Origin of the sequence: Candidatus Thioglobus sp. NP1 (genome assembly GCF_003326015.1) — a bacterium.
GTDB classification, from domain to species: domain Bacteria; phylum Pseudomonadota; class Gammaproteobacteria; order PS1; family Pseudothioglobaceae; genus Pseudothioglobus; species Pseudothioglobus singularis_A.
This window is the reverse complement of sequence record NZ_CP023860.1, coordinates 748,556-1,671,301: the sequence shown is the minus strand read 5'-3', so window position 1 is coordinate 1,671,301 and position 922,746 is coordinate 748,556. Positions and strand designations below refer to the sequence as shown.

The following is a 922,746-nucleotide window of genomic DNA, read 5'->3' as shown; positions in this document are numbered from 1 at the left end:
AGATGAAAATATTCCTTCTTTGGCTGGAAAGGATGTTGAATGGATCATACTTCAATTAGAATATTTTCAGTCAGGTGAGCGTCAGAATTCTTATATGAATGCAATGGCACCAATGGCTGAAGGATTCGAGCGATCTATTGCTGAGTACTTATTTAGCCAAAGTTATAAAAACTAATTTTTTCTATAAATCAATGCTAATAGAGCAATACGAAAACGTTAATTTTCACGTATAATTTCCTTGAATTTTTCGGAGTTTAAGAATGCATAAGACCATCATTATTTTATTTTCACTCCTACTGGCTTCTTTCAGTAGTCCCATTATTGCTGCAGGTGATGCAGAAGCTGGGCAAGTAAAATCTGCAACATGTATGGGTTGTCATGGTCTAGCAGGTAATAGTACTATTCCAAATTTCCCTAAGCTCGCTGGCCAAGGTGAGTCATATCTTATTAAGCAGCTTCAGTATTTCAAATCAGGTGAAAGAAATAACGCAATGATGGCTGGGGTTGCATCATTATTATCTGAACAAGATATGATGGATATCGCAGCATACTATTCTATTCAAACTACAAGCGAAAATAGTGCCAAAGGTGATGCTGAAACAATTGAACTAGGCCGTAAGATTTATGTTGGTGGCAAAATGGATGCTCAAGTTACAGCTTGCATTGCTTGTCATGGACCTCAAGGTTTGGGAATTCCAACTGCAGGCTTTCCAGCACTTAGTTATCAGCATGCTGACTACACTGCTTCTCAGTTAAAGGCATTTCGTCAATACTCTATTAATGAGCAGACAGGTTCTACTGATGTTTACAGGGTTAACGCGATGATGAATAGTGTTGCTAAAGGGCTTACAAATGAAGAGATTGATGCACTAGCTCAATATATTGCTGGACTGCATTAATAGTAAATTTAATTATCTATTTGTTTGTAAATTATTAGTCCATTCTCTCAGTATGACCATCTACTGTCATAATCTGACCAGATACTTTCTTAGCCTCTTCAGATACTAGGAATGTTGCCATATTAGCAATATCTTCTTTATCTACAAAAGTCTTAAGTGAGACCATTCCCTCAAAATCTTCTCTCAGTTCTCTTTCACTAATACCAAGTGATGAAGCTTTTGCTGCAATAACTCGATCAATCCTATCCCCAGAAACTGAACCAGGACATATAGCATTTACTCTAATATTAAATTTACCAAGTTCCATTGCAAGCGATTTTGTAACGCCAATAATTGCCCATTTAGAAGCTGCATATGGAGTCCTCAATGGAAATCCAAAGAGTCCAGCAGTAGAGGAGAGATTAATTATGGAGCCACCTTGATTTTTTTTCAAAAGCGGTATTGCAAATTTAGTGAAATAAAAATGACTATTTAAATTAATATCAATTGTTTGCTTCCAATCATCAATTGATAAATCTTCCATCACTCCTGTTGGTCCAGCAATACCAACATTATTAATAAGTGCATCAATACTTGAGAGCTTATTAGTTAGAGATTCAAAGTATTTTTTCACAGAGACAGGATCACTGGCATTAATATTTTCTATAAATATTCTTTTATTAAATAGAGGGTGTTTCTTAATTTCATTTATTTTTTGTTGATTTATATCAGACAAGAAAACCGTATGACCCTGTTCTATAAAAAAACTAGCAATGCACCAACCAATTCCATCAGCTGATGCTGAAATAACTATATTTTTAATAACGAAATTACTCTTAGACATTAAAAAGTTTTATCAAGAGCTTCAGAAAGCTCATCAGCTGAAATATAACCGATAGTAGTTTCTGATTTATCAATGACCTCTATAGTACACCTATCTTTTAATACTTTAGGAACAAGCTCTTCAAGGACTGTATCTCCATCATATTTATATATTGATGATGGGTTAATACTTGATTTATCAAACTTATCTATTTTTGTCATTATAGTTCTAGCTCTTAAAACTTTTGAGCGATTAACATCTTTTACAAATGCTTTTACATAGTCATCTGCAGGATTTAAAATAATATCTTCTGGACGACCAACTTGAACTAGTCTTCCACCATTGAGTATTCCAATGTGATCCCCTAACTTAAGAGATTCATCAAGATCATGAGTAATAAAGACAATTGTTTTTTTTAATTTAGACTGAAGATCCATTAGCTGACTTTGCATTTCACTTCTAATAAGAGGATCTAAGGCACTAAAGGCTTCATCCATTAAAAGAATTTGAGGGTCAGTTGCAAGAGCTCTTGCCAGTCCAACTCTTTGTTGCATACCTCCAGATAATTGAGCTGGGTATTGATTTTCAAATCCTTGCAGACCTACAGCATCAATTTGCCCTTGGGCAATTTCCTTTCTTTTATCTTCTGGCACTTCTTGAATTTCAAGGCCATATGCTACGTTTTCAATAATAGTTTTATGAGGGAAAAGTCCAAAGCGCTGAAAAACCATACTCATAGTTTTTTTTCTAAACTCTAGAATTTCTTTTTCATTAAGACTACATACATCAACATTATTAACTATTACCTCCCCTGCAGTAGGGTCAATAAGCCTGTTGATATGCCTAATTAGGGTTGATTTTCCCGAACCAGAAAGTCCCATACAAACAAAAATTTCACCTTCTTTAATTGATAGCGAGACATTATCTAGACCAACAGTATGACCTGTCTCCTCCATAACTTGTTCTTTACTCGCCCCATCTTTAACCATTGGTAATACTTGCTCAGGATTAGAACCAAATATTTTATAAATATTTTTAATTTCAATTTTTGACATAATGGATTTTATTCAGGTGGTTTGTTTCTATCTTGTATTTTTTTACCATAAGCCTGTGTAATTCTATCTAACACAATTGCTAATAGTACAATTGCAAGACCAGCTTCAGTAGCCTTTCCAACGTTTAGCTGTTGAAGTCCAAGAAGGACTTCATCACCAAGCCCTCTAGTTCCTATCATTGAGGCAATAACAACCATGGCCAATGCCATCATTGTGCACTGGTTGATTCCTTGCATAATGTTAGGCAGAGCAAGAGGTAACTGCACTCCAAGTAATTTTTGTTTTTTGCTTGCTCCAAATGCTTCAGCAGCCTCTATAACTTCTGTATCAACTAGAGTGATTCCAAGATCAGTTAATCTAACCAAAGGTGGAACAGCATAAATAACGGTTGCAATAATTGCTGGAACTGCGCCTAATCCAAAAAGCATAATCCCTGGAATCAGGTAACAGAAACTTGGGATTGTTTGCATTAAATCAAGAACTGGTAGTATGGCGTTTCGAACTTTATTATTTCGAGACATTGCAATGCCCAATGGAATACCAATAATAATACAAATAATAATTCCAATAATCATGATAGAAGTTGTTTCTATGGCTTTATCCCAAAATTTTGGATGCAGGAAGCCAATAAAAAATGTACAAAATCCAACAAAGATAGTAGTACCTACTTTTCTACCACTTGAGAAGAAAACAATTGCAACAACGAGTGCAATAACTACTGGCCATGGGAGAACAATTAAAAATTTCTTTAGAGAAAGGATTGCTCCAAGAAGAAAATCATTGATTACTTCAAAGTAAACGCCATATTTTTCATTAAAGACCTTAAAACCATCATTAATCCATTTCATTAGTGGAATGTCTAACCATTTAGGCCAATCATAAAGCCAACTTAAATCAGTAAAAAGCTCCATAACACTATCAGGCTTTCTTTTTGATGAGTTATAACTTACAACTAAAAGCCATACAAAGATTATTGGGAAGGTTAAATATGTAAGAAGTTTTCTTGTCATAATGATTTATATGAAAAAAAGAGCCCACAAGTGAGCTCTTTTTTATTATTTAAATAACTTAGAGAGCTCCAGATACTTTAGCAGCAACATCTGCCGGTACCCAAGATTTCCATGTATCGTCATTAGCTAAGTACTCCATTGCAGTTAGCTCCATATCACCATCTGACTCATCTTCATAGAATGCAAGAAGTCTATTAACTTGCGCAGTTGGTATGCTATATGCTTCAATGAATGCAGTCTCAGCTGGGTGTGAATCAGCCCATTCAGCAAGAACTGACTTGTCTAGTGACATGTCTCTGTACTCAACTCCACAAGTTGGCTGCCAAGCATCTGTACCATTGGCTTTGATGTCTTCAACAACAACTTGCATTGATGCCCAGCACTCGGCGTTAAATGGTGGTTCAGCTAATCTAACTAAATCAACTTTGCCCATTAAACCAGTTGGCGCCCAATAATAAGTAAAGATTGGCTGCTTTTTGGCAAACGCACCTGCGATTGCTGCATCAAGTGCACCACCTGAACCTGGATCAAAGTTAGTGTAGTACTTATCTAATCCATAAGCTTTTTGTTTAACAAGGTTAATTGTGTAGCAAGTCCAGCCACCGATACAACTAGTCATTCTTCCCATTGATGGGTTTTCAGGATCACTGAATAAGGCAGCAATTTCTGGACTATTCATATCTAGAACATTTGTAAGATTGTACTTATCAGCAGTTGCTCTATCAACATAGAATGCTTGCTGAGAGTCAGGAGTATTAATTCCTAGGTTTCTTACTGTTCCTGCAGCTTCATGACTATCATAAGTATCTTTTATGTTGTCATACCAAAGCTCAGTAACTACATCAAGCTGTCCATCATAGTGTGCAGCCATAATAGGTGTTGTACTTCCTTTTGTTATACTAACATCACATCCATAGCCATGCTCCAAGATAAAGCCAGCAATAGCAGTATGAATATTAGCACTACTCCAGTCAAAATCAGCTAATCTTGCCTTACCACAGTCAGCAGCAACAACTCCTGGCATTAGAGCAACTGTAATAGCTGAGATAGCTAATAGTTTATTTATTAGTTTCATTTTTTCTCCTTAGGTTTTATAACAAAATCCTTATTAAATATAAGGATTGATTTTTAGTATATATAAAATTTCAGTGCAAGTTGAATTATATTAAATTTAACTAAATACTTTTTTGGAGAAATTACTTTGAAATGAAAGCTATACTTTTATTAAAAATAAGCTGAATGAGTGAGGAGGAACCTTAATATAATCTTTGCCACATTCTAATTTATTTTTTTTAATAGAAACTTTTTCAAGATTTTTTTTATCATTTATATCTGTTGGTGAGTTTCCATTAACTAAATAATTGCTACTTACTTTTTTATGTGTAGGTATAGAAATTATTAGACTTTCTTTTTCTGATTTATTTACTACTGATAGACATATCTGATTCTTATGATAAGTAGCTGAAGCATCTATTAATTTATTTTTCTTATAAATGGGTTGTTTGCCAATTTTAGGAGACTCAAAAGTAGGGCTATTTACAGAAGTTTTTAGAATTTTCCCTTTATGATATTTAGTGAATAATTCTAAAATTAACGTCGTTGGAGTTTTCCAAATTTTTTGACCATCAATCCTATAATTACCCATTACGTTTATTAGATGATATATCCCTGTATTAGTAATCATATCGCCCCTATTGATACAAGCATTAAGTAATGAGCCTGCATATAAAGCATCTGCAATATTATAATTTTCAATATAATTAGGATGTTCAGCTTCTACATATGTATTCCATTCATCAAACGCTATAGTAATAGGTTTTTTTGTATTATTTTTTATCTCTGCTATGGTCTTATCAAGCATCGATTCAACTTCAGTAGATGCTGCAACAGTGGGAATATATCTTGAGGTGTAATGTGGGTGAATCTTATCTTTTTCAGTTCTAATTGAATAATAATGAATACTTAGTTCATCAATTCGTTCTTTAATATTTTTCAACACAATTTCATTCCAATGTCCAAAGTGATCCATGCAAGCTCCAACCGCAATATATCTTAAATTTGGATTAACTTTTTTAATTGCTTTGACAAACTTATCATATTTTAAGGCGTAAGTTTTAGCATCAGTATGCCCAATTTGCCATCCCCCAAACATTTCATTACCTATAAAAATTGTTTTAAGATTGTATGGCTGACTCCTTCCATTTTTTTTTCTAAGTTTGCCATATTTTGTTTTGACAGATCCTGTTAAATATTCAATCCATGCTGCTCCCTCTGCAGGAGTTCCATTACCAGTATTTATTGTTATCATTGGTTCACTTCCAATATACTCACACCATTGCATGAACTCATCAGTTCCAACATCATTATTTTCCCATTCATACCATGCAAAATCATAAAAGGGTAGTCGATAGTTTTTATCACCAATTCCATGAATCCAATTGTAACCAGATAAATAATTTCCTCCAGGCCATCTTAAATAACTAGGAACCCATTCTTTTATTAATTTAGTTATATCTTTTCTAAAGCCATAGATAGTACTTTTTGGCATTAAGGAGCAATTTGCAATAAATACTTCATCACTATTAATTGAAATTGACAGGTTTTTTGTAGTTTTATTATCAGTAAACTTTATATTTTTTTTAAATTCAAACCATTTAGTTCGACTTTTTATAACAAAGTTTAATTCTCCAATTTGGATATAGACTTTTTGCCCTGTTCCTTTTAACATTATGCTAAATCTATGTTCTTGATCAACAAAATTTATGTTTATAGACTGTTTGATGCCTCGATTTATTTCACTATTTTCTCTTATAGTGATTTGTTGAGATTGTTTGCCACTTCCAAATCTATTTATTTGTTCATCACCTTTAACGATATATTCAGAGTTTGAATGAGCATACATTACATGCTTTGCTGAAGGATTAAAGCCTTTCCAGGGTCTTATAATTCCAAAATCTAAATGATCATCTTTGACTCCTGTCTCCCAAATAAATTTATCTGCACCACAAAATTTTCTATTTTCAATGACTTCAGCCCAAACACCATTTTTATATATTGCTTCACCAATATGCTCAAGATTTGCACCAAACATATGAGGAGAAAGCTCCCCTATGCTATTTTCAGTATGAAATTGAATCTTATTTTTTTGCTTACTCATTGTTCATTGCCCATATTTTTTCCTGAGGCAAATGAATAAAAACTTTATCATTTTTAGATATTTCTTTTTTTCCTACTGATTGAACTGAACATTCTAGGATAGTATCTTTAATCTGAATTTTATATCTTGTATTTGTTCCTGAAAAAACAATCGAAGTAACAATTCCTGAAAAATTATTTTCTTTAAATATGTTGGTTTTTGATATTTCAATATTTTCAGGCCTAATTGTAAGTAAATGATTTTTTGATAAACCTTTTTTATTTTTTTGGTTGTAAATAATTGGACCTATCTCTGTTTCAAAATTTGACTTATTAATTGAAGATTTTAAAAAGTTAACACCACCAAAAAACTTTGCAGCTCTTTCATTAATTGGCGACTCATAGTATTCAATTGGTGATGCGTAGCTTTGCAGTTCTCCATCAAAGATTAAAGCTATTTTATCTGCTAATAAAACTGCTTCCTCTTGATCATGCGTTACAAAAACAGTTGTTACATTCAGCTTCTGTTGAATTGTGACAATGAGCTCTCTCATTTCATCTCTTAAATGAGCATCCAGATTACTTAATGGCTCATCTAGTAATAAAAGGTTTGGTTTTGAGATTAAAGCTCTTGCTAACGCAACTCTTTGTTGTTGACCACCTGATAATTGCTTAGGTTTTCTGTCTCCAATGTCAGGGAGTTTAACTAATTCAAGCATATCCTTTACTTTTTTATTGATTTCATCTTTATCAATACCTTTCATTTTAAGAGCAAAGCCAACATTTTCACTAACATTCATATACGGAAATAATAAATAGTTTTGAAAGACCATTACCACCCCTCTTTTTTCTGTTGCAATTGGTAATAAGGATTCGTTATCTAAGGAAATATCACCGCTATCAGGTTGAAATAACCCTGTAATCATTTTTAAAATTGTTGTTTTCCCACAGCCAGATGGCCCTAAAAAGGCAATTAATCCCCCTGTTTTAATATCTAAGCTAACATTGTTAACTGCAGGTCTGTCCATTCCAGGAAAGCTTTTGTATAAATTTGAAATTTTTAAATCACTCATTTTTTAACTAGCCTTTTATATTGTTAATTAAAGTTTTCCAAATCCAGACGTTGCAGAAGAATCTCCTGAGACGAATTTAGAGGTAAAGAATAAAATTACTATCGCTGGAAAAATAAATACGATTGATATTGCTGCCGTTAATGCTGGATTTCCAGATGAGGCTGTTGAGAATACAAGAAGTGGAAGTGTCATAATCTTTCCTGCTCCAATTAAGAAAGTTAATAAATATTGACTCCAAGAAACCAAGAAGGCAAATAAAGCAGCCACCACCATTCCTGGCGCAATTGCTGGAAGTGTAATCAAATAGAAGGTTCTGAATTTATTAGCACCTAATGTTCTAGCTTGATGTTCAAAGTCAGGGTTATAGTTAGCAAAAATTCCTGTCATTGTTAGAACTACATAAGGCATTATTGGAACTAAATGCACTAAACAAACACCCCAGAAACTGCCTGAAAATCCCCATGAAATAAAGTTAATGTTTAATCCAAGAACAAATGCTATTGGAGGTAATATGGTAGGAGAAACCATGATGAAAATAATAATCTTTTTAAATCTAAAATTCAGTAACCCTAAGACTCTGGCTGCGGGTAATGCAATAATTATTGAGACAATAGTAACAATGACACCAATTGTTACGCTATTAACTAGTGCTTTAATAATTGTAGGATTGGATAGCCATAAATCTAGGAACCCATCAAGTGATCTGAAGCCTTCTTTTGGAATTAATTTAAGTCTTACCCAAGCTTGTAAACTAATCTCCTTAGGAATAAGTTGGGGATAAAACCATCTAAATGAAAATGCATTTATAAAAAAAGCAATTAAGGGAAGAATTAGAATGAACGCCCCTAAATAAACTGCATAAATATTTGTTTTCTTTAAATTATTTTCCATAAAAACTAATCTTTTCTAATTTTGCTTTGCGTAAGACGGAAATATATAACAACTAAAATCATAACTATTAGCGCAATAATCATACTAAGCGCCATTCCTTCACTTCTTGCATTGAGATCAGGGTTTAGGAAAAACTCAAATGCCATAACTGGAAGCATTTGTGGATAGTTAACACCAAGGATTGCTGGAACTTCATATGCTCCAAAGCTGAATGCAAAAACAATTATTGATGCAGAAAATAAATTTGGCATTACCAGTGGAAGAATTACGTATCTAAATCTTTGCCATTTGTTAGCACCCAAGCTCTGTGCTAATTCTTCAAAATTTTCTCCAAGAGATTGAAGAACTGACATTAAAATAATAAAAAAGAATGCAGCTTCTTTCCAAATGTAGGCTAAGATAATTCCTAGGCCATATTTATCTTTAACCAAGATTGGAAATTCACTTGGTGATGCAATAAATCCTATCTGAGTAAAAAATCTAGCTAATAATCCACTTTGAGAGAAAACAAAAATCATCCCTACTGCAACTACTAAGTGTGGCATGGGTAAATTTAAGGAAAAGATAAAATTACATATTTTTTTTGCAAAAAAAGTTTTTCTGATAGTTAAAGCACCAAATAAAGCGAATGCAGCTGCTAAAAAAGTGCTGACAAAACTAACCCATAAGTTTAGACCTAGGCCTGTCCAAAATAATTTCGCATATCTCTCAGAGAACATGACGTTATAGTATGCATCAAAACTTATGTCATATTTTTGAATTGCTGGCTGATAGCCAAGGCTTTGAAGAAATCCATAAAGTATCCCCCCAAAAAATAATGTACCAATTATTAAAAGGGGCGGAGTAAGAGAAAGTACAATTTTTAATCTATCTCCGCCCATTCATATCTCCTATTTCAGGAGAACATTTGCTTGCCAATCTGCTTCAATCTTATCTTGATATTCTGCAGCAATATCTGAAACAAGAGCTCGCGCTAATATTCCTTGATCTTCTGCAGCATCACCAAGATTATTTTGAGCATCTTGAATTGCCGCAACACCTTCAGAGCTAGTTACTCTTGCAGTGCTGATTCCCCAACCACAACAAAAACCATTTGCAGGTTGAACTTGAGCAGCTTGCAAAGTAGGTCTTAGAACTAGGTCAGCATAAACTAGTGCTGCTGCTTTATTAGGAGCATTATATGGGATCGCCCAATAATTGAAATCTCCAATCATGTTGTCATAAAAAGCAAAAGCTCTAGAAGTAGGTGGAGTTGTTCCAGCAGAGTTTGTTGGTCCTGCACCTCTTGGCGATTGAGTAAAACTCATATCAACTTCACCATTAGCAAATAATGCATGCATTTCAGCATTATTAGTTGGATAAGTTTCACCACCCCTATGAAGATCATCTTCCCAAGAATTTAACAGAGCCCATACATGTGGAGCCCACTTGTTATAAAGTTCTTCATTGTATGGTCCAACCCATTGATCATGACCGCCACTAAGTTCAAAGAAAATTTGCTTAACAAATCTAGTTCCAACAAATCCACCTTTTCCTGGTCTGATATATGTAAATCTACCTGGGTTATCAGAAATCCATTTAGTTAGAAATCCATAATTTCTTGGCATATCATCATAGTTATTTCTAGCTGAGTCATACATGAAATGAAATTGTGCACTAGACCATGGACTTTCCATACCATCTACTGGTCTTCCAAAGTCTAAGTTAACTGCAGGGTTATCCCATGCAACAAATTTACTATTTGGTAATCCAGCAGCAAAAGGACCATAAAGAAGGTCTGCTTGTTTTAAGGTCCAGAAGTTTTCACCATTGATCCAAATTAAGTCAATGTTTCCATTATCTCCTGTGACACCTGCTTCTTTTTCACTTAACACCTGATTAACAGCATCAACAGTTCCTGCTAAAGGCATTCTGTTCAAAGTAATGTTGTAATCATTTTTTAATGGTACTCCGTAGAAGTCATCCACAAAACCATTAATTGCGTCGGAACCACCCCACATATATACGTTTACTTGTCCACCATTAGCAGCAGCTTTAACATCATCCCAAGAATTAAATCCTGGAGCAACTTCAGCTGAAACTAATTTTGAAAAAAATAAACTAACTATGGCAATGGATATTATTTTAATTTTATTATTCATCTTAAATCTCCCATTTTTTAGTTATCAAATTATCAAATAAACAATTTATTTGATTAGTCATCCATTGGTGATAAGTAATCTACCAAGGGAATTTCTTTTATTAGCTTTAATTTATTCCAAGCCGCAAATTCTATTAATTCTTTACTATAATCACCTTGGCCAACTGCATAATGATGTTCATGACCAACCATATTTAAGGTGTTTACTAAATTTTCAGAGGTTATTTTTTTTCGATTTAAATGGATATTTTTAAACCATCCCCTGGTTCCATCAAAGCCTTTGTTCGTATGTTCAAAAATACTTGAATTCAATACTAATATTCTTTCAGCATTGTTGCTTATGTATGTAGTTGTGGTTTCTTGAGGAGCAAACACTTGATCGCCTGCAACACCATATTTTTTATCAGTTTTTCTACCAAGAGTTGTATGATCAACCCACTTAATACCATCTTCGTTTGAAAAATGTCTTGGCGATACACCACAATGCCACATTTGCACAGCATCTGCTTCTTTATCAAATGTTGCTAAGTCTAATAATGTAGATGATTTTTCAGCACTTGAGATGTAGTTTAGAAGAAGCATACTCATAGACCCTTGCACGTCTCCTTCGCATGATACTGCAATCCCATCTTCACTACCCAACCAGCCATAAGCCATGCATGGAGCCACTCCATATAATTCTTGCATTTGGGACCAGCATTGAACTGCTAAAGAATCCCAGTTATTATCTTCTTTCATTTTTTTTAAAGCAAAGTAAATACGTGTTACCTTATTAAATGAATCGTTATTAGATACTGAAATACTAGAGGCTGCACTTTTAATTTTTATAACCTCACTATCAATAATTTTTTGATCAAAACTATCAGCAATCTTGACTAGTTCTTTGATTGTTGACTCTTCAACTGATATTCCAATATTTTTCTTAATAATTGATTGGTCAACCTTCATATTATCAAAGCCAGGAGATATACCTCCTACAAGGCCTATTTTGGTATGTTTCATTTTCTTTAAGGCAACTAAAGATCTAATTGTTACAGAAAACTTATTTATAAACTCATCAGTATCTGCATAATTGTAAAACCATTTCGTTGTAATATCTTTATTAAATAAAACTTTTTTTATCATTGCTAAATAATGACTTGTAGAAACTAAAGAGTGTAATTTAACATCACCTTCTGTTTCAATATCTGGGACTGCCCACACACCTATTTTGTCTGTAATGTTGCATAGTGGATACAATTGCTCACCTGCACTGCATGAACTTGTTTGAAGGAGTAAGAAATCAATCTTATTCTTAAAAAATTTTTCTGCCTCTTCTGAATCTTTAGTTGAAAAGATTGTTTTATGGAATGGAATAAAATTTACATCAAAATTATCGAGTATTTTTTTTAGAGCAATTTCTGATTTCTCTCTAACTTTATATTCATTTGAATAGTATGGGGCAATAGCCGTAGCAACGTATCCAAGGTTTAGCTTTATCGTCATTTACTTAATTTATCCGAGTTTAATTAAGAACCAAATTGGTATCATATCACATACTAAAGTTATAATAAATACTTTTTTAACTATTTTAATTTTGAACTAAAAAAATAAGCTATATAACAATGTTTTTAGGTTATCATAGATAATAATTATTTTTTATATAGGAATTGTTATAACAACTTATATTATGGATATTAATGCAGATAAGCTACATTGGATTTATAAAAAACTTTTTACAATTCGGTCATTTGAAGAGAGAATTAAAAAGATTGCTAAGGAAAAATCAGTCCCTGGATATTTACATACATGTATTGGATCAGAAGCTATTTGTGTAGGAGTTATGGCTGCCTTAGGCGATGATGACTGGATTTCAAGTACATATCGAAATCATGGCCACTCAATTGCAAAAAATTGTGAATTAAAAGAGATAACTTCAGAAATTTATGGAAGAAGTACTGGTATCTGTAAAGGTAGAGGTGGAAGTATGCATATCAATGATTTTGATAAAGGAATGCTTGGTTCTTTTGGAATAGTTGCTGCAGGCCCGCCAGTTGTGTTAGGGGCAGCACTTCAGGAAAAAATTAATGGTGGTGATAAGATGTCCGCTACTTTTTTTGGTGACGGCGCAATACATAATGGAGCCTTTCATGAGGCTGCAGGATTGGCTAAACTTTGGGATGTTCCAATGCTATTTGTTTGTGAAAATAACGGTTATGCAGAAGCTACTGCAACAGATTGGCATATAAACACTAAGGAGCTTAAAGATATTGCGAGAGCCTATGATATGATTTCATATCAAGGCGATGGTAATAATGTTTTTGAAGTGCACCAAATAACAAGAGATGCAATTATTGAATCGAAAGCTAAAAATACTCCAATTTTTCTAGAATTTAAAAACTATAGGTTTTCAGGTCAATATGAGGGAGATACTCAGTTATATCAGCCACTAGAAGAGATTGAGGAGGCTAAAAAAAATGATCCAATTAAAAAATCAATTGAAATGGCCGCTCAATATAATCTTTCATTTGATGAAGTTAAAAGAATCCAGGCTGATGCATTAAAAGAGGTAAATGAAGCATTTGATTTTGCTGAAACTCAGCCTTGGCCAAAGCCAGAAGATGCTTTAGAAGAAGTATATGTCAACTATCCTAGAGAGCTACTGATATGAGGGAATTAACTGTAAAAGATGCTATCAATGAAGCCCTTATGGAATCATTTCAAAATGATAAAAATGTAATTTTGATGGGAGAAGATATTGCTGGTGGTAAGGGAAGAGAAGAGTATCCTGGCACTCAAGATAGCTGGGGTGGACCCTTTGGTGTTACCCAAGGTTTATTGACTAAGTTTGGTCCTGAGCGTGTAAGGGATACAACTATTACAGAGGCTGGTTTTTTTGGTGCAGCAGTTGGAGCTGCTATGACTGGACTAAGACCTATTGTTGAATTAATGTATGTTGATTTTTTAGGAGTTTGTTTTGACCAGTTGATGAATCAAGCTGCCAAAATGAGATATATGTTTGGTGGCAAGATGCATGTTCCAATGGTTGTTAGAACAGTTGTAGGGGCAGGTTTTAGGGCAGGAAGTGAGCACTCGCAAACACTTTATAGTATTTATACCCACATACCTGGACTTAAAGTTGTAGCTCCATATGACGCTTATGATGCTAAGGGTTTATTATTATCTGCAATACAGGATGATGACCCAGTAATTTTTATGGAGCATAAAAGATTGTATATGAAAAAATGCCATGTTCCTGAAGATATGGAGCCAATTCCCTTAGGTAAAGGAAGAATAAGGCGACCAGGAAAGGATGTCACTATTATAGCAATACAAAGAATGAATCTCTTTGCTGAGGAAGCTGCAGAGCAAATGGCTAAAGAAGATATAGACTGTGAAATTATTGATCCAAGAACCTATTCACCACTTGATGAAGAGTTGATTTTCGAATCAGTTAGAAAAACAGGAAAAGTAATTGTTGTTGATGAATCAAATCCTAAATGTTCTTTAGCATCTGAAATTACTTCATTAATTTCAGAAAAATGTTTTGATGATTTAAAGGCTGCAGTCATTAAAATAACTGCTCCACATACTCCTGTTCCCTTTAGTCCTACTATGGAAGATTTTTATATACCATCCACAGAAAAAATAACTCAAGCAATTAAGAAGCTTTATTATGGCAAATAGTGCAACGACTAAATATCAAGATGTCTACACTCAGATTCGAGGCTTTATTTCTTCTGAAAAGTGGCCTTTGGGAGGGACAATCCCTTCAGAAAATGATTTAGTAGATTACTTTAATGTTAGCAGGATAACTGTAAGATCGGCTCTAAGGTTGCTTTCTGATGATGGATTAATTGTCAGAAAAAGAGGCAAAGGAACAGTGGTCACCAGTTCAATGCCTCAAGCAGAAAATTGTTTTGAATCATTAACACAAAAAATTATTCAGAATGGAGATATCCCTTCATCCATTATCTTAGATTTTCAAAAAATAACTAATGATAATCATACTAATCACTTCAATCAAGGGGAAAAATTATATTTTGTAAAGCGACTGAGAAAAGTTAATGATAAGCCATATTTGATTAGTAACGCCTTCGTGTCATATAAACATGCTTTTGGTTTGAGTAAAAATTATTTCTCAGAAGATGGCTCAAATCAGTCAATTATATTTATCTTAAATGAGAAATTTGATATTGATTTTAAGAAAAACTCACAATTTATTTGTGCAGAAACCTTGTCTTCAGACGACTCATTGGTTTTAAATAAAGACTCTGGAATACCATGTTTGGCTCATGAGTGTCTTTTATTTAATCATACTAATGAATTAATTTTGGTTGATAAAAATATTACATTTAATACAATTAAACTAGACCAGGAGTTGGAGTAATGACAGTCCCTATAGAGGTATTAAATAAATTTCCAAAACTTTCTAATGAGCAGTTATTACTTAATCTATCTAATCCTATTGGTAAAAATAAACTAATAATTGATACTGATACTGCTAACGAAATTGATGATCAGTTTGCCTTGGCATGGGCCTTGTTATCTGAAGATAAAATTGATTTATTGGGAGTCACAGCTGAGCCCTACTCTTTTCAACATCATCAGGAAGAGCTTTTAGAGGCCTACAATATAATAAATGAAAATGAGAATATTTCTAAAGACAAAATCAACTTAGTTAATAATTATAGGGACTGGGTGAATGGGCTAATTGATACCAACAAGCATCCCAATGATATATATTTTGATAGCCCTGAAGAAGGAGTGGAAAAAAGCTATCAAGAAATAATAAAAATATTCGATAAATTAAACATGCCTTATGAAGGAAAAGTATTTAGGGGTTCATATCAATACTTAAGTAGTTTTGATGAGCCTTTAATTACTGAATCTAGTAAGTTTATTGTTGATTCATGTCTCTTATATCCTAACGAAAAAATTTATGTTTGTGCGATTGGTTGTCTGACAAATATAGCCTCTGCCCTATTGATAGAGCCAAAAATTATTAATAATTTAGTGGTAGTTTGGACATCTGGATTTCCGACTCACAGCATCAATAATAATACTAATTCTTTAAATTTAGTTCAGGATGTATTATCTTCACAATTACTTTTTGAGTGTGGTGTTGCACATGTGTATCTTCCAGGATATCACGTTGGAGCACAATTAACTTTATCTCTTCCTGACATGAAAGAATTTGTCAAAGGTAGAGGAGATATTGGTAATTATCTTTATGAGCTATATACAAATAACCCTCTGCATAAGCAAAGAGGGGTGACCGATCAGACATGGAGAACTTGGGTTATTTGGGATGTTATCAATATTGCTTGGATGATTGATCCTTCATGGGTTCCATCACATGTTGTATCGTCTCCTGTCTTAAATAATGAGCTTTACTGGAGAAGAGATACTGAATCTTACCCAATGAGAGAGGCATATGGGGTTAATAGGGATGCAATATTCCATGATTTTTTTATAAAAATAGATAAATTAAAATGATTTTAGGGGTACATTCAGCAACTTTTGTAAAAAACTGGCATGAAGATGTCAAGCCTTATATCTACTTATGTAAAAAAGCTGGATATAAATCTGTAGAGGTTTCTCTTTTAGGGCAGACTCCTTCAGGTGCAAAAGAAATTGCAAAACTAGCTAATGATTTAAATATTTCTATCACCTGCACGACTGGTCTTTCAAATGAAGAGGATATTAGTAGCAGTGATCCGGTCACTCAACAAAATGGAGTTGAAGCGCTTAAACGGGCAATTGATATGACTTCAATTATGCAGGCTAAGTTGCTTACTGGGGTTGTACATGCTGCCTGGGGTATCAGTAATAGTATGGGTAAAAATAAGGAAGATAAATTTAAAAATTCATCCCATTCTATTAAAAAAATTACAAGCTTGTTAAGTGAAAAAAATATCAAATTGGGGATAGAGCCACTCAATAGATATGAGTCAGATTTTATTAATACAGTTGATGAAGGAATAAGGCTATGTGAGCTAATTGATCACCCCAATGTAGGCCTTCTTTTAGATGCATATCATATGAATATTGAAGAGAAAAATATGTGCCAATCAATTGAAAAAGCTGGGGATAGAATATTTCATTTTCAAGTTGCAGAAAATGATCGAGGTGTTCCTGGGTCTGGTTCCTTAAACTGGCCAAAAATTTTTAATACCTTAAAAAAAATTAACTATGAAGGATTTGTCTCCTTAGAAATGTTTATTCAAGCAAATGTCGATACGAGTAAAGATTTATTCACTTGGAGAAATATAGAAGATGATCCTTACGAAGCAATTTCAAGATCATTTAATTTTTTAAGTGAGTATTTGGATGCATAACGCTTATAAAAATTGGATCGTTAATTCATATAATAAGATTCAAATTGAGCATATTGAACTAAATAAATTAGATCAAATAGTTGGTGATGGCGATCATGGATCTACAATTTTAAAAGGCTTAAAAATTGCAAAAGATTTATATTTAAATAATATGGATTCTGCAATTGATGATTCAATGGCTATCGTTTCAAAGCGAATGCGTATTGAAATGGGAGGTGCATCTGGAATTTTAATGTCTATATTTTTTGATGAATCTGGAAAAATTAGTGAATCCAATTTAAATCAATCGATGATTGATATTTTTTCGAAATCGATAGATAAGATTATGAAAAGAGGAAAAGTTAAGGCGGGAGATAAAAGTATTCTTGATATTTATGTTCCAGTTTTAGAGTTCTTAAAGCAAAATTCTGATTCAAAAATTCAGAAAGATGAAATCAATGAAATCCTTTCACTTTCATTATCGAAAACAAAAGATATGAAAGCGCAAGTTGGTAGAGCTAAATTTTTAGAAAATCGAGGGCTTGGTTGTATTGATCCAGGCGCTAGATCAACTGAAATTATTCTTCGAGAGTTTTTCGATTCGGTACTATGAAAAAAATTATAAATAATAAAGATAAGATAGTTGATGACATGCTAAGTGGCTATACAAAGGCTAATAGTGATAGAGTTAAATTTTCTCAAAATAGTAAAAGAATTATTTTAAGGAGCCATCCAAAGAGTGTTGATAAAACTGCCATTTTGATTGGTAATGGCTCAGGCCATGAGCCAATTGCTATGGGCTGGGTTGGTGAAGGGCTTTTAGATGCAAATATTATTGGAGATATTTTTGCTGCCCCATCTGGAGATTTAATTTTTGAAGGTATAGAAATCTTTAAGAAAAATTTTGGTTGTATTCTTTTAATATCTAACCATGCAGGTGACGTCATGAACGGTGAGATGGCTATTGAATTGGCCAAAGAAGATAATATTAATGCTGATTTATTATTGATGTATGACGATATTGCTTCTGCCCCCAAAGGGAGTGAAGATCAGAGGAGAGGTGGAGCTGGAACTACTTTTATTTATAAAATTTTGGGTGCTCTCTCAGAGGAGGGAGAAGAAAAAGATACTCTATTAAGTTTAGGTAGAAATGTAAGAGATCAAACTAGAACACTATCAATTGCAATTGATTCTGGTACTTCACCAATATCTGGAGAAAAAATATTTCACTTAGATGACGATGAAGTTTTTATTGGTATGGGCGTTCATGGAGAGTCTGGATATGGGCGACAAAAAATCTCTTCATCGAAAAAAACTATTAAGTTTATGATGGATAAAATATTTGATGATTTTCATTACAAAGATGGAGATATTGTGATTCCATTTATTAATGGATCTGGTGCAACCACTTTGATGGAACTATTAGTGATTTATAATGACGTTGAGGAGTATCTTGCCCAATATAAAATTAAATGCTTTAAGCCTCTAGTAAATGAATATATAACAACACAAGAAAGTGCTGGGTTTTCAATATCTTTACTAAACTCAAATGAACAAATGAGGAATCTCTGGGCCTCACCAAGTTCGGCACCATATTTTCATCTGTAATGAGTAAGCGAGATCATTTCAATCAACTTTTGCAGAATGGAAAATTTGCTGCACTAGCAATTGATCAAGGAACTAGCTTAAAAGATATTGTTAAAGAGAGTAAAGGTGCGTCGTTTACAACTGCAGACTATTTTCTTTTTAAGAAGCAAATAATTTTGAATCTTGGAATCGATGCTTCATCTGTTTTATTTGATTATGATACATACTTGAGTGACCCTTGCTTTAGAAGTTTTGAGACTTCTAAAATAATTGCATACGAAGATGATGCATACAATATAGATAATAAATCACGCATTACCTTGCTGCCAAAAATATTGGATCATAACGATGAAATCATAAAAGATTTTTCTGCTATTAAATTTTTTATGTACTTTAATCCAGACTCTGATCCAATCATTAATAATAAAAAATTTAAGGTAATTCAGCACGTTGGCCAAATCTGTAAAAGTCTAGATATACCTTATTTATTTGAACCACTTCTCTACTATGATGAAGGGACTGAAATCGATTATCAAAGTTATTTATTAAAAAAACCAGTCTATATTAAATACCTTTATAAGGAATTTTCTAAAGAGGAATATCAAATCGATATTATTAAGATTGAATTCCCTTTTAATGAGGCTCAAGTAAATGGATTTGAAAACGATGGCATTTCATCAATTTATAGCTATGAAAATTGCTCTGAAATAATGAGAGAATGCTTTGGGAATAGCAAAATACCATTTGTTTTTCTGAGTGCAGGGATGAAATTTAATAATTTTTTACATAGTTTGGAGATTGCTAAGAGTTCAAAAATAGATTTTTTAGGTTTTTTGTGTGGAAGGTCAATATGGCAAGATTCGATTGATATTTTCTGTAAATCTGGCCAAGATAGTTTTATGGATTGGATAAATTTAGAAGGAAAACAACGAGTTCAAAAATTAAAAAATGTAATAATTGATAATTGATATTTTTATTGGAGAAATATGTATACAAAACTTGGATTATTTATTGGTGGAAAGTGGATATATGAGGCAAAAAAGGGTGAGGATGTCTTAAATCCTTTTGATGAAAGTGTTTTGGGGTGGCTGCCTCATGCAACTGAAGGTGACTTAAATGATGCCGTTAAATCCTCAGAAAAGGGCTTTGATGAGTGGAGAAATACAGATCCTGAAGTCAGAAGCAGAGTTATTTTAAAAGCTGCAGATATTTTGTCTGAAAGGATTTCATCTATATCTGAGGTTATGACACTAGAGCAAGGTAAACCTCTTGCTGAGTCTGCTGGTGAAATCAATCAATCCATTGCAATTTTAAAATTTAATGGAGAAAATGCAAAATTAATTAAAGATGAGGTTGTGGCAGATCGAGATAATGGACTCAAAACTTTAATTAAGCCTCAGCCTCTTGGAGTTTGTTTGTGTCTTACGGCCTGGAATTTTCCAATTGCTTTAGTTATTCGAAAAATTGCTCCAGCTCTTGCAGCTGGGTGTTCGGTAATTATAAAACCTTCAGAGGAAACCCCAGGAACAGCTATTGAGGTTATTAAAATATTTCAGGAGGCAGGTCTTCCAAAGGATGTAATTAACTTGGTATTTGGTGTTCCTCATGAAATTTCAGATTATCTACTCAGTAGAGATGAAGTTAAAAAAGTAAGTTTTACTGGATCAGTTCCTGTCGGAAAACTTTTAGCAAAGAAATCAGCAGAATCACTAAAAAGATGTACTCTTGAATTGGGAGGACATTCTCCAGCAATTATTGCTGAAGATGCTGATATTGAAACAACGTTAGATACTTTAACTGGATTTAAATTTCGAAATTCTGGACAAGTTTGTATTGCACCTAGTCGCTTTTATGTTCATGAAAATATATATGAACAGGTGAAAGATGGATTTTTAAAGAGAATAAAGAATATTACTTTAGGTAATGGATTAAATGATGGCATATCAATGGGGCCTTTATCGAACTCAAGGAGAGTTGATGCGATGAAAGATTTCATAGATGATGCTGTTAAAAATGGTTCAAATATAATTTATGGTGGGACTAGACATCAAGATAAAGGGTATTTTTGGGAGCCAACTCTTATTGAAAATATTCATGAAGGCTCAAAGATTATGACTCAAGAAATTTTTGGTCCTATTCTTGCATTATTTAAATTCAATGATTATGACGATGTTATTGAGAAGGCTAATTCTTTAAATTATGGACTTGCGTCATATGTTTATACAACTAGTGAAGTTTTGCAGGAAAAGATGGCTAAAGAGATTATTGCTGGAGGTGTTTCCATCAATACTGCTTCTCCAATGCATCCTGAAATTCCTTATGGGGGAATTAAAGAGAGTGGGATTGGTTATGAGGGCGGAATCGATGCAATCTATTCCTTTATCCATAAAAAGAATATTAATATCGTTTAATTAACAGAGAGGAATTATGAAAAATATAGGTTTTATAGGGGTGGGAACAATGGGCCTTCCCATGGCTTTAAATTTAGTAAAAAATGGGCATTTGCTCTCTTTTTATGATCCTTTTGCAAATGAAAAGACTATTCAAACTTTAACTGAAGTTGGTGCTAAACAAAATAAAAATATTGCAGACTTATGTAATGGTAAAGATTTTGTTATATCTATGCTCCCAATTGGAGAGAATGTAAAAGATGTTGCGCTTGGAGAGAGTGGCATTATTAATCAAGAAAATACCGATTTAATCTACATTGATATGAGCACAATATTACCAGCTGATACTATTGAAGTTAGCAAAAAGATGCTTGAAAAAAACATTCAAATGTTTGATGCACCAGTAGCTCGTCTTGTAAACAATGCAATTGATGGTACTTTACTTATTATGGTAGGAGGCTCCTTAAAAGACTTCTCTAAGATTGAAGAGATTTTAAAATGTATGGGAAGTGATGTTGTTTATTGTGGACCTATAGGCTCAGGTAGCAAAATGAAGATAATTAATAATTATATGGCTATTGTTTCAAACATTGTGACAGCTGAGACACTCTCTCTGGTCCATAAATCAGGGATAGATCAAAAGCTAGCTATTGATTTAATGTCAACTACGGCTGCTGGAAAAGGACATATGAATTTCAGTTATCCTAAAAAGGTTTTGATTGATGATATAGGCCCTGGCTTTAAAAATGTCCTGGCTTTGAAGGACTTGCGTTTAGCTATTGAGCATGGAGAATCTGAAGGGATCGATCTAACTTCAGGGAAAAGTGTTGTGAATGTCTATGAAGAGGCAATGGATACTGAGTACAAAGATTTAGATTGGACTGCTATGTTTAATTTTGTAAAGAAAAGTAATAACCTTGATTAAGATTAAGTCCTTAAGGTCTTATTATCTAGAGTTTCCATTGGTAGATCCTGTCTTAACTTCATTTGGAGTTATGAAGTCAAGACCATGCATAATAATTGAACTAGAGGACTATCATCACAATATTGGGTATGGTGAAATTTGGTGTAATTTTCCGAGTGATGGTGCTACCTATAGATTCAATCTCCTTAACAATGTTTATCATTCTAATATTGTGGGTTGTGAGTTTTCCAATCCAGACAATTTCATAGAAAGAATTACTGAAAAATTTAAAACTCTTTTTGTGCAGTCTGGCGATATGGGCTCATTCTATAATATTAATTCAGGACTTGATTGCGCCATCTGGGATCTGTTTGCTAAGAATCAAAAATTACCCCTTAATAAATTATTAAATCCTGATTCAAAGAATGATATTTCTGTTTATGCCAGCGGGATAAATCCAAGTCAATCTCATGAGCAAATAGCAGTTGCAAAATCAATGGGAATAAAAGCATTTAAAGTAAAAATAGGCTTTAATCACTCACTAGATATTGATTTATTAGAGTCTTTAGATAATTATTTTACTAATGATGAAATGATGATGCTTGACGTAAACCAAGGATGGAATTTTCAAGAAGCTGCAAAGTATTTAAAAATATTGGAGGATTATAATTTTTCTTGGATTGAAGAGCCTATTTCTGCACTATCTAGCCAAGCTGAAATTAAAAATATTATTAAGTCAACTAGTTGTGATTTAGCATTTGGTGAGAACATTACTAGCTTTGATGAATTTATTTCTCTTAGTCAGAATAATAAATCTAAATATATTCAACCTGATCTTACTAAATATGGTGGAATTTCTTTAATTAATAATTTATCAAAAAAAATTCAGAATAATAAGATATGGCTTCATTTTTTAGGTGGTAGTGTTGGATTATTAACATCTGCCCACATTATGGCTGCCATTAACCCTTCTGCTTATTTAGAGACTGATATTAATATAAATCCACTCAGAACAAGTGTATTGAAGAATGAACTAAACATTGAGAATGGAAAAATACACATTAATAATGACTATGGAATTGGAGGCCCACTTAATTTTGATACAGTTAATAAGTATCTAGTTTTATCAAATGCTTGAAGTAAAGTTTTTATTTTTATCTTTTTTAAAGTATAAACTCCATCATTTTGATTGATGAATTATTCATAATAGAAATATGTCTGATTACGATTATATAATTGTAGGAGCTGGCTCAGCTGGATGTGTTCTCGCTAATAGATTGAGTCAGGACCTATCTAATAAAGTTCTCCTTATAGAAGCTGGTGGTTCAGATCGTCGTTTCTTCATTCAAATGCCAATTGGATATGGTGTGACATATCACCAAAAAGCTGTCAACTGGATGTATATGACAGAACCAAGTCCTGATGCTGATAATAAACCAAGTTATTGGCCTAGAGGAAAAGTGATGGGTGGATCGAGCTCAATTAATGCAATGGTTTATGTCAGAGGCAATCACAAAGATTTTGACCAGTGGGCTAATATGGGTAATCCAGGCTGGTCATATAATGATGTTTTACCTTATTTTAAGAAAATGGAATCTTGGCAGAATGGTGCTGATAATTTTAGAGGTGGTGATGGCCCATTAAATGTCTCAGAAGTATCAGATCAGTTGCACCCTTTATGCAAGAATTTTCTTTCTGCAGCAGAAGAAATTGGTATTAATCAAAATAGTGATATGAATGGTGAATATCAAGAAGGAGTTGGAAACTATCAAATAACTACTCATGGGGGTCAGCGCATGTCTTCCTCAAGGGCCTACTTGTGGCCAATAAAGGGTCGAAAAAATCTAACAATTATTAAAAACGCTTTGGCTACAAGGATATTAATAAGAAATAAAAAAGCTTATGGTGTTGAGTATTTGAAGTCAGGTAAGTTGTATCAAAAAATAGCTAGTTGTGAAGTGATATTAAGTGCAGGTTCAATCAATTCTCCTCAACTCCTACAGCTCTCTGGAGTTGGTCCAAAAGCACTTTTAGATAAAGCTAAAGTCCCTGTAATTCATGATAGTCCTGCCGTTGGAGAAAATCTGCAAGATCACCTTGGAGTTAGTTATTTTTATAAAAGTAAGGTACCAACTCTAAATGATGAATTAAGGCCATTTCTAGGAAAGATTTATCAGGGTCTTAGGTATATTTTTACTAGAGCTGGACCACTAAGTTTAAGTGTTAATCAATCAGGTGGATTTATTAAAACCCGTGAAGGTCTGGAAAAGCCAAATATTCAATTATATTTTTCCCCCGTAAGTTATTCATTAGAATCTCCAGATAAAAGAGCAATGATGAGCCCAGATCCTTTTTCAGCGATGTTATTTGGAATTTCAAATTGCAGTTCTCATTCACGTGGACGAGTTCAAATTAAAAGTAACAACCCATTAGAACATCCAGTTATTGAACCAAACTATCTTTCTAATAAAGAAGACCTCAAGAATTTATTAGAGGGTGTAAAGGTTTTGAGAAAATTAGCCAAAACCAATAGTTTTAGAGAGGTTATTGGAGAGGAGTTTCGTCCTGGCCCACAATGCCAAACTGATGAGCAAATGATTAAACATATCAAGGACACAGTTTGGACTGTTTTTCATCCTTCTAGTACCTGTAAGATGGGACCTAATACAAAAAATAATGTTGTTGATAGTAGTCTTAAAGTTCACGGTATTGAGTGTCTAAGGGTCGCTGATGCTTCGATATTCCCTCAGCTCGTATGTGGTAATATTAACGCAGCAACAATTATGGTTGGTGAAAAGGCTTCGGACTTAATTTTACAAGATAAGGTAAATATTTGAAAAGATGAAGATAATAAGTATAGAGACTTTCACTAATGAGTATATTGGATTGGTTCGTATCAGGACTGACGAGGGAGATGAAGGCTGGGGTCAAACCTCCACCTATAATTCTGATATTACTGCCCAGGTTGTTCATCGACAGGTTGCTCCTCATATTTTAGGACTAAATGGACTAGATATTGAAGACTTAAATAGAGAGGTTCTAGAAAGAGAACATAAGTTTCCAGGTACATATTTATATAGAGCCCTTTGTGGTCTTGATACGGCTTTATGGGATATTAAGGCTAAGCGTAAAAATAAAAGTGTTTGTCAGTTGCTAGGAGGTGAATCCAATTCTATTCCTGTTTATGCCTCAAGTATGCAGAGAGAGATATCTCCTGAAGCAGAAGCTGAAAGGCTACTTTCACTGAAGGAACAGCATGGTTATTTTGCATTTAAATTCAGAATCGGTAAGGAGTGTGGACATGATGTTGACCAATGGCCTGGGCGAACTGAGGCAATTATTAAAGAGGTTCGTAAGGTTTTAGGTGATCAGGTTTCTTTGTTAGTAGATGCTAATAGCGCATTCACACCATCTAAGGCTATTGAAGTTGGATATATGTTACAAGACTTCGGTGTAAGTCATTTTGAAGAACCTTGTCCTTATTGGAAGCCAGACTGGACAAGAGAGGTTAAAGATGCATTAGAGATAGATGTTAGTGGAGGTGAGCAAGATAATGATATGAGAATTTGGAGGCATATGATAGATACTAAGGTGGTAGATATTGTTCAGCCAGATGTTTGTTATATGGGGGGTGTTACCAGAACTCTAAAAGTAGCAAAGATGGCAAATGAGGCAAATTTACCAGTTACTTTACATTCTGCAAATTTATCCTTAGTTACACTTTTTTCTGCTCATATTATGGGCTCTATTGAGAATGCTGGAAAATATTTAGAATACTCAATAGAGGGGCTTGACTACTATCCATGGCAAGATAATTTATTTTCTCCAGGCTTTAAGATTATTGATGGCCATCTTCAAATAGGAAAAAAACCAGGCTGGGGCATTGAGATTAATCCAGAGTGGCTAACTCAGTCTAAGTATAAAGTGAGTTATTCGGGATCTCGTTTTTAGATATTCTAATTCTCTTCATCAATTCAAAGCAAACTGCCTTTTTAATTACAATATAAAATCCTGTATAATTTCTTTTTTTTTAATAAGTTACGGATTTACTAGATGAAGACCATATTAACCTCACTTGAGGGCTTAAAAAGATCCCTTAAAGTGGAATTACCAATAGACACTTTTAACCAAAAAACAGATAAGATTATTGAAAATCTTTCCAAACAAGCTAAAGTCGATGGCTTTAGAAAAGGTAAGGTTCCTTCTTCAATTCTGAGAAAGCGTTTTGGAGCAAGTGCAAGGTCAGATGCTATAAATGAGATAGTTAGTGAAACCCTAGTTGAGGCGCTAACTGGTGCTGATATTACTCCAGCTGCCCAACCATCTTTAACAAATATAGATACAGATAATGCAGATAGCTTTATTTATACTATTGAATTTGAAGTCTATCCTGAAATTAAAGTTGGATCATTATCCAGCTTAAGTATGGACCAGGTAAATGCAAAAGTAACTGAGCAAGATGAAGAGCGTGCTTTGCAAGATTTACAAGATAGATCTGCAGAATACAAGAGTGTTAAGAGAAAATCTAAGGATGGAGATCGTCTCCTTATTGATTTTGAAGGATTGTTAGATGGTGAATCATTTGAAGGAGGAGCTGCTGAGGGCTTTGAAATTATTTTAGGAAGAGGTACAATGATTGAAGGCTTTGAAAAAGGTCTCATCGATGTCTCTTCAGATAAGAAAGTAGAAATTAATGCAACTTTTCCAGAGGACTATCATGTTGAGAACCTAGCTGGAAGAGAGGCGATATTTAAAGTCAAGGTAAATGAGGTTGGAGAGCCAATTGAAGTTAAACGCGATGATGAGTTTGCAAAAAAATATGGTGAAAAAGATTTTAATTCAATGAAATCTCGTATGAGTAATCAGATGCAAATGGAATTAAGCTCTCGTTTAGTTCAGCAAAATAAAGAAACTGCTTTTTCCGCATTGTTAGCTGCAAATGATTTTGATGTGCCTGAGGCAACTGTAAATGAAGAGGCATTAAAGCTCCAACAAGATATGGAGTCTAGAATGGAGCAACAAGGTATGCCAACTAATTCTAAAAGTAAGCTTCCTACAGAGATGTTTCAAGAGGAGGCCTCGAGAAGAGTTAAGCTTGGATTGCTTATAAATAAAATAGCAACTGATAGCGAAATAAAGCCAGAAAAAGAGCAAGTTGATGCTAAACTTAACGAAATGTCCCTCCAGTATGGTGAAAGTGCACAGCAAATGATCGATTGGTATAACACTGATCCATCTAGAATGGCAAATATTGAGTCTATGGTTGTGGAAGATCTTGTAGCTATACATGTTGCAGGTCAGGCAAAAGTAAAATCCACTGAAAAGACATTTTTAGAAATTATGAATCCACAAAATTAATATGACAATTCAAAACTTAAATCAAATTCCTATGGTGATTGAGAGCTCTGGAAGAGGTGAGAGAGCTTATGATATCTATTCAAGACTTCTTAAAGAGCGAGTTATCTTTATGGTAGGACCAGTAGAAGATTACACCGCAAATGTAGTAGTTGCTCAGCTTCTTTTTTTAGAGTCTGAGAATCCTGATAAAGATATTCATTTATATATTAATTCCCCTGGTGGTTCTGTTACAGCAGGCCTTGCAATTTATGACACAATGCAATTTATTAAGCCAGATATTTCAACACTATGTATCGGACAAGCAGCAAGTATGGGTGCCCTTTTATTAACTGCTGGAGCAAAGGGTAAGCGTTTTGCACTTCCGCATGCTCGATGCATGATTCACCAGCCTTTAGGTGGTTTTTCAGGCCAAGCAAGTGATATCGATATTCATGCTCAAGAGATCCTAAAAGTTAGAGACAACTTGAATACAATCCTAAAGAATCATACTGGACAAAGCTTGAAAAATATTCAAAAGGATACTGATAGAGATAATTTCATGTCAGCGAGTGAATCTGCTAAATATGGACTCATTGATAAGGTAATAAATAAACGATAATATTCAATTGACCTATGGCTCAAAATACTGAAGATCTTAGTTGTTCTTTTTGCTCAAAAAATAAAGATGAGGTTGGTCGCCTTATAGCCGGGCCTGGCGTTTATATCTGTGATGAATGCATAGAGTCATGCTATAGCTTAATTCAGGAGCAATCAGCTAAAGATAAAAAAGAACAGCATCAAGATTGGAATTACACACCAAAGCAATTATTTAATTTTTTAAATGAGTATGTTATTGGACAGTCTCATGCAAAAAAAGTTCTTTCTGTTGCAGTTTATAATCATTACAAGCGATTAAAGTCAAATTATGTCTCTAATAAGGTCGAGTTAGATAAGTCAAATATTTTACTAATTGGACCAACTGGAAGTGGAAAAACTCTTCTTGCTCAAACTTTAGCTAGATTTTTAGATGTTCCATTTGCAGTTGCTGATGCAACGACGCTTACTGAAGCTGGATATGTTGGTGATGATGTAGAAAATGTCATCAAAAGTCTTTTAGCAAAATGTGATTTTGATCCTGAAAGGGCAGAGCAAGGAATTATCTTTATTGATGAGATCGATAAAATTTCTCGTCGTTCTGATTCACCTTCAATAACTAGAGATGTTTCTGGAGAGGGCGTGCAGCAAGCAATGCTCAAATTAATTGAAGGAACAATTGCTTCAGTTCCTCCTCAGGGTGGAAGAAAACATCCTAATCAAGAGACAATTGATGTTGATACTTCTAAAATTTTATTTATATGTGGTGGTGCTTTTGATGGCCTTGGAAAAGTTATAGATAGGCGGGTTGAAAAAGCTTCTGGAATTGGTTTTTCTGCAAATGTAAAAGATGAAAATGATGAAAAAACATTGACTGAACTTTATAAGTTTCTTGAGCCGGATGATCTGATTAAGTTTGGATTAATTCCTGAGCTAGTTGGTCGTTTAGCAGTCCATACTTCTTTAGATGAATTGGATGAAGATGCTTTGGTTGAAATTCTTACTAAACCAAAAAATTCTGTCGTCAAACAGTTCCAACAATTCTTTGCAATTGAAGGAGTAAAACTAACAATTAGAAAAAATGCACTTATTTCAATTGCCAAACTAGCTATTAAAAGGAAAACAGGTGCAAGAGGTTTAAGGGCTATCCTAGAGGACCTTTTGCTAGATACAATGTATGAAATTCCATCCTCATCAAGTGTTAAAGAGGTTATTATTGATAAAGCAGTTGTAGAAACTGAAAAACAGCCTATCGTTCTTCACGTATCAGATAAAAAGATAAACAATATTCGAAAAGCAAGTTGATTATTTTAACTTTAATATGCTAAAGTCTAATTAATGTCTTCAGACTTGTTTGATCGTCAAAAAGATGCCGTTGGTAAGGGTGAAAGAACCATATTGGTTTACATTGAACTTACTACAGGTAAACAAATACCTAATAGTTTAGATGAGTTTAAGCAATTAGCAGAATCCTCTGGATTAGATATCATAGATACAGTCCAAGTTAAATTAAGCTTCACTAAAGCCCAATTTTTTATTGGCACAGGAAAAGTTGATGAATTAGCATTAATTGTAGATGATAAGAAAATTGATTTAGTTGTATTTTCTCTTGCATTATCACCTTCACAAGAGCGTAACTTAGAAAAAGTCTTAAAATGTCAGGTGCTTGACCGAACAGGCTTAATATTAGATATCTTTGCATTAAGAGCTAGTTCATTTGAGGGTAAATTGCAAGTTGAATTGGCTCAATTAAGGCATCTTTCTACAAGATTAGTAAGAGGTTGGACACACCTAGAAAGACAAAAGGGTGGAATTGGGCTTCGTGGCCCTGGTGAAACTCAGCTTGAAACTGATAAGCGCTTAATTTCAATTCGTATAAAAAATATTAACAAGCGTCTGCATAAGGTTCATAAGCAGCACGATTTAGGTCGTAAAGCACGAATTAAAAATGAACTGCCAATGATATCACTTGCTGGTTATACCAATGCTGGAAAATCAACCCTTTTTAATCGCCTGACTAAATCAGAAGTATATGCAGATGATAAATTATTTGCAACTCTTGATTCAACTATTCGAAGAGTTATTCTTCCAGCAGCTGGAGAAGCTGTCATTGCTGATACTGTTGGGTTTATCCAGGATTTACCTCATGAACTTGTAGAGGCTTTTAAATCTACTTTAGAGGAAACACGGCAAGCTAATGTCCTTCTTCATGTTGTTGATGCATCCGATATGAACAATAGAGACAAGATCGATCAAGTACAAGAAATTATTGAGCAAATTGAGGCGCAAGATATTCCAAGTATTATTGTGATGAATAAGATAGATGAGATTAGTGGTTTTTCTCCAAGATTAGACATAGATGATCAGGGAAATATTTATAGGGTATGGCTTTCTGCTAATACGGGAGAGGGGATTGATTTACTTTATAAAGCTTTATCTCAAAGTTTAAGCGGGATGATGACTTTTGCTAGAATAAAGCTTGATGTGCAGTCAGCATATATAAGAAGTGAAATCCATAAAGTTGGTTTTATTCAAAAAGAAATAATGAATGAATTTGGCCAATGGCTACTTGAAATTAATGTAACTAGTCACTATCTAGAAAGATTACTAGATAAGCAAGGTGTTTCATTATTATGGGAACAGAAATCACAACAGAGTCAAATGGTATAGAAAAACAATCGGTACCCCTTCTACCTCTTCGAGATGTAGTAGTATTTCCGCATACTGTAATGCCCCTTTTCATTGGAAGGAAATCTTCTGTAAATGCTATCACTCAGGCTATGGAAGCAGATAAAAATGTTTTTTTAGTTACTCAGAAAGATGAGGCTATTGAAGAACCAAATAATGATGAGCTTCACAAAGTTGGTACTCTAGCAACCATTCTTCAATTACTTAAACTTCCAGATGGAACTATTAAGGTTTTAGTTGAAGGTGTTAAAAGATCAAAGATTGAAGAATTTGTTGACCTAGGTGAGCATACCGAAGTAATTTTAAGTGAGTGCACTCTAAATTTTGATGATGACACCGAAATCAAAGCCATGATGCGCTTAGCCTTGGAAAATTTTGAGAAATATATAAAGCTAAGTAAAAAAATTCCTGAAGAAGTTTACAAAGTCCTTAAAGAAATAACAGATGTTGAACGTTTTAGTGATGTCATTATTGCAAATCTTAGTCTTAAGGTAGAAGAGAAGCAGTTATTACTTGAGAGCGAACAAGCAAGGGATAGATTAGAAAAAATACTTTCAATACTTGAAGGTGAGCTTGACGTGCTAGGTGCAGAACAAAAAATACAGAATCGTGTTCGTAAGCAAATGGAATCAAATCAGCGCGACTACTATTTGAATGAGCAAATGAAGTCTATTCAAAAAGAGTTAGGTACTCTTGATGATGAGAATGAGATTGAAGATTTACAGTCAAGTATCAATAAGGCAAAAATGCCTAAAGAGGCTAAGAAAAAAGCACAAAGTGAGTTGAATAAACTACAGAGAATGTCCTCCCAATCATCAGATGCATCTATTATAAGAACTTATATTGAAAATTTATGTTCTGTACCTTGGAGTAAAAAAACAAAAACAAATCAAGATTTACTCAAAGCAAAAAAAATACTTGATGAAGATCACTATGGGTTGGATAAGGTTAAGGAAAGAATTATGGAGCACTTGGCAGTGCAAAGTCGAGTTACTCATAATAAGGCAAATATTCTATGTTTAGTTGGACCACCTGGAGTAGGTAAAACCTCTCTTGGTGAATCAATTGCAAAATCAGTCAATCGTAAATATGTTCGTATGGCTCTTGGTGGTGTAAGAGATGAGGCAGAAATTAGGGGACATAGGAGAACATATATAGGGGCTATGCCAGGATCAATCGTTCAAAAAATGCAAAAAGTAAATGTTAAAAATCCATTATTTCTTCTTGATGAGATTGATAAGATGGCTTCAGACTTTAGGGGAGACCCAGGTTCTGCTATGTTGGAAGTTCTGGATCCAGAGCAAAATCATACATTTAATGATCACTATTTAGAAGTTGATTATGATCTTTCACAAGTTATGTTTGTTGCAACTGCAAACTCATTAAACCTTCCTGAGGCATTAATTGATAGAATGGAAATCATTCAAATCTCTGGATACACCGAGGATGAGAAGCTTGAAATTGCAAAACGGCACTTAATTTCAAAACAAATGAAAAATAATGGTGTTAAGGATTCTGAGATTGTTTTCAAGGACTCTGCAATAATGGATATTATTCGCTACTACACACGTGAGGCAGGCGTTCGAAGCCTTGATCGTGAAATAGGAAGTATATGTAGAAAAGTTGTAAAAGATGTAACACTTAAGAAGCGTAAAGCAAGGGCAATTATTAATTCAAAGAGCCTACCAAAATTTTTGGGAATGAAGAAATTTCGCTTTGGTCTTGCTGAAGAACATAATCAAATTGGTGAAGTTACTGGATTGGCATGGACTTCAGTTGGTGGTGATCTTCTTACAATTGAAGCCTCTTCATATAAGGGTAAAGGTAAGCTTAATTATACGGGCCAACTTGGTGATGTTATGAAAGAGTCTATCCAAGCCGCAATGTCAGTAACTCGGCTTCGTGCAGAATCTTTGGGATTATCAAATGATTTCCATGAAAAGCTTGATATTCATATCCATGTTCCTGATGGCTCAACTCCAAAGGATGGCCCTAGCGCAGGAGCAGCAATGTGTACCGCTCTAGTTTCAGTTTTAACAGGCCGTAAAGTTAAAGCTGCTGTTGCGATGACTGGCGAGATAACTCTTAGAGGTGAAATCACGCCTATTGGAGGTCTCAAAGAAAAACTACTAGCTGCTATGCGAGGAGGGATAAAAACAGTTATTATTCCTGAAGATAATGAAAGAGAGCTTTCAGAAGTACCTGAAAAAATTAAAAGTAAACTCGAAATTATAAAGGTTAAGTGGATTGATCAGGTTTTAGATATTGCTCTTGAGAAAGAGTAAATTATTTTCTATTTAGTTTTTTTGAAATTTTTGCATAATAGAAGCCATCATAATTATGCTTTGGTAGTTGCTGCTTTCCAATAGTGCCCTCACCCCATGAAATTTGAATCTCTTGATTTTTCGCATTATTAAATCTTTTAAGGAAGTTAATAATTTGGTTTTCATTTTCATCTTTTAAGATTGAACAAGTTGCATATACCATAATCCCACCAGGCTTCAATAGAGCCCAAAGATTATCTAGAATTCTGGCTTGAATTTTAGTAATCTGATTAATATCCTTGCCTTTTCTTAGTAACTTTATATCTGGATGTCTTCGAATAACCCCAGTGCTTGAGCAGGGAGCATCAATTAGAATCTTATCAAAAAGTTTTTTGTCCCACCAGTCAGTTTTAGAGGCATCTCCTAGAATAACTTTTACGTTTTCTACATTAAGTCGATTAATATTTTCATGAACCTTTGTTATTCGATCTTCATCATTATCTAATGCGATAACATTTGCCTCTGAACAAAGCTCGGCAATGTGAGTTGTCTTCCCCCCAGGAGCGCAACAAGCATCAAGGATATAATCTCCCTTTTGTGGAGAGATTAGTTGGGCTGATAATTGTGCGGAGATATCTTGAACATAACATGAGCCCTTCTCAAAGTCTGGCAATTTATAGACATTGACTGCTTCAGAAAGGATGAGTGCTTGAGGTGCAATATCAGAAATCGTACTTAAAATATTTTTTTCTTCAAGTTTCTTTTGAAATTTTTTTCTGTCAATTGATGGATGAATCCTTATCGACATAGGAGCTTTTTTATTATTTTCTATTAAAATATTTTGGTAATTATCTGGATAATCTTTTTTTAATTTTTTTAAAAACCAACTTGGGTGAGAATAATGAGTTGACTCAAGTATTACTTTTTGATCACGATCTATACCTCTAAGTATTGCATTAATAAATCCTTTGGCCCATGGCTTACCAATTATCTTTGCAACCTCAACAGTTTCATTTATAGCTGCATGTCTAGAAATATCTGTATAGATGATCTGATAAGCTCCTAAAACTAATAAACAATGCAGATCAAGGTTTTCCTTATCTAGTGGTTTTTTAATTCGAGGTGTAATAATATCATTAAGGTGATGATAAAAACGAATTGATCCAAACACTAAAGATTTTGCAAATGCTAAGTCAGCTTCTGCATTTGAAAAAAGAGATTCTGATAAGGATTTCTTCTCTAAAGCTATTAAACAAATAGCTTTATGTGCAAGAACCCTAGCACTTTGTTTATTGAGCAATGGTTTTTAAATAGCTATTTAAAAGTTCATTAGGCTCAAGATAGCCTGGAACATTTAAGCCATTTTCAAAAAATATGGAGGGGGTTCCATTGACGCCTAATTGTTTTGAGATTGCAAGTTGCTTTTCAACTGGATTAATACAATTTGGACTATCTGGCAAATATCGCTCAGTTTTATAATTATGAATTGCAATAGCTTTATCTTCTGCACACCATATTTTTTCCATAGCACTTTGAGCATTAGGATGAAGTTCTTCTAGTGGGGAGGCTAAGTATTTAACTGTAATACCCAAAGAATTCATTCCCTGCATATTTGCATGAAGTTTTGCGCAATAGGGGCAATCAACATCGGTAAAAACATGGACAATATATTTTTCATTTTCAGCTTTAAATATAATTTTCTCGTCCTCACTAATACTATCTAATATTTTTTTACGCTCCGAATTAATAGGTGTTGTTGAAATATTAGCCATTAACTCTAAATCAGTTACTGCTCCCTGAATTACATACCTACCATCGAATGAAACGTACAAAATATCAATTTGAGGGTCAGTAATTACAATCTGGTAGAAGCCATTTAACTCTGATAAGCTGATACTTTCAGAACTTAAGTTAGGGAAGAATGGCTTTAATTTATCAATAACAATATCAACATTAGCAAAAGTGGAATTAGCAAAAATTAATAATATTAATAAAAGTAATCTATTCATAGTGAAAAATTGATCATTAAAGAAGTAAATTTTACAGTTATTTGGTAGAATACCGAGATTATAATTTTGTGAGAAATGTCATGGATTTTTTTGTTACTCATCAGACAGCAGATCATTACAGTGGAGACTGTGCAGTTGCTTTTGCTTTTAAAGATACAATTAATGAAAATAGAATTCTTCAAAGCTTGATTGAGCTTAATCGGTTTGAAGCTAGTGAGGGTGACACTCTAATGCTTAGCCAGGTTGATGGCTATAAGACAAAGCGAGTCTTAGTAATGGGTTTGGGGGAAGCTCCACTCTCAAATAAAGGATTTTTAAAAGCGCTTAAATTACTGAGTTCAGTAATGGAGAGTGCTAAGGTCAAAAATGTTGTAATTCCTGATATTAATGTTGATGGCTATGATGATTCATGGATTCAATCGACAATAGCTCGTGAATTAAAAAATGCAAGCTATAAAATCGATAAGGTTGGTATAAAAAAAGAAAAAAATACAACTTTCCTAGAAGCTGTAAATATTTTTTCTAAAGATAATGGCATAAATGATATTAAAAAAGGAGTTGCTACGGCTAACGGTATGGCGCTGGCAAGAGAGTTAGGTGATTTACCACCTAACATATGTACGCCAACTTACATAGCTGAAAGAGCTCAATTATTAGCATCAAAATATAACCTGAAGTGTGAGATTTTAGAGGAATCAGATATGAAAACCTTGGGGATGAATTCATTACTTTCGGTTTCTCTAGGATCAGCACAACCTGCAAAACTTATTAGTTTGAATTACTCTAATGGTGGAAAAGAAGATCCAATTGTATTAGTTGGAAAAGGGGTAACTTTTGATAGTGGAGGTATTTCTTTAAAGCCAGGCTCTGGAATGGATGAGATGAAGTATGATATGTGTGGCGCTGCTTCGGTACTAGGAACTATGAGTGCTGTAGCAGAAATGGGCCTTAAAGTTAATTTAACTGTGGTAGTTCCAACAGTTGAAAATATGCCAGCTCATAATGCTTCCAGACCAGGTGATGTAGTGAAAAGCATGTCGGGTCAAACTATAGAAATTCTAAATACAGATGCTGAAGGTCGATTGATTCTTTGTGATGCCCTTACTTACTGTGAAAAATTTAATCCTAAGGTTGTTATTGATGTTGCAACACTTACTGGTGCAGTTATTGTTGCACTAGGTAAGCATCACTCTGGTGTCATGTCAAATGACCAAAATCTAGCTGATAGTCTCAAAAATTCAGGTATGTCAGCAATGGATACAGTTTGGCAGCTTCCTCTTGATGATGAGTATGATGAGTTACTGAAGTCAAATTTTGCAGATATGGCAAATATTGGTGGAAGAGAGGCAGGTACTGTAACTGCGGCATGTTTTTTAGCACGTTATACTAAGAATTATTCTTGGGCTCATATCGATATTGCTGGAACTGCATGGCTTGGAGGTGCTAAAAAAGGTGCTACAGGTAGGCCTGTGCCACTTCTAACTCAATATGTTTTGGATCAAATTAAGAGCTAGCTCAGTTATTTTTTTAAACTCTTAGTAAGATTTTTAGTAAGTTATTATTAATGATTCACACTGACCTTTTTTTAGAAATTAAGAAAAAACCTATGAAATGAATCCAGTTATTTTAATTGATGGTGAAGAGCAATCAAAGATTAGTATCTTTAACCGAAACGTGCAATATGGTGATGGGTTATTTGAAACTTGTATCTCTAAAAAAAATAAAATTCTTTTTTGGCAAAGACATTTAGATCGTCTTAACCTTGGCTGTGAAAGATTAGATATTAAGAAAGTCCAAGAATTAGCTTGGAAAAGTGATCTTAAAAAAGCGTTTGCTTTATCTTCAGTAGATGACTGTATTGTTAAAATTATTCTTTCACGTGGAGATTCTTTACGAGGTTATGGTTATAAGAAAGATATAACACCAGTTCGTATTGTGATTATTTCAGAAAAGAAGAAATCAGTAGATCATGATTTATTTAGTCTAGAGTTTTCTGATAGTGGTTTCTACTCAAATCCAAACTTAGCAGGAATAAAACATTGTAATAGACTTGAACAAATTTTAGCTCGATCTAATTTATTAAGTGATGAGGCTATTATGCAAGATGAAAATGGAAATGTTATCTCTGTCTCTCAAGGCAACATATACTTAATTTGTGATGGCAAGTTACTTACTCCTAAATTGGACCGATGTGGAGTAGAGGGGAGTCGAAGGTCTCTTATTATGGATTTAGCAAGATCTTTAGGAATCGATACAGAAGAATGCTTGGTTTCTAGTGATAAATTAAGACAAGCTGACGAAGTATTTATCTCAAATAGTGTAATTGGTATTCAATCTGTGAGCTCTATTGAGGAATGTAGTTTTGGCAATAACCCCTTAACTGCAATAATTAAATCTTCATATGAAGCTAAGATAAATGAGAGTAATTCCTGGACATGCTTGTAGGAGATAAGAGTAAAAAATATTCAAGATTATTGGTTATAGCAATTTTCTTAATAGTTTCTTCTTGGGTTTTAACTTCAAAAGATATGACAACGAAAAATGAATTAATCTTTCAAGTTAAAAATGGCTCTTCTATGGGGAATGTTGCTGATGAGCTAAGACAGAAAAATCTAATTAAATCTCAGCTATATTTCATTTCACTTAGTAAATTAATTGGAGCTAATCAAAAATTAAAGTCTGGCTATTATCTAGTTACTCCAAAGATGAGTATCTTAACTTTTTTAAAAAATATTTCAAATGGCACTGTTTTATCGACCAAAATAACTTTAATCGAAGGAAAAACTATTGAGTATTATTTCGATCAACTTGACTCTGACCCAACTTTGGAATCGAGTGGCTCTCTTGATGAGATTATGCTGTCAATTGGAATTAAAAAGCCCTATGATGGATGGTTTTTCCCTGAAACATACCAATTTAATTATGGCGATAGTGTTGAAAATGTATTAAAAAGAGCACACATAGAAATGCAAAAAAACCTAAATGAATTATGGATAAAAAGGGATAAAAGTATTCCCCTTAAGTCACCATATGAGGCAATTATTTTAGCATCATTAATAGAAAATGAAACCGCACTGGATAATGAAAAAACACTAATTTCTGGTGTATTTATTCGAAGATTAAATTCTGGAATGAGATTGCAAACTGATCCGACAGTTATTTATGCTTTGGGTGATAGTTACATGCCTCCTCTTAAGAAAAGTGATTTAAAAATTGATAGTTTGTACAATACATATCGAAATAAAGGTCTTCCACCAGGTGCGATTTCATCTGTTGGCTACAAATCTTTATTTGCTGCTCTTCATCCTGATAACGGTAAAGCACTATATTTTGTCTCGAAGAAGGATGGTAGTCATGCGTTTGCACCTAACTATAAAGAACATAAAGAAAATATCAAGAAGTACTTAAATCAGAACTAGTCTAAAATTACAAACTATGAATAAAGGAAAATTTATTACAATTGATGGTGTTGAAGGTGCTGGTAAAAGTACCCAAATTGAGCTTATTTGTAGCTATTTGCATCGAAAAGGTATTGAAGTTGTTAGAACTAGAGAGCCTGGAGGTACTGATATAGGAGAAAAAATTCGTTCTGTATTGCTTGATGTAGATAATAAAGAAATGCATAGTGATACTGAGCTTCTATTAATGTTTAGTTCTCGTAATGAGTTAATTCAAAATAAAATTATTCCTGCTTTGAATGATGGTAAATGGGTTGTGAGTGACCGTTTTACAGATGCTTCATTTGCTTATCAAGGTGGTGGCAGAATGCTAAGTTTAGATCGGATTGCTAAGCTAGAAAATTGGGTTCTGGGTTCTTTTAAACCAGATCTAACGTTTTTGCTTGATATTAGTGTTGAGATTGGTATGACTAGAGTTGAGGCTAGGAATGCAAAAGATCGAATAGAGCAGGAAGAAAGGGCTTTTTTTGAAAGGGTTAGATCAGTCTTTATTGAAAGGTCAAAAATTTATCCAGATAGAATTAAATTAATCAATGCTGAAAGATCTGTTGATGAAATCCAAACTCAAATTCAATCAATAATAGAGTTGCTATGATATTGCCTTGGCATAAGAGTGCTTTCTCAAAGCTTAAAAAAATGATTGATTTAAATCATGTTCCTCATGCCTTACTTATTACTGGCGTTGAAAAGATTGGTAAGTTTGCTTTGATGCAAGAGCTTGTAAAAATACTTCTTTGTGAGAACCAATCTTGTGGAGAATGTGAACTTTGCTTATCTTTAAAGAAGGATAATCCGAAAGAAGACCTTGGCTATAGTGCATTAATTCGAAGATCTCATTATCCTAATCTAATTTATTGTCGAACTGAGATTAATGATTCTGGCTCAATGTCTAAAGAAATCCGAATTGATCAAGTGCGAACATTTTGTGAAATTTTAGGAAAGACTGCCGACGCACTTCAAATTGGAGTAATTTTTTATGCTGATCAAATGAATGCCAATGCGGCCAATAGCCTCTTAAAAACTCTAGAAGAGCCAAGAAAAAATACTCTTATTGTTTTGCTTGCTCATAATATCAATTCTCTTCCAGCAACTATTCTATCTCGATGTCAGTCTATTCATATTAATCCAACTTACGAAAAAGAAAGTGCGGTTTGGCTTTCAAATCATATTGATGAGAATGTGAGCGCTGATTATGATGCAATGCAGCTTTTAGAAGGTGCTCATGGTGTTCCTCAAAAGGTAATTGAAGAGTTAAAGGGTGATTACTTTTTTCAGTATCAAGGTTGGCAGAACCTCTTACTCGAAATTGCCAATCATCCTATAAAAGCCATTGAAACTGAAATATTTGATGGAAATGAGGTTCAAGTATTAAGTTGTTTGCAAAATTTAATTACAGAGGGTATAAAGCTAAAAGTTGTAAAACATGATGGTGGAAATATAGAGCTTAATAGGGTAATAGAGAAAGCGCCAAGTGATTACCTATTTAAATTATTAGATGACACTAGCCGTGCAATTTCATTGTCACAAACTACTGTAAATATGAAATTATTATTGGATAATATACTTATTGTTTGGTCACATATTACTCACTTAAAAAAATACCCAACTATTACTAATATTCAGGAGATTTAATGAATCGTTCGACAACTTTATTCAATGAAGCTAAAGATTTTATACCTGGAGGGGTTAACTCACCAGTTAGAGCGTTTAATGGAGTAGGAGGTGATCCTATTTTTTTTGATTATGGAGAAGGCGCCTATCTTTATGATGTGGATGGTAACAAATATATTGATTATGTGGGCTCATGGGGACCAATGATTTTGGGTCATGCAAATCCTATCATTATTGATGCTGTAAAAGCTGTATTAGACAAAGGTCTTGGTTTTGGAGCACCTACGGAAATTGAAACCTCACTTGCAAAAAAAGTTTGTCAGATTGTTCCTTCAATAGAGCTTGTGAGAATGGTAAGTTCGGGCACAGAGGCAACAATGAGTGCTATTCGTCTAGCTAGGGGTTTTACTGGGCGTGATAAAATTTTAAAGTTTGAGGGTTGTTATCATGGACATTCTGATTCATTATTAGTTAAAGCTGGTTCAGGAGCACTAACTTTAGGTGTTCCAACTTCTCCTGGTGTGCCTAGTGATTTAGCAAAGCATACTTTGACACTTGAATATAATAATTTAGAAGTTGTTGAAGATCTATTCCTAGAGATGGGAGAAGAAATTGGATGTATTATTGTTGAGCCAATTGCTGGAAATATGAATTGTATACCCCCTAAAGAGGGATTTCTTGAAGGTCTAAGAAAGATATGCGATAAGTATGAAACTGTTCTAATTTTTGATGAGGTAATGACAGGTTTTCGGGTTGCCTTAGGAGGAGCTCAGGAAGTTTATAATGTTACACCTGATCTTACTGCTTTAGGTAAGGTGATTGGTGGAGGCCTTCCAGTTGCAGCTTTTGGAGGTAGGCGAGATATTATGAATCAAATTGCTCCCATCGGGCCTATTTATCAAGCTGGGACACTGTCAGGAAATCCTCTTTCTATGGCTTCTGGCTTGGCAATGTTAACTGCCTTAGAAGAAGATAAGTCATTTTATAAAAACTTAGGAAGAAGAGCAGAATACCTGGTTCAAGGGATAATTTCTGAAGCAAAAGCTAGAGATATTCAGATGACAAGTAACTGCGTTGGTGGAATGTTTGGTATGTTTTTTAGCAATGAAGAAAAGGTTACAAATTTCTCTCAAGCTTCTAGTTGTAATATTGAATTATTTAAGAAATTTTTCCAGGAAATGATAAAGCAAGGAGTGTACTTGGCACCTTCTGCATATGAAGCTGGATTCCTTTCTAATGCCCATACTGATGAAGATTTAGATAAAACTATTAGCGCTGCTTCAGCTGCGTTTGCGGTGATATGAGCCTAGTAACTGTTGGGGCTGAATTATTAGCTGCAAAGGAGCGCCTATCACCCTATAAAAATAATATTACAGTATTTGGTTCAGCAAGGATTAAGTCATCAGATCCCTTATATCAAGATGCTTATGAGCTCGGAAAGGCATTATCAGACGGCGGTTATAACATCTTTACTGGTGGTGGTCCAGGCATTATGAGTGCTGCAAATAAGGGAGCTTATGAGGGTAAGTCAAAAAGTATAGGACTCAATATCAAGCTACCTCAAGAGCAAGATAGTAATCCATATCTTGATGAAAAGTTTACTTTTGGCTACTTTTTTTCAAGAAAGGTTATGCTTGTTAAGTACTCTAGTGCATGTATTTACTTTCCAGGTGGTTATGGAACTGCTGACGAGCTGATGGAGGTTTTAACTCTGATGCAAACAAATAAAATGGATCAGGTTCCAATAATATTGTATGACTCTGGTTTTTGGGAGCCTCTATTATTATGGATTAAGCAAGCTGTTGAAAAATCTTACATTAATCAGAAACATTTTGAACTATTAACAATAGTTGACTCTATAGAAGAAATTGTAAATGTTGTGGAAAAAGAAATATGTCTTTAGCAATTTTTGATTTAGACAATACCCTGATTGGTGGTGATAGTGATCACTTATGGGGTGAGTTTTTATGCGATGAAGGAATTATTTTTGATCGACAAGCATTTGAAAAAAAGAATGATTATTTCTACAGACAATATGAATTAGGATCACTGGATATATATGCCTGGGCTGAGTTTAGTTTTGAGATACTGGCAAAATATTCCATTAAAGAATTAGAGCATCTTCATCACAAATTTATGCAATTAAAAATTGAGCCAATTATTTTAGATAAGGCTCAAAACTGTATAAATAATCATAAAGCAAATGGTGATACTGTGCTTGTAATTACAGCTTCAAACACTTTTGTTACTGAACCTATTGTCAAGCGCTATGGAATAGATCATTTATTAGCAACTCAGCCAGAGATGATATCAGGGAGGTACTCTGGAAAGATTTTAGGGATCCCATGTTTTCAGTCAGGAAAGATTGATAATCTGATGCCTTGGATGAGACAAAATGATGAAACTTTAGAGGGTTCTTTTTTTTACTCTGATTCTCATAATGATATCCCACTGCTTGAGTTAGTTGATAATGCTGTTGCTGTAAATGCTGATGAAATATTGATTACAAAGGCAAAAAAGCATGGATGGCAGTTAGTTGATTGGCGATAAATTTATATAAATTAAGCTTTGTTAGATTTTTTCGCAAAATTAAGATAAGTCTATAAATAAATAAGTCTATGTCATTGATAAAAAACCTTTGAAAGACTATAGATATTAGTTTTTTTCAATATTAAAGATTATCTTATTACCTTCATCTCTCTGAGAAATTAACTTATGTCCTAATTGATTACAGAAAGCAGCAAAATCTTTTTTTGAGCCCTGATCTGTACAAATAACTTCAATTATTTCTTTTGAATTCATTGTTGAAAGCGCTTGCTTTGTTTTTAAAATAGGCATTGGACAGTCATAACCACTCATGTCTAAAGTTTTATTTGGCATCAACTCTTCTCAAAAGATATCTATTGTTATTTTAATTAACTGTAACTTTTATTTCAGTATATTTGTGTTAATTAAAACGCCTATAGCCATTGAAATCAAGAAAATAATTACTATAGGATCAAAAACTGCTAATGCAGAAATTGCGGGTCCAGGGCACAGACCAACAAGACCCCAGCCTACTCCAAATAGGCTTGCACCTATGACTAGTTTTTTATCCATTTGTTGTTTAGTAGGTAGTTCAACTCTATTTCCAAGCCCCGAAACTTCTTTATTCTTAAGTAAGAAAAAGAATGGTGTAAAAGCTAGTATTGCCCCTCCCATTACGAATACTAAGGAGGCATCCCAGTTATGAGTAATGCTTAAAAAACCTATAACTTTTTCTGGATTTGTCATCCCAGAAATTACAAGACCTATTCCAAAGATAATTCCACTTACAAGTGAGATAAATTTATCATTCATAAATGAATTCCATATTGTTGAAGTATTGTTACAGTAAGCATGCCAGCAGCTACAAAAATTACAGTTGCTAACATCGAATTTAAAGATAATCGTCCAATTCCACATATTCCATGACCAGATGTACACCCTTTGCTAAGTCTTGTTCCAAGACCAACAAGAAGACCACCAGAAATAATTAAGCCATAAGAATGAGTTATGGTGAAAGCAATATCTTCACTAGGTAATATGATATTGTAGTAAATTAGAGGACCAATTACTAAGCCCAATAAGAAATATACGTTTGATATTCTGTTGCTAGATTTAGTAATTGCATTCTCAAAAATACCACTTATTCCAGCTAGCCTCCCAGTAGTATAGAAATAAAATACAACTGATAAGCCAATAATTATTCCACCAATAAGGGCGCTAATAGGTGTGAAGTTATGCATTATGATACGTACCCAAGATTATTAATTATGTTTCAAATAGAACCTAATAATAACAGAATTATTAGTTTTAAAGAAATAAACGTATGTTGAGATAATCAGAAAACTTAGAATAATAAGGTCTTCTCAATTTTTGTTACGAGACAAAATATTAACACCATTTGGAGAGCCTATCAGAAGAATATCAGCGCCTCGATTTGCAAATAATCCATTAGTGACTACTCCAACAATATTGTTAAGATAATTTTCAAGATTTTGTGGATCAATAATTTCAAGTTTGTGTATGTCAAGAATAAGGTTTCCATTATCTGTGATGAAATCTTCCCTTAGAATTGGACTTCCTCCAATTGATTCAATAATTTGACGTTTTACATAATTAGCTGACATTGGAATAACCTCAATTGGTAAAGGAAATTTTCCTAGGGATTCTACAAGTTTAGATTCGTCAGCAATGCATACGAATTGATTAGAGACTGCAGCAACAATCTTCTCTCGGGTCAATGCACCCCCTCCACCCTTAATGAGATTGAGATTATGATCTGATTCATCTGCGCCATCAATATAAACTGAAATCTCATCAACATCATTAAGGTTGACAACTCGTATACCATTTTTTTTAAGTCTATTTGCAGTATCAATAGAGCTTGCAACTGCACCTTTAATAGAGTCTTTAATAGTGGCTAAATGATCAATAAAAAAATTTGCTGTAGAGCCTGTTCCAACGCCTATAATGGTTTCGGGAGTAATATACTTAAGTGCGGTTTTTGCAACTTCATTTTTTAATTCATCTTGAGTCATTTGATCTCCATCTTTCAATTCAAAATAATTATACACGATGAAAAAAATAATCCTTGCAACTGGCAACCAAGGTAAGGTGCGAGAGTTAAATGCAATGCTAAAAAGTCATTACATTATTGTCTCGCAAAAAGATTTACAAGTGGAGGAGGTTCCTGAAACAGGAAGCTCTTTTATCGAAAACGCTTTAATAAAAGCAAGAAATGCATCATTTCAGACTAATCTCCCAGCATTAGCAGATGATTCTGGTCTAGAAGTAGAGGCACTTGATGGAGATCCAGGCATCTATTCCGCCAGATATGCTGGTGAGGAGGCAACTGATGAAGATAATATTTCAAAGCTTATCTCAAATATGGAGCAACATCAAAATCGATCAGCACGTTTTTGTTGTGCAATGGTTTTTGTTGAAAATGCAGAAGATACTAAACCCATAATTATTGAAAAATACTGGAACGGTGAGATATTACGAGAGGCAATAGGAAATAATGGTTTTGGTTATGATTCTATTTTCTATTTGCCAGACTTGCAATGTTCATCAGCTCAGCTAGAGCCTGAAAAGAAAAATCTCTTATCACATCGAGGTCAGGCACTTAATGAACTTTTAAGACATCTCATATCATCATAATAACTTGTTAGAATTACCTCCAATTTCTCTATATATTCACTATCCTTGGTGTGTCAAGAAATGCCCCTATTGTGATTTCAATTCTCATGATGGAGAAATTCAATCTGGTTATATTAAGGCATTATTAAAAGATTTAGATAATGATCTTCAGTACCTTCAAAATCGATATATTCATTCAATCTTTATTGGAGGCGGCACACCCAGCCTTATGAGTATTAATGATGCTAAAGAATTATTTAATGGGCTTAAGATGAGGCTTCCAATATCTAAAGATATTGAAATTACTCTTGAGGTAAATCCTGGAACATTTGAAATTGAAAAATTTGCTAATTTTAGAGAGATTGGAATAAATCGTCTCTCAATAGGAGTTCAATCTTTTAATAATGATCAATTAAAATTCCTTGGACGAATCCATAGTGGAGAGGAGGCAGTTAATGCAATATATGAAGCGAAAAAAGTAGGCTTTGATAATATAAATATTGATCTTATGTATGGACTTAAAAATCAAAATATCCAACAATCTAAAGAAGATCTATTAAAAGCAATTAATCTGAGTCCTAGTCATATATCTTTCTATCAGTTAACACTAGAGCCAAATACCTTATTTGCAAAATTTCCTCCAAGGCTTCCAAATAATGAACATATATGGGATATGGGAGATAAGGGGGCGGGGTTACTTCAAAGCCAAGGCTTTAATCAGTATGAGGTCTCTGCATACAGTAGTAGACCATCTCATCATAATATAAATTACTGGGAGTTTGGCGACTATTTAGGAATTGGGGCGGGTGCTCATGGAAAAATAACTGATATGAATTCAAAAAATATTTTTAGAACATTGAAACCAAAATCTCCAAATGACTATTTAAAAAAATTTCAAAAAAATGTTGAAAAAACTACTATAAAAAACATTGAAAATGTTACTTTTGAGTTCATGCTTAATGGGCTCAGACTTAAGCAAGGCATTAATACTAATTTATTTGAATGTCGGACTGGAAAGTCAATAGAGATTATAGGCCCTCAAATAGATGAAGCTATAAATTTAGGATTGCTTACAAAAAAAGATAGACAAATAAAACCAAGTAAGAAAGGCTTTAATTTTCTTAATAATTTGCAAGAGATCTTTCTTTAATAAAATTAGCAGAGCCTTTGCTTGACTATATTTAAAGACTATGGCCAAATGATAACAAAATAAAAATAGGTAATAAAATGATTGATGATTTTTGGACATGCAGACATACTTGGCGCCAAAGTGCAAATAACACTAAATGGTGCTTAATTGGTTGCGCTATTGGTGATTTTGGAACAATCGCTTTATTGCAAGATAGTGGTTGGCCAACCATTTACATTTTTGGACTTGCAATGATTAATGGAATTATTGCAAGTATATTGTTGGAAACCTATATGTTGATGCGTCAATCATTTGATTTTGCAAGTGCTATAAAAACTGCATTAGGAATGAGTTTAATTTCAATGATTTCAATGGAATTAGCAATGAATTTAGTTGATTATTTATTAACTGGTGGAGCTATATTTAAGCTTTGGGTATTACCAATTGCGTTATTTTTTGGTTTTATAACGCCTTGGCCCTTCAATTACTGGCGATTAAAAAAATTAGGTAAATCCTGTCACTAATCGAGTTGACTGGTAAAATCTTATCTAGTTTTTAAAGAAACCTTACGTTTATGATATCTCACAAAATTGCCGACGTACTTACAGAGTCTTTGCCTTATATTCAAAAATTTAAGGGCAAGACTATTGTTATCAAATATGGTGGAAATGCTATGGTTGATGAGGATTTAAAGTCAAGCTTTGCTAGAGATATAGTGCTCATGAAGTCCGTTGGAATGAATCCTATAGTAGTTCATGGTGGTGGGCCACAGATTGGTAAGACCCTTGAAAAGCTTGGAAAAAATACTGAATTTGTTGATGGTATGCGAGTAACTGATAGTGAAACAATGGATGTTGTTGAGATGGTATTGGGGGGCTTGGTGAATAAAGAAATCGTAAACCTAATCCATCAGCATGGAGGCAACTCAATTGGCCTTACAGGGAAAGATGGAAGGCTTATTACTGCAAAAAAATTAAAGACTAAGATTGAACCTACATCTGAAATCATTGATTTAGGCCATGTTGGTCAAGTTGATCAGATAGATATCTCGGTTATTAATTTATTGCTACAAGGGGACTTCATTCCTGTAATTGCTCCTATCGGCGTGGGCAAAGATGGCTTTTCATATAATATAAATGCAGACCTTGTAGCGGGTGCAATAGCAGAGTCACTAAATGCTGAAAAACTCATTCTGCTAACTAATACTCTAGGTTTATTAAACAATGAGGGTGAACTTGTATCAAATTTGAATTCGACTTCTGCAAAAAAACTTATTGATGATGGATCAATTCAGGGTGGGATGCTTCCTAAGATTGACTGTGCATTATCAGCAGTTAAAAATGGTGTAGAGAGGAGTCATATTATTGATGGAAGAGTTTCTCATGCAGTCTTATTAGAGGTCTTTACTGATTCAGGCGTGGGTACACTAATTACCAAAAATGGGTAGTAGTAATAGAGATACTATTAGTGTAAATGAATGCCAGATACTAGCTCATTATAAGTTCGAAGCTGAACAATTTATAATTACTTTAGCCTGTCCAGAAATTGCTAATACAACTCTTCCAGGTCAATTTGTCCATCTATCTGTTTCTGGAATGCTTGCTATGAGAAGACCTATATCGGTTATGTCTGTTGATAAAACAAATGGAACCTTTGACCTTTTATATAAAATTGTAGGTGAGGGAACTAGGCAATTAGCCGAGCGTAAAATTGGTGATATTTTGTCTGCAATTGGTCCAATCGGAAATGGATTTAAGATGACAGATAAAAAAAATCCTCTTTTGATTGGAGGTGGAGTTGGAATGCCGCCAATAATTGCAATTGCACAATATATAAAAGACAATAATTTCTATAATCCCTATGTAATACTGGGCTCTGAGATTCCCTTTCCATTTAAAACAATTGTAAGCAATTTAAGTGGTTTTTATTCATCTAAGCTTCATACTATGCCACAACTAGAAGAGTGGAAAATTGCTTGTGGTTTAACAAGCTTACAAAGTTATGAGGGTGTTTATAATGGTTTTGTTACTGGACTTGCTAAAGAGTATTTAGACAGCTTATCAGAAAATGAATTACAGGAAATTGAAATTTATTCTTGTGGGCCTCATCCAATGCTTGAGGCTGTTTCAAAGTTAGCTGAAGATTACAACCTACCTTGTCAAGTTTCTTTAGAAGAGTTTATGGCTTGTGCAGTTGGTGGCTGCGCTGGATGTGTTGTTGAGGTTCAAACTAGTAATGGCCCTGCTATGAAAAGAGTCTGTGTTGATGGACCAATATTTGACGCCCAGTCAGTTTTCTAATGATTTCGGATAACTTAAATTTTGTAAAGTCCCGGATAGAATCTGTAAAACATGATCAGGAGGTAGAGTTAATTGCGGTTAGTAAAACTCGATCGATTTCAGAAATTCAAGAAGCGATTGATGCAGGACAGTTTCATTTTGGTGAAAATTATTTACAAGAATCTTTAGAAAAAATATCATCACTTAAAAATAGTAATTTAACTTGGCATTTTATTGGTCCAATTCAAGCAAATAAAACTGCAGGTATTGCAGAGAATTTCGATTGGGTCCACAGTGTTGATAGGCTGAAGATTGCAAAAAGACTAAGTTCTCAAAGAGATCCAAATTTAGGCCAACTTAATATCCTTATGCAGATAAATATTGACAAAGAGGAAACAAAATCTGGATTACTTATTGAGGATATTCCAGAGATCATCTCTGAGGTTAAAGAATTACCTAATATTGCTTTAAGAGGTTTCATGTGTATCCCTAACCCTGAAAATTCTGCAGCTAGTTTTAGTGAAATGGCGAAATTAGTTTCAAAATTTTCTTATCTTGATTCATTATCAATGGGAATGTCAGCAGACCTCGAATTAGCAATAGAAAGAGGTGCTACATTTGTTAGAGTTGGAACTGATATTTTTGGTAAGAGAAGTTATAATTAATTAAATTTAATATTAAGATGAAAATATGAAAGTTAGATTACTTATTACAGGTGGAACAATTGATAAGGTCTATAACCAATCTAATGGTGAGCTTGAATTTGATAAGACTCATTTTCCTGAGATGGTTAAGCGATCTAGAGTTGAGGTAGATTTGACTTTAGAGGAAATAATGTTATTAGACAGTTTAGATATGGTGGACAAAGAGCGAGATTTTATTGTCGATAGCTGTAGGAGTTGTGAGGAGGATTTTATCTTGATTACTCACGGCACTGATACTATGTGTGACACAGCTAGATTGATTGGTGAAAGTGATATAGATAAGACTATTGTTCTTTTTGGCGCTATGGTGCCATATGCAGTTAGCAATTCGGATGCCCTATTTAATTTTGGCTGTGCTTTGGGCTCTCTTCAACTATTAGAATCTGGAGTATATGTTGCAATGAATGGAAGAGTCTTACCTTGGGATGACGTAGAAAAAAATAGAGCTCTTGGAGTCTTTCAATACATAGAATCATAAATCGAAAATAAAAGATTTACTCTAAGCTATCCAACATATATTGGACAGTGATTTTTATATCATTATCAGAGCAGTCCATACAGGTTCCTTTTGCAGGCATTCCCCCTTTACCAGCAATAGCTGATGCAGTAAGTTTATCAACACCAAGTCCAATTCTAGGTGCCCAATCTTCTAATGAAGCATACTTAGGAGATCCTAAAACACCTGAATTATGACAACCCATACAATTTGCATTATATATTTGTTCACCAGAACGCTCAGCTTTATCCTGAAGTTTAGCAGATGCTTCGGCTATTGCAGTATCAATAGCAACCATTCCTATTGGTTTAATCCTCTCAAGAGCTGCATTATCAATCATATTTTCACTAACATTAGACTCTCCATTAGTTGAGTTAAGGGCTTTGATACCGATAAAAATCATAGCTATTAACCAAACGAAAAGCATTAATTTTGTAGAAGTTTTAGAAGCTTGACTCATTGACCTTCCTTGAAGAACAGATTAAATTCCGAGATATTATACATTTGGTTATAATAAGTTGCAGTTGATTGCAACAAAAATATGCTTAAAAAAACTCTCCATCGAAGTCTTAATATACTAAAAATTAGTACCTGGATAACAGCATTTATTGCTCTAGCTATATTATTAGTTATTGCTTTTTTTGTAATGTTTCCACAAACCATAAAAGGCTCACTTGAAGATCAACTTTCTCAAGTAATTGGTTTAGATGTTGAAATAGATAAGCTTTCCTTGGAGTTCCAGGATAATGAACTTCTTCTGGCTGTAAAAAATTTAGAGATTAGCTCTAAAGATCTTGAGCCCATTGCATCAATTGATGTATTAAGATGGAATGTTGATTTATTGGCGTTATATCAGGGTATTGAAATACCAGGGCATATAGATATCAATGAGTTAATTATTGATGTTTCTTCAATTAATAATTATGTTTCAATCATTAATACAGATAATATTCTTTCAAGTATTGGGTTAACGAGACTACTAGCACTTAAATCTCTTTCAATTGATAAAACAAGACTAATTGGAGACCAGTCGTTAGAGCTCGCTGCAATTGAACTAAAAAGAAATAAGGAAAGATTAACATTATCAATGAGAGATCAATCTCTTTTTAGTAACTCACAAATTCCAAAACTTGGGAGTGCATTAAATATTAACACAACTATTGACGTTACTAAGGCTACAGAGGATAGAGTTGCAGTGATTCCTTTTTCGCTTAAAAATGAAGATTTTAACCTCTCTGCCCAACTTAAGATTTTTAATCAACAAGACAGGGTGTATCTTGAATTTGAAAGTTATATTGATGAGATTGAGGTATCAAAAATTAATCAAAATCTACCTAGTGCATTAGCCAATACAGCAGCTGCCTTATGGTTAGATCAAGTTATTGATAAAGGATTCTTGACTGATATTAGTCTAACAACTCGATTTAATATGTCAGGGGATTTAGATCGTCCTAATACAAAATTTTCAGCTAATCTTAGTAATGCTAATCTAAATCTTGATTCTAAATGGCCTTCTATAAGTGATTTAAATGCAAAGGTTAATTTTTCAAATGATTATCTTCGGCTGACATCAAATAAGGCTCAGATAGATGGCATTGATTTGAGCTATTTAAGTATCACCTTAAAAGATTTTAATATGGAAGGATCTGAGTTATCAGTTAATACAAGATTTAACTCTCAGAGTAAAAAAGTTTCTGAATTTATCAAACAGTCTAATGTTCCATCCAGGTTTAAAAATTATTTAAATGAGTTCGAACTTGAAGGGCGCCTTTGGGGAAATCTTAATCTAGTAGTGCCACTTAAAAATAATAGTAATCAAAATCCAAAAATTACTTTTGAAATGTATGCATCTGATAATAAATTAAGTTTATTAAATGGGTCACTATTAATTAATGAATTTAATTCACAAATTTCTTTTAATAATGGGTTAATCCAAACTAAAGGAAAGGGATTAATAGGTAATGATTTATTTCAGTTATCCCTAAATCCAAAGGATTGGATAACGGATGAAAATGCTAAATTTAAACTTAAGTTAAGCCATTTAGAGACTAAGACTGATGCCTATATTGCTAAAAAGTCAATTAATGAATGGCATACTATTATTGATTCTGACATTCTTAAATCTAATATTAATTTAGTTATCGAGAAAGATGGAAGTTATGAGGTTCAGTTAACTGATTCTAAAATTTTAAACCTTGAAGGCATTAATAATTGGAAGCTTTATCCTGATTTTTTTCCTAGTTTCCATTTAAACTCTTCAGATGCTAAAGTTAATGGCAAGACTATTCCAAATTTTGATGTAAACTTAATAAGTCACGATAATGTAATGGAAATTAAGAATCTAACTTTTGAAAACATAGGTCTTAGTAATGATGATTTGGTCTTTAATGGGAGCTGGTTCAATGGAAGAACAATTTTACGAGCTAAGGCAACAAATAATAATTTATCTGATTTTTTACTTAAATTTAAGGTTAATGAGCCTGTTATAGGCGGAGCATTTAATGCAGATTTAAGATTATATTGTGATTGTGAGCCTTGGGAAGTTTCAACAAAAAAAGTTAGTGGCTTTATGAAGGCAAAAGTTGAAAAGGGCGTTTTTACAAACCAAGATCCTAATTTATTAAAACTTCTTTCATATATCAATCTTGAGTCGATAGCAGATAGATTAAGCTTATCCAGAACTGAACTTAGAGACCAGGGCTATGTTTATGATCAAATCAATGCCAATTTTTTATTTAATGATGGGGTAGCTAAAGTAGATTATTTTCTCGTTGAGAGTGAGGAAAGTGATATCGAACTAACTGGCTTTGTAGATCTCATAAAACAAGACTATAATTTAGCAGCAAATGTTCAGCCATCTATCGCAGATACAGTTCCTCTTGCAACTTACCTTGCTGGGGGAGGTTTAGCCGGTTTAGGAGTTTGGGCTGCTGATAAGGTGCTTTTTGGTGGTGAAGTTTTTGGAGAGCTATTAGATAATGTTGTTGAAATAACATTTGTTATTTCAGGGCCATGGTCTAATCCTATTATTGAGAAATTAGATGGAGTTAAAGTTTTATGATTAATGAATTACTTAGTGATCACAAAATTAATGAGAGCGAAATATTTAATATGCTAAATTCACTCTCTGATACAGGGTCTGAATATTCAGATTTATATTTCCAACATTCAGTAGCTGAGTCTTGGGTCCTGGATGAGGGAATTGTCAAGGATGGCTCATACAATATAAGTCATGGTGTTGGTGCTCGATGCGTATCAGGAGATAAAACTGGTTTTTCATACTCAGATGATCTCAATATTAAAGCAATTGAGGGTGCGGTAAATTTTGCAAAAGGTATATCTGATAGTAAGGCTAATTCAAGCTCAAAAATTTTAAAGACAATAGATTATCCAATTAAGTACCCAGCATTAAGCCCCCTAGGAAGCCTAACTTCTAAAGAAAAAGTTGGCTTACTTAGACAAATTAATGCAATTGCCAGAGAGGAACCAAAAGTTGTTCAAGTTAGTGCATCTCTTTCTGGTGCATATACAGAAGTTCTTATAGCATCAACTGATGGTGTTTATCAAATAGATTGCAGACCTATGGTTAGAATAAGTGTTTCAGTAATTGTTGAACATAATGGCAGAACTGAACAAGCTTCAAGTGGAGGCGGCGGTCGCTATGATTATGGATATTTTGAGAGTAATTCACTTGTTGAAGCATATACTAAAGAGGCACTTCGTCTTGCAATGGTTGCTCTAGAATCTAAAGATGCTCCTGCAGGAAAAATGCCTGTCATTCTAGGTTCAGGTTGGCCTGGAGTTCTTTTGCATGAAGCTATAGGTCATGGACTGGAAGGGGACTTTAATCGTAAGGGTAGTTCTGTTTTTAGTGGCAAAGTAGGTGAAAAAGTTGCTAGTGAAAAATGTACTATTGTTGATAATGGCACAATTAGTAATCGCCGTGGAAGCCTTACAATTGATGATGAGGGCACTCCAACTCAAGAAACTACACTAATAAAAAATGGTGTATTAAAGGGCTATATGATGGATAAGCTTAATGCTCGGTTAATGGGTAAATCTAGTACGGGCAATGGAAGGCGAGAATCATATGCACATATCCCAATGCCAAGAATGACAAACACATATATGCTAAATGGCAAAGATAAATTTAAAGATATGATTTCATCCGTGGAAAATGGGATATATGCGAAAAATTTTGATGGTGGTCAGGTTGATATAACATCAGGAAAGTTTGTTTTTTCTGCAAATGAAGCTTACTTAATTAAGAATGGAAAAATAACCACACCTATTAAAGGAGCAACTTTAATTGGCTCTGGAGATGAGGTACTCCATCAAATTTCTATGGTGGGTGATGACTTAAAATTGGATCCTGGAGTAGGAGTTTGTGGAAAAGATGGTCAGAGTGTTCCTGTTGGAGTTGGCCAGCCGAGCTTAAAAGTTGACATGTTAACTGTTGGCGGTACTCAGCTTCATAGGTAAATTTATCCTTCATATTAGGATTTAAAGACAGTTTTTTCTAGCGGTTTTACGATAATCTGGTATAATATTCGTTGTTTAAATGAGGATAAACAGTGCTCGAGAATTATTTACCAATTATCGTTTTTATATTCTTAGGAATAGCCTTTGGAGTAGGCTTAACAGTAGTTGGCTATCTTCTCGGTCCAAGCAATCCAGATGATGAGAAAAACTCCCAGTTCGAATGTGGTTTTCCAGCGTTTGATGATTCCAGGATGCACTTTAATATTAGATACTATTTAGTAGCTATTTTATTTGTACTTTTTGATTTGGAGGTTGCATTTTTTATTCCATGGGCAGTTGTCCAGGCCAAGTTAGGGTGGTTTGGATTTTTTGCCATGTCTATATTTCTACTCTTATTAGTTGTAGGGTTTATTTTTGAATGGAAGAAAGGTGCTCTTGAATGGGAGTAATAAGGATTTAATATGGCAATAGAAGGGTTAATGAAGGAAGGCTTTGTAACAACATCACTTGACAAAGTTATTAACTGGTCTCGAACAGGCTCACTATGGCCAATGACTTTTGGTCTAGCTTGTTGTGCAGTTGAGATGATGGAGGCAGGATCATCACGTTATGATCTTGATCGATTTGGTGTGGTTTTTCGTCCAACTCCCCGCCAATCTGATTTAATGATCGTTGCAGGAACGTTAACAAACAAAATGGCTCCTGCCCTTCGTAAAGTTTATGACCAGATGCCTGAACCAAGGTATGTATTATCAATGGGGTCATGTGCAAATGGAGGCGGTTATTACCACTACTCTTATGCTGTTGTTAGGGGGTGTGACCGTATTGTCCCTGTGGATGTTTATGTTCCTGGGTGTCCTCCTACAGCAGAAGCTCTGTTATATGGAATTCTTCAATTGCAAGACAAAATTCGCAGAACCAACACAATTGCTCGAACATAAGATATGAATGAACTAAAGAAAAAATTAGCTAATGCTTTTGGTAAAGATAATTTGAGTGAATCTTTTGATGAGCTCACACTTGTTATTAATAGTGATGATATTATCGAAGTATGTGAGCAATTGCGTGATGATTTTAATTTTGATACGCTGATTGATCTATGTGGGATTGACTATATGACCTATGGTGAATCTGATTGGAATGGAAATGCGAGTTCTTCAGGTTTTGGTAGAGCCCGTCAAGCTCAAAAATCTGAAAATAAAAAAGAACAACGTTTTGGTGTTGTTTATCATTTGCTTTCTGTCTCAGATAATCAGAGATTGAGAGTTAAAGCTTTGCTTTCTTCAGATAATTTAATGATTAATTCTGTTACCAAAATTTGGAATTGTGCTGATTGGTATGAAAGAGAGGCTTTTGATTTATTCGGTATTTTATTTGAAAACCATAATGATCTCAGGAGGATATTAACCGACTATGGTTTTGTAGGACATCCACTTAGAAAGGATTTTCCAATGATTGGTGAAGTCGAGATGCGATACGATGAAGAATTAGGTAGGGTGGTTTATGAGCCTGTAAGCATTGAGCCTAATGTAAATGTTCCTCGAGTTATAAGGAAGTAATTATGTCTGAAATGAAAAATTACACACTTAATTTTGGCCCGCAACATCCTGCTGCTCATGGTGTTCTTAGATTAATACTTGAATTGGATGGAGAGGTTGTAGAACGGGCAGACCCTCATATTGGCCTACTGCATCGCGGAACAGAAAAGCTTGCTGAGTCCAAACCATACAACCAATCTATTGGCTATATGGATCGTCTGGACTATGTCTCGATGATGTGTAATGAGCATGCCTATGTTATGGGAATTGAAAAAATGTTAGGTCTCAAGGTTCCTGAGCGAGCTGAATATATTAGAGTAATGTTTGATGAAATAACACGCATTATGAATCACCTTATGTGGCTTGGAACACATGCCTTAGACGTTGGAGCTATGAGTGTTTTCTTATATGCTTTTCGTGAGCGTGAAACTTTAATTGATTGTTACGAAGCGGTTAGTGGCTCAAGAATGCATGCAACGTATTACCGTCCTGGCGGCGTTTATAGAGACTTGCCAGACAAGATGCCTCAATACCTTGATTCAAAATTAAGAAGCGACAAAAAGCTTAAAGAGATTAATGAAAATCGACAAGGTTCGTTACTAGATTTTATTGAAGATTTTGCAAATAAATTTCCAAAAAGTATTCAGCAGTATTCTGATTTATTAACTGATAATAGGATTTGGAAACAAAGACTGGTGAACATTGCAATTGTCTCACCTGAAAGAGCGAAACAAATGGGTTTTACTGGCGCAATGCTAAGAGGTTCTGGAGTTGAATGGGACATTAGAAAAAATGAACCCTATTCAGTTTATGATAAGTTGGAATTTGATGTACCAGTTGGGGTAACTGGAGATTGTTATGATCGCTACTTAGTAAGAATGGAAGAGATGCGTCAATCTACTAAGATTATTAGTCAATGTGTTGCCTGGTTAAAGTCTAATCCTGGGCCAGTTATGTCTGATGATCATAAAGTAACTCCACCAAATCGTGAGGATATGAAAGATGATATGGAGTCATTGATTCATCACTTCAAATTATTTACTGAAGGATTCTGCTTGCCAGAGGGTGAGAGTTATACAGCTGTTGAGGCTCCCAAAGGGGAGTTTGGAGTTTATATAGTTTCAGATGGTGCTAATAAGCCTTATAGAATTAAAATTAGAGCGCCAGGTTTTCCACATCTTGCATCGATGGATGAAATGTCTAAAGGCCACATGCTTTCTGATGTTGTAACCATTATTGGTACTCAAGATATTGTTTTTGGTGAGGTTGATAGATGATTTCAGATGCAGCAAAAAAAGAGATTGATTTTTGGATAACAAAATATCCAGAAGGGAGAGAAAGTTCAGCTGTAATGCAGGCGCTTACAATTGTGCAGAATGAAAATGGTGGAAGTTTGACAGGTGAGCTAATGCAAGATGTTGCTGATCATCTTCAAATGCCTACAATTAGTGTGCAAGAAGTCGCTACTTTCTATGAAAACTATAACCACAAACCAGTTGGTAAAAACATTATTCGCTTTTGTCACAATATATCTTGTATGTTAAATGGCTCTGATGAGCTAATCTCATATCTAGAAGAAAAGTTAGAAGTAAAGACAGGTGAGGTAAGTAAGGATGGTTTAGTGAGTGTTAAGAAAGTTGAATGTTTGGGTGCCTGTGTTGGGGGTCCAATGTGTCAGATTGGTGACCAATATTATGAGCATTTAACTACAAAAAAAATTGATGATATTTTGGATAATTTAAAATGAATGAAGTCTGCTTTAAAAATTTAGATAAAGAAAATCCAGCAAGTTTTGCAACCTATGAGTCAACTGGTGGCTATAAAGTTTGGAGAAAAATTCTTAATGGTGAGATGTCTCCTGAAGATATTCTTGCAGAGTTAAAAACATCGGGATTAAGAGGCCGAGGTGGTGCTGGCTTTCCAACTGGATTAAAGTGGAGCTTTATGCCGCGTAATCAAGAAGGTCAAAAATATGTAGTCTGTAATTCTGATGAAGGTGAGCCTGGAACTTGTCATGATAGAGATATATTAAGATATAACCCACACTCAGTTATAGAGGGTATGGCTATTGCAGGATTCGTAATGAATGCGACAGTTGGTTATAACTATATTCGTGGTGAGTTTATGGAGCCCTATTATCGCTTTGAAGAGGCTCTTAAAGATGCATATGATGCAGGTTTGCTTGGTAAGAACATTAATGGCAGTGATATCAGTTATGATTTATACACACATTTAGGTGCAGGCGCTTATATCTGTGGAGAGGAGACAGCATTATTAGAGTCACTTGAGGGCAAGAAAGGTCAGCCCAGATTTAAACCTCCTTTTCCAGCCAATGTAGGGCTATTTGGAAAGCCGACCACTATTAACAATACTGAGACGTTTGCTAACGTTCCCGAAATTCTTACTAAAGGTGGGAAATGGTTTGCTGATTTAGGAGTTGAAAATTCTGGTGGAACGAAATGTTTTTCAGTGACAGGTAATGTACAGAACCCTTCTAATTTTGAAGTGCCAATGGGTACCCCTTTTTCTAAATTATTAGAGTTAGCTGGAGGACTTAAGGAAGGCAGAACACTTAAGGCAGTTATTCCAGGTGGTTCTTCAACACCCCTATTGTCAGCAGAGACCGCAATGAACATGACAATGGATTATGACAGTATTGCTAATGCAGGCTCAATGCTTGGTGCAGGTTCAGTGATCATAATGGACGATACTACTTGTATGGTTAAAACCTTAACACGATTAGCTCATTTTTATTATGATGAATCTTGTGGCCAGTGTACTCCTTGCAGGGAAGGTACAGGTTGGCTATATCGGATGTTACAACGTATTTTAGATGGTAATGGCAAAAATGAAGACTTAGATTTATTAGTTTCAGTTGGAGGGAAAATTAGTGGTAATACTATTTGTGCTCTTGGTGATGCTGCTGCTACGCCTGTTGAGAGCTTTATTAGGCATTTTAGACCTGAGTTTGAATACTATATCAAACATGGAAGAAGTATTGTAGAAGAAGAGCATCAGCTTATTGAGGAAGAGGCGAGTGTCTGAAATTGAAATTGAAATTGATGGCTCTTTAGTAACCGCTAACCCGGGAGACTCTATCATCTCTATTGCTGATCGAGAGGGTATAGAAGTGCCTCGTTTTTGTTATCATAAAAAATTGTCAGTGGCTGCAAACTGTCGCATGTGTTTAGTAGATGTCGAGGGAGTTCCTAAGGCTCAACCAGCCTGCTCGACTCCAGTGGCAAATGGTATGAAAATTCATACAAAAAATGATAAAGCAAAAACTGCTCAAAAAGCAGTTATGGAATTCTTATTAATTAATCATCCACTGGATTGTCCTATATGTGACCAGGGTGGAGAGTGTGAACTCCAAGATGTGGCAATGGAATATGGGTCTGATGTCTCAAAATTTAATGAAGGCAAACGAATAGTCCCAGATAAAGGTATTGGTGCCTTAATCCAAACTGACATGACTCGATGTATTCATTGCACCCGCTGTGTTCGTTTTGGTGCTGAAGTTGCTGGTATTGTTGAGATGGGAGGAACTGGTAGAGGCGAACATGTGAAAATTGAACCATTCCTAACTGAAGGAATTCAATCAGAACTTTCTGGCAATATGATTGATGTTTGTCCAGTAGGAGCACTTACCTCTAAACCCTTTAGGTATGAAGCAAGAACTTGGCAAATGAACGCTGTTCAAAGTATTGCAAGACATGATTTAGTTGGTTCAAATATTTTTACTCAAACCTATAGAGGCAAAGTAAAAAGAGTTGTTGCCAGAGATAATGATCTGGTAAATGAAACTTGGATATCTGATCGAGATCGTTTTTCTTATGAAGGACTTAATCATGAAAGCCGAGCATTAAATCCTAAAATTAAGAAAGATAACATATGGCAAGAAGTGAGTTGGGATGATGCTCTTGATTTTGCAATCAGTGGACTGAAAGATAATATAAAAAATCCAAATCAATTAGGAGTATTAGCTTCAAAAAATGCTACTTTAGAAGAGTTTTATTTGATGCAAAAACTAGCTCGAAGTTTCGGTTCAGAAAATATTGATTATCGACTAGATAAAGCCGATCTCATTATTAGTAACTCAATAGCTTCATCTATTACCTTAGCTGAGCTTGAGTCAATAGATCATGCTTTAATTATTAATTCATATCTACGATTAGAGCAACCAATGATTAATCATCGCATCAGAAAAGCGGCATTAAATGGTGCATCTATAAATACAATTAATAATAAAAAATTTGACTTCAATTATCGAACTAATTTTGAGGTTTTAACTTCACCTCAACAAACCTTAACAATGTTGCAGTCTGTTCTAAAGTCTATTTATGAAAAAACTAATACTACTTTACCAAAGTATTTATCTAAATTTAAAATTGTTGATAGCCACAATAAGATTGCTGACGATTTGATAGCAGCTGAGAGACCAGTAATAGTTTTAGGTGAGCATGTAAATAGTAATAGCTCTTCTTCAGATATTGCCAATGTCATTTTGGAAATTGCTTCGCTTGCAAATGCAAAGATTGCAAATATAAGCCTAACTGGTAATTCATTATCAGCAGAAAAAGTTAATTTTAAGCCTACCAAAAATGGTCAGGATGTAGTTTCAATGCTTCAAGGTGATTCAAAAGTATTCCTGTTAATGGATGTAGATTTTAAATACGACTTTCTTGATTCAAAGTTAGCAACTGATACTTTCAATAAAGATGATGTTTTTGTTATTTCACTCAATAGTTTTGAGGATGACTTAACGCTTAGAAATTCAAACGTTATATTACCTTTGGCTGGCTTTTATGAAAGTTCTGGGACCCATATTAATTTTGATGGTGTTGCACAATCATTTGCTGCATCTGTAAAAAGCCCTGGGGAGTCAAAGCCTGGATGGAAGATTATAAAAGTACTTGCAGATTTATTGGAGCTTGATGGCTTTGATTATGTAGATTCAAGCCAAGTGGCTGATGATGCGCTTTCTATTACTGCCACAATGTATGAACCAATTGAACCAACTATTAAAATAATTGATGATTCTCAAGTAGTTACTCACTGGCAGTACTCACCTTATTCAAAAGATGCAGTTACTCGAAAAGCAAAAGCCCTTCAAGATACTCAAATTGGAAAAATCAATGATGCATTTATTTCAGAATCGACAGCGAGAAAATTAAAACTTTCAGATGGTGATTTGTATCATGGCGTTCCAGTTTCTATTAATGAAACCGTTGCTGATGGCTGCGTTTTTGTCCACACTCATCACTCTAGAAAAAGTTAGGAGTATTGATTATGTGGCAATCATTTGTAAACTCTATAAATCAACTTATTCCATGGTTTGATGGTGGGTTTGCTACTATTGTGATAATTCTAATTAAAGGTTTAGCACTTATTTTTCCTTTAATTATTATGATGGCTTATATGACCTATGCAGAGAGAAAAATTATTGGTTTTATGCAGTTAAGAATTGGACCCAACCGAGTAGGACCACTTGGATTATTACAACCATTCGCTGATGTATTTAAAATGATGTTTAAAGAGATTATTTTTCCTTCTAAGTCAAATATTTATCTCTTTCTCCTAGCACCTATTTTAGCTTTTGTTCCTGCTGTTGCAGTATGGGCAGTTGTTCCTTTTGGAGAGGGTTTTTATATTGCAAATCTTGATGTAAGTTTGCTTTATGTTATGGCAATCGGATCAGTCGGAGTTTATGGTATTGTTCTTGCAGGATGGGCTTCCAACTCAAAGTACCCTCTTTTAGGAGCCTTAAGAAGTACTGCTCTTCTGATCTCTTACGAGCTTGTTATTGGATTCGTTCTAGTTACAGTTGTCATGATTGCAAGTTCAGTCAATTTAAATACCGTTGTTGAAAGTCAAGCTGGTGGAATTTTAAATTGGTACTGGATCCCTCTATTCCCAATGATGATTGTATTTTGGATTGGAGCCTTGGTAGAAACAAATAGAGCACCATTTGATGTTGTTGAGGGTGAGTCAGAAATTGTTGGTGGTACTCATGTTGAGTACTCTGGAATGCCTTTTGCATTGTTCTTTATGGCTGAATATTTCAACATGATCTTTATGGCAATGCTTGCAGTTTTATTATTTTTTGGAGGTTGGCACTCCCCTTTTGAAGGTATTCCATATTTAGAAGGATTTTTTGAATTTGTTCCCGATTTATTTTGGCTACTTTTTAAGATGAGTTTTTTTCTATTTTTATATTTTTGGATTCGGGCCTCTTTCCCAAGGTTTAGGTATGACCAAATTATGCGTTTATGCTGGAAGATTTTTCTACCCTTAACGATTGTCTGGATCTTTGTAGTTGCATTGATGACACAGCTTCATTTAGGACCTTGGTTTTAAGGAGATTAATATGATAAAAAAAGTCAAAAAATTAGTAAAAGATTTTGGTTTAGGAGAGCTTCGTACAGGCCTTAAGGTTACTGGTAAAGAATTTGTTAATGATAGTATAACAGTTCAATTTCCTGAAGAAAGAACGCCTATTTCACCAAGATTTAGAGGACTTCATGCACTTCGTCGTTATCCAAATGGCGAAGAGAGATGTATTGCCTGTAAGCTATGTGAGGCCGTGTGTCCGGCGAATGCAATTACCATTGATTCTGAGATGAGGGAAGACGGTACTCGAAGAACGACTCAGTATGATATCGATCTTTTTAAGTGTATTTTTTGTGGCTTTTGTGAAGAGGCTTGTCCTGTTGATGCAATAGTAGAGACTCATATTTTTGACTATGCATTTGAGTCTAGAGAAGGAAGTATTATTGATAAAAAAGCACTATTGGCTATTGGTGATGAAAACGAAAATGAGATTAGCAAAGCTAAGCTTGAAGACTCTAAATATAAGTAATAAGTAGCTATGGAATTTACTTCAATTTTATTTTATGTTTTCTCATTCTTCTTTGTTACCAGTTCATTGCTGATGATTACATCAAGGAATACAGCAATAGCTGCTTTATTCTTAATACTTACTTTTTTCAGTGCAGCAAGCTTATGGCTTCTTCTTGAGGCAGAATTTTTAGCGATTACTCTTATTTTGATTTATGTTGGCGCCGTAATGGTGCTATTTATGTTTGTTATTAAGATGCTAGATACTGATAAGTCAACACTTCGTGCTAAGTTCACCCGTTACTTACCATTAGGAATTTTAGTTTCTGTTATTGTTATTGCACAAATGGTATTAGTTCTAAATGCAGGGCAGTTCGGTCTAGATGTAGTTGGTGTTCCAGAAAAAAATGATGCCTCATATAGTAATATTACCGCTATTGCAGAGCAACTTTATACCCTTTATGTTTATCCTTTTGAATTAGCAGCAATTCTTCTTTTGATAGCAATAATTGCAGCTATTACTCTTGTTCATCGAAATGAATCATCTAGAAAAACACAAAATATTTCAGAACAGATTAATGTTCAAGCTAAAGACAGAATGAGAATTGCATCTATTAAGCCCAAAGCACCCAAGGAATCAAAATGATTGCATTATCTGATTACTTAATTTTGAGCTCTATAGTCTTATGTATTGGTCTTGCCGGGATTTTTATTAATAGAACAAATATTATTATGTTGCTAATGTGTGTTGAATTAATCTTAGCGGCAGTAAATACTAATTTCATAGCCTTCTCATACTATGGTGGTGATCTTGCTGGGCAGATATTTGTTTTCTTTATTTTGACAGTGGCTGCTGCAGAAGTAGCTATAGGACTTGCAATTTTGACGTTAATGTTCAGGAGTCGAGGCTCAATTGATATAGACGTAACTAATACTTTGAAAGGCTAGTTATGCTAAATATATATTTAATAATTGTTTTAGCCCCCTTAATCGGAGCACTATTAGTTGGGTTTGTAGGAAATAGACTTGGTCGAAACCTTTCCCATTCCATTGCAATTATAGGAGTAACTATTTCTACTATATTGTCACTCTATGTCTTTAATCATCATGTTCTTAATGATGGTGATATCTTTAATCAAAACATATATACGTGGATGCAAATTGGATCACTTAATATAAGTGTTGGTTTTTTAGTTGATAACTTGACCTCTCTAATGCTGGTAGTTGTTTCATTTGTTTCATTAATGGTTCACATTTATACAATAGGTTATATGCATGATGATAAGGGCTACACTAAATTTTTCAGTTACATTTCCTTATTTACTTTTGCAATGTTTACCCTTGTTATTTCTAATAACTTTATGCAGCTATTTTTTGGATGGGAGGCAGTTGGACTTGTTTCATATCTATTAATTGGATTTTGGCATCATAAGGAATCAGCAGTCCAGGCAAACTTAAAAGCTTTTCTTGTAAACCGTGTTGGCGACTTTGGATTTCTTTTAGGGATTGCATTTGTTTTAATGTTTTTTGGCACTTTAGATTATGCTGAAACTTTTAGTCAAAAAGATCAAATTATTGGACAAACCTTATTTGGTGGCGTCTCAGCAATAACTATTGTTTGTCTTTTGCTTTTTGTTGGAGCTATGGGGAAGTCAGCCCAAGTACCCCTTCATGTTTGGCTTCCAGGATCTATGGAGGGACCTACTCCAATTTCAGCATTGATTCATGCTGCAACAATGGTGACTGCAGGCATCTTTATGGTTTCAAGAATGTCTCCACTCTTTGAGCTAAGTGATTTTGCCTTGACAGTAGTTATGGTTATTGGTGCAATTACAGCATTATTTATGGGATTACTGGGCATTGTCCAAAATGATATTAAGAAAGTTGTTGCCTACTCTACACTCTCTCAACTGGGTTATATGACTGTTGCTTTAGGTGTTAGCGCATACTCAGTTGCAATTTTTCACCTAATGACACACGCCTTCTTTAAAGCCCTTCTCTTTTTAGCAGCTGGTTCAGTAATTGTTGCCCTACATCATGAACAAGATATTAGAAAAATGGGTGGCCTAAGAAAAAAAATGCCTATAACTTATATCACTTCACTATTGGGTACTCTGGCTTTGATTGGATTTCCTGGTTTTGCAGGGTTTTTCTCAAAAGATATGATTATAGAGGCTGTTCATTATTCTGATCTTCCTTTAGCAGGATGGGTTTACTATGCAGTTGTGCTGGGTGTTTTTATTACTGCATTCTATAGTCTAAGGCTATTATTTTTAGTTTTTCATGGAGAGTCAAGAGTTGATAGTCATACTGAAAAACATTTACATGAAACGGCTCCATCAATTACTATTCCTTTAATATTATTAGCAATACCATCTGTTGTGATTGGGTTTTTTACAATTGAACCAATACTCTTTGGTGGTTGGCTTGAAAATTCGATATTCATAGATTCCTCGCACCATGCAGTTGCAAAACTTAAGAGTCATTTTCATTCAGCATTCTCTCTAGTCACACATTCAGTTGTAACACTACCATTCTGGATGATGGTTCTAGGAGGATTAACAGCTTGGGTTTTTTGCATCTACCGTACTGATTGGGCAGACATAATTAAGAGTAGATTTAAAAACACAAATTATGTATTAAATTCCTTGTATGGCTTTGATCGATTTAATGAACTTATATTTGTCAGAGGGTCTTTAAAACTTGGTAATCTTTTATGGAAGATTTCAGATATGACAATCATTGACCAACTTCTTGTTAATGGAAGTGGCAGACTTGCACGCTATATAGGTGCATTTATTAGACCAGTTCAAACAGGGTATGTTTACCATTATGCATTTTTTATGATTGTTAGTTTGATGCTTGTTTTAGGATGGGTTCTTCTAGCATCAGATTATTCATTTTTAGGTTAAGGTAATAGTATGGATTCATTACTAAGTATTTTAATTTGGCTTCCTATACTAGGCGCTGGCTCTGTCTTATTAATAGGAAATAATAGAAGTGAAATTGCTCGATGGGTGAGTGTTGGTATTTCTGTATTAGTTTTTGCTTTATCAATAAACTTATATTTAGACTTTGATACTTCAACTGCCTCAATGCAATTTGTCGAAAAGGTAAGTTGGATTTCTCAATTTAATATTTTTTACCATCTTGGTTTAGATGGAATTTCTATGCCACTAATTATTCTCACAACTTTCTCAACAATAATAGTAATTATTGCTGGATGGGAGGTTATAAAAAATAGAGTAGCAGATTACATGGCAGCATTTTTAATGATGGAGGGAATCATTATTGGTGTTTTTTCAGCCATGGACTCAATGCTATACTATGTTTTTTGGGAAGCATCACTCATTCCAATGCTTTTGATTATTGGAATTTGGGGAGGGCAAAATCGTGTTTATGCTTCTATTAAATTCTTTCTATATACTTTTCTAGGGTCAGTATTTATGCTGGTTTCACTTATTTATATGTACAATTTAAGTGGCTCATTCGCAATTTCTGAAATGTATGCCTTACCACTTTCTATGGTTCAGCAAAGCTGGATTTTCTGGGCATTTTTCCTTGCTTTTGCAGTAAAGGTGCCTATGTTTCCAGTTCATACTTGGCTACCAGACGCTCATGTCCAGGCGCCTACAGGTGGTTCTGTTATTCTTGCGGCTATTATGTTGAAGATGGGTGGATATGGATTTTTCCGATTCTCGCTTCCTATTACACCTGATGCATCATCATCATTTGCAACCGTTGTGATTGTTCTTTCTTTAATTGCAATTGTTTATATTGGTTTTGTAGCTTTGGTTCAAAAAGATATGAAGAAGTTGATAGCATATTCCTCAATTTCTCATATGGGATTTGTAACTCTTGGTGTTTTTGCCATTTTTTCAATAATGAAAATGGATCCAAATGGTGAGCTTGTGTCAATTGCTGGAGCAAGTATTGAAAGTGCTTATCTTGGATTAGAAGGGGCAATGATTCAGATGATTTCTCATGGCTTTATATCAGCAGCTATGTTTTTAGTTGTTGGTGTTCTTTATGATCGGCTTCATTCAAGAGATATTACTACCTATGGTGGTGTTATTAATTCAATGCCTAAATTTACAGGCTTTGCTGTGCTTTTTGCAATGGCTAATGCCGGTCTTCCAGGCACATCTGGTTTTGTAGGAGAGTTCATGGTTATTCTTGGTGCATTGCAAGCTAATTTTTGGTATGCATTTTTGGCTGCAATGACATTAATAATAGGCGCTGCTTATACTTTATGGATGGTCAAGCGTGTATTTTGGGGGACAATTACTAATCCTGAAGTAAGTAAATTGAGTGATGTTAACGCTAGGGAATTTGGCATTCTATCCATACTAGCTATTGCTATATTATGGATGGGTTTATATCCTCAGCCAGTTATTGAGGTAATGCATGCTTCAATTGTTAATCTATTAGAGCAGTCTCTTACAACTAAATTGCCAGTTTTATTATGATGAACTTTAACTTTAATGCTTCTGAACTATTATTTGCTTTGCCAGAGTTATTTCTACTGAGTGCAATTGCTATTATTTTATTATTTGATTTATTCATTAGTGATCGCTTAAAGCACATTACTTATTACTTATCTCAATTAGCACTTCTACTAACAGGGTTTTCAGTATTTAATTTAATTGGAGAGAGTGCAATAATTTTCTCTGGTACTTTTGTACTTGATACTTTAGGATCGACATTTAAAGTTTTCATATTGGGTTTTGCAATTATTGCTCTTGCCTATACACGTCATTATTTAAAAGTGCATGACCTTTTAAGAAATGAGTATTTTATTCTTGCGATGATGTCAATACTTGGCATGTTGATAATGGTTTCTGGACATAGCCTCCTGACTTTATATTTAGGCTTAGAGATAATGTCATTATCGTTGTATGCACTTATTGCAACTGCAAGAGATCGAACTGCAGCTATTGAAGCAGCACTTAAATATTTTGTACTTGGAGCGATAGCTTCAGGACTGTTACTTTATGGAATGTCTATGATTTATGGTATCAGTGGTAGCTTAAATATTGCTCAGATTTCAAACTTTGCAAGTGCTGCAACGCTTGGATCTCAACAAACATTAATTCTTAATTTTGGTCTAGTCTTCTTAGTCATTGGTGTTGCATTTAAACTAGGAGCTGTTCCTTTTCATATGTGGGTACCAGATGTTTATCAAGGCTCTCCGACCTCAGTGACGATGTTTCTTTCTTCGGTTCCAAAAATAGCAGCCGTAGCTATTTTAATTCGCTTATTAATCGATGGCTTGGGGAGTCTGCAACACTACTGGTCAGATTTATTTATGATTTTAGCTATTCTTTCTATTGCAATAGGATCATTAGTAGCGCTAAATCAAACTAACATTAAGCGTATGCTTGCTTACTCAACAATATCCCATATTGGCTTTGTTTTACTGGGCTTTGTTACAGGAGTGGTGGATGGTTATGGTGCTGCAGTTTTTTATGTATTGACCTATATATTAATGAGTCTAGCAGCTTTTGGCGTAATAATTGCTCTCAATAAAAATGGCTTTGAAGCAGATCAAATTGCTGACTTTCAGGGCTTAAGTAAATCCTCTCCTTGGCTCGCCTTAATTATGCTGGTGGTTATGCTTTCAATGGCTGGAGTTCCCCCATTTATTGGATTCTACTCTAAGTTATTTATTCTCCAACAAGTTGTTGCTGAAGGCTATGTTATTCTTGCAGTATTAGCAGTAATTTTTGCAGTTATAAGTGCATATTACTATTTGCAAATTATTAAAACTATGTATTTTTCTGATAAGGACAAATCGATAGTTATCTATGCCCCCCTAGATATGAAGATTCTACTTTCTATAAATGGAATTCTTATTTTATTAGTTGGTTTAATGCCTAGTTTTTGGATGGAACTTTCGGTTTCATTATTCTAAGCTATTATGTAGAATGATCGTATGATTATTTCACATCGTGGCGTTTCGTTTGATCTACCTGAAAACTCTTTACCAGCATTCAATGCAGCTTGGGAGTATGGAGTAGATGGGATTGAGGGTGATTTCCATCTTACAAAGGATGGCGCAATTGTCTGTATTCATGACGAGGATACAAAAAGAGTCTGTAATCAAAAGTTAATTATTAAAGACTCAACTCTTGAGGAGTTGAAACAACTTAACTTATCCTATAAAGATTCTAAAAATTCAAAAGTAAAAATTCCTACACTGGCTGAAGTGCTTAAAGTTTTGCCTTCTAATAAAAAAATATATATAGAAATAAAGTGTGGTGTTGAGATTATAAAGCCGCTAATTAATGAGCTGTCAAGATTTAAAATAGATTCCGATCAAGCTGTGATTATTTCATTTGATGAGAAGATTATTAAGGAGTTCAAATTAGAAGTGCCCAATTATAAAGCTTACTGGTTGTATTCATATGAGTTAGACTGTAATATCAATAACATATTAAATGTAATGAATGATATTAAGGCTGATGGACTATCCTCAGATAATAAAAACTCAAAAACTTTAATAGATAGAATCATTGATGCTGGTTTTGAATATCACTCATGGACAATTGATGATATTGATATTGCAAATAAATTGATTAGCTGGAGAGTACAATCTATTACAACAGATAATCCAGGCCAAATTCAAAATGAGTAACAAGATATTTTCAAGTGTTTTTACAGCAATTTTATCTGCCTTCTTTTTCTCTTTTGCAGCTACTACTGCTCCCTATTTCTATGGTGTTGGAGGAGGCGTATTTCTTCTTCTTTCTGTGCGCTATGTTAGTACTTTTATTTTTGCAAGTATTTTAAATAAATCACCTAAGAAAATTAAAAGTAAGGCAACGCACATTAGACTAATACTAATTAGTATTTTTCAAGCGATTTTTATTGCATCATATATGTACTCAATCAGCTTGATTCCATTAAGTTTAGCCGTAGTAGTAATTTATACTTTCCCAATTATTACCTTTTTTGTTAACTCAATACTAAAGAGTAGATCCATTGACTTTTTATCAGCTGCCGCACTTCTAATATCATTACTTGGTATTTGGGTCCTTGTGCAAGGAGACTCAAGTGATTGGAATTTATGGGGCGTTTTTTGGGGCCTTATAGCATCTCTCGCACAGGTTACTGTAAATATTTTATCTCGCCATAAAAGTGTAGAATCAGGATGGGGCCTAATTCAATATATTATGGTATTGCCTTCTATAGTTTTTGTGTTGATATACTTTATAGTCACTTCAGAACCTATAACTTCAGTAACTTCAGAGATGTTACTTTGGAGTATTCTTTCAGCAATGGGGATGACTGGAGGTATTTACTTTTTCTTTAGGTCGATATCTATTATTGGACCCGTGCGAACATCTAATGTGATGTACTTAGAGCCTATTTTTACTATTATTTTAGGGGTAATTCTTCTTCAAGATATTCTGGGTATAAATCAGTGGCTTGGCATGTTTATTATCTTTACTGCAACAATCTCACTTGAGAGGTGGGGCAAAAAATATAATTAAGTTAAAGAAGTAAGATATGAAGATATTAATTGCACCTGATTCCTTTAAAGAAACTTTAACATCCTCTGCTGCAGCAAATGCAATTGAGAAAGGCTTTTTAGATATTCTTCCAGATGTTGATATTTGTAAATTACCGATTGCTGATGGTGGAGAAGGAACAGTTGATGTTTTAGTTTCATCTACTAAAGGTAAGTTTTTTTTAACCAAAGTTTCAGGCCCTTTAGGAAAATATGTTGATGCTAAATGGGGGATGCTGGGCGATTCAAAAATAGCAGTTATTGAGATTGCAGAAGCATGTGGCTTGCATCTTATTCCACCTAACAATAGAAATCCAATGAGAACCTCTAGCTTTGGAGTTGGTGAGCTCTTATTGGCTGCAATGGATGAAGGTGCTGATCACATTATTATTGGTTTAGGAGGGAGTGCAACAAATGATGGGGGTCTTGGGTTTTTAGAGGCAATTGGAATCCGATTTTTAGATTCTAAGGGTAACGAACTTACAGAAGGTTTAGCAAGTTTGAATAAATTGTTTGATATTGATATTGATTCAATGGATTCACGTCTAAAAAATGTCAGTTTCGAGATAGCGTGTGATGTTGATAATCCACTCACTGGTGATCAAGGTGCGTCAGCCATCTTTGGCACTCAAAAAGGTGCTGATAATTTGATGATTAAGAAATTAGATAGCCTTTTGAGTCATTACGCTAGAATTGTTTCTAGTAAATTATCAAATGATGTCTCGATGCAACCTGGAGCTGGAGCAGCAGGTGGTATGGGTTATGGTTTTCTTGCTTTTTTAAAAGCTCAACAAAAAAGTGGCATCCATATTATTCTTGAAAAACTTAATTTTAATCAGTATCTTTTAAATACAGATCTTGTCGTAACAGGTGAGGGAAGATTTGATAATCAAAGTGACAGAGGAAAGGCTCCAATGGGAGTAATTAATTTCTCAAAAAGATATAATTGTAATATTTTTGTAATTGCAGGAAGTGTAGAAAATGATAAAGCCTCTGAAATTAAATATGGAATTGATAAAGTATTTAGTGTGACTTCCAATGAGGTTTCAATTGAAGAGGCAATGGCAAGTCCAATAGATAGTCTAATAGCTACTGCCAGAAAAGCAGCCAAGTACTATAAAAAATATTACTTAGATCTTTAATACCCTAGAGTAGGATTTACTAAATTATTTAATTTTTCACCAGCAATGTATCGTTGCATATTCATCATTACAAGCTCAAGAGTAAGAGGAATATACGTATCACCATCATCAGCAGAGATATGAGGCATAACCATTAAGTTTGGTGTATTCCATAATATTGAACTTGAAGGGAGTGGCTCAGGATCAAAAACATCAATAATAGCAGCCTTTACCTGGCCAGAATTTAAGTTCTCTATAAGAGCATCATAGTCCATAGTAGCAGCTCTTCCAACATTAACAATTCCTACTCCAGGCTTCATTAATGATTGACGCCTTTTATCTAATAAATTAAATGTTTCCTTAGTGTTAGGGGTTGACATAAAAATGTAATCAGCTAAAGGCAGCACTTCATCTAATTTATCTACCTTAACCATTTGATCAACACCCTCTAGAGGTTTGCCATGTCGACTTACTCCAATGACTTTCATACCTAATAATTTGCATTTTTTTGCAGCAGCATGACCAATATTGCCTGTTCCAATAACTAGCAACGTCTTACCTAAAATTGGAGACGAATAGAGTGATTCCCAGTGCTTATTTTGTTGATTATGAACTATTTCAGGAATATGAGTATGCAGCATTAAAATACTCATCAGACCAAATTCACCTGCTTTCGCTGAATGTACCCCACGATTATTTACAACTAAGACATTTTTTGGTACCCAGTCCATGGGGCATAAATGCTCTACCCCAGCACCAATAATATGAATCCAGCGAAGTTTGGGTGCTATTTTGGCTAGATTTTCAGTTGGTAAGTCCCAACAAACAAGAACCTCTGCAGTTTTCATTGATTTATAAAAATTATCAAGATCCCAATCAAAAACTGGCTCAATTTTATCCTTCAAATCTGGATAATTTTCAATTGCACTTTGGAATCTTTCTTCGGTAATAGCAAAAACACTTTCACCTTCTATAGTTGGTGGAAATGAATCTGGATCAGCATGATTGCTTTTGAAGTGCACTCTTATTTTATTATGACTTACCATAGTATTCTTATTTATTAATCTTTTGATTTTCTCTTGATTGTATTTCTTTTAATTTATTTACAACTATTTTAACTCTCTCTTCCTCAGGCTTTCCATCCACTTCAAATTGAATTTTTACGAATTCGTGAGCAAGCTCACTTAAGAAAGAGTTTTCATCATCGTTATTTTTTGGAATATTAAGAACGGTATCGCCTCCATAAGTTGGAACTGGCAACGAGTTAATTTCCATAACTTTATAAGGTTCTTCGCCAGAGGCAACTGCTCTAATTTGATCCCTAATTCGTTGACGCATCATTGCAACACCTTGATCACTAGTCAGTAAATTTTCATTCTGATGAATATTTATAGCACCCATACCTTCACATGCCTCTCTATCAGCAGGAAACCTTTGCCTCTCTTCATAGGGACGATCAAATATTTCACCTTGCTCTATTAGTTCAGGACCCTCAGGTGTGTTGTATTCATGTGGATCTCCTCGCTCACCAAAATTAGCCCAAGCATAGCAAATTGTTGACTCATTATCGATTGGCACAACCCATCTTGTAAATGAACTTCTTCCATAATAAATCTGTTTTGTACCGTCAGCAGCAAATGCTGCCCCTGCCTGAGTAAAGTTTGGTAATACAACTTCATTTATCCTGAACCAAACGTTATCATCTACCCTTCTAGTATTACAGCCTAAGATCCAGCTATCTCTCTCAAAGAAGTCAATCTGACCTACCTCTCCAAAACCTTCTGAAAACTGCTGTCGACTCATATTAGAGTGCAGAAATGAGGTATGAATAGGATCAACAATGGCATCTAAGACCTGCAACCAGTTGCATTCAAAGGGTGCTTTATAAGGAACCATTTCCATGCCTTCTAGATCAAAACTATCATAAATAGGAAACTCAGGTTTTTTATCTATTGGCCCTAAATAAGCAAAAATTAAACCTTTAAATTCATGGGTTGGATAAGCACCAAGTCGAACTCTTTGTTTAATAATATCAGCAATATGTTGAGGTTGACCAGGGACATCTAATAAAGTGCCATCAATATCAAAATGCCAACCGTGGTAGCAGCATTGGATTCCTGTTTCGTGGCAAATACCAAATTCAAGAGAAGCTTGCCTATGGGGACATTGTTTATGTACTAAACCTAAATTCTCACTCTTGTCTCGAAATAAGACTAGCTCTTCTCCAAGAATTTTGATTGCTACAGGAAGTTCACCTAACTCAGAAGTAATGAAGACAGGTTGCCAGTATCTTCGAAGATATTCACCTGCTGGAGTTCCAGGGCTTACAAGTGTAATTTCATCATCAGAGTCTTTTGAGTGGATTAATCCATGGCCTGCAAATCCATTTAGATTAACGTTGATGTCATCTTTTCCTATACCCATATGCTCCGAATCATATCCTTTTTTTAAATATAGATACAGATAATACCCAAAATATACTTAATATTCGTATCAATTTAAATTCGTAATAATTACATATTAATTACTTTTAATCTAATAAATCAATTTATTAACAAATTTTTAATGATTTTCTTACTTTATATGTAATATTAAGGACTATAATTTAAAAAATATCATTCTTAATTTATTCGGAGCAATACAATTAATAATAATTCAATTGATGAGTCAACCATTAATAAGATGGGTGATTTAAAACATGGTCTTCCAGCTTCAGCATACACAAGTGAGGAATTCTTTAAAAAAGAGTGTGAGACTTTATTTGCCAATACTTGGGTGTTTGTTGGCTTTGCTCATGAATTTATTGAGCCAGGAGATGCAAGACCAATTACAGTTGCTGGACAACCCGTAGTTCTTATCAAGAACAATGAAGGTCAAATTTCAGCTTTTCATAATGTATGTTCGCATCGATGCCTTAAGTTAGTTGATGAACCAACAAATGTTGGACCTATGCTTTCTTGTCCATATCATTCCTGGACATATAATTTAGATGGTGATCTTTGTGCCACACCATTTTTTGGAGGTAAAGTTCATCAGCCCGATGGTTTTAACATGTCCGATCATGGACTTAAGCCATTAAAAATAGCTCTTTGGCATGACTGGATTTTTATTAACTTAAGTGGTCAAGCCCCACCTTTTGAAGATTATGCAAAGCCACTTATAAAGAATTTTGATGATATTAATTTTCAACAAGTCAAGCCAGTTGCGACATTAGATTTTGGTGAAATCGCTACCAATTGGAAGTTTCTTATGGAAAACTTTATTGAACCCTACCATGTTCAATTTGTGCATCGAACAACTACCAATCAACCCCTTGAAGATCATTACACTTTAATCGATGATGTATGTGTTGGAAGTGCAATTGATTTAGATGATAGTGATAAAGTTAAAGGGAGTCTTTCAGTAAGCTCAAGATACCTTACGCTATTTCCTAACTTTATTATTGGTCGATATTCACCCGATCAAATTGGAGTTTATTTAAATGTTCCAGTTGATCCGGGGCATACCCAACAAAAAAGAGTTATTTATACTACTGAAGGTCAAACTTTAACAAAGGAAGAGGTTGATGCAATGAAAAAACTATGGTGGGATGTGCATAAGGAGGACCATGCAATCTGTGAAAGAATGCAGCTTGGAAGATTATCTCCAGCTGCAAATGAAGGCGGAATGTTGTCTCCTCATTGGGAAGATAGCGTTCATGCTTTCCAGGTGATGATATTAAATGCTACTAAGCATCAAGTAAAAAAATAATTAATAAAGGAGGAAATTATGTCTAATACTAACTATAGATTAGCCCATACGATGATGAGGGTGCTCGATCTAGAAAAATCAATTCATTTCTATTGTGATATTTTAGGAATGCAAGTTTTAAGGAGAACTGACTATCCAGGAGGAAGATTTACTAATGCATTTGTAGGATATGGCCCTGAAATAGAATTTCCTGCCTTAGAGTTGACTCATAACTGGGATCAAGAAGTTCATTACGATAAAGGAAATGGGTGGGGACATATTTGTATTGAAACTCCTGATGTTTATAAGGCTGTTGAAGATCTTGAGCAAAGTGGTGCCAAAATCATCAGTCCAGCCAAACCAATGAATGCAGGAACGCGTATTCTTGCGTTCATTGAAGATCCAGATGGATATGTAGTAGAACTTAACGAGAAACTTAACTTAACTTAATAAGGATAATAATGAAAGATAAACAACCAAAACTATTTAAATTCGGTGACATAGAGCATCGTTTGCATACTTTAGAGCCAGGGAAAAGTTATATTAAGCCTTTCGTAACAAGTGCAGTAAGTGATACTATGTGTGGTGGTCTAAACTTTTTAAACCAAGTCTCAGTTCCTTGGGAATTAACTTGTGATGAAATTATTTATTGCATGGAAGGTACCTTCAGGTTGACCTGTGATGGTGAAGCATACATATGTAATCCTGGTGACGTTCTATATATCCCAAAAGATAACTTAATTGCTTATGAATGTGATGAGAAGTGTGTAATTTTCTATGCAGCTTATCCGCATGACTGGAAACAGCAAGCAGGAATTACTTTTGTTCCTGGTATTGATCCAGAAGACATGCCACAAAACTAAAATTTATATATATGAGTAATTCAAGCAGTCGTATAGTTCATTTGAATCAATTAAATGAGTCAAATGATATGGATCATAGCCCCAGAGTTCCAACAAGAGATACGTTGAAGGATAAATTAAATCAACAAATCATTGATATGCTCGAAAGTGATGGTCGTTTGCCTTTTAAGGAAATTGCAAAGGCTCTTGATATATCAGAAGGAACGGTTAGAAATAGAGTTAATAGGATGAAGGATGCTGGCGTTCTTCAAATTAAAGCTTTAGTTGACCGTTCTGCTATTAATTATGCCACTGATTCAATGTTGGGAATTAAAGTGGCGCCTACTTCTAGTCCAAGTGAGGTTGCTAAGCGTCTCCAAGACTGTAGTGAGATTGTTTTTATTATTTGGGTTACAGGTCGTTATGATTTATTAGTAGAAATAGCTTCCGAAGGTGATGAAACATTAAGTAGGTTTTTAGAAAAACATTGTTTTAATAACGATGATATAAAAGACATTGAAGTAATGAAAGGACTTGCAACTTATAAGAATCAGTTCTTATTAAAGTCTCATGAAAAACTTTAAAAGTGAAATGAATAAATTTAAGGAGAAAAATTATGAGTAAGATTTACCATACGAATATGGCAGATGCATTGCCATCAAAGAAGCGAGTTGCAGAAGAAAAAGCAAGACTTGAAAAAGCCGGTGTTAAGTATATTCTATCATGTTGGATTGATATGCTTGGTCTTCCAAAAACTAAGCCAATTCCAATGAAAGAATTTGAAGCATTATGTGCGGGAAAAGGCCCACAATTTGCTGTTCATTCGGTTTCTTTTGTACCTGAATTAGGTCCAAATGATTCTGATCAAATTCCTGTTCCTGACCTTGATAGTTTAGTAATCTGTCCTTGGGATAGGACTTGTGTATGGGTTTTTTCAGATTTATGGTGGGAGGGTAAGCCTTATAATTTATGCCCTCGTCAAACTCTTAAAAGAGCAGTTCAAAATGCTGATGATGCTGGATATAAAGCTTTTTGTGGAATTGAGCCTGAATTTATTGCGATGCGTTACGAAGATGGAAAGCCTGTTAAGGCATTTGATGATGATCCATTGCCAGGTGAGGGCTTACGCCCTAGAAGACAGGCTTTTGGATATGATGTTGAATATTCAATTGACTCAATGGAATTCCTTAAAGAATTGATTGATACAGTTAATGAATTAGGCTGGGATATGAAGGATGTAGTCTGTGAAGGAGCTTATTCACAGTTCGAACTTGACTTCACCTATACAGACATTCTGCAGATGGCTGATCGATTAGTTTTCTTAAGAGTGCTTCTTAAAGAGGTTGCTAAAAAGTATGGGATGTTTATTACCTTTATGCCAAAGCCAACGATTGGTGATTGGAGGTCTGGAGCGCATATTAATTTTAGTATGACAAGTAATTCAGATAACAAAAATGTTTTTGAAGGTAAGGACGGTAAATTCTCTGATACAGCTTATCATGTAGTTGGTGGATTATTAAAGCATGCAACAGAAATTACCGCAATAGCCTGTTCAACTGTTAACTCATATAATGGTTTGGTGCCAATAGTTGGAGGATTTGAAGGTGGAGTTTATACATGGGCGCCTACAACAATGGCCTATGGTGATAATAATCGATCTTGTATGATTCGACTACCTCAAAACCGTTTTTGTATTGAGAATCGTGCAGCTGATATGTGCATGAATCCATATTTATCACTTGCTCTTACAACTGCTGCAGCTTTGGATGGGATTAAAAATAAGATTGATCCAGGAGATCCTTTAAATATAAACTTGTACACATTAAGTCCTGAAGAAATGCAGGAGGCGAATATTAAATCATTACCTCGTAATCTTTTAGAGGCAATTGAGGCCATAAATGAGGATGATTTTGCTAGAGAGGTTTTGGGTGACTCAATGCTTCTTCAATTTTTCTCTTACAAGAAAGATGAGTGGGATCGTTATCATCAAGCTGTAACAGACTGGGAAGTGCAGGAGTTTTTAAGGCTCTACTAAGTCAGTTTTTTTATCAAAAAAATAATAGATAAAAACGTTAATCGTTTTTTTTCATTTAAACTATCGTCTTTGAGTTTATTCAATCTATAAGCTCAAAGATGATGATATATTTTTGGAGTTTTTATGTGTGGAATTGTTGGACTTTTTATTAAAAATCCTGCTCTTGAGTCTGAATTAGGTTCATTAGTAGCTCCCATGCTCAGTGAGATGACTGAAAGAGGACCAGATAGCGCAGGGATAGCGGTTTACCGCAACCCTCAAAAGGATGGTTGTAAGATTACTATTCTTACTCAACAGCAAGATTTTGATTGGGGTGTTTTAGAGGATGCAATTAAAAGTAAGTTTGCTTTAAAAAATATCTCTATAACCCGTAATCATGCAGTTTTAAGTCTAGACTCTGAAATCGATGAGGTTCAGGATTGGATTAATGAGAATTGGAGTGACCTTAGTATTACTAGTGCAGGGACAAATATTGAGATTTTTAAAGGCAAAGGTAATCCTGCAGAATTCATTGATCAATTTGATATTAAAAGTATGAGTGGTACGCATGCTCTGGGCCATACACGAATGGCAACAGAAAGTGCAATAACAACAGAGCATTCACATCCCTTTTCTACGGGGCAAGATTTGTGCCTTGTGCATAATGGCTCATTATCTAACCATAATAGGTTAAGAGAAACTTTAAGCAGAAATGGTGTTCAATTTAAGACCGATAATGATAGCGAGGTTGCTGCTGGATACTTGAGTTGGCGTCTTAGTGAAGGCGATGATTTGGACCAAGCTTTGAATCACGCAATTGAAGATTTAGACGGATTCTATACTTTTGCAATTGGAACTAGAGATGGTTTTGCTGTAATGCGAGACCCCATTGGCTGTAAGCCAGCAATAATGGCTGAAACTGATGATTGGGCTGCAATGTCTTCTGAATATCGTGCTATTGCAACATTGCCAGGTGCTGAAAATGCTCGTATTTGGGAGCCAGAACCAACGCAGATTTATAGCTGGAAAAGGAGTCCAGCATGACAGAAATTAATTTAGATAAAAGCAGCGTCAGAGAGCTTAATGAAAAATTACAAGGGGGTTCTGCAGGAGATACATTTACCATAAATAATACTGTCGGAAAACATGCTCTTTCTGTTGGGTTAAAGTCTAAGGTCAATGTTGAGATTAATGGCCATGTTGGTTATTATTGTGCGGGTATGAATCAACAAGCTAATATAGTAATTAATGGAAACGCTGGACCAGGATTAGCTGAGAATATGATGTCTGGTGAGGTTCGTGTAACTGGAAATGCTTCTCAATATGCTGCTGCTACTGCTCATGGTGGACTATTAGTTATAGAGGGTGATTCAAGTTCAAGATGTGGGATTTCAATGAAAGGTGTAAATATTGTTGTTGGCGGCAATATTGGACATATGAGTGCATTTATGGCCCAATCTGGATCTTTAGTAGTTTGTGGTGATGCTGGAGATGCATTAGGAGATTCTATTTATGAGGCAAAAATTTATGTGAGAGGAAAGGTTAAGAGCCTTGGAACAGATTGTGTTGAAAAAGAAATGCGAGATGAGCATAAAAAAGAATTAGAAGAATTATTAAGCCAATCAAAAATGAGTTTTAATGTTGAAGATTTTCGACGTTATGGTTCTGCACGAAAATTATATAATTTTGACATTGATCAAGTTGATGAATACTAAGGAGAATAGATTATGAGTAAAGATAATCCAACATTAATAGAATCTTCCACTTTCCCAAGACATGTTATTGCTGAAATTCAGCGAGCTGCTAAAACAGGTATTTATGATATTCGGGGTTTTGGCGCTAAAAGAGATATTCCTACATTTGATGACCTGGTTTTTCTTGGGGCTTCAACTTCGCGTTATCCTTTAGAGGGTTATAGAGAAAAATGCACAACTGAAGTAGTTTTAGGAAATCGTTTTGCAAAAAATCCTATTCATTTGAAAACACCGATTACAATTGCTGGTATGAGTTTTGGCTCCCTTTCAGCGCAAGCTAAAGAGTCTTTAGGAAGAGGGGCAACTTTAGCAGGTACATCGACAACTACTGGTGATGGAGGGATGACCCAAGAGGAAAGAGGTCATTCTAAAACTTTAGTTTATCAATACTTACCATCAAGATATGGAATGAATCCAGATGACTTACGCAAGGCGGATGCGATTGAAATTGTCCTTGGTCAGGGCGCAAAGCCTGGTGGTGGTGGTATGCTTTTAGGACAAAAAATTTCCCCGCGAGTTGCTCAAATGCGAAATCTTCCAGAAGGCATCGATCAAAGATCTGCTTGTCGTCACCCAGACTGGACTGGCCCTGATGATCTTGAAATAAAAATTCAGGAATTACGTGAAATAACAAACTGGGAAAAGCCAATTTATGTCAAGGTCGGTGCCACTCGTGTTTTTTACGATGTTACTCTAGCTGTGAAGGCGGGCGCTGACGTTGTTGTTGTTGATGGGATGCAAGGTGGAACTGCAGCAACGCAAGATGTTTTTATTGAACACGTAGGTATACCAACACTTCCTGCAGTTAGAATGGCTGTTGAAGCACTTCAAGAGATGGATATGCATCGAAAGGTACAATTAATTGTTTCAGGTGGAATTCGAAGTGGCGCCGATGTTGCTAAAGCTTTAGCATTAGGAGCCGATGTTGTCTCGATTGGAACAGCTGCATTGATTGCCTTGGGTGATCAGAGCCCTGAATTTGATGATGAATATAAGGCAATAGGATCAGCAGCAGGTTTTTGGGATGACTACCAAGCAGGAAATGATCCAGCTGGAATTACGACTCAAGATCCAGAGCTTGCAAAGAGATTGGACCCAATTTTAGGGGGTCGTCGACTAGCAAATTATATAAATGTCCTTACTCTTGAGTTGCAAACATTGGCCCGTGCTTGTGGAAAGAGCCATGTGCATAATCTAGAGCCTGAGGATATGGTAGCATTAACGATGGAAGCTGCTGCGATGGCGGGGGTACCTTTAGCTGGAACTGATTGGATTCCTGGTAAGGGTGGAATATAATTAATATAAATAATAACGAATAAATAGGAGAAATTATGGCTATTAAACTTAGTAAAGTTGCTGCAGAAAGAGGTATTGAATACTTTCTAATTAGCTTTATCGATCTTTTTGGAAGTCTGCGTTCAAAGCTTGTTCCTGCAAGAGCTATAGATGATATGCAAAAAGATGGTGCTGGCTTTGCTGGCTTTGCTGCTTGGCTAGATATGACTCCTGCGCATCCTGATATGTTCGCTATTCCAGATCCTGATAGCCTAATTCAATTACCGTGGAACAAGGAAGTGGCTTGGCTGGCATCAGATTTATGGATGGATGGAAAGCCTGTTGAGGCTTCACCGCGAGTTGCACTAAAACGTCAACTGGCTGAAGCTGAGAAGTTAGGGTTTCGAATGAAAACTGGTGTTGAGTGCGAATACCATCTTATTAACGATGATGGCTCTGATATAGCTGATGAAAAAGATCAGCAAAGCAAGCCTTGTTATGATCAACAAGCTTTGATGCGTCAATACCCAGTCATTAAGCAGATATGTGATAGTATGATAGAGCTTGGTTGGGGCCCTTATCAAAATGATCATGAAGATGCTAATGGTCAATTTGAAATGAACTGGGATTATGATGATGCTCTAAAAACTGCTGATCGCCAAGTATTTTTTAAATTTATGGTTAAGTCCATTGCTGAACTCCATGGAATGCGAGCAACATTTATGCCAAAACCATTTACCCATTTAACTGGGAATGGCTGCCACTCTCATCTATCAATATGGAATCTTGATGGCTCTAAAAATTTATTTAATGGTAAAGATGATAAACGTGGTTTAGGTTTATCCCCTCTTGCCTATCAATTTTTAGGTGGAATTATGCATAGTGCTGATCGATTAACTGCAATTTTTAATCCTACAGTAAATAGTTATAAGCGAATCAATGCGCCAAGAACACTCTCTGGTGCTACTTGGTCTCCTAGCTCTATCACTTATGGAGGAAATAATCGAACTCATATGATTAGAGTTCCAGATTCTGGTCGTTTTGAGTTACGCTTAATGGATGGTGCAGCAAACGCTTATCTGATGCAAGCTGCAATTCTTGCCTGTGGACTTGATGGCATTGCTGCTAATCGTGATCCAGGAGATCCACTGGATATAAATATGTATGAGCTTGGTAAAGATATTGAGGGCTATAAGCAACTTCCTCGAAATCTCCTTGATGCTCTTAGATTATTAGAAGGCAGTGACGTTTTACGAGAGAGGCTTGGCGATAATATAATTGATGCATATATAAAATTAAAACAAAGCCAATGGAATGATTTCTCTTCTCATTTAAGTCAGTGGGAGCGAGATAATACTTTGGATTGTTAGCTCTATTAAATATTTATTACAAAATAAGATGCTCTAATGGATTATGATAAGTTTGAATTAGGAGATGTTTCTCTCTTGTCAGGAGAAGTACTAAATTCAGCTTTCTTAATTTATAAAACATACGGTAAGCTTAATAGCAGTAAAGATAATGTAGTAGTCTTACCTACTTTTTATACTGGATCTCATCAGCGAAATGAGGGTTTTTTTGGAAGAGGAAGAGCTATAGATCCAGACAAACATTTTATTATTTCTATCAACATATTTGGTAATGGACTTTCTTCTTCACCAAGTAACTCTCGAGCTCCTCAGGACGGCCCAAGATTCCCTCATATCTCTCTTTGGGATAACATTGCTTGCCAGTATAGGCTTTTGACTGAGCAACTTGGTGTTGAAAAAATTGCGCTCGTTACAGGTTGGTCGATGGCTGGGTGCCAGGCATACCAATGGGCTGCTCAGTACCCTAATTTTGTTAATGCAATCTTACCATTCTGTGCATCAGCTAAAACTTCACCACATAATTTTGTATTCCTCGAAGGAGTAAGATCTGCACTTTGTGCTGATCAGAGTTGGAATCAAGGTGATTACATATCTCCACCAACTCGGGGTCTAAAGGCATTTGCAAGAGTCTATGCTGGATGGGCATTCTCCCAGACCTTTTATCGTGAATCGTTATTTAAAGAAATTGGCTATCAAACTTTAGAAGATTTATTAGTAGATTGGGAAAATGATCATGTTGAGAATTGGGATGCTAATAATCTTCTTTGTAAACTGGCAACTTGGCAGACTAGTGATATAAGTATAGGGCCATTATACAATGGAGATATTGGGATGGCATTACAGGGTATTAAAGCTAAAACTATTTTAATGCCATGTACTCATGACCTTTACTTTCCTCCAGAGGATAATGCCATTGAAGCTAAATCTATATCAAATGCTGATTTTAGGCCTTTCAACTCACCATGGGGCCATTGTGCTGCTAATCCGGGTAATGATCCTGAATTTACTGCTGCACTTGAGCAGAGTATTAATGAACTCCTTGAGAGCTAGGAAAACACATGACTATTACTTGGCAGGATTTTGAAAAAGTAGACATAAGAATTGGAACAATAGTTAAGGCTGAAATTTTTCCAGAGGCCAGAAAGCCTGCATTCATATTACATGTTGATTTTGGGTCAGAGTTTGGTATAAAAAAATCGAGCTCTCAAATTACAGATCTTTATTCGATAGAGCAGTTAAATCAAAAACAAGTGATGGCGGTTATAAATTTTGAGCCAAAACAGGTTGGACCAATTATGAGTGAATGCTTAGTTTTGGGATTTTATCGAAAAGATAATTCAGTGGTTTTAGCTATTAATGATTTACCTATTAAAAATGGTTCACGTCTTTTATAATTTTCTAAACTAGACTAAGTAAGTAAAAATGATAATCTGCGCCGGCGAATCTTTAATCGATATGGTCTCTTTTGTCGGGGAGGCTGAATACACACCTCATGTTGGTGGAAGTAACTTCAATTCAGCAATCGCACTTGGTAGATTAGGCGCTAAAAGCTATTATTTTGGTGCCATATCTAATGATAGTTATGGAGAGCTAATTGAGAATTCTCTAAGACATTCAAAGGTTAAAGAAGACTTTATTATTGAAACTAACCGTCCAACAACTCTAGCTTATGCTGATGTAGTTAATGGCATTGCGGAATACACTTTTGTTGATGAACATTCGGCAGGCAGAATGCTTGATCAAACTAGTCTCGAACCTTTTGTAAATAAAATAAAGGAGGCAAAGGCATTATTGGTTGGAGGAATTAGTCTTCAGGCAGAGCCTTGTGGGTCGAGCTGGCAGTGGCTTATAGAGCAAGTTGCTGGTAACTTACCAATTTATTTTGATGCTAATATCCGACCTGATTTTATTGAAAATAAGAAAAACTATTTTGACCGCTTTGTTGAGCTAACCTTTAAAGTTGATATTATTAAAATATCAGATGAAGACTATCGCTATCTTTATGGAGCACAGGATTTTAATGAGGTTAGTAAAGATTGGCTTCATAATGGCGTTAAGCTCGTCATATTAACCTTAGGTGCTGAGGGTTCAAAAGTAATTTATGATAATGGCAAAGATGTATTTGTTAAGAGTCAAAAAGTTGACGTGGTTGATACTATTGCAGCGGGTGATAGTTTTAATGGAGGTTTTTTACTTCACCTTGATGAACAAGGCTTATTAGATAGAGAAAGTTTAAATAGTATCAACAATACTCAGCTTGAAAGCACACTTTCTTTTGCCAATAAAGTAGCAAGTATTACCGTAACAAAAAAAGGTGCAAATCCTCCTTGGCTGAGTGAAATTAATAAATAATCAAAAAGTTTAATGTTGTTCTTTACGTAATTAATAATCACAACATTTATATAGTTATATAAAGGCTAATTTAGTAAGTAAAATTGCCATTACTTTTTTAAACTCTAACGTACTTATTTAATGGATTCAATAATTTCAATAAAAGATTTATGTAAAGTCTATGGCTCTGGTCTTGATGCACTTAAGAATATTAATCTTGAGGTCAAAAAAGGCGAAATATTAGCTCTCTTAGGTCCTAATGGTGCTGGTAAAACGACTCTAATTTCAACTATCTGTGGCATCATTTCACCTAGTTCAGGTTCAGTAACAGTTGATGGTTTTGATATTATTAGTGACTTTAGAAAAACTCGCGCAATGATTGGTTTAGTTCCTCAAGAGCTGACTCTTGGATCCTTTGACACTGTCTGGGGTACTGTAAGATTTAGTAGAGGTTTATTTGGTTCAAAGAAGGATGATGTATATCTTGAGCAGCTTCTTAAAGACCTATCTCTTTTTGACAAAAAAAATTCTGAAATTAGAATGCTCTCTGGAGGAATGAAAAGACGCGTTTTAATTGCTAAGGCACTATCGCACAATCCTAAAGTATTGTTTCTTGATGAGCCCACTGCTGGTGTTGATGTAGAACTCAGAAAAGATATGTGGAAAATTGTTCATAAGCTTAGTGAAAATGGAGTAACAGTCATTCTCACAACACACTATATTGAAGAGGCAGAAGAAATTGCCGACAGAGTAGGGGTAATTAATAATGGTGAGTTATTATTAGTTGAATCAAAAGATCATCTAATGGAAACTCTTGGAAAAAAAGAATTCATCATTGATTTAAAAGAGGTAGTAAAGAAAATACCATCCTCATTAGATAAACATAGTATTACTTTATCAGAAGACGGTATGCAAATTTCCTACACACATATTATTAAAGAAGATGAGACTGAGATTTCAGATGTTCTAAATGATATAACTAATTCAGGCTTGCCTATAAGAGACCTAAAGATAGTCCAAAGTACTCTAGAGGATATTTTTGTAGATTTAGTAAAGGAAAAATCATGAACTTCACTGCTATAAAGGTTATTTACTTTAACGAAATGATGCGTTTTTGGAAGACACTTTTTCAGAGTATTGCATCACCAGTTATCTCTACAGCATTATATTTTGTTGTCTTTGGATCTGCAATTGGCTCACGAATTGCAAATATTGATGGCGTATCTTATGGGTTATTTATTGTGCCAGGACTAACAATGCTTTCAGTTTTAACCCAGAGTATTTCTAATGCATCTTTTGGTATTTTCTTTCCAAAGTTTACAGGAACAATTTATGAGCTTTTGTCAGCACCAATTTCTTTTTATGAAACATTGATTGGTTATGTTGGAGCTGCTGCAACTAAATCATTAATTCTAGCAACTATTATTTTAGCAACTGCAAGCCTATTCGTTGAGTTGAATATCGCACATCCTTTTTGGATGATAGCATTTTTAGTTTTGACCTGTATTGCCTTTAGTTTGTTTGGATTTATTATTGGCCTTTGGGCTGATAATTTTGAGAAATTACAAATCATTCCAACCCTTATTATTACCCCACTAGTTTTTTTAGGAGGTAGCTTTTATTCAATATCTATGCTCCCACCTCTTTGGCAAAAAATTACCCTTTTCAATCCAGTACTTTATCTTGTTAGTGGATTTAGATGGAGTTTTTTTGAAGTTTCAGATGTAAGTGTTGGAACTAGTTTATTAATGATTCTGCTTTTCTTAAGCGCATGTATTGCTTTGATAGCTTGGATGTTTCAAACTGGTTATAAATTAAAGCAATAGCTTAATTATGGGAATACTATGGCTCAAATAACTGATCTATTTATTTACCCTGTCAAATCTCTCAAAGGTATTCAATTGACTCATGCTGAAACTTCTCAACGCGGCTTCAAGTATGATCGTGAATGGATGATAACAGACTGTGATTATAAGTTTATTACCCAGCGGGAAAAAGAGTTAATGGCAACAATTGAGGTAAGTATAAATACTGGTGAACTTATCCTTAAATCAAATAAAAGTGAATTTAAAGTCTCACTTACTTATGAAAAAAAATCTTTAGTAAGAGTCTCAGTTTGGGAAGATACTTGCGATGCAAATGATGAGGGCGATGCTATTTCATCTTGGCTGACTAATGAGTTAGGCAAATATAATGGGAAATCTTTGCGCCTCGTTAGATTTTCTAATCAAGGGCAACGAACAGTTCCTGAAGAATATCTAAATGGAATAGATGCTGAAAGTGCTTTTTCTGATCAGTTCCCCTATTTAATAACTACATGGGAATCGCTTACTAAATTAAATAATGGTCTAAAGGAGAAAGGTTCTCAAGAAGTTACAATGAACCGATTTAGGCCTAATATAGTTCTCAAAGGATTATCTGATATAGAGAAAAAAACGTCTTATGATTTAGTGTGTGAATCAAGTAATTATAAATTTGGATTAAGAAAGCCTTGTAAGCGTTGTAAAGTAACTACTATCAATCAGAATACTGGAAAAATTATTGATCCCAAAGAGCCATTATCAAGTCTTGTTAGTCTAGGATTTAGTGATGAACTTTATGGAGCATTTTTTGGCCAAAATGCAATTTTACTTTCCAATGAGGATTGTGTTTTAAAGATTGGTGACCAGATAAAAATCACATAGCTAATTTAAGAGGAATAAATAATATTCCTTTTTTAATTTTCTAATGATATAGCTCCAAAGTTCTTTTCAATTTTCCACGCATGACCGTAGATGACTTCATAAGTTGCAGGTAATTTACCATCCTCACGATAACTTTCATACATCTCAATCATTTTTTTAAATTTTGTTTTTCCAGTTAATGATTTTGATTGATTTTCAACATTCTGAGCACCAATAGCCTTTAAATCATGCATTAAATCTATGACTTTTTCATAAGTGAGTATGAGCTTTTCCATTTCCATGATTGGGCTTTGAAATCCAGACTGCAACATTTGATCACCAATATCATGCATATCAATGAACTCATTTACATGAGCTTCATTGTCAATAACTTTCCAACTTCGTTTTAATTCCTTAAGGGTATCAGGTCCAAAGGTAGTAAAAAGAAATAGACCTTCTGGTTTTAGAACTCTGTAGCATTCATCAAGAAGTGTTTTTACATCAGAACACCATTGCATCATTAGATTTGAGGCAATGCAGTCAATACTATTTGATGCAAATGGTAATTGATATGCATCAGCACAGACTTTATATTTTTCAGGATTTGTTAATAGTGATTTTTGAGCAAAATCGACACAAACTAAATTTGTATTAGGGAATATCTCAGATATTTTTTTACTCAGAAGGCCAGTTCCTGAGCCAAGGTCAATAACTATTTTTGGATCAATAGAAATGACATTCAATTTTTCAGAAAGTCTATTTGCAATCTCTTTTTGCAGAAATGCATGGTCATCATAATTAGCAGAAGCATTATTGAAATTTTTTCTTACTTTAGACATAAAGAAAGTTGACTTGAAGTTTTTTTCATCAAATTAAAATATTGATCTGGTCCTGGAGTAAATTCATTACCTAATATATCTATTTTAAATGACTTTAAGTTTAAACCTTCTGACAATACGCGTAGCTGTTTAGCTTTCACTTCTGTGTCATAAATTAAGCAAGAAATATTTAGATCTTTTATTTTTCTTTTAGCATCAATAGTTCTTTTTATACTGAGGCCTGCTCCATGAAAAGGAGTTATGATAACTGGCCTTTTAAGTTCTAGACTTTTCTCAAAATATTGAAGAGTATCAGAATATATTGCAAAAGGTGTTGATGAAAAAGGGGCTAATTGTTGTTTTATCTGCTGCTTTAATTCATTCAGCTCCAGATTTAGTTCCTTAAGATTTTCAGAATATGTATGTTTATTTTTTGGATCTAATTCAATAATAATATTACTAATGTATGTTGCAATTAATTGCATATTATTTACATCAAGCCAAAGATGAAAATCAAATTTACTACTACCTTCATTTTTGTTATATATTGCCTCACCACGTGAATTATGAATTATTAGCTGATCTAATTCACTAATTTTAAGATGAGAATCTTCATTAATATTTTTGAGTGCTTTTCTTAATCCTAATTCAAAATTTTCACTAATAACTATTACAAGATCTGCATTTGAGATCATTTTGATTTGCGAGGGTTTAAGATGGAAAGTATGAGCTGAGCTATTTGAATCTAGAAGCAACTCAGGTTTAGTAACTCCATCCATAATTTTTGTGACAATACTATGAATTGGTTTAATACTAACTACAATACTAGGTGTTGATTGAGCAACAACATTTTTAGTCATTAAAAATAAAATAAAACATAACAGAAAATTATATTTCAAAATCTAGGTTACCTAAAAAAAACAATTGGAATTATACGCCAGCTGCTTAAATTATCATTAATTAGTTGTTGCAAATAATAATTACTCTGGTCGGAGCTGGATGTCCTTCTATTGTATAGGAGGAGTTATTTGGATCAAGAAAATCTTGTAATGAGGCTGCATCTTTACCAATCCAGGGTGTCCTTCTTTGCTCTTTTGGGGATGTCTTATTAATATCAATTACCTTAATATTTCGAAAGTTAGCATCAATCAACCAAGATTTAAGAGTTTCAATACTTGGAAGGCAGTGAACATTTCTCATTCTTGCATATCGATCATTTGGTATTAGGGAGTAGCCTTTTTCACCATCTACTACGAGAGTTTCTAGAATAAGATCAGCACCTGGAGCCATCATAGCTTTTAAATTATTTAAATGATTCATATGATCTCTCTGATGATATAGAACACCCATTGAAAAAACACTATCAAATATTGGCTTTTTAGGCATATCTTCAAGCCTTATTGGCAGAATCATAGCCTCTAAAGGAGAATCTATTAATGACTTTATAGCTTGAAATTGGTAATTAAATAATAAAAAAGGATCAATTCCAAGTGCTTTTTGAGCTCCTTCCATTGCCATCCTAAGAGTAAAGTATCCATTACCAGAGCCTACATCTAAAACATTTTTATTTACTAAGGGCTTAATATTTTCACTTATACGTCGCCATTTTAAATCTCCCTGCCATTCACTTTCAAGCTTAAAATCATTAAACATGAATGGACCTTTCCTCCATGGTAGAAGTTTTTCTAATGCAATTAATAGTTCAGCACTATTTACGTCATTGCATTTAATTTGAATATATGGACTATTGAGGACTACTTCTCCTTTAGAAAAAGTATTGATAGTTTCAATCGCTTCATCCCATTTTGGTACATTACCATTTTTAACTTTAAAAGCTTTAACACTAGCTTTCATGCAATCATTAGAGATTACTTCAAGATTAGAATTATAAAAAAAAGGCTTAAATTTATCAAAAAATAATTTCATTAATTATGTAAATTTAAAAAATATATCTAGTATAAAATAAAAGAGACATATATATATTTATATATATAACTAACAAATCTTTGGAGATTAACGTGATAAACAATTTAATTAAATTTTTAATAGTTTTTGTAATGGCATTTAATGTTTTTGCTGGAGGGGATGATCGTGATGAAGCATATTATGAAAATCTTGATCAAGAGCTTGCAGCTTTCGAAGCAAAACTTCTTGCCGATCAAGCTTCAGATGAACTTATGGCAGAAATTGAGAGAGAGACAGCTCTTGCTGCTTTTCAACAAAAATTAGAAGATGAGAGAGCTGATGCTGCTGCTTCAACTGCTGTATATCAATCTAAGGTGGCACGTGATGCTGAAATTGCAGCTCGTATGGCACAACTTGAAACAGAAAAAGAAATTGCAGCTTTTGAAGCAAAACTTCTTGCTGATGAGGCTTCTGCTGAAATGATGGCTGAAATTGAAAGAGAAATGGCCCTTGCTGCTTTCCAACAAAAACTAGCTGATGAAAAAGCTGCCGCTGCCGCTGCAACTGCTGCTTATAGAGACTCACTTATTGAGGCAGAACTTGCTGCTTTTGAGGCTCAACTTGAAGCTGAGTTAGCTGCCCAACAAATGATGGCTGAAATTGAAAGAGAAATGGCACTTGCTGCTTTCCAACAGAAATTAGAAGATGAGAGAGCTGCTGCTGCTGCTGCAACTGCTGCTTATAGAGCTTCACTTGAGGATGAAGTTATTGGAGAGGTTGTAGTCGAAGATGAGGTAATTGAGGTTACTGAAGCGGCACATGAAGCATGTAAGTATGCTTTAGGCCTATCTGATGCAAATACTGCTCTTTTCGAATCAGCATTGGCTGATGGAACTTTATTTAATAAAGGCCCTCAGAGTTCTAATGGAACTGAATTTGGAGCTTCACGCTGGGATGCATATGCCAACTGTGTAAGTAATTATGTAAATCCTTTTTAATATTTATGCTTGATAATAACTTGTAAATCATAATTATGAATTTACTATAAAAACCCAGAGCTTGCTCTGGGTTTTTTATTTATAATAAATTTATGAAAAATAATTTTATAATTGGCTTAAATCCTGCACTATTAATTTGTTTAATTTCAATAAATGTTTTTGCAGAAGATAATTTAGATGAGTCGCTATTGCAAGAGAATCTAGAGATTGTTATTAATGAAGAATATAAACCATGTTCAGATCAATCTGAGTCAAATTCCTTAGAAAATAATTCACCTACATCAGCTATGATTTTGACTGGTAATGCTATATTTATCAAAGGTGATGTAGTAATTAGTTCAAGAAATGCCAGAGCAATTACTTCCTCTTTTGATAAAGATTCAAATAAACTAATATATTATCAAAATGCTACAACTGGTTTTAAATCATTTTTAATTGATGATAAGATTTCTGGAAAAAATGGAGGAATATCCTCTATCAAAGAGTTTGTGTATGATCTTATAGTTCCTTGTTCAGAATCTATTGTCTCAATAGAAGATAATCCTGAGCAGATGATCTTTATCTTTGCTGATTCTGATGCTGCAAATAAAGCCAGAATAGCTGCCCAACAAATGATGGCTGAAATTGAAAGAGAAATAGCCCTTGCTGCTTTCCAACAGAAGCTTGAAGATGAAAGAGCTGCTGCTGCAGCATCAACTGCTGTTTACCAATCTAAGTTAGCGCGTGAAGCTGAAATGGCTGCTCGTATGGCCGAACTTATGGTCGAAAAAGAAATTGCAGCTTTCGAAGCAAAACTTCTTGCCGATCAAGCTTCAGATGAACTTATGGCAGAAATTGAGAGAGAGACAGCTCTTGCTGCTTTTCAACAAAAATTAGAAGATGAGAGAGCTGATGCTGCTGCTTCAACTGCTGTATATCAATCTAAGGTGGCACGTGATGCTGAAATTGCAGCTCGTATGGCACAACTTGAAACAGAAAAAGAAATTGCAGCTTTTGAAGCAAAACTTCTTGCTGATGAGGCTTCTGCTGAAATGATGGCTGAAATTGAAAGAGAAATGGCCCTTGCTGCTTTCCAACAAAAACTAGCTGATGAAAAAGCTGCCGCTGCCGCTGCAACTGCTGCTTATAGAGACTCACTTATTGAGGCAGAACTTGCTGCTTTTGAGGCTCAACTTGAAGCTGAGTTAGCTGCCCAACAAATGATGGCTGAAATTGAAAGAGAAATGGCACTTGCTGCTTTCCAACAGAAATTAGAAGATGAGAGAGCTGCTGCTGCTGCTGCAACTGCTGCTTATAGAGCTAAGCTAATATATGATCAAAGGGTTTCGAAAATCCTTGATGATCTTCTTCTTAAGTTAGACGAATATAAACTTTCAAGTGAATTTCAACCAACTATAGCTGTTGAACTTATAAAAGAAGCATCTTCAAAACTTCTAGATGAAGAGTTTGTAGGGGCAATTTCAGGAGAAATTGTAACTGTTGCTATTCATGACTTCTGTAAAGCAAACTTAGGCTTATCTGAAAAAAATATTGAGCTTTTCAAAAAAGCACTTACCGGAGGCTATTTATATAATGTAGGACCTGAAGTAACTAATGGGACTGAATTCAGCGCAAATAGGTGGCAAGAATATATAGATTGTGTAGGCTCTAAGAGGTAATTAGATTTCTAGAAGTGAATTTTCTTTATCGTTTAGAGATTTATCAATTAAGTCGATATGTTGATCAGTAATTTTTTGCATATCTTCTTCTGCTCGGTGAGATTCGTCCTCTGATATTTCCTTCTCTTTTAGTAACTCTCTAAAGTCTGAGATTGCATCTCTACGGATATTTCTAATTGCAATCTTTGAATTTTCAGCTTCATCTTTAACTACTCGCGCTAATTCTTTACGTCTTTCTTCAGTTAAAGGAGGAAGTGGAATACGGATAATTTGTCCCATTGTGGTTGGATTCAATCCTAAATCAGAAGTTAAAATTGCTTTTTCAATAGGCCCAACCATGTCTTTTTCCCATGGAGCTACTTTGAGAGTCCTTGAATCTTCAGCATTTATATTTGAAACTTGAGAGAGGGGAACTTGAGCACCATAATACTCAACACTAATTTGTTCAAGTAAGGATGGATGGGCTCTCCCAGCACGAATCTTACTAAAATTTCCCTCAAGTGATTGAATGGACTTAGTCATTCGGCTCTTTGCATCTTCAATAATTTCTTTAACCATTTTTAATCTCCTTTTTCACTTACTATGGTTCCAATTGAATGACCATTTAATATATTAGCCAAAGTATAGTTATCTTCAAACATGCTAAAAACACAAATTTTTATATTATTTTCTTTACATAAAGCAAAGGCTGAAGTATCCATGATTTTTAAATTCTTTTTAATTGCAGTATCAAAACTGAGTGAGTCAAATTTAATAGCACTTGAATCAAGCTCTGGATCACTTGAATAAATGCCATCCACTTTAGTTGCTTTAAATACTATATCTGCACCAATTTCTATAGCCCTAAGGGCTGCTGCAGTATCAGTTGTGAAGCAAGGACTTCCTGTACCAGCAGAAAAGATAACTATCTTTCCTTCAGAAAGAGCCTTATCAGCTTTTTTATAATCAAAAGAATCACAAACGCCACCACCAATTGAAAAACCTGACATTACTATGGAAGGGATTTTATGACTATCGAATGCATCTGATATTGCAAGAGCATTCATTACAGTAGCAAGCATTCCTATGTGATCACCAGTTATCTTATTCATGCCAGAACTAGTAAGATTGGCGCCCCGATAAATGTTTCCTCCACCAATAACAATTGCTATTTCGACTCCAAGTTCTGAAGCTGATTGAACAACGTTAACAACTTTTTTAAGCATCTCTGAATCAATATTTTTAGAGTCACTTGCAAGTGCTTCTCCACTGAGTTTTAATAATATTCTTTGGTAAGAGGCCATTAGCTTAGAATTCAATACAAAATTGTGATTTTACACAAGGCATGAGTATAATAAACCCTTTGTCTGTCATAAAATTACAGGGTTTATGGATTTAATAAGTATACGTGGCGCTAGAGTCCATAATTTAAAGAATATTGATGTCAACCTTCCAAGAAACAAACTTGTTGTAATTACTGGGCTTTCTGGCTCCGGTAAATCATCACTAGCTTTTGATACTATCTATGCTGAAGGCCAACGTAGATATGTTGAGTCATTATCAGCATATGCTAGGCAATTTTTATCATTAATGGAAAAGCCAGATGTTGATCATATTGAAGGTCTTTCTCCGGCCATATCAATCGAGCAAAAAGCTACTTCTCATAATCCACGCTCAACTGTTGGAACAATAACTGAAATTTACGATTATTTAAGATTACTTTTTGCACGCGTAGGGATACCTAAATGTCCAGAACATGGAACTGACCTCCAATCTCAAACTATTTCTCAAATGGTTGATGATATTCTAAAACTTCCAGAAGATGAAAAAATTATGATTCTTGCTCCAATTGTAAAGAATCGAAAAGGAAGTCATCAAAAGTTATTACAGGAGCTTGCAAATGAGGGCTTTCTTAGAGCTAGGATTGATGGAGATATAATATATCTTGAAGAACTTTCTGAGCTTGATGGAAATAAAAATCATACTATTGAAATAGTTATTGACAGGCTTAAAGTTCGTCAAGATATTGCCTCAAGATTATCAGAGTCTCTTGAAACTTCTCTAAATATGAGTTCTGGAATAGCAGTAGTTTGTCCAATGGAAACTGACGCTGGCTTTAAAGAATTAACATTCTCTGCTAAGTTTTCTTGTGTGCATTGTGGCTATTCCTTAAATGAGTTAGAACCTCGGTTATTTTCTTTTAATAATCCAGCTGGAGCTTGTGAGACATGTGATGGTCTTGGTGTTAAAGATGTTTTTGATGAAAATAGAGTTGTTGCAAATCCAGAATTAAGTTTAGAAGATGGTGCTGTTTATGGGTGGAGTAAAAATAATGCTTACTTTTATCAAATGCTAAATTTGGTTGGTAATTTCTATAATTTTAGTATTTCTGTTCCATTTAATGAATTAAAAGATGAGCATAAAAAAATAGTTCTTTATGGAAGTGGAAGTCAGGTGATTGATTTTTCCAAAATCAAGGGAAGAAGAGGATGGACAAGTAAGAAAAAACCTTTTGAAGGAATTATCCCTAGAATGATGCGCCGTTATGAAGAAAGTGAAATTCGTTCAGTCAGGGAAGATTTATCAAGATATGTATTAAGTAAGCCTTGCGCATCATGTAATGGCGATAGATTAAATCAATCTGCAAGGAATGTCTTTATAGATAGTAAGAATATTTCAGATTTAACAAAGCTAACGATTGATCAGGTATTTGATTTTTTTAATTCTCTTGAGCTAAAAGGTCAGCGAGGTGAAATTGCAAGTAAGATCTTAAATGAAATTTCACAAAGATTAAATTTTTTAATAAATGTTGGTTTAGATTATCTTAATTTAGAAAGGAAGGCTAATTCACTTTCTGGAGGAGAAGCTCAGCGTATTAGGTTGGCATCACAAATTGGTGCAGGATTAATAGGAGTTTTGTATGTATTGGATGAGCCATCAATTGGCCTGCATCAAAGAGACAATCAAAAATTATTAGATACACTAATTTATTTGAGAGATCTTGGGAATACTGTAATTGTGGTAGAGCATGATGAAGAGGCAATTAGGCAGGCTGACTATGTTATTGATATTGGACCAGGCGCCGGAATTCATGGTGGAGAAATTGTTGCAATGGGACCACCTATAGACGTAATTAACAATGCAAAATCCCTTACTGGGGATTATTTAAGTGGCCGACAAGAGATTTCCACTCCAAAAGAAAGAAAAAAAGCATCTGGTTGGTTGACTATTTCAGGCGCTAGTGGCAATAATTTAAAGAATGTTGATCTATCAATTCCTGTTGGAGTCCTAACTTGTATTACAGGAGTTTCAGGCTCTGGTAAATCTACACTTATAAATAATACTTTGTATGAATTAGCTGCACAAACTCTAAATAATGCCCAAACTGACATAGCACCCTTTAAAGAAGTAAAGGGAATGGATCTATTTGATAAAGTAGTGAATATTAATCAAAGTCCAATAGGTCGAACTCCTAGATCTAATCCTGCAACTTATACTGGAGTCTTTACTTTGATTAGAGATTTATTTGCCCTTACCTTAGAGTCTCGTTCCCGTGGTTATAAATCTGGTCGTTTTAGTTTTAATGTTAGAGGTGGTCGTTGTGAGGCATGTAAGGGTGATGGGTTAATTAAAGTTGAAATGCACTTCCTTCCTGATGTCTACGTTTCATGTGATGTGTGTAATGGGCATAGGTATAACAGAGAAACCTTAGAAATTAAATATAAGGGCAAGTCTATTTCAGATGTTCTTAATATGACTGTTGAGGATGCATTAGAGTTTTTTCATGCATTACCAAAAATCAAGCAAAAAATTCAAACTTTAATGGATGTTGGTCTTTCTTACATAACACTTGGTCAAAATGCAACAACATTGTCTGGGGGTGAAGCTCAGCGTATAAAGCTTGCAAAAGAACTTTCAAAATCCGATACTGGCCAAACATTATATATTCTAGATGAGCCAACCAGTGGTCTTCATTTTCATGATATTAAGCAGTTGCTTTCGGTTATTTTCAGGCTAAGAGAGCGCAATAATACGATTGTAATTATTGAGCATAATCTTGATGTTATTAAGACTGCAGACTGGATTGTCGATCTTGGTCCAGAGGGAGGCAATAAAGGTGGTGAAATAATTGCATTTGGAACTCCAGAGGAGGTTTCAGAGGCCCCTCAATCATTTACAGGGCAATTTCTTAAAAAACATCTTTAAAAGTTTTCTGTAAATTCCTTGAGAACCATTGTAAATTCAGTTTTACCATTAATTTTATGAATTTTTACAGGCTGTAGATTATCATGAATTGAGAGATTTAGTGTTAATTTAAGATCTTCACAGAAAACTTTAACAGTTTCAATTTCATTTTCATTAATAACTATAGTTTCAGAGCCTTCAACTAGAAAATTAAGATATTTCACTCCATCTTGATCAACCACTTGATAAGTAAATTCTCTTAGATCAGGGTTTTTTTGGATATTGTTTGAAAGTGCTAGGTAGACACTGAGTTGGTCGACTAGAAGTCCAGGTTTAATTTCAAATTCCTCTCCATTACTAGATATTGCATAATTTTTATCAGTAATGATATTAATTTCATAATTCTTTTTTACATCATCTTTGATTTTTTCAATAACACTAAAGTAAGTATTAATTATTTCTCCATCAATTTCATTGCCAATGCTAGTCTCTAATCTTGAGTAGTCATATAATGCCTTCCATAAAGATTCAGTTTTTGCCTCTGTATTAAATTCAAATTGATTATTATTTATTTTTAGAGTTAATACTGCAGTGCCAATATTTAGATTCCCCATTTTTGTATCTGCATATAGATCATAACTACCTTGATAAGGAGTAAGTGCTAAAATATTTGATGATATTAAAAAACTAATAATTAGGATTATTACTTTATTCATAATATATTTCCATCTAGAGTAACCGTATTTTCATCTATAAGCTTAAGTCTATTTTGAGTATACCAATGAATGACTCTTGGGTAGAGAATATGCTCTTTTTTGAGAACTTTTGAGGAGAGTGTTTCTGCATCATCTGAAGATTCAACCGTGACGAGTTCTTGACAGATTACTGGGCCTCCATCAAGTTTCTTGGTGACAAAATGAACAGAAGCCCCATGTTCATTTTCACGGTTATCAATTGCGCGCTGATGCGTATCTAATCCAGGATATTTTGGAAGTAGGGATGGATGGATATTTAAAATTTTCCCAAAGTATCTAGTTATGAAAGGGCCTGATAGGATTCTCATATATCCTGCTAAAATAATTAATTCAGCTTCATAGCTATCAATAATTGAAATAAGTTCTTGATCATAAGTAAGCTTTGATTCAAATAATAATGGATCAATAAAACTAAAATTTATTTGAGCATTTTTAGCTCTAATCAAGCCAAAAGCATTTTCTTTATTACTTAATATACAGCAGATTTTCAAATTAATTTTATCTGAACTGTCAATGATGGATTGCAAATTAGAACCATTTCCTGAAATGAGAATTACAGCTCTCATAATTTTAAATTAAAACTTGATTTCCGTCTGAACTAACAATTTCCCCAATCAACCATGAATCTTCACCATTAGAATTTAATAATTTTATTGAATCATCTAGGGATTCTTTAGGAACAATAACGATCATTCCCACTCCACAGTTTAAAACTCTATACATTTCATTAGTGTCAATTTTTCCTTGATCCTGAATCCAATTAAAAATTTCAGGAGTCTTCCATGAGTTTGAATTTAGTTTTGCTGCTAAATTCTTTGGCAGAACTCTAGGAATATTTTCAAGAAGGCCACCACCTGTAATATGAGATATTGCATGTATAGGATGACTTTTATTTAATGAGAGTATAGATTTAACGTAAATCCTTGTTGGCTCTAAAATAGCTTTAAGTTGCTCAGAGCTTGGCGTAGTTTTTTCTAAAACTTTTCGAATAAGTGAATAGCCGTTTGAGTGAGGACCAGAAGAGCCTAGAGCAATGACTTGATCCCCAACTGAAACTTTAGAGCCATCAATAATATTATCTTTTTCAACAATGCCTACACAAAAACCTGCTAAGTCATACTCTTCACCCTTATACATGCCAGGCATTTCTGCAGTTTCACCACCAATTAGGGAACATCCAGATCGTATGCAGCCTTCTCCAATTCCAGAAATAACTGAAGTTGCAATTTCAGTATTTAAAGAGCCAGTTGCATAATAATCTAAGAAAAATAAAGGTTCAGCCCCTTGCACTATAAGATCATTAACACACATTGCAACTAAATCAATACCAATAGAATCATGCTTATTAAGCATTTCTGCAACCATCAGCTTTGTTCCTACACCGTCTGTGCCAGAGACTAAAACTGGATTTTTATATTTATTAAGAGGGATTTCAAACATTGCTCCAAAACTACCCAAACCATTTAAAACTCCAGGTCTTAGAGTTGATTTTGCAATTGGTTTAATTTTCTCAATAAGCTTATTACCTTTAGTAATATCAACTCCTGAGTCCTTATAAGTTAATGATGACATCTTAATTTTTCCGTATAATTAAGTTCTAAAAAAATCAATTAAAGTAGACATAGTAATGAGCTTCTCAATGCTACCTAATGCACTTTCTATAATACGCATAATTTTAACAGTTCCCATCGTTATAGCGCTATTAAAAGAGCAGTATCTTTTAACATTGATGCTATTTTTATTTGCAGGGATTACTGATGCTTTAGACGGTTGGATCGCTAAACAGTTTTCTTTTCAGTCAAGATTGGGTTCAATATTGGATCCCATGGCAGATAAAATATTATTAGCCAGTACCTTTCTAGGTTTATATTGGGTGGGTATTCTCCCTTTATGGCTATTATTATTAATTTTTGTCCGTGATATTATTATAGTTGCTGGCGCACTAGGATATTTTTTGGGAGAAATGAATGAGAGTACTGAGCTACTAGAGCCAACTCTAATAAGTAAGTTCAATACCGTTCTTCAGATTGCATTAATTCTCTTTCTGCTAGTTATGCAGATTTATATAGAATTAAATACCTTTAAAGATATGTTGTATATAGTCATTGCTACTTCTACTGGCCTTAGTGGAGCAGATTATATGTGGCTTTGGATCAAAAAGTTTATCCTACAAGAGGCTAAAAAATGAATCAACTTGGCCTTCCAATCTCACTTAATTCAAAAATGTTACTGGATAATTTCATTGGTAATAGTGAGCTAATAAATTATATTAATAGTATTTCATATAATAATGAAGCATCAGAAATCTATGTCTATGGAGAAGAGGGTCTTGGAAAAACTCATCTACTACAAGGTGCCGTAATAAGGGCTCTTAATGATGGGAAAAATGCAATTTATATTGATTGTAATGATTCGTTTCCTGAGCATATTCTTGATTCTGTAGATGAATTTAAGTTGATCAGCATTGATAATATTAATTTCATTAATAATACTAATCAAGATTTATTTTTTGATTTTTATAACAGAGCAAGACAGGCTAAAAATATAACTATCGTGGTTAGTGGTAATTTTCTTCCAAGTAATCTAAATATCATGAAAGATATGAAGACTCGCCTTAGTTTAGCTGTAGTTTTTAAGCTTGATATTCTTGATGATGATTCTACTATGGTTGTTTTAAATAATCAGATGAGTGAAAGAAACCTAACTATAGACTCCAAGGTCTATAAATATTTATTTAAAAACTATTCTCGTGATCTGAAAGTTTTATTATCAGTAATTAATGATTTAGATAAATTATCACTTCAGTCTAAACAAGCAATCTCCATTCCATTCGTCAAAAAAACACTTCAGCTTTAAAAACTTTAATAATTGGGTATAATTCAAAATCTTCGCGGGGGTGGTGGAATTGGTAGACACGCTGGATTTAGGTTCCAGTGTCGCAAGACGTGAGAGTTCGAGTCTCTCTCTCCGCACCATACAACTTTATAAAGAGCTCTCAGGAGCTCTTTTTCATAATATCCCAGATTACATTAAGTTCGCTCTCACTTGGCTTCGTAAGATTTCTTAATTTTAAGTTTTTTATGATAGTTTCAGTTGCTGACCAACTTATTTGAAAGAGTAGGTCAAAATCAATATCTCTAAAATAACCTTCTTTAAAGAAAAGTTTCATCTCAGTCATTGATTTTTCAAAATTTTTGAAGCCTATTGCTCTTGCCTCTTCAGAAACCATTGGGTCGATATCAACTAAACCTAAAAAGATAAATTCATTGTAGTTATTTGAAAAATACTCAATAATTTTTCGAGACGCTTCTTTGAACTTAAGTTCAATGCTTGAATTGTCAGGCATATTGTCATTTAAGTCAGAAAAAGCATTTTTTTTAATGCTTATGTATATTGTATCAATAAGCTCTTGCTTTGATTTAAAGTGCACAAACAGCGTTCCAGAGGCAACCCCTGCTTTTTTGCTAATTTGCGCAGTTGAAGTCGCTTGAATACCTTGACTAGCAAACAGTTCTAGAGCGCTTTGATAGATTTTATCTTTGGTTGAGAGCATTATTTTTTAGTCAATAGAGTAACTCACTCCAGTTAGTTCTTCAGATAGCTTCCAAAGTTTTTTTGCATTATCTACATTATATGATAAATCATTTGATTTAACTAATACAGGGTAACCTTTCATACCGCCCATTGATGGAGAGCCAAAATAATTATCTGACTTGGCAGTTGGATCAGTAGCTGCTCTAAGACCTCCAAGAGCCCCTACCATAACTTTCTGTCCAAGAAAAATATTCATAAAATTTGCCATACCAGAATGCCTCTGAAGATCTGTAGCAGTCCACCCTGGATGTGAAGCTAATACCATTGGACTTCCTTTATCCTGACCAAGTTTACGAGATAGTTCATAGGTGAAATATAAATTTGCTAGTTTAGTGTCAGCATAGGCGCTCCAGGTTTTATATTTTCTTTTTTCCCAATTAAGATCATCAAAATCAATATTTCCAGAGGTGTGAGCAATACTAGCTACATTTACAACTCTTGAATTTGGCGTCTTTTTGAGTAGAGATATTAGTTGACCTGTTAAAGCAAAATGACCTAAATGATTCGTGCCCATCTGGATCTCAAATCCATCTCTTGTTTTTGAATAAGGGCAGGCCATTATGCCAGCGTTATTGATAAGGCAGTCTAGTGCTTTGTATTTTTTGTTTATAGATATTGAGAAATTATTGACTGATTCGAGGCTTGATAAATCTAGCTCTTGAATATCTATCTTTGCATTTTTATTTTCAGCAAGAATTTCTTTTTTTATAGAATTAGATTTTTTAATATTTCTAGCAGCCATAATGATGGTTGCGTTTTTTCGAACAAGAACTTTAATTGATTCTTTACCAAGGCCACTCGTTGGTCCAGTTACTATAAAAATTTTCCCTGATTGATCAGGGATATTTGATTCGTTCCAATTTTCTTTTTTCATTTTTTTCCTTAAATATTTTAATTTAATTTCTAAGTTTTTCCCACCAAGGGTTATTTGGTAGGTTGGTTAGTTCAAATACTTCACCAATCATTGGGGTTGCAATGTTGACGTTCTTTTTCGCAGCTTCCTTAGTAATTCGAATGATTGGCTCATCCCATGGATGAATCGATAAATCAAATTTAGACCAATGGATTGGAAAAAGGACTTCTGCTTTTAAGTCGATACTGGCTTGAACAGATTCATCAGGAAACATGTGAACATTTGACCAGTCTATGTTGTAAGCACCACTCTCGATAAAGGCAATGTCAAAAGGACCATATTCATTACCTAATTTTTTAAATGTCTCTGAGTATCCTCCATCACCACTGAAATATGCACTTAATGATTTTGATTTAACTATCCAAGAGCCCCATAACGTCGAGTTTCCATTGAACACTCCTCGACCACTAAAGTGAAGTGAAGGCGTAAAGGTAAATTCAATATTTTTATAGTTATTACTCTCATACCAGTCGAGCTCAGTAATTTTATTTTTATTTACCCCCCATCTTTCTAGATGAGCTCCAACTCCTAAGGGCACAATAAAATAATCTACTAGGCCAGATAAATCTTTAATTGCTTTTGAGTCAAGGTGATCATAGTGATCATGAGAAATGAGAACAACATCAACCTTTGGAAGGTCATCAATTAATATTGGATTTTCAAATTCAAATGGCTTTCCATTGAAGAAGTTGCTTTTACTTTTAGAGTTAAATGATGGCAGTGGAGATGCTCTATTAAACACTGGATCAGTCATTACTACTAAGCCCTCTGTGTTCATAAGAAGGGTAGAGTGGCCAAGCCAAACAAACTTTCCTTCAATTAAGTCTTTGCCTTTAAATTTTATTGTTGGAAGTGGCTTTAATGGATTTTTATCTTTAGGTGGAGAGAACCAATCCTTGAAAGTTGCTTTTTTTTCTGAAGAACGAAAGTTAGTATAGTTTGTTTTTATATTTTTGAACTTTCCTTCAATAAAATTTTGAGAATCTTCAATAGTTTTTTGTGCTTTATCATCTGGAATACCTCCAAAAGCTGGTGATACTTTGAGAAAAATAAATATAACAATAGCAATTGCTATTAGAATGTAAATCAGATATTTAGTGATATTAAGTATTGTAAAAAGAATTTCCAAGTATGCCTCCATGTTTCAATTTTGAATAATTATATCTTATTATGAGTGAGTAGTCAGTCATATAAATATTTTTTGGGATATTCCTTTTTAATTTAACAACGTCTATTAGGATTAAACATAAGAAATCCTGTAAAATATTAGCTCTAAAAAACACAATAAAAGTACGGCTATATGTTGATAGAGGTTGGACATTTTGCACTTGTTCTAGCACTGGTTATTTCAGTAATTTTGATTGTAGTCCCTTCAATTGGAATTTATCAGAATAAAGCGTCCCTTTCACAACTCGCTAAACCACTAGTTTGGGGGCAATTTTTTTGGATTGGAGTTGCATTCTTTGTATTAATGAATGCTTTTCTAACAAATGATTTTTCAGTAAAGTATGTTGCAGATAACTCAAATTCTCAGCTTCCAATTTTGTTCAAAGCATCAGCAGTTTGGGGAGCACATGAGGGCTCTTTGCTTTTATGGGTATTTGTTCTTTCAATATGGAGCACTGCAGTCAGTATTTTTTCAAAGCGAATACCTTCAAATTTACTAAATTTAATTCTCATTGTGTTAGGCGCAGTAAACTTTGGCTTCTTACTTTTTTTACTATATACATCAAATCCTTTTGAGCGTCTAATGATTCCTCCATTAGAGGGTCGAGAGCTTAATCCACTTCTACAAGATTTTGGACTAGCAGTTCATCCTCCAATGCTATATATGGGATATGTTGGTTTAGCGGTTCCATTTGCATTTGTTATAGCTGCATTAATTAGAGGGCAGCTTGATAGTTCCTGGTTGAGATGGACTAGGCCATGGACGCTTATTTCATGGGCCTTCTTGACCATTGGTATAACACTTGGTAGTTGGTGGGCATACTATGAACTCGGTTGGGGAGGATGGTGGTTTTGGGATCCTGTTGAAAATGCATCATTTATGCCTTGGTTGATTGCTACTGCGCTTATTCATTCACTAAGTGTTAGTGAAAAAAGAGGAATTTTAAGAAAGTGGACTGTATTACTTTGTATAGGTGGTTTTTCATTAAGCTTATTAGGAACTTTTTTAGTTCGTTCTGGAGTGCTTACATCAGTCCACGCTTTTGCAACAGATCCTGCAAGAGGGTTATTTATCTTAATATTTTTATTTATAGTCATAGGCGGCTCTTTAGCTTTATATGCATGGCGCTATAACTTATTACAAAAAAGTAATCCTATATCTTTATTTTCAAGAGAAACGGGTCTTCTCATAAATAACATACTGCTTGTAACAGCCATGCTTAGCGTTTTACTAGGAACACTTTATCCACTAATTCTTGATACTTTAAATCTTGGAAAAATATCTGTAGGTGTGCCATACTTTAATGCAGTTTTTATTCCAATTATGTTGCCAGCAGTTGTCTTAATGGCAATTTTCCCTTTTGTACGCTGGAAGAAAGATACATTAAAGAGGGTCTCATCTCATCTTCGTCTTCACTGGTTAGGTATTCTTGCTCTAATATTAATTGCAAGAATCTTTGTTACAGATAATATTTTTGTCCTAATTGCTATTGGACTCTTTATTTGGATGTTGGTTCACGTTATGGTTTTATTAATTGCTCGAATGAGATCTAAATCAGTTTTTTCATTCGCCTTTATTGGGATGCTTATTGCCCATTTAGGGATTGCAGTTTTTACACTGGGCGCTACTGTAACAACTCAAATGGGAATTGAAAAAGATATCAAAATGAGTTTTGGTGAGACGCAAAATATTGCAGGTTATGACTTTGTATTCAATGGGGTAAATCGATATCAAAGAGATAATTATGCTGGCTTTATGGGCAATATAACGGTATTTAAAGATGGTAAAGAGGTAACGACACTTATGCCAGAGAAGCGTTATTATCAAAGTGGTATGCCTATGACAGAAGCTTCGATTCATCCCTCTCTAGCTAGAGATCTTTATGTGGCTTTAGGTGAGGAGCTAGTTGAAAATTCTTGGAGTGTAAGAATATACTATAAACCACTTGTCAGATGGATATGGCTGGGTGGCTTAATGATTGCTTTAGGAGCACTATTTGCAGCAATTGATAGACGTTACTTTTTAAGGGCTAAATCATGATCTTTAGCTGGCAAATCATTTTAATGATTGTAATATCGATTCTCTTCATATCTTGGTTTCTTTATAGACCCATAAAGGAAACCCTTAGTGATGATGATTCAAATATTCAGATTAATAAGCAAAGACAAAATGAATTAATATCAGATAAATCTATTGGTCTAATTGAGGAACAATATTTTAAAGAGGCTGAGAATGAGATTATTGGTACTTTAGCATCAGAATTGAAAAGTAATGAGTCTAAAAACTTTGAAATTAAACCTCTTATATGGGTCATCTCAATTGCAGTATTTATTGCAATAATCTCATTATCTCTATATTCTCAATTAGCACCAAAAATTATTCCAAATGCATCAGATAATTCTTCAGAGTCATTTAGTATGGATGAAAGTCTTGATGCATTGAAAGAATATTTGGTTGAAAATCCAGATGATTTTTCAGCATGGCTGATGCTTGGAATGGCCCAGGCTGGAATTGGTGATGTGGATGACTCTATTATTTCATTTGAAAATGCCTTTAAAATTAATTCTAATGATATTGATTTACTTCTCCAATATGCAACTGCATTATCCTTAAATCAAGATGGTGCTTTTATTGGGGCCCCCAAAGAGCTAATTGAAAAAGCTCTTACCATCAGTCCTCAGTCAGAACAAGTACTATATTTCGCTGGAATTGTAGCAGCACAAGAAGCAAATTTTGACTTAGCAAGGGATTATTGGGAAAAGGCACTCTACATAATGCCAGATAGTCACCCCGATAGAGGAATTATTGAGGAGGCTCTAGAAACAATTTCAAATTTACAAGTAAAATAACAACTATGAGTCAAACAATAGAACTAGCAAAATCACTTATAAGTAAAGCATCAGTCACACCTGATGATAATGGTTGTCAAACAATCATGATCGATCGACTAAAAAAAATTGGTTTTACAATCAAGCAGCTTAAGTTTGATGATGTTGATAATTTCTGGGCAATCCATGGAAATAGTGGCCCTCTATTCGCTTTTGCTGGACATACCGATGTTGTTCCTGCTGGTGATACTAATGCATGGAATACTGAGCCATTTGAGCCAACCATAAAAGATGGCTTTTTGTATGGTCGGGGTGCTGCAGATATGAAAGGTGGGCTTGCTTCAATGGTTACTGCAACAGAACAGTATATTAAAAAAAATCCAAATCATAACGGCATAATTGCTTTTTTAATAACTTCTGATGAAGAGGGAGTGGCAATTAATGGAACTACTAAGGTTATGGATTACCTTAAAGAAAATAACCAAAAGATAGATTATTGCTTACTAGGCGAACCTTCATCTTCCTCTGTCCTTGGAGACGTTATTAAAAATGGAAGAAGAGGATCATTAAATGGTGTTTTAAAAGTAAAAGGAAAGCAAGGCCATATTGCATATCCTCAATTAGCTGAAAACCCTAATCATATTATTACACCTGCATTGAATGATTTATGTAATCAAAAATGGGATAGTGGTAACGATTATTTTCCTGCAACCTCTTTTCAAATTTCAAATATTCATTCTGGTCAGCGAGTAACTAATATCATTCCTGGTGAAATTGAAGTTATGTTTAATTTTAGATATTCAACAGAGACAACTAAAGAAGAGTTACAGCAAACAGTTAATAATATTTTAGACAGTCATAATCTTAATTATGAAATTACTTGGTCTCATTCTGGATATCCATTTTTGACTCCTCAAGGAAAACTAGTTTCTGCATGTGTTGATGCGATTCATGCTACTAAAGGAATTCAGCCTGAGCTCTCAACCTCTGGGGGAACCTCTGATGGGAGATTTATTGCTCAAGAAGGCACACAAGTTGTAGAACTTGGGCCAATTAACGCAACTATTCATCAGATTAATGAATGTGTTTTAGCTGAGGATCTTGATGATTTAAGTGAGATTTATTATCAAGTGCTTACGAACATACTTGTGTAACTTTCATTGCAAATGAAATTTGATGTTATAACCCTCTTTCCTGAAATGTTTTCTGCTATCAAGGATGAAGGCATCATTGCAAGGGCATTAAAGAAGTCAATCATTGAAATTAATACATGGCAACTCAGAGACTTTAGCGCTAATAAATATAAAAATGTTGATGATAAGCCCTATGGCGGCGGTTCTGGCATGGTTATGCAGGTTGAGCCAATAAGGAATTGTATTAAAGAGATTAAGAAGAAAAATTCAGATACTAAAGTTATCTACTTGTCTCCTCAAGGCCAAAAGTTAGATCAAAAATTGGTAGAAGAATTAGCAAATTTTGAATCTTTAACCATGCTTTGTGGAAGATATGAAGGTGTTGATGAAAGGATTATTGAGAATGATATTGATTATGAGATTTCTATTGGGGATTACGTAATTAGTGGAGGTGAGTTAGCTGCTATGGTAGTTATTGATGCAATAAGTCGTCGATTGCCTAATGTTTTGGGAAATGCTGCATCTTTAAAAGACTCATTCACTGATGATTTACTTGATTATCCTTACTATACTAGGCCTGACGAATTAGATGGACAACAAGTACCTGAAGTGCTTTTAAGTGGTAATCAGGCAAAAATTGATGCATGGCGTATTGAACAGTCACTCAAAAAGACAAGGCAGAAAAGACCCGACTTATTAGCTAAGTAAAACAATCAATATAAAGCATCAGTAGAATTGTTTTTGAAGGGCCAATCGTATATAATTATAGGTATATTTTATTAGTTTTTTTATGAAAAATAAACACTCATTTATAGGTTCAAGTGTTGCATTAATTACTCCAATGTTTGATGATGGAGTTGTGGATTATGATGCTCTCAATCAATTAATTGATTTTCATATAGATGCTGGAACAACAGCAATAGTTTCTGTTGGAACTACTGGAGAGTCTGCAACTGTTGGAGTTAAAGAGCATCTCAAAATCATTGACCACACTATTAAATATTCATCCCAAAGGATTCCAATTATTGCTGGTACAGGTGCTAATTCTACATCTGAAGCAATAGACCTTACTAAGGAAGCTAAACGGCTTGGTGCTGATGCATGTTTATTAGTAACCCCTTATTATAATAAGCCAACTCAAGAAGGTCTTTTCCAACACTTCAAGTCAATCGCTGAAAGTGTTGCAATTGATCAGCTTCTTTATAATGTTCCAGGAAGAACTGCAGTAAATATGACTGTAGAAACAACTGCTAGACTTGCAGAAATTGATAATATTATTGGAATTAAGGATGCTACAGGTGATTTATCAGTCATAAAGCAATTAGTTAAAAAGTGTCCAGAAGATTTTTTATTATTAACTGGAGATGATGCTACTGCTGTTGATTTTCTTATTTCTGGTGGGCATGGTGGTATTTCAGTAACTGCAAATATAGTCCCTAAAGAACTACAAAAGGTATACTTAGCAGCTATATCTGGACAGTCTGATAAAGCTATAGAATTAAATAGTAAGATTTATAAGCTTCATAAAAATTTGTTTATTGAGTCTAACCCAATTCCTGTTAAATGGGCTCTTCACAAAATGGGAAAATGTGGCAAAGGAATTAGACTTCCATTATTAGAATTATCTAATGAGTTCAAATCAATTATTGAGCGTGACTTAGAGGAATTAAATTTAGCATGAAAAATATCAATTATCTAACTATTATTATGATAAGCTTTTTGATTGCAAGCTGTTCTAAAATTACTGATCCAGTCAAGGAAATTAGTCTAGGTAATCGAGTAATGAATTATGAGGCTGATGAAAAAGTTGATTCATTAGTAATTCCTCCAGATTTAACGGCACCAAGTTCAAAGGGTGCTTTCACTGAAGTTGTTATATTAAGTGATGATAATAATGTTGCTCAAAGAATTCAAAACGTTGAAGTAAAACGTGATAAATATAGACGTTGGCTTGTTGTAGATCTTCCTCCAGAAGAAGTTTGGAGCCTCACCAAAGAATTTTTTAGATCTTATAATTTCAAGATTGAAAAAGAAAATCAAAAAATTGGTATTTTAGAAACTGATTACCTTGAGATAGAAACAGTAGTTCCAGATAAATCGCTTGGTGCTATTCGTGCTGGTTTAGCAAAAGTTTTGCAAACACAATATGGCCTTCCGATAGCTGATAAATATCGAGTTCGAATTGAACCATTAGAGGATCAAAATAAGTCTGAAGTTTATTTGACTCTTTCATCAATTGGCGAGGTTATTGATGGTGCAATGAGAAAATGGCAACCAAGAGAAAAAGATGTTGAGCTTGAGACAGAAATGTTATTAACGCTAATGGTGTTTCTAGGAAATGATAGAGAAGGGGCTATTGAAAAAATACAATCGAATAATTTTATTAATGAAGTAATTGTTTCAGTAGAGACCTCTGATAATGGCTATGCCAGTCTTAATTTCCCTCATGATAAAGATCAGTCATGGCGTTATCTTGGTTGGGCTCTTGATGAGCTAAATATTGATATAGAGGATAGAGACTCAATTGAGGGTAGTTACTTCATTCAAGTTGAGCCATATTCTGGGTATTTCTCTAGACTTTTAAACACAGCCTCTTCTGTGAAGACATATCAGTTGATTGTGAGAGAAGTTGGCGAACTATCAACTTATATTTATTTTGTTGATTTAGAAGAAGAACATGAAGATGATACAATAACTTATAGTTTTGAACTTTTCAATCAAATTGCTTCAAAGTTTTAATCCTCTTATAATTTATAGCTAGATTTTATTTAAATCATGCTTACCAACATACAAATTCAAGATATTACTAATCAGAGAATTCTGATAAGTGATTTAACGGATGAAGATTTACTTGAATTTTGTAAATTTGCAAACCAAAGATACAGGGATGGAAGCCCTATTATTAGTGATGAGGATTATGATTTTATATATGCTCTTGAGCTATCAAAAAGACTTCCAGACCATCCTTTTTTGCAAAAAGTTGAAGATGAAAATGTAGGCTTTTCAGAAGAAAAAATTAAACTTCCTGAGAAAATGCTTTCCACTGATAAGGCATACAGTTGGGAGGAAGTTAATAAATGGCTAGAAAGGATTAGGAAGTTTTCAGAGGAAATAAATTTCTCACTTGATAATATTCAAATTAAAGGTACCGCTAAATTAGATGGTTTTGCGGGATTTGATGATGGTAATAAACTTTATACCAGAGGTGATGGAAATAAAGGCAGTGATATAACTAGAGTATTTGATAGAGGGCTTGGAACTTTTAATAATAGTCATAGAGGTCAGGGACCTGGAGAAATTGTTGTTAAAAGAAGCTATTTTGAAAAACATCTTAGTGGGCATTTTGAGTATCCAAGAAACTTTCAAGCAAGTTTAATAAAAGAAAAAGAATTAGATCAGTTTGCTAAAGATGCTATTGCTAATGAAGCGGCTTTATTTGTCCCTTTTAGCCAGTTACCTTTTTGGGCTGGAAGTATTAGTGAATTTACAAATAATTTCAATTCTATCGTAAGTGATTTAGAGAGTGGTGTTGATTTTGATATTGATGGGGTAGTCTTTGAAATAGTAAATTCTGAGCTTAAATCGCATATGGGATCTAATAGAAAATTTCATCGCTGGCAAATAGCTTTTAAAGAAAATAAAGAAAAAGCACAAGTTAAGGTCTTATCAGTAACTGCACAAGTTGGAAGAACTGGAAAGATAACACCCGTTGCAGAGCTAGAACCCACCCAACTTAGTGGAGCAACCATATACCGAGCTTCTGGTCATCATTATGGTCTTGTGAAGGAACAAGGCTTAGGCTCTGGAAGTATTATTGAGTTAACTCGAAGTGGCTTAGTAATTCCAAAAATAAATAAAGTCATAAGATCTGTCAAGGCAGAAATTCCATCAAAGTGTCCAAGTTGTGATGAAAATTTAACGTGGGAATCTGATTTTTTAATGTGTCTTAATCATGAGACCTGTAAAGATCAAATTATTGGAAAAATTATATATTTTTATAAAGTACTTGCTAACAATGATGGATTTGGTGAAGCTACAATTCAAAAGCTATATGATGAAGGTATTAGAAATGTTGGCGATATTTATAAATTAACTGAATTTAATTTAGTATCAATGGGTTTTGGCGAAAAAACCTCTCAAAATCTAATTAACCAATTAATTCGATCACGACAAGAAAGTATTGAGGATTGGCGATTCTTGGCCGCGTTTGGTGTTTTAAGATTAGGAATGGGAAATTGTGAAAATTTATTGAAAAACTACCCACTTGATAAAGTCTTTGATTTATCAGTAGACGATATCTCAAATATTGATGGATTTGCTGAATTAACAGCAGAGTTAATATTTAATGGTCTTCTTAACATCAAGCCTCAATATGAGAATTTAATTAAAGATGGTTTCGAGTTAGAAAAAACACTTATATTAGGTGAGACTTACACTAGTGATAACCTATATCATAATAAAAAAATTGTTTTTACTGGATCAATGAGTAGTTCTCGAGCAGAGTTACAAAAACAAGCAAAAGCTTTTGGCGCGATTGTAGGGTCAAGTGTTAGTTCAAAAACTGATTTATTAATTATTGGTGAGAATGTTGGTCAATCAAAAATAAAAGCTGCTGAAAAATATGGAGTTGAAATTCTTTCTGAAGCAGAATATCTCCAAAAACTTGTTAAGTTATAATTAAAAGACATAAAATATCACAGATGAAAAAAAGTTGAATATTATGAAACAAACTGCACTTAAAATTATATTAGTCGATGAAAATATGGGGCGATCAGCAATTCTGCGTCGTGCTCTTCAAGATAAGGGTCATGAGGTTATAAGTCGTTTAGAGGGTAGCTCTAATCTTGCTGTTAGTAATGAAATTACACATGCCGATGTTGTAATAGTCAACGCAGATATTCCAGATGAAGCAGTTTTTGCTAATCTCAGAGATGTTAATAAAACTAAACCAAAGCCTATTGTTATGTTTACTGAAAGCTCAGGAGAAGAAATGACAGGCACAGCTGTTAAATCTGGAGTTAATGCTTATATTGTTGATGGCTTGGAAGAGAAGAGAGTTCAGCCAATAATTGATGTAGCAATTGCCCGATTCAGGGAGTTCCAAGCACTTAAGGATGAACTGGATGCGACTCGAAGTCAGTTAGCTGAGAGAAAAGCAGTAGAAAAAGCCAAAGGCCTATTAATGAAGCATAAAAAAATCACTGAAGATGAAGCTTACCAAATGCTTAGAAAGATGGCAATGGATAAAAATAAAAGGATTGCTGAAGTTTCTGAAGGTGTTATAAGTGCTGTAGAGTTACTCGAGTAAAGTTAAAAGTATATTTCACTATCAACTTCTGGAGGCCTTTTCTTCAAGACCAGATATTCCAAATCTTTTTGCGAGCTCAGACTCAATTTCCTCTATGCTAATATTTTTATGTCGAAGTAAAACTAAACTATGAAACCAAAGGTCAGCAACCTCATGAATAATTTCTTCTTTACCTTCATTTTTTGCAGCCATTATTACTTCTTCTGATTCTTCACTAATCTTTTCTAAAATTTTATTTGTACCTTGATTGTATAAAGAGGCAACATATGAATTATCTTTTGAAGCTGATTTTCTATCTTCAAGAATCTTCTCTATAGCTTGTAGAATTTTATCCATATATTTCTTTAGGATCCTTTATGACTTCTGAAATACTTATCCATTTATCATTTTCTAGCTTATTAAAAAAACAATTAGCACGACCAGTGTGACAGGCAATGCCACCTTTTTGATTGACCTTTAGCAAAATTACATCCTTATCACAGTCAGTAAAAATTTCAATTATTTGCTGAGTATTCCCAGACTCTTCACCTTTGAACCAGAGTTTTTCCCTAGATCTTGAGAAGTAAACCGCCTTTTTAGTTTTTACTGAGAGTGTTAGCGCTTCTTTATTCATCCAAGCCATCATTAGAATCTCATTAGATGAGAAATCTTGAGTAACAACAGGTACGAGACCCTTATCATTAAATTGGATTTTATCTAAAGCACTCATATAGTTTTTTAAGCCAATATTCCTTATAAAATCAATTTTACCAATGCATCTTGAATATATGAAGCTTAATTTTTATAGTCCTGCTTTTAAACTTGCCTCTATAAATTGATCTAAATTGCCATCAAGAACGTCTTGAGTATTACTACTTTCGATGCCCGTTCGTAAATCTTTAATACGAGATTGATCAAGGACATATGAGCGAATCTGATGACCCCATCCGATATCAGATTTTAAGTCCTCAAGATCTTGTTTTTCGCTATTTCTTTTCTGCATTTCAAGTTCATAAAGTTTTGATTTTAATTGCTTCATTGCTTGGTCTTTGTTAGCATGTTGCGATCTTCCATCTTGACACTGAACCACAGTGGAAGTTGGTAAATGTGTAATTCTAACTGCAGACTCAGTTTTATTAACATGCTGACCACCTGCACCCGATGCTCGATAAGTGTCAATACGAAGTTCAGAGGGGTTAATATCTATATCAATTTCATCATCAACTTCTGGAGAAACAAATACTGATGAAAATGAGGTATGCCTTTTCCCATTGGCATTATAAGGCGACTTTCTAACTAAGCGATGAATTCCTATTTCGCTTCGAAGCCAACCAAATGCATAAGATCCATCAAAATGTATTGTCGCAGATTTTATTCCAGCAACTTCTCCAGGAGAAACCTCCATCAGTTTGACTTTGAAGTTATGTTTTTCGCCCCACCGTAAATACATTCTTAATATCATTTCAGCCCAATCTTGTGCTTCTGTTCCACCTGAACCTGATTGGATATCAAGATAAGCAGAATTTTGATCCATTTCACCACTAAACATTCTCTCAAACTCATATTGAGAAATTATTTTTTCTATTTCATTTAAATCAAAAATTATTCCATTTACAGCATCTTCATCATTTTCACTTTCAGACAAAACAAGTAACTCTTTTGCATCATTTAGAATGCTTGAAGATTGGGAAAATGCTTTGCAAAGATTTTCTAACTTAACCTTTTCTTTCCCTAGAGATTGAGCTTTATCTGGATCAGACCAAATTTCAGAATTTTCTAACTCAAGTCTTACCTCATCTAAGCGATCTCTCTTCTCATCAACAACTAAATGCATTGATAAAACACTCAAACGTTCTTTGAGTTCAGATATTTTTTGGTAATTAGCTGATAGTTCCATAATGCTATTTTAATCTGAAAACAAAAAAAAAGCCCCAAAATAGGGGCTTTTATTAATTCCAGCTTATCACTTATTTTCTTAAACCTAAGCGTGAAATTAAATTTGCATATGAATTGATATCACTATTCTTAATATAAGTAAGTAATTTTTTACGCTGAGATACTAAACGAAGCAGACCTCTTCTAGAGTGATGATCTTTTTTATGAGTCTGAAAATGCTCTGTTAAATGTTTAATTCTAGCTGTTAATAGGGCAACCTGAACATCAACTGAGCCAGTATCAGAGGCGTCTTTTTGGTATTCTTTAATAATCGCTTGTGTATCAATTGACATAATAAGATGTTATATGTGATTAAAAATAAAAAAATGAATTATACGCTAATTTTTTGAATTGTTCTATTTCTAATGGGATATTATTACATATCATTATAAAAATTTTCTTGACCATCAGGCCTTGTTTTAAAGCGACGATGAATCCATAAATATTGCTCAGGAGCTTTAATTATTTGATTTTCTAGAATTTTATTGGTTGTTGTTGCATCCTTAATAGGATCATTAGAGGGATAGTTTTTAATTGGTTTGTCAAATGACATTTCATAGCCATGTTTAGTTCTTATAAAACTGTATGGAATAACTCTAGTATTATTATTTTTTGCAAGTCTTGCTGTTGCAGAAGCTGTCGCAGTTTCTATTCCAAATAAAGGTGCAAAAACACTATTATTGATTCCTAGATCTTGGTCGGGAGCATACCAGATTGGAAGACTATTTTTAATTGCCTTTAAGATTGACCTTGTATCTTTACTTTTAATCATTACAGCACCATTTCTTGTATATCCTTTAACCATAACTTTGTCAAATAATTTATTATTTTGAGGTCGATAAACATTAGCAATAGTATTTTCAAGAAGTAAAGCACGGCTTCCTAGCATTAGTGGCATAAAATGTGAGCATAGTAAGATTATTCCTCCTTCATCCTTAAGGGCATCAGAGAAGAAATGTTTATTACTAATAGATAATAATTTTTTAATTTTTCTATCGCTTCCATAATAGGCATTTGCAGTCTCAAAAAGACTAATCCCAATTGCATCAAAGTGTTGTTTAACAAGCAAAGTAACCTGTGGCTGTTTTTTCTCAGGAAAACAATTGGAGATATTAGAGTATGCAGTTTTCCGTAATTTTTTCATAAAAGGATAGATTAACTTACCGATTACCTTACCAAGAATGACTTGAAATTGAAAAGGAATAAAAACTCCAATTCGCATTAGTAGAATTAATATCCAGGTTGGATAAAATTTAGGGTGAATAAATTCGATTTTTAACATTAAAATAAAAAGAAATGAAAGTAAAAATAACCTTATAAATTATGCCATTTATTGACAGAGATTTTATCAATGATTTGCCCAATAGAGTAGATATTGTTGGTCTAATTAATAAGCGTGTGCCTTTAAAGAAGGCAGGAAAGGACTATAAAGCCTGTTGCCCCTTCCATGAGGAGAAAACTCCATCTTTTACCGTTGTACCAACTAAACAAATATACCACTGTTTTGGCTGTGGTGAGAGTGGTGGAATAATAGATTTTATAATGAAGTTTGATCATCTTGCTTTTGTTGAGGCTATAGAAACGGTTGCTGGTGAATCTGGTGTTTCAGTTGTATATGATCAAACTGCTAAGCCAGTTGATTCTAGATTTAAGCGCTTCAATAAATTGATGTCTGAAGTAAGTGATTTTTATCAGAGCCAGTTAAAAAATTCTGCAGCAAAAAAGAAAGTTGTTGATTATGCTAAGAAGCGAGGAATAAGTGGAAGTATTGCTAAAAGATTTGAGCTTGGCTTCGCTCCCCCTGGATGGACGAATCTTTATGATGACTTTAAAAGAAGTGATGAGAATGTTCATGATCTTGAAGTTATGGGATTACTTGTAGCAAAAAAAGATAAAGAGAGTGATTACTATGATCGTTTTCGAGATCGCTTAATGTTCCCTATTCATAATACTAAGGGGAACGTTATTGGATTCGGAGGGAGGGTTCTTTCTGACAAGGATAATCCAAAATATCTCAATTCTCCTGAAACTCCACTTTTTTCTAAATCAAAAGAACTTTATGGTTTATATCATTGTCGCAAATATAGTAGAAGGATTGATTATATTTTAGTTGTTGAAGGTTACATGGACGTAATTGCTCTTCATCAACAAGGAATAACAAGTGTGGTGGCTACTCTTGGAACAGCTACTACTCCAGCCCACTTGCAAGTTTTATCCCGCTCTGCAGAAACAATTGTCTTTTGCTTTGATGGCGATAAAGCAGGAAGAGATGCAGCATGGAAGGCACTAAAGACATCATTACCAGCAATTACAGCAGGATTACTAATTAAGTTTTTGATTCTGCCAAATGGTGAAGATCCAGATACTTTAATTAAACGTGAGTCAGTAAAATCCTTTTCTAAGAGAATTAATGATGCTCAAACCTTATCAAGTTTTTTGTTTGATCATATTAAAGCTAAGGTACCTTTCAATACAATTGAAGGAAAAACTCTTTTTTTAGAAAAAACTGCTGAATTAATAAATTTAGTTACTTATCCTACTTATCGTCAACAATTAGTAGAGGGAGTGGCCCAAGAAGTAGGTCAAAAAATTGATCAAGTAGAAAAAGCATTAGCGCAAAATCCTCCGAATGAGCGTCAAGTTTCTGAGGAGAATCTGAGTTGGTCAGATCAATCATTTCAAAAAAAGATAATCCCTTCTTCTGTCTCAAGCATGAAGAGCTTGATGTCAAGAATGATTTCATGCGTTATAAATTACCCCTCAATAGTTAATGAAACTGAATCTTCTAGTGTAATTGAAGAGAGGGCAAGAAGACTTCCAAATTCAGATGTATTAGTTGAGTTAATTCGTTATTCCCAAGTTGAAACAGATTTGTCCAAGGACGCACTTCTTATGCCCTACAAATCCAAACCTCGAATCTTTTCAAGATTAGAAGAACTTAGTGTTTTGGAGCCATTTCTTAGTGAATATGAGGCGAAAGAAGAATTTAGCTATACTCTCACAGCTGCTGAGAAATTTCATGAAAGAAAATCAACAAAAGCATCTATTTCTGAAGCAAAAACCTATGAAGAACAAAAAGTAGTAATGGAAAATATTATGAAAGGAAAGAGTAATTCTAATTCAAGCAAAAAGACTTAACCCTCAAGCTTGGGCTCAATTTCTGGGTCATTAACAAGTATTCTTTCCATTGCTCTTTTAAATGCCATAGCTGCAGAATTTGACCCTTCACATCGGTTTCTTAGAGTGGGATCCCAGGAAACATAGCATTTTTTAGGGTAGTCGAGTCTAACAGCCATAATATACTTAGGGTTGATAACAGGAGAAAAACCTACAAAGTATGTACGTTTAGCTCCATCTTTACTATATTTTCCATCAATAACCATTTCTGCAGTACCTGTTTTTCCAGCTATATCATAACCCTCTATTGCAGCTCGATAACCAGAGCCATTATCAGAAGCTACTGAATCAAGTATTTCAGCAATTTTTTTTGTAGACTCAGGACTAAAGACCTGCTTAATTTGCTCATTCTTTGAGTCTTTTATAAGTTTGAGTGATGGTAAGCCCCCATCATTTGCAAACACAAGGTATGCCCTTGCAAGCTGTGCTAGATTAGTATTCATAGGTCCATGCCCAAAAGACAATGAACGTTTATCCTTCATACCCCATTTACTATGATGTCTTAGGATTCCTGGATTTTCTAAGCTTGGCATTAATCCTAATGATTTGCCAAATCCCAGTTTTTCCCAAGAATTATAAAAATCCTCATTTTCAAGTCTTTCAGCAACCTTTACAGTTCCAAGATTATGTGATTTCTCTAAAATTAATTTGATAGTCATTTCAAAATATTTATCATCTGGCATTATATTGCCAACCCTTTCAGTTACATCGATTAATTCATCATTTGAGGCAGAAATTACTCCTTTATCGAGAGCAAGTAGCATAGTAAATGGCTTCATTGTTGAGCCAGGCTCAGTCTTGTCAGAAAAGACACGATTTCTATAGTCATCAGCACTATATTTTTGCTGATCATTTGGATTTGTTGAGGGGTAATTAGCTAGGGCAAGTATTTCACCATTTGGTGAGAGTACAATAGCCGAGGCTGCATCTGCCTCATGAAACTCTGCTTGCTCTTTTATTGCATTAAAAACATGGAATTGGATATCTGAATCAATAGTTAAATTAATATCTAATCCATTTTTAAATTTCTTAATAACTTCATTTTCATAATAGATATTAGAATTAGATTTACTATCAGTTATTTTTTTAATTCCATTTATTCCAGCTAAATATTGATCGTATTCAGCCTCAATTCCAAATACACCAGAATTATCTGTATTAGTTTTGCCAAGCAATGGTGCTAAAGTATCTTTTTTGGGATAGTACCTGAAAGCATTTGTTTCAACTGCAACTCCTGCAATTATCTTTTTGCCACAAGACTTCTTTTCAATTTTTTCTTTCATTGGCAACTTAATATTAATTAAAAGCTTAGCTTTATCCATAAGGGTGTTAGAGGGTTTTACAAATTTAATTTCACACACATCTAACCATTGTTTTTTTTGTTTTAATCTTGCAATATTTTTAAGAATTGGATCGGTAACTTTTAAATTTTTCTTAACAATAAAATATTTACGGTTATTAGCTCTCTTACTATCAATAGTTTTTCTTAATTCATCCACAGGAACTATCAAAGCTTCTGCTAATGCCTCTAAATACTCATCTTGGATAATCATTGGGTCAAGATTTATTCTTTTATGAATTAAATTTATTGCCAAAATTTTGCCTTCTCTATCAAGAATATTTCCTCTAATAGCTTTTTCATTGAATATTTTTTCTGATTTATTTGACGCCATAACCTTTAAGGCTGAGTCATTTGCCTCAATATTAGAAATAGTAAAAGCTCTGAAAATAAATAATAAAACTATAGCAATAAAACAAATTTTTACTAGTGCTTGTCTATTACTATAATTCTGAACTCGCTTGAGTTTCATATTGATACCTCATCTATCTTAATTGGCTCAAACATCTTTAAGTCTTGCTTTGATTTTTGATAAATCAGGACACCACTTTCAAGTTCAGAGTATTCCATCAATAATTGTCTATTTATTGCATTCAAGTGTTCATATTCTTTACTAACAAGTTTCTCTTCATTATGTAATTCATACATTTGATGATGCCAATGAATAGTTAAAATTGAAATTAAAACGACTAAAAATATTAGTAATGAATTAATAATGAAAGTCTTTTTTAAAATTGCTAGCATTTTTCAACTAATCTAAGGATGGCACTTCTAGATCTTCTATTTGTATGCAATTCTTCACTGGAAGGCTTAATCTTTGATAAATCTTTGAGAATAAGTTTTTCTTGCTGATTATTAGGAATAGGAAGTCCTCTAGGAACTGCTTTATGGCGTGAATATTTATGAATAAATTGTTTTACAATACGATCTTCTAACGAGTGAAAGCTAATTACTGCAAGTCGACCATTGCCTGAGAGGGTGCCAATAGTTTGCTCAAGTACTTGGGATAATTTTATGAGTTCGTCATTAACTACGATTCTAATTGCTTGAAAAGTACGTGTAGCAGGATGCTTATTTTTGCCTGGTTTTACAACTTTTGCTATTAGATTTGCCAATTCAAGCGTTGTAGTAATATCATTATTTTGTTGATATTTTTTAATATTTGAAGCAATAATTCTACTTCTTTTCTCTTCACCGTATTGATAAAGAGCATTTGCAATTTCAGTCTCTGAGCTCTCTTTAAGCCATTGAGCTGCAGTTAATTTTTGGGTTTGATCCATTCTCATATCAAGAGCCCCATCTTTATTAAAGCTAAATCCTCTTTCAGCATTATCTATTTGTGGAGATGAAATACCTAAATCCATTAAGATTCCATCAATTCTTCCATGTAAATTTAATTTAATTATTTCATTTTCTAGCATTGAAAAATTACTATGAATGAGTGAAAGTCGTGAATCAGTAAGATTAAGTTTTGCATAGTTAATTGCATCAATATCCTGGTCAAACGCAATCACTTTTCCAGATTTCCCAAGATTATCAAGAATTCCTTTGGTATGTCCTCCTCTTCCAAGAGTGGCATCAATATAAATTCCATCAGATTTAATATTAAGACCCTCTATTGATTCTCTAAAAAGAACTGAATCATGATGATTTGATTCTTTTAATGCTTCAGTCTTTGTATTCGATTTCATGGATTACAACGAAATCTTTAAAATTTCCTGAGGTATCTCAATTTGATTACTTAATCTTTCTAGTTTTTCAATTTGTATTTTCCATTGATCCTCATCCCAAATTTCAAAACTATGGCCTTGACCACTTAAAATAGCTTTGGATTTTAAGTTTGCATAATTTTTATGGGAATTAGGAATTAGGATTCTGCCAATCTTATCTAGATCGCATTCATGAGCATGCCCAATAAGTTTTCTAGAGAGTTTTTTAGAATGGACATTTAAAGAGGGTAGCTTAGCAATTTTTCTTTCAAGCATTTTCCAATCTGGAAGTTGGTATAGAACTAAGCACTCATCATCAGGATGAATGCTAAGAATCATTTGTCCAGAGCAATACTTATGAATTTGCTCTTGATGTCGGATAGGAATCTTTATTCTTCCTTTTGCATCAATTGATAAGAGGTGAATTCCACGAAACATAAAACCATTTTATACCATTATCTACCATATATTCCCACAATTAGTAATACACCTTTTTGCTTTACGACTAGTTTCTTTTTTGAAGATAAATCAGCTGATAGTTTCATTTATAATAAAACATTAAATATTTTAAAAGGTAAGTAATGAAGAAGAAAGTAGCAATAATTGGGGCTGGTCCTAGTGGTTTAGCTCAGTTAAGAGCTTTTAAGTCGGCAGAAGAAAAAGGGGCTAAGGTTCCAGAAATTGTTTGCTTCGAAAAACAAGAGAATTGGGGCGGATTATGGAACTATAGCTGGCGAACTGGACTTGATCAGCATGGTGAAATTGCTCATGGGAGTATGTATCGCTATCTATGGTCTAATGGGCCAAAAGAGTGTTTAGAGTTTGCTGATTATTATTTTGAGGAGCATTTTGGTCATCCAATTGCTTCTTTCCCACCAAGAGAAGTCTTGTTTGACTATATTCAGGGAAGAGTAAAGAAGGCTAATGTTAGGGATAAAATTAGGTTCAACACTGCTGTAAAAAATGTTGATTATGATGAAGAAAATGGATTATTTACTGTTACGGCTAGCAACCTTATTGATGATAAAGTTTATGATGAAGAATTTGATTATGTAATTGTAGCCTCAGGACATTTTTCAACTCCAAATGTCCCTAATTACGAGGGATTTAGTCACTTTAATGGAAGGATATTGCATGCCCATGATTTTAGAGATGCGCTTGAGTTTAAAGGCCAAGATATTTTAGTTATTGGAAGTAGCTATTCTGCTGAGGATATTGGCTCTCAATGCTATAAATATGGTGTTAAGTCTATTACTAGTAGTTACCGCAGTGCTCCGATGGGATTTGGTTGGCCAGAAAATTGGGAGGAAAAGCCTGCATTAACTAAAGTTGAGGGAAATACAGCTCATTTTGCAGATGGAAGTTCAAAAGATGTAGACTCAATTATACTTTGTACTGGCTATATTCATCATTTCCCATTTTTACCCGATTCACTTCGACTCAAGACTAATAACATTCTATATCCGTTAGATTTATATAAAGGAGTTATCTGGGAGAAAAATCCAAAACTTATGTATCTAGGTATGCAGGATCAATGGTATACCTTCAATATGTTTGATGCTCAAGCTTGGTATGCTCGAGATGTTATTCTTAAAAAAATAGTCTTACCTTCTTTTGATGAAATGCAAGCTCACACAAAAGAATGGCATGAAAGAGAGACTGCGCAAGATGATGTAGCATATGCGATTGATTTCCAGGGTGCTTATACTCAAATGTTAATAGACGATACAGATTATCCCAACTTTGATATTAAGGGAGTTAATGAAACTTTTATGGATTGGAAGCATAATAAAAAAGATGGTATTATGACTTTTAGAGATAAGTCTCACGCTTCACTTATGACTGGAACTCAATCACCTCCGCACCATACTCCATGGCTAGAGGCGTTGGATGATTCCTTAGAAACCTATTTAGACATATAATTTCAATTATTGTAAAAATCCATTTCAACATATAAAAAACACCTTTTGAATAGATAATAAAGTCTAAAATTCCTGCTTTATTTGCATATAATACAAAGCCTATTTAATGGTTTGTATTATTGTTATTCGGTGAACAGTATGAAGTACCATACAATTGATAAAAATTCAATTGAAAACGTCTTGGAACGTGCTAAGCAATATCGCTCATTACTCCAACCAGAGATGGCTATAAGTATATGTTTGGATATATTTGCAGTTGATAAGAATAATCAAGATACCCTAGTAATTTATATTCTTGCATTGACTGATCAGCTGGGACTAAGTGAATCTAAAATTCATCATAAAAAAATTACTGATAGTATCAAAAGATTAGATTCTGATTTTTTGCGTCATTATTACACTGGAATTTTTCTAGAGAGGCAAGCAAGAAGTCTTCTCAACCACTCAATGTCTAGGTCATTCGCATATAGTGCTTTTAAAGAGGCAATAGCTGAATTTGAAATAGCTGAAAAAATGGCTCCAGAACATTGTGCTGATCCAATTTTGCGATATAACAGTTGTGTTAGAACTATTAAAAAAGAAAATCTTTTACCCCGACAAGAATATGATGATCTCTACTAAAAATAGCACTGTTTTTTTAAAAAAAATGATGGCTATTGCAGGTTTATTTTGGTTTTTTTTCCTGATTCTCTATCTTTTTGGTGCCCTTACATTTCATGCTGGTGAGTCTTTTTTTACAGCTACTCATGTTTGGTTTAGTAACTCAATTTTTCATCCCATATTACTAACTTTACTATCAATAACTCTTGCTTTTCATATTGCAGTTGCAATTTCTAGGCAGTTAAATAACAATGAAAGTTCAGGTGATCGATATAAAAAACCTTATCCTAAGGCTGTCCCTAGGGTAGTTGCCTGGTCAGGTGCTTCAATTATCCTGGCGTTTATAATTACACATAGTGTGCAAATGTTATCAACAGATACAGCTAATTTATATTCAGAAGTGCAATCAATCTTTCAAAGGCCATTAATGTGGGCTATTTATGGGTTAGGTATGATTGCGATATCAACTCATTTACATCATGGGCTTACTAATGTATTGCAAACTTTAGGGGTTTCCAGTAAACAATATAAAGGTTCAGCGCTTATAATTGTTATTCTGATTATGGCTGGCTATGCTTCAATTCCAATAGGTATTCTGTATGCAAAATTTTAATCCAAATGTACCATCAGGGCCCCTTGAAAATAGGTGGGATAAGCATAAATTTGATCTTGCACTGATTGCACCTCAAAATAGAAAAAAATATAAAATTATTGTTATAGGAACTGGTTTAGCTGGAGCTTCATTATGTGCAACGCTTGGAGAGGCTGGCTATAATATTAAATCCTTTTGCTACAATGATAGCCCTCGAAGAGCCCATTCCATAGCAGCTCAAGGCGGTGTGAATGCGAGTAAAAATTATCAAAATGATGGTGATAGTACATGGCGACTTTTTTACGATACGATAAAGGGTGGAGATTTTAGAGCAAGAGAGTCAAATATTTATCGTCTAGCGCAATTGAGTTGTAATATTATTGATCAAGCTGTTTCGCAGGGAGTCCCTTTTGCTAGAGAGTATAGTGGTTATCTAGCTAACAGATCTTTTGGGGGGACCCAAGTTTCAAGAACTTTTTATGCTCGTGGGCAAACGGGACAGCAGCTTTTATTGGGTGCGTATAGTTCAATGAGTAAAGAAATAGCCTCAGGAAGAGTAACGCATCAGTCAAGATCTGAAATGTTAGAGATGATTATTATTGATGGAAAGGCTCGTGGTGTTGTCGTTCGAAATTTAGTAAGTGGAGAAATTTCAGCACATGTTGCTGACTGTGTTGTGCTCTGTACCGGAGGTTACAGTAATGCCTACTATCTCTCAACTAATGCAATGGGTTGTAACACCTCTGCAACTTGGAGAGCTTTTAAGAACGGAGCCTACTTTGCAAATCCTAGTTTTACTCAGATTCATCCAACTTGTGTTCCTCCAACTGGTGATAGCCAGTCAAAATTAACATTGATGAGTGAATCACTTCGAAATGATGGGCGAATTTGGTCACCAAAAAATACAGAAGATTGTGATAAAAATCCGAATGACATTCAAGAGCAAGATAGAGATTATTTTCTTGAGAGAATGTACCCTGCATTTGCTAATCTTGTTCCAAGAGATATAGCATCAAGAGCACTTAAAGGTATTTGTGACGAAGGCAGAGGAGTGGGCTCCTTATTCAATAATCAGAGATTAGGAGTCTATCTTGATTTTTCTTCCGTTATTGAAAAAATAGGAATTGAAAAAGTAAAAGAAAAATATGGTAATTTGTTTGATATGTATAAAAGTATTACTGGTGAAAATCCATATGAAGTGCCAATGAAAATTTACCCAGCACCCCACTATACTATGGGTGGTTTGTGGGTCGATTATAATTTAATGACTTCTATAAATGGATTGTTTGCATGTGGTGAGGCTAACTTTTCAGATCATGGGGCCAATCGTTTAGGAGCTTCAGCATTAATGCAAGGTTTGGCAGATGGTTATTTTATTGCTCCTCAGACTGTAGCAAATTATTTGGCTCGTAGTAAATTTGAAGAGATTGATCTAGATCATCCAGAGGTTATTACAACAATCGATACTGTTAAAACTCGAATTGAAAAGTTAATGAATGCACCAAAACCAGAATACTCCCCTGATTATTTCCATAAAAAAATTGGAAGTATTTTATGGACTACTTGCGGCATGGCTAGAGATAAAGATTCTCTTGAAGCTGCAATAAAAGATATTAATGACCTTAAAAAATTATTTTGGAATAGCATTAAAGTCACTGGCTCAGAAAGTGACTTTAACCAAACCTTAGAAAAAGCAGGAAGGGTTGCTGACTTTATAGAGCTTGGACATTTAATGTGCGTTGATGCTCTTGATCGTGAAGAGTCTTGTGGCGCACATGCACGTCTTGAATATTTAGCCGAAAGTGGTGATGCAATGAGAGATGATGAGAATTATGGTTATGTTGCTGCTTGGGAATTTAATGATGATGGACCAGTTCTCCATAAAGAGCATCTTGATTTTGAGTTTATAAAGCCAACATATAGGGACTATAAATGAATTTTACTCTCCATATTTGGCGCCAAAAAAATACTCAAAGTGCTGGTAAATTTTTTACCTATGAGATTAACGATATTGATAGTGATACGTCGTTTCTAGAAATGCTTGATCAATTAAATGAACAGCTAATTGATAAGGGTGAGGATTGTATTATTTTTGATTATGATTGCAGAGAAGGTATTTGTGGGACATGTTCATTAGTAATAAATGGTCACCCACATGGAGAAAAAAAAGCCACAACAACATGTCAGCTTTACATGAGGGATTATGCAAATCAGCGTGAACTTTGGATTGAGCCATGGCGTGCAAAAAGCTTTCCAATAGTCAAGGACCTGGCTGTTAAGCGAGATGCGTTTGATCGAATAATTCAATCTGGTGGATTTATTTCTGTTTCAGTTGGCTCCTCTCCAGAGGCTAATTCAATACTGGTCAATAAAGATGATGCAGATTGTGCCTTTGATTCTGCAACCTGTATTGGTTGTGGGGCCTGTGTTGCAGTATGTCCAAATGCCTCAGCAAGTCTTTTTATTGCTGCAAAGATTAACCATTTTGAACAGTTACCACAAGGCAAAATTGAGAGCAAAACTCGAGCACAAAGGATGATTAATCAGATGGAAGAAGAGGGTTTTGGTAGTTGTTCTAATCATCGCCATTGTGAAGTCGTATGTCCAAAAGAAATTTCAGTAAAAAATATTGCTACAATGAATAGACTACTGTGAATTCATGTATTTATTAAGTTTTATTTATAAGGAGTTATTATGAAAGTTGCAGTATTAGGCGCAGCTGGTGGAATTGGCCAAGCGTTGGGTTTATTATTAAAAACACAGTTACCAAATGGGACTGAATTATCATTATATGATATTGCACCTGTAACTCCAGGAGTTGCAGCAGACTTAAGTCATATTCCAACTGCAGTAAAAGTTACTGGTTTTGCTGGTGAAGATCCAGCACCTGCATTAATTGATGCAGATATCGTTTTAATTTCAGCTGGAGTCGCTAGAAAGCCAGGAATGGAGCGCTCTGATCTTTTTAATATTAATGCAGGAATTGTCAAAAATCTAGTTTCAGTTTGTGCAGATATTTGTCCAAAAGCGTTAATTGGAATCATTACAAATCCAGTAAATACAACAGTTGCTATTGCTGCAGAAGTATTAAAACAAAAAGGGGTGTATGATCCAGCGCGATTGTTTGGGATTACAACGCTTGATATTATTCGTTCTAATACTTTTGTTGCCGAAGTTAATGGTGTTAGACCTGAAGATCTTAATATTCCAGTCATTGGTGGCCATTCGGGTATTACCATACTCCCATTATTATCACAATCTGGTTTTGAATTTACTGAGGATGAGGCAGCGTCAATGACAAAGCGCATTCAGAATGCTGGTACTGAGGTTGTTGAGGCTAAGGCAGGTGGTGGTTCTGCGACCCTTTCAATGGGACAAGCAGCTGCACAGTTTGGTTTATCACTTGTTCGTGCACTAAATGGTGAACAAGATATTATTGAATGCACATATGTTGAAGGCTCTGGAGATAAAGCTCGTTTTTTTGCTCAACCAGTGCTTTTAGGAAAAAATGGCGTTGAAAAAATACTTAGTTATGGAGATCTTTCTGACTTCGAAGAGGCAACTCTCAATGCAGCTATTAGTACCCTTAAAACTGATATTTCGATTGGTGAAGATTTTATCAATTAATATAAATTCAATTTTCAGTTTTTAAATACAAGGAATTAAATGTCTCAAAATCTTCATGAGGAAGCTTTAGATTATCACCGTGAAGGCAGACCAGGAAAGATTGAGGTCTCCTCTCATAAAAAACTTGATACTGAAAAAGAACTCAGTCTAGCATACAGTCCAGGAGTAGCGGCTCCTGTTAGAGAAATCGTTAAAAATCCAAGTGCAGTGAATGATTACACAATTAAAGGCAATTTAGTAGCAGTAATTAGTGATGGTTCAGCAGTTTTAGGCTTAGGCAATGTTGGCCCCTTGGCGGCAAAACCTGTTATGGAGGGAAAGGCTGTTTTATTTAAACGGTTTGCTGGCATTGATGTTTTTAATATTGAGCTTGATACTCAGGATGTTGATGAAATTGTTAATACAATTAAGAATATAGCGCCTACCTTTGGAGGCATTAACTTAGAAGACATTTCAGCACCAAGATGTTTTGAAATTGAGAAGCGATTGATTGAGGAATTGGATATTCCAGTTTTTCATGATGATCAGCATGGAACTGCTGTAATTGTTGCTGCTGGACTGTTGAACGCACTTGAGATTCAGGAAAAAAATATTGAATCAGTCAAGATAGTATGTGCTGGTGCCGGCTCTGCTGGGATTGCAACCCTAAAACTATTAATTGAATTAGGTTTTAATAAGGAAAATATTCTTTTGGTAGATCGAAATGGCGTTGTATCAAAAAATAGTAAAAATCTAAGTAAAGAAAAAATTGATTTTGCAATTGATACTAATAAAAAAACATTAGAAGAAGCTATTGATGGTTCGGATGTTTTAATTGGGGTTGCAAGAGGAAATCTTGTTACACAGGAAATGATTAAATCAATGGGTAAAAGACCAATAATTTTTGCTTTATCTAACCCTGATCCAGAAATTTCTCCAGCTGACGTTTATGAGTGTAGGGATGACGTATTGATGGCCACTGGTCGAAGTGATTATCCTAATCAGGTAAATAATGTACTTGGGTTTCCTTATATTTTTAGAGGCGCACTGGATGCTAATTCTAGAATTATTAATACAGAAATGAAGATTGCCGCTGTTTATGCGCTTAAAGATTTAGCTAAGTTACCTGTTCCTGAATCTTTATTGAAAATCTATCAAGTTAAGGAGCTTAAATTTGGTAAAGATTATTTCATACCAAAACCCTTTGATCACCGGTTAATAGAAACTATACCAAAAGCTATATTTGATGCTGCAGTTAAGAGTGGTGTGGCACGTCTAAAATAATCTTCGAATAACCCTTAATTTAGGCTATTTTATCCTTGCTAAGCAAACATAGTTATGGGATAATGTCCCATTGTTTTTTTGGAGGGGTGGCCGAGTGGTTAAAGGCGACGGACTGTAAATCCGTTCTCTCTGAGTACGTTGGTTCGAATCCAACTCCCTCCACCAGTGAAACATATGAATAGGAAATTGCGGGTGTCGTATATTGGTATTACCTTAGCCTTCCAAGCTAATGAGGTGGGTTCGATTCCCATCACCCGCTCCATGTGGTTAGGACTGTGCTCACCTAGCTCAGTCGGTAGAGCACTTCCTTGGTAAGGAAGAGGTCGCCGGTTCAAATCCGGTGGTGAGCTCCACTTTAATTTGAATGTATATAGGGGATTAGAAATGGCAAAAGAAAAATTTGAAAGAACCAAACCACACGTGAATGTGGGAACAATTGGTCACGTTGACCATGGAAAAACTACTTTAACAGCAGCCCTTACTAAGGTTATGGCTGAAGCTCAAGGCGGTGAGTTCAAGGATTATGCCGATATTGATAACGCGCCTGAAGAAAGAGAGCGTGGTATTACCATTTCAACAGCGCACGTAGAATATGAGTCAAATGCTCGTCACTACGCTCATGTTGACTGCCCAGGACACGCTGACTATGTTAAGAATATGATTACCGGTGCCGCACAAATGGACGGCGCTATTATTGTAATTGCTGCAACTGATGGACCAATGGCTCAAACGCGTGAGCACATTCTATTGTCTCGTCAAGTTGGTGTTCCTTACATCGTTGTTTATATGAATAAAGCTGATATGGTTGATGATGAAGAACTAGTAGAGCTTGTTGAAATGGAAATCCGTGAACTTTTGACTGAATATGAGTTCCCAGGTGATGACACACCGGTGATTTTTGGTTCAGCTTTGAAAGCACTAGAGGGCGATACATCTGATATCGGTGTGCCATCTATTGTTAAACTAGTTGAAGCACTAGATACATACATCCCAACGCCAGAGCGTGATACTGATAAAACCTTCCTAATGCCAATTGAGGACGTGTTCTCAATCTCAGGTCGTGGAACTGTTGTAACAGGTCGTATTGAACGTGGTGTTGTTAATGTTGGTGATGAAATTGAGATCGTTGGTATTAAAGATACGCAGTTGACTACTTGTACTGGTGTTGAAATGTTCAGAAAGTTACTTGATTCAGGTGAAGCAGGTGATAACGTTGGTGTTTTGCTTCGTGGTACTAAGCGTGAAGAAGTTGAGCGTGGTCAAGTATTAGCTAAGAAAGGCACGATCAACCCACATACTAAGTTTGAAGCTGAAGTATATATATTAAGTAAGGAAGAAGGTGGACGTCATACGCCATTCTTTAACAATTATCGTCCACAGTTCTACTTTAGAACAACGGATGTAACTGGTGCTGTAGAGTTGCCATCAGGTACTGAAATGGTTATGCCAGGTGATAATGTTAAGATGGTAGTCGAGTTACTGGCTCCAATTGCAATGGAAGAAGGATTAAGATTTGCAATTAGAGAAGGTGGCCGAACGGTAGGTGCCGGCGTCGTCTCAAAAATTACGAGTTAAATTTATTATGGTTTTTAGCTACTCTTTATGGGTAGCTATTTTTATTTAGGATTTGATATTTAGGCAAGTGGCTCAATTGGTAGAGTAGTGGTCTCCAAAACCATTGGTTGGGGGTTCGAGTCCCTCCTTGCCTGCCAAATTAAAGGAAATATGTGGCTAAGGAAATAGAAAATTTAAAGAGTGTATCTGATAAGTGGAAAACATATGTAGCTATTGCTGTTGTTATAGCAACGCTTTATTTATATTATTCAAACCCACTTGCTTTTAATACGCTTACTAATGTTATTGTTACACTTGTACTGTTTGGAATTGCTGGAGTAATCTTTATCAAATCTGCTCAAGGTGAACGTTTTCTTCATTTTTTAAAAGAAACCAGAATTGAGTTAAGAAAAGTAGTCTGGCCAACCCGTCAGGAGACTGCGAAGACAACTGGAATAATTATGATTGCAGTTGTTATTGTTGCTATTTTTCTGTGGATTGTTGATGCATTTTTTACTTGGGGTGTTGGATCAATTTCGTCAATAAACATATTTTAAGTTAAGGATTTTATGTCTAAGAATTGGTTTGTAATACACGCTAGAAGTGGCTATGAAGCGAAAGTTAAAGTAGCCATTGAAGAGGCGGTTGTGAGAGAGGGAATTGAAGATCTTGTATCTGAGATCCTTATCCCTACTGAGCAGGTAGTTGAATTGAAGGGTGGTAAGAAAAAAGAAACAGAACGTAAATTCTTCCCTGGTTACATGCTTATTAAGATGGAGCTTACAGAGCCAAGTTGGTTATTAGTTAAAAATACAACTAACGTTATTGGTTTTATAGGAGGATCGTCAGGGAAGCCCTCTCCAATTTCGCAGAGAGAAGTAGATAGAATTTTTGCACGTGTTCAAGAAGGTGCCGATAAGCCTAAACCTAAGGTTGCTTTTCAACCAGGTGAAGAGGTATTGGTTACTGAAGGACCATTTAATGAATTTAATGGAACTGTTGAAAGTGTTAATTATGAAAAGAGTTTACTAACGGTTGAAGTTTTAATTTTTGGAAGGACTACCGCAGTTGAGCTAGAGTTTTCTCAAGTGGAGAAAACTTAAGTCGGTCTAAAAGACCGAGTTTGTTAACGGGGAGCTTAAAGGCGTTTGAACCCATAGGAGATAAAAATGGCAAAAAAAATTGAGTCATATATTAAATTGCAGGTTCCTGCAGCAGAGGCAAATCCATCACCACCTGTAGGTCCAGCATTAGGACAACATGGTGTTAATATTATGGACTTTTGTAAAGCCTTCAATGCTCAAACTCAAGAGCTTGATAAAGGTATGCCTGTCCCAGTAATTATTACTGTTTATAACGATAGAAGCTTTACATTTATTACTAAAACTCCACCTGCAGCGGTACTTCTTCGGAAGGTAACTGGAATTGAGAAAGGTAGTGGTGAGCCGCATATTAATAAAGTTGGTACAGTCACCCGCGCCCAATTAGAAGAGGTCGCAAATATAAAAATGAAAGATTTAAATGCAAATGATTTAGATGCAGCAGTCCAAATTGTAGCGGGAACAGCTCGTTCAATGGGTCTAGTGGTGGAGGGTTAATAATGGCTAATTTAACAAAAAATCAAAAAGTTGCTGCTTCTAAAGTAGAGGTTGGTTCTAAATATTCAATTTCAGATGCTCTTGTGCTAATTAAGGAGTGTGCAACTGCAAAATTCGATGAATCAGTTGATGTGAGTATCAATCTTGGTATTGATACCAAAAAATCTGATCAAACAGTTCGTGGTGCCGTAGTTCTTCCTAATGGAACTGGAAAAGTTGTTCGAGTAGCAGTTTTTACTCAGGGTGATAATGTGGAAAAAGCAACTGATGCTGGTGCAGATATTGTTGGAATGGATGATTTAATGAAGACTATGCAGGATGGCGACCTTAATTATGATGTTGTTATTGCGTCTCCTGATGCAATGGGTGTTGTTGGTCGTTTAGGTCAAGTTCTTGGTCCTCGAGGTTTAATGCCAAATCCAAAAGTTGGAACTGTAACACCAGATGTTGCAACTGCTGTTAAGAACGCAAAAGCTGGTCAGGTCCGTTACCGTGCAGATAAAGCTGGTATTGTTCATGCTGGTATTGGTAAAGCATCCTTTGATGCAAAAGCATTAGAAGAAAATATTATTGCACTTATTGATGCAATCAAAAAGGTTAAGCCAAGTTCAGCTAAGGGCGTTTACTTTAAAAAAATTAGTGTTTCATCAACGATGGGCCCAGGCCTTGCAATTGATGCAGCAAGTTTTGATATTTAAATATTTTTTAAAACTGATAGATTAATTATTATCAGTTAATGAATTCTTTGGGCGACAGGGTAACTTGTCATGCCTCAAAGACCATAGGTGCGATAAATTGTTTTCAATTTGTCGCTTAATAAATTGATTCTTCAATTTGCCTATGTAGAGGGTATGAAAATACCTTGTGGCGAAAGTTGTAATTTTATGACTTTCATTTTTTAATTGTTCAGGAGAGACAATATGGCTCTAAATCTTGAAGCAAAAAAAGCAGTTGTTGAACAGGTAAATGCAGTAGCTATTAATGCAATTTCTGTTGGTGTTGCTGAGTATCGTGGATTGAATGTTGAACAAATGACTAATTTGCGAAATTCTGCTATAGATGCAGATGTTTCATTACGTGTTGTTAAAAACACGCTTGCAAAGAGAGCGTTAGCTGAAACTGGATGTGAATGCATTACTCCAGTTTTGAGTGGCCCGGTAATCTTAGGTTTTTCTCAAGAGGATCCAGGCGCTGTGGCTCGTGTTTTCCGTGACTTCATGAAAGAGAATGAAGCGTTAGTTGTTAAAGGTTTGGGAGTTTCTGGTGAATTTATTGATGCAGATCAATTAAAGAGAATTGCCAGTCTTCCATCTAAAGATCAAGCAATCAGTATGTTAATGGCGTTGATGCTTGCACCAACTGAGAAGTTAGTGAGAACTTTAAATGAAGTTCCTACTAAGTTAACTCGAGTTGTGGCAGCGATTCGTGATCAACAACAATAATAATTATATAGAGGAGTAAATATCATGGCGAAATTAAGTAACGAAGATATTTTAAGTGCAATTGCAGATATGTCTGTAATGGATGTTGTTGAACTAGTTTCAGCAATGGAAGAAAAATTTGGTGTTTCAGCAGCGGCAGTTGCAGCAGCACCAGTTGCAGCAGCAGCAGATGCTGGTGTAGCAGTAGAAGAAAAGAGTGAGTTTGATGTTATGCTAACTAGCTTTGGTGAAAAGAAAGTTGCCGTCATTAAAGCTGTTCGTACTATCACTGGATTAGGTCTGAAAGAGGCGAAAGATCTTGTTGAGAGTGCGCCTGCAGCAATAAAAGAAGGAGCATCAAAAGCTGAAGCTGATGATATTCTTAAGCAGCTTGAAGAGGCTGGTGCTAGCGTAGAGCTTAAGTAATTTGTTCAATGCTATAAACCAAAATCCCCATGAGGGGATTTTGGTGTTTTTATTCAAAAGTATTTTTTTTGAAAACAATTTATTGATTATTACGGAGTATTCATGACTTATTCATTTACAGAAAAAAAGCGAATCAGAAATAATTTTGGAACTAGGGAGTCTATTCTTAAAGAACCAGATTTATTATCTATTCAGATTAATTCATTTAATACTTTTATTCAAGCGGGAGCTACTGAAAAAGAAAATATTGGTCTTCACTCTGTCTTTCAATCTGTATTCCCTATTACTGCTCTGAATGGTTATGCTGAAATTGAGTATTTAGATTACGAACTCCAAGAACCAAAATATAATGTTAAAGAGTGTAAGCTTAGAGGTGTCACTTATGCTGCAACATTACAGGTAAAACTTAATTTGATATTATTTGATAAAAATGGTTCAAATTTAAAGAAAAAACGTCGCGTCAAACAAGTTATTGAAGAAAGTGTTTATTTGGGCCAACTACCTTTAATGACTGATACAGGAACCTTTGTTATTAACGGAACTGAGCGTGTAGTAGTTTCTCAACTTCATCGCTCGCCTGGAGTGATTTTTGAGCATGATAAGGGTAAGACTCATTCATCTGGAAAAATACTTTTCTCATCTCGAATCATTCCTTATCGTGGTTCATGGCTTGACTTTGAATTTGATCACCATGAGCACTTATTCGTTAGAATTGATAGACGTAGAAAATTGCCTGTTACTTCATTGCTTCGTGCAATGGGTAACTCTACAGAAGAAATTATTGATACTTTTTTTGATCATATTGTTGTTAAATTAAAATCAAAGTCCTGTGAATTAGTTATAAAGCCAGAAAAATTAAGAGGAATTATTGCTGAATTTGACATTAAGGTTGATAAAGATATTATTGTTGAAAAGGGTCGTCGAATTACTGCTAAGCATGCAAAAATTCTTCAGGATGCAAAAGTTGATTCTATTAGTGCACCTCTTGAGTACCTTGTTGATAAGGTAATTGCTTCAGATATTATTGATACCGATACTGGTGAAATTTTGCTGGCTGCCAACACATTAATTACTGAAGAATCTATAGAAGTTTTAACTACTACTAAAATTAAAAAACTTAACATTATCTATCTTAATGATGCTGAAAATGGCATTTATATTTCTGATACATTGCGTCTTGATGAACTTCAAACTGAGATTGAAGCTCGCATGTCCATCTACCATGTTATGAGACCTGGCGAACCTGCAACTGAAGATGCGGTAAATACATTGTTCTCAAATTTATTTTTTAATAATGATCGTTATGATCTCTCTCGAGTCGGTCGAATGAAGCTCAATAGACGATTAGGAGTTGAGAGTGAAACAGGTGAGCACGTTCTTACTCATGATGACATTATTAACGTAATTAAACAATTGATTGATATTAAAAATGGACATGATGTGGTAGATGATGTTGATACATTGGCGAATAGAAGAGTAAGAGCTATTGGTGAAATGATTGAAAATCAATTTAGAATTGGACTAATAAGAGTAGAGAAAGCAGTTAAAGAAGGTTTGAATCTAGCTGAAACAGATGAATTAACTCCTCAAGATTTGATTAATTCTAAGCCAGTATCAGCGGCTGTAAGAGAGTTTTTTGGTTCTTCACAATTATCTCAATTTATGGATCAAGTTAATCCTCTATCTGGAGTAACGCATAAGCGAAGAATTTCAGCTCTTGGACCTGGTGGTTTAACTAGAGAGCGAGCTGGTTTTGAGGTTCGTGATGTACACCCTTCACATTATGGAAGACTATGTCCAATTGAAACTCCTGAAGGTCCAAATATTGGATTAATTAATACTTTAGCAGTATATGCAAGAACAAATGATTATGGCTTTTTAGAGACTCCATACCAGGTTGTTAAAGATGCGCTCGTTACTAAAGAAGTAGTCTATGTTTCAGCAATTGATGAAATAAATCATACAATAGCCCAAGCAAATTCATTAGTTGATAAAAAAGGCTATCTGATTGATGATCTCGTTTCAGGAAGACACAAAAATGAGTTTGTTCTTGTTGATAAATCTGAAGTCACTTTAATTGATATTGATTCTAAACAAATTTCATCAGTTGCAGCCTCTTTAATTCCTTTCTTAGAGCACGATGATGCGAACCGTGCACTAATGGGATCAAATATGCAACGTCAAGCTGTACCAGTTCTTAGAGCGGAAAAACCTCTTGTTGGAACAGGTATAGAGCGAGTTGTTGCTTCAGATTCTCGAGTATGTGTTGTTGCAAATCATGATGGAATTGTTGAAACAGTTGATGCATCTCGAATTGTTATTCGTGTTGATGCCAAACAAGCAAAAGATGGTGATCTTGGAGTGGATATTTATAGCTTAATTAAATATTCTCGTTCAAATCAAAATACTTGTATTAATCAAAAGCCACTCGTTCAACCTGGGGATAAAGTTGTTGCAGGGGATGTTTTGGCAGATGGACCATCTACAGATTTAGGTGAGCTTGCTTTAGGTCAAAATATGATGATCGCTTTTATGCCATGGAATGGTTATAACTTTGAGGATTCAATATTAATTTCTGAAAAAGTTGTTCATGAGGATCGTTACACTTCAATTCATATAGAGGAATTAACTGCATATGCCAGAGACACAAAGCTTGGCACAGAAGAAGTAACAGCTGATATTCCAAACGTAAGTGAATCAGCGCTCTCCAAGTTAGATGATGTTGGAATTGTATATGTTGGTGCTCGAGTTAAAGGCGGAGATATCTTAGTTGGAAAAGTTACACCTAAAAGTGAAACAGTTTTGTCTCCTGAGGAAAAATTGTTACGGGCTATTTTTGGAGAAAAAGCAAACAATGTTAAAGATACTTCTCTTCGAATGGGTGCGTCAAAGTCTGGTGTTGTTATCGATGTTCAAATATTTACTAAAGACAGAGTCACAAAAGATACGCGTGCACTCGTTATTGATGATGAGCGTCTAGATAATATTAAAAAAGATATTGATGATGAGTTTGGCATTATAGACGGTGATATTTTTAGACGAATACGTTTAAAACTCTCTGGAAATGTTTCTACTAGCAACATAGGAAATATTAAAAGTGGTGATAAATTAGTTTCAAAAGACTTAAAGTCATTAGAAAATAGTGACTTAGCAAAATTAAAAGTCAAGGATGCGGCAGTTAATAAAGAAGTCGCAGCACTAATTAAACAATCTAAATCAAAGCAAGAAGAGTTTGAGTTATTTTATGAGCAAGAAAGTGCCAAAATAAAGGAGGGTGCAGAACTACCTCCAGGTGTTCAAAAGATGGTTAAAGTTTATGTTGCTACTAGAAAAACATTGCAAGTTGGTGATAAGATGGCAGGTCGTCATGGAAATAAGGGAGTTATCTCTAGAGTATCCCCAGTAGAGGATATGCCTCATCTAGCAGATGGAACTCCTGTAGATGTTGTTCTTAATCCTCTTGGTGTTCCATCACGTATGAATGTTGGTCAAGTTTTAGAAGTTCACTTAGGTTGGGCTGCTAAGGGCCTTGGTTATAAGATTGGAAATTTGCTTGATGAGCATAGAAAAGATACTATTAAGAAAATTCGGTCTATGCTTGACTCAATATACAATAGTTATGGAAAAACAGAAGACTTAAAGTCATTTAGTGATGATGAGATTCTAGAGTTAGCTAACAATCTTCGTTCTGGAGTTCCAATGGCTACGCCAGTTTTTGATGGTATTAAAGAAGAAGATATTAAATCTTTACTTAAGATGGCTGATTTACCAGAGAGTGGACAAATAAAATTATTTGATGGACGAACTGGAGATGCTTTTGATCGAGATGTCACAGTGGGTTACATGCATATGTTAAAGCTAAATCATTTAGTAGATGATAAGATGCACGCACGTTCAACTGGACCTTATTCGTTAGTCACTCAGCAGCCACTTAGTGGAAAGGCTCAATTTGGTGGTCAAAGATTTGGTGAGATGGAAGTTTGGGCTTTAGAAGCATATGGAGCCGCCTATACGCTTCGAGAAATGTTAACAGTTAAGTCTGATGATGTTAGTGGAAGAGCAAAAATGTATAAAAATATAGTTGATGGTGAAAATCGAACTGAGTCAGTAATGCCTGAATCATTTAATGTTTTAGTAAAAGAAATCCGATCTTTGGGTATTGATACTGAACTTGAACAAAATTAAATTAGGAGAATCCTTTGAAAGATTTATTACAAATTTTAAAACAGCAAAATAAAGAACAAGATTTTGATGCAATAAGAGTTGGTTTAGCTTCCCCTGAAAAAATTCGTTCATGGTCTTTTGGTGAAGTAAAAAAACCTGAAACTATTAACTATAGAACCTTTAAACCTGAAAGAGAAGGGTTATTTTGTGCCAAAATTTTTGGTCCTATGAAGGATTTTGAATGCTTATGTGGAAAATACAAGCGCATGAAATTTCGTAATGTAGTTTGTGAGAAATGTGGTGTTGAAGTTACCCTCTCAAAGGTAAGACGAGAAAGAATGGGCCACATAGAGCTTGCTGCTCCAGTTGCTCATATTTGGTATTTAAAGTCCTTACCTTCTAGACTTGGTTTATTAATGGATATGTCATTGAAAGATATTGAGCGTGTTCTTTATTTTGAGGCATTCTTGGTAACTGATTCTGGAAATACTCCATTAATAAAAAAACAACTTCTTACCGAAGAGATGTATTTTGATGCTTTAGACGAGTATGGTGATGATGAGTTTATTGCAAAAATGGGAGCAGAGGCTATCCAAGATGTGCTCTCTGAAATGCAACTTGAAAAAGAAGCTGCAAATTTAAGAGAGGATGCTCTTAGTACCAAATCTCAAACTAAATTAAAGAAGATTAATAAGCGTCTAAAACTAGTCGACTCTTTAATTAAATCTGGAAATAAACCTGAATGGATGGTATTAAATGTTCTTCCTATTCTGCCACCTGATTTAAGACCATTAGTTCCTTTAGATGGGGGAAGATTTGCAACATCCGATTTAAATGATTTGTATAGACGTGTTATAAATAGAAATAATCGTCTTGGAAGACTATTAGAGCTTGATGCGCCTGAAATTATTGTTCGAAATGAAAAGCGTATGCTTCAAGAAGCTGTTGATTCATTAATTGATAATGGTCGAAGAGGAAGGGCGGTAATGGGTAACAATAGGCGTCCACTTAAATCAATTGCTGACATGATAAAAGGGAAGCAGGGTCGCTTCCGTCAAAATTTACTTGGTAAGAGAGTAGATTATTCTGGTCGTTCAGTAATTGTCTGTGGTCCATATTTAAAACTTCATCAGTGTGGCCTTCCCAAGAAGATGGCTTTAGAATTATTCAAACCATTTATATACAATAGGCTTCAAGCAAATGGACTTGCTTCTACAATTAAAGCAGCTAAAAAAATGGTGGAAAGTGAGATACCTGAAGTTTGGGATATTTTAGAAAGGGTTGTTCATCAACATCCTGTTCTATTGAATCGAGCTCCAACTCTTCATAGGCTTGGTATTCAAGCATTTGAACCTCTATTAATTGAGGGTAAGGCAATCCAGCTTCATCCTTTAGTATGTACTGCATTTAATGCAGATTTTGATGGTGATCAGATGGCGGTTCATGTTCCTCTTTCAGAGGAGGCTCAGCTTGAAGCTAGAACTTTAATGTTGGCATCAAATAATATTCTTCATCTTGCTAGTGGTGACCCAATTATTATTCCATCTCAGGATGTAATTTTAGGTCTCTACTATATGACAAGGGAAATGATAAATCAAAAAGGTGAAGGCACTATTTTTGCAAATACTAATGAAGCCCTTACTGCATACGATGAGGGAGCTGTAAGTCTCCATTCAAAAGTTAAATTAAGAGTTCATTTATATGAAAAGGTTAAGGGTAAATATGTTTCTAATTCTTCTGAAATAGTTGATACAACAGTTGGTCGAGCAATTTTTTCCAGAATACTACCAAAGGGTTTGTCATTTAGTTTAATCAATGAAGCATTAACAAAAAAAGTAGTTTCAAATTTGATTCAAGTTTGTTATCGAACTCAAGAACTTAAAGAGACTGTAATTTTTGCTGATCAGATGATGTATATGGGGTTTGAATTTTCAACTAAATCAGGTATATCTTTTTGTTCAAATGATATGATTATTCCAAGTGAAAAAACTGAAATGATTGATAAGGCTAATAGCCAAGTCAAGGATGTACAACAGCAGTTTGCCTCAGGAATTGTAACTAATGGTGAACGCTATAACAAAGTTATAGATATTTGGTCAAGGACTTCTGAAGAAGTTGCTAAAGCTATGATGGATAAAGTTGGTTATGATGATGTTATAGATACAGATGGTAATACTGAGAAAAAACCTTCTTTTAATTCTATTTATATGATGGCAGATTCTGGGGCACGAGGATCTCCAGCTCAGATTCGTCAATTAGCTGGTATGCGTGGACTTATGGCTAAGCCAGATGGATCAATTATTGAGACGCCAATTACGAGTAATTTTCGTGAAGGGCTAAATAATATGCAATACTTTATTTCTACTCATGGTGCACGAAAAGGACTAGCTGACACAGCATTAAAGACAGCTAATTCAGGTTACTTAACACGCCGGCTTGTTGATGTTGGACAAGACCTTGTAGTTACTGAAGAAGATTGCGGTACTGAAAATGGCTTGGTTATGAAGGCTGCAATTGATGGAGGTAATGTAGTTCAAACTTTAGGTTCTGCTGTACTTGGAAGAATCTTAGCTGAAGCAATTTTAGTTCCAAATTCTAAAAAGGTTTTTTTAGAAAAAGGTCATTTAATTACATTATCTGACTCTGAAAATATTGATGAACTTGGTGTAGAATCTATTAAGGTTCGTTCAGCAATTACTTGTGATACTTCATATGGAGTATGTGCATCTTGTTATGGTAATGATATGGCAAGAGGTCATAAAATAGGAGTTGGAGAGGCTGTAGGTGTAATTGCTGCTCAATCAATTGGTGAGCCAGGAACTCAACTTACAATGCGTACATTCCATATTGGAGGTGCTGCAAGTTCTTCTACTGCAGTTAATAGTATTAATATAAATACAGATGGTGTTGTACATTTTGAAAATATGAAGTCAATTGCTAATTCTAACGGAGACTTAGTTGTTATTTCAAGGTCTTCAGAGGCATCAATTAGAAATGAGTTGGGTCAAGTTAAAGAGCGTTATAAACTCCCTTATGGTGCAGTAGTTCATTTTCAAGATGGTGGAAAAGTTAAAGCAAAAGATAAAATTGCGGATTGGGATCCACATACACATCCAATTATTGCTGAAAATTCTGGAAGAGTATCATTTATTGATTTTGTTGAGGGACTTACAGTTGTTAAAAACTCAGATCCATTAACAGGATTAACTTTCTTTGAGATGATTGAAGAAGCAGAAAGAACTTCAGCTGCTAAAGATATGAAGCCAATGATTAAATTAATTGATAAGAAAGATAAAAAACAGGTCTTATCAACGCATTATTTGCCTTCTGGTGTAAAAATCAATTTAGAAGATGGGCAGTTAATTGAAGCTGGAGAAATTCTCGCTAAGATTCCAAAAGCAGTTTCAAAAACAAGTGATATAACAGGAGGATTACCTCGTGTTGCTGATTTATTTGAGGCTCGTAAAGCTAAGGATCATGCTATTCTTGCAGAGAGTGCAGGTGTTGTTAGTTTTGGAAGCCCTACTAAATCTAAAGTTCGAATGCTTATAACAAATGAGTCTGGGGACGTAACAGAAATGATGATTCACCATTGGCGTGCGATTAATGTATTTGATGGTGAAACGGTTGAGAAAGGTGATATGATTTCTGATGGACCTTCTAATCCGCATGATATTCTTAGATTGTTAGGCGTTGCTTCGTTAGCAAATTATATTGTTAAAGAGGTTCAAAATGTTTACCGTCTTCAGGGAGTGAAAATATCAGACAAACATATTGAAGTTGTTGTTAAGCAAATGTTAAGAAAAGTTGAAATTATTGATAATGGTGACTCAAAATATGTAAATGGTGAAACTGCAGAATATGCTCATGTGGTTGAAAAAAATAAGCAATTAAAGGCCCAAGGGAAAAATGAGATAGTTTTCCAAAGATTACTAATGGGTATTACTAAAGCTTCACTTTCTACTGAATCATTTATTTCTGCTGCTTCATTCCAAGAGACCACAAGAGTTCTCACTGAAGCATCTATTACAGGAAGAGTAGATGATCTTAGGGGTCTTAAAGAGAATGTTATCGTAGGTAGATTGATACCTGCAGGAACTGGTTTTAAACATCATCAAGAGAAAAGAAGTCAGCGTGTAGAGACTTTGATGCAAGCTAGTGAAGCGGAGCAAGAACTTTCTGATCAACTTAGTGAAGTTGAGGCTGAAGCTGAGAAATAACAAACTTAACCTATAAATTAGGCATTCTAGTTAGAATTTTGACTTTGGATGCCTAATTTAAAATCATATGTAATTGTTTAAGATTATTTGAATAATTAATCCAAAACCATCATTATCTTGGTAATGATAAAATATACTAATGCAAAAGTCTCAATTTAATACCCTTGTAAAGAATGGTTTTAATCATATTCCTTTCTCTAAAGAGATTGTTGTGGATACTGATACACCCCTAGCATTGTATCTAAAGCTTGCAAATAAGCCATATACCTACTTTTTAGAATCTGTCCAGGGTGGAGAAAAATGGGGACGTTACTCATTTATTGGTCTAGCTGCTGAAACAGTTATTAAAGTATTTAACTATGAAGTTCGAGTAGAAAAAAATGGACAATTAATTGAAAAAAATGATGTAGATGACCCACTAGCATGGATTGAAGATTATCAAAATACTTTTAAAGTTCCAAAATTAGAAAATTTACCAGATTTTAATGGTGGTTTAGTTGGCTATTTTGGGTATGAAATTATTCGATATATTGAGCCTAGATTAAAAAATATTGATAAAACTGACGAACTTAATGTACCTGATATATTATTGATGGTTTCTAATGATCTTTTAGTTGTTGATAACTTATCTAGTAAGGTTTATATAATCACTCATATTGATCCAACTAAAAATTCGTATGATGATGCAATTTTAAAACTTGATGCGATTGATAAAGATATAAAGCAGTTATTCGAGCATAAGATATCAGCTTCTGAAAATATTAAGCCAACTGACTTTGTTTCAAGCTTTGGAAAGGAAAATTTTTTAAAGGCTGTTAAAGATGTCCAGAAATATATAATTGCTGGTGATGTTATGCAAGTGGTTCCATCTCAAAGATTAAGTTGTTCTTTCAAAGCTAAACCAATTGAGCTTTATCGGCAATTACGAATTCTTAATCCTTCTCCTTATATGTATTTTCTTAATTTAGATAATTTTTCGATTGTAGGATCATCTCCTGAAATCTTAACACGAGTTGATAATAATAATGTTGCTACTATAAGGCCCTTGGCTGGAACAAGGTCAAGGGGAAAAACACTTGATGAAGATCTTAATTTGGAGAAAGATCTTCTATCAGATGAAAAAGAAATTGCAGAGCATCTGATGCTTATTGATTTGGGTAGAAATGATCTTGGCCGAATTGCCAAAACTGGCAGTGTTACTCTTACGGATAAAATGTTTATTGAGAAGTACTCTCATGTTATGCATATTGTTTCAAATGTGGAGTGTCAATTAAGAGAAAATATGAGTTCAATTGATGTCTTAAAAGCTACTTTTCCTGCAGGTACTTTAAGTGGTGCGCCAAAAGTAAGGGCTATGGAAATAATTGATGAGGTTGAAACATTAAAACGAAATGTATACTCAGGTGCAATTGGTAATTTGTCATGGCATGGTGGAATGGATCTGGCAATTGCAATTAGAACTGCAATAATAAAAGATGAAGTTCTTTATATCCAGGCTGGTGCGGGAATAGTTCATGACTCTTTACCAGAAAATGAATGGCAAGAAACTATGGATAAAGCCGAAGCTTTAATTAGAGCGGCTGAGAATATTTAATTTTTTTATTTTTTATAGATTTATCTTTAGCCATTTGTTTGTAAAATGAATTGATAGTATCCAAATCATTTTATTTATGTCATTTACAGGTTTTGTTCATCTTCAATGCCAAAGTGAATATTCTGTCAAGAATAGTTTGATACGAGTCTCAAAACTAATTGAAAGTGTCAAAGAGGCAGGAATGAGCAGTGTTGCTTTGACAGATGATATGAGTCTATTTTCAGCAGTTAAATTTTATCAAAAAGCTACTAAAGAAGGAATTAAGCCAATCATTGGTTCAAAGTTATCAGTAACTTTTGAATTTGGTACTTATGAAGTTCTTTTACTTTGTCAAAACCACAAAGGGTATTTAAATCTTTCAGAGCTTATCTCTAAAGCATACTTAGGTGAACAAGGTATTTCAATTGCAACTGTAAATGAAGAGCAACTCATCTCTCATAATGAAGGTTTAATTATGATAGCACCTTTAGTAACCTCAGATATTTCAAAACTATTCTTATCAGGTAAGTTAGAAATTGCAGAAGAAAAAGTTAAAAGCTGGGAATCAGTATTTAATAGTCGCTACTATATGGCTGTTCAAAGAACTAATCGAACATTTGATGAAAGTCTTCTTAATCAGACTATAGAGCTAGGATTAAAATTAAATATTCCAGTAGTGGCAACTAATGATGTTCAATTTTTAAAAAAAGAAGATTATGAGGCTCATGAAGCAAGAATATGTATTTCAGAAGGAGGTCTGCTAGATGATGCTCGCAGATTAAAGCATTTTAGTAAGGCGCAGTATTTAAAAACACCTAGCGAGATGTCTGAGCTATTTTCTGACTTCCCAAATATTTTAAAAAATACACTTGAGCTTTCAAAAAGATGCAATTTGCACTTTGAACTATTTGAAAAAAATTATCTTCCAGTTTTTCCAACACCAGAGGGAAAGTCAATCTCTGAATTCTTTAATGAAGAGTCATTGTTGGGTCTCAAAGAAAGATTAAAGGATATTAAAGTAAATGAAGAGATTTATTTTGATAGATTAAATTTTGAGTTGTCTGTGATTTTAGAAATGGACTATCCAGGGTATTTTTTAATTGTCTCTGACTTTATAAGATGGGCTAAAGAGAATGGTATTCCTGTTGGACCAGGAAGGGGTTCAGGAGCTGGTTCTTTAGTTGCTTGGGCATTATCTATAACAAATGTAGATCCAATTGAACATGATCTTTTATTTGAGCGTTTTCTTAATCCTGAGCGAATATCAATGCCTGACTTTGATATTGATTTTTGTACTGATAGAAGAGATGAAGTTATTGCATACGTTGCCAGCAAATATGGGTCTGATAAAGTTTCTCAAATTATTACTTACGGAACTATGGCTGCTAAAGGAGTTGTAAGAGATGTAGGAAGAGTCTTAGGACACCCTTATGGCTTTAGTGATCAGATCTCTAAAATGATTCCAAATGAATTAAAGATTACATTAGAAAAAGCCTTAGAGGATTCTTCAGAGCTTAAGGCCCGCTATGATTCTGAAGAGAGTGTTTCTACACTTATTGACTTGTCTCAAGAATTGGAAGGCCTAATTAGAAATGTTGGGACGCATGCTGGTGGTGTAGTTATTGCACCAAGCAAGATTAGTGATTTTTGCCCAATATACAAAGGAGCTGATGAGTCAGATGTTATTGTCTCTCAGTTTGATAAAGATGATGTTGAAGCAGTTGGTCTTGTTAAGTTTGATTTTCTTGGTTTATCAAATTTAACTATTATTGATAAGGCAGTAAAAATTATTGCTAAAAATAAATTAAGTGAGGGTTTAATAGATATTGATAAACTCGCTTTGGATGATCCAAAAGTATATAAATTACTTCAAGATTGTGATACTACTGGAGTTTTTCAGCTTGAATCAGATGGGATGCGAGGCTATTTAAAAAAATTGAAAGCAGATTGTTTTGAGGATATAGTTGCCATGTTAGCTTTATATAGACCAGGCCCATTAGAGTCAGGAATGGTGGATGATTATATTCAAGTTAAGCATGGAGCAAAAGTTCGATATCCTCATAAGATACTGGAAGAAATTTTAAAACCAACAAATGGTGTTTTTATTTATCAAGAGCAGGTAATGAAATCTGCTCAAATTATGGCGGGCTACTCTTTGGGTGGTGCAGATATATTGCGAAGAGCAATGGGTAAGAAAAAAGCTGAAGAAATGGCTGAACAAAGAGAGGTTTTTGTAAAAGGCGCTGCCAAAAAAAATATTGAAAAAGATAAGGCCAATGAAATTTTTGACCTAATTGATAAATTTTCAGGCTATGGATTTAATAAATCTCATTCAGTTGCCTATGCTTATATTTCTTATCAGACCGCATGGCTAAAAGCTCATTTTCCAGCTCCCTATATGAGTGCAGTATTATCATCAGCAATGGATGATACTGATCGAGTTGCTTTTACGGTTGGAGAATCAAAGAAAAAAGGAATCATATTTATTGCTCCTGATATAAATCAATCTGAATATGAGTTTAGCATTAAAGATAATATGACAATAGTTTATGGGCTCGGTGCGATAAAAGGAGTTGGTGAGGCACTAGTTAGAGAGATTGTTATAGAGCGAATAAAAAATGGTGATTTCTTAGATATTTTTGACTTTTGCTTGCGAATAGAAAAGAAGTTTCTTAATCGAAGGGCATTAGAGGCGTTAATCTATGCTGGGGCATTTGATAATTTTGGTGTAAAAAGAGCAACTCTTATATCCACATATCCGAATGCTAGAACTCAGGCAGAACAAAGACAAAATGATTTATTAATTGGGCAAGGTGGCCTATTTGCAGAAGTCGAAACTGATACTGAATACGAAAAGAAATACATAAGTGGTTCTTACTTATCTTTCAAGCAAATGATGGTATTCGAAAAAAAAGTGATGGGCTATTACCTCAATAGGCATCCAACTGATTGGTATAAGAATGAACTGAAATCAATAGTTTGCACTTTACCAAATGAATTAGTATTTAGAAATAATCGTGAGGTCCGTGTTCTAGCCCTAATATCTGATATTGATTATCGAAATACTAGAAGAGGTTTGATGGCAAGCTTAAAGGTTGAAGACGGAAAAAGGAAAATAAATGCAGCTGTTTTCTCTCAAGCACTTAGTTCAAATAGTGACCAATTAATTCTAGATGAAGTTGTTGTTATTTCAGGGAAAGTAAATCAAGATTTTAGAGAGCAATGGCAGATTGTTGTAGATAAAATAGAACCTGTTCAAAAAGTTCAATTAAAGTACGCCAAATTTTTAAAAATTAAACTAAGTGACGATAATAAAAACAAGTACGAAGAGCTATGTAATCTACTTAAAGATTTTCGTGGAAAGTGTCCAGTAATTATCGAGTATCAATCTAGTAATGCATCTGGAAATATTCCACTTTCAAAAGAATATGATGTTTCCTTAGATCGTGAATTACTAGATACAATTGAACAAAAATTTGGTCACGATAAATACCAAATTAATTACTAGTTTGAAAAAATAATTATGGATTGTTTTGGCCTTAAATTTCCTTTAAGTAAGCCACTAAACAAGACTAAAAAAGCTTTTTAAATTTCAACAAATAATTTAGTTAATTATTACTATAAGAATTGACTTTAAATGATATTTTTTTTAATCTGGATAAATAAAATTTAAAAAGTAATTAGTCCTTCAAATCGCTCTATATCAAGGAAAACTAGAAAAGTTATCCGCTATTTGAGTTTTAAGTAATAATTTTACAATTAACAAAATTAATTTTGAAAACTATAAAAATATAAGTTGTTGATTTATATAGAAAAAATAGAGGTGATTATTTATTAACCAAAACCATAGAATTTACTATTCTGACGCAATTTTATTAATGATATTAAGAGATATCACCAGAGTTATCCACAGTTTTGTGAGTAAGTCCACAAAGCCTTTATGTATAGGCATCTTGGAGAATTAGAAAAAATATTTTACAATTTTATTAATTAATTTTTCAGCAATAATTTGTTTGCTATTCTTATCAATTTTTTCAGTTTTCTTTGATGTTATAAAGTGAACTTCATTATTATCAGAATTCAGACCAAACTCTCTGTTTGAGACATCATTCACAACAATTGCATCACATTTTTTATTTATTAGTTTCTCAGTCGCGTTTGATATAAGATTTTCAGTTTCTGCTGCAAAGCCAATACAGATTGGTTTACTATTTAGTTTACAAACACTTTCTAAAATATCCTTATTTTTTGAAAGAATAATTGACTCTAAATTAGTATTATTTTTAATTTTATTTTGACTAACTTTTGCTGGCTTGAAATCTGCAACTGCCGCACAACTAATAAAAAGATCTTGATTCTCGATATTATCCATTACAGCTTCATACATATCATCTGCACTAGTAACAAAAATTGCTTTTGCTCTTTTTTCAATTTGCGTTGAAATTGAGCCAATAATCATAGTTACTTTTGCTCCAGAATTGACACAAGCATTTGCTAGAGCCATTCCCATTTTTCCACTACTATTATTTGATATAAACCTAACAGGATCTATCGCCTCAATAGTACCTCCTAATGTTATTAAAACCTTTTTTCCAATTAGTAGATTATTAATAAATAGGTTTGCTGCTTGATGAGCAATTTCAATTGGTTCAGCTAACCTTCCTTCACCTATATCTCCGCATGCTTGTTCTCCAGACCCTGGTTCTATATTAACTACTCCACGAGCTTCAAGTATTCGAAGATTCTCATTCATTGCTTTTGAAGCATACATTTGTTGATTCATCGATGGAGCAATCATTATGATTGCTTTTGTTGCAAGAATAACTGTTGAAAGAAGGTCATCTGCTTTGCCATGACAAATTTTGGCAATTGTATTTGCAGATGCTGGAGCAATAATAATAACATCAGCCCATTTTGCTAATTCTATATGGCCCATAGCAAGCTCAGCGTCTTTATCCCAGAGATTATTATGAACTTTATTTTTTGAAACTGTTTGAAGTGATAGCTCACTCACGAATTCTCTACCACCTTCTGTAATAATAACCCTTACATCAGCACCCAGATCTATAAGACGTCTAACAATATCAGGAGCCTTATAGGCTGCTATTGAACCACTAACTCCTAATACAATTCTTTTATTATCAAGAGTATTCATTTCAGCGTTGCTCTAATTTTTATATCTGAGCCAATCTGACGAATATCAAGAATATTAAGCTCAATCTTTTCAGACATTTTATTTAATGGAATGTTAATCATTGAACTAGCATCACTTCCTAGGATTACTGGAGCAGTGTAGATTATATACTCATCAATTAAACCAGCTTCTAGCATTGCTCCATTGAGGCCACTACCCGCTTCAAGAAGTAGCGTATTAATTCCTTTTTTACCCAGTTGACGTAGAGCAGATTTTAAATCTAATTTTCCATTAGATAGAATTTCTGAATTAGAATTATTAAGTATTAGTGTTCCAGCATCAGATGAAAAGATATTAAGAGATTTATCAATAATTTGATTATTACTATCAATAACTACTCTTAAAGGTTTAGATTTTGAGTTATTAAGCCTAACTGTCATCTTTGGATTATCATTTGAAACTGTCTTTGAGCCAGTCATGATTGCCTGGTTTTCACTTCGTAGTATCTGAACATCATTTCTAGATGCTTCAGAAGTAATCCATTTACTTTCACCACTCTTCATTGCAATTTTTCCATCGATACTCATAGCAATCTTGGATGTCACAAATGGCATACCAGTTTGCATTCTTTTAATAAATCCTCGGTTAAGATCTTTTGCTTCATTTTCAAGTAACCCAATATCAACTTCAACACCAGCATCTTGTAAGATTTTAATTCCTTTCCCAGAAACTAAGGGATTTGGATCAATCATTGCAATAAAGACTTTTTTTACACCAGCATTAATTAGTGCAGCAACGCATGGAGGCGTTTTTCCATAATGTGAGCATGGTTCAAGGGTAACGTAGAGTTTTGTATTTTCTGCTTCATGATTGATTTGATTGAGGGCATTAATTTCAGCATGCCCATCACCATAGAGTTGATGGTAGTCCTGAGCAATAATTTTATCATCACGAGTTATAACACAACCAACCATCGGATTTGCACCAACATCTGATCGACCAAACTGAGAAAGTTTGAGAGCCAGAGACATACATTCTATATCTTGTTCAGTGAAAGCCATTATAATAATTATAAATAATTTATTTAATATTTTACTCGGGAGAGCGGCGTGGATGAACAGAAAAAAGAAGCCTTAAAAGTAGCACTTGGTCAAATTGAAAAACAGTTTGGTAAGGGCTCAGTTATGTTTTTGGGTGACGAGGAGGCAAGAACCGACATTGAGGCCGTTTCTACGGGGAGTTTAAGCCTTGATATTGCTTTGGGCATAGGTGGACTTCCCAAAGGCAGAGTTATTGAAATTTATGGTCCTGAGTCGTCAGGAAAAACAACAATGACTCTTCATGTAATTGCTGAAATGCAAAAATTAGGAGGAACTGCTGCTTTTATTGATGCTGAACATGCTTTAGATCCTTCTTATGCTAGAAAGCTTGGTGTAAATACTGATGACCTACTAATTTCGCAACCAGATACTGGTGAGCAAGCACTAGAAATTACTGATATGTTAGTTCGCTCAGGAAGTGTTGATGTTCTTGTTATTGATTCAGTAGCTGCATTAACGCCAAAGGCAGAAATTGAAGGTGAGATGGGTGCTTCTCATATGGGATTACAAGCAAGATTGATGTCTCAAGCTTTAAGAAAACTCACCTCAAATATAAAGCGCACTAATACTATGGTAATATTTATTAACCAGCTCAGAATGAAAATTGGTGTTATGTTTGGAAATCCAGAGACAACTACTGGAGGTAATGCACTTAAATTTTATGCCTCAGTTCGCTTAGATATTAGACGAATTGGTGCCATTAAAAAAGGTGATGAAATTTTGGGCAATGAAACCCGTGTAAAGGTTCTGAAAAACAAAGTTGCGCCTCCATTTAAAAAAGCAGAATTTCAAATTTTATATAATCAAGGTATTTCTAGAGAAAGTGAAATTATAGATCTTGGTGTTGAGCTTGGATATGTAGAGAAGGCTGGAGCTTGGTATAGTGTTGAAGGTGAAAGAATTGGTCAAGGCAAAGATAATGCTAGAGAATATTTAAAAGATCATACTGATATGAGTCAAATGCTCGAAGGAAAAATTCGTGAAAAATTGATGAGTGGTGATCAAGATGAGCCAGAATCAGAGTCAAAACCAGAAGAATAGATGCTATTCAGCAGCATTAAGAATGCTGATGAGGCGTGAGCATTCTCAGTTAGAATTATTGACAAAATTACAGGCTAAGGGTTTTGATATTTCTGCTATTAATGACTCATTGCTGATTTTAATTGAGCAAAATTATCAAAGTGATGAGCGATTTTCTGAAGCATTTATTCTAATGAGACATAACCAAGGTAAAGGCCCTTTAAAAATAGTATCTGAACTCAAGCAAAGAGGTATCAATAAATTTAATCTAGATATTTTTGACTGGTTTAAATTAGCAAAAGAAGTTAGAAACAAAAAATTTGGTGATACTCCTCCGCAGGACTTTAACGATCAAGCTAAACAAAAACGTTTTTTACAATCAAGAGGTTTTGGTTTTGATGAAATTAATCAAGCTTTTTAAATCTATTTAAATCATAACGATTTTTTTATGAAATTCGAAATTAAAAATATAGATAATAAAGCTCGTCTTGGAAGGTTGACCTTCGATCGTGGTGAGGTAAATACCCCTGCTTTTATGCCTGTTGGAACTTATGGTGCTGTTAAAGCAATGACAGTAGAGGAGGTAAAGGGTTTAGGTGCAGAAATCATATTAGGTAACACCTTTCATTTATCTCTAACACCCTCAACTGAAGTGATCTCAGCCCATGGCGATTTACATGATTTTATGAATTGGGATGGGCCAATTCTAACTGATTCTGGTGGCTTTCAAGTTTTTAGTCTAGGCAAGATGAGAAAAATAACAGAAGAGGGTGTCGAGTTTCGATCTCCTAAAGATGGTTCTTTAATTTTTATGGGCCCTGAAGAATCTATGCAAATTCAGCATAAATTAGGTTCAGATATTGTGATGATTTTTGATGATTGTACAGCGTATCCTGGAAAGAAAAGTGAGATTGACCAATCAATGCAACTATCTTTGAGATGGGCCAAAAGATCTTCAATTGAACATCAGAAACTAAATAATAAAAATTCTTTATTTGGAATTATTCAAGGTGGTATGCACAAGGATCTTCGTCTTCAGTCAATCAAATCACTTGTAGAAATAGATTTTGATGGTTACGCGATTGGAGGTTTGTCTGTTGGAGAGCCCAAAGAAGAAATGATGGAGGTTCTTAGTTATTTGCCTGAACATATGCCAAAAAATAAACCTAGGTACTTAATGGGCGTTGGAACACCTTCTGATTTGGTTGAAGGTGTTGAATGTGGAGTTGATATGTTTGATTGTGTTATGCCAACTCGAAATGCAAGAAATGGTTATTTGTTCACCTCAAAAGGAGTCGTTAAAATAAGAAATGCAAAGTATAAGAAAGACACTGGCCCTCTTGATGTAAATTGTTATTGTTCAACCTGTAAAAACTATTCAAGAGCTTATCTGCATCACCTGCAAAAGACTAATGAAATTCTGGGCTCTCGTTTAAATACTCTTCACAATCTTCACTACTACCAAAACTTAATGCATTTAATGAGAGAGGCAATTAAGGTAAATAGCTTTACAGAATTCAAAAAAAAGTTTTATTCTCAACTTAATTAATAGAATTGAATATTCTCTTCTTTTTCAAGTTCAATTGGATACTTGTTAAAGTATTCATCCAAAAGTTCTCTTGCTAAAGGCGCTGCTTTTGAACTTCCACTGCCTGCATTCTCAACAATTATTGCAATTGCAACCTGAGGGTTGTTAATAGGTGCAAAACCAGTAAATAATGCATGGTCTCTTAATCTTTCAGCAATATTCTCAGCGATGTATTCTTCTTCTGGATCAAGTCCAAAAACCTGAGCAGTTCCTGTTTTTCCTGCCAGAGTATAATTAAGCTTATTATTTAATCTTTTTGCAGTTCCAGACTTACCATAAATGGTTTGTTTCATTCCTTCAATAACAAGCTCCCAGTTATTAATGTCTTTGATAGGAATTTGAAGAACATCTTTTTGCTGTTCTAATAATATCTCCCCTTCCTTTGATTGAGAATGCATCATAACCTTTGGCTTTAAAAGTTGTCCTTTGTTGGCAATGGCCGCAGTTGCTAAAGCAAGTTGAATTGGACTTGCAGTCATAAAGCCTTGCCCAATTCCTGTGATAAGAGTCTCTCCACGATACCACGGTTCATCCTTATTATTTTTTTTCCATTCCCTTGATGGCAGAATTCCCCCTAGCTCTCCTGAAAGATCAATGCCAGTTTTTTTACCAAACTGAAAGAAAGCGAGGCTATCATGAATTTTATCAATCCCAAGTTTATATGCTAAGTCATAAAAAAATACGTCACAAGATTGCGCAATAGCATCCACAACATTCACATTACTATGACCTGTTCGCTTCCAGTCATTGAATTTTCGAGAATAATTTGGGAGTTTATAAAAACCTGGGCAAAAAGTTGTATCTTTTATTGTTATATTATTCAATTCAAGTCCAGCTAATGCAACCATAGGTTTGATGGTTGATCCTGGGGGGTAGAGGCCCTTTATGCTTCTATCAAAAAGAGGTAAATCTTCATTACTATTTAGTTCATTATATTTTTCAACTGAGATTCCATTAACAAACCAATTTGGATCATAACTGGGAGTACTAACTAGGCTTAAAATTGAACCATCCTTAACATTAATAAGGGCAATAGCACCTCTATTGTCTCCTAGAAGTGATTCTGCTTTAAGCTGGAGATCTATATCAATATTTATGTAAATATCTTGACCAGAGATAGAGGGTGTTATTACTTTTGACCCAACTACTCGACCAGCCACATTCCTCTCAATTTGTTTCTCCCCGGTCTTACCATGAAGAATAGTTTCATATTGTTTTTCAATGCCTGTTTTCCCAACAAAACTTGTTCCAGCATAATTTTCTTTATCGTATATATTTTTATCCTCTTTACTCATTGAAGATACATAACCAATAAGGTGAGAACTGGATGATCCATATGGATAAACCCTATGAAAGTATGGTTCAATCTCAACTCCAGGTAACTGGTTTGAGACTAAAAATTTTGATGCTATAGATTCAGAAATATTAAATTTAATTGGTATGTTATGAAATTTTTTATAGCGATTTAAATTCTTATTGAATTTATCAACATCTTCTTTATTAATAAACTCATTAATTTCTAAATCTAATAAAACATCATCTAAATTAGAAACCTTTTCTGGAGTAATAGTTAATCTATATGAAAATTCATTAGTAGCTAAAATTTTCCCATTTCGATCTAATATATTGCCCCTAATTGGGGTAATTGGCAGATTCTGCATTTGGTTTCCAAGTGCTTCTTCAGTGTAATAATCGTATTGATTTATCTGCAGGTTAAAGAGTCTTATTATTAAAATAAAGGTCATTACTATCATAAGGAAAGATGCAATGACTACTCTCGATTTGAAGACTTTTTTTTCTTGCCTTATATTTGCAATTTTTTCCATACTTGTTAGTTAATCAATTATCTATCTTGGCAAATAAGAATCTAATGACAGGCCATATTACTGCGCTAGTAAAGGGGGAAAGAAGAACGAACCAGCTAAAATCAAAACCTTGAATTGCGATATGGGTTATGAGAAGAGTTGATAGATAGATTGAAGAGGCAATAAAAACATACACCTGTTGAGTTGTTAAATTAGAGACAAAAAATGATTTTTTGACATTTAAAATAAAAGCTGAACTAATTACAAGATTTAAGGCATTTTGCCCTAAGATGCCTCCTTGAAGAATATCCAATAATAATCCAAGTATCAAAGCCGAAAGATAGGGGCTCTTTGCTTCAGAATATATTAACCAATATATAAAGATTATTAGCATCCATAATGGAGAAGCAGCCTCTAAAGCTTGTGGTAATGAAATAGCACCAATGATCAAAGCAATAACTGATACTTTTATTAAGAGTATAAATGAGGTCTGTTTATTCATTATTATTGGAAACAACTAAAATTAATTCTAACTTATTCATGTTTTGAAGTGGCTCAAGAGATATCGTTAGGAAGGACTCGTTAGAAGCTTCATCAACAGCAATAACTCTACCAAAAAGATAACCAATTGGATATGAATTACCAACTCCACTTGTTACAAAAATGTCTCCTAATTTAACATCCGAGCCTAGAGGTATATATTCTATGATTAAGCCTTCTTCCTTAGAGGCAATTCCTCTTGATATTCCTCTAATGCCATTTCGAGAGTTTTTAACAGGCATGTGTTGAGTAGGATCTGTAATAAGTTGAACAGTAGAATAAAGTGGGGTAACTTGGCTGACTTGTCCTACTACACCATCAGATCCAATGACTAATTGAGATAGAGTGACTCCATCATTCATACCCTTATCAATAATAATTTTTTTATTTAATCTTGATTGAGAAATCGATTTAACATTTCCTAATGTGATTTGATGTTCAGGAATGATGTATGTTGAATCTAGTAGTTGAGATAATTTTTGGTTTTCTAGAATAAGATTATTATAGGTTTGAAGCCTTGCTTTGAGCTCAGTGAGTTTACCCTCCAAATATTCATTTTCAGAAATTAGTTCGGCATTATCAGTGCCTTTATCATTAACCCAATCAATAACGTGATTAGGTAAATCAACAACGAAATAGATTGGCGAAAGAAGTGTTAAAGTAAATCGCTTAAAATTATCTAAGTATGAAAAACGAGTATCTAGAACAATAAGAATTATTGAAAAAAGTATCGGCACTAATAGTCGTAAAAGTCGCATTATTAAGATCCCGACTTGTTAATGGTTACTCAGCAGCTAAAAATCCCATATCATGCTGATTAATCATGTCTAATGCGATACCTCCACCCCTTGCTACACAAGTAAGCGGATCATCAGCAATAGTAACTGGCAAGTTTGTTTGGTTGTTGATTAATCTGTCAAGACCTTCTAAAAGGGCACCACCTCCAGTTATAACTAGACCATTCTGGGCAATGTCTGAAGAAAGTTCAGGGGGAGTTTGTTCTAGTGCCGTTCTTAAAGACCCAATAATCATCCCTAGGGGTTCACTTAAAGCTTCTAGAATTTCTGAATTAGTAACTTCAAAACTAACGGGTAAGCCAGTAGATACAGCTCGGCCTCTGAACTCATTTTTTCTAATAATTTTAGATTCAAAAGCACTTCCAACTTCTTCTTTAATTTGTTCTGCAGTAGCCTCTCCAATGATAATTCCATGGACTCTTCTAATGAACTTAATAATTGTATCGTCAAAGACATCTCCACCAACTCTTAATGAGTCAGAATACACAATGCCATTTAGTGATAAGATTGCAATCTCAGTAGTTCCACCTCCAATATCAAGAACCATTGCACCAGAAGCCTCCTCAATTGCCATACCTGCACCTAGAGCAGCTGCCATAGGCTCTTCAATCAAATAAACATCCCTTGCTCCAGCACCAACTGCACTCTCTTTAATAGCTCTTCTCTCCACCTGAGTAGCACCACATGGAACACAAATTAATACTTTAGGGCTTGGTGAGAAAAAACCAGATTTCAATACTTTTTTCATAAAATATTGCAGCATTTTTTCAGTCACCTTGAAGTCTGCAATAACGCCATCCTTCATAGGTCTGATTGCTTCAATAGATCCAGGCGTTCTACCAAGCATGTTTTTGGCTTCTTGACCAACGGCTATGACCGTTGATTCAGTAGCCCCTCTTTCATGCCTAAGGGCAACAACAGAGGGTTCATTTAGAACAACTTTACCGTCCATATAAACTAGTGTGTTGGCAGTTCCAAGATCGATAGAAAGGTTTTGGCCTCTGAATAAATTAAACATAAGTGATTCCTAGCAAAGTATTGATTAATATGAATAGAGGATATAATATAACCTGTTTGCCCTAATTAGACAATACAGAAGCCTAAATAAATATGATTATTAAACAAGAACATTTAGTAGAAAGTATCTACTCTTCTTTGCAATATATCTCTTATTATCATTCACCTGATTTTATTAAGGCGATGGTTTTGGCTTATGAAAATGAAACAAATCAAAGTGCGAAAAATGCCATTTCACAGATTTTAATAAATTCCAAGATGTGCGCGCTGGGTAAAAGACCAATTTGTCAGGATACGGGAATAGTAAATGTTTTTATTGAAGTTGGAATGGATGTGACATGGGATAGTGAACTTTCTCTTGAAGAGATGGTTAATGAGGGTGTGAGAAGGGCATACAACGATTCTAATAATCTTTTAAGGGCTTCTATAGTTAGTGACCCACTATTTAGCAGAAAAAATACTCAAGATAATACCCCTGCTGTAATTCATACTAAGTTTGTTAAAGGTAACACTCTAGACATTACAGTTGCAGCTAAGGGTGGTGGCTCTGAGAACAAGTCGAAATTTACAGTTCTAAATCCAGATGATAACTTAACTGATTGGATATTAAAAACAATTCCTACAATGGGAGCTGGTTGGTGCCCTCCAGGAATAATAGGTATTGGAGTCGGAGGGACTGCTGAAAAAGCAATGCTAATGGCTAAATCAGTCTTGATGGAACCTATAGATATTAATAAGATTAAAGATAAAACTGAGCATACTAATATTGAATCACTTAGAATTGACCTCTTTGATAAGATCAATAATCTTGGAATTGGCGCTCAAGGATTAGGCGGTCTTACTACAGTTCTTGATGTCAAGATTCAGGATCATCCAACACATGCTGCATCACTCCCAGTTGCAATGATTCCAAATTGTGCAGCTACTCGCCATGTCCATTTTTCATTAGATGGTTCAGGTGTTGCTGAATTACCAGAGATTGATATGAGTCTTTACCCAGATTTAGAGATGGATATTTCCAAATATACTAAAGTTGATCTAAATATCTTGACTCAATCTCAAATGGATGACTGGAATATAGGAGATACATTGCTCTTATCGGGAACTATTATTACTGGAAGAGATGCCGCTCATAAGCGACTTAAGTCAATGCTTGAAAGTGGCGAGGGATTACCAAATGGTGTAAATTTTGATAATAAATTTATTTATTATGTGGGCCCTGTCGAGGCAGTTGGTGATGAAGTAATTGGTCCAGCTGGCCCAACCACTGCTACTAGAATGGATAAGTTTACTGATATGATGTTAGAGAATACTGGAATTCTTGGAATGATAGGCAAGGCAGAGCGGGGCGATTCAACAATTGAAAGTATTAAAAAACATAAAGCAAGTTATTTAATCGCAGTAGGTGGAGCGGCTTATTTGATTTCTAAATCTATCAAGAAGGCAAAAGTTGTTGCCTTTGAAGAAATGGGAATGGAGGCAATCTATGAGCTTGAAGTGAAAGATATGCCTGTGACTGTTGCTGTTGATACCAGTGGAGAAAACATCCATAAAGCTGCAACTAGTATCCCAGTAACTTATTCGAGCTAAGTAAATTTCAGTTTTTATTGCACTATATTTAAATATTCCTTTCCTAGCGTATAATTTTCCTTGAAGTTGGCCGGATAGTCGCCGAATGCATTAGCATTGGGAGGAAAGTCCGGGCTCCATAGAGTAAAGTGCTAGTTAACTGCTAGGCGTAGTGATACGACGGAAAGTGCAGCAGAAAATAAACCGCCTATCTCGATAGGTAAGGGTGAAATGGTGAGGTAAGAGCTCACCGCGCACTTAGTGATAAGTGTGGCATGGTAAACCCCACTTGGAGCAAGCTCAAATAGGAAGGCATTGGCGCTGCTCGCGTTGTCTTCGGGTAGAGTGCTCAAGGTGCTTGGTGACAAGTATCATAGATGAATGACTATCAAGGCTTCGGCCAAACAGAACCCGGCTTATAGGCCAACTTCATTAATTATTCTTCTTTTAAATCTTTTGTAAAATTTATTTCTTAAGGTTATACTGTGATTTTTTATAGAAACTTTAATCATAATGACCTATGTATATTTGGCACTTGCTATTGCAGCTGAGGTTGCTGGAACAACTCTTTTAAAGGCTACAGAAGAGTTTTCTAAGCTAGTACCAACCACCTTTTTGGTTATCTTCTACCTTGTTTCTTTTTGGTTAATGACTCTAGCTTTAAGAGAATTGCCATTAGGCGTGGTGTATGCTGTTTGGTCTGGATTAGGCATTGTTTTGGTTGCATGTTCTGGGGCAATTATTTATAAGGAGATGCCTGATCTCGCATCAATTATTGGTATGGCTTTAATTATCTCAGGAGTTGTAGTGATGCACCTTTTTTCAACATCAATTAAAAATTAATTTATTATGACTATAGAATCAAAAAAATATCAAATATCAGATGCTTTGAGTGAGAGGAGGGATAGGCCATCAGTTGGTCTGATAGTCTTGAATACTGATTTTACTTTTGAGCGTGATTTTGTAAGGATGTACTCAGAAAAAAAACCAGACTATGACTTTTATTTCAACCGAATTCATTTTGCTAATCCAATGACGCCTCAGTCTCTAGCTGCAATTGGTGATGACTTGACTGAAGCTGCTGCCCTAATACTTCCTAATTATGACCTTGATTTAGTGGTTTTTAATTGCACATCATCATCATCCATTGTTGGTGATGAAGCAATAGAGCACGCAATTAAAGAAAGTAAGCCAACTGCAAAAGTTTTATCTACTTCCCAGGCTGTAGTAGCTAATTTCAAAGCACGAGGCTTTAAAAAGATTAGTGTCTTAACTCCTTACAGCGAAGAGGTTTCTTCGCTTTTAAGGGGTTATTTAGAGCGCAATGGCGTTGAAATGGTGTCTTCAATGCATATGGATATGGATGACGATAGAGATGTTGCTATGCTGCCTGCTGAGGAAATAATTACAGCAGCGAAAGCGGCAATTCATGAGGACGCTGATGCGATTTTTATCTCGTGTACTGCGATGAGGTCAGCAGAAATTATTCCTGAAATAGAGGCTGCAATTGGTAAGCCTGTATTCACATCTAACCAAGCGACTTTTGATCAAATTTCTCAAGTCATAGAAAACTTATAGACATAACTTTAAGATTAAAGTTATTTAACCAATAACTTTCTGGGAACGTTTGATAGGCACTCACCGCCATTTGCTCCAACACGGATACTCTCAGTCATCTCAAAGCCCCAGTCATCAAACCAGATTGCAGGCATAAAATGAAAAGTCATGTTCTCTTCTAAAACAGTATTATCAGTCCCACGAAGACTCATGGTACGCTCACCCCAGTCAGGTGGATAGCTACAGCCAATAGGGTAACCACATCGATTATTTTTTTCATAGCCATGTTTTTTTAGAGTAGCTGTGAAGTTATCAGAAATTTGTGCACAGGTATTGCCTGGCTTAAACATTTCAATTGCATTTTCAATGCACTCATTAATAACTTTTTCAATATCTAAGTATTGCTGTGGTGGTGTTCCTAAATAAAGCGTCCTTGAACATGGACAGTGATACCTCGCATACGCAGCCCCAAGTTCTAGAAACATACCCTCCTCATTTTTTAATGGTTGGTCATTCCAAGTCATATGACAGGCTGCAGCCTCTTCACCAGCTCCAATAAGGGGAACGAATGAGGCATAGTCTCCATAATGACCTTCATGCCCCTGAACTCCTGCATGATATATTTCAGCTACCAGATCATTTTTTCGCATCCCGGGTTCTGCAACTGCCATGACGCGTTCATACACGCCTTCAATAACTTTACCTGCTCGCTTCATATATGTAATTTCAGTCTCTGATTTAACTGCCCTTTGCCAATTAACTAATCCTGTTTGATCACTAAAGGTTGCCGAAGGTAGTGAAATGTATAATGACTCTGCTGCCCTTGCTGAAAAGAAATAGTTATCTTTTTCTAGTCCAATTTTTTTAGTGTGCAATCCTTTTTCTTTTAAGATATTGGCAAGAAACTCCATTGGGTGTCTATCAGGGGTCATTACATATTCATCGGGATAAGACAAAATGTTATTAAGTTCAAGATCTGTAGTTAGTTCTGCACCCTTTGCATCAATGCCTCTACCATACCAAAACAGATCACCAGTGGTTGTAATTATCACGCACTGATGAACATAAAATGACCAGCCATCATAACCAGTCAGCCAAAACATGTTGGCAGGATCATAAACAATTAAGGCATCTATATTTGATTTCTCCATCGAGTTACGAACCTTTAATTGTCTTTCAAGGTACTCTTCTTTGCTAAATCTTCTTCTATCTTGTTTCATTATCTAATCCTTAAAATATTATGAAATAACTTTCAATGCTTGTTCTAAGTCAGCAATTAAATCTTCCACATCCTCAATTCCAGTTGAATATCTTACCAAACCTTCTGGAATACCTGCAGCCAGTCTCTCTTCAGCAGAGCACTCAACATGACTCGTAGTCGATGGCGGCCCAACAACAGTTTCAACACAACCTAAATTGGCTGCCATATGAGCATAATTGAGTTTTGGTAGGAATTCTTTAATAGCATCTAAACCTCCCTTAACAGCAAAACTTAACATACCCCCATAGCCTCCATGCATTTGCATTTTAGCTATTTCATGGTCAGGATGGGATGCCAGACCAGGGTAATTAACTTGTTCAACTGCTGGATGATTTTGTAAATAGTTTGCAATCATCATGGCATTTTCATTTTGTCTTTGCACTCTAAGCTTAAGAGTTTTCATGCCTCTTAAAAGACTGTATGCATCCATTGGCGCAAGAGTTGCGCCATTTATTTCACGATAATGATAAACCTTTTTAACAAGATCTTGATTGCCACAAATTACTCCTCCAAGAGCATCTGCATGGCCACCCAGGTATTTAGAGGCAGAATGAAGAGTTATATCAGCTCCAAGCTCTAATGGGTTTTGGTTAATTGGTGTCGCAAAAGTATTATCTACAACAACCAATGCACCAACTTTTTTAGCTACCAAACTTAAACGTTTTATATCGGTAATTTTAATTGTGGGATTAGTTGGTGTTTCAAGATATAAAACTTGACATCCTTTTGAAATTTCAGCTTCTAATTGCTCGTAATCTCCAGTTTCACAAAGTGAAACTTCAATTCCAAGTGGGGGTAAAAATTCATTAAAAATTACATTTGTCCCGCCATAACTATCTTTAATCGAAACAATCCGATCACCAGTAGTTAAAAATGTTGCCAATGTGTTGCTTATTGCTGCCATACCAGAGGAAAAACTAGTTGCAGCCTCAGCACCTTCTAGAACTTTGACTTTATCTTCAAAGGTACGAACTGTTGGATTAGTATTACGGGAATAAATATGACCCTCAGCTTCATTTAAGGCAACTTTATGCCAAGTATCAATATCTTTATATGCAAATGAAACACTGTGGACAACTGGGACTTGCGTTGAGCGTTCATAAAGCTCATATTCTTGTTCCCCACCCCAAATACTTTGAGTAGATTTTCCAATATTTTTTTTATCAAGCATTGATTACCCCTTAAATTTGCGTTGACTATAAAAAAAAATGATTATTAATCATTTGTATCCTATTTTCAAGGCAGCGCTTGAAAAGCCTTTATCTTGATAATTTGATTATACATTTAGAAATTAACTTTTGACAATCTTCAAAATACCATCTTTAATTAAATAAAAATATTAAATTAACATTTTCTGATATATTGCCATTTTGCTTATTGTTATAACATTTTTACAATCTATGAATGAATCACCTTCAGAAGATAAAGTTGAAAAAGATTTAGGGGTTTTGAAATCAAATTTACTTTGTGTTTTTTCAATCCTACTTTTTGCAATGGGCTTTCCTGCTGCAGAATATTTATTAGAAGATTGGGATGTTGTTAGTGTTATGACAGCTCGAAATGTATTTTCATTTATTTTAATATTTATTATCTGGCTGGCAATAGAAAAAGTTGATAAAGTCAAATCAGCTAAATGGGCTAAGGGTTTTTTGATAGGTGTTACTGGATTTGGAATTGGCGCATTTTTAATCCTCATTCTGCAGGCCTTAACAACTCCTGTAATTGCGGCATTAGCTGTTGCTACAATGCCAGTATTTGCTGTTTCACTAGAAATGCTGCTAGATGGACGGAAAATGACTTTATGGTTCTTCTGTGGGGTGATTTTAGTTCTCTTAGGAGGTTATATTGCATCAGGCGCATCCCTTAACAATGAAGGTATTGGTTTTGCTGCCTTAATGGGCGTTATTGGAGTAATGCTTTTTGCATGGGGCTCTCGAGCAACAGTTAAAAATCTTCCTGGAATGTCAACTCTTGGGCAAACAGCTGTTACATCATCTGGAATGGCTGGACTTTCAATTCTATTATATTTTGTATGTAGTATTTTTTTTGAAGTTACAGAATCTCTAGAACTCATTACTCTTGAACATCTTGGTTTAGTTCTCATCTATGGATGGCTTGGTTTAGGAATATCTCAAATTTTTTGGATTAAGGCAGTAAGCCGTTTAGGAATTGGGTTAGCATCTTTTCATCTAAACGCTGTTCCTTTTTATGTGATGTTTATGCTTTTTCTTCTTGGCGATAGTTGGATTTGGCACCAGGCAATCGGAGCAGTCATTGTTATTACAGGGGTTATTTTAGCTCAGCAAAAGTCTGCAATTAAAAAGGCCGATTTTTTTGAGTTACCTTAATTGCGCTAGAATCGCCCTGTCAATTTTATTAATATCTTTAAAGGCCTTAATATTTTCAAAAGATTCTTTAAGTAAATCAATAATATGATTTTTCTGATTATAGCCATGTTCTAATAAAAGGTAGCCAGCTTGATTCAGAAATTGTGGTGCTTGTAAAATAATTTTCCTAATATCATCTAGTCCATCACTTCCTGAAATTAAGGCCTCAATTGGTTCATAGCCGAGACTTTTAAGATGTGGATCATGATCATTTATATATGGAGGGTTACTAACGATTAAATCAAATTTTTCTTTAGGAAGTGGGTCAAACCAATTACCATGGTAAAAATTTATATTCTTATCGGTATTGAGCTGAGCAATTTTTAGTGCTGCCATAGATTGATCCGTTGCAGATATTGACCAGTTTAGGTATTTTTCAGAAAGTGTAATAGCTATTACTCCGCTACCAGTCCCAAGATCTAATGCATTTATTTTTGAATTTATATCGAATGTATCTAGTGTAATATCAATTAATAATTCTGTTTCAGGTCTAGGAATTAAAGTAGCAGATGAGACAATAAAGTCAAGGTCATAAAACCCTTGAGAGCCTTTTAAATATGCAAAGGGCTTCCCATCATTGCGTTGTTCAATGAGATTATCAAGTGCATTGAGCTCAATATTATTAAGCTCATAATTAGGATTTGAAAATAATTGTTCTTTAGATTTTTTAAGCGCCAAGCTTAAGAGCTTTGATATATCTTCAATATCCTCTTTTAGATAATCTTTGATGGATTTTCTTACAGACATGGAGTAAATTTAGACTACTTTGACTTGTAAAAAATTTCTTATTACTAAGTAATATTTCATAAAAAACATTATATCAACAAGCGAGTTTTTATAATTAGTTTATGTTCTATGGGATGATAATATGACTTTTTTAAAAAAAATAGTATGTTAAATTTAGTGTTGTTCCAACCTGAGATTCCAAGTAACACAGGAAGTCTTATTCGTTTATCAGCAAATATGGGGGCAAATCTTCACCTCATAAAGCCCTATGGATTTGAAATTAATGATAAGCGTCTTAGGCGAGCTGGACTCGATTACAATGAGCTCGCACAGGTCTATGAATATGAAAATTTTGACGATTATTTAGATAAAGCTAACCCTTCTAAGCTTTATTTTGTAAGCACAAAAGTCTCTAAGAGCTATGCAGATATTAAATATATTAGCCACGACTCATTTTTATTTGGCTCTGAAACTAAAGGTCTTCCAAAGGAGATAATGGATGAATATGAGGGTATTACCGTTCCAATGCAAAACGGCTCAAGAAGCTTAAACCTATCAAATTGTGTGTCAATTGTCGCTTATGAGGCATGGCGTCAACTTGGTTTTATTAATTAAAAATAAAAAGGAGAATTAAATTGAACGATGAGCAAGTAGAGAAAATAATAAAAGAACTTAAAGATATTCGTGGGGTAATGAATAAGGCTTACCTGCTATTTTGGGGAGCAAGTATATTGCTTCTTCTAATCCTTATTGTCCCATTACTTTAATTAATTAAAGTCAAAGAAATTATTTTTTATTGAAGCTTAGTTAATTGATAAGCGTTATTAAAATCTTTAGCAGAGATTTCTTTTTTCCCAGAAAGTTGAACTTTTTTTAGATTTAAAACACCTTTTCCAGTGGCAACATAACAGATCTCTTTATTAAGCTCAACAATCTGTCCTGGGGATTTGTTGTTTTTGTAGTTAACAACTTCAGCCTCTATAATTCTTAGAACTTTATTTTCAAATTGTGCTGATGTTGCAATAGTCTGAGCAATTGGTTTTGGATTGAAGGCTCTAATCATGTTACAGATAGTTTCTGCACTTTGATTCCAATCGATTTGAGCTTCATTTTTTAAAATCTTTTTGGCGTAAGTTGCATTGTTATTATTTTGAGGTTGAGCTTGCAAATCAGAAAAATTCTTCAAAGCATGCATAATAGAACTAGCCCCTAGATTCGCCAGATTGACAGTAAGTGTTTGAGAGGTTTCAAATTCAGAAATTGAATATTTTTCTTCAAGTAGCACATCACCAGTATCCAGGCCTACATTCATTTGCATGATTGAAATGCCAGTTTCTTTATCACCAGCAAGAATAGCCCTTTCAATTGGAGCAGCACCTCTCCAGCGGGGTAGAAGTGAGGCATGAATATTAAGACATCCCAATTTAGGAATTTTTAATGCCTCCTTAGATAGTATTTGCCCATAAGCGGCTACAACCATAATGTCTGAGTCAAATAAAACTATTTCTTTTTGGTTTGCATCTGAGCTAAAATTTTCAGGCTGAATGACTCGTAAATTATTTTGTTGTGCATAAATTTTGACTGGGCATGCAGTCATTACCTTGCCTCTTCCTTTTGGACGGTCAGGTTGGCAGCAAACTGCAACTATATCATGTTCTGATTGATGAAGAGTAGATAAAGATTTGACAGCAAACTCAGGTGTACCTGCAAATATAATGCGCATTATTTTATTAATTTACGCCCAGCTTTAATGGCCTTGGAGACCTGTTTTATTGAGGTTCCACCGAGGTGATCTCGAGCATTAATTGAGCCTTCTAAGGAGATAACATCAAAAACATCTTTCTCAATTAATTTATTAAAGCTTTTAAGCTCATCTAGGCTAAATTCATTTAAATCTTTATTTTCCTTAATTCCATACGATACAGCCTTTCCAACAATATCATGAGCATCTCTAAAGGCTAAGCCTTTTTTTACAAGATAGTCAGCTAAATCAGTTGCTGTAGTAAATCCTTTGAGCGCCGATTGATACATATTATCTTTATTAGATTTAATCATTGGGACCATATCAGCAAAAACATGAAGACAGTTAAAAATAGTATCAACAGAATCGAATAGGGGCTCTTTATCTTCTTGATTATCCTTGTTGTAGGCAAGTGGTTGGCTTTTCATTAATGTCAAGAGTGATATTAAATTACCAGTAACTCGCCCAGTTTTTCCACGAACCAGTTCTGGAACATCAGGATTTTTCTTTTGGGGCATTATGGATGAGCCGGTAGAAAAGCTATCAGGAAGAGATATAAAATCAAATTGAGAACTTGACCAAAGAATAATTTCTTCTGAGAACCTTGAAAGATGCATCATTATAAGACTCGCAGATGAAACAAATTCAATTGCAAAGTCTCTATCACTAACAGCATCAATTGAATTGAGACTAATACGCTCAAAGCCTAGAAGTTCAGCAGTACGATCCCGATTTATTGGATAGCTAGTACCAGCAAGGGCAGCACTTCCAAGGGGCATAGTATTAATTCGCTTAAAACCGTCATAAAGACGCTCACGGTCACGTTTAAACATTTCAAAGTAAGCTAAAAGGTGATGCCCAAAGCTAATAGGCTGGGCAGCTTGAAGATGAGTAAATCCAGGCATAATCGTTTCTTTTTCCTGATCTGCAAGATCGAGTAAGGCCGTTAGTAGTCTTTCTAATTCATTATTAATGAGAAGGACTTGATCCCTAAGATAAAGCCTAATGTCAGTCGCAACCTGATCATTTCTTGATCGACCTGTATGAATTTTTTTACCCGATTCACCACAAATCTCAATCAATCGAGATTCAATATTCATATGCACATCTTCTAAATCTATTGACCAATTAAACTGATCATTGACTATTTCATCTTTGATTTTAGTGAGGCCTTTAAGTATCTCATTCAATTCAGAACTACTTAATACATCTATCTCACTAAGCATTGTTGCATGGGCGATAGAGCCTTGAATATCATAGAGAGCTAAAATTTTATCAAATGCAATAGACGCACCAAAAATTTTGACAAACTCATCAGTTGGCTCATTAAAGCGCCCACCCCATAAATGATTTTTCTCTGACTTCATTATTATTTTTCTCTGTAATCAATACTAATTTGAATTACTGCACATTATTCCAGTATATCGATGATAAGTTACTGAAAATGATGTAAAAACCTATATTAGAGGGTTAAAAATATAAAAATAAAGACATTTACAGCATATTAATATTTTTAATAGCTAACATTTTAAAAAAACACTCGATAAAATAATGTTCGCGAAGAATTTTAATTGGAGATATAGATAGAGTGCTTAAAATTGCAACACGTAAGAGCCCTTTAGCCCTCTGGCAAGCTGAGTTTGTTAAGTCAAGATTACAACTCCTCTATCCTGATCTTGATATTGAGCTAGTGAAAATGACAACTAAGGGAGATAAGATTTTAAATACTCCTCTTTCAAAAATTGGTGGTAAAAACTTATTTATAAAAGAGTTAGAATTGGGAATGTTAGATGGCAAGGCTGATATTGCCGTTCACTCCATGAAGGATGTGCCCTATGAATTACCTAAAGAATTTAAACTTGGTGCAATACTAGAACGTGAAAACCCTTTTGATGCCTTTGTTTCTAATCACTTTGATAGTATTAGTGATCTTCCTAAGGGGGCGAGAGTTGGTTCCTGCAGCTTAAGACGAATAGTTCAGCTAAAAGCTTTAAGGCCTGATCTTGATATTTTAGACCTTCGTGGAAATGTAAATACTCGTTTGAGAAAGCTTGATGATGGTGAATATGATGCTATTATTTTGGCATGTGCAGGCCTTATAAGACTTGGTTTTGAAAAAAGGATTAAACAACAACTCAGTTCTCATCAATCTTTACCTGCTGTTGGTCAAGGGGCTCTTGGGATTGAGATTAGAGCTGGAGATGAATTAATAAGAAAGCTTCTAGAGCCACTTATTCATGAAAGAACAATGAATGAGGTTATGGCAGAAAGATCTATGAACTCGACTCTTGAAGGTGGATGTTCAGTGGCAATTGGCGGTTATTCAATAACTAAAGATAATGCTTTAGAGTTAACTGGTATGGTTGGTAATATTGATTCAAATACGATTTTGAGGGTTCATGAGAATGGATCTTTAAAACATCCTAAGGAGTTAGGTGAAGTTGTTGCTCAAAAACTTTTGGCAAAGGGTGCTGGTGAGTTATTAAAAGGAGAATAATTTGGTTTTAACTGACATAGAGATTAATGAAAAACTTAAGCAGCTCAATGCCTGGAGCTTTTTGGATGGCAGGTTATCAAAAGAGTTTAAGTTTAAGAATTTTAAACAGGCATTTGGCTTTATGACACAGGTTGCCATCGCAGCAGAGGTGATGGATCATCACCCTGAATGGTCGAACGTCTATAACAAAGTTGAGATAAACTTAGTTACCCATAGTGAGGATGGAATTACAATGCTTGATATTGATTTGGCAAATCAAATTGAAATTATTAATAACACAATAAAAGTTTAACTTATTGCTCGAATAGAGCATCAATAAAATCTTTTGAATTAAATGGTTTGAGATCTTCGATTCCTTCGCCAACACCAATAAATCGAATGGGTAAATTAAGCGTATCTGATATTGCAAATAGAACGCCTCCCTTTGCAGTTCCATCAAGCTTAGTAATTGCAAGACCTGAGAGCTCTATAGACTTATGAAATTCAGTGGCTTGTTGTATTGCATTTTGACCAGAGCCACCGTCTATAACCAGTAAAGTCTCATGCGGTGCATTTTCATTATGTTTTTTAAGGACTCGCTTGATCTTCTCGAGCTCCTGCATTAAGTTATCTTGAGTATGAAGTCTTCCTGCTGTATCGGCAATCAAAATATCAATATTTTTAGCCATAGCTGATTGATAGGCATCATAAACAACAGAAGCAGCATCAGCACCTGTTTTTTGTGCAATTACCGGAATCTTATTTCTTTCACCCCAAACTTGAAGTTGCTCCACTGCAGCTGCACGAAAAGTATCTCCTGCAGCAAGCATGACAGACTTGCCTTCACTTTGAAATAATTTAGCAAGCTTACCAATTGTTGTAGTTTTTCCAGCACCATTAATTCCTACAACAAGAATAACAAAGGTTTTATCACCAGTGATTTTGAGTAAGTTATCTTCAACTAAGATTGATTCCAGTTCAATTTTGATTAACTCATAAATACTATCACTGTCCTTGAGCTCTTTACGAGAAGCTTTTTTTCTTACTGTTTCAATAATTTTATCAGTAGTATGAATGCCAATATCTGAACTAATGAGAAGCATTTCTAGGTCTTCTAAAAGTTCATCATCTATCTTCTTTTTACCTATTAATAGTGAAGAAAGGCCATCACCAAGGCGTTTTTTAGATTTAAAGAGCCTATCTTTTAGTGAAGTTTTAGTTTTTTCACTTTTAGTATCTTCGGTTTTATTTTTTTTAAAAAAATTAAGCATTTTTTTGAATTTTAAATGTTTTTTAAATTTTACTCTGTCAATCTAAAGGATAAGTGTAAATCAATAGTTAATCTTTTATGCATCTTCTTTGATTAATCATAGAAAATGATTAAATTCAGACGGTATTATGTAACTATTTTGGAGTTTAAATGCTTTGGATTAAAGCGATACATCTTATAAGTGTTATTACTTGGTTTGCTGCACTATTTTATTTGCCGCGGCTATTTGTCTATCACGCTATGGCTGAAGATGAAATTAGTATTGAGCGCTTTAAGATAATGGAGCGAAAACTCTATAGGGGTATTATGATGCCAAGCTTTATAATCACAACCCTAATGGGTCTGTGGTTGCTTCAAAGTTACGCTTGGGAGGTTTATAGCAGTCAGTATTGGCTTCAACTAAAACTTTTATTGGTAGTATTTTTAATTATTTATCATTTTTACTGTGGCCATTTAGTGAGTGTTTTTGCTATAGATAAAAATACTCGTTCACATACATTTTATCGATGGTTTAATGAGATCCCAGTTTTAATTCTCATTGGTATTATTATTTTAGTTGTAGTTAAACCTTTTTAATTATTAGAAATTTTTATAAATTAATGAGTATTTCTCAAGACACAAAAGAATTAAATTCATACATAGAAAATAAGGTTGATATTGATTCAGTAGCTTCTTTTAAGGGTAATGAGCATATTATTAAACTTAAGCTAAACTTTGATATTAATAAAATGCGGCAAGCGCTCGATGAAGTTAAAGCTAATTCAGAGTTTAAAACTGCTGCATCAGGTTTTCATGCTCTAGCTATGACTCAAAGAAAGGACAGTTCTGTTAAGTCTGATAATGATCTTGTTGGTCGCTTTTATACTCGAGAAAATGATAGTTATGAAGAGGTAGCAAAGGATGAGCTAGTTGATGAAACACAATTTAGTGAGCTAGTAGAGGTTTTTAAAGGAACTTATTTTGAAACTGTTCACAATGAGCTCTGCGCTCGATACCCTATTGGTAGAGTTCGAATATTAGAAAAGGATAGTTATAATTGCAATTCATGGCATAGAGACCCTGAGCCAAGGATCCATATTCCTATTTATACCAATCCTGGGGCATTATTTATTGTCAATCATCACTGCACTCATCTTCCTGCTGACGGATCAGTCTACTTTACAGATACACGAGGTTATCACACGGCACTAAACGGTGGCCCTGAGTCAAGAACCCATTTGGTTGCAACCCTTGCATATCCAGAATATCACCCTTAGATAAATATAACTATGAATCAATATAAAAATACTAATACCCACTATGAGTCATTAAAATCTGATGATTCCATTGACTTTAGAAGTGATACTCTTACGATTCCATCTGCTGCAATGCTTGAGTCAGTTCAAGGCGCTAAACTGGGAGATGATGTTTATGGTGAAGACTTAGAAGTTATAGAGTTACAAGAATTTGCTGCAGAACTTTTAGGTAAAGAGGCGAGTCTATTTTTTCCAAGTGGGACCCAAAGTAATCTAACAGCTATGCTATCTCATTGTCAAAGAGGTGATGAGGTTCTGATTGGTCAAAATTATCATACCAACGTTTATGAGGCAAGAGGTGCATCTGTTTTGGGTGGTGTGGGTATATGTCCCATTGATACCTCTGAATCAGGCAGTATGAATCTAGAAGATATGCTTAATCAAATTAAAGATGATGACCCTCATTTTGCAGTCACAAAGTTACTTTGCTTGGAGAATACTATTTCTGGAAAAGTGCAGCCACAAGATGAACTTAGTAATTTAGTTGATGCAGCTCATAAAAGAGGCCTAAGTACTCACCTTGATGGCGCACGTTTATTTAATGCTCATATTCATTCAGGTTTATCAATGAAAGAATTAACTAGTGGTTTTGATAGTGTCTCAATATGCCTTTCTAAGGGCTTAGGAGCCCCAGTTGGTTCGTTATTGGTGGGCAGTAAAGACTTTATTGGAAGGGCTTTAAGGTTGCGTAAGATGCTAGGTGGAGGTTTAAGACAGGTTGGTGTTGTTGCATCATGTGGAATGTTTGCCCTTAAGAATAATATAAAAAGACTCCAAGAAGATCATAATAATGCAAAGCTTTTAGCAGAGGGCTTATCTTCAATATCGCAGTTAAAGGTTGAGTATGGCGAAAGTCAAACTAATATGGTTTTTGTTAATTGTCCAAAAACTCATCGAGAGCCATTAACAAGCTTCCTTCTTGAAAATAAGATTGTCATTTCAAGCCTCGATAGAGGGCGTTTTGTTTGTCATTTAGGGATAAATAACAAAGATATTGGTTTTGTTGTTGAGGTATTCAGAGACTACTTTAATCAATAACAAATCTATTATTCAAGAATCTGATCTAGAAATAATTTGGTACGTTCGTTTTGAGGGTTATTAAAAAACTCCTCAGGAGTGTTTTGCTCAACTATTTCCCCATCAGCCATAAAAACAATCCTATCTGCAACCTGTTTTGCAAAACCCATTTCATGAGTGACACAAATCATTGTCATTCCACTCTTAGCCAACTCAATCATAGTATCAAGAACCTCTGAAACCATTTCAGGGTCAAGTGCAGAAGTTGGTTCATCAAATAACATAACCTTTGGCTGCATACATAAGCTTCTAGCAATCGCAACTCGTTGCTGTTGCCCGCCTGAAAGTTGATCTGGGTACTTATCTGCCTGCTCAGGGATTTTCACTTGCTCTAGCATCTTGATAGCTCTATCGCGAGCCTCATCTTTATCGATTCCACGAACCCAGTTTGGTCCTGCCATACAGTTTTCAAGGACGGTTAGGTGAGGAAATAAATTAAAGTTTTGAAATACCATACCTATATCTTGTCGAACGACATCAACATCATGCATTCTTTCATGAAGTTCGATCCCACTTACCTTAATTAATCCTTCTTGGTGAGCCTCAAGTCGATTAAGACATCTAATTAAGGTAGATTTTCCTGAACCTGATGGGCCACAGATAACAATTTTTTCTTTAAGCTTTATTTCTAAATCAATATTTTTTAAAGCTTGAAAATCCTCATACCATTTACTAACCCCTTTCAGAGAAATTATTGGACTATCTTTGGTATTAGCATTATTTTCCATCGTTAGGTTTTTTGTTGATATTTTTTTTCAATTCGAGCTTGAATCATTTCAAGAATTATTGTGAGACCCCAATATATCATTGCAGCAGTAAGTAACATTTCCATGTGTCTAAAGTCTCTTTGACCAAGCGTCTTAGCAAGGTACATTAACTCCCAAATTCCAAGTACAGAAACTAGTGAGCTATCCTTTAACATTGCAATAAATTGATTTCCAGTTGGTGGAACAATTATTGGTATGGCCTGTGGCAAAATAATCTTTCGAAGGATGAGACCAAATTTAAAGCCTAGGGCCCTTGAGGCCTCCCATTGCCCCTTTGGTATGCTTTGGATGCCTGCTCGGAAAATCTCTGTCATATAAGCACCATAACAAAGTGATAATGCAGTAATACCTGAAGGTATTGCATCAACCATAAATCCTAGTTGTGGAAGCCCTTTATATATTAGATAAACCTGTAATAAAAGAGGTAGACCTCTAAATAATGACGTATAGAAGGTTGCAATTGCATATGCAAATCCATTATTTGATAGTTTTGCTATAGCCCCTACTATTGCTATTGCTGTAGCAATGACAATCGAAACTGCTGATATATATATAGTTGTAAAAAGACCTTTTGAAATCATCAGACCAATTCTGCTTTGTATAAATGATAATTTAAGATCAAAGGAATAGGCAAAGGCAAGAAAAAGCAGGAATAATTCAAGCCAAACAATGAGTATTTGAATTTTTAGCCTAGTAAAACTAATTAATAGTAAATTTAGAACAAATATTGTTGAAAGAACAAAAGAAACAACAAAGCGGCCAAATAAACCACTTTCTTCAGGAACTCCAATTACTGGGCTAAGAAATTCACCAAAAATTGTGTTGGTAAAATTGAAGGCGAAAAAAATCGCCAATACCGTTATTGATAAATAGAAAAGGAAAACTGGCTTATGCAGTGCCTTATCTTCAATAACGGTATCGACGAACATACCTTTCTCTAACTTTTAGCTAATATTAGTATGCAATCGTATAATCGTTGGAGCTGCCATCTGCATTTTTAAACCACTTCATAGACATTGAAGTCAATGTGTAGTCTTTTTGCATCTGAGCAATAATTCTAGCAATCTCAGCATCTAGCTCAGGATCATTATTACCTTTGTCAGTAGCTATTGAAAGAGGCTCATGGAAAGCTGGATCACCCAAGAATTTAATTGGGTAGCCAGCTTCAATTGCATTTTGAAGCATTGGAATAGAGTCAATAATACCGTCATTACGAACACCTGCACCTAGGCGAGTGTCATCAAGACATGCTGAACCGTCAACCAGAGAAGTAATAGTTCCTGGCGTTACTTTATATGAAAACGCTGGAGCATCTATCATATCAAGGTTACCTTGAAGATACATTTCCCATGTAGAGGCTGTAGTAGTACAAACATTCTTGCCATTTAGACCAGCTAATGTAGTTATTGGTGAGTCAGTGTGAACTGCAAATCCAGCAGGGGTGTAATAGTATACTGCAGGGAAATTTAATACTTCAGAACGAGATTCTGTTGGAGTCATTGATCCAACCGATACATCCCATCGCATATTCCAGTTACCTGATGTTATGATATCCCATGAAGGCGTAATGAAGCGAGCTTCAACACCCATTCTCTTAGCAATTTCTCTAGCTACATCTACATCAAAACCTTCCATTTCACCAGCATCATTTATATAAGAATATGGTGCCCAGTTTGCATCCGTTGCAATCATTAATTCATTATTTGATTTAATGTAATCATAAACTACACCCGCTTGTGCAGTCATAGCTAATGATAAAAATGCAACTGTAAATGCAATTGACGACTTTTTAAAGCCTAATTTAATACTCATTTATCTCTCCTTTATGTGTTTAAGAATTTATGAAATTACAATTGTACACATATTTTTAGCCTAAATTTACTAGAAAATCATTGATTAAATAAGATGAAAATTACTAATATTTAAAGGTTCGAGTCTTTAAAAATACCTGTTGAAAGGTAACGATCTCCTCGATCACAGATAATTGTAACAATCGTGGCATTTTCAACTTCTTTTGAAAGTTCAATCGCAGAGGCAACAGCTCCTCCAGCAGATACACCACAAAAAATACCCTCTTTAGTAGCTAATTCTCTTGTTGTTCTTTCAGCTTCTATCTGCGAAATATCCATTATTCTATCGACCTTTGATGAATCAAAAATAGTTGGAAGATAATCTTTAGGCCAGCGTCGAATCCCAGGAATATGGGAGTCTTTATCAGGCTGAATTCCAATAATTTGTATTGCTGGATTTTTTTCTTTAAGATAACTTGATACTCCCATAATAGTTCCTGTAGTTCCCATTGAGCTTACAAAATGACTTACTTCACCATTAGTATCTTTCCAAATCTCTTTGGCGGTAGAAATAATATGCGCTTTTGGGTTATCCACATTAGCAAACTGATTAAGTTGGAATCCTTTTCCTTGGGCACTCATTTGATTTACAAGATCACGAGCACCTTCCATACCTTGCTTTTTAGAAACTAAAATTAATTCAGCACCATAAGCAGTCATTGCATCTTTTCGTTCCTGAGAGAGATTTTCTTGCATTACAAGAATCATCTTGTAGCCCTTTATTGCTGCAACCATAGCGAGGGCAATACCTGTATTACCACTGGTTGCTTCTATTAAGGTATCACCTGGATTAATTTCACCTCTAATCTCTGCTTCTGAAATCATTTTAAGAGCAGCACGATCTTTTACAGAGCCAGCCGGATTATTACCCTCAAGTTTTCCAAGAATAATATTTGAAGGATTTGGGTTTAAACGTTGAAGACGAACTAATGGAGTATTACCAACACATAGTTCAATAGTTTTATAGTTCTGCTTGCTCATAAATAGATAGTTTTTTATTAAACTTAGAGCCAACTAGAACTACATATTATCTAATATGGCTTTTTTAACTTCATCCAATGTTGGGTTAATATTAATCATAGCACTCTGATCACATTGAGCGATAGCTGTATCTGGATCTTTCAGTCCATGCCCAGTTAGAGTGCATACAACACTAGAGCCATCAGGTATCTTTCCTGATTTTATATCTCTTAAAGCACCTGCCACTGAAATTGCTGAAGCTGGCTCACAAAAAATACCTTCTTGTTCGGTAAGCATTTTTTGAGTTGCTAAAATTTCTTTATCTGAAAAACTATCAAACCAGCCATTTGAATCTTTACTAAGTTTTAATGCTTGATCCCAACTTTGAGGATTACCAATTCTAATTGCAGTTGCAATTGTTTCGGGTTTTTTAACTCGAGAACCACTAACAAAAGGAGCAGCACCTGCAGCTTGATAGCCAAGCATAATAGGTGTTGATTTTGACTTACCTGCCTCATGATATTCAGTGTATCCCATCCAATGAGCTGTAATATTTCCAGCATTACCAACTGGTAGGCAATGATAGTCTGGTGCATGACCTAACTCTTCAATAATTTCAAAAGCAGCTGTTTTCTGTCCTTGAAGTCTAAACGGATTAATTGAATTAACAATTGAAACTGGAGCAAAGTCAGCTACTTCTTTGACGAGCTGCATTCCATCATCAAAGTTACCCTTAATTTGAATGATAGTAGAGCCATGAATCATTGCTTGAGCAAGTTTCCCCAAGGCAATTTTGCCTTCTGGGATAACTACAAATGCTTTAATTCCCGCCCTAGCTGCATATGCAGCTGCAGCAGCTGATGTGTTTCCTGTAGATGCACAAATAATTGCTTTAGAGCCACTTTCAAAGGCTTTTGTAACCGCCATTGTCATTCCACGATCTTTGAAAGAGCCTGTAGGATTAAGCCCTTCATATTTAATATAAAGTTTTACTTGCGTACCCATTTTGCATGGGATGTTTTCTAATCTTATTAGCGGGGTATTGCCTTCACCAAGACTAATAATGCGAGTTTTATCACTCACAGGAAGTGTATCTCTATATTTTTCAATTAGGCCTGTATATCTCATATTAATTTTTTTAAATTTAGTCTAGTAATTCAATATGAATAATTTGAACATCTGCTTGATTAAACTCTCTTGCCTCTATTGCAGCTTTGATACTCATAACTGTTTTAGTACTTACTCGATCTGTTGTTATGGCAATATGGGCATTTTTATTCTCATCCACTTGTTTTTGAATAAGTGCTTCAATACTGACATTATGGTCATTAAAAATTCCAGTTACTTTTGAAAGAACTCCCTTTACATCAGAAACTAAAAGCCTTAAAAAGAATTCACTATTTATTGAGTCATTATCAATAACATTAATTTTTTGCTGAGATTTCCATCCTAAAGTATGATTACTGGTTTGATTATTAATAATGTCATTAAGATCAGCAATAACTGCAGAAGCAGTAGCTTCATCACCAGCACCAGGACCATAATATAGGCTAGTCCCGAGAGCATCACTTTTTACCATCACAGCATTCATGACCCCATCAACTTGCGCAATCAATTGTTTATTAGAAACTAGAGTAGGGTGAACGCGAAGCTCAATTCCATTTTCAACTCTTTTGGCAATACCTAAATGTTTAATTGTATATCCTAACTCGGTAGCATGAAGGATATCTTCAGTCGTAATGTCACTGATCCCTTTTGTATAAACTTTATCAAACTGAATTTTAGTTCCAAAGGCAATTGCAGCTAAAATTGAAAGTTTATGAGCAGCATCAATTCCTTCAATGTCAAATGTAGGATCCTCTTCAGCGTAACCAAGTGCTTGAGCTTCTTTTAGGACATCATCAAAGTCTCTACCCTTTTCCTTCATATCAGTTAGGATAAAGTTACCAGTTCCATTAATTATTCCAGCAACTGATTCAATATTATTAGCACTGAGACCTTGCTCCAAAGCTTTAATAATTGGAATTCCTCCAGCCACAGAAGCTTCAAATAAAAAGCGTACTTCTTTCTTGTTTGCAAGTTTAATTAATTCATTACCATGATTTCCAATAAGTGCTTTATTGGCAGTAATGATGTGTTTACCATTGTTTATAGCAGTCTCAATTAGTTCCTTAGCAAGGCCAAAACCCCCTATAAGTTCAAGGACTACATCAATATCAGGATGATTAACAACTTCAAATGGATCCTCAGTTAGTTTGATATCTGAAGTATCACAAATACGTTTTTTTGTTTTATTTCGAACACCAGCAATTACAAGCTCTATTTTAACTCCAGTTCGTCTTTGAATAGATTCACTATTTTTTTGTAAGACATTTACTACACCACCACCAACAGTGCCTAGTCCAAGAATTCCAACTTTCATTATTTTTTTTATAAAATCGAATGCGTCATTATACCAATCAGTGAAATGACGCAATAGAAATCATTTTTAAAATGTTTTAGGTTTAATAAGTTATATTAACTACAGAAAAAAAATTTATTTCAAGCCACCCATGCAAATATATTTTAATTCAAGGAAGTCATCAATTCCATAATGAGAGCCCTCTCTTCCTAAGCCTGATTCTTTAATACCTCCAAATGGAGCAACTTCGTTAGAGATTACACCTTCATTAACACCAACCATGCCATATTCAAGTGCTTCTGAAACTCTCCATATTCTATTAATATCGTTTGTAAAGAAATAAGATGCAAGCCCAAACTCAGTATCATTTGCCATATCAATAGCCTCCTGCTCTGTTGAAAACTTAAAAATAGGGGCAAGTGGTCCAAATGTTTCTTCTGATGCAATTTTCATTGAGCTATCGACATTACTAACAACAGTTGGCTCAAACATTGTTCCACCATTTTGATGAGGCTTTCCTCCTGCAACAATTACAGCACCTCGATCAACTGCATCTGATAAGTGATCCTTAACTTTATCAAGCGCTTTTAAACTTATTAAAGGTCCCTGATTAACTCCTTCATCCATTCCATTCCCAACATTTAATGTTTTGACAGCATCAGCAAGTCGTTTTACAAACTCTTCATAAATTCCTTCTTGAACTAGAAAACGATTAGTACAAACGCAGGTTTGCCCTGTATTTCTAAATTTTGATATCATTGCTCCTGCAACTGCTGCATCTATATCAGCATCATCAAAAACTATAAACGGAGCATTCCCTCCAAGCTCCATTGAAACTTTTTTCATTGTATCGGCACAATTGCGAGTCAAAATTTTTCCAACTGCTGTTGATCCAGTAAATGAAAGTTTTCGAACAATTTTACTATCCGTTAATGCTAAACCAATTTCACTAGAATTTGTTCCTACAATTACATTAATAATTCCTTTTGGTATACCTGCTTGATCGGCAAGTTCAGCAATTGCTAAAGCAGACAAAGGGGTTTCTGCTGCAGGTTTAATAACAACTGGACATCCAGCAGCAAGAGCTGGAGCACACTTTCTTGTGATCATAGCAATTGGGAAGTTCCATGGTGTTATTGAAGCAACAACACCAATAGGTTGTTTTATTACAAGTATTCTCCTATCATTTGCAGGAGTCGGGATTACGTCACCATAAGTCCTCTTACCCTCTTCAGCAAACCATTCAATAAAAGAAGCACCATAACCAACTTCACCTCTAGCTTCAGCTAGTGGCTTTCCCTGTTCTGCTGTCATTAACATTGCTAAATCTTCTTGGTTAGACATTATTAAATCAAACCATTTCTTTAAGATAGCAGCTCTTTCTTTAGCAGTTCGACTGCGCCATTCTGGCCAGGCAGCATTTGCTGCTAAAATAGCCTCATCAGTTTCTTTTTTACCCATATCAGGTAGTGTACTAATAACTTCATTTGTATAGGCATTAGTGACATCAAAGCGTGATTTAACGTTATCTCCAACCCACTGTCCATTAATATAACCATGAGTTTTAAGAAGATTTAAATTTTTCAGCATAACTTACCCTTATTAATAATTGATATTAAAGGTGCTAATTATAATAGTGTAATAAATATTATGTCTTTTAAGTTTGGGATACTTTGACTAGGTTTTTTTGTCTTCTGCCAATTAATGAAGCACTAACAACACCAAGGGTAACTACTCCAACCAATATAGTTGAGACTGCATTTATTTCAGGGGTCACTCCAAGTCTAACCATTGAATATATCTTCATTGGTAGGGTGGTTGATCCTGGTCCAGATGTAAAGCTTGCAATGACTAAATCATCAAGTGATAAGGTGAAGGATAGTAACCAACCAGCAATCACTGCAGGAAGAATAATAGGTAGAGTGATTAATATAAATGTCCTAAAAGGGGTGCAACCCAAGTCAAGAGCAGCCTCAGTGATGCTATCATCATAACTGGACATTCTAGATTGAATAACCACTGCAACATAGCACATCGAAAAAGTTATATGAGCTAGAGTTACTGTAAAAACTCCGCGATCAATAGCAAGTGCTACAAACATAAGTAAGGTTGAGAGTCCAATAATAACTTCTGGCATTACCATAGGTGCATAGATCATTCCTGAAAAAAGAGTTCTACCTCTAAAGTTTCCAAAACGAGTCATCACTAGTCCAGCAATTGTTCCTAAAATTGTTGCGATAGTCGAAGATACAAAGGCGACCTTTATAGTTACCCATGCTGCATCTTTGATGCCTTGATTTTGCATGAGTTCACCATACCATTTTGTGGAAAAACCTCCCCAAACTGTTACTAATCTAGACTCATTGAAGCTAAATAATATAAGCAAGATAATAGGGATATATAAAAATGAGAATCCAACGATTAAAGCAAAGAGGTTGAAGTTACCAAACTTTTTCATGAGATTGCCCTCTCTTGTGATTTTTGATAAAGCATTATTGGAACGACTAGAAGGGCAAGAAGGATTATTGCTACTGCAGAAGCAACAGGCCAGTCACGATTATAGAAAAATTCTGTCCAAAGGACCTTTCCTATCATTAATGTATCAGATCCACCCAACAGATCTGGTATAACAAACTCACCCATTACCGGAATAAAAACTAAGAAACAGCCAGCTAAAATTCCAGGAATTGAGAGAGGAACTGTAACTGTCCAAAAAGTTTTAAAAGGCCTACAACCCAAATCAGCAGCAGCCTCCAATAAACTCATATCCATCTTTTCAAGATTTGCATAAAGAGGTAAAATCATGAAAGGGAGATAAGAGTAGACAATACCAATATAGACTGCAAGATCTGTATTCATTATCATTAACGGTTTATCAATAATGCCAATACTCATTAAAGCTAAATTTAGCAATCCTTCTGTTTTTAATATACCAATCCATGCATAAACTCTTATTAGGAAAGAAGTCCAAAAAGGAAGGATTACAAGCATTAATAATATGCCTCTCCATCGGGTTGGAGCTCTTGCTACGCTGTAAGCAATTGAATAGCCTATTATTAAGGTCAGTATTGTAGAAATAATAGCTATTTTTAAACTTGAAAGATAAGCTTTGATATATAAAGAATCACTAAAAAGAAATAAGTAGCTATCAAGACTTGCAGCAATTGAAGGTAACCATGAGTCACTCCACTTAAGTAGAGAGGTGTATGGTGGTATTGCCATAATTGGCTCAGCAAGACTAATCTTGAGAACAAAAATAAAAGGCAGTAAAAAGAGCAATAAAAGCCAAATATATGGAATAGCGATTACAGCATTTCTTCCATTAAATATGCTTTGAAAATAGTTAGATTTTTTTCTTGAATTATTCACTAGAAACTAAGAAAGAAGAACAACTGCGGAATGGGGTGCCCACTGAAGAAAAACTTCATCTTCCCAGGTTAAATGATGTTCTTTAGTTCTCACACGATTTGCACGAATTGCCTTAAGAATTCGACCATTATCAAGTTTAACATGATAAGTTGAAAAGCTTCCTCCATAAGCAATATCTTCAATAGTTCCTTTCAATATATTATGATCATTTGAGGGTGGATTTTTAGATATTTCAAGTTTCTCAGGTCTAACAGCAAACCACATCTCATCTTCAATCTCAGCACCAACCTCTTGAGTTGCAAATACTATTGAATTTGAATCTTCAGAGAGTAATTGAGTACCAATTTTATTTTGTCCTTTATAGATTCCTTTTAATATATTAACGTCACCTATAAAGTCAGCAACATCTTTATTAATGGGTGCCTCATAGATTTCTGCAGGCGTTGCAACTTGAACCAAGTTTCCAGAATCCATCACACCAATTCTGCTTGAAACGGTCATTGCCTCCTCTTGATCATGGGTAACAATAACAAAAGTAACTTCTAATTTTTCTTGGATATCCATTAGTTCAAATTGAGTTTGCTCCCTTAGTCTTTTATCTAGAGCTCCTAATGGCTCATCTAAAAGTAATAGTTTTGGACGTTTTGCTAGACTTCTTGCAAGAGCTACTCGTTGACTTTGTCCTCCAGAGAGTTGGTTTGGTTTACGTTTTGCAAAATCAGTAAGTTCAACTAGCTCTAGCATCTCCTCAACTCTTTGATCAATTTCATTAGTAGGCAGATTGTCTTGTTTGAGTCCAAAGGCTATATTCTTTTCTACAGTCATATGAGGAAAAAGAGCATATGACTGAAACATCATATTGATAGGCCTTAGGTGCGGAGGTATTTCTGATATATCCTCTCCATCGAGAAGAATTTTACCATTTGTAATTTTCTCAAAACCTGCTAGCATCCTAAGTAGAGTTGTTTTTCCACAACCAGATGGGCCTAATAAGGAAAAAAACTCATTCTTATAGATATCTAAAGTTAGATTATCTATAGCAGTGAATTCTCCAAATTTCTTTGTTACATTTTGAATTTGAATATAAGGTACTTGAGTTGGGTCCAGCCATGGGCTGAATGAAGTAGATTCTGACATATTTTTTTAAAGGCAATAAAACATAACCCTTCCTGATGATAAGCATCAAGAAGGGTTATGTGGATTAAGAATTATTGACCTGTAGTAATTTTAGTCCAAGTACGTGTTACCACTCTTTGGGATTTTGAATCATAAGTTGGGCTAATATATAAACCCTCCATTACCTCAGGTGTTGGATAAACTGCTGGATCATTCAACAGATCTTCTTCTAATAATGGTTGTGACGCTAGGTTACCATTAGCATACCAAACGTAATTTGTTGCTGTTGCAATCTGCTCAGGATCCATAATCCAATTGATGTACTTATGCGCGTTACTTGCATTTGGAGCATCTTTTGGAACTGCTAATTGATCAAACCACATTAGTGCACCTTCTTCTGGAATTGCATAAACGATTTCAACATCATTTTCTGCATCCCAAGCTGCGTATTGAGCCATAAAGATATCACCTGACCAACCAACTACTAAGCAAATATCACCATTTGCAAGTGCATCAATGTATTGGGATGAATGGAATTTTTGAATATAAGGACGAACCTTCATAAGAACTTCTTCAGCTTTTTTAATCACATCAGCGTCAGTACTTCTAGGATCCTCTCCAAGATATGCTAAGGCAGCAGGAATTATTTCGGTTGGCGCGTTAAGTAAATGAACGCCACAGTCAGCAAATTTAGAAACAACATCTGGATCAAAAACCATCGCCAAAGAAGTTGTTGGCGCATCTGCCATTCTTTCACCAATTAGACCTTCGTTATAACCAATTCCTGTTGTTCCCCACATATAGTTAACAGAATAGTCATTAAGCGGACCAAATTGAGCGACTTGATCTTCAATATCACTCCACATATTACCAATATTGGATAATTTTGACTTATCAAGTTTTTGGAAAACGCCTGCTTCTATTTGACGAGCTAAAAAGCTACTTGAAGGAACCACAACATCATATCCTGAGCCACCTGCTAAAAGCTTAGCCTCAAGGACTTCGTTTGAATCAAATACATCATAAACAACTTTGATGCCAGTTGCAGCGGTAAAATCAGTATTGACCTGTTCATCAATGTAGTCTGACCAGTTAAGAACATTTACTACTTCGTCTGCAATTGCAACTTGCGCTGAAAAAGTTAATGCACCAGCAACGAGTAGATTATTTAATTTATTTTTCATTATTTCTCCTTTATTTTTTTTACTTTATTAATTGGTAATTTTTTATTTTAATCACCTTTTTTGAAATCACAAAAACAAACATATTTAAAGATGTCTTAAGTATGAATTGTATTCAAAATCTGTAATTGTACTTTCAAATCTTTTTATTTCTGATTCTTTAACGCATTGATAAGACTGTTGAAATCTATCACCAAAGAATTCTTTAACCACTGATGATACACTTGTTTTATGCACAGCTTCACGCCATGTTATTCCTAATTCTGGTTCGTGTTGTGCATGAGCGTTTCCAATTGTTTCTTTTTCAAGATTAAATTCGTTTTCTATTCCATTGAGAACACTTGCCAGGATTGATGCAAAAACTAAATATGGATTTGAGTCTGCACTGGGTAGTCTAAATTCCAATCTTGTTGCATTATTAGAGGCTTCTGGAAGTCTTACAAGGGCAGTTCTGTTTTCATTTCCCCAGCTTAATGTAGTTGGGGCATGATCAGCATTATGAACTAATCTTCTATAAGAATTTGAATGAGGCGCATAAAAAGAAAGAAAGTCTGGAGCATTTTTTAATAATCCAGCGATAGCACTTGCAAAAACGCCTTGTGGTTGTTTATTTTTATTAACTTTAAATATATTTTTACCATCTTTATCAATAATACTTAAATGGGCATGCATCCCATTACCGGCTTCTTCTGAAAATGGTTTGGCCATAAATGTTGCATTCAAATTAAACTTACGAGCACAGTTTTTAATTAAACGTTTCATTAAGAAAGCTTGATCTGCCATTAATAAAGCATCATCATGATGGAGCAAATTAATTTCAAACTGTCCTGGAGCACACTCTTTAATTGCTGTTTCAGCTGGAATCCCTAAGGAAATAGCACTTTTTTCCACTAGCTCAAAGAACTCTTCAAAGTCATCCATCTCACTTAAGTTAAGTAATTGAACCTCTTCATAACGTCTATTTGTTCCTGGAATCAATGGCATTTGAGGATGTCCATTTTTTTGAAGCTGCTTATCTATTAGATAAAACTCCATTTCTGGAGCTATCACTGGTCTCAAACCAAGATTTTTGAATCGACTAAGAATTGAATTCAAAACATTCCTTGGATCAGCATATATAGCATCGCCATTTCCATCTTCCATGCTGACTATGCATTGGGCGGTATTTCGAGAGCTCCAAGGAGTAATTGCTAGTGAGCTTTCAACAATTCTACATATCGCATCACCATCACCACTCATAACTAATCCTGTACCTTTAGGGTTGTCTCCCCAGACATCAAGAACATAACTAGAAATAGGCATTTTTAAACCACCTTCAGAGGCTTTAATTAGGGTTTTGGGCGATGCATTCTTACCTCTGGGAATGCCATTAAAATCGACATAAATGAACTCAATTTTTTCTAGTTCAGGATTTTCATCAAGAAACTTTGTAGCAATATTTTTCATAAACTATCTTTTTTGATTATTTTTTTAACAATACCTTAATTTTATCGGCAAATATTAAATTAATTATTGTGAAAAAGTAAAAATGGATTACACTATATCATCTAAAGACAAATGACAAGCTACATTCATTAGTTTTGTTATTAAAATGGTAATTGATAATTAATTTTAAAGGAAAGAATATGACTGCAAGTACTTCAGCACTCCAACAAAAAAATGCAAAGCATCTCATTCAATCATTTAGCGATTTAAGTTATATGAATAATCCTGAGGAAACTCATATTATTAGCCGTGCAGACGGTGTTTATATTTATGATAATGATGGTAAGAAAATTTTAGATAGTATGTCAGGGCTATGGTGTGTCAACATGGGTTATGGCCAACAATCAATTATTAAGGCAGTTAATGAGCAAATGAAAGAACTTGTTTACTATAATAATTTCTTTGGTTCAAGCCATCCAGCTGCGATTAAATTATCTGAAATGATTGCTGATAAAACTCCAGATGGAATGAATAAAGTTTATTTTTGTGGTTCTGGATCTGAAGCTAATGATACTGTTGTTAGGTTATCAAGACACTACTGGGCAGCAAAAGGTAAACCCTCCAAGTCTGTGATTATTAGTCGTAAAAATGCATACCATGGTTCTACTATGGCTGGGGCTAGTTTGGGAGGGATGAGTGCTATGCATGCGCAAGGTGGTTTACCAATAGCTGATATTGAGCATATAGATCAGCCCTACTATTATGATGCTTGTGTTGAGGCAGGTGGCAAAATTGATGAAGATGATTTTGGAATTAAAGTAGCTCAAACTCTTGCTAAAAAAATTGATGAACTTGGTGAAGATCGTGTTGCAGCATTTATAGCTGAACCTATTCAGGGCGCGGGTGGTGTTATTATTCCTCCAAAAACTTATTGGCCAGAAATAAGTCGAATTTGCAAGGAAAGAAATATCCTTTTAGTTGCAGATGAGGTCATATGTGGATTTGGAAGGACGGGTGAATGGTTTGGTTCTGGACACTTTAACTTTAAGCCAGATTTGATGGCATTTGCAAAGGGAGTAACTTCGGGTTATCTTCCAGTTGGAGGTGTTATTGTTGATGATGATATTGTTGATGTATTAGCCTCAGCTAAGGAAGAGTTTAATCATGGTTATACCTATTCAGGACATCCAGCCTGTATGGCTGCAGCTATAGCTAACCTTGAGTTAATGGAGAGCACTAATATAATTCACCAAGTCAAAAATAATACTGCCCCATACTTGGGAAGTAAGTGGAAGGATTTAGAGAGCCACTCCTTAGTTGGTGAAGCAAGACAACTTGGAATGCTTGCAGCAATAGAAATTGTTGAAGATAAAGAAAATTGTAAGCGCTTTGATAATAGTGGAGAGATTGTTGGAAAATGTCGTGATCTTTGTTATGAGAATGGCATAGTAATGCGGGCAATTAAAAATAAGATGGTTATTTCTCCTCCATTAATTTGTAATAATGAGCATATTGATGAAATTATAGAGAAGGTTTGGAAGTGTCTTGATCTAACGGCCCAATCTATAAAGTAGTTTTTTACAAGTGCAATCTTACTATCAGGCTAGTAGAAATAAAGAAATCGAGCAGTCACCACTTACTGAAGATGTTTTAGCTGATATCTGTGTTATTGGTGGTGGGTATACAGGTTTATCAACTGCTCTTTATCTTGCTAAAAAAGGTGTCAATGTAGTACTTATTGAGTCTAATAAGATTGCTTCTGGAGCATCTGGGGCTAATGGGGGGCAAGTATCAGGTGGGATGCGAAGAGATCAATTTTATTTAGAAAAGGCTTTAGGCTTTGATTATGCTAAGGTATTGTGGAAAATTGGTGAAAAATCAAAATATCATGCAAAAGAGCTTATTGATAAATACCAAATTCAGTGTGACTATAAAAAGGGTATTGCTCATCCAAATCACAAACAGAAATATTGTGATGAATCAAAGCAATATGTTGATCATATGAAAAAAAACTATGATTATGAGGATATGGATTATCTAAATGATAATGAAATGAGAGAGGTAACAGGATCAAGCTCATATTATGGAGGAAGTTATGATGAAGGTGAGGCCCACTGTCATCCTCTTAATTACGCTCTTGGAATTGCTCAAGCAGCATTATCTGCAGGCGCAAAAATATACGAAAATACTGCCGCAAGTGGTTATAAGGTTTTAGATGATCATGTAAAGGTAATTACTAAGAATGGATCCGTGAAAGCAGATCGTATTGTGCTTGCATGCAATGGTTATCTTGGTAATCTTGAAAAAAGCTTGACTTCAAAAATTTTGCCAATGAATAATTATATTGTTGCAACAAAGCCTTTGAGTGATGAAGTAGTTAAAAAAATAAATCCAAGGGATATAGCTTTTGCAGATTCAAGATTCGTAATTAATTACTTTAGGATGAGTGCAGATAAGCGCTTGCTTTTTGGGGGTGGAGAGAACTATTCTCAAGAATTATCAAAAAATATTGTACCTATAGTTACTAAACCTTTAGAAAAAATTTATCCATTTCTTAAGGGAGTTAAAATTGATTATGCCTGGGGTGGTAAGCTTGCGATTACATTGAACCGGCTACCTTTTTTTACAACCCTTAAAAATGATAGAGTAATATCTGCTCAAGGTTATTCAGGCCAAGGTGTTGCCTTGGCAAGTTATTCTGGCAAGATCATTTCTGAAAAAATATTAGGTAGTGGTGAGACTTTTGATCTAATGGCTAAAATCCCAAGGCAAAGCTTTCCAGGTGGAAGATTTTTACGAAATCCAAGTATGAAGATTGGTATGCTTTACTATTCGTTATTAGACAGAATATAATGTTGTTTACTATTTTTAAATAGAGAGATTGTATGAGTATTGATGATTTTGAGGATTTAGATACTGATCAGGCTTTTACAAAAAAAAGTCTTTATGGAAGGGCCAATGAAATGACCTATGGCGGAGCGCTAAGTTTTCTGAGGCGAAAGTATACAAAAGATTTAAAGGGAGTTGATATTGCTGTTAGTGGTATTCCCTATGATGCTGCTACTAGTTTTCGACCAGGCGCAAGATTTGGTCCAAAGGCGATAAGAGAAGCCTCTGTTCAACTTGCAGAATTATTAGCCTTTCCTGATGGAATAGACCCTTTTAAAACTTTGGCAGTTTCAGATTATGGAGATTGTGAACTTGACTATGGTTTTCACGGAAATGTAGTCTCGCAAATTGAGGCTCATGCCACAACTATTTTAAATGCTGGTGTTGAGATGTTAACTTTTGGTGGTGATCATTTCGTAACTTATCCACTTTTAAGAGCACATGCCGCAAAACATGGACCAATTGCTCTTGTTCATTTTGATGCTCATACAGATTCATGGCCTGATGAGGATGGTAGGCTCGATCATGGAACTATGTTTTCAAGAGCTATAAAAGAAAATTTAATTGATACTGAGCATTCTATTCAGATTGGGATAAGAACTCATAACAGTAATACCAAGGGAACTACTATTTTAGATGCACCATGGGTTCATGAGAATGGTGTCAAAAAAGTAATAAAAAAAATAATTGATGTTGTTAAAGATCGACCTGCTTATCTAACATTTGATATTGATGGACTTGATCCAGCATACGCTCCTGGAACTGGAACTCCAGTTGCTGGAGGATTAACATCTGCTCAAGCTTTAGGAATAATTAGAGGTTTAGGTGATTTAAATTTTATTGGTGCAGATGTCGTTGAGGTGGCACCTGCCTATGATCATGCAGAAATTACGGCTATATTAGCAGCGACAATCGCTCATGATTATTTAGTACTTAGAGCTCAGCAAAAAAATAAAATAAAAATCTAACTTTAAATACCATTATGAAAATAGGAATATTACTTGTAGGAAGGGCTTCAGAAGATTTAGTGGATAAGTATGGTACCTATGCTGAAATGTTAATCAATTTAATTAATTCTGATGAGAAATTATTTGAATTCAAAACATTTAATATCCTTGATGGAATTTTCCCTTTAAATCATAACGATTGTGATGGATGGATCGTCACAGGCTCTCCTCATGGAGTGTATGAAGAGCATTCTTGGATTCCAATTGTGAGTCAACTAATTAAAGATATTTATGATAATAAACTTCCAATTTTTGGTGTTTGTTTTGGGCATCAACTTATTGCACAAGCTTTAGGTGGTAATGTTGAAAAATCAACAAAAGGTTGGGGATTGGGACTTCATACCTATCAAATTAATAATAAGACTAACTATATGGGTAATTTATCAAGTGAAGTCACCTTGAATATCTGTCATCAGGATCAAGTTTTAAGTCCTCCAAATGGAGCTACTGTTTACGCTAAATCTGATTTTTGTGAAAATGCTGGGTTCTATATAAAAGATAAGGTTCTAACTATGCAAGCTCATCCTGAATTTTTAGTTGATTTTATAAAGGCTCTTCTAACAGCTCGAAGAGATGTGACTATTCCAAAGCAATTTGTTGACCCAGCTTTAATTGGACTCAAAAGTCATCCTGATAGTGTTCAATCCAATCAATTTGCTGAGACTATAAGGCGGTTTTTCTTAAACTAGTTAAGCTGATTGGATGCCTTTGTCGCCTTGTCTGTTATATACCTCCCAATTGGTATGGCGGAAGTAGCAGCTGGTGAGGGCGCATTACAAACATGTATGGAGCGTCTGCTCTCAGCAAAAAGAAAATCATGAACAAGACTGCCATCTTTTAGAACTGCTTGGGCGCGAACTCCTGCTGGATATGGTTCAAGATCATTAAGTTTTATAGAAGGACTATATTTTTGAACTTCTTTTAAATAGCCACTTTTAAATAATGAATTTTTCATTTCATATAAGCCCGACTTAATATTTTTTAGCAATACTCTATAAAGTCCTATGAATGAAATCATTTGAAAAGTATCCTTAAAATTAAAATTAAATTTATTGTAACCTTCTCTTTTAAAACCAAGAACAGCATTAGGTCCAACTGTGATACTGCCATCTATCATTCGAGTCAAGTGAACTCCCAAGAAGGGCATTGAAGGATCAGGTATTGGATAAATCAAATGTTTTACAAGTTTATTATGAGTGCTTGCTAGTTTAAAATATTCACCCCGAAATGGGACAATCTGAAAATCAATTTTAATACTAAGAAGTCTTGCTATTCGATCAGCCATTAACCCTGCGCAACATACTAGATATTTAGATTTAAAGCGCTCATTCTTAGTTATTATCTCAATCTTATCTGTATCCTCCTTAAGATTTATGACCTCAGTATCAAGAATAGATTCACCACCTAAAGACTCGTATTGTTCTGACATTTTTTTTGTAATCAGCTTATAGTTAACAATACCAGTTGATTTAACTAGGAGAGCGCCTAATCCAATAACATTCGGTTCAAGTTTATTTAGTTGTTTTTGGTCTAAAACTTTAACATTAATTTTATTTTTTTTACACTTTTCATGTAACTCATTCATTCTGGATAATTCTAGATCAGAAGTCGCAACTAATAACTTTCCACATTGCTCATAGGGAATATTATGAAGTTTACAAAAATTAATAGTTTCATTGAGGCCTTCTTTACAAAACTGAGCCTTTAAGCTTCCTGGTTGATAATAAACACCTGCATGAATAACCCCACTATTATGACCAGTTTGGTGAGATGCAAAAGATTTCTCTTTTTCTAAAAGTAATACTCGTTTACTTGGATGTTTTGTAATAAGTGCAAGTGCCGTTGAGACACCAACAATCCCACCTCCTAAAACGACATAGTCATAAATTTCATCTTTATTCATTATGTTAAAAGGTCTTTAATTAATTATTAGAACCAGCATTCTCTTCAAAAGCACCTCGCTGACGAAGAAGCTCTCTATGAAGTTTTTTATTAGCAATAAATTTATCTCTTCCATGAAGCCAAAAATAATTATTGATAATGATCATACTCCCTTCTAATAATTTCACATTAGATGTATTTACTTCGTTTTCCAATGATTCTCCAACTTCAAAAAGATACATCCCTTGCTCAATATTAAGGGGCTCAACAAATTGATCAATAAAAGATATTCTAGGCTGAGAATCACTATTATCGTTAATAAAAATAGGGTGAAAGTTTTTATAACTAATATTTTTACTTGCAGGCGAGCCCCACTGAAATTTTTGCTTTGCTAATGGGTTATTATAAAATTTATCTAAATCTTGCCAATCATCAAGATGAAGAAGTAGGGAGTCTCCACCCTCAACATCTACTTCTAAAATTTTTTGCATTATCACCCAATCAGTGATTTCATTTACGTAGGTACCATCTGTATGCAGCTCCATTCTTCGATGTGCTTGGCGGAGATAGCTATCGCTATCATCCTCATTTTTAACACTAAATCTAGCATAAAATTTTCCTGACATAGAGTCAAGATTTGGAACGCCTATAAGATGTGAAATCGCTGTTGAAAGTAAAATATTAAAATCAATAAAATCTATTCCATTAAGAGTTGAGGCTTCTAATGATTCACACTCAAGTAATACAGCACCTCTAGAGCGATCCTTTATAGTATCTAAGAGATAATGACCAAGTGTATCCTCCGTTGACTTATTAAGACAATTCGCTAGGAAAAATCTTAAAAAAGGTTTATATTCTATTGACTGAACATCATGACCAATAATCTGCTTGGAGAATTCTTGGATAGTTTTTTTAGAAAGTCTAACAACTTGAAGTCTAGAATTATTATTATGATTACTAATATCAAAGCCAATATTTAGAATATTTTTAGGAGTCATTGTATCTATAACTTTATTGCACTAAATTGAAGTGGTCTAGATAACTTAGTTGGTATGCTATGTTCATTGTTAAAAAGTATTGGTGCAAGTGCTTTTAACATATCCTCATATACCTCACGTTTAAATTTTATTACTTCGTCAACAGGTCGCCAATAATCAACCCATTTCCAATCATCAAATTCAATATCATTATGCAAGTCAAGAGAAATATGATCATCACTTGAGTCAAGTTTTAAGAGAAACCATACTTGCTTTTGTCCAATACATTTGGGCTTTTGACGCCTTCTAATGTGTTCTAAGGGTAATTCATAGCGAAGCCATTTCGGTGTTTTAGCAAGCAGAGTGACCTGAGCTGATGAGAGTCCGACCTCTTCCTCAAGCTCTCTATAAAGAGCATCTAACTCAGACTCATCTTTATCAATACCACCCTGTGGAAGTTGCCATGCATCTTGTTTGAATCGCTTTGCTAAAAGGATTTGTTTTTTTTCATTAGTAATTACAATTCCAACGTTAGCACGATAACCATCGCTATCAATCACTAGTCATCGCCTGAAAATACACCTAATAGGTGAAGAAGGCTTAAGAAAAGATTATAAATAGAAATATAAAGAGTAACTGTTGCCATAATGTAGTTCGTTTCACCACCATGGATAATATTACTTGTTTCAAATAATATAAGACCACTCATTAGTAAAATAAACGCAGACGAAACTGCAAGAGATAAAGCAGGCATCTGGAAAAAATATGCAGCTATACCAGCTAAAAATGCAACTACAATACCAGCAGTAAGAAATCCAGCCATAAAACTAAAGTCTTTTTGCGAAACAATTGCATAAAAAGAAAGTGACAAAAAGATTACTGCAGTTCCAGTCATAGCCATCGCTACAAGCTCAGAGCCATTAGAGAATGCACCCATATAAGCTCCAATTATTGGCCCTAAAGTAAGACCCATAAAGCCAGTAAGAGCAAAAACAGCAAGAATTCCCAAAGCTGAATTTCTAAGTTTTGTGACCAAAAATAACAGACCAAAATAGCCACCCAGGGTTATTAATAGCCCAAAGTAAGGTAAGTTAAGATACATCGAAAGATACGCCATCAAGCCACTAAATAAAAGAGTTGCTGATAGAAGTTGATAAGTATTTCTTAGTGTTCGATTTATAGTAATCGAACTAGAAGTTGTTTGAACATTTGTAGGCATAATATTAAAGTAAAGTAAAAGTGTAAAATATAGTCAATTTTGGTCGAAATTACAAGGCTTTCATGAAACTTATTTTGGGTATGGGTTTAACTGGCTTATCAGTTGCACGCTTTTATTCGAAAAAAAATATTGATTTTCGTATTGCTGATTCTCGGTTATCACCACCTATGCTTCAAATAATGAAGCAAGAAAACTTATTGATTGACTTCCATCTTGGAGAATGGAACAAGAATTTATTAGATGATATTTCTGAAATTATTATCAGCCCTGGTATTGCTGAATCTGAAAAAATAGTATCTTGGTCTCGTAAAAAAAGTATTCCTATTATTAGTGATATTGAATTATTTGGTCGATATGCCAAAGCACCTATTGTTGGTATTTCAGGCTCAAATGGCAAGTCTACTGTAACTCAATTATTAGGTGAAATGGCTCATAATGATGGGAAAAATGCAGTTGTCTGTGGAAATATTGGCAAACCTGTTATGGATAGCTTGAGTGATGATGCAGACGTTTATATTGTTGAAATTTCAAGCTATCAATTAGATTATACAAATAAGATTAATTTATTAACAGGAGTGATTACAAACATTACCCCTGATCATCTTGATAGATATGAAGATTTCAATGCCTATATAGAATCTAAATTATCACTCTATTCTTATTGTTCGAGTAATATTGTTAATTTAAATGAATCTCTAGTTAGTAAAATTGATTTGAATGCTTGCTATGCAATTGATAAACACGGAATAAATTGTGAATTCCATGCTAATAAAGATGGTGATAAATTTATTTTTTTTCATGGCAGCCAAACTTTAATGTCATCTGAGGAGTTATTGGTTATAGGTCGTCACAATGTAGAAAATATTCTTGCAGCTCTAACTCTTGGTCATCAGATAGGCCTTTCACTTAAATCAATGGTTATAACCTCGAAAAAGTTTAAGGGAATAGAGCATCGCTTAGAATGGGTTGTAAGTCTTAATGGAGTAGATTTTTTCAATGATTCGAAGTCCACTAATGGTATTTCAACTATTACAGCTATTAAAGCTATAGCTGATAAATATAAATCTGTAATTCTAATTGCTGGAGGAATTGCAAAAAAAGAAGACTATTCAGAGCTTTTTCAATTAATAAATACAAAAATTGACACCTTAATCTTAATTGGCCAGTCTAGTGCTATGTTTTCTAAGAAGATAAACAGTTGTCCAGTTCATATTGTTGAGACAATGGAGCATGCTGTTGCTCTATCTAAAACTATCGCCTTAGAGGGCGCTATTTTGCTTTCACCAGGATGTGCAAGCTTTGATATGTTTAATAATTTTAGTGAAAGAGGAGAGACTTTTAAGTATTTTGTTCTTCAAGAAAATTAATCACCTTATTAATATCATTTTCAGTAAGGATAAGCGCTTCCTTTTCATTTCTTAGCCAAGTACATTGTCTCTTGCACAACTGCCTTGTTGCTACGATAGCCTTTTCAATCATCTCCTTTTTATTGTAGACTCCATCAAAATAATTCCATGCCTGTCTATAGCCAACACACCTCATAGACGCTAAATCTAAATTAAGTTTTTGATTTTCTCTCAAGGATTTAACTTCATCAAGAAAGCCATTTTTTATCATTTCAATAAATCGCCTCTCAATTCTAATATGTAGATTTGATCGTTCAGGCATAAGAACAATTTTTTTTATTTTAAGATCTAGCTTGTTTTGATTTTTATTGCCTTGAAGTGCACTTAAAGTTTCACCAGACAGTTTGTGTACTTCAAGAGCTCTTGTAATCCTTTGAGAGTCATTAGGATGAATTCTTTTTGCTGATTTTGGATCAATCTCTTGCAATTCTTTATGTAATTTTTCACTTCCCATTTTTTGTAAAAGATTATTGAAGTGTTTACGAGACTGATTTGTTGATGCAGGAAGTGCAGATAAGCCATGCTCTAAAGCATTAAAATAAAACGAAGTACCACCAACTAAAATTGGTAGTTTTTTATCATTTAGAGCAGACTCTATATGTTTGTTAGCAAGCTGAACAAATTGTTTAACAGAGAAGCCTTCATGTGGTTCACAAATATCAATAATTTCATGAGGATAGTTCTTAAGTAATTCTTTGCTAGGTTTTGCAGTACCAATATCCATTCCACGATATATTAAAGCTGAATCCACACTAATTATTTTAGAATCAAGATGCTTGGATATCTCAATGGCTAAATCAGTCTTACCCGAAGCTGTAGGACCCATAAGGAAAACTACTGAATTATTTGATTCTATTGTCATAAGAATACTAGGCTTATATAACTAATACCTACATTATAATGTCAGCTTTATAAATTGTATCTCCAAAACGATGTTTACAGTTTTAAATCAAGTTACTGGAAAGTCATTTGAAAGTAGCGGCCAAAAGCCAGTTCTTAATGGTGCTCTTGAGAGTGGATTAAATTTCCCATACGGTTGTCAAAATGGTTTTTGTGGTCAATGTAAAGCCATTATATTAAACGGTGAAATTGAGTATGATGGAGATGTTCCCTCTGCAATAAGTAAAGATGATGCTGAAGCAAATATGGCATTACTTTGTCAATGCAAGGCAAAAACTGATTTATATATTGCAGTGGATGAGCTTGATTCTTTGGCAACTATAGAGGTCAGAAGTATGCCTTGTCGTGTCGAGGAGATTAATCGTTTAAATCATGATGTAATAGCAATTATATTAAAGATTCCAGGAGCACAATCACTGCAGTATTTGGCAGGACAGTATCTTGAGTTAGAGCATTCAGATTATGAGCCAAGATCATATTCAATTGCCAATGCACCAATTAATTCAAATTTGATTGAGCTACATATCCGATTAGTTGATGGGGGTAAGCTTACAAACTTTTTATTTAATTCACTGACTGAAAAATCTATTCTAAGAATTGAAGGCCCAAAGGGAAGTTTTTTTCTTAGAGAGGATAGTGAATGTCCAATTATATTTATAGCTGGTGGCACAGGATTTGGGCCAATCAAAGCAATAATAGAACATCTTATTAACATAAGCTCAAATAGAGTTATTCATTTATACTGGGGTGTAAGAAGCGAAGAAGATTTATATTCAAGTCTTCCATCTGAATGGAGCGAAATGTATGGCAATATCTCTTTTGAACCAGTATTATCAGAAGCAGATCAGTCCTGGAGTGGCAAAAAAGGATATGTCCATGAATCTGTAGTGGATGATTTTCAAGATTTAACGGATTATGAGGTATATTCCTGTGGCCCACCTGTAATGGTAAACGCATCACATAAAAGTTGCCTAGAGTATAAACTGCCAAAAGAGAACTTCTTTTCTGATGCCTTTGAATATGCAAATGTGATTAGTGAAAATGAATAATATGGAAGAACACATAAATATACAACTCAAAATTGCTTTAAGTCCAGAGTATCTTGAGGTAGTAAATGAATCAAGTCAACATTCAGGACCTGCCACAGAATCACACTTTAAGATTGTGGTTGTTAGCTCAAAATTTGATAAGATGAAGCTCATTGATAGGCATCGCTTTATCAATAAACTTTTTGCTGAAGAACTTCAGCATATTCATGCATTAGCAATGCATACTTATACAATTGATGAATGGCAAAAGCGTCAAGGTGCTCCAGATTCTCCTAAATGTTCTTCTAAGTCATAGAGGTGAAAGGGTTACTTTTATTGATTGTTATATTTCTTTCCGCGTGTCAAAGTGTTGTTGATAATAATAAAAAATTAAGCACTTTTAAGTCTAAATCAGATAGCCCTTATCAAGTTATTGATGAATCTAATTTATGGACTTTAATTGCAAATAATCAGCAAATAAATAGTGAGATTAATCCAAGGATTCAAAGTCAAATTAATAGGATTAAAAATAATCCTGAATATTTATCTATAATATCAAAGAGGGCCAAGCCCTACTTATATTTAGTAGTTTCTGAGCTAGAAAAACAAGGTTTACCAATTGAAATTGCGTTATTACCAATTGTAGAGTCAGATTATTATCCCTTTTCTTATTCCCATGGAACTGCAGTTGGTCTATGGCAATTTATCCCATCAACAGGAAAAATGTATGGCCTCAAAGAGAGTTGGTGGCATGAAGATAGAAGAGGTGTATTAACTTCAACTCAAGCAGCAGCTTTATATTTAAAAGATCTTAATAATATGTTTGATGGTGATTGGCTATTAGCAATAGCGGCCTATAATGCCGGACCAGGGCGAATTCAAAGAGCAATAGATAAAAATATTGAACTTGGACTAAATACAGATTACTGGAGTCTTGATTTACCAAATGAAACTGAAAAATATGTTCCAAAACTTTTGGCATTAGCTGAAGTTATAAAGGCGCCATCAAGCTTTAACCAAAGCTTAGTCAAAATAAATAATGAGCCGTTTTTAAAAAAAATAGAGCTAAATTCGCAATTTGATTTAGCTTTAATTGCTCAATGGACAGGCCTTACTATTGAAGAAATTTATACCTTTAATCCTGGACTACGAAGATGGGCTACTCCAGTTTTATTACCATATTCTTTGCTCTTACCTTTAAATGTTGTTGAAGACTTTGAAATAAATTTATCAAAGTCTGGCGAGAGACCAAAAATTAGCTGGGCTCGATATAGAATTAAAAAAGGCGATAGCTTGAGTTTAATTGCCAATAAATACAATACGACAACTTTACAAATTCAAAATGTCAATGAGTTAAGAGATGATATTATTAGAATAGGAGATTATCTAATTGTGCCTCTTGCTGAACAAAATGAAGGTTACTATTCTTTATCAGAGAATCAAAGAGAAAAAAGTCGGTTAAATATTCAAAAAAATTCTGAAAAAATTACTTACATGGTTGTTGCAGGAGATAGCCTTTGGAAAATTGCAAAAATTTATAATACTTCTATTAATAATCTTGTTAGATGGAATCAAATCAATCCATCAGAGTCACTTTCAATTGGAAAAGAATTAGTTATCTTGCTTAATAATAAAAGTAGAACAGAGTTAGCTAAAATAGCAAATACTGGAATCGATATTAGTAGAAAAATAGTTTATACAGTTAAAATTGGTGATAACCTTTCAAAGATTGCTCAAAAGTATCAAGTTAAAGTAGCTGACATACAATCTTGGAATGATTTAAATGAAAAACATATTTTGCAACCAGGTGACAAATTAACTATAACAATTAATGTAGTAAATTCAAATTTATCATGAAAACAATACCAATACTTAAAACAATCCTCGCAAGTTTAGCTTTTGCTATTAATAATTGGCAAAAGTTGCTTGAGGTTAGTATCTTTCCATTGCTTATGATGATTCCATTCATAACAATCTTGCCAGAGGTTATAGTTGTTATGCAAGCTCAGCTTCTTGGAAATGGAGAGATTCAAGCTAATCCAGATAATTATGGATTCTATTTATTATTTTTTGAATATGGCCACATTGCACTTGTTATTAATATTTATCGTATGGTGGTAAATGGAAATAACTCTGTTGCTCGTTTAGGAGTCGTTCTTCCAAGTCTAAGATTTGGACGTTTTTTTCTTTTGTCTATTTTTCTGTCAATTGCAACCCAGTTTCCAATATTTATTTCACCATTTTTAATACCTGTAATTTATTTTCTCCTCATCCCTATATCACTTAATTTAGTTTCAATTGCAAATGATATTCCATATAGGAAAAATAAATTAAAGTTAGGAGTTCAATTCAGTATCTTCTCTCTAAAGCTCGGAATTCCATGCATTTTAATAGGCCTATTAATCCTTCTTGGAGCAAATGAGTTTTTATTTTGGACAGCAATAGTCATGATAATCTACTGGATGGCAATCAGCTTTTCTCTTTGTTACAGAGTTATAATGGCGAATAACTAAATGCAAAGTCTCTTGGATATCTCATATCAAAAATACATGTTGGCCTATCTTTTTTACATTTTTTAAAATTTTTATAGACCTTGATAAATAGATCAAGTCGTTCACTTTGTTTTTGATAGCCTAAAATTACTTTTATATTATTTTCAAGTATTAATTGGTCAATAGCTGACCTCTCAAAGCGGGCAATTTTTAATGATCCTAATGTTGCTTGATATTTTTTAAAATCTATATAAAACTGTTTAATATTATCTTTTGAAACAATTCCAATAGGAGTATCTGAGGAAATTAAAAATCTGGGTAGATATAAAATACCTTTAGAAGAAATAAATCCTTCTGACCCCCATTGCATTGCTATATCATGATTTTCAACTGTAACTCTAATCTTATTCCAAAATATTCTCTCTGCATTAGCTTTGGAAACCCATGGGTGTTTTTCCACATTTTTATTGATTTGAGAAAGTTCTATTAAATATTTATTTTCTAGAACTGACTTTATTAAATCATCATATTGATGGGTTATAGTTTCTACAAAATATTTATTAATAATAGATGAGTTGTTAATTTCATTATTTTGATTAGTCAAAGTTTCAAAATCACCTCTAATTTCCCAAGTAATACTTGGTTCAAATAATTTTGAATTATTTATTAAATATATCGAACTTGCAAATGACAAAATTATAATTAAATAAAACAAACCTTTCAGAATCTTAACTAAAATAACCTTAATTGGTTTTCTTTGTTTTTTTAAATAATTTCTTCTTAATTTAGCCATTAAGAATTTTTAAAATTAATTGTTCAAAGGAAATGTTAGAGGCTTTTGCAGCCATTGGAACTAGTGAATGAGATGTCATGCCTGGAACGGTATTAATTTCTAATAGGTAAGGATTCTTCTTACTATCAAGAATAAAGTCAACTCTGCCCCAACCAGATGCTCCCATAACATTAAAGGCCTTCAGGGCAATCATCTGAATCTTTTTCTCTTGTGCATTACTAAGATCAGATGGACATAGATATTCAGTTTTTTCACTAAAATACTTGGAATGATAGTCATAGATATCATGATCAGATGAAATTTTTATACTAGGAAGAGTTTTATTATTAAGGATTGAAACAGTGTATTCATCTCCCTCAATCCACTTCTCAATTAAAGCTTCATCATTATATTGCCATGCGTTTTCCAGGGCTTGTTCTAAATTTTTTTTATCACTCACTTTACTAATACCAATACTTGATCCTTCTAAAGTTGGCTTTATCGCCCATGGAAGCGAAAAGTAAATTGGATTAAGTTCATCACCTTTTTTAGCAACAATTGATGGTGATAATGGTAAATCATATTTATTCCACATCTCTTTAGTAGCTGCTTTATTCATGCAAAGGTTAGAAGCTTTTTCATCAGAACCAGTAAAAGGAATATTTCTTTTTTTAAGTTCACTTTGAATGAATCCATCTTCACCACCTCTGCCATGCAATACAATAAATGCTTTATCAATTTTTTCGCACCAAAGATCAGTAATATTATCTTTATTAAGATCAAATTTAAAGCATTTAATATTACTTTTAACTAAAGACTCATATACAGCATTCCCACTTAATAGAGATATGTCTCTTTCTGCAGAATAGCCACCCATTAAAACAGCAATCATACGATTATAATTTCAGTTTCAAGTTCAATATTGTGCTTATCTTTAATTGTATTTTGAATATGAGCAATTAGGTTTTCAATATCCATAGCACTCGCATTATTTTGATTAATAATATAATTTGCATGCTTTTCAGAAACACAAGCTCCACCGATACAAAAACCTTTAAGACCACTAGATTCTATTAGTTTAGCTGCATAAGTATCCTTTGGGTTTTTAAAGACACTTCCACAACTAGCTAATCCAATGGGTTGTGTTGAGTTTCGTTTATGAAGAAGGTCACGAACATTATCTTGGGGTTGTTTTAAATCAAAATTAAATCGAGCGCTAATAAAAAATTCACCACTGAAGTGATGAATAACTGAACGGTAATTAATTTTATAATCACCTGGAAATCTTTCTTGAATATCTCCAGTTAAATTAATAGTTTTGACAGAGACAACATATTGCCAAATTTCAGAGCCAAAAGCACCAGCATTCATAGCGAGAGCACCACCAACACTTCCTGGTATAGCACTTAAAAATTCAGCACCATATTTCAAATTAGCTTGAGAAAATCTTGATAACTTTGCTAGAGAAGTCCCAGCTCCAGAGTCAATAAAATTTCTTGAAATATCAAGGCTATTAAAATTTTTAGTATGTATGGTTGTTCCATCAAAGCCCCTGTCCCTAACTAAAAGATTGCTACCAAGACCAACAAATAAAAGTTGTGTTTTGTTATTTTTTAAAAAATTAGATAAAGCTGCTTCATCTTCAGGAACAAAGAATTGACTTGTCTGACCCCCTGTTCTTAAAGAGCAGTGTTTTGACATTGGCTCATTTAATTTAATCATATTTATTTAGAAAAATGATCTTTCAATTGATGTGGTATTTTATGAACATCACCAGCACCAAGAGTAAGTATGACATCATCTTCAGAAGCTATATTGGGTAGTATTTCTATTATTTCGTCAATATTTTTAACAACTATAGGATCAATTGAACTTCTTCTTCTAATAGAGTCAGCAAGAGTAGATGAGCTAACAGTATTTATTGGGGCTTCATTTGCTGAATAAATATTCAACAATACTAATGCATCAACTTTGGATAGGCAACTTACAAAATCATTAAATAAATCTCTAGTGCGAGAATACCTATGAGGTTGAAAAATTACTAAAAGTCTTTTGTCTGGATATGTATTTCTAAGTGAACTAACAACTGCAGAAATCTCATTTGGATGGTGACCATAGTCATCAAAGAGAGGGACTTTATAAACGTTTATAGATAAATATTGATGAAAGTCTAATCTTCTTGAAACGCCACTAAAGTTCAATAAAGCCTTTTGAATGTCTTCTATTTTTATTTCAAGCTCAATCGCAACACTTATAGCTGCGAGCGCATTTAGAATATTATGATTTCCAATTAAATTTAATATAACTGGAAATTTTTTATCGTATTTAGAGCAGTTAACATCAAAGGTCATTCTTAATTCATTTTGCTGAATATTAGATGCTTTTACATCAGCATTTTCACTAAAACCATAGCTCAAAACAGGCCGATGAATTTTTTTAAGGATATCTTTAACTCCATTATCATCAATGCAAGCAACGCATATGCCATAAAACGGCAAATTTGATGTAAATTTAATAAAGGCATCAGTAAGATTATCATAATTGTGACTGTAGGTGCTCATGTGATCTTCGTCAATATTTGTAATGACACTAAGCATTGGTTGAAGATGAAGAAAGGATGCGTCACTCTCATCTGCTTCAGCAATTAAGTAATCACTTTTGCCTAACTTAGCATTCATACCTGTTGCATTGATAATCCCACCAATAATATAGGTTGGATCAAGTTTAGCTTCAGTCATTATTTGCACAATAAGACTTGTAGTTGTAGTCTTTCCATGCGTTCCTGATATCGCTATTCCAAAACGAAAGCGCATAATTTCAGCTAACATTTCTGCTCTTGGAACGATTAATAATTTTTGGTGTCTGGCTTCTTGGAGTTCGGGATTATTTTTATTAATTGCTGAAGAGACAACCACAGCTTGCTTTCCCAAAACATTTTCAGCTTTTTGAGTATAAATAATTTTACAACCTAGTTTTTCAAGTTTCTCAGTAGCTGTGTTTGACTGAATATCTGATCCAGAAATTTCATAACCTAAATTAGCAAGCACTTCAGCAATTCCACTCATCCCAGAACCCCCAATGCCGATAAAGTGAATTTTATTTATTTTTGAACGAGTAGGATTATTGATTAAAGTCATGTTTTATTTACAGTTATAATGGTAATTGCTTGAATCCCTTTGCCTTTTCCAAAGGCAGTTAAGCCTTCCCCTGAAGTTGCAGTTATGCCAATATCTGATAAAGTTACATTACAGATTTTAGAAATATTTTCCTTCATAAGTTCAATCAAAGGAGATATTTTTGGATTCAAACACTCAATGCTTATGGCAATATGATTTATTTTCCAATCACTGAGGTCATCTAAAGCAACTTGCAAATATGCTTGACTATCAATTACTCCTTGCTTAACTAGTTGATCAGCCTGAAAACCTAAAACATTTTTACCAGTGATACTAGAAATAGCATTAGTCATAGCATGAAAAATTACATCTGCATCACTATTTCCTTTGAGGCCAAAAGGATGATTGACTTCAATACCTGCAAGAACTAATAGCTTTCCTGGTTTTTTTTCAAATGCATGTGAATCCTGTCCAATACCTGTTTTTATTTCCATAATTTATTTTAAATAATAATTAGCTAATTTAAGATCATCTGTTTGAGTAATTTTAATATTGCTTTTAGATCCTTTAACAATTTTTATAGAATGACCTAAGTTTTCAATAGCCTCAGATTCATCAGTGATGATATTATCAAATTCAATAGATTTTTTTAGGGCCTCATTTAAAATACCAAATCGAAACATTTGTGGCGTTTGAGCATGGTAAAGTGTTTTTCGATCAATCGTTGATAGCTCTTTTTGAGAACTAATTTGTTTAACTGTGTCAATAATTCTTGTTGCTAGAATGCCACCAACAGGATGATCAAAAACTTGGTCGATTAAGTTTTCAATGTCTTCGCTTAGAATACATGGTCGAACTGCATCATGAACTAAAATCCAATCATTATTATTTGCTATATTACTTAATGAATTTAGTGCATTAAAAACCGAAAGATGCCTTTCTTTTCCTCCTGTAACAATAGAAAGTATTTTTGGGTGATTAAAATAAGATGATAATTTAAATTGGTCATCTTCAGCAGCTACAGCAACAACACAGGCTGTAATTCTATCAATAGATAGAAGGGTCTTAAGACACTGGTCAATGATTGACTTACCATTATCAAGTTTTAGGTATTGCTTTGGCATTATCTCATTCATACGCTTACCAATTCCGCTAGCTGGAATGATTAAGAAGCAATTATCAGTATTCATCGTAGCTATGTGGTCCTTTTCTCAAGCTTTGAAATCAATGAACTTAATTATAGAGCAGAGTTAGAAGAGTCAACTAAATTATCATTATTAATAATCTTATTTACCTTAAAAAAAACTTCCCCTTCCTTTACTAAGCCATACTTGTATCTTGCTTTAGACTCAATTAGTGACATATCTTCTTCTGTATAGTTAGTGATTTGATTGAAAAGTAAAGCATTATTTTTTTGGAGGTTAAGATTTTTATTTTCTATCTCTTTAATAACACTTTGTTTTTTTAAAATCACATTAGGAAAATTATTTTCAAAAATATTTTGCTTTATTAAAAAAAACAAAATAATTGAAAGTAACAGTGAAACTTTATATTTAAGAATAAATCCAAATAATCCTTTTGAATTGTTATTCATAGAATCTATGATCGTTTATTTATAAAGTGAGGAAAGATATGTTTTTGAATAATAATCATGAATTGGAAGTTTGTACTGATTAAAAAACTGAAATAAAAATCCAAGCCCAGTTAAAGAAATAAGAGCTAATATCATTCGGGTTAGCGACTGTCTATAGGTTATATTATCACCATCAAATTGAGAAATTTCGAATTTCCAAGCCCTCATGCCAAGAGTTTGCTTGCCTTTAACCCAAGAGAAGGAAAAATATCCAAAAATTACTGGAAGCGTAAGGAAGTAAAAAAATAAACTATTAGTAATAGGTTCTTTTTTGTTAATTAGAATTACTACCCCTGCGATAAAAAACACAAAAGAAAAAACTAGTAATAAATCATACATAATTGAGCCTAAGCGTCGAAGAAATGAGACATTAGATTTCATATTTAAATTTTCTTTAAATGATTTGATTTATGAAAACTAATTATCCTCTTTATTGGTAACTTTTGAAGTAACTTTTCCATCATTGAATTGAGAGACAATAATATCACCTTTGTTAATTTTCTTGATTGATACTATAACCCCTCCCTTTTCATTATGCGAAATACTATAGCCTCTTGAAAGAGTATTAAGTGGTGAAAGAAGATTTAAAAGATTAGCTTTATTACTCAAATCATCTAAATGATTTTTAATAAGATTTTTTGAGTTATTATTAAGTTCTATAAACAGCTGCTTCAACTTGGATTGACTTTGTTCAATTAATAAGTTTATTATTCTAAATAAACGTAACTCATACTCATCAAGTTTTTGAGCATTTATTTGTAATTGTTGACTTGGATCAATGATTCTTAGTTGAAGAAGATTTAGTGACAGTCTTTTCTTTTCAATTGACTGCTCAATAAAGCCTTTTAATTGATTAATAAGTTTAGATAATTGATAAATAATCACTTGGCGATCTGGGGTTGCACTGACAGCTGCAGCTGATGGGGTTGGTGCTCTCAAGTCAGAAACAAAGTCTGCAATTGTGGTGTCAGTTTCATGTCCTATAGAGCTAATTATAGGTGTTGAACAACTAAATATTGCTCTTACAAGTTCTTCCTCATTAAATGCCCACAAGTCCTCCATTGATCCACCTCCCCTGGCTAATATTAGGACATCACAGCGTTTAGAATTATCTGCAGCTTGAAGTGCTTTAATAATTTTTATATGGGCTTGATCACCCTGAACAATAGTGTCAAACAGAAGTATGTCAGCAAAAGGGTACCTTAATTTTAAAACTTTGATAATGTCTTGAATTACTGCCCCATTGGAAGAAGAAATGACACCAATAGTTTTTGGAGATATGGGTATATTTTTTTTATTCTCTATATCAAATAAACCTTCACTTCTTAATTTATTTTTAAGCTGGTCAAATGCAAGTTGAAGATTACCTATTCCAGCTGGTTCCATTTCTTGAACTATCAGTTGAAAGTCTCCTCTTTGTTCGTATAAAGTAACAGCACCTCTGATTACAACAGACATGCCATTTTCAGGAGTAAATTGTATCTTGCGCTGATTAAGTCGGAAAAATGCACACCTTATTTGTCCACTTGTGTCTTTTAATGAGAAATACCAGTGTCCAGAGGAGGGCCTAGATAAATTTGAAATTTCACCTTGAATCCAACAAGAAGGTACATTTTTCTCAATTGTATTCTTACATAATTTTAAAAAATTAGAAACTGAATAAATTTCATCAAGATTAAACATTAGCTTTTTTTAGGCAGGCAAATACTGCTCCAGTTCCACCCATCGCTTGAGGGCAAGAGCAAAATCCTAGAACTTGAGGATGTTGTTTAAGATAATTAACAACTTGAGATTTTATTATTGATAAGCCATTATCTGAATGATATCCTTTACCATGAATTATATGAATAAATCGCTCATCAGAGTGAAAATGAATAAACCTTGATAATGCTTGACAGGCCTCTTCAATCTTATGTCCATGAAGATCAATAGATGGTGTTGATCCTATATTTCCCTGCTTCATTTTTTTAACAATTTTTGCAGATAATCCTGCTTTTGCATGTATTACAGGTTCTGATCCTAAGATATTTGGCTCATATAAATAACTATAACCTTCAAAAGGCTTATCAGGCTTTGAAATCGAGAAGGCATTATTCTTATTATTATCTTTATCGATAGTTATTTGTTTATCGATAGTTTCACGAAATAATAATTTGTCACTTTCATTTACCATAGTAGTAAAAATTTAAACATAAAAAAACCCTCGAAGAGGGTTTTAATTATAACTGTGATTTTTACTATTGAATATTACATTCAAAGGAAATTTATAAATTCTCTTTCTTATAGAACTTTGATTTGAGAGCTGAGGCGAGATTTTTTTCTAGCAGCTTGATTTCTATGCATTAAACCTTTGCTAACAGCTTGATCAATATTTTTTTGCATCTTTATAAAGTCGCCTGTGGCTTCTTTTTTATCTCCAGAAGCAATGGCTGCAACAACTTTTTTAACGAATGTACGGACCTTGGCCCTGATTTGAGAGTTATGTTTATTTCTTTTAACTGCCTGTCTTGCGCGTTTTTTTGAACCTGCTGAATTGGCCATATACTTTTATTTAGTGCTATATTACAAAAAGATGAATTATAGAGTCTCGTCTGAATTTATGCAAGTATTAGTTTGTATTGTGTTAATTTGCTAAAGACTGAATATATTGGAGAGTTTTTTTCTTATTAAGAAGAAGATGCCAGGTTTTACCCCCCTGAGACTTCCATAATGAAACTGCTCTAATACCTGCCAATAGAAGGGCTCTAATATGATTTGCAGTTTTTTGGTTTGATAGGTAGATTTGTTCCCCTCTAACCATAATAGTAGGACTGAGACTACCTAAAGTATTCTTATATAGTTCGGCAAGTCTTGCAATTGAATTACTATGATTAATATCAAAAAATTCTTGTCTATTAATGAGCTCTATCTCTGTAGTAATTAACTTAAGAAGTTGCGGTTTCTTCATCAATTTCTTTTCAAGATTTATTAAAGCAGTAACATATAACATTACATTATGCATATCAATAGATTTTTTCTCAAGAACATCTTTTAAAGAGTTAAAGCCTATTTGTAAATCTTCAGGAGAGGTAAAAATTTCATCAATAGAATCACTATCAATTACTATACTATTTAAACTCATTTTATTGCTGTGACTATCGCACTGACCAGTTGAGGCAAGTTGTTGGACTAAACTGCTAGATTGAAAAATGCTGGCTAAAGCTAGAGTTTGTTTTGCTGTTTTATTCATTAGATTTTGATTTAATAACGCTACCACCAAGACAGATATCATCCTGATAAAAAACTACTGATTGACCTGGTGTTATTGCTCTTTGACTTTCACTAAAGTTAACTTCTAGGCAATTATTCTCTAACATAATAACCTTACAATCTTGAGAAGCTTGACGATATCGAATTTTAGCAGTGCATTTAAGAGGAAATTGAGGGACAATATCTACCCAATGTATATTATCTGCAATAAGAGTATTATGATAAAGAAGAGGGTCGTCTCCTTGAACAGCAACTATTTCATTTGACTCTAAGATTTTCTCTGCAACAAACCATGGTTCTTGTGAATCACTAAAGCCACCTCCAATTTCAAGCCCTTTTCTTTGACCAATTGTATAAAAAGGCAAGCCATGATGATGCTTAATAAAGTCACCATTCTTATTAATTATATTTCCTTGTTCTTTAGGGAGAAAAGTGGTTAAAAAATCTGCAAATGGTCTTTCACCAATAAAACAAATTCCAGTAGAGTCTTTTTTATCAGCATTTACAAAGTTATTATTTTTTGCAATTTCTCGAACTTGATTTTTATCTATTTCACCTAATGGAAATAAACTTTGAGAAAGCTGATTTTTATCCAATAAGTGGAGAAAATAGCTCTGATCTTTATTTTTATCTAATCCACACTTTAGAAGAAAACTCCCATTTACTTTAGAGATTCTTGCATAGTGTCCAGTAGCAATTTTTTTTGCACCAAGATTTTTTGCATAATTCAAGAAAGCTTTAAATTTAATTCTTTGATTACATAATACATCTGGGTTTGGCGTTCTACCCTTTTTATGCTCAGATAAAAAGTGCTCAAAAACATCTTCCCAGTATTCATGTGAAAAATTGACTGTATGAAGTTTAATGCCAAGCTGATCTGAAACTTTTTGAGCATCCTCTAAATCTTTAGATGCAGTGCAGTATTTGTCATCATCAGCTTCATCCCAGTTTTTCATGAATAAAGCTTCAACGTTATAGCCTTGTTCAAGAAGGAGGTAGGCTGTTACTGATGAGTCAACTCCTCCAGATAGGCCAACAATTATTTTGTCATCATTGACACCCATTACGTATGATCATAAGCACTAACAATTTTTTTAACTAACTGATGTCTCACTACATCTTTAGTATCAAAATTGCAAAATGCAATATTATCTATACTACTAAGGATTTTAATTGCATGTATGAGTCCTGATTCACTTACTTTAGGAAGATCAATTTGCGTAATATCTCCTGTAATAACCATTTTAGATCCAAAGCCCATGCGCGTTAAAAACATTTTCATTTGAGGAATTGTAGTATTTTGAGCTTCATCTAGAATAATATAGGATTCATTTAAAGTACGACCTCTCATGAATGCTAATGGAGCAACCTCAATAACACGTTTCTCTATTAGTCTATTTACTCTCTCAAACCCTACAAACTCATACAGAGCATCATAAATAGGGCGAAGATAAGGGTCAACTTTTTCGCTTAGATCACCAGGAAGAAAACCTAGCTTTTCTCCTGCCTCAACAGCTGGTCTAACAAGAACTAACCTTTTAATGCTTGAATTTTCAAGTGCCTCAACAGCCCTTGCAACTGCTAAATATGTTTTTCCTGTACCCGCTGGACCCACAGCAAAAACAGCGTCATTATCAATTATTGAGTTGACATAATTTTGTTGATTAGTGCTTCTTATATGAATATGTTTTTTACTCATTTTGATCGTAACAGACTTTGTTTCTCCATTTGGACTATTAAGAGATTTAATGCAAAGATCAATATCACTAAAATCAATTGCTTTGCTTTCGGATAGGACAAGCAGATCTTGAAGAACTGAAACTGCCAATGAGGCATTCTCACCTTTTATATTAAAATCAGAGCCCTTGTTAGATACTTTAAGATCAAGATTTTTTGCAATATTTTCAAGGTTTTTATCAAAAGTTCCACAGATATTAGCTAATTGTTCTGAACTTTGAATATCAAGAGTAAATTTCATAATTATTATTTTACTGAATTAGATATAAAACAAATGATAAGTTGCATGATTTAAGACAATATTTAATTTATCATTTATATTATGAAGAGACTAAAGATTCTTATAAATTTTTTTTTAATAATATGTTGCTTTTTTCCATCAATTGCAACTGCAGATGATAATGGTTGTGTGATACTTTTATATCATCGTTTTTCAGATGAAGAGCCAAAATCAACGAGTACTTCTCCAAGTATTTTTAATCAGCATTTGGAATACTTGGTTGATAATAAATATAAAGTACTCCCATTGAATGAGGTTGTAAAAAGACTTAAATTAAAAAGCTCTTTTCCTGAAAAATGTGTCAGTTTAACAGCTGATGATGGTTTTTTATCATTCTATACTGAGGCTTATCCATTGCTAAAAAAATATCAACTTCCAATGTCGGTTTTTATTTCAACTGAACCTATTGATAAAAAATATAAGGTAATGATGTCTTGGGAACAGTTAAGGGACATGAGTCCTTTAGTTGATATATATAACCATAGTGTGAGCCATCTTCATATGGTTGATTTAAATAATTTAACTATAAAAAATGAAATAAATATAGCCCAACAAAGACTTTATAAAGAATTAAATATTATTGATAAATTTTTTGCATATCCATATGGTGAGTTTGATGATAATACTTATTCACTTTTGGAAGAGCTTGAGTATGTTGGATTTGGCCAACATTCTGGAGTTGCTGGGATTTCAAGTGATCTGCTGAATATACCAAGATTTTCAATGTCAGGACCATATGCAAAAATGGATAGTTTTTCTTTAAAGATTAAAACTGTGCATATGCCTATTGAGTCAGAAAATCCTAAATCTTTAATTATTTTTGGAGATTTTAAACCAAAACTAGTTCTTAATTTTTCTAGACCATTATCAGCTTATGAAAAAAATAATTTTTCGTGCTTTATTTCTGGTCAAGATCAACCAAAGATTAACTGGCTATCTTCTCAATCATTATCAGTTAAATCCAAAGAACCACTTCAAATTGGAAGAAGTCGTTATAACTGCACGATGCCCTCAAGCAAAAAAGGTCGTTATTTCTGGTATTCCAAACTTTGGTTAAGGCAATAGGTTTAGATTAATTCTGCCTTAAGAGAGTTACCAAAGCCATCCATAATTTTCACAGAAACAATCTCTCCAATTAAGTCATCACTTCCTAGAAAGTGAGCAGTACGCATATTCTCAGTCCTTCCAGATAGAGTTGATCCTTTTTTAGAAAGGCCCTCAACAAGAACTTTTTGAACACTTCCAATCATAGATTTAGAAATTTCTTCAGTATTTTTATTGAGCTTGTCTTGGGTTTTTGCAAGTCTATTTTTTTTAATGGATAGGTCCACATCATCTGGAAAGCCTGCTGCAATAGTGCCTGGACGCTTTGAATATATAAAACTAAATGATTTATCGAAGCCAACCTCATCAATAAGACGCATGGTGTTATTGAAATCTTCTTCAGTTTCCCCAGGAAAGCCAATGATAAAATCAGATGAAATAGAAATATCTGGTCTAATTTTTTTTAAATTACGAATTTTAGATTTATATTCAATTGCAGTATGTCCTCGCTTCATTAATCCTAGAATCTTATCAGAGCCACTCTGAACTGGAAGGTGAAGATGAGAGACAAGTTCTGGAACTTCTGCATAGGCTTGAATCAGCCGATCAGTAAATTCAACCGGATGAGAAGTCGTATATCTTATTCTCTCAATCCCTTCAATTTGAGCAACAATCGCTATTAAAAGTGCTAAATCAGCAACATCACCATCATCCATGAGTCCTCTAAAGGAATTTACATTTTGACCTAGAAGATTAATTTCTTTAACTCCCTGTCTAGCAAGAGATTCAACTTCTTCTATCACATCATTAAAGGGTCTAGAAATTTCCTCACCTCTTGTGTAAGGAACGACACAAAATGTACAGTATTTACTGCATCCCTCCATTATTGATACAAATGCTGACGCACCATCGCTATGAGGTTCAGGTAAATGATCAAATTTCTCAATTTCAGGGAAAGAGATGTCAATACTTGTAGCTCTACTATTTAGTGCATCATTAAGCATATTTGGAAGTCTATGAAGGGTTTGAGGGCCAAAAATCATATCAACATATGGCGCTCTTTTAAGAATAAGATCGCCTTCTTGTGAGGCAACACAACCACCGACTCCTATTACAAGATTAGGGTTTTTTGCTTTTAATTTTCTCCACCGACCTAATTGATGAAAGAGTTTCTCTTCAGCTTTCTCTCGGATTGAGCAAGTATTGATGAGTAAAACATCAGCCTGACTAATGTCATCAGTTAGATTCAATCCGTGAGAGTCTTTTAAAACATCACTCATTTTGTTAGAGTCATACTCATTCATTTGGCACCCAAAGGTACGTATGTGAAGTTTAGAGATACTCATTACTCAGTTTTTTGAATATGAAGAGTTTGAGTTGGATAGGCTATTTCAGCACCATGATCATCAATAATTTGGGCTATATCAAGTAATAATTTTCCTTTAAACTTTTTGAACTTACCTGCATCAGTTAAAGAACTAAATGCCCAAATTACAAAGTCAAGAGATGATGCATTGAATAAATCAAAATATACTCGACAAGGCTGATCTTGATCAATATTGTCTTTACTCGCTAACAGTGCTTCAACTTTTTTAATAATACTTTCCATTTGAGCAATATCATCATAACGAATTCCAATAACTTCATAAATTTGACGATTTGTCATTCGAGAGGGCGTCTCAATAGGTATTGTTGCAAATATCCCATTTGGAACATATACAGGGTTTTTATTAAATGTTCGAATACGAGTCATTCTCCAGCCAATTTTCTCAACTACACCCTCTATACTTTTATCTGTCGTGCGAATCCAATCACCTGTTGAGAATGGTTTATCCATTTGAATCATTAGGCCACCAAAAACGTTAGCAAGCATGTCTTTGGCTGCAAAACCAACAACAATTCCACCGACACCACCTAAAGTTAAAATTGAGGATACAGCATAGCCATAATACTGCGCAACACCTAAAATAATTGCAAAAACAAAAAGAATTTTGATGAGGCGAGTAAATAACCTAACTGAATCTTTATCAACGCTACCTTCTTTATCTAGCATATAGTTTTCAATACTAGATATTAGTCTTAGAATTCCCCAGGTTAATATAAAAACTGGTGTGATGCTTATATACCCAAGAATTTGAGTTAAAGCTTGAATTTCTGAAGTAAGCTCTGCTAATGAAAAGTAAAACCATCCATACCAAATTAGAAGTTTCAGTGGAGCAGCAATAGCATTTATAAGATGATCATCTATTTGGGTTTCAGTGCTATCAGAATGCTTGGTTATTTGCTTGAGTATGAAGCCTAGAGCTATATGAGCAATAATGGCGATAACTACAAGAGCAACTATCATCTGAAGTGGGCTTATTTGTTCGATAAAATCTATCATTAGAGATATTTTAAAGGATTAATGGGTTCTTCGTATTTTTTCATTTCAAAATAAAATGGCTTATTGCCAGTGATAGCTATTAATTGACCCTTTTCAATTACATCTCCCTCACTAACTAATAGTGATTGATTTTGATTATAGACACTATAAAAACCATAAGCATGTTTGATAATAATCATTTTCCCATAACTTGTCATTTTATCCCCACTATAAACTACCTCTCCATTTCTAACAGCACGAACCTCTTGACCCTCACTATTATTAAAAGTTAAACCGAGGTGATTATCCTCTTTTGAGTAGTTTTTAAGTATTGAGGCTTCAACTGGTAATGACCAATTTTTATTTACTTTAACTTTGTTAACCTTAGATGTATTTTCTTGATTAACTTCAATCTTGTTGAATGATTTTTCAACAACAGTTACTTGACCTGGACTATTAGTAAAGCAGCCTGATAAAAATATACATAAAATAAAAATTAAATATTTAATAGACATACCAAATTCCAAATGCAACAATGATAATAAGAAGATAACCCAATCTATCTATATATTTATTTAACCACGCATCAGCTTTTTTTCCAAATTTTATTACAAGATAAGAAAGCAAAAAATATCTAGCACCTCTCGCAATTAATGAAAAGACTACAAAAGGAATAAGTGGCATAGCCATCATTCCAGCTGAAATTGTGAAAAGTTTATAGGGAACTGGACTAAAGCCAGCAATTAATATTATCCAAATCCCATAAGTATTAAAGTAATCTTCTGCAATATAGAGTTCTGGCAAGTAATTAAGTTTTTCTAGTAACGGCATAATTAAATTAATTGCATAGATTCCAATATAGTATCCAGCAACGGCACCAAGAACTGAGCTTATAGTACAAATTGTCGCAAAATAAAACGCTTTTGACCTATTCTTAAGTGACATAGATGCTAATAAAAGATCTTGGATTGGATAGGGTAGTATTGAGGATTCTAAAAAACTAATTAAAGATAACCAAAAAATGGCAAAACGACTAGATGACCAGTCTAAAACCTTATTGTAAAGAGTATGAAAAGGTCTCATAAATGAGTAACTTTTTATTTCTTTAACATTGGAAAGCCTAGGCGCTCTCTAGAATCATAATAAGCTTGAGCAACCTTTTGACTCATAGCCCTTACTCTCCTTATAAACCTTGCTCTATCTGTTACACTTATTGCGCGCCTAGCATCTAAAAGATTGAATATGTGAGAGGCTTTCATAGTTTGCTCATATGCTGGAAAAGAAAGCTCTTCTTTAATAAGTTTAGAGTTCATTTCTTCAGCTTCATCAAATTGCCTAAAAAGAACATCAGTATTAGCAATCTCAAAGTTAAATTTTGATTGTTCAACTTCATTCTGATGATAAACATCTCCATAAGTTAGCCCTTCTGTCCATATTAAATCATAAACACTATCAACTCCTTGGAGATACATTGCTAATCTTTCTAAACCATAAGTTAATTCTCCAGAAATTGGCTTACATGGCAGGCCTCCAACTTGTTGAAAGTAAGTGAATTGACTTACTTCCATCCCATTTAACCAAACTTCCCAACCTAAGCCCCAGGCACCTAATGAAGGTGATTCCCAGTTATCTTCTACGAATCTTACATCATGAATTTTTAAATCAATTCCAATTGCTGCTAATGAGTCAAGATATAAATCTTGAATATCACTTGGCGATGGCTTTAGTAAAACTTGAAATTGATAATAGTGCTGAAGACGATTAGGATTTTCACCATATCGACCATCACTGGGCCTTCTTGACGGTTGAACATAAGCAGCTTTCCATGGTTCAGGGCCAATAGATCTAAGAAAAGTAGCAGGATGAAAGGTTCCAGCTCCAACTTCCATATCAAAGGGTTGGGCAATTGCGCATCCTTTTTCTGCCCAATAATTTTGTAATTTAAGGATTAGATTTTGAAATGATTTAGTAGTATCGAGTTCTGAAACTGACATTAATTTAAACTAAAAATAACAATTAACAAAAATTTTACCTCACCAACTAGTTTAGAGGGCGGCATTTATTTTTTCTATTAAATGAAAGTAAAAAAAATGCGGGAAGAAATCCCGCATTTTTCATATGATTTAGAAAAAAACTTAATATTTATAAGTTTCTGATTTAAATGGACCTTCTTTTGGAGTATTGATATATTTTGCCTGAGTATCAGTCAAAATAGTCATTACACCACCAAACCCACTAACCATTCCAGCAGCAACTTCTTCATCAAGTTTCTTTGGAAGAATTTCAACTGAAACATTCTCAGCTTTCTGATCTTTTGGTAAGTCAGCAAATTTCTTTTCAAAAAGATGCATTTGAGCAAGTACTTGGTTTGCAAAAGAACCATCCATAATTCTAGAAGGATGACCGGTTGCATTTCCTAGATTAACTAATCTTCCTTCAGAAAGAAGTATTAGATAGTCATTGTTGTCTTCAGAGCGATAGATACGGTGAACCTGGGGCTTCACTTCGTCCCATTTCCAATTATCTCTCATGTACAAAGTGTCAATTTCATTATCAAAATGACCAATATTACATACTACTGAGCCAGACTTGAGGCTTCTAAGCATTGCTGAATCACAAACATTTGTATTACCAGTTGTTGTTACAATTAAATCAGTAGTACTTAATAATTCTTTGTTAATGCAATCTATTGAGCCCGTATTTATGCCATCTATGTAGGGTGATACAACTTCAAAGCCGTCCATACATGCTTGAAAAGCGCAAATAGGATCTACCTCAGTAATCTTCACAATCATTCCTTCTTGTCGAAGTGACATAGCAGAACCTTTTCCAACATCACCATAGCCTATAAGAAGGGCTTTTTTACCTGACATCAGCATATCAGTACCACGCTTAATGGCATCGTTTAAGGAGTGACGACAGCCATATTTATTATCATTTTTAGCCTTCGTTACAGCATCATTGACATTTATAGCAGGAACTTTAAGCTCACCACTCTCAATCATTTCTAAAAGGCGATGAACACCAGTTGTAGTTTCCTCACTGATACCATGAATTTTATCAAGCATTTCTGGATACTTGTCATGAACCATGCCTGTTAAGTCTCCGCCATCATCTAAAATCATATTGGCATCCCATGGTTTACCATTGTGAAGAATAGTTTGTTCAATACACCATAAAAATTCTTCTTCAGTTTCACCTTTCCAGGCAAAAACTGGTATGTTTTTTGCAGCCATAGCTGATGCTGCATGATCTTGAGTTGAAAAGATATTACAAGATGACCAGCGTATTTCAGCCCCAAGATCTATAAGTGTTTCCATCAGGACAGCAGTCTGAATTGTCATGTGAATACAACCCATGATTCTTGCACCCTTAAGTGGCTGTTCTTTACTATACTTTGCTCTAAGAGCCATTAATGCAGGCATTTCATCTTCTGCAAGTTCAATCTCTTTACGACCAAAGTCTGCTAAATTAATATCAGCAACCTTATAGTCAAGGTTGAGATCAGAAACTTTAAAGCCAGCATTATCTATTGTTGATTCGCTCATTTTTATTCCCTGTTAAGTTGAAAAAAATGAGCGTCGTTTTGATTACCAAGCCTGATTGAAAAAATTCTCAATGCAACGCTCCTTGGCAAGTTATGTATTATACAAAAAAAAAAATAAAAAAGAAACTATTTTAGAAGCTCAGCCTTATTAGTTTTCTCCCAGCTTATTGAGTCCTCATTCCTTCCAAAATGACCATAACTTGCAGTCTGTTGATATATTGGGCGCTTCAAATCTAGCATTGCAATAAGACCCTTAGGGCGAAGATCAAAATGTTCTCTGATTAGTGCTTCAATTTCATGATTATCTAATTTACCAGTCCCAAAAGTGTCAACACTAATACTGGTAGGCTCTGCAACACCAATTGCATAAGAAACTTGGATTTCACAGCGCTCAGCAATTCCTGCTGCAACAATATTTTTGGCAACATAGCGAGTTGCATAGGCTGCACTTCTGTCAACCTTAGAAGGGTCTTTGCCAGAGAATGCCCCACCACCATGCCTTGCCATGCCTCCATAAGTATCAACAATAATTTTTCTACCTGTTAAACCAGCATCTCCAACCGGCCCACCTATTTCAAAGTTTCCAGTTGGATTAATATGATATTGCGTATTATTTGTTAGCCATTTTTCTGGAAGGATTGGTTTAATTATTTTTTCAAGAACTGTTGCTCTAAGTTCTTCCAGTGAAATATCACCATCATGCTGAGTAGATAAAACAACTGCATCAATACCAACAATTTGGTTACCTTCGTATATGCATGAGACTTGAGACTTTGCATCAGGTCTAAGCCAAGGAATAGATCCATTTAGCATAAGATCAGCTTGCTGCCGTACTAATTGATGAGAAAGCATTATAGGTGCCGGCATTAACTCATCTGTAGAGTCTTCTGCATAACCAAACATTAGACCTTGATCACCAGCTCCTTGCTCATGATTTTCACTTTCAGTGACACCCATAGAAATATCTTGGGATTGTCTTCCAAGAAGATTAGTTATTGAGCAAGTGCCTCCATTAAAACCATATTCTTCTTTATCATAACCAATTCCAAGAATAGTTTTTCTTACAACTTGATCATAATCAATATTTGCATTGGTAGTTATTTCACCAGCAAGCACTACTTGATTATCTTTTACTAAAGTTTCGACAGCAACTCTAGAGTCTTTATCTTGAGCTAGAGCAGCATCAAGTATAGCGTCGGAAATTTGATCACAAACTTTGTCTGGATGACCAGCTGAAACAGATTCTGATGTAAAAATCATAGTGAAGTCCTATAAAAAATTAAAAAACCTAAAAGTTGGGTTTCTCCGGAAAACACCACCTTTAGCTTGTTTTAGTCACTTGCAGTGACAACGCTAGCAATCGAAACAAATCAGCGTCCAGTTATTATAAACATTTATTTAAAAATGTGAACTCTATTCGATGCTTATCCTCAGTGAATATGCACTTATAAATGGTGCTGTTATTAAGCTTAGTACAAGCATAAAGCTTAGAAAATAGATTTGACCATTAATTGGTAGGTTAAATTGTGTCTGAGAGACTGCACTTGTTCCAAAAATTAATATAGGAACATATAAAGGGAGAACTAATAACGATAAAAGCATTCCAGAGTTTTTAATGCCAACAATTAAAGAAGCACCTATCGCTCCTATTAAGCTTAGACAAGGAGTTGCTATTAGCAATGTAAGCATAAGAATTAAGATACTTTCATAGTCTAGAAAAAGCACTGTACCAACAAGTGGTGAAAGTAATATTATTGGAAGTCCAGTAAGAATCCAATGAGCAGCTGTCTTAGCGAGAAGAATTAATGCTAATGAATGATGAGAAATTACCATCTGTTCAAGAATACCATTTTCATAGTCAAAGTGAAATAATGTATTAAGGGAAAGAAGTGCAGAGAGCATTACAGTTACCCAAATAATTCCTGGAGCAATATTAGATAAAGTTTGAGATTCTGGACTAATAGCTATTGGGAATAAAGAAATGGAAATAACAAAAAATAATAGTGGATTAAGAAAACTTGAGGGATTCCGAAGCGCCATCTTTAAGTCTCTCTTAAGAGTTTTTATAAAAATGTTCACAAATTAAGTTCCCTTAGGTTTGTGATATTACATACTTGATGAGTGGTTAAGATACAAAGCCCACCACTATCACGGTGTTTTTTTATTTGATTTTCAACAATCTCTATTCCTTTGGAATCAAGAGATGTAAAAGGCTCATCAAGTAGCCATAATTTTGACGGAGTAATAAAAAGTGCAGCCAAGGCCACTCTGCGTTTTTGACCAGCTGATAGATTTGCTACAAGTTCATTTTCATAATTATTCAATCCAACCATTGATAGCGCATCTACATAGCTAGAATTAAAATTTTCAGTCCCAAGTTCTAAAAGAAAGTTAAGATTTTCAATACAACTAAGTTCAGGACTAAGGGCATTTAGATGCCCAAGATAAAAAATATCAAGCTTATTATTAATATCATTAATATCATAATTCTTAAAGAAAATAGAGCCTGATTCAGCCGAATTTAGGCCAGCGATTATCTTTAATAATGAAGTTTTTCCAGTCCCGTTAGTTCCAGAAATCTTTAGTATCTCACCAGGTCTGAGCTCAAAAGAAAGATCTGTAAAGAGTTGGTTATAGCCCCTTATACAACTCAGGTTATTAATGATTAGATTAGACATAACACTATTTTAGAGGATAAGTCTTATAAAGGCGAAATAATCTGAAAAGCAAACTTAAAATTCTAAAAGAAACTTAACTATTTATTTATGAGTTGTTCTAATTCACTTTTGTCTATTTCAGATAAAATATTACCACTAAAAACTAGCCTCAAACGGTAATAAATTTTTTCACCACGATCATTAGTTGAATAATTAATATAATCCCATTGATACTGATGGAAAGGGTCACTAATACTTGGAGACCCGATTAAATTTATGACATCAGTTTTATTTATACCTAATCTGAGTTTGTTAACATCCTCAATATTAAGAACCGATCCTTGAGATATTGATGGTTTGTAGGTTTCTATCGATGGTATCTTAGGTTTAGCCCAGCTTGGTAAAGATAGTTTAGGCATTTTAGGAAGCTCAGGCATTGAGAATTTTGGGAGTTTAGGCAACTCAGGAGCCTTTGGAAGTGAGTTTGAACACCCACTTAAAAAAACAATAGTTATTAGAATAAAAGTAAATCTTCTCATCCGAAGTTAAAACATATAAAATAAAGATAAGATTTTACCTTAAGGATTTTTAAATGGATGCAGAAGATTTAAAAAGTGCTGGACTTAAAGTTACTTTACCAAGGCTAAAGATTTTAGAGGTTTTAGAAAAATCCCCAAACCATCATTTGAGTGCAGAAGATATTTATCGAGCACTTATTGACCAAAATGAAGAGGTTGGTGTTGCAACAATCTACCGAGTCCTATCTCAATTTGAAGAGTCAGGCATTGTTAATAAATTAAACTTTGAAAATAATCAGGCTGTTTTTGAGTTGTGTGGAGTTGAACATCACGACCATCTGGTATGTGTTAAATGTAATAAAATTATTGAATTTCAAGATGATGTTATTGAGCAACATCAAGAACAGATTGCAAAAAAACACGGCTTTGAGTTAACAGATCATTCTCTTTACCTTTATGGGTTATGTAACGATTGTTAATTAACTCAATAGGGTTTTAATAAGATATGGAAGATTTTATTTATAGAGCTTTACTGGCCTCATTTGGGGTATCTGTAATTGCTGGCTCGCTTGGGTGTTTTGTCATCTGGAAGCGATTATCTTATTTCTCTGATTCAATTTCACATAGTGCTTTACTTGGAGTAGCCTTAGGCTTAGCAACTGGATTAGGAATTAATTTTGGATTAGTTTTAGTTGGTGCTTTATTTTCAATACTAATAGTCATCTTGCAGCAAAAAGATTTTTGGTCGAGTGATGCTGTTTTAGGAATCTTCTCGCATGTCTCATTATCATTAGGAATTGTTGTGCTGGGCTTTATAGGGGATCAGAATACGGACTATTTTTCTTATTTATTTGGAGATATACTTTCAATTACAACAAGCGATATATATTGGATATTTTTTGTAATGTTTATTGTTATTTTTTTGTTAGTTGTGAACTGGAAAAAATTATTGCTCCTTACTTTAAACGAAGAATTAGCTAAAGCTGAAGGTATTAATAAGATTTTTTATGAGTTATTATTTATGTTGCTTATAGCTCTTGCAGTATCTGTTTCAGTTCAGATAGTAGGAGTTTTACTGATTACTTCACTTCTTATTATCCCGCCAGCAATTGCTCGCCTATTTTCAAGTTCGCCTGTTAGGATGATTATTAGTTCAATAATCGTTTCTGTTGCATCTGTATTACTAGGACTCTATATTTCAATGGTATTTGACGTTGCTACTGGACCAGCAATTGTAATTACCTTAGGTGCTTTATTTTTTACTGGGCAGTTAATTCCAAGTAAGAAGTGATCAAAGATTTTCGTTAAGTTCTGTTAGTTGATTTGTTTGTTGTTCAAGTATTAGTGGATCAATTATTGACTCTAAGTCTCCTTCCATAACTTCACTAAGCTTGTAAAGTGTTAAATTAATTCGATGCTCAGTTACTCTTCCTTGAGGGTAATTATAAGTTCTTATTCTCTGAGAACGATCCCCACTTCCGACTAGCTCTCTCCTCTGCGAGGCTTGTTCTTGCTGTTGCTCTTGTTGTTGAACATCAAGGATTCTAGATGCAAGAACAGATAAAGCTTGGGCTTTATTTTTATGTTGCGATCGACCATCTTGGCACTCTACTACTGTTCCAGTAGGTAAATGAGTAACTCTCACTGCTGAATCTGTTTTATTTACATGTTGTCCTCCTGCACCAGAGGCTCTAAAAGTATCAACCCTAACATCATTCATATTAATATCAACTTCCTCAATGCTCGAAACCTCAGGCATCACAGCTACTGTACAGGCCGAAGTATGAACTCTCCCTTGTGACTCAGTTTCAGGAACTCTTTGAACTCTATGTGCTCCAGATTCAAATTTAAGTTTTGAATAGACATTTGAACCAGAGATTCTTGCAATAATTTCTTTGAATCCTCCATGTTCTCCCAGATTTGAACTTAACACCTCAATTTGCCACTTTGATTTCTCTACATATCGAGTATACATTCTATAAAGATCTCCTGAAAATATACTAGCCTCATCTCCACCTGTTCCTGCTCGAATTTCAATAATAATATCTCGAGAATCATTTGGATCTTTTGGAAGAAGTGATTTCTTTAATTCTAATTCTAATTCATTTAATCTGTTTTGGCCTGTAGTGATTTCTTCTTCAGCCATTTCTTTAATGTCTTTATCTTCTTCATCTAGAAGTTTTGTTGCAGCCTCAATATCTCTCGATGTTGATAAATACTCATTATATTTATCATTAACTGGACTTAACTGCGAATGCTCTATAGAAAGTTCTCTGAATCTATTTTGATCACTAGCAACAGATTGTTCAGAAAGTAACGCATTGATTTCTTCAAGGCGCATGGATAATTGCTCTAATTTAGTAAGTATTGATTGATTCATTAACTACTAATATTGGATGATTTTTTTTTGTCTTTATCTTTAAATTTTGAAGGTTCTAGTTGATTATTTTTAGATTTTTTAATATCTTGAAAAGTTTTATGAAGTAATTTATTGGTCAGTTTATCTGCAAGCTCTTCAACTACTAGATCAGGATTAGAGCCAGACTCAAGTTTACGTAGGGCAATTTGTAAAAGCTCATCTTTAATTAAGTTTGCTTGACTACGGTAATTTTTAATGACTTCTTCGTTTGGTACATTATTCAACCAATTGATAAAATCTAAGCTTTGATTTTGGATAATTTTTTGAGCTATATCTTTTTCTTTAATTCTTTCTTCTAAATTACTATCAGCAACTTGTTGTAAATCATCAACTGTGTATAGAAAAACATCCTCTAATTGATTTGCCTCAGGCTCAATATCCCTAGGAATTGCTAAATCTATTAAGAGCATTGGTTGATGCTTCCTATGAATAAGAACTGTTTCAATAAGACCTTTTCCAATAATTGGTATTGGAGCAGCAGTAGAAGAGATCACAATATCAGCTCGGTAAAGATGCTCTGATAGACTCTTAAGTGTAATGGCTTCTGCATCATACATATTTGCAATAGACTGGGCATTTTCTAAAGTTCTATTAGCAAAAATCATGCTTTTAACACCTCTCTTTGAAAGATGTTTAGCACTTAGCTCAATCATTTCTCCAGTACCAATTAATAAAGCTGTTTGTGTTGATAAATCAGTAAATATTTTTTCACTAAGTTTCACTGCACAATAGGCAACAGAAACTGGTGATGAGCCTAAGTTAGTATCAGTTCGAACTTTCTTTGCAGTTTTAAATGCATGCTGAAAAAGTTTTTCAAGAATTTTGTCTAAAGCATTTTGGGTTTTTGAGAACTGATAAGCGTCTTTAAGTTGCCCAAAAATTTGAGGCTCACCTAAAACCAATGAGTCAATCCCACATGCAACATTACAAATATGATTTATGGCATCATTGTCTTCATAGAAAGATATGTATTGCAGTAATGAATCGTATTCAAAATCATGACTAGTAGCTAGAAATTTGGTTAGAACTGTACGAATGTTTTTAGAATTATGAGTTACATATATTTCTGAACGATTACACGTAGAAAAAATAACACAGCCAGTAATTTCTTTGAACAACATTAGAGAGGAAATAGCTGGTGCTAGCTCACTTTTAGCAAACGCAACTCTTTCTCTAATAGCTACAGGAGCAAGCTGATGATTTACACTCAATATTGCAATATTTGACATTTAAAAAAATCATAATAAATTATTCCGATACATTATACAGTGTCAAATAAGTTCATCAAATGATAAAATTTTTTTTGAAATATTGATAGTTTTATATTATTAATAATTCCAACAGCCTATTGGTCTAAAATAAAGTTAATAATTTACTACTAATTTTTTTTATGATTGAAGAGGATAGCCTAGTTGGTGGAGAAAGCCAAAATAATGAAGATTTAAAGGTTGCCTCGGTTAGACCAAATACATTTGATGAGTATATCGGTCAGGAAGATATTAAGTCACAAATGTCCTTATTTATTCAAGCTGCAAAATCACGTGGGGATGTACTTGATCATTGCTTAATATATGGTCCACCAGGCCTTGGTAAAACCACGCTGGCAAATGTCATTGCAAACCAAATGAATGCTGGAATTAAACAAACGTCTGGACCTGTTCTTGAACGATCTGGAGACTTGGCAGCAATTCTAACTAAACTAGAGCCTTTTGACATACTTTTTATTGATGAAATTCATAGACTGAATCCTGTAGTTGAGGAAATTCTATATCCAGCTCTTGAGGATTTTAAGCTTGATATTTTAGTTGGTGAGGGTGTTGCAGCGCACTCAGTTCAATTAGAATTACCTCCATTCACCCTAATCGGTGCAACAACTCGCGCAGGAATGCTGACCTCGCCTCTAAGGGATAGGTTTGGGATAGTTCACCGTCTATCTTTTTACAATTTGAAAGAGCTCCAAGAGATCATTGAAAGATCAGCCTCAATTTTGGCTATTAAAATTGAAAAAGAGGGTTCTGAAGAAATTTCTAAAAGATCAAGAGGTACTCCTAGAATTGCTAACAGACTCTTGAGAAGAGTTCGCGATTTTGCGGATGTTAAAAATAATGGTGTTATAGATAAATTAATTGCTAAAGAAGCGCTTGAGGCCTTAAAAGTAGATGAAGCTGGTTTAGAGCAGCTTGATAGGGATTACTTAAGTTTAATTATTAATAAATTTGCAGCTGGTCCGGTTGGTTTAGATACTTTAGCAACAGCGCTTGGTGAGGAAAGACTTACCTTAGAGGATATGATTGAGCCTTACCTACTGCAACAAGGTTTTATTATGAGAACACCTCGAGGAAGGATTGCCACAGATTTAGCATTCTCCCATTTGGGTGAAGTTAGAGTGAATCAGAGTCAAGATTTATTCGGAAAATGAGCAATCTAACTGTCAGGGTCTATTATGAAGATACTGATGCTGGAGGAGTTGTTTATTATGCTAATTATTTAAAGTATGTTGAGCGAGCTAGAACTGAATATCTTCGTGAATTAGGTTTTGAACAAATTAATCTTTTAGAGAATTATGGGATGGTTTTTATAGTCAAGTCTGTTGAAGCTAATTATTTATCACCTGCCTTTCTTGATGACTTAATAGAAGTTGAGACAGTTATTGAAAAAGTAAATCATGCAAGCCTTATTTTTACTCAGAAAATAGTGAATATAGACAAAAGTACGGTATTATTTAATGCCATAGTTAAGGTAGTTTCTGTATTTAATAATAACTTAAAACCTTGCGCATTACCGCAAGAAATCTTGGAGAAACTAAATGGAAGAAAGTAGTTTATCAATCGTTGGTCTAATATTTAGTGCAGGACTAGTTGTTCAACTGGTGATGGTAATATTGGTTTTAATGTCGATATACTCTTGGACAGTAATAATGTCGAAGAAAAAGATTTTGTTGGATGCATCTAATGATGTTGAAAACTTTCACCAGGTTTTTGAGAGAGAAGAAAAATTATCAGTTCTCTATAAAAATCTTCCTCCTCTTGCCTCTGATCGAACCGCAATGGAAGATATATTTGGTTCTGGTTATAAAGAATTTACTCATACCAAGTCTACCTCAAGTCAAGCTCTTATTATGAACTCAGAAAGAGCATACAGATCTATGAATACTTCAGCTAGTAATGAGATTGATCGCCTAGATTCTAGTCTATCAATACTGGCGATGATTGCCTCATCGAGTCCCTATATTGGTCTCTTTGGAACCGTTTGGGGAATTATGCACTCTTTCATTGGCCTTGCCTCAGTCAAGCAAGCGACTATAGCAATTGTTGCACCAGGTATTGCAGAAGCTCTTATTGCAACCGCTTTTGGATTATTTGCCGCTATTCCAGCAACTATTGCCTACAACCGATTAGTTTCTCACGTTGAGGAAATAGGCAATAAGTACACTGCATTTGTTGAAGAAATATTTGTGATTCTACAAAGACAAAAATGATTGAATTACCAAAGCGTTCAAGACCAGATATTCATGCAGATATCAATATTGTTCCGTATATTGATGTAATGCTTGTTCTGCTGGTGATCTTTATGATGACTACCCCAATTATTGAACAAGGAGTCGAAGTTGATTTACCAAGTGCTCCTGCCAGTGTTGTAGATTATCAAGACCAACAGCCTTCAATCATTTCAGTAGACGTTGATGGTAATTATTTTATTAATCCAATGACAAGTCCTGGCGTTGAAGAAATTGAAGATCTAGAACCTGTGTCATTAAATGTAGCCATTAATCAAGTTCTTGCAAGAAAAGAAATCTTTCCTGATATGCAGGTTTTTGTTAGAGGTGATAAAAAAGTTGAATATGAAAAAGTCATAGAGATTATTGCTATATTGAAACAATACAGCAAGATTGATAAGGTTGGTTTTATGACTGAAAACCCTAATTAATCAATTTTAAGTTATGAATTTTTTTAAAAAGATTGCTCAATTTTTTAGAGGGTTGTTCTCTAAAAATTCAAGTGAGGTTCCTGATCAAAAAAAACTTGATAAATCAAGTGAATCTGAGATTTCAAGGTTTTCTAAATTTAAATTTCTTGTTATCAAAATTTTCAAATTAATATATAAATATCTTAAAAAATTTGTAGTCTATATATTTGGCCTTATTCATACAATGATGCAGCCAATGATCAGAATATCCAAAAAGCATCCAATAGCTTTTTGGGTGGCTGTTACTTTGCATGCAGCTATTCTTTTTGCATTACTTTATGCTAATGTTGAGCGCTGGGAGTCTCCTGACAGGAGTTCTGCAGTATCTCAGGCTGCACCAATCCAGGCTGTTATGATCGATATGGAAATAATTGAGGCAGAACAAGATCGTTTAAAAGATGTAGAAAAACAAAAACAACTAAAAATCAAGAATGAAGAAAAGCGTTCTGAAACTGCTAAAAAAGATCAGAAAGTTGCTGAACAAGAGGCCTTAAAAGCTAAGGCTAAAAAAGTAATGGCAGAAATTCAGAGAAAATCAGAAGAGGCCAAAACAAAACAAGCTGAATTAGAGGCCAAAGAAGCTACTAAGAAAATTGCAGAAGCTAAAACTCAAACAAAAGTTGAGCAAACAAAAGCGAAAGAGGCAGAAACCAAACGAAAGGCAGAAGAGGCTAAAACTAAAGAAGCTGAAATTCTTGTAAAAGAGGCTGAAAAGCAAAAAGAACTTGCTGAGGCAGTTCGTAAGGCTGAAGAAGTTAAAACAAAACTTGCAGAATTAAAAAGGATTGCAGAAGAAAAAAGAACAAAAGAAGCAGAGATATTAGCTAAAGAGGCTGCACTCGAAGTTGAGGAGGCTGAAGCAAAAACTAAAGCTGAAGAACTCAAAGCTAAAGAGGCTGAGGAAAAGCGTATAGCTGAAGAAATTAAAGCAAATGAAGCTGTTAAAGAAGCAAAAGAGGTTGCAGAAAAACGTAAGCTTGAAGAGGAAAAACTTAAGCTTGAAGAAGAAAAGGTTAAAGAGGCCGAAGAGAAGCTTAAGCTTGAAGAGGAAAAACTTAAGCTTGAAGAAGAAAAGGTTAAAGAGGCCGAAGAGCAAACTGATATAGCTAAAAAACTGACTGAAGAAGAGCGTATCAAATTAGATGAGCTTGAGGCTGAAAGAACTGCTGTGCAATTAGCCTATGAGACAGAACAATATAAACGATCACTTGTTCAGGACATTCAGGATGAGCAAGACTTAGAAAGAGAAACACGTATAGCTGATCAGCGAACTATCCTTCAAAATGCCTGGGTAAGTAATATTGCTGCAAGAGTTAGGTCGGTGTGGAGATATTCAGCTCCAGAAGATGAATGGATGGCAGAAGTATATGTTACTCAAGATAGGGAAGGTAAGGTTCTATCAGTAAATGTTAGAAATTCTAATGTTGGAAATAGTAATAAGGCTGCAGCATTTATGAATTCAATAGAAAGAGCAGTTTATAAAGCATCACCATTACCTGCAGCACCTGATGAGGCTATCTTTGATCCAGAAATTTACTTTATATTTGTTGCAAATTAAACTAAGTATCTTTAAAGCTTTATCAAATCAATTACCAAACAAAACAATAAGTTAAAATATTGAGTATGAAATCGCACGACTTTTTATTAGAATTAGGAACTGAAGAGCTCCCTCCAAAGCTTTTAATGGGGCTTTCAAAATCTCTAAAAAATAATATTATCACTGAGCTAGAGAAACTAGGTATTTCGTTTGGAGAGGTTAGTGAATTCGCAACTCCAAGGCGTCTTGCTGTAACTATTTCACAGTTACAAAGTAAGCAAGAAGAACAAATCATTGAAAAAAAAGGTCCTTCAATTGATTCTCCAGAAATGGCAATTAAAGGATTCTCTAAATCCTGTGGTATAGAAGTTAGTAATCTTGAAAAGCGCTCTATTGGAGACAAAGAGTATTACTTTTATTCAAATAAAGAGAGTGGACAAAATATAAAAGACCTTCTTCCTGCGATTATTGAAAGCTCAATAAATAATATTCCAATAACAAGAGCAATGAAGTGGGGAAGTGCCGATTATTCATTTGTAAGACCAGTTCATTGGCTAATTATGATGCTTGATTCTAAGATTGTAAGTGCCAATATTATGGGCCTTGAGAGTGGAAATAAATCAAAAGGTCTAAGGTCTAAAGATAACTCAGAACTAGAGTTTTCTAATGCTAAAGACTATGAGTCATTTATGTCAGAACATGCTCATATTGAAGTTGATTTTAATAAGCGTAAAGAACTTATTCGTAAACAAGTCTTATCAGTAGCTAAAGATATAAATGCAGAAGTTATTATTGATGAATCTTTGCTTAGTGAGGTTTGTGCTTTAGTTGAAATTCCTAAAGCTTTTTATGGAAAATTTGATGAAAGGTTTTTAGCAGTTCCAGAAGAGGCTCTGATATCTGCCATGAAGTCTCATCAAAAATATTTTCATCTTGTTGATAATAAGGGAAATCTAATGCCATTCTTTATATCAGTAGCTAATGGTGAGTCTAGTGATATTGAGACTGTTGTTAAAGGTAATGAGAGGGTTATTCATCCAAGGCTTGCAGACTCTGAATTTTTTTGGAATCAAGATAAAACTTTGAGGCTTGATAAGAGATTGAATGATTTAGACAATGTTTTGTTTATGAAGTCACTTGGCTCTATGGGTCAAAAAGTAAAACGAATAGAGCATCTTAGCTCTTACATTGCTGATTTAATTGGTTTTGATGCTACTGTTGCATCACGTGCTGGCTTATTAGCTAAGGCTGATCTAGTAAGTGAAATGGTTGGAGAGTTTGCTGATTTACAGGGCATTATGGGGGGTTATTATGCCCTAAATGATGGCGAGTCTGAAGCTGTAGCAATTGCTATTAAGGAGCATTACCAACCAAGATTCGCAGGAGATAAACTGCCCTCTACAAATGAAGGCCTAGTTGTTGCAATTGCAGATAAGATAGACACAATTTCGGGTATCTATGGCATTGGTCAGGCGCCAACAGGCTCTAAGGATCCTTATGCATTAAGAAGATTGGCGTTAGGCTTGATGAGAATATTATTGGAAGCTAAAATTGAAATTAATCTTAAAAAGTTGATAGATGTCTCTTTAGATCTCCACTTAAAGGAAGTTGATAGAGACTCCTCTGAATCTATTTATCAATTTATGATGGATCGACTAAAGGCATACTACAAAGATATAAATATAGATGGAAGTATTTATGAGGCAGTTCTGGCAGTTAGTCCAGAATCCCCCCTTGATTTTCATCAAAGAGTTGAGGTACTTAGCGAATTTAATAAAAAAATTGAGGCTAGGAGTCTAATAGAGTCTAACAAGCGAATAGCAAATATTCTGAAAGATTTTAATGGAAGCCACAAAGAATTAAATTCAGAAATGCTTTTAGAAGAGTCTGAACAAAAACTTTTTAAAGCAACTGAGCTAATTACTAAGAAATTAGAAAATAATAAAGACTACAACATCATTATGGAGTCCTTAGTTAATTTAAAAGATGATATAGATAACTTCTTTGAGAATATTATGGTTAATGTGGAGGATCCAGATCTGAGGAGAGCTCGATTAATGCTCATAAGTCGCGTTAGGAGTTTATTTTTATCAGTTGCTGATATATCCTTCCTATCTTCATAAAAATATGAAGGCTCTAATTCAGAGGGTTACATCTTCAATGGTCGAGGTCGATGACAAAATAGTTGGTCAAATTGATTCTGGATTATTAGTCTTTGTGGGTATTGAAAAACAAGATGATCTTTTAAATGCAGACAAAATGATTGAACGAATTATCTCTTATCGAGTCTTTTCAGACCCAGATGGAAAAATGAATTTAAACCTGAAGGATATTGGTGGTAGTATTTTAATTGTTTCCCAATTTACCCTTGCTGCAGATACCAAAAATGGAACAAGAGCTGGTTTTTCAACTGCTATGCCCCCAATTCAAGCTGAAAGTATTTATGATTATATTGTGGAGAAAATAAAAGCATTAAAAATAGATACTCAGTGTGGTATTTTTGGAGCTGAAATGAAGGTTTCATTGGTAAATGATGGCCCTGTTACATTTCTACTGGATGCTTAGAAAATCATGAGTATTATAAAAATCTATGGAATTAGAAACTGTGACACTGTTAAAAAGGCACTAAAGTATTTAATTAATAAAAATATCCCTCATCAATATATTGATTTAAGGACTGATTCAATATCTGAGAATGAGTTTAAAACTATGCTGGATGTAATTGGTTTAGAGATCTTAATAAACAAACGTTCAACAACATTTCGTTCATTAACAGAATATGAAAAAAAAAATATTAACTATGAGTTAGTATTAAAGTTTCCTACTTTAATAAAAAGACCTGTTTTAGTTCAGGATAAGAGAATTATGGTGGGCTTTAATGAGAAGGAATACGCTAATTTTTTAGTAAATTAATTCGAATAAACTACTGCTTTTCAACTTCCTTTCTGACTTCATCCATATCTATAGTTTTAGCTTTTTCTAGGAGATCTTCCAAGTCCTTTGCAGAAATTGCACCAGGTTGGGAAAAGATACCAATTCCATCACGAAAAATCATTAAAGTTGGGATTGAGCGAATTTGAAAGTGCGCGCCAAGTGTTTGCTCATCCTCTGTGTTAATTTTTGCAAATGTCACCCCTTCAACTTTCTCAGAGGTCTCTTTAAAGGTTGGGGCAAATTGCAGACATGGGCCACACCATGGTGCCCAAAAATCTATAATTACAATTTCATTATTTGTAATTGTTTCATCAAAATTTGATTCTGAAAGCTCTATAACTGCCATAAATTTCCCCTTGTAATGATTTTTTGAAAAACATTATAACTTTTTTACTAAAAAACTGGCTTGTTTTTCCTTAGCTGATAGAATAGCTTCATGAATATACTTGGTGTAGATCCTGGTTCAAGGATTACAGGATTTGGCTTAATCAATGCTGACAAACTTAAATTTACTTATATCAATAGTGGATGTATTAGAACTCAAGGCGATTTAAATGAAAGAGTAGTAACCATATACTCTGGGATCAAAGAAATTATTTCTAAGCATGATATTGATATAGTTGTTATTGAAAGGGTTTTTATGCGACCAGACAGACCAAATCCTGATGCTGCAATAAAGCTTGGACATGCTCGAGGGGCAATTATCTCAGCTGCAGGAGGCCTAAATCTTCCAATAGTAGACTATACAGCCAATCAAATTAAAAAAGCTGTTGTTGGAAGGGGGCATGCCAGTAAAGAGCAGGTTTCTTTTATGGTTCAACAGCTATTAAAATTAAATAAAGCACCACAAGAAGATGCCGGTGATGCATTAGCTGGTGCAATTTGCCATGCCTATCATGCACTTTAAAGTTTTAACTAAAATAAACTTTAATTTCACCAAAATCTGATAATTTTTTTAAAATTTCAGTGAAATATGATTGGATTTCTTTGACGTCATTTTTTTCTAAATAGTTTGCAGACAGATAAATATCCACTAATATTTCTCCATCTAGATAGTGAAGTTGAGTTTTTTGAATCTCGTATTTACAATCCTCAAGTTTAAGCGACTGACTAATTATTTTTAAAGCCTGCGCTCTCTCAGGTAGGTTTTTATAGGGAGCATCTTCTTTTTCTTCGTCATTTTCGGGATCTATATGAACAGTAACATCATCAAGATCTTCAAAACATTCTTTAGCAACTCGCTCAACACTAACGCTAATAATATGACCCTCACTTACCGATAAGAAGGGAGCTACCTGAACATGTACGTCAGCAGATTTTTTATGGCCAATTTTTCTTGTTCTGAGAGTATGAACACTCTTAACGCCTTTGATATCTTCAAGTGCAGAATGAAGAATTTTTATATCTTCAGGATCAATTGAAGTATCAACTAATTCTTTTGTTGCCTCAAAGCCTAATCTCCAACCGATATAGATAATCATTATCCCAACTATAATTGCAGCAACACTATCTAAGAAGAAGAATCCATTAGCTGCACCAATAATTCCAATAATTACTACAATTGAAGAGAATGCATCAGTCCGGTGATGCCAGGCATTTGCTTTGAGTAATTCTGATTTTATCTTTCGAGCAACTAAAACGGTATACCAATACAGTCCCTCTTTACTTAGAATAGATAATGCAGCAGCAGCAATTAGCCAACCTTCATACTTTAGAGTACTTGCATCTGTGAATCGAGTAATGCCATCAAAGATAATAATGGTTCCAACAATAGCTAAAAAAATACTTAAACCAAGAGTTGCAACGGTTTCAAATCTTTCATGACCATATGGATGCTCACTATCAGGTGCTTCACCAGAAATTCTAACAGCATACCAAGTTCCCCAGTCTGTAATTAAGTCTGATAAAGAGTGCACACCATCTGCTATAAGTGCACCAGACTGGCCTATTATTCCAATAATAATTTTCACTGCAGATAATAAAAAATCAACAAGAGCTCCAATAACAGCAACCTTTTGACTTTCTTTGGAACGGGATAGTGACTTTATTTTATTCAAAATGGTCCTCCGAAAAACCAGATTTAATAGCATTTATAGCGCTATTTTAAGTTAAATAATTAATTTTTTTTTCCTATCAAAATTATTTTTATCTTTTTTTTATAAAACACTTGCATTATCAAATGCAAATGAGTATCATTCTCATTAAATAGATTTAACAACAAAGAAAAATTTGAAATTGATTATTTTTTTAAAACATCCTCAAGCGATTAATACATCGCAATGTTTAAAAATTATGATCGTTTCAAATGCTTCAAAATAGCCCTCCGAACTATAATGAAGCAGATATCAAAGGAGTTTTGAAAAGAGTGATAAATTAATTGTAGACGTATGACATTTACTTCCTTTAATAATTATGTCTGCGATTAATTCAGTCCTATGCCTCACTCCTTGCATAGGACCTTTTTTTAATATTTACTTATTTTTAAATTTTAAGAGTTAATAAAAAATATGAAATATTGGTACAGCTACAAATTATTTTATTTAAAAAAAACTAATCGACTTGATTTTAATTCGATGAGGCAGTTGGGCATTCCTAAAAAAATAATTGGGAAGGTCATCTTAGATGAAGTAATAAATGATTTTAGACTTAAGGAAAATCCTTCAAGCCATAGCTATAAATATAACTAATCCAAAAATAATTAATGCGTCACTTATTAATGTCAACTTTTTTGGAAATCAATTCAATAATAATTAGGAGAATGAGATGAAAATACTTTGTATCTTATACGATGATCCAAAAGGTGGTATGCCTTCAAATTACCCTCTAAATGAACTTCCTGCTTTAGAAAAATACCCTGATGGGATGTCTTTGCCCACTCCAAAAGGAAGGGACTTTACGCCTGGTGAATTATTGGGCTGTGTATCAGGAGAGTTAGGTTTAAGAAAATATCTTGAGGATTCGGGCCATACACTAATAGTAACATCTGATAAAGATGGAGAGGGTTGTGTTGCTGATATGGAATTGGTTGATGCCGATATTGTTATTTCTCAACCATTCTTTCCTTACTATGTAACTAGGGAGAAGATGGAGTCCGCTCCAAATCTTAAAATGGCAATCACTGCTGGTATTGGCTCAGACCATGTTGATTTACAAGCTGCAATGGATCATGGTGTTGATGTTGTTGAGGTAACTTATTGTAACTCGAGATCTGTTGCAGAACATATTGTTATGCAAATTCTAGTTTTAGTAAGAGATTTTACTACGCAGCATAATATTGTTAATGATGGTGGATGGCATATTGCCGATGCTGTATCAAGGTCCTATGATGTTGAAGGTATGCATATTGGGACTATTGCTGCGGGTCGTATTGGTTTAGATATGTTAAGAAAGATGAAGCCATTTGATGTTCATTTACACTACATGGACAGACATAGATTACCTGAATCAATTGAGCAAGAGCTAGGTCTTACCTTTCATGAGACAGTAGAGTCGCTTGTTTCCGTTTGTGATGTTATTAATATTAGTTGTCCACTTCACCCTGAGACAGAGCATATGTTCAATGATGAGTTGATTTCAAAGTGTAAAAAAGGTGCTTATATAATTAATACAGCACGAGGTAAGATATGTGACAAGGACGCTATTGCTCGTGCATGTGAATCTGGTCAATTGTCTGGATATGCTGGTGATGTTTGGTTTCCACAGCCACCACCAAATGATCATGTATGGAGAACAATGCCAAATCATGGTATGACTCCTCATACAAGTGGAACTTCTTTAACAGCACAAGCAAGATATGCTGATGGTGTTAGAGAAATATTAGAGTGTTTCTTCGCTGGAGATGAAATTAGAAATGAATATCTTATCGTGCAAAATGGAGATCTTGCAGGAATGGGAGCGCATTCATACTCAAAAGGAACTGCAACAGGTGGTTCTGAAGAAGCAGCTAAGTTTAAAAAGTAAAGAGAATTAATTATTAATTATTTAAAGGAAAAATTATGAGCGTATTAGTAACACAACAAGCACCAGATTTTCATTCAACCGCAGTTCTTGCAGATGGACAAATTGTAGAAGATTTTCAACTTTCTAGTCTTAAAGGACAAAAAATTGTTTTATTCTTCTACCCACTAGATTTTACATTTGTATGTCCTTCAGAAATATTAGCCCATCACCATAGAGTTGCAGCATTTGCAGAACGTGGTGCCCAATTAGTTGGAGTTTCTATAGATTCAAGGCATACTCATAATGCCTGGCGAAATACTGACGTGAATGATGGCGGTATTGGTGCAATTGATTTTCCATTAGTATCTGATATGGATCATGCCATTATGGATGCCTATGGAATCGTTCATCCTGAGGGAACAGCTTTGAGAGCATCTTTTTTAATTGATGAGAATTTTGTTGTCCGTCATCAAGTTGTTAATGATCACCCCTTAGGAAGAAATGTTGATGAAATGTTAAGAATGGTTGACGCACTTGATTTTCATACTGAGCATGGCGAAGTTTGCCCTGCTGGATGGAATAAAGGTGATGATGGTATGAAAGAGTCAGCTGAAAGTGTTGCTGAATATCTCTCAAAAAATGCTGAGAACTTGTAATTAGGTGGTTTTTTTTATTCAATTACAATGTTGAAGTCTGGAAGCGCCTTTATAAGGTGCTTCCCATAAAACTTTGAAACAAGCCTGTTATCAAAGATTGTAATTTTTCCTGTATCAGTTTCTGTTCTAATAAGCCTTCCACAGGCTTGAATTAACCTTAATGATGCGTCTGGTAATGAAATTTCCATAAAAGAATTTCTATTTAAAGACTCAAGATAAGATTGTGTCGTTTTTTCAATTGGAGAGCTTGGAACATTAAATCTTAATTTAGCAATTATTACATGATTTAAATTATCCCCCTTGAGGTCAACCCCTTCAGCAAAACTATCAAGCCCAAAGATAACACTTCCTTTTCCTTTACTTCTAGTTTCTATATGTCTTTCTAAGATATTTTTTTTACTATATTCCCCTTGAAGCAAAAGCTGACAGTCAATAGATTTTTCAATTAAATCAGCGACTGCTTGCATTTGATGATTTGATGCAAAAAGCACTAATGTTGCAGAATTTGAATCGACTCTTTTTATTAATTCAAGGGCAATTTCTTGAGTATGTTCAAACGTATCAGTAGGACTCGCCTTAACTTTAGCTATAACAAAGTCTACTTCTTTGTGATTAAAAGGTGAAGCGAGTCGAAGATATTGATTATCTTTGGCGTTCAATCCTAATTGGTTGTTTAGTCTATCAAAACTTCCTAATGCAGTTAGTGTGGCAGATGTTAAGACAGCCCCATCTGCTCTTGACCAAATAAGTTTATCAAGTAAGTTTGAGACATCAATTTTTGCTGTATTTAAATGGTAATTCGTTTTTTTATTAGCCAGTGTTGATTTACTTATCCAGTTACTAATAGGGGGTTGATCAGGAAGTTGATTTTCATTAAATGTATTTAAAAGTGACAATATAGAAGATAAATTTTGATTGTTTTGACCTACGATATTGTTCAGGTTATCAGCTATTGATTGATCAATTTTATTACTTTTACAGAAATCTTCCCAAGACTCTTTTTGTTTAGAAAAATTATTAAATGCATTAGTAAAAATGTTTAATATATTTTTACTAAGATTCTTAATTTCACTAGAGATCCCAGAAATAGAGAATAAATAAAGATCATCAGAGTATTCAAGATCTGAAATTACTTCAATTAATTCGTCAATCGACTCATCAATTTTTTCAATATAATTTTCAGTTGAGTCATTTTTTATAATTTTATTAATTTGATCAATAGCACCCTGACATTGGCGAATTGAAGTTTTCATAAATTCTGTACTAGCACTTATGGAGAAATGAGAAAGCGCCTTTTGTGATAAATGGTGAGCCTCATCAAATATAAAAATGCAATCCTCTACATCTGGAAGAACGTTATTGCCATTTATAATGTCTGCTAAAACTAAATCATGATTTGCAATTATGACTTCAGCTTGAGAGATTTTTTTTCGAGCTTTAAAGAAAGCACAATCATCATAAAATTCACAGTTTTTGGCATTACATGTAAAGCGGTTGCAGGCAATTTTTTGCCATAGTGAACTTGTTGGAGGGCTAATAAGATCATCAATCTCACCACTCCATCTTGTAGCAGAATAATTTTCAGACATCTCAGTCAATACATCAAGGTCATTTTGGCTTGGCTTTTCATCCCAAAGAAGAGCATCTTCGAAAATTGCTGGCGAATTTGAATTTTCCTCTGTTAAGTTAATTAAGTTCCTAATACATACATAGCGTGATCTTCCTTTAGCTAGTGCAAATTCAAAATCAATAGAGCAGTATTTTTTTGCATCTACAATATCTTTATTAAGAATTTGCTCCTGAAGTGCCACATTAGCTGATGCAATAACTAGTTTTTTCTTTGAAGCTTTGGCAATTGGAAGACAACTTACTAAATATGCCATTGTTTTTCCAGTTCCAGTTGGTGCTTCAACACAAATAATGGGGTTTGATTTTGGATATTCCCCAGTCAATGTTTTTGCTATTTCAGCAATCATTTTATTTTGAGATGAGCGATTAGAGTAATTAGGAAGCTGTTTCTTTGCTTCCTCGAATGAAGAACGAATTTGCGTTTTAATGGAAGAAGTGAGCATTTATATCAGTTAAGATTGTCGCTGTAATGAAAGTTCGCATAAAAGTTTAAGTGCGCTTCGATAGTCAGATTCAGGAATAGTATTTAGCGAATCTAATGCTTTTAAAGACTGCTCTCTTGCAATTTTTCGACTATATTCAAATGCTTTTACGCTAAGTAATATGTCAACGATAGAATCAATATTTGAGGAGTCTGCATTAGTTATTGCATTGATTAGTATTTTCTTGTCATTACCTGACGTTGTTTCAAGAGCATAAATCATTGGTAAAGTAACTTTACCTTCAGATAAATCGTGACCAATTTCTTTTCCTATAATTGAAGAGTCCGACTCATAATCAAGAGTATCGTCTATGATTTGAAATGCGTTACCAAGATGGAGTCCATAAATTCCTAACGCACTTATTGTTTTAATATCAGACTTGGCTAAAATTCCTCCTATTTCACATGCTGCCTTAAAAAGACAAGCAGTCTTTTCTTCAATCACTTCAAAATATTCTGACTGAGAAACCTTAGCATTTTTTATGTTGAGTAATTGGAGGACTTCCCCCTCTGATATCTGATTAGTTGCTTTTGATAGAACCTTCATAATTTGCATTGAATTCGGCTCAACCATAATTTCAAATGCCCTTGAGTATAAAAAATCACCAACAAGGACGCTTGGAGCATTACCCCATATTTCATTTGATGTTTCTTGTCCTCGACGAGTGGATGAGGCATCAACAACATCATCGTGAAGTAATGTTGCAGTGTGAATCAATTCTATTACTACAGCCATAGAATAATGATCACTACCATTATAGTTTGTTGCTCTTGCGCACAATAAAAGTAGAAGTGGTCTAATACGCTTTCCACCAGAATTAATAATGTACTGACTCATTTGATTAATTAAGTCAACATTGGAGTCTAAGCGCTTGGTTAGGATGCCATCCATCATCTCAAGATCGCTCTTCATAAGAGTCTGAATTTCAGAGAAATTTTGCATAAGGATTTATTTTAACTGACTTGCAAGTAGATATACTTCTTTAGATCTTGGGCGAGATGCCTTTGGTTTTATGATCGAAACTTTTCTAAAACTGCTGCGTGATTTTTTAACATATTCATCAAAACCATCACCTTGAAAGACTTTAACAATAAAATGCCCATTTCTGGATAATATTTTAAGTGCAAAATCTATAGCAAGATCTGCTAGATACATTGACTTAGGTTGATCAACAGATAACTGTCCACTCATATTTGGCGCCATATCTGATAACACTACATCAATAGAGCTTCTTTTTATTAGATTCATTAGTTCGTCATAAACAGATTGCTCAGTAAAGTCTCCCTGGATGAAATTAACCCCATTGATTTCCTCAATTGGAAGAATATCACTAGCAATAACTTGTCCAGATTTACCAGTAATTTTTACTGCAACTTGAGACCAACCACCAGGAGCAGCTCCAAGATCTAATACGGTATCACCTTTATTAATAATATGTTTTTTTTCTATTATTTCAAGTAATTTATAAACAGCCCTACATCTATAACCTTCTTTTTGCGCTTTTTTAACATACTCATCATTTAAATGCTCATGCATCCAACGACGTGAACTGCCTTTTTTTGCCACAATCATAATTTATTAAAAAGAAATTGTATATATTTTATAAGACTAAAGCTTCTAGTTCAGTTAAATTGATTTTGAATTAGATTGAGCTTTAGTTAGTTTTTACGGGATAATGTGCCATCAAATTTAATAGCAACTATATTCGATGAGCAATAATTTAAGAAATATAGCAATAATAGCCCACGTAGATCATGGAAAAACGACACTTGTAGATAAGTTGCTTTCTCAATCTCAAACTTTTGATGACCGTTTTAAGGCTACTGAGAGAATGATGGACTCTAATGACTTAGAAAAGGAAAGAGGGATCACGATCAGTTCTAAAAATACTGCAATCAAGTGGCGCGATTATAGGATTAATATTGTTGATACTCCTGGACATGCTGACTTTGGTGGAGAGGTCGAAAGAGTTTTATCTATGGTTGATAGTGTTTTATTATTAGTTGATGCAGTTGATGGGCCAATGCCACAAACTCGATTTGTTACTAAAAAAGCTTTTGAACAAGGCCTTAATCCAATAGTAGTGATCAATAAAATTGACAGACCTAGCGCTAGACCAGATTGGGTTATTGATCAAGTTTTTGACCTTTTTGATCAGCTTGGAGCAACTGAAGAACAATTAGATTTCCCTGTCATATATGCCTCAGCATTAGCTGGTTATGCTTCTGATGATGACAATGTAAGTGAGGGCGATATGACCCCAATGTTTGAGGTAATTGTAGATAAAGCACCAGCTCCTAATGTTGACCTTGATGGCCCATTCCAAATGCAAATTACTTCTTTAGATTATTCATCATTTGTAGGTGCTATTGGTATTGGAAGGATTGAAAGAGGTATCGCTAAAAAAAATATACAGAATGTCTTAGTTTCCCCTGATGGTTCAAGGCGTAATGTTAAGATTGTTCAATTACTGGGGTTTAATGGCCTTGAAAGGCATGAAGTTAGCTCTGCCAATGCAGGAGATATAGTTGGAATTGTGGGTATCGAGAATATTTCAATTTCAGATACCATTTGCGACTCTTCAAAAGTTGAAGCACTACCCCCTTTAAGCGTTGACGAGCCAACAGTAAGCATGGCATTTCGTGTTAATGATTCTCCATTTGCTGGCCTAGATGGTAAATATATAACATCAAGAAACATAAGGGAGCGTCTTGATAAGGAGCTAATTTATAACGTTGCTTTAAGAGTAGAAAATACTGAAGATTCATCTGAGTTTGTTGTATCAGGTAGGGGAGAGCTGCACCTTTCTATATTAATCGAAACAATGAGAAGAGAGGGTTTTGAATTATCTGTTGGAAGACCTCAGGTTATTTTAAAAGATATTGATGGTAAAGTCTGTGAACCTTTTGAAGACTTAACAGTTGATGTTGAATCTATTCATCAAGGTACTGTAATGGAGAAGTTAGGCGAAAGAAAAGCTGAGCTTACTAATATGACTCCAGATGGTAAGGGGCGAGTGAAACTTGATTTTATAATTCCTGCAAGAGGTTTAATTGGCTTCCGCACTGAATTCTTAACATCAACTACCGGAACTGGCCTTATGTATTCCACTTTTAATTCATACAAACCTCAGAAAGAAGGCAAGATTGGTCAAAGAACAAATGGCTCTCTTATATCAATGAATCAAGGAAAATCAGTAGCTTATGCAATATTTAATTTGCAAAAAAGTGGTAAGTTTTTTGTTGGCCATGGCGAAGATATTTATGAAGGCATGGTAGTTGGTATCAATACCAGAGATAAAGACTTAGTTATAAACGTAATGAAGGGAAAACAACTTACTAATGTTAGGGCTTCAGGCACAGATGAAGCAGTCGCTTTAACTCCTAAAATTACGCTTGATTTAGAGCAAGCACTGGAATTTATTGATGATGATGAATTAGTTGAAGTTACGCCACATAATATTAGAATTCGAAAAAGATTACTTACTGAGAATCAAAGGAAGCGCTCTAGGAATTCATAGAATCTCCACTATTTATTTGTTTTTTGACGATATAATCAGCCCTTTTAAATTAATTAATAGTTTTTTATGGAATCTTTCCTAGAGTTTTTAGTAAAGCAAAAAAAGTTTGCTCTTGTTTTCTCACTAGCATTTATTGCAATTGGTGTTTTGTCAGTGGTTGGGATGCAAAGAGATCAGTTTCCTACAGTTGACTTTGAAGTATTAAGTGTTACAACTGCATATCCTGGGGCTTCTCCAGAGGATGTTGAGAAAGCTGTTACAAATGTTATTGAAGACGAACTACTAGGCGTAAGTGGAATTAAAGAAGTTACATCAACATCCAGAGAAGGCATATCTAGCATTATTGTTACACTGGAGGCAGATCTTAAAGATGTAACAACAGTAAAAAATGATGTTCGAAATGCAGTAAGTCGTGTTAAAGCTTTCCCTGAAGAAGTCACAGACCTACCTGTAGTAGTTGATTTTAATGTCAGTGATTTCCCAGTTATTACTGTTAATATTGATAGTACTTCAGGAAATTTTGATCAGGCAAGGCAAGTTACAGATGAGCTGCAGGTGGCATTATCTAGAATTAAGGGAGTCGCTGCAGTTGATAATCCTAGCTATCTTGAAAGCGAAATACAGATAAAAGTTAATCCTCTTAAGCTTGATAAATATAACATGTCAATTAATGAGGTTATATCTGCAATATCAAGTCGAAATGCACGTTTTACTGTTGGTGGTAATAATCAAGAAAGTTTGGAGAAAAATATTGTAATACTTTCTGAGTTCGAAAGTATTGATGATATTAAAAATGTTGTTATTAAGTCAAGTTTTGATGGTCCAGTAATTAGGTTAGATGATATTGCTGAGGTTTTTAGAGGGCAAGAAGAGGAAACCTCTATTACTAGGGTAAATGGAACTAAGGGCTTTGTCCTTAAAGTTAGAAAGCAAGCGCAAGCTGATATTATTAGAACAGTTAAAAGAGTTAGAGCGAAAGTTTCAGACATTCAAGTGAATGTTCCAGATGATATAAATATTTTTTATACTGATGATTCTTCTGAGGCAGTTGAAAATAGGTTGGATATTATTATTAAAAATGGCTATATTGGTCTTGCCTTAGTATTAATTGTTTTGGGTGTCTTCCTTTCAATTAAGACTGCTTTCTGGGTTGCAGTTAGTATCCCAGTTACATTACTTGGGACAGTTTTTGGATTAGGTCTAACTGGAAATACTATTAACCTTATTTCTCTATCAGGCTTTATTCTTGTTTTAGGGATTGTAGTGGACGATAGTATCGTTATTGCTGAGAGTATTCATCACTATAAATCCAAAGAAGGAAATCTCTATAAAAATGTTGTAACAGGATTAAAACGAGTAATTTTGCCAGTTATAACAACAATTATATCTACCATGCTGGTAATGTCTTCTTTTTTCTTAATGGGTGGAGTTCTAGGAAAATTTATTTACGTTTTGCCTGTAGTTGTTATTTTTGCTCTTGGAATATCATTTTTAGAGATTACATTTGCTTTACCTGCTCACTTAGCAACCAAGAAAAGTAGTAAGCAAAAAACATGGTTTATACCTATTGAAAATTTTTACAATAAATGCATGCATCGTTTTTTAAGATGGCGCTACTTGATTGTCCCTATTTTCATTGCTCTTTTAGTTTACTCAGCAATGTTCGCGATGAAAAATATTCCATTTAACTTGTTCCCTTCAAGGGGAGCAACAGTAATGTTTGCAAATATTGAGGCTCCAAATGGGAGTTCTGCATCCTATACTGAAAATATTGTTATAGATGTTGAAAACCATATCGTCAATGAAATTGGTGAGGATCTTAAGTCTTATACAAGTACTATTGGTAGCTATTTTACCAATAGGGCTGATATTGAAATCGCTTTAACACCAACAAGTGATAGGGAAAGAACTGCAGAAGATATGCAGGAAAAACTTAAAGCCTTAGTGGCAGAAGTGGAAGGTGCTGAAGAAATTAAAGTTTCATTACTTCGTCCTGGGCCTCCGCAAGGGGCTGATATTGAGGTAACACTCGTATCTGATAATGATTCTCAGAGAAGCCTTGCTGCCGATAGGCTTGAAGAAATACTAAGAACAATTAAGGGTGTTGATAATATTAATCGTAATGATGAGATTGGAAAACCTAGAATTGAAACAGTGCTTGATTTTGATGAAATGGCACGTCTAGGCGTTGATTATTCTGCAGTATACCGTCATCTTAGAACTGCTTTTTCTGGGTCTTATGTAACAGATGCAACTATTGCAGGAAAGGATGAGGATATTAGGATTTACATTGGTGAAAATGACTACACTGAAAACTTTATAAAGAATACAACTGTAAAGAACCGTCAAGGCAATTCAATTCCTATGAGTCAGTTCTCAGCACTTCGAGAGATTGCAGGTGAGCCAGACTATAACCATTTAGATGGAGATCGCTCTATTAAAGTTACAGCAAGTATTGCTGATGGGCGCCCTAGAGGTAGGCCAAGTAATGTTGAGCAAGATCAAAGCCAAAATCAAAACTCAATTGAAGATGAATCCATAGCCCAAAAGCCTGAAGAGGCTCCAAAAGCAAGAGGAGGAGGCCGACCACCTTCTAAGGCAATAATATTGGCCCAGGCTTTGAAAGAGCTTAATGTTTCAGTTGATTTTCCTCAAGTATCAATTATTACTGCTGGAGGAGCACAAGAGTCTATTGATTCGCTTCAAGATTTTCTGAGGGCTTTTGTTGTAGCAATATGTGGTATTTATCTTTTACTAGCAATACTCTTTAATTCATACTCACAACCAATGCTTGTATTGGCCGCAGTTCCATTTTCTTTAATTGGAGTTGTTTGGGCATTTTATTTTCATGGTGAGCCACTAAGTTTCTTTGCATTGACTGGTTCATTAGCTTTGATGGGGGTGATTGTAAATGACTCCTTGGTGATGGTGAGTCATTTAAACTATATTAAGGCAAAGAGTGCAGAACTTGAAGATAAAATTGTTTGGATAGCTCGAGGTTCTCGAGATCGTTTAAGAGCAGTTGTCCTTACGACACTTACAACAATGGCTGGTGTTTTGCCTCTTGCTTATGGTATTGGTGGAACAGATGTATTCTTGCAGCCAATGGTTCTTGCTCTTGGTTATGGATTAATATTTGGAACAGTGCTGACTCTTATTCTCCTGCCATGTATGTATTTGATGAATCATGACTTTATTAATATGCTTGGAAGGATACGAGCGAAGTTTTCAAGAAAAAAGGCAGTTGGATAATTACTTGTTTTGAAGAGCTTGGCGAATAAGCTGCTCTGTTGAAAGGTCTTTGTCTTTAATTTTTGAAACCATATTATTGGCCTCCTTAGTTTTGAAACCAAGCGATTGAAGTGCTTCAATAGCTTGCTGAGTATTAGGGTTGCTACTCTTTTGAATTGCATTGTTTGAAATAGAAGAGCTAGTTAGTTCGACCTTACTTAACCTATCTTGAAGTTCAACAATGAGCTTTAAAGCAGTCTTTTTTCCAATCCCTGGAGTTTTTGCTAGAAGATCAGAGTCTTCATTAGCAATACATTCAATAAGTGATGGAACAGCTAGGTGTGATAATATTGCAAGGGCTACTTTAGGGCCAACACCATTTACTCTTATTAACTCTCGAAAAATATTTTTTTCATCTTTTGAGATGAATCCAAATAAAGTATGAGCATCCTCTTTAATACTAAGATGAGTAAAAAGTAAGATTTCATCATTTAAATTTCCAAGTTCATAAAATGTTGACATTGGACAAAGTAGCTCATAACCAATACCAGAAACTTCTAGCAAGATTTCAGGTGGATTTTTACTAATTATTTGACCTTTAAGATGACCAATCATAACCAGGGAAACTTATTAAAGTGATTGTTTTCAAAAGAGCGAATCTGATTTTCATATTGTAATGTTAAACCAATATCATCAAGACCATGAAGAAGTCTTCGCTTTCTTTCAGGGTCAACATCAAAATTAAATACCTGACTTTCTGTGGTAACTGTTTGATCTTGAAGATCAATGACTATTTCACCTGAATAACTAAATAAACTATCAACAATATCATGACTCAAAACAATTGGAAGAATGCCATTCTTAAAGCAATTATTGTAAAAAATATCGGCAAAACTAGGAGCAATTATTGCACGAAATCCAAAATCCTCTAGAGCCCATGGTGCATGTTCTCGAGATGATCCACATCCAAAATTTCTTCTAGTTAATAGAATTTTTGCACCTTTAAAGACTGGATTGTTTAAAACAAAATCAGGATTAATAGGACGTTTTGAATTATCCATTCCTACTTCTCCATGATCTAAATAACGCCATTCATCAAAAAGATTTGGTCCAAAACCACTTCGTTTAATTGATTTTAAAAATTGCTTTGGAATAATTGCATCTGTATCTATATTTGCTCGATCAAGTGGCATAGCAATTGAGCTTAATGACGTAAATTTTTTCATGATTTCACTGCTGAAAAATGACCTGCAATAGCGCTAGCTGCTGCAATTGCTGGACTAACTAGGTGAGTAAAGGAACCCTGTCCTTGTCTACCTTCAAAGTTTCTGTTTGAAGTACTTGCGCATCTTTCTCCTGGCTCTAATTTGTCAGCATTCATTGCTAAACACATTGAACATCCTGGTTCACGCCATTCAAAACCAGCATCAGTAAAAATTTGGTCAAGACCTTCAGCTTCAGCCTGTTGCTTTACAAGACCAGAACCCGGAACAACTAGGGCAAGCTTGATATTTTTAGCAATTTTTTTACCCTTAGCAACTGAAGCTGCCATTCGAAGATCTTCAATTCTTGAGTTCGTGCAAGAACCAATAAAAACTTTATCTATAGAAACTGTACTTAATGAAGTATTTGGTTCTAGATGAATATATTTTAGGGCATTACGAATACTTTCTGCTTTTACTAGATCCTTTTCTTTTTCTGGATCAGGCGTTGATCCATTTATATCAACTACCATTTCTGGCGATGTTCCCCAAGTAACCTGAGGCTTAATAATGCTTGCATCTATAACAATTGATTCATCAAAATTTGCGCCTTCATCACTATGAAGTGTTCTCCAATATTCAAGTGCTAAATCCCAATTTTTATCTTTAGGAGCAAATGGTCTGCCTCTTACATAATCAATTGTTTTGTTATCAACAGCTACGATACCAACTTTTGCTCCTGCTTCGATTGACATATTACAAAGAGTCATTCTTCCTTCAATGCTCATTGATTCTATAGCGGTTCCGCAGAATTCAATTGCAAATCCAGTTCCACCGGCAGTTCCAATTTCTCCAATTACATACAAAGCTAAATCTTTGGCACTAACATCATTATGTAGATCACCTTTAATTTCAATTTTCATATTCTTAGCTTTGTTTTGCCAAAGACACCCAGTTGCTAAAACATGTTCTACTTCTGAGGTGCCAATCCCAAATGCTAAAGCTCCTAGAGCCCCATGAGTTGTTGTATGTGAGTCACCGCATACAATAGTCATCCCTGGAAGAGTTGCTCCTTGTTCAGGTCCCATTACATGGACAATCCCCTGACGAATATCATTCATTGTTATTTCTTCAATATCAAATATTTCACAATTCTTATCTAAGGTTTCAACTTGAAGCCTAGATACAGGATCACTAATACTACTTATTCCACTTGATCTTTCAGTTGTTGGTACATTATGATCAGGCACAGCAAGATTTGATTGGTTGCGCCAAACTTTTCTTCCTGAAATAGAAAGGCCTTCAAATGCTTGAGGAGAAGTGACCTCATGAATGAGTTGCCGATCAACATAAATAAGGGTTGCACCATCCTGTTCAAGAACTATATGAGCCCTCATTAGTTTGTCGTAAAGAGTTTCTGACATTATTACTAACTAATACTTGATAAAATGACTATTTTACATTTCAAAGGTAACTTCAATTATAGAAATACACTAAAGAGTATTTTGTCAATATGTGGTTGTTTTGAATTAGAAATTAATATTAAGGTTTGAGTTTATGTGTGGTATTTGTGGTCAATTAAGATTTGATAGAGGAACTCCTTCTTCAAATTCTATAAAAAATATGATGAGTAAACTCTCGAGAAGAGGTCCAGATTCAAGTGGACAATGGTTTGAGGGCTCTGTTGGTTTTGGTCATCAGAGATTAAGTATTATTGATTTATCTAATTCTGGCTCCCAGCCAATGAAAGATAATACTTTAAATTTAACACTAGTTTTTAATGGCACAATTTATAACTATAAAGAACTCCGTTCTAAATTAATTGATAAAGGTTATAGTTTTTTTTCTAGTTCAGATACTGAGGTAATTATTAAGTCATACCATTTCTGGGGAAAGGACTGTGTTAAACACTTAGATGGTATGTTTGCTTTTGCAATTTGGGATAGCTTATCAAAAAATCTTTTTATAGCAAGAGATCGAATGGGAATCAAGCCTCTCTACTATAATTTGACTGATAAAGCTTTTACCTTTGCTTCAAACAGTCAAGCATTATTAACTCAAAATCTTGATAAAAGTATAAATCCTATTGCCTTACAGCAGCAGTTATCACTGCATGGTGTTGTTCCTGCTCCAAATACTATTATTAATGGAATTAAAAAATTAAGACCAGGTACTTTTATTATATTAAATGAAAATGGAATTGTAGACGAGCAAAGCTATTGGTATCCAAATGCTTCCAGATATGAAAGTAATATTTCTGAGGATGATTATATTACAAGAACACATGAACTCCTTTCTAAAGCAGTGACTAAAAGAATGGAGGCTTCAGATGTCCCTATTGGGGTTTTATTATCTGGAGGCCTTGATTCCTCTCTTATTGTCGCACTTCTGAAGGAGTCAGGCCATAAAGACATTAGGACTTTTTCTATTGGATTTGAAGATATTGATGATGAAAATGGTAGTGAATTTGAGTATTCAGATCAAATAGTCTCTAAGTTTCAGACTAATCATAAGAAATATTTATTGAGCAATAAAGAGGTACTACCAAGACTTTCTGAAGCAATAAAAAATATGTCTGAACCGATGGTTGGTCAAGATGCAATTGCTTTTTACTTACTCTCTGAGCAAGTATCAAAACAAACTAAGGTTGTCTTATCTGGTCAAGGAGCTGATGAGGCATTTGCTGGCTATTTCTGGTATCCAAGGATGTTCAAAGAGCAGGGCGATGAGGTTGAAAGATTTTCAAAGCATTATGTTGATAGACCTCATCATGAATTTTTGCAGACTGTTATGCCTTTTTATCAGGGGGAAGACCATACAAACAAATGGTTAACTAAAGAATTTTCAAAGCCTGGGGCAGATAGCTTTATTGATAAAGTGTTTCGTACTGATATGACAAGATTAATAGTTGATGACCCTGTTAAGCGAGTAGATAATATGACTATGGCATGGGGTCTTGAAGCGAGAGTACCATTTATGGATACAGATCTTGTCGAGTGGGCTTTACAGATTCCACCATCATTAAAGATGAAAGAAGAGGGGAAATATCCACTTAAGCAAATCGCTCGACAACTTCTACCTAGTTCAGTAATTGATAGAAAGAAAGGTTATTTTCCAATGCCTGCTTTGAAGTACGTTCAAGGTGATTTTTTAGAATTTATGTCTGATATACTTTCATCAAGTTCCTGCATCAATAGAGGTATATTTGACCAAAAATATATCAATAAAGTGATTAATTCACCAAGGGATTATATGACTTCATTGAATGGGTCAAGGTTGTGGCATCTTGCGCTTCTTGAGTATTGGATGCAAATTAATATAGATACTTAAATTATGGAAAAAATTGTAATATATACAGATGGTGGATGCCGTGGAAACCCTGGAATTGGTGGTTGGGGAGTTTGGCTTCGTTATAAAGATCATGATAAAAAACTCAAAGGTTCTGAGTTAAATACTACCAATAATAAAATGGAGCTTACTGCATCTATTAGGGCTCTAGAATCAATTAAGTCAAGTGATATTAATGTTGATTTATATACTGACTCAAAATATGTAATTCAAGGGATTAATGATTGGATTGAAGGATGGAAAGTTAAGAACTGGAAAACTGCAAATAAAAAACCAGTAAAAAATGTTGACCTATGGAAACAACTTGATACACTCAATCAAAAATTCTCAGTAAATTGGATATGGGTTAAAGGTCATAGTGACGATCCAGGAAATGATATGGCTGACCTTTTGGCAAATCAAGCTATGGATGAAATTAGTCAATAATTGCAAACCTAGAGTCTCATATAAGAGCCAGAGGGTAAATCATTTAAATTCCATTTATCAATACTAGTTCTTATAAGTCTTAAAGTAGGAAACCCAACGACAGCTGTCATCCTTCTAACTTGACGATTTTTCCCTTCAGTAATTGAAATTTCAATCCATGACGTGGGGATGTTTTTTCTAGATCTAATAGGTGGAGATCTACTCCATAGCCATGATGGTTTTTCAATTAATTTAGCATTTGCAGGCTTACTAATTCCATCTTTAAGTTGAACACCATTATTAAGAGCAATCAATGCATTATTATTAATTAGCCCCTCAACTTGCACAATATAAGTTTTAGATTTTTTATATTTTGGATGAGAAATTTTATTTTGAAGTTTCCCATCATCAGTCAAGATAACTAGTCCTTCTGAATCTTTATCCAATCTTCCTATTGGATAAATACCAGAAATTTTAATATACTTTGCAAGAGTATTTACTTCCCCACTAAATTGACATATAACGCCATATGGCTTATTAAAAGCAACTAGTCTAGCCATAGATATCTTTTGCTCTAGAAGTAAAAGCATCAAGCTGAGAGTTTGCTATTTTTTTAAAGATTGGAGAAACAGCCATATCAACCAGTAATGATTTAAATTTAAACTGAAGTGTTAGATGAATTTTTGTTGCATTTTTTCCAAGAGCTTCAAACTGCCATTCACCTGAAAGCTGCTCAAAAGGACCTTCAAGTAATTGCATCTTAATTGAATTAAAGGGTGTTAATGTATTGAGTGTTGAGAATGACTGGTTCATTCCACCTGTATTAATCTTTACCGAGGCAGTGATTTGTTTCTCAGTTTGATTTAAAATAGATGAAGAATCACACCAGTTTAAGAATTGAGGGTAGTCATTAATATTATTAACTAGCTCAAACATTTGCTGAGGTGAATATGGAACAATAGCACTTTTTGAAATATGATGCATGGCAAAAAATAAAAAAGATAATTTAAATACAATCGCTTTAAATAAAAAAGCTAGGCATGACTATTTTATCGAACAAACCTTAGAGGCTGGTCTAAGTTTACAAGGCTGGGAAGTTAAAAGTTTGAGAGATAATAAAGTTCAAATTAAAGAAAGTTATGTTATCTATAAGAGTAATGAACTCTTTCTTTTTGGAGCGCATATATCTCCACTTAATTCAGCATCAAGTCATGTCGATTGTGATCCAATTAGAACTAGAAAATTACTTCTTAATAGGCTCGAGATAAATCGACTCCGAGAAAAAATTACTCAAAAGGGCGCTACAGTTGTGCCATTGAAATTATACTGGGCTAGAGGTCGAGTAAAATTAGAGATCGGCTTAGCTAAAGGAAAAAAGGGCCATGATAAACGTCAAGATATCAAAGATAGGGATTGGAAGCTCGATAAAGCAAGAGCATTAAAAGACAACAATCGGTAAATTTTAATTTTTTTTTAAATTATTTTTCAAACAACTTTATTTTGATAGTACAATAACCACTAGATCAGGCGTTGGAGGCAGATTGTTTCTTATGATTCTTTCCTCCTGAAACAGGTATAAAAAATAACCTCTTTCGCTTCATCTTTTTTTTAACAAACTTTTATTGGAGAGAATTAAAATGAATAAATCAGAATTAATAGATGCAATTGCTTCAGGTGCTAACTTATCAAAGGCTGATGCAGCAAGAGCTTTAAATGCAACAACTGGTGCTATTACTTCAGCAATGGCTAGTGGTGATGGTGTTCAACTTACTGGTTTCGGTAGCTTCGTTGTCAGAAGTCGCGCAGCTCGTACTGGTCGCAACCCACAAACTGGAGCAACAATTCAAATTAAAGCTTCAAACGTTGCAGCTTTTAAAGCTGGTAAAGCATTGAAAGAAGCTTGTAATTAAAAAAGCTTTATAGATAGTTAAATTAAGGCGCTTAGGCGCCTTTTTTTATTGCTCAAAAAAAATGAATAATTTTAATATTAAGTTAATTTCAATTTTTTTAATAATTATTGTTTTATTAGCTTCAACATATATTGGTATTGGTTATTTTATATATTCAACACTCGCAAGAGCTGAACCAGGATGTGCAAATAACTGTGAGAATACTCCCAGTAGTTTTAAAGATAATGAAGAAATATCAAACTTTCCATTTGAAAAATTTGCTGTTCAATATTGGGAGCATAAGCAATTCAAGGGTGGAGATGAAGGTATCCAAATTGATGCTTGGTGGATTCCAATAAGTAAAGAAGGTCCTGGAGATGCTCCAGTAATTATGGTCACACATGGGCTTAGAATTAGTAAGTTTGATCCTGATATGTTGTTAGTTGCGGGTATGTTGAATCATAGTGGCTTTAATGTCTTGTTATTTGATTTGAGAGATCATGGTAAATCAACCATTGAAGATGGCAAGGTAAGTCTTGGTACTAAGGAATATAAAGATGTTATCGCAAGTGTAGATTGGCTTATTAAAGAACAAGGCTTCGAAAATAAAAGTATTGGGATTTATGGAGATTCTATGGGGGCAGCAACTGCAGCTATAGCTTTTGGAATGGATAAACGAATTCAATCCTTGGTTCTAGACAATGGCTATCTTGACCTTAATATAATAATTAAAGAAGAGCTTCAAAGAGAGGGCTATCCATCATGGTTAGCTCAGGGAGCAATTTGGGCGGCTGAAATATTTGGTAATGAAGACTTTTTAGAGTTATCACCTAAACTAGCGTTTATAAATCATATGAATAGGCCAATTTTTGCTATGCATGGAACTGCTGATACAAGAGTATTGCCTCATCACACTATTGACATGAAAATTCTTGGTGCCCAAAAAAATGCTAATTTACTTACTTGGTTTCCAGAAGATGCTGGGCACTCTGATATAAAGTATATGTATTCTCAGGAGTTTTCTGATAAAGTGGTTAATTTTTTTAGAACGAGTTTAAATGGAAGGTTATGACCAAATTTTCTCCTTATTGGTGGGATGAGCAACCGCAATTTAAAAATGAAAAAGAATTTCCTTTTTCATCTGATGTTGTTGTTATTGGTGCTGGCTTCACAGGTCTAAGTGCTGCACTAACATTATCAAAAGCAGGTAAAAGTGTAATAGTAGTTGATTCTGCAGCTATTGGTTATGGTGCAAGTACTAGAAATGGTGGAATGCTAGGATCAGGGCATAAAGTTTCAACAGATGATGCAACTCGTCAATATGGTCCAAAGATAGCTTCTCAATTACATCAAGAGGCAAATGCCTCTCTAGCTTTTACCACTAACTTAATTCAAGAAAATCAAATTGAATGTGAATTACAATTATGCGGTCGATTAAGAACAGCATGGTTACCTAAAGACCAGATTGATATGTCAAGTAATTTAAAAAAATTACAATCTATTGAGAATTTTAATTCAAACATGATTAACCCTGAAAAGATGCCTGAATCCATTAAAACTGATTTATACTTTGGAGGTCAACTCTTTAAGGATCATGGTGCTGTTCAGCCCAGAAAATTTCATTATGGATTACTTCAGCTTGCTATTAAAGCAGGTGCAAAAGTCTATGGAGAGTCTGAAGTATTTGATGTGAAACGTGAGTCTAATGCTAAACATAATACATTTAAGATATCTACTATAAAAGGATCAATTTTATGTAGTGATGTTCTGATGGCTACGAATGGATATACTCGTAATAATCTTTCCAAATACTTAGCTAGAAGAGTTCTGCCAGTTCCAAGTTTTATAATTACTACTGAAGACATTGGTGTTGAAAAAGTCCAGGCACTCTTGCCTGGTTCGAATTGTATCGTAGAAACTAGAAAAAGATACTGCTACTATCGCCCAACTCCATGTGGTCGCAGAATTATGCTTGGAACTAGAGCAGCAATGCACGCTGTATCTGCTGAAGAAGCATTACCAATTATTAGAAAGATGTTGTTGGAAATTTTCCCTAGCCTAGAAACAGTGAAGATAAGTCATTGTTGGACTGGATTCACTGGATTTAATTATAGTAAGCTACCAAGTCTTGATTGTAATGATGGTGTTTATGCAGCCTTAGGATACTGTGGGAATGGGGTTGCTATGGCACCATATCTTGGTCATAAAGCTGCTTTAAAAATTCTAAATCCAGAAAAAAGAGTTACTGTCTTTGAAGAAATATCACTTCAAACTCGCCCTTATTATTTTGGGATACCTTGGTTTCTTCCATTAGCAACGATCTACTTTAGAGTTTATGATTTATTTGACTACTATAGACGTCAAAGAGCTTTAAAAAAATAAATAAGCTAATAACTATTTTGTAAGAAGTAAATCGTTTTTATTTCTAAACTGAAGAAATATTAATCCACATGGTAAAATAGCCGCTTTTTAGATATTTGGAGGATATTCATGGAACGAACTTTATCAATAATTAAGCCAGACGCAGTAGCTAAGAATGTAATTGGTGAAATATATTCACGCTTTGAAAATGCTGGTTTTAAAATTCTTGCATCCAAAATGATTCATTTGGATAAGGACATGGCTGGAGGCTTTTATGCTGTGCATCAAGATAGACCTTTTTTTAATGATTTAATGAGTTTTATGACATCTGGGCCAGTAATGATTCAGGTACTTGAAGGTGAGAATGCAGTTTCTAAGCATCGTGAAATAATGGGTGCTACTAATCCAAAAGAAGCTGATTCTGGAACTATTAGAGCTGATTTTGCAGAATCTTTAGATGAGAATGCTGTCCATGGTTCAGACTCTCAAGAAAATGCTGCTATTGAAATAGCTTACTTCTTTGGTGAAGATGGTGTTTGCCCAAGAACTAGATAATTAACTAGAGATAATTTCTTTATATGTTAGAAAAACAAAACTTATTAGGTCTTACACAAGAACAGTTTAAAAAGTTTTTTTCTGACTTAGACGAAAAACCATTTCGTACAAAGCAAATTATGCAATGGATATATCATCAAGGTGCAAGTAATTTTGATGATATGCATAACTTTTCAAAGGATTTGAGACAAAAACTTAGAGCAATAGCATCATTAGAATTGCCAGAGGTTGTCTCCATAAATAACTCAAAAGATGGCGTTATCAAGTGGGTAATTAAGCTAGGTGAAGAAAATCATATTGAAACAGTTTATATTCCTCAAAAAGACAGAGGGACATTGTGTATTTCTTCTCAGGTTGGCTGCGCACTTGCTTGCACTTTTTGTTCGACTGGATATCAAGGTTTTAACCGAAATTTAAAGTCGTATGAAATTATTGCACAAGTATTAATTGCTCAGAATCACCTAAAAGAATCAAAAAAACGTATTTCTAATGTTGTATTTATGGGAATGGGCGAACCTTTACTTAATGAAAGCCCAGTATATGATGCTTGTGAGCTTTTATTAGATGATTGGGCCTTTGGACTATCTAGGAGGCGAGTGACTGTTTCATCTTCAGGTATCGTTCCCGCATTATTGAGAATGTCAGACAAGGTCCCAGTTAGTCTGGCTATTTCTTTGCATGCTTCTAATGATGAATTAAGAGATGTCCTTGTTCCAATTAATCAAAAATATCCAATTAAAGAGCTAATGAAGGCTTGTCATTATTATTTAAATGCTGGGACTCAAGAGAGACATGTATTGTTTGAATATGTTATGCTTGAAGGAGTTAATGATTCTGTTGAGCATGCTCGATCTCTTTCAAAACTGCTAAATTATTGGTTTAAAGGCGAATCAGCTAAGGTAAATTTAATCCCCTTTAATCCATTTCCAGAAACCAAATATCAGACTTCAAAAGAGAGTACTATTGATAAATTCCAAGATGTTTTATTTCGTTCTGGAATCAGAACGACAACAAGGCGAACTAGGGGTGATGATGTTGATGCAGCCTGTGGTCAACTTGCTGGAAAAGTACTAGATAAGAGTAGACGAAATGCTGGACGGAATCAATTACTATCCTAGAAAGAGGAAGCCAATTCTTAGAAGGTTAATTTGGCTATTTTTGTTTTTTTTAATTTTTGGTAGTATCTGGTATTATTTTCAAGATATAGATCTTGGTAAAAGTAAGTCAAAATCAATAATTATTAGCAAGCCTAGTTCTCTAGTTGAAATTCAAGATACCGTTATTGGTGAATCTGATGAATCAAATTCAATACCAAACGTTGAGAGTAAAACTGAAAACCTTGATGAAGTTATAAGTACCTATGAAACAAACACACAAAATTAAAAGAAGAGTTTCTCGGCAGATATTTGTAGGCGACGTAGCTATTGGTGGTGGCGCACCAATTAGTGTTCAAAGTATGACAAATACAGATACTTGTGATGTTGAATCTACAGTTTCTCAAATACTCTCTCTTGAGAATGCAGGAGCTGATTTGGTCAGGGTTTCAATACCAACTATGGAGGCTGCTGAAGCTTTCAAAAAAATTAAAAAAAATGTTAATGTTCCATTAATTACCGATATTCATTTTGATTATAAGATTGCTTTAAAGGTAGCTAAATATGGAGCAGATTGCTTACGTATTAATCCAGGAAATATTGGTAAAGAAGATAGAATTAAAGAGGTTGTTGCTGCAGCAAAAGATAATGGAATACCAATTCGTGTTGGCGTTAATGCTGGTTCCTTAGAAAAAGATTTACAAAAAAAATATACTGAGCCCACCCCAGAGGCTATGGTGGAGTCTGCTTTTAGGCATATTGATATACTTGATAAACTGGATTTTAATAACTATAAGGTCTCCCTTAAAGCTTCTGAGGTTTTCATGACAGTATTTGCATATCAACAATTAGCTTCACAGATTGAGAATCCTCTGCATTTAGGTATAACTGAAGCTGGATCATTTCGTTCTGGGGCAGTTAAATCATCAATTGGAATGGGGATTTTATTAAGCGAAGGTATTGGAGACACTATTAGGGTCTCGCTTGCTTCAGATCCAGTTGATGAAATAAAGGTTGGCTTTGATATCTTAAAATCACTCAATTTAAGAAAAAAAGGTGTTAATTTAATTGCATGCCCATCGTGCTCAAGACAAAAATTTGATGTTATTTCAGTAGTAAATGAGCTTGAGTCACGCTTAGAGGACATTACTGATCCAATTGATGTAGCTGTCATTGGTTGCGTTGTTAATGGGCCTGGTGAGGCTAAAGAGGTTAGTGTTGGAGTAACTGGCGGTTCACCAAATTTACTATATATTGATGGAAAAACTCACAGTAAGGTTGATAATAAAGCCTTAGTTGACACACTTGAGGCTAATATAAGAAGGCGCATCCCTATTTCCAATGTTTAAGTCTTTTTAATGCCTTATATTTATAAATAGAGATAATACACGCATATCCAATAATTCCGATTAAGGAAGATACAATTATTCCTCCTGCCCAAATTGCAAATGTTGCAGTTGCAAGATTATCAATAAAATAATTTAGAGAAAAATTGATATTAGGGTCCATTTCAATACCAATAATTGAGGAGCCTAATTTATACTCAAAGAAATAAATAGGAACCATTGTAATTGGATTGTTTATCCAAACTAAAAACATTGCAAGTAAAATATTTGCGGAGAAAGCTATAGCTAAAATTCCTGCTAATAATGTATGCATTGGGAGAGGAATAAATGCACAAAAGAGTCCAATAGCAAATGCTCTAGAGATTGTTTGCTTATTCCATTTCCATATTACTTCTTTATGTAAATATTTATTGAACCATCCTAGATTAACTTGCTCAGGTTTAAGACTGTACTTATTAAAAATCTTTTTCATTAACTTTTACAAACCTTGATAATGTGTTTGGCATTTAAGCCATAAAGCTCATAAAGCTCTTTTTGTGATCCATGTTCTGTAACAAAATCTGGAACACCAAGGATATGGAGTGGAGTTTTGATACTATTCTTTTGAAGCACTTCATTGATTGCACTTCCAGCACCACCAGAAATTACATTATCTTCAATTGAAATCAGTTTTTTATTAACACTTGCAAGTTCAATAATTAATTTTTCATCCAAAGGTTTAATAAATCTCATATCAATAACAGTTGCATTAACCTCTTCTGCAGCAATCATTGATGGCTCTACCATATTTCCAAAAGCAAAAATTACAATATCAATACCAGTTCTTATAATATGAGCTTTTCCAATTTCAATTTCATCATCTGTAACAAAATCTTCAACTGATGACTTGCCTCTTGGGAATCTAACACAAACAGGCCCATTTAAATTATGAGAAGCATTAAGCGCCTTGTACATTTCAATAGAGGAGCTAGGAGCCAAAATAACTATATTTGGAATACATCTTAAAAAACTTATATCAAAGATTCCTGCATGAGTTGCTCCATCTGCACCAACAAGTCCAGCTCTATCAATTGCAAAAATAACATTTAGATTTTGAAGGGCAATATCATGAATTAACTGATCATATCCTCGTTGAAGAAATGTTGAGTAAATAGCTACCACAGGTTTTAATCCTTTTGTCGCCATTCCTCCAGCAAGAGTAACTGCATGCTGCTCAGCAATTGCAACATCAATGAAGCGCTCAGGAAACTTATTCGAGAAGTTAACCATACCAGATCCTTCAGACATGGCAGGTGTAATCCCAATAAGTCTTTCATCATTTCCTGCAGTATTACAAAGCCATTCACCAAAAACACTGCTATAACTTGGAAAATTATTAGTTGAACTTGATGGTGGAGAAATACCATGAAATTTTAAAGGATTATCTTCAGCAGCTTTAACGCCATGCCCTTTTTTTGTAATAATATGAAGTATTCGAGGTTTTTCAAGATTTTTTAGATTTTGAAGAGTCTTAATTAATATTGAAATATCATGACCATCAATTGGTCCAAAATAGTCAATACCCAATTCCTCAAATAATGTTCCTGGCAAAAACATGCCTTTTAAATGCTCTTCTGATCGCTTTGCAAATTTTTGAACATTTGGGAGTCTTTCCAAAAATTTCAGAGATTTAGACTTCATAGTTGAATAAATTTTTCCAGAAATTAGTCTGGTTAAGTATTTACTTAAGGCACCAACATTCTTTGAGATAGACATATCGTTATCATTAAGAATTATTAGAAGATTAGCATCAGTATCGCCTGCATGATTAAGAGCTTCAAAAGACATACCACCTGTCAACGCACCATCACCAATAACTGCTATAGAAGTGTCTAAATTTTGTTTAAGTTGGTTTGCAATTGCAATTCCAAGAGCTGCACTTATAGACGTTGAGGAATGACCAGCACCAAATGCATCATGTTCACTTTCACTTCTTTTGGTAAACCCTGACAAGCCATCTTTTTGACGTAATGTAGACATTAACTCTTTCCTGCCTGTAAGAATTTTATGCGTATATGCTTGATGACCAACATCCCAAACAAAAGTATCATTTGGTGTGTCAAAAACATAATGCATGGCTAAGGTCAATTCGATTGTCCCAAGATTGGAGCTAAGATGACCTCCAGTCTTCTCAAGACTATCTACAAGAAATGATTTAATTTCGTCAGCAAGAATATTTAATTCTTCAATGCTAAGGCCTTTTATATCACTTGGTTTTTGAATATTTTCTAGCATTATTGAGTTAATTGTTCAGCTTAATGATGTCGAGCAAAGGGAGACATTATACACTCCTCATAATTGAAAATACTTAAGCCAAAGAGTTGTATTTAAGCTTTTATGATTCTCTAAAAAAGACTTAAAACAATATTACTGGCTAGTAAAATTATTACATTATTTTTATTTTTAATTAATATGCTAACAGTTTGTGCTCTGTATAAATTTGCTAGACTTGATGATTTTGAAAAAATACAAGAACCTTTAAAGAGATTTATGCAGTCTCTTGATATCAAAGGGACGGTATTACTTGCAAGAGAAGGAATTAATGGAACAATATCTGGTGAAAAAGAAAGTATTAATAAGGTCCTTGATTATCTTCGATTAGATCAAAGACTTAATAATCTGGAGCATAAATATTCTTATAGTAAAAAAATACCATTTAAAAGACTCAAAGTTAAGTTAAAAAAAGAGATTGTTACCTTAGGGATTTCAAATATTGATCCTCTTTATTCATCTGGAACTTATGTTAAGCCATCAGATTGGAATGAACTCATAAATGATCCTGAAGTTGTTTTAATTGATACTCGTAATAATTATGAATATGAGATTGGAACCTTTAAAGGTGCTATTAATCCAAATACAGAAACTTTTCGAGAGTTTCCAAGTTATAGCAAAACTAATTTAGAAAAATATAGAAATAAAAAAATTGCAATGTTTTGTACGGGTGGAATCCGATGTGAAAAGTCCACGGCCTATTTAAAGTCAGAGGGATTTAAAAATGTTTATCATTTGCAGGGTGGTATTCTAAAATACCTAGAAGAGGTTCAAGAAGATAAGAGTTTATGGGAGGGTGAATGCTTTGTTTTTGATGACAGAGTTGCGGTTAAACATAACCTTGAGTTGGGTAAATACGACCAGTGCCATGCTTGTAGGTTTCCAATTACAGAGGAGGATATGGCTCATCCACACTTTGAAAAAGGGTCTTCATGCCCGCGTTGTTATGGATCTAAAAATACTTCTCAGATAAGTCGATATCGAGAAAGAGAAAAACAAGTCCAACTGGCAAAGGCTCGAGGAGAAAGTCATATTGGTGATGAGGCTCATAAAATAATTTCAAATAAAATTAAAAAAAGGTAAATCAATGTTTGAACGTAAAGACATTTTAAAGTTAAAAAAAGACATAATTCTTGATGTAAATTTATTTGATTACAATCTTAGTTTACATACTAGATGGGGATTATTTAGTCCAAGGGCAATTGATGATGGGACCATGCTTTTAATGAAGTATCTAAGTGTAAATGAAGATGATGTTTGCCTTGATTTAGGTTGTGGTTATGGTCCAATAGGGCTTGCTCTTGCAAAGCATTGTTCAAAAGGGCATATTCATATGATTGATAAGGATTTTGTGGCAGTAGAACTTACTAATTTGAATGCAAAATTAAACAATCTTACTAATGTAAATGCCTATCTATCAGATGCCTTTAATGAAGTCCCTGATGATATAAAGTTTGATCAGATTATTTCAAATATTCCTGCAAAAGTTGGCCGTGAGCAACTCTCAATAGTTCTTTATGATGCTCTGGATTCCTTAAAACCTGGTGGCAAAATTACTATTGTTTCAATTAATGGCCTTAAAGATTTTATTAAGAGTAACTTTAAATCAGTATTTGGAAACTATAAAAAATTAAAGCAAGGGCAAAAGTATGTTGTTTCGCAAGCAATTAAACATTAATTGTTGAATGTATCATCACAGTGAGCTTGATACTATACTAAAATAGTAATAAAAAATATTTGGAGTGTTAAATTGGACGTATTAGAAAAAATTCAAAAACAGGTTGATAGTGCTGCTATTGTGATTTATATGAAGGGAACCCCTCAGTTTCCTCAGTGCGGTTTTTCTGCTCGCGCTTCTCAAACCTTGGCTTCAACTGGTGTTGAGTTTGCTTTTGTCAATGTTTTTGAAGATCAAGAAGTATTTCAGAGCCTACCAGATTTTGCTGATTGGCCAACATTCCCACAAATTTATTTCAATTCTGAGTTAGTTGGTGGTGGTGATATTATTATTGAAATGGCAGAGCAAGATTCATTGAAAGCTGCTATGGAAGAAGCAGTTGAAAGTTATAATAAATAGACTATAAGTTTCTTAATTTATAACCATTTTTATTTAACCATTTCTTAGCTTTTTTATAATCTGGCATTATTACTTCAACGGCATTCCAAAAATTTTCTGAATGATTTTTATGAACAGTATGAACGAGTTCATGAATTATTACGTAATCAATAACTATCATAGGTGCCATCACTAATAGGTAATTAAGATTTATATTATTTTTAGAAGAGCATGAGCCCCAAAGTGTTTTTTGGTTTTTAAAACGGACTTGATTAATTTTCAAATTATATTTATCTGAAAAATAATTAAGTCTTGGAATAGCTATCTCTTTGAACTTTATCTTATACCAAGACTTTAGAGATGACTTAAATTTATCTTGGTTTTCAATAGAAGTAATAAATTCTGTGCCATTAAAATCAATTTTATTAGGATCTTCATTAACTTTAATTAATGGATAAATGTTGCCTAAAAAAAGATAATCACTATCACTATCGTTCATCTCATTAATACGAGATTGCATTAAGTTCTTATTTTTATTAATCCACTTAGATTTTTCAATAATAAACTCTTCAATTTTTTTATTTGATATTTGATTGGGTGCACGCACAATAAGTTCAGCATTCTCATTGATTGAAAGGCTTAACGTCTTTCTCTTACTCTTAATTATTTTATGGGGTGTCATTCAACTATGTAATTAAAATTTCATAAGCTATTAGCCAACCCATTTTCTGGCATTTTCAAACATTCTCATCCAGGGAGATCTTTCTCCCCATTCTTTTGGATGCCATGAGTTTTGAATTGACCTAAAAACACGTTCAGGATGAGGCATCATAAGGGTTACTCTTCCTGAATCATTACAAACACTGGCAACAGCATTTTCTGATCCATTTGGGTTATGTGGATAAATCTGGGAACTATCACCATGATAATCTACGTATTTAATAGCAATGTTTTTGTTATTTAGTTTGCTAGTAAACTGAGCTTTACCCTCTCCATGAGCTATTGCTATTGGCATAATGGAGTCTTCCATATCATGAAAAAAGAGAGAGTTTGTCTTTTGAATTTTAACACTCGTAAATCTAGCCTCAAATTGCTCAGAAGTGTTGCGCTCAAAAGTAGGCCAATTCTCAGATCCAGGTATTATTTCTTTGAGATTTGAAAGCATTTGACAACCATTACATACTCCTAAACTAAAGCTATCTTTCCTATTGAAAAATTCTCTAAACTCATCTTTTACCTGATTATTAAATAAAATTGAGTTAGCCCAGCCTCTCCCAGCTCCTAAAACATCTCCATATGAAAAACCACCACAAGCAACCATCCCATGGAACTGAGAAAGTTTTATTTTTTTAGATAGAATTTCACTCATGTGAACGTCAATTGCATCAAAGCCAGCTTTTGAAAAAGCAGCCGCCATTTCTATATGCCCATTAATTCCCTGTTCCCGTAATATTGCAACCCTTGGCTTTTTTCCACTATTAATAAAGGGTGCACTAATAGATTCATTAATATCAAAGCTAGTTTGAACTTGGAGGCCTTCAGAATTGACAAGTAATTGATTATTTTCTGATTCTGAGCATATAGGATTATCTCTTAATTTAGATATTTCATATGAAGTTGAAGACCAATTATGATGAAGTACTTCTCGCTTCTCTGTAAAAATTAACTTATTGTTATGATAGATTTTGATTTCATCTGAGCTGTTGATTTTGGCAATAGGTTTAATATATGAATCCAGCCCATTTTGTTTAAATCTGTTAATGACTTCGCCTTGATTTTTTTTAGAAATCTGAATTACACAACCTAACTCCTCATTAAATAGTTCAGATATTGGGTTAGAAACATTGATTTCCAAACCACAATGAGATGCAAATGCCATTTCTAGTAAAGAAATCATTGCTCCTCCATCAGAGCGATCATGATAGGCGTTAATTAAACTCTCCTTATTAAGTTGGTTAATAAGTGAAAAGAAGTTAGCAAATAGTTTTGGATCATCAAGATCTGGGGTTAAATTACCAACATGATTAAATACTTGAGCTAAGCAGGACCCACCCATCCTATTTTTACCAAGTCCAAGATCTATTAAAAAGAGTTCTGATTCAATAGAAATATCTAATAAAGGAGTAATTTGAATTCTTGCATCAGGAATTTTAGAGAATGCACTTATTATCAGTGAGAGTGGGGCAGTGACTGATTTCTCTTCATTTTCTTCATGCCACCTACTTGTCATTGACATTGAATCTTTTCCAACGGGTATAGTTAGCCCAAGATCAGGACAAAGCTCCATACCAATAGCTTTTACAGCTGCATATAATTTTGCGTCTTCTCCAGGAAAGCCACTTGCGCACATCCAATTAGCAGATAAGTTTATATGATTAATATCTTCAACATATATGCTCATCAGGTTAGTAAGAGATTCTCCAACACTCATTCTTGCAGCTGCTGCGGAATTAATCAGTGCCAAAGGTGTTCTCTCTCCAATTGACATTGCCTCTCCCTGGTAACCATTAAAGTCAGATAGTGATATTGCACAGTCTGCAACTGGAACTTGCCATGGCCCTATCATTTGATCTCTTGCAACTAAACCTGTTACCGATCTGTCAGCAATTGTAATTAAGAAATTCTTACTAGCAATAGTAGGTAATTTAAGAAGACGCTCTAAAGCTTCAGTAAAATCAATATTACTGGTATTAAATTCTTTTTCGATATGTGGGACCGTTTTAACATTTTTCTGAGTTACTGGAGTTGAGCCAAAAAGTAATGACATAGAAAGATCAATTGGTTTATTATCAAAGTATGAATCGTTAAGAGTTAAATGCCGATTTTCAGTTGCATCACCTAATACAGAGAATGGTGCTCTCTCTTTTATACATATTTCCTTAAAGAGTTTAAGACTCTTGGATTTAATAGCAATAACATATCTTTCTTGAGATTCGTTACACCATATCTCCATTGGAGACATCTTTTTTTCATCATTTGGAATTTCTCTTAAATGAAGGTTTGCTCCTTTTTTTGAATCATTCACAAGTTCTGGGATACCATTAGAGAGTCCGCCAGCACCTATGTCATGGATTGAAACTATTGGATTATCACTACCTAGATTCGTGCACGTATTAATAACCTCTTGAGCGCGTCTTTGCATTTCAGGATTGGCACGCTGGACAGAGGCAAAATCAAGTGTTTCATTTTGATCTCCACTACCAACACTAGATGCTGCACCTCCACCAAGGCCTATTAACATTGCTGGGCCGCCTAATACAATAATTATGTCACCAGCAGAAATAGAGCCTTTTTCAACATGGTCTTCTCTTATAGTTCCTACTCCACCTGCAAGCATAATGGGTTTGTGATAACCTCTAACTTGATTATTTTGAGTTTTTTGTTCATAGGTTCTAAAGTAACCACATATATTTGGTCTTCCAAACTCATTATTAAATGCTGCTGCTCCCTGGGGTGCATCTATCATAATATCCAGAGCTGAAGCAATATGTTTAGGCTTTCCATAATCTTTTTCCCAGACATTAAGAGAGTTAGGTATTTTTAAGTTGGATACTGAAAACCCACAAAGACCTACTTTTGGTTTAGAGCCCCTTCCTGTAGCTCCTTCATCTCGGATTTCACCACCAGATCCAGTTGCAGCTCCAGGAATTGGCGCAATAGCAGTAGGATGGTTATGAGTCTCAACTTTCATTAATACAGCCTTATTGAATTGAGTGGATTTATATAAACCATTTTTATCAGGTTCAAAGAAAGTTGATCTATATCCACTCATGACCGCAGAATTATCACTATAAACTGAAAGTAGATCGCTAGGATTTTGATGGTAAGTATTTTTGATCATTCCAAATAATGAAATCGCCTGTTCTTCCGAGTCAATTGTCCAGTCAGCATTAAAAATTTTATGTCGACAATGCTCAGAATTAGCTTGAGCAAACATCATTAATTCAATATCTTTTGGATTTCTATTTAATTTACTAAATTGATTGTATAGATAGTCTATCTCATTATCACTTAACGCTAATCCAAGCTCACCATTAGACTCTTCAATAGCTGATTTACCTGAACTTAGAATATCAATATTAGAGAACTTTTTTGGCTCTTGTTCATTGAAAAGTGAATCAGCATTACTATGATTTTCAAGATGAGATTCAGTCATCTTATCTATGATAATATCTAGGATTTGTGGGAGTTCAAACTGTAAAATTTTTCTGTTGAAATGATAAATAACTCCACGCTCAATCCTTTTGATTCCTTTTAAGCCGCATAGATTTACTATATCAGTTGCTTTTGATGACCATGGGGATATAGTTCCCAGACGGGGGGTAACTATTATATTGTCATTATCAAAAGTACTAATTAGTTGAGGCGCATAATTTAAAAGTTTATCAAGCTTAGATTGATCTTTAGAAGTAAGTTTCTCATATAGATCAATGAAGTGGATAAATTCAGTAGCTAGTATTTCTAAATTTGGAGTTTTTAATTTAATACTCTGATTTAGAGAATTTACTTTAAAGCTTCGAAGCGCGTGTATCTTCGAATGAGTTGCAATCATAATTGTGACATTAATTCATCAGAGATCTCCGCATTATGATAAACCTCTTGCGTATCGTCAAGATCTTCAAGTCTATCAATGAGCTTCATAAACTTATCAGCATCCTCCAGATTAAGCTCAATTCTGCTTGAGGGCTCCATAGTTATTTGTGAATGGTCTGGAGTCAAATTAGCATCAATTAAAGCGTCTTTAATTGGAAAAAAATTTTCTGGAGTTGTAACCACATCAATTGAGCCATCACCGTTAATTAAAACATCTTCAGCACCTGATTCGATAGCAATATCCATAATTTGATCTTCATCACCAGAAGCAAAGCTTATGAAACCCTGCTTTGAAAACATATAAGAAACTGAACCATCTGTACCTAAATTTCCACCATGCTTAGAAAAGGCATGTCTTACATCTGAAACAGTCCTATTTTTATTATCTGTTAGGCAATCAACCATAATTGCAGTTCCACCTAAGCCATAACCTTCATAGCGAATCTCTTCATAATTTTCACCTTCCAAATCTCCAGAGCCACGTTTGACAGCATTTTCAATTGTATCTCGCTTCATATTTGCAGCAAGGGCTTTATCAATTACAGCCCTTAATGAAGGGTTATTTTCAAGGACTCCACCACCCATTTTGGCAGCTATAACTATTTCTTTAATAAGTTTAGTGAATACTTTTCCACGCTTAGCATCTTGTGCACCTTTTCTATGTTGAATATTGTGCCATTTACTGTGACCAGCCATATCTTCTTAATATATTAAAATTATTTAGTAAACTCTAGCAATCGATGAATAGAATGTTGTGCTTTTTCTATAATGCTTCTATTTATATGCACTTCGTTTTTTCCTGTATTCAGTGCCTCTAAACATTTTTCTAGACTATTCATTGCCATCCATTGGCAATGAGCGCATGATTGACAGGTTGCCCCCTCACCCATTGTAGGAGCCTCGATAAACTTTTTATTAGGAGCAATTTGCTTCATTTTATGAAAAATACCATTATCTGTTGCTACTATAAACATGTCTTCAGTTCTTGATGCAGCAGCATCTATTAATTGAGTAGTTGAGCCAACAACATCAGCAAGTGCAATAACTTCTTTAGGTGATTCAGGATGAACAAGAACACCTGCATTTGGATTTATTTTCATTAAACTTTTAAGACCTTCAGCTTTAAATTCCTCATGAACAATACAAGCCCCATCCCACATTAACATTTCTATGCCAGTTTGTGATTGAACATAATGTCCAAGATGTTTGTCAGGAGCCCAAAGAACTTTCCTGCCTTCACTATGTAATTTCTGAACTACTTTTAATGCACTACCTGAGGTTACTACCCAGTCTGCTCGAGCCTTAACCTCTGCAGAGGTATTTGCATAAACTACAACTACATGATCAGGATTTTGGTCACAAAAGGCAGAAAACTCATTTATTGGGCATGATAAATCTAGAGAGCAGTTAGCTTGATCATCTAAAACGAGAACTCTCTTTTCAGGAGATAAAATTTTAGCAGTTTCACCCATAAATTTAACACCTGCAACGACAATTGTATCAGCATCAGAGTTTTGCCCAAACCTTGCCATTTCAAGAGAGTCTGAAACTATTCCACCTGAGTCTTCAGCTAGTTTTTGGAGATCTGAGCTGACATAATAATGAGCAACCAAGGTCGCATTATTATTCTTTAAGGCTTGCTTAATCGAATCTTCAATTGAAAGATCTATTTCTATGCTTTGCATTATTAATTTTTCGTTGGTAGAGTTACCTTTATGTTTAATTCTTTAAGTTGAGATTTAGAAACGCTAGACGGTGCATCTGTTAATAAACATGCAGCTGTTTGTGTTTTAGGGAAGGCAATGACATCACGAATAGACTCAGTTTTACTAAGAGTCATAACCAACCTGTCTAATCCAAAAGCAATTCCTCCATGAGGAGGGCAGCCATAGTCAAGAGCATCAAGAAGGAATCCAAACTTTTCTCTAGCTTCTTCATCTCCAATTCCAAGCAGTTTTAAAACAGTTTTTTGCATGTCACTTTGATGAATTCTAATAGAGCCACCACCAACCTCAGATCCATTAATAACTAAATCATATGCACGTGAGAGTGACTTTCCAGGATTATCTAATAGTGCTTCAGTACTAACGCTAGGAGCTGTAAAAGGGTGATGAATAGCATTAAACGTTCCATCATCAGCTTCATCAAACATTGGGAAGTCAACTACCCAAATTGGCGCCCATTCTTTATTAAATAGCTTTAAATCATTACCTAGCTTTTCTCTTAAACTTCCTAGTGCTTCATTTACAATTTTAGATTTATCAGCTCCAAAAAAGATAATATCACCAGTTTTAGCCCCAGTTAAATCAATAACTTTTTGAGTTACCTCATCCCCAAGAAATTTAATAATTGGTGAAGATGGGCCGTCATCATTTATTTTTATATAGGCTAAACCTTTGGCACCATAAATACTTACAAATTTTGTATAGTCATCAATTTGCTTTCTACTAATTGAAGCTCCACCTGGTACTTTAAGTGCTGCAACTCTACCATTTTCACTATTTGCAGGTCCAGAAAAAACTTTGAATTCTACTTTTTCCATTATTTCGTTAACATCAACCATTTGCAAAGGAATCCTCATGTCTGGTCTATCAACTCCATATAGCTTAATTGCATTATGGTAAGTAATTGTTGGAAACTCATTAGGTAAATCTATATCACCTAGATCTTTGAAGAGTCCTCTTATCATATTTTCCATAAGAGACGTTATTTCGTCTTCATTCATAAAAGATGTTTCGACATCAAGTTGAGTAAATTCAGGTTGACGATCAGCCCTTAAATCTTCATCTCTGAAGCACTTAACTATTTGGTAATATCTTTCAAAACCGGACATCATTAACAATTGTTTAAAAAGTTGAGGAGATTGAGGCAAAGCAAAAAAACCTCCTTCATGTGTTCTTGATGGAACAAGATAATCCCTTGCACCCTCTGGAGTAGCTTTTGTTAAAAAAGGAGTCTCAATATCTAAGAAGTCATTTTTATCCATAAAATCACGCATAAAGTGAGTTACTTTAGATCTGAGTCGAAGTCTTTTTTGCATTTCCTCCCTCCGAAGATCTAAATAACGATACTTAAGTCTAACTTCCTCAGAAGTTTCCATTGAGTCGAGTTGAAATGGAATTGGTTTTGATGCATTTAAGATCTCAATATGATTTGCTAAAACCTCGATTTCACCTGTTGAAATTTTGTTATTAATCATTTCATTATCTCGAGCTATGACTTTTCCAGTAATCTTAAGAACAAATTCATTTCTGATAGTTTCAGCTAATTTAAAAGTATCAATAGTTTCAGGATTAATTACTACCTGAGCAAGTCCTTTTTTATCTCTTATATCTAAGAAAATAACACCACCATGATCCCTTCTTCTATTAACCCAGCCACAAAGAGTAACATCTTGGTCTAGATTTTTTTTGTTAAGTTCACCACAGAAATGTGTTCTCATTTATCTTCCTTTATACTCACTGCTTCAGGCGTGACAACACCTGCAGATATAATTAATTTAAAAGCATCCTCGACGCTCATATCAAGTTCTATTGCATCTTTGATAGGCATCATAACAAAAAAACCTGATGTTGGATTAGGTGTAGTAGGAACAAAAAGATTAATAATCTCTTCACCTATAATTTCCTGTGCTTGAGATTTATAATCCCCTGACTGAAGTCCAATGACCCAAATTCCTTTGCTTGGATATTGAATCAAAAATGCCTTTCTGAAGTTCTCACTAGATGAGTTCAGCATTGTTGTAGATACTTTTTTTAAGGCATTGTAGATGTTTCTAAAGCCTGGAATTCTATTAAGGGCCCTTTCCCATAATGCGAATAATTTACGACCTAAAATATTTGTTACAAAAATCCCTGTTGTCAGAATAACTAATATTACAATAAGTATTCCTGAACCAGGAATAGTGGTATCAATATTTAAAAAGGCTTCAGGAAGAAATCTAGCAGGAACAAGACTATTTACAACTTCTAAAAAGAACTTGATAACTAGAACACTTAAAGCTAAGGGAATCCAAAATAAAAGCCCGGATATGAAATAATTTCTTAAGCGCTTCACAGAACCAAAAAAGTTAGTCTAGAAAAAGTGCTATTTTAGCACAAGCTTGCTTGTCAGTATGTAACTCGAATGCTTATTCTATAGATGCTGAGATTTTTCCTCTTCACGAATTGTTAAAATTTCATAACCAGTTTCAGTTACAAGAATTGTGTGCTCCCACTGAGCTGAAAGAGAGCGATCTTTAGTTGTAACTGTCCAACCATCTATTTTTGAAGTAATAACCTCATACCCACCAAGATTTATCATGGGTTCAATAGTAAAAGTCATTCCAGATTCTAAAATTGGACTTTGCTCAATTTTTCCATCATCATAGTGAATTACTTGGGGTAATTCATGAAAACCAAGTCCAATACCATGACCACAATAATCCTTAACAACAGAGCAATTTTTACTTTTTGCATGGGTACCAATTACCTTACCGATTTCACCTAAGTGAATACCAGGCTTAACTTGTTGGATGCCAAGCATAAGGCACTCTTGAGTAATCTTACAAATTCTAGAAGCCTTAACACTTGGTTTTCCAACCATAAACATTTTAGAAGTATCACCGTGAAAACCATCTTTGATAATAGTTATATCGATGTTTATTATGTCACCTTTTTTTAATTTTTTTTCTCCTGGAATCCCATGACAAACAACATTATTAACTGATGTACAAACAGATTTAGGAAAACCATTATAGTTAAGAGGTGCTGGTATTGATTTAAGATCATTAACTATGAAGTCATGACATATTTGATCAAGTTTTTCTGTGGTTACTCCTACGACAACATATTTACCAATCATTTCTAATACACTAGAAGCAAGTCTTCCAGCAATTCGCATCTTTTCAATCTGTTCTGGACTCTTAATAGATATAGCCATAAATTTATTTAGAGTTTTTTGAGCGCTCTTCTAAGGCTCTAATCCTATCCTCTAAGGGCGGGTGAGATGACCATAATTGAGATTTACCAGTTTTACGTTTTTCACCGATTCCAAAAGCAGCTAATTGTTCTGGAAGGGGTTCAGGCTCTCTTTGTGCTAACCTTTTAAGTGCATTAATCATATTTTGATGGCCAGCAAGGTCTGCACCACCAGTATCAGCAACAAATTCTCTTTTTCTTGAGAAATACATAACAACAATACTGGCTAATATTGATAAAACAATCTGGGCGAATATTGTAGTTACAAAGTATCCAATTCCATGACCACGCTGATTTTTTAATATTACTCTGTCAACCACATGCCCAATAACTCTTGAGAAGAAAATAACAAAGGTATTAACAACTCCTTGAATTAATGTAAGAGTTACCATATCTCCATTAGCAACATGACTCATTTCATGGCCTAATACAGCTTCTATTTCACCTTTACTCATAGAATCTAGTAAGCCTTGGGAGACTGCAACTAATGCATTATTTTTGCTAGCTCCAGTTGCAAAAGCATTCATCTGAGGAGAAGGGAAAATAGCAACTTCAGGCATTTTGATACCAACAATTTTAGACTGAGCTTTAACCGTTTCAAGTAACCATTTTTCTGTACTATTAGATCCACTTTCAATAACTTTTGCCCCTGTCATTCTTTTAGCCATCCATTTTGAAATAGCTAAAGATATAAAGGCTCCTCCAAAACCAAAAATTCCAGAAAAAATTACTAAAGCGTTGATATTTAAATCGCTACCATTTTGAGCAAGAAGGCTTTCAACCCCTAGAATTCTTAGTGTAATACTAAGAATAATCATGATAGCAATATTTGTAACTAAAAAGAGAAAGATTCTTTGCATTTTAATTTTCTAATTTGTTAATTTAAAATCATATTATAGAAAGAATTAAATAAAATTTATAAAATTTCAAAGAGTTTTGTTAAATTTAATTAATTTATAAATTATCGACCTGGCCAGAGCATTCTGATTTCTGACATCGTGCAACTTCCCTCTCCAGAAGCTGTAAGAATAATTTGATAGCTGTTATCAATTGGAGTTAATATATTATAGTCATTCTCCGAGTAAGAGGATGACTGAAGTTCAGGATCTTCTTGTAATTTAAGCTCAGCAATTTCATTACAACTTTGATTTTGAATTGCAGTAACAACTATAGTTGATAAATAACAATATTCACCATCAGGAACTAATGTTGCAGCAAATGTTGAGCTACCATTATTATATTTTTTAGATGAAATATGAAGTGAAGGATATTCTGATGGATTATTTGGATTTACGAATGTTATGTTTAAGCCATTTAAGCCATAAGATTCTTCAATTTGATTTAAATATAATCCACATGTTTCATTAATCCCTTTTTTTGCCGCCTCTTCTGAAAGAGAATCAGCATTTAAATTATTAATAAATAGTACCAAGGAAGAAAACAAAACTATATTTAAATATTTACGCATTTTAATTTTTTTTAATAAATTATTTAAATCAATTATAACGATACAAGGCTTTATTTAGCATAAGTTTCTTTTTTATGTGTCAAAGTGTAATTTTTTTTGGAGAATAAAGTTAATATTTGATTGTTTTGTTAATTTAAAGTACTTTATAATAATATTTAATCAATTTAGGAGATTTAACGATGAAATTAAGATTTTTGTTTATTGCTGTAGTGGCATTATTAGCAAGTGGTTGTATGGATACTGTTATGGCAGTTCCTGCAGCAGCAGTTAATGGAGTTGGATCAGTAGTTGGTGGTATTTGGGGTGCAATAACAAGTATTTTTTAAAAACTTGATTTATTAAAAATTCCCACTTTAAGTTTTAATCAACTTGTGTGGGATTTTTTTTGCACTAAGTTGATTCCTTTTCGATATTTTCTTTATTAGTCTCTTCATTACTAATTAATTCAAAAGCATGTTTTATATTTGTAGCCTTTATTGCATATGAAAAAACATAACCCTTTTTTATTAAATTATTTTCGGTCCATTTATTTCCTTTAAATCCAGGAGATATTAATAAAACAATTTGGATAATAAAAAAAACTAATTGTAAATTATTAGAATTTTTAATATCTATATAGCCATCAAACCCGTATAGCTCAAAGTCAATGCCCGCAAGAATAAGAATTACAAAAATGTATGAAACAAAAATGAGCCATAAACCTCTAAATAATGGCCAAATAGGGTTGAAGGGTGCTAACCAAGCAAAGCCGACTTTTACAATTTTAAGGGATTTTTTTTGATGTTCAAATACTTTGTAAGAAGTCATGTTAATTGCAATTTAAATTTAATCTCAAACTAGTATACCAATTATAGTTCAACTTATAAAAAATACAGGATTAAGAGCTATCAAAGTTTTGGCTCTTGAGCGCCATCATTTGGCTTAAGAGAGTTTGAAGCCTTTGACTCTCGATGACTTATGTATATTGTTGATATAAATATTATCAACCCTCCAATCCAAGTCCAAGTACCTGGAATTTCTGAAAAAATCATCCATCCAAATAGAGCCATAATTGGCAATTTTATAAATTCAACTGGTTCCAGACTGGTAATTTCAGCCATAGAGTAGGATTTAGTCCATGTGAAATGTGCAAGAGTTCCTACAATGCCAATTCCCCAAAGGTATAGCCAAGTCTCTAAACTTGGCCACTCCCATACTGGAATAGCTGGAATAAAAGTAATAGGAATAAGAATTATTACCATCCATGTAATAATTGCTTGAGGGGTGTCAGTGAGAGTAAGTTTTTTAACAATTAAGGCGTTCATTGAGTGAGCTAAAGCTGCAATTATCGCAAGTATTATTCCAAACGAAAATGTATTGACCCCGGGTTGAACAATTATTAGCATTCCAATAATGCCAATAATGATTGCGGCAATTCTTCTGGCTTTAATTATTTCACCTAAAAAAATAGTAGCGCCAATTGTTATAAATATTGGTTTTGAGAAGCTAATTGCAGTAGCTTGAGCAAGCGGTATTAAAGTTAAGCAGGTAAAGCCTGCAAGCATTCCAATAGCACCAAAAAAACCTCTCATAAAAAATAATTTAGTATTATTCATTTTTATAGCAGAAAGGCCTGTAGATTTTAATATTGGAATCATCACTACAAAAGCTAAAAGGTTTCTGAAAAAAACAACTTCAAGAATATGAAGGTTTTCTGCTGCCTTTCGAATAAAAATAACCATTATGGAAAAAAAAACTATGGATAAGATATTTAAAGTTATTGCTTTAGATTGAAAGCTTTGTAATTTAAAAAATCTGACTATTTGATTGTCATTGAGTATTTTTTTTATCAATTGAAAGTCTCTTTTTTATTAATCTAGATCCTAATAAGAAGTGGGGCGAAAAACGGGGTTTAAACCCACAACAACTGGAAGCACAATCTGGGGCTCTAGCTTCACTTCTTTGCGCGACCCTTTGCTGACTTAAAGGATACAAATACACAAAGCCCATACCTACAATTAAAAAAGGACAATCAGTCCATAAATAATCAATGGGTAGTATACAGAATTAAAGTCACTTTTATAGTTCAAAATACACTCAAGAGCAGGCAAAAAGGTGCGTTTTTTATAATAAAAAAATGGCTATAGATAAGGGGGCAACCACCTTTTTAGCTAACTAGTGAATCGAGGAAGCTGAGTTAAATTTGAAATTTAGTATTTTTTATTATTGTTAGATTAGAATAGTGTTTCAAAAAAAAATTTAATCTAACAATATTATTCTTAATCTAAAATCATAAAAATGAAGCATATATTTTTCAATAAAAGGGGTAATAGTTATTTTAGTTTAGGTCAATTTGATAAGGCAATTAGCCTCTATGAGAAGGCTATTTCAATAAAACCAAACTATTGTGAAGCTCATTATAATTTAGGCCAATCAAATCATAAGCTTGGTCAGCTAGATATGGCAGTAAGAAGTTATAAAAAGGTAGTAAATATCAAGCCAGAGTTTGCTGTTAATCATACTAACAAAATTCTTAGCGTTATTTATTTTTTTTCCAAAGGACAAATTCCAGATGCATTAGACTTGCTAGAAATATTAATAAAGAATAGTCCCAAAGATGCACTTCTATTTAATATGATTGGTGGTTGCTATGCAACTCTTGGAGAGGTTGACATGTCTATTCAGAATTATGAAAAAGCACTAGCACTGAAGCCAAACTACGCTATACCTCAACATATGATTAATTCACTTACTGGAAATACAAGTAAAGAGCCTCCTAAAGAGTATGTAAAAAATTTATTTGATGATTATGCTCAAAAATTTAATGATTCTTTAGTAGAAAAACTTCAATACAAACTTCCCTTTATTATTAAAGAATTTATTTATAAGTCAAATAATTCGAGGTCTAATTTTAAAAAAGTAATTGATTTGGGTTGTGGTACTGGGCTGGCAGGTCATGATTTGAGGCAAATTAGTGATAATTTAACAGGAATTGACCTCTCTTCAAATATGATAGACAAAGCGAGAGAATTAGATGTTTATGATAATTTAATAGTTGGTGATATTGTTGAACAGTTAGAATTATTAGAGGAAAAATTTGACCTGTTTATTGCTCTAGATGTGTTTATATATATTGGTGAGCCAACAAATTTTTTTACTGCAGTAAAGAAGTCTTGTAATGAAAATTCTTTATTTATATTTTCAATTGAAATTCAAGAAGATGAAGGTTATTCTCTTTTAAAAAGTTCGCGCTATGCTCACTCAGAAAGTTACATCTTAGATATTGCCTCAAATGGATTTAAATTAGTTGACTCTCATAACGTGAGATTGAGGAAAGAGGGTGATAACTGGATTGATGGAAAAATTTATATTTTTAAAGCATCTTAAAAGAGATATCTCAAAGCCTTACTATGCAACAATATCTTCTAGTGACATATCAATAATCATGAATGAATGAGTGAGTGAGTGAGTGAGTGAGGTTTACTTGCCAAGTTCTGCTGCAAGTTCTGCTTCAAATGCCTCGATTTCATCTAACACTGCTTGCTCTTCTGCCTTTTCCTCTTCACTTATAGATGTGGGAGTTTTGGAGTCAATTGTTACATACTTTTTAGCAGCATTAGGGAGTAATAACTCAAAATCAAAATCACCCTGATTTAGTAAAACCATACCGTCAGTCTTAAGTGACATAGAGCTTGATAAATATAAATCGATATCTCCATCTTTATCCAGATCTCTAAATCGAATATCCTCAATAAAATCATTCCATTCATTTCCTTCGTGAGTTGGTTTGAAGTCATCTGGTGCCTCAACTAAAGGAAATATTCCGTGATCTTTAAACCTCTTGTTGCCTAAGTTTTCTATGACTTGTATTGCTGTGCCTACATATAAAACACCAGCTCTACTGTATACAATATCTAGGTCACCATCATTATCCAAATCAGCTGCTGAAACTTCAGGCACTGTGCCCCATTTCTTTTTATGTTGAGGTAAGCGGGTATTGTTATGCTTATAAAAATTACCCGTACTATCATTCCAAACAATACCTGTGAAGTCTATACTTTTCTCAAATTCGTGTGCCCCTAGCAATACGTCTAAATAACCATCACCATCGATATCAGCAAGTTCTAGGGCAAAAGAAAAAATACCTCCACACTTACGTTTATTTAGATAACCTGTTCCATCATTTATTAAACACCATAAAGCTGTTCCTGTTTTCCAGTTAGTTTCAGTAATAACAACATCCATATCGCCATCATTATCAATATCACCCGTTGCGGCGCCATGGTTAAATACTTCAAAATTAGAGTGGCTTAGGTGTGTTTTTGATGATTCCAGCCAAGTACCATTAGATTGACTTAAAAAATAGCTATCCCTAAAACCGTTATGTGTACCAACTGCAGTATCTGCGATATAAAAATCAAGAATACTATCATTATTATAATCAGCAACAAGAAGCTGTCTTCCCAGTGACATTCCACTATCTTCACGTTTATCAATTAGTAGCTGAGGTACGTAGGTAAGTTTGCCTTTTGCATCACCCAAAAACAATGATGGTAATGGTTTATTGCCTTTACAAGCTCCACCACCACAAAGCCCACCAGTATCTTCCCCAGTCCATTCAACATTATTTGGATTCATAGTGCCTATGTAAAGAACATCACTATATCCATCCTTATTAAAATCTGCCATCTGCCACAACCGTCCAAACCAATATAATTTACCTGTGGGATATGGCTTTTGTGGTGGCTTGAAAAAGTGAATATTGGGGTCATTCACAATATTAATACCCGCTACTGCTTTTGTGTTTGAACTAGAAGAAGATAATTGCTCATTAATAGCACTACCACAGTTGTAGACGTAATAAGAACTATCTTCAGAGACACTCTTTACTGGATCACTGCCATCAGGACAAGAGCCCGCTAAACTTTGGAATGAGAAGAAGGGTAGTATTAAAAGTAGGAATAGTTTCTTCATAAAACTACTATACCTTAATAGGGTGCACCCAAAAGAGCACGCAAAAGAACTTTTTGACTTTTTTTTAGTTGAGTATTAGGCTGAATCCCTAATAGGAAGTGGGGCGAGAAACGGGGCTCGAACCCGCGACAACCGGAATCACAATCCGGGGCTCTACCAACTGAGCTATTCCCGCCATAATATCTAAAAAGTGGTGCGCCCAATACGATTCGAACGTATGACCTACGGCTTAGAAGGCCGTTGCTCTATCCAGCTGAGCTATGGGCGCAATAACTTTGCTTTAATAAAGTCTAGGCTTGCACTTTAATTATATAATTTGGTCGGAGTGAGAGGATTCGAACCTCTGACCACCTGGTCCCAAACCAGATACGCTACCAGACTGCGCCACACTCCGAAGGTGTGTAATTATACTGTGATAGACTTCTTAGTCAATCCCTAATTTACCGCAAAAACACTCTATTTAAGTTATCGGTTTATCATTAGTTTTTGAAGTAGTTATTATGAGTTTCAACTTCTTCTTCATTTGCATAAATAACTTTTATATTGTCTTTATTTTCTAAAATTTTTGATACTATTAATGGGTCACTTGTTTGTGCTTTTATGTTTTCATCTTCATTAAAAAGAATCGACTGTCCACCAGTCATAGCAATATATACTTGAGCAAGTATTTGGGCATCAAGAAGGGCACCATGCCTTGTTCTCGCACTAGTATCAATTCCAAAACGCCGACACAATGCATCTAGATTGTGCATTGTTCCAGGTCTTTGTTCTTTAGATAGCTCCAATGTATCAATGACTGGACACAAATCTTCAATTTTCTTCTTAATTCCAATAATTTTTAATTCATTATTGAGGAATCCTAAATCAAATGGAGCATTATGAATTATTAGAGTAGCCCCATCTATAAAAGTTAATAAATCATCTGATATTTGTTCAAATTGTGGTTTATTAATTAAAAATTTATCTGTTATTCCATGAATATTTACAGAGTCTCCAACATTTCGATTAGGTTGAACATATTTATGAAACTCAGAAGTTGTTATTTCTCTTTTAGATATTTCTACCGCTCCAACTTCAATAATTCGATGGCCCTCTTTAGGATCAATTCCAGTAGTCTCAGTATCCATTACAATAAGTCTTTCCATAATAGCAATAATAACGTAAAATTGCCTCATTTTATCATTTGATCTATATAGGTTAATTAAGATTATGGCTAGAGTTACAGTTGAAGATTGTTTAGATAAGGTTGAAAATAGATTTGAATTAGTTTTAGTTGCTGCAAAACGTGCTCATCAACTAAATTCTCAAGGATATAGAACTACACTTGATGTTGGCAAAGATAAGCCAACAGTTCTTGCTCTAAGAGAAATTGAAGCTGGATTAATTGATGCTTCTATTCTTACTGAAGAGTATGCAATGGAAGAAGAACTCAATGCTCAGGATAAATTAGTACAAGATGCTATGATGACTGAAGTCAAGGATGAGCTTTCTGAAACAACTCTGGATGCTAAGCAAGAAAGTGATGATTTAGCTATTAAGGAAGAAGACGAATAAAATTTCTTAAATTTTTTATAAAAAAATGACGCTTTGCGTCATTTTTTTTTGTTCAATTCAATTTTTTTTACAACTCTTTACAACGAGTTTGGTAACATGGATTTTTTGATGTTTTTATCTTAAGAGGAATTAAATGACATATCCAATAATGCACAGTGATAAAAAACCATTAATTAATGCACAAACTTATCAGTTAATGTATGACGATTCAATTAATAACCCTGATGATTTTTGGGCAAAACAAGCAGAAATTTTTATTGATTGGGATAAAAAATGGGATAAGGTTTCAGATGTAGATTTTAATAAAGGCAAAATTGCTTGGTTTGAAGGCGCAACTTTAAATGTTTCTTATAATTGTTTAGATCGTCATCTTCCTGAAAGAGCCGAACAGATTGCAATTATTTGGGAGGGGGATGACCCAAACACAAGTGAATCGATAACCTATAAAGAACTGCATCAAAGAGTTTGTAAGTTTTCAAATGGTATGAAAGATCTAGGTGTTAAACAGGGCGATCGAATTTGTCTTTATATGCCAATGATTGTTGAGGCGACTATTGCTATGCTAGCTTGTTCAAGACTTGGAGCAATTCATTCAGTAGTATTTGGAGGCTTCTCACCTGACGCTCTAAGAGATAGAATTTTGGACAGTGAGTGTAAATTAGTTATTACTGCTGATGAGGGCGTTCGTGGAGGAAAATCTATACCGTTAAAAGCTAATGTTGATCAAGCTACAAAGGATTGTGAATGTGTCGATCATATTGTTGTTGTTAAGAGAACTGGAGGAGAGGTTAAGTGGAATGATAAAGATGTTTGGTATCATGAGCTTGTAAAAGATGCCTCAACTGATTTTCCTTGTGAAATGTTTGATGCTGAAAATCCATTATTCATTCTTTATACATCAGGCTCAACGGGAAAACCAAAAGGTGTGCTTCATACTTCAGGTGGTTATTTACTTTATGCTGCTATGACTCATAAATACACTTTTGATTATCAAGAAGGGGATATTTATTGGTGCACTGCAGATGTTGGCTGGGTAACAGGACATTCTTATATTGTTTATGGCCCCCTAGCAAATGGTGCTACAACTCTCATGTTTGAAGGTATTCCTACCTATCCAGATGCCTCTAGGTTTTGGCAGGTTGTAGATAAGCATCAAGTCAATATCTTTTATACTGCACCAACGGCAATTAGAGCATTAATGGGTGCTGGTGATGATCTTGTTAATAAGACCTCAAGATCCAGTTTAAAGATTTTAGGCACAGTTGGCGAACCAATAAATCCTGAGGCATGGGAGTGGTATTACAATGTTATTGGAGAAAAAAGATGTCCAGTTGTTGATACATGGTGGCAAACTGAAACTGGAGGTCATATGATTACACCAATGCCGTATGCAACTCCATTAAAGCCTGGCTCAGCTTCAAAACCATTTTTTGGTGTTGAACCTCAGGTTTTAAGTGAGAAAGGAGAGGTTCTTGATGGTGAAGCATCGGGTGTTCTAGTCCTTGCTAGATCTTGGCCAGGTCAAATGAGAACTCTTTATAATAATCATTCTCGATTTATAGAGGCTTATTTTTCAACCTATCCAGGTAAATATTTTGCTGGCGATGGTGTTAAGAGAGATTCAGATGGTTATTATTGGATAACTGGAAGAGTTGATGATGTATTAAATATTTCAGGCCATCGTCTCGGTACTGCTGAAATTGAATCTGCAATGGTCCTGCATAGCAATGTCAGTGAGGCTGCGGTTGTTGGAATGCCACATGAAATTAAAGGGCAGGGCATTTATGCTTATGTTTCTTTAATGGCTGGTACTGAGGGTAATGATGAGCTCAAAAAAGATTTAGTTGCTTTGGTTAGAAAAGAGATTGGACCGATTGCAACTGTAGATAAAATTCAATTCGCACCAGGACTTCCTAAAACAAGATCAGGAAAAATTATGAGGCGGATACTCAGAAAGATAGCTGAGGATGATTACGCTAATCTAGGAGATACTTCTACTTTATCAGAGCCAGGTGTCGTTGATGAATTGATCTCAAATAGAGTCAAATAAAAACATTTTTCATAGAAATTTTTAACTACAAAAAATGAATGTAGCCCTTTACTTTATTGTTCTTCTTGCCTGGGGTTCATCATGGTTTGCTATTACTTTTCAATTAGGAGATGTTGCACCTCAGGTGTCAATAGTGTGGCGATTTTTACTTGCCTCATTTATACTTTTTGTATGGTGTTATTTTCGTGGTCTTAAGCTTTCTTTTTCTTGGAGAGAGCATGTAAGTTGGCTGCTATTGGGTTTTTTTCTATTCTGCATTAACTATGTTTGTGCATACTTTGGTACCTTTTATTTAGCTTCAGGTTTAATATGCCTTATCTTTTCAACTCTTACTTTATTTACAGTTTTTAATGGATTTATTTTTTTTAAAAAACCCATAAGATTGCCAATTCTTTTTGGTGCGATAGTTGGAATATTTGGTTTATCTATAATATTTTCAAATGAAATTAGTGCAACCCAATGGTCACTTGAGTCAGGAGTAGTTAAGGGGTTTCTTTGGATGCTACTTGCAACTTTCTTTGCATCAATTGGAATGTTATTATCTGGTCAATTACAAGCTCGAAAAATGCCACTAGTTCAAAGTAATGCATTTAGTATGTTGTATGGTTCTATTCTAATAATAGCTTACATAGCAATAAGTGATATTAGTTTAAGTATAGATACTAGTTATACCTACCTTGCATCCCTTATATATTTAGCAGTTGTAGCGTCAGCTATTGGGTTTGGTGTTTATTTAAAACTAGTAGGAAATATAGGTGCTGATAAGGCATCTTATGTTAATATTTTTACTCCTACAATTGCATTACTTTTATCAACCTTTTATGAAGACTATCAGTGGAGTTGGGTGGGTTTAATTGGTGTTCTATTAATTATTTTTGGAAATATAATAGTACTTTATGCAAAACCAGCCAACACCTAATGAAAAAATTAATGGAGTAATTTATGGATGTTAAGACTGCTTTAGAGAAACGGAAATCAACAAGAGCTTTTTTAGATAAAGATGTTTCAATTGATCTAATAAATAAAATTATTAATCAGGCAAAAACAGCACCATCAGGAGTAAATACCCAGCCCTGGCAGGTTGCGGTTCTAACTGGAGCTAGTAAAGATAATTTATGTACTAAGTTAGAAAAAGCTTTTCGTGATGGTAATAAAGGGTCTATGGACTATAAATATTATCCATTAGAATGGGCGGGGCAATATAAAAGAAGAAGAAAAGAGTGTGGCTTATTACTATATTCAACATTAAAGATTAGTAGAGAAGATAAAAAGAGACAGTTAGATCAATGGGCATTAAATTATCAGGCATTTAATGCACCTGTCGTATTACTTTTTTTTATTGATAAAACAATGGAGAAAGGCTCTTTTATGGACTATGGTATGTTTATTCAATCTATTATGCTTTCAGCCGTTGAGTATGGTCTAGCAACATGCCCACAAGCCGCGCTTGGTGAGTATCCAGATATTGTCCGAAATGAATTATCATACTATAAAGATAAAATTGTTCTATGTGGAATGGCTATTGGTTATGAGGATAAAACTAAAGCAATAAATACTTATAGAACATCTCGCGAAGATATATCAGAGATAGTTAATTATTATTCGTAAATAAATGTAATTAGAAAATTTTATTGAGAGTGAAGCCGATCTTCTGCAAGTTCAAGTTCAAATTTTGAAAGCTCCAATTCAAGCTCAGTATCAGCTAACATTTTTGTAAATATATTTATATTATCTTTACTTTTCAAAATTCGAATATTAGCTTCTTTTAATTCAACTTCATTTAGTTTGTATATTTTATTAATTTTAATTAATTCGTTTTCAAGTATTTGTATCTTGCTTAATGAAAGATTAAGTTTTTGCTTTGTGATTTGAAGTTTATCAAGGGCTGAAATAAGCTGACTATCATGCTCATCTAGGAGTAATTGAAGATTTAATATATCGTCATCATATTGCTCAATAGGAATCCCAGTATTTATTGAAATAGTTTCGGGATTAGCAGCCTTATTATTAAACTGTGAATAGTAATGACCAACAAAAAATATTGTAATTAATGAAAGTAAATAAAATATTTTTTTCTGGTTCATTAATTTCTTCTATTTTATTAAGTAGGTTTTATTATCTATCTTGAATCCATTTTGCAGCATCTTTAGCATAATAAGTCAAAATTGCATCAGCACCAGCTCTTTTAAAGCAAAGTAGCGTTTCAAGAACAGTTTGTTTTTCATCAATCCATTTATTTTGACTTGCTGCCTTTAACATTGCATACTCCCCACTTACATGATAAGCAAAAGTTGGTACTCCAAAGGTTTGTTTAACATTTGAAACAATATCAAGGTATGGAAGACCAGGCTTTATCATAACCATATCTGCCCCTTCTGCAATATCAAGTTCAACTTCACGTATTGCCTCATTAGAATTACTAGGATCCATTTGAAAGGTTTTTTTATCTGCTTTGCCAAGATTACTTGCAGAACCTACAGCATCTCTAAAAGGACCGTAAAAGGCTGATGCATATTTTGCTGAGTAGGCAAGTATATTGGTATGAATAAAGCCAGCTTCTTCAAGTGCATTTCTAATAGCACCTATCCTACCATCCATCATATCAGAAGGAGCAACAATATCAGCACCTGCCTGTGCATGAGAAATTGCTTGCTTGATAAGAATTTCGACTGTTTCATCATTTAATACATATTCCTTAGAATCTGTAATACCATCCATTCCATGAATTGTATAAGGGTCTAGAGCAACATCAGTAATGACTGCTAATTTGGGAAAATTTCTTTTAAGCTCTCTTACTGCTCTTTGAATAAGACCATCAGAATTATATGATTCTTCAGCTTCAAGAGATTTTTTTTCAGATGAAATTACTGGAAAAAGTGCAATCGCTTGAATTTTTAAATCAACTATTTCCTTTGCTTCAACTAATAATTGATCAATACTTAGTCTTTCAATGCCCGGCATCGAGTCAATCTCCACTCTTTTGTTCTCACCCTCAACAATAAATAAAGGGTAGATTAAATCACTAGCACTTAAAGAGTTTTCACGAATTAGTGAACGATTAAATTCGTGTTTCCTCATTCTTCTTAGTCGATGAGTTAAAATAGACATTAACTTTCCTAAAGTAACATTAACTAAATTATACAATAATGAAGCAATCATCCGAAACACTTACCAGTCTATCAACTATTAACGAGGCATTCGTTAAACCATTTCCCAACTCTACTAAAATTTTTGTCAAAGGATCGCGTGACGATATTAGAGTTCCAATGAGGCAAATTAAGCTCACTGATACGATTGGTGATCTAGCCGAAAAAAATGATCCAATCAATGTTTATGACACCTCTGGTCCATATACAGATCCAAGTAAAAAAATAAGTTTTCGAGATGGAATTGACTCAATCCGATCTAATTGGATAGAGGAGCGTGATGACACTGAAGTTCTTGATGGTGTAAGTTCAAAATTTGCTATAGAACGACTTAATAATAATAAACTTGATGAGCTGAGATTTGAACATTTAAAGGCTCCTAGAAAGGCAAAGAAAGGAAAAAATGTTACTCAGATGCATTATGCCAAGAAAGGAATTATTACCCCTGAAATGGAGTACATTGCCATCAGGGAAAATTGTCTATGGCAAGAATATCAAGATCAAATTGGACAACATGAAGGTGAAAATTTTGGTGCTGCAACTCCGAAAATTATTACCCCTGAGTTTGTAAGAGATGAAGTTGCTAGGGGTCGTGCAATTATTCCTAACAATATTAATCATCCAGAAACTGAGCCTATGATTGTAGGCAGAAATTTTCTAGTTAAAATTAATGGAAATATTGGTAATTCAGCTTTAGGATCATCTATTGACGAAGAGGTAGGAAAGATGGTTTGGGGAGTTCGATGGGGTTCTGATACTATCATGGACCTTTCAACGGGAAAAAATATTCATGAAACTCGTGAGTGGATTATTCGCAACTCACCTGTTCCTGTTGGAACTGTTCCTATCTATCAAGCTCTTGAAAAAGTTAAAGGTGTTGCTGAAGATTTAACTTGGGAGGTTTTTAGAGACACTTTGATTGAACAGGCAGAGCAAGGGGTTGACTACTTTACTATTCATGCAGGTGTCCGTCTTAAGTACGTCCCACTTACCATGAATAGAGTAACTGGAATTGTATCAAGAGGTGGCTCAATTATGGCTAAATGGTGCCTAGCTCATCATACTGAGAGCTTTCTTTATACTCATTTTGAAGATATTTGTGAAATCATGAAGGCTTATGATGTGACATTTTCATTAGGTGATGGCTTAAGACCTGGATCTATTGCAGATGCTAATGATGCAGCCCAATTTGGCGAACTCGAAACATTGGGAGAGCTAACTAAAATTGCTTGGAAACATGATGTTCAAACATTTATTGAGGGCCCTGGACATGTTCCAATGCATATGATTAAAGATAATATGGAAAAACAATTAGAAGAGTGCGGTGAAGCACCCTTTTATACACTTGGCCCCCTAACAACTGATATAGCTCCGGGCTACGATCATATTACATCAGCTATTGGAGCTGCTCAGATAGGTTGGTATGGTTGTGCAATGCTTTGTTACGTAACTCCAAAAGAGCACTTAGGATTGCCTAATCAGGATGATGTCAAGACTGGAATAATTACATATAAGATAGCTGCTCACGCTGCTGACCTTGCTAAGGGTCATCCAGGAGCTCAAGTTAGAGATAATGCTCTATCAAAAGCCCGATTTGAGTTTAGATGGGAAGATCAATTTAATCTCGCGCTTGATCCAGATACTGCTAGAAGCTTTCATGATGAGACACTTCCAAAGCAAGCTGCAAAAACGGCCCATTTTTGTTCTATGTGTGGACCAAAGTTTTGCTCAATGAAAATCTCTCAGGATATTAAGAACCTTGATAACGACACAATAGTAAAAATTCAAGAGATTCAGATCGAAATGGATAAAAAATCAGAAGAATTTATAAATAATGACAGCGAAATTTATTTAAAAGAAGGCGCATAACTCCTCTTATTTAAGATTCGATAACAGGGGTGATAAGTTCTATAACTTTATTAATTGAACCTTGATTTTTTTCATAGGTAGATTTGGCATTTTTACCAAGTATTAATTGTCTTTTTTTATCTAAAAGTAATTCAGAAATAGTTTGCATTAATTCATCAGAATTTCCAACTTGTATAGCGGCATTCCTCTTTAGAAGAGACTTTGCAACCTCCTCAAAGTTATGAATACTTGGGCCAAAAATTATAGGTTTAGATGCTGAGGCAGCTTCAAGCATATTTTGTCCTCCAGTATTTGAGAGGCTACCACCAATAAAAGCTATATGACAAAATTTATAATAGGCCATCATTTCACCCATGCTGTCACCAATTAGCACATCCATATTGCTACATTGAAGATTTTCAGATCTCCTTGCAACCTTGAGACCAGTTTTACTAACCATATTGAAAACTTCATCAAATCTTTCTGGATGTCTTGGGATGATAAATAGAAGAGCATCAAATTTTTCTTTGAGATTATTATAACTTTGAATAATTTGATTTTCTTCCCCATTACGAGTGCTTGCAAAAACTATAATATCTCTTTTACCAACTATTAATCTTATTTCTTCATCCAAAGCTGAGTTAATTTTTTCATGACTGTCAAACTTCAAATTACCAACCATAATAACCTTATCTGGTGACGCACCAAGAGATAAAAAACGTTCCCTAGATGGATTATTTTGAGAGCCAATAAACGTAAACTGATTGATAGTTTTTTCAACAAGTTTTGAGGAAAATCTTTGATATTTATCGAAAGATTGCTCCGAAAGACGTGCATTGATAAGTACTACAGGGATAGCTTTTTTATTAAGACTGTTTATAAGATTAGGCCAAATTTCTGTCTCTAATAAAATACAAGTAATAGGATTAATTTTATTTATAAAGGAACCTACAATAAAGGGTAAATCAAAAGGAAAAAAATAGTGTATCACTCTATTTTGATAATGACTTTTTGTTGCATCTGCACCAGTAATAGTAGTTGTGGTAATTACCAGCTTATGTGAAGGATATTTTTTTAATAATTGATCAATTAGTGGCTTAGCTGCATTAAATTCTCCTACTGATACGCAATGAATCCAAATTACTTTCCCTTGAAGATTATTCACATAGCCTAATTGATTTTTAAGCTTTTGCTTCCAAGATTTATTTTTACTGTCTTTTATTAAAATTCTAAGGACAGCAAATGGCAAGCTGAGATACATCAGTATTGTGTAAATAAACCTATTCATTTATTAGATTTTTTTTTAATAAGGAGTTTTTCATTTGTAATTCAAAGGTGGCAACGAATAGAAAATAAAAACTCTATAGTTTGATTCGATAATCCTCACTAGGGCTGATAAAGAAAAAAAGGTATAATAATTGCCTAATATTATAGCTTTATCAGTTAACTTTTATAACAACTATTTTGTATTATGTTTTTGTTATTTTAGTCTTTAGATATTAAATTAATATTTTTGTAAAATTATTTATTACTGAAATTATGAAATTTGTTGACTCAGCCAGTGTAGTTGTTGAAGCCGGAAAGGGCGGCGCTGGATGTTTGAGTTTTCGTCGTGAAAAGTATATTCCTGATGGTGGGCCTGATGGTGGTGATGGTGGCGATGGTGGTAATGTTTTTCTTAAAGGTCAAGAAGGACTTAACACTTTAAGTGAATTTCGATATAACCGTTTGTTCAGAGCAAAAAATGGACAACCTGGAATGGGTAGTGATCGACGTGGGAAGTCAGCTATAGATCTTTATGTTGAAGTGCCATTAGGTACTAAAGTAATTGATCTTGCAACAGATGAAGTAATAGGTGAAATCACACTAAATGAACAAAATCTTTTGGTTGCAAAAGGTGGCTTTCATGGTTTAGGTAATGCTCGCTTTAAGTCTTCAATTAATCGTGCTCCAAGACGAACCTCTCCTGGAACAGCTGGTGAAGTTAGGGAAATTGGGCTTGAGTTAAATGTCATGGCGGATGTTGGTCTCTTGGGTATGCCTAATGCAGGCAAATCAAGTTTAATTAGACAAATATCAGGTGCCCGACCAAAAGTTGCGGATTACCCATTTACAACTCTTCATCCAAACTTAGGAGTGGTCAAGGCAGGTAATAATCATTTTGTTATGGCTGATATTCCAGGATTACTGGAAAAAGCTAGTGAGGGCGTAGGTCTTGGCTTTGAATTTCTTAAACATCTTTCAAGAGCAAGAGCTTTATTGCATGTGGTTGATATCTTGCCAGCAGATGGTTCAAATCCAGTAAGTAATTATCTAACTATAGAGTCAGAATTAAAAAAATTTGATGATAATCTTTTTAAAAAACCTAGATTAGTTGCTATTAATAAAATTGATCTTATTGAGGAAATTAAAAGAGATAGAGTTATTAAAGATTTTCTTAAAAAAGTTAAATATAAAGGAAATTCATTTACTATATCGGCATTAAATGGAATGGGATGTAAATCCTTAATATTTGGACTGTATGATTTAATCGAAGAAAAAAATGAATAATAAACGTTGGGTAGTTAAGATTGGATCTGCACTTCTTACTAAAAATGGACAAGGGATCGATAAGAATCTAATTTCTGAATGGGTTGAACAAATTGTTTATCTTCAGTCAAAAAATATAGACGTGGTATTGGTTTCAAGTGGCTCAATTGTTGAGGGGATGAAGAGGCTTGGTTGGAAAGAAAAACCAAGTGATATTCATAAACTTCAGGCAGCTGCAGCGGTTGGTCAAATGGGTTTAGTTCAAGCTTATGAATATTTATTTGCTCGGCATAATGTCCATACTGCACAAGTACTCTTAACCCAAGATAACTTAACAAATGCTAGGCACTTTGAAAATATTTCTGCTACTCTAGAAAATTTATTAAAACTTGGTACTGTGCCAGTAATTAATGAAAATGATACAGTTGCTACAGAAGAGATTAAATTTGGAGATAACGATACTTTGGCAGCACTTGTTGCAAATCTCATTAAGGCTGATAAATTAATTATTTTGACTGATCAGCATGGTGTTTTTGATGATGATCCTCGCAATAATAGTGAGGCAAAATTGATAAATGAAATCCATTATGATGATGAAAAATTAGAGAGAGTTGCTGGAAAAACAGGAGGGATTCTGGGCTCTGGTGGAATGTATTCTAAAGTTATGGCTGCGAAGCAAGCTGCAGAATCTAAAACAACTTCTAATATTGCATGGGGCAGGGAAGAGAAGGTATTAATAAGGATTTTTGATGGCCAACATATAGGGACAATAATTAATTGCTAGCGTATATTGGTCTTGGGTCAAATTTAGATAATCCAAAAGCTCAACTAGTAAGTGCTTTAAATAGCTTAAGCGAATGTAATGATATTGAAGTCATGACTTTATCCAGTTTTTATAAGTCTAAGCCACTTTTGGATATACCTGGACCAAATTATATTAATGCAGTATGTAAAATTGAAACAAAACTTAGCGCACTTGATTTATTAGAAATTTGTCAGCAAATAGAGGAAAATCAGCATAGAGTTAGAGATGTTAAATGGGGGTCACGAACAATTGATTTAGATATTTTGCTCTATGGAGAGCAAATTATCTCAAATGATAGGTTGAATATTCCTCATCCTGAGATGACTAATAGAGCTTTCGTTTTAGTGCCTCTATTTGAGATTGAGGCAGATTTAAAAGTTCCTTTATTCGGATCAATTAAGGGTTTGGTGGATAGAATTGATATTTCAGATTTAATTAAATTATGACACACTCAGAACTAAAAATATTTAAAAAGGAAGGTCAAAAAATCACCTGTTTGACAGCCTATGATGCTTCTATGGCAAGTCTTATAGATGGTTCAGGTGTGGATATAATTTTAATTGGCGATTCACTTGGAATGGTCATACAAGGTTCAAGCAATACACAATCAGTTTCGATGAGTGATATGTCATACCATACTGAAATCGTATCAAAAGCATGTAATCGAGCCTTAATAATTGCTGATATGCCTTTTGAAAGTTACAATAATGCTGACTCTGCAGTAGCAAATGCCAATCAATTAATTGCCAAGGGCGCTGATATGGTTAAAATTGAAGGTGGTAGTGAGCATCTAAAAGTAATTAATGCCTTAATCTCAGAGAATATCAATGTCTGTGGACATTTAGGTCTTCAGCCTCAGCTTGTTGTAGATTCTAGTGGATATAAAATTCAAGGTCGAGATAATAAATCTGCTGAGAAAATTTTGAGTGATGGAGTTTTACTGGAATCTCTTGGAATAAGTGCTCTCGTGCTTGAATGCATTCCAGGAAATTTAGCAAGAAAAATAAGTGAAAAATTAATTATCCCCACGATTGGAATTGGAGCGGGAATTGACTGTGATGGACAGGTACTTGTTTGTTATGATATGCTTGGAATCACTTCAGGAAAACAGCCTCGTTTTGTTCGAAATTTTATGAATTCAGAAGGTACCATTGCTGGAGCAGTTTCTGCCTTTGTTAGAGAGGTTAAAGAAGGCACCTTCCCTTCTAAAAGTGAGAGCTATTAATGCAAATATTTGATAAAGCGGTTGATCTTCAATCTTTTTTAAATAGTTGCAGAAAGAATGCTCAAGAAGTTTCATTAGTTCCAACTATGGGTGGGCTGCATGATGGACACCTGGATTTAATAACAAGAGCTGAAGAACTTGCAGATATAAATGTAGTTAGTATTTTTGTTAATCCTACTCAATTTTCTAAAAGTGAAGATTTTGATACTTATCCAGAGGTCATCGCAAACGATATAGTTCTTCTGGAAGCAAAAAATGTTGATGTTCTATTTATACCGAGTGTTAGCGAGGTTTATCCAGATGGAATGTCAACTGATTATGAGGTTGGTGATTTAGGCAAAATACTTTGTGGTATTTCTCGACCATCTCACTTTAATGGAGTAGCACAGGTTGTTAAGCGCCTATTTGAGATTGTAAATCCAAGTTATGCTGTATTTGGAGAAAAAGATTATCAACAACTTCTTATTATTAAATCTTTAGTAAGCCATTTAGATTTGGCAGTTGATATTCATTCAATTTCAACTAAAAGAGATGAGGACGGTTTAGCAAAAAGCACTAGAAATCAGTATTTGACCAAAAAAGATCGTTCATTAGCACCTAATTTATTTGAACAACTTACTAAATTAAAAATACTAATAATTAATGATGAGCCTATTGAATTATCAAGGCAGCAGGCTTTTAATAATCTAAGTAATATATTTCAAGTTGAGTATTTAGAAGTGCTCGATGCAAATAACCTTAAACAAATCACGACTAACACCAAAGAAATTATTATAATATCAGCTATAAGATTAGCTGAAACACGACTAATTGATAATATTGTATTTAGGAGGTCAAATGTTTAGTATTACAGAAGAAGCAGAAGTTTATGTTGCTGATCTTTTTGAGCAACAGGATGAGAAAGATTTAGGCTTAAAGGTCGATGTTGAAAAGGCAGGAACGCCAGTTGCAACAGTTACATTTAACTTTTGTATTAAAAGTGATCTACCTGAAAGTTATAATGAGTTTCCCTTTGTAGGCTTTAGTGTGTTTATCGATAAAAGTAATAATGAATATCTTAGAGATTCACATGTAGCTATCAAGCTTGATGGAACTAATAAGAAATTAACTATTACCGCACCTAATGCTAAGGGTGAAGCTCCTAAGGAAGATGCGCCACTTCAGGAAAAAATATTATTCACGATTGTCACTGAGATTAATCCAAGTTTAGCCTCTCATGGCGGTTTTGTAGACTTAGTGGAGATAACAAAAAAGAATGAAGTTGTGCTTAATTTTGGTGGAGGATGTCAGGGTTGTAGCTCAGTTAATATGACTTTAAAAGACGGTGTAGAAAAACAGCTTATAGGGCTATATCCAGAGATAGAAGCTGTCCTAGATGCAACAGACCATTCGCATAAAGAGAACGCATATATGTAGTTCTTTTTCAAACTTTTTTTAAGAATTTAGATTTTTAAAATCAAAAGAATAAGGGATTGAATGGAAAATATAACGGTTTACTCCCATAATGATTGTCTCATCAAAGATAATGGTGAAAATCATCCTGAAAGAAAAGAGCGATTAGAGAGTATCCTTAATTCAATTAAAGATATTAATAGTCCTTCAATATCCCTAAAAGAAGCTCCATTAGCAGATTTTGAAAGTATAAATCTTGTTCATCCTCAGTCTTATTTAGATGAACTTTTTTCAATGATCCCCAGTCATGGATTGGTAGGTGTTGAAAAAGAGCCTTACGCAGATACACTATTATGTAGTAATAGCAAAGAAGCGATCTTAAGAGCCTGTGGTGCTGGCATTGGTGCAGTAAACGAAATGATGAAGGGTAATTCTAAAAGGTTGTTCTGTGCAGTTCGTCCACCTGGCCATCATGCTGAAACAATTCGAGCAAATGGATTTTGTTTTATAAATAATGTTGCTGTTGCTGCGCGTTATTTACAATCTAGATATGATGTAGGAAGAATTGCCATCATTGATTTTGATGTCCATCATGGAAATGGTACCCAAGAAATTTTTTATAATGATGAATCAGTTCTTTATGCTTCTATTCATCAACATCCACTATTTCCAGGAACTGGTTTAGAATCTGAAACAGGTGTTGGAAATATATTTAATGCTCCAATTGAGTCTGGAACAAGTAGTAGTGATTTTTTAAAAATTTTTAAAGAAAGGATTTTAAAAAATGTCAGCCAATTTCAACCTGAAGTAATTTTAATTTCAGCTGGTTTTGATGCACATAAAAGAGATCCTTTAGCTACGGTAAATTTGGATTCTAATGATTTTTATACATTAACTAAAGAGATAGTTGATATTGCTAATCATTATAGTAATGGCAGGATAATATCTTTTTTAGAAGGAGGGTATGACCTTTTGGCTCTTTCAGAATGTATTAAGTTTCATTTAAAAGGTTTGAGTGAATAAAATAATGAATGAGTTTGAGTTAATACAAAGTTACTTTGATTGGCAACTCAATGACTCAACAATTGCAACTGGAATTGGAGATGATGCTGCTATTTTTAATATCAACAAGGGTTTTCAATTAGTTACCTCAACAGATATTCTCTCAGAAGGCGTTCACTTCTTTAAAGATACTTCAGCCTCAGATATAGCTTATAAGTCTCTTGCAGTTAACTTAAGTGATATAGCTGCAATGGGCGCAACAGCTAAATATTTTACATTGGCACTCACCCTTCCAAAGTTAGATCAAGTTTGGCTTAAAGATTTCTCTGAGTCACTTAAGCTTACTTCTGAGATGTTTAAGGTAAGTTTGATTGGAGGTGATACGTCTAGAGGACCTCTTAATATCTCAATAACAATAATGGGAGTTATTGAGAATTCAAAAGCAATCTTGAGATCAAATGCCAAAGTTGGCGATACTATTTATGTATCTGGTCATATTGGTGATGCTGCTCATTGTTTGAAGAAGATTTTTGGTGGGTTAGAACCTACTAAAGATGAGCTTATAAGTCTAAATAGGCCTTTTCCAAGACTTAATCTTGGAGAAGCTTTAAAGGAAATTGCTAACTCATGTATTGATATTTCTGATGGACTCGAGCAAGATTTATCACACATCTTAAAAGCATCAAATGTTGGTGCAGAAATTGATGTCAGAAACTTACCCCTAAGTAAATCCCTTTTAAACTATGTTAATAATAATAATGATTGGTCAGTCCCTCTTTGTGGAGGCGATGATTACGAACTATGTTTTACAGTCCCAAAAACTCAAGAACAATTATTGAAATCGATATCAGAGTTATGTGAAGTAAGAATTACAAAAATTGGTGTTATAAATAACACTAAAAAATTAAAAATTAAAGGATACGATGGCCCCAGTAACTCATATAAGCACTTCTAAGAGTTATATTTCTTTTCTTTCTTCTACTGTCTTACAATCTATACATTTATCAGCTGTTGGACGAGCCTCTAAACGATTTAGAGCAATTTCAATACCACAAGTTTTACAGTAGCCATAATCACCCATATCAATTAGGTGAAGTGTCTTATCAATTTTATTAATTAGTTTCCTTTCACGATCTCTTGTTCTGAGCTCAAGAGCAAATTCTTCTTCAATGGTCGCCCTATCATTAATGTCAGCAACAGGTGCAGAGTCTTCCTGAATGTGATTAATAGTATTTTCAGCTTCAAAAACCAACTGTTCACGCCATACATTAAGCTTATGAATAAAGTGTTTTTGTTGGCCTTTAGACATAAATTCTTCACCTTTTTTTGGAATATAGGCAAGTATCTCATTAAAGTTTGGTTCAGTAGTCATTATTGTTTCTTTTCAGAAAAAAGGTAATTTTTACCAAAAATTGCATAAAATAGCAATCATTATTTTTTTGAAGCTTATTATTTATATTTTTTTTTGTAATTTTAGTAAATCAATCAACATTTGATAATACAGTTGCTAATACTGAGTATCATTATCATCGAAGATTATTTAAAGGAGCTCTATGAGTGCATTAGTTGACTTGGCAGATAATAGTTCTGTCTATGAAGTTGCTAAAGTTTCACCGCTATCAATTGCAGTTCAATTGAGTAAGCGTCTTGAAAATCAAGTTTATTTAAAGCGAGAGGATGATCAAATTATTCACTCCTTTAAGTTAAGGGGCGCCTATCAAAAAATGAGCTCTATGACTGATGAGGAAAAAAATAAAGGTGTTATCGCCTCTTCTGCTGGAAATCATGCACAAGGTGTCGCTCTAGGAGCGAGTAAATTAAATATAAAGGCTATAATCGTTATGCCAACTAGTACTCCAAAAATAAAGGTGCAAGCGGTTCAGCAGTTAGGTGCAGAGGTTATTCTCCATGGTGATGTTTATGATGATGCATTTCAATATGCAAAAGAGTTAGTTGCTGAGAAAGATCTTTGTTTCATTAGTCCTTATGATGACTTTGATGTTATAGCAGGACAGGCTACAGTTGCTAAGGAAATATTATCACAGCTTGATAAAGTTGATTTTGTATTTTCACCCGTGGGTGGAGGTGGTCTGATCTCAGGAATGGCAAGCTATATCAAACATTATGCGCCTCATATTAAAGTTATTGGTGTTGAGCCTATTGACTCTCCAACATTATATAAAGCGCTTGAAGCAAATGAACGAGTAATACTTGATGACGTGGGAAGATTTGCTGATGGAGTTGCTGTAAAACAGATTGGAGCTCTTCCATTTGAAATAGCAAAAGAGGCAGTAGATGATGTTGTATTAGTTAGTAATGATGAGATGTGTGCGGCTATAAAAGATATTTATGAGGATGTTCGCTCAGTATCTGAGCCTGCTGGAGCGCTTGCAACTGCAGGAGTTAAAAAATATATATTAGAACATAAACTTAAAAATAAAAATATTGTCTCGATAGTTTCTGGCTCTAATGTTAATTTTGATCGATTAAGATATATTGCAGAAAGAGCAGATTTAGGTGAACTAAATGAAGCTATTATTGCTGTAACAATTCCAGAGGAGCCAGGAAGTTTTTTAAGGTTTTGTGAGTTACTTGATAATACTTCAATTACTGAATTTAACTATCGCTTCTCGGCAAAAAAAGATGCTCATATTTTTGTTGGTATTAAATTAACAAATGGTGAGTCTGAGAAACAGAAGTTAATAACAAGGCTTGGTAAGTCATTTGAAGTTATTGACATGAGTGATAACTCAATGGCTAAAACACATATTCGTTATATGGTTGGTGGTCATGCAAATGCTGAGAATGAGGTTATCTATCGATTTGAATTTCCTGAGCGACCTGGCGCCCTTTTAAATTTTCTAAAAAAAGTAAAATCAAAATGGAATATTTCATTATTTCATTACCGTAACCATGGCGCTGATTTTGGAAGAGTCCTTATTGGTCTTCAAGTAGATGATGTTAGCGAACTAGAAGTGAGATTTGATGAATTAGGCTACTTCTATAAAAACGAAACTGACAATAAAGCCTATCAGTATTTCCTTTAATAAGCTTAACTTAAGCCAGCTTGATAATATTGTTTCTATAGAGTCAAGTAGTTCGAGTTATCCATGGACTAAAACTCAACTTAAAGAGAGTATTAAAAACCCAAATAACCTTTGTTATTCTGCTACTTATGAGGGAGATATTATTGGCTATTTAATCGTAATGTTAGCTAGCGAAACTGCAGATATTCTTAATATTGGCATCAATCCAAATAATCAAAGAAAAGGGTATGGAAGTTTGCTAATGAGTTATTTGTATAAAGAATTAAAAAATAGATTAATTGAAGAGGTATTTCTGGAGGTTAGAGAGAGTAATCAATCAGCAATATCCTTTTATTTGAATCAAGGTTTTAAGGAAATTTCCATCAGAAAAAACTACTATAAGTCAAACTCAAATAAACTTTCAAGTGCAGAAAACGGTATAATAATGCGTCTAGAAATCTAACCTAAAGAATACAAAAATGTCATATCAAAATATTACTATCCCAAGCATTGGAGAGGCAATCTCAATAACAGATAATGTATTAAATGTTCCTGATAAGCCAATCATAACTTATATTGAGGGAGATGGAATAGGTGTCGATATCACTCCAGTAATGTTACAAATTGTTGATACTGCTGTCAAAAAAGCTTACAACGGAACAAAAGAAATACAGTGGATGGAGATATATGCAGGTGAGAAGGCCGATAGCATCTATGGTGAGTACTTGCCTGAGGAGACAGTTGATGCTATTAAGGAGTTTTCTGTTTCAATAAAGGGACCATTAACAACGCCTGTTGGGGGTGGTATGAGGTCGCTAAATGTTGCAATTAGACAAATTTTAGATCTTTATATTTGCCAAAGACCAGTCCAATATTTTGATGGAACTCCTTCACCAGTTAAACATCCTGAAAAAGTTGATATGGTTATTTTTAGAGAGAATTCAGAAGATATTTATGCAGGAATTGAGTTTCCAAAGGACTCTAAAGAGGTTAAAAAAGTAATTGATTTCCTTCAGCAAGAAATGGGTGCTACAAAGATACGGTTTCCAGAGACATCTGGAATTGGAATCAAGCCAGTATCATCAGAAGGAACAATAAGACTTGTTCGAGCAGCTATTCAATATGCGATTGATAACGATAAGCCTTCAGTCACTTTAGTTCATAAGGGTAATATTATGAAGTTTACTGAGGGACTTTTTCGCGACACAGGCTATCAGTTAGCAAAAGATGAATTTGGAGCACAAGATATTGATGGTGGTCCATGGTGTAGCTTTAAAAATCCTAATACTGGAACTGACATTATTATAAAGGATTGTATTGCAGATGCATTTTTACAGCAAATACTGATTCGTCCAAATGAATATTCAGTTATTGCTACTTTGAATCTTAATGGTGACTATATTTCTGATGCTTTAGCAGCCCAAGTTGGTGGAATTGGAATTGCTCCAGGAGCAAATCTTTCAGATAGTGTTGGAGTATTCGAAGCAACTCATGGAACTGCCCCTGGCTATGCAGGTAAGGATATGGTTAATCCTTCGTCATTGATTCTTTCTGCTGAGATGATGCTCAGGCATATGGGTTGGCTAGAGGCCGCTGATTTAATTGTCAATGCAATGACTAAGACAATCAAAAATAAGACTGTCACTTACGATCTTGAAAGACTTATTGATGATGCCACTTTACTATCATGCTCTGAGTTTGGTAAGGCCCTTGAGAGATATATAGAGTAACTATATTAAGTAATAAGTATAAAAGCAAAGATTTGATTGACTCAAAATTCATAGCTCGTTATAATCTCACGCTATTCCCTGATAGCTCAGTTGGTAGAGCAACGGACTGTTAATCCGTTTGTCCCTGGTTCGAGCCCAGGTCAGGGAGCCAATTTATTTGACTAAGGCATCTTCGGATGTCTTTTTTATTTATAGCAAAGGACTAAAAATGCTTTCATATAAAAAAATTACTGAGTTAGTTTCAAAATTTATTGGAAAATCAAAAGTTCTTAAATATGGGATGAACTTATCTCCAATGTATAGAAGGACAACTGCCAAAGTAATTTATATTTCTGAAGATTTTAAGGAGATTAAAATTAAACTCCCTTTCAGCTATAAAAACGCTAATTATGTGAACACAATTTTTGGTGGAAGTATGTTTTCAGCAGTTGATCCATTTCCAATGACTCAGCTAATGAATTTAATCGGTGACGAATATGTTGTTTGGGACAAGGCTGCAGAAATTTTCTTTAGAAGACCTGCAAAAGAGGACCTTTTTGCAGATTTTATCTATACTGATGAAGAGATTAATGAGATTAAAAAAAAGGCTCAAGAGCAAGATGAGTTTGAAATAATTAAATCTACAAAATTAACAAATAAAGATAAAAGTATTGTTTACTGTGAGGTCAGAAAACGAGTTTATATTGCTAACAAGGCTTTTTTTAAAGAGAAAAGAAAAAAAAGAGAAAATATAAAAACCTAACAAGCAATCTCTCTTTATGATTTACTTGGCTTTATAATTACTTAATACCCATCAAGGAGAATTATTCAAGATGAATCAAGAAATTGTTATTGTTGCTGCAACAAGAACTGCAATAGGGTCATTTGGTGGTTTACTCGCTAAAGTTCCAGCACATAAATTAGGTGCTCAAGTTATAAAGTCTTTATTAGATTCAACTAGTGTTGATAGAGCACAGATTGATGAGGTTATTTTGGGTCAAGTTCTTACCGCTGGAAGTGGTCAGAATCCAGCTCGCCAAGCAGCTATTGCTGCTGGTTTGGCTTATGAAACTCCATCAATGACAATAAATAAGGTTTGTGGCAGTGGTTTAAAGGCAGTTCAATTAGCCTTTCAGGCTATAGCGTGTGGCGATGCAGATATAGTTATTGCGGGTGGTCAGGAAAATATGAGTCTTTCAGGGCATGTTCTTCCAAGGTCAAGAGAGGGTAAAAAGATGGGTCCTTGGGAGATGGTTGATACAATGGTCGTAGATGGTCTATGGTGTGTATTTAATGACTATCATATGGGCGTAACTGCCGAAAATATTGCTACTAAATTTGAATTTACCAGAAAAGCTCAAGACCAGTTTGCATTAGAATCACAACAAAAGGCTGAGAATGCCCAAAAATTAAATCTTTTTAAAGATGAAATAACACCAATCTTGATCCCACAAAAAAGAGGGGATGATGTTGTTTTTGATACCGATGAATATCCTAGACATGGAACTACAGAAGAAACACTTTCAAAACTTAGACCAGCATTTAAAAAAGACGGAACTGTTTCAGCTGGAAATGCATCAGGCATTAATGATGGTGCTGCAGCAGTAATGGTTATGAGTTTCGCCAAAGCAAAAGAACTTAGACTTAAGCCTATGGCTAGGATTGTCTCCTATGCAAGTGCAGGAGTTGATCCAGCAATTATGGGTACAGGTCCAATTCCAGCAAGTACCAAATGTCTTGAGAAGGCGGGCTGGAAAGTTTCAGATGTTGATAGAATAGAAGCAAATGAGGCATTTTCTGCACAAGCTATGTCAGTTAACGATTCTCTTGGATTTGATAAGTCTAAAGTTAATGTAACTGGAGGTGCAATTGCACTTGGTCATCCGATAGGAGCCTCAGGAGCTAGAATATTAGTAACGCTTCTTCATGGAATGCAGCGTGATAAAGTCAACAAAGGGCTTGCGACTCTTTGTATTGGAGGTGGAATGGGTGTTGCAATGGCAGTTGAAAGAATTTAAAAGGTAAATAAGCCAATAATAAATCAGTCTTTTTTAAGATTAATTAAATAATTCATATTGACATTTAATACTCAATTAATTAACAAAACATCTTAAATTATCTTAATGATTGTCATCTATTGTTATGTTATTATGTGAAACAATATCGGAATTATCCAAAGGGAGTTAAATTAAAAAAGGCTTGGAAACAAGAAATTGTTTAGCCTCTCAATCTATTTTTTGAGGCTGAATGAGAGGGGTAATACATGCATTATTTAGTTATTCATGTATTACATTTGATAAACAATAAAGGAGTAAATAATGAAAATAGGAAGTTTAAGTAAACTATTAATCATTGCCTTATCTAGCTTTATTTTGTCTGGGCAGGTCTTTGCTGACAAAATTAAAGTTGCAGGTGTATATACTCAGCCATTGCAACAAAAATGGGATGCAAGATTACATCTTGCTTTGCAGGCAGCAGCAGATAGAGGTGAAATTGATTATGTAAACTCAGAGAAAGTTTCAAATACAGACTATGTTAGAGTTTTAAGGGAGTACTCTGAAAGTGGAGTAGACCTTATAGTTGGTGAAGCATTTGGTATTAGTGCTGAGGCTCGAAAAGTAGCAGATGACTATCCAAATATAGCATACTTAATGGGAGACCCAGGAAGTGGGTATGGCGGACAACATGGTGGTAATTTTTCAGTATTTGATAATTATATTCATGAGCCATGCTATTTGATGGGAATTATTGCCGGTGGTATGACTGAAACTAATAAAATTGGTATGGTAGGTGGTTACGCGATTGGTGAAGTAAACCGTTTGTTCCATGCATTTATGGCTGGTGCAAGGTCAGTTAATCCAGATGTTGAGTTTAAAGTTAGCTTTATCGGCTCTTGGTACGATCCACCAAAAGCAAAAGAAGCCGCATTTGCTCAAATTGAAGCAGGTGTAGATGTCCTTTATGCAGAGCGAGCTGGTGTAGTTGATGCTGCTAGAGAGAAAGGCATACTTGCATTCGGTAACGTCAATGATATGAATAAAGAGGAAAATGGTACAGATGTTGTTGTCACTTCAGCTTTATGGCATATGGAAAATGCAATTGATCATGCTATATCAAGAGTTAAAGCAGGAAATTTTGCAGCTGAGGATTATAAAGAATGGACAATGATGCAAAAAGGTGGAGCTTCTCTAGCGCCATACTATGAGTTTGATAGTAGGATTGCAAGTGATGTTAAAACCTCAGTAGCAGAAATGTCTAGAAAAATCTTAGGTGGTAGTCTTGTAGTTGGAGTTAATGACAACGAGCCAAAATCAACTTACTAAGATTATCTGATGAAGAAGTTACAATTTTCCAAAATTTGTAAGAGTTTTGGTTCTGTTGTAGCAAATGACAATATTTCACTCTCACTTGGTGAGGGTGAAATTTTGTCATTATTAGGTGAAAATGGTGCGGGTAAGACCACACTAATGAATATACTCTTTGGACACTATATCTGTGACAAAGGCTTTATCGAAGTTGAAGGCCAGAGATTAACGCCTGGCTCAACAAGAGCATCATTAGATGCTGGGATTGGTATGGTTCACCAGCATTTTACTTTAGCAGAAAATCTCACTGTATTAGAAAATATTATTCTTGGCACGGAGCCTTTAACTAGACTTTGGAGTCAAAAAAAACAAGCCTATAAAAAACTTAAGGCATTATCAAAACGTTTTGGCTTATTAATAAACCCAGATGATAAAGTAGCTGATTTAACAGTTGGTGAAAAACAACGAGTTGAAATAATAAAAGCACTCTATCGAGATGCAAGTATTTTAATACTTGATGAGCCTACTGCAGTTCTTACTCCACAGGAGACTGAACAGCTTTTCAAGGTCCTCAAGGAAATGGTAAATTCTGGTTTATCAATCATGTTTATATCGCACAAATTAAATGAAATCTTAGAAATTAGTGACCGAATTGTAGTTCTTCGTCAAGGTAAATTAGTAGGAGAGGTAGTCACTAATGAGGCAAGCAAGGAATCGCTTGCAGAAATGATGGTTGGACGCAAAGTTACGCGACCAGCATATAAAAAATTGAAAATAGGCAAGCCAGTTGTGGAGCTTAATAATGTATGTTTAGATGTGACTGAGGGATCAACTCCACTCTCTAATATCAATCTTAAGATACATGAAAAAGAAATTATCGGTTTGGCTGGAGTTGCAGGTAATGGTCAAGCCGGGCTAGCTTCAATCTTACAAGGATTAAATTTTCCAAGCTCTGGAGAATTTAAGTTACTGGGAGAGAGTTTGATAAAATATGATCCCTGTTATCTTACTGAATCTGGTGTAGCAAGGATTCCAGAAGACCGTTCAAAAGAGGGCGTCATAGGAGAAATGGAGCTATGGGAAAATTTCCTTGGCGAGGAGCTTCGCTCTAAGGCTAAATCAGGATTTATTATTGACAAAAAGAAGTCAGTTAGAGATGCTGAAAAATTAATTAAAGAATATGATATTCGATGCGAAGGTCCGTTTGCTTCAACTAGATTGTTGTCTGGTGGCAACATTCAGAAGTTAATCCTTGCAAGAAGTCTATCTAATAATCCTCGTTTTATCATTGCAAATAAACCAGCAAGAGGCTTAGATGAAGGTGCTATCAGTTTTGTTCAGCAGCAAATAATAAATGCTAAAACGAAAGGTGCAGGCGTATTACTAATTAGTGAAGACTTAGATGAAATTTTTGAATTATCTGACCGTATCGCTGTTATGTTTAATGGAAGGTTACAAGGACCTTTTGATACTGATGCTGTGAGTATAAATCAAGTTGGTCTTATGATGAGTGGTGAAATGAAAGAGGATAGTTTGCATGAGGCTTAAAACAAGAAGAAACACACCTTTATGGTTAATTGCATTACTACCCATACTTTCTATTGGAGTTGCTTTTATTATTGGTGCTTTTTTTATAATTTGGGCTGGTGAATCTCCAGTTACTGCTTATATAGCTTTAATTAAAGGCTCTTTAGGCTCAACTTTTGCAATTACTGAATCCTTAGCAAGGGCTACCCCATTAATTTTTACTGGATTAGCTGCAGCTGTAGCATTTCGAGCTAAATTTTGGAATATTGGTGCTGAGGGACAGTTATATTGTGGCGCTATGGCAGCAACCCTAGTAGGCACAGGAATGATTGATCTGCCTTCAATAATCATGATACCAATGTTATTTATTGCAGGTGCTATAGCAGGCTGTTTAATTTTGTTGTTACCAGTTCTTCTTAAAACTCATATGAAAGTGGATGAAGTTGTAACTACACTTTTACTGAATTTTGTAATTTTACTATTTGTAAATATGTTGCTTGAAGGGCCATGGAAGGACCCTATGGCAATGGGGTGGCCTCAAGCTGCAAGAATTATTGATAATGGTGTTCTACCTACAATCGTTGCTAAGAGTAGATTGCATCTTGGAATAATTGTGGCAATAGTAATGTCGGTTGTAATGTGGGCTATACTTCGCTTTACAGTTTGGGGTTATGAAATACGTGCAGTTGGACACAACCAACAAGCCTCAACTTTCTATGGAATTTCGATTAATAAATCAGTATTAATGGTAGCTCTTTTTAGTGGTGGATTAGCTGGAATGGCTGGTGTTAGTGAGGTTGCTGGATTGAAAGGCTATTTAACTTTAACTTTATCCCCAGGTTTTGGCTATACGGGAATAGCGGTTGCTATGCTTGCACAATTACATCCGATAGGGGTAATTATTTCAGCTATATTTCTAGCGTCGATCTATGTGGGTGCCGATGCGATGAGTCGAACTGTTGATATACCGAACTATATCGCAGATATTTTAGTAGCCATTTCTTTATTATCTGTTCTAGTTGGAGCAATGCTGACACGATATCGTATTGTGTGGGGTAAGTAATCATGATGGAATTATTTGAAATGATGTTAACAACGGGCTTATGGGCTGCTGTAATTAGGATTGCAACCCCATTAATTTTTGCTACATTAGGAGAATTAATTTGTGAGCGAGCGGGTGTATTAAATCTTGGAATTGAAGGCATAATGACAATTGGAGCAATGGCTGGTTGGATATGGGTTTATCAAGGTGGAGATCTATGGGGTGGGATTGTGTTTGCTGCTTCAGTGGGAATGCTATTTGGTTTTCTTCATAGCATACTAGTGGTCTATCTTGGCTTGTCTCAACATGTTAGTGGAATTGGAATTACCTTACTAGCCTCATCTATAAGTTATTATGCATATACAATGCTGATACCATTTAGCACTACGCCACCTAAAATTGTCCCATTCATTGCATTTGAAGTGCCGGTATTATCATCAATTCCAATTCTTGGACCAGCCTTATTTAACCAATCTGCATTAACTTATTTAGCATACATATTAGTAATAGTTACTTTCTACGTACTTTATAAAATGCCAATTGGTCTAACAATTAGAATGGCAGGTGAAAATCCAGTTGCCAATGAGGCTCAAGGTATTAATGTACTTTTAATTCGTACTGGCGCAGTAATGGTTGGGAGTGCTTTGATGGCAATTGGAGGGGCATTTCTAACTATGTCTGCATTTGATGCGTTTTATTTTGGTATGATTAATGGTAGAGGTTGGATTTGTATTGCGCTGGTTATTTTTGCGTCTTGGAAACCTGGTAAAGCCTTCTTGGGGGCAATTTTATTTGCATTATTTGAAGCGTTACAAGTTAGGGCACAATTAATTGGTGCAGATGTTATCCCATATCAAATATTTTCTATGATGCCATATTTCCTAAGTATAGTTGCGATGATGCTTGTTGCACGTAAAGCAGCATATCCCAAGGCATTATTAGTGCCATTTAGACAAGGAGATCGTATCTAATGTTCGACATACTTATTAAACACGCTAATCTTCCAGATGATCGTAAGAATTTTGATATTGCTATTCAAAATAAAAAAATAGTGGCTATTGATAGAAATCTAATTGGTGAAGCAGTCAAAACTATTGATGCGACCGATAAACTAGTTTCTCCAAGTCACGTTGATAGCCATTTTCACTTAGACGCTACTTTAACTTTAGGTCAGCCACGATTTAATGAGAGTGGTACTTTACTTGAAGGTATTCAACTATGGGATGAGCTAAAACCACATTTAACTATAGAGCTTATAAAAAAACGTGCCCGAAAATTATGTCATTGGGCAATAGCAAATGGATGTTTGGCGATTCGGAGCCATGTAGATATAAGTGATGATCGATTGCTTGCAGTCGAGGCGTTATTAGAGTTACGAAAAGAAATGCGGGATTGGATAGATATCCAGCTAGTTGCATTTCCACAAAATGGTTATTTACGCTACAAAAACTCTATTAAAAATCTTGATAGAGCATTAAAAAAAGGTGTGGATGTTATAGGTGGTATTCCGCACTTTGAACGCACTATGAATGAAGGTTCTTTATCTATTAAATTATTATGTGAACTGGCCGCAGAAAAAGATTTACTAGTAGATATGCATTGCGATGAATCGGATGATCCAATGTCTAGACATGTTGAAACACTAGCTTTTGAAACTCATCGTTTGGGGCTTGAGGGAAGAGTAACAGGTTCTCACTTAACATCAATGCACTCAATGGATAATTATTACGTAAGCAAATTAATACCATTATTACAAGAGGCTGAATTACAAGTTGTTGCTAATCCATTAATAAATATTACCCTTCAAGGTCGTCATGATCTCTATCCTAAACGCAGAGGAATGACACGAGTTAAAGAGTTATTAAATAGTAATATTAATGTTGCTTTTGGCCATGACTGTGTAATGGATCCATGGTATAGCCTTGGCAAACATGATATGTTAGAAGTTGCAAATATGGGATTACATGTTGGACAAATGACAGGTGTTCAAGAAATGCACCAAATATTTCAAGCTATAACAAATAATGGAGCCAGAGTAATGCAACTCGAAAATTATGGCATTGAGGTTGGTTGCAACGCTAATTTGGTGATTCATCAGGCTAATAATCCAATTGAAGCTATACGCTTATGTAATGCACGTTTATTTGTAATTCGTAATGGCCAGATTATTGCAAAGGCTAATCCAACAGAAAGCCAACTATTATTAAATGGAGAGAAAGATAACAGAATTATAGATTGGACCCTCTAAGAATAATAATAAAAAGAAAAACTGCTTAAGGTAAAAAGATAATTATTTATAAGGGTTAAGTCAAATACCTTAGATGATAGGAGAATAAAAAATGTTAAAAAATAATCCTAAATATTATGATGCTCACTGGATGCCTTATAGTGGTAATAGAGAGTTTAAAGCAAATCCTCGGATGATAGTCTCGGCTAAAGATACTTACTTTACAGATGACAAAGGCAGGAAGATATTTGATGGTCTTTCAGGTCTTTGGACTTGTGGAGCAGGCCATTCTCGCCCTGAAATTATTGAGGCAGTAAGTAAACAAATTGAGACATTGGATTACTCTCCTGCATTTCAATTTGGACACGAAAAATCGTTTGAGTTGGCAAATAAAATTATTGAATTTACTCCAAAAGATTTGGATCGTGTTTTTTTTACTTGTTCTGGTTCAGAGGCAGTAGATAGTTCCCTAAAAATTGCTCGAGCTTATTGGCGACATAAAGGAAAGGTCGGTAAGACTCGTTTGATTGGAAGGATAAAAGGCTATCATGGAGTTAATTTTGGAGGGATTAGTGTTGGTGGTATTGGTCCTAATAGAGAAATGTTTGGACAAGGTATTGAAGCAGATCATTTATCATCTACCCTTCTCCCAGAAAATATATTTAGCAAAGGCCAACCTAAGGTTGGAGATTATTTAGCTGATGACTTATTAAATAAAATATTATTGCATGGCGCCTCTAATATTGCAGCAGTAATTGTAGAGCCAATGGCGGGTTCTGCCGGTGTATTTCCACCCCCCATAGGATATCTAGAGAAACTTCGTAAAATTTGTGACTCTAATGATATTTTATTAATCTTTGATGAAGTGATAACCGCCTTTGGCCGTATGGGCGCGAAGACAGGAGGCGAAGCTTTTGGAGTTACTCCAGATATAATGACTTTTGCAAAACAGGTTAGTAATGGTAGTCAACCGCTTGGTGGTGTAGTAGTGAATAATAATATTTATGAAACTTTTATGGATACGAAAGCACCAAATTATTTGATTGAATTATTTCATGGTTATACCTATTCAGCGCATCCTGTAGGATGTGCAGCATCAATTGCAAGTTTAGATATATTAAAGAATGATAATTTGATAGAGCGAGTTAAAAAAATGAGTCCAGTATTTGAAAAAGAACTTCATAGTCTTAAAGGTTTGCAATATATTACAGATATTCGTAACTACGGACTGGCTGGTGGAATTACTATTGAGGCTGCTAAAAATGAACCTGCATTAAGACCCTATCAAATTGCAATGAAGTGCTGGGATAAAGGCTTTTATGTACGATATGGTGGTGATACTATTCAATTAGGCTTGCCGTTTATAGTAACTGAAAAACAAATAAAGGATGTTGTTGGTGCAATATCTGACTCGATTAAAGAATTACATTAAAGGAGAAAGAAGAAATGAAATTAGTAGAACACCTTATTAATGGAGAACTTGTATCAATGGGTGATCCTACTCAAGATGTATTTAATCCATCGACAGGAGAGGTTGGTAAACAAGTAGAAATTGCTACAAAAAATACTGTTGAAAAAGCTATAACTGCTGCTCAAGAAGCTTTTCCAGCATGGCGAGCAACGCCACCACTCAAACGAGCCAGAATTATGTTTCGTTTCAAAGAATTGTTAGAAAAAAATATCAATAAAATAGCGCAATTAATTGGTGAGGAGCATGGAAAAATTGCACATGATGCGCTTGGAGAAATAACTCGAGGTATAGAAAATGTTGAATATGCTTGCTATGCACCTCAACTTCTAAAAGGAGAACATAGTAAAAATATTTCAAGCAATATTGATTCATGGAGTGAGTTTCATCCCTTGGGAGTTGTGACCGGAATAACACCATTTAATTTTCCTGCAATGGTGCCATTATGGATGTATCCAATGGCTATAGTCTGTGGAAATTGTTTTGTATTAAAACCTTCAGAAAGAGACCCTTCCGCAGCCTTATTTGTAGCTCAATTATTAAATGAAGCAGGTTTACCGAAAGGAGTAATGAATGTAGTTAATGGTGGCAAGGAAGCTGTTGATACTTTGCTGACTGATGAAAGAATCCAAGCTGTAAGTTTTGTAGGATCAACGCCTATTGCAAAATATATATACCAAACTGCTACTGCGCATGATAAGAGATGTCAAGCCCTTGGGGGAGCGAAAAATCATGCAATTGTAATGCAAGATGCTGAAATGGAGAATACAGTCAATGCTTTAATAGGGGCTGCTTTTGGATCTAGTGGTGAAAGATGTATGGCAATTTCTGTCGCAGTAGCGGTAGGTGAAGAGACAGCAGATAATCTAATAGCTGGCTTAAAATCTAAGATGAGTGACCTTAAGGTAGGTAATTTTGATAATAGTAAAAATGATTTTGGACCACTTATTACTCAAGAGCACATGGAAAAAGTTAAAGAATATATAACTAGTGCAGAAGCCCAAGGTGCTGATATTGTTGTTGACGGACGAAGTGTTAATGTGAAAGGTTGTGAAAATGGTTTTTACGTTGGCGGTACTCTGATAGATAGTGTAGAAGCTTCAATGAAGTCTTATAAGGAAGAAATATTTGGACCAGTATTACAAGTAGTCAGAGTAGAAACTATGCAACAAGCGATAGATTTAATTGACGAACATGAATATGGTAACGGGACCTGTATTTTCACCCGAGATGGTGAAGCTGCAAGGTATTTTAGTGACCAAATAAAAGTTGGCATGGTTGGTATCAATGTACCGTTACCAGTTCCAGCTGCACAGCATAGTTTTGGTGGCTGGAAGCAATCAATGTTTGGTGACTTAGCTGCTTATGGACCTGATAGTGTGAGATTCTATACACGAAGAAAAACAATCACCCAGAGATGGCCATCATCAAGTATTCGAGAGGGTGTTAACTTTTCTTTCCCATCCTAAATAGCTTTAATAAAGCATTTATAAAGGGCTTCCTAAGGAAGCTTTTTTTTTGTTTAAATATCAAGTTGAACTATATTGCAAAATAGGGCAGTAATTAAAGTTGACAATTGTTAGAAAAAAATGTAGCCTGTCTATTTAGTCAAGAACTCATCAGTAGTTCTATAAAGGAAATCGGAAAAGGAGGAATCGAATGAGTAAAGTAAAGTGTGGTCTAATCCAAATGGGTTTAAAAGGTGATGGAACGATGTCACCAGAAAAAATTCGTGATTTAATGATTGAGGCCCATATCCCAATGATAGAGGATGCTGCAAAACAGGGGGTAAAAGTTCTATGTTTTCAGGAAGTTTTTACGCAGCCATATTTTTGTCCAAGTCAAGATAAAAAATGGTACACAGCTGCGGAGTCCATTCCTGATGGACCTACAGTTAAGCTTATGCAGGAATATGCTAAAAAACACCAAATGGTTATTGTGGTTCCTATCTACGAAGAGGAAATGTCAGGAGTCTATTACAATACTGCTGCTGTTATTGATGCAGATGGAAGTTTTTTAGGTAAATATCGAAAAACTCATATACCTCAAGTTGCACCTGGTTTTTACGAAAAATTCTTCTTTAAACCTGGGAATCTGGGATACCCAGTATTTGATACGGCTTACCTTAAGTTAGGGGTTTATATTTGTTACGATAGACATTTTCCAGAGGGTTGGAGGGCGCTTGCATTAAATGGTGCTCAATATATTGTTAATCCTTCTGCTACTGTTGCCGGATTAAGTAAATATCTATGGGAGCTTGAGCAACCAGCCTCAGCAGCAGCCAACGGAGTATTTATTGGTGCAATAAATCGTGTAGGAACCGAAGAGCCCTGGGCTAAGCAAATGGGCGAATTCTATGGATCAAGCTATATTGTAAATCCTCGTGGGCAAATAGAAGCCCAGGCAAGTTATGGTGATGATGAACTTTTAGTTCATGAAATTGACTTAGATATGGTGCGAGAAGTTCGAGACACTTGGCAATTTTTTAGAGATAGGCGAAGTGACCTATATGGAAGGTTAACAGATAAATAATAATATGGGTAAGCCAACAAGCCCAAAGGTTTCCAAGTCTTCAACGATAGATATTAATAATCTATTTCTGACATTTGAGACACAATCGGAACCAGTTCATGCTCTTTCTGACATTAACTTGAAAGTTGAGGCTGGTGATTTTGTTTCTTTAATTGGCCCAAGTGGTTGTGGAAAGACGACATTATTGCGTGTGATAGCTGATCTAGAAAAGCCAACAAGTGGCTCAATAACTGTTGAGGGAAAGTCTACACATCAGGCTCGTTTAGACAAGTCTTATGGATATGTTTTTCAAACGCCAGCTCTTTTGCCTTGGCGAAATATTGAGTCAAATATTCACTTACCTCTTGAGATGTCTGGCTACTCAAAATCAGAACAAAAAAAACTTTCTCAGAAATATTTATCTTTAGTAAGCTTAACAGGATTTGAAAAAAAGTATCCTTGGCAATTATCTGGAGGAATGCAACAACGTGTATCCATTGCTCGAGCTTTAAGTTTTAGTCCTGATATGCTTCTTATGGATGAGCCATTTGGTGCGCTAGATGAGATAACTCGTGATCGTTTAAATGAAGAGTTATTAAGGTTATGGGAGCAAACTCAGAAAACAGTTGTATTTGTTACTCATTCAATTCCTGAAGCTGTTTTCCTGTCTAGTAAGATTGTAGTAATGTCAGCTCGTCCAGGAAAAATTATTGATGTAATTGATACCAATTTTCCAAAAGATAGAAATCTTGATATTCGTGAATCAAAAGAATTCTTAAAGGTTTCGCAACTTGTGAGAGAGGGCCTTAAAGAGGGGCATAGTGATGGAAGCTAATAGGCTTTTTAGTATGCTTATAGGAGGAACTATTGGACCTGTCGTGATTCTGGTAACGGCTATTATTATGATATGGTATGCGGGAGCAGTTTATTTAAATAGCTCCTTTTTAATTGATAGATATGAAAAAAATAATATTGAGTGGAATTTTTCTCAATTAGCCTCAGACTCTTGGTCTATGGAGCGACCAGTTTTGCCATCACCCCATCAAATTGCAAAGGAGTTAAAGAAAACAATTTGGGATAAGAAAATAACTTCACCACGGAGTTTGGTTTACCACTCTAGAGTGACTTTATCTTCTTCAATGGTTGGCTTTGTAATGGGCACCTTTCTTGGTATTGTCTTGTCAGTGGGCATTGTCTATGTGGCAGCACTGGATCGAACCTTGATGCCTTGGATAATTACATCTCAAACTATTCCAATTTTGGCAATTGCTCCGATGATTGTAGTTGTGTTAGGTTCAATGGGTATTATTGGACTAGTTCCAAAAGCAATGATCTCAACCTATCTTTGTTTTTTTCCTGTTGTTGTTGGGATGGTTAAAGGTTTAAGGTCACCAAGTATTATCTTGGTAGATCTAATGAACAGTTATTCAGCATCAAAGCTTGAGGTTTTTTGGAAATTACGTCTTCCAGCGTCTCTTCCTTATTTATTTGCCAGTTTAAAAGTAGCCATTGCCTTAAGCGTTGTTGGCGCTATTGTAGCTGAGCTTCCAGCAGGTGCACAAGGTGGCCTTGGTGCACGACTATTATCTGGATCATATTACGGACAAACTAGTCTTATTTGGGCTGCCCTGATAACTGCTTCGGTGATTTCTGCAACCCTAGTTACCATAGTTGGAAGGATGGAGCGCGCAGTTAATAATCGTATGGGGCTGCAAATATGAATTTCCTGGCAATAATAAGGTCGCGTCCCTTAAGTGGATTGCTATGTTTTATTTTATCAATTGCATCATTTATTTCGTTGCAGCTTAACGAAATAAATGACTATATGCTTAATCCTTATATTGTGATTATTCTTGCCATTGTCAGTTTATTATTTTTTATTATTCGTCAACAAGGTTTAGTTCTTTTATCTATTTGTTTTGTAGCCTTATTCTCTGGAGCTTGGTCTGTATTAAATTTAATACATTCATTCGATAAAGGTGTAGTAATGGGTTTGGATGCCTGGCTCTTGGTAAGTGCATTATGGTTTCTAACATGGAATAACTTAGTTCAATTATCAGCTTTGAAAACAAAGAATAAATTAATAGAATTATCTCTTAATATAGTTATTCCAGTTTTATTTGGTGCGTGGATATTTTTTCTATGGGAGGTTATTACCATAGGTATGTCCGTTCCTCAGGTATTGTTACCTGCGCCAAGTCTTATTTGGCAAGTGTTTGATGGGTTTGGTGCTACTTTATTTGCAGATTTTTATCAAACTTTTGTCCGTTCAGCAATTCCTGGCTTTATTATGGGGTGTGGGGCAGGATTTCTCGTTGCAATTGCAGCCGATAAAATACCATTTTTAAGGCGTGGATTAATTCCAATTGGAAACTTCTTTAGCGCAATACCAATTATTGGTATGGCGCCAATTATGATAATGTGGTTTGGATTTGATTGGCAGTCCAAAGCAGCTGTCGTTGCCATAATGACTTTTTTCCCAATGATGGTAAATACCCTAAGTGGCCTTAACGAGACTGATAGGATTGATAGAGATTTATTACACACTTATGCTTCAAGTTATTGGCGAGAACTTTTTAGTTTACGTCTACCAAATGCGATGCCATTTATTCTTAATGCATTGAAAATTAACTCAACTTTTGCTATGATTGGAGCCATAGTGGCAGAATTTTTTGGAACACCCATCGTTGGAATGGGATTTAGAATTTCGGCCGAGGTTGGCCGAATGAATATCGATATTGTATGGGCAACAATTGCGGTTGCTGCTGTTACAGGTTCGATGTTTTATGGAGTATTTGCTCTTTTAGAAAGAAAATTAACTTTCTGGCATCCATCGATGCGAAAAAGCTAGTTCTGAGTAGGTACTATTTTTTAAAATAAAGGGAGAAATGATGAAAATATATAAAAGTAAAACGATATTAGCTGCAATTTGCTCTACTATGCTTATAGCTTTGAGTTTTAATACTCAAGCAGGTGATAAATTTACCCTACAGACAAAGTGGGTAACCCAGGCTCAATTTGCAGGCTATTATGTTGCATTAGAAAATGGTTACTATGATGATGAGGGTTTAGACGTAACTATTAAGTCAGGTGGTCCAGATATTGCACCTCCTCAAGTTATGGCAGGTGGTGGTGCCGATATTCTAATTGAGTGGATGCCAGCAGCATTAGCATCTAGAGAAAAAGGGCTTAACCTTGTAAATATTGCACAGCCATTTAAAAGCTCTGGAATGATGCTTACATGCCGTAAAGATTCAGGCATAAGTTCGCCTTCTGACTTCGCAGACAAGACTCTAGGAGTTTGGTTCTACGGTAACGAGTATCCATTCTTGAGTTGGATGAGTAAGCTAAATATGGCAACTGATGGAAGTGCTGGTGGAGTGACAGTATTGAAGCAAGGCTGGGGGATAGAACCTATTCTTCAAAAGCAAGCAGATTGCGTTTCAACAATGACTTACAATGAATACTGGCAAGTTATTGATGGGGGACTTTCAGCTGATGAGCTAGTGGTTTTTCCATATGATGAGCAAGGTGTTTCAACACTTGAAGATGGATTGTATGTCTTGGAAGAAAACCTAAGTGATCCTGCTTTTGTTGATAAAGCTGCGCGTTTCCTTCGTGCTAGCATGAAAGGTTGGGAGTGGGCTTCAAATAATTCCGATGCTGCTGCCGATATCGTGCTTGAAAATGACATGAGTGGTGCTCAAACTGAAAAGCATCAGCGTCGTATGATGGGCGAAGTTAATAAACTTACTGCAAATGGTGGTAAATTAAATGTTAACGATTACCAGCGTACTGTTGATACTTTACTTGGTAGTGATTCTGATCCAGTAATTAATGGCGAACCAGTCGGTGCTTGGACTCATAAGGTCTGGGATGCTGCATTTGGATCATAATATAAAATCTAATTTCTTGTAGGAGAATACTATGTCTGTACTAATTAAAAATGGAACAATTGTTAATGCTGATCAATCTTTCAAAGCCGATGTGCTATGTGCAGATGGCAAAATACAGGAAATTGGCAGTAATATCTCAGCGCCGAGTGGCGCTGAGGTAATAGATGCTGCCGGGCAGTTTGTTATGCCCGGTGGTATCGACCCCCATACCCATATGCAATTACCGTTTATGGGAACTGTTGCTAGTGAAGATTTCTATACTGGGACAGCTGCTGGACTTGCTGGTGGAACAACAATGATTATTGATTTTGTTATTCCTTCCCCTCAAACGAGTATTCTTGAGGCTTATCATCAATGGCGAAAGTGGGCGGAGAAATCAGTAGCTGACTATAGCTTTCATGTTGCCATTACTTGGTGGGATGAAACTGTCCATGCTGATATGAAAACACTAGTTGAAAAACATGGTGTTAACAGCTTTAAGCACTTTATGGCTTATAAGGGCGCAATAATGGCCACTGATGAAATACTTGTCAATAGTTTCAACAGGTCATTAGAATTAGGTGCAATGCCAACAGTTCATGCTGAAAATGGTGAAATGGTTGCACAATTACAAAGCAAGATTTTTGATATGGGTATAACTGGACCAGAGGGTCACCCATTATCTCGCCCACCAGAGGTTGAGGGTGAGGCCGCTAGTCGAGCTATTAGTATCGCTAATGTATATGGAGTTCCTCTATATATCGTTCATGTTTCTACTAAGCAGTCTTTAGAGGCAATTACTAGAGCACGAAATGCTGGTCAAAAAGTATTTGGTGAAGTTTTAGCTGGACATTTGCTTGTAGATGAGTCAGTTTACTTAAATAAAGATTTTGAGACTGCTGCTGCTCATGTGATGAGTCCTCCTTTTAGAGCAAAAGAACATCAGGATGCATTATGGAAAGGAGTTATATCTGGTAATTTGCAAACTACCGCTACCGATCACTGTTGTTTTTGTGCTGATCAAAAAGCAGCTGGTAAGGATGATTTTCGTATAACACCAAATGGAACTGCAGGCGTGGAAAATAGAATGGAGGTGTTATGGCATCATGGAGTTAATACCGGACTTTTTAATATGAATGAGTTTGTTAAATTAACTTCTACTAATGCTGCACAAATATTTAATATTTATCCTCGTAAAGGGAGTATCTCAGTTGGCGCAGATGCAGATATTGTTGTCTGGGATCCAGAAGCAACTAAGACAATTTCTGCTAAAACACACCACCAAAATATTGATTTCAATATCTTTGAGGGTATGAAAGTCAAAGGATGTGCTTCGCATACTATAAGCGCTGCAAAAGTAGTCTATGCAAATGGTGAGTTAAAAGTTGAAAGGGGTGCTGGAAGATATATTGACCGTCCTGCATACTCTTCATTCTATCAAGGGCTGGATGTCCAAGCTGAGAAAAAGATACCAAAAGCTGTAAAACGTTAAAAAGGAAATTTATTTTGAATTGAGGTTCTGTTAATATAACCTGACCAAATGGTCAAATATTTTTTTTCGGAGGAAAATATGAGTGACAATAACTTAACAAATAAGGCAATGAACATTAAATCACATCGCCTTAGTAAAAAAGAGATTGATGATAATTTTTCAGATCTCCATGCTCCATTGTCTGCAATAGAGGCTTTAATTGAGGCTGATCGTTGTTATTTTTGTTATGACGCTCCTTGCACAAAGGCCTGTCCATCAGATATTGATGTCCCGGGCTTTATTCAAAGCATTAGGAGTGATAATTTAACTGGTGCTGCAGAGAAAATTTTAAGTGAAAATATTTTTGGAGGTATGTGTGCCCGTGACTGCCCAACTGAGGAGTTGTGCCAACAGGCATGTGTGAGGAATGATCATGAAGAAAAACCTGTCGAAATTGGATCACTACAACGTTATGCAACTGACTCAGTTTTAAATAATGGGGTGCAACTATTTTCTAGACAAGAGAATACAGGAAAGTCTATTGCAGTTGTTGGTGCTGGACCAGCTGGAATATCATGTGCTCATCGCTTAGCAGTTCTGGGTCATAAAATCACAGTTTATGACGCTAAAGATAAGTTAGGAGGTTTAAATGAGTATGGAATTGCAGCATATAAAACTCCTAATGATTTTGCACAACAAGAGCTTGATTATATTCTTGATATTGGAGGCATTAATATCAAAACTGGAATGCAGCTCGGTAAACAAATTAATCTTGAAGGTCTTCAAGAGAAATATGACGCAGTATTTTTAGGGTGTGGTCTTGGTACAGTAAATAAATTGAATCTTGATAATGAAGATATTTCAGGCGTTGTTGATGCAGTTGAATATATTGCAAATTTAAGACAAACCAGTAATAAAGATGAGCTAATGGTTGGAAAAAATATTGTAGTGATTGGTGGTGGTATGACAGCAATAGATATTGCTGTTCAGAGTAAATTATTAGGAGCTGAGCAAGTCACTATAGCTTATAGACGAAGTAAAAATATAATGGCTGCTAGTGAATATGAGCAGGCCCTGGCAAAAAAGCATGACGTGCAAATTCAGTACAACATGTCACCAAAACTTCTGATAAGTGATGATAGTCATGTCACTGCAATAGAGTTTGATGTTATGAAGTCACAAAACGATGGAAGTCTTAAGGCAAGTGGGGAAAATATTACATTAAAAGCTGATGTTGTTTTTAAAGCTATTGGGCAAAAATTAGTGACTGAAGGCTTAACAGAAAATAACAGTTTGGAAATAGAAAAAGGCAGGATTGTTGTAGATGAACATCGTAAAACTTCACTTACTAAAGTATGGGCAGGAGGAGACTGTGTTCTTGATGGTGACAATTTAACAGTGTCAGCAGTTCAAGATGGCAAACTTGCTGCAATTTCAATAAATGAAACACTAACACAAGGAGCATAATATGGCAGATTTAACTAGTAATTTTTTAGGAATTAAGTCACCAAATCCTTTTTGGTTGGCATCAGCACCACCTACTGATAAGGCATATAATGTAAATCGTGCCTTTGAAGCTGGTTGGGGTGGGGTTTCATGGAAAACTTTGGGTGAGGATCCTCATATTGTGAATGTTAATGGTCCAAGGTACACGACAATGATGAGTAATGATCGACGTGTTATTGGTTTCAATAATATCGAATTAATTACTGATCGTCCATTTCAAGTCAATCTTAAGGAAATGCGACAAGTAAAGAGGGACTGGCCTGATAGAGCTTTGATTGCATCCGTAATGTTTCCAATGGATGAGGCATCTTGGGCAAAGCATATTCCTATTATTGAAGATACTGGTATAGATGGTTTTGAGCTAAACTTTGGATGTCCACATGGCATGTCTGAGCGTGGTATGGGTGCTGCAGTTGGGCAAGTTCCAGAGTATATAAAACAGGCAACCGAGTGGTGTAAAAAATATGCAACAGTTCCTGTTATTGTTAAGCTTACACCAAATATAACTGATGTAATTTATCCTGCTGAAGCAGTCCTTGAGGGTGGTGGGGATGCAGTATCATTAATTAATACCATAAACTCAATTATGAGAGTTGACTATGATAGTTTAACAATGTTTCCTACAACAGGAGGAATGGGAACTCATGGTGGGTATTGTGGTGAGGCAGTTAAACCAATTGCATTGAATATGGTGGCAGAGATTGCTCGCAATGAAAAAACTAGAAACTTACCAATTTCAGGCATTGGGGGAGTCTCAACTTGGAAAGATGCAGTAGACTTTATTGCATTAGGTGCCAGTAATGTTCAGGTTTGTACAGCGGCAATGGTCTATGGTTTTAAAATTGTTGAAGATATGAAGACTGGGTTGAGTAACTTTTTAGACGAAAAAGGTATGAAGTCAGTAGATGAGCTTATTGGTAAAGCAGTTCCATCAGTAACTGATTGGAAATTTTTGAATCTAAATCATGTTGACAAAGCAGTTATTGATCAAGATAAATGTATAAAGTGTGGGCGTTGTCATATTGTCTGTGAAGATACTTCTCATCAAGCAATTGATTATTCAAATGATGGTGGAGATAGAGTCTTTACAGTTAATGATGATGAATGCGTTGGATGTAATCTTTGTGTAAGTGTTTGTCCTATTGTAGATTGTATTTCAATGGTTGCTATGACAAGTGGTATAGACCCAAGAACAGGAAAAGAGATTTCATCAGAGGAAGCTAATTGGACAACCCATGAAAATAACCCTTTGAAAGTCTCATGAGTAAGTGATGGAGCATTGAATGGGTAATGCAGATGTTGCAGTAAAATTCAAACGTAACCCTCGGAGTAAAGAGAGTATTCGTGAAGAGAATGAGCTTATAATTTTAACTGCAGCAGAAAAAGTATTTGCAAAGCATGGTCTCAAGGGTTCAACTACCAAACAAATTGCAGATATGGCAAAACTCCCAAAATCAAATATTCATTATTATTTTCATACTAAATTAAATCTTTATCGATGTGTTTTGGAAAGTATATTAGTTGATTGGATGAAGGCTGCTGATACATTTAATACATTTGATGAACCTAGGGAAGCAATTAGGTATTATGTAGGCGCTAAAATGGATTTGTCAAGGACAAGACCATTTGGATCAAAAGTATGGGCGAACGAGATTATTAGTGGGGCTCCTGAAATGGAAGAAATCTTATCATCAAGATTAAAAAAATGGGTTGATTCTTGTGTGAGTTCAATAAATACATGGGTTAAGCTAAAAAAAATTATTAATGTAGGTGATGCTCATACATTGCTTTATATGATTTGGGCTACCACTCAACATTACGCTGATTTTGACTATCAAGTAATGATCTTAAATAATGGTAAAAAACTAACAGATAGTGAGTTTGAAGAAAAAAAACAACAAGTCATAGATCTAGTTTTACGAAGTGTTGGTTTAAATCCTTAGTTAAGTAGTAAGTTTTTAAAAGGTTTGGGAGTATGAAAGATGGAAAGTAGTGGAGAGAAATTCAGAAAGTTAGTTAATGAAAACAAGCCACTTCAAATTGTAGGTACTGTTAATGCCTATAGTGCAATAATGGCTGAGAAAGTTGGACATCAATCAATTTACTTATCAGGTGGTGGTGTTGCAGCATCCTCTCTTGGAGTTCCAGACCTTGGTATAACCTCTCTTGCAGATGTACTTGAAGATGCTAAAAGAATTACCCAAGTTACCTCATTACCATTATTAGTAGATGTAGATACCGGCTGGGGAGGTGCGTTTAATATTGCTCGTTGTGTTCGAGAAATGATAAATAGTGGTGTTGCCGCAATTCATATTGAAGATCAAGTTTCTCAAAAGCGCTGTGGACATCGACCAAATAAGGCAATTGTTAGTACAAACGAAATGATTGACCGTATAAAATCTGCTGTTGATGCTAAAACAGATTCCAACTTTGTAATTATGGCAAGAACAGATGCACTTGCTATCGAAGGCATGCAATCTGCTATCGATAAAGCGAAAGCATTTGTTGAGGCTGGTGCGGATATGATATTTCCTGAGGCGCTTAATACTATTGAACAATATCGAGAGTTTTCTGATTCCCTTAGCGTCCCAATTCTAGCAAATATAACTGAATTTGGTCAAACACCATTGTTTGATAAGGTACAGCTTTCTGAAGCTGGTGTAGATATGATTCTTTATCCACTTAGTGCTTTTCGAGCTATGAGTAATGCTGCTCTTAATGTCTATGAGCATATTTTAAAAGATGGTCATCAGAATAATGTTTTAGAAAGCATGCAAACTAGGGAGGAGTTGTATGATTTTCTAAACTATCATCAATATGAGATTAAATTAGATGAGTTAATGAATAAGGAGAATAAATAGTGAGTGGAAAAAAAATAGGTGGAGCTGGTCTTAGAGGGCAGAGTGCTGGTGAGACTTCAATATGTACAGTCGGAGTAAGTGGTTCTGGTCTTACTTACCGAGGCTATGATATAGTAGATTTGGCTGAAAATACTTCATTCGAAGAGGTTGCCTATCTTCTGTTGCACGACAAACTACCTAACTCTCAAGAATTAAAAGATTACATAGAAAAACTTAAATCGTTAAGAGGTTTACAACCTGAACTAAGAAGCACCTTAGAGGGTATCCCTAAAACTGCTCATCCTATGGACGTTTTAAGGACAGGTTGTTCAGTTCTTGGTAATTTAGAACAAGAGGAGGGTTTCTTAAACCAAAGTGACCATGCTGATCGAATGCTGAGTGTATTTCCATCGATACTTAGTTATTGGTATCAGTTTTCTCACAATGGAAAAAGAATTGATACGGAGACAAATGATGATACTATCGGTGGTCATTTTTTACATCTCTTGCATGGTAAAAAACCTAGCCAACTGCATGATCAAGTAATGAGTATCTCTTTGATTTTGTATGCCGAACATGAATTTAATGCCTCAACTTTTGCTGCTAGAGTTTGTGCCTCAACGCTTTCAGATATTCACTCCGCAGTTACAAGTGCTATTGGGACATTACGGGGTCCATTACATGGAGGTGCTAATGAAGCAGCAAGCGCCATGTTGTCGCAATGGAATGACCCAGATATTGCAGAGACTGAATTACTTAATATGCTTGCACAAAAGCAACTTGTGATGGGTTTTGGACATGCAGTCTATACAGAGTCTGACCCGCGTAATGAGGTTATTAGACAATGGTCAAAAAAATTATCCATTGAGGTTAACGATAAGCATCTATATGATGTCTCAGAAAGAGTTGAGATGGTTATGAGAAGAGAGAAAAACCTATTCGCAAATGCTGATTTTTATCATGCATCTACCTATGAATTTATGGGAATACCAACTAAACTATTTACTCCAATATTTGTTCTTTCTAGAGTAACTGGATGGTGTGCTCATATTTTTGAACAAAGACAAAATAATCGAATAATTAGACCTAATGCAGATTATATTGGTCCAGGCCCACAAAAAGTTAGTTCTATAGAGACAAGGAGTTAGTTAAGTGAAAGCAGATAGAATGTCAGCAGATCAAGCTCTGCAAGATATCGCTGATTATGTGATTGGTTTTAAAGTAGAGTCTGAGGAAGCCTTAAATACTGCTAGAAATTGTTTAATAGATACTATCGGCTGTGGTCTTTTAGCTTTGAAATATCCAAATTGTACAAGACATTTAGGTCCATTAGTGCCTGGGACCACAGTAGAAAATGGTGCTAGAGTTTTTGGAAAGTCATTTGAGCTAGACCCAGTAAAAGCAGCTTGGGATATCGGCGCTCTAGTTCGATGGTTAGATTTTAACGATACTTGGTTAGCTGAAGAGTGGGGCCATCCTTCAGATAATTTAGGTGCAATTATGGCTCTTGGTGATTATATTTCAAGAGTAAATATTGCTAATCATAAATCACCATTAAGTATAAGAGATGTGCTCGAGTACATGATAAAAGCTCATGAAATTCAAGGTATTCTTGCGCTTGAAAATAGTTTTAATAAAGTAGGTCTAGACCATGTTCTGCTCGTGAGAGTTGCAAGTACAGCTGTTGCCACGCATATGCTAGGAGGCACTAGAGACCAAATTATTGATGCTTTATCACAAGCTTGGGCTGATGGTTCTTCTCTTCGAGCCTATAGGCACGCACCTAATGCTGGTTCAAGAAAATCATGGGCTGCTGGTGATGCAACATCTCGCGCAGTTCGCCTGGCAATGATGACGATGGCTGGTGAGATGGGAATGCCTTCCGTTTTGAGTACACCAGAGTGGGGCTTTTATGATGTAAGTTTTAAGGGTAGAGAGTTTAGCTTCTCTAAAAGCTATGGATCTTATGTAATGGAGAATATTCTTTTTAAGATATCTTTCCCAGCCGAATTTCATGCCCAAACTGCGGTTGAGTGTGCAGTATTGCTTTATCCAGAGATTAAAGAAAAGTTAAATGAAATTGAAAGAATTGAAGTTACAACTCATGAGTCAGCACTTAGGATTATTGATAAAACAGGTGCCCTAGATAATCCAGCTGATAGAGATCATTGTATGCAATATATGCTTGCAGTCGCAATGATTAAAGGTGATCTGGTGGCCGAGTTTTATGAAGATGCTTTTCATCAACAAAATCCACTGATTGATGAGCTTCGAAATAAGATGGTATTGAGTGAGGATAAAAGATATTCAAAAGACTACCTTGCAGATGATAAGAGATCAATTGCTAATGCATTGCAGATTTTCTTTAAGGATGGAAGTCACACGGAAAAAGTTGAAGTAGAGTATCCAATTGGACATCGTCATCGTCGGAAAGAAGGTATCCCATTATTAGAGAGAAAATTTTTTAATAGCCTAAAAAGTACATATTCTAAAGAGCAAAGTAATAAGATTTATTCATTATGTCTTGATAAAGATAAAATTAATAAAATACCTGTTAATGAGTTTATGGATATGTTTTTCCTTAAGGATTAAGGAGTAGCTATTTTTTTTAAGTTTTCATCTATAACCATAGAAAATTTTGCTTAAAATTACAAATAAAGAAGGAGTTATAATGTCAAAAATTCATTGGTTAGGAACGGGTCTTTCAGCAATACCAGGCCTTAAAATGCTCATTGAGAATGGCCATTCAGTTATTGTTTATAATCGCACAGTAGAAAAAGCTAGAGAAGCCTTAATTGGAATTGAGGGTGATTATAGAATTGTAGAGTTTTCTCTTGAAGCTTTAGAGCAAAATGCCATAGCTGAAGATGTAGTTGTTTCAATGCTTCCAGGTAATTTTCATGTACCTGTTGCAGAGCTTAGTTTGTCAATTGGCGCTCATTTTGTTTCAAGCTCTTATATTTCAGATGAGATGAAGGCTCTTCATGAAAGGTCACTCAAAGAGAATTTATGCCTTGTTAATGAAGTGGGGCTTGATCCAGGAATAGATCACAGTATGTCTCATGCTTTAGTTGAAGACTATAAAAAATCAAATGTTTTCTCAACTGAAAATAAGCATTCTTTCTTGAGCTATTGTGGCGGCTTAAGTGATGTTCCTAATGACTTTTGTTATAAATTTAGCTGGTCTCCATTAGGAGTTTTAAAGGCCCTAATGTCAACTTCAGTTAGTATTCGTGATAGTCAAATCTATACTGTTCATAAGCCATGGGAGGCTGTTGAGTTGTATCCTCTTCCGATGCCTTGGGGTGAGGATGAATTTGAAGTTTATCCTAACCGTGATTCCATTCCATTTATAGAGCAATATCAGATGGACAATGGACTAAAGATTGATCAATTTGTTAGGGGTACCTTGAGATATAAGGGTTGGAAAGATGCCTGGTCTGATATTTTTTCTGAGGTAGATACACTTGACCCTGAAATTGCAGAGGATCGCTTAAAGGCGATTAGTGAAGATCTATGGAATAAGTACTCTTATAGAGATGCAGAGGTGGATCGCGTTATTCTAACGGTTGAATTAAAAGTAAAAAATGGTTCTAAGGTTATTTGGCATAAGCAATTCTTGCTTGATACACTTGGAAATACTAGAGGAAGTGCAATGGCCCAATTAGTCTCATGCTCTGTTGCCTTAGCAGTGGAAGCTGTTTTAAATAAAGAAATACCTAAGGGTGTAACTGCTGCTCCTCATCAAAGTAAATTGGTAAAGAGGTGGCTTAATCAAGCTGATGAGATAAGTGACCATTTTGTATTAATTGATCATTTAAGCTAGTATCCGAACGTAATTTAATATAATCTTTATGGGCCAAGCAAATCCTATTTTTGATAATGAAACACTGGGCTGGGTTGATTTAATTCCTCCTAGACAGTCTCAGCCAAAAATATCTTCTGATCTTGAAGCTAAATGGCTAGTAATAGGTGCTGGCTTTACGGGCCTTTCATGTGCAAGAAGATTGGCAGAAATTAATCCTAAAGATAAGATTATTTTGCTTGATGCAAGAGAGTTGGGGCAGAATGCTTCTGGAAGAAATTCAGGATATGCTGTTGCCCATAGCCACTTTTCAGGTGCCTATAAAGAGTCAGATCTTGAAAAGTATCAAAGAGTAGATCGAATTAATCAAGTAGGCCTTAATTCTCTTCGAACTTTAGTAAAAGATAACACTATCAATTGTGACTGGATAGACTCAGGCATCTATCATACTGCAGCAGATAGCAGCTCTGAAATTGAGTGTGATCATTTTATTAACTATCTTAAAAAACGTGAAATTAAACATACGCCACTATCTAACGAAGAGGTCTATGACCATCTAGGTACGAGTTGGTATAAGAAGGGCGTTAAAGTAGATAATGGTGCCTTAATGCAACCTGCTAAATTAGTTTTTGGATTGGCTGAAAATCTTCCAGGTAATGTTGAGCTTTATGAAAATACTCCAGTATTAAATCTGATATTGGATAAGACTAATAAGGTAATAGTTCCAGATGCAACAATTACTGCTGATAAAGTTATTATGGCTTGTAATTATGAAAAATTTGAAGGTGCAAAGCCTAAGCAAAGATTAGTTGGAGTAACGCTTTCTGGAAGCATTACTCGTGTCTTAACTAATGAAGAGTTTGCTACACTTGGAAGTCAGTCATCATGGGGAGTATTGTCACTTCATAGTGGTGGAGCTACAATTAGACTGACCGATGATAGGCGAATTGCTATACGCAATACAGCAGAATATAACAATCATCGCTTATTGACTAAAAAACAATTAATCAAAAGACAGCAGATTCATCGACAAGCTTTTGATAATAGGTTTCCCCAGTTAAGTCATGTTCCCTTTGAGCACTTGTATTCAGGTGTTGAGGGTGTGAGTGCGAATAAAACTAATATCTTTGAAAAGTTTTCAGATAATCTCTATTATGCAGGCTGTTTTAATGGTTCAGGTATTACGAAAGGGACTGCATTTGGTATTGGAATAGCTGAGTATGCTTGTGGAAAAAATTCCTCGATTGTTAAAGATTGCCTTGCTCTTGAAAAAGCTAAATGGCTCCCACCAAAACCTTTACTTGATCTTGGTGCATGGTTTACAACTAAGCAGCGCTTTAAAGGCGTCGGGAGAGATAGGTAGAAGCTAATTAAAGTAAATGGCTTGCAGTGGCCCCCATTTCAATAAAATTCCCTTTGATTTTAGAAAAAGGTTCTTGATAATAATCTACAGGATTTACTGGTAAAGAGTCTTTGTTGCCACTAATAAGAAATTCACTAACTGCCTTCCCAAAATAAGTACCAGGTCCAATTCCTCTTCCTGAATACCCAAAAACTGAATAAGCATTATTGCCCAGTCTAAGAATTTTAGGAATATGATCACCTGTCATAGCGATACGTCCATGCCAGCTAAAATCAATAGTAATATTTTTAAGATGTGGAAAGAGCTTCTCAACCTTTCTTATTGCCCAGTTAGTATGAATCTTTGAGACGCTATGATCAAGGTTTCCAATGCCACCAATAATAAGTCTATTATCAGCATCAAGTCGAAAAGAAGACATTACACTAGCTGTATCCCAACATCCCTCACCATTGGGTAAAACCGACTTTACCTGATCTAAAGATAAAGATTTAGTTGCAACTTGAAAATACTGTACAGAAGTATATTTTGATGGATTTAGGCCTTTAATTGGTTTTTGATAAGCATTTGTTGCAACTAAGAGCATTTTTGCCTTAATCGATCCCTCAGGAGTATTTACTAGCCAATCATTATTGATTGATTGAATGCTATTTGCCAAAGTTGACTCATAAATATTTACGCCATTAGATTTTGCAGCTCTTGCCAGGCCAAAACAATAATCCAGAGGGTTAATAACACCAGCTTTTTTATTAAAAAGAGAGCCAAAAAATTTTGAAGAGCCAATTCTTTGCTGTGTCTGCTTTTTGTCCAAAAGCTCTAAATCAGCACCCCGCTCAGATAATTGTTTAAATCTCAGTCGAAGATCTTTTAAACCTTTCTCAGAGTGGGCGCAGTGAAGGGTCCCTGAGCGATTAGCACTACAATTAATCTGATTTGAATCAATTAGACTAAATACTAAATCAGGTGCAGATGCTAAGGCATTATTAAGCTTGCTACCTGCATCTAACCCAAGAATACTCTCAACCTTTTCAGGAGGCATCCATAAGCCAGCATTAACCAGTCCAACATTTCTACCAGAGCCACCATATCCTATTTTCTGATCAATAAGAGTAACCGATAAACCACTCTTTGCTGCAAATAGAGCGGCTGAACAACCAGTAAAACCACCACCAATAACCACCAAATCAGTTGTAATTGATTTTTTAAGATTACCAAAGGCAATTTTTTCTTTAGAAGTTTCTTGCCAAAGATTTTTTTGATGCATTTTTAAATTAATTTTTAAGTATTTAACAATATATAAACAAAAAAGACGCCCTAAAGCGCCTTTAATTTGAGATTAATGCTGCTTATGGAAGAAGTGTTGCACCAGTTTCCATAGTTATAATTTGCCCATCCTTAATTTTATGAAAAGCTAATACTGCTTCACGCGTTCCATCAGGAAAGCTCATTACTCCATGAGTAACCATAGCTTCATTGCTTTCATAAAGACAGCGTGATTCATGAGTTACAAAATCATCACTACTCATCATAAATGTAAACATTTCCATAGATTTCTCTTTATCCATTGTTGAGTTATCTAGATGCATGATAAATTGGTAATCATCATGAAGGGTTGCGGCATAAGCCTCCATATCATTTGCTTCTCTTGCTGCTTCTTGTGCTTGGTATATTGACATAAGGTCTCCTTGAAATAATTAAGATGTTACAAAATAAATAATAACTGCTATTAGAGGAATTAGAGGTCTAATAGCATTTTTTAGTTGATGATCAGCACCGTCAAAAGTTGACCATACTTTTAATACAAGTCCCATGTTAAAAATAAAAGCAAAAAGAGTAAAAATACCAATTCCTGCGACTAATTCTTTTGCAGAGCTAAAGCCTCCAATTTGGAGCATTGGTAGAGTTGCAATTAGCATCAATACAAAACCAAACATTAGAAAACCTGCTGGTTTAAATGCAAAGCCTGCTTGAGGAGAGTCCATTCGATTTGACTCTGCAAACTTCTGAGAATTAAATGTAAGCTGGGTAGCAAAAAAACCACCAAACAATATTAGAAAAAACTGACAATAAAGTGGAACGCCCATAATATCTCCTTAGGTTAATTTAATTACTTGAAAAATTTCAAGCAGAATAAGTATACTAAATTTTTTCGTAACGTAGTATTAAAAATTTAAGGGAATTTATGAATATATCTGAAATACAAGATAAGCTTGAAATTTTTGCCAGTGAAAGAGATTGGGGGCAGTTTCATACTCCAAAAAATTTATCAATGGCTCTCAGTGTTGAAGCTTCAGAATTGGTTGAGATTTTTCAGTGGCTAAATCCGGAAGAATCAAATTCTCCTAATCAAAAGCAGATTCAAGAAATTAATAGTGAAGTGGCAGATATAGCTATGTATCTTCTGCGTTTTTGTAGTGTCTTAGGGATAGATATTGAAGAAGCAATTAAGACAAAATTAGAGAAAAATGCGCTGAAGTATCCAGTTAATTTATCAAAAGGGAATGCTCAAAAATATAATCAAAGAGGTAATTGACTATATCTCAACTTTACGACATTCGTATGGCTTTCCAGTTGCCGGTTGTAAGTTGATGTAGTCATCAGAAAGAACAACTATTTCCTCAGAGTTTCTTTCATTAAGAGTAAACTGCTCTTGCATATTAAAATACTGATCAAGCCACGGATGATTTCTATTAGTAACCTTAATGGAATTAATCATGCTAACTAAGTTTTGATCATCGATTTCCCAAACACCTTTACCTAAAGCACTATATTTAACTTTGACTTTATTCTCTTCAATTGGAAAATCTACGATTAACTCACCAAAACTATTCCAAGTACCATCTTTTTTATATCTTATTACTTCAATTGCCACGTAGCCAGGGTAGAGATCTTTACAGACCCAGTTTCCAAGTATCTCAGTTTCATAATAACGAGGAGACATAGCCCCCAAGGTAGATGAGCTATATACTAAGGATACAAGAATGATTGATAAATACTTCATAAGATAAAGTTTAGATTAATTTTGTATAAATCTTAGTGAATTATTGATGTTTTATTGATGAATTAACTATATTTTTTTTATGCTCATCAGCCATTTTTACAATTTTATTACTAACAGTTTCTTTAAAAGCAAATGGCAAAATAGAATGAATTAAGGCAATAATAAAAAGTCCTAAGAGTATAAGGCTATATTTCCATGCACCCCAAAGATGCTCAAAATAGTTGTATCCAAACTCATTAGGATGCTTAGTAAAGATATTACTCATAAAGTACTCAATAATGTTTAAAGAATATGTTAATTATAAAGACTAATAAATGATTAAATTTTATTTAATAATCGAAAGGTATTTATAATAAGCTCCAGTTTTCTTTAAAAAAATAATTATTAAAAATGAAGGATGATGAGTATGCAGGTTTTTGGATTAGAGTTGGGGCAAACCTAATAGATCTAATTATTTTGATTATTTTATATGCCAGTGCCTTATGGATACTAATGTTGCTTTTTGGTGATTTCTTTTCTTCAAATCTTTATTATATGGATATTGATAAAAACATTCGACAAGGAAACTCTTTTCTGAAAATTTGGGATATCTTATTTCAGTATATACTTCCTTTTATTGCTACTATTTGGTTTTGGTTAAGGTTTCAGGCTACGCCAGGAAAAATGGCAGCTAATCTGAGACTTGTTGATGCAAAAACTGGCAACACGATATCTAAAAAACAGTCTATCGGTCGTTATTTTGCCCAGATAATTTCTATTATTCCTTTTGGTCTTGGCTATTTTTGGATTGCCATTGATCAAAAAAAACAGAGTTGGCATGACAAATTAGCAGGTACTGTAGTTATCAGAAGTCGCCACCTTGAAAAAGTGGTTTTTGACAAGTCAGAAGATAATCCTAAATAGCCTTAAGCCATGCCTAAAGTATTAACAAAAGAACAGATTGAGCAGTATCACGATGAAGGTTTTATTGCTCCTGTAAGAGTTATATCTGAGAATGAGGCCCTCTCAATTAAAAACCAACTTGAGCAAGTTGAGGCTGATTTTCCTGATGAAATTAATGCTCAAAGTCGAAATAATTTACATCTTTCATTTGCTTTTTTAGATGCACTAGCCCACAACACGATTATTGTTGATGCAATGGAGGATCTTATTGGTCCTGATATTGCACTTTGGGCATCAGTAATGTTTATTAAGGAGCCATCTTCAAAGCAATACGTGAGTTGGCATCAAGATGCGACCTATATGGGCCTTGATAGTATTGATTTTCCAACTCCATGGATTGCTCTAAGCCCAAGTAATAGAGACACAGGATGTATGACAATGATCTCTGGAAGTCACCACTCTGAGATACAAATTCATAAGGATACCTTCGCTGAGAATAATATCTTAACTAGGGGGCAAGTAATTCCTGAAGTTGATAAATCAAAGGCTATTGATCTTATTTTAGAGCCAGGAGAGATGTCAATTCATCATGGGGCTATTATTCATGGATCTCAACCAAATAATAGTGACCAAAGGAGGATTGGTTTTTCACTCCAATCTTATGTGCCTCCTTCCATAAAACAGGTAGTTGGAAAAAATATATGGACTCATATAAGAGGTAAAAAGAGGCAAGATAATGATGGAATTGAGTTAGATCGCCCTAAATATAATATGGATCCTATTACTGTTGAGCAGCGAAGAGTTGCTGAAGAAAATTTATCTAAAATCCTTTATAAAGGTGCTAAGATTAAACGAAAATACTAGATATAGCCTTTAAGCCAAATTATAATTTTCTTTACGCCATCTTTTGTCTGAGATGAGCTCAAAATATCACCTAGAACGCCATGCTTTGAGCTGTCATCTTTATTTGTTAGATGAGGATTATGAACAGAAACATTTTTTCCCATTTTAGAAATTATTTTACGAGTAGCTCTAGCTGATACAACCTGATCATCATCTGAAAACCAAAATAAAATTGGCTCTTTAATCTTATTATGTTTAACTTTATAGGCGGCAACAACTGAATCCTTTACTGCAAATAAAGCCTTGATTGGGTAGCTAGTTGTCCAGCATCTTGCATGATCAATGCTTCTCGGCTCAAATGAGTGCTCTTTACCAAAAATATAAGGGATAAAAAACTTTGCTCCAGGAACCCTAAGTAGTTGTCCTAAATATGATTTAGGTCCAAAGTTAGGAGATACATAAATAACAGCTTTAGTATTTGTTGAATATTGAAGGTTAGTATGAATTAATGAGCATCCAGTCGAACAGCCAATTAAGATAAGTTTATCTCCAATTACATTACCAATATCTATAGCCTCCTTAGTGTCAATCATCCAATCATCAAATGAAGCTTCAGCTAAAGATTGACCATCTAAACCATGTCCTTTCAGTCTTGTAAAAAAAATATTTGCATTAAGCTCTTTACCAAGCATCTCTATGACAGGACTAAGTTCGGCTCGAGTTGCTGAAAAGCCATGAATATATACAAGACTTATTTTTGTTTTGACATTTTTTTGATCTGCCCAGAGTATTTTTTTTTCTGTATTAGGACGAATATTTAGAATCTCATTTTCTTTATCTTGAATGTTTTTATCTAAAAAATTAATTTTAATCATCTAACTTTCTTGCATTACTTTTGATGAGTGAATTATAGCTCGATATAAAAATAAATCTTATAATTTTTTGTATACATAAAGAATACTTTAAATAATACAATTTGTATACAAAAAGTGTATACTCTCTATAGGAATCAAAATTAAAACTCTTAAAGATGGCTAAATACGTAACAAAAAATCAAAAAGAGGATGAAAAAAGAGTGGTTAGTGTAAGGATACGTAAGCCAGTCTTTGAGGCATTCAAAGGCGCATCAATTGCGGCTAAGGAGTATGGCTACAGTATGTCCCTTTCTGTTGTCTTTGAAACGGCTATGGAAGATGCAGTATCTGAGTTTAAAGAAATTAGTGGTCTTGATTATCTTGATATGCAAAAAACTAACCTTGATAAGAATTGGGAAAGTAAATTTAAGTCAAATATAAAAAAATTTAAAAGTAAACCAAAAAAATGAGATTTTTTTTAATTAGGAGTTATAAATAATGTCTGAGAGTAGTGTGATCAATAAGATTAAAGATTTAAGAAGTGATCTAGATAAGGAAACAAAATTGCTGAAAAAGCAAATGGAGCTTCCCTTAAATTCAGCGATGGAAAAAGATAAGATTAAAGCTCATCAGTCTGAGGGATTAGTTAAAGGAATAGCTTTTTCGAAGTGGGTTAGAAAAATGACTTCACAATTTGAGTCTATTGACCCATTTTATAAATAAGTTTTTTTCAAGGTAATTTAAGTTGTTTTTTTGACCAGTTCCAATTAATAAGGGTACTGGCTACACCTATCATAATCATAACTCCACCAATTGCCATTGCTTTAGTAAATTGCTCATCAAGAAGAATCATTCCAGCAATAATTGAGGTAATTGGAAGGAGCATCAAGAAGGGTGATACTTTACTTACATCTACGCTACTAAGTAGGTGATACCAAACACTATAGCCAAGTACTGTCATAATAAATGCTAAATAGAAAATGATCGACCAGTCAAATAGACTGGCAGTTGTGATTGCTTGCCATTGGCCATCCTCAATAATAAATGAAGCAAGAAGCATTTGTGGAGTAGCCATAATTGCCACCCAAGCTAGAATAGTTATTCCAGAGAGTCCCTTTAGACGGCTAATCATAATTTGAGCAACAGCCCATACTGCAGATCCTGCAACTAATAAAAGTACGCTATCAATATGACCTTCAAGTCTTGGCTCACCCGCAATAATAAAGACTCCTGCAAAAGCTAGTCCCATTCCAAAAGCTCTAGTTAGACCGAGTTTTTCTTTCAATAAAATAGTACCCATCAGAGCTAATATAGGACCTTCAAGTTGAACTAAAATAGCTGCTGTTGAAGCATCGATACCTTTAAGTCCATTATAGGTTAGGCCATACTGTATTGTAGAACCTATAAGTGCAACTATGAAGATTTCACGCATATGCCCCCATGGAGGCTTTGTAAACCAAACGAGAACTAATCCTGCTATCCCAAAACGAATTGACATAATAAGTAATGCAGAAAATTGCTCCATGCCAATCTTTGCAAGAGTAAACCCTAAGCCCCAAGTTATAGGAACAATAAGTGCTAAGAGAATTTGTTTAGAATTCATATTTATTTTTTAATGCCATTAAAAAAAGGAGGTTAATTATGACCTCCTTTTTAACATAAAAATATAATAAATTACTAATTAGGCGCGAGATTTCCAGTAGAAAAGAATTACAAACAAACTACTTAAACCAATTCCAAAGTACTGCATACCTCCAGCAGGTATAGCGCCAGTTGATAAATGAAAAACTTGAAGTGCAATTGCTAATATCTGCAGAATGATAAGAGTTATAGTTGCTTTTTTCAGCTGTTTCAGTGAAGTCCAATTTGGAAGCATTAGGAAAATAACAGCAGTAAATAGAAATGACATCCCTAAAAATTGTGACATTGTAATCATTGGTGCGGTAACTTCCCAACCATAAGTTGCAGCCATCATATCAGTACCAAACCACATAGACGCTGCCCACAAAAGACCTAGTAAGCCATTGAGCCGGTAAACTAAAGCTAAAGTCATATCATATCCCCTTATTTTTCTATAATCTTACCACAAGACATGAATCTTTAATATATGTCATAAAGGACTACTTTATTTTTTTAAATTTAAATAATTTTTTTATTAGTTGAGTACAATGACAAAAATGAAAATCATGAAACCCCAAAAAGATAATTACTACCCTTCTGCAGATTCAAAAGGAGGTTGGCGTATCCTTCAAGATAATAAGGCAATAAAAAACCTTACTAGAATGAATTTGGATAGATTAAACATAGTTATTGAAAATTACAAACGCTTTTCTGATAATTATGCATCTGGTATTGTAATTATTAGAAATGGCCATTTAATAAAAGAACACTATAGTTTTATGACTTTGCCTGGAAGTCGATTTGATATCTGGTCATGTACAAAATCATTTACTGGAACTGCTTGGGGCCTTTTGTTTGAAGAGAGTCGAAAAGGGACGCTTCCAGGTAACGCTCAAGTTGATTTAAACACTTTAGCCTATAACTTTCTACCTAAAAAACTGCAGGTTACTGACAAGCGAAAGGAGGGTATAACGATTGGGCATTTACTGAGTATGACCTCCGGTATTGCAGGAGAGGATAGACTTACTTTTGGTATTCCAACAAATAGTAATCATGGTCCTTTTGAGCATGCTCTTGGTTATTGCGAAAATCGATATGGAAAAAAAACTAACACTTTAATTGCTAAACCAGGAGAAATTTGGGATTACAGTGATCCTGCAATGGCTCATTTATCAATACTATTTAAATCAATTATGAAAAAAGAGATTCATGAATACATGCAGGAAAAAGTGTTCAGTCAAATAGGAATTGAAAATGCAAGCTGGGATGTTCTTGGCGGTGGTCAATTTTTAGGGCCTCATACAAGTTCTCATATAGGTCTGCATATTTCAGCAAGAGATCTAGCTAGATTTGGATACTTACTCTTGAATAAAGGTTTTTGGGAAGGTAAGCAGATTATTCCAAATTGGTGGGTTGATGTTGCTACAAAACCTTCACAAAAGCTAAATCAAGATTATGGATATACTTTTTGGATAAATACAAAAGGCACTCGTTGGCCTGGACTTCCAAAAGATATGTTTGCATTGGAGGGTTACAACTCAAATAGGTGTTATGTTGTTCCTTCTGAAGATTTAATTGTTGTAAGAGTTGGAGCAGGTCCAAATCAATGGAATGAGCAGGCTCTTATAAGTGGTATCTTAGATGCAACTAATTAATTAGGATTAATCCATTACTTACCTGTGGGGTAAAGTCGCTGAAATCCTGGAATGGGTAAATTTTTTTGTTTCTATTAATATTTTCTATGCTTTTTAGATCTTGGTTTACAGCGCCATCTGATAACACCATAAATGAAGGTGCTAAAAGTTCTTGAAGCTCTGGAGAAAGATAGCCTGATTTAACTATCAAAAGTTTAAAGTCTTTAAGGTCTATTTTGAGTTTTGTAAAGTCAGCCATATTATGAAAAGGGCGTCTAATACTCGAGATTATAATTGTTGAATTTTTAACTTTAACTACTGCACATTTATTTTCAAAATATACGCTTTCAGCTAAAAGCTCAAGTGAAGGGCCACCCCCTCCAAAACTTCCACCTAGATTGAATTTCTTACCTTGTTTGAGTTCATCATAAGCTGATTTTGATGCAATGCCGGCAAACAAAGTATCTTTAATTTCACTTTCTAAGACCTCCTTCAAAATATCAGCCCTATCACCAACACCACCAGCTGTTGGATTATCACCACTATCTGCAATAATTGAAAAATCTCCACCTAACCAATTGATAGCATCTTTTATGCCGCCTGTTTTCATATCTGACTTAAGGTTTTTACGACAATCCCAATACTGATTAGCAATATTTTTGCAAACAACAGCACCAGAATTTTGGTTTGTACATGTAACAACTGCTGCTGCTGTAGCTCTCTTAGTATCTGCCCAAACATAACCAATCATAAGATTTGAGTCAAGAATATTTGGCTCTTGGTCATAAAGCTCTAGGCTTTGATATATTGAATAACAGGGCTCCATAAAGGTTGATGACATTTCACCTGAAACCAACAATGGAATCGGTGACCATACAACACAAGGTCGATAATTATCTTTCAGTGCCCTTGCAAGAATAATAGACGCGCGTCTATAAGTATCAATAACATCAATATGGGGTGCTGTTCTAAAGGCAGTAAAGGCGTCAATATTTTCAATAATCTTGTTGGTAATTTGGCCATGAAGATCAAAGCTGACTGAAATTATGCAGTCTTTACCAACTGCTTTACGAACTGAAGAAATCCACTCTCCCTCAGGATCATCTATACCATTAACAAGCATTGCACCATGCATAAGAAGAAGAACACCATCAAGATTGTCTATTTGTTTTAGCTGTTCAATAAACTTATCTTTTATTTGTTCAAAGTATTCGCCTTCAATTGGTCCACCAGGGACTGATTTATTGAAAAATATGGGATAAGCTACTAAATCGTATTCATTAAATGGAAAATCAATTAAATCAAGCAATGCTTCACCATCAAGAGAGGTAAAGTCACTCTCTTTTTGATAAAGTGGGGAATAACTGCTACATTCTGTACTGATACCACCAATAGCTACGTTTTTAGAGGGCATGGAGAAGTAATTAAAAGTTAATTAAGTCCAACCAGTAACTACTTTAACCTCAATAAATTCATTGAATCCATGCTCTCCACCTTCTCTTCCAATTCCAGAGTGCTTGAAGCCACCAAATGGAGATCCTAATGCTAAACCTTTACCATTGACTTCTACAACTCCAGAAAGTAGTTTTTTTGAGATTCGTTTAGCTTTCTCAGGATCCTGAGTTTGAACATAATTTTCTAAACCATATGGGGTATCGTTAGCAATTGCAATGGCCTCTTCTTCAGTATCAAAAGGAATCATAGAAAGAACAGGACCAAAAATTTCAGTGCGAGCAACTGTCATTTGATTGTTGACATCAGCAAAAATTGTTGGTTTTACAAAGTAGCCTGTTTCAAGTCCTTCAGGTTTTCCAGTTCCACCAATGACTAATGTAGCATTTTCATCAATACCAGCCTGAATAAGGGCTTGAATCTTATCGAACTGAAGTTTTGATACAACTGGACCCAAATGCCTGCCAGTATTTGAAGCAATATCTGTTTTAGTTGAAATGGCTGTTTCTTTTGCTATTTCTACTGCCTGATTATAAATTGACCTCTCTACAAGCATTCTTGTTGGTGCATTACATGACTGTCCAGTATTGTTGAAACAATGCCTAACACCCCTTTTAACTGCCTTCTCATCCGCATCAGCAAAGATAATATTTGCGCCTTTACCACCAAGCTCTAATCCAACTCTTTTAAAGTCATCGGCAGCATTATGAGAAATTAAAGCACCAGCTCTTGTTGAGCCTGTAAAGGAGACCATATCAACATCTGGATGAGAGGTAAGTTGACTACCTACTCCAACACCATCACCATTAACAAGATTAAATACTCCAGGAGGGCAGCCAGCCTCTTCAAGCATTTCAGCAAAAATCATAGAATCTAACGGCGCAAGTTCAGATGGTTTAAGGACCATAGTGCACCCTGCAGCAATTGCTGGGATAACTTTAAGAGCGACCTGACTAATTGGCCAATTCCATGGAGTAATTAATGCACATACTCCTTTTGGTTCATAAATTAATTGATTATCAGAATCATCAAGTTGTTTTTCAAATTCAAACTTTCTTAGTTGATTTAGGAAATCTTCAATCGCTTCTGTTCCACTTGGAGCTTGTGATGACTTGGCAAAGTCAATAGGTGCTCCCATTTCCATTGAGATTACCTCAGCCATATCATCCATCCTTCTTTCGTAGATGGTATGTAATCTTTCTAATAAGGCAATTCTATCAGCTTTTGTTGAGACAGACCAAGAAGGAAATGCTGCCCTTGCAGCAGCAACAGCAGCATCAGTATCTGCTTGCGAACCAAGAGAAATAACCGCACATACACTTTCATCTGAAGGATTAATAACATCTAAGTCATTCTTGGTTGATGGCTCAACCCACTGACCATTAATGTAGAATTTTCTTTTATCTAACATGTTTTTTTCTCCTAATAATAAATTAGAGGTTATCTTAAGCAATTTTTGATGTCAAGCAAAAATTTTATATTTAAATACTTGCTAATTTTTCAACTGATAATTTAATATTATCCATACTTGTTGCAAAGGATAATCTTACATAGCCTGGGGCTCCAAAAGCTGACCCAGGAACTACAGCTAAACTTAATTTTTCTAAACAATAGGTTGAAAATTCAACATCATCTTGAAGACCAATACGTTCAATAAGACCCTGAACCTTTGGAAATGAATAGAAAGCACCACCTGAGCGAGGACACTCGATTCCATCTATTGCATTAAGACTATCAACAAGAAAATTATGACGACGCTCAAATGCCTCAACCATCATAGTAATAAAGGACTGGTCGCCATTAATTGCCTCAAGAGCAGCAGCTTGTGAAATTGAGCTTGGATTAGATGTTGATTGTCCTTGGATTTTTTTCATAGCTTTAATTACGAGTTCAGGACCTGCAGCATAGCCAATTCTCCAACCTGTCATGGCATAAGCTTTAGAAACACCGTTAAGGATTATAATCCTATCTTTAAGCTCTGGACAAGCCATGGCAATGTTTATAAATTCATCATTGCCCCAGCGAATATGCTCATAAATATCATCACTAATAATAAGAACTTGAGGGTGTTTCTTTAGTACCTCCCCAAGGGCTTCAATTTCAGACTTACTGTAAACAGATCCTGTTGGATTGGAAGGGCTATTTAAAACTAAAAGTTTTGATTTAGAATTGATGCTTGCCTCAAGTTGCTGTGGTGTAATTTTAAAATCTTGATCTAATCCAGCCTCAATAAATACAGGTGTTGCATCAGCAAGTATCGCCATATCTGGATATGAAACCCAGTAGGGAGTTGGAATAATTACTTCATCACCTTCATTAAGGATAGCTTGGCAAAGGTTATAAAAGACTTGCTTGCCTCCACAAGAAACCATAACTTCATTAGCTGTGTAATCTAACCCATTCTCTCTTTTAAACTTATCACGTATTGCTTTTTTAAGTTCTGGTGTACCATCTGCCGCTGTATATCTGGTCTCTCCAGCACCAATAGCATGAATTGCTGCTTTCTGGATATTGACTGGCGTATCAAAGTCTGGCTCACCAGATCCCATAGAGATAATTTGAACACCTTGAGATTTTAATTCTTTAGCTTTGTCACTCACAGCCATCGTTGCCGATGGTTTAACTTTTTGGACTCGATTAGATAAGATAGTAGTCATTTACTGAACTCTTTAAATGGTTTAAAATTAAGGGTTTTATTTTAATCAAAAACTGCCAATAATGGCTAGAAAATTTCAACTCAAATCAAATTTTTCACCAAAGGGTGATCAGCCTAAGGCAATTAAAAAACTTCTCGATGGTATACATTCTGGTGAGAAGTTTCAAACGCTTATTGGGGTAACTGGTTCTGGCAAAACATTTACCCTCGCAAATGTTATAGAGCAAAGCCAAAGGCCAAGCCTAATTATGGCTCCTAATAAAACATTGGCTGCCCAACTTTATAGTGAGATGAAGGAATTTTTTCCAGATAATGCAGTTGAGTATTTTGTTTCTTATTATGATTATTATCAACCCGAGGCATATGTCCCTGCTTCAGATACCTTTATTGAAAAAGATGCATCAATAAATGAGCAGATCGAACAGATGCGACTATCAGCTACTAAATCTCTTCTTGAGCGAAAAGATGTAATTATAGTTGCTAGTGTTTCTGCAATTTATGGCCTTGGTGATCCTGAAAGTTACATGAAAATGTTGCTTCATTTAACAGTTGGTGAGATTACAAATCAGAGGGAAATCCTAGCAACCTTATCAAAAATGCAATATTCAAGAAATGATGTCACATTAATTAGAGGTCATTTTAGAGTTAAGGGAGAGGTTATTGATATTTTTCCTGCTGATTCAGAGGAGAGGGCGGTTCGTATAGAGATGTTTGATGATGAGATTGAGAATCTTTATTGGTTTGATCCATTAACTGGTGAAAAGCTCAAGGCACTTCAAAGGATAACTATATATCCAAAGACTCATTACGTTACTCCAAAGTCAACTATCATAAATATTCTTGATGATATTAAAGTTGAACTTGGTATCAGAAAAAAAGAACTTTTATCTCAGAATAAGCTTGTTGAGGATCAAAGACTCTCGCAAAGAGTTGCACAGGATATGGAAATGATGAGAGAGCTTGGATATTGCTCAGGTATTGAGAATTACTCACGTTACCTATCAGGTCGTAAGCCAGGAGAACCACCACCAACTCTCTTTGACTATATGCCAGAAGATGCCCTAATTATTTTAGATGAGTCTCACGTAACAGTAAGCCAGATAGGTGGAATGTACAATGGTGATAGAGCTCGTAAGACTACATTAGTTGATTTTGGTTTTCGTTTACCATCAGCGCTTGACAATCGTCCATTAAGGTTTGAAGAATTTTCAGAGCGTTTAAATCAATGTATTTTGGTTTCTGCAACCCCTGCTAATTTTGAATTAGAGGTTTCTACTGTAATTGCTGAGCAAGTTGTAAGGCCCACAGGACTTCTTGATCCTGGAATAGATATTCGTCCAGTTGAAACCCAGGTTGATAATCTTCTATCTGAAATCCATAAGAGGGTCAAAGTAAAGGAGAGAGTTCTAGTTACAACACTTACCAAGAAAATGTCAGAGCAGTTAAGTGACTACTTGAATGACCATAATGTGAAAGTTCGTTATCTTCACTCAGATATTGATACAGTCGAAAGGGTTGAAATTATTCGTGATCTGCGCCTTGGAATTTTTGATGTCTTGGTAGGAATTAATCTACTTAGAGAGGGCTTGGATATCCCTGAAGTTTCATTAGTTGCAATTCTTGATGCCGATAAAGAGGGTTTTTTAAGATCTGAGCGATCTTTAGTTCAAACTATGGGAAGGGCTGCAAGGCACATTAATGGTAGTGTTATTTTGTACGCAGATAGAATTACAAATTCAATGCAAAGAGCTATGGATGTTACCTCTAGAAGAAGAACTAAGCAGGAGGCTTATAATAAAAAATATGGAATAACGCCTATGGGAGTGGTTAAGCCAATTGTTGATATATTGGATACTGATATCTCTGCGTCTGATCTTTCAGAACTAGATTCAGAGACTATTCAGATTCGACTCTCTCCAGTCCAGCTTTCAAAAGAGCTAAAACGTCTTGAAAAAGAGATGTATAAATTTGCAGAGGATTTAGAGTTTGAGCAAGCAGCAGATATGAGAAATCAAATAAAGCGATTAAGGGACAGTCAGTTCAAATAGTATAATTTTTATTAAACTATATTGTGCCTTCAATTCTTGCTTTGGCTTTATCAATAGCAATATGATACTGAGGGTCCTCTAAGACATTTACCTCGACTAGATGCTTCGCTGTTTTTAAAAGTAACCTACATTCGGGACTGAGATGCATCAAGTGTAATTTCTTACCAGCTTTCTGATAGCGATCAGCAAGCTTATCGATTGCTTCAATAGCAGAATGATCAATTACCCTAGAGTCCCCAAAATCAATATAAACATTCTCTGGATCTTCTTTTGGGTTAAAGATAGCGTGAAAGGTATTGATTGATGCAAAAAATAAAGCCCCATGAAGTTTATAAGTCTTTTTACCTTCTGACTCATTTTCTTCGATGGAGGAAATTTTTCCTGCTGACTCCCATGCATATGAAAGAGCAGACATAATAACTCCTGCAATAACAGCAAGGGCTAAATTATCAGTTAAAACTGTAATAACTGCTACAGAAATACCAACAATAATATCTGGTAATGGTATTTTTCCAAATAAACGAAAAGAACCCCATTCAAATGTACCTATAACAACCATCATCATGACTCCAATAAGGACTGCTACTGGAATCATTTCGATGTACTTCGAAAGGTAAAGTATAAAAAATAGTAGAATAATTGATGCTGTAATTCCTGACAATCTTCCACGACCACCTGATTTGATATTTATTAAGCTCTGACCAACCATTGCGCATCCACCCATACCTCCAAAAAGACCAGTTACCGTATTTGCAACACCTTGTCCAATACATTCACGATTTGGTTGGCCTGTTGTTTCAGTTAGATCATCAATTAAGTTAAGTGTTAAAAGGCTCTCTATAAGCCCAACTAGTGCCATAACAATGGCATATGGAAAAACAATTTTAAGCATTTCTAAGTTCAATGGAACATCAGGAAGATGAAATGGAGGGAAGACTCCTCCAATAGGTGAAATATCTCCAACTGTCCTAGTATCAAGACCTAAAAATAAGACTGCAACTGTTCCAATAACTATTGCCACAAGAGTTGATGGTACTGCTCGAGTAATTTTAGGTAAAAAATGAATAATGGCCATTGTAATTGCAACTATTGCTAGCATAATTACTAAAGGAGTTCCGGTAATCCACTCTCCAGCGACCTTAAATTGTTTTACTTGAGATAGGAATATAACTATCGCTAGGCCATTAACAAAACCTAAAAAAACTGGGTGGGGAACAAGTCGAATAAACTTACCCATCTTCAATAAACCAAAAATAATCTGGATCAAACCAGTTAAGACTACTGCAGCAAATAAGTACTCAACCCCATGGAGTGCAACAAGGGTTCCAATAACCACAGCAATTGCTCCTGTAGCTCCTGAAATCATTCCTGGCCTTCCACCTAGAATTGAAGTAACAATACCAATGGTGAAAGCAGCATAGAGTCCAACCAAAGGATTTAATCCAGCTAGAAGAGCAAATGCAACTGCCTCAGGAACTAATGCTAGTGCAACTGTTAGACCAGACAGGATATCGTTTTTAGCGTTACTAGGAACGCGCTTATGAATTAGCTTGAACATTACTTCCTTTTAGATTGTCTAATAGCTATGCTTTTGAAGAAGGTATAGACGGGGTTGTTGAGGATACATCTAAATTTTGAGCACGATTTCTTAATGCATGATCCATTAGTGTAATTGCAAGCATCGCTTCAGCGATTGGAGTTGCTCTGATACCGACGCACGGGTCATGCCTTCCAGTAGTACTAATTTCCATAGCATTACCTTTTTTATCAATACTATCTGTTGCAAGGCGAATACTTGAAGTTGGTTTTAGTGCTATAGATATTAAAAGGTCTTGACCAGAACTTATCCCTCCGAGGATACCACCAGAATTATTTGAAACAAATCCTTCAGGAGTTATCGGGTCTCTATGGTCTGAACCTTTTTGATCAACAACAGCAAATCCTGCTCCAATTTCAACACCTTTAACTGCATTAATACTAAGCATTGCGTGGGCTATATCTGCATCAAGACGATCAAAAATTGGTTCTCCTAGTCCAGTAATCATATTACTTGCCACTATATTAATTCTTGCACCAATAGAATCACCCGATTTTCTGAGTTTATCCATGTAATCTTCAAGTTCGCTTACTTTAGAGGCATCAGGACAAAAGAAAGGATTATTATGAACTTCATTCCAGTCAAAGTTTTCAAATGTTATTGGCCCTAGCTGGGCTACATATCCATTTATCTCGATACCATATCTTGATTTAAGGTACTTCTTAGCTATTCCACCTGCTGCAACTCGAATTGCTGTTTCTCTCGCAGAAGAGCGACCACCACCACGGTAATCCCTTATTCCATATTTTTGTTGATAAGTGAAATCAGCATGACCGGGACGAAAAGAATTTGCTATATTTGTATAATCCCTTGGTCTTTGGTCCATATTTTCAATTACAAGAGCAATTGGTGTTCCTGTAGTAACGCCTTCAAAGGTTCCCGATACAATTTTAATTGCATCAGATTCCCTTCTTTGAGTAGTGTGTCTAGAACTACCAGGCTTTCTTAGATCAAGATCACCCTGAAGATCAGCTTCTGATAATTCCATTCCTGGAGGACAACCATCAACAATTCCAATAAGTGCGTCACCATGACTCTCACCCGCTGTTGTTAAAGTAAATAATTTTCCAAATGAATTACCAGACATTGTCAATTGATATGCTTAATTAGATGGTCAATATTATACCAGTGGCAGTTTTTATAACGACTAAGATTGTTATTGATGGTTTTTAAGTCAGTTTAAAACTTAAATTTGTTATTTTATAAAGTCGTCATAGTAATAGTAATTAACTCCTGGCTTACTTTTTAATGTAGAAACCATTTTTCTTGCTAAAACTTCAGCATTGATGCTTCGGTATTTTCTTGCAGAGCCAATAAGAATAAGGTCAAGAAATTTTGCAAGCTTCATGAATATTTTTTCAGATGTAGCCCTTTTTCTTCCTCCAGCTCCAGTTAAAAAGCCAGGTCTAAAAATATTTACACTCTCAAATCCAATATTAATAATAGCATCCTCAAGTTCACCTTTAACTCTAAGATAAAAGTTTTTAGAAGAACTATCAGCACCACCAGAAGAAATCAGAGTTAATTTTTTTGCGCCCGACTCAAACGCTTTTTTAGCAATATCAAGAGAATAATCAAAATCAACTCTTCGAAAATTATTTTTATTTCCTGCAATCTTCATAGTGGTTCCAAGGCAAATAAATGCATGATTACATGCTGGTAAAGACCCATCGATAAGAAAGGATTCAAAGTCAATGACAAGCTCTGTAGTTTTAGGGTGAAGACCTGAAATAGGCTTTCTATTTATTGCAATAACGTTATGGTTATCTTCACAAAGCTGATTTAAGATATTGTTACCAACAAGTCCAGAAGATCCTGCAATGATTGAAAGATGCATGTTAATTATTTAAGGTAATAATATCTCAATATTATTAATATCTTTATCCACATTAATCTTCATTTTTTCAAACTTTGGAGCACCCATCCCATTAAATTTATAAAATCCTGCTGGCTCTTTTGGAATGAAAAAGAAAAAGTCTAATTCTCCATTTCCATTTTTATCTTCAAAAGAAGCTAGAGCATATGAACCAGTAGGCTTATTAAAGTTAAATGGTACTTTACAGTCACCACTATTTTCGGGGTTAATAATAACTTCTTGACTATGAGTCATTCCATTGTTAAAGCCTGATTCTTCATAAATAAGGACATGCACCGCATGTTTATTTGAACAGCCTGTTACGGAGCCACTTACAGCATGAAGATGTTCATCAGCTAATGCAGCATTAGAGAATCCTTGGAAGGCAAATAAAGATAATACTAGTAGCTTAAAATTGTGTTTAAAAATATTCATATAGATATTATATAAAAAAAATAAATATAGATTTTAGTTCTTTTTAATAGTTGTTTCTATAAATTTTAATCACTTTCTTAATTTTATGAATTTATAATCAATTTGGTATAATTAACATCTCTAAAAAAAAATATTTTTTTAATAATTACGAAAAATAAATATGACAAAAGCATACAATTTTAGTGCTGGTCCCGCTATGCTTCCAAGCGAAGTCCTTAAAAAAATTAATGAGGAGCTTTTAGAATATAGAGGAGCTAAAGCCTCAATAATGGAAATCTCACATCGTGGTGAGGATTTTATGGAGGTTGCTAGAAAGTCAGAACAGGATTTGAGGGACTTACTTAGTATTCCAAATAACTATAAAGTTTTATTTCTTCAAGGTGGAGCTTCAGCTCAATTTTCAATGGTTCCTATTAACCTTCTTAGAGGAAGAAATATTGCAAATTATGTCAATACTGGACTTTGGTCAGAGAAGGCAATTAGTGAGGCAAGTCGTTACTGTGATGTAAATATTTGTTCAGATAGTTCAAATAATAACTTTACTGATATTGAGGATTTTGAAAAATGGAATATTAATGAAGATGCAGCTTATCTTCATTATGTTTCTAATGAAACTATAGCTGGTTTAGAATTTGATTATATTCCTGAAGTTAAGATGCCATTGGCGGCTGACATGTCTTCAACGATTCTTTCTCGTGAAATTGACGTAACAAAATTTGGAGTTATTTATGCGGGGGCACAAAAAAATATTGGACCGTCAGGACTAACTATTGTTATTGTTCGAGAGGATTTATTGGGACAAGTAGTTAATGGTCAGCCAAAACTTTTTGATTACTCTACACAGGCTAATAATGAATCAATGTTTAATACTCCAACAACCTTCTCGTGGTATGCGGCAGGCTGCGTATTTGAGTGGCTTAAGGAGCAGGGTGGTTTAAATGTAATACAAAAAATTAATGAAGAAAAAGCAAAAACACTTTATGCTGCAATTGATAATAGTGATTTTTATTTAAATAAGGTATCCATTAGATATCGCTCATTAATGAATGTTCCATTTTTTTTAGCGGATGAAAATCTCAATACCTTATTTTTAGAAAAATCAAAAGAAGCTGATTTGTTGGCATTAAAAGGGCACCGTAGTGTTGGTGGTATGAGAGCTAGCATATATAATGCAATGCCAAAAGAGGGTGTCAATGCTTTGGTTACTTTTATGAAAGATTTTGAAAAGAAATTTGCATAATGTGGCGCCCTGGGCAGGATTTGAACCTACGACCCCTCGCTTAGGAGGCGAGTGCTCTATCCAGCTGAGCTACCAAGGCAAGTGTTATATTATTGCCAGTTATGATTGTTAATTCAATGAAAAAATATTAAAAAAGTATATAATTCACATTATAGGGGCTAAATATTACTGGAGTAAAGTTATGAGAAAAATTTTAAAAAGTTTAATAATTATGTCATTTATATTAGCATCTCAGCTTACTTTTGCAGGAAGTTTTGTCGATTCAGCAACCGTAACTTCTGTTGAAAAGGTCTTTAAACAATATAGAGTTGATGAGCCATATCAAGAATGCTATATTAAAGAATCCGTTCAAAGTGGTGATGGAAGTGCAACAAATGAATTAATGGGCGCTGTCCTTGGAGGTGCTATTGGAAATAAACTTGGTGATGGTGATGGTAAAGATGCTATGACAATATTTGGTGCATTTTTAGGAGCATCACTAGCAAATGATGCTGAAAAAGCTAATGGAACAGGAGCTGTTGTTAGTCAAGAAGTATGTGAAAATAAAGTTAGGCAAGTTATTGAAAAAAGACTGAGCCATTATAGAGTTACTGTTGATTATGATGGACGTGAGGTTTCCTTCTCTAGTAAGAAAAGACCTTATGATGACGTTATCAAAATTGAAGTATCGATAGAAGGTCTTTAATGTATATGTAGTATTGACCTCTATGGGTTCTTTCTTTTTAATAATATTAATAGCTGTAATAATAATTGCAGCTATTTTTTTTTATGTGTCTTCAATAATAGCAACCCCACCAAAAGATAGGGCTATAGATTTTATAGAATCAGACCGTTTAAAAAAAGGACGAGTTATTGCTTGTATTGGAGATTCTTTAACTCATGGCAATATTGGTGAATGTTGGGTTGACAGCCTACGACAAGAGTATCCAAATGATAAATTCCTTAATGAAGGTATTAATGGTGATGTTGTATGGCAAGTTCATCAAAGATTGGATTCAATATTAGCCTGTAAACCTGATGTTGTAACCATAATGATTGGCACAAATGATGCATTGGCATCGCTTGATAAAAATTCAGGAGAGCGTTATAAAAAAAATAGTCAGTTACCCGAAATCCCTACTTTAGAAAGATTTAAAGAGCTATTACCAGAATTAATAGATCGCCTTAAAAATGTTCCTAAACTTGCAATTTGTACTCTTCCTCCAATTGGTGAATATAAAGATTCAGTAAACAATAACCATATAAAAAATTTTAATGAATTCATAGAGCTCACTGCAATTAAAAAGAATATTACTCTTCTACCTATCTCAGATTTAATTTGGTCTGAATTAGCAAATAGAGACTATCCATTAAAAAATGACTTTAACCCAAAAACTATAACAATACTTCGTCGAATATTTGGAGGTATATATCATCATTACGTCTTTAAGAGGTCATGGGATAAAATTTCTAAGTCCAATGGGCAATGGATATTATTTGATCAAATACATTTGAATGAGCGGGGTGCTAAAGTAGTTTTTAAAAAAGTTAAAGAGTTTATTTCTTCAGATTAATTCTTGGCTAATACTCTCAAGTATAATTTTATTTATACATTTTTTTATAAGTTAAGATGAAAGATATAAATATTGAAGACCGTTTAATTTTTGCTCTAGATGTGCCAGAGGTTTCAAAAGCTAAGGAAATAGTAGTTGAACTTGATGATAGTATTAATTTCTATAAGATTGGTATGGAGCTTTTAATGACTGGTCAGTACTTTGAGTTATTAGATTGGTTAGTAGCAAAAGATAAAAAGGTTTTTGTTGATTTGAAATTTTTTGATGTACCTGAGACTGTTGGGAGAACAATTGCAAGACTAAGTGAGTATGGTGCAACTTTTGCAACTATTCATGGTAATCAAGCTTTAATGGAAAAAGCTGCTGAAAATAAAAATAATTTAAAAATACTTGCTGTTACAGCGCTTACAAGTCTTGATAGAGGGGATTTGGATGATCTAGGCTTTAAGTGTAATGTGAAAGATTTAGTTATATCAAGGGCCAAAAGGGCTTTTGAGGCTGGCTGTGATGGAATAGTTTCATCGGGTCTTGAAGTGCCCTATATTAGAGAATATGTTGATAATAAATTAATTGCAGTTACTCCAGGAATAAGACCAGTAGCTAATGATGATGACCAAAAACGAGTTGTTGATGTTTCAACTGCTTTTAAAAGTGGGTCTGACTATATAGTTGTTGGAAGGCCAATTAAAAATGCTGAAAATAGATATCAAGCTGCATCAAATATTCAAAAAATCATCAAATCTACTTTCGAAGCAGTATAATTTTCCATAGCAGTCGCGTAACTCAGTTGGTTAGAGTGCCACCTCGACAAGGTGGAAGTCGTCAGTTCAAATCTGACCGTGACTACCACTTTATTTTAATTTAAAGAGTAAAAAAATGAAAAAAATCATTATTATCTTATTTCTATCTATTGGTTTAATTGGTTGTTCTGCAATAGATTATTCTGAACTTTCTATGCCTAAAAATCCTATCGATACTGAAGTAGAAAGGATTTTTGCTTTAAACCTATCTCATGATGATAGTATTATTGAGGCTCAAAAAAACTATAATCCTGATTTAGTTGCATCAGTAGTTAAAATTCTCAACAAGAAAAAAGAGAAGATTGATGCTGATTTATTAGAGGCTGGACTGACAGCTGAGTATGCTGAAAAAATCCAAATATCAGATAATAAATTAAAGTTTGTTGCTTCTAAAATATCGGATACTCAGAATAGAAGTATGATCGGTGATCCTGATACATTTGATTATTTTTTAATTGGTATTAAAGATAATAATGATAGTTCTACAAATCATATTGTTAATTTATCTATTACATATAAATCAGAGGAAAAGAGAAGCTATTCTTCAGCAAGCTTTTGTGATAAGTGGAATACTTGTGACGATGAAAACTCAGTTAATATTAATTTAATTTCATCTAATGCTTCTGGCTGTTCGTCTACTTATTGTGATTATAATGAGGTAGTTGAGTTAGATTTAACTGATGAATTCTTAAGAAAAAATATGGAAAAAGACTTATCAATAAAGTTTAATTCTCTTGCATCAAAATCTAATAAAATTTCTTTTCCCTCAGCCTATATTAAAGGATATCTAAAAATTGTGAACTAAATTATTGAATGTATTTTTGATAATTACCTTTTGAATCTGTCTATTCTTCACTCATTCAACACCTTATATTCGTTTATAAGGTGTAGAATCCATTTTTTTTAAATATTTAAGGATTATCCAGTGATTTTAGAAATTTTTTTTGCTGCAGGTTGTTTTTGGGGTGTCGAAAAAAACTTTGAAAGTTTTGATGGCGTTATAGATGTTGTCTCTGGTTATTCAGGTGGTAATTATGAGAACCCAACATATCAAGATGTTCTTAATAATAGGAGAAATGGACAAGGCGAAACCTTTCTATCTATTCTCAAAAACATAGGTATGTCAGATGAGGAAAAAGAAAATAGTAATACTCTAATTAATCATACTGAGACTGTAAAAGTTGTTTATGACTCTAGTAAAGTCTCTACAGAGACTTTAATAAAAAATTTCTGGGAGATTCATGACCCAACTCAGATGAATCGCCAAGGCAATGATGTTGGTAATAATTATCGCTCTGCTATTTATTGGACAACTGATAAACAAAAAGAAATAGCTATTAAAACTGGACAAGAGTTTCAAAAGCTATTAAGTGAAAAAGGATATGGGCAGATCGTTACAGAAATGTCTGCTTTAGAAAAATTTTGGCCTGCAGAGGATTATCACCAAGATTATTTACGTTTTAATCCAAATGGCTATTGTCCTGACCATTCTACTGGTGTTGCTTTTCTTACACAAAATTCAATTGAGAGTCCCTTAGATAAGATAACTCCACTTGGGGGCAAGGAGATTATAGTTATTGGTCCTGAAATTGAAGGTACTTGTTTATTTTGTATTGAGTTTGAGAAAAAAGTAACGTCAAAGTATGCAGGAACCATTCCACTAAGATCTACGCCAGCATCTGCGCTAAGTGGTTTTGAAATAGAAACACCAACATGGGCTACTCCTACAATTTTTCTTATTGAAGATGGTAAGGAGGTTTGGGCTCATCAGGGCATAATGTCGTCAGAAGATTTTTATAAAGCACTTGGTGATTTTAAATTAGGTATTGGCTCTGAAGCTCATAATGTTGCATTTAATGATGGAACGGATAAAAGATTTTGTGTCCAATATAAGATTTTTAAAGATACTCCAGAAGGTATTTTTGTAGATAAGTTATCTGGAAGGCCGCTCTTTGATACGGCTGATCGATTTGACTCTAAGTCAGGCTGGCTTTCTTTTACAAGACCAGTAGATAATGAAGTGTATGAGCTAATAGATAAAAGTTATGGAATGGTTCGTACTGAAATAAGATCTGTCAGTTCTGATATCCATCTTGGTCATGTTTTTAATGATGGTCCAGACGGAATGCCAAGATATTGTATCAATGCAACAGTACTTGAATTTGTTCCAAGGGATGATGTATAAACACTGAAATAAACTGTAAAATCTTATTGGATTATTAAATTAACATTTACATAATGAAATACTTATTAATATTTACCATTTTTATTTCTATCTCTTCGCCAGTTTTTTCAGATACTAGTTTGTACGATAGAGGCCGTGCTTTTTTTTATGGTGATGGTGTGGAGCAAGACTATAAAAAGGCCCTTTTTGCATTTAGACAAGGCTCAAAATCTGGTGATCTTGATTCTATGACAGCCTTAGGTATTATGTATATTGTTGGAATTGGTGTCGAAAATGATAATTCAAAAGGACTTGAATATTTAAATAAAGCTGCAAACTTATCACATCCAAAAGCTCAGTATTATCTTGGTGCAATGTATTATTTAGGAATTGGGGTAACAACGGATTATGATAAAGCATTTGGTTGGATTAGTTTAGCTGCAAATCAGGACTATCTTTTTGCTCAACACAATCTTGCTGAAATGTATGAAACTGGGAAGGGTGCTTCACAAGACTATAATAAAGCCTATGAATATTATATTACGGCTGCTAGAAGGGGTTATTTAGAATCTCAAATTAAGGTTGCTGAAATGTATAAAGAGGGAATTGGGACTGAGAAAGATCTTGGTAAAAGTGCCTACTGGTTGAAGCAAATTGCAGAATCTAAGGATTCTAGTCAATAGGTTATATCTTAATTTACCATCATCACAAAGGATAAAAATAAATACTTTGATGAATCAAAAAACTACAGAAAAAGATTTTGATATTATAATTATCGGTGCTGGTCCTGCAGGCCTTAGTTTTGCATGCTCTCTAGCTAATCAGAACCTAAAAACTCTTATTGTTGAAAAGTCTCCTATTTCGACAATTAATAATCCTAAGGCGGATGGAAGAGAGACTGCTTTGACTCATAATTCATTAAAGATTCTTAAAAAAATGGGTGTTTGGGATTTAATAGATGCATCCAAAGTAAGTCCTCTGAAACAGGCAAAGGTTTTTGATGGAGATTCTGAGTCTTTATTAAATTTTGATACTAAAAAATCTAAAATCGACGCTCTAGGCTATCTTGTTCCAAATAATTTAATAAGATTAGCATTATTTCAAAAAGCTTCAAAATTAGAAAATCTTACCTTTATTAATGACCTTTCAGTTGATGATATCAATACGAATATAAGTGAGTCAAGCATTACTCTTTCTGATGGTCAAATCATAAATTCAAAGCTAATTGTTGCAGCAGATAGCCGCTTTTCTGAAATTAGAAGAAAGATGGGTATTCCCTCAATGATGAAGGACTTTTCTAAGGTAATGATAATTACAAGGGTGTCCCATGAGAAACCACACGATCATACTGCTTTAGAATGTTTTAATTATGGACATACTTTAGCTCTATTACCTCTTAATGGTGACATTTCTTCAGTAGTTCTAACGGTTCCAACAGATCAGGCGGATGAAATGCTTGAAATGGATGAAGAAAAATTTTGTGAGATGACAAGTGATGGTTTTGGTGGAAAACTAGGTCAAATGAAACAAATTGGACAACGATTCTCTTACCCTTTGGTTGGTGTATATGCTCAGAAGTTCATATCAACAAGATTTGCACTTATTGGAGATGCAGCTGTTGGAATGCATCCAGTAACTGCCCATGGTTTTAATTTAGGCCTCAGAGGGCAAGATATTCTTTCAAATTCAATTATTAAGGCCATTAAGACTGGTAATGATATAGGTTCAAGTATTGTTTTAAAGGAGTTTGAAAATAAGCAGATACATCTTTCAAGAATTATGTATTTTGGCACTAATGGTGTTGTTTCCTTGTTTACAAATGATGCTGCTGCCTCTAAGCAAATTAGAAGACTGGTCTTGAAGTTTGCAAATCGCTTTCCTCCAGTTAAGTCTTTAATAACAAAACATCTTACCGAATCTAAAAAAAGCAATTTAATTCCTTTCTAATGGAGATTAGTTATGAATGGTGATTTAAGTAATCTAAGGAAAGAGTACCTAAAGAGTGGTATTGATAAAGATGAGCTTGATATTGATCCAATTAAGCAGTTTTCTATATGGTTTGATCAGGCGATGCAAGCTGGACTAATTGAGCCAAGTGCAATGAGTCTTGCAACAGCTGACAATGAAATAGGTATCCGTACAGTTCTCCTTAAGTTTTTTGATGAGAAAGGCTTTGTTTTTTTTACAAACTATGATTCAAAGAAGTCTATACAAATTGAAAAGAGACAGCAAGGTGCAATTCTTTTTCCTTGGTTAGCACTTGAAAGGCAAGTAAGAATTATAGGTAATATTGAAAAAATTACAAAGAATGAATCTTTAAAGTATTTTCAATCAAGGCCAAGAGACTCACAAATAGGTGCCTGGGCATCCAAGCAATCCTCAAAAATTGATTCTAGAGATGTCTTGGTTGATCAGTTTGCCTCAATGAAAAAAAAGTTTGAGAATAAAGATATTCCATTGCCAGATTTTTGGGGTGGTTATAGGCTGGTACCAAATTCTATTGAATTTTGGCAAGGAAGAGAAAACCGACTTCATGACCGTATCATTTATGAAAGAGAAAATGACGGATGGAATACTAGTCGACTTTCGCCCTAATTAATTTAATTACCTCTTTAGTATCTGGAGTTTTGCTATGCCAGAAGGTAAATGAGCTAGCAGCCTGCTCTACTAACATTCCCAGACCATCACTCACTTTTGAGGCAGAATTTTCTTTTGCCCACTTCATAAAAGGCGTTTCAACACCATACATCAAGTCATAACAAAATGCACCTTGAGCAACGCCACCAGTAATTTCAGGCATTTTTCCATCAAGTGAGGCACTTGTAGCATTAATAACAATGTCAACTGACTTGGCTTTAATTTGATTAAGTCCAAAGCCGCAAACTTTTCCATATTTAGAAAATTTTTGGGATAACTTTAAGGATTTTTCTTTTGTTCGATTTGCAAGTAATATCTTCTCAGGATTACAATCTAGAATTGGCTTCAATATTCCTTGCGTTGCTCCACCAGCTCCAATAATTAAAACTTCTTTACCTTCAAAAGATTGTTGTAGATTATTTTTAAAATCATTAACTAGTCCAATTCCATCAGTATTGTCACCAATAATTTCATTTCTTTCAACTTTAATGGTATTTACAGCACCTGCTACCTCAGCGTTTAAAGTTAGCTTAGAACAAAATTCATAGGCATTTACTTTATAAGGCAAGGTAATATTAAATCCTAAGCCACCTGATACAATAAAGTCCATAGAATCTTTAGCAAAACCACCAAGTGGTGATAGAATTTTTTCATAAGAAATAGATAGCCCAAACTGCTCAGCAAATTGGGCATGAATCATGGGCGATAAGCTATGATGAACTGGATTTCCAATCACGGCATATTTCTTCATAAAGACATAAGAATTTTATTCATCCAATTTTTTAGTAGTTTTTTCTAAGTTTTTATTAACAGCTTTTTTTGCTGGTTTACGTGCAGTTTTCTTAGCTGGCTTTGGAATAACATTCTCAGGAGTCTTAGTCACAACATTCTCAGGAGTCTTAGTCACAACATTCTCAGGAGTCTTAGTCACAACATTCTCAGGAGTCTTAGTCACAACATTCTCAGGAGTTTTAGTCACAACATTCTCAGGAGTCTTAGTCACAACATTCTCAGGAGTCTTAGTCACAACATTCTCAGGAGTCTTAGTCACAACATTCTCAGGAGTTTTAGTCACAACATTCTCATTAGCATTAGTTATATTAGATACATTTTTTTTATGTTGAGAATTAGGATTACTTTTTAGATTCTTATTCCTATTTTGATTGTTAGTATTTTTTGAATTATCACTAATATTTGTGTTTTCTTGAGCAGCTTGATTCCGATTCTGATTACGGTTACGATTCCGATTCTGATTACGGTTACGATTCTGATTCTGGTTCCTATTTTGAGGCCTAGTATTCCTAGCAGGTGTCGATGATTTCTTTTCAGAAGAAAAAATATCAGATAATTTAGTCATAAATGAAACTTTCTTTTCTGGCATTTTAGTAGTAGGGTGATTTACTGAAATTGCCGGAAGGTCTGGTTTATCAATATAGTTAATTTCATTAGGATTTTCTTGTGGTTTCGATACACCCTGGAAGCTCTTATGATGGGATCTCTTGTCACCTTTTTGTTTATTTATAGTGAAATGAGGAAAATGCATATATTGATTTGGGAGAAGAGTTATCTTAAGGTCATTCTTTTGCTCCATTTCAATTATATTTTGTCTTTTTTCATTAAGAAGATAGGTAATAACCTCAACACTTGATTGTATTGTAACGTCGCCTCCATTTTTTGAGGAATTAAGAGAATCTTCAAGCTGACGAATGATTCTTAATGATAAAGAAGGGATGGTTGGATTTGTTCCACTTCCATTACAAACTGAACAAGTTTTTCCAGTTGATTCTGCTACCGAGTTCATTAAGCGTTGTCTGGATAGTTCCAATAAACCAAATCTTGATATTGTTCCTATTTGAACTCGAGCTCTATCATTAGCAGTAGCTTTTTCCATTAACTTTTCAATTGATTTTCTATTTGATTCTGATGCCATATCAATAAAATCAATAACCACTAGACCACCGATATCTCTTAACTGAAGTTGTAATGCAATTTCTTCTGCCGCATCAAGGTTTGCTTTATGAGCTGTATCCTCAATGCTTGTTCCTCTTGTTGCCCGTGCAGAGTTAATATCAATGGCAGTTAATGCCTCTGTAGCATCAAAAACAATTGTTGCACCAGACTTCAATGAGACTTCTCGATCAAAAACACTTTTAACTTGAGATTCAACACCCATATGAGCAAAAAGAGAGTGTTCAGTAACATCAAAGAATTTAATCTTATCTAGATAGTGAGGCATTACAAAGCTTATAAAGTCTCTTGCTTTTTGATAAGTTTCTAAATCATCGATAATAACACTATCGGTATCCTCTCTAAGATAATCACGAAGTGCTCTAACTGTAATATCACTCTCTTGATAAATTAGGAAGGGACCATCCTGGCTCTTGGTGGCAGTCTTAATTGATTTCCATAATTGAGTTAAATGATCAACTTCCCATTGCAATTCAGTAACACCTCTTCCAGCACCTTCTGTACGGATAATCAATCCAGAATGTTTTGGCACTGTAAGTTTTGGTAGAAGATTTTTTAAGTCTTGACGTTCAGTAGCATTAATTTGTCTTGAAATACCTGAACTTTTAGGATTATTTGGCGTAAGAATCATGTAAGCTCCAGCTAAATTTATATAAGTACTTAATGCGGCTCCTTTATTGCCCCGTTCTTCCTTTTCAACTTGAATAATTATTTCCTGCCCTTCTTTAAGGACATCACTAATTGCTAGCTTCTCTCCCTTTGGTTTTACACCATCTGAAAAAAATGGAGAGATCTCCTTGAAAGGCAAAAAACCATGCTTATCCTTACCATAATCGACAAAAGCCGCTTCAAGGGATTGCTCAACACGAGAAATCTTTGCTTTATAAATATTGCCTTTAGTCTTTCTATTTAGGCTTGTTTCTATATTAAGATCAGTAAGCTTTTGGCTCCTGACGATTGCCACCCGGATCTCTTCCTTGTGGATAGCATTTATGAGAATGTGATTCATTATGAAGTCCTATAATATCTGGACTATTGAGAACATACAAAGCCTCAACACTTAAGTGCTGGATTCGAATATAAGTTTGATTGTTAAAATTCATCAATTACTAAAATATGGTTTTGTACAAGGCATCAATAAGCCCATAAAAAAATACCTTAATTACAATATTTCTTTTTTTCTATATGTTGAAACTATTGTAAAAAAAATTCTTGTTTGTCGAAAATAAATATCAACAAATGAATTATACCATGTTTAGATAAATTTAAGTTTCTTACTGAGCTAGAGTTCGACCTCCATCTACATTTATAGTTTGACCTGTTATGTAGTTAGCATTGGCTAAAAAAAGAACAGTATCTGCTATATCTTTTGGAGAGCCTTGACTATTAAGAGGAATTTTTTTAAGCATTAAATTTTTATCATCATCAGTCAGTTGTGCATCCTGCTCAGGCCACAAAATTGATCCTGGTGAAACACCATTTACTCGAATACTTGGAGCAAGCTCTTTAGCAAGAGTCTGAGTAAGCATTTTAAGACCAGCTTTAGAAATATTATAGATGGCATGTTTTTCTAGCGGGCGCTCAGCATGAATATCTATTATATTAATAATAGATCCATTTTGAGAAGATAGTTTTTCACTTAGCCCCTTTGCCAGAAAGAAAGGCGCCTTTAGATTAACATTTAATATGCTATCCCAGTGTTCTGGGCTACTTTCACCAATAGAATTTGGATAAAAGACTGATGCATTATTGACTAATAAATCTAGAGAGTCTATTGAATCATTAATCATATCAATTGATGCAATATTTGAAAGGTCACAAACAATAACCTTTGCTGAGTTTTCTCTCAAATTATTGAGGTCATTGCAAAGTTGATCTGCTATTTCTTTAGAGTTGTTACAATGAATAATTACTTGATAATTATTTTTGTGAAGCACTCTGATTATTTCAGCACCAATTCGAGCAGAGCTGCCTGTAACTAATGCAGTTTTTATATCTTTATTCATAATTAATTAAGGGTTAGTAAGTAAATTTTGTTTTTTAGCAAATAAAGACAATGACAGTATAAAATAATTTTCAATATGAGCTTACAAGATATTATATCTAAATCCATAACTGAAAATGCAAAGCCCATCGGCTTTGACGTATTTATGAACTTTGCTTTGTATCATTCAAAGTTTGGCTATTATCGTTCAAATAAAAGCATAATTGGTAAGCAGGGAGACTTTATTACGGCACCTGAAATATCTGACTTATTTGGATATTCAATAGCCAGACAATGTAAACAAATTCTCAATGAAGGAGATATATTAGAATTTGGAGCAGGGAGTGGTGTTTTATCTTCTCAAATTTTATTTGAATTAGCAAGGTTGGATTGTGTACCCAATAAATATTTTATTATTGAGTTAAGTGCAAGGCTAAAAATAATCCAGAGAGATACTATCAAGAAAGTATTGCCAGAGCTCATTGATCGAGTTGAATGGCTAAGTGAACTTCCAAAAGATTTTACCGGTGTTGTTATTGCTAATGAGGTTCTTGATGCTATGCCTGCAAAAAGAGTAAGGTTTTCTAATGGCAAATTTAATGAACTTGGGGTTGGTTTCAATAAAGATGGTTTTTATTGGAGGGGTTTTGATGTGCCTTTTGCAAACGATTCAGTCAGATTACCTCATGATGTTGAAGAGGGGTACACAACAGAAGTAAATTTACATGCCATGGCATGGATTAAATCATTATGTGATTCAATTAAAGAGGGGACAATTTTACTTATTGATTATGGAATGGATCGTAGTGAATATTTTCACTCGCAACGAAATGATGGTACCTTAAAGTGTTTTTACAAACATAAGGCTGGCAATGATCCTTTTTGCAATATTGGTATTCAAGATATTACAACCTCAGTTAACTTTTCCGACATTGCAGACTCTGCAATTAAATCAGGTTTTGAGGTTTCAGGATACTGCACTCAAGCAATGTTTTTAATATCTTTAGGAATTGAAAAGTATCTTTTAAATGAAAAAGATACTAATATTAGAATTGACCTTGCACAGCAGATCAAGCAACTAATCCTGCCAAATGAAATGGGTGAGATTTTTAAAGTGATGGCATTATCTAAGAAACAAGCAGTAAAATTAGACGGTTTTAAAGAGCAAGACCTTACTAAAAAACTTTAATAAATGGATATTACTCAGACAATTACCCTAGCATTAATTCAAGGCTTGACAGAATTTCTTCCTATATCTTCTTCTGCTCATTTAGTTATTCTTCCAAAGTTCTTAGATTGGCCTGATCAGGGACTTGCATTTGATGTCGTTCTGCATTTTGCAACATTGTGTGCAATTATTTTCTACTATAGAACGACTTTAGTTGTTATTTCTAAAGATTTTTTTAGTTCTATAGTTAATAGGAGATTAGAGGGAGAGGCAATGCTTGCCTGGGCAATCTTATTAGGTACTATCCCCGTTGGGCTAACTGGAATTTTATTTGAAGATTATATTGTTTCAAATTTTAGGAGCTATCATGTGGTAGCATTTGCAACGATTTTTTTTGGAATATTACTTGGTTTCTCAGATTGGATTCAAAAAACTATTGGAAAAAGTAGAGATTTTATTCGTGGTTCGGATATTCTAATAATTGGCTGTTTTCAAGCCTTGGCTTTAATACCAGGAGTCTCACGATCGGGAATAACTATTACGGCTGCTTTATTTATTGGCTTATCAAGAGCTTTGTCAATTAAATATGCATTTTTATTGTCAATTCCAGTAATTACACTCGCAACTCTATTAAAAACTTTTGAATTATCAACTGTGGCCAGTCAGGTTGATTGGACACTGCTATTAATGGGTTTTATAATCGCATTTATTGCTGCATACACAACAATAGTATTTTTTATTCGTTTAGTTGAAAGAATTGGCTTTATGCCATTTGTTATTTATAGAATTTTATTAGGAGCATTACTATTTCTACTTTAAAGCCAAAACCAATTTATCGCAAAAATTATACAGCTAGCTCGCATCTTATAAAAACTACTAAGCTCAGCTTTGATCTTAAAGAGGATGAAACTATTGTCACTTCTCAAATTTCTTTTTATAAAAATCCTAATTCTGAGGAATTAGTAAAGGAGCTTTTTTTAAATGGAGAAGCTTTAGAGCTAATATCTATTGAAGTTGATGGTAAGAATGCCAATTATGAACTCTTGAATAATGGTTTGTCACTTTTAAATCCACCAGATGCATTTATATTAGATGTTAAGGTTCGAATTCATCCTGAGAGTAAAACTGATCTGAATGGCCTTTATCAGTCCAGTGGAAATTTTTGTACACAATGCGAGGCAATGGGTTTTAGAGAAATAACTTACTTCTTAGATAGACCAGATGTTCTAAGTGTTTTTACTACTACAATAAATGCAAATAGGGATAACTACCCAGTACTCCTTAGTAATGGAAATTTAGTTAGTGAATCAGCTACTCAGGCTATTTGGCATGATCCTACTCCAAAGCCATGCTATTTATTTGCGCTAGTTGCCGGTAAATTAGATTATCTGCAAGACAGCTTTATGACTTCAACAGGAAGAGAGGTTGATTTAAGAATTTATGTTGAGCCGCATAACATGCATAAAACTGCTTTTGCAATGGAGTCTCTTATAAAGGCTTTTAAATGGGACGAGCAGAGGTTCAATTTGAGTTATGATTTGGATATATATATGATTGTTGCGGTTGATGATTTCAATATGGGTGCAATGGAGAATAAAGGTTTAAATATTTTTAATTCTGATTGTGTCCTTGCTAATCAAGAAACATCTACAGATTCTAGCTTTATTCGAATTGAATCAATTATTGCTCATGAGTATTTTCATAATTGGACTGGAAATAGAGTCACTTGTCGGGATTGGTTTCAGTTGAGTCTAAAAGAGGGATTGACTGTTTTTAGAGATCAAGAGTTTTCTTCTGATTTGCGTTCAAGAGCTATTCAAAGAATTACAGATGTTAATCAATTAAAGACCAGACAATTTGCTGAAGATGCTGGCCCTATGGCTCATCCAGTTCGACCAGAATCTTATATTGCAATGGATAATTTCTATACATCGACTGTTTATGAGAAAGGTGCAGAAGTTATTCGTATGATTCATACCATTCTTGGTGAAGAGGGTTTTCAAAAAGGTATGGGGCTGTATTTTGATAGGCATGATGGCGATGCAGTTACTATTGATGATTTTGTAGCAAGCATGGCAGATGCAAATAATTATAACTTTGAAAATTTTATGCCCTGGTATAGTAAATCTGGAACACCTGAAGTGAGTATTGAAGATGAGTATGACTCAAGTCAAAATATTTATCGTGCAACATTTACCCAAAAAAATCAAACAGAACCTTTTGTAATTCCAAATAATTTTGGCTTATTGAGTGCCGATGGTATAGAGCTTGATTCAGGAATGATTCTAGTTGATGAACTTGTTAAAACTTTTGAATTTAAAAATATCAAAGCAAAACCAATAGCCTCATGGTTTAGGGGTTTTTCAGCGCCTGTTAAATTTAACTCTAATCTTTCAATAAGTGATAGGATTTATCTTGCATCTGGTGATAGTGATCCATTTAATCGGTGGGATAATGTTCAAAGTCTCTGGTTGGAATATATATTAAATTCTGAGCACGTTGAAGAGCAAAAACTCTTTGAAATGATCAAAAATATTTTTAATAAAGACTCTGACTTTGCCTTACTTTCTGAAATGATAAGCCTTCCCTCTGAGCAAATTATTCATCAGCATGTTGGAAGAATTAATGTTAAGCAGGTCCACTTGCAGAGAGAGACCTCTATTCTTTCAATAAGTAAGGCATTAAAAGAGCTTTTTTATGATACTTTCCAAAAATTAAATTATAAAAAAGATTATGATTTATCTTCCGCTTCTGTTGGTGAGCGAGCATTGAAAAATAAATGTTTAAGTTTTTTGGTCAAGCTTGGTGAATATGAATTAGCCTTCAAGCAATATAATAATGCTGACAATATGACTGATCAATTTAGTGCTTTTCAATGCCTTTTAGACTCTTCAAGTCCATATAAAGAGGAAGTAATTGAAAGGTTCTATAGTCAACATAAAAAAGATGCTCAGGTAATGGACAAATGGTTCAGCGCTCAAAGTATTTCTTCCAGTACTTCTGTTGCAGATATTAGAAAACTAATGAAGCACAACTTATTTAAGATGACAAACCCAAATCGAATTAGATCTGTAATGGGCTCTTTCACTCAGAATAGCATTCAGTTCCACTGTAAAGAAGGATACCAGTTAGCTACTGAAGTTATACTAGAGCTCGATTCATTAAATCCTCAAATTGCAGCAAGGTTTGCAGGAATTTATAATCATTGGAGGCGCTTTATAGATGATTACTCTTCACTTCAAGAGGATCAATTAAAGTTAATTCTTGATTCACATAAGTTAACAGATGATGTTTATGAAATTGTTAATACTGCCCTTAAAGGAAATAGCTAGTGTCATACCTTAAAGCCAAACATCTTTCAGAGCTCTTAATTTCTAAAAGTTTAACGATTGCTGTTGCAGAGTCTTGCACTGGGGGAGCACTATCAAGCTCACTTACTTCGATTTCAGGAGCTTCAAGTTATTTTAATTGTGGCTTTATAACTTATAGTAATAACTCAAAAGTTCAAATGCTAGGGGTCAATATGCAAGCTATTGAAACCTTTGGAGCTGTCAGTGAAAAAGTTGCTCGTGAAATGGTTATTGGTGCGGGAGAAAAATCACAAAGTAATTTAGCAGTATCAATAACTGGTATTGCAGGACCTTCTGGTGGAACTCCTGAAAAACCTGTAGGAATGGTTTGTTTTGGTTTTTTTCTAAACGGTGACAGTACTTCAACTACGCAATTTTTTAAAGGATCAAGATCTGAAATAGTGTCTGAAAGTATTTCGTTTGCTTTAGAAGGTTTGACCTCGATGGTGTCATGAATTCTTCAGTTGTATCAATAGCTCCAATGATGGATTGGACAGATAAACATTGTCGATATTTCTATCGCCTTTTAAGTAAAGATGTTCATCTTTATACTGAAATGATTACCTCTAATGCAATATTAAGAGGTGATAAAAACCGTTTATTAGATTTTAATGCCAGTGAAAATCCACTTACACTTCAGCTTGGGGGAAGTGATCCAAAAGAAATGGCAGAATGTGCTTTAGTTGCCAAAGAGTGGGGCTATGATGAGGTCAATATAAATGTTGGTTGTCCATCTGATAGGGTTCAATCAGGAAGTTTTGGAGCTTGTTTAATGAAAAAACCTGATCTTGTAGCATCATGTGTTGAAAGTATGATGGATAAATGTGATATTCCAGTGACCGTTAAGAGTCGCATTGGGATTGATGATATGGAGAGTTATGATCAGCTTAGTGATTTTATTTCGTTAATTTGTAACAAAGGTTGTCAGCATTTTATCGTTCATGCACGAAAAGCCTGGCTGCAAGGATTGAGCCCAAAAGAAAATCGCACGATACCACCTCTTAACTATGAATGGGTGTATCAACTAAAAAAAGACTTTCCTCAACTTCAAATTACAATAAATGGTGGTATTGAAAGCTGTAGTGATATTAAAACACATCTTAATTATGTTGATGGTGTTATGCTTGGAAGGGCTGCATACCATAATCCATTTTTATTAAGAGAAATTAACACTAGTATTTTTAAGAATGAAGATAGTCAAATAAGTCGTGAAATTTTTTTAGAAGAATATATTGATTATATTAATATTCAACTTAAAATTGGAGTTCCAATGAGGTCAATGACTCGCCATGTGCTGGGCATGTATCATGGTGAAAGTAATGCTAAATTGTTTCGACGTTTGCTTAGTGGCAAGACAGTTGAAATAGATCATTTAAATGAATGGTTAAATTTTAAAAAAAATACTGTAACCAACATAGATTCTAATGAATAGTTTGGTAAAATTTTTGTATAAAAATTTAAAGATAACATATGGCAGGTAACAATTTTATTGCAAGTCTTGATATTGGGACCGATAAGGTTGCTCTATTGGTTTCTGAAGTTGAAGATAGCGGCCATCAAAAAATTATTGCTCATAATATTTGTTCCTCAGAAGGAGTAAGAAAGGGATCAATTCATTCAATTGAAGCTTTATCAAGAACTCTTTTAAAACTAGTTAATCAAACAGAGAATAGTTATAGTTTGAATATGGGTTTATTTAGGGTTAATTTATCAGATAGTCATCTGACATGCACTGATGGAAAGGGCAAGATTCCTATTGATGGGATGATTACAAAAAATGATTATGATTTAGTTAGGAAAACTGCTACGGCAATGTCCACTCCTACAAATAAACTAAAACTTCATACAATTAACAAGAAATTTATTATTAATGAAACTTTTGTTGTTGATGATCCAATAGAGATGGAAGCGGAGGTTTTAGAATCCAAAGTTCATATTGTTACAGTCTCAAGTGCAAGTGTAAGAAATATTGAAAATTGTCTTAAACAAAGTAATTTAGAGGTTGATGATATTGTATTAAATCCTATTGCTAAATCTAATGCACTATTAAGTCAGGACGATAAAGATAATGGTGTATGCCTAATTGATATTGGTGCTGGAGTTTCTAGTTATACTATTTTTGATGGAGAGGGTATAGTTCGAAGTGGCATTATTCCAATGGGTGGTGATGAGATTAATCAAGAAATTGCATATGCATTTGATACTTCTATTGAAGAGGCAAAAAGGCTAAAAGAAAATTATGGAGTTGCAAAATCATCAACACTCAAAGAAGATAGTTTGATTAATTTTAAACAATCCACTAATAATGACGATCATCAACTATCTTGTCTTCAATTATCAGAAGTTATAGAGGAGGCTTATAGGGAAATTCTTACATTACTTAAAAATGAGTTGAAATTTCATAATCTTGATGGCATTATTAAATCAGGATTTATTCTTTCAGGCGGTGGTTCAGAAATTAATGCTTGTGAAGAGCTTGTTAGAGATTTTTTTACTCGAAGAGTTAAAAAAGGCATGATTCAACGATCAAAGATTTCTGGTTTAGAGACTGTATTGACTGATTATAGATATGCCGGCGCAATAGGACTTTTATTAAACACTAAGGATATGAATCTATCTGATAAATCTATTTCAAAGGGAAATAAAGGTGTTATAGATAATATTAGAGAAAAAATAATAGGAAACTTTTAGTAATGGTCAAGCAAAGAACAATTAAAAAAATGGTTAAAGCGAGAGGTGTTGGTATTCATAGTGGAAAACTGGTGAATTTAACTTTAATCCCTGCTGAGGCTGATCATGGGGTTGTTTTTAAGCGTTTAGATGCGGGTGGTCGGCAGGTTCATGCTCATAGCGCTTTTGTTAATGAGGTTGTCTTATCTACGGGTCTTGAGAGTCAAGGAGTTAAAATTTCAACAATTGAGCATCTAATGTCAGCTCTTTCTGCTCTTGGGATTGATAATCTTTTAGTGGAGCTTGATTCATTTGAGGTTCCTATTATGGATGGTTCATCAGCTCCTTTTATCTTTCTAGTTCAGTCAGCTGGAATTCAAGAGCAAGATACTCCTAAAAGATTTATAGTTATAAATGATACTGTTAGAGTTGAAAATGGGGCTTCATGGGCTCAGGTTTCACCTCATAATGGCTTCATGGTTACCCTTGAAATTGATTTTGAACATAAGAAAATTAAGGAAAGTGGTCAAAAATTGACAATTGATTTTGCTGAGCAGTCTTATTTAAAGGAAATTTCACGTGCAAGAACATTTGGCTTTGAAAGGGATGTTGAAATGTTACAAAAACAAAATCTTGCACTTGGGGCAAGCACTGTTAATGCAATAGCTCTATCTGATGATGATATTCTTAATGAGGATGGAATGCGATTCCATAATGAATTTGTAAAACATAAAATATTAGATATTGTTGGAGATCTTTATCTTTTAGGTGGAAATTTGATTGGTCATTATGAGGGTTATAAAACAGGCCATATGCTCAATGACCAGCTTCTATCAGCAATTCTTTCTCAACCAAAGGCTTTCACTATTGAGACATTTGAAGAGAAGGATTCCCCAATTCATTACTATTCTGAAGACTGGCAAAACACACTTTAATATTTTTAATATTATTTGAAGATTAACTACCCAAAGTATTACTTATCTATCAATATTTACAAGCTGTGAATGATGCTAACGAAGTCATTTTTGAGTTTAATTCTTTGGGTATAATCAAAAACTTTCAAATTACAGATAATAGCAATGAAACTTAATGGTGCTGAAATACTTATAGATTGCTTAAAAAAAGAGGGCGTAAAGCATGTTTTTGGTTATCCAGGAGGTGCTGTACTTCATATATATGATGCTTTAGAGGCTCAGGATGAAATAACTCATATTTTAGTGCGTCATGAACAGGGTGCAGCTCATGGAGCGGATGGTTACGCAAGAACAAATGGTATGCCTGGAGTTGTTCTAGTTACTTCTGGACCTGGAATAACTAATGCAGTTACAGGAATTGCAACTGCTCATATGGACTCTATACCTATGGTAGTAATTTCAGGACAGGTTCCATCACCATTAATTGGAATGGATGCTTTTCAAGAGGTTGATGCAACTGGTATTACAAGATCTTGTGTTAAACATAATTTCCTTATAAGGGATGTTAGTGAGGTTGCAACAACTGTAAAAAAAGCTTTTCATATTGCTACTACTGGTAGACCAGGTCCAGTTGTAATTGATATACCAAAAGACGTTACAATTGCTCAAATGGAGCTGCAAGATTATCCTGATTCTATTGAAATGCGTTCTTACAAACCAACAACTAAGGCAAGTAATCGTCAAATTAGAAAAGCTGCTGAATTGATTGCTAGTTCTAAAAAACCAATACTATATTCTGGTGGAGGCGTTGTAATTGGAAATGCTTCAAAAGAGTTACGTGAGTTTACTAAAATGATTAATTTCCCTATTACTCAAACTTTAATGGGTTTAGGGGCATACCCAATGACTGATAAGCAATCTCTAGGAATGCTTGGAATGCATGGTACCTATGAGGCTAATATGTCAATGCATGATTCAGATTGTGTGGTTGCTATAGGCTCTCGCTTTGATGATAGAATTACAGGAAATCTAGATAAGTTTTGCCCAAATGCTAAATTTATTCATATTGATATTGATCCTTCTCAAATATCTAAAAATGTAGTAGCAGATATTCCAATTGTTGGACAAACAAAACAAGTTCTTCAGGCACTTATAGAAGAACTAAAAGATAAGAAATTAGAGGATATTTCTCAGTGGTGGTCTCAAATTAAAGATTGGAGGAAGGTTGATTCATTAGCATATTCTAAATCTCCAGGGGTTATAAAACCTCAGTCTGTCATTGAAGCTTTATACGAAGTTACAGATGGAAAAGCAATAGTAACTTCAGATGTTGGCCAACATCAGATGTGGGCAGCACAGTATTACTTGTTTGATGAGCCAAGGCAATGGATTAATTCCGGTGGCTTAGGGACAATGGGCTTTGGTCTTCCGGCTGCTATGGGTGCAAAGCTGGCAATGCCTGATAGAGATGTTGCTTGCGTTACTGGTGAAGGTAGTATTCAAATGATGCTGCAAGAGCTTTCAACTATGCTTCAATACTCCACACCTGTAAAAATTATTAATCTCAATAATGGCTATCTTGGAATGGTTAGACAGTGGCAAGAATTCTTCTATGAAAAGCGTTATGCAATGTCCTATATGGACGCACTTCCAGATTTTGTAAAGTTAGCTGAAAGTTATGGTCATCTAGGCATAAAAGTTGAAAAAGAAGAGGATTTAAAGCCCGCACTTATAGAGGCTTTTAAACAAAAAGATAGAACAGTTTTTCTTGATATCATGACAGACCCATCTGAAAATGTTTTTCCAATGATTCCAGCTGGTGGTGCTCATTGTGATATGTTATTAGCAGGGCGTGATGAAATGGTTTCAAAAGATGATACAGACTTTAATGCGGTATAGATTATGAGGCATATTATTTCAGTTATCCTTGAAAATGAAGCAGGTGCTCTTTCGAGAGTTTCAGGTCTCTTTACTCAAAGAGGCTTTAATATTGAGTCATTAACAGTGGCAATTACGAATGATCCAAGTCTTTCAAGAATGACAATTGTTTCTTCTGGTAGTGATAGGGTTTTAGAGCAAATTGTTAAGCAGCTAAATAAATTGATAGAAGTGGTTAAAGTAAGTGATTTGACGAGTCAAGATCACGTTGAAAGAGAGTTAATGCTTGTGAAAATATCTTCTAATTTAAAAGACGGAGTCGATTTGAAGGAGTTAACGGAAATTTTTGGTTGCAAGGTGGTTGATGTTACTGACAAAATTTATACTATTGAAGTCTCAGGAAAAACTAAGAAGATTAATGCATTTTTAGATGCATTTGACTCTGCAAATATTATTGAAGTTTCTAGAACAGGCGTTACTGGAATTTCAAGAGGAAAAAAACTAATTTAATTAAGGAAAAAAAATGAATAGATATTACGACAAAGATGCAGACCTTTCAATTATTCAAGGTAAAAAAGTTTCAATCATTGGATATGGTTCTCAAGGTCATGCTCATGCTAATAATTTGAAAGATTCAGGTGTTGATGTGGTTGTAGGCCTCAGAGAGGGCTCATCATCTGCAATTAAAGCTAAAGAGGCTGGATTGGGAGTTATGTCTGTTGAAGATGCAAGTGCATGGGCAGATGTTGTGATGGTCTTAGCTCCTGATGAATTCCAAGCTGATATCTATTCAAAAAATATAGAGCCGAATTTAAAGCATGGAGTAGCTTTAGCGTTTGCCCATGGCCTTAATATTCATTTTGATATGATTATTCCAAGAAAAGATCTTGATGTAATTATGATTGCTCCAAAAGCCCCGGGACATACTGTGCGTTCAGAATTTGTAAAAGGAGGTGGGATACCTGATTTAATAGCAATTCAACAAGATGCAACTGGCTCTGCAAAGGATATTGCTCTTTCTTACGCATCAGCAATTGGTGGTGGAAGGACTGGTATTCTTGAGACAAGCTTTAGAGAGGAGACTGAAACAGATTTATTTGGTGAACAAGTGGTTTTATGTGGGGGAACAACTTCTCTGGTTCAAGCTGGATTTGAAACTCTTGTAGAGGCTGGTTATGAGCCAGAAATGGCTTATTTTGAGTGTCTTCATGAATTAAAGCTAATTGTTGATTTACTGTATGAGGGTGGTATTGCAAATATGCGCTATTCAATATCAAATACTGCTGAGTATGGAGATGTCACAAGAGGTCCTAGAATAGTAACTGATGAAACAAAAGCCGAGATGAAGAAAATTTTAAGTGAAATACAAAGTGGAGACTTTGCAAAAGAATTTATCAATAATGTTGGTGAATTACCAGGTCGAAGAGATGATCAGCGTAAACATCAAATTGAAACTGTTGGAGAGAGTTTACGCTCTATGATGCCATGGATTGCTAAAAACAAATTAGTGGATCAAACTAAAAACTAATACTAAATTGACTCAGCTTAATTCTTTGTAATTGTGACTGAAAAAAAAACTAATAGAGGGATTTATCTTCTTCCAAGCATTCTAACTACTTTTGGAATGTTTGCTGGTTTCTACTCGATTATCGCTTCAATTAATGGTGACTTTACTTTAGCAGCTATTTCAATAATGGTTGCAATGTTGTGGGATACTCTAGATGGTCGAGTGGCCCGTTTAACAAATACACAAAGTGATTTTGGAGCTGAGTATGACTCACTCGCTGATCTCGTTTCATTTGGAATGGCTCCAGCGCTTCTTGTTTATGAATGGTCTTTATCCGATCTAGGAAGGATTGGTTGGCTCGCTGCATTTCTTTTTTTAGCATGCGCAGCTTTAAGACTTGCAAGATTTAATACTCAAGTTGGTATTTCAGAAAAACGTTATTTTCAAGGGCTTCCTTCACCTGCAGCTGCAGGTGTTATTGCTAGTATGATATGGTTAAAATTTTGGAATTTTGAGTACTTCTATGGTATTGCTGCTTTTAGTTATTATATTGGAGTAGGAATAACAATTATTTGCGCTCTTCTTATGGTGAGTAATGTTCGTTATTATAGCTTTAAGGAATTTGATTCTAAAAAGGCCTCATTTAGATTCCTTCTAGCAATAATATTGGGCATTATTGTTTTGTTATCAAGGCCAAATATATTTTTATTTACTGGTTTTTTTCTTTATATGCTATCAGGTCCTTTTATTACAATAATGGGTCTAAATAAAAAGCGTATTGAGAAAAAACAGACTAAAAGCTCATAAGTTCTATTATAATTCAGCGCTATGAATAGTTTATTCAACATAACACTTCCAATACCTCACTGCGATCTGTTTGCATTGTTACGATTATTGCCGTAAGGCAATAATAATCATAATAGACGAAAGTCTATCACTAAAACTTAAGATAAAATCGTAACAATAACAGGAATAACTAATGTCCAAAAAATTAATTATATTTGATACAACTTTAAGAGATGGCGAGCAATCACCTGGTGCTTCAATGACTAAGGATGAGAAGGTTCGTATTGCTAAAAGTTTAGAAAAAATGAAAGTTGATGTTATTGAGGCTGGTTTTGCAATCGCGTCACAAGGTGATTTTGAGGCGGTCCAAGCTGTTGCAAAAGCAGTAAAAGATTCAACGATATGTTCACTGGCAAGAGCTCTTGATAAGGATATAGATCGAGCTGGAGAGTCCATTAAAAATGCAAACTCATCTCGTATTCATACCTTCATAGCAACCTCTGATATTCACATGAAAATGAAGTTAGGGATGACTCCTGATGAGGTTGTTACTCAGGCAGTTCGTTCTGTAAAAAGAGCAACAAAATTTACTGATAATATTGAGTTTAGTCCTGAAGATGCTGGTCGCTCTGATACTGATTTTCTATGTCGAATTATTGAAGCAGCAATTAATGCTGGCGCAACCACAATAAATATCCCAGATACAGTTGGGTATAGCATTCCGTATCAATTTGGTGAAACAATGAGGGAATTAATAGAAAGAATTCCAAATTCAGATAAGGCAATTTTTTCAGCACATTGTCATAATGATTTAGGTCTTGCAGTTTCAAATTCATTAGCTGCTGTATTAAATGGCGCAAGACAAATAGAATGTACGATTAACGGTTTAGGTGAAAGGGCTGGAAATACTTCTCTTGAAGAGGTTGTTATGGCTGTTAGAACTAGACAGGATGTGTTTGGTTGTGACACAAATATTGATGCAACTGGTATTCTTGCAGCATCGAGGTTGGTGTCATCAATTACTGGTTTTGTGGTTCAACCAAATAAAGCCATAGTTGGAGCTAATGCTTTTGCTCATGAGGCTGGAATTCATCAGGATGGTGTCCTCAAGCATAGAGAAACCTATGAAATTATGAGGGCAGAAGACGTTGGTTGGAATAATAATTCACTAGTTCTTGGTAAACATTCTGGAAGGAATGCTTTTAAATCGAGATTAAGCGAGTTAGGTGTTGAATTTGAATCTAATGATGCTCTAAATGATGCTTTCTCCAGATTTAAAACTCTAGCTGATAAGAAGCATGATATCTTTGATGAAGATCTTCAAGCTCTTGTCACAGAGGCTCAAACTGAGGCAACTGAAATTATTAGTTTAAAATCACTTAAAGTATCTGCTGAGTCTGGAAAAGTTAATACAGCAGATGTAACTCTTTCAATAAATAACATAGAGCAGAGCGCTTCAGCAAAGACTTCGGGCGCTGTTGATGCAACATTTAATGCCATCCTTTCTTTAGTTGATATAGAGCCAAAACTACAATTATATTCAGTTACAAATGTTACTCAGGGTACGGATTCTCTTGGAGAAGTTAATGTTCGTTTGGAGCATGAAGGCAAAGTTTTCAATGGACAGGGTGTAGATACTGATATTATTACTTCTTCTGCTAAGGCTTATGTAAATGCCTTGAATAAAGTTATGGCAAATGAAGAACGAGCTCATCCACAGATTTAATGAAGCAGTCTAGAAATAATTATCTTGAGGCATTAGGAATTCCTGACTTTCTTTATTCTAAAATTTATTCAGATAAAGAGACTTCGACTTCATCAAATATCATATTGGTAGAGTTTAAATCAGAAATATCTTTTTGTGAGCCTGGAGAGTGTCAAGATCTGCTTATTAAGATGCTTGCATCGATTGAATTGAATTTGGGTAATGTAGATCTTATATCTATTGAAAAAAGTATGGTAGATGAGTTTATTAAGTCCAATTCTTCAAAAGTTATTTTAGTCATGGACTCATCTTTTGGTTCGAATGAACCAATTTATTTCTCAACGCATCACCCAAAAGATATTTTAAAAAATTCAAAACTCAAACGTGAATCGTGGGAAGTTTTAAAAAAAATTAAGCAATGCCTAAAATAGACTATTCACTTAACTCTTACCAGAGACCAAAACTGGAAACCCCTAATGGAGAGAAAAAATTATTGCTCCATTCATGTTGTGCTCCCTGTGCTGGTGAAATTATGGAAGCTTTAGCAGCTTCAGATATTGATACAACAATTTTTTTCTATAATCCAAATATTCACCCTTTTGAAGAGTATGAGATTCGAAAAGAAGAAAATGTTAGGTTTGCTAAAAAATTAGGCATGCCTATCATTGATGCTGATTATGATATTAATGAGTGGTTTGAGAAAACAAAAGGTCAAGAAAATGAGCCTGAGAGAGGCAAGCGGTGTTCTACATGCTTTGATATGCGCTTTGAGAGAACAGCACAATATGCCTGTGAAAATAACTTTGATATTATTTCGTCAACTCTAGGAATTTCACGCTGGAAAGATATGGGGCAAATTAATGATTCAGGGGAAAGATCTGGGCAACTTCATCATGTTCCCTATTGGGATTTTAATTGGCGAAAGAAAGGTGGTTCTTCTAGAATGCTCGAGCTATCTAAAAAAGAAAATTTTTACCAACAGGAATACTGTGGATGCGTCTATTCAATGCGAGATACAAATAATTGGCGTGTTTCTAAAGGTAGGGAAAAAATTGAGAGAGGCGTCAAGTTTTATCATGAAGCAAAGCTCAAGTTATCTCAAATCGACTAACTATCAAAAAGGAAGAGTAATAAAGCTTTTTGTACATGAAGTCTATTTTCTGCTTCATCCCAAACAGAACTCTTATTTCCATCAATAACATCTGAACTTACCTCCTTTCCTCGATATGCTGGGAGGCAATGCATAAAGATAGCATCCTCTTTAGCTTTAGACATCATTTTTTTATCTACTTGAAAGCCTTTAAATGCTAATTCTCGCTGTTTACTCTCAGATTCTTGACCCATACTAGTCCAGACATCGGTAACGATAATATCAGCATCCTCTGAAGCAATTAAGGGATTATTCGAATAACTAATATTATTTTGATATTTTTCAATAAATGATTTTTGTGGCTCATAACTTACTGGAGTTGCAATAGATAGTTCAAAATCAAATATTGATGCTGCTTGCATATAAGTTTGACATACATTACAACCATCACCAACCCATGCTATTTTTTTTCCTTTTATTGACCCACATTTTTCTTGATATGTCATTAAATCAGCAAGAATTTGGCATGGATGTGAATCATCAGAAAGTGCATTAATCACAGGTTTACTTGAATGTTTGGCAAATTCTGTAATATCGTCATGAGATGAGAGCCTAAGCATTACAGCATCAACCATAGAACTAATTACAATTGCACTATCCATAATAGGTTCACCTCTTCCAAGTTGAATATCTCTGTCAGAGAGGAAAAGGGACTGACCACCAAGCTGAATCATTCCAGCTTCAAAAGAAACACGAGTTCTTGTTGATGATTTATCAAAAATCATAGCCAGTGTTTTATTTTCAAGTGTATTGTTAATCAGGCCAGAATTATGTTCTTTCTTTAGAGATATAGCTCGATCTATGATGCTTTGTAAAGTCTCTAAGGAATATTGATCAAAATTGATAAAATTTTTAGTCATAACTTTTCCTAAGTATTAATAAGTTTAAAAATCTTTTTAATTAATATGTCAATTTCATCTTTAGTTATTATCAGTGGCGGTAGTAATCTAATAGAATTACCAGTGGTATTGATTAATAACTTATTATCTAAAGCTTTTTGAGTAAGTTTACTACAATCAATAATATTTTCATCAAGCCCAATTCCAATCATAAGGCCTTTAATTCTAAGCTCTTTTACAACATCTAATATCATTATCTTAGATTTAAATTCTGACTCAAAGTACTTACTCATTAGAAAAACATTGTCAAGGATTGAATCATTCTCAAAAATATTCAGGACGCTTAAGGCAACTGCAGTAACTAAAGGGTTTCCACCAAAGGTTGATCCATGAGTTCCAGGTGTAAGCATTTTTGCTGCTATTCCTTTTGCTAAACAAGCACCAATTGGAACCCCATTACCAAGACCTTTGGCCAAACATAAAATATCTGGAGTAATATTATTATGTTGATGGGCAAAAAGTTTTCCAGTTCTTCCCATGCATGATTGAACTCCATCTAGGATTAATAACCAACCATTCTTATGGCAGACTGCTTGGACTTTATTAAGGTAATCGTTTTTAGGAATAATTACTCCTGCTTCACCTTGAACAGGTTCAACCATTACAGCTACCACATCTTTATTTTTACTAAATTTTTTAATAGCTCTGATATCGTCAAAGTTAACATGAACAAAACCACTCATTAATGGAGCAAAACCTTCCTGAACTTTATTTTGACCTGTTGCAGAAATAGTTGTCATTGTTCTTCCATGAAAGCTTTGATTTGCAGTTAAAACTATTGGATTTTGAATTTTTTTAGAGCGTGCATAAAGTCTTGTAATTTTTATTGCTGCCTCATTAGCTTCAGCTCCAGAGTTTGAAAAAAAGGCTTTATCCATATTTGCCATATTACAAAGGCGCGTTGCAAGTTTTTCTTGATTTCCAATTCGATAAACATTTGAAGTATGAAGAAGTTGTTTAGACTGCTCAACAATGGTATCTGTAATGGCAGGGTGGCAGTGTCCAAGGTTTACTACACCGATACCTGAGAGTGCATCTAAATATTCATGCCCATTAGTATCTGTTAACCAACAACCATACCCCTTTGAAAAGGTTACCTCTAGTGGATAGTAGTTAGACATTAAGTTTGACATATAAAAATTCCCGTAAAAAAAAACCCCATAATGGGGCTTTTGAAACTAAGTTGATTGCCAGATTAAGGCAAAGTAGCCACCATTATTAAAATACACGAAGACAATGTCTTCGGATATTAATTTGTCTCAAGTGACTAAATAACATTGACATATTAGTTTTTTTTATAAATTTTAAAAGATTAATTATATCCTAGTTTTTAGATCTAAACTTTCAGTAATTTATGCAAAAAGTAATAATAAAGTTAATAATATAAATTTTTTTATGACACAATAGATATGGAAGTTAAAAATTTTATTTCATTAATCTAAGGAGTAAAAATGCAACTAAACCTGTCAGGTCACCATCTTGATATTACCTCTTCTCTAAGAGAGCATACAAGTGATAAACTCTCCAAAATTAAACATCATTTTGATAATGTAATGAATGTCAATATGATTTTGGAGGTTCAAAAAGATGTTCAAAAAGCAGAAGCTACAATACATATTAGGGGGGCAGATCTCTTTGCTAAAGCTCAGAGCACAGATATGTATGTATCAATTGATCAGTTAGTTAATAAGTTAGATTCACAATTAATAAAACATAAAGAAAAGCTACATAACCACAGAGCTTAGCCCAGATAAATTATAATATGTTCTATTTATTGCATAACAAGCGCTAGCTTGTTATGCAATATTCGTAACGGATTAGAATTATGGCTGAAACTGAGTCCACAGCTTTTGAGGTGAGTCTACAAAACTTAATGTTGTCTCTTGAAGCGTCAGATTATGATGAGGCTAAAACTCAAATTAAGGAAGTTCATCCAGCTGAGATTGCTAGACTTTTAGAGGCTATTCAGCCTAAAGACCGTTCGATACTTTGGCCTGATATTGATATTTTAATTCAGGGTGAAATACTTAAGGAGGTAAATGAGGACGTTCAATCCCAATTAATTGGTGAAATGACAGTTGATAATTTAGTTAAGGCTACTGAAAAACTTGACTCCGATGACTTAGCAGACCTTGTTCCAAATCTCCCAGAATCAGCTGTTCATAGTTTATTGCTTACTCTTGATTTTAAGCATCGAGAGCATCTTAATAAAATCCTAAGTTATCCTGAAGATTCTGCAGGTGGGTTAATGAATACAGACTTCATTACTGTTAGGCCAGATGTCACAATTAGAGCAGTTATTCGTTATCTAAGATTACTTAAAGAGATGCCAGTTGATACTGACCAAGTTTTTGTTGTAGATCGAAACTTTAACTATTTAGGCTCTCTTTTAATTACTACTATCCTTACAGAGGAGCCTGGACAAACTATTCAAAACTTAATTAATAGTGAGCACTCTAAACCTATAAGTGCAGAAACTGATGAAACAGAAGTTGCACTTTTATTTGAAGAAAGAAATCTAATATCAGCTCCAGTTATTGATGAAAAGAATCAACTTGTTGGAAGAATTACAATTGATGATGTGGTTGATGTTATTCGTGATCAGGCTGAACACTCAGTAATGTCAATGGTTGGTCTGGATGAAGATGAAGATGTCTTTGCACCAATTTTATTAAGCGCAAGAAGGCGGAGTGTTTGGCTTGGGGTGAATTTAATTACAGCTTTTATTGCTGTTTACTTTATTGGCTTATTTGAGGCAACCTTACAGCAAAAAATTGCATTAGCAATATTAATGCCTGTAGTTGCAAGTATGGGTGGTATAGCTGGAACACAAACCTTGATTATTGTTACTAGAGGTATTGCAACAGGAAGAGTTAGTGCTGCAAATATTCGCCTTCTTATAAATAAAGAAGTTGCAGTTAGTCTACTCAATGGATTTATTTGGTCAATAGTAATAGGATTAATAACTTTTTACTGGTTTTCTGATCTTCTACTCAGTTTTATTATAGCTTTAGCAATTATTGTTAATCTTGTGGTAGCGGCTTTTTCTGGCGCTTTTTTACCTCTAATGCTTACTAAACTAAAAATAGATCCAGCTCTTGCTGGAGGTGTTATCTTAACAACAATTACAGATGTAATTGGGTTTGTTGCATTTCTTGGTTTAGCGGCATTATTTATTTAGATTTAACAAACTAACTCCCTCTGTTTTAGACTTTAGAATATTAATTTGAATTAAATGAAACTTATATATACGAACGAGAATAGAATTATCGCTTTGAATGTTAAAAATGTTTTAATTAATAATGGTATTGAGGTGTCTCTAAATAATGAGTTTGCTTCAAGTGCAGCAGGTGGTTTGGCTCCATTTGATACTTGGCCTGAGGTTTGGCTGTTAAAAGACGATGATTTAGAAGAAGCTTTAAGAATATTGAATTCATTGGAAAATAATACAAACTTAATTACCTGGCACTGTGATAATTGCCATGAAAAGAATTATCAAACATTTGATTACTGTTGGAAATGTCATGAAGAAAACTCTCAATAAAAATCTTGAAAATAACAAAAAATAACAATGGAATTAACTACTTGGCTTGGCTTATTAGCATCAGCACTCTTCATTAGCATATCACCAGGACCTGGAGCTATCTTCTCCATAAGCCAAGGAACTCAGTATGGCTTTAAGAGGTCACTTTTTTCTTTAATAGGCTTACAAATTGGCTTGATGAGTCAGATTGTATTTTTACTTTTTGGTCTGGGAGTTTTAATTGATCAGTTTCCAGCAGTATTTATTTTTATTAAATTGTTAGGTATGTTCTACCTAATCCTTTTAGGAATATTGCAATGGCGTAAAAAAATTGAGCAAATTTCAACTTCCAAAGTGGATTCACAAGTCTCATTTAGTCCCTTTAAAGCTGTTATGAAAGGTTTTTTTGTAAATTTAACTAACATTAAAGGTACAGTTTTTTTTCTTGCTTTAATACCCTTATTTCTTGACTTAACGGCACTTAAGCTTTCTACTTGTATTATCTTTACTTCAACGCTTATAGTTATCGACTTAATTGTGATGACAGGTTATGTGACACTTGCTGAAATATCCAAGGCCCTGCTTTCAGATCCAAAAAAAATATTATGGCAAAACAGACTTACCGGTTCAACATTAATTATGGTCGGATTAATTATGGGTACCACCTAAGAAATAATATATTATGAGCATCTTTCATTTAGCCTTTACAGTTAGTGACCTTGATTCTGCAAGACAATTCTATGGAATTCTTTTGGGTTGCGAAGAGGGAAGAAGTACAGATACATGGGTTGACTTTAATTTTTTTGGACATCAACTCTCGTTGCATGTTGGTGAGATAGCTCCTAAAAGTAAAACACACTCAAAGGTGGATGATATTTCAGTCCCCATGCCCCATTTTGGTTGTGTTTTGGAGTGGGCTACTTTCTATGATTTGGCAGCAAAACTTCAATCTAAAGGAATGGAATTTATAATTAATCCTTCAGTTCGATATAAGGGTTTAATAAGTGAACAAGCAACCATGTTTTTTGAGGATTATTCAGGTAATGCACTTGAAATAAAAGCCTATCGCAATCCTTCAGAAGTCTTTACTTCTTAGTTAATATGGTAACTATATGATTGAAATATTAAGTTTAGAGACAGTAATTGCGTTTGTATTGGCTTCAGTTATTTTAAGTTTGGTTCCAGGCCCTGATAATATCTACGTCATGACTAATTCAGCTTTAAAGGGCTGGAGGGTAGGTTTTTATACGACATTAGGACTCTGTACAGGTTTAATTGGCCATACATTTTTAGTTGCCATTGGCGTGAGTGTAATATTTCAAACCAGTGCGCTTGCGTTTAATGGATTGAAAATTGTTGGAGCATGCTACCTTATTTATTTAGGGTGGCTTTCTCTTCAAAGCAAAGAATTAAATATCAGTGGAACTGGAAAAGATAATTCCAATCGTTCTTATTATATAACTGGTGTAATAATGAACCTAACTAATCCGAAAGTAGCACTATTTTTCTTAGTCTTTTTACCTCAATTTGTAAATATTAGTAATGACAGTGTTACTATTCAGGTTGTTCTTCTTGGGCTGCTATTTATTTTGAGTGCTTTGTGCGTTTTTTCATCTATTGCATTTTTAGGTAGTTTTCTAGAGGGTTATCTTAAGAAATCAAGCTCTGTTAATAAAAATATCAATAAGCTTGCCGCTTTGGTATATTTTGCTCTTGCAATTAATCTATTTTTTGTCTCCTAGAAGTTAAACTTAATTAAATGAAAATCCAATCAAAAATTTGTGACTATAAAGATAATGAAAAGGAAATCTGCAAAATAAGATTTAAAGTCTTTGTGGACGAACAAAACGTACCTGAGGAGCTCGAAATTGATGGTCTTGATGATGAAGCAAAACATGTTTTAGCTTTCATTGATGGACAAGCAATTGGCACCGGCAGAATACTAAATGATGGACATATAGGAAGGGTTGCTGTTCTAAAGGGCTTCCGCAGCATGGGTATTGGTAAATTAATCATGCTAGATTTAATTAGTTGGGCCAAGGAAGCTCAAGTTCAAAAACTTTGGTTGTCATCTCAATGGCACGCACATAGTTTTTACTTAGATCTTGGCTTTATATGTGAGGGCAAAATATATAAGGAAGCCGGAATTGATCATATAAGAATGTATAGAGAGTTTAGTAATGATATTTAAGGATACTTAATTGAAAGGTATTGAGGTTACTTTTGCAGACCTCGCGCCCCAGGGTGTTTCAACTTTCACTTCTGAACCAATCTCATTATTACCATTATCTATTGTTGCCATTGCCATGTTAATTTTTAAACGAGGTGAGAATGCAGCACTAGAAACTTTGCCACAAATTTGATTATCGCTCATTACCTTCCATGGACTTGCGCATCCTCCAATAAATGGGGCACCATCAACAATTAAACCAACTAGCTTTTTAGAGGGACCTTCAGAGCGAATTTTATGAAGAGCCTTTCTACTTAAATATTCAGCTTCTTTATCAAGTTGACAAAAATTACCTAGAGGAAGCTCTAATGGATTACTTTTAATATCCATATCGTTGCCCCAAGAAAAAAGACCTGATTCAACTCTTTCAATATTATTTGGAGTTCCTGGTTTAATGTCATATTTTTTACCAGCATTTGCAACTATATCCCAAAGTTTACCTCCCAAAGAGCCATCACGAAGGTAGAGTTCGAACCCACCTTGTTTGCTCCATCCTGATTTTTGAACTATAAGAGGGATGCCTTCTAATTCAACTTCTTTAAAAAAGAAGTACTTAATATCCTTAACCCAATTACCAAATAAATCAATCATTAGTGGCAAATGGTTAGGTCCTTGAATTGCTAGAGGAGATACGTCTGGTTCGCTTAATTGAACATCCCAGCCTAGGCCACAGGCAAGTCCTCGAGTCCAAAGAAGTACATCGCTATCAGCAATGGATAACCAAAAATGACTTTCACCAAGTCTTAAAATGATTGGATCATTAATAATTCCTCCATCTTCATCAGTAATAAGTGCATATTTTCCTTGACCAATTTGTAACTTAGAAAGGTCTCTAGAGGTAATATACTCGACAAATTTATAGGCATCATTTCCCGTAACTTCAACTTGTCTTTCTGCTGCAACATCCCACATTGTGACATTATTCATCAAGTTCCAGTAATCCGCTTCAGCCCCTTCATAAGAGGTAGGCATAATCATGTGGTTATAAATCGTGAATGTTTTAGCGCCTGCTTTAAGAGTAGACTCATAATAAGGAGATTTCCTTAAGCGGTCTGATAGGGTAAAGTTGACATGTCCGTCCATAGTTAAGCTCCAAGTTTACGAGTTTAAATCTTGCTATATGTTACAAAGTTGAAAAATGGTATTTTATACCTATTTTTTTAGTATTTTTAACTATATATTCTCTGTTGAAATGCCACTTATTTGAAGCCAATTTTTAAACTTTTCTTGTATTTCCTTAAGTGAAGTATCATCTTCTGCTTCAAATCGTAAAACAAGGCAAGGTGTTGTGTTAGAAGGCCTAACAAGTCCCCAGCAATTCTCATAGTCAACTCTAAATCCATCAATCATGTTAATATCAGCATCAGGGAAATCTATATTGCTTGAAAGTGCATCCATAGCATCGAACTGTTGCCCGTGCTTCTCAAAGTTGATATTGATTTCTGGAGTACTTAAATTAACCGGTAATTCATCAAAAATTTCAGAACATGACTTGTCACTTTTTGAAACTATCTCCAAGAGTCTTGCTGCAGTATATAAGGCGTCATCAAATCCATACCAGCGCTCTTTAAAGAAAATGTGACCTGACATTTCTCCAGCCAGTTCAGCATTTGTTTCTTTTAGTTTGTTCTTAATAAAACTATGACCAGTTCTTGACATAATAGGCTTACCACCATTTTCTGAAATAACTTTAGGTAGTTGTGAAGTGCATTTAACATCAAAGATAATTTTGGCGCCTTTTTTACGACTTAAAACATCTTTAGCATAGAGCATCATTTGTTGATCAGCCCAAATAATTTTGCCTTTGTTGTCAACAAGTCCTAGGCGATCACCATCACCATCAAATGCAAGACCAAGATCTGCTCCTGTTTCGATAACCTCTTGAATTAAATCTTCTAAATTTTTAGGTTTTGACGGGTCTGGATGATGATTTGGAAATCGACCATCAACTAAGCAGAATAATTTTGTAATATTAACACCTAATGCTTCAAAAAGTTGTGGCGCTATATTTCCTGCAACTCCATTTCCGCAATCAATTACGATATTAAGTTCTTTTTCAAGTTTTATATCAGACTTAATTCTGCCTATATAGTCCTGATCAATATTGATGGAAGTTGAAGTACCATGGCCAGTAGTAAAATCATTCTCTATGATTCGAGTATACAAGGCTTGAATTCTCTCAGCTGAAAGTGTTTCACCAGCAATCATAATCTTTAATCCATTATATTCGGCTGGGTTGTGAGAACCAGTAATCATGACACCAGATGATGCAGCCTTAGTGTAAGTTGCAAAGTAGACAATTGGTGATGGTACCATTCCAATATTAACAATGTGGCAACCACTTTCAATCAGTCCTGAAATTAATGCCTCCGATAGCTCAGGTCCAGAGAGACGTCCATCCCTGCCAACAACTACTCCTCGCTCACCCTTAGCAACTGACTCAGTTCCAACTGCTTTACCTATTAATTTAACCACGTCAGGTGTCAGTTCTTTTTCTACGATACCTCTAATGTCATATGCTTTAAAAATTGTGCTTGGTATGTTCATTAGAATAGTTGATTATTGAAGATAAAGACATATTTTAACAAACATTTAATATCTCTTTCTAATGTTCAAAAATATAACATTACCTGTTCTTTTTTGAACCTCTTTTAAGGGATAATGTGTCTCTAAATTTCACAAAATAAATTTTTTTATGTCTGAAAAAGATATTGATCCGCAAGAAACTATTGAGTGGTTAGAGGCTTTTAGATCAGTTGCTCGTTTTGGAGGCGAAGATAGAGCAAAGTACATTCTTCAAAAGTTGATGGATATGGCCCATGAAGATGGTATGAATTTGCCACAAGGTGTAAATACAGCTTATCTGAACTCCATCCCTGTAGATAAAGAATCAAAGCTCATTGTTAAACACCAAATTGAACATAGAATTAAATCTATTATTCGTTGGAATGCAATGATTATGGTTGTAAAGGCAAATTTAGTATCTTCTGAACTTGGAGGACACATTGCTTCTTTTGCATCAAGTGCTACGCTTTATGAGGTTGGTTTTAATCACTTTTATCGTGGAAAAAATTTAGAACAAGGTGCTGATTTAATATTCTTCCAAGGGCATATTGCACCTGGAATATATTCAAGGGCTTTTTTAGAGGGAAGAATTACTGAAAAGCAAATGCTAAACTTTAGACAAGAGGCGAACCAAGAGGGTCTTTCTTCTTATCCACATCCATGGTTAATGCCTAATTTTTGGGAATTCCCAACTGTTTCTATGGGTTTGGGGCCAATAATGGCAATATTTCAAGCTCGATTTATGAAGTATCTTCAGCATCGAGATATTATTAAAACAGATAAGAGGACTGTTTGGGCCTATATAGGTGATGGTGAAACAGATGAGCCTGAGTCATTAGGAGCTATTTCCCTTGCTGGAAGAGAAAAGCTTGATAACCTTATTTTTGTTATCAACTGTAATCTTCAAAGACTAGATGGGCCAGTCCGTGGTAATGGCAAAATTATTCAAGAATTAGAGGGAATGTTTAGGGGTGCTGGCTGGAATGTGATAAAGGTAATTTGGGGGAGAGGTTGGGACAAGCTTCTTGAAAATGATACTTCAGGACTCTTAAAGCAAAGAATGGAAGAGGTTGTTGATGGAGAATATCAAGCCTATAAAGCTAAAGATGGTGCTTATGTTCGTAAACATTTTTTTGGTAAATATCCTGAAACTTTAAAACTTGTTGAAGACATGACTGATGATGAAATTTTTGCATTAACTCGTGGCGGTCATGATCCAAATAAAGTTTATCAAGCTTACAAGGCTGCTAAAGAGCACGTTGGTCAGCCTACAGTTATTCTTGCAAAGACAGTAAAAGGTTATGGTATGGGTGAAGCTGGAGAAGGTCAAAATACTACCCATAGTCAGAAAAAACTAGGAGTAGATGCACTCGTTAAGGTTGCTCAAAGATTTGATATTCCAGTAACAAAAAAGGATGCTGAAGAGCTTAATTTTTATAAGCCAGCTGATGATAGTGAAGAAATACTTTATTTGAAAGAAAGGCGAGAGACTTTAGGGGGTTACTTGCCTGATAGAAGTTTTGAATTAGAATCTTTTAAAATACCTAAATTAGATTTTTTTGATGTTCTACTTAAAAGCAGTGGTGAAAAGGAAAACTCCAGCACAATGGCATTTGTGCGATTCCTATCTTTATTAATAAGAGATAAGGAAATTGGACCTAGAGTTGTCCCTATTGTTCCTGATGAAGCTCGAACTTTTGGGATGGAAGGCTTATTCCGTCAAATGGGTATTTATTCATCTTCGGGTCAACTTTATGAGCCAGAAGACTCAGATAAGGTTATGTGGTATAAGGAAGATATTAAGGGTCAAGTTCTTCAAGAGGGTATTAATGAGGCAGGAGCAATATCCGATTGGATTGCTGCGGCAACTTCCTATGCATCTCATAATGTCACTATGATTCCATTTTATATATATTACTCAAAATTCGGATTTCAAAGGGTTGGTGATCTTGCCTGGGCTGCTGGTGATATGCAAGCTAAAGGATTCTTGATGGGGGGAACTGCTGGAAGAACTACCCTTGCTGGAGAAGGGCTTCAGCACCAAGATGGTGATTCATTGATTGTTGCAAATACAATTCCAAATTGTATTTCTTATGATCCAACATACGCTTATGAACTTGCTGTTATTCTTCGAGATGGAATGTTTAGAATGTATGAGAAGATGGAAAATGTTTTTTATTACATTACATTAATGAATGAAAATTATACTCATCCTGAGATGCCTAAAGGTTCAGAAGAGGGCATTATAAAGGGAATGTACCATTTGAAAACAGTTGGTAAATCTTCAATTGAGGTTCAATTATTGGGTAGTGGTGCAATTCTAAGAGAAGTTGAAAAAGCTGCTGATATGCTTGAAAAAGATTGGGGCATTATGTCTAACATTTGGAGTGTAACAAGCTTTAATGAGATTACAAGAGAGGCTCAAAGTATTGATCGTGAAAACTTACTTAATATAAGTAAAAGTAAGAAAACTCCTTATATAACAAAATGTTTAGCTAAAGCATCAGGTCCAGTAATAGCTGCCACAGACTATATGAGAAATTATGCTGAGCAAGTGCGAAAATACATACCAGTTCATTATGAGGTTCTGGGGACAGATGGATTTGGTCGTTCGGACTCTCGTAAAGAACTCAGATACTTCTTTGAAGTTAATGCTGACTATATTGTTTTTGTAACTTTAAATGCGCTCGTTGATGATGGAATATTAGATTCTAAGATTATTAATAAAGCAGTAAAAAAACTTAATATTGATCTTAATAAGTCTAACCCAATGAATAGTTAAGCTCAATGAATACTCAACAATATTTAGATCGCATTAAATCTAGTGTCCAAATGAATTTTATTGACTTCATTCAGATGATTCAAGAAGATTATGAATTCTCAAACATTGCTTTTGAAAATAATGGGCTATTTAATTCAAAAGAGGAAAATCAAGGATCAGCAAAGGTTTTTTGTTTTGGGTTAATGCACTCGCTCTCGAAAGATGAGGCTTTAAGGTGTTTTGGAGAGCATTATCATTCAGTTTTAGACTCACCAGAAAACCATTCTTCCCATTTAAATATTCGTAACTTTATGCATGGTGGCTGGGAAGGGGTGTTGATAAATTCTAAAGCTCTAAAGATTAAATAATATTTATAAATTATATGACTGAAAGTAGCAAATATAATGCTGGTACTTATACTGTTTTTCTTAGTGCCTTTTTAGTACTTTTTCAGATTGGACTATATTTTGTATATATTCCTTGGAATGCTGAAAGGCTTCAAATAACTGAGGCGGAAATTGGTATTGGGCTATTAGTTTTTGGTATTACAAATTTAATAGGTAACCAAACATCTGGAAGATTGATAGTACCAAAAATTGGGACTAAAAATTCTATTGCGATTGGTTTATTAGGTATTTCCTACCTTCCATTATTATTAATACTATCACCTAATTACTTCTGGTTTTTATTGGCTTTTGTCCCCTTTGGTTTTTTTGTGGGTTTTTTTAGTCCTTCTGCACAGTCACAAATTTCAATGATCGAAGAGAAAACTTCTAAAGTTATTACACCTTTGTATCATGCAGCATTTAGCTTTGGTTCATTAGTAGGTGCAATGACTGCATTCTATACAATCAAGTATATTGAAAGTGAAAGTTTAATTTTTTCTATAACTGGATCAATGCTTATTTTAGGTGCGTTAATAGTATTTAAGTTTGGTCTCTCAAAAAAGTTGGAAGATTTAAAGAAAACACCAAGATTCAAATTTCCAAAAAAATCAATACTAATTTTTGGCTTTTTAATGATGATGAATTATGCAACTATGGGCATAATTCTCGATTGGTCGGCTCTTTGGTTAACTAAAGATTTATTAGTTCCTCTTTACTTAGGAGGAGCCGTTATAGTTGCATTTAATGTTGGTGAAATTTCTGCAAGACTAATTGCTTCAAAAATGATTGATAAATATAGTGAAAAATTAGTTGGTGGTTATCTCAGTATTACTGCTGGAATAATACTTTTCCTATCAATATTGACGTCAAATTTTCATGTAATTATTTTTGGAATGATATTATTTGGTTTTGGAACTGCTAATTTTATTGCGATTATAATCAGACAGGCAATTAGAATAACTGATGAACCGATAGCTTTAACTGTTGCAAATCTTATAACTATGGGATTTGCTGGCTTTATTTTTGGACCAGCATTAGTGGGGTATTTAGCTGAGTATATTGGGTTGACGTTTAATATGTATCTCTTAAGTTTAGTTTGGGGTCTTAATGGACTAGCTCTATTGATAATGATGAAGCGAATTAAGTCAATAGTTTAATAACCATTTGATTCACTTGCAGAATATTCAACTTCATCTGGTTGTGTACGGGCATTAAAATCATCTCTTTCAAAGCAATTTAAATCCCTTTTTTTTGTTTTCAGCAAGATACCCTTCGTGCTTAGGTTTTAACTCAAGCCAAGTGCATATTGATTCATCCGGCCAATCATCATAAATTCCCGCATGAGATGGACCTATGATCGATATGGTTAAAAGTAAAATTAAATTATTACTAAAATTTTTCATAAGAATCATTCTTACAGGAAATTAAAACTTAAACATCACATATACATCTTAAGAGGCTCGTACACATAATCCCGAGGACTAAAGTCTTCCCTTTCGAAGCAATTTAAATCTCTCTTTTTATTCTCTTCTAGATACCCTTTGTGATTTGGTCTTTGTTCTAGCCAAGTACAGATTGCTTCATCAGGCCAATCATCATAGACTCCAGCATAAGAAGGAAAAATGATGAAAATTGATAAAAGAAGAGATAATATCTTAAGAATTTTTTTCATACTAATTATTTTAATAATGAGGTGGTTTATTATTAATAGTTGATGAATTTTCCGAGAAAGATTCATTTTGATTCAAAAGTTTTTCATTTGTCTCTTTGACTCGTAATTTTAGTTTTTCAATGTTTTCACCTTGTCGAAAAACAGTCATATTAAGATCGTCAACCATATTTTGAAGAAATGCTACTTTTTCCTCTAATGCAATAATTTTTTTATCAATCATAACTTTATACTAATTAAAAAAGCCACCAAAAGGTGGCTTTATAATAATTATTTTTCTATTAAAACTTTTCGCGAAAGTTTTATTCTGCCTCTATCAACACCTAGAACTTTGACTTCTATTTCTTGGCCTTCTTTTAAATGATCTTCAACTTTCTCCACCCTTTCATGAGCAATCTCTGAAATATGAAGAAGCCCATCTTGATTCGGCATGATAGTTACAAATGCACCAAACTCTACGATTTTGGCAACCTTGCCCATGTAGACCTTGTCAACCTCAGGAACTGCGGTAACATCCTTAACCATTTGAACGGCTTTTTCAAAGCTTTCAGTATCATTAGCAAAAACATTAACATTACCATCATCATCTACATCAACACTTGCACCTGATTGAGCTACAATGCCTCGAATAGTTTCACCACCCTTACCAATAACATCACGAATCTTATCAGTAGGAATTTTAATTACTTTAGTTTTAGGCGCATTCTTTGAAGCTGCATTAGGTTCAGAAATTACTTGATTCATTTGTCCAAGTATATTGATCCTTGCTTCCTTGGCTTGTTTAAGAGCAATTGACATGATGTCTTCTGTAATTCCATCAATTTTTATATCCATTTGAAGTGCATTTATTCCTTTTGAGGTTCCAGCTACTTTAAAGTCCATATCACCAAGGTGGTCTTCATCACCTAGGATATCAGTTAAAACTGTGAAACGATCCTCATCCTTAACGAGTCCCATAGCAATACCAGCAACAGGTGCTCTTAAAGGAACTCCTGCATCCATTAGTGAAAGTGAAGAGCCACAAACACTAGCCATAGAGCTAGAGCCATTTGATTCAGTAATTTCTGAAACTATACGAATAGTATATGGAAAATCTTCAATACTAGGTAAGCAAGCAGAGATTCCTCGTCTTGCTAGTCGACCATGTCCAACCTCACGTCTTTTAACTCCCATTACTCGACCTGTTTCACCTACACAGTATGGAGGGAAGTTGTAATGAAGCATAAAATGGTCTTCAATTCTATCATTAGTTTCAAGTTTTTCAATCAATTGAGCATCTCTTTTAGAGCCAAGAGTTGTTACCACTAAAGCCTGAGTTTCTCCACGAGTAAATAAAGCAGAACCATGTGTATTCTCTAATACACTTGTTTCAATTGCAAGCTCCCGAACAGTAGAACTATCGCGACCATCTATTCGAGGTTCACCGGCTAAAATACGTTCTCTAACTGTAGATTTTTCAATTTTTTTGATATAATCCTTTACATCATCTGAGCTAGGCGAATTTTCCTCATCACTACAAAGTTGCTCAAGTGCTGAATCTTTAATTAAACCCATTTTTTCATAACGCTCCATTTTATCAACTGTTTGATATGCTTCGGAAATTTGGTTTCCAAACTTAGATTGAATGTCTGACATTAAGGCCTCATTCGCTTCAGGAGCAATCCACTCACGAGGAGATATACCTACCTCTTTAGCAAACTCAGCAACACTATCAATTACTACTTGAAATTGCTCATGAGCATACATTACTGCTCCTAGCATAACTTCCTCTGAGAGCTCACTAGCTTCTGATTCAACCATTAAGACTGCATCTTTAGTTCCAGCAACAACCATATCAAGATCTGATGTTTGTAAATCTGAGTATGTTGGATTAATAATGTAATTACCATCTTGAAATCCAACTCGAGCTGCACCAATTGGGCCTTTAAATGGAACACCTGAAATTGCAAGAGCAGCAGAAGTACCAAGCATAGCTAAAACATCAGGGTCAACATTCTTATTAGCAGAAATGACTTGTATCATGACTTGAACTTCATTCATATATCCATTTGGAAATAATGGACGAATTGGGCGATCAATTAATCTAGAGGTTAGTGTTTCCTTTTCACTAGGACGTCCTTCTCTTTTTAAGAAGCCACCTGGAATCTTACCTGCAGCATACGTTTTTTCTATGTAATCAACTGAAAGAGGAAAGAAGGCTTGACCAGGTCTGGCATCTTTTGCACCAACCACGCTCACTAATACTTGGGTATCATCCATACTCGCTAAAACGGCACCATGTGCTTGACGAGCTATTCTTCCTGTTTCAAAAGTAATTTGGTTTTTTCCAAATGTAAAGCTTTTTTGAACTATATTCATGTTCATTATGTTTCTCCAATAAAATAAAAGTATTTTATGGTTTCACAAAATAAGCTTTATATAAAACATACCTTCGAGGTATGCTTGAGATAAAACTTACCGAAATCCATAAAACAATAGAATTATCCCCTAATTTATTTAAATAAATGTATTAAATTTATCTCTCTAGATTAAGCTATAAAGCAATCTATAAGGTGCTTAAATATTTTCTTTAATAAAAGATAATGCCATTAATTGCTCGGCAAAAATATGATTTTTATGATTTACTTTTAGTTGTCTTTTATTACAAAAATCAATGACGGTTTGTTCATTAATATTGCTGCATTTGAAAACCTCTCCATTAATAAAAACCATTAATTTATTCTTAAGATGTTGGTAGGCAATTCTACATAAAGGGTTAAGAGAGTATGTTGTTCCAAATTCTAATTTTTCATTTATTTCATAGTTAATAAAATCGTTCAGCCTTCTTTCATCCTCTGAATCAAGTTTGGTAATAAAGCACCCAATTTGCTCTTCTGACAAATAATCTATATTTAAAAAACTTTTAGCTTGTTCAATTACGATTTGAGGAATCTCAGCTGGCTGAAGATTTGAAGTCCAAATTGGATCTACAAAGTACTCTTCCAGTTTTTTATTTCTTGTCAAATTTAATTGCTCTGCCATTTCTTGAGCTGAGTATGAACGATAGCCAATTGATAGTGTGATGCATTCTTTATCAAGACTTATGCCATGATGAGCAACCTTAGGAGGAATGTAAACAATATCTCCTGGCTCAGCCACCCAAACCACTTCCTCATGAAAAGTTTCCATTATTCTTAGAGGAATATTATCCAAGTAGTTGTCTGGTGAACAATCTTTGCTACTTATTAACCATTTTCTTGAACCTAAACCTTGCAGTAAAAAAACATCATAGTGATCATAGTGAGGCCCTACACCTCCTCCAATTGATGCAAATGAGACCATTATGTCATCAAAGCGCCATCGTGGAATAAAATCAAATTCATTAATAAGATTGTAAATATTTGAAATATAACGATCAACACCTTGCACTAAAAGTGTCCAGTCATTTTCTGGTAGTTTAGAGAATATGTCTTCGTTGAAAGGTCCATTATTAAGGCTCCAAAGATTATTTTTTATTGAACCAGTAATAATTCTAGATTCAAACTCTTCTTCACATGAGAGTCCAGCTAGCTCATCTGGAGATAAGGGGCAAATAAAATTAGGCAAGGCATTCTTAATTAGGAGTGGTTTTTTTTGCCAATAATCTTGAAGAAACTGTTTGCGAGAGATACTACCAAAATGAATCATAATTATTTTTTAATTAATTAGCTTATTATCTATTATCAATATAGTTATTGCATTAAAAATATGACTTTATAAATGTATATAATCGAGTTCGTATAGTTAAATTATTAATAATATGTCATTTCTATTACCAACTGTTATAGATGATAAAAAGCATCCAATTAAAGATGCCTTGTATAGGTCACAATGTAAAGAAACTCTAGATTCTGAGGGTGTCTTAGTTCTTAAAGACTTTATCCAGGATAAAGCTATTAAGATGATCCTCAGTGAAGCAAAGAAACAAGAATATCTGGCTTATTACTGTATAAATAATCATAATGTTTATTTAGAGCCTACAGACAAGAACTACCCATTGAATCATGCTCGAAATAGAACTGTAGTTTCTTCTAAGGGATGTATTACTGATGACCAAGTTCCAAGTCAATCTCCTTTAAAAGTGCTTTATGATTCAGAAGAGTTCAAAAAATTTCTTTGTTCTGTTCTTGGTGAAGAGGTGCTCTATAAATATGATGATAATTTATCCTCAATCAATATACATTATGCTACTCAAGGGCAAGAGTTGGGTTGGCATTTTGATAACTCTTCTTTTGCTATTACCTTGCTGATACAGAAGCCAGATGGAGGAGGTAAGTTTGAGTACATTCGTGATTTCAGAGATGTGGATAATACTATTAAGAATTATCAAAAAATAAGTGATCTTTTGGATAATAAATTTTCCCCAGATATTCTAGCAATGGAGCCCGGCTCTTTAGTGTTATTTCGTGGAAGAAATGCGATTCATAGGGTAACTCCAACAAAGGGTACCAAAATGAGAATTCTATCCGTTTTAGCCTATAATTCTAAGCCAGGAGTCAAATTATCTGAGTCAGCTAGAATGACTTTTTTTGGAAAATTAAACTAGCTTTCGTCTCGAAGATTAATAATAGTATTCACCAGAGATGTATTGACTTCTCTTGGTCCTTTGTTTGCTCGATTTTCATGTCTTCTAGCGCCTGGTAGACGCGTTCCATCAATATTATTGTATTCTTTTAGAAATTTTTCAGTTTGTTCTGAAGTATCTTTACCTGAGATAATTTCAGGAGACATAGCAAGAATAAACTGACCACCTTGTGCTGGACCACCATCACCATTATCACGCTCTTTGGTCTCATAAGAGAATGTTTCACCAACTAAAGGTCCTGACAAGAGTTCAACCATAAGTGCTATTACTGAGCCTTTATGACCACCAAATGGAAGTAAAACCCCTTTATCAATTTCCAAGGCATCAGTTGTTAATTCTCCTGATGCAGAAAGGCCAGTTCCAAGAGGTACAGAGTGCCCATCTCGGGCAGCAATTTGAAGCTCACCTTTAGCCATAGAAGAAGTTGCCATATCAAATACAATTGGATTCTTACCAGGACGTGGCCATGAAAATGCAATTGGATTGGTACCAAATAATGCAGAAGCACCTCCAGCAGGAGCAACACCTGGCATATAAGAAACAGACGTCAGTCCAACGAGCCCATGATCACTTATTGCCTCAACCTCTGGCCAAAGTGCTGCAAAGTGATGACAGCGTTGGATTGATAAGCCAGCAATACCAAATTTTTTTGCAGCTTCAATAAGTTTTTTTATTCCATAGTTATGAGCTAATGGAGCGAAGCCATTCATGGCATCACATTTTAAGATTACTGGAGTAATTTCACTAATTTCAGGCCTTGCAGAGCCGTCTACCTTTTTACTTTTAAGTGCTTTTATATACCCAGGAATGCGAAAAAGCCCGTGAGAAATTGAGCCATCTCGCTCAGCATTAGTTACGGTAGTAGCAACTGCATCTGCATTTTCTTCATTAGCACCATGCGCCATTAGAGACGTTTTTGCTAAAATGAAAATTTCATCTAGACTTAGATTGCTGGTTTTATTAGACATAAAGCTTCACCTTTTGATTTAAATAATGTTTTAAGAATAAGAAAGGACTGTGTCACCCAAAACTTTGAAGTTTGGCTCAATACCAAGTCCTGGTCTTTCAGCAGCAGTCATTTTACCATTTACTCGTTGAGGTGCGCCACTAGCTATTTCAACTGTTCCATAGCTATTAAAGTCAGTTGCTGAAAAACAAAACTCTTCTGGTGTTGAGCGAGCTAAATGTGCAATAGCTGCAGTAACGATATCTCCACCCCAAGTATCTTCAATTGTCATTGGGATGCCAGAGGCTACACAAAGATCTCTCATTAATTTGGCTTTGGTTAAGCCTCCAACTTTGGAAATTTTGAGATTAATTACATCCATAGCATCCTCAGCAATAGCACGAACTAACATATCTGGACCATCAACTACTTCATCGAGGATAAATGGGAGAGAAGTGCGTCTTCTAATAGAAACGCTTTCTTCATAAGTCATGCATGGTTGTTCAATGTATACATCAAGATCAGAAACAGCACTAACAACCCTAGCTGCTTCATGCTTAGTCCATCCAGTATTTGCATCAGCTACAAGAATGTCACTTGGCTTTAAAATTGCTCTAGTAGCTCGAATACGCTCAATATCATCATTTGCATTTCCACCAACCTTAAGTTGAAATTTTGTATAGCCTTCAGAAGAGTATCCAGATATTTTTGCGGCCATTTCTTCAGGACTTTGCTGACTTATTGCTCGGTATAAAAATACATCATCCTGTGCTGATCCTCCTAAAAGATTAAAGACTGGTTGATTTGTTGCTTTGCCAAGAAGATCCCAGCATGCAATATCTATTGGAGCTTTGGCGTAAGGATGGCCACGTAATGCTGAATCCATGATGCGATTGATTTCACCAATATTTAGTGGATCAAGGCCAATTAAATGAGGTGCTAGTTCAGCGAGTCCAGCACGAACTCCTAGTGCAAAAGAAGGTAAATAAGCAGATCCTAAAGGGCAACATTCTGCATAACCAATCAATCCTTCATCAGTTTCTATTGCAACCACAGTACTATCAAAAACATCAACAAAGTTATTATTTGACCATTTATATCGGCCTTCTTTTAATGGCAAATCTACTTGCCATGCTTTGATTGCAGTTATTTTCATTTTTACTCCTATGTTTTAACTTTTGATAGAAATTTTTGTAAATGTTTAGATTTTGGAGATCCAAAGAGTTTATCAGCTTGGTTTATTTCTTCAATCTTGCCTTCATGAAAAAATGCTACCCTATCAGAGACTTCACGTGCAAAACCCATCTCATGAGTCACACAAATCATTGTCATGCCCTCATCAGCAAGAAGTCTAATAGTATCAAGGACTTCTCCTACAAGTTCTGGATCGAGAGCAGATGTCGCTTCATCAAATAACATACATTTTGGCTCCATTGCAAGTGCTCGTGCAATAGCTAGTCGTTGCTGCTGCCCACCTGATAATGCAGAAGGATATTGTGAAAGCTTATCACCCAGACCAACATGTCGGAGTTGTTTTTCAGCAACATCTAGCGCTTCTGATTTAGAAAGCTTGCTAACAATTTTAGGAGCTAGAGCTACATTTTCAAGGACTGTTAAGTGAGGGAAACTGTTCCATTGTTGAAACACCATACCCATATTTTGGCGAACTGAATTAAGATTTGTATCACTAGCATGGACATCAATATCATCTACGATGATTTGACCTTTTTGAATGGGTTCAAGGCCATTAATACAATAAAGTAAAGTAGATTTACCAGAGCCTGAGGAGCCTATCACACTTAAGACTTCTCCTTTTGGCACTTCAAGATCTATGCCTTTTAATACTTCAAGTTCATCGTATTGTTTGTGTAGGTTAGTAATTTTAATCATTGAGACCACCTTTGTTCAAGTCGAGTAGCATAATAAGAAATTGGATAAGATAAAGCAAAATAGAAGGCTCCAGCAATAGATAATATGAGGATCGCCTCTTGGGTTCGAGTCATAAGTATTTGAGAGGCCTTTAAAAGCTCAACATATCCAAGTATTGATACTAGCGCACTATCCTTTAAAACTCCTAGCGCAACTCCAACCCAAGCAGGGAATACAGCTCGAAGACCAATCGGCCAAACAACATAGCGTAAATCTTGCCAATAGTTCATACCTAAACTTCTTGCTGCTCGCCTCATTGGGATTCCAACTGCCTCAATTCCAGCTCTAGCTACGTTTGCAACATAGGCTGAGGTGTAGACAATAAGAACAATTAATCCTGCTTCAAAGGGATTAAGTCTAAGGCCAATAATAGGCGCAAAATTAAAAAATAATACTAGTTGAATAATTAATGGAACAGAGCGAAAAATATCTAGTATTGTTCCAAGGGTAAACGCTACTAATCTTGAAACACTGAGAGCTAAACCTAAGAATATTCCAAGGATAGACCCAATACTAATTGCCCAAAAAGAAATCCATAGAGTCCTTAAAGCTGCTTCACCAAGGAACCATAAATCATTAGGGTTAAATCCAGAAAAATAAGTTGCTGCTGATTCCATTATTAAACTCTTAGTATTTAAAAAGGCGATTTGCCATTAATCTTGATGCACCAAGAATAATCTTAACTAGGACGTAGTAAATTACTGCAGTAACTGCAAAATATTCAAAAATTCGATAAGTTTTAGATGCAAAGAATTGCGTTTCTCCTGAAAGCTCGCGAAATCCAACTAACATACCTAGGGATGACATTAAAACTGCCCAGACCATTTGGTTAGTCATAGGATGGTAGACAATACGCAGAACCTGAGGAATTATAATTCTAGTATAAGTTTGAAAGTTATTCATTCCAAGGCTTAACGAGGCTCTTACTTGGGTATCCGGGATGGCATTAAATCCGCCACGAAAATTTTCAGCTAAATAACCAGCATTATTAAATGTTAAGCCCATCAATACAATAAGGAATGGACTGAAATGAATACCAAATGCACCAAGACCAAATCCAAAGAAAAATAATTGAAGAAGCGCTGGGGTATTTCGAGCTAATTCAATCCAAGAAACAGCAAACCATTTTAATGGCCCTGTCATATTGATTCTTATTAGAGATAATGCTAGGCCAAATAATATCCCTAGAATCATTGAAAGAATTGCAACTTCCAAAGTTAATACTGCTGATTGTAATAAATCAGGAAGGGTCTTGAAGACTGGTCTCCAATGGAAGTTGTAATCCATAAATAACTATAAAAAAATGGCCGGCAAGCCGGCCATATTAAATTAACTATTAGTAGTAAACACCAGGAATACGTAATTCAGGCGCTTCGCCACCAACAAACTTACCCCAAAGCTCTTGGTACCGGCCAGAACGAACTTGCTGCGTTACAAAAAGGTTAAGGTAGTTAAGCCAAGTAACATCCATACGTGGACCAACTACAGAAGTATAGTCAGTGCCCCATGGCATACGAGGACCAGCGATAACTGTATCAAATTGCTGAGTTATTGGTAATACTGTTGTGTTGGTAGTAATACCAGCATGAGCTTTTCCTTGAGCTACAGCTAAGAATACTTCATTCTCAGATTGATAGCCTTGATAATTGCCTTCAATTCCAAGTTCTTTAGCTATCTTCAACCATTCCTGTTCAGGGACAGTTCCAATTGCAGCAGCAACTTTCTTGTCATACATATCTTCAACAGTAACGATACCACTATCAGCTCCAACAATAGCTTGAGCATAATAAATAGCATAAGGTATTGTGAAACCAACTGTTTTAGCACGAGATAATGTATCAGAAGTACCACCAAATACAACATCACCACGATTAGTAACAATTAATGGTAGGCGTTCAGCCCAAGTAATTGCAATAATTTCATGATCAACTTCTAATGCAGCTGCAAGGTCCTTACAATACTCAACATCAAAACCTGCTGGCTCATTATTTGCATCACGATAGCCAATTGGTGGAAAGTCTAAAACTACTCCACATCTTAGAACTCCAGCATCAATAACATCATCTAGTTTATCTGCGGAAGCTGTAGTAGCGCCTGTAAGCAACAAAGCTGCAGTAGTTAGCGATACTAATGTTTTAGAAAACATTTTCATTTGTTTCTCCTATTAATTTTTAAATATAACACTGAAATACTCGTCTGAGAATCCTAATGTTGGCAATATCTTATCACTTTTAATTCAAAAATGTAAGTTCTATTCCCACACTATTTTTATATTTTTTATATTTCTACTCTAAATTAATTACAAAGTATCGATTAAAGTTAAATATAGTATATTATTTTCAAAATAAATAATTTAATAGGAGAGACTTAATGAGATTTGAAGGAATTTACACACCAATTATCACACCTTTTGCAAGCAACGGACAAATTGATTGGGATGTATATGCTGAAGTGATTGATTGGCAAATTGAAAATGGTGTAGCTGGAATTATAGTCGGTGGATCTACTGGTGAATTTTATGCGCTTTCCAAAGAGGAGCGTATTCAACAATTTAAATTCGCATCAGAGCGAATTAATAATCGAGTCGAATTTATGGCGGGAGTTAATGATATTCGAGCTGATGAGTGCATAGATATTTCTATGGCAGCAGTTGATGCAGGAGCTAAATCGCTTTTAGTAGCTGCCCCACCTTATTCTCTTCCTTCAGAAGAAGAGCTGGCTTATCATGTTCTTGCGATAGCTAAAACAACAGAATTACCAATTATGCTTTATAACTATCCAGGAAGAACTGGAGTTGAGATGGGTGAAGATTTTTTATCAATAGTTGCAAAAAATCCACTTATAGCCGCTATTAAGGAGTCAAGTGGTGACTATTCTAGATTGCCTTTATTATCAAATAACTACCCTTCAATTGAGCTAGCAGTTGGAGGAGAAGAGCAGGTTCTTGAGTTCGCAGCATGGGGGGCAAAGTCTTGGGTGTGTGCGACAGCTAACTTCTTCCCTTCGGAATGTGTGCAGGTAATGGATATCCTCGGAAAGCAATCAGATTTTAATAAGGGGAGAAAGCTTATGGCTGCCTTTATGCCACTAATGAAAGCCCTTGAACAAGGTGGTAAATTTTTACAATGTGTTAAATTTGGCTGCGAAATGCAAGGCCGCCCTGGAGGAAATGTTAGACTTCCGCTACTTCCGATGGATGACTCTCTTAAACAAGAAATGACCATTATTATTGAAAATACTCGTAAATCGTTAAATTCAATCCTTAATTAGAGCATCGAATGAACACAAATAAATTAATCCATATTGTTTCATGCCATGCAGAGGGTGAAGTAGGTAACGTTATCGTTGGAGGTGTAGCTCCTCCAAAAGGAGATAATCTTTGGGAAAAGGCCAGGTGGATTGATCAAGATCAAAAATTAAGACAGTTTGTTTTAAATGAGCCAAGGGGAGGCGTGTTTAAACATGTGAATCTTTTAGTGCCTCCTATAGACTCAAATGCTCATCAAGGTTTTATAGTTATGGAGCCAGAGCACACTCCACCAATGTCAGGATCTAACTCAATTTGTGTTTCAACTGTTCTGCTTGATACTGGATTGATTCCAATGACTGAGCCCATAACAGAATTTATACTTGAGGCACCTGGGGGCCTAGTTCCAGTTAAGGCTTATTGTGAGAATGGAAAAGCTAAAAGTATAGAGGTTCATAATGTTGCATCTTTTGCTGATCAGCTAGATGTTCATATTGATGTTGAAGGGATGGGCTCTCTTAAAGTAGATACTGCATATGGAGGAGATAGCTTTGTTATTGTTAATGCAGCTGAACTTGGCTTTAATATTACACCTGATGAAGCCAAGGATATAGCTGATATTGGATCAAAAATAACAGCTGCTGCGAATCTACAATTAGACTTTAATCATCCTACTAATCCTGATTGGAACCATATTTCATTCTGCGAACTAGCGCTTCCTTTATTCGAGGAGGATGGAGTAAAAGTCAGTCGTAATAGCGTTGTAATAGACCCAGGCAAATTGGATCGCTCTCCCTGCGGTACTGGGTGTTCTGCTCGAATGGCACTGCTTCATGCTAAAGGAGAGTTAAAAAAAGGTGACCGAATGATTGGTCGATCAATTATTGATTCTCGCTTTGATTGCAGTATAGTGGAGGAGACTATGGTGGGTGCTAAGAAGGCAATTATTCCTTCAATTCGAGGAAGGGCTTGGATTACTGGTACTCATCAATTAATGCTTGATCCTGAGGATCCATGGCCAGAAGGTTATCGGCTAACTGATACTTGGCCAATTAAGAAATGAAATCTGTTCTTTTAATAGGTTAAAGCTTATGCAATGGAAAAAAACTATCACTATGGTAGAGGCTCATGCAGAGGGAGAGGTTGGACGTATTGTTATGAGTGGTGTTAATGATATCCCTGGTGACACAATGTTAGAAAAAATGAACTATATAAATCAAGTAGATGACAGTTTACGTCGTTTTTTGGTATTTGAGCCCCGAGGTTATGCGCAAATGTCAACCAATCTTATTTTTGATCCAATTAACAAAGATGCTGATATAGGTTTTTTGATTTTACAAGGCGATAAGGCTCATGCTATGTCAGGCTCAAATAGTATTTGTCTAGTAACGGTTTTACTAGAAACTGGTCGAATAGAAATGAAGGAGCCTGAAACGACAGTAACATTGGATACCCCTGCAGGAATTGTTCAGGCAACAGCGTCCTGTAAAAATGGAAAATGTGAAAGAGTATCATTAGATATGACTCCATCATATGCAGACCAACTTGATGCAATAATAGATGTAGAGGGGCTTGGAAAAGTTAGTGTTGATATTGCTTTTGGTGGTATTTTTTACGCTTTAATTGATCCCAGTCAGTTTGATTTAAAAATCTTACCTGAGAATGCCCGTCAGCTTGTAGATATTGGTACTCGTATTCATAGAGCAGTTAATGAACAGCTTGAAATAAGTCACCCTGAGCTTGAGAGTATTAAGGGTATTTCTTATACGATGTTTGTTGACCATGACGATGAAGGTAGAATGAAAGGTGCTACTATTCTGCCACCTGGTCGAATTGATCGCTCTCCATGCGGTACTGGAAATTCTGCTCGACTAGCAGTTATGGAGGCAAGAGGGCAGATTAAAGTTGGTGAAATTCTAAAGGCAAGATCTATTATTGATAGTGAATTTCAGGTAGAAATAATTTCTAAAAAAACAATTGCTGGAAAACCTGGAATCTTACCAAGGATTTCTGGACGTGGATGGATACATGGCATCCATCAAGTAGGAATTGATCCCAGTGATCCATATCCTTTAGGTTATAAAGTATCTGACTGCTGGGGTGATGCTTTTGATTTACTTAGTTAAGAGATATAATGACCTCTAAGGGAATCCCTTTAGGTTCATCTATTGCAATAATAGGGGCTGGTATTGTAGGTGTTGCAAGTGCATGTGCTCTTATGCGACAAGGCTACAAAGTCTCAATCTTTGATCCATCCCATCCAGGAGAGGCTGGTTCATCGATGGCGAATGCAGGCCACATTGGCGCTTCAGATATCTATCCTTTAAGCACACCAGGCATTCATTGGAAAGCTATAAAAATGTTAATGGACTCTAATGCACCATTAAAGATTTCATTTAAAGAATTTTGGCTAGAGTTACCATGGTTTTGGCGATTTTGGCGAACTTCTCATGCAAGCAATTTTGAATCTGCAACAAAAGCATTAAGCTATCTTTGTCATAATTCTATTGATGATACAAGAGAGCTTTTTGAGTATTGCAATATGGGTGATATGCTTGATCATAAGGGTTGTATGTTTATTTATGATACTGAGGAGAGTTTTAATAGTAGTCTAAAGAGTTGGATTGATAAGAAAAATCGAGGTTTTAGTAGTGAAGTAATAGATCTTGATCAGCTAAATATAAGAGCTCCTTATATTAGTAATAAGTTTAAGTATGCTGTCTTATCACATAATTGGGGGCAAGTTAGTGATCCACTTGAAGTGGTAAAAAGTATTGCTAATGTTGCAGAGAAGGGAGGTGTCATTTTTCATCAAAACCGAGTTAATAGTATTTCTAAAAAAAACAATTCAATTGATTTAGCTACTGATAAAGGAACAGATAGTTTTGATGCAGTAATAATTGCAGCTGGTATCGGATCAGTTGATTTTGCAAAATCTTGCGGTGATTTTTTACCCATGGCTTCTGAAAGAGGATATAACTTAACTATTCCTTCAGCAAACATTAAAAATGAATTACCACTTGTCTTTGCAGATCGAGGAGTGGTTACAACAAGTCTATCGAGTGGATTTAGAATAGGGGGCTGGGCAGAGTACTCAAATTCTAAAAATAAAGCGAACCAAGACCATTTTAAATCTATTGCTCGAATTAGTCGCGAATTATTTCCAGAAATAAATATAGATAATGCTAAATACTGGATGGGTAGTCGGCCTTCAACTCCTGACTCTGTTCCAGTAATTTCTTGCTCTCAAAAAATGGATCGTATTTTTTATAATTGTGGTCATGGACATTATGGGTTAACTCATGCTGCAACTTCTGCAAAAATTTTATGCAAGTTACTAGATGATAGCGCTGACTATACTGAGCATGAGGGCCTATCGATTAATAGATTTTTATAACCAAGTAAATAGTACATTTATTTTTTTAAGTATTAAATTTTAACTAAAATACCCCTCTAGTCAAGAATTAGATAAGCAAAACACAATGAAAAAAACATTTCTATTAACACATCCAAAGATTAAGACTGCAAGGCTTATAGAGGCAATAAGGCGTGATGTTAAAAAGTATCTAAAAAGAGAAAAAAGAAAGTCATTACCTGATGGCGCTGATTACTGGGATTTTGATTGTAAGTTTGGTCCAACAGAGGATAAAGCAGAGATGATTTTAGTTTCTGAGATAAGCAAATGTATAACTGAAGTAGAGGTTGAAAACCTTAAATCATTTTATTTAGAAATTCTCGCAAAACCAGGCCTTAAAAAAAATTTTACTAAACCTAAAATTTAGATAAGTGTTGATTTATTGGTGATAGTTTGGTGCCTCTTTAGTAATTGCAACGTCGTGAACGTGAGACTCAGTCATTCCTGCAGCGGTAACTTGCACAAATTCCGCTTTAGTTCTCATAGTAACTAGATCTTTGCATCCTGTATAGCCCATTGACGATCTAATTCCACCAACAATTTGATGAATGATTGGTCTTATAGAGCCTTTAAATGGGACTCTTCCCTCGATACCTTCGGGGACAAGTTTTTCTGCAGCAAGTTCAGCTTGAAAATAACGGTCTGATGAGCCATGAGCTTGACCCATTGCGCCAAGAGAGCCCATACCTCTATAAGCTTTATATGATCTTCCTTGAAAGAGCTCCACTTCACCTGGTGACTCCTCTGTGCCGGCAAGCATTGAGCCAATCATAACGCTGTGTGCACCAGCAGCAAATGCTTTTGAAGCATCACCTGAAAACCTTATGCCACCATCAGCAATAACAGTTACATTAGTGTCTTTTAGTGCTTCTGCAACATCTGATATAGCACTAAATTGAGGCACACCAACACCAGCTACAATTCGAGTAGTGCAAATACTTCCAGGTCCAATTCCAACTTTGACACAATCAGCACCAGCTTTAGCTAAATCTAGAGCGGCCTTAGCAGTAGCAATATTTCCTGCAATAATTTCAAGATCAGGGAAATCTTTTTTTGTCTTTTTAACTCGATCTAAGACGCCTTGTGAATGACCATGAGCGGTATCAATAACAATCATATCTACACCAGCTTTAACTAGTGCACTAATTCTATTAGAAGTACCTTTTCCAACGCCTACAGCAGCACCCACAATTAACCTCTCTTGATCATCTTTAGCAGCTTTTGGAAAGTCACTAGTTTTCTTGATGTCACTTACAGTAATCATACCTCCAAGCTTAAAATTTTTATCTGTCATCAAGACTCTTTCAATACGATGCTTTTGAAGGAGATTTCGAACAGTATTCATGGAGACGCCTTCACTAACCGTTATTAGGTTCTTTTGTGGAGTCATAACATTTTCAACAAGCTCATCAAGACGAGTTTCAAATAAAACGTCTCTACTCGTTATAAGACCAACTAAAATATTTTTTGAAACAACAGGAAGAGCAGATATTCCATGCTGGGATTGGAGGTCAAATACATCCTTTATAGTTGCATTTGGTTCAATACTAATTGGGTCTCTGATTATTCCAGATTCAAATCTCTTTACCTTTCTGACTTCTTTGGCCTGAGAGATAACTGACATGTTTTTATGAATAACTCCCATTCCACCTTCTTGAGCAATAGCAATTGCAAGTTTTCCTTCAGTAACAGTATCCATTGCTGCGGACATAATTGGAGTGTTAAGAGTAATTTTATTTGTAAGTTTTGATGTTAAATCAACTTCCTTGGGAAGAATAGAGGAGTGAGAAGGGACTAATAATACATCATCAAAAGTCAGTGCTTTTTTTAATACTTTCATATAAATTCTCCTAATTCTTTAATAACGCCTTCTATTCAGAAGTCCAGGTAATATAAAACCAATAATCATTCCAAAGAATAACACTATTGCACCAACAATAAACCAGTTTCTTGAGCTAGTATCTTTTTGTATTTGAGTATTGTTTTCCGCCAACTGGAGTTCTGCTTTGAGCTGAAGCGATTCTTGAATTAATTTTTCATTCTCATGTTCAAGCTTAAGAGCATCTTGATAGACTTGTTCAATATGAGCCTTTTCAGCTTTAGATTTTGAACTTTGAATAGCAAGATCTGTATTATCTTGTTTAATAGTAATAAGTTCATTTTCAAGAGCTTCTTTTTCAGTACTCAACTTAGAAATTAGAAGCTTATTTTCATTGAAAGTTCTAGTTAATTTTTTTAATTTTTCTCTCGCAGAGGGTTCTGAAGAAATATAGCGTGATGAAATCCATCCAATAGTATCATCAACTTGAATCTGAGCCCACCCATCTTCAGTACTTTGCAATATAGAAGCTTCTGTGCCTGAAGAAAGAAATCGAATAATATTTTCATTATCAAAGGACTTTTCAGATCGAAAAGGCAATTCCATTTGATCAGTTATATAGACAAGTGATTCAGCACCAGCTCTAAAGGTTACTAATAATAGAAGTAAGAATAAGGTTTTATAATTTTTCATATTTTAATAATTACTATTGTATATCGCACAAAATAAAATAAATGTGTTTTATGTGTGCTTTTAATGAACCATAATATTTTTTCATAATTGGCTAATTTTTTTAAGTTGGATCTCAAGCTCGTCAAGAGATTGCTCTACTGAAGCAAGTTTTAATTTTTCCTTTTCAACAACTGCCTCTGGAGCTGAAGATATAAATTGATTATTATTCAATTTTCCTGAGAATTGAAGTTGTAATTTATTCAATTTATCTATTTCTTTATTTAATCGAGCTATCTCTTGGTCTTTATCAATTAAGCCTGCTAATGGGATAAGTATTTTCATTTCACCAACTAGAGCAATTGCAGACTCAGGCTCATTATCATTATCTAAAAGAATTTCAACATTTTTAAGTTTTGCTAAGGCAAATATAATTGACTCGTTATTTTTAATAAAAGTTTTGTCCAAAGAATTTAGATTTTGGACAAAGCATGGAAGAGGTTTTCCTGGGGTAATATTCATTTCGCCTCTTATTTGCCTAATTCCCAAAATAAATTGTTTTAACCAATCTATTTCTAACTCTGCATCCTTGTTAAAGAGAGCTTTATCAGGTTCAGGAAATTTTTTAGAAATTAGCTTCTCTGTAGAACTATCAATAAGTTTTTGGGACTGCTCAAAAATCTCTTCCGTGATAAATGGAATAATTGGATGAAGTAAGATTAAAATTTCAGTAAGTACTTTAAGCAGTGTGGCTTGGGTACCTTTTTTTGTTAAATTATTTTCCAATAATGGTTTTGATAACTCTAAATACCAGTCACAATAATCATGCCAAACAAAATCATATAAGGACTGGCTCATTAAGTCTAGGCGGTATTCAGATAAATGTTTTTCTACCTCAATTTTTGTATGCTGAAGTCTAGAGAGGATCCATTTATCTGGGGAAGATAGTTTTGAATTAAAATCAATTGATTGCGATTCTAGATTCATTAAGACAAAACGAGATGCATTCCAAAGCTTATTACAAAAGTTTCTATAACCTTCTACTCTTTTAAGATCAAATTTAATATCCCTACCAAAAGAAGCCAGAGCAGCAAAGGTAAATCTTATTGCATCAGTTCCAAAAGCAGGTATTCCATCAGGAAATTCTTTTTTGGTTTGTTTTTTAATCTTTTCAGTGAGTTTTGGCTGCATCATGCCTTGTGTTCTTTTGACAAGAAGGTCTTCTAGGCTTATGCCATCAATAAGATCGATTGGATCTAGCACGTTACCTTTGGATTTGCTCATTTTTTGACCATTGCCATCTTTTATAAGACCTGTAATATAAATATCTTTAAATGGCACGTCTCCAGTAAACTTCAGGCCAAACATAATCATTCTTGCAACCCAGAAAAAGATAATATCAAAACCTGTAACAAGAACACTTGTAGGATAGAAGCGTGCGAGTTCAGGCGTATTTTCTGGCCATCCTAGGGTTGAAAATGGCCACAAAGCAGAAGAGAACCAAGTATCAAGAACATCTTCATCTTGAACAAGATCATTATCAATACCAGCTTGAGCCTGAGCTTCTTCTAGATTATTTGCAACATAGATTTTTCCAGACTTGTCATACCATGCTGGAATACGATGTCCCCACCATATTTGACGAGAAATACACCAATCTTCAATATTTTCCATCCAATTAAAGTAGGTTTTGTTCCAGTTTTCAGGTACGAAGCGAATATCGCCTTTTTTTACTGCTTCTATAGCGGGTTCTGCTAATGGCTTTACCTTAACAAACCACTGGTCAGTCATATAAGGTTCAATAATACTATGCGTCCTGTCTCCTCTTGGAACCATGAGGGTATGGCCATCAATTTTTGCAATTGAACTTTGTTTTTCTAAGTCTTGAACTATAGCTTTTCGAGCATCAAAACGATCCAATCCTTGATAGGCTTCTGGAGCATTAAGATTAATTCTAGCATCATCAGTTAAGATATTTATAGTTTCAAGATTATGTCTTTGACCAATTTCATAGTCATTGAAATCATGTGCTGGTGTTATCTTTACACAACCTGTACCAAACTCCATATCAACGTAGTCATCTGCAATGATTGGAATTTTTCTATCTGATAGAGGAAGAGCTATCATTTTCCCAATTAAATGTTGATAGCGTGAATCCTCTGGATGAACTGCAACAGCTGAGTCTCCAAGCATTGTTTCAGGACGGGTTGTAGCCACAACTAGAATTTCATCTGAACCAATAACTGGGTATTTGATATGCCATAAAAAGCCAGTTTCTTCAGTACTTATGACTTCAAGATCAGAAACTGCAGTTAATAGAACAGGGTCCCAATTAACAAGTCTTTTGCCACGATAAATTAAATCTTCGTTATATAAATCAATAAAAACTTTTTTTACTGCTTCTGAAAGCTCTTTATCCATGGTGAAACGCTCTCTTTCCCAATCAACAGAAGCTCCCAGGCGTCTCATTTGAGAGGTAATAGTTCCTCCTGACTTAGACTTCCAATCCCAGACTTTTTCGGTAAATTTATCACGACCAAGGTCATGACGAGAGATATTTTCTTGTCCTAGCTGCCTTTCAACAACCATTTGGGTTGCTATTCCAGCATGATCAGTTCCTGGTTGCCACAAAGTTTGACTACCTTTGCTTCTGTTATATCGAGTATATACATCCATAATAGTATGCTGAAAAGCATGACCCATATGTAAGCTTCCTGTCACATTAGGTGGAGGAAGAACAATACTAAAAGTATTTTTACTCTTTGAGTTTAAATTTGAAGAGAAGAGACCATCTTTCTCCCATACATCGCGATACTTTGCTTCGATATGTTCAGGATTGTATGTTTTTTCCATGAAGTTATGATGGCGGATAAAACTGAAATATTATACAATAACTACGGTAAGAAGAACTACACCTTTAACGATAGTCTAATTGTAATCCTTTCGTCCAGAAAGTGCATGCGCTATAGTATTAATATCTGTGTATTCAAGTTCACCACCTAAAGGAATTCCATGAGCTATCCTAGTGGTTTTTATTTGATATTTTTTAGCTAAATTATGAATATAGTGAGCAGTAACCTCACCTTCAATAGTTGCATTAGTTGCTAGAATTATTTCATTAACCTTTTCTTTCGTTAATAAGCCTTCAAGTTCATCTAAACCAAGCTCTGCAGCTCCAATACCATCAATTGGTGAAAGGTAGCCACTAAGGACAAAGTATTTCCCAGAATAGACCCCACTCTGTTCAATTACATGAATATCTGAAGGAGTTTCAACAATACATAATTGTGACTCGTCACGAGAGGTGCTTGAGCATATCTCACATACAGTTTTTTCAGTAAGAGTCCTGCATCTCTCACAATTTTTCACATTTTCCATCGCTTCATTTAAAGCCTTGGCAAGATCTAAACCACCTGGCCTATCTCTTTCCAAGAGGTGGTAAATAAACCTTTGGGCAGTTTTAGCACCAACACCAGGTAATTTACTGAAGGCTTTATTTAGTTTTTCAATCATCTTATGTATTTTTAAAGCTATTAAAAAGGTAAGTTTATCCCACCAGTAACACTTTTAAGCTTTTCTTTTGAAATTAAACTTACTTCGTTAGAGGCATTATTGATTGCTAATATTAATAAATCTTCTAGCATCTCCTTATCATCCATTAGGGAATTATCAATGCTTATATTTGTAACTTTATAATCCCCATTTAAATCAACTTTAATAGCCCCAGAGGCTGACTCCCCTCTACATGAAATTAATTTAATTTCTTGTTTAGCAGACTCCATATCTTCTTGCATTTGCTTTGCTTTTTTCATCATTTCAACCATACCACCTTTAAACATTTTTAGTCTCCTTTAATGATTTAATTGATTTAGTATCAACCTTTGTATTGAAAGTTTCTTCTAGTTCCTTAAGTCCATCATCACCCAGAAATTGCTCTTCTGTTATCTTTCGTTCTGTCTCAAGCTTAGTAGATTCTTTTTGAGACAAAGTGCTTCCATTAGTTTCACCTGATTCAATAAATAGAGTTAAATCACTATAAAAACTTCTTAGTGTTTTTTCAATAGAGTTTTTAGTATTCTTTGTGAGTAAATTCATAAATTCATTATTAAGAGTAAGTTTTAGTGTTGAATCAACTAATGAATTAAAAAGAGTATTTTTTACAAGCATCTTTGCAGCACCTTCAAAGCCAAGCTCAACAATAACTTTCTCCCAATCATCTTGGGATTTAATATCAGGAGCTTTTATTACGTCTAATTCGACATCTTTATTATTTGTTTTATCTAAATAGTCTGAATTAATCGAGTTGTCTTTATTTTTCTTTAAAGCAGTTTTGTCGCTATGACTTGGTTTTAGATTTTTTTTTTCTGTATTCTCTTGATCTGGATGAAAAGCTATCATTCTAAGAATCGTCATTTCAAGGCCTGTTTGTTCGCTTGGAGAATGTTGCATGTCTTTTTGACCATTGATTGCAATTTGATAAAAAAGTTGTAAGTCTTGAGCTGAAATTTTGTTGGCAAGATCTATAATTTCTGGAGATATTTGTTTCTCGTCAACAATCATTTGAGCAGTAGATATTTTATGAAAAAGGGAAGTTAAGTCTTTTAGTGTTGTTGAAAGGTTTTCCCCTCTATGAGCTAAATCTCTAATTAATAATAAAGCTTCCTTCGCCTTTTTTTCAATAACTAGCAAAGCAAGTTTTGCAATGTCACTATGATTAACTAAGCCAAGCATTTCAGTTATGTCTTTATCTTTTACACTTCCATTTCCATAAGAAATTGATTGATCAAGAAGACTAAGAGCGTCTCTCATTGATCCATTACCAAAATCAGCTATTTTTGATAATGCTTTGTCTTCAAATTCTAGTTTCTCAGAATTCATAATAAACTTAAGATGCTCTAAAATTTCATTATGGGTGAGTTTATTTAAATTAAATTGAAGACAACGGGAAAGAATAGTGATTGGAAGTTTTTTTGGATCAGTAGTTGCTAGTAAAAACTTAATATGTTTTGGTGGCTCTTCAAGAGTCTTTAATAGAGCATTGAAGCTACTTTTAGAGAGCATATGGACTTCATCAATAAGATAAATCTTATAAAGATTTTTAGTGGGCGTATACTGAGCATTTTCAAGAATCTCTCTCATATTATCTACTCCAGTATGAGAGGCGGCATCAAGTTCAATAAGGTCAACAGATTGTCCAAGATCTATTTCTAGGCATGTTTCACATTTACCGCATGGATTAGAGCTAACTCCAGTTTCACAATTTACAGATTTGGCAAAGATTCTAGCAATAGTTGTTTTACCAACACCACGTGTTCCAGTGAATAAAAAACCATGGTGGAGATGATTATTGTCAAGGGCATTAACAAGGGTTCTAATGGTATGACTTTGACCAACTAACTCATTAAAGTTGTGTGGTCTATATTTTCTTGCTAAAACTTCGTAGTGTTCACTCATTACTGATTAGATTAAAATAAGAAAGGTAGTGCCAAGAATAGGATTCAACACATAAAAAAATTATTACCGTTGCTCCCTTCCGGGCCTGGCGGGGTTCATAACTATTCATTGTCGGTGTACCCTCGACACTACAATTTGATTTTACTTGTTTTGAAAATCTAATTAAATATATATTTAATTTTGAATAATACTTTCAATCTTTTTCAATCGTCTTCCAGAGACTGAGCGCTTAGCATTTTTTGAGTCTTGAAAGCTATCGTAGATTAATGACCACAAAGGGCCAGCATTTCCAGTACCAATTTTTTTGTTATCAATTAATGTAATTGGAAGGATTTCGCGAGTAGAGCTGGTAATCCAAACTTCATCTGCATTCATTAACGCGTCTTTATCAAAAGTAATTTCTTGGACTTCGAGGTTAAGTCTCTTTGCACATGATATAACTGCATCTCTAGTGATGCCAGGTAAAATCTTTGGCCCCTTTGGATGAGTAGATATAAGGTTATTTTTAACGATAAAAACATTTGAACTAGCACCTTCAGTAACAATACCATCTTTACAAAGAATTGCCTCTTCTGCATTTTCAATTTTTGCCTCTTGCGCATACATCGTATTTGCTAGAAGTGAGGTTGCCTTTGTATTACACTGAGACCATCTAATATCATCTCTTGATATAGCTGTTTTTCCTTTAAGTAGCTCTTCTTTGATTCGAAGTGGCATTGTACTTGCTTGAATATAAACAGTTGGTTTTAGGTCTCCATGAGTATGTTTTCTATTCTGATCACAACCTCTAGATACCTGCAAATAGATCGCTTGATCAGCACTTACACTATTAAAAGAGAGAATTTTCTCAATAAGATTTATCCATTCATTTTTACTATGAGGATTTTTAATTTTGATTGCATCAAGACCTTCTTGAAGACGATTAAGATGAGCATCTAATCCAAATATGTTATTGTTGTAAGTTGGAAATACTTCATAGACCCCATCCCCAAATAGAAAGCCTCTATCCATTACAGAAATGTAAGCTTTATTTTTTTCAACGAAATTTCCGTTTAGATAAACCAAGATTATCTAAAAAGAAGTTTTACAGTATCAACCATTTTTGTTAAAAAACCACCTTCAATAGCATTATCAAGTGCTACAAGAGGAAGAGTTGCTATATTTTTATTATTAAAACTAATCGCAAGAGTGCCAACTTCATCACCCTTAGTAATTGGAGCAATCAAGTCACCCGAAAGATTTATGGTTTGAGTAGTGTATTTGAATTGATTACGAGGAAGAGTCAAGTAACTTGATTCTGCAACCCCAACCTTAATATTTGCTTTTTTAGATTTATAAACTGGAACTTGATGAGATATATCATTAACTGATTGTGTTTCAAAAAAACGAAATCCATAGTCCAGAAGTTTTTCAGTTTCAATAGTCCTTGCTGCAGGGCTTGCAGAGCCCATTACTACAGTTATAAGCCTCATACCAACTCTATTAGCACTAGTTACTAGGCAATATCCTGCCATTTGAGTCCAGCCAGTTTTAAGTCCATCAACAGTACTATCAGTAAAAAGGAGTTTATTTCGATTAGTCTGCGTAATATTGTTATAAGTAAATTCTTTTTCACTATACCATTTATAAAATTCTGGAAATTCTTCAATCATAGCGCTTGATAGAATCGCCATATCTTTTGCAGTTGTGTATTGTTCTTCATGCGGAAGGCCTGAAGAGTTTTCAAAACGAGAATTTGTCATGCCAAGTTGCTGGGCATAATCATTCATAAAGAGAACAAAAGTACCTTCAGAACCCGCAACATGTTCTGCAAGAGCAACCGAAGCATCATTACCTGATTGAATAATCATCCCTTTAAGTAAATCTTCAAGTCTTATTATTTTTCCAACCTCAATAAAACTTCTAGAGCCCCCAGTTCTCCATGCTTTTTCGCTAATTTTAACTTCATCATCGAGAGTTATGAATTCCTCTTTAAGCCTTTTAAAGATGACATAAGAGGTCATAATTTTTGTTAAGCTGGCAGGCGACCTTCTTTGGTTTTCATTATTGGCAGCTAGCATGGATTTAGAATTATGATCCATAAGAGCATACGAGCTTGCATCAATTGGAGGTGCATCAGGTATATAAAAACGTGGCTCATCTGCATGAACATTAAATGCAAATAAGAATAAAAATATTAATTGTAAAGATTTAAGCAAGGCGTTTGATTTCATAGAATAATAGTTATGAGTTAAATAATTTTTTTATTAATTAATTTTAAAAAAAATACTACCATTTTTTCGTAAGTCGATTATAACGAGTTACTGTAAATAACGCGGACTTTTATGTTTATGAATCGACATAATTATTCCAAAACTTGCCATTAGTGTCATCAGTGATGAACCACCATAGCTTATTAATGGCAATGGAACCCCAACAACTGGAACAAGTCCAGAGACCATTCCTATATTTACAAAAATATAAGTAAAGAATACAAATGTAAGGCTTGATCCTAATAATCTTGAAAAATTATCTTCACATCGAAGTGATAGACTAAAACATCTGTAAATAATAAATGAGTATATTATTATCAATAGCATAAAGCCAAGAAAGCCAAGTTCTTCAGCTAATACTGAAAAAATAAAGTCAGTAGATTGTTCAGGCACAAAGTCCAATTGAGATTGTGAGCCTTGAGTAAGACCCTTGCCAGTCAAACCTCCAGACCCAATTGCAATTTTTGATTGAATGATATGATAGCCTGAGCCCAATGGATCAGACTCAGGGTTAAATAAAGTTAATATTCGTTTTTTTTGATAGGCTATCAATAAATAATTCCAAGCAAAGTAGAGACTACTAATAAAAAAACTTAAAAGAATTGTAAGATTTAACCAAATATTTTTAACTACTTTTATTCTAAATCCAGAGAAAAATAAAACATAAACGCCAGATGCACCAATCAGAAGAGCTGTACCTAAGTCTGGCTGTCTTGCAATAAGTAAAACAACAGTTGATATTACTACTAAAGAAATTATTACAGGAAAGGCTCTAGGTGGTAAAGTCTTTTCACTTAAGATAGCAGCAATGGTTATTGGTACAATAATTTTCATTATTTCTGAAGGTTGAAACCTAATTATTCCTATATCAAGCCACCTTTGTGCACCCCCCCCAGAGCTTCCAAAAAATAGTACTAATATTAATAAAATGATCCCTAAAATTATTAATATTGGTGCTGATCTAAGAAATAAGATTGGGGGTATTTGTGCAATTATCAACATAACTGATGTTGCTAAGCCAAGATGAATAAGCTGTTTATAAACAAGGTTCATTGAGCCACCAGAGCTACTATATAAAATGAGAAGACCTAAAGAGGAAAGTAAAATAATAAAAATAAATAGGGGGGTATCAATTTTGAAAAACTTATAGAAGGAAATAACTCTTTTAAAAAGATAAAGAATCATATTATTAATAAACCAACTTTTCTTAAATCCGCAAGAAGTAAATTGAAACTTGAACTTGCTGAAGTATTATTCATACATTCAATACCAAGTCCTAACTCAGATAACTCAACTTGTTGTTTTGGCAAAAGGAAAACTGTACTCTCTCCAGTTCCAATTATCAATATATCTAATGACTCTTTAGCTAAAAGAGGAAATAAAAACTCTTTATTAATATCTTCAATTTTAGTGATTGAAAGTTCTTCAGTTTGATTTGAAGAAATAAAACAGGGAGTCTTTAATTTTGAGGAGGCTAGTGAAACTGAAACATTATCTAATGAGATAATTGTATTTTGATTAGCACTTTGTTGAGTAAATTCCATGAATTAACTTACTTATTTGAGCATAAGAATATTATTATATCAGTGTAAAATTAACTAAGGTTTTGATTTATTTGATAAGAAAAATGCTACTTCAAAATTAATCAAATTATTTCAAAAATCATTTAATAATAAGATATTTATTTTTCAATCAAAAATCATAGTAAATGAAATCACGATTTGCCCCTTCTCCAACAGGCTATTTACATATTGGAGGAGCTAGAACAGCTCTTTTTGCATGGTTATGGGCAAAGAAAAATAATAGTAAATTTGTTCTTAGGATTGAGGATACAGATAAAGACCGTTCAACTAAGGCTTCAACTGATGCAATTCTAGAGGGTATGAGGTGGCTCGATTTAGATTATGACGAAGGCCCGATATATCAAAGCAATAGAATAGGTCGTTACAAAGAAGTAATTTCAGACCTTCTCTCAAATGGAAATGCATATTACTGCGATTGTTCAGTTGAGCGCCTAGATGGGATGCGTGATGATTTAATGGAAAGAGGTGAGAAACCAAAATACGACGGATGTTGCAGAAATAAGAACTTAAAAAAAGGAGTTGTTAGATTTTTGAATCCAGATTTAGGAAGTGTAACTTTTAATGACTATGTTAAAGGTGAAATTAAAATTTTAAACTCTGAGCTTGATGATTTAATAATTTTAAGGTCTGATGGATCTCCAACATATAATTTTTGTGTTGTTGTTGATGATCATGATATGGGCATTGATTGTGTAATAAGGGGCGATGATCATATTAATAATACTCCTAAGCAGATAAATCTTTATGAGTCCATGGGTTGGCTTCCTCCTAAATTTGCTCATGTTCCAATGATATTGGGGGCAGATGGCTCACGCTTATCAAAAAGACATGGAGCTCTTAATTTGTTATCATATCGAGACCAAGGCTTCCTTCCTAAAGCGCTTCTTAATTACATTGTAAGGTTAGGTTGGTCTTATGGAGATCAGGAGATTTTTTCAATAGATGAAATGATTAAACTTTTTGATTTAAATGATATCAATAACTCACCAGCAAGTTTTAATCAAGAGAAGTTAGAGTGGATTAATCAGTCATACATAAAAACAACTGAAATTAATGAGCTTGTTTCTCATCTTAATTGGTATTTAGATGAACTTTCAATTGATATAACTAATGGGCCTAATATAAATGATGTGGCAGATGCTTTGAGAGAGCGCTCAAAATCTATGGTAGATATGGCACAAAATTGCACAATTTTTTATACTGACTTTAATAGTTTTGACCAAAATCAAGCTAGCAAATTTTTTAATGCTGATTCAAAGATTATTCTTGATGATTTATTAAGCATCCTAACTAAACTGGATAACTGGACTGCTGAGAATATTCATTTAATCATAAAAAATATCACTGACACTAGAGGTATTGGCTTTGGTAAAGTTGGTCAACCATTTCGTTTAGCTTTAAGTGGAGACGGTAAATCTGGAAGCATAGATATGACTGCTCAATTGATTGGAAAAGAAAGAACTTTAGCAAGATTAAAAATGGCAATTGTCTGGATTAATAATAATTCTTAAGAATTTTTTTTAACTAATTAAAATAAATGTGTTTTCAAACTTTTTTGAAATTTTCTTACTTATATCACCAGTTTTTATTTTAATAATTCTTGGTAATATTCTGCGAAGGGTCGGTGTTCCAGATGTATCTTTCTGGGATGTTAATGATAAGCTTGTTTATTGGGTTTTAATACCTGCTTTATTATTTCATGAAATAGCTCAAATTAATCTAACCATATCTATGCTTTATGCATATGGTGCTGTAATATTGGGTGGTTTAGCAGTAGTAACAATAGTATCAATTTTTTTTGGTAAGTTTCTTGGATATTCTCCAGAAATATGGACCTCTATGCTTCAGGGTGCTGCAAGACATAATGCATTCATTGCTCTTGCAATTGCGGGCAGTCTTTTTGGTAATGAAGGTTTAGCAATTGGTGCTGTATTTATGCTTTTGTATGTTCCAAGCATAAATATAGTAGTAATATCAATTATGGTTGCAAGTTTAAATCAACCTGGAAAAAATAGCTCTCAAAAAAGTATTATCAATATATTTGTTGAATTGACAAAAAACCCCTTTATATTGGCAATGATCGCGGGTTTAATTTTTTCAACAATTGATTCAGAAAACTTAATTATTATTGATGAGACTTCTAGCCTTCTTGGTGCTGCAGCATTACCAATTATGCTTTTAACAATAGGTGCTAAGATAAAAGTAAGGGAGCTTTCACTATCAATTACACCAATTTTTATTTCAAATTTTCTTAAATTAATTGCTTTTCCAGTAATTGCTTATTTCATTTCAAAAGGTATGGGTTTAAGTCAGATAGAAATTATTGTTGCAGTTATATTTGCTTCTGTTCCAACTGCAGCTTCATCTCATGCTCTAGCAAAACAATATGGAGGAGATGCTCAGTTAATGACGAGCATTGTTACAACACAAGTAGCATTATCTTTCATCACAATTCCTCTTCTTTTATCTTTGATCTAAAAGAATTAGCATTTAAATTTTTTTATGAATTAAACAATTTTTTTAAAAAAATAGATTTATTGATGATAAGTGCTATAATACAACCAAGAATTTATTCAATTCCATCAACAATCCATTATTTTTATAATACATGAACGACAAAATTAAAGTAGTCAGTGACGCTTCTTTTGAGGCTGATGTAGTAAGTTCCTCTCAACCTGTTTTAGTTGATTTTTGGGCTGAATGGTGTGGACCATGCAAAGCGCTTGCCCCAGTTCTTGATGAAATTGCTGATGAGTATGATGGCCGTATTACTATAGCAAAGGTTAACGTAGATGAGAATACACAATTGCCACCAAAATATGGTATCAGAGGCATACCTACTATGTTGTTATTTAAAGATGGTATAGTTCATGCAACAAAAGTTGGTGCGCTTTCAAAGGCGAACTTAAATGCTTTTTTGGATTCAAATATTTAAATAATAATAAAATTATCTTATAACTATTTCCTAGAAAAAAATAAAAATAAATCTCAGTTAAACTTACTATCCCTTCTTCGGCAATTTGCCAAAAAACTCACTATAAAAATCCTATATGAAACTTTCAGAACTTAAAATTAAGACCCCTGCAGAACTTTTAGAACTTGCTCAATCCCTAGGCATTGAAAATATTTCAAGAGCAAAAAAACAAACATTAATTTTTTCAATACTAAAACATAAGGCTGATAATGAAGAAGAAGTGCTTGGTGATGGTGTGCTTGATGTTTTACAAGAAGGGTATGGTTTTTTAAGATCGTCAAATGATTCTTATGTTTCGGGTCCAGATGATATCTATGTATCTCCTAATCAAATAAGACGATTTAATTTATCCACTGGAGATGTTGTAACTGGAAAGATTAGAGCCCCTAAAAAAGGTGAAAAATATTTTGCTTTAATTAAAGTTTCAGAAGTTAATGAAGATTCACCTGAAAATATCAGAAATCGTATTCCTTTTTCTTCTCTTACTCCACTTCACCCTGATCAAAGACTCAAATTAGAGCTTGGAAATGGCGGTACTGAAGATATTACTGCAAGAGTTATTGATTTAGTGGCACCTTTTGGAAAAGGTCAGAGAGGTCTATTGGTGGCTCCTCCAAAAGCGGGTAAGACAATGATCATGCAAAATATTGCATCATCAATTGCAGTTAACCATCCCGAATGTGAATTAATAGTTCTGCTTATTGATGAGCGACCAGAAGAAGTTACTGAGATGGAAAGAACTGTTCGTGGAGAGGTTATTTCTTCAACTTTTGATGAGCCAGCTAAAAGACATGTCCAGGTTGCTGAAATTGTTATTCAAAAAGCGAAAAGACGAGCAGAGCAAGGCAAGGATGTAATTATTTTACTTGATTCAATTACTCGTCTAGCAAGAGCATATAACACCGTTGCTCCATCGTCAGGAAAGGTTTTGACAGGTGGTGTTGATGCAAATGCTTTACAAAGACCAAAGCGTTTTTTTGGTGCAGCAAGAAATATTGAAAATGGCGGGAGTATTACTATAATTGCAACTGCATTAGTAGATACTGGATCTAAAATGGACGAAGTTATTTACCAAGAATTTAAGGGTACTGGAAATATGGAATTACATCTTGAGCGTCGACTTTCAGAAAAAAGAATTTTTCCTGCTATTAATATTAATGCTTCAGGCACTAGACGTGAAGAGTTAATTACTGATGAACAAGAACTTCAAAAAATGTGGATTTTAAGAAAAATTCTCCATCCTATGGATACAGTTGAGGCTGCTGAATTTTTAATAGAGAGGTTGCGTTTTTCTAAGACCAATGATGAATTCTTTGACTCTATGAAGCAAAAGAAGTAATACTTCACTTAATAATGAAGCTATTTTATAATTATCGTAATGCTTCATAAGATTTTTAATTTTCAAAACACCTTAATTTCGAAATATTTAATTCGAAATTTAATCATTTTCTTTTTTGGTATTACTTTTATTATTGCACTAATAGTATTTGGTAATCAATATGTATTAACGGTTCAAGAAAGTGTTCAACATGGAATTCCCATTCAAGAACTAATGCCATTAGTAGGTTTAAATATGCTTAGGGATATTCCAATAATACTTACTTTATCTTTATTTTTATCAATTATTATCTCAATATCTCAGTTGTATAAAAACTCTGAAGCTGTAGTAATGAATTCAATAGGAATTGGAGATAAAAACTTTATCTCGTTGATACAACCAATAATTGTTTTTTCATTTGTCATTGTTTTAATTTTAAGTATTTTTGCAGTTCCTTGGGCAAAACAACAAAAAAGTATTGAAGAAGACAAAACTATAAATGCTTCAGAGTTTTCATTTATTTCCGAAGGAAAATTTGAATCTTTCAAGAATGGAGATATTGTTTTTTATGCATCTGAGTCAGAAAATATTAATGCTGCCAATGAACAAAATATGGAAGAGATTTTTATTTATGCAATTGATAATGAAAATACAATAATAGTTTTAGCATCTAAGGCTACAAAATATGTAGATAACATCAGTAAAAGTATATATCTTCGATTAAAGGATGGGGTTAGGTATCAAGGTTTGCCTGGAAGTGATAATATCAATATACTTGAATTTGAATTATATGACTTAGAGATAGTTTCTGGAGAAGTTCAGAAATCAATTTCTGACTTTTCTGAAATTGAAGAAAAGTCTACTCTCGAATTAATTAAGGAAGGTGGGCCATTAGCTAATGCAGAAGTTCAGTGGAGATTTTCCCAGCCAATTTCAGTTTTAATTCTATCTATATTGGGTGTTTATTTAGGTAGGTCCTCGCCAAGAACTGGAAAGGGTATAAATATTTTAATTGGCTTAGTTTTTTTTATGTTGTATAACAATGGACTTTTAATCGCTAAAACATCTATTGAAAATAATGAATTAAATCCATTTATAGGCTTGTGGAGTATTCATATATTGTTAGCTATATTCTTAATAATATTTTCTCAGTTTAGAGAGGGAAAAGTTCTCCCAATTATTGATAAAATAACTACTTTTAATAATAAAGATAAAGGCCATGTCTAGTTCCCCAAGTAAGATTTTAGAGGTTTTTGATAATCCCAATACTGATAGAGACTTTGTAATACGAATAGATACATCAGAATTCACCTGCCTGTGTCCTTTAACTGGACAGCCAGATTTTGCGGATATTTTTATTGAATATATTGCTGATAAGCGTTGTGTTGAACTTAAAGCTTTAAAAAATTACTTTTGGTCTTATCGTAATGAAGGCGCTTTTCATGAAGCTGTTACTAATAAAATTTTAGATGATTTAGTAGATGTTCTTGACCCTCGATTTATAAGATTAAAGGCAGTTTTTAATGTCCGTGGTGGAGTCTACACCAATGTCGAATGCGAGCATCGTCAAAACGGTTGGACCCCAAGAGATTTAGTTACTTTATGATTCCATTTCGTCAAAGTGTTAAATTTGATAAAAAATTAATTGATAAAGATGCTTTAAAAGTAGTTAAAACTTTAGTAAAAAATGGCTACGAGGCATATTTAGTCGGTGGTTGTATTAGAGATTTATTATTAGGCCTCAAACCAAAAGACTTCGATATTGCTACTAGTGCAACCCCTGAGCAAATTCATAAAGTATTTAAGCGCTCAAGAATAATTGGAAGACGCTTTAAGCTGGTCCATATTATGTTCTCTGCAAGAAAGTATATTGAGGTTGCTACTTTTCGAGCTGGAAAAGTAAAAACATCAAATAAAGGTCAAGTTATTAGAGATAATTTTTATGGCTCATTAAAAGATGATGTATTTCGACGAGACTTTACTGTTAATGCACTTTATTATGATGTTGTGAAATTTCAAGTTATTGATTATGTTAATGGTCTTGAGGACCTAAAGGCTTCCCAAATTAACATAATAGGTAGAGCATCTGAGCGTTTTGAAGAGGATCCTGTAAGAATGATTAGAGCGATTCGTTTTAAAGTTAAATTAGAGGCAGACCTTAATCCTGAAATTTCAAAAAACATTAATAGTAATGCTTATTTACTAAAAAATATCCCTCCAGCCAGGCTATATGAAGAAGTAATAAAATTGTTTCATAATGAGAACTCTATTGGAGTTTATAAAGAACTTTTAAAGTTTGAATTATTTAATTTTTTATTTTCTCAAACTGAAGATAGCCTGTTTATTAATAGTACTTTAATTAATACCTCAAAAAGAATCAAAAGGGGGGATTCTGTAACCCCAGCTTTTTTATTTGCTGTTTTTCTTTGGGATGCCCAAAAAAAATGTTTATCCTCCCTAAGTATTAAAAATAAAACTCAGATCGAGCTAATGGTTATTGCCTCAGAAGAAGTTATTAGAAAGCAGATTCAACAAATAATGATGCCTAAATGGCTTTCTCAACGTGTCAAAGATATTTGGTTGATGCAAAAGCAATTAGAAAATTGTAATGATAACAAAGCAAATGAACTACTTAATCATCCAAGATTTCGAATGGCTTACGATTTTTTATTATTGCGTTCAGAGAGTATTAATCCTGAATTAAAAAAAAGGGCTAAGTTTTGGACAAATCTTCAAAAATAAAATCTGTATTAATTACTGGTTGTTCTAGTGGAATAGGACTATGTATTGCTCATGGGCTTCAATCAAAAGGCTATCGAGTATTTGCAAGTGCCAGGAACCAAGAAGATGTTAAAGAGTTAAGAAAATTAGGTTTTGATGCATTATTATTAGATTTATCCTCATCAAGCTCTATAAAAGCCGCAATTATGTCTCTTTTTAATCAAACAGAGAATCTTTATGCTTTAATTAATAATGGTGCTTATGGACAAGCTGGTGCCCTTGAGGATATCTCACGTGAAGCTCTTGAGAAACAATTCCAAGCTAATGTTTTTGGATGGCATGAGTTAACTAATTTAGTCTTACCTAAAATGAGGAAAGAAAATAAAGGGAGAATTATATATATTAGTTCAGTATTAGGTTTTGTTGCAATGCCTTTTAGGGGGTCATATGTTGCCTCAAAGTTTGCAATTGAGGGATTAGTAAATACTTTAAGATTAGAATTAAAAGATACTTATATTAAATTATCTCTAATACAACCTGGCCCTATTGAGTCAAAGTTTAGGGAAAATGCATTTTTAGCCTTTAAAGAAAATGTAGATATAACTAATAGTAACTTCAAAGAGCAATATAAAGTAATGATTAGAAGGTTGAATTCAAAAAAAAATGCAAAATATACGTTACCTGCTAAAGCAGTTTTAAAGGCTACTATTCATGCTTTAGAATCTAATTCGCCCAAAATTCATTATCGAGTAACCTTTCCAACAAAATTATTTGCTTTCTTAGGTAGAATATTACCAAGTTCTTGGATGGATTCTATTTTGAATAAAGTATGAAGTTGAGGAGAAAAAATGTCAGATAAATTTAATTTTAATAAGGGTTTACTGGAGCTCGAAAATATTATTAGTAAGATGGAATCTGGGGAGTTAAGTCTTGAAGATTCGCTTAAAAATTTTGAAGAGGGTGTGAAGATTCATAGAAAATGCCATACTGCATTAATGGACGCTGAACAACGTATAAATATCCTAACTGAACAAGATAATTACAATGAAGAAAAGTCATTTGGAGATTCTTGATATTTATCGAGAGCGGATTAATAATCAACTCGAGCTCCATCTGAGTTCAAATTTCATTGAAGAGTCTTCCAAAAGTGATCTTGGAAGTATCATGAAATATAGTGTTTTAGCAGGTGGAAAACGCTTTAGACCAATACTCACTTACACCATAGCTAGCTTGTTTGGCATTAAGCTTGAAAAAGTTGATAAAAGTGCCTGTGCGATTGAATTAATTCATATTTATTCTCTTATTCATGATGATTTACCCGCAATGGATGATGATGATATTAGGCATAATCAACCATCATCACATAAGGTATTTGGTGAGGCTCAAGCTATATTAGCAGGAGACGCATTACAAGCTCTAGCTTTTAAAGTAATATCTAGTGATGAATTACTAGACTCGGATGTTAAAGTTAGTTTGTTAAATTTATTAGCAATATCCTCTTATGAAATGGCTGATGGCCAATCAATTGATTTGTCAATAGTATCCAAGGATGTTGATATATTGTTACTCAACAGCATGCACAAAAAGAAAACTGGGGCACTGATAAATTGTGCAGTTAATTTCGGTGTTCTTTTAAATCCTAATATAAGACAAGAAGATTCAATAATACTATCCAATTTTGCAAGCAAGATTGGGCTTGCTTATCAGGTTCAAGACGATGTATTAGATATAACAACTTCTGTAGATATTTTGGGAAAACGACAAAATTCGGATGCTATAAAGAGAAAGCCTTCATATCCATCTATTTTGGGTTTAGATGAGTCAATTAAAATATATAAAAAGCTTTACAAAGAGGCTCTTGAAGAAATATCTAAATTAAGTGTCAATGAAGAGCAGTTAAAAGATTTAACGAAAAAATTAATGCAACGTTCTTTTTAATCTTTAGTATTCAACAAGAATACTACCCCAACTGAAGCCACCCCCAATTCCTTCAAAAAGTAATTTATCCCCTTTTTTAATTCTACCATCCCTTACTCCAACATCCAATGCCAAAGGTATAGATGCTGCGGAGGTATTTCCATGCTTTTCAAGTGTTAGAATTACTTTACTCATTGGTAAAGATATTCTTTTTGCAACAGCACTAATGATTCTAATATTGGCTTGATGAGGAATCATCCATGTTAGATCGTCTGAAGTCATACTACAATTTTTTAAAGTTTCTTCTGCGAGATCAGCCAGCCTTTTAACTGCAATCTTATAAACTTCGTTTCCAGCCATTTCAATAGTACCTATTTCATTAATTCTATTGTTATTTACATGAAGTGAAGATAAGTGGGAACCATCACTATAAAGTTTTGAGTGCATTATTCCTGAAGTACTATCTGCACTAAGAACAACTGCACCAGCACCATCACCAAATATTATTGCTGTAGAGCGATCGCTCCAATCTACAATTTTTGACATAATTTCACTACCAACAACGAGTATATTTTTTGCAGTACCATTCTCAATATATTGCTGAGCAGTTTGAAGTGCAAAAACAAACCCAGCACAAACAGCTTGCATGTCAAAAGCTGGACAAGTAGCACCAAGTTGATGCTGAAGTATTGTTGCTGTTGCAGGGAAAATCTTATCCGGAGTAGTTGTTGCAAGAATGATAATATCAATTTCAGTAGCACTAATTTCTGCCATTTCTAGGGCTTTTTTACTAGCCTCAAATGCGAGGTCACAAGTGCTTTCATTTGTTACTATCCGTCTCTCTTTGATGCCTGTCCTAGAGCTTATCCACTCATCAGAAGTGTCCAGTGTTTTTTCTAAATCGAAATTAGTGACTATTTTGGCTGGTAAATAACTACCAGTTCCTATAATTCTTGCAAAATTTTTCATTAGATAATAATTTATTTATGTTGTTCTAATTCACGAGTTAATTGAACTGAAATCTTATCTGTAATTTTAGCATGTGCCTCAAGATAGGCTTCCCTTATTGCCTGAAAAAAAGAATCAATGTCTGCATTACCATGACTCTTAACAACTACACCTTTTAAGCCAAGTAAGCTTGCACCATTGTATTTTCCAGGATCAACTCTGGACTTAAAATCATTCATGACAGGTTTAGCAATAAGCGCAACAAATTTTGTGTATAAATTTTTAGTGAAGGATTTCTTAATGAAGTGAGAAAACATATGAGCAACACCTTCGCTTGCTTTTAAAGCAATATTACCCTCAAAGCCATCACAAACAATAACATCTACTTTGCCTTTATAAATATCATCGCCTTCAACAAAACCAATATAATTGAGAGAGGATTTTTTTAGAAGTTCAGCAGTTTCTTGACTTTTATCATTGCCCTTTAGTTCTTCTGTTCCAACATTTAATAAGCCAACACTTGGATTATCAATTTTTTCAGTATTTTGAACTGCAATAGAACCCATGATTGCAAATTGAAGCAAGGTTTCTGGTTTTGAGTCAACATTCGCACCCAAATCAAGAACGTGTGTTGGCCCAGTGAGAGTTGGAACAGCTGACATAATTGCAGGACGATCCACACCATCAATTGTTTTTAGAACAAATCTTGATATCGACATTAGGGCTCCTGTATTTCCAGCACTAACACATGCATCTGCCTTACCATTTTTAACTAGATTAATTGCAACCCGCATAGAAGAATCTTTTTTATGTCTTAACGCAGTTGAAGCTGAATCATCCATATGAATAACTTCAGTAGAATGAGTCACATCTATTCGATTCAATAAAGATTGATTTAAATTACTTTTATTAAGATGTAAGGTGATTTTTTTTTCATCACCAACTAGATTGATATAAAGATCATTAAACGAGTTTAATGCTTTAATACTTGCATTGACGGTAACAGGAAAACCAAAATCACCACCAGAGGCATCTATTGATACCTTTATAGACATTAGTCTAACCTAGCCTTCTACTTCTTCAATTTCTTCAGGAGCTGACTTAATAACCTGCTTACCACGATAGTATCCATCAGCAGTAATATGATGCCTTAGATGAGTTTCACCTGTTTCTTGGTCTTCAGATAATGCAGGATTTTTTAATGCATTATGAGATCGACGCATACCTCTTTTTGAAGGTGTTTTTCTACTTTTTTGAACTGCCATTTCTTACTCCTTGCCATCATTGGCTATTTTAATATTTTTTAAAATAATAAAAGGGTTTTCTCTATTTTCTTCTACTACTTCATCTTTATTTATTATTAGATTGCAATTAAAGTCATGAGAGGGCGCCATTGGGATTGATAAAAGAATTTCATCAGTAATTATATCGATAGTTAATAATTCTTCTTCTTCCTCTTTGGTTACATATAACTCATAACTAGAATCTAATCCTTCAGCTTGCTGCTCATGCCTGACAAATGCTAATTTAAAATCAACCTTTAATTCTATTGGAAGTGCTTCTAAGCAGCGCTGACAATCTAAAATAATATTTAAATTAATTATCCCCTTTATGCATGGTGTTTTATTATTTTCTAAATAAAATGATAAATCAACCTTAACGTTATCTTCCTTATTCCTAGCAATTTCACTTATTCTAGGAAGCGAAGAAATTTTATATACTCCCCCTAAGCTTCTCTCTTTCTTTGCAAAGTTAAATAATTTAATAACCTTAGGAAGCTGATTATTGTTTTCCATTATCTAAATTCTAAAGCGAAAATATTTTACATGAAAGTTCTAATATTTTTCAACTAGTTTTTCTCTGCCTCATACTCTCAAAAAGTGCAATACCAGTAGCTACAGATACATTAAGGCTTTCGATATTTCCTGACATTGGGATAATTACAAGCTGATCGCATGTTTTTTTAATTAATTGTCTAATTCCCTTTCCTTCTGAACCCATTACTATGGCGATTGAGTCAACAAGATTTACATCATATATTGTGGTTTTTGCGTTACCATCAAGTCCAATAACCCAAAGACCTTCTTTTTGGATGGCTTTAATAGTTCTCACTATATTAGTTACTAGAAAAATTTGAAGGCTGTTTATAGCTCCAGTAGAGGCTTTATAGACTAATGAATTTATTGGCGCAGATCCGTCTTTGTTGATTATAACAAAATCAACACCAGCCGCATTTGCACTTCTTAGACAAGCGCCTAAGTTTCGAGGGTCTTGAATAGAGTCAAGAATAAGTATCAAGGGTTTTTTTGAAGAATTTTTAATAGATTCAATTAAGATTTTCTCTCCAGGAAATGTTGGCATGATAATCTCAGACATAACGCCTTGATGAGTTTCACCATTTGATAATTGATCAAGTTTATTCTTATCAACCTTTAAAATACTTATTTTTTGTAGAGCAAGATCATCTAATAAGCTTAAAACTCGCTTATCATCCCTTCCAATTTGAATGAATACTTTTAAGACTAGTTCGGGAGATGATTTTAAAATACTTTCAAGTGAATGAAAGCCAAATATTTTTAATGATTTAGACATAAATAATAAGAATATTTTTAAAGTTTTTCTTCATAGATTTTAATGAAAGCATTTTCTCTAAGACTGCTAACCCAATTAAAATAAAATTCTTCAGCATTAACATATATTAACTCTTCTTCACACTTTCCTAGTTTACTACTTATAAATCTCTCATCAATCTTGATTGCAATTGCATAACCAAAATCTGTTAAATAGATTTTTGAAACTTTATTTTCTTTAAGTTCAGCTAAGATTTTCATAGTTTGAGTATTAACTGTAAGCCAGTCTGTAACTCCCCCATTTAAATAACTAGGATGTTGAGAGTGAAGTTTTGCAAAAGTCTCAAAAGAGGCCCCCTTGCTAATATGATTAGAGATCTTATTTAAAAAAGATTTAATTTCGACTTCTTTCTCTTTGTCGTTAGTAATTTTATTATCTAATTCTGAGATGATAATCTGAGCTATTTTGATTTGTTTTAAGTCTTTTTCAGAATTTTTCTTTGAACATTGAATGAAAATTTCCTCAGGAGAAATTACTAAATCTTTAGTAATAAATCTTTGTAAGTTAAGAATAGATATTTTTTCATAAACTTCTTTTTCTATTAAAAAAAAATCAGGATATGAGCGAAGCTGATCTATAGTAATATGATTATTATTTGCAATATCTTGTAATGTCAAATCAACATCTTTTTGCAAGGCACTTACCTGAAACTCTTTAGCCTTTTCAAGCTGAAGAAGAATATCAATATGTTCTTTTATAATTAAAATTTTTTCCTCAGAAGATTTAGAGTCAATAATTTTATTTTCAATTGATTTATATGAAATAGCTTTATTATTAACTATCGCAATAAGACTATTATTTGCATTTACAGCAGATATATTCAAAAAAAGAAAAAAAAGAGCAATAACCCTTGTCATTATCTAAGTTTGGCTGAATATCCTGGAATGTTGTTTTCTATTTTTCGCTTGAGTGGAGATGCAGTTGACCCAAGGCCTTTAAGAACTAATTCAAAGCCAGTACTGTAATTATAATTTGTGCCGCCATTATGTGCTTTGAAGTGAGCAACCCTAAACGCCCAGCAACAAGATTCATAAGCTAGACCAGTAGTTTCTGAATTAGTAATACCTGTGGAGGTAGTTTTATCAAGCCCACCAAAAAAGTGAATAGAGTCAGTTATAGGATAAGAGCCATATAGCTTCTCTGTTTCAACTGTACCCTCGTCACTTAAGCTTAAAGTTATAAACTTTTTATCATTTGATTTATAAGTTATGCTATTTAAACTTCTAGTAATCTTAAATTTTTTAGGATCGAATTGAGCAGAATTACTTATAGTATATTTACCTAGTGAGGTATCAATTGAGGCTGCAATATCAGAGTATGATCTCCTAGTTTCATAGTTAGTATTAGAAGTGTCACTAACAACTTCATCATCAGTATAAAAGCTTTGCGCAATTTTCATATTTAAGAGATCTTTGTCGTCATCTAATGCATCAATCTTTCTATAGCTCGACTCAAGACTCAAAGTGAAGTCGTTGGCATTGGTAATCCTATCAAGGCCGGAGTATCTCTCACCAGAGGTAAGGTCAGCAAAGGAAATAATATCAGTGTATTTATCCTCGGTATCGAAAATCGGTATGTTTCCTTGAACTTTTTTAGCGCGGTAATTATATGTAATCAAAGGAGAAATGCGGTGATTTACTTCATAACCAAAAATACTGTTAGGCTTATTAGTCGTGAAGTCAATATTTAATCCTGATCCAAAGATCGTTCGGTTAATATTAGGACTGTTTTTGAGCGAGTATTTAGTAAGATTAATGTTTGCATTTGGCGTAATAACTGGATATTTAATAGCAAAAGGCCTTGAAATACTGAGGTTTCCATTAGTTCTTGTGCCGGACTCTTTAGTGCTGAGGTCATGGGCAAATTTTGTGCTCACAAAGTTTGTTGATATAGTTATGTTGGGGTACTTCCAATCTTCAACTTTTAATTTATTTTTAATTAACTTATTTTTTTCAGACTGGTTATTGTCAATGGTAAAAGTTTTAGAGATTGAGCCTTCGAGTGCTCTGGAATAGACAGGAACGCCAGCATTAATGACTTGATCATCTTCAGTTAAAATTTCTAAAGATAAGCGTTCATCTGCATCCTTAAAAGATAACTTTAAAAAAGACTTAAGTGTTTTATCATTGCTACTTATTCGGGCAATTTCATTAAAGTATTGTGCATCAGATACTCTGAAATATTGGGCACTTAAATGTGTTTTATGATTAATATCCATTTCCTCAGAGAAGTTAATTAACCATCTTTTAAGTTTAGTAATTTTATCTTCTGGAAGATATTTTGTCTCAATTGACCAAATCGAATCTTCATGATCAGGAGAGATTTTTGGTGCAATCAACTTGCGATATTTACCTTCATAAGTTAATCCTCTGCTTGACATCACAGTTAAAGCAAGTAGCAAGTCACGATCAGGCGCTATGTTAAAGTATAAAGGCACTCTGAGACTAGAAGAGTTTTCAGTTGCCCCATTCTCATCATATGATGAGTAACTTGGAGTTAAGAAGCCTGACCCTCTTCCAGAAATTACCCAGCTATATTTAGGAGCATAAAAAATGGGCACACCATAAAATTTGATTATTGCATTATTAGCAATTCCTCTATTTTTATCAATGTTAAGATTAATTTGATCTGCTTCAATTAACCAATCATTTTCATTAACAGGGCATAGGCTGTATGTTGTATTTGTAAGAAGAACGTTGCTTGATGTTTTATAAATACTTTCGGTATTACCATTTGCACCACCAAGCCCTGTAATATAGTCTTGATAATTTGCATTTGTTGCCGTTGTTACTAGATTTTCATCTTCATCTCTAGTTGCCGATAATAAGTCACTAGTTATTAGGTAAGCTTCATCTTGGAATCTAATATTTCCAGTTGCTAATATTGAATCATTTACTGTAGATACCTCAACATTATCAGCTGCAAGATAAAGACTTTCAGAGTTTATTTCAACATCTCCGTTAAGAAGATATGTTCCATCTAGTATTTCACTCTCATCTGCTTCTATATCAAGATTTTCATTATTTGTTGAGAATTCCTCAAGGGGAAAAAGAGTTTGGAAATTAGAGCAGTTTTGGCAGACTGGTTCATTTGGAATACAGCTTAATTGAATGCCTTCGGCATTGGCAGAAGAGATACTTAATAACAAAAGAATAACTAAGTATTTTTTCATGAAAATTACTATTTTAAAAAAAACATCATTTTATCATTATTTATCAACATAAAAATACCCAGATAATTAAACTTATCATTAGATAAATACGACTCTAAATAAATTTATATTGGGTAAAATATTCTTTGGTTTTGGTAAAAAAACTTAAGTAAGTAATCTTTTTTGTACCTGAAGGTTTTATGGGGCTTCTTAAATTTAATATAGATTATCATCAAAGCTTGTTTTTCTTTGCTTTGACCATATCTATATTTTTAGTTTTGATTTAATTTAATAAGGAATTTAAGTGAATAACAAACAAAATGGAGCTGAAATGGCTTGGAACGATAATAATAATCAAACACCTCCTGAGCTTGATGAGGTTATAAAGGATTTTAAAAATAAGTTTAACTCTACATTTGGTGGTAAATCTTCTGGGGGTGCTGGAACAAGTAAAGCTGCTAAAGGAAGTTTAAAGTACTTAGTAATTCTTGCCATAATAGTCTGGCTTTTGACAGGTATTTATATCGTAGACCCTGCTGAAAGAGGTGTGGTCTTAAGATTTGGAGCTTTCCAAGAGTCTACAACTCAGGGACCACACTGGCATATTCCATATCCTGTAGAATCAGTATACAAAATAAATGTGGAACAGATTCGTTCTGCAGAAATTGGTTTTAGAAATGTTCAAAATTCATATAGTGGTGGTGTAAGCTCAGAATCATTAATGCTAACTAAGGATGAGAATATGGTTGACGTTAAGTTGGCAGTTCAATATAAAGTTGCTGATGCTCAAGCATTCTTATTCAATGTATTTCAACCTGAACTTACTCTGAGTCATGTTGTGCAAAGTGTTATCAGACAAGTTGTAGGAGATAATACAATGGACCATGTTTTAACTACTGGTCGTGAACAGGTTGCGCTTGAAGTTAAAAGTGCTTCTCAAGCTCTTCTTAATGAATACAACACTGGATTAATGATTACTGCAGTTACAATGCAGGATGCTCAGCCACCAGTCCAACTTAAAGCTGCCTTTGATGATGTTGTAAAGGCTAGGGAAGATGAACAAAGATATATTAATGAAGCTCGAGCTTATGCAAATGATATTGTTCCGAAGGCTCGTGGTGCAAGTCAGAGGCTTATTGCTGAAGCTGAAGCCTATAAATCAGAAGTAGTTTCAAAGTCTGAAGGTGAAGCTTATCGTTTTACTCAAATCTTAACTGAGTACACAAAGGCTCCTGGTGTTACTAAAGAGAGGTTATATAGAGAAACTCTAGAGGATGTTCTAAGCGACACTAATAAAGTTATTGTTGATTCAAACTCTAATTCTCTTATGTATTTGCCAATTGATCAGTTAATTAATTCTAATAGGGTTTCAAGACCTGCCTCAAATACAAGTACTTATAATCAAACTCCATCTGGACAAAGCTCTGATGGAAGTGTCTTAAGATCAAGGGAGAATAGATAATGAAAAAAATAATTATTGTATTAGCTGTATTGGGATTGATCTTACTAACTTCAAGTTTATATACTGTTAATGAAACACAGGTTGCTATTAAATTAAGACTTGGTGAAATAGTTGCAGTTGAAGATAGTCCAGGACTTAAATTTAAAACACCTTTTGTAAACAATGTAGTCTCATTTGATAAGCGCATTCAGACCCTTGATTCCGCCTCAGAGTCTTTTTTAACTGTTGAAAAGAAAAACGTTATTGTAGATTCATTCGTTAAATGGCGCATTGTTGATACTGAAAAGTTTTACATATCAACGGGTGGAGCTATGTCATCTGCTAACTTAAGGCTTGCTCAGAATAATCAGGATGCACTAAGAACTGAGTTTTCAAAGAGAACTATCATTGAAGTGGTTTCAGAAGAGCGTGAAGCAATTATGGCTAGTGTAAAGAGTAAGCTTAAAAAAATTGCTGAAGATGAATTCGGTATTGAGGTTGTAGATGTTCGTATTAAACGAATTGAGCTAGCTCAGGAAGTCAGAAATTCAGTCTATAGTCGAATGGAGACAGAAAGAAAAAGTATTGCTAATAAATTCCGTTCAGAAGGTGCAGAGGAAGCAGAGAAAATACAGGCTTTTGCAGATAAAGAGAGAACTATCATCTTAGCTGATGCCTATAGAGATTCAGAAAAAATCCGAGGTAATGGAGATGCCATCTCAGCGAGTAATTATGCTGAGGCTTACAGTCAAGATGTAGATTTTTATTCTTTTTATCGTTCTTTAGAGTCATATAAAAAGTCTTTTAGTCAACAAGGTGATATCTTAATACTTAACCCTGACTCTGAATTCTTCCGTTACTTTAACCCATCGGAATAAATATAGGTAATGAGTAATTGGCAGTTACCTGAGGGCATAGATGAGCTCACTGGTGAACAGGCTCTTGCTTACGAAAATTCAAGAAGAGGTCTATTAGATTTATATCAAGGGTGGAACTATGAATTAGTTGTTCCACCCATGATTGAATATGCTGAATCATTAATTATAAATTCTAAGTCAATCGACCAGAAGACCTTTAAATTTCTTGACTCAGTGAGTGGTCAAATGCTAGGAGTTCACTCAGATATAACCCCTCAAATTGCTAGAATTGACTCAAAGCGTTCAATAGCAAAAAAAGGCAATAGATATTGTTATATTAATTCAATACTTCAAACTAAAGCAGATGATTTTTATGCTTCTCGTTCACCTATACAAGCAGGTGCTGAGCTTTATGGAAATAAAGCTATAGATGCTGATATAGAAATAATTGAACTGATGTTGGCATCCCTAGCTTTATTGGGCGTAAAAGATATAACACTCAGTTTTGGAAATACCGCTATATTTAATGGACTTTGTGAATATGCAGAACTCAATAATCAAAATATAGCAACTTTAAGGGATATCTTTAGACGCAAATCAGTTCCTGACCTTACTGACTTTTTTTCTAATAATGAGGTTAATCATGCAGATAAATTTCGCTCATTAATTTCACTTGATGGTGAGCAAGGAGTTCTAGATCAGGCATTAAAGCTTTTTGAGGAGTTTCCAGAAATTATAAGTGCAATAACTAATTTAGAAAGACTCCATCAGTCTTTTAAAGATAGTAATCTCAATTTAATGTTTGATCTTGGTGAGGTAAAGGCATATGAATACCATAATGGACTTGTTTTTGCAGCTTACCATTCAAGCTTTTCAAAAGCGTTAGCACAAGGTGGAAGGTATAACAGTTTAAGTGAATCATTTGGATCTCCAAGAGATGCTACAGGTTTTTCTTTTGACCTAAAATTCTTAATTCAACAACAACTTAATTCTTAATTAATATTCAGGGACAAAGATGGGAAAAAATGTCGTAATAATAGGCACTCAATGGGGTGATGAGGGTAAAGGCAAAATAGTTGATTTAATTACAGATAAAGCAAGTTCCGTAGTTCGATTTCAAGGTGGTCATAATGCTGGTCATACTCTAGTTATAGATGGTAAGAAAACGGTTTTACATCTAATCCCTTCAGGAATTCTTAGAAATAATGTTCAATGTTTGATTGGTCATGGAGTCGTTTTATCTATGACAGCTCTTTTAAAGGAAATGGCTGAACTTGAAAGTTCAGGAGTAGATGTTAAATCGAGATTAAAAATAAGTCCAGGATGCCCATTAATACTTCCATATCACATTGAGCTAGATATAGCCCGAGAGATTCATAGAGGTAAAGCAGCTATAGGGACTACAGGTAATGGTATTGGACCAGCTTATGAGGACAAGGTTGCTCGAAGAGGCCTAAGAGTGGCAGATTTATTAGATGAAAAGCTTTTTGCACAAAAACTTAAAGAGGTTGTTGATTATCATAACTTCAGTTTAGAAAATTATTATAAGCAGCCTACGGTAGATTATCAACAAGTTTTAGATGAGACTCTAAATCAAGCAAGTATCATTAAACCAATGATTATTGATGTTGCCGATAAGTTACATCAATTAATGGAAAATGATGAAAATATCCTATTTGAGGGTGCTCAAGGAGCATTACTAGATATAGATCAAGGTACATATCCTTTTGTAACCTCTTCAAACACAACTTCTGGTGGTGCAGTTACAGGATCTGGAGTAGGGGTGAGGGATATAGATTATGTTTTAGGTATTGTAAAAGCATACACTACGAGAGTTGGTGGGGGTCCATTCCCAACCGAGCTTGACTATGATATTACTTCTGATGAGGGCGATCCTATTGGAAGAGAGCTTTGTGCAAGGGGTCATGAATTTGGTGCAACTACGGGTAGGCAAAGAAGGTGTGGTTGGTTAGATTTAGTTATCTTGAACAGATCTTTTAAACTCAATGCTGTTAGTGGGATTTGCTTGACCAAACTTGATGTCTTAGATGAGCTCGATTTAATTAAGATATGTGTTGCCTATGAAATTAATGGACAAAGAACTTCAATACCTCCATTCTCAGCTGAAGGGTATGCCCAGTCAAAGCCAATATACATTGAGATGCCTGGCTGGAAATGTTCTACAATTGGAACTCATTCTTTTGAAGGGCTGCCCTTAGAGGCTCAAAACTATATAAGAAAAATTGAAGAGCTAAGCCAACTTCCAGTTGATATTTTATCCACTGGTCCAGACAGAGATGAGACTTTAATTCTTCAAAATCCCTTTGATTAGTTATTAATATTTCTAAGCATACTTTATACTTAGCACATTATGTCTGACCCTCACTATGATCGTGAAGCGGAAAAATATGAGAGCCCGATTCCATCTCGCGAACATATTTTAAGTTTTATTCAAGAAAAACCAAGAAGTAAGCGCCAGCTTTTTGACCTATTAGCTTTAGCAGATGAGCAAAAAAAAGCCTTTGAGAGGCGTCTACGAGCTATGGTTAGAGACAAGCAGCTTAGTTGTAATAAGAGTGGTGTCTATAGGCCATTTTCAAATCGTGGTCTTTTGACAGGAACAGTTATTGCTAATCCAAAAGGCTTTGGATTTGTCGCTCTTGATAAGGGTGGTAAAGATTTAAGGCTTACTTCTCAACAAATGAAACTTGTTTTTCATGGAGATAAGATTAGAGTCCGCCTTCTAAATAAAAAATTAGACGCTGAAATAGTTGAGGTTTTAGAGACTGTAAAAACTCTTGTGGGGAGGCTTCATTTGGATGGTAAAAAACCTTATGTAGTCGTAGATGATAGACGCATAAAGCATAATATTGAAATTACTGAGTTAATAGATGGTTGTCTTGATAATCAAGTAGTTGTTGTTGAGATGCTATCATCTCCAACTATTGATTCAGATGCCAAAGGAAAGATCTCATCAATTATTGGCAATTACCTTGATGAAGGAGTTGAGGTTGATTCAGCTATATATCGACATCAAATACCTGCAGTTTTTTCTGAAAAAGCACTTAAAGAGTCTGCTCAATTACCAACTAAAGTCATTCCAAAAGATAAAAAAAATAGAATTGATATTACAAAACTTGAGCTTATTACAATTGATGGTGAAGATTCAAGAGATTTTGATGATGCTGTATATGCTGAACCAACTAAAAATGGCTGGAAATTATTAGTAGCAATTGCAGATGTCTCTCATTATGTTAAAGAAGGCTCTGAGCTTGATAGTGAATCCCATGAGCGGGGAAACTCAGTTTATTTTCCTCATCGAGTTGTCCCAATGCTTCCCGAAGCAATTTCAAATGGTTTATGCTCTCTAAACCCTAAAGTAGAAAGACTCTCAATGGTTTGTGAAATGTATATCGATCCATTGGGTGAACTTTTAGATTATAAATTTTACTCTGCAGTAATGCTTTCGCATGCTCGTCTTACCTATACTCAGGTAAATGAGATGCTTGAGGATAAAAAGAGTCCCCTTAGAATGACGTTTTCTAATGTTACTGACAACATTGACTTCCTGTATGGATTATATAAAACCCTAAGAATTTCCAGACAAAAACGTGGCGTCATGGATTTTGATAGGATTGAAAGCCAAATTCTATTTGATAATAAGGGCAAGATAAAAGATATTGTAGCTAGCTCAAGAAATGATGCCCACCGTCTTATTGAGGAATGCATGTTAATGGCAAATCAAGCTGCTGCAAAATTCTTGCAAAAAAATAATGAAGACTTCCTTTATAGATCACACCCTAAACCAACAGCTGAAAAGGTTGAGTTAACTCAAAAATTTCTCACAGCTATAGGGCTGACCTTGGAGGGTGGTATAGAGCCAGAATCTAGAAACTTTGCTAAAGTTCTAAAACAAGCAAAAGGTCGAGATGATGAAAATATTATTAAAACAGTAGTTCTTAGAACAATGAAGCAGGCGACTTATACTCCAGTTAATGAGGGTCATTTTGGCTTAGCATTTGAGGATTATGCCCACTTTACATCTCCAATAAGGCGTTATCCAGACTTACTAGTGCATCGTGCTATAAAAAGAGTCCTGAATACTACATCTAGAGAGCCATCTGGAAAAATGATTGAATTTGGCACCCACCTCTCTATGACCGAAAGGCGAGCAGATGATGCATCTAGAGATGTAGAGCAGTGGCTGAAGTGTGAATATATGAGAGATAAAGTGGGAGAAAACTTCCATGGAGTTATTTCTGGAGTGGCTGGTTTTGGACTCTTTGTTGAACTTTCAGAAGTTTATGTTGAGGGCCTAGTATCAATTAGAGACCTTAAGGATGACTATTTTATTTTTGATGATGTACACCATCAGTTAAAAGGTCAAAGAGGTGGAAAAATTTATCGCCTAGGAGATATGATAAAAGTTAAGGTTGCTTCTGTTAATCTTGATGACCGGAAAATCGATTTTATACCTGACTTTGGTTAATTTTTTTTTATTCAGTAATTGCGCCGCGTGATGCAGATTGGGCTAGCTTTGCATACTTAGCTAAGACACCCTTAGTGTATCTAGGAGAGGGTTGCTTCCATTTTGATAATCTATTTTCAATAATTGAATCATCTACAAGAAGTTCAAGGCGATTATTTTCAGCATCAATCAAAATTTCATCACCATCTTCAATTATTGCTAGAGCACCGCCAGTGTAAGCTTCTGGTGTAATATGACCAACAACAAAGCCATGAGTTCCACCAGAGAATCTTCCATCAGTAATTAGTGCGACTTTTCCACCAAGGCCTTTACCCATAACTGCTGAGGTTGGGGCAAGCATCTCTCTCATTCCTGGCCCTCCTTTTGGTCCCTCGTAACGAATAACAATTACATCACCCTCAATTATTTGATCATTTAATACTGCCTGAAGTGCATCTTCCTCACAAGCAAAAGTTTTAGCCTTTCCTTGGAAAGTCAGCCCTTCCTTTCCAGTTATTTTTGCTACAGCACCTTCAGAGGCAAGGTTACCTCGTAAAATTCTTAAGTGAGAATCCTTTTTGATTGGATTATCTAATGACATGATGATTTCTTGACTATCTGCATAGGGCTTAACATCTTGTAAATTCTCTGCTAAGGTTTTACCAGTCACAGTAATACACTCACCGTGAAGCATACCAGCATCAAGGAGCATCTTCATTAATGGAAGGGTACCTCCTATTTGAACAAGCTCACTCATCATATACTTACCTGAGGGCTTAAGATCAGCAAGAACAGGAACATTAGCACCAATACGAGTGAAATCATCAATTGTTAAGTCAACATTTATGGCATCAGCCATTGCAATTAGATGCAGAACTGCATTTGTTGAGCCACCAAGCGTGATGATTAAGGTAATAGCATTTTCAAAGGCCTCTTTAGTCATAATATCGCTTGGCTTAATGTCGTTATTTAATAGATTTAATACAGCTTCACCAGCTCTTGATGAGTCACTATTTTTATCATCGGATATGGCATCTTGAGATGAAGAGTTAGGAAGACTCATTCCAAGAGCTTCAATTGCTGAAGCCATTGTATTTGCAGTGTACATTCCACCACAAGAACCAGGACCTGGAATTGCAGTTGATTCAATTTGTTCTAATTCAATATCACTAATATCATTATTTGCTCTTTTACCAACAGCTTCAAACACACTAACAACATCAGTATGGTTTTTACCAGGTTGAATGGTTCCTCCATAAACAAATACAGATGGACGATTTAGTCTTGCAAGACCCATAACGCATCCTGGCATGTTTTTATCACAACCACCAATAGCTACGACTCCATCAAACCCTTGACAAGCAACGACAGTTTCAATTGAATCAGCAATAACTTCTCTAGAGACTAAGGAGTACTTCATCCCCTCAGAGCCCATTGATATTCCATCTGAAATAGTAATTGTATTAAATATTACAGCTTTTCCACCAGCAGAATTGACGCCAATCTCAGCTTGATCAGCTAAGTCATTAATGTGCATATTACAAGGGGTAACCATGGACCAGGTTGATGCAATGCCTACTTGCGGTTTTTTAAAGTCTTCTTTCTTAAAGCCGACTGGGTAAAGCATAGCTCTTGATGCAGCTCTCTCATATCCATCTACAACAGCTGAGGAAAATTTTCTTGTATTTGACATCCAATTTAAATAAGCAAAAAATACAAATTTTAGACTAAAATAGGCCGGTTCTATAAGCAATTTAAGGCTATAAATTGAGTAAAGTCTCACAAATATTTGAATTGATGCAACCATTTGTTGAAGATGGTAAGTTGCTAAATAGGAGTTATGAGGATCTCAATCAAGTAATAAATGATTTTGTGGTTCTAGAAGAGGGTGGTCAAATTATTGCTTGTGCAGGACTAAAATTTTATAAGCCTGAGAATGCTGGAGAAATTTATGCTCTTGCAGTTAAGAAGTCTTTTCATAACACTGGAACATCTTCAAAGCTTATGGAGGCTTTGATTAAAAAATCAAAAAATATGAAATTATCCTATATATTTGCTCTCTCAAAATTTGGAGGTAGATTTTTTCTTAGATATGGATTTACTAAAGCAGAATTAATCTCACTCCCATTGATTCGACAAAAGAGTTATGATAATCAAAGAAAATCAGTTATTTATTTAAAGAGTTTTAAATAAGAATTGTTTGTAAATTATTTTATTAAATAAACATTAATGAAGCTTAAAGACAGAATTCGAGGTTACCTCCCAGTAGTGGTAGATGTTGAAACTGGTGGCTTTGATGAATCCAAAGATGCTCTATTAGAAATTTGTATTATTATTATTGGCCTTGATGATCAGTATTTATTAGAACCAAAGAAAACCCTTCATTTCCATATAAAACCTTTTATAGGCTCAAATATAGAGTCATCAGCACTTAAGTTTAATGGCATTGACGTTGACAGTCCATTTCGTCTTGCTGTTAGTGAGAGAGAGGCATTTAGTGAAATTTTTAGCTGTATTAATGAATATCTCAAAAATGAGGAATGCACAAGGTCAATTCTTGTTGGGCATAATGCATTTTTTGACTTAGGATTTGTTAAAGCTGCAACAGATAGAATAAATCTTAAGAGCCCTTTCCATCAATTTTCTACTTTGGATACAGTTAGCTTATCAGCTCTATACTGTGGTGAAACAGTCCTAGCTAAAGCTGTAGCTAAGGTGGGTATTGAGTGGGACAATACGCAAGCGCATTCGGCACTTTATGATACTCAGAAAACTGCTGAACTTTTTTGTCATATTTTTAATTCAAAGAAAACTTAAAGTAGTTTTTTTTCTTGCTCAAGTGTCCAATTCCTAACCTCTTTTGTTAACTCTGAAGAAGTCAAAGATGAACTAGAAATAGCCTTGCCAATAACAACTGTTATTACTCCAGGTTTTTTAATAAAGCTTCCTTTTGGCCAAAATTTACCTGCATTATGATAGACAGGGATAATATCATGACCAGACTTCTTGGCAATAGCTGCAGCACCATTTTGATAATCTCCTAAATGTTTATATGTTTGCCTGGTTCCTTCAGGAAAAACCACAACAGAAATACCTTGACTTAATCTCTCAGAACCTTGTTTAATTACTTTTTTAATGGCATTTAATTTATCTCCTCGATTTATTACAATAGGCTTTAGAAGAGCAAGACTCCAGCCAAACACAGGTAACCATAAAAGTTCTTGTTTTAACACCCAAGTATGAGCTGGAAATATGGTCTGAAAAGCCAATGTTTCCCAGGTTGATTGATGATTAGAAATAATAACACTGGGAGATGAATTAATATTTTCACTACCCTTTACATCAGTAGTAATATTTAGGCTAATTTTTAACCACCATATACAAAAAATAGCCCAATTCGAAAGAAATTTTTGTCTATAACTATAAGGCAAAATTACAAGAAATAACCCACACAAAGTTATAACAATGAGGCTTATTATTGAGCCAATAAAGTACAATAAAGATCTTAAAAACAGCATAGTTATAGTAATGGGTTAACGTTATAATTTAGTTGTGATTCTAACTAAAATTTTACTAAGATTATTAAGGATAAATTCAGCTATTTCATTAATGAGCCCTATATTACTTAAAATACGTAAGATTCATAAAGCTTGGAGAGTTACATGAATATTCTTATTGGCTTATTGTCCCTTGTAATTGGTGCATTTATATCCTTCTATGTATTTAACAAAAAATTACTCAACTCCAGAGAAGAAAATATTCAACTAAAAGCAACTCTTGAAGAAAAAGAAAAAAGTTTTGTAGAGAAATCTAAATTTGTAGATCAACTTAAAAGTCAGGTAAATCATGACTTTAAAGCTTTAGCATCTGATATTTTGAAAAATGATAGAGATAAACTTAAGATTGATAATTCAGATTTATTGACTCCTCTTCAAACTCAACTAAAAGGCTTTAGAGATAGAATTGAAACTATTACTAAAGAACAAATTGAAGAAAGAACGTCATTAAAAGAACAAATTAAATCATTACATGAGGCAAATCGTGAAACCCAGCAATCAGCTCAAAATCTTACAAATGCCCTAACCTATGACAATAAACTTCAAGGAGATTGGGGAGAAGAAATTTTAAGCTCACTATTATCAAGTTATGGATTCCAAGAGGGTATTGAATTTGATTTACAAAAACAATATAAAAGCGAAACTGGAGAGAAGTTTAAACCTGATGTAATTCTTCATTTACCAGAAGGAAAGGATGTTGTTATAGATTCAAAAGTATCGCTTAAAGATTATGTTGATTATGTTGCTGATCAAACTAATGAAGAAGCTTTAAAGAAGCATATTGCGTCTATAGATAATCAAATTAAGAATATAAGTATAAAAGAATATGAAAATCTTGAGGGTGTCAGAAGTCTTGATTTTATTTTTGTCTTTATACCAATTGAAGGCGCTCTTTTGTTAGCTCTTCAGCATAAACATAGCTTGTTTGATGATGCTTTAAAGAAGAATATTATGTTAGTTTCACCTTCAATGCTTAGTATGAGTTTAAAGACGGTGAATTTTATGTGGCAAACAGATAAACAAAACAAAAATGCTGATGAAATTGCTCGTCAAGCAGGAAAAATGTATGACAAGCTTGCTGGTTTTTTTAGTGATTTAGATAAGATTGAAAGTCAGCTAGATAAGACTAAAGAGGGCTTTTCTGATGCTAGAAAAAAACTGCAAACAGGTCCAGGTAATTTAATTGGACGTGCTGAAAAATTAAAGGCACTTGGTGTAAAGTCTAATAAAGATATCAGTGAATGAAACTTCCAAAAAATTATAAAGTTAAGCAAAATGAACTAAACAGTAAGGTTATTTTAGTTACTGGTGCAAACAAAGGTTTTGGTCTTGCAATTTCAATGGATCTTGCAAAGGCAGGTGCTACCGTTATTATGCTGGGTAGAGATTTGAGTTCACTTGAGTATGCCTATGATGCAGTTGTTGATGCTGGCTATAAGGAGCCCATACTTTACCCACTAGATCTTGAAGGTGCTTCGCCTGAAAATTACCAAGAATTGCAAGATAATATTATTGAGAAATTTAATAGACTTGATGGTCTTATTCATAATGCTGCTATTCTTGGTACGCAAATGCCTATTGATCAATATGATATTAAACTTTGGTATTCAACTCTTCAAATAAATTTATCTGCTCCGTTTATGTTAACTCAGTTTCTTATCCCTGCTTTGAAGAAGTCAGATGATGCCAGAATTCTCTTTTTATCCTCTTCAGTAGGTAGAAAAGCGAGAGCATATTGGGGAGCCTATAGTGTTAGTAAATTTGGGTTAGAAGGTCTCGCTATGACTCTTTCTGAAGAGCTTGAGAAAACGAAAATTAAAGTTAATACAATCAATCCTGGAAAAATGAGAACAGAAATGAGGAGAACTGCTTATCCAGCAGAAGATGCGTCGACTTTGCCAAAACCTGAAGAAAAGAGCTCTGTAATTGTATATCTGTTATCAAAAGAAGCAGAAAGGATTAATGGCGAGCAACTTTCAATTGACTAGCGTTCTTATCGCTGAAGGTCTTCGCTGAGGTGAGGGTGTATTTTTTTTAAAAGTACTTTGAAGACATCAGCATTCCCAGCAACAACATTACCAGTTTCCATGTATTGATCCCTTCCTGAAAAGTCACCAATAAAGCCTCCTGCCTCCTTAACAAGTAAAGCTCCTGCAGCCATATCCCACTTGTTTAAACCAATCTCCCAAAATCCATCTAAGCGACCAGCAGCTAAATAAGCTAGATCTAGTGCAGCTGCTCCTGCTCTTCGAATTCCAGATACATGTGGATGGATTGCTTTAAAGGTTTCTAGATAACAGTCAAGATGTTGAGGATGTTTGAATGGAAAGCCAGTCCCAATTAGAGTGTCTTCAAGTCCATTTGACATAGTTACCCTAATTCTTTCATCATTTAAATAAGCGCCTTCACCCTTTGATGCAGTAAAGAGTTCCTCTTTAAAAGGATCATAAATAACAGCATGCGTTGGGATTTGGTTTTCAAGCAGGGCAATGGAAACAGCGTATTGAGGAAATCCATGTAAATAATTAGTAGTACCATCTAAAGGATCAATAATCCATTGAAAATTATTGTCACCTAATATCTCTCCACTCTCTTCAGCTAAAATCGAATGTTTTGGGAAGGCTTTTTTAATCTCGTTTATAATGGCTTTTTCAGCAGTTTTATCAACCTCTGAGACAAAGTCATTGATAGACTTATTCTCTATGGTCAACAAGTCGACTTGGTTGTGATACCTTAGGATAACATCACCAGCTGCACGAGCAGCTCGAACTGCAATATTAACGGTAGGATGCATGTTTAATGAGCCAAATAAGTAAAGCAACGAATTATACCTTGACGAATTTTAATAAAGTGAGGATTGTCATGGTAAGTACTACTGAGCCAGGTAATATTGGTGCAGCAGCTAGGGCAATGAAAAATATGTCTTTAAGTCGTCTTTATTTAATTAATCCTAGTAATTACCCTTCTGCAGTGGCAACTGCACGAGCTAGTGGTGCTGATGATGTTTTATCTAATTCAATTATATGTAAATCCTTAGAAGAGGCTTTAGAGGGGGTCCACTTAGTTATTGGTGCAAGTGCTCGTCAACGAAATATTAAATGGAGGCAGTTAGATGTAATTGATACTTGTAAGGAAATTCAGGCAATAACTTCAAAAGAAGGCCAAGAGGTCGCAATCATATTTGGTACAGAAAATTCTGGTCTTACAAATGAAGAGTTAGATTTATGCTCAATTCTAATGACAATTCCTGGAAACCCTGAATATTTTTCACTAAATGTAGCATCAGCTATTCAAGTTTTTGCTTATCAAAACTATGTAAGTTCTGTTAAGGATAAATTTGATAATTCTGGAAATGAACTCGCTAGTTTTGATGACCAAGATAGCTTTTATAAGCATCTTGAACAAGCCCTTGATCATTTAGAATATTTTGATAATAAAAAACCAAAAAGCTTATTGATGAGAAGGCTTCGTAGGCTTTTCGCGAGGAGTAGTCTCGAAAAGGAAGAGGTTGCAATCTTAAGAGGCATCCTTAATAAAATTAATCCCTTTAACAAATTAGATTAATAAAATGTAAAAAGCCCGAATTTCGGGCTTTTTTTAAGGTTTTACTTTGCAAGCATTAGCTTATTCATGCGCTTAACAAACTCAGCAGGCTCTTTAATTTGGCCACCCTCACTGAGAACTGCTTGATCAAATAACACTTTAACTATGTCTTTATCAATTTTTGTCTTAAGTTTCTTTACAAGTGGATGATTTGGATTAATCTCAAGTATAGGCTTAGTATCAGGAATATCTTGACCGAGTGATTTCATAATACGTTCCATATTTCCACCCAACTCATTTTCATCTGCTACAAGACATGAAGGGGATTCACTTAATCGACTAGAAACTTTAACTTCTTTAACTTGATTTTCAAGAATCTTTTGAGCCTTAGAAATAACACTTTCATAATCCTTAACTGTTTTTTCCTTCTTTTTCTTATCTTCTTTAGTGTCAAGGTCCTCAAGATCTCCCTTAGCGATTGATTTAAGTGAGTATTCTTCAAAATCACCAAAGTTGGCTACTAACCACTCATCAACTCTATCTGAGAGAAGAAGAACCTCAATATCTTTTTGTTTAAAAATTTCAAGATGAGGTGACCCCTTGGCTGAATCGTAAGTGTCTGCAGTTACATAATATATATTTTTTTGATCTTCCTTCATTCGGCCAATATAGTCTTGGAGTGAAACCGTTTGATCTGAGTTTTCAGTTGAGGTTGAAGTAAATCGTAAAAGATTTGAGATTTTGTCTTTATTTGCGGAGTCCTCTACTACCCCTTCCTTTATAACCATTCCAAACTCTTTCCAGAATAACGAATAGTCTTCAGGTTTATTTTTTGACATCTTATCTAATTCTGATAGGATTCGTTTGACAGAAGCTTTTTTGATTGTATCCACAACCTTGCTACCTTGAAGAATCTCTCTTGAGACATTTAAAGACAAGTCAGCTGTATCAATTACACCCTTAATAAAGCGAAGGTATTGTGGAAGTAATTCTTCGTTGCCTTCCATTATAAAAACTCTTTTGGCATAGAGTTTGACACCACTTTTTCTTTTTGGCTCCCACATATCAAATGGCGCTTTTTTTGGAATAAATAATAGTGAAGAGTATTCAAGCTTGCCCTCTACTCTATTATGAATTTGAGTTAATGGGCCTTCAAAGTCATAGGTCAAAGATTTATAAAACTCATCATAATCACTTTGAGATAGTTCTTTTTTATCCTTCATCCAGAATGCTGTTGCTTCATTTATTTTTTCATACTCTATAACATCTTTATCTTCTTCAGATTGTTTTATCATAAGAATTGGTACAGTAATATGATCAGAGTATTTTGAAACAATTCCACGAATACGATAGTCGTCAACAAACTCACTTTCTGCCTTCTTGACATCAAGAATAATTGTTGTTCCATAATCATCTAATTCAACAGTTTCAATTGAGTAGTCTCCCTTACCCTTTGATACCCATTTTGTTCCATTAGCCTTGTTATCACCTGCCTTTCTACTTAAGAGTGTGACGGTATTTGAAACTATAAAAGCAGAATAAAATCCCACACCAAATTGTCCAATAAGATTAGAGTCCTGAGTTTGGACTTTATCTAAGCTTTTTAAGTATTTTTTAGTACCTGAGTTAGCAATAGTTCCAATATTTTCCATGACCTCTTCTTGAGTCATTCCTATGCCGTTATCTCTTATAGTAATTGTTCCTGCATCTTTATCGATATCAATATGAATGCTTGGCTCTTCCTTTACTTCTATAAGTTTATCGTTTGATAAAGATTCAAACTTAAGTTTATCAATTGCATCAGAGGCATTTGAGACTAGCTCTCTTAAAAATATCTCTTTATTAGAATATAAAGAGTGAATCATTAAATCGAGAAGCTGTGATACTTCAGTTTGAAATTCGTGCGTTTGTTTTTGACTCATCTAAAATCCTTAATCGTTTAAATGTAAAATATAAACATATGGTCAAACAACAGAAAATCAAGTATCAAGGTGAAATATTAGTTAAGCAAATTGAAGAGTTTATTATTTTCTTGACTATTGAAAAAAACTACGCTACTAATACTATTGAGGCATATGAGAGAGATTTATTAAAATTCCTATCTTTTATGATGGATAAAGGCATTTCAAATTGGGGTCAAATTACAACTGAAAATGTAAATTTGTTTGTTATGGGTCTAAGACACTCTGGGGCCTCTGGGAAGTCAATAAGAAGATATTTATCTTCTATAAGAGGACTCTTTTCCTTTATGATAAAAAAATCAGAAGTTTTAATAAATCCTGCAATTGCTATTAAAGCACCAAAAATTGATCAATTACTTCCTAAAACAATTGATTTTGATGATCTTACAAATATGATGACTTTAAAAACTGGGCTTTTTTCTGAGTTACGAGCAGTATTAATGGTCGAGTTATTATATTCCTGTGGCTTAAGAGTCTCAGAATTGGTTGGGATTAATATCAAAGATTTTGATTTAAACGAAGGCTTTGTTCGAGTTGTGGGTAAAGGAAATAAAGCTCGTTTTACTCCTGTGGGTAAATCTGCCCTAAGGCTTCTTCAGGATTACCTTTCAAGAAGACAGGGAGGTAATTCTGATGCTTTGTTTTTAAATAAAAATGAATTAAGGATAAGTACTAGATCTGTTCAAAATATTGTGAAAAAAAGAGCCTATGAAGTTGGTGTGGTAATTAATGTACACCCCCATATGCTGAGACATGCAGCTGCAACTCATTTTCTTCAATCAAGCCATGATTTAAGAACAGTCCAAGAGTTTTTAGGTCATAAAAGCATCAAAAGTACTCAGGTTTATACTCATTTAGATTTTTTAGAACTATCAAAAGTCTATGATGAGTTTCATCCTAGAGCTAAAAAATGAAAATAACTAAAGATATTAAATTAGCTCTTAAGTATCTCAAGACTGGGGTTATAGCTCATCCAACTGATACTATATATGGCCTTGGGTGCCTTGCTAATAATTTAAATGCAATTCAGAAAATGATAAATTTAAAAAAAAGAGATGAAAAAAAAGGGTTTATATTGCTTGCTTCTGATGTGAGTTATTTGATGCCTTATATTGATTTAAATGAAGATAGTGAGATGTTTCAAAAACTCACTAAAACCAACAAAAAACCAACAACTTATCTTGTTCCTAAATCTCAAAAAACTCCAGACCTGATATTTGGTGATAATGAACTTTTAGCTGTTAGGTTGACAACTGACCCTTTAATTACATATTTCTGTGAGAATACTAAATCTGCTTTAATTTCTTCAAGTGCTAATATTCAGGGGGAGCAAGCGGCAACCTCTTTGCATGAGTTAAAGTCATATTTTAATGATGACCTGGGATTTGCCTTGCCCCCAAATAAGTATAATTCAGAGCCCTCAAGAATTATAAATATACTTACAGGCGAACAGATTAGATAATGATTAATCAAGTTGAAAAATATTTATTAGGGCTTCAAAAAGAAATTTGTTCTGAAATTGAGCAAATTGATGGTAAATCATTGTTTGAAATTGACAAGTGGGCAAGGGCTGACAAAAGGGGTGATGGCGTTACCAGTATTATTACTGATGGAAACGTTTTTGAAAAAGGTGGCGTTAACTTTTCAATTATACATGGTGATAAAATGCCTAAATCTGCCACTGCAACAAGACCTGAGCTTGAGGGAAGGAGGTATACTGCGCTTGGTATTTCATTAGTAATGCACCCTCAAAACCCATATGTACCAACTGCTCATGCTAATGTTCGTTTTTTTATTGCTGAAGAGGTTGGAAAGGATCCAATTTGGTGGTTTGGAGGGGGTTTTGATCTTACACCTTATTATGGCTTTGATGAAGATGCAATCCATTGGCATCAAATTGCAAAAAAAGCCTGTGCCCCATTTGGAGAGGATATTTATCCAAAATATAAAAAAAGCTGTGATGATTATTTTTATTTGACTCATAGGGACGAGCAAAGAGGTATTGGGGGCTTATTTTTTGATGATTTAAATAGCGGTGGTTTTGAAAAATGTTTTGACTTTATGAAAAGTATTGGGAATCACTTTATTCAGGCTTACATACCAATTGTTAAAAAGAGAATTGGAACTTCTTTTAGTGAAAATCACAGAGACTTTCAGCTTTATCGCAGGGGACGCTACGTTGAATTCAATTTATTACAAGATAGGGGGACTTTATTTGGGCTTCAGAGCGGTGGTAGAACAGAATCAATCTTAATGTCACTTCCTCCAAAAGTTCAATGGCATTATAAATTTAAAGTCCTCCCTGGAAGTGAAGAGGAGCGTTTAACAAGTTATTTTTTAAAGCCTAGAGATTGGATTAATTAAAACTCAACCTTAGTTGAATAATTTTTAATGAAACTCTAATGGAGTTAGGATATAATCTACCTCTGTAAGATCCTATGTTGATCTCTTCAAGAGTCAATATTATCGTTTGCAACGACGCAGACCTCCTGACAAAGCCTGTCAATTTTTTTATTCTATTTATATTTAGGAGAATAACTATGTCTGCAAAAGATGTAATAAAAATGATCGAAGATCAAGATGTTAAATTTATAGATTTTCGCTTCACTGATACTATAGGTAAAGAGCAACACGTTAGTGTTCCAGCTCACACGATTGATGTTGAAAAACTTGAGGATGGCCAAATGTTTGATGGTTCATCTATTTCAGGTTGGAAAACGATTAATGATTCTGATATGATTTTATCACCTGATACAGAAACTGCTGTACTTGATCCTTTCACAGAAGAAGTAACTTTAAACATTCGTTGTAATATTATTGAACCAAGTACCTTAAAAGGCTATGTTAAGGATCCTCGTTCTATCGCACAACGTGCTGAAGAGTTTATGAAATCTTCAGGTGTTGGAGATACAGCTTATTTTGGAAACGAGCCTGAATTTTTTGTGTTTGACAGTGTCAAGTGGGATACAGGTCATGGAATGGGTAAGGCATTCTATGAAATTAATTCTGAAGAGGCTGCTTGGAATTCTGGAGTGGATATGGAAGGTGGAAATAAAGGTCATCGTCCTAAAGTTAAGGGTGGTTACTTTCCAGTTCCACCAGTTGATTCATTGCATGATCTTCGCTCCCAAATGTGTTTAGCTATTGAAGAAATGGGTGTTACTACTGAGGTTCACCACCATGAGGTTGGAACAGCTGGGCAGTGTGAGATTGGTGCTTTATTCAATACCCTAGTCAAGAAGGCTGATGAAACTCAAATTTTAAAGTATTGCGTTCATAACGTTGCTCATCTATATGGAAAGACAGCAACATTTATGCCAAAACCAATTGCTGTTGACAATGGTAATGGTATGCATGTCCATATGTCTATTGCAAAAGATGGCGTTAACTTATTCGATGGTGACGGATATGGCAACTTAAGTGAGATGGCACTTTACTATATTGGTGGAATTATAAAACATGCAAAAGCATTGAATGCATTTACAAACCCTTCTACAAATTCATATAAGCGTTTAGTTCCTGGGTTTGAAGCACCTGAAATGCTTGCTTATTCAGCAAAGAATCGCTCAGCCGCAATTAGGATTCCTTTTGTTAAAAACCCTAAAGGGCGACGTATTGAGGTTCGTTTTCCTGATTCAACTTGTAATCCTTATCTTGCTTTCTCAGCATTATTAATGGCGGGCCTTGATGGTATTAAAAACAAAATTCATCCTGGTGAGCCTTCTGATCAAGACCTTTATGAAGACAGTGATGGTTCAATTCCTAAGGTTGCAGCTATGCTGCATTTAGCTTTAGAAGCATTGGATAATGATCGTGATTTTTTAAAGCAAGGTGGAGTCTTTACTGATGAAGTTATAGATTCATTTATTAATCTTAAGATGGAGGAAGTGACTGCTATGAGAGCATCACCACAACCTCTAGAGTTTGATTTGTACTATAGTTGTTAATGTTTTAATATGAACTTAAAAAGGCTGCATGATATGCGGCCTTTTTTTTGTACTTTTTGTTCCATAAGTATGCGGTAAAATTTAATTTATGTCTTATTAATAAATTCAAATGTTTGAAATTAAAAACGATTGGAAATTAGATGAAATAAGGGCGTTATTTGAAATGCCTTTTAATGATCTCTTATTTAAAGCTCATAGTATCCATAGAGAGGTTTTTGATCCTAACCAAGTCCAGGTTAGTTCTCTATTAAATATCAAGACAGGTGCTTGTCCAGAAGACTGCTCTTATTGCTCCCAAAGCTCTAAGTATGATACTGGTCTTGAGCGTGAAAGTTTAATGGAGATTGAGCAGGTTTTAAAAAAAGCCCAAATTGCTAAAGATAAAGGTGCTTCTAGATTTTGTATGGGGGCTGCTTGGAGAAACCCTACAGATAAGAGTCTTGATAAGGTTATCCCTATGATTCAGGGTGTTAAGGCGATGGGTATGGAAACATGTGTTACTCTTGGTATGCTGACTCCTAAGCAAGCATCTACGTTAAAAGAGGCTGGTTTGGATTATTACAATCATAATATAGATACTTCTAAGGAGCACTACTCAAATGTAGTTTCTACAAGACACTTTCAAGACAGGTTAGATACCTTAGAGGCAGTTAAAAATGCTGATATCAATGTTTGTAGTGGAGGAATTTTAGGTATGGGGGAAACAGAGGTTGATAGGGCCTCTATGCTTCAGTCTTTAGCTAATCTTGAAAAACATCCTGATAGTGTGCCAATTAACTTATTAGTCCCTATTCCTGGAACACCTTTTGAAAATGTTAAACCTCCAAGTGAAAGTGAATTTGTAAGAACAATAGCAGTAGCAAGAATTTTAATGCCAAATTCAGTAGTAAGGTTATCAGCTGGCCGACTTGAGATGGGTGAAGGAATGCAGGCTTTGTGCTTCTTTGCCGGTGCAAACTCTATTTTCTATGGAGAACAACTATTAACTACTGATAATCCAACAGCAGCAAATGATTTACTTCTTTTTAAGCGACTTGGGATTAATCGAAAAGATAATCAGCGATTATTATTTCAGGACTTAGAACTGAAAGTAACTCTAACTTCGTAGTAATTTCTTGAAGTTTTTCAGGGCTTAACCTGTTCAATTCCATATCAATCAAATCTGCACTTAAATCATCCTCTTTTATAAGTATTCCTGCACCATTTTTTGAAAGATATTGCGCATTGATTGTTTGGTGATCATCAACAGCATACGGAAAAGGAATTAGAATTGCTATAGTTTTTGAAGCAATTAACTCTGAAATAGTCATCGCTCCAGCACGACAAATTACAATATCCGCCCAAGCATATGCTTTAGCCATATCTTCAATAAAGGGTTCAATTTTGAGATCTAGATGTAAATCAGTATTGTATGAAGCTTTAACATTATCAAAGTGTTTTGCACCTGTTTGATGCCAGATACTTAATGGAGTATTAATTTTAGTAATTGTCTCATTGATTTTTTGGGCACCAAGTGAGCCTCCTAATATAAGTATTTTTTGAACTAATTCAGGAGTTTTTTTTGATATTGGTCTAAAAAGCAAGGGGTTACCAACTGTTGAAGCTTTTATTTTTATATCAAAGGTATTTTCAAAGGCTTGAAAGGATTTGTTGGCAAGCTTGCTTAACAATCTATTTGTAGTCCCAGGGATAGTATTTTGTTCATGAATAATTAATGGAATGAATAGCAATTTAGCAAGCAATCCTCCTATGCCAGAAACATATCCACCCATTCCTATAACCTTATTAGGTCGGAATTTAATAAATACTAAGATAGTTTGGAGTAGTCCTAATCCTAGAAAGAAAACAGCCTTTAATATTGTTATTACACTTTTACCTCTTAATCCACTTGTGTAGACACTGTGAAGCTTATAACCATGCTTAGGAACTAATGATTTTTCAAGACCGTTTGTACCACCAAGCCACTCAATAGTAACTCCACGAGCTTTTAATTCTTTTGCGATAGCAAGAGCTGGAAAAATATGGCCTCCAGTTCCACCTGCCATAATTAAAACTTTCTTAGACATATTCTTTTTGTTTGAAATATTTAGTTCTATTTTCCATATCTACTCTTAAGATAATTGCTAGTGAGATAATTGCAAAGATCATTGAAGTTCCTCCATAGCTGAGAAGTGGCAGTGTAAAGCCTTTTGGAGGGAGTAAACCAAGATTCATACCAATATTGACAGTAATTTGCATTGAGAACCATGTGCAAATTCCAAATACAACATAAGAACTGTAGTTTCTTCCTTTTTGAAGAGCTGTTTTTGCAATTGCAAATCCCTTTAAAAGAATATATAGAAATGATAGAAGAACAAATAACATCCCAATAAAGCCAAGCTCTTCACCAATTACTGCAAATATCATATCTGTATGTCTTTCGGGTAAAGCTTTAAATTTTTGAATACTGCCACCTAGACCTGTTCCAAACCAGTCTCCCCTTGCAATGCCAACTAAAGCGGCTTTTGTTTGATCAAGTTTTGGGTTCGCATCATTCCAGAAATCATCTGTCCAAAAAGACATAAATCTTTCAACTCTATTTGGAATGAGAGAGGCAATAATTGCCATTAATAAAAATAGTGCTGTTGTAACAATAGTTAATTGTTTAATGTATGAGCCAGCTGCATAAAGCATTGCCATTGCAGTCAATGCTATAATAAGAGTCGCTCCAATATCCGTTTCAAGGAGTATTAAAAGACCAGTAATACCTATAATAGCAATTGTTTTTATAAAGCCAATCCAAGGTTTTCTAATGTCTTTCTCTTGACGAATTAAAAAACCAGCCATAAATAAAACCATTGATAGTTTCATTAATTCTGAGGGTTGAAACTTAAAATAAACAAAATTAATCCAGCGGGTTGAGCCTTTTACTTCATGCCCAATTGGGCTTGGAAGAAAAACAACCATTAGTAATATTAAGGTTAATATAAATAAAGGGATTGAGTATTTTTGAAGAACTGAGATTGGTGTATTAAGAATTATTAGACCTGAGGAAAGACCCATTAAAATAAAGAGGGTCTGCTTTGCAAAGAAAGAATAACTAGAAAAATAAGAGAGTGAAGCTGAGAAAGACATAATCCAACCAAAAATTAATAGTGCCAAGATTACAGATAATAGAGACTTATCTGGCATCTGCTGAGTTCTCATAGTTGAATTTAATCGCATCTTGATTATATTTTATACTTAATATTTATTAGTTTTACTTGATATCAAGAAGCATAAAAACTAAGCTACTTGGAAGTCAATATGGGATAATATTTTATTTTAAAAATTAAGACAAAACTATGATTTCTCTTGCTAATATAACTATGCAATTTGGTGAAAAACCCCTTTTTGAAAATATCTCTGTTAAGTTTCAAAATGGAAATCGTTACGGTTTAATCGGTGCTAACGGTTGTGGAAAGTCTACTTTGATGAAAATTATGACAGGAGAGTTGAAGCCTTCTAATGGCTCTGTTATGGTTGGTGAGGGTCAAAGGCTTGGTATTCTGTCACAAGACCAGTTTGCATTTGAAGACTATAGAGTTGTAGATGCTGTAATAATGGGTCATAAGGCATTATGGAAGATAAAAGAAGAGAGAGATCGTATTTATGGTCTAGCTGAAATGTCTGAAGATGATGGTATTAAAGTTGCAGAGCTTGAAATGGAGTTTGCTGAAATGGATGGTTACTCTGCAGAATCTTCAGCTAGCGAATTATTATTAGGCCTTGATATCCCCTTAGATCAGCATTACGGATTGATGAGTGAAATTGCTCCAGGTTGGAAATTAAGAGTTTTGCTAGCTCAAGCTTTATTTTCAGATCCAGATGTGCTTTTGCTTGATGAGCCTACAAATAACTTAGATATTAATTCAATTCGCTGGCTTGAGGGTGTTTTGAGTTCTAGAAAATCAACGATGGTGATTATTTCTCATGACCGGCATTTCTTAAATGGTGTCTGCACTCATATGGCAGATCTTGATTATGGGGCTTTAAATGTCTTTCCTGGAAGCTATGATGATTTTATGATTGCAGCAACAGCCATTCAAGAAAGGATGCGTGCAGATAACGCTAAAAAGGAAGAAAAAATTAAAGATTTGAAGCATTTTGTATCTAGATTCTCAGCTAATGCATCGAAGTCAAAACAAGCAACTTCTCGTCTTAAGCAGCTTGATAAAATTGAGCTAGATGATATTAAACCTTCATCTCGTATCAGTCCATATATCATTTTTAATCAAAATAAAGAGTTATTTAGGAATATCTTAGAGGTTCAAAATCTCAGCAAAAGTTTTGATAAAGAGCAAGTTCTTAATGATATTAACTTAATAATTGAGAAAGGCCAAAGAGTTGCTATTATTGGTCAAAATGGAATTGGTAAAACAACCTTACTTAAGACTTTACTTGGTGAATTTGATGCTGATGGTGGAAAAACAAAATGGAGTGAAAATGCCAATATTGGCTACTATGCACAAGATAATAGTAAAGAATTTGAAGAAGAAATGAATGTTTTAGATTGGATGACTCAATATAAAAATGAAAAAGATGATATTCAGGCAATGAGATCTGTCTTGGGAAAGATGCTTTTTGGTAAAGAAGATGTTAAAAAGTCTGTTAAGTCTCTCTCTGGTGGTGAAAAAGGAAGAATGATATTTGGAAGATTAATGCTTCAAAAGCCAAATATTTTGTTAATGGATGAACCAACAAACCATTTGGATATGGAGTCAATAGAAGCATTGAATCTAGCTCTTGATAACTATGAGGGTACATTGATATTCGTTAGCCATGATAGGGAGTTTGTTTCTTCCCTATCTACAAAGGTAATAGAGCTTAAAGAGGATGGTGCGCACTATTATTCTGGTAATTATGAAGATTACTTATTAACCCAAGTTTGAATTTAACTAATGGCTAGCATGAAATCTATTGATTACATTAACTTGCATTAAGTGGTTAAATAACTTAATGATTATATTCAAACAAAATTAAAACTAAATTTTATAAATGTTTACAGGAATAATTCAATCTAAAGGAAGCGTAAAAGATTTACACGTATCTGAAAAAGGTATTATTTTGGAAATAAATTCAAATAGCCTGGACCTTTCAGACTGTTCAATTGGAGATAGTATTGCTGTTAATGGGGTTTGCTTAACTGTTACTAAACTTAAAGTAAATTCTTTTATTTCTGATGTCTCCCAAGAAACATTAAACTGCACTACTTTTTCAGAGTTAAAAAAAGGACAAAATGTTAACTTAGAAAAATCTTTGCGACTTAACCAAGGAATTGATGGACATATAGTAAGTGGTCATATTGATGGGGTAGGGGAGTTAATCTCGTTAAGGAAGGAAGGAGTTAGTAATCGCTTAAAAATTAAGGTCAAAAATGATCTTACAAAGTATATTGCTAAGAAGGGGGCAATTTGCATTAATGGTGTGAGCTTAACTGTGAATGAAGTTAAGAATAATATTTTTGATGTAAATATAATTCCTCACACCTGGTCAGAGACAACCTTTGATGATTTGACTGAAAACTCAATGGTCAACATAGAGATAGATATAATTGCCAGGCATATTGAGCAATTAATTAGCCATAGATCTTCTGAGTGAGTTAAAGTCTTTAGCTATAACTTAATTATTAAAAAAATAAATATTTATGAAAGCGTCAATTGAAGCAATTCTAGAGGATTATAAAAAAGGCAAGATGATCATTCTTATGGATGATGAGGGTCGAGAAAACGAAGGCGATTTATTAATTGCTGCTGAAAAGGTTACCAAAGAAGATATTAATTTTATGGCAACTCATGGCCGTGGTTTAATCTGTTTAACTTTGACTCAAGAGCGTTGCCAGCAGTTGAGCCTTCCTTTGATGGTTTCTCAGAATAGTGATCTTCATTCTACAAACTTTACTGTATCTATTGAGGCAGCATCTGGAGTTACTACTGGAATTTCAGCCTCTGATAGAGCTAAAACTATTTTAGATGCAGTTGCTAAAAATGCAAAACCAATTGATATAGTTCAACCAGGGCATGTCTTTCCATTAATGGCTCAACAGGGGGGTGTTTTAATCCGTGCAGGGCATACTGAAGCTGGATGTGACTTAGCTCGTTTAGCTGGCTTTGAGCCAGCCTCTGTAATCGTAGAAATTCTCAATGATGATGGCTCAATGGCTAGAAGTTCTGATTTAGAAAAATTTGGAAAAAAACATAAAATTAAGGTTGGAAATATTGCCGACCTAATTCACTATAGGGTCGAAAACGAAAAGACAGTTGAAAGAATAAGCCAGAGACCTTTTGAAACTAAATATGGTAAATTTAGGCTTTATTCATACCTTGATACAATTCATAATGATATTCATATTGCTTTAGTTAAGGGTGTATTGAATGAATCTAATGAGCCTCATGTTAGAGTTCATATGGAAAATATTTTTAGGGATGTATTAAATGAGGTTCAGAATGGTTTTAGCATCAATAGTGCACTTGAAATGATTTCTGATGTGGAGAATGGAGTTTTTTTACTTTTACGTAAACAAGATAATCAGGCTATCCTTGAGAACATTAATAATAAGGCTGACATCAACTATGATGATGGAAAAACCTTTGGAATTGGTGCTCAAATACTTTCAGACTTGGGAGTAAGAACTATGAAGTCACTGGGCAAACCAAGAAAATGGCCTGGCTTAGAGGGATTTGGCATAACCATTTCTGAATATATAAATATAAAGGAGTAATTTAATTGAAAACTATTGAAGGTGATTTAACTATCAATAACAAAAAGTTTGCGCTTGTTGCAGCTCGTTTCAATTCATTCGTAGTTGATCATTTAATTAGTGGTGCTAAAGAATTATTATTAAAGCATGGGGCTGATGAAACGGATATTGATCTTTTATATGTACCTGGTGCTTTTGAGATACCCTTAGCTCTTAAAAAGGCTGCTATGACTGGAAAATATGATGGAATAGTCGCATTGGGAGCCGTTATAAGGGGAGGAACACCACATTTTGAATTCGTAGCTGGCGAATGTGTGAAAGGTATTTCTAGAGTTTCATTAGAATCAGAAATTCCAATTGCTTTTGGTGTTTTAACCGTTGATACGGTTGAGCAGGCTATTGCAAGATCAGGTGCTAACTCTGAGAATAAAGGTGCTGAAGCAGCTGAGTGCACTATTAGAATGATAAATTTACTTGAAGAGCTGTGACTCCAAAACAACGTTCGCGTGCCAGAGTAGTTCAAGCTTTATACCAGTGGCTAACCTCTGGTGGAGAAATTACTCAAATTGAGCAACAATTTCTAAATCAAAAAGAAGGCAAAATATCTAAAGCGTTCTTTTCAAACCTGATTCTAAATATTCCTAAAAACATTTCATTACTTGATGAGATTATTGAGCCATCATTAAATAGGGATCTCAATGAGCTAGGACCAACTGAACGAGCTGTTTTATATTTAGGGGTCTATGAGTTAAAGTTTCAGTTAGAGGTGCCCTATAAAGTCGTGATTAATGAGGCAGTTGAACTAACTAAACTTTATGGTGCTGATGGTGCTTATAAGTTAATAAATACTTCTCTTGATAAGATATCTCAAGAACTTAGATCTTCTGAGATATAAAAAATAATCTCTAAAAAAAAATATTTTTTTATCATTATAAAAATCTATTTAATTGAGTTTATTTCAATTAAGCATTATATTAAATTAAACTGATTTTATCAAAATGAGATATTTCATTTTTTTTTCATGGTAATATCTCATTTCAGTTTCAAAAATTTAAATGTAATTTTAAAAAATCAGTTTTTAATTAACTGTTTTTTTTAAAACGTTTTTTTAACTGTTTTGAAGTTTAATGTCTATATAAAGGAGAAATAATGAAAAGTATTTATAAAAAAATTGGAGCAACGCTTGTCAGTGCTATCGCTACTGTAAACGTTATGGCTCTAGATGAGTTAAATGTTGCTTATTTTGAAGAATGGCCAATGCCGTTTGAATATGCAAAGCAAATTGGTGCGTATGATGAAGCTTTAGGTATGAAAGTCAACTGGAAAGCTTTCGGTACTGGTACTGCAATGTCAGCAGCAATGGCTTCTGGAGATATTCATATTTCAGTTAGTCAAGGTGTTCCACCATTTATCGTTGCCGCTTCTACAGGCCAAGATATACAAATTGTTGACGTAGCAGTAAGCTATGCTGACAACGATAACTGTGTTGTAGCTTCAGGTCTTGAAATTGATGCAAGTAATGCATCAGAATTAGCTGGTAAGAAAGTTTCTGTTCCTTTAGGAACTGCTGCTCACTTTGGATTCTTAAAGCAGATGGCTCATTTTGGTGTTTCTGTTGACTCAATGCAAGTAGTTGATATGGCTCCACCAGAAGGTTCAGCTGCCTTAGCACAAGGAAGTATTGATATGTTCTGTGGATGGGGTGGATCATTACGTCGTGCATTAGATCATGGTAATGTTCTTTTAACAGGTGCAGAAAAGACTGCTCTAGGTATCCTTGTTTGGGACGTAACATCAGTTCCAGCAGGTTTTGCTGATGAAAATGCTGAAGTACTTCAGACATTCTTAGGTGTTACTGCTGCTGCAAATGCAATGTGGAACTCAGGTGGATTCCATTCACTAATGATTCCTCATATTGCTAAAGATGCTGGTATGGATGAAGCGGCAACTGCTGAAACAATGTCTACATTCGTTTTCCCTTCAGTTAGTTCACAATTAGGTGATAGCTGGCTTGGTGGTTCTGGCGAAGCTTTCCTTAAAGGTGTAGCAGATGTATTTGTTGAGGCTGGAAGCATTCCAAGTGCTCGTGGTTCATACACAAATGCAATCAATACTGATGGTCTTAATGGATTAGCAGCTCAATAAATACTATTTTATTAGACTTATTAAAAAGTTTAATAAGAAGGTATTAGTTAGACTTAAGGTGGCGCACATAGTGTGCCACCTTTTTAATGAAAAAAAAATCGGAGTTAAGTTTGAAAGGTTTATCAATTGAAAATATCTCAATGCGCTTTGACTTGAAGAATGGCTCCTCAGTTCAAGCTCTAAAAGATGTTTCATTAGAAATAGAAGAAGGTCAAATTATTACAGTACTCGGTCCATCAGGATGTGGGAAAACAACTTTATTAAATATCATTGCTGGTTTTTTAGCTCCAACAGAAGGCAAAGTTATACTTAATGAAAATACTGTCCAGGGTCCAGGTGCAGAGCGAGGTATGGTATTTCAACAAGGGGCATTATTTGAATGGATGAATGTTCGAGAGAATGTTGCTTTTGGTCCACGAATGAAAGGAATGCCAAAATCAGAACAAAATGAAAAAGTTAAACATTTATTAGATGTGGTTGGTCTTGCTGAATTTGAGGATAAGGCAGTATATGAATTATCTGGAGGTATGCAGCAAAGAGTTGCTCTGGCCAGGTGTCTTGCAAATGAACCTGATGTTATTTTAATGGACGAGCCTTTAGGTGCATTAGACGCCTTGACTCGTGAAAAAATGCAGGGTTTAGTTTTAAAGCTTTGGAAGGAAACAGGAAAAACTATAGTATTGATTACTCACTCAGTTGAAGAGGCGGTTCTTCTTGGGGAAAGATTATTGGTTCTAGCGCCAAGACCAGGTAGGGTTTATAAAGAATACAAACTACCATTCGCAGAAATGGGAGTCAATATGGATCTGCGTGAGGTCAAAAAATCAGAAGGTTATACAGAAACACGTGATGAAATTCTATCCATTATTTGGGAAATGGAAGAAGAAATTATGGGTAGGATGGACGAAAATTAATGACTATATTAATTATCTATATTATTATTTTCATAGCTGCTTTTTATATTGTTAAAGTAGTTGGTTCAATGACAAAGCCACGAGATGATTTTACGAGTCTTAAGACTGTAACATTTGGTGACGAGAGTGCTGTTACACCAAATAGAGCAGCCTCAATAATTTCAATAATAGCAATATTTGCTATTTGGGGATCATTTACAGGTTCTAAGTTAACTCCAATCCATGTTCCTGGGCCATTTATTGGTGAATTTTCTTTTGAGTACACAGCAATGAACGCTTCAGGTGAGACTGATGATGCAAATGTTACTGTAACGGTCTATGATGTTCAGACTGGAGAAATACCTGATAAATTAGATATTGAGCCAGGATTAGGTTTTGCACTTAATGATACTGCTCAAATTATTACATACAGAAGTGCCTTAATTAAAGTACAGAAAAATGATTTAGGTGGTAAAGATAAAAAATACAAAGTTATTGCTATAAATGGAGAGCCTATTTCACCTAGTAGTGAACTCTTTATTGATAATGCCCGCGTTTATATGACCGCTAAAGGAACTTTGAGTCTTACTCCATATAAAGGCTGGCAGATGCAGCCAGTATGGCTACCTTCCCCAGAAGCTGTCTGGTCAAGGCTAACAAAGATTGCCTCAGAAGGGTATAAAAATTTCAGTTTATTTGAGCATTTAGGCTGGTCACTCCTTAGAGTTGTTGTTGGTTTTTTCGCTGGCGCTCTAATAGGTATACCTTTAGGATACGCAATGGGCCTTTCTGGCTGGTTTCGTGGATGGTTTGATCCTATTGTAGAATTTATGAGACCAGTACCTCCACTTGCTCTAATTCCATTAGTTATTATTTGGTTTGGTATTGGTGAACAAGGAAAGATTATTTTACTATTCTTAGCTTCGCTTTGGATTATGACTATTTCTGCTAGAGCCGGAGTTTCAGGGGTGAATATTGCAAAAATTCATGCCGCATATTCACTAGGCGCCTCTAAGTGGCAAATTATGAGGCTTGTTATTGTTCCAAACAGTTTGCCTGAAATATTTACAGGTGCAAGAGTCTCTATGGGGGTTTGTTGGGGCACAGTAGTAGCAGCTGAACTTGTAGCGGCTCAGAAAGGTGCTGGAATGATGATTATCACCGCCTCAAAGTTCCAGATGACCGACCTTGTAATAATGGGAATTGTACTGATTGGTGTTATTGGTTATGCAATCGATATTCTTATGAGAATTTCAGAAAATTATCTTGTACCATGGAAGGGAAAATAGCTTTATAATTCTGTTTTTTCCTTCTTTATTTAAGGTTAGCCCATGTCAGTAATATTACCTAAAAATGCTCAAGCTGTAATTATTGGTGGAGGAGTAGTAGGTTGCTCAGTTGCTTATCATCTCGCAAAACTTGGTTACACAGATGTAGTTCTTCTGGAGCGTAAAAAGCTAACATCTGGAACCACATGGCATGCAGCAGGACTTGTAGGGCAGATGCGCTCCTCGCTTAATCTTACTCAAATGGTTAAATACTCTGGAAACCTTTACGAAACATTAGAAGCTGAAACAGGAATGGCTACTGGTTATCGCCGAACTGGCTCTATAAGCCTTGCAACTAACCAAGAAAGGTTAACTGAATACAAGCGCAACGCATCACTTGCTAAAGTTCATGGAGTTGATGTCCAGATATTAACTACTGATGAGTTAAGGGATAAGATTGATCTTTTTAAGCTTGATGATGTTGTTGGTGGGGCGTGGATTCCTAAGGATGGCAAGGCTGATCCAGCAAACGTAGCCATGGCTCTTGCTAAAGGAGCTAAAAATAATGGTGCTAAGATTTTTGAAGACGTTAAGGTTACTGGAATACTTAAAAAAGATGGAAAAGCTGTAGGAGTTCAAACTGAGTATGGTGACATACAATCTGATGCTGTAGTAAACTGCGGTGGAATGTGGGCAAGAGAGGTTGGCAAAATGGCTGGTGTTTCAGTCCCTCTTCATGCTTGTGAGCACTTTTACTTCCTAACTTCAGCCGTTCCAAATATGGGAGATATGCCCGTAGTAAGAGTTCCAGATGAGTCGGCATATTATAAAGAGGATGCTGGAAAAATACTTGTTGGGCTATTTGAGCCAAACGCAAAACCATGGGCGCAAAATGGAATACCAGAAGATTTTTGTTTTGACCAAATACAAGATGATTTAGATCACTGTATGCCTTATCTAGAGCTTGCAATGAACCGTGTGCCAGTTATGGAGAGTTTAGGAATTGAGACTCTATTTAATGGACCTGAAAGTTTTACTCCAGACGATAATTTTCAAATAGGAGAGTCGCCTGAATTAGGTAATTTCTTTGTAGCGGCTGGATTTAATTCCATTGGAATTCAGGCTGCAGGTGGAGCTGGTAAGTATTTAGCTGAATGGATTGAAGGAAAAGAACCTCCCTGTGATTTATGGGATGTAGATATACGAAGAAATGAGCCATTTCAAAATAATAAAATTTACTTAGCAAATAGAGTTACTGAAACTTTAGGCTATCTTTATGAAAATCATTTTCCATACCATCAATACGAAACAGCACGAGGATTAAGAAAAACTCCTTTGTATGAGTTTTTCAAAGAGCGTGGTGCTTGTTTTGGTGAGGTTGCTGGCTGGGAGAGGCCTAATTGGTTTGTTCCAAAGGATTTGATTGGAAAGGTTGAGGCTAAGTATGAATATTCCTGGGGAAGGCAAAATTGGTTTGATTTTCATAGATTAGAGCAGCAAGCAATCAGAGAGACTGTTGGTATGTATGAAATGTCGTCATATGCAAAAATTCGAGTCAAAGGTTCTGATGCTATGGACTTTATGCAGATGATCTGTGCAAATGATGTTGATGTTGATGTCGGTAAAATGGTTTATACGCAGTGGCTTAATCGGAAAGGCGGTATTGAAGCTGACGTAACAGTTACTCGTCTTGAAGTTGATGATTATTTAATAGTCAGTGGCACAATGTGTTTGAATCGAGATATGCATTGGCTTAAAAAGAATTTGCCTGAAGGGGCCAATTGTTCACTATTTGATGCAACTAGTGCTGAGGGCTGTATCGCCATTATGGGGCCAAATTCGAGAGATTTACTACAATCTCTTACAGATACTGATATGAGTAACGAAAGCTTCCCTTTTGCAAATGTTCGCAATATTGAGGTTGGTATGGCAAATGTACGTGCACACCGAATAACATATGTTGGTGAATTAGGCTGGGAGTTATACTTTCCAATTGAGTTTTCAAGTTATGTAGCTGAGCTAATTGATTCAAAAGGTGAGGAGTTTTCTTTAAGACAGATTGGGATGCATACTGTTGATAGTTGTCGAATTGAAAAAGCATATAGACACTTTGGACATGACATTACTGATGAAGATCACGTCATTGATGCAGGACTTGGGTTCGCAGTTAAAGTCGATAAGAATCCTTCAAAATTTGGTAATTTCATAGGATATGAGTCTGTTATTAAAAAAAAGGCTTCTGGCTATGAAATGCGGGTAATGCAATTTCTACTTAGTAATCCTGGGTCTATGCTCTACCATAATGAGCCTATCTTAAAAAATGGTGAGATTGTAGGTCATTTAACAAGTGGCACCTATAGCCATACGTTAGGAGGTGCAGTTGGTCTTGGTTATGTTACATGTCTGCCTAATGAGAGTCATGAGGATATTTTAAATGCTGAATATACCATTGAGGTTGAGGGTGTGATTGAAAAAGCTAATGCATCTTTAAAACCAATGTATGACCCTTTAAATAGCAAAATTAGAAATTAGGCTTAATAATAGTATTATAAAAATAAGTATTTGTTTCACATATATCAAAAAGATTTTCTTAATCAGTAAACATTAATTATATTAGGCTTGTATTCACCATTTGGTATTTTGGTAGGAAATATAAAATCATAATTATTCAATAATTCATATGCTAAGATATCCTTTTTCTTAAGATCAAATCTATTGCAGATATTCCATTCATCATTTGGCGAACATTTGTCAGTGTAGGATAAATTAAGAGCATTAATATTAGCCATCAAAATCCAGTAAAAATATTCATGCGCTTGACATTCATAACTGCAACCCTTGTCATTATAGGTGTACCAGGCACTTTTTGGGTATTTTGACGGAACCTCTTCAAACTTACCACCCCGAGCTTTATCCATTGCTTTATGAAGCATAGATTCCTTATTGCCAAAATATTTTGGATAAACTTCATACCATCCTGCAGAAACAACGTGCCATACCTCTTCTAGATTTGTATCCCATTGACCAGTTTTTTGAATACCACCTATGGCCCACTGGTCTTCATCATAATACATACTTGCAGCCATACCAATATTATCTTCACAATAGCTACCTCTTGCATTTTCCCAAAAATTTTCTCTATCACTAACACTCCAAACTGGCACAATATAGTTATTATTTGAAAGATAAGATACAACTCTAGGATCATCTGGCAGACCGTTCTCATCATTATCTAAATATTGTGCTAATACTCCAGCAGTATGCATAACTTTGTACATAGGTGCTCCAGGTGAGCCCACAACATAAACCCCATATACTTCGACAAATTTATCAAAGCTTCCTCTCATACATTCCCAGCTACTTAAGTTTTTTGATTCTTTACCCTTAAGTATATTACTAGTTAGTTTAGCCTCACCATTATTTGTCTGTTTAGCCTCATCATTATTTGAGTGCTTATCCAATAGAACTTTACCATCTTTCGCATATGGCATACATTTTCCGATTATATTATTTTCTTCTTTCCATTTTGTACAATCTATAAAGGCATCATTTTTATTAATACCTACTCCATATTCGCATCTGCCATCCTCACCTTCTACTATAAATAAATACCCTCTAGAATTAAACTCACTTTTATTTAGCTCTAAATAATCTTTCCAAAACCCTTTGATTTGGCGATTACATGTTTCTTCAATATTTAAGTTGATTTCTTGATTGAGGCTTATATTTTCATTAATATTTAAGTTTATTTCTTGATTGAGGTTTATATTTTGGTCACAGTTATAATCTTCAATTTTATTAGTCAAATCTTGATTATTAGTCTTTCCATTTGTTGGAAAAATTGATAGAAGACTTTTTAAATCAGGTGGGCTTAAGATTTTTTCAACATAGCATTTATACATTCTATGTCCAAGTGGAAGCTTTTCAGAAATTTCTTTACGATTACCAATTCTAAACTCATCATTTGGGATTCCTATGAAATCTCCTAGGCCCCACTCAACAGCAATTAACCAATATGCAAACTCTGTTGTAATAGCCTTATTAAAACCATCCTCATCGCCTCTATCAAGAATCTCTTTATAGCCTGAAATATTAAAAATTCCTTTATCAATTGCTTCTTGTGTAGCGAGGTTAATCATGGAAGAGGGGTTTCTCCAATCCCAATCTGAGTATTGAATTGAAAAAGCTACATTAGTTATAGTATGGAGTAAGTGTTCAATAACTTCAGTTATTTGCTCTGATTTTATATTTTCTCGCCTGTATTCCCAAATATAGTCAGTAATATTCTCTCTGAAAGGACCATTCTCAACTATCCTTGATTGAGGTAAGTTGTTAAAACTAGTATTAAATTTTTTTTCATAATAATCTGTTCCTTCTAGGCCAATTCTTTGATAAACATAGTTATTTTTAGTAATTTTTAAATATTCACCCCTCATTTCTGGATCTATTTGACTATTAGTTTTTAACATTAGTAGATACGTTTTTGCTACATTTTTTAGAAACTTATTAGAAACTTCATCTAATGAATATAGTCTTAAATTCTGAACATCAATGTATCTTACAAAAGGATCAGACTGCTGATCTTCATAAATATTTAGATTTGATTCATCAGCTCCTATAAAAGATATACCCATGAGGCTAGAAACTAATAAAAATTTTAAGAGTAATTTTTTCATATAAATTTTTAAAGATACTTTAATGCATCATCGCTTTAATTTCTTTTACGATAATATCTATACCTTTATTTATCTTATTAGTATCAATAGCAGAATATCCAAGGTGTAAATAATTTGCTGGTGACTTTTTCTCTGCAAAAGATGCATTACCAGGTCTGACAGCAACCCCTTTTTCTAGAAGTTTTTGACAAAGTTTTTCAGTATCAATTGATTCTGGAATCTTGACCCAAAAAGTTGAGCCACCAAGGGTGGGAGTGGCAGATAGAAGGGGTTCCTGATTAATTTTTTCATTAATTAACCCCCACCTTTCTTTGTTAGTTTTTTGGATTTTTGTAAACATATTATGATAATGACCTAGTCCAATAAATAAAGCAACTGAGCGTTGATTATTTGCTGGTATATGTCTTATCATTAACCGCCTTAGAGCTCTTGCTTCTTTAACAAAACTTTCTGGTGCAACCATATATCCTAACCTAAGGCCTGGTGCAAATGCTTTTGAAAAGCTTCCAACATAGATAACATTGTTATCTTTATCAAGACTTTTCAAAGATGGGTTGGGTTTTCTTAAAAAATTGACCTCTGCTTCATAGTCATCTTCAATAATTACCATTTGATTTTCTTTAGCAATAGCTAGAAGTTTATTTCTTCTATCCATACTCATAGTTACTCCTGTTGGATATTGATGACTTGGAGTCGTAAAAATAATATCAATTTCAGGTTTAATTTCATCAACAATAATCCCATCTTGATCTATTCCAATGGGAACAATATTGTCAGTTCGAAAACTAAAAATATTTCTTACATCAGGATATCCAGGGTTTTCCATACCAATAACTGTCCCTTGTTTTGCCAAAAGACTGGCAATAATATAGATTGCATTCTGACTACCTGAGGTAATCAAAATTTGATCTTTATTAGCCCAAATACCTCTTTTAGGAAGAACTTTAGATTGAATTTGCTTTATTAATGAGGGATCATCTTTATCAACATGATCAATATTCCATTTTTGTATTTCAGGAAGAGTTGAAGAGTGTCTAACCACTTCCCGCCACTCATAATAAGGAATAAGGCTTTTATCTAACTGCCCAATTGTAAAAGAATATGGAAGACTTTGCCAATTCTCAGGATTACGAATATTAGTTTTAATAGATGGTTTTTTTGTAATTAAGCTATCAAGCCACACTGGTGTAGTAATGTTTTTAAGTTGATCCTCGCTGCTATCTGTAAAATTTTCATAGAATTGCTCATTTACGAAGTAACCTCTTCTTTCTTGAGGAGTAATATAACCATCAAATTCAAGCTCTTTATAGGCCGCTAATACAGTATTTCTTGCTACATTAAGGGCTTTAGCAAGATTCCTTGATGATGGTAATGGTTCATTTGGTCCAATCAAACCATTTGTTATTGCATCAATTAATTGTTGACGGATTTGCAACTGAAGCGTACGAGGCTTATCATGCCTTAGGGAAAAAAATTGATTCCACATTTCGTTCATTTTGCTGGCCTATTAATTGTAAGTTTGCTGGTTCTATATATATCTTAATTTAGGACTACTTATATTTTACAATTCATTCTTGTGAATTGCTGGCAATTTATAAAAAAATTGGCTGTATCTAACTATATATAGGAGTAAAAAATGAAATCAGGTAATACATCATTAATCCCTAATTCATTCAATGAACATTGGATGCCATTTACATCTAATAGAGATTTCAAAGCTAACCCTAGGTTAATTTCAGAGGCAAAGGGGATGTATTTGAAAACTCATCATGGAAAAACCCAAATTGACGCTAGTTCTGGTCTTTTTTGTAATCCTCTTGGACATGGTAGAAGAGAAATTACCGAGGCTGTAACAAAACAATTAGAAACTTTAGATTACGCTCAGCCTTTTCAGCAAGGTTGGAGTGGATCATTTGACTTAGCGACTAAAATTTCGAAGCATACGCCTGGTAACTTAAACAAAATGTTTTTTACGATTTGTGGTTCTACAGCTGTAGAGACAGCAATTAAAATTGCTATTGCTTATCACCGAGCAAAAGGTAATGCTGAGAGATTCAGATTTGTTGGTAGAGAAAGAAGCTATCACGGAATGAATATTGGTTGTATTTCAGTTGGTGGTATGGTTAATAACGTTAAAACATTTGCAAGTATTCTTATGCCTGGAGTCCAACATATTAGCCACACTCATCTTCCTGAGCATAAGTTTATTAGTGGACAGCCAGAAACTGGAGATTATTTAGCTAATGATTTAGAGGCTATATGCGCAAATTTTGGTGGGGAAAATATCGCTGCTTGTATTGTTGAGCCTATTGCAGGATCAACTGGCACCTTGGTTCCACCAAAAGGTTATTTGGAAAAATTAAGGGCGATTTGTGATGAACACGGAATTCTTCTAATTTTTGATGAAGTCATTACGGGCTGGGGAAGAACAGGATCTAAATTTGCTGCAGATGAATTTGGGGTTACTCCAGATATTATGACTATGGCAAAAGCCACTACTAATGGCGTTGTTCCAATGGGTGTGGTTGCATGCAGTGATTCAATCTATGACGCGGTAATGGATGCATCAGCAGAGGGAGCTGTTGAATTATTTCATGGTTACACCTATTCTGCTGCACCAGTGGCGGTTGCTGCTGCTCTTGCTGTTCAAGATATTTTTGAAAAAGATGATATTTTTAATAGAGCAAAAAATTTATCCCCTTATTTCCAAAAAGGCCTATTTTCACTGCAAGATTTGGAGTCAGTAGAGAATATTAGAGGTTATGGGATGATGGGTGGTATAGACATGAAATTAAATACTAAACCTGGAAAAGCTGGACTTGAATGCTTTAAAGCATGCTATGAGGCTGGCGTCAACTTTAAGGCTACAGGAGACTGTTTAATTATTGCCCCTCAATTTATCTGTGAAGAAAAACATATTGATGAAATCATTGATAAGTTAAGGACAGGTATTACTAACTATCAAAATAGTCAAAAAAGCTAAACTATAAATTTGAAAAATTAATAAAGGAAAAAATAAAATGATAATTGGAGTTCCAAAAGAAATTAAAAACCATGAATATAGAGTTGGCCTTACACCAAGAAGTGTAAAGGAGTTTGTAAGTCACGGTCATAAGGTCCTAGTTCAAACCAATGCAGGTATTGGAATTGGTGCAAGTGACGATGAGTATTCAAATAGTGGTGCTGAGATAATGACAACAGCAAAAGAGGTTTTCGATAACTCTGAAATGATTGTTAAAGTAAAGGAACCTCAGGCTGAAGAAATTGCAATGTTAAGAGAGGGTCAAATTCTTTACACATATCTTCATCTTGCTCCAGATCCTGAACAAACAAAAGGACTGGTAGAAAGTGGTGCGATTTGTATTGCTTATGAGACGGTTACATCTCCAAGGGGTGGACTGCCTTTATTAGCACCAATGTCAAAAGTTGCTGGAAGAATGGCTGTTCAAGCAGGTGCGCATTTTTTAGAACAACCAAATGGTGGAATGGGAGCGCTTCTTGGAGGTGTTCCAGGAGTTGATCCATTAAATGTAGTTATTTTGGGTGGAGGTGTTGTTGGTGCTCATGCTGCACATATGGCAGTTGGTATGGGAGCAGATGTGTGGGTCCTAGATAATAATCCTGATACCCTTGAGCAACATTGGCAACAATTTGGTCGTAGTACAAATACTGTATTCTCAACCAAAAGTTCAGTTGAGGAGTATGTATTACAAGCTGATTTGGTTATTGGTGGAGTATTGATTCCAGGAGCAGAGGCACCAAAACTAGTTTCAATAGAGATGATAAAAGCTATGAAGCCAGGTTCAGTTATTGTTGATGTTGCAATCGATCAGGGTGGGTGCTTTGAAACGTCTAAAGCTACAACTCATGCTGAACCAACTTATGTCGTTGATGATGTAGTTCATTATTGCGTTGCTAATATGCCTGGAGGCGTTCCAAAAACATCAACTTACGCTCTAAATAATGTTACTTTACCGTTTGGTCTAAGTATTGCAAATAAAGGAGTTAAGCAAGCCTTATTGGATGACGAGCATCTAAGAGCTGGATTAAATGTACATAGTGGCAAAGTAACATGCCAAGAAGTAGCTCAAGACTTAGGCTATGATTATGTTCCCGCTTTAGATATGCTTAATAAATAATATTAAATAGGAGAGTAGAAAAAATGGCAAAAATGACTTCGAGTGAGGCTTTTGTTGAAACAATGGCTGCTAATGATGTAACAGATATCTTTGGTATCATGGGTTCTGCATTTATGGATGCAATGGATATCTTTGAACCTGCTGGTATAAGGTTTATACCTGTAGTCCATGAACAAGGTGCTGCACATATGGCAGATGGCTACTCAAGAGTAAGCGGTCGACATGGTGTCGTAATTGGTCAAAATGGACCTGGTATATCTAACTGCGTAACTGCTATTGCAGCTGCATATTGGGCTCATAGTCCAGTAGTTATTGTCACACCAGAAGCAGGCACAATGGGTATGGGATTAGGTGGTTTTCAAGAAGCTAATCAACTACCAATGTTTCAAGAATTTACAAAATATCAAGGACATGTTGTCAACCCAATGAGGATGGCAGAATTTACAGGTCGATGCTTTGATAGAGCAATGAGTGAAATGGCCCCTACTCAACTTAATATTCCAAGAGATTATTTTTATGCGGATGGTGAATTCACTATTCCTACTCCCCGACGCATTGATCGCGGTTCAGGTGGTGAGGATACATTAAATGAAGCAGTTGCTTTAATTGCTAAAGCCAAATTTCCAGTAATTGTTTCTGGGGGTGGAGTTGTTATGGCTGATGGTGTGCAAGAGTGCGCAGCATTAGCTGAGCGTCTTGGTGCTCCAGTTGTTAATAGTTACCTTCATAACGATTCCTTTCCTGCAAGTCATGATCTATGGTGTGGTCCTTTAGGCTACCAAGGATCAAAGGCTGCAATGAAATTAATATCTAAAGCAGATGTTGTAATTGCTCTTGGAACTCGTTTAGGTCCTTTTGGTACATTACCGCAACATGGCATGGACTACTGGCCAAAAGATGCTCAAATTATTCAAATCGATGCAGATCATAAGATGCTTGGTCTTGTTAAACCAATAAATGTTGGTATTTGTGGAGATGCAAAAGCGGTAGCAGAGGTACTATGTGAAAAATTAGCATCTACAACCTTAAACTGTGATTCATCTAAAGCAGACAGAGCAACTACTATTGCTGATGAAAAAGCTGTTTGGGAGTTAGAGCTTGATGAATGGATTCATGAAACTGATTCATATAGTATGGATATGCTTGCGGATAAAGAAGAAGGGTGGCTTCATCCTAGGCAGGTTCTGCGTGAGCTTGAAAAAGCAATGCCGGAAGATGTAATGGTTTCCACTGACATTGGTAATATTAATTCAGTTGCTAATAGTTATCTTCGTTTTGAAAAGCCTCGAAGCTTCTTTGCTGCAATGAGTTTTGGAAATTGTGGCTACGCATTCCCTACAATTATTGGTGCTAAAGCTGCTGCACAACATAGACCTGCAGTTTCTTATGCTGGTGATGGTGCTTGGGCAATGAGTATGGTGGAAACGATGACATGTGTTCGCCATGATATTCCTGTTACAGCAGTTGTATTTCATAATCGCCATTGGGGTGCTGAAAAGAAAAACCAAGTGGATTTTTATGACAGACGCTTTGTTGCGGCTGAGCTTACTGACCAGCACTTTGTTAATATTGCAGAGTCGATGGGTGCTGAAGGAATTCGTGTCGATAAATTAGAAGATGTTGGGCCTGCCTTGAAAAAAGCTATTGACATGCAAATGAATGAGAGAAAAACAACAGTTATTGAAATAATGTGTACTCGAGAACTGGGTGATCCATTTAGAAAGGATGCCTTGAGTAAGCCAGTTCGTCATTTAGATAAGTATAAAGATTATGATGTAAATGCTTCAAAGCATAGATAAGAAAAGTTAAATTCTTCAGAGTGGTATTATTCTGTTCTGAAGAATTTTTTTATAATACTTTATGAATAATAAGTCTATAACACCTGACGATATTCTTGAATATTGGTTTTCTGAAAAAAGCAAGCAATATTGGTTTGCTTCGACCCTAGAAATAGATAATGAAATCAGGGAAAAATATGAAGATATTTGGGACAGAGCGGCTTCTGGTGAGCTAAATGATTGGCAAGATAGTGCAGAGGGTTCATTAGCGCTTATAATCATTTTTGATCAGTTTCCCTTAAATATGTTTAGAGGCTATGCTAAAGCCTTTAAAACAGAAAGTATGGGTATTGAGGTGGCATTGAATGCTATCAATAATGGATTTGATGAAGAGCTTAGTAATGAGGTTGAGCAACTCTTTCTTTTTATGCCACTTATGCATAGTGAAAATTTAGACCATCAAAATCTACAAGTCTATCTTTTTGAAAAATATAACTTTAATTTAGATTTTTCTGTTCACCACCGCAATATTGTTAAAAAGTTTGGTCGATTCCCTCATAGGAATGAAATCTTAGGACGAATGAGTACTATGGAGGAATTAGACTATCTCCTTTCAGATGGTTCTTTTAGAGGCTAAGATTCTAGAAACTTCCGTCTGTATTTTATTAAAATTTCTTCTGTATAGCCATTAGGTTGAGTCATTCCTTCAAATGCTAAAGCAAGGGATGCTTGATAGGCAAAGCTATCATATTTGGGTGCAAGAGGAATGTAATTTCTATCATGCTTATTTTGATCATCCACAACTAAAGCCATGTCTTGAAAAGCTTTATTAACCTGTTCTTTTGAGCATATTTTATGATGAAGCCAGTTGGCCATATGTTGTGAGGAAATTCTGAGTGTAGCCCTATCTTCCATAAGGCCAATATGATTTATATCTTGAACTTTAGAGCAACCAATTCCATTATTAATCCACTTTACAACGTAACCTAAAATACTTTGAGCATTATTATTAATCTCATGAATAATTTTATCTTCTGACATTTGTTCTGGAAGCTTTAGAAAAGGTATGACAAGGAGATCGTCTTGATTAACCTCTTGTGGCTTTAAAAGAAACTCCTTTTGACATTTAAAAACATCAAAACGATGATAATGAGTCGCATGAAGTGTTGCAGCAGTTGGTGAAGGAACCCAGGAGCAATTTGCACCTGCCTCTAGGTGAACCATTTTAGAATCAAGCATCTCACGCATTTGATCAGGTTGAGCCCACATTCCTTTACCTATTTGTGCTTTTTTAAATAGACCACAATTAAGCCCAGTATTAACATTATTAGGTTCATAGGCTGAATACCATGCCTCCTCTTTTATGAGATTTTTACATCTCATTGCACCAGCCATCATTGAGGTGTGAATTTCATCCCCAGTTCGGTCTAAGAATCCAGTGTTGATAAAAATAATACGATTTTTTGCTTCATGAATGCATGACATTAAGTTTATAGAGGTTCTCCTCTCTTCATCCATTACACCAATTTTTAAAGTATTTTCCTTTAATGAGAGAGCCTTCTCTACAAGGGAAAATAATTTCATAGTAAATCTTACCTCTTCAGGTCCATGAAGTTTTGGCTTTACAATATAAAAACTGCCTTTCTTTGAATTACCCTTAATCTTTAAATCATGAAGTGCAATTAAAGAAGTAATCATTGCATCCAGAATACCTTCGGGAACCGAAGTACCATCTTTATTAGTTACAAGTTGGCTAAACATATGAATACCCACATTACGAACTAAAGTAAGACTTGTTCCTGAGAGGCAAAATATTTTGCCACTAGAGTCTTTGTATCTTTTATCTGGATTCAAAGATCGAGTTAAGGTTTCACCACCCTTGATAAATTCAGTATTTAAGTCTCCCTTCATTAAACCAAGATAATTTCTGTAGGCATGAATCTTTTCATCATCAGAAACTGTAGATGCTGAGTCCTCAAAATCAACAATCGTGGTAATTGCAGACTCTAATATAACATCAAAAATTCCACTTTTATGTAGGCTTTTTTCCTGATCACAAACTATTTCAATATGAAGATTATTATTCTTGAGTAAGATACTTCCATCTTCACCTAATCCTCTATATTGTTCAGGATTAATTAGTGAAGTTACCTCCCCATCATTTAAATTAAAAATTAGAGCTCCAGTGTATTTAACTTGTGATGTTATCTGTCTATAAGACGCACTCTTTAGAGGGGCTATCTCATCAAGAAAGTCACATGCAAGTTCTGCTGTTTTATTTACTCTGTGAAGGTTATGGGCAAACGAGGTGCTCATACTACCTTTATTTGGGATTACATTTGTACCATATAATGAGTCAAATAGGCTTCCCCATCTAGCATTTACAGCATTAAGAACAAACCTTTGATTCGTTATTGGAACAACTAATTGGGGTCCAGCAATTTGAGAAATTTCAGGATCAACATCATCAACCTTGATTGAAAATTTTTCAGGCTTTGAAGTAATGTATCCAATGTCAGTTAGAAAGGCTTTGTAAGCAGCAGGGTTAATGCGTTTATTTTCAATATGCCATTTATCAATCTGAGATTGAAAATCATCTCGCTTTTTTAGTAAATCAATATTATCTTTTTGTAGTTCATTTATAACATCTGATAGTGACTTAAAAAATTCTATTGCTTTAATATCTAGACCATTACAAGCCTCTTTATCAATGAAATCAAATAGGGAGCTTTCAACACATATATTAGAAAAATTATGTTTACCTTTACTCATAAATCTACCTTAGTTTTAGTAATAATTACACCGTCTTCGTCGGCGTATAAATATTGATTTGGTATAAATTTTACATTTGAAAAACTAACAATTACATTATTTTTCCCAACACCTTTTTTGATGCTTTTACGTGGGAAGGTTCCAAGAGCTCTAATTCCTATTGACATTTTATTTATTATTGCTGAATCTCTAATAGCTCCATTAACAATAATTCCTTGCCACTCATTTTGAATTGCATCAGCTATCCTCTTATCACCTAATATTGCACAATTCATTGAACCACCTGCATCTATAACTAGTACTGAGCCATTTCCACTGGTTTTAAGAGCCTCTTCAACAAGAGAGTTATCTTCAAAGCATTCAATGGTAACAATTCGACCTGAAAAGCTAATTTTTGAGCCATAGCTTTTAAACATGGAATCCAAATACTGAACCTCTGGATAAAGCCTATCTGATATATCACTAGTTGATCTAGTCATTGGTTTCACCATAAATTTCACACATACGCTTCTCTGAGCCATATGGGTAGTAATCCATAACGCCATTTTCCTGAATTTTTTCTTGAATAGAGATCCAATAATCTGCATCAAGAAGCTTCTTATATTGGTTATTAAAGGTTTTTTTCATAAATTTATTTGGCAGCATAAAGTATTTGAACTCTTCTGGAAAAACATCATTTTGGCCAACATAATACCAAGGCTCAGAAGCCATTTCTTCTTCATAAGATCTTGATTTAGGAATTTTTTTAAATACTGGAGTACTCATTAATGTTATCTCATCATAATCATAAAAAACCACTCTATTTTGACGAGTTACCCCAAAGTTTTTAGTCAGCATATCACCCGGAAATATATTTGAATTAATTAGTTCATCAATTGCTTTTCCATAGTCTTGAATAATATGAGCTTGTTGTTCTTTATTAGCTGTCTCAAGGTACATGTTAAGAGGTGTCATTTTATTTTCTATGTACATGTGTTTAATAATCAGAAGGTCACCCTCAATCTCTATATTTGATTCAGCCTTTTTCTTTAATTCGGTTAAGAGGGCATCATCAATGTCTTTAATAGGAAAGGCAACATTTGAAAATTCCCAAGTATCAGCCAGTCTGCCAACCCTTACATGATTTTTAACAAAGTAGTATCGGTCCTTGACCATCTCTTTTGTACCCATTTTAGGTGGGGCAAATTTATCATTAATAATTTTAAAAACATAAGGGTACATTGGGAATGTAAAAACCGACATGACCATGCCTTTGATGCCTGGTGCAATGATTAGTTTTTCACTAGTAACTTTTGAGTACTTTAAGAAATGTCTATAGAGAAGGGTTTTTCCTTGTTTGTGAAGTCCTATAGCGCTATATAGAACAGCTCTAGTTTTTCCTGGAAGAAGTTCTTTTAGAAACTCAACGATAGCTGACGGATAGTCAGTAGTGATAAAGAAGTAAGATCTTGAAAAACTAAAGACAATTGATATACTACCTCGATCAGTTAAAAGGCTATCAACATAAAGGCCTTTTTTATCATCATTTAATAAAGCAATTAAGATGGGCGTGTCTGAGTGAAGTTGTGAAACGATTTTTCCAGCAATGTAGGCACATTTACCCCTTATAAAAGGAGTACTAATTACTTGAATTTCAAAGACCTCAGAACTTAATCTAGGTATTTGCATAAATAACTGTTCTTCAAGTCGCTTAATATCCTCATCAAGATTGCCAAGTTGACAATTAAAGCTATAGCTATGAAGAATGCTTTTGAAAGCGTTTTTAAGTTGCTTATCTTCTACAAAGTAGCTGTCAATTACAGGTTCGTCCATATCAATATAATTGAGTGAGACACATGGTTTCGTAAAAATAAATTGATTGTTATAGAAGCTTCTTGAAAAAATCCTACAAAAAACTGAATTATAAAAAGTTTCCGCAAGCTCTGGCTGCCTATGGTCAGTAATAAGCTCAATATACATAAGTTTCGTTTTCTTCCAGAATTCTGAATCAAATTTTTCTATATGGGTTGGTTCGTTATATTCATCCTTTGCACCATAAAGAGTTTTCTTTTTTAGCTCAGAAGAAAGGTTTTTACAAAAAACATCTACCTGTTCATCATAGAAATTGAGTCTTAACTTTGAGTCACTCTCTATCTTCATCCATTCTTTTTCTTCGAAGCATCTTTTTGCTTCAATTGAGGCACTTTTAATATTTTGATAGTGCTGCTCGAAACCACTAAGAATTTTCTTGGCAATCATAGATGAGGTTTTTTGAGATGTGTTATTTGCCATAAGAATAAATTAACTAAGAAAACCAGCCTTAAAAGGCTAGTTATATATTTTTTAGCAGTTTACTTTCTAATTAAACTGCTCTTCCTCAGTAGATCCTTTTAAGGCAGTTACTGAAGATTCGCCTCCTTGAATTACAGTTGTAACATCATCAAAGTACCCAGCCCCAACTTCTTGTTGATGCGAGGCAAAAGTGTACCCTTTTTTAGCAGCATCAAATTCAGGTTCTTGGACTTTATTAACATAATGCTTCATACCCTCACCTTGCGCATATTCATAAGCAAGGTCAAACATGTTATACCACATATTATGGATACCAGCTAAAGTGATGAATTGATACTTATAACCCATTTCAGAGATTTTCTCTTGGAATGAGGCAATTTCAGTTTCATTTAGATGTTTTTTCCAGTTAAATGATGGTGAGCAGTTATAGGCTAGAAGTTGGTTTGGATTCTCAGCAAGAACAGCATCTGCAAATTCTTTGGCAAAACCAAGATCAGGTTTACCAGTTTCACACCATACTAAGTCGGCATATGGAGCATATGCAAGACCTCGAGATATAGATTGCTCAAGTCCATTTTTGACTACATAAAAGCCCTCTACAGTTCTTTTTCCAGTTATAAAGGGCGCATCATAAGGATCAACATCAGAGGTAAGTAAGTTTGCAGCTTCAGAATCTGTTCTGGCTAATAGAAGAGTAGGAACGCCCATCACATCAGCTGCTAAACGAGCAGAAGTAAGTTTTTGAATAGCCTCTTGAGTAGGCACTAAGACCTTACCACCCATATGGCCACATTTTTTTACAGCTGCTAATTGGTCTTCAAAGTGAGCCCCAGCTGCCCCATTCATAATCATATTTTTCATTAATTCAAAAGAATTCAAAACGCCACCAAATCCAGCTTCAGCATCTGCTACGATTGGTAAAAAATAATCAATATATTTGCTATCTTCTTCGTTAGTACCCTGTGCCCATTGTATTTCATCAGCTCTTTTAAATGTATTATTAATTCTTCTAACCATTGTTGGAACCGAGTCATAAGCATAAAGGGATTGATCTGGATACATTGTTTCAGAGGTATTACCATCAGCTGCAACTTGCCATCCTGATAAGTAGATTGCCTCAATACCAGCCTTTGCTTGCTGCATAGCTTGACCAGCTGTAATTGCTCCCATACAGTTTACATAGCCTTTTTTAGATGATCCATTAACCAGATCCCATAATTTTTCAGCACCTCTTCGAGCATATGTGCATTCAGGCTGAACAGAGCCCCTTAATCGAACAACATCTTCTGCAGAGTAAGTTCTCTTAACATTTGCCCATCTAGGATTCTTTTTCCAATCTTTTTCTAATGCTTTTACTTGCTCTTCTCTGTTCATTTATTTTCTCCAATTAAAATTATCATATTTTTCTGATTAAACTTTATTTTTAATAATACCAATAATTTTTTTTTCAAATAATTAGTTTCACTATATAATATTATTTTTTCATATTGTGAAATTAAATGAAATCTATATCAGTTGATAAAAATTACAATGCAATAGAAAAGTGTTTGCAAATCTTATCGATATTTTCATTAGATAAAACTCAATACTCAATTAAAGAGATTTGTGAACTTCTTAACTTCAATTTATCTACAACTTATAGAATTCTCTCAACATTAGAAGAATATGGGTACGTTTCTCGCCTTAAAAATAAAGAATATGTTGTTGGTACTCAGGCGCTATATTTAAGTGCTATTTATACGCAAAGTAATCATTTAGAGCAAATCCGTCCAATTGTTGACCAAATAAGGGACATGTCAGGAGAGACAGCATCCTTCTTTGTTGAAGAGGAAAATAAGCGTATTTGTCTTTATAGAGCTCATTCAAGAGATGAGATTAGACACAACATAGAACAGGGTTCTCGATTAGAGCTTAATCGAGGTGCTTCTGGGCGAATTATTTTGGCATACGGTAAACGTAAAAATGATCTCCAGGGTTTTTATAAAGAAATTAGAGATAAGGGTTATTACCTCTCAATAAATGAACATAATGCTGCACTTTTTGCGCTAGCAGTTCCGGTTATATCAAATAGCAATAAATTTGTAGGTGCTATAGTTATATCAGGGCCAATAAGTCGATTTAATGATGACCAAAAAATAATACTATTAAAACTTCTTAAAGGCCAGTTAAAAAATATTGCTATGCCCTGATATTTAGAACTAAGAATATGTATCATAGTTTTTTTAGTTTTTAAATTTGATTCCTGTCTAAACATATGAAAGAACATCTATACATTCATGGAGCTTGTTACGAATCTAGCTCTGGTGAATCATTTGAAACCATAAATCCTGCTAATGGTAAAGTTATTGCCCATGTTGATCAGGCAAGTGAACATGATGTTGAAAAAGCTATCCAGTCTGCAGAAAAAGGTTTCAAAGTATGGAGCTCTATGACAGCTGTAGAAAGGGGCAGGATACTATTAAAAGCAGTTGCTTTGCTCCGAGAAAGGAATAATGAGATAGCCGCTTTAGAGGTTATTGACTCTGGAAAACCCCTTCAAGAAGCCAATTCTGTAGATATTCACTCAGGTGCAGACGTAATTGAATATTACGCTGGACTGGTTCCTGCTCTTCAAGGAACTCAGCAGGATTTAGATTCTAATACTTTTTATATGTCAAAAAGAGAACCCCTTGGAGTTTGCGTAGGAATTGGAGCTTGGAACTACCCTATACAAATTGCTTGCTGGAAATCTGCAGCCTGTTTAGCAGCTGGTAACTCGATGGTTTTTAAGCCTTCTGAGGAGACTCCCTTGAGTGTTATAAAGCTAGCAGAAATATATACAGAGGCTGGAATGCCACCTGGAGTATTTAACGTGGTGCAAGGAGATTTCCGAGTTGGGCAGTTATTAACGAGACATCCTAGGGTTGCTAAGGTTTCTTTTACTGGAGAAAGTAGTACTGGGAAGAAGGTAATGACAGACGCTTCAGGAACTCTTAAAGAGGTTACTTTAGAGCTTGGTGGTAAATCTCCACTTATTATTTTTGAAGATGCTGATATAGATAATGCTGTATCAGGAGCATTATTGGCTAATTTTTATACGCAAGGAGAAGTTTGTACCAATGGCACTCGAGTTTATGTTCATTCAAAGATTTATGATCAATTTTTAAAAAAAGCTGCCATACGTAGTAAAAAAATAAAGCTTGGTGACCCTATGAATATAGATACACAAATGGGCGCATTAATTAGTTCTAAACAACTTGATAAGGTCATGATATATATTGATAAAGCTAGAGAATCAGGTGCACGACTTATCGTTGGTGGAAGCCGACATAATTCCAAGGAAACAGAGAATGGTTTTTTTGTTGAACCAACAATTTTTGCAGATTGTAAAGATGACTCTGAGCATGTAATTGATGAAATTTTTGGCCCAGTAATGTCAGTTTTAAGTTTTGATAATGAAGATGAAGTTATTAGAAGAGCAAACAACACTAAGTTTGGATTAGCTGCAGGCGTATTTACTAAAAACATCAATCGTGCTCACCGAGTTATCAATCAACTAGAGGCCGGTATTTGTTGGATTAACAGTTGGGGCGACTCTCCTGCAGAAATGCCGGTTGGAGGTTATAAAGAATCTGGAATAGGGCGTGAAAATGGGCCTGAAACTTTAAAGAGTTATACTCAAATTAAAAGTGTTTTTGTGCGCTTAGATAATATTGATAGTCCATATTAAATATGAATAAAGATATTGATTATATTATTGTAGGAGCTGGTTCAGCAGGTTGCGTTCTAGCTAATCGCTTATCTGAGTCTGGAGAGTATCAAGTTGTACTTCTAGAGACTGGAGGAAGTGATAAAAATATTATGATTCAGATGCCTACAGCCTTATCTTACCCAATGAATACTGAAAAGTATGCATGGCAGTTTCATACAGAGCCTGAGCCATACTTAGATAACAGAAAGATGCATTGTCCTAGAGGAAAGGTAATGGGAGGGTCTTCGTCAATTAATGGAATGGTTTATGTTCGTGGCCACGCTCGTGACTTTGATCAGTGGGAAGAAAAGGGCGCAGCTGGCTGGTCTTACAAAGACTGTTTGCCTTACTTCAAGCGCTCAGAAACTTGGTATAAGGGTGAGGATGATTATCGAGGTGGCAACGGACCAGTTGCTACCTCTAATGGAAATAATATGAAGCTTAATCCGCTATATAAGGCTTTTATTGAAGCTGGACAGGATGCTGGCTATCCTAAAACAAGTGACTACAACGGTAAACAACAAGAGGGTTTTGGACCAATGCATATGACAGTTGGTAATGGTGTTCGTTCTTCAACCTCAAATGCTTATATTAAGCCAGCAAAGAATAGGTCTAACCTTAAGATATTAAGTGGAGTTCTAGTCCAAAGGGTGCTTTTAAAAAACAAAGTTGCAAGAGGTGTCGAATACAAAGTAAATGGTAAAACTCAGAAATTAAATGCTAGTAAAGAAGTCATACTTTGTGCTGGCTCCATTGGTTCACCTCAGCTCCTTCAATTATCAGGAATAGGCCCAAAAGAAGTTTTGCAAAGTGCTGGCGTTGAGGTGAAGCATCATTTACCAGGTGTTGGAGAGAATCTTCAAGACCACTTAGAGGTTTATTTTCAATATCATTGTAAGAAGCCAATTACCCTTAATAGTAAATTAAATTTATTTAGTAAAGGATTAATTGGTATTCAATGGGTCTTATCAAAAACTGGGCTAGGTGCAACTAATCACTTCGAATCTTGTGGTTTTATAAGGTCTCGTGTAGGATTAGAGTGGCCTAATATTCAGTATCATTTTCTACCAGCTGCTATGAGGTATGACGGTAATGCTGCAATGAGTGGCCATGGTTATCAGGTCCATGCTGGCGTAAATAAAGTTAATAGTAGGGGTAGTATCAAAATTAATTCCTCGGAAGCTGAAGCGAAACCAACAATATTATTTAATTATTTAGAAGACAAGCAAGATATTCAGGACTGGCGTGATTGTATTCGCCTAACAAGGGAGATATTAAATCAACCTTCACTTGACGAATTCAATGCTGGGGAAGCTAATCCTGGAGATAACATTAATAGTGATGATGAGATAGATGCTTGGGTTAGGGCTAATGTTGAAAGTGCTTACCACCCATCATGTTCTTGCAAAATGGGTGATCTAGAAGACACAATGACGGTTGTTGATAATGAGGGTCGAGTTAACGGCATCCAGAGTTTAAGAGTAATTGATTCTTCCATATTTCCAACTATTCCTAATGGTAATCTTAATGGCCCTACAATAATGTTAGCAGAGAAAATGGCTGATGTTGTGCTTGGTAAAACCCCTCTTAAGGCAATGAATAATGATGTTTGGATTGATCCAAGTTGGAAAAAAACTCAGCGATTGACTGATCCTAAAAGATCTCTTACTTGAAATGTATAAATCAGTTGAAAATTTGTTTGCATTTTTTTTTAAATATGTATAAAAATATCGTTATAACTTAAACTTTTTTCTAATGAAAGTAGCCAAATTAAAAACTTATATCGTAGCAACGCCTAAACCACATTTAGGAGGGATGTACTGGATATTTGTCAGCATTGAAACTAAATGTGGAATTATTGGTATTGGTGAAATCTATGCTGGATTATTTCATCCTGAGATTGTCACTAAAGCAACTATAGACGTTTTTGAACGATACTTAAAAGGTCATGACCCTCATCATGTTGAGCGTTTTTTTAGAGAGTGTTTTTCGAGTGGGTTTACTCAAAGACCAGATTTAACGATGATGGGTATTTTAAGTGGTCTTGAGATGGCTTGTTGGGATGTAATTGGAAAAGCTGCAGATAAGCCAATTTATGAGCTTATAGGTGGGAAAGTTCATCATAAGTTGCGCTCTTATACTTATTTGTATCCAGAGGATGCAAATGGAACTCTAGATTATGAAGATTCAGAACTTGGGGTCGAGTCGGCTGTTAAATTTATGGAGCAAGGTTTTAGTGCTATTAAATTTGATCCTGCAGGTCCTTATTCTATCTACTCTGGCCATCAAATATCAATGAGTCGATTAGACCATTGTGAGAATTATTGCAGGAAAATTAGAGAAGCTGTAGGAAATAAATGCGATATCCTTATTGGAACTCATGGACAGTTAAGTCCAGCATCTGCCATCCGCCTAGCAAAAAGACTTGAGCAGTTTGACCCCCTTTGGTTCGAGGAGCCAGTTCCACCAGGCCAGTCAGGTGCTATGGCTGAGGTTGCTAAAAATACTAGCATTCCAGTTGCAACAGGTGAAAGGTTGACAACTAAGTATGAATTCTTTGATGTCTTAAAAAATAATTCTGCCTCAATAATACAAATGAATTTAGGGCGTGTTGGTGGTATTTTGGAAGCAAAAAAAATAGCCAGTATTGCAGAAGTGTTTTATTGTCAAATTGCTCCTCACTTATATAATGGTCCAGTTGGAGCTGCTGCAAGCATTCAGCTTGCTACAGCTTCACCTAACTTCCTAATTATGGAGAGTATTAAAACTTGGGATGGATTTCATTCGGAAGTTTTAATGGATCCTTTAAATTGTAAAAATGGCAATATTATTACATCAAACAAGCCTGGTTTAGGTATTGAGCTTAATCTTAAAGTTTTAGAGTCTAATTCACCATATACTGGAAAAAAACTCCATCTTTCGATGGACTCTAATCCTTATTATGGTGAAGATGATTAAATTAATTCTATAGGAGTTATAAATGAAAGTTGGTTTTATAGGTTTAGGTAATGCAGGAAGTAAACTTGCTGGAAGTTTATTAAGAAATGGCATTGATCTTACAGTCATAGATTTAGATAAGAATTTGGTTAGTGATTTTGTAAAGAGAGGTGCAAAGAGTGAAAATTCTCCTAAAGAAATGGCTGAAAATTGTGACGTAATTATTACTTGTCTACCTTCACCTAAAGCATGTTCAGAGGTAATGGAATCAACTAATGGTGTTCTAGAGGGACTAAGTAAAGGTAAGATATGGCTAGAAATGAGCACAACAGATGAGGCTGAAATTAGACGAATTGGTGCTTTAGTTAAAAAGGCTGGCGCTTTAGCTATTGATTGTCCAGTTTCTGGTGGTTGTCATAGAGCAGATACAGGAAATATTTCAATTTTTGCTGGGTGCACAAGAGAGGCCTTTGATATGGTATTGCCAATTTTGACGACTATGGGACGCCGAGTTCTCCATACAGGCGTTCTTGGGACCGCCTCAAAGCTTAAAGTTATGACGAATTATTTAGCAACTGTAAATTTAGTTTCAATTGCTGAAGCTTTAACGACCATGAAATCTCTTGGTATGGATATGAATGTTACCTATGAGGCGATTAAAGCCTCCTCAGGAAATTCATTTGTACATGAAACCGAGTCGCAAGTTATTCTTAATGGGAGTAGGGATATAAGCTTTACGATGGATTTAGTTTCTAAAGATATAGGGATATTTCATGAGCTTGCTAAGCGACAAGGTTTAGATTTAGAAATGGCCCCCTTGATTGTGGATATTTTTAAAGACGGTGAAAAAAGATATGGACCTCGAGAATTTTCTTCAAATATTATTAAAAGACTTGAAGAGATGGCAAACGTAGAGGTTTTAGGGGCTGGCTTCCCTCCAGAAATGATTGATGATGAGCCTGAAGAGGCTGGTTATGAAGTGATAATTAATGGCCGACAGGATTATTGAAATATGAAAAATACTCAGACTCCAAATTTTAAACCTGAAAATATTGTTCACAATATTTCTCAGTTAACAAAAGATGCTTTAATAAAATCTTCACAAGCAAGTAAGGGTAATGACTGGGAGAGTGTAATGGGTATATTGGATGAATCAGAGCATTTTTTGGGAAGGGAGATGAGTGTCAACTCACACCTTAATGCGGTAATTTTTTCTGAGTCATTTAATGAGCAATATGAGAAAACCCTACCAATTATTTCAAATTACTACAGTGAGATTGGTGCTAATAAGCCTCTTTATATGGCTATAAAAGGCCTAAATAATGTAAATCTAAATAATCAGCAAAAGCATATTGTTAAAGAGACAATCAGGGGTTTTGAACTTTCTGGAGTTGGACTAGAAGGTAAAGCTTCAGAAAGGTATAAGGCCATTCAAGAACAACTAAGTATTCTGAGTAATCAGTTTTCAAAGAATGTTCTTCAAGCAACTAATTCTTGGAAAAAAATTGTTTCTTTGGATGATCTTAAGGGCTATGGGAAAGATGAGTTATTAAAAATTAAAGATAGTGAAAAGTATGTTTTAAATCTGCAAATCCCAGTTTATATTGATCTTATGACTTATGCTGAAAATAGAAGTCTTAGAGAGGAGGTATACCTTGCTTATATTTCTAGAGCTTCAGATGTTGGCATTACTCCAAAGAAATTTGACAACCAAACAGTAATGAATGAAATCTTAGAACTACGTTTTGAGATGGCAAAATTATTAGGTTTATCAAATTATGCAGAGTATTCAGTCCAATCAAAGATGGTAGAGTCGCCACAAATGGTTATTGATTTTTTGGAGAATCTTATTAAATTATCATTGCCTCAAGCAAAAAATGAACTAAATGAATTGGAAGCTTTTGCTGGACACCCTTTAAAGCCTTGGGATTTAATGTTTTATTCAGAGAAACTTAAACAAAAAATATTTGATTTTAAGAGCTCTGATTTAAAACCATTTTTCCCTGAAAAAAGTGTATTTAATGGTCTTTTTTCAACTATTGAGAGTCTTTATGGAATTAATCTTGAAGAGATAAATGAGGAGTCTTACCATCCTGATGTTAGAGTTATTAAGATTGAAAGCAAGGATGGACCAATAGGGCGTATTTATCTTGATGTTTATGCCAGAGAAAATAAACGAGGTGGAGCCTGGATGTCAGATTTTCAAGGGTTATACAATGATGCATTGCCAGTTGCCTTTGTAGTTTGTAATTTAAATTCACCAAATGAAGGAAAACCAGCGCTTTTTGATTTTGATGAGATAGTCACAATTTTTCATGAGTTTGGACATGCACTTCATCATTTATTGACTAAAGTAAGGTTTCCATGTGCAGCAGGTATTAGTGGTGTTCCATGGGATGGTGTTGAACTACCAAGTCAGTACATGGAAAATTTTTGTTATGAAAGGGGTGTGATTGATTTAATTTCAGGCCACTGGGAAACTCATGAGAAATTACCTGATAATTTATTTAAAAAGCTAACTGATTCAAAAAATTTTCAATCAGGTCTTCAAATGCTTCGCCAGTGCGAGTTTTCACTATGGGACATCAACACGCATATCTCATTAGATAATACTTATAAAATTCTTGATAAAGTTAGGGAAAAGACTTCTCTAATTCCAGTAGTAAATGAGAATCGTTTTCTGAACTCTTTTTCTCATATTTTTAGTGGCGGCTATGCTGCTGGATATTTTAGTTATAAATGGGCAGAGGTATTAGCTGCAGATGCTTATGAACACGTCAGGAATAATGGTGGAATTGGCTCTAAAACTGCTAACGAATTTCGAGAGTGTATTTTAGAGGTAGGGGGTAGTCTTGATTTTATGCAGCAATATATAAAATTTAGAGGAAGTAGGCCAAAAATAGATGGCTTGTTAAAGGCCTCTGGAATACAATTAAAGTAATAAAAACTTGGTACAATACGATTTAATTATGATTAATGGTAAAAATAAATGATAAAGTATTTATTAGGCGCAATTCTTGCCTTAGCAATTATTGGCGGTGCTTTTACGTTCAAGACAGATGATCATAGTTGGCAATTAATAATTCATAAAAAAGAGGCTCTAAATAGTGTTACTAATGGAGCACTTAGAATTTACAAATTAGGACGAGGGTTAATCTCAGATAATGAGATAGTAGATGCTTCTGCAATAATACTAGAGGATGACTAAAGGTCTCTTAGTCTATCTTTGAGATAACGATAGAACCGTTTGTACCCCCAAATCCAAAAGAATTTGAAATTACATGATTAATCTTCATTTCTCTTGACTCATTAGCAGCATAATCTAAATCACAATCTGGATCCTGATTAAAAATATTTATTGTTGGAGGTGCTATTTGATCTCTAATTGCAAGTGTTGAGAATACTGCCTCTATACCACCTGCAGCACCTAGAAGGTGCCCAGTCATTGATTTAGTAGAGCTCATAACTATATTTTTGGAGTGATAGCCAAGCGCTAATTTAGCAGCATCTGTTTCGGCAATATCTCCAGCAGGTGTAGAGGTTCCATGAGCATTGATATAATCTAGCTGTCCAGAATTAATACCTGCATTATTCATTGCGTTTTTCATACATCTTGCGGCACCTTCTCCACCCTGAGATGGAAGTGTCATATGATAGGCATCACTGCTCATTCCATAACCTGAAAGTTCACCATAAATATGAGCACCACGTTTTTTTGCATGTTCATATTCTTCTAGCACTACAACTCCTGCACCATCACCTAGAACAAAGCCATCTCTATCAATATCCCAAGGTCTTGAAGCTGTTTTGGGATCATTATTTCTGGTTGATAGAGCTCTAGCTGCTGCAAAGCCTCCTAATCCACAGTTAGTTGTTGACATTTCGGTGCCACCAGCAATCATTACATCAGCATCTCCATATTCAATGATTCTTGAAGCATCCCCAATGTTATGTGTTCCTGTAGTACAAGCTGTGACAATGGCAAAATTTGGGCCTTTTAAGCCATATTTAATGGACATATTGCCTGATACCATATTGATAATAGAAGAGGGTACAAAAAATGGTGATATTCTCTTTGGACCTTTTTCTCTAAAAAGATCAGCCGTTTTTTCTATAGTTGTTAACCCACCAATACCAGCACCAATTGCAACTCCAATTTTCTCTGAATTAGAATCTGTGACTTCAATACCACTATCTTCAAATGCTTGGATGCCAGCAGCCATTCCATAATGGATAAAAATATCCATTTTTTTGGCTTCCTTAGGAGTTAGATATTGAGAAACATCAAATTCTTTTACAGCTCCTCCAAACTTAACAGTTTGCATTGAGGTATCAAGGTTTTCTAACAGTGAAATACCAGATACACCATTGATAATATTGGCCCAAGAATCATTAACATTGTTTCCTACGGGGCAAACAATTCCCAGTCCGGTTATTACTACTCTTCTTTTACTCATATAAGATCTTTTTAATTACGAAAAAATATAATTTATTAGTAATATTTTAATGATGATTTAGAAATATATTTTATATAAAAAAAAAGCGCTTACTTTTTTAAAAGTAAGCGCCTACATAATTTTTATTTTTATAAGAATTTAAGTATTTGCGTTGATATAGTCAATAGCCTGTTGAACTGTAGTAATATTTTCAGCTTCCTCATCAGCAATTTCACAATCAAACTCTTCCTCAAGAGACATAACTAGCTCAACAGTATCTAACGAATCAGCCCCTAAGTCATCTATAAAGGAAGCATTATTGTCAATTTCACCACTAACATCTAATTGCTCACTTACAACTTTACGTACTCTATCTTCAATACTCATTTTGAGTTAAATCCTTATAAGTTAAAAGTTTATATTTTAGCTTCAAAAAGAGCCAATATAATTAAATTTTAAATATTTATTAGTTCACTAAAAATACAATTTAGACATTAGCAAGATTACCTTTAGTTTCTAACCATGACTTTCTATCAGATGCTCTTTTTTTAGAAAGAAGCATATCCATAGTTTCAGAAACTTGAAGAGGGTGATCAAGAGTAAGCTGAATTAATCTTCTCGTATCGGGCTGCATAGTAGTCTCTCTAAGTTGCTTTGGATTCATTTCACCTAATCCTTTAAATCTTTGTACTTGAATTTTTTGACGCTTATTTTCTTTTAGAAGCTTAGCTTCAAAAGCCTCCTTCTCTTTATCATCTAAAGCATAAAAAACTTGTTTTCCAGCGTCAATTCTATAGAGAGGGGGCATCGCCACATAGACGTGTCCAGAACGAACTAACTTAGGGAAGTGTTTGACGAATAAAGCACAAATAAGAGTAGCAATATGAAGTCCATCTGAATCAGCATCTGCTAAGATACAAATTTTTCCATACCTGAGACCTGAGAGATCATTATTATCTGGCTCTAAGCCAATTGCAACACTTATATCGTGTATTTCATTAGAAGCTAAAACCTGAGATGAATCTACTTCCCAAGTGTTAAGGATTTTGCCTCGAAGTGGGAGGATTGCTTGATATTCTTTATCCCTTGCTTGTTTTGCCGAGCCACCAGCAGAATCTCCTTCAACTAAAAAGACCTCAGTTTGATCTAGATCAACACTGGTGCAGTCAGATAGCTTTCCTGGAAGGGCAGGACCACTAACAATTTTTTTACGAATTACTTTCTTTGCTGTCTTAAGTCTTGATTGGGCATTAAGAATTGCTAATTCAGCAATCTTTTCAGCAATATCAGTATGCTGGTTAAGCCATAAACTAAAAGAGTCTTTTACTACACCTGACACAAACGAAGCACATTCTCTTGATGAGAGTCTCTCCTTGGTTTGACCAGAAAATTGTGGGTCAAGTATCTTGATTGAGAGTACAAAAGCAATTTTTTGCCATACATCATCAGGAGTTAATTTAATATTTTTTGGGATAAGACTTCTAAATTCACAGAATTCTTTAAGTGCATCAGTAAGACCTGATCTAAGGCCGTTAACATGGGTTCCACCTCCAATCGTAGGAATTAAATTAACAAAACTTTCTGCAGTTATATTGCTGGTATTTTCAGTCCAAGTTAATGCGCAATCAAGTTGCTCTTCTTTTGATTTAAATGAAATAACAAAAGGTATCATTGGAATACATTCGAGTCCATCAAGAGAAGCTTGAAGGTAATCTTTTATGCCTTCTTTAAAGATCCATTTATCTACCGTTTCATCTATTTCATTTTCAAAGTTTACCTCTAGACCTGGGCAAAGAACAGCCTTTGATCTTAGGTTGTGTCGAAGTCTACTAATAGAAAATTTATTAGAATCAAAATATTGAGGATCAGGAACAAATTTAATTAAGGTACCCGTATTACGTTTTCCAACCTCACCAATTTCTTTAAGTTCATCAACTTTGATACTTGATTCAAACTTCATATAGTACAGCTTTGCTTCTCTTTTAATCCAAATCTCAATGGAACTTGACAGAGCATTGACTACTGATATCCCTACACCATGGAGTCCTCCTGAAAACTGATAGGAGTCATTAGAAAATTTACCACCTGCATGAAGTTTCGTCAGAATAACTTCAACAGCAGGAGTCCCTTCTTTTGGATGAATATCTATTGGGATACCTCTTCCATTATCCTCAACTGACATTGAGCCATCTTTATGAAGAGTGACATTAATCTGAGTGGCGTAACCTGATACCGCCTCATCGACACTATTATCTATAACTTCTTGAGCAAGATGATTAGGGTTTTCGGTATCTGTATACATGCCTGGGCGTTTCTTTACAGGCTCTAGACCAGTTAAAACTTCAATTGAGGAGGCGTCGTAATTAGACATAGTTTGAGTAGGAAATAATAGCCAATAATCATACCAAAAAAAAACCCCAAAAAATGGGGCTTTTTTTTGAAATATACTTAGTTTTACATCATGCCAGGCATTCCACCACCCATACCACCCATATCAGGCATAGCTGGTCCAGAATCTTGAGGCATATCGGTAACCATGGCTTCAGTTGTTATCATGAGACCTGAAATACTTGCTGCATGTTGAAGGGCTGCGCGAGTTACTTTAGTTGGATCTAAAATACCCATCTTAAGCATATCACCATACTCTTCACTTGCCGCATTGTATCCAAAGTTTCCTTTACCCTTAAGGACTTCATTTAAAACGACTGACGCTTCACCACCACCGTTAGAAACTATTTGTCTTAAAGGCTCCTCTAGAGCACGTTTACAAATGCTAATACCAACATCCTGATCACTATTATCACCCTTAAGTGAATTTAGTGAAGAAATAGCGCGAACAAATGCAACACCACCTCCAGGAACAACACCTTCTTCAACCGCTGCACGAGTCGCATGAAGTGCATCATCTACACGGTCTTTTTTCTCTTTCATTTCAACTTCAGTTGCTGCACCAACTTTAATTACTGCAACACCACCAGATAGCTTAGCTAAACGCTCTTGAAGTTTTTCTTTATCATAGTCTGAACTAGTAGCATCAATCTGTGTTTTGATTTGACCAATGCGAGCAGTAATATTCTTTTTAGCACCAGCACCATCAATAACAGTAGTATTATCTTTACCAATTTCAATACGTTTTGCAGTTCCTAGATGTTCTTCAGTAATTGCTTCTAATGAAAGACCGACTTCTTCTGAGATTACAGTAGCTCCAGTAAGGACAGCAATATCTTCCAATATAGCTTTACGGCGATCACCAAAACCCGGTGCTTTAACAGCCGCAACTTTAACTATTCCGCGCATGTTGTTAACAACTAATGTTGCTAATGCCTCACCTTCAATATCTTCAGCAATAATTAATAAAGGTTTTCCAGCTTTTTGAACAGCTTCAAGTGCTGGAAGTAAGTCACGGATATTTGCAATTTTTGCATCATGGAGAAGTATAAAAGGATGCTCTAAATCTGAAGTCATAGACTCCTGATTATTAATAAAATAGGGAGAAAGGTAACCTCTATCAAACTGCATACCTTCTACCACATCAAGTTCATTTTCAAGGGTAGAGCCTTCCTCAACTGTAATTACACCTTCTTTTCCAACCTTTTCCATTGCTTCGGCAATTATTGCGCCAACAGATGTGTCTGAATTTGCAGAGATTGTTCCAACTTGGGCAATTGCATCACTATTCTTACAAGGCTGAGATGATTTTTGTAAGGCTGCAACAACAACTTCTGTTGCCTTATCAATGCCTCTTTTTAAATCCATCGGATTCATACCTGCTGCAACTGATTTAACACCTTCAGATATAAGAGATTGAGCTAATACTGTAGCAGTAGTTGTTCCATCACCAGCTATATCATTTGTTTTTGAAGCTACTTCCTTAACCATTTGAGCACCCATATTTTCAAACTTGCCTTCGAGCTCAATTTCTTGTGCAACCGATACACCATCTTTTGTAATAGATGGTGCTCCAAATGATTTATCAATAACTACATTTCTTCCCTTTGGACCCAGAGTAACCTTAACTGCATTTGCAAGTGTGTTAACACCTGACATCATTAAATCTCTAGCTTCTGAGCTAAACTTTACGTCTTTTGCTGACATTATATATCTCCTTTATTCTTCAATTACTGCAACAATTTCATCTTCGCTCATCACAAGAAGTTTTTCCTCTCCAACTGTGATTTCAGCACCTGAATATTGGCCGAACATTACTGTATCGCCAACTTTCACATCCAATGGAATTAAATCACCTTGGGCGCTAACTCTGCCATTACCTGCAGCAACTACTTCACCTCTAGAAGGTTTTTCAGTTGATGAATCAGGAATAATTAAGCCACTAGCTGTTGTTTTCTTTTCTTCTACTCTTCGAACGATAACACGATCGTGTAAGGGACGGATTTCCATTTTCTCTCCTAATTTTGGAAAATAAATTTGTCGTTAAAGGGTTTAACCTTCTAGACGTTCTTTAAGCTTTTTGATAGCTTTGTTTTCAAGTTGACGAACCCTTTCAGCAGAAACACCATACTTGTCTGCTAATGTATGTAGGGTCAACTTTTCTTCTTTCAAGTACCTAGATTGTAAAATATCGATACTTCTTTCATCTAAGGATGAGAGAGCTTGATAAAGCTTGTTATGTTGGTCTTCTTGATTTTTATTATTAATTACTAATTGTTCAGGCGTTTTGCCAGGATCAGCAAGATATTGCTCTGGTGTATATACATCTTCATCATCATTAACTTCAAAAGCTATATCATTTAACTGGAGTCTTGATTCCATTTCAATAACATCTTTTTCTCTAACCCCTAAATCAGCAGCAATTACCTGAGCTTGTTCACTAGTTAGTGATTGAAATATGTTTGATTTTGCTTGCTTTAACTTAAAAAATAGTTTTCTCTGTGCCTTCGTTGTTGCAACTTTAACAATTTTCCAATTTTTAAATATATATTCATGAATTTCAGCACGAATCCAGTACACAGCAAAAGAGGACAACCTAACCTTTTTATGAGGATTAAATCGCTTAACTGCCTTCATTAAACCAATTGTACCTTCTTGAATTAAATCAGCTTGTTCAAGTCCATAGCCTTTATATCCATGAGCAATAAAAGCAACAAAGCGCATATGAGCTAATACAAGTTTTTTTGCTGCAATTAAGCTCTCATTTTCATAGAGCTCAATAGCTAACTCATATTCTTGTTCTGGGGTAAGGATTGGCGGGTACTTTTGTACCTCCAGATCTCTAGCTGTATTCTTAATGGATAACGCAAATTCACTCATAAATTCTCTTCATAAGATAATTGAGGGTTAAATTATACCAAAAAAATCAGTTATATCAATTTTTTAAGTAGATTTTTATGTTTTATTGACTGAACTTCCAAAGAGAAATCTTGATGTTTAAAGTCTTTATTTGATTGACCTATAATTGATTCAAGGTTTGAGAGTGCCACATCAAAATTATCATTAATTACTAAATAATCAAATTCATCAAAATGACTCATTTGATTCTTAGCATCTGACATTCTCTTCATGATTGTTTGTCTGTCATCTTGACCTCGACCTTGAAGCCTCATCAGCAGTACATCTTTCGATGGTGGCAGTATAAATATGCTAGTTACTTTTGGCATATTAAGCTTAACTTGACGGGCACCTTGCCAATCAATTTCTAAAATCACGTCTTTATTATTTTCAAGGCTATCATTAATTAATTGTCTAGAACTACCATAAAGATTTTCAAAAACCTCTGCATGCTCAACAAAAGCATTTTTATTTATCATTTCTTTGAATTTATTGACTGATACGAAGTGATAATTTATTCCATTAACCTCATCAGGCCTTGATTTACGGGTTGTATGTGATACAGATACACATAGATTACTAGAATTTTTTAATAGTGCTTTAACTAAAGATGTTTTTCCACAACCTGAGGGGGCAGCAATAATAAATAAATTAGCCATAATACTTAAAACATTCCATGATTATTTTGGAACATAACCCTGAATTTGATCAATATCATCATCAGAAAAGAAATATTTATCCATTTGTTCTTTTAAGTATTTTTGAGATGATTCTTCAAATAAATTTAGATTATTCTCATTAATTAGCATAGTTTGGTGATCTAGCCACATTTGCCAAGCTTCTTTTGAGACTGAATTAAGTATTTTTTTTCCTAGTTCTCCAGGATATGGGGCTCGCTCTAAGCCCTCTAATTTTTTCTTTAATTTTATGCAATTAATTAAATTCATAATTTTTTCAACCTAACTCCTAATATAAATAATGATGCAAAGTAAATTAATGCCGAAATAAGAATCGTTTTAGATACTAAAAAGGCCCTCTCAATCATAGATGAATCAGTATATAAATTAATATTTGATTCAAAATAAAAAATATAAAGTGCCATTATAATCGTTGCAAAAAGAACTTTAATCAGCATTTTATAAAAAGCATTATTGAATTTATAAATAGATTGTTTAACTAAGAAAAAATATAATAATGCTGCATTAATAAGAGCTGAAATTGATGTAGCAACTGCCAATCCAACATGACCAAAATATTGAACCAGAATTAAATTTAATACTATATTTGAAGTCATCGCAACAATACCTGCTTTAACAGGTGTTTTAGTATCTCCCATAGAAAGAAAAACTGGAGCAAATATTTTAATTAGAATAAATGCCATTAACCCAGAGCCATATGCTTGAAGGCTTAAAGCTGTTTTTTTAGCAGAAATCAAATCAAATTCATCATATTGAAAAAGGGTAATAATAAGTTCTTGAGATAAAAATATAAGACCAAAACAGGCTGGAAAGCCAAGAATTAAGGCAAATAAAAGAGCTTTATTAATTGTTAATAAAAAGTTTTTAGTATCTTTTTGAGCATGATAATTACTTAATCTTGCTAAGGCAACTGTTGCAAGTGTGATACCGATTAAAGCTAATGGAAGTTCTAAGAGACGATCAGAATAATATAACCAAGATACGCTTCCTGCTATTAGAGTTGATGCAATCATAGTATCAACTAATAAATTGATTTGAGAAACTGAGACACCAAATAAGGCTGGAAGCATTCTTTTTTTTAGAGTTGATAGAGCTTTATGATGACCAAATTGAATTTTAGGAAGTTTTTTAAGTTTTCTTAAAAATGGGATCTGAAAGATAAGCTGAAGTATTCCACCTATTAAAACACCCCAAGCCAAAGCCATAATTGGAGTAGATAAAAATTTAGATAAATAAATGGCACATAATATTAATGAAATATTTAGAAGTACAGGGGTAAATGCAGGAACAGTAAAATTATCATAGGTATTAAGTATTGCACCAGATAAAGCTGTTAGAGATATCAAGAGTAAATATGGAAAAGTAATACGCAACATATTTGAAGCAAGATCAAATTGAGTTAAATCAGTATTAAAATAAAAACCCCAGGCAAATAAAAATATTATCATTGGGGCAAGAATTATTGAGATTAAAGTGATAATCATAAGTATGCTAAGTAACTTAGTAGCAATGTGATTGATTACTAATTGAACCTCTTTATCAGATTTGTTAGCTTTGACATCAGCTAAGATAGGGAGAAAGGCTTGAGAAAATGCTCCTTCAGCAAATAATCTTCTAAAAAAATTAGGGATACGAAAAGCAACTAAAAATGCATCAGTTAAACCATTTGCACCAAAGTAACGCGCAATTACAAAATCTCTTACTAGCCCAAGAATTCGGGACAAAAAAGTCATTGCTGCTACAATACTACTAGACCTTATGAAGGACTTAGGCATAATCTAAAGGGTTATCTATTCATCTGCTGGGCCACGCATTATTCCTACACGTGAGTTTCTAATACAGTCAACAAATTGCATAACCTCACTGCTATCTGATTCTGATGATTCAAGCTCATTTAAAGCTTGATCAAGGAGTCTTCCTTGGGATTCACGATAAACAACTTTAAAGGCTCTCTTTATAGATTTGATTGAACTCGAGCTAAAACCTCTTCTTTTCATACCTACACTGTTAATGCCTCTAATTTTGGGATGTATACCTGCTGCAATCATGTAATCTGGAATATCCTTATTGATTTGACTACCCATTCCAGCATATGTATGACTTCCAATATTACAGAATTGTTTAACTAAAACAAATCCACCAAGAATAGCCCAATCAGAGATTCTAACATGCCCAGCAAGAGAAGCATTATTTGACATAATAATGTGGTCCCCCAGCTGACAGTCGTGTGCAATATGAACATACGACATAAGCATATTGTTTGAACCTATTCTTGTTAGTGAGTTTTCTTTTTCAGTACCACGATTTATTGTGCAAAACTCTCTAATAAGATTATCATTACCTATTACAAGATTACTTTCCTGACCATCTTGATAGGTAATATCTTGAGGATCACCACCAATAGAAGCAAAAGAATATATATGATTATTTTTACCTATTTTTGTAGGCCCTTCGATTACCGCATGAGAATCAATAACTGTACCAGAACCAATTTCAACATTAGCACCAATTACTGCATAGGGAGAGATGATTGCTCCTTTGTGGATTTTGGCGCTCTCATGAATAATTGCAGAAGGATCTACAGACATAATTATTTTGCAGTTTTTTGAGTACAAATTATTTCAGCTGAGGTTACTAATTCTCCATCAACTGAGGCTTTACAACTAAATTTCCATATACCACGCTTAACGGTAATAACTTCTGCATAGACTTGAAGTTGATCACCAGGCTCAACAATTTTTTTGAAGCGAACCTTATCAACCCCAACAAGCATATAAATTTGGCCAGTTTGTGGACGACCAACTTCAGATTTAAAGGCTAAAATACCAGTTGCCTGAGCCATTGCTTCAATAATCAAAACACCAGGCATAATTGGTTGATCAGGAAAGTGACCAGTAAAGTGTGGTTCATTAAAAGAAACATTTTTGATTGCTGTAAGACTTTTACCAGTCTCAAAATCAATTACTTTATCAATTAATAAAAAAGGGTAGCGGTGAGGTAGAAAATTCTTAACCTCATTGATATTCATTTCCATATAGCTATTTAATATTCTTTAATTTAATTTTTAAATAAAAAGCAATTTTATCAAGTTTTGTTAACCACATGCCTACCTTTTTCCACTCAGAGTGAAGCATCAATGGTACAAAACCAGTATAAACTCCTGGTTCAGTAATATTTCTATTGACCGTGCTTGTGGCATTTATAACAACATCATCAGTAATCATTAGATGACCAACTATACCTACCATTCCACCGATCATACATCTCCTTCCAATTGAGGTAGTTCCAGCAATACCTGTTTTAGCAGCAATAGCACTATTTTCACCAATTACAACATTGTGAGCAATATGAACAAGATTGTCAATTTTGACACCATCATGTATCTCTGTGTCTTTAATAGTACCTCTGTCAATTGTTGTATTAGCCCCAATTGATACATTATCTCCAAGCTGAACATTGCCTAAATGCGAAATAGGAAGCCAATCTTTATTTTTAGTTCGAGCATTACCAAAACCTTCGGAGCCAATTATTGCTCCAGATGAAATAATACAATTTTTACCAATCAAGCAATTTCTCTGAATAATAACATTTGATGAAATATGAGAGTTTTCACCAATATGGACGCCATCTTCTATAACACAGTTTGTTTCAATTATCGTATTCTCACCAATTACAACTTCATTTCCAATAAAACAAGATGGCCCTATAAAAACCCCTTTTATCTTTTGAGCTTTACCAATATTTGATTGAACTTCTTGGCTACTTAGTTGAGATTGTTGTTTTTTTAAATGATGTGTTAATTTAGCAAAAGCTAGATAAGTATTTTCAACGATAAGGGCATTGGAAGAGCAAAGGTCTTTTAGATTTTTTTCTAATATTACCGCACCAGCACTAGTCTTACTCAAAGGCTTCAAATATTTTATACTTGTAGCGTAGCTAATTTCATTATTTTGTGCATCTTCTAGGGCATTAATTCCATAAATAACTTTTGAAGGATCACCATCTAATGATGCATCAATAATTTCTGCAATTTTTCCAAGTGAAATATTCATGGAGTCTGACTTTCAATTTTAGAAATAATCTTGTTACTTATATCAACATTATTACTAACAAATGCTGCATTTTCATAAAAAATAAGATCAAAATTATCTTCTATAGCTAATTCTTTGATTGCGTTATTAATGATTATCTCAATATCTCTAAGTAAATCAACTTGTTTTTGATTAATAGTTGTTTGCCAAAATTCGGTTTCTTTTTTAAAACTTGATTCTAATTCTAATATTTTCTTTATTTCGTTGTCATCTAACTCATTTTTACTAGATCTTATTAACTCAATATGATTAAATAAATCTAGTAACTCTTGTTTTTTTTGTTCAAATTCTGAAGCTATAAGATTTTTGCCATCTTTATAAAGAGTCAAGTTATTAACAACCATTTCAGTATCTATATAGCCAATTTTTATTGATTCAGCACTTACAGAAGATACTAAAAAGGTTAATAAAAATAGAGCAAGAACTCTCATAAAACTTTTTAAAAGCCAGTACCTAAAGTAAGTCCAAAGTCTTCTATAGTATCACCTGATTTTTTAATTATAGGAGTGGCAATATAAGCTCCTATCACGCCTATAGGACTAAGATAAGCAAAACCAATTCCAGCAGACATTCTTAAATCACCTAATTTGAGGTTTGATGTTTTGTCATATATATTTCCGGCATCAATAAAGCCACTAAGCCTCATCTTATCATTATTCTCAAAGAAGAAGGCAGGAGTTATTAGGTTAACACTTCCAAGGAGCGATAACTCACCTCCCTTTGCCTTTCCATTTGGATAAACAGGGCCAAGAGTCTTGTTTCCAAAACCTCGAACTGATCCACTTCCTCCTCCAAAATACCTTCTATAGAAAGGGAGTTCTTTCCCACTATATCCTTTTGCAAGATCAATGCTACCAGTTAATTTTAGTGTCGCATTCTCATTAAGTGGGGTATAACTTGTGTGACTTGCACTCAGATTATAGTATCTGAAGTCACCTAAAGGAAGGGATATACCAATTGCAAGTTCATTGGTTCTACCCTCTGTTGGATAAAGATAATTATTTAGAGTATTTTCATTCCAGTTAACATTGAGTTTGAACTCATCTTTTTTTGGAGTGGCGCATTGACTAGATTCATAACCTGATCCAGAGAATAATGTTCCGCACTTTATCTTATTCTTGGAATATTCAAGATTAGTATTTACTCTGGTATCTTTGGTTAATGGAATTCCATAACCTAAGGTTAAGCCTGTGCTATCAATTTCATAAGAGTTATTAGTAACATCATCATCACTTATTTCACTTTTAAAGGCACCTATACTAATACTATGACCAGCATCATTGAAGTTAGGGTTCATAAAATAAAAGCTAACCTTATTAAAAGATTCTGAAAGTTTTAAGTCTGCATTAAGTGTATTACCTGAGCCAAAAATATTTTTTTCTTGAATTCCTGCACCAATTGAAATACCATAATTATTGCTATGTGACACAGAAAAACTAATTGCCCCAGTCTGAGTTTCCTCAACTATGAAATTGATATCAATTTTGTCTGGAAGATCTTCAACCTCCGAAGTTGATATTTGAACATCAGAAAAATATCCAATTCTTCTAAGCTTTTCTAAAGAATCCCTTAATGCAGATCTAGAATATAAACCACCTTCAGAAATTTCTACTTCTCTTCTTATTACTTCATCTTGCGTACGCGTATTTCCTGAAATCATTATTCTATTAATATAAACTTTTTTATTCAATGAGATTTCAAAATTAACATCAACAGAATCTAAAAAATCTGACAAGACTGGATTTATATTAACAAATGCATATCCTCGATCAGCAAACATATCAGTAAGGATTTGAATATCATTAATTATTAAATTACGATTGAATATATCACCATTACTCATACTGATAACACTATTAAGTTCAGTAAGAGAAAAATCTCCTAACTCACCTTCAAAAGAAACTTCACCGAGTTTATATTGAATTCCTTCAGAAATTTCAATATCAATAAATACTTTTTCCTTATCATCACTTAAATTAGAATCTAAGTTAATAACTTTAAAATCAAGATATCCAAGATCAAAATAAGTATTAGTCATTATGTTGATACCTTGAAATAATTCAGCTTCTGAATAACGATCTTTGTTAGTAAAAAAATTAATAAAAGATAAACCAGCTTCACCAATTTCAAAAGATTTCAGTAATTCTTGTTCAGATAGTCTATCATTCCCAGAAATATTAAGAGAGCCTATGGTTGCTTTATTTCCTTGAATAATATTAAGCTCAACTCCGATTTTATTTTGCTGGTCAAGATCTATTTGCGAATCAACTAGAACATTGTAATAACCAGATTTAATATACTGATCCTCTATTAAAGTTATAAGTTCAGTTAGTTTTCTTTTAGTGTAAATCTCCCCAGCAGAAAGTTCGTTTGATTCTATTAATTCATTAATAATCTCGTCAGTTAGAAATTCTTTTTCATTTTTAAGCCAAGCCGTTAATCCAGATCCTTTATTTATGTTGATATCAAGAAACTTTATGTAAGGGTTTTCTTTAATATTAATTGTAAGGCTATTACTATCTTTAATTATTGATATATCAGAAAAGAACCCTGTTTCAAATAGAGAATCAATAATTTTATCACTTATTGAGGAATTGAAATTTTGACCAACTTTGAATGGGAGCATTTCAAGCAACATTTTTTCAGAATGAAAATTAAGGCCAGTAAAATTAATTTTGTTAATAGGATTTGCTGATGCTTGTATTGAAAAGAATAAGGTAAAGAGAAGCAAAAATCTAATTAGTTTATTTTTCATTTTTTTTTACCTATAAGTTTTAAAATAATTTTAGCCAGTAAAGTATTAATTTTTAATCAAATCAATATGTGTTAATATTTTAACAAAATTAACAAAGTTATTGTTAACGTAAATAATATTAAGCGTATTTAATCTTAATTTTATAAATTAATATTTTTTTAGTCTAAATACTAACTTCATGAAAGTTTGAATTTTTATTATTGTTTTTTTCAACTCTCTTACAATAATCCTGCCACAGCTTATCCTTACTAATAGAGAGATGATGTAAATAGCTCCAAGAATAGATCCCAGTACTATGACCATCATCATAATGAATTGCTACTGCGTAATTACCCATCGGGTTTAATTTTTCAATTTTGACATTGCTTTTATTCAATTGAAGAGTCTCTTGACCTGGTCCATGTCCTTGGACTTCTGCTGATGGTGAATAAACTCTTAAAAACTCACTACTCAGAGAATAATCAATACTTTCAAATGTTACTGTTAGTAATTTTTTATCTTTACTAAGTGTTAAATTGCTTGGAGTTATCATTTTTAATTAGTTTTGTTTATATCAATTTTAGCACAACAGCATTTTAATAAAATCTATAAGACATAAGGTTAAAATAGCATTATGATAAATTTTACGAAAATGCAAGGTCTGGGCAATGATTTTATTGTTATAAATAATATTGATGGAGATATTAGCTTATCTGTTGAAGAGATAAGAAGGCTCTCTGATCGCCGCTTTGGAGTTGGTTTTGATCAATTGCTTATGGTAGAGAGTCCTTCATCTAATGATGTTGATTTTCGATATGTAATATTTAATGCTGATGGTTCTGAAGTTAGTCAATGTGGAAATGGAGCAAGATGTTTTGCACTGTATGTTAGAAAAAAAGATTTAGCATTCATGAACCCTATTACTGTTGAAACGAATTCAGGAAAGCTTACGCTTACTATTAATAAAGATGATAGTGTAAGTGTTGAGATGGGAGAGCCAAACTTTACTCCGTCCCAAATACCTTTTAACGCTCATGAGGAGTCTATAAGCTATGACATTGAGGGCCTTGAAATTGGGGCATTATCAATTGGTAATCCCCATGCTATTATGGTTTTGGATGATCTAGATTCTAATAATATAAATGCATTTGCTTTGAAAATTCAAAAATCAAATTATTTTCCTGAGGGGATTAATGTTGGTTTCATGCAGATTATTAATAATAATGAAATAAGGTTAAGAGTTATAGAAAGAGGTGTTGGAGAAACATTGGCCTGTGGTTCAGGTGCATGCGCTGCTGTAGTTTATGGTAATAAACTTGGACAGCTTGAATCAAAAGTTTTAGTTCATCTCAGTGGTGGTGATGCTAGTGTTGAGTTCGATGGAAAGAAGGTTTTTCTTTCAGGGCCTGGGGAATTTGTTTATGAAGGCTCTATAAATCTTAGAAGTGGCTCTTCCTAGCGAGATTCAATTGATTGTTGAGATGTGTATTCTTTGGTTGATAGGTTGAAAGCCGTTAAGCTTTCACCCCAAACGCATCCATGATCAAGTGCAAATATATTTTTGGTAACAACATTATTTAATGTTGACCAATGTCCAAAGTAAATTTCTGTTTCTTTAAGTAATCGTTTCTCATGCAAAAACCAGGCTTTAAAGCCAATAGGGTTTTGATCTACATCAAGTTTATGGTCAAACTCAAGCTCACCATTCTCCTTACAAAACCTCATTCTCATTAGGGCATTTATTGTATAACGGCAATTTTCGTCAATACCTAACTCATTAGTCCATATTGACGGCTCATTTCCATACATTTTTGATAAAAACTCTTTTGGGTCATTTGCCCTGAGCTTTTGATGAACTATTTCAGCATTTTTCATAACCTCAGATTTATCCCATTGTGGCGGAATTCCAGCATGAACTAGAAGGGCATTACCATATTCAATAACTAGAGGTCTATTTAAAAGATAATCAAGTAAAGATTGTTTGTCATGAGTATTTAATATTTCCAAAAAAGTATCTTTTTTATTTGGCTTCCTATCTGTTAATGCGCATACCAGTAAATGAAAGTCATGGTTTCCTAAGACCATTTTCATATTATCTTTAAATGAGTGTATAAAGCGCAATGTTTCCAAGGATTTGTTGCCTCGATTAATGACATCCCCTAAAAAATAAATACGATCTCTATCTTTATTAAAATTTATTTTTTTAAGGAGTGCTTGAAGGCTATCAAAGCAGCCTTGAACGTCACCAACGACGTAATCCATAAGTTACCTAGTGAAGAGTATAGGGCTCACTTAAGGTGAACTCTGGGATTATTGCATCAAAGCGTTGACCTTGATCATTAATCATTCCATAAGAGCCCTTCATAGACCCTGTTTCAGTGCTAATGATTGCTCCTGAGCTATACTCAAAGCTCTCTCCTGGGGAGAGATGGGGTTGCTGTCCAATCACACCCTCACCAACGACTTCCTCAACTTCTCCAGATTCATCTTGAATTATCCAGTGACGAGTTCTAAGCTGCGCACCAGTTTCCCCATTATTAGTAATCGTAATGGTGTAAGCATATGCATATTGAGCATTAGGAATATTAGATTGACCTGCAAGGTAGGTTACCGCAACATTAACTTCAATTTTGTTTTTCATAGTCATTCATTAGTGTTATAAAGCTTTCTAAGCTGAGCATCTCAGCTCTTTGTGATAAATCAATGCTTGTTTGTGATTGGTTTAATACAGACTTCAAACAATTTTTCAGTGTTTTTCTTCTTTGTGAAAAAGCAATTTTAACAATCTCTTCCAAGGGCCTTGAGTCAATAACCATTGGCTTTTCCCTGGTCTTTAAATAAAGTATAGCAGATTCAATTTTTGGTTGCGGATCAAACGACTCTTTCGGAACTACAAACATAGATTCAACTTCAAAAAATGCTTGCATTAGAACGCTTAGACGTCCATATGTTTTGTTTCCAGGACTGGCAACAATTCGATCTACAACTTCTTTTTGTAACATAAAAGTCATATCGATAATTTTATCTCTGTAGTCAAGTAGGTGAAATAACAATGGTGTAGAGATGTTGTATGGAAGATTTCCTATTACTCTAAATTTATTATCAATTACTGCAAAGTCAAAGTTAAGTGCATCCGCCTCATATATTACTAATTTTTCTTCTTTTTTAGATTTCAATAATGCGACTAGATCACGATCAATCTCAATGATATTAAGGCTATTAAGATGCTCAAGCATGGGAAAAGTTAAGGCTCCTTTACCTGGACCTATTTCAATAATATTATCATTATGTTTTGGCGAGATAGTTAATATGATTTGATTGATAATTTTTTCATCAACTAAAAAGTTTTGTCCAAATCGTTTTCTAGGTTGATGAGGCATTATTTGTTAATTTTTTGAAGTAAGACAAGGCAGTATTAAAACTCCCTAGACTTATATTGCCACTGCCAGCAAGATCTAAAGCTGTTCCATGATCAACTGAAGTTCGAATAAATGGAAGACCAAGTGTAATATTAGCAGCATTCTTAAAGCCTTTGGCTTTAAGTACTGGCAGTCCTTGATCATGATACATAGCAAGAACAACATCAATATTCTCTAGTGAATCAGGCGTAAATGCTGTATCAGCAGGAACAGGGCCTATTAAATTAAAATCAAGTTTATTTAGTTTATTTATAACAGGGCTAATTGTTTCAATCTCTTCATTGCCAAGATAACCATTTTCACCTGCGTGAGGATTTAACCCACATACAAGAATTTTTGGTTTTGTTATCCCAAAATATTTAAGATCATTATTAATTATAGTTATAACGCTAGTTAGTGACTCCTGAGTAATATTTTTAGACACATCTTTTAAAGCTAAATGTGTTGTTGCAAGAGCAACTTTAAGTTGATTGGTAGCTAGCAACATAACTGTCTTGGGAGTTCTTGTTAGTTCTGCAAAATACTCAGTATGGCCACTAAATTTTACTCCAGACTGGCTAATTACAGCTTTATTGATAGGACCAGTTAAAATACCACTGCAATTCTTATTTAGACAATCATCAGTTGCCTTTTTAATTATTTCCAATACATAATTTGCATTTTTTGTATTTAATACTCCAGTCTCAACCTTGGTAGCTGTTTTAATTGGGAAAATGTATAATTCTGAAGCTTTTGTTGTTTCTTGCTCTTTTAATTTAATTGGAAGATTGAGCTGTTTTGCTCTATTAATCAGAACATCTGGATCACAATAAACTAAAAGACTTTCTTTTCTGTCTCTTTGTGCATGAATTAGGGCTATGTCAGGTCCAATTCCAGATGGTTCGCCAGAAGTGAAAGCTATAGGCATAATATTTTTTATTTAATCTAATTTAGCTGTTGTAAAGACCGTTAGTGTTGCCACGGAACCTGAGAGGAACATTCCCCATAAAATATCAGCTATGACAAGCTTTAAGCTAAAAATATTCATTGTTGCATAAACAGTTAGGTCGTAAGTACCATAGGTCACAAGGCCATAAAAAGTACCAATTAAAAAGACGTTAAAAAGAGTGTTGCCCTGATTAGGATTTATAACAAAGAAGATCAAGCCTAGTAGAAAGATAATATAGAAAAAAATTGCAGGCATAACCTTAAGTTCCATAAGAGATGGTACTTCAAGTTTATACATTGGAGTTGCTACAAAATAAATCCAAAAGACATCGATAATGCAAAAGAATAGCAGCGCTATAAAAAAAGTTTTAATCATAATATTTGTATCCGTTTAATTTATTGAAATTATTATTAGTAAGAATTATACAAACTATGGATTTGTATTGCTATTAATTAACAAGTTCGCCTTTAGCTTGAAGATCTGCATGATACGAAGATCTTACCATTGGACCACTTGCTACTTGAGAGAATCCAAGTTCATTAGCTATATCCTTGTATTGCTCAAATTGTTGAGGGGTTATATACTCTTCAACAGCTAGATGATGTCTACTAGGTTGTAGATATTGGCCTAAGGTAAGCATATCAACATCATGCTCTCTAAGATCTTTTAGAACATCGATAACTTGTCTTTGCGTCTCACCAACACCGAGCATAAGGCCTGATTTAGTTACAACCCCAGGGTGTTTTTCTTTGAAATTTTTAAGTAAGGTGAGGGATTGTTGGTAGTCAGAGCCAGGGCGTACCTTGGGATAAAGACTCGGAACTGTCTCAAGATTATGATTAAAAACATCAGGAGGGCAGTCACTAAAAGTTTCAAGGGCCTTATCAACTCTTCCTCTAAAGTCTGGCGTTAGAATTTCAATTTTTACTTGAGGAGTTTTAAGGCGAATTTGATCTATACATTCTTTGAAGTGACCAGCACCGCCATCTCTTAAATCATCGCGATCAACAGAAGTAATAACAACATACTTTAGAGACATCTTTGAGATTGTGTCAGCTAAATGCAAAGGTTCATTTTTGTCTAAAGATTTTGGCCTGCCATGTGCAACATCACAGAAAGGACATCTCCTAGTGCATATCTGTCCCATTATCATGAAGGTTGCAGTTCCATGATTGAAGCATTCACTCAAATTAGGGCATTGAGCTTCTTCACAAACTGTAAAGAGTTCTTGGCTTCTGAGTGTTTTTTTAAGTTCGTTAACCTTATTAGAATTAGTATGTCTAATCCTTATCCAGTCTGGTTTTTTTAATGGTTTTCTTTCAGAATCAGGCTTTATCTTAAGCCGACTTATTTTAGATTCGCCTTTAAGTGCTTTAATTTCAAGTTCTTGTAACATACGATATTAGGTGCTTAGATAAGTTATTTTGAATATCAGAAATAATGAGCGTATTATCCGTTAGATTTAGCATTTGTGTGACATTTAAACCACTATAACCACAGGGGTTTATTAGGCCATATGGAGTAAGGTCCATATCAATATTTAAACTTAATCCATGGTAAGTTCTTCCTTGTTTAACTTTAAGACCTAAAGCAGCAATTTTAGACCCTTCTACGTAGACACCAGGAGCTCCATTAAGTTTATGAGCCTTGATAGAATACTGACCCAGCAAGTCAATTATTGATTGTTCGATAATAGAGACCATTTTTTTAATTCCAAAACCAAGACGCTTAATATCAATTAGACAATAAATTATTAATTGACCTGGGCCATGGTAAGTTATTTGACCACCTCTATCAGATTGAATTACAGGAATTACTGTTTCCTTTAATAGATGTTCTGGCTTACCTGAAAGACCTTGAGTGAATACACTATCATGTTCAAGAATCCATATTTCATCTGGTGTATTAGCATCTCTTTGCTCAGTAAAAGATTTCATTTCTTTCCAGGTCTTGACATAATTTTGTCGCCCTTTTTTTCTTACTTTAATCATAATTATTTACAAAAGATACGATACTAGAGGGCATGCTTGTAAATCACTATTTATAGCATCAAGTTGTTTACGACTTGTTGCAATAATCCTAATAGTTATTGAGTTATATTTACCTTTAGAGCTATTCTTAATAGTCAGTTGATTAGCATGCAGTTGTCCAATATGACTTTCAACAATTTGGCACACAGTTTTTTTAAAGTCAGGTTGACTTAATCCAAAAATTTTAATTGGGTAATCACATGGAAAGTTAAAAATATCTTCATTATTTTCAGTCACAATATAAATTTTACCCATTAAAGTTACTAATACATAAGTGTTCAGAATAAAATATAATTTTTATTAACAAAATTAAATTAAGGATTTCAATATGATTGATGATTTAACCCCGAGTGAATTTAAAGAGCATTTAAATAAAGATGGTGTTATTCTTATTGATGTTAGGGAGCCAGGAGAGTTAGAAGTTTGTAAAATTAATGGTGCAATAAATACTCCTATGAGCTCTATTGAGGATACATTTGGAGATCTTGATTCTAGCAAAAGTTACGCACTATATTGTCATCATGGAGTGCGATCTATGAGAGTTGCTAATTTTCTTTCTTCGAAGGGTTTCCATTCTTTAGTTAATCTTCAAGGTGGAATTGATGCTTGGTCAATAGAAATTGATTCATCAGTGGAAAGATATTGATTTTTTTATAACGTAGCTCATTTATTATGAATCAAATTGAACAAATGTATAGTCTTCAAAGACAATTAAATGATGATACAAATGGGGCGATTTGGCTTACTGGCGTGACTAGAGAAAATAGATCAATATCCTGGTATCGTGGTATTTATATGGAGGTTGCAGAAGCAATTGATTCCTTTAATTGGAAGCACTGGAAAAATATTGATGATGAGCCAGATTGGGATAATATACGGGTTGAGTTAGTTGATATATGGCATTTTTTAATGTCTGAATCAATCAGAATTGGTGATGAAAGCTATGCAAATAAATTTCTTGATATGAAGCCTAAGGGGGATTTTGATTCTGTAGCTTTGGTTAGCTTGTTAGAAGAAATGTTAGTTTTATCAGTTACTTCAAGTATCGACTCAAAGATTAATAATTCTCGAAAAATTACTAATTTATTTTTTAATATAATATCCCACTTAGATATAGATATTGAGGATTTATATAAGCGCTATGTTATAAAAAATCAATTAAATATTTTTAGGCAAAAAAACGGTTACAAAGATGGTACCTATGTGAAGCTTTGGGATGGCATTGAGGATAATATTGTTGCATTTAAAATTATGGATAAAAATCCCAATATTACACCAGCTGACCTCTATAATGAGCTAGAAATAAAGTACTCCACACTCTCATAATCTTGAATAAAAATTTTACTACTGCATCTATTAAGTTGACTGAATTCAGTCATGGTGCTGGTTGTGGTTGCAAAATTTCTCCAAAACTTCTTAAAGAAATCTTAGGAAGTAATCATGAGAGTCTTACTGATTCTGGTTTATTAGTTGGAAATGAGTCAAGTGATGATGCTGCAGTTTATGATTTAGGGGATGGTAGGGCTCTAATTAGTACAACTGATTTTTTTATGCCAATTGTTGATGATCCTTTTGATTTTGGGATGATTGCTGGAAGTAACGCCTTAAGTGATGTATACGCAATGGGAGGTAAGCCATTAATGGCGATTGCAATATTTGGTTGGCCTATCAATGAGTTACCAGCTGAGATTGGTGCAAGAGTTATTGAAGGTGGAAGAGAGATTTGTAGGCGGGCAGGTATCAGTTTAGCGGGTGGTCACAGTATTGATTCTCCTGAACCAATATTTGGCTTATCAGTTTCTGGAATTGTTGATATTGATAAACTTAAAAAAAATACATCTGCACAAATTGGTGACAGTATATTTTTAACTAAGCCACTTGGAATAGGTATTTTATCAACAGCCCAAAAAAAGAAGATAGTCTCAGCAAATGACCATGATAGGGCAGTTAAACAAATGTGTGCGTTAAATGATATTGGGTCAAAAATTGCTGCTATATCAGGAGTGAATGCAATTACTGATGTTACTGGATTTGGATTGGCTGGTCATCTTCTAGAGGTTTGTAAAGGAAGTGGTGTCGCTGCAGAAATTCATTTTAATGACCTACCTCTTTTGCCAAACGTTCAAAAATATATTGATGCTGATTGTATTCCTGGTGGAACTATAAGAAATTTTGATAGTTATGGAGGATTAATTAGTAAGTTGTCATCTTATGAAAGGGCTATTGTATGTGACCCTCAAACTAGTGGTGGGCTTCTAGTGACTGTCTCAAACGCAGCCTTGGAGGATTTTTATAAACTTATTGAGTCAATTAATTTAAATATTTCACCAATTGGCAAAATCATTAAGCAAGAGCCAGAATCTAAAACTTTAATATTGAAATGAATCAATTAAAAGAGATTGATAATTATTCAGAGATCTTTAGAGAAAATAAAAGCTTACTTGATATTAGAGCGCCTATTGAATATATTAAAGGCTCTTTCCCAAGCACTTTAAATTTACCATTGATGACAGATGAAGAGAGGCATCAAATTGGTTTATGCTACAAGGAAAAAGGTCAAGAAAATGCAATTAAACTTGGACATGAGCTTGTAAAAGATGGTTTGAAAGAATATAGGGTATCTAATTGGCTTGATTTTATAAATAATAACCCTAATGGAGCATTATTTTGTTTTAGGGGTGGATTACGCTCAAAAATTGCCCAAGAGTGGATTTATGAAAACTCTGGTATATGTTATCCCCGAGTAAAGGGTGGTTATAAGGCTTTAAGATCATTTCTTTTAAATGAGACAAGTCGTATCTCGACTTCAAAAGAATTCATAGTAATTGGTGGGCAAACTGGTTGTGGTAAGACTTTGTTGTTAAATACTCTTAATAATAGTATTGATCTTGAGGGTCTTGCAAATCATAGGGGCTCGGCATTTGGAAATAATGTGAGCCCTCAACCTAAACAGATTAATTTTGAAAATAATCTTGCAATTAATTTAATTGAAAAAGAATCTAATCCTATTTTACTCATTGAAGATGAAGGCAGTAATATAGGCGTGATTCAATTGCCTGAGGCTATTAAAAGTAAGTCGCTGCAATCAAATATAATTATTTTAACGGCTAGTCTTGAAGAACGAATAAAGATCAGCATACAAGCATATGTTATTGATATGGCTAAAAATTATTGTTTAATTAATAGTCAAGATGGCTTTGAAAAATACTCAGAGTATTGGATAAATAGTCTTTATAAGATTCAAAAGAGATTAGGAGGTGATCGATATAAATTACTTAAAAAGCAGTTAAATATTGCACTTACTAATCATAAAAAAAATGAAGATTTAGCAGGGTATTACCCTCTTATTGAGGCCCTTCTTGTTGATTATTATGATCCTATGTATAACTATCAAATTAGCAAGAAAAAACAAAGAATTATCTTTCAAGGGAGCCATCAATCTGTAATTGACTACCTAGTTAATTAAACTTTAGTTGTGATTTTTATATCACTTGCTGGTCTTGATTGACAAGCAAGAATTTCACCTTGAGCAAGGGGTACTAGGCATTCTTGATGAATAACATCTCCCTTAACCAGCTTTAAAATGCAACTTCCACAATGCCCTTGTCTGCAACTATGATTAACCAGAACATTATTTGCTTCTAGTTCAGCTAAGATTGATTCTTCACCAAAGACGTATAGTGACTCTGTTTTTCCATTAATATTGTCGACATCAATTTTAAACATCTAACCAAAACCAAGACCTACAGCTTAAAGTCATTAAAATCTTCATCCTCAGCTTCGATAGTATTATCAATGGCACTAACTAGATAAGAAGTAATCTCAGTCTCCTGAGGAGCAACTTGGACGTTATCTGAATCAAGCCAATGATTAAGCCATGGAAGTGGATTAGTCGTTTGTTCAAATATAGGCTGCATGTTTAATGCTGACATACGAATGTTAGTAATATATTCTAGATACTGTTTAAGAATTTGGGCATTAAGACCAATCATTGAGCCGTCTCTGAATAGATATTCAGCCCACTCTTTTTCTTGGTTTGCACCATCTTTAAACATTTCAATGACTTCAGCCTCACACTCTATTGCAATTGCTTGCATGTCAGGATCATCCTTTCCTTCTCTCATCAAATTAAGCATATGTTGAGTTCCAGTTAGATGAAGCGCCTCATCGCGAGCAATTAGTTTAATAATTTTTGCATTACCCTCCATTACCTTTCTTTCTGCAAAGGCAAAAGAGCAAGCAAAACTAACATAGAATCGAATTGCTTCTAAAATATTGACAGACATAATAGTTAAATAGACTAGACGCTTAAGTGAATACAAATTAATATTAATTGACTCACCATTTATTAGATGCTCACCTTCACCATGTAGAAGGTATGCCTGAGTGTGTTTTATTAATTTATCATAGTATTTTGAAACACTTGTAGCCCTTTTAATAATCTCATCAGTCTTCATTATTTCATCAAAAACAACGCCGGGCTCATTCATAATTGCACGGATGATATGAGTATAAGAGCGAGAATGAATAGTCTCTGAAAAGGCCCAAGTTTCAATCCAATTTTCTAGTTCAGGAAGCGATACTATAGGCAAAAAGGCAATATTTGGACTTCGGCCTTGTACAGAATCAAGAAGGATTTGATATTGAAGATTAGAGACAAAAATATGTTTTTCATTAGGTAGTAATTTACCAAAATCAATCTTATCTTTTGACACATCAATTTCTTCAGGACGCCAAAAGAAAGAAAGCTGTTTTTCAGTTAACTTTTCAAAAATCTCAAATTTTTGCTGATCAAAACGAGCAACATTAACTGAATCACCAAAAAACATTGGTTCTTTCAAGGTGTCATTTATTTCTTGATTAAATATACTATAAGCCATAATTATTCTCTAAAGTTTACAAACACCATCTTCACAATCGTCATCACTTGGTTTACTATTGTTTTGTTCATCGGTAGCACCATCTCTAGTAGTGTGATAATAGAGGGTTTTTATCCCATATTTATAAGCCTTTAATAGGTCCATCATAAATAGCTTCATTGGAACTTTATTACCATCATATTGAGAAGGGTCATAATGAGTATTTGTGGAGATGGATTGATCCACAAATTTCTGCATAATCGCACATAACTGAAGATAACCCTCGTTATCTTTAATATCCCAGAGTAGTTCATATTTGTTGTGTAATTTTTCATATTCAGGGACAACTTGTTTCAAAATTCCATCTTTGGATTGTTTTATGGATACAAAGCCTCTTGGTGGCTCAATTCCATTAGTTGAATTAGAAATTTGCGAAGAGCTTTCACAAGGCATAAGAGCAGTTAAAGTTGAATTCCTAAGGCCCTTGGATACAATATCTTTTCGTAACTTATCCCAGTTTAATTCAAGTTTAGTCCCACAAAACTTATCAATATCTTTTTTATAAGTATCAATAGGAAGCAAACCTTTTGCATATTGCGTTTCAGAGAAAAGAGGGCAAGCACCAAGTTCTTTAGCAAGCTTATTGGAAGCTTTTAAAGAATAGAATTGAAGAGCTTCAAAAGTTTTGTGTATTAATTCATTTCCTGAACCATCAGAGTATTTAGCGTCATTTTTTGCTAAATAGTAGGCTAAATTGGTTACTCCAATTCCAAGCGTACGTCGATTGATACTTGTAAGTTCAGCAGATTTTAATGGGTAGTCTTGGTAATCTAATAAAGAATCAAGAGCACGAACAATAATTTCAGTAATATCCTCTAGCTCATCAAGACTATCAAGAGCCCCAAGGTTAACTGCTGAAAGGGTGCAAAGTGCAACCTCACCATTTTCATCCTGAACAGAATAAAGAGGCTTAGTTGGAAGGGTGATTTCCATACAAAGGTTTGACTGTTTAACTGGCGCCTGAGCAGGATCAAATGCACCATGAGTATTACAATGATCAACATTTTGTAAATAAATTCGACCTGTATTTGCACGCTCTTTCATGAACATTGCAAATAATTCTCGAGCGTTAACTTTTTGTTTACGAATAGAGTCGTCATTCTCATATTTTTCATATAGCTTTTTAAATTTTTTCTGATCAGCAAAAAAAGAATCATATAGTCCAGGTACATCATTTGGTGAAAAGAGTGTGATTTCACTATCATTTAAAAAACGCTCGTACATTAATCCATTAAACTGAACGCCATAATCTAAATGTCTAATACGATTTTCATCAGTTCCAGTATTATTTTTAAGCACTAATAAACCTTCAACTTCAAGATGCCATAGAGGATAAAAAAGTGTAGCAGCGCCTCCTCTGACTCCACCTTGAGAACAAGATTTAACTGCGGTATGAAAGTGTTTAAAGAAAGGAATGCACCCAGTATGAGTAGCTTCACCCCCACGGATAGGGCTTCCTAACGCTCGAATCATACCAGCATTAATACCAATACCAGCTCTTTGAGAAACATATTTGACAATAGCCCCAGATGCAGCACTAATAGAGTCTAAATCATCAGCAGTTTCAATTAAAACACAAGATGAAAACTGGCGAGTAGGGGTTCGAACACCAGCCATAATTGGTGTTGGTAGTGAGATTTTGAAAGTTGAAGCTGCATCATAAAACCGTTTTACGATTTTAAGTCTAGCCTCACCTTTATATTCCTGGAAGAGGCACATACCAACCAAAATATAGAGCATTTGTGGTGATTCATGAATATCTCCAGTAACACGGTTTTGAACAAGATATTTACCCTCTAATTGCTTTACAGCAGCATAAGAGAAATCTAGATCACGCCAATGATCAACATAACTATTGAGCACTTCAAATTCTTTTTTACTATATTTGATTAATATATCTTTATCATAAATACCTAGCTTAGTAAGTTTCTCAACATGTTCTAATAGTGAAGGAGGGGTAAACGATTTATAGGCTTTTTTACGCAAATGAAATATAGCCAATCTAGCAGCTAAATACTGGTAGTCAGGAGACTCCGTTGAGATTAAATCTGCTGCAGATTTAATCATAGTTTCGTGAATATCAGATGTTTTAATGCCATCAAAAAAAGCTAATTGAGCGTTAATTTCAACTTGAGAAACTGAAATGTTATCTAAATCCTGTGAGGCCCAATGGACAACACGATGAATCTTTTCAAGGTCAATAGCTTCCTTTGAACCATTCCTTTTGGTAACCAGAATTTCTTGATCGGCGGCAGCGTCTTTAACAGACTGGATATCTTGATTCAAACATTACTCCTAATGGGGTACTACATTTAGTGTTTACGAACATAAATATACACTAAATATGGAATATTATTTAATAAGATGGTGATGAGTTAAGAAAATAATAACAAAAGAAAATGTAAGCAATTGAAAAAAAAGGGAAAAATTAGTAATAAATAAATTGATTAAGATTTAAATCTTGACACAAATATTCCAGAAATAATCAGCAGGAGTGCCAAAATGTTTTGCCATAGTATAGCTTCACCTAATAATATAGCACCTAGAAAAAAAGCAACAACTGGAATCAAGTAATTAATATTAGATAGAAATGTTGCTCCTGCATTATTTATAATAATAAAATATAGAAGGGCAGCAAAACCAGTTGGAAGGGCACCTAATAATAAAATACTAATACCACTAATAAATGGGATATTAGTAAAATCAATAAAGAAGATATTAGGCCAAATAAAGAAAGAGAGTAAGCTAGCAACTAATAAGACACAAGTGCTAGATACTAACGGATCATATGATGGTAATCGTGATGCAATAATCGTATTAATTGCATACGCACAGGCTGCACCAAGAACTAATAAAATTCCAAAAAGAGTATTATTGCCATTATTGATAGAAGGACCTAGAATAAAAAGAACTCCAGATATACCAATTATAAAACCCAAAATTTTAAAACGATTTAGCTTATCATTTGGTAAGAAAATATGAGCTAATACAAGGGTAACAAGTGGCATAAAAGCCATTAAAAGACCCGCCATGCCGGAGGTAATAGTTAGCTGACCAGTTGCAATAAGGAGATAAGGTAAAATATTGCCAATAACAGCATAAACAATAAAATGTAACCAAGGAGTAATTGTTCGAGGAAGTGATTTTCCATAATACAATGCAATAGAGAGCATTGTAATAAAGCCAATGACTAATCTATAGCCAACAACTTGTTCTGGTGAAAAAAATAATAGTGAACGATCTATTAAAAGAAAAGATGAGCCCCAAACAATAACAAGTAAACCTAATAGTTGATAACTTCTTTTATTTATAGACATATACGAGTTTTGGGACCAAGGTAATTAATAAGGATAATAATGGAAGGAATAGGGGGACCAAGTTAGATATTATCCATAATCAACTATTAATAACAATAGGAAGTTGAAAATACTTAATTTAATATATTATTTAACATAATATAAATTATACGAACTTATTAGTTTAAAAAAGGGTGAATATGGGCTAGAAATTAGACAAAATGTATATAAATCAATAGGTTACATATAAAGCTTCATATTTTCTTATATATGAGGTTTAACAACTTTTATGAATAAGTACTTAGATATTTAATAAAAGTGGAAAATACGAAAGATTTAGAGCTATTAATTAAATATAGGGGAAATTAATGTTTATTCTCTAAAATCTATTGTTTTATCAATCTCTAAGATTAGGCTCTTGATCTTCTTTTAATAAATTTACCAGTTAGTCGATATTTTTGTGATGGACTTTTTGGAGAATCAGGAATTGTCCTTTCTAAAAAACTATGATCAATCAAAGGTTCAATAATTGCATGCTTAAATTTAGTTCTATTAGTCCTTTTAAGAATTTCCATTAATTCTACTGCAGTGCTTTCTTCCTTGCAGTTTATAAGAATTTTAAGATGATCCTTACTTAGTCCCTTCTTAGTCCCTAATAGATCATTATTACTTTCAGAATCGTATAAAAATGAAAGCTGCTCAACCTCTTGGCCAATCTTTTTACTTCTCTTAATGTCCTTAGTCCAATCATCATTTGACGTAATTTTTGTTGATTCCTGGACTTCCTCTTTCTTTAAGAAATTAAACATAATTCATTTAATTAATAATATCACTCTAAATTATATAACTGTTCTATTGGTCTCTCTTAATTATTTTTATTCTTTTATATATATATTTTCTCTAAACAAACCCTCGAGCACTCTTCCATCATCCGCATAAGTCATAACACCCTTTCCATGTCTCTTGTTATTTTTCCATTGTCCTGCATATTTACTGCCTTCTCCATATACATCTCCATTTGGATATTTCATAATACCAAAGCCGCTATGTTCATTTTCTTTGAAATTCCCCTCATATCGCCTTCCATCTGGATAAATCATGATTCCTTCACCTGAAATAGACCCCATCTTAAAGTTTCCTTTATAACTTTGCCCATTTTCTGACGTATAGAGTCCATAGCCATTTGGCTTATTATTTTTAAAGATTCCCTGATATCTAGATCCTGTTTGATTTTTATAAACACCCAGGCCATGCATACATTTCATTTTTTTTTGATTTTTTATGCATTCTGTAACTTGACCCTCATAGCTACTTCCATCTATGAAAATAAGTTTCGTGATAGTTTGCTCATTAGCTGGTATAAAGTTTGCATAAGCTGTAGTAACTGTAAAAAAAACTACAGAGGCTGCAGTAAAGGATTTATTCAGGACAATCCTAATATTTTTATTCTTTATATTTAATGCGTTAATATTTGATCTAAGAATTGCTGTAATCTATCTGATTCTGCATTGTTAAAGAAGTTCTCTGGGTCATTTTCTTCAACAATTTGTCCATCATCCATAAATATAATTCTATTCGCAACTTTTTTGGCAAAACCCATTTCATGGGTTACACAAATCATTGTAATACCTTCCTTTGCAAGCTCTATCATTACATCTAGTACTTCAGAGATCATTTCTGGATCAAGAGCTGATGTTGGCTCATCAAATAACATTATTTTTGGTGAGGTGCATAATGACCTTGCTATTGCAACACGTTGTTGCTGACCACCACTTAGTTGATTTGGATACTTTTCAGCTTGGTCCCTAATACCAACTCTATCGAGTAATGACAATGCTTTTTCCCTAGCTTCTTGTTTTGTTTCGTTATGAACCCATATCGGCGCAAGAGTTAGATTGTCAACAATTGTTAAATGAGGGAAAAGGTTAAAATGTTGAAATACCATGGCAACTTCACTTCTAACTTTTCTTATTTTTTGGGCATCATCTGTGAGCTCTGTACCTGATACCACTATACTTCCCTCTTGAAACTTTTCTAAAAAATTTACACATCTAATTAGTGTTGATTTGCCACTTCCAGAGGGTCCACAAACAACTATGATTTCACCCTCTTTAACCTCTAAATTAATATTTTTTAAAGCATGAAAGTCTCCATACCACTTATTTAATTCAGATATATCAATAATATTATTTTCACTCATTTTAAACGCCTTTTTTAATTTGTATTTTCGGTATTAAAACGTAACTCTAATTTCTTTGAATAACGAGACATTGTATATAGTATAGTCCACATAACAATAGTAACGAAGACAAAGCCCTCTGTCTCTCTACCAAGCCAATATGGATCATTACTTGTTAAATTAACCATTGCAAGCATATCAAATAGTCCTATTATAAGTACTAGTGTCGTGTCCTTAAACAGAGATATTGAGGAGCCTACTATATTAGGAATTGAAATTTTCAAAGCTTGTGGAAGAACAATTAGTACATTTTTCTGAAAATAACTTAGTCCGATTGCATCAGCAGCCTCATATTGGCCCCTTGGTATGGCTTGAAGCCCACCCCTGACGACTTCTGCAAAGTATGCTGCCTGAAAAAGTGCAATACCAATAAGAGCCCTTAATAGCTTATCAAAATAGTTGCCTGATTCTAAAAATAGAGGCAATACAAAAGAAGCCATGAATAGAATTGTAATTAAAGGAACAGCGCGAATAAATTCAATAAAAAGCGTTGAAAATAGCTTGATTACCTTTAAATCTGATTGCCTTCCAAGTGCTAGTAAAACTCCAATTGGAAAGGACACAATGATCCCTACAGATGCAATAATAAGAGTCAGCAATAATCCACCCCACTGGTCTGTAGAAACAGGCATTAGTAACCCAAAACCACCTGCAATTAGAACATATGAGACTATAGGGTAAAGAATAATTAGTGATAGAGTAACCCTATTCTTATGCTTATAATTCTTTACTAATGGAACAATAACAAAAAGTAATCCTGTTAACGCAAAGACTGTATTTGGTCTCCAGGTCTCTGTTCGAGGATAGAAGCCATAGGTATACATATAAAGCTTTTCGTATATATAAGGCCAACAAGCACCCTCACGGCCACAATTTTGATTTGTTGCCATGGCTTCACTGAATTTTATGTCAAAACCAAAAAGGTTAACTGTGCCAAAGCTAAAACTAGCATTAAAAAACATCCAATCTAATAAAGGAGGAATCATTATATAAAGCAAATAGATTGAAGCAGCTGTAAGGGCGGTATTAATCCAAGTTGAGAATAAGTTAGTCTTTAACCATAATATTGCCCCAATTTGAGATATTGGTGGCTTCCTGGTAGATTGTTGATCGAATACTGGCATAATTATCTTCCCTGGATTTCCATCTTTTTATTAACATAGTTAAGCAATATGGAAATAAACAGTGATATCACTAAATAAACCAACATCGCCATAGCTAGGATTTCAACGGCTTGACCAACTTGGTTTAAAACAGTACCTCCAAATGTACTCATTAACTCTGGATAGCCAATTACTGTAGCTAGAGAAGAGTTTTTGGTTAAATTTAGATATTGATTAATAGTTGGTGGAATTGCTACTCTCAATGCTTGTGGCAAGACTATAAGCTTAAGAGATTGGACCGGTGACAAGCCAATTGCAGCAGCAGCCTCTTTTTGTCCTTTATCTACTGCCTCTATTCCAGAACGGATGGCTTCTGCAATATATGTTGCAGTGTAAACGCTTAGGGCAAAGGTTAGTGCTAAAAATTCTGGAACAACGGCCATTCCCCCTTTAAGGTTAAATTTACCTAGAATTGCATAGTCAAATTGCAGTGGTGTGCCAGATAATAAATAAATAATAACTGGAAGTCCAATAATTAATGCTAAAGTAAATGGCCAAGTACTTGTGTGAATACCTGTTAATTCATGTTTTTTCTTATAGAACTTTTTAATAAAATAAGCGGCAATAATACCAATAATGAACGCTATTCCTACAAATAAGAATCCTTCTTCAGGGATTGGTTTAGGAAGATATAGTCCTCTCTGATTAAGAAAAGCAAGATCAAAAAAAGATAGGCTTTGTTTTGGATGAGGAAAAATATTTATAAATAAGTTATACCAAAATAGAATTTGTAGAAGAATAGGAACGTTTCTGAAAAGCTCAATATAGCCACCTGCTAGCTTAGCTATTAGGTAGTTATTAGAAAGTCTTGCAATACCTATCAAAAGGCCAATTATTGTTGAAAGGATGATACCAATAAAGGCTACAACGAGTGTGTTGACGAGTCCAACGTAGAAGACAGTTAGGTTTGAAGATTCAGGTGTGTAGTCAGTTACAATATTACCAAGGAAAGGTAAGATATCAAAACCTGCTCTATTTTTTAAAAAAGTGAAACCTGTTTGTATGCCCCTAGCTTCAATGTTTTGAAAGAGGTTTCCTATTGCAGTATAAAAGAGTCCTACAACAAGAACGAAAGTAATTACCTGGAACAAGAAAGCCCGCACTTCATTGTTGTATAGTAGATCGCGAAAGTTTAACCCTCTGTGTTGAGATTTACCTAAGGATTCGAGGATAAGTTTTTTCATTTAAGATGTTAAAATTTGAATAAAAATATTTTACTAAATAAAGGCTTTCAAGAACAAAAAAATCAAAAAAAAGCCAGCCTGCTAAAGTATAGCAGGCTGGCTTAGGCTCTAACTAGATAATTGCTTATCTAAATGGAGCTGAGTACAAAATACCACCATTTGACCATAGTGCATTAACACCACGAGCAATACCAATTGGAGTACTTAGACCAATATTACGCTCAAAGCTTTCAGCATAGTTACCTACTTGCTTGATGATTTGGTAAGTCCAGTCTTGAGTTAGACCAACGTACTCATGAGTGCTTCCTGAACGACCCATTAAGCGCTCACGCTCTGGATTATTAGAAACCATATCAACAGTAGCGCTAGTAACACCAATCTCTTCAGCAGTAATCATTGCATTAAGAGACCATCTTACGATGTTGAACCACTGATCGTCACCTTGACGAACAACTGGGCCTAAAGGCTCTTTAGAGATGATTTCAGGAAGTACAACGTGCTCTGAAGGATCGTTAGCACCTGCTCGCATTGAATATAGACCTGATGCGTCAGTTGTTAGAACGTCACAACGTCCAGCGTCGTAGTTAGTTAAAGTTTGAGCATTCGTATCAGAAACAACTGAGTTGTACTCAATACCGTTTGCTTTACCCCAGTCAGCTAGGTTTAATTCAGTAGTAGTACCTGCTTGGATACAAATTGCAGCTCCACCTAATTCCATAGCACTAGAGACACCTAGTGATGACTTAACCATAAAGCCTTGTCCATCATAATAGTTAACACCAGCGAAGTTCAAACCTAATGAAGCGTCACGAGTAATTGTCCAAGTAGTGTTTCTAGACAACATATCGATTTCACCTGATTGAAGCGCAGTGAATCTTTCTTTAGCAGTTAATGGTACAAACTTAACTTTTGTTGCATCGCCAAGTGTTGCAGCTGCAACAGCACGACATACGTCAACGTCAATACCAGTCCATGTACCAGAAGAGTCAGCTGATGAAAATCCAGCTAGTCCTTTAGATACACCACATGATAGGTGACCTTTTGCCTGAACATCGCTCAAAGTAGAAGCTTGTACACTAAGTGCACCAACAACTAACAATGAAGCAGCAGACAATTTTAATAATTGTTTCATATATATCTCCTTAATGAGTTTCAAAGTAAAAACAATCCTTCACAAAACAAAGTGAGGATCCTCTAAATTTTATCATTAGTTCCTAACTTAATAAAGTTTTTTTGCAAATTAATAGTAATCAAATTACTCTTCTAAGGCTTATCAAATAGGACAATGTAGACAAAAATATTGTCAATTATTGAGTTAATAAAAATTATAAAACTCAACTATTTGAACTTAATATATCAAGAAAAAACTGAATTATTTTGATAAAAAATAAATTTTTTTTAAATTTTATTACAATATTAATTAAATTAAAAAAATACGTTAAATCAATAACTTAAATAAATATTAGGTATTAATTACTTCTATTATCTAAGTTAATTTTATGTAACTATAGTTAATTAATACCTATAGTGGTATAAAATAACTAATATATACATTAATATATAAATATTTATGAATAAAAAAACTATTGAATACCTTGCTCTGGTGCGTGAAAAAACAGGTTTTTCTGATTATAAAATATCTAAAGAATATGATATAAATCAATCGAATCTTAGTAAATATAGCTCTGGTAAGGCTGCTTTAAGTGAAACGCATGCCTGGTTATTTGCAAATATCCTTGATATAGACCCAGCTGTAGTTGTTGCTAATACCAAGTATGAGCATGCAATTAATACTGATAATAATTCAAAGGCGAAATTTTGGCAGCAACAGTTAAATAAGATTTTTTCTGAATCAGAGCCTATTCAAATTCAAATCGCACAATTTAACCCTATTGTTGGCGATATTAAGTCTAATGCTCAAAAAATGTTAAATTTGATTCAAGAGGCTTATGATTCTGGCGCTCATTTAATTGTATTTCCAGAGTTGGCTCTTACTGGTTATCCTCCTGAAGATCTTTTGTACCGTGAAGGTTTTATTGAGCAAGTTAACGAAGAGATAGGTTATCTATGTAAATCTGTTCCATCAAATATTTCTGTTTTGTTTGGTGCCCCTCAAAAAACTAATGATCTTTTATTTAATAGTGCTATCTGTATTCAACATAATCTTATCTCTCATATATACAATAAACAAGAATTGCCCAATTATGGTGTTTTTGATGAAAAGCGATATTTTACTGCTGGTAATGAATCATTGATATTTGAGTGTCAACAAACTAAAATTGGCGTATTGATATGTGAGGACCAATGGATTGATGGCCCTATTTCTAGATTATGTCAGTCTAATATTGATATTGTTATTTCTATCAATGCATCTCCCTTTCAGTCAGAAAAGCAACAAGAAAGACTTGATATTTGTCAAAAATACGCGAAACACTTCGATGTCACATTTATTTATGTCAATATGGTTGGTGGTCAAGATGAAGTTGTATTTGATGGAAGCTCATTTGTGGTTAATCAAAATGGAGATGTAACGCTTCAATTACCAGAATTTGAAGAACTTTGCTCTATGCATTCCGCCTCTATTGAATCTTATAAGCCTATTAATAAGGAGGCCTCTATTTACTCAGCTCTTGTTTTAGCAACACGGGATTATATTAGAAAGAATTCATTTGGTGGTGCCTTAATAGGGCTTTCTGGAGGTATTGATTCGGCATTGACGCTCGCTGTTGCAGTTGATGCTATTGGATCTGAAAATGTCCATGCAGTAATGATGCCATATGAATTTACCTCCAATATGAGTCTTGAAGATTCTGCATTACAGGCTAGAAATCAGGGTGTAGAATTTTCTAATATTGATATTCATTCTATGGTGGATTCGTTTAATAATTCTCTTAATGACCTTTTTGGTAATGCAAAAGTGGATTCAACTGAGGAAAATATTCAGGCTAGAGTTCGTGGAACCTTGCTTATGGCTCTATCTAATAAACATCATAAAATAGTTTTAGCAACAGGCAATAAATCTGAAATGGCAGTGGGATATGCAACCCTCTATGGAGATATGTGTGGAGGATTTGCGCCATTAAAAGATATTTCAAAAACAATGGTTTATAAACTATCTAATTATAGAAATTCAATTTCAGAAGTTATTCCTGAGAGAGTTATTACAAGGCCACCCTCTGCTGAGTTAGCTCCAAATCAAGAAGATCAGGATACCCTTCCTTCTTATGATGTTTTGGATGATATTTTGATGCGATTTGTTGAGCTTAAAGAATCTGTTGATAAAATAACCGAGCAAGGCCATAGTTTAGAGGTGGTAAATAAAGTAACTTCAATGATTCTTAGAAATGAATACAAAAGACGACAATCTGCTCCTGGACCCAAGATAAGTAGTAATGCTTTTGGAAGGGAGAGGCGATATCCTATGACCTCTAAGTTTCAACCTTAAAGCATTAGTCTTTAAATACTTTGATTAAGCCTTCTGCCTTATGCCTAGTTTCAGCTAATTCTCTCTCTGGGATTGAGTCATATACAATTCCAGCACCTGCTCTAAAGCTTAACTTATTATCTTTATGGATAAAGCTACGTATAAGAATATTAAAGTCCATCCTCCCATTTTGACTTAAATAACCTACTGAGCCTGTATAGGCTTCTCTTGGCATTTGCTCTAACTCACTAATGATTTGCATACAGCGGACTTTAGGACATCCAGTAATCGTTCCACCAGGAAAAAGTGCCTTGATAATATCTTTTATACCTACCTGTTTTTTAAGTTTTCCTTTGATATTTGAAACTATATGATGCACATATGGGTATGTCTCAAGAGTCATAACCTCATTAACAAAGACACTTCCGTATTCACATACCCTTCCCATATCATTTCTCTCAAGGTCAAGTAGCATAACATGTTCAGCAATTTCCTTAGGATTACTGATTAAATTATCTTTTAAAGTTTCATCATCAGAGCCCTTACCTCTAGGATGAGTTCCAGCAATTGGCCTTGTTTGTAAAACATCATTATTGACGCTAAAGAGCCTCTCTGGTGAAGATGAGATTATACTAAAGTCTTGATAGTGAATTAAAGCAGAGAAAGGGGCTGGATTAGCTTTTTTTAAGGATTTATAAATAGCAGCTGAATCTACATGATTATTTAGCTTATATTGCCATTCTCTTGACAAGTTGACCTGAAAAACATCACCAGCAATAATATACTTTAGGCTACTTTGTACTCCACTAATAAATTTTTCTTGGTTTTCCTCAGATAAGCTTCCCTCTAATGGGCTTAATGGGATTAGATTGATAAGTTTAATATCATCTAATATTAAGTTAATTCGAGAATCATCATTACTCTCATCTACGATATAAGTTTTATCTAACTGGTGATCAATGATTATTGCAGTAGGAATCTTAACAGCGTACGCAATTGGTAAATCTGAGTTATGAAGATCAGCAGATAAGGTATTTTCAATTTGGCCAATTAATTCATAAGAAAGATAGACAAACCAGCCTCCACAAAAAGGTAAATCTGAGTTTGTATTATTTAACTTATATTTACTTTCAAGCTTATTTAAAAAGTCAAAGTCAGAAGCATTGTTAAGAACTATATTTTCACCTGGGAAAGCAAATAATATTGAGTATCTATTATTATCATTGTGATTTACACTTTCAAGTAAGAAAGGATATCTAGAGTTATCAAGATAACAAAAAGAAGCTAAATCAACTTTTTGTATTTCAATAGTTTTCACTTAAGTTAGAGGTCTTCAAGCAATTGATTAGCTTTTGGATTTAAAGCATGGTCAGGATACTCATCGATCATTTTAGACAGCAAGACTTTTGCGCCACTAAATTCTTTTAAATCAATTAAGGCAATAGATAGTTCGTAGAGTGAATCTGCAAACTTTGGATGGTCTTTATTGCCATTAGCATGAAATTCTTGATATTTTTCCTTGGATCTTAATGAAGAGCCACTTGCAAAGTAAGAGCGTGCAAGCCATAACTTAGAGTCTTCAGTATTGATAGAATTTGGAAAGGTATCTAGATAGCTGGAGAATAATTTGATAGCTTTTTGATAATCCTCAAGGACAAAGCTACTTTTTCCATCAGAGAATAATTTTAATGCTTTTGTTTCTGAGTCTGTTTTAGTTGTTTTTATTATTTTTTCTTTTTTTGAAGAATTCAATTCAATTATTTCAAACAATTCAGTTATTTTTTCAGAATTAAGTCTGAGCTCCTCACTAAGAAGCTCATTATTATCTTTTAATGATAGAATTTCTTTATTAAGCGTCTTAAGTTCTTTATTTAGCTTTAATAAAATCATATCAATATCAAGTCCCTCTTCTGCGTTAATGCCTGCAGCAGAAAAGAAACATAACGTAAATATGAGATATTTTAGTAAAGACTTTTTCATCAGACGATAAAACGAACCGTATAACAAAGGTTTTTAGTACAATTTATTTGCCTAGTAATATGAGAATTCTACTCTTCGATTTTCTTCCCAAGCCTCTTCATTGCTTCCAACTAGGACGGGCTGCTCTTCACCATAACTAACAACCATAATCCTATCTTCTAGGTTGTATAGCCCAAGAACTTCTTGAACAGCTAAAGCACGATTTTCACCAAGAGCTAGATTATATTCACGCGTACCCCTCTCATCAGCATGGCCTTCAAGACGAACATTAACTGATGGGTTATTTTGCATAAAGTTGGCATGTTCAATAATTGACCTAGTTGCCACTTCATCAATACCTGTGTCATCATAGTCAAAATAAAGAATAAAAGATGTACCACTATTTTTAAATTCTTCGATCACAGCCATAACCTTAGAAGCATCTGCCATTAAAGCACTTTCAAGCTCATCTCTATTTAGTAGGTTGCCATCTGCATCAAGTTCGATCATGTCGCCCATGCCTTTAGCAATTGCCATTTCAATAAGTGCATCATCAGAAAGAGACTCTAATTCAGCAGACTTACCATCCATAAGATCACCACTTTCTATTATAGCGTTTATGAGTTGCTCTCTATTTTGTAAATTTCCATCAGCATCTAAAACAATCATGTCCTCAAGGCCTTTTTCTTTAGCAATTGCAATTAATTCATCATTTGATAATTGCTCAAGCTCAGCAACAGTAAAGCCACCGTCATCACTTAATACTAAAACTTGCTCACTCAAATCTGCAACTTCAGCTGGAGCATCAGATGGATTAATAAGATCTAGAAACTTATCACCTAACTCTGAAATATTAGTAGCTGCACATGAGCTGAGAAAAATGACACTTGATAATAATAGAATTTTTTTTGACATTTTAATTTCCTTAATTAGAATAGTTTGACCAACTAGGTTCTCGAATTTCACCCTCTTTTTGCATTAATTCAATAATCTGATTGTTATGAAGTGAGATTATAGACAATATTCCCTTGTTATCTTTATTAGTTGAAAAAATAATCATACCACCATTTGGGGAGAAGTAAGGCGACTCATCAGAATTATTAAAGGTCATAACACTTAAATCTCTTGATGAGATGTCAAGTAATGCCAGTCTGTAATCTTTACCAACACGATGAATTAAAGCAAGTTCATTGCCATCTGGAGAGTATACGGGTTTTGCATTGTATCGCCCTTCAAAAGTAGCTCTTTTAACTTTTCCAGATTTAAGATTTTTTATATAAACCTGAACTTGGCCTGTCCTATTGGAGGTAAATGCAATATTCTTACCATCAGGTGAGAAATTTGCCTCTGTATCAATTGCACTATTTGTTGTCAGTCTTTTTAAGTCTTTCGACTTAAAGTTATATAAGTAAATATCTTTATTCCCTTTTTTAGAGATTGTTAATGCAAGGCTTTCTCCATTTGGATGCCAAGTTGGCGAAGATGCAATTCCATCAAATTTTGGCAGTTTTATCGTCTTTGTCTTTTGAAAAGGCGTTATTGCAAAAACTTCAGAGCGGTTATTTTTAAAAGAAACATAGGCAAGTTTACTTTGATCAGAGGACCATGCAGGTGATAAAATTGGCTTTGAGGATCGAACTACTGTTCGTGGATTAAATCCGTCAGAGTCTGAAATTTGAAGTCTATATGTTCTTCCACCACTTGAATTATCATTAACAGTCACATAAGACAATCTAGTATCAAAAGCACCTTTTTGTCCAAGTAGAACAAAATATATCTTATCGCTTATAGCATGGGCAATTCTTCTTAAAGCGCCATTAGTGAAAGCTATTTTTTTCTGATAAAGAGCTTTTTTAGTAAGAATGTCATAAACATAAATTTCTGCATGGTTAACGTTGGCACTAACTTGTCTTATTTTTCCAAATACGATTGCATCTTTTTTTAGTTGTTGATAAAAATCAAAATCAATTACTCCATTAAATAATTCATCTGTATTTTTTGCATCAAATTGTCCTGATCGATTTAAATTTTCCCTTATGATTGAGGCAAGGTCAACGTCCTCATCAAAATTACCAATCATTTCAAAGGGGGCAACTACTATTGGAAAAGCAGCCTCTTTTGATTTGACTACATTTACCTCTAAAAGAGCATTAGCAGAAAATGAAATTAACGTAGTGATTAATAAAAGAGCTTTTAGGTATTTCAATCTTTTTCCTCAATCCAATTCATTTGAATGGCTTCTAGAACCCTCTCACCACATTTACTTTGACCCTCTTCAAATTCATCAAGATCAAGCACAAGTTGACGAAGATCTACAAAATTAATAGTTGTAGGGTTAATATTTGGGTGATTTTCTTCTAATGAAATAGCAATCTCTAAAGAGTCTGTCCAGCAAATCATTTTAATAAAGATAGAAAAAATATAATGAAGCAATTTTAATCAATTAGTATGAAGGCTTTAGACAATTTTAAAATTAAAGTCTTTCAGCAGATATGAGATAAGGTAATTTATTAAGTTGATCAAGAATATTGTTGAGCTCTACGATATTTGAAATAACAATAATTATATGAAATAACCTAGAGGAGCCAGGCTTTTGTTGTGTTTCAATATTTTCTATATTGACACCTAAATTAGCCAAAGTATTTGCAATAGCTGCAAAACGACCACTGCGATTTTCCACAAGACAACTAATACCAACCTCAAATAGCTCGTTTTCTTCAGATTTCCAATCGACCTCCATCCACTGGGCATTTTTTTCTTTAATATGCTCTATATTTGAACAATTAGAGCGATGCAAAACTAGGCCTTTTTGAGTTGTTAAAACTCCTATAACTCCATCTCCTGGTATTGGATAGCAACAGTGGGCAAAACTGATTGCCATCCCTTTAGTTTTGGTGATAGAGATTGTGTTTATTATTTCATTATTTATATCTTGTAAAAGTTTATTGATAACTACTGATACAAATATTTCTGATAATCCAACTTTAATATATAAATCCTTAAAATCTGAGCAATTAAGATCCTTTAAGCATTTAGTCCATTTATCCTCAGGCACATCAATAATTTTAATTTTTTGATACTTTAAAGCATCTGAGATTAAAAGCTTGCCAAGTTTTGCAAGTTCAGTTTTTGAATTTTCTTTAAGATGCGCTTTTATTGCTGTTTTAGCTTTAGAGGTGATTACAAAGTCTAACCAACTTGGTTGAGGTTTAACGAATCTGCCAGTTATAATCTCTATAGTTTGACCAGATTTAAGTTCTGTTGAAAGCTCTGCTTCATTGCCATTAATTGTAGCTTTTTGTGATTTTTTCCCTATGTTTGTATGAACAGCATAAGCAAAATCAAGGACTGTGGCTCTAAGAGGAAGTTGAATGATCTTTCCTGCCGGTGTAAAAACAAAAACCTCATCAGAGAACAAGTCTGATTTAGTACTCTCTAAAAAATCAATTGATGTATCAGTATTCTGATGAATATCAAGTAGTGATCCCATCCAGTTTCGAGCTAATTTGTCATTTGGCTTATCAGTATTCTTATAGTGCCAATGGGCAGCAATACCATACTCTGAAATGAAATCCATTTCTTGGGACCTGATTTGAACTTCAATAAACATTTTTCGTGGTCCAATTAATACTGTATGAAGGGATTGATAGCCATTTGGCTTTGGGGATGAAATATAATCTTTAAACTTAAGTGGGATAGGCTTATATAAGCTATGAATATGCCCTAAAGCCTGGTAACAAGCATTTGTATTTTCTACTACTATTCGAAAAGCATGCATATCAAGGACTTCAGAAAACTTTCGAGATTTTTCTTTCATTTTTTTATAAATACTAGATGGTTCTTTCTGCCTTCCCTCAATAGTTGCATTGATTCCTTCAAATTTCAATCTAGTCTCTATTTCTGATTTAATAAGACTAATTGTTTTTCTTTGATTTCCATATTGCTTATTTATTTTTCTTTCTATTATTAAATGTTTTCTGGGATGTAGAGTTCTAAAGCATAGATCATCTAACTCTACTCCAATACTATGAAGTCCTAGTCGTCTAGCAATAGGAGCGTGAAGCTCTGAAGTTTCTTTTGCTTTTTGGATCTTTTTTTCATCACTCATAGAATCCAGTGTTCTCATGTTATGAAGCCTATCAGCCAATTTTATGATCATAACTCGCATATCTTTGGACATTGCTAAAATAAGTTTTTGAAAGTTTTCAGCTTGTTTTTGGGAACTTGATGTGAACTCTAAATTAGTTAGCTTGGAAACTCCTTCAACAATATGAGCCACTTGATCACCAAACTCATTCAAAACATCATCTTTAGTTACAGAAGTATCTTCAATACAATCATGAAGAATTGCTGCTACGATGCAAAGATGATCTAGTTTGAGTTCTGCAAGAATTAAAGCAACAGATAATGGATGATTGATATACTCTTCTCCAGACTTTCTAAATTGCCCAGAATGTGCTTTTTCAGCAACAATGAATGCCTTTCTAGCAATTTCAACTTCTTCTTTAGGAAGGTAGGAATCTAAGACTTCACAAAGTTCATTGATTTGCGTTTTTTTTTGAAAAAAGGTTGTTGCCATGAAATTATTAAATCAAAAATATATTAATATATTATAGAAGTTTGTTGTTATTTACTTAAAGTTCTTTATATAAAGGTTTCCATAAAAAAAATACACCCAAGTATAATTGTCAAATTGATTTAAATTACTTGTTTTTAAAATGAATAAGCATACTATCCTTTTGACTTCTTTACTGCTTTTATTAAGTGGGTGCTCCCCTTTTGGAGGGGGCGCTGATATAAGGAAGAGCCCTGCTGATGGCCAATCACCAAAAGCTTTATATGAAATAGCTGAAGATAAATTAAGTGCTGGCTCAATAGATCAAGCGATAAAGCAATTCGAATTAATTTTATCTTCCTACCCAACTTCAAAGTATGCTATCCAGGCTAGATTAGACATTGCTTATAATTTATTTAAGCAAAAAAAATATACACGTGCAATAATTGAACTTGATGAGTTTATTGAGAAACACCCCACTCTTCCATCTACTCCTTATGCATATTATTTAAGAGGAATTATCGCTGAAGAAAAATCATCATCTATTCTAGATAACTTTGTCACTGATAGCGCTCAAAGAGATGTTCAAAGTGTGGAGGATGCTTATAGTTATTTTGCGATTTTAATTGAGAAATTTCCAGATTCAAAGTATTCTGAAGACGCGTCAAAAAAGCTTATTAATCTTGTAAATACTCTTGCAAGGCATGAATTTTATGTTGCGCGTTTTTATACAAAAGTAGGCTCTCATATTGCAGCCATAAATAGATCTAAGTATATAATTGAAAATTATCCTGGAAGTCCTTCAGTCGCTGATGCGCTTCATTTAATGGCATATAATTATGATTTAATAAATGCTAACAATCTTGCTACTGATGCAAGAAAAGTTTTAACATCAAGCTATCCTAACTATTCTCAGAATTACTCTATAGATTAGCTTATTTTCTCTGACTATGAACTCAAAAGAAAGACTCTTTGCTTTAAGGATATCCCTAGTTATGGCTGTCAGAATGCTGGGTCTTTTTATGCTTTTTCCAGTAATGAGCATATATGCAGCTGATTATGATAATTCCTCACCGTTTTTAATAGGCATGGCAATTGGTATATATGGCTTAACCCAGGCTATTTTTCAAATTCCTTTTGGATATTTGTCTGATAGATTTGGTCGTAAACCGATGCTAATTTTTGGTTTAGTAGTATTCTTTTTAGGTAGTTTAATAGCTGCAAATACTGATAATATTTTAATAGTTATTGTTGGGCGAGCTCTTCAAGGTGGTGGTGCTATTTCTGCTGTATTAATGGCCTTTTTAGCGGATTCTACCTCAGAAGATAATCGTGCCAAAGCAAATGCATTTGTTGGGTTTCAAATTGGAGTTGCATTTATGCTTTCTTTAATTATTGGTCCTATAATAACTTCAAGAGTTGGGCTTCATGGGCTGTTTTGGGTTATTGCCATACTTTCAATTATTGCTTTAATAATTGTCCTTACATTGCCTTATTCAAAGCCTGTGACATACTATCGTTTATCAGCAAGTGCCTTTAAAGAGATACTAAATGGACAGCTATTAAGACTAGATTTTAGTATTTTTTCTCTACATCTAATTCTTGCCAGTGGTTTTATAGTTATGCCAATTTTAATAATTGAAAATCAAATTATTGGGATGATAGATAACTGGAAGCTATACCTTCCAGCAGTCTTACTTTCATTTTTAGGCATGTTACCTCTTATTATTATTTCTGAAAAATTTAAAAAAACAAAACATGTTTTATTGATAAGTATTTTGCTCTTAATACTTAGTCAAATTTTATTCTTATCTTTAAATTTAAGTTTTTCAGTATTTCTTATTTTGCTAACAATTTTCTTTATTGCTTTTAATACTGTAGAAGCTTTATTACCATCGATATTATCAAAAACTGCAAACGCTTCTAAGCGAGGACTTGCAATGGGTGTATTTTCAACTTCTCAATTTTTAGGCACATTTTTTGGAGGCGCAATTGGCGGTCTTATTTATAACATTTATGACTTAAATAGTGTATTCTTATTTACTATATCAGTAGCCATAATTTGGTGGTTTTTGATACTTACTTTACCACTTAAAACTAACACATCAGGGGATTAAAAATGGCGGGTATTAATAAAGTTATTCTTGTTGGAAACTTGGGTGCAAAGCCTGAATTAAAATATGGTGCATCTGGTAATGCAGTAACCAACTTATCTGTCGCCACAAGTGATTCTTGGACTGACAAGAATACTGGTCAGAAGCAAGAGAGAACAGAGTGGCATCGAGTTAGTCTATTTGGAAAACTTGCTGAGGTTGCTGCGCAGTACACTGATAAAGGCTCCAAAGTTTATGTTGAGGGTAAATTGCAAACAACAAAATATACCGACAATGCTGGCATTGAAAAATACTCAACAAGTGTTGTTGTAGGAGGTTTTAATGGTGTTTTTCAAATGCTTGATCGCCGTGATGATTCTAATATGGGTGTCCCGAATGAATCTTCTAATGCTTCAATGGAGGCTCCTTCTCAAAATACGCAAGCAGCTCCTAAAATAACACCTGTGGCGCAAGATGAGTTTGAGGACGATATCCCCTTCTAATATTTAGCTGAATTATTCTATTTTATCTGCTTCTAAGACCACAAATGCAATGGCATTTTGACTTTCGTCAGATATACTTAAATGTGCCTGCTTAATGCCTTTAGCTAACAAATACAGTCTTAATTTTTCACTAGGAATAAAATGTGGTTTCCCATTTTCATTGTTTCTAACTGTCAAATCTTGAAAGCTAACTTCTTTACCAATACCAGTTCCCAAAGCTTTTGAAAAAGCTTCCTTAGCAGCAAACCTTTTTGCACAAAATGCTGGACTATCAGCTTTATTAGCAAATAATGCTTGCTCATGATCTGTTAGAACTCTTTTTATAAAGCCATCTCTATTTTTCGAGATAATATCTTTAATACGATCAATACTAACAATATCTGTGCCAACACCATAAATCATAGCCCTCTAGCCTCTCGAATTAGATCTTTCATTTCAGAGGTAGCATTTGCTAAACCAACAAATAAAGCTCTTGAAATAATTGAATGTCCAATATTGAGTTCTACTACAGAGTCAATCTTAGCTATATTGCCAGTATTTTCAAGAGTTAAGCCATGGCCAGCATTAACCTGAAGTCCAAGACTATTAGCATATTCACAAGCCTCTATAATCCTATTAAGTTCTTTATTGGAATCAATTTTATTTTTACAATCCGCATAGTGCCCTGTATGGATTTCTATTATTGGGGCATTACACTCCACTGCAGCATCAATCTGATGCTTATCAGCATCTATAAAAAGAGAGGCCTTTATGTCATTAGATTTAAGTTCACCACACACCTCTTTTATCCTTGATAATTGTGAAAAGACATCCAATCCACCCTCTGTTGTGAGTTCTTGACGTTTCTCTGGGACTAAGCAACAATCTTCAGGCAATACTTTAGAAGCAAAAATAAGCATTTCATCAGTTGCAGCCATTTCTAGGTTCATTTTAGTTTTCAGTTTTGATTTAAGTTCAAGAACATCATGATCTTGAATATGTCTCCTGTCCTCTCTTAAATGAAGAGTAATGCTATCAGCACCGGACTCTTCACAAATATTTGCAGCTTCAACAATACTTGGATATTTAGTTCCTCTAGCCTGCCTTAATGTGGCTATATGATCAATGTTAACACCTAAAAAAATACTCATAATTTATGTTTAATTTACAAAAAATAATTCTCTACTTTTAAGAGGTTTGTCTCCTAAAAGTGACTTTAGTCTCTTTCGATTTAATTTCTTTAAAGTAGCCAAATGATTGTTATTTGGACAGACTTTATTTTCGCTGGCAAAGTTTAAAAGAATACTACCTTTTATTTTACCATCTGTATGTGACACAAACCCCTGATGCTCATGAAACTCATAGTTATTTGCAGGGTTGATTGGAATTCCATCATAATCGTCTGAAAAGTCTATACCATAGCCCAATTCTTGTAATAGTTGATTTTCAAATAATCTCAGTGAAAATTCTTTTTCAGAGCTGGATTGAGTATTAATATTTTTAATAAAATCCCAATACAAATTAAATAACTTACTATGCTCGTCTCCCTCAGCTAAAAGTCTTGAGAGGAGCTCATTAGCATAAATAGCCAATATTAAGTCATCACCTATAATTCTACGTGGCTCATCAGAAATCTCCCAATTAGCAAGACTTTTGAGATCTCCCTTGCCTTTATAAGAAATACTTAGTCTTTGAAACATTTGCAATGAAGTTTTGCTGCTTCTAGCTCCTCTTGCAATTAGACGAATCTTACCGTGATCTTTAGTAAAAAAGTCAAGCAATAAGGAGCTTCCTTGATACATTCTTCTATGTATTAAAAAGGCTGGAGAATTTTCGATTCTAGTCATATCCTAATGATGCTAGTGCCCTCTTATCATCAGACCAACCTTGCCTGACCTTAACCCATAACTCTAAAAACACCTTGGATTCTAAAAAACCTTCAATACTAATTCTAGATTCTCGTCCAATTTTTTTAAGCATTTCTCCTTTAGCACCAATCACAATACTTTTTTGAGAGGGTTTATCTACAAAAATTCTAGCTGCTATGCGGTACATTTTGCCATCAAGATCAAATTTTTCGATTTCAACTGTAATATCATATGGAAGCTCGTTTGATAGATTTCTCATTAATTTTTCACGTATGAACTCTGATACGACGAATCTTTGTGATCGATCAGTAATATAATCTTCATCATAAATTGCTTTCTGGATCGGTAAATATTTAAGAATTAATTTTCTAAGTTCCTTGGTATGAGAACGATCAAACGCTGATAAAGGAAATACATCATTAGCCTTAAATTTCTCACCTAAGGTTTCAAGATAAGGAAGTACTTGATCAATAGAATTTAATTTGTCTACTTTGTTTACACAAAGAATTACTGGAATATCAACCTTACTTAAGTGTTCTAATACACGGGCATCTTCCTTAGTCCATTTTAAAGCCTCAACTAGCCAAATAACCATATCTACATCTCCAAAGCTTGAGCTTGCAGCTTTATTCATGTAAGAGTTTATGGCTTTTTTATTACCAATATGAATACCAGGCGTATCAATAAAAACCATTTGATAATCTTTTTGAGTATCTATAGCATTTATTCGATGTCTAGTTGTTTGAGGTCTATGAGATGTAATAGATAGTTTTTGTCCAATCAACTCATTGGTAATTGTAGATTTTCCCACATTGGGTCTACCTACAACTGCTATGTATCCTGACTGAAAGCTCATTTAAAGGAAATGCTCTTTAGGATTGATTCAGCACACAATTGCTCTGCTCTCTTGATGCTTTTAGCATTTTCATGGACACTTATTCTCAATTCTTTGATATGACAACTTACATAAAAAATAGCATTATGATCTTTTCCTTTTGAATCAATAAGTTTATATTGTGGTAATTCATATCCTTTTTTTTGGAGTAACTCTTGAAGTTGGGTTTTAAAATCCTTTAAAGTCTTTTCAGGATCTGATTCTTCTAAAAGCTCATCATAAAGCTTCAAAATTATGCCTTTCACAGTTTTATAGTCAGAATCAAGAAGAATTGCACCCAAAATAGCTTCAAATGCATCTGCTTGAATTGATTCACGCCTAAAGCCACCACTTTTTAACTCTCCTTGGCCAAGGATAAGGTTATCAGAAAGATCAATTCCTTTAGCAAGTTTTGCTAAAGTTTGACCTTTAACCAGGCTAGATCTTAACCTTGAGAGTTGGCCTTCATCTATTAATGGGAAGCGATTATAAAGTTCTTGCGAAATCACGCAACCAAGTATGCTATCTCCTAAAAATTCTAATCTTTCATTGTTGTTTTTACTGACACTTCGATGCGTTAATGCTTGTTTAAGAAGATTAACATTATTGAAATCATAAAAAATACTTTTCTGTAATTTTTCCATAAGAATTATATAGCAACTGGTGCTTTAATTGGTTCATCATGGATATAATTAACGAACTCAAAGTCCTCATAACTATAGTCAAAGATACTCTTTGGCTTGCTTTTAATAACAAGCTTTGGAAGAGCTTTAGGGCTGCGTTTAAGTTGAGTATCAACTTGCTCAGAGTGATTTGAGTATATATGACAATCACCACCACTCCAGATGAATTCCCCTACTTCTAAATCACATTGCTGAGCAACTAAATGAGTTAATAAGGCATATGAGGCAATATTAAAAGGCACTCCCAAGAAAATATCGGCACTCCGCTGATAAAGAAGGCATGATAATCGTCCATTGGCAACATAAAACTGAAAGAGTGCATGGCAGGGAGCAAGAGCCATTTTATCTATCTCTCCAACATTCCAGCTTGAAACTATAATGCGTCTCGAATCAGGTGAGGTTTTTATAAGTTTAATTGCTTCTGAGATTTGATCAATCTCTCTACCCTCAGAATTATTCCATTTGCGCCATTGAGCACCATAAACTGGACCTAGATCACCATTTTTATCAGCCCATTCATTCCATATATTCACTTTATTATCTTGCAAATATTTAATATTTGTATCACCTTTTAAGAACCATAGTAATTCATGAACAACTGAAGGTACATGAACTCTTTTAGTGGTTACTAAAGGAAACCCTTCATTAAGATCAAAGCGCATCTGATGGCTAAAAATGCTCTTTGTGCCAGTTCCAGTCCTGTCAGTTTTAATTGTCCCTTTATCTCTTACCATTTTTAAAAAATCTAGATATTGTTTCATGTTTCCCCTTTTAAATAATTAGATTTGTAAAAAAGATAAAGCCCTACTAGGATCATTGGGAAGCTTAATATTTGGCCCATAGTTATCCAGTCAAGCGCCAAATAACCAATATGTGTATCTGGAACTCTGATAAATTCAATTATAAATCTAAAGGTGCCATAAAAAATTAAAAATAAGGCTGATATTGAGGTTATTGGAGGATTTTTTTTACTATAAAGCCAAAGTATAGAAAACAAAATAAGACCCTCAAGGAAGGCCTCATATAATTGAGTAGGATATCTTATAGCCCATTGACCAATCTGGTCTGGTGCATAAACTCCAAAAGAACTAGTTGTTATCTTGCCCCATAGTTCACCATTAATATAATTACCAATTCGTCCAAAACCTAAACCAAGAGGTACTAAAGGAGCAATAAAGTCTGTTGTGTCAAAAAAACTAAATTTAGTTTTTTTATTAAAAAGTAACATTGCTATTAAAACACCTATAAATCCCCCATGAAAAGACATTCCACCATTTTGAAAATTAAATAAAGTTAAGGGATTTGATATGAAAACTGAAAAATTATAAAAAATTAAGTAGCCAAGGCGGCCACCTATTACAGCACCCAGTGCACCATAGAAAATTAAATCATCAACATGACTTTTATTCCATTTTTGACTAGATTTTGCCCGATAATTCGCCAGCAGATAGGCACTTAAAAAAGCCAATAAATACATAACTCCATACCAATAGATCTTTACAAATCCTAAGTCAAAAAGTACTGGATCAATAATGACATACTTCATAATTGGTAATGTGGCAAAGGGTTAATATTTATAATAAGATTTTTCAAACAATTTTGCTATCTAAATTAAGCTATAAATTATAGGCAATAATAGTGTTTTGATGTATCTATTCGGCTGCTTTGCAATAATAACTCAAGCTGGGTAGTTTATTAATTTAGTAGCTTTATTTTGATATAACGGATGTGCAGGTTGCCCAGTTTTATTAATTTTTAAACAAACAAGTTTAGTTACTAATGAAAGCACTTCTTTATCCCTTTCTTTAAAGCAGCCATCATTCCCCCAAGCTGCAACTGTTAGTCCTGAATTTTTATGAAGATTAATAATAAATTGATTATTCGCTTCTCCAATGGGAAATTTAGCATTTTTAAGATCCATTGGAAGTGTTGCCCTAAATGCAAATAAATTAGTCATTACTAGGCCTCCATAGCCCCATCTATTAGCGTAATCAACACATCTTCTTATTGTAGGATCGTCATAATTTTCATCAGCAGTTGATGGATTCAACCCAATAAATAAAACGTATTTTTTGTTCACATCCCAAGTCCTAGTTAGAGAATACCTATAAAACCTACAATCTGAAAAAATAGCACTTTTTTTAATAATCTTCATTTAGTTTTAATGTTTTGCTATAGATAGACTTACTCTTAAATTAGTGAGGTGATATTACCATCACCTGCAACAAAGTCATATTTATCAAAATCTTTTTTTTCAACCCATTCCATTGCTTCATGTTCATTAAGCTTAATAGTCCCATCTATTATTGAACAGAGAAAGTAATGCAACATAATATTTATCTCATTATCTTTGTATTTTTCTTGTGCAAGCTTTTCATGGACTCTGATGTTTATATTTAACTCTTCATGAATTTCACGTGAAAGTGCCTGACTAAGAGTTTCACCAGGATCTACCTTGCCCCCTGGAAACTCCCATTTAAGGCCCATATACTTTTCTTTATTTCTTTGAGCAATAAAGTAAGACTCCTTTTTTTTTATTATTGCTGCAACAACATTAATAGGCTTCATATTAAATAATCCTTATTACTCTTAAAATAATGGTTTATTTTTATTTCCATCCCTGTAACCAATGCAGACTATTTTTTAATTCTATCCAGTTAATAAGTTTGGATTGATTAGATATGACTGCCTCAATTAAACAATGAGTCACGTTATTATTTTCATCAAACGTTAACTCTGTAACAAGAAAGTGCCTTTCCTTACCAACTGGCTTGACTGCAGTCCACTTGCTATTAAGAAGTTTTTTATTATTTATTTTATTCATTGAAATTATAATGTTCAGTCTGAATAGAAAAAATATAGATTTAGAGATGATTCTAACATCCTAAAATATTTTGAGTTGGTATTTATTTACCTAATTAAAAGTAGATTAATTAACCTTAAAGGTAAGCATAATCTCTTTACTGAAAACCGCCTCATCTGGAGCAGGCGGCAGTGGTGATGATTTAAAAACAGCCCTTCTGATAGAGCTAGCAAACTCCAAGGCTTTACTCTGTGACATTGCTGAGTTTTCATTATTACCATTATCACATCCCACAACTTTGACACCCTCTACCGCACCATTTTCAGCTTGATTAATTAGTACAATACAGCTCCAATTATCTTGCGCGCCTTGGTAATTCCAAGATGATTTAATTTTTAAATTAATGCTATCGATATATGCCGATTTTAAAGTTTTTAATTGAGGTGATATCTGCTCTTCGGGCTGCTTAATAGGTCCCAGATTTTCTCTTTCAAATTCCTCATTCCTTTGTTCTAAGATTTCAATACGAACTGATTGCTCTTGTGGGGATAGTTTTGACATTTGACATATAAAGTTTAATAAGATTTCATAGCCAGTATTAGCTTGATAATACTCCCAATTAGTTACCATGTCTTTCTCAGTACCTTCTCCCTCACCCATAGGAAAAGAATAATCAACTCGTTTTAGAATTCTAAACCCTTTTAAGTCACAATCTCCTTGTGCATACGATTTTGCACTACCAGTCGACCAGGAGTCTATGTACCACCAATTTATAAAACCATCTTCTTCTTTAAGGGTCTTGAAGTCAATATAGAGCGTAGAGCTATTACCTGGCAATACTTTTGTCCACTCAGCATAAGAGTTAACAGAGAGAATTAAAGAGAAAATAAGTAAGAGTAGTTTTTTCATAAGGCTGTAATTATAAGTTCCTTTCTTAGTAGCTATCTATTAAATAAAACAAACAATGTTTTAAATTTAATTTACGAAGCTGCTTATGATGGTAACCATAAAATACATAAAGCTAAGCATAAACACCATACAGCCAGTTGTCCATATAACTAATTTTGTTTCCATTATTTATTCCTATTGATTGTAAAAAAAAGTATGAGCAATCACAAACGGAAACTATTGTAATTATGAAGCATAAAGATTAGATGAAGAATTGAAGTTCTTTATATGCCAACTTGAACTAAATTTCAATGCAAAAAGCAAACTGATCTAAATGACTACAGAGCAATTGAAATTGTAAGTATATAAAGATAATTATTGTAAATTTTTAATCTTTTGACAAAAAATAAGTGCTAAAAAAATACCTTAATTCATTGCTTAACATATAATATTAAACAATATAAATTAAGGTTTTAATTACAAAAATAGGAATTAATATGGAAATGAAAGAAATCAATTCAAAAGAAGTTTGTGATATATTTAAAGAAATAATTGAATATGAACTTGCAGGTGTTGTTAGGTACACACACTCCTCTCTAATGGTAACGGGGCCATATAGAATTCCCATAGTTACATTTTTAAAAGAGCAAGCTGCTGAATCAATGATTCATGCTCAGCAAGCCGGTGAATTACTCGTTGGGCTTGATGGTCATCCAAGCCTTAAAGTCGCAAAAATTAAAGAAACTCACAGGCACTCAATTAAGGATATTCTAGAAGAGAGCTTAGAACATGAATTGCATGCGTTGAGTTTGTACAAAAAATTATTAATGAAAGTTGCTGATGCGTCAGTCTATTTAGAAGAGTATGCCAGAAGTATGATTGGCGAAGAGGAGCAACACTCTCTTGAGCTTAAAGCTATGTTGAAAGATTTTAGTTAATAGTTAAATGATTAAATTATATTTTTTGGTGCGCTCGAGGTGATTCGAACACCCGACATTCGGCTTCGGAGGCCGACACTCTATCCAGCTGAGCTACGAGCGCAATATGAATCAGATAATTTTAGTCTAGTAAATGACAAGTAATGAATTTTAATTCTATGAATCATAATGAACTATTATTTTAATTTATTTTAAAAACTACATTATTTCTTCATCTAAAATTTATGAAATACTAGTACAATTCTCACAAATTCTAATTCAACCTTTTATTTTTAATTAATATTTATGAAAAACTTAAAACTTTTAATACAGTCCATTGCTTTATCATCTTTACTTATTTTTTCTTCTAGTATTGCCTTAGCTAATGAAGAAAACTATTCTCCCCTAGATTCAGAGTCTTTCTTTGAGGGTATGAGTAAATTCACAACTGTGTTTTCTCAAATTAAGCAACTCTATGTTGATGATATTGATGACGAAACTTTATTTAATAATGCTATTAAGGGTCTTATAGAGGGTTTAGACCCTCATTCTAGTCTTCTTGAGCCACAGAAGCAGTCAGCTCTAAGTGAAAGCAATATGGGCAAATTTGGAGGCCTTGGGATTGTTATTGGAACTAAGGGTGACTTCATAGAGGTTGTATCACCTATTGATGATACACCAGCCTATAGAGCTGGCCTAAAAGCTGGTGATATTATTTTAAAAATTAATGAGCAGAATGTAAATCAAATTAATCTAGAAGAAGGTGTAAAGCTCATGCGAGGTGCCCCAGGTACTTCAATAACATTAACTATTGGTCGACCTGATATTGCTCCTTTTGAAGTGACAATTACTCGTGAGGTTATTACAATTACATCCGCAAAAGGACTTCTTTTACAGGAAGGTATGGGCTATTTAAGGATTGCACAATTTCAAAGACCGACAGCGGAAGTTGTAGAAAAAATTGTAAATAAATTAATTAAGAAGAACGGTGGTGAACTTGACTCATTAATTATTGATTTAAGAAATAATCCAGGTGGGCTTCTTGACTCTTCAATTGATATTTCAAACTTATTTATCGATGAACCAGGAATTGTTGTATATACAGAGGGAAGAACACCTAGTTCAAATACCTCTTTTCCAACAACACGTGGTGATATTCTTAATGGTGCCCCTATTGTAGTATTAATGAATGTAGGTTCTGCTTCAGCTTCAGAAATCGTTGCTGGTGCATTACAGGACCATAAGCGTGCAATAATAATGGGAGAAGAGTCTTTTGGTAAAGGGTCCGTGCAGTCTATGTATAACCTTCAAAACGGCTATGGTCTTAAATTGACTACTGCAAGATACTACACACCTTCAGGAAGGTCTATTCAGGCTAAAGGTATTGTGCCTGATATTGAGTTGGATAATATCTCTTTAAAGGATGAGGATGAAGATAGAATTGACTTTAGCTCTCAAGAAAAAGATCTTAAAAATGCTCTTTCTGCTGAAGACGAAGGAGAGGCCCCTGCTGAAGTTGAAGGGGTGACTCCTACTGAAGACGAAGTAAAGACTCCTTCTAAAGACCCAACCGAACTATCTGCTGAAGAGATTCTTAAATCTCAAGACGAGATTGCAGATGCGCGTGATCAAGAATATATTGATCTTTTATTAGAAGATTATTATGTTCATGAAGCCGTCAACGTTCTGAAGGCATTAAAAATATATCAGAAATAAAGACTATTAAATACTCCCATAATCAAGTTTATGGGAGTATTTTTTTTTGAGTTCTTACATACTCGAAAATTGTAAAATTTCATTTAGAATATAAAGATTAAAGCTATATTAATCAAAGCCGCCTATTCGACTAAATTGCATAGTATTGTAATTCCAGTCCCAATGCAACCAGATCCCAATCGCTTTACCAATAATGAAGTCCTCTGGGACGAAGCCCCAGAACCTAGAGTCACTACTATGAGACCTGTTATCTCCCATTACAAAGTAATGGCCCTCTGGGATTGTAATTTCAGGTAACTCTTTCGAGTGTCCTTTTGGATTAAGAAGGATGTCATGATTAGCAGAATCAATCAACTCACGAACTAATCGATAGTTATTCATCGATCTTCCTGAGTCAACACCTAAATAAGGGCCAACTTTATTAATACCAATAATATCACCATTAACAGTAAGTTGATCATTTTTATAAGAGATTTTATCTCCAGGTAGTGCAACTATTCTTTTTATAAAGTCAACACCAGAATAACCCTCTGTGCGCTCATAATTAGGATACCTAAAGACAATAACATCACCTCTTTCAGGCTTTGAAAACTCAATAATCTTAGTATTAGTAATTGGCAGTCTCAAGCCATAATCAAACTTGTTAACGAGTATAAAATCTCCCGTTAAAAGAGTAGGCATCATTGAGTTTGATGGAACTCTAAAGGGCTCAAATATAAAGCCTCTAAATACTAATACAAGAAGAAGTACAGGAAATAGTTCAATTGACCACTGAACAACTTTCGGTCTATGATTATATTTCTCTGATTTTGAGAACTTTAAAAAGATTAAAAAATAGAAAAAGCTTCCAAGTTTAGATTTATCATTAGTGACAGCTTCTTTTTTTGTTTTTTTATTAAAGAATTGATCTATTAAAACAATAACTATTGCTACTATTATTGCTACAAAGAGCCAAGATAGTACATCCCATGCGAAGAATGGTTCTGCATTTTCAATTGTCATAGCTTAGAATATTTTAAAAAAATGTATTATAACAAGCTGCTATAGAAGTACTTATATGAATTGAAATTAACTTTTTAAGATTAATTAACTTCATTAATATTCATGCCAATTTGATTCGCCAACTCTACAAAGTTTGGAAAAGATGTTTTAACATTATCAACATCATCGATATTAATTTCAAAATTAGATCTTACTGAAGCAACTGCAAAGGCCATAGAGATGCGGTGGTCATGATGTGATTTTATAATTGAATCCTGTCTTTTGAACTGTCCACCTGTTATTTCAATTCCATCTTCCAGTACGATATTATCAATACCAAGAGAAGTTAGTCCGTCCGCCATAACTTGAATGCGATCTGACTCCTTTACTCTTAATTCTCTTGCACCAGTAAGTACAGTTACTCCCTTGGCACAACTTGCAGCAATAAAGATTACAGGAAATTCATCAATTGCAAGGGGCACAAGGCTATGAGGAATTTCAATACCTTTAAGGTTAGCTGAGCAGACTCTAATATCAGCAACCAGCTCTCCAGCCTCTTCTCTTTCATTTTGAAGATTAATATTTGCTCCCATTAATCTGAGGATATCAATTACTCCAGTTCTTGTTGGATTTATATTGACCGCTTGTAAGGTAATATCAGCATTTTCAGCTATGCTTGCAGCAACCATAAAGAAAGCAGAAGAAGATATATCACTTGGAACCTCAATATTACAAGCCTTTAATTCGCCTTGACCACTTAATGAGACCATACCATTCACAGAATTAACTTTATAGCCAAATCCCTTCAGCATTCTCTCTGTATGGTCCCTTGTCACTGCATTTTCAATAATACAGGTTTCACCCTCTGCATAGAGTCCTGCCAGCAATAGACAAGATTTAATTTGAGCTGATGCTACTGGCAAAGTGTATGTTAGTGATGATAATTTTTGACCTCCTATAATACTTAAGGGTGGTTTTGAATCAGGACCGGTAATTTTTGCGCCCATTTGCGTAAGAGGCTCTATAACTCGAGCCATAGGTCTCTTAGAAAGAGAGTCATCCCCAGTTAGCTCGGTATTAAAGCTCTGAGCACTCAATAATCCAGCCATTAGTCTTATTGAAGTTCCTGAATTTCCAAGATCTAATGGTTTTAGGGGTTCTTTAAGGCCATGCATTCCAACACCGTTTATTATTACATTAGAGCCACTTCTCTTAATATTAACACCCATTTCTTTAAAAGCGTTTAAGGTTGCTAAGCTATCCTCACCTTGTAAAAAACCAGAAATACGAGTTTCACCATTTGCAATAGAACCCAACATAATAGATCTATGAGATATAGACTTATCCCCAGGAACCTTGATTGATCCTTCTAAGTTTTTGCTTTTTGAGGCTACGAAGCTAGCCATTAAGAGCTCCTATCCTATCCATGAGTCTCTTGTCTTTTTTGCGTTAACAAAGAAAGCTTCTAATTTATCATTATTTTCATTATCAATAAAGCTAACCAAGGAATCTAGAGTCTTCTGGTAATTCTTAATATGTTTAATAATTTGAGCCTTATTATTAAGACAAATATCACTCCACATAACTGCATCACCAGAGGCTATTCTAGAAAAGTCCTTAAAGCCACCCGCAGCATAGATAGAGGCACTTGGGTTTTGACTAACTAAGTAATTAACTAAAGAAAAAGCCAACATATGCGGTAAGTGAGAGGTCATACCTAATAATTCATCATGAGACTCAGAGCTCATAAAATCAACATTAGCACCAACATCTTCCCACATTTTTTTAATAGTATTAATAGATTCAGGTAGATTAGTATCAAGAGGTGTAATAATTACTTTTTTATTTAAAAATAAGCCAGCATCACTTGCCTCAAAGCCACTCTTCTCTTTACCAGCTATTGGGTGTGCTGGAATAAAATTACTTAACATTTCATCGAGAATATTTTTTGCTGAATTTGCAATACTTGACTTAGTACTGCCAACATCAGTAACAATCATGTGTTGAGTAATTAAAGGCTTAAGATCATGAAGAAGGGACTCAAAAGAGCCTACTGGGGTTGCAATGACAACGATATCAGCACCATCAACTGCAATTTTTAAATCAGTTGAATATTGATTAATAATGCCCTCTTTAGTTGCAGCCTCTAGTCGGTTTTGGTCTCTTCCAAAGCCAAAAACTATATTTGCAAGATTGTTTGATTTTAAAGCCTTTGCAAGCGACCCACCTATCAGACCTACACCAATTATTGTAATTTTATTAATCATAGTATCTTTGATAATGCACTCAATAAGTGTTCATTTTCTTGTTTCGTTCCAATAGAGATTCTTAAATAATTTTTCATTTCAACGGGACGAACTATAACACCCTCATGCAGGAGATCATTATAGATTTGCATAGCATCATTAAATCTAACAGCAATAAAGTTTGCAGAAGAAGGAATATATTCTAATTCTAATAGATTAAACCCTATTTTAAGTTGCTTATAGCCATCAGCATTTACTTTAATTGACTCTTTTAAATATTCATCATCAGCTAGCGCAGCTATTGCTGCTATTTGCGCTGTATGATTAACATTAAATGGCTCTCTAACACGATTAATATAATCTGATATAGAGTTACTACATATTGAGTAACCTACTCTCAAGCCAGCTAAACCATAGGCTTTTGAAAAAGTTCGAGTGATTATTAGATTATCAAATTCTTCAAGCCAACTAATGGCATGATCTCCTTTATCAATATACTCAAAGTAAGCCTGATCAAGTACAACTGGGATATGATCTGGGACTCGATTTAAAAAACTATAAATCTCCTCATTACTTAGAAGTGTGCCGGTTGGATTATTTGGATTAGCAACAAAGATTAATTTGGTATTACTACTAATTAGTCTAAGCATTGCATTTAAATCATGACCAAAATTCTTAGCAGGCGAGACTTGTGCTGTTGCCCCTAGAGCTTGAGTTACCAGTGGGTAAACGACAAAAGCGTATTCAGAGAAAATGACCTCATCTGAGCTCTTTGACACAAAAACTCTAGCAATCAGCTCAAGTAATTCATTAGAGCCATTTCCTAATGATATTTGCTCAGGTTTAATACCGAGCTTGTTGCTAATAGCCTTTTTTAATTCAAAAGCATTACCATCAGGGTAGCGATTAATATTAGGTAATGAGTCTTTTATTGCATCACTGACCTTTTTACTAATTCCTAGTGGGTTTTCATTAGAAGCAAGTTTGGTAATATTTTTAATACCAAGCTCACGCTCAAGCTCTTCAATTGGCTTTCCTCCTTGGTATGGACTCAAGCCAAGGATCGATTCACAGGCGTTCATAAAACAGCTACTGGGTAAGAACCTAAAATATTAAGCTTAGAGACGCGGGATTTAACTTTTGATATAGCATCTTCAACATTTTTCTCACTTTGATGCCCTTCTATATCTATAAAAAATAAGTACTCCCATTTAACACCAGGTATGGGATGTCTAGCAAGCTGAAGCATATTGATATTATTAACCTTGAATGGTTCTAGCAGATCAAATAAAGCACCAGATTCATGCTTTGTAACAACTAATAATGAAGTTTTATCATTAACACCAAGTGGCACTTCATCTTTACCAATTACAATGAAACGAGTGACGTTTCCTGCATTATCTTCAATGTTTTTAGCTACCCTCTGAAGACCATAAATATTTAGAGCTACTTTGGAAGCAATAGCAGCAGAATTTGGTTCATCTTTTACCATTCTAGCACCAAGTGCATTTGAAGCAACTGGACGAAGCTCAGTGTTTGGGTAGTGATTAGCTAACCAGCGATGACATTGATCAAGGGCTTGCTGATGTGCATAAATAACTTTAATTTCTTGAGACTGATCTTGCATCATTAAATGATGTGCAACAGCAATTTCAACTTCACCACAAATATTTAAATCATGACTATAGAGCATATCAAGAGAGGTCCCAATAACACCATTTGAGGAGTTCTCAATTGGAACTACCCCATACTGCGCGTTGTCAGTCTCTACTTGATGAAAAATCTCATCAACAGTTCCACAATCAAGTGAAGATACACCGTGACCAAAATGTTTAAGAGCTGCTTCTTGGGTAAATGTGCCCTCTGGACCTAAAAAAGCAATCTTAAGTGGCTGCTCAAGAGCAAGGCATGCAGACATAATTTCTCTAAAAATTAACGCAATATCTTTATCTTTTAATAGGCTTTTATTTCTCTTTATGACCTTACTAAGAACTTCTGCCTCTCTCTCAGGTCGATAAAATGCACTCTGTGTATTTGATTCTTTTTTAACAAGCGCCACCTGAGCTGCAAGATCTGCGCGCTCAGAGATCAACAATTGAATCCTCTGATCTAAGTCATCGATTTGTAGTCTTAAATTTTTAAGTGAATCATTTTTCATAATATGAGCCAATCATAATTCTTATACGATATTTTACCTAAGACTATAAGCACTTCAAAGCATTGTTTTTATTAAGTATTGGGATGTATAAAAAATAATTTAATTTAGTTATTGTTCTTTTCCAAAAACTCGATATAATTCACTTAAATTTGTATATGGAAGTAGGTGAAAATCCAACACTGCCCTCGCAACGGTAATTCTTAATTGATGAGTCCGATACATAACAAGTTTGTAATGCTTAAAACTACGATGGGTGGTGAGTTAATCAATTACATATCTTGTAATTCTTTACTCAAAATCCCTCTTTTTATTTTATAAATAGGGGTCACAATGAAAACTAAACAACTCTACACTGCTGCATTAGCAGCTTTATTTGCATCGAGTTCAGCATTTGCTGTTATTGGTCCAATTAAAATTACTTTAAATCCAACAGAGCTTTCTTCAAATTACTTTAATGAGGATGATACTTCCGCACCATTTGCATCTGAGGTTTACACGCTAGATGATATTAAAAACTCTAATGTAACTAATATCTATGATTTTTTATCTCAAAATACCTCACTATCTCTTGCTGCTTCGTCTGGTAATAGGTTTTCTAAAAAAATCTCAGCTCGTGGATACGGTTTAACTATTGGCTCCCATAATCTAGTTGTTACTCTTAATGGCAGAAGACTTAACAATATTGATACTAGTGGTCCAGATATTGCTGGAGTAAATATTAATGATATTGAAAGGATTGAGATTACTAAAGGTACTGGCTCAGTTATATATGGTGATAGTGCAATGGCAGGAGCTATTCATTTCTATACTAAAAAGAATTCTGAAACCAAAGTATCCACAAGTTTTGGAAACTATGGGGTAAGTCAGACGTCTGCCTCTTTTGGAATCAATGATGAAAAAATAGACTTAAATGTTTCTATGGATAGTCATAAGCATGATGGCTTCCATAAAGCTGCTACTGGTGGAGTTAAGGATAAAGGTGAACAAACTAAATCAAATATTGGCGGCACCTATACTACTGTTGGTGGGACAGAAATATCACTAGATCTTTATAGAACTAATTCAGATATTAGATACCCAAACTACCTTAGTGATGCGCAATTTGAAGCTGACCCAACAGGTAATGGTACTGGAGCTAGATACACCTATCGTGATGCTGAATCAAGCACAACTAACTTCAAAATAAAACGTAACTGGGGTGAAAATTTTGAATTTACAACAAATAGATCAGCTACTGATAAAGAAAGTAAAAACTATTACTCATATTCAGGAGCAACGGTTGATAACTATAAGTATGATTACAATAGCAATGATTACCTATTAACATATACAAATGGAGATATAAAAATTGATAGTGGTATCAATATGTTTGACGGTAAGAGAAAAGTTGAATCAACAAGTGCAACCTCTCGCAACACAACTTCAAAAGAGAACTTTGGTGTATTTTCTCAGCTTCAATATTTCAGTAATGATTCAGTATTTACCATTGGCGCTCGCTCGGAAAAAGTAGATTATAAGTATAGCCCTGACTCTGGCACTGCACTGTCTGGTGAATATGATTTAAATGCATTTGATATTGGTATTAATACCTCTTTAAGTCCTAATACCACTATATTTACGAATTATAACCATGCCTTTCAAGCCCCTTTAATTGATCGATTCTTTATTTCTGCTGCATGGCCAGCTACAGGGCAAGTATTTAATGGTTTTGTAAAACCATCTAAAAGCAGAACCTTTAATGTTGGTCTTAATCATTTGACAGATAACTCAAAAACTAAAGTAACGTTGTATCGATCAAATGTTAAGGATGAAATGTTTTTATGTAAGTCCAATGCAGCCTCAGACTGTGGATACTTTGGCGATAACCTTAATCTTGACAAATCTCATAAGCAAGGCCTAGAACTTCAGAATAAATATGTTTTTAGTCCAAAATGGTCCACTGATCTTAATTATGCTTATACAATTGCTAAGATAGATTCAGATGATAAAGGAGCTGGAGCATTAAATGGAAAAACAAATCCAATGACCTCAAAGCATAACATCTCAGCTTCTGTTATTTACAGCTTTAGTAACAAGGCTAATATGACACTGACTCAAAAATATCGAAGTGAAGCTTTTGCAGAGGAAGATTATGCAAATATATTTACAAAAAAACAGCCAGAATATAATTCAACAAACTTTAACTTATCTTACAACCCCAACGATGATCTAAGTTTTTCTTTAGATGTTGAAAATTTATTTGAAAATAGCTATGGAACACGTTTGAGAGATAATGTTATATATCCTGATAACTCTACAAGAAATATCAAAGCAGGACTCACATACAAATTTTAATGAACTATGAAGGCTTAATTAGATGAGTGAAGCTGACTATAAAAAGCGAATGCAGCGTAAGAAAAAACACATTGATTCCCGAATTGAAAAGGCTAATATCGATAAAGGAATCATTGTGCTTTTGACTGGAAATGGTAAAGGTAAGTCATCCTCGGCTATGGGGATGATTTGTAGAGCTCTAGGTTATGAAATGAAGGTTGCTCTCGTGCGATTTTTAAAGGGTGAACAACAGACAGGTGAAGATCTTTTTCTTGATAGTAACCCTAATGTTGTATCAGCCCATATGGAGAGCGGCTTTACTTGGAATACGCAAGACCAAGTGCTTGATAAAAAGTTAGCAAATGAAACATGGTTGGAAGCTGAAAAGTTTCTAGCTGATCCAGAAATTAATCTTGTTGTCCTTGATGAGATTACCTACATGATTAATTATAAGTATCTTGATGAAACATCAATCCTTAAGGCACTAAGTAATAGGCCAGTCGGACAGCACGTGGTAATTACGGGAAGAGCTGCCAGTGAGGGCATTATTGAAGTCTCAGATACTGTGAGTGAAGTCAAAGATGTAAAGCATGCTTTTAGAGCTAATATTAGAGCTCAAAAAGGGGTAGATTTATAAAAAACTAGCTGTTTTCAAGTAAATACTGAATTGCTTGGTATAGATACCCTACAGTTACAACTTTCATTCCCTTTATCGGTTTTTTAGGCGCATTACCTTTTGGAATAATTGCCACTTCAAAGCCCTGCTTTTGGGCTTCTGATAATCTTTCCATAGAATTATAGACTGGACGCACTTCGCCGGTAAGACCAACCTCACCAAAAGCGATCCATTTACTTGGAATAACTTTATCTCTGAGACTAGATACTATTGCAAGCATAACAACTAAATCTGATGCAGTTTCACTTACCTTGATTCCACCAACAACATTTACAAAAACATCCTGATCAAATGTAGCTATTCCTGAATGCTTATGAAGAATGGCTAGTTGTAGTGATAATCTGTTCTGATCGAGACCAACACTGACCCTTTTTGGAGTGCCATTAGCTTGGTCCACAAGTGCTTGTATCTCAACAAGTAAAGGTCTTGTAGCCTCCCTTGTAACCATTACCATTGATCCTGAAGAAGGATTCTCTTGATTTGAAAGAAAAATAGAAGAAGGGTTGCTTACTTGCTGCAAGCCTTTCTCACCCATTGCGAAAACACTGATTTCATTAACAGCACCAAATCTATTTTTAACAGCTCTAATAATTCTATAACGTCCACCAGGGTCGCCTTCAAAATAAAGTACAGCATCAACCATATGTTCAAGAATTCGTGGTCCCGCTAAAGCCCCACCCTTAGTAACATGGCCAATCATCAAAAGAATTGTATTAGTTTGTTTAGCGTATTGGGTAAGTTGCGCTGCGCAGTCTCTTACTTGCGTCACTGAACCTGGCGCTGATGTTGAAACATCAGTAACCATAGTCTGAATTGAGTCAATTACAATGACCTTAGGCTGGACATCTTTTGAGAGTTTTATTATTTTTTCTAAGTGAGTTTCACCAATGAATAATATATCTTCCTTAATGTCTAATCTAAGAGCTCTTTCACTGACTTGTTCAGCCGATTCCTCGCCACTGACGTATAGGGTGGTATTTGTTGCATTAACTGCAGCTAGCGCTTGTAATATAAGAGTTGATTTACCAATGCCTGGGTCACCACCAATAAGAACAACAGAGCCGTCTACTAAGCCCCCACCTAGGGTTCTATCAAGTTCCGTTAAGCCTGTCGATAAACGATCTTTATTTTGGGATTTAACTTCAGATAGATTTTGAACTTTAGATGCTGGGAGATCCTTTAAACTTTCAGGTTTTGACGAAGTTGCTTGAGAAATGACCACCTCTTCAAGTGTATTCCATGCCTTACAATCTAGACATTGACCTGCCCACTGATGGTGAGAGGATCCACATTCTCTACAAACAAATTCAATTTTAGTTTTTGCCATAAGCCGAAAGGTTACTTATTCATTAACTTATCAATCTCACTCTTAAATGCTTCAATATCTTGGAACTGCCTATAAACTGATGCAAACCTTATATAGGCAACCTCATCAAGAGCTCTCAACTCCTCCATTACCCATTCGCCAAGAATAGATGAGGGGACTTCTCTATCGTTCTGAGCCATTAGTTTTCGCTGAATTTTTTGAATGGCAGTTTCAATTTTAGAAATTGGTACGGGTCTTTTCTCAAGGGCTTTAAGAAGTCCAGACCTTAGCTTATCTTCACTAAATGTTTGCCTAGAGCCATCACTCTTAATCAATCTAGGAAGGTTTAAATCAACCGTCTCACGTGTAGAATGGCGTTCACCACAGGCGATACATTCGCGACGACGACGAACTTGTGAACCATCATCAAGTAATCTAGTATCTAGGACCTTAGTGTCATCGGATTGACAAAAAGGACATCTCATGACAGTTACTTATAAACTGGAAATCTAGAACAAAGCTCTCCAACCTTCGCCCTAACTTCATCAATTACAGCTTCATTTTCAAGGTCATCACAAATATCACAGATCCAATGACTGATGTCTTTGCATTCAGACTCACCAAAGCCTCTTGTTGTGCCTGCTGGTGTTCCTACTCTGATACCACTCGTGACAAAAGGTGACTGTGGATCATTTGGAACTGAATTCATATTTACAGTAATGTGAGCATCACCTAAGGCATTATTAACTGCTTTACCTGTTAAGCCTTGTTCAATAAAACTAACTAAGAAAACATGATTGTCTGTTCCGCCAGAGACAACATCATAGCCTCTTTCAATGAAGACACTTGCCATTGCTCTTGCGTTAATGACAACTTGTTTTTGATAAGCCTTAAAGTCATCACTCATTGCTTCCTTAAAGGCTATGGCCTTAGCAGCAATAATATGCATTAATGGTCCGCCCTGAATTCCTGGGAAAATAGCAGAATTAAGTTTTTTCTCTATTTCTTCGTTTGCTCTAGCGACAATTAAACCACCTCTGGGACCTCGTAAAGTTTTATGGGTAGTAGTGGTACATACATCAGCATATTCAATAGGTGAAGGATAATCACCAGTTGCTACTAAACCTGCAACATGGGCCATATCTACCAATAGATAAGCTCCAACCATATCAGCGATTTCTCTAAAACGAGCCCAATCAACAATCCTTGAGTAAGCTGAAAAACCGGCAATTACCATTTTTGGTTTATGCTCAAGTGCAAGTCTTTCAACCTGATCATAATCAATTTCACCAGTTGACTCATCAAGACCATACTGAATAGCATTAAAGTTTTTTCCTGAAAATGAAGGTGCAGCGCCGTGAGTTAAGTGACCACCATGAGCCAAACTCATGCCTAATATAGTATCTCCTGGAACTAATAACGCCTGAAAGACTGCAGAATTAGCAGTTGAGCCTGAGTGTGGCTGAACATTAGCATATGCAGCACCAAATAATTCCTTGGCACGGCTTATAGCAAGATTTTCTGCAACATCAACATGCTCACAACCACCGTAGTATCGTTTACCAGGGTAGCCTTCTGCATATTTATTAGTCATTTGACAACCTTGAGCGTACATAACAGCAGGTGAGGTATAGTTTTCAGATGCGATTAATTCAATATGCGCCTCCTGTCTGGCATTTTCAGCATTTATGGCATTATCAATGTCAGGATCGACATCTCTTAATATTAAGTTTTTATCAAACATAATGAATTCCGAATATAGATTTAATATTTGATTTTACCAACTTTTTTTTAATCATTTAATAACTTAATATTTCTTTTTTTGTAATTTAAAATTACTCTTTACATTACTCTAAAGTTCTGAAGATTGAGATTATTTGGCAGTGGTAAAATAAGTTTTTTAATAAATATTTTAGTCGAATGAAAGTGTTGGTTTTAGGCGCTGGAATTATTGGCACAACCTCTGCATATTTTCTTGCAAAACAAGGGCATGATGTCACAGTTATTGACAGACAAGATAGTGTTGCAATGGAGACAAGTAACTCAAATGCTGGTCAATTATCTTATGCATTTTCCTCACCCTGGGCAGCACCAGGATTACCACTTGATCTTATTAAATGGACCCTAACAGGAAGATCACCAGTTGTGGTTAATCCCAATATCAGTTTTGAGACAACTAAATTTATGTATCGCATGTTCAAAAACTGTAATCCAAAAAGCTATGAGCTTAATAAAAGCAGGATGCTTAGAGTTGCTAATTATTCTCAAAAATGCTTATTGGAGATTGAAAAAGAAATAGATGTCAATTATGAACAAAGGAAGCAAGGTTCTTTACAACTATTTTGGAATCTAAAAGATCTTGAAAAGGCAAAAAAAGATACATTAATTTTAGAAAAATTTAATATTAAATATGAATTACTTGATGCTAACGCCTGCATAAAGGCAGAGCCAGGCCTTCAATATATAAAAAATAAGCTTGCAGGAGGTCTTCAGTTTAAAAATGACTTCACAGGAAATTGCTTTATTTTTGCAAATGAAATTTATAAAAAATGCCTCGCAATGGGCGTTAAATTTGAATTTAATACTCACATTGAATCAATACTTCTGGAAAATAATAAGGTCTGTGCAATTAAGACAAATAAAGGTGAAATAAGTTCTGATAATTACTCAGTATCTCTTGGGAGTTACTCATCAAAATTGCTTGCTACTATAGGTATAGATATTCCTGTATATCCCGTTAAAGGTTACTCTATTACTCTTCCTATCCTAAATGATAAAGATGCTCCTCAATCTACAATTATGGATGATAAAAATAAGATCGGTATAACTCGACTTGGAGATAATGTTCGTGTTGCAGGAACAGCTCATCTTACTGACTTCAATAAAGAGCTAAGAGCTAAATCACTGCGATCTTTAAAAAATGGCTTGAATAACCTTTTTCCTATGGCTACAAGTGAGTCTAGTGATGTTAACTTTTGGACTGGCTTTCGACCAAGTACGCCTGATGGAACACCTATTATCGGGGCTACGCCATATTCTAATTTATATTTAAATACTGGTCATGGGACCCTAGGATGGACAATGTCAGCGGGCTCGGGAAAACTATTAGCAAGTATAATATCGAGTACCAAGCCTGAAATCTCTTTTGATGGTATTGAAATGAGTCGCTACAACTATTCTAATAAAACTGCTCTTAATTATGGCTAGAAAATGTACAGCTACAATTAACCTCAGTGCAATCAAGAAAAATTACTTATACGTTAAATCTTTAGCGCCAAAGTCAAAAGTAATAGCTGTAGTTAAGGCTAATGGATATGGTCATGGCGCAATAAAAGTGGCTAGTGTTCTAGAGAGTAATGCTGATATCCTTGGAGTTGCCAGTATTGAGGAAGCTATAGAGCTCAGGGAATCTGAAATAAATAAAACACCTATACTTCTGATGGAGGGCATATTTGAAGAGTCAGAGCTTGCACTTATAGAAAAACATAATTTAATTCCTACAATATGTAACTCATTACAACTCAAATGGATTCTGAATTGCCATAAGTTTATAAAGCCAGTAAATGTTTTTATTAAATATGACTCTGGAATGGGAAGACTAGGGTTTCAGGATGATGAATTTATAAGTGCAATTAATTCCCTTGAGCAAAGTAAAAATATTAATAATATCACTATGATGACTCATTTTTCTGATGCTGACAACTTAGAAAGTGATTCAACGCTAGCCCAGATAAAAGATTTTGAAAATATAGCAAATGCTAGAAAGTATGACTCATCACTAGCAAATTCAGCAGGAGTAATGGAATGGTCTAAATCTCATAAAGATTATGTTCGTCCAGGGATTATGCTTTATGGGTCATCCCCATTTTCTAATAAGCCTCATATAGATAAACTTTCTCCTGTTATGAGCCTATCTTCCCCACTAACGTCAATAAAAAATTTCAAAGCTGGACAATCAATTGGTTATGGAAATCGATATATATGTAAAAATGATATGAAAATTGGAGTTGTTGCTATTGGTTATGGTGATGGCTACCCAAGAAGTGCTAAAGATGGCACACCAGTCTTTATTAATGGTGTTAAGACAGTTATTGCAGGAAAGGTTTCAATGGATATGATTACTATTGATCTAACTAATGTACCCGAGCCCAAGATTGGAGATAGTGTGGAGCTTTTTGGGGATAACGTCTCAGTTGATGAGGTTGCACATTGTTGTAATACAATTTCATATGAAATTTTTACTCAAATTACGCAAAGAGTTTATAAGACTTATGTTTAAATTTTATAATACAATTTTTATTTATAGTTAAGAATATGTTGACATCAAAACAAATTGAAGAATTCGATCAGAATGGCTACTTAGTTATTGCAGATTATATTAAGAAAAATCAAAGAGACGCATTAATGAATCGGGCAAAAGAATTAATTAATGACTTTGAACCACCCTCTTCACATTCTGTTTTTACAACTAATGAGCAAGAGCGCACTAGTGATGAATACTTTCTCAGCTCTGGTGATCAAATCCGTTTTTTTTTCGAAGAAAAGGCCATAGATAAAAATGGTAACTTTACGGTTCCTAAGCAACAATCAATTAATAAAATAGGTCATGCGCAACATGAGTTAGATCCAATTTATAAAAAAGTTATATCAGAATTAAATTTCCCAGTAATTGGTAAACAACTTGGTATAAAAAACCCACGTCAACTTCAATCTATGCATATCTTTAAACAACCAAGTATTGGTGGAGAGGTTGGGCTTCATCAAGACTCAACATTTCTTTACACAACTCCAATGAGTTGCATAGGATTTTGGTTGGCACTTGAAGATGCCAATATAGAGAATGGCTGTCTACAGGCTATTACTGGTGGTCATTCAATACCGCTTAAAAAGCGTTTTAAATTAGCAGCAAATGGTGGAACAGAATTTGAGATTTTAGATGATAGTCCATGGCCAAATCAATCTCTTGACCTTCTTGAGGTAAAGGCTGGCTCACTTATTGTGCTGCATGGCCAACTTCCCCATTATAGTGCTGCAAATACATCAAGCCGCTCTCGACAAGCTTTTAGTCTGCATTTAGTCGATCAAAATTGTCAATATGCTGAGGATAACTGGCTACAATCATTAATTTGAAAACTATAATCTAGAATAAATAATTTATGCATGATAGAAACATAATAGATATCCACAATGTTGAATTTAAACCATTCGATCGTTATGGTGCTCCAGTTCCAAATATGAGCTGGCATATTATTAGTTATGATCAAATTTCAGGTCAAGGGAGTTATGTTTTAAAGATGGATCCAGGCGCACAAACTGTTCCCCATACTCATATGGGCTTTGAAGAATTTCTTATTGTAGAAGGTGAATTAATTGACTCAGATGGAATGGTTTTTAAAAAAGGTGAGTTTGTTTCCTTTGAGCCTGGAAGTAAGCACTCTTCATTTTCAGAGATTGGTGCATTAATTATTGTCTTTCAAAGAGGCTTAAACCAGCCCTTAGAGGAGCATTAGATGCCTTTAGTAATAAGAAAAACCCTCATGCATGTTGAAGAAACGCTCATTGAGGGTAATAAAAAAGCTAAGAATCCACTTATTCTAATTGCTGCAGTTGCCGTAATAAAAAACCCTTGGGTCAATCTTTTAAAAGAGAATGTCTTCATTGATGATCTAAAACCTGGCATATTAGATGTTGCTCCTGAATTAGGAGAAATCTTAACAGCAATGATTGTTAAGGAAGCTGGATCTGGGGATAAAGTTGAAGCTTATGGAAAATCTGCAGTTGTTGGTCTCAAAGGTGAAATTGAACATGCCTCTGGAATAATTCATACGCTTCGTTTTGGTAACTTTTATCGTGAGGCTGTAGGAGCTAAATCATACTTATCATTTTGTAATACTCGAGGTGGAGCTAACGCTCCAATTATGATTCCTCTTATGGATAAAAACGATGTTGGTAGGAGGTCCCATTATTTGACTATTCATCTCTCTGTCCCAGATGCACCAGCAGATGATGAAATAGTCGTAGCATTAGGCGCATCAATTGGTGGCAGGCCTCATCATAGAATTGGTGATCGATATCAAGACTTAAAAGATTTAGGTCATGATGTGGATAACCCTGCAAGCGTTTAACTAAGTTTCTAAGTCTATTTGCGATTCTAGAGCTTCCTCTGCTATTACCTCCATTGCAACTAAGCTTGGAGTTTGAGCCATAACTTGGAAGTCTGCTTGATCTGACTCTACAACGTCCTCAGTAATAAACATCATTACAAATACTGTTAGTGCAATAACTAGGTGAACTATACTTAAATATAATAAAAACCCATTACTATCAAATAATTCAAGAAAATAACTCATTGTGAATGGTCCTAATGCTGCAAAAACACTGTAAACAAAGATAATTGTGCCACTAGCACTTACCATTTGGCTCAGCTTTAGACGATCATTAGTTTGAGCTACTCCAAGGGAATATAGAGGTAATGTTGTTGCTCCAATTAACCCATTTAAGATTAAGAATGTAGTCTTAGAAAAATCAAATAAAGCAAGAATAATACAAAGACCTATAACTATTGAACAACATAATAAAATCACCTTTCTGCGATCAATTCTGTCAGAAAGCCAGCCTAATGGCCATTGAGATAGAGCACCAAAACCAATGAAAAGTGTCATAAATAATGCAGTCTCAGAAACACTTAGACCAGATTTAATGGCATAAATTGTTCCAACTCCAAAAAATCCAGCAGAAGCAAGTCCAGAGATGCCAATTGTAGCAACGCCTGAAGGTGAGGCCTTCCAAAGAGCTTTAAAGCCTAAATACTCTTGAAGCTCAGACTCAGGGGCTTTAATTTCAGTTAGAAGAATAGGTATCAGTGAGATTGAAAGTAAAATTGAAGCAAGTAAGAATAAGCTCACTCCTTTAGGATCATCAACTACAAACAAACCCTGGCCCATTGCTAAGCCACCCCATACGACCATCATATGTATTGAGAATATTTGCCCCCTATTTTCATTAGAAGAAATTGAATTTAGCCAGCCCTCAACGATAATCATAATTCCTGCAACGCAAAAGCCTGAAAGAAATCTTGATACAAACCAAACAGGAGGCTCAATAAAAAGAAGTTGTATCAAAATTGCTGTTGAGGCTATTGAGGCGTATGCAGCATAAGTTCTAATTTGGCCTGTCTTATTGATTTGACTTGGTGAAATCAGTGAGCTTGCAAAAGCGCCTAAAAAGTAACCTGACATAACGAGTCCAGTAGTAATTACTGAGAAGCCTTCATAATCTGCTCTCCAGCTACTTAGTGTACCTTGGAGACCATTCCCTAGACTTATGAATAAAACACCTAGAAATAGAGGCCAGATTGAGCGCATTACATTAGTTAACATGATTATTAATGACTATATAAATATTCTAAAAAACGCGCATTATAATGTAATTAAATATTCTAATGAATAATTATGCTTAAAACTTTCTAATGACTGATATTCCTACAAAAAAATGGATAATTTATCTTCTTGAATGTGGGGATAAATCCCTCTATTGTGGAATCACTAATGACTTAGATAGACGTCTTAAACAACATCATGGTGAAATTAATGGTGGTGCAAAATATACTAGATCTAGAAAGCCATTAAAAATAGTTTATCAGGAGAATGCTATATCAAGAGGTGAGGCTTTAAAGCGTGAAATAACTATTAAAAAAATGTCAAAAAAATCTAAAGAAAATTTAATAAATAATAATTAGAAAAATTAAATTTATTTTTGTAATAAAGAGAGGTCATTTAAAACCATCTGTGAATGTGTTTTAGGATCTACTGAAAGGTAGATCTTGGATAGGAAGCCTTCAGGATCAATTATAAAAGTATTACGCTTTGCACTTTTATAACCCATAAAGTTGTTAAGAGAATCATAAGATTTTGCAGCCACACCCTCCTCATCTGATAATAGTGAAAATGGCAAGTTATTTTTATCAGAAAAGCGTTTGTGCGACTCGACACTATCCAAACTTAAACCAAATACAACAGATCGGCTCGCAATAATCCTTTTAACTGCATCTCTAAAGTCGCAGGCTTGAGTGGTACAACCTGGAGTATCGTCTTTAGGATAAAAATAAAGAATTACCCACCTACCCTCATAATCACTCAATTGGTGAGATTCATTGTTTTGATCATTCAGAATGAAGTTTGGAGCTTTATCTCCAACTTCAAGATTGGCTAATACTGAGGAAGAAGTAATTAATAGAAATACTAAAAAGAATAGTGGTTTAATAACAGATAGACGCATGCGAAAATAATACCCTATTTAAAAAAACAGCAAACTTAGTTCGTTGAAAGATTATTTGTATTTTTTTTAGAACTAATAATAGCGCTTTGGTACCATGCCATTGCCTTTAAAAACTGTTGTTCATTAATATTATTTCTCTGGCAATAAGAGCTCGTTAAGCTTTTACTAGGAGTTTTGATAATTTTATTTTTAGATCGTGTAATCATATATCACCTTTAAAAAACTTCAGTTGGTTGGTAGGAGTGACCGACCAACTGAAGCGAGTACCTCATATATCAAACGGAGAGAGAATGATATGAGATTCCGAGGTTCTTTAAAAAAAACTAATCAATAATATTGTTTTTAGCTATTAGAGAAAAATATTAAGCTAATGTATAATCTAAAATTATTAGACAGTTCACTAGCCATTATTTTTAAAATGTAACTAAAAGGGGTTTTCGTTACATAGACTCTAATAAACTAAAAACAATATGCACATAATAGACTTTGCAACAAAGTGTCAAATGTTTTATAAATGAAGTTTATGTGAAGAATTTATGAAGATTATTTCTTTTATTTGTTTTTAAACTACAATAATCTTTTTTTTGGATATAAAACAAGCTCTAATGCAACAAATACTAATTGTAGAAGACGATAAAACCATTGCTGAAAGCATAATATTTATTCTTGAGCAGGATTCTTTTAGTTGTAAGTGGTTTGATAATGGCAAAGATTCAATTGAATATCTTGATAATAATAATGTCGATTTAATGCTTCTTGATATTGGCCTTCCTGATATGAGTGGTTTTGATATTCTTCGAAAAGTTAGAAAAACTCATACCCTTCCCATAATTATTATTTCTGCAAGAGATGATGAGTCTGACCAAGTTCTTGGTCTAGAGGGATTGGGTGCAAATGCTTATGTGACAAAGCCATTAAGCCCAAGATTAGTAGTGGCTCATGTTCGCTCCCAGTTAAGAAATAATCGTCCAAACGCAACTCCTGGTGATTCTAAATTCAGTATTAATCAAGCCATGCAAAGAGTTGTATTTAATGAAATTGAGCTAACTCTTACTCCTATAGAATTTAAAATTTTATCGCACTTAATTAAAAACCCTAATAGAGTTCATTCAAGAGAGGATTTGATGAATATTATGTGGGATAGTCCCCATGGATCAGATACAAAAACAATCAATACTCATATAAAGTCAATCCGCAAGAGTCTTAAAAAAATTGATGATAAGGCGGAGTATATTGAGACTCACAGGGGAATTGGATACAGTCTTATTGAATGAGACACTTTAAATTAAATATTGGAACCAAACTTTTTATACTTTACTTTTTGGTAAGCTCAACATTGGTTTGGTTTTTTGCTTATAGAACCAGTATCGAATCTGCAAAATCAGTGATGATTGAAGTTTCAAGTTTAATGAGTAGAGTTGCTTCTCAAAATAATAAAGATGGTGAAATTGATCTAGAAACCTTTGAAGGCCTAGTGGTTAATTATTTGCGCTCACAAAAGAATACTGTAGCCATTGAATCCAATCAAAAACTTGAGAATCTCGCTATTTACGTCACAAACAAGGATGGCCTACTTGTTCTTGATTCAAGGGGTCTAGCTCTTGGTATAGATATGCGTGTCCTGAATCAAGTTGATTCGGTTCTAAAGGGTGAGGAAGATATTATCAGGGTTGTTACAGAACTCATTCCAGGACCAAAAAAAGGAAGAGGTGCTATCACTGAATGGTTCTATAAATCAGAGTTTCTCCATGCCTCAAATCCAATTTATAGTAATACTGGCGAGGTAATTGGGGCACTTGTAGTTGTTGCTCCAATGATGGACTTATTAGATATTAATTATTTATTTAAATTTATTTTTTATATATTTTTAATCTCATTAATTTTTGGAGTTCTTGGGAGTTATAGAATCTCTCGAAACATCCGCCGTATTCAAAAATATACCACTAGTCTATTCAAGGGAGAGGACGTTTCTATGCCAGATCTTAATATTCAGTTTGATAGTCTTGCTAAGACAATTGAAGATGCTAGAAATGAAGTAGAACTTAAAGATGATGTAGAGCAATATATTAGTACTCTAGCTCATGAACTTAGGACTCCAATAGCTGGAATTCAACTTACTGCAGGTGTTCTATTAGAACCAATGAGTGATGAAAAGAGAAAGGGATTTATTGAAAATATTTTAGAGTCAAATAAACATATGGATCTATTAGTAACTAGATTACTTGATCTTTCAAGAATAGAGCGGTTAGAGGAACTAACAAGAATCGAGAAATTAAAAATTGTTTCTGTAGTAAATGATGTCTTAAATGCACCTATTAGGATTAAAGCAATTGCAAGTAAAAAAATTAAAGTTGTTATAGAGATTGCTAAAAAATCAACCATAAATGCTGAAAAGATATTATTAGAACAAGCTATTGGAAATATTATAAATAATGCTCTAGACTTTAGCCCAACTGGAGGGACTATTACTATTAAGGCATCTGAAACAAATACTGCTATGTCAATAGTTGTTCTTGATGATGGTCCAGGCATACCTGATCATGTTCTAAGAAAGCTATTTACTCGATTTTTCTCTGTCTCTAGACCAGATACTGGGGTTAGAGGAAATGGTTTAGGACTTCGTTTTGTAAAGAAAATAATGAAACTTCATGGTGGTGAGATAACGCTTCAAAATCGCTTTATTCAAAAAGGTGCTGAAGCAAAATTAAGATTTCCAATTAGTAACAATTAAAAGTAATGATTATAAAAAATAAGTTTTTTTTCTTTAGTAAGATTTATCTTTAAAAAAATTGTGTTTTTGTCTCTCTAGACAAAGCATATTTATATGGTATTATTCGCGGGATTTGTAACAAAAAAATAACTCAATATGAAAATAATTATTCCAATTAAACGTGTACTGGATCCTTATACTCAGGCACGAGTAAATAGTCAAACACAACAAGTAGATCTTGCTAATGCTAAGATGGCAATGAACCCATTTTGTGAAATTGCAGTTGAGGAAGCCTTAACTATTAAAGAGAGTGGTTCTGCTAGTGAAACAATTGCAGTTAGTATTGGTACAGATAAGACAGTGGACACTCTGAGAACTGCTCTTGCTATGGGAGTTGATCGTGCTATTTTTATTAAAACTGAATCTGAGCTTGATCTGCAACCATTACATGTTGGTAAGATTCTAGCGAATATTATTAAACGTGAAGAAGCAGAGCTCATTATTATGGGCAAACAAGCTGTTGATAATGATAATAACCAAACTGGTCAGATATTGTCAGGCCTTCTGAATTACTCCCTTGGAACATTCATTTCTGAATTTAAACTAAGTGATGATGCCTCTAGTGTAGAAGTTAGTCGTGAAATAGACTCTGGTATTGAAACTAGAAAACTTAGTCTCCCTTCAATTGTTACAGTTGATTTAAGATTAAATGAGCCAAGATATGCTTCATTACCAAATATTATGAAAGCAAGATCAAAACCGCTAGAAACTATTGAATTATCTAGTCTTGATATTGATACTTCTCCAAGAATTAAAGTAATCAGTGTTGAGGAGTCAGGAACCAAGGATAGAGCTTCGAAGCAAATAAGTTCAGCTGAAGAGTTCTTCTCAGAATTAAACCAATTGGGAGTCTTATAATGTCTGCACTTGTCTTAATTGAATTAAATGGATCAGAAGTCAGCGCTAGTAGCAGAGCTGCTATTACTGCTGCTTCTCAACTTACTGATAATATTGATGCATTAGTATTAACTAATGCATCATCAAACTCAGCTTCTGTTGCTGCACTTGCAGGGATAATTACTGTCAAAATGATTGTTGATGCCGCATTAGAAAATGCAAATGTAGAAGTTGCTAGTAAATTAGTTGCTGATGCTATGAGTGATTACAAATTTCTAGTTTCTGGATCTTCAACATACAGTAAAAATATTCTTCCACGTGTTGGTGCACTTTTAGATGTTCAGCCAATCTCTGATGTTTGCGAAATTAAATCGAACAATACATTTGTTCGTCCTTTGTATGCTGGAAACATTATGGCAACTGTAGAATCATCTGATGAAACTATCGTAATGACTGTTAGAGCTACTGCCTTTGAACATTCTAGTGATGGTGGATCAGCTCAAGTTGAGACTCTATCTGTAGATATTCCTGAGTCAAACTCAACCTTTATTTCTCTTCAGGAGTCTCAATCAGAGAGGCCTGAGTTAACAACAGCTGAAAGAATTGTCTCTGGTGGACGTGGTCTTGGATCTGAAGAAAATTTTGTATTAATTGAGCAACTTGCTGATAAACTTGATGCAGCAGTAGGAGCTTCAAGAGCAGCAGTAGACGCTGGATTTATTTCTAACGACTACCAAGTTGGGCAAACAGGTAAGGTTGTTGCGCCAAAACTCTATTTAGCAGTTGGAATATCTGGAGCTATCCAACATCTTGCTGGAATGAAAGACTCACAGGTCATCGTTGTCATTAATAGTGATCCAGATGCACCTATGTCGAGAATGGCTGATTTAGTTTGGCAAGTAGATTTATTTGATGCATTAAAAGAATTGAACGATTATAAGGTCTAGGAATTGATTTAAATGGAAAGGGAGTCAATAGAATATGATGTAGTTGTAGTGGGTGGTGGTCCATCCGGCTTAGCTTCAGCATGTAGGCTTAAACAACTTAATCCTAACCTATCTGTTTGTTTACTTGAAAAAGGTTCTGAAATAGGCTCTCATATCATTTCTGGTGCAGTATTTGAACCTGAAACATTATTTGATCTTTTCCCTGAAGAAGCAAAGAACTGTCCTACTCTTAAAACCTCTGTTGTTAAGGATGACCTTTATTGGCTTACTAATAATAATAAAAGTATAAAAGTACCCTCTTGGATGATGCCAAAAAGCCTTCATAATAAAGGCAATTATATTATCTCACTTGGAGAGTTATGCCAATGGATTGCTGAAAGAGCTATGGATCTTGGGGTTGACATCTTTCCAGGCTTTCCTGCACAAGACTACATTACTGATAAAAGTGGAAGAGTTACTGGAATTGCTACTGGTGATATGGGAATTGACAAAGAAGGTAATCAAAAAGGGACCTATACACCTGGAATGGATATTCTTGCAAAGCAAACAATCTTTGCTGAAGGAGCAAGGGGTCATTTAGGTAAAAAATTAATAAAAGAATTTAATTTAGATGAAGGTAAAACACCTCAGCATTTTGCTATAGGCTTTAAAGAAATCTGGGAAGTTGATAATAATAAGCATAGTCCCGGAGATGTTGTTCATACTATGGGATGGCCACTTACAGGTGAAACTTCAGGTGGAGGTTTTCTTTATCACTTTGATAATAATAGGATTGCAGTTGGTCTAATCGTTGACCTTAATTATTCCAATACACATCATAGTCCCTTCCAAGAATTTCAGCAATATAAACAACATCCTGCTATCAAACAATATCTAGAATCAGGTAAGCGAGTCTCCTATGGCGCAAGAGCAATTACCAAAGGTGGTATAAATTCTCTTGTAAAAATGGAATTTAATGGTGGCATGATTATTGGCTGTGACGCAGGAACTTTAAATCCTAGCAAAATAAAAGGCAGTCACTGCGCCCTTCAATCTGGAATGCTAGCTGCTGAGTATGTAAATAAATTACTTGCAGAGGAAATTTGTGATTTCGATGATCTATTTAAAAATAGTGGTCTCTATAAAGAACTTTACGCTTCTCGAAACTTCAGTAGTGCGATGCATAAATTTGGCTTCTATATTGGCGCAGCATATAACTTTATTGAATCAAATATCTTTCGTAATACTCTACCAATTACTATCAAGGATGAAAAAAGAGATTGTGACTCATTAAAACCAAGTAAATCCTCTAAATTAAAAATCTACCCCGTACCTGATAATAAATTAAGTTTTGACATTACTTCATCTTTATTTTTGTCTGGTACAAATCATGAGGAGGATCAGCCTGTCCACTTAAAGCTAACTGATGCTGATATTCCATTAAATTATAATAAACCTACTTACGATGAGCCAGCTCAAAGATACTGCCCTGCTGGAGTCTATGAGATACTAGAAAAAGAAGGTGAAGATTATTTTCAGATTAATGCTCAAAACTGTCTCCATTGTAAGACCTGTGATATTAAAGACCCATCTCAAAACATCAACTGGACTCCTCCAGAAGGTGGTGGTGGCCCTAATTATGTCGGTATGTAGACTTATTTAGTTTGATTAGCTGTAATAACCACTGTATCAACAATTTCATCAACACTACAACCTCGTGATAAATCATTAACTGGTTTGGCTAAACCTTGTAGAATTGGTCCTATTGCCCTTGCACCAGAAAAACGCTGCACTAACTTATAGCCAATATTGGCAGCATCAAGATTTGGAAAAACCAACACATTTGCAGGTGGTATAAATGAAGTTTCTGGATACTTAATTTTTAATACATTTTTATCTAACGCGGCATCAAGTTGAATATTACCAACAATATCAGCTTTTGGTAACTCATCCCTTAGTGCCTCTGTTGCGAGCCTCACTTTATCAACTTGAGCATGCTTTGCGCTCTGATTTGTAGAAAATGAGAGCATCGCTAATTTTGGCTGATCTTCAAGAAAAGATTCCGCAGTCTTATAGGCACTCTTAGCAATTTCAACGAGCTCTTCTGAACTAGGATCTATATTCATAGCGCAATCTGAAAAAATTATATTTTCACCATACGACTTATGATTTTCATCAAAAACCATAAGGAATAAACTTGATACAAGTTGACTTCCCTCAGATACCCCAATAATTCGAAGTGCATTACTTAATACCTCCTGACTTGGAGTAATTGCACCACTCACAACTCCATCAATATCACCCCTTAAAAGAGCAACCATGGCAAATACGCTTGGATTTGAAACAAGCTCCAGAGCCTCAATTAAGTCAAGTCCTTTATGTTTTCTTCTCTCATAAAGGCTATTTGCATATTCCATCTTCAAATCTTCATCATCTATATTAATATACTCAATACCTGATGGTGGATTTGTATTTGAACCTAGTAAAATCACTTGGGCAATTTTTTTTCTTGAAATTATTTCAGCAGCTTGAATAATTCGAGGATCAGCAGACTCTGGTAATAAAATTCGAGGAAATTTTGCTATTGCCTTGTTAGTAAGGTTATGCAGTAGTGACATCATTTTGCTTCAGTAAAATATAATTATAGTTTACCCGAAAAAAGCGATAATTCACTAATGCCTTGGTCTTCAAGGTTCTATTTTAATTAAAAATATTACATATTTTTGTTATCCCTTACTCATAAGGTTGAGGTTAAAATTAATGCAATGAATAATGATTTTCAAAAAGAACGTATCGATTTAGCTGCAGCATTTCGCTGGGCTGCCAGGCTCAATATGCATGAGGCTGTTGCTAATCATTTTAGTTTTGCAGTATCTAAGGATGGATCTCAATTTTTATTAAATCCCATTGGTAAGCATTTCTCAGAGATACGCGCTAGTGATATCATTTTAGTTGACACCAATGATGAGTCAACCATGTCAAAACCTAACGCTCCAGACCCAACTGCCTGGGCAATTCATGGAGCCATGCACAGAAAAAATTCAAATGCGAGATGCATCCTTCATGTTCATCCTAAATACGCTACTATTCTAGCTTGCCTCGATGATAAGGTAATGAAACCCATAGATCAAAATACGATGCGTTTTTATGAGAATGTTGCGATTGATTATGAGTATAGTGGAATGGGTCTTGGTGAGGAAGCTAAAAGATTAAGCATGCTTCTGGGCAATAAATCAGTATTATTAATGGGCAACCACGGTGTTCTTACTGCTGCAAAAACTATTGCTAGAGCATTTGATGATCTTTATTTTTATGAAAAATCATGCGAAACACTTATTGGCGCCTATCAGACAGGTCAAAAATTACATTTAGCAAGTCATGAAGTTGCACATAAAACAGCTCAACAGTGGGAAAAATATGATGCATCTGATCTTCATTTTGATGCACTAAAAAGAATTCTAGATAAGGAAGAGCCAGACTATAAAAATTAGTTTTTTTAAAAAATTTACTTAATTGATAAGGAGCACCAATGTCAAAAAATACCGTTGCATTAGATGTTGACTATGTAAAGTCACAATTTCCAGCCTTTAAAGATCCCAAGAGCTCTAAATGGTCTTTTTTTGAGAATGCAGGTGGAAGCTACGTACCCATCAATGTCATTGATCATTTAAATCATTTTATGACCTCTACCAAAGTACAACCCTATGCAGAGTTTGATACTTCTGCAATTGCAGGTGACAATATGGATCAGGCAACGGCTCTATTTGCTGAAATGATTAATGCTAAAACTGATGAAATTATTATTGGTGGCTCAACAACAATGAACATGTATGTTCTCTCAAATGCTATGAGGAGTCTTTTACAGCCAGGTGATGAGGTTATTGTTACAAATCAAGATCATGAAGCTAATGTTGGTGCATGGCGAAGACTTGCTGAACATGGAATGGTTATAAAAGAATGGCAAATTAATGCCAATACTGCTGAACTTGAAATTGATGACCTAAAGTCACTTTTATCAAATAAAACAAAAATTGTTGCGGTAACGCATTGCTCAAATATCGTTGGTTCCATTAATGACCTTAAAGCAATTGCAAAGTTAGTTCATGAATATGATGCTTATATAGTTGGTGATGGGGTTTCTTATGCTCCTCATGGTTTTCCTGATGTCAAGGACCTAGGCGTTGATTTTTACGCATTTAGTCTTTATAAGACCTATGGACCTCACTTAGGACTACTTTATGGAAAAAAGGAAATTTTAGACCTACTCCCAAATCAAAATCATGAGTTTCTTGAGGGAGACGTACCCTACACTCTTAATCCAGGTGGGCCAAATCATGAAGAGCTTTCTTGTTTGATTGGAGTATATGAATACTTTAATAATTTATTTGAGCACCACTTTCCAGGACAAGAAGGCTCTGTTAGGGAAAAAATTGTAGCTGTTAATGAACTGATTGCTCATCATGAAATGGAGATTGCTAACCCTTTGCTCGATTATATAAACTCTCGAGATGATATTAATCTGATTGGAAAAAATCAAATATCAAACAAAGATAGAGCTCCAACGATAGCCTTTACTATGAATAATAAGTCCTCAAAGGAACTTAGTAGTAATCTTGTTAAATATGGTATTGCAACAAGAAATGATAACTTTTATGCCTGGAGATGCCTTAAAGCACTAGGAATTGATGTTGATGATGGCGTTGTAAGAACAAGTATGGTCCACTACAACACCCATGAAGATGTTGATAATTTAATTAGTGCTCTAAAAAAGATTTAAAGAAGTGAAAGAATAATTAATTATCTCCAAGATTTTCTTTTAAAAAGTCAATCATTGTTCTAACCTTGTTTGGAGTATAACGCCGAGACAGTCTGATGATATATAGAGTAGCTGGCTCAAGTTTGTGCTCCTCAAAAACTCTTACCAACTTCCCACTTGCTAGCTCTTTATCAATAATAAACTCTGGAAGACCAACAATTCCTAGTCCATTGATTGCTGCATCTCGAAGCGACTCACCATTATTTGCTACAAATCTGTTTTGATTCATTGGGTTAATAATATTATCATTAGTATCAATATTAGGTTTATCAAGAGTGTAGCCTAAAAAACTATGGCCTTCTGATTGCTTATTATTTTTTGGATTGCCATTGTTATTTATATAATCTGGCGAAGCAACCATGGCAAACTCAATAGAACCAATTGCGGTAGCAACAATAGTAGAATCCTTAATTTCTGATGCAATCCTAATGCCGATATCAATTCCCTCTGCCTGAAGATCTGTTTGTCTATCTTCTAATTGTAAATTTATAGAGATATCAGGATATTCTTTTAGAAAATCTGAAAGTATTGGAGATAAGCACTTAATACCATAGCTTAGTGGTGCTGAAATGCGAAGCTCTCCCTTAATCTCAGATTTGCCCTCCCTTAATTTTTCTTCAGAGCTTTCAATGTCACTCAAGATAATATTAACATCTTCAAGGTACTGTTCACCAGCCTCAGTCATGCTTAAATTTCTTGTTGTCCTATTAATTAATCTAACGCCCAAAGCTAGCTCGAGAGAGTTAATTCGGCGACTAACAGTAGCAGAACTTGTATTTAATCTTTCTGCTGCAAGATGATAACTACCAGCCTCAACGACAGCTTTAAAAGATTCAAGATCGATTAATGAGTATTGTTTCATTTTATGAAATAGTAAGTTAGCTAATTAAAGTATTTATTGCATATTTTAAATCATTATAATTTTATTTTTTTAGTTATTATTAGCTAATTAAATTGATCAAGTGCTATTTATCCGCGGAGGCACTTTTTCTTTCAGCCCGCCAGAGCTGTTATTAATAATCTGGCTTTTTTATAGTTTTACTAAAGGGAGTAACATGGAAAACGTCAGAAATGATAACGGTACTTGTGGATGTGGTCGATCACCAACTGGTGATTGCATTGGTTGGCATATGCTGTCTGCTGAAGAATTTGAAGCAAAAACCGATCAAGAAAAAGCAGCAACATTTGAGGATTCGGAGTAATCAAAAATTTGTTTCTTTGTGCAATAGGCCTGTGTTAAGTATAATTAATGCAGGTTTTTTTTATTATTTAAGGAGCAAAAAAGATGAAATTAATTATGAATTTTGAAGTATCTAAGGGTTACGAAACTTGGAAAAAAGCCTTTTTAGCTAATGAACCAATGAGACAAAGACATAATATTAATTTATTAGCTTATGGCCACGCTGATGATAATGAAAATAATGTCTACTCAGTTATTGAGATTCCAGCAATGGAAGTTATGCAAGATATGTTAAAAGATCCCGACATGGTAACACTAAGAGAAAATGCTGGTGTTATTTTAGAAACTCAATCAATGATAAAATTAGTTGAGTAAATAAAACATTAAAGAGAACCCTTCTAGATTCTAGTAGGGTTTTTTAAATCAAAAACAGTCAAACCAAAATCATTCATACTTCGCTCTGCTCATAGAGAGTTGGAAACATTTTGCCACTTAATTCATCACCATTTTGATAACCATTTGCTTCCATCATTGCTCTTTCTTCTTGGGCCCAATCGCCTCGATACTCAATCATAGAGCCTTCTTTAGCCATTCTAAGAGTATATCTATGGATATTGTTCTTTGGCACTACTTGGTTTAAACTTCCATGTAATGTTCTCATATCAAAAAAGATGCAATCACCCAACTCAAGGTCCCACTGCAAAAAATCATAGTCACTCTTATTATTAAGAATATCTGGGGTAATATCATAGGTTTTACCATTGACAATACCAGCCTCACCATCAACTAGATGGCCTTCATTAAATCGAGTTCTAATAAATAGCTTATCCCATAGGTGAGAGCCTTTTATCCAAGCAATACCCTCTTCTTTGGATACTGGCTCCAGTGGAAGCCAAAGAACACACATCGTCCCTTCAAAATCAAAGTAAGAGATATCATGATGAAATGGAGCGCCGGACTGAGAGCCAGCTTCTCTATAAAACCAGTTATCCATTACTAAGTTAATTTTTTTAGCATCCATCAACTCTGATGCCATTTTTGCTGTTGGAGAGTTAAAAACGAAGTCTTTGAAGTCCTTAAATAGATCCCAAGTCCAAAAATCCTCAAAATAACCAGGCATATTGTCATCTCTAGTATGCCTTTCAAATCTAGAACTTGGATTATTCAAGTCTTCATCAATCCCCCTTCTTAACTTTTCTATCCATTCCATATCAAACTTCCCTTTGATATGAACAGCTCCATCCTCATTGAATTTTTTTATTTCGTCTTTATTTAACATTTTTACAAGGAAGAAGTATTACTTATAGCTACTTTTGCTAATTATATTTATATATTTTATATACTAGACTGGGCAGGACATATCATTACCACAGCACATTGGTGACTTAATTTTGCCATGACCATTCTGACATTTTGATATTTGAACCTTATTGCCATCATCTAATACAAGTACATCATCAACTAGAGGTGTATCACACTTCGCACAAGTTGCATTAACTGCCATACCACATTGATCACATTCATAAGTTGCCATAGTTATTTCTCCGATTAAATTAAACAATATACTAACAGAATGGATTTGAAATATAAAAAAAACAATTATTATTTTGATTAGTTCACCCAACAGGTATATTATTAAAACTCAATGAAACGAATACTTTTAATACTATTTCTGGCTTTTAGCGTTATTGGAACATCTTTTGCAGGAGGTGATGATAGAGATCAAGAGTTACCGTTAAACTCTCTTAATACAGCTAATGATGAAATAAATAGCTCTTTAGAAGAGGCAAATCAACAAGCTGTTTCCCAGGATTCTGAAAATAGCACAGCCAACCTAGAGGAGCTTCTCAAACAAATTGAGAACGATCTTAAGGAGATATCAGAACTTGAGGATAAGTCCAACGACCGAAGCTTCCAAGCAACCTTCAAAGAAAACTACATAGATTCATTTTCTGGGCGCTTTATTTTGCTTGGTGTTATAGCTCTAATGCTTTTTATAATTCTTCTTTTAAGTACTTTTTTTTCAAGAAAATAATAAGTTAAAGTCTAAGCTCTCTATCAATTAAAAAGGAATAATACCCATCATTAATAAAAACAACTTGATAATGTTGTTTCTATTGATCATTACTTATATTCAAGTCTTTTTAACTAAATTGATACTTAATGCCTGCAAGCAGCAACCAAACTAAAGCTTACGATTTTAAAACTAGAGATATTAAGGTTTTAAAAAAACTTCTTCCGTATTTGCTCAAAATGCGAGCTCGTGTTATTTGGGCTGTTAGTTTTTTAATGTTGGCAAAATTAGCTAATGTTGCAATTCCCCTTGCGCTAAAAGAGATTGTTGATGGCCTTGATCAGACCAATTTAATCTTAGTATTGCCACTTGGTATGTTGCTAGCATATGGCCTTTTAAGACTAGCAAGTTCTCTGTTTAATGAGCTTCGTGATGCCATTTTTGCCAAAGTTCGTTATCACGCTATGAATTTAATTGCACATGGCGTCTTTAAGCATCTTCATACTTTAGATTTATCCTTTCATTTAGATCGACGTATTGGTGGTATTACCCGAGATATTGACCGAGGCACCCTAAGTGTATCAACCTTACTCTCAATTTTTGTCTTTAATATTCTGCCTTCATTATTTGAAATATTTTTAGTAATTGGCATTTTATGGCTTAATTATGACCTTCTTTTTGCTGGTATCTCTTTACTAACAGTGTTCTTTTATGTTGCTTTAACATTGGCCATTACCACTTGGCGAATGAAGTTTCGCTATCAAATGAACGATATGCAATCTGAGGCCAATACTAATGCAGTAGATAGTTTGATTAATTATGAGACTGTCAAATACTTTAATCAGGAGAAATTTGAGGTAGATCGTTACGGTGAGACAATGCAGCGTTGGGAAGATCTTGCCACCAAAAGTTTTACTTCCATGACAGCACTTAATTTTGTCCAAGGTGCAGTGATAGCGATCGGTGTGACTATTATTTTGATTATGGCAGCCCAAGGTGTCGTTGATAAGATCCTAAGCTTAGGAGACCTTATTATGATTCAAGCGCTCCTCTTACAGCTCTTTATACCATTAGGTGGTTTAGGTATTATTTATCGTCAAATTAAGCATAACTTCATCGATATGAATAATATGTTTGACCTATTAGATCGATCCTCTAAGGTTACTGATGTTGCCAACGCATCAGAGCTCAAAGTCTCTAAAGGTGAGGTTGAATTTAATAATGTATCTTTTGCTTACACTGGTAAGAATGAGGTCCTAAGTAATATTAACTTTATACTTAAACCAGGTCAAAAAGTGGCAATTGTAGGTCCTTCTGGTGCTGGCAAATCAACACTTGCTAAACTGCTCTTTCGTTTTTATGATATTTCAGGGGGTGCAATATTCATAGACCAGCAAAACATTAAACAATTTACTCAAGACTCTTTACGAAGCGTTTTAGGAGTCGTGCCTCAAGATCCAGTGATGTTTAATGAAAGTATTTATTACAATATTGCTTACGGTCGAGCAGGTGCAACCGAATCCGAAGTTAAACAGGCAGCAAAGCTTAGCTTTATTGACAGCTTTATTGACTCTCTTCCAGAAGGTTATGACACCCTAGTTGGTGAGAGAGGCTTAAAACTCTCAGGTGGTGAAAAGCAGCGTTTAGCGATTGCAAGAGTATTGTTAAAAAATCCTCCAATATTGATTTTTGATGAGGCCACTTCAGCACTTGATTCATATTCAGAAAAAATGGTACAAAAGGCCTTAGCTAGTTTGGCGCATAAGCATACAACGCTGGTGATTGCTCATCGCCTATCCACAATTGTTGATGCTGATCAAATTATTGTTCTTGGAAATGGCACAATTGCTGAACAAGGTAAGCATCAGCAATTGCTAGATCTGAATGGCCAATATGCAAGACTTTGGCAAATACAAGTCAACAAGCAAGCTCGGAAGTAATTTTAGCTCACGATCAATATTCAGGATTTATTAGGAATTTATCTAAAATAACTAATAATTTACTTTATTCCAGTGATGACTAGCGTTCCATTCCAATCTGCATGTTTATTTGAATACCAAGTCTCAACATCATTCAATCCCGCTTTTTTAAACATCTGCACCCACTCTGCAGCTTTAAGCATCAGCATTGGAGTATCAATCTTTTCTTGCCAAGAATGGGAATCTTTATTTTCATAATAGTGATCTAAACCAACAATCAATCTCCCATTTTTGTTGAGCCAAGAATCTGAAATTCTTTTCACAATATCTGCAGGATTTTCTAAATAATACAATACCTCCATAGAGTGAATTACATCGTACTTCTCGGGTGAGTTAAAAGTATTGATATCCGCTAGAATATATTTAGTCTTGCCTCCTCTTGACTGAGCATTACTAATCATTTGTTGAGCCCCATCGATTCCAATGGATTGGCTGCATAATGCATTATTTACTGCGAGACGAGCCACCCAACCATTGCCACAACCAAGGTCTAAAAAGCTAAATTTTTCACCAATCTCTAATCTTTCTTTTAATGCAAAATTGATCATTTCATTAACAGCAATTGCGTGAGAGTCTTCCATCCCTCTGTCTTTTCCTATCTCAGCCCATTCTCCAAAAACATCTGTAGGTTCCCTCATAATCATTCACAATAAGTTATTTATAAAAAAATTATTTTACATTGATTAAAAAAAATATAAATATCTTGTTTTTTTTTAATTTTAATTAACTAAAATTACCCACTTATGAAAACGCTATTTGTAATTCTTGGCAACCAACTCTTCGACCCTAAGATTATTAAAAATCTTGGCTGTAGTGATGTATTTATGGCTGAGGACTTTGGTCTATGCACCTATGAAAAACACCATAAGTTAAAGCTTTATTTGTTCCTCTGTGCAATGAGAGAATATAGAGATGAGCTTGAGTTAGAAGATATTAAAGTCCATTATCATCTTTTAAATGAACGTCAAAAAAAACAGCCTTATCTTAACTGCCTAATTGAGTATGTTAAGAATAATAATATTGAGCAAATCAATCTCTTTGAAGTTGAAGATAAAGAGTTTGAAAAAGTTCTTTTAGAAGGCTTAAAAGATAATAATATCAATTATAAGATCCACCAATCCCCTATGTTTTTATTCTCTAGAGAGGAGTTTGACTCTTTTGCGAAAGATAAAAAGCTTTTGAGAATGGCAAATTTTTATCAACAGGGTAGAAAAAAATTCAATATCTTAATGGATGATCAAAATAAACCCATAGGTGGAAAGTGGTCCTTTGATGAAGAGAATAGAAAAAAAATACCGGCCAACACCCCTATTCCAGATTTACCAAAGATTACAAGATCAATTCATCACGATGCTATTTGTAGTCTTATAGAGCAGTATTTTGCTGACCACCCTGGTAGCCTTGATAATCCTTGGTTTCCAGTTACACGTAGTGAGTCTGAAATCCAATTTAAAAACTTTATAAAAATAAGAATGGCTAATTTTGGTATCTATGAAGACGCCATGCTAGAAGGCAAAAACTTTTTGTTTCATAGCTGTATTAGTGCCTCAATGAATATTGGGCTTTTATCACCACAAAAAGTTATCGATGAATTACTCAATAGTGCTAATGAGCTTGGGATTCCAATGAATTCTTTAGAGGGCTTTATTCGTCAGGTTCTGGGCTGGAGAGAGTTTATTAGAGGAATTTACCAAACTAAAGGGGATTTTCAGCTTAGTCATAATTATTGGGGTCACTCAAAGAAGATTACCTCTAATTGGTATGACGGTTCGACAGGAATAGTTCCACTGGATGATTGTATTAAAACCGCAGTTCAAGATGGTTACAATCATCATATACCAAGACTCATGGTAATTAGCAACATAATGAACCTTTGTGAGATTGATCCTAAAGAGATTTATAGGTGGTTTATGGAGATGTATATAGACTCCTCTGAATGGGTAATGGTTCCTAATGTATTTGGCATGGCAACATACTCTGATGGTGGCTTAATGTCAACAAAGCCCTACACCTGTGGTTCAAATTATTTACTTAAGATGAGTAACTATAAGAGAGGTGACTGGTGTGATACTGTCGATGGACTCTATTGGCGATTTATTGAAAAAAACAGAAAGTTCTATGATTCTAATCCAAGGCTATCAATGCAAGCCAGACTGCTCGATAAAATGAATGTGGAAAGAAAGCAACGCATCATTATTAAGGCTGAAGAATTTATAACCCAATTTACCAAAAATTAAAAAAAAGGGCTGATATGCTATCAGCCCTTAAATGCCATATATTAAGCTTTTTTAGTCTTGCTTAATACGACCATCGGTATAACCTTTATATCCTGGATTTGCTCCAATATAATCAGCAATAACATCTGCTAAATCTGGCCCAAAGTCATAGATATCAGTTGCAGATCTAAACATTTTATATCCGTCTCCACCACCCCGAATAAAGTTATTAGAAACCATACCGTATGTGCCGTATAGATTCAACGCACTCCAACCATAACTGCCTTGAGTCTCAATCGAAGTTACCCTATCTCCAGCTGGTCTAGTTGGATCAAATGAAAATCTCATACCAGATACCTGAGGGAATCTTCCAGCACCATCTTCATGCTCACTTACCCCATTTTCAATGGCAGCAAGAAGTTGCTTACCCGTAACTTTAAAAGTAGATAAAGTGTTTTGAAAAGGAAGGATTGTCATGATTTCTCCAAGTGTTACATCACCAGCATCTAAAGATGCCCTAATACCACCTGAGTTTGCCAATGCAATTGTATAACCTTTATCAATTACTGCACCTCTCATAGCATCTGCAATCATATTACCCATGTCACATTCTTGAGCACGACAGACCTCTCTGTTCCCAGTAAGTGGGTTAGATACATTTCCAACAAGAGTTTCTTTAAGCTCGTTAATTGGTAACTCTAGTTCATCCAAACGGGCAACAATATCTCCATCCTCTTCTATTGATGCATCAATTGTAATTGGCTCACCAGTTGCTGAAATAACCTCTCCCTTTTCACCAAATACAACCGAAAGCTCACCCAGGTATTTACCATATGCGTAAGCCTGAATTATCTGAGTATCATTAACTACCGTTGGGTATGGTCCTTTTGCTCTATCACTAACATTTGATAGATAGGCATTATCATGGCCTCCAACGATAACATCAACACCTGTTGTGTTTGCTGCAATTTCTTTATCGATTTCATATGAGGAGTGTGATAGAAGAATAATTATGCCTACACCATCAGCTGTTAAAGAATCTACTTCAGCTTGGACGGCAGAAATAGCATCAGTAAATATAATATTTTGACCAGGACTTGATAAGTCAACAACATCCTCTGTAACAACTCCAATTAATCCAATTTTATGGCCACTTCTTTCTATAACCGTTGATTTTTGCAGCTTACCCTTAAGTTCTGGCTCCATATCAATATTAGCATTTGCCATTAAAACAGGAAAATTCACCGCATCCATAAAAGCTCGCAATGTTTCAGGCCCATCATCAAACTCATGGTTTCCAACAGCCATTCCATCATATTGCAATTTATTCATCATTTCTGCTGCAACCTTTCCTTTGTACAAATTATAGAAAAGCGTACCTTGGAATTGATCACCACCATCTAAAAGTATTGTATTTTCATGTCTTGCACGGGCATCTTCAATTGCTGAAATTAATCGAGCTGAACCACCAAAACACTTACCCTCAGCATTGCTCTCCGCCGAACAATTATTGTCGTACTTACTGATCGGTCTAAAACGAGCATGAAAGTCATTAGTATGGAGGATTGTAAGATTAAGTATCTTGTGCCCTGCAGCCATTGATGGCTGACTATACATGCCTAATGAAACTAAAAAACTCAGAAGTATTCCTGAGATTATTTTTTGCAAACTTAATGGCTGCAATTGATAAATTTGATTCAAAATTCTTCTCCCTTATAATTATTTTTAATAATAAAAATCCGAATATTACAGTTCAATTATAACCCTGTTTTATTACTAAGATCTTATAAGTAATTGATTAAATTGGATTTTTAGATAGAAGGAATTTATAGACTTGTTGTGCCACTTGATCTGGAGCTTCAATTAGGAGTGAGTGCTTATAATCTTTTAGAATGCATAATTCAGAATTTGGTAATTCTTCTGCAATAAGTTTGTTAAGTCTGGGACTGCAACCCCCATCATTCTCTCCAGTAAGAACAAGACAAGGTTTAGTTACAAGATTTAACCATGGTGACATTTCTGTTTCCGCATAGATACGAAAGACCTCTAAAAAGACCTCTGGATTAGTATCGAGTACTTGTTGTAAACGTGACTCAACAGCAATAGAGTTTTGTTCGATAAAGTCATCAGTAAACCACCTATTGGTCAGAGTGCCAAGGATTCGCTCAATACCCTTTTCATGCATACTCTTAAGAACTGCATTGACTTTACTTTTATCATCTTCAGTTCTAAATGCTGCGGTACTTAAAAGTGATACTGAGAGAGTTTGTTTAGGATAGTTCAAAGCATATAAAGGCCCAATCATGCCGCCTAATGAATGACCAACAATATGCATTTTTTTGATATTAAGCTGACGCCTGATTACCTCAACATCGTTAACTAAATCCTCTAAGCTATATGGAAACTCTCCAGTTGGAGAATCACCGTGACCTCTTAGGTCGTAACTGACACAAGTGAAGTCACTTTCTAAATGTTTAATAACTGAATTCCATGTTGATTTGCTGGCACCAATCCCATGAACAAAGATAATGCATGGTCCAGTGCCAGTTACTGAGTAATTACAATTTACGCTAGCCATTGCTATTAGATTGACATTTAAAAATCAAGCTATACATTATGAAAATGGGGCATCACTTCTTCAGCAAAACGCTGAATATTATCAAGAGTTTCAGATTGCTCAGCACCAAAATTCATATTCAAAATAACTCGATCTATTCCTAAATTGGAGTAGACGCCCAGTTCATCAATCATTTGCTGAGGTGTGCATATTAATAGACTCTGATCAAGCTCTTCAATCGTCTGTGTCCGAGGCAGTGATTTAATCATACCATTCTCAACTATACCGGGACCTGTATAGACATTATCAAAGCGACTGTAATAATCGTGCGCCTGTTCAACTTTCTTCCAGCGATCTTTTGGATTGTCAGAGACAAAAGCTACTCGAGACAATGACAAGGATAAATCCTTACCCTTTTGACCCATTTCAGATTTTGCATTATTAAAGCTATCCACCTGATCCACCAATAGTTGATGATTTCCGGCTAGTGGTGTTGTCAAAATATGAAAACCACGTTTCGTACAATGGTAAATTCCCTCAGGATTCATGACTGCCATCATCAAGTTTGTTTGTCGAACAGGACGCGGCATAATGGTTATTGGATCGAATTTGTAATATTTGCCATCCCAGGAGACCTCTTCTTGGCTCAGTAGTGCTTGTAAGACATCTAAGGATTCATTGAATTTTTCCTGTGTTTCTGACATTGGCAAGCCTAAGCGTTCAATTTCATACTCAAAAGCTCCACGTCCAACCCCTAGCATGAGACGTCCCTCAGTAAAAATATCTGCTACAACAACCTCACCAGCATAAGTCCTCATGTCATGGATTGGAAGAACAGTAATCGAGGTAATAATCTTAACGTGATCGGTATGAGCTGCAATCTTCACTGCAAACTGTAAAGGCGCTGGCATTAACAAAATATTCATGAAGTGATGCTCAGTAACAGAAACTGCATCATACTTAAGTTGATCTGCTAAAACTGCCTGCTCGAGCATATCTCCATATAGGTGGTCTCCACCATATGATTTATCAGGATAATAGGCTGATAATTGAAGACTAAAGTCCATTTTATGATTTGCCTAAGTAATTAAGTCAGAAATTATAACTCAAAAAATATAGTTAAGAAATAGGCTCTATGGCATTTTCTTCTTTCATTAGAATTGGCCGCCCATCTGCAGTATTTAGTGGAATAATTTTTCCTTTGTATCTTGCACAAAGTGTAGGTGCATTTTGTTTATTTTTTCCTAAGTTAACCTCTAAATCAACCAACACTAATTCTGCATCTAAAACCTCTAATACTTTCATTATCTATCTCCTTGTTCCTTTTGTTTATTTCGACGACATCTTTCACTACAATAAAGAACATTGTCCCAGTCTTTCCTCCACTTCTTTCTCCAAGTGAAGGGCTTTCCACAGGTTTTACAGTCCTTCTCTTGTTTCATTAATTACAAGTTTTATTGATATCTTAATTTGAATTAAGCTTCAGTTTTTAAAATTTTATTTTTTATCTTAATTAACCAGTTAGATATATCTAAGTTCATTGAATAGAGGCATGGAAGAAGTATTAAAGTTACAAAAGTACCAAACAGCAAACCATATCCCAATGCCATTACCATTGGTTGTAAGAATGCGTCCTTACCCCCAAAACCATATATAAGTGGCAGAACTCCTGCAAGCGTTGTAAGAGTCGTTAATACTACTGCTCTTAGCCTATCCTTAGCTCCCGCTGCAATCCACTGGATAGAAGTACTACTCTTATCCTGACTTTTCTTAATGAAATTAAGGTGACTTATCATGACTAATGAGTCATTTACCACAACTCCCACCAGGGCTAAGACTCCCAATAAAACAAAGAAACTAAATGTTTCAGAGTGAAAGAAGAAGGCCCAGACAACGCCAATCAAAGCAAAAGGAATACTAAGAATCACTAATATTGGTTGCGAGTATGAATTAAAAAGAAGTGCTATTAACATGTATATTCCAAAGACAGCAAAACCGAGCGCCAAAGAGAAGTCACTCAAAGCTTCTTTTGCTTCTAAAGAGCTTCCACCCTCTATGGCACGAACTTCAGGAAAATTATTAATTAAATCAAGATCATCAAGTGCTCTTTTTGATACAGATTGAGCAGTAGTTATTGCATCTTCAACCGCCGCACTTACCTTAACAACACGCTCACCATTTAAATGCTTGAAATTTGGATCTCCTGGAGTTTCCGCAACACTTGCAAATTGAGCCATTGGAATCATTCTTCCTTGGTTATTTCGGATAGAGGTTTTGGTAATATAGTCATCAGAATAATTACTATCACCAAGATACATCTTTACGTTTAGGCTAGTATTATTAAAATCAACATCAGAGACATCCATCCCAGAGTAAATGGTTCTTAAGTGGCTGTATACCTGCTGGTATTGAATTCCTAATCTTGCCATTGACTCGTAATCTAATAGAACTTCTATACGATTTTTACTTAAATCATCGTCACGATCAATGTCACTTACACCATCATAGCTATTAAGAATTTTTTCAAGTTCATCAACTGCTGCTTGGCGCTGCGCATCATTACTTCCAATTAAACTTAGCTCGATATCAAGTGCTCCACGTGGACCACCCCTATTTGTCCTAAAATTAATCCTTGAAACACCCTCAATAGCTTTTGTTTCTGCCTTTAGAATCTCAATAATTTCTTTGGCAGTAATTGCACGATCATTAGCTGGAATCAAAGTTATAGCAATTGATGCTCGATTAGATCCTCTTGATCCAATTGTGCTTGTAAAAAAGTCTAGGTTTGAGCCCACTTTATCGATAATAATCTTATCAATTTCAATAATGGACTGCTCTGTTGTCTCAACTGGCGTTCCAAGAGGGGCTTGTACTCTTATATTTATTGAATTTGTGCCACTTGATGGCCACTGGATATAACTAATCTCTTTAAATCCGATATAAGCACTAAAAGCCAAAAGTGCAATAAACAGGCTAAGAACTATAAAGCGCCACCTAAGAATTACTACTAATACTTTTTCAAACCATCTCTCGACTGACTTAAACCATGTTTTTGGTTTATTAACTTTATTACCAGACATGTGGGCTGGTAAAGCAACGCTCACCTCAAGAAATGAGAAAGCTAATGCACAGATAACAGTAATAGGGAGTATGTATATAAATTTACCAGTTGTACCACTCACTAATAGAACGGTTGATATTGCAAGGACAGTAGTTAAAATAGTTGTAATAACAGGCATGATGACTCTTTTGAAGCCATCAACAATATTTTGATAGACATCACCCCCCTTCTCTTTATAGTGGTGAATACTCTCAGCTATGATGATGCTATCATCAACAACAAGTCCTAAAACTAGCACCATTCCTATCGTTGAAATTAAATTAATAGTTTCACCTATGAATCCCAAAAAAGCCACTGTCCCTAAAAGTGTTACAGGAATACTTACAGCAACCCAAAATGCAGTTTTTAATGATAAAAACAACCCCAAAACTACCATTATTAGGACTAGCCCTACTAGGGCATTATTCATCACGATACCGAGTCGATTGGATACTGGCTTTGATCTGTCATCAGTAACAATTAGATTAAGTTCTGAAGGGTATGAATCTTTAAGGACATCTAAAGACTCTCTTACTTTTTCGATCGTTCTAATTACGTCTGCTTTTTCTGTTTTTGTGACCTTAAGAATATAGCCCTTAGTCCCATTAATGCGGGTGATAGTGTTGAAGCCAATCTCACCCTCATCTATCGAAGCAATGTCTTTTAATAGAATTGTTGGCCCATCAAAGCTTGACTTTACAACAACATTCTCCAAAGACTCCATAGTTTCATATTCAGAGATAATAACTATATTTTTTTGACTCCTGCCTTGATTATTATCGCCAATAGCAGAACGAATATTTTGATCCGCGATGACACTTCTTACTTGGTCAAAAGAGAGTTGGTATTGTAGTAGCTTTTCTGGATTAATTCTTATTTGCACCTCTCTCTCTGAATCTCCACTCATGTTTACGCCTGCAACACCATCAATCAAAGATAGATTTTTCTCAATATTATTAGCAATAGCTTTGGCAGTTTCAATACTGATTTCATCGCCTCCAATAACTATTGTCAAGATGGGCCACTCAGAACTCGTCCTATCAACTACCAGTGGGTCATTAGCATCTTCAGGTAAATCTTCTATTTCGTTAACTGCTTCAGAAATACTATTCTTCACCTCTTGAATATCATCAACACCTTCTTCAATTTCAATATTGATACGAGACGAACCCTCAGATGATGTAGAAGTTAGTTCTTTAATTCCATAAATTCCCTTAATCTTATTCTCAATGACATTAGTAATATTTTTCTCAACACCCCTTGGTGAAGCGCTTGGATAAGAAGTATTAATCGAGAGCCGATCAAATTCAATAACTGGGTAAGTATCACGCTGAATTTTTTGCAGGGTCATAAAGCCCAACACAACAATTGACAATGTAAATAGTAGAGCGAGTTTTTTTTGACGTACAAGAAAATTTAAAAAAGAGTTCATAAAGACACCTAATAAACTAAAACAAGAAAACGCTATGATACTTTACACTTAAAGCATAAATTTAAATTTAACTCAGACTAAAATATACAGCATATTAATTATGTTTTAAATACAATAAAGTTCATAATGAAAAAATCTGAAATCGTCATTATTAATCAGCGGCTCTATCATCTTGGTTTAAAAAAAGGTCAGCTTGCAGACAATGTCTTTATTGTTGGTGATCCAGCACGTGCAATAAGAGTCTCTAAAGAGTTTGATTCGATTCAGCATGAAATTTCAAATAGAGAGTATTTAACGTTTACCGGCACTTACAAGGACATTCCAGTTTCCGTAATTGGCACAGGTATTGGCACAGATAATGTTGAAATCGCACTGGTAGAAGCTTTCATTGAGCATGAATTTGACTTTGAAAGTAAGACAAGAAATATCAAATGCAATCCTATGACTTTTATTAGACTTGGAACTTCTGGTGGTGTTCAGTCAGATATCAATCCTGGCTCACAGGCAATAGGGTCATACGCTCTTGGCCTTGATAATACGGGTATCTATTTTGATGAGCCTGCAGAAGATTCTACAGTTGAAAGAATTGAGCAGTCTGCTAATAAAATATTGAATGAGGCTATTCCTAGTCAATCAAGATTCAAAGGGAAGCTAATTCCCTACGCATCTAAAGCTTCAATGGAAGTAACTAAGGCATTGACAAACCAAGCTTCAAAACTTGGCGTTGAATACAAGGTAGGTATCACCTCTTCCTCACCCGGGTTTTACGGTCCATCTTCGCGTCATATTGAGGGCCTAAAAAATACATTTCCAGATATAAAGGGTAGCCTTTCAAAGATTGATATTGATGGCTTAAAGGTTCTAAATATGGAGATGGAATCCAGTCTATTTTTTCACTTATGTGCCCAAATGGGTTACCGTGCTGGCACAATTTGTACGGTCATTAGTGGGCCAACAACAAGTGCTGCGGTTATAGACTATGACAAAGCAATTGATAACACAATTGCAATTGGTTTAAATGCGTTGGTAGAATTACATAAAGATCAAACTTAACAACTCTGGGGTAAGTTATGTCAAAAGATGATAATAAAAGTGGATTGCATACTGAATATTTAGATAACGGTATGAGGATGGAGTCTAATTATAAAGATGGTATGAAGCATGGAAGAGAGATATACTGGTATGCTAATGGTCAGCAGGCATCCGAAGGTTCTTACGAAGATAATATGCTTGAAGGAACATTAACTTATTGGTATGAAAATGGACTGAAGGCATCAGAGGGCTTTTATAAAGATAATAAACTTGAAGGAACTCTAAGAGCCTGGAATGAGGAAGGCCAAATTGAATCTGAGCAAGACTATAAAAATGCACTCCTTAATGGTAAATCTATTTTCTATGAAAATGGTGTAAAAACGAAAGAATATGTTCTCAAAGATGGCAATATTGAAGGTAAGATTAATGACTAATCTTTTTGTAAAAATAAGATAGAGGATTAATTATGAGTTGGTGGAAAACAGTTTTAGGTGGCACATTGGGTTACATGATTGGTGGACCTCTAGGAGCTATGCTTGGTGTTGCGTTTGCTGGAAATATCTCTAGACGGAGCTCTAGTTTTGGCGGCTCTTCTGGAAATTATGGGCCAGGCAATCAGCAACGTGTTCAAGCAGCGTTCTTTAGTAGTGTATTTTCAGTCATGGGATATATTGCTAAAGTTGATGGCAAGGTATCAAAATCTGAAATCATCATGGCTCAGCAAGTTATGGAGCAGATGCAACTATCAGAGGAAATGCAAAAAGTTGCAAAAGAGCTCTTTAATCAAGGCAAAGATAATAGTTTCAACTTAGATGAAGTTTTAGATCAATTCCGAGCTGAAAGTCATAGGCGAACTCATTTAATTCGTATGTTCTTAGAGATTCAAATTCAAGCCTCATATGCAGATGGTGTCTTTGATAATAAAGAGCATGAAGCTTTAAAATACATCGCTCAAAAGCTTCGCTTTCCTATTCATGAGCTTGAAAACCTTATTCAGCAATTTTCAGCTGCTCGAGGAGGTGCTAACAAACTAAATATTGATGATGCCTATGGAATTCTTGGTATTGATAAAGATCTTACAGATAAAGAACTCAAAAGAGCCTATCGAAGACTATTAGCCCAGCATCATCCTGACAAATTAGTTGCTAAAGGCTTGCCAGAAGAAATGATCAAGGTAGCTAATGAAAAAACTCAAGAAATTATTAGTGCTTATGAGCTCATTAAAAAGCACAGAGGAATGCGCTAATTAGTCTCTAGATTTCTTTTGCTTTTCTTTAATCCAGCGCACTCTTTTTCGCCAAAGCCTATAAGAGCCTGGTTTCAGATTTTTTTGCATTATGCGTTTAACTTCAGGCTCTTTAATGCCAAACTCTCTTTCAATATCTGAGAAAGTTGCTTCATCACTCCAGGCCATTTCTATTAGTGCATTAACATTCATTACTCTATTACCTTAATTATATGAACTCAGTAGAAACAGCAAGCACTGCAATCCCCAGTAGAGCAATAGTTTGCAATACCATTAGTAGAATTGATCTTCCACCCAACTCCATCATCGATTTAAGTGAAGTAGAGACACCCAATCCAGCTATTGCAAAAACTAAAAACCATTGAGATACATTAGCAAGAAAACCTGTAATTAAAAGGGGGATATAACCACTTGAATTAACCACAAGGCACAACGCAAAACCAAGCGCAAACCATGGAAAGGCTTTAGAACTAATTGTCCTTGATTCATCATCGCCCTTTAATAGAACTGCTATTAGAATAACAATAATTGGTAGCATTGAGATTCTCAGTAATTTAATAAAAGTGGCCACATCCCCAGCTTCATTTGATACCGCATAGCCAGCACCAACCACTTGCGCTACATCATGAATGGTTGATCCAATGAGAATACCAATTTCAATATCATTAAAATCTGCTACAGTAAATAAAATTGGATAAGTGATCATTGCAAAAGTTGACAAGGCTGTAACACAGACAACAATAAATAAAGTATCACGATGCCTTTCTTTCCAGTTTGGAAGGACTGATGCTACAGCAAGGGCTGCAGCCGCACCACAAATAGAAACAGCACAAGCAGTTAAAAGTGCAAAAAGATATTTTCTTCCCATTAATTTTGCGATTAGCCAACTAATAGCAATAGACGATATAACTAAAATTGGAACGAGTAATAATACATTTGTACCGAGACCTAAAATTTGATCTAGGGTAACTCTAAAGCCTAATAATGCAACACCAAAGCGTAATATTTTCTTACTTGAGAATTCAATACCTGGCGCACAACGTTCATCACTAGCTAGAAAGTTAAATGCAATACCAATAAGAAGCGCAAATAGCATCACTGGCGCTTTATAGTGAATACTCAGAAAACCAGCTGCAGCAGCAATAGTTCCAACAACAATTAGACCTGGAAAAAGTAAGTTAAATCGATTGTTTAAGTCATTGAATTGTGAATACATAAATAGTGTTATTTAGGTCAAATATTACGGCGAATCATTCTAACTTAAAATGAGTTAAAATTAGAGTAATTTAGAAATAAAAACTCGATTAATTTTAATGTCAAATTTCATAAGTACGCACTGGGGAACTTATAAATTTTCAGTAGACAAAAATCAAAAATTAAGCTTAACTAATTGGGAGTCAGACCCCTCTCCAACCGAGTTTGGTTTAGGTTTAGCTGATGCAGCGACAGATGACCTTAGAATTAAGCAGCCGCATGTTAGAAAAGGTTGGCTAGAAAATAAAGGCAAAAGTGATGGTAGAAGGGGTCGAGATAACTTTATTCCTGTTAGCTGGGATGAGGCATTAAAGCTAGCATCTGATGAGTTATTAGAAACTAAAAATAAGTTTGGTAATTCAGCAATTTATGCTGGATCTTATGGTTGGGCAAGTGCTGGTCGTTTTCATCATGCTAAAAGTCAAGTAAATCGTTTCTTTAATTTATTTGGTGGTTTTAGCTCATCTTTTCAAAGTTATTCATACGCTGCAGCTCAGACCCTCTTGCCTCATATAATAGGTTTAGATTTGTACTCAACCCTAGAAGAGCATACCACTTGGGATGCCTTATCTGAAGAATGTGAGTTAATAGTAATGTTTGGAGGAATGCCCCTAAAAAACTCTAAAGTTTCAGCTGGAGGCGTAGGCAAGCATGTTACTAAAGAAGGTATAAAGAAATGCTATGATAATGGGATTGAGTTTATCAACATTAGCCCTCTTATAGATGATGCACCAGAATTTTTAAATGCCAAACAAATTCCTATAAGGCCAAATACTGATACTGCTTTAATGTTGGCTCTTGCCTATATATTGATTAAAAATAATACGTATGATAAAAAATTTATAATTAAGTATACGGTTGGGTTTGACAGTTTTTCTGAGTATGTTTTAGGTAATAAAAATAATCAAGAATGTAGTCCTGAATGGGCATCAAAAATTACAAATATCCCAGTAAAGAAAATTTATGAATTAGCAGATCAAATAATATCAAAAAAAACTATGATTTCATTATCTTGGAGTCTTCAACGTGCATCATGTGGCGAACAACCCTTATGGATGGGGATTACCCTTGCAGCCATGTTAGGTCATATAGGAACAGCAAGTGGCGGCTTTGGATTTGGTTATTCTAGTGTAAATAGTACAGGTGATTCTTTCAATAGAATGCCGTGGCAAAGCTTACCTCAGGGTAAAAATAAGATAAGAGATTTTATTCCAGTTGCTAGAGTGACTGATATGTTGGAAAACCCAGGAGGTGAGTTTGATTATGATGGGAAAAAACTCACTTATCCTGACATAAAATTAATTTATTGGGCAGGCGGTAACCCCTTTCATCATCATCAAGATTTAAATAGACTTGTTAAAGCTTGGCAAAAACCTAATACCATTATTGTTAATGAAATATGGTGGAATTCTCAAGCTCGACATGCTGATATTATCTTTCCAGCCAATACTGCTTTAGAAAGAAATGATTTAATGTTAAATCCAAGGGACCCTACACTCATTGCAAATAAAAAAGCTATGGAAAGCTTTCATAATTCAAAAAATGATTATGAAATATTTTCAGGTTTAGCAAAAGAACTTGGTTTTTTAGAAGCATTTACAGAAAACAAAGATGAATTAGATTGGATTAAATTTATATGGGATAGTAGCTCAAAAGCACACCAGCGAAAAGATGTAAGTTTTCCAAAGTTTGAAGATTTTTGGGAAAAGGGTTTCTTTGAGCTCCCAAAGCCAGAAACTGAAAAAGTTATGCTCAATGATTTTAGAAAAGACCCAAACAAATTTCCGCTGAATACCCCTTCAGGAAAAATAGAAATATCTTCTGAAACGATAGCTAATTTTGAGCTAACAGATTGTTTTTCTCATCCCTATTGGTTCGAACCCTATGAGTGGCTAGGAAACGCTAATAAATATCCTTTACACTTAATTTCTAATCAACCAAAGCACAGACTTCATGGTCAGCTTGATAATGCACCTGGTAGCTTGGACAGCAAAATAAATGGCAAAGAACCTGTAATGATTAATTCATTAGATGCGTCAAACAGAGATATTAAAAATGGGGATATTGTTATGTTATATAATGCACGTGGAAAAGTTTTAGCTGGTGCCAATATTTCTGATAATGTGATGCCTGGAGTTGTTGTCTTATCTACTGGAGCATGGTTTGATCCAGATTATGATTTAGAACTAGAGAAACATGGAAATCCTAATGTGTTGACTAAGGATGTTGGGACCTCTTCTTTAAGTCAAGGACCAACTTGTCATACAACTTTAGTGGAACTGAGGAAAGCAAACAAAAAGGAAATTTCTGAGGTTAGTATTTTTAAAAGCCCAGAAATGCTTAGCAAAAGGTCTTAAAAAAAATAACTAATTACAAATTAAAGCTAATGAAAAATATTATACAATTCGAAAATGTTTCAAAATCTTTTGGTGACTTGCAAGTTTTAAATAATTTGAACCTAGAGGTTAAGGATGGCGAAAAACTTGCCCTAATTGGCCCCAGTGGCTCAGGCAAGACTACAATTTTGAGAATTTTAATGACCTTAGAGACTATCGATGATGGCTTTGTTTCTGTCAACGGTGAATATCTATGGCATGAAAAAAATAATGGAAATATTGTTCCTGCTTCTGAAAATCACTTGCATAAAATGCGTGATCATATAGGTATGGTATTTCAGCAGTTCAACTTATTTCCTCATCTGACAGCTATTGAAAATGTCAAACAACCCCAAATTTTAATAAAGAAAAAAACTGATGCTGAAGCTAAAGAAAAAGCTGAAGAGCTGTTTAATTTAGTTGGCCTTGGTGATAAAAAAGATCAGTATCCCCATCAATTATCAGGAGGGCAGCAGCAACGAGTAGCAATCGCTAGAGCTCTCGCAATGGATCCTAAGATTATGTTATTTGATGAGGTCACTTCAGCTTTAGACCCAGAGCTTGTCGATGAGGTATTAACTGTACTTCGTAAATTAGCTTCTGATTCAGACACTACTATGCTGACGGTTACCCACGAAATGAATTTTGCTCGTGAATTTGCTGACAGAGTTCTATTTTTTGACTCAGGTCAGATTGTTGAATCAGGCAAACCTGATAGTATTTTTTCAAATCCAAAAAAGAAAAGAACCAAAGAGTTTCTTAAGAAATTTATAAATAATGTTAATTAGTTAGTTAGTTTTTTTTTGATTAATGGGTCATATCAAACCACTCTTTTTCATAATACGAAATAAAAACCCAATATATCTGTTCACATGCCATATGTTGGTGTTAGAATGAATTTTCATAAATAACAATTAAAGGAGAACTTTATGAAAAAAATCATTTCGATTTTTACCTGTTTTTTTCTTGTTTTAGGTCTTGCACAAACATCGTCTGCAGAATCTGATACATTAAAAAAACTTAAGAAACAAGGTTATGCAACCGTTGCTGTAGCTAATGAGCCACCATACAGTGACATCAAATCTGATGGCTATGTAACTGGTGCTGCACCAGATGTTGCACGTGCAGTTTTAGCAGTTCTAGGTGTTCCAGAATTAAGAGCTGAAGTTATTATGTATGGTGCTATGATTCCTGCTCTACAAGCAAGAAGAGTAGATATGGCAACTTCTGGTCTTTATATTAAACCTGGTAGATGTGAGTCAATCATTTATTCAGAGCCTGACTTATGTGGAGCGGAAGCTTTTGCAGTTCCAGTAGGAAATCCAAATAATCTTCTAACTTATGAAGATATTGCTGCTAATCCAGCTCTAAAGATGACTACTTGTGCTGGTTGTGCTGAAGAGAAGTATGCTTTAGAGCGCGGTGTAAGTGCTGACCAGATTGTATATTTTGATGCACCTCCAAGTGGTATTAAAATGCTACAACAGGGTAGAGTTGATGTATTCGCTTTATCAGGTCTAGGTACAGCAGATCTACTGAATAAAACTAATGATCCAAACCTAGAATTGATAATGCCTGTTACAGGTGTTCCAATGGGTTGTGCTGGTGCGGCATTCAACAAGGATGATTTAGAGTTTAGATCTGAATATAACATGGCTTTGGCTATGTTAAAGGCTACTGGTGAATTTGCAGCGATTATTGAGCCTTATGGCTTCTCTGCAGAGGCAACTGCTAGTAAATCCTACTTGACTCAATGTCCTGATGGAATGTAAATTTATTTGAGAATTAAATCTTTGTTAACGCTTAAGAAGATTTGTCTTGAATATATTTAACCTAATCTGCCCTGTATTTTTACAGGGCAGATTTTTTTAGAGTTTTTTTTTATGAATGAAGTCTTAGAGTTTTACCCAATACTGATTAAAGGAACAATCACAACAGTGCAATTGACAGTGTTAGGGGCAATCTTAGCACTTATTGTTTCATTTATTGTTGGGCTTTCAAGAATATCTTCATTCAAAGCTGTAAGAGTAATAGCAATTGTTTACTTAGAATTTTTTCGTGGTAGTTCAGCCCTCGTTCAAATGTTTTTTATTTATTTTGTGTTACCAATGTGGGGCATATATTTTGATGCCATAACTGCCGGTGTTATTGCATGTGGGCTTAATGTTGGTGCTTATGGATCTGAAGCTGTTAGAGGAGCTATACTTGCTGTTAGCAAGGAGCAACATGAAGCAGCTAAAGCTTTAAATTACTCAGTTTTAAAGAAATATAGATACGTCATTATTCCTCAAGCAATCCCAATTATGATTCCTACATTTGGAAATCTACTTATTGAGCTGATGAAATTAACGGCAGTTTGCTCTCTTATTACAATTTCAGATCTTACTTTTATGGCTCAAATAATTAGAGTTCAGACAGCTTTAACTTTAGAGCCATTTCTATTAATACTTATTATTTATTTTGTTATTGCTACGATCTTAGTGCAGATTGTAGATCTGATAGCTAAAAAGTTTTCTAAAGGTAGAAACATTATGAATGCAGGAGACAAATAGTCATGGAATGGAATTGGGATCATGCATACGCAGTCTTACCTCAACTTCTTAAAGGTTTAGTAATTACAATTGAAGCTACGATTGTTGCTTCATTGATTGCTTATATTTTAGGTTTAGCAATAGCTATTCTTAAAATGTCTAAAAGTAAAGTAACACGAGTAAGCTTATATTGGATTACTGAGTTTGTTAGAAGAACACCAATCCTGGTTCAGCTATACGTTGTATTTTATGTTCTACCTGACTTTGGAATTTTCCTTGAAGCCTTTACATGTGGCGTCATTGTATTAGGTGTTCACTTTAGCACATACACTTCTGAAGTTTTTAGGGCGGGTATTGAAAATGTTTCTAAAGGTCAGTGGGAAGCTGCAAAGTCACTAAACTATAACCCATATCAAGCTTGGAAGCATGTTATATTACCTCAAGCAATCCCTCCTATGATTCCTCCACTTGCAAATTATTTAATTACAATGTTTAAGGAGACTCCGTTATTAGCATTCATAACAGTAGTTGAATTGTTCAGAGCAGCGGATCAATATAGTAATAGTTATTACACCTATCTCGAACCTATGACTCTGGTTGGCGCATTCTTTTTGATTGTGTCTATTCCATCTGCAATGCTAGCAATGAAGTTAGAGAAGAAATATAAGCAAGTAAAAGTAGCCTAAAAAGCTCTTAGGTATTATTTATTGATTAAGTATGCGTGTTTTCCAAGTCCACTTCTTATTGAGCAATGATGGAAAAGAGCTCCATGATGATAAAACTATGCTTGACGTGGCTGCCAAAGATATGGAAAATCTAGTTGAAATTCTTATTAAAGATGTTTCAATCTCTGAAAGATTAGCATTTTTAATTAAGGGAAAGCTTGTATTTGATACATACGAACCTATTCAGATTTCTGAGTTTCATATGAGACAAAGATATGGTAATGAGCCTTTAGAAATAGATAGAGACAGAGAGCCCAATACTCTTTGGACTGATGAAAATTATATAGGACAAAAATTATGAAAATTGGAGCCCTCAAAGAGATTTCTACAGGTGAGCTGCGCGTTGCACTAACACCTGATAGCGCTGTTCAGTTGCAAAAGCTTGGCCATGAATGTCTTATTGAAAAAGGCGCTGGTCAAGCAGCAGGTTTCAATGATGAGCAATATAAAGCTGTGGGTGTTGAAATTTCTACTAATGCTGCAGATCTCTCTGAGGCGAGTGATGTTATTGTTAAGGTTAGCCCACCAAACAAAGTTGAGATTGAAAAACTTTCCAGCTCCAAGACGTTAATTTCCTTTTTCTATCCTGGTGCTAATGAGGAGTTGATGGAACTAGCAAAGTCTAGAAAAGCCAATGTGATTGCTATGGACATGGTGCCACGAATTAGCCGTGCCCAGAAAATGGATGCCCTTTCATCAATGGCCAATATCTCGGGCTATCGAGCTGTGATTGAAGCTAGTAACAATTTTGGCCGTTTTTTTACTGGTCAAATGACTGCTGCAGGTAAAGTTCCGCCAGCAAAAATCCTAGTAGTTGGTGCCGGTGTTGCTGGACTTGCTGCAATTGGTGCTTCAACCTCCCTTGGTGCAATAACCTATGCCTTTGATGTCCGCCCAGAAGTAGCTGAACAGGTCGAATCTATGGGGGCTAAATTTATATTCCTTAATTTTGCTGATGATGAGGTTGATAGCTCATCAACTGGTGGTTATGCAGCAGTATCTTCACCAGAATTCACTGCTGCACAATTAGCTAAGTTTCTTGAGATTGCCCCAGAGATGGATATTGTCATCACTACAGCCTTGATCCCTAATCATGAAGCACCTGAGCTATGGACTAAAGATATGGTTGAAAGCATGAAAACAGGCTCAGTAATTATTGATCTAGCTGCTGAAAAGGGTGGAAATTGCAAGTTGACTGTTGTTGATGAACGCATTGTGACAGACAACGGCGTTATTATAATTGGCTATACAGATTATCCAAGCCGCATGGCTGCCCAAGCTAGTATGCTCTATGCTAGTAATATTCGTCATATGATTACAGATTTAACTCCTGAAAAAGATGGAGTAATTATGCATGATATGGAAGATGATGTAATTCGGGGTGCAACTGTCGTGCACAGCGGTGAGATAACTTATCCACCCCCTCCTCCTAAAGTTCAAGCTATTGCGACTCCTCCAAAAGAGAGGATTCCAGAAAAAACAACTGAAGAAATACGTGCTGATGAAATTTCAGCTTTTAAAAAACAAACCAAAACTCAAGTTATACTGCTGGCAGTTGGTGGCGCCCTGATGTTCCTAGTTGGAAGCTACGCACCCGCTAGTTTTATGCAGCACTTTATTGTCTTTATTTTGGCTGTTTTTGTTGGTTTTCAGGTTATTTGGAATGTTAGCCACTCGTTACATACCCCTCTGATGGCTGTAACTAATGCTATTTCATCGATTATAATTTTGGGAGCAATCCTTCAGATAAGCTCAACGAGCTCTCTAGTGGTCATACTTGCTGGTATTTCAGTGTTTTTTGCTGGAATCAATATATTTGGTGGCTTCCTTGTAACAAGGCGCATGCTTGCCATGTTCCAGAAATCATAAGGGGAGCTGTTATGGGATTGGGCTTTACTTCCGCTGTTTATGTTCTTGCAGCAATCTTGTTTATTTTATCGCTTGGTGGGCTTTCTGGACAGGAAAGCTCAAAACGAGCTATTTGGTATGGCATTGTTGGAATGGCATTAGCTGTTACTGCAACGCTATTAGGACCTGGGCTTGGACTATGGTGGCTCTCACTTATTCTTATTACTGCTGGAGGCTTAGTAGGTTATCAATTGGCATCAAAAGTCGAAATGACTCAAATGCCAGAACTCGTTGCTGGCATGCACGCACTTGTTGGACTAGCTGCAGTATTTGTCGGTTTTAATACACATTTTGAGCTTATTAATATTGCCTCATTGGATGATGCAGTTAAGAAGACACTAGAGGGTTTTTCAGCATTACTTGCCAAAAAATCAGATGTTGAGATTAATATTCTGCGAGTTGAGACATCCTTGGGTATCTGGATCGGTGCTGTTACATTTACAGGCTCTGTGATTGCCTATGCTAAGCTTGCAGGCAAAGTAACTACCGAAGCTACCAAATTACCTGGTGGTCACTTTCTTAATGCTACTGCAGCTGCTGTGTCCTTATTATCAGTGGTTTGGTATTTAAACTCTGGTGAATTATTGTCAATGGTGATTTTGACAATCATGGCTTTATTCATTGGTTATCACCTGATTATGGGCATTGGTGGAGCAGACATGCCAGTTGTTGTATCAATGTTGAACTCCTATTCTGGTTGGGCAGCGGCAGCAATTGGATTTAGTCTTGGGAATGACCTTTTGATTGTTGTTGGAGCATTGGTGGGTTCATCAGGTGCTATCTTATCTTATATCATGTGTAAGGCGATGAATCGATCTTTTGTAAGCGTAATTCTTGGTGGCTTTGGGGGTAAATCTGGCCCTCAAATGGAAATTAATGGTGAGCAAATAACTATTGATACCGACGGCGTAGCATCAGTATTGAATGATGCTGATAGTATTATAATAATCCCAGGATATGGTTTGGCTGTTGCTCAAGCTCAACAAACAGTTTCTGAATTATCTAATAAGTTAAGAGCTCAGGGGAAAAATGTACGCTTTGCTATCCATCCAGTTGCAGGTCGTTTACCGGGTCATATGAATGTGCTTCTTGCCGAAGCACGGGTGCCATATGATTTTGTTATGGAAATGGAGGAGATCAATGATGAATTTCCAGATACCGATGTTGCTATCGTAATTGGATCCAATGACATTGTTAATCCTGCTGCGCAAGATGACCCCAATAGTCCAATTGCAGGGATGCCAGTTTTGGAATGTTGGAAGGCTAAAAACGTATTTGTCTTGAAACGTGGACAGGGTACGGGCTATTCTGGCATTGAAAACCCATTATTCTTTAAGGAAAATACAAGAATGCTTTACGGCAATGCGAAAGATTCTCTCGACAAACTCTTACCTATGATCGACTGATTAATGAAATAGTTTTATACTCAGCCTTATTAAAGATAGTTCTTGCACTAAATAATGAAGACTTTATAAAATAAAATATAAGCACTAAAATGAACTACAAATTGCTATAATCTTAGTTGTAAATAAATTAAATTAATTTATTTTAAATTTATATTAAAAAAATCAAAAAAGGAAAAAAATGACGTTAAAAATAAACAGCATAGCTCCAGATTTCAAAGCCAAAACTCAAGAAGGAGATATATCTTTTCACGATTGGCTTGGAGATAGTTGGGGAGTATTATTTTCCCACCCAAAAGACTTTACACCAGTTTGTACAACTGAGCTTGGTGAATTGGCTAAGATGAAACCTGAGTTTGACGCAAGGAATGTAAAGGTTATTGGTTTAAGCGTGGATCCAGTTTCTGATCATATTAAGTGGTTAGACGACATTAAAGACGTATCAGGAATTAAGCCAACTTATCCAATTATTGCTGATGAGAAATTGGAAGTTGCAAAACTCTATAATATGTTGGAGGAGGATGCGGGAGTTGAATCTATGGGACGTACCGCAGTTGATAACCAAACAGTTAGAACTGTTTTTATTATTAGACCAGACAAAAGAATTGGATTATATTTAACCTATCCAATGGCAACAGGAAGAAACTTTGATGAGATATTGAGAGCTATCGACTCGATGCAATTAACACTCACTCATAAAGTTGCTACTCCAGCGAATTGGAACAAAGGTGAAGATGTGATTATTGTTCCTGCTGTTAAAGATGAAGAGGCTAAGAAGTTATACCCAAATGGTTGGAAAACTTTAAAGCCTTATTTAAGAAAAGTTCCAGACCCTTCTAAATAGAAATTTTATTTAATAGCAAAAAATAGCAAACTTGGGATATTTGGGAGTGGAGCTAATACAAAGAATTTTGCTAGTTAAGAATAGGGTTAAATGACTGTCCAACACAAACATCTAATTGTAAGAGCAGAAGTTAGAAAACCCCCTACTGACCAAAAGTGGGCTCATACCTGGTTGACAGAATTAGTTTCAAAAATTGGGATGCAAATATGTCAAGGACCGATTACAACATATTTAGATATACCAGGTAATAGAGGTTTGACTGGTTTAGTTATTATTGAGACATCTCATATAGCTCTGCATTGTTGGGACGAGACAGATCCAGGCTTATTACAGCTGGATGTTTATACTTGTGGCGAGCTTCCTGCAGATATTATATTTGAAGAAATTAAACAGTTTGACCCTGTTAAAGTTGAATATAAGTTTTTAGATAGAGAGGATGGTTTAACTGAAATTGAGTTGTAAAGTATTAACTGTACTTTAAAAAAAATACGATTATTAACTAAATAAATCATCAATGGCTTTGCCAATTTCACCGAAGAATCCTTGCTCATTATGGAGCTCTTCCTTCTCCTTTTTTAGCCATTGTTCAATGTCACTCTTAAACCATCTATTGCTTCTTTCATATTTCTTAGGTGGTGGAAATTGACCATCTTTAATCATTTGGAATAACTTAGTTTTTTTAAAACCCACAATCTCACATACTTGTTTTTCTGTTAGTAGCTTATCCATATTGTTTTTGATATTCAAAGAACTCTAACTTAATAACTCCTTTTGTTTCTTCTTTTCTAAACTTAGTTTTTCTTTAGCACTCATAACATAGGCTGCTCCTGCTAATAAAACGATAGCACCTGCTTCTGCTATTAATACCCAAGGGTCAGCATCTTTACTGTGTAATATAATCAATCTACACAATGCCGTCATTGCAATAATAAGTGGCAGTGTTACTGGTATTCTATTACTAATATAATAAGTACCAACCATGCCTACAATTTCTGTATAAATGAATAGCAAAAATAAGTCTGCTAGTTCAATATTTTGCAGCAACCACATACCCCATACTTCGTTGGCAGCGGCTAAAACAGTCAATATACCTATGCCACCAAGCATTAGTTTTTCTGTAACTGTTGTAGTCCAATGTAGCCTTTCGTTTAACTTATCTTTCATTATGTTCTATTACCTATTAATGCAAAAGATGGAATTATAACTCAGTTTAAGAAAGAACCATTAAAAACCTAGATAAGAATCATCACCAATTTAATTATATACTTTATCTACACTTATTAAATCTTAGTAAGACATACTAAGAACTTAGTTTGGTGGAGGAAATGGGATTCGAACCCATGAAACCGTTAGGTTTACACGCTTTCCAAGCGTGCGCGATCGACCACTCTGCCATTCCTCCTGAACTATTGATTTTTACCCTTTGGACGATTCAACCATCGCCTCGATTTGCTCATCCTCAATACGAGTCATTAAAGGCTTAAACTTATTAATTTGATGACTCAAAAGGGGAGTTTTAACATCATCCCAATTAAGTGAATCTATATTAAGGAAGACTTCAGACTGTTTTGCCATTTCTGGAAGTACTGGTTTTAGATAAGTCATTAACACTCTAAATAAATTAATAGCAAGTGAGGTTATTTCATGGACTTCTTGCTCCCTACCCTCTTCTTTTATTAGCTGCCAAGGCTTCTTGTCATCTATGTACTGATTTGCTTTATCCGCAAGCTTCATAATTGAGCGCATAGCGTGTCCAAAGTTTCTAGCCTCATAATGTTGAGCAATTTCACTATTAGCAGCCACAAACTCATCATAGAGGTCTTGTTCTATACACAGACTCGATAGCTCTTTCTCAAACTTCTTAGTGACAAAGGATGCACTCCTTGAGGCAATATTGACAACCTTGCCGACTATGTCTGAATTAACACGCTGCTTGAAGTCTTCTAGGTTTAAATCAATGTCATCGATCTTTGCTGATAGCTTATAGGCATAGTAGTAACGAAGACACTCTGGATTAAAAGAGTCTAGGTAAGTCCTTGCCTGAATAAAGGTTCCACGTGATTTGCTCATTTTTTGACCATTTACCGATAAGAAACCGTGAGCAAATATTGCATTAGGCGTTCTAAAGTTTGAGCCCATTAGAGTCGCAGGCCAAAATAGCGCATGAAAGTAAACAATATCCTTGCCAATAAAGTGATAAAGCTCAGTATCAGAGCCTTTAGCAAAGAAATCATCAAACTCAAGATCACTATTATCACAAAGCTTTTTAAAGCTTGCCATATAACCAATTGGTGCATCAAGCCAGACATAAAAATATTTATCTTCAGTACCTGGGATTTGAAAACCAAAATAGGGCTTATCTCTTGAAATATCCCACTGCTGAAGGCCTTGCTCAAACCATTCTGCTAATTTGTTGCTAACTTCATCCTGAAGATGCCCAGCATTTGTCCATTCCTTAAGTTGATCTTCAAACTGCGGCAAATCAAAGAAATAATGCTCAGAGTCCTTCTCAATTGGAATAGCACCAGAAACAACCGACCTGGCATTTTTAAGCTCTGTAGTTGAATAAGTTGCACCACATGCCTCACAATTATCGCCGTACTGATCATCAGCCCCACATTTAGGACATTCACCCTTAATAAATCGATCGGGTAGAAACATCTCCTTTTCAGGATCAAATGCTTGCGAAATAACGCGTTTTTCGATAAAACCTGAATCCTTAAGTCTGGAATAGATTAACTCTGAAAAATAACGATTCTCCTCTGAATGAGTTGAATGAAATTGACTAAAGTTAATATTAAAATCACTAAAGTCTGACTGATGTCTTTTGCTAACTTCAGCAATTAACGCTTCAGGCTCGATACCCATCTCATCGGCCTTAAGCATAATTGGTGTGCCATGGGCATCATCTGCGCATACATAGTGACATTCATGACCCTGCGTTTTTTGGAATCTAACCCAGATATCAGTCTGAATATATTCGAGCAGATGCCCTAAATGAATTTCACCATTAGCATAAGGCAGTGCAGAAGTAACAAGTATTCTTCGTTTACTCATAAGTTGTTATCAATTATCCGAGTATTATTAGGGATTGTAGAGATAGTTGTACGATAAAATAGCGTTATTTTACCGACTGAGGTCATCAAATTGACAAATTTCACTGAAGACAAAATTAAAAATATTCTTAGTACTGTCAAAGATATTCATACTGACAAAGATCTTGTAACCTCTGATAATGTTAAATCCATAACTATTGATGATGAGATAGTTAATGTTGAACTTCTTTTAAAGTATCCAGCCATCAATTATCATGAAGATCTTAAAGGCTCAGTTGAAGAAGCACTCTCAAAAGCTGGAGTGAACTATTCAAATATAACGGTTAAATCAAAAATTGCGACCTATGCTGTTCAGGGTGGCGTTGCAGCTTTACCAGGTGTTAAAAATATAATCGCAGTTGCCTCTGGAAAAGGCGGTGTTGGAAAGTCAACTACCGCTGTTAATCTGGCCCTCTCCCTGCAGTCTGAGGGTGCCCGAGTAGCCTTACTGGATGCCGATATCTACGGACCCTCTCAACCACGCATGCTAGGTGTTAAAGACCTTAGGCCCCAAGAGTCTACAGATGGTAATATGAAGCCAGTTATGGCTCATGGTCTGCAGACAATGTCTATTGGATTTTTGGTTGAAGAAGCCTCACCAATGGTATGGCGTGGCCCAATGGTTACGCAAGCTTTAGAGCAACTTTTAAAGAACACTGAATGGGACGATATTGATTATATGATTATTGATCTGCCACCAGGAACAGGAGATACACAATTAACCTTATCTCAAAAGATTCCAGTTAGTGGTGCCGTTATTATTACAACCCCTCAAGATATTGCACTAATTGATGCGCAGAAGGGCCTTGCTATGTTTGAGAAGGTTAATATTCCAATATTGGGTATCGTTGAGAACATGTCAATCCATATCTGCTCAAACTGTGATCATGCAGAGGAAATCTTTGGTCATGGAGGGGGTAAGCTTATGGCAGAGAACTCAAATACTAATTTTTTAGGCGCTCTACCTCTTCAAATAGATATAAGAACCGATGTTGATGAGGGTATTCCTAGTGTTGCTAGAGATCCAGATAGTAGAGTAGCAATGATGTATCAGGAGATTGGGCGAAAAGTTGCAGCAACTTTATCCCTTCAAAGTGAATCCGTTGGAGCCTTTCCTAAAATTACAATTGAGTAACTAGTTTTAGACTTAATGGTTTTCTGAAACTTGATTGATAGTGTATTTCGGGATTTCAATAACGATATCCTCTTCCGATAGAATTGCCTGACAAGAGAGACGTGAGTCTGGGTCAAGCCCCCAAGCTTTGTCCAATAAATCGTCTTCGATTTCATCAGACTCTTCCATAGTATCAAATCCCTCTCTGACATAGATATGACAGGTTGTACATGCATTTGACATCTCACAGGCATGTTCAATTTCAATACTATTATCTAATAATGCCCTACAGATACTATTACCAGTATCTGTTTCAATGACTACACCATCTGGACAGAATTCTTGATTAGGGAGGATAATTATTTGAGGCATATTGATATTTTAAAGTTATTCATTAAATTCATCAATGCTTCGACCTTGCATTGCACTCATTATTGATTTATTCATTCTCATTTCAACAAACTTTGAACTGACTTTCTCAAGATTTAATGTCGCATCCTTGATTAGAACTGAATCATCAGATTCAACAACTTTTGCCAGTTCGTCTCTTGAACTAATTATATTATTTAGCATGTTTTCATCTAGAAGACCTTTATCAGCCTCTAGGGCAGAATCTATAGCCTCAATTGTTCTATTTGCGTCAACTCTTTGCTCTTGAAGTTGTCTTAAAAGAATATCTTCCTGAGCAAATACTACAGAATCTTTGAGCATTTTTTCTAAATCTGAATCACTCAGACCATAAGAGGGTTTAATTACAATTTCAGATTTAACTCCAGATGTCTCTTCTTTTGCTGAGACTGATAGTAAACCATCTGCATCTACTTGAAACTCAATTAAGATACGTGCTCGTCCTGCAGCCATAGGTGGTATTCCCTTTAACTCAAAGCGTCCCAATGACCTACAATCCTTAGTTAATTCTCTCTCGCCTTGGAAAACATGGATACTCATCCCAGTTTGACTATCCTTGTAGGTAGTAAATTCCTGAGCTCGCGTTATTGGGATTGTTGTATTTCTATGAATTACCTTCTCTACAAGGCCACCCATAGTCTCCAGTCCCAAAGAAAGGGGTAAAACATCAAGCAATAAAACATCGTCCTTACTCTTATTTCCAGCCAGAATATTAGCTTGAATGGCAGCACCCTTTGCTACAACTTCGTCAGGATTAATTGAGCACAATACTGGTTTATTAAAGATCTTACTGACTCGATCCCTAACGAGTGACATTCTTGTAGAGCCTCCAACCATAATAACTTCTTTTACATCAGACAAATCAACCCCCGCATCTCTAATGGCTCTTTTTGTTAAAAGTAAAGTTTTTGAAATCAACTCTTCACTTAAACTCTCAAAATGAGTTTTTGAAATACTATAAGTATCGCCATTAACTAAAAAATCAGCACTATTTTTTGTTGTTAGTTCCTCTTTTGCTATTTTTGCAAGCTGCCTTATGGTTTGAATTTGAGTTGCTGATAAATTAGTTATATTAAGAGACTTTATGCAATCGTCAAATATTAGCTTGTCAAAATCATCACCTCCAAGATTGGAGTCACCTCCAGTGGAGAGTACTTCAAAAACCCCTTTATTAAAGCTCAGTATTGAGATATCAAAGGTACCGCCACCCAAGTCATATATGGCATGAATGCCTTCTTCACCTGACTCTAAGCCGTAAGCTATGGCAGCAGCAGTTGGTTCATTTATAAGCCTTAAGACATTAATACCAGAAATTTTTGCAGCGTCCTTTGTTGATTGCCTCTGAGCGTCATTGAAATAGGCGGGAACAGTAATAACAGCACCAACAAGATCGCCTCCAAGAGTATCTTCAGCACGTTTTTTTAATTCAGAGAGAATACTTGCAGAAATTTCTATGGCTGAGAGTTTACCTCTGGATGTTTGGAATGAAAAATTTCCACCAGAATCAATCAAATTATATGGGAGGTTTTCAATATTATCAGCCTCACTATAACTGATCCCCATAAAGCGCTTGATTGAGAAAATAGTATTTGTTGGATCACTTAAAGCAAATTTAATGGCCTTTTTGCCTATCGTTAATTTGCTTTGACCACAATGAACTACTGAGGGAAGCATGGCCTCATTATTTTTATCCAGAATAAGCTGAGTCTCCCCACTTATTACACTAGCAACTAGTGAATTAGTTGTGCCTAAATCAATTCCGCATGCTAAATTATGATGATGGGGAGCAGTTGATTGTCCGGGTTCTGAAATTTGCAATAATGCCATCTATCTAGCCCCTATAACCATTGATCCATCAAGCTATTAGCCTGATTATAAAGCTGGTCAAAAAACTTTAACTCTCTGACATCTTTTTTAATATGCATTGCGTCACTATTTTTCTCAAAAGCACTATAGATTGATTGAGATTTTTCATCAATCTTAAGTTTGATATTCTCAGTAAAATCATCCAAACCAAGGCTATCTTTAGACTCCTTAATAGCCTCAAGCTCTTCTCTAAGATCAATCTGTGATAACAAGAAATGTTCATCCATTACTGTATCTTTTTCATCAAAAGGGTCAACACCTTGAAGTTTAAGTAGATATTCAGCCCTATTTAGAGAGCTTTTTAAAGCTTTAAATGCTGAGTTTAGTAGAGAAGTATTTTGTAGTGCCTGAAGTTTTTCAGATTCACTTTTGGTTGCATACTGATCAGGATGAAATCTGGAGATTTCTTTTCTATATGCTTCTTTTAAAGCGACTTCATCAATAAAAAAAGAGGTTTCAAGATCAAATAACTCAAAATAATTTTGCATCAAGCTAGTCCCTCAAGAGCTGTTAAGAACTATCTATACGGTGAATGATTCACCGCAACCACATTCAGCCTTAGAATTAGGGTTGTTAAATTCAAAGCCCTCATTAAGCCCTTCTTTTTGGTAGTCAACCTCAGTACCATCTATATATATTAGGCTTTTAGCATCAACAATGACCTTGACACCCTTATCATCAAATAGTGTGTCGTCGTCATTCACTGTATCAACAAACTCCATGTTATAACCTAAGCCTGAACAACCAGTGGTTTGAACTGAAAGCCTAACGCCAACACCAGAACCTCGATTAGATAAATAATCGCTCATTCTTTTAGCAGCTTTTTCAGTTAACGTTATTGCCATAATTATTAGCTAGCTTTACTTTTTAAATCATTTATTGCTGCTTTAATTGCATCTTCAGCCAATACTGAGCAATGAATTTTTACAGGTGGTAATTCTAATTCTTCAACTATTTCAGTATTCTTAATCTGTGAAGCCTCATCAAGCGTCTTTCCTTTAACCCATTCGGTTAAAAGTGAAGATGAAGCAATTGCAGATCCGCAACCATAAGTCTTAAATTTTGCCTCTTCGATAACACCATCATCATTAATCTGGATTTGTAACCTCATTACATCTCCACATGCTGGTGCACCAACCATACCAGTACCTACATTAGAGGCATCTTTATCTAAGACACCAACATTTCTAGGATTTTCATAGTGATCTAGTACTTTCTTTCCATATGCCATAAATTACTCCGATTTAACTATTAATTTTACTCTATACATGATTCAAGTTTTCGATAACTCTTCCTTTTGCTTAGTGGGCAGCCCACTCAACAGAACTTAAATCAACGCCATCCTTAAACATATCCCATAAAGGCGATAAATCTCTTAATTTTTCAACTTTTTCACGTACTAGCGTAATCGCATCATCAACATCCTTTTCTGTTGTGTATCGACCAACACTAAAGCGAATTGAGCTATGAGCTAATTCATCACTTAGCCCTAATGCTCTTAACACATAAGAAGGCTCAAGACTTGCTGATGTACATGCTGAACCTGAAGATACAGCAACTCCAGAAATAGCCATCATTAATGACTCACCCTCAACGTAATTGAAACTAATATTTAAATTACTTCCAATTCTCTGATCAAGATCACCATTAACAACCACCTCTTCCATATCGGAAAAACCAGCATAAAGTCTATCTCTAAGTTTTTTAGTTCTTACTCCCTCATCCTTCATCTCAGCCTGAGCAATTGCAAAAGCCTCACCCATACCAACAATTTGATGGGTAGCTAAAGTTCCAGAACGCATTCCACGCTCATGGCCACCGCCATGCATTTGAGCCTCTAGTCTAACTCTAGGCTTCCTAGAGACGTATAGTGCTCCCATACCTTTTGGACCATAAATCTTATGCGCTGAGAAACTCATTAAATCAACTGGCAGAGAGCTTAAATCAATTTCAATCTTACCAACAGATTGTGCAGCATCTACATGAAAAAATACCTTATTCTCTCTACAAATATCACCAATTGCCTGAAGGTCTTGAATAACACCAATTTCATTATTAACATGCATAAATGAGGCAAGAATTGTATCCTCTCTAATAACACTTTTAAATAAGTCAATATCCAACAAACCATTGGGAAGAGGATCAAGATAAGTGACCTCAAAACCTTCTCGTTCTAATTGACGGCAGGTATCTAGAATAGCCTTATGCTCAGTTTTAAGAGTGATAATATGTTTACCACGTTTATGATAAAAATTAGCAATACCTTTTAATGCAAGATTATTAGATTCAGTAGCGCCAGAAGTCCAGACAATTTCCCTAGGATCAGCGCTAATTAGCTCTGCTACCTGGTTTCGGGCATTATCAACTGCTTTCTCAGCTTGCCATCCATAATGATGAGAGCGAGAAGCAGGATTACCAAAATCACCTTCCATTGTTAAATATTTAGCCATTTTTTTAGCAACCCGAGCATCAACTGGCGTAGTAGATGAGTAATCCATGTATGTAGGAGTCAACATAATTTTATTCCTTTAATTATTAATTTAAATTTAAATCTTGGTTAGATTGGTAATCATCAATTACCTGTTGAAGATTTCTAGTACTTAGAAAACCTCTAATTTGATCACTAACCTCACACCATAAATGGTGAGACAAGCACTGCTTACCCCTTAAGCAATCCTTAGCACCATGACAGCGACGAAGATCAATATTTTCATCAACTGCCTCTATAATTTCTGTAAGCGTGACATCAACAGCATTGACATTAAGAAGATACCCTCCACCCGGCCCTCTAACGCTTTTGACTAGAGATGCTTTTCTTAATTTAGCAAAAAGTTGTTCTAAATATGAAAGTGAAATGTTCTGTCTTTGAGATATCATATCTAGCGTAACTGGCTTAGCAGATTCATTAGAAGCCAAGTCAAGCATAGCGGTAACTGCGTACCTTCCTTTAGTTGTTAGTTGCATAAAATTCTCTACTAATAAAATTTGGTGAAATTATACTAGTAACCAAGGAATTTAGTCAAGTATTAAATTCATTAAAAGTTTACTTTTTCTCAACATCATGAATTTTTGTATCTAGCGTTAACTTTGCCATTTTTTCATCCATTTCAGCCAAACGCTCAATAATAGAATTGACAGCTTGCAAAGTCGGATCATTAGTAGTTCCTGAGGAGCTGGCAGCATAGGAGTCAAAGGTGTCAATTTCACTACTTTTCTTTCTTACAACTCTTCCAGGAATACCCACTACAGTTTCGTTATCATCTATGGATCTCACAACAACTGAATTAGAGCCAACACGAACATTTTTTCCAAGTGTAACTGGCCCTAAAATTTTAGCTCCAGCACCAATAATAACGCCGTCCATTAAAGTTGGATGGCGCTTCTCTTTATCCCATGAAGTTCCTCCTAGTGTAACCCCATGATAAATCATACAATCATCACCAATTTCAGAAGTCTCACCAATTACTACACCCATTCCATGATCAATGAAAAAACGTCTACCAATAATAGCTCCTGGATGAATTTCAATTCCAGTAATTAATCTAGCAAATGTAGAAATAAAACGCGCTAACCAATAAAGCTTATAACCCCATAATAGGTGAGTTAATCTATAAATAATAACTGCCTGAACGCCAGAGTAACAGGTAATAATTTCAAACATATTCCTGGCAGCGGGATCACGGTCAAAGACACTCCGGATATCTTCTATAATTTTCATAGAAAGATTATACCATCAAGGCTTATTATAGGAATGAGTTGACTTAAATCTTCGATAACTCCACATATATTGCTCAGGAAGTCTTTTAATCAGATTTTCGATGGCAATATTCATAGTTGTAACTTGTTGTAATATATCATCACTATCAAAATTTATATCTAATGACTCATAATTTAGATCATAGCCTTTTCCATTGTCAAGACGATTAGCCCAAAACATTAAAACTTGAGCGTTATGTTTTTTTGCTAATCTGACTAATAAAGTCATTGTATTAACTTCTTTGTTAAAAAATGGCGCCAAAATTCCACCCTCCTCTCCAGGGTCTTGATCAGGCAAAATACCAACTAAATCACCATTTTTTAAAGTACGTTGAATTTGAAGAACACCAGCTTTATCGGCAGTTGCCATTGAAAGGTTTCCTTGATTTCTTCTTTTAAATAGATAATTATTTTGCTTTTGATTTCTAAGAGGTTTAAACATGAATGTCACTTTACGTGAATCAGCAAGAACTCGCCCCGTAATCTCCCAACATCCAATATGGGGTACCAATAAAATTGTTTTTTTAGAAGACTCAAGAAGATCAGAGCCATTAATATTTCTAATATATTTAGAATTTTCTGAAAAATCTTGATTCCAAATTAAGCCAGATTCAGTTAAGTTTTTTCCAGTTTCAACTAAAGATTTTTTTACAAGTAAATCTTTTTCAATAGAAGATAAATGGGGCAAACATATTTGAATATTTTGAGAAGTTACTCTTTTAGCATTAGTATTAAATATGAAGAGTAACTTACCAATAAAAGAGCCTAAAAGATGATTAGTCTTTAGAGGCAGAATAGAGCATAAAGACAAAAAAAGACCAGTCATATTTAATTAAATAACTGATCAATCGCGGATTTGTAGTCAATAATTATTTTTTGATAAGTTCCTGCTGCTTGGACATATGTAAGATTGGCTAGGTTTGCATTCTTTTGTGCAGCTATTACAAGCGATTTTTCACCTCTAGCTTCACCATATTTAATTTGCTCCTCAATAACCTTCTCATCAGCTAATGATCCTTGTTCTAAATAAAGAATCACAAGGTCAGATAAAAGATCAACTTGCGCCAGTAAATAATTAATTTGATAAACATCATTTATTTCCGCTTCATCTCTTAAGGCATCGATATTTGACATGCTAATTTCTGTTCTCTCAACATCAAGAAGTTCTTTTCTTACTCCGAGTGGATAAGACAGATCAACGCCTATATTCCAAGAATAATCCCTATTTCCAAAACTACTAAAGTATTTATTATCTTCCCCTTGTGAGGATAGTCCTAGATTAAGATTAACATTTGGCATAGTTTTATTATCATAAGTTTGCAGTTGTCTTTGCAACCTCGCTTTATCGAAATCAAACTTTTTAAAAGATCTTGATTGTCTAACGAAAACCTTTGGATCAATCTTGGTTAATTCTTGCTCTTCAAATAAATTCATATTGACAATCATGTCCGACTCACGAGCGCCTATCAGAGCAGCCAATTCTTGTCTTTCAATAATTAACTCCTTACTTGACTGAAGAGATTGCTGCTTGGATTTAACATAGAGATCTTTGTCTCGAAGAAGAGTAGATTTATCTATTAAAGAATTTAAATACTTCTCCTCTGAAAGATCAAGTTGCTGCTTGGTTAATTCAAGATCACGTTTATGGATTTTAACAATTTCTTGCTTTAGAGCTAGATCAATGAATTTTTTAAGCTTAGATGCTAGGAAATTTTCAGCTTGCTCTTCAAGATTGACCTTATTTGCTGCAAGATCAAGAGAAGCAATATCAATAGCTAAACGATCATTTATACCGTCCTTATTTTGCAGCAAGGGTCTTATATAACCAACTTCAAATACATTACTATTAACTGCAGTAGAATCTTTATCATTTCTATTCCATGAGTGCTTTAAATTTACAGTAGATCCAGAATTTTCAACCTTCCTATCAGCAGAGACTTCATAACTAGTTGTGTAAAGCTCTTTATAGGCTCTTGCTGCGGTATCTTCGCCACTTTGATAAGAATTACCAGCAGAGGCCTTAATATTCCAATCAGAGTATGTTAAAGAAGACTTTTGATCTATTAAACTTGTTTTTTCAGACAGGGATAATTGCACAAAATAGGGGTGTGATTCCACTAATTTCGAACTAAATTCATTTATAGTAATGGCATGCACATTCAAAGCTGCAACCAAGCCAAATAATAAAATAATTTTTCTCAACACATTCTCCCTTTTAATCTTACAAAACTAAATAATTACAACCAATAGTATAAATCTTGAACTAAATATTTTAGTGAATTTTTGATACACTTTACTTAAAAGACTAAAAAATAAATTATGATTCAATATTATTTACAATCTCTTCGATTACTTCAGTGAGTTTTTTTCCATTAGTATTTATGTTAACAGAAGCAACATCTTGGTAGAACCCCTCTCTAGCATCAATAATATCAGAAATTGTTTTTCTACGATCTTTGCTTCGCTCAAGAAGTGGCCGTGTTTTTGACTTAGATGTTCTTCTAAGGATTTGCTCTATTGAGGATGATAAATATATTACCATGGCCGAAACTTTCATTAAATCTCTATTTTCATGACTTAAAACAACTCCTCCACCCGTTGCAATAATAATATTTTTCATAGAACATAAATTTTTTAAAATTTCAGTCTCTCTCTCCCTAAAGCCACTCTCACCCTCAATTTCAAATATATGATCAATACTTACACCAGTCCTATTAATAATTTCATGATCTGAATCATAGAAATCTTTTTTTAACCTCTCTGAAAGTTTTCTACCAACCGTTGTTTTGCCAGACCCCATTGGCCCAACTAGAATAATATTTATATTTGAATCAACTTTCATTTTAACAATTAAAGATTATTGATCTAATTGGTAATTAGCACCACAATAAGGACAACTTGCAGCTCCATCTTTAGAAAAAGATAGGAAAACTTTTGGATGCATATTCCATTTTGATGATTCTTTTGGTGGACAATGAAAAGGCAATTCTCCCTTAGAAACAATAGTAAAACTTAATTGTGGCGAATTAAGATTTGTCAAACACATCTCCCATTATTAATCCATTCTAGATAATCAGTATTACGACCATGAACACAGTCAAAGTAAAGTGTTTGTAATTTTTCTGTTAGAGGGCCTCTGGTACCAGCTCCTATTTGATTCGCATCTAAATCTCTTATTGGCGTAATTTCAGCAGCAGTTCCTGTAAAAAATGCTTCATCAGCATTGTAAATTTCATCGCAATTTAAATTTTTCTCTACTATCTTATATCCCAAATTTTTTGCTAGAGTAAAAATAGTGTGCCTAGTTATTCCAGGCAATGCAGAAGTTAAATGAGGCGTGTAGAGGATATTATCTTTAATAATAAAAATATTTTCACCACTGCCCTCAGAAACCAGTCCTTCAGAGTCAAGCATTAAGGCTTCATCAAAACCATGGTCCTGAGCCTCTTTAAGCGCCATCATTGAGTTAACATAATTACCATTTGTTTTTGCACCAGCCATTGACGGATGAGCATGGACTCTAGCATAAGAAGAGGTTCGAATCCTTATCCCATTCTTCATATTATCTTCACCCAAGTATGCACCCCACTCCCAAGCTGCGATCATAACGTGTACTTTTAAATTATCCGCCCTTAAGCCCATTCCTTCAGAACCATAAAAACACATTGGTCTTATGTAAGCTGACTTTAAATTATTTTTAACAACAACCTCTCTTTGGGCTTGATTTAAAGATTCAACACTGAATGGTATTTTCATTCCAAGAATTTTTGTTGAATTAAACAGACGATTCGTATGGTCATCGAGTCTAAATATTGCAGGTCCATCTTCTGTTTCATAAGCACGAACACCCTCAAAGGCTCCCATGCCGTAGTGGAGAGTATGAGTAAGAACATGAATCTTAGCATCTCTCCAGTCTAACCACTCTCCATCCATCCAAATGAAGCCATCTCTATCTTCCATAGTCATCATAAAAACCCTAATTCTTTAAAAAGTAATCAATAAAAATTTAATATTATTATAGATATAAACACAAAATTATACCCATCTCATATGGGCATTCATTGAATATGATATGATTTTACTGATGAAGACTATTATTAATTCTCAAGGTATAATTTAATCTTAATTTTTTAAAATAAATCAGACAAATGGAATTTAATTTTTTTACATTTTTATTTTTACTTGCAATACTAACTTCAGTCATAGCCCTTCTTTGGCTTAATTTTAGGCAAGATAAATCTATTAAGAACTCGTTCAATAAAGTCCCACAGGGTTTTAGTGATAATATTAGCATTGAAGATCATCAAAAAGCTGGTAAATATACTCAAGCAAAGTTACTAGTCAATCATTTTGAAATTATTTTTTCTACACTTGTTCTGCTGATATGGACTCTTGGTGGCGCAATGAACTGGCTTGATCAATTCTGGAGTTTAAGGATTTCAGATCCAATATTAATGGGAACTATATTTATTTTAAGCATCATGCTTATTGCGAGCTTCGTAGACCTGCCATTTAGTATTTACCGTAACTTTATTCTTGAACAGAGGTTTGGCTTTAATCGAATGACAGTGAGAACTTTTATTGGTGATTTGATTAAAGAAATATTGATAACTCTAATTCTAATGTTGCCACTTATATATGCCATTTTGTATCTTATGAATTTAGATTCTATTAGAGACTTCTGGTGGATTTATGTTTGGATAATTATTACTCTTTTCACTCTAACTATGATGTGGATCTATCCATCGTTTATTGCACCTATCTTTAATAAATTTAATCCACTAGATAACGAAGTTTTAAAAAATCGAATTACTAACCTTCTTGAAAGAACAGGTTTTGGCAGTGATGGTATCTATGTAATGGATGGATCAAAACGTTCATCGCATGGTAATGCCTATTTCACAGGGATTGGTAAAAATAAAAGAATTGTTTTCTTTGATACACTCCTTAACGGCATGGAAGATAAGGAAATTGAAGCAATTCTTGCACACGAACTAGGTCATTTTCATCATAAACATACACGACAAAGAATGATTAGCTCATTTATTTTTAGCTTCGTAAGTCTAGCAATTCTTGGCTATCTAATTAATCAAGTATGGTTTTATAATGGACTTGGTATTTCCACTCCATCAGCACATACAGCACTAGTGTTATTTAGTTTTGCTTTGCCTGTTTTTAGTTTTTTTATTACCCCTTTTAGTAATTTAATGTCAAGAAAACATGAATATCAAGCAGACGCTTTTGCAGCAACTCATACAGATGCTAAAGATTTAATTTCATCTTTAATAAAGCTGTACAAAGAAAATTCATCTTCGTTATCACCTGATAAGCTTTATTCAGCATTTCATGACTCTCATCCAAGTGCTGTGCTGAGAATTGAGCGTCTTCAATAAAGGATAATTTATCAATAGTCTTAAATCAAATATTTTTTTTATAGTATTAATAAGTTCTTTTTTTATTTCAAAGATTAAAAAAAACAAATAGCTTAATGACACTCACAAGAAGACAAAAGTGGCGTATTGAGAAAGTTCAATCTGAAAAAATTAGTCGTGCTAATAATGCATCAATTAAAGCAGAAAGTAGTATTGAAAAAGGTACAGAAGAGCTCCATGGCCTTGTAATAACAAGATATGGTCAACGGCAATTAATAGAGTCTAATCATGGTGACCTTTTCCAAGCAACAGGTAGACAAAATATTGGGCTGTCTGTAGCAGGAGATAGGGTCCTATTTCAAAAAGTTGAGGGTGATGAAGGGGTTGTAACTGCAATATATCCTCGTAAAACTGAACTTAAAAGACAAGATCGTCTTATAGCAGCAAATATTGACCAATTATGGCTTGTCGTTGCAATTGAGCCCCATTACCAGTTTGAGCTTATTGATCGTTACCTAATAATGGCCGAAAATTCGAATCTACCAATAAATATTATTGTTAATAAAATTGAGCTTTCAAATAATGATAATCAACTCTCTAATGATTTTTCTCACTATATTGACCTTGGCTATGATGTCCACTTTCTTAGTGTCAAAAATAAAATAAACTTGGAGAAATTAAAGAAAAGTCTTGTTAATAGATCTCATATATTTCTTGGTCAATCTGGTGTCGGCAAGTCATCACTAATCAATTCACTTATCCCTGATTTAGATTTAAGAGTAAATGAAATATCAACAAAAAGTAAGTTAGGAAAGCATACAACAACTAATACTACTATTTATCATATCCCTTCTGGTGGTGACTTAATTGACTCGCCAGGAATTAGAGAGTTTCAATTAGATGATCTCACTGAAAAGCAAATAGTTAATGGCTTTAGAGAATTTAAATCATTAATTGGTAAGTGTCGATTCAGGAACTGTCAGCACATCAATGAACCAAATTGTGCTATAAAAAAGGCAATAGAATCTGGAAATATTAACTCTTCTCGTTATGAAAGCTATTTAAATATTCTCCCGTAACCATTATTTTCTAAAAAAAATAACTCTCTCAGAAATAAATTCAACTTCCAAATCAAGGTTACTTGCTAAGTAATTTAAGGTCTTCTTGCTAAAAAAACCAATGTGTGAGGGATCATTTTTGTAATACCAATTACTAAAATCAATTTTAGACGTCAATATTTGAGTCATTACTGCAAGATAACCGCCAGCATTAAGACATTTAATTAATCTATTGATCTCAGTCATTGGATTACTTAAATGCTCTATAACCTCGGTAGCAGTAATAAAATCATATTTTCGATTAAATACTGACGTATCTTTAGCATAAAACTTATCAAATAAAGCTACTTTATGTCCATAATCCTCTAGCATTAAAGATAAAGTAGGTCCAGGACCAGAGCCAAAGTCCAAGCCAAATGAATTGTCTGAAATTTTTTTTAAAAGAGGCTCTGATAACTGTGATAAGAATTGTCGGTAACGAACATCCTTAGGATCATTATTGTGAGTGTCGTACCTCAATTTCTCTTCATCTTCTGAGAGCTGGTAAATTTTAGGAACAAAGACATATTCACAGTTCAGGCAAATAAGGAATTGCCTAGAATTTTCCTTATGAAAATGACTCGTTTTATCTGATTGACATAGCGAGCAAGTGATTATAGAACTCACTAAAACCCGCTATTAATGTTGAAATTTAATGTGAGTGACCGCCTGGCGCATGAACATGGCCATGAGATAATTCCTCTTCTTGTGCGTCTCTAACCTCTTCAATACTGACAGAGAAATGAAGGGTCTCGCCAGCTAAAGGATGATTAGCATCAACTGTAATTTTATCATCTTCAATTTTAATTACAGACACAACAAATGGATTTCCATCTTGATCTTGCGATTGGAGCTGCATACCAACGGTTACCTCTTCTATACCCTGTAATGCAGAACTTGGAATTTCTTGAATAGCATCATCCATTTTAAGGCCATAGCCTTCTTCTGGCTCTACAGAAACTTCCTTTTTATCACCAGATTTACAGCCCTCTAAAGCATTTTCTAAGCCAGGAATGATATTTCCATGGCCTTGTAAAAATGCTAAAGGCTCTTTACCGTCAGAAGAATCTATAACCTCACCTTTATCATTTTTAAGAGTGTAATGCATTAAAACAACTTTATCCTTACTTACCTTCATGTTTACTCCAAAATTAAATACAAAAAAAACCTTCTTTTAACTGAAGGCCTAAATTACTAATGAACGAAAAAACTTCATAAAGTCCTTAAGGTCATCAAACTAATGCATTTTATCATACTCATAGTGAATTTCATGTCAAAGGAAAAGAGTATAAATTACCCTAAAACTAAATTATCAATGGCACTTTCAATGTCAGGGTAATCAAATTCAAAGCCTTCATCTATTAAGCGCCCAGGAAAAACAGAAACACTTTGAGTTAGAACTCTAGAGCCACTGCCAAATAATAGTTTAAGCTGCCACTCAAAAAGGGGGGCAATAAAAGGTCTTTTCAGAGCCTTTGCAAGAACTTTTCCAAAATATCTTTGCTGAATAGGCTTTGGTGATGTGACGTTATATATTCCAGTTTTTTTAGGATTTAAAATAATATAATTAAATACCTTTATTAGATCATTAACATGAATCCAAGAGAAACATTGACTTCCATCTTTAATCGGGCCACCTAAACCAAGAAAATATGGAAGATATAACTTTTTAAGTACTCCACCTTTTCTCGATAAGACAACGCCAAATCTAAAAATAATGACCTCATTTGAAATCAATTTTGCAGCATCCTCCCACGCTATTGAAAGCTTTGCTAGGTAGTCACTTCCAGATTCATTATGCGTTTCTAGATATGGTTTATCACAATTTGATTCGGGGTAATACCCTACTCCTGAGGCACATATAACTCTTGGCTTATCTTTCAGTAGCTTAAATGCTTCTGCAAGCATATGATTTGCATCAACTCTGCTTGTCCAGACTTCCTTGAGATGCTTTTTAGTCCATCTTTTAGCTATAGTTGAACCAGAAAGTTGAATTATTAAATCACTTCCTTCAATACAAGATAACAACTTATCGACTGATTGAAAAGCTTGCCTACCAAAACATTCAATAATATGATCTGAAGATAAATTCTGCCTTAAAGCCTTTCCAATTAGTCCAGTTCCACCTAATACAACTATTTTCACGTCAAATAGTCCAATCTGAGGAATTTTTTAATAGCAACTCAGTTAAAAAATTAATATGATCTTTTCTATCATTTAGTGCCGGTATGTAATCAAAAGACTGACCTCCTGCTTCCATAAAATATGTTTTATTTTCTCCACTTATTTCTTCAATAGTTTCAAGACAATCAGCTGAAAATCCAGGACAAATTACTTGGACACTTTTAATGCCCTTAGCAGGAAGAGACTTTAATGTCTCATCTGTATAGTCTTTCATCCATTCAGCAACACCAAGCCTTGATTGAAAAGTCATCTTATATTGCTCAGGCTTAAGGTCTAATTTTGAGGCAAGTAAGAAAGAGGTTTTACAACACTGGCATGGGTAGTTATCACCCTTATCAAAATATTTTTTAGGAATGCCATGGTACGACATCAATAAAAAATCAGGCTTACCATTAATTTTTTGATACTCCTTAACACTATTTGCTAGCGCCTCGATATATAAATCTTCTTTGTTATAACTGCTAATAAACCTTATATCTGGAACATTTCGCCAACTTGATAGTTCTCTTGCAACAGCATCAAAAACTGAGCCAGTAGAAGAAGCTGCGTACTGAGGATATAAAGGTAAAACTAAAATTTTATTGCACCCTTGAGCCTCTAATTCACCAAGTGCAGAGGCCATAGAGGGATTCCCATAACACATACCTAAGGCAACACTAAATTTACCTGGCAATCTTCTCTCAAGCTCTGATGAAATTGCCTTTTTCTGCATCTTTGAAATTGATAAAAGTGGAGAGCCCTCACCATGAGTGTCCCAGACACTTTTGTATAGTTTTGCTGATCTCCTTGGTCTTAAATTCAAAATAACTATATTTAAAATTAATTGCCAAATCCACTTTGGTGGTGGTGGCTCAATGACACGAGTATCTGATAAAAACTGCCTCAAATAGGGTTTTACTGCTTTTGCTGTGGGTGCATCAGGAGTCCCCAAATTGGCTAAAAGAATGCCAATTTTTGAATCACTTCCCGATTCATGAATAGATGAACTTTTATACAAAACTAGCCCTCAAATATTAATTTTTACAATGTGATAAGATACCCTATAACATTTGTTTCACTGTAAAACATGACAATAGTATTTATACGTCTTTTATCGGATTAAAAATGAATATATTATTATTAATCGCACATGGCAGTAGAAGAGAAGAATCAAATCTTGAAATTGAATCTTTGGTAAAGAAAATTACCTCACTTAATAATGAAGAATTTGATTCAGTTATTCATGGTTTTCTTGAGTTTGCCAGCCCTAATATTGAGGAAGCTATCCAAAAGTGCTCTGATATGGGTGCATCTTCGGTAACAATTCTTCCTTATTTTTTATCTGCTGGTGTTCATATTACAAGAGATATTCCAGAAGAGATAAGTAAGGCATATGCGAAAAATCCAAACTTAAAAATAAAAATTGCAAATTACTTTGGTTCTAGGGATGAGATTGCTGAAATTCTCATTAAAACAGCATTAGATATAAAATAAAAATACTAATTTAATTATTTAAATGGTAGGTGCTTCCTATAAGTCCCATATTCTCTTTTTTGGATATAAATATCGGAATATCAGTCATATAATATTGCAAGCGACCCTTATCTTCAAAACACTTTAAAAAGTCACTTTTAATAAAGTAATCTAAAAAATTTCTTACTAAATCACTTGTAATATAGATACCACCTAAACATCCAGTTGTTAATGCAATAGTTCCAGTAACTGAGCCAAAGATTTGACAAAATAATTGAAGAGTATCCTTAGCTACTTGATCTGGCTTTGATTGTATTGCAGCAGATGATATCTCAGCAGGTTTATTGAATAATGGCTCCTTTGCATTAATTTGACATAAAGCTTTGTATAAATTAACAATGCCACCGCCTGACAAAACTCTTTCAACTGAGACATGACCAAATTGTTTTTTTAATATAGTTAAAATTTCAATTTCTAAAGTTGAGTTTGGTGCAAAGGTTGAATGCCCACCTTGAGCTGGAAGAGGCACCCATCTTTCTGCTGATTTTATTAGCCCACAAGTTCCCAAACCTGTTCCAGGACCAATAACTAACTTGACTCTATCTTGTTGAATAATCCCTTTATTTAAAATAATAACATCATCATTTGTTAGTGAAGTTGTTGCAAGTGCTTGTGCTGAAAAGTCATTAATCCATTTAACTTCAATATGATTTAATGCAATTGAAACATTAGCTTTATTAATAGTCCAGTTATTATTTGCTAACTTGAAGACATCTAGGTGAGTTGTTCCGGCAGTAGCTATAGAAGCTGACTCGATTTGAACATTATCAATTGATGAAAGATAAGAATGAATAGCATCTTGAATAGTTTCAAATTTACGACATTGCAGAGTTTTTATATTAGTTAACTCTGATTTACCTGAAACTACAAGGGCAAACCTTGCATTTGTTCCACCTATATCACCTACCAAATTATAACTTTGCTCGCTAATGATTAGAATATCCTAAATATTTAAGTTCTATAGACATTTTCTCGGTCCCCATCAAATATACAAACCATATATAGATCTACGTCACCAGTATTGTGAACACGATGAAATACCCCATCCTCAATTAAAACCATGTCACCTCCTTCAATTGGGATAGTCTTTTCATCAAGATCCATTTTTCCAGTTCCACTGATTATTAAGTAAACTTCCTCTTTACCATCATGATTATGGCCTTTTGTTGATTTACCAGCGTGAAGAGTCGTTGAGCTAATAACAAAGTTATTTAGAGAGGTATTATCTTTAAGAATGTAAGTTTCATTATCCTTAACCACTTCCCCATCTATATTGTTAATTTTCATGTGCATATTAAAAATATATACTTAATCTAAAAGAGTTATTATCCATAGCTTTATGGACTAAATAATAAACTTTAGAATCAATATTTGAATAAAAATTATTTAAGGAAGTAATTTTTAAATAGATTCAGATTTAGATACATCTTTAGAAGAGTGATGATGTCTTATTGGCGAACTAGATAGCATATCTAGTAGAAAGGTAAACCTCGAATGATGTTTAATATTCTTATCTTTCTTATTAATAAATATATAGGGACCAGTTAAGACATAATTATTTTTTGATATTTCTTTTATTATGATCTTTGTATAATCAAGTTCTACCCCAACATTACTTTTAATCACTCTTTCAAAATAATTTTTTATTTGACTCTTATTAGTTAGGATGTCAGGCAAAAAAGTTGGCATCAAAACACTTTCATTATTATACAAATCTAGAATTGCCTTTAAATCCCCATTATTAAAGGATATTGCCCAACATTCAATAATATCCTCAGGTTTTTTGTCTTTAAAAGCTTCCATAAATAAATTTTTTCTTGAAAAAATTAAACATCATTTTAAACTAGGAAGAACTTTTAAGAGAAATAGAATGACTTCAAAGATATCATTTTTATTGTGATCCATCTTGATGGTTAGCCAGTGGACAAAAAAATCCACTGGCAATTTTTTAAAACTATCCTACTTAGTTACAAACTCTGGGTAAGCCTCTAAGCCACACTCAGAAATATCGGCACCCTCATCTTCATCCTCTTTAGTTACTCGAATTCCCATAAGAGTTTTAAGGGCAAACCAAACAACTCCAGAAGCTACAAATACCCAGACAAAAATAGTAACAGCACCAACTAACTGTCCAGTAAATGTAACGTCACTATTTGTTAGTGGTACAGCCAAAAGACCCCATAAACCAACAACTCCATGGACCGATATTGCGCCAACTGGATCATCAATTCTCAGCTTGCGATCTAACCAAACTATTGAAAGAACTACTAGAATTCCACCAACAGCCCCAATTAGAGTGGCAACTAATACGCTTGGCGTATCTGGACCGGCGGTAATTGCTACAAGCCCTGCTAAAGCTCCATTTAACGTCATAGTTAAGTCTGCTTTTCCAAACCACATTTTCGCTAAAAGAAGCGCTGCAATAACCCCGCCAGCTGCAGCAGCATTGGTATTTACAAATACCATTGCTACAGCGTCCGCACTTTCCTTGCTCGCCATTGCTAGTACCGAGCCACCATTAAAGCCAAACCAACCCATCCATAAAATAAATGTTCCAAGAGTTGCTAAAGGTAGGTTTGCACCTAAAATTGGCATTGATTTTCCATCTTTGTCATACTTACCTTTTCTCGCCCCAAGCAATAGAACGCCTGCAAGTGCAGCAGCAGCTCCTGCCATATGTACAATTCCAGAACCGGCAAAGTCGTAAAATCCAAAGTCACTCAATGAATATAGACCGAAAACGCTTGCTCCGCCCCATGTCCATGAACCTTCTAATGGATAGATGACTGTTGTAAAAATTACTGCAAAAGCAAAGAAAGTAAACAACTTCATTCTCTCTGCCACTGCTCCAGAAACGATTGACATTGACGTAGCTACAAACACTACTTGAAAGTAAAAATCTGCTGCGTTTGAGTAAGACTCACCTTGCCCGCTAATCCCTGATAAGAATGCATCGCCGCCATACATTACGTCATAACCATAAACCATATACATGGTGCAAGCAATGGCAAACAAACCAATATTCTTAGTTAAGATCTCTGCTGTATTTTTACTCCTAACCAGGCCAGCCTCAAGCATTGAGAAACCTGCAGCCATCCACATGACAAGAGCACCCATTACTAAAAAATAAAAAGTATCTATAGCATATTGTAGTTCTAATATTTGATTTTCCATAGCTACCTCCCCCTATACCGCTTCAGGACCAGTTTCACCCGTACGGATACGGATGACCTGCTCAAGACTTGATACAAAAATTTTACCGTCACCAATCTTCCCACCATTGATCTTGCATGCTTTAATGATGGTCTCAATGACCTGCTCAAGCTGCTCATCAGTGATGGCAATCTCTAGTTTTACTTTGGGTAAGAATTCAACCACAAACTCTGCCCCACGATAGAGCTCAGTGTGTCCTTTTTGCCTGCCAAAACCTTTAACCTCAGTTGCTGTAATTCCAGTTACTTCAATCTCAGAAAGCGCTTCTCTAACGCCACTTAACCTCTTTGGCTGAATAATCGCTGTTACCATTTTCATATTAATACTCCATATAATAAAAACAAAAAAGCCCACTACCTTAAAAAAAAGATAGTAGGCTTCTATACCAGTTGAACTCAACTTTAAGCTGACGAAAAAAAACGCTTACCTAGGAATAAACCCAAATAAACGTCATTGTTCTTGCTTAACAACCAACATTGGATGTTAACAATAAATTATTATAATAGTTTAATTAAATGATATTCATTTATATTTCAAAACCTGGAAAGTAATTTATTGTGTTGTTGCTTTTCTACTAACCTTTTGTTCTCGATGAAAAGTATAAATGCCTGTACTGACTATAATAACGGTTCCAACTAAAGTCGGTTGGTCAGGCCAATCGCCAAACATCAAAATACCCAACCCAATTGCTCCAAGCATAGAGGTATATCGAAAAGGAGAAACGAAACCAATGTCGCCAATTCGCATAGCCATGACACTCAATAAAGTAGCGATCAAAATGGCAACAGCCGCACCAAGAATGAGCAACCATGACACTGTGCTAACAGTATCCCACTCTGAACCAATCATCATAATTCCAGCAAACAAGGTACTGCCAACAGCCGTTGATAGAACCACGGTGATGGTCGGGACTTGGCTTGTTAGTTTACGGGTGGCAATTTCTCTTACAGTAAGAAAAATAATCGCCATAAAAGCTGAAAGCGAATAGATATTAAAACCCTCCAGACCGGGCCGGACAACAATTAGAACACCAACAAAGCCAACAAGTATGGCACTCCAGCGTCGCCACCCAACAGGTTCTGCAAGGAAAAGTGCAGCAGCCATTGTTATAGCAAGCGGTAAAGCCTGTAGAATTGCGGTGACATTGGCTAACGGCATATGCTTGAGGGCTGTCAGGAAAGTGATTGTTACAAAAATCTCAGCACCCACACGCACCAATATGAGACGCTTATCCTGTTTTGAAAGATTGCGTATCGCCACTTTGGTAATCCACACCATGATCAAAATTGGTGGAATAGTAATTATACTTCGTAGAAATACTGCCTGAAATAAAGCAATCTCAGAAAATAGAAGCTTCATAAAAGCATCATTGATAACATATGCAGATACACAGGCCGTCATCAGAGCGGCGCCTTTCATATTGCTGTTAAGGCGCATCAATAACTCCAAATTCTAGCAAACTATCCCCAAGTCTTATATCTACAACTTTGAAATTTGCAAAATGGTCTGCAAAGACTGCAGGAGAATTAAGAAAGAATAATGAGAGTAAAAGTAGGAGTGTTTTTTTCATAATTTATTGAAATAATTGATTTAATGAGAGCTAATTATTTCAATAAATTTTGGTCAAGCTCTTTTAAATATTTTAAAAATACTCGAAGCTTTTCAGGCATTCACTCTCTACTTACATAGATCACATAAACTGTTAGTGGCTCTATCCCATAAAGTACTCATCAATTTGTGCCAAAGGAGTTGTTGATGAAACATCCGCGCCTCCTGCTTCACGTATTGCTACTATATCAGGGCGTTCACCAAATGATTTTACATATGATGGGTCTTTCATTTCCGCCAGCACATAGACTGCTGTTTCATCCGGATTTGCTCCTGCCCAAATTATCTTTGCACCTTGTTCATTCATCTGAGGCTCAAGACCTTTTGCCATTTTTGACCATGTCTCCCAGCCCTTAGAAATATTAATTGTCATTAACATTCTCACCATGCTACTTTCTCCTTATTTATTAAATAGTAATAACATTCTAATCTATAAATTTAACTCTTTCATCACAATTTATTAATGGTTTATTTATGCACCTAAATTACCAATAATTCAGTCCAACTTGTGGTGTATCTTTTTGACTTAAAATCAGCCTTTGGTCTCCATTTATCATTACCTATTTCGCTAGCATATTTGAGTGATTCATTAAAGCGCTTATTAACCAACCTTATAGCATTAGATTTATTAGAGCTATCTATGTTTCTTTGATTATCCTCATTAGTCAAAAATAGATCTTGTTGCGGGTAATTTTTAACCAGATTACTTAGTACTATACCACCCTTATAAAATGAGTGTCCTGGCTTATAAATAAGCCTAAGTATCTTAGATATTAATGGAATAATTTGAGATTCATTCTTAATCGCTGTTGTCATACCTATAGTTTTTGATAAGTGGACACAGGCTTTATTTTTTTTATGGGGATTGGTATAAATAAAGACAGTAATAGTTGTTGTTGCTAATTTATGATTATTTAGCTTATAAACAGCTTTTCTAGTAAGGTTAGTCAAGGCTTGATTCAACTCATGAAAGTCGGTTAAATCAGAGCCAAAAGAACGAGAAGATACAATTTGCTGCCTTGTTGGAGGAATGGCTTCAATAGGAATACACGAGTTACCATAAAGCTCTTGATAAACTTTCTTACCATTAACCCCTAAAAGGGTTTCAATGACACCAATATCTGCCTGATAAAAATCATTACTAGAAATAATACCAATTCGATTAAGTTTTTTAGCACTCTGCCTTCCTATTCCCCATAAGTCGCCTACCTCAACGGATTGTAGTAGTTTGCAGTATCTTTCATAGGGCAGCTCATCTATATCAAAAACACCATTAAACCTTGTGTATTTTTTGGCAATTCGATTAGCAAGCTTTGCCAAGACCTTGGTGCTGCCCATACCGACACATACTGGAACCCCCGTCCAACTCTTAACATTTTGCCTTAAAGACTGCATATGATTTATTAAGTGAAACGGCAATCCTACCAAGTCTATAAAACTTTCATCTATAGAATAAACTTCTTGAATAGGAGAATACTGACCAATAATTTTCATTACTCTAGAAGACATATCTCCATACAAGGGGTAGTTAGAAGATTTGACTACAATGCCATTTTTAATAATCATGTCTCTTACTTTAAAATAAGGTACGCCCATCTTAACACCCAGTGCCTTAGCTTCATTAGAACGGGCAATAATACAACCATCGTTATTAGAAAGAACAATAATCGGCCTACCCTCTAGCTTGGGCTCAAAAACTCTTTCACAAGAGGCGTAGAAGTTATTACAGTCTACTAATGCAAATTTAGTTTTATTAATCATACTGATGTATCACCGAGGTCACAACACCCCATATGATGAGTTCATCAGTCCCTTTAATCTTGATGTCTTCAAATTCAGAATTTTCAGCCTTAAGAGTTATATTTCCCTTGTATTTATGCAAACGCTTAACAGTAAACTCGCCATCAACAACAGCAATGACAATCTTTCCACTTTTAGGAGATAGTGATTTATCAACTATCAGTATATCGCCTTGATGAATACCAGCACCTATCATCGACTCACCCTGCGCCTTAACAAAGAAGGTTGCCTCCTTATGATGAATAAGGTGAGTATTTAAATCAAGCGTATCTTCCAAATGGTCGTCTGCTGGAGAAGGAAATCCTGCCTGTACACGCGAAGTAAAGATTGGAATTAGTTGCTTAACTGGATCCTCATTAACCCTAAGAACTTCTATACCTGACTTAACTTGAGATTTGTATATCTCAATACTAGGAGTAATGGAGTCGACAAGACTAATTGGAACTCTAATAACCTTAGTTTGTTCTTTAAAGTTGCCTGAGTTTTTTTTACGACCAGCACCCTTTCTGGCACCACCATGATTGTGTATATTCATAACTAACTTGAAATTTGTAACATTATTCAAGTTAGGATTATAGGTTAACTAATATAGAGAGTCAATGGTAATAATAAGAAAAACTAAACGTTAGCTAATTGACGTAATTTTATTGCTGCATTACTGTGACGACTTATTAATTCAGCCTCATCCTGACCATCAATTTTTCCATCAACAACCTTCCACTTCCCAGCTATCATAACCCTATCAGCTTTTTGTGCTCCACAAAGAAGTAAGGCAGCCAAAGAGTCATGGCTACCAGAGAATCTGAGTTCATCAAGCTTAAATAAAGCTAGATCTGCCTGCTTACCAATCGCAATCTCTCCAATATCAGACCTTCCTAAAAGCGCAGCTGAACCTTTAGTAGCCCAATCATAGGCTTTTTGATGAGTAACCCTTGAGGCGCCATAACGTAAACGCTGCAAGTACATTGCTTGCCTAAGCTCAGCTATCATATTAGAGCCATCATTTGAGGCTGAGCCGTCAACACCAAGACCTATAGTGGACCCAGACTCCTCAAGCTCAAGACTATGACAAATACCTGAAGCTAGCATCATATTCGAGCTGGGGCAGTGACAAATACCAACACCAGATTCACCCAGCTTTTGGATTTCTTGTTTATTAAAGTGTATACCGTGAGCAAGCCAAGTCTTATTAGATAGCCAGCCAACACTCTCAAGATAATCTACAGTCCTTAAACCAAACTTTTCTAGACAGAATTTCTCTTCATCTATTGTCTCAGCCAGGTGAGTATGCAAACGAACATCATATTGCTGCGCAAGACCTGCAGTTTCTATCATTAAATCCTTAGTTACAGAGAATGGCGAACATGGTGCTAAAGCAATTTGTGTCATTGCACCCTCTTTGTTATTATGGTATTTCTTAATTAGTCGCTCACTATCAAGCAGTATATCTCGCTTAGTTTGAACAACCGACTGTGGTGGCAAACCACCATCTTTTTCTCCTAGACTCATTGAACCCCTAGTTAAAGTAACTCGCATACCAATTTTTTGAGCCTCCTCAACTTGGATATCTATAGCATTTTCAAGCTGGCTGGGAAATAAATAATGATGATCACTTGCAGTAGTGCATCCAGAGAGTAAAAGCTCAGAAAGTGCTAATTCTGTAGAAACTGCAAGCATCTCAGGTTCAATATTTGCCCAGACCTTATAAAGGCTCTTCAACCAGGGAAAAAGATCCTTATTTAGTGCCTCAGGATAAGCTCTCGTTAAAGTTTGATAAAAGTGGTGATGGGTATTAATTAGTCCTGGAAGAAGAACACTATTACTAGCATCATAGACCTCATTAATATCAGCTTTAGGCAACCTACCTAAGGGCACTAATTCAATAATTTTATTGCCACTAATAACGACACCACTATCGCTATTATCTGCATATACAGCTAAAGGGTTCTTAATCCAAACTGCTGACTGATCAGTATCCAACATACAAAATTAATTTATTAAGAATAACTTGATAATACACAATGAAAATTACAGAGATATTCCATTTGAATCAAACCAGTGGGTATTGCTTGAATTAAATCCAACATTAACAGATTGATTAGATTTAATATCAGTTTGATTGTTTAATTTGATAGAGATCTCTTGATCACCAATCGTATCGCCATAGAGATAACTATCAGAACCTAGTTGCTCAACATTTACTACCTTTAAAGGTAATGAGTTTTCTTCTGTGATTGTTAAATGTTCTGGCCTTATACCAAAGGTGATGGCTCCCTTAGGAGCAAGTTTTTTGATCTTCTCTGGGAGTGATGAGCAATTTAAAAAATTCATTTTTGGTGAGCCAATAAACCCAGCAACAAATAAATTAGCAGGTTTATTATATAAATCTAGAGGGGTTCCTGTCTGTTCAATAATTCCATCATGCATAACAACAATCTTATCTGCCATTGTCATTGCTTCAACTTGGTCATGAGTAACATAAACCATGGTGTTTCCAAGTCTTGCATGTAGAGCTTTTAATTCAACACGAGTAGCAACTCGGAGTTCTGCATCTAAATTTGATAGTGGCTCATCAAATAGATAGATTGATGGCTCCCTAACAATAGCTCTTCCAATTGCAACTCGTTGTCTTTGGCCACCAGATAATTGCCCAGGGCGTCTTTTTAAGTACTCCTCCATTCTAAGCTGAGTAGCGGCTTTAGTAATTCTCTGATCAATATCTTCTTTATCTAACTTTAAATTTTCCAGGCCAAATGCTAGGTTTTGTCTAACTGTCATATGAGGGTAAAGAGCATAGGACTGAAAAACCATTGCTAACCCCCTTTTTGCTGCAGAAACATCATTTACTCTTTCATCATTAATAAAGATAGAACCCTCAGTAATTGCCTCAAGTCCAGCGATCATCCTCAAAAGGGTTGATTTGCCGCAACCAGATGGCCCAACTAGCACACAAAATTCACCGTCTAAAACCTCTAATTCAAGCCCATGAATGACCTCTGTTTTGCCATAAGATTTTTTAATATCAATGAGTTTAAGATTTGCCATAATTTTATTTCATCCCTGTTGATGCAATGCCAGTTGTAATATATTTTTGCAGGAAAACAAATACAAGTGTTGTTGGAACCAGACTAACCACAGTCATGGCTAAAGCATAGTGCTCTCTTGCAAGGTACTCTCCGTTAAAGTCAAGCAAACAGAGCTGAATAGTATAAGCAGCTTTTGTTGTTGAAACAGCTATCATTGGCAGAATTAAATCATTCCATCGCCATATAATTGAAAGAATACCTAGAACGGCTATAGCTGGGAGAGCCAATGGAAAAATGATTCTCCAATAAATAGTCCACTCACTCGCAGCATCCATTCTGGCAGCCTCTAAAAGTTCATCTGGAATAGTAAGCATATACTGTCTTAGCATAAAAACTCCAGTTGGCGTTGCAGCCCCAGGAATTATGACCCCCCATAGAGAGCCTGAAAGACCAGTCATTGTGACCATCTTAAAAATACCAACAATTAATACTGATGCTGGCACCATAAGTGTTGCAAGAATTATTACAAAAAAGACTACTTGTCCATTAAATCGATACTTAGACAAAGCAAAAGCCGCCATAGAATTAATCAATAGAGTTATCAAGGTTGCCACAATAGTTACAAATACAGAGTTATTGAGACACCTAACAGCATCAAAACTCCCCAGAGCTTTTTTAGTCAAAGGGTCTGTATAGTTTATCCATGAAGGTTTTAAGCTTTTATTGATAATAATCTCATTCTGAGGAAGTTTAGCTATACCTGCTTCAGGGTTAGATACAAGCCTTGCATTAACAGTGTCTTTAGTTGGGTTAATTCGACTAACTGAATACTCAACTACCTCACCCGTTTGAGGATCAGCCATGGAGATTAGAATTTGAGCAGTAAACCCATTGGGTTTATAGGGCTTGAGTCCTAAAAATTCTGACAATAATCTAGCGTCCTCTTGATTTAAACTATCAACTATGGACTGAGGATCATAATCTTTCTTCGCACTAGGAAACATACTCGGATACTTAATCAGCCAATCTGGTAAGTCTTGATCAACAATTAACTCTTTGGCTAAAACTGAAACTAAACCAAAGTGAGATCTTAATGCATAGTATTCATTACCACTAAAGTTCTTAATATAGTTTATAACATCCTTTTCAGCCCGTTCATCGTCATCTAAATTTTTCCAGAACATGACCCAAGGATCTAGGTCTTTCATAATCAATATATTTTTACCATCAGGGCCGTAGATTGTTGCTCTGGCGATTCGCTCATAATCCATTGGTAGAAAATTGGTATCGTATTTTTGAAGTAAAAACTGCGATTTAACTGAGTTCATAACCAGCCACAGAACTGGCAAAAAGATAATTAAAAACCCAAGGAATAAAAAACCATATGAAATCCAGTCAGTCAAGCTTGCTTGTTTTCTACCCTGCCTGCGAGTAAAAAACTTTATAACATCATTCATAGCTTAATCTGCCTTCGAGTTAAATAGAATTGAAGCAGCGAAAGAACAATTAGTATCAGTGCAACAATTAGCGATGCCATTGCCGCTATTCCAAGACCAAAAAAAGTTTTTTGACCTCTAATTCCAGCATTTTCTACAATATAAGAAACAAGAGAAATCCACCCAACTTGAAGAGCATACAGCTCTTCAAATGCTTGCACTGCTTTAATTAATGAGAGCACTGTTACAACAAGCAAGATTGGCATAAGTAAGGGTAATGTTATTCGCCAAAAAACTCGCCTTTCAGAGGTACCATCCATTTGTGCCGCCTCATAAAGATCCCTTGGAATGGACTGCAGGCCAGCGAGTAAGATGAGCATATAAAAACCCATATGAGCCCATGTATAGACAAAAATTGACCAGAACATAGTCCAACTTGGATCCATTAACCACTGGATTGGTTCACTAATCCAGTTCCAATCCATTAGCGTTTGAGACAGCATACCTTGCCTCTTCAATATAAGAGTCCATAGAAATGCAACAACCACAGGGCTTAGCATGACTGGATAGAAAAATACAGCTCTCCAAAAACCTCTTCCTATAACCTCTCTATTAAGAACTATTGCAGTAAAAAGTGCAATAAGAATCATTATTGGCACCTGAAGAATTACAAAAACAAAGGTATCGTAAAGAGCTGACTTAAATTTAGCATTTTCAACATTGATACCACCAGTATCAATTTGAATTTCCTGAGTAATCCTTGCCAAGTTATCCAGACCTGAGAAGGCTCTATTTTCAAAGTTAATACTTGTTCCATCGGTTACAGAAAAACCAAAGTTCATAAATAATGGAAGAAAAGTAAAGAGTCCAAAAATTAATATATTTGGAAATAAGAAAAGATAAGGCAGTGATTTTGTTCCAAATAGCTTCTGAGTAAATTCAATTGGCCAGCCAATACTTGACATAAGTTTTGGAACAAAGCCGTAGACATCCTTTGCCAATATAAAGCCAGTCAAAAGATATAAAACGAAAAATAAAAGCCAGTTATTAAGATTTAGAACAGCGTCAAACATTATTAGAATTGGGTTTTAAAATAAATTAAGGCCGCCATAAAAGACGGCCTTAAAGTTTAGAACTTTAGTATAACTGAATAATTAATTACTCAGCTATCTTTGCTGCTACGTCAGCATCAATTGCTGCCAAAGCGTCATCAAGGCTCATTTCACCCGTAATAGCTTTGGTTATGTAATCAGGAACAATACCATAAATGGCAAAGTTCTTATTGTAGCCTTGGAACCAGTATGCTTGTGGTGTAGATTCCGCTGCTTTACCAGCATTAGCTGCAAAAGTTGAAAGTCCAGCAGAAACTCTTTGGCTTACACCATCATAATCAATTCCTTTTTTCTGAAGACCTTGGTGTGCAGTAATGTTTGAAGTATTAGCTGCAAAATAACCAGCTCTTCCAGCTTGTGACAAGAAGTCAATGAAAGAAGCAGAAACTTCAGGGTGTTTAGTTGAATTAAACGCAACAACTCCAGAACCTCCTGGCATTGCTCCACAACCACCTGTTCCACATGGAATTGGAACAACTTTCCATTCAAAATCAGTGATATTTGCATCATAGTTACCAAGCATCCAAGAGCCTGACATATGCATAGCTACTGTTCCATCAAGGAAAAGAGGTGCTGCATTTTTATAAGCAGTTCCCCCACCAGCAGGCCAACCTTCAGCAGGCATTAAGCCCTCTTCATGCCACCCAACAAACTTTTCAGCAAAAGCTTTGAAGCCGTCATCAACTAGAATAGGAACACCATTTTCATGGAATTTAGCACCATATGAGAATGCAGGACCAGCCCATCTGTGAGCTGTTCTATCCATAGCAAGACCAGCAGTTAAGCCAAGCTCTGATTTAACAACTCTTAAGGCATCAGCCCAATCATCCCATGAAGCTCCTTCCTCAGGCATATCAACACCAGCATCTTCAAACATAGTCACGTTTACATATGGACCCGTAACCGTGAGCTGAGCTTGCCAGCCATAAATACCATTATCGCCAGATGGTTTTCTATACCATGGCAATGTAGCACCATAATTTGCTTCCCATTTTGCAACATCTACATAAGGAGTTAAATCAAGATAATATTGATTAAGTCCACCTAAATTTGTAACACGGGCGACGTCTGGAGCAGAACCTGCCTCAAGTTGGTTTTCAAGCTGATCTCTAACGACATCATAACCAACTATCTCAAAGTTAACTGTATTTCCAGTTGAACCTTCCCATATAGAAGACATCTGTTGCAAAACATCACACTCATTAGCATCTTGATAGCAAACAAATTTAATTTCTGCTGCATTGACACCAAACGAGGAGACGGCAAGAATAGATGCCAATAAAATACTTTTTTTCATTTCTTTCTCCAATAGTTATTGTTTTAAATTGTTTTTTCTATTAAATTCAAAAACCTAGTTAAAAGCAAAATATTTAAATTTAATGAAATTCGAGTATACATGAATTGATATATATCAGTAAAATAATAAACAGAAATATGAACCCAAGTTTCAGTATATGAAACCTCATAATTATTCTAACTAGAGATCATTAAAAAATGCCAACGAAAAATATTGGAAAGTTAATACATTTAAAAAAACTTTGTACAGATAATAATCATTTTCAAATGCTTGCTGTAGACCAGAGACCTCCCATCTTTAATATCATATCTAAGGCAAAAGGCAGAAAGCATAACTATGCTGAAGTAGTTGAATGTAAAAAATTAATTACCACAAACTTATCTCATTTAGCTACAGCCATTCTAATGGATCCTCATTATTCATTATCAAATATTCTTCAATATAATAACTCTAAAGGACTTGTTATAACTCTTGAAGAACATAGTTTCGTTGAAACAGCACAAGGTCGATTCTCAGAAAATATTGATAACTGGAGTGTAGAGAAAATTAAAAAAGCAGGTGGAGACGCAGTCAAAGTTTTAGCTTGGTATCGACCTGATGCTGAGGCAAAGTCAATTGAGCATCAAAAAAAATATGTCAAACAAGTTGGTCTAGAGTGTGAAAAATATAATATTCCTTTTCTATTAGAACTTCTCGTTTACCCTTTTCAAGACGATGAAAACCATACAAAAGAATATCAAGAACAAAAACAAAAAAAGTCACGTCATGTAATTGATAGTGTCAAAGAGTTCGCCAAAGATGAATACAAAGTTGATATTTTTAAGTTAGAAAGTCCTGTTGATAGTGATCAACTTGAAAATGAGATTAGTGGGAAGACTGAACTAGCTTTTAAAGAGCTCTCTGAAGCGACCAATGATAAGCCTTGGGTTGTCTTATCATCTGGAATGGGTAAAGACTCCTTTTATAAATGTCTTGAACTTGCTTATAAAAATGGTGCCTCAGGTTACCTTGCTGGAAGAACGATTTGGCTTGATGCTTTTAATAACTATCCAGATATTAGCCTAGTTGAAAAAGGTTTAAAAAATGACTCTGTAACTTATATTAAAAAACTTAATGATTTGACAGCTAAAAAAGCTCAATCTCTTGAAACATTTTTTATAAATGGCTTTAAAATTCAAGAACCTGAAAAATTTACTAAGAACTTCGGAGGTTTTTAATGATTGGATATTTAGCACTAGCTAGAGAAACATTTGATGTTGAGTTTGCTGAATCAAAATTTAGTAAAGCTAAATCAATTCTGTTATCCCTGTCACCTAATGCAATTGGCTTTGATAAACTTGTTACAAATGATGAAGATGCTGATAAGGCTTTATCATTTTTTAAAAGCCATGAGTGTGAGAAAATTTTTCTTTTTCAAACGACATTTACTGATGCAAAATTTCTTCTAAACTTCGCTCAATCAATTAATAAACCACTATGTATTGTCTCATTCCCAGAACCAAGGACTGGTGGAAGATTAAGATTAAACTCTATTTGTGGACTCAATCTTGGAATGCATTCTTTAATCAAGAACAATATTACTCCTGAGTTTGTAATTATTGAAAGTGATGATAGTGTTAATAAGTCTTTATTTTTAAATTTTATTAATGGTAGTAATGATAATCAACCCCTATTATGGAATAAAGCTACCTTGAGTGGCAATGAAGTAGATTTTAATTACACCATTGACAAGCAGACAATTGGAATTATTGGAACTAGGCCTGAGGGTTTTGACACCTGTGATTATGACTCAAATGAGGTAACAACCAAGCTTAACGTTTCACTAGTTGATCTTGATTTAGATGACTTATTTGATGAGGCAAAAGATGTTGCAGCTGCCACTATTACTGAAACTAAAAATACAGTTTCAAGCTATCTACAAGGGACTGAGGAGCTTGTTCAGGAGGAGTTTGATAAAAGTCTTTCAATCTATCATGGTCTTGAAAATCTAAAAGATAAGCATAATCTCGATGCCTTTGCTATTAGATGTTGGCCAGAAACTTTTACTGAGTATGGTTGTGCTTCTTGTGGTCCAATGGCTATGATGAATGAGAAAAAAGTTAGCTGTGCTTGTGAAGCTGACGTTTTAGGAGGGATTAGCTGTAATATACTTAATCAGATGAATGACAGCCCTTCACTTTTGGTAGATATTGTTGATGTTGATAAGTCCGATAATTCTCTAGTTTTTTGGCATTGTGGACTTGCTCCAATTAGTATGGCAAAAGAAGGTACCGCTAAATCAGGTATCCACTCAAATAGAAAAAAACCTCTTCTTCATGATTTCAGTTTAAAGCAGGGACAAATAACAATCTTCAGAGTTTCAAAAGCAAGAAACAAACTTCAATTCTTTATTATGAAAGGTCATGTTATAGATAGACCAAACTCTTTCTCTGGAACCTCAGGAGTAATAAGTCTTGGTGATGATAGTCCCGATAAATTAGAACAAATGTTTAAGGGGGGTCTAGAGCATCATGTTGCTTTTACTTATGGTGATATATCTGACAAGCTTATTCATTTTGGCAAAAAAATGAACATACCTACCTATACACTGTGATTAAAAAAATTAAATACGCTATTATCGGTGGCGGCTGTATGGGTCAAGAGCACATACTTAATATTGAGATTATTGAAGATGCTGAGGTAGTTGCATTGTGCGATACGAGCCAAAAATCGATAAATGAATGTCTTGACTTACTTAACAATGAAGTAGCTATTTTTGAAGATTACAATGACCTTATTGAGGCTAATATTGCAAATGCATTTATAATTGCAACGCCTAATTTTTCTCATATTGACGTTTTAAAAGATGTTATGAGATCAGGAGCGCATCTCTTAATTGAAAAACCACTTTGTACGACAGTAAAAGACTGCCAAGAATTTGAAGAAATGGCAAAAAATTATTCTGGAGTAATTTGGACTGCAATGGAGTATCGCTATATGCCTCCTGTACAAAGGATGATTCAAGAGATACATAATGGCACTATTGGTGATTTAAAGATGCTCTCGATAAGGGAGCACCGCTTTCCCTTTCTTCATAAAGTTGATGACTGGAATAGATTTGCAATAAAAACTGGTGGTACTTTAGTTGAAAAGTGCTGTCATTTCTTTGACCTAATGAGGCTCATTGCTCAAAGTGAGCCATTAAAAGTTTATGCCAGTGGCAATCAAGATGTAAATCATTTAAATGAGACTTATGATGGAATGACTCCAGACATCCTTGATAATGCTTTTGTTATTGTTGACTTTGATAATGGCGTTAGAGCATTCCTTGACTTATGTATGTTTGCTGAGAATTCAGAATATCAAGAAGAGCTTTGTGCTGTTGGCTCAATTGGAAAAATAGAAACTGAAGTACCCTCTAATAAATCTGGAATCACCAACTCAGATATTCGAATTGGTCTTAGAGAAGATAATACTGCGTTAAAGGAAAATATTGAGGTTGATGCAAAAATTCATGAGGTAGGTCATCACCATGGATCTACATATTATGAACACACTTCCTTTATTAAGGCTATTCAAAATAATACTAAACCAGAAGTATCACTTAAAGATGGCCTTATTGCGGTAGCAATTGGTGAGGCTGCTGAAAAGTCAATTAAAGAAGGAAGAATCGTTCAAATGAGTGAGTTTAATCTCTAGTTACCTAAAAACTGAATTGTTTTGTCAGCAATAAACTGACTCACTCTAATATTTGACTCAACTGTAACTCCTGAAGTATGAGGCGTTAGAATACAATTCATTGAACCATTTACCTGTTTATAGAAGTTTTCGTTTACAGGCTCAGAGCTGTAAACATCTAGCGCAAAACCTTTAATCAAATTATCACTATAAGCTTTTAATAAGTCTTTCTCATTAACAATTGATCCTCTTGATGAATTTATAACAATTGGAGCCCTTTTCATTAAGCTAAATGAGCTTTTATTAATTAAATCTTTAGTTTCATCTGTAAGAGGAAGGTGGATCGATATTACATCAGAATTAACAAAAATATCATTTTGACTAACCAACGAGACATTATATTTTTTAGCATCAGAGTCCGGAACAAAAGGATCATAAGCAATTACCTTTGCTCCAAAAACCTGCGCTAATCGACATACTTTTTTCCCAATTACACCAAAGCCAAGAAGTCCTAAAGTTTTACCCCCAAGTTCTCTTGACTCAATAGTTGTTCTTGGCCAATTACCGATGATAGTTCCATTATGTGAAATTGGGATATTCTTTAATAAGGAGAGTGCACAACTAATAACATATTCAGCCACAGAGTCTGCATTCATTCCAGTTGCAGGTTGAACTTTAATGTTGTTGCTAGAACAGAAATCAGTGTTAATATTATCTAAACCAACGCCTAATCTTCCAACAAAACAAAGATTTTTTGCTTGAGTTAATAGCTCTTCATTGAGTTGAGTTTTATTTCTTACTATGACGGCATCTACATCAACTATTTGAGAACTTAAAATCTCAAGTTTTTCATGCAGACTTGGATCATAATTTACATCAAAAAGCTCTGATATTTTATCAACACTCTCTTGCTCCATAAATTCTGTTATTAGGACTTTTTTCATAATGAATTATTTTTTTTAGATAATTTTAAATGTTTTGAAAACTCTATGACTTCATCAAAACTTGGAAGGGACTCTATACCACCTACTCTCGTGCATTTTAAGGATGCACATGCAGTTGCCAACTCAATTGCCTCTTTGATGGTTTTATTGAGTTCAATAAATCTTATAAATGCTCCATGAAAAATATCACCAGCACCATTGGTTTCTATAGCCTTAACTTGAGGTGATTCACAATGAAAAATTTCTCCATTATTTATCCAATAAACTCCTTTTGGGCCCATGGTAACTGCATAAAACTTAGGATTTGAGGTGTATAAGCTTTCTAATGAATCAGAAATAGACTCCTTATTTGTATAACGCTTAAGACCAATCTCAGAAAAAATTGGGAAAGATGCTGAATTAACAACCTCTTCAATAAGTTTACTATTTATAAAATTATCCAGATCTACCACACAGTTAATTTTATTTTTATAACAATTTATTGCAACATAATGGGAGGCTTCAACCCAATTAGTATCAACCAAATAGGATTGTTTAGATGAAAAATCAAAAGCTGGCAAAGATTTCACATTAATAAGTTTTTCCTCATTAAAGACTGCAAGCATCCTTTCACCCTCTAAATCTTCAAAAATATGACTCTGAGAGCTTTGTGCATCATTTATAAATAATGACTTATTAATCTGAATATTAGCTTTATCAAACTTAGACTTTAAAAAACTAGCTGCGTCATCATCACCAAAACGACCAATAAATTCAGCATCTCCACCTAAAGACTTAATAGCAAAACTAGCTACAGGAGCTGGCCCACCAAGCCTTTTCTCTAGACTATTTGCCACTAGTTTTATTGGTTTTTCAGGAAAGCTATCGATTCTAACAACTCTGTCGAGAAAAATAGGGCCAACACATGTAATCATATAATTTATTTTAATGAAATTAGCTAGTCGTTTGAACTACTTATTAGAAAGTGTTCTTTCAACTGCATCCTTCCAGCCCGCGAGTTTTTTCTCTCTTTGATCATCATTTATTATTGAATTAAATTGATTCTCAGATTGCCAGGATTTTGCAAACTCATCCATAGAAGGATAGAAACCAACCTGCATACCGGCTAAATACGCAGCACCTAAAGCTGTTGTCTCTAAATTTTTTGGCCTATCTACTGGCAGTTGAACTAAATTAGCAAGGGTTTGCATTGTCCAATTTGAGGCTGCCATCCCTCCATCTACTCTGATAGCATTTAATTTATTTTCTCCCAAATCTTTTGAAATTGCTGTCAAAAGATCAGATGTTTGATAACACACAGACTCAAGTGTGGCTTTTGCAATTTCAGCGGGGCCTGTATTTCTTGTAAGGCCATAAAGTGCACCTCTACAATCTGGATCCCAATAAGGCGCACCAAGCCCAACAAATGCTGGAACTAAATAAACCTCTTGACTAGAATCAGCCTCCATAGCAAGAACTTCTGACTGTTCAGCTGACTCTATCAATTTTAGTCCATCTCGAAGCCACTGAACGGCTGCACCAGCTACAAATATTGAACCTTCTAGTGCGAAGCATGGCTTTCCATTAATTTGAAAGGCAAAAGTAGTTAATAATTTATTATTAGATTTAACTGGCTTATCTCCAGTATTAATCAAAACAAAACAGCCAGTCCCATAGGTTGATTTAACCATTCCAGGTTTAAAGCAAGCTTGGCCAACTAGGGCAGATGGTTGATCTCCAATTAAGCAAGAGATAGGTATCTCAGCACCAAATATACTGTCATGAATATTACCAAAATTTGCAGCATTATCATAAACTTTTGGGAGCATTGATTTAGGTATATCAAATAGCTCTAGTAAATCATCATCCCAGCAACCATCATGAATGTTATACAAAAGAGTTCTGCAAGCATTTGTTGCATCTGTGGAGTGGACCTCATGATTACTTAATCGCCATAATAAAAAACTATCTATAGTTCCAAATAGTAATTCGCCAGCATTTGCTTTTTTTCTAGCACCATTGACATTATCAAGAATCCAGGCAATCTTAGTAGCACAAAAATAAGGATCAAGCAGAAGTCCAGTTTTTTGCGTAACCATTTCCTCATTGCCAAATTCTCGAAGCTTTAGGCATTTATCAGAGGTTCTTCTATCTTGCCATACAATTGCATTGTAAATTACTTCTCCCGTTTTTTTATCCCAAACGACGGTTGTTTCTCGTTGATTAGTAATTCCTACTGAAGCAATTTGATTTGGCCTTATATCTGCCTCATTAATAGCTTTATTGCAACTTTCTAATGTGGAAAGCCAAATTTCTTCTGGATCATGCTCAACCCATCCAGAATCTGGGAAAAATTGCGTAAATTCTTTTTGACCTACTGCAATAATTTGGTAATTTATATCAAATAAAATTGCTCGAGAAGAGGTTGTGCCCTGATCAATTGATAGAATATATTTTTCTGAACTAACCATAATAATAAATACTATTTCCAAATAATGAAACTTTGTTCTACTATTGTAAACTAATAAAAATAGTATACATAATCTGCTAAAATTATAACCCTAAATAGACTGTTAATAGTGAACAACAAGAAGTTTAAATTCAATAATATTTGTATGAGAATATGGCTGTAGATATAAGGGGTGATGGAACAGTAGGAAAAGCTTTAGATGTTCTAAATGAAGTTGCAGAACTTGGAACACCTGTGCGCTTTTCAAGTCTTCTTAAAACTAGCAAATATCCTAAAGCAACTCTTTATAGATTGCTTCAAACCTTACTTAACCAAAATATGTTGAGTTACAATGAAGAAGAGCAGACTTATAAGTTAGGCTTAAAACTAGTTCGGATGGCTCATGCAGCATGGCTTCAAAGCTCTTTAGCCCCAATAGCACTCCCATTTATTGATGAACTTTCTGAGAAAGTAGGTGAAACAGTTCATCTTGCACAGCTTGATAATGGTCAGGTACTCTATGTTGACAAACGAAACCCTAGCTCACCAATTGAAATGTACTCTCAAGCTGGCAAAGTTGGCCCTGCCTACTGCACTGGAGTAGGAAAGGCAATGATGGCATTTTTAGATGAAGATGCGCTAAGTAGAGTTATTTCTAAACAAGCATTCTTTAAATATACTGACTTTACAATTACCTCAGAAAAAGCGCTTCGCAAAGAACTAACTATAATAAAAAAGCAAGGAATAGCCTTTGATAAACAGGAGCATGAAGTAAAAATTATTTGTATTTCGTCTCCTATTTTGTCTTCAAAAGGTAGAGTGATTGGTGGCTTATCAATCACCAGCTCAATTGACATTCACAGCTTAGAGAGCCTTCAAGAATTCAAGCCTCAACTACTTAAGACCTCAGAACTAATTGGGAAAGAAGCTGGTGCATGGAATTTTCCTGAACAAAACAACTAATATAAGGACACCTTTGATATGGCATCATTAAAGATATCTAAAGCGACAAAGAAATACGATAAATTGCAAGTTATCCATGGAATTGATTTAGAAATCGAGGACGGTGATTTTTGTGTTTTTGTTGGGCCATCAGGTTGTGGAAAATCAACATTACTCAGAATGATCTCTGGCCTTGAAGAAGTAACCACTGGTGAGATTCATATTGGTGATAAAGATGTCACTAAGATGCATCCAGCGGACAGGGGCATTGCAATGGTTTTTCAATCTTACGCTTTATATCCACATATGACGGTTAGAGAAAATATGGGCTTTGGTCTTAAAATGACAAAAGTTCCTACTGATGAAATTAACAAGAAAGTTAATGATGCTGCGAGTATTTTGCACCTTGAAGATTACATGGATAGAAAGCCTAAAACCTTGTCAGGTGGACAAAGACAAAGAGTTGCCATTGGAAGGTCAATTGTAAGGGGTCCAGAAGTATTTTTATTTGATGAGCCTTTATCAAATCTTGATGCGGAACTTAGGGTTGAAATGCGCGTTGAAATCTCTCGTCTTCATCGTGAACTAGGGACAACTATCATTTATGTCACCCATGACCAAGTAGAAGCAATGACGCTCGCCGATAAAATAGTCGTTCTAAAAGAGGGTTTAATTCAGCAAGTAGGTAAACCATTAGAGTTATATGAAGATCCACAAAATATTTTTGTTGCAGGCTTTATTGGCTCACCAACAATCAATTTTTTAAAAGGAAATATTGTTGATTCAAAGTTAACAATACCTAATCTTAAGTCCTCAAAAATCAAAGTAAGTAAAGCAGTTGCCTCATCTAAGTCAGAGTTAATTGTTGGATTAAGGCCTCAGCAATTAAAGCTCACTAAGTCAGGAGATCTTGAAGTAGAATTCACTGAAGCTCTTGGAGACATTTCGTATGTTTACTTAAAAACCTTGAGTGGTGAAAGAGTTGTTGTAGAGTCAAGAGAGGAAAAATTGCCCTTAACAGGATCAAAAGTTGGAATAGCAGCAAACACAACTTCAGCCCTATTTTTTGACCCTAAAACCGAACTTCGAGTCAAATAACCTTTCTTAAAGAGGTTCCCAGAAAACCCCAGAAGGAGGAAGACTAACTGAACTGACATTCGTTTCTTTCTCACTGTAGTTGAACCAAAATCGATGTTTATGTGTTTCACGTACTCTTACGCAATCAGGCAGATCCATTGTAGAAATATTTTGAGATAAACAAGCATCCCTAAATATTCTTGTTAACGCCTCCTGATTACCCCAACCCGTTAAATATAGTCTATTTGTTTGTCCAATGAGTGCTGGACGGCCATCCTCACATTCCTCAATAACATTATCACAATCTACTAAAGTTTCCATCCAGCGATTAAAACTACCTCCAGCTTTAATTAAAATACTGGCATTTGGCCTCAAAGACTCAACACTAGCAACGGTACCAACAACGCCAGGAACTTCTGGTGGTAAGTCTTTTGGAATAGCCATATCTAATGTTTTTGAGCCAGATCTTGGACCTGAAATTAAAACGCCTTCAAAGGATTCAATTGCCACCTTAAGATCTGTATCGAAATGCATTAATCCAGGAGCAAGTACAATTTTATATCCAGTTAAATCTTTTTGATTTGGAGGGAGTATATCAACTGATAAACCAAGGCTTCGAAGAGCCTTATAGTATTCATAAACTAATTCAAAATAACTAAAGTCTTTACCTTGAGGCTGAATTTCCCATGCCCAACAGCTTTCATAATCAAAAATTATAGCGACCTTTGATTGAACTTGCTGAATGCCATCAAATTCTTTTAACTCAGAATTAACTTGAGAAGCTTGAGTTAAACCGGGTGCGCTTTCACCATCAGGTCTTTGCAGGCCAGCGTGCATTTGTTCCTGAGCAAAAGGAGCTTGTCTCCAGCGAAAATAACTTACCACTTCTGCGCCATGAGCAATGGCCTCCCAAGACCAAAGCCTAACCGCTCCACGAGCAGGTTCAGGGTTGTAAGGAGCCCAATTCACAGGTCCTGGTTGCTGCTCCATTACCCACCAACGGCCGCACCCAACAGTCCTGTATAGGTCATGATGAAATGCCTGAAAATCAGGATCTCCAAAGCGCATAAATTTAAGTTTAAAGTCTTCATTTTGAGTCGATCGATCTTCTAAAAAGCCCAAAGGATAGCTATCCCAACTAGCAATATCTAAATCATTACCTACTTCATAATGATCAAAATCTGTAATTTTTCCCATATAGTTATGAATAAGTGGCATTTTTGTATGTTCGCGCATTATTAAAACTTGGGCGCGGTTAAACTTAACTACTTGCTCAGAGCTAAACCTTCTGAAGTCTAATTCATGAATTGGATTCGCATCAGTAACGGTTAAATTTGGTAAATCAATTTGCTCAAAACTATTATATTCCATCGACCAGAAAACATTACTCCAAGACTCATTAAGATTTTCAATCGTCTTATATTTATTAGATAACCAAAGTTTAAACGAGCTTTCTGATGAAGCACTAAAAGACAACGTAGTGTTGTGACATCCATATTCATTATCTAATTGCCATGCTTTAATATAAGGGTTTTTTCCATATCGCTTTGCAACAAGCCTTGTAATCCTTGAAGACTCCTGGAGATAGCCTTGATGAGAAAAACAGTAATGTCTCCTTGAGCCAAATTTACGAGAACGTCCATCAGAATCAACTAGTAGCATATCCGGCCATTTATCTACAACCCACCTTGGAGGAGCTGCAGTTGGAGTGCTCATAACCACATTCAATCCAGCATTTCCTAATACTTTAATAGCTTGGTCAAGCCATTTAAAATTTTGAGCACCCTCTTCAGGCTCTAATCGACTCCAGGCAAATTCACCTATTCGAACCCAAGTTAAGCCTGACTCTATCATATCCTTAGCATCTTTTTCCCATTGAGTCTCTGACCAATGTTCTGGATAATAACAACTACCTAGTTTTGGAATCATAGTATTCTCATAATTTAACTTGATATTCAGCTAAACCAGTTATCTCTGATTGAAAATAAAATACTTTACCAGCTAAAGGCTCAACTTTTAAATTTTCATTATTTAAATTCTGATAGGCCGAAGTAGTATAAATAGTATTTAATGAGTCGCCGCCAAAAGCAGGACAAGTAACCTGAGAAACTGGAAAGTTAACTACTTGATCTAATTGACCATTAGAACTATATCTTGCCAGCCTAGAGGCGCCATACTGCGCATTCCATAGAAATCCCTCACTATCACATACTGAGCCATCAGGACGAAGACCTTGAGGCTCCAGATCAACAAAAATAACTGGTTCATGAGCAGGCCAGCCATTAGATTCATCTAATTTCTGCTTCCAAATTTTCTGTTTACGTGTATCTGCAAAATATCCAAACTTTTTATCTGGGGAAAAGCAAATGCTATTAGGGATTGTAATATTCTGGTGTAACTGTCTTAGCTCACCTTTATAGAAGCGATAAATAGAACCAGCATCTGCTTGCGCATTAAGTCCCATTGTACTAATCCAAAAACCGCCCCATGGATCAGCGCGCCCATCATTTGATCGGGTGTGAACCATATCAGCCTCTAAATCAACGATCACTTCTCTTTCATCAGTTGCTAAGGTAAGTTTACTTAATGAGGATGCAGTCGCAACCATTAAATGCTCCTCATCAATCCATCCTGCAGCCGAAACTGGCTCAGAAAATACCCAAGTTTTAAGTTTAGAGTTATTCCAGTTATGCATCTTAAAGGAATTTATATCAAACCAGAATAGAGACTTTAGTTTTGGATGCCATAATGGGCCTTCACCCAAATCAGACGAATCTAAGGGAAGATAGTCACTTATCATTATTGCGCTTCATCATAAGCCAAAACAATCGACTCAGCCTTCTTAGAAACTATGTTTAGGGATTCGCCAGCCTTGTATAACCCTGAGCCTATTCCAAAACCAGTAGCACCGGCTTTGATCCAAGATGAAAAGTTTTTTGGACCAACACCGCCAACCATGAAAAGAGGCATATCTGATGGCAAAACAGCCTTTAATGCGATTAAATTGTCTTCTCCAATAAGAGAGGCTGGAAAAAACTTCAAACCATCAGCTCCACAATGTATTGCAGAGAAGCACTCTGTTGGAGTTATAACTCCTGGATAGCTCAATATATTTGCCTCTTTAGTTGCTTTAACAACATCAGGATTAAAATTAGGCGAAACAATAAAATTTACACCAATTTTAGCAAGGACTTCAACCTGCTTTATATCTGTTACTGTTCCAGCACCAAATTGAATTGATCCTTCAAATTCATCACGAAGCAGCTCAATACTTTCAAAAGCACTAGGTGAATTAAGAGGCACTTCGACTTGGCTTATTCCGGCTTTAACAATAACATGAGCTATATCAAGAACCTCTTTTGGTTTAACACCTCGTAATATAGCAATTATATTTCTATTCATATTCTTACTCTTATTCAGAGTGCAACTCCATATAAGCAGAGGTCAGTCCTGATAAAGTAGCAGCCTCAAGGCTGAAAGCATGACTTTCACCACCAAGTATTTTTAATCCTTCTTGATAATTATTAGTTAGAAGCTCAGAGCCAATAAGGATGACATTTTTATCTTTCCAGTAGCTTATTGCTCCGTTAAGCTCAACTCCCAATAGCAATCCAGAAAGAGTTGCTCTTGCAGAATTAGAATCTAAATCATTAACTATTGATTCAGATCGTAATGAAAAAAGATCCGAAGCAATTAGACCTGGGTTGTCAAAACCCTTGATAACTCCGTTATCAAAACTAACTTGATCCCACCCTTCCGACTCAATTGAGTGCTTAATTAAAGTGTTGTTAGAAATTACGCCAAAAAGCTCACCCGTCATAAAAGTTCTAAAATTTTCTATTTGACCTGCCCTTACATTTACCCATTTTGTATGGGTACCAGGAAGGCAAACAATACCATCAAAGCTTGGATTTTCTTTAATAAATCCAGCAATTTGGGTTTCCTCACCCCTCATAATATCTGCAGGCTTATGCTGCATTACTCCCGGAACTAGGTTGACTTGAATCCTTGAATCCTTGGTACTGGCAACTGTAATTTGAATTTTATCGATAGGCACGCATGGGGTCTTTAAATACGGCGTTTCAACCCACCCTTGACGAGCACCAACCATTCCACAAGCCATAACAGATGTTACTTTTTCGCTATCAAGCCAGCTTTCAATAAGACGCAATAATACTGGCTCAAACTCATTCTGCTGGAGATCTTTCATGCCTTCATTCGACTCACTATAAGCAAGAACTTCGCCTTTTTCGTCAATAGCCCAAGCGCGCATATGGGTTGTCCCCCAATCTGCAGCAATCCATTTAGCTTTAATATCTCTCATTATTTTTTTATCCTGTAACTACTACGCCACCATCAATCACTAAAGCTTGGCCAGTCATCATTCGTGATGCATTCGAAGCTAAAAATAAAGTGGAGTCAATTAAATCGTTAGGCAATAAGTGTTCCTTAATGCATTGTTTATCCATGTGAATTGCTAAATCTTTTTCATTTGCCCACAGCTTTAGCTGTCTTTCAGTTAAAACCCAACCTGGGATTAGTGTGTTCACTCTAATGCCATCAGCGCCAAGCTCTCTCGCTAAACTTCTTGTTAGACCTGTAATTCCAGCTTTAGAAGTAACATAAGCAGGCAAGCCTGCATTGCCCATCATGTAAGAGTTTGATGAAAAATTAATAATACTGCCGCCACCTTGAGTTTTCATAAAAGGAGCCACAGCCTGTGCTGTAAAGAAATGAGGCCTTAGATTGATATTAATTGACTGATCCCATTCTTCTGTAGTCATTGCAGCAAGTGTGTGGCGTGTGTCATTAGCGGCATTATTTATAAGCACATTAATTCCACCATTAGCCTTGCTAGCATCTGAAATTGCAGACTTTAGAGCATCAATATCAGTAATATCACATTTAATAAATAAGGGATTATATTTATATTTTGAGGAAATTTCATCTAGAAATTCATCACAATCTGATCTCTGCACAAAGGCAACTTTAGCGCCTTGAGCTAAAAAGCCCTCTGTCAATGAAGCCCCTATTCCTGAGCCACCTCCAGTTATAAAAACTGAAGCATCCTCTAAATCTTTAAAAATTGCGTAATTATTCATTAATGAGATTCTCGTGTTGGAAGGCGAGTATCTTTGCCTACTAGGAAGTCTAAGTCTGCACCTTTGTCAGCTTGCATGACATGTTCAATATAAAGTTTTGCGTATCCACGGGTGTAATTTACTTTTGGCTCTTTCCTTGCCTTAAGACGTTTGTCAATTTCAGACTCTGCAACTAAAAGCTCAAGCACTCCATTAAAAGCATCAAGTCGAATAAGGTCACCAGTCTCAACTATTGAAATAGGGCCACCTACATTTGCCTCAGGAGACACATGAAGCACTATAGTTCCAAAGGCAGTGCCTGACATTCGAGCATCTGAAATACGTATCATATCTCGAACACCTTGCTCAATTAATACCTTTGGTATTGGCATATTACCAACCTCAGGCATTCCTGGATAGCCCTTCGGTCCACACCCCTTTAAAACTAGAATAGAGTCTTTTGTTACTGGAAGGTCAGGTCTATCAATATTAGCCTTTAGATCTTCAATGTCTTCAAATACATAAGCCAAGCCTTCATGCTTTAATAGCTCTTGTGTTGCAGCAGCAGGCTTAATAATTGCTCCATTTGGAGCCAAATTCCCTCTCAATACTTTTAAACCTGCAGCAGGCTTTAGTGGGTTATTTATTGGCCGAATGACGTCCTCATTGAATGTTTCAGCACCTTTAAAGTAGCTGGTTATATCTTTGTTTAGAACCGTATTAGCTGGCTTAATATGATTCTTAATTTGATCTAATACTGCTGGAACTCCTCCTGCATAACAAAAATCTTCCATTAGGTACTTACCTGAAGGCATACAATTAACAAGAAGCGGTATATCTGCCGCTTTCTCAAAGTCCTCCAAAGTAAGTTCAATTTCAGCTCTTCCCGCTAAAGCCAACAAGTGAATTACTGAATTAGTTGAACCGCCAACTGCGCTGTTCAGTGTAATCGCATTTTGAAAGCTCTCTTTTGTTAAAACTTTGGATAAGTTCAAACCCTCTTCCACCATTTCTACGATGCGCTTTCCTGTCATATGCGCAAGAGCCATTCTCCTTGCATCAACGGCTGGAATAGCCGCATTCGTTGGTAAACTTAAGCCCATCCCTTCAACCAAGCTTGCCATTGTGGATGCAGTCCCCATTGTCATGCAAACCCCAGATGAGCGGCTCATTCCTGTCTCAGCAGACATAAAATCTTGTAAAGACATATCACCAGCTCTAACGTCTTCAGAAAAGCGCCAAACATCAGTTCCAGAACCAATATCTTGGCCTTTATATTTACCATTAAGCATTGGGCCAGAAGAAACAACAATTGTCGGCAAATCGACACTTGCTGCACCCATTAATTGTCCTGGGGTAGTTTTATCACAGCCGCCTAGTAAAACAACGCCATCAATTCCATAAGCGCGAATACTTTCCTCGACATCCATAGATAAAAGATTTCGAAAAAGCATTGCGGTTGGTTTCATTTGGGTTTCACCTAATGACATTACAGGGAACTCAAGTGGTAGGCCTCCTGACTCCCAAACACCCCTCTTAACGCCTTCAGCTAAAGTTCTTAAACCTGCATTACATGGGGTTAACTCAGACCAAGTATTGCATATACCAATTATTGGGCGTCCATCGAAAGCATGGTCTGGGAATCCTTGGCTTTTCATCCAGCTTCGATGGATAAAACCATCTTTATCCATTTTTCCATACCAATTCGATGATCGACGCTTGTTAGCTTTACTCATGCAGCTTTATCCCCTTCTATTACCATCATGCTAGCTGGAAAAGCTTTAGGTAACTGCAGTCCATGGTTCATTAAAAATTGCCCACTAAGCTTCAATGTTTTTTGCAAAAGACCACCATCTGATTTACCAAGAGAGTTGATATGATTTTTGTTGTATAACGAGACATTATACATTGCCATTGAGTCTAGCCCAGATAGGACCAATGGAACTGGTGAGCTAAATTCTGATAAGGCATTTTGGCCAGCGAAAACAACAAAGTGATTCTCACTTGAATTAATTTGAATTTCAGCAGTTATGCTTTTATCGACACAAGGTAATCGTAAAATATTTGCATCTTTCATCCACTGACGATTCTCCTTCCACCAATTAGTAACGGCTTTAAGCAGTGCTTTATCTGAAGGTGACAGTGCACGCGGATCCATCTCAAATCCCATATGCCTTTGAGCTGCCACCCATGCTCTGAATGCTAGTGGAAGTTCACGCCCAGAGGTGTGACAAACCTTTGGCCCAACATGACTGCCCGTTATCGAAGTAGGCAACCATAAAATTGCCTCATGCTGAATACGTAACCTTTCAATTGCATCATTACTATCTGAAAGCCAAACTCTTTGTGTATTTTCTAGAATGCCATAATCTATTCGTCCACCTCCTGATGAGCAGGATTCAATCTCAACTTTTGGATACGCCAATCTAATTCGCTTTAGAAGAACATACAGGCTTTTTGTTTGCGAAGCATCGGGATAAGGCAGAACTCGATTATGGTCCCACTTAATATACTCAATTGGATACTCAGTTAACAATGCTGAAATTTTCTTAAAAAGGTAATCCTCAACATCTTTAATGGCAATATTAAGAACCAACTGATCTCGTCCAAGAGTTTGATCTTTGTGGCCCATTATCCATTCAGGATGCTGTCGATAAAGATTACTATTAGGGCTAACCATCTCAGGCTCAAACCACAAACCAAAAGACATTTTAAGAGAATGGATATGGCTAATTAATGGTTGCAATCCTGAAGGATATTTATTCTTGTCAACATCCCAGTCACCAAGACTAGAGTTAGCACTATCACGTCCTTTAAACCAGCCGTCATCCAGCACAAACCTTTCAGCACCAATTTCAGAAGCAAGGCTAGCTATTTCTTTTAATTGGTCAATATTATGATCAAAATATATAGCCTCCCAGCAATTGTAATGAACAGGCCTAACATTGTCCTTAGGTGCCTTAATAATTGAATTAGCTACGTGAGATCGAAATGACTTACCAACCCCGCTAATTCCGTTACTAGAATGGCTAATATATAGCTTTGCTGTTTCGAAGCTATTTCCAGAAATTAAATCACTATTTTCAGTATTGCCAAATTGAACTTGCCTACGACCATCTGGAAGTTGCTCTGCAATCATACGATGACCTCCAGACCAGCCGTAGTGAAAACCATAACAAGACCCTGAATTCTCTGAGCTTTCAATGGTTGGAATAAGAAGGCCAGGGAAATTTGCATGACTTGTTGTTCCAGACCTTGACTCACGCAGATGAGTACCAGTTACCCATGGAGTTATTTGGCTTCTGAATTCACCACCCCATTGACCTCCATAGTCAATCATTTCATTACTATTTTGAGGTGCTAGAATTACTGGAGCAGAAAACCAGTCCATAAATATTGGCTTTTTGCTGTCAATTTTGGCACTAAGGCTATACATATTACTTTCTTCAAAGGAAATGATTGTCAATGTATATGTTTGCTCTATGGCTTTGTCCAAAAAAACTAAGGACAATGAGTTGTCTTTTGCTTCATCTTTTAGAAAAACAAAGTTACTAGAGAGAATCATTCCATCAAGGCCTCTCATTTTGCATCCAAGCTGTCCTGGAAAATTTGCAGACTGCTCAGGTAAGACAGATAACTCTGGAACTTTATCCAGCAAGTTGTCCCCCCAATCTTTAGCCACTGCAGTAGATAAGGAGTTAAGATTTTCATTGTCAGGTAAACGACGACCCCAATATATAAGGCATGGAAGCCTATTATTCAAAGATAATAAAACCAAAGTTTGATCAAGAGTATCAAGGCGCCATTGATTAGTCACTTAACAGATCCAAGCGTTAGTCCAGCTATAAAGTGTTTTTGCATCAAAAAGAACATCACAACTGGTGGAAGTGCAGCAATTATTGAACCAGCTGCAACATAATGGTTATTGGTAATCCATTGCCCATTAAGAGAATTTATGCCAGCAGTAACTGGCATAGTGTCTGCACCTTGAGTTAAAACTAATGCCCAGAAAAAATCATTCCACACAAAAGTAAAAATTAGTACTGATAAAGCAGCTAATGCAGGGCGCATTAATGGCAATACGATGTACCAGAAAATTTTAAACTCCGACACACCTTCAACTCTTGCAGCCTCAATTAACTCAAAAGGAAGTGCACGTATAAAGTTACGCATAAAAAAAGTACAAAAGCCAGATTGAAAGGCAATATGAAAAGCCACAAGACCAGATATTGTGTTGTAAAGCCCGAGGGAGAGTGACAAGTCTCTAACTGGCACCATCAGTATTTGAAAAGGAATAAAGTTTCCTGCTACAAACATAAAAAATACTAATAAATTAAGTTTAAATTTATAAACACCTAGCGCAAAACCTGTAAGGCTTGAAATAGCTAAAGCACCAATAACAGTTGGAATAGTAACTTTAAAACTATTTAGAATGTAGTATGCAATTGGGGAGTCAGTAAATATAAAAGTATAGTTTTCAATTAAATTAAAGGAAGTTGGCATTCCCCAATAATTGCCAGAATTAATATCTGCCCCAGATCGAATTGAAGTTAAAGCAACTGCAATAAGTGGAAGCAGCCAAATAATAATTGAAATAGGTAATGCAATTTTATAGAGTCTTCGTGTTAATGGTTTTGTTCTTTCAATTGGGGTTGGAAACATTGCTAAACTCCTTTCTCAGTGCGGTACATTCTATAAAGAATTATTGCAATGTAAACCATCATTATAGCAAGCAAAATAACAGCAATTGCAGCCGCATAGCCCATTCGATATCCATACTCTGAAAAAGCTTTTTCGTACATAAAATAAGCTAAAACACGTGTTGATCCCCATGGACCACCCCTAGTCATAACTGAAATCAAATCAAATGATCTTAGTGCTCCAATTACTGTAACAACCACAGCAATAAAAGTTGCAGGCTTTAATTGGGGCAAGATTACGTACCACAACATTCTCCAGCCTCTTGCATTATCTATTCGGCCTGCTTCAATTTGTTCTGGATCTACAGAATTAAGTCCTGTTAAAAACAAAATCATACAATATGCAGTTTGGGGCCATAAACTAGCAGCAATAATTCCATAAGTAGCATAATCCTCGTCTGCCAATATCGCCACTGGATTAAATCCCATTCCTTCAAGCATTTGATTCAAAAGTCCATTTGTAGGATCATAAAACCAACTAAAAACCATGCCAACAACAACTTGAGAAATTACAAATGGAAAGAAAAATAGAGACTTATAAAATCTTATGCCTCTTACTGTTTGGTTTAAAAATAGCGCTGAAAATAAGCCTGCTGGGATTGCAACAAAGGTTAGAATCAACCATATTAAATTATTTTTTAAAGATGTATAAAAATCCTCATCATCGAGAAGTTCTATATAGTTTTCAACACCAATATAAGTCTTTTCACCAAGCCCGTCCCAATCATAAAAACTTAGACTTATAGATTGAAAAATTGGAAAAATAACATACAGGCAAAACATAAAAATGCCAGGAGCTAGAAAAATCCAAGGTGTTAACTTTAATTGATTATTTTTCCAATAAGAATACATAACTATTTAATATTAAAAATATTAAAAAAAAGTCCCGTGCCAAGAATACTTGAACACGGGACATAGTAAAACTTTATTGCTTAATAAAGTTTTTGACGAGCTTTTTCTAAACGCTCTAGAATCTTCTCTAGACGCTCAGGTTTAACCATGAACTCTTGTAAAGACTCCATACCTAATGCAGCCATTTCAGCAGGAATATCACGATCAAAATACTGAGAAAGAGCTGACGCATTATTTAGCTGTTCAAATCCAGCTTTAATAAACTTATCATCAGCAACTTCAGCACCTGAATTAGTAGGCAACTGACCAAGCGCTGCATTCCATGATGTTTGAACATCAGCACGCGCAGCATAAGCTAGAAAACGCTTAGCATCAGTAGGGTTTTTAGCATTCGCAGTTAAGTGAAGTGTATCACTTGGAGCTTCTTCTGCCATAGGAATTCCTGGAGTAATTTCTGGAAACTGGAAGAAACCTAACTGAGAATCATCCAAACCTAATTCACGTAATGGAGCTACTGCAAAGTTACCCATACAAACCATTGCACCCTCACCAGAAGCAAGAGGACCTAAGGCTTCTTGCCAAGTGTATGAAGCATGATTTTCATCAAAGTATTCCTTATCTACAAGCTCTTTATATTTAGCCATAGTAGCGCGCACTCTGTCATCGGTCCAAGCAACGTTTCCATTTGCAAGATCCATATGGAAATCATAGCCATTTGTTCTAAGATTTAAGTAATCAAAGATACAACCAGTAGTCCATAAATATTTAGTACCAATTGTTATTGGAGTAATATCATTTGCTTTAAGTGTGGCACTAGCTGACATGAACTGATCCCAAGTTTTAGGAACAGCAATACCTAAATCTTCAAAGATATCTTGACGATAGTACATTCCTACCTGGTAGTATGAAAATGGAATACCCCATTTCTTACCATCCATAGTCATACCTGCAGCTGATGATTTCATTAGAGTATAAAGACCTTGCTCAGCCCAAACATCATCAATTGGAGCAAAAAGCCCAGCATCAACATATGGAGCCATTCTGTTACCTGCATACCAGAAAGCTATATCTGGAGCGTCAGCAGTTAAAAAGTTACGGATAGCTGCCTTATAGCCTTCATGATCAAAAAGATTGTAAACAACGTTTACGTCTGGATTCTCAGCTTCAAAGCCATCAATAACAGCTTGAAATGCCGCCTTTGGCGCTGGATCAGACGTGTCACCATTGATGACAAGCGTTCCAGCAATAGCAGAAGTTCCAGCCAAGATAGTGGCTAAAGCAAGTGCTATTTGGGTTTTAAAGATTTTTTTCATTATATTAATCTCCTTTTATTAAAAAATAAATCTGTCGTGATTACATATTTGTTAGCCGTTGAGACATTAAATATGAGGAATCGCCATTTAGTATACATACATATCAATTCATAATTATAATTTTTTTTCCATATAATAACACTTTGTTCCACTATGTGAGACCCATCAAAAAAATGATTATTAAAGGGTTATAAAAGCTTATTATTGAATTAAAAATTTTAAAGTGTAAAATACAATGAGATTAATTAAGGAGAATATATATGGGCATGCCATCCCTTATGGAACTGATTATTATTTTAGTAATTGTGCTACTTATTTTTGGTGGGAAACGCCTCAAAAATATTGGTAGTGAACTTGGTGGAGCAATCAAAGGCTTTAAATCATCAGTTAAAGAAACTGAATCTAAAGACAAAGATGACATCATTGAAGCTAAAGTTGAAGCTAAGGATGATCATTCAGACTCTAAATAAAGAACCTTTCTTTCTTCATATTAAAAAATAATTATGTTTGATTTTGGTTTCTGGGAGATTGCCATTATTGGCATTATTACATTGATTGTTGTAGGGCCAACAAGAATGCCTGGACTTGCGAGAAAAGCTGGCCTCTATTTTGGTAAATTTAATAATTTTATTAATAAAATTAAAAATGATATTAATGATGAGCTTAAGGCTGATGAGCTTAGGGAAACCTTTACTCATAAAGAATCAAAAATAGACAAATCTAAAATACTTGATGATGACTAATAAATCTCAATCTGTAAACAAATTGTCATTAGTTCATTATCTTATTGAACTTAGACTAGCCCTTCTTAAATCTGCATTAGCAATTATAGTTCTCTTTCTCTTATTATTTCCTTTTGCTGATCAAATTTATACCTTTATTGCAGCGCCAATTGTTAAAGCAATACCAGGATCTAATTTAATTGCAATCGGTGTAATTTCACCATTTCTGACCCCATTAAAAATGTCTTTAATTCTCGCAGTCTATATCGCAATGCCTTACCTTCTCTATCAGCTATGGAAATTTGTTGCACCGGCACTATATCGTAATGAAAAAATAATAATCTTACCGCTAGTATTGTCTTCAACAACCCTTTTTTATAGTGGCCTCCTATTCTCTTTTTATGTTGTTTTTCCTGTAATTTTTAATTTCCTTGCAAATGTTGGCCCATCTTCTGTAGATTTCGCACCAGACATTCAATATTATCTTGACTTCATTATAAAAGTCTCGTTTGCATTTGGTGTCGCCTTTGAGGTTCCTATTGCAACTATCCTCCTAATTATATTTGGAGTGACTACCACTGAAAAATTAAAGAAAAATCGAGCTTATATTATTATTGGCTCATTTGTTCTTGGAATGCTGTTAACTCCTCCCGATGTTATTTCACAGTTTCTTATTGCAATTCCTATTTGGATATTATTTGAAGCTGGGTTATTTTTTTCAACCTTTTTTAAAATTCGTCATAAACACTCTTCTAATATAAAAGAATCAAATGATTGGAATAGTAAATCTCATAACAAAATGATGGATGAAATTGAAACTGAAATGTATGAAGATGCTGTTCTTAAAGGAAAAGAAAATAACTTATAATTTTAAAAATCTAAGATAAAGTAAAGATAACTGGCTGATGATCTGAAGCATCTATTTTTTCGTTTACAACAATATTTTGAAGATTCTCAGCTATATTAGAACTTACAAAACCATAATCTCTGCAATGGGGTCCCTGAGGCCATTGATCTGCGTCAAAAATACCACATGTAGGTCCATGTATTGAATTTGGGTTTAAATAACTCCAAGCATCAACCATTGACTCTGCACTATCTTCTTCTCCAATCATTAGATCATATTCGATTGAATTAGGAACAAAGTTAAAGTCTCCACAAATTAGCGCCCTACTAGCTCTTGCAAACTCTCTATATGGACTATTAATAATTTGCTCAGGAGGCATTAGTATAAGATCATTAATTTCTTTATCAATAGACTTAATTCTCTTAACTTGTTCACATCTTTGCAACTCAGAATGAAACTCAAGATGAGTCGTCATAACGCGAAGAGGATATAAAGCTGTTTGAACAGTTATTTCGCTAAGTTGTCTTGGCATTTGACGAAAAGAACTATCGACTGTTTGAGGCAACATATGATTAAAACTTGATAGAACTGGTAGTCGAGAAAGTATTAGATTTCCATATTGCTCTCTGTCATTGCTATCTTTACATTTAATATTATATGCTGGACCATACGAAGGCAAGTAATCACTAAAAATATTTGATAATTCTTTCACTTGATCTGGCCTTGAACCATCGACGAGTTGGCAGTTTATTGAAACCTCTTGAAGGCAAATAATATCTGGGTCACAAATATTAAGAATAGACTCTGCAATGCGATTTAATGATATTTTCTCATCAATACCTTTTCCATTCTGAATATTCCAAGTTAGAATCGTTATCACTTAATCCCAGCCTGCATGAATGATTGAACGAATTGCTTCTGAAATATTAAGAAAGCAATTAATAGAGGTGCTACCGAAATTAAAGTTGCTGCTGACATAACAGACCAATCTACTCCAGTTTCAGGGGCTGCAAAAATACCTAAACCAACTGTCAAAGGTCTTGTTTCAACAGAATTAGAAATAATAAGTGGCCATAGGAAATTATTCCAATGGTGGCTTACAGAAACTAAAGAAAAAGCAATAAATGTAGGGGTTGCTAGTGGCACATAAACCTTCCATAAAATTCCCATTGTACTGCAGCCTTCTAGTTGAGCTGCATCTTCTAGCTCCTTTGGAATTGATTTGAATGTTTGGCGCAATAAAAAAATACAAAAAGCACTTGCAACATAAGGTAGGCCCATACCCGTTATTGTGTCAACCAACCCAAGCTTAGAAAGTGTCACATAGTTTTGAACAATTAAGATTTCTGGCGTAATCATCAATTGCACCAGAACCAATGCAAATGCAACATTTGCACCAGTAAATTTAAAACGAACAAAAGCGTATGCTGCCAAAGTTGAAATTAACAGCTGTAATGGAAGTATGAATGAGACCAGTAGGAATGTATTCAAACCATATCTCATAAATGGTGCCTGACTCCAAGCCTCACGAAAGTTATCTAAAGTAAGGGGTGCTAGAAGGTCAAAATGAATAGCATCACCACTGTAATGGAACGCCGCCCAAAAAGCATAAAGGAGGGGAAGCACCCAAAAAGCTGCAAGAATATAGGCGCCCATCAACTCTATGCTTGTAGATATTCTTTTTTTATATGTCATCTGTAGTGGACTCGTTTTTCAATAAACAAAAATTGTGCTAAAGCTGTGAGCGCAAGTAATAATAATAAAAATATAGTTAATGCAGATGCATAAGATATATCTAAGAATGCAAAAGCAGTTTCATAAATATAATATAAGATTAAATTGCTCGCATTATCTGGCCCACCCTTAGTTAAGACAAATAAATGATCTACAAGTTTAAAAGAATTTAAAAAAGCATTAATAAGAACAAATAAGGTAGTAGGAAGAAGTAATGGGAATTGAATACGCCAAAAGTAATTCCAACGACTTGAGCCTTCAAGTTTTGAAGCCTCTTCGAGCTCTGGTGAAATAGTTTGTAAACCTGCAAGATAAAAAACCATAAAAAAACCAGCCTCTTTCCAAATAGTCATTACCATAATAGATGGAAGAACCGTTGTTGGACTTCCTAGCCAGTTTGTACTTTCAAAGCCAAAAATAGCCATAGTCTTATCAATTAATCCAATTTCTGGTGCATAAAAAAACAACCATATATTTGCCACAGCAATCATCGGAAGCATAGTTGGAGTAAAATAGGCCATACGAAGCAATCCTCTTCCTGGGATAGCCTTATTAACAATCAAAGCCATGATAATTGCTAGAGCAATTGATGTAGGAATAGTGCCAAGAGCTAGCCACATATTATTTACAAAAACTTTGAAAAAAATTGGATCACTTAACATACTCTCATAACTCTCAATTCCAGAGAATCTTTTTGGTCGTATAAATGACTTATTTGTATAAAGACTGTGAATGAATGTTGTTACAGTCGGATAGTGAGTGAACGCTAAAAGTAATATTGCTGCAGGAGCAAATAAAAGCCAACCTTGAAAATTACGAACGCTATCTTTCATATCTATTACTTTATTATTTTAAAAAATTAATTGGCGGACGCCATTAAAACGTCCGCCAAATTACCAATTTAACGGTAAGGTTTTAAAATACGCTCAGCAGCGGCTTGTGCCTCTGCAAGAGCTTCTTTAGGAGTTTTACTACCTACAAGTGCTGCTTGGATTGCATCATTCAATCCTTTTTTCACACGACTCGTTTGGTAAGTTGAAAATTCAGCTGTTGCATATTTAAGTTGATCTCTTGCAACTGCTGCTGGTGGAAAATCTGCAACATATGACTTTAAAGTATTTGTCTCATATGCATCAGCACTAACACCCATATATCCAGTAGCTACAGACCATTTAGCAGAATTTTCAGGAGCAGTCATAAACTTAATTAGCTTCATTGATGCTTCACGTTCTGCAGCAGTAGTGTCCTTAAACATATAGAAGTTTCCGCCACCTGTTGGAGTTCCACGACGCTTTCCTGCTGGAAGCATTGCTACACCAAAATCAAATTTAGCATTCTTTTTAACTGTAGTTAAGTTACCAGTTGAATGCCACATCATAGCTGTCTTACCTTCTAAGAAGTTTTGACGAAGCGTGCCCCATTCAATTGTTCCTTCAGGCATGATTTTATGCTCACTTCCAAAGGCCTTCCAAAGCTCAAGAGCAGCAACGACATCTGGATGATCAAAGTTAGTTTTATCACCACCTGTCATTAATGTTTGACCATTTTGCATAGCAAGCGCACCAAACATCCAATAAGGATAACCTGTAGATGGAATCATAAGACCCCATTGAGAGCCATCATCTTTAGTTAATGCTTTTGCAGCTGCAACAAGACCACCCCAAGTTGCTGGAGGTGTTTCTGGATCTAAACCAGCTTCACGGAAAGCATCTTTGTTGTAGTACATTACAATAGTTGAACGTTGGAAAGGAATACCCCAAGTCTTACCTGCTGTAATTCCATTTTCCATTAGTGACGGATAGAATGAGTTTAACCAAGCCTTATCTTCACTCGTTGAAACAACATCGTCAAAAGGTATAATTGCATCAAGCTCACGTAACTCATGAACATCAATTGAGAACATAACTGACAGCTGAGCTGGCTTTCCACTCTCTAGAGCAGCGAGTGCTTTGATTCTCGTATCATCATAGTTGCCTGAATAAATTGCATTTACTTCAATGTCAGGATTTTCTGACATAAAGTCTGCAACAATTGCATCAACCGTTTGTGTTAGAGCACCACCCACAGCAACTGGATAGTACATTGTCAATTCCGTTTTAGCTATTGCTGCACTGGATATCATAGAAATACCAAGAGCAACAGATAGGCTATACGAAAGTTTTCCAAAGAACTTATTCATATTTTCTCCTCGTTATTAATAATCGTAGTTTTTTTCATTTGCAATTATCAACATACCTACGAAGTTATACGTTGATTATTTTTTTTAAACAAATGCATATCATCTGAATTCCAGCTAATATTTAGCTTATCATTCAGATTAATTTTTGGCTGTCTAGGCTCACGTAGAAAGAAAACTTGGTCTAGATGACTGATTTTAAAAACAGTCTCTCCACCAAAGTAATCTATGCCTTTGACAATAACGGGTAATCCTTTTTCTGAGAAAGTAATATGCTCAGGTCTTATGCCAAGATTAATAGGATCTTTACAAGCTTTAATTTTGTTATTATTTTCTTTACTAAGAGCTGCCTCATCAATATTTTTTAGTTTTAAAATATTCATTGGAGGAAGTCCAATAAATTGAGCGCTAAAAATACTATTAGGATTGTTATATATCTCCTCAGGCGCACCTTTTTGAATAATTTCACCAGCATTAAGCAAAATAATTTGATCAGCCATAGACATTGCCTCCACCTGATCATGTGTGACATAAACAACAGTTAAACCCAATCTTTGCTGAAGGTCACGAATTTCATCTCTCATCTCTGCACGTAATTTGGAATCCAGATTTGATAATGGCTCATCCATTAAACAAACTGATTGATCAGAAACGATTGAACGAGCCAAGGCAACCCTTTGGCGCTGTCCACCTGATAAATTTGCAGGCTTTCTATCTAGTAAATCAGATAGCCCAACCGCTTTAGCCGCCTCTGCCACACGTTTTTCACGTTCATTAAGAGGCACTTTTCTTACTTTTAAACCAAACTGGATATTTTCTTTGACATTTAAGTGAGGGAATAGAGCATATGATTGAAATACCATAGAGACTCCTCTTTTAGAGGCCTCAAGATCGGTTACATCATGGTTTTTAATTTTAATATTTCCTGAGGTTACATTTTCAAGGCCTGATAACATTTTAAGAATTGTTGACTTACCACATCCTGATGGGCCTAATAAAACTGTAAAGGATTTCTCTGGGACTTTAAAAGATACATTTTTAACTGCATCAATTTCTGCCCAGCTTTTTGATAGATTTTTGACTTCTATTGCACTCAAAGCTCTTCCTCCTCACAAATGATTAATTGTGAATCAGAATCATTAATCAGTTGTTGTATTTCTTTAGGAGGTAATTGATCACAGAAAACTTTTGCTACGTCTTGTATTTGTCCTCCTCTTACATGTGCAGTTCTTCCAAATTTTTCATGGTCCAATACTAGGAGACCTTCTCTACAATTTTCAACAATAACCCTTCTGATCTTTACTTCTTCGTCATAAAAATCTAAAAGAACTCCATCCATATCTACACCAGCAACTCCAAAAACACCAAAGTCTGTTTTATAGGAATTAAAAAAACTTTCAACAGGGCTTCCAAGCATATCAAAATCACCACTTCTAATTCGGCCACCAGAGCAATAAACTTCAAAACTTGCATTGGCACTAGCAGTTTGAGCAATAATTATATTATTAGTGTATATTTTCAAATCCTTATGGCTTAATAAAGCCCTCATAACCATTTCAGGAGTTGTTCCAATCCCAAGTGATATAGAGCTTCCATCAGGAATTGAGCGAGCAACGTTTTTAGCAATTGCTCTTTTTGCTACCCTATTGAGAACTTGTCTTGTTCCATATGCAAGATTACCCTCAGTTGATAAAGGCTCAACTCCACCATGCCTTCTTCTAGCTTGACCAAAATCACATAATGCATTGATGTCTCTTCTAACAGTTTGAGTTGTTACATCAAATCTTTCGGCTAGACTTTCAACAGCAATAAATTCTTCTTGACGAAGAAGGTCTGAAATTTCAGCTTGACGGGCAGTTAAGTCCATTTATTAAATATTTATAGTTCACTTGAACAAAGATTCTACCATATTTATATAAAAATGAAGATTAATTTTTATCAAATGAATAAAAATATCAAAATATAGCTCAATAAAGCCTTATAATGATAGAATATTTAAATATAATGTTCATATGAACATATATATGTTGGAATACTACTTTTCTTACTTAGAAAAAAATAAAAACTGAACAATTCTTTAAGCTAGGAGTTATAAATGCATAAACTTTCAATTATGTCTAGACAACAAATGGATGAAATTAAAATCATTCTTACTGACATAGATGACACTATAACTACTGATGGAAGCTTAAAAAGTAGTTCATATAGTGCACTAGAAAGATTATCTGATGCTGGATATATTGTTATTCCAGTTACTGGGAGATGTGCGGGTTGGTGTGATCATATTGCAAGAATGTGGCCAGTAAATGGAGTTGTTGGAGAAAATGGTGCCTTTTTCTTTAGCTACAACCATCAATCTAAAAAAATGCTACACACTTATAGCCAGAGTGAAAAAGAGCGAACTAATAATAAAAAAACCCTTCAAAAAATCAAAAAAATTGTTCTTGATACGATTCCTGGATCTGCCCTAGCCTCTGATCAAGACTATAGAAAAACAGATTTAGCAATTGATTTTGCTGAGGATGTACCTAGGCTTTCAACTAGTAATATTAAAGAAATTGTTAATATTGCAATAAAGGCTGGTGCAACTGCAAAAGTAAGTTCAATCCATGTAAATTGTTGGATTGGTAATCACAATAAACTTAATACAACTATAAAGACCCTTCAACAAAATTTTGGAATGATTGATTCAGATTTACAAAAAAAAGTTCTCTTTATTGGTGACTCACCAAATGACTCTATGATGTTTGGATATTTTGATCAATCAGTTGGAGTAGCAAATGTAAGAGACTTTATGGATGAAATTGATGAACTTCCAAAATATATAACATCACATCATTCTGGGGAGGGGTTTGTCGAACTTGCAAACTATTTATTAGATAAATAGTTTGGTTTTCACTCAAAATTTATGTCTGAATCAATATCCAAAAAAACTGAAAGAATTTATGATGTTTTTATAGCTGGAGGTGGCGTAAATGGAACAGGTGTAGCTCGTGATGCAGCAGGAAGGGGCTATTCAGTCTGTTTATGTGAAATGAATGACTTTGCCTCAGGGACTTCATCAGCTTCGACTAAATTAATTCATGGAGGACTCCGTTATCTTGAACATTATAAATTTCGATTAGTTCAAGAATCACTTAAGGAACGAGAAATTTTATTAAATATGGCGCCTCATATAATTTGGCCAATGCGATTTATTCTTCCTCATTCAAAAGGAATGAGGCCTAAGTGGTTTCTTAGACTAGGTCTTGCATTATACGACCATCTAGGTTTTAGGAAAATTTTGCCAGGGACAAAAAATGTAAACCTTTTAAATCAGCAAAAACCATCTCCACTAAAAGATTCTTTTAATTCTGGATTTGAGTATTCAGATTGTTGGGTCGATGACTCAAGACTTGTTATATTAAATGCTGTTGATGCAAGATTAAAAGGAGCTCAATTAAAAAATTATACAAAAGTTATAAATGTAGAAAGCGACAATGGTTTATGGATTATTACCACTGAAGATTCATTAACTGGTGAAGTAAATAGAGTTAAATCAAAAACATTTGTTAATGCCTCTGGTCCTTGGATTGATGAAGTTCTTAAGGATTCATTTAAAGTTAAAAATTCAAAAAATGTAAGGCTTATAAGGGGAAGTCATATTGTAGTTAATAAGCTATATGATCATGATAAATCTTATATTTGTCAAAATAAAGATGGGCGCATTTTCTTCATAATTCCATACGAAGATAGTTTTACAATGATTGGAACTACAGATATTGAGCATAAAGGTTCAGCTGGCAAAGTTCAGATTACTGAGGAAGAAAAAAAATATATATGTGAATCGGCAAGTAGTTATCTAAAAAAGTCTATTAGTACTGAAGATATAGTATGGAGCTACTCTGGTGTTAGGCCTCTCTATGATGATGGAGCCAGTAAAGCTCAGGAGGTAACAAGAGATTACGTTATTACGGCAAAAGAATATGATTACTCTTTAATGATTAATATATTTGGTGGAAAAATAACTACCTATCGTAAATTATCAGAAGCAATTTTAGAGCATATTGAGGGCTTTTTAGGTAAACAGGGCAATCCATGGACAGAAACTTCAAGCCTACCTGGAGGTGAATTTAAGATCTCAATGTTATCTAATTTAGAATCAAATCTTCAGAAAAAATATAACTTTCTTTCAAATGAAATTATTAAAAGACTTATTAGGTCCTATGGACAAATTTCATTTGATATTTTTGGAGATTGTCAAGATACTCAATCATTAGGTGAGCATTTTGGAGCCGGATTATACGAAATTGAAGTAATTTATTTACTCGAAAAAGAATGGGCAAAATCATCTAATGATATTTTATTTAGACGCTCAAAACTTGGATTATCAATTTCTGATAAAGGATTAAAGAAACTTGATTTATTTATAAAAAAATACAATGAAGAAGAATCTGTAAAGGTAAATAATACCTCAGCTAAAAAAGAGGTGGATGTAGCATGACTCTTTTAATTGAGCTCTTAGGATCTATAGCTTTATTATTATGGGGTTTAAGAATGGTCCGAACAGGAGTTATGCGCTCTTATGGTAATAGTTTGAAGAGATTAGCACGACGCTCAGAAGGAAAAGTTTTACCAGCATTCACATCTGGATTATTAGTTGCCGCCTTATTGCAAAGCAGCACTGCAGCTATTTTAATTTCAGCATCATTCACTGGGCAAGGTCTTATTAGTGTCAGTAGCGCATTTATTACTATGCTTGGAGCTGATGTCGGAACATCAGTAGCAGTTCTTATAGCATCGCAAAAATTTACAACTCTTGCACCATTTCTATTGGCAGTTGGTGTTTTTGGTTTTATTGGTTCTAAAATAAATAAATGGCAAAATGTTTTCAGGGCAATAAGTGGTCTTGGATTAATTCTTTTTGCACTTTCTTTAATTACTAAAACGGCTGGTGGATTATCAGAATTTAAACAATTTACAGAGCTTCTTTTAATCTTTGAAAATCAACCAGTATTTTTTGTTCTTCTAGCTTTGATACTTACCTATCTTTCATATTCAAGCTTAGCAATTGTCCTATTATCAGTTAGCTTCCTTGCTACTGGTGTTATTGGCTTAAATGAGGGTTTATATTTGGTATTAGGTGCAAACTTAGGTAGTGGCTTATTACCTCTTATTTCTAATTGGAAAGCTTCTATATTAGAGTTAACACCTATATTGGCAAATCTTATTGTTAGGGTTATTTGCATTGCTGCCTTCTACCCATTTGTTGATTTTGTTTCTATTTTCGCCTTGAAGTATATTTCTATCGAATTATTTCCAGCTATATATCACTTATCTCTAAATTTAATAGTTGCATTCATTGGAATTATTTTTTCTAAAAATCTTATTACCTTAGCAAAAAAACTATTTTCATCTCGAGAAGAAAAGAAACTAGATTTTCCAAGGTTTTTAGAATTAAAAGATTTTTCGATGCCAGCTATCTCTCTTGCAAGTGCCAAAAGAGAGGCAATCCATATGGCTGAAATTTCACAAAAAATGGTTCTATCTTCTCTAACAGTTTTACAAGATGATAATATTTCATTGCGTGATGAAATCATAAGAAATGAAGATATAGTTGACTCTCTATTTGATTCAATCAAACTATATATTGCAAGAATCTTACAAGAAGAACTAACTCCTTTAGAAACACAAAAAGCTTTAAATATTCTTAACTTTACAACTAATATGGAGCATATTGGTGATATTGTCAATAGTAGCTTAATGGAAATTTCTGGGAAAAAAATTGACAAGCATATACATTTTTCAAAAGAAGGATTAAATGAGATTATCTCTATTCATGAGGTCGTATGCTCTAATTATGATCTTGCTATTAATACCTTTGTTTCTGATGACTGTGAACTTGCAAAAGTTCTCTATGAAAAAAAACAAGAACTACATAAACTTGAGAAAAGATCTGTTTCAAAGCATCTTCAACGAATTGGAAAAGGAATGGCTGATAGTCTTGAAACCAGCTCTATGCATATAGATGTAATTCGTGATTATAAAAAAATAAATAGTCTATTATCTTCTGTTGCATATCCAATTTTAATTGCTTCAGGTGAAATTTTAGAGTCAGGTTGGAAGCAAAAAATTTAAAACCTTAGTTAGGATATTTACTATCAATTCCTTCTACGTAGAAATCCATAGTAAGAAGATCAGGATAGTTTGGAGGTGTTTCACCCTCCACTAACCACGGAGAGCCATCTTGCTTGTTAATTGGCCCAGTGAATGGATGGATTGCACCCATAGATAAGTCAATAATTGCCTTCATAGCTTCATTTTTAACATCAGTAGGCATATTTTGGTTCATTGGAGCAAATTTAACCATACCTTGTTGAACGCCGTCAAAAACATTAGCTGATGCCCACGTTCCATTCGCAACAGCTTGAACTCTCTCAAGGTAGTATGGCCCCCAGTCATTAATGATTCCACTTAACTGTGCATTTTGACCCCATTCACGCATATCAGATGACTGACCAAATGCATATATACCTTTCTCTTCAGCGACCGTCATTGGTGATGTAGAGGCAGTATGTTGCATTAAAATATCAGCACCTTGGGCAATTAAAGCGCGGGCAGCATCTGCTTCTTTACCCGGATCTTCCCATGTGTATACCCAAACAATCTTTATTGAAACGTCAGGATTAACCGACTTAGCCGCTAAATACGCAGAGTTAATGCCACGGATTACTTCAGGAATTGGAAACGAGGCAATATAACCAATAATGTTACTTTTAGTCATTCTTCCCGCAATCTTACCAATAACGTGCCTTCCCTCATAAAATCTTGCAGAGTAGACTGAAATGTTATCTTCTAACATGTAGCCAGTAGCATGCTCAAATTTCACATCAGGATATTGCTTTGCAACCTTAATAGTTGGGTTCATATAGCCAAATGACGTTGTAAAAATAATGTCATTTTTACGAGCAAGACTCGTAATAACACGCTCTGAGTCGGAATTTTCAGGAACAGATTCAATTTCCGTAATCATAACGTCATCACCCATCATTTTCTTAACATATTGGGCTCCTTGATGATGTGCATAAGTCCAGCCATGATCTCCTGTTGGACCAATATATACAAAAGCAGCTTTAATAGGGTCAGCATAGACATTACTAGTAAATGCTAAAACTACACTTAAAATTAAAAGTTTCAAAATACTCAAAAAACTACGATTGGACATACTAACTTTCCTTTTAAATAAGAGAATAAATTTTAATTTCAAACAAAAAAAATCGCGCCCTGAGATTAACTCAGGATGCGATTATTATTTAACTAATTAAATTATTAGTTAGGGTACTTAGCCTCAATACCTTCTACATAGAAATCCATTGTAAGAAGATCAGGATAGTTTGGAGGTGTTTCACCCTCAGCTAACCATGGTGAGCCATCTTGCTTGTTAATTGGCCCAGTAAATGGATGAATAGCGCCCATTGACAAATCAATAATTGCTTTTGAAGCTTCATTTCTAACTTCAAAAGGCATTGAATTATTCATAGGAGCAAACTTAACCATTCCTGAATCAACTCCATGGAAAACATCAGTTGAAGTCCAAGTTCCATCTGCTACAGCCTGAACACGCTCTAAGTAATAAGGACCCCAATCATCAATAATTCCAGTTAATTGAGCATTTTTACCCCACTCACGCATGTCAGATGCCTGGCCAAATGCATATATACCTTTTTCTTCAGCGACCGTCATTGGAGCAGTTGAATCAGTATGTTGCATTAGAATGTCAGCACCTTGAGCAATTAGAGCATTTGCAGCATCAGCCTCTTTACCTGGATCGTACCAAGAATAAACCCATACGATCTTGATTTCAATATCAGGATTTACCGACTTGGCAGCTAGATAAGCAGAGTTAATTCCACGGATTACTTCAGGAATTGGGAATGATGCAATATAACCAATAACATTAGTCTCTGTCATTCTTCCCGCAATCTTACCAATAACGTGTCTTCCCTCATAAAATCTGGCTGAATATACAGACACATTATCTTCTAGCATATAGCCAGTAGCATGCTCAAATTTCACATCTGGGTAACGCTTTGCAACCTTAATAGTTGGGTTCATATAGCCAAATGACGTTGTAAAAATAATGTCATTTTTACGAGCAAGACTCGTAATAACACGCTCTGAGTCTGAGTTTTCTTCAACACTCTCTACAGTAGTTATGATTACGTCATCACCCATTTGCTCTTTCACATATTTTGCACCTTGGTCATGTGCAAAAGTCCAACCATGATCTCCTGTTGGTCCAATGTATACGAAAGCAGCTTTAACAGGATCAGCATAAACATTACTCGTAAATGCTAAAACTGCGCTTAATATCGAGAGCTTCAAAACACTCGACAAACTTCGATTAGACATACTTATTCTCCTTTTAATTATTTAACAATTTTTCTTACTTTCTTACTTTTTACAAAAAACTTTATTCAGCAAACTAAGTTGTTGAATGAAATATTCTACCCAAACAATTAGGGACTGTGCGATTTGTTTTATTTTTTAATCTCATCCTCAGACTAACAAGAATAATAATTGTTGCTAAGTAAGGAAGCATAGATAGATATTGAGCACTTACATTAATATTTAATCCTTGTGCATGAATCTGAAGAATAGTAATTCCTCCAAATAAAATCGCTCCAAATATAATTCTAAAAGGTTGCCATGAGGCAAAAACAACAAGACCTAAAGCAATCCACCCTCTTCCAGCAGTCATACCTTCTCCCCATATAGGAACTTGAACAAGTGATAAAAACGCACCTCCAATTCCAGCCATGGCGCCACCAAATAAAATTGCCATTACTCGGTATCGCACAACATTATGACCAATTGCATGCGCCGCATCATGATTATCTCCAATAGCGCGCAAGATTAAACCTTGCTTAGTTTTGAATAAAAACCACCAAACTAAGTAAACCATAAAAAATGCCAAATAGACAAGAGGATTAAATGAGAAAAGCAAAGGGCCTAAATAAGGAATATCAGATAAATATGGAATTGGAACTGCAGTGATTAACTGAATGGTTTCTTCTGTATATCCTCTACCTGCAAAAGCAGCAAAACCCAAACCAAAAAGAGTTAAAGCAAGTCCAGTTGCAACTTGATTTGTAAGCAGAAATTGAGTCAAAAAAGCAAAAATAGATGCTATGGCCATCCCACCAAGCATTGCAGAAAGTACTGCTAAATAGGGATTTCCAGTATGGGACATAACTACAAAACCAAGTAGTGCTCCAACAATCATCATGCCTTCAACTCCTAGATTTAGAACACCTGAGCGCTCTACTAATAATTCACCAATAGCGGCAAAAATAAGCGGAACTGATGCAATACTTATTCCAATAATAATGCTAATAAAAAGACTTTCATTCATAATATTTAATTTTTAGTTTTTAGTTTTAAAAAGTACTACTTTATATTTAATTAATATATCGCATGCTAGAAAATAAAATAAAAGCATACCTTGAAAAATTTGAGTTATTGAACTTGGTAAATTGTATTCAATTTGCACATTCTCACCACCAACATAGCTTAGAGCAATTAGCAACGCTGAGAATAAAACACCCACTGGATGGAGTCTTGCCAAGAAAGCAACAATGATTGCAGTAAAACCATAAAATTGGGGCAAACCTGGAGTAAGTTGCCCAGCAGGCCCTGCTGCCTCAAAGATTCCTGCAAGACCAGCAAGTCCGCCTGATATTAAAAGGGAGTACCAGACCGTTTTGTTATCATCAAATCCAGCAAATTTTGCAGCTCGAGGGGCACTACCTGATATTTTTATTTGCATACCAAACATATGCTTTTTGATACCAAACCAAGCAATAAGTGATAGAATAATTGCGACAATTAAACCAATATGTAGTCGGGTGCCCTCCCAAATTATTGGAAGTAATGCGCTATCATGAAATAGTCGACTCTCTGGAAAATTAAATCCAGATGGGTTTCGAAGTGGCCCCTGAAGCATGGCACTTAAAAATAAGACTGCAACATAAGTCAACATTAATGTTACTAAAATCTCGTTGACCTGATATTTGACTCGCAGAAATGCAGCAATACCAGCATAAAACATACCTCCTAAAATACCCGCTATAGTCATTAAAGGGAGTATCCAAAAAGCCTCAACATTATAAAAATACAATCCTACAGCACTTCCTGCAATACCGCCTATTACAAACTGACCTTCTGCTCCAATATTCCAAATACCAGCTCTAAAGCCAATTGACAAGCCAAGCCCAATAATCATCAAGGGTGCCGCCTTAACCAATAGTTCTGAAAAATAGTAGGAGTCTCTCAATGGCTCTACAAATAGAGTATAAAAAACACTTGAAACGTCAATATCAACCAATATATAAACAAATATGAGATAAGCTGATATAGCTGTCAACGTCATAGCTAACAAGGGAGAAAGAAGAATCATTAAAGTTGAGTTTTCAACTCTTGGAACTAGCTTAATCATTTGTTTTCTCCTCCAACCATTAGCTGAGAAATTTTTTCTAACCCATTCTTTTTCATGTCAACTGCTTCTGAAAGAACCCCCTCAGAAAGGACATGAATTTGCTCACATAAACTTAATATCTCATCTAAATCTTGAGAAATAATCAATATAGCTGAACCCTGGTCTGCCAAAGCAATAAGTGCTTGATGAATATTATTTGCAGAGCCTGCATCTACTCCCCAAGTTGGTTGAGCAACAATTAATAACTCAGGATTTTGAATAAGCTCCCTACCAACCATAAATTTTTGTAGATTTCCACCAGAGAGAGATTTTGCCAACATATTACTAGAAGGTGTTTGCACATCAAATTTTTCAATAACATCTTTTGAATGCATACCAACCTTCTTCCAATCAATAACACCATTCTTTGTCATTTCAGTTTCATCTGGCCGACTTAACAACATGTTTTCATTAAGCGACATATCTGGAACTGCTCCATGACCAAGTCGCTCTTCAGGAACAAAGAAAATTGAAAGCTGTCTTCGTTGGTGTGAATTTAGATGACCAATATCTTTACCATTAAAATCTAAAGTTCCAACTGGTGAGGTTACCTCGCCAATTAATAATTCCATTAACTCATCCTGACCATTACCAGCAACACCAGCTATACCAACAATACTTCCTTTTTTCATTTTTAAGGCTATATTTTTAAGCTCAACCCCATACATATCATTACTTTTTTTACTTAAATTATTTATTGAAAAAATATCTTCACCTATAGTTATATTTTTTCTTGCAAGTTCAGTTAGTTTTTTTCCAATCATCATTTCAGCAAGTTCTTTTTGACTATGATCCTGAGGAATACAACTTTGCACTAACTTACCATCTCTTAAAATAGTAGCTTCACTGCATATTTCAATTACCTCCTCTAGCTTATGAGAAATATATAAGATTGCACATCCATCTTTAGCAAGTCTCTTAAGAGTAATAAATAAGTCAGAAACTTCTTGAGGAGTCAGAACCGAAGTTGGCTCATCCATAATTAATAGCTTTGGATTTTGAATTAAACAACGAATTATTTCAACACGCTGACGTGCGCCAACAGATAAGTCACCAACAACTTGCTGTGGATTAACATCCAAGCCATATTGTTTAGAATATTTCGATATCTCATCTGAAAAGTTTTCATTAAGACCAACAGAATCAAGTCCAAGAATAATATTTTCTTCTACAGTAAGTGATTCAAATAATGAAAAGTGCTGAAAAACCATTGCTATGCCATTTTCTCTAGCTTCAAAAGGACTTTTTGGACTATATTTATTATCTGCCCACTTCATTTCACCACTGTCTGGTGCCAATGAGCCATATATAATTTTTACAAGAGTAGATTTACCAGCTCCATTTTCACCAAGTAAAGCATGAATACTTGAACCCTTTATATTAAGAGAAACATTATCATTTGCCTTTAAATCTCCATAAGACTTTGTAATATTTGATACTTCTAATTGGTATTTCATATAATCTCAGATTGTCTTTTATCTTCAATAAAATTTATTAAATCCATGGCTATAGTGACAGCAATCGATGTAGGTGATTTTAAGAATTTTTGTTTCTCTCCAATTGGACATGTGAATTTTTCGACCACTTCCTGCTGATATCCTTTATTAATAAATCTATCTCTAAATTTCTTTCCTTTTATAGCTGAACCTATCATACCCAAATAGCTAAACTTGTTTTTAGAAATAATTTTTTCACAAATTTCATAATCTATTTGATGACTATATGTGATTACTAAACAATAAATATCATCAGGTAGATCTATAAGCCCATTTAGGAAATCATCACAGATAATATTTATTTTTGAAGTATCCCCTTGGTATTTATTAAACTGCTCAACCCTATCATCAATCCAATAAATATTTACTGGTAAATCTGTAAGAATTGGCATTAATGCTCTAGAAATATGCCCTGCTCCAAATACAGCTAGTGACTGAACTTTGGTAGGAGTATTTTTTTCAAGGCAAATTTCAATTACAGAATTAGAGTTATTAGTATATTGAATAACAGTAGGGCTTCCAGTTTTTGTTAATAGTTCTTTTGCACTAAGTGCAACAAAACTTGATATCCCTTTCTCATTTATTAGATGATTGTTATTATTAACAGAATAAACCAACTTATTATCTTCGAATTCAGAATTGTTATTAACAATAGTTGCAACCACAAAATCCTCATTTTGATCAAATAGTTCTGATACGACATTAATCCAAGAATTATTATTAATAGAAGAATTTGAATGCAAAAAACTTTCAAACATAACCTTGACATATCCCCCACAACATTGGCCAAGGGAAGCTCCAAGAGGAAATTTTTCTAAATGAACATTATTTTTATCAAGACTCAATAAATCTGCAGCAAATGCTAGGGCTTTAAACTCTAAGTTGCCACCACCAATACTGCCAAAAATAGATTGATCAGAAGCAACGACAATTTTGTCGCCATTTATGCAAGGTGTTGATCCCTTAGTATCTATAACGGTCATTAACACAAAGTCATTTTTTAAAGAAATTGCGTCATTTACTGACTTAAGCCAAGCCTGCATAATCTATGAATTTAAATTCTTATTAAGGCTGAAAAAGACTTGCTCAAAATTTGCTGGAGCATTGAGCCCAGTTTTATTATTATTATCAGCATTATAGATAGCATTCTTAATGGCCAGCCAAGTTGAAATAGCAAGCATAAGTGGGGGCTCCCCAACTGCTTTTGATTTATGAATTGTATTTTCGTGATTTGAAATATTTGGTTTAATTTTGACCTCAAAGTGTTCGGGAGTATCTCCTATCGCAGGAATTTTATAAGTTGAAGCACCCATCGTTAGTAATGCTCCAGAATCATTCCATTTAAGTTCCTCAGAGCAAAGCCAACCCATACCTTGGATATATCCTCCAACTATTTGCCCCATATCAATTGCTGGGTTCAGCGAGGCACCAACATCATGCAAAATATCCACTGCTAAAAGCTTGTATTCACCAGTCAAGCAATCGACTATAACCTCACTTACACATGCGCCATATGAATAATAATAAAAAGGACGACCCTTTTGCTTAATAGCATCAAAATAAATCTTTGGAGTTTTATAAAAGCCATTACTAAAAAGCTCAACTCTATTTAAATATGCTGTTGAAACAAATTCATCAAATGCTATCTTTTTCTTACCCACATGAACATATGAATCTTTAAACTCAATAATATCATTATCTTCACCATAAAAATTTTGAGCAAAAATAGTTAAATTTTTCTTAATTCTTAAGCATGCCTCTCTTGCTGCCATTCCATTTAAATCTGAGCCAGAAGAGGCTGCAGTTGGGGATGTATTTGGAACCTTAGAGGTAGATGTTGCGGAAACTTTTACGCGCTCTAAATTTACTCCAAACTCGTTAGCAACAACCTGAGCAACTTTAATAAATAGTCCCTGACCCATTTCAGTTCCACCATGGTTTATGTATATACTGCCATCTTTATAGACATTTACCAATGCACCCGCTTGATTTAATAACTGAGTAGTAAAAGAAATGCCAAATTTCACGGGAGAGAGAGCCAATCCTTTTTTGAGGTACTTATTATTCTTATTAAAATCCTCAATACTCTGCCTTCTAGCTAAATACTTACTATCCTCTACAAGCTCGCTTGAAAGCTCATTAATAATATTATCTTCAACAACTTGATCATAAGGAGTTACATTATTGGTTTCCTTTTGATAATAGTTTAATTTACGAATCTCAAGAGGATCAACACCAATATTCATAGCTATTTCTTCAATTATATTTTCTATAACGAGCATACCTTGTGGCCCACCAAATCCTCTAAATGCGGTATTTGAAGCGGTATTTGTTTTGCATAAGAAGCCTCTAAAAGTAGCATTTGGCATAAAATAAGCGTTATCAGCATGGAATAGAGCTCTAGAGACTATTGCTTTTGAAAGATCAAGTGAATATCCACATCTTGCAGCAAGATCAATTTCGATTCCTAAAATCTTACCATCATCAGCATAGCCAACCTTATAGTCTGCTTTGAAATCATGTCTCTTTCCAGTCATCAAAATATCATCTTTTCTTGAAAGTCTGGCCTTTATTGAGAGCTTAGTCTGTTGTGCGAAAATTGCACAAACACAAGCTAGCTGTGATGAATCTGTCTCTTTACCACCAAAGCCACCGCCCATTCTTCGAGTAACTACTTCAATTGCATTCTGTGGGACATCTAAAACATGTGCTACTAAATGTTGGACTTCAGTTGGATTTTGAGTAGAAGAATGAACTACCATTTCATTATCCTCTGTTGGAATTGCAAGTGCAACCTGCCCCTCAAGATAATAATGCTCTTGACCTCCAATCGAAATACTACCATTAAGTTTATTTTTTGATGAATCAATTGCTTTATTTGAATCTCCAATAGAGACTATTAGTGGCTCATCAAGAAAGCTTTTTTTAGCCATTGCCTGATCAATAGTCACAACTGCCTCAAGCTCTGTTACATCTGAGGTAACTAGGAGTGCTGCTTTCCTTGCATTGTCATGACTATCGGCTAGGACAGCAGCAATTGCTTGGCCATAAAATAAAACCTCTTTATCAGCCAATATAGGCTCATCATGTTTAATCGCACCTATATATAAATTTTCAATATCTTTTGCCAAGAGAATACTATGAACACCATCAGCTTTCTTGGCAACTGTAATATCTATCTTATTAATTTTTCCATAAGCAACATCACTCAACGCAAACGCAACATGAAGAGTACCTTTTGGAACAGGCATGTCATCAATATAGGCTGCACTCCCCTGAACATGCATATGAGCACTATCATGAACAATAGAGTCACCAATTACTGAGCCTTTTAGCTGAGAAGATTTTTTTGTGCTTTTATTAATTTTTCATCACTCCCTAAATTAATTTAACTGAGAAAATTCAGCAAGATTCTCAATTGGCTCATCTTGATACATCAAAATAGTTTTTTTAACTAAGTTTGCAGAAACTTGCAATCGATATTCTGAAGTTGCCCTTACATCAGTAAAGGGTGAAAATTCTTCATTTAAAACCTTATAAGCTAAAGAGGCTATATCTTCATTCTGCCAATTCTTTAATAAAAAATGTTCAAGTTTTTGGGACCTTTGAGGGATGCCTGACATCCCGCCAAAGGCGATTTTAAATGACTCTGGTTTATTGTTCTTAGATGAAATATTAATTGCCATACATACAGCTGAAATATCATCTTCATATCTTTTTGACATTTTATGAGTTATGAGTCGCTGATTATCTTTTGGCTTAGGAATAATAATACTTTCAATAAATTCACCTTGCTGAATAACTGTTTTTTTATAAGTAATAAAAAAATCTTCTAAATTAATTATTCGACTATCATTGCCTTTTCGAAGCTTTAATTTAGCATCTAAAGCAATTAAAACTGGAGCCATATCACCAATAGGTGAAGCATTAGCTATATTCCCTCCAATAGTAGCCCAATTTTTTATAGGCAAAGAGGCAAAACGTTGCAAAAAAGCCCCTAAGTCAGGCCAATTATTTATGAGACAAGAGGCAGCATCTTCATAGCTAACTGCAGCCCCAATCTCAATCTCTTTAGCACCCTCTTTAACCTCTTTTAATTCAATAACCTGGTTAACACTTACAATATGCGAGAATTCTTTCATTGACTGGGTAATTTCTAAGCTCAGGTCAGTTCCAGCAGCAATAATATTAGTTGAAGTATTATTGATAAGAATATTAGAGAGCTCATCTATTGTGGAAGGGGCATCAAATTTAATTGTTTTATTATTTTTTTTATAACTTAAACTTACGTGTTCAGGATTATTTAATTTTCCTAAAATATCAGTAATTTGCTGCTGATTTTTTTTATAGTAATCTAAGTTCTCATCACTTTTGTCATCAAACATTGAAAATGCTGCTGCAATTATTGGCTTATAGCCTGTGCATCTGCATAAATTGCCTGATAGTGCCTCGTTTATTTGATGCAGATTTACGGAATTTTTATTTTGATACAAAGCAAATAAGGACATAACAAATCCTGGTGTACAAAAGCCACACTGTGAACCATTTTCTAACACCATAGCTTTTTGAGAGGGGTGAAGCTTATCACCCTCAGTTAAACCCTCAACAGTTACTAAATGCTTACCAACCAAACCACAAGCAAGTGCCATACATGTATTTATACTTTTGTATTCAATCTTGCTAATCTTATTTTTTGTAATAATTTCACCAATAACGGCCGTACAAGCTCCACAATCTCCAGAACCGCAACCCTCCTTTGTACCTACAAGCTGATTATTTCTTAACCACTCTAGAACAGTAGTATTTGGATTAATTACACCAAGATCAGTTGGTGAAGAATTTTGATTTAGCAAGAAATACACTAGCTTCCTCGGTATGTTGAATAACTATATGGAGAAATTAAAAGTGGCACATGGTAATTTTCACTTTTTTCACTAATATTAAAGCGAATAATGACATCTTTTAAAAAAGGGCAATTTATGTTTTTTGCTTCATAATAATCATTAACTATAAATTCAAGCTCGTAACAACCTTCATCAAACTCTTCTTCTGACAACAAAGGTTTATCACATCGACCATCTAAATTAGTTTTTGTTGATTTAATATGTGTTGAGTTTGTACCCTCTCTTCGATATAAATTTATAACCACTTCACTTGCAGGAACTCCTGCAGAAGTGTCCAATATATGAGTTGTTAGTTGTCCCATTATGCTTCCTTTTTCTGGTAAATATTTTGACCAAGAATATAGACCTCTTTTATTAGTCTATCATCTCCAAGCGTCATCAAATTAAACAATATATCGCTAATATTATTTGAGGTTTCAAGTTTATTCTTTATCAATTCTGTGGCTTTTAAATCAATGACAATAAAATCTGCCTCTTTATTAGAATCAAAATTACCAATACGATCGTCCATATTGAGTACTTTAGCTGCAGCTAATGTTGTCAGATAAAAAGCTTTGACAGGATCTAAATTGTAGTCATTTAGCCGGCATATTTTGTAAGCTTCATTCATAACTTGGAACATTGAAAAGCTATCACCCCCGCCAACATCTGATGCAAGGGCGACACCTATTCCAAAAGCCTCTAATTTATCAATCTCAAATAAACCACTTCCAAGAAATAAATTGGATCTTGGACATAGTGATACTTTAGAGCCCGAATCAGCAAGGCGCTGATACTCCTCATCAGTATTATGAATACAGTGGCCAAAAACTGAATTAGTGCCAGATAAATTAAACTTATCGTAGACATCAAAGTAGTTTTTTGAGTCTGGGAAAAGTTCTTTTACCAAGTCAATTTCATCAATACTTTCATTTAGATGGGTTTGCAAGAGCACCCCTTTACTTCCATTATCCTCTGAATATTCATCTAACAACTTAGCTGCCTGCTTGAGTTGTTCAGAGGAAGATGTTGGAGCAAATCTAGGGGTAACTGCATAAGTCATTCTTCCCTTATTATGCCATTTTTCAATAAGCTCTTTTGAATCAGCATAACTATCATCTGAATTGTCACATAGTCCTTCAGGGGCATTTCTATCCATCATCACTTTACCAGCTACCATTCTGAGGTTTCTCTTTTGCGCAGCAGTAAAAAAAATGTCTACAGATTCTTTGTGAGAAGTGCAAAAGGTCATCGCTGTAGTAGTACCATTTTTGATGAGTTCATCAAGAAATAAATTGGCAACTTTTTCCGCATATGCCTCATCAGAAAATTTTTGTTCTTCTATAAAAGTGTACTTATTTAGCCAGTCCAGAAGACTCGTTCCATATGAAGCTATAACTTTGTACTGAGGATAATGCACATGAGTATCAATGAAGCCAGGCATCATTAAACTATCCTTAAAATGAGTTGATGAATTAGCCTTTGGCCATTTTGGAAAAAGCTCATTAAAGCTTCCAACTTCAATAATAGTTCCCAAATCAACATCAACAACCATTAAACCATCCTCAATATAGATTGGTTCTATCTCTGACCCACTCTCTATACAGTGGTAAATTGAACCTCGATAGTGATTGTATCCACTCATTAATTTGCCTCAATCCAAATCCCTAATTTCGCTCTCTCTTCATCGGTCATATTTGTAGTGTTAATTATTGGCATAGCTTTAGATAAAACTGCTTGCTTGTATATCTGATTCTTATGGGCAATAATATTATCTTTAGTATCAAGCATTATGCCATTTGGTGCCATAGCAAATGCCTTGTTTGAAGGCTCTGCAGCGTGACAACTTACGCAATGTTTTTCAATAATAACTTGAGCTTCAGCAATAGTTACGATCTCTTTATTTTGAACTTGTAATTTGCTTTGAGATGGTGCTAGAGCATAAATCAATGCTAATGTTGAAATTACTATTATGGCAATTAAACTATTTTTAGCTTTGCCAACGCCTCTTAAATTAAAGTAATGACGAACCATTACTAATATTCCAATAACAGCAATTAATACTAGCCAGCCATAATCTCCACTATATATTGTTGGGTAGTGGCCACTTATCATCATGAATAAAACTGGCAAGGTAAAGTAATTATTATGACGAGAACGAAGATAACCTGTTTTTCCAAGCTCTAAACTTACCTCTGTGGAGTTTTCACATGCATCAACTAACTTTTTTTGAACTGGAATAATGACAAAGAAAACATTAGCAACCATGACTGTTCCAACCATGGCACCAATTTGCATATAAACCGCTCTAGGATTAAAAATATTACTATAGAAATATGCAAAAAATGAAATTACTATAAAAATGATTGCTATAAAAATTGCAGATTTTGTAACTAATTTTGACTTACACAAAATATCATAGATGAGCCAAAAAAGTAACAACCCTACTAAACTTAAACCAACGCCATATGCTGCAGAAATTGAACTATTCGCAGCTAATAAATAAGTGCTAGCATTAAAATAATATATAACTGATAGCAGTGAAATTCCAGAAAGCCAAGTAACGTATGCCTCCCACTTAAACCAATGTAAAGGCTCTGGAAGAGTCTGAGGATATTTTTTATATTTTTCTAAGTGATAAAAGCCACCGCCATGAACCGCCCAAAGGTTTCCCGCAATCTCGTCCCTATTATTTAATCGATCGAGTTTATTTTCCAGCCAATTAAAATAGAATGATGCTCCAATCCATGCTATTCCAGCAATTACATGAAGAAGCTTCAAAGCAAGACTTAGCCAGTCAATAAGATATATTTGCATCATAAGCTTAACTCTACATTAATATCAACATCTTCAATCTTTCTAACAGTACATTGTTTTATAGTGTCTTGGTCAATATTGTGCTTTCTATCTATAACAACAAATTGCGCGTTATCTTTTAAACTAATTAAAGGAAAGTGCCAAACACCTCTTGAATAACTTATTCCTTGATCACCATTACTTATAAAAACTTTTATATTTTCTATTATAGGATCCTCAGCAGGAGGAGAGACAACAACAATAAAAGGTGTTTCTCCTTTAGGTATAAATGTTTGACTAAAAAAAGGATGCTTTTCCAACATTGTGATTTGCAGTGGGAATTGTCTTTTTTTAGCTACAAAAATATGAACACTTGTCTCGCCGCACTCTTCTTGGGTATCAATTTTTGCTAAGTCTGCAAACTTATTAGCAAAACCATCATTTATCGTTATTGAATCTTTATTTTCAATACTAAGTACATCACCAAATTGATTGAAATTTTCTGCTGTTAATGGCTCTGGAGTAAGGTTTATAGTGGTCATTTTATATAAAATCTCCAATGAGTTTTAATCGAGCAATTCCACCGTCTGGAAATATGTCAATTCGAATGTGAGTAATTTCTTGCTCATGAAGCAAGTCTTCCTTTTTAAAGATATTGATTTTATTCATTCCAAGTTTTTTCCTTTCAATTATTTTATCCCAAGTTTTACTAACTTCAAGCAAAGTATTATCATCAATATTACTAATATTAGCTGTTGAAATAGAAAAAGTATCTGGAAAATTACCCTTAAAAAAACTTGTATCCACAATGATTTCATGCACTTTTGCAGGTTGTGCTAAAGCAATTAATCCCCAATCATTACCTGCTTTACGTCGACGTCTAGTTTCCCATCCATCTGCCATACTTTGCGGCTCATGCTTTTCAAGGACATTACTCAAACAACCAAAATGCTCGTCATTTGCATAGATTGCTCTTGCCCCACTCTTTTTAGAAATTACATTGGTACCAGTGATCTCATACTTAGTTTGGTCAAACCATTTATTTCCAAAAGCCCTAAATCGAGCGATACCTCCATCAGGATGAAGTGTTAATTTTAAGTGTGTTAAGGGCTTATCTGATTTGCATGAGAAAAGATTATGGGAGTCCCCATCAAGGTTTTTTTTATCCAGCAGGTCAAACCATTCTGATACAGCTGATCCATCAACAACTCTATCATCAGTAGTCCCTCCTGGAACATAACAACCTAGAATTGATATTCCAGGAGCAAAATTTCCAGTGAAGTGCGTGGTATCGATATTAAAGTTTTCAATAATTGAGGGAGACCCAAGCCTAATAAAACAAAAATCATTTTTCCCATCGCGACGCCTTCTACTCTCCCAGCCATCCATCCATTTACCATTTGCATCATACTTATCTTCAATATAGACAGGTTCAGTGGGTTGCAACATACGACCAGAGTCCGCAAAAAATTCATCACTACAATAAACTACCTTAGTACCAAGTTCAGAATTTGCAACATCAATTTGATCTTTATATTCCATAAATCTCCTTTATTCTCAACCAAGCAATTTTATTAATCTCATTTAATGCGTTTGATCTTTCATCAGCCATTGAGTTTCCAATTCGTATTTTGAAGCTTGCAATAATATCAGTTTTATTTTTCTCTTTTACTGCCATAATAAAAGGAAAGTTAAATTTAGAAAAATACTCTTCATTGAGACTCTCAAAGAGTCTAATTTCTGAGTCACTACAATCACTAAGCCCTGCAGATTTTTGTTCGGTTGTTGAAAAATCAGTAAGTTGATTAGTTTGAGCTTTTTTGCCTGCTAGTGTTGGATGAGCAACAATCAAACTATCTTGCAAATCATTATCTGAATGCAACATAATTGAAGACAATAATTGATGAAAGCTCTCTAAATCATTATATTTCTCATCTGCCAAAACATCATCTAAAGACTTCTCTACGAACCATGGAGAGTGTTCATATAGGTTACTAAAAACCTTTAAGTATTCTTCAGAAGACGCTCTAGCAAGTTCTGTTGGTGATTTCATTAAACCTTTCCTTTTTAAAAATTTTTATACCAATGATCAGCAATCTCGTTTCGGGTACAAAGCCAAACATCATCAAAAGTTTTGACATACTCTAAGAATCTCCTCATTGCCATTATCCTTCCAGGACGACCTAAAATTCTTGCATGCATACCAACTGACATCATTTTAGGATGTGTCTCTCCCTCTAAATAAAGCGCATCAAAAGTATCCTTTAAGTAATTAAAAAACTGATCCCCAGAGTTAAAGCCTTGAGGAGAAGCAAATCTCATATCATTGACATCTAATGTATAAGGAATAATTAAGTGTCTATTATCAGATTTTGACCCTTCAGTCCAATATGGGAGGTCATCATCATAAGTATCACTATCATATAGAAAACCACCCTCCTCCATAACTAATCGCCTCGTATTAGGACTATTTCTTCCCGTATACCAGCCTAATGGTCTTCTACCTAAGTGCTCAGTTAAAAGTGCAATACAATCTTTGATATGCTCTCGCTCAGTCTTTTCATCTATATATTGATAATCAATCCAGCGCAAACCATGGGCACAAATATCATAATTATGTTCAACTAGGTAATCTGCAAGTTCTTTATTACGAACTATTGCAAGCGCTACTGCAAAAATAGTTATAGGAATATCAAATTCCTTAAATAATCTTAATATTCTCCAAACACCTGCTCTTGATCCATACTCATATATTGACTCCATACTCATATGTCTTACACCCTCATATGGTTTTGCACCAACTATTTCTGAAAGAAAAGATTCTGAAGCTTTATCACCATGCAAAATACTATTCTCTCCTCCCTCCTCATAATTCAAGACAAACTGTATGGCAACTCTTGCCTCATTAGGCCAATGAGGATGAATTGACTCCTTGCCATAACCGGTCATATTTCGAGGGTAATTTTTAAGACTTTCAATAATTTTTTTATCCATAATAAATGCTAATTAAATAAGTGACTATTGTTATGATTTTTCGTTGCCTTTAAATTAAAGTTGAGTGATTCAACGCAACGATCAAGATGAGAGTTAATTGCCTTTGATGCCTTAAGAAGGTCATTACTTTTAATAGCATCTATTAATTCAAAATGCTCAGTAAAAGAACAAAAATTTGACTCATTATCAGCATAAATTGAAGCAGCAAGAGCTGATAAAGGAATAAGAGGTTTAAGGCTTTCAACTATAAATTTATTATCACAAAGCTCTGCTAAAGATAAATGAAAATCACAAGACAACCTTGCTAGCTTTGCATTATCAGTATCCTGATGAAGAGACTTCTCTTTTTTTACTAAGGAGTCAATGCCTCTAAGGTCTAGTTCATTATTTTGATGCTTCTGAACGAGGATCATGATGACACTATTTTCAATAGCTTTACGAGCCTCATATATTTGTCTAGTTTCAATTTCTGTAGGTTTAGCTACTCGAACACTCTGATTTTTTTTATGTATCAGCACTCCTGAGTCTACCAACTTATCAAAGCCCTGTCTAACCTCAGCCCGACTCCATCCAAATTCTTCCTGTAAAGAAATTTCTGAAAGCTTAATACCAGGTTTAAGTCTATTTTTGAGGATTGACTCAAACACAAGATCGACAACTTTATCTGGGTTTTTTTGGGTAATTGTTGGCATTATTTATTTTTTTTCCTATAGTATAAGTGTTTTAGAAGTACACGTCAATATTGTTAACAATTATTGTCAACAATATGTAAATAGTTTATTTAATTTTGAATTAATAAATTTAATAAATAAGTTGAAATATTTTTGACAAAGGGTCTCTTCAAGAATAGAATAATCACAACTCGAGTATTTAATTTCTATATACTTAAAAGAACCAAAACTTGAGTTAAAAAAATAGAAGGTGTTTTAACTATCTTTTTTTTAATGATGGTTTTCGTACTATTTATAAAATTTCATATTACTAACTAAGGAGATTACAAAATGAAAAATGCGAAATATTCACATTTCAGTGGATTGATCAAAAAAACAGGCTTAGCAATTTTTGCTAGTACTGTTGTATTGGCAGCATCAGTTGCTCAAGCGGCTGATATTAAACCTGCTGTGGTTTATGATACTGCTGGTAAAAATGACAAGTCTTTTAATGAGGCGGTCTATAACGGCATTATGAAGTTTGGTAACGATACTGGTATCGCTGTTACTGAACTAGAGCCTACAAATGAAGCTATGATGGAGCAAAGTCTTAAGAAGTTTGCTCAACGTGGTTATAGCCCAGTTGTTGCTGTAGGATTTACAATGGCTAATGCTGTTGCTGCTGCAGCTGCAGAGTATCCTGATACTCAATTCACTATCATTGATGGTGTTGTAGATGCTCCAAATGTTCAAAATGTTGTCTTTAAAGAGCAAGAAGGATCATTCCTTGTTGGTATTATGGCAGCTATGGCATCAAGTTCTGGTACTGTAGGATTTGTAGGTGGAATGGATATCCCACTAATTAGTCGTTTCGAGTGTGGTTATAAGCAAGGTGTTGCTCATGCCGATAGTTCTATGAATGTTCTAGCTCAGATGACTGGTTCTACTCCTGCTGCATGGGGTAACCCAACTAAAGGTGGTGAAATTACTCGTAGCCAAGTTGAAAATGGTGCTGACGTAGTTTATGCTGCTGCAGGTGGAACTGGAATGGGTGTTTATCAAACTGCTGCTGATATGGGTGTATTAGCAATTGGTGTTGACTCAAACCAAAACTACATTCAACCAGGAACAATGCTTACTTCTATGTACAAGAAAGTTGGATTAGCTGCTTATGAGAGCTTTGAAGCTGCTATGAACGGTACTTGGGAAGCTGGCTTTAAAGTAAACGGTGTTGCTGAAGATGGTGTTGGTGCTGCTATGGATGAGTACAATGCTGATCTAGTTTCTGCTGATATGCTTGCTGCTGTAGAAGCTGCAAGAGCTGGAATTATTGATGGCTCTATTGTAGTTCATGACTACATGAGTGACAATACCTGTCCTTTATAAGAAGTAGTTTTTATTCTTAAAAAACATCCGGCTCTTGGGTCGGATGTTTTTTTTAAACTTTAATATAGAGTTTTTTATAAAACTATATATTAAAGTTACAAATTCATACAACTATAATTAATACATATTTTTTATATTAATATTCTCTATGGCTAAGTCAAATATTGCTATTGAACTTATAAATGTTGATAAACATTTTGGTGCCGTTCATGCAAATGATAAGGTTAATCTGAGCGTTGAAGCTGGATCAATTCATGGCATTGTTGGTGAGAATGGTGCTGGTAAATCTACTTTAATGAGCATCTTATATGGTTTTTATCAGGCTGATTCTGGGCAAATTAAAGTCTTCAATAAAGATTTCAGAGCTACCAGCTCTAAACAATCAATTGAAGCTGGAATTGGCATGGTTCATCAGCATTTCATGTTGGTTGATAATTTTACTGTTCTTGAAAATGTTATCTTGGGAAGTGAAGGTGGGGCTTTGATAACTGAAAGCCTAGCAAATGCTCGAATTGAATTGACGAGACTTGCAAAAGAATATGGTTTAGAAGTTGAGCTTGATATTGCGGTAGAAGAATTATCAGTTGGAATGCAGCAGCGAGTTGAAATATTAAAGGGTCTTTATAAGGGCGCAAAAGTATTAATACTTGATGAGCCAACAGGGGTTCTAACTCCTCAGGAGTCTGATGAATTATTTCGAATATTTGAAGCCCTTAAAAATGAAGGTGTTACTATTATATTAATCACTCATAAACTGCGCGAAATCATGAACATTACAGATCATGTATCGGTAATGCGTGCAGGAAAGATGGTTGCTCACCGTGAGACAAGTAAAACAAATCCTGAAGAGTTAGCTGAGTTAATGATTGGCCGAAAAGTATTATTGAATATTGAAAAGTCAAGTGCAAAGATTGGTAAACCACTTCTGGTTGCAAACAACCTTGAAATTCATAACGAACAGGGTTTGAAGAGAGTTTCAGAAGTTAGCTTTGAGGCTCGCTCTGGTGAGATTCTTGGAATTGCTGGGGTAACTGGTAATGGTCAGGGAACACTATTAAAAGCCTTAGCTGGAATACTTCCATTATCAAAGGGTTCTATTGAGATTATGGGTGAAACTATTACCCCTAAAAGTCAATTAAACCCTGAGCAATTACGTAATCTTGGTGTAGCTCATGTTCCTGAAGATCGTCAAAAAATGGGCATGATTGCAGATTTTAGTGCCAGCGAGACTGCTCTAATGGGTTATCACAATGATAAAAAACTTAATCAAGGAATCTGGCTCAAAAGATCATTAGTTAAAGCCAACTGTGAATCAATAATGGAAGCGTTTGATGTTCGTCCAAATAATCCAAATCTTATGTCTTCAAACTTTTCCGGTGGAAACCAACAAAAACTTATTTTAGCTAGAGAATTTGAACGTGACCCTGAAGTCTTAATTATTGGTCAACCTACTCGTGGCGTTGATATTGGTGCTATCGAATTTATCAGAAAACGTATTATTAAAATGCGCGATGCTGGTAAGGCAATAGTATTAATTTCTGTTGAATTAGAGGAGATTATGTCACTTAGTGACAGAATCATAGTGATGTGTGATGGCGAAATTACTGGAACTGTTAATGGAGCAGATGCAGATGAAGCTACCCTTGGAATGATGATGGCCAATGCTCTTGAATCTCAAGATGAATTAAAGGGAGCTCGAGCATGACACGCGATAGAAAGTTATCTTGGATAAATGGCTTATTACTGCCACTATTTAATGTTTTAACTGCGTTTATAGCTACAGGTATAGTATTTATATTTATTGGTGTAGATCCAATTGAAGCTACAAAGATATTAATCTATGGCGCTCTTGGCTATGATGAAGGCCTTGGCTACACTCTTTACTATGCAACAAACTTTGTATTTACTGGACTAGCGGTAGCGGTTGCTTTTCATGCAGGTCTCTTCAATATTGGTGGAGAAGGTCAGGCTTATGTTGGTGGTCTTGGAACTGCCTTAGTTGCGTTATATATGAATCCAGCTTTGAGCGCTTGGATTGTAATCCCATTAGCCATTTCAGGAGGCTTATTGTTTGGAGCTTTATGGGCTCTTATTCCAGCCTATTTACAGGCCTATCGAGGTAGTCATATTGTAATAACAACAATAATGTTTAATTTTATAGCCTCCTCATTAATGGTTTATATCTTGGTTAATGTGCTTCGTGAGGTGGGTGAAATGTCCCCAGAAAGTGGAGACTTTATTGAAGCCTCATGGATTCCTTTTATGCATGATGTATTGGCAAATTTTGGCTTTGAAGTTACAAAGTCACCTCTTAATATGTCGATATTTGTTGCGTTATTCTTTTCAGTAGTAGTCTGGTTTTTCCTATGGCATACCCGATGGGGTTTTGCAATTCGTGCTGCAGGTAAAAGTAATGAAGCTGCTATATATAGTGGTATTAATCCAAAAAAAATTATCGTTGTAACTATGTGTATATCTGGTGCATTAGCTGGATTAGTCGGTATTAATGAACTTATGGGAGTTCAGCATCGTTTATTTTTAAATTTTAATTACGGTTATGGCTTTGGTGGAATTGCGGTGGCATTAATGGGTAGAAATCATCCTGTTGGTATCCTGATTGCTGCATTTTTATTTGGAATACTTTATCAGGGTGGTGCAGAATTAGACTTTGAATTACAAAACGTATCAAGGGACATTGTTGTTGTTATGCAAGGACTCGTTATTTTATTTTGTGGTGGCTTAGAGTATTTATATAGGCCCGTTTTAATTCGCTATTTAGCGCCAGTTGAGGCATCAGAATGAGTGACTTCTTTTTAACTACTGTATTGACATTTGATGCTTCAGTGAGAATTTGTGTTCCACTTATTTTTGCTTCTATGGCTGGCTTATTTGCAGAACGTTCTGGTGTTGTTGATATTGGCTTAGAAGGAAAACTTCTAATGTCGGCTTTCATTGCTGCCAGTGCAGCAAGTGTTTTTGGATCGCCTTGGCTTGGTTTAATTGCAGGTATGCTTGCCTCCTCTGTATTAGCAATGATTCATGGTTTTGCCTCCATTACCTATAAAGGCAACCAGATTGTTAGTGGTGTTGCAATAAATATCTTAGCATCTGGACTTACGATGATTCTAACCTTAGCCTGGTTTAAAAGAGGTGGTATTACCCCAACACTTCAAAATGACGAAAGATTTCTATCTATTACTCTTCCTGGTGTTGATATTATTGATCATATTCCGATTCTTGGAGTTATCTACAGGGAATTAATTAGTGGTCATAATATCCTTGTGTATTTAGCCTTTGTAATCGTTCCAATAGTATGGTGGGTTGTTTATCGGACTCGATTTGGGCTTCGCCTTCGGGCGGTTGGTGAAAATCCTAAGGCAGTTGATACTGCAGGCTTATCAGTTGAAGGTCTTCGCTATAGAGCATTATTAGTTGGTGGTATTTTGTGTGGTATTGGTGGTGCTTATATTTCAACTGCATATACCGCGCAATTCACTAAAGAAATGACTGCTGGAGCTGGTTTTATTGCGTTAGCTGCCTTAATTTTTGGAAAATGGCATCCTTATAGAGTACTAGCAGCATGTTTCTTATTTGCCTTTTTACAGTCCCTATCAATTAGACTTCAGGAGGTAAAAATTCCACTTATTGGAGAAATTCCAGTGCAATTAATTGATGCAGCACCTTACATTTTAACGATTATTTTGTTAGCGGGTTTCATTGGTAAAGCTGTCCCTCCAAAGGCTTCAGCTCAACCATATATTAAGGAGTTATAACTATGCACGAGGATAGCTATATTAGTGCTACTAAAAAGGCTATGAGTAAGGCTTATGTGCCCTACTCCAAGTATCCAGTTGGGGTTTTGATAATTACTGATAAAGGAAATACCTACTCAGGTTGTAATGTTGAGAATGCAAGCTACCCTCTTGGAAACTGTGCTGAGGCTTCTGCTATTGCCTCAATGGTTATGGGTGGTGAGAGAAAAATTAAAACGATTTATGTTATGACTAAAAACGACGAAGGTGGTATTCCTTGTGGTGGTTGTAGACAAAGAATTAGAGAGTTTTCTGATGAAGATACTGAAATTATGATGTGCTCTCCAGATGGTGTAAAGACCCAATTAAATCTAGCTGAATTATTACCTAACTCATTTGGACCGGAGCATCTCTAATGAGTCAAGTTGATGATTGTATTAATATAATCAATCAAAATATAGATGACTTTAAGCCTGAGGTTGGGCTTATCCTTGGCTCAGGATTAGGCCAATTCTGTGATAACGTAGAAATTAAAGCGAGTATTGATTTTAATCAACTTCCTGGCTTTCCGGAAGCTGGTGTTGGAGGACATGCAGGACGCTTACTTTTTGGGAATGTAGGTAAAACGAATATAGTTATAATGCAAGGTAGAGCCCATTATTATGAGCATGGTAAGGCAGATGTAATGGCTGTTGCAATTCAAACTCTAAAAGCGATAGGATGTAATAGCCTTGTATTAACTAATGCCGCAGGAAGTCTAGTCAAAGAAGCCTCTCCAGGAAGTGTAATGCTTATTACTGATCATATTAATATGACTGGAGTTTCACCACTGTTTGGTGCAAAAAGTAATAAGCGTTTTGTTGATATGAGTAATGCCTATGATCTCTCAAAAAGTGAGTCTATGCGTAAAGCAGCAAAATCAAAAGAAATTAAGCTTTATGAAGGAGTCTATGCTTGGTTTAGTGGCCCTCAATTTGAAACACCTGCTGAAATAAAAGCTGTAAAAATATTAGGCGCTCATGCTGTTGGCATGTCTACAGTTCCTGAAGTCATTTTAGCTCGTCATCAAGATCTACCCTTGTGCGCCCTTTCAGTAATTACTAATTATGCTGCTGGAATGAGTGAAACAGCTCTAAGTCATGAGCAAACAATTGCTTTTGCAAGCAAAGCAGCGGATACTGTCGAACATTTATTAATTTCATACCTTGAAGGTCAATCTTAATTTATATGAGCAATAAAAATATAGCTTTTGATAATAATGAACCTCTTGAAGATAAGAAGATTATTTCTTATATAACGAGTGAAAATTTAAATCATGCTGATGCTAAGAGAAATCCAGGAATGGATTTTCGACTCGACAAGATTTCTAATATTTCAATTAATCGAAGTGCAATAGAGCGTCGTTGTAAAAATTATGGAGTGCGTCGAAGCATTAAAAAAGACAAACAAGCTGCATGGTTACTTAAGGCAATCACATTAATAGACCTAACGACACTTTCTGGAGATGATACTGAAGCGAGAGTTCAACGACTTTGTAGTAAAGGAAAAAAACCCTTAAACTCCTCTTTAAGTTCAATTCTAGGTGTTGAATCACTAGATATAAATGTTGCTGCAATATGTGTTTATCATGATATGTTAGCAGCTGCTAAAAAAAATCTAGGTAAATCAAATATTAACTTAGCAGCAGTATCAACTGGCTTTCCTGCAGGACTTTCACCCCTGCCATTGCGACTTCAAGAAATTGAATACTCAGTTGCATCTGGTGCTAATGAAATTGATATAGTAATTAGTCGTCGTCATGTATTAGAGGGCAATTGGCAAAAACTTTATAATGAAGTTAAATTGTTTCGTGAAAAATGTGGTGACGCACATATGAAAACTATATTGGCAACTGGGGAGCTTGGAAATCTTAGTAATATTGCTAGAGCCTCTCAAATCTGCATGATGGCTGGCGCTGATTTTATTAAAACTTCTACTGGAAAAGAGTCAACTAATGCTACTTTGCCCGTTAGTCTTGTAATGGTCCGAATGATACGAGATTACTATAATGAAACTGGAATTCGCATTGGATTTAAAGCGGCTGGTGGAATAAGTGATACCAAGACGGCATTAACTTATATGACAATGATTCAAGAAGAACTTGGAAGAAGATGGCTCGAACCAGATTTATTTCGCTTTGGAGCCTCAAGCTTACTTGGTGATATTGAACGCCAACTGGATCACTTTGTTAGCGGCTATTATTCTGCCTCTTATCGTCACCCTTTAGGATAGGATTATATTATGACAATATTAGAATCATTTGACAAACTTGATTATAGCGAAGCTTTAGAAAGTAGCTCTGAGGCTCAAAAATGGCTTGAGGATAATGGTCGTCGTTTTGGGCAATTTATAAATGGCAAATTCATAAGCCAAAAAGATGCAGAAATAATCGCTAGCTTAGATCCTTCAAATGGAGATTTGCTAGCTAATATAGAGATTGCCTCTGATTCTCAATTAAATACTGCAGTGAAAGCGGCACGACAAGCACAACCTAATTGGCAGGCTCTTGGTGGCCACGGAAGAGCAAAAGTGCTTTATGCCTTAGCCAGATTGATACAAAAAAACGCTCGACTAATTGCAGTTCTTGAAACTCTTGATAATGGTAAGCCAATTCGCGAAAGTAGGGATATTGATATTCCTCTTGCAATAAGACATTTTTATCATCATGCTGGCTGGGCACAACTTCAAGAAAAGGAGTTTAAAAGTTACGAATCGATTGGTGTAGTTGCTCAGATTGTTCCTTGGAATTTTCCTCTATTAATGTTGTCATGGAAAATTGCTCCAGCCCTTGCAATGGGCAATACCATTGTATTCAAAGCAGCTGAGCAAACGCCAATTACAGCAATGTATTTTGCACACCTATGTCAGCAAGCTGGAATCCCATCAGGTGTTATCAATATGGTTAATGGAGATGGTGTTGTTGGTGCCTCATTAGCAGCCCATAAAGGTATTGATAAGGTTGCCTTTACTGGATCAACGGCAGTTGGCCAGTCCATTAGAAAAAGTACTGCAGGACAAGGTAAAAAATTAACACTAGAGCTAGGAGGAAAATCTGCATTTGTAGTTTTTGAGGATGCAGATCTAGATGCCGCTGTTGAAGGCCTTGTTGATTCTATTTGGTTTAATCAAGGGGAAGTATGCTGCGCGGGTTCTAGATTATTAGTTCAAGCGGAAGTTGCTGAAAAGCTGCACTTGAAAATTAAGGCTAGAATTAAACAACTGCGCTTGGGATTACCCTTAGACAAATCAATTGATTTAGGAAGCTTAGTTAGTAAAACACAATTTGAAAGAGTAAGCCAGATGGTAAATGATGGTCTTAAACATGGTGGTGAATCCTTTCAGGCTTGTGACATTGATGCCGAAAAAAACCTTTATCCGCCTACCCTTATTACTGATATTGACTCAAGTCATCCGTTAGCTCAAGAAGAAATTTTTGGGCCAGTGCTTGTTTCCATGACTTTTAGAACTCAATCTGAGGCAGTGGCATTAGCAAATAATAGTCGCTATGGATTAGCAGCAAGTGTCTGGAGTGAAAATATAAATCGTGCTATGGATGTTGCTCCGAAAATTAAAGCTGGAGTTTTATGGATTAATTGTCACAATCAATTTGATGCCTCTTGTGGCTTTGGTGGTGTTAAAGAATCTGGATTTGGAAGAGAAGGAGGTAAGGAAGGACTGTATGAATATTTAAAACCCAAATATTTAAGTCCAGTAAAAAATTTAAGGTCTAAAAAAACTAATAGTAATAAAAATCAGTCAATTGATCGAACTCTCAAGTTTTATATTGGTGGTAAGCAGGTCAGACCAGATGGTGGCCATAGTATAGAAACCTTCAACGCTAATGGAACTCTTGCTGCTGTTGTTGGTTCAGGTAATCGTAAAGATATTCGAAATGCGGTAAATGCTGCTGTAAAAGCTACCTCTTGGAGCTCTCAAAGTGGTCATGGTCGAGCGCAGATTCTTTATTTCCTAGCAGAAAACCTCGCTGTTAGAGAGTCTGAGTGGATTGAGCGCTTAGAAACATTATGTGGGATCTCAAATGAGAATGCAAAAGCAGAATTTGATGAAAGCATAAGTAGAATATTTAGTTATGCTGCTTGGGCTGACAAATACGATGGTGCAGTTCATAGCGCCCCTTATAGGGGGGTTACAATGGCACTTCCTGAGCCTATTGGAGTTTTGGCTCAAGTAGCTCCTGAGAATCAGCCACTCCTTACAACAATTTCTTTAATTGCACCAGCGATAGCTATGGGAAATAGAGTAATTTTAATTCCTAGTGATAGCTTTCCAAGTGTGGCATTAGAGTTAGTTCAAACCTTTGAGACTTCAGATATTCCTCCAGGAGTGATTAATATTGTTACAGGTAATAAGAGTGAACTATCTCATCAGTTAGTGGGTCATGTAGAGGTTGATGGAGTGTGGTGCTGGTCTGATAGTAATAATATTGCAAAAGTTGAGACTATTAGTGCGATGGATCTAAAACGTCTATGGGTTCATATTGATGGAGATCGAGATTGGCTTGACTCTAATCAAGGAGAGGGCCTAGAGTTTTTAAGAAATGCAACAGAAGTTAAAAATATTTGGACGCCATACGGGGACTAATCCTTTTATTTATGAATAATTTATTCCTCCCTCAAGAGCTAATTAGAAAAAAACGAGATGGTCTTGTTCTGTCTGATCCAGAGATTGGATTTTTAGTTAAGGGAATTAGTGATAAAAGCCTTACAGATGCCCAACTTGGAGCATTTGCAATGGCTGTATATCAGTGTGGGATGACAATGGATGAGCGTGTTAGCCTAACTACTCATATGATGAACTCTGGGGATACCCTTAAATGGCATGATTTTGAGCTTGATGGGCCTGTTGTTGATAAACATTCTACTGGAGGAGTAGGCGATAAAATTAGTCTAATGCTTGCACCTATTGTTGCTGCCTGTGGTGGATATGTTCCAATGATCTCTGGGAGAGGTTTAGGACATACTGGTGGGACGTTAGATAAACTTGAGAGTATCCCTGGCTATAATGGCACGCCAGATAATAAAAAGTTCCAATCATTAGTGAAAGAGGTTGGCTGTGCAATAATAGGTCAAACTGCAAAACTAGCTCCTGCTGATCAACGTTTTTATGCAACTCGTGATGTAACAGCTACTGTTGAATCAATTGACTTGATTACAGCATCTATATTATCTAAAAAACTTGCCTCAGGTCTTGATGCCTTAGTAATGGATATTAAGACTGGTAATGGTGCTTTTGCAGCAAAGCCTGAAATGGCCAAAGAGCTTGCACAAAGTATTGCTGATGTTGCTGCAGGTTCTGGTGTTCCAACAAACTGTCTTATTACGGATATGAGTCAGGTACTGGGTCATAGCGTGGGAAATGCAATTGAAGTCAGTGAATGTATTGATTTTCTAGTTAATCCTGACAACGCCAATCATAAACTGATGGAACTTACTATTGAATTAGCAGCGCATATGCTGCATCTTAGTGGGATTGAAACTGATCTAGTAACTGCCAGGAAAAAATCTAATGAGGCTTTATCTTCTGGAGAAGCTGCCTCTATATTTGAAAAAATGATTCATTCTCTTGGAGGTCCTAAAGATCTTCTTGACAAGACTAATCAGTATTTGGCACCAATGCCTATTATCACTCCAATAGTATCAAATTCATCAGGATATATCTCTGAGATGAATGCAAGGGATATTGGCTTAAGCATGATTAAACTTAAAGCTGGAAGAACAAAATCAATTGATCCAATTGATCATGGGGTAGGCTTAAGCAATATAGTTAATATCGGTCAGTGGGTTGATAAGGGAGAGCCCCTAGCTATGGGACATGTTAGGGATAAGAGTCAGATTAGTTACTTACAAGAAACTCTTCCATCTGTTTTTAATCTTACTAAAGATAGGCCAGCAACCCCGAGCTTAATTTATGAAATAATTAGTTCAAAAAAGGAAGGTCATTAATGAAAAGAGCGATTATTTTAGTTTTAGACTCTCTGGGTCTTGGTTCTAGTGAAGATGCTCATCTTTATGGAGATTCTGGCTCTGATACTTTGGGTCATATTATTGAAGAATGTGATTCTAGTAACGCAGATAATAGCGAACGAAGTGGCCCTCTTTTAATTCCTAACCTAATTCGTTGGGGTCTTGGAGAAGCAGCAATTGCTAGTCGTAATAAACCACTTCCAATTACAAGAGTTGAGCCACAGGGTGCTTTTGGTTATGCAAAGGAAGTTAGTGCTGGAAAAGATACTCCAAGTGGACATTGGGAAATTTGTGGTCTTCCTGTTCCCTTTGAATGGGGAACCTTTCCAGTGATTGACAACTGCTTTCCAGCCTCTCTGCTTAAAGATCTAATGGAGCAGGGTCAGATAGAAGGAACACTTGCTAATAAACATGCATCAGGTACTCAAGTTATCGAAGAATTTGGTGAAGAGCATATTGCCTCTGGTTTTCCAATTTGCTACACTTCTGCAGACTCAGTTTTTCAGATTGCTGCCCATGAAGAACACTTTGGACTTGAGAGGCTTTATAAATTATGCAGAGTTGCAAAAAAACTGGTCGATCCACTGGAGATTACTCGAGTAATTGCGAGACCATTTACAGGAAACTCTAAAGATGGTTTTGAAAGAACAGCTAATCGTAAAGATCTTACAACACCTCCAAATGATTTAACGCTTCTTGATCATATTCAAGATGCTAATGGTCAAGTAGTATCGGTTGGAAAAATTGGTGATATTTTTTCTAATCAAGGAGTTAGCTATACGGTTAAAGCAAAAAATAATATGGGCCTTGTCGACCAATTACTCTCGGAGATGATAAAGCTTAAAAATGGCTTAATATTTGTTAATCTAGTTGACTTTGATACCAAATTTGGTCATCGTCGTGATGTGGCTGGATATGCATTGGCACTTGAGCAATTTGACAAGCGAATCCCTGAAATTGAATCAGGATTAGATAATGATGATCTTGTTCTTATTACTGCAGATCATGGATGTGATCCAACCTGGCCTGGTAATGATCATACACGTGAGCATGTTCCGGTTATTTTCTATGGTAAATCTATTAAAAATAATAATCTTGGCAAAAGAGATAGTTTTGCTGATATGGGTCAAACAATTGCAAGTCATTTAGGAATTAAAGCTCTTAATAATGGTAAAGCTTGTAACTTAAATTAATTAGTTATAATCTTTTGATGAGAGAACATATACTTAAACTTCCAAAAGTAGAGCTTCATAGCCACCTCGAGGGAACTATTAAGCCTCATTTAGTTCATCAAATTGCTCAACGAAATGGAATTGAACTTGACCAGAACCTCTTTAATGATAAAGGGGGTTACGCTTGGAGTGACTTTCCTAGTTTTTTAGTTGCTTATGATGGGGCTAGCTCCTGTCTAAAAAATAAAAAAGACTATAGAGATATTATGTATCAGTATCTTAAAGACTGTGCCTCTGAAAATGTTATATATATGGAAACATTTATTTCACCAGATCATGCAGCTGAATGCGGAATAAGTTATGATGATATGATCTTAGGATGCGTTGAGGGTATTGATGATGCAGAGGATGATTTTGGTATTATTGGGCGCATTATTGTAACCTGTGTAAGACATTTAGGTCCAAAAAAAGGAATTGATGTAGCCCAAAAAATGGTTGATAATCCTCATCCTTATATTGTTGGTTTTGGAATGGGAGGAGATGAATTAGCATTTACCTTAAAGGATTTTGAACCTGCATTTAATATTGCTGCTAATGCAAATTATCCATGTACGGTTCATGCCGGGGAAATCTCTGGCCCAGAGAGTGTTTGGGATGCAATCAATTATCTACCAATAGCTCGAATTGGTCATGGTGTTAGAAGCATTGAAGATGATAAGCTTTTAAGCGAACTAATTAAACGTAATATTCATTTGGAAATCAGCCCCGGAAGTAATTTAGCTTTATCTATCTACCCTAGTTGGAGCTCTCATCCTTTCAAATTTATCATGACTAAAGGAATAAGTGTCAGCCTAAATTCAGATGATCCACCATTTTTTGAGACTAGTGTTGGCCAAGAATATCAAAATAGTGCAAAAAACTTTAAACTCAGCATTGAGGATCTTAAGAATATTTCACTAATGGCTATGAAAGCTTCATTTGCAGATTCTGAGACAAAAAGCAAACTTATAGATAAAATTTTAAAATTCTAGTATTGATTCAGATTTTTTTATAAATTAAGTATTTAAAACTCTATAAAATTTATACTTAAAGTTTATTTAAAATATTATTAATCGGAAAATAAAATGACAATAGCAAAAACATATATTACTGCAGATGAGCTACTTTTAGACTCTTTTAAACTTGGAGTTCAGATCCACAATAGTGGCTTTAAACCTGACTTTATTGTAGGCGTTTGGAGAGGTGGAACTCCCGTTGGCATTGCCATTCAAGAAATCCTTGCATATCTTGGGAATGATTCTGATCATATTGCTATTCGAACTTCATCATATTATGGAATAAATGAGCAATCAAAAGAGGTTAGGGTTCATGGTATTGACTACCTTATCAGTAATATGAATGCTGAAGATAAACTTCTTATCGTTGATGATGTATTTGATTCTGGAAGAAGCATCAAGGCTATTCTGGATACACTTAAGGAAAAATCGAGAAAAAATTTACCTCATGATATTCGTATGGCAATGCCATGGTACAAACCTGAAAGAAATATTATTGAAGTAGTTCCAGATTACTTCATTCATGAAACAGATGAGTGGTTAGTTTTTCCTCATGAGATGGATGGACTTACTGAAAAAGAAATATTTGAAAATAAGAAAAATATGAAGGAAATCTTATCTGGCGTTAAGTAAATTATATTAATCGTTAAAGTGGCATGCCACTTCATGGTCGGTTGCTGCCTCTTTAAACTTAGGTTTTTCGTTTGAGCATATCTCTTTTGCCTTATGACATCGAGTTCTAAAAACACATCCAGAAGGTGGATTTACTGGTGAAGGCAAATCACCTTCAATTAGTATTAATTTCTTGTTTTTCTCTATACGTGGATCTGGAATAGGTACTGCAGAAATTAATGCCTGAGTGTAAGGGTGTCTTGGATTTTCATAGATATATCTGCTATTTGCAAACTCAACCATATTACCCAAGTACAGAACCATAATTTTTGTACTTATATGTTTTACGATACTTAAATCATGGGCTATAAAAATGAGGGTTAGCCCCATCTCTTCTTGCAGATCCATTAATAAATTAACAACTTGGGCTTGAATTGATACGTCAAGGGCTGATACTGGCTCATCACAAATAATAAGTTTTGGCTTTAAAATTAAAGCCCTTGCAATACCAATACGCTGACATTGTCCACCTGAAAATTCGTGTGGAAATCGATTTACAAGATTACCCAATAGTCCAACCTTTTTCATAACATCACTTACCCTTTCTTGGACATCAGCCTCAGGTGTTTTAGGATAGTGAGTTCTCAAAGGTTCAGCAATAATTTCACCAATATTCATTCGAGGATTAAGGCTGGCCAAAGGATCTTGGAAGATCATTTGAATTTGCTTTCGATGTTTTCTCATTTCAGATTTATTTAAACTCAATAGATCATTACCAAGCCATAAAACTTTCCCTGAATCTGTTGGAACCATTTTCACAATTGCTCTTGCAAGAGTTGACTTGCCACATCCTGATTCTCCAACTATCCCAAGAGTTTCTCCTGAACTTAAATTAAAAGAAACATTATTTACTGCCTGAAGTTTTTTTGGTTTAGTCCATGGCATATCGCCTTCAGAGCTAACATCAAAGCTAACCTTTAAATTTTCAACCTGCAATAATGAATTACTCATGTCAATTCCTTTACAGCAACATGACAGGCTCTATAATGAACATTTTTATCAACCATCAGTAGTTCAGGCATTTGAGAAGAACAACTCTCTTGTGTGAATTGACATCTAGGTGAAAATGGACATCCAATAGGTTTTAACATCATATTTGGAGGATTTCCAGGAATAGTAATAAGCCTCTCAGATGAATCATCTAACCTTGGAACTGCACTCATTAAGCCTTGAGTATATGGATGCGTCGGGTTTTCATAAAGACGATCAGTTTGACCAATCTCCATAACCTCTCCACCATACATTACTAACATTTCATCACTATTACCAGCAACTACACCAAGGTCATGAGTAATGAGGATAATTGACATGCCAAATTCTTTTTGGATGTCAGCCATTAAGTGCATTATTTGAGCCTGAACTGTAACATCTAATGCTGTAGTAGGCTCATCAGCAATTAATAATTTTGGATGACACAATAGAGACATTGCTATCATTACGCGCTGTCTCATACCACCAGAGAATTCATGAGGATACATTCTAATTCGATTTGAAGCATCTGGAATCTTTACAGCATCAAGCATAATTATAGATTGCTTGATAGCATCACTTTTTGATATACCCTTATGGTGAATAAGAACTTCAGCCATCTGATCTGATACTCGAACGTATGGATTAAGACTTGTCATTGGATCTTGAAAGATCATTGCAATCTTTTCTGCCCTAATACTATTTAAATCATTATTTGGCAGATTAAGAATCTCTTGGCCATTAAATTTAACACTTCCACTAGCTTTGCCGTTATGATCAAGAAGTCCTGTCATTGCAAATACAGTTTGACTTTTGCCACTTCCAGACTCTCCAACAATAGCTAAAACTTTTCCTTCATCCAATGAAAAGCTAACATTATTAACCGCATTAACAACTCCATCAGGAGTATCAAACTTAACTTCTAAATTATTTACTTCTAGTAAGCTCATTTCTACTAACGATCCTTTGGATCAAGCGCGTCACGAAGGCCGTCACCAATGAAATAAAAACAGAAAAGACTGGCAACAAAAAAAGCGAGGGGGAAGAGTAATTGCCACTCAGTATCATATTGTATAGTTCTAGCACCTTCATTAATCAAGGCCCCCCAACTTGTAAGTGGCTCTTGAACGCCTAAACCTAAAAATGAAATAAAGCTCTCAGCTAGAATAATTCCTGGAACCAAGAGGGTTGCATAAACAGCAACAATTCCTAATAAATTTGGCACGATATGGCGCAAAATAATTTTGAAATCACTTACACCAGTAACTTTAGCAGCCTCAATAAACTCTTTATTTTTTAGATTCAGAGTTTGACCTCTAACAATTCGACTCATATCTAACCATGAAAGTAGTCCAATTCCTATAAAAAGCATACCTATTGAGCGACCAAATACAACTAGTAATAAAATTAAAACAAACATGTATGGTATTGACATTAATATATCTACAATTCGCATCATAATCTGATCTGTACGGCCACCTAAATATCCTGAGGTTGCTCCATAGAGTGTGCCAACAACAACCGCAACAGTTGCTCCTAAAACACCAACCATTAATGAAATTTGAGTACCTTGGATGACTCTTGAATATAAATCACGTCCTAAATCATCTGTACCAAAAAAGTGGCCACTTGTTATTGAAGGCATTCCAACTTTAGCAGCTGATCCCATTGCATTCCAATCAATTTGCTCATTACTCCAAACTGCAAAATAAGGACCTACAAATGAAAAAATAACAATTGCTAATAATAGAAATAGACTTATGGTTGCAGCCTTATTATGAATAAATCTAGTTCTAGCATCCTTCCAAAGAGATCGGCCTGTCCCACTAATTTCAGACATATTATTTGCCGTTTCAACTATTTTATTTTTATTTGCTACAATCATTTTTAATATCTAATTTTTGGATCAACCCATGCATAAAGAAGATCAACTATCAAACTAAATAAGATTGTAAGACCACCTACAACAATTGTTATTCCCATCATTACTGAATAGTCACGATTAAATGCAGCATTAACAAAATAATATCCCATACCTCCTGTTGAAAAATATATATCTATGAGAACTGAGCCAGTAATTAATCCAACAAATGCTGGTCCTAAATAAGATATTACTGGAAGAAGTGATGGTTTAAAAACATGGCGAAAGAAGATAGTTTTTGTGGGTAATCCCTTTGATTTTGCTGTTCTAATATAGTTTGTATTTAAAACCTCAAGCATTGATGAGCGAGTAATACGAGCAATTGATGCCATATAGCTAGTTGAAAGAGCGATTACAGGCATGATTAAGTATTGCCAAGCACCGCCATTCCAACCCCCACCAGGAAGCCAACCAAGCCATAAAGTAAAGATAATAATAAGTAACGGTGCCATTACAAAATTTGGTAGTACTTGTGCACCAATTGAAACACCAACTGCTAAATAATCAATCCAAGTATTTTTCTTAATTGCAGCTATTGCACCAAGAGGAATTCCTACCCCAATGGCCGCAATAAATGACCAAAAACCGTACTTTAAGGTTATAGGAAAGCCCTGTCCAATAATTTCATTGACAGATCTATCATGGTATTTATACGAGGGTCCAAAATCAAATTCAGTAATTACGCCCCATAAATAATTAAACATCTGGCGCCAAATTGGTTGATCTAAGCCATACTTAGCTTCAATATTGGCAAGGACTTGAGGTGGGAGTGGTCTTTCTGATGTAAACGGACCACCAGGAGCAGCATGCATCAAATAAAAACTTACTGCTATTAGAATAAGTAATGTTGGAATTGCTATACCAATTCGCTTAATTATGTAGTTGATCATATCCGAAATTGACCGGCCAGGAATTTATAGAATAATTTTACCCCACAAATAAAAAAGCACCGCACAATATCTTGTACGGTGCTTTCTTGAAGAACTATATATTAATTAGCAACTTTATATAAGTTACGAGAATACCAGTTCTGTTCTACATTGTCATAAGGCCAGCCTTTGACGTTAGTCTTAAGCATAAATACACCAGCGTAGTGATAAATAGGAATCACTGGCATTTCATTTGCCAAGATCTCTTCAACACGTGTGTAGTTTGCTGATGCATCATCTAAAGTTCTAGCATCTAACATTAAACTATCTACCTCAGAATTATTAAACTTACCATCGTTATAACCAGACGGTGAAGTAAGTAAGTCTAAGAACGTTGAAGCCTCATTGTAGTCACCACACCAAGCACCACGTGCAAGCTCAAAACCTTGAGCACCACGAGTCTTCAAGAATGTTTTCCATTCCTGATTGGCAAGTGTAACCTTAGCCCCAAGAGTCTCTTTCCACATTTGCTGAGCTGCAATCGCAATCTTCTTATGACCTTCAGAAGTATTGTAAATGTACTCAAAACTTAGTGGATTACTTGGTCCATAACCCGCATCAGCTAGAAGGCCTTTTGCTTTAGCTTCACGCTCATCTTGAGACATTTGACCAAATGCAACTGGTGGCACTTCAAAGCCTGCTGTAGCACCTGGAGTAAAGGTAAAGGCATTAATTTGTCCAGCTTGTAAAATCTTTTCAGTTATTACTGAACGATCTATAGCGTAAGCAAGCGCTTGACGAACTCTTACATCCTTAAATGCTTCAGGACCACTATCAGACAAGTTAAATGTCATATAGTAGTTACAAAGCCTTGGGAAAGATGTTGCTTGATTGGGATAGTCCTGCTTCAGGCGAATAAATTGTCCTGAAGGAACAGTTCCCTTATCTAACTCACCAGCTAAATAACGAGTAAAGTCAACGTTCTCATCATTAATTACTAAGGCAACTACCTTTTCTAGGATTGTAGCATCATTATTCCAATACATAGGGTTACGCTCACGAACTGAACGCTCATTAGGAATATGCTCTGTAAGAACATAAGCACCATTAGAAATGATGTTTTCTGGCTTAGTCCAATCATTACCCCAAACACTTACACTCCATTCAGGAGCAGGATACGTAGAAGCATGAGTTGTCATTGCAGCAAAATACGGCAATGATGAAGTCAGTCTAACCTCTAAAGTATGATTGTCAATCGCAGTAACACCCAATGTATCTGGTGAAGCATCTCCAGACATTACAGCTCCAACATTTTCAAGGGCCATAATTTCAGCAAACCATGAATAAGGTGAAGCAGTAGCAGGATCAGCAAGACGCTGCCATGCATAGACAAAATCATGCGCTGTAACTGCGTTCCCATCAGACCACTTTGCGTCATCTCTAAGTGTAAAAGTATAGACATCTTTAGCATCATTAGTAGTAAAACCAGTTGCAACACCAGGAACAAGATTACCATCAGCATCTTGATTCATAAGACCTTCAAAAAGGTCGCGAACAATATCAGATCCAGATACATCCTCAACAATCTGTGGATCTACTGAAGTAAATTCATCCAACAAACTGTATGTAAATGTCTGATCATCAGCCAGAGTTTCGCCGGTTACTGGATGAGTTGCTGCAAATACAGATGTTGAAGCAAACATAACCAATACGAAACCTGTAGCCAAAGATTTTGGCAAATAATTCATATTTCTCTCCTTAATATTTAAAAAAAATTATAAATCCATCAAATTTAAATGAGGACTTACTAAAGTTTATACTTTTTTGGATTAATATTGTGATTTTTTTTTAAGCACTTGTTTGTTTTTATTAAAAATTTTTAATAATTTTTATTGATTTTTCTTCACCAATTGAGTCAACTATAATTTGAGAGCCATTATCATTAGAATAAATAGGTTTCTTACCTCTAATTTGTTTACTCCAACCACGAAGTGAATTAAGTATTTTTTTGCCTCTACTCAGAAATTGTGAATCATCATCTAAACTTGATATAGATAAACTACTATTAAAAGCAGGTAAATTAAATTTTATTGATTCGTTTAATAATTTTCCAGATCCAAAAGAAATCACAGCCAAAGAGATAATAATAAGAATAATCAATGGATAGCCAATTTTTCTCCAATTAATCCATAAGATAATTGATATACAAACCATGAAAAAACAAATACTAATAAAAACTAACTGACTCATTTGAATTAATTAAAAAATTAAGATTGATAATGAAAATATGAAATTATATTTTCTCAGCATATACCATCCGCTCAATATCCAGCACACCTAAGCTTCTCCCTGTTGGTTTTACATAACGATCACCTAATTCAGCATAATCAATATCTTCAATTAATTTCCATCCATTTTTGTTCAGGTAAGCTTCTATTTGATTAGGATCAAATCCAAAATGCCAAATTTTATCTTTTAAGACGAATTTTTCATAACCCCATTCCTGTCCGTAAAGATTTTCACCTTTAATAAAATCTTTTAGTACATAGGTAAACACTAATCGACTTCCAACTGGGGCTTTTGAAAAAAAATCAAAAGTCTTTTGAACTGCAGCTTCGTTTATGTACTGTGAAACTGCTTCCCAGATGAAGAAGGTTTTTTCATTTCCCAGATACCCATGTCGTTTTAGCACGTCTTCAATCTCCTCGTTAATGAAGTTTATGCTTACTTGTTTCACATTACTGGGGAATGACCCTAATGCTTTTTCAATTGCCTTTCGTTTAGCATCAATGTTTACAGCCTGATCAACTTCCCATGCAGAGATGTTCTGAGCTTCGGAAAGACGATAAAGACGTGTGTCAGCCCCAGCACCTAGGTTTACTAGGGTTTTAATCTTATTCTCGGTAATAGATTCAATAAGTCGTTCGTCAATATAACGCTTACGAACTAAAAAGCAGCTCCAACCTCCTGGTAAAAATTTTTCTGTCATATTCACTATCCAGTTCCTCAGTATGGCGATCTTTGTAATATTAATCCAAAATCGATTCATACCAGAATAAAGTTGTGCGGCAAGATTATCTTCGATAATTCGCTGTTCTTTAGGAAAATTTTGTTCAATAGCTACATTAATAGTAGGCTGATCTCCGGTTTTTGCAGCACCTTTTGTTTTAATCGAATTTTTGTTTGCCATAGATTCTTCTCTCATGATGTAATAAATTGTTTAATAGGCTGGAAATAAAAATGCTGAATTGAGCTTGATAACTTTGATAAGTAATCCATAAAATAGCTCCTGTAATTCCTACTAACCAGAGTCTTTTAAACAAAGCCCAAATAAATATAGCAACAAAAGCATTGAAATTAAACCCTTGCTTAACAGCTACTGGCCCTGAATCTTCTTTATCGTATATTTGAAATATTGCCAAAGTATTTTCTCTTCAAATGCTTATTCACTTAATATTAATGATTGTAGTTTATTCTGAGACTAAATACTACCCATCACTCGATTAATAAGATTTGATTTATGTCCGATGCAGAGGTGGGCATAACGCTTAGTCACACTAATCTGTTTATGCCCTAGAACATCTGCTATCTCCAAGAGAGATGCTCCAGATTGAGCCAAATAAGATGCACAGGAATGACGAAGGTCGTGGGATCTAAAGTACAAATTTTTTGATGTGTGAGGGAGCGGTTAATCCATTCTAGCAAAACATGACCCCTGTATGACCCCGATATTTTTTAGCAGACGAAAAAAAGACCTACAATCAATGTAGGCCTTTATGTATATGGTGGGGCGTGAGCGACTTGAACGCTCGACCAGCGGATTAAAAGTCCGACGGCTTTCGCCATACATCTCAACAAGTAGAGATGTAACGCTCTACACTTCCCAAAGCAACAACAATATTGGCATTTTATACAGAATGTAATTATAGCATAAAAGAGGCTAATTCCACCAAAATTCCACGATTAGTGCACGAAATTTGCACGAAATGCTAAGGCCAAAATTGACTCAAAATAGACCCCTACCCCACCCCTTTCGTATGACTAGTTAATCGAGAAAACCGGGTTAGATATGAAATTTTGAAATTAACTAATATGTGGATGTACAATTAATATCATTACCCCAAGTTGTACAATTTGTTTTAACTTTATTTCTTGGTCGGTCTATATTCTGTAACGATTTAATCATTTGACTTACTTGAGCATCAGCCCTATCCATTCCATTTCCAATTTCAGTTTGTATGCATTGTATCAATTCAGGAGTTTCAGTTTTATACCCAAAACCTAGACACATTTCTTTATAGTAATTGGTTATATCTGCATTAGGAGCTTTTTTGTGCCACATTGCACTTCCAACTGGATGACTGCAACTCTGCAAGAGGAAAAAAATGGGTAGTATTATTAATTTAAGTGATAATTTCATAGGCTTATTATATTTCATTTTGAGCTTCTGTACTTTGTTAAAAGAGATAACTTAAAAGCTATACTATGCACCAATATTTTCTATTGCCATAACAATAATCGTTAGACTAAATAATCCACCCCATAACATACTCATCCTATTATCTTTTTTATCAAAAAAAGCAGAACAAAAACACATAAAAGAAACTCCTATAATTAATCCTGCGAATATATTAGTGATTTCCATTAATTACTCCTATGTATTTTCTGAAATAGTATTTACAAGTTTTACAAAATACAGTTTTTTTAAATCATTTTCATCTCTGCTATAGGCTCTAGCGTAATATATTCCAATTGACTGAAAATCTTTGTTTACTGAATTTATTAAATCCTCTTCAGAATTAATTTTATCCCATCCGATACTTTCAGTATAAATATCAACAAATCCTGAACTAATTTCATCATAATCTTCATCAAGGTCAAGATGCCTTGGGATGTCTATTCCAGAGTCATTTAGTCCACTATCAACTATATCAAAAACAGTCTCAAAATCCTCATACTTCAATTTAACTTTATGGATACTCCAAGTAAATAAAGCCAAGCCATAGAGGAATGCATAAAGGTTTTTAGCATTTTCTTCTGACTTAATATATATATTTAGTGACTCTCTTATGACTACATAATCAAGGTCTCGAATAGTTTGCATAACAAATTCTTTTGCTGCTTTATCATTCCTCTTTAATTTCTTAGATGACTTTGATTTGACGACTACTTTCTTTCTAATCATCCTTTTTGATGGCCTTATCTGAGTATCATTTTTGTTGTAACTAGAATCAATTTTATTTTCTAGAACTATTGCAATAGCATTCTTTTTACTAACTGCATGAACTGAATCTTGGAATAAATAACCTTTCTTAATTAGATTTTTAGCTGTCCAGTCATTGCCTTTAAATAATGGTATGAAGGCAACTATAATTTGAATACCTAACCAAATCCACTCAGTATCTGAAGCATTATTGAAATCAATCGAGCCAAATTCACCATATAGCTCATTTTCTACTAAAACAGCAATTACTAGCAAAACCAAGTACAAGAAGAAATATGACCATAAGCCCCTAAATAGAAACCATATAGGCATAAAAATAGTACCAGCAACCCAAGCTAAGCCAACTTTAACAGCTTTATATCCATCTGTATGATGTTTAAATACTTTATATTCTTTTTCAGCTCTTGAGGCAAGGGATATAACAATTAGAATTGGAAGAGCAATTATGATAATTATTTCTAAAGGACCAAACATTACCTTTTAGAAAGCTCTTTTGTTCTCAATTCAACATAGATTGATTTTTGCTTTTCTCTATCACCTTCACATTGAGCAAAAGCTTTTGCCCAAAGCTCCTTATTTTGCACATTGTTTTCTTCTACCTCAGAAAAGGCTACTAAGTAGTTTTTATCTTTAACTGACTTAGAGTGCTGGACATCTTGAATCTGACTTTGAACTTTAGGCTTCAAAAATTCAATGAATTTAAAGAATAAATGAATAGCTATCCAGGGAAATATAAGAAATAAAAATGCCACTAAATAAAATACAAAACCCTCAAGGTTTATATTATCAAAAAAGTAAAAATATAAAAAATACCCATTAATTAATAATGCACCAATATTACAAATTATTCTAATAAATCCCATTATTGAACTATACCTTACTATCAGTTAATTTGACCCACTTTTAGTACTAAATAAGTTCATTACTTTCTAAGTATTTTAAGTACTCTAGGATGGTGAATTTGGAGCTCTGAGAGGCTATAAATATGGCTAATTCTAGTGATAATATAAGTCATTGATTTTAATACTAATATTAAAACTATTTAAGTAATATTTATTAGTAAAAAACACCAATTCTCCATGGACAAAAGCACTAATATATGGTATAATATGAATATCTTTTAGACGCTCTTAGAAGCACTCTAAAGTTGAATAATTTATAGTTTATAAATACATAAAAATAATCTTTAGAATATTCTAAGAATTCATATCTAAAAATGAATATTTAATTCCTAGAATATATACAAAGTTACTGATTATCATTTATATATACTACTATATATTGGTTCAATGTATCTTTATCTGAGTGGTTCTAGGTATAGCAGCTTAGTTAACTTAAAGTTTAATATTAATAGTAGCCAATTCTAAGTTAATCATAGTGAGTCTTAGTTAAACAATCGTATGGTCATCGACCATAAGAGATTCTTTTATTTCGACCTAAGAATATATTACTTGGTATAGGAGTAGTTTTTTCATACTAATTTCCACTAAAGATACCAAAGATTGAAGAGGCTCCTAGCTTTTGTTTTTCCCACCAGGACATCTGATTCTTTAAAAACTCTCTTGAGCGACTCGCAATTATTGGATTGCTTCCCTGTGAAGCTAATTTAGCCCAATACTTTGCTATTTTTAAGTCTTTTTTTACCCCTAGTCCTCTGTAATAAATGCCTGCTAATTCAAATTGTGAACTCTGGTCACCTTGATTTGCAGCTAAGTTAAACCAATATGCCGAGCTAGCATTGTTCTTTTGAAGTCCACTTCCTCCATTTTGAAACATCATACCTAAGTTAAATTGTGCTTCAGCATAGCCCTGTGAGGCTAATGGCTCAAGTATTCTGTATGCTTCTCCATAGTTTCCAGCAAGTGCTTTATTGTATCCTTTAGTAAGCAATGCTTCAGAGGATTGGACGAATGAATTTTGTGTATCGTTGTAAGATTCACTAGAGCATCGATTAATTCCATATTGGTCAATCTTACACTCGCTACTGTTAGAATTATTTTTGCTAGGGCTATTAAAAAAAGATTCTAGCCAATTATCAGTGCAGCGATTAATACCATCTTTATCGATTTTGCATCCCGCCATACTAGAATTAATTGAGAATAAAAATGCACACAGATAGATATATTTTTTCATAATATTTAACAGTTCTCCATCATCTCTGATGAGCCATTAAGCATACAGTTAAGGTACTCATAGTCCATTAACCAAAATGCTAAAGCAAATATACCTAATGGTATTGAGAAAATGATTAAGTACCTAATACCTAGCTTACGTCGGTCAGTGCGTATTAAGCTGATGCCGTAAAAGAGGCTGAATGCCCAAAGGGCTATGAAGATTATTAAAAGCACTTATTTACCATTGATTTATTGACCAATCTCTTCTGGATGTAATTTAAAATAATTTAAGAGGATTTTTTTAGTACCTTTTGATGCTGATGATATGCTATCTGCTTCGAAGCCACCATTCTTCCCTTGACTAGAAATGATTTTATAAGTTCTAAAAGAATCATTATATTTAGATAAACGAGCCCTGCAAATAACTTTGATAATAGATTTTTTTATTTTAGTATTTATATGAATATATCCATTTATATTTTCTCTAGTTGGCTCTATATATTCTAAATTAATATAATCAGAATCAATATAAACTGACAATTCCTTATCTATTAAATTAGACAACTCATAAAAATTCTTACCGCACTTCAAATATAAATTATCTAATCTTATATTTTCTTCTTCTAATTTCTTTTCCTCTTCTTCTATTTTTTTCTTGTATTTTTTTTCGTTATCTAATTGTTTTTTTTCATCTCCATAAGCAACTAACCTATTTATTTTTTTTATTTTTTTTATCTTTTGCTTATCAGTTATCCCTGGAATGATAAATTGCAATATAAGGAATTTAAGAATTGTCTTAATGTCATAAAACTTCCTCCAAAGACCAGTAATTCTAGTAAGGATTCTATTCAGTCCATTAAAAATAAATCCAATTATTAGAAGGCAAATAGCACCAAAAATAACAATTTTAAAAAACTCAGTTAAATCAGAAAACTCTAGGTCTGAATATACAAAAACAAGAACTACGACACCAATGGCAATAATTATTCCAACACCAGTAAGAAATATAATAACTAGATTCCCAATAATGTCAGGGAAATTAATAATAAACCAGAAAATTAGAAGTGCTATGACGATTGAAAAAATCATTATTTAGGGAGCTTTAAAAGGATTCGCACAATAATATTTTGCTAAAGACAAGGTCATCTTTAGTGGCTTCATTAAAACTTATTTCAACTACAACAGACCTTCTCTTATTTGTCAGGTAGTGATAGTTGCCAGACTTGAAATGGTTATTGCTTTCTTTAGTCATACTATAAAACTTGCCAGTATCTGCATTTATTATCTTCAACTCATCAAAGTCAAGTATTGAAGGTTTTGATTTGTCTAGCTTATTAGTTCTTTCAAATATGTAATCCTCACCATATGACATTTCACCAACTTCATTTTTTGTATAGCATTTCATAGCTTCTGCTTGAATTGAAGCTGAGTAAGAAATTAATAACGTAATTGATAGTAATATTATTTTTTTCATAACTTTATTATATTTCAATTTGAACTAATAAGAATTCTTTATTACAGATACCAAAAACAAACATCTGTAAGGTCTTTTTCAAAGTCGTTATAGTAATAATGACAAGCTTTAGCTAAGTCCTTATCAGTGAAGTTAGTATTAATATAACCTTCATCAATTAAATACTGAGTTTGTAACTTATAAGTCTCATTTTGCGATATACCAGCCATAGTAAAAGTCCAGAGCATAATTATTAAAGCAAAGAAGCTAACAACTACGTTAATGATGGAATCAGCTATTGAGAAAAACCAAATAGACATTTACCAGTTTCCCTTTGTCACACAACTAAACATAGCATTAGCTCCTTTACTAAACTCTCTTTCAATATCAGTTTGAGGATTGCACAGTTTTACTACATCTTGTTTGGTGTAATCCTCTTCTAGGTAACCCTGCCTTATTAATTCCTCTAACTCTGCATTTGCAAATATACTCATTACTATCCATTGCAGAGCAAAAAGTCCTAAGAGGATAATAAATATGACTTTAAGTATTTTTTTCATTTAAAGCCCTTTCTTATAAATAGGATGTTCCAATTTCATTTTCATAGCAAGTCTCCCCGCCAGGGTCACAGTAGTTCTCTAAAAGAAGTTTGGGGCTCTCATCATTAGTAACTCTAGCTCTTATAACCTTTGCCTCACCTGATACCCACTCAAGTTTAAAGTTACTTCCAGTTGCTTTATAGTCAAAGGACATAAAGCCATAGTAAGGCTTTAACTTATATCTATAAGAACTTGAGCTAATATATCCTGCGGCAATAACGTTAGTTCTATTTTCTATAATTTCATCTTCTTCGCCTTTTAGAGTAAATATGGTGTCAGCTTTAACTAGCCTTACATCATCAAAGGCGGTAGATAATTTTATTGGACACTGTTCATTTGTAATACATAACTCTTGAATGTTTTTAGCAAGTGCAGTCATACTTTCATTAAACCTCTTTTCTGAAGAAAAAGTAAAGATAAGAATAAGAACTGAAAAGACCACGAGCATTAAAGGCGTTATTAGTTTTAACTTATTCTTTCTAAATACTCGAGTAATTATTAATAAGATTGAAATAAGAATTGTTAAACCTAACGGAACTTCATAACCACAGCCAACCACTGGTGAGCATATTGGGCGGTAATTGTAAATACCTAGCTGTATCAAAAGAATAAAAATTCCTAGTCCGGCAGTAAGCCCCCAGGTAACCCAGTATTTTTTTTCAATTGCATTTTTTTCTGAAGCATTCATTATTTAAAAGTTCTTCTCGAGCACTTCTACTGCATCTTTGAATCCTAGCTTTGCAGACTTTTCAAACCAATCTTTAGCAACATCTATATCTTGCATTAATCCATCTGAACTATAAAGCCCTCTAGCATTTATCCACCCTAAATTAAACTGAGCCATAGCATTGCCATCATTAGCAGCAACTTCCATTTCCGCCAATACATCTCTGAATTCGTTCTCATACAATGTTGCCAAGTTCGCATAAGCATCTTCGCTTCCATTAAAGGTTGCCCTTTCAAACCAATATATCATCTCCACAATATCTTCTACTGAGTCATTCTTCCAACCAGCAGCTAGTCGCCAACCTAAGTCATATTGAGCTTTGGCATTGTTATTTTCAGCGGCTCTCATTAACCACATTTCTCCTACTTCTGGAATATTCAGAGCGTTAGGGTCTCTGAAGTACATTGAAAGCACATACTGTGCTTTGGGATTGCCATTATTAGCTAAATCAACTATTAGGTTTGATGCACGGACAAATTCACCCTGTCGAGCCATTGCAAGGCTATCATCTATTAGATAACTATCATCTTTAGCATAAGACAATGAGGTAAGTAGAATTGTAATAATTAATAGTATTTTTTTCATAAGCAGTCTCCACCACAATTAGCTAAATTAAAACTCATAAAGATGCTTAACAAGATTAGTAAGACAAATAATATGATTATTAAAAGATATTGATTATCAGCTACCCTCTTATTTTCTTGAGGCACTGCAAGCCATATAAAGCCTAAAAATAATAATGAATTAATCAAGGTGTATAAGCCTCCCCACCTGGAAAAACTCCTGGGTTAGTCTCCATTAACCATATCCCAAAAAACATTGAGGCGATGATAAACAAAATAGGGATAGAGAATATGATAAGGATGGCTTTACCTAGCTTACGATGCTTTGTAAGCTTTATGAAAAATAGTCCAAAAAAGAATAGAAATAACCATCCTGGATATAGCGGAATTGAATTGAGAAAGTTAATCAAGGGGTATCCCAGAGAATATCTTGAAAACAATATTCCCACACTTCAAATTCACACGCATCTATGATTGAATAGAGTACATAACCCAAGTTAATGTATGGAGCTAGACCTATAATTAGAAGGAAAATTGCAAGCTTACGATACTTTGGACCCCAAACAAGAATAAAGCCTGCGAAAAGGAAGATGGACCAAACTATAAATATTATTAAGTCTATATTTGGAATTGCAGATTCCCAACAAAATTAACTTAGAGCCGAGTATATATACTTTTAATTAGTATGGTTTAATCTACACCATAACTTCATTAAGAAAACATATTGCCTACACTTATAAATATTAAATATCATTGGGATATGGTAAAACTATAATGTATTGAAACCTAGTTAAAAATCTCACTAAATAATGAATGAAAATCTCGATAATAAACTAACTTTTATTGATTTATTTGCTGGATGTGGTGGGCTTTCATTAGGTTTAGAGCAATCTGGCTTTTATCCTCTTTACGTTAATGAATTAAACTCAGATGCATTAGAAACTTACCTAATCAACAGGGACCAAGAGTATCCACATTTACGTAAGAAATACAATTCATCTGATATTAAAAAAGTTGTTCTAGAGGAAAACTACTTTAAGAATCTTTTGGATAGCTTTCAAAAGGATTTTAAGCGTGATTTTAGAGAAAACTCTGTTGACCTAGTTGCTGGAGGTCCTCCTTGTCAAGGCTTCTCTGGAATAGGCATAAGAAGGTCTTATTCTGTTGATAAAAAACAATTGCCTTCGAATCATCTTTATGAAGATATGGCTTTTGTAGTTAATCAAGTTAAACCCAAGATGTTTCTCTTTGAGAATGTTGAAGGGTTATTGACTGCAAGATGGACAAAGGAAGGTCAACAAGGAGAAATCTTTAAGGATGTTTTAAAAACCTTTCAGAATCTTAAAAACTATACAGTTAAGTTTAAACTGGTAAAGGCTAAGGATTATGGTGTTGCTCAAAATAGACCTAGAGTTCTGGTGGTTGGCATTAGGAAAGATATCAAAGTTAAATCAAATTCAACAATGGATGCATTAGAAGGAGGGTTTCTGCCAGAGCCTACTAATGATTACCCTAATCTCGAAGATATCTTGTCGGACTTAATTGATGAGGGCTTTGAATATGGTGGGGAATCAGTTGCCTATTCTAAGAAACCATCTAATAACCTTCAAGAAGATTATCGTACAAACAACCATTCGGGCTTATTAATGAAAAAAGGGCATGTATTGACTGAGCAGGAATACAGCAAGCATTCAGATAAAGTCGTTGAAAGATTCAGCCATATGATTAAGAACAAGGGGCAAATACCTGAGCATCTAAAGACTAAGAAATTTGCACAGCGTTTACTACCCAGAAAATGGGGTAAAAAAGGTCCAACGATTACTGTAACTTCTTTACCTGATGATTTTGTTCACTATTCACAGGCTCGCTGTCCTACAGTGCGAGAATGGGCAAGATTGCAAGCGTTCCCTGATTGGTATGAGTTTGCTGGGAAAAGAACTACAGGAGGCATCAGAAGAGCTGGTAACCCTCGTGAATCAAACTTTGAAAGAGAAGTTCCTAAGTACACTCAAATCGGAAATGCAGTTCCTGTAAAGCTTGCTTTTGAGGTCGGCAAGCACTTCAATCAATTACTTACTAAGTAGAGCTTAATACCTAAGGTCGTGCTTTATTGCCTCTGGAAATAATGCAGGCAATTGATTAGGTTTAAGTTTAAATAAAAAACCATGGTCCCTCCACTTTCCTGATTCTTTGATATGCATCGTATAATCCATCGTAATAATGCCTGTTTCTATTAGAGTTTCAAATTTAGATATATATGGATTCATAGTGTGCTCAGCTTCAACGTAATGAAACTCTTCATTTATACCATCTCCTTGACAAACTGCTTTAATCCAAAAGGTTTCTTTATGTTTATCTAGAAGACGCTTCTTAAGCTCTGAAATTAGCCAAGTAGTATCATGCTCCGCATTAAAGTCATTTAAATTAACATCTTTAAACATTTGTCTTAGATAACCATTGACATAATCTAAATCAAAAAATAAACCAAGCGAATTAGGCTTCAAACCACTTATTGTGTGTCTAAGTGCTAATAGCCCATCTGAGTCAAAATATCCTCGCTTTTGTAAAAGGTTTTCTTTAGGTGCTGATGGACTTAAAGACCACTCTGGAACGCAAGAAAAGAGAGTACTTCTATTCTTTTGAGAAAGTTTTTGACCTACACGAGTAGATTTAAGTTCAATTCCCTTGTAATCTGGTTTTTTGCTGGCATTTGCAATAATTCCGAGTTCAGACTCAATAGTCATTCCAATGCCAGTATCTCCAGCCTTAATAGTTCTAATAAAGCCTTTGTGTGACACTTTTATAAGCTTATTTAGAAGTTCATTAGCCACTTCACTTGTATCTAATTTAACTTTAGGTAACCCTGTCTCAAGAGCGTAATTAAGACTTTTTTTATCTGAACAGTTAATGATATATAAGTCTTGATTAGCTATAACAAGAGCAATTAAATTACCTGCTTTTGCAAGCCTATTAAGTCCAGATATCCATATTCGAGGGTCACCTTTTTTGGTATTTGGTCTATACAAGCTAACAGTTTTATCAAAGATTTCATTACTGGTAATGTAATGAGCGGTTGCCTTATAAATATCCCCTTGTCTTTGGTTTTCATAATCATGAAACTGTTCTCTTTGAAATAGAGCCTTAATAGATTGATGTGCATCAAGAATTGATTTTTTCAAACCGGTTTCAGTTGGAACTAGAAAGGCTACATCATAGTTATGGCCCAAAATAATAGATGCAACATCTTCAATATTAGTGTCTGAATTAGCTAGCATCAGTTAATTTATCAATCGCATCAAATATTGCATGATTACAGTTATGCATATTTGTAAGTGATTCGATATAAAGAGTTCTTAATAGTTTACAGTTATCTGAAATACTATCATCAGGTGAATCTATTAGTTTTTTGGCTATTGCATCCATAACTAGAAATTCACTCTTCATTCTAATCACAGTAGCTGCAATCTTTTTTTGAATAACATGGGTTTCAATGCTTTCATCTTTTTCTATCATACTAAGGATAAGCTCTAATTCAGGTTTAATATTCCAGAAAACTTTTTTATTAAACCTAGTTAAAGAATCTTCTATGAATTGTTTAAGTTTTTTTATATCTGCACTATCGTCTGATAAATCAATTTCAGGCAGTTCCTTTTGTATAAATGATATGTTTTGATGAATCTCATTTAGCTCTTCTAGGAGTATTTCATTAATAACTCCTAGTGCTGTGTCATATATACTTCTCATAAAAAGTATTGTAGTTTATTCTGAAACTAAATACTACCCATCACCCGATTAATAGGACTTGATTCATGTTCAATACATAGATGAGCATAACGTTTAGTAACACTTATTTGTTTATGCCCTAGAACATCTGCATGCAATGTTCAATGGGATGATTAAAAAAAGGGAGGCTAGTGCCTCCCCAGTAAGTTAGTGTTTAATTAAATACAATCCCAATAAGATAATTGCTTTTCAGTAAAGTCTCCAAACGATTGTAAGTATTTAACGTCAGCTTTATGTTCAGCTTCTAGAAACTCAGTCATCTCGTTAACGCTGTCGATGTGTCTTTGAATTTCTACTTGTCTGTCAGCTTCCGAAAGATTACAAAACCATTCAGCTTCTGCACCACGTGGACGTGAATCAGGACTATCTTTAACCATGTCTAAATAAAAATAAAAATCTGCTTGTGTGTTTTTATCGATTTGCATTATTTAACCCTAATTTTTCATTGTAACGAAACCATATGAAATTGTGACATGAATCCAGCTCACATCCAATAAATAAGTGATTAGATATTGGATTTGTTGTCTCTTAGTAGAGTCAAATCTTCTAATATCAATGGGATTGCGTTCTCCATCAAGTAAATTCTTGGATTGAAAGTTTAAAGCGGGTGCAGTGTACTTATGTCTTTCCTCAGGGTTTTTGATTCTAGCCATTAGCATTCCATTAGTGGAAAAAGCTCCAAAGTAGTGGCTTAAGAAGTAATCCTCCACATACACCTCCTCACCTAGAACATCAGTGAATAGATTGGTAAAGCTATTAAAGCCATTTTCATTTGGCTTCATAAGGTTATCAGCTGTGTTTCGTATGCACTCAGACCAAGCCTCATCAATGTTCATATTGTGCTTTTCTGCATAGCAATGAACTGAATCAATAAGCTCTTCCTGTCCGGGTGGTCCTATGATGATATCTAAGTGGTCTTTATTAGATTGGTTTTGGTATGACATACCTACCTCCTTTTTAGTGTTTTAAGGGAAATCCTAAGGTACACAATATGGAACAAATACCTGGTTCTTAAGGGGAACTAAGCCTTCAACTATTAAATTATATCAGCATTAAATACAGTCAAAGTGATTAACAGTTATCCATCATTTCTGCTACTTTATGGAGCTATGAATAAATTTCTAAATATTAAGGCGCTAGCATCTAACTAGCGCCTCATATTAGATATATTAATTATTAGCCATTTAGTTTTTCCATAGTGCATTTTTTTGTTCAGATTTAGCTTTTCTATCTGCTGTCATTTGTTTCTGACGTTCAATCAGAAATTCTTTTTGCTCATCACTAAGTGAAGCATTAACTGCTGAACGTAATGGGTCATTACCTCGCATATCTTTTTGACACTCTACTATTTTCTCTTCATTTTCCTCATCAATTGCATTTTTAAATGCTAAAGACATGTAAGTTGTTGCAACTTTTAAAGTCTCCTTGTGCAAAGCGACTTTAAACTCCTGTAATTTAGAGCTTTCAATCTCCTCATATGAAGCCAAGCTATCAGCTTTTGAGTAGCCTATAAAGGCCAATGCGCGACCTACAGCAATGGTCTCACAGGCCTCATAATGAGATGAATTATTTATGTTGCTCGAGCCTTCAACTTCGTGAGCATGAGCTGTACCTCTAATCGTGCCATCGACCACAGCATGCGCCTTAAAAATTACATGACCTACCTCGTCCTTAACAATTTCAGTGAGTATTTGGGCAGTCTCGTATGTAGAGCAAAAAGCCTTGACTCTTGAGCTGATTTTTGAGTAATCTGCATCTTTTAGATTAGCTATTTCATTTAAATTAAATGTATTCATATTAACCCTCCACGTGGTTTGTTCTAGTCCAGCAAAAGCCATGCTTGTAGTTCTCTTCTTTTTTCTTGCTACCATTCTCACGATAAGTAACGCTGTACCCATCTAGAAGACCATCCTCATAATTGTCCTCATATTGTATTTGACCGTTTTCATACCAACCCATAGTCTTACCCTCTCGTCTTCCATATTCATAATTGGAGTGAGTCTCCTTTTGACCGTTCTCATGCCAAGTTATACAAACTCCATGAGGCTTTCCATCCTCGTAGTGATGTTCACATCTCTTATGTCCGTTTGAGTACCAATTTATATACTCACCATGCATTTCTCCATCTTTCCATGTTATTAAATCAATAGGCGTGCCATCCTCACTCCATAAAGAATCCTTACCATCTGTCTGACCATCCTTGAAGAATTGCTCTCTATTCAAGAGACCATTCTCATGCCAAGAAATGTGCTTTCCATGACGCTCACCATTTTTAAACCTTTTTTCTGACTTTAATTGCCCACTCTCGTACCACTTCGTCCATAGTCCATGGCGCTGACTATTTTTATAAGTTACTTCTCCCGATTTCTTACCATTGTCAAAATAGGTAGGTAATGTTCCATCCGTTAGATATGCTTGCATACAGTTCTCCTCCGATAACTAGTGGTGTAGTTAAATGATTTATTGGTCGTAGAAACCAAAGCTTTTTGTGTGACAACAGAAACTGATTTAGTGGCTTAGCATGCCGATTCCCGATTCATTTTTGAAGGGATTATTTTGTGCGTTTCTGAGGGGTGACATTATACAACATTTTGACTTAAAAGTCAAGCCCTATAGCTATTAAAGCCCTCTAGAATAGGCTTTTTACTGACTTTATAACATATGATTATTTTAGTGTTACAATTAGATTAGTTCAATTGATTTGTGTTTGTTTATGACTAAATTTGATAAAGAGCTTATTATTCAAGTAGAGGAAGCCATAAAGTTCTTAGAAAATATTACATGTGGTGCCCCGCCACCATCTATTGAATATCAAGAAATGCGTCATAAAAACATTAAAGAATACGTTGAAAAGCTAATTAAGAAAAACGACGAATCAAAAGATTAGTTTCATAATTTTTAATTAAATACTTTGGTTCTTTCATTAGAATAGTTTTTTTTCTGCTACAGAGCATTTTGCCTTTTGTAACCACCATGCAATAATTGTTCCATCATACGTAATTTTAAAATCATAGGAATATAAGCCAGATATTCTTGATATCGATACAGAGCCCTTGTAAACACTCTTTCTATCAACTTCATTACAAATCATATGCACATGAGTATCTGTTGTGTAGTAACTAATTGGAGTTGCCATACAGAATGGAAGTCCATCCAGTGTAGCCCGATTGTTTTCAAATAATTGAACTTCAAAAGCATCTCCAATACTTTCTCCAGAATCTGCCTCTCCAATCCATTGCTGAGGACCAGCATCACAAATTAGATAGGTTGCATATGAACTAAAAGGAAGAATCGATAAAATAAGAATTTGAATTATTTTTTTCATAGCCATCTACCATCATTCGTTCGGAAGGGGGTGTTAACTTTAATTGATTCAATGTCACATCCAGAGCTATCATTTTTAAAAATACTAAAAGTCAAAAGGCTTACGTTATCTGACCTGTCCTCAGTAAGCAAAATATTACACTCTCCCAAAAGTTTTCCCTTAGAAAAAATAGCCTCTTTCCATATACTTCCTCCAGCAAACCAAGTCCAATTACCATCTGGCATCCCTGCTTTATAATTCCCTTCAACGGTAGAGCCTGGAGAACGTAAAAATGCTCTGCCTTCTTTTAGCCCGTTCTCATAAAAGTGTTCTTTAAGTATTTCGCCCTTTAAGCCCCAAGCAAAACTTTTGCCCTCCGTTTTGCCATCTTTATGATTGTATTCAAATCGCTTCTTTCCATTCTCATACCAATTTAGCCATTTACCTTCGGGCTTTCCATCAATGAAGTTAGCTTCAAAAGATTTTTGTCCATTCCTCCACCAAGCGATGTGCCTTCCAACCTTCTTGCCATCAAGGTAATCACCCTTTGAACTATACTGCCCATATCCATCTTTAAATACGCATATACTTGTTGCAGAAATACCTTTTTCTTGATTGGGTAAAAATATTTGAGAATAATTATTCCTATACTGAACTTTTGGGTCATCGTCACAGAACTCACTTAAAGTAAAATCTATTTCGTAATAATTTGTATTTTGAGCAGTGAATACTTGAAAACTTAATGTTAAAAGTAAAATTAAGAGTAGTTTTTTCATAATAGGATTATAATTCAAATATAACCCATCACCCTGTTAATTAGACTTGACTTATGCTCTATACATAGATGAGCATAGCGTTTAGTCACACTAATCTGTTTATGCCCAAGAACATCTGCTATCTCTAAGAGAGATGCCCCTGATTGAGCTAAATAGGAAGCACAGGAATGACGAAGGTCGTGGAATCTAAAGTCCTCAATATCAGCATCCTCGAGTGCCCTCTTCCAAGGCTTAGTAAAGCAATAAGCAACATTCTCTTTAACTTTAGATTCGAAGATTAAATGACTCTCATTTTTATTAAATAGTTGTAGTTCTTTAATTACAGAATCAGTCAAAGGCAGAACTTTAGGCTGACCGTTTTTAGTGGTTGAGACATAAGCGGTTCTCCTATCAAAATCAATATCATTCCACCTTAGTTGAGTGAGTTCTCCCTTGCGTGCTCCAGTCGTTATGGCAAGCATTACTATTAGGTACAATTTATCCCAATGAGAGTCTCTACAAGAGGTAAATAGACGCATTCTTTCAGCTTCTGATAAGAACCTAATTCGCTCATTATTCTCAGGTAATGAAGGGATTTTACGGACAGGGTTTGTGGGTAAATCAAAGGCTCTGCAAGCATAACTAAATACAACACTAATAGCTGCCTTATAGCGATTAATAGTTGCATTAGAAAAATGATTGGGTAGTTGTTGTAATCCATCATAAATATCATTTTTGGTAATATCAATAATGAGCTTCTCACCTAGCATTTCTGACCAATATCCTAGCTTCCTACCCTGCTCTTTTAGCCTCGAACCCCTATACTCCTTATATAGGTATTCTGCTACCAAGTCCTTGAACAAAGTAACACTACTCTTGCCTTGCATTGAATGCATAGCTGAGACATCACTTTCCATCCTTAAAGCAAACTCTTTAGCTAACTTTTTCGTTGGAAATGTTTTGGTTAATGTCTTGAGTCCTTGCTTACGAATAAACACACGATAGGACGAATTGTTTGTATTGAGAATCTTTTGTATAGTTGCCACGGTAAACCTCCACTTAAGTGCACGAAATTTGCACGAAATGCTAAGATTTATGTTACAAAAAAGGGCTTCCTTGACTAGAAACCCTTATGTATATGGTGGGGCGTGAGCGACTTGAACGCTCGACCAGCGGATTAAAAGTCCGATGCTCTACCAACTGAGCTAACGCCCCATATAAAAACGAGAAATTATACTGAACTCAAATGTATTAATCAATCGTAAAACTAATCTTTATTTACAGACTCTTTTAAAGTTTTTCCAGGCTTAAAAAACGGCACAGATTTTTCTAATACCTCAGTCTTTTGACCAGTTTTTGGATTTATACCAATCCTGCCTTTACGATGTCTTTTTTTGAAGCCACCAAAACCACGAATCTCGACACCTTTTCCTGAGATTATTGCTTTACTTATTTCTTCAAGAATAATATCAATTGAGTTTTTAGCATCAGATCTAGAAATGCTAGTTGCCTTTGAGATTTCTTCAATAAGTTCTGTTTTTTTCATAAAAAAAGACTAACGCAATTAAGCATAGAAACAAAATTAAGGTTTATTTATCTTTTGCTTCTTTTAAAAGATCACCAAGAGTAGACCCTGCAGATTGTGAAGATTGATTATTATAATCTTCCATTGCTGCTTTTTCTTCAACTGAATCTTTGGCTTTCATACTTAGAGAAACCTTTCTTGTTCTTTTATCTATTAGAATAATAGCAACTTCAACCTCTGCACCTTGCTTTAAAACTGTTGATGCATCCTCTACTCTATCTTGAGAGATTTCAGATGATTTAAGATAACCCGTTATCCCTTCAGCAAGTTCAATAACTGCTCCTCTTGCATCAACTTCATGAATAGTTCCTTTTACCACTGATCCTTTAGGATTCGATGTTGCATATTGAGAGAAATTATCTGATGTAAGTTGTTTAATACCTAATGAAATACGTTCTTTTTCAGCATCAATATTAAGAATAACTACATCAAGCTCTTGTCCCTTTGAAAAGGTTGACACGATTTGATCAGGAGATTGCTTTTCCCAAGAAATATCAGCTAAATGAATAAGCCCATCTATTCCACCTGGAAGTCCAACAAAAAGTCCAAAATCGGTAATGGATTTAATCGTTACGTTTATTGTATCATTCTTATTATGAGAGCCTTCAAAAGCCTCCCATGGATTTTCTTTTGCTTGCTTCATGCTTAATGAAATTCTATGCTTTGATTCTTGAACATCTAGAATAACAACATCAACTTCCTGGCCTAGTTTTACAAACTTAGAAGGTCTTGCATTTGCGTTGGTCCAGTCCATTTCGCTAACATGCACAAGGCCTTCAACACCCTCTTCAATTCGAACAAACGCGCCATAATCTGTTAGATTAGAAACAACACCAGAGACTTTTTTACCCATTGGCAAGCGTTCAGAAATATTATCCCAAGGACTTGGAGTTAACTGCTTAAGTCCTAATGAGACTCTCATTTTTTCTTTGTCATAATTTAGAATCTTAACTGTAATCTTATCACCTATTGCTAATTTCTCAGATGGGTGATTAACACGCTGCCAAGAAATATCTGTAATGTGAAGAAGTCCATCTACACCACCAAGGTCAACAAAAGCACCATAGTCAGCAAGATTTTTAACAATTCCTTCAACTTCTTTACCAGTATCTAGATTTTCAATTAGTGCTTCTCTGTCTGCTGAATTAACTTCTTGCATGACTGCTTTTCTAGAAATAACAATATTATTCCTTACTTCATCCATTTTGATAACAATGGCTTCAATTTCTTGACCTAAGAGAAAATCAAAATCTTTAACAGGTCTAACATCAACTAATGAGCCAGGTAAGAATGCCTTGATAACACCAATATCAACTGTCATTCCACCCTTCACTGAACCTGTAACAATACCTTTTACAACCTCTTTAGAGTTCATAGCAGCTTCCAGCTCTTGCCACATCTTAATACGTTTAGCTTTTTCACGGGACAATAATGTATGGCCTAAACCATCATCAATAGACTCAAGTGCAACTTCTACTACATCACCTTCTGTGATTTCAAGAACGCCCTTAGGATCTTTAAATTCGTTTAATGAAATAAAACCTTCAGATTTAAGACCAACATTAATAATCGCTTTTTCACGATTCATGCTGACAACTGTTCCCATTAGTAGGGCTCCAGGTTTTACGTTTTGTTGTATTTCGCTATTTTCAAATAGCTCGGAAAATGATTCTGACATATAATCTCGATGTTTGCCGCTAATTATTAAGCTATATCGGTTTTTGCTTAATTCTTATCGGGTTAGTTAAAAATAAAAGACTTAACCGCTTAAGCCTTAACTAGCGCCATTACTTTCGCAATGACTTCATTAATATCTAAATCAGATGTATCGATTATTAATGCATCTTTAGCAGGTTTTAAGGGGGAATGCTTTCGACTTACGTCCCTTTCATCCCTTTTCTTTACCTCATCCAAAGTTTGCGAAATGTTACCAGTAATGCCTTGTTCATGCAACTGTTTTAACCTTCTTTTTGCTCTCTCCTCTACATTTGCAGTTAAAAAAACTTTAAATGGAGCATCTGAGAATACAACTGTGCCCATATCTCTTCCATCAGCAACTAATCCTGGCAACATTTTAAATTTTTTTTGTCTAATTAGTAATGAGTCTCTAAGAGGCCCAATCATGGCAAGTTTTGAAGCAATAGCAGCAATTTTCTCAGTTCTCAGTTGGGCTGAAACCTCAACATTATCAAGATATATATTAAGATGCTTTGTCTTATTATTAGTTTCGAATCTCAGATCAAGTTCAGATGATAATTCTAACAACTTATCTAAATTATCTAATGAAATATTTTTAATAGTTACTGCCAATGCTAAAGATCGATAAATTGCACCAGAGTCTAAAATATGCCAGTTCAAATTATTAGCAATAACGCTAGCAACAGTCCCCTTTCCAACTCCACTAGGTCCATCAATAGTTAAGACTGGAATCATATTAAGGAAAATTAAAATTATTTTTCAAATTCTGGTCTCATATGAGGAAAAAGCAAAACATCACGTATTGATGCAGCATTTGTGAATAACATAATTAAACGATCAATACCAATACCTTCTCCTGCAGTTGGAGGCATACCATATTCAAGAGCTCTTATATAGTCCGCATCGTAATGCATTGCCTCATCATCTCCAGCATCTTTTTCAGCAACCTGATCTTGAAACCTTTGTGCCTGATCTTCAGAGTCATTAAGCTCTGAAAATCCATTTGCAATTTCCCGACCACCAATAAATAATTCAAATCGATCAGTTATAAATGGATTATTATCATTTTTCCTTGCCAAAGGAGACACTTCAGTTGGATATTCAGTAACAAATGTTGGATGAATTAGCTTTTCTTCAACAGTTGCTTCGAAAATTTCAATTTGAATCTTACCAAGACCCCAACTATCCTTAATATGAATATCTAAATTCTTTGCAGTTTTCATAGCATTTTCTTCTGATAGGTCACTGGCATTTAATTTTGGATTGTATTTTAAAATTGAATCAAATACACTTAAACGATCAAATGGTTTTGAAAAATCAAACTCATTTTCCTGATACTTAATTTTAGAAGCTTTACAAACATCTAAGGCAATCCCCTTAATTAAACTCTCAGTAAGATCCATAAAATCATGATATGTAGCATAAGCCTGATAAAACTCAATCATCGTAAATTCAGGATTATGTCTTGTAGAGAGGCCTTCATTCCTAAAGTTACGATTAATCTCAAAAACTCGATCAAATCCACCAACAACAAGGCGCTTGAGATAAAGCTCTGGAGCGATTCTTAAATATAAATCCATATCTAATGCATTATGATGAGTAATAAATGGTTTTGCTACTGCACCTCCAGGAATAACTTGCATCATTGGAGTCTCTACTTCCAAATATTGATTAGTAATAAAAAATTGCCTAATATAAGCAATAATTTCTGATCGCCTTTGAAAAACTTTACGGGATTCTTCATTCATTATTAAATCGACATATCGCTGTCTATATATTGTTTCTTGGTCAGATAAGCCATGAAACTTTTCAGGCAAAGGTCGCAGTGATTTTGTAAGCAATTTGATTTCACTAACTCTAACTGAAAGTTCACCAGTTTGTGTCTTAAAAAGGACTCCTTTAGCGCCAACAATATCTCCAATGTCCCATTTCTTAAATTGCTCATTATAAAAACCATCATCAAGCTCATCCCTTGTGACAAAAAGCTGTATTTGATCTGAGGTATCTTGGAGCTGAACAAAACTTGCCTTTCCCATAACTCTTTTAAGCATTATTCTTCCAGCAATAGAGACTTTATTTTTACTTTCTTGAAGCTGATCATTGGAAAACTCGTCAAATTCCTCATGAAGAGATTTGGCTAAGTTTTCAGGTTTAAAATCATTAATAAATGGATTACCAGCTTCTCTTAAGGAGGCTAATTTTGATTTTCTTTCAGCAACTAATTTATTCTCTTCTTGATAATTCACATTAGTCTCATCATTTTTTTGATTTTTCAATTTCATCCTCAGCTATTTTTTTAGCATTTTTAAAGTCACTTTCTGCCATCTTTTTCTTTCCAAGTCTTTCAAGAACAGAGCCTCGATTATAATATGCTTGATAAAAATTATTATCTAATTCAATAGCCTTATTAAAATCTTTAAGCGCTAATTCATCCTTTGCTATTTTAGAGTATGCGTTTCCTCGATTATAATAAGCTGCAATATATTTAGAATCTATCAATATTGCTTTTGAATAAGTATTTATTGCTTTATCAGCAGCATTTAATCGGTCATAACAGTTACCTAAGTTATTTATTGCACCAACATCTTTTGGTTTAAGTTTTAATGCAGCTTCAAAAAAATTTATTGCCTCATTAAAGTTTTCCTTTTCCTGCTCCATGTAGGCCATACAAAAAAATGCCTCAGAACTATTTGGATTAGCTGAAATAGCTTTAGCCATACTTTCATAAGCAAGATCTCCATTACCTTGTTGTAAATGAAGGTTTCCAAGATTCAAAAATGCATTTGATATTAATTCTTTATCCGTTGAGCTATGATTAATTAGCGCATTCCAACCCTGAATTGCAAGAGACAAATCTCCATTTTTTTGATGCTTATATGCCTCAACTACTAAATCACTTATTTCATTATTAGTATTCATATTTATCATTTCAATAAATTTTTAGCTCTTTCAATTTCATTGGGTGTTTTATTGTCTGAATTGTTTTTATTTCGTGTGGCTTTAAATAAATAAATAAAACAAAGAACTAAAAATATTAAAGGTGCAAACCAGAGAAAATAAGTTGTATAGTTAATTGGTGGCTTAAAAACAACAAAGTCTCCATATCGTTGAATCATATATGAATAAATATCTTTATCAGAGTCACCACTAAGAATCATATCTTGAACTTGCTTACGAAGATCTTTTGCAAGACCTGAATTGGATCCACCAATACTTTGGCCTTGACAAACTGGACACCTAATATTATTGATTAGCTCAGTATATCTTTCTTCTTGAACAACATTGTTAAAATCATTGGCCTCTATACTTTCAGCATAAGTACCTTGAATAAGTATAAGTAAGACTATAAATTGAATAAAATAACGCATTCAAATAGCTGTTATTTAAAAATATAAATTTTAACGTATGCCACTAATAACCTTAGACAATATTTCATTAAGATTTTCTGAAAAAATAATTCTAGATGAAATCAATGCAACAATCTTAAAAGGTGACAAGATAGGCTTGATTGGAAGAAATGGTGAGGGGAAATCAAGCTTTCTGAAAGTTTTAGCTGGATATATTAATGCAGATGATGGCAATTTAAAAGTCAAAAATAACACTAGAATAAGTTATCTAGAGCAACAACCACCTGAAGATAATGATTATTTTCTATTCAGTATTGTAGCTCAAGGCCTAGGAGAAGTTGGAGATCTTCTTGCAAGTTATCATGAGTCATTACAAAATGGTGATAATAAAAAAAACTCTCAACTACAAGAAGAAATTGAAAGTAGGGATTTATGGCACTATTTACATCAAATTGAAACTATTTTAAATCGATTTAAGTTAGATGCTAACGCAAGACTCTCAACCCTATCTGGCGGCTGGAAAAGGAGAGTAATGCTAGCAAAAGCAATTGTTCAAGAACCAGATCTTCTTTTGCTTGACGAGCCAACAAACCATATGGATATTACAGCAATCCTTGATTTAGAAAAAATGTTAAAAGATTATCATGGAACACTTATTCTTATTAGCCATGATCGTTCTTTTGTAAGAGGAATTGTTAATAAAATTTTTGATCTTGATCGTGGAAAATTATCAATATTTGATTGTGGCTATCAAGATTATTTAAAAAGAAAAGAAAATTTACTTAATAGTGAAGAGCTTGAAAATGCAAGATTTAACAAAAAACTTGCTCAGGAGGAAACATGGATTCGACAGGGTATTAAGGCTAGACGAACCCGAAATGAAGGCCGCGTTAGAGCACTTGAAGAAATGCGTAGACAGTTTACTAATAAACGTAAGCAACAAGGTCAAGTAAAAATTCATGCTTTAGAAGATGAAAAACGAGTCTCTAAAATTGTTTTTGAAGTAAAAAATATTAGCTATAAAATTAATCAACTTGAGCTTGTTAAATTATTTTCTCTATTAGTTTTAAAGGGAGAAAAAATAGGCATTATTGGAGGTAATGGTTCTGGAAAATCTACCTTAATTCGGCTTCTTCTTGGTCAATTAATTCCTGATTTAGGCTCTATTCGACGATCGAAGACAATCCAACTAGCATACTATGATCAGATGAGAGAGACTCTAGAGCCAAATATGAAGGCTATGGACTTTGTGTCTGGAGGCAAAGATTACATAGATATAAATGGCAAAAATAAGCATGTAATTGGATATTTAAGACAATTTTTATTTACAGGTAAACAAGCAATGGCTCCAATAAAAATGTTTTCAGGTGGTGAGAAAAATCGACTAATGCTTGCAAAAATCTTATCTCAACCTGCGAATCTTTTAGTACTTGATGAGCCTACTAATGATCTAGATGTTGAAACTCTTGAATTATTAGAAGAAATGTTAATTGATTATTCAGGAACAGTAATTCTAATCTCTCATGATAGAACATTTTTAAACAATATTGTTAGCTCAACCATAGTAATGGAGGGAAATGCTGTTATTGAGCAGTATTCAGGAGGATATGATGATTATATTGCCCAAGTTAAAGATAAAAAAAATATAATTTCTAATAAGGGTAACAATTTAAAAGCTAGGCTAGAAAAACCAAAGCAAAAGCTTTCATATAATGATCAACAACTATTAAAATCCATACCTGGTGATATTGAAAATCTAGAAAATGAAATTTTTGTTGCTCAAAAATCACTTTCTGATCCAGATTTCTATCAAAATCCAGATGCTCACAATTTAAATATCAAATTATATGAGATGGAAAAAAAATTAGAATCACTTTATGAACAATGGAGTAAATTAGATAATGGATAAAAATTTAATTCCTTTAATTGTTGACTTGGACCACACTCTTATTGATACTGATTTGTTATTTTTATCTTCTCTGGGTGTTTTATCTAAAAGACCATGGTTAATTTTCCATTATTTATTTTGGCTTTGGAAAGGCAAGGGCTTTCTTAAAGACCAATTAGTAAGGCGATTTGAAATTAATATATCTGAGCTGCCATATAATGAAGATGTTATTAGCTTTATTATGCAAAGAAAAAAACAAGGGAGTCAAATAGTACTTGCAACAGCTTCACATAAAAATTATGCATTTGCAGTAGCAAAGCATCTTAAAATTTTTGATGATGTTATGGCTAGTAATAAAGACTTTAATTTGTCAAGTCATAATAAGGCAGAAACCTTAGTGAAACGTTATGGTGAAAAAAACTTTGACTATATGGGAGATCATATGCGAGATATACCAGTTTGGGAGGTCTCTAATTTATCGATAATAGTTAATGCCACAAACCGAATTATTACTAATACAAATCATCTAAATACCCTAGTAATTTCTTCTAAGGGATAGAGCCTTCAACTAAAAAAGATATACTACCAAGCACAAGATAAATCAAAAATGTTGCTACTAGAACCCATGAAATGACCATGGTAAGAGCAATATCTTTTTTTAAAATTCGGGTATAAAAAAGCCAAATTACGTAGCTAACTACACCTGCAACAATGAACAATCTAAGTATAAACATATTAATTTTATTTTTTTAATGACTCTCGTATTTTAGACGCTAATTTATTATTAATGCCAACAACTTTTTGAAGTTCATCAACACTAGCATTCTCAATTTCTTGAAGACCTCCAAAATGATTTAACAGAGCGCTTCTTTTGAGGGAACCAACACCTTTAATTGACTCAAGAGAGGACTGGGTTCGACTTTTTGCTCGTTTTTTTCGATGATTCTTAATTGCAAATCTATGTGATTCATCTCTAATATGATTTATGAGAAGAAGAGCTGGATCAAATGGTGGTAGGTTAATTTTCTTAACTTTTTCATTTTCAACTATTATAAGAGTTTCAAGTCCAGCCTTTCTTCCCTCCCCTTTTGCAATTCCAACAAGAACAGGTGAATCGATCCCAATAGAATCCATTACCATAATCGCCTGATTCAATTGACCTAAACCTCCATCAATAAAAATTATATCTGGCATTTGTTTTTTTTGCTTTTGAAGTTTTGAGTATCGACGAAAAATAACTTGATTCATTGCAGCATAATCATCCCCAGGTGTAATATCATTAATATTAAACTGCCTATATTTACTAGTCTTTGGTAATCCATTTTCAAAAACCACACATGATGCTGTTGTAGCTTCACCCATGGTATGGCTGATATCAAAACATTCCATATAATTTGGCTTACTTGGTAACGCTAAAACTTTTTGAATACTAATAAGTTGATTATTTTTTGTAAAAGTTGACTCTAGATGCTGCTTTAAATGGTCATCAGCGTTAAGCTTTGCAATTTCAAGAAAATGCTTTTTATCAGATTTAGGAGATTGAATTATTTTAGTTTTCAAAGCTAATTCCAAAATAGCTTTATCTTGTAATTTATGACTAACTAAAATCATTCTAGGTATATTTTTTCCCAAATAGTAAAGTGGCAAAAAAGCTTTTAAGACTCCTTCACTAGATTCATCTTTAGCATTCTTTGGGAAAAATTTTTCATTACCTACTTGTTTTCCTGAGCGAACAAATACAATAACAACGCAATGGACACCTGAACTTGTTGATACACTTATTACATCCATATCCGATTCAAATTGAGAGCCATGACGTTCTTGAATTTTTCTAAGAATAATTAATTGATCTCTATAATCAGCAGCGGCTTCATAATCCAACTCAATAGAAGCGCTCTCCATTTTCTGAGACACTTGATTAAGAACCTTTCCTGCCTTACCATTTAAGAATAGAGAGACCATATTAACATCTTGAACATATTTTTCATCTGAAATCTTTCCAACACATGGTGCACTGCAAAGGCCTATTTGATATTCTAAACATGGTCTTGAGCGAGCCCTGTAAAAACTATTACTACACTGCCTAACTTTAAAAATTTTTTTCAATAGTACTAGAGCATCTCTTGCTACATATTTAGATGGGTATGGTCCAAAATATTTATAATTTTTATTCTTTTTACCTCTAAAGAAACCTAATCTTGGATGCTTGTCGTCACTAATGTATAAATATGGATAACTTTTAGCATCTTTTAAAAGAATGTTGTATTTAGGGTTATATTGCTTTATTAAATCATTCTCTAATATAAGAGCTTGGATTTCAGTTTTAGTAATAAATACCTCAAAATCAGATATTCTTGCTTGAAGTTGTTTTAATTTTTCATCTCCTGATGATTTTTTAAAATAACTTGAAACTCGATTTTTAAGATTTTTGGCTTTGCCAACATAGATTACGGAACCTTTCTTATCAAGCATCTTATAAACCCCAGATTCTTTAGAAAGATTTTTCAGTCTTAATTTAATATTTTGACTTTTCATTTCAGTAATTTTTTTTGTAGATATAGTACAATAGCTTTCATGAAATTTATACTTAATATTTTAAAGGCTTTCTTATTCAGTTTTTGCTTTATCGGAATTGCTTCAGCAGCTGATTGTCCATCAATTTCTCCAAAAATGGCTGCTGATAATCCCACTGAACAAGTTGAGGCAATTGTCAATGATGTAATTTGCTCATTCATTGCACTTCATTCTGAAAGTAATGGAACATTACAAAACACTTTAAATTTAACCAAAAAGAAAATTATTCCATATATGGATTTAGAGCATAGTACCAAACTTGCTTTAGGTGATTATTGGAAGGACCTTGATACAAGACAAAGAAAAATATTTGAAAGAGACGTTAAGAATTCTTTAATTAAAGATTATGTAAGTATCCTAGCTGATATGAAAGATTGGAAAGATATTAATGTATCTGTTGATAATCAATATTCTCAAACTGATAATATTGCAAATGTTAAAGTCTTGGTTTCCTTAAAAAATGAAAGCTCAAGTGCTAAAGTTACACTTCGATTAATTCGTAAAAATCGATGGAAAATATATGATTTAGTATATCAAACAATAAGTATCGTTGATATCGAAAAGGTTGGATATGACTCTAAAATAAAACGTCAAGGAATTGATGGTCTTATAGAAAAAATGCTCAGTAGATCCTAATATAAATGTATAAATTAGTTATCAATGGGGGGCTACCGTTAAATGGAAGCATTAAAACCTCTGGCTCTAAAAATGCTACTTTACCTATTTTTTTTGCATCAATTCTTGCTAATGGGCCGCTCAAACTATCTAACACTCCCCAATTAAGTGATGTATCAACCACGCTCCGTCTATTAATGGATATGGGTGCGAACTTTGTACTTGAGGAGGATGGTTCAATTTATATTGACTCCTCTAATTTGACAAATCTTGTAGCAGAATATTCATTAGTCAAAACTATGAGGGCTTCAATACTTACCCTTGGCCCGATGCTTTCAAAATACAAAAAAGCTAAAATTTCTCTACCTGGAGGGTGTGCAATTGGGACTCGGCCTGTAAATCTTCATCTAGAAGCACTTGAGAAAATGGGTGCTAAGATTGAAGTAAAAAACGGATATATTTTTGCAGAAGCTAAAGAGCTTATTGGGACACAAATTAATTTTGATATGATTTCTGTTACTGCAACAGAAAATATTTTGATGGCAGCGACCCTTGCTAAGGGAATAACTACAATTAATAATGCTGCTCAAGAACCTGAAGTTACTGACTTAATTTCTTGTTTAAAGAAAATGGGTGCTAAAATTTCAGGTCAAAATACTTCTACATTAATTATTGAAGGAGTAGATAGCCTTGATGGTGTTAATTATAGTATTTGTCCAGACAGAATAGAAGCTGGCACTTATCTTGTTGCTGCAGCAATTACAGGTGGCAAGATAACTGTTAATAATATAGAGCCTGACTCTATGAGGGCTGTAATTGGAAAGCTAATTGAAACAGGAGCTGATATTCAAACTGATCAAAATTCTATTAAACTTGATATGAAAGGTAAACGTCCAAAACCAGTTAATATTCGTACCAGTGCGTACCCAAATTTTCCAACTGATATGCAAGCTCAATTTATGGCGTTAAACTCTATTGCGGATGGAAGTAGCACTATTACGGAAACTATCTTTGAAAATCGTTTCATGCATGTCCCAGAACTCAGTCGAATGGGTGCAAATCTTAATCTTGAAGGCAATACTGTAGTTTGTAAAGGGGTAAAATTACTTACTGGAGCAAATCTGATGGCAACTGACTTGAGAGCTTCTGCTAGTCTTGTATTAGCTGGACTTGCTGCTAATGGGTTAACTTCAATAGAGCGCGTCTATCATCTGGATCGTGGTTATGAAATGATTGAAGAAAAATTTAAAATGCTTGGTGCTGACATTGAACGAGTTCAGCACTAAACTTATTATAAAAAAAATAAATGCTTACAATTGCACTTTCAAAAGGTCGAATATTAGAACAAAGCCTACCCCTACTTAAAAAGGCTGGTCTCTTTGTTGCGCCTGATGAACTGCAAAGTAGAAAGTTAATACTTAATACTAATATTGAAAATATTAAAGTTATTATTCTTAGAGCTAGTGATGTTCCAGTTTTTGTTCAGCACGGAGCTGCAGATATTGGTATAGCTGGTAAAGATGTTTTGTTGGAGCATGGATCATCAGGAGTATTTGAATTATTAGATTTAGGTATTTCTAAATGTCGCCTTATGGTTGCCTCTAATGAAAAACAAGATCTTAATTTAAATTCTTTAAAGGTGGCAACGAAATATGTAAATTCTACTAAAGAATTTTTTCATGCAAAAGGAAAACAAGTTGAGATTATAAAACTTTCTGGTGCTATGGAACTTGCTCCAATAGTGGGACTATCTGATTGTATTGTTGACCTTGTAGATACAGGTGACACTCTTAAAGCAAATAATTTAGTTGCTAGAGAATTAGTAAGAAATATTAGCTCAAGATTAATTATTAATTCTGCCTCATTCAACACAAAACATAAAGAAATCAATGTTTGGCTAAAAAAGATAGAAAAAAGCTTATGATTCGTAAACTTTCTTCAAAAAGTAAAAATTTTGATTCTGAATTATCATCCTTACTATCATTTGATAATGACTCTAATGACGAAATATATGAAGTAGTTAAAAAAATTATTTCTGATGTTCAAACAAGAGGTGACCAGGCACTTATTAGTCTCACAGCTAAATTTGATTCTCTTGATGTTTCATCAATGGCTGAGTTAACTATATCTAAAGATAGACTTAAAAAATCATTTGATAATCTATCTAATGACCAAAAAAATGCTCTCAAAACTGCTGCGGATAGAATCAAAAGTTATCATCAAAAACAGATTAGCAAAACTTGGACTTATACTGAAAATGATGGAACTGTATTAGGTCAAAAAATTACTCCTTTAGATCGTGTTGGTTTATATGTTCCTGGTGGAAAAGCTGCCTATCCTTCTTCAGTCCTAATGAATTCAATTCCAGCTAGAGTGGCTGGTGTTGAAGAACTTATTATGGTTGTTCCTACGCCTAATGGTATTTGTAATGACTTAGTTCTAGCAGCAGCTTATATTGCTGAAGTTGATTCAGTATTTACCATAGGAGGTGCTCAAGCAATTGCAGCTCTTGCTTATGGAACTGGGAGTATTCCAAAAGTAGATAAAATAGTCGGTCCTGGCAATATATACGTTGCAACTGCTAAACGTCAAGTATTTGGCTCAGTTGGTATTGATATGATTGCAGGCCCCTCTGAAATTTTAGTAATTTGTGATGGGTCTACAGACCCTGATTGGATTGCAATGGACTTATTCTCCCAAGCAGAGCATGATGAAGATGCTCAATCTATTCTTCTTTGTCCAGATAAAGATTTCATAAGCCAGGTTGAAAATAGCATTAAAAAACTTCTTCCTACTATGAAAAGAGTTAATATTATTTCAAAGGCGCTTAAAAATAGAGGTGCTCTTATCTTAACCAAAGATATTAATGAAGCAATAGAAATATCTAATAGAATAGCTCCTGAACATTTAGAGCTTTCAGTAGAAGAACCAGAATCATTGTTAGATGATATTAAACATGCTGGTGCAATATTTATGGGTAAATTCTCTTCCGAAGCTTTAGGAGATTATTGTGCAGGACCAAATCATGTGCTGCCAACTGCAGGCACTTCAAGATTTTCATCCCCTCTGGGAGTATATGACTTTCAAAAAAAATCTAGTATCATAATGGCTTCACCAGAAGGGGCAAATACTTTAGGTCAAATTGCGGCTACTATAGCTGATGGGGAAAGTTTAGAGGCCCATGCAAGATCTGCACTCTTTAGAACAAAAAACAAATAATTAGCCAGGTATTGCCTGATAATAACCATTTTCTTTTATAACCTTTATAGGCCAATCAAATAAACTGGTTAATTTGCTATTTGTAAGAATCTCCTCTTTCTTACCATCATCCACTAACTGGCCTTTCTTTATCATGATCACTCTGGTGATTTCAGGAGGTATTTCATGAATATGATGAGTCACAAGAACAACTTTTTTTCCATTTTTCATAAGCTCTTGAATAATTTCAAGGTATTGAAAACAGGCACGCAAATCAAGTCCACTTGTTGGCTCATCAAAAACAAGTACTTCAGGGTCATGGACTAGAGCTCTTGCTAAAAGAAACTTTCGCTGCTCTCCTGTTGACATTGAAAAAAATGGGCGATCCTTTAATTCTAGTAATCCTAATAAATCCATAACCTCATGGGCACGGTCTAATTTTTCAGAATCAAAAACTTGATGCTGCCAGATACCATCACTTGCATAATAGCCAGATAAAACAACATAAAGGCCAATAGCACTATTAGAATAGTTATATTGGAGATGTTGTGAAATAACTCCCAACTGAGTTCTAAGCTCCTGAATATTCCAACGCTCTTTATCAAAAATTTTTATATAACTTTTATTATCTTGGACAATGTAAAGCTCACGATTTAGAAGCTTTAATAAGGTAGTTTTCCCTGAGCCATTAGGACCTAAAATGACTGTATTTTGACTTTCATTGATTATTAAAGATAACTCATCAAAGACTTTATTTCTTTGTTGAAATACAGATATATTTTGAAGTTCAATGATGTTTTTCACGATTTTATTTCTTAGCAACAGGTGTAAAATTATGATACCACGCCAAAAATAATAATTGGATCACTAGCTCAACTTTTTTAAGTTAAATTTAGGTATTAATTGAGATAAAAGCATCCCAGTCAACATTAATACACAACCAATAAGCCCTCTAGTTGATAGATGCTCGTCTAGGAGCAACCAGCCACCTAATACCGCAAAAGCACCTTCAAGCCCTAAAATAATTGCCGCATGGGAAGATTTAGCATGCTGTTGCGCTACCACCTGAAGAGTATAGCCAACACCTATTGACATTCCACCAGCATAAAGTAAAGGAATTGCTGTATCAACGATCATATCCCAACGAATATCCTCAATTGCCATTGCAATAATAAAACTTAAGACAGCAGATACCACATACTGAATTAGAGAGAGTTTTAAAGGGTCCATTCGTTTTGCAAGATAGCCAATTACTAGAACATGTGCAGCAAAAAATACAGCACAGATTAGTTGAAACAAATCACCCTCAGCAAAACTAAAGTCATCCTTGATGCTCAGAAGATAAAGACCTATGAGAGCAACTGAAGCTCCAATCCATGTGCCAGAACCTGTTTTCTGTCCAAAAAATAAACCGATTAAAGGAACAAAAAATATATATAAACCAGTAATAAAGCCAGACTTACCAGCTGTTGTATATTGCAACCCTACCTGTTGAAAGCTACATGCTGCAAACAAAAATAATCCCGCTACCGTTCCAGCTAATAGTAACTTTTTAGTTGATACTTCTTCTTTATTTGATGTTTTTTTCTTTTTTGATAAATACCAGACTAATGGAGACAAAACAGCAACGCCGATAAAAAATCTAGAGCCATTAAAAAGGAAAGGTCCCATAGTCTCCATCCCTTCCCGCTGAGCAACAAATGCAAAACCCCAAATAGCGGCCGTTATTAGCATTATTAAATCAGCTCTAATTGCTTTATTTTTTATCATTAACTTGAGTCAAAATATTGAATATCGAATAGGCAACTATTTTAGTCATAAATAAATTACCTTTAATTTAATTTGTTGTTAATCTTTTGCAATTTTATTGCTATGCCAAGAATGGACAAACATAGTTAGCAGGACAATAAAACCACCAATTAAGGCTCCACTAGAGGGTTGCTCATTAATTATTAGCCAACCTGCTAAAGTTCCAAATACAGCTCCTAATGGCATAAACATCCCAACTTCAGTTGCAGGTATATATCTTCCTGAAGATGTAAGTAGGCTGAAAGATAAAGAAACCATTAAACCCATAACAAAAATATAGAGCATAGAGTCAAGTGGCAATATAACTGTTTCTACAAAAATAGCTGCAATGAGAGCAGATACAATTGCGTTAACACCCATTGCAGGAATCATATTAATACTTTTATTTTTTCTAATAAGCGTAAAGCCAGTGGCTCCAAATGTTACTGAGGCTAATGCAAATAGATTTCCTATTAAGCTTGAGCCTTTGGGTTCACCATCCATTACAATATAGATTCCAATGAACACAAGCACCATAGAGAACCAGGTGAAAATTCCTGACTTCTCTTTAAGTATAAGCCAGGAAATGATAGCGGTCATCATTGGCATGATACTAATTATGACAAGAGCACTTGCAATTGAAGTGAGTTGAACTGCAAATACAAAAGTAACACTTCCAAGCCCAGTTAGGATTCCAATTAATACACCATCTTTACCAATTTTTTTTACTTCGTTTAGAGCTTTGGATCGATGAGTTATTAATAAAATAATTAGAATTCCAAGAGCGTAAAAAATACCTCTCCATAAAAGAATTGACCAACTATCTGCATCTGCTAGTCTTATTAAAACAGCATCAGGACTTAATATAAAAACACCAAAAAATGCCATCAACATACCTTTAAGATGGTTTGACACTTAATTTCTCCTAGATTTTTTCAATCTTACGGGCTAGATTGCTACTGTACCATGAATGCAAAAACAAGGTAACAATGACTATAGAGCCGCCAATAAGTGCATTTGCTGTTGGCTCTTCGTTAATTACATACCAAGCGATTAGCGTTCCAAGAACAGTCTCTAGGGGCATAATCATCCCAACTTCTGCTGCTGGCATATATCTTGGAGCAATTGTAATCAAACTAAATGATATTGAAAGGATAGTCCCCATTGCAAGTACATATTTAAAAACTTCAATTGGAACCGCAATTTTATTAGCCATTATAAAAGCAATGAAAGCTGCAATAACGCCACCAATTGCATTCACTGGAACCATATTTATTGTTTTATATTTTCGAGTCAAGGTAAATGTAAAGCCCATCATAACAGCTGTTGCTAATGCAAATAAGTCACCAACTAACTTATCTCCCCCAAAATTACCACTCATTACGATATAAATCCCAATAAAAACAATAATCATAGAGGCCCAGGTAATTAGACTAGATTTTTCTTTTAATAAAAACCATGACACAATAGCGATCATTATTGGTCCAGTGCTAATAATAACTAGCGCATTAGCAATTGAAGTGTAGACAATAGCAAAAACAAAGGTTCCAGTACTAATTCCAGAAAAGAAACCAATTAATAGACCACCCTTGCCAATATTTTGAAATTCCTTGATAGTTTTTGACCGATATTTGATAAAAACAAGCAAGGAGACACCAACTGCATACAACAGACCTCTCCAGAATAAAACAGTCCAACTATCAACCTCAGGAGAAGCATCTTCAACAAGTCTAATAAGAACTGAGTCAGGACTCAAAATAATAACCGCAAAAACAGTCATTAAAAGTCCTTTTAAGTGTGTTGTCATCTAGAGCCTTATTTCATTGAAGAAAGGTTATTTTTATGACTGAATCATAAACCAAAAAAAGCTACTAGCTTTAATTAAAGATAAGAGTATTTTTTTGCTTAAAAATTTGCAAGTTGGAATAATTACGTAAAGCTAAATAGGTTCCAAATATTAAGCCTGTCCAAACCAAATCACCTGCGATTGTATTATGGAAAAATGGAATAGCCATCGTGTAACAAAGAATAAATCCTTCAAATGTTTTTTCATACATTGGTGAAAATGCCCAAACTGCAAAATTAGTTGAAAGGAAAAAAACTGTTGAACTTGCAAGTGCTGCGCCAGTAAGTCTAAGTAAACCAAGTTTCTTTTGTAAGAAATTCTTAAAAACTATTGGAAATAACAACGCAAGATAAACAACAAACATTGATTTTGAACCAAACCAACTAGCTGAAAGTGAGCCAAAAGCAAAATAGTCGCATAGAAGCATTGTTGCAACAACAGCAATAATCGACATATATCTTTTTATAAATATAAATCCAGCAAATAGTGCAATAGCTGCCATTGGAGTAAAGTTAGGTGGGTGAGGTAATAACCTACCAGCAACACCGAGAACAATCAAGACGGCTAAAATTACTAAGTAACTAAAACTCGAATTAAGTTTTTGATCTTGATTACTCATATTAGATCTCCTTTTTTTGTGTCTAATAATATATTAAAAAGCTTCCATATTCAAGCGTATAAATGTGTCACTCATAAGAATAACATCCTGAGCTCCAACCATTGACATTTTGCCATCAACGTATAATGCCCAATAAGTATTACCAATAGCCTCTATTCCACCTAAAGACATAATTTGTGGACCATAACTAGTATCCTTTGAACCAACAATAACTAGTTGACTAATTGCCTCAAAAGAATTTAATCCTTTTTCTACTTGCTTTACTGCAGTCAGATTAATTTCATCAGCTGAAGAAATAACCAAGGAAAGTTGAATAGTCTCAACATGATTATCTGCAAGGGATAATCCTGGCTGAAGTAAAAAACAACTAAACAAAAAAACTGCAAATATTTTTAAATTTAGTTTCATTTTTTATTATTAAGTATTAATTAATCGAAGAATTTTATATCAAAAAAAATAAACTGCAATAGACAATTTTAAAAAGGAAATTTTTTATTACCCAGCCCTGGCATTTGAGAAAGATCTGGCATACCTCCATCACCTTGCATATCTCCCATCTGTTGCATCATTTTCTTCATTTTTCCACCTTTCATTTTTTTCATAGTTTTTTGCATTTTTTCAAACTGCTTTAACAACTTATTGACATTTTGAACATCTGTACCAGAACCATCAGCAATTCTTTTTTTGCGAGAGCCTTTGATAAGATTAACGTGGGTTCTTTCTTTAGGTGTCATAGAATTTATAATGGCAATCATTCTAGAACTATCACTATCTCCAATGACTTGATTTTTTACACTTTGGGGCATTTTTGCCATTCCAGGAAGTTTATCCATTAAAGCTCCCATTCCACCCATTTGCTGCATTTGCTCAAGTTGGTCTCGCATATCATCAAGATCAAATCTACCCTTGACCATTTTTTGGACATTTTTTTGAGCTTTTTTATGATCAACTTTTTTTGAAATTTCCTCAACTAAAGAAAGTACATCTCCCATTCCAAGAATACGAGAAACTAATCTATCTGGATAAAACGGCTCTAAAGCATCAGTTTTTTCACCAACACCCATAAATTTAATTGGCTTTCCAGTAATATGCCTAACTGAAAGAGCAGCTCCACCTCTTGCATCACCGTCAGTTTTGGTTAGAATAACACCAGTCAATGGAAGCATATCAGAGAATGTTTTTGCAGTATGTGCAGCATCCTGTCCTGTCATTGAGTCTACAACGAACAAGGTCTCTATTGGGTTAACCTGCTTTTGAAGCACTTGAATTTCAGACATCATTTGTTCATCAACATGAAGACGCCCTGCAGTATCAACAAGAAGAACATCATGAAACTGCGACTGAGCTTGTTTTTTTGCATCAGAAACTATTTTTTCTGGTTTCTCATCGACTGTTGATGGGAAAAAATCAACACCAACTTGTTCAGCAAGAACTTTCAACTGCTCTATAGCTGCAGGTCTATAAACGTCAGCACTAACAACAAGCACTTTCTTTTTTTGTTCCTCTTTCAGATAACGAGCAAGTTTTGCAATTGAAGTAGTCTTTCCTGAACCCTGAAGTCCAGCAACCATTACTACAGCTGGTGGTTGAGTCGCAAGATTTAATGATTCATTTTGACCACCTATAATTTCAGTTAATTCACTTTCAACGAGCTTTATAAATGATTGAGATGGACTCAGGCCTTCACCAACCTTAAGACCAATCGATTTTGTTTGAACCTGATCTAGAAAAAACTTAATGACATCAAGCGCGACATCAGCCTCCAAAAGAGACCTTCTGACCTCTCTTAAAGCCTCCTTAATATTATTTTCAGAAAGTTTATTTTTACCTTGTATAGCTTTAAAACTATTAGATAAACGATCAGTTAAATTGTCAAACATTTGATTCAAATAAAGTGTAATATTCCATTATATAATCTTTTACTCTTACAAAGCTAGAGATGCCCTTACTTCATACCCTACCCTTTGTTGCTTATCTTATAGCTGGTTTATTTTTAACAAGATATTTTGTTCTTGATAAAGTTACAAATCAGCATAGAACAATTGTTAATTTAATACTTCTAATTGCTAGCAGCTCTCATGGCTTTATATTGTTTGATGTCTGGCAACAAAATGGGATTTTTTTTGGTCTAACAATAAGCATGTCCTTTGTTGCCTGGGTTATAGCAACGCTCCTATTCATAACTTCATTCAGTCGCCCTATTCATTCTTTAGGAATTCTGGTTTACCCTCTAAGTGCAATTTTAGTAATGCTGGCGTTATTTTTTCCTGGAACCCAGGGAAAGCTTCTTTCAACTTCAATTGCAATTCATGTCTTTCTTTCAATTGGTGCATATGCACTTTTAGCTCTTGCTGTGGCTCAATCAATACTATTAAGTATTCAAGAGAAATTTTTACATGAGCATAATATTAATACATTTGTAGATAAGCTTCCTGCATTCCAAACAATGGAAGATTTTCTTTATCAAACTTTAAAGATGGGTTCACTATTATTGACTTTTTCTTTAATATCAGGATATTACTATATTGATGATTTTTTTACTCAGAAGCTTACCTATAAGACAATCCTATCAATAATTGCATGGATTGGTTTTGTGGGTATAGTTCTTGGTCATAAGTTTTTTGGATGGAGAGGAAAGCTTGTATCAAGATCAACACAAATTGCTTTTGCCGTTTTAGTTCTATCCTACTTTGGAACAAAGTTTTTTATAGAAATACTAGCAATGTAATAAAATTAATAAAAAAATTACTTAATTATGCAAACTGAAAAAACTTTAAATGGTGAATGCCTTTGTGGAGAAGTATCATGGAAAATGAATGGTCCCTATGAGTTTTTTGGAATGTGCCAGTGCTCAAGGTGTCGCAAAGTTACTGGAGCAGCCTTTGCAACAAATCTTTTTGTAAAGCCTGAACAATTCGTATGGCTTTCAGGAGAGAATAATAGAGGAGAGTTCGCCTTACCTTCTCCAAATACCTTTGGCAATGCGTTTTGTCATAATTGTGGTTCACGAGTTCCAAGACAGACTTCACGCGGATGGATGTTACTTCCTCTGGGAAGCTCTATCAAATCCCCCAATATAAAACCTACCTTAGTTTGCCCTGAGGATCATACTGACTGGTTTACTAGGTTAGATGAGATAATTTAATCAATATGAAGGACAGCAAGAAAAGCCTCTTGAGGAATATCAACCCGGCCTATTGAGCGCATTCTTTTCTTACCCTTCTTTTGCTTTTCGAGGAGCTTCCTCTTTCTTGTTATATCACCACCATAACACTTAGCGGTTACATTTTTTCTGAGCGCCTTAACATTTGTTCTGGAAATAATCTTCGATCCAATGCAAGCTTGAATTGCTACATCAAACATTTGTCTTGGTATCAGCTCTTTCATTTTCACAGCAATTTCTCGGCCTTTATGAGTAGAGTTATCACGATGAATTATTAACGCAAGAGCATCAACACCCTCATTATTAATAAGAATATCTAGACGGACAAGATCTGCAGTTTGATAGCGTTCAAACTGATAATCCATAGATGCAAAACCTCTTGAAACTGACTTGAGTTTGTCAAAAAAATCAAGTACTACTTCGTTGAGTGGAAGTTCATAAACTATAGAAACTTGTCTTCCCATATAGTTGATGTTTTTTTGCACACCCCTTTTTTCAACACACAAGCTAATAACTGGCCCAACATATTCGTTAGTTACTAAAATGTTAGCAGTAATAATTGGCTCTCTAAACTCAACAATAGATTGAACGATAGGAAGTTTTGATGGGCTATCAATTTTAGTTACATTTCCCTTAGTATCTAAAACTTCAAAAATTACAGTTGGGGCTGTTGTTATTAAATCTAAATCGTATTCTCTCTCCAAACGTTCTTGAACAATTTCCATATGAAGAAGACCAAGAAATCCAATCCTAAAACCAAACCCAAGTGCATCTGAGTTTTCAGGCTCATACTGTAAGGCAGCATCGTTTAAACGTAACTTTGCAAGTGCATCTCTAAATTTCTCATAATCTTCTCCAGAGGTTGGAAATAAACCTGCAAAAACTCTTGGTTGTACTGGCTTAAAACCCTCCAATGGAACCTTAACTGGATCTTTACTTCCAGTAATAGTATCACCTACTGGAGCACCATCAATATTTTTAATACTAGCAATCAAATAGCCAACTTCTCCAGCCTTTAAACTATCAGTCTTGGTTCTTTTAGGAGTGAAGATACCAACCTCATCTACAAGGTGCTCATTACCATTAGAAAATATTTTGATTTTTGATTTTGGCTTTATTTCTCCGTCTATAACTCTAATTAATGAGACAACTCCTAAATAATTGTCAAACCAAGAATCAATAATAAGCGCCTTGATAGAGCCATTTATATCTCCTTCAGGTGCTGGAATTCTTTCCACAATTTGTTCAAGGATATCTTCTATTCCTATTCCTGATTTTGCACTGGCATGAACAGCATCATGAGCCTCTATACCTATAACATCTTCAATTTCATCAACAACTCTTTCTGGCTCAGCCGCAGATAAGTCAATCTTATTAAGAACAGATAAAACCTCTAAACCTTGATCCAGAGCTGTGTAGCAGTTAGCAACAGTCTGAGCCTCGACCCCTTGAGAGGCATCAACAATTAATAATGCTCCCTCACAAGCAGATAGTGAGCGTGAAACTTCATAAGAAAAATCAACATGCCCAGGGGTATCAATAAGATTTAATTGATAGGTTTGGCCATCTTTAGAATCATAATTTAAGGAGACACTTTGAGACTTGATTGTAATACCACGTTCTTTTTCAATGTCCATTGAATCAAGAACTTGTGAGGACATCTCTCGATCACTAAGTCCTCCACAATATTGGATGAACCTGTCAGCAATTGTAGACTTGCCATGATCTATATGTGCAATTATGGAAAAATTTCGGATATTTTGCATATCAATGATAAAATGACTGCTTTTATTAAAACCATGAGATTATATCGTATATGAATAAAGTAAATCCTACTACATGTGTCGCAACAAGTGATCTAAATGTAAACATTCCTGATGACCAAGGAAGAAATATTGTTCTCTACTTTTATCCGAAGGATGACACCCCTGGGTGCACCATTGAGGGTAATGATTTTACAAGCCTCAATAATGACTTTGCTGCAAATAACTCAGTGATCTATGGCGTCTCTAGAGACTCCATTTCATCGCATGATAAATTTATCAATAAATTCAACTACACAATTGACCTAATCTCAGACGAGGACGAGTCTTTGTGTAAGCAATTTGATGTTTTAAAGCTGAAGAAAATGTATGGCAAAGAGCATATTGGAATCGTTAGATCTACTTTTGTTATTAGCCCAGATGGAGAGATCCTTAATCAATGGGACAAAGTTAAGGTTGAAGGTCATGCACAGGAAGTACTAGACTTTATAAAGGCACTATGAATTCAAATGTTGATCATGAAGAGGTAAATAAATTTGCAGCGCTAGCGTCGCGCTGGTGGGATAAAAATTCTGAGTTTAAGCCTCTTCATGATATAAATCCACTTCGCCTAAACTATATAAAAGAACAATGTGGTGGTTCACTCAAAGGTAAGCGTATTCTTGATGTGGGATGTGGTGGAGGCATCTTGAGTGAGTCTCTTGCTCTTGAAGGTGCAACAGTGGTTGGAATTGATCTTGCTGAAGCTGGTTTAGAAGTTGCTAAACTTCATCTTTTAGAGTCAGGTCTTGATATTGATTATCTATCAATATCTGCTGAAGATTTAACTAAAACTGAGTCTGAGTCTTTTGATGTAATAGCCTGTCTTGAAATGTTAGAACATGTTCCAGACCCGTCACTTGTGATTGACGCTTGCTCTTCATTAGTTAAGCCAGGTGGAAGAGTTTTTTTCTCAACTATAAATAGAAACCCAAAATCTTATGTTTTTGCAATTGTTGGAGCAGAGTACATCCTTAATTTATTACCTAAAGGAACTCATCATTATCAAAAGTTTATTCGTCCTAGTGAGATAGATGAATGGGCTAGAACATCTAAATTATCAATAAGTTCAATTATTGGAATGAGTTATAACCCAATTACAAAAAGATATAAATTAGGTGATGATGTAAGCGTTAATTATATGACACAATACAAGAAAAACTAGTTATTTTTAAAGAACGTTGTTCACCGAGACTTCTATTGCATGAATCATAGAGCGCCCAAATGAGCGCATTGTTAAGAGAATGTAAGAATCATCCTCGTCTCTATAAATGATTGTTCCTATGTGCTCCATTACTGTCCTTGATACACTTCCAACTGTAAAAACATCTTTGTCAATATTAATTGGGCATATACGCTCAAGAATATCTCTAGATCTGGGACCTTTAACCCTTATCATAGCCCATGTGTCAGATTGATCCGTTAAATAAACAGGTGCATTAAGTTTGCTCTTTAGATATGACTCTGCATCATTACCTTCGTAAGCAAAAAAAACCAAAACTTGGTTATTTTGAAGCCTCCAAAAGGTAATAGAGGAATCAGAAGATTCGCTAGATTTTTGTATTTCTGGTATTGATAATCCACATGATTTTTTTATTGCAGATTCAACATTAGCTAGTGTTCCTTTTGGAATAGCGGCCATTACAAGAGACATATCTGTTACCTCAGAAACCGCTACACCATCAAATTCATACTCAACCCCTTCAAGGGCTGAAAGTTTTTCTAGAATATAATCAGACACGTAAACGCTCTCCTTCTGGATCATAAAAGTGTGGACTACAAATCTCAACCTCTATATCACTACCTCGAACTAAATCAACAGCCCTAACAAACTCCCCTTTTCTTTTTAATCCATTCTTTATAAATCCAAGACCTATATAACAACCTAACATTGGAGAATAGATAGATGACGAAATCCAACCTTGATCATTCTCAGTAGTTGCTTGATCACGTAAACCAAGTAAATGAGCTCCAGCCATAGAGAAGCCTTTTTCAACTAAATCATTTTTATTAACTGGCTTAAAACCAACCATTTGCATTCGATCTTCACGCTGTAAATCTTCTCTTAGACCTAACTTATAACCAATAAAATCTTTTTTACCTGAAACCATACCACCCATACCTAAGTCATAGGCACTTGTCTGACCATTCAATTCTGGTCCAGCCGCGTGACCTTTTTCAATTCTCATCACACCTAATGCCTCAGTACCATATGGAATAACATTAAACTCTTCTCCTGCTTCCATCATAGCTCTCATTAAGGAGTCACCATATCTTGTTGGAACAGCAATTTCATAAGCAAGTTCGCCAGAAAATGATATTCTAAATAGTCTAGCTGGCACACCACCACAAACTGTTATTTGACCTGCAGCCATAAATGGGAATGCTTCATTTGAAATGTCATGCTCAGAATCAATGATTTTTTCAAGTAACTTACGTGAATTTGGTCCTGCAACGGCATATTGAGCAAACTGCTCAGTCACCGAAATCATGTGGACATCCAGATTAGGCCACAAAACTTGATGACAAAACTGTAAGTGGCGATAGACACTAACAGCATTTGCAGTGGTGGTGGTCATCACAAAATGATCCTCCGCCAATCTTGCTGTTGTTCCATCATCCATAACCATACCATCTTCTCTAAGCATTAGACCATATCGAGTTTTTCCAACAGGCAATTTTGCAAATGCGTTAACATAAATTTTATTTAAAAATTCAGATACATCTGCACCCTTGATATCTATCTTTCCTAAAGTTGTAACATCACAAATACCTACTGATGCTCTAGTTTGCATCACTTCACGATCTACAGATTGACGCCAATGAGTTTCACCTGGTTGCGGAAACCATTGGGAGCGATACCACATTCCAACCTCTACAAAAACAGCATTTTGCTCTTCTGACCATTTATGACTAGGTGTATATCGTGTTGGATAAAACTCCATTCCACGTCTTCTTCCAGCAAATGCACCAATAGAGATTGGAGAATAAGGAGGTCTAAATATAGTTGTTCCAGTTTCTTCAATAGTTTGGTCCATATTCTGAGCCATGATTCCTATACCAAGAACGTTAGCTGTTTTTCCTTGATCCGTTGCCATACCCAAAGTGGTATATCGTTTTACATGCTCTACAGACTTAAACCCCTCTTGATTTGCAAGCTTTATATCTTTAGCCGTTACATCATTTTGAAAATCAACCCAGGCACGCTTTGAGCCACTTTCAACTCCCCAGTGAGCTGAAACCTTGTACGCTACTTCTGGAGTTGAGGCATGTGCTAATTTAGCAGCTTTAAAACCAAGCTCTTTAGCTACTAAAGACCCCATATTATGAGCCTCAATAATAGCATCAGCAAGAACCATTGTGCCCTTTGCACGTCCAGCAACTATCATTCCTGGAGGAACAGACTCATCAGGAATAAATGAGGCAATCTCCTCATTCCATTTAGGAATACCTCGATGATGGCAAGTTAAATGAAGATTAGGATTCCAACCACCCGAAACTGCAAGAGTATCTGTTTCAATTGTCTTACCATTTGACAGTTTAATTGATTTAAGGCCCTTTCTTCCTTTGGTATCAATAACATCTACGCCCATAAAAATCTCAGCTCCTGCTATTCTTAGCACAGGCTTAATCGGTCGAGAATCAATAACAGCTGCAACCTTAATATTTTTTAATAACAAATCTCTTGCAGTCTGCCATCCATCATCATTGTTTGTAAAAACTGTAATGTTTTGACCTGGAGTAACTGCAAACCGGTTTACATAAGTTCGAACAGCACTGGCCATCATGATTCCTGGACGATCATTATTACCAAAAGCAATAGCTCTCTCTATTGCGCCAGAAGCTAAAATGGCTCGTTTCGCATAGATTCGCCAATTCACTTGACGCGGTTTATCGTGATTTTCTCTTGCTTCAGATGATTTATTTTCTAGCGCACCATATATACCATGATCATAAACACCAAAAATAGTTGTATCAGCCATTAAAGTGACGTTTTGCATTTCACTCAACTTAGCAACAATATCAGCTGCCCATTTACTTCCTAAAACACCATCAATCTTATTAGTTTCATTGTTCAGACGTCCACCCATCAAAAAATCTTCATCAGCAAGGATTATCTTTGCTCCAGATTTAGCTGCAGTTAATGCTGCGGATAATCCTGAAGCACCTGCCCCAATGATTAGGATGTCACAATAGCGAAAACCCTTATCATAGGTATCTGGATCAGATTCACCAGAGAGCGATCCAAGTCCCGCTGCATTTCGAATAACTGGCTCATATAGCCTCTCCCAGAATGCCTTTGGCCACATAAAGGTTTTGTAATAAAAGCCTGCGCTAAGAAGTGGTGATAAAAAATCATTAATCGCCATTAAATCAAAACCAAGAGGTCCTTTATGATTTTGACTTTTTGCTTCTAATCCATTATATAACTGAGTAACTGTCGCTCGTGTATTTGGTTCTTTATAGGAACCATTACCAATCTCCATAATGGCATTTGGCTCCTCAGATCCAGCTGTTACAATCCCTCTAGGACGATGATATTTAAATGAACGACCAACTAACTGTTTATTATTAGCAAGAAGAGCTGAAGCCAGAGTGTCGCCCTCATAGCCTCTTAAAATTTGACCATTAAAAGTAAAACTTAGTGTTTTTTTATGGTCAATTAAGCCACCATCTATTCTATTAGTTTGACTCATTTGCCTCGACCCATTGATCTTGAAACGTCTTGAGCCAACTCTACTTCAGTAATTTCATGTGTAATTGTATTTCTAGTTACAACTAACCAGGACTGATCACCTTGCTCGTGATACCAAAGCTCTCGATGCTCTCCTGCAATATTCTCTCTAATATACTGGTATTGATAAAAATCTTCAGCGGAAGCTTCATCTTCCCAATTAGTAGGTCTACTAATTAAATCAGTAGAGCCCAAATATACAAACTCTTCAGAATCTCGGGGACCTAATAATGGATGATTAATTATCATTATCTAATTTATCAATGTAAGTTTGGTTGAGCACCAACACCCTTCTCATCAATCATTGCACCTCGCCTAAAACGATCAAGCTTAAAAGCAGTTGCAACCTCATGTGGAGAGTCTGTTGCTAGTAAATGAGCATAGCAATAACCACTAGCTGGAGTTGCCTTAAATCCACCATAGCACCAGCCACCATTAAAGAATAACTCTTCAATTTCAGTACTATCGATAAATGGAGAGCCATCCATGGACATATCCATGACACCACCCCACATTCTTAATAAGCGAGCACGGCCTATCATTGGCATAATAGCCATGCCACCAGAACAAACATCTTCGACAACTGGTAAATTGCCACGTTGAGCATAAGTATTATAGGCATCAATATCACCACCAAAAACTAGCCCACCTTTATCTGATTGTGAGCAATAAAAGTGTCCAGCTCCAAAAGTAATAACATTATCCATTACTGGTTTTAGTCCTTCAGTTACAAATGCTTGGAGCACATGGCTTTCAATAGGAAGCTTAATTCCAGCTTTTGCCATAACTCTTCCAGAAGAACCTGCAACACAGACACCTACTCGACCTGACTTAATATCACCCTTAGTTGTTTTAACTCCAAGGCATTTTCCATTCTCAATATGAAATCCAGTCACCTCACAGTTTTGAATAATATCAACCCCAAGATCACTTGCACCCCTGGCATATCCCCATGCAACAGCATCATGTCGAACAGTTCCTCCACGAGGCTGAGCTAGTGCAGCTTTAATTGGAAAACGAGCATTATTCATATCTAAAAAAGGGTATCTCTCTTTGACCTCTTTTGCCTCAAGGTATTCACAACCTGCATCGGCAAACAACATTCCATTACCTCTTCTAATAAAGGCATCTCGCTGAGCATCAGAGTGAATTAAATTCATGATTCCACGCTGTGAAACCATAGCATTGTAGTTTAAATCTTGCTCTAAATTCTCCCAGAGTTGTAATGAGAATTCGTAAAAAGGCTCATTACCAGGTAGTAAATAGTTAGATCTAATAATGGTAGTATTTCTTCCCACATTACCACCACCAATCCAGCCTTTTTCAATAACAGCCACATTTGTAATTCCATGATTCTTAGCTAAATAATAAGCCGTAGCTAGACCATGCCCACCTCCACCAACAATAATAACATCATAGCCATCTGCTTTAGGCTCAGAATCACGCCAGGTCGGCTCCCAACCTTTATGGCCAGTAAGCGCCTCTTTTAATACTTTAAAAGCAGAATAACGAGTTTTACTCACTATATTAGCTCCAAGGATAAGGACTATTTGATACTGGGTGTAACTTTCCTTCTTTAAAACGACTAAATCTGAAAGGCTCTAGAAGCTCCTGTTTTTCACCCATTAATTCCTCTGCTACTAAACAGCCAACACCTAACATTTTATATCCATGATTGCTATCTGCAATTATTGTGACATTTTCATTATAAGTATCAATAACTGGAAAGCTATCTGGAGTGAAACAACCAATACCGCCAGATGGCTCTTTATGATAGTGCGGCATCTTACCTTCAAATCTTTTGTGGCAATGAGCAAGAGCAGATACCCACATTTCTGGAAAATCTTTACTTGCTGTAAACTCTTTACTTTCAGGACCATACGGATCAATAGCAACTTCATCTACTGGTGTATCGACAGTATAAGGAGATGCACCGCCTTGGATTCCACCAAAACTCCAATCTGGTTTATAATAAATTCCCCATAATTGATCTGTAATTAAAGAGCCATCAACTGTTGAGTATAGAGGTGCATCAGTATCAATATGAAGCACAGGTGGGATATTACCGTCATTAGTTACTAAAGTTTCTGGTGGAACTTCTAAAACACCCTCCTCTAGCTGCCAAAAACGCCACATATCAATATCTTGATGAACCTCACCTTCAAGATCTTTTAATTCAATTTGAGAAGGAAGTCCAAGCATATGCCAAAAATCACGTACCCACGGACCAGCTCCAATAATTAGGTTATCACATTCAATAGTACCTTTGTCTGTCTCAACAGCAGTAACTCTTTTTCCATTTCCTTCAGATACAAAACCAGTGATCTCAGTATTAAGAATTACATTAACTCCTAAGTCTAAAACCTTCTTTGATAAGCCTTCCATTGCCTTAACATTATTTGCATAACCTCCAGGCTTTTCATGCAGAACTGAAGTGATTCCCTCAGCTTGCCAATCATCAAACATTTCAAGCATATAATTACGAGATTCTTCCTCACCCTCAATAAAAACACTGTCATAACCAATTGCTGCTTGCTCAGTATGTATTTGTTTTACGTCTTGACGCATTTTTTCACATGAAATTTGCATGTAACCATTTGGATGATAGCTAAATGCCTCAGGATCACTCTCCCATATACTTACAGAATGAGCCATTAACTTGCGCATAGCAGGTTGAAAATAATTATTACGAACTACACCACAGGCAATACCTGTTGCCCCAGCAGCAATTCTATCAGCCTTATCAATTATCACAATTCGTCCATCAACACTCTCACCATTTGCTGTTAATTTTTCAGCTAATCGCCAAGCTGTAGACATCCCATGGATTCCGGCACCAGCAACGACATATTGAGCTTTAGTTGGTAAAGACATATTCAATCTCCTTTAATTTTTTAGGTAGGTTATTAGTTATAAATATATTCATTTTTGACAAATTATATTATCTTTAAATAAGTTGTAATAAATAGTTAAAAAATTCAAACTAAAGTGAAATTAATTATAAATTCTTTTTAAAAAAAAAATAACTTTTATTCATCCTATTTAAATTAATTATTAGATTAAAATTTTTAGAATTATATTATAGAAAAAAGCCTAGAGAGGCCTATTTACATGGTTTATAAAAAAAATGTTAATTTTTAATGACTTATCAATATATTTATTATAAGTAAGATGATTTTTTTTCTAAAAAGGTGTCATTCTGACCATAACAAAACGAATTGTAAGTATACTTATATTCAACATTAGGATTCTATTATGTCTAGAAGATACTATAAATTACCGCCACTAACCTCTTTAGCAACGTTTGAGACTGCTGCTCGTCATCGAAGCTTCAAAGGTGCTGCTGAAGAACTAGGAGTTACACCTGGAGCAGTAAGTCATCAAATTAAGTTCTTAGAGACTGAGCTTGGCTTATCTTTATTTGACAGAAAACATCATGGTAATAACTTAACAGATCATGGTGAATCATTATTTGCCGTTCTGCAAAGTAGTTTTACTGCAATTTCATCAACACTCGCTAATCTTCGAAGATCTGCAAGTGATAAAGAAGTTATACTTAGTGCTACCACAGCTGTTTCTTTCCTTTGGCTCCCCCCACGCTTATCTGAGTTCTGGAAGCTTCATCCAGAAATCCCTGTCAATCAGCATGTGACTGATAATCCAGATTCACAGGGTATCGCTGTTGATTTAAAAATATGTTATGGCTTTGTGGAAAATGAATCAAATCAAAAACACACCCTATTTCAAGATGAATTAGTGCCTGTATGTAGTCCTAAATTTGCTAAAGAATTCCCAAATCCAAGTATTGAAGATTTGGCTCAAGCGCCTCTCATTCATCTTAGAGCTAAAGATAAAAACTGGTCTAACTGGTTTTCTTGGTTTAGTGCACTTGGTTATAAAGGTAAGATTTCTCCAGGTACTCACGTAAATAATTATATGATTGCCCTTCAAGCAGCCTCTGATGGTATGGGAATTGTTCTTGGATGGAAGCATTTATGCAAACCAAAGCTTGATAGTGGTGAACTTGTAATACTAGGAGACACCTCAATACCAGCACCGTCTGCAATTTACATAATGAGTGAGAAAGAAGAGTTACTTCCAGAAAATGTAAAAATCCTAAGAGATTTTCTTATATCTAAATCATAAATAAGGGCATCGATTAATTGAAATTAATTCAATTTTTTAATGGGATTTAATTACTACTGATAAATAATACTTCATAGTATTATATGTTTTTTCTGTTAATTTTTTTATGGCAACGACTCCACACAGCAATCTTGATTCAGTTTTAACATCAACAGCTATGGCTAAAGGTCTTCCTAATGAGCACTATATAAGTGATGCCGTTTTTGATGAGGAAAAAAAAGCAATCCTATTTAACAACTGGTCAGCCATTGGATTTGGAAAAGATATTCCTAATACAGGCGATATAAAACCTATGAGTTTTGTAGATATGCCATTATTAATGGCTCGTGATGAGAATAATAATATTAATGTTTTCCAAAATACCTGTCGGCATCGAGGAATGATTTTAATAGAAGAACCGAAAAATCTATCAGGACTAATTACTTGTCCATATCATAGCTGGTGCTATAACCTTAAAGGTGAATTATGCGCCACACCAATGGTAGGTGGAACTGATATTAATACCCATAAAGCAATAAAAAATGATGAGCTAGGACTCTTTAAAATAAAATCCGCTGTCTGGCAAGATATTATCTTTGTCAACATCTCTAATAATGCTCAAGAATTTACTGATTATGCAGCCAAAACAATTGAGAGATGGTCTGAATTTGATAAACCAATTTATCATGGTGGTGAAACATCTTCGTTCACTCTAAATCTTAATACTAACTGGAAGCTAGCTGTTGAGAACTATTGTGAGAGCTATCACTTACCCTGGGTTCATCCTGAGCTAAATATTACTTCAAGTGTTGAGGATCACTACCATATTGAAGAGCCAGGTTTCTTTTCAGGACAAGGCTCATATGTTTACAACCAAATCAAAAGTGAAGATGGATCAGTATTCCCTGATTTTGAAGGTCTATCTAATAAATGGGATCAAGCCAGTGAGTATATAGCTCTCTATCCCAATGTGCTTTTAGGAACTCATAGAGATCATTTTTTCTCAATAATTATTGAACCTATTGCAACTAATAAAACAGTTGAACATGTTTCACTTTATTACGCCAAGAAACCAGAAGAAATGCCAGAATTAAAACCACTTATTGATTCCAATGCTCTCTTTTGGAAAACCGTTTTTAGTGAAGATATTGGTGTTGTAGAGGGTATGCAAAGAGGCAGAAAAGGAATCATGTTTGATGGTGGTAAATTCTCACCAACTATGGATAGCGCAACGCATTGTTTTCATCGTTGGATTGCAAATCATATTAAAAACTTTAGATCCTTAGAAAATTAGTTTTTTTTAATCTATGCCTAATAATTTTCTTCTTTGTTTAGCCCAAGTTTGAATAAGATGATCTACTGCCAGTCCAATAAATGCAACACAGAGTCCCAACAACAATCCATTACCAATTCCTTGTTTATCAGATAAAGCCTTCAAGATAAACTGACCTAAATCATCTGTTCCAATCATTGCTCCAATGATGACCATAAATAGGGCAAAAACAACCGTTTGATTAAGACCTAACATAATATGAGGTAATGCTAGAGGCATCTCTATTTTAAGCCACCTCTGCATTCGGTTAACACCTGACATTGAACCAGCATCTTGAAGTGCTTGTGGAACGCTTGTGAGGCCCTCAACTGTGTAGCGTGTTGCTGGAATAGTTGCATATACAATAACAGCAATTAATACAGAGGTATCAGTCACTCCAAAAAGCATAATTACAGGTATTAAGTAAATAAAAGAAGGAAATGTTTGGAAAGTATCACAAACTAATAAAATAACTTTACTAGCTATCTTACTTCGAGCACAAAGCGAGCCAACAGTTATTCCAATTAAACCAGACACAAGAACGCCAAAGCTTGCCATATAGGCAGTAATAAGAGCTCTCTCCCACCATTGAAGAAGAGCAATTACTAATAAAAAGCCGCCAACTACCAACGCAGATCTGATTCCACCAATAATATAGCCAATGCCCATTACAAGGGTAAAGGTTGCTATAACTGGCATCGAGAGGTAAGCCGTCTTCATTGGAATAAGGACACCCTGAATTAACCAAGTATTAAACCCCTGCAACGAAAAGAAAAAAGTATCCCAAATCCAGTCAACACCCGACTGCCAGAAGAGTTGAGATGTGTAACCCTTGTTGTGAGGAATCATATATAGATAATTGATTCCATCCTTAAACAAAAACGTACCAAGATATGCCAATAAAATTCCAACAAACAAAATCACAAGAAAAGAGAATGAATATTTATGGCGTTGAAGAAAAGGAAGGTCAGCAAAATAATCAGTTTGCTTATCAGCCCATGCTAGAGAAAGTTTATCTAAAAATACCGCGATAAGTACAATGCAAATACCAAGCTCTAAAGCTTGGCCTATTTTTAGCTGATTTAGGGCAAGAAGAAGGTTAAAGCCTAAACCTTTTGCGCCAATAAAGGAGGCAATTACTGCCATCGCAAGGCACTGCATAATTACCTGGTTTACGCCAATCAGAATATCTCTTCTAGCTGAGGGAATTAAAACTTTAGACATCAGTTGATAGTTATTACAGCCGCTCATCATCCCCGCATCAAGAACTTCAGGAGAAACCTTTTTTAAGCCAAGAAGTGTCAGCCTGATCATTGGGGGTGTAGCAAATATAATAGTTGCTATAGCGCCTGCATGATCACCTACACCAAAGAAAACCATTACTGGAACAAGATAAGAGAAATGGGGCATTGTCTGTGCTACGTTTAGCAGAGGCATTAAGACTGTTTCAGTTGTTTTACTCTTATAGGCCCAAACGCCAAGACTTAGACCCAAAATAAAAGATATTGGAGCAGCAACTAGAACAAATGAGAGTGTTTCCATGGAAGGCTCCCACTGTCCAAAAACACTGATATATATGGTAGAAAAGGCAGCCAATATTGCCAAACCTCTTCCACTTAAATAATAGCCAATCATAATTGCTGAAGCCGAAACAACAGTCCAAGGAAGTCCAGGCCAAACTGCCCATTCATTAGCATCAGACCACTCCCAGCTTGTAAAGGCAACAATTGTTTTAATTCCACCCAATAAGATCTCACGAATAAACTCAATAGCAAAGAGAATAGACCGAGAAAAACCTCTAGTTATCTCCTTAATCATTGCAGAATCGTCATAATCTTCAATCTCTGGATCGTAAATTTCAACCGGCCACCATTCGTACATTACAAATTCTGCGGAATCATTAATGATTTGGTTCATTGACCAAAAACTACTTGTAGTGATGTCATCAAAAAACCAATTCATTAGTGTTGGTAGGATTAAAAAGCCAACAATAATTCCGGCAGGGATATAGACAAACAACTTTGTCCAGTTTTGTTTAAACCAGACAATTGGAACATCTCTAGTCACCTTAGTAGTCAAAAGAAAGTTTTTAAATAGTAAGCCAAGAATAGTCAAGAGAGCTATGATTTTAAATACTAATGAAGTATCAGTAACTGGATTAAAAAAGTTTAATTCTGGAAGTCTTACTAATTGAGGTGGGAGTTGACCACTAAGAAGCATTCTAAATGACTCCGAAAAACCAACTATGGCATCGATTTCTCCCGAATTAACTTTATTAGCAAAACCATCACGTAACAAAATAATATCGTGATATTCTCCTGTCATTGACATAAGAATAAAAAATACAATTAAAACAATAACAAATTGCAGTAGCTTAGGGTTATTTTTTAAAAATTCCATAGTCAGTTTATCTAGATATTATGATTTAGAGCGATCACCAAAAAGGACATGAATAATAGTTGAGCAATTTAAAACACCAACTATATTATTATTTTCATCTAATACAGCTACTGGCTTTTGTTCACTTAGCACTTCTTCCGCAACAGTTTCAATAATTGCGTCTTTAGAAACCTGAAGTTTACTTAACTCTTCATCAGTGCTACCCACAGGATCCATTACTGACTCAATCTTTAGAACCTTTTCTCTAGGAACTTCTTCAGTAAACTTACGAACATATTCAGTTGCGGGATTTAAAACAATATTAGCTGGAGTATCTAATTGCTCAATAATACCATCCTTCATAATTGCAATCCTATCAGCAAGTCTTAGGGCTTCATCAAAATCATGGGTAACAAATAAAATTGTTTTATTAAGAACACCCTGTAGCCTCAAAAATTCATCTTGCATTTCTTTACGAATCAGAGGATCTAAAGCCGAAAATGGCTCATCTAAGAACCAAATATCTGGCTCTACGGCTAATGATCGAGCAATCCCAACTCGCTGCTGCTGACCACCAGAAAGCTCTCTAGGGAAGTAGTTTTCACGACCTGTAAGACCAACAAGCTCCACCATCTCCATCGCTCTTTTCATACTGTCATCAGTACTACTTCCCTTAACTTGAAGAGGGAAGGCAATATTTTCTAAAACAGTTTTATGGGGCAACAATGCAAAGCTTTGGAACACCATTCCCATTTTATTTCTTCTTAGCTCAATAAGCTCTTTCGAGTTTAATGCAAGCAAGTCTTCACCATCAATGTATATATTTCCAGCAGTTGTATCTGTTAGCCTTGAGATACATCTAAGTAGCGTAGATTTACCTGAGCCTGAAAGACCCATGACAACCAGCATCTCTCCTTCATATACCTCAAATGAGGCACTGTTTACACCAACTACGCAGCCAGCATCTTGAAATTCTTGAGCATCAACCCTACCGTTAGCTTCTTGCAATAATTTTTTTGCATTATCACCGAAAATTTTATAGACTGAGTCACACTTGATGACTGGTTGTTTACTGTGGATAGAATTTTCTTTAATTGTCATATAAAAGTTCCAAAATTGATTTAAATCTTATAACTGTAGTATACAAAAAAATACCTTCTTTCTGAAAGTTATTAGTAGGTAATTCTAACTAAAGTTTTTTTAAAGGACATAATAAATCTCCCCTAGCTGAAAAAGCCTAGGGGAGAGATTTAAATTACTAATAAACTTCTTAAAAAATAAAGAAGTCTAAGCTATATAAGCCTTATTTAAATGCTGAAACAACATCCTGATTAGCAGCAAGCCATGCAGCTGCAGCATCTTGGTGGCTCATGCCATCAACGTCAACAAGTGCGGCCATTTGACCAATATGAGTTGTTGTGAAAGACATCTTTGAGAAAGCTGTATAAGCAGCTGGATGTGTCTTAGGGAACTTATAGTTAGCCGCTTTTTTCAACCAACCTTTTGGAGATCCACAAGCACCATCACCACCATCAACAACTCTACAACCATCGTAGTACTCAGGGAATTCAATGAATGCAAATCCATCAGCATCTGTAAAGTTTGGAGTCCAGTTAAAGACAATTGTTCCTCGTCCTTCTTTCTTAGCAGCAGCTAAATCAGCCCATAATGCATCTGCACCACCAGCAAACTTAACCATATAGTCATCACCAAGACCTAACGCAGCAATACGCTCTGGCATAAGGTTACCATGCCAACTTTGTGGTCCTTCTAACCAACGACCTTTACCACCTGAGTCTGCAGTAACAAAGACATCTTTACAGTCTTTTAGTGCTTCCCAGTTTGGAAGTCCTGGACATAGGTTTTCGTCCACAACCCATTGTGGAACACCCATCTCTTCAAGGGTCATTGCTGCATGGTTACCTGCATCGACAATTCCACCTTTTTCCATTGCATTATAGAAAGACGCACCAAATGCTGACTGCCATACTTCATGTGAAATAGTTACGTCTCCATTACGGATAGCTTCATATACTGCTTGTGAGTCAGCAGGAACATATTCTACATTGTTACCCATGCTCTCAAAAATACCACCAATAACATATGCCATAACAACTTGGCTTGACCAGTTATGTGTAGGAATGACAATTGGCTTCGAAGAGTCAGCAGCAAGTGCTTGACCAGATACAGAAGCTAAAGTCATCGTTAAAGCAGCTGCAGCTACCTTACTTGTAAACTTATTCATTTATTTCTCCTTTAAAGTTAAATTAAATATTTATTAAAGTAAATAACTATAAAAAATATTTAACTTTGAAAATAGTTTCCTTTAAACAAATATCGTTAAAAAAAAACCATGCTTACATTCTTAAAAATTCATCATACTTTTTAAGATTGTTCCGAACCCACAGACAAACTTACATTCTTACCCTTGTCTTTTCAGGGTCATAAAATGGAAACCGGACCACTGAAGCAGCTAGTCTCTTATGATGTCCATCTAATTTACCTATTTCAACTTCAGTACCTATTTCTGATTCTGAGATTGAAATTCTACAAAGTGCAATGTTTTTTTTCAAAATTGGCGAACGTGTTGCACTTGTAATAATTCCTATTTGTTGCTTGCCAATATACACGCCATCGCCATGGAGTGCAACTTCATTACCACTTAATTCTAGTCCAACAAGAACCCTTTGTGGTGAATTCTTCCTTAAAATCAAAGACTCCTTGCCAGAAAAATCCTCTTCCTTTGTTTTAAGGGGAACTGTAAATGCTATTCCTGCTTCAAATGGATCGGTTTGATCGCAAAATTCATAGCCTGCGAAAATCAAACCTGCTTCAATTCTTAGCATATCCAACGCATTAAGACCAAGTGGACAAATGCCAAATTCTTCTCCAGCTTCTGCAACAGCGTCCCATACAGATTCACAGTCCCTTGGATGTGCAAAAACCTCAAAGCCAAGCTCACCAGAGTAACCAGTTCTTGATACCATTACAGGAATGCCGAACTCTCCTCCAATACGTCCAATTGTAAAACGAAACCATTTTAGATCTTCAAGATTTGTTTGCAGCTTTGGTGTCCAAATTATTTTGGCTAATGTTTCACGACTTTTCGGTCCTTGGACAGCAACATTATGAAGTTGGTCTGTAGATGATTTGACACGCACATCTAGATTACGATCATCTGCAATTTTTCTTAATAGCTTACCACTATCCTCTGAACCACCAATCCAACGAAAATTATTCTCATCAAGTCGGAATAGAGTGCCATCATCAACCATGCAGCCATTGTCATAACACATTGCGGAATAAACTACTTGGCCAACTGCAAGTTTTCGAACATCTTTTGTTATCGCATATTGCATCAAAGCCTCAGCATCCTCACCATATACTTCAAATTTCCTAAGAGGAGCAAGATCGATCATTGCAACCCCTTCTCGGCATTGCCAGTACTCTTTTATGGCACCTAGATTGGTATAATCAAGTGGGAGCCAATAACCATTATAGTTGTCAAAGTTTTTAGTCAACTTCGATGTATTTTTATGAAAGCCAGTTTCTTTAGTCATAGTAGGTATTGATTGTGGGTCCGGTCTAAATGCCGTTGCCGATGAAAAATTATTTGTTTTGTCGTAAATCCTAACATGAATATCAGTTGGATTCCAACCATTAGCTGAAGTGGTGTCATCAGGACATGCTGATGAAACGCATACTAGATCATCCATTGCCCTAAATAAAACATAATCTCCTGGCCTTGACCAAGAAAGATCTGAAGTAAGTGAATGGCACTCTTCTATTGCAGTGTTAAAGAAAAGATTAACAGCAGCCCAATTTTTTCTTGGTTTAACGCCATATTCAGCCAGAGATTTATTGAAATTATCAGTACAACTTATATGGCCAGGAAATCCACGATCATCATAATACTTTGAGTTACAAGCCAACCCAAAAGTATCATGCCGACAAACAGTATCTTGAATAATCTCCACCAAAGGAACTGAGTTCTGATTATAAAATTTGTCATGAGTGCCAGGTGCAGGATAGCTTGCAAGCATTTGTGATCTTGTAACTGTTGGATCGAGACTTAACTCTAAATTATTTTTTAAATCCTCTGCGATAAATGCTTGAAAATCGGAGCATTGACGCCCTTCAACGTCAATAATTTGAATGAACTCGCCAGCTTCAACTTTATAAGCAACTGCTGAACTATCATTAACTCTAATTTCACTTTTAGATTTAGCAAGAGGCTCTGGAAGTCTTTCAGAAGGCTTTGAGGGATTCGCGCGAGAAACATTAATTAATATTTCAGTTGGAGAGTTTTGTTTATCAACAAGCATAGGCCCTCCCTTTGCATCAAAAATGCATAATATGTCCTTATCTATTGCAAACGATTGACTAGATTCTGCAGGATTAGATATAGAAAAAAGCTCAGTACTACTAAGATTTTTAGCTTTAATCTTATTATGATTAAGAATTGCTTTAAGCATTTCTGAACAATCGTCTGAAATTATATTGGATAGGTTACTGCTTGGACTTGAGTTCCAGCTTAAAGACTCTAATACGGAAGACTTCATAGCATCAAAGGCGAGAACACTACATTGTTGATCACCCTCTACATCAACAACTTCTACAGAATCTCCACTTTTTAAATCAATAGAAACAGCCTCTCCACCATGAATCTGGTAGGTCTCACAATTACCATTATATTTAATATTGGATACTTTCATTCAATAATTCTTATCTATCATAAGCTTGATTATACTGCAGTTAAAATATAGTTCAATTTGATTAATTTAACCGAAAAGTTATCTTTTTAACTAAATCTATTGATAGTTTAAACAGCACCCTAGGGGGTAGGATGCCGCTAAACTAAGGAAATAATAAGAAAGTTTTAAACGTTCTTATAAGCCCTAAAATCACTTACCGCCATTAAAACTTTCGGTAAGCGTTATTTAAATCAACCATAGGGTGATTTTCAGACATTTGAAACTTTACTAGTAATTCACGAGCAATCATATCTCGCTCCTGTTGATTATCAGGAAGTTTAATATTATCTGGAATAGTGACCCAACCATTAATATTTCTATCAAAAACAGCAGCTTGATCCCCCTCATAACCCATATGAATATCTTCTAACCAGTTAAGATCTTTCCAGCCCATTTTGTCAATATATTTTTGCAAAAAGGGAGTTATAAATTTAAGGTCAGGAACTAGGTTTACATCATATCGATAACCGATATGCTGACCAATCATTTGTTCACGATCAGTATCTAAACCATCAGCGCCAACTACAAACTCTTCTTCATTAGTACTCATAATTTCTCCTATTCTTAAAAGCGTGTCATATCTGGACGACCAACCGTATGCTGAGAACCTGCAATAGGAACTTGAGCACAAGCAGAGGCTTCCATAGTTAAAGCAGCCAAATCTTCTGGCTCTAGAGAGTGAATATTAGTCTTACCACATGCACGAGCCATCATTTGAGTTTCAATAGCTAATGTATGTAAGAAGTTATATACTCTTTCTGATGCTTCATCTGGATCAAGACGCTTTCTAAGCTCTGGATCTTGCGTCGCAACACCTACTGGACAACGACCAGTATGACAGTGATAACATTCACCAGCATTAACACCCATTTCTGCTGGATAATCAGCTTCAGGAATGTCTCTATTACAGTTAAGCGCCATAAGCGATGAGTGACCAATAGCAACGGCATCAGCGCCAAGTGCAACAGCTTTTGCAACGTCACCACCATTTCGAATTCCACCAGCATAAACTAGAGAAATTCTTCCAGTCATTCCTACATCATCAATTGCATTTCGTGCTTGACGAATTGCAGCAATACCAGGGACGCCAGTTTCTTCTGTTGCAATGTGAGGTCCAGCAGCAGTTCCACCTTCCATGCCATCAATATATATGCTATCACAGCCTGTTTTAGCAGCCATTCGAACATCATCGTATACACGTGCAGCACCTAGTTTCAATTGAATCGGAATTTGGCCATCAGTTGCTTCACGAATTTCTTCAATTTTAAGAGCTAAATCATCTGGTCCAAGCCAGTCTGGGTGTCTTGCAGGGGAACGCTGGTCGATACCAGCAGGCAAAGAACGCATTTCTGCAACTTGATCGGTCACTTTTTGACCCATTAAGTGCCCACCTAGGCCAACCTTACAACCTTGTCCAATAAAAAATTCAACACTATCAGCAAGACGTAAATGCTGAGGATTAAATCCATAACGAGACTGGATACATTGGTAGAACCACTTACTAGAATAGCGTCTCTCATCTGGAATCATTCCACCTTCACCTGAGCAAGTAGCTGTTCCAGCCATAGTAGCGCCACGAGCTAAAGCAGTTTTAGCTTCATAACTTAACGCTCCAAAGCTCATACCAGTAATATAAATTGGAATATCTAGCTCTAATGGTCTTGGAGCTTCTGGCCCAATAATAGTTTTGGTCAAACATTTCTCTCTATAACCTTCAATAACAAAACGCGTTAGCGTTCCTGGCATAAAAGTAAGGTCATCCCAAGTTGGAATTTTCTTAAATAAAGAGAAACCTCTCATTCTATATCTACCCAAATCAGATTTGATATGAATATCGTCCATCACTGATTTAGGGAAGATGAAACTTTTACCTAGTCTATGTTTTTGATCTGAATCACTCATAATATTTCCTTTAGTTTAATTTGTTAAAAAGTACGATTAAAGAATTAGTTTTTTCTCGTTAGGCTCAAGACTTGCATAGTTCCATAACATCTTGCCTGAAACATACTTTTTCATCTTTTCTACACCTTTAGGAGTTTTAATACCATAAATAGCTAACTTCTCTGATAAATAACGAATATCAAGCTCTGTCATTTCACCAGGAACACAATCCACCCCTAGCTCTTCAACTTCACCACCAACATAAATAGTGCCGTCATACATTGAATCACCTAAGTTCATTCCAGCATCACCACAAATAATCATTCTGCCACGCTGCATCATAAAGCCTGAAAATGCACCAGTCTTACCACCAATGATTATTGTTCCACCTTTTTGGTCAATTCCAGTTCGAGCGCCAACATCACCTTTACAGACTAAGTCACCACCTCGAATAGCAGCACCAAATGTAGAGCCAGCATTTTTATCAATCACAACCGTTCCAGACATCATATTTTCTGCACATGACCAACCAACTCGCCCTTTAATATGAACGTTAGGTCCATCAATCAAACCACAACCAAAATAGCCTAGACTATCTGTAAAGGTAAGATTAAGACGATTTAATATCCCAACTCCAACACCATGTCTTGACATAGGATTATCAACTGTAATGTCGCCAATGCCTTTTTCCATTAACTCTCTGATTTCACGATTAATTTCTCTTGGCGTCATGTCAAGCGCATCAATCGTTGCAGTTTTACTGGTATCAACTTCGTGAGAATGAAAATAAGTTAAATTTTCACTTTCATCAATAGCAAAAAATCGCTGTTGAGTTCTTCCTTTTAACTGCTCATCATGAAGACCCATCTCCTGAGCCGTTTCTTTTTTTAGTTCTGCCATACTTTTACCTCTCCGTGATATGGGTCAAATGTTTCAATTCGATGATCAAACAAAGTTCTAATTGCTACTTCCTCTGAAGCAAGCGCAATCATATCGTCACTCTCATAAACAACCATTGGTTTAGCAGCCATAACGTCTTTGGCCATTCCAAGTTGATCTTTTGTAGCTACTAAATAGGTGAAAACACCATCTAAATATTCAACAGAATCCTTCATAGCAGTTTCAAGATCTGAGCCTTGACTCATTCTATCTGCAATATAAACTGCAATTAATTCGGAGTCACAGTTTGAAGAAAAACGATGACCTTTAAGCTCTAAAGCACGTCTATTTGTCCAATAGTTTGTCAACTGCCCATTATGAACAACAGCAACATCACTAAAAGGATATGCCCAGTAAGGGTGAGCAGAACGAATATCTACGTCTGACTCAGTTGCCATCCTTGTGTGTCCAATCGCATGAGTACCATTAAAATTATCAAGACCATACTGTTTTGATACAACCGAAGCATCACCAAGATCCTTAATCAATTCAAGTGAGTTTCCTATTGATAAGATTTCAACACCTTCAATATCCTCAACAAAGTCAGCTAACTTTTTCATGTCACCTGAAAATTGAATCTCATAGCGATGAGAGTACTCGTTTGCACTATCTTTTTTTACAACCTTAGCACCAAGATCTGTAAGACGAGAATTGACTAACTTAATCCTCTCTTCAATCTGAGCATGGATATCAAAACTACCTTCTAGTTCTGCTCCCTCTGCAACCTTAAATCTTACAACCTGATTACCATTATCTTCACCATAAACAGCGTAGCCCGTTGAGTCTGGCCCTCTATGTTTTAAGGCTTGAAGCATCGATGTCATTTGTCCACCAATGTTTTCATCTTTGCTAGCATTTCTATGAATAATACCTGCTATTCCGCACATAAACTAATCTCCCTTTACTAAAAATTGCCCACCTAAAGGTGGGCATTCCAAAAAAACCTAAATGAAGCTAGCCTATGGCAAGCAATCCAAATACGTACTTGTATCCCAGTCTGTAACTGTGGCATTAAATTTTTCCCATTCATCAGTCTTATAATGATGAAAAACCTTATACATCTCATTTGGCATAGATGATTTAATAACATCGTCATTATCAAGCTCATTAAGAGCCTCACCAAGAGACATAGGAAGTTTAGTAACTTGTTTACCCGCTTCCATTGCTTCGTAGATATTGCGCTCTTCAGGCTCTCCAGCTTCAAGATTATTATCAATACCATCACCCATTGCCTTTAGAAGTGCAGAACCCATTAAATATGGATTAACCATTGAGTCTACCGAGCGGTACTCAAAGCGACCAGGAGCAGACACACGAAGTGCACAAGTTCTATTTTGATAACCCCAATCTGCAAAAATTGGCGCCCAAAAACCGGTATCCCATAAACGACGATATGAATTAACCGTTGAAGAGCCAATTGAAGTCAAAGCTGGTAAATGTTTAATTACACCACCAATTGATTGAAGCCCAATTGGACCTGGCATTTTTTCATCTATTGATGGATCAGGCATAAATGTATTTTCACCACCTTCTTTATAGGTAAAGCACCCAGGCATTCCTGGAAGTTCACCATCACCAGTGGCAATTTCTGGATGAAAGACATCCTTACCACCTTTCCATAAAGACATATTGTGGTGACAGCCTGAAGCTGATACACCCATAAAAGGTTTACTCATAAAACAAGCAAGTAACCCAAACTCACGAGCAACTTGAGCACAAATTTGACGGTAAGTTGTTAGACGGTCTGCATTTCTGAGTACATCATCAAACTGCGTATTAAGCTCTAATTGTCCTGGAGCATCTTCATGATCGCCTTGAATAATATCAAGTCCCATTTGCTCAGAATATTCAATAACTTTCATAAAGACAGGTCGTAACTCTTCAAACTGATCAATATGGTAACAGTTTGGTTTTGTAACACCACCATCTGTTCCACCATTTTCGCCACGCTTTAGCCACATCATTTCAGGCTCTGTTCCACAACGCATATCAAGTCCATACTGATCTTGGAATTCTTTATGTTGTCTATAAAGGTTACCTCGACAATCTGATGTCAAAGCTTGTCCTGGGTTTTCGCGCTCTTCGCGATTTCTATATAGTCGACAAAAAACACGGGCTACTCTCTTATCCCATGGAAGCTGACAAAAAGTATCAGGATCTGGAATACCAACAAGCTCTGAAGATTCTGGTCCGTAACCAATATAATCGCCATGACGATCAACAAATAGATTTGCAGTTGATCCGTAAACTAATTGAAAGCCTTTTTCAGCTAATCTTTCCCAATGTCTTGCAGGAATACCCTTACCAACAATACGACCAGTGACTGATACAAATTGATAATATACATATGTAACACCCAACGCTTCGATCTTATCTTTAACTTGTTTTACAAGCTTATCGCGTCCAGGTTCATTAACGTGAAGTTCTAAATCTGTCATTTAATCTCTCCGAAAAAAATAAAAAAATCTTTTTTAAAGATTTGCCCCCTATATGACTTTGTTCTGCTTTATTATGAAATCAAAAACAAAAAAAGCACATTAGTAAATTTATTGCTATACAAAATGGATAGGCTAAACAAAGATAATCCTTTATGGTCCTTTTTGACTCCGAAAAAACCAATGTTGCAACAAACTCTACGCGAGTATACGCCTAATGATATTCCATTGTCAATAAATTTTTTTTACCTCTAAGAAATTAAATAAAAGGCGAATTTTCAGCACATTTAATGAAAATATTGAGGTCTAAAATAAGAGAAAATTAGTCAGAATTATTAGAACAAATTACCGTTAAAAATTGACATTCATCAGTAATTATTTTTTTTGGGCCATGGGGTTTATCAGCATCGAAGTATATTGAGTCACCTTTCTTAAAATGGTAAACCTTAGTTCCATAATAGTAATCCATCTTACCTTTAAGCATATAAATAAACTCAACGCCCTTGTGTTGGAATTCAGGAAAATCATAATCCCTTGAGGAAACCGTAATAAGACATGGCTCAACATTAAGAGATCCACCAACTGTATGTCCCAAAAGTTGATAATGGCGGCTTTCATCTGAGCCAGCTCTCTCAATTGTTAAGCCATCTCCTGATTTAACAAATGTTGGCTCAACATCTTTGTCGTGTTGTTTAAATAATGAAGTAATTGAAATATTTAGAGCATGACAAATCTGTTGAATGGTTTTTAGCGAAGCACTAATTTGACCATTCTCAATCTTTGAAATCATACTTACCGATAATAATGATTGATTTGAGAGTTGCTGAAGAGTAACCCCCGCACTTTTTCGTGCAAGACGAACTTGCTTACCAATTGAGGCCTCTAATTGCTTATCACTTCCAAATCTTGGAAGCTCCTTATTTATTATTGATACGCCTTTCTTTTTATGCGTAATATCCGAATTTGAAACCATCAATCAATTATTTACTAAGAATAAAAAAATATATATTATCAAGAAATTTATACTAACATAAAACTTAAAAAATTAAATTAAATTAATTTTATATCCTATTCCTTCGACTTCTTCTTTGCCTAGTTGGAATTGAATCATCATCCTTTAAAATAGCCTTAGATCCTTTTGATAATGGTCCTACCCTACTTTCAATTTGAGTTAGAGTAGGTAAAGAGGCGACCTTATGATTGTCCATGGCTTCTCGCATTGCTTTGATATGATTGAAAGTTGTTCCACAACAACCACCAATAATTTTTGCCCCAGAATCCATTGCAATTTTTACATATTTTGACATCAGATTTTCAGTCCCAGAGTAGCGGATATTGCCATCATGAAATTCAGGTATACCACAATTAGCTTTTGCAATAACTACTGTCTTTGAGTCTACATTTTGAGTTATACCATTAATTGTTGCAATAAGATCAGCAGCACCAATTCCACAATTAGCACCAAATCCTGCTAATTCTAAATCTTGAGATTTTCTAGCAAGATTTTTTGGAGTAATTCCCATCATTGTTTTACCGGCAGTATCAAAACTCATCGTTGCACAAATTGGCAGTCCAAAGTCTTTAATTGCATCAAATGCAGCTTCTAACTCCTCCATCGAGTACATAGTTTCTAACCACAACACATCAACACCTCCCTCAACTAAACCCTCAGCTTGAGCCTTAAATGCTGTTGTTGCATCTTTGGAGGTCATCAAACCATGGGGTTCAATCATTTCTCCTGTTGGACCCATTGAGCCTGCAACAACTACTAATCGTTCTGCTTTATCTGCAACTTCTCGAGCAATAATGCCAGCAGCCTTATTGAATTCAAAAACTTTATTTTCATGATTATGTAATTTCAGCCTAAATGATGTTCCACCAAAACTATTTGTTAGGAACAAATCTGAGCCAGCATTAACAAAACCCTGATGTAAAGAACGTATCTTCTCTTTATGAAATAAATTCCAGGGTTCTGGTGGATTTCCAGTCTCAAGCCCCATATCAAATAGATTAGTCCCAGTCGCACCATCAGCAAGAATATGATTCTTCAGCTGTAAAAGTTTATGAAAATTATTCGAAGAACTACCTCTAGATAAGGTTTTAAATTTTTTATATTTAGGGGGCATTACTTGCTCCTTTTTTGAGTAATTTAGGGAAATCCCAGGGCATACAATATAGGTCAACCGCCCAGTTCGTAAGGTGAACTATTCCTTTAATTATTAATGTAAGTATACATTGGTTGCAAACAAGGTTCAATCTAAACCTTATTTAAATTTTTATAGCGATTAATTTCAATAATTAATTACTTCTAGATACCAATCCCTATATAATCTCAAGTTGAAAATCATAACTCACAAATTGTGAACATTTTGATAACAAAGAAAGTACAAAATTGCCTTCAAGCTCCTAGCAATATAGTCGACTTTTGTCACTTTATTAAACCTTCAAATCAGCAATTCTTTTTATCATTAATCTCTTTTAATAATGAATAACAATTCTAGTTCACACGATGATGTTGTAAGTCGCTTTATTAGTTATGGTGAAAATAATTTTGAGTCTTCAACGAGCTCAAATAAATCTAGTCAAAGCGCTGCCCAACTCGGGGTCCTTCGTTTAATTTATGCTTTTCGATTCTCAGGCCATCTGAGAGCAAAACTAGACCCCTTAGAAAGGCCAAGACACCATTCAACGCCGCCGTTTACTCTTGAAGAATTTGGTTTGAGTGAAGCTGATCTTGATAAAAATTTTGATATGGGTTCTTATCAAGGGCCAAATTGTAATACTTTACGAGATCTCTTTACTTCTCTAAATAAAACTTATTGCAGTAGCCTTGGTGTTGAATACATGCACATTCCTAATCTTGAAGAGAGGAAGTGGATTCAGACTAAAGTTGAAACCATGTCTCTTGAAAAAGAAAATTCAGCTGAATATAAGAAATGGTTACTACAAAGATTAACTGCTGCTGAGGTTTTCGAAAAATTTCTGCATAATAAATATGTTGGTCAAAAACGTTTTTCCTTAGAAGGAAGTGACACATTAATTCCACTTCTTAATATATTGATTGAGCATTCTGGTGAGCACCAAATGAAGAGGATATGTCTTGGAATGGCTCATCGAGGACGCCTTAATGTTTTAATTAACATCATGGGCAAGCGAGCTGAAAAACTCTTTCAAGAATTTGCTGGTGACTTAGGACTTACTAAAAAACAAACTGGCGATGTTAAGTACCATCAAGGATTTTCATCAGATATTAAAACTGATAAAAATTATGTGCATCTTGCCCTTATGTTTAACCCCTCTCATCTTGAGCTAGTTAATCCTGTCATTGAGGGTTATGCACGTTATCACCAGGACAAAATTGAAGATGCTAATCGTCAACAAATATTACCTGTACTTATTCATGGTGACGCTGCTTTTTCGGGACAAGGAATTGTCATGGAAACATTAAATATGTCTCAGTCTAGAGGCTATAGAACAATGGGTACTGTTCACATTATTATTAATAACCAGATTGGATTTACAACCTCAAAACAAAATGATGCAAGATCTACAGACTACTGTACTGATGTCGTCAAGATGATTAATGCTCCAGTATTTCATGTCAACGCTGAAGATCCAGAAATGGTTAGTTTTATTACTCGATTAGCACTTGATTACCGTATGCGATACAAAAAAGATGTGGTGATAGACTTGATGTGCTATCGAAGACATGGACATAATGAAGCTGATGAGCCTGCAGTTACCCAACCTTTAATGTATGAAGCAATTCGAAAAAAACCTACTACAAGAGCTAATTATGCTTCTACGCTTATGAAGCAAGGAGTCATAAAACAAAGTGAGGTTGACGGCATGATAAGTGATTATCGCCAAGAACTAAAAGATGGTCAAAGGGTAGCCTATAACATTATCAAACCAAAAAATAAAAGAGCTTGGGAAATGTTATGGGAGGATTACTTTGATACTAGTTGGCATGAACCATATGAGTCAGCAATTAGTAAAAAACACATAAAAGATTTAAACAAAAAATTGCAAAAAATTCCTGAAGGATTTGAAATTCATTCTCGTGTTAAAAAAATGTTAACAGAGCGACAAAAAATGGCTGATGGCAAAATAAATGCTGATTGGGGATTTGCTGAAACTTTAGCTTTTGCAAGTCTTACAGAGTTCGGTACTTCTATAAGACTTACCGGTCAGGATACTGGAAGAGGTACTTTTTTTCACCGCAATGCAGTTCTGCATAATCAGCTGATTAATGAAGACTACACACCACTTCAAAATATTAGTGAAAAGCAAGGAAGAGTGCAGATATTTGACTCTATTTTATCTGAGGAAGCTGCCCTTGGTTTTGAATACGGTTACGCTACTGCAAACCCTGAATCACTCGTTGTATGGGAAGCTCAGTTTGGTGATTTTGTTAATGGTGCGCAAGCAATTATTGATCAATTTATTGCCTCAGCTGAAGCTAAATGGGGTCGCTTATCAAATCTAGTAATGCTTCTTCCTCATGGACTGGAGGGACAAGGCCCTGAACACTCATCTGCAAGACTTGAAAGATTTCTTCAGCTTTGTGCTAGTCACAATATGCAAGTTTGTGTACCCTCAACTGCGTCACAAATATTTCACTTACTGAGACGTCAAGTTTTAAGAAAATTTAGGTCACCTCTTATTATTATGTCGCCAAAGAGTTTATTAAGAAACCCTCTTGCAGCATCGCCTCTTTTTAAATTTACTGAAGGTAAATTTAGAAATGTTTATGAAGAGCAGTATGACAATATAAAACCTGAAAAAGTTGACCGAGTGATTATGTGCAGTGGTAAAGTCTTTTACGAACTATTAACGCGACGACAAGATGATCAAATTAATAATGTTGCTATTCTAAGATTAGAGCAGCTTTATCCTTTTCCACATGATGCTTTAAAAACTGAATTAGCAAAATATCCAAAGGCTAAAGATATTATTTGGACTCAGGAAGAGCCTATTAATCAGGGCGCATGGTATGCCTCAAGACATCATTTTACGCAGAGTATAATTAAAGGACAAACTCTTCATGTTGTTGCTAGAGACCTTTATGCTGCTCCAGCTGAAGGAAGTATTAGACAACACAACATTAACCAAAGTGAAATTATTGAAAAAGCACTAGGTTTACAGGCGATAAATACGGTTAGGAGTATTAAGAAATGAAAGAAGTAAAAGTACCTATTCTTCCTGAATCTATAAGTGAAGCTACGGTTGCTGTTTGGCATAAAAAGCCGGGTGAATTTGTTGAAATTGATGATGTCATTGTTGAGATTGAAACAGACAAAGTGGTTCTTGAAGTTCCAGCTGAAGAAGCAGGCATCCTAACTGAAATCTTAGCAAAAGAAGGTGAGACTGTTGGTGAGCAGCAGGTTCTTGCACTTTTAGATGATGAGGCCAAATCTACTGCTGTAACGAAAGAACCTAAAGATGAAGTCAAGGAAGTTAAAGCTGAAGAACCTATTCCACATAAACAAGAATCTGTTCAAGAAATTATTAAAGAAACTATAGAAGAAGTTGCTGCACCTGAACCCATTAAAGAAGAGTTAAAAATTCCTGCAGTTAATAATAATGTACCTTTATCTGGTGATCGTATGGAAGAGAGAGTTCCAATGACTCGAATCCGTAAAACTATTGCCACTAGACTTCATTCTGCTACCCAAAATACAGCTATGCTTACAACATTCAACGAAGTTGATATGAGTGAGATACTAGCTATGAGATCGAGCTTTAAAGAAGCTTTTGAAAAGAAATATGATGTCAAATTAGGATTTATGTCCTTCTTTGTTAAGGCTGCTGTTGAGTCTCTTAAAAAATTTCCAACGGTTAATGCTTATCTTGATGGTGATGATATTGTTTATCATGCTTATTGTGATGTCTCTGTAGCAGTATCTTCAGATCGTGGGCTTGTTGTTCCTGTTCTAAGAGATGCTCATAAAATGGCAATGCATGATATTGAGAAATCAATTGTTGACTATGCAATTAGAGCCCAGGATGGGACCCTAGGAATTGATGAGATGAGTGGAGGTACCTTTACTATTTCAAACGGTGGTGTTTTTGGCTCACTACTATCAACTCCAATCTTGAACTCTCCTCAAAGCGCTATTCTAGGAATGCATAAAACTCAAGATCGAGCAGTTGTCGTTGATGGCGAGATCGTTATCAGGCCAATGATGTATCTAGCACTATCCTATGACCATAGAATTATTGATGGCAAGGAAGCGGTGCAATTCCTTATCTCAATCAAAGAAGCTCTAGAGGATCCAGCAAGACTTTTACTTAAAGTTTAAATTTTGTATATAAAAAAAGGGCGGTATTTTCATACCGCCCTTTTTAGTTTTACTTCCTTTTTAATTACTTATGCTTATCATAATGATCTTGCTCTTGTTTATTTCCAACAGCTAGAATCACTACCAACATAACCGAGGCAATCAGCGTGTACCATCCAGGTGCAGAAGTACCAGCACCTATGTACATACCCATATCCATCCATCCATCGGCATTGTATAAAGCAGTAAAAGAATCAGCAAAATATCCCATAATTTTTCTCCTTATAGTTAAGCTTCAGATTCAGGACTCTGCATACCTTCAGGGTAAGCTTGAGCAGGAACCTTGACTGGGTCAAGTCCTTTGATTTGAACCGCTTCTGGTATACGTAGCATTCCAGCTTTATGTACCAACCAAGATACAACGTATCCAGGCACGAATCCAAGTAAGAACATTACTACAGCACCAACAACTTGTCCAAATAGACTTAATTTAACAACGTCCATTTCTTCTGCGCCTGCACCTAGTCCAGGAAGACCTGAACCAAAGATACCAAGAACGACAACACCAAACAGACCGATTGTTCCGTGGACTGTTACACAACCAACAGCATCATCTATCCCAAAGCCTTCTAACCAGTCAGCACATGGTTTCAGAATCATACCAGCAACCACAGAAATTATGATTACATGAGAACCGAAATACACATCAATACCAGATGCAACTGAAATAATACCTGCAAGACAACCAGACATCATCCAGAACGGATCCTTAGTAATAATCCAAGCACCAATAATTCCACCTGAAGCAGCCAACGTCACGTTGAAAGCTAAAGCTGAAAGTGTAATTGGAGTACCATAAATGGTTGTTCCAGCATTAGCATACCAACTCCAACCTTCACCAGGCAGGATGATACAAGCCATGAGGAATCCAAAGAAACCAACAATAATAAGCATTAAACCAACTACTGTCAGAACCATACTGTGTCCAGGTATGTGATTAGCAGAACCATCCGCATTGAATTTACCTACACGAGGTCCTAGGTTTAATAAGATACCAAGTGCAAAGAATCCAGCAACAGCATGAACAAGACCAGCAGCACCAAAGTCATGAAAACCAAACTCTGTTACTAACCAACCATCAGAATGCCATGCCCACGCAGCAGCAACAACCCAGGCAAACGAGCCTAGTACAATCGCACAGATTACAAAACCAACGGTCTGTATTCTCTCGATCAATGCGCCAGAAGCGATAGATGCAGTTGTAGCAGCAAATAAGGCAAAAGCTCCCCAGAATACACCTGACGCGCGGTCACCCATATTTGGACCCATGTATTGAGCTGATTCGCCCCATGGTAAAGCTATAGCATTAGCATACTCTATACCTGAAATTCCCATCGCACCTGCGCCAGAGGCGAGGTCATATGGAAACGTTGGTAAGGCCCAGTAGAACCACCAACCAAACAGATAAAACGTTATGATTGTAAACGCAAACGCTAATAAATTTTTTGTACCCGATGATAGAACATTCTTCACACGTGTCGCACCCATCTCATAGAGAAGGAAGCCAGCATGAATAATAACCATCAGAGGGATTGTCAAGTAATAATACGCCTCAGCAAACATGGTGTTTGTGATCTGAGCCGCCGCAGTTACAGCATCTAGCTGAGCCTGCATTTGTGCGATTTGATCTTCCAAAACATCTCTCCTTTTTTTAGTTTAAAAAAAAACTCTCTCCGTTTTTTCTTTGTAGAAATTAAATCCCTACGAGTAATGAGTATATACAAAGTAGTCAAACATATCGAGAAAATTTTGCATTAATTGAGACAAATAAGAGTAATTTAAAAAGTTATTTTTGTAATAACAATCACTTACAGATATGCTGCAAATATCAGGGTCAATAGTTAGTATTTCAAAATGAACTACAGGTATCTTTTAATTGTTTCTTTTATCAAGCTCAAGTAGATAGGGGGCAACAAAAGACTTATATTTACGTCTCTTAGTTTCTGGAAGATCAACCCAGCCACCAATTGATCCTCTGCATTCTAGAGAGCCACAAAGACAACTAATTGGGAAATGATCTATAATGTAATTCTGCATTGCATAGTCAAAAGTGATCTCTTCTCCTGAGGCAATATCTCTCATAGCCACATAATCTTGAGCACCGGTTTCATTAATCCTAATTCCACAATTAGGACTGCATGAATGATTAACTAAAGCCATTAAGCCGATGGGTGCAAAATACTCATTCTTGCCCATTTGTGAAACCCCAACATGGTTAACATATTCTATTTTTTCAATGACACCTCTCATAACAACATCTTCTCTTTTAAAAGAGTTCTTTGTAAAAACTCCAGAGCCTCTATCTTCTGAGCTCTTTAACTTAAAATGTATATCTTGATTATTAACTGCCATAGGTCTTAACAATATTTATTACTTGCCTCTTAAATTCGTCTTCATGATTCAGTGCAAACTCATCTATAGTAGAAAGTGAACTGTTATCATGCATTCGATCAGTAAACACTAAGCCGTCTAAGTGATCAAATTCATGCTGAAATGTGCCAGCACTAATTCCTTTAGATGTAAATTTAAGATCTCTACCCTCTCGATCAAAACCCTCAACTAAAATTTCAGGGCATCGGTCGACCTTACCTCGAAGATTAGGAACTGATAAGCAGCCTTCATATACGTTAATTCTCTCCTCAGTCAGAAAGGTAATCTTTGGATTTATTATTACAGTTAATGGAATATCAGGCTTGTAAGGGTAGCGCGGGTTTTTATTTACTTCAATGACACATACTCTTAAAGGAACAGCAATTTGAGTTGCAGCAAGACCAGCACCATTTGAATCCCTCATGGTTTCAATAAGGTCATCAATAAGACTCTGAATATTATTTGAAGGAATATCACTTTGAGCAACTGCATTGGCAATTTGACGAAGTGCAGGACTTCCAATTTGTACTATTTTTCTAATCATTTTTTATAATAGATAAAGATTAATAAAGCTTTTTATTATTTTAGAAATTATTTAAACATCTCATCATATTTTTTTTGAATTTCACTGGGCCACAAACTATACATATATTCTATTAAAGCTAGTTTTTCTTGTTCATTGAGTCGCTCACTAAATGCAGGCATCTGTCCACCCATTTCAACGCCTCCATTATTAATTGTATAGAGAAGCTGAGCAGGAGAATGATGCCAAGTATGGGCTGTTCCATTAAGTGGTGGTGCTGGATAATTACCATTTTCATCTTTAACTTTCCAATTCTTAATGCCAACTCCTTCAGAACCATGACAACCAATACAATTTTTATTAAAAACACTTTCTCCAAGTGCTATATCTTCACCTGAGCTGCTGTTATTTTCTCCAGGATTACAACCAGTGAGTAACAAGAACATTACAATAATAAAAATATTTTTAATCACAAGCGTTTTTATATTTGATTAATAAGGACAATTTTTACAACCATTGCTGCAGCATTCTCCCTGCTTAATAAGATACCATTTAGAGAAAACATAAAGCCCTTCATCAATAATATAATCAACATTCTCAATAAGTTTTGACTTATCTCTATAGGGTTCAGCTAGCTTTTGAAATTGCTCCATGCCCTTTTCATCAAGAAGAGTATCAATTCTATCATTCATTGCCTCACCAAGACATTTAGCACAGAAACAGTCTTCTTCGAGAGTTGGAATCATAATTGGGGGAAAGCTCATACACCAACAACTTCCAGTCCCAGCTCCACAATTAAGCGGTTTTTGACATTTAGAACAATCTTTAAGACTCATTACTATTTAAAAACAAGATTACACCAATTATCAAATAAAACTGATGAAGCCTTATTGTTGATTACTAAATTATCAGTAATGCTGTTAGTTAATTCATCCAACCCATTAACACTTAACTCCTCAAAAAAATCCGGCACTCCAGGGATTTGCATCCAACCATCTAAGGTATGACTGCATACCTCAGGATGAAACTGGCATGAAAAAGCGTTATCTCCAACCTGCATGACATGATTTTTACAGACATCTGATGATGCTAAGATTATAGAATCTTTTGGAGCCTCAACGACTTCCACCAAGTGAGCATTAACCCATTTTTCAGAATCTTTAAGGTTATTAAGTAGTGGATGATTTATACCCTCTTTAGTGGGTTCTATTTCAAATAGACCAACCTCATATTTTCCAGTATTAAGAGCCTTACCACCCATTGCAACTGCAAGTAATTGATGACCCAGACAAATACCTAGAAAAGGCATCTTAAGGTCATCTACTGCATATCGAATTGCTTCTTTTTCTGCAACCAACCAGGGGAATTCTTCTTCTTCCCAAACATTCATAGAGCCGCCCATAACCCAGAGTCCATCATAGTTTTTTAAATCAGGAATTTTTTCACCAGCATGCAAATCAATCTCCACAAAATTCACATTCTGTTTTTCTGCAAAATCTCGAAAAATTCCAGGATTTTGAGATGGCATATGCTTAAAAACGAGGATATTTTTTTTCAAATCTTTATTTTTTCCATAAAACTACATTCTAATTTAAAAATAATCGTAATACTAAATAATCACAATATTATTGTACAAAGTGAAACGCATAGTTTCAATAAATAAAGTAAGTGATTAAAAAATAAATCTATAATTAATTTAAAATAATTAAACATATTGTTATGTCATTTAGAAGTATTGAAGCAGTAGTTGAACCTAATAATCTTCACTATGTTGGAGATGGTTTTAGAGTTTATGGAATTCTTGGAAGAAAAGAGCCTCTTACAATGAAGCGTATGAGTCCATTTCTTTTAATGGATTATGCACCCCCTCATTACTTTCCACCAAATAAAGGTGCTCCAAGGGGAGTTAGCTCTCATCCCCATAGAGGTATTGAAACAGTCACAATTGCATACAAAGGCAAGGTTGAACATCATGATAGTAGTGGTGGTGGTGGAATCATTGCTGAAGGTGATGTTCAGTGGATGACATCAGGCTCTGGAATCTTACACAAAGAGTATCACGAAAAAAACTTTGGTAAGAAAGGTGGTGAAATGCAAATGGTCCAGCTGTGGGTCAATCTTCCAGCTAAAGATAAAATGACTACCCCAAAATATCAAAACCTAAATAAAAAGAACTTTGCCAAAATTGAATTAGAAAATAAGGCTGGATCAATCGATATTATTGCTGGAGAGTACGATAATAAAAAAGGACCTGCTTCATCATTTAGTCCTATAAACCTCTTCAGTATCGATTTAAATAAAGGCAAAGGTACAAATTTGAGTTTTGATAAAAGTCATAATACTGGCCTATTAGTTATTAAAGGTAACGTAACTATTAATAACATTGAAAAAGTACCTACTAACCATTTCGTACTATTCAATAATGATGGTACTGAATTTACTTTAAGAGCTGGTGAAGACTCAACTATTTTAGTACTTAGTGGTGAACCTATTGATGAGCCAATTGCATCTTATGGTCCATTTGTAATGAATACTAATGAAGAAATCAAACAAACAATCGATGACTTTAATAGTGGTAAGTTCGGATATTTAGATTAATTATGTGAAAATGGTATCCATTTAAAATATAGACTCAAAGTCTTATGAATGTTAATCTAACGAAAGATAATGATGCTCTTAACGGTGATATTTTTCCTACGTTCATTAGGTATTTGATTCCCTCTATTCTGGGCTTAATTGCTATGACATCCTCTTCATTGGTGGATGGCATTTTTATTGGAAACTATGTGGGTATTACTGCTCTAGCTGCAGTTAATCTTATTATTCCAATAATCACTCTCCTCTTCGGCGTTAGCATGATGATGTCGATTGGTGGCTCAGTTCGAGGTGGAAAGTACCTTGGTGAGGGAGATAAGTCAGCTGCATCTTCAATTTTTAGCAAGTCGCTAATTTTTATGGCTCTCTATGGTATTTCATCTATTACTCTGACCCTTGTATTTGAAGAACAGATATTTGCAGCTCTTGGCGCAACCAAAGAACTGTTCCCTGTAATGAGTGAGTACTACCGCATCATAATGCCATTTGTCGTTTTCCAGTTGATTATTATCCCTCTATATTTCTTTATCCGTTTAGATGGCTTACCTAATCTTGCCGCCATTTCGCTTGGCGTTGGCGCGGTAGTTAATATCTCACTGGACTATTTATTTATTGCAGTTTACGGCTGGGGATTAAGCGGTGCAGCATGGGCAACAGGCATATCAGAAGTTCTATCTTTATTAGTTATTTTGTTTTATTTTTTTATGCCAGAGAGGACGTTAAGTTTTAGTTTTCGTCAAAATAACTGGATGGAAGTATTCCAGGCAGCATACAATGGAATTTCTGAATTTATTAATGAAGTTTCTGGGGCTATTATTGCATTTATTTTTAATTGGATGCTTATTCAGCGAGCTGGAGTTGACGGCGTTGCTGCGATTACTGTTGTAAATTATATGTTGATGACAGGATTTATGATGTTCTTTGCAATCGAAGATACAAGTCAGGTAATGATTTCTCAAAATTATGGAGCTAAAAATGCACAGCGAACTAAGGCTTTCCTTAAAACTGCTGGTGTTATAGTTGCTTCATTAAGTTTATTTTTTATAACAATATTGCTTACAGCAAGTGAACCTCTAATTTATCTATTTGTTAATGACAAGGATAGTGACCAGACTGTCATGTTAGCTTTGGAATTTGTGACATATATTTGGCCAATTTTTATTTTTGCTGGCTTCAATATGATGATAACTGGCTACTTAACTGCTATTCATCTTCCTTTTCAGTCTGCGCTTTTAGCGATGAGTCGGGGATTGATTCTTCCAACAAGCCTTTTAATATTTTTTTATAGCTTACTATCCGATTTCCGATTTATTGCCGCCCTTTCAATCGCAGAAGGTATTGCCTTTATCCTTGCTATAGCATTATTTCTTCGATACAGTCCTCAAAAAGCTATATCAGCTGCCAGAAGTTAAGTAACTGAAAATAGTTTAGACTTTGCTAATAGTTTGATGCTATATCTTTTTTAAATAGCTTTTCGAAAGATTTTAAAGCGCCAATAGAGAATAAATGCAAGGAAAGCATATACTATTTTTGCAATTGAGAAAACTATTGGCAGACTTACAAATTTTGCTAACCATTTATAGCCCTTAGTATTGCCCCAGACATAGATAAAAGCTTCAACACCTTTTATTTCTGAGCCATCTGGAAACTCTACATAAAGTGCCTTTAAATATTTATCACCCTTCTGGCTGCAATTTTCATATTCAAGTTTAGAGCGTTTTTTATAGTGCTTAATTTCAAAGTTGCAGATACTGCATTCCTCATTAAACAAAACCTTTCCATCTAATCTAGTTTTCATAATTAAATTTATCGAAATTTACCGTAAAGAAAGCCAACTAAAAGAGCGACCAGAGCAAAAGGAATTGACCTTACCGCCCAAAAACCTAAAGTATCTAGACTTGGTCCTGAGGCAAAAGGCTGGATATAAAACGAAGTTGATGCAAAAAGACTCCAAGCAAGAAAGGTTCTTGCATAGAATATAGGCTTGGATCCAGACTCTTCTTTTGGTCTAGCAATTCTAAAAAACAAATAACCAAAACCGACTGAAACAAGAATACTTATAAAGATCATACATAAACTCCAAAAAATAATTATTTTACCTATTACAATGATTATCTTAAATGAAATCGATTTATGAAAAAAATACTACTATTCTTTATACTTTCTGTAATTTCAATTCAAGGCTTTGCAGCATCATGTGCTGATGGAAATGAGCCTATAAAGGCTGTTTCTGCAGATGGAAGTTACTATGAATATAAGTGTCAAGAAAATAGCAGACCAAATACAGGTCGACTTTCTGGCTTTCGCAGTCTTAGCACTACATCTTATGGTTATAAGATTGTCAATGATATAGTTCGTGCCGGTAAAGAGGCTCAACGCTTTGAAGTAAGGCCTGGAGATTGTGGCGAAGATCAAGCATGGAGTGACTGTAATAATAATAGAGAGCGATCTGAAATATCACTTGAAAACCACTTTTTCCCTGGTGATAACCAGTGGATAGCATTTAGTGTATTTATTCCTGATAATTTCAAAACTAGTAATTCTGTAAGTACAACAATTGGGCAAATTCATCAAATAGGAGGTCCTAGTGGTATTGCTGGATCTCTGCCATCTTTTCCACCACTAATACAATTGGAAGCAAAAGGTAACAATTATCGTGCTTGTATACATATTCTTTCTGGTTCTGATAATAATGTCGTTGATGAGTGTAAATATTATAATTTATCAGCTATTAGCGATATGCAGGGACAATGGACAGACATACAAATTCATTTTGATACAACTAATAACAAAAGCCTAATCGAGGTTTATTTAAATAATGAGCGTAAAGCTTTATTGAGAGAGTTTGTGAATTTTTGGCCCAAGAGTTATTATATTAAATATGGTATTTATCGCTCATTCGTTAGCCAACATTCAGGGCCAATGCCTACTCAAGTTGTTTGGATTGATGAAGTCAAAATGGGTAAAAATCAAGAATTGGTAGCTATAAATAAAGCAACACCTGTTGACTAATTAGACAAAGAACCTTCATAATTTTAACTTGTCTAGATATAATTCTAGTATGCAAAAAATACTCTCTTTTATTATATTAATTTTTACAGCAATTACCTCTGTAAATGCAGACAGTCTTAGTTTTCCATTTACTCAAGATAATGTTAAAGACTGGAGATTTTTTAGCGATCAAGTGATGGGAGGAGTCTCTGAAGGTCAGGTTTCACTTGAGCAAGATGGGGGCCAGGTTTTTATAAGACTATATGGAGATGTTCGAACGGCTAATAACGGTGGATTTATTCAACTAAGAACTACGACATCATTATCTAATAAACCATTGATTTTCAAAAGACTTCATAATTCAAAAAAAGATGGCAAAAAGCTACAGGGTGTTCGTCTAAAGGTTAAAGGCAATGGAGAAAAATATCATATTTTTATTCAGACTACTATCTTTTATAGGCTTCCTACTGGCTATCAAATTGCTACCTTCGATACAAGCTCCGAATGGGAAACCATTGAAATACCCTTTAATAGATTTAAGAATCTCAAAGATAATAAAGACTCAAACATTAATGCTAAAGACATAAAGACCTTTGGAATTGTTGCTTATGGTCGTGATTTCAAATCAGATTTATCAGTTTCATCAGTAGAGTTTTATTATTAGTTTGAGTATCTATAACAAATTAAAATATAATTAGGTAATGAACAGTTTTGACCCTCCTCCCGAGCATTTACAGTTAATCGTAAATCTCTTTAATAGTGGGAAGTTCGAGCAAGCTCTTACAGAATCCAAAACCCTCTTAGAGAAATTTCCAAATTCAGTCTTCCTTCATAATATTTCTGGGGCCTCTTATGCAGGTCTTAATCAATTTAAAGATGCAATTAAAAGCTATAAGAAAGCTATAAAGTTTAAGCCTGATTTTGCTGAAGCCTATTTCAATATGGCAATTGCTCAAAAAAGTATTAGTAATTTTGAAGAAGCTATTGACAGTTATAAAAAAACCATTCAAATTAAACCTGATTATGTTAATGCCTGCTTTAATTTGGGGAATATACATAAAGATATGGGTGATTTAGAGGCTGCTATCGATAACTATAAAATGACTCTAAGAATTAAACCTAACTATGCTGAGGCTTATAATAATTTGGGTATTGCCTTAGAGGACAATGGAGATATAGAAGCTGCTATCGATAGCTACAATATGGCTTTAAAAATTAAGCCTGACTATATAGAAGCAAAAGAAAATCTAATTTCTTTACTAACTAGTTACATTCCCCAAAAAGATAATCCAAATTTAATAGTAAAAATTAATGGCAAGATTAGAAACAATAGTAAAAAAGAAAATATTTCAAAAATCATTTCTGATGACAAAATTGTTAGCTTATTTTCTGAGTCTGAAGATTATATAAGTACTTACGGTTCTGAACTTAAAACTAAACAATCTCAACTTTTTAGACGTAATTCAGTCAACTTGAACTGCTCAAGGCACTTGTCAATTTTTGATAAGCATAACGTCATTCCAGAGTTTTGTTTTGGCTGCTATAAGGTTCAAGTTGAGCCTAGATCAGTGATTGAACTAATAAAATTATTTATTATTTTTGACCAACTAGAACTTAAAGAAAATAACACTCGAAAATGTATGGTGGAGTTGAGACCAGAAATTTCTGGATTTTATAAGGGACTTATATATTGCTCTGGTCTAAGACAAGCCAATCAAATTGCTGACCACCTTGACATAATAATTAAGGAAAGTATAAGGTCAGATTTGAGTTCCACAGTAAAAAGAGGCTGTTCTGAATATGCAATCTCTTACCCTGATTATAAGGAAATTAATCAATCAGGACCTCAAGTAATGGACTATGATAAAGATTGGAAAGAAATTGAAGTATCTTATGACAAAAAAAATCCTGTGCATACTGAACAAATTATCAGAACTAGTCTCTCTGGGATAAATCTAAGTGATATTCTAATAATTCGAAAATGGATAGATTATGCAAAGGGTATTGGAGATTCAAGTGCTAATTTATTAAATCAAAAAACTGTCAATTACCAGATGATTCATGACCGAGCAAAAGCCCGACTCAAATTATTTCAATTTGGTAAAAATTAATAATATGAATTCCTCTTTAAAAGATTTAAATTAAAATATAATCTTACTATGAAGGATGAAAAATTAAAAAGTTTTAGATTGATGGCAAAAAATTTTAGGTCAGCTAAATATTCATCTAAGGATATGTCTAAGGAATTTAAAGCTAATCCTGAGTTTAAAGAATGGTACTTTCAAAATTATATTGGACTAGAAAAATGGAGAACCATATGAAAAAATTAATGATAATTTTTATAAGTAGCTTAATAAGTGTTTCACATGCTAATAGTTTGAAAGATTGGACCAATGAAGACCTTTGCAGATGGCTAGATTCAACTTCAATTCCTCAGCAAATTCTTAATGAAATTGATGCTAGGAATGCTATATGTTATGTAAGTTATGAGACTAATGGATTATCAGCTCAAATCCCCTATGAAGATAAAGAAATAACCGCTTTACCTTTGCCAAAAACTCGTGTTATTCGAACCATTAAGCCCCACACAACTATCCCTATTAGATTCCGCTTCAATTTTAAATTTACTCTTTGAAGAAGTTTTATTTAGTCCTAGTTTTATCTCTCTCCTCATTAAGTGTAATCTCTGAGGTTAATGTTGAAAGCTTTACTTTTGAACGAACTAACGAAGGCGATCAGACCAATATCGTCGTAAGTACTGATAAGACTTCTAATGTAAGGTGCACAATCTTTGATAAAAATGACAGGCCTATTAAAGCTTCTGAAGACATAGTAACAGCTCCACTTGGTGAAATAGAGGTGTCGTCTAATATGGCAATGATTACATCAGTTAGGTGTTACGAATCTGAAACAAAATATGAGGAAGATAATAATTCTTTGATGCTTGATGAAAAGTTAAATATATCAGAAAAATTTTGGGTTGATAGTATTGCAGCAAAAGTAAGAACATACTGGCGTTTCTCTGGTGCCAGAAGTGATTGGTCTTGTTTTGTTTATATAACTCAAGGACTAGATGGTAATGTTAATACTGTCAAAGTTGATAATTGTGGCGATTCAATAATGAATATAGATGACAATCCAAAACTAAGCTCATTTAAAAACTCAATTGAAAGAGCTGTTTATAAGGCCTCACCATTTCCTTTAGCACCAACTGAAGCTGCTTCTGGTAAACAAATTATATTTGAATTTCGTGTTGATGCTATTGAGATAATGTAACCTACTAATATTTAGATTTCAAATTAAAAAAATGAACGTTATTAAAAAGAGTTCCAATAATTTTAGTCCTTTTGCAAAACTACTACATTGGGGTTTTGTATTATTATTTCTTTATGGTTTACTAAAGCAAATAGACAGTATTAATCAATTAGAAGATGAAAATCTATTAATGTTCGAAATAATATTTGCTTTAGCATTTTTATTATTACTCATTATTCGCTTTGTTTATATGAAAACCACCCAACAGTCATCAATACCAGAACACACATCTAAATCTCAAAAATTAGCAGCTAAAATTGTTCATTATGGAATGTATATATGCCTTGCATTAATTCCATTTACTGGATTAATAATTGGCTGGTTATTTTGGTTAGATTTAAAGGATGGGTTTTTAATTAATTCAGTAATTGCAATTCATGAATTTACAGTATCAATTATCTATTGGCTTATTGGATTCCATATTGTAGCTGCAACTTATCATCGTTTAAAAAAAGATGGGGTTTGGTCTTCAATGGTACCGTTTTTTAAGGAATAAAACTTCTTAAACTAATTGCTACCACATGTTGGACATATCTTGTCTTTACCAATTTTAATTTTCCTAAAGCTAAGTTCTAATGCGTCGACTACAAGCAATGATCCAGTAAGTTGGTCACCTAAATCTAATAGAACTTTGATCGCCTGAAGAGCTTGCATTGAGCCAATTAATCCAGCCACTGGAGCTAAAATACCATTTTCCACACAATTCTCATTTTCATCACCCTCTTGGGGATACAGGCACTGATAACAAGGTTGATCTGGCTCATAACCCTTAAATACTGAAACTTGGCCCTCCAGTCGAATAACTGCTGCTGTAACTAGGGGCTTCTTATACTCTACGCAAGCCTTGTTGATTTCAAAGCGACTTTCAAAGTTATCAGTTCCATCTAGGACAATATCAACGTCTTTTACTAATGAAGCGAGATTACCAGTGTGCAAAAGCTCATTGGCAATTGTCACCTTAATATTTGGGTTTAACTCAAGCAACCTAGCCTTAGCAGCATCAACTTTGTCAGATCCAATATCAGTAGTTCGGTAAATAATTTGGCGCTGTAGGTTTGATAACTCAACCTGATCAAAATCAGCAATAATTAGATGGCCAACGCCTGCACCTGCTAAATAAAAAGCAGCTGGAGAACCTAGCCCACCCATTCCAATAATGAGCATTGTTGAATCAATAATTTTCTGCTGACCCTCAATATCAACTTGAGGCAACATAACCTGCTTAGAGTATCTGAGGAGTTCTTGATCGTTCATCGATATTTATTTAAAGTATTTATTAATTTTTGGAAGGATAACAAGCTGACAATAAGGTTGATTGGTATTGTTGTTATAGTAGTTTTGATGATAACCCTCGGCAGCATAAAAAACATCAAGCTCAGTTACCTCAGTGACTGCATTTTTAATAGTACCTAAAAGAGCTATTGCTAATTGCTTTTGCGACTCATCGATATAAAAAACAGCAGAGCGATATTGAGTACCCCTATCACCGCCCTGCTGATTAAGGCTTGTAGGGTCATGGGTTGCAACAAAAACTTCTAAGAGTTCAGCATATGAGATTTGCTGTTCATCATAATCAATTTTTAAAACCTCCGCATGTTCGCTTTGACCGCTACATACCTCCTCATAAGAAGGGTTCTGACTAAGACCATTACAATAGCCATTAGTAAGGCTTTTAACGCCATCAACACGTTGAAAAATAGCTTCGACACACCAAAAACATCCACCTGCAAAATAAGCTGTTTCCATTATTATTATTTAATATTTAAGACAATATAGTATTATATCTCAAAGGTGAGTAAACATTAAGGAGTAGATATGACAGAAAACGTCAACAACCGTCATGGTAATGGCCTGGTTTTAATTCTTTTAGCGCTTTCTATTGCTGCCATTATCTGGCTATTTACGCCTTTTATAGCATACCTTTTTTTATCCCTTTTGATTTGTATATCAACCTACAGTAGCTTTAATAAACTCTCCAATAAATACTCCAAAAATCTCGCCGCAGTTATCATGACACTTCTTGTGACAGTCCTCCTAATACTGCCACTTGGTTACATATTGTTAGTCAGTGGTATTGAGATCACAGCTCTTATCAATAAACTTCAAAGTGACTATCAGGTTAGTGAAATAAGCAGGATTACAGATCAAATAATTATGGGCTTACCCATATCTGATTCGATACGTGAGTTTTTGGATAATTCTCTTCGTAATAACCTAGAGGGAATTGCATTCGCTATTAAAGACTTCTCTATAGTTATCCTTAAAAGCATTACAACGCTATCAAGTCAATTCATCTTTTTTGTTATTATTACAATCTTTTCCCTTTATTACTTTTATGTTGATGGCCACTCATTCATCGATAAGGTAAGGAGAGTCTCGCCACTTGATAACAAAATTAATGATCTAATTCTAAATCAATTCTCAGGACTTTCTCTTACACTAGTTGGGAGTGTCTTCTTAGTAGCATTAACACAAGGTATTGCTTTTGCAATTGGGGTCATGATTGTTGGGTTACCAGCATTATTTTTTGGCGTCGCAATGGCACTTGCAAGCTTCATCCCAGTCCTAGGTGGGGTGTTAGTCTGGTTACCAATATCAATCTATTTATTTGCAATCGGTGAGCCTACAAGTGCAATTATTATTATTATTTTTGGTGCAGTTATAGCTGGCACATTGATTGATAATTTCCTAAGGCCAATCATCATTATGAGACTCTCAAGCTCCATGAATCATCAGAGCCCACTTAATAACACTCTCATTACTGTTCTTTCTACTCTAGCAGGAATTATAAAGTTTGGAATATTGGGTCTTTTTATCGGGCCAATCATTGCTGCAATGTCCATTACTATTTTTGATATTTATCAAATTCAATTTAGTAAATCTAAGTAAGTTTTTTCAACAAGCCATTTTTCGTTAAAATTCACATTTTGATTTTCAAATTTCATTACTTATGCTTAAAGAGTTAATTGATTATATTAAAGAATATGAAGGTGATAATGATCTTGGTGACTACCTTGATACCCGCTATATAAGATTAACTGAACAACATCATGATCAAATAGCGGGTGCCATGTCAGAGGGGGAGTTGGTGCCTAGAAAAGCTTCAAGTTGTCCTGCAGAAAGATTTTTTCTGCACTTCAATGAAACAATCCTATTCATTAATAAATTAACTGAAGAGCCCAGTGCAATTTATGATGTGGAGATGATTCAAAAAGAAGAAGATTCAGAAGATCTTATATTTGTTTCATTTGCTTTAGATGATGACTATGTTCCTCACTATAAAAATCGACAGGTATCTGGAAAGACGGCTGATGAAAATTTACAGCAATCAACAATGCTTGGTGTTATGCCAATTCTTATAGGTTTTATGATCGCGATAAGCGAATAACTTGAATTAGTTACCCTTTTGAGTTGCTAGTTTTAGTTTAGGTCCAGCCTTGAAGGTAACAACTTTTCTGGCGCTAATAATTACTTCTTCCCCAGTCTTTGGGTTCCTACCAGGACGAGGTGACTTCTCTCGAACGATAAAATTTCCAAAACTTGATAACTTGATTTCCTCACCAGTTTTGAGTGTTTCAATTATTTGGTCAAAAAATTGGTTTGTTAAACTAAGTGCCTGAGTTTGACTAAGTTTCATTTTTTTAACGAGCGTATTTGCAATATCTTGTTTTGTAAGAGACATAATTTATTTATCTAAGTTTAGCAGAGAATTTTGATTCTAAATGTGAAACTATTTTACTAACTTTTTTAGCAAGTTGCTCATCTGTTAAGGTAATTTCTATTGACTGATAAGTTAGATTAAGTGCAATACTTTTACTACCCTCATCAATGTGCTCTCCCTCATAAACATCAAACAAATTAATATCGACCAGATCATCCTGCTTTAAAGACTTGATTGAGTTAATTAGTTGATCAGCACTGACCTCTTTTGATACTACTATAGCTATATCTCTTTGTGATGCCTGAAAAGATGAAAATGGCTCATAGCATGCAATTTCACCATCTTCAATGTCATCCTGATTGATCTCAAAGAGGAAGGCATTTGGCATTGATAATGCTTTTTGAAGGTTTGGAGATAAAGCTCCAATCCAACCAATAACTTTATTATTTTTTGTTATCTTAGCGGTCTGTCCTAACTGCAGAGCTGGATGTTCTGCCTCCTCAAAGGCATACACATTTTTACTCAGTGACAACAACGCCTCAACATCAGCTTTTGCATCAAAAAAATCAACAGTACTATCACTATTACCCCACTGTGAATCATATCGATTACCACAGATAATGCCAGCAATTTTTTGAACTTGATCCTCAACTAAGGTCCCAGAAAAGCATTGACCTAATTCGAAGAATCTAGCGTTATGGTGGCCTCTTCTTATGTTCGCTTTAGCAGACTGAATTAAACCTGACCACAGACTTGAGCGCATCACCGCCATATCATCAGATATTGGATTTTTTAATAAAATTTTGGTTGCTTTAGGATCAATAAAATCATGCATTTCATTTGATATAAAGCTATAAGTAATGACCTCTTTATAGCCTTTATTAACGAGTACATTTGAGAGCTCATTCGAACTTATTTTTGCTTGCGATGAGTTACTTATATTGGCTACAGTTGAAAGCCTTTGAACAGGAATCTTATCATAACCAAAAAGCCTTGCAAGCTCTTCAATAATATCAGCTGCAATACGAATATCAAAGCGAAAGCTTGGTGGTTTAATTGTCCAAGAGTTATTCTTATTAGTAGTGAAATCAAATTCAAGAAATTTAAACTTTGATTCTATCCAGGTTGGCTCAAGATCAAAACCAAGAACTTTTGAAATTTTATCATTTGAAATCTCAATTGGTTCAAGCTTAGGTAATGATTTCGAATCAACACATTCATTAATTGGGGATGCCTTACCGCCACAAATCTCAAGCACTAACTCGGTTGCTCTTTCCATTGCTTGATGAGTGATATTAAAGTCTACCCCTCTCTCAAAGCGAAGTGAGGCTTCTGTATGAAGGCCATATGACCTGGCAACACCTGAGATTGCTATTGGATCAAAAAAAGCACTCTCAAGTAATATTTCTGATGAATTGGCTAGGGTAGCTGTTGACATACCACCAATAACTCCCGCTATTGCAATAGCAGAGTTATTATCAGCTATTACAAGTGTTCCCTTAGAAAGCGTTACCGTTTGACCATTAAGTAGCTCAAGTGTTTCATCTTTTTTAGCAGACCTGACATCAATATCACCTTTAATTGACGCTAAGTCAAAGGCATGCATTGGTTGACCAAGCTCTAATAAAACATAGTTAGTAATATCAACAATAGGGGAATGCAGTTGTTGAGAGGCTCGTAAAAGTTTTTGTGCCATCCATTTTGGCGTTTCAGCATTATTATCAACGCCCTCAATAACCCTTGTTAAATATTTTGCACATTCGTTTGGATTAGAAACTTTTGAGTCAAATGATTTACTTCCCTTTTGTTCTGCCTTGAAGCTAGTCGATGGCATTGCAAGGTTGTAATTAACACAAACTTCTCTAGCAACCCCAAGAACACTAAAACAATCGCCCCTATTTGGGGTAATATCTAGCTCAATGACTTGATCATCAAGATCGAGGACAGCTCTTATATCATCGCCTAAGGTTACCGATAGATCTAACTCAATTATGCCTTCATGGCTATCTGATATAGCCATTTCAGATTCGGAGCAAAGCATTCCATTAGACTCAACTCCTCGCAGCTTTGCACGCTTAATTTTTAGTCCATTAGGAAGTACTGAGCCTACTGTTGCAACGGCTACCTTTAGGTCTTTTCTGACATTAGGGGCACCACAAATTATTTGTAAGTTACTTTCTGCACCAATATCGACCTCACAAAGGCTGAGCTTATCTGCGTTTGGATGTTTATCACAATTAACAACGTGACCAACAACTAGTCCATTGAATGGCGGTGCAACAGGTGCAATCCTATCTACTTCTAAACCAGCCATTGTGAGCTTTTCAGAAAGCTCATTATCACTAACATCGGGGTTAGCCCACTCTCTTATCCATCTAGTTGAAATATTCATACTTGCTTCCTATGCACTAGAATTGATTTAAGAAACGCACGTCGTTTTCAAAAAATAGCCTCAGGTCATTAACGCTATATCTCAACATTGCCAACCTTTCAACGCCCATACCAAATGCTAATCCAGAAAATTCATTAGGGTCAATATTAACAGCAGTCAAAACATTTGGATGCACAACCCCACATCCGAGGACCTCTAACCAGCCAGATTTCTTGCATACTCTGCATCCCTCTCCACCGCAAATTACGCATTCAATATCTGCCTCAGCAGAAGGCTCTGTAAATGGAAAATAGGAAGGACGAAAGCGAACTTTAAGGTCATCCTTTTCAAAATAAGCTCTTAAAAAGTCAATCAATAAGCCTTTAAGTTGTGAAAATGAGGCCTCTTTATCTACAATTAGTCCCTCAACCTGATGAAACATTGGCGTATGTGTTACGTCAGAGTCACATCGATAAACTTTACCTGGAACAATAACCCTAACGGGTGGCTTTTGCCTTTCCAGAGTTCTAATTTGAACTGGAGATGTATGCGTTCTTAGAACGGTATTTGCATCGAAGTAAAAGGTATCATGCATTGCCCTTGCAGGATGATGCTCAGGGATATTAAGTGCACTGAAGTTATGAAAATCATCTTCAATTTCAGGGCCTAATTCTATCTCAAAACCCGCCTTTGTAAAAATATTTTGAATATGATTAAGAGTCTGAGTAATAGGATGAAGACTACCTTTTTCAAAATTCCTTGAAGGTAATGTGACATCGATTTTTTCATCTAGAAGTCTTTTTATTAAAGCAATCTCTTCTAACTCACCCTTGCGCTTTTCTATAAGTTTTTGAATCTCAACCTTGGCTTCATTGATAGCCTCACCCATCACTGGGCGCTCTTCTTTAGAAAGCTTACCTAAGCCTTTTAGTAGATCAGTTAATTCACCTTTTTTGCCAAGATATAAAACCCTTGCATCGTCAAGAGCCTTTAAGTCCATAGAACTTGCTATCGCTTTTGTGGCGTCGGTAATAATCTTCTTAATCAAAATGCCTGCTTTATTATTTTGTTTTAAAGACTGTAACCTAAGTTACAGTCTTTTAGTAAGATTTTACTACTGTGTTAACCCAGCTTTTGCCTGTTCTGCAATTTTTGCAAAGGCATCTTTATCAAAGATAGCAATATCAGAAAGAACTTTACGATCAATCTCAATACCAGCTTTGTTTAAACCATTGATAAATTGTGAGTAACTTAAGCCATTATTCCGTGCTTCAGCGTTAATACGCACAATCCACAGTCTACGGAATTGACGACGACGTTGACGGCGGTCACGGTAGGCATATTGTCCAGCTTTAATTACCGCTTGCTTAGCAACACGAAAAACTTTTGAACGAGCACCATAGTAACCTTTGGCCTTCTTTAATATTTTTTTATGTTTGGCGTGCGCCTGCACACCTCTTGAAACTCTTGCCATAGTAATACTCCTAGTTTAACTGTAAGGTAACATTCTTTTAACCATTGGAACATCGACCTTTTCAATGGAATCAGGGGAACGCAACGAGCGTTTTCTAGAAGTACTCTTCTTGGTCAGAATATGCCTCAAGTGAGAGTGTTTACTTTTGTAACCGCCACTAGCAGTCTTTTTGAAGCGCTTTGCAGCACCTCTATTTGTCTTCAACTTCGGCATCATTTACTCCTTCACCCTTTTCGGGTTCAATTTTTCGGGCTGGCGCCTTACTTTTCTTAGATTTGGGTGCTAGCATCATGCCAAGCTGGCGACCCTCCATTTTTGCACGTTGTTCTAAAACGGCAAATTCTTCTGTATCCTTTTCAATTCTATCTAACATTTGAGCACCCAATTCACGGTGCTGAACTTCACGGCCACGAAACCAAATAACAACTTTGACTTTGTCACCATTATCTAAAAATTTAACCAAATTCTTAAATTTAATTTGGTAATCTGCTTCTTCAGTGCCTGGACGATACTTAATCATTTTGACCTGAGTTTTTTTCTGTTTCTTCTTAGCGTCACTCTTTTGCTTCTTAAGTTCGTATTGAAACTTACCAAAATCCATAACACGACAAACTGGTGGTTCTGCATTTGGTGAAACTTCGACTAAGTCTAAACCTGCATTAATTGCTACTTGAAGAGCCTCATCATTGCTTAGGATTCCCAACTGTTCACCCTTATCATCTAATACTCTAACTTCTGGTGCACTAATATATTGATTAATCCTTGTTGTTACCTTATTTGGTCTTTTAATAATTACTCCTGTTTAATTAAATCTATCAACGCCTCTATAGACATTGAGCCTAAATCTTCTCCGCCTCTTCGACGAACTGAAACTTGGTTATTCTCTACTTCTCGATCACCGACTACCAAAATATATGGATAGCGTTGCATTGAGTGCTCGCGTATTTTAAAGCCTATCTTCTCATTTCGCAAGTCTGAAATGACTCTAAGCCCTTGTTTTTTTAGATTACCCTCAATTTTTTTACTAAATTCCTCTTGTTTTTGAGAAATATTGAGAATTACCGCCTGAATTGGAGCAAGCCAAGAAGGAAAAGCACCTTCATAGTGTTCAATTAATATTCCGGCAAATCTTTCAATTGATCCAACAATAACTCTATGCAGCATTATAGGCGTTTGTTTAGAGCCGTCTTCTGCAATATACTGCGCATCTAATCGACCTGGCATTGAGAAATCTGCTTGAATTGTGCCACACTGCCATTCACGTTCAAGACAATCTTTTAAAACAAATTCAACTTTAGGCCCGTAGAAGGCACCTTCACCCTCTTGCAACTCCCATTTAATTCCTTTAGCATCAAGCGTTTCTGCCAAGGAAGCCTCAGCCTGATCCCACACCTCATCAGAACCAACTCGTTTTTCTGGACGAGTAGAGAGCTTAATATCGATATTTTCAAATCCAAAATGCTTATAAACTTCAAAAGTAAGATCAATAAAATCTGAAACTTCGCTTTGAATTTGCTCAATCATACAAAAAATATGGGCATCATCTTGAATAAAGTTTCGAACCCGCATAATGCCATGCAGAGTTCCTGATGGCTCATTTCTGTGACAGGATCCAAACTCTGCTAATCGAATTGGCAAATCACGATAAGACTTTAGTCCTTGATTATAAATTTGAACATGACCTGGGCAGTTCATGGGTTTGATGGCATAGTCACGATTCTCTGAATGGGTTGTAAACATTGCATCGCCAAACTTATCCCAGTGACCAGACTTTTCCCACATACTTTTATCCATAACCTCAGGCGTATGAACCTCTTGATAGCCATTATCTTTAAAAACTTGGCTCATATACTGCACAATTATTTGATACAACGTCCAACCTTTGGGATGCCAAAAAACCATTCCTGGAGACTCTTCCTGGGTATGAAAAAGGTTTTGAACCTTACCAATTTTTCTATGATCTCTTTTCTCAGCCTCTTCTAAGCGATGCAAGTGAGCTGCTAGGTCATCTTTATTCTCCCAAGCAGTGCCATAGACTCTTTGGAGCATTTCATTATTCGAATCACCACGCCAATAAGCGCCAGCAAGCTTCATTAATTTAAAGGCTTTTAATTTACTTGTTGACGGTACATGAGGACCCCGACAAAGATCAACAAAGTCGCCTTGTTTATAAAGTGATAGAACTTCGTTAGTAGGAATAGACTCAATAATTTCAGCCTTGTAATGTTCACCAATTGATTTAAAAAAATCAACAGCCTCTTCACGTGTCATTTCCATTCTTTCAATAGGAAGATTTTGTTTAACAATGGCGTTCATCTTTTTTTCTATTTTTGCTAAATCTTGCTCTGAAAAACCATCTTTATAGGCAAAGTCATAGTAAAAACCATTATCAATTACAGGGCCAATTGTTACTTGTGCCTTAGGAAAAAGTTGTTGGGTTGCCTGTGCTAGAAGATGCGCAGTTGAATGGCGAATAACTTCAAGCGCCTTATCATCCTTATTAGTAATAATCGCTACATTAGAGTCATTTTCAATCAGATAGGAGGTATCAACTAGCTGACCATCAATCTCCCCAGCTATAGCTGCTTTAGCTAGCCCAGAGCCAATAGATGAAGCCACATCAGCCACAGAAAGTGATTGATCATAAGATTTAATAGTGCCGTCAGGTAATGTTACATTTGGCATAACTAATGATTAAAAACAAAAAAATTTATTTTACCTTGATAGCACCCCTGACTTAGTCAAAATTAAGACTTTAAATATCTTTTATAAGCTCAGTTTAAAGGTATATTAACACGCTATGAAAATTGCTCGTAAATCTCCCGAACTACTAATTCTAATTATGACTGTTGGTGCAGGAATAAGTTGGGCTGTCTGGCTCAACCTGCTTAACAACTTTGCCATTGAAAAGATTGACTTCTCTGGTGCTGAGATTGGAATCCTGCAGAGTCTAAGAGAAGTCCCTGGACTTCTTGCTTTTACAGTCATTTTTGTTTTGGCTTTTGTCAGAGAGCAAAAACTAGCTTATATCTCTATTGCATTAATGGGTTTTGGTGTTCTAATAACAGGCATGGTTGAAACTAATATGACTTTTTATTTAGCAACAATAATTATGTCAATCGGTTTTCATTATTTTGAGACACTATCAAGCTCACTTACCCTACAGTGGGTTGATAAAGATAAAACTGCTGAATTTTTAGGCCGAGTAATTGCTACTCGATCAGCCGCGTCAATTGCAGCATTTAGCTTAGTCTGGGTCTTATTTGAAATATTTAATATAGACTATTTTTGGATTTATGTAATTGGTGGAGGTTTTTCAATTATTGCAGCTTTTTTCTGTTGGCAACATTTTGCTTACTTTCCTCAAAAAGTCACTCAGACCAAAAAGGTAGTCTTACGAAAAAGATACTGGCTTTATTACGCTTTACAGTTTATGGGTGGTGCAAGAAGGCAAATCTTTGTCGTTTTTGCTGCTTTTCTAATGGTTGAAAAGTTTGAATTTAGTGTTGGTGCAATATCACTATTATTACTGGCAAATGCTGCTATAAATGTTACTTTAGCGCCAAAAATTGGAAGACTTATTCATAAATTTGGTGAGCGCCGTTCACTCATTTTTGAATATGTTGGATTAGCTTTTATATTTGTTGGATATGCGGTAGTTGAGAGTAGTACTTTTGCGGTTTTTCTTTATATTGCCGATCATATATTCTTTTCTATCGCTATTGCCCTTAAAACTTACTTTCAAAAAATAGCAGATCCTGCTGATATTGCATCGAGTGCCGGTGTTTCCTTTTCAATAAATCATATTGCAGCGGTCTTTATACCTGTTGTTTTTGGTCTTATTTGGCTATACTCGCCCTCTTTAGTATTTCTTGCAGGCGCAGGAATGGCAGTATTATCTCTTTTCCTAGCCCTTAATATGCCAGCAAAACCCGCTGCAGGAAATGAAGTCTTATTAGGTAAATTTACTTAATTCATCATATTGGGCCTTTTTTATATGATCTCCATTAGCTCAATCATTAACTGTAAAGATTCATTTCCTCTAAATGAGTTCACATTAAGTTTATAAGCAACTCTGACCTTCTTAGATTTGAGTTTTTCTTGAAAAAAAGCGATTCCTTCAAAAATAGAACTATTATCAATTAACTTAAGAGTGCACTTAAGATGTTTTTCACCTACAATTTTCTGCTCTATTAACTCAAAGTCTCCATAAAAAATAGGCTCTTCAAAACCCTGACCCCAAGGCGAAGCCTGACGAAGAAGCTCAGCATTCTTAAGGGTTATTTCAGAAGCCTCTAATTTGCCATCAGTTAGAAGCTCAATAATTGGTTTTTTACCTTCAAGATGCTTGGTAATAGCCTCTGAAAATGCCTCTTTAAAAATCTTAAAATTCTCAGGAATAATTGATAATCCTGCAGCCATTGCATGACCACCATACTTTTCAATTAATCCTGGATTATTAATAGCAACTGTTTCAAGTAAATCTTTGATGTGTACATCTGGTATTGACCTTATAGAGCCTTTTAATACTTTATCAGCTTTTGCAAAAACGGCACATGGACATTGATAGGTTTCTTTTAGCTTGCCGGCAACAATTCCAACCACACCTTCATGCCAAGTCTCATCATAAAGTACTATTGCAAATTGACTCTCATCTATCAACTGCTCCTCTACAATAGCTAGTGCCTCATCCTGCATTCGCGTCTGTTCTTTACGTCTTTTAATATTAAACTCTTCGAGGTTTAAGGCGTATCTCCTTGCATCATTAATATCCTCTGATAATAAGCATCGTATTCCTTGTGAAATATCACTGAGTCGCCCTGCTGCATTTATCCTTGGAGCAACAGTAAAACCAAGATCAGAGGCTTGGAGAGACTCTACAGGCCGTTTTGTTAGCTCAAGTATAGCTAGGATGCCTTTTGAGCACCTTTTTTGACGAATACGTTTAATTCCCTCATTGATGAGAATTCTATTGTTTTGATCAAGTTTGACAACATCTGCAACAGTCCCAAGAGCAACAAGATCAAGAAGCTCACGAAGGTCAGGTAGTTCAATATTTTGTTTCTCAAAATAACCTTTAGCAACAAGATGGGTTTTCAATGATGAAAACAAATAAAAAGATACCCCAACACCAGCTAAACTTTTAGAAGGAAAATCACAACCTCTTAGATTTGGATTAATGATTGAATTGGCCTCTGGAAGATCTTTAGGTGGTAAGTGATGATCAGTAATTATGACGTCAATTCCGAACGATCTTGCAAGCGCAGTTCCATCATTACTTGAAATACCATTATCAACCGTAATAATTAAATCTGGCTCCTTTTCAATTTTTGCTTCATTAACAATCTCAGGGCTCAGTCCATAGCCATGTTTAAAGCGATTTGGCACTAGAAAATCAACATACTTAGCACCCATTAATCGAAGAGCCTTTATTGCTACCGCACTAGCTGTAGCCCCGTCAGCATCAAAGTCACCAATAATTAGGATTTTTTTGTCCTCATAAATAGCCCTTTCAAGCAACTCAAGGGCAATATTAAGTTGATCAAAATTTGGCTTTAGTAGTCCTGGTAGAGACATATCAAGTTGAGACTCAGTGACACATCTTGAGGCGTATATTTTCTTTAGAAGCGTAGGTATATCGTCAGAGTATGACTCATATAATGCATTATCTTTCTCTCTACTTAGCACTTCTTACAAGTCTGATATGAGTACCTATAGTCTTATCACGAACTATAGAGCCACCAAAAAAGAAAGGAATTTCATAGGCTAGGGATGGGTTATCTTTTGCAGTAGCAGAAGTCCAGTAAGTATCCATTTGAGTATTTGGAAAAAATATAGAATCAATTAATATGTCACCATCAACATAATAATTAACTATTGATTTAAGCTCATCGCGCGTTGGAAGTCGCCAGTCTGAATAGGAGCAAAGTTTCACCTCATTAATATCTTCAATATAAGATTGGGTATTACAGCCCTTTCCCCAGTAACAATTTTTACTAAAAGCGCCATTTTCTCTGCCACTCTCTCCATCAAACCAGGTGTAGGTATTTTGACTATATTGAAGACCCTCTTCAGATGCTTTAATTTCCCATAAAAGAGCATTATTTTGATCTAATACACACGACCACTCTTTACTATCAAGATCAAGTAATTGTCCATCATTAGCCATTTTTTTAAACTCAGCAGTAACGCTAAAGCTCAGTGAAATTAATAGTGAGAGTAGGAACACTTTTTTCATAATAAAAGGGTTTTTTCAAAGTTCATTTTATATTCTACCATTTAAGATGTTTCTGATGACAACTGCTAGATTAATTCAAGGCTATTATTAATCAGGAAGTTTTTTTCGCTCTAATAGAAGCAGTATGACACCAACAAAAATAAAACTATCTGCTAAATTAAATACTGGCCAATAAAAACCGTTTATATGGATATCAATAAAGTCAACAACGTAACCATATTGAGCTCTATCTATTAGGTTTCCAACTGCACCTGAGAGAAGGGAGAATTGACCTAAAAGCTTTTGACCATAATTTATTGGTGTTTTTTGAATCCATATAATAACCCCAACAGAAACAAAGACTGAAACGCTAAGTAGAAAGGCTTTTTGTATTGGGCCGCCATCAGCTAAGATACTAAAGGCTGCTCCAGTATTGTGTAAATAAGTCCAGCTAAGATAGGAATTTACCACCATTGATTGACCTAAATCAAAGGACGAAACAAAAATTTGTTTTGTCAATTGATCCATTATTACCAATGCAAGAAACAAAAGGTAGTAGCGTTTATGATTAATAAGAATTAGCATCTATTTAGTCAATGTGTTTATAATAATTCAGTAATTGTATTATAAATATTGTGGAGGTTTCATGGGTTTTTTAACGGGTAAAAAAGCACTTATTATTGGTGTTGCCTCAAATCGTTCAATCGCCTGGGGAATTGCTGAAGCAATGGTAGCAAATGGCTGTGAAGTTGCTTTTACCTACCAAACAGATAAACTCAAAAGCCGAGTGGAAAAATGTGCTGAAATTTGTAACTCTTCTATTGTTATCCCATGTGATGTATCCAGTGATGAGCAAATCAATCAATCCTTTATTGAGCTTAGAAAATCCTGGGAAAGTTTTGATATTTTGGTACACTCAGTAGCCTTTGCTGATAGAGCAGAGCTCGATGGTAATTATGTTGAGGTTACAACCAGAGAAGGCTTTCTTAAAGCTCATGAGATCTCTTCTTACAGCTTTACAGCACTTGCAAAAGCAGCGTTACCAATGCTTAATGAAAATGGCTCCCTTTTAACTCTTAGTTATTTAGGAGCTCTCAGAGCAATTCCCAACTATAACGTAATGGGCGTAGCAAAAGCTTCTTTAGAGGCTAATGTGAGATATATGGCTGCTGCCTTAGGTGCTGAAAAAGGTATTCGAGTAAATGCTGTATCCGCTGGTGCAATTAAAACATTGGCTGCCAGTGGTATTAAAGGCTTTGGAAAACTTCTAGACCATGCTGCTGAAAGCTCAGCATTAAAAAGAAATGTTAGTATTGAGGAGGTTGGAAATGTTGCAGCCTTTTTATGTTCCGACCTAGCATCTGGAATAACGGGTGAAGTTACTTATGTAGATGCAGGCTACAACTTTTACGAAAAAGGTCCTGACTTATAAATTATTAAGTTGTTTTAACGAAATAACTTAAAGTAGATCTGTAAACACTTTTATTTCCGCATTCTCACGCAACTGCTTTATAAGGGCGACAAACATTTCATTATTTTCTTGGCTTAAGTAGAGCTCACCAACTCCCGTGTCTGTTACTTCTTCTGGAGTTCTTACACCACTCAAGTCAATTACTAATGAAGTTGAATTATTGACGCTTCTAGAGCTGTATGTGTGCTCTCCATCAACGGGCCTAGGAATCGTAAAGGCAATACTTGCAAGATTAAAAGGTAGATCTGAAGACCTTTCAATCCAACCCTCAGAATTCCACTCTAAATCTACATCCGCTAATAATTTTTTGCTCATTGCCTCATCGCCACTCGCAAGTGAACTAGCAATACTAAGTGATAAATCATCAATCAATTTTTTTGCAGCAATATTTCTAAGTATTGATCTAATTTGATCCTCAACCTCACTCAATTCTTTTTGGCGCTCAGGTTGTAAAGAGGAAAGTGCTAGAACCACAAATCTTCCTCCATCAAGCTCTAATACTTCAGAATTCTCACTATTCTCAATAACTTCCTCACTGAATGCAGCTGCAACGAAAGCTTGATCATAATCACCTGAACCTTGAGCAAAGAAATTAGATGTTTGCATCTCGAGATCAAGCTGATCAGCAACCATATCAAGTGACTCTTCATAGGCCAAACTTGCAAACTCCTCTTGTAAATCAAAAAGAGTTTTTTGCTTAACATTTTTCTTATGAAGTGCTACTAATTGGTCCTTGACTTCATCGTATGACTGAGTAGTCTCATCTTCAATATCTGTAAGTTTAATAATATGAAAATATCCTGAATCAGTAGCAACTACGTCGCTTATGTCACCAATATTCATAGCAAAAACTGCTTTATCAAATTCAGCGCCCATTAAATCTTTCTCAAAGAAACCTAAATCACCACCGTTGTCATTTGAGGAGCTATCTTCTGAGTTTACTTTGGCCAGCTCAGCAAAATCTGCACCCTCTTTTATTTGAACAAGTAATACGTTTGCAAGGCCCTCATCTTCAATCAATATATGTTGAGCTCGTCTTTGCTCTGGATTGGTATATAGCTCAGTATTATCTTCATATAGACTTTTAAGAGTATCTTCATCTGGATTAGCAGGCTCATCAATACTGTCTAAAGACATCTCAACAAAGTCAACTTTTACTTTACGACCCTCAACGAAATTAAAATTATTTTCATTAAAATAATCTGAAATTTCTTTCTGATCAACATCAACCATATCTATATATTTATCCGTTGAAATAGCAATATAAGAAACCTCTCGCTGCTGAGAAACTAAATCATTAAGTTGCTGAATTTGAACATTAGATAAAAAACTAGATTCAACAAGATTACGTTTGATTTGCTCTTGAGAAAGTGCTTTTGATTGGGCTATTTCATAGCTTATTGGGTTATAGCTATTAAGCCTCAAGATTTGACTGTAGCGATCCTCAGAGAACTGCCCATCAACCTGAAATGCTTGATTTGATTGAATAACAGAACGAACTTCTTGATTTAATGTCACTATATCAAGTGAGTTAGCATAGTTTTCAATTAATTTTTCGTTAATCATAGAATCTAATAGAGATTGTTTTAGAACATTATCAATCTCTTGTGAGTATGCCGAACCTAATTGTTGTTGCAGGTTTCTTTGTTGGGTATTTAATTCTTGATAATAGAGGTTAATATCAATATCCTCGCCATCTACTGTCGCAATTGAGGCATTACCAGCTCGACTAACATAGTCCTGAATTCCAAATAATGCAAATGGAACAGTTATAAGGCCGACGATAAGGTAAGCGACCCAGCCTTTAGATTTATTTCTTATTGCACCTAACATAATTATATTTTTTAACCAAAAAATGTTGGTAGTAATAACCACCAACTATTAATACTTTTACCCAAAATAAAATAAGGGCCCCAAATGGAGTTAATTTTTAACTCTCAAATAATTTTACTAGCTATAGGATTAGGTATTTCTACCAAACACATCAAACTCGTTCAGATGCATTATACAAGGCTAAGTCCTTTAACTTAAAAATTTTTAGTTATCAACTTTAAGCCCTAAATTGGAACTGAAATAACACCAAGGAAATCCCCAGCAGCTATTAATCCTGGAAAGTGTCGCCCAGTATAAATACCATCTATACCCGCGAAGTATTCCTTTGACGGAGAGCCCGTTCTTTCAAGATTATGAATCTTTGCAACAATCTGACCAGCCTTAACCTCTTCTCCCAAATCAACACAATGCTCAACCAAGCCTGAAGTCTCACTAAAAACATAGCAGCTATCATCTGGCATATCTAAGTTTAAGGTCTCATCTACCTCCATATCACCCTTGATAATTCCTGAGTGACGAAGAATATTTCGAATTCCTTTTTTGGCAATACCAACAGTATAGGCAGTTGTTGACCCCCCTCCACCAAGCTCAGTACTTATAAAAACTTTCCCCATATTTTCTGCAGCCGTATCGTACATATTAGCAGCATCTATCTCTAAAAGCATTACCGAGTGAGGGGCATTAAAGGCTTTCATTGCTGCAATGCAAAGTGACTGTTGCTTCTTATCTTCAAGAATATGAGCAGCACAAAATGGAAGAAACTCCATGGTCTTTCCACCAGAATGAAAATCTACAACATAATCAGCGAGCGGCAAAAGAGTTCTAGTAAAGTAGTCTGCGATTTTTTGGGTAAAGTTGCCTTCAGGATCTCCTGGAAAAACGCGATTCATATTTCCCCCATCGATTGGCGAGTTTCTCTTTCCAGCTTGAAATGCAGGATAATTCATTCCAGGAATAATAATAACTCGACCTGAAAGTTCTTTAGGATTTATCTCATTTGCTAAATCAAATAATGCTACTGGGCCTTCATATTCATCGCCATGATTTGCTCCAGTAAATAATATTGTTGGTCCAACACCATTCTTAGCAACCGTTATTGGAATAATTATTGAACCCCATGCTGAATCATCATGAGAATGAGGAAGCTTAAGAAAACCATGCTGAATACCTTCTTTCTCAAAATCAACTGTTGAGCTTACTGGACTGTCTTTCATATTAGATGATTAAGTAAAATTAACAATGCATCATTGTACTTCAACGCTTTAATATTTTCAATATTCGCTGTTGCTTGAGACCTTTATTTATTTTTTCCCCAATAAAATTTCTTTTTAGGTTTATTTAGTTTTTTCTGATCATCTCTTCGACGCTGATTATTTTTAGGTCTAGGATCAGAAGAATTTTTCTTGATAGAATTTTTTTTATGAGTTTTAGTATTATCTGTTTTTTTTGGGCGCTTAGATTTAACTGGTTGCAATTCAGGAGATTTTGGCACATCATGTTTTGGCCAAAAACCCTCTTCTAGCTGACGTTCAAGTTGTTTTTGGATAAGGCGTTCAATATCAAACAATTGTTTAGACTCATCAGCACTTACCAAAGAAATTGCCTCACCTTCCCTTCCAGCTCTCCCAGTTCGACCAATTCTATGGACATAGTCCTCAGGAACACTCGGCAAGTCAAAATTTATAACGTGAGGAAGTTGGTCAATATCAATGCCTCTAGCAGCAATATCAGTAGCAACAAGAACCCTAACCTTGCCAGACTTAAATTCTGATAACGCACGTGTTCTAGCGCCTTGACTTTTGTTGCCATGGATAGCAGTTGAATTTATACCTTTTTTATCTAGATTTTTAGCTATTCTATTTGCACCATGTTTGGTTCTACTAAATACAAGTACTTGCTGCCACTCTCCTTTATTAATTAAATGTATTAGAAGTGCAGTTTTACTAGATTTATCAACTGGACAGATCCAGTGTTTAATAGCTTCAACTGTCGTATTTCTGGGAGTTACTGAGATTTCAATAGGCTGATAAACAAGACCTTTAGCAAGTCGACGTATATCTTCAGAAAAGGTTGCTGAAAACATTAATGTCTGACGTTTTTTTGGGAGTAGTTTGATAATTCTTTTAATATCATGAATAAATCCCATATCTAGCATTCGGTCTGCTTCATCTAATACTAAAACCTCTAACTCATCAAAATGCACAGCATTTTGAGAATGAAGATCAAGCAATCTTCCAGGTGTTGCAACTAAAATATCAATACCTTTTCGAAGCTTTTTCATTTGAGGCCCTATACCAACTCCTCCAAAAACAACAGAAGAGCTTATTGGTAAATTCTGTCCATAGGTTTTGACACTCTCATGAACTTGAGCTGCAAGCTCTCGAGTTGGCGTTAGTATTAAAGTACGTATATGATTAGATGAAGGACTCTTTCCATTTGAAAGTCTTTCTAAAATTGGCAAAGTGAAGCCTGCTGTTTTTCCTGTTCCAGTTTGAGCTGCTGCCATAAGGTCTTTTCCCTCTAAAACAATAGGGATAGATTTTTCCTGGATAGGAGAAGGTTCAGAATACCCCTCAGTCTTAATTGCATCAAGAATCTGTGGAGATAGGCCTAGCGTTGTGAAGCTCATAAATTACCATTTGAAAATTATGGGTGCATTTTACGGGTTTAAGTATGGTTAAACTCAATATATAGTGGAGCGGACGTCCGAGCAAAAAATATGATCTTAACCTCAGTAAAAAAATCTTTATATTACATAAAATAATAGGTCCAAAATATTAGACTAGACAAAAATCAATCCCAAGACTTCTAGTTATTTAATTCTTAGTATTTCTAATAAAACAATATCTGTAGCCTTATTTTTAAGAAATTTACAAGGATATAAGTTAGAATAGTTATCTAGAACTTATATGAGCTAGTCTAGGAAGGATATGCAATGGAAGTCACGATAGATCAAATATTTCAAGAAGCTATAGCTGCTCATAATTCTGGTGATCTCGAAGAAGCTAAACGACTTTATAGTTCTATCTTAAAAGTTGAACCAACACATCCTCGCGTTATTCATAATTTAGGGCTAATCGATTTATCTAAAGGCAAGGTGACGTCAGCATTGCAATTATTTGAAGAGGCTATTGTGGAGAATTCGAGTATTGAACAATTTTGGATTAGTTATATTGACACTCTTATCTCAGACCAGCAATTTGAGAATGCAAAACAAGCAATTATTAATGGAGAGAAAAAAGGAGTTGCTAAAAAAATACTCCATGCACTTGAACAAAAATTGATGTTAGTTAAGGAAGGAAATATTCCAATAAATTCTCCGGCTGAGTCAGAAATACAAAAGCTTATAAATCACTATGAAAACGGGCAATATGAAGACGCAGAGACTTTAGCAATATCTATGACTGAACAATTTCCAGAACACCATTTTAGTTGGAAGATTCTTGGAGCGATCCTAAAACAAACTGGTAAGTTATCTGAGTCATTAATTGCCAATCAAAAATCCATAAAATTAAATCCTCAAGATGAAGAGGTGCACAATAACATGGGTGTCTCGCTTAAAGAACTCGCTAGATTTGATGATGCTGAAGTTAGTTATAGGAAGGCAATAGCATTAAAACCTGGCTATGCGGAAGCCCATAGCAATTTAGGCGCCTTACTGCAAGAGATTGGTAGATTTGATGATGCTGAAGTCAGTTATAGAGAGGCGATAGCTTTAAAACCAGACTTTGCTGATGCCTATAGTAATTTGGGCATCATTCTTAAAGATATGGGTAGATTTGTGGATGCAGAGGATAGTTACAGGCAGGCAATTGCATTAAAACCTGACTATGCTGATGCCTACAACAACCTAGGTATCACCCTCAAAGAACTGGGCAAATTAGAAGAGGCTGAAACTATTTTGAGGCAAGCTATAAATTTGAAATCTGATTTTGCAGAAGCCTACTGCAACTTGGGCATCATTCTTAAAGAGCTTAGGAAATTTGAAGATGCAGAGGATAGTTACAGGCAGGCAATAACATTAAAACCTGACTATGCTGATGCCTACAACAACCTAGGTATCACCCTCAAAGAACTGGGCAAATTAGAAGAGGCTGAAACTATTTTGAGGCAAGCTATAAATTTGAAATCTGATTTTGCAGAAGCCTACTGCAACTTGGGCATTATGTTAAGAGAACTTAAAAGATTAGAAGAGGCTGAAGCAAGCTTAAGGCAAGCGATAACTTTGAAATCTGATTTTGCAGAAGCCCATAATAATTTAGGTAAACTATTAATGAAAGTTGGACAACATCGAGAAGGCCTTTACGAGGAAATGATAGGTGCTGGTTTTATTTCTTTTAATTTAAATAAAGGTGTCTCCTTTACATAAGAGGTTTAAGTGAAAAAAGTAGTTTTATCAAAACAAAATGCGAATCCTAATTTCATTGGTTCATGGATGCTAAATCCTCTATCAGTATGCGATGAATTGATTAACTATTTTGAAGCAAATAAATATAAGCAAAAGCAAGGTGAAACTTCAGGCGGGGAACAACTACATATTAAAAATAGCATTGATATTTCAATATTACCAAAAGATATGAAACTTTCTGGTAATGAAGTTTTTGAAGAATATTTTAACAACCTATTTTCTTGCTACGAAGACTATACTAAACAGTGGCCTTTTTTAACAACATTCGCTGATAGTTTGCAAATTGGTGAATTTAATCTTCAAAGATATCAAAGTGGTCAACATTTCGGTGCATTACATACTGAACGAAGTAGTTTGGATTCGCTTCATCGTATTTTTGCGTGGATGACATACTTAAATGATGTTGATATAGAAGATGGTGGATCAACTTTTTTTAGTCACTATGATTTAGACATCCAACCAAAAAAAGGGCTGACATTAATCTGGCCTGCAGAGTGGACGCATGCTCATAAAGGTAATTTGTTACATGCTAATTCTAAATACATAATTACCGGGTGGATGCATTTCCCTTCGGATTTAAAAGAAATATAATTATTGAATCGAACCAACTAAGATGGCGGAGCGGACGTCCGAGAGACAACATCATTCAAACCCCTATACAAAAGCAAATCAACACATATTAAAAATCAATAGGTACCAAATAGGTACGATTATGCACTTCTAACTAACTTAAGAGTGTTTTTAATCTAATATCACTACAAACTGCTCTTTAAAGGTTTATTTGGCTAATGACTATGATTGTTCCTTATTCAAGAGTATATTTAGATTTCATCTATGAAAGAAAGAAGTAAATATGAAGAATATATATTTGAAAACAGAACCAGGTAAAAAATAATGGAAATAACAACTGAAAATTCATATCGCATTCTAATAGCTCAAAATGATGAGATTCTAGTTAATATGGTTTATGCAGAAATAAATGAAGAAGTTTGTGGAGCTTTTTCAGGAGATGGTGGTGGTGGACTCTTTTATTTTAATGAAGACCATGAAGCTTCAGTCTCTGATGATTTTGGTGAGTTTGATGCCCCATTACTTGGTGATTATGAAGATTTAGCAAAAATTTACTTAAAACTTGAAAAGTTAAGGAGTGATTTTGAAGATTCTGATGAAGATGGAAATATTATTGGAATCTCCGAGGAAGGTCTTGAATTTTTAAATAATTATCAATCAGATGAAAATGGATATGCTGAATGTTATAGTGATGGAGCATCTGAAGATTTTATCTATGATATTCAATATGAATGGAATTTAAATTTTTCCTTGGAGTAAAGATGAACATAGAGCTTCTTAATTTTATTAATTTAAAAATATGAAAGAAATTCATAAAAAAAGACTCCAAAATAATTTTACATGGACCCCTGCTGATAAAAGGCTTGATAATATTGGTCAACCTGTCCCACCTCGGCCTGCAGATAAAAGAAAACCAAAATTATGGCTAACTAATGCAATTAAAAATAATGATGAAACTTTAGAAGCTTATGATATTTTTTTGGTTAATTCTTCAGGTATGAGCTTAAAGTCTGTAACTGTTGATAGCGGTGGTTGGTATTATGATGCTGATGAGCTTATTGAGTCTTCTCAAACGGATAAAATTGAATATAAAAATATTAATGATGGTGAGGCAATTAAAGTATTCATTTATCATCCTTTATATGATGGTGATGAGACGACATGGTTGTCTCTGAAAATAGAAATGGTAAATGATATTATTGATTTTTCTACCTCATATAACCAAAACACAAAAAGAGTCGATAAAGAGGTTGTAATTTAAAACAAATTGATTTTAAATTTCCTAATCATATTTTTTGCCAACCCTTTTTAATATTCTTTTCAATCATTTTCTCTGAAATAGTTGCAGCTGCTTCTTTAACTGAAGCGAGCCTAACCTCTCTTTTTAATGGGTCTTTTCTATCTGGACTATAATCAGTCCAATGGATAACGTAAGCTGGATAATTTGAGTCAAGTTTCTCTTTATTGGTTTTCCATATAACGAGCTTTTTCACTGAGATAGATTCTTTAACTGTCTTGGTATAAACCTCTCTTCGAATAATTTTACTTGTGGGTAATTTTGGAGCTTCTGCTTTCGTTTGAGTATCGCTAATTAAGCATCTATCTATAATTTGTTCGATACGAAGATCTGTTATATTTATGTTTTTGTCTGAACGATACCTAACAAAAACAGGGTGATGAATGCTTGCAAAAGGAAGCTTCTGGAGTGCTTGCCATTTATCGTCATTATTAGAGAGCACCATCTTGCGAATTAAGTTGCCCGAGGAATCTTCACTTTGTATGTCAACCGCCTTAATTTCAACAATTACTTCAGGCTTTACAAAGTGATAAACAGCTCCATCCCCACTGGTGTATCGCCAATTTGATTCAATTTGAGATTTTTGTATTTTTTTCATCATTTCTTTTCTGGATCTAGCATCCCCCAAAGAGCCACATGATCCAAGCAATTGAAATGATTTATCGGGACGCATTAAGGCAAGCATAATTGAGCGAACTTGAGAGTTATCATCATTATTTTCTGTGTAACCAATGATTACAGCATCAACTGATAATGAAGGCTTGACTTTATAAATTCTTCCTTCCCCTGCTCTAATTACTAAACCTTCTGCTTTTCCAGCACCAACCCAATCTTCAAAGTAGCTGACTGCCTCTTTAGGACTATTGATTACTTCTGTTTTGACGCATTTAACTCTTTTACCTCCGTCTAGAAGCCTCTGCATTAATTCAAGTCGATCTTTATAGTCTGCAAGAGGTATGTTAGAGAGCTTATCTCCGCCTGAGATAATGTCAAAGGCAGCAAAGCCTAGCTTTTCTACTTCTGCCTTTGCACCGCCCCCTAGGGCACTGGAAAGATCACTGACTCTTGGTCTGCTGTCTTTAGTTGCAACAAAAAGCTCACCCACAAGAATTGATCTACCAATAAAACGACTGGATATATTAGTGACCTCAGTTACTAACGGTATATCTCCAGCAATAAGTTTGCCATTTGTATTAGATAAAACTACTTCATTACCCTCAATAATCATGAACCAAAGTTCACCATCTATCTTAGGTGAAATATGCATTTCTCCAGGCGTTAGATTTGAATTTATATCATCTAATAAGAGCGATCTATAGCCAGCCACTACAGTCTTTCGGTAGCCTTTAAGTTTAGAGAGTACTTCTAGCTCCAAAATACCGTTATCTCCAACAGTTACTCCAGACCCAAGAGGTTTGGCATTTTTTAAATTAAAAATACTCATTTTTTTGGCTCCGAGCTAATTCTTTTAAGTTCCATATTGCTTAAGTGCAGAAGCAGTTGGTATTTCTTACCATCAACTCTACCCTCTAGAAAGCCCCTATATGGCATTCCATTTGCTTGAAATATTAGCGGTTCATTGCCTTTTTGACCAGCCCCAACTAGAACCATCACATCTTCATCTTGCAGCTCTTTTGCCATGTCAAATAGATAGTCAAAAGTTAAGCCATCAACATGTTTGATTTGAATTGTTCTTTTAAATGCAAATTTAACTGCTACTTTAGATTTAGGCATTTTTTTACCTGTCCATCGAACAGGAAGTTCATCATCTACATTGCCTGGAATATCTTCAGGGCTTCTTCGTTCCTTTTCAGTTCCATCAGGGGCAATTATTACTTCAACAGTTTTTGGGGGTGAATAAAGGAGTTCCCCTTTACTACTGAGATAGACGACATCTGAGCCTGAAATAAATTTACCAATTGCCTCAATATCTATTTCTGGATCTTCCTCAATTAGCTTAGAAGAATAATTATCACCATACAAACTAGCAAGGTTTTTATGAAGATTCTCTTGGGTTGCAGACAAATAGCGCTTAAAGTTGAGTTCCTTGTTAGGTATACCCATTTCAAATGGTTTTTCATACTTTAGAGAGGAGATAGCTACTGTAGCATCCCTATTTTCTTTGTTCATTAAGTGAAGTTTTCTCATGAATTACCTCTAAAACATTTCAAAATCAAGATCATCATTATCATCACCCACTTCATCTTCAAAGTTTTCCTCAATAACCTGGTCAAGTTCCATCCATATAGGTTTCGTAGGGTTACCAATTAACACAAAATATCCTTCGTCATTCAAGACAAGGTAAGCAGATTCAGCATGATAATCTTCACGATAGTTAAAAGGAAAATTTAGAACCCTTCCAGACTCTAGAACAGCTTGTATTGATGGATGAACCACTTCTGGGTCAAGTTGATAAATTGAATCAACCGCTAAGTCTAAGAGTTGTTCTAGATCAGATAGCAAAGCATCTTGAGCTATACCTAAAGTTGCAGGAATCTTATCAAGCACTTTGCCACTTGAATCCATACCTATTAATTCTTTATTTGGAATCCAATTCATATCACTATCAAAATAACCTTGTGAGGTCATTCCCGACATAATAAGTGTTAACCCATCATCACTCAATGAACACCTAAGACAGTTTTCTCCTAATGGGTCTAATGGGACACGTTTTCTTGAGCCATACAGTTTTGAACGATCAATCTTTTTATGACTGAATTGGGCTTCCTCGCCCTTAAAGTTAATATGTAATAACTTTGCCATAATTTGGCTCCATTATAGTATTTTTATAAATTCTTGAAAGTCAGAAACAGTTTGGCGATCATACATATCAAGGTCATGACCCTCAAGATCATGAAACGATTCCATTCCTTCAAGAAACAATATAGTCAGATTAGGGAGATTAATAAGAGCATTAAGATTATCTACTGGACAACCTCCAGCAATAGTTAATTCTGTTAGATTAATTAGATTAGCAAGGCCATCAATATTTTTTAGTGCGTTGCAGTAGTTAAGATGCAATTCAGTCAGACTAGTTAGATTAGCCAAGCCGTCAATATTTTTTATATTGCAATGACTGAGGTCAAGAGTAGTTAAATTAGGAAGATTAGCCAGGCCATCGACACTGTTTAGAAACTGACATTCATTAAGATCAAGAGTGGTTAAATTAGGCAGATTAGCTATGCCATCGACGCTTTCTAGTAACTCACAACAACTAAGATCAAGAGTCTCAAATAGCTCAATTCCTGAATCACTCAAAATTATATTATTCTGATTTAAATGATTCTCTATTATTGACATATTTTTTTTAAGATCAGTTTTTTCCATTATATCTCTCCATATAAATTAATCACATTACCATGTTTTTTAAAAGCTGGGAAAATTAATTGAAATTATCTAAATTTTAGAAGCTAATTCAAGTTTGCTTAGATTTTCTAATGCTCCGCTTCGGACTCTTGCATTTTTATCAATTGAAAGCTTTTTAAGAATTGATAAAGGCGTATATGGATTTATGGCTAACCAAAAACGCACATCCTGTTCTTCATCCAATAAAAGCTTCTCAAATATATTAATAGGAAGATTTGAGTTTTGGGCCAAAGCAATTCGTATAGACTCATCTTCATCGCTTGACCACTTATCTAATAAATAAACAGGTGTATTTGGGTTTCCAGCTGTATTTCTTCGTATCCAAATATCTTCTTCCAGCGCGAATTTTTCAAGTATTGATATAGGTGTATTAGGGTTATTAGCTAGACTTTGCCATAAAGTGCTATCTTCTTCTAAAGCGAATTTCTCTAGTATTGATATGGGTGTATTTGGGTTTATTGCTGTTGAGCTTCGAACCTCTTCATCTTCATCGGCTGCTAGATTTTCCAAAGCAGATGTTGGCGTGTTAGGGTTTCTTGCTGTTGAGCTTCGAACCTCTTCATCTTCATCGGCTGCTAGATTTTCCAAAGCAAATGCCGATATGTTTGGGTTTTCGGCTAATCCATATTGCTTTACGTTCTTATCATTATCAAACACCATCTTCTCCAAAGTTAATACTGGCGTATTAGGGTTTGAAGCTATTGCTTGTCGTACAGACTCATCTTTATCTGTTGATAGTTTATCCAATATATGGACAGATGTATTAGAGTTTTCAGCTATATTAGAACGAATATTTTTATTTTCATCTGTTGATAGTTTTTCTAATATATGAACAGGCGTATTTGGGTTTTCGGCAACAGCATAACGCATATTGCTTGACTCATCTGTTGAAAGTTTTGCCAGAACTAATGAAGGCATACTTGGGTTTCTAGCTGCCTGCTTGCGCACGCAATCTTCTTCGTCTGTCGCCAGCTTCTCCAAAGCTGAAGTGGGAGTATTTGGATTTCTTGCAGTTAATCCTCGAACTCCTCCATCCACACGCATACCATCAAGACTTACACCGTAATCTTGATCAACTGCAAGTTTCTTTAGAGCTGATGCAGTTGTTCTAGAGCTCTTAGCCGTTGCAGCACGGACATCTGCATCCTTATCAATCGCTAGCATATCCAGAAGTGATATGGGTACATTCGTATTTCTAGTAACACCCTCGCGAACATTAGCTATTCTGTCACCTGACAGTTTCTCCAATAATTTCGCAGGAGTATAGGGATTTATTGCTATCTCATAGCGTACGTCTTTTGACTTATCATTTGCAAGTACTTCTAATTCCTCTGGCAAGGTTGAGTAATTTGCTATCTCTATTCGTGATTCAAGATTTTTCTTAGCCTTAAGTAACTCTTTGTGATGGGCTATTATTTTATTGTCTGACATCAGTTTTTCATAAAGCATTATTGAGATAATTATTTTATGTTACCAAAATATTCAAATTATAGCTCTATGACTTTCTGCACAATTCTGAAAAAATAATCTTCAATAAAGCAAGAGCTTAATAATCAGAATTATTCGGTTCGACCTTCTCCAGGAAAGTCAATTAATACTCATTAAAGATATAATAGAATAGGCAAAAAAATTGAGGTTTTAAACTATCAGGTATATACTTGACTCAAATGAATTACTAGTTATTAATTTAAAGAAGGATATTTATATGGGAAATTATTCACCAGAAGTTAGAGATTGTAGATCTGAAACTAATAAATCCAACACTAAGATTAAAGAATTAAAAAAACTACTTACTAAGCCAAAAGAGAAGGGTCAACGGAAAATTGTTGAAGAAATAGCAGTAGAGTTCACAAAAATATATTTATGGAAAAAAGGCTATTGGGTTATGGGAGAGCAACAGTCGAAAGGGCCAGCTGATTTATATGCCTACAAAATTATTGATAATAAAAAAATAGATTATTTTATTGATGCTAAAGGAATTCATCCTAAAGCTAACTATAAGCCAGCTTTTAAAAGGAAGATTTCAACTTTTAGAGAAAGGGATGAAGTGATTAACCGAATTCAATCTATTGTTTATAAAGATGAGATTAGATTCAAAGATCTTGATAATGTGTTAGTTGATATTGCTTAGAGGGAAAAAACGTTTTTTTTAAATATCATAAGTTATTAGTATGAAAAAATTAGATGCAATACAAATTAAGCAGGTCAAAGCTCTTTTCACTAAATATGGATAACTATAAAGATAAAAATAAAGTCTTAGAGCTGCTTAAGGAAAATGGTGAGCATCTCCAGTTTCTTGAGAGTTCTCTATTAAAGGATAGGGAGATTGTTATGGCTGCGGTTAAGCAGTCTGGCTTCACCATAAGGCACGCTGCTGATTCACTTAAAAAAGACAGAGAAATCGCCATGGCTGCGGTCAATCAGGTTGGTTCTGCTCTTGAGGATGTCGATGACTCCCTCAAAAAGAACAGAGAAATCGTCATGGCTGCGGTTAATCAGGATGGTAATGCTCTCGAATACGCTGATGACTCTCTCAAAAAAGACAAAGAGATAGTCGATGCTGCGGTCAAGCAGAATGTTGATGCTCTTAAGTTCGCCGATGAGGCCTTCAGAAAGGTCAAAGAGATTGGTATGCCAATTTATAACTATCAAATTGAAGTTTCTGGTAGTGGTGCTTTTCAAATAGTTGAAGAAATATCAAAAGTAACTTATGAATATTTTTATGAAAATGATGAGTTATTAGAGAATCATATTTTTAATGAGGAAGAGGTTCCTGATGAGCATTCTATAGGTTATTGGGATAGTCTTTGTGAGAGTGCTGAACTAAGCTCTACTGAAGGATACTATAAACTTGGTGAGTGCAGTATATCTATTGATAATATTGATAGTGATGACGAGTCTTACAGCTTTTATTTAGATGAGAAGGAATTAAAAGATCAAGGACTAAAGCTGACAAGAGAGAAACAATTAAAATTTGATGAATTAGTTGCACCAGGAGAGGTAAAGTATTTTTTTATAGGAAATGAAGAGCATGAAGGATCATGGGTCTATGAACTAAAAACTAAAAGCCCTTTTGAAGTAAAAAAACTTGATATAACAGTTTGTAAAGTTGAATCAACAGATACAGTAACTTCTTTTTGGTATGACCTCGCGGAAAATGAAGATTTTGACTTGTCTGATGGCTCTTCTGATTATAGCCGCACATTAAAAGTTATAAAAATTGATAAGTCTCCTCACCCCTAAAAGTAAATATGCACTAGCTTTGCTATAAATTACTCCATTATTTTCTAACTATTATTTTATTTTTAACTTTTATTAATTTCAATACTAAAATTTCTAGAAAATTGCACCCAACCTTCTTAAAATCTCATAATATTCTTTAGCAGAGACCTTTCCTCGCATTTCCTCACAATTTCCATTGAAATCAATAAAATAAAATACTTTCTCTTTAATATCTCCAAAAGACTCACTTTCAAAATAAAGTTCTTGATCTTCATTTCCAGCAATAAAAGAATAATTTTCAAAAGCTTTATTACCCCATTCGTCCATGCACCCATATGTGTTACCTTTTATCTTTAGATTTAATTCACTGATGCCCTCTGGAATATCAATTGAAGCATTGGTTTCTTCAAGCATTTCCCAGCAAACAAGCCTGATTTTATTTTCCTCAATGGCAGGCAATTGGTTTTCTTCTGAATATTCAATCTTACAATTAATTTCGTTACCATCACCGATCTTAAAATCAACTACTAACTCATTATCTGAATAAGATTCTCCAAGAACAAATACTTGAGATGATTCATTTAAAAGCTTTTCATCAATGAAGTCACTATAGTCCCTTCTATCAGTTTGAAATAATTCTTTTTTATCCATATCACAATGAAATAGCATAATTTCAGATAGTCCATGAATTTTGTAGTTTTGCATTTTTGACTCCTTAAATTGATTAATTAATATCTAAATATTATCATAAGTAATTGATTTAAATAATTTTTTTTAGTTGGCTCAGAACTTCTACCATTGCAAGGGTATCTAGCTCACAGTAGGCTTTTAATGAGGATCTGTATCTTTTAATTTCATTAGAATCTTTTGAGTTTTCTAATTTTTTATAAATGTTCATAGCATCTCCACCATGTTTAACCATATCAAGTTCACCATAAGCTGCTTCCATTTTAGGAGCTACAATTGGTAGTACAGTTTTTAATCCTGACTTTCCATGCATTTTTGGGACTAAGTAATCTCTATTTTTAAATGGATTGTGAAGATCTATAAAGTTATCATGAAGGTTCATTAAGTGATCTTTATGAACTGGAAATAAACTAGCAAGTTTCTTAATGACTCCCATTTCAAAACTACTGTTGTAAGCCATAATGCAAGAATTAAGTGGAATATTTTTTACAATACTTTTAGTTATATCTTCGCGTGGGTCATAACCAGTTTCTGCTAAAAACTCTTTATGTTCTATTTTGCCATCTTCATTCTCAATATGAAGTGAGTACTGAAAAGGGTATTTTTCATAGGGTGACATCCCACTAAACTTTGGGATTGCTGGATTTAATGTTTCAAAATCAAAGTGATAGATTGGATAACTTATAGAGTTAATAAATTCTTTGATTGAGTCCTTGTTAATGATATTTTTTTTATACTTCCATGTGTCAACAAGAAGCTGCTGGACATCACTTAACTTAAATTCTTCAGGAATATCCTCAATCGCTGTTATTCCATCTCGATATAAAGCTAACGACTTGGCGTTTTTATTAAATTGGAAAATATCAAAAACTGAGTAATCAGGAATATTCCTTTGCGTTTTCCAGCAATACTCATATGCATCACATTCATAAGGATTTTTGCAGTGCCAGCCAATATCAATATTTGGCTCTTTTTTATTATCTTTTAGTGTCTTTCTGAGCCTATCTATATTTGATGGAATATGGTCATTTAACTTTAAAACCTCATCAGTTACTTTAATGTTTGAAAAAAGCTCTTCAATATCTATTTTTGGGCCTCTAACGTAGTCAGTATTAAGAAGCGTGATGAAAGTATTACTAACGTTATATCCTAGTTGAGTTAGAACATAGTGCTGAATGGAAACGTCATGAATATAATTATAGATGTCATCTTTTGACTTTTTTTGATTCCAAGTCGAACTTTTGACTTCATAGATTTCAAAACTATCATCTTTTTTTTGATGGAGTATATCAACTAAAACTAAAATTCCATCAAACTCAAAAGCAGCTTCAAAAATACTCTTTATTCCCTTGTTCAGATAATCCTGAGTTAGCTGAATTTTTTTACTTTTATAAGGGACTTCCTTGCCTTCTGGAAAAAGTTTACATGCTAAGGCGCCAACTTCATTTCCCGTTTCAAATACAGCTTTTAACTTATCTCCAGGAGGGGTTAAAACTTTAGGATTATACTTTTTAAGCCAAAGTGCTTTTTCACACTGAAGTCCTTTAATATAAAGAGACTTTGATAAATTCAATTTATGGGTTAACTTACCCAAGCTTTCTTACAAATTTTTTAATATACTGTTTCTCTCTTTCTATTTGTTTTTCATCTGTACATAAAGCAATACCCATGTAATGTTCAAAATTAATTTTCTGATCTAGGGTGTGCTTATTTTGGATAATACGATTCTTTTTATGCTCATCTTTTGTAACCTTAATTTTTCCCCACAAATAAAGGTGTTCTTTTAATTCTTTTTTAATAAAGGATTCCCGATCAAATTCTTCCTTGTTGATTATTTCTTCAATTGTTTCTCCAATTTTAGTTATACCAATAACATGGTCCCAAGTTAAACCATCTTTCATAATTTTGTTTAAAGCGTTTTTTGAGCACAATCCTGATTTTAGTCCTCGGCGACCAACACCTCTTCCTCCCATTTGATTTTTTCTCCAGCCACTAAGTTGGTTATAAGGAGTTTTAGCTGCATTATATTGTTTACAAGCAGATCTAAAATTTTCCTCTATTTCTTCTCGCATCTGTGCATTTCCCCAGTAAGCATCGCGCAGATTTTTATTAAATTCGTCTTTAAAATTCATTGCTAGCTATAGAAACTAAAGGTTTCAATATTGCCCCCATTATCTAAAAAACATTTAACAGCATCTTGAATATCTTCTAACTCAGATCCTAATTCGTTGATAACAGTATAATCATCTTCGCCATCAGTATGTTTTTCAACACTAACTCGATAATATTCATCCGATTCATCTCCAGTCCTTAGAAGTAAGATTTCTTCATAGGGCTCCTCACCATCTGCTGATATTATTTGATCAATAATAAAGTCTCCATCAGAATCCATTTCAGATTTAAGTTTTTGGTAATTAATTTCCATATTTTGTTATTCAAACTCCTTTATAAATTTTTCTAATATCACTAACAAGCATTTATTTTTTAACAATTGTTACTGCCTCATCAACTAGTCTAGCCCTCATATTTATCATCTATCATATATTCCCAAAAATCATAATGAAATGAGTCTTCATCACGATACAATTCATTATCTTTTAGATCTAACCACAAAACATCATTGACAAGGTAATTGTCATGGATTTTATGTTTGGGGGGATTATCAATTAATTTTTGAAGAATCGCTTGTCTTGTATCCTCAATTTTGTCTTTATCAATTATTTCTTCATGAATAGCATCTAAAGAATATTCTGCATCATCTCCATCATCGCTGTCACAACCTTGTACTTGGAATATTACTTTTAACTTTTCCAATTAATAACTCCTATGATTATTTTTAATTATAGCACTAGAATATAATGACATAATTTGTTTCATTTTCACTGTAAATTAATTAGAAGCTAGTAGTTATAAAATTTATATTAAACTACAGATTATGAAATATAAAGTTTTGACATATTACTCAAATCTAGCACTCTCGCAAGAAGATAATGATTTTGTTGCTAACTTTCTTGAAAATGCAAGTAAAGTTATTGAGCAAGAAATTAATGAAAAGAGTGGTGATAAATATCAATTAGATATTGATTTTTTACATCTAGAAAAGGGTGAAGAGGGTTTAGAACCACTATTTAAAAAAATTGAATCCTATGATGGCTTTTTTATTACTAATGGCCATGTTGTTCTTAAACACAATAAAACAATTTTAGAACATATTAAAGATAAAGATTTCTTTTACTTTCATACAGCTTCGTCACTACCTAATCAGGATCATTTATTTCATATAGGGCATTTAGACCGCTCAGCGCAGATAGCTTTTATTTCAAATGAAATAGAGCAATATCAGGATCATAAGGTTTTTTATATCCATAATGAAAGTCGAACATATGAAATGATTTTAGAAAATCATAAGAATTCTGAGAACTTTCAAGATTATTCTGTTAAAGAGATTTCTGATCCAGTAGATATTAAAAAACAACTTAATAATATTTTAATTAAGACAAACGAAAGTGATCTAATAATTCTTGATATTGGGCTAAAGTACTTTAGAGAAGTTTTTGACTATCTTGAAGAAAATAAGCTTAGTAATAGAGTTATTAATACCTTTGGGTCACTCGAGAACAGATTCCAAAAAATTACATTTGATTTAGTGCAATTATCAACACAGCCATTCTATACAACGCTGTCAATTGAAGATTTAATGAGTAAAGTTTTTGATGAAGAGCTAGAGACTAATAAAATTACTTTATTACTAGATAGTTTGTGGAGATTAGAAATTCCAATCCTCATATCTCAAGCTTTAAATAAAATTGATATTTCTGAAATTCACAAAATGGATACAGAAAAATTAAGATCCGCAATTTTGTCTTTTGATGGCAAAAAGGATATTTTTATTGGAAAAAGGGGACACCTTGGTTTTGATGCAGATGGTGTTAATAATATAAGGGATAACTTTGCATATATATTTCCTAATTCTTTGCAAACCCAGGATTATAAAACTCCCAAAATTTTCTATCGTACTCAATTTCATTCGGTAGAGGGCGAAGTTCAAAAAAGCAGAGTTATGTATGCTTATATTGATATTTTAAGTGTTGCTAATATTGATATTAGCTCTAAGTACTGGACTGCAGAATTCTTTATTGATATTGTTTCGCATTTTGAAAATCCTATCGATGAAATAATATTTAATAACCTTAGCTCTCTAAACGATAAATTTACTTATAAAAAAGTTTGGCAGCGTGATGATGAAGATAATTACACCACGCAAAGATATTACGTTGTAGCAAATTTTGATTTTGTTCCTAAGGCAGAAAATTACCCATTTGATTGGCAAAATATATATATTGCCATGACAGTTAAGAATGATAATGAACAAATATTGCAGCCAATCCCATTAGATCTTCTTGATCATGAGTTTGATATAGGGGAATGGGAAATTCAAAGTGATTTCTCTGGAGTGAAGTTTCAAAAAAATCGCCTATTTCAGGATGCTGATCTTAAAAAATCTGTAAGTATTAGTAGTGAAAATAGGGTTGGTTGGATTTTAAAAAGAAAGAACAATGCTACTTTATTTAAAATTGGTATTCCAATGTCATTTCTTATATTCTTGGTTTACTACACAACCTTTTCAGAATATGGCAATTCTGGCTCTAGTATTGGCATTCTTACCACAACCTTTTTATCTGCGATTGCCTTATATTTTTCAGTTGAAAAACCAGAACCAAAAAAACTTACCATAGTTGATTTAATATTTATATGGTTTTATATTGTGAATGGAATTACAGTTGTTGTTTGTGGAATATCTTCATCACTTAATGAGAATATTTTTTATACTTCAAACTTGATCCTAAAATTTATTATTCCTCTATCTTTGTTATCTATGGGGTTATTTCTAGTTAAGAGAATTAGGGGAAGTCGAAATGATATTATGTTGGATAGAGATGTTTAATTTGGAATAGTAATGAAAATAGAGGATTTAAATCAAGAGCAAAAAGAACTTTTCTGTCGAGTTATGGCCGAAAAGGGATACTATGAAGAAACTGACTCTGCTTTTAGTAATGCATTGCTTTTTTTGGACATAGAAGAGCCTGATGCTGAAGATTTTAATTATGCTGATGGCCTTGGTTTTGAATTGCTTCAAGAAGTAGAGGAGGCAATGACTCGGGTTATGTATGTGAGACTCTTATTTGCAGCTAATTATAATTGTTCAAATTTCACAACTCTATCAAAACTGAACAGAGGATATGAGTTTGCTCTTTCAGAGCTTCATAATCTTCAATCAACTGGCTCAGATGCTGACTTTATAGAATTTATAGACTCTATAGCAGAAGAATAAAGAATTTTGGAGGCTAAATTGTACAACTCAGAAATGAATGAAATTGATTATTTAAGCTCAATATTAGATAAGATAATTGATGATAATTTAGATAGTTTTAAAGAAAATAATTCTTTCCAGGTGAGGCCTGGTTATTCATATGATAATTTCTATTTAGATCGAGTTCAAGGGGCATATGAAGGTTCGTTGAATGGATTAATACACCACATAATGTTTGAAGATGGAATTTACAAAAATATTTTGACTGACGAACAATTTGAAAGATGTAAAAAAGCAGTAGATGAAGAGCCAGAGGGAATTTGGCTTGATAATAGCACTTCAGAAGACCATATACCAGATGACAGTTTAGTTGATGAACTTGAGGATATATATGCCCAAGTTATAGAGCATGTTTGCATTAGACTAAATAATGAAGGTTTTAAAGTTGAAGAATTAGATGATTTTTGTGAAGATTTCTAACAGGTAATTATGATTAATAAATATAACTACTATGTAGATTACAATCATGCTTCTGATGCAAGTACCATTCTATGGACTCATGAAGATATAAAATTTTGATTCTAATTTTGCGTTTTGAATTTCTTTATCAGTTAACATAATCGTACCTATTAGTTTTTTGAAATCGTACCTATTGCACTAAAAGGTACGATATAGGTCAAACTATATACGAAGGATTACAATCCAATAAAATCCAATAAGAACACAAAGCCTTTTGTTTACAGGATGTAGAAGGTGGATTAAGTTGGATTACGAGAGGTTAAGAAAGGCCAATTGGCGGAGCGGACGGGGGTCGAACCCGCGACCTCCTGCGTGACAGGCAGGCGTTCTAACCAACTGAACTACCGCTCCAATTTTGGTGGGCGCTACAAGACTTGAACTTGTGACCCTCGCCTTGTAAGGGCGATGCTCTCCCAACTGAGCTAAGCGCCCAAAAAAAATGCCCAATTCTCTTTAAGAACCGGGCGTATTATACTGGCAAAAAATCTGACTAGTTGACAGATTCCTTCAATAATTTACCTGCTTTAAAAGCTGGCGCATTTGAAGCTTTAATTTGAATAGTAGCACCAGTTTGTGGGTTGCGACCACTTCGAGCTGCACGAGCTCTAACCAAGAAACTACCAAAACCTGTAATGGCAACAGACCCCCCTTTTGCAAGCTCTCCTGAAATTGCACCAGTTGCAGCATCTAAAGCACGAGCAGCATCAGCTTTTGAAAGACCTGAGCTATCAGCTATTGCTGAAACTAAATCTGATTTATTCATTTTCTAACTCCTTAAAATTAAATAATTTGATGAAACAGCAGATTAATTTTTTTTGCTGTTAAAATTTATTATCCATTATTAAACCCTTATGTCAAGCGACTTTCAGGAAAAATTATAAATATATTTATAAATCAAAGTTTATTATTTAACTTTCTATTTTATTGAGATAGATTTCAAAATTTTCTTCCCATACTTTCTGATTAATTTCTCCAATATGCTTATATAAGATGACTCCATCTTTATCAATCAAAAAAGTTTCAGGGGTTGCATAGACTCCTAAATCCATACCAATTTTTCCATCAGGATCAAAGATGATTTTATCAAATGGATTACCCATAATTTCTAGGTACTTTGCTCCATCTTTTTGAGTATCTTTATAGTTGATTCCTATTAATTGAAGATCAGTATTTTTTGCAATATTCATAATCATTTGGTGCTCTTTTCGACAGGTCAAACACCATGAGGCCCATACATTTACTATGCTCATTTTATTATCAAACAAACTTGCAAACTTTATTGACTTATCAGAATAAAAGTCCTTCCCTTCTATACTTGGAAATGATTTCCCTAAAAGTGGGGATGGTAGTTTGCTAGGATTAGAGCTCAGGCTAAAAAATAGAAAGCCTACAACTATGATAAATAAAAATAAAGGTATTATTTTTTTCATTCTTTAGGGGTTGTGTATTGAAGTGCTTCTGCTACTTCTGGAGGCATATAATTTTCATCATGCTTAGCTAAGACTTCAGTTGCATTAAAAATATTTTTACAAGTCCAACCTTTTCTAGGGCAAGTTACTGAGCCTGTTGCCACGACACCCTGCCCCTCTCTAAAAAGGTCTGGCAATATTCCATCATAAATAACTTTTATAGATTCACTATTATCTGTCACCACAAAAGTTGCCCTCATTCCATTTCTTTCAAAACTATCAGTCTTAACAAGTCCACCAATTCTAAAACTTTTACCAATTGGGGCCTTACCATCCTTAATATCACTTGGCGTATAAAAATAAAGTAAGTTTTCACTAAAGGCCTTGACACCTAAATAACCCGCTAAGGAAATTCCTAGAACAATTAGTGCAACCAAAATCATTCGATTCTGTCTTTTAGTCATTACTTCTCAAGTACTTATTTTTTAATTTTAAAATGGTTTTTTTATGGTTTCTCTTAGCATTTATAAAAAGAGTTAGAACAGTGATGAAAGCTACACCATAAGCGAACCAAACATAAAAAGCATACTTACCATAAGGTAGAAAAGAAAAATATTCAACTAAAGTCATGGCATATCTCCTTCAACTATTTCTTTAACCCATCTGGAATTTTGCTCACGAATCAAAACCTCAGTTTTTGCCTTAATGACGACAAGGGCTGCATATAGAAAAATAGACGCAGCAAACATTAGCGCAAGCGCAATTAACATATCAGGATCTTTCAAGCCACCTGTTCCAACAGAATAGCCCTGGTGAAGAGTATTCCACCATTTAACGGAGTAATGAATAATTGGCAAGTTTACCAGACCAACAATAGCCAAAATTGAACTCGACTTTGCTGCTTTGCGTGGATCATCAAATGCACTATTAAGCGACATGTATGCCAAATACAAAAATAATAAAATTAGTTCTGAGGTCAGTCTTGCATCCCAAACCCACCATGCCCCCCACATCGGCTTACCCCAAATTGCTCCAGATGATAAGGCAATAATTGTAAAGGCAGCACCAATAGGAGCAGAAACTTTTGCCACAACTTCAGCCATTTTAATTTGCCAAATTAACCCAATTCCGCCTGAAATAGCCATGACTGCATAAACCATCATAGAAAGAATCGCACTTGGGACATGGATATAAATAATTCTATAGCCATCTCCTTGTTGGTAATCTTCAGGTGAAATGATTAAAGACCAATAAAGTCCAATAACTAATAAAATTAAAAATGGCCACAAGAACCAAGGTCTAAGATTGACACAGGTTTGATAAAATATCTTAGGAGAGGCTTGTCTTTGAATCCATTTCCACATATCTTAGAAAGCAAAAAATAAAAGGATTTATTTTAATGACTTTTTAGCGACATTGTTTCGTAAATATATAGGTTTTGGTAGCTCAAATGTTCCTTTTTCTCCAGACTTAAGAGCTGTCATTGACATGTCTATTAAATCTCCAGATTCAAGATGAATATTTAGAACAGTCTGAGACACTTGGGAAGCAAGAGTAAGTTTTTCATTATAGACCTTCCAGCCACTTCCAACGCCTATAAAACTGCTATCCAGATTATCAACTTCTTCTGGTTTGCAAATTTTCATTCCACTTATTATTCCTTTTTCATAGATTGCCCAATAAACCTCTCCCATTCTGGCGTCTAAAGCTAGAGCAATTTTATCTTTTTTTAATAATTTAGAAGCTCTAAACCCTAAGAGCTCTAGGGAGGAGAAACCCAGAGTGGGGATTTCACAAGAAAGAGACAACCCCTGAACAACGCCAATACACATACGAACACCAGTAAATGCGCCAGGACCCTTTGTATATGAGATTAAGTCGATATTTCTTAAATCCTCTTTAACTTCATTAAAAACCTCATCACAAAGCTTAAGGATATGTCCTGAGCTTTTTGGTATATCAGTTAATACTCTAGTTACTTTAACTTCTGAAGAAAATAAAGTAACAGATGCAACCTCAGTACATGTATCTATAGCAAGAATTTTCATTGAACAATTTTTGTATAGTTTTTATGCATCAATAAAATCATTTCTACACGCTTGTTTAGTCTCTCAGGCGAACTTATTGGATTGTAATATGATGGACCCTTAAGTAATGCAACAAGCGTGGCCATTTCTTTTAAATTTAAAAGCTTAATATCTTTTTCAAAATAGTAAAGACTTCCACTAGCAAAACCGTGGAAAGCTTTAGAACCTTTTTGAGCTAAATATACCGTATTCATATATCTTTCTAGTATAAATTTTTTATCGTAAGATAACTCCATCAGTATTGACATCATAGCCTCATTAGTCTTTCTGGAAAATGCCTTTTCCCTCGAGAGTAAAGTATTTTTTATGAGTTGTTGCGTAATAGTACTTGCCCCCCTTAACTCTTTATCATCAAATAAATAGCCATATAGAACTCTTAAAATTTCCTTGAAGTCAACCCCATTGTGATTAAAGAAAGATTGGTCCTCAACAAGCAAAAGCATATTAATTAACTCTTTCGGATAATCATCAATTGAATATTGAATTTGAATTACATTTTGATTTTGTTTAATTTCTTTAGAGAATTCATTTTTAATCAAAGTATTTAAATAAAACAAATATGAAATACTTATTAAAAAAATTAATAAGACTGAAAATCTAAATATTTTACTTTTAATTAATTGCATTTCTTAAGCTAATAATTTTTTTTGAGTCAGTGTAAGTTGAATAAGTTTCTTTTTGCTCTTGCTTAGAATTATTTTGGATTTGACTAGAACATGAAGAGTGAAACCATTTAAAACCACCCTCAAAAGCAATTTTTTTAGCATTAGAAATATTTACTCCAGAACCAGGCATTATCTCAATATTTCCATTTGCTCTCTTATTCATCTCTTTGAGAACACTTAATCCTTTTTCAGCATTTTCAGCTCCCCCTGAAGATAAAATAAAATCAAATCCTAAATCTACTGCTAAATCAACTGCACCTATTGGATCAGAAATTGAATCTATTGCCCTATGAAGAGTTTTCTTAAGGCCAGTTGCATGATCACAAAGTATTTTTAAAGATAATTGATCAAGCCTGTCATCATTTTTAGTTGCTCCAAAAACTACGCCTTCAAAACCAAAAGAACGAACAATATCTATATCATTACACATACTTTGTATATCTGATGAAGAGTAATGAAAACTGTCACTTTTAGGGCGAATCATCACACGAACAGGTATCTTAAGTAATGATGCCTCTCGCATAAACTCAACTGAAGGTGTAAGCCCGCCTTCTGTTAATGAACTGCAGAGCTCTATACGATCAACTTTACCAATAACACAAGCCTCAATTCCATTTGAATTATCAATACAGACCTCTAGTTTTTTTTTCATACAAATTTATTTTATTACATTAAATAAATAGTTTATCCCAAAGTATGGTTCAAGGTATGGCATCCACAAATAATTAGTATTAAAACATTATAAGTAGTATAAAATACTATCTTCCTTGCTTGATCAACGGTTGTTGGCAGGCTTTTTTTAAACCATAAGGAGATGTTGATGAGACATTACGAAGTAACTCTCATTGTCCACCCTGACCAAAGTTCTCAGGTTACGACAATGATTGAAAAATACAAAGAATTAATTACCTCTGGTGGTGGTATCGTTCACCGCAGTGAGGACTGGGGTCGAAAGCACCTAGCTTATCCAATCAATAAGATATATAAAGCACACTACTTAATGATGAATGTTGAGTGTGATCAAGAGACATTAGATAAACTTAATTATAATTTCCGCTTCAATGATGCTGTAATTAGAAATTTAATTATTTCTAAGTCTGAAGCTATTACATCGCCATCTATTATGCTTGAAGGAAACGATAAAGATAAAGATGAAGCTAAAGTAAAGCCCAAGACTGAAACTAAAGTAGAAGCTAAAGCAGATACTGAAGTTAAAGATGATAAAAAGTCTGAAGCTTCTGATGAAGTTAAAGAATAGGAGATTGTAATGGCAAAAAAACAAGTAACTAAAAGACGTAAATTTCAAATTCCAATTAATCGTTTTTGCCGCTTTACTAAAGCTGGTTATACAGAAATTGATTATAAGGACGTTGAGATACTATTAAAAAACATTGATGAAAGTGGAAAAATTACACCTTCAAGGATTACTGGTACAACTGCTAAATTTCAGCGTCAGTTAACTACTGCAATTAAAAGAGCGCGGTTTTTAGCCTTAATTCCTTATACTGATAAACATAAAAAATAGGAGATCTCATGCAAGTAATTTTATTAGAAAAAAATGAAAAGCTAGGAAATCTTGGTGATATTGCAAATGTTAAGTCTGGATATGCAAGGAACTTTCTTATCCCGCAGGGTAAAGCTAAACCTGCAAACAAATCTAATATGGCTGCTTTTGAAACCATAAGGGCTGAACTTGAAGCTAAAGAGGCAACTGCTCTATCAGATGCACAGGCTAAAGAATCTGCAATGACAGATATCGTTTGCACTATTTCTGCTAATGCAGGAGAAGAAGGAAAACTATATGGCTCTGTAAGTCCTGCTGATATTGTTGAAAATCTTCTTTCGCAAGGTATTGAAGTTGAAAAGAGAGATATTAATATCCCTGAAGCGATTCGAAATACTGGGGAATATGAAATTACGGTATCACTTTATGCTGAAGTTGTTGTTCCAGTAAAAGTTATCGTTATCGCTGCAACTGAACCAGAATAAGTAAATCTAATTTCAATAACTGAGTTAAAATAAAGAGCCCTTATTTAGGGTTTTTTATTTCTCTGCAAGATAGTAATGGATATTGAAAATACCAAATTACCACCAAATTCAATTGACTCAGAACAGTCTGTATTGGGTGGACTTCTTTTGCATAATGAATCCTGGGATAACGTTGTCAATATTCTAAGTTCAACTGATTTTTATCAAGCTTCACATCGAATCATTTATGATGCAATTGTCACCCTTCTTGAGCATGACAAGCCAGCAGATATTCTTACTGTGAAAGAACAGGTTATTAAAACTCATGACGAGGATTCAATTGGAGGCTTTACTTATCTTGCTCAAATTGCTGATAATACTCCAAGTGTATCCAATATAGAAACATATGCTAAACATGTCAGAGAACTTTCTATCTATAGACAATTAATTAAAATTGGCAGAGAGTTAGCTGATACCGCATTTCAACCAAAAGATATTGAAGTAAATGAACTTCTAGATCTCTCAGAAAGAAAAATTTTTGAAATCGCAGAACAAGTGAGTCGTAACAAGCAAGAAATTACAAATATCAAGGATATTTTAAAAGATGTTGTAAATCGTGTCCATGAGATGCAAGAAAAGAAGGGCTTCAGAGGTTTGGAGACTGGTTTTGGTGAATTGGATAAGCTTACATCTGGTCTTCAGAATGGTGATCTTGTAATTATTGCTGGTCGACCAAGTATGGGTAAAACTGCCCTATCAATGAACATTGTTGAACATGTAGCAATTCATAATTCTACCCCTGTTGCTGTATTCAGCCTTGAAATGCCTACAGAACAATTAGTAATAAGAATGATTTCATCATTTGGCCGCATAGATTCTAGCAAATTGCGAGATGGAGATATGTCTGAGGTAGATTGGAATAGTTTTAATCATGCAGTAAGGGCATTTGAAGAGAATACAATATTAATTGATGAAACGCCATCAATTACTCCAACTGAAATAAGGGCTAAGTGCAGGCGCTTAAAAAGAAAGTACCCAGATCTTGGACTTATAATGGTTGACTATCTCCAACTCATGACTGTGCATGGTAAATCTGAAAATAGAGTTCAAGAGATTTCTGAAATATCACGCTCATTAAAAGCTCTTGCTAAAGAAATAAATGTTCCAGTTATTGCCTTATCTCAACTTAATCGTGGTGTTGAGTCTCGAACTAAAACTGGTAAAGGAAGAATGCCTCAAATGGCTGACTTACGAGAATCTGGCTCAATTGAGCAAGATGCCGATATTATTGGCTTTATCTATAGAGATGAGGTTTATCATGACGATGCATATACTAATCCCGAAGAGACTGGCAAGGCTGATCTAAGAATAGCGAAACACCGAAATGGAGCTACTGGTAATATTAAACTTGCCTTTATAGGACAGTACGCCAGATTTGAAGACCTAGCTTTTGAAGACCGCTTTCAAAGCGTCAATGATGACCAAATCAATGCATCATATGTTAATAATATGACAAATTTTGATCAGGGTGATTTCTAAAAGAATTAAAATTTCATAAAGTCTTTAAGACTATGATTCATAAACAAACGAAATTAAAATATATTCCCAAGAATCAAAAAACTTCATATTCAAGTATATGTGAAATTTTTGATCTTAACTTTAAAAAAATTTTAAGACTTGTTCCACTTCTTCCAGCTATTAAAGATGACTTTATTGCTATGAAGGATTCTTGTAATGATCTGCATCTTATCTGCCATGATAAATCTCCATATACTGGAACATATACTCTTACACATAGAATTAAATCTCAAGAAAAAATTATTAACCAACCTGATATTTGCTTCAAAATATACTTTGATGCAAAACTACTAGAAGTTGTCTCAGTATGCAAAGAAACAAGAATTAATAACTCGCATCCATTACTTACTGATTGTAGTGATTTATCTTATCAATTAGAGCTTAACATTTTCATGTTAAGGTGGCTTGATTATTGTCTAGAAAGATATGATGGTGCCCAATGGATTGAGAATTCATGAAAGAAGAGAGTACAAAACTGATAATTGCTATTTCTTCAAGAGCGTTGTTTAATTTGGATCATTCTCATCAGATATTTAAAGAGGAGGGTATTAAAGCTTATGCTAAACACCAACAAGAGAATGAGGGAGTTGTTCTAGAGCCAGGTGTTGGTTTTACTCTGGTAAAGAAATTACTTAAATTAAATAGCAAAAAAACACCTATTGATGTTATTTTACTTTCAAGAAATAGCTCTGAAACAGGGCTTAGGATATTTAATTCTATTGAACATTATGGTTTAAATATTTCAAGAGCAGCTTTCACTAGAGGGGAAAGTACTCATCCATTTGTTGGTGCATTTGAGGCCGACCTATTTCTTTCAAGCAACTATAATGATGTTCAGAAGGCTTTACAATCTGGTTTTGCGGCAGCCTCAATTATTGAATCAAAATCTAACAACAGCCACCCTTCTCAACTTAGAATTGCTTTTGATGGTGATGCAGTTATTTTCTCAGATGAATCTGAGAGAGTTTTCCAAGAGAAAGGACTTGATGCTTTTCATGAAAATGAAAAACTTGCTGAAAAAATTGAACTAAAAGCTGGCCCCTTTAAATCATTCTTAGTTTCATTACAAAAAATTCAATCAACATTTCCAGAAGAAAATAATCCTATAAGAACTGCTTTAGTAACTGCAAGATCTGCTCCTGCTCATAAAAGAGTAATACATACTATGAGAGAATGGGGGATTCGTATTGATGAGTCTTTTTTTCTTGGTGGATTAGATAAGGGCGTTTTTTTGAGAGAATTTGCTGCAGATATATTCTTTGATGATCAGCATCAGCATTGTAATTCGGCATCAAAGTATGTACCAACAGGACATGTTCCTAGTGGGATTAAGAATGAGTAAAACATTTTTTTGACAAATTTATTGCTTAAACCCCTAATTCAATTTAATTGGTAAAATAATGACTAACATTAATTTAATTCTTTACTGATGCCAAAAAAAATCCAAGCGATTCGAGGAATGAATGATTTGCTGCCATCAAATTCTGAAGTATGGTCAGAAATTGATAAAACCATTAGTGAATTACTTTTATCATATGGATATAAATATTGTCGCCCTCCAATTGTAGAAAGTACTGAAACCTTTTCTCGAGCTATTGGAGAGGTTACCGATATCGTTGAAAAAGAAATGTACACCTGGAAAGATACCAGTGGTGATTCATTAACCCTGAGGCCAGAAGGAACAGCTGGTGTCGTTCGAATGATGATTGAACATAATTTACCCCGAGAAGGAATTCAAAAAGTTTTTTATGATGGTCCAATGTTTAGACATGAACGCCCTCAAAAAGGCAGATACCGACAATTTCATCAGGTTGGGGCAGAGGTTTTTGGTGCATCAGATGCAAAGATTGATGCTGAATTAATTTCAATTACTCATTCTCTTTGGAAAAAACTAGGCATTGATGTAAGGCTCGAAATTAACTCACTAGGCTCAAGTGAAAGTAGGTCTTCATACAAAGAGCTCTTGCAAAAATTTTTAAACCAAAACAAAAGTCGCTTAGATGAAGATAGTCTTCGCCGTTTAAATAGAAATCCACTTAGAATTTTAGATAGCAAAAATCAAGAAATGACAGGGTTAATTGCTGAAGCACCTAAGATGATTGATCATCTTGATGAAGAATCAAAACTGCATTTCTCAATTTTAAAAAACTACCTAGATAGTCTTGGTATTAACTATGAAGTCAACCCAAAACTAGTTAGAGGTTTAGATTATTATAATAAAACAGTATTTGAGTGGGTCTCTAACGATTTAGGATCACAGGGCACAATATGTGGTGGTGGAAGATATGATGGCTTAGTTGAAAAAATGGGAGGTAATTCAACTCCAGCGATTGGTTTTGCTATTGGTATTGAGAGAATAGCTTTATTAATTAATGATTTAAAAAATCGTATTGCTAAAAATAAACCACATATTTATTTTATTGTTTTAGGAGAAAAATCTCAAATAGAATCAATGAGACTATCAAAAAAAATTATTGAAGCTCTTCCTAGTTTAATTATTTCTAATGATATTAGCATGGGCAGTATCAAAAGCCAAATGAAAAAGGCTGACAAATCTAATGCAGATTTTGCGTTAATTCTAGGCGAAGAGGAATTATCTAATAAACAGCTAAGCTTTAAACCTCTTAAAGGTCAAGGAGACCAGCAATTAATTAAACTTGAGGGTATCATTCAGCATCTTCAGGAGATATTATGAAAAATTTTATTGAAATTAGCGATTCGGAAGAAGAGCAAGTCGACAAGATCAAAAAATGGTGGAATACCAATGGTAAGCAAATTATTGGTGGCGCTATAATAGGTCTTGGTGGTGTTTTTGGTTGGAATTACTATGCTGACTATCAAGATGGCCAAGCACTCAATGCGAGAGCCCTTTATTTAAGTTATTCTGCAGATTCTAGCAATATCGGTGCTTATGATAAGCTTATTGAAGATCATTCCTCTAGCAGCTACTCAGAGCAAGCAACTTTATTAATGGCAAAATATCTATTTGATGCAGGAAACTACTCGCTAGCTCTTAATGCAATTGAACCTTTAATTAATAGTGAAAGTAGCATAATAGCTTCTACTGCAGCTTTAAGAGTAGCCTCTATACAATTACAACTTGGTCAACATGATAAAGCACTTTCGACTCTTACTGTAGATGTTGAAGATGGTTTTTCAGGTTTAATTTATAATCTTAAAGGTGATGTTTATTTAGATCTTGGTAATTCAGACGAAGCCAAAAAATACTATAGCCTTGCAATTGAAAACATCACTGAGAACTCAAGCTTAACCCAGCTAATTCAAATTAAGCTTGACGATTTAAATTAACTTAATTAAGTAATTAATTGTGAGTAATCCCGTCATCTCATTGGTTGGAAGACCCAATGTAGGTAAATCAACGCTTTTTAATCGGCTGAGTAATTCTCGGCAAGCACTCGTATCTGATTTTGAAGGTTTAACCCGTGATCGGCAATATGCCTCTATAAAGCTTGATGATAATTCCTATTGCTCCATTGTTGATACTGGAGGATTAACTAATGAAGAATCGTTAATTGATTCAGGAATTCAAGGTCAGGTTTTGAATGCACTTGATGAATCTGATGTTATTTATTTTATTGTTAGCAATAAAGATGGAGTTACCGCACTAGATATAGATATTGCCTCTCAGCTTAGAAAGTTAAAAAAAGATATTATTTTAGTATGTAATAAAGCTGAAGGTCTAAACAAAGCTTCAGCCTCCGAGTTTTATGAACTTGGTATGGGTGAGCCCTGTCTTATTTCAGCAGAGCACAATCAGGGAATTTCAGATTTAATTGAAATAACGATTCCATTACTTCCAGAAATTATTGATGAACAAAAACAAGAATTAAAAGGCATAGCTGTTGCAGTTTTAGGGAGGCCCAATGTTGGTAAATCTACATTAATTAATCGAATCTTAGGAGAAGAGAGAGTCTTAGCAATTGATATTCCTGGCACAACTCGAGATTCAATATTCATTCCATTTGAGCGAGAAGGACAGCAATATACTTTAATAGATACAGCTGGAATTAGACGTAAAAGAAGTGTTAATGAAAAAGTAGAAATCTTTAGTATTATTAAGGCTAAGGAGGCAATAGATGAATCTCATGTAGTGGTTCTAGTTCTTGATGCCCATGAAGGAGTAACTGATCAAGATGCAACTCTGCTTGGTATGATTGCAGAAAAAGGAAGAGCTCTTTTAATAGTAATTAACAAGTGGGATGGTTTAGATGAATATCAAAAAAGCGAAGTAAAAAGAAAACTTGATATTAAGTTGTCATTTATAAATTATGCCTCTGTCCATTTCATTTCAGCACTTCATGGCTCAGGAGTTGGTAAACTATTTACTCCAATTAAAAAATCTTTTGAACATGCTGGAGGAAGGTTTCCAACGTCACTACTCAATAAAATTTTAGAAAAAGCAAATAATGCCCACCAAGCCCCGCCTGTAGGAGGCAAAAGGCCAAAACTAAAGTTCGTAAACCAATCAGATGTTTTTCCACCAACCTTTATCTTTCATGGCAATAATGTCAATAATATCTCGAATAGTTATGAAAGATTTTTAAAGAATTTTTTTATATCCTCACTCAAACTATCAAATACTCCTATTAAAATTCAATATAAAAGTGGTGATAACCCCTTTAAAGATAAAAAAAATATTCTTTCAGCAAGGCAAATTCAAAAAAAGAAGCGTTTAATGAGATTTGTTAAAAAGAAGTAACAAAAAATTTATTAAAATCTTTTAACTGAGTATTGAGAAATTTCAACTGGTGGTTTAGATTTGGTGATAATAGACTCTACTATCTCAGCAGTAATTGGAGCCAAAGTTAACCCTATATGACCGTGGCCAAAAGCATAAATAATATCGTTACCCTTACTTGACTCAGATATAACAGGTCTACTATCAGGAATTGAGGGACGAAAACCTAGCCAAGACCTATTGGGATCACCTAAGTCTGGAAAGAATTCTGAGACACCTCGCTTAAGATGATCTATCCTATGTTTTGAAATTGTTTGATCCAACCCTCCAAACTCAACAGTTCCAGCAACCCTAAGCCTTCCAGTCATGGGAGACATATAGAAACCTTTTTCTACCGAACAACTTGGTCTATTTAATAAAGGTTCAGACATATCATATTCAATATGGTAGCCGCGTTCAGTCTCTAATGGAACATAATCTCCAGCCTGCTTAGCAAATTTTTTTGAATATGCTCCAGCAGAAATAACTACGTGTTTTGCTGTAATTTGTGAATTATCATTTAAATAAACTTTTACGCCCTCACTCGATCTTTCAATTTTATCAGCAGCTTTATTAATTACCGTGCATCCTTTTTTAACAACGCTTTGAAATAGAAGCTTCATTACCTTACCAGGATCATTTAGATAGGCTCCATCTGGAAAAAAAGAGGCTCCTCCTTCGATCATATCTAAATTTGGCTCAAGTTTTTGGAGCTCTAATGGAGTCAACATCTCTACATTTAAACCAAGCATTTTTCGCTTAGTCATATCTTTTTTACCTGCCTCAAATGAGGATTTTTTGTTATAAAAATAAAGACAGCCATTACTTTTAAGAGTTGAATTAGCGTTAATCTCTTTTACTAATAACTCCCATCTCTGCCTGCAGTCAACTAGAAGATCTGTAATAGCTTTAGCGTTTTTTACAGCTTTTTTTGATGAAGATTGGTACAAAAATCTTATAAGCCATGGCGCTAGGGTAAAAATTTCAGAACGATTTATAGCTATGGGGCTATTTTTATTTAGTAGAAGAGAAGGTAAATTTTTTAATATGCTAGGAGATCCAACTGGCAGAACTGCATATTCTGCAATCGTACCCGCATTTCCATATGATGTTCCACTTCCAGGCTCTTGATAATCAATAAGTGTTACTTCTTGATTAGAATCAAGCATTCTTAATGCAGTAACTAAGCCAATCACCCCACCACCTATAATTACTATATTTGCTTTTGACATAAGAGAATAAGAAAATTAGAATTACTCTAAGTTTTTACAAAAAGAAACTTAAGAAAGAATTAAGTTATGTGCTTCCTTTGCTGCCTTTATAAAACCTTCAAATAATGGATGTCCATCCCGAGGGGTTGAGGTGAATTCTGGATGGAACTGACATGCAACAAACCATGGGTGGCCTGGAATTTCAATCATCTCAACTAAAGACCCATCATTAGATCTTCCTGATACAAACAAACCAGCCTCTTCAATTTTAGAAATAAGCTTATTATTTACCTCGTACCTATGGCGATGGCGCTCAATAACTTTATTAGCCCCATAGATCTTTTGTGCATTACTTCCATTAATAAGTTCACACTCTTGACCACCAAGCCTCATAGTTCCTCCAAGATGTGAATCTGAATTACGTTTTTGAGTGTTACCATTTTCGTCCTGCCATTCAGTTATGAGTCCAATAACAGGATAGTTAGTTTTATCATCAAACTCTGTGCTATTTGCGCCTTTCATATTAGCCATATGGCGTGCATATTCAATTACGGCAACCTGCAAACCTAAGCAAATACCTAAAAAGGGTATATTATTTTCTCGGGCAAATTGAACAGCTTTAATTTTACCTTCAATACCTCGAATTCCAAAACCACCAGGAACAAGGACTGCACTCATCTTACTTAAACTATCAGCACCATTTTTTTCAATTTCCTCAGAATCAAAATAATGGATATTAACTTTTGTTTGTGTATGAACACCTGCATGAATAAGAGCTTCTGATAATGATTTGTATGACTCAGTTAAATCCATGTATTTACCAACCATAGCAATATCAACACTATGATTTGGTCGTTCTAGTTGAGACACAACATTTTTCCACTCACTTAAGTCAGCAGGCTTACAATTAAGCCCTAATTTAGATACAACAATATTATCTAGGCCTTGACCATGAAGATCCTCTGGGACTTTGTATATAGAATCTTGATCTAGCGAGACAAAAACTGAATCTTCAGGAACATTTGTAAATAGAGCAATTTTTTTACGCTCTTGATCTTCAAGCTGGTGCTCTGATCTGCAAATAAGAATATCTGGTTGAATTCCTATCCCTCTTAACTCTTTGACAGAGTGCTGAGTTGGTTTTGTTTTGAGCTCACCTGCAACTTTAATAAAAGGAAGAAGTGTAAGATGGATAAATAATGTATTTTCACGACCTAATTCTAGGCTCATTTGCCTTATAGCCTCCAAGAAAGGAAGTGATTCAATATCACCTGCTGTACCTCCAATTTCAACTAAAGCAACCTCAGAATCTTCAGCGCCCTCTTTGGTTAGCTTTTTAATTTCATCTGTAATATGAGGGATGATTTGCACTGTTGCACCAAGGTAGTCTCCTCTTCGTTCTCTTTGGATAACATTCTCATAAACTCTACCAGCAGTAAAATTGTTCTTTTTACCCAGTTGTATTCTAACAAATCGTTCATAATGACCAAGATCAAGATCAGTTTCTGCACCATCATTAGTAACAAAAACTTCACCATGTTGGAATGGACTCATTGTTCCAGGGTCAACGTTTATGTATGGATCAAGCTTGAGGAGTGTAACATTAATACCACGAGTTTCAAGAATTGAAGCTAATGAAGCGGAGGCTATCCCTTTACCTAAAGAGGAAACAACACCACCGGTAATAAAGATGTATTTTGTCATCTAAAAACTAACAAAGTTTGAAATAGTTATGATACCTAAATTTGTGTAGAATATGGGCACATCCAAATAAACTTAAAATGATGGGATACACACAATTTGTCAAGAGACTTTTTCCATACATTAAAAATCATTTAGGAAAACTTTTTTTTACCTCACTGATGATGGTTTTTGCTACTTTATTAGAGACAGCAATACCTGAAATTACTGGTCAAATAGTTGATACTTTATTTACCTCTGAACGCACAAGTGACCAAGCCTTATTCTATTCATTAATATTGACAAGTGTTATTGCTATAAGCTCCTTCTTTGCCCTAATATCAATTAGTGCCAGTTCTTGGATCTCAAATAAAGTAATATTAGATTTGAGAATAGATATGTTTTCAAAACTTTTAAAACTTCCAAAAACTTATTTTGATAAAAACACAACTGGAGAGACTCTTTCTAAATTGACTTTTGACGTTGAGCAAATTTCTGCTGCAGCCTCAACCATATGGCTCCAATTCATCAAATCTTCTTTTATGGTTGTAGTATTGATAGGGTATTTGTTTTATAAAAGCTTCCTTTTAAGCCTTACTCTTATAGTGCTTCTTCCCTTAGTTTATTTTGCAGTAAAGTTTTCCTCATCCCGAATTAGAAAAGGCTCTAAAAGTGTCCAAGAATCTATGGGTAAGATGACTCACCTCTTAGATGAGAATATTTCAGGTAGTGACTTGATTAAAATTTATAATGCACAAAAGAACGAAAAGAATAAGTTTTTTGCAATTATCAATACCATCCGTCAACAAAGATTTAAGGTGGATATGGCTAGTGGACTTAATACTTCGATTGTAAATGCATTAATTGGTTTGTCTTTAGGGTGTGTGGTTTATTTTTCTTCAACATTTCTAGTGATGACTGCTGGAGACTTTTTAGCATTTTTTACTGCAATGGGAATGCTTGTAAAGCCTGCCAAGACTTTAATCAACATAAATAAACCTCTTCAACAAGCGCGAGTTTCATCTGATAGTGTCTTTAAGCTTATTGACGAAAAATCTGAAATAAATACTGGTAAACATCAAGTTGATCAACTGGAAGGAGAAATAAAATTTGATAATGTTAGTTTCTCATATGGTGAAGATAAGGCCTCTTTAAAAAATATAAACCTAACAATTAAACCAGGCGAAACAATTGCAGTTGTTGGATCTACAGGAAGTGGAAAGACCACGCTTGTAAACCTTTTAACTCGCTTTTATATCCCAACAGAAGGCAAAATATTAATAAATAATTTAGAGATAAATAGCTTTGAATTAGAATCTTTTAGATCTAATTTTTCTTTTGTTGACCAAAATGTACGTCTATTTAATGATACTATCACAGGAAATATTGCATTTGGACAAAAAGATCAGATGCCAATTGAGTCAATAATTAATGCTGCCAAAGTTTCAAACTCGATTGAGTTTATTGAGAAATTAGACGATAAATTTGAATCTGGAATTGGTGAAGATGGAGTAATCCTATCTGGTGGACAAAGACAAAGACTTTCAATTGCTCGAGCAATTGCAAAAGATAGTCCAATTTTAATTCTTGATGAAGCAACATCAGCATTAGACTCTGCTACTGAAAAACTAGTTCAGTCCGCAATCAATAAAATGCAGAAAGATAGAACAACGATTATTATTGCTCATCGCTTAAGCACAATTCAGAATGCTGATCGTATAATTGTTTTAAAAGATGGTAGTATTATTGAGCAAGGTACTCATGGAGAACTCATTAATGCCGCTGGTGAATATGAAAAGCTTATTCAACAGCAGCTTAAATAATTTTAATTAGAAAAGCGTCCAAATCCGATTACTATCTAGCTGATCTCTGCATTGAGAAAGTTGGGCTTTATAGGTATTAGATTTAGTTTCTACTTTTTTAGCTATTTCAATTAACCAAGCCTTTTTTTCATAACTCTTGTTGTTATAACCACCATGGCCTTCATGATATGCAAGATATTGTTGATATGCATTGGTCTTACTTATTTTAGAACGCAATGAAGATTGATTTGCATACCATCCAACAAAATCAACAGCATCAGCAAAATTATCCCTCTTAGCGGTCATATTCCCAGTTTTAAGTTGATACCAATCCCAAGTTGCTTTTTTTGCTTGGGTATATCCAAAAGAAGAAGTTGGACGAGATCCAGGTATTACTCCAAAAATTTTATTCCTTGGAGGTTTTGCTTTTGATGCAAAACGAGATTCTTGATGAATAATTGCTAATTGAAGATGCATTGGTACCTTCCATTTTTTTTCACTATCTTTAGCTGCACGATACCAACTAACTTTTTCATCAAGTAAATTGCAAATATTTGTAACCTCTCTGGCAGGTGTTGAAAAACAGCCAGAAAGAACAATTAAAACCGCAACACTTAAAACAATAAGTTTTTTCATTTAAGCAAAAAATACAAAATAAGCAGTTACCAACTGAAATACCAATAAAACACCAAACATTGCCTTAATATCATTGTCAGTCAATGGTTGAGATTCTTCAACTATTTTCTCAAGCTTTACATCTGTAGCTACAAGCCCTTTTTCAGAATTCTCAACTTTAAATTTAACTCGCGTATCACTTCTTAATCTTGATTTATTAAAAACATTTTTTTGATGAACAAAATATTTTTCTCCATCATCACCAGTTATAAAACCATATCCTTTAGTACCAAACTGGGCAACTATGCCCGACATTTTCTTTGCCATTACGTCCCCACTTTTTGCAGAAAATATACTGCTTTTTTAACAAAATCTACTCCCAGATTTTGAAACATTGGTTCATTCTCAATATCATTAATACAATGAAGCTCTCGATACTGAAATGACCCTCCATAAAGTAAATCAACCTCAGTTTTACTCACAGCAAAAGGTGGGCCAATTTTTTGATGCTGAGGATAGTCTAATGTTAGCAATAATATCCTTACATCTTCATCTATTATATCATTTAAATGTTTCACATATTTTTGTCTTAACACCGTATCCAATGCGATAAGTGAAGCTCGATCATAGACAGCTTTTACTGTATCTAAATGTTTTGAATTTAATGCAAAGAAATCGCCACAATAAATCTGAATTCTTTCACCCTCATAAAGCTTAAGAGTATCAATATTTGAGGTTTTAAAGGGTAGTTTATTTTCGTTGAAAAACTGCTCAATTGCTATATCACTCATCTCTACTGCAACTATTGAGAGCCCTTGGTTAAGCAAATAAATCATATCAAGACTCTTTCCACAAAGAGGAACAAATATCTTATCTTTTTTTGCTAAGTTGAATTCAGGTAAATACTCAATTAATTGACGATTAATCTGTTCTGCATGCCAACCAATTTTATTATTTTCCCATCTGTTGAGCCAGTCCATTATTCTTAATCCTTGATATAATAAATCGATATTAAGTAAAAGCTAAAAGTTATAAAATTTCAATACTATGAAAATTATTTTAAATCATAATATATTTTTGCACTTCAAATTAACTTAATCACTTTGAATTTAATTTATTAAAAAAAATATGACTATTGGTGACTGGTCCAAATATCTTTCTGTGGAGAAAGAAAAAGAATACTTTAGGAATCTATATACTTTTTTAAATAATAGAAGTACTTTCGATATTTATCCACAAAGAGGTAGCTGGTTCAAAGCATTTGAGTATTCAAGTTTCACCTCTACAAGAGTCATTATTCTTGGTCAAGACCCCTATCATGGGGAAGGACAAGCTGAAGGATTAAGCTTTTCAGTTCCAAAAGGAATCACCATCCCACCTTCACTTAGGAATATCTATAAAGAGCTCAATTCAGATGAAGTAGATTTCAGCCAGCCAGAACATGGAAATTTAGTTTCTTGGGCACAGCAAGGGGTCTTATTACTCAACAGTGTCCTTACTGTTGAAAAAAATTCCCCTGCAGCTCATGCAAATCATGGATGGGAAATTTTTACAGACGAGGTAATTAGAATACTCAATGATAATAAACAACATTTAGTCTTCATTCTATGGGGTGCCTACGCGAATAAAAAATCTAAACTTATAGATTTAGATAGGCATTTAATTCTTAGCTCTGCTCATCCCTCACCCTTTTCAGCCCACAAAGGTTTCTTTGGATGTAAGCACTTTTCTCAAGCCAATAAATACCTTCTTTCAACCAAACAACAACCCATAAGATGGAGTATTCCTAAATGAAATTAATGATTGACGATGCAGTATGGGGCTTTGCAGAAATTTTTTCTGAATTTGGCGAAGTTATCACCCTTCCTGGTCGAGAAATTAATAGACAAAGTTTAATTGATTGTGAAATATTAATTGTACGATCTAGGACTAAGGTAAATAGCGATCTTCTTAAAGATACAAATATTAAATTTGTTGGCTCAACAGTTGCAGGACTTGACCATATTGATCAAACCTACCTTTATAAGAATAATATAACTTTTGTATCAGCTCAGGGTTGTAATGCAAACGCCGTAGCAGAATATGTCATTAGTGCTATCGCAAATCTTGCCAATGATTTTAATTTTGATTTATTGAGTAAAACACTTGGGATTATTGGAGTGGGTAATGTTGGAACTAGACTTGACTCCAAAGCTAAGCAGCTTGGAATAAATACCCTTTTGAATGATCCTCCACGACAAGATAAAGAGGGAAGTAACGGATTTGTAAAGCTTGATGAGGCCCTAAGTGCTGATATTGTAACTTTTCATACACCGTTAACTTTTTCCGGCATACACCCTTCTCATAACCTTCTTGGAAGTCATAATTTTAATCTTATTAGTGAAGATACTATTCTAATAAATGCAGCAAGAGGAGGTATCATCGATGAAAACATCTGGGAAAACATTGCAACTAAAGCCAACATAATTGACTGCTGGGAAAATGAGCCCAATATTAATTCAAAACTTCAAAGTAAGGCTTACTTGGCTACCCCTCACATTGCGGGACATTCTATTGACGCCAAATTTACAGGTAGTTTTATGATCTATAAAGAACTCCTCAAGTTCACTAACAATTCACTTAATAAACAAATTAAACAACTAATTAATCCAGCAGTAGGAATTATTAAGGAGAACTCTCTTCATGAGACTATTAATTCAATATATTCATTTAAGGATGACTCAATAGCAATTAAGGACTCTACAAAATTTGAGAACTATCGTCGAAATTATCCTGATCGTTATGAATGGGGACACTACCAAACTCAGTATAAAATTCCCTCAGGTTAAATCCCAACTATAAAGACGATATATATTTAGCTAGCATTAAAATAGACATCACAACAATTAGCAATCTAATAACTTTTGGATTAGCTTTAAGTAAATAGTGAGTCCCAACAAAAGATCCAATTAATTGTCCTAACATCATTATTAGTCCAATCATAAAGGCTATATGACCAAAACTATAAAATACGATAAATCCTGCAATATTTGATGCAAAGTTTAGGGGTTTAGCTAGAATTGTAGCTTGAATAATTTCAAGTTTTTTGAACATAACACCTGTCATTACAAAAAAAGATCCAGCACCAGGTCCAAACATACCATCATAAAAACCAACTGAAGGAACAGCATATTTTTCAAAAATTTTGTTTGGTTTGGAATTTTTAACTCTTTCATCAGGCTTCGGTGAAATAATAAAATAAACTGCAATCACTACCAATACAATAGGTATTGCGAGAGATAAGAACTCAGTATCAATAAATTGCACTATAACTCCACCAACTAAGGAGCCAATAAAGGATAGGAGAATCAAGTATTTAATAGCTTCCCAATTAAGTTTTTTCTTTCGAAATAGTAAAAAAGTAGCGATACCAGTTCCCATACTGCCTTGAAATTTATTAGTTCCAAGGACATAGATTGGTGGAATGCCACTCAATAATAGTGCAGGAACAGCAAGCAAACCTCCACCTCCAACAAGTGTGTCAATAAAACCCGCTACCATTCCAATAATAAATAAAAAAGTTAAAATTTCATATGAGTAGTTAGCTAAATCCATAAGATTATTTTCTCCAAATTATTGGAAACCAGTCTTCTCTTAATCGCTCACCATTTTCTTGTCCAATGTCTGGAAAATTAGGTGAAGTTCTACCTGGTCGTTTTCGGTAGACTACATCATCGCCCACTAAACGAAAAGAAAGTGTTTTGCTTGTCCCAGGTAACATATTGGCTTTAGCACCATGAACAGTCTTAAAGTTGAAGGCAATAACATCCCCTGGTTCAGTTGCCCACTGCTTAATGTCAAAATCACCATTATCAAGATTAGGCATATTCATAAAAGCATCATTATCATCATAAAAACTTTCATTATCAGCCCAACTTGTTGGACGAATTTCTTTTGGAAGATTGTGGCTTCCAGAAGCACATTTTAATGAAACTTTTTGAGCCCTTGATTCAAGTGGAATCCAAAAGCTTACTGTTTGAAGACCTGACACGCAATAATAAGGCATATCTTGATGCCAAGGTGTGGCAACACCTGAACTTGCCTCTTTATAAAAGAAATGGTCATGGAAGAACTGAACCGATTTAGACTTCATTAGTTGACCTGCAATACTACCTAAAGGAGAGCTCTCTACAAAATCTTTATACTCTTTAATTCGCTCCCAGTTACAAAAATCCTCTATAAATTCGCCACTGGAGCCTTCATGTTTATGAATTAAAGCACTTTTACTAGGGTTACTAATATGGAAATCAGCACCCTTATTTAATAAATCAATCCAGTCTTTAAAAATACCTCGCAATACAACAACGCCATCAGTTTGAAAGTCTTTTATATCTGATTTATTTAATAACATTTTCATGAGGTTTGATTAGTTGTTATTGCAAGTGTATTAACTCTTTTGTTCATAAACCTATGATAATCACTAAATCCTTAGATTTAGAAGATAAATATAATAATTAATACACTGTTATAGGTTGAGTAAAAACAACTGTATTATTACTCTAAATTTTTAACTGCTTAGAATAAATGAAACTTTCTAAAGAAGTCTTTACTATTAAAAAAATTCCTAAAGTTATTTGGAGCTCTGAAGACTCTTTTAATTTAAAACCTAAACCATTAACTTTCGTATTCTTAGTATTTGGATTATTTTTATTTGGCCTAGGTGAAAGCCTGCTCATTACGAGTGGTGCTGGTGTTGGGCCATATACTGTGTTGGCTCAAGGTATATCCAATCTAACTAGCTGGTCAATTGGGTTATCTACTTTTGTTATTAGTATTTTTGTATTATTGTTATGGATTCCCCTTAAACAGAAACCTGGAATGGGGACAATACTAAATGCTTTTATCATCGCATTAACAATTGAATTTTCGGTTTATTATTTGCCTTATCCACAATATTACCCATTTCAAGTTCTTCAAGTTGTTATTGGCGTCTTAACTATAGGAATTGGAAGTGGATTTTATTTAATAGCAAATTTAGGAGCAGGACCAAGAGATGGCCTAATGATTGGCTTACAAAAAATTAGTAATCTACCTATATACTCAATCAGAACATCTATCGAGGTCAGTGTAGTAATCATTGGCTCACTCTGTCTACTTAATAATATAGAAAAATTATTAGGTGAGGTTGTAGGTCTTGGAACAGCTATATTCGCATTAGGTATTGGGCCATCAGTTGCACTAGGAATTACAATAGTTGGTAGATTATCTAAAAAATAATCCATTACCCTTTAATCTTGAGCTAAAAAAGATAAAATTAATCTATGGATAAAGTGATTGTTCAAGCGAAAGATTTTGATTTAACGACCGAAGTAAATCGTGCTCGCTCTAAAAATCCTCAAATTGGGGCTATCGTAAGCTTTGTTGGAACTGTTCGTGATCTTCAATCTGAAACTCTTAAATCATTGACACTTGAACACTATCCAGAGATGACTGAAAAGTCGCTAGAATCAATCGTTATCAAAGCTAAAAGTCACTGGGAACTTGAAAATATTACAATAATTCATAGAGTTGGAAAATTATTGATTAGTGACCAGATAGTTCTTGTTATAGTTACAAGTAAACATCGACAAGAAGCATTTGATTCCTGCAATTTTATTATGGACTATCTAAAGACGGATGCACCTTTTTGGAAAAAAGAATCTTCAGATAAGGAAGAAAAATGGGTTGATTCTAGTTTAAATGATAAAAAGCAGAAAAAACGATGGGAACTCTAAATATTTAAGTCTTCTGGGCTATTTAAATTAGTTAAGATCTCTAATTTATCTGAAACATTAATTCTTTCAAGTGAATGTTGGCGATACCAAAGAGCCATTTTACGACCTCCATCATCAAGAAATTTTTCTAAACTAGTTTGAAGATTTGATCTTAATAGGGCAAATGTTGCATGCATTATCGAGCCATCATGGGCAACACAAATGTCAGCTTTGCTTTTCTCCAATCCTAAAATTAACTCATCTATTAATTCCCCATCAATCAAAGGACTATCACATGGAAGCACTAATAAATACTCAGAAGTACAGACTTTCAATGCCTTAGAAATTCCAGCCAAAGGACCTTGAAAGCCAGTTAAATCATCTGAAATAACTTCTCCATACTCTGAATACTCATCCAGACTCCTGTTAGCACTGATCAATATACGATTTACTTTGGGCTTTACTATATTAACAACATGGGCGATTAATGGAAGTTTACGGAACTTAATCAAACCCTTATCTTTCCCGCCCATTCTTGAGCCTTGACCACCAGCTAAGATGACTACTGAAATCTCTTTTTTAGATATTTTATTCACTTTATTGCTGTGGTTTTTTCAAGTTATTAGTAATTAGAAAATTTACTTACAATTGTATAATACTCGTTAAGAATAATAAATCACTATTACCTAATGAATAATGAAGTAGCTAAATCAGACTCAGTAATGTTTAATAACTCACTGATAAGTGCGGATGATGCATTAGCATTTCTTCTTGACTCCTCTATCGCTGCAAGCAGAATAGAGGTAGTTTCTTTGGATGACTCATTAGATAGGGTTTTAGCTGGGAATATCCAATCAACAATTAATGTTCCTGGATTTGATAATAGTGCCATGGATGGTTATACAATTGCTCTCGATGATCACCAAGTATCACAAAAAAACTTAGTCTTTAATGTTGTCGATAGAATACCAGCTGGTTCAACTGGCAATGAATTAAAAATGGGATGTGCTGCAAGAATATTTACTGGCGCACCGATTCCAAAAGGTGCAAATACCGTTGTAATGCAGGAGGAATGCCAACTCTCTAAAGATGGTACTCAAATTTTAATTGAAAGACCTATAAAACTTAATGAAAATATTCGTCCAATAGGAAACGACATAACTAAAGATGGGATTATTCTTTCCAAAGGAAGAAAAATTCAACCTCAGGATATTTCGCTAGCTGCTTCAGTTGGTATTGGAAACCTAGAAGTATTTAAAAAAATTAAAGTTGGTGTTTTTTTTACAGGTGATGAATTAGTTGAACCTGGAAATTCTTTGACACCTGGCAAAATCTATAACTCAAATCGTTATGCACTTGTAGCTCTTCTTAAGCAAGTTGGCTGCGATGTTATTAATCTTGGTAATATTGAGGATAAATTAAAGGCCACATGTGATGCACTGGAATCTCTATCTAATCAATGTGATTTAATTATGACGACTGGTGGAGTTTCAGTTGGGGAGGAAGATCATGTTAAGCCTGCAGTTGAAAAACTGGGAGAACTTAATCTTTGGAAAATTAGAATGAAACCAGGAAAACCTCTAGCTTTTGGAAAAGTAAAGCAGGTACCATTTATTGGACTTCCAGGCAATCCAGTATCAAGCTTTGTAACCTTTTGTATTTTCTCATTACCTTTTATAAAAAAAATGCAAGGAAATAGTCATTATGAATCTAAAATAGTAAAGGTGAAAGCAAACTTTGAATGCAAAAGAGCAAAGCCCAGGCGTGAGTATGCTCGAGTGCAAATTGATAATAGCTCTGAGACTCTATTAGCAAACCTTTATCCAAAACAAGGTTCTGATGTAATGAGCTCAGTTGTATGGGCAGACGGGATTATTGAGATTCCAGAAGACACAGTATTTGAAAAAGGAACTATACTTAACTACTATCCAATGAATGAATTAACGAGATGAGTAAATTAACTCATATTAATGATAATGGTGAAGCCGAGATGGTCGATGTATCTTCTAAAAGTGAATCAGCTAGAGAGGCCAAAGCTATTGCAATAGTTAATATGAAACCAGAGACACTTGATTTAATTATCTCTGGTTTAAATAAAAAAGGTGATGTGCTTGGTGTAGCTAAGATAGCAGGAATACAGGCTGCAAAAAAATGCTCAGACCTTATTCCACTTTGCCACCCATTGATGCTTTCAAAAATAAGCGTTGACCTCACTCCTAATATTAAAAAGTCCTGCATTGAAATCATTGCTATAGCAAAACTTAATGGTAAGACTGGAGTTGAAATGGAGGCGCTAACTGCTGCCAGCATTGCTGCTCTTACTGTTTATGATATGTGTAAGGCGGTTGACCGCTTTATGAGTATTGATAGTGTTAAGCTTTTAGAAAAAAAAGGTGGTAAATCTGGTCATTGGATAAACCCATCATGAATCAAATAATTGATCCATTTAATCGAAAAATTACTTATTTAAGAGTATCAGTAACCGATCACTGTAATTATAGGTGTCATTATTGTAGAGAGGAAGACCATGTAACTCATACCAAAAGATCAGAAGTCCTTTCCTTTGAAGAGATTGCAAAAATTGTTAAGTTGTTTGCTGAGTTAGGAGTGACCAAGGTTCGTTTAACTGGGGGTGAGCCATTACTTCGTAAAGATATTCTTGATCTTACCAGCATGCTTGGAAAGATTCCAGGAATAAATGATATTCCCCTCTCAACCAATGCTCACCTTCTTCCCTCTCTAGCAACCCAGCTTAGAAAAAATGGCGTTAATAGAGCTAATATTTCAATTGACTCACTTAATTCAAAGCGCTTCAAAGAGATTACTCGTGATGGTAATTTAAATACCGTCATAAAAGGTATCGACTCTGCAATATTAGCTGGAATGAATCCTATTAAACTTAATATGGTAGTAATGAAAGGGGTCAATGACGATGAAATTGAGTCAATGGTTGAGTTTGCAATTAATAGGAACTTAGATATTCGTTTTATTGAAACTATGCCTATTGGACTTGCAGGAATAGAAGCTGTTGATAGGCACTTCAGTGAAAAAGATATTCTTGAAAGAGTCTATAAAATTTATGGGGATAGGTTAAAAACCATAAGTTCTAAACAAACTGACGGGCCTGCAAAAGCTCTTCATATCGAAGGAACGAGTACCAATGTTGCAACAATTTCTGCAGTTTCGAATAACTTTTGTGAAAGCTGTAATCGTGTCAGACTGACTGCTAAGGGTGAATTAATTCTATGTCTTGGTCAGAAAGACTCTGTGTCTCTTCGAGATGCAGTTCGATCAGGAATGAGTGATGATGATATTAAAAAACTAATTTTAAATGCGATAACTAAAAAACCAGAAAAACACTTCTTTAATTCAGCCATTGACAATATTAGTTCTCGACAGATGGTAGAGATTGGAGGATGAAAATATTTTACTTTGCCTCTTTAAAAGAAAATCTAAAAACGTCTTACGATGATATGAATTTCCAAAAACCAGTAACAATATCCTCAATTAAGAAAATTCTAATTGAGAAATATGGTGAGCAGTATTTTCCCAACAATATTTTGTGTGCGGTCAATCATGTCATAGTGAATGAAAATACTAAAGTCAATGAAGAAGATGAAGTTGCTTTTTTCCCACCCGTGACTGGAGGTTAAATTAGTTTATGTCAAATAGCAAAATCAAAATTGGTTTTCTAACTATCTCAGATAGAGCTGCAAGAGGTGTTTATGAGGATATTAGTGGACCTGCTATGCAAGAATGGATTTCAAAGGCTTTAATAAGTCCATATGATAAGGTTTCAAAGGTTATTGAAGATGAACAGCCCCTCATTGAAAAAACACTAATTGAGATGTGTGATGACCTTGGCTGTAATTTAATTCTTACAACTGGTGGAACTGGACCAACTACTAGAGATGTAACTCCTGAGGCTACAGAATCAATTTGTGAACGAGTCTTTGATGGGTTTGCTGAACAAATGCGAACTGTATCTCTTAGAACAGTCCCAACAGCAATCCTTTCTCGTCAAATTGCAGGTACAAGAGGTATCAGTCTTATTATTAACCTTCCTGGGAAGCCAGTAGCAATTGCAGTATGTCTTGGTGCAGTTTTCTTAGCAGTTCCAAAATGCCTAGAACTTCTTGATGAATCTTCGATAACAATTGATAAAGAATTTGTCTCTCAAGTATTTGAGTGATTTTATTATATTATGTCCAAAGCAAGAGACTCAGCTTTAGATTTAATACGTGGTATAGCAATCATAATGATGATTGCCTTTCACTTTATTTATGATCTAAACACATTTGGTTTCACGGAAATCCCTTTGTTTACTCACTGGGCTGGGATAGCTTGGCGATGCTTAATTGTTTTTCTCTTCTTAAGTGCAGTTGGAATAAGTTTAGTTATTGCTCATGGAAAAAAACTTAATCTTCAAAAGTTTTTAAAACGCTTAATATATTTAGGTATTGCAGCCCTTCTTGTTTCTTCTGGAACTTATATAATGTTTCCTGATGGATGGGTCTATTTTGGTATTCTTCAATTAATTTGGGTTTCTTCCATAATAGCTATAGGTTTCATAAATCTTCCAAAAACTTCACTCTTAATTGCTCTATTAATTTTATTTGGTTCATTATTTAACCAACCAAATTTAAATATTTTTACAACTATTTTGGAGCCATATCTACCTGCCACAAGTGTTGACTACTATCCTCTATTTCCATGGTTATCATTTGTTTTTATTGGCATTTATTTAGGACATTTTCCATATTATCAAAAAATTTTCTCAATAAGGATAATCTGGTTAGAGGTTATAGGTAGACATGCGTTAATCATTTATTTAACACATCAAATAATCTTATTTGGGGCTGTTAGCTTGACTTATTACTTATTAAATTAATAGGCTAAAGTTTTTTTCTTATTACTTTGAATAGCTTTTTTAAGCTTAGGAAATACAGCAACTTGCTCCATATTTGCATAATCTTCATGGTTTTTTGCAACCATCTCTGAATCATATAAATAATTGACCATGACCCCCCATGAATCATCTAAGGCAGCCTGATTATTGTTTGCATTAGCATGAATTTTATAAAGAGAAGCTCCATTACCAAGATGAAAATGAGCGACAGGGTTAGCTGCATTGCCATTTTTACGCTTAACCTGTGTAAGGTAATAATAAGTTAATCGTATTAATATAAATTCATCAGGATTACTTTTACCAACACACTCTTGAATGTCCTCAAAAATATTATCTGGCACCTTTTTAGAATCAGCTACAAGAGCTTTTTGAGCCCAATTTTTAAACCCAGGTACAGGAGATAAAGTAACAAATTCATTAATTTGTTTAAACTCTTGTTCTATTTCAGCCACAACTTGCTTTATGAGAAAACTACCAAATGAGACATTTTTTAATCCCATCTGACAGTTAGAAATAGAATAAAAAACTGCAGTTGATGAGCTTAAAGGATTTATTGGCTTAATACTCGTATCAAGTATTGGCATGATTGAATTTGGCGAGTCATCCATCAATGCAACCTCAATAAATATAAGGGGCTCATTTGGAAGTGCAGGATGAAAAAATGCATAAAGCCTTCTATCAGCAGCGGCCACTCGATTTTGTAAATCATTCCAATCTGAAATATGATGGACTGCCTCATACTCCATAATTTTTTCTAAAATTTGAGCACTTGTTGACCAGTCAATTCTCTCAAGTCTCAAGAAACCCCTATTAAACCATGACTTAAATAAATCTACAAAATCAATATCAAGTGATTTTAACTCTGGGGACTCTTTCATACTTACTAAGAGCGACTCTCTCATCTTTAATAACACTGCAGTTCCATTAGGAACTTGATTCAACCTTCTCAATAATTCTTGACTTTTTGGTTCAGTTAAGTTGTGAAGTGTTCTTAATTGTTTTTCATCACTGATATTTAAAGTACTAATAGCTTGTTTTAGTTTTGATCTGTCAACGCTAAATTGATCTAACAGTCTTAAGAAAAATTCTTTTTTTTGGTTTTCCTTTAGAGTGCTGAAGTCTTCTAAAATTATTGTAGCTAGAGAAAATGATGTGGCCTCACTATTTTTACTTACAAGTTGATGGCACTGATCAATTATGTCCTCAGGGCTAGCTGACTTCTTATCTGGCTGACCTCTGCCTATCCTCTGGATAAATGAATTTAAAAAATTGAGATGTTCGCTCATTGCTTCAGTTTGTTTTATTTAAAATTAAATTCTAGATCTATAAATATGGGCAGTATATCAAGTTTTTAATATTTTTCATAAAAAATTGGCCTACTCAATTGAACTGCATCTAAAAACATTAACTATTTCATTCATACATCTAACTTCCTATCACTTCGTCAATGAAATAAATAATTGAGGTAATCTTTCAGGTAATTTCTGAAGATTATCGATAACCATAAATCTATTTTTACCAAAAATTCTTGAAACATATTCATCAGCGTATGGATCCAAACTAATACAAAAGGTAATAATTCCATGGCTTCTAAGCTCTTCTACTGATTTCTTTGCATCCATTCGTAAGTGTTGTGGGTCCTCAACATCAATATCTGCTGGCTCTCCATCAGTTAAAACTAAAAGAATTTTTTTGGCTGAGGGTTGTGTTAATAAGTCTACACCAGCATGTCTAATTGCTGCTCCCATCCGAGTTGATAAGCCACCTTTAATTCCTGAAAGACGCCCCTTTACTTCATCATTAAAACTATAGTGAAATGGCTTAAAACGATAGTATTGAACATCATGCCTTGAGTCAGATGCAAACCCTGCAATCATTAGGTTGTCTCCAATCTTATCTATCGCCCAAGAGAGAAGCGAAGTTGCCTCCTTCATTAATTCTAAAATAGTTTGCTCACTTCCAACTACCTTATCATTTGTTGATTCAGATAAATCCATAAGAAGATTCACTGAGACATCCCTAATATGCTGAACTTTTTTAACATATATCCTGTCTGAAGGAGTTATTCCAGTCCTAATATCTGCCAATGCTGAAACACATGCGTCAAGATCAAGCTCACTACCCTCTTGCTGTTTTTTTAATTTTATTAAACCCTGAGGTTGCATCTGGTCAATTGAATTTTTTAATTGATTTGCAATAGGTTTATATTTAATTAGAATTTTATTAATTACTTCTGGATCACCCTTTTTTAAGCGCCTTTCATATAAAGTTGCCCAATTAGGTCGATATAGTTGTAATTGATAGTCCCACTCATTGTAGTGAAAAGGCTCACTAACTGGCTCCTTATCCTCAAGCTCACTAAGACTTATACCATCAAATTCTTCTGGAGAATGTTCAGATTCTTGTACCCATATCTCCTGAGCATCATCGACAGAATTTTCGTCATCCTCGTTGTGCATTTCCAAATTATTTGAAATGCTTTTGATTTGTTTTTGACTCGCTGGAACATAATCATTACCCTCAGATATCCAATCTTGTTCATCATAATTCCATATATAGCGATTATCATCCCTATAAATTATTGGTGAAGAGACTAATGCAGAGGCACTTATCTTTAGATCAGTCTTAGATTTAAGAAGTTCATAATAACGTAACCCTAAATCATAACTCATAGCTGAACTATCTCCAGATTCAGCCATTTTTTTTATAAATATATTATGAAAATTTGAATTAAATGATTGCTTTATTTTGTAATTTGAATCAAGTGTAGCCCTTGAAAAATCAACAAGATTAACTATGAATGAATTCAACCCTTCTAAGTCTGCTTCTTCAGGATGAAGAGATATCCATATTTTTTTCATTCCAGGAAATTTTTTAATGGTATTTAATTCGACTCTCAAATCTTCAATTAGTGAAACGCAAGCAACTTGAAGTGGATTTAAATCATCCCCCTTGAAGGAGGATGAAGTTTCAGTAATGTGGGCTGCTGCATGAGTACATACTGCCCTGTAACACTCAATGCCTGGTATAACCTTTCCAGAGGCATGCTTGAAGTCGTCAAAAGCATCAGGAATATGCATAACACCATATTCAATATAAGGCCTAAGCCCTCTTTTTGTATCATAGTCTCCAGAAGTTGGTCTGAGAAAAAAATTGCGATTATAAAAAGCTCTAAGATAGAACTGAAGTTTCCTCTGATTATCAATAAATAAAGTCCCACGTCTTTCCTGCTCAAGAATCTCAAGAGACTCAGCACTACTTAATTCAAAATAAGCAATTTGGGCCTTAAAATCTCTTTTAAATGTTTCAGCACCATATAAAACCCATCTTCTTAAGCCTCCAAGAGTTAATTTACTTGTTAATAGGTCAATGTTATTAAGCATTGGGCGCATTCCTCTAGGGGCAAGAGTAATCATTCGCTCTAAAAGCCTCAAATAACTCTTCATGAGATCAAAATCACTCATTCGCTTAGCCACATTGGGCAGGCTTGAGATCATTAAAACTATAACTGCAGCTGAAGTTTGTGAAGTCATCTTCATAATCGAAAATACTATTTCACCAATAATGGACTCGCCCACTTCTTTGACAACCATCGGTGTCTCTTCTAAAAAAGAAATAACTAAGTCTTCACCTTTTCCCATTGCGTGGAGAGCACCAGCAGCATCTAGATAGACCTTTAGCCCATTTGGACTCATTACTTTAGATGCCTCTATAAAACATCCATTTAGGGCATCATTAAGAACATCAGAAGGATCTTGAAACTTTTCTTCAAAATCCGAAAGTTGAACAGAACTCATTATTAATTATTATTCAAAGAAAGTATTTATTGCTGCATTAAGTGTATCAACAATATCTAAGTCATCAGTAATTGGATTAACCATTGCAATTTTACATGCAGATTTTTCATCAACTTTATTTGCTATAAGTTGTCCAGCATAAACACACAATCTTGTAGAAATTCCCTCATCAAGACCATGTCCAACAAGATTTCTAGCTCGTTGCGCTATTTGGACTAATTTGAGTGCTATTTTTTTGTCTACGCCAGACTCCTTAGCAATAATATGTGCTTCTTTATTCTCATCTGGAAATTGAAAATTAAAGCCACAGAATCTTTGTTTTGTGGATTGCTTTAAATCCTTCATTAGGTTTTGATAACCAGGATTATAAGAAATCACTAATTGAAAGTCAGGATGAGCTTCAATCAACTCACCCTTTTTGTCAAGGGGAAGAGTTCTTCGATAATCCGTTAATGGATGAATTACAACTGTTGTATCTTGTCTTGATTCAACTACTTCATCCAGGTAACAAATGCCACCATAACGAGCAGCCATTGCTAAAGGCCCATCTTGCCAAATCGTTCCTTCTTTATCAAGTAAAAAGCGACCTACCAGGTCACTTGCTGACATATCTTCGTTGCAAGCGACAGTTATTAAAGGCTTGCCAAGTTTATATGCCATGTATTCTACAAAACGAGACTTACCACACCCAGTCGGGCCTTTTAGCATAACAGGCATGCGATTTATGTATGCAGCAGTATACATTTCAATTTCATCATCTTGTGGTTGATAAAAAGGCTCTTTCAGTATTTTGTATTGTTCTAATTCATTCATATTTTTAATAATATTAATTAACTTCTATATTCAGCATTTATTTTAACGTAATCATACGAAAGATCTGTCGTCCAAACACTCTCACTATAATCAGAATCACCTAAAACTATTCTAATAATAATTTCTGATTTTTGCATTTCAGCATTTCCAGCAGAATCTTTATAGTTTTCACTTAATTCACCTGAAGAGATTACTTGCAAATTATTTAAATAAATATTAATGTTTTCAATGGCTATGCCAGTTCCTTTTGATCGTCCAACTGCAGCCAGAATCCTTCCCCAATTTGCATCGCTTGCGAATAATGCTGTCTTAACTAATGGAGAATGCGCAACTGTATATGCAACCTCTAAACAGTCTTCAAATGAATCAAGACCTGCCACGTTAACTTCTACAAATTTTGTAGCTCCCTCACCATCTTTAATAATCATTTGTGCTAATTTTTTAGTTAGCTGGTTTAGTGCATTCTGAAACTGATCCTTACAATCACTTATATGAACATTAGATTGGCTTGTTGCACTTAAGGTACAGGCGTCATTAGTTGAAGTATCTCCATCAACAGTGATACGATTGAATGACTGCTCTACAGAAATATTTAAACAATCTTGGAGGTCTTTTTTAGATGCACTTATATCACTAACAATAAAACTTAACATTGTAGCCATATCTGGTCGAATCATTCCTGAACCCTTAGCAACTCCAGAAAGGATTACATCAGTTCCATTAACATTAAATTTAATCGAACAAGATTTTTCAGTTAGATCAGTCGTCAATATGCCTCTAGCTAATTGACTCATACCACTTGCAGAAAGCTCGTCAATGAGCATATTTATATTACTACTGAATGGATCTATAGGTAAGGCTTCACCAATAATACCTGTTGAGAATGGTAATATTTGCTCAGCCTTAATTCCAAATTTATTTGCAACTATGTCACAAGTTTTATAAGCATTTTCTAAACCCTTTTGCCCAGTCCCAGCGTTTGCATTACCGCTATTAATAAGCAGCGCCAATACGTCTGAATTTAAATGATTTTTAGCTACTATTATGGGAGCAGCACAAAAAATATTTTGAGTAAAAACAGCTGCAGTGACACTACCATCAATTAGTTTTACTAAGGAAAGGTCTAGAGTATTATTTTTCTTTATACCAGATGCGACTGAAGAGTACTCAACACCTTTAACTTCTAGCAAATTAGTACTCATAGAAATAAAATCAGGAAAAATTATATAAACTATTTTACCCAATTCAATTAGGTGCTATTCTATTTTGAATCTTTCAACAAAAGTGCTTAGAAATACTCCTTATCGAGCTTATTAAATATTAACATTATTATTGCACCAATTAGTACCATAATGAGTGCCGGTACTGCAGCTCTCTCATAGAATTGATCTGAACTCAATTCAAAAACTCTAATGGCTAGGGTATCCCATCCAAAAGGTCTTAATAAATAAGTTGCAGGAAGTTCTTTCATCACATCAACTGCAACTAACAATCCACCTGCCAAAATACCTGGGGCCATCATGGGCAAATATACCTCTCTAATAAGTCGAAAACGAGAAGCGCCAAGAAGTTTTGCGCTTTGTTCATATACTGGCTTAATTTGCTCAGTTGAAGCATTAGCCGAATTAAAGGCAATAGCGATAAATCTTGAAACATAAGCAAATAATAATAGTGCAACAGAACCAAAAAGAATATGATTTATTGAAGACCCACCAAAATATATACTTACTATCGAAATATTTTGAATACCATATAAAAGCCCTACTGCCATTACTGATCCAGGCAACGCATAGCCAAGTGTTGAGAATCTTATTAGTATTTGCAAGACTTTACTGTTTGCCTTTCTGCGACTAGGAAGAGCTAAAATAGTTGCAGTTACAACTGTTAGGATTGTCGCACTAATAGTCAATATGCTTGTCGAAGCTAAGTAACCAAGATACCTCTGAGTCCATTCTTCACTATATTTTTCAATACTCCAAATAACTAACTGAAGCATTGGCATTGCAAATGCCAACATAAATATACCAAAGACGAATAAAAATATAGACCAACCTATAAAACCAGTTGCCTTATAAGGTTTGATATTAGAAATATCTGTAGAATAATACTTAGCTTTACCTCGAGCCTTCTTTTCAAAGTAAATTAAAAAAAATGAAACTAAAACTAACAAAGAGGCAAGCTGAGCTGCAACCTCAATTGATCTAAAATCACCCCATGCAGAGTAAATTGCAGTAGTAAATGTTGAATAATTAAATAATGAAACAACACCAAAATCAGCAAGTGTTTCCATTAGCACAACTAAAACTCCCGCAGCTATTGCAGGCCTTGCTAAAGGAACTGAAATACGCCAAAAAACATGCAAAGGTTTGGCTCCAAGCATTTTACCAGCCTCAATCATTTGAATTTTTTGTCGCTTAAATGAAGCTCTTGCCATCATATAAACATATGGATAAAAAACCAATATAAATGTCAATATGATTGCCCAGTGGCCAGATCGAATATCAAACCCAGGAATTCCAGTTGTCTCTCTAAGCCATACTTGAGCATATCCTGAATAATCAAAAACTCCGAGGTAAACAAAAGCCAATACATAAGCTGGAATAGCCATAGGAAGAAAAATAGCCCACTCAAGCCAACTTTGGCCAGGAAAATCAACCATCACAATTAAATATGCAAGCACTGTGCCTAAAATACTGACACCAATCCCTACCCCTAAAAGCAGAATTAGAGTTGAGCTTACAACGTCTGGTAGGAGATTTTGAGCAAAGTGCCCCCATAGCTCAGTACCTGGAAACAACCAAGATGAGCATACAACAATAATTGGAAAGGAAACTATAAGCGCTAATAAGCCAATCAGGAAATTTGAATTATTTAACTTGATATTCATTTGGCTATTTAGTTAGATTACCTACATGGTTATTTATATCCCTCTCGCTGCATTAAAGCAACTGCTTCTGCTTGTTTTTTTCCAGCAACAGAAAGATTCATTTTATCCTGATTAAAATCTCCCCATAAAGTAATCAAATTATCCGCTTTTATTTTTTGACTGGCAGGATACTCTTTATTTAACCCAACATAAATCTTCTGAGCTTCTATAGAGGATAAAAATTCCAATAACTTAAGTGAATTTTCTGGGTTTTTAGAGTACCTTGTAACTCCAGCTCCTGAAATATTCACGTGGGTACCTGTTGAATCTTGATTTGCCCAAAATAACTTAAGGGCAACATTAGGCTCTCTCGTCTGAAGTCGGCCAAAGTAATAACTATTTACGATGCCTACATCGCACTGACCAGCAAGAATTGCACTCATCACATAATTGTCTTCTGCATGCGGAGTTGCTGCTAGATTTCTTACCCAACCCTTTACAACTTCAGAAGTATTTTCAACACCATCATGATGAATCAATGAAGCTACTAATGATTTTGAATACACTTTTTTGCTAGTTCTTAGACAAAGCCTTCCCTTCCATTTACTATTTGCTAAATCTTGATAAGTAGATAACTCCTCTGGATTAACTCTATCTGTACTATAGATAATTGTCCTTGCTCGAACTGATAGACCAGTCCATAAGCCCTCAGGATCTCTAAGATGAGATGGAATATTATTAACCAATACCTCACTCTCTACGGGCTGGAATAAATTTTGTGAAGCAGCATACCAAAGATTTCCTGCATCAACTGTCATAAAAATATCCGCTTTAGTTCTTTTTCCCTCTAATTTTATACGCTCGATTAAAGCACCGCCTTTACCAGTAAGATACCTAACTTCAATTCCAGTTTTATTCGTAAAAGCATCAAATAGTGGCTTAATTAAATTCTCTTGCCTTGTACTATAAACTGTAAGAGGCTCATCCGATGCTGCTAAAACAGCTGTTGAAAAAGACGTTGATAGAATAGCTATTATTAGTATTGAAAGTATTGATACTTTTTTGTTCACTTGATACTCCATAAGATTAAGTTAAACTTTATTTCTTTAACTAGTAAAGACAGATTAAGACCCTATAATTAAATTTTTTAAATTGTGAGCTTTTTCAGATTGTCCTTTAAGGCCAAATTCAATATCTTGGTTTTTTTCAGAGACTATACAACTCTGCCCAAGATTATCCCATATTGCAAGGATTGCGCCAAAGTTACAGTCGTAATGTTTTGGATCAATTGAGTGATGTAATTGGTGTTGGGCAGGCGAAACTAAAATCTTTTCAAGCCAATTCCAATAACTAATATTCACATGGGAATGTCTCAAATTTGAGCCCAATGAATGAAATATAACAACAAACATACTTGAACCAAAAATTTCAATTAGTGATACGCTTTCTGCAAAAAAGAAAAAGCAAACCCCTAAGGATAGAGAATGAACTATTACAGCTCTGAGACTAAAAAGGACCGCCTCAATTGGGTGGGTCCTTAAAACTGTTAAAGGTGTTAAATTAGTTGCAGAATGATGCGCCCTATGAAATCGCCATAGTAGAGGAATTCGGTGCATTAGACGATGCAATAAGTATCGTGAAAAATCATCAAGAATGAAAAGGGCAGTGGTAAATATAAGCATTACCATCCATACAGGAAGTGATGCTGAGGGTCTTGAAAAAAACAGATGCATATTTTCAAATACAAATAAGGTTAGTGCAAGCTGACCAACTAAAATTGGCGCTAAAAGTTTTATAAAAAATTGATTTATTATCATTAATTTATAGTCAGCCATAGCTGACTTAGACAACCATATATTTGAATTAAAAAAACCACTAACAATATTTGTCAGTGGTTTTTTTTGAACCATCCTAAGCCAGATAATAGCTATGAAAGCAGCGCTTATTAAATATCCTATAAATAAGCGCTTTTCTGGGTTAAGAAAATTTGCAAAAAAATCAGTCATTCTCCGCGCTTGATTTTGCGCCAAGAGAATCAACTAATGCAGACAAACCTGCAGTTTGATCATTAGACCTTGCTACTACTCCAAACTCATCAACCATTAGGTTTTGAACTTTAAGCATATGGACCATGTAGCCACCCCATGTCTCTGCATCACTCTGAATATACTCACCATTTGAGTCGATTCCAGTAACTTGTGTATTACCTAAAAGAAGAGGACTGTGCCCAATTAAGCGATTAAGCTTAACTGAAGTTGCACCCATATCTTTTCCACCAACTTGAAGTGCTAGAGCAAAGCCTTTAAGCTCACCCCAATGCTTTGAATAGTTGCGCCATTCTTTGGATACATCACCACCAGATTCGAGAATCGCTTCAATTTTCATCATGTCTTTATAAGTTGAACCTGCATACTTAAATACTGACTCAGCAATCACTTTTTCCCAGTTAGTCTTAACCACCTGAGCGTAAGCTTTAAGTTGATCACGTTGAGCTTCAGAAAGAGCGTTAGCATCAGCAGCTGTTATCATGTCTCTTCCGTCCATGTAGGCGCCAACGATGTCATGAAGGTAAGTTGTCTTGCCACCTTTATCATATGAAGATGCATAGTAAGCATGGCCAAAAGCAAACTCTTTATACAAATCTACCTTGCCATCATAATTATAATCTGCTACAGCAGCATCTTTCTGTTTAGCAATATTGTAAACATCTTGTGCTGATAAAGTCAAAGTGTGTGACGGAGCACCAAAATAACCAAATGCCTCATCCCAAACATGCTCCTTACCAGTGTATGCAGCACCATCTTTATATGGCTTATTATTTGGTTTATTATCTGCTTCAAGCTTTTCATCAAGATAATTATCTACTGCCTGGTTATACATGACAGCACCCATTAAGAATTTTGATACTAATTGAGTATAGTCATATGCATGAGCAGCATCATAGCCACCCTCAACTTCTGCAGCTTTTTCAAACATAAATGCAGCTACTTCAGGACCAGTCATATTTCCAGGCCATCCAGGAATTAAACCTTTATAAGTTTTTCCACTAAGGTTTTTATTAGAAAGCTCTCCAATAGTAGATTGCATAATAACAAAATCACCTTTTGTTGCTGGAGCAATAATTGCTCGATTAGCATCATCACCAGAGTAATAGCTTTGCATTGCACTCATATCACCTTTAGAAATTAATTTCTTAAGTGAACTTTCAAGAGCGTGTCTAGCCATCTGACCTTTGTATGAAACAGATGAAGTGGCACTTCCAGAGTAATCTTTCAGTGTAATTGGAAAATCAGCATAGACATTTGACCTAGCAAATGCAGATGATGAAATCAAAATTGCTGACGTTAGAACGACAGTCAAGGGAACCGCTTTGGCGGTAAATCGCTTATTAAACATTGCTTATTCCTTAAAAAAAGTTAAAGTAAAAGTGTTTCTATTTGCAAATGATAATCAATATCATTTGCGTATGATACCTATTATTATTAAATAATCAACTTCTTTTTGGTAATAGTACCAACAATATCTGCAAAAGATTTTGCTTCGTCATCATCATGCGTAACAAGGATAGAAGTTACTCCAGAATTTTTAAGAATCTCCCTAACTTCTTTTACCAATGGGTCGCGATGTGATTTATCTAGACTAGAAAAAGGCTCATCCAATAATAGAAGCTTTGGTGACGTTGCAAGTGACCTAGCAAGTGAAACTCTTTGCTGTTCACCTCCAGATAATTGGTGTGGATATTTTTTTTCAATACCCTGCAACCCAATTAGTTCTAAAAGTTCATCGACACTTTCAATCTTTTCTTGTTTTGATAGATAATCAATTCCAAAAGTAACATTCTGAAAAACTGTCATATGAGGGAATAAAGTATAGTCCTGAAAAACCATTCCCATCTCTCTTAATTCAGGCTTTACTGAGTGATGACCATCAAAACTTAAATCATTTCCATCTAAAGAAACACTACCATCTAATGCATCTTCAAGACCTGCAATAAATCTTAGAGCTGAGCTTTTACCACTCCCACTTTCACCTAATAAAGCGAAAATATCGCCACTTTTAAGATCAAGATTAAACCCATCTAAAACTTGATTCTCATCAAATGAGATTGATAAGTTTCTTACATTTAGCACTTTGTAAACCTAAATAATAATGATTCGCATTATTATATAAGAGTAATCTCTTAAATGTTGAATAATAGACCGAAGTGCTATTGAATTATTGGTAATTCTTCTGCAGCTCTTATGCTTAGCCACTCAGGGCCATCATCAGTTATAACAATATTTTCTTCATGAACCATTTCTTTTCCAGGCAAAAATTCCATTCCTGGCTCTAAAGTCAAAACAACTCCTGGCTCTAGAACAGTATTATCGCTTGCAGTATTAGAAGGCCACTCAGTTAATTGCATTCCTAAACCATGTCCAAGCCTTCCAACTGTACTTCCAAGAGCCCCTCCTTTTTGCAGAACATCATTCATTGCATTAAAAATATCAGAAGTTGTATTACCTACTTGAGCAGCTTTAAAACCTGCTTCCGTAGCATCAAAAGCAACCCTATAAGCGCTTTTTGATTCCTCACTTATATGTCCAAAAGCATAGTTCCTATCAAAATCACAGTAATAACTATCAAATACAGATCCAGTATCAATAATAAAAAGATCTCCCTCTTCGATTAATTTATCAGTTGGGCCCATAATAATAGAGCCGTAACCATCTTTTCCTGAACCCGACACAATGTAGGGAGAGTCATCAACTCCTAGAGATAGAAGATGCTGTTTAAAGCGTCGACAATTCTCTTGCTCACTATCACCAGCACTTAGAAAACCCTCTAAATCTATGAATCCTTGAGAAGTAATTTGACAGATATGTCTTATCTTTGCAATTTCAGAAGGTGACTTTACAAACCTTACCTTTCTTAAAATTTTATTAGCGTCTTTTATTTCTATACCAACTAAAGATTTAATTAAATATTCATAGTCATCTAATGGCATCCTCAAAGTACTTTCAAGAGTTTTTGGAACTCCTAAACATTTATGTTTTGACATTAAAGACTTAATGGTTTGAAGTAATAAACTAATACCATCATCTTCTGGATTAGGAGAAGTCCAAGTCTGGATATCATCAATCCATGTTCCCCTCATTCCTGACTCACCTATAGTTGGGATGATAGCTTTAGGTTTTCCGTTTCCAGGAATCAAAACATACCAAGGTCTTGTTGGGCTTTGAAAAAATTGTGATTTGAAACCTGTGTAATATTCTATATCCACTTGTGTAGTTAATAAAATCGCATCCATCTTAGACTCAAACATATGCTTTTGAATATTATTAAGCCTATTTTCGTATTCAGATACTTCAAAACCTCTTTTTGGAATAGACATATTTTTACTCCTAACCTCTTAAATAACTGCTAAAACTTCTTCTGAGGACTTTCCAACTAATTTTTCATACATTTCTTCGTCAGTATCACCCTCTGTTCCAAAAAATAAAATCTTTGAATTCTCATTAATCATAAGTTTTTCTCTAAGTTCCTTACTATTAGAGGCTATAAGAAATCCAGCCAGACCTGTAACTGCAGATTCTCCAGCGACTATAGGAACATCTCTATTTGATAAAAGCTTCATTGCTTCAGGGATTGAGTTATCAGTAATAGTCATAAAATGTGAAACATAACTCTCAAGAATAGCCCATGCTAATACTGATACTTCACCACATGCAAGCCCAGCCATTATTGTATCTAATTCACCATGAACTGCTGTAGGTTTTCCATTCTTAGCGCTCTGAAATAAACAATCTGCATTTACTGGTTCAACAACAACGAATTTAGGTGGATTCTCTAGACTTTCAACTAAAAAAGAAACAACTGCGGCTGGAAATCCACCCACACCGCCCTGAAGGAACACGTGGGTTGGGACTGTATCCATTTGCTTTAATGCCTCATCCACCATAACTGTATAACCCTGCATAACATCTTTTGGAATATCAGTATAGCCCTCATATGAAGTATCAGAGACAACGGTATAGCTATTCTTTTCAGCAACTTCAGCAGCTAAGCGAACTGAATCATCATAATTACCTTTTATTCGATTAACGTCTGCACCATATTTTGCAATTGCCTTCTCTCTAGCAACACTCACATTTCGGTGAATATAAATTTCACAATTACAGCCAAACTTTTGTGCTCCCCAGGCAACTGATCTCCCATGATTGCCATCTGTTGCACAGCAAACAGTAATTTTTGAAGTAAAGTCTCTATGTATTCCTGCTATTAGATCTGAAGAGTTAGCATCAATCCCATTCTCCTTTAACTTTTGAATCAAGAGATTTGCTACTGCATAAGCTCCTCCAAGAGCTTTAAAGCTTTTAAGAGTAAAACGAGGATTTTCATCTTTATAAACAATCAATTCAACCCCAGTATCTTTGGCCATATCAGAAAAATTATGAAGAGGAGTAGGTTTGTATCCATCCCATGAAGTAATTTCATTATTAGCCAATTTAAAGGCCGCTAAACTCAAAATATCTTGATGCTTGTATTCAGAACCAACTTGAATTCGATTATTTTCGAAATGCGAGAAAACTTCAGAAAAATTGCTGTAATTATTTGTCATATTCAAAGTTATTTAATTTTACTATTCAGAGCTACTTTTTACCCCAGAACTATTGCCTTGTGTCAACTGTCTTCTTTCAATAGTGATAGAGGCGATTGCCACCAAAATTACACCCAATGATTGAGTCATAGTTATTGCATCAGCATAGGCTATAAAACCAAAAATTAATACCAATAAAGGCTCAGTATATCCAATATTAGCTGTTCTTACCGGACCATAACGACGCACAGAAATATGATAAAACATCATCCCAGTAGCAAAGAAAGTTCCAGAAACTAAAGAAAGAATAATACCTTCACCACTTGGATAGTAAAAACCAATTTCATCAATAAATAAGTATAAAAATGTAAGAGCTGGAATAAGAGTAGTATATTTGACAATCTCCCAATTCTTTAAACTACCTACCCTTGGAGTCAAAATAAGAATTAATGAATAGCTTAATGCAGATAGTAAGGCCAGAATAATACCAATTACCATTGTATAAAATCCTTCTGAACTTTGAGATATTGCTGCGATTCCTAATGTTGCAACTATAAACATTAATATTGTTATCAAATCAAGTTGTCTGCGTTTTCGTAAGGAAATTATTAAATAAGTAAGCAAAGGATAGGTAAATAAAATTACACTAGCAAGTCCTACTGACATATATTTCACAGCTTCAACATATAGCCAAGACTGGATACCAAATAAAAAAGAAAGCACAATAAGCCAGGAGGTAAGTTGGTGGTGTTTAATTTTTTTATAAGAGAATAAACTTTTAGTTACTATTAATGAAGTACAAAAAGTTGTTCCAAAACGAATAAATAAGAATAAAAATATACTAATTTCAAAAGTATAGATCAAGGGGATCATACTTACATTTAAAGCATAGAAAAAAGATGATAGCAGTGCAAATCGAATTACAAACATTTTGATTGTAAATAACAGATATTAATCAAATTTTATTTTATAAGATTAAATTGAGTTAAATTTACCTCATTTCAATTCAAATTTAGTATTTTTTTTTCCAAATTTTCAGTACTTTAGGATATCATTGCCGCTTCATTTAATTTTAGGAGAGAAAATGAATTTTGATGCAAATTTGATAGCGCCTTCATTGGGTGTTTTAGGACTGTTGATAGTGGTTTTTATTTATCAGTGGATAAAAAAACAACCTGGTGGGAGTGGAGATGTTCAAAAGATTGGTGAACAGATTCATATTGGTGCAATTGTATTCATGAAACGTGAATATCAAATGCTCAGTATGTTTGCATTAGTTTTACTTGTTTTAGTCTACTTTTTTCTTGGTTGGGAAAGTGCTTTATGCTTCTTAATTGGTGCAGTTACATCTGCTACTGCTGGCTATATAGGAATGGAAACTGCAACTATTGCCAACGTTAGAACAACCCAAGCCGCTCATAAAGAAGGAAGTGCAGCTGCTCTTACTGTTGCCTTCTTTGGTGGTTCAGTTATGGGACTCTCAGTTGCAGCACTTGGGCTTCTTGGCTTAGGTGGACTTTACTACTTTTTTGGTGCAACACATTCTGAAGCGCTTCATGGTTTTGCCATGGGTGGTTCAGTAGTTGCTTTATTTTCTCGTGTTGGTGGTGGTATTTTTACTAAAAGCGCTGATGTTGGTGCTGACTTAGTAGGTAAATTAGAAGCTGGTATTCCTGAAGATGATCCTCGCAATCCTGCAGTTATTGCTGACAATGTTGGAGATAATGTTGGAGATATTGCTGGAATGGGTTCAGATATTTTTGAGTCCTATTGTGGTTCAATGATTGCAACAATTGCAATTGCTTCTACACTATCAGTTGTGGCATTAGATATGCTTGGTGGTAATAGAAGTGAGTTAATGTTTCTCCCTCTTGCACTTGCATCTCTCGGTCTTATTTGCTCTATCATTGGTATTATTGTTGTGAAAATGTCATCAAATAAGTCACCAGAATCTGCTCTTCGAATGGGTACCATTGGTTCGGCACTTTTATTTATTATTACCTCTTATTTCCTTATCGATTTCTTAGATGTTGCAAATTCCATTTGGGCTGCAGTTCTAATGGGAAGCATTGGTGGAATTATTATTGGACTTGTAACTGAGTATTACACTGCAGGAAAACCAATTAGAGATATTGCAGAATCAGGTAAAACAGGTGCAGCCACAGTAATGATCAAAGGCTTAGCAATTGGTATGCAGTCAGTGGTTGTACCAATCCTTATGATTTGTTTAATCATTTATGTTTCAAACTTATATGTTGGATTATATGGTGTTGGTATTGCTGCTATTGGAATGTTAGCTACTGTAGGTATGACTATGGCAATTGATGCCTATGGTCCAATTGCAGATAATGCTGGTGGTATAGCTGAAATGGCTGGTCTTGGAGAAGATACCCGTAAAATCACGGACTCGCTTGATGAACTTGGTAACACGACAGCTGCTATTGGTAAGGGATTTGCCATTGGTGCAGCTGCTCTTGCAGCTCTTGCAATCATTACAGCATATACTGAAACAGTAAGTGCAAACTCTGATGATTTCATACTCAAGCTAAATAGTGCTGAAGTTTTAATTGGTCTTCTTATTGGTGGAACAATTCCATTCTTAATTGCATCTCTTACAATGACAGCTGTTGGTGATGCTGCGTTTGAAATGATTGAGGAAGTTAGAAGACAGTTTAAAGAAATTAAAGGACTATTAGAAGGTAAAGCTGAGCCTGATACTGCTAAATGTGTTGATATTGCAACAACTGCAGCACTTAAAAAGATGGTTCTTCCAGGAGTTATAGCTGTAGCAGCTCCTGTTTTAGTAGGTTTTTTGATAAGTCCTGAGGCACTTGGTGGAATGTTAGCTGGTGCCCTTCTAGGCTGTGTTCTAATGGCTCTTATGATGGCAAACGCTGGTGGAGCATGGGATAATGCTAAAAAGCATGTAGAAAAGGGCAACTTTGGTGGTAAGGGAACTGACGTTCATACTGCAACTGTTGTTGGTGATACTGTTGGTGATCCCTTTAAGGATACATCTGGCCCATCAATGAATATTCTTATTAATGTTATGGCGATTGTCAGCTTAGTTATAGCGCCTTTATTATAAAAATAACTAATTCAACCCTACCCTTCTAGTGGGGTTGAAGTTTCCAATTAATTTCGCCAAAAAGCTCTATGAAATAGAGCAATAATTGTTAATACCTCTAATCTTCCAATGAGCATAGAAAAGCTCAAAATCCACTTCGCAGTATCACTCAAGGCTCCATAACTTTGAGAAACATCTCCTAGTCCTGGCCCAAGGTTATTCATAGTTGCTGCAGTAGCAGAATAGGCTGTTACCTGATTTAACCCTGCGAACATTAATAGCATTAAAATAATAAAAAATGAAATAGCATAAAGTGAAAAGAATCCAAGTACAGAAATAAGCGCTTTTTCATTGAGACTTGCTTTATTTAATTTGACACTGACCTGAGCATTTGGTCTAATAAATCTATTAATTTCTTTCATACCTAGTCTAAACATAACTAGTATTCGAACTACTTTTATTCCACCACCTGTTGAGCCAACACAAGCGCCTATAAAGCTAACCATAATAAGAAAAACCGGAATTGCAGCAGGCCAGTTACTATAATTTTGTGATGAAAATCCTGTTGTAGTTGCTATTGATATTGTTTGAAATATTCCATACCTCATTGTCTCACCAACACTAGTATATTCTGAGTTTAAACTGAGTGCTAAAAGTACTATGACTGAAGAGCTAACTAATACCATTGAGTATGTTTTAAATTCAGAGTCTTTAATATAGTCGACTAATGAACGATTATTCCAAGCCACAAAGTGCAAAGAAAAGTTAATTCCTGCCAAAAACATAAAGAAAATTGCAATCATTTCCACTGACACTGAATTGAAATAGCCAATTGAAGCGTCATGTGTTGAAAAGCCTCCAATAGCAACAGTTGAAAAACTATGACTAATGGCATCAAAAATCGACATACCAGCTAAAAAATAACCTAAAGCACATAGAATTGTTAATGAAACATATATCTTCCATAAGGCAATTGCAGTATTTCTAAGTTTTGGAGTAAGCCTATCCTTAGCAATACCACTTGATTCAGCATGATAAAGCTCCATACCTCCAACCCCTAAAAGAGGAAGAACAGCTACTGCTAGAACAATAATCCCCATCCCACCAAGCCATTGCAGTTGCTGACGATAAAAAAGGATACTCTTAGGAAGATCGTCTAACTGAGTTAAAACTGTTGCCCCAGTTGTTGTAAGACCAGACATTGATTCGAAAAAGGCATCAGAAAATGAAAGGTTAGTAATTGAATCAGTAATTAATAAAGGAAAAGTACCAAATAATGATAATACTATCCAAAAACAGACAACTATTAAAACGCCCTCCCGAATTCGAAAATCTTTTTTCACTTTTCGAAAAGGCCACCATAAGGTCAAACCACCAATAATTGTTAGAAAAAAAGCAATTACAAAAGAAAGGTATTCACCTTCAGCATATATAAAATCGACAATTATAGGGGGTAATTGGGCTAGACTAAAAATCATAAGCAAGAGGCCTATGGTCTTTGCAACTATACTTAACTGCATTTAATATCTACCATTTTATTTTTTGATTTATAAAAGCTGTTATTCATTCTCAAGGAATAAAGCTTCAACTTCATGAATTTTCTGAACATCCATAAGTACCATCAATACATGATCACCTTGCTCTATTATGAGCTTTTTAGAGCCCATTAATAACTCATTATCTCTAACAATAGCTCCAATCACAACACCCTCAGGAAGTGGTAAATCCTTAATTTTCATACCAACAACTTCAGATGTTTTTTCATCGCCATGCACAACAATTTCAATTGCCTCAGCTTTTCCATGCTGAAGAGAATGCACTTTCATGCAATCACCCTTTCTAATATGAGACAAAATACCGCTCACTGTTATTTGGTCAGGTGAAACAATAATATCAACATCTCCACTCTGTTCTGCCAACGAAGAATAAACGTCCCTCTTTACAAGAGCAATAGTTTTATGAGCCCCTAAGCGTTTAGCCAAAATTGAGACAATAACGTTAACCTCATCTGAATCAGTTAAAGCTAAAAATAAATCAGTATTTTCAATACCTTCCTCTTTAAGCAAGTCCTCATCAGAGGCGCTCCCTTGAAGAACTAATGTATTATCTAATTGCTCAGCTAATGATTTTGCTCTCTCCTCATTAAGCTCCACAATTCGAATATTATGAGTATCTTCAAGAAGTGTTGCAACATTAAGCCCAATACTTCCTCCCCCTGCAATAAATATTTTTTCATATGTATTTTCAGCTCGTCTAAATTCTTTCAAAGCTCTTGAAATATGATTTTTTTTAGCCAGAAAATAAACTTGGTCACCCTCTCTTATAACCGTATCACTCAAAGCAGGAATAGCTTTTCCATTTCGATATAGACTTACAATTCGCATTTTTACGTCTGGCATATGCTCATGAAGTTCTTTAATGGGTCTGTTAACAATGGGTGTTCCAACATATGCACGGGTCTCTACTAGCTGGACAAGGCCATTTTCAAAGTCAAATACTTGAGATGCACCAGGCTCTTCCACAATTCCTTTTATATAGTCAGTTATTAAAATCTCAGGTGTAATTAAGAAATCAATTGGTAAAGCATCATTACTAAATATTTCAGGTCTTAGCAAATACTCTTTCGTTCTTATACGTGCAATTTTTTTCTCTACATTGTACAAAGTATGAGCCATTCTGCATGCAACCATATTCCTCTCATCAGAGCCCATCACAGCAATAACCATATCCATAGATTTGATTCCAGCCTTTTCTAAGACACTCGGATATGCCCCATAACCCATAACAGTTTTAATATCAAGATGTCTCTGAAGTGGAGAGAGCTTGTCTTCTTTTTGATCTACAATGGTAATATCATTATCATTATCTGAGCAAAGATACTTTGCTAGTGTTGAGCCTACCTGGCCAGCACCTAAGATTAAAATTTTCATTTCTTATCAATCCCTAAGTCTTTTAGTTTTCTATAGAGTGTAGTTCTCTCTAGACCTGCAATTTCTGCAACTATGGCAATGTTGTTATCATTAACCTTAAGATGATGGAGTAAGTATTGACTTTCAAAGATATTGCGAGCTTCTTTAAGCTTAAGAGAGTAATCGATACCACTCACTTGTTGTGTAGATTCTTCAGAACCTTGATCAGTCATTATATTTCTTAAAATTGGTAAAAAATCATGAAGGGGTTTCTTTAAAAAATCAGTAGCACCTAGCTTCATTGCCTTAACAATATCACTAGGTTCAGCATGCCCTGACATCATTACCACTGGCGTATCAAAACCTTCTGAATGCCATTCTGAGAGAAGTGAAATACCATCTTGACCAGGCATCCAAACATCCATTAAAATCAAATCAAAAGAGTTTGTGTTAACAATAGTTTTTGCTTCAGCAGCACTTCTTGCAAGAACAGTCGAATAATTAACATCTTCTAAAATATCCTTAATAATCTCTGTATTATCTTTTTCATCATCAATAATAAGTATTCTGCCTAAAATAGCTTCTTCATTCATTTTTTTATCCCCTTTACAGGTTTAATTATACTGAATTCAATTGTTATTCTTGCTCCTTGAGGCTCAACATTACTTGCAAATATTTGACCTTCATGTTGCTCAATAATATTTTGAACAATTGCCAAGCCTAACCCACCACTTTTTTCTTTGGTTGTAATATAAGGCTCAAAAATTTGGTCAATAATATCCTCTGGGAAGCCACTTCCATCATCAATCATAGTAAAACGAACTAAGCCTTCATCTTTTTTGAATCTTGATTTAATTTTAATATTTAAAATACCATCATCTTTCTTAGCTTCAATTGAATTTTTAATCAAATTAATTATAACCCTAGAAACCGCATCTTTATCTATCTGTAATTCTGGCAAGTCACCACTCAAATCAAGATCAATTCTTAAATTTTCATTATTATCATAAAGAGCAACAGATTTATTAATCAAAGCATTTAGTGAGGTAGAAACTTTCACAATTTCAGGTGTATTAGCATAGTTTGCAAAGGCGCTTACCATTGAATCCATAGAGGCAACTTGATCAATAATAGTTTGTGTTGTTTTATTAATAATTGCAGAATCTTTAGTATCTAATTTATCTAAAAAAAGGTTGCGTAACCTTTGCGCAGATAGCAATATTGGAGTTAGTGGATTTTTAATTTCATGTGCCATTCGAACTGCAACCTCACCCCATGCAGCTTTTTTCTGGGCGCGATTTAATTTTGAAATATCATTTATTATAATAACGTATCCAAGTGATTTATTTTCAATATCAAGAACAGCTCCCTGGCAATATATAAGTCGATATCGATCTTTTAATGTCAGTTCAACTTCTCCATTCCATTCAGGTAAATCATCACCTATCTTTTTCTCAATAAATGAAAAAAGAGGCTCTAAATTTGGGTAATCTTTGATTATGGCATCATAGGATTTTGAAATAAAAATTGTCTCATCTTTAATTTGAAGCATTTTCCCAATTACAGGATTTATGAGTTGTATTTTTTTATATTGGTTTAAAGCAATAACTCCAAAAGAATATTTTAAAATTGTCTCAAGATACAAATTATGGGTATCAAGCCCTTCTCTAGACATTTTGATTCTGCTACTCATTTCATTAAAATGTTCTATCAAGTCATTCATATCAGTATTTTTTGGGCTCTGCTCAATTTGCACATCATAATTACCTGAAGAAATTTCTCTAGTTGCTATTGATAAATTATGCATTGGTCTCATTAATTGATCTATCATTCTAAGAACAATTAATAATGCGCTTAAAACGGCTAATAAAATTGTTGATGAAAAGTCAATCATAAATCGAGTTTTAATAATAGATGAATTAAGTGTTAATTCTGCATCCTTAGCCGCATCTCTAAAACGTGTCATTCTGGAGGTCAAACTATCAATACTAAAATCTGAAGAGTAATGTGCAATTAATGAAAATTCATTTGTCGAAGCAGTAATTCCATCTTTCAAGCAAACTAAATCACTTTTGCTACTTGCAACGAGATTCATATTGCTGTCATAAAGCTTTAGCTCACAAGCCCATGAATCTTGGACTAAAAGATTTAAAACTGTTTGCATTTCTTCAGCTGATTTACTAGGAGCGTCAAAGTAATTTACAAGCTTTCCAATATTTCGTGTTCTGTCATCATAATATTTAATTGCAACATTACTTGTATTGCGATAAAGCTCATCAACTTCTCCACCAACTTTAAGATTAAACTCATCAAATTTACTCTCAGCAATTTGGAGATTATCTCTTATTGAGCCAAAAGAAAAAAGATAAAAAGATAGAACAGGAACTAATACCAAGACTGGAACAATCTTTATAAATGACCAAGTAAACTTTGAACCAATAACACCTTCTTGAGTATTCATCTTCAGCTTCTTCATTGAAAGCACAATGTAGTAAATAGCGACTAAACTCATTACCACATTGAAAATAACCAGGACAAGATACCACTTCTCTATCAATTCAGCATTCAGGCCAAGATAGAACATGCCAGAAAATGAGATTAAGAAAATGCTAATCCAAAAAAGTGCACGGGGAGCTTCTTTGATTGAAAAAGCTTGATTTAGCAACATAAAATTTTGTTGACAATCTATTAAAGTACCTTAATTATCTCATAAATGCATTAGTTGTTGATAAAATGCAACAATTAGATTTTTTTATTGCCCTTGATAAGTACTAGCCAACAATTAGAGAATTATCTCAAAGTCATTAAAGATGAATCAAAATTGGCAATTGATACTGAATTCAAAAGAATAGATACTTACTATCCAGAACTTTGTCTTATCCAAATAGCAACTTCAAATTCTATAGAATGTATTGATATCCTTGCTATTAAAGATTTGGAGCCACTATTTAAAAAACTTTACAACGAAAAGACTTCATGGATTGTGCATTCTGCCAGACAAGATATTGAAGCTCTTTTTTGCTTATCAGAAAGAATACCAATTTCAGTTTTTGATACTCAAATTGCTGCTTCCCTATTAAATTTTCCCATACAAATTTCCTATCAATCACTTACTGAATCAATACAAAATATATATTTAGAAAAAAAACATACTCGGTTTGACTGGACGATTCGTCCTCTTCCTATAGACGTTTTAAAATATGCTTTAGACGATGTTAGATATTTATTTAAAAATTATGAGTTCCTTAAAAATGAGTTAATTAATAGCAACAAATTAGAATGGATGGAAGAAGAGGTGGATTTCCTTCTCCATCAAAGCTTGTATGAGCCAAATTTCATGCAAATTATTAAAAAAACAAAAGGGATTACAAAAATCAACTATAGCTTTCAAAAAGATGCCGTTAATTTAATCCTTTGGCGAGAAAGTATCGCACAACAAAAAAACAAACCTCGAAAGTGGATAATGTCTGATGATGATTTAATTGACTATGTTTGTGGAAAAAAATTATTGTCATTAAAGTCTAAAAAACTTTTAGATGAATTTTCTAAAAATATAGAATTTGAGATAGATACTGTGAGTAATTTAATAGCCAATAAGCCTTTAAACTTAGATGAAAAAAATAAAAAGAAGAAATTACAGGAACAGATAAAAAATTTGTCTACTCAACACAATATTGCTCCTGAGCTTATTTGTTCTTCTAAATCTCTTGTAAAATTTATAAGGGGTGATTTATCAGTTTCTATAAATAGAGGCTGGAGAAAAAAGATTTCACAGAATTTAAATTAAATTAAAAAAAAATATTATTAAAAACAATACTTTCAATATTATTTCTGGAAAACTCAAGGGAAGAAAATTTCAGTTTCCTGATGAAACTGGACTCCGTCCTACTTCAGGCAAGATTAGAGAAACACTTTTTAATTGGCTTCAATTTGATATAGCTAATAAAATAATTTTAGATCCATTTGCTGGTAGCGGCGCACTTGGTATTGAGGCAATATCTAGAGGGGCTAAAAAAGTTTTATTAGTTGAAAAAAGTCTAAAAGTATTTAAAAAACTTAAATCTAACTTAGAAATATTAAATAATTCAGAATATAAACTGCTTAATCAGGATTCCCTAACTTATCTTAATAATAAAAATGTAACGCCTTTTGATTTAATTTTTTTAGACCCACCCTTTGAAAATGATTTAATACCTCAGATTCTCAAAATGCTATCAAAAAATAATTTTTTAGCTAATAATACTAAACTTTATATTGAATCTGAATACAAAATAACGAGTGAAATCCTAAATCAATATATTAAATATCAATGTACAATTACTAAACAAAAAAAATCAGGCAATGTTCATTATTGTTTGATAAGCTTTAATACCTTATGAAAAAAATTGCAATCTATCCTGGCTCATTTGATCCAATAACTAATGGGCACTTAGACTTAATAAAAAGAGCATCAAAGCTCTTTGATGAGGTAATTATTGCTATAACGCAGAATGCCAATAAATCAAGTTTTTTATCTATTGATCAAAGAGTTGATGCTGTAAACAAATCAATAACGGCACTAGACAATACTCGAGTATTAAGTTTTGACTCTTTACTAGTAGACTTTGCATCAGAGCATAATGCACAAATCATCATTCGTGGTTTGAGGGCAGTTTCTGACTTTGAGTACGAGTTTCAATTAAGTGGAATGAACAAACGTCTTAATCCTGGGATTGAAACTTTATTTATGACTCCTTCCGAAGAATTTGCCAATATCTCTTCATCTTTAGTTCGTGAAATTTATACATTAGGTGGAGATATATCTGCCTTTGTCCCAGACTCAGTCAAGATAATACTTCATAAGACACCTTTAAAATAATTCCATAAATGCCTTGAAATAAGATTTTATATCCCTAAATAGGGGTTATATCAAATACAAGGAGTAAATAAAATGTCAAAAATTATTGGAATTGACTTAGGAACAACTAACTCATGTGTTGCCGTTATGGACGGTGGTGTTGCTAAGATTATTGAAAATTCAGAAGGGAACCGTACAACTCCTTCTATTATTGCATATCCAAAAGATTCAGATGAAATCTTAGTAGGTCAACCTGCAAAAAGACAGGCTGTGACAAATCCTGAGAATACACTCTATGCAATTAAAAGATTGATTGGACGTCGCTTTGAGGAAGAGGCAGTGCAAAAAGATATCGATCTTGTTCCATATAAAATTATAAAAGCTAAAAATGGTGATGCTTGGGTTGAGGTTAATAAGAAAAAAATGGCTGCACCTGAAATTTCTGCAAGAGTAATTCAAAAAATGAAACAAACCGCAGAAGATTATCTTGGAACTGAAGTTACAGAGGCAGTTATTACTGTTCCTGCATACTTTAACGACTCTCAACGTCAAGCTACTAAAGATGCTGGAAAGATAGCCGGCTTAAATGTTAAGAGAATTATTAACGAGCCTACTGCAGCTGCCCTAGCTTATGGTGTAGATAAAACAGTTGGTGACAAAAAGGTTGCAGTATATGACTTAGGTGGTGGAACATTCGATGTCTCCATTATTGAAATGGAAGATATTGATGGTGAAAAACATTTTGAAGTTCTTTCTACAAATGGAGACACATTTTTAGGAGGTGAAGATTTTGATCAGCGAATAATCAATCATTTAGTCGAAGAGTTTAAAAAAGAACAGGGTTTTGATCTTACTAAAGATGCTATGGCTCTTCAGAGATTAAAAGAAGCTGCTGAAAAAGCGAAGATAGAACTATCTTCATCTGAGCAAACCGAAGTGAGCTTGCCATATATTACCGCAGATGCTGCAGGTCCAAAACATCTTAATATTAAAATTACTAGATCAAAACTTGAGTCTTTAGTTGCTGACCTTCTAAAACGCTCTATTGACCCATGTAAAACTGCGCTTAAAGATGCAGGTTTATCAAGTGGAGATGTAGATGAAGTTATCCTCGTTGGAGGACAAACTAGAATGCCTAAGGTTCAAGAAATGGTTAAAGATTTCTTTGGTAAAGAACCTAAAAGAGATTTAAATCCAGATGAGGCAGTTGCAATGGGTGCTGCTATTCAGGCTGGTGTCTTGGGTGGTGATGTAAAGGATGTTCTTCTTCTTGATGTAACTCCTCTCTCTCTTGGTATTGAAACTATGGGCGGTGTAATGACTAAATTGATTGAGAAAAATACAACTATTCCAACAAATCAGTCTCAAGTTTTCTCTACTGCTGCAGATAATCAATCAGCGGTTACAGTTCATGTCCTTCAGGGTGAGCGAGAGATTGCAAGTGCTAATAAATCTCTAGGTCAATTTAATCTCGAGGGTATCGCTCCAGCACCAAAAGGTCAACCACAAATCGAAGTAACTCTTGACCTTGACTCAGACGGTATTTTAAATGTTTCAGCAAAAGATAAGAATACTGGTAAAGAACAATCAATAACAATTAAATCTTCTAGTGGTCTTTCAGATGAAGAGGTTGATAAAATGATTAAAGATGCTGAGTCGCATGCTGAAGAAGATAAAAAATTCCAAGAACTTGTAACATCTCGAAATATGGCTGATTCTCTTGTGCATTCAACAAAACAAACTCTTGAAGAGCTTAAGGATGAGATTTCTGAAGACGAAAAAACAGCCATTGAAGCTGCAGTTAGTGAGCTTGAAGAGAGTATTAAAGGTGATGATAAAGAAGCCATCGATGCTAAAGTTCAAAACTTAAGTGAAAAAGCGGAAGTTTTAGCGCAAAAAGCTCAAGAAAAAGCTAGTTCAGAAGGTCCTTCAGAAGGAGGAGCTGAGGCAAATGATGATGTTGTAGATGCTGATTTTGAAGAGGTAAAAGAAGAGAAATAAGCAATTAAAAATACTGATATAAAATAAACCTCCCTTGATTCATTCTTGGGAGGTTTAATAATATAAGGGACACAATGTCAGATAGAGATTACTATGAAGTTTTAGGTGTTGATAAAGGTGCAGATGAAGCCAAAATTAAGAAGGCTTATAAGCGTCTTGCAATGAAATATCATCCTGATAGAAATGCAGATGATAAATCTGGAGCAGAGACAAAATTTAAAGAAGTTCGTAAGGCATATGATATTATTTCTGATCCTCAAAAAAGATCAGCATATGATCAATTTGGACATGCTGGTGTAGAACAAGGAGCTGGTGGCTTTGGAGGTGGAAACCCTTTTGGTGGTGCTGGTGGATTTGGTGATATCTTTGGTGACATTTTTGGTGGTGGTAGTTCAAAGCCAGACAATAGAGGCCCAGACCTTAGATACGATCTAGAGATTGATTTAAAGCAGGCTGCAAAGAGTGATACTGTAAAAATTCGTGTGCCCAAAAATGATACATGTGACACTTGTTCTGGAACTGGTGCAAAAACTGGAACCTCTGTAAAAACTTGTACAAATTGTCGTGGAACAGGACAAACAACAATGCAACAAGGTTTTTTTGCGGTTCAGAGACCCTGTAATGAATGTAAAGGTTCTGGTGAAAAGATAGAGTCACCATGTGGAACTTGTCGTGGTCAAGGAATCGTAAGAAAACAGAAAACACTTTCGGTAAAAATTCCAGCTGGAGTTGATACTGGTAATCGAATTAGATTGAGTGGTGAGGGAGAAGCTGGCTTGCGTGGAGGTCCATTTGGTGATCTTTATGTTCAAATTCATATTAAAGAACATCCAATTTTCGAACGTGAAGGCAACGATTTGTATTGCGAAGTTCCAATTGATTTTGCTACATCAGCACTTGGAGGTTCAATTGAAGTCCCAACCTTAGATGGTAAACTTAAAATCAATATTCCATCAGGAACTCAAACCTCAAAACTCTTTAGATTAAGAGGAAAAGGAATGCCTGCAATGAGATATAGTGGTTCGGGTGATTTACTCTGCCAAGTTAAAGTAGAAACACCAGTCAATCTTAATTCAAAGCAAAAGAAATTATTAAAAGAGTTTTCAAGTTCTTGTGAGGCCAAACATCATCCAGAGTCAAATTCATTTTTTGGTAAAATGAAGTCTTTCTTTGAGTAAATATGAAGCAATTTGATACAAAGTAAAAATTGTTCTTACTATAAAATTTAATTCTTCTTTAATTTAAATTAATTCTATAAAAATGATTAAAAAGATTCATGCTCGTGAGGTTTTAGATTCTCGAGGTAACCCAACTGTTGAAGCTGATGTTATTCTTGATAATGGAATATTTGGAAGAGCTATGGTTCCATCAGGTGCCTCAACTGGTCAGCGAGAAGCTTTAGAACTTAGAGATAATGATAAAAGCCGTTACCTTGGTAAAGGGGTCCTTAATGCTGTTAATTTTATAAATAATGAAATTAATGAAGCATTAATAGGAATGACAGTATCTAATCAAAAGGCTATTGATCATAGAATGATTGAGTTAGATGGTACTGATTCTAAATCAAGATTTGGAGCAAATTCTATTCTTGCAGTTTCTTTGGCATGTGCTCACGCCAATGCCAAAAATAATAATCAATCACTTTTTCGTTCTTTTGATTTTTCAGATGATTATCATTTACCTGTCCCTATGATGAATATTATTAATGGTGGTGAGCATGCCAATAATAGTGTCGATATTCAAGAGTTTATGATAATTCCTGCTGGGGCTCCAAGTTTTAAAGAAGCCTTAAGATATGGAACAGAAGTTTTTCATGCATTAAAAGTAGTCCTCGATAAAAAAGGTCTAAATACTGCTGTAGGTGATGAGGGAGGATTTGCGCCCGACTTAGACTCAAATGAAGAAGCTTTAGAAGTAATTATTGAAGCTATAAATAACGCTGGATATATCCCTGGAAAAGATATTTTTATTGGATTGGATGCTGCAAGTTCAGAATTTTATAAGGATGGTTTTTATAATCTTACGTCTGAGGGTTTAAAGCTTAGCAATGTTGAATTCACTGACTATCTTGCATCTTGGGTTGAGAAATATCCAATTATATCTATTGAAGATGGTATGGATGAAAATGACTGGGAAGGATGGTCAATGCTTACCGAAAGATTAACTAATAATGTCCAGCTAGTTGGTGATGACTTATTTGTGACAAATAGTAAGATATTAGAAAAAGGCATTAAAAATAATGTTGCAAATTCAATTCTTATTAAGGTCAATCAAATTGGAACGTTAACAGAGACATTTGATGCTATGAAATTAGCCCATAATGCTGGATATACATGTGTTATGTCTCATAGGAGTGGTGAAACTGAAGATACCACTATAGCAGATCTAGCTGTTGCGACTAGCTGTGGTCAAATTAAAACAGGCTCTTTATCTCGATCTGATAGATTAGCTAAATACAATCAACTCCTTCGAATTGAAGAAGAGCTTGGTGATGATGCTCATTTCCCTGGGCTAGAGGTATTTCATAATAAACTGTTATAAAACTTCTTTACCACTTTAAGGTTAAAATATAATCTTATTAACTACAATGGAAAACTGATTGGAATCACTGTCAACCTTCTGGCTAAGTGTTATATTATTTGTTCTAATTCTAGCTTCGGCTTTTTTTTCTGCCTCAGAAACTTCAATGATGGCTATAAACCGCTATCGTCTAAAAACCCTTAGTGCCAAAAATAATACGCAAGCAAAAAGGGTTGAAAAACTCTTTACAAATCTTGATTATTTGATAGGTGGTATCTTATTAGGTAATAACTTTGTAAATATACTTGCAGCAAGTATAGCTACTCTTCTTGCAATTAAACTTTGGGGTGAAGGGTCAGTAATTATTGCCTCATTTGCTTTAACTATAGTCATATTAATCTTTGCGGAAAATACACCAAAGACTTTTGCTGCAAAAAATCCAGAAAAAATTGCATTACCTGCCTCCTGGCTTATTGAATTATTGATTAAGCTATTTAGACCATTAATATTTTTAATTTCTTATATCTCTAAATTAATCCTGAATTTATTTGGATTAAAAAATACAAATAATGATATTTTGAATTCTGAAGAACTACGAATGGCTGTAGTTGATTCAAAACCTATGCTGAGTAAGAATTATCGCAAGATGCTTCTTAATATTATTGATCTAGAGAAGGTTAAGGTTGAGGATATTATGATTCCTCACCATGAGCTTGTGAGTGCAGATATCAATAATGAAGAGGAACTACTTGATCAATTCAAACGTGTTCAGCATACTCGCCTACTTATTTTTGATGGAGTTGAGACCAATATTATCGGCACAATTCACATGCGTGATATTGTAAATATTTATGCCAAAAATGAAATTAATATGGATTCAATCAGGGAGTTAATTCGAGAGCCCTATTTTGTTCCCGAAGGAACTCCACTATCTCAGCAACTTGAACACTTTAAAAAACATAAAAGAAGACTTGGTATTGTAGTAGATGAATATGGAGAGGTTCAAGGAATGGTTGTTTTAGATGATATCTTAGAGGAGATTGTAGGTCAATTTACTTCTAGCCAAGGAGAAAGCATTAATGAAATAAATAAACAAAAAGATGGAAGTTATTTAGTAGATCCTAGAATTAGCATTCGTGAAATTAATTATGAACTAAAAATAAAACTACCAATTGATAACGCTAAGACACTTAATGGACTAATCCTTGAGCATCTTCAAGGATTCCCTGAACATAACGTATCCATTAAAATTGAGTCACTAATAATTGAAATTGTTCAAGTAAGCAAACAAGGGATTAAACTTGTTAAGATTGACAAGATTAATTAGGTATTATCTTAGACAATTAGTCAAACTTAAAACTTTAAGGAAAATAAATGTTTAAATTTTTTACACAGAAACAGTGGTTTTTATGGGCTTATCTGGGCTCCGCAGTTATCCTAACCTCTTTGTGGTTATCAGTCCAAATTGATGTCCAAATCAATGAGTGGTTTGGTGGTTTCTACGATATGATTCAAAAAGCACTTGGGACTCCAAATGCAATCACAATGGATGAGTATATGGATGGCTTATGGAGCTTTGCTAAACTTGCTGCTATGTATATTGTTCTTGCCCTTGCAACGTCATTTCTTACCTCACATTTCCTATTCAGATGGAGAGCATCAATGGTTGAGTTTTATCATGGTGTCTATGATAAAGCTAGAACAATTGAAGGTGCTTCTCAGCGTGTTCAGGAAGATACCATTAGATTTTCTCGTATCATGGAAGGACTTGGAACAAGTTTAATTTCCTCTATTATGGTCCTTATTGAATATTTCCCATTATTGATGGGATTGGCAATAGGGATTCCAATTTTGTGGTTTGGTGATTGGGAGTATGGATTAGTCACCGCTGCCTTTATTTGGGCTGTTGGTGGAACAATTCTAATGATTGCACTTGCATGGGTATTAAGACTTGTTGGTATTGAATATGACCTTCAAAAACGAGAGGCAGCTTATAGAAAAATACTCGTTATTGCAGAAGATGATGGCACTATCAGACCCAAAACTCTTGAAGAACTTTTTGAAGGAGTAAGAATAATTCATTACAAGAGTTATTTACAGTATCTATACTTTAATATTGGAAGACTTGCATACCTTCAGGTTAATGTCTTAGTGGCTTATATTGTTCTTGCCCCAGCCATTGTTGCAGGAGTAATGACTCTTGGAGTAATGCAACAAATAATTAGAGCATTTGGAAGGGTTGAGGGCTCACTCCAGTATCTATTTAACTCATGGCCTACGATTATCGAACTAGCGAGTGTTTATAAGCGTCTAAGAGAGTTTGAGAGGCAAATCGAATTAATGACAGAGAAAGAGACTGAAATAGAGGCTTAATGAGGTTGGAAACTATGACTGAAATAGTTTTGCTTACTGGCGCATTGGGTTGCATTGCGCTAAAGAATTAATCGAGGCAGGCTACGCATTTTCTATTGCGTGTAGTAGCACTTTTCGATCGCGAAGCTAAAGGTATGCTTAGTTAGTTACCTTGGAATGGACGTGAGTTGTGACAACTCAGAGACACGCGAAATGTTCGATTGGACGCCGATACCATTTAAACAATCCGTGTTAGAAACTGCAGTAGCTATAAAGAGTGGAGATTCTTAAGCATCTAAAATTAAATAATCTCTTGTCCCATTTTAAGCTCCTGTCCCTCAATAAGATTTATATCTATTGAATCCTTTGGCAGGAGCATAATTACCGTCGAACCCATATTGAATCGACCTAATTCATCTCCCTTAGAGAGCTTAATCACTTTATCTTTATCCTTATAGTTATAGTTTGTAATTTTTTTTCCATATGGAGGGGTGATTTGACCCTCCCATATTGTTTGCATTGATCCTACAAAGATTGCCCCAACTAATATAAAAGCCATTTGCCCAAATTCAGTTTTAAATAGGCAGACTAAACGTTCATTTCTTGCAAAAACTCTCTCAACATTACTAACAGTTTTTTGATTAACCGAGAATAGACTTCCTGGGATGTATTTCATTTCTAACAAAATTCCATCACAAGGCATATGAATGCGATGATAATCCCTAGGAGATAAGTAAATTGTAGCAAATTTTCCATTATTAAAAACTGTTGAGGACTTATCTGCAAGAAGATTATTTGTAGAATATTGATGCCCTTTGGCTTGAAAGATTTGAGAGTCTTCAATTTTCCCAGATTGAGAAACAACGCCATCAACTGGAGAGATTAGCTTAGAGTCCGATATTGGCCTTAAATTTGGCTTAAGAGCTCGTGTAAAAAAATCATTGAAATGAATAAAGTCCTCAATTTTTTCAACTTCAGCTTCTGCTAAGTTAACCTGATACTTTTTAACAAACCATCTTGTAAAAGTATTCTTTATCCACAAGACTTTTATTCTTGTAAACCGAAACATCAGACTGGATAAAAAATGCTGAGGTATGATGTATTGCAAAAAAACCATTACTCAAGCTTATCAAGAATAAAGTTAACAGCTAATTTAAAATCAACTTCAACTTTTTCAGCTTCCTTCCTAGATTTATATTCAACTTTTCCGTTATCCGCATGCGTATCACTTAAGACAAAACGATGAGGTATTCCAAGGAGCTCAGAGTCTGCAAACATAATTCCAGGACGCTCTTTACGATCATCTAATAAGACATCAATACCTTGAGCTAAACAATCTTTATAAAGTTCATCAGCTAGGGCCTTAACTCGACTTGATTTATTGTAATTTATTGGAACTATAACAAGTTGAAAAGGGGCTATTGACTCTGGAAAAATTATCCCTCTATCATCATAATTTTGCTCAATGCTTGCTGCTACAATTCTTGTTACACCTATACCATAGCAGCCCATATTCATATTAACTGCCCTTCCATCTTCACCAATAACATTTGCATTCATAGAGTCAGAATACTTTGTGCCTAGCTGAAAAATATGGCCAACCTCAATTCCACGCTTGATTTCAAGCTTTCCTTTACCATCTGGAGAAGGATCACCAGCAATAACGTTACGCAAATCCCTTGGTGTTATTTTTTTTGTGTCACGCTTCCAATTAACACCTACATAATGCTTATCATTAATATTAGCACCACAGACAAAATCTGAAAGCGAAGCTGCCGCATAATCTACAATAATTGGAATATCAAGATTTACCACTCCAATTGAGCCAAATGAACATCCTAATTGTTGCTTAACGTTTTCCTCTTCAGCCATCCTTAAGGGTTTCTTGATACCTGATATTTTTGAAGCTTTAACTTCATTAAGTTCATGATCTCCTCTCAAGACAATTGCAATAAGACTATCATCTTCAGCCTCAATAATAAGCGTTTTGATAGAGTTAACAGGCTTAATTTTTAATAAATCACATACGTCATTAATAGTCTTAACTCCGGGAGTTTCAACAAGTTCCAGATTCTCTTTTGGAGATTTAGGTGTTTCTTGAGGTAACGTTTCAGCTCGGTCTATATTAGCTGCATAGTCTGACCCATCAGAAAAACAAATTGCATCCTCACCAGAATCTGCTAGAACATGAAATTCATGTGAGCTATCACCTCCAATAGTTCCAGAATCAGCTAAAACAGGCCTGTAATCAAAGCCAATTCTATCAAAAATATTACAATAAGTTTGATGCATAACCTTGTAAGTTTCACCAAGTGATTTTTCATTAATATGAAACGAGTAAGCGTCTTTCATAATAAACTCTCTCGAGCGCATTACCCCAAATCGGGGTCGAATTTCATCTCTAAATTTTGTTTGAATTTGATAAAAATTTATTGGCAGCTGCTTATAACTTCTCAGATACTGCTTAGCTATATCTGTAATGACTTCCTCATGAGTTGGTCCAAAACAGAAGTCCCTGTCATGCCTGTCTTTAAAGCGAAGCAATTCAGGTCCATACTCCTCCCATCTTTTAGATTCTTGCCAAAGTTCAGCAGGATGAGCTATTGGCATCAATACCTCTAATGCCTTAGATTTATTCATCTCCTCACGAACAATTTTTTCAACTTTTTGGACAATTTTGAGGCCCATAGGAAGATAAGAATACAAGCCTGAAGCTAATCTTGAAATTAAACCAGCTCGAATCATTAACTGATGCGAGATAATCTGAGCATCATTTGGTGCTTCCTTTATAGTAGAGATTAATGCGTCAGTGCTTTTCATATAAAATAGTATTCATACCAAAAAATTTTATTTTACCTAATGCCAGATTTTCAAACTTTATTAATTTATATTATTCCACTTCTATTTGCAATTACTCTTCATGAGGCAGCACATGGCTGGGCTGCAAGTAAATTAGGGGATCATACAGCTAGAATGATGGGAAGAGTCACTTTAAATCCTGTTAAACACATTGATCCAGTTGGGACAATATTGGTTCCATTATTATTAGTAATTATGAGTGTAGGATTTATCTTTGGCTGGGCAAAGCCAGTTCCAATTAATTTTCGAGCACTTAAATCTCAAAAATCAGGAATGATCTTAGTTGCACTTGCTGGACCTGGAGCTAACTTCCTTATGGCTATTGGTTGGGTAATTGTTGCCATAATTTCAATTAATTTAAATCAACCAATATTTTTAAAAATGGCTGGTATTGGTATATTTTTTAATATTTTACTTGCAGTTTTCAATCTTCTACCCATTCCTCCTCTTGATGGCTCGAGAGTTATTAGTGCCCTTTTACCTGGTCCATTAGCATACAAATATGGCCAATTTGAGCAGTATGGATTTCTAATACTATTAGGATTAATGTATATAGGGGGTTTTCAACTTGTCGTATTGCCAATAGTTAATCAGATTCAACTATTCTTCATATCGTTTATATAGCCTTAATGGGAATTAAAATTTACTATGATGAGCAGCTAAGTTCCAGATTTTGAGCCCAATCTGGCGCTTCATTATCATATGCTTCAAACCCCTCATGGTTTTCAAATGGTGACTTTAATAGATTAAATAAAGTATCAATTTCTTCATAATCATTTAAATCTTCAGCCTTCCTAATAGCGACTTCTGCCAGATAGTTTCTTAAAACATACTTTGGATTAACTGAATTCATCAATTTATTTCTTTCGTTAGCTTTTTCATCTTCTTTTTCAACTCTCTCATAATATCTTTTAAACCAAGAATTAAAGTTGGCGCCTAAAGTTTGCCCCTCCAATGACGTTAGCTGCCTCATTGATCGATGATAATCTTTTTTATTGATATAAAGTAATTCTAAAAAATCATTAATTAGTTCACTATCCCCTTCAATATTTTTAAGTAGTCCAAACTTTCGCCTCATTAGAGCTGAATACTCTTTAATTAAAGTGGGTTGATATTCTGCCAACGCATCTTTTAAATTAGCCTCTCTGATCAAATTTTTGAGTGAGTCAGCGAGTCGCTCTAGGTTCCATAAAGCAACTCCTGGCTGCCTCTCAAATGAATAACGACCCTGATTATCTGAGTGATTACAAATAAAAGATGGGTTATAGTTCTCCATAAAACTGAAAGGACCATAATCAATAGTAAGTCCTAAAATTGACATATTATCAGTATTCATAACACCATGAGCAAACCCTTGAGCTTGCCAGCCAGCTATCATTGAAGCAGTTGTTTGAACTATTTTCTTAAAGAGATTAAGGTAACAATTTTTTCCTTTTAATTGAGGATAATAATGTTCTAAAACAAAATCAGCGAGTTTTTTAACATTTTCAGTTTGGCCGTTAGCAGCAAAAAATTCAAAGTGTCCAAATCGAATATTACTTTCAAAAACACGAGTTACAATTGAACCACTCTCCACATGCTCACGATAAACATCACTATCACTAGCAACAATAGCAAGACATTTAGTAGTAGCAATATTCAACCCTTCCATTGCAATCGAACATAAATATTCACGTATACTAGATCGAAGAACAGCACGACCATCAGCACCCCTTGAAAATGGTGTAGTGCCTGCCCCCTTTAACGAAAGTTCATAGCCTTTTATCTCCCCAATTAAGCAAGACCTGCCATCACCAAGCTGAGGCACAAAATAACCAAACTGATGACCCGCATAAACACTAGCAATTGGCTCAACTTTTTCAAATTTTTCTTCTCCCGAACATACTGCTCGGAGCTCTTCATTTGAAAGTTTTATCTCAAGACTAGCTTGTAAATCTTTATTGATATGGATTAGATGACTATTTTTTAGCTCTTGAGTAGTAACTCTTGAAAAATAGTCTTCCCCAAGTTCTGTAAATTTAAGAGAGCTTATCATTTAAAATTTGATTAACTTGTTTTGGATTTGCCTTGCCACTAGTTGCCTTCATAACTTGCCCCACAAAAAAACCTAAAAGTTTAGAATTTCCAGCTTTAAACTGCTCAACTTGCTGACCATTATTGCCAATAATTTCATCAATTACCGTCTCCAATGCAGAAATATCAGTCATTTGAGTTAATCCCTGTTCTTCAATAATAGCTTCGACACTTCCTTTACCTTCCCACATCAATTTAAAGACATCTTTAGCAATTTTTCCTGAAATTGTATTATCACTAATTTTTTTAATAAGTTCAGATAACTGAAGGGCTGGTATAGGTGATTCATTGATTTCAATTTGACTTTTATTTAGTGAAGCTGATAGCTCACCCATCACCCAGTTAGCGGCAATCTTTACATCAGCACCATGGCTAATCATAGACTCAAAGTATTCAGAAATTTCTTTGTGTGCAGTCAAATTTTCTGCATCATACTCACTAAGTTTAAAGTTGTCCATAAATCTAATCTTCTTTTCTGTTGGAAGCTCTGGAAGACTATTCTTAATTTCAGTTAAAAGGTCATCATCAATGGAAATTGGTAATAAGTCAGGGTCTGGGAAATATCTATAATCATTAGCCTCCTCCTTTGAACGCATCGATCTAGTTTCATTCTTAACAGCATCATAAAGCCTTGTTTCTTGAACAATCGCGCCACCATCCTCAAGAATATCAATCTGCCTTACTACCTCTAAATTTATAGCTTTCTCTAAAAATTTAAATGAGTTTATATTTTTCAACTCAGCGCGAGTTCCTAGCTCAGCTCCTTGTCTTCTAACTGAAACATTTGCATCACATCGAAATGAACCCTCCTGCATATTTCCATCACAAATACCAATGTATTGGACCAAGGAATGGATTTTTTTAGCATAAGAGACTGCTTCTTTTGCACTACTCATATCAGGTTCAGAAACGATCTCTAAGAGAGGAGTTCCTGCTCGGTTAAGGTCAATTGCAGTATAGTCGTCATATAAGTCATGAATTGATTTTCCAGCATCCTCTTCAAGATGAGCGCGTGTAATACCAATAAGCTTATTCTGGCCATCATCCAAAGGTATTTCAATTTCTCCTTCACCAACTATTGGTAACTCAAACTGAGAAATTTGATAGCCCTTAGGAAGGTCAGGATAGAAATAATTTTTTCTTGCAAAAATTGAATTTTGGTTAATTTTAGCGTTAACTGCTAAGCCAAAACTTAGTGCCATCATTACTACCTCTTTATTAAGGACAGGTAAAACTCCTGGATAACCAAGATCAACAGCACAAGCTTGAGAGTTTGGTTTTGCTCCAAATGCAGTGGACGCTCCAGAAAAAATCTTTGATTTAGTTTTTAACTGTGAATGTATTTCTAAACCAATTACTGTTTCCCAAGCCATTATCTTTCCTCTTTATGATTCATCAGGTAACTGAGAATGCCAATTAGTTTGTAATTGGAATTGATGTGCAGCATTAAGTAAAGTTTCTTCAGACCAATGGTTACCTATTAACTGAAGTCCAACAGGTAAATTTTTGGAAAATCCAGCTGGAATACTCATACCTGGGAGACCGGCAAGATTTGCTGAAAGTGTATAAATATCAGCTAAATACATTGAAACTGAGTCTTTGTGAGATCCCATTTCAAATGCAGTAGTAGGTGAAACAGGGCCCATTATTACATCTACATTTTTAAAGGCTTTTTTAAAATCTTCACTTATTAATTGTCGCACTTTTTGTGCTTTAAGATAATACGCATCATAGTAGCCGGCAGAGAGAGCATACGTACCAATCATGATCCGGCGTTTAACCTCCTCACCAAGACCCTCCGAACGAGACCTGAGATATAAATCATTTAAGTCTTTTGGATCTTTACATCGATATCCATAGCGAACCCCATCAAATCTTGATAAATTTGATGAGCATTCACATGGCGCAACAATATAATATGTTGGGATAGCATATGCTGAGTTTGGAAGTGATATTTCATGAATTTTAGCCCCCATAGACTCAAATTCACTTATTGACTGCATAATAACTTGCTCAACATTACTATCTAAGCCTTCAGAGAAAAACTCCTTAGGAAGACCAATTTTTAAACCTTTTATAGACTTACCTAAATTTTTTGTATAGTCTGGCGTTTCTTTTTGAGCACTGGTTGAGTCTTTAGGATCAAACCCTGCCATTGAATTTAATACTATAGCAGCATCCTCTGCAGTTTTAGTCATTGGACCTGCTTGATCTAAACTGGATGCATAAGCAATCATTCCGTACCTTGAAATTCGTCCATAAGTAGGCTTAATACCTGTAATGCCACAAAGACTTGCCGGCTGTCGAATACTTCCTCCAGTATCAGTTCCAGTTGCAAATGGCGCTATCCGAGCTGCTACCGCAGCAGCAGATCCTCCTGATGAGCCCCCAGGAACTCTATCTTGATCCCAAGGATTTCTGACTGGCCCATAAAAAGAATTTTCATTCGATGATCCCATAGCAAACTCATCCATATTTGTCTTGCCAAGCATAACCATATTCTCATCATTAAACTTTTGAGTAATAGTCGCATTGAAAGGAGAAATAAATGAATCAAGCATCTTTGACCCAGCAGAAGTTTTTACGCCCAAGGTACAAAAAATATCTTTATGGGCATATGGTATTCCAGTCAATATAGTGCCAGTGCCCTTAGCAATCTTAAGATCAGCCTGTTTTGCCTGAGAAAGTGCTAATTCATCAGTAACTGTAATATATGAATTCAATGAAGAAACCCCAATCCTATCAAGGAAATGTTGGGTCAATTCAACTGATGAAAATTCTTTATTTTTTAAACCTTTAGAAAGTTCAGCTATGGATAATTTATGCATCACTACTCAATCACTGTTGGAACAAGGAAATGATCTTTACCCTTCTTTGGGGCTATTTCTTGAAACTCCTTTGATAAATCAGTTTCAGTAACTTCATCAGTTCTTAAGCGCTGTGACATATGCAATGGATGGGCCATTGGCTCTATTTCACCAGTGTCTATATCACCAAGCTCTTCCATTAAATTGAGTATATTATTAAGCTCCTCTGTGCTTTTTACCAACTCAGAATCACTCACATTTAACCTTGCCAGGTATGCAATCTCTTTAACTTGTTTTTGATCTAATGACATAAAGTTATTGTTATTTAGAAAAAATAGATATTACTTGATAAAAATTATCTGACGAATAATCATCCGATAAATAAGAATCACCTAAATTTTGTAAAAGCACCAAACGTATATTACCATCAATAGCTTTTTTATCAATTGACATAGCCTTAATTAATTCTTCACTTGTAACTTTGCCATCAATACTAGTAGGTAACTTTGCCTTAATTAGAATATTTTTAACACGCTCAACGTCTTCAAGTTTTAGATGCCCTTCAAGTTCAGATAGTTTAGCCGCCATATACATTCCAATTGAAATAGCCTCACCATGAAGATATGTTCCATAACCTAAAACATTTTCAATACCATGACCAAAGGTATGCCCAAGGTTTAATAATGCCCTCTTACCTTTCTCAAATTCGTCTTCAGCAACAACCTTTGCCTTATCTTCACATGATTGATAAACAGCTTCAATAATCAGATTTTTATCTCGGCTCATTATTGCATCAATATTTTTTTCAAGCATTGCTAAAAAACCAATATTTCCCAGAAAACCATATTTGATAACCTCTGCCATACCAGCAGAAAATTCACGATCATTTAAAGTCTCTAATGTATCAACATCAATAATAACTGCTTCAGGCTGATGGAATGCACCAATCATATTTTTACCTAGCTCATGATTAACACCCGTCTTTCCTCCTACACTTGAATCTACTTGAGAAAGCAACGTAGTAGGTATTTGAATAAAATTAATCCCTCTTTGGTATGAAGCCGCTGCAAAACCAGTAATATCACCAATAACACCACCACCTAAGGCAATTAAGGTAGCACTTCGATCAAATTGTGCCTCAAGCAAAGCATCAAATATAGTTTTAGTCGTCTCAAGTGTTTTATACTTTTCACCATCAGGCAAAATTGTAACTTCCACAATGAACTTTTCTAATAACTTTTTAACTTTATCTAAATAAAGAGGAGCAATAGTTGAATTGGTAATAATCATCACTTGCTTTCCACTAATATGGTTTTCAAGATAGGATTTATTGGACAGTAATTTACTTCCAATGTAGATTGGATAAGATTTATTTCCTAGTTCAACGTCTAATATTTTATGTAAGCTGCTCATTAGGCAAATACCCTCTTTTCTCCCTCACCTGAGACATTTTCTATACAACGACCACAAAGCTCTTTATGTTGTTTATTTTCTCCAATCTCAACTCTGTGATGCCAACAACGCACACACTTTTGATAACTACTTTTTCTGACTCTTACAGCTAAGTTTTCATCAACATCTACAGCATCTTTTGGCTTATCTCCTAATCGATGAATCAAAGCCTCTGAAGTTATAAATACAAACCTTAATTCACTCTCTAATTCGAGAAGCGCTGTATGGATTTTATCGCTACAATAAATATCCACTTCAGCATCAAGTGAAGAGCCAATAATCTTGTCTCTTCTCATTTGCTCAAGCTCCTTTCGGAGATATACATTTATATCCCTAGCAACTTCAATTGAATGATTTTCAAAATTACCCTCTAAGCCTTTATACCAGGTCTGTAAAAAAATACTTTCTTTTGAAGCGCCAGGTAAAAATTGCCATATCTCTTCTGAAGTAAAAGAGAGTATTGGTGACAACCATCGCACCATTGCATGAGAGATATGAAATAAAGCACTCTGAGCAGAACGCCTTGCTAAGGAGTCAGTTTGTGTCGTATATTGCCTATCTTTAATTATGTCTAAGTAAAAGCCACCAAGATCATTAGTACAAAAATTTAGAATCATCTTCATTACGTGATGAAAATTGTACTCATCGTAACCTTTGATAACTTGAGATTGAAGTTCAGCAGTTTTTGCAATAATCCATTGATCTAAAAGTAGCATTTGTTCTGCCTTGATAAGGTCCTTATCACAATCAAAGCCTTGCATATTTGCCAACATAAAACGCATTGTATTTCTTATTCTTCGGTAGCTATCTGCACTTCGATTAAGAATTTCATCAGAAACTGTCATTTCGCCTGAATAATCCGTACTACCTATCCACAATCTTAAAATATCAGCACCAAGCGAATTAACAACCTTTTGGGGAGGTATAACATTACCCAAAGATTTACTCATCTTGTATCCCTTTTGATCAACTGTAAAGCCATGCGTTAGAACTTGTTTATAAGGTGCTTTAGAATTTATTGCACAAGACGTTATAAGAGATGATTGAAACCACCCTCTATGTTGGTCTGAACCCTCTAGGTACATGTCAGCAACATCTGTTAGATGATCACTCGCCTTTAATACTGCATAATGACTAACACCAGAGTCAAACCAAACATCAAGCGTATCAGTAGTTTTCTCATACTCAGATGCTTCCTTACCTAAAATGTCTTCAATTTTGAGTTTAAACCATGCTTCAATTCCTTCCAATTCAATTTTTTTAGCAACGATCTCAAATAGCTCTTCTGTATTTGGATGCATTTCGCCAGTTATTTTATTAATAAATAAAGTGATTGGCGAACCCCAATAGCGTTGCCTAGATATACACCAATCTGGTCTATTGCCGACCATTAGCTCAATTCGTTTCTGCCCCCAATTAGGTATCCACTTAACATTAAGAATTTCTTCATTAACCTTATCCCTTAACTTTTTTTGAGTCATAGAAATAAACCATTGAGGAGTTGCTCGAAATATAACTGGTGTCTTATGCCTCCAACAATGGGGGTATGAATGATTTATTGGATCATGTTTTAAAAGAGTTTTTTTATTTTCTAATAACTCAATAATTGTTGCATTAGCTTTAAAAATGAATTCACCTGCAACATATTTTGTCGAGTCAATAAATATCCCTCTGCCATCTACAGGACAGTCAACTGGCAAGTTATACTTAAGACCAACAATATAATCATCTTGGCCATGTGCGGGTGCGGTATGCACTGCCCCAGTTCCAGCTTCTGTTGTTACATGCTCACCCAATATGATTGGTACTTTTTTATCATAAAAGGGATGCTGTGTCATAATACCCTCTAGATCAGACCCTTTATAGACCCTATCAAGTTTAGTTGCATTTTTAATACCATATCTTTCTAAAGCAGTTGCATAGAGCTCATCAGCAAGAATTATGAATTTATCTCCAATATCTGCCAAAACATAGTTAAGATCTGGATGTAATGCGACAGCTTCATTTGCTGGTAATGTCCATGGAGTTGTTGTCCATATAATAATAGAAACAGGCTTGTCTAAGTCAAAAAAATCATCTACAACTTTAAATGAGACATCGACAGTATCAGAGCCCTTATCTTTATATTCAACCTCAGCTTCAGCAAGGGCTGAAGAGCATTCTGTGCACCAATGAACTGGTTTAAAGCCCTTAGAGATATGTCCATTTTTAACTATTTTTCCAAGAGACCTTACAATATCAGCTTCATACTTAAAGTTTTTAGTTTGGTAAGGATTATCCCAATCACCAATTATTCCAAGTCGTTTAAAGTCAATTTTTTGCTTCTCGATTTGTTTATCAGCATATTCTCTACATGCTGCTCGAAAATCATCCGCATTTATCTTTTGTCCAACCTTGCCTTTCTTTTTCTCAACCATATGTTCAATTGGAAGGCCATGGCAATCCCATCCAGGAACATAAGGAGCATCAAAACCAGATAAGGTTTTACTTTTAACAATGACGTCCTTAAGGACTTTATTTACAGCATGACCAATATGGATATCTCCATTGGCATAAGGAGGGCCATCATGAAGAACAAAAGTTGGTTTTCCTTTAAATTTTTGACGAATTTGTTTATGCAAATCTTGATCCTGCCAATTCTTTAAAAAACCGCCTTCACGATTAGCTAAATTTGCTTTCATTGGAAAATCTGTTGCAGGAAGATTTAAGGTAGTTTTATAATCAGACATTAATTACAAAATAATTCTATTTAAAAAATGCCATTATACTTGACGCATATGGTCTCACAAGATTGAAAACACTAAGGTTAAGTAAAAATAGCAGTTGTAAAAACTAAAAGATTATTCCTTGAGATTAACTGCCTTCATTAGGGCTTCAACCTGCTTAGGCTTTAAATAGTCAGTCTGATTTGCGCGTAAATTATCTGGCAGGCGAATATCACCAAACCTTGTTCGAATTAAACGTGAAACTTTAAATTCTAATGCCTCCCAAAGCCTTCTTACCTCACGCTTTCTGCCCTCTCTTACGACGACGTGGTACCACCGGTTCGCCCCCTCACCTCCTCCAAGATTAACCCTATGAAATTTAGCAAAACCATCTTCAAGTTCAATTCCTGAGGTTAATTGTTTAATATGCTTTTCCTCAACTTGACCTAAAACACGCACAGCATACTCCCTATCAATCTCAGAACTTGGATGCATAAGTTTATTGGCAAGATCACCATTATTTGTAAATAACAGTAAGCCTGATGTATTTAAATCTAATCGGCCAACCATTACCCAGCGTGTATTTTCTGGAAGAAAATCGAATACACTTTTTCGTCCCTCTTCATCTTTATTGGAACAAATAATGCCAGCCTGCTTGTTAATAATTAAAACTTTTGTTTCAACCTCTGAATAACGCTTGAGGTCTATTGGTCGCCCGTCAATCGTTACTTTGTCATCAATAATCGCCTTATCTCCGAGCTTTGCTTCATGGTTGTTAACAGAGATCCTGCCTTGCTCAATAAGCCTTTCAGCCCATCGCCTAGAGCCATAACCAGCATTGGCTATTAGTTTTTGAAGTCTTTCAGGCATATGCTTAGATTAAGGTTAGTATGTTATACCCATGGCATCACGGACCTCTTCCATTGTTGCTCTTGCAACAGACCTAGCTCTTTCAGAGCCCTCAAAAATAATTTCTTGAATAAGGTTAGGATTAGATTGGTATTTTGCTATTTCTTCTTGAATTGGTACCAATTCTGAAATAATGCTGTCAATGATAGGTTTCTTACAGTCAATACAGCCTATTTTGGCATTTTTACAACCATCAGTTACCCAATTCATTGTATCCTCTGAGGAGTAGATTTTATGCATCTGAAAAACTGGGCATTTATTGGGATCACCCGGATCTGTCAATTTTATTCTTGCAGGGTCAGTAGGCATTTTATTAATCTTTTGCTTAACCAGCTCAGGACCCTCTCTTAACGAAATCGTATTATTATATGACTTCGACATTTTTTGACCATCAAGTCCTGGCATCTTTGAGGCTTTGGTTAGGTGCGCCTCAGGTTCAGTTAGAATAATCTTACCCAGACCTTCAATATAGCCAAGTAATCTTTCGCGGTCACCCAAAGTTATGTTTTGCTGCTCTCCAAGCAATGCTTTTGCTTTAATTAGAGACTCATCATCGCCAGTCTCCTGATATGATTTTCTAAGCTCTCTATAAAGTTTAGATTGTTTTTTACCCATTTTTTTAATGGCAACTTCAGCTTTATCCTCAAAATTAGCCTCCCTACCATAGACATAATTAAATCGCCTAGCAACCTCACGAGTAAATTCTACATGAGCAACCTGATCCTCACCAACTGGAACAAGCCCAGCCTTATAGATTAAAATATCTGCGCTCTGGAGCAGAGGATAGCCCAAAAAACCATAGGTCGATAGATCTTTTGTTTTAAGTTTTTCTTGTTGATCTTTAAATGATGGAACTCTCTCAAGCCAACTCAGTGGCGTTGACATGGAAAGCAACAGATGGAGTTCAGCATGTTCTGGAACTTTGGACTGCACGAAGAGAGTTGCTGTATTTGGATTGAGTCCCGTAGCCAGCCAGTCAACAATCATGTCTGCAACATTTTTCTCTAAATCTATTTTGTCTGAATAATGCGTTGTAAATGCATGCCAATCAGCAACAAAATAGTAGGAGTCATATTCATTTTGGAGTCTAGCCCAATTTTTAAGAACACCATGGTAGTGACCTAGATGAAGCTGACCTGTTGGACGCATTCCCGATAATACGCGGTGATCTTTCATTAGATATTATTTAGGCTGTTTATATTAATGTGTTAATTATCCCACAATTTCACTGTAGCTTTCCAAACCATCCAAAACCAAATTATCAATGTAATTGATTGATTTTGGTAGATCTTTAAGAATTTCTTTTACTATTCCACCAGAAATTAAAACCTCACCATCTGGGTATTTTAATTTGAAATCATTAATTTGTTGATTAATAGATGACAGGATCATTGCATGAGTCCCACTACTCCAAGCCTCTTTAGTATTACTCTTTATTGAAAAAGATTCTAAGGTTTGACTGGTGGTTGAGAACTTTTTAAAACTCAATCTGAGAGCCTTTAATCCAGGCATTATGAGGCCTCCCTGGTGATGCCCACTGCTCTTAATAACATCAAAAGTAATCGCACTTCCAACATCAATAATTAATAAATCTTTATCAGGAAAATGCAATTGAGCGCCCAACATTGCAAGAAATCTATCTACTCCAAGCCCTGAAGGCTTGTCATAAGATAAAACTAATTTTCCAAATTCCCTTAAAGATTGGACCTCATGAACATTAGTAAAATGTTTTTTAATGGAATTAACAGTTTCTGGATATGCAACTGAACTGATCCAAAAAACATCCGAACTAGGTAAAGATTTTATTGAGAAACCATCTATATTTTTTGAAAAAACCTCAGATTCATTTGTTCTCCACTTAACAGCCGAGTTACCAATATCGATATAAGTTCTAGATTGGGACATCAAAGAGTGCTGCATTTATCCATAAGTGAGTAACAATACTAGCACCATAACCTAAAGCTATGGCCCATATCCATTTGAGGTGAGAGACAAATGTATAGTAACCTTTAGATTGCCCCATTAACGCCACTCCAGCTGCAGAGCCAATTGACAAGAGACTTCCACCAACTCCAGCAGTTAAAGTAACCAAGAGCCATTGCCCTAATGACATGTCAGGTGTCATTGTCAAAACCGCAAACATAACAGGAATATTATCTACAATAGCGGATAGAATACCTACCAGCACATTTGCATAGGTAGCGCCTAACTGCACATACATTGCTTCTGAAACAAGAGCTAGATAACCCATGAAACCAAGCCCACCAACACTAACTATCACACCAAAGAAGAATAGCAGTGTATCCCATTCAGCCCTTGATACCATAGTAAAAATATTAAATCTTTCAGAATCTTTCTCTTTAGGTGCTTGACGTTTAATAAAGTAGCTAGCAACCATTAGGTAACCTAATCCTGTCATCATTCCCATTGCTGGTGGAAGGTGAAGGAAGTTATGAAAACTTACTGCTGTAGCGATCGTAAACAGAAATAAGATAGTTATTAAAATACCACCAGTCTTGATATCGACAGTTTCATCAGTTGCTTTAGGTTTTTCATTTTTAATTGCAAAATGCATGATACTCGCAGGTATAAGATAATTGACCGCTGATGGTAAGAATAGAACAAAAAACTGTTGGAAATCAATTAGTCCTTTTTGCCAGACCATTAGAGTGGTAATATCTCCAAATGGGCTAAAAGCACCACCTGCATTGGCTGCCACAACAATGTTTACAAATCCGATTGAGATAAAACGGGCATTGCCGGCACCTACCGCAAGAACTACCGCACCCATAACAAGCGCAGTCGTTAGGTTATCAGCTATCGGTGACATAAAGAAAGCTATAAAACCTGTTAACCAAAAGAGTTGTCTGTAAGTAAATTCTCTTGATACAAGCCAGACTTTAAGTTTATCAAATACTAGGCGCTCTCTCATTGACTCAATATAGGTCATTGCGACTAATAGAAAAAGGAATAACTCAGCAAACTCTAAAAAGTTATGCCTTACTGCAACCTCTGCAGCATGAGGGATTCCATTTGTAGCATAGACCCAACCTATGATTGCCCATATAATTCCAGCAGCTAAAATTACTGGCTTTGACTTACGAAGGTGAGTGAACTCTTCAAGCATCACAAAAATATATGCTAAAGCAAATATTGTTAATGCAATATAACCAGCCATATGACTTGTTAAATCAAGGTTTTCTGAAGATGAAGTAGCAAAACTGATGCTTGGAATTAGACTTATAAGGATTAGCAGTATTTTATTCATTGTGTATTATTTTTAGTGTTGGTCCATGTTCATTATTAAGAGTAATCTCATTATCTATTAATTCCACATCAAGTGTCGCTAAGCAATGAAATAACGAATTAAATTTTACCTTATTTAAGATCATTCCGCTCCCTTTATACCTGTCTCCTCGAATTTTTGCTGTCTTTGATGAGGCACAATACAAGGAATCACCTATATTAAGTTCGGCTTCTGATTTAAATGTGAATAATCTTCTTTTTGCTGATCCAAGATAGTGGAGTCTTGCGACGACCTCCTGGCCTGGATAGCAGCCCTTAGAAAAGTTAACACCTATTTCATTAATATCTAGATTAAGCATTTGAGGAACTAATTTTTCACTTGTCTCAAGGTAGATTTCGGGGAGACTTGACTCGATACAGGCTATATTCCAAATATCTAATGAATCCATATTGAATTTATTACTATTTTTTTTATCATCGATGATTAATGATAATTTATCATTAATTACATATGCGTTTTGATGTTCCTCATCTATTGAACCAATTTGAAGGTAACTAGAGGTCACGTCATCTATAGTTACATCAGACATTATGACAAACATTTGAAGTCTAGGCTTTATAGTCTCAAGTAGATCTAACGGAAAGGAAAGGAGAAAACTATCTTCATATTTCATTACCCAGAACAGTGCCAAGATTTTTCCCTGATGTTGACAATATGCATTCAATTGAACACTTGAAGTGTTTAACTGATTAATATCATTACTAAGCTGGCCCTGAAGAAAAGTTTCAGAATCTAAGCCAGACACTTTTAAAAGGGCACGATTTTCAAGATGGATAAACATATTTTTTTATAACTCTTTAAATAGTTACATTTTATCAATATTAATGGGTTTCTTTTCTATTAGAGATAAAAAAAACCCAGAGCAAGCTCTGGGTTTTTAGTGTACTAACTTATTCCTAAGTCAACTGTACAATCTAAACGAATTTAGAATGCAACAGAAGCTTTAAGTGTAAGTGAATCATCTAGCGTGCTATAAGTTGCAGCTAGAGTTGCACCTGAAGTTAAATCACGAGAAATTGCAACAGATGAGAATGCAGCTTGTGCATTTACTACACGTGTACCACGAACAGTAGCTGAAGAAGCAACTGAAGCAGCTGAAGCTCTCTTAGGAGTAGCAGTAACAGTCATCGTGTTACCAGCTAGACCAAATGTAGCTGTAACTTTCTGGCTACTAGCCAATGTTAGAGCAACACCACTAACAGTTGTACCTAGAGACCATGTAGTATCACCAGCTTTATTAGTTACACTAACGTCCATACCAGCAATTGCTGCAGAAGCTGTAGTTGTATCACCACCTGATTTAGAAGTGTGGCTCAAAGTAACACCAGACCAAGAACCAGAAATAGTTACGTTTCCAGAGTTATCTACACCAACTGTAGCGTCACCAATTGGAGCATCTAAACTGATAGTAACACCAGTATCTTCAGCAGCAGTACCTTCACGAAGGTTACCACCAGAACTAGTTCCGATAGAAGCTTCATTGAACATATCAGCAGCAACAGTTACTGGACCAATTTTAGTTGACATAGCAACACCTGTAATTGAAGCAGCAGCATCTACATCCATACCGATTGTTACAGTTGTTGCACCAGCAGTACCTACGAAGCTTAAGTCAGCGTCGTATGAAGTTGCAGAAGCTCCACTACCGTTATCATCATATGATACTGAAGCAGCACCACTGATTGCTACACCCGCAACTGCTGAAGTAGTAGCTACTGCAGATACTGCGAATAATGCGATTAGTTTTTTCATTTTATTCTCCATTTAGAATATATTAATTGCTAAGGACCCCCTTAGCAGCTTTTGCTACCCATTCGAGTAACAATATAATAATAATAACCAATTCTTATACTAATGTCAACAACTATTTGTATAAATAATACATTTAGTTGTTTTTTTTCAACAATTAGTCCTTATTTTTCCTTTAAGGCTGACAGAATAGGTACTTGATCAATAATTATGAAAGAATTTTTAGATCAATAATCACTGATTAAAATTCATTTTTATAAATTCTTAGTCTTTTTGTTACTTTTTTGCAGTTTTGTTGTATTTTTTATCTTTTTCAATAAAAAACCGGGCAAGCCCGGTTTTAAATTCTACATTAAACCTATATACCTAGAATAAATAGCCACCGTGCCCAGCACCAACCATGCAAAGCAGCATAGGTACCGATAGGACGACGTTTGTTCTTGAGGCCATAGCGGCAGTAAACTTAGCCTTAGCAATTTCTTCTGCAGTTGCTTCTACCATTCCAAGGATCTTTTTTTGATTCGGCCATATAAGAACCCAAACATTAAATAACATAATAGTTCCCAGCCAAACTCCAATACTCATCATATGCCCTGCAGGCGCTTGAAAAATAAAAGTATCTACAAAACCATACTGAGGAGAAATAGATAGTGCCCATGCACCAGTTAACCAGGTTACTGCTGCTGCCATTCGAAACCATAATAAAGCCTTTGGAGCAACATATTTTCCAATCGCTGCGGGTCCAGGTCCACCCTCATCAGCTAAGGCTTCAGCCATTGCAGGAACTTGAACAAAATTAAAATAATATAATAAACCCACCCAGGTAACTCCTGCTAGAGCATGCATCCATATGCTCAAGTTACGAGTCGATAAATAAGAGTTTTCTGGTGATAAATAAAAAGCAACAATAATCGCCAAAATAAAGCCTGAGGCAATAGTACCTTTGACGGAAGTTAATGGATTCATAATAGTTATTTCCTTTAGATATAAAGTTATTATTATAAATAGTTCACAAATCAGTAAAGGTTTTTTTATAATTTATATCGATAATACGATATACTCAAATTTGAATGAAAAATTAAGGAAAATTTTATGACAATTAAATCAAAAATACTGCCTCTATTATTAACCTTGGTTAGCTCATTAGCTTTGACTTCAGTTTGTGCTGCAGCAGCCCCTAGCTCTATGGAGTATCAAGGAGTAAAACTAACTCTTAATGGTGAGGGAACTCGAGTAAGGTTCTTTATGAAAGTTTACAATACGAGTCTTTATTTAGTTTCATCCAATTCAAATGCGGAAGAAATACTCAGTACTGATGAGGCCATGGCTATTCGTCTTGATGTAACATCCACAATGGTTACAACTGATGCAATGAAAGATGCATTAAATTCAGGATTAGTTAAATCAACTGGAAATAATATTGGCCCTATTACTGAAGAAATCAATCAACTCATTGCCGCCTTTAATAGCGATGTAACTGACAGTGATTTTTTTGAATTTATTTATATTCCAGATTCTGGAACAAATGTCCTTAAAAACTCTGAATACATTGATACAATAACTGGTCTTGAATTCAAAAAAGCCTTCTTTGGGATCTGGTTATCTAATGATCCAATTCAGAAGAACTTGAAACAAGCAATGCTTGGAGGTTAATCATCATGTCAAATCCTCCTAGTACTTTTAAAGATTGGCAAGATTATCCTGCAACGCTTGATCCAGTTCATATAGCTTGGCTTAAGAATGCTAAAAAATCAAAGACTGCCTTTGCAGTTGCTGATATTGAGGGTGTTGAAATATCACACAAAAGGTTTCTAACTGGCGTTCTTTTATTTTCAAAAAAAATTGCAACTTATAGCCCTGAACAGAATGTTGGCTTATTACTTCCTAGTAGTGGTGGTGGAGCGATTGCCTCTATGGCGATACTTGCACTAGGTAAGACAATTGTAAACTTAAATTTTACTGCTGGTAAAAAAGCATTGAAGTCTGCAGCTGAACAAGCTGAAGTAAAAAGTATTTATACCTCTAGAAAGTTTTTAGACAAGATGGCTGAGAGAGGAATAAATTTGGAATCATTTTTTCCAAACTCAAAACTTTTTATGCTGGAAGATATTAAAGAGGAAATTTCAACTTTAACAAGACTAGGCACCCTTTTAAAAGCAATATTAATGCCAACAAACCTAATTAGAAAAAGCTATTTTAAAAAGGTCTCTATGAATGATACTGCTGCAATATTGTTTTCAAGCGGTAGCGAAGGTTCTCCTAAGGGTGTAGAGTTATCTCATAGCAATATTGCTGCTAATGCTAAACAAGCTGCCATCGAATTAGGTGCAATTAGAAGTGACGTTATTATGTCTACTCTTCCAACCTTTCATGCCTTTGGTTTTGCTATTACAACCCTAATGCCCCTTTCAGAGGGTATTCCAATTGTTTGTCATGCTGATCCAAAAGATGTGGCAACAATAGCATCTGGAATTGAAAAATATTCAGGCACCATCTTAGTTGGAACTCCTACTTTTCTGAGAATGTACACAATTAGTAAAAAAGTCACTACTGAGTCAATGCAATCCTTAAGACTTGTCGTTGCTGGAGCAGAGAAACTTAGATCAGAAGTCAGAGAAGGCTTTGAATCAAAATTTAATATGCCTGTATATGAGGGATATGGGACAACAGAAACTTCTCCAGGAGCATCAGTTAACCTACCTGATATTCCTGCATCTAATAATGCGCCTGAAAAGCTGCGCAATAGGCCAGGAACTGTAGGAAGAGCATTTAGTGGCACTGAGTTTCGAATTGTTGACCCCGATTCACTTGATCCTATTGCAAATGGAGAAGATGGACTAATATTAATAGGTGGTCCTCAAATCATGAAGGGTTATCTCAAAATGCCAGAGAAAACTGCTGAGGTTATTGAAATAATTGATGGATTTAGATGGTATAGAACAGGCGACAAGGGACATTTAGATAAAGATGGTTTTTTAACGATTGTTGATCGTTACTCAAGGTTTGCCAAGATTGGTGGTGAAATGATTAGCTTAACAACAGTTGAAGAGGAGATTCTCGATGCTTGCAATGATAAAGACTTAGAAATTGCAGCAACTTGCCTACCTGACCAACGTAAGGGTGAAAAGATTGTTCTTCTAGCTACTACAGATATTGATAAAGTAGCACTTAAGAAAATACTTTCAGATGCCAAAATAAATCCTCTTTATCATCCATCTAATGTTTTAAATGTTGATGAAATTCCAAAACTAGGTAGTGGTAAAACTGACTTTAGTGCAACAAAAAAAATTGCCTTAGTTAACGATCAGGCATAAAGACTTATGCCTGAACTTCCTGAGGTTGAAACTACTAAAAGAGGGCTCGAACCTCTAATAATTAAAAGAAAAATTACTTCTGTTCATATCTATAAAAAAAAGCTGCGCTGGGAAATTCCTAAGCATCTGGTTACTACTTTAAAAAATCAAACTATCCAAAAAATCTCCAGGCGTGCAAAATACTTACTTGTTGACTTTAGTGATGGGCAACTGGTTATGCATCTCGGAATGACCGGATCAATCAGCGTTGTTTCTGATTCTGAACCTTTAAAAAAGCATCATCACTTCGAACTAAAATTGGATAACAATACTTGCATGAGGTTTCATGATCCACGAAGATTTGGCTCAATACTATGGCAAAAAAATAACGAACAACTTTCTTTACTTAAAAAATTAGGTCCAGAACCCTTAAGTTATGAATTCGATGAAGGTACACTTTTTGAGGCTGCCATTGGTAAGACTATAAATATAAAAACATTTATTATGGATAGCCATGTTGTCGTTGGTGTAGGAAATATTTATGCATCAGAAAGTTTATTTCGCGCCGGAATATCTCCTAAAAGAAAGGCAGGGAAAACCTCTAAGAAGCGTTATCAGATTCTTGTTAAGTGCATTAAAGATGTACTGTTAGAATCTATTAATAATGGTGGCACTACCTTAAATGATTTTTCGAATGTTGGAGGTGAGGCTGGTTATTTTTATCAAATTTTATCTGTATATGATCGCAAAGATAGGCCATGTAATAGATGCAGTGGAACAATTAAAAAAATTGTACAAAATCAACGCGCCACCTACTACTGCCCAAAATGTCAGCATTAGACTAAAGAAGAATGCAGATATCAGTTTCGTGAAAAAAGGTAAAGGCAAGGAAGCTAAATCTTAGCGCTTTCTATCCATATTAAATGAGCCATTCTTCCAGAAAATTTACCATCCCTTCGGTATGAAAAATATTGATTTTCCTCATTATAAGTGCATTGATTACCACCACTAATAGAGGCGATACCAAAATCTCTTAAAACTACTCTTGCTGCCTCATATAAATCAAGATAGTATCTACCATTTTCAAAGTTAAAACAACTTTCAAATTTCTTATTTTTAGAAAGATATTTGGATTTAACCTCCCTACCCACCTCATAAGATAATTGAGAAATAGCTGGTCCTAAATGAACAACTAAGTCACTCCCATTTGAATTAATAGACTCTATTAAAGATTCAATTACTCCATCAACTAAGCCTCTCCAACCAGCATGAGCAATTCCAACTTTAGTTCCTTCTTTGTTACTGACAAAAACGGGTAGACAATCAGCTGTAAGTACCCCACAAACAGTTCCTATTTTTTTGCTATAGCTTGCATCAGCTTCGACTATTTTTGATATTGAATCAGCATTAACACTAATATTTGAATGAGTTTGATTAATCCATACTGGCATTGATGGTAAGTTAAACTGACTCATCAATAGATCTCGGTTTGCCATTACAGAACTCAAATTATCTTCTACATGAAGAGCCAAATTAAAATTATCAAAATTATTACTGCTTTTTCCACCAAGAATAAATCTTGGCGTTGAAATTAATTTAACATTAATTGGAAAAAGTTTCATAAATTAATTTAACTAAAAAAATCATTAAGAGTCATATTTTTTTAAGATATCTAAAAGTTTTTGCATATCATCAGGAAGTGGGGCTTTCCATGACATTTGTTCTCCAGATACAGGATGCATAAGGGTTAATTTTTTTGAGTGAAGCGCTTGCCGTTTAAAATTAATTAGTGCTTCTTTTAATTCCACACTTGCTTTTTTTGGGAAACGTACTCGACCACCGTATACTGGATCTCCTACCAAAGAATGTCCTACATGAGAAAGGTGGACACGTATTTGATGAGTTCGCCCAGTCTCAAGAATTGCTTTCACATGAGTATGGCTTTTAAAACGATCAATCGCCCTAAAGTGAGTCACTGCGGCTTTTCCACTTATTGTAACAGCCTGCTTAACTCTATCTTTAGGGTCACGGCCTATAGGCTCATCGACAGTTCCTCCAGCAATCATATGTCCATAAACTATGGCAGAATACTCTCTCTGAATAGAATGATTTTGTAGCTGTTCAATTAAATGTTTTTGCGATTTTTCATTTCTTGCAACAACCATTAGGCCTGAGGTATTTTTATCTAATCGATGAACAATACCAGCCCTAGCAAGAATCGATAGGGAGGAATCATAATAAAGAAGAGCATTTGCAAGGGTGCCACTCCAGTTTCCTGCCCCTGGGTGCGTAACCAAACCAAACTTCTTATTTATGACAATGATATCTTCATCTTCATAAATAATATTTAAGGGAATTTTTTCAGCAATCCAGTTATTATTTTGCTTTTGATTTAAAGTTAGGTTAACAACTTCACTACCATTAACTTTATCTTTTGGCTTAAAAGTTTTTTGATTAATTAAAGCATCACCAGATTTAATCCATGCAGTTATTTTTGAACGAGAATAATCAGGAAGCATGATAGATAGGGAAGAATCCAATCTATTTCCTATCATCCTATTTGGAATGATAATATTTAAAATTTTCATGCAATCATTTTAATTGATATCTTTAATAAACTTAATGATCTTGATAAATTATAAAAGTTAAGTTTTAATAATAAATGAATATCATATGCGTCCAGATAAGATAATTAAATAGACATCAATATTCAAGATAATATGTAAAATAAATACTTAAAAATTACTTAATTAAATCCTATAATGTAATGCACAATAAGGCTATAAATGAATAATAAAAAAGAAAAAAATATCACAAATACTCCACTTAAACTCCCGAAAGAGCAAGTTGATTTGGTAATGGATCTTTATGCCACTGGTAAGATTAATGAGGCAATTGAGGCAATTAAAGCTTTAAATGAAGACTACCCTAATGTACCTCTTCTATTCAACTTACTTGGTGCATGTTACAATCAACTCGGGCAATTTGGTGCTGCTGCACAGTTTTTTGAGAGTGCATTCACAATTAAGCCTGACTATGCTGAAGCATATATGAACCATGGAACTGCTTTAAGTGAATCTGGTGATCTAGAACTCGCAGTTACAAGCTTTAAAAAAGCAATTGATCTTCTTCCAAATTATTCTGAAGCACATAACAAACTTGGTGTGACTTTCTTAAATTTAAATCAATATGATGATGCTATTGAGCATTTAGAGTGGGCAGTAGCATACAAATATGATTATTTTGAAGCTCATAATAACCTTGGAGTTGCTAATAAAAGTATTGGCCAAATAAGTAATGCAACTAAAAATTTTGAAAAGGCTATTGAAATTAATCAAAGTTATACTATGGCAATTTTAAATCTTGGCCTTATTCACAAAGATCTTGGACAAAATGACGAGTCTATTTATTGTTTTGAAAGGGTCTTGGATATCGAACCTGATAATGATCAAGCAAAGGCAAATTTAGAAGAACTCAGATCTCAGTAAAGTTTCAATATGAACTCAACACCCCTTTTAAATAATAAAATCAATTCTATTATTGAGCTCTATTCTTCTGGACAAATATCAGATGCATTAGAATCTATTGAAATCTTAATAGGTCAAAATCCAAACGAATCAATACTTTATAACATTAATGGTGTATGTTTGAAAGCGAATGGAAAATTAGAAATGGCGGCTCAATCTTTTAAGAGTGCTATTAATCTTAAACCAGACTTTGCTGATGCTCATTACAACCTGGCGCTTACTCACCAAGAGCTAAATCATCTGGATGATGCAGTAAAGAGTTATCAAGAAACATTAACTATTCAATCTGACTATGCCAAGGCTCATAACAACCTTGGTATTATTTATAATGAGCTTGGGCAGAATAATGATGCAATTAAATCTTATAAAGAAGCATTAAGTTTACAACCAGACTTTGTAGATGCATTAAATAATCTTGGCAATATCCAAACTGAACTTGGAAAATTAGATGAGGCTATTAAGTCATATAATCAAGCATTAGAAATTGAGCCAAACCATATTGAGGTTCATAACAATCTTGGTAATATTCTAAATGATCTAGGTCAATTGGATGAAGCAGTTAAGCATTATGAGAAAGCGATAGCTATATATCCTGATTATGGAGAAGCTCACAATAATCTTGGAAGCACGCTCAATGAACTTGGTGAAATGGATAAAGCAGTTAAGCATTATGAAAGAGCAATAGCTATTAATCCTTATTATGCTGAAGCTCATAATAATCTTGGCACTGCTCTCAAGGCTTTTGGTAAATTGGATGAAGCTATTAAAAGCTACATGAATGCAATCACTATTAATCCAAACTTTGCTGATGTCTTTTTCAACCTTGGAATTTTGTACTATGATCTTGGTCAACCCGAGGAAGCTCTCAATTATTATAGAAAGGCATTATCAATTAATCCTGACTTTGCTGCAGTTTATGAAAATTTAGGACTTATTCTTCAGGAAATGGGCCAATCAGATGAAGCATTTAATAGCTATGTTTATGCTCTAGCTTTAGAACCTGAAAACGCTAATATTCACCGGAATTTATCAACACTAAAAAACTTTAAAGAGGGGGATACACAACTTATTCAAATACAATCACTGCTCTCTAGTTCTTCCATTAGTAAGTCAGAAAGGATAAATTTGTGCTTTGCCTTAGCAAAAGCATATGAAGATTTAGGGAAGAAAGATGAATTTTTTAAAATCTTAAATGAGGGCAATAAACTTCGAAAAGAGGAATTAAATTATTCAATTGAGAGTGACTTAAAAAAACATACTAAATTAAAAAATATTTTTAAATTAGCCATTAAAGAGTCATCATCTTATAAGCCTCTCGCTGTTAGACCAATTTTTATTGTTGGAATGCCTCGTTCTGGAACCTCCCTAGTTGAACAAATTATCTCTAGTCACAACAAAGTCAAGGGTGCGGGAGAATTGCCCACCTTAGATAATCTTATTACTCCAATATTTAATGCCTATTTATCTAATAATAATATTCTTTCTGAAAGAAGCTTTTTAAATATACGCCAAGGATATACGCAATACCATTTATCTAACATAAATTCTTCTGAGGGCATTATTACTGACAAAATGCCTACAAATTTTGAAAATATAGGGTTTATTTTAAAGGCTTTTCCAGAAGCAAAAATTATCCATCTTAAACGAGATTCCATGGCAATTTGCTGGTCAATATATCAACGGTATTTTCCAAATGGAGCACTAGGCTTTCCCTACAGCATGAGTGATTTAGCGCTATTCTATCTCTCTTATGAAGAATTGATGGCCTTTTGGCATGACGCATTTCCTAATCAGATATATGATATTAGTTATGAAAACTTGACCACTAATCAAGAGGTTGAGACTAGAAAACTACTGGATTATTGTGAATTAGATTGGGATGAAAACTGTCTTAAATTTTATAATAACGCAAAAGCTACAAAAACAGCAAGTGCATTACAAGTCAAAGAAAAAATGTATCAAGGAAGTTCTGAGGCCTGGAAAAAATATGAAGAATATTTAAAACCTCTTATTAATTCTATTGGTTATTATCAAGAGAAACTTTAATGACAAATATAGGCCCTTCGGAAGAACAAATTAATTCTATTGTTTCAATTCTTTCAATTGGGAAGTTTAAAGAAGCATTAGAGAAAACTGCTGTCTTATGCCATAAATTTCCTCGTGAGTCTTTACTTTTTAATTTAAGGGGCGCATGCTATCAGGGTCTTGGTCAACTTGATACTGCTGTTGAAAATTATCAAAAGGCAATAGCTATTAATCCCAGTTTTTACAAGGCCCATTATAATCTTGGAGGCTTATTTCATGAGCTAGGTATGCTGGATGCCTCTATTGAGAGTTTTGAAAAAGCTCTCTCTATAAAACCTGATTACGCAGAAGCAAATAACAATATTGGAAACGTTTTTAAAGAGCTTGGTCATTTTGATAATGCAATTAAGAGTTTTGAGAAAGCGATAGAAATAAAACCAAGTTATTTTGAAGCTCATTTCAGCTTAGGTGAAATATTCCAAGATCTTAATAATATTACATCAGCAATTAGACATTATGAGGTTGTTCTGTTGATTAAGCCAGATTTTGCAGAATTACATAATAATTTAGCAGTTCTATATCTTCGAATAGATGATATTGATTCTGCCCTAAAACACTTGAAAGAGGCTGTGAGAATCTCTCCAGAATTTGCAGAAGCATTTTATAATCTTGGTCATGCCTATAAAGAACTAAATCAATCTGATAAATCACTAGATTGTTATAAAAACGCAATAGCCATGAATCCACATTATGCTGAACCACATTATGCAAGTGGCAATATCTTACAAGATCTAGGTCAATTTGATAAAGCAGTTAAATGTTATCAAATGGCGCTCATAATTGAACCAGATAAAGCTGAGGTGCATTATGAGCTTGGTAATATTTCATATGACTTAGGCCAATTTAATGCGTCCATTGAAAGCTATGAAAAAGCCATATCTATAGATTCAAATAATAGTCAGTTTATTAATGGTATGGGAATTGTTCTAAACAAAACTGGTCAATTTGAAAAAGCACTCAAATGTTACAAAAAAGCAATTTCTATTAATCCAGAATATGCAGAAGTTTACTTTAATCTTGGAAATCTTCAATGGGATCTCAATGAAATGGATGAAGCAGTTTCGAATTATGAGTATGCAATTAAATTAAAGCCTGGAATTGATTTTAATTTTGGAAATTTATTTCATTGCAAAATGCACTTATGTAATTGGGATAATTTTTCTATAAATCTTAAAGAAATACATAACAGAATTAATAATAGTGAGCTGACTATTGACCCATTTAGTTTGTCTGCCTTAATTGATGATGCAAAGATTCAGCTTAAAAATGCAAAAATTTTTTCCAAAGAAATAACCTCAAAGAATAATGCCCTCTCTAAAAAAAATAGCTATTTAAATCATAAAAAAATTAGGATAGGTTATTTTTCTGCAGACTTTAGAGAACATCCTGTGTCTTTTTTGTCAGCTAAACTTTATGAACTTCATGATAGGAGCCACTTTGAAATATTTGCATTTTCTTTTGGACCAAATACTCAAGATGAAATGAATCTTAGAATTAAGGCAGGAGTTGATAAGTTTTATAATGTTGAAAAGATGTCAAATAATGACATAGCATTATTATCAAGATCTTTAGAGATTGATATTGCAATTGATTTAGGAGGCTTTACAGCAAATAATAAAGCAGAAATTTTCGCTGTTAATCCAGCTCCAATTCAAATAAACTATTTAGGATACCCAGGCACTATGGGGGCTGATTTTTATGATTATATAATAGCTGATAAAATCATAATTCCAGAAGAACAAAAAAGGAATTATTCTGAAAATATTATTTATTTACCAAGTTGTTACATGCCTCAAGACAGCTCCAGACAGATTTCTAACAAATTAATAACTCGACAAGAGTGTAATTTACCGGAAGATGGTTTTGTTTTTTGTAGTTTCAATAATAGTTTCAAAATCACTCCAAAAGAATTTGATATTTGGATGCGGCTACTCAGCAAGATTGATGGGAGTGTCCTGTGGCTCTTAAAAGCAAATAAATCGTCTGAGGATAATTTAAAGAGTGAAGCAAAAAAACGTGGTGTTGAGCCTAATCGTTTAATTTTTGCCGATAAGATAGCAGTTGAAGAGCATTTAGCCAGACAGAGACTAGCTGATTTGTTTTTAGATACTTTTAATTTTAATGCGCATACAACAGCAAGTGATGCTTTATGGGCCGGCTTACCGGTTTTGACAAAAATTGGAAAAGGATTTGCAGCTAGAGTTGCTGGCAGTCTTCTTACTTCTCTTGAAGTACCTGAGCTTATTACAAATTCAGAAAAGGAGTATGAAGCGTTGGCACTTAACTTAGCTAGCAATCCTGAAAAGCTTGCAACAATCAAAAAGAAATTAGCTGATAAAAGAACTACAGCACCTCTATTTGATACTAAAACTTATACAAAGAATTTAGAAAAAGCCTATACTCAGGCTTTTGAAAGATACACAAATGGACTTCCACCACAAGAGTTTGAAGTATGAAAAATCAAGATCCTCCTCATGAATTTTTGGAGCCCATCATTGATAACTTTAATAAAGGAAAATTAAATAAAGCTCTCTCTGACTCTAATAAAATACTGGAAAAATTTCCATACTCAATCGTCCTTCATAATATTTCTGGAGCTTGTAATGCGGGTTTAATGGAATTTGATGCCGCCATTACTAGTTATCGAGAGGCTTTAAGAATTAAACCTGACTATGCTGATGCTTATTACAATATGGGTATTGCATTTAAAGATAAAGGTGATTTAGAATCAGCTATTGAAAGTTATAAAGAGGCTTTAAAGATTAAACCTAACTATGCAGCTGCTCATTACAATATTGGAAATGTCTTAAAAAATCGAGGTGATTTAGAATCTGCTATTGATAGTTATAAAGAGGCTTTAAAGATAAATCCTGATTATGCTGAGGCTTATTTCAATATTGGTAATATTTTAAAGAATCAAGATGATTTAGAGTTAGCCATTGAAAGTTATAAAAAGGCTCTAAAGATAAAACCTAACTATGCTGATGCATATTACAATTTGGGTATTGCATTAAAAGATGTTGGTGATTTAGAGGCAGCTATTGAAAGTTATAAAAGTTCCTTAAATATAGAGCCCAAATCTTATGATGCTTATTTTAATATGGGTATTGCCCTAAATGACGTTGGTGACTTAGAAGAAGCTATTGTAAGTTATAAGGAGGCTTTAAAGATAAAACCTGATTATGCCGAAGCTTATTACCAAATAGGAGTTTCACTAAAGGGGAAAGGTGATTTAGAAGATGCTATTGCAAGTTATAAAAAGGCTCTAAAGATAAAACCTAAAAATGCTCCAGCCTTATCTCAAGCTCACTATTTAGCAATAGTAATGTCAGACTGGTCATACGCCAAAACCTTAGAAAAAAATCTATCTATAGGTTTACTTGAGGGAAATTTATCAGTTTATGGACTTTTATCCTTAGATGATAATCCCTCAATGCATCATAGAAGATCAACTGAATTAGTAAAAAGTGACTACAAATTCAGACCTATATTTAATTCTAGACCTATTAAGAAATCTAATCACATTAAGGTTGGTTATTTTTCAAGCTATTTTAGACAACACCCAGTATCAATGCTAAGCATCGAGATGTTGGAGTTAGCAGATAAGGAAAATTTTGAAACTTATGCCTTCCATTATGGCCCGAATATTCAGGATAAATATAATCAAAGGATTACTTCCACTTTTAATCATTTCATAAATGTTTCTCATATGTCAGATAAGGAGATTGCTAACTTAGCTTTGGAACTTGAAATTGATATTGCGATTGAATTTAATGGATTCATGAAAGATGAGAGAGTTGGTATACTAGCCTATCATCCAGCTCCAATTCAGATAAATTATTTAGCATACCCAGGCACTATGGGGGCTGATTTTTATGATTATATAATAGCTGATAAAATCATAATTCCAGAAGAACAAAAAAGGAATTATTCTGAAAATATTATTTATTTACCAAGTTGTTATATGCCTCAAGACAGCTCCAGACAGATTTCTAACAAATTAATAACTCGACAAGAGTGTAATTTACCGGAAGATGGTTTTGTTTTTTGTTGCTTTAATCATAGTTTCAAAATCACTCCAAAAGAATTTGATATTTGGATGCGGCTACTCAGCAAGATTGATGGGAGTGTCCTGTGGCTTATAAAATCAAATAAATCGTCTGAGGATAATTTAAAGAGTGAAGCAAAAAAACGTGGTGTTGAGCCTAATCGTTTAATTTTTGCCGATAAGATAGCAGTTGAAGAGCATTTAGCCAGACAGAGACTAGCTGATTTGTTTTTAGATACTTTTAATTTTAATGCGCATACAACAGCAAGTGATGCTTTATGGGCCGGCTTACCGGTTTTGACAAAAATTGGAAAAGGATTTGCAGCTAGAGTTGCTGGCAGTCTTCTTACTTCTCTTGAAGTACCTGAGCTTATTACAAATTCAGAAAAGGAGTATGAAGCGTTGGCACTTAACTTAGCTAGCAATCCTGAAAAGCTTGCAACAATCAAAAAGAAATTAGCTGATAAAAGAACTACAGCACCTCTATTTGATACTAAAACTTATACAAAGAATTTAGAAAAAGCCTATACTCAGGCTTTTGAAAGATACACAAATGGACTTCCACCACAAGAGTTTGAAGTATTATGAATAAGCTAACAGTTATCCTTCCTGCAGCTGGTAAGGGCTCCAGACTTAATTTGCCATATCCAAAAGAGATATTAAGGGTCGACAAAGAAAAGGCTTTGATTGATAATAGCTTTGACCTCTTTAGTAAATTGAATCGTGAGAATGTAGAATTTATAGTTGTTATAAGCGAAGAAAAAACAGAAATCATTAAGTATTTATCAAAATATAAATCTCAATATAATATCAGTTTTACATATCAAAACCCGAATGAGATTGAATACACTGGTGCGATTAAAAGCGCAAAGCATCTTTTTGGAGAAAATAATATTGTACTTCTACCTGACACGATCTTAGAATTATCAGATGGTGTTGATCTAATCAGCGAGCTTCAAGAAAATTTAAGGGAGAAGGGATTTTCTTTCCTATTTAAGCCAGAATCAAACGAAAAAATGCTTAATACTAAAGGGTGCTTGCAGCTAGATAAAAATAATAGAGTGATAGATTATGAGGATAAGCCCTCACAAAATATGGATAGATTTAATGGATACTGGTGTGCTTTTGCTTTTAAAAAAGAAGTTTTTGATGAGTGCATCTCATTTATGGAACAAAGCACCTTGAAGCTCAAAAAACCCAATATTGTCATTGAAGAAACAAATATATTTGGCAGCAAGGTTATTTTAGTAGAGGAATATAAAGATTTAGGGACATGGGAAGAAGTAGGGAAACTACTTTCTAAAAATTATGATAGTTAATCCCGCACCTTAATTATATTATAATCATTTGGTTTCATTTAAACTGAGACTGTTTAATTGCTAACCTGTAATAATTAAAGTTTAATTTTTTTTCAGACCTCAGCAATACTCAAAATGAAGAAACAAAAAAAAAGATCTGTTAGTTTACAACACGCCAAAAATCAACAAGGCCCTCCTAGAGAAGTTATTCAATCCATTATTGATAGCTTTTCAAATGGACAAAAAAAAGAGGCAATTATTGCAATAGAAATCCTAACTAAAGACTTTCCTTTAGAGGCATTACTATTCAATGTTTGCGGCTCTTTTTATCAATCCACTGGTCAACTTGATTTAGCTGTTAAAAAATTTGAGAAAGCACTAACCCTTCAACCAGAGTATTCAGAAGTTCATTATAATCTAGGTGTTACTCTACGTGAACTTGGCAAAATAGAAGAAGCTATTTCATGTTACAAGAATGCCATTCTTTTAAAGCATGCTTATCCAAATGCTCATTACAATCTCGGCAATGCTCTTATAACCTTGAAGAAATACGATGATGCTATTATACATTTTAGTTTTGCAGTAGCCATTAATCCTAAATTCTCGCAAGCATATAATAATTTAGGACTTGCATATAAAAGTCTTGAAAATGACTTTGAGGCTGGTAAAAACTTTGACAAAGCATTAGCCATTAATCCTGGTTATGCTGAAGCTGCTAATCATCGTGGTGGTATTTTTCAGAATACTGGTGATCTTGAAAAAGCTATCGAATATTATGAAAAATCACTGGCAATTAATCCAAAGCTAGCTGATGCTCATAATAATATTGGTCTTACTGAGAAAGAGTTAAATAAAACTGATAGCTCAATTAGATCTTTTGAAAAGGCTTTATCAGTAGATCCAAATTATGCAAATGCTTACTATAATTTAAGTCAATTTAATAATTATTCTTTTAGTGAAAAGCAGATTAAAAATATGCAATCAATTCTTCAGACTGATGACATGGATCAATCTAACTTAGTAGCTATAAACTTTGCATTAGCAGCTGTTAACGAAAATTCAGGAAATAATGACATGTTTTTTAATTACCTTAATGAGGGTAATCGAATACGAAAAATAGACCTAAATTATTCATTCAATACCTCTAAGAAAATAATTTCAATTATTTATAAAATATTTGCTGAAAGACCTAATTCTATTAAAAAGTCCTTGAAAAATAATGATACATCAAATAAAAGTCCTCTATTTATTCTTGGTATGCCCCGCTCTGGAACAAGTCTGGTTGAGCAGATTCTTTCCAGCCATCAAGCTGTTTATGGTGGAGGTGAGTTAAGCATTTTGATGAAGCTTTGCCTTCCTTTAATAGAGGGTAAACTTTCTAATGAAAAACATACAAATACTTATTCTGAAAAAGATCTTATACTAATTCGAGAAAAATACTTAGATTCTCTTAATCAATTAAATACTTCTGAGAGTATCATCTCGGATAAAACACCAGCAAATTTCCAATATATAGGGATTATTCTTTCCATATTTCCTAATGCAAAAATTATTCATCTAAAAAGGGATCCTAGAGCAACATGTTGGTCAATTTATAAGTCTAAATGGAGTGGAAATGGCTATGGATTTTCTTACAATATGGATGATTTAGTTGGTTATTACGGCTTGTACTCTAAGTTGATGAATTTTTGGCATGAAAAGTTCCCAGGAAAAATTTATGATATTTGCTATGAAGACTTAACAACTAACCAAGAATATGAGACTAGAAACTTATTGGAGTATTGTGAGTTAGATTGGGATGAGAAATGCCTTAATTTTCATAAAAATAAACGAGCTGTCAAAACGGCTAGTTCTATGCAAGTTAGGGAAAAAATGTACCAAGGAAGCTCAGATGCTTGGAGAAAATATGCAGGTCATATTAAACCTCTAATACATGGACTAGAGCCATACTTGAAAAAGTAGTTTAGCTATTTAATTATTCCATTTAATTCCAAAAATTCTAGAATAGTTGACACTGAATCCTCTAGGCCTTGATTTTCTGTATCAATAATTAACTCTGGATTTTGGGGAATCTCATATGGAGAGTCAATACCCGTATAATTTTTAATTTCTCCAGCTCTTGCTCTTTTGTATAAACCTTTAACATCTCTAGATTCACATTTTTGCAAACTAGCTTTGCAGTAGATTTCTACAAAATCATCACTTGTAATTAATTTTCTTGCTTCATTTCGATCCTTGCTAAATGGACTTATAAAAGCAGTCATTACAATTAAGCCAGACTCTAACATCAGCTTACTAACTTCACTTATTCTGCGAATATTTTCAGTTCTACCAACTTCACTAAAATCAAGGTTTGAGTTCAAACCATGACGAACATTGTCACCATCTAGGACAAAAGTGCTACAACCCCTTTGAAATAGTCTTTCTTCTAATGAGTGGGCCAGAGTCGACTTACCAGATCCAGAAAGTCCAGTAAACCAGAGAACAATTGAACGATGATTGTTTAATTTATTCCGTCTTTGGCGAGTGACTGTTGCCTGATGATAAATTATATTAGTGCTTTTCATCTTCAAATATTTATTCATTAAAAAATTAAAAAATAATCTAAGCTATTATATATGCCAATTAGATAGAATTTTTCCTTAGAAAGTTTTCTAGATTATAAAAAAACAATATATAATTTTTTTTAGAATAATTAATACATAATTATATGAGATTTGATTTTGTACCCTTCTTTAATCCAGGAGAAAATATTCCTTGGAATAGGGTTGTTAAAATGATGCGTGAGCAAACAAATTTAGCTGAGCAGGCTGATTTTACAACCGTTTGGCTTACTGAGCATCACTTTGCTCATAATGGCTATCTTAATGCTCCTCCAAACCCAATAATGATGTCTCTTGATCTAGCCTCTCACTCAAAAAAAATAAGAGTGGGACAGGCGCCTATTGTCCTTCCTGATTGGCATCCATTAAGGGTAGCAGAGGATATAGCACTTCTTGATAATATGACTGAGGGAAGAGTTGATTTTGGTGTCGCAAAAGGTATTAATGAGAGAGTGACACTGCAATTTAACAAAGATGCTGATCGAAGAGATAATGAAAAGAGTTATCGTTTATTTATGGAGTCCCTTGAGGTCATATTAAAAGCATGGACTAAGGATCCTTTTTCACACAAGGGTGAATTTTATGAGTTTCCTGTTCCTGGTTGGAAGGAAACAAATCGCTTCTTAATGCCTCTTGAAAAAGAGTATCACTCAGAAAAAGGAGAATATACTGGCATGTATATTCATCCTCGGCCTTATCAAGATCCTCATCCTCCAGTCTGGCTAATGTCTAATTCACCACACACTTATAAATTGGCTGCTGAAAGAGGCTTTAAGGTGATTGGTATGTCAAGCCCTCCAGGGAAACTTGAAAGTTGTTGGGATGCTTATGCCAATGCAGAATCACATGATGGGGCAAAATACCAAAGAGGAGATGGTGTTGGAGTATGCACTGTCATTTATGTTGCGGAAACAATGGAGCAGGCTGACAAAGATGCTAGAGCTGCAATCAATGGCTATTATGAATACCTAAGTGGCTCTAGGCCAGAAGGAAGTTGGACCCGAAAAGCCTATCTAGATGATGATGCCAATCCAACTGATGAAGACCTCAATGGAGAATGGTTTGATTTCCTTATGAAGTATGAATTGATATGGGTTGGTGATGCAGACTATGTTGCTGAGAAAATTGATAAGCTTAATAAATCAATTGGTCTCAATCATATTATGTTGCTTCAGCAATTCCCAGGATTTGACTATCAAAAAATACTCAAAAGCATGGCTCTATTCTCTGAGAGAGTTATGCCAAGGTTTAATCCAGATGGTGTTTAAGAATAGGAAATAAGACGAATGCTAGAAATTTGGGGTAGAAAAAATGCTAATCAAGTTATACAGGTCCTTTGGACTCTCTCTGAGTTAGATATTGATTATGAAAGGCATTCTATAGGAACTGAATCAGGTGATCTAGATACAGATGATTATAAATCCCTTAATCCTAATTCAAAAATTCCTACTATTCGTGATAATGGTTTTGTATTGTGGGAATCACATACAATAATTCGCTATCTTGCAAGGCAGTATGGTTTTGGTAATCTTTATCCTGAGGATCCTCAAAAGGTGGCAATCTCTGATCAATGGATGACCTGGTCTACAGATAGCTTTATGGGAACTTTTTTTCCTGTTTTTTGGCAGCTTGTTCGAACTGAGGAATCACAAAGAGATTATAACAAAATTACTGAAATGGCAAAGCAGAGTGCTGAAGTACTGAAAGTGCTTGAGGGGCATCTAGCTAATAATAAATTTGTTGCTGGTGATGAGTTCACATATGGTGATATCCCTCTCGGCGTTTTACTACATAAGTACTTTGTACTTGATATTAAAAGACCAACAATGCCAGGGATCGAAGCATGGTATCAAAAACTAACCGAGAGAAATCCTTTCAAAGAACACGCAATGCAGCCATTTGGTAATTCACCTGATGAATTCTTGGAATTACAAACCAAAGGTGAGAAAAATTTATAATTAACTTTTATGTCAATCTCCAATTCAAATACATCAACAAAAGAGGCAGGAATAACTTCTGACCTGCTTGCTAAAATTACTAATGCCTACAATCAAAATGATATTGATAAAGTAATGTCATTTTTTGCAGAAGATGCACTATTCGACCATGCAGCAGGACCTAATATTAATGGTACTCGGTTTTCTGGTTTGGATAATATCAGAAAAATATTCGAGGGACTATTTAATAATGTTGAGAGTGTCCAATGGACCCCAATTGACACCCGGATTTCTGGCGACAAAGCTTATTGTGAATTTCATCGACTTGCAAAACTCAAATCTGGTGAAATTCAAGACTTTTTGAGCATTGATATCTTGACATTCCGTGATGGACTAATTATCCACAAAGATACTTTTTATAAAAATAGAACTAACTAAAAAAGGGATTTTAAATGACAAGAACTAAACCCATTGACCCAATATTAGAAAAGGGTTACAACGTCAGATTATTAGTTGATGATTTTGATGGACTTATTAATAAATGGACTAAAAGAAGTGCAGCTTTCAGAGCTACTGTAGATTCATCAATTGATTGTCAATATGGAAGTGGTGAAAAAGATAAGCTAGATATTTTTCGTTGTGGACAAGATAATGCCCCCCTATTCATTTTTATTCATGGCGGGTACTGGCAGCGAGGTGATAAATCATTCTATAGCTTTGTAGCTGAGTCATTTGTAAAGTCAGGAATCGATGTTGCTCTTATAGGTTATCAACTATGCCCAGATGCAAGCATGACCAATATTGTTGAAAAAATACAAGAGGCTATCATTTGGTTGTGGCGAAATGCTGATAAGCACTCAATTTCAAAAAATCGAATTAATGTCTCTGGTCACTCAGCTGGTGGTCATATTACAGGTATGATTCTTGCAACGGACTGGCAAAAAATAGCTAATGACCTTCCTCAGGATATAGTAAAAACTGGCATACCAATAAGTGGACTTTATCAACTTGATCCTATTAGAGAAACAACAATTGGTGATGCTCTGGGCTTAGATGACAATGAAAGCCTTGAATTAAGCCCACATTTCTTTGAACCAAAAACAGATGCTCCAATTCTCGTAACTCTTGGTGGTGCAGAGACGCCTGAATTCCATTGGCAAACCAATCAATTTGTTGAAAAATGGAAAGATCATGATGCTCCTCTTGATTATCATGCAGAGCCTGATGTAGATCACTTTGGTGTGGTTGAGAGACTTGCCAGTAAAGACTCTGAAATTTTCATAAAGGTAAAGGATTGGCTAATTTAATTTCTTAAATAATGAATGGCAGCTTAAATATCAAATCTATGAACCTTTACAATAATGTAGATAGGATATTTAATGAACTTAATGAAATAGGCAAATCAGATTCAGATAATCTATCAATTAAAGATTTAACGAAATTTGATCAATTTCACTATCATGGAACAGATGCAATTGATATTGCTATTGATTTACTTGAAATAAATAGTAATTCAAAAATATTAGACGTTGGCTCAGGTATCGGAGGACCAGCAAGGTACATTGCCAGCAAAACGGGTGCCAAAGTAACAGCGATTGAACTCCAATCAGATCAAAATAACTTAGCCAGTAACCTAACCAATAGATGTGGCCTAGCCACTAAAGTAAATCACCTTTGCGGAGACATACTTGATTATGATTTTAAGGGCCAAAAATTTGATGCTGTTGTTAGTTGGCTTACTTTGTATCATATAACAAATCATAAAATTTTATTAACAAAGCTAAATGATTTATTAAATCTAAATGGTTTTTTTTATACAGAAGATATAACTAGTAGGGTTGATTTAAGTGATGCTGAACTTAAAGATATTGAAAAAGAAATTTATGGAAAGCATCTCCCCTCTTTTGATAAATACATCTCAAACCTTGAGCATAATGGATTTAGTGTGGTTTCTAGTGAAGATATGTCAAATTCCTGGACAGAATTTACTAAAACTAGAATTAAAACCTATAATTCTGAAAAAGATAGAAATATAAGAGTGCATGGTAAAGAAGTTTTTGAAAGCTTGAGCTCATTCTACAATTTTGTTGGCCAAAATTTTTCTAATGGGAAGTTAGGAGGTATTAGGATTGTAGCAAAAAAAGACTTAAACTAATTATAAACCTTCCTAATTTAAATTGGCGTCCCGTAGGAGATTCGAACTACCTGTTTCCAGGATGAAATCCTGGCGTCCTGGGCCACTAGACGAACGGGACAGAAAGGGTTTCCTAACGAAAGGAAATTTAACAAAGCACTATAATAAATAACAAATTTGGTATCGCGTAGGGGAATCGAACCCCTCTTGCCAGGATGAAAACCTGGAGTCCTAACCGATAGACGAACGCGACATTAAAAACATTTTTTGCTTGGTGGAGCTAGGCGGGATCGAACCGCCGACCTCTTCACTGCCAGCGAAGCGCTCTCCCAGCTGAGCTATAGCCCCAAATAACTAGGTTGTTTAGCAAAACGTAGATTATAATCTGTATCCTCTTTTAGTCAAGTCAAAATTGGTAAAATATTGGTATTATGGAACAAACATTCGACAGTAAAAATTATTCAATAGATGTGCTCTACCACATTGGTGCCCTTGAAAATTCAATTCATTTTATTTTCGATAAGGCAACTAAAACATGTGCAATAGTAGACCCTGCATGGGAACCTAATTTATTTATAGAAAAAATTCAGGAATCTGGATATACCTTAACTGACATCTTGGTAACTCATTGGCATGGTGATCATACTAATGCAGTGGATGATATAGCCAATATGACTGGTGCAAAAATAACTGCGGGCATAAACGAGATTCCACATCTAAATATTGAAAATGAAGTCCATGCTGTGTCTGATGGAGATACTATAAAGCTAGGTGAATTAAATATTAAAGTTATTGAAACAGCTGGTCACACTGCTGGAGGTGTTTGTTATCTTCTTGATGAGCACTTAATTGCTGGTGATACTTTATTTGTTTATGGTGTTGGTATTTGTAGTCTTCAGGGCTCTAATCCTATCACTTTATTTCATTCTCTCAAAAAATTGTTATCTCAAGTAGATGATAATATTATTTTGTTATGTGGGCACAACTATGGGTCAGAAATATCAACTACAATCGCAGAACAAAAAAGGGCTAATCCGTTTTTATTAATTGAAGATGAAGACACGTTTGTTCGTTATCGCATGCACGTTCATGACTCAACAAGAAAATATCCAATGTCCCCTATGACATTAGAAGAGGTCAACGCCTTGTTATGATAGGAGTTTATGGCGGATCTTTTGATCCCATTCATTTGGGGCACCTTAAAACAGCAAAATTTATAAAACATGAACTTGGTCTCAACAGGATGCTTCTATTACCTTGCAATCAACCAGTTCATAGACAACCTCTTCATTACACAGCCTCTCAAAGACTTGAAATCCTAAATCTTGGGCTCAAAGATTTCTCTGAACTTGAAGTTGACACTAGTGAGATTGATCGAGGTGGAAACTCTTATATGATTGACACTCTTAAGAACTTAAAAATTAAACTTAATAATGAATCAATTTGTTTAGTGATTGGTATGGATAGCTTTGTTAATTTTAAAACATGGAAAAATTGGGATGAATTCTCTAAAATAATTCATTTGATTGTTCTGCCAAGAGAAGGCGAACAACCACTTGTAAAAGGTCTTGAAACTTTTGAGGTTAGTTCAGATATTAAGCAAATTAAATCTGAAGCAAATGGATTGTTATATTTTTCTAATACTGGAATGATAAATATTTCTTCAACTGCTGTTAGAGGTCGAATTTCTGAAAATCAAAGTCTTGATAAATTCTTGCCTAAATCCGTTATTAACTACCTAAATAATTTATGAATCTTGATGAACAAATAAGTGTTGTCAAAAATGTTATTGATGACCTAAAGGGTGAAGATATTGTTACTCTAGATGTTATGAGTCAGTGCGTCGATATGGAGGCAATTATTATAGCAACTGGTCGATCAATTCAGCATGTCAGGGGTATAGCTAACAATGTTAGTATGGAGGCAAAAAGGCTAAATATGATGGTCCTTGGAACTGAGGGAGCAGAATTTAGCGAATGGGTTCTTGTTGATCTTGGAGAGGTAATTGTCCATGTCATGACTGAAAAAACTAGGGAATTCTATAAATTAGAAAAATTATGGACTAGTGAGGAAGATGAGGATTAACCTTATAACAATTGGTAGGAAGATGCCCAATTGGATCTCGACTGGTATTGAGCATTACCAAAAACAACTTCCTTCTCATTACCATTTTACAATTACTGCTATAGACTCTCAAAGCCGAAAATCAGATAGCACTGAAAAAACAAAAGAACTCGAATCAAAGCTTATTCTTGAAGCAGCAAAAGATTCTACTATTCTAATTGCATTTGATGAGATGGGCAGTCAGCAGTCGAGTAAAGTAATTGCAAAATCAATTGAAAGCTGGCAGCTCCAAAGTGAAAATGTTGCGCTAATTATTGGCGGTGCTGATGGACTATCCTCTGAATTTAAGAAAAAATGCCACCACCTCTGGGGACTTTCAAATCTTACTTTGACTCATTCAATGGCAAGATTACTAGTAGTCGAACAAATCTATAGGGGCTTTAGCTTAATTAGTAATCATCCATATCATCGGGAATAAAAGTAGATCAGATAATTGCGTTAATATTCTCAGGTGGTCTGCCAATAGCAACACCCTTTTCAGTTCTTACTATAGGGCGCTCAATAAGTATTGGAAATTCGAGCATTGCGCTAATCAGCTCTTTTTCACTTAATGACTTATCTGATAATCCAAGCTCTTTGTATTTAGTCTCCCCTTTTCTCATAAGCTCTCGGGCACTTATCCCCAAATCTTTCAAAATATCTTTAAGTTCTATTTCACTTGGTGGTTCAACTAGGTAGTTAACAACTTCAAAGTCGACATCATTTTGTTCTAAAATGGCAACTGTTGCTCTTGATTTAGAGCAGCGTGTATTGTGATAAATCTTAGCACTCATTAATTTTACTCATGAAAAAATTTCTTATTATACTCTTGCTTATATCGCCAATTCATACTAGCCAGGCGCTAAGCATTACTGATATAGTTGACTGGGCAAAACCCTTGATGCCATGGTATGAGCAACAACCAGAATTAACATTTGAGTTGATTGATATAAAGGGAAATGTATTTACAGAAAAAAATACTGAAGGGAAGTATCTTGTAGTTAATTTTTGGGCTACTTGGTGTACGCCTTGTTTAAAAGAGATTCCCGCATTTGTTAAATTCTATAAAGAAAACTCTGATCATGTAGAGATATTGGGTCTTGATTTTGAACCTGTCAACATAGAAATTATTAATGAGTTTATTGAACGCTTCAATATTAATTATCCAATAATACTTTATGATCATCGGAATGACTCAGAATACTCAAATTTTGGTGAAATTCTAGGAATGCCAACAACTCAAATTTACAGCCCAGAAGGAGAATTACTACAAACATTTATGGGTGAAGTAACGATCGAAGATCTCAATAAATTTATAATACCAATCTCTTAGACTCACCTCCCTCGTCCCTTACAAGTCTGGGTAGTAAATATCCTGGAACTAGTTTCTGTAGCTTTATAAAAATTTCGTTAGCCTTGTTATCCGAAATTAAAAAACGTTCTGCGCCTGTTACTTTATCTAGCAGATGAATATAGTATGGCAATATAGATGACTCAAAAAGCTTATAGGATAATTTAGCTAAGACTTTTGCATCATCATTCACATCCTTTAAAAATACTGACTGATTAAGTAATGTAAGATTCCTTAGAGCCTCTACATTTTTTATAAAGTCATCTGATATTTCTTGGGCATGATTAATATGAAAAACAATCACTACTTTTAATCTAGTTTTATTAAGCATTGATATTATTTCTTTAGTTATTCTTGAAGGAATTACTACGGCTGTCCTTGTATGAATTCTCAGCGTTTTTATATGTCTAATGCTTTCAATTTTTTTTAATATTTTGCTAAGTTTTTTATCACTCAACGTAAGAGGATCACCGCCACTTAATAAAACCTCATTGACCTCTTTACTCCTTGAAAGATAGCTATCAATATCAGGCCAGTTTTTTAAAATGTCATTATCCTGATAATCAAAGTTTTGCCTAAAGCAATACTGGCAATGAATTGCACAAACACTACTCGAAATTAAGAGGACTCTTGAAGGGTATTTATGAATCAGTCCCTTAACTGGAGAATGCCTCTCATCAGAAACAGGTGAATCAAGAAAATCATTAGAGCTTTGAGTTTCCTTGGGCAGGATTTGCAACAGTAGAGGATCTAAGGGGTCTGACTTATTAATCCTTTGGGCAAACTCAAGAGGAATCTTGATTGGAAAACTACCCTCTTGGAACCCATCATGATCAAAATATTCATTACAGTCACTAGCAGTTTTTAAAGAATTTCTAACACTTTCATTCCAGGTTTTATTCATCTATATTTACTAGTTAATTAGCTTAACCACTATTAAATAATCAGTCATCATTATAATGATTCAATTAGTGATTATAATTTATCTATACTGACTAATATAACGATGATATTTACTAAGAATAATATCTATATGTACTCAATTACTTAATATGATTTCTCCCCCTATTGTTGATGGATTAAATGAAAAGCAGCAGCAATCAGTTGCACTAGATGAAGATATTAACGCTCTGATCTTAGCAGGTGCTGGAAGTGGCAAAACAAGGGTTTTAACGCATCGAATACATTATTTAGTTTCAACAAAGAATTATCATGTCGATGACATCCTTGCAGTTACCTTTACCAATAAGGCTGCTAATGAAATGAAAGAGCGTTTGAGTGATCTTCTCAGAAGACCAATTGGTAGGATGTGGGTTGGCACCTTCCACTCACTTGCTCATAGACTTCTGAGAACTCACCCTATAGAGGCAAACCTTTCGCCAACATTTCAAATTCTAGATGCTCAAGATCAGTTTCGAATTATTAAACGCTTGATGAAAGAAAATGGCGTAGATGAAACAAAATTTCCAATAAAAAAAGTTCAGTGGTTTATTAATCAACAGAAAGATGAAGGCATCCTCCCTCATGAGATAGATGCAGGATACAACTTTTTTGTAAAGCAAAGTGCAAATGTTTTTGACCTCTATGAGAAGCATTGTCAAGTAAATGACTTGGTTGACTTTGCTGGCTTATTGGTAAAAAGTTATGGGCTCTTAAAAAATAATCAATCTCTTTTAGAGCATTATCAAAATAAGTTTCGCCATATCTTAGTTGATGAGTTTCAAGATACTAATCGAATTCAATACCAATTTATTAAAATACTTCATAATCAAACTAATCATGTTTTCTGTGTTGGTGATGATGATCAGTCCATTTATGGCTGGAGAGGAGCCAAAATTGAAAATATTCAAAAGATTGAGAATGATTTCAAACCAATACAAGTTATTAAGCTTGAGCAAAATTATCGATCAACTGGAAATATCCTTAGTGCTTCTAATGCCTTAATAGCTAATAATCAAAACCGTCTTGAAAAGTCTCTTTGGACGGAGTCAGGTGATGGTGACTTGATAAATGTATTAAACGCAAGAACAGAAACTGAGGAAGCACAATATGTTGTTGGTGAAATCCAAACTCAATTTAATCAGGGTAGGAATCTAGATGAATGCGCGATACTCTATCGTTCAAATGCGCAATCTCGAGTCTTTGAAGAATCTCTAATTAAACAAAATCTGAATTATAGAATCTATGGTGGTTTACGATTTTTTGAGCGAGCTGAAATAAAAGACGCAATGGGTTATATCCGACTTATTGAGAATACTTCAGACAATATCGCTTTTGAGAGGATTGTGAATTTTCCAACCCGTGGGATTGGTCTTTCTACGATTGAAAAAATTAGGTCTTATGCAAACGAAAATCAAACTAACCTTTTTCAGTCATCAATTGCTATTATTGATAGCCTCCCATCAAGAGCAGCAAACGCTTTACAAAGCTTTATTCATCTAATTGAAGCAATTAGTGATAGTTCAAAAAATCTTATACTTGATGAAAAAGTAGACTCTATCCTTTTACAATCTGGGTTAATGTCTCACTACGCTAATGATAAAAGTGACAAAGCAGGAAGTAAACGTGAAAATCTTGACGAACTTGTAACTGCTGCAACGCAATATGTTCATGAAGAAGATAATGAAATGAATGAAACCCAAGGTTTTATTGCTCTTGCAACACTAGACTCTAGTGGCGAGTCTAATCAAAGTAATCAGAGTTCTGTTCAACTTATGACTGTGCATTCGGCAAAAGGACTGGAGTTTCCTGTAGTTTTTTTAGTAGGCTTGGAAGAGGATTTATTTCCTTCCAGACAAAGCAAGGATGAGCCTCATCTTCTTGATGAAGAAAGACGCCTTTGTTATGTTGGAATGACCAGAGCTATGAAGTCTTTAACACTCTCTTATGCTAGTCGGCGATTCCTTCATGGTCAATCTTTTTATTCACTAAGTTCTAGATTTCTTGATGAAATACCAAAGAGTTTTTTGAACTATATTAAAAATGAAAGCACTGAAAATAGTTACCAAGGATATAAAAAAAATACTAATGTAAGTAATAAGATGATTGCGACTTCAGATTCAATTTATTCAATTGGTCAGGTCGTTAAGCATGCTAAATTTGGACTTGGCACTATTTTAAATTATGAGGGTAGTGGCGATTCAATGCGACTGCAAATTAATTTTCAAAGAGCTGGAACAAAGTGGCTAATTAGCTCTTACGCTAACCTTGAGATAGTTTAGCTTTGAGTCCAAGGCATACCGTCATACCTCCAACCATTTAGATTCCCACGATGATTATTTTCATCAAGGTCACCTTCAAAACCACTAGCAACATGTGCTACATTATTAAAGCCCTTAGATTGAAGACACTTTAGTGCCTCATTTGAGCGAAACCCACTTCTACAAATCAAAATCACTTCTGACTCTAATTTATCGTTACGGTTACCTAATGCTTCAATCACTGCATCATGAAAAATATCAGGATTTGGCTCCCAATTTGGCTCGTCTATCCATGGTATAAGGACTGAATTCTCAGGATAACCAACATACTTATGCTCAGCCTTACTCCTCACATCAACGAAGAGAGCGCCTGGATTATCACTTAGTCTTTCTAATGCCATTTTTGGCAATAAGTCACGTTTATAGCTCATTTATTTTTCCCAAAGAATTAATCAATATTAACATAATCAAATTTATTTTTTACGTTTAAAGACAGCAATTGACTCCACGTGGGCTGTTTGTGGAAACATATCCATTACCCCTGCGCTCATCAAATTAAACCCTAATTCAATTAATCGAGCAGTATCTCTCGCTAGAGTAGCAGGATTGCATGAAACATAGACTAAATGCTCAACACCTAACTTTGGAAGCAGCTCTACTATTTCTATTGCACCAGTTCTTGCTGGATCTATAAGAGCTTTGTTATACTTCTGACCCCTAAACCATTCAGAGCCTGAGACATCGTCAAAAAGGTCTGCCTTATAAAAAGAGGTATTAGTAATAGCATTCATTATGGCATTTGATTTAGCCCTTTCTACTAAACCCTTATCCCCTTCTATACCAACTACCCTTTTAACATATCGAGAAATTGGTAGGGTAAAGTTGCCTAACCCACAGAAAAGGTCTATTACTTCATCATCAGCATCTAATTCTAATAAATCAATTGCTAAATTGATCATTTTTTGGTTAATTTCAAAGTTTACCTGAGTAAAGTCATTAGGCAAAAAAGTCATCTCAATATTGTGATCTTTAATAGAATAAGTTAAATTTATGTTATCAATTAAAGGCCTAACAGTATCTAAACCACCGCTCTGAGTGTACCAAGTGATAGCCAGCTTATCTCCATATTCTTTAAGAATAACTTCATCTTCTTTAGTTAATGGTTCGAGATGCCTTAGAATTAGAATAGTATCTAATTCAGCAATAGCAACCTCAATTTGAGGGACATGTGTCTTGATACTTAACTTACCAATACACTCTCCTAGTAGCTCAAGATTTTCACCAAGTGATGGATGAAGAACCTCACAGCGACTCATTACTGTAATAAATGAGGACTTCCTTTCACGAAAGCCTACAAGCACTTTTTCTTTTTTCGCTACATAGCGAACCCCTAATCGAGCTTTTCGCCGATAACCCCAACTATCAACCTGAAGTGGATTTAGCCATTTTTTTGGTGCACTTTTTGCTTGACCCATAAAAGCACTTTTTAGCCAGCTCTCTTTAACACTAATTTGATTTTCTGAAGAAAGGTGTTGAAAAGAACATCCTCCACATACTCCATAAACTTCGCACTTTGCTTTAATTCTATCAGGTGATTTTTCAAGTATTTCAATCATGTCTGCTTCCTCGTACTTTGATCGAGAAAGAGAGCGAGATGCAATAACTTTCTCACCAGGGAGTGCGCCACGAGTGAAAATGATTTTATTATCATAATGAGAAATACCCCTACCCTCATGAGACAAGGATTCGATATCTAGTTCATAGATTTTTTCTTTGAGTTTTCTTCTTCTAGCCATTTAGTTGCTTTAATATCTCATTTTTAAAGACTGAATAAGTTCCTTTAGAGTGCCAATATATATGAATTCTTGATTGAAGTATTTATAAAGCAAAACTGAGAAACTACTGACATCCAACCCTCAGTTGTTATGATTATTCATATTAGAAAAAGTAATATTTTTTCTAGATAAAGTATACAATAATTAATAAATATAAAGCACTTTGAATGTTTTCATAAATTTATAACTATTCGAGTAAATATGACAAAGATTGCAAATGGAATTAAAGTTATCGATTCAGGTTATTACAGTAAAGACTTTGCCTCAATATATATTCTAAGAAAGGATGATAAAGTTGCCATAATTGAGACTGGAAATTACTTTAGTGTGTCAAATATCCAAAAAGCACTTGAGAAAGATGGCCTAAGTTTTTCAGATGTAGCTTATGTCATACCTACTCATGTTCATCTTGATCACGCCGGTGGCGCAGGTCAACTCATGAAACAATGTAAAGATGCAAAGCTAATAGTTCATCCTCGTGGTGCCCGACATATGATAGATCCTCAAAAATTAATTGCAGGGGCTACGGCAGTTTATGGTGAAAAGAAATTTAAAGAACTCTATGGAGATATTATTCCAATAGAGGCAAATAAAGTTATTGAAGCAGAAGACAACTTTCTACTAGATTTTGAAGGTAGAGAACTTAAATTTATTGATACCCCAGGACATGCAAAACATCATTTTTGTATATGGGATAAACAAACAGGAACCATGTTCACAGGTGATACATTTGGAATCTCATATAGAGATCTTGATAAGGATGGTGAAGTATATATTTTCCCAAGTACTAGCCCTGTTCAGTTTGATCCTAAGGCGCTTGTTGAGAGTATCAATAAAATAATGGAATATAATCCTCATAGAGTCTGCTTAACGCATTTTTCTGCAATTAAGCCCTCAAAGCAGGTTGTTGAGCAGTTGATAGATGGCATCAAATTTGTAAGCGATCTGGCAAAAAAATATGCCGCCCATAATGATGCAGAATTAATTATTCGTGAAAAGATGATGGAATACTTTTTAAAAGGACTTTCAAAAATTGGCGTTGCAGATCTAAATTTTTGTAGAGAAAGGCTTGACCTTGATGTAAAAATTAATACTCAAGGCTTAATTTATTGGCAACAAAAAAATTAGTTTTTTTAAAAATAAAATTCAATTAGTTATGAATTTTTTTAATAAAAAAATTTACAGCATCTATGATAATTAAAATAATATTTTTTATTTAAATTAATTTTCATATCAAAAAAAATGAAATCTTTTATTCCCCCTTCTAGAGTC

At 34.7% G+C, this 922,746-nt stretch carries 921 protein-coding genes, 19 tRNA genes, 2 other RNA genes, 1 pseudogene and 2 riboswitches (2 of these 945 only partly in view); of the genes and pseudogenes, 453 read left to right on the top strand and 490 right to left on the bottom strand.

The window, feature by feature from the left end; translation table 11 throughout:
* Window positions 1–175, top strand: partial view of a c-type cytochrome gene (locus CRN91_RS08560; protein ID WP_114116014.1) — the 3' portion only. The gene continues 137 nt to the left of window position 1, outside the view; 175 of the gene's 312 nt are visible here — the last part of the coding sequence; its start codon lies off the left edge, out of view; the stop codon is at window positions 173–175.
* Window positions 176–260: 85 nt separating this feature from the next.
* Window positions 261–899: a c-type cytochrome gene (locus tag CRN91_RS08555; RefSeq protein ID WP_114116013.1), complete on the top strand. Its 639-nt coding sequence runs from the start codon at window positions 261–263 to the stop codon at window positions 897–899.
* Window positions 900–933: 34 nt separating this feature from the next.
* Here the strand turns inward: CRN91_RS08555 and CRN91_RS08550 are convergent, their stop codons facing one another.
* From CRN91_RS08550 to CRN91_RS08505, 10 genes are all read right to left on the bottom strand, one after another.
* A complete protein-coding gene (locus CRN91_RS08550) occupies window positions 934–1,722 on the bottom strand; it encodes an SDR family oxidoreductase (RefSeq protein WP_114116012.1) in 789 nt (262 codons plus the stop codon).
* Window positions 1,722–2,756 (bottom strand): quaternary amine ABC transporter ATP-binding protein, encoded by a 1,035-nt coding sequence (locus tag CRN91_RS08545; RefSeq protein WP_114116011.1) that lies wholly within the window; start codon window positions 2,754–2,756, stop codon window positions 1,722–1,724. Before CRN91_RS08545 ends, CRN91_RS08550 begins: the two co-directional genes overlap by 1 nt.
* Before the next feature lie 8 nt (window positions 2,757–2,764).
* Window positions 2,765–3,667 (bottom strand): ABC transporter permease, encoded by a 903-nt coding sequence (locus tag CRN91_RS08540; protein ID WP_114116093.1) that lies wholly within the window; start codon window positions 3,665–3,667, stop codon window positions 2,765–2,767.
* Window positions 3,668–3,824: 157 nt separating this feature from the next.
* Window positions 3,825–4,841: a glycine betaine ABC transporter substrate-binding protein gene (locus CRN91_RS08535; protein WP_114116010.1), complete on the bottom strand. Its 1,017-nt coding sequence runs from the start codon at window positions 4,839–4,841 to the stop codon at window positions 3,825–3,827.
* 138 nt (window positions 4,842–4,979) lie between these two features.
* Entirely contained in the window at window positions 4,980–6,923 is a 1,944-nt protein-coding gene (locus CRN91_RS08530; protein ID WP_114116008.1) for an alpha-L-arabinofuranosidase family protein, read from the bottom strand.
* Window positions 6,916–7,974 (bottom strand): ABC transporter ATP-binding protein, encoded by a 1,059-nt coding sequence (locus CRN91_RS08525; RefSeq protein WP_114116007.1) that lies wholly within the window; start codon window positions 7,972–7,974, stop codon window positions 6,916–6,918. The genes CRN91_RS08530 and CRN91_RS08525 overlap by 8 nt, the downstream gene beginning before the upstream one ends.
* A gap of 27 nt (window positions 7,975–8,001) precedes the next feature.
* On the bottom strand, window positions 8,002–8,865 hold the full coding sequence (locus tag CRN91_RS08520; RefSeq protein ID WP_114116006.1) for an ABC transporter permease: 864 nt from the start codon (window positions 8,863–8,865) through the stop codon (window positions 8,002–8,004).
* A 5-nt stretch (window positions 8,866–8,870) separates the two neighbouring features.
* A complete protein-coding gene (locus CRN91_RS08515) occupies window positions 8,871–9,746 on the bottom strand; it encodes an ABC transporter permease (RefSeq protein ID WP_114116004.1) in 876 nt (291 codons plus the stop codon).
* Between the two features lie 9 nt (window positions 9,747–9,755).
* On the bottom strand, window positions 9,756–11,006 hold the full coding sequence (locus CRN91_RS08510; protein ID WP_114116003.1) for an ABC transporter substrate-binding protein: 1,251 nt from the start codon (window positions 11,004–11,006) through the stop codon (window positions 9,756–9,758).
* 53 nt (window positions 11,007–11,059) lie between these two features.
* Window positions 11,060–12,490, bottom strand: coding sequence for a hypothetical protein (locus CRN91_RS08505; RefSeq protein WP_114116002.1), 1,431 nt, complete (start codon window positions 12,488–12,490; stop codon window positions 11,060–11,062).
* Between the two features lie 184 nt (window positions 12,491–12,674).
* On the opposite strand from CRN91_RS08505, the gene CRN91_RS08500 reads away from it, so the two are divergent.
* The 18 genes from CRN91_RS08500 (at window position 12,675) to lon (ending at window position 33,089) form a co-directional block, all read left to right on the top strand.
* Entirely contained in the window at window positions 12,675–13,655 is a 981-nt protein-coding gene (locus CRN91_RS08500) for a thiamine pyrophosphate-dependent dehydrogenase E1 component subunit alpha (RefSeq protein WP_254424939.1), read from the top strand.
* Window positions 13,652–14,671 carry an alpha-ketoacid dehydrogenase subunit beta gene (locus CRN91_RS08495; protein ID WP_114116000.1) on the top strand — a complete coding sequence of 340 codons (1,020 nt, stop codon included), beginning with the start codon at window positions 13,652–13,654 and terminating at the stop codon, window positions 14,669–14,671. Before CRN91_RS08500 ends, CRN91_RS08495 begins: the two co-directional genes overlap by 4 nt.
* Complete coding sequence (locus tag CRN91_RS08490; RefSeq protein ID WP_114115999.1) at window positions 14,661–15,374, top strand: GntR family transcriptional regulator; 714 nt, start codon at window positions 14,661–14,663, stop codon at window positions 15,372–15,374. The genes CRN91_RS08495 and CRN91_RS08490 overlap by 11 nt, the downstream gene beginning before the upstream one ends.
* Entirely contained in the window at window positions 15,374–16,483 is a 1,110-nt protein-coding gene (locus CRN91_RS08485) for a nucleoside hydrolase (protein ID WP_114115997.1), read from the top strand. Before CRN91_RS08490 ends, CRN91_RS08485 begins: the two co-directional genes overlap by 1 nt.
* Window positions 16,480–17,325 (top strand): sugar phosphate isomerase/epimerase family protein, encoded by an 846-nt coding sequence (locus CRN91_RS08480; protein ID WP_114115996.1) that lies wholly within the window; start codon window positions 16,480–16,482, stop codon window positions 17,323–17,325. Before CRN91_RS08485 ends, CRN91_RS08480 begins: the two co-directional genes overlap by 4 nt.
* The gene (locus CRN91_RS08475; RefSeq protein ID WP_114115995.1) at window positions 17,318–17,917 is read left to right on the top strand and encodes a DAK2 domain-containing protein; all 600 of its coding nucleotides are present in this window, start codon (window positions 17,318–17,320) and stop codon (window positions 17,915–17,917) included. The genes CRN91_RS08480 and CRN91_RS08475 overlap by 8 nt, the downstream gene beginning before the upstream one ends.
* Window positions 17,914–18,912 (top strand): dihydroxyacetone kinase subunit DhaK, encoded by a 999-nt coding sequence (locus tag CRN91_RS08470; RefSeq protein WP_114115994.1) that lies wholly within the window; start codon window positions 17,914–17,916, stop codon window positions 18,910–18,912. The genes CRN91_RS08475 and CRN91_RS08470 overlap by 4 nt, the downstream gene beginning before the upstream one ends.
* Window positions 18,912–19,859: a tagatose 1,6-diphosphate aldolase gene (locus CRN91_RS08465; protein ID WP_114115993.1), complete on the top strand. Its 948-nt coding sequence runs from the start codon at window positions 18,912–18,914 to the stop codon at window positions 19,857–19,859. The genes CRN91_RS08470 and CRN91_RS08465 overlap by 1 nt, the downstream gene beginning before the upstream one ends.
* Before the next feature lie 18 nt (window positions 19,860–19,877).
* Complete coding sequence (locus CRN91_RS08460; RefSeq protein WP_114115992.1) at window positions 19,878–21,302, top strand: NAD-dependent succinate-semialdehyde dehydrogenase; 1,425 nt, start codon at window positions 19,878–19,880, stop codon at window positions 21,300–21,302.
* Window positions 21,303–21,318: 16 nt separating this feature from the next.
* Window positions 21,319–22,206 (top strand): NAD(P)-binding domain-containing protein, encoded by an 888-nt coding sequence (locus tag CRN91_RS08455; protein ID WP_114115990.1) that lies wholly within the window; start codon window positions 21,319–21,321, stop codon window positions 22,204–22,206.
* A gap of 37 nt (window positions 22,207–22,243) precedes the next feature.
* A complete protein-coding gene (locus CRN91_RS08450) occupies window positions 22,244–23,323 on the top strand; it encodes an enolase C-terminal domain-like protein (protein ID WP_254424938.1) in 1,080 nt (359 codons plus the stop codon).
* Between the two features lie 76 nt (window positions 23,324–23,399).
* Window positions 23,400–25,022: a GMC family oxidoreductase gene (locus CRN91_RS08445; protein WP_114115988.1), complete on the top strand. Its 1,623-nt coding sequence runs from the start codon at window positions 23,400–23,402 to the stop codon at window positions 25,020–25,022.
* Between the two features lie 4 nt (window positions 25,023–25,026).
* Complete coding sequence (locus CRN91_RS08440; RefSeq protein WP_114115987.1) at window positions 25,027–26,136, top strand: mandelate racemase/muconate lactonizing enzyme family protein; 1,110 nt, start codon at window positions 25,027–25,029, stop codon at window positions 26,134–26,136.
* A gap of 102 nt (window positions 26,137–26,238) precedes the next feature.
* Window positions 26,239–27,543: a trigger factor gene (gene tig / locus CRN91_RS08435; protein WP_114115986.1), complete on the top strand. Its 1,305-nt coding sequence runs from the start codon at window positions 26,239–26,241 to the stop codon at window positions 27,541–27,543.
* 1 nt (window position 27,544) lies between these two features.
* Window positions 27,545–28,141: an ATP-dependent Clp endopeptidase proteolytic subunit ClpP gene (clpP, locus tag CRN91_RS08430; RefSeq protein ID WP_114115985.1), complete on the top strand. Its 597-nt coding sequence runs from the start codon at window positions 27,545–27,547 to the stop codon at window positions 28,139–28,141.
* Between the two features lie 14 nt (window positions 28,142–28,155).
* Window positions 28,156–29,421, top strand: a complete 1,266-nt coding sequence (clpX, locus tag CRN91_RS08425) for an ATP-dependent Clp protease ATP-binding subunit ClpX (RefSeq protein ID WP_114115984.1) — start codon at window positions 28,156–28,158, stop codon at window positions 29,419–29,421.
* 33 nt (window positions 29,422–29,454) lie between these two features.
* Window positions 29,455–30,786: a ribosome rescue GTPase HflX gene (gene hflX, locus CRN91_RS08420; protein WP_114115983.1), complete on the top strand. Its 1,332-nt coding sequence runs from the start codon at window positions 29,455–29,457 to the stop codon at window positions 30,784–30,786.
* Window positions 30,750–33,089: an endopeptidase La gene (gene lon, locus CRN91_RS08415; RefSeq protein ID WP_114115982.1), complete on the top strand. Its 2,340-nt coding sequence runs from the start codon at window positions 30,750–30,752 to the stop codon at window positions 33,087–33,089. The genes hflX and lon overlap by 37 nt, the downstream gene beginning before the upstream one ends.
* Window position 33,090: 1 nt before the next feature.
* On the opposite strand, the gene rsmB is transcribed toward lon, so the two are convergent.
* Together rsmB and CRN91_RS08405 are read right to left on the bottom strand one after the other, a co-directional pair.
* Window positions 33,091–34,368, bottom strand: coding sequence for a 16S rRNA (cytosine(967)-C(5))-methyltransferase RsmB (gene rsmB / locus CRN91_RS08410; protein WP_114115981.1), 1,278 nt, complete (start codon window positions 34,366–34,368; stop codon window positions 33,091–33,093).
* Entirely contained in the window at window positions 34,358–35,077 is a 720-nt protein-coding gene (locus tag CRN91_RS08405) for a DsbC family protein (protein ID WP_114115980.1), read from the bottom strand. The genes rsmB and CRN91_RS08405 overlap by 11 nt, the downstream gene beginning before the upstream one ends.
* 80 nt (window positions 35,078–35,157) lie before the next feature.
* On the opposite strand from CRN91_RS08405, the gene CRN91_RS08400 reads away from it, so the two are divergent.
* The 8 genes from CRN91_RS08400 (at window position 35,158) to CRN91_RS08365 (ending at window position 42,696) form a co-directional block, all read left to right on the top strand.
* Window positions 35,158–36,591 carry a leucyl aminopeptidase gene (locus tag CRN91_RS08400; protein WP_114115979.1) on the top strand — a complete coding sequence of 478 codons (1,434 nt, stop codon included), beginning with the start codon at window positions 35,158–35,160 and terminating at the stop codon, window positions 36,589–36,591.
* Window positions 36,592–36,688: 97 nt separating this feature from the next.
* Window positions 36,689–37,522 carry an aminodeoxychorismate lyase gene (gene pabC / locus CRN91_RS08395; RefSeq protein ID WP_114115978.1) on the top strand — a complete coding sequence of 278 codons (834 nt, stop codon included), beginning with the start codon at window positions 36,689–36,691 and terminating at the stop codon, window positions 37,520–37,522.
* A complete protein-coding gene (gene mltG, locus CRN91_RS08390; protein WP_114115977.1) occupies window positions 37,513–38,496 on the top strand; it encodes an endolytic transglycosylase MltG in 984 nt (327 codons plus the stop codon). Before pabC ends, mltG begins: the two co-directional genes overlap by 10 nt.
* A gap of 16 nt (window positions 38,497–38,512) precedes the next feature.
* Window positions 38,513–39,130, top strand: a complete 618-nt coding sequence (tmk, locus tag CRN91_RS08385) for a dTMP kinase (RefSeq protein WP_114115976.1) — start codon at window positions 38,513–38,515, stop codon at window positions 39,128–39,130.
* Entirely contained in the window at window positions 39,127–40,167 is a 1,041-nt protein-coding gene (locus tag CRN91_RS08380) for a DNA polymerase III delta subunit-related protein (RefSeq protein WP_114115975.1), read from the top strand. Before tmk ends, CRN91_RS08380 begins: the two co-directional genes overlap by 4 nt.
* Window positions 40,167–41,450 (top strand): glutamate-1-semialdehyde 2,1-aminomutase, encoded by a 1,284-nt coding sequence (gene hemL, locus CRN91_RS08375; RefSeq protein WP_114115974.1) that lies wholly within the window; start codon window positions 40,167–40,169, stop codon window positions 41,448–41,450. The genes CRN91_RS08380 and hemL overlap by 1 nt, the downstream gene beginning before the upstream one ends.
* Window positions 41,447–42,049 carry an LOG family protein gene (locus CRN91_RS08370; RefSeq protein ID WP_114115973.1) on the top strand — a complete coding sequence of 201 codons (603 nt, stop codon included), beginning with the start codon at window positions 41,447–41,449 and terminating at the stop codon, window positions 42,047–42,049. Before hemL ends, CRN91_RS08370 begins: the two co-directional genes overlap by 4 nt.
* Window positions 42,040–42,696: a histidinol-phosphatase gene (locus tag CRN91_RS08365; protein WP_114115972.1), complete on the top strand. Its 657-nt coding sequence runs from the start codon at window positions 42,040–42,042 to the stop codon at window positions 42,694–42,696. Before CRN91_RS08370 ends, CRN91_RS08365 begins: the two co-directional genes overlap by 10 nt.
* Window positions 42,697–42,801: 105 nt before the next feature.
* On the opposite strand, the gene CRN91_RS08360 is transcribed toward CRN91_RS08365, so the two are convergent.
* From CRN91_RS08360 to rpiA, 4 genes are all read right to left on the bottom strand, one after another.
* Complete coding sequence (locus tag CRN91_RS08360; RefSeq protein WP_114115971.1) at window positions 42,802–43,026, bottom strand: sulfurtransferase TusA family protein; 225 nt, start codon at window positions 43,024–43,026, stop codon at window positions 42,802–42,804.
* A gap of 48 nt (window positions 43,027–43,074) precedes the next feature.
* Complete coding sequence (locus CRN91_RS08355) at window positions 43,075–43,485, bottom strand: DUF6691 family protein (RefSeq protein WP_114115970.1); 411 nt, start codon at window positions 43,483–43,485, stop codon at window positions 43,075–43,077.
* Complete coding sequence (locus CRN91_RS08350; RefSeq protein WP_114115969.1) at window positions 43,482–43,913, bottom strand: YeeE/YedE family protein; 432 nt, start codon at window positions 43,911–43,913, stop codon at window positions 43,482–43,484. Before CRN91_RS08350 ends, CRN91_RS08355 begins: the two co-directional genes overlap by 4 nt.
* Window positions 43,914–44,036: 123 nt before the next feature.
* Window positions 44,037–44,708: a ribose-5-phosphate isomerase RpiA gene (gene rpiA / locus CRN91_RS08345; RefSeq protein WP_114116092.1), complete on the bottom strand. Its 672-nt coding sequence runs from the start codon at window positions 44,706–44,708 to the stop codon at window positions 44,037–44,039.
* Window positions 44,709–44,745: 37 nt separating this feature from the next.
* Between rpiA and rdgB the strand changes: the two genes are divergently transcribed.
* From rdgB to CRN91_RS08310, 7 genes are all read left to right on the top strand, one after another.
* Entirely contained in the window at window positions 44,746–45,330 is a 585-nt protein-coding gene (gene rdgB / locus CRN91_RS08340; RefSeq protein ID WP_114115968.1) for an RdgB/HAM1 family non-canonical purine NTP pyrophosphatase, read from the top strand.
* A 4-nt stretch (window positions 45,331–45,334) separates the two neighbouring features.
* The gene (hemW, locus tag CRN91_RS08335) at window positions 45,335–46,459 is read left to right on the top strand and encodes a radical SAM family heme chaperone HemW (protein WP_114115967.1); all 1,125 of its coding nucleotides are present in this window, start codon (window positions 45,335–45,337) and stop codon (window positions 46,457–46,459) included.
* 77 nt (window positions 46,460–46,536) lie between these two features.
* Window positions 46,537–46,962 carry a DUF4396 domain-containing protein gene (locus tag CRN91_RS08330; RefSeq protein WP_114115966.1) on the top strand — a complete coding sequence of 142 codons (426 nt, stop codon included), beginning with the start codon at window positions 46,537–46,539 and terminating at the stop codon, window positions 46,960–46,962.
* A 50-nt stretch (window positions 46,963–47,012) separates the two neighbouring features.
* Entirely contained in the window at window positions 47,013–47,885 is an 873-nt protein-coding gene (gene argB, locus CRN91_RS08325; RefSeq protein WP_114115965.1) for an acetylglutamate kinase, read from the top strand.
* Complete coding sequence (locus CRN91_RS08320) at window positions 47,878–48,738, top strand: dihydroorotate dehydrogenase electron transfer subunit (RefSeq protein ID WP_114115964.1); 861 nt, start codon at window positions 47,878–47,880, stop codon at window positions 48,736–48,738. Before argB ends, CRN91_RS08320 begins: the two co-directional genes overlap by 8 nt.
* Window positions 48,738–49,382, top strand: coding sequence for a YggS family pyridoxal phosphate-dependent enzyme (locus CRN91_RS08315; protein WP_114115963.1), 645 nt, complete (start codon window positions 48,738–48,740; stop codon window positions 49,380–49,382). Before CRN91_RS08320 ends, CRN91_RS08315 begins: the two co-directional genes overlap by 1 nt.
* 25 nt (window positions 49,383–49,407) lie before the next feature.
* A complete protein-coding gene (locus tag CRN91_RS08310) occupies window positions 49,408–49,899 on the top strand; it encodes an asparaginase domain-containing protein (RefSeq protein WP_114115962.1) in 492 nt (163 codons plus the stop codon).
* Window positions 49,900–49,915: 16 nt separating this feature from the next.
* Here CRN91_RS08310 and CRN91_RS08305 read toward each other — a convergent pair whose 3' ends face one another.
* Complete coding sequence (locus CRN91_RS08305) at window positions 49,916–50,377, bottom strand: c-type cytochrome (protein WP_114115961.1); 462 nt, start codon at window positions 50,375–50,377, stop codon at window positions 49,916–49,918.
* 81 nt (window positions 50,378–50,458) lie between these two features.
* Here CRN91_RS08305 and CRN91_RS08300 point away from each other — a divergent pair, with 81 nt between their 5' ends.
* The 19 genes from CRN91_RS08300 (at window position 50,459) to CRN91_RS08210 (ending at window position 71,429) form a co-directional block, all read left to right on the top strand.
* Complete coding sequence (locus CRN91_RS08300) at window positions 50,459–52,978, top strand: YhdP family protein (protein WP_114115960.1); 2,520 nt, start codon at window positions 50,459–50,461, stop codon at window positions 52,976–52,978.
* Window positions 52,975–54,399, top strand: a complete 1,425-nt coding sequence (tldD, locus tag CRN91_RS08295; RefSeq protein WP_114115959.1) for a metalloprotease TldD — start codon at window positions 52,975–52,977, stop codon at window positions 54,397–54,399. Before CRN91_RS08300 ends, tldD begins: the two co-directional genes overlap by 4 nt.
* Window positions 54,400–54,491: 92 nt before the next feature.
* The gene (ndhC, locus tag CRN91_RS08290; protein ID WP_114115958.1) at window positions 54,492–54,848 is read left to right on the top strand and encodes an NADH-quinone oxidoreductase subunit A; all 357 of its coding nucleotides are present in this window, start codon (window positions 54,492–54,494) and stop codon (window positions 54,846–54,848) included.
* Between the two features lie 12 nt (window positions 54,849–54,860).
* On the top strand, window positions 54,861–55,340 hold the full coding sequence (locus CRN91_RS08285; RefSeq protein ID WP_114115957.1) for a NuoB/complex I 20 kDa subunit family protein: 480 nt from the start codon (window positions 54,861–54,863) through the stop codon (window positions 55,338–55,340).
* 3 nt (window positions 55,341–55,343) lie between these two features.
* Window positions 55,344–55,958, top strand: coding sequence for an NADH-quinone oxidoreductase subunit C (locus tag CRN91_RS08280; RefSeq protein WP_114115956.1), 615 nt, complete (start codon window positions 55,344–55,346; stop codon window positions 55,956–55,958).
* Between the two features lie 2 nt (window positions 55,959–55,960).
* Window positions 55,961–57,214 carry an NADH-quinone oxidoreductase subunit D gene (locus CRN91_RS08275; RefSeq protein ID WP_114115955.1) on the top strand — a complete coding sequence of 418 codons (1,254 nt, stop codon included), beginning with the start codon at window positions 55,961–55,963 and terminating at the stop codon, window positions 57,212–57,214.
* Window positions 57,211–57,684, top strand: coding sequence for an NADH-quinone oxidoreductase subunit NuoE family protein (gene nuoE, locus CRN91_RS08270; RefSeq protein WP_114115954.1), 474 nt, complete (start codon window positions 57,211–57,213; stop codon window positions 57,682–57,684). Before CRN91_RS08275 ends, nuoE begins: the two co-directional genes overlap by 4 nt.
* The gene (gene nuoF, locus CRN91_RS08265; RefSeq protein WP_114115953.1) at window positions 57,681–58,982 is read left to right on the top strand and encodes an NADH-quinone oxidoreductase subunit NuoF; all 1,302 of its coding nucleotides are present in this window, start codon (window positions 57,681–57,683) and stop codon (window positions 58,980–58,982) included. Before nuoE ends, nuoF begins: the two co-directional genes overlap by 4 nt.
* Window positions 58,975–61,215 (top strand): NADH-quinone oxidoreductase subunit NuoG, encoded by a 2,241-nt coding sequence (gene nuoG / locus CRN91_RS08260; RefSeq protein ID WP_114115952.1) that lies wholly within the window; start codon window positions 58,975–58,977, stop codon window positions 61,213–61,215. The genes nuoF and nuoG overlap by 8 nt, the downstream gene beginning before the upstream one ends.
* An 11-nt stretch (window positions 61,216–61,226) precedes the next feature.
* Window positions 61,227–62,294, top strand: a complete 1,068-nt coding sequence (gene nuoH, locus CRN91_RS08255; RefSeq protein ID WP_114115951.1) for an NADH-quinone oxidoreductase subunit NuoH — start codon at window positions 61,227–61,229, stop codon at window positions 62,292–62,294.
* Between the two features lie 10 nt (window positions 62,295–62,304).
* Complete coding sequence (gene nuoI / locus CRN91_RS08250) at window positions 62,305–62,796, top strand: NADH-quinone oxidoreductase subunit NuoI (RefSeq protein WP_114115950.1); 492 nt, start codon at window positions 62,305–62,307, stop codon at window positions 62,794–62,796.
* Window positions 62,797–62,805: 9 nt separating this feature from the next.
* Window positions 62,806–63,420: an NADH-quinone oxidoreductase subunit J gene (locus CRN91_RS08245; protein WP_114115949.1), complete on the top strand. Its 615-nt coding sequence runs from the start codon at window positions 62,806–62,808 to the stop codon at window positions 63,418–63,420.
* Window positions 63,417–63,722 (top strand): NADH-quinone oxidoreductase subunit NuoK, encoded by a 306-nt coding sequence (gene nuoK / locus CRN91_RS08240; protein WP_114115948.1) that lies wholly within the window; start codon window positions 63,417–63,419, stop codon window positions 63,720–63,722. The genes CRN91_RS08245 and nuoK overlap by 4 nt, the downstream gene beginning before the upstream one ends.
* A 2-nt stretch (window positions 63,723–63,724) precedes the next feature.
* Window positions 63,725–65,686 carry an NADH-quinone oxidoreductase subunit L gene (gene nuoL, locus CRN91_RS08235; RefSeq protein ID WP_114115947.1) on the top strand — a complete coding sequence of 654 codons (1,962 nt, stop codon included), beginning with the start codon at window positions 63,725–63,727 and terminating at the stop codon, window positions 65,684–65,686.
* Between the two features lie 9 nt (window positions 65,687–65,695).
* Window positions 65,696–67,243, top strand: coding sequence for an NADH-quinone oxidoreductase subunit M (locus CRN91_RS08230; RefSeq protein WP_114115946.1), 1,548 nt, complete (start codon window positions 65,696–65,698; stop codon window positions 67,241–67,243).
* Entirely contained in the window at window positions 67,243–68,688 is a 1,446-nt protein-coding gene (gene nuoN, locus CRN91_RS08225) for an NADH-quinone oxidoreductase subunit NuoN (RefSeq protein WP_114115945.1), read from the top strand. Before CRN91_RS08230 ends, nuoN begins: the two co-directional genes overlap by 1 nt.
* Before the next feature lie 21 nt (window positions 68,689–68,709).
* Complete coding sequence (locus CRN91_RS08220) at window positions 68,710–69,411, top strand: glycerophosphodiester phosphodiesterase (protein WP_114115944.1); 702 nt, start codon at window positions 68,710–68,712, stop codon at window positions 69,409–69,411.
* Window positions 69,404–70,270 (top strand): DMT family transporter, encoded by an 867-nt coding sequence (locus tag CRN91_RS08215; RefSeq protein WP_254424937.1) that lies wholly within the window; start codon window positions 69,404–69,406, stop codon window positions 70,268–70,270. The genes CRN91_RS08220 and CRN91_RS08215 overlap by 8 nt, the downstream gene beginning before the upstream one ends.
* A 16-nt stretch (window positions 70,271–70,286) precedes the next feature.
* Window positions 70,287–71,429, top strand: a complete 1,143-nt coding sequence (locus CRN91_RS08210; RefSeq protein WP_114115943.1) for a glycerate kinase family protein — start codon at window positions 70,287–70,289, stop codon at window positions 71,427–71,429.
* Here the strand turns inward: CRN91_RS08210 and CRN91_RS08205 are convergent.
* The gene (locus tag CRN91_RS08205; RefSeq protein WP_114115942.1) at window positions 71,426–72,454 is read right to left on the bottom strand and encodes a D-2-hydroxyacid dehydrogenase; all 1,029 of its coding nucleotides are present in this window, start codon (window positions 72,452–72,454) and stop codon (window positions 71,426–71,428) included. The two genes, CRN91_RS08210 and CRN91_RS08205, sit on opposite strands and share 4 nt — an antisense overlap.
* 7 nt (window positions 72,455–72,461) lie before the next feature.
* Window positions 72,462–73,832 (bottom strand): aromatic ring-hydroxylating oxygenase subunit alpha, encoded by a 1,371-nt coding sequence (locus CRN91_RS08200; RefSeq protein ID WP_114115941.1) that lies wholly within the window; start codon window positions 73,830–73,832, stop codon window positions 72,462–72,464.
* Window positions 73,833–74,090: 258 nt separating this feature from the next.
* Here CRN91_RS08200 and CRN91_RS08195 point away from each other — a divergent pair, with 258 nt between their 5' ends.
* The 15 genes from CRN91_RS08195 to CRN91_RS08125 all read left to right on the top strand — a co-directional run bounded on the left by CRN91_RS08195 (window position 74,091) and on the right by CRN91_RS08125 (window position 87,404).
* The gene (locus tag CRN91_RS08195) at window positions 74,091–75,158 is read left to right on the top strand and encodes an aromatic ring-hydroxylating oxygenase subunit alpha (protein WP_114115940.1); all 1,068 of its coding nucleotides are present in this window, start codon (window positions 74,091–74,093) and stop codon (window positions 75,156–75,158) included.
* A gap of 18 nt (window positions 75,159–75,176) precedes the next feature.
* Complete coding sequence (gene gloA, locus CRN91_RS08190) at window positions 75,177–75,587, top strand: lactoylglutathione lyase (RefSeq protein WP_114115939.1); 411 nt, start codon at window positions 75,177–75,179, stop codon at window positions 75,585–75,587.
* A gap of 11 nt (window positions 75,588–75,598) precedes the next feature.
* The gene (locus CRN91_RS08185; RefSeq protein ID WP_114115938.1) at window positions 75,599–76,000 is read left to right on the top strand and encodes a cupin domain-containing protein; all 402 of its coding nucleotides are present in this window, start codon (window positions 75,599–75,601) and stop codon (window positions 75,998–76,000) included.
* 11 nt (window positions 76,001–76,011) lie between these two features.
* Window positions 76,012–76,563: an Lrp/AsnC family transcriptional regulator gene (locus tag CRN91_RS08180; protein ID WP_114115937.1), complete on the top strand. Its 552-nt coding sequence runs from the start codon at window positions 76,012–76,014 to the stop codon at window positions 76,561–76,563.
* A gap of 32 nt (window positions 76,564–76,595) precedes the next feature.
* The gene (locus CRN91_RS08175; protein ID WP_114115936.1) at window positions 76,596–78,014 is read left to right on the top strand and encodes a glutamine synthetase family protein; all 1,419 of its coding nucleotides are present in this window, start codon (window positions 76,596–76,598) and stop codon (window positions 78,012–78,014) included.
* Window positions 78,015–78,137: 123 nt separating this feature from the next.
* A complete protein-coding gene (locus CRN91_RS08170) occupies window positions 78,138–79,037 on the top strand; it encodes a class II glutamine amidotransferase (protein ID WP_114115935.1) in 900 nt (299 codons plus the stop codon).
* Window positions 79,034–79,708, top strand: coding sequence for a GltB/FmdC/FwdC-like GXGXG domain-containing protein (locus tag CRN91_RS08165; protein ID WP_114115934.1), 675 nt, complete (start codon window positions 79,034–79,036; stop codon window positions 79,706–79,708). The genes CRN91_RS08170 and CRN91_RS08165 overlap by 4 nt, the downstream gene beginning before the upstream one ends.
* 12 nt (window positions 79,709–79,720) lie before the next feature.
* Window positions 79,721–81,043: an FMN-binding glutamate synthase family protein gene (locus CRN91_RS08160; protein WP_114115933.1), complete on the top strand. Its 1,323-nt coding sequence runs from the start codon at window positions 79,721–79,723 to the stop codon at window positions 81,041–81,043.
* A 35-nt stretch (window positions 81,044–81,078) separates the two neighbouring features.
* Entirely contained in the window at window positions 81,079–82,392 is a 1,314-nt protein-coding gene (gene glnT / locus CRN91_RS08155; RefSeq protein WP_114115932.1) for a type III glutamate--ammonia ligase, read from the top strand.
* Between the two features lie 36 nt (window positions 82,393–82,428).
* Window positions 82,429–83,439, top strand: coding sequence for an alpha/beta fold hydrolase (locus CRN91_RS08150; RefSeq protein WP_114115931.1), 1,011 nt, complete (start codon window positions 82,429–82,431; stop codon window positions 83,437–83,439).
* A gap of 8 nt (window positions 83,440–83,447) precedes the next feature.
* Window positions 83,448–83,783 (top strand): tRNA-binding protein, encoded by a 336-nt coding sequence (locus CRN91_RS08145; RefSeq protein WP_114115930.1) that lies wholly within the window; start codon window positions 83,448–83,450, stop codon window positions 83,781–83,783.
* 28 nt (window positions 83,784–83,811) lie between these two features.
* On the top strand, window positions 83,812–84,741 hold the full coding sequence (locus CRN91_RS08140; RefSeq protein WP_114115929.1) for a carbohydrate kinase family protein: 930 nt from the start codon (window positions 83,812–83,814) through the stop codon (window positions 84,739–84,741).
* Between the two features lie 120 nt (window positions 84,742–84,861).
* Window positions 84,862–85,788, top strand: coding sequence for an ABC transporter ATP-binding protein (locus CRN91_RS08135; protein WP_114115928.1), 927 nt, complete (start codon window positions 84,862–84,864; stop codon window positions 85,786–85,788).
* The gene (locus CRN91_RS08130) at window positions 85,785–86,546 is read left to right on the top strand and encodes an ABC transporter permease (protein WP_114115927.1); all 762 of its coding nucleotides are present in this window, start codon (window positions 85,785–85,787) and stop codon (window positions 86,544–86,546) included. Before CRN91_RS08135 ends, CRN91_RS08130 begins: the two co-directional genes overlap by 4 nt.
* Window positions 86,547–86,564: 18 nt before the next feature.
* Complete coding sequence (locus CRN91_RS08125) at window positions 86,565–87,404, top strand: MOSC domain-containing protein (RefSeq protein WP_114115926.1); 840 nt, start codon at window positions 86,565–86,567, stop codon at window positions 87,402–87,404.
* A gap of 32 nt (window positions 87,405–87,436) precedes the next feature.
* Here CRN91_RS08125 and bioC read toward each other — a convergent pair whose 3' ends face one another.
* The 3 genes from bioC to cmoB all read right to left on the bottom strand — a co-directional run bounded on the left by bioC (window position 87,437) and on the right by cmoB (window position 90,127).
* Window positions 87,437–88,222, bottom strand: coding sequence for a malonyl-ACP O-methyltransferase BioC (bioC, locus tag CRN91_RS08120; RefSeq protein WP_114115925.1), 786 nt, complete (start codon window positions 88,220–88,222; stop codon window positions 87,437–87,439).
* Entirely contained in the window at window positions 88,210–89,061 is an 852-nt protein-coding gene (locus tag CRN91_RS08115; protein WP_114115924.1) for a zinc ABC transporter substrate-binding protein, read from the bottom strand. The genes bioC and CRN91_RS08115 overlap by 13 nt, the downstream gene beginning before the upstream one ends.
* Window positions 89,062–89,161: 100 nt before the next feature.
* On the bottom strand, window positions 89,162–90,127 hold the full coding sequence (cmoB, locus tag CRN91_RS08110) for a tRNA 5-methoxyuridine(34)/uridine 5-oxyacetic acid(34) synthase CmoB (RefSeq protein WP_114115923.1): 966 nt from the start codon (window positions 90,125–90,127) through the stop codon (window positions 89,162–89,164).
* A gap of 92 nt (window positions 90,128–90,219) precedes the next feature.
* Here cmoB and CRN91_RS08105 point away from each other — a divergent pair, with 92 nt between their 5' ends.
* Window positions 90,220–91,104 (top strand): coiled-coil domain-containing protein, encoded by an 885-nt coding sequence (locus tag CRN91_RS08105; RefSeq protein ID WP_254424936.1) that lies wholly within the window; start codon window positions 90,220–90,222, stop codon window positions 91,102–91,104.
* 92 nt (window positions 91,105–91,196) lie between these two features.
* Window positions 91,197–92,762, top strand: coding sequence for a coiled-coil domain-containing protein (locus CRN91_RS08100; protein ID WP_114115921.1), 1,566 nt, complete (start codon window positions 91,197–91,199; stop codon window positions 92,760–92,762).
* Here CRN91_RS08100 and frr read toward each other — a convergent pair whose 3' ends face one another.
* On the bottom strand, window positions 92,763–93,320 hold the full coding sequence (frr, locus tag CRN91_RS08095; protein WP_114115920.1) for a ribosome recycling factor: 558 nt from the start codon (window positions 93,318–93,320) through the stop codon (window positions 92,763–92,765).
* A 2-nt stretch (window positions 93,321–93,322) separates the two neighbouring features.
* Window positions 93,323–94,045: a UMP kinase gene (gene pyrH, locus CRN91_RS08090; RefSeq protein WP_114115919.1), complete on the bottom strand. Its 723-nt coding sequence runs from the start codon at window positions 94,043–94,045 to the stop codon at window positions 93,323–93,325.
* 85 nt (window positions 94,046–94,130) lie between these two features.
* Between pyrH and uvrA the strand changes: the two genes are divergently transcribed.
* Window positions 94,131–96,947: an excinuclease ABC subunit UvrA gene (gene uvrA / locus CRN91_RS08085; RefSeq protein WP_114115918.1), complete on the top strand. Its 2,817-nt coding sequence runs from the start codon at window positions 94,131–94,133 to the stop codon at window positions 96,945–96,947.
* Here the strand turns inward: uvrA and CRN91_RS08080 are convergent.
* The 3 genes from CRN91_RS08080 to purM are packed head-to-tail and all read right to left on the bottom strand — an operon-like array spanning window position 96,944 to window position 99,253.
* Entirely contained in the window at window positions 96,944–97,642 is a 699-nt protein-coding gene (locus CRN91_RS08080) for a DUF3108 domain-containing protein (protein ID WP_114115917.1), read from the bottom strand. The genes uvrA and CRN91_RS08080 overlap by 4 nt on opposite strands.
* Window positions 97,639–98,247, bottom strand: coding sequence for a phosphoribosylglycinamide formyltransferase (gene purN, locus CRN91_RS08075; RefSeq protein ID WP_114115916.1), 609 nt, complete (start codon window positions 98,245–98,247; stop codon window positions 97,639–97,641). Before purN ends, CRN91_RS08080 begins: the two co-directional genes overlap by 4 nt.
* Before the next feature lie 4 nt (window positions 98,248–98,251).
* Window positions 98,252–99,253, bottom strand: coding sequence for a phosphoribosylformylglycinamidine cyclo-ligase (purM, locus tag CRN91_RS08070; protein WP_114115915.1), 1,002 nt, complete (start codon window positions 99,251–99,253; stop codon window positions 98,252–98,254).
* A 55-nt stretch (window positions 99,254–99,308) separates the two neighbouring features.
* Between purM and CRN91_RS08065 the strand changes: the two genes are divergently transcribed.
* From CRN91_RS08065 to CRN91_RS08055, 3 genes are all read left to right on the top strand, one after another.
* Window positions 99,309–99,869, top strand: a complete 561-nt coding sequence (locus tag CRN91_RS08065; RefSeq protein ID WP_114115914.1) for a CDP-alcohol phosphatidyltransferase family protein — start codon at window positions 99,309–99,311, stop codon at window positions 99,867–99,869.
* Window positions 99,866–100,537, top strand: a complete 672-nt coding sequence (locus CRN91_RS08060; protein WP_114115913.1) for an HdaA/DnaA family protein — start codon at window positions 99,866–99,868, stop codon at window positions 100,535–100,537. The genes CRN91_RS08065 and CRN91_RS08060 overlap by 4 nt, the downstream gene beginning before the upstream one ends.
* Window positions 100,538–100,571: 34 nt before the next feature.
* Window positions 100,572–100,656 (top strand) — tRNA-Leu (locus CRN91_RS08055).
* Between the two features lie 20 nt (window positions 100,657–100,676).
* On the opposite strand, the gene CRN91_RS08050 is transcribed toward CRN91_RS08055, so the two are convergent.
* The 3 genes from CRN91_RS08050 to CRN91_RS08040 are packed head-to-tail and all read right to left on the bottom strand — an operon-like array spanning window position 100,677 to window position 103,317.
* Complete coding sequence (locus CRN91_RS08050; RefSeq protein WP_114115912.1) at window positions 100,677–101,234, bottom strand: TetR/AcrR family transcriptional regulator; 558 nt, start codon at window positions 101,232–101,234, stop codon at window positions 100,677–100,679.
* Window positions 101,235–101,240: 6 nt separating this feature from the next.
* Entirely contained in the window at window positions 101,241–102,149 is a 909-nt protein-coding gene (locus CRN91_RS08045; RefSeq protein ID WP_114115911.1) for an oxidoreductase, read from the bottom strand.
* Window positions 102,150–102,171: 22 nt separating this feature from the next.
* Window positions 102,172–103,317, bottom strand: a complete 1,146-nt coding sequence (locus CRN91_RS08040) for an MBL fold metallo-hydrolase (protein ID WP_114116090.1) — start codon at window positions 103,315–103,317, stop codon at window positions 102,172–102,174.
* A gap of 171 nt (window positions 103,318–103,488) precedes the next feature.
* Here CRN91_RS08040 and CRN91_RS08035 point away from each other — a divergent pair, with 171 nt between their 5' ends.
* The 8 genes from CRN91_RS08035 to CRN91_RS08000 all read left to right on the top strand — a co-directional run bounded on the left by CRN91_RS08035 (window position 103,489) and on the right by CRN91_RS08000 (window position 112,625).
* Entirely contained in the window at window positions 103,489–105,396 is a 1,908-nt protein-coding gene (locus tag CRN91_RS08035) for a heme lyase CcmF/NrfE family subunit (protein WP_114115910.1), read from the top strand.
* A 23-nt stretch (window positions 105,397–105,419) separates the two neighbouring features.
* Window positions 105,420–106,205, top strand: coding sequence for a c-type cytochrome biogenesis protein CcmI (ccmI, locus tag CRN91_RS08030; protein ID WP_114116089.1), 786 nt, complete (start codon window positions 105,420–105,422; stop codon window positions 106,203–106,205).
* A gap of 5 nt (window positions 106,206–106,210) precedes the next feature.
* A complete protein-coding gene (gene dapE, locus CRN91_RS08025) occupies window positions 106,211–107,338 on the top strand; it encodes a succinyl-diaminopimelate desuccinylase (RefSeq protein ID WP_114115909.1) in 1,128 nt (375 codons plus the stop codon).
* 12 nt (window positions 107,339–107,350) lie between these two features.
* Window positions 107,351–108,025, top strand: coding sequence for a tRNA (guanosine(37)-N1)-methyltransferase TrmD (trmD, locus tag CRN91_RS08020; RefSeq protein WP_114115908.1), 675 nt, complete (start codon window positions 107,351–107,353; stop codon window positions 108,023–108,025).
* Window positions 108,026–108,107: 82 nt separating this feature from the next.
* Window positions 108,108–108,998, top strand: a complete 891-nt coding sequence (dapA, locus tag CRN91_RS08015) for a 4-hydroxy-tetrahydrodipicolinate synthase (RefSeq protein ID WP_114115907.1) — start codon at window positions 108,108–108,110, stop codon at window positions 108,996–108,998.
* Complete coding sequence (gene bamC / locus CRN91_RS08010; RefSeq protein WP_114115906.1) at window positions 108,995–110,056, top strand: NlpB/DapX family lipoprotein; 1,062 nt, start codon at window positions 108,995–108,997, stop codon at window positions 110,054–110,056. The genes dapA and bamC overlap by 4 nt, the downstream gene beginning before the upstream one ends.
* Before the next feature lie 36 nt (window positions 110,057–110,092).
* Window positions 110,093–111,994, top strand: coding sequence for a BRCT domain-containing protein (locus CRN91_RS08005; RefSeq protein ID WP_114115905.1), 1,902 nt, complete (start codon window positions 110,093–110,095; stop codon window positions 111,992–111,994).
* A 43-nt stretch (window positions 111,995–112,037) separates the two neighbouring features.
* Window positions 112,038–112,625 carry an ANTAR domain-containing response regulator gene (locus tag CRN91_RS08000; protein WP_114115904.1) on the top strand — a complete coding sequence of 196 codons (588 nt, stop codon included), beginning with the start codon at window positions 112,038–112,040 and terminating at the stop codon, window positions 112,623–112,625.
* A 21-nt stretch (window positions 112,626–112,646) separates the two neighbouring features.
* On the opposite strand, the gene CRN91_RS07995 is transcribed toward CRN91_RS08000, so the two are convergent.
* The 5 genes from CRN91_RS07995 to lpxL all read right to left on the bottom strand — a co-directional run bounded on the left by CRN91_RS07995 (window position 112,647) and on the right by lpxL (window position 115,821).
* Window positions 112,647–112,961, bottom strand: coding sequence for a phosphoribosyl-ATP diphosphatase (locus CRN91_RS07995; RefSeq protein WP_114115903.1), 315 nt, complete (start codon window positions 112,959–112,961; stop codon window positions 112,647–112,649).
* Window positions 112,954–113,334, bottom strand: a complete 381-nt coding sequence (gene hisI, locus CRN91_RS07990) for a phosphoribosyl-AMP cyclohydrolase (RefSeq protein WP_114115902.1) — start codon at window positions 113,332–113,334, stop codon at window positions 112,954–112,956. Before hisI ends, CRN91_RS07995 begins: the two co-directional genes overlap by 8 nt.
* Before the next feature lie 72 nt (window positions 113,335–113,406).
* Window positions 113,407–114,501 (bottom strand): peptide chain release factor 2, encoded by a 1,095-nt coding sequence (gene prfB, locus CRN91_RS07985; protein ID WP_114115901.1) that lies wholly within the window; start codon window positions 114,499–114,501, stop codon window positions 113,407–113,409.
* A 70-nt stretch (window positions 114,502–114,571) separates the two neighbouring features.
* Window positions 114,572–114,832, bottom strand: a complete 261-nt coding sequence (rpsO, locus tag CRN91_RS07980) for a 30S ribosomal protein S15 (RefSeq protein ID WP_114115900.1) — start codon at window positions 114,830–114,832, stop codon at window positions 114,572–114,574.
* Between the two features lie 83 nt (window positions 114,833–114,915).
* Window positions 114,916–115,821, bottom strand: a complete 906-nt coding sequence (gene lpxL / locus CRN91_RS07975) for an LpxL/LpxP family Kdo(2)-lipid IV(A) lauroyl/palmitoleoyl acyltransferase (RefSeq protein WP_114115899.1) — start codon at window positions 115,819–115,821, stop codon at window positions 114,916–114,918.
* 41 nt (window positions 115,822–115,862) lie between these two features.
* On the opposite strand from lpxL, the gene dnaG reads away from it, so the two are divergent.
* Window positions 115,863–117,677, top strand: a complete 1,815-nt coding sequence (gene dnaG / locus CRN91_RS07970; RefSeq protein WP_114115898.1) for a DNA primase — start codon at window positions 115,863–115,865, stop codon at window positions 117,675–117,677.
* Here the strand turns inward: dnaG and CRN91_RS07965 are convergent.
* The 4 genes from CRN91_RS07965 to mraZ are packed head-to-tail and all read right to left on the bottom strand — an operon-like array spanning window position 117,674 to window position 121,202.
* Entirely contained in the window at window positions 117,674–119,527 is a 1,854-nt protein-coding gene (locus CRN91_RS07965) for a peptidoglycan D,D-transpeptidase FtsI family protein (protein WP_114115897.1), read from the bottom strand. The two genes, dnaG and CRN91_RS07965, sit on opposite strands and share 4 nt — an antisense overlap.
* Entirely contained in the window at window positions 119,524–119,799 is a 276-nt protein-coding gene (locus tag CRN91_RS07960; protein WP_114115896.1) for a cell division protein FtsL, read from the bottom strand. The genes CRN91_RS07965 and CRN91_RS07960 overlap by 4 nt, the downstream gene beginning before the upstream one ends.
* Window positions 119,793–120,746 (bottom strand): 16S rRNA (cytosine(1402)-N(4))-methyltransferase RsmH, encoded by a 954-nt coding sequence (rsmH, locus tag CRN91_RS07955; RefSeq protein WP_114115895.1) that lies wholly within the window; start codon window positions 120,744–120,746, stop codon window positions 119,793–119,795. The genes CRN91_RS07960 and rsmH overlap by 7 nt, the downstream gene beginning before the upstream one ends.
* A gap of 3 nt (window positions 120,747–120,749) precedes the next feature.
* Window positions 120,750–121,202 (bottom strand): division/cell wall cluster transcriptional repressor MraZ, encoded by a 453-nt coding sequence (mraZ, locus tag CRN91_RS07950; protein WP_114115894.1) that lies wholly within the window; start codon window positions 121,200–121,202, stop codon window positions 120,750–120,752.
* 143 nt (window positions 121,203–121,345) lie between these two features.
* Here mraZ and CRN91_RS07945 point away from each other — a divergent pair, with 143 nt between their 5' ends.
* From CRN91_RS07945 to dnaE, 22 genes are all read left to right on the top strand, one after another.
* A complete protein-coding gene (locus CRN91_RS07945; RefSeq protein ID WP_114115893.1) occupies window positions 121,346–122,686 on the top strand; it encodes a trimethylamine monooxygenase in 1,341 nt (446 codons plus the stop codon).
* Between the two features lie 138 nt (window positions 122,687–122,824).
* A complete protein-coding gene (locus CRN91_RS07940; RefSeq protein WP_254424935.1) occupies window positions 122,825–123,307 on the top strand; it encodes a hypothetical protein in 483 nt (160 codons plus the stop codon).
* A gap of 25 nt (window positions 123,308–123,332) precedes the next feature.
* Window positions 123,333–123,899 carry a succinate dehydrogenase/fumarate reductase transmembrane subunit gene (locus CRN91_RS07935; RefSeq protein WP_254424934.1) on the top strand — a complete coding sequence of 189 codons (567 nt, stop codon included), beginning with the start codon at window positions 123,333–123,335 and terminating at the stop codon, window positions 123,897–123,899.
* The gene (locus tag CRN91_RS07930; RefSeq protein WP_114115890.1) at window positions 123,886–125,814 is read left to right on the top strand and encodes a fumarate reductase/succinate dehydrogenase flavoprotein subunit; all 1,929 of its coding nucleotides are present in this window, start codon (window positions 123,886–123,888) and stop codon (window positions 125,812–125,814) included. The genes CRN91_RS07935 and CRN91_RS07930 overlap by 14 nt, the downstream gene beginning before the upstream one ends.
* The gene (locus tag CRN91_RS07925; protein WP_114115889.1) at window positions 125,811–126,533 is read left to right on the top strand and encodes a succinate dehydrogenase/fumarate reductase iron-sulfur subunit; all 723 of its coding nucleotides are present in this window, start codon (window positions 125,811–125,813) and stop codon (window positions 126,531–126,533) included. Before CRN91_RS07930 ends, CRN91_RS07925 begins: the two co-directional genes overlap by 4 nt.
* Window positions 126,534–126,572: 39 nt before the next feature.
* Window positions 126,573–127,505: a malate dehydrogenase gene (gene mdh / locus CRN91_RS07920; RefSeq protein WP_114115888.1), complete on the top strand. Its 933-nt coding sequence runs from the start codon at window positions 126,573–126,575 to the stop codon at window positions 127,503–127,505.
* A gap of 39 nt (window positions 127,506–127,544) precedes the next feature.
* A complete protein-coding gene (locus CRN91_RS07915) occupies window positions 127,545–128,768 on the top strand; it encodes a malic enzyme-like NAD(P)-binding protein (RefSeq protein WP_114115887.1) in 1,224 nt (407 codons plus the stop codon).
* A gap of 80 nt (window positions 128,769–128,848) precedes the next feature.
* A tRNA-Tyr gene (locus CRN91_RS07910) sits at window positions 128,849–128,933 on the top strand.
* A 23-nt stretch (window positions 128,934–128,956) separates the two neighbouring features.
* A tRNA-Gly gene (locus tag CRN91_RS07905) sits at window positions 128,957–129,030 on the top strand.
* 15 nt (window positions 129,031–129,045) lie between these two features.
* Window positions 129,046–129,121 (top strand) — tRNA-Thr (locus CRN91_RS07900).
* A 31-nt stretch (window positions 129,122–129,152) separates the two neighbouring features.
* Window positions 129,153–130,343 carry an elongation factor Tu gene (gene tuf, locus CRN91_RS07895; RefSeq protein WP_114114452.1) on the top strand — a complete coding sequence of 397 codons (1,191 nt, stop codon included), beginning with the start codon at window positions 129,153–129,155 and terminating at the stop codon, window positions 130,341–130,343.
* 61 nt (window positions 130,344–130,404) lie between these two features.
* A tRNA-Trp gene (locus CRN91_RS07890) sits at window positions 130,405–130,480 on the top strand.
* Window positions 130,481–130,495: 15 nt separating this feature from the next.
* Entirely contained in the window at window positions 130,496–130,879 is a 384-nt protein-coding gene (gene secE / locus CRN91_RS07885; protein ID WP_114115886.1) for a preprotein translocase subunit SecE, read from the top strand.
* Between the two features lie 12 nt (window positions 130,880–130,891).
* The gene (gene nusG / locus CRN91_RS07880) at window positions 130,892–131,425 is read left to right on the top strand and encodes a transcription termination/antitermination protein NusG (protein ID WP_114115885.1); all 534 of its coding nucleotides are present in this window, start codon (window positions 130,892–130,894) and stop codon (window positions 131,423–131,425) included.
* Window positions 131,426–131,491: 66 nt separating this feature from the next.
* Complete coding sequence (rplK, locus tag CRN91_RS07875; RefSeq protein WP_114115884.1) at window positions 131,492–131,920, top strand: 50S ribosomal protein L11; 429 nt, start codon at window positions 131,492–131,494, stop codon at window positions 131,918–131,920.
* A gap of 2 nt (window positions 131,921–131,922) precedes the next feature.
* Window positions 131,923–132,618 carry a 50S ribosomal protein L1 gene (gene rplA, locus CRN91_RS07870; RefSeq protein ID WP_168177021.1) on the top strand — a complete coding sequence of 232 codons (696 nt, stop codon included), beginning with the start codon at window positions 131,923–131,925 and terminating at the stop codon, window positions 132,616–132,618.
* A gap of 222 nt (window positions 132,619–132,840) precedes the next feature.
* Window positions 132,841–133,362 carry a 50S ribosomal protein L10 gene (rplJ, locus tag CRN91_RS07865; RefSeq protein ID WP_114115882.1) on the top strand — a complete coding sequence of 174 codons (522 nt, stop codon included), beginning with the start codon at window positions 132,841–132,843 and terminating at the stop codon, window positions 133,360–133,362.
* Between the two features lie 24 nt (window positions 133,363–133,386).
* Window positions 133,387–133,767: a 50S ribosomal protein L7/L12 gene (gene rplL / locus CRN91_RS07860; RefSeq protein ID WP_114115881.1), complete on the top strand. Its 381-nt coding sequence runs from the start codon at window positions 133,387–133,389 to the stop codon at window positions 133,765–133,767.
* 102 nt (window positions 133,768–133,869) lie between these two features.
* Complete coding sequence (gene rpoB, locus CRN91_RS07855; RefSeq protein ID WP_114115880.1) at window positions 133,870–137,952, top strand: DNA-directed RNA polymerase subunit beta; 4,083 nt, start codon at window positions 133,870–133,872, stop codon at window positions 137,950–137,952.
* A gap of 14 nt (window positions 137,953–137,966) precedes the next feature.
* Entirely contained in the window at window positions 137,967–142,151 is a 4,185-nt protein-coding gene (gene rpoC / locus CRN91_RS07850) for a DNA-directed RNA polymerase subunit beta' (RefSeq protein WP_114115879.1), read from the top strand.
* 139 nt (window positions 142,152–142,290) lie between these two features.
* Window positions 142,291–143,745: an anthranilate synthase component I gene (gene trpE / locus CRN91_RS07845; RefSeq protein WP_114115878.1), complete on the top strand. Its 1,455-nt coding sequence runs from the start codon at window positions 142,291–142,293 to the stop codon at window positions 143,743–143,745.
* Window positions 143,746–143,821: 76 nt separating this feature from the next.
* The gene (dnaE, locus tag CRN91_RS07840) at window positions 143,822–147,232 is read left to right on the top strand and encodes a DNA polymerase III subunit alpha (RefSeq protein ID WP_114115877.1); all 3,411 of its coding nucleotides are present in this window, start codon (window positions 143,822–143,824) and stop codon (window positions 147,230–147,232) included.
* Window positions 147,233–147,685: 453 nt separating this feature from the next.
* On the opposite strand, the gene coaBC is transcribed toward dnaE, so the two are convergent.
* The gene (gene coaBC, locus CRN91_RS07835; protein ID WP_114115876.1) at window positions 147,686–148,879 is read right to left on the bottom strand and encodes a bifunctional phosphopantothenoylcysteine decarboxylase/phosphopantothenate--cysteine ligase CoaBC; all 1,194 of its coding nucleotides are present in this window, start codon (window positions 148,877–148,879) and stop codon (window positions 147,686–147,688) included.
* Complete coding sequence (gene ribD, locus CRN91_RS07830; protein ID WP_114115875.1) at window positions 148,876–149,919, bottom strand: bifunctional diaminohydroxyphosphoribosylaminopyrimidine deaminase/5-amino-6-(5-phosphoribosylamino)uracil reductase RibD; 1,044 nt, start codon at window positions 149,917–149,919, stop codon at window positions 148,876–148,878. The genes coaBC and ribD overlap by 4 nt, the downstream gene beginning before the upstream one ends.
* Window positions 149,920–149,967: 48 nt before the next feature.
* On the opposite strand from ribD, the gene recA reads away from it, so the two are divergent.
* The 3 genes from recA to tgt are packed head-to-tail and all read left to right on the top strand — an operon-like array spanning window position 149,968 to window position 152,527.
* Window positions 149,968–150,999: a recombinase RecA gene (recA, locus tag CRN91_RS07825; protein ID WP_114115874.1), complete on the top strand. Its 1,032-nt coding sequence runs from the start codon at window positions 149,968–149,970 to the stop codon at window positions 150,997–150,999.
* Window positions 150,965–151,399 carry a regulatory protein RecX gene (locus CRN91_RS07820; RefSeq protein WP_254424933.1) on the top strand — a complete coding sequence of 145 codons (435 nt, stop codon included), beginning with the start codon at window positions 150,965–150,967 and terminating at the stop codon, window positions 151,397–151,399. Before recA ends, CRN91_RS07820 begins: the two co-directional genes overlap by 35 nt.
* A gap of 27 nt (window positions 151,400–151,426) precedes the next feature.
* Entirely contained in the window at window positions 151,427–152,527 is a 1,101-nt protein-coding gene (gene tgt, locus CRN91_RS07815; protein ID WP_114115873.1) for a tRNA guanosine(34) transglycosylase Tgt, read from the top strand.
* On the opposite strand, the gene mrdA is transcribed toward tgt, so the two are convergent.
* The 4 genes from mrdA to CRN91_RS07795 are packed head-to-tail and all read right to left on the bottom strand — an operon-like array spanning window position 152,524 to window position 156,726.
* On the bottom strand, window positions 152,524–154,392 hold the full coding sequence (mrdA, locus tag CRN91_RS07810) for a penicillin-binding protein 2 (protein WP_114115872.1): 1,869 nt from the start codon (window positions 154,390–154,392) through the stop codon (window positions 152,524–152,526). The genes tgt and mrdA overlap by 4 nt on opposite strands.
* Before the next feature lie 13 nt (window positions 154,393–154,405).
* On the bottom strand, window positions 154,406–154,873 hold the full coding sequence (gene mreD / locus CRN91_RS07805; protein ID WP_114115871.1) for a rod shape-determining protein MreD: 468 nt from the start codon (window positions 154,871–154,873) through the stop codon (window positions 154,406–154,408).
* Window positions 154,866–155,669: a rod shape-determining protein MreC gene (gene mreC / locus CRN91_RS07800; RefSeq protein WP_114115870.1), complete on the bottom strand. Its 804-nt coding sequence runs from the start codon at window positions 155,667–155,669 to the stop codon at window positions 154,866–154,868. Before mreC ends, mreD begins: the two co-directional genes overlap by 8 nt.
* A 25-nt stretch (window positions 155,670–155,694) precedes the next feature.
* Entirely contained in the window at window positions 155,695–156,726 is a 1,032-nt protein-coding gene (locus tag CRN91_RS07795; protein ID WP_114115869.1) for a rod shape-determining protein, read from the bottom strand.
* A gap of 92 nt (window positions 156,727–156,818) precedes the next feature.
* Between CRN91_RS07795 and CRN91_RS07790 the strand changes: the two genes are divergently transcribed.
* From CRN91_RS07790 to CRN91_RS07775, 4 genes are all read left to right on the top strand, one after another.
* Window positions 156,819–158,315 (top strand): fumarate hydratase, encoded by a 1,497-nt coding sequence (locus CRN91_RS07790; protein WP_114115868.1) that lies wholly within the window; start codon window positions 156,819–156,821, stop codon window positions 158,313–158,315.
* Between the two features lie 62 nt (window positions 158,316–158,377).
* Window positions 158,378–158,729: RNase P RNA component class A (gene rnpB, locus CRN91_RS07785), an RNA gene on the top strand.
* Between the two features lie 78 nt (window positions 158,730–158,807).
* A complete protein-coding gene (locus CRN91_RS07780) occupies window positions 158,808–159,137 on the top strand; it encodes a DMT family transporter (RefSeq protein ID WP_114115867.1) in 330 nt (109 codons plus the stop codon).
* 6 nt (window positions 159,138–159,143) lie between these two features.
* Window positions 159,144–159,872 carry a maleate cis-trans isomerase family protein gene (locus CRN91_RS07775; RefSeq protein ID WP_114115866.1) on the top strand — a complete coding sequence of 243 codons (729 nt, stop codon included), beginning with the start codon at window positions 159,144–159,146 and terminating at the stop codon, window positions 159,870–159,872.
* A gap of 20 nt (window positions 159,873–159,892) precedes the next feature.
* On the opposite strand, the gene CRN91_RS07770 is transcribed toward CRN91_RS07775, so the two are convergent.
* Window positions 159,893–161,071: a M24 family metallopeptidase gene (locus tag CRN91_RS07770; protein WP_114115865.1), complete on the bottom strand. Its 1,179-nt coding sequence runs from the start codon at window positions 161,069–161,071 to the stop codon at window positions 159,893–159,895.
* Window positions 161,072–161,089: 18 nt separating this feature from the next.
* A complete protein-coding gene (locus CRN91_RS07765; protein ID WP_114115864.1) occupies window positions 161,090–162,283 on the bottom strand; it encodes a cystathionine gamma-synthase family protein in 1,194 nt (397 codons plus the stop codon).
* Window positions 162,284–162,512: 229 nt separating this feature from the next.
* Here CRN91_RS07765 and CRN91_RS07760 point away from each other — a divergent pair, with 229 nt between their 5' ends.
* Window positions 162,513–163,460 carry a DMT family transporter gene (locus CRN91_RS07760; RefSeq protein ID WP_114115863.1) on the top strand — a complete coding sequence of 316 codons (948 nt, stop codon included), beginning with the start codon at window positions 162,513–162,515 and terminating at the stop codon, window positions 163,458–163,460.
* Here the strand turns inward: CRN91_RS07760 and prmC are convergent.
* Window positions 163,452–164,246, bottom strand: coding sequence for a peptide chain release factor N(5)-glutamine methyltransferase (gene prmC, locus CRN91_RS07755; protein ID WP_114115862.1), 795 nt, complete (start codon window positions 164,244–164,246; stop codon window positions 163,452–163,454). The two genes, CRN91_RS07760 and prmC, sit on opposite strands and share 9 nt — an antisense overlap.
* 144 nt (window positions 164,247–164,390) lie before the next feature.
* On the opposite strand from prmC, the gene CRN91_RS07750 reads away from it, so the two are divergent.
* Together CRN91_RS07750 and CRN91_RS08715 are read left to right on the top strand one after the other, a co-directional pair.
* On the top strand, window positions 164,391–164,840 hold the full coding sequence (locus CRN91_RS07750) for a tRNA (cytidine(34)-2'-O)-methyltransferase (protein WP_114115861.1): 450 nt from the start codon (window positions 164,391–164,393) through the stop codon (window positions 164,838–164,840).
* Window positions 164,841–164,860: 20 nt separating this feature from the next.
* Window positions 164,861–164,992 (top strand): hypothetical protein, encoded by a 132-nt coding sequence (locus CRN91_RS08715; RefSeq protein WP_256372113.1) that lies wholly within the window; start codon window positions 164,861–164,863, stop codon window positions 164,990–164,992.
* 26 nt (window positions 164,993–165,018) lie between these two features.
* Here the strand turns inward: CRN91_RS08715 and fmt are convergent, their stop codons facing one another.
* Both fmt and argH read right to left on the bottom strand, forming a co-directional pair.
* A complete protein-coding gene (fmt, locus tag CRN91_RS07745) occupies window positions 165,019–165,948 on the bottom strand; it encodes a methionyl-tRNA formyltransferase (protein WP_114115860.1) in 930 nt (309 codons plus the stop codon).
* Window positions 165,948–167,333: an argininosuccinate lyase gene (argH, locus tag CRN91_RS07740; protein ID WP_114115859.1), complete on the bottom strand. Its 1,386-nt coding sequence runs from the start codon at window positions 167,331–167,333 to the stop codon at window positions 165,948–165,950. Before argH ends, fmt begins: the two co-directional genes overlap by 1 nt.
* 212 nt (window positions 167,334–167,545) lie before the next feature.
* Here argH and hemC point away from each other — a divergent pair, with 212 nt between their 5' ends.
* Both hemC and CRN91_RS07730 read left to right on the top strand, forming a co-directional pair.
* Window positions 167,546–168,463: a hydroxymethylbilane synthase gene (hemC, locus tag CRN91_RS07735; protein ID WP_174688450.1), complete on the top strand. Its 918-nt coding sequence runs from the start codon at window positions 167,546–167,548 to the stop codon at window positions 168,461–168,463.
* 1 nt (window position 168,464) lies between these two features.
* The gene (locus CRN91_RS07730) at window positions 168,465–168,755 is read left to right on the top strand and encodes a 4a-hydroxytetrahydrobiopterin dehydratase (protein WP_114115857.1); all 291 of its coding nucleotides are present in this window, start codon (window positions 168,465–168,467) and stop codon (window positions 168,753–168,755) included.
* 1 nt (window position 168,756) lies between these two features.
* Here CRN91_RS07730 and ftsY read toward each other — a convergent pair whose 3' ends face one another.
* Window positions 168,757–169,713 (bottom strand): signal recognition particle-docking protein FtsY, encoded by a 957-nt coding sequence (gene ftsY / locus CRN91_RS07725; protein ID WP_114115856.1) that lies wholly within the window; start codon window positions 169,711–169,713, stop codon window positions 168,757–168,759.
* 149 nt (window positions 169,714–169,862) lie between these two features.
* On the opposite strand from ftsY, the gene hemJ reads away from it, so the two are divergent.
* From hemJ to ltaE, 3 genes are read left to right on the top strand one after another with little or no spacing between them, the layout of a single operon-like run.
* The gene (gene hemJ / locus CRN91_RS07720) at window positions 169,863–170,288 is read left to right on the top strand and encodes a protoporphyrinogen oxidase HemJ (protein ID WP_114115855.1); all 426 of its coding nucleotides are present in this window, start codon (window positions 169,863–169,865) and stop codon (window positions 170,286–170,288) included.
* Window positions 170,289–170,311: 23 nt separating this feature from the next.
* Window positions 170,312–170,968, top strand: coding sequence for a hypothetical protein (locus tag CRN91_RS07715; RefSeq protein ID WP_114115854.1), 657 nt, complete (start codon window positions 170,312–170,314; stop codon window positions 170,966–170,968).
* A gap of 12 nt (window positions 170,969–170,980) precedes the next feature.
* Window positions 170,981–172,045: a low-specificity L-threonine aldolase gene (gene ltaE / locus CRN91_RS07710; RefSeq protein WP_114115853.1), complete on the top strand. Its 1,065-nt coding sequence runs from the start codon at window positions 170,981–170,983 to the stop codon at window positions 172,043–172,045.
* An 8-nt stretch (window positions 172,046–172,053) separates the two neighbouring features.
* Here the strand turns inward: ltaE and CRN91_RS07705 are convergent, their stop codons facing one another.
* The 12 genes from CRN91_RS07705 to CRN91_RS07650 form a co-directional block, all read right to left on the bottom strand.
* On the bottom strand, window positions 172,054–172,812 hold the full coding sequence (locus CRN91_RS07705) for an amino acid ABC transporter ATP-binding protein (RefSeq protein ID WP_114115852.1): 759 nt from the start codon (window positions 172,810–172,812) through the stop codon (window positions 172,054–172,056).
* 2 nt (window positions 172,813–172,814) lie between these two features.
* A complete protein-coding gene (locus CRN91_RS07700) occupies window positions 172,815–173,780 on the bottom strand; it encodes an amino acid ABC transporter permease (RefSeq protein ID WP_114115851.1) in 966 nt (321 codons plus the stop codon).
* 25 nt (window positions 173,781–173,805) lie between these two features.
* Window positions 173,806–174,663 (bottom strand): transporter substrate-binding domain-containing protein, encoded by an 858-nt coding sequence (locus CRN91_RS07695; RefSeq protein WP_114115850.1) that lies wholly within the window; start codon window positions 174,661–174,663, stop codon window positions 173,806–173,808.
* Window positions 174,664–174,773: 110 nt separating this feature from the next.
* Complete coding sequence (cysM, locus tag CRN91_RS07690) at window positions 174,774–175,682, bottom strand: cysteine synthase CysM (RefSeq protein WP_114115849.1); 909 nt, start codon at window positions 175,680–175,682, stop codon at window positions 174,774–174,776.
* Window positions 175,683–175,721: 39 nt separating this feature from the next.
* Window positions 175,722–176,789, bottom strand: coding sequence for a threonine synthase (thrC, locus tag CRN91_RS07685; RefSeq protein ID WP_114115848.1), 1,068 nt, complete (start codon window positions 176,787–176,789; stop codon window positions 175,722–175,724).
* Between the two features lie 16 nt (window positions 176,790–176,805).
* Window positions 176,806–178,083: a homoserine dehydrogenase gene (locus tag CRN91_RS07680; RefSeq protein ID WP_114115847.1), complete on the bottom strand. Its 1,278-nt coding sequence runs from the start codon at window positions 178,081–178,083 to the stop codon at window positions 176,806–176,808.
* 114 nt (window positions 178,084–178,197) lie between these two features.
* A complete protein-coding gene (locus tag CRN91_RS07675; protein WP_114115846.1) occupies window positions 178,198–179,652 on the bottom strand; it encodes an NAD-dependent succinate-semialdehyde dehydrogenase in 1,455 nt (484 codons plus the stop codon).
* Between the two features lie 67 nt (window positions 179,653–179,719).
* Window positions 179,720–180,520 (bottom strand): ABC transporter permease subunit, encoded by an 801-nt coding sequence (locus CRN91_RS07670; RefSeq protein ID WP_114115845.1) that lies wholly within the window; start codon window positions 180,518–180,520, stop codon window positions 179,720–179,722.
* Window positions 180,517–181,431, bottom strand: coding sequence for an ABC transporter permease subunit (locus tag CRN91_RS07665; RefSeq protein ID WP_114115844.1), 915 nt, complete (start codon window positions 181,429–181,431; stop codon window positions 180,517–180,519). The genes CRN91_RS07670 and CRN91_RS07665 overlap by 4 nt, the downstream gene beginning before the upstream one ends.
* A 6-nt stretch (window positions 181,432–181,437) precedes the next feature.
* Window positions 181,438–182,568 carry an ABC transporter ATP-binding protein gene (locus tag CRN91_RS07660; protein WP_114115843.1) on the bottom strand — a complete coding sequence of 377 codons (1,131 nt, stop codon included), beginning with the start codon at window positions 182,566–182,568 and terminating at the stop codon, window positions 181,438–181,440.
* Window positions 182,569–182,639: 71 nt separating this feature from the next.
* Complete coding sequence (locus CRN91_RS07655; protein WP_114115842.1) at window positions 182,640–183,731, bottom strand: polyamine ABC transporter substrate-binding protein; 1,092 nt, start codon at window positions 183,729–183,731, stop codon at window positions 182,640–182,642.
* Window positions 183,732–183,815: 84 nt separating this feature from the next.
* A complete protein-coding gene (locus CRN91_RS07650) occupies window positions 183,816–185,174 on the bottom strand; it encodes a glutamine synthetase family protein (protein WP_114115841.1) in 1,359 nt (452 codons plus the stop codon).
* Between the two features lie 179 nt (window positions 185,175–185,353).
* Between CRN91_RS07650 and CRN91_RS07645 the strand changes: the two genes are divergently transcribed.
* From CRN91_RS07645 to CRN91_RS07630, 4 genes are read left to right on the top strand one after another with little or no spacing between them, the layout of a single operon-like run.
* The gene (locus tag CRN91_RS07645) at window positions 185,354–186,727 is read left to right on the top strand and encodes an aminotransferase (RefSeq protein ID WP_114115840.1); all 1,374 of its coding nucleotides are present in this window, start codon (window positions 185,354–185,356) and stop codon (window positions 186,725–186,727) included.
* 10 nt (window positions 186,728–186,737) lie between these two features.
* Entirely contained in the window at window positions 186,738–188,006 is a 1,269-nt protein-coding gene (locus tag CRN91_RS07640; protein WP_114115839.1) for an NAD(P)/FAD-dependent oxidoreductase, read from the top strand.
* A gap of 32 nt (window positions 188,007–188,038) precedes the next feature.
* A complete protein-coding gene (gene speB, locus CRN91_RS07635; protein ID WP_114115838.1) occupies window positions 188,039–189,010 on the top strand; it encodes an agmatinase in 972 nt (323 codons plus the stop codon).
* 14 nt (window positions 189,011–189,024) lie between these two features.
* Window positions 189,025–189,738: a glutamine amidotransferase-related protein gene (locus tag CRN91_RS07630; protein ID WP_114115837.1), complete on the top strand. Its 714-nt coding sequence runs from the start codon at window positions 189,025–189,027 to the stop codon at window positions 189,736–189,738.
* On the opposite strand, the gene lhgO is transcribed toward CRN91_RS07630, so the two are convergent.
* From lhgO to CRN91_RS07610, 4 genes are read right to left on the bottom strand one after another with little or no spacing between them, the layout of a single operon-like run.
* A complete protein-coding gene (gene lhgO, locus CRN91_RS07625) occupies window positions 189,735–190,952 on the bottom strand; it encodes an L-2-hydroxyglutarate dehydrogenase (RefSeq protein WP_114115836.1) in 1,218 nt (405 codons plus the stop codon). The genes CRN91_RS07630 and lhgO overlap by 4 nt on opposite strands.
* A gap of 19 nt (window positions 190,953–190,971) precedes the next feature.
* The gene (gene glaH / locus CRN91_RS07620; protein ID WP_114115835.1) at window positions 190,972–191,928 is read right to left on the bottom strand and encodes a glutarate dioxygenase GlaH; all 957 of its coding nucleotides are present in this window, start codon (window positions 191,926–191,928) and stop codon (window positions 190,972–190,974) included.
* A 5-nt stretch (window positions 191,929–191,933) separates the two neighbouring features.
* Window positions 191,934–192,467 carry an RNA pyrophosphohydrolase gene (locus tag CRN91_RS07615; protein WP_114115834.1) on the bottom strand — a complete coding sequence of 178 codons (534 nt, stop codon included), beginning with the start codon at window positions 192,465–192,467 and terminating at the stop codon, window positions 191,934–191,936.
* On the bottom strand, window positions 192,467–193,126 hold the full coding sequence (locus CRN91_RS07610) for a Bax inhibitor-1/YccA family protein (RefSeq protein ID WP_114115833.1): 660 nt from the start codon (window positions 193,124–193,126) through the stop codon (window positions 192,467–192,469). The genes CRN91_RS07615 and CRN91_RS07610 overlap by 1 nt, the downstream gene beginning before the upstream one ends.
* Before the next feature lie 62 nt (window positions 193,127–193,188).
* On the opposite strand from CRN91_RS07610, the gene murD reads away from it, so the two are divergent.
* Window positions 193,189–194,493, top strand: coding sequence for a UDP-N-acetylmuramoyl-L-alanine--D-glutamate ligase (gene murD / locus CRN91_RS07605; protein WP_114115832.1), 1,305 nt, complete (start codon window positions 193,189–193,191; stop codon window positions 194,491–194,493).
* Here murD and miaA read toward each other — a convergent pair.
* On the bottom strand, window positions 194,465–195,394 hold the full coding sequence (gene miaA, locus CRN91_RS07600; RefSeq protein WP_114115831.1) for a tRNA (adenosine(37)-N6)-dimethylallyltransferase MiaA: 930 nt from the start codon (window positions 195,392–195,394) through the stop codon (window positions 194,465–194,467). The two genes, murD and miaA, sit on opposite strands and share 29 nt — an antisense overlap.
* Before the next feature lie 70 nt (window positions 195,395–195,464).
* Here miaA and CRN91_RS07595 point away from each other — a divergent pair, with 70 nt between their 5' ends.
* From CRN91_RS07595 to CRN91_RS07580, 4 genes are read left to right on the top strand one after another with little or no spacing between them, the layout of a single operon-like run.
* Window positions 195,465–196,481 (top strand): FAD-binding oxidoreductase, encoded by a 1,017-nt coding sequence (locus CRN91_RS07595; protein ID WP_114115830.1) that lies wholly within the window; start codon window positions 195,465–195,467, stop codon window positions 196,479–196,481.
* Complete coding sequence (locus CRN91_RS07590; RefSeq protein WP_114115829.1) at window positions 196,474–196,776, top strand: BolA family protein; 303 nt, start codon at window positions 196,474–196,476, stop codon at window positions 196,774–196,776. Before CRN91_RS07595 ends, CRN91_RS07590 begins: the two co-directional genes overlap by 8 nt.
* 20 nt (window positions 196,777–196,796) lie before the next feature.
* Window positions 196,797–198,317: a lytic transglycosylase gene (locus CRN91_RS07585; protein WP_254424932.1), complete on the top strand. Its 1,521-nt coding sequence runs from the start codon at window positions 196,797–196,799 to the stop codon at window positions 198,315–198,317.
* Window positions 198,314–198,973 carry a hypothetical protein gene (locus CRN91_RS07580; protein ID WP_114115827.1) on the top strand — a complete coding sequence of 220 codons (660 nt, stop codon included), beginning with the start codon at window positions 198,314–198,316 and terminating at the stop codon, window positions 198,971–198,973. The genes CRN91_RS07585 and CRN91_RS07580 overlap by 4 nt, the downstream gene beginning before the upstream one ends.
* Here the strand turns inward: CRN91_RS07580 and CRN91_RS07575 are convergent.
* The 14 genes from CRN91_RS07575 to CRN91_RS07510 all read right to left on the bottom strand — a co-directional run bounded on the left by CRN91_RS07575 (window position 198,954) and on the right by CRN91_RS07510 (window position 209,700).
* Entirely contained in the window at window positions 198,954–199,745 is a 792-nt protein-coding gene (locus tag CRN91_RS07575) for a cell division protein FtsQ/DivIB (RefSeq protein WP_114115826.1), read from the bottom strand. The two genes, CRN91_RS07580 and CRN91_RS07575, sit on opposite strands and share 20 nt — an antisense overlap.
* A complete protein-coding gene (locus CRN91_RS07570; protein ID WP_114115825.1) occupies window positions 199,738–200,616 on the bottom strand; it encodes a D-alanine--D-alanine ligase in 879 nt (292 codons plus the stop codon). Before CRN91_RS07570 ends, CRN91_RS07575 begins: the two co-directional genes overlap by 8 nt.
* Window positions 200,613–201,446, bottom strand: coding sequence for a UDP-N-acetylmuramate dehydrogenase (murB, locus tag CRN91_RS07565; RefSeq protein WP_114115824.1), 834 nt, complete (start codon window positions 201,444–201,446; stop codon window positions 200,613–200,615). The genes CRN91_RS07570 and murB overlap by 4 nt, the downstream gene beginning before the upstream one ends.
* 2 nt (window positions 201,447–201,448) lie before the next feature.
* Window positions 201,449–202,861: a UDP-N-acetylmuramate--L-alanine ligase gene (murC, locus tag CRN91_RS07560; protein ID WP_114115823.1), complete on the bottom strand. Its 1,413-nt coding sequence runs from the start codon at window positions 202,859–202,861 to the stop codon at window positions 201,449–201,451.
* A complete protein-coding gene (gene ispF / locus CRN91_RS07555) occupies window positions 202,858–203,334 on the bottom strand; it encodes a 2-C-methyl-D-erythritol 2,4-cyclodiphosphate synthase (RefSeq protein WP_114115822.1) in 477 nt (158 codons plus the stop codon). Before ispF ends, murC begins: the two co-directional genes overlap by 4 nt.
* A 3-nt stretch (window positions 203,335–203,337) precedes the next feature.
* The gene (gene ispD, locus CRN91_RS07550) at window positions 203,338–204,030 is read right to left on the bottom strand and encodes a 2-C-methyl-D-erythritol 4-phosphate cytidylyltransferase (RefSeq protein ID WP_114115821.1); all 693 of its coding nucleotides are present in this window, start codon (window positions 204,028–204,030) and stop codon (window positions 203,338–203,340) included.
* 47 nt (window positions 204,031–204,077) lie between these two features.
* Window positions 204,078–204,434, bottom strand: coding sequence for a septum formation initiator family protein (locus tag CRN91_RS07545; protein WP_114115820.1), 357 nt, complete (start codon window positions 204,432–204,434; stop codon window positions 204,078–204,080).
* A gap of 15 nt (window positions 204,435–204,449) precedes the next feature.
* The gene (locus CRN91_RS07540; protein WP_114115819.1) at window positions 204,450–204,854 is read right to left on the bottom strand and encodes an RDD family protein; all 405 of its coding nucleotides are present in this window, start codon (window positions 204,852–204,854) and stop codon (window positions 204,450–204,452) included.
* Between the two features lie 36 nt (window positions 204,855–204,890).
* On the bottom strand, window positions 204,891–206,156 hold the full coding sequence (gene xseA / locus CRN91_RS07535) for an exodeoxyribonuclease VII large subunit (protein WP_114115818.1): 1,266 nt from the start codon (window positions 206,154–206,156) through the stop codon (window positions 204,891–204,893).
* On the bottom strand, window positions 206,149–206,646 hold the full coding sequence (locus CRN91_RS07530; protein ID WP_114115817.1) for a Smr/MutS family protein: 498 nt from the start codon (window positions 206,644–206,646) through the stop codon (window positions 206,149–206,151). Before CRN91_RS07530 ends, xseA begins: the two co-directional genes overlap by 8 nt.
* A gap of 107 nt (window positions 206,647–206,753) precedes the next feature.
* A complete protein-coding gene (gene rpsT, locus CRN91_RS07525) occupies window positions 206,754–207,014 on the bottom strand; it encodes a 30S ribosomal protein S20 (protein WP_114115816.1) in 261 nt (86 codons plus the stop codon).
* Between the two features lie 82 nt (window positions 207,015–207,096).
* The gene (hflD, locus tag CRN91_RS07520) at window positions 207,097–207,702 is read right to left on the bottom strand and encodes a high frequency lysogenization protein HflD (RefSeq protein ID WP_114115815.1); all 606 of its coding nucleotides are present in this window, start codon (window positions 207,700–207,702) and stop codon (window positions 207,097–207,099) included.
* On the bottom strand, window positions 207,695–208,786 hold the full coding sequence (gene mnmA / locus CRN91_RS07515) for a tRNA 2-thiouridine(34) synthase MnmA (protein ID WP_114115814.1): 1,092 nt from the start codon (window positions 208,784–208,786) through the stop codon (window positions 207,695–207,697). The genes hflD and mnmA overlap by 8 nt, the downstream gene beginning before the upstream one ends.
* A complete protein-coding gene (locus CRN91_RS07510) occupies window positions 208,786–209,700 on the bottom strand; it encodes a PhoH family protein (protein ID WP_114115813.1) in 915 nt (304 codons plus the stop codon). Before CRN91_RS07510 ends, mnmA begins: the two co-directional genes overlap by 1 nt.
* 81 nt (window positions 209,701–209,781) lie before the next feature.
* Between CRN91_RS07510 and CRN91_RS07505 the strand changes: the two genes are divergently transcribed.
* Entirely contained in the window at window positions 209,782–210,804 is a 1,023-nt protein-coding gene (locus CRN91_RS07505) for a polysaccharide deacetylase family protein (protein ID WP_114115812.1), read from the top strand.
* A gap of 2 nt (window positions 210,805–210,806) precedes the next feature.
* Here the strand turns inward: CRN91_RS07505 and miaB are convergent, their stop codons facing one another.
* The 10 genes from miaB to CRN91_RS07455 form a co-directional block, all read right to left on the bottom strand.
* Complete coding sequence (gene miaB, locus CRN91_RS07500; RefSeq protein ID WP_114115811.1) at window positions 210,807–212,129, bottom strand: tRNA (N6-isopentenyl adenosine(37)-C2)-methylthiotransferase MiaB; 1,323 nt, start codon at window positions 212,127–212,129, stop codon at window positions 210,807–210,809.
* On the bottom strand, window positions 212,129–213,166 hold the full coding sequence (locus CRN91_RS07495; RefSeq protein ID WP_114115810.1) for a mechanosensitive ion channel family protein: 1,038 nt from the start codon (window positions 213,164–213,166) through the stop codon (window positions 212,129–212,131). Before CRN91_RS07495 ends, miaB begins: the two co-directional genes overlap by 1 nt.
* On the bottom strand, window positions 213,166–213,660 hold the full coding sequence (locus CRN91_RS07490; protein WP_114115809.1) for a murein hydrolase activator EnvC family protein: 495 nt from the start codon (window positions 213,658–213,660) through the stop codon (window positions 213,166–213,168). The genes CRN91_RS07495 and CRN91_RS07490 overlap by 1 nt, the downstream gene beginning before the upstream one ends.
* Window positions 213,650–214,228, bottom strand: a complete 579-nt coding sequence (locus CRN91_RS07485) for a YqaA family protein (protein ID WP_114115808.1) — start codon at window positions 214,226–214,228, stop codon at window positions 213,650–213,652. The genes CRN91_RS07490 and CRN91_RS07485 overlap by 11 nt, the downstream gene beginning before the upstream one ends.
* A 14-nt stretch (window positions 214,229–214,242) precedes the next feature.
* Complete coding sequence (gene glyQ, locus CRN91_RS07480; RefSeq protein WP_114115807.1) at window positions 214,243–215,139, bottom strand: glycine--tRNA ligase subunit alpha; 897 nt, start codon at window positions 215,137–215,139, stop codon at window positions 214,243–214,245.
* Window positions 215,140–215,280: 141 nt separating this feature from the next.
* On the bottom strand, window positions 215,281–216,693 hold the full coding sequence (ahcY, locus tag CRN91_RS07475) for an adenosylhomocysteinase (RefSeq protein ID WP_114115806.1): 1,413 nt from the start codon (window positions 216,691–216,693) through the stop codon (window positions 215,281–215,283).
* A 21-nt stretch (window positions 216,694–216,714) separates the two neighbouring features.
* A riboswitch (S-adenosyl-L-homocysteine riboswitch) is annotated at window positions 216,715–216,783 on the bottom strand.
* A gap of 35 nt (window positions 216,784–216,818) precedes the next feature.
* Entirely contained in the window at window positions 216,819–217,952 is a 1,134-nt protein-coding gene (gene metK, locus CRN91_RS07470; RefSeq protein WP_114115805.1) for a methionine adenosyltransferase, read from the bottom strand.
* 153 nt (window positions 217,953–218,105) lie between these two features.
* Window positions 218,106–218,771: a heme exporter protein CcmB gene (ccmB, locus tag CRN91_RS07465; RefSeq protein ID WP_114115804.1), complete on the bottom strand. Its 666-nt coding sequence runs from the start codon at window positions 218,769–218,771 to the stop codon at window positions 218,106–218,108.
* Window positions 218,768–219,370, bottom strand: a complete 603-nt coding sequence (gene ccmA, locus CRN91_RS07460) for a cytochrome c biogenesis heme-transporting ATPase CcmA (RefSeq protein ID WP_114115803.1) — start codon at window positions 219,368–219,370, stop codon at window positions 218,768–218,770. Before ccmA ends, ccmB begins: the two co-directional genes overlap by 4 nt.
* A 77-nt stretch (window positions 219,371–219,447) precedes the next feature.
* Complete coding sequence (locus CRN91_RS07455; RefSeq protein WP_114115802.1) at window positions 219,448–219,888, bottom strand: outer membrane protein assembly factor BamE; 441 nt, start codon at window positions 219,886–219,888, stop codon at window positions 219,448–219,450.
* 53 nt (window positions 219,889–219,941) lie between these two features.
* On the opposite strand from CRN91_RS07455, the gene fur reads away from it, so the two are divergent.
* A complete protein-coding gene (gene fur / locus CRN91_RS07450; RefSeq protein WP_114115801.1) occupies window positions 219,942–220,346 on the top strand; it encodes a ferric iron uptake transcriptional regulator in 405 nt (134 codons plus the stop codon).
* Window positions 220,347–220,372: 26 nt separating this feature from the next.
* Window positions 220,373–221,158, top strand: a complete 786-nt coding sequence (locus tag CRN91_RS07445) for a metal ABC transporter permease (protein ID WP_114115800.1) — start codon at window positions 220,373–220,375, stop codon at window positions 221,156–221,158.
* On the opposite strand, the gene prfA is transcribed toward CRN91_RS07445, so the two are convergent.
* Together prfA and hemA are read right to left on the bottom strand one after the other, a co-directional pair.
* A complete protein-coding gene (prfA, locus tag CRN91_RS07440; protein ID WP_114115799.1) occupies window positions 221,159–222,247 on the bottom strand; it encodes a peptide chain release factor 1 in 1,089 nt (362 codons plus the stop codon). It abuts the gene before it with no gap.
* Window positions 222,247–223,515 carry a glutamyl-tRNA reductase gene (gene hemA, locus CRN91_RS07435; RefSeq protein ID WP_114115798.1) on the bottom strand — a complete coding sequence of 423 codons (1,269 nt, stop codon included), beginning with the start codon at window positions 223,513–223,515 and terminating at the stop codon, window positions 222,247–222,249. The genes prfA and hemA overlap by 1 nt, the downstream gene beginning before the upstream one ends.
* A 161-nt stretch (window positions 223,516–223,676) precedes the next feature.
* Between hemA and ruvB the strand changes: the two genes are divergently transcribed.
* From ruvB to CRN91_RS07395, 8 genes are all read left to right on the top strand, one after another.
* On the top strand, window positions 223,677–224,705 hold the full coding sequence (gene ruvB / locus CRN91_RS07430) for a Holliday junction branch migration DNA helicase RuvB (protein ID WP_114115797.1): 1,029 nt from the start codon (window positions 223,677–223,679) through the stop codon (window positions 224,703–224,705).
* The gene (gene ybgC / locus CRN91_RS07425; RefSeq protein ID WP_114115796.1) at window positions 224,702–225,106 is read left to right on the top strand and encodes a tol-pal system-associated acyl-CoA thioesterase; all 405 of its coding nucleotides are present in this window, start codon (window positions 224,702–224,704) and stop codon (window positions 225,104–225,106) included. Before ruvB ends, ybgC begins: the two co-directional genes overlap by 4 nt.
* Entirely contained in the window at window positions 225,093–225,764 is a 672-nt protein-coding gene (tolQ, locus tag CRN91_RS07420) for a protein TolQ (protein ID WP_114115795.1), read from the top strand. Before ybgC ends, tolQ begins: the two co-directional genes overlap by 14 nt.
* Window positions 225,761–226,213: an ExbD/TolR family protein gene (locus CRN91_RS07415; protein ID WP_114115794.1), complete on the top strand. Its 453-nt coding sequence runs from the start codon at window positions 225,761–225,763 to the stop codon at window positions 226,211–226,213. The genes tolQ and CRN91_RS07415 overlap by 4 nt, the downstream gene beginning before the upstream one ends.
* A 13-nt stretch (window positions 226,214–226,226) precedes the next feature.
* A complete protein-coding gene (locus tag CRN91_RS07410) occupies window positions 226,227–227,810 on the top strand; it encodes a TonB C-terminal domain-containing protein (RefSeq protein WP_114115793.1) in 1,584 nt (527 codons plus the stop codon).
* 65 nt (window positions 227,811–227,875) lie between these two features.
* Window positions 227,876–229,912 (top strand): glycine--tRNA ligase subunit beta, encoded by a 2,037-nt coding sequence (gene glyS, locus CRN91_RS07405; protein WP_114115792.1) that lies wholly within the window; start codon window positions 227,876–227,878, stop codon window positions 229,910–229,912.
* A 4-nt stretch (window positions 229,913–229,916) separates the two neighbouring features.
* On the top strand, window positions 229,917–230,354 hold the full coding sequence (gene dtd, locus CRN91_RS07400) for a D-aminoacyl-tRNA deacylase (protein WP_114115791.1): 438 nt from the start codon (window positions 229,917–229,919) through the stop codon (window positions 230,352–230,354).
* A 6-nt stretch (window positions 230,355–230,360) separates the two neighbouring features.
* Window positions 230,361–230,702, top strand: coding sequence for a Spx/MgsR family RNA polymerase-binding regulatory protein (locus tag CRN91_RS07395; protein WP_371412767.1), 342 nt, complete (start codon window positions 230,361–230,363; stop codon window positions 230,700–230,702).
* Between the two features lie 10 nt (window positions 230,703–230,712).
* Here CRN91_RS07395 and trxA (CRN91_RS07390) read toward each other — a convergent pair whose 3' ends face one another.
* Window positions 230,713–231,069 carry a thioredoxin gene (trxA, locus tag CRN91_RS07390; protein ID WP_114115789.1) on the bottom strand — a complete coding sequence of 119 codons (357 nt, stop codon included), beginning with the start codon at window positions 231,067–231,069 and terminating at the stop codon, window positions 230,713–230,715.
* A 90-nt stretch (window positions 231,070–231,159) separates the two neighbouring features.
* Here trxA (CRN91_RS07390) and ruvC point away from each other — a divergent pair, with 90 nt between their 5' ends.
* Entirely contained in the window at window positions 231,160–231,630 is a 471-nt protein-coding gene (ruvC, locus tag CRN91_RS07385; protein WP_114115788.1) for a crossover junction endodeoxyribonuclease RuvC, read from the top strand.
* A gap of 4 nt (window positions 231,631–231,634) precedes the next feature.
* On the opposite strand, the gene CRN91_RS07380 is transcribed toward ruvC, so the two are convergent.
* The gene (locus tag CRN91_RS07380; RefSeq protein ID WP_254424931.1) at window positions 231,635–232,780 is read right to left on the bottom strand and encodes a cation diffusion facilitator family transporter; all 1,146 of its coding nucleotides are present in this window, start codon (window positions 232,778–232,780) and stop codon (window positions 231,635–231,637) included.
* Between the two features lie 706 nt (window positions 232,781–233,486).
* Between CRN91_RS07380 and CRN91_RS07375 the strand changes: the two genes are divergently transcribed.
* Together CRN91_RS07375 and CRN91_RS07370 are read left to right on the top strand one after the other, a co-directional pair.
* Complete coding sequence (locus CRN91_RS07375; protein WP_114115787.1) at window positions 233,487–234,683, top strand: NAD-dependent formate dehydrogenase; 1,197 nt, start codon at window positions 233,487–233,489, stop codon at window positions 234,681–234,683.
* Window positions 234,684–234,718: 35 nt separating this feature from the next.
* Window positions 234,719–235,318: a peroxiredoxin gene (locus CRN91_RS07370; RefSeq protein WP_114115786.1), complete on the top strand. Its 600-nt coding sequence runs from the start codon at window positions 234,719–234,721 to the stop codon at window positions 235,316–235,318.
* 14 nt (window positions 235,319–235,332) lie between these two features.
* On the opposite strand, the gene dinG is transcribed toward CRN91_RS07370, so the two are convergent.
* Genes dinG through rlmE form a run of 3 tightly spaced genes read right to left on the bottom strand, consistent with a single transcriptional unit; the run spans window position 235,333 to window position 238,965 of the window.
* The gene (dinG, locus tag CRN91_RS07365; RefSeq protein WP_114115785.1) at window positions 235,333–237,390 is read right to left on the bottom strand and encodes an ATP-dependent DNA helicase DinG; all 2,058 of its coding nucleotides are present in this window, start codon (window positions 237,388–237,390) and stop codon (window positions 235,333–235,335) included.
* Window positions 237,391–237,399: 9 nt separating this feature from the next.
* Window positions 237,400–238,371, bottom strand: coding sequence for a polyprenyl synthetase family protein (locus CRN91_RS07360; RefSeq protein ID WP_114115784.1), 972 nt, complete (start codon window positions 238,369–238,371; stop codon window positions 237,400–237,402).
* A 6-nt stretch (window positions 238,372–238,377) separates the two neighbouring features.
* Window positions 238,378–238,965: a 23S rRNA (uridine(2552)-2'-O)-methyltransferase RlmE gene (gene rlmE / locus CRN91_RS07355; protein WP_254424979.1), complete on the bottom strand. Its 588-nt coding sequence runs from the start codon at window positions 238,963–238,965 to the stop codon at window positions 238,378–238,380.
* Between the two features lie 172 nt (window positions 238,966–239,137).
* Here rlmE and typA point away from each other — a divergent pair, with 172 nt between their 5' ends.
* Complete coding sequence (typA, locus tag CRN91_RS07350; RefSeq protein ID WP_114115782.1) at window positions 239,138–240,949, top strand: translational GTPase TypA; 1,812 nt, start codon at window positions 239,138–239,140, stop codon at window positions 240,947–240,949.
* A 66-nt stretch (window positions 240,950–241,015) separates the two neighbouring features.
* The gene (locus tag CRN91_RS07345; RefSeq protein ID WP_114115781.1) at window positions 241,016–244,201 is read left to right on the top strand and encodes an efflux RND transporter permease subunit; all 3,186 of its coding nucleotides are present in this window, start codon (window positions 241,016–241,018) and stop codon (window positions 244,199–244,201) included.
* Here CRN91_RS07345 and ruvA read toward each other — a convergent pair whose 3' ends face one another.
* From ruvA to leuC, 3 genes are read right to left on the bottom strand one after another with little or no spacing between them, the layout of a single operon-like run.
* The gene (gene ruvA / locus CRN91_RS07340) at window positions 244,202–244,795 is read right to left on the bottom strand and encodes a Holliday junction branch migration protein RuvA (protein ID WP_114115780.1); all 594 of its coding nucleotides are present in this window, start codon (window positions 244,793–244,795) and stop codon (window positions 244,202–244,204) included.
* Entirely contained in the window at window positions 244,792–245,406 is a 615-nt protein-coding gene (leuD, locus tag CRN91_RS07335) for a 3-isopropylmalate dehydratase small subunit (RefSeq protein WP_114115779.1), read from the bottom strand. Before leuD ends, ruvA begins: the two co-directional genes overlap by 4 nt.
* Window positions 245,403–246,806, bottom strand: coding sequence for a 3-isopropylmalate dehydratase large subunit (gene leuC, locus CRN91_RS07330; protein WP_114115778.1), 1,404 nt, complete (start codon window positions 246,804–246,806; stop codon window positions 245,403–245,405). Before leuC ends, leuD begins: the two co-directional genes overlap by 4 nt.
* A gap of 133 nt (window positions 246,807–246,939) precedes the next feature.
* Here leuC and CRN91_RS07325 point away from each other — a divergent pair, with 133 nt between their 5' ends.
* Both CRN91_RS07325 and rnhA read left to right on the top strand, forming a co-directional pair.
* Entirely contained in the window at window positions 246,940–248,712 is a 1,773-nt protein-coding gene (locus CRN91_RS07325; protein ID WP_114115777.1) for an N-acetylglutaminylglutamine amidotransferase, read from the top strand.
* Between the two features lie 3 nt (window positions 248,713–248,715).
* Window positions 248,716–249,156: a ribonuclease HI gene (gene rnhA / locus CRN91_RS07320; RefSeq protein WP_114115776.1), complete on the top strand. Its 441-nt coding sequence runs from the start codon at window positions 248,716–248,718 to the stop codon at window positions 249,154–249,156.
* A gap of 8 nt (window positions 249,157–249,164) precedes the next feature.
* On the opposite strand, the gene CRN91_RS07315 is transcribed toward rnhA, so the two are convergent.
* Together CRN91_RS07315 and CRN91_RS07310 are read right to left on the bottom strand one after the other, a co-directional pair.
* The gene (locus CRN91_RS07315; RefSeq protein ID WP_114115775.1) at window positions 249,165–249,695 is read right to left on the bottom strand and encodes a pseudouridine synthase; all 531 of its coding nucleotides are present in this window, start codon (window positions 249,693–249,695) and stop codon (window positions 249,165–249,167) included.
* Window positions 249,688–250,119, bottom strand: a complete 432-nt coding sequence (locus CRN91_RS07310) for a type II toxin-antitoxin system RatA family toxin (protein ID WP_114115774.1) — start codon at window positions 250,117–250,119, stop codon at window positions 249,688–249,690. The genes CRN91_RS07315 and CRN91_RS07310 overlap by 8 nt, the downstream gene beginning before the upstream one ends.
* On the opposite strand from CRN91_RS07310, the gene smpB reads away from it, so the two are divergent.
* From smpB to ispG, 8 genes are all read left to right on the top strand, one after another.
* Entirely contained in the window at window positions 250,118–250,594 is a 477-nt protein-coding gene (gene smpB / locus CRN91_RS07305; RefSeq protein WP_114115773.1) for an SsrA-binding protein SmpB, read from the top strand. The genes CRN91_RS07310 and smpB overlap by 2 nt on opposite strands.
* A gap of 178 nt (window positions 250,595–250,772) precedes the next feature.
* Window positions 250,773–251,045, top strand: a complete 273-nt coding sequence (locus CRN91_RS07300; RefSeq protein WP_168177020.1) for an HU family DNA-binding protein — start codon at window positions 250,773–250,775, stop codon at window positions 251,043–251,045.
* Between the two features lie 61 nt (window positions 251,046–251,106).
* Entirely contained in the window at window positions 251,107–252,096 is a 990-nt protein-coding gene (locus CRN91_RS07295; protein WP_114115771.1) for an alpha/beta hydrolase, read from the top strand.
* Window positions 252,093–253,406 carry an NAD(P)/FAD-dependent oxidoreductase gene (locus CRN91_RS07290; protein ID WP_114115770.1) on the top strand — a complete coding sequence of 438 codons (1,314 nt, stop codon included), beginning with the start codon at window positions 252,093–252,095 and terminating at the stop codon, window positions 253,404–253,406. The genes CRN91_RS07295 and CRN91_RS07290 overlap by 4 nt, the downstream gene beginning before the upstream one ends.
* A 108-nt stretch (window positions 253,407–253,514) precedes the next feature.
* The gene (gene ndk, locus CRN91_RS07285; protein WP_114115769.1) at window positions 253,515–253,940 is read left to right on the top strand and encodes a nucleoside-diphosphate kinase; all 426 of its coding nucleotides are present in this window, start codon (window positions 253,515–253,517) and stop codon (window positions 253,938–253,940) included.
* Between the two features lie 23 nt (window positions 253,941–253,963).
* Window positions 253,964–255,058, top strand: coding sequence for a dual-specificity RNA methyltransferase RlmN (rlmN, locus tag CRN91_RS07280; RefSeq protein WP_114115768.1), 1,095 nt, complete (start codon window positions 253,964–253,966; stop codon window positions 255,056–255,058).
* The gene (locus tag CRN91_RS07275) at window positions 255,030–255,323 is read left to right on the top strand and encodes a hypothetical protein (protein WP_114115767.1); all 294 of its coding nucleotides are present in this window, start codon (window positions 255,030–255,032) and stop codon (window positions 255,321–255,323) included. The genes rlmN and CRN91_RS07275 overlap by 29 nt, the downstream gene beginning before the upstream one ends.
* A complete protein-coding gene (gene ispG, locus CRN91_RS07270; protein ID WP_114115766.1) occupies window positions 255,301–256,383 on the top strand; it encodes a flavodoxin-dependent (E)-4-hydroxy-3-methylbut-2-enyl-diphosphate synthase in 1,083 nt (360 codons plus the stop codon). Before CRN91_RS07275 ends, ispG begins: the two co-directional genes overlap by 23 nt.
* Here the strand turns inward: ispG and CRN91_RS07265 are convergent.
* Entirely contained in the window at window positions 256,367–256,852 is a 486-nt protein-coding gene (locus CRN91_RS07265) for a DUF2062 domain-containing protein (protein WP_114115765.1), read from the bottom strand. The two genes, ispG and CRN91_RS07265, sit on opposite strands and share 17 nt — an antisense overlap.
* Window positions 256,852–258,654, bottom strand: a complete 1,803-nt coding sequence (dxs, locus tag CRN91_RS07260) for a 1-deoxy-D-xylulose-5-phosphate synthase (RefSeq protein ID WP_174688441.1) — start codon at window positions 258,652–258,654, stop codon at window positions 256,852–256,854. The genes CRN91_RS07265 and dxs overlap by 1 nt, the downstream gene beginning before the upstream one ends.
* A 177-nt stretch (window positions 258,655–258,831) precedes the next feature.
* On the opposite strand from dxs, the gene CRN91_RS07255 reads away from it, so the two are divergent.
* The 3 genes from CRN91_RS07255 to grxD all read left to right on the top strand — a co-directional run bounded on the left by CRN91_RS07255 (window position 258,832) and on the right by grxD (window position 260,767).
* Entirely contained in the window at window positions 258,832–259,773 is a 942-nt protein-coding gene (locus tag CRN91_RS07255) for an oxygen-dependent tRNA uridine(34) hydroxylase TrhO (RefSeq protein ID WP_114115763.1), read from the top strand.
* Between the two features lie 4 nt (window positions 259,774–259,777).
* Complete coding sequence (locus CRN91_RS07250) at window positions 259,778–260,368, top strand: class I SAM-dependent methyltransferase (protein WP_114115762.1); 591 nt, start codon at window positions 259,778–259,780, stop codon at window positions 260,366–260,368.
* Window positions 260,369–260,440: 72 nt separating this feature from the next.
* The gene (gene grxD, locus CRN91_RS07245) at window positions 260,441–260,767 is read left to right on the top strand and encodes a Grx4 family monothiol glutaredoxin (protein ID WP_114115761.1); all 327 of its coding nucleotides are present in this window, start codon (window positions 260,441–260,443) and stop codon (window positions 260,765–260,767) included.
* Between the two features lies 1 nt (window position 260,768).
* Here the strand turns inward: grxD and CRN91_RS07240 are convergent, their stop codons facing one another.
* From CRN91_RS07240 to CRN91_RS07200, 9 genes are all read right to left on the bottom strand, one after another.
* Window positions 260,769–261,428, bottom strand: coding sequence for a M48 family metallopeptidase (locus CRN91_RS07240; protein ID WP_114115760.1), 660 nt, complete (start codon window positions 261,426–261,428; stop codon window positions 260,769–260,771).
* A 30-nt stretch (window positions 261,429–261,458) separates the two neighbouring features.
* The gene (gene purL / locus CRN91_RS07235; RefSeq protein ID WP_114115759.1) at window positions 261,459–265,298 is read right to left on the bottom strand and encodes a phosphoribosylformylglycinamidine synthase; all 3,840 of its coding nucleotides are present in this window, start codon (window positions 265,296–265,298) and stop codon (window positions 261,459–261,461) included.
* Window positions 265,295–266,035 (bottom strand): YebC/PmpR family DNA-binding transcriptional regulator, encoded by a 741-nt coding sequence (locus CRN91_RS07230; protein WP_114115758.1) that lies wholly within the window; start codon window positions 266,033–266,035, stop codon window positions 265,295–265,297. Before CRN91_RS07230 ends, purL begins: the two co-directional genes overlap by 4 nt.
* Before the next feature lie 20 nt (window positions 266,036–266,055).
* Window positions 266,056–267,024: a quinolinate synthase NadA gene (gene nadA, locus CRN91_RS07225; protein WP_114115757.1), complete on the bottom strand. Its 969-nt coding sequence runs from the start codon at window positions 267,022–267,024 to the stop codon at window positions 266,056–266,058.
* A 2-nt stretch (window positions 267,025–267,026) separates the two neighbouring features.
* Window positions 267,027–268,781, bottom strand: a complete 1,755-nt coding sequence (aspS, locus tag CRN91_RS07220) for an aspartate--tRNA ligase (RefSeq protein ID WP_114115756.1) — start codon at window positions 268,779–268,781, stop codon at window positions 267,027–267,029.
* The gene (locus CRN91_RS07215) at window positions 268,778–269,395 is read right to left on the bottom strand and encodes a DUF502 domain-containing protein (RefSeq protein WP_114115755.1); all 618 of its coding nucleotides are present in this window, start codon (window positions 269,393–269,395) and stop codon (window positions 268,778–268,780) included. Before CRN91_RS07215 ends, aspS begins: the two co-directional genes overlap by 4 nt.
* Before the next feature lie 78 nt (window positions 269,396–269,473).
* Window positions 269,474–270,259: a type I methionyl aminopeptidase gene (gene map / locus CRN91_RS07210; protein ID WP_114115754.1), complete on the bottom strand. Its 786-nt coding sequence runs from the start codon at window positions 270,257–270,259 to the stop codon at window positions 269,474–269,476.
* A 4-nt stretch (window positions 270,260–270,263) separates the two neighbouring features.
* On the bottom strand, window positions 270,264–271,157 hold the full coding sequence (htpX, locus tag CRN91_RS07205; RefSeq protein ID WP_114115753.1) for a protease HtpX: 894 nt from the start codon (window positions 271,155–271,157) through the stop codon (window positions 270,264–270,266).
* A 101-nt stretch (window positions 271,158–271,258) separates the two neighbouring features.
* Window positions 271,259–271,765 (bottom strand): hypothetical protein, encoded by a 507-nt coding sequence (locus tag CRN91_RS07200; protein ID WP_114115752.1) that lies wholly within the window; start codon window positions 271,763–271,765, stop codon window positions 271,259–271,261.
* A gap of 179 nt (window positions 271,766–271,944) precedes the next feature.
* Here CRN91_RS07200 and CRN91_RS08680 point away from each other — a divergent pair, with 179 nt between their 5' ends.
* Window positions 271,945–272,091 (top strand): hypothetical protein, encoded by a 147-nt coding sequence (locus tag CRN91_RS08680; RefSeq protein ID WP_168177019.1) that lies wholly within the window; start codon window positions 271,945–271,947, stop codon window positions 272,089–272,091.
* Window positions 272,092–272,155: 64 nt separating this feature from the next.
* Here the strand turns inward: CRN91_RS08680 and CRN91_RS07195 are convergent, their stop codons facing one another.
* Complete coding sequence (locus CRN91_RS07195; protein ID WP_114115751.1) at window positions 272,156–272,572, bottom strand: hypothetical protein; 417 nt, start codon at window positions 272,570–272,572, stop codon at window positions 272,156–272,158.
* Window positions 272,573–272,652: 80 nt separating this feature from the next.
* Entirely contained in the window at window positions 272,653–273,486 is an 834-nt protein-coding gene (locus CRN91_RS07190) for a DMT family transporter (protein ID WP_254424930.1), read from the bottom strand.
* A 556-nt stretch (window positions 273,487–274,042) separates the two neighbouring features.
* Between CRN91_RS07190 and CRN91_RS07185 the strand changes: the two genes are divergently transcribed.
* Complete coding sequence (locus CRN91_RS07185) at window positions 274,043–275,131, top strand: tetratricopeptide repeat protein (RefSeq protein WP_114115750.1); 1,089 nt, start codon at window positions 274,043–274,045, stop codon at window positions 275,129–275,131.
* Between the two features lie 93 nt (window positions 275,132–275,224).
* On the opposite strand, the gene CRN91_RS07180 is transcribed toward CRN91_RS07185, so the two are convergent.
* The 5 genes from CRN91_RS07180 to dnaQ all read right to left on the bottom strand — a co-directional run bounded on the left by CRN91_RS07180 (window position 275,225) and on the right by dnaQ (window position 277,893).
* A complete protein-coding gene (locus CRN91_RS07180) occupies window positions 275,225–276,718 on the bottom strand; it encodes an FG-GAP repeat domain-containing protein (RefSeq protein WP_114115749.1) in 1,494 nt (497 codons plus the stop codon).
* 99 nt (window positions 276,719–276,817) lie between these two features.
* Window positions 276,818–276,893, bottom strand: a tRNA-His gene (locus CRN91_RS07175).
* A gap of 16 nt (window positions 276,894–276,909) precedes the next feature.
* A tRNA-Arg gene (locus tag CRN91_RS07170) sits at window positions 276,910–276,986 on the bottom strand.
* 49 nt (window positions 276,987–277,035) lie between these two features.
* Window positions 277,036–277,112 (bottom strand) — tRNA-Pro (locus CRN91_RS07165).
* A gap of 85 nt (window positions 277,113–277,197) precedes the next feature.
* Complete coding sequence (gene dnaQ / locus CRN91_RS07160; RefSeq protein ID WP_254424929.1) at window positions 277,198–277,893, bottom strand: DNA polymerase III subunit epsilon; 696 nt, start codon at window positions 277,891–277,893, stop codon at window positions 277,198–277,200.
* A gap of 34 nt (window positions 277,894–277,927) precedes the next feature.
* Between dnaQ and rpoZ the strand changes: the two genes are divergently transcribed.
* The 4 genes from rpoZ to CRN91_RS07140 all read left to right on the top strand — a co-directional run bounded on the left by rpoZ (window position 277,928) and on the right by CRN91_RS07140 (window position 281,930).
* Window positions 277,928–278,272 (top strand): DNA-directed RNA polymerase subunit omega, encoded by a 345-nt coding sequence (gene rpoZ / locus CRN91_RS07155; RefSeq protein ID WP_114115748.1) that lies wholly within the window; start codon window positions 277,928–277,930, stop codon window positions 278,270–278,272.
* A 133-nt stretch (window positions 278,273–278,405) separates the two neighbouring features.
* A complete protein-coding gene (gene acs, locus CRN91_RS07150) occupies window positions 278,406–280,322 on the top strand; it encodes an acetate--CoA ligase (RefSeq protein ID WP_114115747.1) in 1,917 nt (638 codons plus the stop codon).
* A gap of 34 nt (window positions 280,323–280,356) precedes the next feature.
* Window positions 280,357–281,241, top strand: a complete 885-nt coding sequence (locus tag CRN91_RS07145; RefSeq protein ID WP_114115746.1) for a DMT family transporter — start codon at window positions 280,357–280,359, stop codon at window positions 281,239–281,241.
* A 23-nt stretch (window positions 281,242–281,264) separates the two neighbouring features.
* A complete protein-coding gene (locus CRN91_RS07140; protein WP_114115745.1) occupies window positions 281,265–281,930 on the top strand; it encodes a nitroreductase in 666 nt (221 codons plus the stop codon).
* 20 nt (window positions 281,931–281,950) lie between these two features.
* On the opposite strand, the gene CRN91_RS07135 is transcribed toward CRN91_RS07140, so the two are convergent.
* Both CRN91_RS07135 and hemB read right to left on the bottom strand, forming a co-directional pair.
* Entirely contained in the window at window positions 281,951–282,406 is a 456-nt protein-coding gene (locus CRN91_RS07135) for a hypothetical protein (RefSeq protein ID WP_114115744.1), read from the bottom strand.
* A gap of 31 nt (window positions 282,407–282,437) precedes the next feature.
* On the bottom strand, window positions 282,438–283,430 hold the full coding sequence (gene hemB / locus CRN91_RS07130) for a porphobilinogen synthase (protein ID WP_114115743.1): 993 nt from the start codon (window positions 283,428–283,430) through the stop codon (window positions 282,438–282,440).
* 38 nt (window positions 283,431–283,468) lie between these two features.
* Between hemB and thiC the strand changes: the two genes are divergently transcribed.
* Window positions 283,469–285,337, top strand: a complete 1,869-nt coding sequence (gene thiC / locus CRN91_RS07125; protein WP_114115742.1) for a phosphomethylpyrimidine synthase ThiC — start codon at window positions 283,469–283,471, stop codon at window positions 285,335–285,337.
* Window positions 285,338–285,347: 10 nt separating this feature from the next.
* Here the strand turns inward: thiC and CRN91_RS07120 are convergent, their stop codons facing one another.
* Complete coding sequence (locus CRN91_RS07120; RefSeq protein ID WP_114115741.1) at window positions 285,348–286,604, bottom strand: 3-deoxy-D-manno-octulosonic acid transferase; 1,257 nt, start codon at window positions 286,602–286,604, stop codon at window positions 285,348–285,350.
* A gap of 251 nt (window positions 286,605–286,855) precedes the next feature.
* Here CRN91_RS07120 and cgtA point away from each other — a divergent pair, with 251 nt between their 5' ends.
* Genes cgtA through thiL form a run of 8 tightly spaced genes read left to right on the top strand, consistent with a single transcriptional unit; the run spans window position 286,856 to window position 293,224 of the window.
* Window positions 286,856–287,866 (top strand): Obg family GTPase CgtA, encoded by a 1,011-nt coding sequence (gene cgtA, locus CRN91_RS07115; protein ID WP_114115740.1) that lies wholly within the window; start codon window positions 286,856–286,858, stop codon window positions 287,864–287,866.
* Window positions 287,859–288,629 carry a glutamate 5-kinase gene (gene proB / locus CRN91_RS07110; RefSeq protein ID WP_114115739.1) on the top strand — a complete coding sequence of 257 codons (771 nt, stop codon included), beginning with the start codon at window positions 287,859–287,861 and terminating at the stop codon, window positions 288,627–288,629. Before cgtA ends, proB begins: the two co-directional genes overlap by 8 nt.
* The gene (gene folK / locus CRN91_RS07105) at window positions 288,623–289,096 is read left to right on the top strand and encodes a 2-amino-4-hydroxy-6-hydroxymethyldihydropteridine diphosphokinase (RefSeq protein ID WP_114115738.1); all 474 of its coding nucleotides are present in this window, start codon (window positions 288,623–288,625) and stop codon (window positions 289,094–289,096) included. The genes proB and folK overlap by 7 nt, the downstream gene beginning before the upstream one ends.
* On the top strand, window positions 289,093–289,875 hold the full coding sequence (gene panB / locus CRN91_RS07100; RefSeq protein WP_114115737.1) for a 3-methyl-2-oxobutanoate hydroxymethyltransferase: 783 nt from the start codon (window positions 289,093–289,095) through the stop codon (window positions 289,873–289,875). The genes folK and panB overlap by 4 nt, the downstream gene beginning before the upstream one ends.
* The gene (gene panC / locus CRN91_RS07095) at window positions 289,875–290,720 is read left to right on the top strand and encodes a pantoate--beta-alanine ligase (RefSeq protein WP_114115736.1); all 846 of its coding nucleotides are present in this window, start codon (window positions 289,875–289,877) and stop codon (window positions 290,718–290,720) included. The genes panB and panC overlap by 1 nt, the downstream gene beginning before the upstream one ends.
* Complete coding sequence (locus CRN91_RS07090) at window positions 290,713–291,291, top strand: NfuA family Fe-S biogenesis protein (RefSeq protein ID WP_114115735.1); 579 nt, start codon at window positions 290,713–290,715, stop codon at window positions 291,289–291,291. The genes panC and CRN91_RS07090 overlap by 8 nt, the downstream gene beginning before the upstream one ends.
* 60 nt (window positions 291,292–291,351) lie before the next feature.
* Window positions 291,352–292,290, top strand: coding sequence for a histone deacetylase family protein (locus CRN91_RS07085; RefSeq protein WP_114115734.1), 939 nt, complete (start codon window positions 291,352–291,354; stop codon window positions 292,288–292,290).
* 4 nt (window positions 292,291–292,294) lie between these two features.
* The gene (gene thiL / locus CRN91_RS07080; RefSeq protein WP_114115733.1) at window positions 292,295–293,224 is read left to right on the top strand and encodes a thiamine-phosphate kinase; all 930 of its coding nucleotides are present in this window, start codon (window positions 292,295–292,297) and stop codon (window positions 293,222–293,224) included.
* A gap of 3 nt (window positions 293,225–293,227) precedes the next feature.
* Here the strand turns inward: thiL and dksA are convergent, their stop codons facing one another.
* On the bottom strand, window positions 293,228–293,641 hold the full coding sequence (gene dksA / locus CRN91_RS07075) for an RNA polymerase-binding protein DksA (RefSeq protein ID WP_114115732.1): 414 nt from the start codon (window positions 293,639–293,641) through the stop codon (window positions 293,228–293,230).
* Between the two features lie 181 nt (window positions 293,642–293,822).
* On the opposite strand from dksA, the gene ilvA reads away from it, so the two are divergent.
* From ilvA to CRN91_RS06940, 27 genes are all read left to right on the top strand, one after another.
* Window positions 293,823–295,316 carry a threonine ammonia-lyase, biosynthetic gene (gene ilvA / locus CRN91_RS07070; protein ID WP_114115731.1) on the top strand — a complete coding sequence of 498 codons (1,494 nt, stop codon included), beginning with the start codon at window positions 293,823–293,825 and terminating at the stop codon, window positions 295,314–295,316.
* Complete coding sequence (rimI, locus tag CRN91_RS07065; protein ID WP_114115730.1) at window positions 295,273–295,758, top strand: ribosomal protein S18-alanine N-acetyltransferase; 486 nt, start codon at window positions 295,273–295,275, stop codon at window positions 295,756–295,758. Before ilvA ends, rimI begins: the two co-directional genes overlap by 44 nt.
* A gap of 16 nt (window positions 295,759–295,774) precedes the next feature.
* Window positions 295,775–297,025 (top strand): NADP-dependent isocitrate dehydrogenase, encoded by a 1,251-nt coding sequence (gene icd / locus CRN91_RS07060; protein WP_114115729.1) that lies wholly within the window; start codon window positions 295,775–295,777, stop codon window positions 297,023–297,025.
* A 75-nt stretch (window positions 297,026–297,100) separates the two neighbouring features.
* A tRNA-Asn gene (locus CRN91_RS07055) sits at window positions 297,101–297,176 on the top strand.
* A 57-nt stretch (window positions 297,177–297,233) separates the two neighbouring features.
* Window positions 297,234–297,767 (top strand): DUF4442 domain-containing protein, encoded by a 534-nt coding sequence (locus CRN91_RS07050; RefSeq protein WP_114115728.1) that lies wholly within the window; start codon window positions 297,234–297,236, stop codon window positions 297,765–297,767.
* A gap of 70 nt (window positions 297,768–297,837) precedes the next feature.
* Window positions 297,838–299,022: an acetyl-CoA C-acetyltransferase gene (locus CRN91_RS07045; RefSeq protein ID WP_114115727.1), complete on the top strand. Its 1,185-nt coding sequence runs from the start codon at window positions 297,838–297,840 to the stop codon at window positions 299,020–299,022.
* A gap of 300 nt (window positions 299,023–299,322) precedes the next feature.
* Complete coding sequence (locus CRN91_RS07040) at window positions 299,323–300,327, top strand: BMP family protein (RefSeq protein ID WP_114115726.1); 1,005 nt, start codon at window positions 299,323–299,325, stop codon at window positions 300,325–300,327.
* A 9-nt stretch (window positions 300,328–300,336) separates the two neighbouring features.
* On the top strand, window positions 300,337–301,857 hold the full coding sequence (locus CRN91_RS07035) for an ABC transporter ATP-binding protein (protein ID WP_114115725.1): 1,521 nt from the start codon (window positions 300,337–300,339) through the stop codon (window positions 301,855–301,857).
* Window positions 301,847–302,899 carry an ABC transporter permease gene (locus CRN91_RS07030; RefSeq protein ID WP_114115724.1) on the top strand — a complete coding sequence of 351 codons (1,053 nt, stop codon included), beginning with the start codon at window positions 301,847–301,849 and terminating at the stop codon, window positions 302,897–302,899. The genes CRN91_RS07035 and CRN91_RS07030 overlap by 11 nt, the downstream gene beginning before the upstream one ends.
* A gap of 2 nt (window positions 302,900–302,901) precedes the next feature.
* The gene (locus tag CRN91_RS07025) at window positions 302,902–303,849 is read left to right on the top strand and encodes an ABC transporter permease (protein WP_114115723.1); all 948 of its coding nucleotides are present in this window, start codon (window positions 302,902–302,904) and stop codon (window positions 303,847–303,849) included.
* The gene (locus tag CRN91_RS07020; protein WP_114115722.1) at window positions 303,849–305,126 is read left to right on the top strand and encodes a cytosine deaminase; all 1,278 of its coding nucleotides are present in this window, start codon (window positions 303,849–303,851) and stop codon (window positions 305,124–305,126) included. The genes CRN91_RS07025 and CRN91_RS07020 overlap by 1 nt, the downstream gene beginning before the upstream one ends.
* 91 nt (window positions 305,127–305,217) lie before the next feature.
* Entirely contained in the window at window positions 305,218–306,537 is a 1,320-nt protein-coding gene (locus CRN91_RS07015; protein WP_114115721.1) for an omega-aminotransferase AptA, read from the top strand.
* A gap of 14 nt (window positions 306,538–306,551) precedes the next feature.
* Window positions 306,552–308,042, top strand: a complete 1,491-nt coding sequence (locus CRN91_RS07010) for a CoA-acylating methylmalonate-semialdehyde dehydrogenase (protein ID WP_114115720.1) — start codon at window positions 306,552–306,554, stop codon at window positions 308,040–308,042.
* A 190-nt stretch (window positions 308,043–308,232) separates the two neighbouring features.
* Window positions 308,233–309,105: a nitrilase-related carbon-nitrogen hydrolase gene (locus CRN91_RS07005; protein WP_114115719.1), complete on the top strand. Its 873-nt coding sequence runs from the start codon at window positions 308,233–308,235 to the stop codon at window positions 309,103–309,105.
* Between the two features lie 4 nt (window positions 309,106–309,109).
* Window positions 309,110–309,919 (top strand): ABC transporter ATP-binding protein, encoded by an 810-nt coding sequence (locus tag CRN91_RS07000; protein WP_114115718.1) that lies wholly within the window; start codon window positions 309,110–309,112, stop codon window positions 309,917–309,919.
* A complete protein-coding gene (locus CRN91_RS06995) occupies window positions 309,909–310,805 on the top strand; it encodes an ABC transporter permease (protein ID WP_114115717.1) in 897 nt (298 codons plus the stop codon). The genes CRN91_RS07000 and CRN91_RS06995 overlap by 11 nt, the downstream gene beginning before the upstream one ends.
* Window positions 310,802–311,935, top strand: a complete 1,134-nt coding sequence (locus tag CRN91_RS06990) for an ABC transporter permease (RefSeq protein WP_114115716.1) — start codon at window positions 310,802–310,804, stop codon at window positions 311,933–311,935. Before CRN91_RS06995 ends, CRN91_RS06990 begins: the two co-directional genes overlap by 4 nt.
* Window positions 311,936–311,975: 40 nt before the next feature.
* A complete protein-coding gene (locus CRN91_RS06985; RefSeq protein ID WP_114115715.1) occupies window positions 311,976–312,980 on the top strand; it encodes an ABC transporter substrate-binding protein in 1,005 nt (334 codons plus the stop codon).
* Window positions 312,981–313,011: 31 nt separating this feature from the next.
* Window positions 313,012–314,451 (top strand): dihydropyrimidinase, encoded by a 1,440-nt coding sequence (gene hydA / locus CRN91_RS06980; protein ID WP_114115714.1) that lies wholly within the window; start codon window positions 313,012–313,014, stop codon window positions 314,449–314,451.
* A gap of 78 nt (window positions 314,452–314,529) precedes the next feature.
* Window positions 314,530–315,897 (top strand): NAD(P)-dependent oxidoreductase, encoded by a 1,368-nt coding sequence (locus tag CRN91_RS06975; RefSeq protein WP_114115713.1) that lies wholly within the window; start codon window positions 314,530–314,532, stop codon window positions 315,895–315,897.
* Between the two features lies 1 nt (window position 315,898).
* On the top strand, window positions 315,899–317,200 hold the full coding sequence (gene preA / locus CRN91_RS06970) for an NAD-dependent dihydropyrimidine dehydrogenase subunit PreA (RefSeq protein WP_114115712.1): 1,302 nt from the start codon (window positions 315,899–315,901) through the stop codon (window positions 317,198–317,200).
* Window positions 317,201–317,219: 19 nt separating this feature from the next.
* A complete protein-coding gene (locus tag CRN91_RS06965) occupies window positions 317,220–317,879 on the top strand; it encodes a TetR/AcrR family transcriptional regulator (protein WP_114115711.1) in 660 nt (219 codons plus the stop codon).
* Window positions 317,880–317,918: 39 nt separating this feature from the next.
* The gene (gene prpB / locus CRN91_RS06960) at window positions 317,919–318,797 is read left to right on the top strand and encodes a methylisocitrate lyase (protein WP_114115710.1); all 879 of its coding nucleotides are present in this window, start codon (window positions 317,919–317,921) and stop codon (window positions 318,795–318,797) included.
* Complete coding sequence (prpC, locus tag CRN91_RS06955; RefSeq protein ID WP_114115709.1) at window positions 318,797–319,924, top strand: bifunctional 2-methylcitrate synthase/citrate synthase; 1,128 nt, start codon at window positions 318,797–318,799, stop codon at window positions 319,922–319,924. Before prpB ends, prpC begins: the two co-directional genes overlap by 1 nt.
* Window positions 319,925–319,943: 19 nt before the next feature.
* Window positions 319,944–321,368, top strand: a complete 1,425-nt coding sequence (locus CRN91_RS06950; RefSeq protein ID WP_114116084.1) for a bifunctional 2-methylcitrate dehydratase/aconitate hydratase — start codon at window positions 319,944–319,946, stop codon at window positions 321,366–321,368.
* Between the two features lie 79 nt (window positions 321,369–321,447).
* Window positions 321,448–322,602 (top strand): saccharopine dehydrogenase C-terminal domain-containing protein, encoded by a 1,155-nt coding sequence (locus CRN91_RS06945; RefSeq protein ID WP_114115708.1) that lies wholly within the window; start codon window positions 321,448–321,450, stop codon window positions 322,600–322,602.
* Between the two features lie 28 nt (window positions 322,603–322,630).
* The gene (locus tag CRN91_RS06940; protein WP_114115707.1) at window positions 322,631–323,944 is read left to right on the top strand and encodes an NAD(P)/FAD-dependent oxidoreductase; all 1,314 of its coding nucleotides are present in this window, start codon (window positions 322,631–322,633) and stop codon (window positions 323,942–323,944) included.
* A 7-nt stretch (window positions 323,945–323,951) separates the two neighbouring features.
* Here CRN91_RS06940 and CRN91_RS06935 read toward each other — a convergent pair whose 3' ends face one another.
* From CRN91_RS06935 to CRN91_RS06925, 3 genes are all read right to left on the bottom strand, one after another.
* The gene (locus CRN91_RS06935; RefSeq protein WP_114115706.1) at window positions 323,952–325,205 is read right to left on the bottom strand and encodes an NAD(P)/FAD-dependent oxidoreductase; all 1,254 of its coding nucleotides are present in this window, start codon (window positions 325,203–325,205) and stop codon (window positions 323,952–323,954) included.
* A gap of 82 nt (window positions 325,206–325,287) precedes the next feature.
* Window positions 325,288–325,617 (bottom strand): hypothetical protein, encoded by a 330-nt coding sequence (locus CRN91_RS06930; protein WP_114115705.1) that lies wholly within the window; start codon window positions 325,615–325,617, stop codon window positions 325,288–325,290.
* Between the two features lie 18 nt (window positions 325,618–325,635).
* On the bottom strand, window positions 325,636–326,025 hold the full coding sequence (locus CRN91_RS06925) for a hypothetical protein (RefSeq protein WP_114115704.1): 390 nt from the start codon (window positions 326,023–326,025) through the stop codon (window positions 325,636–325,638).
* 98 nt (window positions 326,026–326,123) lie between these two features.
* Here CRN91_RS06925 and CRN91_RS06920 point away from each other — a divergent pair, with 98 nt between their 5' ends.
* The gene (locus CRN91_RS06920) at window positions 326,124–326,474 is read left to right on the top strand and encodes a nucleotide pyrophosphohydrolase (RefSeq protein ID WP_114115703.1); all 351 of its coding nucleotides are present in this window, start codon (window positions 326,124–326,126) and stop codon (window positions 326,472–326,474) included.
* Here CRN91_RS06920 and CRN91_RS06915 read toward each other — a convergent pair whose 3' ends face one another.
* Together CRN91_RS06915 and CRN91_RS06910 are read right to left on the bottom strand one after the other, a co-directional pair.
* Entirely contained in the window at window positions 326,475–326,942 is a 468-nt protein-coding gene (locus CRN91_RS06915; protein WP_114115702.1) for a hypothetical protein, read from the bottom strand.
* Between the two features lie 40 nt (window positions 326,943–326,982).
* Complete coding sequence (locus CRN91_RS06910) at window positions 326,983–327,207, bottom strand: DUF6356 family protein (RefSeq protein WP_114115701.1); 225 nt, start codon at window positions 327,205–327,207, stop codon at window positions 326,983–326,985.
* A 125-nt stretch (window positions 327,208–327,332) separates the two neighbouring features.
* Between CRN91_RS06910 and CRN91_RS06905 the strand changes: the two genes are divergently transcribed.
* A complete protein-coding gene (locus tag CRN91_RS06905) occupies window positions 327,333–327,845 on the top strand; it encodes an RDD family protein (RefSeq protein ID WP_114115700.1) in 513 nt (170 codons plus the stop codon).
* A 9-nt stretch (window positions 327,846–327,854) separates the two neighbouring features.
* Window positions 327,855–328,688, top strand: a complete 834-nt coding sequence (locus CRN91_RS06900) for a phytanoyl-CoA dioxygenase family protein (protein WP_114115699.1) — start codon at window positions 327,855–327,857, stop codon at window positions 328,686–328,688.
* Here the strand turns inward: CRN91_RS06900 and CRN91_RS06895 are convergent.
* Window positions 328,685–329,542, bottom strand: coding sequence for an alpha/beta hydrolase (locus tag CRN91_RS06895; protein WP_114115698.1), 858 nt, complete (start codon window positions 329,540–329,542; stop codon window positions 328,685–328,687). The two genes, CRN91_RS06900 and CRN91_RS06895, sit on opposite strands and share 4 nt — an antisense overlap.
* 155 nt (window positions 329,543–329,697) lie before the next feature.
* Here CRN91_RS06895 and CRN91_RS06890 point away from each other — a divergent pair, with 155 nt between their 5' ends.
* Window positions 329,698–329,991: a hypothetical protein gene (locus tag CRN91_RS06890; protein ID WP_114115697.1), complete on the top strand. Its 294-nt coding sequence runs from the start codon at window positions 329,698–329,700 to the stop codon at window positions 329,989–329,991.
* Between the two features lie 28 nt (window positions 329,992–330,019).
* Window positions 330,020–330,244: a hypothetical protein gene (locus tag CRN91_RS06885; protein ID WP_114115696.1), complete on the top strand. Its 225-nt coding sequence runs from the start codon at window positions 330,020–330,022 to the stop codon at window positions 330,242–330,244.
* Window positions 330,245–330,251: 7 nt separating this feature from the next.
* Here CRN91_RS06885 and CRN91_RS06880 read toward each other — a convergent pair whose 3' ends face one another.
* Together CRN91_RS06880 and CRN91_RS06875 are read right to left on the bottom strand one after the other, a co-directional pair.
* Window positions 330,252–331,124, bottom strand: coding sequence for a DMT family transporter (locus CRN91_RS06880; RefSeq protein WP_114115695.1), 873 nt, complete (start codon window positions 331,122–331,124; stop codon window positions 330,252–330,254).
* Window positions 331,125–331,202: 78 nt separating this feature from the next.
* Window positions 331,203–331,574, bottom strand: coding sequence for a hypothetical protein (locus tag CRN91_RS06875; RefSeq protein ID WP_114115694.1), 372 nt, complete (start codon window positions 331,572–331,574; stop codon window positions 331,203–331,205).
* A 115-nt stretch (window positions 331,575–331,689) separates the two neighbouring features.
* On the opposite strand from CRN91_RS06875, the gene CRN91_RS06870 reads away from it, so the two are divergent.
* Window positions 331,690–332,796 (top strand): serine hydrolase domain-containing protein, encoded by a 1,107-nt coding sequence (locus CRN91_RS06870; RefSeq protein WP_254424928.1) that lies wholly within the window; start codon window positions 331,690–331,692, stop codon window positions 332,794–332,796.
* Here the strand turns inward: CRN91_RS06870 and CRN91_RS06865 are convergent.
* The 3 genes from CRN91_RS06865 to CRN91_RS06855 all read right to left on the bottom strand — a co-directional run bounded on the left by CRN91_RS06865 (window position 332,789) and on the right by CRN91_RS06855 (window position 336,884).
* Entirely contained in the window at window positions 332,789–334,189 is a 1,401-nt protein-coding gene (locus CRN91_RS06865) for a M81 family metallopeptidase (RefSeq protein WP_114115693.1), read from the bottom strand. The two genes, CRN91_RS06870 and CRN91_RS06865, sit on opposite strands and share 8 nt — an antisense overlap.
* A gap of 21 nt (window positions 334,190–334,210) precedes the next feature.
* Window positions 334,211–335,638, bottom strand: a complete 1,428-nt coding sequence (locus tag CRN91_RS06860; RefSeq protein ID WP_114115692.1) for an aldehyde dehydrogenase family protein — start codon at window positions 335,636–335,638, stop codon at window positions 334,211–334,213.
* A gap of 70 nt (window positions 335,639–335,708) precedes the next feature.
* A complete protein-coding gene (locus CRN91_RS06855; protein WP_114115691.1) occupies window positions 335,709–336,884 on the bottom strand; it encodes a pyridoxal phosphate-dependent aminotransferase in 1,176 nt (391 codons plus the stop codon).
* Window positions 336,885–336,945: 61 nt separating this feature from the next.
* Here CRN91_RS06855 and uvrB point away from each other — a divergent pair, with 61 nt between their 5' ends.
* Window positions 336,946–338,931, top strand: coding sequence for an excinuclease ABC subunit UvrB (gene uvrB, locus CRN91_RS06850; RefSeq protein WP_114115690.1), 1,986 nt, complete (start codon window positions 336,946–336,948; stop codon window positions 338,929–338,931).
* A 16-nt stretch (window positions 338,932–338,947) separates the two neighbouring features.
* Here the strand turns inward: uvrB and CRN91_RS06845 are convergent, their stop codons facing one another.
* The 4 genes from CRN91_RS06845 to CRN91_RS06830 form a co-directional block, all read right to left on the bottom strand.
* Window positions 338,948–340,489 (bottom strand): SulP family inorganic anion transporter, encoded by a 1,542-nt coding sequence (locus CRN91_RS06845; protein ID WP_114115689.1) that lies wholly within the window; start codon window positions 340,487–340,489, stop codon window positions 338,948–338,950.
* A 25-nt stretch (window positions 340,490–340,514) separates the two neighbouring features.
* On the bottom strand, window positions 340,515–341,615 hold the full coding sequence (gene aroC / locus CRN91_RS06840; RefSeq protein WP_114115688.1) for a chorismate synthase: 1,101 nt from the start codon (window positions 341,613–341,615) through the stop codon (window positions 340,515–340,517).
* A 108-nt stretch (window positions 341,616–341,723) separates the two neighbouring features.
* A complete protein-coding gene (locus CRN91_RS06835) occupies window positions 341,724–342,365 on the bottom strand; it encodes a Rossmann-fold NAD(P)-binding domain-containing protein (RefSeq protein WP_114115687.1) in 642 nt (213 codons plus the stop codon).
* A 9-nt stretch (window positions 342,366–342,374) separates the two neighbouring features.
* Window positions 342,375–342,818, bottom strand: a complete 444-nt coding sequence (locus tag CRN91_RS06830) for a DUF2141 domain-containing protein (RefSeq protein ID WP_114115686.1) — start codon at window positions 342,816–342,818, stop codon at window positions 342,375–342,377.
* 160 nt (window positions 342,819–342,978) lie between these two features.
* On the opposite strand from CRN91_RS06830, the gene serC reads away from it, so the two are divergent.
* Window positions 342,979–344,058, top strand: coding sequence for a 3-phosphoserine/phosphohydroxythreonine transaminase (serC, locus tag CRN91_RS06825; RefSeq protein ID WP_114115685.1), 1,080 nt, complete (start codon window positions 342,979–342,981; stop codon window positions 344,056–344,058).
* A 2-nt stretch (window positions 344,059–344,060) separates the two neighbouring features.
* On the opposite strand, the gene CRN91_RS06820 is transcribed toward serC, so the two are convergent.
* Window positions 344,061–344,137: transfer RNA gene (locus tag CRN91_RS06820), tRNA-Arg, on the bottom strand.
* A gap of 102 nt (window positions 344,138–344,239) precedes the next feature.
* Here CRN91_RS06820 and CRN91_RS06815 point away from each other — a divergent pair.
* The 9 genes from CRN91_RS06815 to pdxH all read left to right on the top strand — a co-directional run bounded on the left by CRN91_RS06815 (window position 344,240) and on the right by pdxH (window position 351,170).
* Window positions 344,240–344,743 carry a glycine zipper 2TM domain-containing protein gene (locus CRN91_RS06815; RefSeq protein WP_114115684.1) on the top strand — a complete coding sequence of 168 codons (504 nt, stop codon included), beginning with the start codon at window positions 344,240–344,242 and terminating at the stop codon, window positions 344,741–344,743.
* Between the two features lie 85 nt (window positions 344,744–344,828).
* Complete coding sequence (locus CRN91_RS06810) at window positions 344,829–345,611, top strand: SGNH/GDSL hydrolase family protein (RefSeq protein ID WP_254424927.1); 783 nt, start codon at window positions 344,829–344,831, stop codon at window positions 345,609–345,611.
* Window positions 345,612–345,667: 56 nt separating this feature from the next.
* Window positions 345,668–346,372, top strand: coding sequence for an orotidine-5'-phosphate decarboxylase (gene pyrF, locus CRN91_RS06805; protein ID WP_114115682.1), 705 nt, complete (start codon window positions 345,668–345,670; stop codon window positions 346,370–346,372).
* An 11-nt stretch (window positions 346,373–346,383) separates the two neighbouring features.
* Window positions 346,384–346,460: transfer RNA gene (locus tag CRN91_RS06800), tRNA-Val, on the top strand.
* 27 nt (window positions 346,461–346,487) lie between these two features.
* Window positions 346,488–347,216, top strand: a complete 729-nt coding sequence (locus CRN91_RS06795; protein ID WP_114115681.1) for a hypothetical protein — start codon at window positions 346,488–346,490, stop codon at window positions 347,214–347,216.
* Between the two features lie 120 nt (window positions 347,217–347,336).
* Window positions 347,337–348,596 (top strand): peptide-methionine (S)-S-oxide reductase MsrA, encoded by a 1,260-nt coding sequence (msrA, locus tag CRN91_RS06790; protein ID WP_114115680.1) that lies wholly within the window; start codon window positions 347,337–347,339, stop codon window positions 348,594–348,596.
* Between the two features lie 53 nt (window positions 348,597–348,649).
* The gene (locus CRN91_RS06785) at window positions 348,650–349,258 is read left to right on the top strand and encodes a tetratricopeptide repeat protein (protein WP_114115679.1); all 609 of its coding nucleotides are present in this window, start codon (window positions 348,650–348,652) and stop codon (window positions 349,256–349,258) included.
* A 49-nt stretch (window positions 349,259–349,307) separates the two neighbouring features.
* Complete coding sequence (ubiM, locus tag CRN91_RS06780) at window positions 349,308–350,522, top strand: 5-demethoxyubiquinol-8 5-hydroxylase UbiM (RefSeq protein WP_114115678.1); 1,215 nt, start codon at window positions 349,308–349,310, stop codon at window positions 350,520–350,522.
* Window positions 350,523–350,534: 12 nt separating this feature from the next.
* Window positions 350,535–351,170, top strand: a complete 636-nt coding sequence (gene pdxH / locus CRN91_RS06775) for a pyridoxamine 5'-phosphate oxidase (RefSeq protein WP_114115677.1) — start codon at window positions 350,535–350,537, stop codon at window positions 351,168–351,170.
* On the opposite strand, the gene aroE is transcribed toward pdxH, so the two are convergent.
* The 4 genes from aroE to CRN91_RS06755 all read right to left on the bottom strand — a co-directional run bounded on the left by aroE (window position 351,151) and on the right by CRN91_RS06755 (window position 355,174).
* A complete protein-coding gene (aroE, locus tag CRN91_RS06770) occupies window positions 351,151–351,963 on the bottom strand; it encodes a shikimate dehydrogenase (RefSeq protein ID WP_114115676.1) in 813 nt (270 codons plus the stop codon). The two genes, pdxH and aroE, sit on opposite strands and share 20 nt — an antisense overlap.
* A 15-nt stretch (window positions 351,964–351,978) precedes the next feature.
* Window positions 351,979–354,189, bottom strand: a complete 2,211-nt coding sequence (locus CRN91_RS06765) for an Rne/Rng family ribonuclease (RefSeq protein ID WP_114115675.1) — start codon at window positions 354,187–354,189, stop codon at window positions 351,979–351,981.
* Window positions 354,113–354,286 carry a hypothetical protein gene (locus CRN91_RS08675; protein ID WP_168177018.1) on the bottom strand — a complete coding sequence of 58 codons (174 nt, stop codon included), beginning with the start codon at window positions 354,284–354,286 and terminating at the stop codon, window positions 354,113–354,115. The genes CRN91_RS06765 and CRN91_RS08675 overlap by 77 nt, the downstream gene beginning before the upstream one ends.
* Window positions 354,287–354,454: 168 nt before the next feature.
* Complete coding sequence (locus CRN91_RS06755) at window positions 354,455–355,174, bottom strand: pteridine reductase (RefSeq protein WP_114116082.1); 720 nt, start codon at window positions 355,172–355,174, stop codon at window positions 354,455–354,457.
* 87 nt (window positions 355,175–355,261) lie between these two features.
* Between CRN91_RS06755 and CRN91_RS06750 the strand changes: the two genes are divergently transcribed.
* The 14 genes from CRN91_RS06750 to CRN91_RS06685 all read left to right on the top strand — a co-directional run bounded on the left by CRN91_RS06750 (window position 355,262) and on the right by CRN91_RS06685 (window position 370,253).
* A complete protein-coding gene (locus tag CRN91_RS06750) occupies window positions 355,262–356,353 on the top strand; it encodes a class I SAM-dependent methyltransferase (RefSeq protein ID WP_114115674.1) in 1,092 nt (363 codons plus the stop codon).
* Window positions 356,354–356,356: 3 nt separating this feature from the next.
* Window positions 356,357–357,151, top strand: coding sequence for an undecaprenyl-diphosphate phosphatase (locus CRN91_RS06745; protein WP_114115673.1), 795 nt, complete (start codon window positions 356,357–356,359; stop codon window positions 357,149–357,151).
* A complete protein-coding gene (gene pepN, locus CRN91_RS06740) occupies window positions 357,124–359,664 on the top strand; it encodes an aminopeptidase N (RefSeq protein WP_371412784.1) in 2,541 nt (846 codons plus the stop codon). Before CRN91_RS06745 ends, pepN begins: the two co-directional genes overlap by 28 nt.
* Entirely contained in the window at window positions 359,664–360,137 is a 474-nt protein-coding gene (locus CRN91_RS06735) for a CinA family protein (protein WP_114115671.1), read from the top strand. The genes pepN and CRN91_RS06735 overlap by 1 nt, the downstream gene beginning before the upstream one ends.
* Entirely contained in the window at window positions 360,134–361,114 is a 981-nt protein-coding gene (gene dusA, locus CRN91_RS06730) for a tRNA dihydrouridine(20/20a) synthase DusA (RefSeq protein WP_114115670.1), read from the top strand. The genes CRN91_RS06735 and dusA overlap by 4 nt, the downstream gene beginning before the upstream one ends.
* 38 nt (window positions 361,115–361,152) lie before the next feature.
* On the top strand, window positions 361,153–362,373 hold the full coding sequence (gene ftsA, locus CRN91_RS06725; RefSeq protein ID WP_114115669.1) for a cell division protein FtsA: 1,221 nt from the start codon (window positions 361,153–361,155) through the stop codon (window positions 362,371–362,373).
* 2 nt (window positions 362,374–362,375) lie between these two features.
* Window positions 362,376–363,287: a UDP-3-O-acyl-N-acetylglucosamine deacetylase gene (gene lpxC, locus CRN91_RS06720; protein WP_114115668.1), complete on the top strand. Its 912-nt coding sequence runs from the start codon at window positions 362,376–362,378 to the stop codon at window positions 363,285–363,287.
* A 144-nt stretch (window positions 363,288–363,431) separates the two neighbouring features.
* Entirely contained in the window at window positions 363,432–365,165 is a 1,734-nt protein-coding gene (gene ilvB / locus CRN91_RS06715; RefSeq protein WP_114115667.1) for a biosynthetic-type acetolactate synthase large subunit, read from the top strand.
* Between the two features lie 3 nt (window positions 365,166–365,168).
* On the top strand, window positions 365,169–365,654 hold the full coding sequence (gene ilvN / locus CRN91_RS06710; protein ID WP_114115666.1) for an acetolactate synthase small subunit: 486 nt from the start codon (window positions 365,169–365,171) through the stop codon (window positions 365,652–365,654).
* Window positions 365,655–365,667: 13 nt separating this feature from the next.
* On the top strand, window positions 365,668–366,672 hold the full coding sequence (gene ilvC / locus CRN91_RS06705) for a ketol-acid reductoisomerase (RefSeq protein WP_114115665.1): 1,005 nt from the start codon (window positions 365,668–365,670) through the stop codon (window positions 366,670–366,672).
* Between the two features lie 33 nt (window positions 366,673–366,705).
* Window positions 366,706–367,458 (top strand): CDP-diacylglycerol--serine O-phosphatidyltransferase, encoded by a 753-nt coding sequence (gene pssA, locus CRN91_RS06700; RefSeq protein ID WP_114115664.1) that lies wholly within the window; start codon window positions 366,706–366,708, stop codon window positions 367,456–367,458.
* A gap of 172 nt (window positions 367,459–367,630) precedes the next feature.
* A complete protein-coding gene (locus tag CRN91_RS06695; protein ID WP_114115663.1) occupies window positions 367,631–369,163 on the top strand; it encodes a 2-isopropylmalate synthase in 1,533 nt (510 codons plus the stop codon).
* Window positions 369,163–369,573 carry a hypothetical protein gene (locus CRN91_RS06690; RefSeq protein WP_114115662.1) on the top strand — a complete coding sequence of 137 codons (411 nt, stop codon included), beginning with the start codon at window positions 369,163–369,165 and terminating at the stop codon, window positions 369,571–369,573. Before CRN91_RS06695 ends, CRN91_RS06690 begins: the two co-directional genes overlap by 1 nt.
* Entirely contained in the window at window positions 369,561–370,253 is a 693-nt protein-coding gene (locus CRN91_RS06685; protein WP_114115661.1) for an epoxyqueuosine reductase QueH, read from the top strand. The genes CRN91_RS06690 and CRN91_RS06685 overlap by 13 nt, the downstream gene beginning before the upstream one ends.
* On the opposite strand, the gene argF is transcribed toward CRN91_RS06685, so the two are convergent.
* Both argF and CRN91_RS06675 read right to left on the bottom strand, forming a co-directional pair.
* The gene (gene argF, locus CRN91_RS06680) at window positions 370,250–371,152 is read right to left on the bottom strand and encodes an ornithine carbamoyltransferase (RefSeq protein WP_114115660.1); all 903 of its coding nucleotides are present in this window, start codon (window positions 371,150–371,152) and stop codon (window positions 370,250–370,252) included. The two genes, CRN91_RS06685 and argF, sit on opposite strands and share 4 nt — an antisense overlap.
* 8 nt (window positions 371,153–371,160) lie before the next feature.
* Window positions 371,161–372,324 (bottom strand): aspartate aminotransferase family protein, encoded by a 1,164-nt coding sequence (locus CRN91_RS06675; RefSeq protein WP_114115659.1) that lies wholly within the window; start codon window positions 372,322–372,324, stop codon window positions 371,161–371,163.
* 318 nt (window positions 372,325–372,642) lie between these two features.
* On the opposite strand from CRN91_RS06675, the gene hpf reads away from it, so the two are divergent.
* From hpf to CRN91_RS06640, 7 genes are all read left to right on the top strand, one after another.
* On the top strand, window positions 372,643–372,936 hold the full coding sequence (hpf, locus tag CRN91_RS06670; RefSeq protein WP_114115658.1) for a ribosome hibernation-promoting factor, HPF/YfiA family: 294 nt from the start codon (window positions 372,643–372,645) through the stop codon (window positions 372,934–372,936).
* A gap of 80 nt (window positions 372,937–373,016) precedes the next feature.
* Entirely contained in the window at window positions 373,017–374,372 is a 1,356-nt protein-coding gene (mgtE, locus tag CRN91_RS06665) for a magnesium transporter (RefSeq protein ID WP_114115657.1), read from the top strand.
* Window positions 374,373–374,426: 54 nt separating this feature from the next.
* Entirely contained in the window at window positions 374,427–374,735 is a 309-nt protein-coding gene (locus CRN91_RS06660) for a putative signal transducing protein (protein WP_114115656.1), read from the top strand.
* Between the two features lie 27 nt (window positions 374,736–374,762).
* Complete coding sequence (locus CRN91_RS06655; RefSeq protein WP_114115655.1) at window positions 374,763–375,383, top strand: LysE family translocator; 621 nt, start codon at window positions 374,763–374,765, stop codon at window positions 375,381–375,383.
* 13 nt (window positions 375,384–375,396) lie between these two features.
* Window positions 375,397–375,810, top strand: a complete 414-nt coding sequence (locus CRN91_RS06650) for a VOC family protein (RefSeq protein ID WP_114115654.1) — start codon at window positions 375,397–375,399, stop codon at window positions 375,808–375,810.
* Between the two features lie 16 nt (window positions 375,811–375,826).
* Window positions 375,827–376,456 carry a LysE family translocator gene (locus tag CRN91_RS06645; protein WP_114115653.1) on the top strand — a complete coding sequence of 210 codons (630 nt, stop codon included), beginning with the start codon at window positions 375,827–375,829 and terminating at the stop codon, window positions 376,454–376,456.
* A gap of 17 nt (window positions 376,457–376,473) precedes the next feature.
* Complete coding sequence (locus CRN91_RS06640; RefSeq protein ID WP_114115652.1) at window positions 376,474–376,905, top strand: GNAT family N-acetyltransferase; 432 nt, start codon at window positions 376,474–376,476, stop codon at window positions 376,903–376,905.
* Window positions 376,906–376,911: 6 nt separating this feature from the next.
* Here the strand turns inward: CRN91_RS06640 and CRN91_RS06635 are convergent, their stop codons facing one another.
* Together CRN91_RS06635 and CRN91_RS06630 are read right to left on the bottom strand one after the other, a co-directional pair.
* A complete protein-coding gene (locus CRN91_RS06635) occupies window positions 376,912–378,027 on the bottom strand; it encodes a dimethylsulfoniopropionate demethylase (RefSeq protein WP_114115651.1) in 1,116 nt (371 codons plus the stop codon).
* 90 nt (window positions 378,028–378,117) lie between these two features.
* Complete coding sequence (locus tag CRN91_RS06630) at window positions 378,118–379,491, bottom strand: phosphomannomutase/phosphoglucomutase (protein WP_114115650.1); 1,374 nt, start codon at window positions 379,489–379,491, stop codon at window positions 378,118–378,120.
* Between the two features lie 148 nt (window positions 379,492–379,639).
* On the opposite strand from CRN91_RS06630, the gene aceE reads away from it, so the two are divergent.
* Genes aceE through CRN91_RS06615 form a run of 3 tightly spaced genes read left to right on the top strand, consistent with a single transcriptional unit; the run spans window position 379,640 to window position 383,813 of the window.
* Complete coding sequence (gene aceE, locus CRN91_RS06625; RefSeq protein WP_114115649.1) at window positions 379,640–382,291, top strand: pyruvate dehydrogenase (acetyl-transferring), homodimeric type; 2,652 nt, start codon at window positions 379,640–379,642, stop codon at window positions 382,289–382,291.
* Between the two features lie 5 nt (window positions 382,292–382,296).
* On the top strand, window positions 382,297–382,638 hold the full coding sequence (locus CRN91_RS06620; RefSeq protein WP_114115648.1) for a HopJ type III effector protein: 342 nt from the start codon (window positions 382,297–382,299) through the stop codon (window positions 382,636–382,638).
* Window positions 382,639–382,652: 14 nt separating this feature from the next.
* A complete protein-coding gene (locus CRN91_RS06615; protein WP_114115647.1) occupies window positions 382,653–383,813 on the top strand; it encodes an MFS transporter in 1,161 nt (386 codons plus the stop codon).
* 281 nt (window positions 383,814–384,094) lie between these two features.
* On the opposite strand, the gene CRN91_RS06605 is transcribed toward CRN91_RS06615, so the two are convergent.
* The 4 genes from CRN91_RS06605 to CRN91_RS06590 all read right to left on the bottom strand — a co-directional run bounded on the left by CRN91_RS06605 (window position 384,095) and on the right by CRN91_RS06590 (window position 387,991).
* Entirely contained in the window at window positions 384,095–384,328 is a 234-nt protein-coding gene (locus tag CRN91_RS06605) for a hypothetical protein (protein ID WP_114115645.1), read from the bottom strand.
* Window positions 384,329–384,338: 10 nt separating this feature from the next.
* The gene (locus CRN91_RS06600) at window positions 384,339–384,548 is read right to left on the bottom strand and encodes a SlyX family protein (RefSeq protein ID WP_114115644.1); all 210 of its coding nucleotides are present in this window, start codon (window positions 384,546–384,548) and stop codon (window positions 384,339–384,341) included.
* Between the two features lie 47 nt (window positions 384,549–384,595).
* Entirely contained in the window at window positions 384,596–386,683 is a 2,088-nt protein-coding gene (pnp, locus tag CRN91_RS06595) for a polyribonucleotide nucleotidyltransferase (RefSeq protein WP_174688448.1), read from the bottom strand.
* Between the two features lie 198 nt (window positions 386,684–386,881).
* Window positions 386,882–387,991 carry a cupin domain-containing protein gene (locus CRN91_RS06590; protein WP_114115642.1) on the bottom strand — a complete coding sequence of 370 codons (1,110 nt, stop codon included), beginning with the start codon at window positions 387,989–387,991 and terminating at the stop codon, window positions 386,882–386,884.
* A 112-nt stretch (window positions 387,992–388,103) separates the two neighbouring features.
* On the opposite strand from CRN91_RS06590, the gene CRN91_RS06585 reads away from it, so the two are divergent.
* A complete protein-coding gene (locus CRN91_RS06585) occupies window positions 388,104–388,889 on the top strand; it encodes a HalD/BesD family halogenase (protein ID WP_114115641.1) in 786 nt (261 codons plus the stop codon).
* Here the strand turns inward: CRN91_RS06585 and CRN91_RS06580 are convergent.
* The 6 genes from CRN91_RS06580 to CRN91_RS06555 are packed head-to-tail and all read right to left on the bottom strand — an operon-like array spanning window position 388,886 to window position 393,955.
* A complete protein-coding gene (locus CRN91_RS06580; protein WP_114115640.1) occupies window positions 388,886–389,896 on the bottom strand; it encodes an Ldh family oxidoreductase in 1,011 nt (336 codons plus the stop codon). The genes CRN91_RS06585 and CRN91_RS06580 overlap by 4 nt on opposite strands.
* A gap of 30 nt (window positions 389,897–389,926) precedes the next feature.
* The gene (locus tag CRN91_RS06575; RefSeq protein WP_114115639.1) at window positions 389,927–391,030 is read right to left on the bottom strand and encodes a cis-3-hydroxy-L-proline dehydratase; all 1,104 of its coding nucleotides are present in this window, start codon (window positions 391,028–391,030) and stop codon (window positions 389,927–389,929) included.
* Window positions 391,031–391,038: 8 nt separating this feature from the next.
* Complete coding sequence (locus CRN91_RS06570) at window positions 391,039–391,764, bottom strand: amino acid ABC transporter ATP-binding protein (protein ID WP_114115638.1); 726 nt, start codon at window positions 391,762–391,764, stop codon at window positions 391,039–391,041.
* The gene (locus tag CRN91_RS06565; protein ID WP_114115637.1) at window positions 391,761–392,420 is read right to left on the bottom strand and encodes an amino acid ABC transporter permease; all 660 of its coding nucleotides are present in this window, start codon (window positions 392,418–392,420) and stop codon (window positions 391,761–391,763) included. The genes CRN91_RS06570 and CRN91_RS06565 overlap by 4 nt, the downstream gene beginning before the upstream one ends.
* Window positions 392,421–392,430: 10 nt before the next feature.
* On the bottom strand, window positions 392,431–393,090 hold the full coding sequence (locus tag CRN91_RS06560; RefSeq protein ID WP_114115636.1) for an amino acid ABC transporter permease: 660 nt from the start codon (window positions 393,088–393,090) through the stop codon (window positions 392,431–392,433).
* Window positions 393,091–393,139: 49 nt separating this feature from the next.
* Window positions 393,140–393,955 carry a transporter substrate-binding domain-containing protein gene (locus CRN91_RS06555; protein ID WP_114115635.1) on the bottom strand — a complete coding sequence of 272 codons (816 nt, stop codon included), beginning with the start codon at window positions 393,953–393,955 and terminating at the stop codon, window positions 393,140–393,142.
* 218 nt (window positions 393,956–394,173) lie between these two features.
* On the opposite strand from CRN91_RS06555, the gene CRN91_RS06550 reads away from it, so the two are divergent.
* The 5 genes from CRN91_RS06550 (at window position 394,174) to CRN91_RS06530 (ending at window position 398,832) form a co-directional block, all read left to right on the top strand.
* Entirely contained in the window at window positions 394,174–395,073 is a 900-nt protein-coding gene (locus CRN91_RS06550) for a dihydrodipicolinate synthase family protein (protein WP_114115634.1), read from the top strand.
* 8 nt (window positions 395,074–395,081) lie between these two features.
* Window positions 395,082–396,113 (top strand): trans-3-hydroxy-L-proline dehydratase, encoded by a 1,032-nt coding sequence (locus CRN91_RS06545; RefSeq protein WP_114115633.1) that lies wholly within the window; start codon window positions 395,082–395,084, stop codon window positions 396,111–396,113.
* A 28-nt stretch (window positions 396,114–396,141) separates the two neighbouring features.
* Entirely contained in the window at window positions 396,142–397,176 is a 1,035-nt protein-coding gene (locus CRN91_RS06540; RefSeq protein WP_114115632.1) for a proline racemase family protein, read from the top strand.
* A gap of 8 nt (window positions 397,177–397,184) precedes the next feature.
* Complete coding sequence (locus tag CRN91_RS06535) at window positions 397,185–398,447, top strand: NAD(P)/FAD-dependent oxidoreductase (protein WP_114115631.1); 1,263 nt, start codon at window positions 397,185–397,187, stop codon at window positions 398,445–398,447.
* 85 nt (window positions 398,448–398,532) lie between these two features.
* Window positions 398,533–398,832: a DUF6172 family protein gene (locus CRN91_RS06530; protein ID WP_114115630.1), complete on the top strand. Its 300-nt coding sequence runs from the start codon at window positions 398,533–398,535 to the stop codon at window positions 398,830–398,832.
* A gap of 12 nt (window positions 398,833–398,844) precedes the next feature.
* On the opposite strand, the gene guaB is transcribed toward CRN91_RS06530, so the two are convergent.
* The 11 genes from guaB to CRN91_RS06475 all read right to left on the bottom strand — a co-directional run bounded on the left by guaB (window position 398,845) and on the right by CRN91_RS06475 (window position 410,203).
* A complete protein-coding gene (guaB, locus tag CRN91_RS06525; RefSeq protein WP_114115629.1) occupies window positions 398,845–400,305 on the bottom strand; it encodes an IMP dehydrogenase in 1,461 nt (486 codons plus the stop codon).
* Window positions 400,306–400,323: 18 nt separating this feature from the next.
* The gene (locus CRN91_RS06520; protein WP_114115628.1) at window positions 400,324–400,977 is read right to left on the bottom strand and encodes a TIGR04211 family SH3 domain-containing protein; all 654 of its coding nucleotides are present in this window, start codon (window positions 400,975–400,977) and stop codon (window positions 400,324–400,326) included.
* 81 nt (window positions 400,978–401,058) lie between these two features.
* A complete protein-coding gene (locus CRN91_RS06515) occupies window positions 401,059–403,806 on the bottom strand; it encodes a valine--tRNA ligase (RefSeq protein WP_114115627.1) in 2,748 nt (915 codons plus the stop codon).
* Window positions 403,807–403,881: 75 nt separating this feature from the next.
* Complete coding sequence (gene recR, locus CRN91_RS06510; protein WP_114115626.1) at window positions 403,882–404,466, bottom strand: recombination mediator RecR; 585 nt, start codon at window positions 404,464–404,466, stop codon at window positions 403,882–403,884.
* Window positions 404,467–404,486: 20 nt separating this feature from the next.
* Window positions 404,487–404,792, bottom strand: coding sequence for a YbaB/EbfC family nucleoid-associated protein (locus tag CRN91_RS06505; RefSeq protein WP_114115625.1), 306 nt, complete (start codon window positions 404,790–404,792; stop codon window positions 404,487–404,489).
* Window positions 404,785–406,407, bottom strand: coding sequence for a DNA polymerase III subunit gamma/tau (gene dnaX / locus CRN91_RS06500; RefSeq protein ID WP_114115624.1), 1,623 nt, complete (start codon window positions 406,405–406,407; stop codon window positions 404,785–404,787). Before dnaX ends, CRN91_RS06505 begins: the two co-directional genes overlap by 8 nt.
* Window positions 406,408–406,436: 29 nt before the next feature.
* An RNA gene (ffs, locus tag CRN91_RS06495) (signal recognition particle sRNA small type) lies at window positions 406,437–406,532 on the bottom strand.
* A 49-nt stretch (window positions 406,533–406,581) separates the two neighbouring features.
* A complete protein-coding gene (locus CRN91_RS06490; protein WP_114115623.1) occupies window positions 406,582–407,418 on the bottom strand; it encodes an aminotransferase class IV in 837 nt (278 codons plus the stop codon).
* A gap of 56 nt (window positions 407,419–407,474) precedes the next feature.
* Window positions 407,475–408,620: a D-alanyl-D-alanine carboxypeptidase family protein gene (locus tag CRN91_RS06485; protein WP_114115622.1), complete on the bottom strand. Its 1,146-nt coding sequence runs from the start codon at window positions 408,618–408,620 to the stop codon at window positions 407,475–407,477.
* Window positions 408,621–408,707: 87 nt separating this feature from the next.
* Window positions 408,708–409,844: a rod shape-determining protein RodA gene (gene rodA / locus CRN91_RS06480; RefSeq protein ID WP_114115621.1), complete on the bottom strand. Its 1,137-nt coding sequence runs from the start codon at window positions 409,842–409,844 to the stop codon at window positions 408,708–408,710.
* Entirely contained in the window at window positions 409,841–410,203 is a 363-nt protein-coding gene (locus CRN91_RS06475) for an Mth938-like domain-containing protein (protein ID WP_114115620.1), read from the bottom strand. Before CRN91_RS06475 ends, rodA begins: the two co-directional genes overlap by 4 nt.
* A 164-nt stretch (window positions 410,204–410,367) precedes the next feature.
* Between CRN91_RS06475 and gltX the strand changes: the two genes are divergently transcribed.
* From gltX to CRN91_RS06425, 10 genes are all read left to right on the top strand, one after another.
* A complete protein-coding gene (gene gltX, locus CRN91_RS06470) occupies window positions 410,368–411,753 on the top strand; it encodes a glutamate--tRNA ligase (protein WP_114115619.1) in 1,386 nt (461 codons plus the stop codon).
* Between the two features lie 28 nt (window positions 411,754–411,781).
* Complete coding sequence (locus CRN91_RS06465) at window positions 411,782–412,720, top strand: AEC family transporter (protein WP_114115618.1); 939 nt, start codon at window positions 411,782–411,784, stop codon at window positions 412,718–412,720.
* Window positions 412,721–412,850: 130 nt separating this feature from the next.
* Window positions 412,851–413,177 carry a thioredoxin TrxA gene (gene trxA / locus CRN91_RS06460; protein WP_114115617.1) on the top strand — a complete coding sequence of 109 codons (327 nt, stop codon included), beginning with the start codon at window positions 412,851–412,853 and terminating at the stop codon, window positions 413,175–413,177.
* A 115-nt stretch (window positions 413,178–413,292) separates the two neighbouring features.
* Window positions 413,293–414,555, top strand: a complete 1,263-nt coding sequence (rho, locus tag CRN91_RS06455; protein ID WP_114115616.1) for a transcription termination factor Rho — start codon at window positions 413,293–413,295, stop codon at window positions 414,553–414,555.
* Between the two features lie 39 nt (window positions 414,556–414,594).
* A complete protein-coding gene (gene lptF, locus CRN91_RS06450) occupies window positions 414,595–415,761 on the top strand; it encodes an LPS export ABC transporter permease LptF (protein ID WP_114115615.1) in 1,167 nt (388 codons plus the stop codon).
* Entirely contained in the window at window positions 415,754–416,140 is a 387-nt protein-coding gene (queF, locus tag CRN91_RS06445) for a preQ(1) synthase (protein WP_114115614.1), read from the top strand. The genes lptF and queF overlap by 8 nt, the downstream gene beginning before the upstream one ends.
* The gene (gene pcnB / locus CRN91_RS06440; RefSeq protein WP_114115613.1) at window positions 416,137–417,276 is read left to right on the top strand and encodes a polynucleotide adenylyltransferase PcnB; all 1,140 of its coding nucleotides are present in this window, start codon (window positions 416,137–416,139) and stop codon (window positions 417,274–417,276) included. The genes queF and pcnB overlap by 4 nt, the downstream gene beginning before the upstream one ends.
* Window positions 417,273–418,088, top strand: a complete 816-nt coding sequence (locus CRN91_RS06435) for an SDR family NAD(P)-dependent oxidoreductase (protein ID WP_114116081.1) — start codon at window positions 417,273–417,275, stop codon at window positions 418,086–418,088. The genes pcnB and CRN91_RS06435 overlap by 4 nt, the downstream gene beginning before the upstream one ends.
* Window positions 418,089–418,103: 15 nt before the next feature.
* Window positions 418,104–418,328: an exodeoxyribonuclease VII small subunit gene (locus CRN91_RS06430; RefSeq protein ID WP_114115612.1), complete on the top strand. Its 225-nt coding sequence runs from the start codon at window positions 418,104–418,106 to the stop codon at window positions 418,326–418,328.
* Window positions 418,300–419,193 carry a polyprenyl synthetase family protein gene (locus CRN91_RS06425; protein WP_371412764.1) on the top strand — a complete coding sequence of 298 codons (894 nt, stop codon included), beginning with the start codon at window positions 418,300–418,302 and terminating at the stop codon, window positions 419,191–419,193. Before CRN91_RS06430 ends, CRN91_RS06425 begins: the two co-directional genes overlap by 29 nt.
* Window positions 419,194–419,196: 3 nt before the next feature.
* Here the strand turns inward: CRN91_RS06425 and CRN91_RS06420 are convergent, their stop codons facing one another.
* The 7 genes from CRN91_RS06420 to CRN91_RS06390 are packed head-to-tail and all read right to left on the bottom strand — an operon-like array spanning window position 419,197 to window position 425,923.
* Complete coding sequence (locus CRN91_RS06420) at window positions 419,197–420,141, bottom strand: beta-ketoacyl-ACP synthase III (protein WP_114115611.1); 945 nt, start codon at window positions 420,139–420,141, stop codon at window positions 419,197–419,199.
* An 11-nt stretch (window positions 420,142–420,152) separates the two neighbouring features.
* Window positions 420,153–421,175: a phosphate acyltransferase PlsX gene (gene plsX, locus CRN91_RS06415; RefSeq protein WP_114115610.1), complete on the bottom strand. Its 1,023-nt coding sequence runs from the start codon at window positions 421,173–421,175 to the stop codon at window positions 420,153–420,155.
* Window positions 421,176–421,184: 9 nt separating this feature from the next.
* Window positions 421,185–421,385, bottom strand: coding sequence for a 50S ribosomal protein L32 (gene rpmF, locus CRN91_RS06410; protein WP_114115609.1), 201 nt, complete (start codon window positions 421,383–421,385; stop codon window positions 421,185–421,187).
* A 3-nt stretch (window positions 421,386–421,388) separates the two neighbouring features.
* The gene (locus tag CRN91_RS06405) at window positions 421,389–421,916 is read right to left on the bottom strand and encodes a YceD family protein (RefSeq protein WP_114115608.1); all 528 of its coding nucleotides are present in this window, start codon (window positions 421,914–421,916) and stop codon (window positions 421,389–421,391) included.
* Between the two features lie 49 nt (window positions 421,917–421,965).
* Window positions 421,966–422,712, bottom strand: coding sequence for a 23S rRNA (guanosine(2251)-2'-O)-methyltransferase RlmB (gene rlmB, locus CRN91_RS06400; RefSeq protein ID WP_114115607.1), 747 nt, complete (start codon window positions 422,710–422,712; stop codon window positions 421,966–421,968).
* Window positions 422,713–422,729: 17 nt separating this feature from the next.
* A complete protein-coding gene (locus CRN91_RS06395) occupies window positions 422,730–423,575 on the bottom strand; it encodes a peptidylprolyl isomerase (RefSeq protein WP_254424926.1) in 846 nt (281 codons plus the stop codon).
* 32 nt (window positions 423,576–423,607) lie between these two features.
* Entirely contained in the window at window positions 423,608–425,923 is a 2,316-nt protein-coding gene (locus CRN91_RS06390; RefSeq protein WP_114115605.1) for an LPS-assembly protein LptD, read from the bottom strand.
* Between the two features lie 283 nt (window positions 425,924–426,206).
* On the opposite strand from CRN91_RS06390, the gene hflK reads away from it, so the two are divergent.
* The 5 genes from hflK to rnr are packed head-to-tail and all read left to right on the top strand — an operon-like array spanning window position 426,207 to window position 432,689.
* On the top strand, window positions 426,207–427,364 hold the full coding sequence (hflK, locus tag CRN91_RS06385; RefSeq protein ID WP_114115604.1) for an FtsH protease activity modulator HflK: 1,158 nt from the start codon (window positions 426,207–426,209) through the stop codon (window positions 427,362–427,364).
* Window positions 427,364–428,221: a protease modulator HflC gene (gene hflC / locus CRN91_RS06380; protein WP_114115603.1), complete on the top strand. Its 858-nt coding sequence runs from the start codon at window positions 427,364–427,366 to the stop codon at window positions 428,219–428,221. Before hflK ends, hflC begins: the two co-directional genes overlap by 1 nt.
* Window positions 428,222–428,230: 9 nt before the next feature.
* Window positions 428,231–429,196 carry an ATP phosphoribosyltransferase regulatory subunit gene (locus tag CRN91_RS06375; protein ID WP_114115602.1) on the top strand — a complete coding sequence of 322 codons (966 nt, stop codon included), beginning with the start codon at window positions 428,231–428,233 and terminating at the stop codon, window positions 429,194–429,196.
* A 19-nt stretch (window positions 429,197–429,215) separates the two neighbouring features.
* Complete coding sequence (locus tag CRN91_RS06370; protein WP_114115601.1) at window positions 429,216–430,532, top strand: adenylosuccinate synthase; 1,317 nt, start codon at window positions 429,216–429,218, stop codon at window positions 430,530–430,532.
* Window positions 430,533–430,571: 39 nt separating this feature from the next.
* Complete coding sequence (gene rnr, locus CRN91_RS06365; RefSeq protein WP_114115600.1) at window positions 430,572–432,689, top strand: ribonuclease R; 2,118 nt, start codon at window positions 430,572–430,574, stop codon at window positions 432,687–432,689.
* A 7-nt stretch (window positions 432,690–432,696) separates the two neighbouring features.
* Here rnr and ilvD read toward each other — a convergent pair whose 3' ends face one another.
* Complete coding sequence (ilvD, locus tag CRN91_RS06360) at window positions 432,697–434,361, bottom strand: dihydroxy-acid dehydratase (protein ID WP_114116079.1); 1,665 nt, start codon at window positions 434,359–434,361, stop codon at window positions 432,697–432,699.
* A 74-nt stretch (window positions 434,362–434,435) separates the two neighbouring features.
* Between ilvD and CRN91_RS06355 the strand changes: the two genes are divergently transcribed.
* Both CRN91_RS06355 and rnt read left to right on the top strand, forming a co-directional pair.
* Entirely contained in the window at window positions 434,436–434,861 is a 426-nt protein-coding gene (locus CRN91_RS06355) for a GNAT family N-acetyltransferase (protein ID WP_254424925.1), read from the top strand.
* Window positions 434,862–434,897: 36 nt separating this feature from the next.
* Window positions 434,898–435,485 carry a ribonuclease T gene (gene rnt, locus CRN91_RS06350; RefSeq protein ID WP_114115598.1) on the top strand — a complete coding sequence of 196 codons (588 nt, stop codon included), beginning with the start codon at window positions 434,898–434,900 and terminating at the stop codon, window positions 435,483–435,485.
* Here rnt and CRN91_RS06345 read toward each other — a convergent pair.
* Complete coding sequence (locus CRN91_RS06345) at window positions 435,482–436,186, bottom strand: lysophospholipid acyltransferase family protein (protein WP_174688440.1); 705 nt, start codon at window positions 436,184–436,186, stop codon at window positions 435,482–435,484. The genes rnt and CRN91_RS06345 overlap by 4 nt on opposite strands.
* Before the next feature lie 144 nt (window positions 436,187–436,330).
* Between CRN91_RS06345 and CRN91_RS06340 the strand changes: the two genes are divergently transcribed.
* Window positions 436,331–437,470 carry a DNA recombination protein RmuC gene (locus CRN91_RS06340; protein WP_114115596.1) on the top strand — a complete coding sequence of 380 codons (1,140 nt, stop codon included), beginning with the start codon at window positions 436,331–436,333 and terminating at the stop codon, window positions 437,468–437,470.
* Window positions 437,467–438,213, top strand: a complete 747-nt coding sequence (locus CRN91_RS06335) for a YciK family oxidoreductase (RefSeq protein WP_114115595.1) — start codon at window positions 437,467–437,469, stop codon at window positions 438,211–438,213. The genes CRN91_RS06340 and CRN91_RS06335 overlap by 4 nt, the downstream gene beginning before the upstream one ends.
* A gap of 5 nt (window positions 438,214–438,218) precedes the next feature.
* On the opposite strand, the gene CRN91_RS06330 is transcribed toward CRN91_RS06335, so the two are convergent.
* Window positions 438,219–439,019, bottom strand: a complete 801-nt coding sequence (locus CRN91_RS06330; RefSeq protein ID WP_114116078.1) for an inositol monophosphatase family protein — start codon at window positions 439,017–439,019, stop codon at window positions 438,219–438,221.
* A 5-nt stretch (window positions 439,020–439,024) separates the two neighbouring features.
* On the opposite strand from CRN91_RS06330, the gene CRN91_RS06325 reads away from it, so the two are divergent.
* Window positions 439,025–439,789 carry an RNA methyltransferase gene (locus CRN91_RS06325; RefSeq protein ID WP_114115594.1) on the top strand — a complete coding sequence of 255 codons (765 nt, stop codon included), beginning with the start codon at window positions 439,025–439,027 and terminating at the stop codon, window positions 439,787–439,789.
* 41 nt (window positions 439,790–439,830) lie between these two features.
* Here the strand turns inward: CRN91_RS06325 and htpG are convergent, their stop codons facing one another.
* Window positions 439,831–441,690, bottom strand: coding sequence for a molecular chaperone HtpG (gene htpG / locus CRN91_RS06320; protein WP_114115593.1), 1,860 nt, complete (start codon window positions 441,688–441,690; stop codon window positions 439,831–439,833).
* Between the two features lie 38 nt (window positions 441,691–441,728).
* Between htpG and xerA the strand changes: the two genes are divergently transcribed.
* The 5 genes from xerA (at window position 441,729) to bioB (ending at window position 446,784) form a co-directional block, all read left to right on the top strand.
* Window positions 441,729–442,643 (top strand): site-specific tyrosine recombinase/integron integrase, encoded by a 915-nt coding sequence (xerA, locus tag CRN91_RS06315; protein WP_114115592.1) that lies wholly within the window; start codon window positions 441,729–441,731, stop codon window positions 442,641–442,643.
* Window positions 442,640–443,191 (top strand): L-threonylcarbamoyladenylate synthase, encoded by a 552-nt coding sequence (locus CRN91_RS06310; RefSeq protein WP_114115591.1) that lies wholly within the window; start codon window positions 442,640–442,642, stop codon window positions 443,189–443,191. Before xerA ends, CRN91_RS06310 begins: the two co-directional genes overlap by 4 nt.
* Window positions 443,191–444,093 (top strand): oxygen-dependent coproporphyrinogen oxidase, encoded by a 903-nt coding sequence (gene hemF / locus CRN91_RS06305; protein ID WP_114115590.1) that lies wholly within the window; start codon window positions 443,191–443,193, stop codon window positions 444,091–444,093. The genes CRN91_RS06310 and hemF overlap by 1 nt, the downstream gene beginning before the upstream one ends.
* A 176-nt stretch (window positions 444,094–444,269) precedes the next feature.
* Window positions 444,270–445,676: a type I glutamate--ammonia ligase gene (gene glnA, locus CRN91_RS06300; RefSeq protein WP_114115589.1), complete on the top strand. Its 1,407-nt coding sequence runs from the start codon at window positions 444,270–444,272 to the stop codon at window positions 445,674–445,676.
* A 109-nt stretch (window positions 445,677–445,785) separates the two neighbouring features.
* Window positions 445,786–446,784: a biotin synthase BioB gene (bioB, locus tag CRN91_RS06295; RefSeq protein WP_114115588.1), complete on the top strand. Its 999-nt coding sequence runs from the start codon at window positions 445,786–445,788 to the stop codon at window positions 446,782–446,784.
* Here the strand turns inward: bioB and murG are convergent.
* Window positions 446,717–447,742: an undecaprenyldiphospho-muramoylpentapeptide beta-N-acetylglucosaminyltransferase gene (gene murG, locus CRN91_RS06290; protein ID WP_114115587.1), complete on the bottom strand. Its 1,026-nt coding sequence runs from the start codon at window positions 447,740–447,742 to the stop codon at window positions 446,717–446,719. The two genes, bioB and murG, sit on opposite strands and share 68 nt — an antisense overlap.
* A complete protein-coding gene (locus CRN91_RS06285; RefSeq protein WP_254424924.1) occupies window positions 447,735–448,862 on the bottom strand; it encodes an FtsW/RodA/SpoVE family cell cycle protein in 1,128 nt (375 codons plus the stop codon). The genes murG and CRN91_RS06285 overlap by 8 nt, the downstream gene beginning before the upstream one ends.
* A 137-nt stretch (window positions 448,863–448,999) precedes the next feature.
* Between CRN91_RS06285 and CRN91_RS06280 the strand changes: the two genes are divergently transcribed.
* The 9 genes from CRN91_RS06280 (at window position 449,000) to CRN91_RS06240 (ending at window position 459,232) form a co-directional block, all read left to right on the top strand.
* Window positions 449,000–450,586: an ABC-F family ATPase gene (locus tag CRN91_RS06280; RefSeq protein WP_114115585.1), complete on the top strand. Its 1,587-nt coding sequence runs from the start codon at window positions 449,000–449,002 to the stop codon at window positions 450,584–450,586.
* A 106-nt stretch (window positions 450,587–450,692) separates the two neighbouring features.
* Window positions 450,693–451,295, top strand: a complete 603-nt coding sequence (locus CRN91_RS06275) for a riboflavin synthase (RefSeq protein WP_114115584.1) — start codon at window positions 450,693–450,695, stop codon at window positions 451,293–451,295.
* Window positions 451,296–451,341: 46 nt separating this feature from the next.
* On the top strand, window positions 451,342–452,415 hold the full coding sequence (gene ribB, locus CRN91_RS06270; RefSeq protein WP_114115583.1) for a 3,4-dihydroxy-2-butanone-4-phosphate synthase: 1,074 nt from the start codon (window positions 451,342–451,344) through the stop codon (window positions 452,413–452,415).
* 5 nt (window positions 452,416–452,420) lie between these two features.
* Window positions 452,421–452,882: a 6,7-dimethyl-8-ribityllumazine synthase gene (ribE, locus tag CRN91_RS06265; protein WP_114115582.1), complete on the top strand. Its 462-nt coding sequence runs from the start codon at window positions 452,421–452,423 to the stop codon at window positions 452,880–452,882.
* Window positions 452,879–453,289, top strand: coding sequence for a transcription antitermination factor NusB (gene nusB / locus CRN91_RS06260; protein ID WP_114115581.1), 411 nt, complete (start codon window positions 452,879–452,881; stop codon window positions 453,287–453,289). The genes ribE and nusB overlap by 4 nt, the downstream gene beginning before the upstream one ends.
* 254 nt (window positions 453,290–453,543) lie before the next feature.
* Window positions 453,544–454,539 (top strand): taurine ABC transporter substrate-binding protein, encoded by a 996-nt coding sequence (locus CRN91_RS06255; RefSeq protein ID WP_114115580.1) that lies wholly within the window; start codon window positions 453,544–453,546, stop codon window positions 454,537–454,539.
* A 110-nt stretch (window positions 454,540–454,649) separates the two neighbouring features.
* Entirely contained in the window at window positions 454,650–455,453 is an 804-nt protein-coding gene (locus CRN91_RS06250) for an ABC transporter ATP-binding protein (RefSeq protein WP_114115579.1), read from the top strand.
* Window positions 455,453–456,721, top strand: coding sequence for an ABC transporter permease (locus CRN91_RS06245; RefSeq protein WP_114115578.1), 1,269 nt, complete (start codon window positions 455,453–455,455; stop codon window positions 456,719–456,721). The genes CRN91_RS06250 and CRN91_RS06245 overlap by 1 nt, the downstream gene beginning before the upstream one ends.
* A 42-nt stretch (window positions 456,722–456,763) precedes the next feature.
* The gene (locus tag CRN91_RS06240) at window positions 456,764–459,232 is read left to right on the top strand and encodes a GcvT family protein (RefSeq protein ID WP_114115577.1); all 2,469 of its coding nucleotides are present in this window, start codon (window positions 456,764–456,766) and stop codon (window positions 459,230–459,232) included.
* Window positions 459,233–459,294: 62 nt separating this feature from the next.
* Here CRN91_RS06240 and CRN91_RS06235 read toward each other — a convergent pair whose 3' ends face one another.
* Window positions 459,295–461,376 carry a hypothetical protein gene (locus CRN91_RS06235; protein WP_114115576.1) on the bottom strand — a complete coding sequence of 694 codons (2,082 nt, stop codon included), beginning with the start codon at window positions 461,374–461,376 and terminating at the stop codon, window positions 459,295–459,297.
* Between the two features lie 19 nt (window positions 461,377–461,395).
* Window positions 461,396–462,871 carry a MocR-like pyridoxine biosynthesis transcription factor PdxR gene (locus CRN91_RS06230; protein WP_114115575.1) on the bottom strand — a complete coding sequence of 492 codons (1,476 nt, stop codon included), beginning with the start codon at window positions 462,869–462,871 and terminating at the stop codon, window positions 461,396–461,398.
* 141 nt (window positions 462,872–463,012) lie between these two features.
* Here CRN91_RS06230 and CRN91_RS06225 point away from each other — a divergent pair, with 141 nt between their 5' ends.
* From CRN91_RS06225 to CRN91_RS06210, 4 genes are all read left to right on the top strand, one after another.
* Entirely contained in the window at window positions 463,013–464,359 is a 1,347-nt protein-coding gene (locus tag CRN91_RS06225; RefSeq protein WP_114115574.1) for an omega-aminotransferase AptA, read from the top strand.
* A gap of 37 nt (window positions 464,360–464,396) precedes the next feature.
* Complete coding sequence (gene ald, locus CRN91_RS06220) at window positions 464,397–465,515, top strand: alanine dehydrogenase (protein ID WP_114115573.1); 1,119 nt, start codon at window positions 464,397–464,399, stop codon at window positions 465,513–465,515.
* A gap of 23 nt (window positions 465,516–465,538) precedes the next feature.
* On the top strand, window positions 465,539–467,314 hold the full coding sequence (xsc, locus tag CRN91_RS06215; protein WP_114115572.1) for a sulfoacetaldehyde acetyltransferase: 1,776 nt from the start codon (window positions 465,539–465,541) through the stop codon (window positions 467,312–467,314).
* 61 nt (window positions 467,315–467,375) lie between these two features.
* Complete coding sequence (locus tag CRN91_RS06210) at window positions 467,376–467,930, top strand: DUF924 family protein (RefSeq protein WP_114115571.1); 555 nt, start codon at window positions 467,376–467,378, stop codon at window positions 467,928–467,930.
* On the opposite strand, the gene CRN91_RS06205 is transcribed toward CRN91_RS06210, so the two are convergent.
* The 4 genes from CRN91_RS06205 to aceA all read right to left on the bottom strand — a co-directional run bounded on the left by CRN91_RS06205 (window position 467,927) and on the right by aceA (window position 473,710).
* Window positions 467,927–470,065, bottom strand: a complete 2,139-nt coding sequence (locus tag CRN91_RS06205) for a malate synthase G (protein ID WP_114115570.1) — start codon at window positions 470,063–470,065, stop codon at window positions 467,927–467,929. The genes CRN91_RS06210 and CRN91_RS06205 overlap by 4 nt on opposite strands.
* A complete protein-coding gene (rraA, locus tag CRN91_RS06200; RefSeq protein ID WP_114115569.1) occupies window positions 470,062–470,544 on the bottom strand; it encodes a ribonuclease E activity regulator RraA in 483 nt (160 codons plus the stop codon). Before rraA ends, CRN91_RS06205 begins: the two co-directional genes overlap by 4 nt.
* A complete protein-coding gene (gene aceK / locus CRN91_RS06195) occupies window positions 470,537–472,336 on the bottom strand; it encodes a bifunctional isocitrate dehydrogenase kinase/phosphatase (RefSeq protein ID WP_114115568.1) in 1,800 nt (599 codons plus the stop codon). The genes rraA and aceK overlap by 8 nt, the downstream gene beginning before the upstream one ends.
* Before the next feature lie 66 nt (window positions 472,337–472,402).
* Entirely contained in the window at window positions 472,403–473,710 is a 1,308-nt protein-coding gene (gene aceA / locus CRN91_RS06190) for an isocitrate lyase (RefSeq protein WP_114115567.1), read from the bottom strand.
* A 125-nt stretch (window positions 473,711–473,835) separates the two neighbouring features.
* Between aceA and CRN91_RS06185 the strand changes: the two genes are divergently transcribed.
* The 7 genes from CRN91_RS06185 (at window position 473,836) to CRN91_RS06155 (ending at window position 482,211) form a co-directional block, all read left to right on the top strand.
* Complete coding sequence (locus CRN91_RS06185; protein ID WP_114115566.1) at window positions 473,836–474,525, top strand: IclR family transcriptional regulator; 690 nt, start codon at window positions 473,836–473,838, stop codon at window positions 474,523–474,525.
* Between the two features lie 65 nt (window positions 474,526–474,590).
* Complete coding sequence (gene betB, locus CRN91_RS06180; RefSeq protein ID WP_114115565.1) at window positions 474,591–476,045, top strand: betaine-aldehyde dehydrogenase; 1,455 nt, start codon at window positions 474,591–474,593, stop codon at window positions 476,043–476,045.
* Between the two features lie 2 nt (window positions 476,046–476,047).
* On the top strand, window positions 476,048–477,739 hold the full coding sequence (betA, locus tag CRN91_RS06175) for a choline dehydrogenase (RefSeq protein WP_114115564.1): 1,692 nt from the start codon (window positions 476,048–476,050) through the stop codon (window positions 477,737–477,739).
* Window positions 477,740–477,821: 82 nt separating this feature from the next.
* Window positions 477,822–479,024 carry a mandelate racemase/muconate lactonizing enzyme family protein gene (locus CRN91_RS06170; RefSeq protein WP_114115563.1) on the top strand — a complete coding sequence of 401 codons (1,203 nt, stop codon included), beginning with the start codon at window positions 477,822–477,824 and terminating at the stop codon, window positions 479,022–479,024.
* 22 nt (window positions 479,025–479,046) lie between these two features.
* Window positions 479,047–480,012: an NAD(P)-dependent oxidoreductase gene (locus CRN91_RS06165; RefSeq protein ID WP_114115562.1), complete on the top strand. Its 966-nt coding sequence runs from the start codon at window positions 479,047–479,049 to the stop codon at window positions 480,010–480,012.
* Window positions 480,013–480,015: 3 nt separating this feature from the next.
* On the top strand, window positions 480,016–481,944 hold the full coding sequence (locus CRN91_RS06160) for a M3 family metallopeptidase (RefSeq protein ID WP_114115561.1): 1,929 nt from the start codon (window positions 480,016–480,018) through the stop codon (window positions 481,942–481,944).
* 48 nt (window positions 481,945–481,992) lie between these two features.
* Window positions 481,993–482,211, top strand: coding sequence for a hypothetical protein (locus CRN91_RS06155; RefSeq protein ID WP_114115560.1), 219 nt, complete (start codon window positions 481,993–481,995; stop codon window positions 482,209–482,211).
* A gap of 7 nt (window positions 482,212–482,218) precedes the next feature.
* Here the strand turns inward: CRN91_RS06155 and fabF are convergent, their stop codons facing one another.
* From fabF to CRN91_RS06080, 15 genes are all read right to left on the bottom strand, one after another.
* Window positions 482,219–483,460 (bottom strand): beta-ketoacyl-ACP synthase II, encoded by a 1,242-nt coding sequence (gene fabF, locus CRN91_RS06150; protein WP_114115559.1) that lies wholly within the window; start codon window positions 483,458–483,460, stop codon window positions 482,219–482,221.
* A 138-nt stretch (window positions 483,461–483,598) separates the two neighbouring features.
* A complete protein-coding gene (acpP, locus tag CRN91_RS06145; RefSeq protein WP_114115558.1) occupies window positions 483,599–483,826 on the bottom strand; it encodes an acyl carrier protein in 228 nt (75 codons plus the stop codon).
* Between the two features lie 100 nt (window positions 483,827–483,926).
* The gene (gene parE / locus CRN91_RS06140; protein ID WP_114115557.1) at window positions 483,927–485,810 is read right to left on the bottom strand and encodes a DNA topoisomerase IV subunit B; all 1,884 of its coding nucleotides are present in this window, start codon (window positions 485,808–485,810) and stop codon (window positions 483,927–483,929) included.
* A gap of 83 nt (window positions 485,811–485,893) precedes the next feature.
* Window positions 485,894–487,534 (bottom strand): chaperonin GroEL, encoded by a 1,641-nt coding sequence (groL, locus tag CRN91_RS06135; protein WP_114115556.1) that lies wholly within the window; start codon window positions 487,532–487,534, stop codon window positions 485,894–485,896.
* 12 nt (window positions 487,535–487,546) lie between these two features.
* Window positions 487,547–487,837, bottom strand: coding sequence for a co-chaperone GroES (locus tag CRN91_RS06130; RefSeq protein ID WP_114115555.1), 291 nt, complete (start codon window positions 487,835–487,837; stop codon window positions 487,547–487,549).
* 42 nt (window positions 487,838–487,879) lie between these two features.
* Window positions 487,880–488,707, bottom strand: coding sequence for an RNA polymerase sigma factor RpoH (gene rpoH, locus CRN91_RS06125; protein WP_114115554.1), 828 nt, complete (start codon window positions 488,705–488,707; stop codon window positions 487,880–487,882).
* 50 nt (window positions 488,708–488,757) lie between these two features.
* Entirely contained in the window at window positions 488,758–489,384 is a 627-nt protein-coding gene (gene gmk / locus CRN91_RS06120) for a guanylate kinase (RefSeq protein WP_114115553.1), read from the bottom strand.
* Between the two features lie 21 nt (window positions 489,385–489,405).
* Window positions 489,406–489,672 (bottom strand): oxidative damage protection protein, encoded by a 267-nt coding sequence (locus CRN91_RS06115; protein ID WP_114115552.1) that lies wholly within the window; start codon window positions 489,670–489,672, stop codon window positions 489,406–489,408.
* Entirely contained in the window at window positions 489,669–491,198 is a 1,530-nt protein-coding gene (gene murJ / locus CRN91_RS06110; protein WP_114115551.1) for a murein biosynthesis integral membrane protein MurJ, read from the bottom strand. The genes CRN91_RS06115 and murJ overlap by 4 nt, the downstream gene beginning before the upstream one ends.
* A gap of 15 nt (window positions 491,199–491,213) precedes the next feature.
* Window positions 491,214–492,011, bottom strand: coding sequence for an acyl-ACP--UDP-N-acetylglucosamine O-acyltransferase (lpxA, locus tag CRN91_RS06105; RefSeq protein WP_114116077.1), 798 nt, complete (start codon window positions 492,009–492,011; stop codon window positions 491,214–491,216).
* Between the two features lie 2 nt (window positions 492,012–492,013).
* On the bottom strand, window positions 492,014–492,457 hold the full coding sequence (gene fabZ, locus CRN91_RS06100; protein WP_114115550.1) for a 3-hydroxyacyl-ACP dehydratase FabZ: 444 nt from the start codon (window positions 492,455–492,457) through the stop codon (window positions 492,014–492,016).
* Between the two features lie 4 nt (window positions 492,458–492,461).
* The gene (gene lpxD, locus CRN91_RS06095; protein WP_114115549.1) at window positions 492,462–493,475 is read right to left on the bottom strand and encodes a UDP-3-O-(3-hydroxymyristoyl)glucosamine N-acyltransferase; all 1,014 of its coding nucleotides are present in this window, start codon (window positions 493,473–493,475) and stop codon (window positions 492,462–492,464) included.
* Entirely contained in the window at window positions 493,472–493,945 is a 474-nt protein-coding gene (locus CRN91_RS06090; protein ID WP_114115548.1) for an OmpH/Skp family outer membrane protein, read from the bottom strand. The genes lpxD and CRN91_RS06090 overlap by 4 nt, the downstream gene beginning before the upstream one ends.
* Window positions 493,946–493,953: 8 nt before the next feature.
* Window positions 493,954–496,269, bottom strand: coding sequence for an outer membrane protein assembly factor BamA (bamA, locus tag CRN91_RS06085; protein ID WP_114115547.1), 2,316 nt, complete (start codon window positions 496,267–496,269; stop codon window positions 493,954–493,956).
* A gap of 163 nt (window positions 496,270–496,432) precedes the next feature.
* Entirely contained in the window at window positions 496,433–496,801 is a 369-nt protein-coding gene (locus CRN91_RS06080) for a gamma-butyrobetaine hydroxylase family protein (RefSeq protein ID WP_114115546.1), read from the bottom strand.
* A gap of 81 nt (window positions 496,802–496,882) precedes the next feature.
* Between CRN91_RS06080 and dapF the strand changes: the two genes are divergently transcribed.
* On the top strand, window positions 496,883–497,707 hold the full coding sequence (dapF, locus tag CRN91_RS06075) for a diaminopimelate epimerase (protein WP_114115545.1): 825 nt from the start codon (window positions 496,883–496,885) through the stop codon (window positions 497,705–497,707).
* Here the strand turns inward: dapF and CRN91_RS06070 are convergent.
* The 8 genes from CRN91_RS06070 to CRN91_RS06035 all read right to left on the bottom strand — a co-directional run bounded on the left by CRN91_RS06070 (window position 497,704) and on the right by CRN91_RS06035 (window position 502,880).
* Complete coding sequence (locus CRN91_RS06070; protein WP_114115544.1) at window positions 497,704–498,510, bottom strand: symmetrical bis(5'-nucleosyl)-tetraphosphatase; 807 nt, start codon at window positions 498,508–498,510, stop codon at window positions 497,704–497,706. The genes dapF and CRN91_RS06070 overlap by 4 nt on opposite strands.
* A 7-nt stretch (window positions 498,511–498,517) precedes the next feature.
* The gene (apaG, locus tag CRN91_RS06065; RefSeq protein WP_114115543.1) at window positions 498,518–498,895 is read right to left on the bottom strand and encodes a Co2+/Mg2+ efflux facilitator ApaG/CorD; all 378 of its coding nucleotides are present in this window, start codon (window positions 498,893–498,895) and stop codon (window positions 498,518–498,520) included.
* Window positions 498,873–499,628 (bottom strand): 16S rRNA (adenine(1518)-N(6)/adenine(1519)-N(6))-dimethyltransferase RsmA, encoded by a 756-nt coding sequence (gene rsmA, locus CRN91_RS06060; protein ID WP_114115542.1) that lies wholly within the window; start codon window positions 499,626–499,628, stop codon window positions 498,873–498,875. The genes apaG and rsmA overlap by 23 nt, the downstream gene beginning before the upstream one ends.
* Window positions 499,612–500,574: a 4-hydroxythreonine-4-phosphate dehydrogenase PdxA gene (pdxA, locus tag CRN91_RS06055; protein WP_114115541.1), complete on the bottom strand. Its 963-nt coding sequence runs from the start codon at window positions 500,572–500,574 to the stop codon at window positions 499,612–499,614. The genes rsmA and pdxA overlap by 17 nt, the downstream gene beginning before the upstream one ends.
* A gap of 12 nt (window positions 500,575–500,586) precedes the next feature.
* Complete coding sequence (locus CRN91_RS06050) at window positions 500,587–500,970, bottom strand: DUF2177 family protein (protein ID WP_114115540.1); 384 nt, start codon at window positions 500,968–500,970, stop codon at window positions 500,587–500,589.
* 73 nt (window positions 500,971–501,043) lie between these two features.
* Window positions 501,044–501,991, bottom strand: coding sequence for a lipoyl synthase (gene lipA, locus CRN91_RS06045; protein ID WP_114115539.1), 948 nt, complete (start codon window positions 501,989–501,991; stop codon window positions 501,044–501,046).
* Entirely contained in the window at window positions 501,975–502,586 is a 612-nt protein-coding gene (gene lipB, locus CRN91_RS06040) for a lipoyl(octanoyl) transferase LipB (RefSeq protein ID WP_114115538.1), read from the bottom strand. Before lipB ends, lipA begins: the two co-directional genes overlap by 17 nt.
* Before the next feature lie 6 nt (window positions 502,587–502,592).
* Window positions 502,593–502,880, bottom strand: a complete 288-nt coding sequence (locus CRN91_RS06035) for a YbeD family protein (RefSeq protein ID WP_114115537.1) — start codon at window positions 502,878–502,880, stop codon at window positions 502,593–502,595.
* Window positions 502,881–502,953: 73 nt separating this feature from the next.
* On the opposite strand from CRN91_RS06035, the gene CRN91_RS06030 reads away from it, so the two are divergent.
* From CRN91_RS06030 to mnmH, 4 genes are read left to right on the top strand one after another with little or no spacing between them, the layout of a single operon-like run.
* Window positions 502,954–503,271, top strand: coding sequence for a rhodanese-like domain-containing protein (locus CRN91_RS06030; RefSeq protein ID WP_114115536.1), 318 nt, complete (start codon window positions 502,954–502,956; stop codon window positions 503,269–503,271).
* Window positions 503,272–503,297: 26 nt separating this feature from the next.
* Window positions 503,298–503,951 (top strand): dUTP diphosphatase, encoded by a 654-nt coding sequence (locus CRN91_RS06025; RefSeq protein WP_114115535.1) that lies wholly within the window; start codon window positions 503,298–503,300, stop codon window positions 503,949–503,951.
* A gap of 2 nt (window positions 503,952–503,953) precedes the next feature.
* Window positions 503,954–505,009 (top strand): selenide, water dikinase SelD, encoded by a 1,056-nt coding sequence (gene selD, locus CRN91_RS06020; RefSeq protein ID WP_114115534.1) that lies wholly within the window; start codon window positions 503,954–503,956, stop codon window positions 505,007–505,009.
* Window positions 505,006–506,091, top strand: a complete 1,086-nt coding sequence (gene mnmH, locus CRN91_RS06015) for a tRNA 2-selenouridine(34) synthase MnmH (RefSeq protein WP_114115533.1) — start codon at window positions 505,006–505,008, stop codon at window positions 506,089–506,091. Before selD ends, mnmH begins: the two co-directional genes overlap by 4 nt.
* Here mnmH and CRN91_RS06010 read toward each other — a convergent pair.
* The 10 genes from CRN91_RS06010 to CRN91_RS05965 form a co-directional block, all read right to left on the bottom strand.
* A complete protein-coding gene (locus CRN91_RS06010) occupies window positions 506,088–506,351 on the bottom strand; it encodes a 2Fe-2S iron-sulfur cluster-binding protein (protein ID WP_114115532.1) in 264 nt (87 codons plus the stop codon). The two genes, mnmH and CRN91_RS06010, sit on opposite strands and share 4 nt — an antisense overlap.
* 17 nt (window positions 506,352–506,368) lie before the next feature.
* A complete protein-coding gene (nrdB, locus tag CRN91_RS06005) occupies window positions 506,369–507,505 on the bottom strand; it encodes a class Ia ribonucleoside-diphosphate reductase subunit beta (protein ID WP_114115531.1) in 1,137 nt (378 codons plus the stop codon).
* Between the two features lie 9 nt (window positions 507,506–507,514).
* Entirely contained in the window at window positions 507,515–509,830 is a 2,316-nt protein-coding gene (gene nrdA, locus CRN91_RS06000; RefSeq protein ID WP_114115530.1) for a class 1a ribonucleoside-diphosphate reductase subunit alpha, read from the bottom strand.
* A gap of 161 nt (window positions 509,831–509,991) precedes the next feature.
* Complete coding sequence (locus CRN91_RS05995) at window positions 509,992–510,861, bottom strand: DMT family transporter (RefSeq protein ID WP_114115529.1); 870 nt, start codon at window positions 510,859–510,861, stop codon at window positions 509,992–509,994.
* 389 nt (window positions 510,862–511,250) lie between these two features.
* The gene (locus tag CRN91_RS05990; RefSeq protein ID WP_114115528.1) at window positions 511,251–511,649 is read right to left on the bottom strand and encodes a Fic family protein; all 399 of its coding nucleotides are present in this window, start codon (window positions 511,647–511,649) and stop codon (window positions 511,251–511,253) included.
* 66 nt (window positions 511,650–511,715) lie between these two features.
* Complete coding sequence (locus CRN91_RS05985) at window positions 511,716–512,105, bottom strand: MORN repeat-containing protein (RefSeq protein WP_254424923.1); 390 nt, start codon at window positions 512,103–512,105, stop codon at window positions 511,716–511,718.
* Window positions 512,106–512,296: 191 nt separating this feature from the next.
* A complete protein-coding gene (locus CRN91_RS05980; protein ID WP_114115527.1) occupies window positions 512,297–513,040 on the bottom strand; it encodes an amino acid ABC transporter ATP-binding protein in 744 nt (247 codons plus the stop codon).
* Between the two features lie 14 nt (window positions 513,041–513,054).
* Complete coding sequence (locus CRN91_RS05975) at window positions 513,055–514,203, bottom strand: amino acid ABC transporter permease (protein WP_114115526.1); 1,149 nt, start codon at window positions 514,201–514,203, stop codon at window positions 513,055–513,057.
* Between the two features lie 2 nt (window positions 514,204–514,205).
* Entirely contained in the window at window positions 514,206–515,426 is a 1,221-nt protein-coding gene (locus tag CRN91_RS05970; RefSeq protein WP_114115525.1) for an amino acid ABC transporter permease, read from the bottom strand.
* A 124-nt stretch (window positions 515,427–515,550) separates the two neighbouring features.
* Entirely contained in the window at window positions 515,551–516,558 is a 1,008-nt protein-coding gene (locus CRN91_RS05965) for an amino acid ABC transporter substrate-binding protein (protein WP_114115524.1), read from the bottom strand.
* Between the two features lie 438 nt (window positions 516,559–516,996).
* Here CRN91_RS05965 and CRN91_RS05960 point away from each other — a divergent pair, with 438 nt between their 5' ends.
* Window positions 516,997–518,871 carry an NAD+ synthase gene (locus CRN91_RS05960; protein WP_114115523.1) on the top strand — a complete coding sequence of 625 codons (1,875 nt, stop codon included), beginning with the start codon at window positions 516,997–516,999 and terminating at the stop codon, window positions 518,869–518,871.
* A gap of 4 nt (window positions 518,872–518,875) precedes the next feature.
* Here CRN91_RS05960 and CRN91_RS05955 read toward each other — a convergent pair whose 3' ends face one another.
* The 6 genes from CRN91_RS05955 to CRN91_RS05930 all read right to left on the bottom strand — a co-directional run bounded on the left by CRN91_RS05955 (window position 518,876) and on the right by CRN91_RS05930 (window position 525,388).
* Window positions 518,876–520,168: an aminodeoxychorismate synthase component I gene (locus CRN91_RS05955; RefSeq protein WP_114115522.1), complete on the bottom strand. Its 1,293-nt coding sequence runs from the start codon at window positions 520,166–520,168 to the stop codon at window positions 518,876–518,878.
* Window positions 520,169–520,173: 5 nt separating this feature from the next.
* The gene (locus CRN91_RS05950; protein WP_114115521.1) at window positions 520,174–520,830 is read right to left on the bottom strand and encodes a tetratricopeptide repeat protein; all 657 of its coding nucleotides are present in this window, start codon (window positions 520,828–520,830) and stop codon (window positions 520,174–520,176) included.
* A 51-nt stretch (window positions 520,831–520,881) separates the two neighbouring features.
* Complete coding sequence (locus CRN91_RS05945; protein WP_114115520.1) at window positions 520,882–521,724, bottom strand: OmpA family protein; 843 nt, start codon at window positions 521,722–521,724, stop codon at window positions 520,882–520,884.
* A 10-nt stretch (window positions 521,725–521,734) separates the two neighbouring features.
* Window positions 521,735–523,015 carry a Tol-Pal system beta propeller repeat protein TolB gene (tolB, locus tag CRN91_RS05940; RefSeq protein WP_114115519.1) on the bottom strand — a complete coding sequence of 427 codons (1,281 nt, stop codon included), beginning with the start codon at window positions 523,013–523,015 and terminating at the stop codon, window positions 521,735–521,737.
* Window positions 523,012–523,209, bottom strand: a complete 198-nt coding sequence (gene iscX / locus CRN91_RS05935) for a Fe-S cluster assembly protein IscX (RefSeq protein ID WP_114116075.1) — start codon at window positions 523,207–523,209, stop codon at window positions 523,012–523,014. The genes tolB and iscX overlap by 4 nt, the downstream gene beginning before the upstream one ends.
* A gap of 73 nt (window positions 523,210–523,282) precedes the next feature.
* Complete coding sequence (locus tag CRN91_RS05930) at window positions 523,283–525,388, bottom strand: RelA/SpoT family protein (RefSeq protein ID WP_114115518.1); 2,106 nt, start codon at window positions 525,386–525,388, stop codon at window positions 523,283–523,285.
* 139 nt (window positions 525,389–525,527) lie between these two features.
* Here CRN91_RS05930 and CRN91_RS05925 point away from each other — a divergent pair, with 139 nt between their 5' ends.
* The 3 genes from CRN91_RS05925 to ssb are packed head-to-tail and all read left to right on the top strand — an operon-like array spanning window position 525,528 to window position 527,960.
* A complete protein-coding gene (locus CRN91_RS05925; protein WP_114115517.1) occupies window positions 525,528–526,298 on the top strand; it encodes an outer membrane protein assembly factor BamD in 771 nt (256 codons plus the stop codon).
* A 16-nt stretch (window positions 526,299–526,314) separates the two neighbouring features.
* Window positions 526,315–527,481 (top strand): MFS transporter, encoded by a 1,167-nt coding sequence (locus CRN91_RS05920; protein WP_114115516.1) that lies wholly within the window; start codon window positions 526,315–526,317, stop codon window positions 527,479–527,481.
* A 2-nt stretch (window positions 527,482–527,483) separates the two neighbouring features.
* Window positions 527,484–527,960, top strand: a complete 477-nt coding sequence (ssb, locus tag CRN91_RS05915; protein WP_114115515.1) for a single-stranded DNA-binding protein — start codon at window positions 527,484–527,486, stop codon at window positions 527,958–527,960.
* Between the two features lie 12 nt (window positions 527,961–527,972).
* Here ssb and acpS read toward each other — a convergent pair whose 3' ends face one another.
* The 11 genes from acpS to CRN91_RS05860 all read right to left on the bottom strand — a co-directional run bounded on the left by acpS (window position 527,973) and on the right by CRN91_RS05860 (window position 535,076).
* A complete protein-coding gene (acpS, locus tag CRN91_RS05910; RefSeq protein ID WP_114115514.1) occupies window positions 527,973–528,362 on the bottom strand; it encodes a holo-ACP synthase in 390 nt (129 codons plus the stop codon).
* The gene (gene pdxJ / locus CRN91_RS05905) at window positions 528,359–529,090 is read right to left on the bottom strand and encodes a pyridoxine 5'-phosphate synthase (RefSeq protein WP_114115513.1); all 732 of its coding nucleotides are present in this window, start codon (window positions 529,088–529,090) and stop codon (window positions 528,359–528,361) included. Before pdxJ ends, acpS begins: the two co-directional genes overlap by 4 nt.
* A gap of 9 nt (window positions 529,091–529,099) precedes the next feature.
* The gene (recO, locus tag CRN91_RS05900) at window positions 529,100–529,786 is read right to left on the bottom strand and encodes a DNA repair protein RecO (RefSeq protein ID WP_114115512.1); all 687 of its coding nucleotides are present in this window, start codon (window positions 529,784–529,786) and stop codon (window positions 529,100–529,102) included.
* A complete protein-coding gene (gene era, locus CRN91_RS05895; protein WP_114115511.1) occupies window positions 529,779–530,663 on the bottom strand; it encodes a GTPase Era in 885 nt (294 codons plus the stop codon). The genes recO and era overlap by 8 nt, the downstream gene beginning before the upstream one ends.
* Complete coding sequence (gene rnc / locus CRN91_RS05890) at window positions 530,660–531,325, bottom strand: ribonuclease III (protein ID WP_114115510.1); 666 nt, start codon at window positions 531,323–531,325, stop codon at window positions 530,660–530,662. Before rnc ends, era begins: the two co-directional genes overlap by 4 nt.
* A 5-nt stretch (window positions 531,326–531,330) precedes the next feature.
* Window positions 531,331–532,125 (bottom strand): thymidylate synthase, encoded by a 795-nt coding sequence (gene thyA / locus CRN91_RS05885; protein WP_114115509.1) that lies wholly within the window; start codon window positions 532,123–532,125, stop codon window positions 531,331–531,333.
* Window positions 532,122–532,910 carry a prolipoprotein diacylglyceryl transferase gene (gene lgt / locus CRN91_RS05880; RefSeq protein ID WP_114115508.1) on the bottom strand — a complete coding sequence of 263 codons (789 nt, stop codon included), beginning with the start codon at window positions 532,908–532,910 and terminating at the stop codon, window positions 532,122–532,124. Before lgt ends, thyA begins: the two co-directional genes overlap by 4 nt.
* Window positions 532,911–533,042: 132 nt before the next feature.
* Window positions 533,043–533,519, bottom strand: a complete 477-nt coding sequence (locus CRN91_RS05875) for a DUF1643 domain-containing protein (RefSeq protein ID WP_114115507.1) — start codon at window positions 533,517–533,519, stop codon at window positions 533,043–533,045.
* Window positions 533,520–533,554: 35 nt separating this feature from the next.
* Window positions 533,555–533,932: a (deoxy)nucleoside triphosphate pyrophosphohydrolase gene (locus tag CRN91_RS05870; RefSeq protein WP_114115506.1), complete on the bottom strand. Its 378-nt coding sequence runs from the start codon at window positions 533,930–533,932 to the stop codon at window positions 533,555–533,557.
* A gap of 40 nt (window positions 533,933–533,972) precedes the next feature.
* Window positions 533,973–534,188, bottom strand: a complete 216-nt coding sequence (locus tag CRN91_RS05865; protein WP_114115505.1) for a TIGR02450 family Trp-rich protein — start codon at window positions 534,186–534,188, stop codon at window positions 533,973–533,975.
* 105 nt (window positions 534,189–534,293) lie between these two features.
* Window positions 534,294–535,076, bottom strand: a complete 783-nt coding sequence (locus tag CRN91_RS05860; RefSeq protein WP_114115504.1) for a surface-adhesin E family protein — start codon at window positions 535,074–535,076, stop codon at window positions 534,294–534,296.
* Between the two features lie 482 nt (window positions 535,077–535,558).
* Here CRN91_RS05860 and CRN91_RS05855 point away from each other — a divergent pair, with 482 nt between their 5' ends.
* Window positions 535,559–535,993: a ferritin-like domain-containing protein gene (locus tag CRN91_RS05855; protein WP_114116074.1), complete on the top strand. Its 435-nt coding sequence runs from the start codon at window positions 535,559–535,561 to the stop codon at window positions 535,991–535,993.
* Window positions 535,994–536,019: 26 nt separating this feature from the next.
* On the opposite strand, the gene CRN91_RS05850 is transcribed toward CRN91_RS05855, so the two are convergent.
* Window positions 536,020–536,096: transfer RNA gene (locus CRN91_RS05850), tRNA-Arg, on the bottom strand.
* A 182-nt stretch (window positions 536,097–536,278) separates the two neighbouring features.
* On the opposite strand from CRN91_RS05850, the gene CRN91_RS05845 reads away from it, so the two are divergent.
* Window positions 536,279–537,688 carry a S41 family peptidase gene (locus CRN91_RS05845; protein WP_114115503.1) on the top strand — a complete coding sequence of 470 codons (1,410 nt, stop codon included), beginning with the start codon at window positions 536,279–536,281 and terminating at the stop codon, window positions 537,686–537,688.
* A gap of 108 nt (window positions 537,689–537,796) precedes the next feature.
* Here CRN91_RS05845 and lepB read toward each other — a convergent pair whose 3' ends face one another.
* From lepB to pheA, 5 genes are all read right to left on the bottom strand, one after another.
* The gene (gene lepB, locus CRN91_RS05840) at window positions 537,797–538,690 is read right to left on the bottom strand and encodes a signal peptidase I (RefSeq protein WP_114115502.1); all 894 of its coding nucleotides are present in this window, start codon (window positions 538,688–538,690) and stop codon (window positions 537,797–537,799) included.
* A gap of 80 nt (window positions 538,691–538,770) precedes the next feature.
* Window positions 538,771–540,075: a 3-phosphoshikimate 1-carboxyvinyltransferase gene (aroA, locus tag CRN91_RS05835; RefSeq protein ID WP_114115501.1), complete on the bottom strand. Its 1,305-nt coding sequence runs from the start codon at window positions 540,073–540,075 to the stop codon at window positions 538,771–538,773.
* Window positions 540,076–540,084: 9 nt separating this feature from the next.
* Entirely contained in the window at window positions 540,085–540,936 is an 852-nt protein-coding gene (locus CRN91_RS05830) for a prephenate dehydrogenase (RefSeq protein WP_114115500.1), read from the bottom strand.
* On the bottom strand, window positions 540,933–541,997 hold the full coding sequence (gene hisC, locus CRN91_RS05825; RefSeq protein WP_114115499.1) for a histidinol-phosphate transaminase: 1,065 nt from the start codon (window positions 541,995–541,997) through the stop codon (window positions 540,933–540,935). The genes CRN91_RS05830 and hisC overlap by 4 nt, the downstream gene beginning before the upstream one ends.
* A complete protein-coding gene (pheA, locus tag CRN91_RS05820; RefSeq protein ID WP_114115498.1) occupies window positions 541,994–543,073 on the bottom strand; it encodes a prephenate dehydratase in 1,080 nt (359 codons plus the stop codon). Before pheA ends, hisC begins: the two co-directional genes overlap by 4 nt.
* Window positions 543,074–543,186: 113 nt before the next feature.
* A riboswitch (cobalamin riboswitch) is annotated at window positions 543,187–543,316 on the top strand.
* Window positions 543,317–543,403: 87 nt separating this feature from the next.
* Here pheA and CRN91_RS05815 point away from each other — a divergent pair.
* Both CRN91_RS05815 and cobO read left to right on the top strand, forming a co-directional pair.
* Entirely contained in the window at window positions 543,404–545,407 is a 2,004-nt protein-coding gene (locus CRN91_RS05815) for a TonB-dependent receptor (protein WP_114115497.1), read from the top strand.
* A gap of 22 nt (window positions 545,408–545,429) precedes the next feature.
* On the top strand, window positions 545,430–546,023 hold the full coding sequence (cobO, locus tag CRN91_RS05810) for a cob(I)yrinic acid a,c-diamide adenosyltransferase (protein WP_114115496.1): 594 nt from the start codon (window positions 545,430–545,432) through the stop codon (window positions 546,021–546,023).
* A 4-nt stretch (window positions 546,024–546,027) separates the two neighbouring features.
* Here the strand turns inward: cobO and radA are convergent, their stop codons facing one another.
* Genes radA through glyA form a run of 3 tightly spaced genes read right to left on the bottom strand, consistent with a single transcriptional unit; the run spans window position 546,028 to window position 549,112 of the window.
* Window positions 546,028–547,389 (bottom strand): DNA repair protein RadA, encoded by a 1,362-nt coding sequence (gene radA, locus CRN91_RS05805; RefSeq protein ID WP_114115495.1) that lies wholly within the window; start codon window positions 547,387–547,389, stop codon window positions 546,028–546,030.
* An 11-nt stretch (window positions 547,390–547,400) separates the two neighbouring features.
* Window positions 547,401–547,853 (bottom strand): transcriptional regulator NrdR, encoded by a 453-nt coding sequence (nrdR, locus tag CRN91_RS05800; protein ID WP_114115494.1) that lies wholly within the window; start codon window positions 547,851–547,853, stop codon window positions 547,401–547,403.
* Window positions 547,854–547,858: 5 nt separating this feature from the next.
* Window positions 547,859–549,112: a serine hydroxymethyltransferase gene (gene glyA, locus CRN91_RS05795; protein ID WP_114115493.1), complete on the bottom strand. Its 1,254-nt coding sequence runs from the start codon at window positions 549,110–549,112 to the stop codon at window positions 547,859–547,861.
* 176 nt (window positions 549,113–549,288) lie between these two features.
* Here glyA and CRN91_RS05790 point away from each other — a divergent pair, with 176 nt between their 5' ends.
* The 5 genes from CRN91_RS05790 to CRN91_RS05770 are packed head-to-tail and all read left to right on the top strand — an operon-like array spanning window position 549,289 to window position 553,493.
* Window positions 549,289–550,575, top strand: a complete 1,287-nt coding sequence (locus CRN91_RS05790) for a D-amino acid dehydrogenase (RefSeq protein WP_114115492.1) — start codon at window positions 549,289–549,291, stop codon at window positions 550,573–550,575.
* A complete protein-coding gene (alr, locus tag CRN91_RS05785; protein WP_114115491.1) occupies window positions 550,568–551,647 on the top strand; it encodes an alanine racemase in 1,080 nt (359 codons plus the stop codon). The genes CRN91_RS05790 and alr overlap by 8 nt, the downstream gene beginning before the upstream one ends.
* A gap of 35 nt (window positions 551,648–551,682) precedes the next feature.
* A complete protein-coding gene (locus CRN91_RS05780; RefSeq protein ID WP_114115490.1) occupies window positions 551,683–552,498 on the top strand; it encodes a phytanoyl-CoA dioxygenase family protein in 816 nt (271 codons plus the stop codon).
* Between the two features lie 26 nt (window positions 552,499–552,524).
* Window positions 552,525–552,878 carry a cupin domain-containing protein gene (locus CRN91_RS05775; RefSeq protein WP_174688439.1) on the top strand — a complete coding sequence of 118 codons (354 nt, stop codon included), beginning with the start codon at window positions 552,525–552,527 and terminating at the stop codon, window positions 552,876–552,878.
* Window positions 552,879–553,493 carry an amino acid synthesis family protein gene (locus CRN91_RS05770; protein ID WP_114115489.1) on the top strand — a complete coding sequence of 205 codons (615 nt, stop codon included), beginning with the start codon at window positions 552,879–552,881 and terminating at the stop codon, window positions 553,491–553,493.
* Here CRN91_RS05770 and CRN91_RS05765 read toward each other — a convergent pair whose 3' ends face one another.
* A complete protein-coding gene (locus CRN91_RS05765) occupies window positions 553,494–554,747 on the bottom strand; it encodes an MFS transporter (RefSeq protein WP_114115488.1) in 1,254 nt (417 codons plus the stop codon).
* Between the two features lie 89 nt (window positions 554,748–554,836).
* Between CRN91_RS05765 and CRN91_RS05760 the strand changes: the two genes are divergently transcribed.
* Window positions 554,837–555,106 carry a GIY-YIG nuclease family protein gene (locus CRN91_RS05760; RefSeq protein WP_114115487.1) on the top strand — a complete coding sequence of 90 codons (270 nt, stop codon included), beginning with the start codon at window positions 554,837–554,839 and terminating at the stop codon, window positions 555,104–555,106.
* A gap of 11 nt (window positions 555,107–555,117) precedes the next feature.
* On the opposite strand, the gene CRN91_RS05755 is transcribed toward CRN91_RS05760, so the two are convergent.
* Window positions 555,118–555,645, bottom strand: coding sequence for a peroxiredoxin (locus tag CRN91_RS05755; protein WP_114115486.1), 528 nt, complete (start codon window positions 555,643–555,645; stop codon window positions 555,118–555,120).
* Window positions 555,646–556,250: 605 nt separating this feature from the next.
* Here CRN91_RS05755 and CRN91_RS05750 point away from each other — a divergent pair.
* The 5 genes from CRN91_RS05750 (at window position 556,251) to CRN91_RS05730 (ending at window position 561,831) form a co-directional block, all read left to right on the top strand.
* Entirely contained in the window at window positions 556,251–556,919 is a 669-nt protein-coding gene (locus CRN91_RS05750) for a response regulator (RefSeq protein ID WP_114115485.1), read from the top strand.
* Window positions 556,916–558,376 carry an ATP-binding protein gene (locus tag CRN91_RS05745; protein ID WP_114115484.1) on the top strand — a complete coding sequence of 487 codons (1,461 nt, stop codon included), beginning with the start codon at window positions 556,916–556,918 and terminating at the stop codon, window positions 558,374–558,376. The genes CRN91_RS05750 and CRN91_RS05745 overlap by 4 nt, the downstream gene beginning before the upstream one ends.
* A 135-nt stretch (window positions 558,377–558,511) precedes the next feature.
* A complete protein-coding gene (locus CRN91_RS05740; RefSeq protein WP_114115483.1) occupies window positions 558,512–559,273 on the top strand; it encodes an electron transfer flavoprotein subunit beta/FixA family protein in 762 nt (253 codons plus the stop codon).
* Window positions 559,273–560,199 carry an electron transfer flavoprotein subunit alpha/FixB family protein gene (locus CRN91_RS05735; RefSeq protein WP_114115482.1) on the top strand — a complete coding sequence of 309 codons (927 nt, stop codon included), beginning with the start codon at window positions 559,273–559,275 and terminating at the stop codon, window positions 560,197–560,199. Before CRN91_RS05740 ends, CRN91_RS05735 begins: the two co-directional genes overlap by 1 nt.
* Before the next feature lie 12 nt (window positions 560,200–560,211).
* Window positions 560,212–561,831, top strand: a complete 1,620-nt coding sequence (locus CRN91_RS05730; RefSeq protein ID WP_114115481.1) for an electron transfer flavoprotein-ubiquinone oxidoreductase — start codon at window positions 560,212–560,214, stop codon at window positions 561,829–561,831.
* 2 nt (window positions 561,832–561,833) lie between these two features.
* Here CRN91_RS05730 and pta read toward each other — a convergent pair whose 3' ends face one another.
* Entirely contained in the window at window positions 561,834–562,799 is a 966-nt protein-coding gene (pta, locus tag CRN91_RS05725) for a phosphate acetyltransferase (RefSeq protein ID WP_254424922.1), read from the bottom strand.
* Window positions 562,800–562,943: 144 nt separating this feature from the next.
* Here pta and CRN91_RS05720 point away from each other — a divergent pair, with 144 nt between their 5' ends.
* The gene (locus CRN91_RS05720) at window positions 562,944–563,669 is read left to right on the top strand and encodes a class II aldolase and adducin N-terminal domain-containing protein (protein ID WP_114116072.1); all 726 of its coding nucleotides are present in this window, start codon (window positions 562,944–562,946) and stop codon (window positions 563,667–563,669) included.
* Window positions 563,670–563,707: 38 nt separating this feature from the next.
* Complete coding sequence (locus CRN91_RS05715) at window positions 563,708–564,955, top strand: aminotransferase class V-fold PLP-dependent enzyme (RefSeq protein ID WP_114115479.1); 1,248 nt, start codon at window positions 563,708–563,710, stop codon at window positions 564,953–564,955.
* 16 nt (window positions 564,956–564,971) lie between these two features.
* On the opposite strand, the gene CRN91_RS05710 is transcribed toward CRN91_RS05715, so the two are convergent.
* The gene (locus CRN91_RS05710) at window positions 564,972–565,856 is read right to left on the bottom strand and encodes a LysR family transcriptional regulator (RefSeq protein WP_114115478.1); all 885 of its coding nucleotides are present in this window, start codon (window positions 565,854–565,856) and stop codon (window positions 564,972–564,974) included.
* A 193-nt stretch (window positions 565,857–566,049) separates the two neighbouring features.
* On the opposite strand from CRN91_RS05710, the gene CRN91_RS08670 reads away from it, so the two are divergent.
* Window positions 566,050–566,196 carry a hypothetical protein gene (locus CRN91_RS08670; RefSeq protein WP_168177017.1) on the top strand — a complete coding sequence of 49 codons (147 nt, stop codon included), beginning with the start codon at window positions 566,050–566,052 and terminating at the stop codon, window positions 566,194–566,196.
* Window positions 566,197–566,279: 83 nt separating this feature from the next.
* A complete protein-coding gene (locus CRN91_RS05705; RefSeq protein ID WP_114115477.1) occupies window positions 566,280–566,549 on the top strand; it encodes a hypothetical protein in 270 nt (89 codons plus the stop codon).
* A 73-nt stretch (window positions 566,550–566,622) separates the two neighbouring features.
* On the opposite strand, the gene CRN91_RS05700 is transcribed toward CRN91_RS05705, so the two are convergent.
* Window positions 566,623–567,453: a phytanoyl-CoA dioxygenase family protein gene (locus CRN91_RS05700; RefSeq protein ID WP_114115476.1), complete on the bottom strand. Its 831-nt coding sequence runs from the start codon at window positions 567,451–567,453 to the stop codon at window positions 566,623–566,625.
* A 63-nt stretch (window positions 567,454–567,516) separates the two neighbouring features.
* Window positions 567,517–567,708, bottom strand: coding sequence for a hypothetical protein (locus CRN91_RS05695; RefSeq protein ID WP_114115475.1), 192 nt, complete (start codon window positions 567,706–567,708; stop codon window positions 567,517–567,519).
* A 111-nt stretch (window positions 567,709–567,819) separates the two neighbouring features.
* Between CRN91_RS05695 and CRN91_RS05690 the strand changes: the two genes are divergently transcribed.
* Together CRN91_RS05690 and CRN91_RS05685 are read left to right on the top strand one after the other, a co-directional pair.
* The gene (locus tag CRN91_RS05690; protein WP_114115474.1) at window positions 567,820–568,209 is read left to right on the top strand and encodes a hypothetical protein; all 390 of its coding nucleotides are present in this window, start codon (window positions 567,820–567,822) and stop codon (window positions 568,207–568,209) included.
* 128 nt (window positions 568,210–568,337) lie between these two features.
* Entirely contained in the window at window positions 568,338–570,128 is a 1,791-nt protein-coding gene (locus CRN91_RS05685) for an ABCB family ABC transporter ATP-binding protein/permease (protein ID WP_114115473.1), read from the top strand.
* A 59-nt stretch (window positions 570,129–570,187) separates the two neighbouring features.
* Here the strand turns inward: CRN91_RS05685 and CRN91_RS05680 are convergent, their stop codons facing one another.
* Window positions 570,188–570,811 (bottom strand): class I SAM-dependent methyltransferase, encoded by a 624-nt coding sequence (locus CRN91_RS05680; protein ID WP_254424921.1) that lies wholly within the window; start codon window positions 570,809–570,811, stop codon window positions 570,188–570,190.
* A 99-nt stretch (window positions 570,812–570,910) separates the two neighbouring features.
* Here CRN91_RS05680 and CRN91_RS05675 point away from each other — a divergent pair, with 99 nt between their 5' ends.
* On the top strand, window positions 570,911–572,404 hold the full coding sequence (locus CRN91_RS05675; protein ID WP_114115471.1) for a cryptochrome/photolyase family protein: 1,494 nt from the start codon (window positions 570,911–570,913) through the stop codon (window positions 572,402–572,404).
* A 51-nt stretch (window positions 572,405–572,455) separates the two neighbouring features.
* On the opposite strand, the gene CRN91_RS05670 is transcribed toward CRN91_RS05675, so the two are convergent.
* The 6 genes from CRN91_RS05670 to CRN91_RS05645 all read right to left on the bottom strand — a co-directional run bounded on the left by CRN91_RS05670 (window position 572,456) and on the right by CRN91_RS05645 (window position 579,472).
* On the bottom strand, window positions 572,456–574,000 hold the full coding sequence (locus tag CRN91_RS05670; RefSeq protein ID WP_114115470.1) for a bifunctional metallophosphatase/5'-nucleotidase: 1,545 nt from the start codon (window positions 573,998–574,000) through the stop codon (window positions 572,456–572,458).
* Between the two features lie 181 nt (window positions 574,001–574,181).
* Entirely contained in the window at window positions 574,182–574,961 is a 780-nt protein-coding gene (locus tag CRN91_RS05665; protein ID WP_114115469.1) for an alpha/beta fold hydrolase, read from the bottom strand.
* 29 nt (window positions 574,962–574,990) lie between these two features.
* Window positions 574,991–576,007: an LLM class flavin-dependent oxidoreductase gene (locus CRN91_RS05660; protein ID WP_114115468.1), complete on the bottom strand. Its 1,017-nt coding sequence runs from the start codon at window positions 576,005–576,007 to the stop codon at window positions 574,991–574,993.
* 52 nt (window positions 576,008–576,059) lie between these two features.
* Window positions 576,060–576,245, bottom strand: coding sequence for a hypothetical protein (locus CRN91_RS05655; RefSeq protein ID WP_114115467.1), 186 nt, complete (start codon window positions 576,243–576,245; stop codon window positions 576,060–576,062).
* A complete protein-coding gene (locus tag CRN91_RS05650) occupies window positions 576,245–576,382 on the bottom strand; it encodes a DUF2256 domain-containing protein (protein ID WP_114115466.1) in 138 nt (45 codons plus the stop codon). Before CRN91_RS05650 ends, CRN91_RS05655 begins: the two co-directional genes overlap by 1 nt.
* Before the next feature lie 33 nt (window positions 576,383–576,415).
* Window positions 576,416–579,472, bottom strand: coding sequence for an efflux RND transporter permease subunit (locus CRN91_RS05645; RefSeq protein WP_114115465.1), 3,057 nt, complete (start codon window positions 579,470–579,472; stop codon window positions 576,416–576,418).
* A gap of 126 nt (window positions 579,473–579,598) precedes the next feature.
* Between CRN91_RS05645 and CRN91_RS05640 the strand changes: the two genes are divergently transcribed.
* Genes CRN91_RS05640 through djlA form a run of 3 tightly spaced genes read left to right on the top strand, consistent with a single transcriptional unit; the run spans window position 579,599 to window position 581,750 of the window.
* A complete protein-coding gene (locus CRN91_RS05640) occupies window positions 579,599–580,525 on the top strand; it encodes a nucleoside phosphorylase (RefSeq protein ID WP_254424920.1) in 927 nt (308 codons plus the stop codon).
* A 17-nt stretch (window positions 580,526–580,542) separates the two neighbouring features.
* Window positions 580,543–580,938, top strand: coding sequence for a toxin-antitoxin system YwqK family antitoxin (locus CRN91_RS05635; RefSeq protein ID WP_114115463.1), 396 nt, complete (start codon window positions 580,543–580,545; stop codon window positions 580,936–580,938).
* A gap of 32 nt (window positions 580,939–580,970) precedes the next feature.
* On the top strand, window positions 580,971–581,750 hold the full coding sequence (gene djlA / locus CRN91_RS05630) for a co-chaperone DjlA (protein ID WP_114115462.1): 780 nt from the start codon (window positions 580,971–580,973) through the stop codon (window positions 581,748–581,750).
* Here djlA and CRN91_RS05625 read toward each other — a convergent pair whose 3' ends face one another.
* On the bottom strand, window positions 581,751–581,942 hold the full coding sequence (locus tag CRN91_RS05625) for a TIGR03643 family protein (RefSeq protein ID WP_114115461.1): 192 nt from the start codon (window positions 581,940–581,942) through the stop codon (window positions 581,751–581,753).
* Window positions 581,943–581,958: 16 nt separating this feature from the next.
* Window positions 581,959–582,966, bottom strand: a complete 1,008-nt coding sequence (locus tag CRN91_RS05620) for a YeiH family protein (RefSeq protein ID WP_114115460.1) — start codon at window positions 582,964–582,966, stop codon at window positions 581,959–581,961.
* Between the two features lie 97 nt (window positions 582,967–583,063).
* On the opposite strand from CRN91_RS05620, the gene CRN91_RS05615 reads away from it, so the two are divergent.
* From CRN91_RS05615 to CRN91_RS05570, 10 genes are all read left to right on the top strand, one after another.
* A complete protein-coding gene (locus CRN91_RS05615; protein WP_114115459.1) occupies window positions 583,064–585,361 on the top strand; it encodes a molybdopterin-dependent oxidoreductase in 2,298 nt (765 codons plus the stop codon).
* A 29-nt stretch (window positions 585,362–585,390) separates the two neighbouring features.
* Window positions 585,391–586,167, top strand: a complete 777-nt coding sequence (gene ehuA, locus CRN91_RS05610) for an ectoine/hydroxyectoine ABC transporter ATP-binding protein EhuA (protein ID WP_114115458.1) — start codon at window positions 585,391–585,393, stop codon at window positions 586,165–586,167.
* 141 nt (window positions 586,168–586,308) lie between these two features.
* Window positions 586,309–587,151, top strand: coding sequence for an ectoine/hydroxyectoine ABC transporter substrate-binding protein EhuB (gene ehuB / locus CRN91_RS05605; RefSeq protein WP_114115457.1), 843 nt, complete (start codon window positions 586,309–586,311; stop codon window positions 587,149–587,151).
* 111 nt (window positions 587,152–587,262) lie between these two features.
* Complete coding sequence (ehuC, locus tag CRN91_RS05600; protein ID WP_114115456.1) at window positions 587,263–587,931, top strand: ectoine/hydroxyectoine ABC transporter permease subunit EhuC; 669 nt, start codon at window positions 587,263–587,265, stop codon at window positions 587,929–587,931.
* Between the two features lie 2 nt (window positions 587,932–587,933).
* On the top strand, window positions 587,934–588,596 hold the full coding sequence (gene ehuD, locus CRN91_RS05595; RefSeq protein ID WP_114115455.1) for an ectoine/hydroxyectoine ABC transporter permease subunit EhuD: 663 nt from the start codon (window positions 587,934–587,936) through the stop codon (window positions 588,594–588,596).
* A 31-nt stretch (window positions 588,597–588,627) separates the two neighbouring features.
* The gene (locus CRN91_RS05590) at window positions 588,628–588,936 is read left to right on the top strand and encodes a hypothetical protein (RefSeq protein WP_114115454.1); all 309 of its coding nucleotides are present in this window, start codon (window positions 588,628–588,630) and stop codon (window positions 588,934–588,936) included.
* Entirely contained in the window at window positions 588,933–590,504 is a 1,572-nt protein-coding gene (locus CRN91_RS05585; protein ID WP_114115453.1) for a Re/Si-specific NAD(P)(+) transhydrogenase subunit alpha, read from the top strand. The genes CRN91_RS05590 and CRN91_RS05585 overlap by 4 nt, the downstream gene beginning before the upstream one ends.
* 11 nt (window positions 590,505–590,515) lie before the next feature.
* Window positions 590,516–591,949 carry an NAD(P)(+) transhydrogenase (Re/Si-specific) subunit beta gene (locus CRN91_RS05580; RefSeq protein ID WP_114115452.1) on the top strand — a complete coding sequence of 478 codons (1,434 nt, stop codon included), beginning with the start codon at window positions 590,516–590,518 and terminating at the stop codon, window positions 591,947–591,949.
* A 178-nt stretch (window positions 591,950–592,127) separates the two neighbouring features.
* Window positions 592,128–592,790 carry a peroxiredoxin gene (locus CRN91_RS05575; protein ID WP_114115451.1) on the top strand — a complete coding sequence of 221 codons (663 nt, stop codon included), beginning with the start codon at window positions 592,128–592,130 and terminating at the stop codon, window positions 592,788–592,790.
* Between the two features lie 90 nt (window positions 592,791–592,880).
* Window positions 592,881–593,252 carry an S-adenosylmethionine decarboxylase gene (locus CRN91_RS05570; protein ID WP_114115450.1) on the top strand — a complete coding sequence of 124 codons (372 nt, stop codon included), beginning with the start codon at window positions 592,881–592,883 and terminating at the stop codon, window positions 593,250–593,252.
* A gap of 33 nt (window positions 593,253–593,285) precedes the next feature.
* On the opposite strand, the gene CRN91_RS05565 is transcribed toward CRN91_RS05570, so the two are convergent.
* From CRN91_RS05565 to metG, 4 genes are all read right to left on the bottom strand, one after another.
* Window positions 593,286–593,519, bottom strand: coding sequence for a helix-turn-helix transcriptional regulator (locus CRN91_RS05565; RefSeq protein WP_114115449.1), 234 nt, complete (start codon window positions 593,517–593,519; stop codon window positions 593,286–593,288).
* Window positions 593,520–593,543: 24 nt separating this feature from the next.
* Entirely contained in the window at window positions 593,544–593,954 is a 411-nt protein-coding gene (locus tag CRN91_RS05560) for a phosphate-starvation-inducible protein PsiE (protein ID WP_114115448.1), read from the bottom strand.
* A 150-nt stretch (window positions 593,955–594,104) separates the two neighbouring features.
* A tRNA-Ser gene (locus CRN91_RS05555) sits at window positions 594,105–594,192 on the bottom strand.
* Window positions 594,193–594,206: 14 nt separating this feature from the next.
* Window positions 594,207–595,847 (bottom strand): methionine--tRNA ligase, encoded by a 1,641-nt coding sequence (metG, locus tag CRN91_RS05550; RefSeq protein WP_114115447.1) that lies wholly within the window; start codon window positions 595,845–595,847, stop codon window positions 594,207–594,209.
* Between the two features lie 90 nt (window positions 595,848–595,937).
* On the opposite strand from metG, the gene apbC reads away from it, so the two are divergent.
* Window positions 595,938–597,020, top strand: coding sequence for an iron-sulfur cluster carrier protein ApbC (gene apbC / locus CRN91_RS05545; RefSeq protein ID WP_114115446.1), 1,083 nt, complete (start codon window positions 595,938–595,940; stop codon window positions 597,018–597,020).
* A gap of 12 nt (window positions 597,021–597,032) precedes the next feature.
* Here the strand turns inward: apbC and fdx are convergent, their stop codons facing one another.
* From fdx to CRN91_RS05480, 13 genes are all read right to left on the bottom strand, one after another.
* Window positions 597,033–597,371, bottom strand: coding sequence for an ISC system 2Fe-2S type ferredoxin (gene fdx / locus CRN91_RS05540; RefSeq protein ID WP_114115445.1), 339 nt, complete (start codon window positions 597,369–597,371; stop codon window positions 597,033–597,035).
* A 15-nt stretch (window positions 597,372–597,386) separates the two neighbouring features.
* Window positions 597,387–599,234: a Fe-S protein assembly chaperone HscA gene (gene hscA / locus CRN91_RS05535; RefSeq protein ID WP_114115444.1), complete on the bottom strand. Its 1,848-nt coding sequence runs from the start codon at window positions 599,232–599,234 to the stop codon at window positions 597,387–597,389.
* Between the two features lie 11 nt (window positions 599,235–599,245).
* Window positions 599,246–599,761, bottom strand: a complete 516-nt coding sequence (gene hscB / locus CRN91_RS05530) for a Fe-S protein assembly co-chaperone HscB (protein WP_114115443.1) — start codon at window positions 599,759–599,761, stop codon at window positions 599,246–599,248.
* A gap of 33 nt (window positions 599,762–599,794) precedes the next feature.
* Window positions 599,795–600,118 carry an iron-sulfur cluster assembly protein IscA gene (gene iscA / locus CRN91_RS05525; protein WP_114115442.1) on the bottom strand — a complete coding sequence of 108 codons (324 nt, stop codon included), beginning with the start codon at window positions 600,116–600,118 and terminating at the stop codon, window positions 599,795–599,797.
* 5 nt (window positions 600,119–600,123) lie between these two features.
* Complete coding sequence (iscU, locus tag CRN91_RS05520) at window positions 600,124–600,504, bottom strand: Fe-S cluster assembly scaffold IscU (protein WP_114115441.1); 381 nt, start codon at window positions 600,502–600,504, stop codon at window positions 600,124–600,126.
* 70 nt (window positions 600,505–600,574) lie between these two features.
* Window positions 600,575–601,789, bottom strand: a complete 1,215-nt coding sequence (locus CRN91_RS05515) for an IscS subfamily cysteine desulfurase (RefSeq protein ID WP_114115440.1) — start codon at window positions 601,787–601,789, stop codon at window positions 600,575–600,577.
* A 19-nt stretch (window positions 601,790–601,808) separates the two neighbouring features.
* Window positions 601,809–602,237 (bottom strand): Rrf2 family transcriptional regulator, encoded by a 429-nt coding sequence (locus CRN91_RS05510; RefSeq protein WP_114115439.1) that lies wholly within the window; start codon window positions 602,235–602,237, stop codon window positions 601,809–601,811.
* 79 nt (window positions 602,238–602,316) lie between these two features.
* Window positions 602,317–602,991, bottom strand: coding sequence for a serine O-acetyltransferase (gene cysE / locus CRN91_RS05505; protein ID WP_114115438.1), 675 nt, complete (start codon window positions 602,989–602,991; stop codon window positions 602,317–602,319).
* Window positions 602,992–603,006: 15 nt separating this feature from the next.
* Window positions 603,007–603,855 (bottom strand): lysophospholipid acyltransferase family protein, encoded by an 849-nt coding sequence (locus tag CRN91_RS05500; RefSeq protein WP_114115437.1) that lies wholly within the window; start codon window positions 603,853–603,855, stop codon window positions 603,007–603,009.
* 2 nt (window positions 603,856–603,857) lie between these two features.
* On the bottom strand, window positions 603,858–605,231 hold the full coding sequence (locus CRN91_RS05495) for a TolC family protein (RefSeq protein WP_371412763.1): 1,374 nt from the start codon (window positions 605,229–605,231) through the stop codon (window positions 603,858–603,860).
* Between the two features lie 115 nt (window positions 605,232–605,346).
* Window positions 605,347–605,871: a shikimate kinase gene (locus CRN91_RS05490; RefSeq protein WP_114115435.1), complete on the bottom strand. Its 525-nt coding sequence runs from the start codon at window positions 605,869–605,871 to the stop codon at window positions 605,347–605,349.
* A 15-nt stretch (window positions 605,872–605,886) separates the two neighbouring features.
* On the bottom strand, window positions 605,887–606,075 hold the full coding sequence (locus tag CRN91_RS05485) for a zinc-finger domain-containing protein (RefSeq protein ID WP_114115434.1): 189 nt from the start codon (window positions 606,073–606,075) through the stop codon (window positions 605,887–605,889).
* The gene (locus tag CRN91_RS05480; protein ID WP_174688445.1) at window positions 606,066–606,995 is read right to left on the bottom strand and encodes a branched-chain amino acid transaminase; all 930 of its coding nucleotides are present in this window, start codon (window positions 606,993–606,995) and stop codon (window positions 606,066–606,068) included. Before CRN91_RS05480 ends, CRN91_RS05485 begins: the two co-directional genes overlap by 10 nt.
* Window positions 606,996–607,177: 182 nt before the next feature.
* Between CRN91_RS05480 and CRN91_RS05475 the strand changes: the two genes are divergently transcribed.
* The gene (locus tag CRN91_RS05475) at window positions 607,178–608,422 is read left to right on the top strand and encodes a M48 family metallopeptidase (protein WP_114115432.1); all 1,245 of its coding nucleotides are present in this window, start codon (window positions 607,178–607,180) and stop codon (window positions 608,420–608,422) included.
* A gap of 95 nt (window positions 608,423–608,517) precedes the next feature.
* On the top strand, window positions 608,518–609,480 hold the full coding sequence (gene rsgA / locus CRN91_RS05470; protein WP_114115431.1) for a ribosome small subunit-dependent GTPase A: 963 nt from the start codon (window positions 608,518–608,520) through the stop codon (window positions 609,478–609,480).
* A 3-nt stretch (window positions 609,481–609,483) separates the two neighbouring features.
* On the opposite strand, the gene CRN91_RS05465 is transcribed toward rsgA, so the two are convergent.
* The 4 genes from CRN91_RS05465 to hemH all read right to left on the bottom strand — a co-directional run bounded on the left by CRN91_RS05465 (window position 609,484) and on the right by hemH (window position 612,679).
* Window positions 609,484–610,125, bottom strand: a complete 642-nt coding sequence (locus CRN91_RS05465) for a class I SAM-dependent methyltransferase (RefSeq protein WP_114115430.1) — start codon at window positions 610,123–610,125, stop codon at window positions 609,484–609,486.
* Between the two features lie 25 nt (window positions 610,126–610,150).
* Entirely contained in the window at window positions 610,151–610,636 is a 486-nt protein-coding gene (locus CRN91_RS05460) for an FKBP-type peptidyl-prolyl cis-trans isomerase (RefSeq protein ID WP_114115429.1), read from the bottom strand.
* A gap of 155 nt (window positions 610,637–610,791) precedes the next feature.
* The gene (locus CRN91_RS05455) at window positions 610,792–611,643 is read right to left on the bottom strand and encodes a TIGR01777 family oxidoreductase (RefSeq protein ID WP_114115428.1); all 852 of its coding nucleotides are present in this window, start codon (window positions 611,641–611,643) and stop codon (window positions 610,792–610,794) included.
* Between the two features lies 1 nt (window position 611,644).
* Complete coding sequence (hemH, locus tag CRN91_RS05450) at window positions 611,645–612,679, bottom strand: ferrochelatase (protein ID WP_114115427.1); 1,035 nt, start codon at window positions 612,677–612,679, stop codon at window positions 611,645–611,647.
* A gap of 107 nt (window positions 612,680–612,786) precedes the next feature.
* Between hemH and CRN91_RS05445 the strand changes: the two genes are divergently transcribed.
* Window positions 612,787–613,155 (top strand): sirohydrochlorin chelatase, encoded by a 369-nt coding sequence (locus tag CRN91_RS05445; RefSeq protein WP_114115426.1) that lies wholly within the window; start codon window positions 612,787–612,789, stop codon window positions 613,153–613,155.
* 10 nt (window positions 613,156–613,165) lie between these two features.
* Here the strand turns inward: CRN91_RS05445 and glk are convergent, their stop codons facing one another.
* The 15 genes from glk to CRN91_RS05375 form a co-directional block, all read right to left on the bottom strand.
* Entirely contained in the window at window positions 613,166–614,104 is a 939-nt protein-coding gene (gene glk / locus CRN91_RS05440; RefSeq protein ID WP_254424919.1) for a glucokinase, read from the bottom strand.
* A 41-nt stretch (window positions 614,105–614,145) separates the two neighbouring features.
* On the bottom strand, window positions 614,146–614,481 hold the full coding sequence (locus CRN91_RS05435) for a cupin domain-containing protein (protein ID WP_114116071.1): 336 nt from the start codon (window positions 614,479–614,481) through the stop codon (window positions 614,146–614,148).
* Window positions 614,482–614,595: 114 nt separating this feature from the next.
* Complete coding sequence (locus tag CRN91_RS05430) at window positions 614,596–614,997, bottom strand: hypothetical protein (protein WP_114115424.1); 402 nt, start codon at window positions 614,995–614,997, stop codon at window positions 614,596–614,598.
* A 156-nt stretch (window positions 614,998–615,153) separates the two neighbouring features.
* Complete coding sequence (locus tag CRN91_RS05425) at window positions 615,154–616,368, bottom strand: ammonium transporter AmtB (RefSeq protein WP_114115423.1); 1,215 nt, start codon at window positions 616,366–616,368, stop codon at window positions 615,154–615,156.
* A gap of 12 nt (window positions 616,369–616,380) precedes the next feature.
* Window positions 616,381–616,725: a P-II family nitrogen regulator gene (locus CRN91_RS05420; RefSeq protein WP_114115422.1), complete on the bottom strand. Its 345-nt coding sequence runs from the start codon at window positions 616,723–616,725 to the stop codon at window positions 616,381–616,383.
* Between the two features lie 234 nt (window positions 616,726–616,959).
* Window positions 616,960–617,844, bottom strand: coding sequence for a DMT family transporter (locus CRN91_RS05415; protein WP_254424918.1), 885 nt, complete (start codon window positions 617,842–617,844; stop codon window positions 616,960–616,962).
* Window positions 617,834–617,977 (bottom strand): hypothetical protein, encoded by a 144-nt coding sequence (locus tag CRN91_RS08665; RefSeq protein ID WP_168177016.1) that lies wholly within the window; start codon window positions 617,975–617,977, stop codon window positions 617,834–617,836. The genes CRN91_RS05415 and CRN91_RS08665 overlap by 11 nt, the downstream gene beginning before the upstream one ends.
* A 141-nt stretch (window positions 617,978–618,118) precedes the next feature.
* Window positions 618,119–618,403, bottom strand: coding sequence for a hypothetical protein (locus tag CRN91_RS05410; RefSeq protein ID WP_254424917.1), 285 nt, complete (start codon window positions 618,401–618,403; stop codon window positions 618,119–618,121).
* 92 nt (window positions 618,404–618,495) lie between these two features.
* Window positions 618,496–619,776 carry a Y-family DNA polymerase gene (locus tag CRN91_RS05405; protein WP_114115421.1) on the bottom strand — a complete coding sequence of 427 codons (1,281 nt, stop codon included), beginning with the start codon at window positions 619,774–619,776 and terminating at the stop codon, window positions 618,496–618,498.
* Complete coding sequence (locus CRN91_RS05400) at window positions 619,769–620,350, bottom strand: LexA family protein (RefSeq protein ID WP_114115420.1); 582 nt, start codon at window positions 620,348–620,350, stop codon at window positions 619,769–619,771. Before CRN91_RS05400 ends, CRN91_RS05405 begins: the two co-directional genes overlap by 8 nt.
* Window positions 620,351–620,433: 83 nt before the next feature.
* A complete protein-coding gene (locus CRN91_RS05395) occupies window positions 620,434–621,798 on the bottom strand; it encodes an 8-oxoguanine deaminase (RefSeq protein ID WP_114115419.1) in 1,365 nt (454 codons plus the stop codon).
* Between the two features lie 45 nt (window positions 621,799–621,843).
* A complete protein-coding gene (locus tag CRN91_RS05390) occupies window positions 621,844–622,860 on the bottom strand; it encodes an ABC transporter ATP-binding protein (RefSeq protein WP_114115418.1) in 1,017 nt (338 codons plus the stop codon).
* A 4-nt stretch (window positions 622,861–622,864) separates the two neighbouring features.
* Window positions 622,865–624,298, bottom strand: a complete 1,434-nt coding sequence (locus CRN91_RS05385; RefSeq protein WP_114115417.1) for a carbohydrate ABC transporter permease — start codon at window positions 624,296–624,298, stop codon at window positions 622,865–622,867.
* The gene (locus CRN91_RS05380; protein WP_114115416.1) at window positions 624,295–625,350 is read right to left on the bottom strand and encodes a carbohydrate ABC transporter permease; all 1,056 of its coding nucleotides are present in this window, start codon (window positions 625,348–625,350) and stop codon (window positions 624,295–624,297) included. Before CRN91_RS05380 ends, CRN91_RS05385 begins: the two co-directional genes overlap by 4 nt.
* A gap of 85 nt (window positions 625,351–625,435) precedes the next feature.
* The gene (locus tag CRN91_RS05375; protein WP_114115415.1) at window positions 625,436–626,686 is read right to left on the bottom strand and encodes an ABC transporter substrate-binding protein; all 1,251 of its coding nucleotides are present in this window, start codon (window positions 626,684–626,686) and stop codon (window positions 625,436–625,438) included.
* A gap of 197 nt (window positions 626,687–626,883) precedes the next feature.
* On the opposite strand from CRN91_RS05375, the gene CRN91_RS05370 reads away from it, so the two are divergent.
* The 3 genes from CRN91_RS05370 to CRN91_RS05360 are packed head-to-tail and all read left to right on the top strand — an operon-like array spanning window position 626,884 to window position 630,364.
* Window positions 626,884–627,903: a tagatose 1,6-diphosphate aldolase gene (locus CRN91_RS05370; RefSeq protein ID WP_114115414.1), complete on the top strand. Its 1,020-nt coding sequence runs from the start codon at window positions 626,884–626,886 to the stop codon at window positions 627,901–627,903.
* Window positions 627,903–629,279, top strand: a complete 1,377-nt coding sequence (locus tag CRN91_RS05365) for a hypothetical protein (protein ID WP_114115413.1) — start codon at window positions 627,903–627,905, stop codon at window positions 629,277–629,279. The genes CRN91_RS05370 and CRN91_RS05365 overlap by 1 nt, the downstream gene beginning before the upstream one ends.
* Window positions 629,276–630,364: a Gfo/Idh/MocA family protein gene (locus CRN91_RS05360; RefSeq protein ID WP_114115412.1), complete on the top strand. Its 1,089-nt coding sequence runs from the start codon at window positions 629,276–629,278 to the stop codon at window positions 630,362–630,364. Before CRN91_RS05365 ends, CRN91_RS05360 begins: the two co-directional genes overlap by 4 nt.
* Here CRN91_RS05360 and CRN91_RS05355 read toward each other — a convergent pair.
* From CRN91_RS05355 to glpK, 3 genes are read right to left on the bottom strand one after another with little or no spacing between them, the layout of a single operon-like run.
* The gene (locus CRN91_RS05355; RefSeq protein ID WP_114115411.1) at window positions 630,361–631,287 is read right to left on the bottom strand and encodes an NAD(P)-dependent oxidoreductase; all 927 of its coding nucleotides are present in this window, start codon (window positions 631,285–631,287) and stop codon (window positions 630,361–630,363) included. The two genes, CRN91_RS05360 and CRN91_RS05355, sit on opposite strands and share 4 nt — an antisense overlap.
* Window positions 631,284–632,201 (bottom strand): carbohydrate kinase family protein, encoded by a 918-nt coding sequence (locus tag CRN91_RS05350; protein ID WP_114115410.1) that lies wholly within the window; start codon window positions 632,199–632,201, stop codon window positions 631,284–631,286. Before CRN91_RS05350 ends, CRN91_RS05355 begins: the two co-directional genes overlap by 4 nt.
* A gap of 36 nt (window positions 632,202–632,237) precedes the next feature.
* Entirely contained in the window at window positions 632,238–633,737 is a 1,500-nt protein-coding gene (gene glpK, locus CRN91_RS05345) for a glycerol kinase GlpK (protein ID WP_114115409.1), read from the bottom strand.
* A gap of 152 nt (window positions 633,738–633,889) precedes the next feature.
* On the opposite strand from glpK, the gene CRN91_RS05340 reads away from it, so the two are divergent.
* The gene (locus tag CRN91_RS05340; RefSeq protein ID WP_114115408.1) at window positions 633,890–634,678 is read left to right on the top strand and encodes an IclR family transcriptional regulator; all 789 of its coding nucleotides are present in this window, start codon (window positions 633,890–633,892) and stop codon (window positions 634,676–634,678) included.
* Window positions 634,679–634,696: 18 nt separating this feature from the next.
* Complete coding sequence (locus CRN91_RS05335; RefSeq protein WP_114115407.1) at window positions 634,697–635,755, top strand: ABC transporter ATP-binding protein; 1,059 nt, start codon at window positions 634,697–634,699, stop codon at window positions 635,753–635,755.
* 6 nt (window positions 635,756–635,761) lie between these two features.
* On the opposite strand, the gene CRN91_RS05330 is transcribed toward CRN91_RS05335, so the two are convergent.
* The 10 genes from CRN91_RS05330 to CRN91_RS05285 form a co-directional block, all read right to left on the bottom strand.
* On the bottom strand, window positions 635,762–637,663 hold the full coding sequence (locus tag CRN91_RS05330; protein WP_114115406.1) for a beta-galactosidase: 1,902 nt from the start codon (window positions 637,661–637,663) through the stop codon (window positions 635,762–635,764).
* A gap of 7 nt (window positions 637,664–637,670) precedes the next feature.
* Entirely contained in the window at window positions 637,671–638,534 is an 864-nt protein-coding gene (locus tag CRN91_RS05325; protein ID WP_114115405.1) for an SMP-30/gluconolactonase/LRE family protein, read from the bottom strand.
* Window positions 638,534–639,136, bottom strand: a complete 603-nt coding sequence (locus CRN91_RS05320; protein ID WP_114115404.1) for a 2-dehydro-3-deoxy-6-phosphogalactonate aldolase — start codon at window positions 639,134–639,136, stop codon at window positions 638,534–638,536. The genes CRN91_RS05325 and CRN91_RS05320 overlap by 1 nt, the downstream gene beginning before the upstream one ends.
* 10 nt (window positions 639,137–639,146) lie before the next feature.
* On the bottom strand, window positions 639,147–640,058 hold the full coding sequence (locus tag CRN91_RS05315; RefSeq protein WP_254424916.1) for a 2-dehydro-3-deoxygalactonokinase: 912 nt from the start codon (window positions 640,056–640,058) through the stop codon (window positions 639,147–639,149).
* A gap of 7 nt (window positions 640,059–640,065) precedes the next feature.
* Window positions 640,066–640,836 (bottom strand): SDR family NAD(P)-dependent oxidoreductase, encoded by a 771-nt coding sequence (locus CRN91_RS05310; RefSeq protein WP_114115402.1) that lies wholly within the window; start codon window positions 640,834–640,836, stop codon window positions 640,066–640,068.
* On the bottom strand, window positions 640,836–642,551 hold the full coding sequence (locus CRN91_RS05305; RefSeq protein WP_114115401.1) for an IlvD/Edd family dehydratase: 1,716 nt from the start codon (window positions 642,549–642,551) through the stop codon (window positions 640,836–640,838). The genes CRN91_RS05310 and CRN91_RS05305 overlap by 1 nt, the downstream gene beginning before the upstream one ends.
* Window positions 642,548–644,632: an alpha-galactosidase gene (locus CRN91_RS05300; RefSeq protein ID WP_114115400.1), complete on the bottom strand. Its 2,085-nt coding sequence runs from the start codon at window positions 644,630–644,632 to the stop codon at window positions 642,548–642,550. The genes CRN91_RS05305 and CRN91_RS05300 overlap by 4 nt, the downstream gene beginning before the upstream one ends.
* Window positions 644,629–645,477: a carbohydrate ABC transporter permease gene (locus CRN91_RS05295; RefSeq protein ID WP_114115399.1), complete on the bottom strand. Its 849-nt coding sequence runs from the start codon at window positions 645,475–645,477 to the stop codon at window positions 644,629–644,631. The genes CRN91_RS05300 and CRN91_RS05295 overlap by 4 nt, the downstream gene beginning before the upstream one ends.
* A 2-nt stretch (window positions 645,478–645,479) precedes the next feature.
* Window positions 645,480–646,367, bottom strand: coding sequence for a carbohydrate ABC transporter permease (locus tag CRN91_RS05290; protein ID WP_114115398.1), 888 nt, complete (start codon window positions 646,365–646,367; stop codon window positions 645,480–645,482).
* An 80-nt stretch (window positions 646,368–646,447) separates the two neighbouring features.
* Window positions 646,448–647,680, bottom strand: a complete 1,233-nt coding sequence (locus tag CRN91_RS05285; protein ID WP_114115397.1) for an ABC transporter substrate-binding protein — start codon at window positions 647,678–647,680, stop codon at window positions 646,448–646,450.
* Window positions 647,681–647,940: 260 nt separating this feature from the next.
* On the opposite strand from CRN91_RS05285, the gene tatA reads away from it, so the two are divergent.
* Genes tatA through tatC form a run of 3 tightly spaced genes read left to right on the top strand, consistent with a single transcriptional unit; the run spans window position 647,941 to window position 649,270 of the window.
* Window positions 647,941–648,150, top strand: a complete 210-nt coding sequence (tatA, locus tag CRN91_RS05280) for a twin-arginine translocase TatA/TatE family subunit (protein WP_114115396.1) — start codon at window positions 647,941–647,943, stop codon at window positions 648,148–648,150.
* Window positions 648,151–648,183: 33 nt separating this feature from the next.
* On the top strand, window positions 648,184–648,423 hold the full coding sequence (gene tatB, locus CRN91_RS05275) for a Sec-independent protein translocase protein TatB (RefSeq protein ID WP_114115395.1): 240 nt from the start codon (window positions 648,184–648,186) through the stop codon (window positions 648,421–648,423).
* Window positions 648,416–649,270, top strand: coding sequence for a twin-arginine translocase subunit TatC (gene tatC / locus CRN91_RS05270; RefSeq protein WP_114116068.1), 855 nt, complete (start codon window positions 648,416–648,418; stop codon window positions 649,268–649,270). The genes tatB and tatC overlap by 8 nt, the downstream gene beginning before the upstream one ends.
* Before the next feature lie 10 nt (window positions 649,271–649,280).
* Here tatC and CRN91_RS05265 read toward each other — a convergent pair whose 3' ends face one another.
* From CRN91_RS05265 to CRN91_RS05240, 6 genes are all read right to left on the bottom strand, one after another.
* The gene (locus CRN91_RS05265) at window positions 649,281–650,129 is read right to left on the bottom strand and encodes an endonuclease/exonuclease/phosphatase family protein (protein ID WP_114115394.1); all 849 of its coding nucleotides are present in this window, start codon (window positions 650,127–650,129) and stop codon (window positions 649,281–649,283) included.
* Window positions 650,126–650,944, bottom strand: a complete 819-nt coding sequence (locus CRN91_RS05260) for a carbohydrate ABC transporter permease (protein WP_114115393.1) — start codon at window positions 650,942–650,944, stop codon at window positions 650,126–650,128. Before CRN91_RS05260 ends, CRN91_RS05265 begins: the two co-directional genes overlap by 4 nt.
* Window positions 650,941–651,816 (bottom strand): carbohydrate ABC transporter permease, encoded by an 876-nt coding sequence (locus CRN91_RS05255; protein WP_114115392.1) that lies wholly within the window; start codon window positions 651,814–651,816, stop codon window positions 650,941–650,943. The genes CRN91_RS05260 and CRN91_RS05255 overlap by 4 nt, the downstream gene beginning before the upstream one ends.
* Before the next feature lie 68 nt (window positions 651,817–651,884).
* Entirely contained in the window at window positions 651,885–653,162 is a 1,278-nt protein-coding gene (locus tag CRN91_RS05250) for an ABC transporter substrate-binding protein (protein WP_114115391.1), read from the bottom strand.
* Between the two features lie 56 nt (window positions 653,163–653,218).
* Window positions 653,219–654,256 carry an ABC transporter ATP-binding protein gene (locus CRN91_RS05245; protein ID WP_114115390.1) on the bottom strand — a complete coding sequence of 346 codons (1,038 nt, stop codon included), beginning with the start codon at window positions 654,254–654,256 and terminating at the stop codon, window positions 653,219–653,221.
* Complete coding sequence (locus CRN91_RS05240) at window positions 654,253–655,026, bottom strand: DeoR/GlpR family DNA-binding transcription regulator (protein WP_114115389.1); 774 nt, start codon at window positions 655,024–655,026, stop codon at window positions 654,253–654,255. The genes CRN91_RS05245 and CRN91_RS05240 overlap by 4 nt, the downstream gene beginning before the upstream one ends.
* Before the next feature lie 228 nt (window positions 655,027–655,254).
* Between CRN91_RS05240 and CRN91_RS05235 the strand changes: the two genes are divergently transcribed.
* Genes CRN91_RS05235 through CRN91_RS05225 form a run of 3 tightly spaced genes read left to right on the top strand, consistent with a single transcriptional unit; the run spans window position 655,255 to window position 659,276 of the window.
* Window positions 655,255–656,046, top strand: coding sequence for an HAD-IIB family hydrolase (locus CRN91_RS05235; protein ID WP_114115388.1), 792 nt, complete (start codon window positions 655,255–655,257; stop codon window positions 656,044–656,046).
* Between the two features lie 21 nt (window positions 656,047–656,067).
* Entirely contained in the window at window positions 656,068–657,642 is a 1,575-nt protein-coding gene (gene glpD / locus CRN91_RS05230) for a glycerol-3-phosphate dehydrogenase (RefSeq protein WP_254424915.1), read from the top strand.
* On the top strand, window positions 657,639–659,276 hold the full coding sequence (locus CRN91_RS05225; protein ID WP_114115387.1) for a Na/Pi cotransporter family protein: 1,638 nt from the start codon (window positions 657,639–657,641) through the stop codon (window positions 659,274–659,276). The genes glpD and CRN91_RS05225 overlap by 4 nt, the downstream gene beginning before the upstream one ends.
* 4 nt (window positions 659,277–659,280) lie before the next feature.
* Here the strand turns inward: CRN91_RS05225 and CRN91_RS05220 are convergent, their stop codons facing one another.
* The 16 genes from CRN91_RS05220 to CRN91_RS05145 form a co-directional block, all read right to left on the bottom strand.
* The gene (locus CRN91_RS05220) at window positions 659,281–660,363 is read right to left on the bottom strand and encodes a BMP family ABC transporter substrate-binding protein (RefSeq protein WP_114115386.1); all 1,083 of its coding nucleotides are present in this window, start codon (window positions 660,361–660,363) and stop codon (window positions 659,281–659,283) included.
* A gap of 104 nt (window positions 660,364–660,467) precedes the next feature.
* A complete protein-coding gene (locus CRN91_RS05215; protein ID WP_114115385.1) occupies window positions 660,468–661,550 on the bottom strand; it encodes a BMP family ABC transporter substrate-binding protein in 1,083 nt (360 codons plus the stop codon).
* Window positions 661,551–661,623: 73 nt separating this feature from the next.
* Window positions 661,624–662,553, bottom strand: a complete 930-nt coding sequence (locus CRN91_RS05210) for an ABC transporter permease (RefSeq protein ID WP_114115384.1) — start codon at window positions 662,551–662,553, stop codon at window positions 661,624–661,626.
* Window positions 662,554–662,565: 12 nt separating this feature from the next.
* Window positions 662,566–663,636 (bottom strand): ABC transporter permease, encoded by a 1,071-nt coding sequence (locus CRN91_RS05205; protein ID WP_114115383.1) that lies wholly within the window; start codon window positions 663,634–663,636, stop codon window positions 662,566–662,568.
* The gene (locus CRN91_RS05200) at window positions 663,633–665,132 is read right to left on the bottom strand and encodes an ABC transporter ATP-binding protein (RefSeq protein ID WP_114115382.1); all 1,500 of its coding nucleotides are present in this window, start codon (window positions 665,130–665,132) and stop codon (window positions 663,633–663,635) included. Before CRN91_RS05200 ends, CRN91_RS05205 begins: the two co-directional genes overlap by 4 nt.
* On the bottom strand, window positions 665,129–666,214 hold the full coding sequence (locus tag CRN91_RS05195) for an XdhC family protein (protein WP_114115381.1): 1,086 nt from the start codon (window positions 666,212–666,214) through the stop codon (window positions 665,129–665,131). Before CRN91_RS05195 ends, CRN91_RS05200 begins: the two co-directional genes overlap by 4 nt.
* Before the next feature lie 3 nt (window positions 666,215–666,217).
* The gene (xdhB, locus tag CRN91_RS05190; protein WP_114115380.1) at window positions 666,218–668,458 is read right to left on the bottom strand and encodes a xanthine dehydrogenase molybdopterin binding subunit; all 2,241 of its coding nucleotides are present in this window, start codon (window positions 668,456–668,458) and stop codon (window positions 666,218–666,220) included.
* A gap of 96 nt (window positions 668,459–668,554) precedes the next feature.
* The gene (gene xdhA / locus CRN91_RS05185; RefSeq protein WP_114115379.1) at window positions 668,555–670,033 is read right to left on the bottom strand and encodes a xanthine dehydrogenase small subunit; all 1,479 of its coding nucleotides are present in this window, start codon (window positions 670,031–670,033) and stop codon (window positions 668,555–668,557) included.
* Complete coding sequence (gene uraH / locus CRN91_RS05180; protein ID WP_114115378.1) at window positions 670,033–670,377, bottom strand: hydroxyisourate hydrolase; 345 nt, start codon at window positions 670,375–670,377, stop codon at window positions 670,033–670,035. Before uraH ends, xdhA begins: the two co-directional genes overlap by 1 nt.
* Entirely contained in the window at window positions 670,377–671,699 is a 1,323-nt protein-coding gene (gene guaD / locus CRN91_RS05175; protein WP_114115377.1) for a guanine deaminase, read from the bottom strand. Before guaD ends, uraH begins: the two co-directional genes overlap by 1 nt.
* The gene (locus tag CRN91_RS05170; protein ID WP_114115376.1) at window positions 671,699–672,874 is read right to left on the bottom strand and encodes a urate hydroxylase PuuD; all 1,176 of its coding nucleotides are present in this window, start codon (window positions 672,872–672,874) and stop codon (window positions 671,699–671,701) included. The genes guaD and CRN91_RS05170 overlap by 1 nt, the downstream gene beginning before the upstream one ends.
* Complete coding sequence (locus CRN91_RS05165) at window positions 672,871–673,392, bottom strand: ureidoglycolate lyase (RefSeq protein WP_114115375.1); 522 nt, start codon at window positions 673,390–673,392, stop codon at window positions 672,871–672,873. Before CRN91_RS05165 ends, CRN91_RS05170 begins: the two co-directional genes overlap by 4 nt.
* 1 nt (window position 673,393) lies before the next feature.
* A complete protein-coding gene (gene alc, locus CRN91_RS05160; RefSeq protein WP_114115374.1) occupies window positions 673,394–674,392 on the bottom strand; it encodes an allantoicase in 999 nt (332 codons plus the stop codon).
* The gene (uraD, locus tag CRN91_RS05155; RefSeq protein ID WP_114115373.1) at window positions 674,382–674,903 is read right to left on the bottom strand and encodes a 2-oxo-4-hydroxy-4-carboxy-5-ureidoimidazoline decarboxylase; all 522 of its coding nucleotides are present in this window, start codon (window positions 674,901–674,903) and stop codon (window positions 674,382–674,384) included. The genes alc and uraD overlap by 11 nt, the downstream gene beginning before the upstream one ends.
* 14 nt (window positions 674,904–674,917) lie before the next feature.
* Window positions 674,918–675,844, bottom strand: coding sequence for an allantoinase PuuE (gene puuE / locus CRN91_RS05150; protein ID WP_114115372.1), 927 nt, complete (start codon window positions 675,842–675,844; stop codon window positions 674,918–674,920).
* Window positions 675,845–675,852: 8 nt separating this feature from the next.
* Entirely contained in the window at window positions 675,853–676,536 is a 684-nt protein-coding gene (locus CRN91_RS05145; RefSeq protein WP_114115371.1) for a GntR family transcriptional regulator, read from the bottom strand.
* A 309-nt stretch (window positions 676,537–676,845) separates the two neighbouring features.
* Here CRN91_RS05145 and CRN91_RS05140 point away from each other — a divergent pair, with 309 nt between their 5' ends.
* The 12 genes from CRN91_RS05140 to CRN91_RS05085 all read left to right on the top strand — a co-directional run bounded on the left by CRN91_RS05140 (window position 676,846) and on the right by CRN91_RS05085 (window position 690,515).
* Window positions 676,846–677,880 carry a BMP family lipoprotein gene (locus CRN91_RS05140; RefSeq protein ID WP_114115370.1) on the top strand — a complete coding sequence of 345 codons (1,035 nt, stop codon included), beginning with the start codon at window positions 676,846–676,848 and terminating at the stop codon, window positions 677,878–677,880.
* Window positions 677,881–678,028: 148 nt separating this feature from the next.
* Window positions 678,029–679,585, top strand: coding sequence for an ABC transporter ATP-binding protein (locus CRN91_RS05135; RefSeq protein WP_114115369.1), 1,557 nt, complete (start codon window positions 678,029–678,031; stop codon window positions 679,583–679,585).
* Window positions 679,582–680,682, top strand: a complete 1,101-nt coding sequence (locus CRN91_RS05130) for an ABC transporter permease (protein ID WP_114115368.1) — start codon at window positions 679,582–679,584, stop codon at window positions 680,680–680,682. Before CRN91_RS05135 ends, CRN91_RS05130 begins: the two co-directional genes overlap by 4 nt.
* Window positions 680,679–681,653: an ABC transporter permease gene (locus tag CRN91_RS05125; RefSeq protein WP_114115367.1), complete on the top strand. Its 975-nt coding sequence runs from the start codon at window positions 680,679–680,681 to the stop codon at window positions 681,651–681,653. The genes CRN91_RS05130 and CRN91_RS05125 overlap by 4 nt, the downstream gene beginning before the upstream one ends.
* Before the next feature lie 2 nt (window positions 681,654–681,655).
* Window positions 681,656–682,048, top strand: coding sequence for a cytidine deaminase (gene cdd, locus CRN91_RS05120; protein ID WP_114115366.1), 393 nt, complete (start codon window positions 681,656–681,658; stop codon window positions 682,046–682,048).
* Window positions 682,048–682,854, top strand: coding sequence for a purine-nucleoside phosphorylase (locus CRN91_RS05115; RefSeq protein ID WP_114115365.1), 807 nt, complete (start codon window positions 682,048–682,050; stop codon window positions 682,852–682,854). Before cdd ends, CRN91_RS05115 begins: the two co-directional genes overlap by 1 nt.
* Before the next feature lie 5 nt (window positions 682,855–682,859).
* Window positions 682,860–683,903, top strand: coding sequence for a deoxyribose-phosphate aldolase (gene deoC, locus CRN91_RS05110; RefSeq protein ID WP_114115364.1), 1,044 nt, complete (start codon window positions 682,860–682,862; stop codon window positions 683,901–683,903).
* Between the two features lie 9 nt (window positions 683,904–683,912).
* Entirely contained in the window at window positions 683,913–686,273 is a 2,361-nt protein-coding gene (locus CRN91_RS05105) for an aldehyde dehydrogenase family protein (protein ID WP_114115363.1), read from the top strand.
* Between the two features lie 11 nt (window positions 686,274–686,284).
* Window positions 686,285–687,634, top strand: a complete 1,350-nt coding sequence (gene deoA / locus CRN91_RS05100; RefSeq protein WP_114115362.1) for a thymidine phosphorylase — start codon at window positions 686,285–686,287, stop codon at window positions 687,632–687,634.
* Window positions 687,634–688,848: a phosphopentomutase gene (locus CRN91_RS05095; protein ID WP_114115361.1), complete on the top strand. Its 1,215-nt coding sequence runs from the start codon at window positions 687,634–687,636 to the stop codon at window positions 688,846–688,848. The genes deoA and CRN91_RS05095 overlap by 1 nt, the downstream gene beginning before the upstream one ends.
* A 17-nt stretch (window positions 688,849–688,865) precedes the next feature.
* Window positions 688,866–689,858, top strand: a complete 993-nt coding sequence (add, locus tag CRN91_RS05090; RefSeq protein WP_114115360.1) for an adenosine deaminase — start codon at window positions 688,866–688,868, stop codon at window positions 689,856–689,858.
* Between the two features lie 93 nt (window positions 689,859–689,951).
* A complete protein-coding gene (locus CRN91_RS05085; protein ID WP_114115359.1) occupies window positions 689,952–690,515 on the top strand; it encodes a phosphoribosyltransferase in 564 nt (187 codons plus the stop codon).
* Window positions 690,516–690,521: 6 nt separating this feature from the next.
* On the opposite strand, the gene oppF is transcribed toward CRN91_RS05085, so the two are convergent.
* From oppF to CRN91_RS04990, 20 genes and pseudogenes are all read right to left on the bottom strand, one after another.
* Window positions 690,522–691,505: a murein tripeptide/oligopeptide ABC transporter ATP binding protein OppF gene (gene oppF, locus CRN91_RS05080; protein ID WP_114115358.1), complete on the bottom strand. Its 984-nt coding sequence runs from the start codon at window positions 691,503–691,505 to the stop codon at window positions 690,522–690,524.
* Window positions 691,502–692,473: an oligopeptide/dipeptide ABC transporter ATP-binding protein gene (locus CRN91_RS05075; RefSeq protein WP_114115357.1), complete on the bottom strand. Its 972-nt coding sequence runs from the start codon at window positions 692,471–692,473 to the stop codon at window positions 691,502–691,504. The genes oppF and CRN91_RS05075 overlap by 4 nt, the downstream gene beginning before the upstream one ends.
* A 5-nt stretch (window positions 692,474–692,478) precedes the next feature.
* Complete coding sequence (locus tag CRN91_RS05070; RefSeq protein WP_114115356.1) at window positions 692,479–693,408, bottom strand: ABC transporter permease subunit; 930 nt, start codon at window positions 693,406–693,408, stop codon at window positions 692,479–692,481.
* 2 nt (window positions 693,409–693,410) lie between these two features.
* Window positions 693,411–694,334, bottom strand: coding sequence for an oligopeptide ABC transporter permease OppB (gene oppB, locus CRN91_RS05065; RefSeq protein ID WP_114115355.1), 924 nt, complete (start codon window positions 694,332–694,334; stop codon window positions 693,411–693,413).
* Window positions 694,335–694,435: 101 nt separating this feature from the next.
* Window positions 694,436–696,061 (bottom strand): peptide ABC transporter substrate-binding protein, encoded by a 1,626-nt coding sequence (locus tag CRN91_RS05060; RefSeq protein WP_114115354.1) that lies wholly within the window; start codon window positions 696,059–696,061, stop codon window positions 694,436–694,438.
* A gap of 121 nt (window positions 696,062–696,182) precedes the next feature.
* The gene (locus tag CRN91_RS05055) at window positions 696,183–696,563 is read right to left on the bottom strand and encodes a hypothetical protein (protein WP_146993394.1); all 381 of its coding nucleotides are present in this window, start codon (window positions 696,561–696,563) and stop codon (window positions 696,183–696,185) included.
* Window positions 696,564–696,606: 43 nt separating this feature from the next.
* Window positions 696,607–697,503 (bottom strand): class I SAM-dependent methyltransferase, encoded by an 897-nt coding sequence (locus CRN91_RS05050; RefSeq protein WP_168177015.1) that lies wholly within the window; start codon window positions 697,501–697,503, stop codon window positions 696,607–696,609.
* Window positions 697,481–697,735 carry a hypothetical protein gene (locus CRN91_RS05045; RefSeq protein WP_114115351.1) on the bottom strand — a complete coding sequence of 85 codons (255 nt, stop codon included), beginning with the start codon at window positions 697,733–697,735 and terminating at the stop codon, window positions 697,481–697,483. Before CRN91_RS05045 ends, CRN91_RS05050 begins: the two co-directional genes overlap by 23 nt.
* 59 nt (window positions 697,736–697,794) lie before the next feature.
* Window positions 697,795–697,971: pseudogene (locus CRN91_RS05040) on the bottom strand (tyrosine-type recombinase/integrase); the annotation flags it as partial.
* Window positions 697,972–698,400: 429 nt separating this feature from the next.
* Window positions 698,401–698,751 carry a hypothetical protein gene (locus CRN91_RS05035; RefSeq protein WP_114115350.1) on the bottom strand — a complete coding sequence of 117 codons (351 nt, stop codon included), beginning with the start codon at window positions 698,749–698,751 and terminating at the stop codon, window positions 698,401–698,403.
* A 45-nt stretch (window positions 698,752–698,796) separates the two neighbouring features.
* Entirely contained in the window at window positions 698,797–698,958 is a 162-nt protein-coding gene (locus CRN91_RS08660) for a hypothetical protein (protein WP_168177014.1), read from the bottom strand.
* Between the two features lie 9 nt (window positions 698,959–698,967).
* A complete protein-coding gene (locus tag CRN91_RS05030; protein ID WP_114115349.1) occupies window positions 698,968–700,011 on the bottom strand; it encodes a hypothetical protein in 1,044 nt (347 codons plus the stop codon).
* Window positions 700,011–700,400, bottom strand: coding sequence for a hypothetical protein (locus tag CRN91_RS05025; RefSeq protein ID WP_114115348.1), 390 nt, complete (start codon window positions 700,398–700,400; stop codon window positions 700,011–700,013). Before CRN91_RS05025 ends, CRN91_RS05030 begins: the two co-directional genes overlap by 1 nt.
* Before the next feature lie 613 nt (window positions 700,401–701,013).
* A complete protein-coding gene (locus CRN91_RS05020; RefSeq protein ID WP_114115347.1) occupies window positions 701,014–701,670 on the bottom strand; it encodes a tetratricopeptide repeat protein in 657 nt (218 codons plus the stop codon).
* Between the two features lie 230 nt (window positions 701,671–701,900).
* Window positions 701,901–702,740, bottom strand: coding sequence for a hypothetical protein (locus CRN91_RS05015; RefSeq protein WP_114115346.1), 840 nt, complete (start codon window positions 702,738–702,740; stop codon window positions 701,901–701,903).
* Window positions 702,741–702,753: 13 nt separating this feature from the next.
* A complete protein-coding gene (locus CRN91_RS05010; RefSeq protein ID WP_114115345.1) occupies window positions 702,754–703,125 on the bottom strand; it encodes a hypothetical protein in 372 nt (123 codons plus the stop codon).
* Between the two features lie 41 nt (window positions 703,126–703,166).
* Window positions 703,167–703,424: a hypothetical protein gene (locus CRN91_RS05005; RefSeq protein ID WP_114115344.1), complete on the bottom strand. Its 258-nt coding sequence runs from the start codon at window positions 703,422–703,424 to the stop codon at window positions 703,167–703,169.
* Window positions 703,425–703,664 carry a hypothetical protein gene (locus tag CRN91_RS05000; RefSeq protein WP_114115343.1) on the bottom strand — a complete coding sequence of 80 codons (240 nt, stop codon included), beginning with the start codon at window positions 703,662–703,664 and terminating at the stop codon, window positions 703,425–703,427. It lies immediately after the preceding gene.
* A gap of 13 nt (window positions 703,665–703,677) precedes the next feature.
* Window positions 703,678–704,391, bottom strand: a complete 714-nt coding sequence (locus CRN91_RS04995; protein WP_114115342.1) for a hypothetical protein — start codon at window positions 704,389–704,391, stop codon at window positions 703,678–703,680.
* 3 nt (window positions 704,392–704,394) lie between these two features.
* Window positions 704,395–705,015, bottom strand: coding sequence for a tetratricopeptide repeat protein (locus CRN91_RS04990; protein ID WP_114115341.1), 621 nt, complete (start codon window positions 705,013–705,015; stop codon window positions 704,395–704,397).
* 787 nt (window positions 705,016–705,802) lie between these two features.
* Here CRN91_RS04990 and CRN91_RS04980 point away from each other — a divergent pair.
* On the top strand, window positions 705,803–707,077 hold the full coding sequence (locus CRN91_RS04980) for a DNA cytosine methyltransferase (RefSeq protein WP_114115339.1): 1,275 nt from the start codon (window positions 705,803–705,805) through the stop codon (window positions 707,075–707,077).
* 3 nt (window positions 707,078–707,080) lie between these two features.
* Here CRN91_RS04980 and CRN91_RS04975 read toward each other — a convergent pair whose 3' ends face one another.
* The 6 genes from CRN91_RS04975 to CRN91_RS04950 all read right to left on the bottom strand — a co-directional run bounded on the left by CRN91_RS04975 (window position 707,081) and on the right by CRN91_RS04950 (window position 711,197).
* The gene (locus tag CRN91_RS04975; RefSeq protein WP_114115338.1) at window positions 707,081–708,268 is read right to left on the bottom strand and encodes an MvaI/BcnI family restriction endonuclease; all 1,188 of its coding nucleotides are present in this window, start codon (window positions 708,266–708,268) and stop codon (window positions 707,081–707,083) included.
* Window positions 708,258–708,737 (bottom strand): hypothetical protein, encoded by a 480-nt coding sequence (locus tag CRN91_RS04970; RefSeq protein WP_114115337.1) that lies wholly within the window; start codon window positions 708,735–708,737, stop codon window positions 708,258–708,260. The genes CRN91_RS04975 and CRN91_RS04970 overlap by 11 nt, the downstream gene beginning before the upstream one ends.
* Window positions 708,738–708,934: 197 nt before the next feature.
* Window positions 708,935–709,201 carry a hypothetical protein gene (locus CRN91_RS04965; protein WP_114115336.1) on the bottom strand — a complete coding sequence of 89 codons (267 nt, stop codon included), beginning with the start codon at window positions 709,199–709,201 and terminating at the stop codon, window positions 708,935–708,937.
* A gap of 9 nt (window positions 709,202–709,210) precedes the next feature.
* Window positions 709,211–709,720 (bottom strand): hypothetical protein, encoded by a 510-nt coding sequence (locus CRN91_RS04960; protein WP_114115335.1) that lies wholly within the window; start codon window positions 709,718–709,720, stop codon window positions 709,211–709,213.
* Between the two features lie 240 nt (window positions 709,721–709,960).
* On the bottom strand, window positions 709,961–710,572 hold the full coding sequence (locus CRN91_RS04955; RefSeq protein WP_114115334.1) for a hypothetical protein: 612 nt from the start codon (window positions 710,570–710,572) through the stop codon (window positions 709,961–709,963).
* Between the two features lies 1 nt (window position 710,573).
* On the bottom strand, window positions 710,574–711,197 hold the full coding sequence (locus CRN91_RS04950) for a toxin-antitoxin system YwqK family antitoxin (RefSeq protein WP_114115333.1): 624 nt from the start codon (window positions 711,195–711,197) through the stop codon (window positions 710,574–710,576).
* 292 nt (window positions 711,198–711,489) lie between these two features.
* Between CRN91_RS04950 and CRN91_RS08655 the strand changes: the two genes are divergently transcribed.
* Window positions 711,490–711,663: a hypothetical protein gene (locus CRN91_RS08655; protein WP_168177013.1), complete on the top strand. Its 174-nt coding sequence runs from the start codon at window positions 711,490–711,492 to the stop codon at window positions 711,661–711,663.
* Window positions 711,664–711,699: 36 nt separating this feature from the next.
* Here the strand turns inward: CRN91_RS08655 and CRN91_RS04945 are convergent, their stop codons facing one another.
* From CRN91_RS04945 to CRN91_RS04900, 10 genes are all read right to left on the bottom strand, one after another.
* Window positions 711,700–712,101: a hypothetical protein gene (locus tag CRN91_RS04945; protein WP_114115332.1), complete on the bottom strand. Its 402-nt coding sequence runs from the start codon at window positions 712,099–712,101 to the stop codon at window positions 711,700–711,702.
* On the bottom strand, window positions 712,098–712,856 hold the full coding sequence (locus CRN91_RS04940; RefSeq protein ID WP_146993393.1) for a toxin-antitoxin system YwqK family antitoxin: 759 nt from the start codon (window positions 712,854–712,856) through the stop codon (window positions 712,098–712,100). Before CRN91_RS04940 ends, CRN91_RS04945 begins: the two co-directional genes overlap by 4 nt.
* 14 nt (window positions 712,857–712,870) lie before the next feature.
* Entirely contained in the window at window positions 712,871–713,881 is a 1,011-nt protein-coding gene (locus CRN91_RS04935; protein ID WP_114115330.1) for a tyrosine-type recombinase/integrase, read from the bottom strand.
* A 93-nt stretch (window positions 713,882–713,974) separates the two neighbouring features.
* A tRNA-Lys gene (locus CRN91_RS04930) sits at window positions 713,975–714,050 on the bottom strand.
* 52 nt (window positions 714,051–714,102) lie between these two features.
* Complete coding sequence (locus CRN91_RS04925) at window positions 714,103–714,381, bottom strand: HU family DNA-binding protein (RefSeq protein ID WP_114115329.1); 279 nt, start codon at window positions 714,379–714,381, stop codon at window positions 714,103–714,105.
* A 43-nt stretch (window positions 714,382–714,424) separates the two neighbouring features.
* Window positions 714,425–716,098 (bottom strand): 30S ribosomal protein S1, encoded by a 1,674-nt coding sequence (gene rpsA / locus CRN91_RS04920; protein WP_114115328.1) that lies wholly within the window; start codon window positions 716,096–716,098, stop codon window positions 714,425–714,427.
* An 89-nt stretch (window positions 716,099–716,187) separates the two neighbouring features.
* Window positions 716,188–716,853 carry a (d)CMP kinase gene (gene cmk, locus CRN91_RS04915; protein ID WP_114115327.1) on the bottom strand — a complete coding sequence of 222 codons (666 nt, stop codon included), beginning with the start codon at window positions 716,851–716,853 and terminating at the stop codon, window positions 716,188–716,190.
* A 17-nt stretch (window positions 716,854–716,870) separates the two neighbouring features.
* A complete protein-coding gene (gene lysS / locus CRN91_RS04910; RefSeq protein ID WP_114116065.1) occupies window positions 716,871–718,364 on the bottom strand; it encodes a lysine--tRNA ligase in 1,494 nt (497 codons plus the stop codon).
* A 10-nt stretch (window positions 718,365–718,374) separates the two neighbouring features.
* Window positions 718,375–719,037: a tetratricopeptide repeat protein gene (locus CRN91_RS04905; RefSeq protein ID WP_114116066.1), complete on the bottom strand. Its 663-nt coding sequence runs from the start codon at window positions 719,035–719,037 to the stop codon at window positions 718,375–718,377.
* A 5-nt stretch (window positions 719,038–719,042) separates the two neighbouring features.
* Window positions 719,043–719,486: a cytochrome c-type biogenesis protein gene (locus CRN91_RS04900; protein WP_114115326.1), complete on the bottom strand. Its 444-nt coding sequence runs from the start codon at window positions 719,484–719,486 to the stop codon at window positions 719,043–719,045.
* Between the two features lie 37 nt (window positions 719,487–719,523).
* Between CRN91_RS04900 and CRN91_RS04895 the strand changes: the two genes are divergently transcribed.
* Window positions 719,524–721,374 carry an ATP-binding cassette domain-containing protein gene (locus CRN91_RS04895; protein WP_114115325.1) on the top strand — a complete coding sequence of 617 codons (1,851 nt, stop codon included), beginning with the start codon at window positions 719,524–719,526 and terminating at the stop codon, window positions 721,372–721,374.
* Window positions 721,367–721,912: a haloacid dehalogenase-like hydrolase gene (locus tag CRN91_RS04890; protein ID WP_114115324.1), complete on the top strand. Its 546-nt coding sequence runs from the start codon at window positions 721,367–721,369 to the stop codon at window positions 721,910–721,912. The genes CRN91_RS04895 and CRN91_RS04890 overlap by 8 nt, the downstream gene beginning before the upstream one ends.
* Here the strand turns inward: CRN91_RS04890 and CRN91_RS04885 are convergent.
* Complete coding sequence (locus CRN91_RS04885; protein WP_114115323.1) at window positions 721,902–722,087, bottom strand: hypothetical protein; 186 nt, start codon at window positions 722,085–722,087, stop codon at window positions 721,902–721,904. The two genes, CRN91_RS04890 and CRN91_RS04885, sit on opposite strands and share 11 nt — an antisense overlap.
* Window positions 722,088–722,094: 7 nt before the next feature.
* Window positions 722,095–723,888, bottom strand: coding sequence for an excinuclease ABC subunit UvrC (uvrC, locus tag CRN91_RS04880; RefSeq protein ID WP_114115322.1), 1,794 nt, complete (start codon window positions 723,886–723,888; stop codon window positions 722,095–722,097).
* 39 nt (window positions 723,889–723,927) lie between these two features.
* Between uvrC and CRN91_RS04875 the strand changes: the two genes are divergently transcribed.
* From CRN91_RS04875 to hisD, 4 genes are read left to right on the top strand one after another with little or no spacing between them, the layout of a single operon-like run.
* Window positions 723,928–724,563 carry an MlaC/ttg2D family ABC transporter substrate-binding protein gene (locus CRN91_RS04875; protein ID WP_114115321.1) on the top strand — a complete coding sequence of 212 codons (636 nt, stop codon included), beginning with the start codon at window positions 723,928–723,930 and terminating at the stop codon, window positions 724,561–724,563.
* A 5-nt stretch (window positions 724,564–724,568) separates the two neighbouring features.
* Window positions 724,569–725,828, top strand: coding sequence for a UDP-N-acetylglucosamine 1-carboxyvinyltransferase (murA, locus tag CRN91_RS04870; protein ID WP_114115320.1), 1,260 nt, complete (start codon window positions 724,569–724,571; stop codon window positions 725,826–725,828).
* A gap of 20 nt (window positions 725,829–725,848) precedes the next feature.
* Window positions 725,849–726,466: an ATP phosphoribosyltransferase gene (gene hisG, locus CRN91_RS04865; RefSeq protein ID WP_114115319.1), complete on the top strand. Its 618-nt coding sequence runs from the start codon at window positions 725,849–725,851 to the stop codon at window positions 726,464–726,466.
* Complete coding sequence (hisD, locus tag CRN91_RS04860) at window positions 726,463–727,761, top strand: histidinol dehydrogenase (RefSeq protein ID WP_174688438.1); 1,299 nt, start codon at window positions 726,463–726,465, stop codon at window positions 727,759–727,761. Before hisG ends, hisD begins: the two co-directional genes overlap by 4 nt.
* Here the strand turns inward: hisD and CRN91_RS04855 are convergent, their stop codons facing one another.
* The 7 genes from CRN91_RS04855 to ffh form a co-directional block, all read right to left on the bottom strand.
* The gene (locus CRN91_RS04855; protein ID WP_254424914.1) at window positions 727,762–728,544 is read right to left on the bottom strand and encodes an ABC transporter ATP-binding protein; all 783 of its coding nucleotides are present in this window, start codon (window positions 728,542–728,544) and stop codon (window positions 727,762–727,764) included.
* Window positions 728,545–728,607: 63 nt separating this feature from the next.
* Window positions 728,608–729,510 (bottom strand): DMT family transporter, encoded by a 903-nt coding sequence (locus CRN91_RS04850; RefSeq protein ID WP_114115316.1) that lies wholly within the window; start codon window positions 729,508–729,510, stop codon window positions 728,608–728,610.
* Between the two features lie 78 nt (window positions 729,511–729,588).
* Entirely contained in the window at window positions 729,589–730,443 is an 855-nt protein-coding gene (locus CRN91_RS04845) for a DMT family transporter (RefSeq protein WP_114115315.1), read from the bottom strand.
* Between the two features lie 10 nt (window positions 730,444–730,453).
* Window positions 730,454–731,335: a DMT family transporter gene (locus tag CRN91_RS04840; protein WP_114115314.1), complete on the bottom strand. Its 882-nt coding sequence runs from the start codon at window positions 731,333–731,335 to the stop codon at window positions 730,454–730,456.
* A 70-nt stretch (window positions 731,336–731,405) separates the two neighbouring features.
* Window positions 731,406–731,993 carry a DUF6580 family putative transport protein gene (locus tag CRN91_RS04835; RefSeq protein ID WP_114115313.1) on the bottom strand — a complete coding sequence of 196 codons (588 nt, stop codon included), beginning with the start codon at window positions 731,991–731,993 and terminating at the stop codon, window positions 731,406–731,408.
* Between the two features lie 33 nt (window positions 731,994–732,026).
* Complete coding sequence (locus CRN91_RS04830; RefSeq protein ID WP_114115312.1) at window positions 732,027–732,401, bottom strand: DUF4430 domain-containing protein; 375 nt, start codon at window positions 732,399–732,401, stop codon at window positions 732,027–732,029.
* 68 nt (window positions 732,402–732,469) lie between these two features.
* Window positions 732,470–733,873, bottom strand: a complete 1,404-nt coding sequence (gene ffh / locus CRN91_RS04825) for a signal recognition particle protein (RefSeq protein ID WP_114115311.1) — start codon at window positions 733,871–733,873, stop codon at window positions 732,470–732,472.
* A gap of 59 nt (window positions 733,874–733,932) precedes the next feature.
* Between ffh and CRN91_RS04820 the strand changes: the two genes are divergently transcribed.
* Window positions 733,933–734,721: a cytochrome C assembly family protein gene (locus CRN91_RS04820; RefSeq protein WP_114115310.1), complete on the top strand. Its 789-nt coding sequence runs from the start codon at window positions 733,933–733,935 to the stop codon at window positions 734,719–734,721.
* A 27-nt stretch (window positions 734,722–734,748) separates the two neighbouring features.
* Window positions 734,749–735,138: a GFA family protein gene (locus CRN91_RS04815; RefSeq protein ID WP_114115309.1), complete on the top strand. Its 390-nt coding sequence runs from the start codon at window positions 734,749–734,751 to the stop codon at window positions 735,136–735,138.
* Here the strand turns inward: CRN91_RS04815 and lepA are convergent.
* Window positions 735,135–736,922 (bottom strand): translation elongation factor 4, encoded by a 1,788-nt coding sequence (lepA, locus tag CRN91_RS04810; protein ID WP_114115308.1) that lies wholly within the window; start codon window positions 736,920–736,922, stop codon window positions 735,135–735,137. The genes CRN91_RS04815 and lepA overlap by 4 nt on opposite strands.
* Window positions 736,923–736,972: 50 nt before the next feature.
* Here lepA and CRN91_RS04805 point away from each other — a divergent pair, with 50 nt between their 5' ends.
* Both CRN91_RS04805 and ubiG read left to right on the top strand, forming a co-directional pair.
* The gene (locus CRN91_RS04805) at window positions 736,973–737,422 is read left to right on the top strand and encodes a peroxiredoxin (RefSeq protein WP_114115307.1); all 450 of its coding nucleotides are present in this window, start codon (window positions 736,973–736,975) and stop codon (window positions 737,420–737,422) included.
* The gene (ubiG, locus tag CRN91_RS04800; protein ID WP_114115306.1) at window positions 737,419–738,123 is read left to right on the top strand and encodes a bifunctional 2-polyprenyl-6-hydroxyphenol methylase/3-demethylubiquinol 3-O-methyltransferase UbiG; all 705 of its coding nucleotides are present in this window, start codon (window positions 737,419–737,421) and stop codon (window positions 738,121–738,123) included. The genes CRN91_RS04805 and ubiG overlap by 4 nt, the downstream gene beginning before the upstream one ends.
* A 6-nt stretch (window positions 738,124–738,129) precedes the next feature.
* Here ubiG and CRN91_RS04795 read toward each other — a convergent pair whose 3' ends face one another.
* Genes CRN91_RS04795 through CRN91_RS04775 form a run of 5 tightly spaced genes read right to left on the bottom strand, consistent with a single transcriptional unit; the run spans window position 738,130 to window position 744,567 of the window.
* Window positions 738,130–738,699: a sarcosine oxidase subunit gamma gene (locus CRN91_RS04795; RefSeq protein WP_114115305.1), complete on the bottom strand. Its 570-nt coding sequence runs from the start codon at window positions 738,697–738,699 to the stop codon at window positions 738,130–738,132.
* Window positions 738,692–741,655, bottom strand: a complete 2,964-nt coding sequence (locus CRN91_RS04790; RefSeq protein WP_114115304.1) for a sarcosine oxidase subunit alpha family protein — start codon at window positions 741,653–741,655, stop codon at window positions 738,692–738,694. Before CRN91_RS04790 ends, CRN91_RS04795 begins: the two co-directional genes overlap by 8 nt.
* Window positions 741,652–741,942 (bottom strand): sarcosine oxidase subunit delta, encoded by a 291-nt coding sequence (locus CRN91_RS04785; RefSeq protein ID WP_114115303.1) that lies wholly within the window; start codon window positions 741,940–741,942, stop codon window positions 741,652–741,654. The genes CRN91_RS04790 and CRN91_RS04785 overlap by 4 nt, the downstream gene beginning before the upstream one ends.
* Before the next feature lie 11 nt (window positions 741,943–741,953).
* Window positions 741,954–743,216, bottom strand: coding sequence for a sarcosine oxidase subunit beta family protein (locus tag CRN91_RS04780; RefSeq protein ID WP_114115302.1), 1,263 nt, complete (start codon window positions 743,214–743,216; stop codon window positions 741,954–741,956).
* 4 nt (window positions 743,217–743,220) lie between these two features.
* Entirely contained in the window at window positions 743,221–744,567 is a 1,347-nt protein-coding gene (locus CRN91_RS04775) for an NAD(P)/FAD-dependent oxidoreductase (protein WP_114115301.1), read from the bottom strand.
* A gap of 381 nt (window positions 744,568–744,948) precedes the next feature.
* Here CRN91_RS04775 and CRN91_RS04770 point away from each other — a divergent pair, with 381 nt between their 5' ends.
* Both CRN91_RS04770 and CRN91_RS04765 read left to right on the top strand, forming a co-directional pair.
* Window positions 744,949–745,839, top strand: a complete 891-nt coding sequence (locus tag CRN91_RS04770; RefSeq protein ID WP_114115300.1) for a LysR substrate-binding domain-containing protein — start codon at window positions 744,949–744,951, stop codon at window positions 745,837–745,839.
* A gap of 106 nt (window positions 745,840–745,945) precedes the next feature.
* Window positions 745,946–747,112 (top strand): aromatic ring-hydroxylating oxygenase subunit alpha, encoded by a 1,167-nt coding sequence (locus tag CRN91_RS04765; RefSeq protein WP_114115299.1) that lies wholly within the window; start codon window positions 745,946–745,948, stop codon window positions 747,110–747,112.
* Window positions 747,113–747,118: 6 nt separating this feature from the next.
* Here the strand turns inward: CRN91_RS04765 and CRN91_RS04760 are convergent, their stop codons facing one another.
* The 11 genes from CRN91_RS04760 to bmt form a co-directional block, all read right to left on the bottom strand.
* Window positions 747,119–749,530 (bottom strand): ABC transporter permease, encoded by a 2,412-nt coding sequence (locus tag CRN91_RS04760; protein ID WP_114115298.1) that lies wholly within the window; start codon window positions 749,528–749,530, stop codon window positions 747,119–747,121.
* A gap of 18 nt (window positions 749,531–749,548) precedes the next feature.
* The gene (locus CRN91_RS04755) at window positions 749,549–750,610 is read right to left on the bottom strand and encodes a quaternary amine ABC transporter ATP-binding protein (RefSeq protein ID WP_114115297.1); all 1,062 of its coding nucleotides are present in this window, start codon (window positions 750,608–750,610) and stop codon (window positions 749,549–749,551) included.
* Between the two features lie 202 nt (window positions 750,611–750,812).
* Window positions 750,813–751,754, bottom strand: coding sequence for an ABC transporter substrate-binding protein (locus CRN91_RS04750; protein ID WP_114115296.1), 942 nt, complete (start codon window positions 751,752–751,754; stop codon window positions 750,813–750,815).
* Between the two features lie 169 nt (window positions 751,755–751,923).
* Window positions 751,924–754,224: a trimethylamine N-oxide demethylase gene (locus tag CRN91_RS04745; protein WP_114115295.1), complete on the bottom strand. Its 2,301-nt coding sequence runs from the start codon at window positions 754,222–754,224 to the stop codon at window positions 751,924–751,926.
* A 202-nt stretch (window positions 754,225–754,426) separates the two neighbouring features.
* Window positions 754,427–754,813 (bottom strand): hypothetical protein, encoded by a 387-nt coding sequence (locus tag CRN91_RS04740; protein WP_114115294.1) that lies wholly within the window; start codon window positions 754,811–754,813, stop codon window positions 754,427–754,429.
* A gap of 14 nt (window positions 754,814–754,827) precedes the next feature.
* Window positions 754,828–756,165 (bottom strand): FMN-binding glutamate synthase family protein, encoded by a 1,338-nt coding sequence (locus CRN91_RS04735; protein WP_114115293.1) that lies wholly within the window; start codon window positions 756,163–756,165, stop codon window positions 754,828–754,830.
* A gap of 36 nt (window positions 756,166–756,201) precedes the next feature.
* Window positions 756,202–757,044 carry a GltB/FmdC/FwdC-like GXGXG domain-containing protein gene (locus CRN91_RS04730; protein WP_114115292.1) on the bottom strand — a complete coding sequence of 281 codons (843 nt, stop codon included), beginning with the start codon at window positions 757,042–757,044 and terminating at the stop codon, window positions 756,202–756,204.
* Complete coding sequence (locus CRN91_RS04725) at window positions 757,032–757,970, bottom strand: class II glutamine amidotransferase domain-containing protein (protein WP_114115291.1); 939 nt, start codon at window positions 757,968–757,970, stop codon at window positions 757,032–757,034. Before CRN91_RS04725 ends, CRN91_RS04730 begins: the two co-directional genes overlap by 13 nt.
* A gap of 72 nt (window positions 757,971–758,042) precedes the next feature.
* The gene (locus tag CRN91_RS04720) at window positions 758,043–759,521 is read right to left on the bottom strand and encodes a glutamine synthetase family protein (protein WP_114115290.1); all 1,479 of its coding nucleotides are present in this window, start codon (window positions 759,519–759,521) and stop codon (window positions 758,043–758,045) included.
* A 319-nt stretch (window positions 759,522–759,840) separates the two neighbouring features.
* Window positions 759,841–760,491, bottom strand: a complete 651-nt coding sequence (locus CRN91_RS04715; RefSeq protein ID WP_114115289.1) for a helix-turn-helix domain-containing protein — start codon at window positions 760,489–760,491, stop codon at window positions 759,841–759,843.
* Window positions 760,492–760,579: 88 nt separating this feature from the next.
* A complete protein-coding gene (bmt, locus tag CRN91_RS04710) occupies window positions 760,580–761,644 on the bottom strand; it encodes a betaine--homocysteine S-methyltransferase (RefSeq protein ID WP_114115288.1) in 1,065 nt (354 codons plus the stop codon).
* Window positions 761,645–762,002: 358 nt separating this feature from the next.
* Between bmt and CRN91_RS04705 the strand changes: the two genes are divergently transcribed.
* On the top strand, window positions 762,003–764,699 hold the full coding sequence (locus CRN91_RS04705; protein ID WP_114115287.1) for a 2-oxoglutarate dehydrogenase E1 component: 2,697 nt from the start codon (window positions 762,003–762,005) through the stop codon (window positions 764,697–764,699).
* Window positions 764,696–765,823, top strand: a complete 1,128-nt coding sequence (sucB, locus tag CRN91_RS04700) for a dihydrolipoyllysine-residue succinyltransferase (RefSeq protein ID WP_114115286.1) — start codon at window positions 764,696–764,698, stop codon at window positions 765,821–765,823. The genes CRN91_RS04705 and sucB overlap by 4 nt, the downstream gene beginning before the upstream one ends.
* A gap of 64 nt (window positions 765,824–765,887) precedes the next feature.
* Here sucB and CRN91_RS04695 read toward each other — a convergent pair whose 3' ends face one another.
* The 7 genes from CRN91_RS04695 to CRN91_RS04665 form a co-directional block, all read right to left on the bottom strand.
* Entirely contained in the window at window positions 765,888–766,073 is a 186-nt protein-coding gene (locus tag CRN91_RS04695; RefSeq protein WP_114115285.1) for a hypothetical protein, read from the bottom strand.
* A gap of 17 nt (window positions 766,074–766,090) precedes the next feature.
* The gene (locus CRN91_RS04690) at window positions 766,091–767,497 is read right to left on the bottom strand and encodes an ammonium transporter (RefSeq protein ID WP_114115284.1); all 1,407 of its coding nucleotides are present in this window, start codon (window positions 767,495–767,497) and stop codon (window positions 766,091–766,093) included.
* Window positions 767,498–767,734: 237 nt separating this feature from the next.
* On the bottom strand, window positions 767,735–768,214 hold the full coding sequence (locus CRN91_RS04685) for an SET domain-containing protein-lysine N-methyltransferase (RefSeq protein WP_114115283.1): 480 nt from the start codon (window positions 768,212–768,214) through the stop codon (window positions 767,735–767,737).
* Window positions 768,204–768,776 carry a peptide deformylase gene (gene def / locus CRN91_RS04680; protein WP_114115282.1) on the bottom strand — a complete coding sequence of 191 codons (573 nt, stop codon included), beginning with the start codon at window positions 768,774–768,776 and terminating at the stop codon, window positions 768,204–768,206. Before def ends, CRN91_RS04685 begins: the two co-directional genes overlap by 11 nt.
* A gap of 47 nt (window positions 768,777–768,823) precedes the next feature.
* Window positions 768,824–769,228: a c-type cytochrome gene (locus tag CRN91_RS04675; RefSeq protein ID WP_114115281.1), complete on the bottom strand. Its 405-nt coding sequence runs from the start codon at window positions 769,226–769,228 to the stop codon at window positions 768,824–768,826.
* Window positions 769,229–769,246: 18 nt separating this feature from the next.
* Window positions 769,247–769,591, bottom strand: a complete 345-nt coding sequence (locus CRN91_RS04670; RefSeq protein WP_114115280.1) for a DUF5522 domain-containing protein — start codon at window positions 769,589–769,591, stop codon at window positions 769,247–769,249.
* 2 nt (window positions 769,592–769,593) lie between these two features.
* Complete coding sequence (locus CRN91_RS04665; protein WP_254424913.1) at window positions 769,594–770,313, bottom strand: type 1 glutamine amidotransferase; 720 nt, start codon at window positions 770,311–770,313, stop codon at window positions 769,594–769,596.
* Window positions 770,314–770,474: 161 nt separating this feature from the next.
* On the opposite strand from CRN91_RS04665, the gene CRN91_RS04660 reads away from it, so the two are divergent.
* Window positions 770,475–771,353 (top strand): pirin family protein, encoded by an 879-nt coding sequence (locus CRN91_RS04660; RefSeq protein ID WP_114115278.1) that lies wholly within the window; start codon window positions 770,475–770,477, stop codon window positions 771,351–771,353.
* Window positions 771,354–771,397: 44 nt separating this feature from the next.
* Window positions 771,398–772,762: an MATE family efflux transporter gene (locus CRN91_RS04655; RefSeq protein ID WP_114115277.1), complete on the top strand. Its 1,365-nt coding sequence runs from the start codon at window positions 771,398–771,400 to the stop codon at window positions 772,760–772,762.
* A 50-nt stretch (window positions 772,763–772,812) separates the two neighbouring features.
* Here CRN91_RS04655 and CRN91_RS04650 read toward each other — a convergent pair whose 3' ends face one another.
* Complete coding sequence (locus CRN91_RS04650) at window positions 772,813–773,148, bottom strand: thiol-disulfide oxidoreductase DCC family protein (RefSeq protein ID WP_114115276.1); 336 nt, start codon at window positions 773,146–773,148, stop codon at window positions 772,813–772,815.
* A gap of 8 nt (window positions 773,149–773,156) precedes the next feature.
* On the bottom strand, window positions 773,157–773,420 hold the full coding sequence (locus CRN91_RS04645) for a hypothetical protein (RefSeq protein WP_114115275.1): 264 nt from the start codon (window positions 773,418–773,420) through the stop codon (window positions 773,157–773,159).
* A gap of 63 nt (window positions 773,421–773,483) precedes the next feature.
* Here CRN91_RS04645 and CRN91_RS04640 point away from each other — a divergent pair, with 63 nt between their 5' ends.
* From CRN91_RS04640 to CRN91_RS04615, 6 genes are all read left to right on the top strand, one after another.
* Window positions 773,484–774,362: a polysaccharide lyase family 20 protein gene (locus CRN91_RS04640; RefSeq protein WP_114115274.1), complete on the top strand. Its 879-nt coding sequence runs from the start codon at window positions 773,484–773,486 to the stop codon at window positions 774,360–774,362.
* A 49-nt stretch (window positions 774,363–774,411) separates the two neighbouring features.
* Window positions 774,412–775,005: a CIA30 family protein gene (locus CRN91_RS04635; RefSeq protein ID WP_114115273.1), complete on the top strand. Its 594-nt coding sequence runs from the start codon at window positions 774,412–774,414 to the stop codon at window positions 775,003–775,005.
* 37 nt (window positions 775,006–775,042) lie between these two features.
* Window positions 775,043–776,452, top strand: coding sequence for a tetratricopeptide repeat protein (locus CRN91_RS04630; RefSeq protein ID WP_114115272.1), 1,410 nt, complete (start codon window positions 775,043–775,045; stop codon window positions 776,450–776,452).
* 206 nt (window positions 776,453–776,658) lie between these two features.
* A complete protein-coding gene (locus tag CRN91_RS04625; RefSeq protein ID WP_114115271.1) occupies window positions 776,659–776,976 on the top strand; it encodes a hypothetical protein in 318 nt (105 codons plus the stop codon).
* On the top strand, window positions 776,973–777,617 hold the full coding sequence (locus CRN91_RS04620) for a cell envelope integrity TolA family protein (protein WP_114115270.1): 645 nt from the start codon (window positions 776,973–776,975) through the stop codon (window positions 777,615–777,617). The genes CRN91_RS04625 and CRN91_RS04620 overlap by 4 nt, the downstream gene beginning before the upstream one ends.
* Before the next feature lie 31 nt (window positions 777,618–777,648).
* A complete protein-coding gene (locus tag CRN91_RS04615; RefSeq protein ID WP_114115269.1) occupies window positions 777,649–778,152 on the top strand; it encodes a cytochrome b in 504 nt (167 codons plus the stop codon).
* Between the two features lie 11 nt (window positions 778,153–778,163).
* Here the strand turns inward: CRN91_RS04615 and CRN91_RS04610 are convergent, their stop codons facing one another.
* Both CRN91_RS04610 and msrA (CRN91_RS04605) read right to left on the bottom strand, forming a co-directional pair.
* Window positions 778,164–778,910 (bottom strand): HesA/MoeB/ThiF family protein, encoded by a 747-nt coding sequence (locus CRN91_RS04610; protein WP_114115268.1) that lies wholly within the window; start codon window positions 778,908–778,910, stop codon window positions 778,164–778,166.
* A 6-nt stretch (window positions 778,911–778,916) separates the two neighbouring features.
* Window positions 778,917–779,402 carry a peptide-methionine (S)-S-oxide reductase MsrA gene (gene msrA / locus CRN91_RS04605; RefSeq protein ID WP_114115267.1) on the bottom strand — a complete coding sequence of 162 codons (486 nt, stop codon included), beginning with the start codon at window positions 779,400–779,402 and terminating at the stop codon, window positions 778,917–778,919.
* 69 nt (window positions 779,403–779,471) lie between these two features.
* Between msrA (CRN91_RS04605) and CRN91_RS04600 the strand changes: the two genes are divergently transcribed.
* Both CRN91_RS04600 and CRN91_RS04595 read left to right on the top strand, forming a co-directional pair.
* Complete coding sequence (locus CRN91_RS04600) at window positions 779,472–780,545, top strand: AI-2E family transporter (RefSeq protein WP_114115266.1); 1,074 nt, start codon at window positions 779,472–779,474, stop codon at window positions 780,543–780,545.
* A 61-nt stretch (window positions 780,546–780,606) separates the two neighbouring features.
* Window positions 780,607–781,044 (top strand): hypothetical protein, encoded by a 438-nt coding sequence (locus tag CRN91_RS04595; RefSeq protein WP_114115265.1) that lies wholly within the window; start codon window positions 780,607–780,609, stop codon window positions 781,042–781,044.
* Between the two features lie 6 nt (window positions 781,045–781,050).
* Here the strand turns inward: CRN91_RS04595 and CRN91_RS04590 are convergent, their stop codons facing one another.
* From CRN91_RS04590 to thrS, 7 genes are all read right to left on the bottom strand, one after another.
* Window positions 781,051–781,338 (bottom strand): integration host factor subunit alpha, encoded by a 288-nt coding sequence (locus CRN91_RS04590; RefSeq protein ID WP_114115264.1) that lies wholly within the window; start codon window positions 781,336–781,338, stop codon window positions 781,051–781,053.
* A 7-nt stretch (window positions 781,339–781,345) separates the two neighbouring features.
* A complete protein-coding gene (gene pheT / locus CRN91_RS04585) occupies window positions 781,346–783,709 on the bottom strand; it encodes a phenylalanine--tRNA ligase subunit beta (RefSeq protein ID WP_114115263.1) in 2,364 nt (787 codons plus the stop codon).
* A gap of 16 nt (window positions 783,710–783,725) precedes the next feature.
* Entirely contained in the window at window positions 783,726–784,688 is a 963-nt protein-coding gene (gene pheS / locus CRN91_RS04580) for a phenylalanine--tRNA ligase subunit alpha (protein ID WP_217351065.1), read from the bottom strand.
* Window positions 784,689–784,802: 114 nt separating this feature from the next.
* Window positions 784,803–785,162: a 50S ribosomal protein L20 gene (gene rplT, locus CRN91_RS04575; RefSeq protein ID WP_114115261.1), complete on the bottom strand. Its 360-nt coding sequence runs from the start codon at window positions 785,160–785,162 to the stop codon at window positions 784,803–784,805.
* A 15-nt stretch (window positions 785,163–785,177) separates the two neighbouring features.
* Window positions 785,178–785,375, bottom strand: a complete 198-nt coding sequence (rpmI, locus tag CRN91_RS04570) for a 50S ribosomal protein L35 (protein WP_114115260.1) — start codon at window positions 785,373–785,375, stop codon at window positions 785,178–785,180.
* Complete coding sequence (gene infC / locus CRN91_RS04565) at window positions 785,353–785,955, bottom strand: translation initiation factor IF-3 (protein WP_114115259.1); 603 nt, start codon at window positions 785,953–785,955, stop codon at window positions 785,353–785,355. Before infC ends, rpmI begins: the two co-directional genes overlap by 23 nt.
* A complete protein-coding gene (thrS, locus tag CRN91_RS04560; RefSeq protein WP_114115258.1) occupies window positions 785,955–787,847 on the bottom strand; it encodes a threonine--tRNA ligase in 1,893 nt (630 codons plus the stop codon). The genes infC and thrS overlap by 1 nt, the downstream gene beginning before the upstream one ends.
* A gap of 115 nt (window positions 787,848–787,962) precedes the next feature.
* Here thrS and CRN91_RS04555 point away from each other — a divergent pair, with 115 nt between their 5' ends.
* The gene (locus tag CRN91_RS04555; RefSeq protein ID WP_114115257.1) at window positions 787,963–789,135 is read left to right on the top strand and encodes an MFS transporter; all 1,173 of its coding nucleotides are present in this window, start codon (window positions 787,963–787,965) and stop codon (window positions 789,133–789,135) included.
* Window positions 789,136–789,155: 20 nt separating this feature from the next.
* On the opposite strand, the gene recJ is transcribed toward CRN91_RS04555, so the two are convergent.
* The 3 genes from recJ to lspA all read right to left on the bottom strand — a co-directional run bounded on the left by recJ (window position 789,156) and on the right by lspA (window position 791,964).
* The gene (recJ, locus tag CRN91_RS04550; protein ID WP_114115256.1) at window positions 789,156–790,850 is read right to left on the bottom strand and encodes a single-stranded-DNA-specific exonuclease RecJ; all 1,695 of its coding nucleotides are present in this window, start codon (window positions 790,848–790,850) and stop codon (window positions 789,156–789,158) included.
* Window positions 790,840–791,400: an Lcl C-terminal domain-containing protein gene (locus tag CRN91_RS04545; RefSeq protein WP_254424912.1), complete on the bottom strand. Its 561-nt coding sequence runs from the start codon at window positions 791,398–791,400 to the stop codon at window positions 790,840–790,842. The genes recJ and CRN91_RS04545 overlap by 11 nt, the downstream gene beginning before the upstream one ends.
* Window positions 791,401–791,487: 87 nt before the next feature.
* The gene (gene lspA / locus CRN91_RS04540) at window positions 791,488–791,964 is read right to left on the bottom strand and encodes a signal peptidase II (RefSeq protein ID WP_254424911.1); all 477 of its coding nucleotides are present in this window, start codon (window positions 791,962–791,964) and stop codon (window positions 791,488–791,490) included.
* A gap of 61 nt (window positions 791,965–792,025) precedes the next feature.
* Between lspA and CRN91_RS04535 the strand changes: the two genes are divergently transcribed.
* Window positions 792,026–792,811 carry an enoyl-ACP reductase FabI gene (locus tag CRN91_RS04535; protein WP_114115255.1) on the top strand — a complete coding sequence of 262 codons (786 nt, stop codon included), beginning with the start codon at window positions 792,026–792,028 and terminating at the stop codon, window positions 792,809–792,811.
* A gap of 27 nt (window positions 792,812–792,838) precedes the next feature.
* Here CRN91_RS04535 and CRN91_RS04530 read toward each other — a convergent pair whose 3' ends face one another.
* From CRN91_RS04530 to CRN91_RS04520, 3 genes are all read right to left on the bottom strand, one after another.
* Entirely contained in the window at window positions 792,839–794,683 is a 1,845-nt protein-coding gene (locus CRN91_RS04530; protein ID WP_114115254.1) for a SurA N-terminal domain-containing protein, read from the bottom strand.
* A gap of 224 nt (window positions 794,684–794,907) precedes the next feature.
* Window positions 794,908–795,897: a N(2)-acetyl-L-2,4-diaminobutanoate deacetylase DoeB gene (gene doeB, locus CRN91_RS04525; protein ID WP_114115253.1), complete on the bottom strand. Its 990-nt coding sequence runs from the start codon at window positions 795,895–795,897 to the stop codon at window positions 794,908–794,910.
* Window positions 795,898–795,980: 83 nt separating this feature from the next.
* Window positions 795,981–797,312, bottom strand: a complete 1,332-nt coding sequence (locus CRN91_RS04520) for a DEAD/DEAH box helicase (protein ID WP_114115252.1) — start codon at window positions 797,310–797,312, stop codon at window positions 795,981–795,983.
* 306 nt (window positions 797,313–797,618) lie between these two features.
* Here CRN91_RS04520 and CRN91_RS04515 point away from each other — a divergent pair, with 306 nt between their 5' ends.
* From CRN91_RS04515 to CRN91_RS04500, 4 genes are all read left to right on the top strand, one after another.
* Window positions 797,619–799,052 (top strand): tetratricopeptide repeat protein, encoded by a 1,434-nt coding sequence (locus tag CRN91_RS04515; protein WP_114115251.1) that lies wholly within the window; start codon window positions 797,619–797,621, stop codon window positions 799,050–799,052.
* 66 nt (window positions 799,053–799,118) lie between these two features.
* Window positions 799,119–799,682, top strand: coding sequence for a 2OG-Fe(II) oxygenase (locus tag CRN91_RS04510; protein ID WP_254424910.1), 564 nt, complete (start codon window positions 799,119–799,121; stop codon window positions 799,680–799,682).
* Between the two features lie 303 nt (window positions 799,683–799,985).
* A complete protein-coding gene (locus CRN91_RS04505; RefSeq protein WP_114115249.1) occupies window positions 799,986–800,420 on the top strand; it encodes a hypothetical protein in 435 nt (144 codons plus the stop codon).
* A 40-nt stretch (window positions 800,421–800,460) separates the two neighbouring features.
* On the top strand, window positions 800,461–800,922 hold the full coding sequence (locus CRN91_RS04500; RefSeq protein ID WP_114115248.1) for a hypothetical protein: 462 nt from the start codon (window positions 800,461–800,463) through the stop codon (window positions 800,920–800,922).
* A 25-nt stretch (window positions 800,923–800,947) separates the two neighbouring features.
* On the opposite strand, the gene CRN91_RS04495 is transcribed toward CRN91_RS04500, so the two are convergent.
* The 5 genes from CRN91_RS04495 to CRN91_RS04475 all read right to left on the bottom strand — a co-directional run bounded on the left by CRN91_RS04495 (window position 800,948) and on the right by CRN91_RS04475 (window position 805,755).
* Window positions 800,948–802,402: an ATP dependent DNA ligase gene (locus CRN91_RS04495; RefSeq protein WP_114115247.1), complete on the bottom strand. Its 1,455-nt coding sequence runs from the start codon at window positions 802,400–802,402 to the stop codon at window positions 800,948–800,950.
* Window positions 802,399–803,106 (bottom strand): hypothetical protein, encoded by a 708-nt coding sequence (locus tag CRN91_RS04490; protein WP_114115246.1) that lies wholly within the window; start codon window positions 803,104–803,106, stop codon window positions 802,399–802,401. Before CRN91_RS04490 ends, CRN91_RS04495 begins: the two co-directional genes overlap by 4 nt.
* Window positions 803,107–803,115: 9 nt before the next feature.
* Entirely contained in the window at window positions 803,116–803,721 is a 606-nt protein-coding gene (locus CRN91_RS04485; RefSeq protein ID WP_114115245.1) for a hypothetical protein, read from the bottom strand.
* Between the two features lie 12 nt (window positions 803,722–803,733).
* Window positions 803,734–804,285 (bottom strand): leucine-rich repeat domain-containing protein, encoded by a 552-nt coding sequence (locus CRN91_RS04480; protein WP_114115244.1) that lies wholly within the window; start codon window positions 804,283–804,285, stop codon window positions 803,734–803,736.
* 69 nt (window positions 804,286–804,354) lie between these two features.
* Window positions 804,355–805,755 (bottom strand): hypothetical protein, encoded by a 1,401-nt coding sequence (locus tag CRN91_RS04475; protein WP_146993392.1) that lies wholly within the window; start codon window positions 805,753–805,755, stop codon window positions 804,355–804,357.
* Between the two features lie 274 nt (window positions 805,756–806,029).
* Between CRN91_RS04475 and CRN91_RS04470 the strand changes: the two genes are divergently transcribed.
* The gene (locus tag CRN91_RS04470; protein ID WP_114115242.1) at window positions 806,030–806,455 is read left to right on the top strand and encodes a hypothetical protein; all 426 of its coding nucleotides are present in this window, start codon (window positions 806,030–806,032) and stop codon (window positions 806,453–806,455) included.
* A 95-nt stretch (window positions 806,456–806,550) separates the two neighbouring features.
* Window positions 806,551–807,567 carry a DUF4116 domain-containing protein gene (locus CRN91_RS04465; RefSeq protein WP_168177012.1) on the top strand — a complete coding sequence of 339 codons (1,017 nt, stop codon included), beginning with the start codon at window positions 806,551–806,553 and terminating at the stop codon, window positions 807,565–807,567.
* Window positions 807,568–807,660: 93 nt separating this feature from the next.
* Here CRN91_RS04465 and CRN91_RS04460 read toward each other — a convergent pair whose 3' ends face one another.
* The 5 genes from CRN91_RS04460 to CRN91_RS04440 all read right to left on the bottom strand — a co-directional run bounded on the left by CRN91_RS04460 (window position 807,661) and on the right by CRN91_RS04440 (window position 811,047).
* The gene (locus CRN91_RS04460; protein ID WP_114115240.1) at window positions 807,661–808,251 is read right to left on the bottom strand and encodes a hypothetical protein; all 591 of its coding nucleotides are present in this window, start codon (window positions 808,249–808,251) and stop codon (window positions 807,661–807,663) included.
* Window positions 808,252–808,306: 55 nt separating this feature from the next.
* Window positions 808,307–809,806: a DUF2779 domain-containing protein gene (locus CRN91_RS04455; protein ID WP_114116062.1), complete on the bottom strand. Its 1,500-nt coding sequence runs from the start codon at window positions 809,804–809,806 to the stop codon at window positions 808,307–808,309.
* Between the two features lie 13 nt (window positions 809,807–809,819).
* Window positions 809,820–810,365, bottom strand: coding sequence for a hypothetical protein (locus CRN91_RS04450; RefSeq protein WP_114115239.1), 546 nt, complete (start codon window positions 810,363–810,365; stop codon window positions 809,820–809,822).
* Window positions 810,366–810,367: 2 nt separating this feature from the next.
* Window positions 810,368–810,658: a hypothetical protein gene (locus tag CRN91_RS04445; protein ID WP_114115238.1), complete on the bottom strand. Its 291-nt coding sequence runs from the start codon at window positions 810,656–810,658 to the stop codon at window positions 810,368–810,370.
* An 89-nt stretch (window positions 810,659–810,747) separates the two neighbouring features.
* Window positions 810,748–811,047 (bottom strand): hypothetical protein, encoded by a 300-nt coding sequence (locus CRN91_RS04440; protein WP_114115237.1) that lies wholly within the window; start codon window positions 811,045–811,047, stop codon window positions 810,748–810,750.
* 121 nt (window positions 811,048–811,168) lie between these two features.
* On the opposite strand from CRN91_RS04440, the gene CRN91_RS04435 reads away from it, so the two are divergent.
* Genes CRN91_RS04435 through CRN91_RS04425 form a run of 3 tightly spaced genes read left to right on the top strand, consistent with a single transcriptional unit; the run spans window position 811,169 to window position 814,024 of the window.
* Window positions 811,169–813,178, top strand: a complete 2,010-nt coding sequence (locus CRN91_RS04435) for a hypothetical protein (RefSeq protein WP_114115236.1) — start codon at window positions 811,169–811,171, stop codon at window positions 813,176–813,178.
* Window positions 813,179–813,190: 12 nt separating this feature from the next.
* Complete coding sequence (locus tag CRN91_RS04430; protein WP_114115235.1) at window positions 813,191–813,565, top strand: hypothetical protein; 375 nt, start codon at window positions 813,191–813,193, stop codon at window positions 813,563–813,565.
* 18 nt (window positions 813,566–813,583) lie between these two features.
* Window positions 813,584–814,024 (top strand): hypothetical protein, encoded by a 441-nt coding sequence (locus tag CRN91_RS04425; protein ID WP_146993391.1) that lies wholly within the window; start codon window positions 813,584–813,586, stop codon window positions 814,022–814,024.
* A gap of 313 nt (window positions 814,025–814,337) precedes the next feature.
* Here CRN91_RS04425 and CRN91_RS04420 read toward each other — a convergent pair.
* The 10 genes from CRN91_RS04420 to CRN91_RS04375 form a co-directional block, all read right to left on the bottom strand.
* Window positions 814,338–814,414, bottom strand: a tRNA-Asp gene (locus CRN91_RS04420).
* Between the two features lie 5 nt (window positions 814,415–814,419).
* Window positions 814,420–814,495, bottom strand: a tRNA-Val gene (locus tag CRN91_RS04415).
* A 58-nt stretch (window positions 814,496–814,553) separates the two neighbouring features.
* Entirely contained in the window at window positions 814,554–814,826 is a 273-nt protein-coding gene (locus CRN91_RS04410) for an HU family DNA-binding protein (RefSeq protein ID WP_114115233.1), read from the bottom strand.
* 145 nt (window positions 814,827–814,971) lie between these two features.
* On the bottom strand, window positions 814,972–815,493 hold the full coding sequence (locus tag CRN91_RS04405; RefSeq protein WP_114115232.1) for a DsbE family thiol:disulfide interchange protein: 522 nt from the start codon (window positions 815,491–815,493) through the stop codon (window positions 814,972–814,974).
* Window positions 815,490–815,936: a cytochrome c maturation protein CcmE gene (gene ccmE, locus CRN91_RS04400; protein WP_114115231.1), complete on the bottom strand. Its 447-nt coding sequence runs from the start codon at window positions 815,934–815,936 to the stop codon at window positions 815,490–815,492. The genes CRN91_RS04405 and ccmE overlap by 4 nt, the downstream gene beginning before the upstream one ends.
* The gene (ccmD, locus tag CRN91_RS04395; RefSeq protein WP_114115230.1) at window positions 815,929–816,102 is read right to left on the bottom strand and encodes a heme exporter protein CcmD; all 174 of its coding nucleotides are present in this window, start codon (window positions 816,100–816,102) and stop codon (window positions 815,929–815,931) included. The genes ccmE and ccmD overlap by 8 nt, the downstream gene beginning before the upstream one ends.
* Window positions 816,099–816,836 carry a heme ABC transporter permease gene (locus tag CRN91_RS04390; protein ID WP_114115229.1) on the bottom strand — a complete coding sequence of 246 codons (738 nt, stop codon included), beginning with the start codon at window positions 816,834–816,836 and terminating at the stop codon, window positions 816,099–816,101. The genes ccmD and CRN91_RS04390 overlap by 4 nt, the downstream gene beginning before the upstream one ends.
* 27 nt (window positions 816,837–816,863) lie before the next feature.
* Window positions 816,864–817,520, bottom strand: coding sequence for a tRNA (adenosine(37)-N6)-threonylcarbamoyltransferase complex dimerization subunit type 1 TsaB (gene tsaB / locus CRN91_RS04385; RefSeq protein WP_114115228.1), 657 nt, complete (start codon window positions 817,518–817,520; stop codon window positions 816,864–816,866).
* The gene (locus CRN91_RS04380) at window positions 817,517–818,098 is read right to left on the bottom strand and encodes a biosynthetic peptidoglycan transglycosylase (RefSeq protein ID WP_254424909.1); all 582 of its coding nucleotides are present in this window, start codon (window positions 818,096–818,098) and stop codon (window positions 817,517–817,519) included. The genes tsaB and CRN91_RS04380 overlap by 4 nt, the downstream gene beginning before the upstream one ends.
* A 73-nt stretch (window positions 818,099–818,171) precedes the next feature.
* Complete coding sequence (locus CRN91_RS04375) at window positions 818,172–818,876, bottom strand: copper homeostasis protein CutC (RefSeq protein WP_114115226.1); 705 nt, start codon at window positions 818,874–818,876, stop codon at window positions 818,172–818,174.
* A 168-nt stretch (window positions 818,877–819,044) separates the two neighbouring features.
* Here CRN91_RS04375 and rpsF point away from each other — a divergent pair, with 168 nt between their 5' ends.
* The 9 genes from rpsF to der all read left to right on the top strand — a co-directional run bounded on the left by rpsF (window position 819,045) and on the right by der (window position 826,490).
* Window positions 819,045–819,482, top strand: coding sequence for a 30S ribosomal protein S6 (gene rpsF, locus CRN91_RS04370; RefSeq protein WP_114115225.1), 438 nt, complete (start codon window positions 819,045–819,047; stop codon window positions 819,480–819,482).
* A 9-nt stretch (window positions 819,483–819,491) separates the two neighbouring features.
* The gene (rpsR, locus tag CRN91_RS04365; RefSeq protein ID WP_114115224.1) at window positions 819,492–819,749 is read left to right on the top strand and encodes a 30S ribosomal protein S18; all 258 of its coding nucleotides are present in this window, start codon (window positions 819,492–819,494) and stop codon (window positions 819,747–819,749) included.
* 8 nt (window positions 819,750–819,757) lie between these two features.
* Entirely contained in the window at window positions 819,758–820,213 is a 456-nt protein-coding gene (gene rplI, locus CRN91_RS04360) for a 50S ribosomal protein L9 (protein ID WP_114115223.1), read from the top strand.
* 75 nt (window positions 820,214–820,288) lie between these two features.
* On the top strand, window positions 820,289–821,731 hold the full coding sequence (gene dnaB / locus CRN91_RS04355; RefSeq protein WP_114115222.1) for a replicative DNA helicase: 1,443 nt from the start codon (window positions 820,289–820,291) through the stop codon (window positions 821,729–821,731).
* A 32-nt stretch (window positions 821,732–821,763) separates the two neighbouring features.
* On the top strand, window positions 821,764–822,228 hold the full coding sequence (locus CRN91_RS04350; RefSeq protein WP_114115221.1) for a DUF1249 domain-containing protein: 465 nt from the start codon (window positions 821,764–821,766) through the stop codon (window positions 822,226–822,228).
* Window positions 822,225–823,112, top strand: a complete 888-nt coding sequence (locus CRN91_RS04345; RefSeq protein WP_114115220.1) for a 5'-nucleotidase — start codon at window positions 822,225–822,227, stop codon at window positions 823,110–823,112. The genes CRN91_RS04350 and CRN91_RS04345 overlap by 4 nt, the downstream gene beginning before the upstream one ends.
* An 87-nt stretch (window positions 823,113–823,199) precedes the next feature.
* Window positions 823,200–824,465, top strand: coding sequence for a histidine--tRNA ligase (gene hisS, locus CRN91_RS04340; RefSeq protein ID WP_114115219.1), 1,266 nt, complete (start codon window positions 823,200–823,202; stop codon window positions 824,463–824,465).
* Window positions 824,462–825,079: a YfgM family protein gene (locus CRN91_RS04335; protein WP_114115218.1), complete on the top strand. Its 618-nt coding sequence runs from the start codon at window positions 824,462–824,464 to the stop codon at window positions 825,077–825,079. Before hisS ends, CRN91_RS04335 begins: the two co-directional genes overlap by 4 nt.
* 19 nt (window positions 825,080–825,098) lie before the next feature.
* On the top strand, window positions 825,099–826,490 hold the full coding sequence (gene der, locus CRN91_RS04330; RefSeq protein ID WP_114115217.1) for a ribosome biogenesis GTPase Der: 1,392 nt from the start codon (window positions 825,099–825,101) through the stop codon (window positions 826,488–826,490).
* Between the two features lie 11 nt (window positions 826,491–826,501).
* Here the strand turns inward: der and CRN91_RS04325 are convergent, their stop codons facing one another.
* Together CRN91_RS04325 and CRN91_RS04320 are read right to left on the bottom strand one after the other, a co-directional pair.
* Window positions 826,502–827,740, bottom strand: a complete 1,239-nt coding sequence (locus CRN91_RS04325; RefSeq protein ID WP_114115216.1) for an NAD(P)/FAD-dependent oxidoreductase — start codon at window positions 827,738–827,740, stop codon at window positions 826,502–826,504.
* A gap of 48 nt (window positions 827,741–827,788) precedes the next feature.
* Window positions 827,789–829,423 carry a CTP synthase gene (locus CRN91_RS04320; RefSeq protein WP_114115215.1) on the bottom strand — a complete coding sequence of 545 codons (1,635 nt, stop codon included), beginning with the start codon at window positions 829,421–829,423 and terminating at the stop codon, window positions 827,789–827,791.
* A gap of 77 nt (window positions 829,424–829,500) precedes the next feature.
* Here CRN91_RS04320 and CRN91_RS04315 point away from each other — a divergent pair, with 77 nt between their 5' ends.
* Window positions 829,501–831,222 carry an ABC transporter ATP-binding protein gene (locus CRN91_RS04315; protein ID WP_371412778.1) on the top strand — a complete coding sequence of 574 codons (1,722 nt, stop codon included), beginning with the start codon at window positions 829,501–829,503 and terminating at the stop codon, window positions 831,220–831,222.
* A 6-nt stretch (window positions 831,223–831,228) separates the two neighbouring features.
* On the opposite strand, the gene CRN91_RS04310 is transcribed toward CRN91_RS04315, so the two are convergent.
* The 3 genes from CRN91_RS04310 to CRN91_RS04300 are packed head-to-tail and all read right to left on the bottom strand — an operon-like array spanning window position 831,229 to window position 832,796.
* The gene (locus CRN91_RS04310) at window positions 831,229–831,837 is read right to left on the bottom strand and encodes a transglycosylase SLT domain-containing protein (protein ID WP_114115214.1); all 609 of its coding nucleotides are present in this window, start codon (window positions 831,835–831,837) and stop codon (window positions 831,229–831,231) included.
* Window positions 831,838–832,143 (bottom strand): cold-shock protein, encoded by a 306-nt coding sequence (locus CRN91_RS04305; protein ID WP_114115213.1) that lies wholly within the window; start codon window positions 832,141–832,143, stop codon window positions 831,838–831,840. It lies immediately after the preceding gene.
* Window positions 832,143–832,796, bottom strand: a complete 654-nt coding sequence (locus tag CRN91_RS04300; RefSeq protein ID WP_254424970.1) for a thiopurine S-methyltransferase — start codon at window positions 832,794–832,796, stop codon at window positions 832,143–832,145. Before CRN91_RS04300 ends, CRN91_RS04305 begins: the two co-directional genes overlap by 1 nt.
* A 148-nt stretch (window positions 832,797–832,944) precedes the next feature.
* Between CRN91_RS04300 and ung the strand changes: the two genes are divergently transcribed.
* A complete protein-coding gene (ung, locus tag CRN91_RS04295) occupies window positions 832,945–833,610 on the top strand; it encodes a uracil-DNA glycosylase (protein WP_114115211.1) in 666 nt (221 codons plus the stop codon).
* Window positions 833,607–834,644, top strand: a complete 1,038-nt coding sequence (locus CRN91_RS04290) for a 4-phosphoerythronate dehydrogenase (protein ID WP_114115210.1) — start codon at window positions 833,607–833,609, stop codon at window positions 834,642–834,644. Before ung ends, CRN91_RS04290 begins: the two co-directional genes overlap by 4 nt.
* A 7-nt stretch (window positions 834,645–834,651) precedes the next feature.
* Here the strand turns inward: CRN91_RS04290 and CRN91_RS04285 are convergent, their stop codons facing one another.
* Window positions 834,652–835,410 carry a TSUP family transporter gene (locus tag CRN91_RS04285; RefSeq protein WP_114115209.1) on the bottom strand — a complete coding sequence of 253 codons (759 nt, stop codon included), beginning with the start codon at window positions 835,408–835,410 and terminating at the stop codon, window positions 834,652–834,654.
* Between the two features lie 4 nt (window positions 835,411–835,414).
* The gene (locus CRN91_RS04280; protein ID WP_114115208.1) at window positions 835,415–836,212 is read right to left on the bottom strand and encodes a phytanoyl-CoA dioxygenase family protein; all 798 of its coding nucleotides are present in this window, start codon (window positions 836,210–836,212) and stop codon (window positions 835,415–835,417) included.
* Between the two features lie 167 nt (window positions 836,213–836,379).
* Between CRN91_RS04280 and CRN91_RS04275 the strand changes: the two genes are divergently transcribed.
* Window positions 836,380–837,072: a YczE/YyaS/YitT family protein gene (locus CRN91_RS04275; protein WP_114115207.1), complete on the top strand. Its 693-nt coding sequence runs from the start codon at window positions 836,380–836,382 to the stop codon at window positions 837,070–837,072.
* 44 nt (window positions 837,073–837,116) lie between these two features.
* A complete protein-coding gene (locus CRN91_RS04270) occupies window positions 837,117–837,569 on the top strand; it encodes a molybdenum cofactor biosynthesis protein MoaE (RefSeq protein WP_114115206.1) in 453 nt (150 codons plus the stop codon).
* On the opposite strand, the gene mobA is transcribed toward CRN91_RS04270, so the two are convergent.
* A complete protein-coding gene (gene mobA, locus CRN91_RS04265) occupies window positions 837,566–838,144 on the bottom strand; it encodes a molybdenum cofactor guanylyltransferase MobA (protein WP_114115205.1) in 579 nt (192 codons plus the stop codon). The genes CRN91_RS04270 and mobA overlap by 4 nt on opposite strands.
* A gap of 93 nt (window positions 838,145–838,237) precedes the next feature.
* Between mobA and glp the strand changes: the two genes are divergently transcribed.
* The 6 genes from glp to CRN91_RS04235 are packed head-to-tail and all read left to right on the top strand — an operon-like array spanning window position 838,238 to window position 842,439.
* Entirely contained in the window at window positions 838,238–839,500 is a 1,263-nt protein-coding gene (glp, locus tag CRN91_RS04260) for a molybdopterin molybdotransferase MoeA (RefSeq protein ID WP_114115204.1), read from the top strand.
* Window positions 839,497–839,976: a cyclic pyranopterin monophosphate synthase MoaC gene (gene moaC, locus CRN91_RS04255; RefSeq protein WP_114115203.1), complete on the top strand. Its 480-nt coding sequence runs from the start codon at window positions 839,497–839,499 to the stop codon at window positions 839,974–839,976. The genes glp and moaC overlap by 4 nt, the downstream gene beginning before the upstream one ends.
* Window positions 839,973–840,968 (top strand): GTP 3',8-cyclase MoaA, encoded by a 996-nt coding sequence (moaA, locus tag CRN91_RS04250; RefSeq protein WP_114115202.1) that lies wholly within the window; start codon window positions 839,973–839,975, stop codon window positions 840,966–840,968. The genes moaC and moaA overlap by 4 nt, the downstream gene beginning before the upstream one ends.
* Window positions 840,965–841,201 carry a MoaD/ThiS family protein gene (locus tag CRN91_RS04245; RefSeq protein ID WP_114115201.1) on the top strand — a complete coding sequence of 79 codons (237 nt, stop codon included), beginning with the start codon at window positions 840,965–840,967 and terminating at the stop codon, window positions 841,199–841,201. Before moaA ends, CRN91_RS04245 begins: the two co-directional genes overlap by 4 nt.
* 8 nt (window positions 841,202–841,209) lie before the next feature.
* A complete protein-coding gene (gene mog / locus CRN91_RS04240) occupies window positions 841,210–841,740 on the top strand; it encodes a molybdopterin adenylyltransferase (RefSeq protein WP_114115200.1) in 531 nt (176 codons plus the stop codon).
* Window positions 841,741–841,752: 12 nt separating this feature from the next.
* A complete protein-coding gene (locus CRN91_RS04235; RefSeq protein WP_114115199.1) occupies window positions 841,753–842,439 on the top strand; it encodes a heparan-alpha-glucosaminide N-acetyltransferase in 687 nt (228 codons plus the stop codon).
* On the opposite strand, the gene CRN91_RS04230 is transcribed toward CRN91_RS04235, so the two are convergent.
* The 12 genes from CRN91_RS04230 to CRN91_RS04175 all read right to left on the bottom strand — a co-directional run bounded on the left by CRN91_RS04230 (window position 842,436) and on the right by CRN91_RS04175 (window position 857,443).
* Window positions 842,436–843,743 (bottom strand): malonyl-CoA decarboxylase domain-containing protein, encoded by a 1,308-nt coding sequence (locus CRN91_RS04230; RefSeq protein WP_114115198.1) that lies wholly within the window; start codon window positions 843,741–843,743, stop codon window positions 842,436–842,438. The genes CRN91_RS04235 and CRN91_RS04230 overlap by 4 nt on opposite strands.
* 150 nt (window positions 843,744–843,893) lie before the next feature.
* Window positions 843,894–846,254 carry a nitric oxide reductase activation protein NorD gene (locus tag CRN91_RS04225; protein ID WP_114115197.1) on the bottom strand — a complete coding sequence of 787 codons (2,361 nt, stop codon included), beginning with the start codon at window positions 846,252–846,254 and terminating at the stop codon, window positions 843,894–843,896.
* A gap of 9 nt (window positions 846,255–846,263) precedes the next feature.
* Window positions 846,264–847,067, bottom strand: coding sequence for a CbbQ/NirQ/NorQ/GpvN family protein (locus CRN91_RS04220; protein ID WP_114115196.1), 804 nt, complete (start codon window positions 847,065–847,067; stop codon window positions 846,264–846,266).
* Window positions 847,068–847,084: 17 nt separating this feature from the next.
* The gene (gene argJ / locus CRN91_RS04215) at window positions 847,085–848,269 is read right to left on the bottom strand and encodes a bifunctional glutamate N-acetyltransferase/amino-acid acetyltransferase ArgJ (protein WP_114115195.1); all 1,185 of its coding nucleotides are present in this window, start codon (window positions 848,267–848,269) and stop codon (window positions 847,085–847,087) included.
* Between the two features lie 86 nt (window positions 848,270–848,355).
* A complete protein-coding gene (locus CRN91_RS04210) occupies window positions 848,356–849,954 on the bottom strand; it encodes an ABC transporter permease (RefSeq protein WP_114115194.1) in 1,599 nt (532 codons plus the stop codon).
* A 29-nt stretch (window positions 849,955–849,983) separates the two neighbouring features.
* The gene (locus CRN91_RS04205; RefSeq protein WP_114115193.1) at window positions 849,984–851,003 is read right to left on the bottom strand and encodes an extracellular solute-binding protein; all 1,020 of its coding nucleotides are present in this window, start codon (window positions 851,001–851,003) and stop codon (window positions 849,984–849,986) included.
* A 54-nt stretch (window positions 851,004–851,057) separates the two neighbouring features.
* Entirely contained in the window at window positions 851,058–851,939 is an 882-nt protein-coding gene (locus CRN91_RS04200) for a sterol desaturase family protein (RefSeq protein ID WP_114115192.1), read from the bottom strand.
* Window positions 851,932–853,329 carry a DUF4856 domain-containing protein gene (locus tag CRN91_RS04195; RefSeq protein ID WP_114115191.1) on the bottom strand — a complete coding sequence of 466 codons (1,398 nt, stop codon included), beginning with the start codon at window positions 853,327–853,329 and terminating at the stop codon, window positions 851,932–851,934. The genes CRN91_RS04200 and CRN91_RS04195 overlap by 8 nt, the downstream gene beginning before the upstream one ends.
* 86 nt (window positions 853,330–853,415) lie before the next feature.
* Window positions 853,416–854,063 carry an ABC transporter ATP-binding protein gene (locus tag CRN91_RS04190; protein WP_114115190.1) on the bottom strand — a complete coding sequence of 216 codons (648 nt, stop codon included), beginning with the start codon at window positions 854,061–854,063 and terminating at the stop codon, window positions 853,416–853,418.
* A gap of 77 nt (window positions 854,064–854,140) precedes the next feature.
* The gene (locus CRN91_RS04185) at window positions 854,141–855,307 is read right to left on the bottom strand and encodes a M24 family metallopeptidase (protein WP_114115189.1); all 1,167 of its coding nucleotides are present in this window, start codon (window positions 855,305–855,307) and stop codon (window positions 854,141–854,143) included.
* Window positions 855,308–855,325: 18 nt separating this feature from the next.
* A complete protein-coding gene (locus CRN91_RS04180; protein WP_114116060.1) occupies window positions 855,326–856,534 on the bottom strand; it encodes a diaminopropionate ammonia-lyase in 1,209 nt (402 codons plus the stop codon).
* A 21-nt stretch (window positions 856,535–856,555) separates the two neighbouring features.
* Window positions 856,556–857,443 (bottom strand): DMT family transporter, encoded by an 888-nt coding sequence (locus CRN91_RS04175; protein WP_114115188.1) that lies wholly within the window; start codon window positions 857,441–857,443, stop codon window positions 856,556–856,558.
* A 154-nt stretch (window positions 857,444–857,597) separates the two neighbouring features.
* Here CRN91_RS04175 and CRN91_RS04170 point away from each other — a divergent pair, with 154 nt between their 5' ends.
* A complete protein-coding gene (locus CRN91_RS04170; protein ID WP_114115187.1) occupies window positions 857,598–859,601 on the top strand; it encodes a sodium-translocating pyrophosphatase in 2,004 nt (667 codons plus the stop codon).
* 47 nt (window positions 859,602–859,648) lie between these two features.
* Here the strand turns inward: CRN91_RS04170 and CRN91_RS04165 are convergent, their stop codons facing one another.
* Genes CRN91_RS04165 through CRN91_RS04150 form a run of 4 tightly spaced genes read right to left on the bottom strand, consistent with a single transcriptional unit; the run spans window position 859,649 to window position 865,157 of the window.
* The gene (locus tag CRN91_RS04165) at window positions 859,649–861,100 is read right to left on the bottom strand and encodes a TrkH family potassium uptake protein (protein ID WP_114115186.1); all 1,452 of its coding nucleotides are present in this window, start codon (window positions 861,098–861,100) and stop codon (window positions 859,649–859,651) included.
* 39 nt (window positions 861,101–861,139) lie between these two features.
* Window positions 861,140–862,510, bottom strand: coding sequence for a Trk system potassium transporter TrkA (trkA, locus tag CRN91_RS04160; protein ID WP_114115185.1), 1,371 nt, complete (start codon window positions 862,508–862,510; stop codon window positions 861,140–861,142).
* On the bottom strand, window positions 862,507–863,082 hold the full coding sequence (locus CRN91_RS04155; protein ID WP_114115184.1) for a response regulator: 576 nt from the start codon (window positions 863,080–863,082) through the stop codon (window positions 862,507–862,509). Before CRN91_RS04155 ends, trkA begins: the two co-directional genes overlap by 4 nt.
* Window positions 863,079–865,157, bottom strand: a complete 2,079-nt coding sequence (locus CRN91_RS04150) for a sensor histidine kinase (RefSeq protein WP_114115183.1) — start codon at window positions 865,155–865,157, stop codon at window positions 863,079–863,081. The genes CRN91_RS04155 and CRN91_RS04150 overlap by 4 nt, the downstream gene beginning before the upstream one ends.
* 93 nt (window positions 865,158–865,250) lie before the next feature.
* On the opposite strand from CRN91_RS04150, the gene CRN91_RS04145 reads away from it, so the two are divergent.
* The 8 genes from CRN91_RS04145 to CRN91_RS04110 all read left to right on the top strand — a co-directional run bounded on the left by CRN91_RS04145 (window position 865,251) and on the right by CRN91_RS04110 (window position 874,220).
* A complete protein-coding gene (locus CRN91_RS04145) occupies window positions 865,251–866,276 on the top strand; it encodes a ribonuclease D (protein ID WP_174688437.1) in 1,026 nt (341 codons plus the stop codon).
* Window positions 866,272–866,868 (top strand): 16S rRNA (guanine(966)-N(2))-methyltransferase RsmD, encoded by a 597-nt coding sequence (gene rsmD, locus CRN91_RS04140; RefSeq protein ID WP_371412783.1) that lies wholly within the window; start codon window positions 866,272–866,274, stop codon window positions 866,866–866,868. Before CRN91_RS04145 ends, rsmD begins: the two co-directional genes overlap by 5 nt.
* On the top strand, window positions 866,865–867,347 hold the full coding sequence (gene coaD / locus CRN91_RS04135; RefSeq protein ID WP_114115181.1) for a pantetheine-phosphate adenylyltransferase: 483 nt from the start codon (window positions 866,865–866,867) through the stop codon (window positions 867,345–867,347). Before rsmD ends, coaD begins: the two co-directional genes overlap by 4 nt.
* A 72-nt stretch (window positions 867,348–867,419) precedes the next feature.
* Entirely contained in the window at window positions 867,420–869,327 is a 1,908-nt protein-coding gene (gene dnaK / locus CRN91_RS04130; protein ID WP_114115180.1) for a molecular chaperone DnaK, read from the top strand.
* A 74-nt stretch (window positions 869,328–869,401) separates the two neighbouring features.
* Entirely contained in the window at window positions 869,402–870,505 is a 1,104-nt protein-coding gene (gene dnaJ, locus CRN91_RS04125) for a molecular chaperone DnaJ (RefSeq protein ID WP_114115179.1), read from the top strand.
* Between the two features lie 82 nt (window positions 870,506–870,587).
* Window positions 870,588–871,868: a phosphopyruvate hydratase gene (gene eno / locus CRN91_RS04120; RefSeq protein ID WP_114115178.1), complete on the top strand. Its 1,281-nt coding sequence runs from the start codon at window positions 870,588–870,590 to the stop codon at window positions 871,866–871,868.
* A gap of 58 nt (window positions 871,869–871,926) precedes the next feature.
* Complete coding sequence (locus CRN91_RS04115) at window positions 871,927–873,174, top strand: HlyC/CorC family transporter (RefSeq protein WP_114115177.1); 1,248 nt, start codon at window positions 871,927–871,929, stop codon at window positions 873,172–873,174.
* Between the two features lie 47 nt (window positions 873,175–873,221).
* A complete protein-coding gene (locus CRN91_RS04110; protein WP_114115176.1) occupies window positions 873,222–874,220 on the top strand; it encodes a putative transporter in 999 nt (332 codons plus the stop codon).
* A gap of 280 nt (window positions 874,221–874,500) precedes the next feature.
* Here the strand turns inward: CRN91_RS04110 and asd are convergent, their stop codons facing one another.
* Together asd and CRN91_RS04100 are read right to left on the bottom strand one after the other, a co-directional pair.
* Window positions 874,501–875,268: an archaetidylserine decarboxylase gene (asd, locus tag CRN91_RS04105; RefSeq protein WP_114115175.1), complete on the bottom strand. Its 768-nt coding sequence runs from the start codon at window positions 875,266–875,268 to the stop codon at window positions 874,501–874,503.
* A gap of 47 nt (window positions 875,269–875,315) precedes the next feature.
* Window positions 875,316–877,019 carry a proline--tRNA ligase gene (locus CRN91_RS04100; RefSeq protein ID WP_114115174.1) on the bottom strand — a complete coding sequence of 568 codons (1,704 nt, stop codon included), beginning with the start codon at window positions 877,017–877,019 and terminating at the stop codon, window positions 875,316–875,318.
* Between the two features lie 39 nt (window positions 877,020–877,058).
* Between CRN91_RS04100 and CRN91_RS04095 the strand changes: the two genes are divergently transcribed.
* Window positions 877,059–877,682 (top strand): site-2 protease family protein, encoded by a 624-nt coding sequence (locus tag CRN91_RS04095; protein WP_114115173.1) that lies wholly within the window; start codon window positions 877,059–877,061, stop codon window positions 877,680–877,682.
* Window positions 877,683–877,704: 22 nt separating this feature from the next.
* Here the strand turns inward: CRN91_RS04095 and CRN91_RS04090 are convergent, their stop codons facing one another.
* The 13 genes from CRN91_RS04090 to CRN91_RS04030 all read right to left on the bottom strand — a co-directional run bounded on the left by CRN91_RS04090 (window position 877,705) and on the right by CRN91_RS04030 (window position 893,026).
* A complete protein-coding gene (locus CRN91_RS04090; protein WP_114115172.1) occupies window positions 877,705–879,093 on the bottom strand; it encodes a protein adenylyltransferase SelO in 1,389 nt (462 codons plus the stop codon).
* Window positions 879,077–880,504 carry an Asp-tRNA(Asn)/Glu-tRNA(Gln) amidotransferase subunit GatB gene (gene gatB / locus CRN91_RS04085; protein ID WP_114115171.1) on the bottom strand — a complete coding sequence of 476 codons (1,428 nt, stop codon included), beginning with the start codon at window positions 880,502–880,504 and terminating at the stop codon, window positions 879,077–879,079. Before gatB ends, CRN91_RS04090 begins: the two co-directional genes overlap by 17 nt.
* Window positions 880,505–880,516: 12 nt before the next feature.
* Complete coding sequence (gene gatA / locus CRN91_RS04080; protein ID WP_114115170.1) at window positions 880,517–881,959, bottom strand: Asp-tRNA(Asn)/Glu-tRNA(Gln) amidotransferase subunit GatA; 1,443 nt, start codon at window positions 881,957–881,959, stop codon at window positions 880,517–880,519.
* A 2-nt stretch (window positions 881,960–881,961) separates the two neighbouring features.
* The gene (gene gatC, locus CRN91_RS04075; RefSeq protein WP_114115169.1) at window positions 881,962–882,249 is read right to left on the bottom strand and encodes an Asp-tRNA(Asn)/Glu-tRNA(Gln) amidotransferase subunit GatC; all 288 of its coding nucleotides are present in this window, start codon (window positions 882,247–882,249) and stop codon (window positions 881,962–881,964) included.
* A 10-nt stretch (window positions 882,250–882,259) separates the two neighbouring features.
* Window positions 882,260–883,351, bottom strand: a complete 1,092-nt coding sequence (aroB, locus tag CRN91_RS04070; protein WP_114115168.1) for a 3-dehydroquinate synthase — start codon at window positions 883,349–883,351, stop codon at window positions 882,260–882,262.
* Complete coding sequence (ileS, locus tag CRN91_RS04065; RefSeq protein ID WP_114115167.1) at window positions 883,351–886,119, bottom strand: isoleucine--tRNA ligase; 2,769 nt, start codon at window positions 886,117–886,119, stop codon at window positions 883,351–883,353. Before ileS ends, aroB begins: the two co-directional genes overlap by 1 nt.
* A gap of 111 nt (window positions 886,120–886,230) precedes the next feature.
* Window positions 886,231–886,965, bottom strand: a complete 735-nt coding sequence (locus CRN91_RS04060) for a pseudouridine synthase (RefSeq protein ID WP_114115166.1) — start codon at window positions 886,963–886,965, stop codon at window positions 886,231–886,233.
* A 15-nt stretch (window positions 886,966–886,980) separates the two neighbouring features.
* Entirely contained in the window at window positions 886,981–888,180 is a 1,200-nt protein-coding gene (locus CRN91_RS04055) for a tryptophan--tRNA ligase (protein WP_114115165.1), read from the bottom strand.
* 36 nt (window positions 888,181–888,216) lie between these two features.
* On the bottom strand, window positions 888,217–888,909 hold the full coding sequence (locus CRN91_RS04050; protein WP_114115164.1) for a type III pantothenate kinase: 693 nt from the start codon (window positions 888,907–888,909) through the stop codon (window positions 888,217–888,219).
* Window positions 888,896–890,272, bottom strand: coding sequence for a sodium:proton antiporter NhaD (gene nhaD / locus CRN91_RS04045; RefSeq protein ID WP_114115163.1), 1,377 nt, complete (start codon window positions 890,270–890,272; stop codon window positions 888,896–888,898). The genes CRN91_RS04050 and nhaD overlap by 14 nt, the downstream gene beginning before the upstream one ends.
* Entirely contained in the window at window positions 890,265–891,092 is an 828-nt protein-coding gene (locus CRN91_RS04040) for a CAF17-like 4Fe-4S cluster assembly/insertion protein YgfZ (RefSeq protein WP_114115162.1), read from the bottom strand. Before CRN91_RS04040 ends, nhaD begins: the two co-directional genes overlap by 8 nt.
* 143 nt (window positions 891,093–891,235) lie before the next feature.
* Window positions 891,236–892,063 (bottom strand): hypothetical protein, encoded by an 828-nt coding sequence (locus CRN91_RS04035; RefSeq protein ID WP_114115161.1) that lies wholly within the window; start codon window positions 892,061–892,063, stop codon window positions 891,236–891,238.
* Between the two features lie 363 nt (window positions 892,064–892,426).
* Window positions 892,427–893,026: a urate hydroxylase PuuD gene (locus CRN91_RS04030; RefSeq protein WP_114115160.1), complete on the bottom strand. Its 600-nt coding sequence runs from the start codon at window positions 893,024–893,026 to the stop codon at window positions 892,427–892,429.
* 126 nt (window positions 893,027–893,152) lie between these two features.
* Between CRN91_RS04030 and CRN91_RS04025 the strand changes: the two genes are divergently transcribed.
* From CRN91_RS04025 to mutM, 3 genes are read left to right on the top strand one after another with little or no spacing between them, the layout of a single operon-like run.
* Entirely contained in the window at window positions 893,153–893,713 is a 561-nt protein-coding gene (locus CRN91_RS04025) for a chalcone isomerase family protein (RefSeq protein ID WP_114115159.1), read from the top strand.
* Window positions 893,714–893,718: 5 nt separating this feature from the next.
* A complete protein-coding gene (locus CRN91_RS04020) occupies window positions 893,719–895,374 on the top strand; it encodes an AMP-binding protein (RefSeq protein WP_114115158.1) in 1,656 nt (551 codons plus the stop codon).
* A 6-nt stretch (window positions 895,375–895,380) separates the two neighbouring features.
* The gene (mutM, locus tag CRN91_RS04015; protein WP_114115157.1) at window positions 895,381–896,193 is read left to right on the top strand and encodes a bifunctional DNA-formamidopyrimidine glycosylase/DNA-(apurinic or apyrimidinic site) lyase; all 813 of its coding nucleotides are present in this window, start codon (window positions 895,381–895,383) and stop codon (window positions 896,191–896,193) included.
* Window positions 896,194–896,246: 53 nt separating this feature from the next.
* Here mutM and pgeF read toward each other — a convergent pair whose 3' ends face one another.
* Window positions 896,247–896,975, bottom strand: coding sequence for a peptidoglycan editing factor PgeF (gene pgeF, locus CRN91_RS04010; RefSeq protein WP_114115156.1), 729 nt, complete (start codon window positions 896,973–896,975; stop codon window positions 896,247–896,249).
* 24 nt (window positions 896,976–896,999) lie between these two features.
* Window positions 897,000–897,941, bottom strand: coding sequence for a 23S rRNA pseudouridine(1911/1915/1917) synthase RluD (rluD, locus tag CRN91_RS04005; protein WP_114115155.1), 942 nt, complete (start codon window positions 897,939–897,941; stop codon window positions 897,000–897,002).
* 198 nt (window positions 897,942–898,139) lie between these two features.
* On the opposite strand from rluD, the gene CRN91_RS04000 reads away from it, so the two are divergent.
* The 6 genes from CRN91_RS04000 (at window position 898,140) to CRN91_RS03975 (ending at window position 908,273) form a co-directional block, all read left to right on the top strand.
* Window positions 898,140–898,841, top strand: coding sequence for a tetratricopeptide repeat protein (locus tag CRN91_RS04000; protein ID WP_114115154.1), 702 nt, complete (start codon window positions 898,140–898,142; stop codon window positions 898,839–898,841).
* A gap of 9 nt (window positions 898,842–898,850) precedes the next feature.
* Window positions 898,851–900,926, top strand: coding sequence for a tetratricopeptide repeat-containing sulfotransferase family protein (locus CRN91_RS03995; RefSeq protein ID WP_114115153.1), 2,076 nt, complete (start codon window positions 898,851–898,853; stop codon window positions 900,924–900,926).
* Window positions 900,926–903,421, top strand: coding sequence for a tetratricopeptide repeat protein (locus tag CRN91_RS03990; protein ID WP_114115152.1), 2,496 nt, complete (start codon window positions 900,926–900,928; stop codon window positions 903,419–903,421). The genes CRN91_RS03995 and CRN91_RS03990 overlap by 1 nt, the downstream gene beginning before the upstream one ends.
* Entirely contained in the window at window positions 903,418–905,601 is a 2,184-nt protein-coding gene (locus tag CRN91_RS03985; protein WP_114115151.1) for an O-linked N-acetylglucosamine transferase family protein, read from the top strand. Before CRN91_RS03990 ends, CRN91_RS03985 begins: the two co-directional genes overlap by 4 nt.
* Complete coding sequence (locus CRN91_RS03980; RefSeq protein WP_114115150.1) at window positions 905,598–906,332, top strand: sugar phosphate nucleotidyltransferase; 735 nt, start codon at window positions 905,598–905,600, stop codon at window positions 906,330–906,332. The genes CRN91_RS03985 and CRN91_RS03980 overlap by 4 nt, the downstream gene beginning before the upstream one ends.
* Window positions 906,333–906,446: 114 nt before the next feature.
* A complete protein-coding gene (locus CRN91_RS03975; RefSeq protein WP_114115149.1) occupies window positions 906,447–908,273 on the top strand; it encodes a tetratricopeptide repeat-containing sulfotransferase family protein in 1,827 nt (608 codons plus the stop codon).
* Window positions 908,274–908,278: 5 nt separating this feature from the next.
* On the opposite strand, the gene cysC is transcribed toward CRN91_RS03975, so the two are convergent.
* On the bottom strand, window positions 908,279–908,878 hold the full coding sequence (gene cysC / locus CRN91_RS03970) for an adenylyl-sulfate kinase (protein WP_114115148.1): 600 nt from the start codon (window positions 908,876–908,878) through the stop codon (window positions 908,279–908,281).
* 143 nt (window positions 908,879–909,021) lie between these two features.
* On the opposite strand from cysC, the gene CRN91_RS03965 reads away from it, so the two are divergent.
* The 5 genes from CRN91_RS03965 to CRN91_RS03945 are packed head-to-tail and all read left to right on the top strand — an operon-like array spanning window position 909,022 to window position 913,006.
* Complete coding sequence (locus CRN91_RS03965; RefSeq protein ID WP_114115147.1) at window positions 909,022–910,182, top strand: LLM class flavin-dependent oxidoreductase; 1,161 nt, start codon at window positions 909,022–909,024, stop codon at window positions 910,180–910,182.
* 18 nt (window positions 910,183–910,200) lie between these two features.
* The gene (locus CRN91_RS03960; RefSeq protein ID WP_114115146.1) at window positions 910,201–910,872 is read left to right on the top strand and encodes a glutathione S-transferase family protein; all 672 of its coding nucleotides are present in this window, start codon (window positions 910,201–910,203) and stop codon (window positions 910,870–910,872) included.
* Window positions 910,873–910,881: 9 nt separating this feature from the next.
* On the top strand, window positions 910,882–911,289 hold the full coding sequence (locus tag CRN91_RS03955; protein WP_114115145.1) for a nuclear transport factor 2 family protein: 408 nt from the start codon (window positions 910,882–910,884) through the stop codon (window positions 911,287–911,289).
* A gap of 14 nt (window positions 911,290–911,303) precedes the next feature.
* Window positions 911,304–912,158 (top strand): alpha/beta hydrolase, encoded by an 855-nt coding sequence (locus tag CRN91_RS03950; protein WP_114115144.1) that lies wholly within the window; start codon window positions 911,304–911,306, stop codon window positions 912,156–912,158.
* Window positions 912,159–912,169: 11 nt separating this feature from the next.
* Window positions 912,170–913,006 (top strand): SAM-dependent methyltransferase, encoded by an 837-nt coding sequence (locus CRN91_RS03945; RefSeq protein ID WP_114115143.1) that lies wholly within the window; start codon window positions 912,170–912,172, stop codon window positions 913,004–913,006.
* A 23-nt stretch (window positions 913,007–913,029) separates the two neighbouring features.
* Here the strand turns inward: CRN91_RS03945 and CRN91_RS03940 are convergent.
* The 3 genes from CRN91_RS03940 to CRN91_RS03930 form a co-directional block, all read right to left on the bottom strand.
* Window positions 913,030–913,106, bottom strand: a tRNA-Glu gene (locus CRN91_RS03940).
* Window positions 913,107–913,163: 57 nt separating this feature from the next.
* Window positions 913,164–913,238 (bottom strand) — tRNA-Glu (locus CRN91_RS03935).
* 19 nt (window positions 913,239–913,257) lie between these two features.
* Window positions 913,258–913,333: transfer RNA gene (locus CRN91_RS03930), tRNA-Ala, on the bottom strand.
* Between the two features lie 83 nt (window positions 913,334–913,416).
* On the opposite strand from CRN91_RS03930, the gene CRN91_RS03925 reads away from it, so the two are divergent.
* From CRN91_RS03925 to rlmH, 4 genes are read left to right on the top strand one after another with little or no spacing between them, the layout of a single operon-like run.
* On the top strand, window positions 913,417–914,139 hold the full coding sequence (locus CRN91_RS03925; RefSeq protein ID WP_114115142.1) for an MBL fold metallo-hydrolase: 723 nt from the start codon (window positions 913,417–913,419) through the stop codon (window positions 914,137–914,139).
* Window positions 914,136–914,738, top strand: a complete 603-nt coding sequence (nadD, locus tag CRN91_RS03920) for a nicotinate (nicotinamide) nucleotide adenylyltransferase (RefSeq protein WP_114115141.1) — start codon at window positions 914,136–914,138, stop codon at window positions 914,736–914,738. The genes CRN91_RS03925 and nadD overlap by 4 nt, the downstream gene beginning before the upstream one ends.
* The gene (gene rsfS, locus CRN91_RS03915) at window positions 914,735–915,070 is read left to right on the top strand and encodes a ribosome silencing factor (protein WP_114115140.1); all 336 of its coding nucleotides are present in this window, start codon (window positions 914,735–914,737) and stop codon (window positions 915,068–915,070) included. Before nadD ends, rsfS begins: the two co-directional genes overlap by 4 nt.
* A gap of 22 nt (window positions 915,071–915,092) precedes the next feature.
* A complete protein-coding gene (gene rlmH, locus CRN91_RS03910; protein ID WP_254424969.1) occupies window positions 915,093–915,527 on the top strand; it encodes a 23S rRNA (pseudouridine(1915)-N(3))-methyltransferase RlmH in 435 nt (144 codons plus the stop codon).
* Window positions 915,528–915,534: 7 nt separating this feature from the next.
* Here rlmH and arsC read toward each other — a convergent pair whose 3' ends face one another.
* A complete protein-coding gene (gene arsC / locus CRN91_RS03905) occupies window positions 915,535–915,882 on the bottom strand; it encodes an arsenate reductase (glutaredoxin) (RefSeq protein WP_114115138.1) in 348 nt (115 codons plus the stop codon).
* An 11-nt stretch (window positions 915,883–915,893) separates the two neighbouring features.
* Between arsC and CRN91_RS03900 the strand changes: the two genes are divergently transcribed.
* Entirely contained in the window at window positions 915,894–916,421 is a 528-nt protein-coding gene (locus CRN91_RS03900; protein WP_114115137.1) for a TlpA family protein disulfide reductase, read from the top strand.
* On the opposite strand, the gene CRN91_RS03895 is transcribed toward CRN91_RS03900, so the two are convergent.
* Complete coding sequence (locus tag CRN91_RS03895) at window positions 916,402–917,343, bottom strand: KamA family radical SAM protein (RefSeq protein ID WP_114115136.1); 942 nt, start codon at window positions 917,341–917,343, stop codon at window positions 916,402–916,404. The genes CRN91_RS03900 and CRN91_RS03895 overlap by 20 nt on opposite strands.
* Before the next feature lie 148 nt (window positions 917,344–917,491).
* Here CRN91_RS03895 and uvrD point away from each other — a divergent pair, with 148 nt between their 5' ends.
* Entirely contained in the window at window positions 917,492–919,660 is a 2,169-nt protein-coding gene (uvrD, locus tag CRN91_RS03890) for a DNA helicase II (protein WP_114115135.1), read from the top strand.
* On the opposite strand, the gene CRN91_RS03885 is transcribed toward uvrD, so the two are convergent.
* The gene (locus CRN91_RS03885; protein WP_114115134.1) at window positions 919,657–920,070 is read right to left on the bottom strand and encodes a rhodanese-like domain-containing protein; all 414 of its coding nucleotides are present in this window, start codon (window positions 920,068–920,070) and stop codon (window positions 919,657–919,659) included. The genes uvrD and CRN91_RS03885 overlap by 4 nt on opposite strands.
* A 42-nt stretch (window positions 920,071–920,112) precedes the next feature.
* Entirely contained in the window at window positions 920,113–921,435 is a 1,323-nt protein-coding gene (rlmD, locus tag CRN91_RS03880; protein ID WP_114115133.1) for a 23S rRNA (uracil(1939)-C(5))-methyltransferase RlmD, read from the bottom strand.
* 240 nt (window positions 921,436–921,675) lie between these two features.
* On the opposite strand from rlmD, the gene CRN91_RS03875 reads away from it, so the two are divergent.
* Together CRN91_RS03875 and CRN91_RS03870 are read left to right on the top strand one after the other, a co-directional pair.
* Window positions 921,676–922,602 (top strand): MBL fold metallo-hydrolase, encoded by a 927-nt coding sequence (locus tag CRN91_RS03875; protein ID WP_114115132.1) that lies wholly within the window; start codon window positions 921,676–921,678, stop codon window positions 922,600–922,602.
* Between the two features lie 114 nt (window positions 922,603–922,716).
* Window positions 922,717–922,746, top strand: the 5' portion of a protein-coding gene (locus CRN91_RS03870) for a pyridoxal-phosphate-dependent aminotransferase family protein (protein ID WP_114115131.1). The gene runs 1,080 nt beyond the window's last position; only the first 30 of its 1,110 coding nucleotides appear in the window; its start codon is at window positions 922,717–922,719; its stop codon lies beyond the right edge, outside the window.

Excerpts from the sequence above, each read along its gene's own strand:
- CRN91_RS08315 (WP_114115963.1), top strand. The coding sequence starts at position 48,738 with ATGATTTCGGATAACTTAAATTTTGTAAAGTCCCGGATAGAATCTGTA.
- purN (WP_114115916.1), bottom strand. The coding sequence starts at position 98,247 with ATGAGAGCTGTAATTCTCATTTCAGGAAATGGTTCTAATTTGCAATCC.
- prpB (WP_114115710.1), top strand. The coding sequence starts at position 317,919 with ATGGAAAGTAGTGGAGAGAAATTCAGAAAGTTAGTTAATGAAAACAAG.
- CRN91_RS07145 (WP_114115746.1), top strand. The coding sequence starts at position 280,357 with ATGAATGTAGCCCTTTACTTTATTGTTCTTCTTGCCTGGGGTTCATCA.
- CRN91_RS07090 (WP_114115735.1), top strand. The coding sequence starts at position 290,713 with ATGTTTAGTATTACAGAAGAAGCAGAAGTTTATGTTGCTGATCTTTTT.
- eno (WP_114115178.1), top strand. The coding sequence starts at position 870,588 with ATGATTAAAAAGATTCATGCTCGTGAGGTTTTAGATTCTCGAGGTAAC.
- dnaK (WP_114115180.1), top strand. The coding sequence starts at position 867,420 with ATGTCAAAAATTATTGGAATTGACTTAGGAACAACTAACTCATGTGTT.
- CRN91_RS08230 (WP_114115946.1), top strand. The coding sequence starts at position 65,696 with ATGGATTCATTACTAAGTATTTTAATTTGGCTTCCTATACTAGGCGCT.
- CRN91_RS04630 (WP_114115272.1), top strand. The coding sequence starts at position 775,043 with ATGAACAGTTTTGACCCTCCTCCCGAGCATTTACAGTTAATCGTAAAT.
- mraZ (WP_114115894.1), bottom strand. The coding sequence starts at position 121,202 with ATGTTTCGTGGAATTCACCTCTTATCAATTGATGCAAAAGGAAGAATA.
- rpsO (WP_114115900.1), bottom strand. The coding sequence starts at position 114,832 with ATGTCAATTGATACACAAGCGATTATTAAAGAATACCAAAAAGACGCC.
- CRN91_RS08005 (WP_114115905.1), top strand. The coding sequence starts at position 110,093 with ATGCTTACCAACATACAAATTCAAGATATTACTAATCAGAGAATTCTG.
- CRN91_RS07035 (WP_114115725.1), top strand. The coding sequence starts at position 300,337 with ATGAAGAAGTTACAATTTTCCAAAATTTGTAAGAGTTTTGGTTCTGTT.
- gatC (WP_114115169.1), bottom strand. The coding sequence starts at position 882,249 with ATGTCATTAGATCAAAAACAAGTTAAAGAGATTGCATACCTGGCAAGG.
- CRN91_RS05210 (WP_114115384.1), bottom strand. The coding sequence starts at position 662,553 with ATGAATGAAAGTCTTTTTATTAGCATTATTATTGGAATAAGTATTGCA.
- CRN91_RS07780 (WP_114115867.1), top strand. The coding sequence starts at position 158,808 with ATGACCTATGTATATTTGGCACTTGCTATTGCAGCTGAGGTTGCTGGA.
- CRN91_RS07085 (WP_114115734.1), top strand. The coding sequence starts at position 291,352 with ATGGAAAATATAACGGTTTACTCCCATAATGATTGTCTCATCAAAGAT.
- ltaE (WP_114115853.1), top strand. The coding sequence starts at position 170,981 with ATGAATCAATATAAAAATACTAATACCCACTATGAGTCATTAAAATCT.
- CRN91_RS04465 (WP_168177012.1), top strand. The coding sequence starts at position 806,551 with ATGGATAACTATAAAGATAAAAATAAAGTCTTAGAGCTGCTTAAGGAA.
- CRN91_RS06530 (WP_114115630.1), top strand. The coding sequence starts at position 398,533 with ATGAAAAAAACATTTCTATTAACACATCCAAAGATTAAGACTGCAAGG.
- CRN91_RS08555 (WP_114116013.1), top strand. The coding sequence starts at position 261 with ATGCATAAGACCATCATTATTTTATTTTCACTCCTACTGGCTTCTTTC.
- CRN91_RS08495 (WP_114116000.1), top strand. The coding sequence starts at position 13,652 with ATGAGGGAATTAACTGTAAAAGATGCTATCAATGAAGCCCTTATGGAA.
- CRN91_RS05700 (WP_114115476.1), bottom strand. The coding sequence starts at position 567,453 with ATGTTAAATAAAGACGAAATAAAAAAATTCAATGAGGATGGAGCTGTT.
- CRN91_RS07915 (WP_114115887.1), top strand. The coding sequence starts at position 127,545 with ATGTCTCAAAATCTTCATGAGGAAGCTTTAGATTATCACCGTGAAGGC.
- ehuD (WP_114115455.1), top strand. The coding sequence starts at position 587,934 with ATGGAATGGAATTGGGATCATGCATACGCAGTCTTACCTCAACTTCTT.
- CRN91_RS04950 (WP_114115333.1), bottom strand. The coding sequence starts at position 711,197 with ATGCAAGCATATCTAACGGATGGAACATTACCTACCTATTTTGACAAT.
- CRN91_RS08045 (WP_114115911.1), bottom strand. The coding sequence starts at position 102,149 with ATGAAAAAAGAAAATTGGAACGAATCAAATATCCCTGATCAATCAGGG.
- rpsF (WP_114115225.1), top strand. The coding sequence starts at position 819,045 with ATGAGACATTACGAAGTAACTCTCATTGTCCACCCTGACCAAAGTTCT.
- CRN91_RS05760 (WP_114115487.1), top strand. The coding sequence starts at position 554,837 with ATGACTGATATTCCTACAAAAAAATGGATAATTTATCTTCTTGAATGT.
- lpxC (WP_114115668.1), top strand. The coding sequence starts at position 362,376 with ATGGTCAAGCAAAGAACAATTAAAAAAATGGTTAAAGCGAGAGGTGTT.
- CRN91_RS05985 (WP_254424923.1), bottom strand. The coding sequence starts at position 512,105 with ATGAAATGTATGCATGGCCTGGGTGTTTATAAAAATCAAACAGGATCT.
- CRN91_RS06855 (WP_114115691.1), bottom strand. The coding sequence starts at position 336,884 with ATGACTACTATCTTATCTAATCGAGTCCAAAAAGTTAAACCATCGGCA.
- CRN91_RS07315 (WP_114115775.1), bottom strand. The coding sequence starts at position 249,695 with ATGGCTAGACTAGTTGCTTTTAATAAGCCATATGGCGTTATATGTCAA.
- CRN91_RS04350 (WP_114115221.1), top strand. The coding sequence starts at position 821,764 with ATGATTCATAAACAAACGAAATTAAAATATATTCCCAAGAATCAAAAA.
- glaH (WP_114115835.1), bottom strand. The coding sequence starts at position 191,928 with ATGACTCCTAAAAATATTCTAAATATTGGCTTTGATATTAGTAATCAT.
- CRN91_RS04820 (WP_114115310.1), top strand. The coding sequence starts at position 733,933 with ATGCCCTTACTTCATACCCTACCCTTTGTTGCTTATCTTATAGCTGGT.
- CRN91_RS06540 (WP_114115632.1), top strand. The coding sequence starts at position 396,142 with ATGCAATGGAAAAAAACTATCACTATGGTAGAGGCTCATGCAGAGGGA.
- CRN91_RS04670 (WP_114115280.1), bottom strand. The coding sequence starts at position 769,591 with ATGAGTCTTAAAGATTGTTCTAAATGTCAAAAACCGCTTAATTGTGGA.
- CRN91_RS07410 (WP_114115793.1), top strand. The coding sequence starts at position 226,227 with ATGAATTTTTTTAAAAAGATTGCTCAATTTTTTAGAGGGTTGTTCTCT.
- CRN91_RS04590 (WP_114115264.1), bottom strand. The coding sequence starts at position 781,338 with ATGTCTCTTACAAAACAAGATATTGCAAATACGCTCGTTAAAAAAATG.
- pta (WP_254424922.1), bottom strand. The coding sequence starts at position 562,799 with ATGATGTCACTACTGCATAACCTTACTAACAAGGCAATAGCAAAATTT.
- recR (WP_114115626.1), bottom strand. The coding sequence starts at position 404,466 with ATGATTGAAAAACTAAATAAAGCCTTCAGTAAATTACCTGGTGTTGGT.
- CRN91_RS06580 (WP_114115640.1), bottom strand. The coding sequence starts at position 389,896 with ATGTCTAATAAAACCAGCAATCTAAGTCTAGATGAAATTTTCATTTTA.
- tatA (WP_114115396.1), top strand. The coding sequence starts at position 647,941 with ATGGGCATGCCATCCCTTATGGAACTGATTATTATTTTAGTAATTGTG.
- CRN91_RS06905 (WP_114115700.1), top strand. The coding sequence starts at position 327,333 with ATGAAGGATGATGAGTATGCAGGTTTTTGGATTAGAGTTGGGGCAAAC.
- pyrH (WP_114115919.1), bottom strand. The coding sequence starts at position 94,045 with ATGGCCTCTTACCAAAGAATATTATTAAAACTCAGTGGAGAAGCACTT.
- oppB (WP_114115355.1), bottom strand. The coding sequence starts at position 694,334 with ATGATCAACTACATAATTAAGCGAATTGGTATAGCAATTCCAACATTA.
- lon (WP_114115982.1), top strand. The coding sequence starts at position 30,750 with ATGGGAACAGAAATCACAACAGAGTCAAATGGTATAGAAAAACAATCG.
- CRN91_RS04995 (WP_114115342.1), bottom strand. The coding sequence starts at position 704,391 with ATGAATGCTTCAGAAAAAAATGCAATTGAAAAAAAATACTGGGTTACC.
- CRN91_RS07370 (WP_114115786.1), top strand. The coding sequence starts at position 234,719 with ATGAGCGTATTAGTAACACAACAAGCACCAGATTTTCATTCAACCGCA.
- CRN91_RS08080 (WP_114115917.1), bottom strand. The coding sequence starts at position 97,642 with ATGAATAAAGTAATAATCCTAATTATTAGTTTTTTAATATCATCAAAT.
- CRN91_RS05370 (WP_114115414.1), top strand. The coding sequence starts at position 626,884 with ATGCCAACGAAAAATATTGGAAAGTTAATACATTTAAAAAAACTTTGT.
- CRN91_RS07360 (WP_114115784.1), bottom strand. The coding sequence starts at position 238,371 with ATGCAAAATTTCTCTGAAATTCAGACTCTTATGAAGAGCGATCTTGAG.
- CRN91_RS07020 (WP_114115722.1), top strand. The coding sequence starts at position 303,849 with ATGTTCGACATACTTATTAAACACGCTAATCTTCCAGATGATCGTAAG.
- CRN91_RS08050 (WP_114115912.1), bottom strand. The coding sequence starts at position 101,234 with ATGCTCTCAACCAAAGATAAAATCTATCAAAGCGCTCTAGAACTGTTT.
- CRN91_RS04335 (WP_114115218.1), top strand. The coding sequence starts at position 824,462 with ATGAAAAATTTTATTGAAATTAGCGATTCGGAAGAAGAGCAAGTCGAC.
- CRN91_RS06645 (WP_114115653.1), top strand. The coding sequence starts at position 375,827 with ATGATTGAAATATTAAGTTTAGAGACAGTAATTGCGTTTGTATTGGCT.
- CRN91_RS06745 (WP_114115673.1), top strand. The coding sequence starts at position 356,357 with ATGGATATTACTCAGACAATTACCCTAGCATTAATTCAAGGCTTGACA.
- lepA (WP_114115308.1), bottom strand. The coding sequence starts at position 736,922 with ATGCAAAATATCCGAAATTTTTCCATAATTGCACATATAGATCATGGC.
- thiC (WP_114115742.1), top strand. The coding sequence starts at position 283,469 with ATGAAGCAATCATCCGAAACACTTACCAGTCTATCAACTATTAACGAG.
- pdxH (WP_114115677.1), top strand. The coding sequence starts at position 350,535 with ATGAATGGTGATTTAAGTAATCTAAGGAAAGAGTACCTAAAGAGTGGT.
- CRN91_RS05425 (WP_114115423.1), bottom strand. The coding sequence starts at position 616,368 with ATGGAAAATCAAATATTAGAACTACAATATGCTATAGATACTTTTTAT.
- pabC (WP_114115978.1), top strand. The coding sequence starts at position 36,689 with ATGAATCCAGTTATTTTAATTGATGGTGAAGAGCAATCAAAGATTAGT.
- pheS (WP_217351065.1), bottom strand. The coding sequence starts at position 784,688 with ATGGACTTAAAGGCTCTTGACGATGCAAGGGTTTTATATCTTGGCAAA.
- CRN91_RS07255 (WP_114115763.1), top strand. The coding sequence starts at position 258,832 with ATGCTAACAGTTTGTGCTCTGTATAAATTTGCTAGACTTGATGATTTT.
- CRN91_RS06010 (WP_114115532.1), bottom strand. The coding sequence starts at position 506,351 with ATGTTTAAAATTGATGTCGACAATATTAATGGAAAAACAGAGTCACTA.
- sucB (WP_114115286.1), top strand. The coding sequence starts at position 764,696 with ATGAAAGAAGTAAAAGTACCTATTCTTCCTGAATCTATAAGTGAAGCT.
- CRN91_RS08515 (WP_114116004.1), bottom strand. The coding sequence starts at position 9,746 with ATGGGCGGAGATAGATTAAAAATTGTACTTTCTCTTACTCCGCCCCTT.
- CRN91_RS07495 (WP_114115810.1), bottom strand. The coding sequence starts at position 213,166 with ATGATAGATTTTATCGAACAAATAAGCCCACTTCAGATGATAGTTGCT.
- dnaQ (WP_254424929.1), bottom strand. The coding sequence starts at position 277,893 with ATGAGGCAATTTTACGTTATTATTGCTATTATGGAAAGACTTATTGTA.
- CRN91_RS03955 (WP_114115145.1), top strand. The coding sequence starts at position 910,882 with ATGTCAATCTCCAATTCAAATACATCAACAAAAGAGGCAGGAATAACT.
- nuoL (WP_114115947.1), top strand. The coding sequence starts at position 63,725 with ATGCTAAATATATATTTAATAATTGTTTTAGCCCCCTTAATCGGAGCA.
- mog (WP_114115200.1), top strand. The coding sequence starts at position 841,210 with ATGTCAAATAGCAAAATCAAAATTGGTTTTCTAACTATCTCAGATAGA.
- CRN91_RS08445 (WP_114115988.1), top strand. The coding sequence starts at position 23,400 with ATGTCTGATTACGATTATATAATTGTAGGAGCTGGCTCAGCTGGATGT.
- CRN91_RS07490 (WP_114115809.1), bottom strand. The coding sequence starts at position 213,660 with ATGTCTATTAAATATTTAATTTTTATTTTATGTATATTTTTATCAGGC.
- CRN91_RS08545 (WP_114116011.1), bottom strand. The coding sequence starts at position 2,756 with ATGTCAAAAATTGAAATTAAAAATATTTATAAAATATTTGGTTCTAAT.
- CRN91_RS07770 (WP_114115865.1), bottom strand. The coding sequence starts at position 161,071 with ATGAAACAAGATAGAAGAAGATTTAGCAAAGAAGAGTACCTTGAAAGA.
- CRN91_RS06165 (WP_114115562.1), top strand. The coding sequence starts at position 479,047 with ATGAAAGTTGGTTTTATAGGTTTAGGTAATGCAGGAAGTAAACTTGCT.
- CRN91_RS04035 (WP_114115161.1), bottom strand. The coding sequence starts at position 892,063 with ATGAAAAAACTAATCGCATTATTCGCAGTATCTGCAGTAGCTACTACT.
- CRN91_RS05865 (WP_114115505.1), bottom strand. The coding sequence starts at position 534,188 with ATGAATAAAATAAATAATAAAAAACTTCTTAATAGCAAGTGGACTGCA.
- CRN91_RS05870 (WP_114115506.1), bottom strand. The coding sequence starts at position 533,932 with ATGAAGCCTATTAATGTTGTTGCAGCAATAATAAAAAAAAAGGAGTCT.
- CRN91_RS07930 (WP_114115890.1), top strand. The coding sequence starts at position 123,886 with ATGCAAAATTTTAATCCAAATGTACCATCAGGGCCCCTTGAAAATAGG.
- tldD (WP_114115959.1), top strand. The coding sequence starts at position 52,975 with ATGATTAATGAATTACTTAGTGATCACAAAATTAATGAGAGCGAAATA.
- aroB (WP_114115168.1), bottom strand. The coding sequence starts at position 883,351 with ATGAGCAGCTTACATAAAATATTAGACGTTGAACTAGGAAATAAATCT.
- CRN91_RS05570 (WP_114115450.1), top strand. The coding sequence starts at position 592,881 with ATGACTGTCCAACACAAACATCTAATTGTAAGAGCAGAAGTTAGAAAA.
- CRN91_RS06030 (WP_114115536.1), top strand. The coding sequence starts at position 502,954 with ATGATTGATGATTTAACCCCGAGTGAATTTAAAGAGCATTTAAATAAA.
- lpxA (WP_114116077.1), bottom strand. The coding sequence starts at position 492,011 with ATGTCTGTAGATCCTTCTGCAATTATTCATGAGAGCGCCAAAATCCAC.
- CRN91_RS05680 (WP_254424921.1), bottom strand. The coding sequence starts at position 570,811 with ATGATTATGAGGGAACCTACAGATGTTTTTGGAGAATGGGCTGAGATA.
- glyA (WP_114115493.1), bottom strand. The coding sequence starts at position 549,112 with ATGTTTGATAAAAACTTAATATTAAGAGATGTCGATCCTGACATTGAT.
- CRN91_RS05240 (WP_114115389.1), bottom strand. The coding sequence starts at position 655,026 with ATGGACTTAACTGCCCGTCAAGCTGAAATTTCAGACCTTCTTCGTCAA.
- panC (WP_114115736.1), top strand. The coding sequence starts at position 289,875 with ATGCAAATATTTGATAAAGCGGTTGATCTTCAATCTTTTTTAAATAGT.
- CRN91_RS08370 (WP_114115973.1), top strand. The coding sequence starts at position 41,447 with ATGAGCCTAGTAACTGTTGGGGCTGAATTATTAGCTGCAAAGGAGCGC.
- CRN91_RS06865 (WP_114115693.1), bottom strand. The coding sequence starts at position 334,189 with ATGCCCTCTAAAAACGTAGCTATTGGTGGTATCAGTACAGAATGTAGC.
- CRN91_RS04840 (WP_114115314.1), bottom strand. The coding sequence starts at position 731,335 with ATGACAACACACTTAAAAGGACTTTTAATGACTGTTTTTGCGGTTATT.
- CRN91_RS07195 (WP_114115751.1), bottom strand. The coding sequence starts at position 272,572 with ATGACTTCTTACAAAGTATTTGAACATCAAAAAAAATCCCTTAAAATT.
- icd (WP_114115729.1), top strand. The coding sequence starts at position 295,775 with ATGTCATATCAAAATATTACTATCCCAAGCATTGGAGAGGCAATCTCA.
- CRN91_RS08505 (WP_114116002.1), bottom strand. The coding sequence starts at position 12,490 with ATGACGATAAAGCTAAACCTTGGATACGTTGCTACGGCTATTGCCCCA.
- CRN91_RS05165 (WP_114115375.1), bottom strand. The coding sequence starts at position 673,392 with ATGACCACTATAAACCTTACTCCAGAGCCATTAACAGCAGAAAATTTC.
- CRN91_RS05745 (WP_114115484.1), top strand. The coding sequence starts at position 556,916 with ATGAGACACTTTAAATTAAATATTGGAACCAAACTTTTTATACTTTAC.
- CRN91_RS08520 (WP_114116006.1), bottom strand. The coding sequence starts at position 8,865 with ATGGAAAATAATTTAAAGAAAACAAATATTTATGCAGTTTATTTAGGG.
- betA (WP_114115564.1), top strand. The coding sequence starts at position 476,048 with ATGAATAAAGATATTGATTATATTATTGTAGGAGCTGGTTCAGCAGGT.
- CRN91_RS04000 (WP_114115154.1), top strand. The coding sequence starts at position 898,140 with ATGAATAATAAAAAAGAAAAAAATATCACAAATACTCCACTTAAACTC.
- CRN91_RS07960 (WP_114115896.1), bottom strand. The coding sequence starts at position 119,799 with ATGCTAGCAATTTTAAAAAAGACTTTCATTATTAATTCATTACTAATA.
- mreC (WP_114115870.1), bottom strand. The coding sequence starts at position 155,669 with ATGCGACTTTTACGACTATTAGTGCCGATACTTTTTTCAATAATTCTT.
- tsaB (WP_114115228.1), bottom strand. The coding sequence starts at position 817,520 with ATGAAAATTCTTGCTATAGATACATGTACTGAGGTTGCATCTGTTACT.
- hemF (WP_114115590.1), top strand. The coding sequence starts at position 443,191 with ATGATTAATCAAGTTGAAAAATATTTATTAGGGCTTCAAAAAGAAATT.
- trxA (WP_114115617.1), top strand. The coding sequence starts at position 412,851 with ATGAACGACAAAATTAAAGTAGTCAGTGACGCTTCTTTTGAGGCTGAT.
- CRN91_RS04790 (WP_114115304.1), bottom strand. The coding sequence starts at position 741,655 with ATGAGTCAAACTAATAGAATAGATGGTGGCTTAATTGACCATAAAAAA.
- CRN91_RS06235 (WP_114115576.1), bottom strand. The coding sequence starts at position 461,376 with ATGAAAAAATTACTCTTAAAATTTTTATTAGTTTCTAGCCTCATGGGT.
- CRN91_RS08500 (WP_254424939.1), top strand. The coding sequence starts at position 12,675 with ATGGATATTAATGCAGATAAGCTACATTGGATTTATAAAAAACTTTTT.
- hemJ (WP_114115855.1), top strand. The coding sequence starts at position 169,863 with ATGCTTTGGATTAAAGCGATACATCTTATAAGTGTTATTACTTGGTTT.
- CRN91_RS05445 (WP_114115426.1), top strand. The coding sequence starts at position 612,787 with ATGAATATATTATTATTAATCGCACATGGCAGTAGAAGAGAAGAATCA.
- miaA (WP_114115831.1), bottom strand. The coding sequence starts at position 195,394 with ATGACAATAGAATCAAATAATTCAGTAGTTTTCCTTATGGGTCCTACA.
- ribB (WP_114115583.1), top strand. The coding sequence starts at position 451,342 with ATGAAAGCGTCAATTGAAGCAATTCTAGAGGATTATAAAAAAGGCAAG.
- CRN91_RS05140 (WP_114115370.1), top strand. The coding sequence starts at position 676,846 with ATGAAAAATGCGAAATATTCACATTTCAGTGGATTGATCAAAAAAACA.
- queF (WP_114115614.1), top strand. The coding sequence starts at position 415,754 with ATGTCTAGTTCCCCAAGTAAGATTTTAGAGGTTTTTGATAATCCCAAT.
- CRN91_RS04970 (WP_114115337.1), bottom strand. The coding sequence starts at position 708,737 with ATGAGAAGTATATATGACACAGCACTAGGAGTTATTAATGAAATACTC.
- CRN91_RS08475 (WP_114115995.1), top strand. The coding sequence starts at position 17,318 with ATGCATAACGCTTATAAAAATTGGATCGTTAATTCATATAATAAGATT.
- CRN91_RS07250 (WP_114115762.1), top strand. The coding sequence starts at position 259,778 with ATGTTTGAACGTAAAGACATTTTAAAGTTAAAAAAAGACATAATTCTT.
- cmoB (WP_114115923.1), bottom strand. The coding sequence starts at position 90,127 with ATGAAATTATTTTTTGATAAATTTAAGCCTTTTTTTTATAATTCTAAT.
- murG (WP_114115587.1), bottom strand. The coding sequence starts at position 447,742 with ATGTCTAAGAAAGTTTTAATTATGGCAGGTGGAACTGGAGGCCATATT.
- CRN91_RS06860 (WP_114115692.1), bottom strand. The coding sequence starts at position 335,638 with ATGTTAGATAAAAGAAAATTCTACATTAATGGTCAGTGGGTTGAGCCA.
- CRN91_RS05115 (WP_114115365.1), top strand. The coding sequence starts at position 682,048 with ATGAGTCAAGTTGATGATTGTATTAATATAATCAATCAAAATATAGAT.
- CRN91_RS04090 (WP_114115172.1), bottom strand. The coding sequence starts at position 879,093 with ATGATAAGCTCTCTTAAATTTACAGAACTTGGGGAAGACTATTTTTCA.
- nrdR (WP_114115494.1), bottom strand. The coding sequence starts at position 547,853 with ATGAGATGTCCTTTTTGTCAATCCGATGACACTAAGGTCCTAGATACT.
- iscX (WP_114116075.1), bottom strand. The coding sequence starts at position 523,209 with ATGATTTGCTGGACAGACTCTTTAGAGATTGCTATTTCATTAGAAGAA.
- asd (WP_114115175.1), bottom strand. The coding sequence starts at position 875,268 with ATGTTTCGGTTTACAAGAATAAAAGTCTTGTGGATAAAGAATACTTTT.
- fabZ (WP_114115550.1), bottom strand. The coding sequence starts at position 492,457 with ATGGAAATGAATATCAATGAGGTTAAGAATTTTCTACCTCACCGCTAC.
- CRN91_RS08440 (WP_114115987.1), top strand. The coding sequence starts at position 25,027 with ATGAAGATAATAAGTATAGAGACTTTCACTAATGAGTATATTGGATTG.
- CRN91_RS08670 (WP_168177017.1), top strand. The coding sequence starts at position 566,050 with ATGGAAAACGTCAGAAATGATAACGGTACTTGTGGATGTGGTCGATCA.
- uvrA (WP_114115918.1), top strand. The coding sequence starts at position 94,131 with ATGGATTTAATAAGTATACGTGGCGCTAGAGTCCATAATTTAAAGAAT.
- CRN91_RS05930 (WP_114115518.1), bottom strand. The coding sequence starts at position 525,388 with ATGGCAACAACCTTTTTTCAAAAAAAAACGCAAATCAATGAACTTTGT.
- ftsY (WP_114115856.1), bottom strand. The coding sequence starts at position 169,713 with ATGCTTAATTTTTTTAAAAAAAATAAAACCGAAGATACTAAAAGTGAA.
- CRN91_RS07120 (WP_114115741.1), bottom strand. The coding sequence starts at position 286,604 with ATGAATAGGTTTATTTACACAATACTGATGTATCTCAGCTTGCCATTT.
- CRN91_RS05430 (WP_114115424.1), bottom strand. The coding sequence starts at position 614,997 with ATGGAAGCTTTTAAAGACAAAAAACCTGAGGATATTATTGAATGTTGG.
- CRN91_RS05740 (WP_114115483.1), top strand. The coding sequence starts at position 558,512 with ATGAAAATAATTATTCCAATTAAACGTGTACTGGATCCTTATACTCAG.
- dapE (WP_114115909.1), top strand. The coding sequence starts at position 106,211 with ATGAGTCAAACAATAGAACTAGCAAAATCACTTATAAGTAAAGCATCA.
- CRN91_RS04505 (WP_114115249.1), top strand. The coding sequence starts at position 799,986 with ATGGAAATAACAACTGAAAATTCATATCGCATTCTAATAGCTCAAAAT.
- CRN91_RS04060 (WP_114115166.1), bottom strand. The coding sequence starts at position 886,965 with ATGCCTGAAAGACTTCAAAAACTAATAGCCAATGCTGGTTATGGCTCT.
- mrdA (WP_114115872.1), bottom strand. The coding sequence starts at position 154,392 with ATGGAAAAAATTGCAAATATAAGGCAAGAAAAAAAAGTCTTCAAATCG.
- CRN91_RS06575 (WP_114115639.1), bottom strand. The coding sequence starts at position 391,030 with ATGAAAATAACTGCAATCAAAGCATGGCAAGTAGATTTGCCATTAAAA.
- CRN91_RS04100 (WP_114115174.1), bottom strand. The coding sequence starts at position 877,019 with ATGAAAAGCACTGACGCATTAATCTCTACTATAAAGGAAGCACCAAAT.
- speB (WP_114115838.1), top strand. The coding sequence starts at position 188,039 with ATGAGTATTGATGATTTTGAGGATTTAGATACTGATCAGGCTTTTACA.
- CRN91_RS05225 (WP_114115387.1), top strand. The coding sequence starts at position 657,639 with ATGACTCTTTTAATTGAGCTCTTAGGATCTATAGCTTTATTATTATGG.
- bioB (WP_114115588.1), top strand. The coding sequence starts at position 445,786 with ATGTTTGAAATTAAAAACGATTGGAAATTAGATGAAATAAGGGCGTTA.
- murB (WP_114115824.1), bottom strand. The coding sequence starts at position 201,446 with ATGATTAAATTAAATGAGCCAATGTCAAAACACTGCTCTTTAAGAACA.
- CRN91_RS06505 (WP_114115625.1), bottom strand. The coding sequence starts at position 404,792 with ATGTTTAAAGGTGGTATGGTTGAAATGATGAAAAAAGCAAAGCAAATG.
- glyS (WP_114115792.1), top strand. The coding sequence starts at position 227,876 with ATGAAATCGCACGACTTTTTATTAGAATTAGGAACTGAAGAGCTCCCT.
- argF (WP_114115660.1), bottom strand. The coding sequence starts at position 371,152 with ATGACTAAAAATTTTATCAATTTTGATCAATATTCCTTAGAGACTTTA.
- CRN91_RS05170 (WP_114115376.1), bottom strand. The coding sequence starts at position 672,874 with ATGATGCAAATATATCTTATTGACTGGCTAAGTCTTGCTTTGAAGCTT.
- CRN91_RS03925 (WP_114115142.1), top strand. The coding sequence starts at position 913,417 with ATGGAACAAACATTCGACAGTAAAAATTATTCAATAGATGTGCTCTAC.
- CRN91_RS06845 (WP_114115689.1), bottom strand. The coding sequence starts at position 340,489 with ATGTTCAAGCTAATTCATAAGCGCGTTCCTAGTAACGCTAAAAACGAT.
- acpP (WP_114115558.1), bottom strand. The coding sequence starts at position 483,826 with ATGAGTATTGAAGATAGAGTACGTAAAGTTGTAAGTGAGCAATTAGAT.
- aroC (WP_114115688.1), bottom strand. The coding sequence starts at position 341,615 with ATGTCTGGTAATTCATTTGGAAAATTATTTACTTTAACAACAGCGGGT.
- CRN91_RS08195 (WP_114115940.1), top strand. The coding sequence starts at position 74,091 with ATGGGTGATTTAAAACATGGTCTTCCAGCTTCAGCATACACAAGTGAG.
- moaC (WP_114115203.1), top strand. The coding sequence starts at position 839,497 with ATGAGTAAATTAACTCATATTAATGATAATGGTGAAGCCGAGATGGTC.
- CRN91_RS05730 (WP_114115481.1), top strand. The coding sequence starts at position 560,212 with ATGGAAAGGGAGTCAATAGAATATGATGTAGTTGTAGTGGGTGGTGGT.
- CRN91_RS04445 (WP_114115238.1), bottom strand. The coding sequence starts at position 810,658 with ATGGAAATTAATTACCAAAAACTTAAATCTGAAATGGATTCTGATGGA.
- CRN91_RS07775 (WP_114115866.1), top strand. The coding sequence starts at position 159,144 with ATGACTATAGAATCAAAAAAATATCAAATATCAGATGCTTTGAGTGAG.
- CRN91_RS06925 (WP_114115704.1), bottom strand. The coding sequence starts at position 326,025 with ATGGGCGTTCCACTTTATTGTCAGTTTTTTCTAATATTGTTTGGTGGT.
- gloA (WP_114115939.1), top strand. The coding sequence starts at position 75,177 with ATGTCTAATACTAACTATAGATTAGCCCATACGATGATGAGGGTGCTC.
- CRN91_RS05980 (WP_114115527.1), bottom strand. The coding sequence starts at position 513,040 with ATGAGTGAAAATAATATTATTGATATATCTGAATTAAATAAGTGGTAT.
- CRN91_RS06915 (WP_114115702.1), bottom strand. The coding sequence starts at position 326,942 with ATGAAGTATTTATCAATCATTCTTGTATCCTTAGTATATAGCTCATCT.
- CRN91_RS07595 (WP_114115830.1), top strand. The coding sequence starts at position 195,465 with ATGTTTACAGTTTTAAATCAAGTTACTGGAAAGTCATTTGAAAGTAGC.
- bmt (WP_114115288.1), bottom strand. The coding sequence starts at position 761,644 with ATGCCCCCTAAATATAAAAAATTTAAAACCTTATCTAGAGGTAGTTCT.
- CRN91_RS08665 (WP_168177016.1), bottom strand. The coding sequence starts at position 617,977 with ATGAAAAAAACACTCCTACTTTTACTCTCATTATTCTTTCTTAATTCT.
- CRN91_RS04480 (WP_114115244.1), bottom strand. The coding sequence starts at position 804,285 with ATGGAAAAAACTGATCTTAAAAAAAATATGTCAATAATAGAGAATCAT.
- dksA (WP_114115732.1), bottom strand. The coding sequence starts at position 293,641 with ATGACTACTGAACCAAACTTTAATGAGATACTTGCCTATATTCCAAAA.
- CRN91_RS05815 (WP_114115497.1), top strand. The coding sequence starts at position 543,404 with ATGAAAACTAAACAACTCTACACTGCTGCATTAGCAGCTTTATTTGCA.
- dnaX (WP_114115624.1), bottom strand. The coding sequence starts at position 406,407 with ATGAGTGAACACTACGAAGTTTTAGCAAGAAAATATAGACCACACAAC.
- CRN91_RS06640 (WP_114115652.1), top strand. The coding sequence starts at position 376,474 with ATGAAAATCCAATCAAAAATTTGTGACTATAAAGATAATGAAAAGGAA.
- clpP (WP_114115985.1), top strand. The coding sequence starts at position 27,545 with ATGACAATTCAAAACTTAAATCAAATTCCTATGGTGATTGAGAGCTCT.
- CRN91_RS06785 (WP_114115679.1), top strand. The coding sequence starts at position 348,650 with ATGAAATACTTATTAATATTTACCATTTTTATTTCTATCTCTTCGCCA.
- CRN91_RS07675 (WP_114115846.1), bottom strand. The coding sequence starts at position 179,652 with ATGCTGAAAAATTTAAATCTTCTTAAAACTCATGGTTATATTAATGGA.
- fdx (WP_114115445.1), bottom strand. The coding sequence starts at position 597,371 with ATGCCTCAAATAATTATCCTCCCTAATCAAGAATTCTGTCCAGATGGT.
- CRN91_RS08035 (WP_114115910.1), top strand. The coding sequence starts at position 103,489 with ATGTTGATAGAGGTTGGACATTTTGCACTTGTTCTAGCACTGGTTATT.
- CRN91_RS06890 (WP_114115697.1), top strand. The coding sequence starts at position 329,698 with ATGGCTAAATACGTAACAAAAAATCAAAAAGAGGATGAAAAAAGAGTG.
- ileS (WP_114115167.1), bottom strand. The coding sequence starts at position 886,119 with ATGTCTGATTATAAAACTACCTTAAATCTTCCTGCAACAGATTTTCCA.
- CRN91_RS06875 (WP_114115694.1), bottom strand. The coding sequence starts at position 331,574 with ATGACTTTAGCTTTAGTTTACCGGCTCAATGGCTTACTAGGTCTTTTG.
- CRN91_RS04040 (WP_114115162.1), bottom strand. The coding sequence starts at position 891,092 with ATGTTTATCCATCTTGAAAATCGTGCCCTTTTAAAAGTGTCTGGCTTA.
- uvrD (WP_114115135.1), top strand. The coding sequence starts at position 917,492 with ATGATTTCTCCCCCTATTGTTGATGGATTAAATGAAAAGCAGCAGCAA.
- hscA (WP_114115444.1), bottom strand. The coding sequence starts at position 599,234 with ATGGCATTATTGCAAATTTCAGAACCCGGACAATCAACTGCTCCCCAT.
- CRN91_RS07965 (WP_114115897.1), bottom strand. The coding sequence starts at position 119,527 with ATGAAACTCAAGCGAGTTCAGAATTATAGTAATAGACAAGCACTAGTA.
- CRN91_RS04495 (WP_114115247.1), bottom strand. The coding sequence starts at position 802,402 with ATGAGTATTTTTAATTTAAAAAATGCCAAACCTCTTGGGTCTGGAGTA.
- CRN91_RS08485 (WP_114115997.1), top strand. The coding sequence starts at position 15,374 with ATGACAGTCCCTATAGAGGTATTAAATAAATTTCCAAAACTTTCTAAT.
- CRN91_RS05705 (WP_114115477.1), top strand. The coding sequence starts at position 566,280 with ATGAAATTAATTATGAATTTTGAAGTATCTAAGGGTTACGAAACTTGG.
- CRN91_RS04725 (WP_114115291.1), bottom strand. The coding sequence starts at position 757,970 with ATGTGCGGAATAGCAGGTATTATTCATAGAAATGCTAGCAAAGATGAA.
- CRN91_RS08100 (WP_114115921.1), top strand. The coding sequence starts at position 91,197 with ATGAAAAATAATTTTATAATTGGCTTAAATCCTGCACTATTAATTTGT.
- CRN91_RS05970 (WP_114115525.1), bottom strand. The coding sequence starts at position 515,426 with ATGAAAAAACTTATCCTCGAATCCTTAGGTAAATCTCAACACAGAGGG.
- CRN91_RS04945 (WP_114115332.1), bottom strand. The coding sequence starts at position 712,101 with ATGAAAAAAATAATTCAAATTCTTATTTTATCGATTCTTCCTTTTAGT.
- CRN91_RS07005 (WP_114115719.1), top strand. The coding sequence starts at position 308,233 with ATGAGTAAAGTAAAGTGTGGTCTAATCCAAATGGGTTTAAAAGGTGAT.
- CRN91_RS06210 (WP_114115571.1), top strand. The coding sequence starts at position 467,376 with ATGAATAATAAGTCTATAACACCTGACGATATTCTTGAATATTGGTTT.
- hisG (WP_114115319.1), top strand. The coding sequence starts at position 725,849 with ATGCTTACAATTGCACTTTCAAAAGGTCGAATATTAGAACAAAGCCTA.
- hydA (WP_114115714.1), top strand. The coding sequence starts at position 313,012 with ATGTCTGTACTAATTAAAAATGGAACAATTGTTAATGCTGATCAATCT.
- rpsT (WP_114115816.1), bottom strand. The coding sequence starts at position 207,014 with ATGGCCAATTCAGCAGGTTCAAAAAAACGCGCAAGACAGGCAGTTAAA.
- CRN91_RS05620 (WP_114115460.1), bottom strand. The coding sequence starts at position 582,966 with ATGTATTCACAATTCAATGACTTAAACAATCGATTTAACTTACTTTTT.
- CRN91_RS06370 (WP_114115601.1), top strand. The coding sequence starts at position 429,216 with ATGGGAAAAAATGTCGTAATAATAGGCACTCAATGGGGTGATGAGGGT.
- CRN91_RS04430 (WP_114115235.1), top strand. The coding sequence starts at position 813,191 with ATGAAAATAGAGGATTTAAATCAAGAGCAAAAAGAACTTTTCTGTCGA.
- msrA (WP_114115267.1), bottom strand. The coding sequence starts at position 779,402 with ATGGAAACAGCTTATTTTGCAGGTGGATGTTTTTGGTGTGTCGAAGCT.
- rlmD (WP_114115133.1), bottom strand. The coding sequence starts at position 921,435 with ATGGCTAGAAGAAGAAAACTCAAAGAAAAAATCTATGAACTAGATATC.
- lpxD (WP_114115549.1), bottom strand. The coding sequence starts at position 493,475 with ATGAATATTTCACTTGGAAAAATTGCAGAAATTATTGATGCATCATTA.
- CRN91_RS08000 (WP_114115904.1), top strand. The coding sequence starts at position 112,038 with ATGAAACAAACTGCACTTAAAATTATATTAGTCGATGAAAATATGGGG.
- CRN91_RS05640 (WP_254424920.1), top strand. The coding sequence starts at position 579,599 with ATGAAAAAATCTGAAATCGTCATTATTAATCAGCGGCTCTATCATCTT.
- CRN91_RS08360 (WP_114115971.1), bottom strand. The coding sequence starts at position 43,026 with ATGCCAAATAAAACTTTAGACATGAGTGGTTATGACTGTCCAATGCCT.
- CRN91_RS04740 (WP_114115294.1), bottom strand. The coding sequence starts at position 754,813 with ATGAGTACTAATGAAGAAGAGTTTGTAGTTGGCGCTGATGGTTTAGAT.
- CRN91_RS05260 (WP_114115393.1), bottom strand. The coding sequence starts at position 650,944 with ATGACATATAAAAAAAGAATATCTACAAGCATAGAGTTGATGGGCGCC.
- CRN91_RS06870 (WP_254424928.1), top strand. The coding sequence starts at position 331,690 with ATGACAAAAATGAAAATCATGAAACCCCAAAAAGATAATTACTACCCT.
- ruvC (WP_114115788.1), top strand. The coding sequence starts at position 231,160 with ATGAATATACTTGGTGTAGATCCTGGTTCAAGGATTACAGGATTTGGC.
- nadA (WP_114115757.1), bottom strand. The coding sequence starts at position 267,024 with ATGCAAAGCATAGAAATAGATCTTTCAATTGAAGATTCGATTAAGCAA.
- CRN91_RS06675 (WP_114115659.1), bottom strand. The coding sequence starts at position 372,324 with ATGTCAAACTTAATGTCTAACTACTATCCACTAGAGGTAACCTTTTCA.
- serC (WP_114115685.1), top strand. The coding sequence starts at position 342,979 with ATGACAAAAGCATACAATTTTAGTGCTGGTCCCGCTATGCTTCCAAGC.
- purM (WP_114115915.1), bottom strand. The coding sequence starts at position 99,253 with ATGTCATCATTAACTTATAAGGACTCAGGAGTTGATATTACTAAAGGT.
- CRN91_RS05390 (WP_114115418.1), bottom strand. The coding sequence starts at position 622,860 with ATGGCAAATCTTAAACTCATTGATATTAAAAAATCTTATGGCAAAACA.
- pcnB (WP_114115613.1), top strand. The coding sequence starts at position 416,137 with ATGATTCCATTTCGTCAAAGTGTTAAATTTGATAAAAAATTAATTGAT.
- CRN91_RS06070 (WP_114115544.1), bottom strand. The coding sequence starts at position 498,510 with ATGGATTACGTCGTTGGTGACGTTCAAGGCTGCTTTGATAGCCTTCAA.
- CRN91_RS07230 (WP_114115758.1), bottom strand. The coding sequence starts at position 266,035 with ATGGCTGGTCACAGTAAATGGCACAATATTCAACATAGAAAAGGTGCA.
- CRN91_RS04640 (WP_114115274.1), top strand. The coding sequence starts at position 773,484 with ATGAAAAAAATACTACTATTCTTTATACTTTCTGTAATTTCAATTCAA.
- thrC (WP_114115848.1), bottom strand. The coding sequence starts at position 176,789 with ATGAGATATACAGGCCTAATTGAAAAATATAGAGATACACTTCCTGTG.
- argH (WP_114115859.1), bottom strand. The coding sequence starts at position 167,333 with ATGAAGTCAGAGAAAAATCATTTATGGGGTGGGCGCTTTAATGAGCCA.
- rdgB (WP_114115968.1), top strand. The coding sequence starts at position 44,746 with ATGAAAAAAATAATCCTTGCAACTGGCAACCAAGGTAAGGTGCGAGAG.
- CRN91_RS07670 (WP_114115845.1), bottom strand. The coding sequence starts at position 180,520 with ATGAAAAAGTTTGGTAACTTCAACCTCTTTGCTTTAATCGTTGGATTC.
- CRN91_RS05130 (WP_114115368.1), top strand. The coding sequence starts at position 679,582 with ATGACACGCGATAGAAAGTTATCTTGGATAAATGGCTTATTACTGCCA.
- CRN91_RS04975 (WP_114115338.1), bottom strand. The coding sequence starts at position 708,268 with ATGCTAGCTAATTCAGACACTAATATTGAAGATGTTGCATCTATTATT.
- frr (WP_114115920.1), bottom strand. The coding sequence starts at position 93,320 with ATGGTTAAAGAAATTATTGAAGATGCAAAGAGCCGAATGACTAAGTCC.
- CRN91_RS04345 (WP_114115220.1), top strand. The coding sequence starts at position 822,225 with ATGAAAGAAGAGAGTACAAAACTGATAATTGCTATTTCTTCAAGAGCG.
- CRN91_RS04390 (WP_114115229.1), bottom strand. The coding sequence starts at position 816,836 with ATGTGGAAATGGATTCAAAGACAAGCCTCTCCTAAGATATTTTATCAA.
- miaB (WP_114115811.1), bottom strand. The coding sequence starts at position 212,129 with ATGAGTATCTCTAAACTTCACATACGTACCTTTGGGTGCCAAATGAAT.
- hflX (WP_114115983.1), top strand. The coding sequence starts at position 29,455 with ATGTCTTCAGACTTGTTTGATCGTCAAAAAGATGCCGTTGGTAAGGGT.
- CRN91_RS08480 (WP_114115996.1), top strand. The coding sequence starts at position 16,480 with ATGATTTTAGGGGTACATTCAGCAACTTTTGTAAAAAACTGGCATGAA.
- CRN91_RS05560 (WP_114115448.1), bottom strand. The coding sequence starts at position 593,954 with ATGAAAGATAAGTTAAACGAAAGGCTACATTGGACTACAACAGTTACA.
- CRN91_RS07680 (WP_114115847.1), bottom strand. The coding sequence starts at position 178,083 with ATGAAAGTTGGAATTCTTGGACTAGGCACTGTTGGTGGTGGTGTAGTA.
- hscB (WP_114115443.1), bottom strand. The coding sequence starts at position 599,761 with ATGCAAAATTATTTTGAGTTATTTGATCTTGAAACCTCTTTTTTTATT.
- guaD (WP_114115377.1), bottom strand. The coding sequence starts at position 671,699 with ATGAGTGGATACAATCACTATCGAGGTTCAATTTACCACTGTATAGAG.
- CRN91_RS05085 (WP_114115359.1), top strand. The coding sequence starts at position 689,952 with ATGACAATAGCAAAAACATATATTACTGCAGATGAGCTACTTTTAGAC.
- lgt (WP_114115508.1), bottom strand. The coding sequence starts at position 532,910 with ATGAAGTATGTCATTATTGATCCAGTACTTTTTGACTTAGGATTTGTA.
- CRN91_RS04225 (WP_114115197.1), bottom strand. The coding sequence starts at position 846,254 with ATGAGTTCTGTTCAACTTTCGGATTTTGAAGAAAAGTTTCAAGATCCT.
- CRN91_RS04755 (WP_114115297.1), bottom strand. The coding sequence starts at position 750,610 with ATGACAATTAAAGAAAATTCTATCCACAGTAAACAACCAGTCATCAAG.
- leuC (WP_114115778.1), bottom strand. The coding sequence starts at position 246,806 with ATGTCAGAAACTCTTTACGACAAACTAATGAGGGCTCATATAGTTCTT.
- CRN91_RS05480 (WP_174688445.1), bottom strand. The coding sequence starts at position 606,995 with ATGACTATGGAAGATAGAGATGGCTTCATTTGGATGGATGGAGAGTGG.
- nrdB (WP_114115531.1), bottom strand. The coding sequence starts at position 507,505 with ATGGCTTATAGTATATTTAATCAAGAAATAAATGACACCTTGAAAGAA.
- nadD (WP_114115141.1), top strand. The coding sequence starts at position 914,136 with ATGATAGGAGTTTATGGCGGATCTTTTGATCCCATTCATTTGGGGCAC.
- CRN91_RS07050 (WP_114115728.1), top strand. The coding sequence starts at position 297,234 with ATGCTTTCATATAAAAAAATTACTGAGTTAGTTTCAAAATTTATTGGA.
- cysM (WP_114115849.1), bottom strand. The coding sequence starts at position 175,682 with ATGAGCAAGCAGAACTATAAAACTATTGAACTATGTGTTGGTAATACT.
- CRN91_RS05565 (WP_114115449.1), bottom strand. The coding sequence starts at position 593,519 with ATGGATAAGCTACTAACAGAAAAACAAGTATGTGAGATTGTGGGTTTT.
- CRN91_RS05965 (WP_114115524.1), bottom strand. The coding sequence starts at position 516,558 with ATGAAACAATTATTAAAATTGTCTGCTGCTTCATTGTTAGTTGTTGGT.
- CRN91_RS08215 (WP_254424937.1), top strand. The coding sequence starts at position 69,404 with ATGAGTAACAAGATATTTTCAAGTGTTTTTACAGCAATTTTATCTGCC.
- CRN91_RS07345 (WP_114115781.1), top strand. The coding sequence starts at position 241,016 with ATGGAATCTTTCCTAGAGTTTTTAGTAAAGCAAAAAAAGTTTGCTCTT.
- CRN91_RS06310 (WP_114115591.1), top strand. The coding sequence starts at position 442,640 with ATGAAAATAACTAAAGATATTAAATTAGCTCTTAAGTATCTCAAGACT.
- lhgO (WP_114115836.1), bottom strand. The coding sequence starts at position 190,952 with ATGAATAAAGATGAAATTTATGACTATGTCGTTTTAGGAGGTGGGATT.
- CRN91_RS04990 (WP_114115341.1), bottom strand. The coding sequence starts at position 705,015 with ATGAAAAAAATACTATTAATTATTACAATTCTACTTACCTCATTGTCT.
- CRN91_RS08150 (WP_114115931.1), top strand. The coding sequence starts at position 82,429 with ATGGATTATGATAAGTTTGAATTAGGAGATGTTTCTCTCTTGTCAGGA.
- plsX (WP_114115610.1), bottom strand. The coding sequence starts at position 421,175 with ATGTCTATAAAGGTATCAATAGATGCCTCTGGTGGTGATTTTGGTTTT.
- CRN91_RS04775 (WP_114115301.1), bottom strand. The coding sequence starts at position 744,567 with ATGTCTTTACCAACTAAAGCTCAATATGTCGTTGCTGGTGCCGGAATC.
- hemB (WP_114115743.1), bottom strand. The coding sequence starts at position 283,430 with ATGTCTATTTTAACTCATCGACTAAGAAGAATGAGGAAACACGAATTT.
- CRN91_RS04735 (WP_114115293.1), bottom strand. The coding sequence starts at position 756,165 with ATGAGTGATTCAGATCAAAAACATAGACTAGGTAAAAGTTTCATCTTC.
- recO (WP_114115512.1), bottom strand. The coding sequence starts at position 529,786 with ATGACTAGAATCGAAAATTCTCCAGCCTTTTTAATACATAGAAGAATG.
- CRN91_RS04850 (WP_114115316.1), bottom strand. The coding sequence starts at position 729,510 with ATGATAAAAAATAAAGCAATTAGAGCTGATTTAATAATGCTAATAACG.
- CRN91_RS08130 (WP_114115927.1), top strand. The coding sequence starts at position 85,785 with ATGAACTTCACTGCTATAAAGGTTATTTACTTTAACGAAATGATGCGT.
- prmC (WP_114115862.1), bottom strand. The coding sequence starts at position 164,246 with ATGTCTGTAAGAAAATCCATCAAAGATTATCTAAAAGAGGATATTGAA.
- ehuB (WP_114115457.1), top strand. The coding sequence starts at position 586,309 with ATGAAAAAAATCATTTCGATTTTTACCTGTTTTTTTCTTGTTTTAGGT.
- ribD (WP_114115875.1), bottom strand. The coding sequence starts at position 149,919 with ATGGCTTTCACTGAACAAGATATAGAATGTATGTCTCTGGCTCTCAAA.
- CRN91_RS03875 (WP_114115132.1), top strand. The coding sequence starts at position 921,676 with ATGACAAAGATTGCAAATGGAATTAAAGTTATCGATTCAGGTTATTAC.
- CRN91_RS04435 (WP_114115236.1), top strand. The coding sequence starts at position 811,169 with ATGAAATATAAAGTTTTGACATATTACTCAAATCTAGCACTCTCGCAA.
- CRN91_RS05750 (WP_114115485.1), top strand. The coding sequence starts at position 556,251 with ATGCAACAAATACTAATTGTAGAAGACGATAAAACCATTGCTGAAAGC.
- CRN91_RS06275 (WP_114115584.1), top strand. The coding sequence starts at position 450,693 with ATGTTTACAGGAATAATTCAATCTAAAGGAAGCGTAAAAGATTTACAC.
- CRN91_RS05995 (WP_114115529.1), bottom strand. The coding sequence starts at position 510,861 with ATGTCTATAAATAAAAGAAGTTATCAACTATTAGGTTTACTTGTTATT.
- djlA (WP_114115462.1), top strand. The coding sequence starts at position 580,971 with ATGAGTTGGTGGAAAACAGTTTTAGGTGGCACATTGGGTTACATGATT.
- CRN91_RS08205 (WP_114115942.1), bottom strand. The coding sequence starts at position 72,454 with ATGGTAAGTCATAATAAAATAAGAGTGCACTTCAAAAGCAATCATGCT.
- CRN91_RS04180 (WP_114116060.1), bottom strand. The coding sequence starts at position 856,534 with ATGACAAATAATTACAGCAATTTTTCTGAAGTTTTCTCGCATTTCGAA.
- CRN91_RS07530 (WP_114115817.1), bottom strand. The coding sequence starts at position 206,646 with ATGGTAAATGAAAGTGACAAATTATTATTTCGTGAAACTATCGATAAA.
- trkA (WP_114115185.1), bottom strand. The coding sequence starts at position 862,510 with ATGAAAATTTTAATCTTAGGTGCTGGCCAGGTAGGCTCAACACTAGCA.
- era (WP_114115511.1), bottom strand. The coding sequence starts at position 530,663 with ATGAGCTTTCAGTCAGGATACATAGCAGTTGTAGGTAGACCCAATGTG.
- CRN91_RS06750 (WP_114115674.1), top strand. The coding sequence starts at position 355,262 with ATGAGCTTACAAGATATTATATCTAAATCCATAACTGAAAATGCAAAG.
- CRN91_RS06390 (WP_114115605.1), bottom strand. The coding sequence starts at position 425,923 with ATGAAAAAATACTTAGTTATTCTTTTGTTATTAAGTATCTCTTCTGCC.
- nuoN (WP_114115945.1), top strand. The coding sequence starts at position 67,243 with ATGAACTTTAACTTTAATGCTTCTGAACTATTATTTGCTTTGCCAGAG.
- CRN91_RS08175 (WP_114115936.1), top strand. The coding sequence starts at position 76,596 with ATGAGTAAGATTTACCATACGAATATGGCAGATGCATTGCCATCAAAG.
- mreD (WP_114115871.1), bottom strand. The coding sequence starts at position 154,873 with ATGAATAAACAGACCTCATTTATACTCTTAATAAAAGTATCAGTTATT.
- CRN91_RS06535 (WP_114115631.1), top strand. The coding sequence starts at position 397,185 with ATGACCTCTAAGGGAATCCCTTTAGGTTCATCTATTGCAATAATAGGG.
- CRN91_RS08400 (WP_114115979.1), top strand. The coding sequence starts at position 35,158 with ATGGATTTTTTTGTTACTCATCAGACAGCAGATCATTACAGTGGAGAC.
- ubiG (WP_114115306.1), top strand. The coding sequence starts at position 737,419 with ATGAATTCAAATGTTGATCATGAAGAGGTAAATAAATTTGCAGCGCTA.
- CRN91_RS06490 (WP_114115623.1), bottom strand. The coding sequence starts at position 407,418 with ATGGATAGAGGCTTTCTATTTGGGGATGGGGTCTATGAAGTATTTCCA.
- CRN91_RS04750 (WP_114115296.1), bottom strand. The coding sequence starts at position 751,754 with ATGAATAAGTTTACAAGTAAGGTAGCTGCAGCTGCTTTAACGATGACT.
- CRN91_RS06650 (WP_114115654.1), top strand. The coding sequence starts at position 375,397 with ATGAGCATCTTTCATTTAGCCTTTACAGTTAGTGACCTTGATTCTGCA.
- xseA (WP_114115818.1), bottom strand. The coding sequence starts at position 206,156 with ATGTTTAATCTTGATGAAATTTATTCAGTTTCTAATTTTTTAAAATTA.
- CRN91_RS07795 (WP_114115869.1), bottom strand. The coding sequence starts at position 156,726 with ATGTTTAATTTATTCAGAGGCCAAAACCTTTCTATCGATCTTGGAACT.
- nuoK (WP_114115948.1), top strand. The coding sequence starts at position 63,417 with ATGATTGCATTATCTGATTACTTAATTTTGAGCTCTATAGTCTTATGT.
- glpD (WP_254424915.1), top strand. The coding sequence starts at position 656,068 with ATGTCTGAATCAATATCCAAAAAAACTGAAAGAATTTATGATGTTTTT.
- mutM (WP_114115157.1), top strand. The coding sequence starts at position 895,381 with ATGCCTGAACTTCCTGAGGTTGAAACTACTAAAAGAGGGCTCGAACCT.
- CRN91_RS04200 (WP_114115192.1), bottom strand. The coding sequence starts at position 851,939 with ATGACTGATTTTTTTGCAAATTTTCTTAACCCAGAAAAGCGCTTATTT.
- CRN91_RS05125 (WP_114115367.1), top strand. The coding sequence starts at position 680,679 with ATGAGTGACTTCTTTTTAACTACTGTATTGACATTTGATGCTTCAGTG.
- CRN91_RS05855 (WP_114116074.1), top strand. The coding sequence starts at position 535,559 with ATGAAAGAAATCAATTCAAAAGAAGTTTGTGATATATTTAAAGAAATA.
- CRN91_RS07695 (WP_114115850.1), bottom strand. The coding sequence starts at position 174,663 with ATGAGTATTAAATTAGGCTTTAAAAAGTCGTCAATTGCATTTACAGTT.
- CRN91_RS04475 (WP_146993392.1), bottom strand. The coding sequence starts at position 805,755 with ATGTCAGACAATAAAATAATAGCCCATCACAAAGAGTTACTTAAGGCT.
- map (WP_114115754.1), bottom strand. The coding sequence starts at position 270,259 with ATGGCTATATCTATTAAGAGTCCAGAACAGATTGAAAAGATGCGAATT.
- CRN91_RS04650 (WP_114115276.1), bottom strand. The coding sequence starts at position 773,148 with ATGAAAACTAGATTAGATGGAAAGGTTTTGTTTAATGAGGAATGCAGT.
- rplA (WP_168177021.1), top strand. The coding sequence starts at position 131,923 with ATGGCTAATTTAACAAAAAATCAAAAAGTTGCTGCTTCTAAAGTAGAG.
- CRN91_RS06245 (WP_114115578.1), top strand. The coding sequence starts at position 455,453 with ATGACTATATTAATTATCTATATTATTATTTTCATAGCTGCTTTTTAT.
- ilvA (WP_114115731.1), top strand. The coding sequence starts at position 293,823 with ATGAGTGCATTAGTTGACTTGGCAGATAATAGTTCTGTCTATGAAGTT.
- CRN91_RS05790 (WP_114115492.1), top strand. The coding sequence starts at position 549,289 with ATGAAAGTGTTGGTTTTAGGCGCTGGAATTATTGGCACAACCTCTGCA.
- CRN91_RS06430 (WP_114115612.1), top strand. The coding sequence starts at position 418,104 with ATGTCAGATAAATTTAATTTTAATAAGGGTTTACTGGAGCTCGAAAAT.
- CRN91_RS04155 (WP_114115184.1), bottom strand. The coding sequence starts at position 863,082 with ATGAATGAAGAAGCTATTTTAGGCAGAATACTTATTATTGATGATGAA.
- hemL (WP_114115974.1), top strand. The coding sequence starts at position 40,167 with ATGAATCGTTCGACAACTTTATTCAATGAAGCTAAAGATTTTATACCT.
- CRN91_RS05355 (WP_114115411.1), bottom strand. The coding sequence starts at position 631,287 with ATGAAAAAAGTCCTAATAACAGAATTTATGGAGCAAGAGAGTGTTGAT.
- CRN91_RS05290 (WP_114115398.1), bottom strand. The coding sequence starts at position 646,367 with ATGTATTCTTATTGGAAAAATAATCAATTAAAGTTAACACCTTGGATT.
- thrS (WP_114115258.1), bottom strand. The coding sequence starts at position 787,847 with ATGCCAAATGTAACATTACCTGACGGCACTATTAAATCTTATGATCAA.
- CRN91_RS05625 (WP_114115461.1), bottom strand. The coding sequence starts at position 581,942 with ATGAATGTTAATGCACTAATAGAAATGGCCTGGAGTGATGAAGCAACT.
- CRN91_RS08060 (WP_114115913.1), top strand. The coding sequence starts at position 99,866 with ATGAATCAACTTGGCCTTCCAATCTCACTTAATTCAAAAATGTTACTG.
- htpG (WP_114115593.1), bottom strand. The coding sequence starts at position 441,690 with ATGAGTCAAAAACAAACGCACGAATTTCAAACTGAAGTATCACAGCTT.
- CRN91_RS04470 (WP_114115242.1), top strand. The coding sequence starts at position 806,030 with ATGGGAAATTATTCACCAGAAGTTAGAGATTGTAGATCTGAAACTAAT.
- CRN91_RS03945 (WP_114115143.1), top strand. The coding sequence starts at position 912,170 with ATGAATGGCAGCTTAAATATCAAATCTATGAACCTTTACAATAATGTA.
- CRN91_RS06910 (WP_114115701.1), bottom strand. The coding sequence starts at position 327,207 with ATGAGTAATATCTTTACTAAGCATCCTAATGAGTTTGGATACAACTAT.
- CRN91_RS04760 (WP_114115298.1), bottom strand. The coding sequence starts at position 749,530 with ATGGAATTTTTAAAAAATAACCCTAAGCTACTGCAATTTGTTATTGTT.
- CRN91_RS07715 (WP_114115854.1), top strand. The coding sequence starts at position 170,312 with ATGAGTATTTCTCAAGACACAAAAGAATTAAATTCATACATAGAAAAT.
- CRN91_RS05660 (WP_114115468.1), bottom strand. The coding sequence starts at position 576,007 with ATGGACTTTAGTCTTCAATTATCAGCCTATTATCCTGATAAATCATAT.
- ruvA (WP_114115780.1), bottom strand. The coding sequence starts at position 244,795 with ATGATTGGTCATCTTAAAGGTCAAATAATTAGTAAAAATCCACCTGAA.
- rplL (WP_114115881.1), top strand. The coding sequence starts at position 133,387 with ATGGCGAAATTAAGTAACGAAGATATTTTAAGTGCAATTGCAGATATG.
- CRN91_RS06920 (WP_114115703.1), top strand. The coding sequence starts at position 326,124 with ATGAATATATCTGAAATACAAGATAAGCTTGAAATTTTTGCCAGTGAA.
- CRN91_RS03990 (WP_114115152.1), top strand. The coding sequence starts at position 900,926 with ATGACAAATATAGGCCCTTCGGAAGAACAAATTAATTCTATTGTTTCA.
- CRN91_RS05860 (WP_114115504.1), bottom strand. The coding sequence starts at position 535,076 with ATGAAAAAACTACTCTTACTTATTTTCTCTTTAATTCTCTCTGTTAAC.
- murJ (WP_114115551.1), bottom strand. The coding sequence starts at position 491,198 with ATGCCTAAGTCCTTCATAAGGTCTAGTAGTATTGTAGCAGCAATGACT.
- CRN91_RS04895 (WP_114115325.1), top strand. The coding sequence starts at position 719,524 with ATGCCACTAATAACCTTAGACAATATTTCATTAAGATTTTCTGAAAAA.
- CRN91_RS03980 (WP_114115150.1), top strand. The coding sequence starts at position 905,598 with ATGAATAAGCTAACAGTTATCCTTCCTGCAGCTGGTAAGGGCTCCAGA.
- CRN91_RS04940 (WP_146993393.1), bottom strand. The coding sequence starts at position 712,856 with ATGAAAAAACTACTCTTAATTTTACTTTTAACATTAAGTTTTCAAGTA.
- CRN91_RS04785 (WP_114115303.1), bottom strand. The coding sequence starts at position 741,942 with ATGATAATTAATCATCCATTATTAGGTCCCCGAGATTCTGAAGAGTTT.
- murD (WP_114115832.1), top strand. The coding sequence starts at position 193,189 with ATGAAACTTATTTTGGGTATGGGTTTAACTGGCTTATCAGTTGCACGC.
- CRN91_RS06230 (WP_114115575.1), bottom strand. The coding sequence starts at position 462,871 with ATGAACGAAATGTGGAATCAATTTTTTTCCCTAAGGCATGATAAGCCT.
- CRN91_RS05645 (WP_114115465.1), bottom strand. The coding sequence starts at position 579,472 with ATGAACTCTTTTTTAAATTTTCTTGTACGTCAAAAAAAACTCGCTCTA.
- CRN91_RS05285 (WP_114115397.1), bottom strand. The coding sequence starts at position 647,680 with ATGAAAAAAATCTTTAAAACCCAAATAGCACTTGCTTTAGCCACTATC.
- metG (WP_114115447.1), bottom strand. The coding sequence starts at position 595,847 with ATGAGTAAACGAAGAATACTTGTTACTTCTGCACTGCCTTATGCTAAT.
- CRN91_RS04545 (WP_254424912.1), bottom strand. The coding sequence starts at position 791,400 with ATGAAAAAAGTGTTCCTACTCTCACTATTAATTTCACTGAGCTTTAGC.
- CRN91_RS06940 (WP_114115707.1), top strand. The coding sequence starts at position 322,631 with ATGGGCCAAGCAAATCCTATTTTTGATAATGAAACACTGGGCTGGGTT.
- guaB (WP_114115629.1), bottom strand. The coding sequence starts at position 400,305 with ATGAAAGTATTAAAAAAAGCACTGACTTTTGATGATGTATTATTAGTC.
- cysE (WP_114115438.1), bottom strand. The coding sequence starts at position 602,991 with ATGAAAATTATAGAAGATATCCGGAGTGTCTTTGACCGTGATCCCGCT.
- parE (WP_114115557.1), bottom strand. The coding sequence starts at position 485,810 with ATGTCTAATTACGACGCCTCCTCAATTGAAGTTTTAACTGGTCTAGAG.
- CRN91_RS04490 (WP_114115246.1), bottom strand. The coding sequence starts at position 803,106 with ATGAGAAAACTTCACTTAATGAACAAAGAAAATAGGGATGCTACAGTA.
- pyrF (WP_114115682.1), top strand. The coding sequence starts at position 345,668 with ATGAAAGATATAAATATTGAAGACCGTTTAATTTTTGCTCTAGATGTG.
- aroA (WP_114115501.1), bottom strand. The coding sequence starts at position 540,075 with ATGGCTAGCTTCGTAGCCTCAAAAAGCAAAAACTTAGAAGGATCAATC.
- rpoZ (WP_114115748.1), top strand. The coding sequence starts at position 277,928 with ATGGCTAGAGTTACAGTTGAAGATTGTTTAGATAAGGTTGAAAATAGA.
- iscA (WP_114115442.1), bottom strand. The coding sequence starts at position 600,118 with ATGGCAATAACGTTAACTGAAAAAGCTGCTAAAAGAATGAGCGATTAT.
- CRN91_RS06475 (WP_114115620.1), bottom strand. The coding sequence starts at position 410,203 with ATGGAATTTACTCAACAAAGTGCTAATCAAAATACAATTATCTCATTA.
- CRN91_RS08660 (WP_168177014.1), bottom strand. The coding sequence starts at position 698,958 with ATGGAAATCACTAATATATTCGCAGGATTAATTATAGGAGTTTCTTTT.
- ccmE (WP_114115231.1), bottom strand. The coding sequence starts at position 815,936 with ATGACTAAAAGACAGAATCGAATGATTTTGGTTGCACTAATTGTTCTA.
- CRN91_RS07645 (WP_114115840.1), top strand. The coding sequence starts at position 185,354 with ATGACTGCAAGTACTTCAGCACTCCAACAAAAAAATGCAAAGCATCTC.
- CRN91_RS06185 (WP_114115566.1), top strand. The coding sequence starts at position 473,836 with ATGAAATCTATATCAGTTGATAAAAATTACAATGCAATAGAAAAGTGT.
- CRN91_RS08540 (WP_114116093.1), bottom strand. The coding sequence starts at position 3,667 with ATGGAGCTTTTTACTGATTTAAGTTGGCTTTATGATTGGCCTAAATGG.
- CRN91_RS05255 (WP_114115392.1), bottom strand. The coding sequence starts at position 651,816 with ATGAAAGATAGCGTTCGTAATTTTCAAGGTTGGCTTTTATTTGCTCCT.
- CRN91_RS06155 (WP_114115560.1), top strand. The coding sequence starts at position 481,993 with ATGATAAAGTATTTATTAGGCGCAATTCTTGCCTTAGCAATTATTGGC.
- rsmA (WP_114115542.1), bottom strand. The coding sequence starts at position 499,628 with ATGCCTCATCAACCTAGAAAACGATTTGGACAAAACTTTTTAGTTGAT.
- smpB (WP_114115773.1), top strand. The coding sequence starts at position 250,118 with ATGGCAAAAAATAAAAAAGATAATTTAAATACAATCGCTTTAAATAAA.
- CRN91_RS08280 (WP_114115956.1), top strand. The coding sequence starts at position 55,344 with ATGAATGAACTAAAGAAAAAATTAGCTAATGCTTTTGGTAAAGATAAT.
- CRN91_RS07310 (WP_114115774.1), bottom strand. The coding sequence starts at position 250,119 with ATGCATCATATTTCAAAAAGTGCTATTGTTCCATATTCACCTCAGCAA.
- pgeF (WP_114115156.1), bottom strand. The coding sequence starts at position 896,975 with ATGAAACTTTTTCCAATTAATGTTAAATTAATTTCAACGCCAAGATTT.
- arsC (WP_114115138.1), bottom strand. The coding sequence starts at position 915,882 with ATGAGTGCTAAGATTTATCACAATACACGCTGCTCTAAATCAAGAGCA.
- uraH (WP_114115378.1), bottom strand. The coding sequence starts at position 670,377 with ATGGGACAACTAACAACTCATATATTGGACACTTCTGCAGGAGTTCCT.
- CRN91_RS07750 (WP_114115861.1), top strand. The coding sequence starts at position 164,391 with ATGTTAAATTTAGTGTTGTTCCAACCTGAGATTCCAAGTAACACAGGA.
- rho (WP_114115616.1), top strand. The coding sequence starts at position 413,293 with ATGAAACTTTCAGAACTTAAAATTAAGACCCCTGCAGAACTTTTAGAA.
- CRN91_RS05295 (WP_114115399.1), bottom strand. The coding sequence starts at position 645,477 with ATGTTTCCAACCCCAATTGAAAGAACAAAACCATTAACACGAAGACTC.
- CRN91_RS08170 (WP_114115935.1), top strand. The coding sequence starts at position 78,138 with ATGTGTGGAATTGTTGGACTTTTTATTAAAAATCCTGCTCTTGAGTCT.
- CRN91_RS04030 (WP_114115160.1), bottom strand. The coding sequence starts at position 893,026 with ATGAATCCATTAACTTCCGTCAAAGGTACTATTGCCTCAGGCTTTATT.
- hisC (WP_114115499.1), bottom strand. The coding sequence starts at position 541,997 with ATGAACGCCTGTGAATCGATCCTTGGCTTGAGTCCATACCAAGGAGGA.
- CRN91_RS06205 (WP_114115570.1), bottom strand. The coding sequence starts at position 470,065 with ATGAGTAAAGGTAAACATAATTTTTCTAATATATGTGTTGAAAGCTCC.
- CRN91_RS08165 (WP_114115934.1), top strand. The coding sequence starts at position 79,034 with ATGACAGAAATTAATTTAGATAAAAGCAGCGTCAGAGAGCTTAATGAA.
- rlmE (WP_254424979.1), bottom strand. The coding sequence starts at position 238,965 with ATGCATGAGCATTTAAATGATGAGTATGTTAAAAAAGCGCAAAAAGAA.
- CRN91_RS06935 (WP_114115706.1), bottom strand. The coding sequence starts at position 325,205 with ATGCATCAAAAAAATCTTTGGCAAGAAACTTCTAAAGAAAAAATTGCC.
- CRN91_RS05770 (WP_114115489.1), top strand. The coding sequence starts at position 552,879 with ATGCCTTTAGTAATAAGAAAAACCCTCATGCATGTTGAAGAAACGCTC.
- pheT (WP_114115263.1), bottom strand. The coding sequence starts at position 783,709 with ATGAATATTTCAACTAGATGGATAAGAGAGTGGGCTAACCCCGATGTT.
- CRN91_RS05235 (WP_114115388.1), top strand. The coding sequence starts at position 655,255 with ATGCATAAACTTTCAATTATGTCTAGACAACAAATGGATGAAATTAAA.
- moaA (WP_114115202.1), top strand. The coding sequence starts at position 839,973 with ATGAATCAAATAATTGATCCATTTAATCGAAAAATTACTTATTTAAGA.
- ilvC (WP_114115665.1), top strand. The coding sequence starts at position 365,668 with ATGAATAGATATTACGACAAAGATGCAGACCTTTCAATTATTCAAGGT.
- leuD (WP_114115779.1), bottom strand. The coding sequence starts at position 245,406 with ATGAAAAAATTTACGTCATTAAGCTCAATTGCTATGCCACTTGATCGA.
- CRN91_RS06615 (WP_114115647.1), top strand. The coding sequence starts at position 382,653 with ATGACTGAAAGTAGCAAATATAATGCTGGTACTTATACTGTTTTTCTT.
- dapF (WP_114115545.1), top strand. The coding sequence starts at position 496,883 with ATGATAAATTTTACGAAAATGCAAGGTCTGGGCAATGATTTTATTGTT.
- cdd (WP_114115366.1), top strand. The coding sequence starts at position 681,656 with ATGCACGAGGATAGCTATATTAGTGCTACTAAAAAGGCTATGAGTAAG.
- lipB (WP_114115538.1), bottom strand. The coding sequence starts at position 502,586 with ATGATTAAAGTAAGAAAAAAAGGGCGACAAAATTATGTCAAGACCTGG.
- CRN91_RS07415 (WP_114115794.1), top strand. The coding sequence starts at position 225,761 with ATGATTGAATTACCAAAGCGTTCAAGACCAGATATTCATGCAGATATC.
- CRN91_RS04980 (WP_114115339.1), top strand. The coding sequence starts at position 705,803 with ATGAATGAAAATCTCGATAATAAACTAACTTTTATTGATTTATTTGCT.
- rpmF (WP_114115609.1), bottom strand. The coding sequence starts at position 421,385 with ATGGCAGTTCAAAAAAGTAGAAAAACACCTTCAAAAAGAGGTATGCGT.
- CRN91_RS08535 (WP_114116010.1), bottom strand. The coding sequence starts at position 4,841 with ATGAAACTAATAAATAAACTATTAGCTATCTCAGCTATTACAGTTGCT.
- uvrB (WP_114115690.1), top strand. The coding sequence starts at position 336,946 with ATGGCTAGAAAATTTCAACTCAAATCAAATTTTTCACCAAAGGGTGAT.
- CRN91_RS05715 (WP_114115479.1), top strand. The coding sequence starts at position 563,708 with ATGTCAAAAAATACCGTTGCATTAGATGTTGACTATGTAAAGTCACAA.
- xdhB (WP_114115380.1), bottom strand. The coding sequence starts at position 668,458 with ATGCATGTTCAGGGGAGTGCAGCCTATATTGATGACATGCCTGTTCCA.
- CRN91_RS07505 (WP_114115812.1), top strand. The coding sequence starts at position 209,782 with ATGAAGAGACTAAAGATTCTTATAAATTTTTTTTTAATAATATGTTGC.
- CRN91_RS04405 (WP_114115232.1), bottom strand. The coding sequence starts at position 815,493 with ATGAAAAAAATAATACCTTTATTTTTATTTATCATAGTTGTAGGCTTT.
- hisS (WP_114115219.1), top strand. The coding sequence starts at position 823,200 with ATGCCAAAAAAAATCCAAGCGATTCGAGGAATGAATGATTTGCTGCCA.
- CRN91_RS05635 (WP_114115463.1), top strand. The coding sequence starts at position 580,543 with ATGTCAAAAGATGATAATAAAAGTGGATTGCATACTGAATATTTAGAT.
- rlmN (WP_114115768.1), top strand. The coding sequence starts at position 253,964 with ATGTTAGAAAAACAAAACTTATTAGGTCTTACACAAGAACAGTTTAAA.
- add (WP_114115360.1), top strand. The coding sequence starts at position 688,866 with ATGAGAGAACATATACTTAAACTTCCAAAAGTAGAGCTTCATAGCCAC.
- CRN91_RS06635 (WP_114115651.1), bottom strand. The coding sequence starts at position 378,027 with ATGGACGGACATGTCAACTTTACCCTATCAGACCGCTTAAGGAAATCT.
- ccmA (WP_114115803.1), bottom strand. The coding sequence starts at position 219,370 with ATGTCTAATCTAATCATTAATAACCTGAGTTGTATAAGGGGCTATAAC.
- CRN91_RS04095 (WP_114115173.1), top strand. The coding sequence starts at position 877,059 with ATGCCAGATTTTCAAACTTTATTAATTTATATTATTCCACTTCTATTT.
- CRN91_RS07945 (WP_114115893.1), top strand. The coding sequence starts at position 121,346 with ATGAAGAAGAAAGTAGCAATAATTGGGGCTGGTCCTAGTGGTTTAGCT.
- cmk (WP_114115327.1), bottom strand. The coding sequence starts at position 716,853 with ATGATTCCAGTCTTAACTATTGATGGACCTAGTGGAGTTGGAAAGGGG.
- deoA (WP_114115362.1), top strand. The coding sequence starts at position 686,285 with ATGAATAATTTATTCCTCCCTCAAGAGCTAATTAGAAAAAAACGAGAT.
- CRN91_RS04165 (WP_114115186.1), bottom strand. The coding sequence starts at position 861,100 with ATGCAGTTAAGTATAGTTGCAAAGACCATAGGCCTCTTGCTTATGATT.
- CRN91_RS06420 (WP_114115611.1), bottom strand. The coding sequence starts at position 420,141 with ATGAAAAATTTTGCAAGAATTATAGGAACTGGTAGTTATTTACCAGCC.
- CRN91_RS04885 (WP_114115323.1), bottom strand. The coding sequence starts at position 722,087 with ATGTTTATACTTAGATTGTTCATTGTTGCAGGTGTAGTTAGCTACGTA.
- bamC (WP_114115906.1), top strand. The coding sequence starts at position 108,995 with ATGAAAAATATCAATTATCTAACTATTATTATGATAAGCTTTTTGATT.
- rlmH (WP_254424969.1), top strand. The coding sequence starts at position 915,093 with ATGCCCAATTGGATCTCGACTGGTATTGAGCATTACCAAAAACAACTT.
- CRN91_RS05060 (WP_114115354.1), bottom strand. The coding sequence starts at position 696,061 with ATGAATTATTTGCCAAAATCTTTGGCTACAGGTTTCGTATTGGTTATG.
- ilvD (WP_114116079.1), bottom strand. The coding sequence starts at position 434,361 with ATGTCAAATACAAGAAAATTTTCCTCAGCTGTTGTAGATGGATATGAG.
- CRN91_RS05000 (WP_114115343.1), bottom strand. The coding sequence starts at position 703,664 with ATGAAAAAAATACTTAAAGTCATATTTATTATCCTCTTAGGACTTTTT.
- CRN91_RS07940 (WP_254424935.1), top strand. The coding sequence starts at position 122,825 with ATGAAGTACCATACAATTGATAAAAATTCAATTGAAAACGTCTTGGAA.
- rraA (WP_114115569.1), bottom strand. The coding sequence starts at position 470,544 with ATGACTAGATCAACTAGTGATATATCAGATAGGCTTTATCCAGAGGTT.
- CRN91_RS07655 (WP_114115842.1), bottom strand. The coding sequence starts at position 183,731 with ATGAAAAATAAATTAAATAATCTACTCGTTGCTGGTGCATTAACTTTT.
- CRN91_RS08185 (WP_114115938.1), top strand. The coding sequence starts at position 75,599 with ATGAAAGATAAACAACCAAAACTATTTAAATTCGGTGACATAGAGCAT.
- CRN91_RS06375 (WP_114115602.1), top strand. The coding sequence starts at position 428,231 with ATGAGTAATTGGCAGTTACCTGAGGGCATAGATGAGCTCACTGGTGAA.
- CRN91_RS04305 (WP_114115213.1), bottom strand. The coding sequence starts at position 832,143 with ATGGCAAAGAAAATGTCGGGCATAGTTGCCCAGTTTGGTACTAAAGGA.
- ispD (WP_114115821.1), bottom strand. The coding sequence starts at position 204,030 with ATGAATACTGATAATTGCTTCTTAATCATTCCAGCTAGCGGAATTGGT.
- CRN91_RS05575 (WP_114115451.1), top strand. The coding sequence starts at position 592,128 with ATGACGTTAAAAATAAACAGCATAGCTCCAGATTTCAAAGCCAAAACT.
- CRN91_RS07590 (WP_114115829.1), top strand. The coding sequence starts at position 196,474 with ATGAATAATATGGAAGAACACATAAATATACAACTCAAAATTGCTTTA.
- CRN91_RS04530 (WP_114115254.1), bottom strand. The coding sequence starts at position 794,683 with ATGTTAGGTGCAATAAGAAATAAATCTAAAGGCTGGGTCGCTTACCTT.
- CRN91_RS06835 (WP_114115687.1), bottom strand. The coding sequence starts at position 342,365 with ATGCATCTTTCAATCATTGCAGGATCTTCTGGACTTGTTGGTAACAAT.
- CRN91_RS04625 (WP_114115271.1), top strand. The coding sequence starts at position 776,659 with ATGAAAAAATTAATGATAATTTTTATAAGTAGCTTAATAAGTGTTTCA.
- rplK (WP_114115884.1), top strand. The coding sequence starts at position 131,492 with ATGGCAAAAAAAATTGAGTCATATATTAAATTGCAGGTTCCTGCAGCA.
- dusA (WP_114115670.1), top strand. The coding sequence starts at position 360,134 with ATGAATTCTTCAGTTGTATCAATAGCTCCAATGATGGATTGGACAGAT.
- tuf (WP_114114452.1), top strand. The coding sequence starts at position 129,153 with ATGGCAAAAGAAAAATTTGAAAGAACCAAACCACACGTGAATGTGGGA.
- CRN91_RS08115 (WP_114115924.1), bottom strand. The coding sequence starts at position 89,061 with ATGACTAAAAATGTTGTTGCTCAATCAACACCTAGTATTGTAGTTAGT.
- dapA (WP_114115907.1), top strand. The coding sequence starts at position 108,108 with ATGAAAAATAAACACTCATTTATAGGTTCAAGTGTTGCATTAATTACT.
- CRN91_RS04965 (WP_114115336.1), bottom strand. The coding sequence starts at position 709,201 with ATGCAAATCGATAAAAACACACAAGCAGATTTTTATTTTTATTTAGAC.
- CRN91_RS06340 (WP_114115596.1), top strand. The coding sequence starts at position 436,331 with ATGAATATTCTTATTGGCTTATTGTCCCTTGTAATTGGTGCATTTATA.
- CRN91_RS06515 (WP_114115627.1), bottom strand. The coding sequence starts at position 403,806 with ATGGAAAAAACATACAATCCTGAACATATCGAAGCAAAGTATCGCGAT.
- CRN91_RS05485 (WP_114115434.1), bottom strand. The coding sequence starts at position 606,075 with ATGTGTTTGACAAATCTTAATTCGCCACAATTAAGTTTTACTATTGTT.
- CRN91_RS04025 (WP_114115159.1), top strand. The coding sequence starts at position 893,153 with ATGACAATTAAATCAAAAATACTGCCTCTATTATTAACCTTGGTTAGC.
- CRN91_RS04955 (WP_114115334.1), bottom strand. The coding sequence starts at position 710,572 with ATGAATACATTTAATTTAAATGAAATAGCTAATCTAAAAGATGCAGAT.
- CRN91_RS04510 (WP_254424910.1), top strand. The coding sequence starts at position 799,119 with ATGCTAAATCCTCTATCAGTATGCGATGAATTGATTAACTATTTTGAA.
- CRN91_RS05960 (WP_114115523.1), top strand. The coding sequence starts at position 516,997 with ATGAATAAAAAAACTATTGAATACCTTGCTCTGGTGCGTGAAAAAACA.
- CRN91_RS05095 (WP_114115361.1), top strand. The coding sequence starts at position 687,634 with ATGAAAAGAGCGATTATTTTAGTTTTAGACTCTCTGGGTCTTGGTTCT.
- CRN91_RS06975 (WP_114115713.1), top strand. The coding sequence starts at position 314,530 with ATGAGTGACAATAACTTAACAAATAAGGCAATGAACATTAAATCACAT.
- ccmD (WP_114115230.1), bottom strand. The coding sequence starts at position 816,102 with ATGACTTTAGTTGAATATTTTTCTTTTCTACCTTATGGTAAGTATGCT.
- CRN91_RS05710 (WP_114115478.1), bottom strand. The coding sequence starts at position 565,856 with ATGAAACAATACTCATTAATCGATCTTGAATCTTTTAAAGCTGTCGTT.
- CRN91_RS07395 (WP_371412767.1), top strand. The coding sequence starts at position 230,361 with ATGAGTATTATAAAAATCTATGGAATTAGAAACTGTGACACTGTTAAA.
- CRN91_RS04050 (WP_114115164.1), bottom strand. The coding sequence starts at position 888,909 with ATGTCCCAATCTAGAACTTATATCGATATTGGTAACTCGGCTGTTAAG.
- mdh (WP_114115888.1), top strand. The coding sequence starts at position 126,573 with ATGAAAGTTGCAGTATTAGGCGCAGCTGGTGGAATTGGCCAAGCGTTG.
- doeB (WP_114115253.1), bottom strand. The coding sequence starts at position 795,897 with ATGAAAGACAGTCCAGTAAGCTCAACAGTTGATTTTGAGAAAGAAGGT.
- dnaB (WP_114115222.1), top strand. The coding sequence starts at position 820,289 with ATGGATATTGAAAATACCAAATTACCACCAAATTCAATTGACTCAGAA.
- CRN91_RS05650 (WP_114115466.1), bottom strand. The coding sequence starts at position 576,382 with ATGAAACAAGAGAAGGACTGTAAAACCTGTGGAAAGCCCTTCACTTGG.
- CRN91_RS06225 (WP_114115574.1), top strand. The coding sequence starts at position 463,013 with ATGAAATCAGGTAATACATCATTAATCCCTAATTCATTCAATGAACAT.
- CRN91_RS06690 (WP_114115662.1), top strand. The coding sequence starts at position 369,163 with ATGAAGCAGTCTAGAAATAATTATCTTGAGGCATTAGGAATTCCTGAC.
- CRN91_RS07300 (WP_168177020.1), top strand. The coding sequence starts at position 250,773 with ATGAATAAATCAGAATTAATAGATGCAATTGCTTCAGGTGCTAACTTA.
- CRN91_RS04805 (WP_114115307.1), top strand. The coding sequence starts at position 736,973 with ATGAATAAAGTAAATCCTACTACATGTGTCGCAACAAGTGATCTAAAT.
- CRN91_RS06945 (WP_114115708.1), top strand. The coding sequence starts at position 321,448 with ATGTCAAAAATTCATTGGTTAGGAACGGGTCTTTCAGCAATACCAGGC.
- ssb (WP_114115515.1), top strand. The coding sequence starts at position 527,484 with ATGGCGGGTATTAATAAAGTTATTCTTGTTGGAAACTTGGGTGCAAAG.
- CRN91_RS06090 (WP_114115548.1), bottom strand. The coding sequence starts at position 493,945 with ATGAGAGTTCTTGCTCTATTTTTATTAACCTTTTTAGTATCTTCTGTA.
- CRN91_RS06280 (WP_114115585.1), top strand. The coding sequence starts at position 449,000 with ATGATTTCTCTTGCTAATATAACTATGCAATTTGGTGAAAAACCCCTT.
- CRN91_RS05950 (WP_114115521.1), bottom strand. The coding sequence starts at position 520,830 with ATGAAAAAGTCTTTACTAAAATATCTCATATTTACGTTATGTTTCTTT.
- nuoH (WP_114115951.1), top strand. The coding sequence starts at position 61,227 with ATGTGGCAATCATTTGTAAACTCTATAAATCAACTTATTCCATGGTTT.
- lptF (WP_114115615.1), top strand. The coding sequence starts at position 414,595 with ATGCTTCATAAGATTTTTAATTTTCAAAACACCTTAATTTCGAAATAT.
- CRN91_RS05695 (WP_114115475.1), bottom strand. The coding sequence starts at position 567,708 with ATGGCAACTTATGAATGTGATCAATGTGGTATGGCAGTTAATGCAACT.
- cysC (WP_114115148.1), bottom strand. The coding sequence starts at position 908,878 with ATGAAAAGCACTAATATAATTTATCATCAGGCAACAGTCACTCGCCAA.
- CRN91_RS07040 (WP_114115726.1), top strand. The coding sequence starts at position 299,323 with ATGAAAATAGGAAGTTTAAGTAAACTATTAATCATTGCCTTATCTAGC.
- CRN91_RS06585 (WP_114115641.1), top strand. The coding sequence starts at position 388,104 with ATGTCATTTCTATTACCAACTGTTATAGATGATAAAAAGCATCCAATT.
- CRN91_RS07030 (WP_114115724.1), top strand. The coding sequence starts at position 301,847 with ATGAGGCTTAAAACAAGAAGAAACACACCTTTATGGTTAATTGCATTA.
- CRN91_RS05315 (WP_254424916.1), bottom strand. The coding sequence starts at position 640,058 with ATGAGAGATATTAAAGCTAAATGGATTGCTGCAGATTGGGGGACAACC.
- CRN91_RS04460 (WP_114115240.1), bottom strand. The coding sequence starts at position 808,251 with ATGCAAAACTACAAAATTCATGGACTATCTGAAATTATGCTATTTCAT.
- nuoI (WP_114115950.1), top strand. The coding sequence starts at position 62,305 with ATGATAAAAAAAGTCAAAAAATTAGTAAAAGATTTTGGTTTAGGAGAG.
- CRN91_RS04730 (WP_114115292.1), bottom strand. The coding sequence starts at position 757,044 with ATGGCAGAACTAAAAAAAGAAACGGCTCAGGAGATGGGTCTTCATGAT.
- CRN91_RS05025 (WP_114115348.1), bottom strand. The coding sequence starts at position 700,400 with ATGGGATTTATTAGAATAATTTGTAATATTGGTGCATTATTAATTAAT.
- CRN91_RS03900 (WP_114115137.1), top strand. The coding sequence starts at position 915,894 with ATGAAAAAATTTCTTATTATACTCTTGCTTATATCGCCAATTCATACT.
- CRN91_RS04875 (WP_114115321.1), top strand. The coding sequence starts at position 723,928 with ATGAAATTTATACTTAATATTTTAAAGGCTTTCTTATTCAGTTTTTGC.
- CRN91_RS06895 (WP_114115698.1), bottom strand. The coding sequence starts at position 329,542 with ATGATTAAAATTAATTTTTTAGATAAAAACATTCAAGATAAAGAAAAT.
- CRN91_RS06115 (WP_114115552.1), bottom strand. The coding sequence starts at position 489,672 with ATGAATTTAATTAATTGCATAAAATTAAAGAAAAAATTAGAGGGCTTA.
- CRN91_RS04765 (WP_114115299.1), top strand. The coding sequence starts at position 745,946 with ATGGCAACGACTCCACACAGCAATCTTGATTCAGTTTTAACATCAACA.
- proB (WP_114115739.1), top strand. The coding sequence starts at position 287,859 with ATGAATAATAAACGTTGGGTAGTTAAGATTGGATCTGCACTTCTTACT.
- CRN91_RS05340 (WP_114115408.1), top strand. The coding sequence starts at position 633,890 with ATGGCTGTAGATATAAGGGGTGATGGAACAGTAGGAAAAGCTTTAGAT.
- aroE (WP_114115676.1), bottom strand. The coding sequence starts at position 351,963 with ATGAAGAAATATGCCGTGATTGGAAATCCAGTTCATCATAGCTTATCG.
- rplT (WP_114115261.1), bottom strand. The coding sequence starts at position 785,162 with ATGGCAAGAGTTTCAAGAGGTGTGCAGGCGCACGCCAAACATAAAAAA.
- CRN91_RS07025 (WP_114115723.1), top strand. The coding sequence starts at position 302,902 with ATGATGGAATTATTTGAAATGATGTTAACAACGGGCTTATGGGCTGCT.
- alr (WP_114115491.1), top strand. The coding sequence starts at position 550,568 with ATGGCTAGAAAATGTACAGCTACAATTAACCTCAGTGCAATCAAGAAA.
- prfB (WP_114115901.1), bottom strand. The coding sequence starts at position 114,501 with ATGGAACTATCAGCTAATTACCAAAAAATATCTGAACTCAAAGAACGT.
- CRN91_RS07135 (WP_114115744.1), bottom strand. The coding sequence starts at position 282,406 with ATGAACCAGAAAAAAATATTTTATTTACTTTCATTAATTACAATATTT.
- CRN91_RS07790 (WP_114115868.1), top strand. The coding sequence starts at position 156,819 with ATGATTATTAAACAAGAACATTTAGTAGAAAGTATCTACTCTTCTTTG.
- CRN91_RS05325 (WP_114115405.1), bottom strand. The coding sequence starts at position 638,534 with ATGATAAGTGACTATCTTCCCTTAGATTCGTCTGATTTGGGTGAAGGC.
- CRN91_RS06655 (WP_114115655.1), top strand. The coding sequence starts at position 374,763 with ATGGAATTAACTACTTGGCTTGGCTTATTAGCATCAGCACTCTTCATT.
- CRN91_RS04900 (WP_114115326.1), bottom strand. The coding sequence starts at position 719,486 with ATGCGTTATTTTATTCAATTTATAGTCTTACTTATACTTATTCAAGGT.
- acpS (WP_114115514.1), bottom strand. The coding sequence starts at position 528,362 with ATGATTTATGGTGTTGGCACAGATATTGTTAGTATTGATCGTATTAAA.
- CRN91_RS06240 (WP_114115577.1), top strand. The coding sequence starts at position 456,764 with ATGTCAGTAATATTACCTAAAAATGCTCAAGCTGTAATTATTGGTGGA.
- rnhA (WP_114115776.1), top strand. The coding sequence starts at position 248,716 with ATGGAAAAAATTGTAATATATACAGATGGTGGATGCCGTGGAAACCCT.
- CRN91_RS06995 (WP_114115717.1), top strand. The coding sequence starts at position 309,909 with ATGGAAGCTAATAGGCTTTTTAGTATGCTTATAGGAGGAACTATTGGA.
- ccmI (WP_114116089.1), top strand. The coding sequence starts at position 105,420 with ATGATTGTAATATCGATTCTCTTCATATCTTGGTTTCTTTATAGACCC.
- CRN91_RS06025 (WP_114115535.1), top strand. The coding sequence starts at position 503,298 with ATGAATCAAATTGAACAAATGTATAGTCTTCAAAGACAATTAAATGAT.
- CRN91_RS04170 (WP_114115187.1), top strand. The coding sequence starts at position 857,598 with ATGAATTTTGATGCAAATTTGATAGCGCCTTCATTGGGTGTTTTAGGA.
- glp (WP_114115204.1), top strand. The coding sequence starts at position 838,238 with ATGAATAATGAAGTAGCTAAATCAGACTCAGTAATGTTTAATAACTCA.
- CRN91_RS06345 (WP_174688440.1), bottom strand. The coding sequence starts at position 436,186 with ATGCTGTTTTTAAGATCTTTATTGTACTTTATTGGCTCAATAATAAGC.
- CRN91_RS05055 (WP_146993394.1), bottom strand. The coding sequence starts at position 696,563 with ATGAGTCAGTTAGTTTTTATTAGTATTTGTTTTTTCATGGTTTGTATA.
- CRN91_RS04685 (WP_114115283.1), bottom strand. The coding sequence starts at position 768,214 with ATGGCAGTTAATAATCAAGATATACATTTTAAGTTAAAGAGCTCAGAA.
- CRN91_RS04055 (WP_114115165.1), bottom strand. The coding sequence starts at position 888,180 with ATGAAAGATCACCGCGTATTATCGGGAATGCGTCCAACAGGTCAGCTT.
- CRN91_RS04320 (WP_114115215.1), bottom strand. The coding sequence starts at position 829,423 with ATGACAAAATACATCTTTATTACCGGTGGTGTTGTTTCCTCTTTAGGT.
- CRN91_RS06570 (WP_114115638.1), bottom strand. The coding sequence starts at position 391,764 with ATGATTAAAATTACTAACCTACACAAACAATACGATGAACTTGAAGTA.
- CRN91_RS04450 (WP_114115239.1), bottom strand. The coding sequence starts at position 810,365 with ATGAATTTTAAAGACGAATTTAATAAAAATCTGCGCGATGCTTACTGG.
- purL (WP_114115759.1), bottom strand. The coding sequence starts at position 265,298 with ATGATTGCAACTCATTCGAAGATACACGCGCTTCGAAGCTTTAAAGTA.
- CRN91_RS08140 (WP_114115929.1), top strand. The coding sequence starts at position 83,812 with ATGATAATCTGCGCCGGCGAATCTTTAATCGATATGGTCTCTTTTGTC.
- CRN91_RS04715 (WP_114115289.1), bottom strand. The coding sequence starts at position 760,491 with ATGGTTTCAAATTCGGATATTACGCATAAAAAGAAAGGCGTATCAATA.
- CRN91_RS07705 (WP_114115852.1), bottom strand. The coding sequence starts at position 172,812 with ATGGAAAATAATGCTAATACCAAAGATAGTCCAATAATTTCTCTGAAA.
- CRN91_RS08180 (WP_114115937.1), top strand. The coding sequence starts at position 76,012 with ATGAGTAATTCAAGCAGTCGTATAGTTCATTTGAATCAATTAAATGAG.
- CRN91_RS08655 (WP_168177013.1), top strand. The coding sequence starts at position 711,490 with ATGACTAAATTTGATAAAGAGCTTATTATTCAAGTAGAGGAAGCCATA.
- CRN91_RS04835 (WP_114115313.1), bottom strand. The coding sequence starts at position 731,993 with ATGAGTAATCAAGATCAAAAACTTAATTCGAGTTTTAGTTACTTAGTA.
- CRN91_RS05490 (WP_114115435.1), bottom strand. The coding sequence starts at position 605,871 with ATGAAAGTTGATTCAAATATAAATATTATTCTAGTTGGGCCAATGGGG.
- CRN91_RS07580 (WP_114115827.1), top strand. The coding sequence starts at position 198,314 with ATGAAAACAATACCAATACTTAAAACAATCCTCGCAAGTTTAGCTTTT.
- iscU (WP_114115441.1), bottom strand. The coding sequence starts at position 600,504 with ATGGCATATGGAAAGAAAGTACTAGATCACTATGAAAATCCTAGAAAT.
- dnaE (WP_114115877.1), top strand. The coding sequence starts at position 143,822 with ATGTCATTTACAGGTTTTGTTCATCTTCAATGCCAAAGTGAATATTCT.
- CRN91_RS07240 (WP_114115760.1), bottom strand. The coding sequence starts at position 261,428 with ATGACACCCCATAAAATAATTAAGAGTAAGAGAAAGACGTTAAGCCTT.
- rpmI (WP_114115260.1), bottom strand. The coding sequence starts at position 785,375 with ATGCCGAAGTTGAAGACAAATAGAGGTGCTGCAAAGCGCTTCAAAAAG.
- CRN91_RS06170 (WP_114115563.1), top strand. The coding sequence starts at position 477,822 with ATGAAAGTAGCCAAATTAAAAACTTATATCGTAGCAACGCCTAAACCA.
- cgtA (WP_114115740.1), top strand. The coding sequence starts at position 286,856 with ATGAAATTTGTTGACTCAGCCAGTGTAGTTGTTGAAGCCGGAAAGGGC.
- CRN91_RS06285 (WP_254424924.1), bottom strand. The coding sequence starts at position 448,862 with ATGAGAACTCAGCAGATGCCAGATAAGTCTCTATTATCTGTAATCTTG.
- xsc (WP_114115572.1), top strand. The coding sequence starts at position 465,539 with ATGGCAAAAATGACTTCGAGTGAGGCTTTTGTTGAAACAATGGCTGCT.
- CRN91_RS08530 (WP_114116008.1), bottom strand. The coding sequence starts at position 6,923 with ATGAGTAAGCAAAAAAATAAGATTCAATTTCATACTGAAAATAGCATA.
- trmD (WP_114115908.1), top strand. The coding sequence starts at position 107,351 with ATGAAATTTGATGTTATAACCCTCTTTCCTGAAATGTTTTCTGCTATC.
- puuE (WP_114115372.1), bottom strand. The coding sequence starts at position 675,844 with ATGGATAAAAAAATTATTGAAAGTCTTAAAAATTACCCTCGAAATATG.
- hisD (WP_174688438.1), top strand. The coding sequence starts at position 726,463 with ATGATTCGTAAACTTTCTTCAAAAAGTAAAAATTTTGATTCTGAATTA.
- CRN91_RS06425 (WP_371412764.1), top strand. The coding sequence starts at position 418,300 with ATGAAGAAAAGTCATTTGGAGATTCTTGATATTTATCGAGAGCGGATT.
- CRN91_RS04635 (WP_114115273.1), top strand. The coding sequence starts at position 774,412 with ATGCAAAAAATACTCTCTTTTATTATATTAATTTTTACAGCAATTACC.
- tgt (WP_114115873.1), top strand. The coding sequence starts at position 151,427 with ATGAAATTCGAAATTAAAAATATAGATAATAAAGCTCGTCTTGGAAGG.
- nusG (WP_114115885.1), top strand. The coding sequence starts at position 130,892 with ATGTCTAAGAATTGGTTTGTAATACACGCTAGAAGTGGCTATGAAGCG.
- CRN91_RS05460 (WP_114115429.1), bottom strand. The coding sequence starts at position 610,636 with ATGAAGGTAAGTAAGGATAAAGTTGTTTTAATGCATTACACTCTTAAA.
- dnaJ (WP_114115179.1), top strand. The coding sequence starts at position 869,402 with ATGTCAGATAGAGATTACTATGAAGTTTTAGGTGTTGATAAAGGTGCA.
- rsmH (WP_114115895.1), bottom strand. The coding sequence starts at position 120,746 with ATGAAATCGAATACAAAGACTGAAGCATTAAAAGAATCAAATCATCAT.
- CRN91_RS05665 (WP_114115469.1), bottom strand. The coding sequence starts at position 574,961 with ATGGCTAGCGTAAATTGTAATTACTCAGTAACTGGCACTGGACCATGC.
- CRN91_RS08405 (WP_114115980.1), bottom strand. The coding sequence starts at position 35,077 with ATGAATAGATTACTTTTATTAATATTATTAATTTTTGCTAATTCCACT.
- CRN91_RS05920 (WP_114115516.1), top strand. The coding sequence starts at position 526,315 with ATGAACTCAAAAGAAAGACTCTTTGCTTTAAGGATATCCCTAGTTATG.
- CRN91_RS05435 (WP_114116071.1), bottom strand. The coding sequence starts at position 614,481 with ATGAAAATTAACAATATAGATGGGGAAGTGGTTAAGGATAATGAAACT.
- CRN91_RS08245 (WP_114115949.1), top strand. The coding sequence starts at position 62,806 with ATGGAATTTACTTCAATTTTATTTTATGTTTTCTCATTCTTCTTTGTT.
- CRN91_RS07295 (WP_114115771.1), top strand. The coding sequence starts at position 251,107 with ATGAATAATTTTAATATTAAGTTAATTTCAATTTTTTTAATAATTATT.
- CRN91_RS05685 (WP_114115473.1), top strand. The coding sequence starts at position 568,338 with ATGCCTGCAAGCAGCAACCAAACTAAAGCTTACGATTTTAAAACTAGA.
- CRN91_RS05350 (WP_114115410.1), bottom strand. The coding sequence starts at position 632,201 with ATGATTACATGTGTTGGCCCTATTTTTCTCGACAGAGTTGTTAGAATC.
- CRN91_RS06695 (WP_114115663.1), top strand. The coding sequence starts at position 367,631 with ATGTCCAAAAAATTAATTATATTTGATACAACTTTAAGAGATGGCGAG.
- CRN91_RS07275 (WP_114115767.1), top strand. The coding sequence starts at position 255,030 with ATGCTGGACGGAATCAATTACTATCCTAGAAAGAGGAAGCCAATTCTT.
- CRN91_RS04535 (WP_114115255.1), top strand. The coding sequence starts at position 792,026 with ATGGGTTTTTTAACGGGTAAAAAAGCACTTATTATTGGTGTTGCCTCA.
- CRN91_RS08145 (WP_114115930.1), top strand. The coding sequence starts at position 83,448 with ATGACTATTACTTGGCAGGATTTTGAAAAAGTAGACATAAGAATTGGA.
- CRN91_RS04300 (WP_254424970.1), bottom strand. The coding sequence starts at position 832,796 with ATGGACTGGCTCAACAGATGGGAAAATAATAAAATTGGTTGGCATGCA.
- CRN91_RS05375 (WP_114115415.1), bottom strand. The coding sequence starts at position 626,686 with ATGAAAAAAAGTATTTTATTGGCATCTATTCTTGCCGTCTCCTCGTTT.
- CRN91_RS07610 (WP_114115833.1), bottom strand. The coding sequence starts at position 193,126 with ATGCCTACAAATGTTCAAACAACTTCTAGTTCGATTACTATAAATCGA.
- CRN91_RS06560 (WP_114115636.1), bottom strand. The coding sequence starts at position 393,090 with ATGGATTACAACTTCCATTGGAGACCAGTCTTCAAGACCCTTCCTGAT.
- tatB (WP_114115395.1), top strand. The coding sequence starts at position 648,184 with ATGTTTGATTTTGGTTTCTGGGAGATTGCCATTATTGGCATTATTACA.
- coaD (WP_114115181.1), top strand. The coding sequence starts at position 866,865 with ATGAAAAAAATTGCAATCTATCCTGGCTCATTTGATCCAATAACTAAT.
- CRN91_RS04720 (WP_114115290.1), bottom strand. The coding sequence starts at position 759,521 with ATGACAGATTTAGAACTTCACGTTAATGAACCTGGACGCGATAAGCTT.
- CRN91_RS05780 (WP_114115490.1), top strand. The coding sequence starts at position 551,683 with ATGTTGACATCAAAACAAATTGAAGAATTCGATCAGAATGGCTACTTA.
- alc (WP_114115374.1), bottom strand. The coding sequence starts at position 674,392 with ATGGAATATAAAGATCAAATTGATGTTGCAAATTCTGAACTTGGTACT.
- CRN91_RS08305 (WP_114115961.1), bottom strand. The coding sequence starts at position 50,377 with ATGAGTCAAGCTTCTAAAACTTCTACAAAATTAATGCTTTTCGTTTGG.
- CRN91_RS07190 (WP_254424930.1), bottom strand. The coding sequence starts at position 273,486 with ATGGTTATTTTTATTCGAAAGGCAGCAGAAAACCTTCATATTCTTGAA.
- CRN91_RS04925 (WP_114115329.1), bottom strand. The coding sequence starts at position 714,381 with ATGAAAAAAACAGAACTTATTGAAGAAATCTCAAAGGCAACTAGCATT.
- CRN91_RS04655 (WP_114115277.1), top strand. The coding sequence starts at position 771,398 with ATGAATGTTAATCTAACGAAAGATAATGATGCTCTTAACGGTGATATT.
- CRN91_RS04280 (WP_114115208.1), bottom strand. The coding sequence starts at position 836,212 with ATGAAAATGTTATTAAATAAATCAGATATAAAAGACTTTCAAACTGAT.
- CRN91_RS03895 (WP_114115136.1), bottom strand. The coding sequence starts at position 917,343 with ATGAATAAAACCTGGAATGAAAGTGTTAGAAATTCTTTAAAAACTGCT.
- CRN91_RS07630 (WP_114115837.1), top strand. The coding sequence starts at position 189,025 with ATGAAAATAGGAATATTACTTGTAGGAAGGGCTTCAGAAGATTTAGTG.
- ehuC (WP_114115456.1), top strand. The coding sequence starts at position 587,263 with ATGAATGAAGTCTTAGAGTTTTACCCAATACTGATTAAAGGAACAATC.
- thiL (WP_114115733.1), top strand. The coding sequence starts at position 292,295 with ATGAATGAGTTTGAGTTAATACAAAGTTACTTTGATTGGCAACTCAAT.
- hflC (WP_114115603.1), top strand. The coding sequence starts at position 427,364 with ATGAAAAAAATAATTATTGTATTAGCTGTATTGGGATTGATCTTACTA.
- CRN91_RS04485 (WP_114115245.1), bottom strand. The coding sequence starts at position 803,721 with ATGGCAAAGTTATTACATATTAACTTTAAGGGCGAGGAAGCCCAATTC.
- CRN91_RS04185 (WP_114115189.1), bottom strand. The coding sequence starts at position 855,307 with ATGTCTATTCCAAAAAGAGGTTTTGAAGTATCTGAATACGAAAATAGG.
- CRN91_RS05655 (WP_114115467.1), bottom strand. The coding sequence starts at position 576,245 with ATGAAAGTATTAGAGGTTTTAGATGCAGAATTAGTGTTGGTTGATTTA.
- ftsA (WP_114115669.1), top strand. The coding sequence starts at position 361,153 with ATGGCAGGTAACAATTTTATTGCAAGTCTTGATATTGGGACCGATAAG.
- CRN91_RS04815 (WP_114115309.1), top strand. The coding sequence starts at position 734,749 with ATGCAAACTGAAAAAACTTTAAATGGTGAATGCCTTTGTGGAGAAGTA.
- CRN91_RS06590 (WP_114115642.1), bottom strand. The coding sequence starts at position 387,991 with ATGATTCATTTTGGTAGTATCTCTCGCAAACAGTTTCTTCAAGATTAT.
- CRN91_RS05405 (WP_114115421.1), bottom strand. The coding sequence starts at position 619,776 with ATGATTAATAAAACTAAATTTGCATTAGTAGACTGTAATAACTTCTAC.
- CRN91_RS04600 (WP_114115266.1), top strand. The coding sequence starts at position 779,472 with ATGACAGAAAACGTCAACAACCGTCATGGTAATGGCCTGGTTTTAATT.
- CRN91_RS06830 (WP_114115686.1), bottom strand. The coding sequence starts at position 342,818 with ATGAATATTTTTAAACACAATTTTAAGCTACTAGTATTATCTTTATTT.
- CRN91_RS05195 (WP_114115381.1), bottom strand. The coding sequence starts at position 666,214 with ATGCAGGCTTGGCTTAAGTCAGTAAATGACGCAATTTCTTTAAAAAAT.
- CRN91_RS07995 (WP_114115903.1), bottom strand. The coding sequence starts at position 112,961 with ATGGATAAAATTCTACAAGCTATAGAGAAGATTCTTGAAGATAGAAAA.
- CRN91_RS05925 (WP_114115517.1), top strand. The coding sequence starts at position 525,528 with ATGAATAAGCATACTATCCTTTTGACTTCTTTACTGCTTTTATTAAGT.
- CRN91_RS07200 (WP_114115752.1), bottom strand. The coding sequence starts at position 271,765 with ATGCGTAAATATTTAAATATAGTTTTGTTTTCTTCCTTGGTACTATTT.
- lspA (WP_254424911.1), bottom strand. The coding sequence starts at position 791,964 with ATGCTAATTCTTATTAATCATAAACGCTACTACCTTTTGTTTCTTGCA.
- CRN91_RS05200 (WP_114115382.1), bottom strand. The coding sequence starts at position 665,132 with ATGAAATACCAATTAGAAGTATCAAATATTACAAAGTCTTATGGAGAT.
- CRN91_RS07485 (WP_114115808.1), bottom strand. The coding sequence starts at position 214,228 with ATGAGACCTTTTCATACTCTTTACAATAAGGTTTTAGACTGGTCATCT.
- CRN91_RS07540 (WP_114115819.1), bottom strand. The coding sequence starts at position 204,854 with ATGAAATCTAATGTCTCATTTCTTCGACGCTTAGGCTCAATTATGTAT.
- dnaG (WP_114115898.1), top strand. The coding sequence starts at position 115,863 with ATGCCATTTATTGACAGAGATTTTATCAATGATTTGCCCAATAGAGTA.
- CRN91_RS04830 (WP_114115312.1), bottom strand. The coding sequence starts at position 732,401 with ATGAAACTAAATTTAAAAATATTTGCAGTTTTTTTGTTTAGTTGTTTT.
- CRN91_RS05215 (WP_114115385.1), bottom strand. The coding sequence starts at position 661,550 with ATGTCTAATCGAAGTTTGTCGAGTGTTTTGAAGCTCTCGATATTAAGC.
- CRN91_RS07760 (WP_114115863.1), top strand. The coding sequence starts at position 162,513 with ATGAATGAATCACCTTCAGAAGATAAAGTTGAAAAAGATTTAGGGGTT.
- ybgC (WP_114115796.1), top strand. The coding sequence starts at position 224,702 with ATGAGCAATCTAACTGTCAGGGTCTATTATGAAGATACTGATGCTGGA.
- pdxJ (WP_114115513.1), bottom strand. The coding sequence starts at position 529,090 with ATGAGTATTTTTTTAGGTGTTAACATTGATCATATAGCCACATTAAGG.
- CRN91_RS08125 (WP_114115926.1), top strand. The coding sequence starts at position 86,565 with ATGGCTCAAATAACTGATCTATTTATTTACCCTGTCAAATCTCTCAAA.
- apaG (WP_114115543.1), bottom strand. The coding sequence starts at position 498,895 with ATGACTATGAAAAACAAAATTGAAGTTAATGTTGCGGTAACCTACCTT.
- lipA (WP_114115539.1), bottom strand. The coding sequence starts at position 501,991 with ATGTTACAAGAACTTGAAATTAAAGCACTTAAAGGCGAATCTAAAATA.
- CRN91_RS05305 (WP_114115401.1), bottom strand. The coding sequence starts at position 642,551 with ATGAGTAAAGCTAACAAGCGTCGATCATCGAATTGGTATGGAAAAATG.
- CRN91_RS03960 (WP_114115146.1), top strand. The coding sequence starts at position 910,201 with ATGCTAGAAATTTGGGGTAGAAAAAATGCTAATCAAGTTATACAGGTC.
- CRN91_RS07455 (WP_114115802.1), bottom strand. The coding sequence starts at position 219,888 with ATGAGAAGATTTACTTTTATTCTAATAACTATTGTTTTTTTAAGTGGG.
- CRN91_RS03975 (WP_114115149.1), top strand. The coding sequence starts at position 906,447 with ATGAAGAAACAAAAAAAAAGATCTGTTAGTTTACAACACGCCAAAAAT.
- CRN91_RS05135 (WP_114115369.1), top strand. The coding sequence starts at position 678,029 with ATGGCTAAGTCAAATATTGCTATTGAACTTATAAATGTTGATAAACAT.
- CRN91_RS08320 (WP_114115964.1), top strand. The coding sequence starts at position 47,878 with ATGGGTAGTAGTAATAGAGATACTATTAGTGTAAATGAATGCCAGATA.
- ispG (WP_114115766.1), top strand. The coding sequence starts at position 255,301 with ATGAAACAAACACACAAAATTAAAAGAAGAGTTTCTCGGCAGATATTT.
- CRN91_RS06990 (WP_114115716.1), top strand. The coding sequence starts at position 310,802 with ATGAATTTCCTGGCAATAATAAGGTCGCGTCCCTTAAGTGGATTGCTA.
- CRN91_RS05145 (WP_114115371.1), bottom strand. The coding sequence starts at position 676,536 with ATGCCAACAATTACCCAAAAAAACCCAGATAAAGTTGTCGATCTTGTG.
- ndk (WP_114115769.1), top strand. The coding sequence starts at position 253,515 with ATGGAACGAACTTTATCAATAATTAAGCCAGACGCAGTAGCTAAGAAT.
- nhaD (WP_114115163.1), bottom strand. The coding sequence starts at position 890,272 with ATGAATAAAATACTGCTAATCCTTATAAGTCTAATTCCAAGCATCAGT.
- CRN91_RS05310 (WP_114115402.1), bottom strand. The coding sequence starts at position 640,836 with ATGAATAATTACGCAATTTTTAAAGATTTAGAGGATGCTTCAGTTTTT.
- CRN91_RS07000 (WP_114115718.1), top strand. The coding sequence starts at position 309,110 with ATGGGTAAGCCAACAAGCCCAAAGGTTTCCAAGTCTTCAACGATAGAT.
- CRN91_RS05580 (WP_114115452.1), top strand. The coding sequence starts at position 590,516 with ATGGGATTGGGCTTTACTTCCGCTGTTTATGTTCTTGCAGCAATCTTG.
- rpoB (WP_114115880.1), top strand. The coding sequence starts at position 133,870 with ATGACTTATTCATTTACAGAAAAAAAGCGAATCAGAAATAATTTTGGA.
- CRN91_RS03885 (WP_114115134.1), bottom strand. The coding sequence starts at position 920,070 with ATGAGCTATAAACGTGACTTATTGCCAAAAATGGCATTAGAAAGACTA.
- CRN91_RS08200 (WP_114115941.1), bottom strand. The coding sequence starts at position 73,832 with ATGGGTATAGGAAAAGATGACATCAACGTTAATCTAAATGGATTTGCA.
- CRN91_RS05410 (WP_254424917.1), bottom strand. The coding sequence starts at position 618,403 with ATGGTGAGAATGTTAATGACAATTAATATTTCTAAGGGCTGGGAGACA.
- oppF (WP_114115358.1), bottom strand. The coding sequence starts at position 691,505 with ATGAGTAATTCATTATTGCAGGTTGAAAATTTAAAGGTTAGCTTTGAT.
- hisI (WP_114115902.1), bottom strand. The coding sequence starts at position 113,334 with ATGAGTGCTTTAGATAAAATCCAATTTAATGATAAGGGTCTCGTACCT.
- rodA (WP_114115621.1), bottom strand. The coding sequence starts at position 409,844 with ATGATTCTTTATCTTTTTAAAAGAGTTATTTCCTTCTATAAGTTTTTC.
- bioC (WP_114115925.1), bottom strand. The coding sequence starts at position 88,222 with ATGTCTAAAGTAAGAAAAAATTTCAATAATGCTTCTGCTAATTATGAT.
- xerA (WP_114115592.1), top strand. The coding sequence starts at position 441,729 with ATGGTCAAACAACAGAAAATCAAGTATCAAGGTGAAATATTAGTTAAG.
- rnr (WP_114115600.1), top strand. The coding sequence starts at position 430,572 with ATGTCTGACCCTCACTATGATCGTGAAGCGGAAAAATATGAGAGCCCG.
- CRN91_RS04220 (WP_114115196.1), bottom strand. The coding sequence starts at position 847,067 with ATGAATGAATTAGAACAATACAAAATACTGAAAGAGCCTTTTTATCAA.
- ald (WP_114115573.1), top strand. The coding sequence starts at position 464,397 with ATGATAATTGGAGTTCCAAAAGAAATTAAAAACCATGAATATAGAGTT.
- CRN91_RS04195 (WP_114115191.1), bottom strand. The coding sequence starts at position 853,329 with ATGTTTAATAAGCGATTTACCGCCAAAGCGGTTCCCTTGACTGTCGTT.
- tig (WP_114115986.1), top strand. The coding sequence starts at position 26,239 with ATGAAGACCATATTAACCTCACTTGAGGGCTTAAAAAGATCCCTTAAA.
- glnA (WP_114115589.1), top strand. The coding sequence starts at position 444,270 with ATGTCTGCAAAAGATGTAATAAAAATGATCGAAGATCAAGATGTTAAA.
- CRN91_RS04235 (WP_114115199.1), top strand. The coding sequence starts at position 841,753 with ATGTCCAAAGCAAGAGACTCAGCTTTAGATTTAATACGTGGTATAGCA.
- CRN91_RS05415 (WP_254424918.1), bottom strand. The coding sequence starts at position 617,844 with ATGCGCCTTAACAGCAATATGAAAGGCGCCGCTCTGATGACGGCCTGT.
- CRN91_RS07265 (WP_114115765.1), bottom strand. The coding sequence starts at position 256,852 with ATGAAAAAGATTTTTAATAAGTACAGTCTTAAACCTGAGCAAGTTAAT.
- hpf (WP_114115658.1), top strand. The coding sequence starts at position 372,643 with ATGCAACTAAACCTGTCAGGTCACCATCTTGATATTACCTCTTCTCTA.
- CRN91_RS04890 (WP_114115324.1), top strand. The coding sequence starts at position 721,367 with ATGGATAAAAATTTAATTCCTTTAATTGTTGACTTGGACCACACTCTT.
- thyA (WP_114115509.1), bottom strand. The coding sequence starts at position 532,125 with ATGAAACAATATCTAGATTTTTTAAAAATGGTAAGAGATAAAGGGACA.
- rluD (WP_114115155.1), bottom strand. The coding sequence starts at position 897,941 with ATGAAAATTTTAAATATTATCATTCCAAATAGGATGATAGGAAATAGA.
- CRN91_RS05945 (WP_114115520.1), bottom strand. The coding sequence starts at position 521,724 with ATGTCAAAAAAAATTCTATTATTATCAAGTGTCATTTTTCTCAGCTCA.
- aspS (WP_114115756.1), bottom strand. The coding sequence starts at position 268,781 with ATGAGAACACATTTCTGTGGTGAACTTAACAAAAAAAATCTAGACCAA.
- hemA (WP_114115798.1), bottom strand. The coding sequence starts at position 223,515 with ATGTCAAATATTGCAATATTGAGTGTAAATCATCAGCTTGCTCCTGTA.
- CRN91_RS05830 (WP_114115500.1), bottom strand. The coding sequence starts at position 540,936 with ATGATTAATAAAATTACAATAATTGGTGTAGGTCTGATAGGTGGGTCG.
- CRN91_RS05675 (WP_114115471.1), top strand. The coding sequence starts at position 570,911 with ATGAAAACGCTATTTGTAATTCTTGGCAACCAACTCTTCGACCCTAAG.
- CRN91_RS04745 (WP_114115295.1), bottom strand. The coding sequence starts at position 754,224 with ATGAAAGTATCCAATATTAAATATAATGGTAATTGTGAGACCTACCAG.
- ruvB (WP_114115797.1), top strand. The coding sequence starts at position 223,677 with ATGATTGAAGAGGATAGCCTAGTTGGTGGAGAAAGCCAAAATAATGAA.
- fabF (WP_114115559.1), bottom strand. The coding sequence starts at position 483,460 with ATGAGTAAAAGAAGAGTAGTAATAACCGGACTGGGAATTGTTTGCCCC.
- CRN91_RS03965 (WP_114115147.1), top strand. The coding sequence starts at position 909,022 with ATGAGATTTGATTTTGTACCCTTCTTTAATCCAGGAGAAAATATTCCT.
- CRN91_RS07700 (WP_114115851.1), bottom strand. The coding sequence starts at position 173,780 with ATGTTCGTCGATACCGTTATTGAAGATAAGGCACTGCATAAGCCAGTT.
- CRN91_RS06795 (WP_114115681.1), top strand. The coding sequence starts at position 346,488 with ATGAAAAAAATCATTATTATCTTATTTCTATCTATTGGTTTAATTGGT.
- cobO (WP_114115496.1), top strand. The coding sequence starts at position 545,430 with ATGAGTGAAGCTGACTATAAAAAGCGAATGCAGCGTAAGAAAAAACAC.
- CRN91_RS05420 (WP_114115422.1), bottom strand. The coding sequence starts at position 616,725 with ATGAAAATGGTAACAGCGATTATTCAGCCAAAGAGGTTAAGTGGCGTT.
- CRN91_RS08350 (WP_114115969.1), bottom strand. The coding sequence starts at position 43,913 with ATGCATAACTTCACACCTATTAGCGCCCTTATTGGTGGAATAATTATT.
- CRN91_RS06255 (WP_114115580.1), top strand. The coding sequence starts at position 453,544 with ATGAAAAGTATTTATAAAAAAATTGGAGCAACGCTTGTCAGTGCTATC.
- CRN91_RS06080 (WP_114115546.1), bottom strand. The coding sequence starts at position 496,801 with ATGATAACTCCAAGCAATTTAACACTTAGTAAAGATAAAAAATTACTA.
- ispF (WP_114115822.1), bottom strand. The coding sequence starts at position 203,334 with ATGGAAATAAAAACAGGTATTGGACAGGATTCACATGCATTTGAAAAA.
- CRN91_RS06965 (WP_114115711.1), top strand. The coding sequence starts at position 317,220 with ATGGGTAATGCAGATGTTGCAGTAAAATTCAAACGTAACCCTCGGAGT.
- CRN91_RS04230 (WP_114115198.1), bottom strand. The coding sequence starts at position 843,743 with ATGAGCGAACATCTCAATTTTTTAAATTCATTTATCCAGAGGATAGGC.
- CRN91_RS06405 (WP_114115608.1), bottom strand. The coding sequence starts at position 421,916 with ATGGAAAACAATAATCAGCTTCCTAAGGTTATTAAATTATTTAACTTT.
- CRN91_RS05515 (WP_114115440.1), bottom strand. The coding sequence starts at position 601,789 with ATGTTGACTCCTACATACATGGATTACTCATCTACTACGCCAGTTGAT.
- aceK (WP_114115568.1), bottom strand. The coding sequence starts at position 472,336 with ATGGCAAATAACACATCTCAAAAAACCTCATCTATGATTGCCAAGAAA.
- CRN91_RS07545 (WP_114115820.1), bottom strand. The coding sequence starts at position 204,434 with ATGAATAACAATTCAAAAGGATTATTTGGATTTATTCTTAAATATAAA.
- CRN91_RS06160 (WP_114115561.1), top strand. The coding sequence starts at position 480,016 with ATGAAAAATACTCAGACTCCAAATTTTAAACCTGAAAATATTGTTCAC.
- CRN91_RS08160 (WP_114115933.1), top strand. The coding sequence starts at position 79,721 with ATGAGTAAAGATAATCCAACATTAATAGAATCTTCCACTTTCCCAAGA.
- CRN91_RS07575 (WP_114115826.1), bottom strand. The coding sequence starts at position 199,745 with ATGGCTAAATTAAGAAGAAATTATTTAAAAAAACAAAGAAAACCAATT.
- CRN91_RS04245 (WP_114115201.1), top strand. The coding sequence starts at position 840,965 with ATGAAAATATTTTACTTTGCCTCTTTAAAAGAAAATCTAAAAACGTCT.
- CRN91_RS05205 (WP_114115383.1), bottom strand. The coding sequence starts at position 663,636 with ATGATTAAGCTAGTTCCAAGAGTTGAAAACTCAACTTTAATGATTCTT.
- nuoE (WP_114115954.1), top strand. The coding sequence starts at position 57,211 with ATGATTTCAGATGCAGCAAAAAAAGAGATTGATTTTTGGATAACAAAA.
- ubiM (WP_114115678.1), top strand. The coding sequence starts at position 349,308 with ATGAATCAAAAAACTACAGAAAAAGATTTTGATATTATAATTATCGGT.
- htpX (WP_114115753.1), bottom strand. The coding sequence starts at position 271,157 with ATGCAAAGAATCTTTCTCTTTTTAGTTACAAATATTGCTATCATGATT.
- CRN91_RS05395 (WP_114115419.1), bottom strand. The coding sequence starts at position 621,798 with ATGTTGGATACTGATCAGTCAGCAGTTTGGATTAAGAACCCTTTAGCT.
- CRN91_RS05510 (WP_114115439.1), bottom strand. The coding sequence starts at position 602,237 with ATGCAACTAACAACTAAAGGAAGGTACGCAGTTACCGCTATGCTTGAC.
- CRN91_RS05670 (WP_114115470.1), bottom strand. The coding sequence starts at position 574,000 with ATGTATAGTCAGCCATCAATGGCTGCAGGGCACAAGATACTTAATCTT.
- tmk (WP_114115976.1), top strand. The coding sequence starts at position 38,513 with ATGAATAAAGGAAAATTTATTACAATTGATGGTGTTGAAGGTGCTGGT.
- CRN91_RS04960 (WP_114115335.1), bottom strand. The coding sequence starts at position 709,720 with ATGTCATACCAAAACCAATCTAATAAAGACCACTTAGATATCATCATA.
- CRN91_RS05875 (WP_114115507.1), bottom strand. The coding sequence starts at position 533,519 with ATGAAGATTATTAAAAAAAGTGCTATTTTTTCAGATTGTAGGTTTTAT.
- radA (WP_114115495.1), bottom strand. The coding sequence starts at position 547,389 with ATGGCAAAAACTAAAATTGAATTTGTTTGTAGAGAATGTGGATCCTCT.
- CRN91_RS08680 (WP_168177019.1), top strand. The coding sequence starts at position 271,945 with ATGAAATTAAGATTTTTGTTTATTGCTGTAGTGGCATTATTAGCAAGT.
- CRN91_RS05400 (WP_114115420.1), bottom strand. The coding sequence starts at position 620,350 with ATGAATATACACAATCATGGTGGTGCCAGAAAGGGTGCTGGTCGTAAA.
- CRN91_RS08275 (WP_114115955.1), top strand. The coding sequence starts at position 55,961 with ATGTCTGAAATGAAAAATTACACACTTAATTTTGGCCCGCAACATCCT.
- CRN91_RS07820 (WP_254424933.1), top strand. The coding sequence starts at position 150,965 with ATGAGCCAGAATCAGAGTCAAAACCAGAAGAATAGATGCTATTCAGCA.
- CRN91_RS06520 (WP_114115628.1), bottom strand. The coding sequence starts at position 400,977 with ATGAAAAATTATAAAACCTTATTCTTACTTCTATTATTAGTAACCTTT.
- CRN91_RS04520 (WP_114115252.1), bottom strand. The coding sequence starts at position 797,312 with ATGAGCTTCACAACGCTAGGCCTATCTCCACAGATTCTTGATGCAATT.
- bamA (WP_114115547.1), bottom strand. The coding sequence starts at position 496,269 with ATGAAAAATAAACTAATTAGATTTTTGCTTCTCTTTACCTTATTCTTT.
- CRN91_RS06630 (WP_114115650.1), bottom strand. The coding sequence starts at position 379,491 with ATGAACATACCAAGCACAATTTTTAAAGCATATGACATTAGAGGTATC.
- coaBC (WP_114115876.1), bottom strand. The coding sequence starts at position 148,879 with ATGAATACTCTTGATAATAAAAGAATTGTATTAGGAGTTAGTGGTTCA.
- CRN91_RS05005 (WP_114115344.1), bottom strand. The coding sequence starts at position 703,424 with ATGTCTATTTGGTTTTTCTCAATAGCTGATTCCATCATTAACGTAGTT.
- CRN91_RS08285 (WP_114115957.1), top strand. The coding sequence starts at position 54,861 with ATGGCAATAGAAGGGTTAATGAAGGAAGGCTTTGTAACAACATCACTT.
- CRN91_RS08135 (WP_114115928.1), top strand. The coding sequence starts at position 84,862 with ATGGATTCAATAATTTCAATAAAAGATTTATGTAAAGTCTATGGCTCT.
- CRN91_RS08380 (WP_114115975.1), top strand. The coding sequence starts at position 39,127 with ATGATATTGCCTTGGCATAAGAGTGCTTTCTCAAAGCTTAAAAAAATG.
- CRN91_RS05755 (WP_114115486.1), bottom strand. The coding sequence starts at position 555,645 with ATGCGTCTATCTGTTATTAAACCACTATTCTTTTTAGTATTTCTATTA.
- CRN91_RS04705 (WP_114115287.1), top strand. The coding sequence starts at position 762,003 with ATGAATAACAATTCTAGTTCACACGATGATGTTGTAAGTCGCTTTATT.
- CRN91_RS04595 (WP_114115265.1), top strand. The coding sequence starts at position 780,607 with ATGCTTAAAGAGTTAATTGATTATATTAAAGAATATGAAGGTGATAAT.
- hflD (WP_114115815.1), bottom strand. The coding sequence starts at position 207,702 with ATGAATAAAACAGCAAAACAAACTCTAGCTTTAGCCAGCATTTTTCAA.
- trxA (WP_114115789.1), bottom strand. The coding sequence starts at position 231,069 with ATGGCAGTTATAGAGCTTTCAGAATCAAATTTTGATGAAACAATTACA.
- CRN91_RS07010 (WP_114115720.1), top strand. The coding sequence starts at position 306,552 with ATGAAATTAGTAGAACACCTTATTAATGGAGAACTTGTATCAATGGGT.
- CRN91_RS08065 (WP_114115914.1), top strand. The coding sequence starts at position 99,309 with ATGAGCTTCTCAATGCTACCTAATGCACTTTCTATAATACGCATAATT.
- gmk (WP_114115553.1), bottom strand. The coding sequence starts at position 489,384 with ATGGCTAATTTATTTATTATTGCTGCCCCCTCAGGTTGTGGAAAAACA.
- CRN91_RS04310 (WP_114115214.1), bottom strand. The coding sequence starts at position 831,837 with ATGAAAAAACTTATTGTTTTAAGTGTTGCGGTTTTAATTGTTCTTTCT.
- rpsR (WP_114115224.1), top strand. The coding sequence starts at position 819,492 with ATGGCAAAAAAACAAGTAACTAAAAGACGTAAATTTCAAATTCCAATT.
- pnp (WP_174688448.1), bottom strand. The coding sequence starts at position 386,683 with ATGAATATAGTTCAAAAAAGCTTTACATTTGGAAAAAACCAAATTACT.
- betB (WP_114115565.1), top strand. The coding sequence starts at position 474,591 with ATGAAAGAACATCTATACATTCATGGAGCTTGTTACGAATCTAGCTCT.
- CRN91_RS08465 (WP_114115993.1), top strand. The coding sequence starts at position 18,912 with ATGAGTAAGCGAGATCATTTCAATCAACTTTTGCAGAATGGAAAATTT.
- CRN91_RS07510 (WP_114115813.1), bottom strand. The coding sequence starts at position 209,700 with ATGAAATTTACTCTTGATATTCAAAGTTCAGAACAATTAGCTAATATC.
- CRN91_RS06660 (WP_114115656.1), top strand. The coding sequence starts at position 374,427 with ATGAAACTTATATATACGAACGAGAATAGAATTATCGCTTTGAATGTT.
- CRN91_RS05385 (WP_114115417.1), bottom strand. The coding sequence starts at position 624,298 with ATGAATGATGTTATAAAGTTTTTTACTCGCAGGCAGGGTAGAAAACAA.
- mnmH (WP_114115533.1), top strand. The coding sequence starts at position 505,006 with ATGAATCAATTAAAAGAGATTGATAATTATTCAGAGATCTTTAGAGAA.
- CRN91_RS05335 (WP_114115407.1), top strand. The coding sequence starts at position 634,697 with ATGGCATCATTAAAGATATCTAAAGCGACAAAGAAATACGATAAATTG.
- CRN91_RS04325 (WP_114115216.1), bottom strand. The coding sequence starts at position 827,740 with ATGTCAAAAGCAAATATAGTAATTATAGGTGGTGGGGTGATTGGCTTA.
- trpE (WP_114115878.1), top strand. The coding sequence starts at position 142,291 with ATGCAAAAGTCTCAATTTAATACCCTTGTAAAGAATGGTTTTAATCAT.
- CRN91_RS08455 (WP_114115990.1), top strand. The coding sequence starts at position 21,319 with ATGAAAAATATAGGTTTTATAGGGGTGGGAACAATGGGCCTTCCCATG.
- CRN91_RS07765 (WP_114115864.1), bottom strand. The coding sequence starts at position 162,283 with ATGCTTGATAAAAAAAATATTGGAAAATCTACTCAAAGTATTTGGGGT.
- CRN91_RS07325 (WP_114115777.1), top strand. The coding sequence starts at position 246,940 with ATGTGTGGTATTTGTGGTCAATTAAGATTTGATAGAGGAACTCCTTCT.
- CRN91_RS03950 (WP_114115144.1), top strand. The coding sequence starts at position 911,304 with ATGACAAGAACTAAACCCATTGACCCAATATTAGAAAAGGGTTACAAC.
- CRN91_RS04515 (WP_114115251.1), top strand. The coding sequence starts at position 797,619 with ATGGAAGTCACGATAGATCAAATATTTCAAGAAGCTATAGCTGCTCAT.
- CRN91_RS07140 (WP_114115745.1), top strand. The coding sequence starts at position 281,265 with ATGGATGTTAAGACTGCTTTAGAGAAACGGAAATCAACAAGAGCTTTT.
- CRN91_RS07185 (WP_114115750.1), top strand. The coding sequence starts at position 274,043 with ATGAAGCATATATTTTTCAATAAAAGGGGTAATAGTTATTTTAGTTTA.
- CRN91_RS04275 (WP_114115207.1), top strand. The coding sequence starts at position 836,380 with ATGAAACTTTCTAAAGAAGTCTTTACTATTAAAAAAATTCCTAAAGTT.
- def (WP_114115282.1), bottom strand. The coding sequence starts at position 768,776 with ATGATTAGAAAAATAGTACAAATTGGAAGTCCTGCACTTCGTCAAATT.
- CRN91_RS04020 (WP_114115158.1), top strand. The coding sequence starts at position 893,719 with ATGTCAAATCCTCCTAGTACTTTTAAAGATTGGCAAGATTATCCTGCA.
- rpoH (WP_114115554.1), bottom strand. The coding sequence starts at position 488,707 with ATGAGTGAATTTGCGTTATCCATTAAGAATACAGCTAGAGATCTGGAG.
- rlmB (WP_114115607.1), bottom strand. The coding sequence starts at position 422,712 with ATGTCTAAATCATTAAAAATATTTGGCTTTCATTCACTTGAAAGTATT.
- clpX (WP_114115984.1), top strand. The coding sequence starts at position 28,156 with ATGGCTCAAAATACTGAAGATCTTAGTTGTTCTTTTTGCTCAAAAAAT.
- CRN91_RS04660 (WP_114115278.1), top strand. The coding sequence starts at position 770,475 with ATGTCATTTAGAAGTATTGAAGCAGTAGTTGAACCTAATAATCTTCAC.
- CRN91_RS06485 (WP_114115622.1), bottom strand. The coding sequence starts at position 408,620 with ATGAAATCAAACGCCTTGCTTAAATCTTTACAATTAATATTTTTATTC.
- preA (WP_114115712.1), top strand. The coding sequence starts at position 315,899 with ATGGCAGATTTAACTAGTAATTTTTTAGGAATTAAGTCACCAAATCCT.
- CRN91_RS05690 (WP_114115474.1), top strand. The coding sequence starts at position 567,820 with ATGAAACGAATACTTTTAATACTATTTCTGGCTTTTAGCGTTATTGGA.
- CRN91_RS06885 (WP_114115696.1), top strand. The coding sequence starts at position 330,020 with ATGTCTGAGAGTAGTGTGATCAATAAGATTAAAGATTTAAGAAGTGAT.
- glnT (WP_114115932.1), top strand. The coding sequence starts at position 81,079 with ATGGCTATTAAACTTAGTAAAGTTGCTGCAGAAAGAGGTATTGAATAC.
- CRN91_RS04315 (WP_371412778.1), top strand. The coding sequence starts at position 829,501 with ATGATGGGATACACACAATTTGTCAAGAGACTTTTTCCATACATTAAA.
- CRN91_RS06985 (WP_114115715.1), top strand. The coding sequence starts at position 311,976 with ATGAAAATATATAAAAGTAAAACGATATTAGCTGCAATTTGCTCTACT.
- rplI (WP_114115223.1), top strand. The coding sequence starts at position 819,758 with ATGCAAGTAATTTTATTAGAAAAAAATGAAAAGCTAGGAAATCTTGGT.
- CRN91_RS06325 (WP_114115594.1), top strand. The coding sequence starts at position 439,025 with ATGAGCCAAATAAGTAAAGCAACGAATTATACCTTGACGAATTTTAAT.
- CRN91_RS05845 (WP_114115503.1), top strand. The coding sequence starts at position 536,279 with ATGAAAAACTTAAAACTTTTAATACAGTCCATTGCTTTATCATCTTTA.
- deoC (WP_114115364.1), top strand. The coding sequence starts at position 682,860 with ATGAGCAATAAAAATATAGCTTTTGATAATAATGAACCTCTTGAAGAT.
- metK (WP_114115805.1), bottom strand. The coding sequence starts at position 217,952 with ATGATTTTTACATCAGAATCTGTTTCAGCTGGTCATCCAGACAAAGTT.
- CRN91_RS08550 (WP_114116012.1), bottom strand. The coding sequence starts at position 1,722 with ATGTCTAAGAGTAATTTCGTTATTAAAAATATAGTTATTTCAGCATCA.
- aceA (WP_114115567.1), bottom strand. The coding sequence starts at position 473,710 with ATGAACAGAGAAGAGCAAGTAAAAGCATTAGAAAAAGATTGGAAAAAG.
- CRN91_RS06880 (WP_114115695.1), bottom strand. The coding sequence starts at position 331,124 with ATGAATTCTAAACAAATTCTCTTAGCACTTATTGTTCCTATAACTTGG.
- CRN91_RS05765 (WP_114115488.1), bottom strand. The coding sequence starts at position 554,747 with ATGTTAACTAATGTAATGCGCTCAATCTGGCCTCTATTTCTAGGTGTT.
- CRN91_RS05015 (WP_114115346.1), bottom strand. The coding sequence starts at position 702,740 with ATGATTTTTTCAATCGTCATAGCACTTCTAATTTTCTGGTTTATTATT.
- CRN91_RS04270 (WP_114115206.1), top strand. The coding sequence starts at position 837,117 with ATGGATAAAGTGATTGTTCAAGCGAAAGATTTTGATTTAACGACCGAA.
- CRN91_RS05720 (WP_114116072.1), top strand. The coding sequence starts at position 562,944 with ATGAATAATGATTTTCAAAAAGAACGTATCGATTTAGCTGCAGCATTT.
- CRN91_RS04905 (WP_114116066.1), bottom strand. The coding sequence starts at position 719,037 with ATGAATACTAATAATGAAATAAGTGATTTAGTAGTTGAGGCATATAAG.
- CRN91_RS07650 (WP_114115841.1), bottom strand. The coding sequence starts at position 185,174 with ATGAAAAATATTGCTACAAAGTTTCTTGATGAAAATCCTGAACTAGAA.
- CRN91_RS06930 (WP_114115705.1), bottom strand. The coding sequence starts at position 325,617 with ATGTCAATATACCAAGCACAAGAAGCAGCAAGAGAAGCAAATGATATG.
- CRN91_RS07660 (WP_114115843.1), bottom strand. The coding sequence starts at position 182,568 with ATGTCAGAATCTACTTCATTCAGCCCATGGCTGGACCCAACTCAAGTA.
- CRN91_RS04555 (WP_114115257.1), top strand. The coding sequence starts at position 787,963 with ATGAAAATTGCTCGTAAATCTCCCGAACTACTAATTCTAATTATGACT.
- mnmA (WP_114115814.1), bottom strand. The coding sequence starts at position 208,786 with ATGGGTGTCAATGATGACAAAATAATTGTTGGCCTATCTGGAGGAGTT.
- CRN91_RS08490 (WP_114115999.1), top strand. The coding sequence starts at position 14,661 with ATGGCAAATAGTGCAACGACTAAATATCAAGATGTCTACACTCAGATT.
- CRN91_RS06765 (WP_114115675.1), bottom strand. The coding sequence starts at position 354,189 with ATGAATCACATTCTCATAAATGCTATCCACAAGGAAGAGATCCGGGTG.
- CRN91_RS04610 (WP_114115268.1), bottom strand. The coding sequence starts at position 778,910 with ATGAACGATCAAGAACTCCTCAGATACTCTAAGCAGGTTATGTTGCCT.
- CRN91_RS06545 (WP_114115633.1), top strand. The coding sequence starts at position 395,082 with ATGAACACAAATAAATTAATCCATATTGTTTCATGCCATGCAGAGGGT.
- tatC (WP_114116068.1), top strand. The coding sequence starts at position 648,416 with ATGACTAATAAATCTCAATCTGTAAACAAATTGTCATTAGTTCATTAT.
- CRN91_RS04110 (WP_114115176.1), top strand. The coding sequence starts at position 873,222 with ATGTTTAAATTTTTTACACAGAAACAGTGGTTTTTATGGGCTTATCTG.
- rpiA (WP_114116092.1), bottom strand. The coding sequence starts at position 44,708 with ATGACTCAAGATGAATTAAAAAATGAAGTTGCAAAAACCGCACTTAAG.
- gatB (WP_114115171.1), bottom strand. The coding sequence starts at position 880,504 with ATGGCTTGGGAAACAGTAATTGGTTTAGAAATACATTCACAGTTAAAA.
- CRN91_RS06555 (WP_114115635.1), bottom strand. The coding sequence starts at position 393,955 with ATGAAAATGTTTTCTAAAACATTAGTATCGCTAACTACTGCAGCTTTG.
- CRN91_RS07935 (WP_254424934.1), top strand. The coding sequence starts at position 123,333 with ATGATGGCTATTGCAGGTTTATTTTGGTTTTTTTTCCTGATTCTCTAT.
- rsgA (WP_114115431.1), top strand. The coding sequence starts at position 608,518 with ATGACACTCACAAGAAGACAAAAGTGGCGTATTGAGAAAGTTCAATCT.
- CRN91_RS08220 (WP_114115944.1), top strand. The coding sequence starts at position 68,710 with ATGATTATTTCACATCGTGGCGTTTCGTTTGATCTACCTGAAAACTCT.
- CRN91_RS04615 (WP_114115269.1), top strand. The coding sequence starts at position 777,649 with ATGAACGTTATTAAAAAGAGTTCCAATAATTTTAGTCCTTTTGCAAAA.
- CRN91_RS06335 (WP_114115595.1), top strand. The coding sequence starts at position 437,467 with ATGAAACTTCCAAAAAATTATAAAGTTAAGCAAAATGAACTAAACAGT.
- CRN91_RS08470 (WP_114115994.1), top strand. The coding sequence starts at position 17,914 with ATGAAAAAAATTATAAATAATAAAGATAAGATAGTTGATGACATGCTA.
- lepB (WP_114115502.1), bottom strand. The coding sequence starts at position 538,690 with ATGACAATTGAAAATGCAGAACCATTCTTCGCATGGGATGTACTATCT.
- dinG (WP_114115785.1), bottom strand. The coding sequence starts at position 237,390 with ATGCTCACTTCTTCCATTAAAACGCAAATTCGTTCTTCATTCGAGGAA.
- CRN91_RS05330 (WP_114115406.1), bottom strand. The coding sequence starts at position 637,663 with ATGATTCCAAAACTAGGTAGTTGTTATTATCCAGAACATTGGTCAGAG.
- CRN91_RS06035 (WP_114115537.1), bottom strand. The coding sequence starts at position 502,880 with ATGGGTAAAATTTATATTGTGACTGAAAATAATGAAGATATTTTTAAC.
- CRN91_RS05105 (WP_114115363.1), top strand. The coding sequence starts at position 683,913 with ATGACAATATTAGAATCATTTGACAAACTTGATTATAGCGAAGCTTTA.
- ehuA (WP_114115458.1), top strand. The coding sequence starts at position 585,391 with ATGAAAAATATTATACAATTCGAAAATGTTTCAAAATCTTTTGGTGAC.
- CRN91_RS07290 (WP_114115770.1), top strand. The coding sequence starts at position 252,093 with ATGACCAAATTTTCTCCTTATTGGTGGGATGAGCAACCGCAATTTAAA.
- glpK (WP_114115409.1), bottom strand. The coding sequence starts at position 633,737 with ATGGTTAGTTCAGAAAAATATATTCTATCAATTGATCAGGGCACAACC.
- CRN91_RS05220 (WP_114115386.1), bottom strand. The coding sequence starts at position 660,363 with ATGTCCAATCGTAGTTTTTTGAGTATTTTGAAACTTTTAATTTTAAGT.
- CRN91_RS06600 (WP_114115644.1), bottom strand. The coding sequence starts at position 384,548 with ATGATTGATAAAAAAATTATTGCATTAGAGGAAAAAGTAGCATTTCTT.
- CRN91_RS06330 (WP_114116078.1), bottom strand. The coding sequence starts at position 439,019 with ATGCATCCTACCGTTAATATTGCAGTTCGAGCTGCTCGTGCAGCTGGT.
- CRN91_RS06900 (WP_114115699.1), top strand. The coding sequence starts at position 327,855 with ATGCCTAAAGTATTAACAAAAGAACAGATTGAGCAGTATCACGATGAA.
- CRN91_RS08210 (WP_114115943.1), top strand. The coding sequence starts at position 70,287 with ATGAAGATATTAATTGCACCTGATTCCTTTAAAGAAACTTTAACATCC.
- rsfS (WP_114115140.1), top strand. The coding sequence starts at position 914,735 with ATGAATCTTGATGAACAAATAAGTGTTGTCAAAAATGTTATTGATGAC.
- murA (WP_114115320.1), top strand. The coding sequence starts at position 724,569 with ATGTATAAATTAGTTATCAATGGGGGGCTACCGTTAAATGGAAGCATT.
- CRN91_RS04500 (WP_114115248.1), top strand. The coding sequence starts at position 800,461 with ATGAAAGAAATTCATAAAAAAAGACTCCAAAATAATTTTACATGGACC.
- CRN91_RS07180 (WP_114115749.1), bottom strand. The coding sequence starts at position 276,718 with ATGAAGAAACTATTCCTACTTTTAATACTACCCTTCTTCTCATTCCAA.
- acs (WP_114115747.1), top strand. The coding sequence starts at position 278,406 with ATGACATATCCAATAATGCACAGTGATAAAAAACCATTAATTAATGCA.
- gatA (WP_114115170.1), bottom strand. The coding sequence starts at position 881,959 with ATGCATAAATTATCCATAGCTGAACTTTCTAAAGGTTTAAAAAATAAA.
- CRN91_RS06550 (WP_114115634.1), top strand. The coding sequence starts at position 394,174 with ATGAGATTTGAAGGAATTTACACACCAATTATCACACCTTTTGCAAGC.
- CRN91_RS03985 (WP_114115151.1), top strand. The coding sequence starts at position 903,418 with ATGAAAAATCAAGATCCTCCTCATGAATTTTTGGAGCCCATCATTGAT.
- ilvB (WP_114115667.1), top strand. The coding sequence starts at position 363,432 with ATGAAACTTAATGGTGCTGAAATACTTATAGATTGCTTAAAAAAAGAG.
- CRN91_RS05475 (WP_114115432.1), top strand. The coding sequence starts at position 607,178 with ATGGAATTTAATTTTTTTACATTTTTATTTTTACTTGCAATACTAACT.
- CRN91_RS06950 (WP_114116084.1), top strand. The coding sequence starts at position 319,944 with ATGTCAGCAGATCAAGCTCTGCAAGATATCGCTGATTATGTGATTGGT.
- CRN91_RS04210 (WP_114115194.1), bottom strand. The coding sequence starts at position 849,954 with ATGAATATCAAGTTAAATAATTCAAATTTCCTGATTGGCTTATTAGCG.
- CRN91_RS05615 (WP_114115459.1), top strand. The coding sequence starts at position 583,064 with ATGTCAAATTTCATAAGTACGCACTGGGGAACTTATAAATTTTCAGTA.
- CRN91_RS05075 (WP_114115357.1), bottom strand. The coding sequence starts at position 692,473 with ATGAGCTTACTAGAAGTAAATAATTTAGAAGTTAAGTTTGATACTCCT.
- CRN91_RS08330 (WP_114115966.1), top strand. The coding sequence starts at position 46,537 with ATGATTGATGATTTTTGGACATGCAGACATACTTGGCGCCAAAGTGCA.
- CRN91_RS05990 (WP_114115528.1), bottom strand. The coding sequence starts at position 511,649 with ATGTTTAATTTCTTAAAGAAAGAGGAAGTCCAGGAATCAACAAAAATT.
- CRN91_RS05070 (WP_114115356.1), bottom strand. The coding sequence starts at position 693,408 with ATGATTGTAGCAAATAAAAATAAAATAGTTGAAACGGCAAATAATATG.
- argJ (WP_114115195.1), bottom strand. The coding sequence starts at position 848,269 with ATGAGTACTAATTTGCTAGAAGTTAAAGGTGTTGAGTACTCTTCAGTC.
- CRN91_RS06050 (WP_114115540.1), bottom strand. The coding sequence starts at position 500,970 with ATGATTAAAACTTTTTTTATAGCGCTGCTATTCTTTTGCATTATCGAT.
- CRN91_RS04695 (WP_114115285.1), bottom strand. The coding sequence starts at position 766,073 with ATGGGATATTTTGCTGATTCTTTTACTGCTTTATACAATGCCGATGGA.
- CRN91_RS08310 (WP_114115962.1), top strand. The coding sequence starts at position 49,408 with ATGAAAGTTAGATTACTTATTACAGGTGGAACAATTGATAAGGTCTAT.
- groL (WP_114115556.1), bottom strand. The coding sequence starts at position 487,534 with ATGTCAGCAAAAGACGTAAAGTTTAGCTCAGAAGCTAGAGATTTAATG.
- CRN91_RS06130 (WP_114115555.1), bottom strand. The coding sequence starts at position 487,837 with ATGGAAATCCGTCCCTTACACGATCGTGTTATCGTTCGAAGAGTAGAA.
- argB (WP_114115965.1), top strand. The coding sequence starts at position 47,013 with ATGATATCTCACAAAATTGCCGACGTACTTACAGAGTCTTTGCCTTAT.
- dxs (WP_174688441.1), bottom strand. The coding sequence starts at position 258,654 with ATGCTAGAAAATATTCAAAAACCAAGTGATATAAAAGGCCTTAGCATT.
- gltX (WP_114115619.1), top strand. The coding sequence starts at position 410,368 with ATGAAATCACGATTTGCCCCTTCTCCAACAGGCTATTTACATATTGGA.
- CRN91_RS05050 (WP_168177015.1), bottom strand. The coding sequence starts at position 697,503 with ATGGCAAACAAAAATTCGATTAAAACAAAAGGTGCTGCAAAAACCGGA.
- murC (WP_114115823.1), bottom strand. The coding sequence starts at position 202,861 with ATGACTTTAATCAATAATCCTACTCGTTCAAAAATAAATAAAATTCAC.
- pdxA (WP_114115541.1), bottom strand. The coding sequence starts at position 500,574 with ATGCCTATAGCTTTCACTTCTGGCGAACCATCTGGAATTGGACCTGAC.
- CRN91_RS04290 (WP_114115210.1), top strand. The coding sequence starts at position 833,607 with ATGAAATTAATGATTGACGATGCAGTATGGGGCTTTGCAGAAATTTTT.
- CRN91_RS05020 (WP_114115347.1), bottom strand. The coding sequence starts at position 701,670 with ATGAAAAAATATATCTATCTGTGTGCATTTTTATTCTCAATTAATTCT.
- nuoF (WP_114115953.1), top strand. The coding sequence starts at position 57,681 with ATGAATGAAGTCTGCTTTAAAAATTTAGATAAAGAAAATCCAGCAAGT.
- panB (WP_114115737.1), top strand. The coding sequence starts at position 289,093 with ATGACACACTCAGAACTAAAAATATTTAAAAAGGAAGGTCAAAAAATC.
- CRN91_RS04770 (WP_114115300.1), top strand. The coding sequence starts at position 744,949 with ATGTCTAGAAGATACTATAAATTACCGCCACTAACCTCTTTAGCAACG.
- CRN91_RS08525 (WP_114116007.1), bottom strand. The coding sequence starts at position 7,974 with ATGAGTGATTTAAAAATTTCAAATTTATACAAAAGCTTTCCTGGAATG.
- fur (WP_114115801.1), top strand. The coding sequence starts at position 219,942 with ATGGATGCAGAAGATTTAAAAAGTGCTGGACTTAAAGTTACTTTACCA.
- CRN91_RS03995 (WP_114115153.1), top strand. The coding sequence starts at position 898,851 with ATGAACTCAACACCCCTTTTAAATAATAAAATCAATTCTATTATTGAG.
- CRN91_RS04410 (WP_114115233.1), bottom strand. The coding sequence starts at position 814,826 with ATGAATAAATCAGATTTAGTTTCAGCAATAGCTGATAGCTCAGGTCTT.
- CRN91_RS06565 (WP_114115637.1), bottom strand. The coding sequence starts at position 392,420 with ATGGAATCAGCAGCAACTTATTTTTCTGGATTTAACCCTAATGATTTA.
- CRN91_RS07375 (WP_114115787.1), top strand. The coding sequence starts at position 233,487 with ATGAAAATACTTTGTATCTTATACGATGATCCAAAAGGTGGTATGCCT.
- CRN91_RS06620 (WP_114115648.1), top strand. The coding sequence starts at position 382,297 with ATGAATACTCAACAATATTTAGATCGCATTAAATCTAGTGTCCAAATG.
- CRN91_RS07045 (WP_114115727.1), top strand. The coding sequence starts at position 297,838 with ATGAATCAAGAAATTGTTATTGTTGCTGCAACAAGAACTGCAATAGGG.
- rnt (WP_114115598.1), top strand. The coding sequence starts at position 434,898 with ATGAAGCTTAAAGACAGAATTCGAGGTTACCTCCCAGTAGTGGTAGAT.
- glyQ (WP_114115807.1), bottom strand. The coding sequence starts at position 215,139 with ATGTCAGTTTCAGAACTCGATACTACTAAATCATTTCAAAATCTAATC.
- ung (WP_114115211.1), top strand. The coding sequence starts at position 832,945 with ATGACTATTGGTGACTGGTCCAAATATCTTTCTGTGGAGAAAGAAAAA.
- CRN91_RS04175 (WP_114115188.1), bottom strand. The coding sequence starts at position 857,443 with ATGTTTGTAATTCGATTTGCACTGCTATCATCTTTTTTCTATGCTTTA.
- CRN91_RS05250 (WP_114115391.1), bottom strand. The coding sequence starts at position 653,162 with ATGAATAAGTTCTTTGGAAAACTTTCGTATAGCCTATCTGTTGCTCTT.
- aceE (WP_114115649.1), top strand. The coding sequence starts at position 379,640 with ATGTCTGAAAAAGATATTGATCCGCAAGAAACTATTGAGTGGTTAGAG.
- CRN91_RS04645 (WP_114115275.1), bottom strand. The coding sequence starts at position 773,420 with ATGATCTTTATAAGTATTCTTGTTTCAGTCGGTTTTGGTTATTTGTTT.
- uraD (WP_114115373.1), bottom strand. The coding sequence starts at position 674,903 with ATGAAATCACCAACAGAACTTGCTAGAGCGTCTTCTGAAGAATACTTA.
- CRN91_RS05975 (WP_114115526.1), bottom strand. The coding sequence starts at position 514,203 with ATGCCAGTATTCGATCAACAATCTACCAGGAAGCCACCAATATCTCAA.
- ffh (WP_114115311.1), bottom strand. The coding sequence starts at position 733,873 with ATGTTTGACAATTTAACTGATCGTTTATCTAATAGTTTTAAAGCTATA.
- CRN91_RS08460 (WP_114115992.1), top strand. The coding sequence starts at position 19,878 with ATGTATACAAAACTTGGATTATTTATTGGTGGAAAGTGGATATATGAG.
- CRN91_RS07925 (WP_114115889.1), top strand. The coding sequence starts at position 125,811 with ATGAATTTTACTCTCCATATTTGGCGCCAAAAAAATACTCAAAGTGCT.
- ahcY (WP_114115806.1), bottom strand. The coding sequence starts at position 216,693 with ATGAGCGAATCAACAATAGATAATGCTGGCTTTAAAGTTTCTGATCTC.
- pheA (WP_114115498.1), bottom strand. The coding sequence starts at position 543,073 with ATGAAAAATGATTCACTTAAAAATTTAAGACTACAAATCGATGACTTA.
- fmt (WP_114115860.1), bottom strand. The coding sequence starts at position 165,948 with ATGCGCATTATATTTGCAGGTACACCTGAGTTTGCTGTCAAATCTTTA.
- rpsA (WP_114115328.1), bottom strand. The coding sequence starts at position 716,098 with ATGTCAGAATCATTTTCCGAGCTATTTGAAAATAGCGAAATACAACAA.
- CRN91_RS04285 (WP_114115209.1), bottom strand. The coding sequence starts at position 835,410 with ATGGATTTAGCTAACTACTCATATGAAATTTTAACTTTTTTATTTATT.
- CRN91_RS05500 (WP_114115437.1), bottom strand. The coding sequence starts at position 603,855 with ATGACTGGTCTTTTTTTGTCTTTATGCTCTATTCTGCCTCTAAAGACT.
- CRN91_RS08365 (WP_114115972.1), top strand. The coding sequence starts at position 42,040 with ATGTCTTTAGCAATTTTTGATTTAGACAATACCCTGATTGGTGGTGAT.
- rnc (WP_114115510.1), bottom strand. The coding sequence starts at position 531,325 with ATGGAAAAATTACAGAAAAGTATTTTTTATGATTTCAATAATGTTAAT.
- mltG (WP_114115977.1), top strand. The coding sequence starts at position 37,513 with ATGCTTGTAGGAGATAAGAGTAAAAAATATTCAAGATTATTGGTTATA.
- CRN91_RS05775 (WP_174688439.1), top strand. The coding sequence starts at position 552,525 with ATGCATGATAGAAACATAATAGATATCCACAATGTTGAATTTAAACCA.
- CRN91_RS08300 (WP_114115960.1), top strand. The coding sequence starts at position 50,459 with ATGCTTAAAAAAACTCTCCATCGAAGTCTTAATATACTAAAAATTAGT.
- CRN91_RS05585 (WP_114115453.1), top strand. The coding sequence starts at position 588,933 with ATGAAAATTGGAGCCCTCAAAGAGATTTCTACAGGTGAGCTGCGCGTT.
- ilvN (WP_114115666.1), top strand. The coding sequence starts at position 365,169 with ATGAGGCATATTATTTCAGTTATCCTTGAAAATGAAGCAGGTGCTCTT.
- CRN91_RS06815 (WP_114115684.1), top strand. The coding sequence starts at position 344,240 with ATGAGAAAAATTTTAAAAAGTTTAATAATTATGTCATTTATATTAGCA.
- prfA (WP_114115799.1), bottom strand. The coding sequence starts at position 222,247 with ATGAATCAATCAATACTTACTAAATTAGAGCAATTATCCATGCGCCTT.
- CRN91_RS08510 (WP_114116003.1), bottom strand. The coding sequence starts at position 11,006 with ATGAATAATAAAATTAAAATAATATCCATTGCCATAGTTAGTTTATTT.
- tolQ (WP_114115795.1), top strand. The coding sequence starts at position 225,093 with ATGGAAGAAAGTAGTTTATCAATCGTTGGTCTAATATTTAGTGCAGGA.
- CRN91_RS07570 (WP_114115825.1), bottom strand. The coding sequence starts at position 200,616 with ATGATTGCTGTTTTAATGGGTGGCTATTCTGCAGAAAGAGACATATCT.
- uvrC (WP_114115322.1), bottom strand. The coding sequence starts at position 723,888 with ATGAAAAGTCAAAATATTAAATTAAGACTGAAAAATCTTTCTAAAGAA.
- CRN91_RS05590 (WP_114115454.1), top strand. The coding sequence starts at position 588,628 with ATGCGTGTTTTCCAAGTCCACTTCTTATTGAGCAATGATGGAAAAGAG.
- dtd (WP_114115791.1), top strand. The coding sequence starts at position 229,917 with ATGAAGGCTCTAATTCAGAGGGTTACATCTTCAATGGTCGAGGTCGAT.
- CRN91_RS07445 (WP_114115800.1), top strand. The coding sequence starts at position 220,373 with ATGGAAGATTTTATTTATAGAGCTTTACTGGCCTCATTTGGGGTATCT.
- CRN91_RS05030 (WP_114115349.1), bottom strand. The coding sequence starts at position 700,011 with ATGTTTGGTCCTTTAGAAATAATTATCATAATTGCTCTTCCAATTCTA.
- CRN91_RS05035 (WP_114115350.1), bottom strand. The coding sequence starts at position 698,751 with ATGAAATATAATAAGCCTATGAAATTATCACTTAAATTAATAATACTA.
- CRN91_RS07015 (WP_114115721.1), top strand. The coding sequence starts at position 305,218 with ATGTTAAAAAATAATCCTAAATATTATGATGCTCACTGGATGCCTTAT.
- CRN91_RS05365 (WP_114115413.1), top strand. The coding sequence starts at position 627,903 with ATGATTGGATATTTAGCACTAGCTAGAGAAACATTTGATGTTGAGTTT.
- mgtE (WP_114115657.1), top strand. The coding sequence starts at position 373,017 with ATGGCTGAAACTGAGTCCACAGCTTTTGAGGTGAGTCTACAAAACTTA.
- CRN91_RS05380 (WP_114115416.1), bottom strand. The coding sequence starts at position 625,350 with ATGTTTGACGCTGTTCTAAATCTTAATAACTGGCTTTTATTTTTCGTT.
- CRN91_RS05735 (WP_114115482.1), top strand. The coding sequence starts at position 559,273 with ATGTCTGCACTTGTCTTAATTGAATTAAATGGATCAGAAGTCAGCGCT.
- CRN91_RS05010 (WP_114115345.1), bottom strand. The coding sequence starts at position 703,125 with ATGAAAAAAATAATATTACTATCAATTACGTTATTAATTTCTTACTCA.
- CRN91_RS04375 (WP_114115226.1), bottom strand. The coding sequence starts at position 818,876 with ATGAAAAAAAAACTAGAGGTCTGTATTGATAATTCAAATGGAATTGAG.
- CRN91_RS08355 (WP_114115970.1), bottom strand. The coding sequence starts at position 43,485 with ATGAATGATAAATTTATCTCACTTGTAAGTGGAATTATCTTTGGAATA.
- CRN91_RS06685 (WP_114115661.1), top strand. The coding sequence starts at position 369,561 with ATGCCTAAAATAGACTATTCACTTAACTCTTACCAGAGACCAAAACTG.
- typA (WP_114115782.1), top strand. The coding sequence starts at position 239,138 with ATGAGCAATAATTTAAGAAATATAGCAATAATAGCCCACGTAGATCAT.
- CRN91_RS05320 (WP_114115404.1), bottom strand. The coding sequence starts at position 639,136 with ATGAATAGAAATATAATTGCTATATTACGAGGTGTTAAACCAAAAGAG.
- CRN91_RS04150 (WP_114115183.1), bottom strand. The coding sequence starts at position 865,157 with ATGTTGCTAAATCAAGCTTTTTCAATCAAAGAAGCTCCCCGTGCACTT.
- rplJ (WP_114115882.1), top strand. The coding sequence starts at position 132,841 with ATGGCTCTAAATCTTGAAGCAAAAAAAGCAGTTGTTGAACAGGTAAAT.
- CRN91_RS06605 (WP_114115645.1), bottom strand. The coding sequence starts at position 384,328 with ATGAAAAAAATTCTTAAGATATTATCTCTTCTTTTATCAATTTTCATC.
- lpxL (WP_114115899.1), bottom strand. The coding sequence starts at position 115,821 with ATGTTAAAAATCGAATTTATTCACCCTAAATTTTATCCAACCTGGATA.